Source organism: Bacillus sp. FSL L8-0193 (assembly GCF_037976065.1).
Lineage (GTDB): Bacteria > Bacillota > Bacilli > Bacillales > Bacillaceae > Bacillus > Bacillus paralicheniformis.
On sequence record NZ_CP150261.1, the window covers coordinates 1849561 to 2772306 of the forward strand.

Consider the following 922746-nt stretch of genomic DNA (forward strand, 5'->3'; position numbering starts at 1 on the left):
ACCAGACGGGGCAAGTCACGGAAAAGAAACCCGTCTTAGCGCCGCCTGATGAACAGGCCGTGCAGAGCGTCCTGAGATCTCTTGAAGGAACGATTGAGCAAGTCCCGCCGATGTATTCCGCTGTCAAGGTAGGCGGCAAAAAGCTGTATGAATACGCGCGGGCCGGTATCGAGGTTGAACGGCCGAAGCGAGCCATCACCATCCATCATATCGAACTGACATCCGAGATTCGCCATGAGCAGGATAAAGCCCGCTTTCGGTTTGTTGTGACATGTTCAAAAGGCACATATGTCAGGACCTTGGCGGTAACAATCGGGGAGAAGCTCGGATATCCCGCGCATATGTCCAACCTGGTCAGGACCGCATCAGGCCCTTTTACCCTTGATGAATGCTTGACCTTTGAAGACGTCGAAGGCTTGATTGCTGGTGGAACATTGTCCGAAAAGCTCGTCCCCATCGAACGTGCGCTTGATCATTTGCCGAAATGGATAATTAGTGATACATTAGCTAAGAAAGTGGAAAATGGAGCGGTGCTTGAAACGCCCGGCAGCTTTTCTCATTTGACGAGCGAAGACCGCATTGCGGTCTTTACGGAAGCAGGCCGGTGCACAGCCGTCTATTATCCGCATCCGACCAAAACCGGCCTGTTGAAGCCGGCAAAAGTACTCGTGCAAAAAAGCGAACAATAGAAAAGGTGACCGTTCTTGAAGACGATACATATTTCCCACCCACACGACTTGAAGCGTGAGGATTTTCCGACATCAGTTATGGCATTAGGCTATTTTGACGGTGTTCACCTGGGACATCAGCAAGTGATTCTTACAGCAAAAAACACCGCGGCAAGAGAAGGGGTCAAAACGGCGGTGATGACCTTTCATCCCCACCCTTCTGCCGTGCTCAAAAAAGGCCGGGAGCCAAAAGATTTAATCACGCCATTGCAGGACAAAATCAGCATCATTGAAGATTTAGGGGTCGATTTTTTATACGTTGTCACATTTACCCCTGAATTCGCTTCTCTATCGCCTGAAGAATTTATCGATCAATATATACTCGGCTTTCACGTTACTCATGTTGTAGCCGGATTTGACTTTACCTTCGGGAAATTCGGCAAAGGCACAATGGAAAACTTCCAGGAGTATGCGAAAGGCCGTGTCAAAAGCACGTCTGTCGCAAAATACTCCAATCAGGACCAAAAGGTGAGCTCCACGAGAATCCGCACCGTCCTGGGAGCCGGAGACGTCGAGTACGCCGCTGAACTGCTCGGCAGGCCGTACCATGTGAAAGGCTTTGTGATCCACGGCGATAAAAGGGGCCGAACGATCGGATTTCCGACCGCCAATATCGGCCTTAAAGACACATACATCGTCCCGCCGACAGGTGTGTATGCCGTTAAAGCCGAAATCGGCGGCGCTGTCTACAACGGCGTCTGCAATGTCGGATACAAGCCGACGTTTTACGAAAAACGGCCGGGGCAGCCTTCAATCGAAGTCAACTTATTCGATTTTGATCGTGACATATACGGGTCCGAAATTAAGGTTGAATGGTATAAGCGGCTGAGGAGCGAAAAAAAATTCGGCAGCGTTGACGAGCTTGTCGAACAGATTTCTAGAGACAAAGAAGAAGCGATCCGCTTCTTCAGAGAGCGGAAGCCGGCCGAAATCTAGATGTATGGAAACGGCAATACGCGTCAACAATGGTGATAATAGCTAAACTTCATCATAAATGGTTGCATTAGGCCCGCATTTCTAGTATCATATTGTCTGTAGCTTTAAAACCGTTCACTTGGCAAATCGAATCACCGGCGTTTGCTAGGTAATCGGGGCTAATATTATATGGAGGTGAAACAGGATGGCAATTACTCAAGAGCGTAAAACACAACTCATCAATGAGTTCAAAACCCACGAATCTGACACGGGATCACCGGAAGTTCAGATCGCTATCCTAACAGATCAAATCAACAACTTGAACGAGCATTTACGCACTCACAAGAAAGACCATCACTCACGTCGCGGTCTTCTTAAAATGGTAGGTAAACGTCGTAATCTTCTTACGTATCTTCGTAACAAAGACGTAACTCGTTACCGTGAGTTGATCAACAAACTAGGATTACGTCGATAATCGTAAAAAGCGGGAGGATTCCCGCTTTTTTATCGTATAAGAACGAATATCCGGCAACTCTAAAACGCGTTGTTCATATAAATGATTTTAAATGACACCGATTCATTCTTTACATAGCACTTTGCCATTGATATGTTCAATTCATTTCGTTCATAATAGGAGTAACGTAAAAACTATCCGAAGAGAGGAGTTCATATAAGAATGGGACAAGAGAAACATGTCTTTTCCATAGATTGGGCCGGCCGCAAGCTGACGGTAGAAACCGGCCAGCTTGCAAAACAAGCAAACGGAGCTGTCATGGTGCGTTATGGAGACACCGCTGTGCTCAGCACCGCAACGGCTTCAAAAGAACCTAAAACCGTAGATTTCTTCCCGTTAACCGTGAATTATGAAGAAAGACTTTATGCCGTCGGAAAGATTCCGGGCGGGTTTATTAAAAGAGAGGGCAGACCGAGCGAAAAAGCGATTCTCGCCAGCCGGTTAATCGACCGGCCGATTCGTCCGCTGTTCGCAGACGGCTTCCGGAATGAAGTTCAAGTCGTCAGCATCGTCATGAGTGTTGACCAGGATTGTTCGTCGGAAATGGCGGCAATGTTCGGATCGTCTCTTGCGCTGTCCGTATCGGACATCCCGTTTGAAGGGCCGATTGCCGGAGTGACGGTAGGCCGGGTTGACAACGAATTCATTATTAATCCGACACTTGAACAGCTTGAAAAAAGCGACATTCACCTCGTCGTAGCGGGAACGAAAGATGCGATCAACATGGTTGAAGCAGGAGCAGACGAAGTTCCGGAAGAGATCATGCTTGAAGCGATCATGTTCGGTCACGAGGAGATCAAGCGGCTTATTGCGTTCCAGGAGGAAATCGTCGCCGCTGTCGGGAAAGAAAAATCAGAAATCACCCTGTATGAGATCGATTCCGATCTGAAAGAAAAAGTGCGGGGAATGGCCGAATCGAACCTCTTAAAAGCGATCCAGGTTCATGAAAAGCACGCGCGCGAGGACGCGATCAGCGAAGTGAAAAACGAGGTTTTGGCCAAGTTTGAAGAAGAGGAACACGATGAAGACACGCTGAAACAAGTGAAAGACATTTTGTCGCAGCTTGTTAAAAATGAAGTGCGCCGTCTGATCACGGAGGAAAAAGTTCGTCCTGACGGCCGGGCAGTCGATGAGATCCGCCCGCTTTCTTCAGAAGTCGGACTCCTTCCGAGAACACACGGTTCAGGCCTTTTCACACGGGGGCAGACGCAGGCGCTCAGCATTTGTACGCTCGGTGCGCTTGGCGATGTACAAATTTTGGACGGTCTCGGTGTCGAGGAATCAAAACGCTTTATGCACCATTACAACTTCCCGCAGTTCAGCGTCGGGGAAACAGGGCCGATGCGCGGACCAGGACGCCGCGAAATCGGGCACGGAGCCCTCGGGGAACGTGCGCTTGAGCCGATTGTTCCGTCTGAAAAAGACTTCCCGTACACCATCCGCCTCGTCTCTGAAGTGCTTGAATCAAACGGTTCAACTTCCCAGGCGAGCATTTGTGCAAGCACGCTTGCTATGATGGATGCAGGGGTGCCGATTAAAGCTCCGGTGGCCGGAATCGCAATGGGTCTTGTTAAATCAGGTGACAACTACACGGTCCTAACCGATATTCAAGGTATGGAAGACCATCTCGGAGATATGGACTTTAAAGTAGCGGGAACGTCCAAAGGCGTCACAGCTCTGCAAATGGATATTAAAATTGAAGGCCTATCAAGAGAGATTTTGGAAGAGGCTCTTCAGCAGGCGAAAAAAGGCAGAATGGAAATTCTTGAAAGCATGCTGAGCACATTGGCTGAATCAAGAAAAGAGCTTTCTCCTTATGCGCCGAAAATCTTGACGATGTCGATCAATCCGGATAAAATCCGCGACGTCATCGGACCAAGCGGAAAACAAATCAATAAGATCATTGAAGATACAGGTGTTAAAATCGATATTGAACAAGACGGCACAATCTTCATCTCTTCCACCGATGAAAGCATGAACCAAAAAGCGAAGAAAATCATCGAAGACCTTGTCAGAGAAGTTGAGGTCGGACAGCTTTACTTAGGTAAAGTAAAGCGGATTGAAAAATTCGGAGCTTTCGTTGAACTGTTCAGCGGAAAAGACGGTTTGGTCCATATTTCAGAGCTTGCGCTCGAACGGGTAGGAAAAGTCGAAGATGTCGTCAAAATCGGCGACGAGCTCCTTGTTAAGGTTACCGAAATCGATAAACAAGGACGCGTCAACTTATCAAGAAAAGCTGTACTGCGTGAACAGAAGGAAAAAGAAGAACAAAAATCGTAAAAAACGGTGTTTTATCTTGCTTCTGTCTTCGTCTTCAAAGCAAAAGGAAGCCTGGGTAACCCGGCTTCTTTGTTTTAAGCCGTGAAAACGGTCCGGTTCTATCTTGTCCTTTTCTCACATATTTTGTGGGGAAGGGAGGAATACAATTGAAAAGAACGATTGTTCGTGTTTCCGTTTTTTTCTTTCTTTTGCTGATGTCCTATCAGATGATGAACCGTCCGTATTCACAACATTACATAGATGCGATGAAAAAAGATGCGGTCACGGTTGCCGCTCAGAAGGACGAATTGTACCAGGAGCTTTTGCAAAAAGCGCCTGAATATGAAGTAAAGGCCCAGAATGCGAAAAATGATCAAATATGGAAAGCGATTCCCGGCTACAACGGCTTAAAAGTAAACATCGAAAAATCGTACAAAAAAATGAAACGGATCGGAGCATTTGATGAGAAGCTGCTCGTTTATGATCAAGTGAAACCTGATGTTCATTTAGAATCCTTAAAGCCTGAGCCGATCTACCGCGGACACCCGGATAAACCGATGGTATCGTTTATTATCAATGTCGCTTGGGGTAATGAATATTTGCCGGAGATGCTTCCCGTTTTAGAAAAGCATCGTGTCAAAGCCACCTTTTTTTTGGAGGGCAGATGGGTGAAACATCACCCCGAGCTCGCAAAAGCCATCCAAAACGGCGGACATGAAATCGGAAACCATTCATACAATCATCCGGATATGAGCAAACTGACGAGAGAACGTATTTCAGAACAGCTGCGGATGACAAATGAACAAATAGAGGAAACGCTCGGCGTCAAGCCGAAATGGTTCGCCCCGCCGAGCGGCAGCTTCCGCAAAGAGGTTGTGGATCAGGCTCACAAGATGGGGATGGGAACGATCATGTGGACAGTTGATACGATCGATTGGCAGAAACCGCAGCCGGCCGTCTTACAGCAACGGGTATTAAGCAAAGTACATAACGGCGCCATGATATTAATGCATCCGACAGATCCAACTGCAAAAAGTCTTGCCGTTTTGATACAGAACCTTCATGAAAAAGGCTATCAAATCGGAACTGTTTCACAGCTGATGAATGAAAAAAGGCTTGTTGAAGAATAGGATGTGCGGCCCGTTCTTTGAATAGGAGGAACAAATTTGATTAAACGGTATACTTGTCAAAATGGGGTAAGAATCGTATTCGAAAACAATCCCACTGTCCGGTCTGTGGCCATCGGAGTTTGGATTGGAACCGGATCAAGACATGAAACACCTGAAATTAACGGTATTTCGCACTTTCTTGAGCACATGTTTTTCAAAGGGACTAAAACGCGCACTGCAAGGGACATCGCAGAGTCTTTCGACAGAATCGGCGGACAGGTCAACGCGTTTACCTCAAAGGAATATACGTGCTATTACGCCAAAGTTCTCGATGAGCATGCAAGCTATGCTCTGGAAGTGCTTTCTGACATGTTCTTTCATTCATCATTTGACGAGGAAGAATTGAAAAAAGAAAAAAACGTCGTCTATGAAGAGATTAAAATGTATGAGGACACGCCTGACGACATCGTCCACGATCTCTTGAGCAAAGCGTCATTCGGCAGCCATTCCCTCGGTTATCCGATCCTCGGCACAGAGGAGACGCTTGCTGAATTTGACGGAGATTCGCTCAGAAAATATATGGACGAATATTACACGCCTGACCGCGTCGTCATTTCGATAGCCGGAAATGTGCCGGAAGCTTTTATAAAAGAAGCTGAAAAGCACTTTGGCTCATATGAAGCCAAAGGCAAAAGAACCGGCATGACAAAACCGGATTTTCATCATGAGAAAATGACGCGCAAAAAAGAAACCGAACAGGCTCACCTCTGTCTCGGCTTTAACGGGCTGGAAGCAGGTCACCCGGAAATCTACGATTTGATCGTTCTCAATAATATTTTGGGAGGGAGCATGAGCAGCCGCCTCTTTCAGGATGTCCGGGAAGATAAAGGTCTTGCATATTCCGTGTTCAGCTACCACACTTCCTATGAAGACAGCGGCATGATGACGATCTACGCCGGAACCGGCGCAAATCAGCTTCAGCTTCTGTCAGAAACGATTCATGAAACACTGCGTGTGCTGAAAAGCGACGGAATTACACCGAAAGAGCTTGAAAACAGCAAAGAGCAAATGAAAGGCAGCCTGATGCTCAGTCTCGAAAGCACAAACAGCAAAATGAGCCGCAACGGCAAAAATGAGCTTTTGCTCGGCAAACACCGGACGCTTGATGAAATCATCGAAAAGTTGAATGCCGTCAGCCTTGAGCGTGTGAACAATCTTGCCAACCGGATTTTCACCGATGATTACTCGTCTGCATTGATCAGCCCGTCGGGTGAGCTGCCGAAATAATACCTCGTTAAAACATGCTTGTCTTTTTAGGCAGGCATGTTTTTTGTTATCGGTTCATACATCATAACAAAAGGGGGTTTTTTCATGAGGCTGAGTGAGCTTTCGGGAAAAGAAATCGTCGATGTTAAGCGGGCTGAACGGCTTGGCGTACTGGGGCAGACGGATCTTGAGATCAATGAGCAGGACGGACAGATTACCGCTCTTATTATCCCTTCTGTAAAATGGTTCGGACTTGGCAGAAAACAGGGGAATGACATCAAGGTGCCCTGGTCGCAAATTCAAAAAATCGGATCGGATATGATCATTTTGGATGTGCCGGAAAGCAGCGTGACAAAAGAAGAATAAGCAAGCCTAGAACACCCGCCCGTCCCTTGGGGCGGGCTTTTTGTTTTTCTGGATTTCAATTCACCGCTATTTCCTTTTTGTCATATGATGAAATTAGCTTATGAATTAGATCCTTGTCAAAAAAGAAGGTGAATGTTAGAGCCATGTTAACCGGATTAACGATTGCAATCATCGGCGGCGATGCAAGGCAGCTCGAGATCATCCGCAAGCTGACGGAACAGGATGCAAAGGTCTTTTTAATCGGTTTTGACCAGCTTGATCACGGGTTTACCGGAGCTACAAAACTAAAGCTGAACGAACTCGACTTTGGCACAATAGACAGCATTATTCTGCCTGTATCAGGCACATCGATGGAAGGAACGGTTGCGACTGTTTTTTCCAATGAAAAAGTGGTGTTAAAACAGGAACATTTAGAAAAAACTCCGCCTCACTGTGCGATTTATTCAGGGATTTCAAACCAGTATTTAGACGGCATGGCCAAAGGGGCAAACCGCCGTCTTGTCAAGCTCTTTGAAAGAGACGATATTGCGATTTACAACTCGATACCTACAGTCGAAGGTGCCATTATGATGGCCATACAGCATACAGACTTTACGATTCACGGCTCGAATGTGATGGTTCTCGGGCTCGGGCGGACGGGAATGAGCATCAGCCGGACGTTCTCGGCGCTCGGAGCACGCGTAAAAGTCGGAGCGCGCGACTCCGCCCACCTCGCCAGAATCTTGGAGATGGGCCTCACTCCTTTCCACACTAACGAACTTGCAGAGCATGTTGAAAATATCGACATTTGCATCAATACCATTCCAAGCCTGATTCTCGATAAACACGTCCTCTCACGAATGACACCCAGAACATTAATTCTCGATTTAGCAACCCGTCCCGGAGGCACCGATTTTGATTTTGCTGAAAAGCAAGGCATTAAAGCGCTGCTTGCTCCGGGACTCCCCGGGATCGTCGCGCCTAAAACGGCGGGACAGATTATTGCCAATGTTTTGTGCAACCTTTTGTCTGAATTAACAACCGACCGAAAGGGGCTGTCATAATGTCGATCAAAGGAAAAAGAATCGGATTTGGTCTGACGGGTTCACATTGCACGTATGATGCTGTATTTCCGCAAATCGAAGCGCTGATCAACAATGGAGCTGAAGTGAGACCGGTCGTCACACATACTGTCAAGTCGACGGACACACGCTTTGGAGAAGGAGAAGAATGGGTCAGGAGAATAGAGGAACTGACTGGATTTAAAGTCATTGATTCCATTCCGAAAGCGGAGCCTCTCGGACCGAAAACTCCGCTGGACTGCATGGTTGTTGCGCCACTGACGGGAAATTCGATGAGCAAGCTCGCAAACGCCCAGACGGACAGTCCGGTTCTCATGGCGGCCAAGGCGACGATGAGAAACTCCCGTCCCGTTGTCCTCGGCATTTCAACGAATGATGCGCTCGGCTTGAACGGCGTCAACTTGATGAGGCTGATGGCGGCAAAAAACGTTTACTTCATTCCGTTTGGCCAGGATGATCCTTATAAAAAGCCGAATTCGCTCGTCGCCAAAATGGATCTTTTAGTGCCGGCGGTCGAAGAAGCGCTCTCCCATAAACAAATGCAGCCTATCCTGGTCCACAGTGATCAATAAATCTTTTGAAAATAAAGTTGTAACAAAAAATATCAATCACCACGGCACACATCTATGTTAAAATAAAATGTAAAATGCATAGTCAACCAATCGTTTACGACGATTAAGGTGGAAGGAGTTTTACAATTGGGCAGAGGATTACATGTAGCAGTAGTTGGTGCGACAGGCGCTGTAGGACAGCAAATGTTAAAAACACTAGAAGACAGGAATTTTGAACTGGATAAACTGACTTTATTATCCTCAAAACGTTCAGCAGGTACGAAGCAGACTTTCAAAGGCGAAGAGTACACTGTAGAAGAAGCTCGTCCAGAGAGCTTTGAAGGCGTCAACATCGCGCTTTTCAGCGCTGGGGGAAGCGTTTCGCAGGCGCTTGCTCACGAGGCTGTCAAACGCGGGGCGATCGTTATTGATAATACGAGCGCGTTCCGAATGGACCAAAACACTCCGCTCGTCGTACCTGAGGTCAATGAGGCAGATTTGCACAAGCACAACGGCATTATTGCAAATCCGAACTGTTCAACAATCCAGATGGTTGTTGCGCTCGAACCGATCCGCAAGGCTTTCGGTTTAAACAAAATCATCGTGTCGACTTATCAGGCGGTGTCGGGAGCCGGAAACGAAGCGGTAAAAGAGCTCTACGGGCAAACCGAAGCCATTTTGAACGACAAACCGTTCGAGCCTGAGATCATGCCGGTGAAGAGTGATGAAAAACACTACCAAATCGCATTTAACGCTATTCCTCAAATCGATAAATTTCAGGAAAACGGCTTTACGTTTGAGGAAATGAAAATGATAAATGAAACGAAAAAAATCATGCACATGCCTGAGCTTCAAGTTTCAGCCACATGTGTCAGACTGCCGGTTGCAACAGGGCATTCAGAATCCGTCTACATCGAAACAGACCGTGATGATGTGACAGCAGAAGATATTAAAAATCTGTTAAAAGAAGCTCCAGGCGTCGTTCTGCAGGATGATCCGGCTGAACAGGTCTATCCGATGCCTGCAGATGCAGTAGGTAAAAGAGACGTGTTTGTCGGCCGGGTGAGAAAAGACCTTGACCGCCCGAACGGCTTCCATCTGTGGATCGTTTCCGACAACCTGCTGAAAGGCGCAGCATGGAATTCCGTACAAATCGCAGAAAGCCTAAAAGCTTTAAATTTAGTTTAAGATTTCTAACGGGATGTGAGAAGAGAGTGAGGCAAAAATGAAAGCCTGCTCTCTTCTGTTACGTCCGAAATCAACTTGGAGTGAAATAAAGTGAAAATCATCGTTCAAAAATTCGGCGGAACGTCTGTAAAAGATGACCGCGGCAGAAAGCTTGCCTTAAGCCATATTCAGGAAGCGGTCAATGAAGGATACAAAGCGGTTGTCGTCGTATCGGCCATGGGCCGGAAAGGCGATCCGTATGCGACTGATTCATTGCTTGATCTGCTTTACGGCGGACAGGATACGATTACCGAGCGCGAGCAGGATATGCTTTTATCATGCGGAGAAACGATTTCCTCTGTTGTGTTCGCCAGCATGCTTTTGGAAAACGGGATTAAAGCAGCTGCTTTAACCGGTGCGCAAGCGGGCTTTTTAACGGACAACAACCATACGAATGCAAAGATTCTCGAAATGAAGCCGGAGCGGCTTGTCAGCATGCTGGCCGACCATGATGCGGTTGTCGTCGCAGGCTTCCAAGGCGCGACTGCAAAAGGGGACATTACAACGATCGGCCGCGGCGGAAGCGATACATCGGCCGCTGCGCTCGGCGCGGCGCTGGACGCGGAATTTATCGATATTTATACAGATGTCGAAGGCGTCATGACCGCTGATCCGCGCATCGTTGAAAAAGCGAAGCCGCTGCCTGTGATTACCTATACGGAAATCTGTAATTTAGCCTATCAGGGGGCCAAGGTGATCCACCCGAGAGCCGTTGAAATCGCAATGCAGGCGAAAGTGCCGATCCGCGTGCGTTCAACCTATTCAAACGAGACGGGCACGCTCGTCACAAGCCATCACAACTCAAAAGCCGGAAGCGACGTTTTTGAGCGGCTTATCACTGGCATCGCCCATGTGAAAGACGTGACACAGTTTAAAGTCCCGGCAAAAGAAGGACAATATAACGTACAGACTGAAGTGTTTAAAGCGATGGCGAATGCCGGCATCAGCGTCGATTTCTTCAATATTACACCAAGTGAAATTGTCTACACGGTGGCTGGAAACATGACCGACCGCGCCTCTGGCATCCTGAAAGAATTGGGCTATGAACCGGCCGTGACAAGAAATTGCGCGAAAGTGTCAGCAGTTGGCGCGGGAATTATGGGCGTTCCGGGCGTTACCTCAAAAATCGTTACCGCTTTATCAGAAAAAGGCATTCCGATCTTGCAGTCTGCTGACAGCCATACGACGATATGGGTGCTCGTGCACGAGAAAAATATGGCGACGGCCGTGAATGCGTTGCATGAAGTGTTTGAACTGTCAAAATAAATATGATTGAATCATGATGAGGTGAAAAAAATGAATTTCGGAAATATCGCAACCGCAATGGTTACGCCCTTTGACAAAAATGAAAATATCGATTTTCAAAAACTGTCAAAGCTGATCGATTATTTAATAAACAATGGGACGGATTCCCTGGTGGTTGCCGGAACAACCGGAGAATCGCCGACGCTTTCCGAAGAAGAAAAGGTAGCGCTCATTCAATATTCCGTCAAGGAAGCGGCAGGCCGCGTCCCGATCATCGCCGGCACGGGAAGCAACAACACGAAAGCGTCGATCAAGCTGACGAAAAAAGCTGAAGAAGCCGGCGCTGACGCCGTCATGCTCGTCACTCCGTACTACAACAAGCCTTCTCAGGAAGGCATGTACCGCCATTTCAGAGCGATTGCGGAGGAAACGTCACTGCCTGTCATGCTTTATAATGTACCGGGAAGAACGGCTGCTTCGCTCGCACCGGAAACGACGATCCGCCTTGCGGAGATCCCGAATATCATTGCGATTAAAGAAGCGAGCGGCGACTTAGATGCGATTACAAAAATCGTAGCTGAAACCCCTGAGGACTTTGCCGTTTATTCAGGAGATGACAGCCTGACACTGCCGGCCTTGTCCGTAGGAGCGAGAGGAATCGTTTCCGTTGCATCACATATCATCGGACCGGAAATGCAGGAAATGATCAAACATTATACAGAGGGGAACACGGCTCAGGCTGCTTTGATCCACCAAAAGCTGCTTCCGCTGATGAAAGGGCTTTTTGCCGCACCGAATCCGTCTCCATTAAAGACGGCTCTTCAGCTGAAGGGTCTTGATGTCGGGTCCGTCCGGCTCCCTTTGATTCCGCTAAATGAAGATGAACGACTCCGTTTAAGCAGCCTGATGAACGGCCTGTAAAAAACAATACGGACGAAAACGGTCATTCTCTTTTGGAGGGGATGACCGTTTGTCATATACATAATGGTTCTTGTTTTCTAAATTTAGATTCAGGTATAATAGGGACAAGTGATGATGGACGGGTACTTAGATTAGGAGGATTACAATTTGAAAAAAAATACAGAAAATATTAGAATCATCGCCTTAGGAGGCGTCGGAGAGATCGGAAAAAACCTTTATGTCATTGAAATCGATTCTGACATATTCGTGGTTGACGCCGGTCTCATGCATCCAGAAAATGAAATGCTGGGTATCGATGTGGTCATTCCTGACATTTCATATTTAATTGAACGATCTGACCGCGTAAAGGCGATTTTTCTCACACACGGGCATGAGGAAAACATCGGCGGCGTATTTTACTGCCTGAACAAACTTTCTGTGCCTGTTTACGGAACGAAGCTGACGCTCGCCCTTTTAAAGGAAACGCTGAAGCAGTACGGTGTAAACAAAAAGCCCGATTTAAGAGAAATTCATTCAAAATCTGTTATTACATTTGAATCGACAAAGGTGTCATTCTTTAAAACAAATCACAGCATTCCGGATTCCGTCGGTGTCAGCTTTAAAACATCCCTCGGGTCCATCGTGTGCACTGGCGATTTTAAATTTGACCAGACACCTGTTTTAAACCAGACAAGCGACATCGGCGAAATTGCCAAAATCGGCAACAGCGGTGTGCTGTGCCTGCTTTCCGACAGTGCCAATGCTGAGAAACCGGGCTATACGCCTTCAGAAGCAGTCGTCGGCGGAGAGATATCCGATGTAATGTACAATGCCGAAAACCGCGTCATTATTGCCGTGTTCGCGTCTAACTTTAACCGGATTCAGCAGGTCATTGATGCTGCGCTCCAAAACGGCAGGAAGCTTGCGGTTTCAGGAAAAAATATTTCGACGATACTCCAGCTGGCGATGAAGCTCGGGTATGTCACGGCAGATGAAGATCTGTTCATCCCTGTCCAGGAAGTTAAAAAGTATCCGAAAAGAGAAGTCGCGATTTTGACAGGGGACAACCATGGAGAGCCGCTCGCCGCATTGACCAGGATCGCAAAACAAGGGCATAAGCAGCTCGACATTGAGAAAGGGGATACCGTCCTGATCGCATCCTCCCCTATTCCGGGTCAGGAGCTTGTCTACTCCAAAGCGGTCGACCTCTTAACAAGAGCGGGCGCGCAGGTCGTTTTCGCCCAAAAACGCGTCCATGTATCAGGCCATGGCTGTCAGGAAGAACTGAAGCTGATGCTCAACCTGCTGAAGCCGAAGTATTTAATCCCCGTAAACGGTGAATACAGAATGCAAAAAGCGCATTCCAAGCTTGCCGAAGAAATCGGTATGAAACGGAGCGACATTTTCCTGATTGAAAAAGGAGACGTCGTGGAATTCCGCGGACAAAACGTGAAAATCGGCGATAAAGTGCATTCAGGCAATATTTTGATCGATGGACTCGGTGTCGGCGACATCGGCAATATCGTGCTCAGAGACCGCCGTCTTCTGTCCCAGGACGGAATCTTAATCGTTGTGATTACCCTTGATAAAAAGAAAAAACATCTTGTATCAGGACCCGAAATTATCACGAGAGGTTTTGTCTATGTCAGAGAATCTGAACAGCTGATCGTTGAAGCGACGGAACTTGTCAGGGAACTCGTCAACGAAAGCACAGAAAACGCCGTCGTCGAATGGTCCGCCTTAAAACAGGCGATGCGTGACGCATTAAACCAGTTCCTATACGAAAAAACGAAACGAAAACCAATGATCATTCCAATCATCATGGAAGTATAAAACCAAGAGATTTCTCTTGGTTTTTTTTCATGCCTTTTGCGTTGAATGAAAAAAACGCCATTGTCCATAATACAAAAGAAACTCGAGAAAGAGGTGAGCCAGATGGACTCAAACCGGATACAAAACGGGGACAGCCAGGGGGAGCAGCCGGCTAAGCCGGACGCAAAAGACAGTCTCGTCAACAAAATCCAGCAGCTCGGCGAAACGACACTCCCGCAAATGGGTCAGGATACCAACATTCACTGTCTGACCATTATCGGGCAAATTGAAGGTCACGTACAGCTTCCTCCCCAAAATAAAACAACAAAATATGAACACGTGATTCCCCAGATCGTTGCAGTAGAGCAGAATCCTAAAATCGAAGGGCTGCTCATCATCTTAAACACGGTCGGAGGAGACGTTGAAGCAGGTCTTGCGATTGCGGAAATGCTGGCGTCTCTGTCAAAGCCGACGGTCTCTATCGTGCTGGGCGGCGGACATTCAATCGGAGTTCCAATTGCGGTGTCCTGCGACCACAGCTATATCGCTGAAACAGCGACGATGACGATCCATCCGGTCAGACTGACAGGGCTTGTCATCGGTGTGCCGCAGACATTTGAGTATCTCGATAAAATGCAGGAAAGGGTCATCAATTTCGTGACAAGTCATTCGAACATATCGGAAGACAAATTTAAAGAACTGATGTTTTCAAAAGGCAATTTGACCCGCGATATCGGGACGAATGTCGTAGGAAACGATGCCGTGAAATATGGATTAATCGATGAAACCGGCGGAGTCGGACAGGCGATTCAAAAGCTGAATGAATTAATCGAACAAAACAAAGGCGCCCAGGAAGGGATGATCCAATGATTCTGTATACAACAATGCCGCAGGAAATCGTGTTCGCAGGGCAGGCGGAAAACTCGAACTTAAAACAGATCGATGTCAACGGCGTGCCCCTTTTAGTCGAAATGAACGGAGAGGAAGCAAGAGTCGTCCAAGTTCTCAGCACGAACCCGATGGATTTTTTAAAACAAGAAACAGCACCTGGGCAGACGCTTAAACTGACATTTTATAAATAGCTGAAGTGTCTCAAGGATAAATATGCTATAATAGGGGAATCCAGAGGAAAATCGCAGCCGAAAAAAGGCTGCTTTCTCTTTGTTTTTACATTTTTTAACACGCAGTAAGGTGATGGAACATGGCAAAAAGAAAACGAAAATCAACAAAGAAACAAAAACAAGGAAAAAAACGGATTCATCTTAAATTTGAATTGTACGGATTAATCTGTATCGCCATCTCGATTATTGCGGTTTTGCAGCTTGGCGTAGCAGGGCAAACGTTCATTTACATGTTCCGCTTTTTCGCCGGTGAATGGTTCATCCTTTGCTTTCTCGGCCTTTTTTTAACGGGTGTGTCTTTATTTTGGAAGAAGAAAACACCCAGTTTTTTAACAAGGAGAAAAGCGGGCCTATACTGCATCATCGCAAGCATGCTGCTTCTTTCCCATGTCCAGCTGTTTCAGCATTTGACCGAAAGGGGAATCGTTCAGTCTCCGAGCGTAATCCAAAATACGTGGGAGCTGTTTCTGATGGATGTAAAAGGCGAGACAGGATCACCTGATCTTGGAGGCGGAATAATTGGAGCCGTTTTATTTGCGGCGTCATACTTTCTGTTTGCATCTGCAGGGTCTAAAATCATCGCCGTCTTCCTGATCTTGATCGGCCTTCTTTTGATTACGGACCGTTCGTTGCAGGAGACGCTGATCAAATGGATGACCCCGGTCGCGTCCTTCATTAAAAACCAGTGGCAGGCCTTTTTAGCAGACATTAAACAATTGAAAAGCAGTTCGCCCAAAAAGAAATCAGGAAAAAAACAAAAGGCGCAGAGAAAACCGAAAGTGTCTGAAGAGCCTGTACAAGAAGCGGAGCTTGATCCAGATCCGGTGATTCAGTCAGAACCGATTATTTCAAGCTTTTCCGACCGTGATGAAAAACCCGAAGTTCAAGCTTACGAAGCTCAGGCGCCTGCCCCTGCCGAGCATTCTCCTGAGCCTGAAGCCGGTGAGGACATGCAGGCTACAGGCGCGCCCGAGATCACGTTCACAGAGCTTGAAAACAAGGATTATCAGCTTCCGTCGATTCAATTGCTGGATGAGCCGAAGCACACAGGGCAGCAGGCGGATAAAAAGAATATTTACGACAATGCCAGGAAGCTGGAAAAGACGTTTCAAAGCTTTGGAGTTAAGGCGAAAGTCACCCAGGTTCATCTCGGCCCGGCCGTAACGAAATATGAAGTCTATCCTGATGTGGGCGTCAAAGTCAGCAAAATTGTCAATTTAAGTGATGACTTGGCTCTTGCGCTCGCGGCCAAAGATATCCGCATCGAAGCCCCGATTCCCGGAAAATCGGCGATTGGAATCGAAGTCCCGAATGCGGAAGTCGCGATGGTTTCCTTGAAAGAAGTGCTCGAATCGAAACTGAATGACCGGCCGGATGCAAAGCTGATGATCGGACTCGGCCGGAACATTTCCGGAGAAGCTGTATTGGCAGAGCTGAACAAAATGCCCCATCTTCTTGTTGCAGGAGCGACAGGAAGCGGGAAAAGCGTCTGTGTCAACGGGATTATTACAAGCATTTTGATGAGGGCAAAGCCCCACGAAGTGAAGATGATGATGATCGACCCGAAAATGGTCGAGCTCAACGTCTACAACGGGATTCCGCATTTGCTCGCGCCCGTCGTGACAGATCCGAAAAAAGCATCGCAGGCTTTGAAGAAAGTCGTCAACGAAATGGAGCGGCGCTACGAATTGTTTTCTCACACGGGAACGAGAAATATCGAAGGGTATAACGACTATATTAAACGGATGAATGCCGCAGAAGAAGCAAAGCAGCCGGAGCTGCCATACATCATTGTGATCGTGGACGAGCTTGCCGACCTGATGATGGTCGCTTCCTCTGATGTGGAAGACTCGATCACAAGGCTTTCGCAAATGGCAAGGGCGGCGGGAATCCATCTGATCATCGCGACGCAGCGGCCTTCGGTCGATGTCATTACAGGGGTTATTAAAGCCAATATTCCGTCAAGGATCGCTTTCAGCGTATCGTCGCAGACAGACTCCAGAACGATTCTTGATATGGGAGGCGCTGAAAAACTTCTCGGCAGAGGGGACATGCTGTTCCTGCCTGTCGGCGCCAACAAACCGCTCCGCGTCCAAGGGGCCTTCCTGTCAGATGAAGAAGTTGAAAAAGTTGTCGATCACGTCATCACCCAGCAAAAAGCCCAATACCAAGAAGAAATGATTCCAGAAGAGACGCAGGAAACGGTCAGCGAAGTGACAGACGATCTTTACGACGAAGCGGTTGCGCTTGTCGTCAGCATGCAGACGGCGTCCGTGTCCATGCTGCAAAGGAGATTCCGCATCGGCTACACAAGAGCGGCGCGGCTTATCGATGCCATGGAAGAGCGGGGAATCGTCGGCCCTTATGAAGGTTCAAAGCCCCGTGAAGTCCTCTTGTCAAAAGAGCAATATGAAGAACTCTCTTCTTAAGAAGAGAGTTCTTGTTTTACATAATTTCATTATGTAAACTGGAAAACGTCTATTTATTTATTTGACAAAACATGATATAGTTATCCTCAATTAAAGGTAATTTGAATCTGATCTGTCAGACGGAGGGAAAACATGTCGATAAAAGCTGACAATCAACGGTTATGTTTAAAAGTGATTGATCGGATAAAAGATGATATTCAAAATGGGGTCTTTTGCGAGAATGAACGGCTCCCGTCTGAGTTTGAGCTGTCAAAGATGCTTGGTGTGAGCAGAACGGCTTTGCGTGAAGCGCTTAGAATGCTGGAAGAAGAAAACGTCATCATCAGAAGGCACGGAGTCGGATGCTTTGTAAATGCCAGGCCGTTATTTCTATCTGGTATTGAGCAGCTGAACAGCGTCACAAAAATGATCGAGCAGGCAAGCATGACGCCGGGAACCATTTTTATGTCTTCACAGGTTACCGCTCCTACCGAAGAAGATATGCTCCGGTTTCAATATGCGGAAGAAACCGAGATCTTTTTGCTTGAGCGGGTGAGAACGGCAAATGGAATGCCTGTTGTCTACTGTCTTGATAAAATACCTGTGGATATCCTCCCGGAAGGCTTTTCACACGAGCAGGAATCGATGTTTGAATGGCTTGAGGACAAATCCGGCGCCGTGATCAGCTATGCTGTTGCCGATATTGTGCCGATCGGGTATCACGACACCATTTCTCAAATTCTCGAATGCGATCCTGAAACATCTTTGCTGCTGCTCAAACAGACTCATTATGACCAAAACGATAAGCCCGTTTTATATTCTTTAAACTATTTTCGGGCCGATAAATTCAGATTTCACGTCGTCAGAAAACGTTTTTGATATACGGGCGCTCGATTAGGAGCGGCTGTTTTTTTTTGCCCATTAGCGTCCATACATAAATAAGCCCGCATCACGGAACAATAACAGATGGAAATACTGATGAATTGGGTGAAAAAAAGTTGAGCAGAAAAAAAGACATGAAAAGCATTGTTGCGCTGTCTTCGGTCCCGCTTGTGATGACGCTAGGCAATTCGATGCTGATTCCGGTTTTGCCGATGATCGAAAAAAAATTAAACATTTCTTCGTTCCAAGTGTCGCTGATCATCACGGTTTACTCTATCGTGGCGATTTTATGCATCCCGATTACCGGCTATATGTCAGACCGGTTCGGAAGAAAAAAGATCATGCTCCCATGTCTTGTAATCGCGGGAGCTGGAGGAGCTTTGGCAGGTTTGGCTTCAACTTTTTTCAAAGATCCGTTTGCGATGATTTTAGCCGGGCGCGTCCTTCAAGGTATCGGATCAGCCGGCGCAGCGCCGATCGTCATGCCGTTTATCGGCGATCTTTTTCAAAAAGATGAAGAAATCAGCGCAGGACTTGGAGATATAGAGACGGCCAATACTGCCGGTAAAGTATTAAGCCCGATATTAGGGGCTTTTTTAGCATCTTGGGTTTGGTACATGCCATTTTGGTTTATTCCGGTTGTGTCTCTCGCCAGCTTTTTTCTCGTCTTGTTCTTTGTTCCCAAACCGAAGGACAAAGATGATGAAAAGCAAACATTAAAAAATTTCGCAAAAAACGTACAGGAGATATTTAAACGGGAAGGACGATGGCTTGTTTCCATTTTTGTCATTGGCGGGATCATTATGTTTCTTTTATTCGGAGTTCTCTTCTACCTGTCGGATACTTTGGAGAAGCAGCATCAAATTGACGGGATTGCAAAAGGAGCGCTTCTCAGCATTCCGCTGCTTTTCCTTTCCGTCAGCTCCTACCTTGCCGGAAAGCTGATCGGAAACGACAAAATCAGAATGAAGGCCTGCGTACTGACCGGCATGGTCCTGCTGTCTCTGTCGTTTGCCGGTTTGTGGTGGAACCACAGCTTTTACCCGCTGTTTTTATTTATGTCCATCGGCGGCATCGGGATCGGAATTGCACTCCCTTCTTTGGATGCGCTCATTACCGAGGGAATTGAAAAAGAAGAGCGCGGCACGATATCTTCGTTTTACAACAGTATGCGGTTTATCGGGGTTGCGCTCGGACCGCCGGTTTTCGCCTATATGATGACAAATGCGGATTGGCTGATATTCATCGTATCGCTTTTGTGCGGTTTAGCCGCCTTAGCGCTTGTGCTGTTTAATATCGACCCGAAAGAAGACGAAAGTGAAGCGGCAAAGACGGTGTAAATCTGCACCGTCTTTTTCATAAGGTTTTTAGTTTCCTTAAATCTCCTCCAGTTGATATAATTACAACCATACAGTCCAAGCGCATATGCTGAAATGTGGTCATAATACATAATATAAACAAGGACGAAGGAGGTTCTATATGACATACCTTAACGAAATAAAAAGAAAGCACCGCGGATTGACAAGCCACATCGTCAAAACGGAAAAATTCAAAACCGTCTCGATTATTTTTAAAATGCTTGCTCCTTTAACAAAGGAAGATGTGACAGAGAGGGCGCTTTTTCCGCATGTGCTTTTGCGGGGAACGGGCACCCGCCCCAAAACTTCAGAACTCAGAATGTATCTTGATGAACTTTACGGCACTTCCGTATCATGCGATCTCTCCAAAAAAGGGGAAATGCATGTTATTACATTCAGGCTCGATATCGCAAACGAAAAATTTTTAAAGGATCAGACACCGCTTCTGGAAAAAGGGCTCGAGCTTTTGGCAGAGATCATTTTTTCGCCGGCGCTTGAAGACGGAGCTTTTCTGCCGCTGTACGTGTCTCAGGAAAAACGCACACTAAAACAAAGAATACAGGCGGTATATAACGACAAAATGCGCTATTCAAATTTGAGGCTGATTCAGGTGATGTGCAAAGATGAGCCATACGCGCTTCACGTCAACGGAGAGCTTGATGATGTGGACGGCATCACGCCTCAAAGCCTGTATGAAGCTTATCAAAAAGCGGTCACAGAAGACCAGCTCGACATTTACGTCGTTGGGGATGTGGATGAACAGCAGGTGGATTCGTACATTTCCAAATACTTCGAAGTAAACGAGCGGGAGCTGAGACCCGTTCCCAAGCTTGAGCAAATCCGCGCAAAGGAGCCTCAGGAAATCGTCGAGGATGCGGATGTCAAGCAAGGCAAGCTGAACATGGGATTTCGGACGGGAACGCATTTTACGGATGATGATTATCCGGCGCTTCAGCTGTTTAACGGTTTGTTTGGCGGATTTTCACATTCAAAGCTGTTTATTAATGTCAGGGAAAAGGCCAGCCTTGCCTATTATGCGGCTTCCAGAATCGAAAGCTTTAAAGGGCTTATGATGGTGATGTCGGGGATTGAAGTCGGCAATTATCAAAAAGCCGTCGACATCATCAAGGAGCAGTTCCAGGAAATGAAAAAAGGCAGCTTTACAGAAGAAGCGATCGACCAGACGAAAGCGGTTATTAAAAACCAGATTCTTGAAACGCTTGATACACCATACGGCTTAGTCGAATTTATTTATCAGCAGGCTGCCGCCCAAACCGAATTTTCTCTTGAAGACTGGCTTGGACGAATCGACAACGTCAGAAAAGCCGAGATTATCGAAGTCGGGAAGAAAATCGATTTGGATACAACGTACTTTCTCAAAGGGACGGAGGGAGCATCTTGACGAAAACGATCGAATTTAAACAGCTGAAGGAAACATTATATTACGAAAAAATGCCTGGCGGCCTCGATGTCTATGTTCTTCCGAAAGAAGGATTTAACAAGACATATGCGGTCTTTACAACAAAATACGGATCGATTGACAATCAGTTTGTCCCGCTCGGAAAAGAAGAAATGGTCCGTGTGCCTGACGGAATCGCACACTTTTTGGAGCATAAGCTCTTCGAAAAAGAAGACGGCGATGTTTTTCAGCAATTCAGCAGGCAGGGAGCTTCGGCAAATGCGTTTACCTCCTTTACCAGAACGGCCTACCTGTTTTCGAGCACGTCCAACGTGGAAGAAAACTTGGAAACGCTCGTCGATTTTGTGCAGGACCCTTACTTTACGGAAAAAACGGTTGAGAAGGAAAAAGGCATCATCGGACAGGAAATCAACATGTATGACGACAACCCAGACTGGCGTCTGTTTTTCGGCTTGATCGAAAACATGTACCAGGAGCATCCTGTCCGGATTGATATCGCAGGCACGATCGAAAGCATCTCGCATATTACAAAAGACCTTTTGTACGAATGCTATGAGACGTTCTATCACCCGAGCAATATGCTGCTGTTTGTCGTTGGTCCGGTCGATCCCGAAGCGATCATCCGCCAGGTCCGCGAAAACCAGCAGAAAAAGCCGTATACAGACCAGCCTGAAATCGTTCGCAAAGAAGTTAAAGAGCCTGGAGCCGTATTCAAAAAAGAACAGGAAATTAAAATGAATGTTCAAAGCTCAAAATGCCTCGTCGGTTTAAAAAGCGCTCATCCGATGAATACGGGAGAAGCCCTGCTGAAGCATGAGCTGACCATCAACCTCATTCTCGAGTGCCTGTTCGGCAAAAGCTCCAGCGATTATGAAAGAATTTATGAAAAAGGATATATCGATGAGACATTCAGCTATGACTATACTGAAGAACACGGATTTGGTTTCGTCTCTGTCGGCGGCGATACGCCTGAGCCCGACAAGCTTGCCGAGGAGCTGAAACAAGTGCTGTTCAAGGCGAAAGAAACGATCACAGCCGAAAAGCTGGAGCTGGCTAGAAAGAAAAAAATCGGCAATTTCTTAAAATCGATGAATTCGCCTGAGTATATCGCCAACCAGTTTACACGGTACGCTTTTCTGGAGACGAGTCTGTTTGATATCGTCACTGTACTCGAATCGATTACGCTTGAGGACGTTCACCGCGTCATTCAGGAAGAAATCGAAGAAGACAGAATCACCGTCTGCAAAGTCGTTCCAAAATCATAAAGCAAGGTCTGAAAGTTCAGCGTGTCAGGAGATTTTCCGATGCACGCTGAACCTTTCTTCTTTTGAACGGAAAGGTGGAAACATAGTATGACAAAACTCGCTCTTATCACCGGTGCAAGCGGCGGAATCGGGCAAAGCATCAGCGAAAAGCTGGCGCAAAACGGGTATGATCTTCTCCTCCATTACCATACAAATGAGCAGGCAGCCGCAGCACTTGCAGAAAGGCTGTCACATACATACGGCATTCACGCCGAAATCATTCACGGCGACCTATCCGACCCCGGCGGCGCAAAAGCCGTTTCCGCTTCCATCGGCGGGCGGGCGCTTGACGGCATCGTCTTAAACAGCGGTCAAAGCTTTCGCGGGCTTGTGACAGACATGACTGATGAGGCTGTGCAGGACATGGTGCAGCTCCATGTCTCAAGCCCGTTTCTGTTGACGAGGAATCTGCTGCCGGCGATGATCAGGAAAAAATCCGGTGCAATTGTAGCCGTCAGCTCCATTTGGGGTGAAACAGGGGCGTCGTGCGAAGTTTTATACAGCATGACAAAAGGCGCGCAAAATGTGTTTGTCAAAGCCCTCGCAAAAGAGCTTGCGCCAAGCCGCATCAGAGTCAACGCCGTTTCTCCGGGCGCTGTGAAAACAAGGATGATGGGCTCGTTTTCAAAAGAGGAAGAAGAGATGATCGCCGATGAGATTCCGATGGGAAGGCTTGCCGAAGCCGAAGAGGTTGCGGACGCCGTGCTGTTTCTGCTCTCGGCTAAGGCATCTTATATCACGGGTCAAATTTTGTCAGTTAATGGCGGCTGGCATTGTTAAAAACATGTATAGTTTGCGGTCCCCCAGAGAATAATAAGGCTGTAACTTCAAGAGAATGGAGGGGCCTGATATGTCCGTACTGGATAATTGGGATCAGTGGAAAAACTTTTTGGGCGACCGTTTGAACTATGCCCAAGAAAGAGGAATGTCAAACGAAACCATCTCAGATCTCGCATATGAGATCGGCGATTATTTGGCCGGTGAGGTTGATTCAAAAAACCATCAAGAACGAGTGCTCGCGGACCTTTGGAGCGTGGCTTCCGAAGAAGAGCAGCGCGCCATTGCGAATGTGATGGTTAAGCTTGTTGAAAACAACGGCTCGCATTAAGGAGAGAGTGTGTTCACTCTCTCTTTTTTATAGGCGCGGCTTTGTCAGCGGCACCGCTTTTGTGTTTTCTTTCCGCCCCGATAGGGTAAACATCATCCAGACGCCGTTACAGCAGGTTTTTCCCGATTATGGGAAACGGACGTTTTTCTTATTTAATCACAACATTCTGCTTTCTAATTGAGACAAAATGCTTTATGATAAAGGAAGGTAAATTTTTGCCACGATGATGGGTAGGGAGGTTATCATTTGGCAAAGCTCGAATGGTACTTAGAATATGAAATACAAGTCAACCGTCCCGGACTTCTGGGAGATATATCCTCTTTATTGGGGATGCTTTCAATTAATATTGTGACCATTAACGGCGTCGATACTCAAAGAAGAGGCCTCTTGTTAAAATGCCGTCATATAGATCAGATTAAGCGACTGGAATCGATTCTGAACACGATGGATACGATTAAAGTGACGAAGCTCCGCGAGCCGAAGCTTCGCGACCGTCTCGCTGTAAGGCACGGCCGCTATATCCAGCGGGATGCAGACGATAAAAAAACGTTCCGGTTTGAACGCGACGAGCTTGGCTTGCTTGTCGATTTTATGGCTGAGCTGTTTAAAAAAGACGGGCACAAGCTGATCGGGATCAGGGGAATGCCCCGCGTCGGCAAGACGGAATCAATTGTCGCTTCAAGTGTCTGTGCAAGCAAAAGGTGGCTTTTTGTTTCTTCGACACTGCTGAAGCAAACGATCAGAAGCCAGCTGATTGCCGATGAGTACAGTCCGGAGAATGTTTTCATTTTGGACGGCATTGTGTCGACGAGAAGAGGATCTGAACGCCATTTGCAGCTCGTCAGTGAGATCATGCGGCTGCCGGCGACCAAAGTTGTCGAGCATCCGGACATTTTCGTGCAAAATACGGAATATACGATGGACGATTTTGATTACATCATCGAATTGCGTAACAGCCCCGATGAGGTGATTACATATGAACATGCTGAAGAACCGCAGATGTTTGACCATTCAGGTTTTTCCGGCTTTGATTTTTAAAATGGAAGGTGTTTGTTGTGACTGAACTAGGAAATCGGCTGAAAGAAGCCAGAGAGGAAAAAGGGATGTCATTGGACGATCTTCAGGCGGCCACAAAGATCCAAAAAAGGTATTTAACGGCCCTTGAAGAAGGAAACTATGATATCATTCCGGGAAAATTTTATGTGCGGGCTTTTATCAAGCAGTACGCCGAAGCTGTCGGCCTCGACTCGGAGCTCTTGTTTGAAGAGTTTAAAAAAGATATCCCTAATTCTTACAATGATGAGGTTTCTGAGAAGCTTTCTTCAATCAAGCCGCAGAGAGAGCTGCCCAAGTCTGCCTCAAAAGCGCTTGAACTTTTGCCTACCCTGCTTGTGGCAGCCGGCGTTATCGTTGTGATCGCGATCATTTACGTCATCGTTCAGGCTGTAAACGGCGGAGGCAACCAGCAGGCTGAAGAGCCTAAGACAGAGGAATCGCAAAGCAAGTATGACGTCTCAAAAGATTCCCCGCTGACAAAGGGAAATCAACAGAACACGGATGCGCAGAAAGACAGCGCTGAAGGCGACAAAGAAAAAAAGGATCAGCAGTTTGATGAGAACGACAAGCTGACCATGAAAGCGACCGCAAGCGAAGGCTCTTCCACAACTTATGAAGTATCAGGATCCGACAAGCTGGAGCTTGAAGTAAAGGCAAACGCAAACTCATGGGTCAGGGTGCGCGACGAGAAAGGAAGCTCCCTTAAAGAAGGAATGATGAAAAAAGGAGAAACCTTTCAAAAGAATATTACCGATCAATCGCAAATTGATTTGCGGATCGGATATGCGCCGGGCGTTGAAATTAAAATCAACGGAGAAGTTCTTTCTTACAAGCTCGATCCTAAGACTGTGATGACACAAAACATAACGATTCAAAATAAAAAGGAGGAAAAGTCATCTTAATTGCACAGATGACTTTTTCTTGCGTTCATCATCATTAGGAAAACATACATATCTGGAGGAACCTTTATGTTTAATCTACCGAATAAAATCACGCTTTCTAGAATCGCATTAATTCCTGTTTTTATGGTCATCATGCTTGTGCCGTTTCAGTGGGGGGCTGTCTCTTTCGGCAGCGAGTCGATTCCGGTCACCCATTTGATCGGCGCACTGTTGTTTATTTTTGCTTCTGTCACCGATTGGGTTGACGGCTATTACGCGAGAAAGCTGAACCTTGTAACAAACTTTGGAAAATTTCTTGACCCGCTTGCAGACAAGCTGCTCGTGTCTTCCGCTTTAATTATTCTGGTGCATTACCATCTTGCTCCGGCCTGGATGGCCATTGTCATTATCAGCCGGGAATTTGCCGTAACGGGACTGCGGCTCGTCCTTGCGGGAACAGGGGAAGTCGTCGCGGCCAACATGCTTGGAAAAGTGAAAACATGGGCTCAGATCATCGCCATCTCTGCTCTTTTGCTTCACAATCTTCCATTTGAGCTTGTATCCTTCCCGTTCGGATCGCTTGCTTTATGGGTGGCTGTCTTTTTCACAGTCGTATCAGGATGGGATTATTTCGCTAAAAACTGGGATGCTTTAAAAACATCGAACTAAACGTGGGGAAGTGGAAACAATGAAGTTGGAAAGAAAAGCGGAAATTATCGCTGTCGGTTCTGAGCTTCTGCTCGGACAAATCGCTAATACAAATGCTCAGTTTATCAGCAGGCATTTGGCCGAAATCGGCATTAACGTCTTTTATCACACGGCGGTGGGAGATAACCCGGAACGCCTTAAACAAGTCATTCAGACAGCTCAGAAAAGGTCTGACTTCATCATTTTTTCGGGAGGCCTCGGACCGACGAAAGACGATTTGACAAAAGAAACGATCGCTGAAGTTGTCGGGCGCCCTCTTAAGCTCGACGATGAAGCCTTCGAATCGATTCAGGATTACTTCAGAAAAACGAACCGGGAGATGTCGCCGAACAACCGCAAACAGGCGTTGATCCTCGAAGGATCCGATGTTCTGCCGAACCGCTTCGGGATGGCTCCGGGAATGCTGCTTGAGCATGAATCGCGCTTTTATATGCTCTTGCCGGGACCTCCGAAAGAGCTGGAGCCGATGTTTGAAAACGAAGCGAAGCCGCTGATTTTGGAAAAGCTCGGCTCGAAGGAAAAGATCGTGTCAAGGGTGCTGCGGTTCTTCGGCATCGGAGAATCCCAGCTTGAAACCGATTTGGAAGATCTCATCGATGCGCAGACTAATCCGACAATCGCCCCGCTTGCGGCCGACGGGGAAGTCACGCTCAGGCTCACGGCAAAGCATGCGGATCCGAAGGAGACAAACCGCTTGTTAAAAGAAACGGAAGACCTCATCCTGGAGCGGGTCGGAGAGTTCTTTTACGGGTATGATGATACATCTCTTGCAGAAGAGCTTGCGAAAGCATGCAGGAGCAAGGGAATGACCTTGGCCGCTGCGGAAAGCTTTACAGGCGGGCTTTTTTCCACCTGGCTGACGGAAATGAGCGGCGCTTCCGAATATTTCAAAGGCGGCGCCGTCTGCTACACAAACGAATTGAAAGTTTCAGCGGCCGGCGTTGCTGAAGACACGCTGCAGCGCTACGGTGCGGTCAGCGCGCAATGCGCAAAAGAGCTCGCCGCAGGCATCAGAGTCAAAACAGGAAGCGATATTGGCATCAGCTTTACTGGAGTAGCCGGGCCGAATACGCAAGAAGGCCATCCGGCAGGAAAGGTGTTTATCGGCATCTCCGTGAAGGACCAGGCTGAAGAAGCGTTCGAATTTCAGTTCGCCGGATCCAGGTCTGCGGTGCGAAAGCGTTCTGCCAAATACGGCTGCCATCTGTTGCTGAAAATGATGGAAAAATAAGCGGAAAACGGATTTTCGGTATATCTTTCTTATGAAAAAAGTCATTCCATTTTAGGAGATCGATTTTTTCCTCTTAAAAAAATCGAATATGCGTTCGCTTTTTTCTTGGCAAATCCGCGCAAACAAGGTATAGTAGATATAGCGGAAGTGATAAAGGAGGAAAATAGAATGAGTGATCGTCAGGCAGCCTTAGATATGGCGCTTAAACAAATAGAAAAGCAGTTTGGTAAAGGTTCGATTATGAAACTCGGCGAACAAACTGAAACGAGAATTTCAACAGTTCCGAGCGGTTCTTTAGCGCTCGACACGGCTCTTGGAGTGGGCGGATACCCGCGCGGCCGGATTATTGAAGTATACGGGCCTGAAAGCTCCGGTAAAACGACGGTGGCGCTTCATGCGATTGCCGAAGTTCAGCAGCAGGGCGGACAGGCGGCGTTCATCGACGCCGAGCACGCGCTCGACCCCGTCTATGCACAAAAGCTGGGCGTCAACATTGATGAGCTTTTGCTGTCACAGCCTGATACGGGCGAGCAGGCGCTTGAAATCGCCGAAGCTCTTGTCAGAAGCGGAGCGGTGGATATCGTTGTCATCGACTCTGTGGCAGCGCTTGTGCCGAAAGCTGAAATCGAAGGAGATATGGGGGATTCCCACGTCGGTTTGCAGGCCAGACTGATGTCTCAAGCGCTTCGTAAGCTTTCCGGAGCGATCAATAAATCGAAGACCATCGCGATCTTTATTAACCAGATTCGTGAAAAAGTCGGCGTCATGTTTGGAAATCCTGAGACGACGCCAGGCGGAAGAGCGCTGAAATTCTACTCTTCTGTCCGCCTTGAAGTGCGCCGCGCAGAGCAGCTGAAACAAGGCAACGATGTCATGGGGAACAAGACGAAAATCAAAGTCGTGAAAAACAAAGTGGCCCCTCCATTCCGGACTGCCGAAGTGGACATTATGTACGGGGAAGGGATTTCAAAAGAAGGAGAAATCATTGATCTCGGAACAGAGCTTGACATCGTTCAGAAGAGCGGTGCATGGTACTCTTATCAGGAGGAACGTCTTGGACAAGGCCGTGAAAATGCCAAACAGTTCCTGAAAGAAAACAAGGACATCCTTTTGATGATTCAAGAGCAGATCCGGGAGCACTACGGTTTGGACACTGGAGGCGTTGTTCCTGCTCAGGAAGACGAGGCCCAAGCTCAAGAAGAACTCGAATTTTAATCATGAAACATGTGAAAGGCTGCCGGCCCGATCGGCAGCCTTTTCCTTTCATCTGCGCATTCAGACGCAGCTCCTTTGTCCATCACCTTCATCCGCGCCGTTTTGAAAAGGCGCTTAATCCGGAAACGTTAAGACCGTAAGCTTGACAAGTATTTCCCACACAATTACAATGAAATTGTATCACTTGTTTTTCTTAACATGATTGATAAACATTTAAACTTGACAAGGGCTGTGAAGCCGCTTCACTCCCTGTGAAGGTTCTGTATGTTGAGAAGAAGTACAATGTACATGCCGACACTTACTTTTAGCAAGACAAGTTCATAGCAAGAGGAGGTGAAAGTTATGAATCCTTTAGCAATTCTCATCTCCATTTTGCTGAGCCTATTCTGTTTAGTTGTTGGCTACTATGTTCGTAAAATCATTGCCGAAGCAAAAATTTCAGGTGCGCGAAATGCAGCCGAACAAATTCTTGGAGACGCAAAGCGGGATGCTGAAGCGTTGAAAAAAGAAGCCCTTCTTGAAGCAAAGGACGAGATTCATACGCTTCGGATAGAAGCTGAACAAGAAGTTCGTGAAAGACGAAATGAGCTTCAAAAACAAGAAAACCGTTTACTTCAAAAGGAAGAGAACCTTGACCGAAAAGATGAATCATTAGATAAACGGGAAGCGATGTTGGAGAAGAAAGATCATTCTCTGAATGAACGACAACAACATATTGAAGAGATGGAAAGCAAAGTGGATGAAATGATTCGTATGCAGCAGTCAGAGTTGGAGCGTATTTCAAGTCTGACGCGAGATGAAGCGAAGCAAATCATTCTGGAACGGGTTGAAAACGAGCTTTCCCATGACATCGCGATCATGACGAAAGAAAGTGAAAATCGAGCGAAAGAAGAGGCTGATAAAAAAGCGAAAAATATTCTTTCATTGGCTTTACAGCGCTGTGCGGCAGATCATGTGGCCGAGACGACGGTTTCAGTTGTCAACCTTCCAAATGATGAGATGAAAGGCCGCATTATCGGACGTGAAGGACGTAATATCCGTACATTGGAAACATTGACGGGGATCGATCTGATCATCGACGATACGCCGGAAGCCGTTATCCTTTCAGGATTTGATCCGATCAGGCGTGAAACAGCCAGGATCGCTCTTGATAAACTCGTTCAGGATGGCCGCATTCATCCTGCCAGAATCGAAGAAATGGTTGAGAAATCCCGCCGTGAAGTGGATGATTACATCCGCGAAATGGGTGAACAGACGACGTTTGAAGTTGGAGTTCACGGTCTTCATCCCGATTTAATCAAAATCCTCGGCCGCTTGAAGTTCAGAACGAGCTACGGACAGAATGTACTGAAACATTCAATGGAAGTGGCGTTTCTGACAGGCCTGATGGCTTCAGAGCTCGGGGAAGACGTGACGCTCGCAAAAAGGGCAGGACTTCTTCATGATATCGGGAAAGCGATTGACCATGAGGTGGAAGGAAGCCACGTTGAAATCGGTGTGGAACTGGCCACTAAGTATAAAGAGCATCCAGTTGTCATCAACAGTATCGCATCTCACCACGGAGATCAGGAGCCGACTTCCATCATCGCCGTGCTCGTGGCCGCAGCCGATGCGCTGTCCGCCGCAAGACCAGGCGCAAGAAGCGAAACGCTCGAAAACTATATTCGCAGGCTTGAAAAGCTGGAAGAAATCTCTGAATCGTACGAAGGTGTTGAAAAATCATTCGCGATACAAGCGGGACGAGAGGTGCGGATCATGGTCAAACCTGACTCAATCAACGATCTTGAAGCCCATCGTTTGGCGCGTGATATTCGAAAACGAATCGAGGACGAGCTTGACTACCCTGGACACATCAAGGTAACCGTGATCAGGGAAACGAGAGCCGTTGAATACGCAAAATAAAGTGGTGCGAATGCGCCACTTTATTTTTTTGTTTCCTTGTGTAACACTATGATTAAAACCTATTTTAAAAAAGAAAGGGTCAAATTATGAGAATTTTATTTATTGGAGATGTTGTCGGTTCGCCCGGCAGAGACATGATCAAAACCTATTTGCCGAAGCTGAAGCTGAAATATAAACCGAACGCCGTCATCGTCAACGGAGAAAACGCCGCACACGGAAAAGGCATTACCGAAAAAATATACCACCAGCTCATTCAAGCGGGAGCCGACGTTCTCACAATGGGAAACCACACATGGGATAAAAGGGAAATATTTGATTTTATTGATGATGCGCCGCAGATCGTCAGACCCGCCAATTTTCCCGAAGGCACGCCTGGAAAAGGCATCACATACATAAAAACAAACGGTTCGAAGGAACTGGCTGTGATCAATTTGCAAGGCCGCACATTTCTGCCTGCGATCGATTGCCCTTTTCGAAAAGCTGATAAATTAATAGAAGAAGCGTCAAAAAGAACACCGTTCATTTTTATCGATTTTCATGCCGAAGCGACAAGCGAAAAGCAGGCGATCGGCTGGTATACGGACGGCCGCGTTTCAGCAGTTGTCGGAACGCATACGCATGTTCAGACAGCTGACAACCGCATTCTTCCGAAAGGCACGGCATATATAACAGACGTAGGGATGACAGGGCCTTACGACGGAATTCTCGGCGTCGACCGCGAGACGATTATCAAACGATTTAAAACGAGCCTGCCCGTTCGTTTTGAGATTGCCGAAGGCCGCACAACACTGAGCGGAGTTGTCATTGACATTGACGAACAGAGCAAGAAAGCCGTTAAAATTGACCGGATATTAATTAATGATGACCACATGTTTTTTGAATGACTGAACAGAAAATCATTTTAGAAAAATATTAAAAGGAAAGCAGGAATATCCCGGTCCTATAGTGAATATAGTAAAAATGGAAGGTACCCTGCTATTTTTGAAAAGCAATTAAAAGGGGATGGCTTTGAAAATAGCAACATCTAATAATGATTGTTCTAATGAACACTCACTTATCCATTGTAAACTTAAGGGGGAGCAGGAATGGAAATATTAAAGGTTTCAGCAAAATCAAATCCAAACTCGGTCGCAGGTGCGCTCGCAGGAGTCTTGAGGGAACGAGGAGCTGCAGAAATTCAAGCAATCGGAGCCGGAGCATTAAATCAGGCTGTTAAAGCGGTAGCGATTGCACGGGGATTTGTAGCACCGAGCGGTGTGGATCTGATTTGCATTCCGGCGTTTACGGACATTCAAATTGACGGTGAAGAACGAACAGCGATTAAGCTAATCGTAGAGCCTCGCTGATAGAAAAATCACTCTTTTTCAAATGCTTCAACCTGCTTACTTTCACGTAAGCGGGTTGTTTTTGGTTTAGCCGTTTTTGAAAAATGCAGCCGGGAGAGGATGAACGTGAAAATTTTTGATGCCCATTCTGATTTGCTGCTGAAGCTCTGGAAAAATCCGAAGCTTAATGAGTACAGTGACCCGTCGCTTCAAACGCCGGTTCAGGCTCTGTTAAACGGAAAGGCGAAAGTGCAGTGTCTGGCGATTTTTCTGCCCGAAACCGTACCCGACACAATAAGGCTTGAAATGGCGCTCGTGCAGATCCGGCTGTTTCACGAAAAAATTGCAAAGTACAAGCGGATCAAACTGATCAAACATAAAGCCGATATCGACAAGCTCAAAAGCGATGAAACCGGCATCATTCTAACGATGGAAGGCTGTGAGCCGATCTCAAAAAACTTAAGGCTGTTTGACATCTTTTTTCAGCTCGGAGTCAGAAGTTTCGGCCTGACGTGGAACTGGGCCAATACGTTCGCAGACGGCGCTTTAGAAGAAAGAAACGCAGGTTTGACTTCTTACGGGGAAAGGCTGATTCGCAAGGCGAACAAAAACCGGGCATGGACCGATCTCTCCCATTTATCAGAGAAAAGCTTTTGGGGTGCGGTTGAAACGGCAGCGTATCCGATCGCCTCTCATTCGAATGCGCACAGCCTTTGCCCTCATCCGAGAAATTTAAAAGACGATCAAATCAAAGCGCTTATTGAAAAGAACGGCGTCATCGGTTTGACATTTGTCCCTGAATTCGTGAGAAACGGAAAAACGCCTGTGATCAAAGATATCCTCTCACATATTGACCATGTCTGTTCTTTGGGAGGCGAGCGGCATATCGGATTCGGATCTGATTTTGACGGCATCGACCGGGTCATTCCGGGTCTGGAGGCCCACAAAGATTACGGGAATCTGATCGAAGCTTTGCAGCGCTCATATACACCAAGTCAAGTCGACGGATTTCTCTTTCAAAATTTCTTCAGCCGCATCCCATTTTAAAAAAATATCATACATTTTTCAGAGGGTGTTCATCTGTTTTTATCAGGAGGACACAGGTGTTTACCAATATGAATTATCGTGCTACAATCCTTTTGTAAAGCGATTTTGCAAAGGGGGTCTGTTCATCTTGGACGGAAATATGAAGGCGCTTATCAAGAAGCCGGGGGAGCCAGGCGCCAGCTTCGAGCTCGTCCCGATACCGAAGATCGACAAACACGAGGTGCTGATCAAAGTCAAAGCCGCATCGATTTGCGGAACGGATGTCCATATTTATAATTGGGATGAATGGGCGAAAAGCAGGGTGAAACCGCCTTATGTGTTTGGCCACGAATTTTCCGGCGAGGTTGTACTAGTGGGGGAAAATGTGACTGCGGTACAAGAAGGGGAGTATGTTTCGGCAGAAACGCACATCATTTGCGGAAAGTGCCTGCCGTGTTTAACCGGAAAAGAGCATGTCTGCAGAAAAACGCTGATTCTCGGTGTCGATACAGACGGCTGTTTTGCTGAATATGTCAAAGTGCCTGCCGCAAACATTTGGAAAAATCCGGACGGCATGCCTGAGGATCTCGCTTCTATTCAAGAACCGCTCGGAAACGCCGTGCATACGGTTCTGACGGGAATGACGGCCGGAGTGAAAGTCGCTGTCGTCGGCTGCGGACCGATCGGATTGATGGCCGTGGCAGTTGCAAAAGCGTCAGGCGCGTCACAAGTGATCGCCATCGATAAAAACGAATACAGGCTCGACCTTGCATTGCAAATGGGGGCAACCGATATCATCTCCGTTGAAAAAGAAGATCCGCTCAAAAATGTAAGCGCTTTAACAGGCGGTGAAGGGGCGGACTTGGTTTGCGAAATGTCAGGCCATCCGATGGCCATCCGCCAAAGCTTAAAAATGGCTGCGAACGGAGGGCGGGTGCATGTCTTAAGTCTGCCCGAGCATCCCGTATGCATCGATATGACAAATGATATCGTCTTTAAAGGATTAACGGTTCAGGGAATTACCGGCCGCAAAATGTTTGAAACGTGGAGGCAGGTCAGCGGTCTTCTCCAGTCCGGTACGATTCAAATCAAGCCTGTCATCACCCACCGTTTCCCGATGGAAGAGTTTGGAAAAGGCTTTGAACTGATGAGAAAAGGGCAATGCGGAAAAGTCGTATTGATACCGTGAAGGGAGAGATGGATATGAAAGAATTTAATTTTTTAGCTTCCGAGCTTGATACAATGAAAGAAAACGGAACTTTTCAGGAACTGCCGATCATCGAATCGCTGCAAGGATCAACTGTCAAAATGAAGGGAAAAGACATCATTCAGCTTTCATCCAATAACTATCTCGGGTTGACGTCACATCCGCGCCTCCAAAAAGCGGCCGAAGAGGCGGTAAAACGGTACGGAGCTGGAACGGGATCGGTCCGGACAATAGCCGGAACATTCACCATGCATGATGAGCTCGAAAAGAAGCTCGCTTCATTTAAAAATACTGAAGCTGCGCTCGTATTTCAGTCCGGTTTCACCGCAAATCAAGGCATTCTTTCAAGCATTCTCACCAAAGATGATATCGTCATCTCAGACGAATTAAACCATGCTTCCATCATTGACGGCATCAGACTTACCAAAGCGGGCAAAAAAGTATATCAGCATGCGGACATGGAAGATTTAGAAAAGATTTTAAAAAAATCAATGAATTACAGAATGCGGCTTATCGTTACAGACGGCGTGTTTTCTATGGACGGAGACATCGCGCCGCTTCCCGAAATCGTCCGGCTCGCTGAACAGTATGACGCATTTGTCATGGTCGACGACGCGCACGCGTCCGGCGTTCTCGGCGAGAACGGACGCGGAACGGTTCACCATTTCGGGCTGGACGGGAAGGTTCACATTCAAGTCGGCACGCTCAGCAAGGCGATCGGTGTTTTAGGAGGCTATGCGGCCGGTTCCAAGGTGCTGATCGACTATTTAAAGCATAAAGGCAGACCGTTTCTCTTCAGTACTTCCCATCCGCCGGCCGTCACTGCGGCATGCATTGAAGCGGTCAATGTGCTGATGGAGGAACCTTCATTAATTAAAAAGCTTTGGGACAATACTTCGTACTTCAAAAAAGAGCTTGAAAAAATCGGCCTTCCGCTGATTAAGAGCGAAACGCCGATCACGCCGATTTTAATAGGTGATGAAGCCGAGGCATGCCGCTTTTCAAGCACGCTTTTCGAGCTCGGTTTATTTGCCCAGGCCATTGTATTTCCGACCGTCCCGAAAGGCAAAGCGCGGATCAGAACGATCATGACCGCCCAGCATTCGAAAGAAGAACTTGATAAAGCCCTTGAAATCATTGAAACCGGCGCCAAAAAAGCGGGTCTGCTTTAAACTCGTCGATTTCTTTTTAAACAAAGCAAATAACCATTGATAATCATTTTCAGTTAGTGTACAACGATAGGTTCTGGGTTGTGCTGACAACCGAGAACCTTTATACTGAAGAGTGGAGCTTTGTTTGAAAGGAGATCAAAAACATGAATGAGAAACAGCGCATTGAAAGCGGACAGGTCAATCCATCGGACAAAAAATCCGAGAAGGATTACAGCAAGTACTTCGAAGCTGTTTATGTTCCGCCTTCCTTAAAAGATGCGAAAAAACGCGGCAAAGAAGAGGTTAAATACCATAGCGATTTTAAAATTTCCGAGCAGTACAAAGGGATGGGTGAAGGACGGAAGTTCTACATCCGCACATACGGCTGCCAGATGAATGAACACGATACAGAAGTCATGGCCGGTATTTTCATGACCCTCGGCTATGAGCCGACGGATTCGACTGAAGACGCTAATGTGATTCTGTTAAACACATGCGCCATTCGCGAAAATGCGGAAAACAAAGTATTCGGTGAAATCGGCCATTTAAAAGCTTTGAAAAAAGACAATCCGGATTTGATCCTTGGCGTATGCGGATGTATGTCCCAGGAAGAATCAGTCGTCAACCGGATTTTAAAGAAACATCCGTTCGTCGATCTGATTTTCGGTACACACAATATCCACCGCTTGCCGGAACTTTTGTCAGAAGCTTATCTGTCAAAAGAAATGGTCATCGAAGTGTGGTCTAAAGAAGGCGATGTCATTGAAAACCTTCCGAAAGTCCGCACCGGCAAAATTAAAGGCTGGGTCAACATCATGTACGGCTGCGACAAGTTCTGTACGTACTGCATCGTGCCGTACACAAGAGGAAAAGAACGAAGCAGACGTCCTGAAGAAATCATTCAGGAAGTGAGACGACTTGCGGCTGAAGGCTATAAAGAAATCACGCTTCTCGGACAGAACGTCAACGCTTACGGCAAAGATTTCGAGGATATGGAATACGGACTCGGACACTTGATGGATGAGCTCCGCAAAATCAATATTCCGCGAATCCGCTTCACGACAAGCCATCCGCGTGATTTTGACGATCATCTGATCGAGGTGCTCGCAAAAGGCGGGAACCTTCTGGACCACATCCACCTGCCTGTTCAGTCCGGAAGCTCGGATGTCTTGAAACTGATGGCGCGCAAATACGACCGGGAACGCTATCTCGAGCTTGTCGCCAAAATTAAAAAAGCGATGCCGAACGCGTCCTTAACAACAGACATTATCGTCGGCTTCCCGAACGAAACTGATGAGCAATTTGAAGAAACGCTTTCCTTATACAGAGAAGTTGAATTTGACAGCGCCTATACGTTCATTTACTCGCCTCGCGAAGGAACGCCAGCTGCAAAAATGAAAGACAATGTTCCGATGCGCGTGAAAAAAGAACGGCTTCAGCGATTAAATGAAGTGGTCAACGAAATTTCCGCGAAGAAAATGAAGGAATATGAGGGGCAGGTTGTCGAAGTGTTAGTAGAGGGTGAAAGTAAAAACAACCCTGATATCCTTGCCGGCTATACACGGAAAAACAAGCTTGTTAACTTCAAAGGACCAAAAGAAGCGATCGGCCAGCTTGTCAACGTGAAAATCCACCAGGCGAAAACTTGGTCGCTTGACGGAGAAATGGTAGGAGAAGCAATCGAGGTGAAATAAAGTGACGCTTTATACGAAAAAAGAGATTGTTGCAAAAGCGCGGGAGCTCGCAAAAATGATTGCCGAAACGGAAGAAGTCGACTTTTTCAAAAAAGCGGAGGCACAGATTAATGATAATGCCAAAATAACTGGCATTATCAACCAAATCAAAGCCCTGCAAAAGCAAGCCGTCAACTTTAAACATTACGAAAAGCACGAAGCGCTTAAACAAACGGAAGCAAAGATTGACGCGCTTCAGGAAGAGCTTGACGAGATCCCGATCATTCAAGAGTTCAGAGACTCCCAAATGGAAGTCAACGACCTTCTTCAGCTCGTCGCGCATACAATATCAAACCAAGTGACAAACGAGATCATCACATCAACCGGTGGAGACCTGCTGAAAGGCGAGACCGGTTCAAGAGTAAAAAATTCATCACCGAGCTGTTCTCTATAAATTGGCGGCGCCTTTTAAAGGCGTCGTTTTTTTGAATGCAATTTCCCGCCGCGACGGCTAATTGAAAAGAATCGGTTTTCGGTCTGTCTTTTTCTTTTCTGATTTAAGTCAAGTTTATCCTTTTATCTGCATACACTTAAACAGATTCATTATATGGGATGTTATTTTGATTTCTCAAGGAACGCACATTAGACGAATGCCCAGCATAGGATAATACGAGGAAAAACAAGGAGGCATGACCGAATGTCTGAATACAGGGAAATTATTACTAAAGCGGTGGTCGCGAAAGGCCGGAAATTCACCCAGTCCACTCATACAATCTCCCCTTCGCAAAAGCCAACCAGTATTTTAGGCGGTTGGATTATCAATCATAAGTATGACGCCGAAAAAATCGGAAAAACCGTAGAAATTGAAGGGACATATGATATCAACGTCTGGTATTCATATGCGGACAACACCAAAACCGAAGTTGTGACAGAACGCGTTTCCTATGTTGATGTTATTAAGCTCCGGTATCGCGACAAAAATTACTTAGATGATGAACACGAAGTGATTGCGAAGGTGCTTCAGCAGCCGAACTGCCTTGAAGTGACCATTTCTCCGAACGGAAACAAAGTGGTTGTACAGGCGGAAAGGGAATTTTTATCAGAGGTTGTCGGCGAGACGAAGGTCGTCGTTGAGGTCAATTCTGATTGGACGGAAAGCGATGAGGAAGAGGCGTGGGAAGAAGAACTTGATGAAGAACTTGAGGACATCAATCCGGAGTTTTTGGTCGGAGATCCAGAAGAATAAAAGGAAGCTAGGGAAACACCACCCTAGTTTCTTTTTTTTCAGCATGAATCTTTATGGTATAATGAGTGTTGGAATCAATAGAAACGTTTATACATAGTGAGGGATTAAATATGGCAGGCTACACGCCTATGATACAGCAATATTTAAAGATTAAGGCAGAGTATCAGGATGCCTTTTTATTTTTTCGTCTTGGAGACTTTTATGAAATGTTTTTTGAAGATGCCAAAAAGGCGTCTCAGGAACTCGAAATCACGCTGACGAGCAGAGACGGTGGATCGAGCGAAAGAATTCCGATGTGCGGGGTTCCTTATCATTCATGCTCTTCGTATATCGAACAGCTCATTAAAAAAGGCTATAAAGTCGCGATCTGTGAGCAGGTGGAGGACCCTAAATCGGCCAAAGGAGTCGTCAAAAGGGAAGTCGTGCAGCTGATCACACCCGGCACCGTGATGGACGGAAAAGGAATTCATGAAAATGAAAACAACTTTATCGCCTCTGTCAGTGAATTTCAGCATACATACGGGCTCGCTTTTTCTGATTTGACGACGGGCGAGAACTTAGTGACGATTATCGAAAGGCTTGATGATGTCGTTTCCGAGATTTACTCTGTCGGAGCAAGGGAAATCGTCGTCAGCCGCAACTTTGACGAGAAAGATGTCGCGCTGCTGAAAGAGCGCTGCGGCGCCACGATCTCTTTCGAGGATGAACAAGCAGATGAAGTGCCTGACATTGTGAACGGTCTGGCGTCCAAAGAGCTTGTCGATACGTTTATGAGGCTTTACGTCTACTTGAAGCGGACGCAGAAAAGAAGCCTTGACCACCTTCAAAACGTTCAGGCTTACGAGCTCGAAGAAGCGATGAAAATCGATTTGTATTCGAAACGCAATCTTGAACTGACGGAAACGATCCGTTCGAAAAACAAAAAAGGCTCGCTTCTTTGGCTTTTGGATGAAACGAAAACGGCAATGGGAGGGCGGCTGTTAAAGCAATGGATCGACAGGCCGCTGATCAGAAAGGGACAGATTGAAGAGCGCCAGGAAATCGTCGAAACGCTGATCGCCCATTTGTTTGAGCGGGAAGATTTGCGCGAACGGCTGAAGGAAGTATACGATCTCGAGCGGCTCGCCGGAAGGGTCGCTTACGGCAACGTCAATGCCCGAGATTTGATCCAGCTAAAGGAATCGCTGAAACAAGTGCCGGCCATCAAACAGCTTGTCGGCTCCCTCGACCATCCGAAAGCGAAAGCGCGCGCCGAGAAAATCGATCCGTGCGGCGATCTTTTGAATCTTTTGGAAGATGCGCTATACGAGAATCCGCCGCTTTCATTAAAAGAGGGGAACTTGATCAAAGACGGCTATCACGCGAAGCTGGATGAATACAGGGACGCAAGCAAGAACGGAAAGGACTGGATCGCAAGGCTTGAGCAGCAGGAACGCGAGTACACGGGAATCCGTTCTTTAAAAGTCGGCTTTAACAAGGTGTTTGGCTATTATATTGAAGTGACGAAAGCCAACATCCATCTGCTTGAAGAAGGCCGCTATGAACGGAAGCAGACGCTGACCAATGCAGAACGCTACATCACGCCGGAGCTGAAAGAAAAAGAAGCGCTGATTCTCGAAGCGGAAAACAATATTTGCGAGCTGGAGTATGAGCTGTTTTCCGAGCTTCGCAGCAAGGTGAAGGAATATATTCCGCGCCTGCAGCAGCTGGCAAAAATGATGAGCGAGCTTGATGTGCTCCAATGTTTTGCGACGATCAGCGAAAGCCGCCACTATGTTAAACCGGAGTTTTCCGAGGACGTCGTTCAGGTGATCGACGGACGGCATCCGGTCGTAGAAAAGGTGATGGACAGCCAGTCTTACGTTCCGAACAGCTGTGAAATGGGCAAAGGAAGACAGATGCTTTTAATCACTGGGCCGAATATGTCAGGGAAAAGCACGTATATGAGACAGATGGCGCTGATCTCCATTTTGGCGCAGATCGGCTGTTTTGTTCCTGCCAAAAAAGCGGTGCTGCCGATCTTTGATCAGATCTTTACAAGAATCGGTGCTGCGGATGATCTGATATCCGGGCAGAGCACGTTTATGGTGGAAATGCTTGAAGCCAAAAATGCGATCGTTCATGCGACGAAAAACAGCTTGATTCTATTTGACGAAATCGGCCGGGGTACGTCCACTTACGACGGAATGGCGCTTGCGCAGGCAATCATCGAGTACGTTCACGAGCACATCGGCGCGAAGACTTTATTTTCCACTCACTATCACGAGCTGACATCCCTTGAAGAAAAGCTTGCCGACTTGAAGAATGTTCACGTTCGTGCGGAAGAATACGAAGGAAAGGTCGTATTCCTTCACCAGATAAAAGAAGGCGCAGCAGATAAAAGCTACGGTATCCATGTTGCGCAGCTTGCCGAATTGCCCGACGGTTTGATCAGCAGGGCGAAAACGATCCTGAAAGAGCTTGAATCCGGCGCCAAAGAAGCGGTTCCATCAACGGCTCCGAATACGGTAAAAGAGGCGGCGGAAGAAGTCGCGGCAACTGTTGCAGATCAACCGGCCCAGCTGTCATTTTTTGAAACGGACAAGCCGAAAGAAAAAGAGACGAAGCTCTCCAAAAAAGAGCAGGCTGTTTTAGCCGAATTTAAAACGATGGATCTGCTCGATATGACGCCTATACAAGTCATGAATGAACTGTACAGGCTGCAAAAAAAATTAAAGTAACAAAGAGGTGACCCAACTTGGCAAAAATTGTTCAGCTGCCAGACGATTTATCGAATAAAATCGCGGCGGGTGAAGTAGTGGAAAGGCCTGCGTCGGTCGTCAAAGAGCTTGTCGAAAATGCAATCGATGCGAACAGCTCAGTGATTGAAATCGATGTTGAAGAAGCGGGTCTCGCCTCGATTAAAGTGCTTGACGACGGCGAAGGGATGGATGCAGAAGACTGCAGAACGGCTTTTTTGCGTCATGCCACAAGCAAAATCAAAGACGAAAACGATCTGTTTCGCGTCAGAACGCTCGGATTTCGCGGAGAAGCTTTGCCAAGTATCGCGTCTGTCTCACATCTAAGCATTAAAACGAGCACAGGAGAAGGAGCAGGCACCCATTTGACGCTTCAGGGGGGAAGAATCATTTCCGAGCAAAAAGCGTCAAGCCGCAGAGGAACCGAAATTACGGTTACCAATCTGTTTTTCAATACGCCGGCAAGGCTGAAATATATGAAAACGATCCATACGGAGCTTGGCAACATTACAGATGTGGTCAACAGAATTGCCCTTGCCCACCCGGAAGTTTCGATCAGGCTGCGTCATCAAGGGAAAACGCTTCTGCAGACAAACGGAAACGGCGATGTCCGCCACGTGCTTGCGGCGATTTACGGCACGGCGGTTGCCAAAAAAATGCTCCCGCTTGAAGCGAGATCTCTTGATTTTGAAGTGAAAGGCTATATCGCCCTTCCCGAAATTACGCGTGCATCGCGAAATTACATGTCATCTGTCGTCAACGGCAGATACATTAAAAATTTTCCGCTCGTGAAAGCGATCCACGAGGGCTACCATACGCTTCTTCCGATCGGCCGCCATCCGATCACGTTTATTGAAATCAACATGGACCCGCTGCTTGTGGATGTCAACGTGCATCCGTCAAAGCTGGAGGTCAGGCTGAGCAAAGAGACGGAGCTTCACGAACTGATTCGCGACGCCATCAAAGACGTCTTTAAACAGCAGCAGCTCATTCCAAGCGTGCAAGTTCCGAAAAAAACCGCACCTCTGATCAATAAACCGGAACAGCAAAAGCTTGATTTCGACCAGGTACGAGAGCCGGCGCCTCTTTCTGATCCTGATATTGAAAGAGAATATAAGCCGGAGCCATCGTTTTCGGCGATGAAATTAAGCTCGGTAGTCAAAGACCCGCCTCCTCCCGCTCCCGCAGAGCGCGAAGAAAGCATTATGCAAGACACCGAACCTGAATGGCCTGGAGCGGAAGAGTATACGCCGGAAGCCGAACCGGCCGTACAAGCCGAACCGGAACAGGCAGGCGAAAACGCCCATGACGAAGATACGCCAAAAGAAAGGGTGCCGATCATGTATCCGATCGGCCAAATGCACGGCACCTACATTCTCGCCCAAAATGAAAACGGGCTGTACATCATCGATCAGCACGCCGCACAGGAGCGAATTAAATACGAATATTTCCGTGAAAAAGTCGGGGAAGTCGAATCGGAAGTCCAGGACCTGCTTGTGCCGCTGACATTCCATTATTCAAAAAATGAAGCGCTGACGATCGACCAGCACTTGGACGATTTAGCCAAAGTCGGCGTCTTTCTCGAATCGTTCGGCGCCGGCAGCTATATCGTCCGATGCCACCCGACTTGGTTTCCAAAAGGGGAAGAAACGACGATCATTGAAGACATCATTCAACAGGTCCTTGATGACCGCACGATCGACATCAAAAAACTGCGCGAAGAAGCCGCAATCATGATGAGCTGCAAAGGCTCCATCAAAGCCAACCATCATCTGCGGGACGACGAAATCATCGCCCTGCTCGATGAGCTGCGCAGAACATCCGACCCATTCACATGCCCGCACGGCCGGCCGATTATCATTCACTACTCGACATATGAGATGGAGAAGATGTTTAAACGGGTCATGTAAATATCTAATCGCTCACAGCCCTTGCTACATCAACGGCTGAGAGCGATTTTCATTTTATTGGCCGGATTTTGACCACTTTTAGACGGATTGTTTCAACACCCATTAAAAAGTTTAGTGTCCAGAACATCAGGAAGCGGCACGTATATCGTCCGGTTATTCTCAAGATAGGGAAAAATGGCTTCATCTCAAAGAGAAGCCATTTTTTAAGTGGAAACCCATAAGGCAGCCATTAGACAAATTTCGCAGTTGTTTTCATTTTTCGAGAAAATGTTATAATGAAAGGCTATGAAATGATTTGAAGGGGGAATTTGGATGCATTACATAACGGCATGCTTAAAAATTATCAGTGATAAAGACCTCAATGAAATAATGAAGGAATTCAAAATACTTGAGGAAGAAACGAACAAAGAAGAAGGATGCATTAAATTCCATGCGTATCCCCTTGAACCATCAGAACGCAAAATCATGCTCTGGGAGATTTGGGAAAATGAAGAAGCTCTTAAGGTCCATTTCACAAAAAAACACACAAAAGACGTTCAAAAACAAGAATTAACGGAAGTAGAATGGTTAATGAAAAGCAATGTGAAGGATTAAAAGGCTCCTTGAGATTTATATGGAGATGGCCTTAAAAGGATAAATACGATCAAATAAAACGGCGGGTCAATTTACAATCTCACGACAGCTCTCGGATAATCCCGAGGGCTGTTAAGAACAAAAAAGCAGACCCTTTAGGAGTCCGCTTCAGTCATTGAAACACTGATTTAATTTTTTAGCCGGTGATTGCTTTTTCGGCAACATGAAACCCTTGCTCTTCCCCAAAAATTGGAGCGCATTTAGCATTTTGGCTAGCCTCTCGAATTGAAGCAAAATCAGATCAAATGTTTAATAAGCTGTTTGTATCTATTAAGAAAGTAATAAGTTTGGCTGGAGTAACAGAATTAAAAAATCACGAAGAAAAAAGAATGAAACAATTTGAGAATCAAGATTAAGAGGTGATTTTTGTGAACTATTCGGAAGTTGAACAATTCATAAAAGAAAATGCTGAAGATGATGATTTTACAGGTGGCATTAGCATCGAAAAAATTAATGAAATTCAAGAAAACCTAAACGTAAAACTACCCGAAAGTTATAAATGGTTTTTAAAAAACTATGGGTCCGGTGGAATTTACGGTGTAGATATTTTAGGTCATGGAAAAGTTTCACCAAGAGTAGTAACAGTTACTGAAGATTACAGAAATCACTATGGTTTAATTGATGGTATCGTAGTCATTGAATATGTAGATGAATTCTCTTATTGTCTTGATACAAACAGGATGGTAGATGGTGAATGCCCAGTTATACTTTGGGATAATCAAGAGGGTTATGGTCGAACAGTAGCTACTAATTTTCTAGAGTTTTTCATGGAAGACCTTAAGGAGTCTAAAGAAAACTGGGAAGAAGACGAAGAGTGGGACGATGAAGAATAATTGCATATAGCAAGCACTCGATCTCTAATTGAGTACTTTTTAAAAGGGGATAAAATGGTGGGCTTTTGGCTATTCTACTTTGTCATACGTTAAAGACAAGAAAAACGAACGTGAAGAGCGAGTCCATGACGGAGAGCCTGCTGACACTATTTGTGCACGGGTTGTATCCGCTTTTAATGGCCCTTCTCCCCTAATAATGCATGGTTTGAATGTGATTCTGATTCTACTTTAATGAAGCAAATTCTAACAATTAAGGCTCTATAGGTCGAACCATTCCCTGTAGCGCGGCGACAACCTGATCGACATGTCTTTTAGCCTCTTCATCAGTAGTACATTCAGCAAGAACGGTTTCCTCGTAACTTCTGCCCTCAAGGTGTTTATGATAAATCCAGATTTCACATAGCTCTTGGTAGGCTGTACCGGGTCTTTGGCCTGTAACTCCTAGATTATTAAATTGATCCACTCCAATTCTGACTAATACATACCCCATCCTGCCCAATAAACGAACAATATTTCTGCGAAGGTGGTCAAGATCTCTAAATGCTCGCATATTCCGAACATAGGTACTGGATTCAATTCCAAATGGCCGATGAAAAGATGGGAATGAAAACGGGTTTACAGGATATTGATCATAAAACAAGCCCTATCACTCCTTTTTATCTTACGATTTATAATAAAGAATTATATTCGACTATTTTTGGACTGGAAGTTTGTCTATACATAATTGTATATTTGCCTAGAAATCGGTGATGCAATCTTCAACGTTCAAAAAAGGCCATTATATAAAGTTTATGATTAGGTAGAAGTATATGAATTCCCAGCCTGTTGCTCTCAAAAAATAAAGGACATTGAGATTTATATGGAGATGGGGTTGAAAAAGGACAAATACTATCTGGTCAAACGGCGAGCCATTTACAAATTTTCGACAGCTCTTGGGATTATATAGCGCTCCCTTTTAAAAAGCCGCAATAGCATCTAACTTTAATCACCTAAAATCACCCCCATTAAATCAATAGTTCTTAATCCTTTCTCAAATTGCTGTTGCGGGGGGAACCGAAAATTTAATTGCGGTGGCCCGAACGTCTTTTTCGAATGATGAAATATTGTTAAAATTTACATCATTAGTATAGTTAAGGGAAGGGTGAAAAGGTTGGTTAGAATCTCATCTGCAGAAGTGGGGATGAAAATTACTGAGTGGTACCAGCATATTCAAAAATTCAATGTGACAGACGCAGAAATGCTTAAAGCTGAAGTTGAAAGGGATATAGAGCTTATGGAAGAAGATCAGGATTTACTAATCTATTATCAGTTGATGGCTTTCCGCCACAGTATAATGATTGAATATATAGCACCTTCGGGTAAAAAACAGATGGAATTATCAGAATATTTAAAGAGGATTGAAGGGAATAAACGAAAATTAGATCATATGCTTACGTATTATTATCATTTTTTTCGAGGGATGTACGAATTTAGGAATGGAGAATACACGAAGGCAATTACTTATTATAAAAGAGCGGAACGTCAATTTCCTGCTATATCAGATTCGATTGAAAAAGCGGAATTTTACTTTAAAATGGCTGAAGTCTATTACCACATGAAAATGACCCACGTTTCGATGTACTTTGCAGAGCGTGCATATAACATTTACAAAAAATATGAACTCTATTCTGTTCGCCTTATTCAGTGTCATTTTGTCATTGCCGGGAATTATGATGATTTAGAGAATCATGAAAAGGCTCTTCCACACCTAAATCAAGCACTTAGAGGCGCAGAACTATTAAAAAAGAAAAATCCACAGATATACGCTTCTGCTTTTTACAACCTTGGCAACTGCTATCACAAAATGGACAACTTAAACAAGGCTGCAAGATATATTGAACAAGCTCTCATTCAATATAAAAAATTAAAATCAAAAAATTTGCCGCAAGCATATCACGACTTGGCACTAATCAATTTCAAACAAAATAAGCATGATAAAGCCAAGGATTATTACCGAAAAGGGCTTAGAAGTGCTGTGGAGCTTAAAGATCATCTGTTTATAAGCCTTTTTGAAGCTCTCGAGTCACTTTATATAAGACGGGGTGAAACTACATCACTTTTTAAAATTTTCAACCGACTGGAAACAAGCAAAGGATTTCCGTATTTGGAAGAGCTGGCATTGTTAGCCGGCACCTATCTAGATTATAATGGAAAAACAGAGGATAGTCTCATCTGTCTTAAAAAGATGGTCTATGCTCAAAAGCAAATATTGAAGGGGGAATGTTTGTATGAAGTCTAAAATGAAGATCGGTTTAGGGATTATGATAATTGGACTTGGCTTTCTCAGTCATTTTTCGAACAACGATGATATGAACACAGCTTCAAGAAACATCACAAGCGCACCCAATCATTATTTTGTTATTTAATCTAAAAATGAGTTTTTGGAATATCCTTTTAGCCGTTTAATTAGCGGCTTTTTTTATGTATTTCAATCCCTTAACAAATAGGTTCAATGACCTAATCTAAAAGATTCATTTTCATGGATTGACAGGTTTTATTCACCAATTATTTTCTATAAAGTGGTAAAATATCTCGAGATATGTCACTTTAGTATTAGAGGAGAATGCTATGAAGACTCTGGATGTTCAAGCGTTGCACAAAGCCATTGATCAAACGCTGGAACAATTAAAACATCAATCAGACGAAATTGCCAAAGTTAAAAAAAGTGTTGAGGGCATTACATCACTTGATGATGCTTTAAAGGGGAAAGGGGGAGACGCGATACGTAACTTTTATGAAGAATGCCATACTCCATTCCTTCAGTTTTACGAAACTCTTATTGGGGAATATCAGTCTGCATTGAAAAAAATCAAAAATGCGCTGAATTCCTTTGAACCGAATCATAACGGATTTATATCGCAAACCTTTCTCGAACACGAGCTCGAACAAGGGGTGAATTCAGCCGACCGCACAACGAAGCGTTTGGTATCTAAAACAAACGCCACGATCGCAAAAGTCAGCCACATTGTCGATTTGCCTGATTTGAATGACAGCGGCTTTCACGAACAGAATCAGAAAGCCTTAAAGGAAATCAATCAGACAATTGAAAAGCTGCATACGTTCGACAGGGAACAGACAAGCGCTCTTAAAACCACTGAAAACGACCTGGAAACGATGCAGAGATACATAACCAGGCTTGAAAAAATGTACACAGGGCCTAAAATTGAAATTACCGGCTATCAAAAAGGTTCGATTTTAAAGCCAGATGAGATGGATACTTTGCGTGGTGGACAAGACACAGCAATGGGTGTCATGTTGGATAAGCTCGATAAGAGATCAAAGCTTGAAAAAGAGGCCAGCAAAATAGAACCTATGAGTCATACTGATACGTTGAAGAATAAACTTGAAAAGTTGTATGATGATCCGGATGAGTTTCTCAAAGTTGCTAGAGAGATTGGATATGATAATCTTACATCTGAACAGATGAATTATGTTACTGCCATTGAAGAAGCTTATGAGTTCAGAGCAGATCCAATTAAAGGAACTCTGGAAGATGGAAAACATGTCTTAGAAAGTATGAAAGGCTTTGTGGTTGGAGGATATGAATTTGCAAAAGATACGATCCAAGGAACGATTGAAACAGGTAAAGTTCTTATTGGACACGCAGACAACTTTGTTAAAAACCCAAAAGCAACTGTAAATTCAGTACTTGAGTATGATTACAAAGCCACTTTTGAAAGTATGTTGCAATCAATTGCAGATTCTTGGGATGAAAAGATGGTACATGGGGATTCATATTCTCGCGGACACTATATTGCTTATGCGATTGGTACGATATGGGGGTTGGCAGAGGCCGGGCCTACTGTCGTATCAGGCTCAAAAAGTCTCGGCAAAGCTGGCAAGGCTGCAGCCCAAACAGCAAAGAAAAGTGTTAACTCTTTTAAACAACATTTCAGCCCGCCTAAAAATCGCTATACTCCTGCATTAGAAGGGATGCTCCAAAGAGCGGGAGAGGCCCCTAATGTGAAAAATACGCCTTTGCTGAGAGAGCTGCTTGAGGATAAGAAGAAGAGTGTTTTATTTAAATCCTCTAAATCTATTGGGAAACCATCTAAAAGTGGAAAAGAAATAGCCCTTCCAAAGGTAAAAACTTACGAGCAAGCTAGAAATAAAGCCATGGAGATTATTGGAGATCTAGGGCCGGACTCAAAACCACTTGTAGGGAGGTTAGAAGTAAGCGCAGGTTATGGTAAAATTATCGGCAGAAGATCTAGTGACAAAAAAGTAAGGTGGCGTTTGGATTACGATCCCGAAAAGGGACCTCATATAAATATTGAAGATTTCCGAAAGGGAAAAAAAGAAGCAAAAAAATATTATATTCCTTTTGATGGTGACGAGAAGACATTCAAAGCGCTATTGAAGCATCTTAACAGATAGAGGTGGATATTTTGGATTTATTTGATGAGTGTTTAGAAGCTTTAGGAGAGCAAAAAGAAATTTTATCTGAGGAGCTCACTGGGGAATACTTTAATTCTCTAAGTAAGCAGTTTCCTATAACAAGTTGGGCAAGAATTGATTGGGAAAAGGTAAAAAACAAAAAGAGAATTGAATATTCTGATGAATTATTCAAATGGTTAGAAGATAACGGTATAACTGACACTTCTGTCATTATTCTGTGGAATCCTTCTGATGATCCGGCAGTTAAGACTACTTTAGAAAACGCCTTAACTGTTATTGATGACGTGACTGCGGTTGGTTCAGATACGTTTATGTATAGTGAACTTGGCTATGTCATTGAGTTTTACCATGATGGAGAAGTGACAGTAGGAATGGCAAACTGAAGTTAAACCCTAATTATGGGCTTCTAGAGTTAGGTCTATTGACCTTTTTTATATTGGTATTTTCTCTCATGTCTTATTAAGCACTTAATCCTTTGATTGAGTGCTTGTTTTATATCCGCCAAAATGGAGGGCCTTTTCCCAAAAGAGCGGCTGTAAACTACTATGCAGGCCGATAGTCAGGGGACACAGGGAAGTCCTTATAAAAAAAGAAAAGCAGGAGATAACCTGCTTAAAACCTCATTTTGCCCTTGAAAAAGACTCGCAAAATCAAATCTCGGGTCTTTCTATTAAGCAAAGAGAGGGCCAACAAAGCGAGAAATGTTACTTTGCGATGCAATTTTTAAATTGCCGCTCCAGTTCCTCTTTGTCCAAGTCCTTTCCAATGAAAACAAGTTCGCTTTGTTTTGTCTCGTTTTCGTTCCACTTGCGATCCGGACGTCCTGAAAACAGCATATGCAACCCTTGGAATACGATTCGATATTCTTCCTCTTTAATATAAAGGATCCCTTTATAACGTAATAAATCTTCGCCTTTTTCCCGTACGAGATAACTCATCCAATGATCCACTTTTGCCAAATCAAGAGGCTTCTCTTCCCGAAAAGCAATAGAAGACACTTTATCATCATGATGATGGTGATGATGATCCTCTAGAAAATGAGGGTCGATTTCAAGTTTTCGATTGACGTCAAACGTATTGATCCCCAGGATATCTTTTAAATTGATCTTGCAATCTCTGGCATGCAGCCTCTTAGCCGCAGGATTAATGTTGACAAGTCTTTGCTCCAAGGATTCCAAATCGTCATTTGATACTAAATCTGTTTTATTGAGGATGATGACGTCAGCAAAAGCAATTTGTTCTTGAGCTTCATCCTGATCATCCAGATGTCTGGCGATATGCTTGCTGTCTACTACCGTGACGATGCTGTCAACTTCAAATATGTCGGACAGCAGCTCATCCATAAAAAAAGTCTGGGCAACAGGTGCTGGGTCAGCCAGTCCTGTTGTTTCGATTATAACCCGGTCGAATGCAACTTTCCCTTGATCCATTGAGAATACAAGAGTTCTCAGAATGCGAATCAAATCTCCGCGGACCGTGCAACAGATACAGCCGTTGTTCATTTCCAAAATTTCTTCTTCAGAATCAACGACGAGCTGATTGTCTATCCCGACTTCTCCGTACTCATTGACAATAACCGCAATCTTTTGATTGTGTTTTTCTGTAAGTATTCGATTTAAAAGTGTGGTTTTCCCGGCGCCTAAATATCCAGTGAGAATAGTGACAGGAATTTTCTTTTTAGTTAAAGGCATGATCATTCGACCTCATTTACAATTTTTTTGATACTTTGATTACTTTTTCTTTGTCTTTTGGAATCCCGGCGATGACGCCAGATGAACGTTCGAAACGTTGGCCATCATACAAATGACTTGCTTTTTCTTGATAATCTTCATTGGTACAAAGCGAGTCAATCAGGAGGGGGACATCCTCCGGTTTTAAATCTTTATACCATGTTCCTTTCGGATAGTGGATGACCACGCACTTATCTTGGCATCTTCCATTACACCGCGTGCGCGTTGTATGAATGACATCGTCAAGCTCCCGGTCTGAAATTTCTTGCCGAATCACTTGAGTCAGTTCCTCAGCTCCGACCCGATTGCAGCTGCTGCCGTTGCATATAAAGATATGATGTTTCATATTACTTAAATCCCATGTCGCCATATGTATCTTTCCTCCAAGTAAAACAGAATCATTACGATTTGAAAGCGGTAAAATGATAAAGAACTAAGTAAGCCCCGGTCGATAACTGTCCCGAAAGGTGATACCGATAAAGGGGAGAAGGCCCCGGTAACCTCCGCAGTATTTCATCGTCACCTTGAGTTTTTTACTCCTTTCGCAAGCTCTCTATATTTCTGCCTTCTCTTCCCGTTTTCTTTTTTTGCCGCCTTTGGTTGTTTATTTATATGGCCTTTCTATCAATACGGCAATCAAAACGTAATTATTACGATTTAACAATCATTTTATCTCTTTTTCAAGTCAAACGCAAATAGAAGAGGTTAAACGGTGCCAATGAGATCTGAGCAGCTTCTTTTTCAGCCAGAGCCTATCTGGCTCAGGGGAGGGTTTGCATTATATTATTGTACTGAATATAAAAGAACTTTACCCCTTTTCCTAAGCTGGAAAAATTGATAAAATTTTTAGCGGAGAATGAAAAAACACGATTCGGTTGGTAGTCCGGGTGCATGATTGATCATGCCAGTAACCTTCCCCTCCTCGGGATGTCCGTCATTCTCTGAAGTACATGTTGATGGAGGAGGGAATCGTTATGAAATTAACGGTTTACTATGATGGTCAGTTTTGGATAGGAGTCATTGAAGTTGTGATTGAAGGTAAGCTGAGAGCCGTCCGGCATTTGTTTGGCAAAGAGCCGAAGGATTCGGAAGTTTTGCATTTTGTTCATCATCAACTTTTACAGGCACTGTCACAAGCAGATCAGGAAGGAGTTAGGCTGGACGCCCGCCGCCCGCGCAAAATAAATCCGAAAAGGCTGCAGCGGCAAGTGTCTAAAGAATTGAAAAATGCTGGTGTGTCTCATAAGGCGCAAGAAGCGATAAAACAAGAGCTGGAAGCAAGAAAACGAAAGAAAAAGCGGCTGACAAAAGAGCAGCGGGAAAAGGAAAAAGAACAAAAGTATTTACTCAGAAAGCAAAAAGCGAAACAAAAGCATAGTGGAAAATAGAATTTCTTTGGAGCAAAGTGAAGCTCAATAGAGGCGCGTTTTCCTGTATTGTATTAAAAAAAGGCTCTTTTTAAAAAGAGCCTTTCATAATGGAGTCAATAACGATAAGCAAGAGGGGAGAACATGTAAAATAAGGAGAAGGTCATAGGTTATTGCTTTTTAAAACAGAACCATTTTAGAACTTAATAGCCTCCATAACCACCGCCGAACCAGCTGGCACCAATGATGATTAAGAGAATGAACAGGACAACAATTAAAGCAAAACCGCTTCCGTATCCGTAACCTCCGCTCATATGTTTCACCTCCCTAAAGATACATAGTTTATCCTATGTATCTTTATCAATTCGGTATAGGATATTGATTTACATTTTTAAAAATAGTTGACCCATTTGCAACTGCGCCCTCATGCGGAGTCTTCGTGCAGAGAGGATGAAAATGGTGATTGGCGTCCTTTAAACGGAATATAATGCAATAAATCCACCGAAAAGGGCGCTGAGTAAATTGAATTTTCAATTAACTGAGGGAGACATGCTTTATATCATTAGAAACGGCCTTCAAACAACACAGTATCCCAAGCAAGTAATGATCGTTGGTGCCGGGTTGTCCGGGCTTGTCGCAGCGTCTTTATTAAAGAGTGCCGGGCACAGAGTGACGATCGTGGAAGCGAATGACAGAGCGGGAGGACGTGTTTTTACTTCCCGTGCGCCCTTTAGCGAAGGGTTGTATTTCAATGCCGGTCCGATGCGCATCCCCGATATTCATACTTTAACGATAGAATACATTAAGAAATTTAATCTGCCTGTCAATGAGTTTATCAACAGAACCCCCATGGATATTCTTTACGTCAACGGCGTGAAAACTCGTCTTCATGAGTTTGAAAGATATCCGGGTGTTTTAAGATTCCCGGCTGCTCCCCATGAGCAGGGGAAAACGGCTGAACAGCTGATGCTTTCTGCATTGCAGCCTATCCTCAATTTTATCAGCCAAGATCCGGCGAGAAATTGGCGTATTGTTGAAAAACAATACAGAAACGAATCGTTGGGCTCTTTTCTCAACACTCATTTTTCACACGGCTCCATTGATATGATTGGTGTGCTTTTGGACATGGAAGCGTACATGGGATTGTCACTTGTCGAAGTATTAAGGGAATCGATCTTTTTTACATCGCCGTCTCGTTTCTATGAGATTACAGGTGGCATGGACTTGCTGACGCAAGCTTTTCTTCCGCAATTAAAGGGCGATATTTTATTTGGTCATAAATTGATGAAAATATCTCAAACTGAAAACAATGTGACAGCCCATTGTATCCACCAACAGTCGGCAGAACATTCAGCTCTGACAAGTGATTTCACAATCGTAACAATTCCTTTTTCAACTTTGCGATTTGTGACCTTTGAGCCGTTTGATTCGTTTTCCTACCATAAGCGGAGAGCGATTCGGGAGCTTAACTATATTGCCGCGACAAAAATAGGAATCGAATTTAAGAGCAGGTTTTGGGAAAGAGTCGGGCAGCGCGGCGGGAGATCCATTACCGATTTGCCGATTCGCTTTTCATATTACCCAAGCAGCGGCATAGGGACACACGGTCATGCTGTTATTTTAGCGAGCTATACGTGGGCTGATGAAGCGCTGATATGGGACAGTCAGCCGGAAGAAGAGCGGATCCGCTATACGCTGAAAAATTTAGCGAGAATATATGGAGATATCGTGTATTCCGAGTTTGTATCAGGCGCTTCTTTCAGCTGGACGCAAAATCCTTTTTCAGCGGGAGCATTTACAGCTTTCGAACCTGGTCAGGAATTGGAGCTGTATCCTTATATTCCTATGCCTGAGGGAAGGGTGTATTTCGCCGGGGAGCACGCTTCCCTCACTCACGGGTGGATGCAGGGAGCGATTGAATCGGGAATACGGGCGGCATATGAAGTGAATCAGTCCTCCCGCGTGTAACCATGAACTTTGCAAGTATTGAAGGAATGGGAAAGAGTCGCTTTTAAAAGGCGGCTCGTTCGTTTTTATTTAAGGCAAACAGACGGATCATGCAATAAACGCCGATCGGCTGCTTCCTAAACAGTAAGAAATGTGTTCCCGGTTCTTAAAAACAAGTTTTTAAGAACTTCATTTATAAAAAATTTTAATGCTTATGATACAATTGAATTGTAGATGTAACACGATGAGCGATAAGTGTTTTGCTGAGGTGCATGATCGGATCGCCCGCATTTTTTCGTTAAGAACCCCTCTTTTTCTAACAATAAAAAAGCCCCCAAATCGAGTTTTCCCTTAGGAAAGGCTCATGACATACCGGATGGAATGGTTTAACATTCCGCCGGGCAGAATAGCTTCGAAAGGATTGAATCACATTGAATGCTGCTCTTGAACGAAACATCATGCTTTTGCTTCTCTGTTTGACAGCAGGTATTGTAGATGTGATTGGGTACTTAAGTATCGGTCACGTATTTACTGCTAATATGACCGGGAATATCGTACTGTTAGGATTATCAATCGGCAATTCTCTTCATGCGACCGCCGTGTACTCGCTGATCGCATTGTTCGGATTTATCATCGGCGTGATTATTTCAGCAGCCATTGTCGGAAAACAAGAAAAATCGTTCTGGCCGTCAGGCGTCACGATTGCACTTGCTGTTGAAGCAGCCGTATTGCTTCTATTTGCTTGTCTGACTTTCTATGAAAGTTCGCCACACTTTTTGATCTTGCTGTTAAGCATGGCGATGGGGCTTCAGACTACAGCAGCCAGAAAGCTCGGCATTGCAGGGATTTCCACTACTGTCCTAACGGGGACGCTCGCAAACTTTTTCGAAGATGTGACAAAACGGTTCCTCAGCAAAAACGACCAAAAGGTCATCCATAAGGACGCATGGCTTCGCGCTTTGACGATTGTGCTCTATTGCCTGGGGGCCGTCATCGCCGCACTTGCTGAGCCTGCGCATCCGTTTGCCGTGATTTGGATTCCAATCACAATCATTATTGGGATTATTGCGATTGCAGGCACAAAGTTTCACGGACGGAGTGAAGACTGAAGGACGGTCCCATACACGAGCATACGCGAACATCGTTTGTTACATACGTTTTATGAGGGTGCCTGTTCGGGTAAAAGAACGGGGGACAGCACCAGTATCGGTTAAGATTGGGAGGAGGATAAATGGTTGGAACACATTAATATGGAGCAGTTTATTTTATTAGCGGCCTTATTGCTGATTATCGGTGTACTGACAACGAAATTTTCGACTAGGCTCGGAGTGCCCGCTCTCGTCTTGTTCTTGATTGTCGGGATGATCATGGGGAGCGACGGTCTCGGAATTATTTATTTTAATAATCCCGAGTTAGCCCAGCTGATCGGAGTTATCGCACTCGTCGTCATCCTTTTTGAAGGCGGTCTGCAAACAAAATGGTCTTCAATCAAAGCGGTCGCCGTTCCTTCATTGTCGCTCGCAACGATTGGCGTTTTGCTGACCACCTGTGTGGTTGCGGTTGCGGCCAAACTGATTTTTAATGTTTCCTGGATGGAAGGCTTTTTATTCGGAGCGATTGTCGGTTCTACAGATGCGGCCGCGATTTTCGCCGTTTTGAAAGGCCAGAATATTAGAGACAGATTGAGCTCTACACTGGAAGCAGAGTCGGGTACAAATGATCCGATGGCGATGTTTTTGACTTTATCGCTCATCCAGCTGCTGACGGCTGATCATTCATCTTATTTCATGCTTGTGATTTCATTTTTCTGGCAGATGGGAATGGGGCTTTTGCTCGGATATGTACTCGGGCGGTTCGCCAGCTTTGCCATCAATAAAATCAACTTGGATTCAAGCGGACTTTATCCGATCTTTGCTCTTGCTTTTGCGCTTCTTACCTACAGTCTTACAGATGTCATCGGGGCGAGCGGCTTGCTTGCCGTCTACATTGCTGCGCTTGTCATCGGAAATCAAGATTTGACTTACCGACATTCTATTTTCAGGTTTAATGAAGGCTTTGCCTGGATGATGCAGATTTTGATGTTTATTATTCTAGGATTATTGGTTTTTCCTGCCCAATTTTTATCTTTCGATATCATTTTCAAAGGCTTCCTGCTTTCGCTGATTTTAATTTTTATCGCCAGACCGGTTGCCGTTTTTCTGTCGACCATCAAAATGGGCTTTCATTTTAACGAAAAAATCTTCTTGTCGTGGGCCGGATTAAAAGGGGCCGTTCCGATCGTTCTCGCAACATTCCCCATGACGATGGGGCTTGAAAACAGCCAATTGGTCTTCAATGTCGTATTCTTCGTCGTTTTAACATCTGCTTTGATCCAAGGATCAACCATATCGGTCTTCGCAGAAAAATTGAAATTGAACGGACCGCAGAAAGTCGAAGCGCCGCATTCGCTCGAGCTTGTTTCCATCGGCAAGGCGAACGCCGAAATTATCGAATTTGAAGTCGATGACCAAACAGCCATCACCGGGCAGGCACTGAAAGACATCAGCTTTCCGAAAGATGCCCTGATCAATGCGATCATCCGAAACGGGGATTTGGTCACGCCGCACGGAGAAACGAAAATTAAATCAGGCGATATTTTGTATATTCTCGTATCGAAAAAACAAAAAAAGGAACTGAAAAAATTATTAAACAGGGAATTTGATTAAGCTTTCGGAAAAGCACAGGACAAGGCTGGCTTGCTCAGTATGTCACGAATAAAGGTCAATGAAGGGTACTGCACCGGTATTCTTCATTGGCCTTTTTTTGCAATGTGAAAGTTCAGCTTATGTTCCTTACATTGATCCCTTTGTTGATCAATTGTATAATTTAAAAATCAAATATGAGGAGGCGCATGAATGATGAAGTGCAAAAAAATAAATGGGTTAACATTTGAGGGGAAAGCGCATCATTAACCCTATAAACTGCGTGATTCCCCTATAATTTTGGGGGTATCATTCAATTGAAAAACAGTAAAATGCAGTCCTTCAAGCATCAAAAGAAGGCGTTTTGGTGGCTTAGCTTTGTCGCTTTCTTCAGTGTGATGAACGAAACCGTATTTAATGTTGCATTGCCGGACATAAAAAATCAATTTGGCGTGTCGCCTGCCGCGGCAAATTGGGTGAATACGAGTTTTATCATTTCCTTTGCTGCTGGTTCGGTCGTTTACAGCAGGCTTTCTGATATGTATGGTGTCAGAAAGCTGTTTGTGGCCGGACTAATCATCTATGGCGGAGGTTCATTAATAGGTCTTTCGGCTCAGTCTTATTTCACGGCCGTGATCTTTGCGCGCTTTGTTCAAGGAGCCGGGGCTTCCGCTGTACCCGCGCTTATCCTGGTCATCATTACACGCTATGTTCGTCCGGAGGGCCGGGGCAAAGCGTTCGGCCTTGTCGGATCACTAGTGGCAATGGGCGAGGGAATAGGTCCGGCTATCGGCGGAATGATTGTACATCATATTCATTGGTCGTTTCTGTTCCTTCTTCCGATGGCGGCGCTGATGTCGATTCCTTTCTTCCTCAGAAATATGCCTGCTGAAGCCGCTGTAAAAGCAAATCTGGATATCATTGGGATCGTCCTGCTGACAATCAGCATTGTGATGTTCGCTGTATATATATCGCTGTATCATGTCTTTTATTTAGCGGCGGGCATTTTTTGCTTGATTGGAGCTGCGGTTCATACCCGATATGCGGAACATCCTTTTATTGACCGGTCTTTAATCAAGAATCGCAGATATATAGGCGTCGTTTTGGCAGGATGTGTCGTATTGGGAAGCGTTGCGGGAATCGTCTCTGTCGTTCCATATATGATGAGAGTCTTGTTCAGTTTAAATGCCGATATTATCGGAAGCGGCATTATGCTTCCGGGTAGTGTGGGCGTTATCTTTTTCGGCGTCGCGGGGGGAGCCCTTACCGATCGCTTCGGCAGCCGGTTTGTTTTTACTCTTGGATGGTTATTGATCTTGGCAACCATAGCGGCCGCGTCACAGTTCGGTGACCGGACACCATGGTTGATGACGATGCTGCTCGTGTTTATATTTGGCGGTCTTTCATTTGTGAAGACGTCGATTTCCAATAGTGCCGCAGAAAGCTTGGAAGAAGAGGCTGCAGGCGCTGGAATGGGGATGCTGAATTTTGCCTGTTTTTTATCTGAAGGAATAGGCGTGGCATTTGCAGGAGGCTTGATGGCAGTGCGCGGGTTCGGCTATTCTGCGCTTCCGGCAATGGACAATGCCTGGGGCGCTGTATTCAGCCGCTCGTTTGCCATATTCACAGTCTTTGTATTGGCTGGCGGATTGCTATATTTATTGACTTGCAAACGCAAAAAATCTTAACATATTCGAATGGTTGGGCGGGACCGCCCAGCCGTTTTTTATGTTGTATGGATTTTCTGAAACATGATGAAAGTAAAGGATGAAGAAATTATGAAAGAAGCATCGGCACCTTTGAAATTGACGGACTGACAATTGAATATTCGCGAATAGGTGAAGGGAAGCCGATTCTAGTGATGCATGGAGGCATTTGAATTGAATTTGGGTATCAAGAGAGGTTGACGTAGAGTCGACGGCAGGGGAGCCGATTCACATTACCTCATATTGAAGCGGGAACCGTCGAACAAATTAATATACATGCAATGTAAGGGAAGTCTCGCAAACTGCTCTTAAAAGTTCATGATTTGTTTTAAAATAAGGCGGACAATCCGTGTAGTGTACACTATAGTTGATATCAAGGAGGGATTACGGTGTACGAGTCCAAGAAACATTTGAAAGAAGAAATTCATAAGCGTTATTTGTTACTAGATGGGGAGTTTGACGATATCCCCGATCAGTATAGAGATGTTCGGGATCAAGACGTAGATCGAACGCCAGGGGAAATCCTTGCTTATCAGCTCGGATGGTTAAACCTGTTGATGAGCTGGGACAGGGATGAGCGCTTGGGAAAAACCGTTGTCACTCCCTCTCCTCATTATAAATGGAACCAACTGGGTGCTCTTTATCAATCTTTTTACGATATGTATTCTCACTTTTCGTTAACTGAGCTTCGCCAAGAATTCAAGAAAGCAGAGGCACAACTTCAGTCTTGGATTGATACGCTCACGGATGAAGAATTATTCACCCAAGGTACTTTGAATTGGACAGGTGAAAACCCGAAGTGGCCTGCTATAAGGTTCATTCACGTCAACTCTGTGGCTCCATTTAAAAACTTCAGGACTAAAATAAGGAAGTGGAAGAAGAATCAACTGGGATGAAATCGTGTTAACATGAAGAAGTGCATTCAAAAGATACTCAATTTTTCTTATGAAGCTGAAATTAACAATGCTATAAAGTTATCTATATTCACTTCTTTCGAGGCATTTTCCATTTTGTGAAAAGCCCGCGATTGAAACGATGCGGCTATGCAATGTGGTAAAACTTTGCATAAAAAACTTAACATTTTAATAATCCAGCCGATATGATGGATAAATAACTGCACGCTTCCGGCGGATATGGTATGGTAGCTAGTAAGTATAGGAAAAGGGAGGATATGAATGATCATCGTCACAACAGATACAATCGCGAATCAAAATATCGTCGAAGTCAAAGGGCTTGTCACCAGCAGCATCGTTCAGTCGCGGAATATCGGAAAAGATATTCTGTCAGGATTGAAGTCGGTCATTGGCGGAGAATTAAAAAATTACACCCAAATGCTTGAGGATTCGAAAAAAGCTGTGAGAGAACGGCTCGTGAATCAAGCTGAAGAACTCGGAGCAAACGCGATCGTCGGTCTAAGGTTCGAACTATCTGCAGGCCAGGGTACCTCCGAACTAATCGGATATGGTACGGCTGTTGTAATCGGCTGACGTTCAACCGAAAAACGAAGGCGGCGGCTATCATTGCCGCCTCAGCGGGTCAAGAAGGCTTCCCTGTCTGTTTGGTCTCTTTATGTTTTTGAGTCAGATGGGGATACTTTCTGTAGATGACAAGCGCTATGATCGCCATGTATAAGCCGTAGACACCGATAGAGATCAGCTTGTTTTCACTGAAATTGGCACCTGCGATCGAGACGACGAGAACGTTAGGGATTTTTCCAAGTGTCGAAGCCGCGAAAAAGACAGCCCATTTCACCTTGCTTAAACCGCAGACAATATTCATGACAACGGCGGGGATAACGGGGATCAGTCTGCCCAATAGTACGGCTGTAAAAGCATTTTGGTTAAAATAGGCTTCATATTCGCTCATTTTCGGGTATTTCGTTAAGCGTTTGCGAGCCAAATCTCTGAATCCGTAACGTGAGAGGAAGAACAAGAGCATGGTGCCGAGCATCGACCCTGTCAGCGTGATCAGCACGCCGTTTGCGATTCCGAACAAAGCGCCGTTTAATCCGGCAATGAGCGCAAACGGGACGATCGGGAAAAATACACAGGCCGCCACAAGCAGCATGCTGAATAGCACCGAATAAACGCCTCCGTCCCTGATGACGCCGAGCCAGGAATCTTTGCAGACGAATCCGACCGCGATGATACTTGCCATGATGATGATAGTGAATAGTTTTTTGATCATACCGCTCCCGCTGCCTTTCTTTGTTTTTAGCTTCTATATTTGCAATAAAGCTTGTTCCACGTTTGCCAAAATCTCGTCTGTTTTTGACAGGTTGCAATTGCTGAGCATAATCAGCACTTTTTTCTCGTTTATGTATCGGTTAATCGAGCTGATAAAACCGTGGATTTCTCCATCATGCCATATTTTATACTTGTTTTGATGATTAATAAACCATCCGTATCCGATCGAATTGTTTTGAATGAGTGCCGGAGAAGGGCCTTCGGCTGCAAAAGCCGGTTTTTTGACACAGCTGTAAAGCGCTTCTTTCAAAGCGCCTTTTGTGACAAGCTTTTCAGTGTAAAGCGCCCTGTCCCATAAGTACAAGTCTTCAACGGTTGAATACAGCCCGCTTTCCCCGTAGCCGTATACGATAGGCGCTTTGATCATTTCGCGATTCAGGCATAAGTATCCGACTGTGGGCGAAATATCTTCCGGGGAAGCGAAGAAACCGGAGTTTTTCATGCCTAAAGGGTCAAAGATCAATTCTTGAATGACATCTCCATAAGCTTCATTTGTGATTGTTTCAATGATTTTTGTGAGCAGTATGTATCCTGAATTGCTGTAATTAAACATTTGTCCCGGGCGAAATTCGAGCGGTTTGTCAATAAACCGGCCGATAAATTGGTCTAACGGTGCGCGCTCCAGCTCAATATCGAGCAATTCTTCCTCTAGAAAATCAGGAATTCCGGACGTATGGCTTAATAAATGTTTGATGGTAATGCTGTCGCCGTTCGGATAGCCTTCTAAATAGTTTTGTACCGGATCATCAGTACGAAGCAGCCCCTTTTCTTGCAGCTGCATGACCGCTATGGCTGTGAATTGCTTTGTCAGCGAAGCAATTTGGTAGCGTGTAGACGGTTTATTCTTCACTTTGTCCTTGCAATTAGCATAACCGTATCCTTTCGATAGCAGAATACCGTTTGAGTCTGCCAGCAAAATGCTGCCGTGAAAATGATTGTTGGATGCTTGTTCCATTAAATAATCATCAAGATGTTCCGCTGTATATACCAATAACAACAGTCCTTTCATATCTAATTATGAGGAGAAGGAAACGATAAACGATAGTTTTGAAAGGAAATGAAGCAGGAAGCGCGACAAAATAACATTATAAAAATTTTTTTGTATTTACCATCATTTACAGAATAATTTAAACTAAATTTAAAATATGGCAATTTCATGACATCCGTTAAAACGAGTGCTGTTTTGACGGTTGTTTTTTGTTTTAAAACGATTGAAATATAAGTCGGCAGTATCGAAAAGGGGAATAAAGTCGAGTGCGGCCTTAAACTAAGGTCTAAAGTTTGGTGTTTTTTTGTGAGAAAAAGGACTATATTAGTATTTTTTAATTTTAATTTAATTTTGAAGGGTTTTTCCTTTATTATCTATAATATGTTGTTTAACATAGTGAAAGAGATTTAAAATCATCGTTACTGTTATGAAGCGAAAAATAACGGGAGGTTAAAAAATGGGCCAAAAACATATCGCGATTTTTAATATTCCCGCTCACGGGCATATTAATCCGACGCTTGCTTTAACGGCAAGCCTTGTCAAACGCGGTTATCGGGTAACATATCCGGTAACGGATGAGTTTGTGAAAGCTGTTGAGGAAACTGGGGCAGAGCCGCTCAACTACCGCTCAACTTTAAATATCGATCCGCAGCAAATTCGGGAGCTGATGAAAAATAAAAAGGATATGACACAGGCTCCGATGATGTTTATGAAAGAAATGGAGGAGGTTCTTCCTCAGCTTGAAGCGCTTTATGAGAATGACAAGCCTGACCTCATCCTTTTTGACTTTATGGCCATGGCGGGAAAAATGCTGGCTGAGAAGTTTGGAATAGAGGCGGTTCGCCTTTGTTCTACATATGCACAGAACGAACATTTTTCATTCAAATCAATGTCTGAAGAGTTTAAGATCGAGCTCACGCCTGAGCAAGAAGCCGCTTTGAAAAATGCGAATCTTCCGTCATTTAATTTTGAAGAGATGTTCGAACCGGCAAAATTGAACATTGTATTTATGCCTCGTGCTTTTCAGCCTTACGGCGAAACGTTTGATGAACGGTTCTCTTTTGTCGGTCCTTCTCTAGCCAAACGCAAGTTTCAGGAAAAAGACACGCCGGTTATTTCGGACAGCGGCCGTCCTGTCATGCTGATTTCTTTAGGGACGGCGTTCAATGCCTGGCCGGAATTTTATCATATGTGCATCGAAGCATTCAGGGACACGAAGTGGCAGGTGATCATGGCTGTCGGCACGACAATCGATCCTGAAAGCTTTGACGACATACCTGATAACTTTTCGATTCATCAGCGCGTTCCCCAGCTGGAAATCCTGAAGAAAGCAGAGCTTTTCATCACCCATGGGGGTATGAACAGTACGATGGAAGGATTGAATGCCGGTGTACCGCTTGTTGCCGTCCCGCAAATGCCTGAACAGGAAATCACTGCCCGCCGCGTCGAAGAACTCGGGCTTGGCAAGCATTTGCAGCCGGAGGACACAACAGTTGCTTCATTGCGGGAAGCCGTCTCCCAGACGGACGGTAACCTGGATGTCCTGAAACGCGTAAAGGACATGCAAGAGCACATTAAACAAGCAGGAGGAGCCGAGAAAGCCGCAGATGAAATTGAGTCATTTTTAGCACCGGCAGGAGTGAAATAACCATATGAAGGAACCCGGGAAATCCCCGGGTTTTTTGTTGCAGCCGAAAGGAAGCGGGAAAAGTATACAGAGGCGCTTTTTGAACATACTACCTTCTATTAAATGTATTAAAAAGGAGGAAGTGATTTGTCAAATCAGGGCAATTTCAAAAAAACGATCTCTCTGCTTGACCTGATTTTGATCGGCATGGGAGCGATATTCGGCTCGGCTTGGCTGTTTGCCGTCAGCAATGTCGCTTCAAAAGCCGGGCCCGCGGGAAGCTTTTCGTGGATTATCGGCGGTGTCATTATCCTTTTAATCGGCCTCGTTTATGCCGAGCTGGGAGCTGCTTTGCCGCGGACGGGCGGGATTATCCGCTATCCAGTGTATACCCACGGGCACCTTGTCGGATACTTGATTTCATTTATCACGATCGTTGCCTATACAAGCCTGATTTCAATCGAAGTGACCGCTGTCAGGCAATACGTAGCTTATTGGTTTCCCGGTTTGACGATAAAAGGTTCTGAATCGCCGACGATTATCGGCTGGCTTTTGCAGTTTGTGCTGCTTTGTTTGTTCTTTTTACTCAATTATTGGAGTGTCAAAGCGTTTGCGAAATCAAATTTAATCATTTCGGTTTTTAAGTATTTTGTTCCTTTGACGATCATTGTCGTATTGATATTCCATTTTAAGTCGGCCAACTTTGCGGGAGAATTTGCCCCGTTTGGCTTTGACGGGGTGCAGGCGTCCATTTCGACCGGCGGGGTGATGTTTGCATACCTCGGTCTTCATCCGATCGTTTCGGTCGCCGGTGAAGTGAAAAATCCGCAGCGGAACATCCCGGTCGCTCTGCTGATTTGCATCATTGTTTCGGCTTGCATTTATACGATACTGCAAGTGGTGTTTATCGGAGCCATCCCGACTGATATGCTGAATGACGGCTGGAAAGCGATCGGCAAGGAATTTTCTCTTCCATTCAAAGACATCGCGGTGCTTCTCGGGATGGGCTGGCTTGCCACTCTTGTCGTTCTGGATGCGATCTTATCACCCGGCGGAAACGGCAATATTTTTATGAATACGACGTCGCGCTTGGTTTATGCATGGGCGCGGAACGGCACGTTGTTCAAAGTGTTTGCCAAGGTGAATAAATCGACGGGAATTCCGCGTCCGTCGTTGTGGCTGTCGTTCGCGCTCGCCGTTTTTTGGACGCTTCCTTTTCCGTCTTGGGACGCGCTCGTCAATGTTTGCTCTGTAGCCTTGATTCTTTCCTATGCGATTGCTCCGGTTTCAGCGGCAGCGCTGAATGTGAATGCCAAGCAACTCAACAAGCCTCTGCAAATCAAGGGGATGGCTGTCATTGCTCCTGTCTCCTTCGTATTTGCGTCGTATATCGTCTATTGGTCAGGCTGGAACACCGTGTCATGGCTGCTCGGATCGCAGCTCGTGATGTTTGCCGTTTATTGCGCGTGTAAAAAATATGTTCCCCAAGACGATGTTTCGTTTGCACAGCAGCTTAAATCAAGCTGGTGGATTGCCGGTTATTATGTCATGCTCTTGATTTTGTCGTATCTCGGCTCATTCGGTAATGGCGTGGGCCTATTGAGGACGCCGGTCGATTTAATCTTGATCGCAGCAGGATCGATTGCGGTATTTTACTGGGCGAAATATACGGCCCTTCCAAAGGCAGTCATTGATTATGATGAGAAAAAAGAAGAAACCGTTTAAATAAGAATCCCCCGCGTATGGACTGCGGGGGATTCACGCGTTTTCATTACAGTTGCGGAAGATCTTTAGCTGTTTCGGCAGCTTTGGTATCAACTTGAATTTGTTGAGATAAATTGGCAGGATGGTAATAACCTTTTGACATCATATAGTTTGTGATCTGTTCATGAGTATCAATCGCCTCGTTTAAATACTGCTTAAGCGTTTCACGCACTTCTGGAGAAGATGTTTCTGTGATAGCAGTGGCAATGTTTTTGACACCGGTTTTCGCTGAGATTAAAAAGTCGGTCGCTATCACTTGTTCAGTCATCGCGCCCATTCCTGTCATGTTTTGGATGAATTCGTTCATACGGTTTCACCTCTCATTGACAGCAGTCCTTGCAAATGCTCGATCTGATGCTTTGTTTGGGAAGCATCCCGTTCCAAGATGTCGCGAAGCTCTTGATCCTGCACCATTCCCGTCATTGTTGATGACTTAGTCAGGCAAAGGTTTTTAAACATTAACAGCTCATGCAGTTCCAATGTTTCATGAATCCCATTATTCAATTGCAAACATTCCTTTCAGATTTGTTATTGTGTGAAGGACACATCATTAGTATCAAGGTTCGTTAGCGGGATTATTCTGTTTGCTGTTTTACAATAAATTACATGTTGCTGTCAGGCTTTTCTGACGCGAAAGAATTTGGTCAAGAGCCAGGTTCCTTGCGGAAAACTGAGCGTGAGCTGCCAGACACCGCCGCCGCCAAGTCCGTATTCGATGATGAGTTGCAGTTTTTTTCCAATACTGCGTGCGTCTTCAAACCATATGATGTGCCTTCTGCCTTGTTCATCTGTGTATTGGAGAAAAGGGGACTCAGACTTTGTATCATATTGAATCGGTACCTGGTGCTTCATGGCGAGATGAACGGCGCCTTGGTTGGCGATTCCCGGATATACGGTACCAGGCTGATAGGGCAGCGTCCAGTTATAGCCGTAAAGCGGAAAGCCGAGAATGATTTTTTCTTTTGGAATATGGCGAAGGGCAAATTGAATCGTCTGCCGGACTTCATTGATCGGAGCGACGGGGCCGGGTTCGCTTGTTCCGTGGTGCCAGTCGTATGCCATGATAAAGACAAGGTCGCTCACTGCGCCGATTCCGCCATAGTCATACCCTTTCAGCCAGGCGATATTTTCATTTGTTTTCGGCGGAACGGCAACCGTCAACACATAACCGGAAGGCTTCAGCCGCTCTTTCAACAGGCGGAGAAAACCTGAAAATAAATCTCTGTCTTCCTCCACAATCTGTTCGAAATCAATATTGACGCCAGCATATCCTTTTCTGGAAATCGTTTGAACAATATTGTCGATGAGTCGGTTTCTTACGACAGGCTGATTTAATACGCGGTGCGCAAGAGACGGACTAAAGCCTGTTTCTGTCAGATTGGTGACTGTCATGAGGGGAGGAACGCGCCGCCTCCAGGCCGTTTGTACCGCCGGTGAATCATTCAGCTCGCTTAACGATCCGTCGCTTGAAATATGGTATTCAAAAAATGCCAGATATGTGGCGTAGGGGGCAAAATTATGAATCAATTCCTGGTCTAAGCCTGGGTTTCTCAATGTGTAATATCCTAAAGCGGTGATCGGTTTTTTCGGTAATTCCGGAATCGTCACTTTCATCCCCGGCCTCATATTGGCAGGCGTTACAGACGGATTTGCTTTTTGCAATGCTTCGGCGGTTACAAACGTCCGGCGGGCAATCGAATCATAATTGTCTCCCTGCTGAACCGTATATGTATAAAGCGGTATTAAAAGAGCCTGTCCGGGGACAATGTTTGTTTCGACCAACCCGTTTGCCAATCGGATCTGGTCAATCGAAATTCCGAACCTGGCACCGATGACAAATAATGAATCTCCCTGCTGAACCGTATAAATAAACAACGGGCACACTTCCTTTTGTTCCTCTGTATGTGACAGGGGTTTTATGCTATGTCTATGACCGGCGCTGAAGGATCATGCGCCGATTTTCTCAATCGGAATGGTGAATAGATCCGTGAAGCGGATAATTCTTGACTGATCGATCTAAAAAGTGTATTCTTCAAATAAAGGAGGTGATAAAGGCTTGGGAAGAAGCAAAGAATTCGATACCGCCCTCGTCCTTCATAAAGCAATGGAGGTTTTCGGCCAATTCGGCTATGAAGGCGCATCGATGCAAGAGCTGCTCAGCCGCCTGGGAATTGCCAGGCAAAGTCTGTACAATACATTCGGCACGAAACGGGATCTGTTTATTGCCGCTCTTACAAGATATCTTGATGATAAAAATGCTCAAGTAATCGCCAGGCTTGAAAGCCCCGGCTCAGTGAAGCAATCGGTTCGGCAGATCTTTCAGGAAAGCTTAAACGCTCTGAAAGACCCCGAGCGCTCAAAGGCATGCTATATCATCAACAGTGCAATTGAACAAATTCCCCGTGATCAAGAGGTTGCCGAATACTTTGATAAGCAGACAAAGCAACTGGAAACCGCCTTTTACAAAGCGCTTGTCCGGGCCGAGTCACAGGGGGAACTAAAGAAGGGAGGTCAAGATCTTTCAGCAGTTGCCCGTTTTTTAAATCAAACCCGGCTGTCGCTCACGTTTCAGGCGAAGTTAACGGGGGACTTTGACGCCCTTCAGGATTTGATCGATGTCAGCCTGTCTGTTCTTGATTAAAGAATTTTTTCGTCAAGGGAAGATGGGCTGCCGCTCGTTTTTATCACTATTTTAGACCAAGTGGTCAAAAAAGAATGGGGGAAAGAAAATGGCGCATACGATAACCGATGTGATGGAACAATTTTTGCAGTCGATGCTCGAAAAGGATATGGAAAAGTGGATACAGCTTTGGGATCAAGACGCGGTGTTTGAGCATCCATATGCACCGCCAGGTTTTCCTAAAAAACTAGAAGGAAAGTCGGCGATTTACGAATATATAAAGGATTTTCCCGAAAAGATCGATATTGTCCGCTTCACAGCGCCCACTATTCATCAAATGGCAAATACGGGCTATGCAGCTGTCGAATTTGAATGTGAAGGCACGGTGTGCGAGACGGGGCTTCCTTATAACCAACAGTACATCAGCCTTGTAAACATGAAAGAGGGCAAAATTGTCCACTACAAAGATTATTGGAATCCTCTGACTGTCATCGAATCGTTCGGGGGACGGCTGCAGACTTTTTAATGACGTAACAAGGAGTGATAAAAGTGGAGAAAAAAATATTGATTACCGGCGGAACCGGCACGACTGGAAGCCGAATCGCCAAACGGCTTGTACGTTTGGGGGCCGGTGTCCGGATCGCAAGCCGGAGAATGCCTGCAATGGCCGGAACGGAACATGTGTATTTTGACTGGAATGATCAAAAAACTTACAGAGACGCATTAAAAAACACGAACTCATTGTATTTGGTTGCGCCTGTCGGTGTATTCGAACCGTCGCCGCTCGTTGTGCCGTTTTTGGAAATGGCAGCGGCATCCGGCGTCCGCCGCATTGTTCTGCTCAGCGCTGCCATTATTGATGAAGACGGACCCGTATTCGGGAAGCTTCATCACGCGGTCAGGCGATATGTTCCTGAATGGACGGTGCTAAAGCCTTCATATTTCATGCAGAATTTTGACCATCAGCATGGCGCTTCGATTCGGAAGAAAAATGAAATCGTCACGGCGTCAGGCAGCGGCAAAGTCGGGTTTATAGATGCAGACGATATTGCTGAAGTGGCTGTGCGGGCATTGCTTGATCAAAAGCCGCATAATACGAGCCATATCTTGACCGGGCCGGAAGCCTTGAGTTATGCTGAAGCCGCGGCAATCATCGGCAGAGCGGCAGGCCGCGACGTCAGGCATGTCAATGTCGAAGTGTCCGCTTTGAGGGAAAGGTATATAAAAGCAGGATTATCTCCCGATTATGCCGGATTCATGTCGGAACTAGACGAGAAAATCAAGAATGGCAAAGAAAACCGCATCACAGATACAGTAGAACGCATCACGGGAAAAAAACCGCGTTCACTGGCTGATTTCGCCAATGAACACGCCGGACGCTGGCGTCTGCTTTAACTCGTTCCTGAGACTGAACGGTCTTTTCTCTTTATTTTTGACCGTTCAGTCTAATTAGTAGAATGTTTCGTTGATTTCCCATGACTCAACTGTACAGTAGGCCAAGTGAGGGTCCATACCCATGCCCATTAAATAAGCCATTGCCGCTACTTCTTCCATGGCGTGGTGATAGGAAGTGGTTTGCGCTTCATTTAAACCGTAATGAACAAAAGGCGCAACTGTGCACAACGTCTTATGTTTCAAGTGCGGAAACAACGGGCATTTGATGTGGTGCACGGCTGCTTCGGCGTGCTGATACTGGGGGATATGCATATGCTGTTCGGGAGCCGGTGTCTGCTGTAAATGTTCTACATTCTCCATTTCTTTTCGTCCTTTCTTGCGCGGATTTTCGTTGTATTCTATGTTCCGCTCATGCCCCGTGTGTTAGACGGCTGTCACGGTTTACCGGTTTTTTAGGCAAATCAACAGACAGAAAGGTCAAATACCGGTAGACTTTAAGCAGGATAAAAAAAGGAGGTATTTTTTATGGCTAGACATCATTTTTACCTTCAGGCAGACTGGCCTGGAAAACGTAACGACATCGGAAGGATTGAAAGCGGGAATTTAAAAACAGAAATTTCAATTCCAAAGGAAATGGACGGTCCGGGGGCAGGGACAAACCCTGACGAAATGCTGCTCGGCGCCGCTGCGACTTGCTATATCATCACGCTTGCAGCCATGATGGAAAGAAGCGGATTGGAAAAAGAGAGCCTGACGATGGAATCCGAGGCTGTTGTCGATGTGACAGGCGGGGTGTTTACGTACGAAAAAATCATTCACAGACCTCTGATCCGCCTTCCGAAAGAAGCGGCGGAAAAAGAGGTACAACTTGCCGAAAGACTGGCTGAAAAGGCGGAGACATCCTGTATGATATCAAGGGCGGTTCAGGGCAATGTCGCCATTGAATTAGACCCAAAGATTGTCGTCTCCAAAGCGGATTAGATTTCGATCGTGAGCTGAGCCTTTTGGTCTGCGGCGTCAGCATGCTTTGAATTGAGCAAAAAGACGCCGCAGATGATCAATACAAGCCCAATAAGAGTTTTGAGATTGAATGGCTCCTGAAATATAAAATACCCGATCGCAGCTGTCAAAGCCGTCCCGGTGCCGGCCCAAGTCGCATAAGCCGCAGATAAAGGCAGTGTTTTTAATGAAAAGCTCAGAAACGTAAAAGAAGCCGCAAAACCGATCATGACACCGGCCGCGGGCAGGGGGGCGCTAAAGCCTTCTGACAGCTTCAGCATCGTGCTTCCGAATACTTCGGACAAAATGGCAGCCGCCAAAAAGATCATGCCTTTCATGACATTCTCCTCCTTATGACAGATTGATCAGGACAACGCCTGACACGAGACAAATAATGCCGGCGATATTTCGCCGGTTCAGCTTTTCTTGAAACCACAAGACGCCGATGATTGCAGTCAGTACGGTGCCCGCTCCGCTCCAAGTCGCATAGGAGAGGCTTAGCGGGATGACCTGCAATGTGAGCGACATCATGTAAAATGCGAGACCGTAGCCGATCACTACGAGAACCGACGGCCGCCAGCGCGCGAACCCGTCAGATATTTTCAGCATGGCGGCTGCCGCCGCTTCTGACAAGATGGCGATCATTAGAAAAATGTAGCCTGCAATCATATGAAATCCTCCTCTATCAATGTTATTCCATGATTCAAAAGGAGAGCTTTCTCTTCGTCAGCCAGCAGTTCCAATTGAAACAAAAGACTTTGACCATTTGCCAGCGCTCTTTTCACACAACTCACGCTGCGGTTTAAGACATGCTGCCGCAGCAAGGGCGCTTGTACAAAGTTAGTTTTCATTCGAATATCAAAAAACGCAGCCCATAAACGATCTTAAAGTGTTAAAGGTGTATTTCGCAATCGTCATGAGGCCGCTTCAAAGATTTCTTCTTTTTTAGACATAAAAAAAACCCGTATTACTAACCGGTTGGTAAAATCCATCTTAATTGATGCAAAAGTTCTAAGTCAAGAAAAAAGTTATGTAAAAAGGCCCCTGGAAGAGCCTTTATCTGTCAGAAAAAAGGATAGTAAGGATACGGCGGATACGGATATCCCCAAGGGCCGAGAAGCGCTCCGGCAGTAAGTCCGCCCAAAAAACCTCCGAAGAAGGGGCCCGGACCGAAAAACGGACGCGGGCCGAAAAACGGGCGCCCAAAAGGTCCGCCAAAGAAAGGTCTGCCGATGATGCGCTGGTTGTCGTCGCCATATACAGGAGCGTGCTCGAAATGATTCATAAAAAAATCCCTCCAATAATAAAATGAAACCTGACTAACATCACTGTATTCTGCCCAGCCGTTTTTGCTTGGGCGCCCGTCGTATTTTTTAGTGAAGCCGCCCTTAAAAAGGAGTGAATGAAACATGCTGTATCAGTCGGATTGGTCAAAAGCGCCTCCCCATGCCCACGCTTACAGGGCGAGAACATCGACTGCCAATGGCCATTACCACCTAATTGAAGGCTTTTCCCAGCCGGCAAACGGGAGCAATACAGATGGGCACGTTCATTTTTATTCCGGCATCACTTCTTTCGATAAGGGACATTATCACAGGTATTACGCGATTACGGGGCCCGCGATTCCGCGGGCGGACGGCACGCATTATCATGAAATCGGGGGCACGACCTATCTGGCATATTCTGCGGCTCCCCCGATCAGATTTGGCGGAGTCGTGTATGTAAGCGATGGAATAAAGGAGAGGCACCGGCATACTTTTAAGGGTTCCACAAGAGAAATCGTGGGGAATGAGCCGATAGGGTGGTGAGGGAATGTTTGGAAAGCAATGAAAACGGGTAAAATGAAATGGGTGTTTTTGAACGTGAAATGGTATAATGGGAGGAGCTTGTTTAAAGAGAGTGATCAGCAGTGAATAAAACGAAACCGCCGGTCATCGTTTTGATCGGACCGACCGCTGTCGGTAAAACAAAATTAAGCGTGATGCTGGCCGAGCATTTGAATGCGGAAATTATCAGCGGAGATTCGATGCAGATTTACAAAAGAATGGATATCGGCACAGCAAAAATTAAAGAAGAAGAAATGAACGGGGTTCCGCATCACTTGATCGATATTAAAGAACCGACGGAATCTTTCTCGGTTGCTGAATATCAGGAGATCGTCAGACAAAAAATCGCAGAGATTGGCAGGCGAGGGAAGCTTCCGATGATTGTGGGGGGGACAGGGCTCTATATCCAGTCTGTCCTTTACGACTATTCATTCACAGAGGAAGCGGGCGACCCTGAGTTCCGAGGGGAGATGGAGGCGCTCTCTGACAAGAGAGGAGCCGAATATGTTCACTGTCTATTGAAAGAGCGCGATCCCGGAGCGGCAAAAGCCATTCATCCAAACAATAAACGAAGGGTCATCAGGGCGCTTGAAATTTTCCATACGACAGGAAAAACGATGTCTGAACATATTGAAGGACAGCGGAAAGAGCTTTTATACACCACGGCTCTCATCGGTTTGACGATGGAGCGGGAAGTGCTGTATGACAGGATCAACAGCCGCGTAGACCAGATGATGGATGAGGGGCTGCTGAATGAAGTGAAACAGCTTTATGATGAAAACATAAGAAATTGCCAGTCTGTTCAGGCCATCGGGTACAAAGAGCTTTATGCGTACCTTGAAGGCAGAGCGTCCTTGGAAGAGGCGGTTGAGACGTTGAAGCGGAATTCGAGACGCTACGCCAAAAGACAGCTGACATGGTTCAGAAATCAAATGGATGTCGCCTGGTATGACATGACGCCCCCTGTCAATATCAAGCAGAAAAAACAGGAAATTTTCACTTACATAGCAGGAAAGCTCGAACTTTAATCGAAACAGTATGGTATAGAGAAACAAGGAGGACCAGAAACATGAAATCGATAAATATTCAAGATCAGTTTTTGAATCAGATTCGGAAAGAAAGTACATTTGTCACGGTCTTTTTACTGAATGGATTTCAGCTGCGCGGACAAGTAAAAGGATTTGACAACTTTACAGTGTTGATTGAATCGGAAGGAAAGCAGCAGCTTATATACAAACATGCCATTTCCACATTTGCACCGCAAAAAAACGTTCAACTCGAACTCGAATAGCGATTTACGGCTAAAAGACCATGCCTGGCATGGTCTTTTCAGATTGCCTGACAAAATCCTGAAACAGTTTACTGTTTTGGGATTTTGTCGTTTTCGAGGCGACTTTACAATCAACTGCGGCCGTTGCCGGTCCGAGCAGTAGTCTGGGAATAAAAGGAACGGCGGCTAATTGCCGGACATCCTGTCTAAAACGCCGCCGTCATCACGTCCTGTGAAAGACCGAGGCATTCAAATTTACAAAGCGGCATCTAATCGCTAAACTAAGTAGTGTTTACATCAATTCAGTTTGAAAATGAAAAGGAATGAGCGAACAATGAAACCAAAGATCGTCATCAACCATTGGGAAGAGACGTGTGAAGATGATTCCTGCTATGAATACGGCACAAGTATTCTCGTCAACGGAAAAGAACTTGTCAGGGAAGCGTCGATCATGACGGCTGTTCAGTCGGTTCTTAAGGAACTCGGCATCGAAGCCGATATTAAAGAGGTATGCGAGAACAAGTGCTGTGACACTTACAAAAAATAAGCGAAAAAGTCTAGTCTACTAACTCAATTTTTTTCGTGTTATGATAGATTTCGGTTTGTGAGTAGGATGAGCGAACGGCTCTCATTCTACTCATATTTCTTTGGCCTTAGGCCTCCTAAGCTGAAGCAAATTGTGAACTTTCATCAACCTGAGCACAATATATTGTGTTTTCTTGAATGATAGTATACTATATATTGTGTAAGGTTCGAGTTGAAAGACTCGGAAACAATTTTACTAGGTCGTGATAATGATGATTCAGATCGTATTTGATTCAAAAACGGGAAACGTTCAGCGCTTTGTGGATAAGACGCCTTTTCGCAATAAACGGAAAGTCAGCACAGAGGAGTATCTAGACGAACCGTTTGTTTTGATCACGTACACGACAGGGTTTGGGGAAGTTCCGAAAACGACTGAGATGTTTCTTGAGAAAAACGCCCATCTTCTTTTGGGAGTTGCGGCAAGCGGAAACAGAGTGTGGGGAGACAATTTTGCGAAAAGCGCAGAAAAAATCTCGAAGCAGTATCAGGTTCCGATTCTCGGCAAATTTGAGCTCAGCGGGACGGCCAAAGACGTTGAACTGTTTACTCAGGAGGTAGAAAGAATTGTCACAAAATCAAGTGCCAAAATGGATCCAGTTAAACAATGAGATCATGATCCAAAAAGACGGGAAATTCCAGTTTGATAAAGATAAAGAAGCTGTACATAGTTATTTTGTAGACTATATCAACCAAAATACGGTATTTTTCCATGATCTGAAAGAGAAAATCGATTACTTAATCAAGAATGACTACTATGAAGAAGAGTTTTTAAGCCGCTACACGTTCGAAGAAATCAAGGAAGTGTTCAAAGAGGCTTACGCTAAAAAATTCAGATTCCCGTCCTTTATGAGCGCTTTTAAGTTTTACAATGACTATGCGCTGAAGACAAACGACAAGAAAAAAATTCTTGAACGCTATGAAGACAGAATCTCTATCGTAGCTTTATTTTTTGCAAACGGGGATAAGGAGAAGGCGAAGGAATTCGTCAGAATGATGATCAACCAGGAGTATCAGCCAAGCACGCCGACGTTCTTAAATGCCGGCCGCAAACGCCGCGGAGAGCTGGTCAGCTGCTTCCTCTTGGAAGTCAATGATTCCTTGAACGACATCTCGAGAGCGATTGATATTTCAATGCAGCTCTCAAAGCTAGGCGGAGGCGTATCGTTGAACCTTTCAAAACTGCGTGCGAAAGGCGAAGCGATCAAAGACGTCGAAAACGCGACAAAAGGCGTTGTCGGCGTGATGAAGCTTCTTGACAACGCATTCCGTTACGCTGATCAGATGGGACAAAGACAAGGCTCAGGGGCTGCATACTTAAACATTTTCCACCGCGACATCAACGATTTCCTCGATACGAAGAAGATTTCCGCTGATGAGGATGTCCGGGTGAAAACATTGTCCATCGGAGTCGTCATTCCAGATAAATTCATCGAGCTTGCAAGAGAGGATAAAGCGGCATACGTATTCTATCCGCACACCGTTTATAAAGCGTACGGCGAGCACCTCGATGAAATGGACATGAACGAGATGTACGACCGGCTTGTGGAAGATCCGCGCGTCAAAAAAGAAAAAATCCACCCGCGCAAGATGCTCGAAAAGCTTGCGATGTTAAGATCGGAATCAGGATATCCGTACATTATGTTCCAGGACAATGTCAACAACGCGCATGCGAACAATCATATTTCCAAGGTTAAATTTTCCAACCTTTGCTCAGAGGTGCTTCAGGCTTCACAGGTTTCTTCATACACAGACTACGGTCAAGAAGATGAGATCGGCCTTGACATCTCCTGCAACCTTGGTTCATTGAACATATTGAACGTCATGAAAAACAAATCGCTTGAGCAGACGGTTAAGCTTGCAACCGATTCGCTGACGCACGTTTCTGAAACGACGAACATCACGAACGCACCGGCGGTCAAAAAAGCGAACAAAGCGATGAAATCCATCGGCCTTGGAGCGATGAACCTGCACGGATTCCTGGCACAGAACAATATCGCCTACGAAAGTGAGGAAGCGAGGGACTTCGCGAACACTTTCTTTATGATGATGAACTTTTACTCGATTGAACGGTCTGCCGAAATCGCCAAAGAAAAAGGTGAGACGTACCATAACTACGAAGGGTCGGCTTACGCAACGGGTGAATACTTCGAAAAGTATGTTACACAAGATTTCTCGCCTAAATTCGAAAAAGTGGCCAAGCTTTTTGAAGGCATGCACATCCCGACAAAAGAAGACTGGGAACAGCTGAAACAGTTTGTCAAAGAACACGGATTGTACCACAGCTACAGACTGTGCATCGCACCGACCGGGTCCATTTCATATGTACAGTCAAGCACGGCATCAGTCATGCCGATCATGGAGCGGATTGAAGAAAGAACCTACGGCAACTCCAAGACGTACTATCCGATGCCTGGACTTGCGCCGAGCAACTGGTTCTACTATAAAGAAGCTTATGATATGGACATGTTCAGAGTTGTCGACATGATCTCGACGATTCAGCAGCACGTTGACCAAGGCATAAGCTTTACATTGTTCCTGAAAGATACAATGACGACACGCGATCTGAACCGGATCGATCTTTATGCCCACCATAAAGGAATCAAAACACTTTACTATGCAAGAACGAAGGATACAGGGCAAGAAGGCTGCCTTTCTTGTGTCGTTTGATTAAAGGAGAGTATGCGAAAGTGACGAAAATTTATGATGCAGCAAACTGGTCAAAGCATGAAGATGATTTTACCCAAATGTTTTACAACCAAAATGTGAAGCAATTTTGGCTTCCGGAAGAGATTGCGCTTAATGGAGACCTTCTGACATGGAAGTACTTGGGTAAAAATGAACAGGACACATACATGAAGGTGCTCGCGGGGCTGACGCTTCTCGATACAGAGCAGGGGAACACGGGAATGCCCCTTGTCGCTGAGCATGTAGAAGGGCATCAGCGCAAAGCGGTGCTGAACTTCATGGCGATGATGGAAAACGCGGTCCACGCCAAGTCCTATTCAAACATTTTCATGACGCTTGCCCCGACAGAGACGATCAACGAAGTCTTTGAATGGGTTAAACAAAACAAATATTTGCAGAAAAAAGCTCAGGTCATTGTCGGACTCTATGAGAAAATCCGCCAGGGCGATAAAATTTCGCTGTTTAAAGCGATGGTCGCATCTGTTTATTTAGAAAGCTTCCTGTTCTACAGCGGCTTCTACTACCCGCTTTATTTTTACGGACAGGGCAAGCTGATGCAAAGCGGCGAAATCATCAACCTGATCTTGCGGGACGAAGCGATTCACGGCGTCTATGTCGGCCTGCTCGCTCAGGAGATTTACAATCAGCAGACACCTGAGAAAAAAGAAGAGCTGTACGCGTTTGCCATTGATCTATTGAAAGAGCTTTATGAAAATGAGCTTGAATATACAGAAGATCTGTACGACCAGGTCGGCCTTTCACACGACGTGAAGAAGTTCATCCGCTATAATGCCAACAAAGCGCTGATGAACCTTGGCTTTGAAGCTTATTTTGAAGAAGAAGAGATCAATCCGATCGTGTTGAACGGGTTGAATACGAAAACGAAGTCACACGACTTCTTCTCAATGAAAGGAAACGGCTATAAAAAAGCAACAGTTGAACCGATAAGAGACGACGATTTTTACTTTGACGATAAGTAAGCCGGCCGGGCTAAAAGGGCGCATCCGCGCCCAAGCCCCGCCTTTCAGTTATAGATACACGGCAAAATGAGAGCAGAACGAATCTGCTCTTTTCACTTTGAGGAGGAAACGGATACAATGGGAAAAATGGATGAAATCATTCTCGTGGTCCCGCGGGAAAACGTATTTGCAAATGAAACGCTGACCTTCCAAGGCGTCAACAGCGACGGTGAGAAGGTTGGGAAGATCATGGCGCATATTGAACAGCACTTCAGTGAAATGAGAAGGGGAGACGCCGAAGAAGATCCTGCGTTTAAACAGCCGATCCCTTATGTTGTCATCAAAAGAGACGACGAAATATTTGTATACGAGCGGCTCGAAGGGGGAGGGGAAGCGCGGCTTCACAACAAGCTGTCACTCGGCTTCGGCGGCCACATGAACTTTGCCGAAGGGCTTGATTTTTCCGGTATTCTGAAGTTAAACACAGACCGTGAACTTGATGAAGAGCTTCTGATTGAGGAATCAGATAAAGAAAAAATGGTGACGCTCGGACTGATTAATGATGATGAAAACAGCGTCGGAAAAGTACATATCGGAATCCTTTCAGCGCTTGAATTAAAACCGGGCGCACACGTTGAAGTTAAAGAAAAGGAGCAGATTGCCGGCCGATGGATGAAAGCCAGTGATCTGAGAGATAAAAGCGTCTATGACAGACTTGAATCTTGGTCACAGTTTGTCGTTGATATCTTAGTTTAAATTGGAAAACTCGCTGATTCAGCGAGTTTTCTTTTCGTATTGGACCGGTTTCCATTGAAAAAGTGAGCCCTGCTTTTCAATTAACCCGAAACCAGGGTAGGGGAAATGACACCCGTGGAGCAGGACCTGTCCGTTATAAGCCTGCCGGGCCAGCAGTCTTCTTGTCTTTTCTCCCTCTTTAGGGTCATGCTCAAGCGAAACCCGCAGCTTTGGATTGGAAATGCTTTCGGGAATGTGAAATACGTCATTGGTGATCTGACAGACCCCGTCTTTTGTCTGTAATTCAATAGTCAAGTGTCCAGGTGTATGTCTAGGCGTATGGATCAGCTTCAGTCCGGGAAGCAGTTCGGTATCTTCTGTCAGCAGCTTCAGAAGCGGCCGGACAGCGGAGAGAATGCGAAACTGTTCAGAGGCAGGCGTTTGTTTTGCGTACAGCCATTCTGCTTCACTGATCAGATGAACAGCGTTTGGAAAAGCGGGTTTCCCGTTATTCAGAAGACCTCCCGTATGATCTAAATGACTGTGTGACAAAATGACATAGTCTATGGAATCAGGCTTAATTCCCGCCTGTGTCAGGTGATGAATCAAGTGCCCGCTTTCTTGTCCGCCTGTTTCGCCAAATCCCGTATCAATCAGTATCCGTTTTTCGTTCGTTTCCAGGCAGATAAAGTTCAGCGCTACTTCAAATTCTTCAGGATAATGTTCTGCTTCATGGGGGTCTCCTCCCGCCAAAAAGAAATCCCTTGAAACTCGAAATGCTCCATCAGATAAAATTGTCATGTGAAAAGAATCGAGTTGAATGCGGTCTGGCTCCTTCATAATAAACCCTTCCCCCTTTGCGTTTGGATCTGTCTCTTTATTAGAAGAGGCAGTTTCATTGTGTCTTTTCATTTGCGGTGAGCTTCTTGATCGGTTATTATTAAATCGTAATTATTACGATTTAATAACGGAAGTATAACTAAATCCGTTTGTTCTTTCAACCAAAATAAACTGTTTAAAAGGGAAGGAGCATCATTTCATGCCGAAACTGGAAGAGCTGTATCGGTCCGTCATTATGGATCATGCAAGATACAGGCGAAATTTTCGAAAAATCGATAAACACAGCGCGTATTACGTCCATTACAAAAATCCAACATGCGGTGATGTGATGACTTTGTTTATCGACATTAAAAATGAAAAGATCGAAGACGCAGCTTTTATCGGAGATGGGTGCAGCATCAGCATGGCTTCCTCATCAATCATGACTGAACTGATAAAAGGAAAGACGTTAAAAGAAGCCGGGCTAATGCGTGAAGCGATGGAAAATATGATTAGAAAAGGAAAAGAACCGGTAGAGGATCTGCTGGGAGATGCCGTTTCCCTGATTGGCGTCCATCCGTTGCGGGCCCGTCATAACTGTGCCCTGATGCCTTGGCAGGCGCTCGATCGGATCAAGGAGAACGTTTATTAAATGAACATCACATCTAAAGCACTCCGGTTCTAAGGCCGCCGGGCAAAGAATATCGGAAGATTCAAGGGAAAAAAGGGGCAGTGACGAAAGAGGTATGGAAAACGAAACGAATGTAAAGCAGGAAGCAATGGCGCAGCTTAAACGGAAAGGCATTCGAATGACGCCGCAGCGGCTGGCTATCTACCATTATTTTTTAGCCAACAGGAACCACCCCACAATAGCTGAAATTCAACAATCATTGAGGGAGATATATCCTGCCGTCAGTACAGCGACGATATACAACACCATCCGCTATTTTAAACAAGAGGGCCTTATAAAAGAAATGGGGTTTACCGATCCGCTTCGTTTTGATTTGGCTCTAGAGGAACATGATCATGTCATATGCGAAGTATGCGGGAAGATCGTCGATTTTCATTGTCCGCAACTGGAGAAAGTAAAAGACATTGCGGCACGGCTGACCGGATTTAAAGTGACACATCACCGATTGGAACTGTACGGCATCTGCAACGATTGCCAGGCGAAAAGAAAATACGCCGCTAAAGAGAAAGGGATTAGATAAAAAATTTGGTTGTGCATAAAACCAAAATCCGATATATTGGTTTTATGATGAAAAATAACATTAAACGAATCAAACGAATTTCGCTTCGGGAAGAAGTGTATCAAACGCTGAAGCGCACCATCGTATATTTGGAACTAAAGCCGGGGGAGCGCTTGCATGATCAGGAGCTTGCAGAGCAGTTTGGCATTAGCCGCACACCTGTCAGGGAGGCGCTCAAACGCCTGGAAGATGAAGGACTTGTTGAAACCGTTCCGGGTTCAGCAACACGTGTAGCACCGTTAAATCGCGAGGAAGCTGAACACGCTTTTACAGTCACTGCAGCACTGCATGCGCTGGCTGTCAAGCTGTCGTTTCCTTTTTTAACGGATTCAGACCTTGATCAACTGGAGAGGCATAATAAAACGTTGCAGCAAGCGATTCAAAAAGAAGACATTATCGAAGCAATCGAATCGGATGCTGCTTTTCATGAGGTGTTTTTACAAGCATCAAAAAACCCGGAAATTACCCGGGCATTGGAGAGAATTTCTTCAAAAATTTACCGCCTTGAGATGTCGCAGTTTTCCTCGATCGGCAGCTTGAAATCTGTCGAACAGCATCAGAACATCATCGATGCCTGCAGACAGGGGGATCGGAATGCGGCCATCAAGCTTGCCGAGGAAAACTGGCTCAGTCTCGGAGACCGATTGGCCGGACATCAGGAAAAGGAGTGAGGGGATTGTGAGGCCGATTATACTGGGCGTTTTTGCAGCCCTCTTTTTTGCTTTTACATTCGTTTTAAACAGGGCGATGGAGCTTGAAGGGGGAAGCTGGATCTGGAGCGCATCGCTAAGATTTATCTTTATGGCGCCTCTTTTATTTGTCATTGTTTGGCTGAGGGGGAACGTAAAAGAACTTTTTCAGGAAATCAAAAAAGCACCGGGCATTTGGCTGAGATGGAGCATCGTCGGCTTCGGTCTCTTTTATGCGCCGCTCTGTTTTGCGGCGGCTTACGGGCCGGGCTGGCTGATTGCAGGAACATGGCAAATCACGATTATTTCCGGCTCCCTTTTGGCGCCGCTTTTTTACGAAACCATCCAAACAAAAACAGGTCCCGTACAGATGAGGGGCAAAATTCCCTATAAAGGGCTGGCGATGTCGTTGATCATTTTAATCGGGGTGGCGCTGATGCAGGCTGAGCATGCGGCACAGCTTTCTTTGCATGAGATGCTGCTGTGCGTCGTGCCGGTTATGTTGGCTTCATTTGCATATCCGCCTGGGAACAGAAAAATGATGGAAGCATGCGCCGGGCGCCTTGATGCTTATCAGCGGGTATTGGGGATGACGTTGGCAAGCCTTCCGTTTTGGCTGATCCTCTCACTGTACGGGCTGGCATCGGCGGGTGCGCCCAGCCGGGGACAAGTCATTCAGTCAGGTTTGGTGGCTGTCTTTTCCGGAATATGCGCAACTGTGCTGTTCTTTGCCGCAACCGATCTTGTAAAAGGGGATATGCGAAAATTAGGGGCTGTCGAGGCCACACAATCGTTTGAAGTGCTGTTTGCTGCCGCTGGTGAAATTTTGCTTCTTTCAAGTCCGCTTCCTGGTGCCATCTCATGGAGCGGCATGGCACTTGTGATTATCGGAATGGTGTTGAACAGCCATGCATCGAATCAAACGCAAAAGCCGGCGATTCAAAGTAAAGCTGCAAAAGCATAAAAAAAGCCTGCGATCTATACGAGACAGATCGCGGGCTTTTCTTGATGATTGTCCCTATTCCTGGTAAATGAAAGCGTCAAATCCGGCGTTTTTGGCTTGCTGAACGAGCGCTTCGGCATTTTCTTTGGAAGAAAAAGCGCCAATTTGCACTTTGTAAAGGCTGTCCCTGTAAATCACAAGGGCATCAAACCCTTTCGCTTCCGCTTGAGCGGCAAGCGAATCGGCATTGGCTTTGGTCCTGAAAGCGCCGATCTGCACTTTATAGAGAGCTGCTGCGTTTTTGGAAAGGTTAAATGCCCTTGCGAGTCCGTTGGCGTGGCCTCTGGCAATGGATTGAATAAACGCGGAAGACTTCAGTTTCTCGGCGTCGCTTGTATTGTCTACAAAGCCATTTTCCGTAAGGAGTGCGGGCATGGCTGTTTCTCTAAGAACATGAAAATTGGCCGTTTTCTTGCCGCGATCCCTGAAATCGACAACTTTTAAAATCTCTTCATGCATGATATCCCGATAGGTGGTGGTAGGTGCGCCGACGCCGGGATAAATGTAATCCTCGAAACCTGTCCCGCCCCCGGCATTCATGTGAATCGATAGAAAGTAGTCCGCTCCCCAGCTGTTCGCGGCGTTCGTGCGTTGCGTCAGACTGACGGTTTGGTCGCTTGTCCTGCTCAACAGGACTGAAACATTTTGATATTCATTCAGCAGCATGTTTCTTAAAGCCAAGGCGGTTTGCAATGTTAACTGTTTTTCTTGCAAACCATTAGCTGAAGCACCTGTATCAGTCCCGCCATGGCCGGGATCGATAAAAATTTTTACCACAAGACATCACCTCAATAGACAGTCTATGAACAGATGGACATGAAGGGTTGTACGAACGTCATAAGATTGCGGAATTTTGTAAATATTCAACTTATTATAGAGCGTCACATTCTCTTCAGGCAAGAGGTTGCATTTTTAATGTTTTTATCATATAATTCAATTACGCTGCATTGTACGTAATGATAATTAAGTTTTAACCTTTAAGCTGTAATAGGGAGTTTTATATCGGAACCGGAATGTCATGCCTTCCTCGAAAGGACGACAGGAACGTTTCTGCAGACACCCACTTTGAGGAGTGTGGTTTAAAACTTTCTTACTTGCATACGGCAATTGCAGCACTTCACTTAAGTCATTTGAATAAAATGGCTTTTTTTATTTGCTTAAAATTGGTTTACTGTAAATGTTTTATGTAAACTAAATTGCTGTAAATAAAGGGCGGTGTCCGCCCTTTTATTCATTTTAAAGGTAGAAGGTGCAAAAATGACTGGCATCAAAAATGCTGAATGATGATAATTCCCGTGATCATCAGGACAATTCCCAGCATGCGCTGCACATTTAAGCGGTGTTTGGGGGTACCGAACCAGCCAAAATGATCGATGATGAGGGCGATGATCATTTGGCCGCTTAAAGCCAAAACAACAGTAAGTGACGCTCCGACAATCGGCAAAAGCAAAATATTGGATGTGATAAAGATGACGCCAAGTATTCCGCCAGTCCAGAGCCACCAAGGGCTGCCCGTGATAAAGGTTTTTGCTGTATGTAAATTGTTTAAATGAAATAACCGCCGATGTTCAATGATCGACGTAAGAAAGAGAAGAATGACCATTCCAACCAAAAACGAAATAAGTGAAGCGATAAAAGGTGATTGGAGAGCATTTCTCAGCTCTGAATTAATAGATGTTTGAATCGGTGATGCCATTCCGGCAAAAAGCCCGAGCATCATGTAAAGAAAAACGTTCATAGTGTTGTTTTTCATCGGTGATGAACTCCCTTGCTATTAATATTTTTTGATAATGAAAACCCCGGAGATGATGAACAAAATGCCGATGATTCTAGGAAAGTTTAATTCATGAACGGGAATATGAAACCATCCGAAGTGATCGATGGCCAGAGCCATCACCATCTGCCCAAGCAAAGTGACGACAACTGTCAGTGCTGATCCAAGACGCGGAAGCAACAAAATATTTGAAGTTAAATAAAAAACGCCTAAACATCCGCCTCCAATGAGGATCCACAAGGGGATGGAAGGGAGAAGTCCGATGATAGACAAAAAATGGCGCTCTGTCACTAAGGCGACAATGACCAGGATAAGCGTACCGGCAAAAAAAGATATGGCCGCCGCCCCGTAAGGAGACCCGATCTTCATGCCTAGCCGTGAATTAATTGAGGTTTGAACAGGAATGGCCATTCCGGCCAAAATCCCGGCTATAAGTATTAAAATGATCATATTTTTAAAAACTCCTTTTTGCCGTAATTGGAACGATTATTTCAAAGCTGAAAGTCTTGTTGTTTTTGAGGGACACTTTGTATTTTGGCGAAAAGGAGTTCATGATGCAAGTGCTGATTGATGAAAAGAATTCAAAATTTGCAGCTTTGTATCTATATCATGTTTTTCTTTTTTGAAAATCATGTTTCAAGAAGATTTTGAGATTCAATAAGGTGATGTAGCGATAAAAAAACCAAAGAGGACTCCGGCTGAGTTCTCTTTGGTTTTTGTAAGTCCGGTTCCTCGTGTTCAAAGCCGTAAAATCTCTCCATAAAAAGTAAGTTGGAATCCCGGCAAAATTCAGCTCATCCAAATCGTACAAGCAATTTTCATGAAAGAAGAATTGTTAAACTGAAAAAAGTCCTATAAACTACAAGTAATATTTTGTTAGGGGGTGGGAACGTGTTCAACGAAAGAGAGGCGCTCCGATTAAGACTGGAACAACTGAACAATGCCGAGATACAAGCCATACGCGAACTCCAAAATGAGCGGAAAGACATTTATTCCAGGCTGCGGGAATTAGATTGTCAAAAAGTTTCATCATCACATCATAAAAAAACGTTATTAGAATTAGTCGATGAAACTGTAAATCTCTTGAAAAAATAAACCAAAAGCCGTTTGATCCAGTGGCCGTGAGAGGGATGAAAGAATGAAATAGAGGTTTTGCTTTGCTCATATTTTGTAATTGCGCGAAAAATGGAAAGGTTAGCAACTTGACTAGGAAAAGAACATTGTATAAGATTATTCTTACAAATCCAATAGGAATAACGGCCCTAAAACTGACTGACTTGTCAATCGAGATTCAGGGTAAGGAGGAAAACACTTGGGAAATACGGATACAAGAGAGGAATTGCTACATATCGCGCTTGAGATTTTTGCTACGAAAGGATATCATGCGACAAAAATATCAGACATCGTAAAACAGGCTGGCGTTGCACAGGGAACTTTTTACTGGCACTTCAAAAGCAAAGAAGAAATCGCCAAGGAAATCATAGACAAGGGGAAAGAAAACCTTCTTGCAGCCATTCATCAAGGCTACAGGCAGACGTTTGCTCTTACAGATGATATGATCCAATCCACGACAGCCCTTATGAAAAGAATTTTTACGTTTGCACAGGAGAACCGAAACTTAATGACGTTTTTATTAGTCAAGGGACAAGGCGCCGATCCGGAAATCAGGGAGGCAATCGAAGAGGCGCTGATCAGTGTTGAACAAGCATTTAAAAAGAACATCCAAAGGGCTACAGAGCTTGGCATGCTAAATTCCTCCCATAATACTGATCTGCAGGCCACCATGTTAACAAGTCTTGTGTTGGGCACACTATCAAAATGGCTGTTTGGACCAAAGCATGATCTGAATTATGTCCCTAAGTTTTCAGTTGATGAAATGACTGAAGAATTGGTTCATTTTGAATTTTTCGGGCTGATAGGCCAAAGGAGGAATTAAATTTGTCTATTATTCAAAAAACAAATGGAGAGTTTGGGATTTTTCATGAAGCCGGTATGCAGGCCAAGGGGTCTTTCACTCCGAATTCAGACGGCCTTTCGCCGATTGAGCTGTTGGAAGCTTCATTAGGGATGTGTATCACCATTTCTTTGCAAAGGATGTTTGAAAGGGACGGCATAGAAGTGCAGGAGGATGAATTTTCAGTTTCTGTTTCCGCTGCTAAAGCGCCCGATGGCCCGTCCCGTGTTGAAAAATGTACGGTTAGCGTCAAATTGCCCGAGCATCTTCCGACCGACTATAAAAAGAAATTAATCACCTCTGCTGAAAGGGCATGTACAATCGGCAATACGTTAAAACGAGGGGTAACGATTGATACGAATATGGTGTAACAACCTACATGATGAAACGAAGGAGCATGAAAATGGAAAACAACAGTAAAAAACCTTCCTATACAAATGCTGATGATTTTGCTGTTACATCAGTGCCTGAAAATAAGAGAAAATCGATTTTTAACATTACGATTACAAGCTGTGCCTGGATTATCTCATTGTCGACGATTGTGACTGGAGGAGCGCTGATCCAGGGATTGAATTTTGCGCACGCCGTTTTGGCTGCCGTCTTAGGGATGCTGATTCTTGCGGTCTATGGCTTTTTTCAAGGTGTAATGGGTGCAAAATACGGAATATCGACAACCGTTCTTGCCCGTCAGGCTTTTGGACGCTACGGATCGGGCCTTTTTGGAATCGTCTTGGCGCTGACGCTGGGAATCGGCTGGTTTGGCTGGCAGGTTGCTTTTTTCGGCACGACCATTTCTGAAATGTTTCCGGGTGTTTGGCTTGCGAAGCCTGAAGTCGCCATCGTTTGGGGCGGTATTTTAATGATCCTTACCGCTTTTATAGGATATCGCGGACTTGCCGCTTTAAGCTTTATCGCTGTACCTTTAGTCGTCATCTTTTCTATATGGGGCATTGTGAGTGCTGTCAATTATTCTGGAAGCTGGCATAACTTGCTGACGTTTCATCCGACAGGGGACCCTATGACGATATTTGGCGGAATTACAATCGTAGTTGGAAATGCTGCATTGGGTGCGGTTGTTTTTCCTGATGTGACGAGATATGCAAAAGGAGCGGTTTCAGGAGGAATAGGTGCGTCTGTCGGTTATTTCCTTGGAGGTGTTTTCTGTCTTGTTGCAGGAGCGGCAATGGCCATTGCTGCGAATGTTCCGGATATCGGGTCAACACCGAATATTCCTGCCGCGATGAGCAAGCTCGGACTTGGATTTTTGGCATTTTTCATCATCGTTTTTGCACAGTGGACGACGAATGATAACAATTTGTATACCGGATCTCTGGGGCTTCGCAATGTTGTGAATATTCCTAAGAAAGCACTTGTGGCGATCATGGGCGTGATCGGCATCATGATTGCATTATTAGGTGTCCAGAATATGTTTGTGCCATTCTTAACATTTTTAGGTTTGTATGTTCCGCCGATCGCAGGCGTGATGATCGCAGATCATTGGATCACAGCACCTGTCATCAAGAAAAAACAATATCGATTCGGGGCTGGAACAACTTATTCGAAGCTGAATGTTGCGGCGATTCTTTCGGTGATCATCGGGGGTTTTACCGCTTCAAAGGTAACATTCGGCATCGGACCGATTAACTCTACTGTACTTGCATTTTTGATTTATATCGTTTTTACATTTATTTTCACAAAATTAAATCTCCGTTACGAAATCGGAGAAGCGACAGAGGAATCGTCTGGTTTTTAAGCGGATAAGGAGGAAAGGTTTTCAATGATGAATGAAAAAAAACAATGGGTATTTGGAATTGATGTCGGCGGGACGTTTACAGATTTAGTGGCTGTCAACAAGGGAGGGAAAATGGTTTCGACGAAGACGCCTTCAACCCCTGATCAGTCTGATGGTGTCATGAACGGAATTAAAAAAATGGCTGAAATCATCGGAATAGACGTAAAGGACCTGTTAGCCAATAGTCCATTAGTGGTCCATGGAACAACAGTTGCCACTAACGCTTTGCTGGAATATAACGGAGCAAAGGTGGGGCTTCTCACAACGGAAGGCTTTCGGGACGAAATCGAATTCCGCCGCGCGTACAAAGAAAGCGTGTTTTCTCCGCGCTTGGAAGCACCTTATCAAATTGTCCCAAGAAGATATCGTGTGGGGATTCCTGAACGACTGGATCATACAGGAAATGTCGTAACTGAGCTTGATGAAGAAGCCGTCCGCCGGGCAGTCCGAGGGTTTATCCAAGAGGGGATCGAGGCGATTGCTGTATGCTTTCTGTTCAGCTTCATGAATCCATCGCACGAAGTCCGCGTTAAAGAGATTATTCAAGAGGAAGCTCCCGGCATGTTTGTATCGTTATCGTATGAAGTGCTGCCGCAGATTCGGGAATTTGAACGGGTGAGCACGACCATTGTCAACGCGTTTACCGGCCCTTCCATGCAAAGCTACTTGAACCATCTTGACGAACGGCTTCGCGAAGACGGATTTGCCGGAGAACTGTTTGTCATGCAATCTAACGGCGGGGTCCAAAATGTCATTCAAAGCGGAAAATTTGCCGCAGGAGGCCTTCTCTCAGGTCCAGCCGGAGGAGTGACGGCTGCTTCCTTTATCGGAGAAAAATCGGGCTACGAGAACGTCATTACCGTAGACATGGGTGGAACAAGCTACGATGTCTCGGTTATCGAAAAGTTAAATCCGGCGATCACGACTGAGAACTGGATCAGCAGATACCGGGTTGCCTTGCCGATGATGGATATTCACACGATCGGCTCCGGCGGCGGAAGCATCGCCTGGATTGACAGCGGCGGAGCTTTACAAGTCGGCCCGCGAAGCGCAGGCTCCAATCCGGGGCCGGCCTGCTACGGAAGAGGCGGAGAAGAACCGACAGTTACGGACGTGAATGTTTTCTTAGGCTATATTAACCCAGATAACTTTCTAGGCGGAGAAATGAAGCTTGACCGTTCACTGGCTGAAAAGGCGATCCGCACACGAATTGCCGAACCGCTCGGAATATCGACAGTGGAAGCCGCTCTTGCAATCTCACAAATCGTCAATAGCGATATGTCAAATGCAGTCCACTTTGTGACGACACAACGGGGTCATGATCCAAGGAATTTCGCCCTAATGGCTGTCGGCGGCGCCGGAGCCATCCATGCAGGCAAGCAGGCGGAAGACCTCGGCATTAAAACCGTTATTGTTCCGTCCCTTGCCCCGGTCTTCTGTGCGCTCGGCGATGTGGCAGCAAACCTTAAAGTAACGGAGCTCAGGACGCGCTTTGAAAGTCTGAAAAACGTTGACCTGCAAGCGATGAATGCCGATTTTGAAAAGATGGAACAGACGGCCCGCGAAAAACTTGGAGGCCAGTCGGTCACCAATCAATATGAAACCCGCCGCTTTATCGATATGCGCTACGCCGGGGAAGTCCATGAAGTAACCGTACCGGTAAAATCGAGGACGCGGAGGATTACAGAATTGAATCTTGAAGCAACGGCGGCAGATTTCCATGACCTTCATGAAAGAATGTTTGCCCATAAAGATCCCGAGCACGACATTGAAATTTTAAATCTCCGCCTTGACCTGGTTGGCGTCAGAGAGCCGTTAAAGCTTAAAGAGGAGCCGTTTGAGCAGGAGGACCCTTCAAAAGCGAAAACAGGTGAACGCGATATGTATTTTGACATCGAACCGACGAGGACGCCTATTTTCAACGGATCAATGCTTGAGCCGGGCAACTTGATTGTCGGTCCGGCCATCATTGAGCAATGGGGTACGACCATTGTTGTTTATCCGGGACATGAGGCTCTAATCGATTCTTACCGCAACTGTGTCATTGAAGTAAAGCACTCTCAGCAGGCGACTAGAGGTGGAAATGCATGATCCAAGCTCAAATTCTTTATAGCAAGCTGCAATCGATCGGCAGAGAAATCGGGGATAATTTGCAGCGAATCTCCCGTTCCTCTTTGCTTTCGCAAGACCGGGCATTTGCTACAGCGATTTTTACGAATGAGCTGAAAATCGCGGTTCAACATCAATATGAACCTGAACATTTGTTCGCATTAAAAGAAAGCGTGGAAAATCTGTTCGACTATTTTTCATTTGATATCGCAGATGGAGATGTGTTGCTCGTCGCAGATCCATACAGCGGCGGAACGAAAGGACAGTCGCTCACCATGGCGGCGCCGTTATTTCTTGAAGGGGAGCTCGTACTCTTCCCTGCTGTCCGCGCTCAGATGATCGATTTGGCCGGCGAGTATCCGGGCGGATTCCATCCCGATGCATTTGAAGTATGGCAGGAAAATATCAGAATTACACCTGTTAAGCTTTATAAGCAAGGCGTTCTGCAGACCGATATTCTTCGTTTCTTATTATCAAACAGCCGGGTGCCCGCTTCTTTTAAAGCGGATTTGGAAGCCATGTATACATGTTTGCATGGCGCCAAACAGCAATTGAAAACGTTTCTTGGCAGCTACGGCCAGAAAACAGTGACCGAATCGATCGACAGCATGTTTGAATACAGCCGCAAAAGGGTTGAGCACCATGTCTCTTATCTGCCTGAAACAGAAATGAGCGCTGTCCAGGAGTTTGAAGTTTCCGAAGGAAGCAAGAGTACAATTCATGTGCAAATTTCAAAGAAGGACGATGCGGTTGAAATCGATTTGAGCAGATCATCGGCGCAATCCGTAAAGCCGGTTAATTCGCCTGCCGCTTTAACGAAGGCGTTTGCCGTTTGGCCGTTCCTGGCGAGAATTGCCGATGAAATACCGATCAATGAAGGAACGCTTCAACCTTTTCAAACGAAGACGAGGCTGGGTACGATTTTGGATCCGGAATTTCCTGCAGCGACAGCATTAGCTCCAAGCATTACCGGCCATTTCATCGCTGAAGCGGTATATAAAGCCATTCAAAACGGACAAAGCACGAATGAAGAATTTCCGCCGATTTACGGGACAGGTCCGCAGGCCGTTTTTTATCCGGAGCTTGGCGCTGAAGCTGAAACGAAATCAATCGTTTTGGCGCCCGGGTATCCATCAGCTTCAAAAGGCTTCGGGCCGCCTGCTTTATTTGGTCAACGGATGCTTGTCTCTGCAGAGGAATTGGAGCTTTACCACGGTTTTAAAATGGTTTCCCGGGAGTGGACGGACAATGGGGAGGAAATGAAAGTGTCTCTGCTTAACCAGGAGGACGATATTTATTTCAACCTTCTTCTGCCTTTTAGTGAAAGGGGAGAATACGGGTCTCTGTCAAGAACGGGAGATCGTGACGAAATCTTTTATGAAAGCACGGTAAACCAACATGTGAAAAAAGGCGAGCTCCTCGTCTTTACGTACTCTCAAAAGGAGGAGCAGCTATGATTAATCAGGACTTTATTCTATCACAGGTGGTCGGCGGTTCCCTTGATGCGGTTGCCAGGGAAATGAGCGCCACTGTTACGAGAACGGCCCGTTCACCATTGTTTAACGAAGCACACGATTTTACGACGGGCGTCTTTGACCTTTCTGGCAAAAAATCGCGCCTTGTCGCGCAAGCCCCGGGCTGTACGCTGCACCTTTATGCGGTAGTAGGCGCAGTTGACCATTTATTGGACGCTTTTCGGTACGATCTTCATCCCGGAGATATTCTCCTGGTGAATGATCCGTATCATGGAGGCTCGCACAGCCTTGACTGGACAATCGTCATGCCGGTTTTTTATAATCGCAAGCCAATCCTGCTTCCTGCTGTCCGAAGCCATATGGCCGATAATGGAGGACCGGTTGCCGGAGGGTACAATCCGCGCTCAAAAGACATTTGGCATGACGGGCTGCGGATTCCGCCATTAAAAATTTATGAGCGGGGAGAAAAGCGCAGGGATGTATTCGATTTAATTGTTGCAAACAACCGGCTTTCCCATTGGCTTGAAGGCGACTTAAACGCGATGATCGGGGCATGCAAGGTTGCTGCCTCCCGAATCCAAACGATGCTGGATAAGTATGGCGCCGAGAAGGTGATTACGGCCATTGACAACCGGATTCAATATACAGAAAACAGGGTTCGCGATGAAATCACCAGCTGGCCGGACGGCACCTATGTCGGTGAAACATTTGCTGACCACGACTTTCAAGGCAACCGCGATATTAAGGTTCGCGCAACGGTGACCGTCAAAGGCAGCGATCTTCACATTGACTTTACCGGCTCCTCTCCGCAAGTAAAGGGCTTCATCAACAGCCCGCTTTCAAATACGACTTCATTTGCTTTTGTCGGTATTTCGACTTGCTGTGATGAGGATATTCCGATCAATGAAGGATATATGAATCCGGTAACAGTAACTGCGCCTGTAGGAACAGTTGTGAACCCGCAGCTGCCGGCACCGTGCGGACACGCAACTGCGTGCGTAGGAGCAGAAATAGCCGAGGCTGTTCTCCAGGCCATTTCCCAATGTGCGCCAAAACGCGTCGGAGTGAACGCCCATAAGCTTCCTCTCGCTTATTCCCACGGAAAATACGACGACGGGAAGCCGTGGGTGAACCTGAATTTTTACGGCTATACCGGCGGTGCGGGGGCTGCATACGAAACGGACGGATGGGGGCTTTATCCGCCTGTTATGACAGGAGTTATTCTGCCATCTATTGAAATGACTGAAGTTCAATACCCGAGCCGTGTATTAAAGCATGAATATACGAGCGATTTTACGGGAGCAGGCCGATGGAGAGGCACCCCCGGGTTGGATGTTCAGATCCAGCACTTAAAGGAAAGCCGCACAAGCGTCATGATGGCAGGGGTCCGAAATACAACAAAAGGCTTCTGCGGAGCTGGCGATGCACCAAGCAACAAGGTGATCGTCGGGTATGGAACAGACGAAGCCAAAGAGATCGAGGAAACGGCTTTTGAAGTCAAAATGCCTGCGGGCGGCATCATCCAATTTTACCGTGCAGGCGGCGGAGGCTGGGGAAATCCGCTGGAACGTGAACCCGAAAAGGTGCTGGACGACGTCTTCAACGAGTTTGTCAGCATTGAATCAGCATTGCAAGATTACGGTGTCGTGATTGACCCTGAGACACTTACCATTAATGAAATGGAAACAAATCGTGTGCGGGCTTCCCGCCTTTCATAAATAAAAAAGCTGATCTGAAAGGAATGAAGACACCTTTTCGGATCAGCTTTTTAAATACTCATATGGTAAAAAGAGGATAATCGCTTTCGGGAGAGAATGTAAACATAACCGGTTTGATCTTTTAAGCCGGCGGGTACATAACAGATTAGCAAGTAAAGGAGGACAAATCATATGAAAAACAAAAAAGCGTTTTGGGGACCTTTTCTGTTCGGTGTGGGTATCATCGCCATGATCGATGGCATTGTTTTTCACCAATTGCTTCAATGGCACAGCGTGTACATGGACACAGACCGCTCTCACCAAATTATGAGCGACGGACTGTTCCATCTGTTTTCGCTCGTCATTCTTTTTATCGGCGGGATCCTGTTGTGGAACAGAGGTGACTTGAGCAGCAGCCGGCCGCAACACATCTTTTGGGGAGCCTCTTTGTTAGGAGCGGGCTGGTTTAATTTCCTCGAGGGCATCATCAATCATCATCTTCTTCAGATTCACCACGTCAACCCGCTAAGCCCGAACCGCCTCTTATTCGACCTAGCCTATGACGCATCAGGCCTTTTGATCATTCTGGCCGGATGGCTGATCTACAGAAAAGGCAAACAGAAATGAAAAATTGGTTTGACTCGCACAATTATTTCTCGGGAAAGCGCAGGTTTCAACAAGACCTGCCCTGTTTTTGTCAAAATTTGAAGAAATAAAAAACTCCATTTTAAAAATTGATATGATCAGTGACCGCCGCTTGAAGAATTCGTTTTATGTAACAAGTTTTTAAAGCTCGGCAAAGTGCAACTGTTCACTTCAAGCAAAAAGGGGATTCACATATTCAATGGAAAAAGGTGTTTATATCGTTTGACTGCCATCTTTTAATAGGAGGTTTACATATAAAATGTTAAGTGTGCTGCTGCCTAATTTGCTTATCCTTTCTGTATCATTTTATTTTTATGTTACATGATCGTATTGGTAAAGGAAAACAAGATAAATCGCAAACAAAACGAGGAAACTCAACAGTTGCTTAGGGAGATATTAAAGGAAGTGAAAAGCAAAGATTTAGAGCGGAAATAAAAGATATTATATTATTTATGAGCGCAGTCCTTAATTTAAAAGCGATTAATAAACCTAAAAAAGTGTAATGCATTAACATCGGATCGAATAGACCCCTGATTGGCGAACTGCGATTAGGGGCTATTTCGCATGATGAAGCATCAATTCATAATTGGAAATGAAAACACGAAAATTCAAAGATGCTCTCATAAGCAAATAAAAATTTTTAGGTGTTTTGAAGCGGATTTTAAGCTCCCTGCGAAGAGAAAACTGGAAAGATTATAAAACAAGTACCCCTAATCCCTTTAAATAAAAATTACCTTAATTATTCCAAATTGTCATTGACATAATCCGGGAATAGGATATCCTTAAAGACAAACTTGCTGTAAGAATGAGGGATTTATGGTAAGGGGGATCTTTCAAAAATGAATAGTAATACTGTGTGGCAAAAAAACTTCACCTTTCTGTTTTGCTCTAAGATGATAAAGATAACGGCCGATTCTTTGGCATTTAACACAATCCTGTGGTTTCTTATTTTAGATGGAAAAGGGGCTATCGGGACAGCTTTTTTAATAGCTGTAAGTTTTCTTCCTCAAGCTATTTTGGGGCCAATCATTACTCCTTTGATGAAAACGGATAAATTAAAATTTTGGATGTTCTTTTCAGACTTAACTAGGGCATTCATAATGTTGATTATCCCGGTTTTCTATTTTAATGGTTTTTCTCCTTTGACGTTTATCATATTGCTTATGCTTTTGCATTCCGCAACGGGAGCCTCATATGATCCTGCTTCTGTTTCTTTAATTCCGAAAATTGTGAAAGAGGATATTATTCAAAAGGCAAATGCGACAATACAATCCGCAGGTCAAGCAATAAAACTAGGAGCAGTTACACTATGCGGTGTTTTAATTGTATTGATCGGCGCAGCTCCTACAATGCTTCTGATATTACCTCTCTATGTAATGTCAGCTATTTTGGTCTTATTCATTCAATATGGTGGGAGTGAGGCGGAAGAGAATGCGAGAGCAATTCAATCGCGAGAGCCATATTTGAAGAAGTTAAGAAGGGGATTTACGCTTGTAAGACGTCATCATATTTTGTTTCCATTAGCGATTTTCTGTGTGTTTTTGAACTTAGGATCGGCACCATGGGAAGCACTTGCAGCAGTCTATATAGCGGAAGATTTAAACCAGGGGGCAATCATTCATTCTATAGTGAGAGTTCTAACTACCGGCGGAGCATTTTTAATGGGTTTCATACTGACTAGAGTGAGAGTAAATCGTTATGGATTGTTGTTTGTTGCCGCTGGCATTGTAGAAGGAACAGCTTTTTTCATTACAGGTATCAATTCGCTTTTAATATTGGTGTTTGCAGCAGCTTTTATCTTAGGAGCAACAATTAGTGCAATAAATGTTCCGGAACATACGATCATTCAAATTTCGGTAAATGATGAGGATCAGCCGCAGGTATATGCTGTCATCAGTATGATTTCATATGTGATGATTCCTGTCGGTGCTTTAGCGGCGGGGTATGCTGCGACTGTTTTTGGGGCAGGAAAAGTCATTGCTTTTGGAGGGGTAGTCGAAATACTTGCAGGACTTGGTATCCTAGCTTTCACAAAACTAGGAAAATCTCAACGATCCGATTTATCAAAGGCCAAAAAAGATAGCTTTGAGCTATAACAATATTAGTGAGTTCAATTTTCGGCATAACAATTATAGACATTTTTCGTTCTTAACATTCAGATAATTCGATATAATAGAATAAATTCTGTTGTTTATTGGAATATTCAATGAAGGTAATGTCGATCTTACATCAAAAAGGGATTGAATGTTACAGAGATAAAATATTCACATAGAGAGGGGTTTATTAAATGTCTACTGAGAGTGTTATTCCTTATGATCTAGTAGCAACGAAGATGAACTATTGGTATAACTGTATAAAAAATAATAGAAGCGCTGCTGCTGAAAAAGCAAAAACTGAAGTTGAACAAGAAATAACAGTAATGGAAGAAAACCAAGATGCTCTTGTTTACTTTTCACTGTTGGATTTTCGTCATCAGCTTATGCTGGAAGAACTTCATCCAAACGCTGACTTAAAGATAGACAAACATTATCAAGAGTTGAAAGAAACAAGAGGATGTCAAGACCTTAACGGAATGCTTGAATATTATTATCACTTTTTTATGGGGATGTACTATTTCAGACAAAAAGAACTCGTATTCTCATTGAATTGCTATAGAAAGGCTGAATTGGAAATAGAAGCGATTGAAGGAGATAGTACAGAAAAGGCTGAGTTCTATTTTAAAATGGCTGAGGTATATTATCACATGAAGCAAACATATTTCTCTATGAATTATGCTAAGCGTGCTTACGCTATTTATAAACAAGAGCCAGCTTACGGTAACAGACGTGTACATTGTCAGTTTGTTATAGCAGGTAACTGGCTAGACAATATGCATATGGAAGAGGCCATGAAGCATTTCAAACAAGCACTAGAGGATGCAGAGAAATTTGGCGAAAATTATTTGATCAGAAAAGCACTGTTTAACATTGGAGTATGTTATACTAACCTTGAAGAATTTGATAAATCATCCGAATTTTATCTAAAATCCCTAGATATTCTTGAACCGAAAAATGATGAATTTACGGCAAGAGCTTTATACCTTTTGGCTTACACAAAAGCAAGGCAAAATGATCTGAGGTCGTCAAAAAAATTCTATGAGAAATCATTAAAGCTAGCTCAGCAAAACAATATTGCAGAAACCTTGGCGACACTGAAGATCGTTAAAGGAATTTACTTAGATTCCGATTTGGACCTTGTAAGAGAAGCCTTCGAGTTTTTCGAAGAAAAAAAGCTATATCCTGATATGGAATGGTATGGAGTGTGTATAGGTGACACTTTAACTGAACAAGGTGAAATTCGGGGTGCAAATGAGTTTTATCGTAAAGCAATTGAAGCACGAAAACAAATTCGAAGGGGAGATTTTCTAAATGAAATCTAAACTATTGATTTGTGCAGTTTTATTGCTGGGTTTCACAGGAGTTGCTGCTTCTTCGTATATTCATACGGAAAATGACAGTTATGATGTTGCGATTAGAATTGAAACTTGAAGTTAAATCATAAGGTTTTAAGATAACCCTCTCTCTGTTTCTTGCAATATTAACAGAGGGAGGGTTATTAATCTCACTAACATTTCTTCGAATAATTGGCGAATCGCATTTCGACTTCCTGCTCCCACAACATATACGCGCACCAATACTTTGACTTAACATAGGCTAATCTGTAATAAAGTTTATGGTTGTGAAAATAAGGGGTGAGGAACAGCACCTCATATGTTGCTGCTTATCTTCCAAAGAGAGTGCGGTCTTTTTAGTCGCACAGATCTATGGAGCGCTATTAAAAGCAATAAACTCCGTCAATACCTCCTTTAAGTCTCATTGATTAAGGAAATACAGTTCAGAGAAATACCATCTTTTCATGAACCTCCTCAAATATTTTTAATACTTTTCGGTTTTTCCTCTGCAATTTCAAAATTTTCTTTCGCAGGTTCATCTTGAACTTGCTCCATTGAGCTTTTTTAATAATCCAGTCACCGCAATGTTCACTATAAAAATACTTAGATTAAATTGTGATTCACTTTTGTTGCCTGTGCTACCTAACGATAAGCTCCCTGTAAAAGATTCAATATGTCACCATTCATCTAGACGACATTGCCTCACAAATATAGAAAATTTAAAAAGAGGAGATGAAGAAAAGGAAACATCTTCATATTGAAAAATTGTAAAAATGTGTATTATTTTTGAATTATTTTTCAATTCTACACCATTTGACAATTTTTTCATCCTTTTGGTGTTAAGCTCAAGGTGTCTATTAAATGGACAAGCATTTAATAGTTAAACAAAACGAAAAGGGGATGTGTTTATGTTTAAAAACAAACTCAAAAAAGTAGCGGGAGCGGTTGCAGTTGCTGGGGCTCTGTTGGTATCCGGATTACCTGCAAGTGCTGCGCCGGATTTAACTCCGATTCGAGACAAGTATCCAGACGCCTATCAATTCCAATGGAATGGCAACAATACTGTAACTGTTTTCTTTAGAGACAGCCAAGGTAAATCTTATCATGAAACATATACATGTGTTACGGTTATACAAGGAACTTGCTACGTGTATAAGTAAACCGTAAGACAAAATTCTGTCTCAATCGTTTGTATTCTTATTCTTTCTGAGACAGAATTTTTTTCATTAACCAAATCAGTTACTTTCACCTCTCTGTGTCCAAATCCTCTTTATTTATGCCCCTCTCGTTGATCAATGAAAACAAAGCTGGAACAGTTTTCAGCGGCACCATCAGAATATGCTGCTTGCGCCAATATGAGTTTTTCACAGTTTACAGGGGAGAGCTGAACAGCGGCCGCAGCACACCTTCAGACTGACTGGCCTAAGGGTCTTATCTAGCGAATAATGTCGGAGACGCTCTCATAGCATCATTATTGAAAAATAAGTCTGTTTCATGTGGTAATCGATTGATTCCAGATATTTCTGAAGTGAGAGTGTCAATGAAATGGAACATTCCTATCAAAGTCCCGGCATTCCTGTAAGTTTTTAGCTCACCATCGTTTTTCACAAGTTATCATTCATTAATGTCTAAACGCGAGTAGATTCGTATAGTAAGACATCATGGGTTTCTTCCATGACTTTTATTTCTTGCGTAACCACTAAGCGGCTGATTTACATCATCAATAGGCAAAGCTATAAGTTTTGCAGAACCTTTCTTGCACCTAAAAACAGCCATGAACAAAGAACAAACGGCATTGTTAGGGCAGGGAGTCCATATGGCAAAAGATAAGTGCTGAGTCCCGCTGTTATAGGCACTGTCAGACAAGCTGAAATGATCCCTGACAAAAATGAAAACCGGTTATGTTCACTTTTAAAAATGGCAGATACGGCCAGGATTGTTAAAATTGCATTATACCCGTAAAGACCCAATGTGATGAGAGAACGCTCTCCTCCTAAAAGGAATGCAATGATGATGGCAACTGCATTTCCGATAACTGCATAAAGTCCCAGTTTTCTTCCTGCCCAAAATACGGCGAGAAAAATTAAAATCCCGGATACTGTGTTATTCAGAAAAAATACTTGTCCAATTCCATGAAAGACCCCGTCTACTAAATTGACTCCCCCTGCTGTCTTTAGTTCCCAGTGTGTTAAATCCTGAGGTATCAGGGCAGAGCTTAATTTAACCCCATTTAATTTGTATGAAGCCAGCAATATAAACCATGTCAGGATAACAAAGGGGAATGTAAGAATTGGAACTTCGGTTCTTTTCGTAAAATGCATCATGGCGGCTGTAAAAATGGCTGCTAAGGCTGATCCAATTAAAGCGACAAGCCACATGTAAGGGCCAGTTAAGAATGATGCCAATGCCATTCCTGTTAACACAGAATTATATCCTAATAGACCCTCATTTATAATCTTTTCATCTGCCGCTCCCAATTTCCCTGCTAAAGTACCGATAATAGCGGACAACAAAGCGATTATACCTAAATAATAGGAAAAAATAGTAATGGCTATAAGGGTTAGAAAGCCGGTCATAACATTCTCAATCAGGATGACTTGAGAGATGCCTTTGAGAGAAGCTGTTATTAAACGGGAAAACACCGCCTCGCTTAATAAATGATGTTTGTTTTTTCGCATAATGAATATTCTCCTTTCTTTTCAAGGTTATATATCTTCAGTGTATCATATATAAATTTTTGAATATATAAATTGACATATATGTAAAAAATGATATACATTTAAAACAGAAGCAGGGGAATCAAATATATTTTCAGTTTTTTAGTTTTTGCGCTTTCAGCTCAGAATGTTAATGAACTGGCTCCCCCTTATATGAATGCTCACCGTTTGGTCGTAATAAAAATACAGGGAGGTTTTGTGATGCAACTATTACCGCGTGAAGTAGACAAGCTTATGATTGTTGTGGCAGCAGATCTTGCGAAGCGACGTAAAGAACGGGGATTAAAATTGAATCACCCGGAAGCAGTAGCCCTGATAACGTATGAAGTGTTGGAAGGAGCACGGGATGGAAAAACAGTTGCGGAGTTGATGGAATATGGAACAACCATTTTGTCGCGGGAAGATGTAATGGAAGGCATTCCGGAAATGATTGATGATATCCAGGTAGAAGCTACATTTCCAGACGGCACAAAGCTTGTAACTGTACATAGTCCAATTAAATAAAATGGATAGGAGGCTATTGAAATGGAACCGGGGCAACTATTTTTAAAAGAAACGGATATCATTTGTAATGTCGGAAGAGCGGCGTCCAAATTGAATGTAACGAATACAGGTGACCGCCCAGTTCAAGTAGGTTCACATTTTCATTTTTATGAAGCGAATGAAGCGCTTCAATTCAAACGAGAAGAAGCATTTGGAAAGCGACTAAACATTCCGGCAGGAGCAGCTGTGCGTTTTGAGCCCGGGGATGAAAAAGAAGTGGAATTAGTGCCTTACGCCGGCGAACGCCGGGTATACGGATTTAATAATAAAGTGGACGGATCATTGGAAAAAGAGGGGAACCAATCATGAGCTTCAAGATGCCAAGAAAGCAATACGCTGAAATGTACGGCCCGACTACAGGGGACTCTATTCGTCTGGCAGATACAGATTTGCTCATCGAAATTGAGAAAGACTACACGGCATATGGAGATGAAGTGGTATTCGGCGGCGGTAAAGTTATTCGTGATGGAATGGGACAACACCCTTTAGTTACACGTGGAGAGGGAATAGCAGATGTTGTCATTACGAATGCTGTTGTCTTAGATTACACTGGTATTTATAAAGCGGACATTGGAATTCGTGATGGCAAAATCGCTGGAATCGGGAAAGCAGGTAATCCGCTAATCATGGACAATGTGGATATTGTGATTGGCTCTGGTACAGAAGTTATTGCTGCTGAAGGTATGATTGTAACTGCGGGCGGAATTGACACTCACGTCCATTTTATTAATCCGGAGCAAATCAGAACAGCATTAGCTTCAGGTCTTACCACCCTAATTGGAGGAGGAACAGGCCCTGCTGCAGGATCAAAGGCTACCACGGTTACACCGGGCGAGTGGCATATGCACCGAATGCTTGAAGCGGCAGAGGGCATGCCGATTAATGTTGGGTTTACAGGAAAAGGACAAGCCGCTTCAGAAGCTCCGCTGGTAGAGCAAATACGCGCCGGCGCCATTGGACTGAAAGTTCATGAGGACTGGGGCGCTACAGCTTCAGTTATCGATCATGCGCTAAGTGTGGCTGACAAATATGATGTTCAGGTTGCCCTTCACGCGGATACATTAAACGAAGGCGGATTTATGGAAAATACAATGGCAGCTATTAAAAATCGCGTCATTCATATGTACCATACAGAGGGTGCAGGGGGAGGACATGCTCCTGACTTAATTAAATCGGCCAGCTTTAACAATGTTCTGCCGTCATCTACGAACCCGACATTACCTTATACAGTCAATACGGTAGATGAGCACTTAGATATGTTAATGGTCTGTCACCACTTGAATCCATCTATTCCGGAAGATTTGGCGTTTGCTGACTCACGTATCAGACGCGAAACGATTGCAGCTGAGGATATTCTCCAGGATATGGGTGTATTCAGTATGACTAGTTCGGATGCCCAAGCGATGGGACGGATTGGAGAAGTCATTTTACGTACATGGCAAGTAGCCGATAAGATGAAAAAACAAAGAGGAACAATGGCGGGCGACAGCGAGCTTTCGGACAACAACCGCGTAAAACGTTATATTGCCAAATATACAATTAATCCTGCCATTACTCATGGTATTTCCGAATATGTCGGTTCTATCGAGAGAGGGAAGATGGCCGATCTCGTTGTCTGGAATCCAGCATTTTTCGGTGTGAAGCCTGAAATGGTGATGAAAAGCGGCTTTGTTGCAGAGAGCTTAATGGGAGATGCTAACGCCTCTATCCCGACACCGCAGCCTGTTATTTACCGTCCGATGTATGGGCAGTTTGGCAAGGCGTTGTCCAGCACTTCCATTACGTTTATTTCCCAGGCAGCTTTCGATGACAAAGTGCATGAGAAGCTTGGGTTGCAAAAAATCATTCTTCCGGTTCGCGGCATTCGCAAACTAACGAAAAAAGATATGAAGCTGAATTGCGAAACTCCTGAAATAACGGTCGATCCACAAACATATGAAGTAAAAGTAAATGGCCAATTAATTACATGTGACCCTGTTGATAAGGTGCCAATGGGTCAACGATATTTCCTATTCTGAGGTGAGAGTCATGATTATTGAACAAATCGTAACAAATCTTGAAAACATGGAAAAAGAGGAAATTGAAAAACGCCATATTGAAAAAGTTTACCTTGAAAGTGCTTATTTAGTAAAACGAATCCAACGGGTGAAAACAGATCATGGCAACGAAATTGGAATACGCTTAAAAGAAGCGCGTGACCTTGTCGCTGGTGATGTTTTGTATATGAACGATAAAAATATGGTCGTCATCGATGTACTGTCCGATGATTTATTAGTTATCAAACCGCGCACCTTAAATGAAATGGGAACGATCGCTCATCAATTAGGAAATCGCCACCTGCCGGCGCAGTTTGAAGAGGACGAAATGCTTGTTCAATATGATTATCTTGTAGAAGAGTTACTTCAAGACCTGCAAATTCCATATAAACGTGAAGACCGAAAAGTAAAACAGGCTTTCCGCCATATCGGTCATAGCCATGATTAATATTTTATCTTTACTCCAACTATGTGATTCAAATTTCCCTATAGGGGCTTTTAGTCATTCGTATGGTCTTGAGACCTATATTCAAGAAGATAAAGTCCATGATCAAGCAACGTTCGTACAATGGCTTCATACGTATGTAAACGAGCAGTTCATCTATTCAGATGGGTTGGCTTCCCGTCTTGTATATGAAGCTTTAGAGAACGAAGATTTACAAACAGTATGGAAATTAGATCGCATGTTGACTGTTCAAAGTTTGCCGCGTGAAACAAGAGAAGGAACCCAAAGGATGGGCGAGCGGATGTTAAATCTTATTGAATCCCTATATGATATACCCATTCTTTCAACATATCGGGAGCGTATAGATCAAAAGCAATCGTTTGGACATCCCTCCATTGTATTTACGATTGTAGGTCATCATCTTGGTGTCCCTTCCTCAACGACTACACTGTACTATTTGTATTCAGCAGTCTCAAATCTTGTTCAAAATGCGGTACGGGCTGTCCCTCTAGGGCAAGTGGCAGGTCAAAAGACAATTCAAGAATTTCAGACTGTTTTAATCGAAGCAACAGAAAAAATTCAAAGTTTAAATGAAGAAGAATTCGGGATTGTTTCTCCCGGTTTAGAATTATCTCAAATGATGCACGAGCGTGTAAATATTCGTATTTTCATGTCTTAATAAAAAAGGAAGTGTTAGGTATGAAACCAATTAGGATCGGTGTAGGAGGACCTGTAGGAGCAGGGAAAACGATGTTAGTCGAAAAATTAACCCGGCATTTGCAAGATGAAATGAGTATGGCAGTTGTGACAAACGACATTTATACAAAAGAAGATGCCAAGTTTTTAATGAACAACGGGGTGCTTCCCGCAGATCGGATTATAGGTGTGGAAACAGGCGGCTGCCCTCATACGGCAATACGCGAAGACGCATCAATGAACTTTGCAGCCATTGATGAGCTAGTGAAGAAGAATCCAGACGTTGAACTTATTTTCGTTGAAAGCGGCGGAGATAATCTGGCAGCTACATTCAGCCCTGAACTTGTTGACTTTTCAATCTATATTATTGATGTGGCCCAAGGGGAGAAAATACCGCGAAAAGGCGGTCAAGGAATGATTAAATCTGATTTGTTTATCATCAATAAAACAGATTTAGCGCCTTTCGTTGGAGCAAATCTGGACGTTATGGCATCTGATACGAAGGTTTTCCGCGGAGACAAGCCGTTCGCTTTTACAAATTTAAAAACGAATGAAGGTCTTGATCAAGTCATTGATTGGATTAAGGAAAATGCACTATTAAAAGGACTGGAGTAAGATGGGGGACTGGACAGGCGTTTTGCGTTTGAGCGCTGAAGAAAAAAATGGAAAGACCATTGCGAAAAATGTGTATTTTCAGGGGGCGTATAAAGTCATGCGTCCTATTTATCATGATGAATCAGGACAAGCCTGTTATTATATTTTAAACCCCGGCGGCGGTTATTTAGACGGTGATCGCTATCAAATGAAGATTTCACTGGAGAAACAAGCAAGATTAACATTAACAACCCAATCGGCAACTAAAATATATAAGACACCGCATACACATGCATATCAGGAAACGGAATTTAACCTTAAGGAAGGCAGTTATCTTGAGTACATTCCCGATCCGCTTATCGGCTATCAAAATGCACGGTATAAACAAAAAAATATAGTATATATTGAAAAAGGATGTACGTTCCTTTATTCAGATATTGTGACTCCTGGATGGTCTCCTAGTGGAGAAAAATTTACCTATGAGATGCTTCAATTCATTAATGAAATCTATAAGGAAAATGAGCTGGCAGTCTATGACCATATCAAACTATGCCCGGCCAAACAAAATATAGATGGTCTGGGTTTAATGGAAGGCTATTCTCACTTAGGTTCCATGATTGTGATCAATGAACAAGTAGATCATGACCTTCTTGATCGTTTATATCAGGCCGTGGATACTCAGACAAAAGAATATAAAATAGGCATATCTTTATTGCCTGTCCCTGGGTTTTCCGTACGGGTATTAGCAAATCAAACACAGATCATCGAAAGTCTGTTTTCCGAATTTCATCATCTCCTCAACCAAGTATGGTTTAACAAAACCCCGAGTTTTTTAAGAAAATATTAACGGTTAAAAAACCAGCAACTGTTCAATTGTTGGTTTTTTTCAGATTCAAGATAAAAAGGAGCTGTATTTTGGTGGAAGGCACATTATTCTCGGTTTTAATGCTGGCATTAATTTTAGGAATCAAGCATGCGATTGAACCTGACCATGTGATTGCGGTATCGACAATTGCAAGTCAAAGTAAAAAGTTATGGCAAGCTTCTTTAGCGGGCATATTTTGGGGCATTGGCCATACTGTAACATTGTTTATAGTTGGAATCATTGTCATTGTAATGAAGGGGCAAATATCAGAAAAATGGTCGATGTCCTTAGAATTTTTAGTAGGAGTCATGCTTGTTTATTTAGGGGTTAAAACGATTCTTTCTTTCAAGAATAGCCCTGTACATACGCATCAACACAAACATCTCCACACTCATCAAAGCAGCGGCGACCATAAGCGCCGCCATAAAAACGTAACGTACTTAAGATCAACATTCATCGGTTTAGTTCATGGTCTTGCAGGAAGTGGAGCCATGGTCTTATTAACGATAAGTACTGTCAAGAGTGTAGAGGAAGCGGCAATATATATTCTTATATTCGGGGCAGGAACAGTTATTGGTATGCTTTTCTTTACAACAATCATTGGAATTCCCTTTGTGCTGAGTAAGAAGCGAGGGGCAATCAGCGGAACACTAGGGATGACGACGGGTGTAATAAGTGCTGTTTTTGGTGTATACTATATGTATAACTTGGGTATTAATGAGGGTTTATTTAACCTTTGGATTTAAAAATAGTATAAAGTAACCGCCATTTAAAGATTGAGGTGAATGATATAAATACTTTAGGGTATGCCATTCTGAGCGTTCTCGGCAGAAGACCTTGTTCAGGATATGAGTTAGTTCAGTACCTGGAGGTAGTGTGGCCGGCAAAACATAGTCAAATATATCCTTTGCTAAATAAAATGGAACAAGAAGAATTTCTTGAATACGAGCATGTAGAGCAAATAGGGAAACCTGATAAAAAAATATACTCCATTACTGACAAGGGAAAAGAAGCGTTAGAAGATTGGATCGCTGTATCTCCTTCAGATCCAATAAATAGGGACGAATTTCTTATTAAAGTATATTCGATTTGGTTGTTGGAAGAGGAAGATTCTGTAAAACTGATTCAGGATCGAATCAAAAATTTAGAAAAAACAATTGATACCCAATTGAACAAAATGGCGGAGCTAGAAAAAAACAAGGAATCGGATAGCATGTCAAAAAACTTTGGCCGTTATATCTTGATTGATCGCAAATTCAGACTGGCCAAAGAGGAAAAAACATGGTGTCAGAAGGTTTTAAATCTAATAAAAGATAAGAAATTTAATTTTCCCTTTCTGTGTTATGTCAGTGTAGAAGGGATAAATGGAGCGTCACTGCTTATCTAGACAGAAAACGAATATCACGTACATAAAATAAGGCGCCTCAATATAACACAGTGAGAACGCCGCATGTTCACGCCCGCGTTCAAAACTAACGAATGGTGCAGAAAAACGAAACGTGCCATTTTTGTTAAACAAGCGAGGGAACTGCCGGACTGCCCCACAAGATGAGACAAATAAAAAACACCTTCGAGTTTGAAATCGGATCAATCTTATCCGAAATATGACTTGGAGGTGTTTTTAAATGAGAATCGGGTTACATGGTTTGGTGATGGAAACGTGACTGAAGGGGAACTGAAGATGATTTGGGAAAAGACTGACGGAAGCTATATTGAGTACCCTAATAATCACCATGACGCAATAAAGAAAATAAGAAAGAAGAGGGCAGAATGCAATCACGAGTGAAAAACAGACAACACCAATATATAAATAATCCAATAATCAACTTCGTAGATAAATTAATAGAACTCATGAAAAAAGCGCTTTATGGAATTGCTGGCGTTCTTTTGGTTTTTGTAGTAATGGCAGCTCTATACGTGATTGGGAGTGGAGGAGACGATAAAGCAGGGGATGAATTACGGCTCGGACAGTCTATTACAGGTGCTAATTCTATTGAGAATTTAGAGAAAAACTCCGGTAATTTATTCAACGTTGAAGGGGAGACAATTACTATTTCAAAGCATCAAAGAATAAAAATTATAAAAATTTTAGAAGAAGATAACTTGGCATTAATAGAAGTATTAAGCGGGTCTAATAAGGGCACTCAATGGTGGGTAAAAAAATCATCTATTAGAAGAGAGTATAAATCACGATCTTCGAAAAAGTAGGAAAATAAATATGAAGGCTTTTAATGAATATGCAAAAGGATATTTTGATGCTGAATTATATAGCGCTTAACATGAACTTGAAACACTAGTCAGTATCAGAGAGAGACTAACGGAAACTTTGGGGAAGATAGCATTCTAGTGAAGGGAATTATTTTATTTTTTGGAGGTTATAAATGTACTTTATATCAGGATTCATGTCGTGTTTGCTGGGGCTATCAATGTTATTTTCTGTACAGTTGTTATCTGTTGCTTTTCCTAATTATGTGATTGATGGGATTAGTGATGAAGAGACTTCAGCTTATTTTCAATCATCTGTGTTATTTTATCCTGTATTGTTAATGATCTTAGGTGTAATATTAATTATTGTTCATTTTCGAACAAAAAAGTGAGATTTTGAATAAAAATTACGGTTTTATTCTGAGCAAAGAGAGATGTGAAAATGGTAAATGTCTTAACAAATGTCTTAAAAAATGACAGATTGGATGCATATCCATTATTTAAAAAGTTTTGTTTCCTCAAAGAAAAAGGGTTGCGAAAGGAATCCTTTAAAGCATTGTCCGCCTTTATTGATGAAGCAAAGACGTGGGATAATAATGTACAACAGCATTTTGCCAGTTGGCTATTTGCCTTATTTGAAGAATCAGATAATATTCATCATATACTCGTTTATCCTTTGGAGGAGGAACTTTTGAAGCCTTTACTTGAGAGATGGATGAAGAGTAATCCCGAAGATTCAAGACCATATAGATGGTATGGCGTGTTTTTAAATACTGAAAAACGTGTCGATTACTTAAACAACGCACTTAGACGTGGTGGCAGCAATGAACAATTATCCCTATTAACGCTAATCGATATTTATTTGAATGCTCTTTGGTATTCATTTCATCATATATCTGAAGATTTATATCTTGGCGATATTAAAGAAGATACAGTACTTCTTGCTAAGTCCCGGCAGTTAAATAACAAAGTAGAATGTGAACAAACAAGAAAAAACAATAACGAAGCACTTAACTATTATCAAGATCTATTGAATGACTGGGTGATGTTTAAAGAAGGGCAATCAAAAGGATTTGTTGAATGGTGTGAAAATAAGGGTAGAAACTATTATTGGGTCAAAGCTTATTATTATGAAAAATAACTATATTAAAGCGAAAGAGCCTAGTCGGGGTTTATCACTGTTAACGTATTCCTACAGCTGGTTCAGTACATCAACATGTCAACCCGTTAAGCATTTACCAAAAAGGCAAACAGAAATAAAAAATTGGTTTGTCCGCACAGCTTACCTGAATACAATAAGAAATAAAGTATTTCTCGGGAAAGCGCAGGTTTCAACAAGACCTGCCCCGTCCTTCTCAAAAAACATCGGAATGCGCAGTCATGTGGGCGTCTGTCACGGCTTAAGCGCGCCATGAATAGGATATAAAGAGAGAATGGTGAGGTGAGTGTGTTGGAAAGGGCTGTTACTTATAAAAACAACGGACAAATCAATATCATACTGAACGGTCAAAAGCAGGTTTTGGCCAATTCAGAGGCTGAAGCCGAATATCAGGCCGCACTGCAAAAAAATGAAGCCAAACACAGCATTCTGAAGGAAATTGAAAGGGAAATGAACACGCTGGTCGGGATGGAGGAAATGAAGCGCAATATTAAGGAAATCTACGCCTGGATTTTCGTCAATAAAAAGCGCGAAGAACAAGGCCTTAAAGCCGGAAAACAGGCGCTACACATGATGTTCAAAGGAAACCCGGGAACCGGAAAAACGACCGTCGCCAGGCTGATCGGCAGGCTTTTTTACGAAATGAATGTTCTCTCAAAAGGCCATCTGATCGAGGCGGAGCGCGCCGATCTTGTCGGTGAGTACATCGGTCATACGGCGCAAAAAACGAGGGATTTAATCAAAAAAGCGATGGGCGGAATCCTGTTCATTGATGAAGCCTATTCCCTTGCCAGAGGCGGAGAGAAAGACTTCGGCAAGGAGGCAATCGATACATTAGTCAAACATATGGAAGATAAGCGGAACGAATTTATTTTAATCCTCGCCGGATATTCGCGGGAAATGGATCATTTTCTTTCATTAAATCCAGGCCTTCAGTCAAGGTTTCCAATCAGCATCGATTTTCCCGATTACTCAGTCAGCCAGCTGATGGACATTGCGAAACGGATGATGGCGGAAAGGGAATATCAGTTCAGCCCTGAGGCCGAGTGGAAGTTGAAAGATCATCTGATGGCCGTCAAAAGCACGGTCAGCCCCGCGAAGTTCAGCAACGGCCGCTTCGTCCGCAACCTGATCGAAAAATCCATCCGGTCGCAGGCGATGAGACTGCTGATGGGAGACTGCTATTTAAAGAATGACCTGATAACCATTAAAAGCCAGGATCTCGACTTGAAGGAAGACGCGCCGCACGTATAATGGCGCGTTCTTTTTTTATTTTCGAGGATTTCTGGCAACCGTTCCCTTCGTTTGTTATGATAGTACTGCTTAATTGACTAACGTTAAGAAAGGAACATGATCATTTGAACGGACAGGACGTCATGAAAGAGAAAGCCATATTAGTCGGATGCCAGCTTCCGCACGTATCTGATGAGCGTTTTTCATACTCGATGGAAGAGCTCGCCGCGCTGACGAAAACGGCCGATGGAACGGTTGTTTCCACGGTCACGCAGAAGCGGAACCGTGTCGATGCTGCTACATATATCGGAAAAGGAAAAGTAGATGAATTGGCGGTGCTCTGTGAAGAGCTGTCGCCCGATGTTTTAATTTTTAATGATGAATTGTCGCCGAGCCAGCTGAAAGCGCTTGTCACAACGCTTGACGTGAAAATTATCGATAGGACGCAGTTGATCCTCGATATTTTCGCCAAACGCGCGCGGACAAGGGAAGGAAAGCTGCAAATTGAGCTGGCGCAGCTGCAATACGCCCTCCCGCGGTTAAGCGGCCAGGGAATCAACCTGTCAAGGCAAGGCGGCGGAATCGGAACAAGAGGTCCCGGAGAGACAAAGCTGGAAACCGACCGGCGCCATATCAGAAACCGGATTCATGAAATCAATGTTCAGCTGTCTACCGTCATTCGCCACAGAAGCAGATACAGAGAAAGAAGAAAGAAAAACGGCGTACTGCAAATCGCGCTCGTCGGCTACACCAATGCAGGGAAATCGACATGGTTTAACAGGCTTACAGACGCCGACAGCTATGAAGAAAACCTGCTGTTTGCCACACTTGACCCAATGACCCGCAAAATGACGCTTCCGAGCGGATACAGCGTGCTGCTCTCAGATACGGTCGGGTTTATTCAGGATCTGCCGACGACTTTGATCGCGGCTTTCAGATCGACGCTCGAAGAAGTAAAAGAAGCCGATCTGATTCTTCATATGATCGATTCTTCACACGAAGACTACGAAGGCCACGAAGCGACGGTCAAGCGCCTTCTTGAAGAACTTGAAGCCGACGATATTCCCGTTTTAACCGTCTATAACAAAAGAGACCGGAAGCGGCCGGATTTCATCCCTTCTTCAGGGAGAGGGCATATCATGACGAGCGCCAAAATAGACGGGGACCTGCCGCTGTTTAAGCAGGCGGTTGAAGACTATCTGAAAAGGGAGCTGCTCGTTCCGTATGACGTAAGGATTCCTGCTTCAGAAGGAAGGCTCTTGTCGAGAATCAAGTCTGAGACAATGGCGAACAGCACCATTTTTGACGAAGATCGCGAAGCATATGAAGTGAATGGATATATTCTCCCTGACCAAAATATTTTGGGAGAGCTGAAGAAGTATATGTAGGAAAGGACACTGCAGAACATGTTTGAGACATTAAAACACGGAGATCTACTAAAGAAAACGGCGGTAGAGGCTGAAGCCGATATCGCTCAAATCCATAAAACAATTGATGAAATCAGTGAACGAAATGAGTGGAGGGTGCTTGAAAGCTACAGAAAGCACAAAGTATCGGATACGCATTTCACACCATCGACTGGCTACGGCTACGATGACATCGGCCGCGATACGCTGGAAAAAGTCTATGCCGACGTCTTCGGCGGTGAAGCGGCCCTTGTCAGGCCGCAGATCATCTCGGGAACCCATGCGATATCAATTGCTTTATTCGGCGTTCTCCGCCCGGGAGATGAACTTCTTTACATCACAGGCAAACCGTACGATACCCTCGAAGAGATCGTCGGCGTCAGAGGTGAGGAAAACTCGGGGTCTTTGAAAGATTTCCAGATCGGATACAGCCATGTCGAGCTGACTGAAGAAGGAGCCGTTGATTTTGACCGCGTGGCAGCTTCCGTCACACCGCAGACAAAAGTTGTCGGAATCCAGCGCTCAAAAGGATACGCAGACCGTCCGTCTTTTACAATTGATGAGATTGAGAAGATGATTCGCTTTGTTAAAGAAGTAAACGAGAACATCATCGTTTTCGTCGACAACTGCTACGGCGAATTTGTAGAAGAGCGTGAGCCGTGCCATGTTGGAGCGGATCTGATGGCAGGCTCGCTGATTAAAAACCCGGGAGGCGGCCTCGCTAAAACAGGCGGCTATATCACCGGCAAGGAAAAATGGGTGAAAGCCTGCTCCTACAGAATGACGTCACCTGGAATCGGAAGTGAAGCCGGTGCGTCGTTGTACACCCTTCAGGAGATGTACCAGGGCTTTTTCCTTGCGCCGCATGTCGTCTCCCAGGCATTAAAAGGAGCCGTGTTCACAGCCCGTTTTCTTGAAAAGCTCGGCTTTAGGACGAATCCTTCGTGGGACAGCAAGCGGACCGATTTGATCCAGTCTGTCGAATTTTCCAACCCGGAGCAGATGATCGCGTTTTGTCAGGCCATTCAGTACGCTTCTCCTGTCAACGCCCATGTGACACCATATCCGAGCTATATGCCGGGCTATGAAGACGATGTCATTATGGCGGCCGGCACTTTTGTACAGGGAGCAAGCATTGAACTATCAGCGGATGGCCCTATAAGACCGCCTTATGTGGCATATGTCCAAGGCGGATTAACCTATTCCCATGTGAAGAATGCGATATGCAGTGCTGTGGATGCGCTCATGAAGCAGGGGTTAATGTAAAGAAAATAAAGAATATTTTCATGTAAAGAATCCTTACATCGTGTTGACACATTATATAACATCACATATAATAAATTTATATAAGAAAAGGAGGAAATTGAGATGAGTGATAAAATTCGCCGCTCAATGCCCTTATTTCCGATAGGTATCGTCATGCAGCTGACCGAACTGTCCGCAAGACAAATTCGGTATTATGAGGAAAATGGACTGGTATTTCCTGCAAGAAGTGAAGGGAACAGACGTTTATTTTCATTCCATGATGTAGATAAGCTGCTCGAAATTAAAGATTTGATCGAACAAGGTGTAAACATGGCGGGGATCAAACAAATTTTCGCCAAAACAGAAAACGAACAAAAAGAAGACAAACAAGACAAGCCGAAAAAAGCAGAGAAACACAACTTGTCGGATGAAGAACTGAGAAAACTGCTGAAAAACGAGCTTATCCAAGCAGGCCGTTTCCAAAGAGGGACGACATTCCGCCAGGGAGACATGTCCAGGTTTTTTCATTAATTTGTTAGCAACTGCATTGCTATATACATTTACCTTTTAGAGGAGGAGTTTTACGAATGGCAAAGTATACAAGAGACGATATTGTTAAACTAGTAAATGAGGAGAATGTAAAATATATTCGCCTTCAGTTTACAGACATTCTTGGAACGATTAAAAACGTTGAAATTCCTGTGAGCCAGCTGGAAAAAGCACTTGATAATAAGGTTATGTTCGACGGCTCTTCAATCGAAGGATTCGTCCGCATTGAAGAATCCGATATGTACTTGTACCCTGATTTAGATACATTTGTGATTTTCCCGTGGACCGCCGAAAAAGGTAAAGTAGCCCGCTTCATCTGCGATATTTATAATCCGGACGGCACGCCGTTTCAAGGCGATCCGCGCAACAACTTGAAGCGCATTTTGAAAGAAATGGAAGATATGGGCTTCTCAGATTTCAATCTTGGACCAGAGCCGGAATTCTTCCTGTTCAAGCTTGACGAAAAAGGCGAGCCTACCCTTGAACTGAACGACAAAGGCGGATACTTCGACCTTGCGCCGACTGACCTTGGCGAAAACTGCCGCCGCGACATCGTACTTGAGCTCGAAGAAATGGGTTTTGAAATCGAAGCGTCTCACCACGAAGTTGCACCTGGACAGCACGAGATCGACTTTAAATACGCTGGAGCCATCCGCGCTTGCGATGATATCCAAACGTTCAAGCTCGTCGTTAAAACAATCGCGCGCAAACACGGCCTGCACGCAACATTCATGCCAAAACCGTTGTTCGGCGTAAACGGATCAGGCATGCACTGCAATCTATCACTCTTCCGAAACGGCGCCAACGCCTTCTTTGACAAAGACACTGACCTTCAGCTGAGTGAAACGGCAAAGCAATTCATCGCCGGCATCGTCAAGCACGCAACAAGCTTTACAGCTGTGACAAACCCGACTGTCAACTCTTACAAGCGCCTAGTTCCAGGCTATGAAGCACCTTGCTATGTGGCATGGAGCGCGCAAAACAGAAGCCCATTGATCCGTATCCCGGCTTCCCGCGGCATCAGCACGCGCGTAGAAGTCAGAAGCGTAGACCCTTCTGCGAACCCGTACCTTGCTTTGAGCGTACTTCTTGCAGCAGGACTTGACGGCATCAAAAACAAGCTCGAAGCACCGGCTCCGATCGACCGCAACATCTATGTGATGACAAAAGAAGAGCGCCTCGAAAACGGAATCGTCGACCTTCCTGCGACACTCGCAGACGCTCTCGAAGAATTCAAATCAAACGAAGTCATGGTCAAAGCCCTCGGCGACCATCTATTCGAACACTTCGTCGAAGCAAAAGAAATCGAATGGGATATGTTCCGCACACAAGTCCACCCTTGGGAGCGCGAGCAGTATATGTCTCAGTATTAATCTAGGAATCCCTTGGCACCAGTGGTGTCAGGGGGTTTTTTGTTTTTGTGGGTATTTTTAACATTTTAAGAGGGAACATTAATCACCCACAAAAAATCAATTATCGTGGAGATATACTCTTATATCTATTCATTGAATCCATGTCGATCCTGTCCGGCTCCGTCGGTAAGCGATTCAAGCCATCTGGCGGCATTCAGGAAAAAAGTTAATGCTCTGTTTGGGAATAAAACTGTGTCAAAGACAACATCATCTACGAGCCAGTCAAGCAAATCCACAGGGACCATTCTGGAAAAAAGGGTCGTCCGGTTCCAAGGTCAAGGCACTACAGAAACGTTTGATTGCCGCTGGCTTCTCACTGCCGAAATACGGGGCTGATGGGTCTTACGGAAATGAAACGGTGCAGGTCGTCAAAGCTCTGCAAAAGAAAGCGTGTATCGCGGTGGATGAAATTTACGGACCGGCTACAGAAAAGGCGCTTGTAGCTATTAAAGCGAAAAAGAAAAAGCCTTACTCAAACGGCAAAAAATCATCCTACCCGCTGCCGTCTGGCATCTATAAGGTAAAAAGCCCATTGATGAAAGGCACAGCTGTCCGTCAGATTCAGGAGGCTTTAGCTGCCCTCTATTTCTATCCAGACAAAGGAGCAAAGAATAACGGCATAGATGGTTATTACGGGCCGAAAACGGCGAATGCGGTCAAACGGTTCTAGCTGATGCATGGGCTGTCTGTTGACGGTATTTACGGGCCAAAAACGAAGGCAAAACTCGAATCATTATTGAAGTGAAGACAAGGTCTTCTATCTTGAGGGTCTTCTTATACTAACCTTTTATCAGATAGAAAATTAAAAGTTTGTAAAATTCTTAAAAACAGCGGTTCCAAATAGTTGGTTTATATGTTAATATATTACTTGTAAATATAAACTATAGGAGGTTGTTTTTGGTATGAAAAGTATGAAGACTAGGGTGTTAATGGTTCTTTCAGCATTTGCACTTCTAACCACAGTAGTATTGACTACGCCAGCGGCTACGGTACAGGCAAAAAATGCAACAGAAAGTTTGATCAATCATCAAGAAGTTAGCAATGTCGTGCAAAATGTTGATGAAAAAGACATGGAAAAATCGAAAAAGTTTGTAGAAGAAGCATTGAAAACCAATGAGAATTTTACATATTCTGTAGACCGTCAAAAAGCAATCCAAATTGGTTTTGCTGTAGATCAGGTAACAAATATGGCGATGTTTTATGAAAACTTGCCAACAGAACAAGTGAAATTTTTAGAGGAAGGGAAACAGGTTGCGGTAAAAGGCGATAATCAAATCAAGCCTATGTTTGTGCCTGCGTTACCTTGGGTTGTTTACATTTCATTGCAAGAATTAATCGCACTTTTGACAGCACTTGGATTAGCGGGAGTGGCACAACAGTTTTTAAAAGATGTTTATACACATGGGATCAAACAAGCATGCAAAAAGTTTTCAAAGAAACATAAGAAGATTAAAGACTTCTGTAAAAATAATGGATATCCTACGAAGTAAGAAAAGCTCCTGGAAATATTCCAGGAGCCTTTTATAAATAAATCGTACAAAAACCCGCAAAAACACCCATTACGAAGTAATCGTTACTATCTAATTTCTTACCGTTTTTAACAAATACATTTAAAGCCCAATTCAATTTTGTACCATCAGCCGTTTTTGTAATCAATTTTTTGCTGATACTGTAGTACATTACTTTGAAGAGGGCGAATGCAATTGTACCGAACAAATAGAACAAGATAAACTTACCAAAAAACAAAAGCATTGCTGGTCACTCCCACTTTTTGAATTCTTCAACCAACAACTTGATTTTACCAAAAATGTTTATAATAGAAAAGGAGACGTTTGTAGCATCTTCACCTGTCAAAAGAGGAATTTTTTCGTGATAACTATAGACTTGAGTATACAGTTTGCAGCAGGACTTGACGGCATCAAAAACAAGCTCGAAGCACCGGCTCCGATCGACCGCAACATCTATGTGATGACAAAAGAAGAGCGCCTCGAAAACGGAATCGTCGACCTTCCTGCGACGCTCGCAGATGCTCTCGAAGAATTCAAATCAAACGAAGTCATGGTCAAAGCCCTCGGCGACCATCTATTCGAACACTTCGTCGAAGCAAAAGAAATCGAATGGGATATGTTCCGCACACAAGTCCACCCTTGGGAGCGCGAACAGTATATGTCTCAGTATTAATTTAGGAATCCCCTTGGCACCGGTGGTGTCAGGGGGTTTTGAATTTTGGTCAAAAGATTGGGTGACCAAAATATGACCAAAAAAATTTGAAGTTTCAATCTAACTCCATAATCGATGAGACATAACCTTCGTAATCTTCGATTCTATCTTGGTCAAGTTTCTTACTGATATTGGGAGTAAACATCAGCTGCTTTTCTTAATATATTTCATGTCTGTACCTGAATTCCAAGAGTAAAACCACGTGTGTTAGGCGAAAAGTGTGGTCAGCTTGGAATGACGCGGCAAAAGTGACCAAATACTGATTGGAATGAATATGTTATATTTAGGGGAACAATAAGCGAAGGGGAAACTATTAAATGTTTGAGTTGGATAAGATGATAAACAAAGTAAACGGCCTTAAAGAAGAGCACGCAAAGGGAACCCTTAAGGTTATTTGCGGAAAACTGGATAATCTAAAACACGCGGGTGGTCAATATACAGAGAAAGAATTTGTTGAAGATATTCGATCAATGATTGAGGATTTTCCAGAATTGGATAATAAAGAAGAGAATAATGAATAAAAAACCCTTCTTGCAAGAAGGGTTTTTTTTATAACAATACCACACCGACGACATATACGATCGATTTAGTTATAAACAATTTTTTTAAAACGGGAGGTTTTGAAAAAGCGAAATAGTAATAACTAAGGTTGATAAAGAGCCCAAAGATATCAAAGATACAATTTTTCGGTTGTTTTGCTTTTTTGGAGATTTACTTAATTCATAGATTAATGCACTCCATAAAAGTATGGATGCCAAAATAATAATACTCATATACACATAATCCTCCTTTTTATGGTTAACATTGTCATCGATTTTACCACATTTAGGATTGAGATGTCGATGAAATAAGCATCTTTATTTCATTCTTTGACTGAAGAACAAAACCGTTTGTTTTCAACTCGGACATTATAGTTCCTTCGGAGTTCTCACTATGAACACTGGCATTCACTTACTCTCTAGTATGAGTTCCTTATTGAAATGTCTTTATTTCTTTTGTTGTCGAAAATGAAATGAAAACCTATCATATCCAGAACAGAAAGAGGCATTGAAACAAAAAGGTTAACAAAATGAGGTTGCAAGCTGCAGCCTTTTTAGTTTGAAAAAAGTTAGTACAAATGGAAAGAAATCATCCAACACACTGTTGGTCGGCATCTTTAAAGTGACAAACGCATGAAATGAAAGGAGCGGCTGTACGTCAGGTTCAGGAAACGTTGGCTGTTCTTTAGCCCTAAGAGAGCAAGGTATTGACGGCAATACGGTCAGAAAGCGGCGGGACCGTCACTGATGGTATTTACGGGTCTAAGACAAAAAATAGAAAAGTTAAATTACACAACAATTAATAGAATGAAGTATAAGCAGATAAAAATTTTGAACGAAATCTGTTGAGTTGAAGGGAAATTAAATTGGTCTTGAGGAATAAAAAGCTGATTTAAGAGGGAAAGAAACAATGCTGCTGAAAAACAACTATTGACATATGTAAGTAAATAGAATAAATTAATCATTGTTATAAAAAACACCTAATTTTATCATAGCACACAAGATATAAAAAGTCAATGTTTTTTTAAAAAAAGATGCTTTTGAAAGGAAGAGAGGTTATGAACTTATCTCGTTTTTTGAATTCCATTCAATTATCCCCTCAATCAAAACCTATGATGGAACTGCTTGAATTAAATGAAAAAACAAAAGAGCATGGCTTGATCTTAACACCCAGCGATATCAAAACATTAATCGTTTATAGAAATAAAGTGCTTCATGATCATGGACGTATAGAGCTGGGGATTGAAGTACTAAAGGAATTAATTGAGGTGTTTGCTGCTTCGCCCTATATGGATGAGGATCATGATGTCGAAACGTTAATCGAGCTTCAGGAGATTTTTTATTATCTCAGAAATGAAACAGAAGATAAGATAGGTGACATGAAACTGATTCATCAGATGATGGAGTGTTTTAACGGACCTTCTGCGGGGTCTTTAGAGTTATTAAGAAGTAAAATGGAGGAACTCGCGGAGAGTTTCAGAAGAAATACGATGAGAAGTGAGTCTTTATATAAAGGTGATGAATAACATGGGAAAAGAAAATACTTTAAATCGCTATGATTTGGTTTCAAATTTTACGATTGATAAATCAAAGTTAAAGCAAAGCCAATTTATGTTGTCGCTTCTAAAAGAAGGCCAAAGGGTTGGAGTTATTACCAGCGAAAAAGCTTACAAGATACAGGTAGAGATTATGCAAATCCTGCAACGATTGATAGGCCAGTATACCAAAGGGGAAAGTACGTCGGTTACTACAGAAACGGCGGAAGGGATTATGGTTTCCCTCATGTATGCAATAGATGCTTATGCTCTCCATTTTGAGAAACCTGAAGAGGTTATCGTACATTTACGTTCTGATAGTATAAAAAATATATATACCAAAGGTGTCGAATTACTTCACTGTTATTTTGAAGAAGCTAAACAATTGTATCAAGACGTAAAAAAATTAAAGTTAGATGTGCCTGTTGATGCTTATAATTTAACCATTGACGAATCGTTACCTGTATTTATGAATCATTATAATATTATTTTTGAAGCTCAAAATACGATGGCGAGCATTGACTATCCTTTAGCTATTGACAACATGGAACTGCAAGGTGTTTTTTATATTAAACAGTATTTAGAGCGACTGCTGATAGAAACGAGATTCTGTCACTTTTTTAACCATCACGATCTAATGTATATCTTGACAAGCTTCGGGAGAATATGCCGCTTTAATTATCGCATAGAACTTTTTAATATTTTTGAGTTAATGATAAACAATGCTGTTTTTTCACTGCTATCCGGGGGCGAAGCCAATCAAGTCAGAATTTCTGAAGTTCAATATGACAGGTTGAGTCGGTTGTTAAGTGATTGCCATGCTGATAAAAGGGCAAACTTGATTAACGAAGCATTTGATCGGTTACAGCGGGATTTAAAGACAGATCAAACGATTACTGATTATATCAATTTGTATCGCAATGAATGTATTCAAAGGGTAAATAACGCTGCGGAAATTGATGGCTTCAAAATGTTGATCATCAGAGAAATTGAAGAGAGAGAAAAACCAATAGCGTTAATGTTAAATGAAAATGATCGCATGAGTGATATTGAAATGCGGAAATTGGTGGATTGCATCATGGAAAGAAAAAACACAGCAGAAAAAATATCGCTGATCCGCGATCATTTTGTTTCACTGCATGATTATTTGGATTTGCTAAATTCGGGATGTCTGTTTGACGACGAATATAACGCACTTTTTGCTACGCTTGGGAATTTTGAATTGGCCATTTTTGCGAAAATTGTATTTTATGAAGAATTAAGAGGGGGAATCCTCAATTTCATTGACATTGTTGCTGACTGCTCTGAAGCAAAGAGCGAGTGGGAAACATATTATATGAAATTTATTAAACAATTAGAAGATGAGCGCATTGCAACGATTGGACAGCTCATCAATGATATTGACTATGAGGAGATATCGTTTTATTAAGTTAAAGACGTTTTTATAAGTTTTTACAAAGGAGAGTCTAAAGAAAGACGAAGATAAATAACAGCACTCGATAAATGCAATCTTATCCCGCCAAGAAAGTTATTTTTCAACACAACTTAAAAGCTTAAAGTAATTCTACTCCAACTTGCTTAGTGAATTTTACTTTTATTCTCTCTTCTTCTCCAATACTTACAACCATGAAATTTTCAACTTTCTTAATGCTAGTTACGTTTTGAAAAACACCTGTAAATACCGCGAAATCTTTATAGGTTATATCCAGGCTGCAAGTTAGTTGATAAACATCCAGCGTCAAGATTAACTTGAAGTTTTGATTATCTTTATAAGTATAAATAAATTCGCCAGCCTCTGGATCATCAGCTATACTGGCTGGCTCACTCTCAAAAAGTTCTAGTAAATCGTATTCTTATATTTTATAAACATCCAAGTGACTCCTTAAAAATAGTGATATTACTGTAATAGCGTCTCTATTTTCACTTGAAACTACTTTAATCTCTTTTGTTTCATGGAAAAAGCATAATAATGAATAATTTAATACGAAGGATTTAGTAATAAACAAATTAAAACGGAAGTTTTTGAAAAAGCGAAATAGTAATAACTAAAGTTGATAAAGAGCCCAAAGATATCAAAGATACAATTTTTCGGTTGTTTTGCTTTTTTGAAGATTTACTTAGTTCATAAATTAATGCACCCCAAAAAAGCATGGATGCTAAAATAATAATACTCATATACACATAATTCTCCTTTTTATGGTTAACATCGGCATCGATTTTACCACATTTAGGATTGAGATGTCGATGAAATATTCATCTCTATATCATAGCATAATCAATCAAAATTAAAGGTGCTCAAGAGATTTCTTGAGCACTTTCATACATCCTGATCAGGCATTCATATCGCCTAACCCGGGACTATGTTCATTCGGTATTTCCGGAAGCACGGGGACAGGAAATCCTGCGGGAGGCTCTGTTACTTTTAACTCTCCGCCATTACGGCTTGGAGATTTTCCTTGATAGATTTCTCCGATTCTTGTCTCATCCAACCTGAAGTTAAACTGGGCATTGTGGTAGCCTAATTCAACAAACTTTCTGCACTCGGGATATTTATTAATGTCGTAATTCGGCACAGGAAAAAGGTTCGCCCAGTCAACCCCCAATGTCTCAAGGGCTTTGGCAAACGCATTTTGGTGAGCATTGTCGCGTACAATAAGAAAAGCAAGGGTCTCCCGAAATGTCTGATTAGAGCTCATTTCATAGATCCTTGTTTTTTGCAGCACGCCTGTCGACTCAAGAACCAAGTTATCCAGCAGGTCGGCAATTAAGTTTCCGTGGTTATACACCCAAGATCCATTCCACGGATTCCCCCCTGCATCAACGGGAAGAGAGCTTTGCGCCCCGATAATATAATGATGAGGATTAGCATTTTTAATCGCTTCATTGAGGGGAGCCTGATCTGCACCTTGATTGCCGGCTCCTTCGCCGCCTGATTCATCTAATAAAGCATTAATTGTACTTTGTACCAGTTCAACATGAGCAATTTCCTCTAAGAAAATGCCCCGGAGCAGGTCACGGTATTGTTTCTGTTTTCCCCTGAAATTTGAGCTTTGAAAAAAAAACTGCATCATCGTACGCATTTCTCCAAAATGTCCGCCTAAAATTTCCTGCAACACTTTAGCGGCTGCCGGGTCTGGCTTGTCCGGTTTAATGATATTTATAAGTTCCTCTTTGTAGTAATACACAACATACCTCGCTTTTAAATGATTGATTTCTTATATCATTTGTAAGAGAAGATAAAATATACAGATATTTTCTTCTCAGCAAGAAATAAAACCAGAATGAAAAAATCACAAATAAAACACGAAAAAAATATATAAACAAGAGAGCCGCAAAATAATTCCTATTTGAACCCGACTTATTCGAATTTTCGGAAAGAGAAAACGGCGAAATTGATAGACGGAATGGGCGGATTGATGAACTTACAAAAAATCCCCCTGGATTTTCAAGGTTTTTTTGTTAGTTAAACTGGTCCCGAAATGCTCATATCGATCATAAAAGTCTGGATTTTCGTTGGTAGTTCATTAGAAATGGGTTTTTATAGCCAGCGGCTAATTATTTGCGGATTGAAATTTAGTCCAGACCAAAAAGGACTTTCATAACCGAACATTGGAATGCTGGTTCCTTTTAGAAAAAGAATTGGCTATGTTGGTTTTAAAAGGAGAGAAACTTTTTTTGAAATCTTAAGTTCAGTCATGTCTGTCGTAATCGTTTATTAAAAACCTTAAACAAAGGTGTAGACACTGGTCAATGTACAATATCAGGATCGTACTAAAAAACAGCAATTTTCCAACACAAGCTACATATTTTATTCAGCATTCTATGCAAAGTTCCTCTTGAAAAAGAGATGACTACAACTTGTCAATTCTGTTCATTTTCCATAATTTCTGACTATCCACTATGTATACTGCATTTGGGGGATTATCATATACTGAGCTTAAATTATAAAAAGTATTCAACCAGGTTATTTTTGCATGCAGCTTTAGTAAGTTTATCAAGCAACTGTTCCCTGAATCCCTCTTCAATTACCTAAAACTACCTGTTAATTGAAATGGAATCCAGCGATTAAGTGAGCATTTGTGAGATAATCGTATAAAACCGAGGGAGGCGAAGTAACTTTAATCAAGTGTTGGCTTTTTACATAATCTTTGGCGTTTGCATTGTTACACAACAATACTATAATGGTATTGAGTGACATGGATCAAGAAGGTTAATTAAGTAATATGTGTAAATTATATTGAGTGAGTTTGTTTGTAAAATATGTAAAAAAATTGAACATTCTTACCTTCTTTATTGTCTTCACGTATAAATATTAAAATTATTTGAAAAAGAAGGGGCAATAGGGAAGGAGGTTGCTTTCGAAGGCGATTTCACGATTCGCCCTTCTGAGTCGTTCAGATGTCTTTGGATTTAAGGAAAGCAAAATTGAAGTCAATCTTTAGAATAGCCCTAATCCATATCCATTATTGTTTTCAGAGGAGGAATATTAAATGAACATTCGGGAAATCGAGCTTCCGGGAATCGGATATAAGTTTGAAATCTTTACAAAAAATCAGGATAAGTTGGTCATTGTAATCCATGATGACGGCCGCAGAGAAATTTATCATTTTGATGCTGACGATCATGAAGAGGTTTTGGTCAGTGCTACTTTTAATGATTCTGAAGCCAGAAAAATTGCAAGTATATTAGGAGGTATGGCATATAAACCTAAAGCTTTAGAAACTGTAGAATTTGCCTTTGACGATACAATCATTGAATGGTATCAAGTAGAACCCAATGCACCTGCTGTAAATAAAACGATTGGCGAAATTGATATTAGAAATAACTTTGGAGTTACTGTTATTGCTGTTAAGAAAAAGAACAGCAAAAAGTCACACAATCCGGGATCTGATACAGTTATTGAAGCTGGCGACACATTGGTTGTTTCAGGAGAAAGGCAGCAGATTAAAGAATTAATTAAAAAGCTGTTATCAACCTAAGGAGTGGAGATTATAGATGGATCACTTAGTATTTGAAGTTGGTACGGCACTTGTTATAGTTGCGATTGGGGCTGTTGTTGCAAATAGACTAAAGTTTTCAATCATCCCCTTTCTAATTATTCTTGGGATGATTGTAGGCCCGCATGCTCCGACGATTGGGATCATCGATTTAACATTTATCGAAAGTAATGAGATTATTCAATTTCTAGGCCGAATAGGTGTGCTTTTTTTACTTTTCTATTTAGGGCTTGAATTTTCCGTTGGCAAACTGGTCAAATCAGGTCAAAACATCGTAGTAGGCGGCAGTATCTATGTAGCCATTAACTTTATTTTAGGTCTCCTGTATGGATTAATCGCAGGCATGCCTTGGATGGAAACACTCATTATTGCTGGACTGCTTAGTGTATCTTCCAGTGCGATTGTAGCCAAAGTTCTTGTCGATTTAAAAAGAACAGCGAATCCAGAAACAGAGCTCATCCTGGGGATTATTTTATTTGACGATATCTTTCTGGCTTTATTTTTAACAACTGTATCAGGAGTTTTGCTTGCAGGGTCTACATCCTTTCTCGGTATCTTCACCTCTGTACTTATTTCTGTTGCTTATATGTTACTGTTCTTTATTATCGCTCGAAAAGGAGCTTCGTTATTAAATAAATGGTTAAACATAAAATCAGATGAAATTTTTATCATTGTGATATTCTCGATCTTATTTTTTGTTGCGGGATTTTCAGAAACGCTTCACGTGGCAGAAGCGATTGGTGCCTTATTGTTAGGTTTAGTTTTTTCTGAGACCGAGCATCGGGATCGCATTGAACATCTTGTCGTTCCATTCAGAGATTTCTTTGGCGCAATTTTCTTTTTCAGCTTTGGATTAAGTATTGATCCATCAACATTAGCAGATGCCATTTGGCTGGCATTAGGGGCAGCTTTACTTACGATAATAAGCAATTTTGTGGCTGGAATGATTTCTGGACGGAAAGCGGGGCTATCCCATAAGGCCTCTAGTAATATCGGATTAACCATCATGGCTCGGGGAGAGTTTTCTATCATTGTAGCAAATTTAGGGGTCGCTGCAGGATTAAATCCTATTTTAACTCCTTTTACCGCGCTTTATGTTCTCATTCTGGCAATTTCAGGACCATTTATGGCAAAAGAAAGTAAGAATGTTTATAAACATTTAAACAAAATTTTCAAGTGGAGCAAACCTCCGGAAAAGAGCAAAATGAAAACACCCATTTAATCTATATGCCTATCTTCCGTAGCGGCATCAGCTATTTCTCTTAAACTTACACGATCAACATAAAATTTCAATTCGTCGCTTTTCTTCAATAAAAATCAATTTCTTTCTTCTTTAAAAAAGCTACGTTGCTTTGCACTATTGGTGTGAGAGCTGCAGCGGATGACTTCACTGTATACATTTACTTTTTTGTTTTATAGAAGCTTAGGCTGATACATTCGGCAACTGGGGCCTCGAGCGATCCTGCTTCATCCTATTTCAAAGTAGAGCCGCAATTGATTGTGAAATCATTCTCATTAATGTTTTGCGGCATCCTGCTTGCCATAATGGGGGACGTAAAGCAATAAAATGAATGAACTGCAGTCGCCATTGGTTACTAAAAAGGCGGATACAAATAGAAGTGTTAGACATCATCCTTCCGCTATGCAGTAAATTAAGCTATTAGTTTGGCATTTTAGAACGGCGTCTGTCATTAAACTACTGATTGAAATGTAAGGGAGTAAATTATGTTTTTAATAGGTTTTGCTTTGGCGTACTTTATCAAGCAGCCGATATTAAGTTTTGGAACGGTTTTTCTTTTCATCTATGGACTTAGATTTTCTTCCAAAGGTATTAATGCTGAAAAACATGATTACTATATCAACCTATACAGACTTATATTTTGCTTTATAATACCTTTCCTTAACTTTTTTATGTATTGGTCAACAATAGGTGGAAATGCGGGATTCGGGTTTACGTTTAGTCCGCTTACCATACTGCAAAAGCTGTCTTTCTTGTCACAGGTTATCTTGATATTCTTACCCGAGATTTGCAAATTTTTATCTCGTAAAAACTTAATTCAAATTGATGAAAAGAAGCAAAAATTAGCATCAGCTTTTTATCCAATTGCTTTAATCCTAACAATTTGTATGGCGTATAATTAAGGGGCTTAAACAGCGGCGTTGCTCTAACAAAAAATATTGAAGTTGCGAGAGGCAAGCGATAAGAATATAAAAGCAGTTTGTGAAAGTTAAAGGAGCTCCTCTTTTGGCCAAACGTCTCGTCCATAAAAGCGCTATTACTAAAATCTTCAGGAGGGCAAAAAGTGTTTTTTGCAAAGATCATCGATCGTTTAGCTTTATATGATTTGCACAGAAAAAGAAGTAAAGATCAACATTTTTCCGCTTTTTCATTGAATTTGATTGACAGGGGGGAATTCTATCAAGCAAAAGCGGCTGATGTCGCCATTATGCTTCATGAATCAAGAAAAAACTATTTGGCTGGACATTTCAGCTATGAATCTTTAATTCCATCCGGGGACCCTGTCAATGATGCTTTAAAAGGCGAGGTTTTTTTAAATAAAAATGATATAAATCAGCCTAATGTTATTTTTGTGCATGGCTGGCGAATGGATTCATACGACAGAATAAAAAAGATATTTCATGATCGTATCATGAACGATTTAGGCTGGAACATGTACTACTATCCTCTTCCGTATCATTTTGAAAGAGAGCCGGAACATTCACTTTACAGCGGAGAATTGATGATAAGCGCGAATTTGAATCGTACGGTTGATTCGGCGAGACAAGCTATCGTCGATTTACGGGCTCTCATTCACTGGATAAAAGCAAATAAAAACGGCCCTGTTATTATAGTGGGCGTCAGTTTAGGCGGGTGGATGACAAATTTACTGGCTGCCCTTGAGACTGAAATCGACATCGTGGTATCGATATTTTATGCCAATCGTCTTTCTTATGCGATATGGAATACCATCCCGGGTAAATTCATAAGAGAAGAATTGGAACAGCACGGTGTGACATATGAAGATTTACAAACATATTGGGAAATTACAGATCCCAGCCAGGCTGTGCCGAAAGTTAATAAAGATAATATTTTGCTGATTTCCGCGGCACATGATCAATATGTTCATATACAGGATGCTGATGATTTGTGGGAAAGCTGGGGGAAGCCCGAAAGACGTCTCTACAATTGCGGCCATGCCGGAATTGTTCTTTGCCGCAAAAAGCTGGCATTAGATACGATTTCTTTCATCCGAAAAAAATTAAAGCAGATTCATAAGTAATTTCAATATTAATAAGCGGGCAATTTCCAGAATGCTAAATCATTATATAGGAGGCTTTTTATGTACTTTGTTTCCGGATTTGTTTCAGTTTTGTTTGGTCTCGTCATGCTATTTATCTTACGGTTGTTATCTGTTGCTTTTCCTCATGATATAACTGATGCAGCTGGCAATGATGAAGCTTCAGCTTATTTTCAATCATCTGTATTATTTTATCCGGTGCTGCTGCTTATTTTAGGCGTAGTCTTGATTATCGTTCATTTGCGAACAAATGATAAGGAGAAGGATTAGTTCAAAGGGGAGTGAAAAATGGCTAATCCGTAATATTGGGCCAAGGTGAGCGGAGTGGTGAGACAGTTTGTTTCGATCTAAACATACTATCTCAAAAGTTTATAAGTTCACATCTGATGAATCAGATATCCCAATGAAAATGAGAAAAGCCCCTTCCATAGCAATGAGAGTAGAGGGAGAACTTGAAATCAAAATAAATGAATTACATATTTCAAAAAAATATCGCCTTATTGGAATTTTATGTTTCTCTAAATGAGTGGATTAAAAAGATCAAGAAAAAAACAAAGTTATGGAGTATAGATATCACACCACGGAGTATGAAAAGGGCGAACCCATTATTTCATTGATACCATTTGATTATAAGGCTCGACTAACGACCATTTGGGAAACTCAACAATCATATAATGTATTCGACCTTGATTACATCACCGGAAAAATGGAAATTTTACACGAAAAACTTGGACGTGATATTGAACATCATTATAGGATTTCATTGAAAAGCATTGTTGGTAAGATCCCATTAAGAAAATATTGATTTATCCTAAAGGCTAAAAACAGGGGCCGAGTTTAAAAACACCTTATCTGCGATGTGAAAATAAAATGCATATTCTAAAAGAAGCGGGTATATCAATGGCTATGAACGACGAATCACAATACCATTGATATGGAAGCATCCAAAAAAGGAGAACAAAACAATGAACTTTTGGCACGAGCGCTTTCAAGATGAGAACTATGTGTATGGAACGGAACCGAATGCGTTTTTGGCAGATTCGCAGAAAAAACTTCAATTGTCGGGTGATGCTTTAGCCATTGCAGAAGGCGAGGGGCGCAATGCGGTTTTTTTAGCAGAACAAGGGATGAACGTCACGTCATGGGATTATGCCGAGTCAGGGTTGGAGAAAACGAAAAAGCTTGCTGAAACCCGTCATGTATCGGTGAAGACGGAGCTTGTTGACTTAAATGAAGCGTCTTGGAATCAAGGGCATTGGGACGAGATTGTATGTATTTTTGGACATTTTCCAGAAGAGCTGCGCCGAAAAACACTTCTTGGAGTAAAAGAAGCCGTGAAGCCCGGGGGATTTTTCGTGACGGAAGTGTATTCGACGCACCAAATTCCTTACAAAAGCGGCGGGCCGCAGGATCCGGAGCTTTTATATACACCGGAAGAATTTTTACAAACCTTTTCAGATTGGCGTATTGTCCACTTTTTTATGGGGGAAGTCGTTCGTCATGAAGGGGCTTGGCACAACGGCCTGTCTCATGTCATTCAATTTATTGGTCAAAAGCGCTGAATACTCCGGGGAAATATGATTTTAAAAAGGTGCCGTTTATGGCGCCTTTTTTGCGTAACTTTTTTCACCGTCATCACTACTATTGTGATGAAAGCGGGGGAAATGATGAAAAACAAAAATGGACTCAAACGGCTGCTGATGATCAGCAGCGCATTTCTGCTTTTAATTGGCGGGGGATATGTCAGTGCAATGATCTTCGGAAAGAAAGTGGTGTATGAAGGAGAGGGGGAAAGCGGTCTGTGGCATGCTTCGATTGAGAAATCAGATAAAACGTCAATCGGGCCTAATTATTTTTTGAATTTGTATTGGGATGGCGCGAAAGAAGATGCGAAAAGAACGATTGTGAAAACAATCACCTTATACATAGACGGCAAAAAGTATGATGATAGAGGAGAATACGATCTTTCTGAGTATACCGGAGAGGAAATGGATGACGGAGGCCATATGGAAGATCATATCGCGACTTTTGATTTTATGCTTGAAGAGGATGTCATCGGGCATGCGTTATCAGTCAAAGTGGAGTGGAAAACCGGAGATGAAGAGAACGCAGAAATAATGAAATTAACCAAGATTCCGTGGTATAAATGAAACGACAATCACTGAATAAGGAAGTGATTTAAAATGAATGAAATTGAGATCAGAAGGCCGCAAATTGACGACGTTGAAGAGCTGAATCAGTTTTTCAGAATCGTGGTCGAGGATACTTTTGCTAAAGAGGGGATATCCGATCTGCTTGATCATCAAGAAAGTGAAATTGAAAGTAAGAGGCAATACTTGAAAGCAGACTTAGACAGCAAAGGGAAGAGCCGGCATTTTTTTATCGCTTCAGATCAACGTCTGAATAAAATCATCGGTACAATCGAATATGGCCCTGCAAGCGAATTGATCGATATTTGTACGGATGGGGCTTTAAAGGATTTATATGAGGTAGGGACGGTATTTGTCCACCCGGATTATCAAAGACGCGGAATCGGGTCTTTGCTGTTCAACGTTATGTTTTTGACCTTTCTGAATCGGGGAGTGAAGGAATTTTGTTTGGACAGCGGTTATCCCGGTGCACAGAAAATATGGAAGAAGAAATTCGGCGAGCCTGACTATATGCTGAAGGATTATTGGGGGAAAGGATATGATCATATGATTTGGAGGAGACGGACGAAGGATATGCCGATTGATACAAGAACATCAATAACGTAATCATCCTTTATATTCCTTATGCGTTTTAACGATAAAAAGAACTTTTCTTGAATTTATTTTTAAATAAATTGTTAAAGTTAAAAAAGTCCTATAAACTATAATGGAATCTTAATTTTAGGATGTGGGAGATATGTTCGACGAAAGAGAAGCGTTGCGTTTGAGACTTGAACAGCTAGGTGATGCGGAGATTCAGGTGATGCGGGAATTGCGGAAAGAACGACAAGACATTTATTCGAAGCTGCGTGAATTGGATCAGGAGAGTGATCCCGCAATTAACAAAAAATCTTCATTAATCGACTTGGCAAGCGCTGCAGCAGAGGAATTAAAACAATCCCAGATTGCCGTTGACAAACATCCACCCATCAAAACTCCATCTCATACTATTTTCCAATCAAAAACAACCATACAGCGTGAGGCTGCCTTAAACATTTTAAGCCGCTATGAAGAGGGCTTGAAAGGCATTAAGCTCAAAACTGAAATCGAGAAAGAAACCGGCTTTCCGATTAAAAACATGACGACATTTATGAAGAGCTTAATGAAACATCGCCCAGATATTAAAAAACCTGCCCGCGGCCATTATATTTTGCATAAAGAAAAAGACCTTTGAGGTTTTCGTCATTATTCCAGATTCATATTGTCATAAATCAGAGCGGAATCTTTAAAAATTGAAACCAAACAACACCTATATCGTATATTTAGCTAAAACTAATGCAAGGGTGTTCTACATGTTGGATAAAAAGAAATACTTCATGATTATGGTACCGGCTTTAATTTTAGCGTTTTTATTTCAATTTTTTGTTCCCTCAGAACAAAGGTACTTGGGGATTGTGTTTATTTTAGCAGGCGGGGTGATTTATTATCTTTGGGTGCATATAGAAAAGGACAAACAGAAAGATTGAGCGCATCCTTTGATTTGCGAATCCACTAAAAAAACGTCTATATAGACGTTTTTTTGTTATTGATATCCATTGTTAGCCAACCTGCTGGGCGGCAACCGACTGAGCCGGTAAACAAATGCTCAAGCAGCCGTTTCTCCCAGATTTTATCGATCTTTTAACTTTAAGGCGTAAGCTTTGAACTGTTAAGAGCTTTGATACTTAAGCTGTAAACGCTGAACGTTGAGCTTTGAGCTTTTATCTCAATGTTGGCACAGCGTCTCTTTGGCTGTGCAGATGAAATAAAAGGAGGGAGTCACCTTTCCCTCGGAAGGTGTTTAGTTTTATCGGTTTTCGGTTGGCTAACAATCGGCCGTTAATCGATTTTGATTTTGGTGAGTGTATTGCTCTCGGACAATGCAAAGTCAACTTCCATTTCAAAGTCCTCGATCTTTTTTGACAAGGAATCGATCTTCTCTTTTAGGTTCAGCGGATCGATGATTTTTGCTTCATTTTCAGCGAGGAAAGATTTGACGATTTCCTGGTTTTCAGCCGCTTTTACTTTGCCGTCTTTTCCGAAAAGAGTCTCCAGATGTTTGTCTAGTCTTTCTGTTACTTTTTGATTGACGCTCTCGGCCTCGTCGACTAAATCAGCGTACACTTCTTTCAGCTTATCCAAAAGCTGAATGTCGTAGCTGATGGAGGTTTTTCTTTCGATGGCTTCAGCCACAGTCATCTTGACTCCGGCCACTTCGATTTTGGTCGTCGCGTTGGATACAACAATGGCAGACTTAATGGCATTTCGCCTTTTGATTAAGGCTTCAATTGATTGATAATCGGCTTTCGCCCTAGTTTCCAAGTCTTCGGTTGTCCGAAATCCGTTCGGCAGTTTCTTTCCGATCATCAAGCCTCCGAATGTACTCTCATTTACGGCCCGCTTGATTCTTTTATCCAACATTTTGAGTTCGCTTAGTGCTCTGGTGATCGTAAGTTCCATTCTATAGCCCCTTCGCAGTTTATATATTTAAAAAAGCTCTTTATTTACTCATTAGAGTGATGATTATATCATATTGATTTTCCAAGTGTTATATTTTGTGTGGATAATTTCATATAGGATAATAGTCCAAAAAGATTCATAAAAAGCTGTAGGAGGTCTAATCGATTGTTCGATTTCATGATCACTATGCATTGCATTTCTCTTTAAAATGAACAGGGAGATCAACAAAAAAACTTTTAGCAAAAGAAAATTTTTGCTGAGAACTTTTCCTAATTCCTAATGTTTGTCTTTGCTCCGTTTCACTGCAAAACATATTGCGAGGACGGCTGCGATAAGAGAGGCAGCTCCGCATGCCAGCTTGATCAGCGGTTTCAACAATATCAACTCCATCTGTTTTCGGTATATGTGTAAAGTATAAAAGGGATTCATATCCAAAGCCAGCTTATGCTTAGGATTTTAAAGAAAGTTTAAGGAAATAAGTCCTGCGCCGCCCGGTTGACAATGAAAAGCCGCTCCACTAAAATGAATGATAGTCATTCATTTTTAGGGAGGTCTGCAACATGCCAAAGCAAACGTCCGGGAAATATGAAAAGATTTTGCAGGCGGCCATTGAAGTCATTTCTGAAAAGGGGCTGGATAAGGCGTCGATTTCAGATATCGTGAAAAAAGCAGGTACTGCGCAGGGCACTTTTTATCTTTATTTCTCATCCAAAAATGCGCTGATTCCAGCGATCGCGGAAAATCTTCTGACACATTCTTTGGACCATATTAAGAGCAAGGTCGACGGAACCATGTCTTTCTGGACCGCCTTGGACATCATGATCGATGAGACGTTCAACATGACGGAACTTCATCAGGATATTATCGTTCTTTGCTACTCAGGTCTTGCCTTTGACCATTCGATGGAAAAATGGGAGGCGATCTATCAGCCTTATTATTCCTGGCTTGAAGGACTTATTGAAAAAGCAGTTGAGAAAAACGAGGTCATTCCGGACATCAATGTGCGCTGGACGGCCAGAACGATTATCAACTTTGTCGAAAACACAGCGGAACGTTATTACATCGGGGCGGAAAAAGACGAAGAGCTCAGTGTGTTCAAAAAAGAAATATTTACTTTTCTGAAGAGAAGCATAGGAACCAAGTGAAAAATGACCGGCTGCAGCTGTTCATTTTTTATCGGCCTAAAAATGACTGACGTTCATTCACAACAGGAAGGGTGTTATCATTGAGTTGGCTCCTCGTCATTATTGCGGGTTTTTTGGAAGTGGTTTGGGCCTCAGGTCTTAAACATGCGGATTCCTTCGCCGATTGGCTGATGATCTTTGTACTGATCGCGGCAAGTTTTCTCATGCTGATACGATCTTACAGGAACATTCCGATGGCGTCGGCTTATACCGTATTTGTCGGAATCGGAACGGCCGGCACATATGTGACGGGTGTTTTTATGGGCGAACCCTTTTCAGGAGGGCAAATATTTTTTTTGATCGTGCTGTTGGGAGGCATTATTGGCATGAAAATGTTTACAAAAGAGAACAATACCCAGTCAGGGGGTGATTGATCATGCCGTGGTTATTTTTGGTGATTTCTGGAATCGAAGAGGTCATTGCCGCCATCGCTATGAAATATGTAGACGGCACAAGAAAAAAATGGCCGATTATTGTCATGGTATTGGGGTTTGCTTTGTCTTTTTTCTGCCTTTCGAAAGCCATGCAGGCACTTTCAGCCGGTGTTGCCTATGCCGTTTGGACCGGGATCGGCAGCATCGGCATTACGGCAGTCAGCTTATTTTGGTTTAAGGAGCGGATTCGCGCTCCGCAGCTCATCTCACTTGGCTTTATTATAATCGGGGTGATCGGCCTGCGCCTTACATCATCTTAAATTTTAATTTATATTGGAGGTTGCTGATATGTTCAATCAGCTTAAATTGCGTCCGCTCGAAAGAGAAGACCTTCCGTTTGTCCACCGTCTTAACAACGATGCGAAGATTATGTCGTATTGGTTTGAAGAACCGTATGAGACTTTTGTTGAGCTGCAGGATTTGTTTGACAAACACATTCATGACCAAAGCGAACGGCGCTTTATCATAGAGAAAGAGACTGAGATGATCGGATTGGTTGAGCTGGTCGAAATTGATTATATTCACAGAAGGGCGGAGTTTCAAATCATCATTGATCCAGAGCATCAAGGGAACGGGTATTCGTCAAGCGCAACGTATTTGGCGATGAACTACGCGTTTTCCGTTTTGAATTTGCACAAATTGTATTTGATCGTCGACGAAGATAATGCAAAAGCGATTCACTTGTATAAAAAGGCAGGGTTCACAATCGAGAGCGAGCTGCAGGATGAGTTTTTCGTTGACGGCTATTATCGTAACGCTATTAGAATGTGCATTTTTCAGGATGAATTTTTATCACTTAAAAAAAGCAAAAAGGAAGGCATGCAAGGATAAACAAAAGAGATGGCGCCGCCATCTCCCGCATGTTTTTTAATTTTTCACACCTAATCGATCTTTGGCTTTGTCGGGAATATCGTCTTTTTCAACCTCTTCCCACGATTTCACGCCTTTATTTTCAGAATAGAAAAGCCGTAAAAACGCGCCTGTACGAAGGTTTTTATCAGCTGTGAATTCCATTGTTTTTTCTTGACCGTCCTCATCAAAACCGGCCAGTTCATATTTGAAGACGGAGTATTCCTCGCCGTCGTCAAACTTCGACGTGTCTTCCTTCCCGTTTCCGGTAATGTGAACATAATATTCGTCTGTTCCCACACGGTTTAAGTTACATCCGCTTAATAATGCGGTAAATATGATCATCAGGCTGATCCATACGATATGCTTTTTCACAATTTCACCTCATTTATCATTCTAAGATTCATTGTCTGATAAAAAAATCGAATAACGTGACATGAACATTACACTTTTGTAAGGGATCGTTCGGCACACTCATCTTGAAACGGGAGATTAAATTTCGATATCCTTTTTATTCAATAAAGTTCATAATATGGAAAAAGGGAGGGGCGCCAATGAAAAAAAATTTATTTTTGATGTTGTTTTCAATCATGATGGCCTGCAGTTTTCATATTCAGCCTGCTGATGCCGCCGTTACAAAAGATGAGAAAAAGACGACCATGACAATGACTGAAGATCAAGTGGGATTTTTTATGGCGGACAGCACCAATGTAAATTACTACCCGACATGGCTGTATTATAAGTTTACGATTTTTAATGCAGAAGGCTGTACACTCAACATCAAGCTGCAGAGAATCACGTTAACAGGACATGCGATCACTTTAAGCGAGAAAGAATTTACTGGAAATCATCTTCATTTAAGTGCTGCAGATAAAGTGAGCGGGACGCCGCACCGCAATCATTTCCTGGATATCACAAAAGTGTCAGGCTGCGGAGATGTTGGAATTACAGGCTTTTACGGCTTTGAGCATGAAATGCCGGACTACTCATCATAAAGAAAGCCCAGCAGAGGAGAGTCCTTTTTTCATATTAGGGCTAACATATCGGGAGAAAAAAATGAAAAAACAAACGCTGCTTTTATTGAGAGGCGCCATCCTCTTGCTCCTATGTTGTGCGGCTAGTTTTGCTCTTTATCAGCATATTGCCGGAGGCCGGAATGAACAGGCAGGCACTGCCCTTCATCAGCAGGCATTACATTTTAAATTATCGACTTTAGAGGGCGGTGACATCGAACTGAAAAAATTACGGGGAAAGGCGGTACTTGTTAACTTTTGGGGGACTTTTTGTACACCGTGCCAAGAGGAGATGCCGGTCATGCAAAAAGCTTATGACCGTTTTAAAGGAGACGGTTTTGAAATCATCGCTGTCAATGTGCGTGAATCGAAAGGTGCAGTAAAGAGCTTTGTCGACCGCCATGGCTTAACTTTTCCGGTCGCTTTGGATCAATCGGCTGAAGTTTACCGTTCTTGGGAAATTTATTATTTGCCTACAAGTATATTCATTAATCGGGAAGGAAGACCAGAGCGGATGTATGTCGGAGGAATGTCTGAGCGGCAAGTTGATATGTGGATTGAAGACCTTCTTAGCGGTTCATAGAAACTCATTTAAAAGGGATAGACAAACACCTATTGTTCTTATCGTTCATAAGGTAGCTCAGGAGAGGAGCGATCTTATGTTTTTTCATATTAAAGAACTGCAGTATCATGCAAAGCCTGAAAAACCCGATCCATTATTTGCGAAAAAGCTGCAGGAAATACTGGGAGGACAGTTCGGGGAAATATCAGTAGCTCTGCAATATCTTTTTCAAGGCTGGAGTGTCAGAGGAAACGGCAAGTACAAAGATCTGCTGATGGATACAGGAGCTGAAGAGCTCGCCCATATCGAGATGCTGGCGACGATGATTGCAAGGCTTTTGGACGGTGCGCCGGTCGGCGATCTTGAAAAAGCTGCAAAAGATCCGGTGCTCGGTGCCATTCTCGGAGGGATGAATCCGCAGCATGCCATCGTATCAGGATTAGGGGCGATGCCGGCCGACAGTGTGGGAAACCGCTGGACTGCCGATTATATTATTGCAAGCGGAAATTTGCTTGCCGACTTTCGGGCAAATTTAAACGCGGAATCACAGGGACGCCTGCAGGCGGTCCGCCTTTATGAAGAGACGACGGACCGCGGTGTCAAAGATATGCTGTCCTGGCTGATTGCAAGGGATACGATGCATCAAAACCAGTGGCTTGCAGCCATTAAAGAACTGGAAGCGAAAGAAAATGTCGTCGTCCCAAGCACGTTTCCGCGCCATCTGGAAAAAAGGGAAGTCTCTCATGTATTATTTAATTTTTCAAGAGGCAACGAGAGCGCTACAGGCAGATGGGCGAAGGGACCGAGCATGGATGGGGAAGGCGTTTTTCAGTATGTTGAACATCCTCAGCCCCTTGCGAAAAAACCGGTGTTAAAACCTGCGCCTGCATATATTCATGATACGCCGCCATCGGTTATTCAACATCCCCGGGATGATATACTGCCTCCGAATCTTTATTGATCAGCTTCTATTTGCATGATCATATTTCGGGCTTGCAGCGAATAGCCATAGTGAAGAATGGTATTTAAAGGGAGGCGCAAGCTTGAAAACTTATAAGGAGACGGCCGTTTTTGAACATAAATTTTGGCTTCAGGTTTTGGGTGATCATGCGCGTTTTATTTTGGATTCTTTGGCTGAAAGGGAAAAAGAAGATATTCAAAAGGCGAAGCAGTTCAAGCAGACGTTTGATGTTTTGCTGAAAAAAGTGAATGCTTCGCCTGATTTGTATTCATTAACGCTTGAAGCTGAAGAATATGCCCTTCAATTCAGGAAATTTAAACTCTCCATCATTAAAAGGCACCTGACAGGCGATATTAAAATTCACCTTCCTCCGACTTTTATCAACCATATGGTAAATGAACTGGAGGAGTACTTGCTTGTGCTAAAATACTTAAAAAAACGGGAAGTGCCGCCTGTTTTCCACGAGTTGCACCACCATATGCTGTGGTTGATGGATGCCGCCGGACATGCTGGAGCAATTGCCGATGACCTGGATGCGGTGGAAAAACGGTTGAAAGAGAAGAGCAGGGAGTTTGTCAAACACTTTGAACAGTTCTATATTAAATCCGTTGAATTGACGGGGTATCTCAGAGCGAATGTTGAATCTTTTCCCGCTCTCAGAAGGATGAATAAAGACGTGAAGCTTGAGATTGAGCTGTTTCGTACCTTTTTGAAAGAAGTGGAGGAGCTGGAGCTTACAGATCAGATGCTCGGTACGTTCTCCGCGCTGATGGCAGATCACATGATGAGGGAAGAATGCTATTATTTAATGAAAATCGCCGAATCGACAAATACGCAAAAACCTGCGTGCGACCCTGCGAAACCGAGGCTGCTTGAAAAGTAATGCCGACGGTTTTGCTATTTTTTTTGATGAAGCCGCGAATCGATCTTGGCACCTGCGGTTTGCACAGCCTTTTTCATGCGATTATAATTCAGAATATATAGATAATCTAAAAACTGTTTGGAGGGCCTTTCTTGCATATCAGAAAATTAACAGCTTCAGATGCAGAAAACTATCTGAAGCTTTGTGAAACGATCGATGAAGAATCTGAATTCATGCTGTTTGAACCGGGTGAACGAAAGCTTCAGGCACAACGTCAAATCAAACAGATCCAATCCGGCGTGTGTGAAGTTTTTGTTTGTGCGGCTGATGACGGAAGCTTAGTCGGATATGTTGCAGCAGTCAGAGGACAGGTTCAGAGAACACGCCACCGTGCCCATATCATCATCGGCATACGCCAAACATATATTGGACAAGGTATTGGAGTAAAGCTGTTTCAGGCATTGGAAAAATGGGCCTGTGAAGAAAAGCTTCACAGACTTGAGCTGACTGTCATGACCCATCATACAGCCGCCGTGCGTTTATACAAAAAAATGGGTTTTATCATTGAAGGCACTAAAAAGCACGCTTTGAAAGTAAAAGGACAATATGTTGATGAATATGTCATGTCCAAATTAATCAACGAATAGCAAATGGAGGTTTCAAATGAAAGACGGGTGCCATCAGGCCATCGCCGCTGTCAGCTACTACAAAACAGAACGGACGATTGATTTTAACCGGCAAACCTATACAAAAAAGCATAATCAAATGTACCTGTACAACGATAAAATTTTAACGGCAAGCCGCCAGTATCGCCTTGAGCACGTCCACGATGTATCATACAGGCCTTTTTCCGAGGCCGGTTTGCTTTACCTCCATACGAACCAAGGGGTATTTGCTTATGAAGTGGATGTGGACCCCGGGTATTTCATAGAGGCTTTTAAAAAACAGAAAAATCCAATTAAATAAATTACAATATATATGAAGTTTTTAGCAGTAAATGCTAGAATGAATGTTGGGAATTTTGCAAGGAAAGGAACATACGGCTACCGGCCTGTTAGGGCGATTGGCCTTGTTGACTTACCGGGCTAATGTCACTTGGCGGTGTTTATATGTCACTGCTATGCTTGATGAAAGAACGTCCGCTTAGGCTGCAAGTGTATGTTTGAGCAAAAGATTTTAAGCGTCTTTTTCCAATTTTCTTTAACATAACGAGTCCTTGACGTTCCCAGTATATCTCAATACATAGATGGTCAACTTAATTAGAGAAGTAGAGAGGACAGGACAGCTTAATGAAAAAGAAGACACAGAATACGGTTCAAAAGATCGTAGAAGCCGGATATCATCTGTTCGCCCAAAATGGATATTCGGCAACCTCTGTAGATGAAATTATGAAAGAAGCCGGTTTTTCTAAAGCTACGTTTTATTTGTATTTCAAGTCAAAGGAGATGCTGTTTCTCCATATTATGAATGAGCAAATGGAAGATCGCTTTCAAACCAGCATGAATTGTTTTCGAAAAAAGACGCTGAGGGGATTGCTCGCAGGGATTGAACACTTGATTCAAACATCAAATAAAGAGCATTCGACAGCTTTGTTTTTGGAATTTATGGCAAATAGTCATAGATATCCTGAGATTCAAAGAAAAGTAGCCCTTCTGTATGAACAGTGGAGGGAGTTTTTTGTCGAACTGATCGAGCAGCTCCAGGAAGAAGGTATCGTTCAGAAACAGCTCAATCCGAAGGTGATGGCCACCACGCTGATTGCAATCTTTAACGGATACAACCATCAACACCACGCGGATCCCTCGATTAATAAACAGGAACAGCTTCAGTCCATTATTTTCTTGCTGAATCCGAAGCTGCATCTCCAGATAAAAGACAAACTATTTCATGCATGACAAGACTTCTGAAACAGCCGGCGCTGCCGACCTTGAGTCGGCGGTTTTTTGTGTTAGATCCGAATCCTGCTTCGGCAATGGAAATGCATCCGTTTAACAATTCTGTCTCATCTGTTTTAACTCGTAATAACATAAACCGTTTTAAAAAGTTGACAACAGCAAATCGTTATTATACAATTATCTCGAATTCGAGATAATTAAAAAGGATGAATACCGTGGGCAGTCAGGAAATGGAGAGATACGAAGAGGAGTTGTCTTTAAAGGCATTTATTGTGTTGTCTCGTGCACTGCAATCGATTAAAAAGCGCGTGGAAGAGGATATTAAATGTTTAGGACTAAACCCAACTGAGTTTGCTGTTCTAGAATTAGTCTATAGTAAAGGCGATCAGCCGATCCAAAAAATAGGCGAAAAAGTATTAATCGCAAGCAGCAGCATTACCTATGTTGTAGATAAGTTGGAGAAGAAAAAGTTAATAGAGAGAAGGCCTTGTCCTAAAGATCGCCGTATAACATACGCTGCTTTAACGAATGAAGGAACTGCACTGATGAACAATCTTTTTCCAAAACATAAAACAGCTATGAAAGGCATTTTCGGCGGCTTAGACATAAAAGAAAAAGAAGTTCTAATTGAAAAGTTAAAAAAACTTGGCTTCCATGCCCAAAGCATGTAAATTTTTTTATAATAATATCTCGAATTCGAAATATATGAATTCATGATAATGAGAAATAAATATTGAACTGGGTATTCTATTTCTGAACATGAGCTTCATGACATAACAAGATCCTGGGCTCATCTAAAGGTTAAAGAGGTGTTGAATATAAGTGAACAATATGAAGTTGTCATGATGATCACCCTCGGGAAGGAAAAAATAAAAAGCAGAAAAATCACGGGGATTTAGAAAACCTGTAAATGAATTTGTAACGTATATCTCATCATAAAGCTATGTTTCATGAAAGAGGAGTGAAATGGAATGAAAAAGAAAACAAGCGGAATCCATCACATTACAGCGATTGTCGGCCATCCGCAAGAGAACGTGGATTTTTACGCTGGCGTTCTTGGTTTACGTTTAGTGAAAAAAACCGTTAATTTTGATGATCCGGGAACATACCACCTCTATTTTGGCAATGAAGGCGGGAAACCGGGAACGATTATTACATTCTTTCCTTGGGCAGGTGCCCGGCGAGGAGTCATTGGAGATGGTCAAGTGGGAGTGACTTCTTACGTCGTTCCTAAAGGCGCAATGGCTTTTTGGGAAAACAGATTAGCAAAATTCAATGTGCCTTATACAAAAATGAACCGTTTTGGAGAGGAATACTTGGAGTTCGATGATCCTCATGGTCTTCATCTGGAAATTGTCGAAAGAGAACAAGGGGAAAAGAACAGTTGGAAAGTAGGGGAAATAACACCGGACAATGCAATCAAAGGATTTGGTGGAGCAACACTGTTATCCAAACAACCCGAAAAAACGGCTGAATTATTAGAAAAGGTCATGGGACTTGAAAAAGTTGGAGAAGAAGGAGATTTTGTACGTTTTCGTTCTGCTGGTGACATAGGAAATATGATTGATTTGAAATTAACAACTATAGGAAGCGGACAAATGGGGACGGGTACAGTTCACCATATTGCCTGGAGAGCCATTGATGACAATGATCAATTGGAATGGCAAAAATATGTTGCGGAAAACGGATACCGTGTTACACCTGTGCAAGACAGAAATTATTTTAACGCGATTTATTTCAGAGAACACGGGGAAATCTTATTTGAAATTGCAACAGATCCACCAGGATTCGCCCATGATGAATCATATGAAACAATGGGAGAACAGTTAATGCTGCCGGCCCAGTATGAACACTACAGAGAGCAGTTAGAAAGAAGATTAATTCCTGTAACAGTGAAGGCGCTGGATTAATTTTTGTAAGGAAGTGATTCGATGCTGTCCATTGATCCCAATACAAAAACAGAAAGAGAGAACTACAAGTTTTTAATCGGGAGTATTATACCGAGACCGGTTGCATTTGTTACAAGTTTATCAGAGGAGGGCGTCTTAAACGGAGCTCCTTTTAGCTACTTTAATATTGTATCTTCAAATCCTCCGATGATCTCCCTTTCTATTCAACGTTTTGCAGGGAGCCAAAAGGATACAGCGAGAAACATTTTGAACAGCAAAGAATTTGTGGTCCATATCGTTGATGAACAAAACGTTGAAAAAATCAATTTAACGGCCGCCAGCCTACCACCAAGTCAAAGTGAAGTTCAGTTAGCGGAGTTAACCCCCGTCGAAAGTGTGAAAGTCTCGGTGCCGGGCGTGAAAGAAGCAAAAGTGCGTATGGAATGTGTTCTGGAGTACTCATTAGAGTTGGGAGATAAGCACTCTGACGGATGCGATTTCATGATAGGCAGAGTCGTTCAATATCATATCGAAAGCGACATCTATGAAAATGGAAAAATCGATCCAAGAGGCCTCGGCGCCATCAGTCGTTTAGCCGGGCATGATTACGCAAAGATTGGCGAAATCTTCACCAGAAAAAGACCGAAGTAATATAACCATCCATAATATCTCGAAATTGAGATTCATTAAATTGAAATGTTTTAAGTTTATTCTAGCAAGGAATAATAATGGCAGCGAAACACTTCAAGGGGGTGGTTCTTAAAAGGTTTGCCGAAAAGAAAACAAAAAAGCAGGTGTTAAAACATGGGATTTTTAGACAAACTATTTAGAAAATCAAAGGAGCTGGATCATATGTCAAATGTAAAATTAGCTGTAGTTTTTTATAGTATGGGCGGAACAAACTATCAATTAGCCAAATGGGCTGCAGAAGGTGCGGAAGAAGCAGGTGCTGAGGTCAAAGTTTTAAAAGTACAAGAATTGGCTCCGCAATCAGCCATTGAGGGAAATGAAGTGTGGAAATCCACTGTTGATGCAACAAAGGACATTCCAGTCGTATCCTCAGAAGATATAGAGTGGGCAGATGCTATTATATTCAGTACACCAACACGCTTTGGCAATATGGCATCCCAAATGAAACAGTTTCTTGATACACAAGGCGGACTTTGGGCAAACGGAAAGACAGTAAATAAGGTTGTAAGCGCAATGTCCTCCGCTCAAAATCCACATGGTGGTCAAGAAGCAACAATTTTGTCCTTATATACTTCAATGATGCACTGGGGAGCTATTATTGCTTCTCCGGGATACACTGATCCTGTCCTCTTCGGGGCTGGCGGAAATCCATATGGAACGAGTGTTACAGTCGATCAAAACGGGAAGATGATTGAAGACGTGGAAGCTGCAGTGAAACATCAAGCTAAACGCACAGTGACAGTAGCTGAATGGGTTAAAAAGGGCAATCAACAATAATTGAAATTTAATATTTTTAAAAGAGCCAATCATTTGGCTCTTTTTTTAGTATGTGCCCAGCTGATAGTTGGTTCGGCATGCCGCTTCGTCTTCATTTGACTGCGAACACGCCATGATATACGCGGCATAAAGAGTAAGATATCCGACATATCCTTTAACGATGCCATTGATTTCGCAATTGCAATGATAAAATTTTTTCTATTACATTTTAAAAAAATGAAACTTTAAGTTCATATGAACGTAAACATAAGTGAAATGATTTTATTTAGTCATACGATCAATCAACAAATGCAAAAGGGGTGAAACAAAAGTGAAAGTCATGATTGGTTCGATCATATTGCTATCCATTATAGGGTTTGGCGTATGGCTTATGTTAAGCCCGCTTTTTAAAAAAGTCGGAAGCGGGGCGAGCAAAATAAAGAAAACGCTGGAGGATGACAAAGATGAATGAAAAACAACCAAAGAAGAATAAAAACAAAACGCTGCTCGGCGGAATCATTGTCGCTGTTGCTTTAATTATCGGAGGATTCACAGCTTCCTTGTTCATCGAGAAAATTCCGAACGGATATGTCGGCGTCGTTTATTCTCCGAATGGCGGGGTGAAATCGGAAACGCTTGATCAAGGCTGGCATTTAGTCGGACTGTTTGACAAAGTCACAAGATATCCGGTGCGGATGCAGACTGTAAACAATCAGGATATTCAAGTGGCTACTTCTGACGGCAAAAACATCTCAATGGACATCGCCTACAACTATGTCGTTCAGCCTGATAAAGTCGTAGAATTGTTTAATAAATTCGGAGCGGTCGATATTGAATCAATCGAAAACAGCTACTTGAAAACAAGGCTGTGGGACGCTGCAAGAAAGTCGATTTCCAAATACTCCGTCATTGATACATACGGACAAAAATCATCTGATGCCGCCGCAGAAATCCAAAAAACATTTGCAGATGATATGAAGGGGCTCGGCTTTGTCATTGACGATTTAACACTCGGTGTGCCAAAGCCTGATAAAGCGACCCAGGAAGCGATTGACGCGCGCGTGAAGTCTTCGCAGGAACTGGAAAGAACGCAGACAGAGCTGAAGATCGCCGAAGCGGAAGCGAAAAAGAAAAAGATCGAAGCTCAAGGTATTGCCGAGTATAATGAAATTATTAAAAAATCGATGTCAGATGAAATGATCAAGTATCAATGGATCCAAAAATGGGACGGAAAAATGCCTAAAGCGACAGGATCGAATTCCCTGATCCAGATTCCGACTGATGAGAAAGGAAAATAAAACGAAAAAATCCCTTGCTAAGGGATTTTTTTCGTCTCGGTCGCCCGTATATAATAGTGTTAACAATCGCTTCTGGACAGGGGGGAAGATGATGTTTGCTCCGGATGCCATTCTCCGTACGTGGAGAAGATTCGACGCTTTTCCGATGGAAACGCTGACAAAGGCATGGTTTTATCATCAGGGAGGGGATCAGAAACAGCGGAACGTCTCAATGATGAAGGAACACCACCAAGAGTACGGCATTGCCGGCAATTGCTTTGACCTTTCGATTTGGCTGCTGGACGAGTTTACAAAAGACGGAGTGGAAGCTTTTCCGATCGGCCGTTCGTTCAAAACAGAACGCGCGCATGCCGCAGTCATCGCGCTTGATGAAAGAGGACGGCGCTTTTTATGTGATCTGGGAGATCAATGGCTGCAGCCGATTCTGATCGACTGCGAATGTGAAGATTATACCAGTGAAAAGCTGGACGGTTTTTTCCCGGCAGCACAAATTCAAGTCAAGCCGACAACCGGCGGAGTTAAGGTCCTTTACCATCGGCCGAACGGAAAGGTGTCAACTCAAGTCTACTCTACAGAGCCTGTTGACATGTCCGTTTTTTGGGAGGCAGCTGAATGCTCGCAAGCGGCATTGAAGCCTGCGCCATTACTGGAATGCAGAATTCCGTTTCAACATGAAATCGCGCATTGGGAATTCAGCGGCTGGGACATATATCTTAGCACGAGCAAAGGATTATACAGAGAAGCGAAGCCGGACACAATTGAAGGCTGGACTGAGAAAATCCATGATGTCACCGGATACGATAAAAATGTTATCAAGAAAGCGTTGGAGATTTATCAAACCCGCGTATGATCTTAAATCTTGAAAAAAACTCATTTTATACATATCATGTGGAAAGAGGAGAGGATAAGATGAGCCATTATGACCAGCAATACAATGCAATCATTCAAAAAATTATTGAATCAGGGATCTCCGATGAAGAATATCAGGTCCGGACGAAGTGGGATTCAGACGGAACGCCGGCTCATACGCTGAGCATCATGAGCGAAAAAATGCGGTTTGACAATTCGGAAGTGCCGATTTTGACGACGAAGAAGGTGGCGTGGAAAACGGCCATCAAAGAGCTGCTTTGGATCTGGCAGCTGAAATCCAATGATGTTCAAGTTTTGAACGATATGGGGGTTCATATTTGGGATCAATGGCGGCTTGAAGACGGCACAATCGGAGCAGCCTACGGCTATCAATTAGCGAAGAAAAACAGAACGGTTAACGGGCAGAAAGCCGATCAAGTGGATTATTTGCTCCATCAGTTAAAGCATAATCCGTCTTCACGCAGGCATTTGACCATGCTGTGGAATCCCGATGACTTGGACGGCATGGCCTTGACGCCCTGCGTCTATGAGACGCAATGGTATGTGAAAGAAGGAAAGCTCTCTTTGGAAGTAAGAGCGAGAAGCAATGACATGGCGCTTGGCAACCCGTTCAATGTGTTCCAATATAACGTCTTGCAGCGCATGATCGCCCAAGTCCTCGGTTATGAGCTGGGCGAATACATCTTCAATATCGGCGACTGTCACATCTATACCCGTCACATCGATAATTTAAACATTCAGATGAAACGCGAGCAATATGAAGCGCCGAAGCTGTGGATCAACCCGGACATCAAAAACTTTTATGACTTTACAATCGATGATTTTAAATTAATTGACTATAAGCACGGCGACAAGCTGACATTTGAAGTTGCCGTATAAACAGGCGGATTTTCCGCCTGTTTTTTTGTTGTGTGAATGAATCATTTTTAAAAAATACAACGATGAAAAAATTTGCATATCCGGCTGCCGCATGTTTCCTGACGGCAGCCGTGTATACGTTTAGAGCGGACGCAAAAAGCACATGCAGTTTTTCACGGGTATGCCCCGAGCATTTAACTTACGTTTATTTACACATTCTAAACGTCTTTTTCACAAAGAGCCCGAAAAGCAAAAACAATTCTCTCTTAATCTGTTAGTGACACCAGCATATACAAGAGGAGGTTGTTTTTGTCATGATCAAAAAATGGGCGGTTCATCTGCTGTTTTCCGCATTGGTGCTGCTTGGGCTTTCGGGAGGGGCTGCATATTCTCCTCAGCATGCCGAAGGCGCTGCAAGGTATGATGACGTATTGTATTTTCCGGCATCGCGCTATCCTGAAACAGGTGCTCATATAAGCGATGCGATCAAAGCGGGCCATTCAGATGTCTGCACAATTGAAAGATCTGGAGCGGATAAGCGCCGTCAGGAATCATTAAAGGGGATTCCGACTAAGCCGGGCTTTGACCGTGACGAATGGCCGATGGCCATGTGTGAAGAAGGGGGAAAAGGAGCGTCGGTCAGATATGTCAGCTCATCGGATAACCGCGGAGCCGGCTCCTGGGTCGGGAACAGGCTGAGCGATTACGCTGACGGGACGAGAATTTTGTTTATCGTTCGATAAAAGGGAGACAACGATAAATGTTTCCTCAAGGAAACATTTTTGTTGACAGGAAAACTTGTTTGGGGGATAATGGTAATGTAAGCATATGATCAATCCCTCTGTTTCAGGCTCGCATCCTTCATTTCCGTATGGATGTGAGCCTGTTTTTTCGTGCGAAAAAAAACCGCCGACCGGCGGTTTTGCTGATGAGTCCGTTTTTTAATGAACCGTGCGGAATACGCCAATGACTTTTCCGAGAATCGTCACATTCTGGAGGATGATCGGTTCCATCGTCGGGTTTTCCGGCTGAAGGCGGATATGGGTTTCTTCCTTGAAAAACCGCTTAACAGTCGCTTCGTCGTCTTCGGTCATCGCAACGACGATATCTCCGTTGTTTGCGGTATTCTGCTGTTTGACTATCACATAATCCTGATCAAGAATTCCGGCATCGATCATGCTTTCGCCCATGATCTCCAGCATAAAGACATGCTCATCCGGCGGCGCCAGGCGGTCTGGAAGCGGAAAGTATTCCTCAATGTTTTCGACTGCGGTAATCGGCGTACCGGCCGTCACCTTTCCGATGACCGGGACATTGACAACCTGGTTTTTTGGAATGTGAATTTCTTCCTCTGTATCGAGAATTTCGATCGCTCTCGGCTTCGTCGGATCCCTTCTGATCAATCCCTTCGTTTCAAGCCTTGCCAAGTGGCCGTGTACCGTTGAACTTGACGCCAGGCCGACCGCTTCTCCGATCTCCCTGACGGAAGGCGGATAGCCTTTGCGTTTCACTTCTTCTTTAATGAAACGCAAAATATCAAGTTGTCTTTTTGATAGCTTCGTCATTTTTTGCACCTCAAAACGTCGATTTTAGCTAGATTATAGCATGTTTTTCCTTTGAGTACAAACATAGGTTCGAAAAAAACGATTGACAGAAACATTTGTTCGTATGTATACTGAAATCATAAAACCGAACAAACATTCTGGGGTGATGGATATGAAAAGAGAATCATTGATTTTTGTCAGTCTGTTTACTGCTGTGATCAGCTGCTGTATTCTGTTTGTGTCTTTTGCCGGTAAAATCGAAGAAAGAAAGCAATATGTTAAAATAGAAGTGCAGGAAGGCGATACATTGTGGGAGCTGGCCGACCGGATCAAAGGCGGAAAACCCGCTGACAAACAAAAATTCATCGAATGGGTCGCCGATAAAAACAATCTGCCGACCTCCGTTATTAAACCGGGCGATGTTTTGGTCCTGCCGGTAGCCAAACAGCACTCCGATCAATATCAGCTTGCAGTTGTAGAATAAATGATTGAGGGGATTTCCATGAATGCGATTATTTACACCAGGGTAAGCACTGCGAAGGAGCAGCAGGAAACCTCATTAAAACGGCAGGCTGAAGAGCTCCAGTCGCTTGCCGCCGAGCACGGGATGAACGTCGTGAACGTCATTTCCGAACAGGCGAGCGGATATGAGATGGACCGCGACGGCGTCTTCGATCTGCTCGAGGAAATCAAAACATCAGACATTGACGCAGTTTTAATACAGGATGATACGCGACTTGGAAGAGGGAATGCCAAAATTGCCCTTCTTCACTGTTTATATAAAGAAGGCGTTCAAATCTACACGCTGGCTCACCGGGGAAAACTTGAGCTTTCCGAAGCGGATTCGATGGTTTTGGAGATTGTCGGCATTGTCGAAGAATACCAGCGGAAAATACATAACCTGAAAATTAAGCGGGGAATGAAGAAGGCGGTCGAAAACGGCTACCGCCCGGAGAGGAATCTGAAACACCGCAATGAAGGCGGCGGGAGAGAGCGGATCGAAGCGCCTCTTTCAGAAATCGTCAGGCTCAGGGAGAACAAGCTGACGTTTGCGGAGATTGCAGCCGTGTTGAGAGGGTTCGGATACAGCATTTCAAAAGCAACCGTTCACCGCCGCTACCAGGAGTATAAGGACGGCCTTGCAGACTAATCTGTTGTCAAACGAAAGCGGATTTAGTAGTATGATGGATATATACCGAATCAAAGGAGTATCTTATGATTTCTAATGAAAAAATAGCCAGAATTAACGAGCTTGCCAAAAAAGCAAAGAGCGGATCTTTAACAGACGAAGAAAAAGCAGAACAGCAGAAGCTTCGCCAGGAATATCTTCAAGGCGTCCGCGCGTCTATGAAAAACACGTTGAAAACTGTGACGATTGTTGATCCTGAAGGTAATGATGTGACGCCTGAAAAGCTCAAACAGGAAAAAAGAAACCGCCGATTGCATTAATTTGGGGAATACGCCGATATCGTATTCCCTTTTTGTATATACTACAATTTAAAATGAAGGTAAAGATTCGTCATTTTTCACTGCTTTTGAGCTGAAATGGTTGTGAAAACCGATGGGTAGATTTATGATAAGAAAGTAGAGTCCATACAGGAAGGGGATCATAATGAAAACGATTGAATTAAAATCTGTCGCAACAATACGAACACTCTCCATAGACGCGATTGAAAAAGCTAAATCCGGTCACCCCGGCATGCCGATGGGGACTGCTCCGATGGCTTATGCGCTTTGGACAAAAATGATGAATGTCAGCCCTGAAAATCCGAATTGGTTTAACAGGGACCGTTTTGTGCTGTCCGCCGGACACGGATCAATGCTTCTGTACAGCATGCTTCACTTAAGCGGGTATGACGTTTCAATTGAAGACCTCAAGAATTTCCGCCAATGGGGAAGCAAAACGCCTGGACATCCGGAATTCGGACATACTCCGGGTGTAGATGCGACGACAGGCCCGCTTGGCCAAGGAATCGGAATGGCTGTCGGAATGGCGCTTGCTGAACGTCACCTTGCGGAAACTTACAACCGTGACGACTATCGCGTCGTTGATCATTATACATACAGCATTTGCGGTGACGGAGACTTGATGGAGGGAATTTCATCGGAAGCGGCTTCGCTTGCGGGACATTTGAAACTCGGCCGTCTCATCGTGCTTTATGATTCAAATGACATTTCGCTTGACGGTGAATTAAACCGCTCATTCTCTGAAAATGTGAAGCAGCGTTTTGAAGCGATGAATTGGGAAGTGCTTTATGTTGAAGACGGCAATAACATTGCCGAGATTACGGCGGCCGTCGAGAAAGCGAAACAAAATGAAAAGCAGCCGACATTAATTGAAGTGAAAACAACGATCGGTTTCGGCTCTCCAAACCGCGCGGGAACATCCGGCGTTCACGGTGCTCCGCTTGGCTCAGAAGAGGCGAAATTAACGAAGGAAGCGTATGAGTGGACATACGAAGAAGATTTTCATGTCCCTTCTGAAGTGTACGAACACTTTAACGAAACAGTGAAAGAAGCGGGCAAGAAAAAAGAGGCGGAATGGAACGAGCTGTTCTCCGCATACAAGAAAGCCCACCCGGAACTTGCCGAAGAGCTTGAACTTGCGATGAAGGGCGAGCTTCCTGAAGGTTGGGATCAGAAAGTACCTGCGTATGAGAAAGGAAGCAGCCTTGCTTCGCGTGCATCCTCAGGGGAAGTATTAAACGGAATCGCACAACAAGTGCCGTTCTTCTTTGGCGGATCCGCTGACTTGGCCGGCTCCAACAAAACGACAATCAAAAACGGCGGAGATTTTTCAGCGAGAGATTACGCCGGCAGAAATATCTGGTTCGGTGTACGTGAATTTGCGATGGGAGCAGCTTTGAACGGAATGGCTCTCCACGGTGGCCTTCGCGTATTCGGCGGAACGTTCTTCGTTTTCTCCGACTATCTGAGACCTGCGATCCGTCTTGCTGCATTAATGGGGCTTCCTGTCACATATGTGTTTACACATGACAGCATTGCCGTCGGAGAAGACGGACCGACTCATGAGCCGATTGAACAGCTGGCATCACTTCGTGCGCTGCCGAACTTGTCCGTCATCAGACCTGCAGACGGAAATGAAACAGCAGCAGCCTGGAAACTGGCGCTTCAATCAAAAAGTCAGCCGACTGCGCTTGTGTTGACACGTCAAAACTTGCCGACAATCGATCAGTCTCCTGAAGCAGCTTATGAAGGCGTTGAAAAAGGTGGATATGTCGTTTCGAAAAGCCAAAACGAAAAACCGCAAGCGATCTTGCTTGCGAGCGGATCTGAAGTTGGCCTTGCGCTTGACGCACAAAGCGAGCTGAAAAAAGAAGGCATTGACGTATCCGTTGTCAGCGTTCCGTCTTGGGATCGTTTCGACAAGCAGCCGGCCGAATATAAAAACGCTGTTCTTCCAACTGATGTGACAAAGCGTCTCGCAATTGAAATGGGATCACCGCTCGGATGGGAGAGATATACCGGCACTGACGGGGACATTCTCGGAATCGACCATTTCGGTGCTTCAGCTCCCGGCGAAACGATCATGAAAGAATACGGTTTTACGCCTGCGAATGTAGTTGACCGGGTGAAAAAACTGTTAAATCGCTAATCGGGCATATGAAAGAGAATGATCTGCGGATCATTCTCTTTTTTTCATTTCGACAAAATTAGTCGCTTCTTTTATCATCATCAGACAATTATTTCTAACCCCCTTTTGTATAATAGAAAGCATATATTCTTCGATACAGGGGGATGAGACAGTGATGGAACGCCATTATTATACGTATTTGATAGAAGAGGAATTTGCCAGCCATTATTTTGGAAGAGAGTCTGTCATGTTCAAGCTGTTTTACGATTATCATTGGACGAGCCCCGATCAAAAGTCTCAATTAGCCGCCAAGCAGATCGAGTTCATTACAAAACCGATTCCCGCAGCCCATATACACAAAAGAATGAAAATGAACCTCTGCCGGGAAGACTATACACAAGTTGACTATGTATACAGATTGATTGTTCCAAAAGGAAGCGCTTCTTTTATTATCAAAGACCGACATATTGAGATTTTGGCGAAGGGTCCATTCGATGCCGAAACGGTATTCTTTGAGGTTTTGCGGAAAGTAAGTCCGTGTTTCCTTGCGATGGATTTTAATATGAAACGTTACGGCTGGCTGAACCCTGTGAAAGAAAGAAATTTTGTATAAAAAAAAGAATTTGGACTGTAAATGTTGTATAATAGCGTTTGGTTTAGTACACTTTATACGAGACAACATGAAGGAGGAAATTAAATGGATTTATGGGTTGTCATCCTAGTGGGCGTTTTAGCATTGCTCGCAGGTGTTGCACTCGGATTTTTTATTGCTCGTAAATATATGATGAACTATTTGAAAAAAAATCCGCCAATTAATGAACAAATGCTGCGCATGATGATGATGCAGATGGGTATGAAACCATCCCAGAAGAAAATTAATCAAATGATGAAAGCCATGGAAAATCAAACGAAATAATACGAATGCGATTATGACATAGAAGGAACATGGTTATAAAATAAAAAACCCGCTTCCGGGTTTTTTATTTTGATCTATGATTATTGTGTATGTCCGAGAGATAGTTTTTGGTATTCCAAAAGAAGGATATCCAGCTGCTGGCTGTGCTGAATGGTGATATGTGAAGTCATGCCGTTTGTCATGACGATTTTTAGCAGCTCTTTTCTTTTTTCCTCAATTTCATGAAGCAGATTTTCTTTCATCACAGGAATTTATCCTTTCTTCTGTAAAAATCATCTTTTTGTTGCCTACTAAATGTTATTATATCCATATATAGGTTCCTTTTCAATTCTGAAGGTGATAAGGGTAAATTGTCAAAATTGATTATATAAAGAAATTCGTGAAACCAACATCCTTTTTTGTGATATGTTAGGAAATTGAAATGTAATTGTCATATCAAATGATTTTCTTTCATAGTATTCCAAAAAATAGAAGGGAGAAAGAGATGGCTGATATCAACTATATTCTCGCTTTCGGTGCAGGGTTTCTATCGTTTATTTCGCCATGCTGCCTGCCGCTGTATCCCGCTTTTTTATCATATATTACAGGTGTCAGCATGAGTGAAATCCATTCTGACAGACTTATGTTTCAAAAAAGGAGCCTGATACATACGATCTTTTTCCTGATTGGCTTTTCGATGATCTTTGTGGCTCTCGGCTACAGCACATCGCTTGTCGGGTCCTTTTTTAAGGATTATCATCAGCTCATCAGGCAGCTTGGCGCGGTATTCATCATCTTTTTTGGATTTGTCACACTGGGGGTTTTTAAGCCTGAATTTTTAATGAAAGAAAGGCGCCTCCATTTTAAAAACAGGCCCGGCGGCCTGCTCGGTTCTGTCGGAATCGGAATGGCATTTGCCGCCGGCTGGACGCCCTGCACCGGTCCGATTCTTGCAGCGGTCATCACACTCGCCGGAACGAACCCGATGTCGGCCGTACCTTATATGGTGCTTTATGCGCTCGGATTCAGCCTGCCGTTTCTGCTCCTGTCTTTTTTCATGACAAAGATGAAATGGCTTCGGAAGCATCAGCTCATCATCATGAAGATCGGCGGAATTGCAATGATTGCAGTCGGAATCCTGCTGTTCTTTGACTGGATGACGAAAATCATTATCGTACTGTCAGGCCTGTTCGGCGATTTCAGAGGCTTTTAGATACCTGGCTAAGGACCGCCTTGGTTTTTTGTTATAATAGGACTTATTCACAGCAAAATTGAATAATGATGTTGGAGGGGAGTATGACAAGGGTTTTAATTGTTGATGATGCAAAATTTATGAGAGATAAAATCAGAGAAATACTTGAAACAGAAGACTTGCAAGTCGCGGGTGAAGCCGGGAACGGGGAAGAAGCTGTTTTGCTTTATCAAGAGCTGCAGCCGGACTTGGTTATCATGGATATTACAATGCCTGTGAAAAACGGGATTGAAGCTTTAAAGGACATGATCCAGCTGAACCCGAAGGTGAAAGTGATCATGTGTACGGCCATGCGGCAAAAGCGAATCGTTGTTGAAGCGATCGAAGCCGGAGCCAAGGACTTTATCGTCAAGCCTTTCGAGGAGACGAAAGTCGTCGAAGCGATTCGCCACGTGCTGGGAAATCCTTGCAGCTGAAAAACCTGAACATGGTTTTTTTCTTCGTTTTGGAGTATAGTAACAAGTAGAGAAATTAGCTTTAGAAAAAGGGATGATATGTATGATGATCGTCGTTTCATCTATACTTGCCGTCGTGATGGCCGTCATTGTCATGGCTGTCAGAATCAAGTCATCTGAAAAACCGGCTACGGCCAAAAAAATTATACTGCCTCCGATTTTTATGAGCACCGGTGCTCTCATGTTTTTATTTCCGATGTTCCACGTGACCGGTGCCGAATTTTTGGAAGCTCTCACAGTGGGCATGATCTTTTCTATTTTCTTAATTAAAACCTCAAAATTTGAAATCCGCGATGATAAAATCTATATTAAACGCTCCAAATCGTTTGTGTTTATTTTAATTGCGCTGCTCGTCATCCGGATCGCGATGAAGAGCATATTAAGCACAACGATCGATTACGGCGCACTGAGCGGAATGTTTTGGATTCTGGCTTTCGGGATGATCGTTCCTTGGCGGATTGCCATGTTTTTATCGTTCAGAAAGCTTTCAAGCCAGATTGAAGCGTCAAATCACATACAGGTCAATTAAAACAAAACCTTTCCTTCTTTCAGGAAAGGTTTTGTTTATTTAAAAAGCTCTTGATAGGAAGAGTGATCAATGTTCTTTTCTTTTAAACGCTTTACGAGGAACTTATGGTCTTTTTTCGGTGTGGCCATAATATAGCCTCTGACGATTAAATCCCGGTCGATTGCGCCTGCTTTTTCCTTTAATGCGAGTTCTCCGATCTTTCCGGCGATTTTCGCTTTTGCTACATCGCGAAACAGTTCGGGTACGGGAGAAACTAATTCTTCAAGCAGTTCTTTTTCTTCTTCATTCCACAAATGCCTTGTCTGTTCAATATAATAATCCTGCCAGTCCAGCTCAGATTTCCCATCTTCTTTAGGCAGCCTTTTTAAAAATTTGCGAAACATGAAAAAACCGCCGATTGACAAGAGGACGATCATGATGACGATCCAAGCGAGCATCAGCCATAAAAACCATCCTTCCAGCATCTCTCATCACTCCTTTGTCTATAACCTATTTTACATGAAGGCGTTTTAGAAGAACATAGAAAAAATAATATAAAATGGGACACCGGCCTGATCAAAAGAGGTGCTAGAACATAATCTATTGTATAGCAATTCCCTAATCGGCCATAGAGAATTGCTAGCGGATATTTGACGAACGAACGGAAAAAACCCGGATGGCAAAGTGTTTTACGCGCTGTCCGGGTTCTGCTTGTTGTGCATGTATGATATAAAAGGAATATGAAATGAAAGCGAAACTTCATCTTGGCTTGCTTCCTTATTGATTTTAACTGCAAGAATGCTGTTCTCGCATTCCGCTTCGATCTGTTTGTCATTCAAAAAGAAAGGAAGCATCAGCGATTTTTCGTAATGCTGTTCATCGGTTTTAACCGCAAGCTTGAAATCGTAGCCGGAAAACGTCATGTCAAGGTGCCGGGCATTCAAGCGGCTTAAATCTGCTTCGATTATATATTCAGTGCTCGTTTCATAAAGGTCGATCGGAAAAGTCTCATCATAGAGGAGAAAAGGGTCGTCAACAAACTGTTTCATCCATTCTTTATCAAAATCTGCGGAATCGAAACGTTTTGTATTTGTCATTTGATCATTCCTCCATACCTAGCCTTACCGTTAGATTATGCACAGCTGTGAATTCATGTGAAGGAGGCGATTCGAAGGGGGTTGCATCGCCAGAGAGGTAAAGTAAAAAACCGCGCCGTGAAAGACGCGGAAAATATTACATATCGTGACTGGAATTATGTTTTTGTCTCGTATGGTTCCGGTTTTTAACTTTTTTGCTTCCGCTCAAAGGCTCTGGCTGCCCAGGCTGAGCTCCTTTCGGTGCGTTTTTGCGCATATCTTTGCCGTCGTTTTTATTTGTCAATGTCTTAACCTCCTAAGCCATTCATGAAGGATTTTTAGGATTTATTGATTGGTCTTCCGTTTTTTGTTGTTTTGGCGTTCCGCCTCAGTGAGAATATGCTGGTCATCTTCAATATATCCCGCGCCGTTTCCTTGGCGTTTAGCATTGTTCATTCCATTGATGACATGATGTGCTTTTCGTTTGGCCAATTTCGATCACCTCAGACTGTAGTATAGCCTTAGCGGGTGTATTGTATAAAAAAATGTATTTCCAGTAAAATAAACTTTTTTCCTTGTATAAGGCATTCTTATTGAATTTAATAAAAACATTGATATTTACTTATGTTTAAAATTGTTTTAAGATTAAATTGTGAGAAAATTGTGGTGAAATATGCCGATTTTTCTGGCGTATGATCTTGATCTTTAAAGGGGGATTTTGGAGAAATGGCGAATCAGCAACAAGTCGCAAAAAAAGACGCTTTTCAATCAAGAAAAACGTTTACAGTACAAGGCAAAACGTACAGCTATTATTCTTTAAAAGCATTAGAGGATCAAGGAATCGGAAACGTATCAAAACTGCCTTATTCCATTAAAGTTTTGCTCGAATCCGTTCTTCGTCAAGTAGACGGGAGAGTCATTACAAAGGAACACGTTGAAAACTTGGCAAAATGGGGCACTGCCGAATTAAAGGATATTGACGTTCCTTTCAAACCATCCCGCGTTATTTTGCAGGACTTTACCGGCGTTCCAGCCGTTGTAGACCTTGCTTCATTAAGAAAAGCGATGGCTTCAGTCGGCGGAGATCCGGATAAAATCAATCCTGAAATACCGGTAGACCTTGTCATCGACCACTCCGTACAAGTTGACAAAGCGGGTACGGAAGATGCATTGACAATTAATATGGACCTTGAATTCCAACGAAATGCAGAGCGTTACAAATTTTTAAGCTGGGCTAAGAAAGCGTTTAATAACTATCAGGCTGTTCCCCCTGCTACAGGTATTGTTCACCAGGTGAACCTTGAGTATTTGGCAAACGTTGTCCATGCTGTGGAAGAAGACGGCGAGATTGTCGCTTATCCTGACACGCTTGTCGGTACTGACTCCCATACAACGATGATCAACGGAATCGGCGTTCTCGGCTGGGGCGTCGGCGGAATTGAAGCTGAAGCGGGCATGCTCGGCCAGCCTTCATATTTCCCTGTACCTGAAGTAATCGGAGCGAAGCTTGTCGGAAAGCTGCCGAACGGCACGACGGCGACGGACTTGGCGCTTAAAGTAACACAGGTGCTGCGTGAAAAAGGCGTGGTCGGAAAGTTCGTCGAATTCTTCGGACCGGGTGTTGCAGAACTTCCGCTTGCAGACCGTGCGACAATCGCAAATATGGCTCCTGAATACGGCGCGACTTGCGGTTTCTTCCCTGTTGATGAGGAAGCATTGGAATACATGCGTTTAACAGGCCGTGATGAAGAACATATCAATGTGGTGAAAGAATATTGCCGTCAAAACGGATTGTTCTACACGCCTGATCAGGAAGATCCCGTATTTACCGATATCGTTGAAATTGACTTGTCAAAAGTTGAAGCGAATCTTTCAGGTCCGAAGCGTCCTCAGGATCTCATTCCGCTGACTGACATGAAAGAGACATTCCACAAGCATTTGGCAAGCCCTGCAGGGAACCAGGGATTCGGTTTAAACGCGAGTGAGGCTGACAAAGAAATCAAATTTAAGCTTGAAAACGGCGAAGAAGCCGTCATGAAAACGGGTGCGATTGCGATTGCGGCGATCACCAGCTGCACAAATACATCAAACCCTTATGTCTTAATCGGTGCGGGCCTTGTCGCTAAAAAAGCGGTTGAACTGGGATTGAAAGTACCGAACTATGTGAAAACATCCCTGGCTCCGGGTTCAAAAGTCGTAACAGGCTACTTAGTCAATTCAGGCCTGCTTCCATATATGCGCGAGCTTGGATTTAACATCGTCGGATACGGCTGTACGACATGTATCGGGAACTCCGGACCGCTTGCGCCTGAAATCGAAAAAGCGGTTGCCGAAAATGACCTGCTGATTACGTCTGTCCTTTCCGGAAACCGTAACTTTGAAGGCCGGATTCATCCGCTTGTCAAAGGAAACTACCTGGCGTCTCCGCCGCTTGTCGTAGCCTATGCATTGGCGGGCACGGTAGATATTGACCTGAAAAACGAACCGATCGGCGTCGGAAAAGACGGTCAAAACGTATACTTCAACGATATTTGGCCGACGATGGACGAAATCAACTCCGTCGTGAAGCAAACCGTTACTCCTGAGTTGTTCAGAAAAGAATATGAGCGCGTGTTTGATGACAATGAACGCTGGAATGCGATTGAAACAACGGATGAAGCCCTGTATAAATGGGATGAAGAATCCACTTACATTCAAAACCCGCCGTTCTTTGAAAACATGTCAGTTGAGCCTGGTACGGTTGAACCGCTTAAAGGCTTGCGCATTGTCGGCAAATTCGGAGATTCTGTCACGACAGACCATATTTCTCCTGCGGGAGCGATCGGCAAAGACACGCCAGCCGGAAAATATCTGCAGGAAAAAGGCGTTTCTCCTAGAGACTTCAACTCATATGGTTCAAGACGCGGAAACCATGAAGTCATGATGAGGGGAACATTCGCCAACATCAGAATCAAAAACCAGATCGCTCCGGGTACAGAAGGCGGTTATACAACGTATTGGCCGACCGGAGAAGTAATGTCCATCTACGATGCCTGCATGAAGTATAAAGAAGACGGCACAGGTCTGGTCGTCATTGCCGGAAAAGACTACGGAATGGGTTCTTCCCGCGACTGGGCGGCAAAAGGAACAAATCTGCTCGGCATCAAAACCGTCATTGCAGAAAGCTTTGAAAGAATTCACAGAAGCAACCTTGTGCTGATGGGCGTTCTTCCGCTTCAATTTAAAGAGGGAGAAAACGCTGAAACGCTCGGTTTGACCGGGAAAGAAACGATTGAAGTTGACGTGAGTGAGACGGTTCGCCCGCGGGATCTCGTTCAAGTCAAAGCGATTGCCGAAGACGGCACAGTCAAGTCGTTTGAAGCTGTTGTACGCTTTGACAGCGAAGTAGAAATCGATTATTACCGTCACGGCGGAATCCTGCAAATGGTGCTCCGCAATAAAATGAAACAGTAATTGAATGAGGAGAGAAAGCCTTTAGCTTTCTCTTCTTTTTTCAGCGTGATCCTGAATTGGAGGATGCCGATGATGAAAAAATTGCTGGCTGCCGCGTTTCTTTTCGTTTTGGCCGGTCTTGCGGTATGGAACTTCACAGGGCAAAAGGAAGCCGAAATCGGCATTGCGAAAGGAGACAAGGCGCCTGATTTTACGCTTCCGTCTTTAAAGGATGGAAACGATGTATCTTTATCAGACTTTAAAGGGAAAAAAGTGCTGTTAAATTTTTGGGCCACCTGGTGTAAACCGTGTGAAATAGAAATGCCTGCAATGGAAGAACTCCAAAACGAAAATCAGGACATTGCCGTTTTGGCCGTCAACTTTACCTCTTCCGAGAAAAACGAAGAGTCGGTCAAAACGTTTGCCGAAAGGCACGGTTTACATTTCCCTATCGTCTTAGATCGAACGGGCATCAATGCGAAATACGAGATTTTTTCGTATCCGACAACATTTATTATTGATGAAAACGGAATGATTCAAGATATCGTCCTTGGGACGATGTCGAAAAAGAATATGGAAGAAAAGCTGGGATTATAAAAAATCCCGGCTTTTTTGCTTATATCGCCCAAAAAATGGTGAAAATGAAAACAAGCTGGAGGTGATTCAACATGAAAAAAACGAAAAGGCGGACATTTGAAGAACTTGTCTTGGAAAACAAAAAGGAGCTCATGACCAACCAGGAGTTTCTTGATCGGCTGGAAGATAAGCTTGAAGAGAAATTTAAGCTGAAGTGACTTTTTAAAAATCGATTCATGTTTACGCTCCTTTTTGAGAATCCTAATGCTGAAAAGGAGGGATAGACATGCCGAGGGAACATGACAAACAGTCTAAATTTGCCCCGAGCCATCTTGGGACAAAACCGGTAGAATATAAGCGCAACAAAGGAAAAAAGATGCATGATAAATCAGGAGAAACGCCGATCATTATGCAGACAAAAGGCGAGTAAAGAAGAAAAGGAGGCAGAGACCCGCATGACACACCAAAAACATCATCCGGATGACAGATCAGACAACGTGGAGAAGCTTCAAGACATGGTGCAGAACACAATCGAAAATATCGAGGAGTCTGAGGAGCAGCTGTCTTTTGCCAACCAGGCGGAACAGGAGCAGATCCGCGAAAAAAATCAACGCCGAAATGAGAGCATTGAGGCGATGCGCAATGAAATCCATGACGAGGCGGAAGACCGCGAAAACGGATATCATCAATAAACCAGGGCGACCTGGTTTTTTTGCATGAAGCCGTCTGTCGTGTTTTTGCCCATTCTATATGCTAAGATTGGATTATATATATTGTGAAAAGGGAGTAGAGGAATTTGTACGTCTCAAAAAAAGAAATAGAAGTCCGCTATGCCGAAACAGACCAAATGGGCGTCGTCTATCACGCCAATTATTTGATTTGGATGGAGGTTGGACGGACGGCTTTAATTAAAGAACTCGGCTTCTCTTACGCCGAAATGGAGAAAGACGGCATCCTGTCGCCTGTCGTGGATATCAATGTCCGCTACGTCAAACCTCTTCGCTACGGTGAAACCGCGACAGTACATACATGGATTGAAGAATATAACGGCTTTAAGACGGTATATGGGTATGAAATCTTCAATTCCGCTGGCGAAACCGCTGTGAAGGCCACATCGTCCCATATTTGCGTTGACGGGGACAGCTTCAAACCGGTTCAGTTCCGTAAGCTTTATCCAAAGTGGCATGAAGCTTATGAAGAGGCCAAAAAGTAATGGCATTCGGTATTAAAAGAAACGAGCTGAACGAATGGAAGCGCGCCGTTTTAAACGGCGAAGTTGCGTTCCTCACGCATTACTGGCTCGATGACAGGTATCCGGATGTCAATACCGTGACAAAAGCCGGATGCGGCAACATTGATAAGCTTGCAGAGTGGGGCAAACAGTACGGACTGAAAAAAGAGTGGATCCATAAAAGAAGCAAATTTCCTCACTTTGATTTATTGGGAGAGAAGCAGATCGAGATTTTAAAACAAGAAAAGCTCTCAAGCCATATCAAGCGTTTCAGGCTCGAATAATCCGGTGTTTTAGAGATACCCGGACACCCTTGAAACAAGCAAGCATTGTCCTTGCTTGTTTCATCCTGATGAGCAAACATTGAAGGAGAAAAAGTCGGAACGATATCTTTAGTTTCAATGATGTCGTACCTTAGTGTTTTTCATGCCTTGATAAGGCCGCAGTCATTTTATTTTTCGTGAAAAAGTCCCTAAAACAAGAAGTTTTAGGGAGCAGAGTAAGCGTCTCATTGACTTTGATTGTTTAATTTGTGCATGATGTCCTGATCTATTTGCTTCTCGCTTGCTTTTTCTTTGCTGGATATGATTTCTCTTCTGTCTTCCCAATGAATAATATAATACTGACCTTTCTGCATTTTTTCCTGAGAAGAGAGTTTTAGGTTTTTGGGTTTTCCATCTTTATCATAACCCGTAACATCATAGTTATAATTTATATATGTGTATCCATCACTTGTTTTTTCTTTAACGACTTTTGGATCTGTTGTAATTTTGACATAATAAGCTTCCGTTGAATAATATCCGGAATATAAAAAATAGCCCCCGGCCAAAATCATCAGTCCTACCGTTAAAATCCCTAAAAACCATTTCATCTTTTATCACCTCGAACCCATCATATATAAAACCTCCAAACGAAACCATTGATTTATCTTACATATTCCTTTCACTGTTGTAAGCATTTAAAGTCCAAGCGCACCAAAAAAACAGCTACTTGAAGCAGGGAGAAGCATTGAGAAAAAAGAACCTGTTCACCATTAGATCTGATAAGGGTAAATTGAGGCTTTAGCATTTGAAAAAATCACTTTTCAGTTGTGGCTTGTTGCAGATAAAAGAAGGGGAGGTTTTTGCGAAATAGGGGGAAAATCGTTTTCCATTCTATCAATCGCTGTTATGCTGACTATTAAAAAGATATTTGAAGCATCAGTGCAGTGAAATTATATTTTCCAAGCAAAAAGACACCTTTTTGGTGAAGATGTCCTTCGAAAATACCCATCATAATCAATTGAGACTGCCATTTTTTAATCAATGAAAAAATTAAATGCGGTCAAAAGGATAGAAATACCCAATATAGTTCCCACGACAATGCTATGCCGTTTACGATTCATCACAACAACAGCGATATATTCACGGATCATGGCGTTCGGCCAATAATAAAAAGCGGTTTTTGAACCGATGCCATCGCTTTTCAAGCCTGCTCGTTTTGCATATAGGCTGGCACGGAACAGATGGAAATTGTTTGTTGTGAAGATGCTGTTATATTTGCCGGCTGTTAATGAGTCCATCAGTTGTTTGGAGAAAAGCATATTTTGATATGTATTTACAGAACGGTCTTCTTTCAAAGTGTGCTCTCCAGGTATCCCTTTTTTTATAGCATATCTTTGCATGGCTTCGGCTTCAGAAAGATTTTCATCAGGTCCTTGCCCGCCGGAGAAAATGATTTTTGGCGGAGAAGCAACAGCTGTCTGTTTCCAATAAAAATCGACAGCCTTATTGATCCTGCTTGCTAAAAGCGGGGGGACTGTATCGTTAATTAATCCACTCCCGAGAACGATGATGTAATCCTGATTAAGCTTCGGTCTGTTAAATTGATATAGAAAATAAGCTGTTAAGAAATTTGTTAAATGAAAAAAGAAATAGATCGTAATAAGCGATGATCCCGCAAACAATGGCTGAACATTTGGCGATAAAAAACGAGCGGGGTCAATCACGGATAATAGGAAAAATATGATAATGCCTAACCCGGAAATTAAAGTCAAACAATTAGACAATCGCCGTCCTTCTCTTTTGATAAGAATTCTCGCATTCAGAAATAACCCGATCATTAAAGCAAATAGACCAAACGTTAGGATAAAGAAAAAGATCAGCAGCGGTACAATGACGAACAGTCTGAAAAAACCGATTCCGACAACGTATGCCAGATAGTAGGATAGAACAAGAAATGAACAAAAAAATAGATTGAATAAAAAACCGTTGATGATCCTTCTTCGGTCCGTTAAATAAAAGATCAGAAAAACAGCTAGCAAAATAAAGGTTATCACACCGTAAACCATGTCAAACACCTCGATATCAATGACTCTGTATAATAGAAGAGTATGTAAAAATCTTTAAGAATGGGAAAATCCTTGCCGGTTTATTTTAGACGAACTGCATTTTAGATATACAGAATCTATACTCACTCGGTTATTCGGGAGGTGTACGCAGCGTACGGTGTGCAGCTGCCGCACACTCAGGCGAGCCAGTCTATGTGTTGGAAGGCTTTTTTCGGTACTTTAATTAAGATGAAAAATAAAAAAACTTGCAGAAAAACAAGAGTTTCTCTGCAAGTTTTATAAAATGCTCTTTTTTACTGATATTCAAAAACAGGCTCTTCCGAAGATTCGTTATAGGTGACAAGCAGATCATGGCCGTCGAAATACCATACATCGCTTTCTTCAACGAAAAACGTAATGCCGTCTTTTTCCGCGCTCACACCGATTTGCTGCGGCTCATCTTTTGAAACCCCAAGGGAGAAGCCTTTTTGAACATTGCTGCAGCCTCCGTAGCGGACAAAGAAGCGAACCTGATCTCCTTCTTTTAAATCAAGCTCGTCCTTATACCATTTAAGCGCCTCTTCATTAATTTTCAAATTCACGGGCAAGCACTCCTTCATCATTTGTTTCAAAGCATGCTGAATCTATTTATAGTATATAACGATTTTGTCCGATCATGAAAATATAATGTTTTTCGGATAGGCTCATTTTTTGCCGGACATCCACTTGATTTTGGGCTCGGTTTTATCCATAATGCGTTTAATGTTCGTCCTGTGTCTGTATACGACAAACGCCGTTAGAAAGGCGACGACTGCCACCAATAAAAGATCTTTCGTAAACAGGCTGTAAACCGTTGTATACAAGCCGGTTAAAATGGAAGAAAGCGATACATATTTTGTGATATACAAAAACAGAAAGAACACCGCAATCATTGTGAGAAACAGAAAAGGCTGATAGCAAAGCAATACGCCTCCGGAAGTAGCGACAGCTTTTCCGCCTTTAAATTTGGCGAACACAGGGAACATATGCCCGATGACTGCGGCTACACCGGCCAACAAAGGGTGTACGCCGATGTGGAGGATGGTGGGCAGAAAGGCGGCGAGCGTCCCTTTCAAAATATCCGCAGCCACCACGATGGAGCCGGCTTTCACCCCAAGTGTCCGGAATGCATTGGTGGCGCCAAGATTGCCGCTGCCGTGTTCCCTGATGTCGATTCCTTTGGCGGCCTTTCCGACAATTAAGCCGGACGGAATGCTGCCGAGTAGATAGGCTAAAACAAATAATAAAGCAATTAACATTTCATTTCTCCTTTTTAGATGATCCCTTCTCTTTATTTTAACATGAGAGGCGCCTTTCATGACGGCTTTTCTTTAGAAGTACCGTATATATCATACAAGATAATGCGCGCTAATCATATGAAAATTTTGATTATCGCCTTTGATTTCGTGTAAACTGAACGTAAAAGGAGTGATCGCCATGGAAAACCCTTCTAAACAGGAAATCAAAAGCATTCTTGAAAACAGTAAACGAATCGCGGTAGTCGGTCTGTCCGACAATCCTGAAAGAACATCGTACATGGTATCAAAAGCGATGCAGGACGCGGGATATGACATCATCCCTGTCAATCCGTCCATAGATGAGGCGCTGGGCGTCAAGGCTGTGGCATCATTAAAAGACATTGAAGGACATGTCGATATCGTCAATGTGTTCAGAAGATCCGAACATTTGCCCGATGTCGCAAAGGAATTCCTGGAGATAGATGCAGATGTGTTTTGGGCGCAGCAGGGGCTTGTCAACGAAAAAGCTTATCGGCTTCTGAGCGAAAAAGGCTATACGGTGATTATGGATTTGTGTATAAAAGTGGCACACGCGTTAACAAAATCGGCATAAAAAAGACAAAAATCCTTGTTTATTCAAGGGTTTTTGTCTTTTTTATGCGAGAATATGTTTGCGAATTGCTGTGAAAAACGGCTACAATAAGTCTTGGACAGTTTTTTTAAGAATGATTTTCCAATTGCTGGTGGAAAAGCCTTGTCCTCCAGGGGACGAATCGTGTAAAATGACGGCTGTGCAAAAAAACAGCTTACATTTTAACATTTTCCCGACAATGCTTGAAGCGATTGGAAAAGAATCGGATAATACTTTGCTTTACATGACAGAGTGTGTATTATTCTTTATAAGCAATGTTTGATTTTTGAAAGGGGTTTATGCATTTGGTTAAGAAACAGCAATTTGACTATAATGATGATTCCATACAGGTGCTCGAAGGCCTTGAAGCGGTCAGAAAACGCCCCGGTATGTACATCGGTTCGACAGACAGCCGGGGTCTGCACCATCTCGTATATGAAATCGTCGATAATTCCGTCGATGAAGTCCTTGCGGGCCATGGGAATCATATTATAGTAAAGATACATAAAGATAACAGCATATCGGTGCAAGACAGAGGCCGGGGAATGCCAACAGGAATGCATAAGCTCGGCAAACCGACTCCCGAAATTATTTTGACAGTGCTGCATGCCGGAGGAAAGTTCGGCCAAGGCGGCTATAAAACGAGCGGGGGGCTGCACGGCGTCGGTGCATCCGTTGTAAACGCCCTGTCCGAGTGGCTGACAGTCACAATTGAGCGGGACGGAAATGTTTACAGGCAGCGTTTTGAAAACGGCGGCAAACCGGTGACATCCCTTGATAAAATCGGAACGACCAAAAAGACCGGCACCCTGATTCATTTCAAGCCTGATCCTACGATGTTCAGCACAACGACTTTTAACTTTGAAACGCTTTCAGAGCGTCTGAGAGAATCAGCCTTTTTGTTAAAAGGATTAAAAATCGAATTGATCGATGAACGCGATCAAACAAAAGAAACGTTTTTATACGAAAACGGAATCGAAGCTTTTGTCGCTTATTTAAATGAGGAGAAAGACGCGCTTTCTGAAGTGGTCTCATTTGAAGGGGAGCATAACGGCATCGAGGTGGACTTCGCGTTTCAATTTAATGACGGCTATTCCGAAAACATCCTGTCATTCGTCAATAATGTCAGAACAAAGGACGGAGGAACCCATGAGTCCGGTGCGAAAACGGCGATGACAAGAGCATTCAACGAATATGCGAGAAAGGTGGCCCTTTTAAAAGAAAAGGACAAAAACCTTGAAGGAACGGACATCCGGGAAGGCCTGTCAGCCATCGTTTCCGTCCGGATTCCAGAAGAGCTTCTTCAATTTGAAGGACAGACAAAAGGAAAGCTCGGCACGAGTGAAGCAAGATCAGCCGTTGATGCGATCGTCTCCGAGCAGCTCGCATATTTCCTTGAAGAAAACAGGGAAACGGCAACATTGCTCGTCAAAAAAGCGATTAAAGCCTCCCAGGCAAGAGAAGCTGCGAGAAAAGCAAGAGAAGAGGCAAGAAGCGGAAAGAAAAGAAAGAAATCCGAAGCGACGCTCTCCGGCAAGCTGACGCCTGCACAATCAAGGAATCCGTCCAAAAACGAATTGTATCTCGTGGAGGGTGACTCTGCCGGAGGATCAGCAAAGCAGGGAAGAGACCGGAAATTCCAGGCTGTCCTGCCGCTCCGCGGAAAGGTTATCAATACGGAAAAAGCGAAGCTGGCCGATATTTTTAAAAATGAAGAGATCAATACGATTATTCATGCGATCGGCGGAGGGGTCGGCGCTGATTTTGACATTGAGGACATCAATTACGACAAAGTCATCATCATGACAGATGCGGATACAGATGGCGCTCATATCCAAGTGCTGCTCCTGACTTTTTTCTACCGCTATATGAAGCCGCTGATCGAGCACGGAAAAGTGTTTATCGCGCTGCCGCCGCTCTATAAAGTCAGCAAAGGGTCTGGCAAAAAAGAAATCATTGAATATGCTTGGTCTGATGAAGAAATGGACGACGTCCTCAAAAAAGTCGGAAGAGGATATACGATTCAGCGCTATAAAGGTCTCGGCGAAATGAACGCTGACCAGCTTTGGGAAACGACAATGAACCCCGAATCAAGAACGCTTGTCAGGGTTAAAATCGATGACGCAGCCCGTGTGGAAAGGCGCGTGACGACATTGATGGGCGACAAAGTTGAGCCGAGAAGAAAATGGATTGAGAAAAACGTCGCTTTCGGACTTGATGAAGAAAGCAACATTTTAGAAAACGAGAATTTATCGGTCGCTGAGGAGGTTTAAATAAATGGCACAGCCAGAGATTTATCATGATTTACCATTGGAAGACGTGATCGGCGACCGTTTCGGCCGATACAGCAAATACATTATTCAGGATCGGGCGCTCCCTGACGCCAGGGACGGCCTGAAGCCTGTTCAAAGAAGAATCCTATACGCCATGCATGCGGAAGGGAACACGCACGATAAGAATTTCCGCAAGGCCGCAAAAACGGTCGGTAATGTAATCGGGAACTATCATCCTCATGGAGACAGTTCGGTCTACGAAGCGATGGTGCGGATGAGCCAGGACTGGAAGGTTCGCAACGTGCTGGTTGAAATGCACGGTAACAACGGAAGCATCGACGGTGATCCGCCGGCTGCGATGCGTTATACAGAAGCAAGGCTCGCAGCGATCGCTTCAGAGCTTTTGCGAGATATTGACAAAGAAACGGTCGAGTTTGTGCCAAACTTTGATGATACAAGCAAGGAGCCCGTCGTCCTTCCGGCGATGTTCCCGAACCTGCTTGTCAACGGATCGACAGGGATTTCCGCCGGGTATGCGACTGACATTCCGCCGCATCATCTCGGGGAAGTGATCGATGCCGTGATAAGGCGGATTGACTCGCCGAACTGCAGTGTGGATGACCTCATGGAGCTCGTAAAAGGACCGGACTTTCCGACCGGAGGAATCATTCAGGGTAAAGAAGGCATAAAAAAAGCCTATGAAACCGGAAAAGGTAAAATCATTATCAGGGGCAAAGCCGAGATCGAAACCATCAGAGGCGGCCGCCAGCAAATTGTCATTACTGAAATTCCGTTTGAAGTCAACAAAGCGAATTTAGTGAAAAAAATGGACGAATTCAGGATTGAACGGAAGGTCGAAGGGATTTCCGAAGTCCGTGACGAGACCGACCGGACAGGACTCAGAATCGTGATTGAGCTGAAAAAAGAAGCGGATGCACAAGGTATTTTAAATTTCTTGTACAAAAACTCGGATTTGCAGATTCCGTACAACTTTAACATGGTGGCTATTCATAACAGAAGACCGATGTTGATGAATCTCACATCAATTTTGGACGCTTATATCGGCCACCAAAAAGAAGTCATCACCAACCGTTCTCAGTATGAGCTGAAAAAAGCGAAGGAAAGGCATCATATCGTAGAAGGATTGATGAAAGCACTGTCCATTTTGGATGAAGTCATTGCGACGATCCGCTCCTCCAATGACAAACGCGATGCCAAAAACAATCTGATCGAAAAGTTCGCATTTACAGAGCCGCAGGCTGAAGCGATCGTTTCATTGCAGCTGTACAGGCTGACAAACACAGATATTACGGCTCTCCAGGAAGAAGCAAAAGAACTCGACCAGAAGATCAAAGAGCTGGAAGAGATCCTTTCCAATGACAAGAAACTCTTGAAAGTGATCAAAGACAGCTTGAAAAAGGTGAAAAAAACCTATGCCGGTCAAAGGCGCTCTGTCATCGAGGAGAAAATTGAAGAAATCAAAATCAATCTTGAAGTGATGGTGGCGTCTGAAGACGTTTATGTGACCGTGACGAAAGACGGTTATATTAAACGAACGAGCCAGCGGTCTTTTGCTGCATCAAACGGCCAGGACTTCGGCATGAAAGATACCGACCGTCTGCTCTGTCAGCTGGAAATGAATACGACAGACGTACTGCTCTTATTTACAAATAAAGGGAGCTATGTGTATTGTCCGGTTCACCAGCTTCCTGATATCAGATGGAAAGACTTGGGTCAGCACATCACGAATATCATATCGATCGACAGCGATGAATCCATCGTCAAGGCGATCCCTGTCAGAGAGTTTACCGAATCTGAATACCTGCTGTTCTTTACGAAAAACGGAATGGCGAAAAGAACTCAGCTGATGCAGTATAAAGCACAGCGCTATTCAAAAGCATTGGTCGCTCTTAACTTAAAAGGCGACGATGAAGTGGTTGATGTTCATGTAACGGACGGAACGAAAGATTTGTTTATCGCGACACATTCCGGCTACGGTCTGTGGTTCTCAGAAGATGAGGTCAGCGTCGTCGGTGCAAGGGCGGCCGGTGTCAAAGGCGTCAATTTGAAAGACGGCGACTTTGTCGCCAGCGGGCAGGTTTTAGAGGAATCGGATGTGCTTGTGCTCGTGACCCAGCGCGGATCTATTAAGCGAATGAACCGCACTGAATTTGAAAAAACGTCACGGGCGAAACGAGGGGTTCTCATGCTGAGGGAATTGAAGAAAAAACCTCACCGCATCACTGGGCTGCTCGCATGCTCATATCATGCTCAAATCACGCTTCAAACCGAAAAAGGCATCACAGAGGAGATGCTTGTCAAAGATATCAAGCTTCATGACCGGTACAGCAACGGTTCTTTCATCATCGACGAAGATGAGGCAGGGGAAGTAACGGATGTATGGATCAGCAAACATGAACGGGAGTGAAATCGACCTGCGCCCAATTCTAGGGATATCACCACATGCCTATCAAGAATAGAGCCATTCTGCAAGACAACGAAGAATGCTGCAGAAAAAGAGCATGCCAGATAAACTTTACACAGGTTCATTTTTAAATGCTAGGCTACTTTCTTGTGATACAAGCTTTTTCCCGTATCGGTGAGATTTTCGCTTTCTTTTTGGAGTAAGCGTCAAATACATGAAAATTCTCTGCTGCTTAATTAATAACAGAGTAAAACAACCCAGTCCGCGTTCACGCCTTTAGTGCACATGGACTGGGTTTTCCTTGATCACACCAAGATTATTGTACATCTAACTCTTTTACGGTTTCACCTTCAATTAACACAGGCTGATAGTAGGTTTCGTTTGGTAAGTCTTTCTTTCCTTGCAATTTCTTGATGACCCAATCAGCTGCATCGTGTCCCATTTGTTCTTGAGGATGTGTCAATGTTGTTAGTTTGATATTCGCATTTTTGGCAATATACGAATTGTCCTGTCCAATAATTGACAATTTGTCCGGGACAGAAATATTAAGTTGTCTGCATACATTTGCTACTTCCAACCCTACTTCGTCGTTATAGCAAACAATTGCAGTCAACACGTCTCTCTTTTCATTTAGAAACTTCTTCAGGTTTGTGTATAGTTCCAGCTTCGTCTCTGTATTGTACGAAAGCACATGCTCTGGTTGAAATCGTAATTTGGCTTCACCAAGCGCTTTTATATACCCCTTCATTCGATACTTTCCTTGTAAATCATCCATTTTTGAAATGAGACCAATTTGTGTATGTCCTTTTGATATTAATTCTTTTGTTGCGAGATAGCTGGACTGCACATCATCGAGACAAAGAAAAGGAACATCTAATTCTTCATAATAAGCATTGATCATGATGAAAGGAATATCCTGTTCCTTAAACGATAAATAGTAAGCAATATTGGGATTGTATAGATTACTTTTCGTAGGTTCAACAATTAAACCATCGACGCCAAATGACAACATCATTTCCAAAGCTTTTTTTTCTTGTTCGACATCATTATTTGTACTAGCTAATAGTAACGAATAATTAGCCTCATTCAATCTCCCTTCAATTCCGCGAATAATTGACGGGAAAATGTAATCTGAAATGTAGGTCGTAATTACACCGATTATTTTATTATTGGAATTCCCTCCAGGTTTTGATTGATACTGATTACTTACATAAGTGCCAGACCCTTTTTCACTTCTTAAAAACCCCTCGTTCGCCAGCTCTAAAATCGCCTTTCGAACAGTGTGCCGGCTGACTTTGTATTCTTCTTGTATGGCGGATTCAGTAGGAATTTGTTCTCCTACCCTGTAAACTCCTGAAAGGATTTTACTCTTTATATCATTAATGATGACCTTATACTTTGGTTTCATTTCACTCACTTCTTTCATAGTTGTTCGCATTCTAATTTTTTTAATTGAATGATTTGTGTGGACATATTTTATCATGGCTTTCAATGAATGAAAAGATTTCACCTTATTTTCGTGAAAATGAATAAGTAATTCTAATTTTTTTCTTTAAATTTCATGTTATACAAATACTTTTTATTATAAGCATGAAGAGAAAAAGAATATAAATATCGTTGTGATATTTATATGAACATATTATATTATCGATTGACAAATGTACGTACAAAAAATATACTAAGTCTGTAATTAAGTTAAGCGAAAAGGGGAATGCCTTCTTTCGAATAATATTGAAATCGCTATCAGAGGGGGGATAACGTGAAAGCGAATCAAGTAAACATCAAGCAGGCGATAACTGAGGGAGAAACATCGCTTGGAATTGAATTCGGATCCACACGTATTAAAGCAGTGTTGATTGATAGCAGTTTTGAAACAATCGCATCTGGAAGTTATGAGTGGGAAAACCGCTTGGAAGATGGATTTTGGACGTACAACTTAGTAGATATTATCACTGGGTTGCAAACAGCTTATAGTGAAATGAAGAATGATGTTGAACGAAATTATGGCATCACCATTCGCAAAATCGGTTCTATTGGATTTTCTGCAATGATGCATGGATATATGGCTTTTGACAACACAGGGGAGCTGCTTGTTCCGTTTCGAACTTGGCGTAACTCAACAACCGGTGCTGCAGCAAAAGAATTAACTGATCAATTTCAATTCAATATCCCTGAACGGTGGAGTATTGCTCATTTATATCAAGCGATATTAAATGAAGAGAAACATTTGCCTCGCATTGATTATATCACCACTTTAGCTGGGTACATTCACTGGTTGCTGACTGGCAATAAAGCAATTGGCATTGGAGATGCTTCGGGCATGTTCCCAATTGATGAATCAACGCAAAATTACAATGAATCGATGCTCAAGCAGTTTGATGAACTGATTTCGAACAAAGGATATCCTTGGAGTATAAAGGATATTCTTCCTGAAGTTTATATTTCAGGCGAGCAAGCTGGCGAATTAACCGAAATTGGCGCGAAAATTCTGGATCAGTCAAAAAATTTACAACCGGGCATTCCGGTTTGTCCGCCGGAAGGCGATGCTGGAACAGGAATGGTTGCTACGAATAGTGTGAGGAAACGCACTGGAAACATCTCAGTAGGAACTTCAGTTTTTGCCATGATTGTATTAGAGAAAGAACTTTCGAAAGTATATCCAGAAATTGATTTGGTAACAACGCCAAACGGCAGTCCGGTTGGAATGGTTCATGCGAATAACTGCTCAAGCGATTTGAATGCTTGGCTAGGGTTGTTTCGTGAATTTTTTGAGGCAATGGGACAAAAGGTTGAAATGAATAAATTATTCGAAGTGGTGTTGAATAAAGCTTTGGAGGCTGACTCAGACGGCGGTGGCTTACTAAGCTACGGTTATTTCTCTGGTGAAAATATTACAGGACTAGAAAAAGGCCGGCCGTTATTTGTCCGCTCACCAGAGAGTCGTTTCGATTTAGCAAACTTCATGCGGACACACCTTTTTGCAGCTTTTGCAGCTTTGAAAATCGGAATGGATATTTTGACCAAAGAGGAAAATATTGATATTGATAGCATTTTAGCTCACGGCGGTTTATTCAAAACCCCTCTTGTCGGACAAAAAATTGTTGCAGCTGCAATGAATACGCCAGTATCAGTTATGGCAACTGCCGGAGAGGGCGGTGCGTGGGGAATGGCTATTCTTGCTTCTTACATGATGAACAAAGATCAACAAGAAAGCTTAGAAGATTTCCTCGACAAAAAAGTCTTTGAAGAGGATGCCGGGCAAGAAATTTACCCTGATCAATTAGATGTTGAAGGATTTGAAGCATTTATCGAACGGTACAAAAAAGGTTTAATGATTGAGCAGGCCGCTGTGGATCATTTGATTTAATGAGTGGAAAGTGGAGGGGTTGACGTGCTAGAACAATTGAAAGAAGAAGTGTTACAAGCAAATTTGGACTTGCCTAAATACGGACTTGTGAAATACACATGGGGAAATGCAAGTGCCATTGACCGTGAAACTGGTTTATTCGTTATCAAACCTAGTGGTGTTGATTATGAAACAATGAAAGCTAGTGATATGGTGGTTGTTGATTTAGATGGCAATATTGTTGAAGGAGAGCTGAGACCTTCATCAGATACAGCGACTCACGCGGTACTTTATAAGCATTACCCTGAAATTGGAGGAATTGTACACACTCATTCAACTTGGGCGACAATCTGGGCTCAAGCAGGCCTTGATGTTCCGGCGATGGGGACCACTCATGCAGACACATTCTATGGTTCCGTGCCATGTGCCCGATACTTGACACAAGAGGAGGTTGATCGAGGTTACGAAGTAGGAACAGGTAATGTCATTATCGAAACATTTGAAGAGCGCGGGTTAGATATTTTAGCTGTTCCCGGTGTCTTACTTCATGGTCATGGTCCATTTACTTGGGGCAAAGATGTAAAATCAGCAGTATTGAATAGTGTGGTGTTGGATGAAGTCGCGAAAATGAATTTATTTACCCGAGAATTAAATCATTTTGCAAAAGAATTACCACAATGTATTTTAGATAAACATTATTTACGAAAACACGGTAAAAATGCTTATTATGGTCAAAAGTAAAGTCAATTCTATCAAACTATTCATTTAAGAAAAGAGGGTTATGATGTTAACACAAGGAAAAAAAGAATTCTGGTTTGTCGTAGGTTCACAACATCTTTATGGGGAAGAAGCGCTTGAAGAAGTCAGAGCGCACGCGCAAGCCGTGACTGATGCATTAAATGAAAGCGCTGTATTGCCATATCCGCTTGTATTGCAAGATTTAGCTGTTAGTGCAGATAAAATCACAAGCATCATGAAAGAAGTGAACTATCGTGACGAAGTTGCCGGTGTTATCACTTGGATGCATACTTTTTCACCTGCAAAAATGTGGATTCGCGGAACAAAATTATTACAAAAACCGTTACTTCATTTAGCGACACAATTTAATGAAAGTATTCCGTGGACAACGATTGACATGGACTTTATGAACCTAAACCAATCTGCTCATGGGGACCGTGAATACGGTTTTATCAATGCCCGTTTGCAAAAACAAAATAAAGTTGTCGTAGGTTATTGGGAACGCCCTGAAGTGCAACAGCAAATTGCGGAATGGATGGACGTAGCGGTTGCTTATAACGAAAGCTTCAACATCAAGGTCGCCCGATTTGGTGACAACATGCGTAACGTTGCTGTTACTGAAGGGGATAAGGTTGAAGCGCAAATTCAATTTGGCTGGACAGTTGATTACTTTGGCATTGGTGATCTTGTTCAATACGTGAATGCGGTTACAGATGAAGAAATTAATCGCTTGTTTGCTGAATATGCAGACCTTTATGAATTTGATTATGGTACTTACAGTCAGGAAGATTGGGAGAAGAGCGTAAAAGTACAAGCAAGCTATGAAATCGCCATTAAACGTTTCCTGGATGATGGTGGTTATAATGCCTTCACAACTAACTTTGAAGATTTATATGGGATGAAACAACTTCCGGGTCTTGCCGTCCAACGTTTGATGGCCCAAGGATATGGCTTTGCTGGTGAAGGAGATTGGAAAACTGCAGCGCTCGATCGTTTACTCAAAGTGATGAGCCGTAACCAATCAACCGGCTTTATGGAAGATTACACATATGAATTAGCTGCCGGTCAAGAATCAATCCTTCAATCACATATGCTTGAAGTTGACCCATCTTTAGCAAGCAACAAACCGAAAATTATCGTATCTCCATTAGGTATTGGTGATCGTGAAGACCCGGCACGCTTAGTGTTCGACGGAAAAGCAGGAGATGGTGTGGTTGTTTCAATGGCAGACTTTGGTACGCATTACAAACTGTTGATTAACGAAGTTTCTGCATTTGAACCAACTGTTCCGGCACCAAACCTTCCGGTGGCACGGGTGCTTTGGGAAGTGAAGCCTAACTTTCAGGATGGAGTGAAAGCGTGGCTTGAAAACGGCGGCGGTCACCATACAGTTGTTTCATTGAATTTAACAACAGACCAAATGATCACTTATGCAAAGCTGGTTGACCTGGAATATGTAGTAATTAAGTAATGCCTCTAACCTCCGAGGAGGCTCTGCTTCCTTGGAGGTGAAAAATAGGGATATCAGATATCAAAATATTCATGATTTTGTAAGCGTTATCGTTATGTTCCGGAAAAATTGAAAGCGTTTAATAATAGGCGAATAAAACCATGAGGTTTAGTGAGAAATCCCACCAATATCCTAGCATGTATTTGCAGTTTGGAAACACTTTAATGATTTCTGAAAAAGTCATCGATAATTTTGGTGGCTGGATTACACAATATAATTTCAACCTTGAGGAGGGAACTTAAATGGTTAATGAAAAGAAAATCTCAAGTGGCTTCATTTATTTTTTCGGGGCTTTTGCCGGCATTCTTTTCGGTTATGATATCGGCGTTATGACGGGGGCTTTGCCTTTTCTGCAACACGATTGGAACCTTCAAGACAACGCCGGGGTTATTGGCTGGATTACTTCTTCGGTCATGTTAGGCGCTATTTTTGGAGGCGCCCTGGCCGGACAACTTTCTGATCGTTTGGGACGTCGCAAAATGATTTTAATTTCCGCTGTCATTTTTGTTGTTGGATCCATTTTGTCAGGAATAGCACCTCATAATGGGGTACTGTTTTTAATTATTTCTCGGGTTTTATTAGGATTGGCCGTTGGTGCTGCCTCTGCATTGGTCCCGGCCTATATGTCGGAAATGGCGCCTGCACGTTTACGCGGACGGCTGTCAGGAATTAATCAAACCATGATTTGTTCTGGAATGTTGCTTTCTTACATTGTTGATTTTCTATTGAAAGATTTGCCGGAAACAATGGCGTGGCGGTTGATGCTTGGTTTGGCTGCCGTACCTGCTGTGATCTTATATGTTGGAATGTTAAAGTTACCTGAATCACCTCGTTTTTTAATCAAGAACAATAAACTTGATGAAGCACGCAAGGTGTTGAGCTATATTCGCTCTAACAAAGGGGAGATTGATTCTGAAATAGCACAAATTCAAGAAACTGCCAGAGAGGAAACAAAGGCAAATCAAAAAGCATCATGGGCTACACTCTTAAGTAATAAATATCGTTTTTTATTAATTGCTGGTGTGGGTGTTGCCGCTTTTCAACAATTCCAGGGTGCTAACGCAATTTTTTATTACATTCCTTTGATTGTAGAAAAAGCAACAGGGAATGCGGCAAGTTCAGCGTTGATGTGGCCGATTATTCAAGGTGTTATTCTCGTGCTAGGTTCATTGCTATTCATCATGATCGCTGATAAATTTAATCGCCGTACTTTATTAACAGTAGGCGGAACCGTTATGGGGCTGTCCTTTATTTTGCCGGCAATATTGAATATATTAATTCCTAATGCAAATCCAATGATGATGGTTGTCTTTTTAAGTATCTATGTAGCACTTTATTCATTCACGTGGGCTCCTTTAACTTGGGTCATCGTTGGAGAAATTTTCCCTCTGGTCATTCGCGGGCGCGCGTCTGGAATAGCTTCATCATTTAACTGGATCGGCTCTTTCTTGGTTGGATTGCTATTTCCTATTATGACCGCTTCGATGTCTCAAGAAGCTGTGTTTGCAATCTTCGGTGTTATTTGTTTACTTGGAGTTGTATTTATCCGGACACGCGTCCCTGAAACTCGAGGTCGCAGTTTAGAGGAAATCGAAAAAAATGAAGGAAATAAACAAATTGGCGGAAAAAGCGCGCAAATAAACCTATGAGGCTTGGAGTGGAATCGAAAGGAGCTATCTTGGGTGCCGCTTATCGCAGGGGAAATCTTCGCACTAGTTCATTTTGAAACAGGGGGTTTCAAAAGGGAAGACGCTCTTTGGTCCAAATTTTTAAACGGGGCGTGATTGGACGAACCGTGACATATCAGCTCTAGCTTGTTATTTCAATATGGAGGCGGAAAACTCCGCCCTCCATATTGAATATGATTTTAAAATTAATTAAATACCATTCCGCCATCAATGATAAGAGACTGGCCGGTCATATAATCTGAATCCGGCCCTGCAAGATAAGAAACGCATGCTGCTACATCTTCCGGCTCTGATAAGCGTTTTAATGCAATATTTTTAGCGAATTGTTCCATTCCCCATTCAAATGGCTTGCCTGCTTCATCAGCGGTTTGCTGTGCAATCCCCATCATCATAGGCGTTTTTACGATACCCGGACAAAAGGCGTTAACCGTAATGCCTAATTCAGCTAGATCTTTTGCCGCCGTTTGCGTAATCCCGCGAACAGCGAACTTTGTTCCGCCGTAAACTGCCAAGCCCGGGTTACCGACTTGACCGGCTTGAGAAGAAGCATTAATGATTTTCCCGCCGTGTCCAAGTTCTTTAAAGGCTTTTACAGCTGCTTGAATTCCCCAATAAGTACCGCCGACGTTAACATCATAGATTTTCCGATAATCTTCATATGTAATGCTTTCAATAGGTGTGGTTGGTCCAAGACCTGCATTATTGATCACCACATCAAGACCGCCGAGGCGTTTAACCGTTTCATCGACTGCTTTAAAAACATCGTCCCGATCAGCAACATCCACTTTAACTGCAATTGCCTTACCGTTATGCTGGTTAATGTCCTCAGCAACTTGTGTTGCAGTTTCTACATTATAATCGGCAACTGCAACAGCGAACCCATCCTCCGCCAAGCGTTTGCAGATTGCTTCGCCAATTCCTTGGCCTCCGCCAGTAACAAAAGCAATTTTTCCAGATACTTTACTCATATGAACATCTTCTTTCTATAAGTAATTGGTATTTAATTGGTACAGAAACATTATATCTTATATTTGTAGATTTGAAATAAAATCCCGGCAGTTGTTGAAAAAATGTTTAAAATTTTTCGAAAAAATTTAATTGTTTTTGAAGAAGATGGAAAAGCTGTATTTAAGTATAATAGGATTGTTCCGCTTTTACTGCAATCACAAGACGAAGGAAGACCAAATGAAAAGGCATGAATCCGTGCAGTGCCGGACTCATGCCAATCAAACTGTTTCATGAATTTTATTGTCTAGCTTTTTCAAATCGCTTCAAATTCAGCTGTCCTGGCGATTGAAAAGGTCGGTAATCGCGTGCATGAATTCAATTCCTTGAAAAACAAACAAATTGATTGCTGCTAATGAAAATAGTCCAATAATCACCGTTCTTATAATAAATAACATGTTAAAACCTCCCGTTTTTTTCGTATGGTTATGGTTTTAAAACATGCGCTTTATCGAAATAAGAAGAGTGATAGAACACCGCGAGCATAAATGCCTTCAGATGCTCTTTCCGCCTGTTCATCATGAACGCCTGGCCGGAAGCCGCAGCTAAGATGAAGAGAAGAATGGATTCAGCTCCGAAGCCGAGTGAATTCCACAATGATTTCGCCTTTTCTTCACCATATTTGCCGGCTGTCAGTTCATGGAGTTCGTCTCCTGAAACAGCGGCTTTTTGCGTATGGTGATTTGCCGGCATCTGGGGCATTGAGAACGAATGAAGGCTCGCAATGACTAAAAAGAATATGGACAGTTGCAGAAACAATGTCTTTTTCATTGGATCTCATCCCCTTAGTATCTCATCATCTTAGCATATTTTATGTTATAAGAAAAGATGATTATTTTGTGACAGTTGGCAAATATTTATTGACAATATGAGATTTTTCGCAACGCACTTGGAATGAAAGCGCATTTTTATATATGAATAAAGATGATACTCTGCTATAATGAGCATTGGGACTAAAGTAATAATGATGTTAACAGCCTTTATGTTTAAAAGACAGAAAATTCTATCTAGTTTTTCTTGTGTCATTATTATGATATAATCCTATCATGTTAGAAAACTTAACATCAAAACAAAATTCGTTTGTTTCAGGAGGGTGCTATGGAAGAAATTTTAAGCGAAATCATCAATGTCCCAAGCGGTTTTATTTGGACTTATTTAGTCTATATATTAATAGGAATAGGCCTGTTCTTTACTTTTAAATTGAAATTCGTTCAATTCCGCTATTTCTTCGAGATGTTTCGTATCGTCGGACAAAAGGAGGAGAAAGGAAAAGGCGTCTCGTCTTTGCAGGCTTTCTTTATTTCCGCCGCTTCGCGTGTCGGCACGGGTAACCTGACCGGTGTCGCGCTTGCTGTTGCAACAGGAGGACCTGGAGCGGTCTTTTGGATGTGGGTTGTCGCGCTTGTCGGTATGGCTTCCAGCTTTGTGGAGAGTACGCTGGCTCAAGTGTACAAGGTCAAAGACGGCGATCATTTCAGAGGGGGCCCAGCTTATTATATGGAAAAAGCGCTGGGCGCCAGATGGATGGGCATTATCTTTGCCGTTTTGATTACGATTACATTCGGATTGATCTTTAATGCGGTGCAAGCCAATACGATCGTCGGTTCGATGGAAGGGGCTTTCAACCTTGATAAAACAACGGTCGGAATTGTTTTGGCGGTATTGACCGGATTTATCATTTTCGGCGGTTTGAAACGCGTTGTGACAGTTTCGCAGTTGATCGTTCCGGTTATGGCGGTCATTTATCTTGGACTTGCTTTATTTGTCGTGCTGACGAATATTTCTCAAATACCGGCCGTTTTCGCGATGATTGTGAAAGATGCTTTCGGGATCGAGCAGATTGCAGGGGGTACGCTCGGTAGCATCATTATTATCGGTGCGAAGCGCGGCTTGTTTTCAAACGAAGCCGGAATGGGAAGCGCGCCGAACGCAGCGGCGACTGCCAATGTCTCTCACCCGGCGAAGCAAGGTTTTATCCAAACGCTTGGCGTATTCTTTGATACGATGGTTATCTGCAGTGCGACAGCCTTTATGATTCTGCTGTTCAATCTGACGCCGGGCAAAGAGCTTGACGGCATTCAAATTACACAAGCAGCCATGCAGCATCATGTCGGAAGCTGGGCGCCTGCGTTTGTCGCAGTGGCGATTTTCCTGTTCGCTTTCAGCTCAATCGTCGGAAACTACTATTATGGTGAGACGAATATTGAATTTATTAAAAAGAGCAAGACGACGCTTGCCGTTTACCGTACAGCTGTTGTCGCAATGGTCATCTTTGGATCTGTATCCGGTTTTCAACTTGTGTGGGACATGGCGGATTTATTTATGGGATTAATGGCGATCATTAACCTGATTGCGATTCTGCTTCTTTCCGGAATTGCCGCGAAAGTGCTGAAAGACTATACTGATCAGCGTAAAACAGGGAAGAACCCTGTCTTTAAGGCAAGCTCGATTCCAGGTCTGAAAAACACAGAGGCTTGGGAAGACGAGAAGGAAACATTGCAATCGAAATAAACAATATGAAAAAAGGCGTCCTTGGGGCGCCTTTTTCTTGTTTTTTTACTGACAGCTGAATGAGGTAATCTCGTTCAAGTCAATACCGAAGTAAACCCAGCGGAATTGACGCGGTCTCCAGCGGTAGCCCGCAATCGAATAACGTCCGACGAAAACCGGGTAGAACCAAAAGTGGCTGCCGTTTCTTAAGCGGATGAATGTATATTTGAACAGGCATCTTCTGATTCCGCCGGGATCAACGGCAAATACCGAAGGGCCGGTGTCTTGCGGAAATTGGCTCGGCGGCGGGGGGAGAAACTGCTGTTGCTGCTGTCCTCCAACTCCTGGAGGCGGCCCCGGCGGAAATTGCTGGCGATACGGATCATATAGTGAAGGATCGTATGGATACAATAAAAACGCTCCTTTCTGATGGTTTGCTTTATCGTATGATTGATAGGGAATAAGGGTAGCTTGCCTATAGAGAAAAAAATCCCTAAAGCCGTTTTGGCTTTAGGGAAAATGTTTAAATGCTTTTGCGGGGCGCCCGTTTTCGGTAAACAACATAGCTTCTTGTCAAATATTTTAGCGGCATGCTGAATACGTGGACGAGCCGAGTAAACGGCCAGACGATGAAAATGACGTAGCCCATCATAATATGAAGCTTAAACCAGAGGGGCACGCTCGCCATAAGTCCGGCATCAGGCTTGAATAAGAAAATGTTGCGAAACCACGGGCTGATTGTTGTCCGATAGTCGAATCCTTTTGAATCGATGTTCAAGAAGGTTGCCGCAAGCCCAGTCGTCATGACGAATAACAAAGCGACCAGCGTGATGAAATCACCGGCAGAGCTCGTTTTTCGAATTCGTTTGTCCGTGAATCTGCGGTAGGTCAATATGATAAGTCCTGACAGCGCGGCGATGCCCGCGGGCAGTCCGAAACCGATCGCGACTTTATGGTACATATGCTCTGATACGCCGAGCGCCTGATAAAGGCTTTCCGGAATTAAAATTCCCATCACATGCCCGCCGATGACAAAAAAGATTCCCCAGTGAAAAAGGCTGCTGCCAAGCGCTAATTTTTTCTTTTCGAGCATTTCGCTTGATTTGGCCGTCCAGCCAAACTGATCATGTTGATAGCGGTATATATGCCCTCCGATAAAAATGGTGATGACGATATAGGGGAGGATGACCCACAGTATTTGTTCGATCATGGCTGTACATTCCTTTCAACACCAATTTCCTCTAAAATCATCGTTAATCCGTCTAATAACGGCGTATAGATGCTTTCATTCTCTGAAAGCTGCAATCTTAATTCTTCCAGGTTCGCTGCGTATTTTTGGAATACAGCCGCAGCTTTTTCATGATCGGCGACTGCAGCAAATTCAAGCATGAGCGGCAGATAATCCGGCAGCTCTTTGTCTGTCGGCTGAAAACCGGACTGCTGATACAGATCTTTCAGCTGCAGCAATTCAATTCCGCGCTCCCTTTGTTCACCGGAGTTGAAATAGGTGACATAAAGGTTCGTTTTTTTGCCGAAATCAAACGTATATACGTACGTTTCGATCAATTCCTCAGACGAATAGGAAGCCGCGCTTTCCAAAAAGGCAAGCAGATGCCCTTTCAGCGCTTCATGTTCGATTTCGCCGATGATCTGCTGCCATTCGGAACGTTCTTTTCTCCACTCTTCATCAGGGTAGGAGAGGAGGTGAGAAAGAGCGGCAAAAACGGTTTGTTTGTCTGTTCCATTCATGAAGCTTCCCTCCAGTGTTATATGTTTTGGCAAGAGCCGGGTCCTCCGGCAAACGATAATCCGCAGCTTCCTTGTTCCATGTACAGATCCGCGACTTCTTCGCGATGGGTTTGCGGAATGACAAAGCGGTCATCGTATTTGGCGATCGCAAGCAGACGGTACATATCTTCAATCTGCTCTTCAGTCAATCCGGTATCTTGAATCAGGGCTGAATCGATCTGTTTGTTTGTTTGAGTCGCTCGCATGTACATACGCATCACAGACATTTTCTTTAATGTCGTTCTTATATGGTGTGTATCACCGGCAGTCAGCAAATTGGCCAAATATTCGATCGGAATCCGCATTTCATCAATGGCAGGGAAGATATCTTCAGCTGATTGGGCCGTTCCTTTTCCTTCAAACATATTCATAATCGGACTGAGCGGCGGAATATACCATACCATCGGCAATGTCCGGTATTCAGGATGCAGCGGCAGAGCGATTTTCCAATCAATGATCATTTTGTAGATTGAAGATTTTTGCGCTGCTTCGATCCACTCCAGCGGAATGCCTTGAGCTTTTGCTTCTTCTGCGACAGCGGGATCATTCGGATCAAGGAAAATTTCCAGCTGGGAGTGATATAGATCTTTTTCATTTTCGGCTGAAGCCGCTTCTTCGACTTTATCTGCATCATAAAGCATGACTCCGAGATAGCGGATTCTGCCGACGCATGTCTCAGAGCAGATTGTCGGCAGTCCTGCTTCAAGACGAGGGAAGCACAATGTGCATTTTTCCGCCTTGTTCGTCTGCCAGTTGAAATACACTTTTTTATAAGGGCATGATGATACACAGTGTCTCCATGAGCGGCACGCATTTTGATCGACGAGAACGATCCCGTCTTCTTCGCGTTTGTACATCGCTCCCGACGGACAGGAGGAGACGCAGGAAGGATTGATGCAGTGTTCGCATATCCTTGGCAGATACATCATAAAGACGTCTTCAAATTCAGTCTTGATCGATTCTTCCATTTTTTTGACGTTTGGATCTTGAAGGCCTGTAATGTGGCCGCCAGCAAGATCGTCTTCCCAGTTCGGACCCCATTCAAGGTTCATGAAGTCTCCCGTAATGGAAGACTTCGGCCTTGCAACAGGCTGGTGTTTTTTCTCCGGACTGTTTGTCAGCGTTTCATAATCATAGTTCCAAGGTTCATAGTAGTCATCGATCGTCGGCTGGTACGGGTTGTAGAATAAATTCATGAGCCGCGTTGTTTTGGCGCCTGATTTGAGCTGAAGTTTGCCTTTTTTCAGCTCCCAGCCGCCTCTGTATTTATCCTGGTCCTCCCATTGTTTAGGGTAGCCGATGCCCGGTTTTGTTTCGACGTTGTTGAAGTACATATATTCTGCACCGGAACGGTTTGTCCATGTGTTTTTGCATGTGACGCTGCATGTATGGCAGCCGATGCATTTATCAAGGTTCATTACCATTCCGATTTGAGCTTTAATCTTCAAGCCAATCGACCTCCTTCAATTTTCTGATCACGACATTGAGGTCGCGCTGATTTCCTGTCGGCCCGTAGTAGTTGAATCCGTAGCTGAGCTGGCCGTAGCCTCCGATCATCTGCGTCGGCTTGACATGGATGCGTGTCGGACTGTTATGGGTTCCACCGCGGTTATTCGTCAGCTTTGTTCCCGGTACATTGATATGCCGGTCTTGGGCATGGTGCATAAAGGCCATTCCTTTTGGAATCCGGTGTGATGTCACGGCCCGTGCGACGACGACTCCGTTTCGGTTGAAGCATTCGATCCAGTCGTTGTCCTGAATGTCGGTTTCTTCCGCATCGTCTTTATTCATCCAGACTGTCGGCCCGCCTCTGAAAAGGGTAAGCATCGGCAGGGAATCAAAATACATGCTGTGAACCGACCATTTATTATGCGGCGTTAAATAGTTTAAAACGATTTCTTTTCCTTCCTGATCCGGACGCTTGTTCAAGAAAGGGCGGTGGATCAGGATCGGCTTGAATGTCGCCATGTTCTCGCCGAATTCGGTCATCATTTCATGATCAAGGTAAAAAGACTGTCTGCCGGTCAGCGTTCTCCACGGAATCAGTTTTTCAACGTTCGTTGTAAACGGAGAATAGCGCCGTCCGCCTTTTTCAGAACCGCTGAAAGCAGGGGAGGTGATCACCGTTTTCGGCTGAGCCGAAATTTGCTCAAATGTAAAGCATTCCTCTTCCCGTTCTTCAGCTAAGTCTTTCAACTCAAGATTCGTTATTTTTTCAAGCGATTCCCACGCTTTAACGGCTACTTTCCCGTTTGAAGTGGAAGAGAGGGTCAATACCGCTTCCGCAGCCTGTCTTGCATCACTGATGTCAGGACAGCCTTTGGCGATCGTGTCGTCTTTTACGACGCCGAGCGTTTTTTTGAGGGAATCATATTCCGCTTCAACAGACCAGTTCATACCTTTCGTACCAAACGGCTGTTTGACAACATTCGGCCCAAGCGATGTCATCTTATTGAAAATCTGCTTGTAATCCCGTTCCACAACATGAATTTGCGGCATTGTTTTGCCGGGAACGGCAGGGCAGTCGCCTTTGCTCCAATCTTTGATTTTCCCGAGCGGCTGCGCCATTTCCTGTGGAGTGTCATGGAGAAGAGGAGTCGCAACAGCCTCTTTTACAGGTTCCATGTCCATTTCTTCAGCCAGATTGGAAACCGCTTTTGCCAATGCTTTGAAAATATCCCAATCAGACTTTGCTTCCCACGGCGCGCTGATTGCCGGGTTAAACGGGTGGATGAACGGATGCATATCCGTGCTGCTGAGATCGTGTTTTTCGTACCAGGTGGCCGCAGGGAGCACGATGTCTGAATAAAGGGCTGTTCCCGCCATCCGGAAATCGAGATTGACCAGTAAGTCGAGTTTGCCTTCAGGCGCTTTGTCACGCCATGTGATTTCTTCGGGACGGACGCTGTCCTGATCATCGTTCATCAGTCCGTTAGTCGTGCCGAGCAAGTGCTTCAGAAAATATTCATGACCTTTGCCGGAGCTCGAGATTAAGTTGGCTCTCCAGACAAATAGATTTCTCGGGAAGTTCTTTTCATTGTCAGGATCTTCAATTGAAAACTTGAGCTTTTTCTCCTCAAGCTGTCTGGCGATATAGCTTCCGACTTGCTGAGCGTTCTCAGCGCCTGCTTTTTCTGCTTCTTTATACAGATCAATACCGTTTTTCTCAAACGTCGGATACGAAGGAAGCCATCCGAGTCTTGCCGCCAGCACATTGTAATCGGCGTGGTGCTTGTAGCGCGATGTTTTTGCGATAGGGGAAGCAAGCCCGCTGATTTCCTGATCTTCATAGCGCCACTGGTCGGTAGCGAAGTAGAAAAATGATGTTCCGTTTTGCAGTTTGGCAGGGCCTCCCCAGTCTTTGGCCGTCGCGATCGTCTGCCATCCTTCGGCCGGCCGGAGTTTTTCCTGGCCGACATAGTGGGCCCAGCCGCCTCCGTTAACCCCTTGAGCTCCGACGAGAAGCACAAGGTTCAGCACAGCTCTGTAAATGGTGTCTGAATTGAACCAATGGTTAATCCCGGCGCCGACAATGATCATTGAACGGCCCTCTGTGTCAATCGCATTTTGCGCGAATTCCCTTGCGATCTTGATCACCATTTCACTTTTAATGCCAGTAATCGGCTCTTGCCAAGCCGGTGTAAACGGTTCAGGATCATCAAATGATGCCGGCGTCTGCCCGTCAATTCCGCGGTTGACGCCATAGTTGGCGAGCGTCAGGTCGAAAACGGTAGAAACAAAAACTTCCTCTCCGTCCAGAATCATTTTTTTGATCGGAAGCGGTCTTTCAAGCACTTTATTGCCGTCATGTGAGAAGTAAGGAATGTTGACCGTGCCGATCATATCTTCGTGTCCAAGCATGGAAAGCCGAGGTGTGATCGGTTTTTCTGAATCCTCATCAACCATGCGCAGATTCCATTTTCCTTGGCCGTCCCAGCGAGAGCCCATCGTGCCCTGCGGAATCGCAAATCCATCTGTGTCTTCGTCCCAAACGGCAGGCTTCCACTCATCATGCTCTGTCGCACGCCCGATATCTTTAGCATGGAGGAAGCGGCCTGCTGTGAACGTTCCGTTTTCCTCTTTCAAAGTCACCAAAAACGGGAAATCGGTATATTGTTTTGCATAATCAATAAAACGCTCCGTCTTCTGGTTGACATAAAAGTCTTGCAGAATGACGTGGCCCATCGCCATGGCCAGTGCGCCGTCCGTTCCTTGTCTGATGCTCAGCCAATCATCGGAAAACTTTGAGGACTCGGCAAAGTCCGGACTGATCGAAATCACTTTTGCCCCTTTATAGCGGGCTTCGGCTAAAAAGTGAGCGTCAGGCGTTCTGGTAAGCGGCACATTAGAACCCCATGTCATGATGTAGCCCGAATTGTACCAGTCGCTGCTTTCCGGAACGTCGGTTTGATCTCCCCAAATTTGCGGTGAAGCAGGAGGGAGGTCGGCATACCAGTCATAGAAGCTCAGCATCGGCCCGCCGATCAGGGACATAAAGCGTGACCCTGCTGCGTGGCTGAGCATCGACATGGCTGGAATCGGCGAGAAGCCGACATTTCGGTCAGGACCGTATTTGGCAATGGTGTACAGAAGGGAAGCCGAAATCAGCTTCAGGACTTCGCTCCATTCGGCGCGGACAAATCCGCCTTTTCCGCGCGCCTGTTTATAGGCCTTTGCTTTTTCAGGGTTTTCGATAATTGATTTCCATGCTTCCAGCGGATTTTTGCTGCTGTTTAGCGCCTCGCGCCACATCTGGATCAGCACACCGCGTACATACGGATATTTCACGCGGAGCGGGCTGTATATATACCAGGAAAAGCTCGCTCCCCTCGGACAGCCGCGCGGTTCAAAGTCCGGCATATCAGGGCCAGTCGAAGGGTAATCGAGTCGCTGCCCTTCCCATGTGACGATTCCGTTTTTGACGTAGATATTCCAGCTGCAGGAGCCTGTACAGTTCACCCCGTGGGTAGAGCGAACCACTTTATCATGCTGCCATCTATTTCTGTATACATCTTCCCAATTCCGGTCTTCATAAGTGGTTTGGCTGTGTTGATTGGAATGGCGTTCAATAGGAGAGAAATAATTTAATCTCCTGAAAATGGGACTCTGTTTCTTTTTTTTCATTGCTGGTTCACTCCTTCTGAGTCAGTGATGCTACCCTCACTATATATGGAGGAGGCGCTGGACCTTGTTAAATTTGTCACATGGTTTCGGGTTTTCACAAATTTGTCACATTTTCAGGAGGGGGAGAGGGAGGACAAAAAAACAGCCTGCATGGAAGCGGGCTGTCGAATGGGTCAATCGCTCGTGTTCAAAATTCTCTTTTCCCCGGTAATCTCTTGAATCGGGGCGATGTTCTGGGTGAATTCCAAAGTTCCGATATAGCGGCCGTTTTCATCGCGTACGGCAAAATAGCGGATGAACACGTATTTGTCTTTAAATTTGATCCAAAAGTCTTCAACGTCTTTTTTGCCTGATTTAAAGTCGTCAAGAAGTTTGTTGACGATGTGGACGCTTGCCGGCGGATGGCAGTTTTGGACGGTCCGGCCGATTACGGCTTTTGTCCTTGCGAAAATCCGTTCCTTTCCGTGTGAAAAATAGCGGACCACATCGTTTTCATCGATGAAGGTGATATCGACCGGAAGATGGTTCATCATGTGCTCAAGCTGGGCCACGGACAGAATACCCGTAGGGAGCCTGACATATCCGTCAGCCGCTTCTTCTGTTGTTTTGAGCTGATGGCGTTCAGGCTTCCACACCGTTTCCGGAGCAGTCAGGCAATATCCGATCTCGTCGCTTTCAGCCGCGATTTTCAGCCATTCGTCTTCTGTCAGCGTTCTGAGCGCCATCGGCAAGAGGATATTTTCTTCTTTATAAATCATTTCCGTGCCTTCTTGAATGATAAACGTTAGCTCGCGGATGACTTCATCTTTTTTGTCCGGCGTATACTCTTCCAACAAACGCTTCACTTCTTTGATGCTCTTGCGGATAAAATCATCGACAGCCCACATCACTTGGCTGGGCCCAGTAATTCCGTACTTTTCTAAATAGGGGAAGAGAAGATTTTCTTTTCTGCTGTAATGTTTGTCGACATCGGCGAGCAAGTTTAAGTCTGTGAGCAGCTTGAGAATGTTGTCGCGGTGATCTTCTTTTTCAAAACGTTCCAAATGAAGCTGCATTTTAAAGTTCAAAAGGAGGTCGATTTCTTTATTTTCTTTCATAAAAGTATGAACGGGATGGCCTGGCTGCTTATCGGCGTCAGCGCGGTGAATGTCTTCAATCGATCCTTTAAACACAGCGGCGTGAACGGAACAAAGCTCTTGAATTTCTTCGGGGGTAATGCCTTCTTCCTTCATTAACGCCTGTTCCAGCTGAGCGATTTCTTCAGCATTGACTGAACCGAACGCCTTTTCAAACCGTTTTTTGACGTCGGCAAGCGGTTTTCCTTTATGAAGGTCGATGATGATTTCTTTTAAGAGCTGCTTTTTTTCCTCTGGCAGACCTTGCTGCGTTTCCCGGTTGTTAATCATTTCGCTCATTGTTTTTCTCCTTTCCAAACGGGGTCAAATCCGTGCGCTTTCAATATGTCTAAGACATGCGGCCATTCGATTTGCATCATTCGCGCGCCTTTCGGAATCGTCATGATACGCCCGGCTGTTTCCAGCATGCCGGGCTTCGTTATGTTTTTAAACCCGGCTTCCTTCATCACGGCTTTTAGTTCAGGATGCAATGTGCAAAGTTCGTATACGGAATCGTTCAAATCAATTTTTTTATTATGCAGAGGGATCACATCCTTTGATAGTGATGATCATTCTCATCTATACCGTAATACAAGTATGCTGAAAAAAATGTGACGTACATCACATTTTTCAGCGCAAAGCCTTCGGAATATAAATACAGCTCGGGTCGCTTTCCAGATAATCGCCTGTCAGAGCATAGGCACGTGAGCGCGAACCGCCGCACACATGGCGGAATTCACAGACGCCGCATTTTCCTTTAAATCCGTCCGGATTTCGCAAATCCTTAAAGATCGGTGATTCGCGATAAATCTCAGCCAGCGGCTGTTCGCGTATGTTTCCGGCTTTAAACGGCAGGAGTCCGCTTGGATATACATCGCCGATATGGGAGATAAACATAAAGCCGTTGCCATCGTTCACACCTTTCGGAGCCCGGCCCAATCCGCCGATCGCATCCATTTTCCCTTTCTGCAATGCGTGTTCATAGCGGATTTTCATGTTGGGGTCTTTCGCTTCCCGCATTTTTTGTTGAATAACGACCCGTCGGTAGTGCTGGGCTGCTGTCGTTTTGATGTCAAAAGGCGCTTCTTTTGCCAAACGGCTGAGCCAAAGAAAGACTTTTTCATGGTCCACCGGCGAAATCATATCTTCCCGCTTCGCGCGGCCTGTCGGGACGAGAAAAAATACACTCCATAATACACAGTTCAATTCTTCGATCAGCTTTGCCATTTCATCCAGGTAATCGATGTTATAAGCGGATATAACGGTATTAATCTGCAGAGGCAGATGGCATTCATGAATGTAGCGTATGGCCTTCATGGTCAGGTCAAAGGAACCGTCCGTTCCTCGAAAATGATCATGAATTTCTCGGGTTGGGCCGTCCAAGCTGAACGCCCATCGGGATAAGCCGATTTCTTTTGCTGATTGAATCGCTTCTCTTGTAACATTCGGCGTAGCACTCGGGGTCATGGAGACGCGAACCCCTTTTTGGACGGCATACTCAATAATGGCGAATACGTCGTCTCTCATTAAAGGGTCACCCCCTGTCAGCACGAGGAGGGGATTGTCCATCGCATGAATTTGATCAATTAAATCTTTTCCCTCTTTCAGGGTGAGCTCCCGCGGATCGCGTTTATTTTGAGCCGATGCCCGGCAATGAAGGCACTTGAGCTCGCACGCTCTTGTCAGCTCCCAAATGACGATAAACGGAGACTTGTCGAAATCGCAATGTATCATCTTTCATCTGTCCTTTCGTTTGCATTCATGTGTATCGTAGCGGAAATGAAAAAGAAAAAAAGTTAAGTAGATCACATTTAGAAAAGGAAGGGAAAGAAGGGGGAGGCCCTTCTCACGCGTCGTCTTCTACGGAGGAGTTGAGGTAACGCAAAAAAAGCTGGTAGGAAAAATACAAATTCTGCTGAAGCAGCATGAGAAAGTTCGTCTGTAATTGGCGGTTATAAGTCATCATTTTTTTGAAAGTATGAAATGGAATTTCAAGTACGGCGGTTTCTGCGGCAGTGTTGACTGAAATAAACGGAGATACGAAAGGTTCGCCTTTTTGATCAATAGGGAAAACATCGCCTTTTTCCCACTCGGCGATCGTTCGGGATTCTTCTGGAAGTCTTCTGTCAGAAAAATGAACTTCCCCTTTTAAAACAAAATAGACGGATTGCGAATGAAGGAACGATCGCGAATGCTGAGATGGCTGGATATCGATCACCTTCCCGTTTTTCAGCAGCCTTTTGATGATCGGAAGGGGTACCCCGAGAAACATAGGAAGATTTTTCAGAAACAATAAGTAGTCAAACCGGTCCATGGTATATCCTCCTTCTATATATTAGCATTTAGTATAAAGCGCCGGGCTGGAGGGCGCAGTGATTTATTTCACACGCCTGTATGCAAAATGTCACTGTGTAAAAAAGACGAAACTTTTATAATGTAATAGAAAAGAAGGGAGGATGCGTGATGAAAGTGTTCATACCGAAGCAGCACGGCGCCTGGGCGATGCTTGTCATCCCGTTTGTTCTCGGCATGTTCGCCGGGGGCGCGGATGTAAAGCATATTCCGTTGTTCTGCGGATGGCTGTTTCTATATCTAGCGGCATTTCCGGCTACGATGATGGTGAAGAAGAAAAATATCGTTTACTATCAAAAATGGGTTCTCATCTACGGCATTCCGGCCATCGTTTTCCTGCTTATTTCGGTCTGGCTGGAGCCGCGGCTCGTTTTTCTAGGGCTGCCGCTGTTTCCGCTCTTTCTCATCAATCTTTATTATGCGAAAAGAAACAACGACAGGGCGCTTTTAAATGATATTGCTGCAATCCTTGTTTTCAGCGCGGGCGGGCTTGCAAGCTTCTGGATGGGAGCGGGGAAGCTTGATGGTGAAGCATTGTTTGTTTTTATCCAGTCCGCTTTGTTTTTCACAGGGAGCGCCTTTTATGTCAAGTCGATGATCCGCGAAAAGAAAAACAATCGGTTTAAACTTTATTCATGGGGATACCACATATTCCTGCCGTTCATCTCGCTGGCCGCGGGGGCAGGATGGGCCGTGCTTGGTGTAGTGCCGAGCAGTTTCAGAGCGTGGTTTTTACATGGAAGGAAACTGTCGATTAAGACAATCGGAATCTCAGAGCTGGTGAATGCCTGTTTCTTTATGGCCGTGTTGATCGTTTTTCTGCTGCAAACGTAAAAAACAAGGACACTGTGCTTCATGTCCTTGTTTGTTTTCGTTTTTTCAGTCGATATTGCAGATGTCGAGCGGGCAGTTTTCACAGTCGATTTCGCGTTTTAAATAGTTGAGCTGATGAATGACGATTTTTCCCGAGTCCTCAATTGAAATGACACCGTTCTTCCGGAGGTCGCTCAGCATGCGGTTGATGCTCTCCCTTGCGGCGGCACAGAATTTCGCCAGATCCTGGTTCGTCAGCACAATATTGATGAGAATCCCGTCGCTTCTTGTGATGCCGTAGCTGTTTGCGAGACGGATCAAGGTGGAGTAGAGCGCGCCTTTTTTACCATTCAGCAAAAGGTCGCGGATTTTCGATTGAATCTTTCGCAAATGCGTGCTCATCCATTTCATAAACTCAAACGTCAGTGCACCGTTTTGTATGAGTTCTTTTTCAAGCTTATCTTTATTGATGACCAACACTTCGCCATCAGAGAGGATCTTTGCGCTCAGCATATATTTCGCATCTTCTGTAAAAAGCGTAAGCTCCCCGACAATATCATTTTTTTTGCACATTCTGAGTGTCAGTTCTTTGCCATCGGACGTCAATTTGCCGATTTGGACAAGTCCCGACTGAATAAGATACAGTTCCTCCGCATCCATCCCTTCTTGAAAAAGGAATGTGTCCTGCCTGATTTTTCGTCGTGTACTGATTGATTCCAGCAAGTGATGCAGATCGTCTGAGAGCAAATCTGTGTCTGATTTTCTAACAGAAATATTCATTGAGCGTCACCCCTTTAGCAGTTCTTATTTTAACGTTAAATAAGGCTGAGTGACCTTTTAAATATAAACAATATTGTGAACTTATGAATAAAGTCCCAAAAAAGAGCCTGAGCACATCAGCTCAAGGCTCCTTTTGCAGGAAAGGTTTATAAATGGTTCGTCTTCGTTTTGGTCGATGTTTTGCTCACTTCCTGAAAATACATCCAGACCACGATCACAAAGCTGGCAAGGGCTGCTTCTGACAGCGCCATGAATCCGATCGCATAATGGCCGGTTGCCTGAAAAACGCTTGACAGGATGAGTGGCGGGAAGAATCCTCCCAAGCCGCCCATCGCTGATACAATCCCATTGACGATGCCGGCCTGATTTGAAAAATAAAGCGGCACAAGCTTAAAGATGATCCCGTTTCCAAGACCGGCGCACACGGCAACGGTTAATACCCCAAATCCGTAAAGTCCGAGGCTGGGTGAAAAGGCCAATAAAATCCCTGACAAGGTACAGCCGGCAAATACATACATCAACAGCTTCAGCGGGTTGAATTTGTCCGCGAGCCAGCCGCCGACAGGCCTCAGAAAAGTTGCGACAGCGATAAATCCGGCGGTTCTAAGCCCTGAATCAACGGGATCAAGCCCGAAGTGATTAACAAGAAAGTTCGGAAGATAAATCGTAAACGCGACGAAAGATCCGAATGTAATGAAGTAAAACAAGCTTAAAAACCATAATGTCTGATTTCGGTAGACTGCCTTCATTTGCTCTGTTACAGAAACCGTCACTTTTGTTTCTTTTCGATCTCCAAGGATAAAGTTCAATAAAGCGAATACGGCGACTAACACGATGTACATCCGCACCGTATTTTCCCACCCGGCTGTCTTTGCTACGACAGGAGCGGCAAACGTGGTAATCGCTGTACCGACGTTCCCGGCGCCGTAGATCCCATTGACAAACCCGTGTTTTTCTTTAGGGTAGTATTTCGGCAATGATGTGACCCCGATGGAAAAGACCGCTCCGCCGATGCCGAGGAAGAATCCGCCAAGGATCAAGTCGAACAGCGAATCGGCTGTGCTGATCCAAAAAATCGGGAACAGAAGCAGCACAAAGCTGATCATGAACGTGATTCTCGCACCGAATCTGTTTGTGTAGTATCCCAGCGGAATCCTCAGAAGCGAGCCGAGTATGACCGGAATGGCCGTGACAAGGGATATCTCACTGTCTGTCAGGGCGATGTCCTGCTTAATGTGGGGCATTAAAGAGGAAATCAACACCCAAACCATAAATCCTGCGACTAAACTAAATGACTGCAGCGGTAATTGTATTTTTTGACGATTTACCATTGCGTTTTTGCTCCTTTCAAAGGGAAAAATGAATAAATCAATCAGCATGTTTATCTTACAAAAAGTCTTTTAAAAACATTGTGAATTACGTCACACGGTCATTCGTTTGATTCGTGTTTAATATCGGTAAGTGAGGGATAGTAAACGGATGTAAAAAATAAATGGTTCATTTGCGGACTTTTTCGTTTATCATGAAAATAAAAAAAGGAGTGCCGCTTTTATGTTTATAAAGCTTACGCAAGAAGAAAAGCAAGCGATCATCGAGGAAATCAAACGCTTTTATGTTGAAGAAAGGGGAGAAGAGGTTGGAGACATCGCGGCGATTCAAATGTTTGAATTCGTAAAGGAAAAGCTGGGCCCTTACTTTTATAATCAGGCGCTGAAGGACAGCCGCAGAGTCGTGGAAGAGAAGGCAGCGGCGATTGAAGAAGAGCTCTTTGCGCTGGAGCGCCGTCTGTGACAACGCGCTCTCCTTTAGCAAAACCGAAGGGATTGAAAGACCAATGGAGTTTCTGAAGCAATTTATGATTTTCAGCGGGCTGAATGATGAAGAGTTCAAACAAATCGAGCAAATCGCGGTCAAGCGCACCTATCAGCCGAGAATGTTTGTTTTTATGGAAGGGGAAGAGAGGGAAGCGGTATTCTTCATTAAATCCGGTCTTGTTAAAGCCTTTAAAATCGATGAAGACGGCAATGAGCAAGTGATTTCGATTCTGCAAAGCGGGGACATGTTTCCCCATGTCGGCTTTTTTGACCGCTCCCCATACCCGGCAACAGCCGAAGCCGTTCAGGAAACCGAGTTGATCGTAATCCGCATCGCTGATTTTAATGAACTTTTGATGAAATATCCGGAAATGACAATAAAAGTGATGCAAATCATGGGGAAAAAGATTCTCGATTTGCAAGAGCGGATCCAGGGTTTTATTTCAAAAGATGTCCAGCACCGCTTGACGCATGTATTAATGAAGCTCGCTGCAGAACACGGCATTCCTCAAGAAAAAGGGGTCTACATCAGCCTGCCCATTACCAATCAGGATTTTGCGAACATGGTCGGAACGTCAAGGGAAACGATTAACCGCACATTAAATGAAATGAAAAAGAAAAATCTGCTGACAGCTGACAGGAGCGGAATTTTCATACATGATACAGACTGGCTGAACGGCTGCAATTGAAGGATAAGATGAAGGCTTTCCATTGAACAACAGATGGAAAGCCTGTTTTTATTTTGTTCACAAATCCGCCATTATTTAAGTGATCTGGTTCACAACCGGTGTGCTGCATATCCAGTATCTTAGGACATGCAAAATCAAAAAAGGAGTGAACCGCAATGGAAGTTCAAAGAAAGACGGTGCCCGTTAAAAAAGCATCGAAAAACGGTTTTTTGAAATCTGTTCTCGTCTTTACTTTAATCGTTAGTTTTTCGGTGCTGCTTTTGGGAGGCTATTGGATCTTCAAAGGACTTGCACCAAGACCAGTTGAAGTGTCCGGGCCAAACGGAGAGGTGCTCATGACCAAATCGTCCATTTCAGGCGGTCAGGCCGTATTTCAAAAATACGCGCTGATGGATTATGGCACGATTTTGGGGCACGGATCTTACATGGGGCCTGATTACACGGCCGAAGCCCTGAAAATCTATACGGAAGGGATGCAGGATTTTAAGGCGGAGGCACGATACGGCAAGCGCTTTAAACAACTTTCAGATGAAAAGCAGTCCACCATCCGGAATCAAGTCATCCGCGAAATGAGAAAAAACCGTTATAATCGCGCGTCAGATACATTGAAGCTGACAGATGCGCAGGTTTATGGATTGCAGCAAGTGCGTGATCATTACCGCAATGTCTTTACAAAAGGAGACGGCTGGGGGCTTGAGCCCGGTTTAATTAAAGAAAGCCACATGCCTAAACGCGACAGAGCGTGGGTTGACAGCGAAGACCAAATCACGCAGATCTCCGATTTTATCTTCTGGACGGCATGGCTTTCCAGTACATTAAGGCCTGGCGACGACATTACGTACACGAACAACTGGCCGTATGATGAAGATGCCGGAAACACGATGTCATTTGCCGCCGTTTGGTGGAGCGGCGCAAGCGTCACCATCCTTATTTTATTTGTCGGCATTATTTTATTCGTGTTTTACCGTTACAAGCTTGGAATGAAAGAGGCTTATCAGGAAGGGGCGTTTCCGGTATTTGATCTGGATAAACAGCCGCTTACGGCATCACAGGTTAAAACCGGAAAATATTTCGCCGTTGTGTCGCTGCTGTTTTTTGTTCAGGCCATGTTCGGAGCTTTGCTTGCCCACTATTATATTGAGCCGGACAGCTTTTTTGGGATCGATTGGATCAGGGATATGTTGCCATTCAGCATATCTAAGGGATTTCACCTCCAGCTGGCGATCTTCTGGATTGCGACTTCATGGCTCGGTATGGGCATTTATGCAGCGCCGCTTGTCGGAGGCCGCGAGCCGAAAAGGCAGGGGCTGCTTGTCGATATTCTGTTTTGGGCGCTGATCGTCCTTGTCGGCGGAAGCATGGCTGGCGAATGGCTCGGAGCGAAAGGCCTTTTAGGAAACAACTGGTTCTTATTCGGCCACCAAGGAATGGAATATATTGAACTCGGCCGCTTCTGGCAGGTCATTCTCGCACTCGGCATGCTGATATGGCTGTTTATCGTTTTCAGAGGCATTAAGAGCGGCCTCAAGCGGGAATCTGATAAAGGCGGTTTGATTCATCTGCTGTTTTATTCTTCGATCGCCATTCCGCTGTTTTACGGTGCAGCCTTTTTCTTTAATCCCGGCACAAATATTACAATGTCGGATTTTTGGCGGTGGTGGATTATCCATCTTTGGGTGGAAGGGATTTTTGAAGTCTTTGCCGTCGTGGTCATCGGCTTTTTGCTCGTGCAAATGAACCTGGTTACGAAAAAATCGACCGTCAGAACGCTTTATTTTCAACTGACGATCCTGCTGGGGAGCGGTGTCATCGGGATCGGACATCATTACTATTACAACGGTTCTTCCGAAGTTTGGATCGGCCTCGGTTCCGTCTTCTCATGCCTGGAAGTGATTCCTCTTACCCTGCTTGTATTGGAAGCTTATGAACAATACAAGATGATGAAAGACGGAGGCCATCATTTCCCGTATAAAGCAACGTTCTGGTTCTTGATTTCAACGGCGATCTGGAATCTGGTCGGTGCAGGGGTATTGGGCTTTTTGATCAATCTGCCTGCTGTCAGCTATTTTGAGCACGGCCAGTTCCTGACACCTGCCCACGGGCACGGGGCGATGATGGGCGTGTACGGCATGTTTGCCATTGCTGTCTGGCTGTATACGCTACGCAATATCGCCAAAAAAGAAGCGTGGAATGATAAATGGCTGAAAATAGCCTGCTGGTCGCTGAACATCGGCTTGTTCGGAATGGTGTTTATCAATTTGTTGCCGGTCGGTTTTCTTCAATTGAAAAAAGCGTTTGAAGACGGGTACTGGAGCTCAAGGGCGCCTGAGTTTTTACAGCAGGATACGGTGCAAACGCTGCTGACTTGGAGGGCTGTGCCGGATACGATCTTTTTAGCCGGAATCGTGATTTTGGTCATATTCAGCATCAGAGCATTATTCCATCTCCGCAAACCGACGCATCAGGAAGGAGAAGCGCTTCCAGTTAAAGACATTGCTTCAGATGAATAGATAAACAAAAAGACAGAGGAAGTGAAATCCTCTGTCTTTTTATTTTATTGATTGGCTTCCGCTTCAAGCCGCGGGAACAAAATATTGTTTTCCAGGTGAATGTGCTGAAAAAGATCTGTTTCCAATTCATCAAGCTTTAAGTAAGTCAGTGTATATGTTGTGCATGCCCCTTCAGGAAGGGTATAGTCATTGGTCACTTTTCTCAGTTCCTTCAAGATGCTGCCTGCGGCTTCATGCTCTTGTTCAAGGACGTCGATCGCCTGAACCGCTTCTGCCAGGCTGTCCATTGATCGCGTCTCTTCATAGGTCGTCACTTTCGGGAAAATGAGTTCCTCTTCCTGAAAGAGATGGTGTTCCAGTTCAGTTTTCAGCTGATGGAACAATTGATGGACCTGGGCGAGTTCCGGATGATGGATGCCGTGAACCCGGTAGACTTTTGTGACAAAGCCTGATAGTTCAGGAAGCACCTCATACAGGTAAGCATGGTGCGTATGAATCACATGGTCGATCAGCTGTGAATACGGGGCTTCACTCCAGTTCGTCTCTTTTGCGTTCAATGCCTTTGTCTCTTGATATAATGTATTGATTTTTGCTAAGATCTCTTCTTCATTTAAATCCTGTTCTTTTATCGCTTCACCGATCGGGCGGTTGCCCCCGCAGCAAAAGTCGATGCGATATTCTTTCAGCAACCGGCTGGCTCTTGGAAAACGCGTAACAATATCACCTGTTTTTGTGTTTTGATCAAATACTGCTTCCATTTGTAAAACCTCCTGAAGTGTTTTTTATGCTATGGGTTAAATGTAACGGGTTCACCGATGGAAAATCGTGATCTACATCACATTCGGGAAAAATGACAGAAAAAGCAATAAGTCAGAAGAAATCGGGAAATAGCTATAGATAACTTTTCATGTTGGAGGCCTGCAATGGAGCATTTATCCTGGCTTACATTTACGATGCTGATTCTCGCCAGTTACCGGCTAACTCATTTGATTGTTTTTGACAAGATCACGGAGTTTATCCGGAAACCGTTCATGAAGAAAAAGCAGACGGTTGATGAACAAGGGCATGTAGAAACGAAAAAAGTGCCGAAATCAAACTTCGGCTATTTGCTGAATTGCTATTGGTGCGCAGGGATATGGTGCGCTTTGATCATCGCTGTCGGGTATCTGATTGTCCCAAAAACGATATTCCCGTTAATTTTAATTTTATCGGTCGCAGGTGGACAGGCGATTCTTGAAACGTTTGTCGGTGTCGCAACAAAACTTGTCAGCTTTTTCTCTGATTTAAAGAAATAAACCATTCCAAGCGGATGGTTTTATTTTTTTGACAATAAAGTGACACAAACAGCAGAGAGAACATGTCCGCTTTGTGAACTTTTTACAGCGATTTTTTCCCGGTTGCCGCATTTTAGGCAGAGGGAAGACATTATTTTGAAGAAGAATCAGGTTTTAAAATTTTGAATTGAGAGAAAAAGGAAGCACAAAGTCCCCGGTCATACTTTTTTAGCTTTTCATCATTAGCATTCAGACCTCCCATTTCATACGAAAAGAGGAAATAGATAGATTTTCAAAACGAAAAAAACGTGAAATATGGTTGATAGACAATCAATGAATAGTTTTTTTACAATCAGTAACGTGCTACAAGCCAAGAAAGGGGTGAAAATGTCTGCCAGAAAGTGTTTTTGGAAAATAACATCATTGGAGGAAAAAGAATGTCATACATGAAACGTTCCATTTCTGTCTTCATCGCCTGCTTCATGGTAGCAGCACTCGGCATCAGCGGTATCATCGCACCTAAAGCGTCTGCCGCTTCTCAAACACCCGTTGCTGTAAACGGACAGCTCACCTTGAAAGGTACGCAGCTCGTCAATCAAAAAGGAAAAGCGGTTCAGCTGAAAGGAATCAGTTCACACGGGCTGCAGTGGTATGGCGATTATGTCAACAAAGACTCGTTAAAATGGCTGAGAGACGACTGGGGCATCAATGTCTTCCGCGCGGCTATGTATACGGGTGAAGGCGGCTATATTGACAATCCGTCGGTTAAAAACAAAGTGAAGGAAGCCGTCGAAGCGGCAAAAGAACTCGGAATCTATGTGATCATCGACTGGCACATACTGAGCGACGGCAATCCAAACCAAAACAAAGCGAAAGCAAAAGAGTTTTTCAACGAAATGTCAAGGCTTTACGGCAAGACGCCAAACGTCATTTTTGAAATTGCCAACGAGCCGAACGGCGATGTCAACTGGAACCGTGACATTAAACCTTACGCTGAAGACATTTTGTCCGTGATCCGCAAAAATTCTCCGAAAAATATTGTGATCGTTGGGACAGGCACTTGGAGCCAAGATGTCAACGATGCGGCGGACAATCAGCTGAAAGACGGCAATGTTATGTACGCGCTCCATTTTTATGCGGGTACGCACGGTCAGTCTTTGCGGGATAAAGCAGACTATGCACTCAGCAAAGGAGCGCCGATTTTCGTCACAGAATGGGGAACGAGCGATGCTTCCGGAAACGGCGGTGTCTACCTCGACCAATCCAGGGAGTGGCTGAAATATTTAGACAGCAAAAAAATCAGCTGGGTAAACTGGAGCTTGTGCGACAAACAAGAGTCGTCAGCTGCTTTAAACTCCGGCGCCTCTAAAAAGGGAGGATGGTCTCAATCCGACTTATCCTCATCAGGTAAATTCGTCAGGGAAAACATCCGCAGCGGATCAAACGGTTCGTCAGGAGACTCTGGATCGGATTCGAAAGGGTCAGATCAAAAAGACCAGAAAAAGGATCAGGATAAACCAGGTCAAGACAGCGGCGCTGCAGCCAACACGATAGCAGTACAATACAGAGCGGGGGACAACAATGTAAACGGCAACCAAATCCGCCCTCAGCTCAACATTAAAAACAACAGCAAAAAAACCGTGTCTTTAAATCGAATCACTGTCCGCTATTGGTATAAAACGAATCACAAAGGACAAAATTTTGACTGCGACTATGCCCAAATCGGCTGCAGCAAACTCACGCACAAATTCGTCCAATTAAAAAAAGCGGTAAACGGAGCAGACACGTATCTTGAAGTAGGATTTAAAAACGGTACATTAGCGCCGGGTGCAAGTACAGGCGAAATCCAGATCCGTCTTCACAATGACAACTGGAGCAATTATGCCCAAATCGGCGACTATTCATTTTCTTCAGGTTCAAACACATTTAAAAATACGAAAAAAATCACGTTGTATGAGAATGGAAAACTGATTTGGGGCGCTGAACCTAAATAACGGCACTTTAACGGACACCGAATTTGGTGTCCGTTTTCGTATATATTATAATGGAAGGAATGAGGAATATTTTTGTAAACATGAAAGGAGATGGATGTATGAATGAAACATTGCAGCAATACATGATGCTTGTCAAGGAAAACTACGACACGATCAATGGACCTGATTACGCAGGCAAAGAGGAAGACATTGAAAAGCGAAAAAAACAAATCGAGCTTTACGCCAAAACGCTCCAGCAAGGTTTTTCAACAGATGACGACTATGATGAATTCGCAGATGCCGTGATTAAATGCGCATACGGAGATCTGACAATGGAAGAATTAGAAACGGTTTATCGGGAATTAACGTCTTCATAATCAATAAAATAAGGGGGAGAAGAACCATGAAAGATACGATCATGAAGACAGACCGGATGATTTTGCGAAAAATGAGGCGTGATGACGCCGAAAACCTGCTCGAAATCTTTTCTGACCCGACAGCCATGGAATATTATCCATCGACAAAGAATGAAAAACAGACATTGCAATGGATCGACTGGACACTTGAAAACTATGAAAAACATGGAACCGGCCTGTGGGTTGCCGAACATAAACAAACAGGCGAATTTCTAGGTCAATGCGGCATCGTGCCACAGGAAGTCGAAGGATCGGACGAAATGGAAATCGGCTATTTGTTTAAACGGAGCGTCTGGAAAAACGGCTATGCAACCGAAGCAGCATCAGCATGCAAACAGTATGGATTTGAGGCATTTCACCTGAAAAAAATCGTATCTTTACCTGATGCGAAAAATCTGCCGTCCAGAAAAGTTGCCGAACGAATCGGCATGACTTTAGAAAAAACGATACATAAATGGGGAAAAGAAATTGCCGTATATTCAGTTTATCGATAAAATTTTTTATTCTGTCTCACTAACTTGAGTATACTTTGAGATTGAGACAGAATTTCTTTTCAATCCTTAACTTCCGAGAATATATATTATGTAAACTAGAAAGAAATGAAGGTCAGGATTATGCAATGTTCCTCCATCAGCTGTACGACACAAAACCCTTGGTTGCATTAGCCCTTGAACTACTTTCACTAAACAGTTCTTTGACATAAAATGCAGCCATAATTTCCATTCCTATAACCCATTCTTCGCAAACTCCTTTAACTTACATTGTAATTTTGGCTGGTTCTCTCAACTTTACTTTACTGATTTGAAATGTTCACAACATTATATGTAATAGTTCATTGACTTCAACAACAGCATTCACATGTAATGTATTAACTTCATTCCATACATTAAGCATGCAGTTTGCATATTCATTTAGTTTTAATTGGACGCGATTCTCCCAAATCAACACTCATCTCAGTATCTAGACAAAAGCTTGTATCACTTAAAAACAATGCCTGAAATATGAGAGAGCCGATAACCGCGTAATAGGGTTATCGGCTCTGTGTCTGTACGGCTAGCTCTTTGACATGCGTTTATCAGCAACCTCTCGGCTATGTCACTTGTTGCTGGTCTTCTTGATCAAGTCCACGCCATCGTATGCCAGACTTTCCACACTTGCAGCCTTCTGCAGTATGTAATGATCAAAAAAGTTCTTCGTATAGTTTGTAACAAGATTTCGCATCTCCATAGCATCCCGTTCGCCTCTGAGTTCCTCATTAACACTGGTAAACACGATGTCGCAGTAATCTAAATGCGCAACACGATCAACAGAGAAATAATAGGTTTCCATGCTGTTGTTAGCGCCAATGATCGCATTCATATTATAGTTAGGTTCAGAAAACAGTAGCAAAAAGGGTTTCTTCAGGTCGCTGTCGCGAAGGCCGAACGCACCGCTATCCAAGCCAATCCCGCAGGCGAACCGGTCGTCGTCCCGGCAAACAATCGCCGTCGTAGGCCCTCCATAAGAATGTCCGACTATGCCCATGCCGATGTCAAGCAACAATCTGCCCTTAAAGATGGAATTCAGTTCTCCAGAGTCCAGTTTGTAAAGATAATCGGCTACATACCTTACATCTTCTGCCTGTAATTCACTATACTTTGTTAACTTGGCAAGTATCGGCAGTGTAAGCACGTTACGGCACATCTCAATGGCAGTTTCATCGTCAGGCCGCATCTCCATCTTACCAGCCAACGCCAGCATCTCCGGATCTTCAGAAAACGCCATAATGGCATCCGAAAAATCCTTTGATACATTAAACAGGCGCCCATCTTTACGCTTATACATCGTGCTATTCTGATGGCCGATGCTTACCACAACATATCCCATGCTTGCCAAGTCTGTACAGATCACTGTACCCCATTCTGGAGAACCGCCCCCGCCGCATACATAGAATAACACCGGATAGCGCTTTTCCTTCCCGGAGAGAGCAAGGTCGTCGTAACACTGGGTCTTGATATCTATAGAGTAAGCATCCTTCAACGCAGTGAGAAGTGGCTGCTCATCAAGCATTTCGTAGACCTCAGGAAACATGTACGTTGATGCAGTCTTGCCTTCGCTACTGTCGGACGGATAGTACACAAACGCCGTCAGTTCTCTTTTTGAGTGGTCTGATGCCGTGTAATCAAAATCCATCTGGGTTCGACCGACAGTATAGCCGCCAATTGGTTCTGGAAATGCGTCATAAGTTTTCATTTTCTTGTTCCCCCTTAATTAATAAAAGTCAGCAAAGTACTTGCTGAAGATTCAAAGAAAAGCCACAATTTTATATAGACACTTCTTAATGGAGGTAACTTAAAATTAATTTGTTATTATAAAAATGGGGGACGGTAATAGACTAAAGTTAGTGAAATAAGAGCTTCTACAAATGAAATCGAAATGATAATCTTATGATTCACAGGTGATTTTCTAGATATTAACTTTTGACCGATATAGTTTAGGAAATAAAACACAAGAAAGAAGCATACGATTCCAAAAATAACTCCAGACAAGCGGCCTCCCCCCTTCTGCCTTTCAACCATGGATTCCAGCTCTAAATTAAATCAGATGCACCTACAACAGTCCGCGCCAAAAAATATCAAATGATATCTCTAAAGACCGTTCAAATGATTGTTTGTTTTCGTATACCAGTTGAATGTTAAGCCCGTCATAAAGCGTAATAAAGCCTATCGCACATTTCTCCGGCGGACAGTTCACATCCGATTCCTTAAAAACATTCGCTACCTGTTCTTTTAAAGTATGCAGATATAAAAGGTATTGGGCTGAAATAAAATCGCTTACTTCAGCAGGCGCCTTAAAGGACATTGCCTGCAAAAAAGCTACATTTGGCAATGCATGAAAACGGACTTGGGTTTCTTTTAAAAAGTCATATATTTGACTCTTTGCAGGTATATGTTTTCTTGAATCGAAGAATTCGTTGATAAATGAAATTTCCTCTTCCACAATCTCAGGGTATATTTCTATCAGCAGCTCTTTTTTTGACGAAAAATGATAAGCGAGAGATTGTTTTCTGATTCCCAATTCTTTTGCAATATGCGACATTTTGACTCCCTCATATCCCAATTCATTAAATTGGCGAACCGCTGTACGCTTTATATTCTCTCTGGTCAATATACCGTCCTCCCCTATTTTTCAGGCTGTTTTTCTCTTCATGCAGATATATAAAATATATAATAAAAGAAACAGAAGGTACATGAAAATGGCGGTAATATAGATCTCCCGATAGGAATAAACCGTCGCCACCAAACCTAATAATAAGGACCCTCCGCCAATCCCCATATCGAAAAAATTAAAGAACGTTCCCATTGCATCCTCATGTTCATGCTCTTCCACAAGATTGATACACCATGTTTGGACGGCGGGAAATATTGAGCCGAAACCAAACCCATAGCATATAGCCGCTGTAAAAAACATTGTATTTGTTTGTGCGAAATATAATATTGACAGCCCTGCTATGGAAAACAGCGAGGCGGGAATAAGGATGGCGGCAGCTCCGCATCGGTCAAATACCCTGCCGGAAATAAGCCGTATAAAAAAACTGGCTCCTGCAATCAAAAAGAAAAACATCCCGACACTTTGAAACCCCTTTTCAATCGCATAGAGCGAAAAGAAAGACATAATTCCAGATGCAGCAATACCAACGAATAAAATAAGAATTGACGGAAGCAGCACACGTTTTTCTAATACTTTTAACTTTGCAGTGCCCTTTCCGCCAGTATCCTTTGTTTCCGGCTGTCTGCGCACGAAAACAGCCATTAGCGCCGCCAGCAAAAGAACGGACATCCCGCCTAAAAAAAGTCTTTGAAAATTATAAAGCTCCAGAGTCGCGATACCGATCATCGGTCCAACGGAAACAGCAATTGTCTCACCTACTCCAAAATATCCAATGCCTTCACCCCTGCGCTCTTTAGGAATAATTTCAGCTGCGATTGTTGCAAAATAGGTCGTCGCTAATCCAAACCCGGCGCCATGTATTAAGCGAATCAGTAATAAAGCGGTGACATCAGACGCCAGGTAATAGGCGCCTGTTGAGAAAGCGCTGATCACAAGTCCTAAAATGAGCAAATATTTTTTATTGAACCGTAAAGCCAATGCCCCTGCAAAAGGACGAACAGCAATTGCAGAGATCATAAAAATACCCGTGACATAGCCGACTTGTTTTGCCCCTCCTCCAATAGCCGTCACAAACAAAGGCAATGTCGGCAATAACATTTCAAATACCATAAACAAGAAAGCATTTGCAAGCGTCACAAAAACAAATGACAATGACCATATTTTTGCAGTATTTATTTTTTCTACATTCAATTCCATTTGGCTACCTCTCACTCACTGATTTTATTTTTCTTCTTAAGCATTCACTTTAACTGACCACAGTCAGTTTGTAAATATAATTTTATAAAATTTAAGCTATTAATAAGCAGAATTTAAAAAATAAAACTTGATTAAACTGACTGTTGACAGATAGAAGTTGAGTCGCAAAGGGTATCTTCCAATAAATAAAAAAGCTACTCTCAAAGAGTAGCTTTTGTGGTGCGTGCAGGCATTAAACTTCCATACGCTTCATAAATTAAGCCTGTTTTCCTATGAAATTATTTAACGACCGGCCAAGCCGGTGAAGCCGGATCTAATGTAAAGTCATAAGACGTCTCGTCGCGATACATCGGATCGGCATAAATCGAGTCTTGATCTTGATTTGTTGCATTTTGATACGACGAAAACGAGTTGTATTCATTCTGTTTCCAAATCCACAGACCGTCTTTGCCGGCTTCCTTGTGGTACACGTTATGATTCACTTTATTTCCTTCATTTTTCGTAAAGTCGTTTGCGATAAATATTCGCGAATCGCTTGCTGTGATGATGTTCTTTTCAATTTTGTTGCTTTTTGTGTCATACTGGAGCAAAAGTTGTCCGCCGTCCAGCCCCTTTGTATCATTGCGGTAAACAATATTGTGCGCAATAACAGAATGGCTGGTGCCTCCCCGCTTTTGGTCGTATCCGCCGATAGAAATGCCCGTGTACGCATTCTCATACACTTTGTTGTCGGTTATTTGAATATCATCAGCATATTTCCCTTTATGTTCAGACGTTGCTTCTATCCCGATATCGTTGCCGTAGACCGTGTTTTTCTTAATGTCAATGCTTTGTCCTCCGTCAACATAAATTCCGCCCGCAGAGTAATCATCCCCATAGGCGGGATTTCCGTAAGTGGAGTTATTGTAAACCGTGTTGTTTTCTACGATACCGTTGCGCACAAAATCGTTTTGAGCGGCCGTTCCTTCATAACCGATCAGATCAATTCCAATGTTGTTGTTGTCGCGAACCATATTGCCTCTCACCGTGAAACCGTCAATGTTTCCGTTCAGCACAACCGCTTCACTCGCTCCGAGTGTCAGCTTTTCAACCGTATTGTCCTCGATCTTAATGTCTTTCATGCTGCCGGAGCCATAGACGGCAATCCCGTGGGCATTGCCGTCATCCGCTGTTGTTTTTATATCCCGGACGTGATTGTTTTTAATGGTAATATGACTGCTGGAGCCTGAAACATAAATTCCCATGGCGGTTGCTTCTTCCGATGAAACGGAAAGGTCTTGAATCGTAAGGCCGCTGATTGTGATGTACTGTTGATTGTGAATCTGAATGAGCGGTGTTTCATATTCAGCGTCCTGAATAGATTTTCCGCTGATGACGACTTTTTCATTCTCATAGTTTTGAAATGTGATAGGCTTTTCAGCTGACCCGCTCTCCTTCACATCAAGCGTTTCATGATACGTGCCTTCCCGAATCATAACAGTTGTGCCAGGGACAGCTTTTTTTGCTGCATGTCCCAGAGTTCGAAACGGCTTTTCTTTCGTTCCTTCATTTTGATCATTTCCATCGGGGGAAACATACAAGCTGTTAGCCGGTTCTGCTTCTTTTGCTCCGGTCTTATCGTAAGCAAAAGCGATGATAACAGAAACTAAAATACACGCTGATAAAATAAAATACCATTTTCTCATACTCAGCTCTCTTTTCTTTTCAAAATGGATAAACTAACACCATTATAGAATATCCATTTATGGAAAACCATCGCAAACATTTGAAAGAAAAAGGCAACCCTTTGATCACAGGGTTGCCTCCATGTTTATGAGTTTATTCAGCACTTCCGCAGCCTATGAATAATATAGCCGCCTATTCCTCCTAGAATCGCCGGAAGCACCCATCCTAATCCGATGTCATACATCGGGAGAAACTGATTGAAAACTTGATTAATAGCTGCAATTTTGAGTCCGGCAGCATTCAGGCCGTCAAACAGGCTGATGATAAAGGTCATTATCAGACTGCCTTGATACACTTCCCTCTTCCCTTTAAATAAGGGATGTAAAAATGTTAAGAATATTAAAGAAATCGCAATGGGATACAAAGTTGTTAAAACCGGCATTGAAACGTTAATCAGCTGTGTTAATCCTATATTTGCTACAAGGGTGCTGAACATTGATAAGATGACAGCAATTTTTTTGTAGGAGATGTTTGGAAACAAGCCGTGGAAAAACGAAGAGCATGCTGTGATGAGTCCCACACTTGTTGTCAGACATGCCACTGTGATCATTAAGCCCAAAAAAACGGAACCATATGGTCCGAAATAATAGGATGAAACCTTCGCTAAAACCTCGGCTCCATTTTCTAATAGACCCAGTTTTTCAACGCTGGAAGCCCCCATGTATGAAAGCGCTGAATAGATCAGAGCCAGGAGCGCTGCTGCAATCGCCGTCGATTTTGCACAAACGATCATGAGCTGTTTTTTGGAGACCGCTCCCTTCTCTTTCATGGCGTTCACAATGATGATTCCAAATACAAAAGCGACAAGGGCATCAAGTGTAAAGTAACCTTCTTTGAACCCTTTAAAAAACACGTGTGATGCATATCCTGCAGACGGAGCTTGAAAGCTTCCGATTGGATGAATAATTGCCGTAACGACGAGTAATCCGATAAATGTTAATTTAATAGGAGTTAAAAATTTTCCGATAACATCAATAATTTTAGTTGGATTCAGAGACAGCAAGCAGGCCACCGTGAAAAATAATACGGTAAATATGATTAAGGCGACAGGGCTTGCATCATGAGATAAAAAAGGTTTAACCCCTATTTCAAACGATACATTACCGGATCTGGGAATCGCGAAAAAAGGGCCGATTGCTAAATAGAGAACCGTCGTAAATACAATTCCGAACAATGGATGCACACGACTGGCCAGAGACTGCAAATCATTTTTTCCTGAAAAAACGAATGCGGTAATGGCGAGTAATGGCAATCCGACTCCGGTCACTAAGAATCCTGCATTGGCTGTCCATACATTCTCTCCGGCCATCTGACCAAGCATAGGCGGGAAAATGAGATTTCCTGCACCGAAAAATAATGCAAACAACATTAGTCCTATGATTAGGATAAATGAAAAAGGAATTTTTTTTGCCATCATGAGTCCTCCGATTCGGGTTAAGCTATTAGTGTGTTTGTAGTAGTCAGCAGTGTAGCACGATAAAAATTTCATAAATGAATGTCCTGAATTATCAGTAAATATTAAATAAAAGTACTATCCTACTATAGTAGCTGTTGCTTGTATTGTCAAAGGTTTAGTTTGTAATGATAGAACCGGACGCTCTTTCTTGCTGAAATACAAGATCAAGTAACTTGAAATCTTAAACATGTTCATCAAGTTCAATAAAGTAGTGATTTTTACGATAAGATACGGCATCCATTGTAGCTATCAGATTTTCTCCATGCAAGATGTCGATTCGGTAGAAGCCTGTGCGGAAGTTTCGTTTTTCCTCTTTCGCACGGGCAGTTATCTTGTCTCCTGGTTTAGCTGATTCAATAAACTGGATTGTTGTGGTGAGTCCTAAAGATGTTTTTCCGTATGCATTACATGCCGCTGAAAAAGCGTGATCGGCTAAGGCATAAATGACGGCTCCGTGAACTGTCCCGTAAGCATTTACCATATGGCTTTGTACTTCAAGAACGGCCTCTGCAAGACCTGCCCGAAACTTTGTTAACTCAATTCCCAGCGATCGGGCATACGGATCGTTCTTTACTTGCCTATGGATTTGGTCATAGTGTTTTTCGTGAATGTTCACTTCATCGATTTTTCTCTTCATCATCGTCTCCTCCTTTGGTCATGAGGTTGTTCAATTAAAAACCCATTGCACCAGTATCATATAGATAATCGTTCCTCCGGCAATAGAAAGGAGCATATTTTTCTTCCAAAAATGAAGCAGCGCAACTGCCGCTGCCCCGATCAGTTCGGGGATTCCGCGGCTGCCGGAAAGCAGGCTCACATCCTTAAAACAATAAACGATCAAAAGTCCGATTACCGCTGAAGGAAGCACTTTTCCAAGGTATTGAACATATGTCGGCGTAGGTTTGTCCGATGGAAAAATCATAAAAGGAAGAAACCTTGTCAGCATTGTGCCTAACACGATCATGGCAATCGTGATCATTTGCTGTGTAAAACTCATCGTCATACAGTAACCTCAGCTTTCTCTAATGGTTTTCTAAGGACAGTAAGTACCCCGAGAATGGCCAGCATAGCTGGGATAATGAAGTGATTTCCGCCAAAGATGATCAGACTGACTGCAGAAAGTCCGAGTCCTGCAAGCGCGCTGTGGTGCTTTTTCTCTTTCATCCATTGTTCTATGAAAATTACCACAAAAAGAGCAGTCATCACAAAATCGAGCCCTTCTGTGTTGAACCGGACAAAAGATCCGAAAACGCCGCCGATCGCCGCTCCTATCACCCAATAGAAATGATTGAACAGCGTCACGAAGAACATAAACCAGCCCTTGTCTATATCCTTTGGAACATTTACGGTACAATTGATAGAAAAAGATTCGTCGCACAGTCCATAAATCAGATAAAACTTTTTTCTGCCTGTTCCCCTATACTTATCCAACATAGAAATGCCATAAAACAAATGGCGTGCGTTCACCATGAGGGTTAGAAATAGGGCATTCGTCGGGTTAAAGGCGGCAAGAAGTAAATTGGCCGCAACAAACTCCATTGATCCTGCAAAAATAGCGAAGCTCATTATGATAGGGTAAATTGCATTGAACCCTAAGGAATTCATATAAATTCCATAGGCGATCCCCAAAAAAACAAAGCCTGCAAGAATAGGTACGGTATATGGAAAAGCCGCTCGACATGCACTCCATATATGATCTCTTTTTGTCACATGGTTCACATCCTCTGTTACCAGCTTTATTCCATACAAATTTAACATACGAAATCCATACAATAAACAAGATAATTGTATGGATTACAATTATTTAGTTTAAAAAAAGCCCCATTTTCAGGGACTTTTACAGATCGGGCCTCCTTTAATTGTCCCCTCTTTAAAACTTCCCGTTCTGCATTTGAATTCCAAACTATTGATGATATTATTGTATGGAATTTAAATGTAGGAGGAGCAAAATGCCAGTCAATTCGTTTGACAACTATCCAATGTCTTGGAAACCTGATAAGAAAGCATTGAAGCGTCCTTATTATTATTCGATTGCGACATTGCTTGAAGAGGATATCGTAAACGGTTTTTTGGCGCCTGGGACAAAGCTGCCTCCGCAACGGGAACTGGCAGATTTTCTTGATTTAAACTTTACCACGATTACACGCGCCTACAAACTATGTGAGTTCAAGGGGCTGATTTATGCTGTCACCGGAAGCGGCACCTTCGTCGCTCCTAATGCTGCCCGCTCTATCACCATTTCCGCAGATAAGGTGACAAACTGCATTGATCTCGGATTTGTAGCCTCTTTTGAGCAAACCAACGGAATGGTAGCGGAGGTTGTTCAAAAAGCTGCAGATAAAAGCTATTTGGAGAAGCTAATGGACTACAATGACCCGACTGGTATTCCGCATCAAAAAACGGCAGGGCTAAACTGGATGGAATCTTTCGGTATTCACGCAGACCAAGAACATATTGCGATTGTTTCCGGTGCTCAAAATGCGTTGGCCATTGCATTGACCTCGCTGTTTGACCCTGGTGACCGCATTGCAACTGACCTATACACGTATTCGAACTTTATTGAGCTGGCCAAAATGCTCCATATTCAATTGGTACCTGTTTCCGGTGACCAGTATGGAATGCTGCCGGATGAACTTGAAAAGCAGTGCTGCCAGACGAAAATTCACGGCATATTTCTGATGCCCTCATGCTGTAATCCGACAACCGTGATGATATCAGATGTTCGAAAGCATGAATTAGTGGAGGCCATCCGCAAGCATGATTTGCTGTTGATCGAGGATGATATTCATGCGTTTCTGACGGCAGGGATTGTATCAGATTATCAGCAGCCAATGTTTAGTTTGCTTCCAGATCAGAGCATATACATTTGCAGCACCTCAAAGTCGATATGCTCCGGGTTAAGAGTTGCCTATATGGTGTATGGGGATGCTTTACGGGAAAAGATATTGCAGGGCATTTTTAACATCAATGTCAAAACGTCATCTTTAGATGCGGAGGTCATTACTGAGCTGATTTTATCAGGTAAGGCTCATGAAATCGTTGCTCAAAAGAAAAAGCTTGCACAGTCGGCCAATGATCTTTATGCGGCATATTTTCCTGTAACTGAGCCTGGTGAACATCCTCTTAGTTTATACCGATGGCTTCCGATTGAAGAGCATGCTGACTCATCACAATTGGAGACGGATTTGAGGAAGCGTGGGATTCGGGTTTTTCATTCCGACCGTTTTCTCAGCGGGCAGACGACGCGCGAAAAATATTTGCGCATTGCGCTTTCTTCTACAAATTCATTAGATGAGCTGAAATTAGGGTTGGATATATTAAAACAGTATCTCGGATAAGTTGATTAATTACGGCCTTGCCAACATGTATGCATGAAGATAGCTCTTCCCTATGAAGATAATTTACAATTCTGTTACATCATGTAAAATGGTAATTTGAAAAGAAATCTTACATTTGGGAGGTTGTGAAATGCCATATAGAATGAAGCTGTATGTCCATCCGCTCCGCTTAAATTGCCGGATCAGGCGAAAAAAGGCCAGTCAAATAAAATGACTGGCCTCTCTGTATTACATATGATTTACAAAGTGGAGATATCAATCACGAATCGATAACGCACATCGCTGCGAAGTACGCGCTCATACGCTTCATCTTGCGGAGCGATGCCGTGTTCAGCAGCGAAATCAAGCATCTCTTGTGTCTCGCGAATGCCGCCGACTAGCGAACCTGGAATGCTGCGGCGGCCCATAATTAAGGAAAACACACTGTATTGATCCGGTTCTGCCGGCGCGCCGACGTTAACAAGTGTTCCATCTACGCGAAGAAGCGATAAATAGCATCAACGTCCAGATTGGCGGACACCGTGTTTAAAATGAGGTCAAAACGGCCCGGCCAGTTCAATAAATACAGTAGGATCACTAGTTGCAACATAATGGTCTGCGCCAAAACGCAAGGCTTCTTCTTGTTTATTCAAAGAGCGGCTCAGGACCGTTACTTCTGCCCCCATGGCATGCGCGAATTGGATGGCGACATGGCCGAGTCCCCCCATTCCAACAACGGCAATTTTCTTGCCGGGACCTGCGTTCCAATGCTTCAAAGGAGAGTACGTGGTAATGCCCGCGCATAAGAGCGGGCTGGCAGCATCCAAGTTCAGACTGTCCGGAATGCGGACAACGAAATCTTCTTTGACCACGATGTACTGGCTGTAACCGCCGTATGTCGGATGACCATCGTAGTCTAAACAGTTATACGTTTGGATCACGCCTTTCGTACAAAATTGCTCCTCTCCGCTCCGACAGTATTCACATTCGCCACAGGAGTCGACGAAGCAGCCGACCCCGACGCGGTCACCGACAGCAAATTTTTTAACGTCTGGTCCTACTGCTTTGACAATGCCGGCGATTTCATGTCCCGGAACCATTGGAAAGATTCCGCCTCCCCATTCATCATAACTCTCCTTGCTTTTTTCGATTAAGGCTGCGAATAAGCTGCATCTACAGAATAATCGTTAAAGTCCACTTTAACGCAAGGGTTTTTGTGAAATTTCCTGATAAAAGCCGTCTCCAGCCTGCGCTGGAAACGGCTTTTTTTAGAGTTGCAAAGGGTGTGACTTGTATACGGATAAACGGCCTGTTTACATATCCCACCAAAAGGACTCGGGAAGCGAGTATTGGCCGTTTAACAGGATTGTTTCACCAATCGCGGGAGCAACCATGTTGGCGCCTTTTTTCTCAGCTTCTTTCAAAGCACGTTCAATCGGCTCTTTCCAGCCATGATAGGCGAGGGTGAACGCGCCCCAGTGAATCAACATCATGTTCTTTCCTTTTACATCTTTGTGGGCCTGTACAGATTGTTCGGGTGTCATATGAATCCCGGACCAGCGTCTGTCATATTGACCGCCCTCCATTAAGGTGATATCAAAAGGGCCGTATTTTTTGCCGATTTCCTTAAAATGTTCATCATATCCCCCGTCACCGCTCGTATAAAAACGCGTATGCTTTCCGAGGATAACCCAGCCGCCCCACAGGGTCGTGTTTCGATTCAACAATCCTCTACCCGAAAAGTGTTTGGACGGTGTCAAGGATATCGTCAAACCTTGAAACTCCGTTTCATCCCACCAATTGAGCTCTGTGATTTTTTCTTTCTCAACTCCCCACCGTATCAAGTGTGCGCTGACTCCGTGGGGAACGAAGAAATGACCGGCCTTTTCCTTCAGCTTTAAGATGGATGGATAATCTAAGTGATCATAATGATCATGTGTGATCAAGACGGCGTCAATCGGCGGCATATCATCGACCATATGCAGGATGTCTTCGCTGTAGCGTCTGCTTCCGATAAATGATACGGGTGAAGCGATTGAACCCAGCATAGGATCTACGAGTATTTTTTTGCGGTCGATGCTCAGTAAAAAAGCGGAATGTCCAAACCATGTTAAGCTGTCTTCGTTATCTTTAACTGTGCTCCAATCGATCTTAGAAACAGGGATTTGACCGGAAGGGTTGCGTTCCTTGCCGCCGGAAACAGCGTCTCTCATCATCGAGAAAACGCCGGAGATTCCACCCATATCCATCTTTTCCGGAGTCTGATTGACAAATTTGCCATCTGCATAATTGTCAAAGTTTTGATACAGCTTTTTTTGTTCTGTGCTTGGATTTCCCCCAAACACGGGGTGTAAATTGATGAATAACAAAACAGCCGCGCAAAATACGATGATAAAAATGAATAAAAACATCATGATTTTTTTCATTGTTCCTTCCTTTTTAGGATGATATCTTGCTGCTTCCTATTCTACCGATTATACTTGCATCATCGCCAGTGTAACGCTGTACTGTTTGAGATAATACCATCGTAGCTGAATACCGTGCATAACTAAACAGCGAATAAAAATTTAAAGAACCCTTCGAATTTGAAGAGTTCTTTTTTGAGGCACCTTGACATAGACAAGTCATGTGCCACATTTCTTTTTAAATGAAGGTTTCCATTCTGACAAGTCCTGATAAACAAATGTTATATTGTCACATATTTCATAAGCAACTTCATACATATGTTCTATATCCTTAGCTGTAAATAATATACTTCCTTTGCGCCCTGTACTGTCAACAATAGGTGATATGGTGTCACCCTCTTTTACAAATAGATCAATTAATACGACCTCGGAAATGTTAGCTAGCTCATTGTATTTGATTTCTTTTATGCAACCTGGTTTTGGAATCAAGCTTAAAGACATAGCTTGACATTTTGAAGGTGCACATCTAAATTCATCTATAGTCTTGGTAGCTAACGCATCATAATAGTATCCAAATTGAGATATGCCGGTTGTTAGTTCCACCATTTTCCATATGTTTCCGCCACCTATCCTAACTTGAGACTCTATGATTATTGGCTTTTTTTGTTTGTCTAACTTTACCTCTGTATGAGTAATGCCGTCTTCCAGTTGCATGTCCTCCAAAAATAGCATTACTTTCTCCATAATTAATTTTTTTTGGGATTCATCTATAGGTGCCGGCATAATAGTATAGTTTATTATAAACGTATCTTCTTTAAATATTTCAGCTGATATAGCTAGTATAGAGTGTTTTTTGTTATAAGAAACGGTTTCGACCGTATAAACTACGTCACCTTCAACGTACTCTTCCACTAAAACAGGTAGTTGAATACCATTATCTTTAATAAATACCTCTACGTTATCTCCCGTGTCTAGCTTAGACACTCCTATACCACCTGCACCAATCGGAGGCTTTATTATAATGCTGCCTTTTTTGTTCAAAAATTCATCAATGTCTTTTATGTTATTGCAAACTGTCGAATCTATCGAAAAGTCTTTGCCTGCTAGAATTTCACGCATCATGTCCTTATTGCGGGTTATCATATTAGCATTGTAAGAAGGTCCTTTAACATTAAAAATCTTTGCAATTATGCAAGCCGTATCTAAGGCTGCTTCGTTGAAAGATACTACCACCTCAAATGGTTTCTCTTTGTACAATTCTTCAGCATAGTATACAGACAAGGGTATATTTGTTGTGTCTATTTCTTTTTTATAGAAACACTTTTCTAAAATAGTTCCATCAAAGTATATGTGTTTAGTGTAAGACCCTATATACGAAACAGTATACCCCCTATCTAAAGCATCTTGTATAGGTTTTGTCCATCCCCCTATAAATAAAATGTGTGGTGTATTTTCTATGTCGATTCCTTTTGATATCTTATACATCATAATCATCTCCTCTATAATGAACTCGTATATTCAATTTCGGTTCCTTTTGATACGCCTCGCCTTAACAACATCATTAAACACAATGTTGTTCCGAAGCCCCCTATAAATAACGTAGTTTGAAGCCCGAATATAGAAACTAAAAATGCACTAGCAAAACTTCCTAATGCCCAAGCTCCCCAATTAAGCGTACGCTGTACAGCATTTACTCTGCCTAGCATGTGACTTGGTGAAGCAAGTTGTCGTATGGTTGCAGAGTAAGGGCCAAATACACCTTCTCCCATGCCATGTATGATACTTGCAGCTACTATACCGTAAACGGTTCCCAAATATCCCATTATCGGTATAAAGGCCAGACCGATAACTGATACAGTAGCGCTATAAATAAGCATTTTTGTATTATTAATTTGTTGACTTTTTTTCATGAGTAATGTATTGCCTATTAAAAATCCCACCGCTGCTGAACCTACAACAAAGCCTATTTCAAGTTCAGATAGACCCATTACCTTATAAAGGAATATTACTAAAATACTATTTAGTATGTATTTAAAAAAACCGTAAACAGCGCCACAGCTTACAATTGGTTCTAATACAGGGTGTTTTTTAAAATATATCAAACCTTCATATATGTCTTTGTATACGGATTTTATATTTGCGTTTTTTAAAGAGCCCTCTGTATGCGGTTTAAACTTTGAAATAAATAATACAAACACAAAACAAACAAAATACGTTACTGCGTCAACAGTGAAAGAGCCTGTTAATCCAACTAGAGTAATAACGATTCCTGCTAGCATAGGACCAATTACTATAGAGAGAGACTCTGAAAGAGCTAGTAGTGCATTTCCTTTTTTTAAGTTGTCTTTATCTGTTAATATTTCAGGCAAGAAAGAGGGAATTGCAATGTTGTAAAACGTAGTAAATACTCCATTCAAAAACATGAGAAACACCAATAAAGGGAACGTTATTATATTTGTTACAGTCAGTATGAATACTGCTAAAAATAAAACGCCTTGACATATACTACAAATTAGCAAAATATTTTTTCTGTGAAGGATGTCTATCAAAGCACCAGCTACTAATCCGAAAATTAGGTAGGGTATGAATATAATCCCACGAAGCATGGCAGCATTTGCCTCACTTGTTTGTAGCACCTCTAATGCAAAAAGAGGCAAAGCTACTATTGTAAACTGGGTACCTAACAAACTTACAGACTGTCCTAGCCAAAGCTTGTAAAAATTAAAATGTATTTTATTTTTCATAATAACCCCCTATTAATTCATATTATTCGAAACCTTTATACGCCAGTTCCCTTATTCAGCATTGTTTTGGGCGTCTCAATTGTTATTAACCTCCATCCATAGTATATCTCCTATGATGACCCTCGTACGCGTTTGCGAATGTAAAAGCAAGATATCAAAATTGTAGTTTTTGTTTTGATGTTCAACTACAGGTGTAATTATATTGAAACAAATGACCTCAGTTTTTTAAAAAGCTGAGGTACTCTCCAATGATCCTAATGAATGTACAGCATCAATAATCAACGAATTTATAAAACCATATCATTGAACAGGAAACATTTATCGTTGAGATTAGTGTGGATTATGAGAATCACGTGGAGGAATTGAAAAATACAATTCTAATTTTGGATTACATATCAAATGAATCCTTACGTCGTCGTATCAGTGAAAAAAGGTGAGACCATGAATGGCCTTGCGAGCGCCTTATTTTTGGGAAACGAGGGGAATTGGGATGGGAACATGTTAATTTTCTTGGAGTATACACCTTTGATATGAAGAATATAGCAAGCTTAGGTTCACTCAGCCCTCTTAATCAATGAATTAAAGCCGATGGTACCTTAGCATATTGTTGGTGGCCCCCAGATAGAAACCGTGGGAGGTTTACAAAAAAAGAGCTGACGTTAATCGTCAGCTCCCGCTTTTAAAATCGGACAGATTCAGAAGGTTGGAAAAACCGGTCCACTGCTTCATCGGTTACATCTGAAACGTGCCGATACTTGTAGTTCGGCGATTGATCACGGTCGATCAGGACGGACCGGACGCCTTCGAAGAAATCGTCGTGCTTCAAAAAGTTCTTCGCCAGCACCAGATCTGTTGCAAAGCATTCTTCCAATGTTTTTTGACGTCCGTCCGCCAGCTGTTTCAATGTGATTTTCAATGAAAATGGCGCTTTGGAAAGCATCGTTTTTTTCACATTCGAGCTAAAAGTGCTTCCTTCGCTTTCGAGCGATTGAAGGATCTCTTCGAGCTTATCATACTTAAAATGCCGGTCAATCGCTTGCTGATCACGGGCGAGCGTGCTTTCTTGGGAGGGCTTCGTTTTCGATTCGCCGATCAGCTGATTGAGCTTTTCTTCAACGTTTACAAGGCGCCAATCTGTTTGTTCCACTGTTTGGATCAATCGTTCTAAAGCGCCGCTCTCCATGTAGGCGTCTGCCCCATTGATATACAGCACGTCTGCCGCATGGATGACAGATGCCGTTAATCCAAGATATCTTCCTATGTGTCCCGGAGCTCTGTTTAAAAAATAGGCTGCCCCGACATCCGGAAAGAAACCGATATTCATTTCAGGCATCGCCCATTTTGTCCTCTCCGTGACAATCCGGTGGCTGGCCCCGTATGTCAGGCCGACGCCTCCCCCCATGACGATCCCATCCAAGCAGGCGATGATCGGTTTCGGAAATCGATGGACTACCATATCGACTTCGTACTCTGTTTCAAAAAAGCACTCGGCTTCTTGCAGGGCCTGTTTTGACGAACGTGCTTCATAGAGTGCCTTAATATCCCCTCCGGCACACAGTCCTTTTGGTCCTGCACCTTTGATGACCACAACAGAAACGTTTTGATCTGTCTCCCACTCGTTTAACTTTTCACCAATCAGACGGACCATGTCGTATGTGAGGGAGTTGAGCGCTTTCGGACGATTCAAAACAATCGCTGCGGCGCCGTTTTGATTAACGGAAAACAGCACATCATCGGACATCTGGATCCACTCCTTTTATGAATGATGAAAGTTTGGTTTGCGCTTTTCGACAAATGCGTGAATTCCTTCTTTGGCGTCTGAAGTGACAAACAGCTCGGCGAATCTGTTTCGCTCTCTCTCCAGTGCCTGTTCCATGCTTTCAGAGGCGCCCTGTACGACACATTCGACGGCGCGCCTCACGCTGGTCATGCTTTTTCCTTCGATAAAAGACGACGCGACCCCTTCTGCCGTCTTCATCAGTTCCTCCCCCTTTACCGCCATCTGCGCAATTTTCAGCTCTACCGCTTCTTGAGCTGAAAGCGTTCGGCCCGTCAGGATGAGATCGAGTGCTGTCGCTGTATCCGTTATGTTGCGAAGCCGCTGTGTACCTCCAAACGCGGGAATCAAGCCGAGCTTTAATTCGGGAAGGCCGAGTGTTGCATCGTCTGATACGATTCTGAAGTGGCAGCTCATTGCGAGTTCCAGGCCTCCGCCAAGAGCCGGTCCGTTTATCGCCGCAATGACGGGCTTATTGGAAGCTTCGATTTCATCACAGAGCGCCTGGCCCCCTTTTGCGAGTGCCAGCCCTAGTTTTTGGTTCCCGAGTTTTGAAACAAATTCTTTTATATCCGCTCCCGCCACAAAAAATCGTCCTTTTCCTGTGACGATGATCGCTTTTGTCTCCTCGTCGCGGGCCAATTCCCGAAAAAGAGAGCGCAATTCGGCGATACAGGAAGAAGAGAGTGTATTTGCCGGCGGATTGTTCAACGTGACGGTCGTGATGCTATGTTCTGTTTTAAGTGTGGCATATTTCAAGTTCAATATTGATCCCTCCCTGTTGAAATAGAAAAGGCCCCTCTGAAAAAATCTGTTGCGCATGAGAGGGAGCCTTATGTTAAGAATTAGAACCAGCGTTCGGTGACGACCTTTTTGCGCGTGTAAAACTGGACGCCATCTTTTCCGTTTGTCCCAAGGTCTCCATAGAAAGAGGCCTTGTTCCCTGCAAAGGAGAAGAATGCCATCGGAGCTGGTACGTTGACATTGACGCCGATCATTCCGGCATCGATTTTGTCGCGGAACTGCTGGGCGCTTTTCCCGCTCGACGTGTAAATGACAGCGCCGTTGGCAAACTTGGATTGATTGGCGAGCTCGATCCCCTCATTAAGGTCTTGCACGCGGACGACGCTCAAGACCGGCGCAAAGATTTCGTCCTGCCAGATTTTCATCTCCGGTGTTACATGATCGAAAATCGTGGCTCCCACAAAATATCCTTCCTGAACATCCGGATTGCGTCCGTCCACGGCGAGTGCGGCTCCCTCTTTTATACCGCTGTCGATATAGTCAAGAACGCGTTCTTTATGAACTTCGCGGATCAGCGGGCCGACAAAGTGATCCTCTGATCTGCCATCCCCTGTCTTCAGCTTCCGTGTTTCAGACACGAGCATTTCCATGAAGTCATCGGCGATGTCATCAACGACCGCCGCGACGGAGCAGGCCATACAGCGTTCTCCGCTGCTTCCGAATGCCGCCCCGATGATGCCTTGAACCGATTTTTCAAGATGACAATCCGGCATCACAATCGCATGGTTTTTTGCGCCGGCCAGAGCCTGAACGCGCTTCCCGTTGGCTGTGCCCGTTTGATACACATATTTTGCGACCGGTTCTGAACCGACGAAGGAGACGGCTTTAATATCATCGTTCTCCAATATTCCGTTTACAACATCCTTTCCTCCATGAACGAGGTTCAGCACACCTTTCGGAAACCCGGCTTCATAAAACAGCTCGACAAGCTTTCCGGCAAGAATAGGAGTGCGTTCCGAAGGTTTCAGGACGAACGTGTTTCCGCAAGCAATGGCGAGCGGAAACATCCACAGAGGAACCATCATTGGAAAGTTAAACGGCGTAATACCGGCGACGACCCCCAAAGGATAGCGCCAAATCGATCCGTCGATGCCCCCTGCTATCGCGGGCAGGGATTCTCCCATCATTAAAGTAGGTGTGGCTGTTGCAAGCTCAACAACTTCGATTCCGCGCTGCACTTCGCCTCGGGCGTCTTTTAACGTTTTGCCGTTTTCCGTCGTAATGATGTCTGCCAATTGTTCTTTTTGCTCTTGAAGAAGCTGCAAATATTTGTATAAAAGTCTCGCCCGATTGGGGACAGGCACAAGTGACCAGGTCTGATAAGCGTGTTTGGCAGCCTGCACGGCATGATCTACATCCGCTCTCACAGATAGGGGCGCATAAGCGATGACGTTTCCGTTTGCAGGATTGACGACTTCTTCAGCTTTCGTACCTGAGGAATTCACCCACTCCCCGTCGATATGGTTCATAATTTTCTTGGCATTCGTTGTGATCATGTGCGTTCTCACCTCTCCTTACCGATAAGTTGTCTTCTGTTCGCTAATTTTTTTGTATAAAACAGACATATCTTTTTCGCCATATCCGTTCTGATCGGCTTCTTCATAGATGCCGAAGAGAATCTTGCTTACCGGCAGTTCAACCTCGTTCTTCTCAGCCAAATCCAGTGCAAAGCCAAGGTCTTTCAGCAGCAGCTTCAAAGAAAAGCCAGGTTCATAGTTTTCATTCGCTATGAAACTTTTATAGTTGCGCTCATAGATTCGGCTCTGCCCATAGCTGACGTTCAGCATCTCAAACAATTTTTCGAGATCGAGATTGCTGTTTTTGGCAAGATGCAAGGCTTCACTGACGCCGGCTGTATAAAAACCGATTAAGAGGTTGTTGATCAGCTTCGTATTCGTTCCGCTGTCGATGTTTTCGTTCACATGAAAAATATTCTCGCCCAATACGTTGAAAATAGGCAATGCTTTATCAAAAACAGACTTCGGCCCCCCGACCATAAAGGTAAGCGTCCGGTTGACCGCTCCGATTACACCGCCGCTGACCGGCGCCGCAAGAAAATCAATTCCTTTGCTTTTCGCTTCCTCTGCAATCCGGATATTCAGTTCAGGAGCGACCGTGCTTGTATCAATCAGAAGGACGCCTGGTTCAGCCAGGTGGACGAGCCCCTTTTTTCCCAGAAAAACCTCCTCTGCAGCTTTTGATGAAGGAAGGCTTGTGAGGATGGCGTCACACTCTTTTACCATCTTTTCAACTGAAATCCCGATCGTTCCCCCTGCATGATGCAAGGCCAATTCAGCTTCTTTGTTAAGATCCGTTCCATACACCGCAAAGTTCTCCTGAAGCAAATTTTTCGACATGGGCAGACCCATGTTGCCCAAACCGATAAACCCGATTTTTTTCAAACGGTTTCCCTCCGATCACACCGTATATTTTTCATGAGCGGCTATTTTCTCTGCGATTTCGCGTTTTTGAGCAAACAGATTGCTGAAAAGGGGCAAAGTAAGGCTGTGAGCCTCTTCCATTGCGAGCTTTCTTTCGGCTTCATCAGATTCTATGCCTGATAAGGCGGTTACCGCCATCTCTTCAATTTTGCGGAAGCCTTCTTCACAAATAACGTTCGTCATCATTTCTTTCAACCGTGCTTTTTCGCTTCCGTATCTTTTGGTTGCCTTTTCGTTCCGGAGGGCGGCGGATTCCATCACATAGAGTTCTTTTTGCATGTCGGCGAGAATCCGCGCGTATTCCTGCTCCTCTTGAATGTTCACGCGGGAGCGTTTAAGCGCTTTTAATGTTTTGCCGAAAAGCCTGTTGGACAGCTGAATAAACCGCCGGTTTCGGTTTTCCCCGCTGCTTAATTGAGCTTCCGGCTCTGAGATGCCGTTTTGCTTCACTTCTTTCATCATCAGTTTGGCGATCGTCAAACGGTTAATCTCGTTTGTCCCTTCGAAAATCCGGCTGATCCTCGCGTCCCGGTACAAACGTTCGACTTCGTACTCCTGCATGTATCCGTAGCCGCCATGAATCTGTACCGCCTCGTCTGCATTTCGGTCGAGTATTTCGGAGCAGTGAACTTTATTGATCGCGCATTCGGATGCATAGTTTGTGAGTTTTCTCAGTCTGTCGTCTAATGGCTCAGCCGAATTTAAAACATGGTCCAGGCAGTCTGCCGTTCTGTAAGCAGCGCTTTCGGCGCCGAAAATCGAAATTGCCATGTCGGCAATCTTTTCTTGAATCATTGAAAAACCGATGATCGGCTTGTTAAATTGTTTGCGCTGTTTGGCGTAGCTAACGGCAAGGTTCAATGCTTGCTTTGCCATTCCAATGTTCGAAAACGCGAGCTTTAAGCGGGCCATGTTTAAAATGTTCAAAGCGACGTGATGACCTTTCCCGACATGACCCAAAACATTGTCGTTTGGCACCTCGACTTCTTCGAGGATTAAGGTTGCCGTCGAAGACCCTTTGATTCCCATCTTCTTCTCTTCAGGTCCGATGGAAACGCCTTTAAACGAACGTTCGACGATAAATGCTGTCATGCCTTCCGCCGTTTTTGCAAAGACAACATATACATCAGCTACTTGCGCGTTCGTAATCCACTGTTTTTCCCCGTTTAAAACCCAGGCTGTTCCTTCGCCATTCAAGACGGCCGTCGTTTTTGCGTTTAAAGCATCTGAGCCTGCGCCCGGCTCTGTCAGAGCATATGCTCCGATCCATTCGCCCGATGCCAGTTTCGGAAGGTATTTTCGTTTTTGTTCTTCTGTTCCATAATAAATATACGGCAATGTCCCGACGCCCGCATGAATATTAAAGGAGACGCTGAACGATCCGCCGGCTCCCATTTTCTCTGCTACTAACCCGGAAAGCTTCTTGCTGAGTGAAAGGCCGCCGTATTCCTCAGGAACTTCGATACTGAGCAATCCGAGCTCTCCCGCTTTTTGAAACAATTTTTTCACGCTTTCGTGATCCTGCTGATCGATCGATTCAAGAAGGGGCATGACTTCATTTTTGACAAATGATTCTGTCGTTTTTGAAATCAGTTGATCTTCCTCTGTGAAATCTTCCGGCGTAAATCCTTCAGCAGCCGATTCGTGTTGAGAAATCAAGGGTTCATTCCATCGAATTTTTGCTTTCCCCATTGCTTTCCTCCTCGCTTCCGCTAAAAAGAGTGATAAACTGAGATAAAAAGACGATGAATCCGCTTACATTTTACCTGATACGAATCATCGTCTCCTTTTCTCATCCAGATAAGGACCAACCAATTATGAAGGGCACGGTTGTTTCGGTCATTTAGCAGGCTTTTCTTCTGCCTGTCGCCGGAACACAGCCCCGCTTTTTTGTTTCATGAAGCAACTGTTCCGCGAAAAGCTCCGGGCAGTGCAGCTGATGTGTAAGTTATGAAGCTTTTAATATCAGCTTATCAAATAATTGGAAGATTTCCAAATGTTTTTTTGGTTTACTCTATTTTACTTGTGAAAGCTTGGGAATATGCATTGTCCGCCTTGTGGCGAACGCGTTTTGGCAAGCCGGCATGCTTTTTTGAAAAAATAAAACAGACCATCGTTTTGATGGTCTGTTTAGAAAGTGACCGTTGATGGCTTATTCATTTGACAGGCTTGAGACGATACATTCTGCACGGCCGGCGATTGTAAATTCTCCAAAGCCCGCAGGCAGCAGCATGTGATCTCCTTTTTTAAAAGAAAAGTCGTTGCCGCAAGACGCATTGATCTGCCCTTCCCCTTCTATGACGCTGACAAGAAGAAACGGTTTATCCTGTTTGAACCAGGCTGATCCTTTTACATCCCATTTTGCTACTGAGAAATAAGGACACTCAATCAGTGCGGCAGTCTTGACATTACCCGATGTTTCATATTGAACATCTTCGCGGCCAGGCGAAGACGGGACGTCGATCACTTCTATGCTTTTTTGCAAATGGAGCTCGCGCAGGTTTCCTTCAGCATCTTTTCTGTCATAATCATATAGTCTGTAGGTTGTGTCTGAATTCTGCTGCGTCTCCAAAATCAAAATACCTTTTCCGATCGCATGGACGGTTCCGCTCGGCACATAGAAGAAATCTCCCGGCTTCACTTTGACGCGGCGCAAGAGCTCGTTCCATTTCCCGTGTTCGATCATTGAGACCAGTTCTTCCCGCGTTTTGGCATGGTGGCCGTAAATGATCTCCGCATCTTCGTTGCAATCCATGATATACCAGCATTCCGTTTTTCCAAGCTCCCCGTCTTCGTGCAGTTTTGCATATTCATCGTTTGGATGCACTTGTACGGATAGGTCTTGGTCGGCGTCCAAAATTTTTGTCAGAAGAGGAAAGCGGTCTCCCTTTATATGTCCGAATAAATGGCGATGTTCATTCCATAATTCGCTGAGTGTGAGCCCTTTATACATGCCGTTTTTCACGACGCTTTGCCCATTTTGATGGGCGGCGAAAGCCCAGCACTCCCCCGTTTGTTCGGATGGAATCTCGTAGCCGAAAGAGGCTAAAGCTGTGCCGCCCCAAATTCTTTCTTTAAAAACAGGCTCGAAAAATAATGGTTCAGTCATGACGGGCATCCTCCTTTTTTAGATGATTTCATCCAGAAGTTTGTATGCTTCTACTTTTGTTTGAGCAGAGAGAAGCTTGTCCCTGTAGGTGTCATCCATCAGTTTTCGGGAGAGCATTTGCAGAAGCTTCAGATGCTCGTTTCCCCCGCTTTCTTTCGGGACGGCGATCATAAAGATCAGTTTGGCGTCAGTTCCGTCAAGACTCTTCCAGTCGACGCCCGAACGTTTGATGCCGAATGCTACACTCGGCTTCTTGACGGCGTCAGACTTCCCGTGCGGGATCGCGATGTTCATGCCGATTGCCGTTGTCCCCTCTAATTCGCGGTTCATGATCGCTTGTTTAAATTCGCTTTCCGAATGCAGTGCACCTTTACGGGACAATTTTTGAATCATTTCATCGATAATGTCGTCTCTCGTATCCCCTGATAAATGAGGTTCGATCAAATCTGTATCAATGATGTCTGTGAGCTTTTTAATTTCCGGTATTTCGGATTTTTTGCTTTCCGCTTTTATTTCGATGTTCGGCTGCGGAATGTCATGAACTGCAGCAGTCTCACTTGCCCCTGCAGGAGCGGCTGCGACCTCTTTTTTGAGTACATTGACCAAAAGAGCGGTGACCAGGGATCCGGCAATAACGGCGATGAAGAACATCAACACATGATCGACAGCGCCAAGCACTGCTACAATCGGTCCGCCGTGGGCGACTCTGTCCCCTACATTACCGATCATGGCGATCACAGAACCAGTCATTGAACCCGCCATAATACTTGGTATGACGCGAAGCGGATCCTGTGCAGCAAACGGTATGGCACCTTCAGTAATACCGAATAACCCCATTGTAAATGCTGCTTTTCCCATTTCTCTTTCTTGCGCCTGAAATTTTCTTTTTCCTAAAAACGTTGCGATGCCAAGCCCGATCGGAGGAATACAAATGGCGACGGCGATCGGACCCATAATTTCATAGTTTCCTTCACCGATCATGGCTGAACCAAACAGGAATGCCACTTTATTGACGGGGCCGCCCATATCAAACGAAATCATCGCCCCTAAAATTAATGCCAGAAGAATCGAACTTGAGCCCTGCATACCAGCCAGCCAAACCGTCAAAGATTCAAAGATTTGCGCGACAGGCGCGCCGATCAGCAATACGAATGCCAAGCCGACAATAAGCGATGAAACCACCGGTATGATGATGATCGGCATGATCGGCTGAATGGCTTTTGGCACTTTTAATTTTTTGATGGCCAGCGCCGCATATCCGGCTAAAAAGCCCGCGATAATGCCGCCGAGGAACCCCGCACCGCTTCCGCTGCCGTAAAAGCTTCCTGTCGCTGCGATGTATCCGCCGATCATCCCTGGCACAAGCCCCGGTTTATCGGCGATGCTGTAGGCAATATAACCGGCTAAAATCGGGATCATGAATGAGAATGAGGCAGCCCCGATTTGCTCAATCGTTTTCCAAAAAGATTCATCAGGAATCACTAACCCTTTCGGCGTTTTTTCACCTCCAAGCGTCAGTGCGACCGCAATCAATAATCCGCCGACGACGATGAAAGGAACCATAAACGATACACCGTTCATTAAATGCCGGTAAATCGGATTTTGTTTTTTCTCAGTTTGAGCTGAGGCTTCCGTTTTCGCAGCCGGCCGATAGACAGGTATATCGCCGCTGATCGCTTTTTGTATTAATTCTTCCGGTTTTCGGATGCCTTCCTGAACACCGACAGCCAGAAGTTTTTTCCCGATAAAACGGTCTTTGTTGACCGAGCGGTCTGCGGCTATGATAATCGCGTCTGCCTCGCGGATTTCCTGCTCGGTCAGCTCATTTTCCACCCCGATGCCGCCTTGTGTTTCGACTTTCATTTGAACGCCCATTCGATCGGCCGCTTTTTGCAAATTTTCCGCAGCCATATACGTGTGGGCAATTCCGTTTGGACATGATGTAATCGCTAACAGTTTCATGCGAAATCCTCCTTCTGAAACTAAAGTAGTGAGCAGCTCTTGTCATTACTTTATAATAAAAACGTGTGTGTAAAAGCGTTGTTTTTTACCGCAGGTTCCGGAAAAACCGGCTTTTTTTAAAAAAACGGACTGCAATAAGGGGCGACTTGTAACACTTGGGACTGATTGTGAAAATGTGCCGTATTGCAACAATTGGGGACTGAAATTTTTCGAAGAGGTGTAAAGTGAGGACATTCCTTTTTAATGAAGGATATCTCGAAATCAAGAAAATCAAGGTTGAACTTGTCAGCAAATCCATTGCTGAACACGAAGATGTTTCCACTACAATGAAAAACTATGATCTTCGCGATTTTAAAGTAGAAAAGAATCAAATATTTATGTAAAATCACTCTTTTATTCAAAAACCAAGATCTCTTTCTTGAGGGGTTTTGCTTTTGAGTGAAATGTAAAAAAGAAGGTATTTCCTCCTATCATGTCGAGAGGATTAAATTTTGAAACTTATTCTTTAATTTTCCGTATATCAATATAAAAAAGGTATCTAATGCGGGGAGGAATATTCGTTGGCTGAAAAGCAAAAAAGGGTTCCATTTTTTAAAAAATATTGGGTTTCTCAAATTGGTGTATTTTTATTGTCACAGATAATTTTTATTACATTTGAAACAACAGGGTGGATACCTAATTATAGAGAGATTGATGGAACACTATTTGGGAGAATTACGGAATCGTCAATTTTTATAGAATGGTTTACTTTTTATGAAACACCACAATTAAATTTACTTACTGTCTTTTTTGGCGTCTTCTTTCTTGTGCCAGGAATAATAAGTGCATTAAAAAACGTATTTTCGCCTAGACACTATAGTAATAGCTCTAAATAACCGTGATTAAAAATAAATATGGTTGATTAAAATGAATAAATTTGAGAGGGGTTTTGATTTTGAGTGAAATTGAAAATCACTTTGTCTCTAAACAGAGGCAAAGCGATTTCGGCAACATTAGCTATTGGGTAAATCTATACGTGCAGGCGTGCTAGTCCTTGTTCACTAATATCCTCCTCGTGTTACACCTTACGAATTAGAATTACTAAATAATTGCTCAACTTTATAAGCAATTACAGCGAGGTATAAAATTGCAATAAACACTAATACTCCAGTGCCAAAATCAGTTTTTGATACTAAATAAAGACTGATCAGACCGAAAATAATGTACATCACAATATCAAAAACATTTTTCTTGTTGTACATCAAGTTCCCCCCATTAAGCAATTGATTCTAGGTGCATATTTGATGCAACCCTGGAATAATAAATTTTTATATTATTGGAAAATAAATAACTTTATAGTAATTATCGGCTTTAAAATTTCTCATTATGCCTAACTCTAACACGTTGCCTTTTCGTTTTACATAAAAAGTCCAAAATTTGAGTAAATTTTCCCGATGTAATGGTTTGTGTTTTTTATAAAGATCAGAACTATTCATTCATTTTGAAAAACATTCAATTCATATGCTCATTTCTCTTTTAAAATACTTATCTCATAGTTAAAATTCTTAAATTGTGGGAACGTTACTGATACTCTCTTCATAAAGAGGTAACTATACGGATGCGGAAATGAGAGGCAGCCCCATTGTAACTGGAAAAGATGCTGGAAAGTTTCTCAAAAAGTACTACGTAAGAACAGAAAAGTTGAAGCCCGGAGAGTCCAAATAAAACAGTTAAATCAAAAAACATCCGCAGCAATTTAACAAAAAACATAGAATCGCATTGAAGATGTTAAGCGAAAATGAAGTTCTTCCCTCTAACTAAAAACAAAGTTGATACTTTAATAAAGCCTTTCTTCTCCAAAGAATATATTTTAATTACACATTAAAAAATCTAATTTTATGGACAACATAACCCTTTGTTGTTGGGCTTGCAATAAAAAAAGAATAGGATAAAGCAAAACTGCTCACCTATCCCATTCTGTTGTCTGTATATCGATCTTTTCTTGAATGTTGATGAAGGTCAGAACCCCGCTTTTAATAATCCAAATAAGATAAAAATGTCATCACATTTGTTTCTTTCGTCAGCTTTTGGATGAATGCCGGCTGCTCGCTTAAGCTGGACAGCTCTTGAAACAGTTGTTTTGTCATGTTTTGATCCTCGTGTTTGACAGCCAGCATAAAGACGAGCGATACTTTTTCAGAGCCCCAGTCAAGCGGCTCTTTTAATGTGGCGATCGCAATGGCTGATTGTTTAATCAATTTGGCGTTCGCGTGAGGAATGGCGATGCCCGCTCCGATGTTTGTCGCCGACATTTTTTCTCTCATGACGGCGTGTACAGCATATTCTTTTTCCACATAGCCTTTTTCGTATAAAGCCATTGCCAGCTGTTCAATCAGCTTGTAGCGGTGTTCTGATTCCTGCTGCAGGAAGACGAGGAAAGGAGTCGTGTCATTCAGCACTTTAAACGTTTTTTGTGTTTGCCGGGACGATTCACCGAGCTGATCCATAAAAGCGCCGAGCTTTTTCTCATCGGCCGACTCGAGCAGCGGAGATACAACGATATGGGGAATTGATAAATCCTCCAGGCTGACCGTTGATATGACAAGATCGATATCTTCATGTCGTGCAGTATAGTCCGCCAAATCAGCTTTTGCGATGCAGTCCATCACGGCAATTTGGTGGAATTTCCGTTCGATTTTTGTCCGCAGCAGCTGTGACATCCCGATGCCCATATGACAGACAATGATCGCTTTTTTATGCTTGTCTTTTCCATAGCTGGAGCGCTCGATCGCCGCTTGGAAATGCAATGTCAGATAGGCGGCTTCTTCCTCGGGAATCGAAAGTGAAAACGTTTGGTTGATGTCTTCAAGAGCATCAATGACAATATGAAACAGATAAGGGTACATTTTTTTGATATCGTTGAGCATCGGATTTGATACGGAAAGGTCATAGCTCAGCCGATTTAAAACGGTATTAAGGTGAACTTTCAATCCATTGATCAAAACCCGGTCCTCGCGGAAATTCATCATTTTCAACTCTGAGACACGATGGATTAAATATTCGACAACCTTTGGAAGCAAAGGGTTTTCCAGTCCGCTCTCCCCTTCTTTCCCAAATGGGTAACGGACTTTGCCGCCTAATATATGCAATGTTAAATAGACGGCCTCTTCTTCAGGAAAGCGGATCGCAAAAACCGCTTCCAGCCGTTTTAAACAAGCAAACGTCCACTGAAATTCTTTTTTCTTTTTGACTGCATCTATTTCCCCTGGAGAAATAGTAATCGGCTGTTTCATTTTGATGCGGCGAATCATCAGCAGTGTATGCAACAGTAAATTTTCGAACGTTTCATCAGTGAAATATAAAGAATGTCGCTTTTGCAATGATCTGATTTCGCTTTTAACAAATTCCACTTCATGACTTAAAAATTGACTTTTAATAAATCGGCTTGTAAACTCCGGGTTGTCAATCAACTCCGAGATGCGCGCCAGCGCTTTTCTTTTATTTTTTTCACTCCCTTCGATCTTTAAACCGAGGCGCTGCTTGGACACCAGAGTGAGGCCAAACCGCTGGAGCCAAACTTCGATTTGATTCAAATCCCTTTTGATGGAAGACTTATTCAAGAAGTGCTCGGCAGCCATTTCTTTTGCAGAAACCGGCTTTGGATTCATTAATAACTGATAAGCGATTTGCAACATCCTTTCTTCATCGGATTGCTGCTGTGCGGCGTGATGTTCGGTATATAACTGCCGGCTTAAACGGACCCTTTCATGATCTTCAATATTCAAATAAACGCCCAGTCCCGGTTTGCGAATCAATTGAGCATCAGAATGCTGATTGAGATAATCTTCAATCGTTTTCAGATCATTTCTGATCGTTTTTTCAGAACACTTTACCCTGTCTGCGAAATCTTGTACGACTAAATAGTCTTCAGGTTCAGATAACAACAGATTCAGAATGTCTTTTTGCCTTGTATTCATATCTCTCTCACCTGTTTTTCTATCCTTCCCTAAAAAGAAATGATAGTATAAGTATACTACAAACGTAACCGTTTACATTATACAGTGAAATAAAAGGGCCAAAAGTTTCGTTTTTTACCGAAACTTCCGGAAAAAATGCTTTTATCAACACGAGAATTTTTCTTTTATAGGAATTTTTTATAATAGATGATAGTGGGAGGAAAGTAAAACAGCCGTACGGTTCTGAGCAACGAAAAAAGGATCAGCGGAGTTCCTCCCGCTGATCCTTAAACTAAAATTCTCTTTTATTATAAAAGCTGAGCGATATCGCATATGAAACAGAGATCATCACGAGCAGTACGCCAACCAAAAGGATGAATGTGCCCGCATTTGACATTTCGCTCAGAAAAGCCGTTAATTTTTGGCTTAGTGCAAGGTTTTCCCCCGCATTTATAAATTTAAATAAGGCCGTCCCTCCAAATATAATGACGAAAAATATGATAATGTTCGCCATTTTGGACTTCAAATAGCCGTACTTAAAAAGCAGCGGAAATGAGATCGAGCTAAATAAAGTAACAGCCACAACAGCACCCATGACGCCTGAAAGTGTCAATGGGAAATCAAGCGGCAAGTGCAGCATATGTCCGATAGCATTGATCAAAGAATAGAAGAGAATGGCATAAGCCGCATAGACATAAACCGATACATATTTTGATAAGACGATGATGTTTCTTTTAATGGGCAAGCTGATCAGGATTTTATCACTGTTGTTTTTGTCTTCTAAGGAGCTTGCGCCTAATGCCAGCTGATATGTGACAGCCAAAACCGCCACTGTATATCCGACGAGCTCAAGCTGTGACAATGTAAAAGTAAAAAATATCATCAATAACAGCGATAGTTTCATTGCTCTTTTCTGCATTAAAATATCCTTTTTAATAAGATGATACATGTTGATCACTCCTGCCGGTTGAAAATACCAAAATATCCTCCAAAGTCGGTTTTTCGATCATGACCGAATCCCCGAAATGCTGAACGACTCCCCGCTTATCTTTGGAGAGCGCTTCGAAGCCATAGCTGTTTTTCTTAATGCCGATTAAGGCGTCTTCGTTTCCTTTATGCAGCGTATCGAGGTCTCCTTTTACAATGCAGTACTCCTCCAACAGCTCATCCTTTGTTTTGCTCAGCACGAGCCGGCCGTTATGAATGAAAGTGATATAGTCCGCTACTTTTTCTAAATCAGAGGTAATATGCGTCGAAAAGAAAATCGACTTGTTTTCATCCTGCAGCAATGTTTGCAGCACGTCGAGGAGCTCCGATCTGACAAGAGGATCGAGTCCTGATGTCGGTTCATCCATGATCAATAATTCGGCATGATGGGAAAGCGCGACCGCCAATGAGAATTTCATCTTCATTCCTTTTGACAAGTTTTTGATCTGCCTGTTTAAAGGGAGCTGGAAGTCTTTTGCGTACCGCTGAAAAACAGCCTCATCCCACTTTTTGTAAAACGGTCTGATGATCCCTTTCATTTCGTTCGGTGTCAGTTCTTCGTAAAAATGATTTTCATCGTATACAAAGCCGATCCTCTGCTTGATTTCGATATTGTGCTTTTCATTGTCGAGACCGAAAATGGTGATGTCTCCTTCGTCTTTTTTGATCAGGTTCATAATCAGCTTGATGGTCGTGCTTTTTCCGGCTCCGTTCGGGCCGATAAAGCCCATAATATATCCTTTTTCAAGCGAGAAGTTGATGTTTTTTAAAGAGAAATCTTGATAATGTTTTGATACATTTTTTAATTCCAGTATGCTGGTCATTTTTACCACTCCTCATAAACCAGTTTGAGCATCTCTTGAAGTTCCTCGTATGTAAAGCCGATTTGTTTCGCTTCAGTGACGGCTTCTGCTATGTGTTCTTCGATCAATTTGACTTTTGTTTCTCGAAGCACGTCTTTGTTGATCGCTGCGACATACGAGCCCTTTCCCGCGACTGTGACGATAAACCCTTCTCTCTCCAGTTCGTCATAGGCTCTTTTTGTTGTAATTACGCTGATTTTAAGCTCTTTGGCCAGGTTTCTGATCGATGGGAGCGCCTCTGACTCCGAGAGTTCTCCCTTGACGATTTGATCTTTTAATTGGTTGACGATCTGCAAATAAATCGGTTCATCCGATGAATTTGAAATGATGATATTCAATGCATGACATCCCTCTATTCGTTATAACTGTATATATACAATATAAACAGTTATAACACCTTTGTCAAACAATAACAAAACAATACATATTAGCAGCGGAAAACCTCCTGCTTCCTGCACGGCGGTAGTGATTCGGTAATATTGATGAAATAAGGAAGCAGATCATACAATTGTTTATCTTCTTGCCTGTAAAAAGGAAAAATTGAATTAATAAATCCCAATTTCTCAATGTGGCACAGAGAAATTGGGATTTTTTCAGTGTTGAAAATCAGCTTTTTGAAGCAAAACCTCTCTTAGTTATACTCCAGAATAGGCGGAGAACCCTCCATCGACCGGTATGATGGTTCCAGTTACAAATCCCGAGGCTTTATCGCTTACCAACCATAATAACGTTCCGATTAGATCTTCCGGAACCCCAAATCTATCCAACGGCGTCTGGTTGATAATTTTTTGTGCTCGCTCCGTATATGTTCCGTCTTCATTGAGCAATAGGCTCCTATTTTGGGCGGTAAGAAAAAAGCCTGGGGCAATGGCATTGACACGAATTCCGACTTTTGACATATGCACAGCAAGCCATTGGGTAAAGTTACTGACGGCCGCTTTTGCACCGCTGTAGGCGGGAATTTTCGTCAGCGGCGTATTGGCGTTCATGGATGAGATGTTAACGATCACATTTCCGTCGTGATCAGCCATGTCTTTTGCAAATACTTGAGTGGTTAACAGTGTGCCAAGAAAGTTTAAATCAAATACAGACCTTACTCCCTCTATTTCTAAATCAAAAAACGTAGTCAATTCTTTAGTATTCAAGTCTTTTTTATATAAATATTCTTTATCTGTTGTTCCCATTGGATGGTTGCCGCCTGCACCGTTAATTAGGATATTGCATCTGCCGAATGTTCTGTTAATGAGTTGTTTCGCTTGTTCAAGGCTTTGTTTATCAAGGACGTTTGCTGTAACGGCAAGTGCTTCGCCTCCGTTTTCTTGGATATCTTTCGCTACTCTGTCTGCCGATTCAGCTCTTCGGCTGACTACTGCTACTTTTGCACCGCATTGAGCTATTGCTTTAGCGAAACAGCTGCATAAAATGCCGCCTCCACCTGTCACTACAGCCACCTTATCTTTCAAGTTGACATGAAAAGGAATCTGCACATTCATCCCTCGTCTCTGCATTTTAGTTAGTGCTTGTTCATTTATTGCATTCAAAGGCTATCCGCTTCTTTTCTTTCGTCAATGTTTCCCACATTCCATTTAAATACACTGCACCCAGCGCACGGTCATATAAACCATAACCCGGTTTACCGGCCTCTCCCCAAATCATTCTTCCATGATCCGGTCTGGCTGGTCCGGCAAAATCTATATCTCTTAATGCTCTTACGATTTCATACATATCTAAAGAACCGTCTTCTGAACGGTGGGAGGATTCTTGAAATGACTTTTCTCCGATGATCTTAATGTTTCTCAGGTGCACAAAGTTGACTTTTCCTTTTTTTCCGAAATAACGAATCAATTCCGGAATATCATTTGTTGAATTCACACCCAGTGACCCGCTGCATAAACACAAACCGTTAAAGGAGCTGTCATAGAGATTAATCAATCGCTCCAAATTCTCTTTGTTCGTTATGATTCGAGGCAGTCCAAAGATAGGCCATGGCGGATCATCCGGGTGAATCGCCATTTTGACTTGTTCATTTTCTGCCGCCGGTATAACCGCTTTAATAAAATACGAAAGATTTTCCCATAAATCCTCTTCCGTCATGTGCTGATATTGTTGAAAAAGATTCTTTAGCTGTCCATCTTCATAGCTTGTGTCCCAACCGGGAAGTTTTAGTTCACCATGTAATGGATTCATTTGTCTAACTTTTTCTTCTTCATAAATTAATGCTGTAGAACCGTCTTCTAGTGCATAGTCTAAAGAAGAACGAGTCCAGTCAAATACAGGCATGAAATTGTAACAAACGATTTTAACTCCCGCTTTTGCCAAGTTGCGTATCGTCGTTTTATAGTTTTCAATATATTGATCTCTTGTCGGAAGACCTAATTTAATATCTTCATGGACAGGTACACTTTCAATGACACTTAACGATAGACCATGATTTTCAATTTTTTCTTTTAACTCTACAATTTTCTCATAAGGCCATGCTTCCCCTACAGGAATATCATAAATGGCCGAAACAATTCCAGTAACGCCGGGAATTTGGCGAATATACTCTAATGTGACCGGGTCGCTGTCTCCGTACCATCGAAACGTCATTTGCATGGTTCTCCCATCCTCTTCCCTCTTATTATTTAACATTCGATATCATCATTTCGCATGACAATAACAATATATTGGAGCGGTTTTTTTCAAAAGAATTTGCCGATTAGTATCCGCTTACATAAATTTTCATGATCATGATTCATGTGTCGTGCTAGATGACAAAATTCAGCTGGCCGGGATGTAACCGCGGACAAAAATTCTTGCTCGATTAATGGAAACATCATCATCATGTGGCCTTAATCTTTTAATCATACGGCAAACTGTAAGAAAACGCTCCGTTCTTGCTTTCCAGCTCTGTGCCATTTACGATCAGTTTTCTCTTTTCTCCATTTGGTACGTGAAAAGTGAGTTGATCATACGATAACTCGTATGTTCCTTCCTTTTGTATTGAAAGATTGATCCCGTCTTCTGTTGTCTCCATATCGACATGTATAAAGGCAAATGTACGAGTATATTCATTTGTTAACCCATCATCTTCATACAAACGATAAGTCGATTTTCCTTTTCCTTTGAATGGGAATAACAAAAATCCTCTTTCATCTTGGTTCTTTGTTTGGAATGTCACTTTTGCACCATTTACCGGAACGATCGCTCCCGCTTTCGCTAATAGCGGAGTATAATGTAATGGTGCCGGCAGAACGACTGTCTTCCCTCCTTCATACCATGTTCCCGTATGGAAATCATACCAGCCTTTTTCATGGTTCGGTAAATATACCTCCCGCTCCGTCATTCCTTTTTCGACGACAGATGCAACCAGCAAAGATTCACCAAGTATAAATTCATCGTTCTCTTCAAATGTTTTCTCATCATGTTCAAAATCATAAAATGTCGGTCGAATGATCGGCTGATAATGTTCGTGCGCATCATATAGCGCGGTGTAAATGTAAGGGATGATCTTATGTCTAAACTTAATGAGTTCACGGATTTCATCGATTGTTTCAGGAAACATCCATGGTTCATTAACTGTCCCGTCATCGTTCCACGAATGAATGGTAAATCTCGGATGCATGATGCCGTTTTGAATCCATCTTACGAATAGCTCCGGTTCAGGGGCCGGTCCTGAAAATCCGCCGACATCATGGCCGAAATTGTAAATGCCTGATAAACTTAGACCGATGCCTGTTTTAATGTTAAATTTTAATGTTTTCCAGCTTGTTCGGTTGTCACCGGTCCAAGTTTGTGCATAACGGTGCATGCCGGGACATCCGGATCTTGAGATCAGGTACGGGCGTAATTCCGGGTTGTATTCTAGCTGAGCTTCGAAAGACGCTTTCATCATCAAAAGCGGATGAAGCGCGCGGATCAGTTCAAACTCCACTTCTTTGCCGAAGCCGTGACACTTGGCGTTTTGACTCCATATTTCAAATTCGTTATTATCGTTCCAAGTTGAATCAATTCCGTATTCCAACAGCTTTTCTGTTATTTGAGCCTTCCACCAGTCGAACGTTTGGCGCTTCGTGAAGTCTAAATAAGCTCCGATATCATCCCAAAATTGGGCCATTTCCGGTTTTTGTGTTTCTCTGTTTACAATGAACATGTCTTTTTCTTGTAGTTCATCAAAGTACGGATGATCCTTTAGCAAACACGGTTTAATGTTGGCGCATAAACGGACGTCCTTCTCATGGAAGTGTTGCACCATCTCTTTTGGAGCAGGGATTTTGCTCTCATCCCAGTTAAAGACATAACGTTTATCACCGATAGATGTGTATCCTGACGATAATTGAAACGAATCGCATAACATATCATGTTCTTCACAAAGACGAACGAAGTTTTTTAATTGTTCCTGTGCATTTGGCGCATCGGTATAGCTCATCGTAGAGCCTGAATAGCCCAGGCTCCATTTTGGCGGCAAGATCGTTTTGCCTGTCAGCCAAGAGAATGTTTCGACTACATCTTTTATTTTCGGACCGGCTATGAAGTAGTAGTCTAAATCCCCCTTTTCAGCCTGATAATAGCGGTACAGTCCATGATAGTTATCAAGCTCTGAACCCATATCAAAAATGGAAGCTGATAGATTATCATAGAACATTCCATAGGAGATGCCTGTTTTCTTATGACGTGTAATATAGAATGGGATATGTTTGTATAGCGGATCTGACCACTCTGCGTCGTACCCCATCGCATCGATATTTAACATCCGGTAGCGTTTCCCGTGTTTATCGACGTTTCCCGTTTTCTCGCCAAATCCAAAATATTGTTCCTGGACATCGCGTTGTAAATAATGGTATACGTCCTTTCCAAAAGCCCCTTCAAAATTATACCCTTGTGTTTGCCGATCGTTTGCAACATTGATCCATTCAGAACCATTGTGATAAAACCAGCTGATTCTAAAGCCGTTCAATTGAACATGAAGCTTGACCTTACCGGTTTTCACGATAAAAACATCTTTGACTTGCTGGAATTCGTATTGAGGCAATGTAAATCCGCTCATGTCTAAACGATGGCGTCCCTCCCATGGCACATCGATCTGTCCAGGCGCGACACTCCACGTTTTTTCAAGCGTTAACGCTTCTCCCTCCGTCAGTAAAATCCGAATTATATCTTCTTCAAGAATGAATATTTTCGCATGTGCATGACCGTCATTTAAATGAAAATGTAGCACATTTTTCTCTTCTTTCATAAATGTAAACATGTAGGTTTCTTTAATTGACATTAAATAGACGCCTCCTGTCTTAAAGTCCAAATAATTGAGGCAGCATTAAGCTGATTTGTGGAATGTAGGTAACAATTAAAAGGACGATCATGATCGCAGCATAAAATGGCAGAATCGGTTTAACCACTCGTTCAATATCAACTTTACCTATGCTGCAGCCCACAAACAGAGCACTTCCCACAGGAGGAGTGATATTGCCGATACAAAGGTTAAATACAATCATAATTCCAAAATGCACGGGATCCATGCCAAAGCTTTGAACAATTGGCAGAAAGATTGGAGTGAAAATTAATACAGCCGGAGTGATGTCCATAAATGTACCGATTATTAATAAGATGATATTCATCAACAGCAAGATCAAAATTGGGTTATCTGTAATCCCTAGAATTCCATTGCTGATTGCCGTCGGTATGCCTGTAAACGCCATGACCAATGAGAGCATCGTTGATGTCCCAACCAAAAACATAATAACGGCTGTGATTTCTACCGTTTCCAGCAGCATTTGGGGGAGCTGTTTCCATTTCAATGTCCTATAAAAGTGCGATAACAATAAGGAATAAGCCACCGCTATTGCCGCTCCTTCAGTTGCTGTAAAAACACCGGCGATAATACCCCCGATTACGATTACAATGAGCAACAGGCTTGGAATCGCATCGAGCAGCACTTTAAAACCTTGACTAATCGTAATTTTTGGCGCAACAGGGTACTTTTTCTTTTTTGCAATCATACAGGCGACAACCATCGTAGCCAGCCCCCACAAGATTCCGGGCAAATAGCCCGCCATAAATAAAGCGGCTACAGATGTTCCGCCGCTGACTAATGAGAAAATGATCAAAAGACCGCTAGGCGGAATAAGCAAACCAGTTGGTGCAGAAGCAATATTTACTGCGGCAGAGTAAGTCCGGTCATATCCTTCTTTTTCTTGCAGCGGCGACATGACCCCGCCGATTGCCGCCGCCGCAGCTACAGACGAACCGGAAATGGAACCGAATAACATGTTTCCGACAACATTTGTATGGGCCAGAGAACCGGGCAGCCTGCCGCTGATCAATTTTGCGAAGTTAATGAGCCGCATTGCAATACCGCCATTATTCATAATAATGCCTGATAAAATGAAGAACGGTACCGCTAATAAAGCAAAGCTGTCGATTCCAGTGACCATTTTTTGCGCCGAAGTGAAAATGGCAACATCAAAAGGAAAAATGGTAAGCATTGTTACAATGGATGCCGCCGCAATACTTACAGAAATCGGAACGCCGAGAAACAACAATATGAAGAATACTGCCGATAAAATGAGACCTGCTGCTATGGCCATATCATTTCACCTCTTTTTTAGTTTTCAAAAAGCCTCAGTCACATCTTTGCTGCTTTTTTTACATCATCACCTGACTTTTGTTTTGAATTGAATTCATGTAAAGATTCATATAAACCGGCCAAGTTGTATCCAATGATGAGTATGCCTGCAACAGGAAGTGATAGATAAACAAATCCCACCGGTATCCCTAATGCTGCTGAAGATTGCTCCATTGTGATGATCACTGCTTTCGAACCTCCTAAGACCAACACAATCAGAGCAAAAGCAATCAAAAGAATCTGAATGAAAGTATGAACGAAAACAGCTGCTTTTATTGGAAGTTTTCGAACGATAAATTCAATCGCCAAGTGCTTTTTTTTCCAAAATGCATAGGCACCGCCCAACATAGAGATCCATATCAGTGAATAGCGTAAAAATTCTTCTGAAAACGTACTGGGAGAATTTAGTACATATCGCGTAAATACTTGCCATATCGCAACCAAAACCATGATGGCCATTAGTGTGCAAGTCAAACATTCAATCGCTTTATTCACTGCTTTTTTTAAAGCTAGCATATACATCCCCCCTTATCGAAACATATTCGAGTCCCTCATTCATCCAGAGTCATTTTACTTTTTTAGCTTTCGCACAATTTTCCTATAGTATTTTCCGATCAATTCTTTTTTGGCAAACTCATCATGAAGCGGGCTTACCGCTTCCCGGAATGGAGTCTTGTCTGGTTTGTGGAACTTCACTCCCATTTCCTTTGCCTTCTTAACCGCATTTTCAGTTTCTTCAGCCCAAACGATTTTGTGATACTCAGTAGATTCTTTCGCCGCTTCGATCACCGCATGCTGCTGCTCTTCGCTTAATTGATCCTTTTTGTCCAAATTCATGATTAAAATATCCGGAACGATCGCATGTTCTGAGTATGAATATTCTTTTGCCACTTCCCCGTGATTGCTGCTTGTTAAAGCCATTTCGTTGTTTTCGGTGCCATCGATTACACTTGACTGCAATGCTGTATACACTTCTCCATAAGCCATTGGAGTAGGTGCTCCACCCATGAGTTCGACCATTCGAATCGCTGTAGCACTCGGCTGCACCCGAATTTTTAAACCTTTAAGGTCATTTGGGTGCATAATCGGTTTGTTCTTTGTGTAAAAGTTCCGTGAACCGGCATCATAGTAGGTTAATCCAATAAAACCTATGTTTTTCGTTGTATCATACATTTCTTTTGCAATATCACTGTCCATGGCTTCATAGAAATGATGTTTGCTGTCAAATAAATAAGGCAGGCTGAAGATGGAGTAGACCTCTGAAAAACTTTCTAAAGCGCTCGCACTTACTTTAGCCAGATCGACAGCCCCGGTTTGTGTCAATTCAATCACTTCACGCTCTGAACCGAGCTGAGCATTTGGATACAATTGCACTTTAACGGTGCCATTGGTTTTCTTTTCTACGTCTTTTGAAAATTTGAGTAAAGACTTGTGGATGGGGTGCTCCTCATTATGGTTGTGAGCAAGCCGTAACGTTACGGTTTTATCGGCGCCTATTACATCGCTGCTTTTACATCCCGTAAGCATCCCAAAGATTAAAGCGCATACAAAAAACACGGATAGCATTTTTCTCATGAACTACCCTCCTTGAATCTCATGACCGTTGCTTTCTAAGCAATGATTGATTGCGATTCATGATTTCTTTCATCGTCATATTTTTTTGATAGCGTTTACAATTTCGCTCAAATAGTGAACGAATAAGTAAAATTTTTGCATTGTATGTTTCGGTTTATCCCCTGAATCCCGTTTCCGATGATGTTCAGTAACAATTTGTGTAATATTTTAGTGGTGCAAGACATTAGATGATCGTCTTTCTCACCCTTCCCCTCCTTTACGATAAGTTTAACAACGTTGTTAAAAATAAACGTTGCTTCATGATCCGAAAACCCTTTTAACAACGTTGTTATTTTATTCGGAAGATGTATATGATTGTTATTTTATAATGTATCATTTATAATAACAACGTTGTTATTTATTATCATAAAATCATTTTCGAAAATTTGCAATATTATATTTTTAAGGATTTTTTGGAGGTCCAAAATGACTGTAACTATTAAAGACATCGCCCATGCTTCCGGAGTAAGCTATTCAACAGTCTCAAAGGCTTTAAGAAACAGCCCTCTTGTAAAACCGGATACAAAGAAAAAGGTCTTGCAAGTTGCCGAACAATTAGGGTATACTCCGAATTTTGCAGCGAGAAGCTTGGCATCTAAAAAAAGTCAAACGATCGGTCTTGTCTGGCCTACAATTGAAAGAATCGCTTTATCGGCACTTGTTACAAAAATAAATGAAGTGGTCGAAAAGAACAGCTATTCAATGATTTTATCCGTTAACAGAGCTAAAGAGGCAGTGGAATTGTTCAAGAGTTTTCGCGTGGATGGGATCATGATTTTTGAAGAAGGCGGCGAAACTCAGCTCAGTGATGATACTGGATTAACGATTCCTATCTTATCTTACGGAGTGTCAGGTGAACATACACATCCTATTATCGATGTCAATCATAAAAAAGCAATTTACAAAGCCGTTGCGTATCTGTATCAACTTGGCCACAAAAACATTAGCTACGTCGGCGACCTTTCCCCTGCCGATAAGCGTCAGATTGAAAAAAGCAAAGGGTTTGAAGAGGTTATGATGGAAGCCGGTTTAAAGTTAAGTCGAAACAGTATTTTAAATACTAATGGGTTAAGCTGGTATAACGGTTACACCGCTGCGAAAAAACTGTTACAACAAACCTCAAAACCTACAGCTATTATTAGCGGAAGCTACGATATCAGTGTAGGGATTTTACGAGCCGTAAAGGAACAACAGCTCAGCATACCCGAAGACCTATCTTTAATTTCTTATGATAATATTCCTCAAATGGCAAGCCTTGAAACCCCGCTGACGAGCGTAGGGGTTCCAATCGATCAATTGGCTCACAAAATGGTCGATTCTCTGCTGTCTCTTATTCGTGAGCCGGGCTCAATACCATTAACTCAAAAAATGGACCCTGAATTAAACGTCAGAATGTCATGCGCTTCTCCAGCAGTTTTAGGTAAAGAAAACAATTAACATTTAAAACGAGTCTTTCAGGTCATCTTTTCTTATTAAAGTGAAAAATCCCCGGCCTGGGGGTTTTTTAGTGTTTGCCGGGAATCCCTTGGTACTCATTCAGCCTCTGGCAATGGATCTTACAGAATTTCTCGGTAAATTGATTTTTGAATTTTTACATGAACGGCCGCATGCCTTTTGGTACGTTCTTTCTTTATCAAAAATAGATGTTTCTAAAAAATACAAAGCTCAGGTAACAATACCTGAGCTTTGTATTTATTCGCCTGTCTCCGCAAAACGCTTGACCCGCTCTCCAATTTCATCGCGTACACGCTGAAAGAATGCCCATTTTTTTTCTTCTGTCCCTTCTGCTTTGGCGGGATCGTCAAAACCCCAATGCTCGCGCTTGACGTGCGGCGGTGTCATCGGGCATTTATCAGCCGCGTCCCCGCACAGCGTAATGACGAGGTCTGCGTTGTGTAAGATATCGGGATCAATGATATCGGACGTCTGCTCAGAAATATCGATGCCTGCTTCTCGCATGGCTTTGACCGCGTTCGGGTTTAAACCGTGCGCTTCAATCCCTGCACTGTAGACGTTCCACTCGTCTCCGAGGTGTTTCTTCGCCCAGCCTTCAGCCATTTGGCTGCGGCAGGAGTTGCCTGTGCATAAAAAATAGATGGTCTTTTTTGACATTGGTCATTGTCTCCTATCATGTTTAGTGGATAATCAGCAGCCACACATAAAGTCCGGCAAGCGTGATGAACAGGGTTGGAATGGTCAAAATGACACCTGTTTTAAAATAGGTTCCCCAAGAAATCTTTACGCCTTTCAGTGAAAGGACGTGAAGCCACAAAAGCGTCGCCAGGGAGCCGATCGGCGTGATTTTCGGACCGAGATCAGAGCCGATGACATTGGCGTAAATCAGCGCTTCTCTGAGAATCCCGTGTGTGTCGGTATTGTGAATCGCAAGCGCATCAATCATCACCGTCGGCATATTATTCATGAATGAAGACAGGGTGGCTGCAATAAAGCCCATTCCGATTGTTCCGGCAAACAGCCCTTGATCACTGACGGTCTGGATGACCTGTGAGAGAATATCTGTTAAGCCGGCATTTCTTAAACCATATACCACGACATACATCCCGATTGAGAAGAAAACGATCGCCCAAGGCGCTCCCTTCAGCACTTTCTTCGTTTGTACCGCGGGGCTGTTTTTCGCTGTAATTAAGAAAATGACGGCGATCACGCCTGCGATGATCGAGACAGGGATCGAGAACAGCTCGCTGATAAAGTAACCGGCCAACAGAACGGCTAATATGAGCCATGACAAGCGGAATATTTTCCTGTCTCTAATCGCTTCCGCCGGCTGTTTTACATTTGTCATGTCATAATGCCGCGGAATGCTTTTTTTGAAAAACAAAAAAAGCACGATGATGCTTGCAATAAGCGAAAACAGGTTTGGAACAATCATTCTTGTCGCATATTCGATAAATCCGATGTTGAAAAAGTCTGCTGAGACAATATTGACAAGGTTGCTGACAACAAGCGGCAGCGATGTTGTATCCGCGATAAATCCGCTTGCGATAATAAAAGGAAAAACGAGCTTTTCTTGAAAATGTAACGCGCGTACCATGGCAAGCACAATCGGCGTCAAAATTAAAGCAGCTCCGTCATTGGCAAACAGCGCGGCTACTATGGCTCCCAGCAGGGAGACATAGACGAACATCCGAATGCCGTTTCCTTTCGCTGCCTTGGCCATGTGCAGGGCGGCCCACTCGAAAAATCCGATTTCATCAAGAATCAGGGAGATGATGATGATCGCGACAAAAGTTAAAGTCGCATTCCATACGATTCCCGTCACATCTAATACATCCTGAAAATTGACGACCCCGGCAATTAAAGCCAGCGCCGCACCTCCGCAGGCCGACCAGCCGATGGATAGATTTTTCGGCTGCCAAATGACAAGCGTGAGGGTCAGAAGAAAAATCAAAATGGCCAAGACCGTCGTCATCATCTAACCGCCTCCTTCATAGGTTTCCTCTCCGGACACATCTTATAATAAAATCGTTATATAAGTCAATGATTATATAAAAAGTGAAATGAAAAAGAGGGAACCGTCCTCCCTCTGCTTTTTTATTGGCACGAAACGGGTCTTTCTTTTCTTTTAACGGTTTGGAGAACCTCATCATGTTCATCGATCTGATTGAGAATGGCAAGGACCAATTCGCGCTCCGGAAAGTCGTCATGAAGCGAATAAAAGCGCCATTGCTCCCTTCTTTCTTCCTTGATCATATTTGCACTTTTCAGCTTTCGTAAATGCTGGCTTATGGCGGGCTGGCTTGTTTCAAACATATCGACAAGCTGGCAGACGCAATAAGGTTTCTCCTGAAGCAGTTTCAGGATCAAGAGCCGGGTGGAATCGTTCAATATCTTCATGCAGCTCACCGTGCTTTTCGAATCAAGCTTCGTTTGTACGGTCATGACATTCCCTCCAATCTCAGGCGCTTTGCAGCCGGTATATTGCCTCCATTATATAAATGTCTTTTTATATAATCAAGCGGTGATCATCAAGGTATGGATCTCGTGCCATTCGAAAAATTGAGCGGCCCTTCACTAATCAATTCACCGCTTCTTCGGCCATATGGTTATGATTCGCCTCTATCATGAAAACGGTAGTTGCGAAATAGACTAGTCATTCAATCCCTTTCCATCAAGAATTTGCTTTGTATATTTTTCAATCCTCGATTCTCGGGTTTTGGATTGTTTTGGTTTAGAAAAATAAAGAATATATGCTCTTTGCCGTCCCGGCGTCAATTCTTCAAACGCCGTTTTTAAAGCTGGGATTTCAGCGAATTTTTTTTGAAGCTCTTCTGGAATCGTATATTCCGCAGCCTTTTTAAACTCTACTTCAAGACCGGCTTTTTCCACTTCAATCGCTTCATTGATGTAAGCTTTCAAGATGGTTTCCATTTCAGCTATTTCTTGTACATTGGTGAATCGAATCTGCCGCGCGGCTTGTACATTCTCCGTCTGCTGGATAAGAATCCCGTTGGGGTCCTTTAACAAGGCGCCTTTATGAAACAAGAGCGCACAATATTCTTTAAATCCATGGATTAATACGATGTTTTTATTCTCGAACGTATAGCAAGGATGCTTCCACTTGAAATCTTCGTTCAGCTCACAGTCAAGAACGATTTGACGCAGCTTCTCAAACTCTCCCTTCCACTTCTCGGCTTTGCTTAAAAATTCATCAACCTTTGGATTCGTTCTGCTATTTGTCATCAAGGAACACTCCTCTTTATATCATAATGTCATTTTAACCTAATCTCGCTCCGCCGACAGCAGAAATATTTTAATCGTTCCGGAGGTACAATATGCTTAGCTTAAAGAAGAGGCGGGTTGATTATGAAATTTGGCATCATGACATTTAATATCCATCATGGAAAAGGAAGGGACCGTCGCGTTGATTTAGAGAGAACAGCCGGTGTGATCGCCGAGAGCGGCTGCGACATCGTCGGCCTTAATGAAGTAGATCAGCATTTCTCCAATAGAAGCGATTACGAAGACCAAATCGGCTCGTTAGCAGAACAATTGAACATGCACTATGCGTACTGCCCCTCCCTTTCATTGAGTTCCGGTGATTCTTCAGTGAACAGGCAATACGGGAACGCTCTCTTAACGCGTTTTCCGATTGTGAAAGAACGGCATCATTCATTCAACTTTGTCAAAGGGCTGATCGAAGGAAGGTCTCTTCTTGAGGCTGATGTCCGGATCGGTGATCGGCTCCTTCGCGTTTTTGTTACGCATTTGAGCCTGAATCCGTGGCTTCACGGCAAGCAGACGGATTTTTTAATCGAGAGGGTTCAAGAGAGTGATCTGCCTGTGATCGTCATGGGAGACTTTAATATGAAACCTCATTCACGGGGGTGGAAAAAGGTCGCGGAAAAACTGGCCGACCTGTGGGATGAAAGACAATACGGACAGGGGTTCACCCACCCTTCGCACCGCCCGAGACGACGCTTGGACTACATCTTCCTCAGCCGGTCTTTTCATGTGTCAGTGGCTGAAGTTGTCGCCGTTGATCCGAACGCTTCCGACCACCTGCCGCTTAAGGGCATTGTCACATATTAAAGGACGGCTTGAGAAGCCGTCCTTAAGCTTTTGCAATGCCCAGCAAAACGCCGGCTGCGACGATTAATATAATGCCGATGGCGATACCGATCAGCTGCCGCTTCGTTTTCTTTTCGCCGAGCAAAATAATGCCGCCGAGCGTTGAGATGACGATTCCCATCTGCGATAGCGAAAAACTGGTCGCTACGCCGACCCGCGGCTGGGAAATGAATAAAAACATGTTTCCGGCTGCCCAAATTAAACCTGGAATGATATTTTTGAGGACGTAAAAATTAAACGGCTTATGCCTGAATGTCAAGATCAAGCCGCCGGCTACCATGCCGATAGCCTGAGGAAAAAGAGCCGCCCAGCCGCTGACATCGAAAAGCCGTACGACGACGACATACACAAGATAGCCGAATGTGGAAATCAGCAAAATCACGATTCCCTTTTTCATGTCGCCGGTTTTTTCCTCAGATTTTTGGCTGCGGTCTTCCAGTGATGTCAGCACGATTCCCACGATGATGAAAATCAGCGCCAGAATCCCGAGAACAATCGAGATTGTTGTCGCCCACTCGCGAAAAACAAGCACGCCGAACAAAGAAGTGGATACAAGCTGAAGTCCCGTTGAGATCGGCATCGTTTTAGACACGCCGATCAACTTGATGCTTTTCAGCTGGTTGGTCTGGCCGAGCGCCCAAAATAGTCCGGAGACGACGCCGACGGCAAATATACGGGGAGATAATTCAGGCTGGACGACAAAGTAGATTCCGATTGAAAAAATTAAAGCGCCGAATGTCGTACCGAGCACCTGGCTGTACGGTCCGCCCCCAAGCTTTACATTAAAGAGCACAATGCTTCCCCAGAAAATCGCTGGTAAAATCGCTAAGAAAATGTCCATTTGATTTAAACCTTTCTTTCCTTGTTTTTATCTATTAAGGTGCTCTATTCATGCGATTTTTAACACAAAAAATCCATTTTGAACATTGTCAAAATGGATTGGTACTGTTACCGGCGGCCGTATCACTAAAATATCAGTTTTCACTGTTTGCTGTTTACGCTGTCAAGCCAAGGCATACCGGGAATAGCTGCCGGTTTTTTGTACAAGTCCTGGATCAGCCTGTCTTTTATGCCGAGCGGGTTCCGGTTTAAATCTTTCAGGCTGAAATGGATGCTTCCCATCACCATTGAGTCGCGGTTTAAGGCGATCTGTCGCGGATATTCTTCAGGGTCTGACCAGGCGGGATCTGAGTTTTGATTGATTTTATAGGCTGCTTGTCCGATGTATAAATGAACGGGGCGTTGGCTGACTTCATTTTTCCACCAGTCTACTAAAATGTCGTAGGAAGCCGGGGCAAAGCCGATGCTCCAGTAGATTTGCGGGGCGATGTAATCGATGTATCCCTGCCTGATCCATTCCCTCGTGTCAGCATAAAGGTCGTCATAGTTTGTCATTCCGGCGGCTGTATTCGATCCCGTCGGATCATCTGCTATATTGCGCCATACACCAAAGGGGCTGATTCCAAATTTGACCGATGCTTTTTCTTTTTTGACGGCGGCGTTGATCTGTTTGACAAGCTGGTTGACGTTGTCCCTCCGCCAATCTTCAATATTTGAAAAACGGTCCTTTCCATATTGTTCATACGTGCTCAAGTCGGGAAATTCGACGCCCGCAATTTTATACGGATAAAAATAGTCATCCATATGAACGGCGTCGACTTGGTAATTCTTGACGACCTCTGCTATGCCTTGGACAATGAATTCCTGTGCCTCAGGAATGCCGGGATTGTAATACAGCTGTCTGCCGTAGGCAACGACCCAATCGGGGTGCATTCTAGCCGGGTGATCCTGTGAGAGCCTGTTCAAATCCGTATGATTCATCGTGATCCGATAAGGGTTGAACCATGCATGAAATTCAAGCTTTCTCCGGTGGGTTTCTTCGAGCAAAAATGACAGCGGATCGTAGCCGGGGTCTTTTCCTTGAACGCCTGTTAAGTATTCCGACCACGGCCCGTATGCGGAAGGGTAAAACGCATCCGCCGCCGGCTTAATTTGAACGACAACTGCGTTCATCCCCATGGCTGTCACAGCATCCAAAAGCTTCACATATTCTGTTTTTTGCTCTTCGATTGTCAGCCCTTTTTTCGAAGGCCAGTCAATGTTTGTGACGGTGGCGATCCACACGGCCCGAAATTCTTTTGTTTCGCAGCTTGTGTTCTTTTCTTTCATGAACATCTCCCCTTTTGGAAAAATCAGAACTTTCTGTTATTATATGCCGGCTGTTCTTTTTTGTATATAAAAAAACAGGCCAAGACTGTCGAAGTCTTTAGCCTGTCGTTTGGATCGCCTGTTTCACCTGCTGCATCAAATATTGGACAAATGCTTCATCCCTTGCGAGCCATGCAGCATAATTTCTTTTAATAAACCGTTCTGCCTCTTCGAATGAAGTAAATGTCTCATGCTGAGTCACGCCGTTTAATTGAATGTTCCAGCCGTGTTCTCCAGGAAAGAGAAAAAACTGGTCTTCGTTCCTGTTGATATAAAGGCTGCCGTTATCCGACTCTTTTACATTATAGACGTTTTTAAAGGCATCCGCTCTCAAGGGCTCCAGCGGAAACGGTTCAGTCACATACAGCTTGAATGCTTCATCTGTCAGCGGACACCCCGCTGCCTTGGCATGGCCGCCTCCGCCGAACGTGCCGGCGATTTCTGATACATCTGTTTCATCATGGATGGTGCGAAGGCTCACTTTTTTGCCGCCCATATTTAAGATGGCGATATAGTCAAGGTGCGGATACGTTTTTCCGAGTTCGTTCCCTACTTCGGAATGATAGGATTCCGCATGCACGATGCCGACGCAGTGTGCATTGATGAAGGTCTGAACGATTTCCCGCCGTTTCCTGCGGATATACCGTTCAATTTTTTCTTCTTCCATATCCAAGATTTTTACTTCGAATTCATCAAATGAAAACGCGTCGCTTTCTTTAAGGCGCCGGACCATTTTTTCCTCAAATTCGTCAATGGAGACCATAAAAAACAGGTCATTCAGGCGCTTTGCTTCGAGCGCGTCCGTCTGTTCCCATTCCCATGTATCATAGAGGCGTACGAGTTCGACGAACTGATCCATCGCTTTTGTCTCTTGAATATAGCCGTTGTCTATTAAGTATTCATAAAAAAGAGATGTCGCTGAAGCGAGCCTGCCGTCCTCATATTGAACTTTTACCATGCCCCAAGAGCGTTCATTCAAATGAAGCGCAGTTTTGTGGTGGTCGATGAGTTTGACCTTTCCGCCCGCTTCAGCATAATGGTCCAGCCTTTCTTCATTTTCTTGATGAACGGACAAGTCGGTAATAAACAGGCCTTCATGCTGTTTTTCTTTTCCTTTTGTCCGTTCCAAAAAACGTCCGACTTGCATATCAAGTCCGGTGACCGAATTGTAGCGAACCTCGACCCGTTCGCCAAAAGCCACCTTTGCGAGAATTCCGCAGCCGACTCCATCCAAGTCGTTGTGAGAATACAAATGATACATGCTTCCCGCCCACCTTGCTGTTTTATTGTCGGCCTGCCGCAGCAGGCGCATCTTTCTCATCTTACTATTGTAAAAAAAGGGATTTTTTATACGGTTGTGCGGTAAGACAAAAAGGACAGCTTTTTGTTGGAAAAAGTCTGTCCGGTTAAAAGGGTTTATGTTTCTTGCAGCATGGCTCCGCCTTGCAAGTGGGCGGTGAGTAGTCTGTATGCGTTTTCGGCCCTGGCGGCACTTGGCGGTTCAACCCCTTTTAATGGATAATCCAGGCCAAGCGCTTCCCACTTGTAGACGCCGAGTTTGTGATAAGGAAGAACCTCCACCTTCTGAACGTTCCCCAGCGTGCCGATAAACGTGCCGAGGGCTGCTAAATCGTCATCGATATCAGAGATCCCCGGAACCAGTACATGGCGGATCCAGACGGGGACTTGATGATCAGCGAGAAACCGGGCAAAATCCAATATGTGGTCATTCGGCATTCCTGTCAGGTTGATATGTTTTTTCCTGTTGATATGCTTGAGATCAAGCAAAACAAGGTCTGTATACTGGATCAGCTCTTTGATCTGCTCTTGAAATGCCGGCGCCGCCGAATAGCATCCGCCGGACGAATCGAGCGCCGTGTGTATGCCATGGCTTTTACAGGCTTTGAACAGCTCGATTAAAAATGGCAGTTGTAAAAGCGGCTCGCCTCCGCTAACGGTGATGCCTCCGCCTGATGATTGAATAAACGGGAGATATTGCTGGACATCCTGAACGATTTCGGAAACCGTCATTTGTTTTCCGGTTCCGATTTCCCATGTATCAGCATTATGGCAAAATTGACAGCGCATCAGGCAGCCTTGTGTGAAGACGACATATCTGATGCCCGGACCGTCAACGGTGCCGAATGTTTCGATCGAATGAATATTTCCATCCATGATGAAGATCACCTCTTTTTATGGGGCGGAGCGCCTCGGCCGCGCTCCGCTTTATGCTCGTTACATCGATTCATGGAAGGTACGGCTGATAACGTCTAACTGCTGTTCTTTCGTCAGCTTAATAAAGTTGACCGCATAGCCTGAGACGCGAATCGTTAACTGCGGATATTCCTCCGGATGTTCCATGGCGTCGAGCAATGTTTCTCTGTTAAATACGTTTACATTTAAGTGATGCCCTGTTTTTGCGGCGTAACCGTCAAGGATGCTTGATAAATTGACGGCGCGGCTCTCTTCGTCTTTGCCAAGCGCTTTCGGGACGATCGAAAAGGTGTTGGATATGCCGTCGAGCGCATAGCTGTAAGGCAGCTTTGCCACTGAAGACAGCGATGCAAGCGTTCCTTTAGTATCGCGGCCGTGCATCGGATTCGCGCCTGGAGCAAACGGTTCTCCCGCCCGGCGTCCATCCGGCGTATTTCCGGTTTTCTTGCCGTAAACGACGTTTGACGTGATCGTTAAAATTGACATGGTATGAACAGACTGGCGATATGTCTGGTGCTTGCGCAGTTTTTTCATAAAGCGCTTGACAATGTCAACGGCGATCGCGTCGACGCGGTCATCATTATTTCCGTACTTAGGAAAGTCGCCTTCTGTTTCAAAATCGACGGCAATGCCGTTTTCATCGCGGACAACATTGACTTTGGCATATTTGATAGCGCTTAACGAATCGGCCACAACGCTCAAGCCGGCGATCCCGGTGGCCATCGTCCGCAAAATGTCCGTGTCGTGTAGCGCCATTTCAATTCTTTCATAGCAATATTTATCATGCATGTAGTGAATGACATTGAGCGTATTGATGTACAAGCCTGCAAGCCATTCCATCGTCTGATCGAATTTATGCATGACCTCGTCATAGTCCAGCACATCGGAAGCAACCGGAGGCATTTCCGGACCGACTTGCATTTTATGCTTTTCGTCTTTTCCGCCATTAATCGCATATAAAAGCGCTTTCGCCAAGTTGGCGCGTGCTCCGAAGAACTGCATTTGTTTGCCGATTGCCATTGCCGATACACAGCAGGCGATGCCGTAGTCATCCCCGTATTCAGGACGCATGATATCGTCATTTTCGTATTGAATCGAGCTCGTTTTAATCGACATTTTGGCACAGTAGTTTTTAAACTTTTGCGGCAGCCTGACAGACCAAAGGACGGTTAAATTTGGTTCCGGCGCCGGACCTAAATTGTCAAGCGTATGCAGGAAACGGAACGAGTTTTTCGTGACGAGTGCGCGTCCGTCGTGCGCTATTCCGCCGATTGATTCTGTCACCCACGTCGGATCGCCGCTGAACAGCTCATTGTAGTCAGGTGTGCGTGCAAATTTGACCAAGCGCAGCTTCATGACAAAATGGTCGACAAGCTCTTGGGCCTCCTGTTCTGTTAATGCGCCCGTTTTCAAATCTCTTTCGATGTATATATCAAGGAACGTGGACACGCGGCCAAGGCTCATTGCTGCTCCATTTTGCTCTTTAATGGCAGCCAAATAGGCAAAATACAGCCATTGAAATGCTTCTCTTGCATTCGCCGCAGGCTCGGAAATGTCAAAGCCATAACTTGCTGCAAGTGCTTTAAGTTCATTCAATGCCCGGATTTGTTCTGACAATTCTTCACGAAGGCGGATGTTTTCTTCAGACATCACGCGAGAGGTGCCGGCCGCATCTTTTTTCTTTTCATCGATCAGGAAGTCCACGCCGTAAAGCGCCACTCTCCGGTAATCGCCGATGATGCGCCCGCGCCCGTAAGCATCAGGCAGTCCGGTAATGATTCCGACCTTTCGGGCGAGTTTCATTTCGTCCGTATACGCGTCAAACACGCCTTGGTTATGGGTTTTGCGGTAATCGGTAAAGATTCTTTCCACTTCTTCATTCAATTCAAAACCATAGGATTCACATGCTTGTTTCGCCATGCGAATGCCGCCGAAAGGCTGAAGCGACCGTTTAAACGGCTCATCGGTTTGAACGCCGACGACTTTTTCCAAGTCTTTGTCCAAATAGCCGGGACCGTGCGAGGTAATCGTTGAGACGATCTCTGTATCCATATCGAGGACGCCTCCGTTTTCACGCTCTTTTTTTGTCAAGTCCATTACATGATCCCATAATGCCGATGTAGCTTCCGTCGGAGGTTCGAGAAACGATTCGTCACCTTGATATGGCTCAAAGTTCGAGAGAATAAAATCGCGGACATTGACTTCTTTTTGCCAAACGTTTGTGGTGAAACCTTTCCATTGTTCCATTTAAATCCCCCTCTTTTCAAGTTGAAATGATATAACAGTTGTTGCATTTATATCTTATGTTTAATATAACAGTTTTGAATGTGATAAAAATCACATATTTTGTGAAATAGTTAACAAATTTAAGAAAGTTCTTTGAACATCGCGTTTTTCCTAATATAGGATGTTGTTTGAAGCAATTTTCTTATTTGAATCTGTATTATAATAAAGTCAAATAAAATGAAAACTGTTATATAAAAAAACCGGCTAAACAGCCGGCTTGCGCAGAAGTATTTATCATCAGTCGAGGGATATGAACTGATTGCCGAATGCTTCGATAGTGCTTTTCAAGACATAGCTGCCTCGGGGGAGCTGGTGAAATTCATAGCACCCTTTCGAATCGACCGCTTTTGTCTGCAGTAAAACGCCTGACAAATCATAAACATGAATGTAATGGTCCTCTTTTTTAAGTTGGCTTTTGAGATGTTCCGGGATTTCCCCGGCAATCGTGTACTCCGCTTCTGACGTTTTCTTTTCACCGATTTGTTCGAGGATTTCCAGGTCCAGCCCCTGCTCTTTTCGATGATTTTTGCAGGACCGCACTGCTCTTTTTTGTGTCTCGAATGTTTGATACAGGTTTTCGATCGACCTCATGTGAAAGCTGATATCCCAATGTTTCATAGCTTTTTGAAACGCTTGGCGCCCCAATTTTTGCCGGGTTTTGTCATCGTCGAGCAGCAGGCGCAGCTTTTCAGTAAGCGCTTCGCTGTCTGCCGGGGGAACAAGCAATCCGTTCGCACCGTCATCAATGATTTCTTTTACCCCGCCTACGTTTGTCGCCAGCACAGGTTTTGCGGAGAACTGCCCTTCCAGGATGACGAGCGGAAATGTATCGTGAAGTGACGGCAAAACAATGACATCACTAATATTCATTAAGTCAGGTATATCTTTTCGCTTTCCGAGAAAAGAGACCGCCGACGCGATACCGAGCTTTTCGGACAGGCTTTGCAGAGTTTCGAGCTCCGGACCCTCGCCTGCGAGAAGGCAGTGAAAATCATCCCTTTCGCACCGCAGTTTATAAAGCGCTTCGATCAAATAGCGGTGTCCTTTCACCGGAACGAGCCGCGCCGGACAGAGAATGATCTTTTTTCCTTGATGCGGGAGGCTTTTAGGGAGATTATTTTTCTTTTCGATAAAGGGTGTTTTTACAATTCCATACGGGATGACTCGGATGTTCGAAGGCGTCACACCAATTTGAATCAGCTCGTGTTTCAGCCATTCGCACGGAACGGCCACAACGTCTCCAGACATTGCGCCCAAACATTCTTCGATTTTCATGTATTGCTGTTCCTGGCCGCTTTTCTCGTCAAATTCCCCGGTAATCTTTGCTTCATGATATTTAAAGTTATGGAGGGACACGATTAAAGGCGTGTGCTGAGGTTTGGAACGGGCCAGTGCTCTTGCCGTCATAAAATCGTGGCAGTGGATCAAATCATACTTCTTAAGATCAAACTGTTTAACAGCTTGTTCCAAACTGTAGCGCTCCATTTCACGCCAATATATCCACAGGGGATATTTTTCGGTATAAGCTGTTTGAAGACGGTGAATCAGCTCATGTTTTAACCGGTGTTTATCGGCCGGCTGCTGATCGGCGACCTGAATGTTGAGCCATCGGGTATCGTGCGACATTAAATCGACAGAATGCCCTTCTCCTTCCAAGCTTTTTCTAAGGATATCAATATAGGTAGACGGGCCGTTTGTATGTGGAGAGTATCGATAATAAGCCAGCAAAATGTTCATATATTTCCCCCTGCCTGCTGTTAAACTTATAGAAAATGAAATCTCTTAGCATTATATGGCCTCAGCTGAAAAAAGTACGAAGTGAATGGAAAGCCTTTTCAATAAAGAAAACCCATTGCCTTAAGCAATGGGAGCTGTCATGAAGAAGCTAATATTTGAACGATTTTATCTTCAATATCCTTTCCTTTTTCATCATCCACGAGCTGATTGAGAAGAATGGAGAAAATCAATGTCTTGCCGCTTGCAGTATCGATATAGCCCGACAAGGTACTGACGGTTGAAAGAGAGCCTGTTTTCGCTCTGACTTTGCCTTTTAGAGCCGGGTCTTTCAGCCGGTTTCTTAATGTGCCGCCGACCATTCTGTCGCTTTCCCCCGCAACCGGGAGTGAACGGGCAAACGACGGAAACCATTTCTCTTCTTGAACGGAATACAATAGCTTTGTGATCTGGTCGGCAGAAATCAAATTGATATGCGAGATGCCTGAGCCGTCTCTGAGAACGATCTTTTCTGTGTCCATTCCAAATCCCTGCAGTTCTTTATTCAACACTTCAAGACCTTGATCCCAGCTTCCTTCACGGCTCGCGGCTTTTCCCATTTCCTTGATCAGTGTTTCGCCATGGCCGTTGTTGCTGAGCTTCATAAAGGGGATCATCAGCTCTGAAAGCGGCATGGATTGATGTGCGGTGATGCGGCGCGCTTTTTTTGGCGCTTTGCCGGTTTTAGTCTTTCCCAGGATTCGAATGCCTTGTTGCTGTAAAGCCTGTTTAAATAAATCGAGTGCATATTCTGACGACTCCCAAACCGCAACCCATTGTCTGACCCTTGAAGCGCCTTGTGGAATCGTCCCTTTGATTTGGATGGTATTTCCGCCGTGTTCCCTTTTAATCGTGATATCTTTTTTTCCGTCTGCAGCAACGGTCTTGGCACCGTTTTCGATTTTGACATGATTAGTTTGCGGAGTAAGCGATACAACGGGTTTTTTTCCGGTTTTGCCGTCAGGATTCACGTCGATGATGACTGTTCCGGCATCATAGTCTTCGTTTGGCGAAGCTGTTAGAGCTGAGATCTGCGCTCCGTAGTATGCGTCTTCATCGCTCCAGGAAAGGTCTTGAGAGTAGCGGACCTCATCATACCAGGAATCATCGCCGACCAAGTCTCCCCGGATGACAGTGATCCCTTGTTTTCGGATTGCCTTGGCCATTTGCTGAAAATCGGCTTTCAAAAGCGTCGGATCGCCTTTTCCTTTTAGATAAAGGCTGCCTTTGAGTGTGCTCGCAGATCGTGCGCCGTCTGTCATCACCTCTGTGGGAAAGGTATAGTCCTCACCCAGGACGGAAAAGGCAGCTGCTGCCGTTAAAAGCTTCAGATTGGACGCCGGTCTCATCCGTGTATCGCCCATATGGCCGTATATCATTTTCCCGCTTTCTGCGGACCTGACGCTGATGCCTGCGAGCGCTCCTTTTAAATCAGGCTCGGTCTTTAACAGCTGATCGATTTGCTCTTTGAGCCCGGCGCCTTTTTCCCCGGCGGCCAAGCCGTCTATGCTGCCGGCCAACGTCAATACAAAGATCATCATCATACACAGACAAAGCTTCATATTTTTCTTCATAGAATATCCCGCCTCCCGCTGATGGTTCTAATACTTTATTGCAAAACGCGGCGGGATATACTCCTATTGATCGGTTTTCACCAAAAACCTCCGGTATAAAAGCAGCAGTATCATTACATGCAGCACAACTCCGATGAACCCGAAAACGAAAACAAGCCCTTCATGAGAAGTTCCTGCCAAGTACGTTTTCGCTGTCCAGTAGGTCGGCGTGAAAACGCCGAAAAGCTGCCACGGCAAAGGAATAAAATAAACCGCGGCCGGCATGAAAGTGAGCAGGCTGAACCCTTTCATTAAAGCGAGCCCTTCCACTTTGTTCGAAGCGTAAGCGGCTAAAAGCAGCGTGTAAATCGGGGCTTCAAGCGTGACCATGATCAGGATGATCAAAAGGTACACAGAGCCGGGCGCCATTAAACCGCCGGATGCAAACAGCAAAATGCTGTAGCAAAAAGTCAGCGCCATTGGCAGGATGAGGCGTATCAAGACATATCCGCGCTTCGACAAGGGCGTCACGGAAAAATACTGAATCATATTTTCGTCGCGCTCATCAAGCAGGATAAACCCCGACATGATACCGAGAATCAGGGGGATGAAAAGCATGGCAAAGCTCATGATCAAATGACGGTATGGGGTGATATTGAATGCCGCCAGTTCCGCTGACAAAGGAATGCCAGCGGCTGTCACGATGATGAGCAGAAAAGGCGCCAGACCGTAAAAAGCAAGCATTGAATCACGTTTGATCTGTTTCATATCTCCGCGTATCAGCTGAATGATTTTCATCATCGTGTATCACCTCCGCCAAGCTTTAATGTGATGAACGTTTGAAGTGAATGCCTCGCCCAGAAATACGCGGCTCCGTTCCACAACAAGAGAGTGGAAATCGCGTAGACGAGCTCCCACTGCTGAAGGCCGGTAAAGGCGGAACCTAACAGCATTAATGAGGCCTTTGACGGCAGAGCGTAAAACAGCGGGCTGCTCCAAATGCCAGCTGTTTCAAACAAAGGCAGAACGAACACAAAGGTGCTCAAAGAAGACAAAAAGAAAAATCCGTTTAAGGTTTCACACCGCACCGCCAAACCTAAGCCGATCATCGTGAAGAAAAATGAAGTGAACACCACGCCGCAAGCGAACAAACCGGAATTTGTTCCATAGCCAAACACACTGCTGTGGATGAAAATGCTCGATCCGAGAGACAAAACGGATAAAGACGCCGTTTTGGAAAGAATATACTCACTCGCACTTAGCGGCGTTACAAACAGGCTGTCATGGATGTTTTGCCCTTTCTCCAGTAAAACAAGACCCCCGATGAAGAAAAACCCCAGGAAGCTCGGGTCTGAAAACGTCAAGGCAATGTTGGCCGCCTCCCTGTAATCAGCTGGAAGAAACTGCAACACAGCGATATACACCGCGCTGATCAGCAAATAGGCATAATAAAAACCGTGCTTGAACTGAAGTTTGATATCATGGGAAATCGCTGATAAGATCCTCAACTTAAACGCCTCCCCGTCACATCGATAAAGATGTCTTCAAGCGATGCTTCTTGGGAATGAATGGTTTCCACAGGGTGGTCCTTGATCAAGTTCAAAAATTCCGGGCTGCTGCCGATCTGATCAAGGTCGAATTGAGCAGTTTCCAGCTGCCTGCGGCTGCGGTACTCCACTTTTACGTGCCTTTTTCCTTTTTGCACTTTCAAGGCGCTTGGAGAATCAATCAAAGCCACCCTGCCGTCAACGATGAAAGCTACGCGGTCGCAGATTTCTTCAGCTGTTTGCATGTGGTGCGTTGTGATCAGGATCGTCTTCCCTTCCGCCTTTTTGTTCAGGATAAGCTGTTTTAATTTTTTGGCATGCACGGGATCGAGCCCCGAGGTCGGTTCGTCTAGAAATAAAAGATCAGGCTGATTGATCAGGGCTCTCAAAAAATTCAGCCTCATTTTCATGCCTTTTGAGTAAGCGGATACCTTTGTCCGGCCGTACTCTTCAAGACCCGTTAAAGCGAGCAGCGTTTCCGGCTCCTCGGTTTCAGATGCATACAAGGAACGGAACAAATTTAAGTTTTCCAGTGCCGTTAATCGTTGATAGAAATTCGGAAATTCAAAGGCGACGCCGATTTTCTCATAAAAGGAGCTGTCGGCTTGACTCAATTCTTTCCCCATCACAGAAACCCGGCCTTCATATTGCTTTAAAATACCGATTAATATTTTTTGAATCGTGCTTTTTCCAGCACCGGACGGCCCGAGAAATCCAAAAATTTCACCCTTTTGAATCGAAAAGTCGATTCCTTTCAATACGGGCGTTTTTTGTCCGGGGTATGTGAAGCGAAGCCCGCTGACTTCAATCATGGGATGCATCCTCCTTGGCCGAAAGCCCCTGTCCGATCAATTCGATAAGCAAATCCATCGTTTCGTCGTAGCGGTCTTCCCCAATATTTGTTTTTTGAAAGGATAAAAGAACAATGGCGCGAATCACACTGACGATCGTCTCCGGTTTTTTTCTGACAAGCCAGCCTTTTTCCTGGCCCATTTCAATTAAAGGCTTGAAAAAATCTTCGTCGCTGTCGAAATGCGCCTGCAGCTTTTCTTCGGGGAGTTTGCGGAAGAGTGTCTCGAGTAAGTTGTCATCGTAAACTTGGCGAATGTACGGGTTATCTTCCACCACCGCCAATGCTTCACGCAAAAACTGTGCAAATGTTTTCCCGCTTTCAGAAAATGATGCCTCAAGCTGGGCGCGGATCTTACTTTCTTCCTGCTGCAAAATCTCAAAATAAAGCTCCTCTTTCGAGTCGAAAAATGTATAAAATGAGCCTTGGGCAATTCCGGCCGAGGCTGTTAGCTCACCAACGCTCGTTTTTTTCAATCCAAGCTGCGCAAAAAGCTCTCTTCCGCTTTGCACTAAAGCTGAGCGTATCGCTTCCTTTTCTTTTTCGGTAAATTTCGGCATGTCAGTCTCTCCTTGATTTATAAACATATGAATATTTTTATTTTATATTCATATAATGCAATGAGACCGTCTTTTTGTCAATGCATTTGGTTCAAATTTACCACAATATTTTCATTTGCCCGTCAAATTTAAAGCAAAAAAAAGCACCACTTATAGTTTAAACTATAAGTAGCGCTTCATTTCCATTAATAAGCAAGGCTGAACAGACCTTTAATATGAGTCAGATAACGGACGTTGCTCGCTTCTTTCATCAATGAAGCAGGCAGGCCTTTAAGAGATGTACTGTTCGCGCCGATAACGGCAACTGCGTCTTTGCGGCCAAGGCTTGCAAGCGTGCCTGAGTTGACAGGGCTGAATGTTTCCATTGATTTGTTTTCTAAGTATGCATACAGGTTGTAGCCGATCAGCTCGCCCATTTGCCAAGCGATTTGAGCTGTCGGAGGGTACGGACGGCCATCCGGACCGAAGACAACGGCGCTGTCTCCTGCAACAAATACGTCTTCATGTGATGTGGATTGAAGGAAATCGTTTACAGTTGCGCGTCCGCGGTTCACTTCAAGACCTGACTCGCCGATCAGCGGATTGCCTTGAACACCGCCGGTCCAGACAAATGTATTTGTGACGATTTTTTGCCCGTCTTTCAAATCAACAACGTTTCCTTCTACATTTGTGACAGGCAGTCCTGTCAAGAATTCAACGCCGCGTTTTTCAAGGCTCTTTGTCGCACGTTCGATCAGCTCATCCGGAAGAACCGGCAGGATTTTCGGACCGGCTTCAACAAGCTTCAGCTTGATTTCTTTCGGATCGACACCGTAGCTTCTCGCAAGGTTCGGCATGATATCGGCGAGTTCACCGACAAGCTCGACGCCTGTTAGTCCGCCGCCGCCGATTAGGATCGTAGCATCCGCTTCGTTTTTCGTTTTAGCGTATTCGCGCACGCGCTCTTCAACATGCTTGAAGATCTTGTTTGCATCGTTTGCAGATTTGAGCACCATGCTGTTTTCTTGAAGGCCAGGAATGCCGAAGTAAGCAGTGACAGAACCAAGACCGACGACAAGCGCGTCATACGTCAGGGTAGAGCCGTCAGAAAGAGCGACTTCTTTTTTGTCAACTGAGAACGAGTTGACTTTGGCGATTTTAAGATCGATGTCTTTTCCTTTGAAAAGCTTTGCAAGCGGCATCGCAATGGCCTGTTCTGACACGTTGCCCGCAGCAAGGCGATGCAGTTCTGTGATGATTTGATGTGTCGGGTATTGGTTAACCACTGTGATTTTTGCTTCTTCTTTTGTGTAGTGTTTGCGAACTGTTAAAGCAGACAGTAATCCGCCGTAACCAGCGCCTAAAATGACGATATGTTTTGACATCGTGAATCCTCCGTCCTTATTCTGAATGTATAGTGATTATTTTTGTTTTTCGCGTTCTGACATGATTTGCAGGTAGCTTTGAACAAAGCGGAACATCTTTTGGGCCTGCGGATCTTTAAGCATTTTCAGCAAACCGAAAAGTCCGATGACTTCATTGCTTTCGTCAGCGCGGTCTTTTGCTTCAATGGCGGTAGCCGCGATTTCTTTTGCCGTATCTTTGACAGGCTCAAGAATTTCTGTGATGGCACCGACCGTATCATTTTTTAATACTTCATCAGTTGCAACGGATTGTGCGAAATCGTAAGACTTTGTCAAAATGTTGACCAGTTCTGTCAGCTTTGGAAGCTGGTCGACTAAAACAGTCAAAGACTCCTGTACTTCAGGTTTTAGCAGTTGATCGATAAGATCGCGTTGGCTTTGGCTTACAGATTCGTTTGTTTGATCAGCTGTTTGATCGATTGTTTCCGGCATAACCAATTCTCCTTTTCAATAAGCGATGTGCTGTTTTTTGAAGGAACCCCTTTTTCACAGTTTGTGAATTTGTGCACAAACAAGTCCGCAAAAAGGTTCTCCCCTTTTGTGTTTGTTTTGCTGTTTTCAGTCTGGAATTCCCGAAAACCCGCAATCTCAAAACACGCTGTATTTTTTACTACTAAATGATAACACTTTTTGAACAAAAAATGAACGTGATTGTTTCGGAAATGAAATAAAATCATAGAAAACTTTATATATAGGGCTTCTTTCATCCCTTTCATTTCCTATATTGTGTCTTTTTTTACGAAACGTCCCATTCACACGTCATGATAGAGTCGTGCGAACATTTCCTAGAAACGCATCTAGTTTACATAATGGAATTATCGTTATCTTGGTTAATCTTCATCTTTAACATCCGGATCTTCGGGGATGGGTTCGTTCAGAAAGGATTCCGCCCACTCTTTATACTTTTCCATCTGTTCCATATGGGTATTGAATTGATCTTTGTTGATTAAATGCTGCTGTCCGTCGAAGACGGTGCGGATTTTCTTTTCTCTCACAAGCTGTTCAACATATGCTTCTGAAAGCGTTAAATATTCTGCGGTTTCCTTTATCGTCAAGTACATGTTTTAGTTCCTCTCGTTTTGATTTAGGCGAACGTTGCGATTTTAGGATCATACGATAAGATATATCAGTTTAGATGATGGAGGCCTATTTCTATGTATTCAAAATGGAATTCTGAAACGTCTTATCCGCCTTCAGCCCCGCACATGCACACCGGCCAATCTTCTCAGCAGATGAATCAAAGGCTGAAAAATCTCGAAGATCAAATGGAATTGCTGATCAAACTCATGGAATGCAACAATCAGCTGCTGCGTTCAATTGAAGAGCAGCAAAACCGCGTCTGCGCGGCCGGCGGAGGTTCGGTTATCGTCAGAATGTGAGTTTTTGGTCTTAAAATAAAAAGAGGAAGGACGTGTCCTTCTTCTTTGTCTGCAAGCCTTATCCAGTATACTACAGATTTTTTTGCGCTGAAAGGCCGGCAATTTCATCGTATGTTTGACGATTTTCCAATGTTGACAAATCGCCTGCCGGCTCGTTCAAATAGGCAGCTCTGATCAGCCGTCTCATCACTTTTGCATTTCTCGTCTTCGGCAGACCGCTGACAAAGTAAACCGCTTTTGGCTTGATCGCTTTACCGATCGCGTCAGAGGCGAGGTTCAGCAAATCATCTTTTAGTTTTTCCGACGGCTTTTCCGACTGTGTGAGGACGACAAAGCAGACGGCAGCCTGACCTTTGAGCTGATCCGGAACGCCGATAACGCCTGCTTCCGCCACCGCTGGATGGCCGACCAGTACGGACTCTATTTCGGCGGGCCCGATCCTTTTCCCAGCAGTATTGATCACATCATCAGAACGTCCGCTGATCGTCCAGTAGCCGTTTTCATCACGTTTTGCCCAATCGCCGTGCACCCAGACGTCAGTCCAGCGGCTCCAATATGCTTTTTCATATCTGGACGGCTCCTTCCAAAAACCATTCGTCATGCCGACCCACGGCTTTGTCAGGACAAGCTCCCCGACTTCATTGACGACTTCCTCCCCTTTTTCGTTGAAGACATTGGCCGCCATGCCAGGCAGAGGCGAATTAAACGTCATCGGCGTGATCGGCCGCAGGAGCACATTGCCCAAAATGCCGCCTGAAATTTCCGTTCCTCCTGAATAATTAAAAATAGGAATCCGCTCTTTTCCAGCATGGCGGAACAGCCATATCCACGGTTCATAATTCCAAGGTTCTCCCGTTGAGCCGATTGCCTTCAGACTGCTCAGGTCGCATTGAAGAAGAAAATTTTCGCCGTGCTGCATCAGTGAGCGAATGAGCGTCGGAGAGACGCCGAGATGCGACACCTGGTGTCTGCTGACAAGCTCCCACAGCCGACTCGGGGCCGGGAAATCCGGTGCTCCGTCATACAGCAAAACTGCCGCTCCGTTTATGAGCCCCCCGAATATTAAAAACGGTCCCATCATCCAGCCCATGTCTGTAAACCAGAAAAACGTGTCCCCTTGTTTGACATCCATCCCGAAGCCCGCATCAAATGCAGCTTTCAGCGGAAAACCGGCGTGGGTATGAACCGCTCCCTTCGGCTGTCCTGTCGTGCCTGATGTGTAAAGCAGCATGAGCGGATCTGAACTGTCCATTTCTTCTGTCATCTGGAGAGGATCGCTTTTCATCAATTCATTCCAGTCTATATCTCTCTTATGATTCCAATCTTGTTCGCCATCGTGAAGCTGGCAGACGACAACTTTTTGGACAGTGGGGGCGCGGTCTGCTGCTTTGTCAGCTTCTTTCTTCATACAGACCTTCTTTCCCCTTCGCAAAAAGGCATCTGCCGTGACAAGAATTTTTGCTCCGGCAGCGCTGAGTCTCGCGGCTGCCGCATGGGCCCCGTAGCCTGAAAAAACCGGGGAGAATACCGCGCCGATTTTAGCGGCGGCAAGCATGGCGATGACCGTTTGCGGGATCATCGGCATGTAAATCGCAATGACATCCCCTTTTGATATGCCTTGTTTTTTAAAGCCTGCTGCCGCACGGGCGACTTTTTGATGTAAAGAAGAATAGGTGATCCGTTCTGTTTTTCCGTCTTCACTTTCCCAGATGAGGGCTGTCCTCTCGGCCGTATCAGGCTGTCGGGACCATTTTTCCACGGCGCTGCAAACGGCATTTAAGCGTCCGCCGGAAAACCATTTCGGCCATTTTATGCCTTTATCGAGATTCAATGTTTGGCTGTACCGCTTGTACCAGCTGATGCCGAGCGCTTTTTCGGCCTCTTCCCAGAACCAGGCGATATCGTCTGTACTTGCTTTCAAAAAATCATCATAGTCGGAAAAACCGAGAGCTGTCATCCATTGAAACAGCCGGGTCGCTTTTACAAATTCCGGATCAGGCTGCCAAACCGCTTTTTCGGCCATACCGTTTCCCCCTTTTCGTTTCATTGGCCTTTAGACGGGATAAACAGGATGCTTCCGTTCCGTAAATATCATGTATTTGGTCATATATGCATTCAGCCGTTTGATGAGTTCCGTACGAAGCGAATCGGCCGGAATGACCCCGTCGACAATCATTTCTGAAGCAAGCCGGTAAATGTCTATGTCTTTTTGGTACTCTTCCCGTTTTTCGGCAATGAAGGCGGACCGCTCTTCTTCAGGCAATTGTGCGATTTTTTTGGCATAAACGGCATTTACCGCTGCTTCCGGACCCATCACAGCAATCTGAGCCGTAGGCAGCGCCAGACAGCAGTCAGGCTCAAAGGCCGGTCCCGCCATCGCATACAAGCCTGCGCCATAAGCTTTCCTGACGATGACGGATATTTTCGGCACGGTTGCTTCGGCCATCGCTGAGATCATTTTCGCTCCGTGTCTGATAATACCCGCCCTCTCGACTTTTGTTCCGATCATAAAGCCGGGGATATCAGCCAGAAACAGCAGCGGGATATGATAGGCATCGCACAAATTGATAAACTTTGCGGCTTTGTCTGCCGAATCGTGAAACAACACACCGCCTTTGACCCGCGGCTGATTGGCGATGATGCCGACAGGCTGCCCGTGAATCCTCGCCAAACCGGTAATCAGCTCTGGCGCGAACAATTTTTTGATCTCATAAAAAGACGCTTTATCAATGATCCGGTCGATTAAATCCATCATTTGAAACGGTGCGTTTTGGTTTTTCGGAATGATCTCCTCCAACGGCCGGTCAAACGGAAGAGCGGGTTTTGCTTCAATGACAGGCGCTTTTTCGGTGTAGTTCGGCGGAAAGTAGGAAAGATACCGGCGCGCCGACTTGATCGCATCTTCTTCCGTTTCGGCAAGAATGTCTCCGCAGCCTGAAACAGAACAGTGCATTCGCGCTCCGCCCATTTCTTCAAGCGACACTTTTTCGCCGATCACCATTTCCGCCATGCGCGGCGAGCCTAAATACATCGAGGCGTTACCTTCGACCATGATAACGATATCGCAAAAAGCCGGTATGTAGGCGCCGCCTGCCGCTGAAGGACCGAACAAAAGACAGATTTGCGGGATGCGCCCGGATAATTTGACTTGCTGATAAAAAATCCGCCCTGCTCCTCTTCGCCCCGGAAACATGTCAACTTGATCCGTAATCCTTGCGCCTGCTGAATCGACCAAATAAAGAAGCGGACAATTCAGCTTTTCGGCTGTTTCCTGGATGCGGATGATTTTTTCGACGGTTCTTGCTCCCCATGATCCTGCTTTCACCGTTGAATCATTAGCCATGACGCAAACGGTTCGGCCGCCGATTTTTCCGATTCCCGTGACGACTCCGTCTGCCGGAAGCCCGTCTGCCATGCAATTGGCAAAAAAAGCGTCCTCAAGGTCGAGGCCTTCGTCAAGCAGCAGCTTTAATCGGTCTCTGACAAATAATTTTCCTTTTTTCTCATTAGCTTCATGGTATTTTTGCGCTCCGCCTTCCTGAATCCGGCGAATGCGTTCATACAATTCCTTTTCGGCCGGCATCGGCTGTCCCCCCGTTCGTTTTATTCTCCCGTATAATACGGCTTCCGCTTTTCTGTAAAAGCTTTCAGCCCTTCTGTTCTGTCTTTCGTCGGAATCGTCAGCTCGTAGGCTTTTTGTTCTATCGCGAGTCCAGTTTCGATATCTGTCTCAAGCCCTTGATTGATAGCGAACTTCGCCTGTCTGACGGCAACCGGTCCGTTCGCCGCAATGTTCGCTGCGATATTTTCGGTTGTTTCCTTTAACTTTTGAAGCGGAACGACATGTTCAACTAGGCTGATCTTTTGCGCTTCTTCGGCGCTGATGCGGCAGCCGGTATAGATCATTTCTTTTGCCTTTCCCCTGCCGATCAAGCGGGGCAGCCGCTGTGTTCCCCCTGCCCCGGGAATGATCGCGAGCGTTGTTTCGGGGAGGCCGAGTTCAATATGTTCGGCTGCGATCCTGATGTCGCACGCCAATGCAAGCTCCAGCCCCCCTCCCAAAGCGCTTCCGTTTAATGAAGCGATGACGGGCTGCGGCAGTTTTTCCGTCTGGCTGACCACTTGTTGAATCATGGAAACGGCCTGCTTCGCTTCTGTGGGACTCATGCGGGCTCTTTCCTTTAAATCGGCACCTGCACAAAACGTCCTGTTCCCTACTCCCGTTATAATGACACAGCGGACGGTCGGGTTTGAACGGATATCGCGAAGGATATGCTGAAGGTCGTCGAGAAGTCCGAGCGAGAGGGCATTTGCAGCTTGCGGTCTGTTCAACGTCAACACGGCGACCGCCTGCTCGTTTATGGAATAAAGAACATTGGGCTCCATTCGGTCTTCCTCCTCCTCAATCTATGAAAAGCAATTCTTTGATTTCGCCGCCTGCAAATTTCGGCTTGGTAGCTCTCTCCCGGTTTTGTCTTCGATCCATTTGGCAGCTGAAAGCAGCTTGCTGAGATCAACTCCGGTTTCGATGCCCATCTGGGCGCACATGTAAATCAAATCATCAGTTGCCGCATTTCCCGTGGCTCCAGGGGCATAAGGACAGCCGCCCAGCCCGCCGCATGATGCGTCAAATACGGTGATTCCCATATCCATCGCTGTGATCATGTTGGCGAGCGCCATCCCTCTCGTATCATGAAAATGAAGGGCGAAACTCTCTTTCGGAAAGCGTTTTAAAAGTACGTCAAGCACCTTTTGAACTTGCACGGGATTCGCTGCGCCGATTGTATCTCCGAGAGAAAGTTCGTCGATGCCCATGTCGAACAACGCATCACAGAGGCGTATGATTTGTTCTAATGGCACATGATGTTCATAAGGACAGCCAAATACGGTGGACAGGTAGGCTCTAGTGGTGAGGCCTGCTTGTTTTGCTGTCCCGGTGACTTCCTGCAAGACTGGAAGCGTTTCTCCGATCGATTTGTTAATATTTTTCCGGTTGTGTGTCTCGCTTGCCGACATGAAAACAGAAGCTTCATCGATCCCTCCTTCGAGAGCCCGTTCCAGCCCTTTTCGGTTCGGAATAAGGGCTGCGTAGGTGACGCCCGGCTTCCGGTTTATGCCTTTGGCGACGTCAAGGGCATCAGACAGTGCAGGAATCCACTTAGGATGGACGAATGAAGTGATTTCGATATATGAAAGCCCTGTTTGGGAAAGCATGTCGATCCAGGTGATTTTATCGGCAGTCGAGAGTGCGGTTTCTTCATTTTGCAGACCGTCGCGCGGTCCGACTTCTTTAATGAAAATTTTCTTCGGTACGTTCATTTGCCATCCTCCAGACCTTATTGAAGCTCCAATAAGACGTCCCCTTCATCGGCAAAATCACCTTCGTTTTTTCTGACGGTTTTGACGGTGCTGGCCGTTTCGGCGACAATCGGAATCTCCATTTTCATCGATTCTAAAATGGCGACTTCCTGCCCCTTTTCGATTTTGTCTCCTGCCTTCACTAATATTTTCCACACGTTTCCCGCCATATTGGTGACAACAGTATTCATGGCACGCCTCCTTGATTTCATTTTGACTGATAACGACTGATAAAATCGGTTTGGACCCCGCCTTTTCGGAATTCGTCAGAACGTACGATGTCTTCAAGCAGCGGAATATTTGTCTTAATGCCTTTCACTTGATATTGTGAGAGCGCTTCGGCCAATGTCCGGATGGCCTCATCTCTGCTATTTCCTTTGACGATCATCTTGGCGATCATCGGGTCGTAATACGGTGTGATGTTCATACCTGGGGCTGCTGCGCATTCATGACGGACATTCGGGTGCTCAGGCAGCTTAAGGTCAGTGATCCGTCCCGGCGAAGGGAAAAATGTTTTCGGATCTTCGGCACAGATTCTGACTTCGATCGCATGTCCGTCCCGCCGAATGTCTTTTTGCTTATACGGAAGCGCTTTGCCTGCTGCGATATTGAGCTGTTCTTCGACAATGTCGAGCCCTGTAATTTCCTCTGTCACCGGGTGTTCGACCTGCAGGCGGGTATTCATCTCGAGAAAATAAAAATGATTCTTGCTGTCTACTAAAAACTCGATTGTCCCGGCGTTGGCATAGCCGATCGACAGCGCGGCTTTCACGGCCGCTTCACCAAGCTTCGCGCGCATGTTTTCATCGAATAACGGAGCAGGTGCTTCTTCGATGATTTTTTGCTGACGTCTCTGAATCGAACAGTCCCGTTCCCAAAGATAGACGGCATTTCCGTATTCGTCTGTTAAAATCTGAATCTCGATATGTCTTGCATCTTCGATATATTTCTCGATGTACATAGCCCCGTCTCCGAAAAAATCGGCGGCTCGTTTTTGGCTGCCTTCATATGCTTTTGCTAATTCGCCTTCATTGCGGATCAGCTGCATTCCGATGCCTCCGCCTCCAAAAGAAGCCTTGAGCATCACGGGATAGCCGATGGATTCGGCAAGAGCCTTGGCTTCATTCAGACCGGCCAAGCTTTTTGTCACGCCGGGAACGACGGGAATACCGGCTTGTTCCATCGCTTGTCTCGCTTCAATTTTGCTTCCCATTTTGGCGATCACATCAGCCGGCGGACCGATAAACGTGATATTTTCCTGCAGGCATCTTTCGGCAAAACGGCTGTTCTCGGAAAGCAGGCCGTATCCCGGGTGGATGGCACAGACCCCCGCTTTTTTAGCGGTTTCGATGATTTTTTCGATATTTAAATAGCTTTCACTGACCCGCGGTTTGCCGATCAGCCAGGCTTCATCTGCAGCTTTAACATGCAGGGACTCAGCATCCGCTTCAGAGTAGACGGCAGCTGTCTGAATCCCGAGCCGTTTACAAGTTCGAATGATCCGAAGTGCGATTTCGCCGCGATTGGCGATTAGCAATTTTTGAAACAAAAAAATGCCCCCTTTCATATTCAAAAGTGTCTGAAATGAAATTTGAAAGCGTCTTCATTTATTCATTGTGCGAATTCGAAAGTGAAGTAGCTTATCCTGTTTCCTGCCATAGGTTCAGCCAGGTCTTGTCTGTTCTTTACAGCTTATGATGATTTGAAAGAAAAAAGTCCTAAAGCTTAAGAAATCGCTTTAGAACTCTCAATGTTTTGGCTCGGGCCTGTTGGTGTTTGGACGGCTTTTACCGAGAATGCTCTGCATGTTTGCCGCTGTTTGTGAGGATATGTTGAATGATCTCGGCGTTTTTTGACAGAAAGGCAGTTTCGAACATATCCTGATGCGGCCCGGCTCCTTTATACTCTTGATAGTTTCTTGTTGTGGCGTCGGCCCATTTTTGCAATATGAATCTGTCAATTTGATCCGTCTGAATGCCGGCTTCAATAAAGTGGATGTTTGCGTTGATTTGGCCGTCATTGATTAATTGTGCCCAATATTTTTGATAGTTTGCCGTCTTTTTGATGACTGCTTCCCTGAGGTGAGCGGGAACATGTTCTGCCGAGGTGCTGCTTGGCTGTGGCGGCAATGCTTGTTTCTTTTGATATGCATCGACAATAATGAGATCGCTGACCTCCAAACCTCGGTTTTCCATTTCTTTGACAGTCTCAAATGCCGTGTTGCCTCCCGCTGAATATCCCAGCAGGATATAAGGACCCCGAGGTTGTTTTTGGATGATGTTGTTCACGTATTGTTCCATACGGCTGTCTTCTTCAATAAAGTTAAATCCGTACACAGTCGCTTTGCCGTTTAGCTTGGCAGCGAGATCTTTATAAAATATCCCGAAGCCCGAAATGGGAGGAAAGCAGAAAAGGTTCACTCCGGTCGGCGGATTCAGTCTGCTGACATGCTGTACGGCCGAGGCGCGCAGCTCATGTGAAAACAGCTTTTCGGCCAATTGTTCGATTGTTGGATTCTCGAATAATAATTCAATCGGAATATCGATCCCCTGGCTGTTTTTCAGCTGGTGAATGACTTGAAGAGCTTTTAGCGAATGACCGCCAAGTTCGAAAAAGTCATCTTCAATACCGAGCTCCTTCACGCCAAGGATAGGTTTCCAGATGTCAATCAGTTCTTTTTCGACCCAGTTTCTTGGCGGCACAATCTGTTTCAAAGCCGTTTTTTGATCAGGTGCAGGCAGCGCGCGGCGGTCGATTTTGCCGTTTGCCGAAAGAGGCATGCGGTCCAGTTTAACCCAATCATGAGGAATCATATAGTCGGGAAGCTGCCTTGATAGTAATGAACGAATCGTTTTTTCCTCTGTTTGATCATCGCTTACATAATATGCGATAAGGAATGCTTCTTCGTTTTTTTCTTCAATGATGACAGCGGCTTCTTGAACGCCTTCAATCTCGATGAGCCGCGCTTCTATTTCAGCCGGTTCAGTTCGTTTGCCGCGAATTTTGATTTGCCGGTCCATCCGGCTGATATATTCTAAGTTGCCGTCTGGCAGCCAGCGCGCCAGATCGCCGGTTTTGTACATTTTTTCCCCTGGTTGAAACGGATGCTCTACAAATGCTTGACTCGTCAAATCAGGTCTGTGCAAATATCCTTTTGCAACCCCATCGCCGCCGACGCAAAGTTCGCCGGGAACGCCGATCGGCGCGAGCTGACCGCTCTCGTCAACAATAAAGGCATTTGAATTGCTGATCGGTTTTCCGATGGGAATCGCTTGTGAAAAATCTTGCTTGACTTCATAAAATGTAGAGAATGTTGTATTTTCCGTCGGACCATATATGTTATAAAGCTTCAGGTTTGGGCACCGATGTCTGACCGTATTCATCAGTGCAGGCGTCAAAGCTTCCCCGCCGACATATAAAGTGGAGAGCCCTGAAAACATGTCCGGCTGGGCTTGTGCCAGCTGGTTAAAGAGAGCCGTTGTTAAAAACAGCACTGTGATATCATGGTGAAGCAAATAGCTGCCAAAACGGGCAGGAGTCAACATCGTCGAGCGGTCAATAACATGAAGAGATGCTCCTTTCAGGAGCGCTCCGAATATTTCAAATGTGATGGCGTCAAAGCCGAGTGAACCGGTTAAGATCAATCGGTCATTTGTATCGGCTGATGTGTAATTGCTGTTTGAGATCAGTGATACGACATTGCGGTGCGAAATCATAACGCCCTTTGGTTTGCCTGTCGAACCTGATGTATACATGATATAAGCCAGATCATCCGGACGCGTATTTATGTTGATAGCGCTGACAGGTGCCAATTGCGCTTCCTTGGATATCAACACTTTTTTCGGAAAATCAATGTTCGTCTTGAGTCCTTTCTGAACGGCCAATACGTCCGCCCCGCTTTCTTTCAGCATGCAGCTGATCCGTTCAGGCGGCAGTTCGGCATCGAGCGGGAGATAGGCGCCGCCTGCTTTCAAAACGGCAAGAACTCCGATGATGAATTCAGGTGAATGCTCTGCTAAAATGCCGGCAATTCCGTTTTTCTTTAAGCCTTGTTCTTGGAAGATGCGGGTCCATGCAGTGGATGTTTGATCCAGCTCCCGGTATGTCATCGTCAAGCCGCCGGCATGTAGTGCGATATGATCCGGCGTTTTCTCTACTTGATTGGAAAACAAGTCAGTGATTGTTTTGTTCGTATCGTAATCCGTTTTTGTATCGTTGAATGCCCCGATGATCCGGGCTTTTTCGTCAGGCGCGATCATCGGCAGCCTGGAGGCGGGGATATCGGTGTCCTCCGCCACTCTTCGCAAGGCTTCCAGCAGGTGGCCCCTCACACAGTCAATCCATGATTCATCATAAACGTTTGCATTGTAGATGAACTTGATGACAAGTTCATCATCCGGGGCAATCATGAGGTTGAAGTTGTAGCCTGATTGCTCCGACACTTTTACATTTTCGATCTGAAGCGGTGATTCGGCGCGGTTTGCCGAGTCTTGCATTTGCTGCAAAGGGTAGTTTTCAAAAACGAAAATATGGTCAATAGCATGCTGTTTGAAAGCGATATGCGACTGAATGTCAGCCAATGGATAAAAGTTGAACATGTCTTGAGCGAGCCTTTCTTTTTGGGAGCGGCGAAGCAGCTCTGAAAAGGTTTCATTTTCGCTCTCGGTCTTGATTCGCACCGGCACAGTATTGATAAATAAACCGATGATCTTCTCAACGCCCGGAATCACGGAAGGACGGCCGGAAACGACAGAGCCGAACACGACATCATCTGTCCGGTTATAGCGCTGAAGCATTAAGCCCCACACGGTTTGTATGAGAGTGGCGAGTGTGGCTCCATGCTGTTTGGCGATTGTTTTGAGTCTGACTGTCAACTTTCGGTCTAATGAAAACATCAGCTCTTTCTGCCGATATCCCTTTTCAGCAGGTTTTGCAGACACTTTCGGAAGACCTGTTGGCGCATTGAAGTCTGTCAAGTAGTTCTTCCAATATTCCTTGGCTTTGTCTTTGTCCTGATCATACAACCAGGAAATATATGCGCTGTATGGCTGAACAGGATCTAAAGGCACAGATTCACCCGTATAGATGGCTTCGTACAACTGCATAAATTCTTGGAGTACGATCCCGAGACACCAGCCGTCCATTAAAATGTGGTGATGGCTCCATACACATACGTGTTGTTCCGGCGCCGTTTTGAACAGAGAAATACGCATCAGCATATCTTTTTGCAGATTGAAGCCTTTCTGCCGATCCCGCTCTTTAAACTGGCTGATATACGCGGTTTGATCGGTCTCCGGCATTTCGGTCAAGTCTTCAGCATGCAACTGAAAGGATCGATCGCGTAAAACGACCTGGCGCGGTTCTTTCAGCCCGGCAACATGAGGCAAAAAAACCGTTCTGAAAATATCGTGGCGGTCAATGATCGATTGGACACTTTGTTGAAACCAGTCTAAATGGAGCTGACCCCTTATTGTGAAGACGGACTGTTCAATATATGCGGTTCCTTCGTCTTGCAGGAAAGAATGAAAAAGCATTCCTTCCTGCATGTGGCTTAAAGGATAAATGTTTTGGATTTTTTGTGTATGATCCATTGTTTCCCTCCGCTCGTTTAATGAAATCCGAGTAAGTCGGTTATATTTTTAAAAGCTTCCTCGGTCAGCTCGCGATCATCAAAGTCGCTGACGGTCTTTTCTGTTTCAGTTTTGCCGAGGCAATGGTTCATCAGCTTTCTGAGATAGTACTGACAATCTTGGGAAAGCCGCTCAATGGTTTCTTTTTGAAAACGCCCTGTTTCATATGTCATGTTAACGGTCAGTTTGCCTTCGGCTACGAGTGCGCTGATATCCAGCGACTGTTCACGCTTCCAAGTGCCGGTGATATCTTCGCCGCCCCCCAAAGGAGAAAATGTAAATGCATCAAGCTGTTCTGTTTCGGTTTGCGCACGGTTTCCGATTTCAAATTGTCCTAAATAGTTAAAGGTGATATCAGGTGCTTTGCCGAATTTGATCTTTGCTTTTTCAGGCGGTGTCATATATTTGAGAACACCGTATCCAAATCCTTTATCAGGTATCCGCCTTAACGTGTCTTTTGTTATTTTTAATGCGCGGATCATATATTCTTCATGATGGTCATCCCATGTATTGGGTTCAAGTTGAAGCAATACTGGATATATGGAAGTAAACCACCCTACAGTTCGGCTGATATCGTGATGTGCCGCCTCAGATTGACGGCCATGCCCTTCAAGCGCGATTTTTAGCGCCTTTTGCGGCACCCATTGCCATATAGCGAGTACCGCTGACGCCAATAGCAGGTCTTGGGTATCCGTATTGTAAGCATTGTGCACATCTTTTAGAATCGCGTCTGTTTCTTGTTGAGCTAAAGTAAATGATACGGTGTTACGTTTTTTCAAAGCGGTTTTGTCGATATGTGTCTGATCTTTTGGCAGTGCAACTGTTTCATGTTGTTCGATGGCGCGCCAATAGTCTGCTTGCTGTAATAACCGCCGGCTTTCTGCATACTTGGCTAATTGCTCGGTATATGTCTGGAATGATGCGGTTTTTGGCGGGAGTGCTATGTCATCTCCGCGAATCGCCTGCTCATAGACGGATGCCAAGTCTTCCAGGATAATCCGCCATGATATGCCGTCGACGGCCAAGTGATGGATAGCAAGAAACAAGTCATCTCCTTCGCTTGAGCGGAAAAGCCCGACTTGCACCAGCGGCCCGTTTTCCAAGTCCATTGCTTTTTGCAGCTCACGAACTTGGTGTTTGATAATGTGTTCATGATCTTTTGGTTCGCCGGCCAGATTGAAGATTCGCAAGTTGTAAAGCTGGTCCTCTCCGATGTTCGCTGGACGATTGTACAGGCGCAAGTTCCCTTGTTCATCTTTGATGCATATGAGCCTGAGTGCATCGTGATGGACGGTTATCGCTTTTAGCGTTTTCCTCAATGCATCTTCATCTAACGGATTTGACCGATGCAGCATAACCGACTGATTAAAATGGTGGGCTTCTTTTATATCTTGAGACAGGAACCATTTTTGCACCGGTGACCATGTCATCTCGCCTTCTACAGATGCTTGGCTGATCGGTTGTTGTGATAAACGGACATATGGCGCCAATTCTTGGATTGTCGGATGGCTGAAGATATCTTTTACGGCCAATTGCTTTCCTGATTGATGCAATCTCGCGGAGACTTGCAATGCCTTAATGGAATCTCCGCCAAGCTCAAAAAATGATTCATCAATTCCGATCTTGTCCACACCGAGCACCCCGCGCCAGATGGCAGCCAATTCTTTTTCAATATCAGTGGCCGGAGCCGTAAATGTTTGCCTAGTCTCTCCCTTGTGCGGGATCTTTGCCAGTGCGGGCTTATTCAGCTTCCCGTTTGGCATGGTAGGCAATGCATCAAGCGTTTGGAAAAACGCCGGTACCATGTAAGACGGCACTTTTTTGGCCAAAGCTTTGCGCGCCATGCCGCAATCTGCGCCGTCTTCAACAACGATATAAGCGCACAGTTCCTTATGACCTGCTGCGGTAACAGAATCCACCACTGCCGCTTCTTTTACTACGGCAAGGCCGGAGAGTGCCGCTTCCACTTCTTTTATCTCGATTCGGTAGCCTCTGATTTTGACTTGTTCATCCATCCTGCCGACATACTGCAGTGTGCCGTCCGGCAGCCATTTCGCCAAATCCCCCGTCCGATACATGCGCTGATCTGGATGGAACGGATCTTGAACGAAAGCTTTTGCCGTTTGCTCAGGAAGATTGATATATCCTCTTGCAAGCCCCGGTCCTGTAATGCAAAGTTCTCCGGTGACACCGATAGGCTGTAAGTGATCTCCTTTTAAAATATAAACATTTGTATAGCCGATCGGCCGGCCGATCGTGATGTTTTCTTCTCGTTTCAATCTTCTGGCCGCAGTGGCCGTGATGCTGCTCTCTGTCGGCCCGTATTCATTGGAAATCTCTATGTCAGGGCGGAGCGAGAAACTGCGCTCCAGCAAATTCGGTTCAATCGCTTCGCCTCCTAATGTGACAAGTCGCAGTGTTTGTACATCTTCCGGCTGCAATACGTCAAGCAGTGTCCGGTATAGAATCGGAACGAGATTCATATGCGTAATGCCGTAATCGGCTAGATATTGTTTAATAGCGAGAATGTCTTTCGCTTCTTCCTCAGCCGGGATAACGGTCTGCACTCCTGATATAAGCGGCGCAAACATACTTGTGACAAATGCGTCAAAAGAAAATGAGGAAAGCTGAAGCGCGATATCATGATCATGAAATTCATAAAAAGCACTGCGCCACTGAACTGTATAAGCGACTCCTCTGTGTTCCACCATGACGCCTTTTGGATTGCCCGTCGTACCTGATGTATAAATGATATAAGCCAAATGATCAGGCCCGGAAGCAGTTAGAATAGGTGAGGTGTCCTGTTCCTGTACATCTTCAATCAGAAGCACTTCGCCTTTAAAACCATCAGGTACTTGATGAATTGCTTTTTTATCGGTGATCAGCAGTTTAGCTCCGCTGTCGGCTAATACATATTGTTTGCGCTCGTCCGGATATCCAAGATCAATTGGGACATAGGCGCCCCCTGCTTTCCAGGTTCCGAGAACGGCTGCGATCAAGCCTGTTGATTTAGGAATCATAATACCTACAGTGAGATCCGGACCAATCCCTTGATTTTGCAATGTTCTCGCTATTTTGTTGGACCATTCGTCTAATTCTTGATAAGTGAGCACCCCTTCCCGAGTGATGAGTGCAGTTGCACCCGGCGATTTTGCCGCATGACGGGCGAATAATTCGTGAACGGTTATGTTAGGGCCGTGTTGTTCCGGCATCCTGTTAAAGTTTGTCATCAGCAGCTGTTGTTCTTTAGCTGTCAGCATGCTGATGGCAGGCAACGCTGTCTGCGGTGCGTGGACAATGTGCTGAAGCATTGTCGTGAAATGTGATGCCCAGCGTTCGATCGTATCTTGTTTAAATAAAGATGATGCATATTCAAACCGAAAGTGTATGCGTTCATCCCCTTCTGAAACTTGCAGCGTCAGATCAAACTTCGCCCCAATTTGAGGCATATCGGCAGGCTGAATATGCAGTCCATCCAGGAAAAGCTCTTGGCGATCCATATTTTGTACGACAAGCATAGCGTCAAACAACGGATTGCGGCTCATATCACGGACGACATCAAGCCGGTCGACAAGCTCCTCAAACGGATAATCCTGATGTTCGAACGCCTCAAGCGCCGTTTCGCGGACCTCTCTTAAGAAATCGCTGAAACATTTGTTTTCTGCCGGCTGCGTTCTGATCGCCAATGTGTTGACAAACATGCCGATGACAGGTTCTAAGTCTTTGTGCGGCCTTCCGGCGATCGGCGAACCGATGATGATATCCTCCTGTCCGCTGAGCCGGGAAAGAAGCGTGCTGTACGCGGCGAGAAGAACCATATACAGGGTGCATCCGTTGTCGCGGGCGATCTTGTAAAGGCCGGATGAAGTGTCCGCATCAAGTGAAAAGGACACATGATCTCCGGCAAAGCTTCGCACCGCCGGGCGGGCGTTGTCGGCTGGAAGCTCCAGCACCGGCAGCTCTCCGTCGAGCTGCTTCAGCCAATAGGCTTCCTGTCTGTTGTACGCCTCTCCTTGTTTGAATGCCTGTTGCCAGACAGCGTAGTCTTTATATTGAATCCGCAGCGGGGCAAGCATCCGGTTGGCGTACAGCTCGCTGAATTCGCGGATTAAGGTGCCGACAGACACCCCGTCGGAAATGATGTGATGCATGTCCACCAACAACAGGTGGCTCTCCTCCTCCTCCTTCACAAGAGCGGCGCGGAAAAGCGGCGCTTCTTGAAGCCGGAACGGACGGACAAAGTCTTCAGCCGCGGCCAATTCCATCAGCTGAAACGGGACATCATCATGGATGCGCTGGACAGGATCGCCGTCTGCCCCGGTTTCAAACGACGTCCTGAGCGATTCGTGGCGGCGGATCAGCTGCCTGAATACTTCATCAAGCCGGGCGCGGTCGAGCGGTCCTGTCAGGTTAAGCGCCGCCGGCATATTGTAGCCGACACCGCCGTCTTCCAGCTGCTGAAGGACATACATCCGCTTTTGCGCCGAGGACACCGGATAGGTGTCCTGTTTGTCCGCCGGTTCAATCGCCGCATGCGGGCTTTCATCCAATTCCTGAATCACGGCTGCGAGCTCTTCCAGTGTCGGCTTGGCGAAAATCTCCTTCAGCGGCACCTGCACGCCAAACGCTTTGGCGATGCGGGAGACGAGCGCTGTCGCTTTCAGCGAGTGGCCGCCTTGTTCGAAAAAGTGGTCGCGAATGCCGGCAGGGCCGTATTTCAGCACCTCTTCCCAAAGCTTGGCGAGCTTCATTTCCGTGATGGTTTGCGGCGCGGTGTAAGCGCGTCGTTCAGCCGCTCCGTCGGGAGCGGGCAGCGCCTTGCGGTCAAGCTTTCCGCTCGGAGTGACAGGCCACTCACGCATCTCGATGAAGGCTGAAGGCATCATATAGGCCGGCAGGCGTTTGCGCAGCTCTGTCCTTACAGTCTGTTGGTCCTGACCTTCAATATAGGCGCAAAGCTCGGTTTCCTCCCCTTCTGTCCGGGCGATAACCGCCGCTTCCCGCACGCCGTCGATCTGGCGAAGCACCGCTTCGACTTCCCCCGGTTCGATCCGGTAGCCGCGGATTTTCACTTGACCGTCCATGCGGCCCAGCCATTCAACGGTGCCGTCCGGGAGCCATCTCGCCAGATCGCCCGTTTGATACATGCGTTCCCCTGAATAAAAGGGGTCATCGAGAAACCGTTCTTCTGTCAGCTCCGGACGGTTCAAGTAGCCCCTTGCGACGCCCGCGCCTGCGATATACAGTTCCCCTCGACAGCCGAACGGGAGAAGCTGCCGTTTTTTATTTAAAATATAGAGTCTCATATTGTGTCCTGATCGGCCGATCGGGACATGGTCAAGTGTTTTCCTTTTAGGGACATCAAAGTATGCCGCTTCTACCGTCGCTTCCGTCGGTCCGTAGGAATTTGTCAATTCCACCCTCGGCAGAAGCTCATGAAAACGGGAGACGAGGTGCGCCCCCAGCTGCTCGCCGCCTGCAAAGACTCTTTTTAAATGTCTGATGTCGGCCGGTTTTTTTCTATGATTCATATATTCCAAGAATGAGTGAAGCATAGAAGGGACAAAATGGGCGGCTGTAACTTCCTTTTCCTCCAGCGCTTTTAAGATGATTTCAGGATCTTTTTCCCCTCCTTGAGGAAGCAGATAAACAGAAGCCCCGGCGAATGGCCACCAGAACAGCTCCCATATTGAAGCATCAAACGAGTAAGACGTTTTATGCAGAATGATGTCCGAGTCGTTAAGTGAGTAGCGGGTTTGCAGTGAGTATAAAAAATTGACCGCGGACCTGTGTTCCACCATGACGCCTTTTGGGCGTCCCGTTGAGCCAGATGTATAGATGATATAGGCCAAGGCATCGGGCGGTACCGGGAGATTCGGATTGACTGCCGCTTCTCCGTGATTCTCGCGCCCGCCATCTAGCGGCAAAATGGTTCCCTCAAACATCGATGGATTAGATTCTGCAAGCAAGGTCTTTGCGCCGCTGTCCTTCATTAAAAAACGGATTCGTTCTTCAGGATAGTCAGGGTCGATCGGCACGTAAGCAGCTCCCGCTTTTAAAATGCCATAAATTCCAATCAGCATATCTGGTGAACGTCTCCCCATCACGGCAATCACATCTTCCTGTTGAATACCGAGGCCAATTAGCTTCCATGCAATTTGATTGGCCCGTTCATTCAGTTCTCTGTAGGAGATGGAGACGCCATCCGCCAAAACGGCCGGACGATCAGGCGTCTTTTCTGCCTGCTGCTCGAGCTGATGATGAAGCGGCTGATCCAGTGGGAAATCGATTTTTTGCATCGGGCTGAAGTTTTGCAGAAGTACGCTTTCTTCCTTTTTCGAAAGGATTGACAAATGGTCCAGTTCCAGCTCCGGATGCTGTGCAGCGTTTTTAGCCAACGTTTTAAAAAAATCGGCCCATTTTTGAATCGTTTTCCGTTCAAACAAATCTGTACTGTATTCAAACTGACAATATATTTGTCCGCCGCTTTCGGCCATGTACAGTGACAGGTCGAATTTAGAAATCGGGTGGCTGATATCTTTCTGCCGAAGCTCAAGCCCCTCCATCGACAATTGTTGCCGCTCCATATTTTGCAGTGCAAACGTTGTATCAAAGAGCGGATTTCGGCTCATCTCCCGCTGAACGCCGAGGCGGTCAACCAGCTTCTCTAACGGATAGTCCTGGTGTTCATAGGCTTCTAGCGCTGTTTCTCGAATGTCCTGTAAATATTGTTTGAAAGATATTCCGCTCACCGGACGTGTTCGAAAAGCCAATGTGTTCACAAACATTCCGAGCACGGATTCCAGGTCAGCATGCGGTCTGCCCGCGATCGGCGAACCGACAATGATCTCTTCCTGCCCGCTTAGCCGTGATAATAAAACGGTGTATATCCCAAGAAGCGTCATATACAGTGTGCATCTGTTTTCTCCTGCGAGCTGTTGTAAACGTGATGTAAGATCCTGACTGATCTCGAACGTAACCCGGTCACCTGCAAAGCTTTTTGCCGGGGGCCGCGGTTTGTCCGTCGGCAATTCGAGCACTGGCAGCTCACCGGCCAGTTGTTTGAGCCAATACGATTCTTGCCGTTTGTATATGTCGCTTGTTTTGAATGTTTCTTGCCATGCTGCATAGTCTTTGTATTGAATGCGCAACGGAGCCAGTTCAAGTCCTTTATACAGCTCGCTGAATTCCTGCATGAGCAATTGGATGGAGACACCGTCTGAAATAATATGGTGCATGTCCACTAAAAGCAGATATCGTCCTTTTTCAATGGTCGCTAAGCCCGCCCTGAAAAGCGGAGCCTTTCCAAGATCAAACGGCCGGATAAATGATTCAGATGAAGATTCGTTTGAAAAAGCAAACGGCACCTTTTCATGAATCCGCTGCACCGGCTCGCCGTCTTCTCCTGCTTCGAATGATGTCCTAAGGGGTTCATGCCGGCGGATCAGTTCGCGAAATACAGCTTCCACTCTCTGTTGATCGAGCTCGCCTGTCAGCTCCAAAACGGCCGGAATGTTGTAGCTGACTCCTCCGCCATCGAGCTGGTGCAGAACATACATCCGTTTTTGTGCGGAAGAAACCGGATATGTCTCCTTCTTCTCTATTTGCTGAATCGAAGCAAACGGGTTTTCTTCCGCTTCACTGATGACTGCTGCCAACCCTTCTACGGTCGGATGGGCAAAGACATCACTTAACGGAATCTGAACGTTCCATTCTTTGGCGATGCGAGAGATGAGCGATGTTGCTTTTAAAGAATGGCCGCCCAGTTCAAAAAAGTTGTCACGGATGCCGACCGGCCCCCTTTTCAGTAGACCTTCCCAAAGCTGTGAAAGCCTGAGCTCGTTCAAATTGCGAGGTGCGGCGTATGACTGATGCGATGATGTCGGTTCTGGGAGGGCGCTTTTATCGACTTTTCCATTTGCTGTAAGCGGAATCGCTGGCACAGCAGTCCATTTTACTGGCATCATGTAGTCAGGGATGGCGTCGGCCAAATCATGACGCAATGCAGAAGGGTCGATCGGTTTCCGTGTGCTGTAGTATGCGCACAATTCATGTTCCCCTTCACTGTCTTTTTGAACCAGGACAACCGCTTCCTTAACAGCAGGATGATTTGCCAATGTCACCTCTATTTCCTTAGGTTCGACCCGGTAGCCCCTGATTTTCACTTGATCATCCGTCCGGCCGATATAGTCCATTTGTCCGTCTGCACGAAGCCTTGCTATATCTCCTGTTCGATACATGACGGCTCCCGCTCTGAATGGATCGGGCAAAAATTTCTGTTTTGTCAAGATTGGATTGTTGACATATCCTCTCCCGACGCTCGCACCTGATATATAAAGCTCTCCTGCTACACCGCAGGGCTGAAGTCGTTTGTATTTGTCAAGGATATACATGGCGTTATGGCTGATCGGTTTTCCGATCGGCGGAGAATCCGGGATGTCGCCCTCAGGATGAATGGTGCATGTCGAGACGACATGGGTTTCCGCCGGGCCGTAATGATTATGCAAGTGTATGCCGTGCCGCTTGAGCAATGCCTTAAAAATATGCGAGACCGTCAATTGCTCCCCCGCAGTGATGACATGCTTCACACAGTTTGGAAAGTGGTTCGCATAGTGTTCCTCATTAAAAAGCATCTTCACAAAAGCCGTCGGGAAAAAGACGACTTCTGTTCGCTGTGTATTGATCAACAAAAACAACTGAGCTGGGTCGCGCTTGATTGATTCAGGCGCGATGCAAAGCGTGCCGCCGCTAAGCAAAGTTGTAAACAATTCTTGATAGCAGACGTCAAACGCACAAGATGCATACTGGAGCACATTTGTTTTGAAATCAATACGTGAGTTTTCAAATTGGTCATGAAGCAAATTGGCCATATTTCGATGTTCAAATAAAACACCCTTCGGCTTCCCCGTTGTTCCAGATGTATACATGATGTAAAGCAAATCTTCCGCAGTGTTTACCGTCTCGACATTGCTTCCGTCGCTTTCCGCATCTGCTTCTTCTATGAATGTCACAGATCGTTTTGTTGCGGCTGACTTTGCTAAAGCCGCCACAGGATGCTGTGATACTATGTGCTGACAGCCGCTGTTTTCTATGCAATAGCGAATGCGTTCGGCAGGATGGCTCAGGTCAATCGGAACAAATGCCGCGCCCGCTTTTAAAATGCCGAGTACTCCCGCCGCTAATGCGGGAGAACGTTCGACCATGATCGCGACCGGCTCCTGGCGTTTGACACCCCGTTTTCGGAGAAGGCGTGCAAGTTTGTTGGCCATTTCATTCAGCTCTTTATAAGTGATCGACAGCCCTTCATAGTGAATTGCTTTTTCATCAGGAGATTGTGCCGCCTGACGTTCGAACATCGACTGGATCGTTTCATATTCACGCTGTTTAGTCTCTATTTTCAACGTGCTGAGCAGGTCTTTTTGTTCCTGCTGTGTTGTGATCGTCAATTTCTCCGGGGTCAAATTCGGATTTTCCAGCACTTGTGCGATGATATGCTGCAAATGGCCTTTGACGCTTTCGATGAAAGAACGTTCATGAATGCCGGAATCAAATCTCATTTTGAGATGAATGTTTTCACCTGGTGCTACCATGAGATAAAAGCTGTAGTTGGTCTCGTCTTCCATGTTGAAATCATGAATGCGAAACAGATCCTCTGCATCTTGTCCACTGTTCAGCAGTGCGATTTCTTTTTCAACAGGATAATTTTCAAAAACAAGAATATGGTCGATTAAGCCTTGTTTGACGGCGGATTCCGCCTGTATCTCATAGAGCGGGTGGTAGCTGTACGGCTGCCCATTCAGCGCATCTTTTTGCACTTGTTTAATCAGTTTCACAAAAGGCACTTTTGTACCGGTAACACGCACCGGCACCGTGTTAATGAAAAGGCCGATCATCCGCTCTATCCCTGCAATTTCAGACGGCCTGCCGGAAATAACCGAACCGAAAACCGCATCATCCGTCTGGTTATAGGCTTGAAGCAACATTCCCCAAAGCGTGTGAAAAATAGTGCTCAATGTGACTTCTTCCTTTGCGGCCAGCTCTTTCAGCTTATCCGTAACTGTTTTAGAAAGGGAAAAGGTGACTTCTTCTTGTCTGCTTTTGGCGCCCGCTTTTTTTTGCTTCGGCATCCGGCTCTGTTGGTCATATCCTTCAAGATAACCCTCCCAGTACCGGGCGGCGGCTTCTTTGTCCTGCTCCATCAGCCATTGAATATAAGTTCTGTAAGGCACAGCAGGCTCAAGCTTTAATGGTGTTTGGTGCAAATGGGAAGCGTATATATGGAAAAACTCCTTCAGGACAATCCCGAGGCACCAGCCGTCCATAATGATGTGATGGAAGCTCCATATGCATGTAAATTCGCGTTCCCCTGTTTTAAAAAGGATGACGCGCATCAATCCATCTTTTTGCAAATGAAATCCTTTGGCTCTGTCTGTTTTTTTGACGTCATCGATCAATCTGAGCTGGCCGGATCGGTCCAAATGAGTCAGATCTTTTTCTTCAATTGTGATCGTCCGTTCTTTTAAGACGACCTGCTGCGGAACGGATACATTTTGACTGACAAAAATCGTTCTGAAAATATCGTGCCGGGCGCACAGAGCAGTGATGCTTTTCTGAAAAATGTCTGTGTCAACCTTTCCTGTCATTGAAAATGAGGCTTGTTCGACGTATGCCTGTGTGTCCTTGTTAAGAAGGGTGTGAAATAGCATCCCTTCCTGCATATAAGAAAGCGGATAAATATCCTGAATCTCATGTTTTTTTGTCATATTTTTTCCCTGCCTCCTGTTCCTACAGTTCCTCGACAAAGCTCGCAATATCGTCCAAATCTTCCGCTGTTAACGATTGGCTGCTAAAATCGCTGACCGTTTTCTCTGTTTCTTGTTTATGTGCGCAATGTTTGATGATTTGGTGCAAATTATGTTTCACCATGTGCAGCAGCTGTTTCATTGTTGTTGTATGGAACCGGCTTGGCGGATAGCTCAAATTGAAATGCAGCTGATTTTGCCTTACCATGGCGCTCATTTCCAGCGTTTGCTCACGCTGCCATGTAGGTGTAATGTCTTTCCCGCTTGCAAGCCCCGAAAAGCTGAACTTTTGTTGGCGTTCTGTATCATTGAATTGCCCTAAATAGTTAAAACCGATTTCAGGCGCTTTGCCGAACTGGATTGTTTTGTTTTCAGAGGATGTTAAATATTTCAAAATGCCGTATCCCATTCCTTTGTCCGGTATTCTGCCGAGTGTATCTTTGACTGTTTTCACTGCCAGCCCCAACTCGCCTTCGGCTGCATGATGTAAATCAATCAACACAGGATATATTGTGGTAAACCAGCCGACTGTCCGGCTGATATCCAATTCAGGTAGGGTGTGATCTCTCCCGTGTCCTTCCATCGCGATCCGCAGTTTCCTCTCTCCCATCCAATCACACAGGGCTAATGATGCTGCCGTCAGCAGAATATCCTGGGTGTCTGTGTTGTAGGCGTTGTTAACCTTGTGGATTAAAACGTGTGTGTCTTCTTCGGAAAGGGTAAAGCTTTCCGTTTTCCGAATGTTGTCCGCAGCGCTATGCGGTTTTTCACAAGGAAGTAAAGCGGCTTTTTCTTTTTCAACAGTGCGCCAATACGATTGTTCGCGAATGACCTTGCTGCTCTCTGCGTATTCGGCAAGCCGGTTTGCGAAATATTGGTATGAGTCCGTTTTCCGCGGAAGCTGAACCGGTTGTCCTGCGGCCGCCTGACTGTATGCTGCCGATAAATCCTCAAGCAAAATCCGCCATGAGACCCCGTCGACGACCAAATGATGAATGGTGAGAAATAAATAAGTTCCCGACATTGTGTTGAACAAGCCTGCTTTTAGCAGTGGGCCTGTTTGCAAATGGATACTGCGCTGCAAATCAGCGACTTCGTCTTCAATCAGCTTCTCCCATTGTGCCGTTTTAGAAAGGTCTCTTATGTTCAGGCTGTAAAGTTCTCCATGAATTCCCCTGTTAAATTGCTGCAGCTGGCCGCCGTCATCGATGATTGTCATGCGGAGGGCATCATGATGGATGACAAGATGCTGTAAAGCTGTTCGAAGCGGCTGTTCCTGAAATCCTTCTGAGCTATGAAGCATGACAGATTGGTTGAAATGCTGCCTCTCTTCGATATGCTGTGCGAGGAACCAGCGCTGAACGGGCGTCCAAGGTACTTCTCCTTCAATCGGCCGCTGATCTATATTTCTCTCAGTCTTGCGGATGAGAGGCGCGGCTTCTTTAATAGTTGGATGGCGGAATAAGTCGCCTGCCGTGATTTTCAAGTCAAACCGTCCAAGGCGCGCAGATACTTGGAGGGCTTTAATCGAATCGCCTCCCAGTTCGAAAAACGAATCCTCAATCCCGACTTTTTCAACGCCGAGCACCTCTTGCCAGATCACGGCAAGCCGCTCCTCCAGCTGGTTGCGCGGAGGGGCGTATGCTGTGTTGATTGCTGTGGTCTCCGGCTCAGGCAGCGCTCTTCTGTCGAGCTTTCCGTTTTGTGTCAGAGGCAAGGCGGCAAGCTCAACCAAATGCGCCGGGATCATAAACCCGGGCAATTGCTGAGAAAGAAGAGATCTGACTTTCTCGATATTCATTTCCGCTTGCAGACTCATATAGGCAAGGAGTTCTTTATGTCCTGAGGGACCGGTTCGCACGATGACGGCGGCTTCTTTGACACCGTCAATCTGCCGCAATGCTGCTTCAATTTCTCCCAGCTCAATCCTGTAGCCGCGAATTTTAACTTGATCATCCATCCGGCCGATATAATCAATCGTCCCATCCTTCAGCCAGCGGGCCAAATCACCGGTCCGGTACATTCGTTCACCAGGTGTGAAGGGATTTGGCACAAATTTTTCTTTCGTCAGTTCAGGTCTCCCGAAGTAGCCTCTGGCTAGCCCGTCCCCGCCAACGCATAATTCTCCGATGACACCCATAGGCTGCAATCTCCCGCGGCTGTTGACAATATAAGCGGTTGAATTAGCGATTGGGCGGCCGATCGGAATGGAATGCTTATACTCGTGTTCGATCCGGAAGCACGTTGAGAATGTTGTGTTTTCCGTTGGGCCGTAGCCATTCCATAGCGCGAGATCCGGCGCCGTGTTGCGAACGCGATTGACATGGTTTGGCGACAGGGCTTCTCCGCCGAGAATCAATCTGGACAGGTCGGAAAATGTTCGTTCATTTTGTTCTGATAATTGATTAAATAAGGATGATGTCAGCCATAAAGTCGTGATGCCGTTCTGCTGTATGAATGTCTTGAGCCGATCGGAATCTAAATAAGTTTCCTTGTCACTGATGTATAAACAAGCGCCGTTTAATAGCGGTCCGAATACTTCAAATGTCATCGCGTCAAATCCCAATGACGCTGTCAATAAAATCCTGTCTTCAGGTGAAAATGCCATATCGCTGTTTTTTACGAGACGGACGACGCCGCGCTGTTCAACCATTACGCCTTTTGGCGTGCCGGTTGATCCGGATGTATACATGATATAAGCGAGAGAATCAGGACCGCCCTGCTGTTCGGGATTGTTTGCTGAAATGCCGGCCTCAAGCTGGATGTCTTCTATGAATAACCGTTTTCCTGCCATATGAGATTCTAATCGATCTGATTGGAGGAGCATCACAGCATTGCTGTCAGACAACATCCATTCCAGCCGTTCTGTCGGCATGTCTTCAGTGACGGGAAGATAGGCTCCGCCGGCTTTTAAAATACCTAGAATTCCGACCGCAAGTTCAGGGGTGCGACTTGTTAATAGTGCGACAACACTTTCTGAACCGACGCCATTTGCTCGAAGCGCAGCGGCTATTCTGTTGGCGCGTTGGTTTAGTTCACGGTAAGTCAAGGTTTGCCTGTCATATATAACGGCCGGGGCGTGAGGTGTTTTGGCTGCTTGATATTCAAATAAACGGCTGATCGTTTCGTGTTTCGGGTAGTCTTGTTTTGTCTGATTAAATGTGTGAATGAATGAGCTTGTCTCATGTTCATCTAATACATGGATATCTCCGAGATGAATGTTCTGATGTTCGATCACATGATGGAGAATATGAATATAGTAGGAAAGCCATTTCTTTATCGTTTGTTTTTGATAGATGTCTGTATTGAATTCAACATCAAAACGGATTGTCTCTTGATCTTCTTCAGCTGCATAAAGAGTCATATCAAACTTAGAGACTTTATGGGCGTCATGAGCTATAGTCGTCAAATGCAAGTCATGCAGAGTCAGTGATTCCCGCTCCATATTTTGCAGAGCGAACATAACGTCAAACAACGGATTGCGACTCATATCACGGACGACATCAAGCCGGTCGACAAGCTCCTCAAACGGATAATCCTGATGTTCGTACGCTTCAAGCGCCGTTTCGCGGACCTCCCTTAAAAAATCGCTGAAACATTTGTTTTCTACCGGCCGCGTCCTGATCGCCAATGTGTTGACAAACATGCCGATGACAGATTCTAAGTCTTTGTGCGCCCTTCCGGCGATCGGCGAACCGATGATGATGTCCTCCTGTCCGCTGAGCCGGGCAAGAAGCGTGCTATACGCGGCGAGAAGAACCATATACAGGGTGCAGCCGTTGTCGCGGGCGATCTTGTATAGGCCGGATGAAGTGTCCGCATCAAGTGAAAAGGACACATGATCTCCGGCAAAGCTTCGTACCGCCGGGCGGGCGTTGTCGGCCGGAAGCTCAAGCACCGGCAGCTCTCCGTCGAGCTGCTTCAGCCAATAGGCTTCCTGTCTGTTGTACGCCTCCCCTTGTTTGAATGCCTGTTGCCAGACGGCGTAGTCTTTATATTGAATCCGCAGCGGGTGAAGCGTCCGGCTGGCGTACAGCTCGCTGAATTCGCGGATTAAGGTGCCGACAGACACCCCGTCGGAAATGATGTGATGCATGTCCACCAACAACAGATGACTCTCCTCTGCTTCCTTCACAAGAGCGGCGCGGAAAAGCGGAGCTTCTTGAAGCCGGAACGGACGGACAAAGTCTTCAGCCGCCGCCAACTCCATCAGCTGAAACGGGACATCATCATGGATGCGCTGGACAGGCTCGCCGTCTGCCCCGGTTTCAAACGACGTCCTGAGCGATTCGTGGCGGCGGATCAGCTGCCTGAATACTTCATCAAGCCGGGCGCGGTCGAGCGGTCCTGTCAGCTTAAGCGCCGCCGGCATATTGTAGCCGACACCGCCGTCTTCCAGCTGCTGAAGGACATACATCCGCTTTTGCGCCGAGGACACCGGGTAGGTGTCCTGTATTTCCGCCGGTTCAATCGCCGCATGCGGGCTTTCATCCAATTCCTGAATCACGGCGGCGAGCTCTTCCAGTGTCGGCTTGGCAAAGATCTCCTTCAGCGGCACTTGCACGCCAAAGGCTTTGGCAATGCGGGAGACAAGCGCTGTCGCTTTCAGCGAGTGGCCGCCTTGTTCGAAAAAGTGGTCGCGAGTGCCGGCAGGGCCGTATTTCAGCACCTCTTCCCAAAGCTTGGCGAGCTTCATTTCCGTGATGGTTCGCGGCGCGGTGTAAACGCGTCGTTCAGCCGCTCCGTCGGGAGCGGGCAGCGCCTTGCGGTCAAGCTTGCCGCTCGGGGTGACAGGCCACTCACGCATCTCGATGAATGATGAAGGCATCATATAGGCCGGCAGGCGTTTGCCCAGTTCTGTCCTTGCGGTCTTTTGATCCTGACCTTCAATATAGGCGTAAAGCTCGGTTTCCTCCCCTTCTGTCCGGGCGACAACCGCCGCTTCCCGCACGCCGTCGATCTGGCGAAGCGCCGCTTCGACTTCTCCCGGTTCGATTCGGTAGCCGCGGATTTTCACTTGGCCGTCCATGCGGCCCAGCCATTCAACGGTTCCATCCGGGAGCCATCTCGCCAGATCGCCCGTTTGATACATGCGTTCCCCTCGATAAAACGGGTCATCGAGAAACCGTTCTTCTGTCAGCTCCGGACGGTTCAAATAGCCCCTTGCGACACCCGCGCCTGCGATATACAGTTCTCCGGCCACCCCTATGGGCTGGACAGCTTTCTCACTGTCTAAAATATAAAGACGGGCTCCCGGTACAGGTTTTCCGATCGGAAGCCGCATCCGTTCCCTGTCTTTTTCATGGTCGTACCGAAAAAATGCGGCATCCACTGTAGCTTCTGTCGGCCCGTAGCCGTGAATGACCGCAGTCTCCGGCAAAGACCGGGCAAATCGGGCGGCTGTCTGGGGAGCGAGTGCTTCACCTCCGGCGAATACGCGTTTCAAGGTTTTCGCAAGGCTTGTCCTTTTCTCCTCTGTTTCCATCTCGACCTGGTCTAAAAAGCTGTTGGCCATCGCCGGGATAAAATGCGCCGTTGTCACTCCTTCGTTTGTGAAGGCTTCTGTCATTAAAGCGGGATCCTTCTCCCAGCCCTGCGGAAGCAAATACATGGAGGCGCCGGGAATCATCCACCAAAACAACTGCCAGATCGAAGCATCAAATGAAAACGATGACTTGAGCACGATGACATCATCTTCAGTTAATGGGAACTGGCGCTGCATCCCGGACAAAAAGGCGGCAGCCTGTCGGTGCTCAACCGCGACGCCCTTCGGTGTCCCGGTTGAACCGGATGTATAGATGACATAGGCGAGTGAGCCGCCATCCGTATGAGCGCAAACCGGTTCGTTCTCCGCTGGTTCCGTTCGAAGTGATGACAGATTGACTTCAAGCGTTTCCCCGGAAAATCCGGAGACGGACAAACCCGGCCCTGTGACGAGAAGCCGGGCGCCACTGTCGGCGAGCATGTATCTGAGCCGTTCTTCAGGATAGTCTGGATCAAGCGGCACGTAAGCGCCGCCGGCTTTCAAAACAGCCAGCACCGCGATCACCATCTCTGGTGAACGGTCGGCGAGCACGCCGACCACACTTTCTTTGGCGACGCCTTTTTTCTTCAACCGAATAGCGAGTTGATTGGTATACTGATCAAGCTCTCGGTACGTTAAGATACCGCCGGAAAAACGAACCGCCGGCAAGTTCGGCGACAGCGCCGCGCGGCGGGTGAAAAAGCTATGCAGCGTCGGTGCTAAAGGTGCAGCGGGCTCTGTTTGATTGAATTCGTACAGCATCTTTTTGGCAGTTTCTTCGCCAAGCAATGCAATTTGTGCGATTTGTTGATTGGGATCAGCGATGACAGAGCCTATGATATGGCGTAAATACAGTTCGATTTTTTTCATCATGGCTGGATCATACAGTCCGATATCAAAATTTATGCGAATATAAAGCGAGCTTCCCGGAATGATTTTAATGCTGCATCCATAGTTGGTAACTTCATCCATATCGAAATCATCGACTGTGAAATCGAATGCATCAGCCTGATTCAGACTTTCAATTTCGCGCTGGGCCGGTATGTTTTCAAATACGACAATATGGTCAAACAGCTCATGTTTCAGCATGCTTTGCGCCTGAATATCATATAAAGGATAATAACTGTACGCTTCCGCTTTCAGTGACTCCTGCTGCAAGTGGCTGACCAATGTCAAAAAGGACTCCGGCCCGCTTTTGACCCGGACGGGAATGGTGTTAATGAAAAGCCCGACCATTTTTTCTACGTCCTCAAGATCAGACGGCCTCCCGGAAATAACGGAGCCGAAGACTGCGTCATCACAGCGGTTGATCTTTTGCAGAATGATTCCCCATAATGCCTGAAAAACCGTATTCAGCGTCGCGCCTGCTTGCAAGGCCAATTTTCGCAGCCCTTCAGTCTGTTCTTTAGATAGGGTAAATGCCATCTGCTCAAGCTTTCCTTTTGAGGATGATGATGTTTTGGGCAGTGATGCGGTTTGTTTGACATCGATAAGCCTTGTTTTCCAAAAGGCTTCAGCTTCTTTTCGATCCTGTCGCATCAGCCATTTAATATACTTGCTGAACGGATGAACCGGTTCAAAATCAGGAAGCTGCTCTTTTCCTAAAGCCTTGTAAATCGCAAGAAATTCTTTCATCACAATACCAAAGCACCAGCCATCCATTAAAATGTGATGATGGCTCCAAATACAATGATATTGTTCGTGCGCCCTTTTTAAGATAGATACTCTCATAAGAGGGTCTGTTTGCAGATCAAATCCTTTTTTCTTGTCGTCATGTTCGAATTGATCGACAAATGTTTCTTTAGCCGTCTCGTCTAGATGAGAAATATCAACAAATTGAAGGCGGCTTTGCCGCTCTTTTAACACGACTTGGCGCGGCTTTGCCACATTTTTGTGTATAAACGCAGTGCGGAAAATATCATAGCGTTCAATCAGCGCGTCTAAACTTTTTTGAAACCGTTCTGTATCAAGCGAGCCGTTTATCGTAAATGATGCCTGTTCAAAGTAGGCTCTAGATTCCTGATCCAACAGCGAGTGAAACAGCATGCCCTCCTGCATAAAAGATAAAGGATAGATATCTTGTATTTCCGGTTGCTGCACCATCAGCGACTCCCCTTTTCTATAATTTATTGACAGCTCCCATAATGTCGCTTAGTTCCTCCAAAGTTAAATCTTCATCAGTGAAGTCTGTTGCACTTTTTTCATGGTTTTCTTTCTCTGTGCAATGCTTGATGATCGTTTTGAGAAAAAATTGAACATGGTCTGCCAGAGCTTGTACTGTTTCTTTCTCATATTGAAGCCGGTTGTAGACAAAGTGCATGACGAGACATTCTGAAGATACGGCGCCGCTGATATCGAGAAGATGAGGCCGCTCCCAATCCGGACTGATCTCATGCCCCGCTTTGACGGGAGAAACGCGAAATCCGCTCGACTTGATATCTTCGTCAAACTGTCCCAAATAGTTAAAGCTGATGTCGGGACGCTGGAAATCTTCAGGTTCCCACATGCCGCCGATGTATTTCAGCACCCCGTAGCCAACGCCCTTATACGGAATACGGCGCAGCATGTCTTTTGTCCGCTTGATGTGGTAGCCGAAACGCTCATGATCATCTGCGGACTCCGGAAGGCTTGCATCGAGTAAAACAGGATAAATCGAGGTAAACCAGCCGACCGTCCGGCTGATATCGATATCCTCCAAATGCGCTTCTCTTCCATGGCCTTCCAAGCTGATTTTGAATCGATCATTGCCGGTCCATTTGTGAAGCGCAAGACCTAACGCGGCGAGTAATATGTCATTTGTATCTGTCGTATACGGCTTGTTTACAGCCGTTAACAGACGCTCTGTTTCTTGTTTTGTCAGCCGAATGTCTATGGTGTCTGTATCTTGCAGCAGATTCGTAATGGTTTCGGCATCTTTCGGAAGCGGTTCAACTCTTGTTTTTTCCCTTTCAGTCCAGTAATCTATTTCCCGTAATAGCTGTCGGCTTGTTGCGTAATCAGTCAGCCGCTTGGCATAGGTTTGATAGGAATCTGTCTTTTCCGGAAGCACGATTTCTTTTCCCGCCAGGGCCTGTTTGTATCCGGCGGTTAAATCTTCGAAGAGGATGCGCCATGATACTCCGTCGATGACAAGGTGATGAATTACAAGCAGCAAATGATCGCCGTCCGATCCGCGAAAAACGCCGGCTGCAACAAGCGGCCCTGTCTGAAGCTGAATCGATTTCTGAATATGTTCCGCGGCCCTTTCAATCATCACATGCTCTTGAGCTAATGATCCTGCTTCTCTTACATCAAGCAGTTCAAACGAAAACAGCTCCTCTTTGGCAAGCTCTTCGGCTCTGTTGTACTGTGTTAAAACTCCGTCTTGATATCCGCATACCATCCGCAATGCGTCATGATGGACCACGATATGGGCGAGCGTTTTTTGCAGAGCTGTTTCATCAAATCGCGCGGAACTGTGCAGCATGACAGATTGATGAAAGTGATCGTGTGACAAAGATTGTGAGAAAAACCAGTGCTGTACAGGCGTCAGCGGCACTTCGCCGTTGACGGGCGCTTGATCAATCTCGCGCCGGACTTTCGTTACCCGCTTTGACAGCTCGCCAAGCGTCTGATGTTTAAACAGCTCACGAACCGTTGTTTCATAGCCTCGCTGCTTTAGCCTTGCGCATACTTGCAGCGCTTTAATAGAATCTCCGCCAAGGTGAAAGAAATGGGCGTTCACACCGAGCCCCTCCATTCCTAAGAGCTCTTCCCAAATCTCAGCCATCATCTGTTCAATATCGTTTCTTGGGCTTATATCTTCACCTGCGCCCTGATTGGCCGCCGGTTCTGGCAGCGCATTTTCGTCGAGCTTGCCGTTAGCTGTCAGCGGCAGTTCGTCAACCTGTATGATCCGCGCGGGTATCATGTATTCCGGGAGGAGCGTTCTGAGAGATGTACGAATCTCTGCTTCATTTAGGCTCTGCGCCGTTACCGCATATCCATAGATCGATTGCTGTCCGTCTTTGTCATTTCTTGTTATGACTGCTGCTTCCTTGATTGGAGGCAGTTCTTGAAGGGCGCTTCTGATTTCTCCCAACTCAATCCGGTATCCTCTGATCTTCACTTGCGCATCTTTTCTGCCGACATATTCCAGCTCGCCGTTTGGCATCCTTTTGACGATGTCTCCCGTACGATACAGGCGCTGACCTCCGACATATGGATTTGTGATGAATCGGGAAGCGGTCAGCTCTTCTCTGTTGATATAGCCTCTTGCGACTCCGGCGCCTGCGATATACAGTTCTCCCGGCACACCGACAGGCTGCAGGTTCATATAGGCGTCCGCGACATAGGCTTGTAGGGTTGCCAGAGGTTTTCCGATATTGCTTTTATTGTGTTTCATATCGGTTCGAGTCAGCTTTTTATACGTGGCGTGCACCGTTATTTCGGTAATGCCGTACATATTGATGAGATCCGTTTCTGGATACTTCTCAATCCAGTTCATCAGCATCCCGGGCTGCAGGGCTTCTCCGCCGAAGATGACATAGCGGAGCTGTAATCGGTCCGAATGCCTTAATTCTTCATCGATAAGCCCGTGAAAAGCTGTAGGCGTCTGGTTTAGCACAGTCACGCCTTCTTTTTGTAAAAGCCGCCGGTAGACATGGGGATCGCGGGCGGTTTCTTTCGGGACAATGACAATTTTTCCGCCGTGTAAAAGAGCGCCGAATATTTCCCAAACCGAGAAGTCGAAACAATAGGAATGGAACAGCGTCCAGACGTCCCGGGATCCGAATGAAAAAGGCAGCTCGTCATGTTTGATCAGGCTGACCACATTGCGGTGTTCAATCACTACACCTTTTGGCTTTCCTGTTGTTCCTGATGTGTAGATCACATATGCCGGCTGTTCGGCTGATATCGGCTGGCGCCGCCTTTTCGCTGCGGCTTTTTCTGCCTCGTCAATATATAAAACAGGTATGTCTATAGGTTCTTCCCATTGTTGTCCGGATTGAGTAAGCAGCAGTTTGGCCCCGCTGTCATTCAGCATAAAGCGGATCCGTTCAGCTGGATAATCAGGGTCGATCGGCAAATAGGCGCCTCCCGCTTTTAAGATGCCGAGAATCCCAACCAGCATATCGAGTGAACGGTCTGTCATTAAACCGACCACTTGCCCTGAACCGACACCATGTTCATTCAACACAGCAGCTGTCCGTTCAGCCTTTTCATCAAGTTCCCGGTAAGACAGCTGCCGATCATCGATCACGGCGGCTATTTGATCCGGAGCGGCCATTGCCTGTTTTTCAAATAGACTCGCGATGTTCTCTTGTCTCGGGTATTCAGCCGTTTCTCCTGCAGCATTGATCAGCATGTTTTGTTCTTTCGGAGTCAGCATTTGCATGTCGGACAGTTTCATGTCGTGATTGGCCGACATGCTGCCGATTAGCGCTTTAAAATGATCAGACCAGCGCGCGACCGTTGCCTTTTCAAATAAGGCGGTACTGTACTCAAAATGACAGCTGATCGTACCGTCATCTTGTTCTTCGGCATGCAAAGTCAAATCAAACTTTGACGAGTGATGCGGCAGTTTATGTGATAAAAGCGTCAGTTCCGGTAATTCCATCTTGAAATCATCGCTGTTTTCAAGCACCAGCATAGCGTCAAAAAGCGGGTTGCGGTTCACTTCTCGTGGGGCGTCAAGGTGTTGGACGAGCTCCTCAAACGGATAATATTGGTTGTCAACAGCCTCAAGTGTCAGTGTTTTGATCTCTTTCAAATATGTACGGACTGTTTTATTCCCTTCAGGCTTGCTTCGCATCGCCATTGTATTCACGAACATCCCGATCACGCCATCAAGTTCTGCGCGTTCTCGGCCATGTGCAGGCGAACCGATGACAATATCCTCTTGGCCGCTCAGTTTAGAAAGAAAGACTGAGAAGCCAGCCAGCAACACCATATATAACGTTGAACCGGTCTCATCCATTAACTGGCGCAGCTTTTCCCCTGTTTCCCTGTCAATATGCGTGGTCAAAGTGTCTCCGCTAAAATCGGGGAGAAGCGGCCGTTTTTGATCAAGCGGCAAGTCCAGCACCGGCAACGTCCCCTTCAGCACTTCCAGCCAGTACTGTTTTTGGCTGCCGAATGCCCCGACTGAAAACTGTTCATTTTGCCATACAGCGAAATCTTTATATTGCAGTGTCAATGGAGGCAGCTCTTTCCCGCTGTAAATGGCCGTGAATTCACGAATAAACGTGCTCATTGACATTCCGTCAGCAATGAGATGATGCATATCAAGCAGGAAGAAATGCCGGTCTTTGTTCAACGCGGCTAAGCAGACTCTGATCAGCGGAGCTCTTTCAAAATCAAACGGCTGAACGAACGATTCCAACACTTCATTGAGCGATTTCTCGGATTGGATGTGCAACTCTGTCCATTTCACTTCGGCAGATGATGCGACTTTTTGCATCGGCTCCCCGTCCTGTAAAACAAACGAAGTGCGCAGCGCCTCATGTCTGTCGATTAATGTTGCAAAAGTTTCTTTCAATCGCTTTCGGTTCAGTGTTCCGCAGAGTTCCAAGCAAGCGGGCATGTTGTAGCTTGTACTGTCTTTTGCCAGCTGATGCAGGGCATAGAGCCTTTTTTGCGCGAAAGACAAAGGATACAGATTTTTTTCCGGTGCTGGTTTTATCTCCGGACGGGTCTCACTTTTGACCCGTTCTATTGCAGGAGCCATGCTGGCAATCGTCGGATATGAAAAGACTTCGCGAATCGGCAGCTGAACATTAAGCCGCTGATAGATTTTTGAGACAAGCGCCGCCGCTTTAAGAGATTGACCGCCCAATTGAAAGAAATCATCATGTATGCTAATCCGCTCCCGCTTCAACACGTCTTGCCAAATCGACATAAGCTCTGTTTCCAGCAAAGTGCGGGGCGCTTTCGGCATGACGTCTGTCCCGCCTGAATGTGCCGGTTCCGGGAGACCGGAGCGATCCAGCTTTCCGCTCGTTGTAAGCGGCATTTTGGGCAGTATTGTAAAGCTGTCAGGCATCATATAGGCCGGCAATTTCCCGGCAAGGGCTCTATGCAGGTCCAAGCGCTCTGTTTCCTTTTGCAACACAACATAAGCCGCAAGCTCCTGTTCTCCATCTGCTGTGGTGCGTACGAGTGCCGCCGCGTCTTTTACCCCGGAAATACCGCGAAGTGCGGATTCAATTTCTCCTAGTTCTATTCTGAATCCTCTGACTTTTACTTGGTGATCCAGGCGTCCAAGGTATTCGATCGTTCCATCCGGCAAAAAGCGCGCCTTATCCCCTGTCCTGTACAGCCGTTCTCCTTCATGAAAGGGATGGGCGGTAAAGGCTTGATCTGTCAATTCCTTTTGCTGAAAGTACCCTTCAGCAAGGCCTTTTCCTGAAATGCATAATTCACCGACAGCACCGATCGGCTGAAGGAGGTTCCCGTGCATAATATAGACAGATGTATTATCAACCGGCCGTCCGATTGTCAATCGCTCGCTTTTCTGAAGATTCCGCAGCACCGTCGTTGACACGCTGTTTTCTGTCGGTCCGTATTCGTTTATCAGTTCGGCGTTGCTGCAAATCTCGCGGCTTACGGTGATTAAATCAGGTGTCACGGCTTCCCCGGCGAATGTCACAGCCCGAAGTGTTTCCGCGTCTGTTTTTGTCAAGGTCTCCAGCAGTACGCGGTATAAGGAAGGAACGAAGAGCAGATGGCTGACGCCGTGTTGGGCGATAAGCTGTTTCATAGCCACGACATCTTTTGCATCATCTTCATCGGTCAGCAAGACGCAGGAGCCTGACAGAAGCGGTGTGAACAGACCTGTTATTGACCCGTCAAACACATATGAAAAGAGATGGAGCGCGATATCTCGGTCTGTCATCCTGTATTCTTCCCGTCTCCATTGCAATGTATTGGAAATGCTTCTGTGGCTGACAAGCACCCCTTTGGGCTGCCCCGTTGTCCCTGATGTATAAATGATGTAGGCCCAATTTTCGCTGTCTGACTGTGCTGAAAGAGCGGCTTTTGGTTCCGCGTCTGTTTCTTCAATTGTGACAATCTTTCCTTTGTAATCCGCAGGGATAAAAGGGAGCAGTTCTTGTTGCGTAACGAGCCATTTGGCTTGACTGTCGCGTAAGAGAAACGAGAGCCGCTCAGGCGGATGATCCGGATCAAGCGGCATATACGCACTGCCCGATTTCCAGATGCCGAGAAGAGCTGCGACAGTTTCTTTTGAGCGGCGCAGCATAACAGCTGCAACTTGATTTGGACCTGCGCCTTCTTTCCTTAGCGCACGAGCGATTTGATTAGCTCGCTCATCTAATTCACGGTAGCTCCAGCTTGTTTCATTGAATCTGAGCGCCTCTTGTTTCGGTGTTTTGGCGGCCTGCTCTTCAAACAGCTCATAAACTGTTTGATCCGGATAAGTTCGCTGTTTGCCGTGAAAGGAATAAATCAGTTTTTTTTCAGCGAGTGGCACGGGATCAATGCTTGTGATCAATTGATCGGGATCTGATAGTATACAATCGATCACTTCTTTTACATGCCCTTGAAGCCGAAGTATGTCGGTTTGATCATAGACCTCGGCGTTATAGCTGAATTTTATGTAAAAGGTCTCACCGGGAACAATGACAATATTCAAGTCGTAATTGGTTTCCTCTGACGTGGAAAAATGATCAAGATGAAGAGCGTTTTCCTCCGATTCTTCCCAGCCGTTAACCTCTTTCTGCATTTGGACGGGATAATTTTCAAATACAAGGATATGATTGACCAGGTCTTTGTTTAAGCCGCTCTCGTTTTGAATCTCATAGAGAGGATAATAGCCGTGATCTTCACAAGTCAGGATGTCTTTTTGCACCTGTTTGGCGAGTGAAGAAAATGACATACCCGCAGAAGAGCGAATCCGGACAGGCACCGTGTTAATGAACAGTCCGGCCATTGATTCGATCCCGTCAATGGCGGAAGGCCTCCCTGAAACAACTGCGCCGAATACAGCGTCATCAGTCGCGTTGTAGCGGTGCAGAAGCAAGCCCCATATACTTGTAAACAATGTGTTTAACGTCACGCCCAATCGCCTTGCTAAATCGGAAAGTTTTTCAACCGTTTCCGGCTTGAGTGAGAATTGAAGGTGACTCGGTGTATAAACGCCTTCTGTTGTTTTGCTTTTTGAACCGGGGACAGAGACAGGCTCCCCGTACCCTTCCAAATAATCGGACCAGAAGGCAGCTGTTTTTTCTCTACTCTGACCGCGAAGCCAAGTCATGTATGTGCTGTAAGGCGCCGGCTTCCCAAGGTGGAAAGGCCGGCCGTTTCTTAGAGCGTAGTACATATGGAAAAAATCTTGCAGCACAATACCTAAGCTCCATCCATCCATCATGATGTGGTGGTGGGTCCAGACGCATGTATGTCGTTTTTCTCCTGTTTGATACAGGGTCAGCCGCATTAATGGGCCTTTTTGCAGGTCGAACCGTTGATGCCGATCTGCTTGTTTGCAGCTATTTATCAACGTATTCTGTTGTTCAGCCGTCAAGGCAGAAATATCCTCCGTCTGAACAGCTACTTTTCGGTGTGATAGAACGACTTGCTGCGGCCCGTCCAGATCAGGCACCTCTTTTATATAAATCGTTCTGAAAATGTCGTAACGTTCAATCAATAGATCCAGACTCTTCTGAAATGAATCCAGACACAAATCACCGCTGATGGTGAAGGAAATTTGTTCAATATAGGCGTTTGAATCAGGGTGAAGCAGTGAATGAAACAGCATTCCTTCCTGCATATACGACAATGGATAAATATCTTGAATCTCTGTCTCTTGCGCCATGAATGCCACACACCTTTCCGGCGAAATTAAAGTTCTTTTACGAGATTGGCAATACTTTCGAATGAAGCGGAAGTCAATTGTTTATTGCTGAAATCGCTCAATGTTTTTTCTCGTTTTTTCTTGGCGGAACAATGCTCAATGACCTCACAAAGGCGGTCATAGAAGCCATCCATAAATGTTTCAATCGTACGCCTGGAAAAGACGTCGGTATAGACAGTTTGAATATCAAGCCGCTGATTGACGACCATTGCATTAATGTCCAAATCAAATTCTCTCGGCCGCTCTTCTGCAATGTTGTGGCGCGGCTGATAAGGAGACATCCGCATCATTCCTTCGAGACCGTCGAACTGTCCGAGATAGTTAAAGCAGATTTCAGGTTCACGGTGCTGAATACGTTGGGACGATTGCAAAAGCCCGTATCCGGTTCCTTGGTTCGGCACGCGTCTCATCATGTCTTTCACGTTTTTTATACGGCAAGCGGTTTTTTCGCTTGAATTGTCCGGTGCACTCATGTCCAGAAGAACCGGATAAATCGAGGTGAACCATCCTACAGTTCTGGAAATATCAATGTCCGGAACATGTCCTTCCCTGCCATGTCCCTCAACACTGACAAGGAAATGCTCACGTTTCGTCCAATCGGCAAGCGCCATTCCCAAGGCCGCCAGCATCAGTTCATTCACCTCTGTGCCGTATGCCTGTTTTGTCTGAAACAGCAGCTGGTTTGTCAGTTTCACGCTTAACATGCGCGAAGCGATGAGTGCCGTTTTTTGCAGCCTGTCCGCATTCCTGTGACCGTCTTTTGGTAATGCGGTCGTTTCAAAAGATATCGCATGCTCCCAATATGCCGCTTCCTCAAGCAGTTCGTTGCTTGTTGACAATGGATGCAGCCTGTTTGCATATGTTACGTAAGAATCGCTTTTCTGCGGCAATTTAATTTTTCTGTCTGCTAAAGCTTGCTGATAAGCTGTTTGTAAATCTTCAAGCAAAATTCTCCATGACACACCATCCACAATCAGATGATGAATGGCGATCAGCAGATGGTCTGCATCCCGCAATCTGAACAATCCAATGTGACAAAGGAGTCCTTCGTCCAAACGCATTGCCCGCTGTATTCGTTTTTCCTCCGCTTCTATGCGTTCGGCAATCTGCGTCTCATCGGCGAGGTCTATGGTCTTAAAGCTGAATCCATCCTCATCCGTTTGACTGATTCCGCGATTATATTGAAGGATGCGTCCGTTATCGTCTTTTTTAAACATCATCCGCAAGGCGTCATGATGCTTGATTAAAGCGGATACGGCCCGGCGCAGTGCAGCCTCGTCCAATCTTTTTTCACTTGTGAGCATGACTGCTTGATTGTAATGATGTTCAAAGGCGCCAGGATAGGCAAAAAACCTTTGCTGTACAGGTGTTAGACTGGCATTCCCTTCAACAGGTCCCTGATCGGCAATTGATACGGTCGGAGTCAGGTGACTCGCCAGTTCTTCAATGGTCGGAAATTGAAATAAATCCCGAATCGTCATATCCCATCCTTCAGCGGCAAGACGAGCCGACACTTGCAGCGCTTTTATGGAGTCTCCCCCCAGCTGAAAGAAAGAGTCGGTGATGCCTGCTTGCCGTACATGGAGCACATCCTCCCAAATCCGGCATAGCAATGCTTGTTTTTCATTTTGCGGGGCATGGTAAGTTTCCAAGCTCTGAACATGTGCAGCAGGCAAAGCGTCTTTATTCAATTTGCCGTTAAATGTAAGCGGCATTTTCTCTAAACCGACAAAATGAGCTGGAATCATGTAAGCCGGAAGCCTTTTTGCCAAATCTAAACGCAGATCGATGATGTCTGCTTCTTTAGGAACGACGTATGCCGCCAAATAGGTTTTCCCTTCAATATCTTTTTGAATGGCGACTGCCGCTTCTTTGACATGCTCGTTCTTCAAAAGCGCATTTTCTATTTCTTCGAGCTCAATTCTGTAGCCCTTTATTTTGACTTGTTGATCAAGACGCCCATAAAGACGGAGGGTGCCGTCAGGAAGCCAGCAGGCCTGATCTCCGGTTTGATACAGCGGCCGACCTTGCGCTAAAGGATCGCTGAATTTGGCTTTTGTCAATTCAGCTTTTCGCCAATAGCCTTTGGCCACGCCTTCCCCCCCAATAAAAAGTTCTCCCGGGACGCCGATGGGCTGAACTTGTTTGTTCTTGTTGAGAACATACATTTGTACATTTGGGAGCGGAATGCCGATCGGTACAAAATCGTGATAGCGCTCTTTACTCATCGTGATTTCATAATAGCTTGAATCAATGGTCGCCTCTGTTACACCGTAGCTGTTGATGATCCGCATCTCTTTTCCGAATCGTTCATTTAATGTGTAAAAATCCTGTGCACTGACAATATCTGAGCCCAGAATCAGCACCTTTAGGCTCGGTAATCGATATTTCCGCCGGTAAACATATTCCATAAAGGGAACAACCAGGGCTGGTGTCGATTCCATTAATGTAATCTGCTGTTGATTCATCAGCTTACATAACAGTTCGGGCTCAATTCGGACATCATCCGGGCAAATCACAAGCGTTCCCCCGTTTAAGAATGCCCGGGCTATGTCTCCTGAAAAGACATCAAACGAGAAACTGGCCATTTGCAGCACTCTCGCCGGTGTGCGGTCAAGCTCATAGATGCTTCGCCAAGCAAGCGCTGCATGTGTGAAATTGCGATGTCTGACTTCAACTCCTTTTGGCGCTCCTGTTGTTCCCGAAGTATAGATGACATAGGCAGTATCTTTTGGAGTTGCTGTTGAAACTATATTTTCCTCGTGCAGGCCATTATGTTCATGGTCAAGATGGATGCAAGGCATACTGCCATCTGTCAAAAGTGAAGCGATATCTATATATTCAGCCTGGGCCAGCAGCGCAGATGCTTCGCTGTCTTTTAATAAAAACCGAATTCTTTCTTCTGGATAATGGGAATCTATCGGGATATACGCTCCTCCCGCTTTCAGCACGGCCAAAACACCTATGATGGCTTCAATCGAACGATTGGCCAAAATCGCAACTCGTTTTCCAGGACCGATTCCGGCTGTTTGAAGCGTCCGCGCCAGTCGATTGGCGCGACCATTCAATTGGTGATAGCTGATCTGTTTCGAGCCCTCAATGACTGCGATTTTCTGAGGATTATTCGCTGTTGTTTCTTCAAACAGTTCGTGAAACACTGCTGTTCGTTCTGGAAGTTGAAGGTGTTTGTGATTAAATTCAACAAGAATTTGGTATTGATCTTCATCGTTCAGAAGATTGAAGCGTGCAAGATCTGTCTCGGGCTGATGGACGATATGGCGCAAAAGTACAAGCAAATGTTTCATCCAGCGCTCGATGGTTGTTTTTAAGAAAAGATCGGTGCTGAATTCCATGTCGAGACGGATATTCCCGTTAGATTCGCAAGCGGTCAATGTAAGGTCAAAAATAGATACTTGATGGGCAAATGTTTGAACGCGATTGACTTGAAGGCCGGCTAATTGCATATCGTGCTGTTCCATGTTTTGCAAAATAAACATGGCGTCAAACAACGGATTGCGGCTCATATCACGGACGACATCAAGCCTGTCGACAAGCTCCTCAAACGGATAATCCTGATGTTCAAATGCCTCAAGCGCCGTTTCGCGGACCTCTCTTAAGAAATTGCTGAAACATTTGTTTTCTGCCGGATGCGTTCTGATCGCCAATGTGTTGACAAACATGCCGATGACAGGTTCTAAGTCTTTGTGCGGTCTTCCGGCGATCGGCGAACCGATGATGATGTCCTCCTGTCCGCTGAGACGGGCAAGAAGCGTGCTGTACGCGGCGAGAAGAACCATATACAGGGTGCAGCCGTTGTCGCGGGCGATCTTGTAAAGGCCGGCTGTTGTTTTCGCATCAAGCGTGCGGGACACTGTATCACCCGCAAAGCTTCGCACCGCCGGGCGGGCGTTGTCGGCCGGAAGCTCCAGCACCGGCAGCTCTCCGTCGAGCTGCTTCAGCCAATAGGCTTCCTGTCTGTTGTACGCCTCTCCTTGTTTGAATGCCTGTTGCCAGACAGCGTAGTCTTTATATTGAATCCGCAGCGGGTGAAGCGTCCGGCTGGCGTACAGCTCGCTGAATTCGCGGATTAAGGTGCCGACAGACACCCCGTCGGAAATGATGTGATGCATGTCCACCAACAACAGGTGGCTCTCCTCTGCCTCCTTCACAAGAGCGGCGCGGAAAAGCGGCGCTTCTTGAAGCCGGAACGGACGGACAAAGTCTTCAGCCGCGACCAACTCCATCAGCTGAAACGGGACATCATCATGGATGCGCTGGACAGGCTCGCCGTCAGCCCCGGTTTCAAACGACGTCCTGAGCGATTCGTGGCGGCGGATCAGCTGCCTGAATACTTCATCAAGCCGGGCACGGTCGAGCGGTCCTGTCAGCTTAAGCGCCGCCGGCATATTGTAGCCGACACCGCCGTCTTCCAGCTGCTGAAGCACATACATCCGCTTTTGCGCCGAGGACACCGGGTAGGTGTCCTGCTTGTCCGCCGGTTCAATCGCCGCATGCGGACTTTCATCCAATTCCTGAATCACGGCGGCGAGCTCTTCCAGTGTCGGCTTGGCGAAAATCTCTTTCAGCGGCACCTGCACGCCAAACGCTTTGGCGATGCGGGAGACGAGCGCTGTCGCTTTCAGCGAGTGGCCGCCTTGTTCAAAAAAGTGGTCGTGAGTGCCGGCAGGGCCGTATTTCAGCACCTCTTCCCAAAGCTTGGCGAGCTTCATTTCCGTGATGGTTTGCGGCGCGGTATAAGCGCGTCGTTCAGCCGCTCCGTCGGGAGCGGGCAGCGCCTTGCGGTCAAGCTTTCCGCTCGGAGTGACAGGCCACTTTTCCATCTCGATGAAGGCTGAAGGCATCATATAGACCGGCAGGCGTTTGCCTAGTTCTGTCCTTGCGGTCTGTTGGTCCTGACCTTCAATATAGGCGTAAAGCTCGGTTTCCTCCCCTTCTGTCCGTGCGACAACCGCCGCTTCCCGCACGCCGTCGATCTGGCGAAGCGCCGCTTCGACTTCCCCCGGTTCGATCCGGTAGCCGCGGATTTTCACTTGGCCGTCCATGCGGCCCAGCCATTCAACGGTTCCATCCGGGAGCCATCTCGCCAGATCGCCCGTTTGATACATGCGTTCCCCTCGATAAAACGGGTCATCGAGAAACCGTTCTTCTGTCAGCTCCGGACGGTTCAAATAGCCCCTTGCGACACCCGCGCCTGCGATATACAGTTCTCCGGCCACCCCTATGGGCTGGACAGCTTTCTCACTGTCTAAAATATAAAGACGGGCTCCCGGTACAGGTTTTCCGATCGGAAGCCGCATCCGTTCCCTGTCTTTTTCATGGTCGTACCGAAAAAATGCGGCATCCACCGTAGCTTCTGTCGGCCCGTAGCCGTGAATGACCGCAGTCTCCGGCAAAGACCGGGCAAATCGGGCGGCTGTCTGGGGAGCGAGCGCTTCACCTCCGGCGAATACGTGTTTCAAGGTTTTCGCAAGGCTTGTCCTTTTCTCCTCTGTTTCCATCTCGACCTGGTCTAAAAAGCTGTTGGCCATCGCCGGGATAAAATGCGCCGTCGTCACTCCTTCGTTTGTGAAGGCTTCTGTCATTAAAGCGGGATCCTTCTCCCAGCCCTGCGGAAGCAAATACATGGAGGCGCCGGGAATCATCCACCAAAACAACTGCCAGATCGAAGCATCAAATGAAAACGATGACTTGAGCACAATGACATCATCTTCAGTTAATGGGAACTGGCGCTGCATCCCGGACAAAAAGGCGGCAGCCTGTCGGTGCTCAACCGCGACGCCCTTCGGTGTCCCGGTTGAACCGGATGTATAGATGACATAGGCGAGTGAGCCGCCATCCGTATGAGCGCAAACCGGTTCGTTCTCCGCTGGTTCCGTTCGAAGTGATGACAGATTGACTTCAAGCGTTTCCCCGGAAAATCCGGAGACGGACAAACCCGGCCCTGTGACGAGAAGCCGGGCGCCACTGTCAGCGAGCATATATCTGAGCCGTTCTTCAGGATAGTCTGGATCAAGCGGCACGTAAGCGCCGCCGGCTTTCAAAACAGCCAGCACCGCGATCACCATCTCCGGTGAACGGTCGGCGAGCACGCCGACCACACTTTCTTTGGCGACGCCTTTTTTCTTCAACCGGACAGCAAGTTGATTGGTATACTGATCAAGCTCTCGGTACGTTAAGATACCGCCGGAAAAACGAACCGCCGGCAAGTTCGGCGACAGCGCCGCGCGGCGGGTGAAAAAACCATGCAGCGTCGGCGCCAAAGGTTTGACGGAATCTGTTTGGTTAAAAGCAGACAAAATCCGTTCCTTTTCGTTGGACTCTACCATATCGATGTTTTTAATCGGCTGGTTCGGCTTCTCAAGCGCCTTCTCCAAAACGGTTAAAAGATGGGATTGAATCCGTTTGATGTCATGATCAGTAAACATAGCGGTTTGATAATCAAAATTTAACTGTATGATACCGGTATCAAGGCGCTCTTTAATTGAAACAGACAGCTGATTTGCAGTGCGCCCGCTGAAATACATGGCCGTTTCATATTCAAAGCCATCCGCTTGTTGCCATTGAAGCGGCTGATACTGTATGGAAGTGACAATTAAATTTTGCAGATCACCATGCTGATGCCTTAATTCGTTCATCAGCAGATTGTAGGGATATTTTTGATGACGCATGACTGAAAGCTGTTCTTTCCCGATGCTTGTGACAAATGAAAGAACATCACAATCCGGATCAACTTCCATTCTGATTGGCAGTGTGCTCACAAACATACCGAGCATGTCTTTTTCCAGCCTGGAGGCGCGGTTACCGTAATAGGTCCCAATCACAATATCCTTGCTGGAAGTCATTCTGCTGATGCATATGTAAAACGAAGCCATAAACAGAGAAAGAATGCTGATTTGATGCTTTTCGCAAAAGTGTCGGATTGATTCTGCCAAGGGATGTGAAAGAGTCAGGGTTTCTCTTAAAGCGGCGGTGCTTTGTTGTTGAGGCAAGGCTTTTTCTGTTAGTGGGAAATGTTCTGGAATGGTGTGGTAGGTGTTTGTCCAAAATAAGCGGTCTTTTTCAAACCGGGAAGATTGCAAGTATTGCTTCTCTTTTTCGATATAGGTGAGATAGGAAGGTTCATGATGTTGAGGTAAGGGTTCATTCCGAATCATTTTTTGATACATCTCTATCAGTTGATTGCCTAGCAGATTAAGAGAAATACCGTCCATTATGATATGGTGGAATTTTGCATAGAGCCAAACTTCCTTACTCGAAATCGCCAGCAGGGTGAATTGATAAAGCGGTGAATGAAACAGCTTAAACGGAATCGAAGTCTGATCGTCAATCCACTTATTCCGTTCGGACTTGCCGGCCTTTGTCAAATCAATGGTCTCTATGGAAAGCGGGCGATGTGCAGCGAGATAAAGATCAGGCTCTTCCCCTTTCCCTTCTGTCAGCTGAAAATGAAGAGAATCATGCCGGGAAACTGAAAAGTCCAAAGCCCGCCGCAGCACATCAAGGTCAATAGCGCCCCTGAATTTGACACAGGCTGCAAGATTGCAGATACTTGTACCCGGATCGAGCAGCTCGGTAAACCATACTCTTCTTTGAGCATGGGTCAAAGTGTAGGTTGTGTTCAATGGAACCCCTCCATTTCAAATATAAGAGAATAAAAAAGTAAAATAATTACAGGTTATATGACAATATATGGCTAAATCAATACGTATGAGAATCATTGTAATACAAATTCGATAAAATACAACAATGTTTACAATAAATTCAATAATTTTTTAGAAAATGGTTATTTTATCTCATCTGCAAAATTCTTGTCTTTACTGCTCATAACATAAGAAAAGCTCTAAAGCGGAGAAAATATCACGATGTTTATACCATTTTATTCAAAAAACAGAGCTGGAATTCAACGCACTCTGAGCAGAAATGGAAATAAATTGTCATCATTTATTCGTGAAAAATATCATCTCACGTGTTTTTGAAAAACCTCATAAAAAAACTGTACCTTAACCAATTAAGATACAGTTTTGCTTCACTTTCAAAAGCTTTAGGCTACACGGCATCCGTTTACATGTGCGGATGATCCGTTAAACAAAAGAGTCCCTCATTTTAGTTCGTCGCACTTGCAAGGGAAAATTACAATTGAAAATGTTCAAGCGCTTGCTCCCTTAATTTAAATTTCTGCACTTTTCCTGATGCCGTCATCGGGAACTCTTCGACAAATGCGATATAGCGCGGAATCTTATAACGGGCGATTTTACCTTTGCAGTATTCTTTTAATTCGTCAGCTGTCATGGATGCTCCGCTTTTCAGTTTGATCCAGGCCGATATCTCTTCACCGAATGTTTCGTCAGGCACACCGACAATTTGGACGTCGAGAATGTTGGGATGCTTGTATAAAAACTCTTCTATTTCCCGCGGGTATATGTTTTCTCCGCCTCGGATGATCATGTCTTTTAATCTCCCGGTAATCCGGCAGTAGCCTTCTTCATCCATTACGGCTAAATCACCTGTATGCAAAAATCCGTCCTCATCAATCACCGCTGCCGTGTCCTCAGAATTTTTGTAATAGCCTTTCATGACATGGTAGCCGCGTGTGCACAGCTCGCCTTGAACGCCTCTTGCAACCTCCTGATTTGTGCCCGGTTCAGTTATTTTGACTTCAACATTCGGCAAGGCGCGCCCTACGGTTTCGACCCTTCTTTTGAGCGAATCGTTGACCCTCGTCTGGGTAATGACCGGTGATGCTTCTGTCTGTCCGTATGCAATCGTTATTTCAGACATCCCCATGTTATTGATCACTTTTTTCATAACTTCAATCGGACAGTTTGAACCGGCCATGATACCCGTTCTTAAAGAAGACAAGTCATATGATGCAAAATCTTGATCATTCAGTTCGGCAATGAACATGGTCGGTACACCGTGCAGCGCCGTGCATTTTTCCGTTTCGACAGCAGAAAGCACTCCTTTTGGATTGAATTCTTGCACCGGCACCATCGTCGCACCGGCGGTGACGCAAGCGAGAGTTCCCAGCACGCATCCAAAGCAGTGAAAAAAGGGTACGGGGATGCACATTCTGTCTTTTCTCGATAAATTCATGCATTCCGCAATATTTGCCGCGTTGTTTGCCAAATTGGAATGAGTGAGCATCACGCCTTTTGGAAAGCCTGTCGTACCTGATGTATATTGCATATTGATGACATCATGCTCTTTGAGTCGTTCCATCCTGTGATCAAGCGCTTTTTCGCTTACCGAACCGGAGAGCTTTAATATGTCATCCCAAAGGTACATGCCGGGATGCCTTTTATCTCCCATCAAAATAATATTTTTTAAGAAAGGCAGTCTTTCAGATGCGAGCTTACCCGGTTCCGACTCCTTCAATTCAGGAATCAGTTTGTAAAGGATATCAATGTAAGAAGTGCCCCGGTATGATTCCATTAAAATGAGTGTTGTGGCATCTGACTGTTTCAGCACATATTCAAGCTCTGATAATTGATAGTTCGTGTTGACTGTGACAAGCACCGCGCCCGTTTTTGCCGAGGCAAACTGGGCGGTGAGCCATTCCGGAGTATTGGAAGCCCAAATTGCGACATGTTCACCTTTTTCAATACCGAGCGCCATCAGTCCTTTTGCGACTTTTCTGCACAACTGGTCAAATTGCCGGTACGTATAACGGAGGCGGCGATCCGGATAGACGACAGCCTCGTGATCAGGTGCGTTTGCCGCGGTTTTCTCCAACAATTTTCCGATAGTCAAATGGAGCAGCTCTGCCAACGTTGTCCCTCCCTTCTCCCGGAAAGCGTTTTCATTTCGCCGCTTGTTTGCCTATGCCGAGCTGCCTTGCGATGACGAGCCGTTGAATTTCTGAAGTTCCTTCACCAATTTCCATTAATTTGGCATCCCGCAGCATCCGCTCGACTCCGTACTCTTTCATATACCCGTATCCTCCGTGTATTTGAATGGACTGATTACATGCCCTGAACGCCATCTCTGAGGCATAAAGCTTGGCGAAAGCCGCTTCCTTTGTAAACGGCCGGCCTTGATCTTTCAGCCAGGCGGCCTTCAGCACCATATTGCGGGCAAGCTCAATTTCCATGGCCATGTCGGCAAGCTTGAACTGAATCGCCTGGAAATAGGAGATGGGCCGGCCGAATTGTTTTCGTTCGTGTGCGTATGCAAGCGCGGCCTCAAATGCGCCTTGAGCGATACCGACGGCCAGCGCGGCGATCGAAATTCTGCCCCCGTCAAGTGTATTGAGAAACTGTTTAAACCCTTTTTCCGGGCTTCCCAACAGATTTTGTTTTGGAACGCGGACATTGTCCAAGATGAGCTGCGATGTATTGGAGCCGCGGACACCCATTTTGTCATATTCGCTATTAATGGTGAAGCCTTCCGAATCTGTCGGAACGATGATGGCGGAGATGATGTTTTTTCCGTTGTCATCTTTTCCGGTGACGGCGGTGACGATGACGGTCCGGGCATATCCGGCATTGGTGATCCAGCATTTCTCCCCGCTGATCACATAGCTGTCCCCTTCCGAGCGGGCTTTTGTCCGGGTGCCGCCCGCATCTGATCCTGCATTCGGTTCGGTCAGCCCGAACGCTCCGAGCGCCCGGCCCGTCGCAAGTGGCACGAGATATTCTTGTTTTTGTTCTTCGGTGCCGAAATAATAAACCGGTGCAGCCCCGAGCGATACAGCCGCAGCATAGCTTAGACCGGTGCTCCCGCACGCTTTGCCGATTTCTTCGACGCTAAGCGCATAGGAAATCGTATCCCCGCCTGACCCGCCGTAGCATTCCGGAAACGGAATCCCCAAGAGGCCGAGCTCCCCCATTTTTTTAAATGTCTCAACCGGAAATTCTCCCGTCCTGTCAACATGTTCGGCATGCGGTGCAATTTCCTGTTTCGCAAAATCTCTGGCGAGTTCGCGAACCATTTGCTGTTCTCTGGTTAGTTCAAAATTCATAAAGTGACCCCCTTTTTGGATCGTCAAATTCCTTAGGCAGCAGAGCTTTGTAACATTATATTAAAAAAGTGCATTTTTCATGCCAGAGGATTTTGGACAGGCAAAATCGGACCGTTTGATGACAACTGATACTTACCTTTACGTAAGTACCTGAACCAAAAGTGCATACTTACAAATTCGCAGTGTGAACTTTATAATCAAGATGAAAACATGCCGAAGGAGGAAAATTTTTGAAAACACTGATTATCGTTGCACATCCAAGTTTAGAAACATCAGTTATCAATAAGCGCTGGGTAGAGGAGCTCAAAAAATATCCGGAAAAGTATACGGTTCACGAATTGTCCGACGTATATCCGGATGGAAACATTGACGCGGAAAAAGAACAAAAATTGGTGGAAGCGCACGGCAATCTTGTTTTTCAATTCCCTATCTATTGGTTTAACTGTCCGCCTCTTCTTAAAAAATGGCTTGATGATGTATTGGCTTACGGATGGGCTTATGGTTCAAATGGAGGTGATCGATTAAAAAATCGTAAAGTGGCATTAGGTGTATCCGCCGGAATTAAAGAAGAAGATTATGGTGAAAACGGAAGGTACCGCTATACGCTTGAACAAATATTAGTTCCATTTGAAACGACATTCCGATATTGTCATGCAGACTATCGTGCATTTTTTGCGTTTTACGGCAAGGAAAATGAGCCCGGCGGAAATGAGGAAGAAGCGACCGGGCCGGGAGCGGGAGAATTGGAGAAAAGCGCCCGGGATTATTTGCGTTTTATTGACAATCTTTAAGTTTTGCGGAAATCATTCCGGTTGAAACAGGCTGTCAGCCCAGCCTGTTTTTCTCTCCCCACTCACACATCATATTGAACAAAGGTAAGAGAGAACGTCCGCGTTCAGATAATGAATACTCCACCTTTGGGGGAATTTGGGGAAATTCCTTACGTATAATAAGGCCGTCTGCCTCCAGCTCTTTTAACATGATGCTCAGCGTTTTGAAGGAAATGGTGCCGATGCTTCGCTTCAGCTCATTATGCCGCATCACTTCGCGTTCAGACAGCCAATATAGAATGATTATTTTATATTTGCCGCTTATCAATGACAACGTATATCCAAAACCGGTGTTTTTAAGATCCACACCGGTCGGAACGCAGGTTTTTCCGGTTGGGGGTTGCATAACGTACACTCTCCTTTTGAATCCTATATCATAGATCATTATGTAATTTGATTGAAAGGATGTAAAGGAAGGATTTTAAAGGATGCTTAAAGAAAAACCACAGCGCCGTATGTTTTCCGTGATACGGCGGATGCAGCCGTAAGAAAAAACTGCACCTCAAGATTGTCAGGTGACAATTGAGGTGCAGTTTCAATGCAAGCTTTTTTATTTATCTTCTGATATGGCCGTCGCCTCTCATGATATATTTGCATGTGGTCAATTCTTTCAGACCCATAGGTCCGCGGGCGTGAAGCTTCTGTGTAGAAATCCCGATTTCCGCGCCGAAGCCGAGTGCGCCGCCGTCGGTGAACCGGGTTGAGGCATTGTGATACAGTGCTGCCGCATCAACGGTATTCAGAAAAGCCTTGGCTGTTTTCGGATTTTCGGTGATAATCGCTTCTGAATGCTTTGTTCCGTATGTTTCGATATGATCGCAGGCTTCTTCAAGACTTGCTGCGACTTTAACCGCGAGATCAAGGCTTAAATATTCGTTCTGCCAATCGGCTTCCCCCGCTGGTATCGCGCCTGGAATCCATTGAACCGCCTTTTCGTCCCCGTGAACTTGAATACCGTGTTCGTTTAAAGCATTGATAAGCGCTGCACTGTTTTCCTCAAGCCATTTTTCGTGAACGATCAGCGTTTCAAGCGCATTGCAGACGGCGGGGCGGTCTGTTTTCGCATTGATCATGACATTGATTGCTTTTTCAGGGTCTGCTTCCCGGTCGATATAGATGTGACAATTGCCGACTCCCGTCTCAAGAACGGGAACGGTTGCGTTCTCAACGACTTCCTGAATGAGGGCACCGCCTCCCCGGGGGATGAGTACATCGATATGCTCTTTCATCTTGAAGAGCTGCTTCGTGGCGCTTCGGTCCGTGCTTTCGATAAATTGAACAGCATCGCGGGGAATGTCTGTCGTTTCCAGCGCTTGGTGCATGACCGATACGATCGCTGTATTCGAATGAATGGCGGAAGAGCCGCCTTTCAAAACGATCGCATTGCCCGATTTTAGAGCGAGCCCGGTCGCATCGACAGTCACATTCGGACGCGCTTCATAGATCATGCCGATGACGCCGAGAGGAACGCTGACTTTTTCCGCCTTTAGCCCGTTGTCGAGCGTCCAGCTTGATAGCGTTTCTCCGACCGGATCATCCAGTTCCGCGACTTCCAGCAGTCCATTGGCAAAATCCAGTACCCTGTCTTCATTGAGCGACAGGCGGTCGATGTAGGCTGCATCATAGCCTTTTTTTCGTCCCGCTTCAATATCTTTGGCATTTTCAGTGAGAATATAGCTCATGTTTTGTTTCAGGTGTTCGGCCAGTGTAGCAAGCGCCTCGTTCTTGTCTTTTTCAGTTGTCAGCCGCAAAGATTTTGCGGCTGTTTTTGCCTTTATCGCTTTTTCTTCGATTTGTGCCCTGGTGTTCTCGCTTGTCGCCGTCATGTCAATTCCTCCTTTGATTTGTTTTTTAAAGCGGAACGGATAGCTCTAAATGACAGACAAACGCTTCTCTGTCAACGACAGCCTGTGAGGAAGCGGCTGTTTCCTGATTCGTATCCTTCTTCCATTTACGAAGCTGGGATGAGGAAAAGTTGACGACGCCGAGGCCGATTTCCTCTCCTTCCTGATCAAGGATTCGAACGACGGAACCGTTGCTGAAACGGCCGTTAATTTCGTAAATACTAGAAGGATACAGGCTTTTTTTACGGTCGATAATAAACTCTTTGCTTTCGTTGTGGACGATGATGTCTCCTTCAGGTCCAGAGTTAAATGCTATCCATTGCTTTTTATGGTTGAGTGTGTGTGAATCGTCATTCGGAATAAAATACGTTCCCCTCGCAGTCCCGCTGATTGCTTCTTGCAACAGACCGGAGGTGTCTGCACGCCCTAAAAATCCTTTGATGCCTGAAGCCATTGTAATTTTAAAAGCGTCCAGTTTCGACTTCATGCCGCCTGTTCCGACTTCGCTTCCGGCATCCCCTGCTGAAGCTTCTATCTCCGGCGTGATTTCATTTACTTCCCGGACGAGTGCGGCGTCCGGCGTTTTTCGCGGATTCGCGTCATAAAGGCCGTCTATATCAGAGAGGATGGTCAGCAGGTTAGCGTCGATCAGACCCGCCACTTTAGCAGAAAGCGTATCATTGTCTCCGAATTTGAGCCGGTTGACGGTAACTGTGTCATTTTCGTTGATGATCGGAATAATGCCGCGTTTCAACAGAACATTCATCGTATTTCTCACATTGTTGTACCGTTTTTCATCTGAAAAATCGCTTTTTGTGATTAATATTTGTGAAGCGATATAGCCATGGGATAAAAAGAGCTTGGAATACGCTTCGATTAGTAAGCCCTGGCCGACAGATGCGGATGCTTGTTTTTCAGGCAATGTATCCGGCCTGTTAATGAAGCCAAGTTTCCGGTATCCGGCCGCCACAGCGCCAGATGAAACGAGGAGGACTTCGTGCCCTTCATCTTTGAGGCGGACGATCTGCTCAACGAGCTTTTCGAGCTTTTTGCTGCTGATTTCGCCGTGAAGACTTGTTAAAGAACTGCTTCCCACTTTGACAACTACCCTCTGTTGATTAGAGGTCATTTTATCACTCCTGTAGTATTTTTCTTCGTTACGGGTGCTTACTTTGCTGCGACTAATTGTTCAAGTTCGAGACTGATGGTTTTGGATCGTTTTGCGGCTTGTTTGACCGCCTGTTCGATCGCTTCGCCTCCGCCGCTTTCCTCCAAGGCCTTTAAACCGGCGGCAGTCGTACCGTTAGGGGAAGTGATGTTGTCTTTGAGAACAGCTGTATCTTCAGGGCTTTCCAACAGCATTTTGGCGGCGCCTAACAATGTCTGCGCGCCGATTTCCCTCGTTAGTTTTTGGCTTAATCCAGCCTCGGCTCCCGCTTTTTCGATGTGCTCCATTAAATAATAAAAGTAAGCAGGCCCGCTGCCGGCAATGCCGGTGAAAATGTCCATTTTGCTTTCTTCGATGGAATAGACTTCTCCCATGCATTGAAGCAGTTGTTTCGCGGTTTTTGACAGATCGGCTGTTACATGGCTGCCTTCGGCCATGGCGGTTGCAGATGCGCCGATTGCACTTGAGGTGTTAGGCATGATTCGGATGACAGGCTGCATGCCGTGCAGCTCGTTTTCAATAAATGAAATTGATATGCCAGCTAAAACTGACACGATAAGCTGATGGGGTTGAATATGCGGTTTCATGGAAATAAGAGCACTCTCTGCATCTTTCGGCTTCATCGCCAAGATGAAGCAATCGATGTTCTGATAGTCAAGTTCTTCTTTTCTGACGCCTCGTATTCCATATTTCTGCTGGAGTTCTTCTAAACGCCGGTGGTTCGTGTGGTTTGTAACATAGATTTGCGAAGCAGGCAGTTTTTTGGATTGAACGATGCCTGAGATCATTCCCTCTGCCATTGATCCTGCCCCTATAAAAGCTACGTTTTTTTGATTAAAGATCTTTAACATCTCCCTTTGTTCGCATTTCTGTTCGTATTTTTTCGAACACGGTTAGTATATTAACACTTTAGATATTTATGTCAAGTTTGCGTGTTTTGATTGGACGGCGCAGGTCATGTGAAAAATGGAGATTTTTGAAGAAAAAAGGAAAAGAAAAAGAGGCTGAAAGCAGATTTTTCAGCTTCAATTGCACCTTTTGTCGTTTGTCTTTCCTCCATTTGAAGGCCGTTTGAATGATTTAACGGAATTTTTTAGAGATTGACAGCCTTTCGGACCGGTAAAAAAGTACGATCCTTTAGCCGTGTGAGCGCAAATAGAAAAGCGCGGGCTCGAAGCTTGTCGAACCCGCGCTTGCCAATATCAATAGGTTGTAACGTAAAGCTGCCCCTCATCGCCGCGCCATTCCGCATAAAGCACCTCTTGATACTGTGTAATACCTTGACTTGATAATTGATTTTGCAGCCAAAGCTCGTCAAAGCCGGCTTCATGCAGATTGTTCTTTTCGAGCTCGCCGTCGAGGATTAACGGCACCGGGAGCTGAACCGGTTTGTAAGGGATGTTTAAGTCTTCTTTTGTCGGCATCCCGTATTTGTGTTTTGGCAGGACGCTAAGCGAACCGTCTGTTTCAAGGATGGCATATTGAATCTCGTTTAAGGAAAAACAGCCTTTTTCACGTGCCAATGTCTGCAGCTGGTTCAGGTCCAATTTATTTTTTTTGAGGGCATTATAATCGATTTTTCCTTTATTGATCACAATACTTGGCCTGCCCTCGAGAAAACCTCTGATGTTTTGCACTTTTTGTGATAAAACTTCTATTGAATAGATTAGAATGGCCCAAACGAGGATGGCGAAAAGGACTTTCCAGATGGTGACATCCTGATCGAAAATCGCGTTTCCAACCATTTCCCCCAATATTAAAGCGGAAATAAAATCAAACGGCGTAATTTGGGCAAATTGGGTTTTCCCCAGAATTTTCGTCATCAGAAATAAAGCTGCAAACCCTATCGTCAGTTCGACTACCAAGTGTACATATTCCATCAAGGTTCCCTCCCGAATCTCTCTCTTCATTGTTAACAATCGGGATGTAGTTTAAACCAGAGGAATACTTTTCCTGAGAAAAAGGGCCATCTGCTGCGCCGCGCCTTCTGCCAATCCATTGGTATTCTTCAAAAAATAGCGGCGTCGTGCCAACCTCTTCTTCGATCATACGGCTGAGAAGTGCCGTTCCGCTCATGACTTCTCACGATCAGGCAATGAAACAGATAAAGCTGCACGAGCGCCTTTTTTAAATCCGGCTGATTCCGGGCCTTAGTCCCAATCATCCAAAACAGGCGGCCCGGTTAACTAAAGTCCCTCCATGCGGCAGGTTCTCTTTTACGCCCTCTTCCTCCAACGATCGACTTTACATGATCCCTGTTTCTTCGGACATCTGATTGTTTCTGCCTGGCATGTTTCATAAGGCTTACAGATCCAAGAGTGGCAAGAAAAACACATAAAACAACTGCAACTGAATATAAATCAAAATCGAGAAAGATTTTCACGAGACTATACGAAATGACAAGTGAAAAAACCGGTGAAACAACCCATACTTTCATTAACTTCAAAATAACGCTTTTACGAAAAATTGCCCTTCCCTTTTCAGAAAGGCCAATCCCAATGATGCTGCAAGTCGTAATCTGGGTTTGCGGCACGGGAATGCCAAATAGCGAAGCGCCGATGACTAGGGACGCACCGAGTCCGGAAACACATGACCCTTGCAAAAGCGAAAACTCGGTGATTTTTTTCCCATTCGTCTCAATGACTCTGCTTCCAAGGCAAATGGCTCCGATAGCCACGAACAGTCCCCCAAGAAACGTTCCGCTGCTGACTGACAAGAGGCCTGCTCCAACGAGAGGTCCGACGGAATTCGCGACATTGTTCATTCCCGCCGAAAAGGCTTCTAAAAACCCGGTTAAAATCACTAGTGCGGTGAGCAGCCGCGCCCATTTTTGCTGTTTAAGCCACCGCAGCCTCTTCTCGGCTTTTTTCAGCAATTGTCCAATGAAAAAAGCGAGAAAAAAAGCGGCAATCGGAATGATCAGCCAATACATGACGATCACCAACAGCTTATCGGTAAATACCGCTTGAAATGCGACGCCGACCCCGACAATCGAGCCGACCGTCACCTCGCTGGTTGAAAGGGGAATCCCCGCGATGTTTGCAATAAACAGCGAAATCGCAGATGCTCCGAGGATAATCACGACAATATGCACATTGAGAATAGACGTGGGGATAATGCCTGAACCGATTGTTTTCACAACCTCTCCTCCGCCTATCATGGCGCCCAAAAATACACCGATTCCGCTGATCCACAAGGCCGCCTGCCTTTTCCGGACGGCACCTGCGCCATACGCTATTCCCATTGAAGCTGCTGCTCCGCTCGCTCCTATGTTCATGGCAAAAAACAAAGCGATAATGAATGCCAAAATGGTAATCGTCATCTTTTACCCAGCTCCTACCGGAATTGATGCAGCCCGCATTCTGTTTTTTCCTGACGGGCCCACCTTCCCGCTCTTAAATTGCCGCCGTCTGCCACGGGAGACGTACACACCTCACAGCCGATGCTCGGATAATCTTGATCATGAAGCTTGTGATACGTCAGCTGATTCAGCTTAATGTAAGTCCAGACATCTTCCCATGTCCAGTGAATAAGGGGGCAGATTTTAATCAGTTTAAAATTGTCGTCCTTGTTGATATAACGGACATGTTTCCGTGTTTCCGACTGCTCCCGCCTCAGCCCGGTCATCCATGCCTCCATCCCTGACAGATGCTCTCTGAGCGGCTCGATCTTGCGAAGGCGGCAGCAATGGTCCGGATGGCGTTTCCAAAGTTCGCTGCCATAGCGTTTTTCCTGTTCTTCAAGCGAGAGGCCGGGTTTTAAAAAGCGAATCGACAGACCGGGATAGCGATCTTTCACTTCATTGATAAGTTCATATGTTTCCGGAAAATGCAGTCCTGTATCTAAAAACACGATGTCCGCTTCTTTCACAACTTTTGAAATCAAGTCGATCAAAACGATTCCTTCCGCGCCGAAACTGCAGGCATAAACAATTTTTTGATACGTGCTGTACGCCCATTTCAAAACGTCCATCTCGCCGCTGAAGGTATCCATCACCTCTTCAGAAGCTTTTTCATTCCATGTGTGATACGTTAAAACATCGTTCATCGATTTTCCCCCAATATGTCCTAAAGGTTAGTTTTCTTACCCCCTGATACGAAACATGAACTGAAAGAACATATAGGCAGATTATTCACTTTTTAAACTAAATGTGATCTGGAAATTGTTATGATTTCAGCAATTTTGTGAATATCTGAAAGACCCGGCGCGCCAAATTGAAATAAACCGATTCATATCAGTCAATCATTACATCTGTCTTGCGGCATTAAAATAAAAACTGGCGGTGAGAGATCCGGATTTGATATACTGATATATTTTCTAAGATTAAGTAAGGGCTTCGCGTATCTGTCGCGGGCCTTCTTTTTACGTCAGTTTTCATTGTGAAGAACTAGTGAGGAACCATATGAAAGGACGGCGAATATACTTACTTTGACTTCACAAAATGGATAGATACCTAGTTGAGAAGCAAGTCAGGAGATGAGAGGCTAACATGCTGCCTAATGGGAGGTGGACGAAGATCACTCCTTGCCGAACGGCAACACATGAATGGGAGAAACGATAAACGGGAAAAGGTGAATTCTTATTGTGACAGCTGAATAATGGCCGACAGACATTTACCTAAAAGTATGAAAGATACAGCAGATTGTGAGGGGTAATCAATGATTTCATCTGAACTGATACTGCCCGACAGGCAGCTTAAACCAAGATTAAAAGGGATCACCATCCTGATTGATAACGGGGTTCCCTTGAACTTTTTTAAAGATACGATTCACGGAGCGGCAGATTATATAGATTTTGTGAAATTTGGATGGGGAACATCTTTAATTACGAAATATTTGGTTGAGAAAATCGATTGTCTGAAGCAAAATGACGTTCAATTCTTTTTTGGCGGAACGTTGTTTGAGAAGTTTTTAAGCCAGGATAAAATTGAAGATTACTATCGCTACTGCAAATTATATGGATGTCGTTATGTGGAAATATCAAACGGAACGGTCCGTCTCTCTAATAAAGATAAAGCAAGCTTTATTTCCGATTTTTCGAAAGAGTTTCACGTGTTCAGCGAAGTCGGCAGCAAAGACAGCGCCCTCAGCAGTGAGCTCGAGTCAGCCGAATGGATCGATTACATCCTCGAAGATCTTGAAGCCGGGGCCGAGAAAGTGATCACGGAAACGAGGGAAAGCGGCACGAGCGGGCTGTGCAAAAGCGATGGAGAAATGCGGTCCCAGCTTATTGAGGAGATCCTTCATTCCGGCATCGCTTCAAGGGATTTAATTTTTGAAGCGCCGACGAAACAGCTGCAGACGTGTTTCATTGAAAAAATCGGTCCTGACGCCAATTTGGCGAATATACCGTTTCAGGATGCCATTCCGCTTGAAACGCTGAGACTGGGACTTCGATCAGATACATTTTATTTATATGATTAGGGTCGTTTGAAAAGCGGCCTATTTTTTATTGCGGAAACTGGCGATAGGCATCAATAACGGACGGAAGCGAATCTGATAAATCGCATCGATGATCCTCGTAGAAATCCACTGGCAGATTAGAGCTTGGATAACGATTCCCCAGGCGATGACAGACGCCGTCAAAAGGAAGATGAATGCGTTCATCATAAACAGCGCCGTTCCCGGTTTTCCACCGCGGTAAATCGATATCATTAAAGCCAGGGCGCCAAAACCGCCGTTAGAAATATTGTATTTATATAGCAGTCCAACCCCCGTCCCCAAAAGGACGGATCCGTAAAATAAATCCAGCCAGATATTGTTCGTCGTCATGAGGGGCATGCAGGATTCGAAGATCTGCACCGAAACGGACGTCATGGTAATCGCCCCCATCGTCCCGAAGACCGTTACGGGTTCAAGCCATTTAACGGCCGTTAAAAGCAGCGAAAAGTTGACAGCCCAGACGGTTAATCCGTGCGGAACCTGAAACCAAAAATTGAGCAAAACAGCGATGCCGGCTGCGCCCCCTGAAGGAATATGGTTCGGAAACAAAAACAGCGCCATGCCGAGACCCTGTAACACGCTGCCCAGCACGATAGCATGTACGATTTTGAGCTTTCTTCCCATACGGATATAATCCCCTTTAAAGAAACTTGTCCTCTTCCTACTATATGTAAGGGGAAATGAAAAATATCACATTTTTTCGAGTTGGCGCTTTCACATGTAAGACGAGCCGTCCCATCCATACGCTTCTACGAGCTCTGTATCGATTTCGATTTTGTCCGGGACTTGAATGTATCCGTCTTTTATGCTGACGGGCACGAGTTTTGTGAACGGATTCTCCATCGCATCCCATTCGAGCGGTTCGATATCTTCTCCGTCCATTTTGCTCCAAGGCGGCAGACAGGCTTGTCCGAAAACGGCGTACATTCTTGAAAGTCCGCCGTCATAGCTGTGGGGAGAAACCCTTTTTCCGAAATGCCTGGCGAGCTTCAGAACGGTTTGAAAATCGTCTGTGCCGTCACAGTGCATAACATCGGGTTGAGCAATATCGACTGCGTTCTCCAGAAAAATCGGCAAAAACGGTTTTGCGCCTTTTACATTTTCTCCTCCGGCAACCGGAACAGAAAGCGCTGAACGCAGCATCCGGTATTCAGCGGGAACGTCAAACGGCATGGGCTCTTCAAACCAAAGCACGTTGCCCCAGGCGGAAAACCACGTTTCCCACTTCCGTGCGGCGGCCTGGTCATAACTCTGGTTGGCATCGAGTATCAGTCGGGTGTTTTGGCCTGTCATCTCCTGGAACGCCTGAATATGCGCCAAGTCTTCGGAAAACAACTTGCCTCCCGCTTTCAGCTTGACGGTTTTAAATCCGGACCGCACGGCCTTTTCGACGAGCCGGAGGGAATGGCGGCTCCAATCGGGCCTGTCTGAATATGATTGAAATGAGGCATAGACCGGGATCTGCTCCCTCAGTTTTCCTCCCCATAATTCACATACCGAAAGGCCTGCTTTTTTCGCCGTAATGTCCGTTAAAGCCATGCTAACGGCAGCTGCGGCCCGCTGATGCCACTTTTTGATGACGGTGACAAGCTCCGTGCGATTGCCCGCTTCTTTTCCAATTAAGTAAGGAATGATCCGTTTTTTAAAGCCCGCATCCAAAGCAGGCAGCCAATCCGCACATTCTCCCCATCCCGACAGGCCTGAAGCTGTCGTGATCCGAATCAGGTAGCACGTTCTGTAGCTTTTCAATCCGTTCGCATCGCCGTAAGGGGAGGAAAGCCTGTGGAACAGCGGAAATGTGTCAACCTTTTCAATGCGCATATTTTTTCTCTTCCCTCCTATCTTGCGTCAGCAGGCTGCAGCCCCTTCTCCCCTTTTTTGGTGTCTTCCTTTTTGACATGAATCATCGTCAGCACCAACACACCGACGACTAATGTCAGGCCCGCAATCGACATAAACATGCCGAGTTTCGACCATTCCATCAGCCTCCCGAAAATCGGCGGACCGATCGCGACTCCTAAAAATCTGACCGATCCGTACAGCGATGTCACAAAGCCGCGCCTCTCTTTTCCGACAGCCCCGGTTATGAAGCTGTTGACACACGGCAGAACAAAGCCTGTACCGATGCTGCTGATGACAAGGATCGAAATAAAAGGAATGAGCGCGGAGAAAAAAGACAGTGTGCCGTAGGAAACCGTAATCAGAGCGAGCCCGATAACCATCATTTTTTTCATCAGCTGCTGATTTTGTCCGATTTTGCTGCCCGTAATATATGATGTTGTACACATGACAAGCAGAGGGATCGCCAAGATCAGACCTTTCTTTACGCCGTCTGTATGAAATTCTTTTTCCAAAACATCAGATAAGTAAAAGAGGATGCCAAACAAAGTAAACAAACAGACGGCCCCTGCGAGATATGCGGTGAAAAGCCATCTGCCCTCATGTTTAAAAACGCTTGTCAGCCCTTTCACATATTTTCCGAGAGGCGGCGGATCTTTTTTCTTGTCTTTTTCTTTGATAAAAATCCAAGTCAAAATGATCGGTGCAATACAGAAAGCAGGAAATGCAAAAAACACCCAAAACCAAGCGATCAATGCTATCAATGATCCTAAAATCGGAGACAGCACTTTTCCGAAGCCGTTCGAGGCTTCAACGAGACCGAGCACCCGGCTTTCTTCAGATCCTTTAAAAAGGTCTCCTGTCAGCGCCATTGCGATCGGCGCTGTACCGGCTGCTCCAAGCCCCTGCAGTCCTCTCCCGAAAAGCACCCACGGGAAAGCGTTCGCAAAGGTCGTCGATGCAAATCCTGCAAGAATCCCGCCGGCCCCGTAAAGGAACAGGCACGGAATAATCACCACTTTCCTTGAGAAGCGGTCCGCCAAGTAACCCAGCAGCGGAATAAAGAGCGCTGCAGTAATCGAAAACACGGTAATGACAAGGCTGACTTGAAATTGCGATAAATTGAGTTCAGATTTCATCTTCGGCAAAATCGGAATCAGCATCGAATTTCCCAACGTCATAATCAATGGGATCGACCCGATCGCGACAACCGTCATGCCAGAGGTTTGTTTTTCTGTCATAAATTTGTACATCCTTCCTTATTCAAAATGAACTGTAAAAGTTAAGTAATCCGTTTGATCCGTCATCAACTGAACTTCGTTTCCGGCCGTTTTTCAGGTTCGCGCCGGCCGAGCCGTTCCGTATATAAATCGATATCCACCGCATACCTCGGCCTTCTTTTCACTTCGGTGAAAATCGTTCCGATATATTCGCCGATAATGCCGATCCCCATCAATTGCAAACCGCCCAAAAACCATATCGAAATGATCAACGAAGCCCAGCCAGCATTCGTGTAGCCGAGCAGCTTTTGAATCATTGCATATATACCTGCGATACAGCTTAGGAAAAATAAGAAGAAGCCAATCAGGGTAAAAAAACGGATCGGAGCGACACTGAATGACGTAATCCCGTGAAAAGCGAAAGACAGCATTTTTTTCAGCGGATATTTCGTTTCTCCAGCCAGCCGCTCTTTTCGGTCATAGAACACTTTGGCCGACCGGAGGCCGATCAGGGGCACCAGACCGCGCAGAAAAACATTTGCTTCTGCATAGCGGCTGAGCTCTTCAAGCGCCCGTTTATTCAAAAGCCGAAAATCGGCATGGTTATCGACCAGCTGGATGCCGAGCTTATTCATGATCCGGTAGAACCATGCGGCTGTTGTTCGTTTAAACCATGTATCCGTTTTCCGGCTGCGGCGTACGCCGTAGACGATTTCATAGCCTTCATGATATTTTTCGATAAACCGGCGAATTGCCGAAATGTCATCCTGAAGGTCGGCATCGATTGAAATAACGCAATCCGATTTTTGCTTCGCTTTATCTAGTCCGGCTAAGAGAGCTTTTTGATGTCCCGAATTACGGGCCAGCTTCAAGCCTGTCACATAGCGGTTTTTTGTGCTTTCCATAGCAATCAGCGGCCATGTGCGGTCCGTCGATCCGTCATCGACAAATAAAAGCTTGCTCTCTGCAGAGATCAGCTTGTCTGCTGTGAGATCATCCAATACCGCAGTCAGCTGTTTTGCGGTTTCGGCAAACACGTCCTCTTCGTTATAGCAGGGTATGACGATTGTCAGCAAAGGCTGTTGAAGATTCAATTTGCTTCCTCCTTATCGATGCTTATTTCGCTTCATATACATAGATGTTCCAAGCGGACTGCGGGTGGCTGAACCGCTTTAAAAACGCCAGCTTGTTTTGTTCTGCATTCATAATCGGAACCGAAGAAAAAATATATCGCCCCCCCATTTTTTTGAACGCTTCAGTGTTCAATTCGAGGTTCGTGATTTTTTTCTTCGTGCTCTTTTTGAACGCGTAATGTTTTCCGAGCTCGTCAACAAACAAGTAGCAGCGGCTCCCCCACTCATCGAAATAGCGTTTCAAGACCGGATTTTTATCAAGCTCTTTGGCGATGATTTTCCGGAATTGATACTTGTACTTCAGCGGATAAATATTGGCATACGTATCAAGTGTGTAAAAACCGTTATACTGCGCAATCGCGGGATGCAGGCCGATGCTCGCCACCCGGTAGGAATCGGGAGACCGGCCGATGAACCGTTTGATCTGTTTGAACTGATCTGATGCATAAAATTCCCGAAAGGTCGGGGCATGGTGGTATGCGCCGTAAGTCAGCTCTTCATGAAACGGTATAAGCACGAACAGCTGGGCGACCAGCGCGGCATGGACGAAGCGCCGCCATCTCTTCCCCATTTTCCACAATATGTAGCATGCAACTGCAAAGCTTGCGTATATCACAAGAGGGCGCAAAAAGTGAAAACGCGCGAAATTGAATGCCGAAAGCAGACTGATCTTTTCCTTGGGAAGCGCCCACAGCTTGTTGAACCAGAGGGCATACCATAAAGAAAGCGCATAATTTAAAATGAATAAAAAGATGAACAGCTTTTCTTCTCTTGGCCGCTTTTTTCGTTGTCTCGCAACGACGAGCCCAAAAGTGAGCACAATCAAAGGCAGGATCACCGCCGTATGGACGGTCATGACATGATTGTGGCCGAGCACGAAATTTTTAAATGACAGCCGAAACGAATGAAGGATGTCATGCCTGGATGAAATAAATTCAACCCGATGCATCGTTTCGCCTGAAGCGAAAACCGAATAAACAAGCCGGTATTCTATCGCCAGAAAAATGCCCGTCATGAGAGCGATGCTTCCGAGAAAGCGAAGGTTAAAGCTGCGCTTTGAAACCAAATCATAAAGCCAAATCAGTGAAACGGCTGCTAGGAAAAAGAAGAAACCGAGCACAAAGCTTGAGTAAAGCGGCAAAAGCGCAAGGGTCGCCCATTCTTTCCATGAGTCTCTTCCTGCCCTGATGTTTAAAAAAGCCCATAAAGCTAAAGGATGGCCAAGCGTGCTGAGCATTCCCGAAGGCCAAAAGGGTGTCAGGGCAAAAGCAAGTGATACCGCGATTCTGATGAAATACGCTTTTTCATCGCGAATCAAATGGCTTTTCAGCAGCAGGTACATCCCGACAAAGGCAAACACCCTCGTGATCGTTTGGCTTATAGCGTATGCGGTCATCGAGGGAAACAAGGCATGAAGCCAGACAATGCCGCTCCATTCCGTTCCGTAAGCATCCCGCGGCAGTCCGTTGATGATTTGCGGAATAACGGCTTTAACACCGCCGAGCAGTTGACCGCTTTCCGCCAGCACCTTATACCATGCAATGTTGGAATCCAGGTTGTCATGCACGCGGATATGAGCGTCTTCATTTAATATGTAAAGCGGAAGGACATAGAGAAGAATGACACTGAATGCGAAAATTAAATATCGCTTTTCCTTGCTGGTCTTTTTGACGAATAACGACACGAATACCACATCCAATTTTGTTCTCTTTTGGAAATATAGAGCTTTTATCATATCGCTGTTATTATTCGTGGAAGCGTTTTGAAAAATTCATCAAAATGAAAAAAGCTGTCTGTTTCACCAGACAGCTTCGCTTTACCCATTACCAAGGGTACGGGTAGTAAGGGTAGTATGGATAAAAAGGAAAGAACGGATAGAAGAATGGATACGGATAAAACGGCGGTCTCGGTCTAGGGCGCGGTCTTGGCCGCGGATAGGGGTAGCCGCCGTAGCCGCCATAAGTAAAAGGCTGCTGTCTATCCGCATCCGTCCAGTCATCTTGATATTGATAAGTTTCTTCCACTGTTATAGCCTCCTTTATTGCGTTGCATACTTTAGGTTATGTTATATACCATTAAATGGAGTACGTACACAATTTTTTTATCATTGCCTTTGTATAAATTCGAACAAATAACGATATGGCAAGTCGAATCAGCAGGTGAATATTGTGAAGCAAACAAAAAAACAGCCTGCCCTGTCAACCTAAAGAAGGTCGCAGGACAGGCTTTATTTATATGATGTGAAAACCCCTTTGTTTTATGGCAGTACAGAACTTCCCATTAAATATTTGTCAACCTCACGGGCGACTTCGCGTCCCTCGTGAATCGCCCAAACGATCAGGCTCTGTCCTCTTCTCGCATCCCCTGCTGCGAAGACTCCATCGACATTCGTTTTAAATTCCCCGTATGCTGCGTCAACTTTATTTCTCACCGTATTTACCCCGAATTGTTCAAGCAGCGGCTGTTCCGTTCCTTCAAAGCCGATAGCGATAAAGACATATTGAGCAGGCCATACTTTTTCCGTGCCCGGAATTTCGTGAAACTCAAATTTTCCTTGATCATTCTTTACTTTTTTCATTTGAATCGTATGCAGTTCTTTCAAATGGCCGTTTTTGTCTGCGACTAGCTTTTTCGTTTGGATCGAATATTGTCTCGGATCGCTGCCGAATGCTGCTTGCGCCTCTTCATAAGCATAGTCCAGTGAATGGACATGCGGCTGTTCAGGCCACATATTTTCGGCGGTTCTTGTATCGGGCAGCTTCGGATGTTTGCCGAACTGGACGACGCTTCGCGCTTTTTGGCGCAAGGCCGTTGCAACGCAGTCTGCTCCGGTATCTCCCCCGCCGATGACGATGACATCTTTATTTTTCGTATTGATAAACTGTTTATCTTTAAAATTCGAATCGAGCATGCTTTTTATAGTGCCTGTTAAATAGTCCATGGCAAAGTGGACACCTTTTGCTTCCCGGCCTTCAATCAAGAGATCGCGCTGTTTTTGGGCTCCTGTGCAAAGGATAACCGCATCGTACTGTTCTTTTAGCTCGTCGGCTGTAATATCTTTGCCGATTTCCGTATTGGTGACAAAGTCGATGCCTTCCTGCGTCAATAGTTTGATGCGGCGTTCGACAACGCTTTTTTCAAGCTTCATGCTTGGAATGCCGTACATTAACAGGCCGCCCGGGCGGTCGCTGCGCTCGTAAACAGTGACCGAATGCCCCGCTTGATTCAATTGATCGGCGCTTGCCAGACCGGCAGGCCCTGAGCCCACGATCGCGATTTTTTTGCCGCTCCGTTTTTTCGGAATCCGCGGCTGAATCCATCCGTTTTCAAATCCTTTGTCAATAATCGTCCGTTCGATCCCTTTGATGGATACGGCCGGGTCGGAAATCGCCACCGTACAAGAGCCCTCGCAAGGCGCCGGACAGACCCGCCCCGTGAATTCAGGGAAGTTGTTTGTCTTCAGAAGGCGGTCAAGCGCTTCTTTCCACCTTCCCTTGTAAACGAGGTCGTTCCATTCAGGGATTAAATTGTGTATCGGACATCCTGACGTATAACCGCCTATATCCATGCCGATTTGGCAAAAGGGGGTGCCGCAGTCCATGCAGCGCGCTCCCTGTCTTTTTGATGCTTCCTCAGAAAATGGAGACGAATATTCGTTCCAGTCATTTATCCGTGTGAGAGGATCGCGTTCAGCAGGCTTTTCCCGCTTGAATTCCATAAATCCTGTTGCTTTGCCCATTTTCCCCTCCCCTTTCTTACTGTGCCACCGCTTCTTTTGATGAAGCAGCCGCAGACGGTTCAATCTTTTGCTTCGTACCGGCTTCAAACGCGTACATCAGCGCTTCTTCATCAGACAAGCCGGCTTCTTTTTGCTCTTTAATCCGCTCTATCATTTGCTTGAAGTCTTTCGGAATCACTTTCACAAACCGGCCGACGGCCTCTTCCCAATGATCAAGTATCGAAGCTGCTTTTGAGCTTTCAGTATATCTGTAATGGTTTTCGATCATCGTTTTCAGTTCGGCGATTTCCTCAGGTGCTTCAAGTGTTTCAAATTCGATCATTTCAGGATTGCATTTCCGTTTAAAGGCTTTTTTGTCTTCGGTGTACACGTAGGCGATTCCGCCTGACATGCCCGCGGCAAAGTTTTTGCCGACGTCGCCGAGAATAGCGACGCGTCCGCCGGTCATGTATTCGCAGCCATGGTCGCCGATGCCTTCAACGACAACGCTGACTCCGCTGTTTCTGACGGCAAACCGTTCGCCGGCGAGTCCGTTAATATAAGCTTCTCCGCTTGTAGCACCGTAGAACGCAACATTTCCGACAATAACATTTTCACGGAATGCAGGGTTGAATTCGTCAGGCGCTTTGACGGCGATTTTTCCGCCTGAAAGACCTTTGCCGATATAATCATTGGCATCCCCTGTCAAATACATTGTCATTCCTTTTGGTACGAACGCGCCAAAGCTTTGCCCCGCTGAACCTGTGAATCTGAGCGTAATCGTATCTTCAGGGAGGCCTTCTTCGCCGTAGCGCTTAGAAATTTCACTTCCGGTTATGGCTCCTGTTACACGGTTGATGTTGCGGATTTCAAAGGATGCTTCCGCAGACGTGCCGTTTTCAACAGCTGACTGGACGGCGGGTAGAATTTGCGTAATATCAAGTGATTCATCGATTTTGTGGTTTTGCGGCGTACGGAATGTGCGTGCGCCTTCCGGCTGATATAGCAGGTTTGATAAATCGAGCTGACCCGCTTTCCAATGTGCTTTCGCCCGTTCGCTGACACGAAGGACATCCGTGCGGCCCACCATTTCATCAACTGTTCTGAAACCGAGCCGGGCCATCAATTCGCGAACTTCCTCTGCGACAAAGAGCATGTAATTCACGATGTGATCCGGATCGCCCATGAACTTTTTGCGCAGCTCAGGGTTTTGCGTCGCTACCCCGACAGGGCAAGTATCCAAATGACAGGCTCTCATCATAACGCAGCCGAGAACAACGAGCGGCGCTGTGGCAAAACCGAATTCTTCGGCTCCTAAAAGCGCAGCCATGACAACGTCTCTGCCGGTCATTAATTTGCCGTCTGTTTCCAATACGACGCGTTCGCGCAAACCGTTCATCATCAGTGTTTGATGAGCTTCTGCGAGTCCAAGCTCCCACGGAAGGCCGGTATGCTTAATGCTTGTTTTCGGTGAGGCTCCAGTGCCCCCGTCATAGCCGCTGATGACGATGACATCGGCAGTCGCTTTGGCGACTCCGGCTGCAATCGTGCCGACACCGGCTTTAGCGACAAGCTTTACACTGATCCGTGCATCGCGGTTGGCGTTTTTCAAATCGTGGATCAACTGCGCCAAATCTTCAATCGAGTAGATGTCGTGGTGCGGCGGCGGTGAAATCAAGCCGACCCCAGGCGTAGATCCGCGTACATTAGCAACCCATGGATACACTTTGTTGCCAGGAAGCTGTCCGCCTTCTCCAGGTTTTGCACCCTGCGCCATCTTAATTTGCAGCTCATCGGCATTGACGAGATAATGGCTCTTCACACCGAAACGGCCTGAAGCGATTTGCTTGATCGCGCTGCGGCGGTTATCGCCATTTGCGTCTGGGGTAAAGCGCGCCGGATCTTCTCCGCCTTCCCCGCTGTTGCTTTTTCCGCCGAGACGGTTCATTGCAATCGCCAGCGCTTCATGGGCTTCCTTGCTTAAAGAGCCGAATGACATCGCCCCTGTTTTAAAGCGGCGCACAATCGATTCAGCAGATTCGACCTCTTCAAGCGGCAGCGGCTTCCGGTTTTCATCAAATGAGAAGAGATTGCGGAGAAAACCGATTCTTTCTTCATCAGCTGCTTTCGAATATTGTTTAAACAGGCTGTAATCACCTTTGCGGCATGCCCATTGCAGCGTGTGAATCGTTTTCGGGTTAAAAGCGTGGTGCTCCCCGCCTTTTCTCCATTGAAAATCGCTTCCCGAATCAAGCGTTTCGCTGAATGTATCTTCATACGCTTCCCTGTGGCGGCGCTTCGCTTCTTCGGCAATCGTATCCAGACCGATTCCGCCGAGCTGTGATGCCGTTCCTGTGAAATAGCTGTCTATGACGTCTTTGCTGATCCCAACCGCTTCAAAAATCTGTGCGCCCCTGTAGCTTTGAACAGTGGAAATACCCATTTTGGACATCACTTTTACGACGCCCTCTGTCACGCTTTTGCTGTATTTTGTAACGGCCTCTTCATAGCTGATGGAAAGTGCTCCGTCTTCAATCGCCTGCTTGTATGTCGCATACGTGAGGTACGGATGAATGGCATCCGCTCCGTAGCCGATCAAGGCGGCAAAATGGTGAACTTCGCGCGCTTCACCGGATTGGGCGATAATGCTGACTTTCGTACGTTTTCCCGCGCGGACTAAATACTGATGCAAGGCACTGACGGCTAGCAGCGCAGGAATCGGCGCTTTCTGACCGTCCATTTTGCGGTCGGATAAAATAAGGAGAGTCACGCCTTCGGCGATCGCTCTGTCCACTTCTTTAAACATATCTTCGAGGCCGCTCTTCAAGTCGTCTGTAAAGAGCGTATGAATCGTCTTGCTTTTGAAATCCTTATGCACAAGTCCTTTTAAAGAATTGAACTGTGCGTTTGTCAAGACCGGTGTATACAATTTAATCCGGCGGCAGCTGCTTTCATTCGGATGGAGAATATCGCCTTCCGCTCCGAGCCATGTCAATGTCGAAGTGACGATCTGCTCACGGATTGCATCAATCGGCGGATTTGTAACTTGTGCAAACAGCTGTTTAAAATAGTTGAACAGCGATTGCGGACGGTCTGACAACACCGCCAGCGGGACATCGTGGCCCATTGAACCGAGCGGGTCTTTGCCTTCTGTAATGACAGGAATTAAATATTTGTGAATATCTTCGTACGTAAAACCGAATGCTTTTTGGCGGGTCAATAGGTCAGGCACAGATTTTTCTTCGGTTTCCTCAATATCGTTTGAGACATGAACCAGTTCTTTACTGAGCCATTCCTGGTACGGAAACTCCCCGGCGATTTCGGATTTGACTTCTTCATCGGAGATAATCCGCCCTTCTTCAAGATCAACAAGAAGCATTTTCCCGGGATCCAGCCGGTCTTTATATAAGATGTTTTCCTGTTCGACATCAATCACGCCGACTTCGGAGGAAAAAATAAGGTAGTCGTCTTTAGTGACATAATAGCGAGCGGGTCTGAGCCCGTTCCGGTCTAAAATGGCTCCGATCTGTTTTCCGTTTGTAAATGAAATCGCAGTCGGGCCGTCCCATGGCTCCATTAAAGAGCTGTGATATTCGTAAAATGCCTTCTTTTCTTTTGACATGTACGGGTTCTCGTTCCACGGCTCCGGAATCAGCATCATTGCAGCATGGGCCGGATTCCTTCCAGCCAGAACAAAGAATTCAAAAGCGTTATCCAGGATCGAGGAGTCGCTTCCGTTTTCATCGAGGATTGGCAAAACCTTTGGCAAGTCTTCGCCGAACGCTTCGGAAACAAACTGCTGCTCCCTCGCTTTCATCCAGTTCATATTGCCGCGCAGCGTATTGATTTCCCCGTTGTGGATCAGATAGCGGTTCGGATGTGCCCTTTCCCAGCTCGGAAACGTGTTTGTGCTGAAACGGGAGTGAACCAATGCAAAAGCTGAGACGAAGTCCTCGTCCTGTAAATCTTCATAGAAAGCATCAACCTGCTCGGGCGTTAAAAGTCCTTTATATACGATGGTATTGCTAGAGAGGCTGACAAAATAGAACGTTTTGTCGTGTTCTTTCGCCCAATTTTCGGCCTGTTTGCGAATGATGTACAACTTCCGTTCGAATGCCAGATTGTCTTTCAGCGCTTCATTTGCTCCGATGAATACCTGGCGGACGACTGGCGCGCTTTTCTGTGCGACTGTTCCGATTTTTCCGACATTTACAGGTACAGTTCGCCAGCCGAGCACCGTCTGTCCTTCCTGTTCGATCAGCTCGTTAATGCGCGCTTCGGTTTTTTCGCGCCCGCTGTCATCCTTAGAAAAGAAGATCATCCCGACGCCGTAGCGTCCTTTTTCAGGCAAGTTGAAACCGGCGCAGACTTTTTTGAAAAAAGCATCCGGAATCTGCATCATGATGCCTGCTCCGTCTCCGGTATGCGGGTCACTGCCCTGACCGCCCCGGTGGTCTAATTGGCAAAGCATTTGTAATCCTTTTTTGACAATATCATGAGTAGGAAGGCCCTTCAAATGAGCGTAAAGGCCGATTCCGCATGCATCATGTTCAAATTCAGGACGGTAGAGACCTTGTGCCTTTGGTAGTTGATTATAAGTCATTGTTCCTCTCCCCCGTTCATTTTTCCCGTTTGTCCCCGGTCATAAAATCTTACAAACTCTAATCCTATTGTAGGTTTTCAAATCTATACAAACAATATATAATTTAGATTAAAACTATCTCATTTTGAGATGAGCAGGTGAAACAACGATGGAATTACGCCAATTGCATTATTTTATGGAAGTTGCAGAAAGAGAGCACGTATCGGAAGCGGCCATGCACCTTCATGTCGCTCAGTCGGCGATCAGCAGGCAGATCGCCAATCTCGAAGAAGAGCTCGGTGTTGATTTGTTTGAGCGCGAAGGCCGCAATGTGAAGCTGACTCCGATCGGGAGACAGTTTTTAGACCATATTAAAACAGCGATGAAAGCGATCGATTTCGCGAAGGAACAAATCGATGAGTATTTGGACCCGAATCGCGGGACCGTTAAAATCGGTTTCCCGACAAGCCTTGCGGGCCAGTTCCTCCCGACGGTTATTTCCGCTTTTAAAGAGGAGCATCCTCATGTCGCTTTTCTTTTAAGGCAGGGATCTTATAAATTTTTAATCGAAGCGGTGAAAAACAGGGATATCGATTTGGCTTTTCTCGGTCCTGTTCCGTCAAATATCGCTGAGATTAAAGGGGACATTTTGTTTTCGGAAAGCCTTTTGGCACTCGTGCCGATCAATCATCCCCTATCAGGCCAGCAAAGCCTTCATCTCGGCGATCTCAGAAATGATCAGTATGTGCTGTTTCCAGACGGATACATCCTTCGAAAAATGGCTGTTGATGCATGCAAGCAAGTAGGATATACGCCTAAAATTTCCTCAGAGGGCGAAGATTTGGATGCGATCAAAGGGCTGGTTTCTGCTGATATGGGTGTGACGCTTTTGCCGGAAAGCGCCTTTAATGAAACGGCTCCCCGTTTTACAAAGAAGATCCCGATTGATTATCCTCAAGTAAAGCGCACAGTCGGAATCATCACCCCTAAAAACAGGGAGCTTTCCCCTTCTGCAAAAGTCTTTTATCAGTTCGTAAAGAAGTTTTTTTCTCGCCTTCAGCAATACCAATAGCCAGTATGACAACGAATTCAGCCGGGCGCAAAAGCTTGGCTGTTTTCATTTTATCATAAACAATGATTAATGTCTGAATTTTCTGTCCTTTTATTCTCTGCGCATCTCTTCTATTGTAAAAAGCACATCTTATATATGTATGTTTATCCCCTTTTTTTATGCTGATTTTTCATACTGACGCCAGTTTTTTCTGCCTGGAAACGGACTCGCCTGCACTGGCTGCAGCCTGGAACCGGCCTTTGACTCGTCAAAACCGCTGAAGTGAATGACATATTCCGTCAGCCGGATCGCGCCGTCACAAAGGACCGAAAAGGCGATCATATCGCCGCTCCCGTGATGAAGTTTTAAAAAAAGCCGCCATTCAGGCGGCTTATCGTTTCATTTTATTCCTTACTTTTTCGGCATATCGGCATGGATTAAATAATGAATCAACGCCTTTTGCTCTTGTTCGGAAAAGCCGCTTTTGGCGTCGATCCAGAATTCATGCCCTTTGCCGGTTACCCTGACCGCTTTTAAGTCGGGCGATTCCGAATTGCTTTTGACGACCTGCTGTCTTAAATCTCTGTCGATCATCGCCAGCAAACTGTTATAAGGATCCGCCTGCTTACCTTTTATGACCGTCTTTGGTAAGCCTGTCTCTTTTAATGAGCTTCCCACTGCAACCCCTCCGTCGTGCAAATAAGGAGCGCGCCAGTAAACGCCGATCAGACTCGGCACTTTGTACCCGCCTTTGGAATCTCCCTGCGCCCAGGAAAGCTTGATCTGTTCGGGGTCAAACCCGGCTGTCGGGACTTTCAGGATCTTCGGTTTGCGCGGCAGAGGCACCGGTGTGTCAGGCGAATGAATAAGGCTTTTCCCGAATATGTTTTCCGTTTTCTTAAAAGACCGGGCCCTTGTCGGCTCGGTTCCGATTTTTTCAACCGAGATGACCTTGTTGTTCGTCAAATACCGGCCGGCATGACAGGATATGCAGCCCGCTTGTTCAAAAACACGCCTGCCGCGCCTGACGGTTTGGCTGTCGGTTTTTTGCCGCGGATCAGGAGGTCTAAGTGTATTTTGCCAGGCGGATACAGCGTTGTTTTCTTCATTCACTTTTCGTCCGGGTGAGCTCACAAGTACGCCGTCGGGCGCCGCCAATGTGATGTTAGGATAGTTTGGCGGCTTGACCATTTGGTTGACGCCCGGTACTCCGGGAGTGGGATCGGCTTTTTTGAAAAACGCAGTCGGACTTTCCTTTTTTTTCGACTGATACCTGTATGTTGAGACGGGAGCCCTTTGCAGGATCGTCCCATTATAAACATCTTCGCTCATGCCGAAAAGCGCCCGGCTTGCCGGGGCTTGCGAGAGGCTGTCCGAATTTTGCGCATGAACATTATTGCTGAACACAGTCAAGCCTTTAAAAGGACCGGCCATTGCCGAACCGCTCCAGCTGTACGGATGGTCGCCCAATGTATAGGCATCCGGAATCTGCGTGGGATTGCTTTTCATATCGATCGTCGAGTCGAAAAAACCTCTCGGCCACTTCAGGAAAATGCGATCGACCGCATCTTCGAGGCGGTCCGGATCGGGAAGGCGTTCTTTTTTGCCGTTTCTGGCAGTGATCACAGGGCTTTTATCATTCATAAATTGTTGAATATTATCAATTTCGGCATGTGTAAAATAAGCCGCTGAATTTGTCGCCAGCGCCAGCATCAGCCCTGTATTTAAATCAGAGTTTGTCACGCCTTCCATCACCTTCATCGTTTTCGGATCGACTGCGGCGTGGCAGGCCGCACAGCTGATGCCGGCTTTGATTTTTCCGTCAGCGTATTTGAAAGGCATGCCGAGCGGTGCGTATGCCCCTTTTGGAACATCAATGCCGGTGTCGATCTTCTCGCCTTTTTTAAAGATTTTCCCGCCGACCTTAACCGTTTCAGCTAATTCGATGCGCAAGTTCGTCGTCCCTTTCCCTTTCAATCCGGCAATGGCTTTCGTCATGTTGGCTGCTGTAATGGGACCGTCAAGGAGTCCGATGATATCTGTCAAAAACACTTCGTTGCCGAAAGTTTCCTTATAAAATGTCTCCCGTCCCAAGTCGAGAAGGCGGTCATCAACCTTTACAGCTCCCTCCTCTGCGGAGGCGGGCTTGTCCGGTGTAAATGCTCCCCATAGATCGTATCCGTGCACTCGTTTTTCTTTTGAGATGACTTTTTCTTTAGGAGGCATATATACATATTCCGGTTCAAGATGTCTGACCGTGATATAGCCAATTACGGCTAAAATCGCGATGATAGCAAATGCGGCTAACCATTTATGCTTTTTCATCATTGACCCACCTTTCTAATTGAATAGGATTCCCCAGAGCTGCCGTGAATCATTTAGAACGTATTACCAGCTATAACTTCCGGCGTCCCATGCCAGAATATGCATATGATGGGATTAAAGGAATGAGGCCATTTTGAAAAAGCTAAGCATTGTTCTTGCCATTTTTATATGTGCGTTAATTTCATTTATTATATGGCTGAATGCCGGGAATGAAAAATTGGGACTCCCGGATGAAGAAGCAGAGGCCGTCAAATCCTCCAAAAAACCGGTCATTGTCCTTATCATCGACTCTTTGATGGATCAGCCTTTGAAAAAAGCGATTCAAGCAGGCCGCGCCCCGGCATTAAAATTCTTTCTTGAAAACGGTCATTATGAACCTGAAGTGGTAAACGCGTATCCGACCATGTCGGTTTCGATTGACAGCACCCTGCTCACCGGAACTTATCCGAATATCCACCGCGTTCCCGGGCTCGTCTGGTATAATCAGGATGAACAGAGAATTGTGAATTACGGGAGCGATAAAAAAGAAATCGCGACACTCGGCATCAAACAAACGATCGAAGACGGGATATTTTCTCTTAATCACCGCCATTTAAGCCGAAAGGTGACAACGGTCCATGATGATTTGCAAGTGCGAGGAAAACAGTCGGCATCCATCAACGGGCTCATATACAGAGGGCCTGACCGCCACGAATTAAATATCCCGCCCCCGCTCAAAAAGCTTAAATTGATGCCTGAACATATGACGGTAAACGGGCCGGCTCTTTTTTCGTTCGGCCGCTTTGCCCAGCTCGATCCCAATAACTCCTACCATCATATTTGGCAAGGTTATGGCGTTAACGACAAGTTCACAGCACAGGAAGTGGCCTATTTAATTAAAAAGAGGAAGCTTCCTGCGCTGACTGTCGCCTACTTGCCCGATTTTGACCATGATGCACACAAAAAAGGCCCGATGGACATGAAAGGCCTCGAAAAAATGGACCAGCAGCTGCAGTGTATATTGAATGCATATGATTCTTGGCGCGATGCGGCCGAAAAAGCGGTATGGGTCGTCATGGGTGATGGCGGGCAGACAGCGATCGGACGCGATAAAGACAAGGCCGCCATCCGGCTTCATTCGCTTTTTAAAGGATACCGGATCGCTAAAATAAACGAAGCCCACGATCGAAACGCCCAGCTTCTTTTTGCAGTAAACGACAGAATGGCATACATTTATGTCACGGATCGAAACATGCCGCTGCAAGGTGCCGTCAATGAATTGAAAAAAGACGAACGGATCGCTTTCACAGCGTGGAAAAAAAGCGGCTGGATATATGTTGATTCGAAGCGTTCTTTAAAACCGCTTCGGTTTCGTCCAAAAGGCGGCTATCAAGATCCTTACGGGCAGTCATGGACGATCAGCGGAGATTTTTCTTTATTGGACATTAAAGCAGACGGCGTCTCGATCCAATACGGCGATTACCCGGATGCTCTTGCCCGCCTGTACAGCGCCATGCATTCGCATCGCGGACAGTTTGTGATCGCCGACGCGAAACCCGGGTTCCAATTTGCCGGCGAAAAGTCTCCCCTCCATTTTGGCGGAGGCGGCCATGGCTCACTTTATAAAACGGATAGCTTGGCTCCGATGATCATCGTCGGTTCGGAAAAAGTTCCGGAACATCTTCGCCACCTTGAAATGAAAGATTTTTTTATGAAGCTCGTACAATGACCCGGTCATGTCATCAATGATCGGGTTTTTTCTTTTTTATAAGTTTCTTCTTTGACAATCTTTTGTTGTTCTATGTATGATAATACCGTGTTTTAGTTTATTTACTTAATTAATTAAAATGGAGAAGCAGGTGCTTTTTATGAAACAAGATAAAGTCAGCCGCAAGACCGTTGTGCAGTTGATCGAAGCTTTCAACCGGCTGCGGTATGCGGAAATGAAGCAGTCTTTTCCTGCAGTTGAATGGAAAAAGACTGAGGCAAAAGCGCTGATGCTTTTAAATGAAGCAAGCGGTGAAGGCAAAATGGCATCCGAAATCAGCCGCGCTCTGCATGTCACCTCCCCTTTCGTCACGCAGATGTTGAACAGAATGGAAAAAAAAGGGCTCGTTTTTCGGCGCATGGATGAGGATGACAGGAGGATCGTCCGGATTTTTTTAACCGATGAAGGAAAAAAAGCGGCGGACGATGCGCTTAAAGGGCTGAACCGGTGGTTCCTGCAGCTCACTCGGTTTCTGGGCGAGGATGAAAGCAGGCAGTTCGCCGATTTGATTCATAAGTTATCCGAGTTTATCGAACACGGAGAAAAAACAAGTGAAAAGAAGGTTGAAAAATGATCTCACTCTTAAAATATTTAAAGCCTTATAAGCTGCAAGTGATTCTTGTCGCTGTTTTTACTTTGCTGAGCAGTGTGCTTGAGCTTTATTTGCCGACGTTAATGGCAGATGTCGTTGATGTCGGAATCGTGAACGGCGACATGCCATTCATATTGAGAACCGGAGGCTGGATGATCGCCTGCTCCCTTCTGGCCATCATCATGACTGTCGGAAAAGCGTTTTTCGCTTCGAAAACAGCCCTCGGCTTTGGAAGGGATATCAGGCGCAAGCTGTTTGTCAAAGTTGAACACTATTCAATGGATGAATTCGGAAAAATCGGTTCTGCTTCTCTCATTACCCGTACCACAAATGATGTCAAGCAAGTCCAGGATGTACTCAACATGATGCTTTCATTGATGACAAGAGCGCCGTTAATGCTGGTCGGCGGTATTGTGCTTGCCGTGTCCAGAGATGCCAAGCTGTCGATTATATTTCTGGCCGCTCTCCCGATCCTTGCGGGGCTGATTTTTCTCATTACAAGAAAAGCTGTTCCCTTATTCGGCGTTCTTCAAAAAAAGACGGATCGTCTCAACCTTGTTCTCAGGGAAGGTTTGACTGGAGTTCGCGTCGTTCGCGCCTTTAACCGAGTTGATCAAGAAAAAGCCCGTTTTCAAAAGGCAAACGAAGAGTTTCGCGATACAGGCATCGCCGTCAACAGAATCATGGCTTTTCTATTTCCTGTCATGATGATTATGATGAATTTCACGAACATCGCGATTATCTGGTTCGGAGGCATCCGCATCGATCAAGGCAGCATGCAGGTCGGGAACTTAATGGCTTTCCTTCAATATGCATCCATGATTCTAATCGCGCTGATCATGCTTGCGATGACATTCGTGATGATCCCAAGGGCTCAGGCATCTGCCGACCGCATTAACGAAGTGCTGTTAACAGTGCCTTCGATTACCGATCCGAAAGAGCCGCAGAAAGACAGCGGCTTGCGCGGTTATGTGGAATTTCAAGATGTGACTTTTCGTTATGCCGGAGCTGAAAAGCCCGTTCTCGAAAATATTACGTTCAAGGCAAAACCGGGTGAAACGACTGCGATCATCGGCAGCACAGGGGCCGGAAAAACGACGATTCTTCAATTGATCCCGAGATTTTTCGATATTGAAAAAGGGTCTGTGCTTGTCAACGGAACAGATGTCAGAAAGATGGCGCAAAAGGAGCTTCGCGCGAAAATCGGCTATGTCCCGCAAAAAGCTTCAATATTCAGCGGGACGATCAAGGACAATATCCGATTTGGCAAAGAAGATGCAACAGATGAAGAAATTTTGGAAGCACTTGAAACGGCACAGGCTTCCGAGTTTGTGGAAGGCAAGGAAAATGGAATTGAATCTGATATCGAGCAGGCCGGAGCCAACCTTTCAGGCGGCCAGAAACAGCGGCTTTCCATCGCCCGGGCATTGGTCAGAAAACCGGAAATTTATTTATTTGACGACAGCTTTTCGGCGCTTGATTACAAAACGGATCAAAAGCTGAGAAAAGCGCTTCAGAAAACCACCGCTGATGCCGCCGTCATTATTGTTGCCCAAAGGGTAAGCACGATTACAGATGCGGACCAAATCATCGTATTAAATGAAGGAAAAATAGCCGATATCGGCACCCATCAACAATTGCTTGCTGAAAATGGAATTTACCAGGAAATTGTGGCATCACAGCAGGCCGAGGAGGAAAGCGCATGAGCCAACAACAAAAGCATCACGGCTCGATACCAAAAGGAATGCACGAGACAAAACCGAAAGAATTTAAAAAGACCCTCTTGAGATTGGCCCGCTATTTAAAACCGCGGACCTTCCAGCTGGTGCTCGTTGTCTGTGCTGCAATATTGGCGACGTTGTTTAATGTCATCAGTCCAAAACTTCTCGGAGATGCGACCTCTTCCCTTTTCGCAAGCTTTACAGAAGGCACCGGTGTTCAATTCGGCTTTCTCGGCCGGATCACGATGATCCTGGCAGGACTGTATCTGCTTTCTGCTTTCTTTACGTTCTTGCAGCAATACCTGATGGCCGGCGTAGCCCAGAAAACGATATACGAAATGCGCCAGGAAGTGAATGAAAAGCTGACGCGACTCCCTTTAAAGTACTATGACAAGCATTCGCATGGCGATACGCTCAGCCGCGCCGTCAATGATATTGACAATATTAATACGTCACTGCAGCAGGCGCTGACGCAAATGATTACGTCTGTCATTACGATAGTCGGAATCATCGTCATGATGCTCCTGATCAGCCCTGTGCTGACGCTCGTCGTCTTCATCACGGTTCCGCTCAGCATGCTCGCTGTCCGATTTATCGCCTCATTTTCGCAGAAACACTTCGGCACGCAGCAGAAAGAACTCGGCGACATCAACGGACACGTTGAAGAGATGTTTACAGGGCACCAGGAAGTAAAGGCATTCGGTCATGAAGAAAAAGCGATTCAGCAATTCGATGAAGTGAATGAGCGTCTTTACCAGTCAGGCTGGAAAGCGCAGTTTATTTCAGGTCTGATGATGCCGATCATGACATTCATCGGCAACCTCGGCTATGTGTTTGTCAGCATAACCGGCGGTATTTTCGTTCTTAACGGCACCCTCTTAATCGGAGGCGTGCAGGCTTTTATCCAATACACGCAGCAATTTTCCCAGCCGCTCGTTCAAGCTGCCGGAATCGCGAATACAATCCAATCGGCAATCGCATCCGCCGAAAGGGTGTTCAGTCTTTTAGACGAAGACGAGGAAACCGAGGAAACGCCGGCTTCCATCGATACCGGCGCATTAAAAGGCGATGTATCGTTTGAACGTGTCGCCTTCGGCTATGATAAAAACGTTCCGGTCATCCGCGATTTAAGCCTCCATGCCAAAGAAGGCCAGACAATTGCGATCGTCGGACCGACTGGTGCAGGAAAAACGACGATCATCAATTTGCTGATGCGGTTTTATGAATTAAACAAAGGCAGCATCAAGGTCGGCGGCACTGACATCAGCGAACTGTCGCGCGAACAGGCCAGAAGCATGTTTGCGATGGTTTTGCAGGACACATGGCTGTTCAACGGCACCATCCGCGAAAACATCGCCTACGGACGTGATGGCGCAACAGATGAAGACATCATCAGGGCGGCAAAAGCCGCCTATGCCGACGATTTTATCCGTACCTTGCCGGACGGCTATGATACGGTACTGGGCGAAGATGCCCAAAACATCTCGCAAGGGCAGCGGCAGCTCCTCACGATCGCGAGAGCCATTTTAGCCGATCCGAAGATTTTAATATTGGATGAAGCGACTAGCAGTGTCGACACCCGGACGGAAATGAATATTCAAAAAGCGATGAACAAACTGATGGCTAACCGCACGAGTTTTGTCATCGCCCACCGTCTTTCTACCATTAAAGATGCCGACCTGATTCTTGTGATGAAAAACGGAGATATTATTGAAAAAGGCAGCCATGAAGAGCTTCTCCGCGAGAACGGTTTTTACGCCGATTTGTATAACAGCCAGTTCTCCCGGGAAGAAGCCGTAAGCTGAAAGATCGAGGCCGTACCTGATCAGGTGCGGCCTCGTTTTTTTCATCCATCTCTGAGCTGATGTTCCCGGTGTTGTGAGCATACCTCGCCTTTTTTCCTTTTTTAGATCCGATACTTTCGGCCAATTGACAATTTTTTCATGATATGTCCGTTGAAACCGTTGTAAAAATAGTGATAACGTAAAGATTGAACCGGTTCATCATGTATAAACGATTCATGTTAAAGGAGAGAGTTGACGTGGCAAATTCAAATTCACTTCAATCAAGCAAGCACTATGCCAATTGGATTCCGATGAAAGAAATCAGCTCCAGTAATGACCGGCTGTTTCCGTTCCCGATTTATAACCGGATCAGAAAGACGTCTCCTGTGCGTTACGATGATGAGCGAAAATGCTGGGATATCTTTTCGTATGAAGACGTTCAATTCGTGTTAAAAAACCCGAAGCTTTTCTCTTCAAAACGCGGCGGTAATATGGAAGGAAAAAGCATATTAACAATGGACCCGCCGAAACACACAAAAATGAGGGCCATCGTTAATAAAGCTTTTACGCCGAAAGCGGTGAAAGAGCTTGAGCCGCATATCGAAGAAGTGACGGCTTTTTTATTTAACGAAGCGAAACAGAAGGATTTGTTTGATGTGGTGGATGACTTGGCTGCTCCCCTTCCCGTCATTATCATTGCTGAACTTTTGGGCGTTCCGGCTGAAGACCGCCTCATGTTTAAACATTATTCAGACATCCTTGTCGCAGGTGCGGAAGACCGCTCGGCTGAAGCCGCTGAACAGATGTACAAACGCCGTGAAGAAGGCAATCGGTTTTTGGCGGATTATTTTAAAAACATTATCAAGCAGCGCAAAAAAGAGCCAAAAGACGACCTGATTTCGCTTTTGCTACGGGCAGAAGTTGACGGCAAGTCGCTGACAGAAGAAGAACTGCTGAATTTTTGCATCATTCTTTTGGTCGCAGGCAACGAAACGACAACTAACCTGATCGCAAACAGCGTCCGCTATCTCACCGAAGACAAAGCCACACAGGAAGCCGTAAGGCAAGATTTGTCCCTCGTTCCTGTTTTTGTTGAAGAAACACTGCGGTATTATCCGCCCGTGCAAGCAATCGGCCGCACGGCGGCTGAAGACCTTGACATCAAAGGCGTGCGGATTGCAAAAGGTTCCACGGTGATCAACTGGGTCGCTTCAGCGAACCGTGACGAACTGAAATTTGACGACCCTGACAGCTTTAAGCTTGATCGTAAATCAAACCCTCATATGAGCTTAGGCTTCGGCATCCACTTTTGTCTCGGTGCTCCCCTTGCCCGGCTTGAAGCGAAAGTCGCACTCGATTACTTGCTGCGGCATGCATCCGTGGAAAAGGACAGCTCAGAGGAGCTTGAAGCGATTCAAAGTCCGTTTGTCTTCGGCGTCCGTCATCTCCCCGTACGCCTTTCGCAAAAATAGCACGAAAAAAGGACAGGCTGTTTCAAGCCTGTCCTTTCCTGATTGTTTAAGGGTTTGTAGACCACATGCCCGCTGATTTAATAAAAATGCGCGGATGCAGTTTAAGTTGGGCAACCATGTATTCCGCCAGATCTTCAGGCTGCATGACGCGTTCCGGATTGCCGTCTGTTAATTTGGAGTCGATTGCCAAGTCCGTCGCAACCGTGCTCGGTGTAAGAGCACTCACGCGGATATTGTGCTTTCTGACTTCCTGCATCAGCGATTCGGTCAGTCCGAGTACCGCGAACTTAGACGCGCTGTAGGCGCTTGTCCCGGCTGCTCCCCTTTGGCCTGCTGTAGAAGAAATATTAATAATATCGCCGGCTTTTCTTTCGATCATTTCAGGCAGAACGGCGCGTGTTACATTATAAACTCCCATCAGATTCACCTGGACAATATTTTCCCACTCCTCGGGGGATTGCTCAAGAAATCCTGCAAACCCGCCGATCCCGGCATTGTTAATGAGAATGTCGATTTGTCCAAGCTCTCCTTTTACGGATTGGACTGCACGTTCTACAGCTGTTAAATCCTTTACGTCAGCTGCGGCTACAGATACTTTTACGCCGAACGCCTTTAATTCCTCTGCTGCTTTTTCAAGATTCGCAGCTGTACGGCCGATAAGGCCGATATGTACACCTTCTTTTGCAAGGGCAATCGCTGTGGCGCGGCCGATCCCTCTTCCCCCTCCTGTAATCAGAGCGGTTTTGTTTTGTAAAGATTGCATATGAAAAACTTCCTTTCTATATGTATCACACGTTTAAATTATAGGAAAACAAACTACGTTTTTGCAAATATGACGACTTGTGAAGAATAAACCGCCTGCGCAGCTGGCATCTTCCGCGAACCGACCGGATTAAATCGGCCATCGTTATATTCGATTGCATGAAGAAACAAAAAAAGAACCATGGTTTTACCAGGTTCTTTTAATATTGCATAAAAACAGACGCGATGATATAATCAGATCACGCACGTTTAAAATTAAATGTCATAGATATCCCATCTTACATTTTAAGTCTACCATATCGGAAAGCTCTTGTCAAATTTTTTTTCGAAGGAGAGATGCAGAATGAGTCATTTCGTTCTCGGTTTTCATGAAATGGAAAAAACACAGCTTTTGCTTGTCGGGGGAAAAGGGTTAAATTTAGGGGAATTATCAAAAATTCAAGGAATACAAGTACCAGAAGGCTTTTGCGTCACGACAGCAGGATTTCAAAAAGCCGTCAAAGGAAACGAAACGTTCCAAGCGTTGCTGGCTCAACTGGCCATGCTAAAAGTTGAGGATCGGAATCAAATTAGTGACATCAGCAGGAAGATTCGGCAAATCATTATGGAAGCAGAAATTCCTGCTGATGTTGTGAAAGCAGTTGCTCACTATCTCTCTCAATTTGGCGAGAAACATGCTTATGTAGTGCGTTCTAGCGCGACTGCCGAGGATTTGCCGCATGCTTCTTTTGCAGGTCAACAAGATACCTATTTAAATGTTATCGGCAAGGATGCGATCTTGCAGCATATCAGCAAATGCTGGGCTTCCCTGTTCACGGAGCGCGCGGTCATCTACCGTATGCAGAATGGATTCGATCACAGGCAAGTTTATTTATCCGTTATCATTCAAAAGATGGTTTTCCCGCATGCTTCAGGAATTTTATTTACCGCTGATCCGATGACTTCCAACCGGAAACTGCTTTCAATCGATGCCGGTTTTGGACTTGGAGAAGCTCTGGTCTCCGGCTTGGTCTCTGCCGATTGTTATAAAGTGCAAAACGGACAAATCGCCGATAAGAGAATAGCAGCCAAGAAATTGGCGATTTATGGACGAGCACAAGGCGGAACAGAGACAAAGCAGATCGATCCTGATCAGCAGATGTCTCAAGCACTCACTGACGGGCAAATTTTACAGCTGGCACGTATCGGAAGACAGATCGAAGCTCATTTCGGCCAGCCGCAAGATATCGAATGGTGTTTGGCTGATGATACATTTTATATTGTTCAGAGCCGGCCGATCACGACTTTATTCCCGATCCCTGAAGCGAATGATCAAGAAAATCACGTCTATCTATCTGTTGGTCATCAGCAAATGATGACTGATCCCATTAAACCGTTGGGCTTGTCTTTTTATCTGTTAATTACTCCTGCACCTATGCGTAAAGCCGGCGGGAGATTGTTTGTTGATGTTGCGCCTAGGCTGACGACACGTGCCGGCCGGGAAGCTTTATTAAACACCGTGGGAGCAGATCCGCTTACAAAAGACGCACTCATGACCGTAATCGAGCGAGATTTTATAAAATTGATGCCAAATGATCAAACAGCACCGATTCCGGGCAACGGTCAAACAGATATGCCGGTGCAATTCGAGAACGATCCGACAATCGTTTCTGATTTGATGAAGCGCAATCAAACATCGATCGAAGAGTTAAAGCAAAACATCCAAGCGAAATCGGGATCGGATTTGTTTGATTTTATACTGGAAGATATCCAGCAATTAAAGAAGATCGTATTTGACCCGCAAAGTACGGCTGTGTTTATGGCTGCTATAAATGCGACAACATGGATCAATGAAAACATGAACAAGTGGCTAGGCGAAAAAAACGCCGCTGATACCCTTTCTCAATCTGTACCGGGCAATATTACTTCGGAAATGGGTCTGGCGCTGATGGATGTCGCGGATGTGATTCGCCCTTATCCAGAAGTGATTGATTATTTGCAGCATGCAAAAGAAGATCACTTTCTCGATGAACTGGTTAAGTTTAATGGTGGAAAGGAAATCCAAGACGCTATTTATGATTATCTCAGCAAATACGGAATGCGTTGTCCTGGAGAAATTGATATTACAAGACCTCGCTGGAGTGAAAAACCAATTACACTTGTCCCCATGATTCTTAGTCATATCAAAAACTTCGAGCCTAACGCCGGCAATCGAAAGTTTGAGCAAGGGCGGCGGGCTGCTTTGGAAAAAGAACAAGAGTTAATTGATCGATTGAAGCAATTGCCGGATGGTGAACAAAAAGCGAAAGAAACAAAACGAATGATCAACCTCATCCGGAATTTCATCGGCTACCGGGAATATCCAAAATACGGCATAGTCAGTCGCTACTTCGTATATAAGCAGGCATTGCTGAAAAAAGCCGAACAACTCGTACAAGCGGGCGTTATTCATGAAAAAGAAGATATATACTACCTCACTTTTGAAGAGCTTCACGAAGTCGCACGCACAAAAAAAATAGATAACCAGATCATCAGCAAACGGAAAGACGAGTACAAATTATATGAAAAACTAACTCCACCGCGTGTGATCACGTCTGATGGCGAAATCATTACAAGTGCGTACAAACGAGAAAATTTGCCGCCTAATGCGATTGCAGGCCTGCCTGTTTCTTCCGGAGTGATAGAAGGAAGAGCACGTGTCATTTTAAACATGGAAAATGCCGATCTGGAAGATGGAGATATATTAGTCACCTCCTTTACCGACCCAGGCTGGACACCATTATTTGTATCCATAAAAGGCCTGGTCACCGAAGTCGGCGGATTGATGACCCACGGAGCAGTGATCGCACGCGAATATGGCCTGCCGGCAGTCGTCGGAGTGGAGAATGCGACTGGGCTGATAAAAGATGGGCAACAAATTCGCGTGCATGGCACAGAGGGATATATCGAAATATTGTAATGGTGTCTGTTGCCCAAATAAATACGGGAGTCGACAGTGCATTTAAAAGAACTCTTCAGATTTAGTATCTATCAGGGAAAGGATCCGGAGATAATTTTCTTCAGTCAGAACAGCTGCCAGCAATACAGGTAAATTATACCTGTAATAATCGGCTGATTTGACTGAAAAGATGATCTATGTCCTTCCCTCCCTGTCTTTTCATAATCATCCATACGTTAACTTCAAAAGATGAACCTGACAATTTTATTGTAAATATGGGTGAAACCGAGTATACTCATATAGTTGCCAATCATGAAGAAAAACAATGAACGGCGGTGGAGACACGTTATTATATAAGATGAAAAACGAAAGAAACAAATTGGGACTCCGGATATCTGGGAATCCTACATATCATTTGTCGTCATGTTTTTGGGTAAATTGTATTACAGGAGGTTTGATATGGAGAAAAAGTTTAATTCCAAAGCAATATTAGTCACCTTCATGATTGGTGCATTTTTTGCAATATTAAATGAAACGCTGTTGAACATCGCATTAACAGAGCTGATGGAAGTCTTTCACGTTGATGCCCCGACTGTTCAATGGCTGGCAACCGGATTTATGCTTGTCATGGGTGTTTTAATGCCTATTTCCGCTTTACTGATTCAATGGTTCACGACAAGACAGATGTTTATCGGCGTCATGTCGATTTTTTTAGTCGGAACCATCATCGCCGCTTGTGCAGTGAATTTTCCGATGCTCTTGACGGGGCGCATGATTCAGGCGGTCGGTACAGGTCTCTTGATCCCTATTATTATGAACGCGCTCTTGCTCATTTATCGGCCTGAAGTCCGCGGGAAAATCATGGGGACGTTCGGTTTGGTCATCATGTTTGCTCCGGCGATCGGCCCCACTCTTTCGGGCGTCATTGTTGACATCCTCGGCTGGCGCTGGCTGTTTATTATCGTCATCCCTTTTGCAGTATTTTCAATCTTGTTTGCGGTGAAGTATTTGCAAAATGTCGGAGAAGCGACGCGCCCGCGGGCTGATTTTTTATCGATCGTTCTCTCAACCATCGGGATCGGCGGAATCGTATACGGATTCAGCAGTGCCGGAGAGGCTCCGGAAGGGTTTCAGTCCCCTCTGATCATCGGTGTAATCATCGTCAGCCTGATCAGTATCGTGTTGTTCGTGCTTCGTCAGCTGAAGCTTGAACAACCGTTGCTCGATGTGCGTGTGTTCGCCTATAAAAATTACACGCGCGGGGTCTGCCTATTTGTGATTGTCATTATGGCGATGTTCGCTTCCGAAATCGTGATGCCGATGTATTTGCAAGGACCGCTTGGTTTTACAGCCAAAGCAGCAGGGCTTTTACTTTTGCCCGGGGCCTTGCTAAACGGTCTCATGTCACCGGCCATGGGCGCTTTATTCGATAAGTTCGGGCCGAGAAAACTCATCATTCCGGGTACGATCGTTCTCGTCGGCGTGATGTTTTTCTTCAGCAGGATCAATCCTTCTGTGCCGGTCTGGGCGTTTATTATTGTGTACATCATCTTGATGCTGTCGATCTCAGCCATCATGATGCCTGCGCAGACGAATGCATTAAACGAATTGCCGAAACATTTATATCCTCATGGAACGGCAATCGCCAACACGCTTCAGCCTGTTGCAGGCGCACTCGGTGTTTCGGTGTTCGTCAGCATCATGAGCCAAGGCCAGAAAAGCTATCTTGCCGGACAAGAAGCCGCAAGCCCACAAATCGTGCATGAAGCGATGACACACGGTGTTCACCATGCCTACTGGTTTGCGCTTGCTTTATGCTGTATCGCTTTCTTTACCGCTTTATTTATTAAAAAAGCGGTCGCGCCTGATTTTGATAAAGAATAAACAAAAACTTAAAGGATGTCCTTCCAGGGGCATCCTTTTTTATCGTTGTTCTGCCGCGATTCTTTCGGCTCTTATTTTCAGAATTGACGAGATTTTGTGATATAATGCTAGAATCATATTCATTTTATCGGAAAGGAACGGATTCCATGGAGTCATTTGTTGATCAAAAAGACGGGATTTTCAAATCCGTATGTTCGCTCGACTGCCCGGATCAATGCGGGCTGCTCGTTCATAAAAAAGACGGAAAAATCGTTAAAATACAAGGCGACCCGGATCATCCGGTCACACAGGGCAATATTTGCAATAAAGTCCGCAATATGACGGAGCGTATTTATGATCCCAAACGGCTGAAAACTCCGCTGAAACGGACGGGTCCAAAAGGTGACGGGATTTTTGAACCGATCAGCTGGGATGAAGCAATTGAAACGATTCGCTCCCGCTGGCAGTCGCTCATTGAACAGGAAGGCCCCGAAAGCATTCTGCCCTACAGCTTTTACGGCAATATGGGGAATTTGACGGCTGAAGGAATGGACAGGCGCTTTTTTCACCGCCTCGGGTCGAGCCAGCTTGACCGGGCGATTTGCACTCCTGCCGGTTCTGTCGGCTATAAATACACGATGGGCGGAAGCATCGGCACAGACCCTGAAGATACAACGGAAACAAAACTGTTTATCTTTTGGGGAATCAATGCAGTCTCAACCAACATGCATCAAATCACTATTGCTCAAAAAGCCCGGAAAAACGGTGCAAAAATCGTTGTGATCGACGTTCATAAAAATCAGACAGGGCGGATGGCGGATTGGTTTATTCCGATTCGTCCCGGCACGGACAGCGCGCTTGCGCTTGGCATTATGCATGTCTTATTCGAGGAAAATTTGGCTGATGAACCATTTCTGAAAGAATTTACAGTCGGCCATGAAGAGCTCCGTCGCCATGTACTGCAATACGATCCCGCCACTGTAGAGGCAATCACCGGCGTATCCCGGAATGATATTATCGAGCTCGCCCGCTTGTACGGCCGCACCTCCCCTTCCCTGATCCGGATCGGCAACGGTCTTCAGCATCATGACAATGGAGGAATGATCGTTCGCACCATCGCGTGCCTGCCCGCGATCACGGGCCAGTGGACAATAAAAGGAGGCGGGGCGATCAAAGGCAACACGGCATTTTTGGCCTATAATACAAAAGCTTTGCAGCGCCCCGATTTATTAAAAGGCAGAACGCCGAGAGTCATCAACATGAATCAGCTCGGCAAAGCTCTCTTAGAAACCGAACCTCCGATCCGTTCGCTGTTTGTGTACAGCAGCAATCCGGCCGTCGTCGCGCCGGAGGCAAACAAAGTCAGAAAAGGGCTTGAGCGCGAAGATTTATTCACGGTTGTTCACGATTTATTCCTGACGGAAACGGCACGGTATGCCGATATTGTCCTGCCGGCTTCTTCCGCTTTTGAAAACACGGATTTCTATACGTCATATTGGCACCATTATGCGCAAATTCAGCAGCCTGTTATTGAGAAATATGGTGAGAGCAAGTCAAATACAGAAGTATTTAGACTTTTGGCTGAGGCGATGGGCTTTGATGATGAGCCGCTGAAAGATTCCGACGAAGAGATGATCAGACAGGCGCTTGATTACCCTGATAATCCGTGGCTCGATGGCATTGACTACGACAGCCTGACTGAAAAGCATTTTGTCAAAGCAAATCGGAAAACAATTTTTCCTGATCAACTGCCAACGCCGAGCGGAAAAATTGAATTGTATTCAAAAATGATGGAGCAGCACGGCTATCCGGGCCTGCCGACTCATACCCCGCTTGTTGAAACAGACAAGTATCCATTTTTATTTGTGCCCGGACCGAATCACAATTTTTTAAATTCGACCTTTTCAAACAATGAAAAGCATATTAAATTAGAAAAGGAGCCGAAACTTCACTTAAATATAAAGGATGCCGAAGAAAAAGGCATCGAAAATGGAGATTTGGTGAAAGTTTGGAATGACCGCGGATCATGCATCCTGCCCGCTGCCGTCGGAGAAAACGTCCTTCCGGGCGTCGCCGCAAGCCAAGGATTATGGGCGGATGCAGAAGGAAAACATTATCTCGTCAATGCGCTGACGCCCGATCGTTTAGCTGATATGGGCGGTGGTGCAACTTTCTTTTCTGGAAGAGTTCAAATTGAAAAAATATGAACGTGTACAAAAGACCGGTTGTAACAAAACCGGTCTTTTTTCACTTTGCCTTCTTTAAAGTTTTCGCATAATCGGCGGCAAACGCCGTGCTGTTTTTCAAAAACTTGATAATGGTTTGCAGTTCCTCCTCTGAATATCGGCTTAAAAATCCGGCAGATTCTTGCGCCAAGTCTTGAAAGATACGAGAGATCTTCTCCAGGTTTTCCGGGATCAGCTCGACTAAAAGACGCCTTCTGTCGGACGAATCCCTGATGCGTCTGACATAGCCCGTTTTCTCAAGGCGGTCGATCACGCCTGTGATCGCTCCCGTTGTCAGCCCGCTTTTTGCGGCAAGCTCCCCCGCTGTTACTTTACCTTCCCGCGAGATGATCTCAAGGCATTTATGATCTGTTGCGTTCAGTCCGATTTTCTCGCCGATCGCCTCGTGCAGAAAAATGGTTGCGGTGCTGTGAAACCTCAACTGCTGTATCAGCTCGTTGAGCAGCCCTTCTCCTTCAATATGATTTGTTCTTGACATCGGCAACACCCTTCTATAAAATCATTATGTCTTAGCAGCTAAGATATTTATTTCCTGATATAAATGATCATAACAGGATGAAGCGTCCATGCCAAACGCTGCTTTAGAACGAATTTATTTAAAAGGAGAATAGATTGATTTGTCACAAACTCAAAATCAAAAATTAGGATTTGTTGTAGCAGGACTTTTGCTTGCTATTTTGATGGCTTCGATGGACAATACCATCGTCGTCACGGCAATGGGAACAATTGTCGGCGATCTTGGCGGACTCGACAGCTTTGTCTGGGTTGTATCTGCCTTTATGGTCGCCGAAATGGCCGGTATGCCGATATTCGGCAAGCTGTCGGATATGTATGGCAGAAAACGTTTTTTTCTTTTTGGCAGCATCGTGTTCATGGCGGGTTCAGCATTGTGCGGAACGGCTACAACCATTGAGCAGCTCAGCATTTACCGCGCGGTCCAAGGAATTGGCGGAGGCGCTCTCATTCCGATTGCTTTTACCATCATTTTTGACATTTTCCCGCTGGAAAAGCGCGGTAAGATCACTGGACTTTTCGGCGCTGTTTTTGGCCTTTCGAGCATTTTCGGACCGCTCATCGGCGCCTATGTCACTGACTACATCAGCTGGCACTGGATTTTTTATATGAATCTGCCGCTCGGTATGGTTTCTTTTGTTTTTATTCTTCTATTTTACAAAGAGACGAAACAGCATGAAAAGCATCGCATTGATTGGCTAGGGGCGATCACGCTCGTAGGAGCGGTCGTCTGCCTCATGTTTGCGTTGGAGCTCGGCGGCGAGAAATACGCCTGGGATTCGAATGTCATCCTTACTCTTTTCGGAAGTGCAGCCGTCTTATTGGTTTGCTTCCTCATGATCGAACGCAAGGCCAGTGAACCGATCATTTCGTTTCATATGTTTAAAAACCGGCTGTTTGCCGGCAGCACGCTTGTCGCTTTATTTTACGGCGGGACATTTATTTCGGCGACCATCCAGATTCCGATCTTTGTTCAGGGTGTTTACGGAGACTCTGCGACAAACTCCGGGCTTGTTCTTTTGCCGATGATGCTCGGCTCTGTCGTATCAGCCCAGCTTGGCGGATTCTTAACGACAAAAATGAGCTACCGGAACATTATGCTCATCTCCGGACTGGTTCTCGTCAGCGGGTTTTCTTTATTAAGCACGCTTAATATTGACACTCCGCGTTTATTATTAACAATTTATATGATTGTTGTCGGCTTGGGAGTCGGTTTTTCATTCTCTGTATTAAGCATGGCGGCAATCCATCATTTCGGCCCGGAACAGCGCGGTTCAGCGACTTCTACGAGCAACTTTATGCGCTCTCTCGGCATGACGATCGGCGCCAGTATGTTCGGAATGATTCAAAAAAACCAATTTTCAGAACAGATGGAAGATATGTTTAAAAGCACAGGCGCTTCAAATCCCGCCTCACCGAATGACGCCAACCAGATTTTGTCTAGTGCCCGGGCATCATTGCCGCCGGATATTTTAAATCACATCACCGAGGCGCTGTCAAATTCGATTGTTCATACGTTTACTTGGGCAATTTTCCCCGCAGCGGCCGCCTTTTTGCTCGTGTTTTTCATGCCGAATGACAGGGTGAAACCGAGAGCTAAAAAGCGAGTGAACAAAGCGGGCTGAACATCTAGCTTTGCAAAGCTTTCTTTTTTCTCATTTTCGAAATCAATAAAAGCGGAATCGGCACAATGCCGAATAAAACAGCCGCTTGATAGCCGATCATGTCGCCGAGAGAAAATACATCATCGATATTTTTTGGCGTCATTGCGAGCAAATACATCACCGGAAGCAGACCGAACATGATCGGTCTGCTCTTTTTTTTGAAAATTTGCGAGAGCCCCAGGGATGCAGCGTAAAATGAGACAGAAAAAGTCGCAAACAGCTGCATAATCCAGATGACAAGGAGCAGCGATTCAAAACGTTCAAATATTAAGCCGGGCATCTCAAAACTGCGGATCAGGTTAAGCGTCGGCCATGTCATCGCGGTCACCCCGTCAACCGACAGCCCCCCGATCACGAATACGACCGTTGTTAAGTAAAAGAGCATTGCGATGCCGATTCCCATGACAGCGACTTTGACACCATCTTTCGGCTTTTTCATAAACGCCAAAAGGAACACCATCACCTCTGCGCTGATGAACGAAAGCGTTGTCGCTTTTGTCCCCTTTATTGCCGGCATGATGCCTTTCCCAAGGACTGGCCGCAGATTATCCAGTTCAAATATGCCAAAGCTCATAAATACGACGGTTAAAAAGAAAAGGATTGTCACCGGAAAAATGATTTCAAATAAACGGGCAAGCGACCCCATTCCGTCTTTGATCGAATAAAATCCGACCCACATCATCGACATGACGATCGCCCAAATCGGTGTTTGCTGCAGCAAAAAAAAGATAATGACTTCCGCCATAATTCTTGCTTCAAAAGCCGCAATCGCTATAAAATGGTCAATGAAAAACAGGCTGATCACAATACTGAGCCACTTTCCAACAATGTCTTCCCCATATTGAAAAAATGTTTGGCCGGGATAATCCTGGCTTAATTTTGTCATCACCACTCCGGCTGCCGTTGTGACAAGTCCGCCTAATAGGACGGAAATCCATACATCCGGCGTCCCGGCTTCTTCTGCAGCGGTTCTCGGCAAGGAGAGAATCCCAGCCGCCATAATATAACTGACAAATACAACAATTGCCTGAGAAGTCGTAATTTGATCTTCGGAACGGATCATTGCGCGTTTCTCCGCCTTTCGTGATTAGAAGTACTTCTGTTACTGATCCCCAACGGTTCCGTATTCTTTAATCGCGATTTGAACATGAAATGTAATCGGTATATCGGTAAAGGTCTCATCCCAATTTTTCTTTAGTTTTTCCCAAAGCCTCGGATGCTTGATCCTCAGCTCGTTTCCGAATCCGGCAAGATCTGCTTTGTATTCGGTTTTCATTTTTTTTGTAATGTCCTCCATCGATTTTTTCACCGTTTTCGCGGTTGTTTTTTCGATTTTTTCCAAATAATTGTCATCAAAAGCTTTTTCATTCGTGTTCCAGTTTTCCGCAAGATACCCATCTGACTTTACGTTCACTTCAAAAGAAAGACGGTTTCCTTTAACGATGGGCTTGATGTCGCTTTTAATCGATTCGACGCCAAATGCGGTCACCTTCTTTTCTTTCGGATCATAACTTTTAACCATGCCTCCAATTCCCTCACCGGTGATCCACATTACCCCTACTAAGTCATGTTCATCCAAATAACCGATCAGCTTATTGGTTTTTCCGTTGATCGCGGCTGCTCCTGCATATTTGATTTCTCCATCGGTACCGATAACATTTTGAAGAAGATAGCTCGTTCCTGATCTCATTTTGCCTGTTAGTTTGGCAAGCGTCACAGGAGGAAGTATTTTTCTCGCTTTATATTCATTTTCGGCGATTTTGCGCAGACGAAACGCCGGCATTTCGCCGGTTTCCTTCAGCTCAAGCGTGTCTCTCGCCCGCCCTCTTGTGACCAGCACCATACTGCTCGGCCTGATTTCATTATCGCGGAGAGGCTGATCAAGCAGTTCTGCCAGCGAATAGGTGCGGAGAAGCTCAGCGGCGATGACAATCACCTTTAAATGAGGACTGAATACAGGTCTGTCCTGTCTCAATGCTATTTCGGTGTTAATTTGCTGAAGCGAGTCTCCCGTTTCGTAAACGTTAATATACGTTTTTTGATCAGTGCTTCCTCCGGTCGATTTTGAACCGGCTGCTTGTTCGTTCACGTATTGATAGACCATCGTAATCCGGTCTTTTTTCGGGTAATCGCCTCCCATTTCGTCAAATTTTTTTTCGAGTTCGGTTTCTTTGCCTTTGTCAATCCCCATCGCAAATGTGAGACCAAGCTCTTCAATTTCGTGGCTGCTCCAGCATCCGGTTAATAAAAACAAAAGGAAAGCAATCGTTAAGTAGCGAATGGTGTTAATTTTTTTCAAACTTTCTCCTCCTTACTTTCGATATGACCAGAAGCATGAGCGGGATGAGGCCGACTAAATAGATGGCGCTGTTGCCGATTAGATCTCCCAGTTGAAAAAGTTGATTAATATTTTTAGGCATCATCGCAATGAGATAAATGACCGGAAGCAAGCTAAATAATATCGGTTCCTTCCTTTTCTGCAAGAGTTGCGACAGACCTAAAGCAGCAGCAAAATAGCTGATCGTAAAACTGGAGAACATTTGCATGATCCAGATCACTAGCAGCAAGGACTCAAACCGTTCAAAAATCAGACCCGGCATCTCAAAACTACGCATCAAATCAATCGTCGGCCATGTCCGTGACGACACTCCATCGATTGACAGTGCACCGATGACCATAATGACGGTGATCATATAAAAGACAACCGGAAAAGAAATTCCCATCAAAGTTGCTTTTAAAGCTTGCTCGGGCTTTCTCATAAAAGGAACGATGATCAGTATGATTTCTATGCCTGTATAAGCAAAAGACGTTGTCTTGACTCCTTGCAGCACCGGCACGATCCCTTTCCCGAGAACCGGCCGCAAATTGTCGGTATCGAATATGCTGGCGCTCATAAATATGACGATAAGAAAAATGAGAACTGTAATCGGAAAAATGATTTCATAAAGTCGGGCAATCGGATTCATACCGCCGGTTATTAAATAGATTCCGCTCCATAAAAAAACCATCGCCAATGCCCAAAGCGGCGTTTCTTCCAGTAAGTAAAATCCTATAACCTCTGTAACAGAGCGGACTTGGAAACCCGATGTTGCGAGAAAATAACAAATCAAAAGCAGGGTGAAAAGTCTTCCCGGCCACTTGCCAATGAGATCCCGGCTATATTGATATAACGTTTTGTCTGGGGACTCCATGCTCAATTTCACCATGATGAAACCGGCTAATATGGCAACGAGCCCTCCGAATGCAACAGACAACCAGACATCCGGCGCTTTAACCGCTTCCACAGATGTCCGCGGCAGTGTCAAGATGCCTGTTCCCAGCAGAAAATTCGTGATGATGATGACGGTTTGTGAAACGGTAATTTTGTCTTGCTGACTCACCATCATGAAGAAATCCCCCTTTCCTTTTTCAATCATCAGCCTCTGTCAGTTCCCTGTTTCCTCCTTCTTATTTTTGAAATCACCAGCAGAACGAGCGGGGTCAAGCCGCCTAAATAAACGCCGCTGTTTCCAATAAAGTCTCCGAATGCAAACATGTTGTTGATATTTTTCGGGATCATGGCCATGAGATAAATCACCGGAAGCAAGGCAAACAGCATCGGCCGAATATTTGTTTTAAAGAGATGGGCCAGGCCTAATGCCGCACCATAAAAAGAAATGACAAAGGTGGAGAACAGCTGCATGATCCAGATGACCAACAGCAGCGACTCAAACCGTTCAAATATCAGACCGGGGATTTCAAAGCTTCTCATCAAATCAATCGTCGGCCAGGTCCGTGAAACCACCCCGTCTATAGACAGGGCGCCGATTACCATAACGACTGTGACCATATAGAAAAGCAGAGGGATAGCAATCCCGATCGTAACCGTATGAATGGCCTTGCGAGGCTGATTCATGAAGGGCATCAGGACCAAAATGATTTCAATACCTGAAAAAGACAATGCGGTCACCTTTATTCCTTTTAAGACAGGCCCTATTCCCTTGCCAAGTACAGGACGCAAGTTGTCCACATCAAAAATTCCGATACTCATAAACACGACCAGCAGAAAAAGAATGAATGTAATGGGGAGCACGATTTGGAACAACCTGGCGATCGAACTTAAACCGCCAACGATCAAGTATAATCCGACCCATAAAAAAACCATGACAATGGCCCAGCGGGGGGTTCCTTCCAGTAAAAAAAAGCGGATGATTTCAAGCATCGAGCGGACTTGAAAACCGGAATGGGCCAATAGATAAGATGCGAATAACAAGCTGATCAGGCTGCCTATCCATTTGCCGATGATGTCCTGACTGAATTCATAAAAGGTTTTATCAGGATATTGATGGTTGAGCTTTACCATGATGACCGCGGCCAAGAGTGCGACCAAGCCGCCTAATACAAGCGTGATCCAAACATCAGGTGTCCCCACCTCCTCAACAGACGTTCGCGGGAGCGTCAGGATCCCTGTCCCAAGCAGGAAATTGGTGATGATAACAGCTGTTTGCGAAGTGGTAATGCGCTCTTCGTGCCTGACCATCATAAGCGTCTCCCTCCTTTCTCTGCTACTGACGTGTCGAATCGTCTGTTTTTAGCATCTTCGGCCGCTTTTTCATCATCTGTATCGGCATGCGAACGATGAAATCTTTCCAATCGCGCAAACGATAAGGGACAGCCGGGCTTGCGTATGGAACACCAAAGCTTTTCAGCTTCACCGCGTGGCTGGCAAGCATGAGGAAAAACATAATCACCCCGTACAAGCCGAACGTGGCTGCACAAAACATCGCCACAAATCTCAGCATGCGCAGCGAAATACCGGCGCTGTATTGCGGAATGGCGAATGAAGAAATCGCGGTAACGGCAACAACGATGACCATAATCGGGCTGACAATGCCTGCCTGCACGGCAGCCTCCCCGATGATGATACCGCCGACGATTCCCATCGCCGGACCGATTGGTTTTGGCAGCCGAAGGCCGGCTTCGCGCAAAATTTCGATCGCCACTTCCATAATGAGCGCTTCGATCAGCGATGGAAAAGGTACGCCCACCCTCGTTCCGGTAATGGAAATCGCAAGTTCACTCGGAATCAGCCCGGGATGAAACGAAATAAAGGAAATATATAAAGCGGGTCCAAGAAGCGAGATCATGGCTGCGCCGATTCGCATGATGCGGATCAATGAACTCGGGAGCCAGCGTTCATAATAATCCTCGGGCGATTGCAGGAGCATGCTGAATGTAACCGGAACGATTAAAACAAAAGGCGTCCCGTCCAATAAAATGGCCACTCTGCCCTCCATTAACGCACTCATCACCCTGTCAAGACGTTCAGTGCTTTGCACCTGCGGAAATGGACTGAGATAATTGTCTTCGATCAGCTGCTCGACGAAACCTGATTCGAGCGCATCATCGATATCTATCTTTTCGATTCTTTTTTTGACTTCTTCCACCATTCCTGGTTCAGCCACGTCTTTGATATAGGCGACGACAAGATTTTTGACGGCTCGCTTCCCAACTTGAAATTGAACCATAGACAAATTTCGGTTTTTGCCGTGCTGCCTCAAAAGGGCTGTATTTGTGCCAATCGTTTCCGTAAAACCGATGCGCGCCCCTCTGACCAAGGATTCAGATACGGGCTCTTCAATGTTCCTTGTATTTTTTTTAACGGTACCCAGCAATAAAACTTCCGCTGAACCGTCGATCAGCAGTATAGCCGTACCCATCAACACTTCCGGCACCGCTTCGCTGACATGCTTTGCCACTGATACTCCGCTGATTGATAAAATCTGTTTTTTGATTAAGTCCGTTATATTGCTGTTTAATGAAGAAAGCTCAATGTTATATTCTTTAGAAAAATCATCCATAAGGGATTTCATAATATGTTTGTCAATCAGATCTTGATCTGCAAGCATTTCAACAAAAACAATCGCCGCCCGGGTGCCGGTGCGCCCTAAGTCGAATTCTCGGAAATGAACGTCTGAGTTATTCTCCAAGGCTGTTTTGACCGCTTGCAGGTCGTGATCAAAATCGCCGGTCAAATACCCCGTTGATTCCAAAGACGGCACTTCATTTTTAGGTTTTTCCGGCTTGTTGGACGACTGTATCAATCTGCGCGTTTTTGCTTTCCACCATCTCATATCAATCATCCCCTGCCGTGCGAAGCCACAGAAATACTTTTGATATGGCAAACGGGACGAAAAAGACAAAAAAAGCCTGCATCAGGACCATCCAGTCCGGAAAATAGGAAACAATGGTTTTCCACATGTTGATCACCCTTTTTTATTGCTGTAGTAAGTCCATCATTTTTATCCTATTATTACCTTGGGTGCCATCTATAATGGGTGGTAATTTAAACCACGTCAAACAAAAAAGAACCATCTGTGTTAAAAAACACAAATGGTTCTGTCCATTTATTCTTTTTCTAAAAACGACCGTTTGCGTATGGCCAGCTCTGAAAATTCCTGATCCAATTCATGATATCTCGGGTCTTGGGGTGTGAGTCCGGCCAATTCTCCAAGAACGGCGGTCATCCGATTTTCGATGCGAAGCCGCTCCTCTTCATCACGTTTTGCATGTCGCTGTTTCTTTCTGTTCCGATAATCTTTCAATCCGGTTTCGACGCGGATGATGCGCCCATTTTCAAATACGAGAAGTTTGTTACACAATTGATCTGTAAAATACAGGTCATGCGACACAATGATGATCGTGCCTTGAAACTCAAGCAATGTCTGCTCAAGCTGCTCTCTGCTTGGCAAATCAAGGTGGTTGGTCGGTTCATCCAGAATCAGCAGATCATAATCCTTTAAAATCATGCCTGCCAGTTTGATCCGGGTCCGCTCCCCGAGACTGAACGTCCCGATTTCATCATGAAAGCGGTTTTCTTTGATTCCCATATTGGCCAAAATGGTCCGCGCATTTGCGATTTCGGCTCTGTCAGACAAATTCAGTACTTCAGCCACTGTTTGATCAACCCTTAAATCACTGACATCCTGGCTTAAATATGCGGCCTTTACAGATCGGCTCTTCCATAGCGTTCCGGCTGTTGCAGGTTCAGCATCCAACATCATCTTCACAAGGGTCGTTTTGCCGCAGCCATTGTCTCCGATAAGCCCTATTCTCTCGCCATGTTTGACGTAAAAATGGCTGTCTTTGAATAAAGTGCGTCCGTCAAACGCTTTTGTCAGGTCTTTTGCTTCAATAATCCGTTTGCCCCTTTTTTCTCCTGATGAAAATTGAAAATTGACTGACGCAGCTTCCTGTGGCTTTTCCGCTTTGTTTTTTTCCAATTCCTGTTCAAGGCGTTTAAGTTTTGATTTGACTTGATTATCGAGCTTTTTGGCTTTTACCCGGTGGTATTCTTTAAAACCCAGCTGCCTTCGTTCTGACTGTGATCCCTGTTTTGTTGAGTCACGGTGGGCTTTCTGCGACCAATTTTGAAGAGTTGCAATCTGTGACTCGATTCTTTCTTTTTGCTTCTGCTGGACTTCGTATTGGTGCAGACGTTCTTCATATAATCGTTTTTTCTCCTGCCGGTATGCACTATAGTTTCCTTGATAAGTGTGCAACTTCCCATCTTCCAGCTCAAGTATTTTGGAGACGGATTGATCCAAGAAATAACGGTCATGAGAAATAATCAATACAGCCCCTCGATATTGTTGCAGTTCTTCAAGGAGCCAGCTGATTCCTTTTAAATCCAAGTGATTGGTCGGCTCATCTAAGATGAGGAGGTCAGGCATCGTTTTCCAGACGTGCGCCAGTGCAAGCTTTAGTTTTTCTCCCCCGCTCAAATGACTGAGCCGTTCGGAATTCCAGCTTTGGACCTTTGATAAGCCAAGACGGCTGGTCAACTGATATAATTTCCCGCCCTCATCGCCTGTTAATATGCTGTTGAAATCATGAACGGAGTACTCAATCGACTGGAGCAGATAGCCGATTTTAAGCGTCCGGTCTGTTTGAACAGTGCCTTTGTCGGCTTCTATATGACCGCTCAATATATTTGCGAGCGTTGTTTTCCCCGCTCCATTGTATCCGACCAGCCCAATCCGCTCTTGATTGGAAATGTCAAAATCGATGTTTTTTAAAATTGTTTGCTCTCCAAAGCTTTTTTGCAAACCTCTTATTTTCATTAAGATCGTCATACCGTTCACCTCTGTTTTATTTTGGCTGACAACAAAAAACCTCTCGCGGAAACCCGGAGAGGATATCATGCCAAAATATGCATCGTGAAAGCGGTATGAACCGATCCCAATTCTTTGCACGACAAAAAACATGCAAATTTAGAAATTGATGCAAGGTATAAAAGGGCATACTCATCCTATTCTCCAAGTTTCCGTTTTTTCATATTTAAAAAAACGATGGAAAATAAGATTACTGCTTCATGTCCCCTATACCTATTCCTTTCACTGTATTTACCGATTAGTATATAAACGAAGGTAAACTTTGTCAACAGTTATTCAGCCCTTTTTTCAGCCGATCCCGAAAACTGTTGCCTTTCACCTTAGTTGAGAATTTTATTTCGAAGTCTAAAATTTAAAATTTAATGCAAAAGTGTGAAAATTGTCCGATATTAATCTCGTAACCTATAAAAAGGAGTTTTGGCGAATGAAAAAAATAGTAAATTGGATCAAGCATCCATCTCTTTCCAAAAGATTAGCGGTCTCATTTTTATTGATTTTAACACTCCCTGTTTTAATCCTTTCAGGTGTTTCCTATTATACGGCGGGAAGTTCGATTGAAGATGAAATCATGAGAAGCGCAAGAAACAGCGTGGATCAATTAAACGAAACGATCGATCAAAATATCGAAAAAAAAGCGGATGCTATTACATATTTCAGTGAAGTGATCAAAGAAAAAACATACAAGGATAAAGGCCAGACTTCGTTAAGACAACAGTTTGAACAATACGCCAGACAAAATAAAGATGTAGAAGCCGTGTTCACAGGCTCTGCAGACGGTGTCTACGTGCAGCATCCTTATACGAAAATGCCTGACGGCTATAATCCCGCGGAAAGGCCATGGTTCCAAGAAGCGGTTGAGAAAAAAGGCGAAATCATCGTCACTGATCCATACACCTCTGCCGCTACCGGCAACACGGTCATTACCATCGCCAAGCAGAATGAAGACGGGTCAGGCGTCGCGGCGCTCAGCTTGAATATCGATGAGCTGATTAAAGCGACAAATGATGTCAAAGTCGGAAAAGACGGCTTTGCTTTTATCTCAAGTGCATCTAAAAAATATATCGCCCATCCGAAGATTAAAGCCGGAACTGAAGGTGAAGGCAGTTGGGTTGACCAAGTTTACGGCAAAGAAAAAGGTGAATTCAAATATACTTTTGAAGGAAAAGAAAAGCAAATGGCGTTTGCAACAAACAAACTGACAGGCTGGAAAATTGCCGGGACAATGTTTTCCGATGAGATAACAAACGCCACAAAGCCCGTCTTTTATATGGCTCTGATCGTCTTTTCAGGGGCTTTGGTGCTAGGCGGAATTCTCATTTTCTTTATCGTCCGCGCGATCAGCAAACCATTGAATCAGCTCGTTCAATCTGCAAAAAACATCAGCAGCGGCGACTTGACACAGCAAATTAAAGTCCGTTCAAATGACGAATTCGGGCAGCTCGGCACAAGCTTCAATGATATGGCGGAATCGCTCCGCACACTGATCGGCACCATTCAGGAATCGGTTGAGAATGTCGCCTCATCATCAGAGCAGCTGACAGCAAGCGCGGAACAGACGAGCCAAGCGACAGAACATATTACTTCCGCGATCGAACAGTTCTCGAACGGGGCCGAAAGCCAGAATGAAAAAGTCGAAACCAGCTCGCAGCAACTCAGCCAAATGAATGATCATCTGAGCGAAATGACCGAAGTGTCGGAATCGATTACTGAATCATCGATCAAATCGACAGAAATCGCCGAAACCGGCGGAGAACTCGTTCAGAAAACGGTCGGCCAGATGAACTCCATCGATCGATCTGTCAAACAAGCTGAGAGCGCCGTCAAAGGTCTCGAAGGCAAATCGAAAGATATCACATCAATTCTCAGGGTCATTAACGGAATTGCCGATCAAACGAATCTATTGGCATTGAACGCCGCGATTGAAGCGGCCCGCGCCGGCGAGTCAGGCAGAGGCTTTTCCGTCGTCGCCGAAGAAGTTCGAAAGCTTGCTGCCCAATCAGCGGAATCGGCAAAAGAAATCGAAGCGCTGATTCAGGAAATCGTCAAAGAAATCGAACATTCTCTCAAGATGTTTCAATCGGTCAACCATGAAGTCCAATCCGGACTCAAAATTACCGAGAAAACAGAAACGAGCTTTCACGAAATCAGCGGCATGACGAATGAGATCGCCGGCATGCTGCAAACGCTCAATGCAGCGGTCGAACAATTGTCGAAAGGCTCAGAGGAAGTCTCCGGTGCCGTTCAGGAAATCGCCGATGTTTCAAGGGAAAGCACAGCTGGAATACAAGATATTGCAGCATCAGCGGAAGAACAGCTGGCTTCAATGGAAGAAATCAGTACGTCTTCTGCCACACTTGAACAAATGGCGGAAGATCTGCGAGAATTGACGAAAAAATTCAAGGTGAAATAAAAAAAGAGGCTTCCTTCTGGTAGAGGGAGCCTCTCTTTTATGCATCAGCTGATCTTCGTTCCATTGGGCGCTTCTTGATCAGGCGCCAGCAAAATAACGTCGCCTTTTTCCGGCACGCCGCCAAGAACGAGAACTTCCGATTTAAACCCGGCAATCCGCCGCGGCGGAAAATTGACGACTGCCGTCACCTGCCGTCCTATAAGCTTTTCAGGTGTATAACGCTTTGTGATTTGAGCGCTCGAACGTTTGACGCCAATCTCTTCTCCGAAATCGATCTCAAGCTTAATAGCCGGCACTTTCGCTTCAGGAAACTCTTCCGCTTTTAAAATTGTCCCAATCCGAATATCCAGCTTTAAAAAATCTTCGATTGTTGCCATGAATTCAGCTCCTTTGGCCGCTTTCTAGAGGGTGATATTGACATGACTAGAATATCATGTATTTTGGTTCGTTTAAACCCTGGACTTCCGTTGCCACTTTCAGAAGCGAATGGGAAACAGGCCTCTTTTGCCGCCGTTTTAGGACAGCCAACTTTACGGGAACCCCCTTTCATTCATAGATTAAGAGGAAGAATAAACTATAAGAGATGAGGTGGAACTAGGATGTTCGGTTCCTATATGGTTCAAATGGTAAGGTCCAACGCCCATAAACTGGACCGGCCGCTGAGAGAAAGCGTGCTGAAACTCTATAAACCTTTTAAATGGACACCTTGCTTTTTACACGGATTTTTCGAAAAAATATTAATGAAGAACAAAAAAATACCGGTCATTATTGAATTTGAAAAAGACAGCCACCATAAAGGCTATCAATTAGTCAATGAAATGATCGGCAGCAAGAGAAGAAACAAAATCAAGCATCGCTTTTCCAACATTAGCTGCTGCAGCGCGGAAGTCACCCCTTCTTCTTTGCAATCGCTTCTATCTCAATGCGGTGACATTCGCAAAATTTATTTAAATCGCAAAGTGAAAGCGCTCCTCGACGTAGCGGTTGAATCAAGCCGTGCCAAAGAGGTGATCAGAAACAACCAGACGCTGACAGGCAAAGGTGTCACAATCGCTGTCATTGATACGGGCATATACCCTCACAAAGATCTTGAAGGCAGGATCAGGGCTTTTCAAGACTTTGTCAACCAAAGGACAGAACCGTATGATGACAATGGCCATGGCACACACTGCGCCGGCGATGCTTGTGGAAACGGAGCTGCCTCATCGGGTCAGTACCGGGGGCCTGCTCCTGAAGCGGAACTTGTCGGTGTAAAAGTATTGGACAAAATGGGATCCGGCACGCTGGAAACTGTCATTCAAGGGATCGATTGGTGCATTCAATTCAATGAGGAAAACCCTGATGATCCGATCGACATTCTTTCAATGTCATTGGGGGCAGATGCGTTACGCTACGAGAATGAGGAAGAAGATCCGGTCGTTAAAGCTGTTCATGCAGCATGGGACGCAGGCATTGTTGTATGTGCGGCAGCCGGAAATTCCGGTCCTGATGCGCAAACGATTGCCAGCCCGGGCGTCAGCAGCAAGATTATTACAGTCGGAGCTTTGGATGACCGGGATACAGTCAGCCGGGAGGATGATGATGTTGCCTCTTATTCAAGCAGAGGGCCGACGATCTACGGTCAAGTTAAACCGGACTTGCTGGGACCGGGCACAAATATTACATCGCTTCGTTCACCTGGATCTTTCCTCGATAAGATGCAAAAAGCAAACAGAGTCGGCACAGATTATATGATATTATCCGGAACCTCGATGGCCACGCCGATCTGCGCAGGCATTGCAGCCCTTATTCTTCAGCAAGCCCCAGGGACAGGACCTGATGAAATCAAACAATTGTTAATAGACGGAACCGATTTATGGAAAGATCGCGATCCAAATGTTTACGGTGCTGGATACATTAATGCAGAACAATCGGTTCCGCAAGATTAAAGACCGTTCGCCCGTTTTGGCATAAAGCGGGCGAATCTTACATAAAAGATTTAAACCACAGACCTTCTTTTTTCAAGTATGAGCGGTATCGTCAAATACATGGCATACGCGAAGACCATCCAAACCGCAAATCCAATCACCTGGCCCTTTGAAAGCGCCGGGAAGATCAATGAATGATGCCATAAAGAAAATGTGTCGAGAAACAAACCGACTGCCGACCCTACAATGCCAAACTTAACCGCAGCAAACCTCGATTTGTCAACTCGCCGGTAAGCGAGGATCACGGCATATAGTAGGGCAAAAGTTCCGGCTTCAAGAAGCAAAAAGCGGAGCATAAAAGAATCTTGGCCGGGTTCGGCAAGAACCGCACTGCCGAACAGCATAAAAAACACGGTGGCGCCAAGCCAGACAACGAACGAAAAAACAAGAGCCAAACCGAGTTTTTCAGTTAACATCTCCATCTCCCTTTACTCCCCTCCATGCTGTTTTACGGCGGTTTCCGTCAGCATCTGCAGCACCGCCTCTAATTCCCCGTAGACTTTTTCAGAGGAAAATCCCGAAGACATCAGCGACTGAAGAGCAAGACCGTCGATTAGTGCGTTTAAAAGAATGCCCCACGTGCTGAAAGAAACCCCGTCAACAGGAGAACGCTTCCACATCTCGGAAAGCTGTTCTGCCAACACCGTATTTTCCTCTTCGAGAAGTTCTCCAAGCTGCTCGTTTATCTTTTCATTTCGAAAACCTAAAACGGCCAATTCTAAAAAAAGCTGATGGTAATACGCATCTTTTCGTGTTCTTGATTTCGCCGATGACAATCCGTCTTTTATCCTTTCGGCAGCGGGTCTATCATTTGCTTTCAACCGTTCCCACGACGCGCGGCAAAGGTCGCGGACCACTTCAAACACAAGCTGCTCTTTTGTCCGGAAATGATAGTAAACCGTTCCCTGTGTCACCTTTGCTTCTTCAGCAACCGCCTTTAACGTCAGTTTGTCCAGACCCTGTCCGGCAATGCGGCGCTTAGCTGCCTCAATCAACGTTTCTTTTGAAGTCACATTCGGCCTCGCCATTCACTTCACCTCTTAGTTATCTGAATAACTAACTCATTAATTCAACTATAATCTGGAAGGGATTTCTTGTCAATCGCTCATTCAAGTTAACATAATATTGTTATTGTTTCCTATCCGTTTCTGTCATAAGTGTCAGACCTTGAAGAAATTTCAAAATAGCTCCCTGTTCTGCTGTTGAAAACGAATCGAGAAACCTCTGAAACTGTTCCGCTTTTTGCTGATGGAGCTTTTCATGAAGTTCATACACTTGTTTTCCGCTGGGCGTCAGCCTGAAGTATATCTCTTTTTTATTATCCGTCAATTGAAACCGTTTAATGAGGCCTTCTTTCAGCAGCTTTGAACTGATTTTTGTAATATTTGCTTTTGACAAATTCATTTTTTTGGCGATGCCTGTATTATTAATCGGTTCATCATGACCGATACAGCTGATGACATGGATCGTCGTCATATTCCCCGGGAGCCGTTTAACATCAGATTCTGCCGCCTGCTTTAAAAATGCCTTGAGATCAGTATCCGCTTTTTGTTCGTTCAGGTGCAGGAGTTTAACATACATATCATAGATCAGCTGTTTTGTCAGTTCAGACATAGTCAATCGACAGTCCCTTCTTTTTATTTTTCGGTTAACAAAATATTTTAATTGCATGTTCTGGGATTTGTCAATGTTATGATAAGATAAAATCTGATAACGAATGTGTTTTGTTTATCATGAAACAACATCAAAAAGGAGAATCGCTGATGAATATTGAAGGAATAGAGATGGAAGTTCGCTGCACAGGCGATGTATGTTCAGATGCCCTTGAATTTTTGAGACGCCATAACCACGAAAAAACAGCTGAACATTCGATAAGGGTGAAAAAAGCGGCGGAAGATTTGGCAAATTGTTTTCATGTTCCTGCACAAAAAGCGGGAATAGCCGGAATTTTGCATGACATTAGCGGTGTCATCCCTAACGCAAAAAGGATTGCAGCTGCTGAGGCGCTCGGTATTGATATTCTGCCCGAAGAACGGATCTTTCCGATGATTATCCATCAAAAACTGTCGAAAGTGATGGCGCGGGATCTGTTTCAGGTGGCGGATCAAGATATTTTAGATGCAATAGAATGCCACACAACGCTGAAAGAAAATCCCTCGCAGCTCGACCTTGTCCTGTTTTCAGCTGACAAAATCGAATGGGATCAGACGGGGACTCCGCCTTACATCAAGGAGCTTCATGAAGCGCTTGAAATTTCTCTGGAGCACGGGGCGTTTGTTTATATTCAGTATTTGTGGAAACAAAAAGATAAACTGAAAGTTGTCCATCCCTGGCTAAAAGACGCCTATCATCACCTAAAAGCAATAATCGAAGCATGCCCCCAGGCAAAATGAACTGCGGCTTAGGGTGGGTGACCGCCTTAAGCCGCCATCTTGCCTGACAACACCGTTAGTTGACGCCTTTTGAAGGGTCCCACGATTTCTGCTGTTTTCGGATAGTGACGATTTGTCCCAAATGGTAAGCATTATGAAGAATGAGAAGGGACAAAATCTCCGCCCAGGTGGAATGCGGATCATGCTGGGCCGGCTCGTTCAGCATCTCCTCTTCGCATGCTGAAAGCGCATCGATCCATTCGTCATAGATCGTATTCAGTTCCTTCCGGCTTTCTTCCCAGCCCAGTCCGCTTTTGTTTACAAACGTATCATCGATCGTATAATCAAAAGCCGGAACGGGAATTCCTTTAAACCGCTTTAAATAGCGCTCGTTGTAAAAAATCAAATGGTTGGCAATTTCTAAAATCGAATTTTCCGAACCTTCCCCTTTTTGCCTTGCCTGGCTTTCCGTGAGATCAGCGGAAGCCGTTTGAAAACAAACAAACCAAGTCGTTTCGTTAAAGCATGCTTTAAACTGTTCAAGCAAAATGTTTTTTAGCATAAATACCCTCCAGTTCGATTCGATTTTTGCCTAGCTTTCAGTTGCTATTTTCGCCCTATTGATGGCAGAATCCTTTTTTTCAATATGATATTGAATGTCGAGAAACCGTATGCCGAACAGCCACATGCGGTGATGGGCGTAGAGCCTCCTTCGTCCCTGCTCTTTGATGATAAAACGTTCGGCAAGCGGCAGTTTAAACGTACCTGTTCCGGTCGAAAGGAAAATCCCTTCATCCCCCCGGTCAGATCGTTTGTCACTGCTCGTCAAAATCAGGCAACCGTCCTCTGCTTTCGGCTTTAAAATGCCTGTCATATTGGAAAACGGCAATGGCAGCGCAATATTCATATATGTGATGTGATCATGGGTATGAGCAGAATAAAGCGCCACGAACACAGTCTCGCCTTCCTCGTTCGTTCTGACCCAGGCGCGCACATTCTTCCTGCCGTCTTTGGCTGAATCAACACCGATTATCTCGCCCTCCATCGTTTGCCGCCCGGTCTTTGTCCCCAAATGAATTTGCCCTGTCATTTTTGAAATCAGCTGGTACATGAACGCAAGCGGCTTAAACCATGGACGCCAGGCGATCTCTGCTGTTAACGAATAATCGGCAGTATGCTCATAGAAATCGAGAATGAGAGGAGAAACCGTCTCAAGCTGAAATCCGTTTCTCTGAAATACGCTCATATCATCGGCAAGACCTTGGTAAGACGAATCGCTTTGTAATCGGTGCCGGTGTAAAAAATCGGCTCCGATTCTCCATGACCCGTAAATGTTGCTCATCATTTCGCCTTGCCTCCTTTCACAGTCCGGCTCAGGAGATTCAAGACGCCAGCCGGTCAGGGCTGGAATAATGACGCCAAAAGCGTTGACAAGCCCGTGAATCCAAATCATTTCCTGAATTGTAAAAGTTGGCCGGCCGCGATAAACGCCGTAAGAGTAAATAAGTGAAAAGGCAATGGTGATCATCAATGTAAAAGACGAAAAGATAACAAAGCGGCGAGCCGCGCTGTTTTTGAAGGCCGCGATCGAGACGAGAAAGCCGCTGCCGTATAGGGCCGCCAAATACAGCGCAACGGCGAAGACATCAATGGTTTTCGAAAACGATATGCCGACCGCAATGAAAAGCGGAGACAGCATGATGAGCCATGTCACCGCCGCATAGAGAAGGCCTTTCTTTTTCAGCTTCCTTCCGAGCATTCCATTAAAAATCGGAATGAGAAAGGCGGAATAATGAAAATGCACCGCTGTCAGCAGCACGATCAGCGGGCTGAAATCCATGACCTGGAGATTCAGCGTATAAGCAAAAAGCCCCCCCCCTCCGAAAGGAAGGTAAAGCAGGCCGCTGTCAATCGATGCCTCTTCAAGGCCCTTTCCTCCTCTTTCCCAGAGACGAAGAATGCCATATAAGGCGATCATCCCCGTATAGCATAGCCAAACCGCTGAAAAAAGCGGGGAATGGATCAACAGGGATAACGAAGCTGCACAAGCCGCATAAGGAAAGCACGCGCTGATCAGCCGAAACATTCCGTTTTCATGCTGAATGAGATCGAGTGCGGCCGGTACAAAAAACAGCACAGCTAATAAAAGCAGCGCCTCTGCTGGCGGGATGTCCGGCGCTTTGCCGGCGAAAAAAGCCGCGTAGCAAAGAACGCTTACAAAAAAGCGGCGGGCTTTCATGCCGTCTCCTCCTCCCTGTTAAACGTTCCTCTGTAGACAAACAGCGTTCCGAACAGCGGGTTTTTCACATGAACATCAATCGTAAAACAGCCTTTTTCTTCGTCATACGATTCATTCACCCTGGAAATACCGTATAAACTCTTTGGAAGGGGCAGCTTTTTACTGAATAAAGGCAGCCATTGTCTGACAGAAGTAATCGACAATGATCCGTCAGCTTCCGCCTTAAACCGCAGGCTTGAAATTAAGATTGGCGGATGTCCGAAATAGTCGATGATTTCTCCCCGGCTTTCATCATAGATCATGACAGCATCAAAATACCTTTGTTTATCACGAAAAAAGAAAGTCCTGTTCCAAACGGCTGCCGGTGTATCATTTTTCGTCAGCCGAATGTGATTTTCAATCGTGAACGGAATGTTCCTCCCTCTTTCGGGAAAAAAACAGCGGAAGACCGTTCCCGCTCTAAACAACAGCCTGATCCAGTACGTACCGCCGGATATTTCCGTCATCACTCCTTTTCCTCTGAACGCGTTTTCTTGAGTGAGGTGATACCGTTCCTTGAGTTTTGGGTGAAGAAGGTAAAAATCCTCGATCACCCGTTCGTACATCGAAACCAAATCAACGCCTCTTTCTGATCGTATTACCCGCGTTTGGAATGCCGCAAGCGCTCACATAGCCGACAACGGACAAGATGATAAGCGCTGCATTCAGCACGACCGGGTTAAAAGGTTGGACAAAAGATGCGATATCAGCCATTCCCGCCGATGCCGAAAGCAGCACAAGCAGGGCGATATGCAGAAGGAACCACTTCCTTTTCCGGCCTGGATAAAGCCATAACAGACCGACCATCACCTCGGCCAAACCGATAAGCTTCAGGAGCATTTCGGGATGAAAGCGGCCGTCCGTGAAAGCCGAAAGCATGCTGATTTCCTCAGGATGAGCCATGATGAGCTTTGGAACAAGCCCTTGGTAAATCCAGACGAAAGAAAACAGCAGACAAACGAGCCAATAGATCAATGTTTTTTGAAAAAGCAGCCTTGGATGAAGTCCTTTTTCAAGCCAAATCTTCAGTGCAGCAAAGCTCCAGGCCGTCGCCCAGCCGATGAGCGGCCTGAATGCCATATCTGCAAGCCGGCCCAGCCTCCCGTAACGGGTGTCATAATCGTATTGTGTCATAAACGTGATCCCGGTTTCGCTCTCGCTGTATTTCCAGTATCCTCTGCCTTCGCGAATGACAGAAAGCGGGTGGTTTGTAGCGAACTTGAGTGACGAGACTCTGTCTCCCGTGTCTTGATATACGTTTCCGACAGACTCTCCTGTACCGGAAATTTTCAAGCCGAAGCCGATTCTTGTTTCGTATAAAAACCTTTGCGGTTCACCCGGTCTGCGCTTTAAATAGGTAATGTCCGTAAATCGCAAGTCCCATTGCCGATGGAGGGCAGGATCTTGGGTATAGCGCCATAGCCGCTCCATATCTGTCTGGATAGATATTTCTACGTAAATCGGAGTTTTTTTCATTGCGCACGCCCTTTTGTGAATATATTCACAATAACAGCATAACATGGAACACATCATGTGTGAACCAATTTTTGCATATCCAGTCTCTCTTTGCCGACATAAAAAAATCCTCGGCTGTTAGGCCAAGGCAATTAGTGGCTGGTTAAGCCTTCTCATACCTATGACTCAAAAAATGGAAGAGCCATACGACAATCATACTAAATTTTCGAAAAAATGTAAACAATTAAGGGAAAATTTCCTTGTTTATTCGGTCTGATAGACAGCAATGCCTTTTAGGAAGGCACGGATTGTCAGATCAAAACTTTCTTCCACATCATAAGGAAGTCCGAACGCATCGTGTTGCCTGAGTGTTGCAAATCCATGCATGATGCTTCTCAAGCCTCTGACCGCATGGATCGCGAAGTCATCGTCTAAATGATAGTCTTTCAGAACGGAAAGCACCAATTCGATGATTCTGTCTCCTGCTTCGTCGAGCCGTTCATCTTCCTCAGGCATTGCAATAAAAGTGGCTTCATAAAGCCCCGGCCTGTTTTTGGAAAAAGCGACATAGGCGTGAGCCATTCTGCTGACAGCCTGATCCTCTTCGGCTCCCTGGACAGCAGAAGCCATGTTTTCATAAAGTATCGTCAAGCCGTAAAGTGCAAGTTCTTTCCGTAAGTCGTTCAATCCTTTTATATGATTGTACAGAGACGGAGATTTGACATTCAGCCTTTTGGAAAGAGAAGCAAGCGTCACTTCATGAATGCCTTCCTCATCAGCCAGAAATGCGGCAGCTTCCAATACTGCATCTTTATTCAAACCGATTCGCGGAGACACGATTTCTTCATCCTTTCCTGTTCAATTTGATATATGCTTCGTTTACCGCTTTTTTCATCGCTTGAGCCGGATTATGGACAAGATCGCCGTGGCCGGCGGCAAGCGCCTTCGGTTTTAAATCTAACAGCTTTTGCGCGCTTTCTAAAGCAATTTCTTTGTCCCACGTGGCCAAAGCCGGAAAAGGGAATGAGAGTTTTAAATGCCCCGATACCGTCATGCCGCTTCGCGTATGGTACGCGTCACCGGCTATGAGAAGGCCGCTTCTTTCATCAAAAAACGAGATGCTGCCAGGCGTATGCCCGGGTGATGAAACGGTCAGCAATGAACCGATCCTGTCTCCTTCCTTTAAAAGGATATCAGGATTTGTTTTGATGTTTTTCGGAACGCCTCCTTTGATTGTTCCGCGCTCCCCTTCCAACATCTCTGTATCACCTTTTAACAGACGTGCATCCCGTTCAGATATGTACACCTTCACACCGGGAAGGCTGTGGCACAGCTCGTCAAGCGAACCGACATGGTCGCTGTGGGCATGAGTCAGCAAAATCCGTTTAATCGGCTTGCGGAGATGATCCGCAGCCTTTAAAATCCCTGTTTTGCTAATCGGAATCCCTGTATCAATTAATGTGAGGCCGTCTTCTTCATCCGCTAAATAACAGTTGACAGGAAATATGCGCGGAAAAAAAGTCAGCTGGTAGACCGATTCAAATCGGGTAATCTTCATTGCTTTCACCTCTTCGATCAAAATAAAAAACTAATACCGCTAGTTTTCATTTTAAAACTAATGGTATTAGTTTTGCAAGCATTATTTTTTTCGATCGACAGCAACATAGATGGTAACTTGGGCGTTTTCGGGATTCTCTGCTTGTTCATCATAAACTTCAAAATCGCCGGTATAAGTACGGAGATTTTTTTCATCCCATGTCCAAATCTCCTGCCAAGTCTCAAACACTACCTCCGCGATCTTCCCCCGTCTTGAAACAAAAACGGCATATTCGGATGCAGGGAGCGAAATGAGATTGGCCGCTTTTTCTTGCTGATCAACGAACGTTCCGATTGAAAATGTATATGTCCCGTGTTCGTCCGTCTCATAATCTGAATAAAGGGCGATCGTGTCTCTCCTCATGTCCCGGCGTTCAGTATGCAGAAATTTTTCAAGGTATAAACTCCACATGGAAGGAATTTTACCTTTTTCAGATGCTTCATCGCGGTTGCTTGTCACGGTCGATATCCCGCTGAATAACTTTGCCTTCTGTTTTTCGAAATGAGAAAAGCTCATCTTCTCTGCCCGCCTTTTCGATTGCGTATCCGCCGCCCACCGTTTTAAATAAGGGAGCGTCCGCTCCAAGAGCGCTCGCGCTTCGGCCTCGGTTTTTCCCTCTTCTTTGATATAAGGAACACAGATTTCGATCATATCTTTCAATGTCGCATCCGGATGTGTATATGCTCCGTTTTCATAGCAGTACACACAGTAGTCGCGATTCTTCCCCCCGTCTTTTTCTGTGCCGTAAAGTTCGCTTGTCATCGGCATGCCGCAGCTTTGGCAAACATGATGTTCCATGTTTCATTCCTCCTTTTTCTTCATCATACAAAAAGAAACCTGACAGCATCGTGTCAGGTTTCGTATAAATGTACAATTTGATTAGCCAAGTTTTTTATTTTTTGACGGATGCGGGGAGGTGCGAGAACTTCGATATGTGTTCCAAATTGGAGCAGAAATCCGTACAGCCATTGATCTTCCGGATAAGAAACGGTTGCCACGCATTGTCCGTTTTCATAAGTGAGCGCTTCTGAGCCAAACCATTCTCTCGCCAAAGACTCTCCCGACGGCTTAATGAGAAGGGTCAACTCGGTCATATTGTCCGGTTTGTACCATGATGTTTCCCAAGGAAGCGAAGACAGATCAACTTCCTTTCTTTCAAACTTTTCTTCAAGCATCCGCACGTCTTTCATACGCAACAGTTTAAAGAAGCGAAACGCCTGTCTCTTCAGGCAGAACGCATATAAATACCAGTGCCTTCCCTTTAGGACGAGGGTATGCGGCTCCGCTTTCCTTGTTCCGGTTTGCCCCTCTCTGTTCACATATGTAAAAGAAACCACCCGCGTGCTGTCTGCCGCCTCATCTAACAAGCGGATCTTTTCTTTGATGACAGGACTTTCTCCCCAGGAAGAGATGTCAACAAACCATTTTTCCGTTTTCTTGCGGAATTCCGGCATTTCTTCTTCGGAAACGAGAAACCGGATTTTTTCAAGGGCAGAACCGTGATGGAGCACTTCATACGTCGAAGAAACGCTTTCCAAAGCCGTCGTAATGGCAGCCAGTTCGTCTGCAGAAAGCAGTTTATTTTCGAGCCGGAACCGCTCCATGATGCTGATCCCGCCTCCCGCTCCCTGTGAGGTGACAATCGGAATGCCCGCCTGGTTGATCGCCTCGATATCCCGGTAAATCGTTCTGACAGAGACCTCGAACATGCCGGCAAGCTCCTTTGCCTGTACCTGGCGTTTATTAATCAATAAAATCACGATGGCCAATAGCCGGTCAATTTTCACCGCAGATCCCTCACATTCATCTTATGCTGCCTAATTTCATTCTAATGCACACACCATTTTGGAATATCATGACAAAAAAGGGGATCTGATCACCCAATTATTTAGAAAATCACTTTTCCTGTTACGATTTATACAGTTTGGACATATACTCCTTAAAAAAAGGAGGTTTTAAAAACATCATATTTTATTTTTTACAGTTTTTCGCAATTGTGTCCATCGTCTATATCAAGTTCAAACGCTCAGTCGGCTATCAGCCTTTAAAGCCGGCACGCATGCTGTTCCGGATCATCCTCTTTTCGGGAATTTTCGTTTTTCTGCTGACGATGAGCGCACTTCACCCTTTATCATACTTTTATGATCTGATTGGGATCGCGCTCGGGCTCATCTTGACCGCCTATGCGCTGAAGCATGTGTCAATCGAAAATCGGGACGGCATCCTTTATTTCAGAACGCATTTATGGATTGAATTGATCGTACTTTTGTTATTTTTATACCGGTTTCTTTACCGGATCGCCGAGATCGGACAGCTCCAGTCTGCGGTTTCAAACGGGGGTTCAGCAGCGTACGGCGCCCTTTTTGCGCAGGACCCGGCGACGATGATCGGTTTTTTTGTACTGGCCGTTTATTATGTCGGTTTCTCTTTTTTTGTTTTAAAAAAAGGGAGAACTGAAGAAAAACGCTCAGCGTAAAAGGCAAACTCGGGATGTGGAGTTTGCCTTTTCATAAGCTTTAGTCATGCTGTGTATGATCGATCATCTGCTGAAGTACATCGAGGACATGCTGGTCTTCCGGAGAATAAAAAATGGAAGTTCCTGCCCTTCTTGATTTGACGAGACGAAGGTTTTTTAAAAACCTGAGCTGATGAGAAACGGTTGACTGCAGCAAACTCAGCTTCTCCGCTATTTCATTGACCGAATGTTCGCCTTGTGAGAGCAGGTGAAGAATTTTGATTCTCGTAGGGTCTGAGAGCGCTTTAAACGTCTGTGAAACGAGAAATAAAGTTTCTTCATCTAACTCGGCCTGCACCTGTTTTTCTGTTGTTTCCTGATTGTGCTCACTCATGCTTTTCACCTTTTCCGTGCAACTTTTACCTTCATATCATATACCAAAACATACCGGTTGAAAAGTTTTATAGCCAGGGGATAGATCAAGTCGAAAACAGCGTCCCCTGAAGCGCTTCTGCATACCTTGCGGCTGACAGCTGTACACGTTCTCCGGCGTGGTTTTCCACTGAGCGGCGAAAAGCGCCATACAGCCGGTTGAATGGAACATTTTTTATTTGATCAGCCATTTGCTGCACTTTGCCGGCGGGAAGAGGAATCAAATTTGGATAGCTGTACATAAAACTCACCCATCTGCGATCTTGAACGACTTGGATAATGTCTCCTGAAAGGAGGATTCCCTTGCCTCCGTTTCCGTTTGCCCAATGGCAGACCGCTCCCCCTTTAAAATGGCCGCCAAGCCGGTGCAAGGTCAATCCGCTTGACAGCTTGAGGGAATCGCCGGACCAAAACACAATCCGGCTGCTCGGCCGCTGCACCCATTGTTTGTCATCTTCATGAATATAGATCGGAGCATCAAACATTTCAGCCCATTCCGTTTGTGCAGCATAATAATGCGGATGTGATAAAGCGATCGCCTGGACTCCGCCCATCCGCTCGATGTTCTCAAACGTCCGCTGATCCAGGTATGTGATACAATCCCACAGCAAGTTAAAACCGGGCTCCTGAATCAGGTATGCCGACTGACCGATGCCGAATTCGGGCGTTGTCGTTAAACTGTATAGGCGCTCTTCTTCCAATGCGATTTCGTTTTGAAACCTTCCGCTTTGCTTCATTTCTTCCAGCGTTGTCCAAGCTTGCCCTGAATGATTGACATACTGTCTTTCTTCATTGCAAATAATGCATTCCGCCGGCTCTTTCGGAGCAGCGTCATATTGAACACCGCACGTCGTGCAAATATAGTTAGTCAAAATTGCTCCTCTCCTTTCAAACTATATTTTACCATCTCCTTCACATGTACATGATTTTTTCGCTTCTATATATTTCGCTATCCAGGCTGATCTGTCCGCATCATCCTGAAACGCGAAAAAAGCGTCCGCTGATCCGGACGCTAGCTGCCTTCTTGCTGATACATATGTTCAAGCTGTGAAAATGAAATATCGCCGGCCGCACAATCTACAGCGGCATCGACTACCTGATCAAAGCGATCGGCCGAAGCGCTTTTCTCTTTTAACCGTTGTTCATAGCGTTCGAGCTCTTCCTGCTGTCTTCTTAGATCCTCTTCTTTTCCATCATAATCAGATGCATTCATCGTCTCCATATTTCTTTTGACGGCTTCAACATAGCCTCTCAATATATCCATACCTTCATACTCCTTGCCTTTTTTCAAAGGGTTTGCAACTGTTGCTATTTTTATACGAAAAAAAGAGGTTTTATACAGTTGCTCAAGCGCAAAAAAACAGATAAAATATGTCTTAATTTCTGTATTTTTCACATAAGGGGATTTAGAAGTCATTGAAAAACGAAACTGCGCTTAAACGAAGCCTTACACTCGGCCCGCTCGTTGTGATCGGCCTTGCTTATATGGACCCGCTCGTCGTATTTGATTCATACGGAGTGGTCGCACAACTGACAAAGGGGCACGTTCCGGCGGCATACATATTCACTGTTGCCGCACTCCTTTTGACCGCTTTGAGCTACGGCAGCATGGTCAAAGCCTATCCAAAAGCGGGATCGGTTTATACATATGCATATGAAAGCATTCATCCGCACGCAGGATTTTTAGCCGGCTGGACGATCATGCTAGACTATTTATTTTTGCCGATGGTCAATTTTGCGATCGGCAGCGCTTATTTGACGGCGGCTTTTCCTGAAGTGCCGCATGGCTTTTGGGTCGTTCTGCTCGCTTTATCGATTACCGTTGTCAATATTTTAGGCATTAGACTAACCGCAAATATTACAGGGCTGTTCGTCGCTTTTCAAGTGATCGTCGCCCTGACTTTTGCCGGATTTATGATCGCCGGGCTCGCAGACGGCCTCGGGACGGGCGAGCTGGTTTCAGCCGATCCGTTTTTCCGTTCTGATATCGAGCCTTCCCTGATTGTATCAGGAGCGACGATTTTGTGTTTTTCGTTTCTTGGCTTTGATGCGATTTCCACCATGTCTGAAGAAACGGTCAACCCGAAGAAGAACATTCCGTTAGCCATCTTTTTAACAGTAGCGATCGGCGGAACGCTGTTTACGGCGATTTCTTACTTGATGCAGCAAATCTATCCGTCCTATGATAGCTTCCAGCATGCCGATTCGGCATCGCTGGAAATAGCCCTATATACAGGAGGCGCTTTTTTAAAGTCCTTCTTTTTGGCGGGCACGATGGTCGCTGTCGTTTCATCCTCGCTTTCTTCGCATGCGAGCGCTTCGAGGCTTTTGTATGCGATGGGGCGGGACAGCTCTCTTCCGAAACGCTTTTTCGGCTATGTGCATCCGACTTTAAAGACGCCGGTGTTTAACATTATGTTCATCGGGCTGATTTCATTGACGGCCATGATCGGGGAACTCGAGGTCATCTATTCCTTCATCAGTTTCGGCGCGCTGATCGGATTCATTTTTGTCCACCTGTCTGTCATCGGCCATTACTACATTCGAAAACAGGAAAGAGGCTTTTTAAAAACGCTTCGCTATTTGGTTCTGCCCTTTTTGGGAGCCTCTTTCTGCGGCTGGCTGCTGCTTAGCATCAGCAAAAATGCGCTCATGATTGGAGCCGGCTGGCTGATTGCCGGTTTTATATACTTTTTGTTCAGAATCCGTACTCTTCCGAACGTCACATTCGGCTTTGACCGCGATCCAAGATAGAAGGATATCGCTTGGTCTTCTTGAAGATATATGTCATAATAAATGAGGCTGTATACTGTTTTGCATCAGGGCGCTACAGAGGTGAAACCATTGAAGAAAAAGAAATCGGGATGTTTAGCCGGAGCTGGCTGTTTGTCTTTTTTTGTGTTTGTTCCCTTGATCATTTTCTTTGCCATCTCCGGTCTGGAACAATTAAAATGGCTTCCTCTTGACACTGAATCTAACATTCTTGAGAGATTAAAAGATTACAAACCTCTTGTTGAAGAAGAACTCGATGAACAGGATCTTTCACAATACACCGCTCTTTTATTGGGCATGATGTATCAGGAGTCGAAAGGCAGAGGCGGTGATCCGATGCAGTCGTCGGAATCTCTCGGTATGAAGCGAAATGAGATTGACGATCCAAAAGCAAGCATTAAGCAGGGTGTGCGCCACTTTACAGCAATGTATAAAAAGGGACAGAAAAAAGGCGTCGATATTGAAACGATCATCCAAAGCTATAATATGGGATCGGGTTATATCGATTACGTCTCAAAACACGGCGGAAAGCACTCAGAGAAGCTGGCAAAGGCATTTTCCGAGGAACAAGTCAAAAAGAACCCCGATCTGTATAATTGCGGCGGAGATACAAACAATTTCCGCTACCCTTATTGCTACGGGGATTATTCTTACACGGAAAAAGTAATGGAACGCACAAAAAAAGTCGAAGAACATATCGAAGGGTTAACACTTGAACATTGACAAAACGGCAAGCCGGGTGAATTTTCGTCCGGCTTGTCCTGTTTTCGAGGAGCGAACAGAAGCATCGCCTGCAGCCGCATGCCATGCCTGTCATCAGTTCGCGTATTCTCCGTGAACGCATCGGTCCATCCTTCTACTCCAAAAAACCGCCTTCTTTCAGCATTTCTTTTACTTCCTTTTTTGTGATTAAAAAGTCTTTTGAGCTCAAATGATCAGTTTCTAAAGGCTGACAATCTGCATACTTTTTATGAAGTTCAGGCATTTTGATTGCAGGAAGCACCACCGCGAGGTCATTTGTAAATGAAACAGCATGCTGCCGTTCATGAGGTGAAATCAGCAGTTCATGAAGCTTCTCCCCCGGCCTTGCCCCCGTTTCTGCAATGGACGTTTTTTCGTTTCCGTAAGCTTCGATCAGCACTTCAGCCATGTCTAAAATTCTGCAGGCCGGCGAATTCATAATGAAAATTTCCCCGCCTTGGCCGCTTTCAGCCGCTTTTAATAAAAGCCGGATCGTTTTTTCCTTCGTGAGGAAGAAACGGGTCATTCTTTTGTCTGTGATGGAGACCTGGTTCTTTTCCCTGATCTGGTCTTTAAAAAGCTGAAGAACACTTCCGCTGCTTCCGAGCACATTTCCTCCCCTTACACAAATAAAATCCGTGTCTGAATAGAGATGGTTCGCATATACGATCAACTTCTCGCCGATCGCTTTCGTCATTCCGTAAAAGTTGGCAGGGTCAGCCGCTTTGTCAGTCGAGACGTTGATGACTTTTTTAACCCCGTTTTCGATCGCTGCTTCAATAACGTTTTCCGTCCCTGTGACATTCGTTTTTAATGCTTCAAGCGGCTGTTCTTCACAAACCGGCACATGCTTCAGCGCAGCTAAATGAAAGACATAGTCGACACCTTTTAATCCTGTATTCAGCGCTTTCCGATCTCTGATATCCCCGATGAAAAACGTCAGCCTCGGGTCTTCAATCTGCCTTCTCATTTGAACTTGTCTTTCTTCATTTCTGGAAAATACAATGAGCTTTTTAGGATTTAAGGATAGCAGCTGAAGAATGAGTTCCTGGCCCCATGAGCCTGTTCCTCCAGTAATGAATATCGTTTTATTTTCAAACATTTCTTTTCCTCCTCTGGTAAACTCCAAAAAAATCCGGTTTAAACGAGAGTGATTCCTTTAAACAACGATGCCCATAGATCATTGTTTGACTCCCATATCTCTTTGTCCGGCAGTTCAACAGTGCAAGTCTTTTCTAATGGCCAATTTTTCTCTACAATCCCATTCACCTTCGAGTGCTTCACCAGAAGAACGCTAAAGTCGTGCTGAACCAAATCTGATAATACAAGTTCAAGTTCCTGTGCTTCTTTAAAGCTGCCTTCTCCTTCTGTCCTGACAAATAGGATGCGTTTACTAGTTGACATTTTTTCTATAAAGCGATCGATTCTTCTATTGTATTTTTCTATTACCTCAGGATAGGTAGCCAAATGGTCGAGCGTATTTTGATTTACATCAAAATCATGAACAGAGCCAATGTTATAAAAATCATCTGAAACATAGATAGTAGATCCTTCTTCTTTTTTTTTACCGGTATTATATCCGATTACCCTGAGGTTTTTTGGTTCCATAAAGCCAGTAAACCGATTTCGAAGAAGGAGGTTGAGGTCTGTCAAGGAATGAATAGTCACCCAGTCAAGAGGGCCTGAAAACGGTCTTAGGTCATTGTTTTTCAGCTGTATAGCTGTCAAACAAAGATGCCCTAAACTAAACACGGCATTATATTGTCCTTTAATCTCCTTTAAATTCACCTATCTAACACCCCATTGTTCCCGGTTTTGTTCATTAATAGTTATAGTTAAGAATCCGCTGTTTTTTAGTATTGTATGCCGCATTACAAAGAAAGGTAAAAGACAACCACCTACTCCTTTTTAATTTGAATCAGAGAAAAAAGATGGCGGCGCTTTGTTTCCCGTTTTGCTATTAACCTAGCTGTGCGTGAGCCGTCTTGCAAACTCTTTCTGCTTTGTCTTGCTTATATTTTTTCTCCTTTCCCTTGCAGCAGCTGGATCAATGTGTAATAGGGGTCTCCGCGTTCGCCGAAAAGCCAGCAAGAAACAAACGCTTGGCACGGCGCGATTCTTTTCCAAAATAAAAAGCCTTCGAGTTGCGAAGGCTGACAAGATTTCAGTATAAATTGTTTTCGTTTTCCTCATGTTTCTCTTGAACCGCTCTAAGGACCTCTACCGTTTCAGTTCTCGGGATCGTGTGGTCTTCAGGCAGCGATTCTTTTAGCGTTTCTACAACTGACCGCTCGACACTTTTCGTAGAGCCGGCGGCCGTCCCACTATCAGACAGCGATTCTTTTAGCGTTCCCAAAGACTCTGCCGTTTCGGTGTTGGATAATCGAGCTTCTGAACGCACCGACTCGATAATTTCTTCTAAAACTTGGCGATCCATTCCTTGAGCAGCAGCTCCTAAAATATCTTTTAAAACCTTATTATTGTTTTCTAAAATATTATTGTTTATACTCTCAAAAATAGATTTCAGCTCCGATATTAAAGGCTTCAGACTTTCATCGATGGATTCTTCCGCTGAATCTGAAGAGCTATCCTGCTCCTGCAGAGCCCGCTCCTCGGCAAACTCGACGAGCAGATCCAAATATTTTGCCCACCAGTCGGCATCCATTTCTTTATTCAAGCTGTCAAACAAATGATTAACAATTAAAGATTTCATATGATCTCACTCCTCTTTCCCATTCGTATTTTGATAGATATCAAGAATTCTCGTAACCGCTTGATCCATATCCCAATGTTTCTTAGCAAACTCCTTGGCGTTAATTCCTAATTTATTTCTGAAATCATCGTCTTTCAACAATCGTTCCAAACTGCTTGACAGTGCAGCTGCATCCCCTTTTGGAACGATAAGGCCGGTCTCTTCATGCTCCACCATTTCCGGCAATCCCCCGGCATCACTGACAACTGCAGGAACTCCGGCTATTTGGGCTTCAATTAAAGATAACGGCTGATTATCCAAAAGGCTTGGAAGAACGTATATATCAGCAAGCGACAGCAAATAAGGAACATCCTCCCGGTTTTTCAGAAAGACTACGTCATCAACAAGGCCTAGCTGCTCGCTTTGAATTTTGAGTCCAGCCAGCTTCTCCCCTTCTCCTGCCATCCAGCAAACCCAGTCATTGCGGGTGTCCTTTAATTGGGAGAGTGCTTCGATTAGGTAATGGATGCCTTTATTCCCGATCATTCTGCTGGTAAAAAGGATCACTTTCTTGTCTGTCTCAGGCGTATCGGCAGTCTTTGTGTTCATCCGCGCAAGGAATCCGTCAATATCATAGCCGTACTGGGAAACGTGAATCTTTCCGTCTGGTACCGCAAATTCTTCTGTCAAAATGTCTTTCAACCAATTGTTTGCAACAATCACTGTTTCTGCAGACATCGCCCCCGTATGTTCAAGGTGGTCAAAATATTCCTTGGCAATATAGGAGGTCGGTGATCTGTGAATATTGTTGAGCTGATCTCTGATTTCATATGTGACACTGCCGTGAATTGACGTGACAAGCACCTTATCTTTCGGCATAATACGCTTGATGCACGCACTTGATATGACATCCTGCGCGTGAATAATATCATATTTGTCAAGCCCCAAATAGGCAGCGCCCAGCTCATAGGCATTCCGCTGAAGCTCAGTATAGCTGACCAATTGATTTGCGTATATTTCCGGAAAATCCTCTTCGCTCATCATTGCTTTCACTAATGGAAGCAGCTGATCTTTCGCGATACTCCGGTTTTCATTTACAATATGAATGATGCTGTTCTCTTCTCCGTATCCGAGCAAATCTACTTCATGTCCTAATGACTCCAGCTTTTCTTTTAATTGGACCATATATGTCCATACACCACCTACATGGGGTATGCTCCAATAAGTGGCAAGCAAAATTTTCATATCCATCTCCCTTTTTCATTTCTATAAAAAGCTCTAATTATTTATATTCCTATTTCCATATCTTGTGTAGACGATCATCTATTTCAGGATATATTTTTGTACCAGAGGAAAATCGCTTTTAAAAGAGAAGAATGTTGCGAGAACAAAAAAAGCCGGATTCTCCGGCTTTTAATAGTATGGGGAAATCATCATATAGACGAGAACACCTGTCAGGCTGACATACAGCCAAAGCGGCATCGTCCAGCGGGCGATTTTGCGGTGGCGTTCCACCTGCATGCTCAGGCCTCTGAACAACGTAAACAAGGCCAAGGGAACGATTAAAGCGGACAAGACAATGTGTGTGATCAAAATAAAATAGTAGATCGGTCTTATAATCCCTTCCCCGCCAAAATGAGTGTCAGGCATTAATGAATGGTAAGTTAAGTATGAAACAAGAAAGATGAACGTTGTCGTAAAAGCGGCAAAAATAAACCGCTTGTGCGCCTTAATGTTTTTCTGTTTAATCATGATCAGTGCAGCCACTAAGAAAATGAATGTGAAGCTGTTGCAGACTGCGTTCAAAAGCGGCAGAAAAGTCAAATCCAAATGAGCGAATTTGTCGCTTTTCGGCATGAAAAACAAGAGGGCAATGACACCGTTTATGATAATCGTCAGAGCAACAACAATGCCTGTATAGTTTTTATTTTTTTGTGTATGTGTCATATCGGGCAATCTCTCCTATTTGTGCAAGCTATCAAAATCGTATTCAAATTCAGGAGGAATGTCAACGTTTTCGGCTTTTCGTCAGAATTTAGTCACAGAATATACAAAAATTCCCCTCCTCTAGAACGAGGAAGGGAACCAAGGCGGATGCCTTAGAAATTCATAGCATCTTTAGCCATTAATTTTTCGAATTCTTCTTCAGTTACGATATCTTCTTTATTCGGTTTATGCTCAAACTTTACGTCACCATCGATATTTTTGTAAGTTGTAGATGCCGTGATGCCTAAAGATTGAGGTGCTTTTTTGCTGTCAACAGACAAAGAGATATCCGCATTTTCAGTCAGAAGATTTTCTTTGTCATCGATTGTTGATGTCACATCGAACTTTTTGAATGTGACGTCTTTCAGTCCGTCTTTAATCTTGTTCAGCTCGCTCTTCGGAACAGCTTCTCCGCTCGCTTTTCCGGCGATTTCGATGAACTTGACGACCGCAGCTTTAATTTCTTTGTCACTAAAGCTGAAAGCGACTTTTTGAGCAGCACCCTGCTCTTTTTCTTTATCTGTCAGATCCGCTTTTTCAAACTTATCTGCAGGCAGATTGTCTGCAGCTTCTTTGATGGATTCCATCAATTGTTTTTGAAGTTCATCCGTGTCTTGAGATGAAGTTTTGTCATCTTCAAGCGGGAATTCAAGGTACTTGCCTTTGACGCTGTCAAAATTCATGCCGGCTGTTCCAAGGAAGAAGCCGAAGCTGTCAAGAACGCTGTCAATTTTGATGTAGCCGACTTGTTTCTTTTCGTCCATATAAACCGGAATATCGAAATCAAGCGACATGTTTTGGACTTTCAGCTTCGCTTTAATCACAGCCTCAGACTGTTTCGTTTCAGCATTCGTTTTTCCGCTGATCGTTAATGTTGCATCGTTCAGCATATCAGCAACTTGCTTATCTTCCGCTCCAAGGTTGGATGCGTCAACTTTCAAGCCGATATCACTTGAAAATTCGTATGATTTCGCAGAAATCAGCTTTTTATAAGCCGTTGCGTAAGATCCTTTTGGATCAGCCTGCTGACATGCAGCTAATACAAGAACAAAAGCTGACATCAGCATCAATAGAGAAAAAATTCTTTTCTTCAAAATCGTACGCTCCTTTTGTCATGGTTTTTCTGGGATTAGGAGGATCCATTGTCTCGTATCCTAGGTAAATATACCAGAAGTCATATGAATTCTATCACAAAAAAATCGTAGAATGTGAAATTTTTGTTTAAAATTACATTAAAATTTAATTCTAGCAACCCATTTGCAAATTGCCGTTCTTTTTACTATAATCGAAAACTGTATGTTTTAATGGAAAGGAGTAAGTTTTTATGATAACGGATGAAGAAATGGAAAAAGACAGCTCCGGCTTGCAGAAGGAATTGAACGAATTACAATTTCAACTGTTTCGGATGCGTGAAAATATGAAGGATATCTCCAAAGATTCGCGAGTGCTCGGTATTGATCAATCGAAAGACGATGAATGGATGATTGTCCATTCGATTGATGATGGCCGGACATGCAAGATCATGTTAAGCGATTGCCAGTCGCCGTACCGCGGAAGATGTGATTTTTCTCTTGTCGCTTCCTACAAAGAAGAAAAATGCGCGATCCATATCGGGGATATTAAAGGGCCGGCAGGCTACGGTTATGGTTCCATCTGCATGAAGTATTTAAAAGAAAAAGCCCGCGAGCACAACATACCGGTCATCACGGGGGACATTGCTGAAAGGGATTGGGACCATGTGGACCGGCTGATCCATTTTTATGAAAAGCATCATTTTGAAGTAACGATCGACCCCGGTTTAAAATCCGGTGAAATTCAGTGGCAGGATCTTTAAAAGTATGGTGAAATAGATAGAAACAATGAAAGGTGTGCCCGTTCATGTTTCCAGAAAAACTACAGCCCGGTGACGAAATCAGGGTGATTGCCCCATCGAGAAGCCTGTCACTTCTCAACACCGATAAGATCGAAAAAGCGAGAACGGTTTTAAACAACCTCGGATTTCGAATCTCTTTTTCCGCACATGCTAATGAAATTGATGAATGTTCTTCCTCCAGCATTCAATCGAGAGTAAGCGATCTCCATGATGCCTTTTCCGATCAACGCGTCAAAGGAATACTCACTGTGCTCGGCGGGTATAACAGCAATCAGCTGTTATCACATTTGAATTATGAACTCATAAAAGCCAACCCAAAAGTGTTCTGCGGCTTTTCAGATATTACCGCTCTTTCAGCGGCGATCTATGCAAAAACCGGGCTTGTCACCTATTCGGGACCTCATTTTTCAAGCTTTTCAATGGGGTATGGACTAAACTATATGACAGATTACTTTTTGAAGTGCTGTTGCGCAAGCGGTGTCTACGATGTTGAACCATCATCGATGTGGTGTGAAGAAATCGAAACTGAAGAATGTCCCAAACAAAACAGCGGCCCTGTTGTGATCAACGAAGGCTCAGCAGACGGAAAGATCATAGGAGGGAATTTGTGCACATTGAACCTATTGCAAGGTACGGAATATTTCCCTGACATCAAGAACGCCGTATTGTTTCTTGAGGATGATTGGGAATCGCCGGCAGCGTTTTTTGACCGCGATCTGCAGTCCTTGCTTCATCTGCCCGATTTTTCCGGTGTCAAAGCCGTTCTCATTGGCCGTTTTCAGACAGCATCAGCCGTAACGCTTGAGCGCCTTAAACAAATTGTGCAAACAAAAAAAGAGCTTTCTCAAATACCCGTTATCGCAAATATAGATTTCGGCCATACGACCCCTTTCTTTACATTTCCGATTGGCGGACGGTGCCGGATCGACGCACAGAAAGAACATGTATCACTTTGTATCACAAAACATTAAGGCAGAGGATGAACACATCCTCTGCCTTTTTTTATTTGGCAAGACCCCAAGGCGAAAATAACAGATAAATGCAGGCCATCAGACAAATCACAAGAATAGAAGCAAGTTTGGCATGCTTCCATGGCCGCAAGTCAACCTTAGCATTTTTCTCAAGCTTGAATTCTGACGGCCTTGGCTTCAATTTTCCGATGAAAAGCATCAAAAGGACGGAAAACGGAAACAAAACGGCCAATATATAGAGAAAATGAATATGGCCAAAATAGATTTTTGAGATGGTATACAAAACAATGTGTGCGAATATCGCCCATTTCACGGCAAGCGCCGGCACTTTTTTCGTAAAGAATCCAACAACGACGGCAGCCAATACAGGGACATTGAAAAATCCGAACATTTCCTGTAAATAATTGTAAAGTCCGGACGGCGCAAACAGAATAAAAGGCGCGATGATAATCGACACCGCGGCAAGGATCACCACAAAGATCCTTCCCGTTTTCACAAGCTCTTCTTCTTTTGCCTCAGGCTTGAAGATCGGTTTGTACAAATCCAATGTAAACAACGTGATCGTGCTGTTCAGCGAACCGTTAAACGAGCTGAGAATCGCTCCGAATAAAATCGCGGCAAAGACACCGATAAGCGCAGTCGGCAGCAAATCAACGATCAGCTTAGGGTAAACGGTGTCAGCATTTTCAATATGACCTCCGTAAAGATGGTAAGCAATAACCCCGGGAAGAACGAGATAAAACACACCGATCGTCTTAAATACACCGGCCAGCAATGCGCCTTTCTGCCCTTCAGCCAAGTTTTTCGCCCCAAGCGCCCGCTGAACGATCGACTGATTAACAGCCCAATAAAATAAGTTGTTCACAAGCAGTCCCGTAAAAATCGTCGGCCACGGGACTTCTGCAGTGTTGTCAGCTGTAATGGCATTCAGCTTTTCCTTATGTACACTCGTCAGCTCAGTATAGCCGTTTAAGAGACTGCCGTCGCCGATTGCCATGATTCCAAGCACAAAAATAAACAGACCGCCAAGAATTAAACCGGCGCCATAAATGGCATCAGCCGATGCCGCAGCTTTTAGTCCCCCAAAAAATATGTAGCAGCAGCTTGCGGCCCCGATCACAAGCGAGATGAAAAAAACAGTCGCAAACGTACTGATTCCAAGCGCAGAGGAAATATTAAACACTTGATCGAGAACGAGCGCCCCGGAGTACAATACGGTTGGCAGAAACGAGGTCGCATATCCCAGAAGCAGGAGAATCGAGACGATTTGCCGCGTTCTTTGATCATAGCGTTTTTCAAGAAAGTCAGGTATCGTCGTAACCCCAGAACTGAGATACCTCGGTAAAAAAACGAATGCCAGCATAATGAGCGCAAGCGGTGCTGTAACCTCCCAAGCCATCGCACTCATCGTTCCCGAATAGCTTTGACCGTTTAACCCTACCATTTGTTCTGTTGACAAATTGGTTAAAAGCAGCGAACTTCCAATATAGAGAGCAGTGAGACTTCGCCCGCCGAGAAAATAACCGTCTGACGTCTTCAAATTAATATCTTTTGTCCTCAGATAAGAAAAAATAAAAATCCCTGCATTAATCAATAAAAATGTCATGATAATCCACAGCAATACTCCTACATCTCCTTTTCTAAATCAGCTGATATGTACATATCTATTGAACTACCCATTTGCCAATCTAAAAAAACATCTAAATCGAAAAAAAGATGCAGAAAACAGAAAAAAGACACTGATCATCTCCATGGTCAGTGTCCATCAATGGTAAAACTTCTTATTTTAAAACTTTTACTTTAACCGTTTTAACGCCCCAGTTTTTTGCCGCGGATTTGCTTGGAACAAATACGTCGATTTTGTTCCCTTTGATCGCACCGCCGGTGTCGGCAGCAGTCGCTTCTCCGTAGCCTTCAACATACACCTTGGATCCAAGCGGGATCACGTTTGGATCCACCGCAATAATCTTGGCGTTTTTATTGGCATTCAGATCAAAACCCGTAGCTGTCACGCCTGTCATTCCGCCGTCATTGGCAGTGTATGCCGTTGCGGTAACCGTCAGTTCTTTTGCAGCGCTTTGAGAGCTTTGAGATTCGTTTGAACGGGAAGCCGTTTCTTTTTCCTGCTTAGGTGCAGGCGCAGCTTTCTCAACTTTCGCTTCTTTTTGTACGGCAGGCTTTGTTTCCGCAGGCTGCGCCGCAGCAGCTTGAACCGTCGCCTGTCCGTCAACAGTTATGGATGTATTCGGGTAAATGATATCTGATTTTATGTTGTTCCAATTTTTAAGGTCGTTCACGGAAACGCCGAATTGTTGAGCGATTTTCCAGAGAGTGTCTCCCTTTTTAATGGTATATTGTTTCTTTTCTTCTGTCTGTTTTTCAGAAACGTTCAGCTTTTGTCCTGGAATAATCAGGTCTGAGGAAAGCTGATTCCATTCTTTTAAGTCCTGCAGATTTACCCCTTGTTTTTGCGAGATTCCCCAAAGGGTGTCACCTTTTTGGACTGTTACTTCTTTTGCAGAGGCACTCGCTCCGAATGCAGTTGAAGATAGTGCTGCAACTGCAACAAAGGACATAAACGTCTTCTTCATAAGTAAATCCTCCCTTGTTAGCTTTTTATTGTCCGGCTAACAGGAGCAATCGTAACATATGAAAATGTCAAATCAATAACAAAACAATTTGTTTTTGATTACAGTTATTTTACGAGGAGGAGTTTCAGCCGTCCAAAAACCGGCATAAATTCAGGTGTATCAAGGGTTCCAATCTTTTTTTATCTGCAATAGGAGATTTACTAAAAAAACTTTTTACATATGATGTTTTTGGGTTTTTATGCTTCTTTCTCAGTTTTATAGGCTTGAAGCTCCTGTAGAAATACAGCGCCGTATTTTACTCTTTTTTGTTCTCCCACTCCTTTGACTGACAAAAGTTCTTCGTCTGTCAGGGGAACTTTCCCGCTCATTTCCCGCAGCGTTTCGTCAGAGAATATGACAAAAGGAGGCACGCCTTGTTCCTGGGCAAGTTTTCTGCGCAGCGCTCTTAACCGTTCAAACAATTCGTCATCTTTAACAATTTGACTTGTCTGCATTTTTTCTTTGCGCATCACCGCTTCCCGGCCGAGCAAAACGTTTCGCCCCTTGTTGGCGACAAAGAGAACGGGATATGTTCCGTCGGACATCTGGATGTACTCATCTGCGATTAAAAACTCTATAAAATCGCTGATGTCGGCAATAGACCGGTTCTTTAAAATTCCGTAAGTCGATAATTGCTGGAAGCCGTTTTCGGTCACTTTCTTATTTTTCGAACCTGCCAGAACTTGCGCCACCATGGTTTTTCCGAACCTTTCTCCCATGCGGATGATGCAGGACAGTACCATCTGTGCTTCCTTCGTCACATCGGTGATGCTTCGGGTGTCGAGACAGCTGCTGCACCTGCCGCAGTCTTCAGTCGAAACTTCGCCAAAATAAGAAAGAATAAACCGCTCAAGACAGCCTTCAGTATGGCAAAAATCAACCATTTGCCTCAACTTTTTCACGTCTTGCGCCCGAATGTCTTCATCTTCTGTCGACTGTTCGATTAAAAACCGCTGAAGCCGGATGTCCTGAGGAGAAAATAGTAGGACACACTCGCTGTCAAGACCGTCGCGTCCGGCTCGTCCTGCTTCTTGATAATAGCTCTCCATGTTCTTTGGAATTTGAGCATGAATCACATAGCGGATATTGGATTTATCGATGCCCATTCCGAATGCTGAGGTCGCTGTCATCACACTGATCTCGTCATTTAAAAAGAGATCCTGCTGCCGGTCCCTTTCTTCATCATTCATCCCGCCGTGATAGCACCCGGCCGCAATTCCTTTTTGAGACAGGCGGCTTGATATTCTTTCGGCTTCCTTTCTTGTCGCTGTATAAATAATTCCCGCCTCTGAGCGGTTTTTCTCCACATATGATTCGATAAAACGATCCTTGTTTTCGCCTTTTAAAATTTTAAACGTCAAATTATCCCGTGAAAAACCGGTGAAAACCGTGCTCTCTTTTTCGATCCCGAGCTGTGTGCAAATATCCTCATGAACCTCGGGCGTTGCGGTAGCCGTCAATGCCAATACGACCGGACGGGTGCCGAGACTATTTAAAAAGCTTTCAATATGTCTGTAGCTCGGCCTGAAATCGTGGCCCCACTGTGAAATGCAGTGAGCTTCATCAATCGCTGTCAGCGGGATATGAATGCGGGAAAGCACGCGAATAAAATCGGGAGACGTCAGCCGCTCAGGTGTGACATAAAACAGCTTGTAGCCGCCTTCCTTTAAAACGGAAAGCCGCTCAGCGATTTCGCCATGGCCTAAAGAACTGTTCACGTACGCAGCTTGAATTCCAAGCTGATTTAACGCATCCACCTGGTCCTTCATCAAGGAAATTAAAGGAGAGATCACAATGGTTGTCCCCTCCATAAGGAGCGCAGGAATTTGGTAGCAGATTGATTTCCCTCCGCCCGTAGGCATAATGCATGCTGTATCCCGTTTTTCAGAAACAACCGATTGAATGGCTTTCTTCTGACCCGGACGCAGTGAAGGATAGCCATAATAGTGCTGCAATAAAGCTTCAGCTTTCTCTAGCATATAAATGAAACCCTCTCTTATCATAAACTTCTTCCTGTCCACCATGATATCATATTTAAACCGGCAATCAGCCCCTCTCCGTAAAATCGTCAATTCGATAAAGAAAATTCATTTTTAGCTCAAATACAAAAAACCCCGGCGCTGATGTAAAGCGTCAGAGTATCAAATGAATAGTTTCGCCTTTCATTTAATCGCAGCCTGTTGTTCAGCTAATAATTGCAAACGCTTCGCTTCCTCCAAGCAAAGTGTTTTGTATGCCAGGGCTCCGGTAATGCTCGCTCTGTCCGATGCATCCCGGCGCAGAGCGGAAAGCTCTGACAGCACAGATGCCGCGTCGTCTTGTATAATTCCGCGGTCATGCAGCATTTGAATCAATTCATCGCTTTCAAGACGGAGCGCATTTTGATCAAATGTTGAGGCTGTTTCCCGAAGAACGTTGTGAACATCAGACCAAGCGTTTTCGATCATGTTTTCCCCTGCCGGCACCGACCGTACAGAAGTCAGTCCCGATAACCTTTTTTCCCGTACGGAGACGAGCTCCTGAAGCCTTTTGTCAAACTCCAATTCAAAATCCTTGTATTTCAGTTTGATCAATTCCTTCATCCGTTCAGACAAAGGTTCCTTTAACAGCAAAACGCACATCATCAAAGTAGCTGGCCATGCCAATGATTGAACCGTCGCCGAAACAAATTCAAGCCAATCCATAAAATCAGCCTCCGTTTCAAAAGGAAAGTTGTTTTGTGAAAGACCAGGTGGTAATGTTGAATCGAAAGGAAAATTTTGTGCATAAAGGTGTGTGGTTTACCATGTGGATCATCATCATACTGATGATCATATTGATCGGATTTGCAGGAAACATTGTCGCCATGTTGCGAACGATTGTCAAGCAGAATGATAGAATCATCAGCCTCTTTGAGAATGAAATCAACAACAAACATTAGACAAATGCTCAGGAATTGAAGAATCGCGGAAGATACAAAACAGCCCCTCTCCTTATTCATAGACAAACAAGGAACCGATCAGTGGCCGTATTGAGAGACGGCTTCTTTTTTATGCTGTTTAAGATGCCGCAGGATCAGTTTACAACTATATTATATTGAATATTCAGATTAGTAAATATGAGTAAAGTCCTCTCCTCTCTAACCGATACACATGTTAAGGAGGTGGTTATGTTGGATATTGCTGTTTTATCAATGGCCATGAGTCAGGCCGCTCTTCATCAAAACGTGCAAATGTCGCTGACAAAGACGGCTTTGGACACCGCTGAACAAAGCGCACAGCAGCTCGTAGACATGGTGCAGGCCCCACATCCAGTTTCAGGACATCATATTGACCTGAAAGGTTAAGGCCAAAACATACATTCAGCAGGCTGCGAAGTCTGCCGGATGTATGTTTTCCCGAAGAAATTTTAAAAAAAATCGCTGCAACCTCTTTATTTTTTCTGGTTTTTGCACTATAATATTGTTCTGTGTCCCAGTAGCTCAGGTGGATAGAGCAACAGCCTCCTAAGCTGTGTGTCGGGAGTTCGAATCTCTCCTGGGACGTATTGAATGAAAAGAGGCAAACCCTTGGAACGTAAGGGTTTGCCTCTTTTGTTAATGGCCGTGTTGTTGTTGCTTTAAAATAAAGTTGATTAAAATCATCATGAGAACCCACATATTATAGAAAGAACCCGTTTTGAAAAAAAAGATTGATCAAAATGGATTCTTATCCAACGAATTTAAGTTTCGGTTTTATAAAAAAGTTTGAACATTTTCTGGTTCCTTTTGCGAAACGATCATTTCATGATTTACTTGGTTAAATTAAAGCTTTGCTCAATTAAGTTATAAACTTCTTCTTCTGAATCTATACGTTCTAAAACAAGTGATATCCAATTTTCCTTATCCATATGATATCCAGGTAAAATGCTCTTTCCATTTCTTAAACTGCCGCTTATTTCGGGAGGGCATTTTAAATTCAGAATATCTATTTCGTCATTTCCATCTAAGCCTAACTTTTCTGGAAGAACATTCATTACAAGACCATACCATTTTTCGTTAGATTCATGTCTTAAGGCAGCATAGTATGGAAATTTTTGAAATGGGTAATCTGGCAATGTACCGAATTTTTCTTTGACATGCTTAAAGATATCTTCTCTTGTTAACATACTGAATCATTCCTCCAACAACTTAAATAGATTTTCGGCAATTGCCGATCCAGATGGGACAATGGTGAATTTTTTGAAGTCATGATGTGAAGGAGACATGTTTCTCCTGTAACGGGATTAACACCCTCAGTGGCTTTCTTGTAATCATAATATCCGGTGATGTTTCCTGCAAATGTGCTGCCTGCATCCAACACTTTTTCATACCACTCCCGCTCGCAAGATCTTCCTGTTTTTTGAGTGAGCTCTTTTTGCTTCGATTTCATATTGATTAGCCGGCTGCCTGCAAAAAACCCGAGCTGGCAACAGCCGGCTCGGGCGGGGTCAATCCCTCTTATTCATTCCTCTTTTCTCTCGGGGTTCCTGATGATGTTTTTGGTGCTCCGGAGACTGAGTCGTGCGTTCCAGCTCCTTTGTATCTTGTCCCATTCCTTTTAAAAAGGAGAATAGCAGTGTAACTGCTTTGTTGATTTCCGGGTCTTTGAGCGAGCGGATGATATCAAAATAACCTGTTTTCTCTTCGCTGTCCTTCTGTTCCACCGCGTTTGCCACCCCCGCATTCACTTTCAAAATGAGAGGTTCCAGCTGTTTTACATCCAGCATGCCAAGCGTTCCGAACAGAAGAAGCAGATTTTTCAGTGTATTGGCTGTTTCCTCTGTATCTGCCTTTTTCACTAAGATGTCAAGAACTTTATCTCCTTGGCCAAAAAGGCCGCGGAGCAATGGCAAAACACCGCGTTCGTTCATGTGGCCAATCATATGCAACGTTTCAAGAATGGCTTCCTTATTTTCGACTAATGCATCTTCTATTTCTTTCATATCACGCTTTCTCTGTTCCTCTTCGGTTATCTCGATTTTCTGAATTCGTTTAATCGCTTTAGCCATTATGCCCAATCCCCCTTTTCACAGCGTCACCAGGGAAAATATAATCCTTTCGCGCCCATTTCTTTTGTACCTGCACACCGATTTGCGGCTGCGGATTGCCATTGCGGTGATTGATCTTAGGCAGCGGATTGCTTCCGTCGTGCTTTAAAATTTCCATCTTGGCTGAGGTTTCTTTATATGCAGGCGTATCGGTATCCTTATCAGCATGGCTGCCTGTTAACAGGTTGATCGCTGCTTCCCCTGAATCGTTCATTGGCAGATATACTTCCTTCCCTTTGACACGATCAGTGATCAAGCACTTCACTTTGACATTTCCGAAAGGCGATGTGAGTCTGACAAGAGTTCCGTCCTGAATCCCTCGTTCTGCCGCGAGTTCAGGAGAAATTTCTAAGAACACTTCCGGTGTTTTCTCCGAAATGCCTTTTGATTTGTAGGTCAGGTTCCCTTCGTGGAAATGCTCCAAAAGCCGCCCATTGTTGACGTGGATGTCATATTCATCACCGAACTCTTCAGGTTCTGTCCACTGAACAGGGAAGAGTTTGGCTTTGCCGTCCGGGAAAGGGAAGCGCTCAGTAAAAAGTAAAGGCGAATCCTTTCCATCAGCGCTTACAGGCCATTGCAGGGAGTTGTAGCCATCAAGGCGCTCATAGGTGACGCCGGCATAAATCGGCGACAGCATAGCTGCTTCCTTCATAATGTCTCCAGGGTGCTCATAGTGCCAGTCAGCACCGAGTTTATTGGCAACCTCCATAATAATCTGCCAGTCCGGTTTTGATTCGCCAAGCGGTTCTAACACCTGATATAGCCGCTGAACCCGGCGTTCTGTGTTTGTAAAGGTTCCCTCTTTTTCAAGGCTCGGGCTCGCAGGAAGAACAACATCAGCAAACTCGGCTGTACGTGAAAAGAAAATGTCCTGCACCACAAAGAAATCAAGCTTTTCATATGCGGCGTGTACATGATTAATATTGGAATCGACCAGACCCATTTCTTCACCTTTTACATACATCGCTTTCAGCTGGCCGGAATGGATTTTTTCGATCATTTCGTGGTTGGTCATGCCCGGCTCCTTCGGCAGCGGCACACCCAACGCCCGCTCGTATTTTTGGCGGACTTGTTCGTCTGTCACTTTTTCATACCCCGGCATTCTGTCAGGCATGCTTCCGAAGTCACTTGCTCCCTGCACGTTGTTATGGCCGCGCAATGGGTAAGAGCCCGCACCCGATTTTCCGTAGTTTCCTGTCACAAGCAGCAGATTAGAAATTGCTGTGCTCGTATCGCTTCCGCCAATATGCTGTGTTACCCCCATGGCCCACAATGCGCACACACTGTCAGCTTGTCCAATCATCTCGGCCATTTGGATGAGGGTTTCTTGATCAATTCCGGTTTTCTTCTCGGCATATTCAAGTGTGTACGGCGCCAGGCTTTTTACATATTCATCCCGTCCGTTCACTCTTTCCTGCAAAAAGCGTTCATCGGCTTTGCCGTTTTCAATTAAATATTTGGCGATCGCATTCAGCCAGACGATATCCGAGCCGGCACGCGGCTGGACAAATAAATCAGAGCGCTCTGCCATTTCGTGTTTTCTGATATCCGCTACGATCACTTTCTGCCCTCTCAGCTTATGAGCCCGTTTAATGCGAGTGGACAAGACCGGATGCGACTCAGACGTGTTCGAACCGATAATCAACACAAGGTCCGCTTCCGCGATATCTGTAATCGACCCTGAGTCACCGCCATAGCCGACTGTCCGGAACAGGCCGGCAGTCGCAGGAGATTGGCAATAGCGCGAACAGTTGTCGACATTATTTGTGCCGATGATCCCTCTCGCCAGCTTTTGCATGAGGTAGGATTCTTCGTTTGTACATTTAGAAGATGTAATAAAGGCAAGCGAATCCGGGCCAAACTCCTCTTTTAAATCCGTGAACTTACTGGCGATCAGCGATAACGCCTCTTCCCATTCAGCTTCGCGGAAATGGTCGCCTTCTCGGATCAGCGGCTTTGTCAGGCGTTCCTCGCTGTTGACGAAATCCCAGCCGAACTTTCCTTTTACACAAGTAGAAATGCCGTTGGCCGGCGCTTCCTCCTGCGGCTCGACTTTCAGAATGTCTCTGCCCTTTGTCCAGACATCAAAGCTGCAGCCGACGCCGCAGTATGTGCAGACGGTTTTCGTTTTTTTGATTCGTTCATCACGCATGGCAGATTCCATATCGGAAATGGCGAGAATCGAGCCGTACCCTGTTTCTACGCCTTTTGTAATCTCGATCATCGGACGCAGCGTTTCGTCATCGATTCCTGTTAAATATCCGGCTTCCCCCTCCATTCCTTTTTCCATCATCGCATTACATGGACAGACGGTAGAACAGTGTCCGCATGATACACAAGATGACTCATTGATCGGCACATCATTATCCCAAATGACGCGCGGGCGTTTCCGCTCCCAGTCTATGGTCAGTGTTTCAGTTACCTGAACATCCTGACACGCTTCGACACAGCGTCCGCACAAAATACATTGATCCGGATCGTACCGGTAAAACGGATTTGATTCATCCTTATGGTAAGGCTTCTGATCAAACGGGATGCTTTGGTGATTGACTTTCATTTCTTTCACCGTATTATGTATTTCACATCCCCCATTGTTGTAATCGCAAACTGTACAATAAAGCTCATGATTATATAAAATCTTGTCCATCCCGATAACCTGCGCTTTTTTCACATCAGACGAAAGCGTATCAATGACGTCGCCATCCTTTAATTCAGCGGAGCACGACCTCTTCAGCTCGCCATTGATGCTGACGATGCACGTATCGCATGTTTCAATCGGCCCTAAGCTAGGATGATAGCAAACTTGCGGCACTTCAATCGAGCTGTTATTCAAAAGCTGCAGCACCGTCTGTTCCTCGGACGCTTCCATTTCAACGCCGTTTATTGTGATTTTTTTCTTGTCAGCCATCTCCATTCCCCTTTCTTGCTTGTGTATATACCGAATTACCCATTTCTCTTCCCTTGCAAGGGATCAATAAAACATACAAAGCGCACTCACATGTTTTATTGCATCCTCACCGGGAAACGAGAGGGTAGATGAAAAAGAGGGATCAGCATGAAAAAAACAATGTCTGTTCTAACCGTGGCAGCAGCACTGACAGGCTCTCTTTCCGGCTTTGGGGCGCCGTCCTTTTCAACACCGACAAACACCGTAACTGAAGGCGCACAATCCTGCATAGACTCCAGCCGCTTCTCCTGTGAAGCTGACGACATTCATCATCATTCGATACATCCGGGTACACACTTGATAAGGGAAAGGTGCGTCTCCCATTCTGGCCAATAAAAAAGCGGCCACCAATCAGCTGCACAATATCCGTGTGCAAAAGATCAGTGTCCGCAGGCTCTCCTTCTTGGACTCAGGTATACGTTCGTTTTCTTGTCTCTATCGTATGACAAAATGGAATAGAAAAAGACCCCATTTTATCCCCCTTTTTGTCGGATTTTTCTCGGACTGGAACATAAAAAAACCTTGAAAGGCAATAGCCAATCAAGGTTTTGGTGATTTCAGCAGTATTTCTCTTTAATTTTCCAATATTAATTATCTTTGACAATCGGCTCTAAACTCAGCACCGTACCAATGGGTCCTAATTTTTCAATTAGTTTCTTTGCCTTTCCATATGGGAATCTCTCCATTAATAAATAAGGGGGATTTTTTGAACCCTTTAGTAGGTCCGCTGTTGAAATCTCAATACCTAATATATTCTTTATTTTTATTAAATCTTTCAATCCTCCATCAAGAGGCTTTGCTAACACTATATTGCATGTATCAGGTGGCTCACTTATTGTTTTCTGTTCCGATTCCCTTATAATACAACCACTATTCACCCATTCAATAAAATCTGAAGTGATTACAGTAGCATGGCTTGGATCCATGTCTCCAGAGTCAACAATCAATACTTCTGTTTCCTTTTCATTTTGAAGCATTAAGAAAACATTACCTCCGCCATCATCTCCAATAGCAACATATCCTCTTGCATATTCATCTACTTCCCATGTCTCGTTTCTTTCCACAATATCTTCTGTACCATAAATAGCCACCTCACCACCAATTGAAAAACCATTTGTATTTCTTAATAAATCCTTATATACATTTGGTAATTTAGCTTGTAGAATATCTTCTGACTCTTGAATTTCACTTTCACTTGCTGGAGTATTTTTTATCAAATCTGAAACCATTGATAAATCAATCACTTTACAAAACCTCCCAAACCATCGAAATATTTATATGCATCCTTCATTGCTTTTCGGGTAGCTTTTTGATCAACACCTGCTTCAATCATTTCCCTATAACTCACATTAAATTCATAACGTATGTCAGTATTAAATCCCTCGATTTTTCTTCGCTTTCTTTGCATAGAAGAGATTTTTGCGTGTGAATGCCCCGAGCTTGACGGGAGAAGTATTGCGGATGCTTTCTTTTCGTTATAATCAAATCCACCTTCTTTAGCCCATCTTTTCGCCCACTCATTTTGTATTGGGTGGTGAGATTGTACTCGATTATCAGAAGCAATATTTTTGTTCCCTGGTGCACGATTAACCCCTGGGCTTAAATAGCCATGTTCATCAACATCTTCCTTGAGATATCCCCCTGGCCTTTTAGCAGTACTGGTCGAAACCCTTTTCGCCGTCTTCGCACCTTTATTCGCTTTGAAAACATATTTTCCTACCTTGACTACTTTAGTAGCGGGTATGACAGAAACACCGGACAGGATACGGTCAGTGACGGATAGTTTTTCACCAGTCACAGGGTCAACACCTGTTATCGCTCTATAACCATCATAACCACCGGACAATTCTCCAACTGTGTCTTTAGCCCAATCAAGAGCTTTTTCAATGTCGCTTTTCTTCACCCTGCTTTCCGGTATACGACTGACAAGTTCGTATTTCACTTCACCGCCGGATATGTATTTTCGGACAATTTGACCGTTTGAATAAAGCATGTACGAACCGCCGACGAAGTCCTTGCCTGTACCGATTTCATCGGTGACATCGACAGAACCGAGCTTTTTGTATCCCTTCATATTATATACTTTGCCTTTGATGATGCGAATACCTGTATCAATCTTTTTAAAATGATCTGCTTTGGTAAGTGAATCGACTTCAGATTCTTCTTGATCGGACAATTTTTTTAGCATGATTTCCATCGGCGAAGGCTCAGCATTTTCTAACTCTCCCTTTAAACCGCCGACCGGACCGTTAATGTTTGTATTCTCATCCGGTTTTAAAATTGAGCCTTTTTTATAGCTTGTGATCTCGATTTTGGGGCCTGTGTACATTTTCTCAAGCTCTGTGATGTATTTTTGCATCGTTTCAAGGTCTTGTTCAGCAGTTTTAAGAGCGCTTGTCTGTTCGCGGTCAAAAGTGTGCAGCTTTTCAATTGTCTGATTGATTTCCTTTAATGCTTTCCTGTTCTGTTCGTGAAAATCGCTGTCATTCAAATCAGGCAAATCGGCGATGTGGCTGACTTTTGCGATCGAGGCATTTGTTTTAGATACCAAACGCTTCGTTGTGCGGTCGGCCGCATTCACCCCTTGTTCCAGCTCGTGTTCGAGAAAGGACTGTGAAATAAATCCGTTGTGGTTTGGTTCTAGGGAATTCAGCGCGCTTTTCAATTTCTTCAGCGTGGAACGATATTCCACTATGAAAGTATCATAGAACCGCAAAAAAGGAGTGTGGCACTCCTCGTAAAAGGCGCGGATCGCGTCTCCGCCTTTTCCTTTTAAAGCATCATCAAGTGATGTAATACCCTCTACGGCTTTTTTGACTTTGGCGAATTCATCAGATTGATGTTTTAATTGTTCCAGCGTTTGATCAATGGCTTTGTGCAACGCCTGAACGTCAAGAGTTTTCATAGCATTCTCCTCTAATACTAAAGTGACATACCACGAAATATTTTACCACTTTATAGAAAAGAATTGGTGAATAAATCCTGTCAATCCATGAAAATGAATCTTATTGAGTAGGTCTTAGACCCTGACACGTTCAACTTGTTATTTTCAAATGTCAAAAAAGGAAAATCATTGTCAAAAAATGATCCTTTATGTAAAATGAATCATATGCAGAAAAAGACAAGGTTTAATTTTTTGAATATTTAAAATCAACTATATGAAAGGATGCTGGTGGCATTGGAACCTAAAGTTGCGTTTGAGAAAGTCGGTAAAATGCTTAATGATTGGTATTGCTTTATTAGACAAAACAATATTCAAAATGCTACTAAACTGCGGGAAGCACTTCAACATTGATAAACTCTTTACGCTGCGTGTCTCTATTAAGATGAGATTAAACAGCTAAGATTATTGATTTCGAGTAACCAAGAATTGAAATTATATTTTGGCAAAATACGGCAAAGACCGCGAGCGTGGTTTCCGATGGGGGATAGTCATGAAAGTGAACCAGGCAAATCTAAAATAGATAATTCTTTTTTGATATGGGCGCGGAATTTAGAGTCTTTTAAAAATTTCAGCAGGAACCCATTCATATTTCGAGAAAGTTTTGCTTTCTCGACTGGAGTTAAATCATTTGCAAAAAATGCAATATCTGTCTGGTTTCCATCTTTATCTGTCGCATACATTGCAATCGTAAGAATAAACGCGGTAGATCCTCCCTTTTGTCCCGCATGAACAAGCCATTCACAATTGTTTGGATTTCTCATTATTTGTTCCATTACTGGATCAAGATATTGATATACACTTTCACTAAAATATACTTTGCTATTTAGCTTTTTCATAATAGATACATAATCTCTAGTCGTTGATCGGGGCAAACGGTCGGACCAAATTTTTTGAAAATCATTGTCCAAAGTTTTTCTTAATTGTTTTTTTTCTTGATCAGTTAGTGGTTGGCTCAGCCATCTATTATGAATTTCAATCGCTTTATTACGGTATTCATGCATATCCATGTTTTTCATTACTTCTAGGACTTCTTTTTTCGATAAGTTCTTTTCATTCATCAGTTGGGCAGGTATATAAAGTGCACTTACAATGGGATACATAGGCTCATGCTTTAACATATCTAAGCTCTTTGGAACATGATTGATGTTTTGAAGCCCCAGCACCTCAATTAAGTATTCAGTATTTGCATTAGAACTGTAAGCAATCATCCCGTTGACTACCTCACATAATGGAACACGATCTATCTCTTTGTCTTTTTTCAATTGAATAATCCAAGTCTCATGCGCACCGCCGTCTGTTTTTGGGATATAGAAATTCTCTAATTCCTTTAATCTTACTTCTTTTTGCGGATCGATTTTTCCTGCTGCTGCTTGTTGTGCATATTCAATGGCTAAGATTATTTTCACAGTACTTGCCAGAGGGAGTTGCTCGTTTACGTTAACATCAACCCAATTCTCATCGTTGTGCTTTATGGATAATGAGACATTCCCGCTTCCTGATTTTGCTTTAACAAACTGTACAATATACTCTGGATTTAACTTTTTTATTTCCCTCCGAAACATAAGAATACCGATTGCTATTACTAAACCAAGAGAAATTATTATACCTGCAATAATCAATAGTGCAATCTTCAATTTAACACTCCCTATAATGTTCAAATTACTATAGATACGAATTAAATAATGTTAGGTTTCAATTTCCTTCACACCAGCTCTTATGGTACGCAGTCCAGAAACCGTTCTTCTCAGGATTTCTGGGCATCATGGTCCATCCGAATGACACGGCCATCATCACGTTGATACTTAAGCTGGAATCACCAGTCCACCGCTTTTAAGAATAGCAAACGTTATTTCTGCCTTTTTGATAATCTCCTGGTTTCTCATCGTAATCTTCCTTTTAAAATAAGCCATCCCAAACGGCCTTTTTTAACTAAGTCTTGATCGGTTTTAATTTGTCATCAAGCAATTTCTCAACCTTTTTTCAATTCGTATTCGATTCTCCCAGACGAGAGCTCACAGAAATCTTACGACCGCCTTTTTCTACTGGTGTTTGGTGCTTTGCTTCAAAAAAGAAGTTTTTCAGCAAATTAAAAAGCCCTTTTGCTTCATTGGCAGAAGAAAAAAGGCTTCTCTTTTTTTCGTTGGTTCAGCGGTCGCGACCATTAAATCCCGGTTATGTCACCTTTTTTGATAACGCATTTCAAGCTTATGCGACGAGAACTCAAGCTTCTTTTTTGACCTTGAAATCGGCCGGCGCAGCCTAGGATTCCACTGCTTCACCGACGATGTTGCTTGTCGATCTGCCGTTTTCATGCAGAATATCTGTTACATATGAAGGCTCCTACACTTCAGTGCAGTTGATGACTTCTGTTGGCAGAGTTGGACGCCAACTTGCCAACAGGTTTCTATAAATGTATATGGCGGGGACGAAACATCTCTTCTGAATTAATTGAGGGATATCAGGCAGATCACTGTATTCCTAAACTTCCATTCATTCAGTTTTCAATTTCCTTCTTTCTGTCAATTGCAATTTTATGCAATAATGTACAAGGGTTTGCTCATCATGTTCATTCATCTTGATAAATTCAACTGTCATGAGCTGTTTGTTTGTTCTGCGATCAATGTAAGTGCGTTTAACTTGAGCATGGACGTCAATCACATCTTCATCATGTCCCTCATTTGGCAGATGGATACTTATATTCAAATCTTCTTCCGGTTCGTGTTTTTGCGTTTCTTCAATGATTAACGCAGCGCCTCCAGCACTGATATTTGCTGTATATGTTTTAAACATTGAGCCAGATCCATATGAGCGAACAGTGACGGGAAGCGTTGTATTGACTCTAAAAAATTGCCGTCTTTGAACTTTTTTCATTTGAACTTCTTCAGGTAAATACATATTTAGTACAGGTATATCCTGATAAATTTCCCGGCCTTTTATTACACTATTAAATTTATATGGGACTTGTTGCTCATTTATAAAATGAACTGTTGCTGCTGTATTTGTTGGAATAATAACAGTTCTCCCCGTTTCTTCATCAACAGGATAATGCACTCTTAAAACATTGTCTTCAATAGATAATACTTTGCTTTTCGCAAGGACATATTCTTGAATTTCGTTTTCAAATTCTATTGTTATAATATTTCCTAAAGATAACAATGGACATCACTCTTTCAATTCTACTTAATCATTATATCGGTACTATGACACATAATTTAAAAAAAGAAAAGAAGAAGGCATTGAAAGGCTACTAAATCTTACTGCCCTGTGATGGCGACCACGTGCAATACTGCATAGACTCCATCGGCTCCTCCTGTGAAGCTGACGACCTTCATTATCATTCAATACATCATTTGATCAGGAATAGGTGTGTCTCCCATTCTATGCCCCTTTTTTCGATTTTTTTCGGAGTAAATATAAAAAACCTTGACAGGCAATAGCCAATCAAGGTAGTTCTTCAAAGTTAATCAATTCTCAAGTCAATTTAAGCATGAATATAATAGTCTGGTTCTTCATCCATTTTCTTCAAAAACTCTTCGAGTGATGCCGCTATTTTCTTGTCAAAATAATATACTGGACAAATACCGTTCTCTTCTTCCCGTTCTAAATCTAGAGTAAGATATGTCCCCTCACCCTTCAAAAAAGACTAACATGTTCATGGGGATCCATTACTCTATCTCTATGGGTTTTATCAAGATTACAAATAAAACCATACCCTACTCTTAAATAAAACTCTCTTAGTTCATTAGGGAATTTTTTTAGAAAGCTCTTGTTTGACTTCCCCAGTATTTACTTTTATTTCTTGACCCATTTTTCATTTACTCCTTGCTTCGCGCTTCGCGTTCTCAATCTTTTTCTCTAAAGAACGAACTTCCTGGCTGAGCGATTGAATATCCTCTTCTAAAGATTTGATTCGTTCATCGATTTTGCTTAAAACATCAGAAAGCTGTTTTCCGCTGATGTCATTGTAGGCAGTCTTCATCAGGCCTCGAATACGGTTAAAGGAGTCAGCAAGACTGCCTTGCCACGAATGAGACGACAACTGTGGTTCGGTGATCGTCTTTTTAGAATCAGAGAACTCCGTTTTGTCTTTTTCTAGCTCTTTGCGGCAAGCTTTCAGCTCTGTCAAAAATTCTTTCTTCATCGATAAATCAACTTTCATGATATCTAAAGCCAGCGTTTCTCCAAGTATTGAACCGATCATATGCAATACCTCGCTTCCCGAAAAATGTATGACAAAAGTAATGACCAACTAAGAGTTTACCACTATACGGAAAGGAATTGGTGAATAGATCCTTTCAACTATTCTTTAATCAAGAATTTCAAGCGCATAAAAAATGCCGCTAATGAAACGGCTGCAAAAAGATAATTCAAAACTTATTTCTAAGCTAAACAACAACATCATGACTGAGAGCGCTTGTGATGTTTCTTGAAGCTGATATACTGCCTCATTTATGCGATCCGTAAGTTTTTCTGCTGCTCGGGTTAAATACTTTTCAGCAAATCAAGAAATACTGATGAAAAAGGTGGTGTCTTTTTTGGATTTTCCAATCATTCATACAAACTTTTGGGATGCTGTTATAGCAGTGCCAATTATTTTGATCGTCACACAGATAATTAAAATTTTTCTCAAGGTTCCCAAAAAGTATGTCCCATCAATTGCGATCGCACTAGGCTTAATCATATCTGTTTGCATAAGCCATCGACACAGCCTCATAGCTGGAGTATTTATGGGCGGATTCTATGGTTACGCAGCTATTGGTTCATATGCATCATTGAAAACAACCATTTCATCATATAGAAACAAAAAAGCATAAACAGGCAGGAAAAATATATCCAGAGTTGAATTCGCTTTTTTTCCGCTTTTATCCCCCAGAGGAGGCGCCCAACGTAAGTTCACATGTTCTTAAATACATAAGCCTTAATCATCGAATAGGAAGTTATCCTGTTTGATGTCTGCCATTGAAAGGATCGGCGTCGTTCCTGCTGCACGCCCGGTTTTGCTTTATGATTTTTGTGCGCCTGTTCTCTTTCCCTTGATATAGGGCTGAAGATTGATTTCCCGAAAAAGCGAATGAATACCACCTCAACAGACACAATAAAAAGAGTTGATATTTCAGCACAATTCGCAAAGGAGTGAAACCATTGTATTGAATGATCATCAGACTGAAAATGCCCCTTTCTATTTTAAAGGAAACATAAAATTCAATAATATGGAGTGATAAACGTGACGCAAAAACATGGAGCAGACAGACCCGATGACTACAAAAGATTTTCTTCAGCAGACAAGGAATACGATTCTCAGCAATCGTTAGACAGCAATGCTAAGACAGAGAACGTTAATACTGAAACTGATAACAAAGAAAACATGAATGACAGCACGGATGTGGCAGGAAAATATTTTGACCCCTCGGATTATGAAGGAGCCACGCAGTTGGAAAAAGGATTGGCTGAAACTCATGAACAAGTCAGTGATGACTATTTTGAAGGAACGATCGATCAAAATCTGGATTAGTCATTTGAACGGCGGAACTAACTTAAAAAGTAAGTTAGTTCCGCTTAGATTAACAAAGTATCGATGTTCTCAAGTCCCAAATTAATCATTCAGTAAATCAAAAGTGATGGCCGAATGACAAGCTTAGTCTTTTTACTGCCTCATCTCTAGAATTCCCTCAATGATCTTGACAATTATAAAAAGATGATTGATCCCTCCTTAAAATAAAAAAGACACAAAGCAAACTCATGATTGCGCTGGTTTTGTGTCCGAGGACTCTCCATTTAAGACTAATATTTTTGTAAATATCTATTTTTTTATTCCCTGTTTCCCTATTATTATCCGTGCCACTCTTTTCATGAAATTCAAATCCCGTCTCCTTGGTCTTCCGCTCCTTTACTTCAAAATCACTTTCAATCATTGCCAATGTGGCGCAATCGAAAGGAAAGCAGCTACGCCTTCCGCCGATCGAACTTTTATATGAATCTTCTATATATTTGTGCTAAGATAAAGTCATCTTTTGACAGAAAGGCGTGCTACGATGAAAAAATATTTACTCATAACAACCAGAACCGAGAATTTTGAAGATCAATATGTGCCAGCCCATTATCAATTTTTGGACAGGCTTAAAGCCGAGAACCGCTTGGAAATGTTTGGCCCTTTCAGCGATGCTTCCGGGGGCGCTTATCTTATCAGCGCAGAGTCTCTCAAGGAAGCAACAGAGATCGGAAATTCTGATCCGATTGTTGACAGCGGCTCTTCAACACTTGTCATTAAAGAATGGCAGATTAAATAAACTATTTGGACATAGCCAACATAAGCCTCTCCAAACACGGGAAGGCTAATCTTAAACGGAAAATCTAGACCTGCGGGTCATTTTGAAATTACGGTAAAACCGTTTTTTCCCTATTGAAGGAGAATAATATAAACGGCCATCGACATTTTTTAAAATTCTTTGATTTTTCATGTTCCATATTTCTTTTCCTTCGTCGGTAGGACAAGAAGCTATTTCTTGCAATCAACAACCTAGGGGGAGCCAAAGGTGAAATCGGCAGCCCCCTAGTCCCACGATTCAATTTTCTGAATAGTCACTTTGTTTATGATCAACCTTCCACCCATTCCTTCTATCCCTTTCACTGACTGCCATGCCCATCTGTTTTTTGTTTTTCATAGTTTTTGACAGTACCGCCTTTCCCTTTGATCCACATGATCCCGTCTACATCTTTTTCATCTAGTAAACCAAGGAGCCTATTTGTTTTTCCGTTAATGGCTGCAGCTCCTGCATATTTGATTTCCCTATTGACACCGATAACGTTTGAAGCAAATAGTTCGTTCCAGCATTCATCAGCCCGGCAATCTGGGCTCCTGCTGTGTACGGATTAACATATTGGTATGTCAAGGTGATTCGATCTTTCTTTGGATCATTGACGCCCATTTAAATAAATTTTTTCAAGGGCAGTCTCTCGGCCTTCATCAACCCCTACAGCAAAAGTCAAACCAAGATCTTCAATTTCATGGCTGCTCGACCATCCGGTTAAAAAAAGTTGGAGAGGCTTTTACACCCTATCAAAGCCATACGCGATTTTTGGTTTTGTGCTTCTCCTCAAAAAACTTCCATCTTTTTCAACTCATCTATGCTACAATAAAATGGAAAAAGGAGGGGGTTTTGAATGAAACGCTTTTTGCTGGTCATGGTGTTATTTTGTGGATTTTTCAGTTTTGGGAGCAGTGCTGAAGCTTATTCGTTCCCGCACAAGCTGAATCTTACGTTTACGGGAACTCATGTGGAGGACATTCCCTATAGCGACTCTAACGTTTCTCACTGGCATATTGGCTACAAGTTTACGATTTTTAATGCAGAAAACTGCAAAACAACGATTAAAATTCAGATGATGCATCTTTCCGGCAGGTTTATGAGTTTAAGCATTAAAGATTTTGAAGGGAACTGGCCTGATCGAACTGCTCAGGATGTCATCACATTGATGCCTAGGACTTACAGGCTTTATTTTGAGAATACCGAAGGTGAATGTAAAGATATTCGTATTAAAGGAACATACGGAGCTATTCCGCAAACGTATGATAATTTCTCGGTCTTCAACCAAAGATAGCCGTTATAACAGACTGCAGGAAGGCAATACAAGCATAAAGGCCCGAGCAGCATTTTGCATGATAGATACTGATATAAACGAATGTGGGGGAATCATTTGAAAAACTTTTGGATATACGAAGACGAAGATCCGTACACTTTAAAAAGCATATCAGAGAGAGGCATTCTGAAAGCTGAAAAAAAGTTAGGTGTGAGACTTCCGGAGGAATATAAAGCGCTTATTCTTGAACAAAATGGTGGCTATATCAATTTTAACGCCTTCCCTTCTGAACGGCCCACCTCCTGGGCTAAAGATCATGTCCAGTTTGACTACTTATTAGGCATAGGGAAAAAGGATGGAATTCTCGAGAGTAAAGCCTTTATTAAAGAATGGGGACTGCCTGACAACCTGGTCCTTATTCATGGAGACGGCCATACGTGGATAGCGCTTGACTACAGGGAGACGAAAGAAAATCCGCCCGTTCACTATTTTGACTCAGAATTTGAAGAGAATTTTAGATTAGCCGGCTCATTTGGAGAATTTCTCTCTAAACTTTATACAGATGACTCCATTGATGATGACCGCTGCGGACATACGGGAGGCATACATTCTGGGAATGCAGATATTCCCTATGTCTATTCGGAAGATGCCATCACAAAAGAAAAAGCGGAACAGATTCTGACTGAAAATTCGGCAGCCGATCTGTATCAGATTCATTACTACCCTATTGAAGGTTTGGATGATTTAAATTGGCTTCTGACAAAAATAAAAGAAAGCTCATTGATAGCAAATATTGAGAATGGTGTCGAACTTGCCGTTGTTTTGGAATCTATAATTTCACATCATAAAGATTTAATCCTTGATAACGAACAAACAAGAAGGCTGGTTTTAGACATTTCAGCTATTCTAAAGAATTTGAATGACTCTGTTATAGACATCCTTTTATTACAGATAAAAGATTCCCTTTAAAAAACAACTTTTACGTTGTTTTTTATTTATGTTTCCGCCCCATTCTTTAAACTCTCCTGTTCCGAGACCTCAATGTAGGCAACTGTTGTTACTCAACCCTTTTATAAAACATAGAATACTAAATAGATTGTTGGAAATTAATCCACAAAAGGAGTTAAGATTATGAATTTGAATGATATAAAAGGAGACTATAATGCCATTTTCGGATTAGGCCACCTCTGTTTAACTGCTCTTCAGCTTAGGAAAAACAATTTAAGGCCGTATGCAGGTCCTTTAGACTGGGTCGGTACCTCTTCCCTGACCGAACTGAACCGTCTTTTAAAGAATCGCTTTTCAAATTTTATGGCACCCCAAAATCTAAGGGTAACAGGCTACTCAACAGGTGTTTATACTACTGACCGTTATATCTCTTTAACAGATGATTATTATCATGTCGATTCAGCTCATGATTTTAAAGCAGATAAAAATACACTCGAACATCTTGCCACATACAATGTAGTGATGGAAAAATTCAATAGAAGAATCAACAGATTTTATGAAAAGATGTCAACCGCTAATCGGATCCTTTTTGTCAGAACTAACGGAACCTACAAGGAGGCTCAAGAACTGGAGTCCGTATTATCGGATTTAGTACAAAACGACTTCAGGGTACTCCTTATCAATCACTCAAAAGTTAAAGGAATTGTCGAGCAGAATTGGCCATTAAAAAGAATATGCGCGGTTACACTTCCAGATCGTGAAATCTGGCAGTCTAATGATCATCTGTGGAGAGAAATGCTTAATGGCGTGAATTATATCCCCTTTTAATCAAAACTTATAAGCGACAGGAAAAGGTTATAACATCATCTTAACCTTTTCCATACATACTCTTCTCTGAAAACTAAACCAAAAAGCTGGTCTTCAAACAGAAACAATTCCCAAAGAGCGGCCTTCTGAAGTCAAGCAAGGTAAGTTTATCACTGAATTTCAAAGGAAAGATCAATAGGCGCCTTCAGGGGATCGGGATAAGATATGGTCTCTAGCTTCCAGCGCTTTTTGTCTCACCTTTTCAAGATCTGCATCAACCAATCGACCGTTTCGTTTCACTGCTTTTCCTGCGACATATACGGAATCTACATTTCCGGTGTGCGCGCTTTGGACGATGGCCCCCACCGCATCAGTGAAAGGGAGCAAATTGACGCTGTCCGTTTTCACCATGATAAAGTCAGCTTCTTTGCCGGGGGAAAGCGAGCCGATTTTATGATCGAGCCTTAATGCCCTCGCCCCGTCAATGGTCGCTGCTTTCAAGATTTGTTCGGCCGATATGCTCAATTCGGGACCAGGCATGATCCCTTCTTTCAACAGCTCTTCATTGCGCTTTGCACGCTCTGCTTGAAGGGCAAATTTCATCTGTGCGAAAAGGTCACCTCCCGTCGATGTCACAACATCAACCCCAAGTGCAGTAAGAACCCTGTTTTTTAAGGCGAGCCCTGTAACAGGATAGCCGTGCCCCATCATCATCTCAATTTCTGGTGTCACAGAAATCGAGCTTCCGTGAGCCGCAAGCATTTTCATTTCTTCTTCACTCATCGCATTGGCATGCACCATATTTAAATCGGGACCGAGCAGCCCGGCTTGATTTAGCTTCTCAATCGAACGATCTTTCGCTCCCCAGTTGCCAAACGCAATATGCATGCTGCATAAGGCATCAAGTTCCCGGGCCGTTTCGATTTCAAACACAGATGTCTTCCATGAAGAAAACTCCGGACCGCGAATGGCAAGCCCCATCGTCAAAAGCTGATCCTTCGATTGAAAATATGCTTTTTTTACCCGTTTCGCTTCGTCCATATTCGAAAGATCACTGTCTCTGTCCCAATATTCGGCATCACCGGATGTTCCGAAAGCGAATACTGCGCGAATGCCGGCGTCTTTCAGTCCCGCAATCAGCTGGTCCGTATGATCAGGCGATTCAATCATCGTCCAGTCCAGCAAAGTTGTGACCCCTGCCTCAAGCGCCTCAAGCGCTCCTAAATAGTTCGCGACCCAATCATCCTCAGGCCTTCTCATTGATCCATAATTGCCATAATAAATCCGGTTTAAATAGGTTTGCAGGGACCAGTCGGCTCCGATTCCGCGGATCACAGATTCCCATACGTGGCGGTGTGTATCGACAAATCCAGGCATGATCAGCATGTTGGAGGCATCAACAATCTCAGCGTCTCCCGGTGCAATCGACTCGGCAACGTCTAGAATGAAGGAGCCTTCAATCAGCATGTCCCCTTTTTCGATCGTATGAAGCTGCGGATCAAGAGTTACAATCGTTGCATTTTGAAAAAGTGTTTTTTTCATAACGGTTCTCCTTTCTTCCCAGCCAACTAGAAAAAACAGCATCCTATATGTACCATTTTAAAATAAAAAAGGTATAAATGATATTAATATGTATTGTGCGACTTGAAAATCCGCCTTCTGAGCTAGATGGAAGAGATGCAGTACACGATCACGTTAGAAAAAAAAGAAAGGTGAATTGCAGGAAACAGCGGTTGTTTAAATTGCAATGATGCGTTGTGTATTTATCGTAAATTCTGCTTTCATACTGCTCGCAATCACGATATACGGTTACTACCTCCCAAATGGAAACAGACCATAAAAAAGCTATGGTCTGTGAAATGAGTGAACGTATATTTAACTGCGATCAAAATATGGTATAATCAAGCTTTTATTAATAGCAATGGCCATAGTCCGACTTTTTTTCATAGCCTTTGCAAGGTTTTCCGCAATGATAGTGTTCATGCGAAACGTCTTTATGATGTGAATAAGTGTGCGGATAGTAATGAACATGTTCATATTTGTGGTGGTCAATTTTTTTAGTATGCTGCGGATGAATATGAGGAACGACAGACTTTGAATACTTATGATCCTCACAATATTTCGTAGGGTAAACATGCGGCTCATGATGTTTTTTGCAGTACATGTGTACACGCTCCTTTCATTTTATAGATTCACTAGTACATTATGCTGAAAAGCTAAAGCCTGACTGCATAAGTACCTATACTTTGTCCCTTTTTTTGCCCGTTCATTTTCTGAAGATCGTGTTTGGAAAATCTGCTTGATTACCCTGAAGCATCCGCCGGTTGAATACCCCTTGCTTCCGGAGTTAAAAAACACACTAAACGAATACTTTAAATGTTCGCTTAAAGTCCTTCATCTCCAATATACCTTGACGGGCTCTGTATGAATATGCAGCTCTGTTTTTGTATCGAAATGAACAACAAAGCCTCTGATTAATCCATAGAACTTATTTTTTTCTGTAATTTTCATAACGGTCGCTTCGTCTTTAAATCCTGGCGGATGGCATGGCTCACCTACAATATATTGCTTTGAATGAACGGTGATTGCTTGAATTGACTTCATTAAATTCCATTCCCCCTCAAGAAACGTCATGCTTCCTTCTGCTTCTGCGCAAAACGGAGATTCACCCTAGTAAAAATTGCGATTCTTCTCTTCCCTGGAATGCAAAATTATTCGGGTATTTTTACGCTACAAACTGTAGAAGCAGTCTCGGTGATTATCATCATAACACGTTATCCAAAATATTCCTTTCTGCTTTTTGAACATTATGTGGCGGCAGCTCCTCGGTATAGAATCAACCGATAAACTGCGTTAAAATACGGTTGAACATTTCGCGTTCCTCCCAGAACGGACCGTGTCCGCTGTATTGAAACGGAACAAGATATGAATTTCTTATTTTGCGGTTGAGTTCCTTTGCTTGTGCAAACGGAATCACCTTGTCTTGAACACCGTGAATGATCAAGGTCGGAGCAGCGACTTTTCCAAGATCATCAAACAGTTTCTCATCTCTCAGCATGTCGATGACCGCTTTTGTTGACCAGCCTGCCGCCTGCAATCCCAATTGAAAAAACCAGTCCGAGAACGGTTGTGTAATATATTGAAAGAAAAATGTGTCGGTCACTTCACGCATCATCTTAGGACGATCGTGAGACGCTTGCTGAAGCAATTTGGCTGCCGTCTCTTCTGTAAATCCCACAGGTGCCGCTGCATCGATCAAAACCAGCTTTGAGACCCCGGAACCCCTGTATCGCGACATATAGCGAAGTGCTATGGCGCCGCCGGTTGAATGACCGGCAAGCGTGAAGCGGTTTAGTTGAAGCGTCTCAACGACAGCGTGGATATCGTCAGCCAAACGGTTGTAATTGTAGCCCGTCGCCGGCTTATCCGAACGCCCGAATCCCCGCCAGTCAATGCCGATACAGCGGTATCCCTTTTGTGAAAGATCGTCAAATTGATATTCAAACTGCAGATGGCTTAATGGCCAGCCGTGCAAAAATACAATTGTTTTGCGGCTTTGAGGATTGATGTCTTCTACGTACAGGTTAACGCCTGATTCTGCCTGAACAAAGTATCCCATGCCGTCGCCCCCAATCATGGTGTCTTTTACCATAAGGTACTCCCAAAATGTCAATAGGTGAATGTCCTGGCGGCTGAAGGTGAAGAATTTGAAAAGGTGTGACTGGTTAGACTATTTCAAGATACGGAGGTGGTTCAATGATGAAACGCTTGGGAAGTCTTGCTCTGTCGCTTGTCCTCATGCTGCCTGCGGCGGCGATCCAAGCGCAGCCTGCCGCACCAATACCTTATCCATGCAGCGTCGTTCTTCATCCAGCCCAGGATATTCCCAATGCCCGTGGAACGGCTTTAATTGCAAAAGTGAAAAAACCGTATACCGAAGCACCTGACAGTCCAGTCAGGGAACGGCGAAGCGTCGGCATCTACGCCGATTGGCTTCCGGCCCCTGCTTCATTTGGAGATTATGATCAATATGAAGGAATGGCCCGGATACCGGACCAGATCAGCTGGCGCTTCACCATGCATCTCGTACGGGAAGACGCGCCAAGCTGGTTTGGCGGAAGTCTTTGGGCGGGCAAATTTGATGAAATATCATCAGAGCTGACTGTGAATACCCGAGTCGAAGTGCGTCCTTACAATTCGAAGACGAAAAAGGCCGGCCGAGCTGTTTTGCAGGGGACTTTGCAAGGTTGCAGGAACTAAATTAAAAAAAGGCCGCAGAAGCACCATTAGGACGCTTCTTACGGCCTTTTTTTCATGAGAAGAACTTTTTCTTCCGGAAAGGTTAGTATTTTTCGTAGCGATTACAAGGTTTACCGCAGTAAGAGTGATCATGATAAACCGGCTTATAGCTTGAATAAGAATGCGGATAATAGTGAACATGCTCGTATTTCTGATGATCCACTTTTTTAATATGCTGCGGATGGATGTGAGGAACGATCGTTTTAGAGTATCTGTGATCCTCACAGTACCTAGTAGGATGCACAACTGGCGGCAGAACGCGCGGTTTGCAGTAAGACATAAGCACTTCTCCCTTCCTTGAGTTTCATTCTTCATTATCAAAATATGTTGATTAGCACAAACTTGTACTAATACAAGAAACTAAAAAACCGTCCATTTTCCCCGCCTTTTCACTCAAAAAAAAGTTTCTCTGATAGTATAATAAAAAAATACTAATGAAAATGGAGTTGGACAGATGGATGTGATATCGATCGTTTCTTTTTTAGGTGCGGCTGTACTGCTTACACTTATGCCGGGCCCTGACAACTTGTTCGTTTTGGCACAGAGCATCTCAAAGGGAAAATCGGCAGGTACAGCAACCGCATGCGGGCTATGCACAGGGTTAGTCGTCCACATCACAGCTGCTGCAGCAGGTATTTCTGCTGCGATCTATCAATCAGCTGTCGCCTTCTCGATCGTGAAATATGCAGGTGCAGCCTATCTGTTGTTTTTAGCTTACCAGTCTTTCCGGCGAAAAAGTGCTGGTTTCAATCTTGAAGCTAAAGATTCATTGAACCGCAGGGCTTTATACCAAAAAGGCGTTGTGATGAATCTATTAAACCCGAAGGTCTCATTGTTCTTCCTTGCCTTTCTTCCGCAATTTATTCATCCCGGCACCTTCAGCGTGACAACGCAAATGCTCGTTTACGGCATGTTATTTTTAATTCAAGCGTTTGTGATCTTTGTGATGATCAGCCTGTTTGCGGAAAAAGTCGGAGACCGGCTGCGCAGAAGTCCGCAAGCCGCCAAAAAAGTTCATTTGCTGGAAGGGTCTTTATTCGCTTTGATCGGGCTTAAAATAGCGATCAGCCAAAGGTAGCCGCTGAAAAAAAGGTGTACAGCCAGCACACCTTTTCCCCATTTTACCGCTTATAACATTTGACGCGTTTACCATTTCCACCGTCGGCGCCGTTTTCAAGGACACAGCGGCAATGTCATCCCTAGAACATCGAGGTTCATGTGAAAATGAACAGCCCTGCATTCCGTGATTCGTTTTCAAGCTTGATCTAGAGCGGGAGCTGGTGTTGCGGAATCGAAGTGATTTGTTTCTTTGGCTGGAGTCGAATCACAAGACTGTCAAATTCTGCAGCGCTTTCTTGCTGTGTTAGATTCTTCCTTCGTTTCATTGTATAGTGGAGTGTCAGACAATGAGACAAAAATCTAAATACCGTTGTTCTCTATCCTTCCCCCCTTTCTTTGAAGCCAGTATACAAATTTCCCGCTGCTTCGTAATGATGCAAATCGGTTATTTTCCGCTCAATCCAAATCATCAGATCGAGCAAAGCGGACACATCGATCTTAGGGATGGCAGATCAGTCAATCGATGGGCGTGGGTCTTTTTTGATAGAATATGCCGCTTTTTAAGGAGAAACGGGATCGTTTAATTGCTTTAATCAATGAGATTCATTTTCGCTTTTTATCTGCAAAGCGAGTCTTTTGAATTTATTTACAAATGATATTTTAAATGTTATAATAAATTGTTTACAGAAATAAATTCTATTTTTATCTATATAAATCGATGAATTTAAAATGAAGGAGGTAAAAAGATGGCCAAGACTTCAATGATTGTCAAACAAAAACGGGAACAAAAGTTCAAAGTCAGAGAGTACACCCGCTGTGAACGCTGCGGCAGACCGCATTCCGTGATTCGGAAGTTTAAATTGTGCCGCATCTGCTTCCGTGAGCTTGCTTACAAAGGGCATATCCCCGGCGTTAAAAAAGCAAGCTGGTAAGAACGACTTCGTCAGCCTTTTTAAGAGGCTGGCTTTTTTGATTTAGGCTCTGTTGAATTTTAATGTTGATATTGCATGAAAATAGAGGAAATCCTATGATTAGGGTTTCCTCTATACTTGTTCAACTAACGTCTCTGTTAGCTGGATAAGAACTATTGAATCAGTTGCTCATTATACACACTCATTGAGTGTACATTCTCTTTTAATAGGTTATCAATGATTTGCTTTATTACATTTGGTTCTCGTAAGTCTTCGTTCTCAAATGTTACAAGGTCACTTACTTTTATCCACTTGCAGTCTGAAATTTCATCTTCTTCGAGCTTGATAGAACCTCCGGTAACTTCACCAATAAAATGAAATAAAATAACTTGATTCTTCGTCCTGCTGATAAAATTATATACACCAGCAGCCGCAATCAGTTTTATGTCCAATCCAGTTTCCTCTTTAACTTCTCTTCGAGCTGAATGGAGAATGTCCTCTCCATATTCGATACGTCCACCCGGAAAGTTCCACTTATGAACGGCGGTAGGCTTATTCTCTTTTATCATCAAGACTTTATCATCCCGTAAGATTGATACACTGGCTACTAAAACAATTCCATTTTGCGACATCCATTTCTCCTTCATTTTCATTGGTTTGACTGGCTTCTTCTTTCATGAATCTGCTTTGTTCATTGAAAGCTCTCAACGCTTTGCTCACCTTGAGAATCAAACCGAACTCTTGTTCTGTTTTTATTATATCTGGTATAAGCATCAAACATCAATATAAGCGCTCATGAGCCGTCACTGTTCAATATTTGAACAAACCCGTTTGTTCCGTCGATTCGGATGTAGGCGCCGTCTTCTATGATGTCTGTCGCTTTGTCAATTCCGACGACCGCAGGAATGCCGTATTCCCTTGCCACTACTGAACCATGAGTCATCATGCCGCCCACCTCCGTAATCAGTCCAACCGCTGAAGTAAAAAGCGGAGTCCAGCCCGGATCAGTATACGGCGCCACTAAGATGTCCCCTTGATTCAGCTTCGCGTCTTCAGGGCTCTTCACAACTCTGGCGGTCCCTTCAATGATGCCCGCAGAAACCGGTGTCCCTGTGAGAGCTCCTTCGGGACTTTTTGCATTTCGCAGCCTCCCTGTAATGATTTCCCCTTCACTTGTCATCACGCGGGGGGATGTGAGCTTTTGATTGGACATATGCTGCCGTTTTCTGTCTGTTAACCATTCCGGAATATTCCCGATGCTGCGATTCTCCAATAGCGCGATAAGCTCTTCAAGCGTCAAGTAAAAAACATCGTCTTCACAATTGAGGATTCCTTTTTCAACGAGGTGGCGGGCTTCTTTAAGAATGGCTTTTTTGTATAAAAACATCAATTTTACAAGTGTAAATTTATGATGCTCCCGCATTCCCATCAGGCTTCGATACATATGAACGAGCCGGGAGATTCTCTTTTTTTCCGTGAAACGAAATTGAGAGATGATTTCCTTTTTTGCTTCTTCCGCTTCCATTTCGCCTTGTTTAAATTTCCTCCTGTGTTCCCCTTGGGCAGTCGTCCGAATATGGCTGAGTATGGACGGAACGAGCTGAACCGGAGCCTCTGCCCATCTTGGCCTTGTCATATCGATTTCTCCCACGCACCGCATCCCGTACTTTTTGAGATAACCATCTAAACTCGCCTTCAATTCGGCGCCGCCGGGGATTTTGAGCAATTCTTCCATAAAGTTTTCGCTGTCTGCACGCTTGAAATAGTCAATGACTTCAGGATACTTCCTCGCTTGATCGGAAAGATCCCCCAACTCAAGACCCATTTCCGTTGTGACATTATGAGGCAGGGATTTATACAATTTTCCCAGTAAAATAGCGCTTTTTTCGTCCCCCAGCTTTTTTTTCAGCTTTTTTTCGAGCGCTCCGGCTGCAATCATTCCGCTGAAGACATATACAGCGACTTTTGAAAGCACGTCTTGGAACATCCTTTCCATTCCTTTTTGGATGACGCGGATCGTCTCAGCACCGGAAGTCCGGCTAAGCTTCTCCTCGGTGTCCGTCACGATCGCTTCAATGATCAATTCCGCTTTTTTCTCGGCTTTATCGGGGTTTTTCATCAGCAGGATTCCGACAACCTTTAATGCTGCCGGAATCAAAATCGGCATCAATCTCCCGGCAATATGAAACATGCCTTTTATCGAAATGGAATTAAGCTGTTGTTCTTTGCGCTTGACTGCCTCCGATACAGCAGATGCCATCAGCTGATCCATACCATTTAATACTTTAAGCAGCCGGCTTCGGGCGAATCTGAGGGAAAGAACACCCGTAATATCGGCGAACACTCTTCCTCCCGCTTCGCGAAGAATCGGCTGTGCCGAAGGGTCTTTTTTAAAAAATCGGAGAACTTGGCTGATCACCGATACACCCAATGGTTTCATTGGATCGGTCATCATTTGGATATAGCCAAAATTAATCAATACATGCGGCTTATCATCAAAAACGTGTACGGCCGGGTATAGGGATGTGATCGGCCGGCTTTGAAGAATGTAAAAGCTGCCGCCGGCAAAAGCCCATTCTATATCCTGTTCCTTACCGTAGTGAGCCTCGATTCTGCGCCCCAGTTCTGCCAATTCGACGATTTTTTGATCCGGCAAAGCCTGTGTTTGTTGTTCTTCCGGAGAGAGGGTTTTCTGAATGGTTCCTCCTTCTGGAACGGAGTAAATGGCCGATTCCTTCTTCGAAAGTTGTTTTTTGACGATTTCACCTGACTGAACCTGATACAGATCAGCGCTCACAATTCCGGACACCAACGCTTCACCCAAGCCGAAGCTGGCATCGATGGAAACCGTTTTGCGGTGCCCCGTGATCGGGTCCGCAGTGAACATAATACCGGACACCTCGGGAAAAACCATCTCTTGCACGACAACTGCAAGAAAAACAGAGCGGTGATCGAAACCGTTTTTCGCGCGGTAGGAAATCGCCCTGTCCGTAAACAGAGAGGACCAGCATTGTTTTACCGCATCAAGAAGCTGATCTTTTCCGCAGACATTCAAAAAGGTATCCTGCTGCCCCGCAAATGAAGCTGTCGGCAGGTCTTCTGCCGTAGCACTGGAGCGGACAGCATAGGCTTTATCTTTGCCGGTCGTATCAACGCCTTCCAGTATCGCCGATTTGATCTCGTCAGGTATGGGAATCTGGGCAAGATGCTCGCGAATCTGCTTCCCCGCAATCCGAATCTGTTCCAGATCATCATGCTTGAGCTGTCCAAGCTGGTCGATCAGGCTGTCGATGATGCCGCTTGTTTGTATGAACGCGCGATAGGCGGCAGTTGATATGCAAAACCCCTCGGGAACGGGAAAACCCGCTTTTGTCATTTCCCCGAGGTTCGCCCCCTTTCCGCCGACATAGGGCAAAGCAAATTGATCGATTTCATTGAAATACAGCACATATTTCTCCATTCTATCCTCTCCTTAGAGCCGCTTTTTGAAATTCCACGCCTCATTTTGGACGATTGATTTTGCCCTGGCCGGACTTTCAACACACTTTGTCTTATGAGACATGCTTTTTCATACACAAATATTGAACACTGTGTTGATTAATATTCATCATGTTTATTATAATTGCACAAAAGGCGAATGCAATGAACAATCAATCAGCAAATGTTAAGTTCTCAACACAAACATGGACATTGTTGATTTTCATGGACCTCAGGAGGATTTGTATGACTGGACAAAAAAAAGACCGCAGGGTAAAGCGCACGAAAAAAATGATTAGAGACGCACTTTCTGAACTGATGAAAAATAAAACGTTTGAAGAGATAACCGTCACGGACATTACAACGAAAGCCGATATTAACCGCGGCACGTTTTACTTGCATTACGAAGATAAATACGATTTGCTGGAACAAAGCGAGGAGGAAATTATCCAAGAGATCAGTAACATTGCTAAACGCTCGATTCACTCAATGGACATATTAAATCAGGATGTGATTGATCATCCGCTAACGTTTGTCGTCGATATTTTTCAATATATAAGAGAAAACGAGGTTTTTATGAAGGCAATTTTAGGCCTGAAAGGCCCGGGTTCCTTCCGTTTGAAATTCAAATCGGTTTTGAGCATCAATTTAAAACGGCTGAAAAAAGCGATCAAGGCGGATCCGATCGTACCGGAGGACTACTTGATTTCCTATATAACCGGCGCTCATATCAGCGTCATGCAGCAATGGCTGGAAAACGGCATGAAAGAGACGCCGCATGATATGGCGCTCATTTTATCAAAAATAACCGGGATGGGCCCTGCATACGCGGCAGGACTGAGAAAAAAATGACAGGCTTTCAGGAAGAGGGATAACCCTCTTTTTTGCTTTTTTCGTGGTATGTATAAGAAATCAAAAACAATCCAAAATATAGTGAAAAAGGTGGTGAGACCATGCAGAAGAAAGGCATTCAAAACAGCAGCCTCGAGCAGCTGAAAAACGACCACGAAACAGAAAGCGCATTCCAGCAGGATAACAAAAGCAATAAACAGCAACAAAACAGGAATGCTTTAAAATAAGCTGAAAGGTGTGGAAACGAAATGAAGCATGTAAGAGCATTGTGTTTAAAATTTATTGTGAGCCTTGTCCTCTTATATGTGGTGCTAACTCTATTTTTTGGCGTTCCATTTGGCGAAATGTTTGTTTTGACATTGTTTTTAGGTGTGATCTCCTATCTGATCGGAGATCTTCTTCTTCTGCCGAGAACAAACAATACAACTGCAACAATGGGAGACTTTGGCCTTTCCCTCGTATTGATCTGGGCGATTCTCGCCATGCAAAATAATCCGCCGTATGGTTCGCTTGCTGCCGCTTCAATCGTGTCAGCAATCGGCGTCACAGTGTTCGAATATTTCTTCCACCGCTATATGGAAGCCAACGTTTTGGGCGAAACGGAAAACGAAAAACGGGAAAAGCCAGGCTCATTGCAGTATCAAAGTGAAGCATCGGAAGAACTTTACCCGGTTACCCCATCTAAAAAACAGGACGAAGACTAAGCACAAAAACCTGCCGATCGGCAGGTTTTTTACTTTTTATGCCCCGAGGTATTTTTTCCTCATTTAAAGGAATATCGGTCTTTTTCACGAATTGATAATAAAAAAGTGAGGAGGGCTAAAAATATGACACATCGCGCACTAAAGCATTTAGATTATCACAACTGGGCGAATCAAAGGGTGCTCAGCCACCTGAAAAGCCTGCCTGAAGAGCTGTTCACCCGGGAAATCCAAAGCGTTTTTCAATCTGTATCTGAGGTCGTTACCCATATGTGCGTGGCCGACGCCTTGTGGCTGAAAGTAATATCCGGAGCCGCTTACGAGGAAGCAAAGGAAACCGGCATGCGGCTGAAAGAAATGTTAAAGGGAAAAAAGATTGATGACTTCGTCTCCATTTTTCAAGACACGGCGCTTCAATATGAAGCGTTTTTTGAAAATCTTGAAGACCCCGATGGTGAAATCACGATTGCACATCCGGCATTCGGCGAAATCAAAACGCCTGTTAGCGAACTCCTTCATCACGTGGTCAATCACGGCACGTACCACAGAGGCAACATTTCAGCGATGCTGAGGCAAATGGGTGAAGCGGGTGTGCCGACTGACTATGTTTATTATTTATTAAGCATGAAGCAGCCGACATAAATAAAAAACCCTTGTTCCGCTTTTGGAACAAGGGTTTCACAATTAAAATGATGCTGCAAGTTTTTTAGCTTCTGCTAAGCCGTTTTCAATGATTTTTTGAGCGTCGTCAGGAACAGCGTTGTGTCCTTCGATGACAACGGTATGCAGGTCTTTAACACCGAAGAAGCCCATGACGGTTTTCATGTAGTTCAATGACATTTCCATTGCAGCCATCGGTCCTTCAGAATAGAAGCCTCCTCTGGCATTTAACAGAGCAACCTTCTTGTCTCCCATCAGGCCTTTAGGTCCTTCAGGAGTGTATGTAAACGTCACTCCTGCGCGGGACAAGTAGTCCACATAAGTGTGAAGTACAGCTGGAACAGCAAAGTTCCACAATGGGAAAGCAAAAACAACTTTATCGGCTTTGACGAATTCGTCCAAGTAACGGTCCGCTACAGCTGCAGCTGCTTTTTCTTCCTCGTTCAATTCCATGCCTTTTCCTGCTTTAAATGTCCCGTTAATAGCATTTCTGCCCAGGTACGGCGGGTTTTCTTTGTAAAGATCAAGCTCTACAATTTCATCGTTTGGATGATTTTCTTTATAGCTGTTAAGAAACGCATCATAAAGTTTTACAGATACAGCTTCTTCAGCAGTACGGTCATTAGCTTTAACAAACAATACTTTAGACATTCTATTTTCCTCCCGTGCTAACGTTTCAATATTTACTTACAAATAGTATGTTACTTTCTTTTAAATAGAAAGTCAACTCATTTATTTTGATGCCAAAAGATGTTTCTATCAAAAAAGCCCTGTTCATATTTGATAAAAAACAAACGATTGCTCATATCAGCAAGAACTTTCGTTCGGATAATACAACATTATTTAAGTTCAAGCATAAAATATTATATTATGTAGCATATTTATGCGTGGTAGGAATATGCTGCGAAGCAAATAAAAAAGTTTTCGTTTAGGTTACAATGGCACATCTCATTAGGAACATTTATATCGATAACAATATACAAACCAAGTGATACTTGCACTTAGTAAAGACAACGCAATCAGTGCGGTTAGATAACTATACGTTTGCCAAACTAGAAATGACCTCCAACTAGCCCCAAATATTGTGGGGAGGATTAGGCATAGGATACCTATAAAAATTGTAGTCACAAGCCAAAAAGCTATGAGTATCAATCTCTTTTTCGTTAACGGTAATTTCCTATTCTGTTTCTTTCTACGCACCCCTAAAAAGAAAAATAGAATTGCTAGTAATGTTAGAGCAATTGTAGCGGAAGATAGGGCGATATCGGAAATCTGCATCAAACTCATTTGATAGCTTTGGGAGATGTTTCCGTCTAAAATATCCTTAATATTATATAACATATCAATATTTGTACTGGCACTATTGGATAATAGAGAGATACCTAGCTGTTCTTCTGGGAATAAGAATATATTTGTTGCAAACGTTGGATTACCACCTGCGTGTTGGATGAATGTCTGATCTGCATTCACGACCCACCCCGCCCCATAGTACAGTTCATCCACAGCCGCAACAGACCTATTGCCCTCATGTGATTTTGCAATCAGCCCTTGAAAGATTTCCGGAATATCTTCAACAATTCCCAATTGAATTCCCATCCAACGGGCTATGTCTTGAGAGGACGAAAACAGATACCCAGCAGGTGTGTTTCCTCTAAATTCCGGTGCATCATATGGCAGCGTCATGAAAAAAGCGGAACGATAGCCCTGTGCCAACTGACCTGTCGCTTGTACCTTACCTCTATTCGCATAAGTTTCATACAACCCCAGTGGTCGAAATACTTGTTCTTCCATAAAATCCTCAAAGCTTTGCCCCGATACGGTTTCTATCACCAAGCCCAGCACATCATAATTTACCGTCCCATATTCATATCTTTCGCCAGGTGGAAATACCACTTCGGCATCTATTAACATTTCAACGGTCTTTTGCAACATATCTGGTGTATTTCCCTCTGGGATATGCTGAGTATGATACCTATTGATTAACCCTGTAGTATGATGAAGGAAATGATTCAAAGTAACACTCTGCATGTCAACGGGCTGTCCCTGATATCGCAATGAGAACCAAGGTAAATACTCTACAACCGAATCGTCCATAGACAAAAATCCCTGCTCTTCCAAAAGTAAAATTCCTAAAGCAGTAAAAGCTTTGCTGACGGAGGCTAACTCCCATATGGTGTTTTCATTGGTCAAAATCCCTTCCTCAGAGTTTGCATAGCCGGATGAAAAGAAATAGGTATCATCCCTTGATTGTATTGAAACTGACATGCCCGGTGTGCCAGATATACGCCTAGCATCTTCTAATAATGATTGGATTGCAACAGACTCTTCCTCTGTCAATGCATAGGCTGAGGTGTTAAATCCAACAAACAACATAAATACTGTGATTATTGTTATAATTATCATCTTACTTCCCATGAGACACCCCCAGTAATAAAATATTGACTCGCTATCTGTGATCATGATGCCACTATATTTTTTCATTTCAAAGCAGACACATTATACCGATTATACAAGGGAAAAGGTTATTTCTGAATATGTAATGAGATTAATAAAATGGAAAAAGATAGATTAAGTTATGGCGCAGTACGTAAAAACTATTACCTTATCTTTGATAAACATAATAGAGAAATTTACATATTAAACATGATTATATGTAAATCTCCTTATTTTTCTGCTAATGTAAAAGATTTTGATAGGTGTATATTCAATGCTTTCATGTCTACAATCCATCAAGCAATTGTTTCTTCGTTTTATATCCAGATATTATACTTTATCGGCGTTCTGTCTCTCACTCAACATCGATTATGCCCCTATGACAATATGTCCGCAAGAATTTTATTGCAGCAAGAATTTCATTGCAGAATTTGATACTTTTTTCTCCCTCTCTAATAGTTGATATGATAAGGATATTACACAATATCACAACACATCATGCGATAATAACATTGAACAAATAAAGATTTATTTTGCACCCCCCCTACAACTCCAATACAAATCGTAATATGATATTAACCGTAACAAAGATATAGACAGAAACTTAGCAAGCGAGAAAATAAAAATGAGAAAGAGCGATGTATGAAGAGCTATTTTTTTAAAAAACAACATTGCATATCGTGATATTTATTTTGTGAGAATAGCCATACTAAAACCTTTCTACATGCGAAAAATCACTTCATAAGCTGTCTTTGAAAGGAATTATTTAAAAATACTCCCATACAACTAAATACAGAAGTTTGAAACTACTACATTCATGAATGGAAACCTAAGATGACTTGTTTCAAGCGAGACATACAAGCAGTCTCTAAACATTGTAGTTGATAAAACAGCGAGCAGTATTGACCGTAAAAGCTGTTATGTAGACTAATGATTGTAAAAACAATCTACTATATATCGCCATGATGGAAGCCTATTCCAGAGCGATTGATAAGCGCCGAGATACCGAATACGAACGGTTAGCGAGATAAATAGAAATAGTGCTTCATTTTTCACAATGGAAGTGAGTGCATGGAGAAATTATGAAAAACTGCCGAAGTGACACCGCATCCGCAAGCGGCAGCAAAAGCGAGCAAGTGGAAGCGGTGTGCGTGTCGTTGCGTAGCAACGACACCATTCTACCTCTCCATATCTAACAGGGAGGTAGGAAATAGAGAATAATAGTATGGAATCCGTTGATACGGTAAGGGAAATGATGTCCTGTGCTGGAATTTTGTGGCGGACATATCAAGGAATTGGATAAAAAAGGTGATAAAAAAAGACTTTTATATCAGATTGATGGAAGAAACAAAGAGATTTGACTTAGGCATGTAGATTCTTTTAAACAACTAACACTGGATATATCTTGTGAAGAAAAATGATATACAAAAAGCTACGTTTCAAAGATACCTAGAAGCGTCAGGGATTATTAGAAAGTTATTCGGAAATATTCAGTTAAAAGATATGAATGACATTGCTGTGCAAAGAAAAATTGATGAATACGCAAAGAAGCGTTCTCACAGTACCACTCGCAGCTTGTTAATAAAAGTCAAAATGGCACTTCGTGACGCTTACGCTCGTGGTTATCTCACGAATGATTTCGCAGAACTTGTCAAACCTCGTGGGAAAGAGTTATCGAAACGAAACAAAGCGTTATCCATTACGGACTTCCAAAAGCTAAGAACATATCTACTAGCACACACAGAGGAAGAATTTCATGTGCTCGTCTTAGTAGCTTTAGAAACAGGTATGCGAAGAGGAGAATTGGGTTAACGTAGACACCTTCTTGATGAAGTGAGTCTGCAAAACGTAAAGTTGTGTCGCGATCTGGAAGAATAATTGGAATAATAGGTGATTCACTATGTAATACATTAAGACCTATTTGTTGAATGCCGTCTCTTAAGTACTTTTCGTTTTCGTGTAACTTTTCCTGGATGTCCGGATTTTTCTCTAGAATATCAATAGCTGCAATTAAACCTCCGATAACTGATAAATGTTTTATTGTGTCGAGTACTTGACTCCCCGTCGACAGTTGTAGGACATCTCTTTTAACAAACAGAGCCATAGAAAAAAGCACCCTGTTTTTGCGGGTGCTTATTTTGAATCCTGCTCCTCATCAAGACGTTCGTAAGCATATGAACGCTTTTGATCCATCGTTTCTCTGTTTGTCAAATCCTTCATTTGCCGTGTAAATTGCTCGTCATATCCTTCCCCCTCTTGATTTCTTTTTTCTGTTTCAGCTTGAGTCTCCGCGGTTTTTCTTGCATATGGAACGGCTTCGAGGCGCTCATATGGTATTTCTTGACCTGTTGCTTCACATATTCCGTATGTGCCGTCTTCCAATCGCTTGAGGGCGTCTTCCACTTCTTTTAATAAATTTCTGTCCGTCTGCCGGAAGGTCTGCTCTCTCATTCGTTCAAAATAAACGCTGGCATGGTCAGCCTGATGATTATCAACTCCGTTTGAAAGCTCGCCCGTTTCTTCCGCCATCGACTGATCTGTTCCTTCTGCAGGGGAAAGGCTTTGTTTTAAGTCAATTAATTTATGGTAGAGATGGTCTTTTTGTTTTTGTGTTAATGGCATGGCTGATCCTCCTCCTTTCTTCTTCCTTTCCCGATTTCGTGGGAGAAAAACCCGCCTTTCCAAAATAAAAAGGCCGTTCAGACGCGGGCAAGCGGTGAACAGCCTTTACGGTTTATGCACATAAGTATTTTGATAACAGCGCTTGAATTTCAAGCATGTCGGTATCCTTCGTAAATTCCAGGTCAAAGATTTTGCTGCTGGTCATCAGAGAAAGAGAACTGTCTGGATTGAACATGCTGACTTCTCTAATCGCAAAGCCTTCAATCGATCTGTATGGCAGAAAGACGCGGACTTTCTTTTTGGAAAACAGTTTATTATCAAAAAAAATAATCCGCTTGTTCGTAAAACAAATTTGATCTATCCTCAGTCTGCAAACCGATTCAATTTTTTCTCCTTCTATAAGCAGCGGTTCAAATTTTTTGCCGTCTGCTGTCTTGCTTGCTGAAAAAACGCCCAATCAAAACCCCTCTTTCTGTATATCCAATTTATGTTTATGCACAAGGCAAAGTATACTTGTCAGTTACTAATAAGGATACGATAACCCTGATTTATAAACAATTACGAGCAGATTACATTTCTTTAACGCTATATGTTTGTTTTTACTATCAATTAATACGCCCGGCGGACGCGGGAGGTTTCAACTTTTTATCAGTTTTTTCAGCTTATTTTTCGTTTGCTACCAATCAAAAGGTGGATAACGGATAAAACAAAAAACCGCAGCAGGATGTTCTTCCTCTGCGGTTCTCTTCTGACTATTATGCCTGAAATGCACATATCAGGCACTTGCTTCTGCTTCGGTCAAGCAACTGATTCAGTCAGCCGATTTTTTATGAATGCGTGCGGGTGTATGTTCAACTCCCATTCATTGCTGTTGATGACCCGCGCGAATTGATTCAGGCTTTTACTTCTTCAAAGTACTCTTTGTAATAGCCTCCGACTTTGTTTGTATTATCGATGATAAACAGAAACTCTTCCGTTTCGTTTTTGACCTCGTATACGTTACCGACGGTCAGCGCTCTGTTGACGATGTACTTTTTGGCATCGGTATGTATGCACTTTACTTTTTTAATGGTTTTATTGTTCTGCCATTTTTCGTGAATCATGTGGATGTCTCCTTTTTCATACGTGTATAGTTTCCATTGTAGCGTTTTTTCGCCGAAATGCAATGCGATCTGGAGGCGAATGTGATTTTAAAGAGCATGGATATTGATTTGGTTTCATTCCCTGTTATAGAATGGTGGTGTATAGTTCCAAAATCAGAAATATATCCCTCTTCCATCCGCGCAATGACCGAATCAAAAGACAAACCAGCATCAAGACAACTCACCCGAAGACAGACCAAAATTTCAAAGGAGGTTTGTTTGACAAACATGAGTTCATTAACAATGCAGGTCAGTAAAAAGCTGGAGTCATTTTTGCAGGGAACAAAGAAGCTCTATATTAACGGGGAATTTGTAACCAGCGCCTCAAACAAAACGTTTGAGACCCCAAACCCGGCGACTGGTGAAACGCTCGCCACCTTATATGAGGCAGGTCCCGAGGATGTGGACAAAGCGGTGAAAGCCGCGCGGGAAGCCTTTGACCGCGGTGAGTGGCGGACGATGAACCCGGCCGAAAGAAGCCGGCTGATGTACAAACTCGCCGATCTGATGGAGGAACACAAAACGGAACTGGCTCAGCTTGAAACGCTGGATAACGGGAAGCCGATCAGCGAAACGACCGCAGGCGATATTCCGCTGTCAATTGAACATATGCGCTATTATGCCGGCTGGGCGACGAAAATAACCGGACAGACGATTCCTGTTAACGGACCTTATTTCAACTATACACGACATGAGCCTGTCGGAGTTGTCGGGCAAATTATCCCTTGGAACTTCCCGCTTCTGATGGCCATGTGGAAAATGGGAGCCGCCCTTGCAGCGGGATGTACGGTTGTCTTAAAACCGGCGGAACAAACGCCGCTTTCCGCTCTGTATTTGGCAGAACTGATCGATGAAGCAGGCTTCCCGAAAGGCGTCATCAACATCATTCCTGGCTTCGGTGAGACGGCCGGAGAAGCTCTGACCGATCATGCCCTTGTCGACAAACTGGCATTCACAGGGTCAACGGAAATCGGCAAAAAAATTATGGAGAAAGCGGCCAAATCGGTTAAACGGGTTACCCTTGAACTCGGCGGAAAGTCGCCGAATATCATCCTCCCTGACGCCGACCTGAAGAAAGCGATTCCAGGCGCACTGACCGGCGTCATGTTCAATCAAGGCCAAGTGTGCTGTGCGGGATCACGCGTGTTCATCCATAAAGACCAATATGACAAAGTCGTCGATGAAATGGCCGCTTATTCCAAATCGCTCCGCCAGGGTGCGGGCCTTCATGAAGACACGCAAATGGGACCGCTTGTCAGCAAAGAGCAGCACGAACGCGTCCTCTCGTATATTGAAAAAGGACGTCAGGAGGGTGCGAAAATCGCAGCCGGCGGAACATGCCCTTATGAACAGGGATACTTTGTTTCTCCGACTGTATTCACCAATGTCGAAGACGAGATGACAATAGCAAAAGAAGAAATCTTCGGTCCTGTTTTGGCGGCGATCCCTTATGAAACGGTAGATGAAGTGATCGAACGGGCCAATCGCAGCGAATACGGCCTTGCTGCTGGCGTATGGACGGAAAATTTGAAAAACGCCCACTATATCGCCGACCGTCTGCAAGCCGGTACCGTTTGGGTCAACTGCTATAATGCCTTTGACGCTGCATCCCCATTCGGCGGCTACAAACAGTCGGGACTCGGACGTGAAATGGGCTCATACGCTCTGGATAACTATACAGAAGTAAAAAGCGTCTGGATTCATACAGGCGAATAACGCAAGACATGAGTTTCTGCAGCCGCCCTGTCGATCAGGGCGGTTTTCTTTTTGTGGAAATAAACATTTATAGATACATATGGTAAAATGGATGATAGTTTAAATCGACTGGAATGATAGAATCGTGTATTCTTCCTCTCTTAGCAAAACCCTCTGGAATCAAAAAAGCTTTAGATACATATGGGCGTCACAAACAGCACAGGCTGTCGGATCGATTTTGATGACGATCATCGTCATGGTCGATGTGTTTAAGGAAACGAACTCTGTATTCGGATCGGGTCTGGTTTTGGCTTTATCCTCGTTCGGCAGTGTATTAGGCGGTGCGATGGCTGCTTTTGCTATTCAGCGCCTCGACCTGCTTCAAACAGCGGCTTGTTCAACATGGTTCAGAGCGGTCTGCGCATTATGCATCGGCTTATGCCAATCGCTGGGCTTACCCTCTTATATCATTTATATGCTGCTGTTTTTGCAAAGCTTTGTCGGCTCCTGGTATTCTCCCGCACAATTAGGTTTACTGTATCAAGCGATTAAAAAGCGCGATTACGTGGCTGCATCGGGAAGCATCGTAACGGTCAACCAGTTTGTTCAGGCAGCAGGCTGGGGGCTCGGCGGCTATTTAACCGTTTTGACCCAGACTCACACGCTGACAGTGTTTACAGCAGGACTCTTTTTCGTATCAGGGCTTTTAATCAAATTGCCTGATTTGAAAACAGCGGTTATCCCTCGCCAAAAAATCCGCACACAATCAGTCTGGCGCACTGTATACAGGAAGAAAACCGTTTTGCTGCTTACGATGATGGACATGTCAGAAGGTTTAGCAAATGCGGTCTGGACTTCCGCCGTTTTGCTGGCTTTTACGAAAGAGGTGCTGAATAAAGGAGAGGCTTGGTGGGGATTCATCAATGCCGGTTATTTTTTGGGAGCAATTTTGGGCGGCATTCTCGCTGTGCTCTTTTCCAACCAGCTCAAAAAAAGGCTTGGCCTCATGATTGTCTTGGGTTCTGTTTCAATGGGAATCACAACGCTTTTATTCGCCTATTCGTCAAATCCCCTCCTTTCGGTCATCCTCTGTATCATGATGGGTCCGCTTTATCAAGTAAGAGACGTCAGTCAGACGGTTATCCTTCAAGATACGTTGACAGATGAAGAGCGTGCACCGGTTACCGCCGCCAAAAATACCATTTTGACTGCATGGTCTGTTTTAACAATCGCCATTATGGGGGCTTTGGCTGACTTGATCGGGGTGCAAAGCGTATTTATCGCTGCCGCTGTATTATATGCCGGAACAGCCGCTGTCACATTTTTCGTACGGGATGTGAGAACGTACAGCCAGTCTGCAAGGCAAATAGAACGATGAAGCTGCTGTGGATATTCGATGACAATGGCGCTGATTGCCGGCGGCATTTACAGCCGTTCAGCAAAGATTGAAAATAAGAATGAACAAAGCGGCGCTCAGTAGAATAACATGCTGCGCGCCCTCTGATTCAGCGGGATATCAGCTCTTCGTATTCCCGCTTCAATATCCCCATAATGATTTCATCTGAGTACTGTTTATTCATATAAAGAGCCTCCCTGACCGTACCTTCCCTTTTAAACCCGGCTTTTTCATATGCTTTCAGCGCGCGCTTATTGTGTGAAAAGACTTCGAGCTGAAGGCGGTTAAGATCGAGCCTTTCGAATGCAAACTGCATGGCCAGCCGCACCGCTTCAGGACCATAGCCTTTGTTCAAATAAGCGGGGCTGTGCAAAGCGATTCTAAACCCTGCTTTTCGATTCGTCCGGTCGATGTCAATGATGGACAGATCGCCTATCAAACGATCGTCCTCCTTTAAGCAGACGGCAAAATCATAGCGCGTCTCATCGCTTGTGATTCTCTCGTAGTGCTCATAAAGGTCTTCCATCGTAAATTCGCGCGTCGTGCCCGTCATATATCTGATGTCTTCATTTTGAACAGCTTTGTAAAAGCTCTCCATATCCCCTTTTTCAACAGGTCTGAGATAAACCTTGCGGCACTCGAACATCGAACGCCCCTCCCCTGCTACTTTTGATACGCAGCAAACCAATGGTATGGCTGTATTTCCTTTAAAGATTTATAAAGCAGACGCCCATCCGGTACAGTTACAGCTGCTTTAAGATTTGGCCCCCAATAAAAAAGTCTTTCCTGGCATACCCCGCACGGCGTTAATACCTTGCATTCGGAATGTTCATCATCTCTCACAACACAAACAGAGTGCGTAATTTTTGCCTGATATTTATGGGCTTCGAGAATGGCGCCCGTTTCAATGCATAAATCGGTTGAAGCGTTGATTACTTCCGGCGCTACGCTCGTCAAGATTCTCCCGTCTTCGGTATACATGGCAGCTGCCCCGCCCCATCCGGTCGGATACCTCTTTTTGATCAATTCGACTGCGGTGTCATACAGCATCTGTTCAATATTCATTCAGCAACATCCCCCAAACATTGTTTCTAAGGTCTCTCTTTTTACAATACCTGATAATGGAACAGAGGTAAACGAAGATATTCATGATTTCCTGATCATGCTCACGCATGCCCGCGCTGACGAATGCCTCTGTATGCTCATCACATATTCTAAATCGCTGTTCTTCTGTTTTCATCCGGTTGGCATGACACATTTCCGAAATGAATACAGTAAAATGAAGGAGATGAGAAGATTGCGTTCTTTACTAGAAGACGTGAAAGCTTTCAGACAAAAGACGCTCGCAAAGCTTCAAAATAGACAGAGACCTGATGGGTCATGGCGGTTTTGTTTTGAAGGGCCCGTGATGACAGACAGCTTTTTCATTTTAATGCTGACCTCACTTGGCGATCAGGACTCTTCTCTCATCACAAGTCTTGCTGAACGAATCCGTTCGAAGCAGAGCGGAGACGGTGCGTTTCGCAATCATCCGGATGAAACGGCAGGCAATTTGACCGCGACAGTCCAGGGCTATACCGGGATGCTGGCTTCGGGGCTCTATGACCGGAGAGATGCGCATATGCAGAAAGCCGAGGCGTTTATTAAGGCAGCAGGCGGTTTGAAGAATGTGCACTTTATGACGAAGTGGATGCTCGCTGCCAACGGGCTGTATCCATGGCCGAGAGCCTATATTCCGCTTTCGTTTTTACTGATCCCGCCCTATTTCCCGCTGCATTTTTACCATTTCAGCACATACGCAAGAATTCATTTTGTCCCGATGGCCATTACGTTTAATCGACGATTCTCTTTAAAAAACAACCAAATCGGCTCGCTTCGGCATCTGGATGAAACCATGTCAAAAAATCCTCTCGAATGGCTGAACATCCGCTCTTTTGACGAGAGAACCTTCTATTCTTTCAATCTGCAATGGAAGCAGCTCTTTCAATGGCCGGCTTATGTCCATCAGCTCGGATTTGAAGCGGGCAAAAAATATATGCTGGACAGAATCGAAGAAGACGGAACACTATACAGCTATGCGAGCGCGACCATGTTCATGATTTACAGCCTGCTGGCGATGGGAATATCAAAAAACGCCCCCGTTGTTAAAAAAGCAGTCGGCGGAATCAAAAGCCTTATTTCCTCATGCGGAGAGGAAGGCTTCCATTTGGAAAACTCAACTTCCACTGTCTGGGACACCGCGCTCATCAGCTTTGCCATGCACGAATCCGGAATACCTGAACAACATTCTTCCATCTCATCGGCAGCGGACTACCTTCTCAAAAGACAGCATGTGAAAAAAGCGGACTGGGCGGTCTCAAACCCTCAAGCGGCACCGGGAGGATGGGGTTTTTCACACATCAATACAAACAATCCCGATTTGGACGATACCGCTGCGGCATTAAAAGCAATTCCGTTTCAAAGGCGTCCGGCTGCCTGGAACCGGGGGCTCACCTGGCTTTTATCAATGCAAAACAAGGATGGGGGGTTTTCAGCATTTGAAAAAAACGTTGACCATCCGCTCATCCGAAATCTGCCGCTCGAATCTGCCGCTGACGCAGCAGTCGATCCGTCAACGGCAGACTTGACTGGGCGCGTTCTTCATCTGCTCGGACTTAAAGAGCGGTTGACAGATGACCATCCCGCAGTCAGACGCGCTCTAAGGTGGCTTGATCACCATCAGGAAGCTGACGGTTCGTGGTATGGCAGATGGGGCGTCTGCTTTATTTACGGGACATGGGCCGCACTCACCGGAATGAAAGCCGTCGGAATTTCCCGCAATCACGCGTCTGTCAGAAAAGCGGTCTCCTGGCTTAAATCGATCCAGCTCGAAGACGGAAGCTGGGGAGAATCTTGCAAAAGCTGTGAAGCGAAGCGTTTTGTCCCTCTTCACTTTGGAACAGTTGTTCAATCTTCATGGGCGCTGGAGGCGCTTTTGCAATATGAGCGTCCGGATGACCCTAAGATCTTAAAAGGGATTCGTTTTCTCACCGATGATCACGAAAGCTCGCCTGAGCGACTCGAATACCCGACGGGAATCGGGCTGCCGAAACAATTCTACATCCGCTATCACAGTTATCCTTTTGTGTTTTCATTGCTCGCTTCAAGCGCATTTATTAAAAAAGCGGAAATGAGGGAGACATATTGAATGCTTACAAAGAAAAAATAGCGTCATGGGCCAAAGGTCTGAAAGACCAGATGAAAGATGATCCTTCTTTAGAAAGCCAGTTAGAAAAACTTTTTCAATCACTGGATGATCCTCGTGCGACCGAACAGGAATGGTATGAACAGGCAGAAGCCGTGTATCAAGCCATCTCCCGCAGTGATGCGTCTCAAGCAGGTCGGCAGCCATTCAGAACAGTGCCGATCGGAGGCCATCGCCTGCCAAGCCTGCCCTACTCTTATTCAGCCCTTGAGCCTTATATTTCAAGAGAAATTATGTTTCTTCATCATACAAAACATCACCAAAGCTATGTCGACGGCTTGAACAAAGCTGAAAAAGAACTGCAGAAAGCAAGGCAAACCAAACAATTCGACCTTGTAAACCACTGGGAAAGAGAGCTCGCCTTCCACGGAGCCGGGCACTATTTGCACACGATATTTTGGTACGCGATGCATCCAAAAGGAAAAAGGCGGCCGACAGGCGAATTGCTGGAAATGATTAACCGTTCTTTCGGCAGCTATTCGGCCTTTAAAGAACAATTTTCCGAAGCGGCGAAAAAGGTGGAAGGCGTGGGCTGGGCGATCCTTGTCTGGGCGCCTCGCTCGCACCGCTTGGAAATTCTGATCGCAGAAAAACATCAGCTGATGAGCCAATGGGATGTGATCCCCCTTCTCCCGCTCGACGTATGGGAACACGCATACTACCTTCAATATAAAAATGAAAGGGCAAAATACGTCGATAATTGGTGGAATGTCGTTGACTGGAGAGAACCTGAAAGGCGGTTTGCGACAGCAAAGCGCGTTCTATGGGAGCCCTTCTGATTCAAATTCAATGGCGGGACTTCAACTACTGAAGTCCTCTTTTGTTTCGGTAGTTGCGCCCGACATCGGCCTCCCCGTCAAAGCCTTGCCTCAAAAAGCGGACGAGCCTTTCCTCTCGCACCTTTCTCTTCTCTGCGCCAGGCAGCCGTCGACACTGGCCGAATCGAGCGAAAGTGCCGATACCTTATCACTCTCAATACCGTATCTATATCCCTTAAACCCTCTATCGTCTGTAATAAGATAACAAATAAAAGTTTAAATATCCCAGTTTCTCTTGAGGATTGTTAAGGCCGCTACACGGAGATTGGCAAGGAGGGGTCGGAAGAGAACCCCCACAACCATACATCCTTCTGAATCTGCTATTTTGATTATCCCTTTATGAAATACTGAATCTCAACAGTCTATCAATATATCCCAAATTTGTGCCTCAAGTATGGAATGTGAACATTTTTTGATTTATTTGGAAAATAGTCGTTTTTCCTCATTCTTCTAATTCCAAAACTCGTTAAGCTATTCTACAAGAAGGGAGGGAATAAATGAATAAACTGTCGATGTTTGTCTGATTCAGCCGGTCAGTTTTTCGAAAATGGCAAATTTATTTTAGGAGGGTTAATCATGAAAAAAATGTTTGCTTTCTTTACAGCCTTAATGCTCGGTTTGACTTGTTTGCCGTACTTATCAGAAGCGAAAGAATCAAAGCATACGGACAGTTCTGTTACAACCTTGCCTTCTATGTCTATACCCACATCTCTCAATCAGTCATTGGACCAGGAAAAACAACAGTTTAAAACTTCCGCTATTAATCTCAACATCAACCTCGATCTTTTAGGAATCGGAAACTCCATTAGAGATGCTATCGTTCAAAGCTCCAACCGCAGCGGTTTCGTCAAAAACTGCATGGAAACCGCTTTTTATTCTGCTGGGCAAAGATACAATGTCATGGTATTTAACTTAAGTCAAGGCTATCAAAATGGTTTAAGAGGAGTTAAATTTTATGGATCTGCCAACTATCATGGCGTGATTTACGGCATTTGGGTATTTGAAAGCGGACAATTTACAAACCAGGGAGACGGCGGCTGGATTAACTGGGCCTTTAAAGGCTGGTTTGATCGAAACGGCCAAACTGTAACATTCCGCAAGCCTTAATCAAAGTCAAAGTATCCCCCTCTTCTGCCTGCCGGTAAAATCGTCAAGAACGAATTCACGGCAGGCCTTTTTAATATGTCTGCCGCAGAAAAAAGCCGATTAATCAAACACTTCCCTTGCCGGTCATACCGCTGCCATTTCACAGAGAGAAAAGAAAGTACCGCTGACAAACTGTCTGCATGAAAAAAAGGCCGGACAAATCCGGCCTTATAAACAATTCAATCTTAAAATACGCCAATGACGTCCAAAAAGACGACAATAATAACGATCGGAGCGGCGTAGCGGATCAGCAAAAGCCATGCTGCAAACCATTTTCTGCTGATTTTAGAGCCCTCCCTCAATTCGGCAAAAAGCTCTTCTTTCGGGATTTTGAGCGGCACAAAAACGGCGATGAGCAAAGCGCCGAGCGGCATTAAAATATTGCTGACAAGGTAATCCGCCGCATCAAAAATAGATAGATTAAAAATCGATACATCCTGAAGCACGCCGTATGATAATGCTGAAGGAATTCCGAATAGGAAAATCGCAATTCCCCCGCCCCAAGCGAAAGCCTGTCTTTTTTTAGGATCCCCTTTTGATAAGGAAGAAACAAGGATCTCAAGCATTGAAAATGCGGACGTCAGTGTAGCAAATAAAAATAAGAGCAGAAACGCCAATAAAAAGACGATTCCCAAAGGCATCTTGTGAAAGACTGACGGCAGCACATTAAATAACAGCATCGGGCCGGCATCAGGAGATAATCCGAATGAAAAAACGGCCGGAAAAATCGCAAACCCGGCAAGAATCGCTACAGATACATTGAGCAATGTCACTGAAACGGCCGACTGTATAAGGTTTTCTTTTTTCGATAAATAAGAGCTGTACGTTACCATAACGGAAACACCGACACTCAGCGAGAAAAAGGATTGTCCAAGCGCAAACAGCACCGTTTTGGCTGTGATATGGGAAAGATCAGGTTTTAAGAAAAATTCCAATCCTTCCATTGAACCGGGAAGTGTAAGCGAACGAATGATCAAAAGCAGAAAAATAACGAACAGAGCAGGCATCATAAACTTGCTCGCTTTTTCAATTCCGCTTCTGACCCCTTTTGCAACAACAAGAATCGTGATCATGATAAATGCAAACTGGCTCGCAAGAACGAGATACGGATTTGCAATTGTCTCTCCGAAAAGACCTGCATAATCCGTGCTTCTTGACAGTTCGCCGGTCAGTCCTTTGATAATATAAATGATGATCCAGCCGCCGACAACACTATAAAAAGACAGCAGAATAAAACACGTGATAATGCCAAGCCGGCCGATCCAATGCCAAAGCGAGCCGGGCGCCAGCTCCTTATAGGATTCAACGGCATCTTTTTGAGTCTTTCTGCCGATAATGAACTCCGCCATTAATAACGGAAGCCCAATCAATAAAGTAAAAAGAATAAACATAAGTAAAAATGCTCCGCCGCCGCTTGTTCCGGCGACATAAGGAAACTTCCATATCGCGCCGAGCCCGATTGCCGAGCCGGCCGAAGCTAAGATAAATCCAAGCTTTGATGACCATATATTTTGTTGATTTTCCACTTAAGCACCTCTTCTTCTCGGTCTAATTGCATATGGCTACAAACTATCATTTTAAAAAGCATAAACGAATTCGTCAAGGTTTTCAAACATTTCTTTCAGTTTACATAATAATATTATTTAAAACAAATTCGAATTTTACAAGCATTGAATTATTCAGAATATTAATTATAATAAGAGGATGTTATATTTTCTACAGATGTGAGGAGCTGGACTTATGAGTTATTTGATCAAAATCAGTCAATTTGCAGGAAAAACGTTTGCCATTTGGGTGATTCTGTTTGCGGTTCTCGGCTTTGCCTTTCCGACGCAATTCACCTGGATCACCCCTTATATTACCATCCTGCTTGGCGTGATTATGTTTGGCATGGGATTGACATTGTCAGCGGACGATTTTAAAGAGCTGCTGAGACGTCCCCTGCATGTGCTGATCGGTGTGCTGGTTCAATATACGGTCATGCCGCTGCTCGCTTTTGGACTGGCCTATGGACTCGGGCTTCCCTCCGAAATAGCGGTTGGAGTCATTTTAGTGGGATGCTGTCCCGGGGGAACGGCATCAAACGTCATGACATTTTTGGCGAAGGGAAATATCGCCCTGTCAGTGGCGATTACAACGGTTTCCACATTGCTTGCCCCTTTTTTAACGCCGTTTCTCATTTTATTTTTCGCAAAAGAATGGCTTCCGGTATCTCCGGGCTCACTGTTCTTGTCGATTTTACAGGCGGTGCTGCTCCCGATTATCGCCGGGCTGATCGTTCAATTTTTCTTTACAAAACAAGTGAAAAAAGCGGTGCAGGTGCTTCCGCTCGTCTCTGTTCTCGGCATCGTCGCCATCGTCACCGCGGTCGTCGGAGGCAACCGGGAAAACATTATTCAATCAGGGCTGTTGATTTTTGCAGTCGTCGTTCTTCATAATGGCCTCGGCCTTTTCCTTGGCTTTGTTTTGGCAAAGTGCTTTAAAATGGATTATGCATCACAAAAAGCCGTGTCCATTGAGGTCGGCATGCAGAATTCGGGTCTCGGTGCAGCATTGGCAACGGCGCACTTCTCTCCTCTTTCCGCTGTCCCGAGCGCTGTTTTCAGCGTTTGGCATAACCTTTCAGGCTCATGGCTTGCGACATACTGGAGCAAGAAAGCAAATAAGCAGAAGAATAACAATTATTCTCCTGCCCCGCAGATGATAAACAAAAAGCTTTGACCGTACATGCGGCCAAAGCTTTTTTCTTGATTTAACCTTCCAACAGAAGCTGTTCAGGATCTTCAAGCAGATTTTTAATCGTAACCAGGAAGCCGACTGCCTCTTTACCGTCGACGATCCGGTGGTCATACGATAATGCAATGTACATCATCGGGCGGTTTTCGAAACGCTCTTCATCAATTGCCACAGGGCGCAGCTGGATCTTATGCATGCCCAAAATACCAACTTGCGGACTGTTCAAAATCGGAGTCGACAACAGTGATCCGAACGTTCCTCCGTTTGTGATCGTAAAGGAGCCTCCTTGAAGCTCGTTGAGCGACAATTTGTTGTTTCTCGCTTTCTTCGCAAGCTCTCCGATATCCTTTTCAATATCAGCAAAGGTTTTGCGGTCTGCATCCCGAACGACCGGTACGACGAGGCCATCCGGCGCAGCAACAGCGATTCCGATGTCATAGAATTGTTTGATCACAAGCTCGTCGCCTTGAATTTCCGCATTGAGGAGCGGAAATTTTTTCAGCGCGGCGACCACAGCTTTTGTAAAGAATGACATGAATCCGAGCTTCACATCATGCTGCTCAAGGAATTGATCTTTTCGGCGTTTCCTTAGGTTCATGACCGCCGTCATGTCCACTTCGTTGAATGTCGTCAGCATAGCGGCGGTGTGCTGAACTTCAACGAGGCGTTTGGCGATCGTCTGTCTCCGGCGGGACATTCTTTGACGCTCTACCGGTTTACCTGCATTTTCGGTTTGTTTAGCAGCCGGCGCCTGTGTTTCGCGTTTTGGTTCAGGCTGAGCTTTTGGCGGCTGCTCGTTCTTCTGATAAGATTCAACATCTTGCTTTCTGACCCTTCCGAGCGGATCACCGGTAGGAATCTCCGATAAATCGATGCCTTTTTCACGGGCGAGCTTTCGGGCAGCCGGAGAAGCGATTGTCCTTGTTTTGGTTGTATCCGCCTCATCGTTCGCGCTTTCGCGAGGTTCGGCTGTCTTTTCAGACGTGGCTGGCTTCTCTTCCGTAGCGCCGGCGCTTTCTTGAGCGTCAGCTTGAGGAGCCGTTGATTGGCCTCCTTCTCCTTCGCCTTCTGAAATCGTTCCGATTATTTCGCCGACCTGAACCGTGTCACCGGAATCTTTCAGCACTTCCTGAAGAACGCCGGACTGCTCTGCCGTCAATTCAACGTTGACTTTATCAGTCTCCAGCTCAAGCAGGAATTCCCCTTGTTCTACATAATCTCCCGGTTGTTTCAGCCATTGGGCTATCGTTCCTTCTGAAATTGATTCCGCTAATTCAGGTACTTTAATTTCCGCCATTTTTTAGTTCCCCCTTAATTTTTGCGAGTCAAGCTATCAGATACAATGCGTTCCTGTTCCTTTTTATGAACCGTCGGATCCCCTTCTGCCGGACTTGAACGTCTTCTTCTGCCAATATAGCGGACCTTCACGTCCTTTGGAGCAATCTCTCTTAAATAAGGCTCGATATAGTTCCATGCACCCATATTTTGCGGTTCTTCCTGTACCCAGACAATCTCCTCCAAATTCGGGAGTTTGCTGAAGATCGCTTTAATATGCTTTGCAGGGAAAGGATACAGCTCTTCAACCCGTGCAATGTGCAGCCAATCTTTTTCACCTTCCATTTTATTGAAATGACTGCTGATGTCAATCGAAACTTTACCGCTTGAAAGGACGAGGCGCGTCACTTTGTCATACTGATGGGAAAGTCCTGACATTTCATAGACCGGCTTAAAGTTACTGTCGCTGAGCTCCTGCACTTCTGATACGGTATTCGGATTTCTCAGCAGGCTTTTCGGCGTCATGATGATCAGCGGGCGGATCTCCTCGCGAAGGAGCATCTTCGCCTGCCTTCTTAAAATATGGAAGTACTGGGCAGCGCTCGTCAAGTTGGCGACAGTCCAGTTGTTTTCCGCCGCCAGCTGAAGGAAGCGTTCCGTTCTTCCGCTTGAATGCTCAGGTCCCTGCCCTTCATAGCCGTGCGGCAAGAGAACAACGAGCCCTGATTTTTGTCCCCATTTCGCTCTTCCTGCAGAAATGAACTGATCAAAGTACACTTGCGCCGCGTTTGCAAAGTCTCCAAACTGCGCTTCCCAGATCACCATCGTTTCCGGCGAAGACACGTTATATCCATATTCAAAGCCAAGGACGGATCCTTCAGAAAGCGGGCTGTTGTGAACCGCAAATGACGCTTTCGTATCTGCAAGGTGATGCAGTGCGATGAATTCGTCCCCTGTCTTGCTGTCGTGAAGGACAAGGTTGCGGTGTGCGAATGTGCCGCGTTCTGAATCCTGCCCGGTCAGCCTTAGAGGTGTGCCGTCTTTCAAAATGGATGCAAAAGCCATCGCCTCTGCAAGCGACCAGTCGACTTTTCGGTCATCGTCGAACGCTTTGGCGCGCCTTTCGAGGATTCGCTTTAGCTTATCGAAAACGTTGAAGTTTTCAGGCCATGAAACAAGCTCCTGATTAATTTTGCGCAAAGTTTCAACATCAACCGACGTGTCAACATCAGGAAAACCGTTGGAAACAGGTTCCGGAAGAACGATTTCATGCGTCATATCTTCCTTTTTGGCCGGCACTTTGCGATACGCTTCTTCTAAACGCTTCATGACAGCGTCCCCGATTTTGTCGACGGTTTCATTATCGACGATCCCGTTATGAATCAGCTTTTCAGCAAAGATGTTCTTGACGGTCGGGTGCTTTCTGACCGCATCATACAGCATCGGCTGCGTTGCAGACGGCTCATCCATTTCATTGTGGCCGAAACGGCGGTAGCCGATCAGATCGATCAAAAAGTCTTTGTTGAAAGTCATGCGGTATTCAACAGCGAGCTGAACCGCTGAAAGGCATGCTTCAGGATCATCCGCATTGACGTGGACGATCGGAATCTCAAAACCTTTTGCAAGGTCGCTTGCATATTTCGTCGATCTTGACTCATTGCTTTCCGTCGTAAAGCCGATCATGTTATTGGCGATAATGTGAATCGCTCCGCCCACCTGATAGCCTTTAAGCTGGCTTAAATTCAGCGTTTCCGCGACAATGCCTTCCCCTGGGAATGCCGCATCGCCGTGAATCAGAATCGCCAGCGATTTTTTAACGTCTTGAAGCGGATAGCCGCTCTCCGTTCTCGTTTCCTGGGCGGCTCTTGTCGATCCCTCAACGATCGGATCGATGAACTCCAGGTGGCTCGGATTGTTCGCGAGCGCAATGCGCGCCGTTTTCGTATGCTCATCCTGAATCTGACGGTTGGCGCCGAGGTGATATTTTACGTCACCCGTCCAGCCGTAATTGATCCCTGTCGAACCTTCCGACGGAACGAGATCTTTGTTCGGCGCATGCTGGAATTCAGAAAAAATGATTTCATAAGGTTTTCCGAGCACATGCGCAAGAACGTTCAGGCGGCCCCTGTGCGCCATTCCGATATTAACGTTTGTCGTACCTGCCGAAACGGACTTGGCGATAATATCATCCAGCATGGGCACAAGCGCATCAAGTCCTTCTATTGAAAAGCGTTTTTGCCCGACAAAGGTTTTGTGGAGAAACTGTTCAAGGCTTTCAACTTCTGTCAGCCTTCTTAAAACTTCCACCAGCTTTTCTTTCGATTTCGGGGCGAATAATTCCCCGGATTCGATCTTTTTCATCAGCCAGTTGCGCTCTTCAAAAATGTGCACATGGTCAAATTCAAAAGAAATCGATTTTTTGTATGTGTTTTTCAAGTACTGGATGGCTTCTAAACCGTTCGTTACTTCTTGAGGGGCATCTTTGCATATGACAGACGCCGGAATTTTTTTCACATCCTGCTCAGTTAACCCGTACTCAGCAAGAGGAAAAAGCTCCTGTTTCTCTTGTGTTTTTCTCAGTGGATTGACGGAAGCGTTTAAATGGCCATAGGTTCTAATATCTTCTGCGAGTTTTATCACTGATGCGATTTTTTGAATAGATCCAGCCGTGAAATCTGCCTCTTCGTTTTTTAGAGAGGCGGCCCTTATATCGCCCGGGGGAGCTCCAAGTTCGTCAAACATCTCTTTTAAATCAGCATCCAAGCTTTCTGGATCCTTGACGTATTGATCGTAAAGCTCCAGCACATAGCCGAGGTTCGGACCGTGAAATTCTTCCCAAGTCATTCTTTGTTTCATACTATTTTGAAACATTTGAACATTACCCCCAACCTAATAATCAAGTGAATGATTCACTATCTTAATATATCTTCTGAACCTTACGCCCAGAAATATGTAATAAAAACGCTTCCACGTACATTTTACCACTGTTTCTCATTTGTTTCTACACAGATTGTTCAAATAAAATTAAAAAATCATCTTGAAAAATAAAAAATTTTATAATTTTGAACTTTCAGACCGAATTCTTTTAAACCGGCTCATTATTTATTCACATATTTCCCCTAACCGTCTATTTTTTAACATCCCGATGTGCTCCGCAAAAAATTAAGTTGATAAAAATAATAAAAATTTCAATATTTCACTGTGTTTCTACGATAAAAAACAGATGGCCGCGAGTATTGCTGCCATCTGTCCTATCTAGCCTATACTTTTGTTCAACAGCTTTTTTAAAAGCGGGTACAGAACATCGGGAAGCTGATCGACGTCCGGGACGAAAAGGCTGTACTTTCCGTACATGTCCTGTATCGTCTTGATTTGCGATTCTTCGATTTCGCTGTTTGATAAAAATACATTGATGACTTCGATATTTCGTTTCCTCGCTTCCATAACGGCTTCATGTGTATCGACAATCCCGTTTTGTTCATAATCGAATGCGGCCGGCTCCCCATCTGAAAAGACAATCAGGAACTTCTGAGCTTCGCTTCTTTGAACAAGCATCTTCGTCATCTGTCTGATCGCATATCCATCCCGGTTGTCTTCCTCCGGTTCAAGCTGCATGATATGCGGTCCGGCGCCTGCTTTTAAGGAATCCGCAAAAGAGACGACCGTATGAAAGTAATTGGGCTGGCTCGTCTCTGTCGCATCGTTCGTATCTTCCCAAAAACCGACGATTTGGTGAGGGACAGCAACAGATTTAAGCGCTTCGTGAAACAGGACAATGCCCCGTTTCGTCTCGGCCATTTTGTCATGCATGCTTGCTGAACAGTCGACGAGCAATGTAAAAACGGCGTCGATCTCTGTTGACGGTTCTTGCTTTTTATAGAAGAGCCGTGGATTGCGCTCTGTAAAGTAACGGAGCAGTTTATTGTTCAATCTGCCTGCATGCAAATCGGTTCTCGGGAGCGTTTTTTTATGCTCGAGCGTTTTTTGAATCATCTGCTTGAGCCGTTTTTGATACGATTCGATTGTTTTGGCTTGAGCCTGGTAGTCTAATATGTCTTCGTTAGAAGGTTTTTCCGGAGGCTTCATCACCGAAAACGCATAGCGGTTTTCTTTGCCGGCTGGTGCGGCGCCGCTGTTTGGCTCATCTTGAACAGATTCAAGCGATTCAAGTTTTGAATAGTCTTTTCTTCTCGTCTGCTTCGCCGTTCCCTGAACAGACCCGAGCGCTTGGTCGCCGTCTTCGCCTTCTCTTAAAGCGCCGCCGGAAATATCGGTTTTTGCGCCGTGCTCCAAATCAAACTGGAGAAAGCTTTTCGCCGGAGCTTCCGTTTCTCTGTGCCAAGTCGGCATTTCTTCTTCATGAACTTCCTCATCACCCGCACTTTTCTCTTCAAGCGTCAGATCCTCGCTCAGCTTCGGTTTTGCTTTCAAATCTTGAAAAAGCGCTTCTTCGTCAACTTGCTCGTATTCCAATTCCGGAAAAAAGAAGTACGTATTCAGCATATCCTTTTCGAGCACCTCTTCAAAACCTTCCATCAGCCCGCTTACAATCGAGACGATGTCAGCAGTTGAACGCGCTTCGAATACGCGGGCGAGCTCGGCTTCTATAAATCCCTTCATCGGATCGACCGATTCATGTATAGCCGGTATCTCATCAAGCGGCGACTCCGCGGTCAGCTTAAGATATACAGCGCAAAACAAAGCATCTGTAAAAATGCTCCGCTCCAGATTCAGCGTCAACTGGGTCGCAAAATGTTTCCGGTACATTGATTTCCGGCTCGAAAATACCGGTTTTGTACCGGGCCGCTCCCTCTTGATGAACTCTTCGATTCTGATATCTTCAAAAAGCATAAACAACTGTTTTGCCAAACTCTTAAAATGATATTTCCGAGTCGCGTCAAGTATGCGGGAAAAGTCTTTCATCGAGCTGTAACGGGAGCCGATTGACCGCAAGTATACATCGCTTTTCAAACCGTCTACCATATCCCGGTGGTTCCGGTCTTTCCAAAAATGGCTCATGTAGATCTTTTTCTCAAAAGGATTGTAGTAAGACTGAACCCCGTACTCCACTTCAACCTGATCGCTTTTCGCGAGCGTTTTCGCGAGATCTGTCAGCTCCATAAAAAGCAGAGAGTCAATCTTGCTGTCATTGAATTTAATAAACTTCATAAAAAAACCCTCATTCGAACAAAGTCTGGGCAATATTTCGGACCGCCGCTTTTTCGCGTTCATCATCAAGCTTTTCAACGATGCCGCGTTCGATCGCTCGCAGCGGCGGAATATATGTCGACAGGTCGCAAGTATCGAGAAGCGCTCTGATGGAAGCGGCCTCTTCAGAAACCTGTCCATTATGAGCCTGCGTCATTAAGTCCGATGACAGGGTAACAAACCGGTTCAGCAGCTTCTGATTTTTTAGTTCGGATTGTGTTTCAAGCACCCGCTTCAGCAGGTCACCTTTAATGTAGGGCACGTCGATAATGACAAACCGGTTTTTCAGCGCTTCGTTCAACGGGACCGTTCCGACATAGCCTTCGTTTATCGCTGCAATCACGCCGAATCCCTCTTTCGCTTTGATGACGTCCCCCGTAAACGGATTGGTCATCATTTTCCGGTAATCGAGCACCCCGTTTAAGATCGGCAGCGTTTCCGGTTTCGCCATGTTGATTTCGTCAATATATAGGAAATGGCCGTTGTTCATCGCTTTTGTCACAGGACCTTCGATAAATTCAATAGAGGCGTTCCCGTTGGTGTTTTCAATCGTTTTGTAACCGACAAGCGCCTCTGCATCAAGATCCACAGAACAGTTGACACTGTGCATAGGTTTTTGAAAATAAGCGGAGAGCGTTTCGGCAAGTTTTGTTTTTCCGGAGCCTGTCGGGCCTTTTAACAAAACGTTTATTCCGAGTGACAGCGCGATCATCGCGTCATAGAGAATGGCGCTGTCTTCCGCTTCATAACCGGGCGTTCCAATCAATGATTGGTATTCCGCGGCAACAGGTTTAGCGGCAGACTGAATCAGCCGCTCTTTTATTTTTTCAGGCAGCTCTAGTTCATGCAGATCATATTTCATGTGTTGTAAAATTCCTTTCTCAAAGCGTCTTCTGTATGTAAGTATACTAGAAAAGATGCACTGCCCTCAATATAAACGGCTTCCATGCGCCGATTCACTTTTTTCCGGTGTTCGTCAGCGCTCCGCAAACCATCCGGGCTCCGGAGTTTCCGGATGGATTTGTCAGATCATCATCCTGATGCTCATGAATGACGAAAGCACTTCCGTCATGATCAAGCAGACTGAACTTGCTTTTCTGATCGAGGGTGACGTCCGGCGCATTTACGATAACGTCGACTTTGCCGTCGGCTCCGACTTCAATATTCGGCAAATCACCGGCATGCGGTCCTTTCGGATTGTGAAAGCCGTGCTCCTTTTGGTCAGGATTGAAATGAGCACCCGCACTTTCAAAATCAGGCTTTTTACACACGCCCGTTTCATGAATATGAAAAGCAAGCATTCCCGGCGGCAGATTATGGGCGCTGACTCTGATATCAAGGCCTTCTGCAGCAGATTCAGACACTTCTATAAAACCGGTTTCCGTACCGTCGCGTTTGATCAGCGGTACTTTTAACGGCTGTGTCATCGCTTCAAAGGTTACTCTATGTTCCTGTTCGACATTTTTTTGCTGAATTTCTTTCTGCTGTGTACATGCAGCTGCCAAACAAACGGCCATACATGTGAGCAATATGTAATGTAATGTTCTCAAACGGCTCCCCCCTTCGCTTTTCTTTTCAGTTTAGACAACGAAGAGGGGCATTAAACCTGTCCTTCCTATCCTGAAAACACGCAAAAAAAAAGCCATATAAAATGGCTTTTTTAGAATGAATACCGTTTTGCGCCGAGATAGCGCTGTTTCCAGTAGGAATTGTTCATGTCGCTGACAGTGACACCGGAATCGTTGGCATTGATAAACTTGTTGTTTCCTAAATAAATCCCGACGTGTGAAGGGCCCGCTTTATATGTTTGGAAGAAAACGAAGTCTCCTCTTGAAGGTTGGCTGACTGGTGACATGACGCTCCAGTATCCGGCTGCGCTCAGCCTTGAGACAGATGTGACTTTGTTCAACGTGTAATAGATGAATCCGCTGCAGTCAAAGCCTGAAGGGTTGTTGCCTCCCCATCTGTAAGGCACGCCGATATGCTTTTCTGCTTCTGCAATCATCCGTTCGACCTTTGCACTTGTCGAAGTGCCGGTTGAAACTGAAGAGTTCGGCGAGCTGGAAGACGGGCTGCCAGATGATCCGGAAGTCGATGCACCGGAGATTTTAAGCTTCTGGCCGACTTGCAGGACATCTGTTTTTAATCGATTAGCTTCTCTGATGCTTTGTACTGTCACATTCATCGAATTTGCAATTTTCCACAGAGAATCGCCTGGTTTAACCGTGTAAGTGGTCGTTTTTGAACTGCTGCTTGTGTTCGTTTTACTTGATGAAGAATTTGAAGACGAACCAGAAGATGTTTTGCTTCCGCTGGAAACCGTTCCTTTCACTTTAAGAACCTGGTTCGGGTAGATCGTGTCCGACTTCAAGTTGTTCAGCGTTTTAATTTCGGCGATTGTCATATTCAAATTATTGGCAATTTTCCATAAAGAATCGCCCAATTTGACTTTGTATGTGCTGCTTGAACTTTGCGAGCTTGAGGATGAGCTGGATGATTTCGAACTGGAACTCGAACTTGAGCCAGAGCTGGAACCGGTGTTTTTCGCGCTTCCTTTAATAACCAGCTTTTGTCCCGGGTAAATCATATCGCTGCTCAGACCGTTTAAGTTTTTAATCTCTTTTACGGTTGTTTTGTAGTCTTTGGCAATCAGCCACAAGGAATCTCCTAATTTCACTGTGTAAGTTGACTTTGCAGTGCTTGAGCTTGAGCTGGAACTTGCGGATTTTGTCTGTGAGCTGCTTTTTGACTTGCCGTCCGGTACTTTTAAAGTTTGTCCGACATAAATAACTGTAGATGAAAGATTGTTGGCTGATTGAAGTGCCGAAACACTGGTATTGTACTCAGCTGAAAGCTTCCACAGTGAGTCTCCGCTTTTCACCTTGATGGTTTGGGCTTCTACCGGTGACGCCGCCAATGAAGTTCCAACTACCGCAGAGGCCGCCAAACCTACTGCTATCTTCTTCTTCATAACCTCTTAACCTCCCGTTTCATTTTCGTTCTCTCTATGTATGCCATTACATTTGCCATTGCTTAAGACTTTATCCAGCCGGTCAGGCAGGTGATCTGATCACCGTATGGATGGCCTTTGGCTGAAAGCCCCCTTTTATATTCTTAAGCAAAAAATGCAATTCACGATTTGTATCGGTCTAATTTATATTTTTTTAATAGTCTTTTTGCCTTTTTACAAATTTCTTATTAAAAATACAGACTGATAGGCACATTGACAAAAATCAACACTTTTTTCAATGCTCGAGATATCGGGTGCTTTTTTTGCAAAGGTTTGAGTTTTAAGTTTTCGGAAATACGATGATCAGTTGTTTTAAAATCAGAGGTTCATGGTGAAAAACAGCGAGAAGGAGTTAACTGGATATGCTGCATGTGCCGAAACAGCCCGAATAGACGCCGTAACATGCGGATTTCTGTGCCGTTTTACAGCCGATTTTCTTTTTCGGATCAAACGGTCAAGCCCAGCGTTCAAGTTGAGGGTGTAAAAACTGCGTATTCTTATTCATTAGTTTACCCGTAAATCGCCGATCAATCCTCATCTATTGCCTAATCGAAAAGCAAAGATCAGGATCACTTATACATTTCTACATTTCAGCACAAATTCCTCCACGAAACCATAAATTGACTATATCATACATTTTTTTTGCCAACATCCGGAATTGGGAGTATCTTTTTTTTAGATCGAACGGCGTTTTACTATTTCATCTATAGATTCTTATTTCCTATCTTAATATAAAGATAAATGTAAAATTAACACTTAATACCCATTCTTTTTTGTATATCAATAGTCGTTATTTACTATTAGAAAACACATAAAAAAACTTCCGGTTTATTACCGCCGCTTTCATGCATGTTTCCTCCTTTTATGACGCATTTTAAGATATGGAGGTGAATCTTCTTGGCCATTCAAAAAATATGTCAATATTTATGTACGTGTTTAGGAATTCTTTCTCTTTCCTTTATTTATGTGCAAATGTTTAAAAAAGCAAAACAGGCGAAAAAAGATTGAACAGACATTTATTGCATTTTATACATAACGTGTTATAATTTCTCTCGTTATCCAAAAGAAACGGGGAACTGATATGAGGGAAACAAAGGATTTGCGGGAGAAAACAAGGCAGTTTTTAACGATTTTAATTCCGATTTTGATTACGCAAGCGGGACTGTCGCTCATTACGGTTCTCGACACGGTGATGTCAGGCAAAGTCAGTGCCGCCGACCTCGCCGGCGTCGCAATCGGCTCGAGTTTGTGGACCCCGGTTTATACAGGGCTTGCTGGCATTTTGACGGCTGTAACACCGATGGTCGCCCAACTGATGGGGGCCAAGCGGCAAAAGGATGTCCCTTATACTGTTATTCAATCGATTTATGTGGCCGGAATCATCAGCATTGCCGTGATCGTCTCCGGGTACTTACTGATTGATCCGGTGCTTGAGAATCTCGATCTTGAACAGAAGGTAGCGGTCATCGCAAAGCAATATTTAATCTGCATCGGGCTCGGCATATTGCCGTTGTTTGTTTACAATGTGATGCGCTGCTTTATTGATTCACTCGGAAAAACGCGGGTGACGATGCTGGTTACGCTCTGTTCTCTGCCCATTAATTTTGTTTTGAATTATTTGTTCATTTTCGGGAACTTCGGCTTTCCAAAGCTTGGAGGAGCAGGAGCCGGTATGGCTTCCGCCATCACATATTGGTGCATTTGTCTGATCTCTTTATACATCGTCCACAAAAAGACGCCGTTTCACCAGTTTAGGATTTTTGGAACATTCTATTCATTTTCTTTTGCTGAAAGTATGAAACTGCTGAAGATCGGCATTCCGATCGGTTTCGCCATCTTCTTTGAGACGAGTATATTCGCAGCTGTCACTTTGCTGATGAGCCATTTTGACACGGTCACGATCGCTTCCCATCAGGCGGCAATGAATTTCGCTTCGCTTCTTTACATGCTTCCATTGAGCGTATCGATGACGCTGACAATTGTCGTCGGCTTTGAGGCCGGAGCAAAACGGTTTAAAGACTCGAGAACCTACAGCTATCTCGGCATTTCAATAGCGGTCGGTTTTTCATTATTCACCGCACTCATCATTTTACTGTTCAGAGAGCAAATCGCCGGTTTGTATGCGGCTGACCGGGATGTGCTGCTTCTGACAAAGGACTTCTTGCTGTTTGCGTTGTTTTTTCAGCTGTCAGATGCCATCGCGGCTCCGATTCAAGGAGCGCTCAGAGGATATAAAGATGTTAACTACACGCTTGTCACAGCTCTCGTCTCGTATTGGATTATCGGGCTTCCGGTCGGTTTTGTGATTGGAACGTATACTTCATTCGGAGCTTTCGGGTACTGGATCGGACTGATCACGGGGCTCGCAGCCGGTGCAGTCGGGCTGTTTTTCAGGCTCAAACGCATTCAAAACCGCTATATTCACACTCAAAGCGTGTAAAAAGGTGCCGGGCTCATATGCCCGACACCATTTTTGATCATTTTAATCATTCCATTGATAGGTCCAAAATGTTTCTTTTTCAAACCATGTCTCAACAACCGGCTCGCCATTGGCGAGTTTTTTCTCTATTTCTTTCATAAAGCCGCCTGTTTGAGATTTATGCGCTTTGAGCGCGTTCATTTTAATATCTGCGGCTTCTTTGATATCAAGAACGACGTCAGGTTTGCCAAGAACCTCTTCCCTGTGGTGGGTGATGGCCATGCATAAGACGCGCGGCCGGTCTTCTTTCTTTTTCCGCGATAATGCCCTGATGACCGCAGCACCGCACGCATCATGGTCAGGATGAACGCCGTGTCCCGGATAAAACGTCACAACAAGGCTCGGGTTTACATCATCAATGACAGCCTCTATTCGATCGGCCAGTTTTTCTTCATCCTCGAATTCGAGCGTTTTATCGCGGTATCCGAGCATGCGCAAGTCCTGTACATCCATTTCCCTGCAGGCGTCGATCAGCTCTTGCTTTCTGAGCAGCGGAAGGGTTTCCCTGTTGGCAAAAAGCGGGTCTCCCATATTTCTTCCCATCTCGCCCAGCGTCAGGCACGCGTATGTTACAGGTATATCTTCTTTTCGGTTTAAGGCGATCAAGCCGGCGACTCCGAAAGATTCATCGTCAGGATGCGGCAAGATCACGAGTAAATGTTTTTTCATCTATAACACCTTCTTTTTAGACTGCAAATGGCTTTTTGCTGATTTGAAGCGAAATGGCGAGTTTGCCGCCCGGCAAATAGCCGGCGAGAAGCAACCTTCCTTCATCATCAACCGTATAATCCGTCAGGCCTTCGGCGTAGATCCAGCCGTCTTCGATTTTCAAACCGGCGCGAAATGGCCCCTCGCCCGTGATTTTGGCGCGGGAGCATGTCACCTTCGCGTTTCTGATATACGCCACCACGGTCATGTTCTGCTCATCTTTATGCGCGGAATACGATCCGGTTGTCGTCTCCAAATGAATGTAAACAGGCTGGTTTAAAAATGTTTCCAAAGAAGCCTGCACATCTTCTTTTATTATTGCTTTCATGTTACTCCCTGCTTTCTTCGTTTGTTAATAACTCCAATCGTTCCGTATGCCATTCAATCAGCTTGAGCTTCATATCTGGTTCCAATTGTGAATTCACAATGCGCCGGATTGATTGATAGTATTTTTCGTGCTTCGTCTTTCTGAGCCTTGGATGGGTGCGGAGGTCGTTCAACTCATCATCAATCGCCCGATGAAGCGCCTGCCTGCCTTCTCCATCCATCGTCCGGTTTTTCCAAAGGGTTTTATACGCCCGGAAAAGCTCTAGTTCGTCTGCCATGACGGAATAACCTCCGAATTGCTTCAATAATGTTTAATTATACATAATCAGTGCTTATTGAAAAGAAAAAGGGCTTACGGATGAAAGGAATTTTTTCTTTTTAAAAATACCTTCTCCGGTTTCTTCCATTGAAATTGCGAAAGTGTAAACAAAATCAGCGCCGCCCATATGCAGGTAAACGTAAAGACCTTACTGCTGCTGAACGGTTCATGGTAGACGAACACGCCTAAGCATAATGTAATGGTCGGAGCGATATATTGCAAAATGCCGACTTGATAAAGCGGAAGTTTTTTCGCACCTTCCGCAAATAAAAGCAGCGGAATCGCAGTTAACACTCCTGCCAAAAACAGCAGTACCATCATGCCGATGCTCCCTGAAGCGGCTTGAGCCTTTTCCGGATGGCTGAAGAACAACAGATAGATCACTGCAACCGGAGCGATCATCATCGTTTCCAGGGTAAGTCCTATGGCGCTTGAGAGCGATGTCCGCTTTTTCGCCAGTCCGTAGAGCCCGAAACTGAATGCAAGTATCAGGGCGATGTACGGCACGGAACCGTACTGGAAGGCGGAAATAAGCACACCGAAGGCAGCGAGAAGAACTGCCGCTCCCTGCATCCGCGTCAGCTTTTCCTTTAAAAAGACAATTCCGAGCACGATCGATACGAGCGGATTGATGTAATAGCCCAGGCTCGCTTCAAGAATATAGCCGTTGCTGACAGCCCATATGTAGACATACCAATTGATCGAAATCAGAACGGACGACAAAATGAGCGGTACAAATTCCTTTCGGTTTCCCGAAAGCGCGCGAAATGCTATGACTCCGTTTTTCCACTGCCGCAAAACGAGAAGCACGCCGCACATGAAAACAAATGACCAGATAATCCGGTGCGCCAGTATATCGAGCGCAGCCGTCTGATCGAGCACTTTCCAATATAAAGGAAGGAGTCCCCACAGCAGATAAGAAAGCGCTGTGTAAATGATTCCTTTCGTTTGAGATGAATGATTCATGTCTGTTTCTTTCCTTTCTTCTCATCACTTTCCGCAACTTTTTTGCATATACTGTACCGTCTATGTGAAAGGAAGTGTGATCGTGTTTGATTGGCAACGCTTTTTTCCATTTCAGCAGTTTTCCAAGGACGGATTAAAAAACGCTGACCCGAAAGATGTGGAGCAGTATATCCACCACATGATGAAAAGCGTTTTCGGCCCGGGGTATGCAGTTCAATTTCCTTTTCGTGACCCTCTCTCAAAAGAAACACAGGCGGCAGATGAATCTGATCCGATTGATATTTTTGAAACGACAAGCCATGTATTTGTTAAAATACCGCTCACCAAAGAACAGCTTAACCTTCTGAAAATTAAACATACTTCACAAACCCTGATCATAGAAAACTACCCTGAAAAAGGGCGGCAGGAAAAAGTCGTTCTCCCCTCTCTAGTGCGCAGAAAGGGTACGAAAGCAATATTTAAAGACGGCATTTTAGAAGTGATGTTCTTAAAAAATGAGGACTTTAACCTGTCTGAAATCGACATCACGTTTTGAAAACGGCCAGCTTGGCAAAGCAGGCTGTTTTTTTTCTTCCTGTACCATTTTAACACTAGTCCTCAAGGATGATCACCTCATTTGCCTGACATGCGGCTGAACTTTTACATTTCAACGGTGGTAGTCATTATTCCTTAAAAAATCTCTGTAACTATTTGCTCTTTCGGCTGTTGTCAGTTAGTCCTTATAATGATAATGGTTCTCAATTTATAAAACAGGAGGATGGATATGAAAAAGAAAATCAGCTTATTGATCACAGCAATGTTTTTGACGATCCTTTGTTTTTCACCTCAAGCTTCTGCAGCATACAACTCACTGCATAAGGGCTACGCCACTTACACGGGGTCGGGTTACTCCGGCGGTGCATTGCTTTTGGATCCTATTCCGTCCAATATGAAGATCACCGCTTTAAATCCGACAGATATGAATTACCGCGGAGTGAAAGCAGCTCTTGCCGGCGCCTATCTGCGGGTTGAAGGGCCGAAAGGAAAAACGACCGTCTATGTGACCGATCTGTATCCTGAAGGCGCGCCGGGAGCTCTTGACCTTTCACCGAACGCTTTTCGCCAGATCGGCGATATGAAAGACGGCAAAATCAACATTAAATGGCGTGTAGTCAAAGCGCCGATTACCGGCAATTTCACTTACCGGATCAAAGAAGGCAGCAGCCAGTGGTGGGCGGCAATCCAAGTCAGAAATCACAAATATCCCGTCATGAAAATGGAATATTACAAAGGCGGAAAGTGGATCAACATGGAGAAAACGGACTACAACCATTTCGTCAGCACCAATCTTGGGACAAGTCCGCTTAAAGTCAGAATTACAGATATCCGAGGAAAAGTCGTAAAAGACACGATCAAAAAGCTGCCGGAAAACGGGACGTCAAGCGCATATACCGTACCTGGAAAAGTACAGTTCCCTGACTGATCGATCCGGAAAGAATGAGACGGCGGCCAAAGGCGAAAAGATTCGCAAGCTTTGGCCGCCGCTTCATATTGGACATCCGGCATTTTAGATGCCAGCAACAATTGGCTTATTGATCAATAGCCCGGTCCCGCCCCTCTGAATGGAGCTGTGCCCGGAACACCTCCGTACGGAACGGCCCCAGGAGCTGACCCGTAGCCGTAATAAGGCGTGCCGCCGTAAGGTCCCGGGTATGGCGGCGGGTAAGCGTAAGGTCTTGGGTAGTTAAAAATCGCACTTCCGAGAAATCCGCCCAGCAATCCGCCGACAAGCGGCGCTCCAAAACCCCAGAATAACGGGAATCTGGCCGGGTATCCGGCAGGACCTGATCTCGAATAAAGCATATGAGGGTTCATTGGCTTTTATCCTCCTTTATGTCTGCCTATAGTAAAGGTATTCATAAAGTCGGGAAACGTTTGGGCTATTCTTCATAAATCATTTTTTTTGTCATTCCGCCGTCCACCGTCAAGTTTGTACCGGTGACAAAGCGATTGTCCGGATCGGTCAAGTAAAAGCATGCTTTGACGATATCCTGAGGGCGGCCGACCCTGTTTGACAAATGCTGTTCGTGGTCAATAGGCCGCAGGGCAGTATCATCACCGGTTTCGATCCATCCCGGGGAAATGCTGTTGACGACGATTGAATCTTTGCTTAAAGACGCGGCCAATGCGTGAGTCAAAGCGATTAAGCCCCCTTTTGACGCGGCATAGGCTTCCGAGTCAGGCTCGGACATAAACGCCCTTGTCGAAGCGATATTGACGATGGCTCCGCCTGTTTTCGCTTCTTTCATTTTTTTGGCGGCTTCTTTTGCGCAAAGAAACGCGCCTTTCAAATTGGTATTCAGAACATCGTCCCATTCTTCCGCCGTCAAATCATAAGGGGACTTCCAAACTGATCTGCCCGCGTTATTAATGAGCGCAGATATCGAACGGCCGTTTCGGGAAGCTTCCTGCATCAGCTGTTTCACATCTTCTTCAGATCCCACATCACAAGCTGCAAACTGAACCCGCGCTCCGGAAGCGGTCAGCTCTTTTTCAAGCTGTTCACCCTCTTCCTTCAGTACATCGGCGAATACGACGATAAAACCTTTTTGAGCATAGGCGGTCACAAGGTCTCTTCCGATGCCTTTGGCCCCGCCTGTAATGACGACTGTTTCTTTACTAGTCAATCCGGTCAGCTCCCTTCCGGATCGCAATGATGCTCGGCCCAGGTTTGTATCTCTCTGAGGACAGGCTCTAGCGCCGTTCCCTTGTCTGTCAATTGATAGATGACTTTTACCGGCGTTTCCGGCAGCACTTGGCGCTCGATTATTTTGCAGTGTTCGAGCTCTTTTAAACGTTCAGCCAGCATTTTTTGGCTAATCATCGGTATCATTTCGGTCAAGTCTTTAAACCGTTTAGGTCCATCCAACAATACATGGATGATCAATCCATTCCATCGTTTGCCGAGTAAAGAAAAGGCGGCTTCCATTCTAGGACACATTGTAAACCCCAATTCTCTCACCCCTCCATATCCAGTTGACAAATATAATGTGTGCCATTAAAATACTCAATAAAGTTACAAAAAGTAAGTTTCTAACTTTTTGTCTGACTCTATCATAACATGTTTAGCCCAAAGGAGGAAGTCACATGTCTTCACAAGAAAACACTGCTCTCAACATTCTGGAAGAGCGTACTTCGATTAAAGAATATGACACAAGCGTTTCCATTTCCAAAGAGGAGCTGACAAAGCTGCTGAGCGTCACAACAAAGGCTCCGTCAGCCTGGAATCTGCAGCACTGGCATTTTACAGTCTTCCACAGCCAAGAATCAAAAGATAAGCTCCTTCCGATCGCGTTCAACCAAAAACAAGTCAGCCAGGCATCTGCGGTTGTAGCCGTGCTTGGAGACTTACAAGCGAACCTGAACGGTGAAGCCGTATACGGCCCTCTGACAGAAGCAGGTTATATGACTGAAGACATTAAAAACACGCTGCTCGGACAAATCAACGGCGCTTATCAAAACAGCGGATTTGCAAGAGACGCCGCCTTTACTAACGCATCGCTCGCGGCCATGCAGCTGATGATTGCGGCTAAAGCTATGGGCTATGACACATGCGCGATGGGCGGCTTTGACAAGCAAGCGTTCGTTAAAGAATTCAACATCAATGAACGTTATGTACCGGTCATGCTGATTTCGATCGGAAAACCGGTCAAACCTGCGCACAAAAGCAATCGTTTTGATGTGTCTGACGTATCTACATGGCTGTAAACACGCTAAAAACCTTAGTCCCCAAAAAGGACTAAGGTTTATTTTTATGCTTTTATATGCTTTTCATACCAGATTTTCGCCTGGTCGATCTCGCTGTGTGTCAGCTGATGACCGCCGCTTTCCCAGTGAAGGAGCACTTGGGCGCCGGCGTTTGTGAAATAGCCGGCAAGCTCGCTTGATTCCTGCGGTGGGCAGAGGGGGTCTGTTTTGCCGGCTCCAATGAACACGGGCAGGCCTGTCATATCAGGGAGCTTGCGATTTCTAAACGGAACCATCGGATGATGCAAAATCGCCCCTTTCAGTACACGTTCATGACGGAACAGCAGACTTCCCGCGATATTGGCGCCGTTTGAATAACCGATTGCGACCACCCGGCTCCTGTCAAAGTGAAATTCATTTGCGGCTTCATCTAAAAACGCTTTTAATTCATCCGTCCGGTCGATCAAATCTTTCTCGTCAAACACCCCTTCTCTCAAGCGCCTGAAAAAACGGGGCATTCCGTTTTCCAGCACATTTCCCCTGACTCCGAGTAAATTTGCATCGGAATCAATCATCCTGCCGATCGGCAGAAGATCGTGTTCGTTTCCCCCTGTTCCATGCAATAACAACAGGGTGGTATCAGAATTCCCTTTCTCATATATATGATTCATTTCCTTTCACTCCTTTTCCCATTTTGTTTCAGCGATGTCATTGCGCCGGTGCTTTCCAGCGGTTCATCAATCAAAAAGCCCCCGTTCGCCCGTCTCTTTCCCATTCTTTTACTCAGCAGTCTCCTGCATGGTGATCCTCTTCATTCTGTTTTATCTCGAATTCAAGATATTAATTATTGTAAAGTTATACTTTCGAATATGCAAGCCAGAACGCCTGTTTAAATAATTTAAAAAATCACTTTTTTCTAATAATTATCTTGTGATTAAATCTGACAACTGCTATGATTATGAACATTAAAATCGCTAAAGGAGGAAAAAAGGTGAATCAACAGCTTTTTAAATGGGTTTTGTTCATCATCCCTTTTGTCGGGCAGCTTGCTTTGCTACCATTTGTAAACCGGATTGATCCGATCGTTTTCGGACTTCCATTTTTTCATTTTTGGCTGGTGCTGTGGATTGTGCTGACACCGATGATCACATTTGCGATTTACAGATTTGAGAAAAGAAACGGAGGTTATGAGTGATGCAGGGAAATTTAACAGCGCTCCTCATCACCGCCGGCATTATTTTGACCGTGGTCTGTATCGGGTTTATCGCCGGCAGCAATAAGCAGTCGCGGAAATCGGTTGAAGAGTGGTCTGTCGGCGGAAGGCGGTTCGGAGGGCTGCTCGTCTGGTTTCTTGTGGGTGCCGACTTGTATACGGCCTACACGTTTTTAGGATTGACAAGCACCGCTTTTACAAGCGGAAGCGTCGCTTTTTTCGCGATTCCTTATTCGGTTTTGGCCTATTTCATCGCCTATTTTTTTCTGCCGAAGATTTGGAAGGTTGCGAAAGTGCACCAGCTCACAACGCTGGCCGATTATGCAAGGGAGCGCTTCAGCAGCAAGCTCCTGTCTTCGCTTGTTGCGATTGTCGGCGTCTTAATGCTGATCCCGTATATCTGCCTGCAGCTCAGCGGAATTCAGGATACGCTTCAAATCGCGGGTACAGGGTTTATTAACGTCAATGTCGTCGTAATCATTTCGTTCGTCCTTGTCGCGCTTTATACGTTTTTCAGCGGCATCAAAGGTCCTACATACACTGCCATTATTAAAGACATTTTAGTTTGGGTGATGATGCTGTTTATGGTCGTTTCGTTGCCGCTCATCCATTTTAACGGCTGGACGCCGATGATTGACAAGCTGGCAAATGAAGCGCCGCATATGCTGACAATCCCTTCTGACGGACCTCGCGGAATCGCCTGGTTCATCACGGCATCGATCGTTTCCGCGTTTGCTCTGTTCATGTGGGCCCATGCGGCGACAGGCGTTTTCACGGCGAACAGCGCGGATGCACTCAGAAAGAACAGTATGTTTCTGCCGTTGTACAATATTGTATTGATTTTAGTCATTTTCTTAGGCTTTATCGCATTTCTCGTACTTCCTGATGACATTAACCCGAGATTTGCATTGCTGTATTTAATTCAAAGTTCCTACGGCGGCGTCACGCAAGGATTCGCCTATTCAACGATTGCCCTGGCAAGTCTGATCCCGTGTTCGATTATGGCGATAGGGGCATCCAACCTATTCGCTAACAATTTATACCGCGATTTGATCAACCCCCGCGTTTCGGGACAAAAGCTGACGATCATCACCCGCTCGATGGTATTCGTCGTCATCGGTCTGGCCCTTTTATTCGGAATGCTGTTCCCGGCAGCGCTTGTAACGCTTCAGCTGCTCGGTGTATCAGGCATGGTGCAGATATTCCCTGCCATCGTCATCAGCCTGTTCTGGAAAAACCAGACGAAGGAAGCGACGATCATCGGTCTTCTCATCGGCCTGGCCGTTACATTTACCGTTTATTTAACAGGTGCCACTTTCGGCATTTACGAAGGCTTCTGGGGGCTTACCGCCAACCTTTTGACCGTTGTCTTGTTGAATCCGTTTTTTGTGAAAAATGTAAAACACAATTCTGTGATCAGCTTTTTGTTCCATGCTAAGAAGGATGTGCAAAAAAGCGCTTGATCACTAAAAAACCCTTGCGCTTCGTGTGAGCGCAAGGGTTTCTTTTATTTTTCTTTTTTTAAGATCTCTATCGCTTTATCCAGCTGCGTATCATTGTCAGCAAGCTTAGCCTGCAGCTTACTTGTCATGCTGATCGTCGTCTCGCCCGTTAGGATGCCTGTCGTTTTCAGCTTTTGGTCTTTTTGAAAAGCCTTAACGGCAGCCTCCGTCTGTGCGTCGAATGCTCCCGTCGCATTCAGCTTATAGCCGAGCGCTTGGAGCATTTGCTGGGCAGCTTTCACTTCGTCTCCGGTGCTGCCTGCCTTATACTCTTTTTTGGAATCCAGGTACGGCAGTTTAGCATAGCTTGGGAGCTCCGCTTTATATTGAGGTTTGATTCCTTTTTCGTGAATCCAGTCACCATTTGGCGTCAGCCACTTGGCAATCGTCAGCTTGACGGTCGATCCGTCGGAGAAGCTCTCCGCATTTTGAACCGTTCCTTTTCCAAACGTATTTTCACCCACAATCGGGATGCCTGAAGACTGGTGAAGTGCTGCTGCCATGATCTCAGCGGCGCTTGCCGTTCCTCCGTTGACGAGAACGACGGTCGGCTTGTTCACTTTTCGTTCCTTCTCAGCTTTGTACACTTCTTTTTTCCCGTTTTTGGATTCAACCTGCATAATGGTTTTGCCTTTATCGACAAACATGTTGCTCATCATAATCGCTTGGTCCATCAGGCCGCCGGGATTTCCTCTGAGGTCAAGCACAAATCGTTCCGCACCTTTTTCAGACAAGTCATCAATGGCTTTCGTCAGTTCCTTAGCGGTATTTTCAGAGAAAGACGTAATTTGGATTTCACCGATGTTGCCGCCGATCATTTTAGAGTACACCGTTTCGATCGGAATCGTATCGCGCTTAATCGTAACATCGATTTGGCCGACGCCTCCCCTGTTGAGAACAAGCTTGACATTCGTGCCTTTTTTGCCGCGGATCATTGCTGTCGCTTCGTTGACGGTCTTGCCTTTTACGCTTTTGCCGTCCACTTTCTGAATTTCATCATGCGGCTTTAAGCCGGCTTTTTCTGCGGGAGATCCTTTAATAGGCGCGACGATTAGAATTTGTCCATTTTTTTCTTCTACTTGGGCGCCGATTCCTTCAAAAGAAGAGGTAATGCTTTCTTCAAAGCTTTTAGCTTCTTTCTTATCCATGTATGTTGAATATGGATCGTCCAAAGCTCCAAGCATCCCTTTAATTGCCCCGTCAGTCAGCTTTTCATCGTCTGCATTTTGATAATAGTCGCTCTTGATTTTGTCGTACGCCGCCATCAGCTTTTCGAATTTCTCGGAGTCTGAAGCGGAATATACTGAACCGCCGCTGCCTTTGCCCACCAGATAAAGCGTCAGTGCGGAGGCGGCGACAGCCGTAATCAATACAGCCAAAAAGAGTTTTAACTGCTGTTTCAAACGAACACCACCTTTTCTTCTTACCATATTATCATGGACGAATCTTTATTCGTCAACTCGAATTACTCAGGATCCGATTTTCCGGGCTGCTGGCATTCGATCGTTTTTCAACCATTATTCCTTTTTTGCATATGCATACAAAAAAGGAGGGATCTCAATTTGAGCGATTATTTAGACATGCTTGCCAGCTTCGGCGTCTCATCCGCTCATCCTGGCGGTATGTCCCTGTCAAAGGCAGTGCTCGCCAAAGCTGGCATCGACCCTGAGCAGCCGATTCTTGATGCAGGCTGCGGAACCGGCCAGACCGCCGCTTATTTGGGGCAGCTGCTGTTTCCTGTCACTGCCCTTGACGCCGACCCAGTCATGATCGATAAAGCCCGACAGCGTTTTAAAAAAGAACAGCTATCCATTCCGATTGTCCACTCTCCCCTCGAGGAAATGCCGTTTCAGTCTGAAAGCTTTGCCTGTGTATTATCTGAATCTGTACTGAGCTTCACAGATATCCGGTCCGCTTTACAGGAAATCCGGCGGATTTTAAAACCCGGAGGGATGCTGATCGCGATCGAAGTGTGCCTTAAGGAAGGCAACGCTCTGACAGACGAAGCCAAAAAAGAAATCACGGACTTTTACGGATTCACCGCTTTATATGCCGAGAATGAATGGGTCAATGTCCTGCGGGAAGAAGGATTTTCAAAGGTTAGCATCATCCCTGTCCTATTGGAAGACGCAGCAGACCCTGATGACGCCGTCGAAATGGATTTGTCGCCTTCGATTTCCGACAAAAACTATGAAACAATGGAAAAACACCTGCATTACCTGGAAAAATACCGGGATTCTCTTGATCATATTATTTTTATATCACATCTATAAACCATCATTTGTCCTCCTTCTTTCGTCCAACCTTTTCTATTGAAACTGTCATAAGCTGACTAGGAATAGAATAGATTAGATGATGGAAGGAGCATTCAAGTGGACCGATATTATAGGTTTTGCCACCAAAATGTTGGCAGAGTTGCGAGAATCACCGACAAAGGAGGCCGCGTCCATGTCGGAAGAATCGTCCGTGTATCACCAAGCAAAGTGTATATCGCCCCGATGATCAGACGGGGAGGCCGCGGATTCGCCTACGGATATTACGGCGGCGGATGGGGTTGGGGCCCTGTATACGGACTTGGCCTTGGTTTAATTGCCGGTGTGGCCCTTGCAGGTTTGTTTTTTTGGTAACATGAAAAGGCCGATATCTATCGGCCTTTTCCCTTTTATATCTTTTTCACCTGTTTAAAATACTCTTCAAGCGTCAAGCCGTGTTCTTGGATGACTTTAGCCGCTTTTTTGCCTACATAGCGCAGGTGCCATGGTTCATACTTATATTTCGTAATGTCTTCTTTGTTTTTCGGATAACGGATGATATAGCCGTATTTGTAGGCGTTCTTCTCGACCCATTGTCCGTCTTTCGTATTGCCGAAGTCCTCTGATAAGGCGAAGCCGTTGCTTTTGCTGGAAATATCCATCGCAAGTCCTGTCTGATGCTCGCTTTGACCCGGATATGCCACAGCTTCTTTCGCCTTTTCTTCTCCCTTTTGGCTCACTTCGTTGTTATAGATCGCTTTTTGTCTGTCATAGGATCTGTAGCCGGACACCGCAGCCAGTTCATAGCCTTCTTTTTTCGCGGCACTGAACATCTCTTCAAGCGCTTTGGCGGCTTCTTTTCTGATATACCGCTTGTCGATATCCTCGGTAAAAGAAAACGCGACATCAGGCACTGTCAAGTCGCTCGGTGCATAGTTGCCGGGAAGCGCGTACTCTTTATTGACAAGCGCCAGTATGTTTTCCGGATTTTGAATCGTCGGCAGCCCGTCTACATCTTTAATTTGATTAAAATACTTGCTCTCAAGTATGAACTCCTGATCTTCCAGGCTGCTGTCGTCCTTTTGGTCTTTCGCATCTTTGCTTGCATTTGCAGTGTTCTGTGTTTTAGCCGTGTCATTTTGCTTCTGTTCAGTCATGGTACATCCTGTGCCAAGCAGAACCGCTGCACTCAGCAATGAAGCAATCGTCACGTATTTGTACTTTCCGTTCATTCGAATCCATCCTTTTTCAGTGCATGTATCTGGTTACAATGCGGTATCCAGAGCCAGCAGAATCATATCATTAAAGGTCGTCTGCCTCTCTTCTGCCGTTGTTTCCTCGCCGGTAATAACGTGATCGCTGACCGTTAAAATGGAGAGGGCTTTTCGGCCGAATTTCGCAGCTAATGTATAAAGCGCCGTCGTTTCCATCTCGACCGCAAGCACTCCATGTTTGGCAAGCTTCTCAATTTGGCTGTCGTCATTATAGAATTGATCCGCCGTAAACACGTTCCCTGCCGTAACCGGGATGTTCCGCTCACTTGCAGCGTCATAAGCAGCTTTTAACAGGCCGAAGTCTGCGCAGGGCGCAAAGTCGATCGATCCGAATGCCACTCTGTTGATTTGCGAATCGGTTGATGAAGTCATTGCCAGAATGACATCTCTTACATTGACGTCTTTTCTGATCGCACCACACGATCCGACGCGGATCAGGTTTTTCACATCATAGCTTCTGATCAGTTCATTGACATAAATTGAAATAGACGGCACACCCATGCCTGTCCCCTGTACGGAAACGCGCTTTCCTTTATAAGTGCCCGTAAAGCCGTACATTCCCCGTACTTCGTTATAACATTCAACGTTTTCCAAATATGTATCAGCGATATATTTTGCACGCAGCGGGTCTCCCGGCAGCAGCACCGTTTCTGCAATTTGTCCTTTTTCTGCGCCAATATGTACGCTCATGAATATTCCTCCTGCCTTTTTAAAGCTGATTGGTGATGATGATTGCAGCATCCACTCGCATATGTATTATAAACCAACATCGCGGAAAAAGAAAATAAAGCCCTGCAACGCTTCGGCATCATTCTTTTGTTGTCATGTTTAAAAAAGGACAGGCATACCTTTAAAAAAGAATCATTACGATTAGCTATTTCAGGATGGAGGAAAAGTGATGTTTCGTTCACTTAATAGTTATTTAATCGACTTTACCGGGCTTGTTGTCATCGGTGTTTTGCTATGCCTTGTGTCAGCCGGCGGATCGCTCGCCGCAGGCCTCCCCTTCCAGATTCCGGCTTCCGTTCAGCAGCTGAATACGATTTTCATCAGCATTTTAATCGAAGCTCTTCCCTTTGTATTAATCGGGGTATTGATCGCCGGTTTCATCCAGATTTTTGTAACTGAAGAGCACATCCGCTCGCTTTTTCCAAAAAACAGGTTTTCAGGAGTAATTGTCAGCTGTTTGCTCGGCGCTTGTTTTCCGGCTTGCGAATGCGGAATTGTCCCGATCGTGAGAAGGCTCGTCTCAAAAGGCGTTCCCATCTACGCCGGCGTCGGCTTTCTGTTGACAGGTCCGCTGATCAATCCGATTGTCATCTTATCCACTTTTATGGCATTTGGCAATGATTTGCGAATGGCCGTTTTAAGGGTTGCTGTCGGTTTTGCCGCAGCGGTCATCATCGCTTTTGCGATCAGCATGATGTTCCGCTCCAGCCAGCTGAAAACGGAAAGCAGCATAACAGCTGCACACTGCGCCCATTCCGGCAGACAATCCCCTTTTTCGGAAAAGCTATTTGATATGCTGAAACACGCTGTTGACGAATTCTTTGATATGGGAAGGTTTCTGATTATCGGCGCTTTAATTGCCGCACTTGTGCAAACCTACCTCCCGTTAAAATCGCTGTTTTTGTTCGGAGGGGGCATGCTCGACTCGGCATTGGTCATGATGGGACTGGCTTACTTTTTATCACTGTGCTCTGAAGCGGATGCATTTATCGGCGCCTCCTTCTCCAATTTGTTTCCTTCTTCGTCCATCCTTGCTTTTCTCGTATACGGACCAATGCTCGATTTAAAAAATACGGTCATGATGCTGCATGCGTTTAAGCCGAAGTTCGTCATTTGTTTGTCTATTCTGATCACAGTTGTTGTCTATGTTTGTATCAAATTTGTCAGTTTGCTTTAGAAAGGAGGTTTCACCAATGGTTTTTCAGCCTCGGCAATTTTTGCGCGCACTCGTGTTGGCGGCTTTTTCCGTCTTTATTTTCAAGCTCCATTACACAGGGGAAATTGATAAGCTGATCAATCCGAAATACGATTACACAAGCCTCATCGCCGCAGGTGTGTTTGCGTTTCTGTTTATCATTCAGCTGACAAGGGTCTGGACGGTGAAGGATGACCACTCTGGAGATTGCGGCTGCGGACATGATCATGACGAATCAAAGCCTTTTTTCATCAGGCTGATGCATTATGGCGTAATCACGCTTCCCCTTATCACCGGATTCACCCTTTCCCCGGCTGTACTGAATTCGTCTGTCGCCGCCAATAAAGGGACGATGCTCACCAAAACGGAGATCGCCCCTCAAACCGAAGGCGAAAAGGAACATGTCATGACACCGGAGATTCAGCAGGGGCTCGCCGATTCAGCGATGCCGAAGTCGGCGTATGACCGGAAGATGGAGCAATTTAAGCATGAAAAGCGAATTGTCATGAATGACGATATGTTTGCAGACTATTATGATGAAGTGACAAGCCGTCTTGATCATTACATTGGAAAAGAAATCACGGTCAAAGGCTTCGTCCATAAGGAAGCGGGGCTGAGCGCACGCCAGCTCGTGCTGTCCCGATTTATGATCACACACTGCATCGCAGACGCCAGCCTGATCGGGTTTCTCGCCGAATGGAGCGGCGCTGAGCAATTGCAGCCTGATACATGGATTGAATTGGAAGGAACGCTCGGCAAAGCATCTTATAACGGCGCTGTCATCCCGATCATCCGCACGAAGCGATGGAAGGAGATCAGCGAGCCGAAGCAGCCGTATGTCTACCCGGCCGCGATCAATATGACAGAATAAAGACGACTTTCTCTTGGATAAATAGCGGGGCGTTTAGTCATCCTATTTTTTAGGAAGGAGGTCATAAATGATGGGCAAAAAACAGCGAAACAGAGTCACCGGTCAGAAAAAGAACAACCACATCCCGACAAAGGACGTCATCGCGGCAGAGGATGCACACGAAAAGGAATTCAACGCCAGAAAACGAAAGAATACAACATAAAAAAACTGCGGACAGCGCTTCCGCAGTTTTTTCAGCTTTACGATGACTGCAGCAAAATGCGGTTGATTTTGCTCCATCCCGTAGACAGCAGTTTATAATAGGTTTTTCCCTTTCTTCCTTCATCGATTAAAACGATGTCGCCTGTTGCAAGGAATCTCGCCTTATAATCATTCGGCACCGTGTCATAAACATTGAAAGTGGAAAATGTCCGTTCCAGCACATCTTCATGGGTTCTGCCGTTTATTTCCGTTCTGTAAACCATTTCATATCCCTTATCTTCACCAAAGCAAGGCGTTTGAAAAATCGTCACATCATAAGGTGTCAGCTTCTTTTTAAACAGTTGAAACATTAACGGCAATACAGATCCCTCCTTTTTTTATACAATTGGCGCTTCGCGGCTCAATCCCTTTGACTACTTTTGTCGAACAAGCGGGTACTTTTCGTCAATTTTTTTGAAGATGAAAAACAGCGCCAGACCGAGAGAAAATCCTGAGATGACATCTGTCATATAATGAACGCCGAGATACATGCGGCTGATGCCGATAAGTCCGACGATAAGGCCTGTCCACATGTAAAGTGCGCGGCTGCGTTGTTGAAAAAAAGGAATGCAGAGCAAAAAGAGATATGCGATAAACGGATATATGCTCGCCGCATTCATTGAATGGCCGCTCGGAAAGCTGTGTGACGATTCGTGGACGAGCGGGTTTATCGCAGGGCGCTCTCTGGCAATCCAGCCTTTTAAAACTTCATTGGCCGTTCTTTCAACAAAAAACAGCAAATAAAGATACAGTGATGCCGCTGCTTTTTTATAGACGGCAAGTACCAAGGTTAAAGCAAGCATCAGCGGCAGCATGAAGCCGCTTGACCCAAGCTCTGTCACCGCTTTAAAAAACGCTGTGACAACCGGGTGTCTGACAGATTCGAGAGCCTGTATCACGCTCACATCAAACGATTGAACCGCCGGGATGCGGATAAGAATGGCCATCATTGCAAAGACAGCGGCTGAAAATAGTGCTTTATACATTGAAAAAATCAGTGCCTCCTTGTCATTGTTTTTAAACATTTTACACCCGGCTCCCCCGCTGGGCAAATATATAAGAAAAACCGGAGCAGGTGCGCCCCGGTCCCTTTTTTCAATCCTCTATATGCTCATCTATCATACATTTTGCAATCAGATAATCAAAGGTGATATCGGCAATTTCGAACAGTTCGTCCTCGCTCGGTATGTAGCCTCTTCTTGTCAGCTCTAGATAAAAAAAATCAGCGATTTCTTCTGTATCTATCATCAGTTCAATTTCTTTCATTGTGATCGCCTCCTTATTCTGATGTATGAGCTGGCATCCGGTTTTATAACCGGTTTGTCATAATGTTTGTCCTCTGTCATATACATGTCGTAACAAGACAAAAGCCGGAAGGGGAAAAGAAAATGATCCGAAAAACGCTTGAAGCACTTGACGGAGAAGGGTTTGACCTGGTATTAGGGAAGGTCTTAAAAGCCATGTTCGGCCTGATTGTGTTCGGCTGTTTTCCTTACTTTTTATATTTGTTGTTTATCATTTGAAATATTCTTTCAGGCTGCTTAACACAAACTCCATCATTTCTTTATATTCCGCATCCTGAAACATTTCATACAATACTTTATAGTCATTGTAAATATCAAGCAGCTCATCCACGACAGCAACTGCCATGTTGCGTTCATGTTCTTGCTCCTCGGGATCCCCCGCGAATGGCAGAAACACCTTTTCAGATATCGGTTCATCAAGCTCTTGTCCGGCTTCGCCGACATAATGAACAAACAGAAGCTGATGGACGAACTGGTCCATTTCGTAAGTTCTGAGGACGAGCGTTAAATCTTCTTCTTCCGTTTCAAGCCATTCCCCGTCTTTCAAACGGGTCAGCTCGTAAATGATGTCTTCCCAGCCATCCTCCACATATCTCCAAATTTCCGTTCTGTGCCCGGTGATTTTAAACAATTCTTTGCCGTAATCTTTTACATAGACGACATCCCCGATTAAAAATTCATATTCGATATCAAGCTTTTCCGTATCGACAATGACCCCGTCATAATCTTTGTAGAGCTGAAGAGAAGTCTCAAAATAAAGCACTTCATTATGATTGACTTCATACAAAAAATGCTTATCGATTTTATGAACTTTTGTAATCGTTCCGACCGTCCCGTACATCACGACAACGACAACATCCCCGACTTTGAATTTAGGCGCGTTTGACTTCATATTTGGATTCCCCCTTGCCTTGAAGCTTCCGTGTTACGCTTATCGTATGCTGAGTGCTGTTAATTCGCATGGGCTAAGGTTACAAAGCCCGATGAGTTTTCCGAAAAGCCCAGCCGGCTTTAGGCGAACGTAAAAAATCCGCAGTTATTCAGAACTGCGGATTTTTTATCGCTTTGTTTCCGAAATATATTGCTCCCAAGCCTCATCAAATGTCGTCATTGACGATAAATAATCCCCATTAAGCTCAAGGTAAGAGCTGATTTCATCGTAATGAGTTGATGTCTTGGGAAATCCGTGATCAAGATAAGCGTGGTTCGCAAATTCGCTGATCGCGTCCTTCGGTTTCGGATGGCGGTATTTCATTAAATAATGGTAAAAAGACTTCACGGTCTCCCCTCCTGTCCTCTTTTGATGTTCTATTATACAGGGCGTCTGAAAAAATACAAACAAAAAAACCGGCAAAAAGCCGGCTTCATGAAGAAAAATCAAAGTAATTGCGCTTCAATATGCGCTCTGTTTTCATCAGCGCATCATACGAAACGGACGAAGGCAGTTTTTTTGTATCGATCAAGAGCAGCTGATTTTCAATTTCCCAAGTGACATTGTCCTCCTGATAGACCATGCCGCAGCCTTCGCATTCCACCGCAGGTGTATCGGTGATTTCGATCGCTTTTGTCCCGTCAGGAAGCTCCCAATAAACCGCCGTGCGGGCTTCCCCGGCTTTTTCTTCACTGCACCATTCACACCTCTTCATTGCACACGCCCCTCAGCTTCGCCTTCTTTTTTTTGCTGGGCAAGGAATTTCTTTTCTTTCAATTCATCGCGCTTTGCCCGGCGGCTTTTCAATGTTTCATGATCGGGCCTTGTAGAATAGCTCTCCCTTCTTTCAAGCCGTTTTAAACCGTCCGGTGTGTATGAAAGAGCTTGATCCGCATAGATTGCGGATATGCCGATCTCCTCTTTTTCCTTCATTACATCAGGGAAAATTTCGGCAAAATAGTCGTCCGCTCTTCCCGGAATATAGTTCTCAGGCTCAGGATAAGATGTAATGACACCTTCAAAATTGCGGAGCACGACTTTATCGGGGCTTTGCGAAATCAAGTAATTCGGCTGTATGGCGATTTTTCCGCCCCCGCCCGGCGCGTCAACGACAAAGGCAGGGACTGCATAGCCGCTTGTGTGTCCGCGCAAGCCTTCAATGATTTCAAGACCTTTGGAGACAGGCGCTCTGAAATGGCCGATTCCTTCAGACAAATCGCATTGATAGATATAATACGGACGGACTCTGATTTTCACCAAATCATGCATCAGCTTTTTCATAATGGAAACGCTGTCATTTATACCAGCCAAAATCACGGCCTGATTGCCGACCGGAACCCCGGCGTTGACCAGCTTCTCACAGGCTTCCTTCGCTTCCTTCGTGATTTCGATGCTCGTGTTGAAATGCGTATTCAGCCAGACGGGATGATACTTTTTCAAAATGCTGCAAAGTTTGTCGGTAATCCGCTGCGGGAAGACGACCGGGGCTCTCGTGCCGATCCGGATGATTTCCACGTGCGGGATCGCACGGAGGTTTTTCAAAATATATTCAAGAATTTGATCGTTAATGAGAAGACCGTCCCCTCCTGAAATCAGGACATCCCTGACATCGGGCGTATCCCGGATATATGCGATCGCCTGATCGAGCTGCTTTTTCGGCACGCCCATGCCGATTTGTCCGGAAAAACGCCGCCTTGTACAGTACCTGCAGTACATCGAGCATTGATTAGTGACGAGAAACAAAACCCGGTCCGGATAGCGGTGGGTTAAGCCGGGGACAGGCGAATCTTCATCCTCATGAAGGGGATCTTCAAGGTCGTATTTTGTTTTGTGCATTTCTTCTGCCAGGGGCACCGACTGCATTCTGATCGGACAGCGCGGATCATCCGGATCCATCAGTGAAGCGTAATACGGCGTAATATTTAAAGGGATCGTCTTTGTGGAGATTCTCACCCCTTCTTCTTCCTCTTTCGTAAGATTGACGACTTTTTTCAAATCGTCAAGCGTTCTGACGGTGTTGGTCAGCTGCCAGATCCAGTCGTTCCATTTTTCCTCAGGAACATCTTTCCAAAGCTCAATATCCTTCCAGTGCCTTTTCGGCTGAAACAGACCGTTTTCCATCTTTCATCCCCCTATCAGCATTTTCCCTATACTTTTCAGGTTATGTGACCGGTGTGAAAAGTGTCTCTTCAAATATAAAACCCGCGGAAGACCGCTTTTTAAGACCGGCTTAAATTTTTGCACCAGATGTTCATGTTCTCGATGGTTTTATAAATGAGGCAGTTGTTCAAAAGCCGGCCCCTATATGAGTATGATAAATGATAAAGACTGGCGTTCATCCCGAAAGAAGCTGCTCTTGCGATTGAATAAACGTAAAAGATACCCGCTTGTTTCAAATCGGTTTCGAGTGCGGCAATCAGCCGCCTCGTCAATGAAAAGCCCCTGTATTCCGGCAGGACGGCGCAGTCTGTTATTTCCGCATTCCCCAAAACGGGATTCACGTCTGCACCTGCTGATGCAATCACTTTTTCCCCGTCAAAAGCGAGGTAGTAAACGGCCCCTTTCCCCATCGCTTCCTTAAGATATGCCGGATCTGAAACAGGCGCGGGGTATACAGGAAAGACGCAGTTGTAGAGATCGGCGAGACCAGGCGCATCACTGGAGGCGGCCCTCCTGATTTGAAAGGAAGCGTTTTGGGCCTCCGCGATGCGGGGAGTGCTGAACAGCTCTGTCAGCATTTGATCCTGCGCAAACCAGTCAGCGGTTTTTCGCCTGTCTTCTTTCACATATTTTACGAACACGTCAGCATCATGCCCGTTAAAGTATCCGTCAATTTTCCCTTCCTGTTCAAACGTCCGCTCAAGCAAAGCGTTTCTGTCATTCGTTTTGGTGAAAACGATCATTTTCCCTATGCCGTGTTTTTTTGCTTCTTTCAATATGGCGGGGAAAAATGAACACACATCGCCTTCATAATTGATGATTCTGATTCTTTTACTGAACAAGTCGACATCCGCTTCAAGCGTACAGCTGTCATTACTCCATTTTTCCACCATATTTAACCTCCAAAACAGCTGATCTTTTCACCGTTCATAATCACACCAATTCATAATAAACAGGCTGATGATTTTGGCTGACTGAATCAGGGCGTCTTTTTCAATGTATTCATTTGCCTGGTGGGCCATTTTCGTCTCTCCCGGTCCGAAGACGATGACAGGGGTGCCTCCGGCGTGCGACAATATTCCGCCGTCTGTCGCCCACGGGGAAGCTTCGATTAGGGGATCGTTTGCCGTGATGGTTTGATAGGCGGATTTCAGCACTTTCGTCAGTTCATGGTCTTCAGCCAAATCGTTCGGGAGCCACATGGCGCCGAACCATTCTATGTCAACAGGGTAGTGTTTAAACCATTCATCATGGTATTGAAGATCATTGAGCCAGTTTTCAAACTCGGACTGGACGGCTTCAGGAGATTCGTTCGGAGCGATTCCGCACCTTCCTTCCAGTGTCACCGTGTCAGCGACCGATGAAGGCCATGCGCCTCCTTTGATCGTGCCGATGTTAATCGGAACCGGAATCGGGATATTGTCATACAAAGAATCTGTTATTCTCTTATTCCTGACCTGTTCAAGCTGGCGAAGCGACTGGATGACAAGCATGCTTTTTTCAACGGCGCTGACACCTTCATATCTTGTGCCGCCGTGTGCAGAAAGCCCTTTGACCGTGATTCTGAACCACATCGACCCCTGCTGCTTAATAAACATTTTCATATTTGTCGGCTCGGGAATCAAAGCGCCGTCCGCCTTGTAGCCCCTCATGACGGCCGCCAGCGTCCCGGCTCCGCCACACTCCTCGTCTACGACACTTTGAAAAATCAGGTCTCCTTTTAATTGAACCCCGCATTGCTCCAGCGCTTCCATCGCCATTAAAAGAGCCGTATTGCCGCCTTTCATGTCAGTTGTGCCCCGGCCGTATATCCGTCCTTGCTTCATGACCGGCTGAAAAGGCTCCGTCTCCCAGTCTTTTCTGTTTCCTTCAGGCACGACATCGATGTGTCCGTTTAAGATCAGCGATTTCCCGCCGCCCTTTCCTCTTTTGACAGCCGTAATATTCGGGCTTTCTTTAAAGCTTGTTCTGTCTGATTTAAACAGCGGGTGCTGTTCCAATTGCTTCATGCTCGGCTCCCAGACATCGATTTCAGCTTCGAATTGCCTCAGTTTCTCCAGGACGACAGCTTGGGCGGTAAATTCACTGCCCATTGTGCTTTTTTCTCCGACGAGTTTTTTCAAAAGGCGAACCGCTTTTTTCTCGTGCGAATCGATCCAATCGCACACCTTTCTCTCTATGTTCTCCATCCAATTCCTCCTCTTACGAAAGCGGCAGTTCGATCCGGACCTTTCCATCCGTCAGCCGCAGCACATCATCAAGATCCTCTTCATTCATCAGCTCTTTTAATACAAAGCCGCCGCTGTCAATGGTGATCACGGCTTTTTCTGTAATCACCATGTCAACGCAGCCTTTTGCAGTCAGTGGCAGAGTGCAGTCCGCGACAAGTTTGGGTGCGCCGTTTTTATCGGTATGGCTCATCACGACAATGACTTTTTTCGCCTTTTGGGCAAGCTCCATCGCCCCTCCCATTCCAGGAACCTTTTTGCCAGGGACGATCCAGTTGGCCAGATCGCCTGACTGGCTGACCTGCAGAGAACCAAGAATCGTGACATCAATCGCGCCCTTTCTGATCATGCCGAACGACAGAGCCGAATCAAAATAAGAAGCGCCTTTTACTACGGTGACAGGCCAGCCTGCCGCATTGCAAAGATTCTCATCTTCCCTTCCTTTTTCAGGCGACTCGCCGATGCCGAGAAGCCCGTTTTCAGATTGGATCATAACGGAAGTGCCCGGATCTAGAAAATTGGGAACTAAAGACGGAATGCCGATGCCCAGATTGACAATCATTCCGCTTTTGATTTCGCGGGCCGCCCGTTTTGCAATTCTCTCCCGCTCTATGACTCCCAAACCCATTTCCAGTTCACCCCTTCCGTTTCAGCGACACCTTCGACAAAAACACCGGGTGTTACAATTTCTTCTTCATCCAGCTCTCCCAGGGGAACGATCCGCTCCACTTCGGCAAATGTCCGATCAGCAGCCATCGCCATAAGCGGGTTCATGTTACGCGCCGTTTTGTCGTAGATGATATTGCCGAATTCATCGGCGGTTTTCCCATAAATAAAAGCGTATTCCGCACTCAGCGCTTCTTCGGCAAGGTATGCACGACCATTCAAAGAAACGATCTTCTTTCCTTGACGCACCATGTCATTATCGATCCCAATATCGGTCAAAATGCCGCCAAGACCTGTGCCGCCCGCACGGATTCTTTCCGCGAGCGTCCCTTGCGGTGAAAATTCAACGGCGAGAAAACCGTCAGTCATTTGTTTTCCCGCAACGGGATTTGATCCGATATGGGAAGCGATCAGCCGCCTTACGCGGTTATTGACGATTAATGGCCCGATGCCGATGCCGGGAAAGCCTGCGTCATTGCATATGACCGTTAAATTTTTTACGCCTTTTTTCAAAATCGCACTGATGAAAGAAGGCGGTGAACCGACTCCCCCAAATCCGCCAAACATGACGGTCGCTTCGTCTTTCAAATCGGCAATCGCATCTTCAACAGCAATTCGTTTGTTCAGGACCGTCATCTTTCGCGTATCACCTTTTCTGCTTGTTTTTCAATCTCGTGTACGGCATGTTTAAATATATGAATAAGTTCTTCCAGCTCTTGATCCGATATCGTAAGGGGCGGCGCAATGATGACCGCATCTCCCCCGCCGCCGTCAATGCCCGCCTGGGACGGATAAAGAAGCAGGCCTCTTTTTTTCGCTTCGGAAATGACGAGAGCCGACACCGGCATTGATGAAGGAAATGTCTTTTTGCTTTTTCGATCGGCGACAAATTCAATCCCGATAAGAAGCCCCTTGCCCCGAACGTCGCCAATGATGCTCGACTGTTTCATGACTTCTTTCAGCATCTTTTTCAGCTTTTCCCCTTTTACCCTGGCTTGTTTGACAAGATCGTGCTTCAGAATGTAGCGGAGAACAGCGAGCGCCGCACGGGCTGAAAAAGGGTTTGCGCTGTACGTATGTCCGCTCATGATGACTCCTGAGCCGTTTTTGACCGTTTCCATGATGTCATCGGATATGACAGCTGCGGCAATCGGTGAATACCCTGCGCTCATCCCCTTGCCGAGTACGGCAATATCCGGGGTCACACCCCAATGTTCAATCGCCAGCAACCGGCCGGTTCTTCCCATCCCACTCATGACTTCATCCGCAATAAAAAGAATTTCATTTTCTTCGCAAATCTTTTTTACTTTTTTGTAATAACCATCGGGCGCTGTTATGGCTGCTCCAGCAGCCCCGATGACGGGTTCGGCCACGAAGCCCGCGATAAACTGCTTGCCGATCCTTTTAATGGCGAGCTCGATTTCTTTCACGCACGCTTCCTGGCAGTCGGGATGAGAAAGCCGGCATCTGTAGCAGTTTGGCGCAGAAGCGGCGGGATACTTGTGCAGCATGTGCGTAAACCTGTAGCGGCGCTCATAAAATCCCGACAGCGACAGGGCCCCGTTTGTAATTCCATGATAGCTGTTCCATCTTGAAAGGAAAATCGTTTTGTCGTTTTGTCCTTTTTCCTGCCAGTATTGAACGGCGATTTTCATGGCGGTTTCAACAGCTTCCGACCCGCTGTTGACAAAAAAAGACCAATTCAGATCACCCGGCAGCCATTCAGCAAGGAGTTCGGCAAGCTGTTCAGCCGGTTCACTCGTAAACTGTGAACGGTAGACAAATGAAACGGAATCAAGCTGCTCTTTGAGAGAATCAATCACTTCTTGTACACCGTGCCCGAGATTGCAGGTAACAGCCCCCGAACAGCCGTCAAGGTACCGTTTTCCGGAATTGTCGACAATCCAGCTTCCTTTTGCATACTGAACGACCGGATAGCTTGCGTGCAAATCAGGCTTAAGCAAAAATGACATGAAAACATCCCCCCTTCCCCAATGAGAGGTTTTTCTTTACATTATATGAATGGGGAAAAGGCGGCATTCTCTTTTCAAGTGAAATGGTTGATTTCGGAGCGATCGCCGTTAGTGTAAACAAAAAAATAAAAGGACATGTCCTTTTATTTTTCCAAGCGCGCTTATTCACATTGACGTTTTGTCCTGCAAAGCAACGGTTTCCTTCGTCTGTTTTTCCCATAAATAAAATGATCTCATCATCGAAAACGCAGCAAACGGCGCGGGCAGTGCGACGATGAGGAATAAATATTCGGGACTGACAGCATCCGACAACATTCCCGCGGCCGCATAGCCGAGCGGCATAAAAGCGCTGTTGACCGCAAAAAAAGCGCCCAGCGATCTGCCTCTGTTTTCACCTTCCGTTACCCTTTGCAAGTAACCTTCAATATAGATGTTGACTACGCCGCTGATCATTCCGATGACGATCAAAATCGCGGCGCCGAGCACGACATGATTAATCCAGCCTAGAGGCGACAAAAGCAGGCCGAAAATCAGCATTAAAGCGGGCACAGCAGCTTTTGCGTGCTCCGGTTTTGCGATAAAAGACAAGAAAAGCGCCGCAGACAGCGTCCCGCACGCCCAAAATGATTGAAAAGCGCCGCCCAGCCAAGCCTGATCTTTTAATAATAGCGAGGTCCAAATGACGATATATATTGGAAAACCGCTGAATACAAGCTGCTGTATGCTCGTCCCATACAACAAATACTTGAGCGGCTTATTTTGAAGCAAGCTTGTAAAACCGCTGAACAATTGTTTGTTTGTAAAAGGAATACGCTTTTGGCTGCCCCTTTTATCTTTGATTCTCCACTCCAAAAAGATGGATAGGAAGGAGAGGCTTCCGCACAGCACCCATAACCAGCCGAAATGCAGAAAGGAAAACAGAATCCCTGTGACAAGCGGAACGATCACTTGGATAAGCTGTGTGATCACTTCTTGAAATGCGATTCCTTTTTCAATTTGTTCTTTCCTCAGTGTATCCGGCAAGAGCGATCTTGCAGCAGGTTCGATTGCGGTCAAACATGCCGATACAATCACCCTTGCAACCGCCAGTAACATAACTGAACTCATGCCTGACAGCGCCAAAAATCCGATTATTAAAAATACAGTTGAAATGATCATATCTGAAGCCGCAATCAATTTCCCCCTGTGAAACCTGTCGGACAGCCAGCCTGTAAACGGCGATATCAAAATCGAGACAGTCAGCCCGATGCCGATCACGACGCTTCCCGAAAGGGCGCTTCCGGTTTCAGCTAAAGACCACCATACCAATGAATAATAGAAAAGAACCGAACTAAAGAGCGATAAAAACGTTCCAGACCACAGTCTGAAAAAGTCCCCTTTAATGACCCAAGCATATTTCAAAGTTTCTCCCCCGTTTGTCCGATATTTTCACCTCATGATTATATTACATATATATGTAAAATTTTACAACAAAAACAAAAAAACCTTCCGGATGGAAGGCTTTGTGAGCATGTCATGCGACCGGGCGTTGGGCTTTTAGCTAGCAAATGAAAGCCGCACCGACAATGATGAGCAAAATAAAGAGGACAACGATGAGCACAAATGTGTTTCTGCCGTGAAACCCGTAGCCGTATCCTCCAGTAGGACAGCAATAATGGGAGTAATGCACAGGCTTATCATCCTTTCGTATAAAGTCTACACCCCAGCCTATGCAGGCCAAGTCCCAATTGGTATGTGCACCTGCCTACTTTATTCAAACAAATATTTAAATACCGTCGTAAGCTTTCCCTTCTGCTGAAAACCCAGCTTTTCATAAAACGTTTTCACCTGATCGCTTCCCGAAGTCACAAGATAGCACGATTCCATGCTCGATTGTTTGGCAGCGACGAGCATCTGCTTGATAAGGCCCGATCCATAGCCTTTCCGCTGATAAGGCTCCAAAATGGCGACTTCCTCGATTTTAGCAACGTTTTCGTCCTGATCGAGATAAAGCTCGGCACATCCAATCGGTTCTCCTTCTTCCGAGTAGCAGACACACAGCTGAATGATGCCTTCCTCGTAAAAACGATACTTGCGCAGCAGCTTTTCCTTCGCAAACGCTTCATTGATCGACAACGAATCATAAGCCTGCATGATGCGGCAGCCGTCAATGAGAGATTTCTTCGTCCCCCATTCTGCCCGCACAGGGGAAACTCCTTTCCAATCTGCAAGCCGGATCGAATAAAACAATTCTTCATCAAGAATGTATCCAAGATCAAAGAGCGACTTTTTCATTGTGAAAGGGAGATCGCGGTTAAAAGAGCTTTTCACATGAATATAATTTCGGTTTAAAATATCGGGTACCCGAACGAGCAGGGAGTACAGCTCTCTCAGCGGAAATTCGTCCTGCAGCTGCAGAAAATGAGATGAAAACATTTGCGGGATCTGGTCATCTGTGTATATATGATAATGCGACTCAACTTTTTTGCTGCATGTCAGCATTAAATAACGGTCTTCTGTGTTTGAAATGGATGTCACAACGGCTGCCTCTTTTCTAAGATGTTCTATTATATTGTTTTTCGCTTTCAGAGCAGAAAATCCTCTAAAAAAGATGGCCCTTTTGAAAAAAGTCATCTGAACATGCCGTTTTTCTCAGCTTTCTTCGTTTGTATTTCGTGGGATGTTAACAGATTTTTCTATATGCTGGGTATCCTCACGGCAGTCTTATGCCGCTTTACTTTAGCAATAGAAACTACTCGACTTTCTAGCTCGGAGTATTCAATTCCAAATTCGGAGATAAAAAACCCTCTCTGCTTTGTGAGAGCAAAGAGGGCAAACCATTGGTTATTTATCATACTAAGGTACACGACGAGCGCCTTTAAGACCTATTTTTCCCCTTCAAACAGCTTGGCATATTCGCCGTACCCTTCTTTCTCAAGGTCATCCTTCGGCACGAAACGGAGGGCTGCTGAATTGATGCAATAACGCAGGCCGTCCGGTCCGGGGCCGTCCGGGAACACGTGTCCAAGATGGGAATCGGCAGACTTGCTTCTCACCTCAGTCCGAACCATGCCGTGTGAAGTGTCAAGTTTTTCTTCGATCTCCCCGGTATCGACCGGTTTTGTGAAGCTTGGCCAGCCGCAGTGTGCGTCAAATTTGTCAAGCGATGAAAACAGCGGTTTTCCCGACACGATATCGACATAGATTCCGTCTTCGTGCAGATCCCAGTATTCGTTTTGGAATGGAGGCTCCGTCCCGTTTTTCTGCGTCACTTCATACTGCATCCGGGTCAGCTGCTTCAGCCGTTCTTCTTTATTGTTCGCCATGCTTACGCCCCCAATGCTGTTGTATAAATCCTTCTCTTCCGCTTCCGATCCGATACTGTGTGTAGCGTTCAGGATGCTTTTTATGATAATCCTGATGATATTCTTCAGCCGGATAAAATGGCGCGGCTTCCAGAATGTCGGTCGCGATTGGATCTTTAAAGATGCCGCTTTCTTCAAGCTTTTTCTTCGATTCCTCAGCGAGTTTCCGCTGCTTGTTATTATGGAAAAAAATCGCTGTCCGGTAAGACTCGCCGCGGTCTGCGAATTGTCCTCCGCTGTCAGTAGGATCGATTTGCTGCCAGTAGAGTTCCAGCAGTTTTTCGTATGGAAAGACATCGGGATCAAACGTGATTTGCACCGCTTCCCTATGTCCCGTTGTATTGCTGCAAACCTCTTCATAGGTCGGATTTTCCGTATGGCCGCCGGTATAGCCGGATTCGACTTTTATAATGCCCGGCTGTTCGTCAAAAGGCTTGACCATACACCAAAAGCAGCCTCCGGCAAATGTGGCGAGTTCTCGTTTTTCAGCCATCTGTTCTGCCTCCTTCTTTTCAACATTTGTTGGGAACCATTATATCACAGCATGCTCATTTTTAAGCCTGCTCCCGCTCATCGCAAAATCAGCCGCTGCCTAAAAAGAAAAAATGACAATAATATGTCATTGCCATCACCAAATTCTAAGAAACAGCAGTATTCATCTATCATTGTCATGGATCGTTGTTCAATTGATGGTCAAATGAACTAAAAATCTTCTGAAACATACACTTGAAAAACGAAAATTATGGTATCATAGTGATATCATGTTCATGAAAAATAATATTCATGCTGATTCGGTCATTCCTTTTTAAAAAAAGCTGAAATTTGCTACTTATATGGAGGGGCGAAATTTTGAAAGTTAGAGAACAAATGATGTATGATATGGAAGCACTGCTTCGCACAGTATTTAAACAGATACGTGATGAGATAAATGAGCTGCTCGAAAAAGAGATGTCCCGCAATGAATTCATGATTCTCCGCCTGCTGAGCGAGCAAGGTCCGAAGAAAGTCACGGAGTTTGCAACGATTTTAGGCGTTTCTGCGAGCCATATCACAGCTGTAACCGATGCATTGGTTGAAAAAGGATGGATCACGAGAGTCCGGTCAAAAGAAGACAGACGGATCATCAAAATCCATCTGACGGACGCGGGAAAAGAAATTATCAGATATTTTGAAGAAAAGAAAACGGAATATTATTTCAAGCGGTTCAGCAGCTTCAGTGATGAAGAGCTGAAAACGCTGATTGAACTGTTCAGCAAATTGGACAAAAAACGGGAACAGCGCTAATCGGGTTTTACATAAATTGGCCCGAATCTGTGCACCTTAATTAAAAAAAGAGGTGTATTGACATATGACAGCTCCTTATCTTTGTCCAAACTGCAAAACAAACCGAACACGGTTCAACTTAATCGAACAGTCTCCGACATCCGTTAAGATTGATCCGGCAACAGGGGAGATCATGGAAACGTATTCAGATGACGAGCTTTCTCCATTTCACCTGCCCTACAGCGGTCCCGCCATAAAAGTGCAGTGCGGCGCGTGCGGATTAATTGAAGATGAAAAGACTTTTATCAAACTTGCGGAATTCGATAAACGAACATAAAAAAGACAGGATAGATGGACATCGTTCCATCTATCCTTTTTCGTGCAGCTTAACGTAAATTCAAACGGAAGCGCACACCCGGTTTCTCCCAAGGTGTTTAGCCCTGTACAAACATTGGTCGGCTTTTTCAATCAACTCGTCCGTACTGCGAATGACCTCCGGAAATGCCGCAACCCCAATCGAAACGGTAATATGAATCTTTTTAGAATGAGAAATTGAAAAAGTGTGTGTCTCCACTTCCTTGCGTATCCTTTCAGCAATCTCTGCAGCCTGCGAATGAGAACTGTTCGGCAATATGACCGAAAACTCTTCTCCGCCGTTTCTTGATACGATATCTTCCGCACGTGTTGACTTTTTTAAAATCGTTCCCAGTTCTTTTAAAATCACGTCTCCATTTGAATGTCCGTATGTATCATTAATCCTTTTGAAATAATCGATATCGATCATAAGCAAAGACAGTTTCTCGTTCTTCTCCCTTGCGTTTGAAATATGAGCATTCCATATCGCATCAAAATGGCGGACATTATTCAATCCCGTTAAATAATCAAGCGACGACTCCTCTTCATACTTTTTCAACAGAAAATGAGATTTTTTTAAATATGAGACGACATATACTGATGTAAATCCGCCGATAGTAGATAAAATCCAGAACCATATCATTAAAATTTTTACTAAATGGAAATCATGGAGGAGCATCAAGATCACAATTGAAATCGCCACATTGGCAAAAATGACCAAAGTAAATGTCTTTCGATAAGTGTCAGCGTCTTTATCCATGACCCTGAGGATGAGATAATATCCTATGAATATAACGATCATTCCTGTAAGCGCTGCAATCGAAGATATATTCCCCCCGTAAACAAATCTTCCTCCTATAATCAGCAGAGAACAAATAAAGGCCGGAAAGACGCCCGTAAATAGAAACAAAATCATAACGGGCACATAACGCAAATCAACGATCGTTTCATCGGTTGCCTGGATCGAAAAGAACATGAGCACATTCCCGAGCAATCCTCCCATGACGCCGTCAATCCAATTAAGTTGTTTGTTTGTAGCTTTTCGGGAAAAAATATTCCACTTTAGCTGAGTGTAGATAAAGAGTGAAGTAATTAAAATACACAAATTCAAAAATAAATCGATTAAAAACATGACAAGCCCCCAACACCAAACTCATTTTATATTGTATATATCGTCAATTATTAAGACGTTAACAGCATTTTTGTTTCTTTGCTTCAGATGCCCGGCGGGAATCGCTTCCGGGGCTTGCCGCAGGAGCTTGTTCTTTCATTTTTCAAATAAAACGAGGTGCTTCCACTTCCCGTAGCGGTAATATAAAAACGCGGTCAGGCTGCTCAGCATAAAGCTCATTCCAATGCCAAGCGCTATGCCGCTTTCGCCAAGCCACTTTGAAAATAAGTATGTAAACGGATAGCGCAAAACCCAAAAAGAAATCACGTTCAGCACCAAAATTTGAAACATCGCGCCGGCTGCCCTTACAACACCGTTTAACACAAAGTTAATCCCGATAAACGGATAGAAAAAAGCAATCGTTTTTAAATATTCTTCCCCGAATGCAGCTGAATCGGCTTCCGAAATAAACAGCCTGACCGCATGATAGCCTGTCAGAAATATCGCGGTGCTGACGGCAGCCATAAACAGCAGAACATAAATGACGCCGTAGTGAGCGATTTTTTTCGTACGCTCCATATCGCCGCTGCCGACGGTTTGGCCAGCCATACTGTTGACAGCCGTGCCGATGGCCATCGCCGGGAGTATCAGCAGGCTGTCAAGCCTCTGTACCGCGCCAAACCCTGACACGACACGTTCTCCAAATGAATTGACAACGCTCATAATCGCCATCGAGCCGCCTGAAATCACCATCATTTGCAAGCCGGCAGGCACTCCGAGCTTCAAAATGACGGACGTCTCTTCCAGAGACGGAAGCGCGGGCTTTGAAAATGGAACAAGCCGCTTTCTCACCGTATAGACCACACCGTAAATGAAAGCAATCCCTTGGGAAACGACGGTTGCATAGGCCGCTCCGGCAATTCCGAGGTTGAATACCGAGATAAACAGCGGATCCATGAACAGGTTCAGGATGACGGCCAAGAGGACGAAACGCAAAGGTGTTTGACTGTCGCCGACCGCCCTTAACACTGTACTGATGAAATTATAGCCGAATAAAAATATAATCCCGATAAAATGAATGCTTAAATAGCTTGCAGCCAAATCCATCATATTGCCGGGCGTTTGAAGAAGCGAAAGCAGAGGCTCTGTGAAAAAATAGCCGATAACCCCGAGCAATACGCTCATCGCTGTCATCAGAACAACAAACGCGTTGATATATGAAGCAAGTCCCTTCTTATCCCCTTTTCCTTTCTGCTGCGCAAGAATCGTCAGCGCCGCATTGTTGACGCCCAATACGAACGACAGCACCGTAAAGAAAACCGTCCCTGAGACGGCCGCAGCACCGAGTGCTTTTGCTCCGAGCAGATTTCCGACCCACAAGCTATCGACGAATTGAAATGAAATCTGCAAAAGATTGGCTAAAATGATCGGGCCGGAAAAAAAGACCAGCTGTTTAAACACATTTCCGTATGTAAAATCCGTTTTCATTGTTTACTCCTTTTCATCTGTCGTCTTGATCGCGATGTGACCGATGGCTTCTCAGCCTCATATAATGTCAGAAAGCATGCAAAGGGGCGTGACAAAATGTTCTCTACAGATCATGATGCCCGGCAAATGGCGGAGGGTTTTCGGAGGAACTGCTACCATCTTCCGCCTGTAGAGGCGCCCTTTTATTTTCGAAACGGCGGAAAAGCAGCGATGATCAGACTGCTCCACGCGGCTCCTCACACCGACAATCTCGACGTATTCGTAAACGGCATATCCGTTTTTCAAAACATCTCCTATACAGATTTATCTTCTTATGTCCGGTTTCCTGCCGGCCGTATTCAAATCGATGTTTTCCAAAGAGGCAGGGCGCACGGTCCCTTGCTGTCGGTACAGTATCACCTGATCCACGGCGGGTACTGCACGGTTGCCGTTACAGGCACAGCTGCAAAGCTCATTCCCGTCGGAATGTATGACCGGCCTGCGGCTGATCCGGAAAGCCGCAGCATCCGTTTCGTTCATTTATCACCGGACTCTCCGGCTCTTGACTTTGCAGTGCAAAACGGACCTGTCCTGTTTTCAGGTGTCCCCTTTCAAACGGTCACGCGGTACATCCAGGTGCGTTCACAGAAAATCGACATGGAGGTAAAGGCCGCCGGTTCAACAGCGGTCCTGCTGAAGGTTCCGAAAATCACGCTTCACGCCGGGGAATCCACAACTTTGTATGGCCTCGGTTTCGTCAACGGCTCCCCTTCTCTCACAATAAAAGCGGCGCCGTTTCCTGCCAAAGCTCCGCCTTCATAGCGAAAAAAAAGAGACCTGATGTCTCTTTTACAGTCTGCTGAAGCATGGACAACAAAATCCTAAAACGGTCTCATGTTTTAGGATTTTGCCGGCAATTATTGATTGTGATGGTCAGTTTTTTTATGTTTTTTCGCATCTAGGGTAAAGATCATAATGCTTAAAAACAACGCACAATACCCGATGTTCAAATACATCTTGTCCATGTTTTCATCGATGAAACTGAAGGCGGCGAGGCCGCCGAAGTACAGTGAAAACAACATAGACAGCAAGCTGAAATATGTGTAGATACGTTCCATATGTTCACCCCTGTAAATCCCGCCGCACGATCTATGAATCTGTTTGTGCAGGCTGATAATAAACAAATTCGATTTGATCTTTTTCTAAATCAATGTCTTTTGCTTTCACATACATTCCGTTTTTAAGCGGCATCTCTGACAGACGGACTTGAATTTCTTTAGCATCCGAACGAACGTGTACAAAATCAGGAAGATCATAAAATTGATCCATGTAGTTTAGCACCATCGATATCGGAACATTTAACTTGCCGATCGAAAATCTCGTCACGTCAAGAACCACATCTCCGTTTTTTTCCACTGTCGGCCGAAAGGACACCCTCGCATCGACTGTCGAGGAAAAGGCGCGGATCGCACCGACGATGTGGAATTCATCGTCGATTTCGATTTGATAGTCAAGATCCGGCGAAGACTCCTTCTCCAAATATGTGTTGATGAATGCGGCCAATGATTCTTTCGTGCTCGTCACGTTCAATTGGTATTCGCTCGGAGTCGGCCGCGACGGTTCCTTTTGACCGCCGGGCATGAATACGAGAATGAAAATCCCGGCAAGTATGATGACGTTGACTGCTGCTAAAATTAAAAATAAGTTCTTCCATTTCTTCATTTTTTCACCTTATTCTGCTTGGGGGTCTTCGTTTTTAATTTGTTCGTAAACGCGTTTCGCTATTAAAGAATACCCGTATTGATTAGGATGAAACTCATCTTTTGCAATCTTCTTTTCATCGCTGTATTCCTCAAAAATATCAGCGATATTTGCCATTTTCGTATTGGAGACCTTTTTCAGCCTTTTTTCTGCGCCTTCATTCCATTCGTCTACGACTTGGTCAATTTCCCTCAGTTCAGACAGCGTAAACTTAAACGGATTATACATGCTGACATAAATCAATTCAGCGCTGGCGTTTTGCTCTCTAATTTCCGCTAAAATATTCGAAAACCGCTTTTCAAACAGTTTTTGTTCAACGCGGAAAGGTGTGAGCGTTAAGTGCGCGAAGTTTTGGCGGACGACTTTCATCAGGTCGTTGCCCCCGATTGTAAACAAAATGTAGTCTGCCTCTTTCAGGCCCTCTTGTACTTCTTTTTCTTTTAATCTTTCAAGCAGCTGATCAGTCCGGGAGCCTTTAACGGCATAATTTTTGACCGTTACGGACTTCACATCGCTCCGGCTTTCAAGCTCGTCGGCCACCATGCCGACATAGCCTTTCTTCTCTTGATCGCCTACCCCCTCTGTCAGAGAATCGCCCACTGCTGCAATCACGATATCGCGCTTAGGGGAGACCGATGTTTTTTCAACGCCCGCATTCCATTCCGTACAGGCTGAAAGCAGACAGACGAGGGCCATCATGACTGTTATAAACCGTATGTTCAAAAATGATGCCCCTTCCTTCTAGATACCTAAAAAAAAGTGTACCATGTTTTGATTCTTTTGAAAATGATTTGACAGGTGTAAAAAAAAGCCTGTTTCCGGTGGTCAGGAAGCAGGCTTCAGCGGCAGGCGCCCGTTTTTATCAACGGTTTTCCAGCGTCTTAATATCGGCGATGATTTCATCGTACGGCGTATTTTTTGCACCGTCATAATCCTTGACGACTTTGCCGTTTTGATCGACTAGATAAAATGACGATTGGTGAATCACCTGATCCTCATCTTCAGGTTTTTTCACGATTGCTTTAAAGCTTTTCAGCGCAAATTTTTCAATTTCCTCCTGCGAGTATCCAGTTAAAAAATCCCAGTTTTGAAAATTGAGCGGATAGTTGGCCGCAAATTTTTTCAACTTTTCCGGCGTGTCATTTTCGGGGTCAACGCTGAAAGAGACGATGCGGGCCTGCAGGTTTTCCTCTTCCATTTGTTTTTGCAGTTCAGCCATATGTGAAGTCATCGGCGGACAGATCGTTTTACAGTTCGTAAATATAAAGTCGGCCACCCACACCTGGCCTTTTAAACTTTCAAGAGACACGGTTTTCCCGTCTTGATTTTGAAAAGAAAAAGATTGTACGTCATAGTTTAAAGAATTTTCAATCTTGCTAGTTCCGCAGGACGAAAGAAACACTGTGAGAATCCCTGCAAGGAAAATGCCAAAAACGTTTTTCAATCCTTCCATCCCCTTTTTCAATCGGTGTAAAAAGTAAAACCGATCGCTCCTTTTCCGGTATGAACAGAGATAATCGGCGTTGTGTACGCAATATCAATATCGATTCCCGGGATATGTTCAAGCAAAGAGTCTTTCAGCCTATGAGCAAGGTCGAGTGCATCGGCATGGGCGATTCCGATCGCTTGCACCGTCCTTCCCTTCACCGCGGAAAGAAATTGACCCGTTAAATAACGGATAAGCTGACTGGTGCTCCTGACATTTTTTTCAGGCGTATAGATTCCGTCCTCAAGCCTCGCGATCGGCTTAACCTTGAGCAATGAGCCGATCAGCGCTTTTCCTTTCCCGATGCGGCCGCCTTTGATCAAGTTATCAAAATGATCAATTGTCACATAGAGGGATGTCCGGTCGCGCAAGTTCTCCAGGTCTTTTACAATCGCTTCGGCCGTCATTCCCTCTTCGGCCAGCAAGGCGGCTCGTACGACCTGAAAGCCGAGGCCTTTTGAAATATACATGGAATCAATCACCGTAATATTCCCGTCGACCATGTTTGAAGCGCTTACAGCCGTCTGGTATGTCCCGCTCAATTGGCTTGAGAGATGGATGCTGATCACTTCGCTTCCGTCAGCGGTCAGCTCTTCGTACAGTTTGATAAAAGCGCCTAAAGGCGGCTGTGAACTTTTCGGGAGTTCTGCGGCGCTCTCCATTTTCTCAATAAATTCGTCCGGCTGAATATCGAACCTGTCTCTGTAAACAATGCCGTCGATTGATATCGAGAGCGGGAGAACGGAAATATGATATTCTCTGAGCAGTTCTTCGCTCAAGTCAGCTGTTGAGTCCGTTACAATTTTAATGCTTGGCAATTCCCTTCACATCCTGTCGGTTCAAATGGTGAATTTCCTAGTGAGGCCAAATTCGGCATGAAAAATTCTTTGCCGGCCGAATGCCGTCTTCCGCCCTTTTCCAAGCGGATTTGGCTGTCTTCATGGGCCGGCAAAGAATGCTATCAATTCTTATGCATTATGCTTCAATTCTTCCTCTTGATAAATGGCGAGGTAATCCTGCCATTTCAATGCTCTCTTTAAGTAGTCCCTAAAGGAGTAGACGTTTTTTTTCCGCTTTGAGCAATAGAGTGTCTTTAAAAAGATTTCGAGCCTCAGACTGGCCATAAAAAAATGCGGGTCGTCCTCCTTCAGCAGGGGTATTTCCGTCACCTTCACCTTCTGTCCATCCGAACGTTTGAACTCCAGGCTTTTAAGTAACAAGCTATCAATCCTCATTTATGAGATATTTTCTTTATTATACATAATCTCAGGAGCCGTTGTCTTTGATTTATACGTGTTTTCAAAAAAATTTCTTAAATCAGCAAATGAAAGAGCCCTTCATCTTTATTCACTTCGACATAGCGGAAGCCTTTACGGTCCATTCTCGCAATCAGCGGCTCGTAGTCTTCGCGCTGTTTCAATTCGATGCCGACGAGCGCAGGGCCGCTGCTTTTATTATTTTTCTTCGTATATTCAAACCGGGTGATATCATCGGTCGGCCCGAGCACTTCATCTAGAAATTCGCGCAAAGCTCCCGCCCTTTGCGGGAAGTTCACGATGAAATAATGCTGGAGTCCTTCATACATCATCGATCTGTCTTTGATTTCCTGCATTCTGCCGATATCGTTGTTTCCTCCGCTCACAATGCATACGACATTCTTTCCTTTGATTTCATCCCTGTAAAGGTCTAAAGCGGCGATCGGCAGCGCTCCCGCAGGCTCGGCGACAATCGCGCATTGGTTGTACAGCTCAAGAATCGCGGTGCATACCTTTCCTTCGGGAACGAGCAAAATATCATCTACAACGGTTTCAAGCGTTTTAAATGTCTCTTCGCCGATTTTTTGCACGGCGGCTCCGTCTACAAATTTATCGATTTTCTCGAGGGTCACGACTTCGCCTTTTTTGTTTGATTCAAATAGAGCCGGCGCGCCTTTGGGCTCAACCGCGATCAGCTTTGTATCCGGGGACACGTTTTTCATGTAGGTTCCCACTCCTGAAAGCAGGCCGCCGCCGCCTACACTTGCAAATAAATAATGGGGTTCTGTTTCGATATCGTTTAAGATTTCGACCGCAACCGTTCCCTGTCCGGCCATGACGGCAGGATCGTCAAACGGGTGGATAAATGCCCGTTTTTCTTCCTCGCAGCAGGCGACTGCGCTTTGATATGCATCATCGAACGTGTCGCCTGTCAGGATGATCTCGATGTATTCCTTGCCGAACAATTCGACTTGAGAAATTTTTTGCCTCGGAGTCGTCGACGGCATAAAAATCTTTCCGTGAATACCGAGATGTTTACAGGAAAAAGCGACCCCCTGCGCATGGTTTCCTGCACTGGCGCAGACGACCCCGTTTTTCGTCGTTTCTTTTGAAAGCTGCTTCATTTTATAATAGGCGCCTCTCAGTTTAAAAGAGCGGACAACCTGCAGGTCTTCTCTTTTTAAATATACGTTGCAATCGTACCTCTCGGAGAGCCTCTCATTTTTTTGGAGGGGGGTATGAATGACAACATCTTTTACATTTTGATGGGCTTTTAAAATGTCTTTGACTTGGATGAGAGAGTTTTCTTTAAGCAACGGTTTCATGTATAAGATCCTTTCTGTATAAAGCTTTATTTAATACGCCATTATATCATGAATATTCAAAATTTAAAGGGCAATTCTTTGTTATTTACAGAATATTATACACTTTCTCAATATATACGGAGTTCTTTTCGATTCTTAATGTGCAGCCAAATATACTTTTTTTCAAAAAACTCTTTATTTGTTCTAATTGGGTGTTATAATAGAACCAATTAGAACCAAAAGGAGATCCGCCATGATTAAACACACGTACCCATCCATAGGGTTCTCCGAGCTGATCGGGGAATGCGATTCCTTTTTGCAAACGAAAAACAGAGCGATACAATTTGCAGCCTCTTCCCATCCGATTCTGATTCATGGAGAAACAGGCACAGGCAAAGAGCTGTTCGCCAAAGCCATTCATTCCGGATCATCTTTCAACCATGATCCCTTCACACACGTAAGCTGCAGCACGCTGAATGAAGATGAAGCGGCTGAAGACTTTTTTCTTTCAGAGATGAATGAATCCGGAACCTTGTTTCTCGACGAAGTGTGGGGGCTTTCCTTGCCTCTCCAGGGCAAGCTTTTGGCAGCCATTGAAAAAGGGATGCCAAAAAGACTGATTGTCACCTCAAGCGTGCCGCTCGGTGAACGGATTGAAAGCAGCGAATTCCGCAAGGATTTGTACTACAGGCTCAATGTGCTCGACCTTCCGCTTCCCCCCCTTGCTGAACGGCGAAGCGACATCCCCCTTCTCGTGCATCATTTTTTAAAAAGCGGGGATCATGACATATATGTCGAACCGGTCGTTTGGAAGGCTTTAGAGCAGCATGAGTTTGAGGGGAACGTCAGAGAACTCAAAAACATGACGGATTATATGAAAACCGTCTCAGACGGGAAAACGATTCAGCTTTACGACACTCCGCCGGCGTTAAGAGAACAAATCGAAAAGAAGAAGCCAAAAGATAAAAAAACGGCTTCAACATCACTGACTTTAATGGAAAAAGAGGAGTTTGCGTTTTTGCTCGATGCAGTCAAGCAATTAAATGAAAAAGGAGAGCCTGCCAGCCGCAGAGTTCTGTCTGAACTGAGCAAAAACGGCAAGTCGGAGCTTACCCCCCAGCAAGTGCGCAGCAGATTGGATTATTTGGAAAAAAGAGAGTTTATTACAAAGGGCCGCGGAAGAGCCGGGACAAAAATCACGCTTGAAGGCCTCCGCTTTTTAAGCTCTTTAAAGCATCACATTATTCAAGAATAGAAAGGGTGTCTTGGTATGTACACGATTAAAGAAGAAATTGCGAATGCAATTACCCATGGGCTCGGCGTTCTCCTCTCCATACCCGCCATCGTATTTTTGGTGATATTTGCGATTCGCTACGGAAGTCCGGTGGATGTTGTCAGCTTTTCGATTTTCGGCGCTTCCATGCTGTTCCTGTATTTAAGTTCGACCCTTCTGCACAGCATTCAGCACCAAAAAACAAAAGATATTCTTGAGATCATCGATCACTCAGCCATCTACGTACTGATTGCGGGTACATACACACCGCTGCTCCTCGGACCTTTGAAAGGCACGCTCGGCTATACAATGCTTGCGGTCGTCTGGGGACTTGCGATTGGCGGAGTTGTATTTAAAATCTTTTTTGTGAAACGATTTATCGTGGTCAGCACGCTGGTGTATCTTGTGATGGGCTGGATGGCGATTATTGCGATCAAGCCGCTTTATACGGCCTTGACCGGAGAAGGATTCGCCCTGCTGCTCTTAGGGGGAATATTGTATTCTGTCGGAACGATCTTTTATTTATGGAGAAAGATCCCGTATCATCATGCGATTTGGCACACCTTCGTACTCGGCGGCAGCGCCTCCATGTTTTTCTGCGTGCTTTTCTACGTGGCAAAGGTGCCGTTTATATCATAAACGGCGAAAACCAGGCTCCCATAAAGGAAGCCTGGTTTTTTTATGCCCGAAGCTGTTTGTTTTCGGTTAGGACGTATGCCGGGTAGATCGTCAAGTCGATATCAGCAGGTCTCAGCCTCTTGAACAACTTGCCTTTCTTCATGTCTTCCGTACCGGCTGTTTCGACTGCAACGATCGGAATGCCGAGCTTTTTGGATAAAGATTTGTAATCGAGCCCGTCATCTTCAGACAGAATAAAGCTTTGGCCTTTCCTGACGATCTCTTCCACTTTTTCAAGTGATGCTTCCTTGTCGGCGCTTTTTTTGACCGCGGCCATTTTATTGAGCCAGCCGCTGAGCAGCGGATAACGAAAGGCGCGCGGATCAGCAAAAAACGAAGCCGTTTTATCAAGGTGTCCAAGCAGCACGGCGAGCTCTAACAGGCCGAGCTTTGGATGCACGTAAAGGACGGGGCCAGCCGGGGATCTTCCATTCTGATGGATGGAAACGGTCGAACCGGTTAAGCCGATGCACCCCCGTAAAAAAGCTTTCGGCTTATCAAAGACAGCTTCCATCTGATTGGCGTACGAAAGGCGCGGGTCAAGTGTCTGTAGCGCCTGCAGGAGCTTGATATGCTTGATGAACATATAGGCCGAATACATCCATAAAAAACAATAGCGAAACATGAAAATCCTCTCCTCTATCCTTTTCTTTGATAAACGAGGAATTCGTAGTCATATGGATTTTTGTCATCTTTCAGGCCTTTCCGCCTCGAAACGATTTCCCACTCAGCTTCGCTGAATTCAGGAAAATACCGGTCCCCTTCAAAGGTTTCATCGATTTTTGTCACATACAGCTTGTCCGCAAAAGGCAGAATCTCCGCGTACAGTGTTGAACCGCCGATGACAAAACATTCTTCGTTTTTGTTTTTCGCAAACCGCACCGCTTCTTCTGCCGAGTGCATCACCTGACAATTCGGAATATCCAGTTCTTTATTGGATGTAACGATGATGTTCTCCCGGTGAGGCAAAGGTTTGCCGATGGATTCAAACGTCTTTCTCCCCATGATCACGGCGTGTCCTTTCGTCACCTCTTTAAAATACTTCAAATCCTGCGGCAGATGCCATGGCAGATCATTATCTTTGCCGATCAGGCGGTTTCTGTCCATGGCGGTAATCAATGAAATCATTAATTTAAAGCCCCCTTATGATGTTTGTAGCGAAATAATGCCGGATGATGCTCATCTCTTTGTGTGATCATCTGTGAACATGATGCATGAAGATGGAGGTTAAAGCTGTGATGAGAGGAAACCTTTCTTCGAGGTTTTCATTCTGATCAGGCCGCCCGAATGCATTGGTGTCATTCCCCGTTTTGTTCAATTCCGGTTCTCTAACATATGACGGGATATATCCGCATGATGTTTCATTTTTTTCATCCTTTTGTAGTGTATCTTGTTTAACCTTTCGAAAACAAGACATTTTTCGGGAAAAGACATAAAATATCGGCATAAAAAAACCCCGCCTGATGGCGGGGAGGGCGAGGTCTTTCAACGGCTTTTCGCAACGCTCTGTCCGTCTGTTCTCTCTTCATCCTCAAGATCCTGATGCGAATGGGCAATTCGGCTTGCAGCAGCTGCCGCCAAGGCAGCGACGATATCATCAAGGAACGTGTGAACCTCATCGTCCGGACAGTCGTCCAGTTCTTTAATGATGCCGAACTTTTCTTTATCCAGATAGCCGAAGTTCGTCAAGCCGATCGAACCGTAGACGTTTACGATGGAAAGCGGAATAATCTCGTCGATCCCGTAAAGGGGTTCATCCGTTTCGACCAAATATTGAAGCGGTTCAGGCAATAGCTTTTTCTCGGCAAGCTGGTCAAGCGCTATCCCCGTTAACACGGCATGAACGATTTCCCTTTTGTTTAAGACCTTTTCGACATTCTCAACGCATACAGCAAGCGACAGATCAGGATGGTATTTTTCCTGCAGCTTTTGTACGATCAGTGCAATATCCTCAATCGTAACCCCGCGCTCATTCAGCATATTTTTCGTTAAGTGCACCATTTCATTCATCGTATACTTCTTCATCTGCATCAATCTCCTTTAGTGGCTCATCCAGTTAGGCGGTGTATTGCGGTCCCAGTATATGCTTCCGAGATCGTGATGTTTTTGAAAGCCGTCTTCGGCAGTATGATAATGAAAGTTAAACCAGTACCCTTTATGCGGCGGCTTGTCCCTGCGCACATGGAACCTCAGCACATCCTCCCCCGTTTTCCGGTTGTAAACGTGGAAGATTCTCTCCGACTTCCCCGCCGTCGGCGTTTTGGAAATGACAAGATCCTGGTAAGCGTCATTGTCCTGCATTGTCATGAGATGGCTGACGATGATCTCCTCGACCTTTGGAAGCACTTCTTCCCTGTACTCGTCTTCGATGACCGGCGATATCCTGCTGCCGAATTTTACGAATGACAGATCTTCTGCTTCATTGAGCAGTTCATCCTTGTAGCTGTCAAATGAAGATTTGGATTCGCCGTCTTCTTCAAGTTCGGGCTCTTCCTGCTTTTGATAAACAGCTGTATACCCGGATTCTTTCATACTCTGATGCTCCTGCGGCTTGTCCGCCATTAATGCCGCAGGAGGAGATACAAGGCCGAACGTTGCAATTGTAAATAATGTGACAAGCGCTTTTCTCATCCACATCTTCATGACTGGTTAGTCCCCTTTTGGATCGCTTTCTCGTTTTCTCTTATTCTATCATAGGTTGAATTTTCAGTCATTCATAAAGTGACGGTGCAAATAAACAAAACGCCTTTTCTTTTGGCGATAAAACGTTTACAATCAAAGATGAAAATTCCAAAATTGGGAGTGATCGTTCATGATTGAAGGTCTTTTTATAACCGCTTCATTGATTACCCTCGCTTATTTTATCGTCATGGAAATCGCAGATTAAAAAATCCCAAGGTATATGCCTTGGGATTTCATTTTTCGAGAACACCGTAATGAAACAGGGCCGTTTTGCGTTTTTTTACGCGAAATCCGTATTTTTCGAAGCGCGGACTTTTCCAGTGGTCTTTCAGGACCACTCTTTTTCTGGCGACCCGAAGGGCTTCATTTAAAGCACCGTCAAGCGTAAACTCGGAATGCGCCCACTTTCTTAAAGGGGCGATGCCGTTTGATTCTTCGATTCCATCATCAAACATCGGGTCAAAGTAGACGATATCTGCTGAATCATCATCAAGATCCAGCAGATATTCAAAGCTGTCGCCGGAATGAACCCGAATCCTTTTCATCGCCTGATCCAAAGCGTCAAGGCCTGTCTCCCACGATTGAAGCCCCGCCTCGACAAGAAAAGCGAGGAGCGGGCTTTTTTCAATTCCGCACACCTCGCCTTGTTCGCCAGCGGCAAGGCTTGCAATGATGGCGTCTGATCCAAGGCCGAGCGTACAATCGAGCAGCTTGTCTCCCGGTTCAACTTGTGCAGCTTCGACAAAAGGATCCGGTTCGCCTCTTAACATGCGCTTCGCCCGGAACATCGCAGAGTTCGGGTGGAAAAAGAACTTTTCGCCTTCTGAATGATACAGCTCGAAGCGCTCTTTTCCAACCACGAGAACATCTTCCTGCTCTGTCTCCCGGATTTGGCGAATCGCCCGTTTTCTCCGTTCGGAAAAGCGGGCGCCGAGCGTCCGGCTGATTTTTTCCGCCGTTAAAACCGTGTTTTCAGTCGGTCTGTAGCTTGTTGTGACAATCATGTTTTTCTCCGTAAAAAATGCCCTTCAAAGGGCATTTTAGCAATGTTTTTCAAAAGCGTCCGTGATGTTTTTCATAATCTCCGTCATTTCACGGCCTTCAATCTGTTCACGAGGAATGAAATGAACGACTTCTTTGCCTTTCAGCAGTGCCATTGAAGGTGAAGACGGTTCATATCCTTCGAAGTATTCCCTCATTTTCGCCGTTGCTTCGCGGTCCTGTCCGGCAAAGACTGTAACGGTCTCATCAGGCCCGTTTTCGCTTCCGGAGACGGCCTGAACGGCTGCCGGTCTCGCCAGCCCTGCGGCACATCCGCAGACTGAATTGACGACGACGAAAGTCGTGCCTTCTGCACCTTCCATGAATGTCTCAACTTCTTCCGCGGTCGATAACTCTTTAAAGCCGGCCTGCACCAATTCCTGACGCATCGGAAGAACGAGCTGGCGCATGTATTCTTCATAAGCTGTTGACATATTAAAAAGCCCCCTCTATAAACCTTGCTACTGATGTCAAGGATACTACAGCGGGGGCTGAATTTCAAACACCGGGCGAAAAAACCGCTAGATTTTCATAATGCCGCCGGTATTGGCAGATGTCACCAGCTTTGAATACCGGGCGAGATAGCCCGTTTTCACTTTCGGTTCAAATCCGGGCCAGTTTGCTTTTCTTTTTTCCCACTCTTCATCGGAGATTTCGATGTTTAAAATCCGCTTTTCGATATCAACAATGATATGGTCGCCGTTTTCTACGAAAGCAAGCGGGCCGCCTTCGGCTGCTTCTGGCGAAACGTGGCCGATCGAAAGACCGCGGGAGGCTCCGGAAAAGCGGCCGTCGGTAATTAAAGCAACTTTCGGACCGAGGCCCATTCCGACGATCTGCGAAGTCGGTGCAAGCATTTCAGGCATTCCCGGTCCGCCTTTAGGACCTTCATAGCGGATGATGACGACATCTCCCGCTTTTACTTTACGGTTAATGATGCCGTCAAGCGCTTCTTCCTGTGAGTCAAAGACAACCGCAGGTCCTTCATGGCGGGTAATCCCGTCTTGGACGCCGCCGGTTTTAATGATCGCACCGTCAGGCGCCAGGTTGCCGAACAGGACGGCGAGTCCGCCTTGCTCTGAAAACGGCTGATCGATCGGATGAATGACCTCGTAATCTTTCACTTCGCGCCCGGCAATATTTTCGCCAAGCGTTTTTCCCGTTACGGTCAGCGTATCCAAGTGAAGCGCGCCTTCTTTTTTCGACAGCTCGTTTAAGACTGCTGATACGCCTCCAGCTTCATGCAAATCTTCAATAAACACATCGGAAGCCGGCGCAAGCTTTGATAAATGCGGAACCCTTGCCGCTACCTCATTGATCCGTTCAAGCGAGTAGTCGACCCCCGCTTCATTGGCGATCGCAAGCGTATGAAGGATCGTATTCGTTGATCCACCGAGCGCCATGTCTAAAGCGAACGCGTTGTCGATCGCTTTTTCGGTCACGATGTCGCGCGGTTTAATATCCGACTTGATCAACTCCATCAGCTGGCGGGCCGACTGTTTGGCAAATTCCCTGCGGTCGGGCGATGTCGCCAAAATGGTGCCGTTGCCCGGCATGGCGATGCCAAGAGCTTCAGAAAGGCAGTTCATCGAGTTGGCCGTGAACATGCCCGAGCATGATCCGCATGTCGGACAGCCGAACTGTTCAAGCTCCTCAAGCCCTTTCTCATCGATTTTGCCTGATTGATAAGCGCCAACGCCTTCAAATACAGAGGAAAGCGAGATTTTCCGTCCGTCGCTCGTTCTTCCCGCTTCCATCGGCCCCCCGCTGACAAACACGGTCGGAATATTGATCCGCATTGCTGCCATGATCATACCCGGCGTGATTTTATCGCAGTTTGGAATACATACCATTCCGTCAAACCAGTGCGCTGATACAACCGTTTCCACTGAATCGGCGATGATTTCGCGGCTCGGAAGAGAATATCTCATTCCGATGTGCCCCATCGCAATTCCGTCGTCGACCCCGATTGTATTAAATTCAAACGGAACACCGCCGGCCTCTCTGATCGCCTCTTTGACGATTTTTCCAAACTCCTGCAAATGGACATGACCCGGTACGATATCGATATATGAGTTGCAAACGGCAATAAACGGTTTGCCGAAGTCCTCTTCTTTTACCCCAGCCGCGCGCAGCAAACTGCGGTGCGGCGCTCTGTCGATCCCTTTTGTAATCATGTCACTGCGTAAACCTGTCATCGTGATCCTCCTAAACATCTTCGTATTTACATTCTATATTTTCTGAATATTCAGTTTTAAAAAACTGTCTGCTAACCGCTTGCCGGACTGATCCGCAAGATGACGGTTGTTTTGATCTTCATCTGTAAATCATTCCCCATGAATCAGAACCTCCACATTCCATATGATTGCTAACTACTATATATATTTTCAGCGTGTTTTTCAACAATATTCGAAATATTTTTATAGAAAAAGTGATATTTTATAACAAGACGCGTGACTTTTTTCAAAATTCCCGGATGGATCCCCGCTGCAGAGCGAAGAGCTTAAGGCATAAAAAAAGACGCTGTTTCCAGCGTCCTTGTCAGCCGTCTTTTTTGCGGCTTTCCGTCATTTGCTTCCATACGGAGCCTTTCGCTTCTTCACCGTATTCGATCCGTTCGACCGCCATTTTGACTTGAAGGCTGACTTCAAATTCGGGATCGTTTTCAGCTTCTTTTAAAGCGGGAAGCGCGCTCTCATCGCCGACTTCGTACAGAAACATGGCGGCTCTCCAGCGCACAAGCTTGCTCGGGTCCTTGAGCGCTTTGATCATTGCCGGAATCGCTTCCGGGTTTCCGATGTCTGACAGACAATCACCGGCTGTTCTTCTGACCGTGATCGTTTTGTCTTCGAGTGCTTGATATAAAAGAGGAAGCACCGCAGGCGTTTCGATCATGCCCAAATAAACGACAGCAAGTCTTCTGATCGATGTTTTCGGGTCATTGAGCGCTTTTTCGAGTACTGGAATGTCCTTTTCATCCGGATCCATTTGTTCAAGATGGGCATAGCGTTTTTGCCAATCTTCCTCATCCATCATTTCAAGCGTTACCCGGTAAGACTTTCGCTGCACAGCCGCGCGTTTATCCTCAGCATCGCTTGATGCGGCTGATTCCGTCAGCTTCCGCAGGCGCTCCTCATCGTAAGCCGCCTCAAGCTCTTCCGTTACTTCACGGCCGATTTCTGAAAAATCGCCGAATCTGACGCCTTGCTCTTTCCAAGACCGTTCGAGCACGACGTTGGAAGACGCGGTTTTAAGCTTCAAGATCGCTTCTTGGAAACGTTCTGGAAGGCCGAAGCGCTCCTCGCGCTCGCCGTCGGTCAATTTCACCTGCATCGGTATCCCGCTGAACATTTGCACGAAGACTTTAACTTCGCCAAACGATTCTTTTTCTTCGGAACGGCCCCCCGCCTCTTCGGCTTCGTCCATTCCGAAAGCAGCACGCACGGCAGGGAGGATGTCTTTCCAGTCAAATCTCGCATTGCGCTCGACAGCGATAAAATCGGCCACATGGTAGACGCCTTTTACTCCCTCTATGTTTAAAACCTCTTGGATGACGGGAGGCGCGCCTTCCGCATGGTCCTTTTTATAATTATTGCTTTTTCCGCCCGGCAGTTCTTCGGTCAAAATCACCTTCATTGTATTCGGGCTCGGTGTCGGTTCTATCGATTTAATTTTCATCATTGTCCCCCTCTGTTAAAAGATCCGGTCTTATTCTACCATAACCCCCGGCCCTGATCTATCAAGGCGGCTTTCTCTGGAGAAGGCGCATTCATTTTCCAGTTCGCCGAGAAATTCGAGCATCAGCTGATGCCTTTTTTCCGCGAGCATCCGTCCCGTCTTTGTATTCATCAAATCTTTTAAAAGGAGAAGCTTCTCGTAAAAGTGGCCGACAGCAGTAGGCGCATTGGCGCTCCCGTAGAGGAGATGACCCTTTGCCCCTGCATACATCAAAGCCCTGGCGATCCCGACGGCGCCGATCGCATCAAGCCGATCGGCATCCTGAACTGCCATACCTTCTTTTGAAAGGCGTTCGTCTTTATATTTTTCTCTGTCTCTGAATGACATTCTTGTGATGATGGCAAGAATCCCGTCAATCGTTCCAGGATCGACCTTCCAGTCTTCTGACAGGCGCCTTTTCAACTCATCAAGCGGAACCCGGTGTTCATCGTCCAGCTTTACATCAATCATATCGTGGAGAAGGGTGGAAGCTTCGGTCACAAACAGGTCTGCACCCTCTTCTTTTGCAATCTGAAGGCTTATGTTCCGAACCCTTTCGATATGCAGCCAGTCATGTCCTGTCCCTTCGGCTGCGAGCTTTTTTCTTACCCATTCGGACATCAAGCGGATCTGTTCTGTTTGTTCCTGATTCAGCCCAGCCATTTCTGAATGGCCTCCTCCATCTCCTTTGGATTGGTTTGCGGTGAAAAACGCTCAACGTTCTCCCCGGTTTGATCAACGAGAAATTTTGTAAAATTCCATTTGACCGCTTTTGTTCCAAGCATGCCCTTCGCCTTGTTCGTCAAGTGGCGGAACAGCGGGTGGATTTGATCTCCTTTTACATTCACCTTCGAAAACATCGGAAACGTGACCCCGTAGTTTACGCTGCAAAATTCTTCTATGCTTTTTTCATCGCCAGGCTCCTGATTCATGAATTGGTTGCTGGGAAAGCCCAGAATCTCCAGCCCCCGGTCTTTATATGTTTCATACAAGTCTTGAAGCTGTTGATATTGGGGTGTAAATCCGCACTTTGAGGCCGTGTTGACGATGAGAAGCACTTTGCCTTTATACGGCCGCAGTGTCGTGTCCTCGCCTTTAATCGTCTTGACGCTGATATCGTAAATGGACATGACGGTCCCTCCTTTTTAGAATAAACCTTTGGCCCTGCCGTCTTCACCGACATCCATTTTAAGTGCAGCAGGATGTTTCGGCAGCCCGGGCATTGTTAAAATGCTGCCAGTTAAAGCGACGATAAATCCCGCGCCCCTCGATGGTTTTAATTCACGGACGGTGATGCTGAAACCTTTCGGCCTGCCAATTTTCCCCGGATCATCTGATAAAGAATACTGAGTTTTGGCCACGCATACTGGCAGCCCGTCCAATCCGTTCTTTTTCAATTCCAGCAGCTGCTTTTTCGCCTTTTCGGTAAACTCTACCCCCTCGGCTCCATAAACGGTGCGGGAAATTTTGGCTAATTTGTCTTCGATCGAGTCGGTTAATTCGTATAAATAGGAAAAATGATTGTCCTTTTGCTCCATGACATGAATGACTTCCCTTGCCAGGTCAATCCCGCCTTTTCCGCCTTCTTCCCAAACATTGCACAGTGCAGCCGGATGCCCGTTGTCCCTGCACCAGCCAAGAACCGTCTCAAGCTCATCCTCCGCATCGTGTACGAACCTGTTGACGGCCACAACGTACGGAAGACCGAAGGCGTCTATCGTTTCGATATGCTTGGTAAGGTTTGCGATTCCGCTTTTTAATGCGTTTACGTCTTTTTGCTTCAAATCGGCGAGAGGCATTCCGCCGTGCATTTTCAGCGCTCTTACGGTGGCGACGATCACGACCGCTCCTGGGGTGAACTCGCCGGCTCTCGTTTTGATGTGCATGAATTTTTCCGCACCCAAATCCGCGCCAAATCCCGCTTCAGTCACGACATAATCAGCCAGTTTCGCCGCCGTTTTAGTCGCGATCAAACTGTTCGCCCCGTGTGCGATGTTTGCAAACGGGCCTCCGTGGACGAGCGCCGGTGTTCCTTCAACAGTCTGAACAAGGTTTGGTTTGATGGCATCTTTTAACAGGAGAGCGAGCGCTCCTTGAACACCGAGCATGCCGGCCGTCACCGGCTGTCCGTCAACAGTGTAGGCAACGATCATTGCTGCCAGACGTCTTTTTAAATCGGCCAAGTCTCCGGCCAGGCATAAAACGGCCATGATTTCCGATGCGACAGTAATGTCAAAGCCGTCTTCCCGGGGAAATCCGTTCGCTTTTCCGCCTAAGCCGACAACGGTTTCGCGCAGCGCCCTGTCATTGAGGTCAAGCGTCCTTTTCCAGACGATTTTTCTAATATCGATGTTTAATTCGTTTCCCTGATGAATATGATTGTCTATAAAAGCCGCCAAAGCGTTGTTCGCAGCTGTGATCGCATGCATATCTCCTGTAAAGTGAAGATTGATATCCTCCATCGGAAGAACCTGGGAATATCCTCCTCCGGCAGCCCCGCCTTTCAGTCCCATTGTCGGACCGAGTGAAGGTTCCCTCAGTGCAACGATCGATTTTTTGCCAATCTGCCAGAGCGCCTGGCTCAATCCGACGGTGACAGTCGACTTCCCTTCGCCGGCCGGGGTCGGGTTGATGGAGGTTACCAAAATCACCTGTCCATCGTTTTTTTCTTTTAAACGCTCAAAAATTTTTAAAGAAATTTTCGCTTTTGTGCAACCAAAACACTCTATTTCATCGTCATTTATATTGAGCTTCCGTGCAATTTCGGCAATCGGTTTTAATTCCGTACTTTGGGCGATTTCTATGTCTGATAGATGGGATTTCATTTGCAAGAGGATCCTCCTTTTGGTTCATCACACGATGATTTTCCATATTTTTCACACACTTCTTTCATTGTAACACAATTCACACATTGAAATATCGCCAAAAAGTTCCTATAATGAAGAAAAATCAGCGGAGAAAACCGGAGGTGGCGTGTTGCCTATCAACATACCTATCAATTTGCCAGCGAAGCAGATTCTTGAAAGTGAAAATATTTTTGTCATGGATGAAAAACGGGCTTTTCATCAGGACATCAGACCTTTAAATATTGTGATTCTTAATCTGATGCCGCAGAAAATCAGGACCGAGACACAGCTGCTCAGAATGCTCGGGAATTCTCCTTTACAGGTATATTTCACTTTTTTAATACCGTCTACACACACGCCAAAACATACACCAAGGCAGCATTTGGAACAGTTTTATACAACTTTTTCTTCGATCAGGAACAGAAAATTTGACGGCATGATCATTACCGGCGCGCCGATCGAGCACCTGGAGTATGAGGAAGTGTCCTATTGGAAAGAACTTCAGGAGATTTTAGAGTGGAGCAAAACGCATGTCACGTCAACGCTCCACATCTGCTGGGGAGCGCAGGCGGGGCTTTATCATCATTACGGAATTCGCAAAGTCAAACTGCCGAAAAAAACATTTGGCGTTTTCGAACACAGAATAATGGAGAAAAATGAAAGACTGATCAGAGGCTTTGAAGAGTTCTACTATGTCCCGCATTCAAGGCATACAGATATAAATATGGATGACCTAAAAGCCGTTTCTCATTTAAAAGTGCTCAGCGTATCCGATGAAGCGGGCGTCTGTTTAATTGCTTCAAAAGATGAAAAACAAGTTTTTTTAACTGGACATCCTGAGTATGATACAGATACTCTTAAAGAAGAGTATGAAAGGGATTTGGCCAGAAACATGGACATTGATCCGCCGGTGAATTATTTTAAAGACGGGCCGGACGGTGCGGCGCCTGTAAACCGCTGGAAAGCCCACGCGACTCTTTTGTTCATGAACTGGCTGAATTATTACGTTTACCAGGAAACACCGTACGAGTGGAAATGAAATTCTCATGCCCTGGTCTGATGCAAGACATTCAAAATGTGTTAAAATACTGTTGGGTTAGTCTTCCATAAGGGGGTTCGGCTTGGCCGCGAAAGCAGGAATAATAAGGAACCCAGTGCTTTCCTGCCGATCCATACTTTAAAAATACCTTAATTTTTGTTCTTCATTTATAATTAAAATAATATTTATGGTATGGTATGTGTGGACATTGACTCCTGTTTTTTTACCATTTTAGCTCTTGCTGTTTGAATTAATTGAGGTGAATATGCTTGAATACCAATAAAAATATATTAATTTTGACTGCAAATTACGGAAATGGCCATGTTCAAGTAGCCAAAACGCTCTACCAAGAGTGCGAACGGCTCGGTTTTAAGAATGTAACTGTTTCGAATTTGTATCAAGAATCAAACCCGATTGTGTCAGAGATCACACAGTATCTCTACCTGAAAAGCTTTTCAATCGGTAAACAGTTTTATCGCCTTTTCTACTATGGGGTCGATAAAATTTACAATAAAAGAAAGTTTAATATTTATTTCAAAATGGGAAATAAACGGCTGGACCAACTGGTTAAAAAACATCAGCCAGACATCATCATCAATACGTTTCCAATGATTGTCGTACCCGAATACAGACGGAGAATGGGAAAAGTCATTCCGACCTTTAACGTCATGACGGATTTCTGCCTTCACAAAATTTGGGTCCACGAACACATTGACAAATATTACGTAGCCACTGATTATGTGAAGGAAAAACTGCTCGAAATCGGCACTCACCCGAGCAATGTCAAGATCACGGGTATTCCGATCCGCAGGCAGTTTGAAGAAGAAATGGACAAAGATAAAATCTACGAGAAGTATCAGCTGTCTCCCGACAAGAAGATATTGCTGATCATGGCAGGCGCACACGGGGTTCTTAAAAACGTAAAGGAACTGTGTGAATCTCTGGTGACGAAAGAGGATGTTCAAGTCGTCGTCGTGTGCGGAAAAAATACGATGCTGAAATCTTCACTGGAAGACATTGAAGCCCTTTATCCAAACAAGCTGAAATCACTCGGTTATATCGAAAGAATTGACGAGCTGTTCAGGGTGGCTGACTGCATGATCACAAAGCCGGGCGGAATTACCCTGACGGAGGCCACGGCAATCGGCGTTCCCGTCATCCTTTACAAGCCTGTTCCCGGGCAGGAAAAGGAAAATGCCCTGTTCTTCGAAGACAGAGGAGCTGCCATCGTCGTCAACAGGCATGAGGAAATTCTTGAATCAGTCTCCTCCCTTTTGGCTGATGAGAAAAAGTTAAACGAAATGAAGAAAAACATTAAAAACTTGCATTTATCCAATTCATCAGAAGTCATCCTGACGGACATTATCGAGCAGTCTGAAATGATCATGAACAAAAAACAGACTGTCCGGGCGCTGTCCTAAAAAAGCCCGAGTCAAAAAAACACTTGCCCTGCAAGTGTTTTTTTCGTTTAATATTAAGATTCCGAGTAATAAACTTCTTCAAACGGCTGCACAACGACAAACCCGTTCCCTGAAAACTTCATTTGGATCGATTCCCCGCTTCCCCTGCCGATGAACGTCTTAAAAGATACATCTGTCACAAATTCAGGCTGAAGGCTTCCAGACCAGGCAACCGTTGCGTTTGGATCGGTATAGACTGGGCTTTCCGGGGTTACGATCAAAGTGAGCGGTTCGTAATAGCTTGTGATTGCAGCCATTCCAGTTCCCTCAAGCTTAATGTTAAACAATCCGCCGGCCAGCATGCCGGAAATTCTTTTCATCAGTTTGATGTCCCAATGGATCGACGGCTCAAATGCGAGCAGATCGTGCCCGTTCACAAATATGGAGTCCCCCTTCAAGTTTAAGATGGAGATCTTCTTCCCTTGATCAGCAAGGTACACCTTTCCGTTTCCTTCCGCTTTCATCAGTGCAGCCCCTTCTCCGCTGAACACTTTTTTCACCATCCGTCCAATTCCGTGTTCAAATACCCCTTCACGCTTAAATTTGACTCTTCCCCTGTAGGAAACCATCGAACCGGCCTTTGCCCACACTTTTCCATCGAGATTAACTTCCAAGAGACGGGGTGTTTCCATTTCAAACAGCCCCTCCCCTTTGTCTTCCTGCTGGGTTTTGGATACAAACTCATCAACCGAATAACGATTCATCTATAAACACTCCTCTTCGCATTCCTGATATTGGTTTTATTATATACGGGCTGACGCTTAAAATGTTTCGTCCGCTTTGCGAAAAATAATGATCAATAACCAGAAACTGAAAACGATTTCAAAGAAATTCCTTAAAAAAGCATTAAAGTTCATTTTTTTCTCTTGACAGCTTGACGAAGCCTCCATAGATAGTGTATAGTGAAACCATCATTTAGCAGAACACCGTTAGATGATGAAAATTTTTTTTAGCACATTGTGCTACAGTACTAGGAGGATTAAGCAATATGCAAAACGGTAAAGTAAAATGGTTTAACAATGAAAAAGGCTTCGGCTTCATCGAAGTTGAAGGCGGAGACGATGTATTCGTTCATTTCACTGCAATCGAAGGTGACGGATACAAATCTCTAGAAGAAGGACAAGAAGTTTCTTTCGAGATTGTTGAAGGTAATCGTGGACCTCAAGCATCTAACGTTGTAAAGCTTTAACAAAATCAAGACAATTGAGACTTCAAATAAGAGGAGAGGCATTTTTTGCCTCTCCTATTTAATTTTCAGCTGAATTTCGATTGCCAGTATATTCTGCTTCAACCTTTGCTCGATTTCCTCAATGTTCTTCTCGAGAGATGGACGCCCCTTTTTCGCGATATCAACGAGCTGTTCAAGATCTTTATATACCTCCACAAATGTCTTGTGAAGAACGGTTTGCAGTTCATTGCTTTCCACTGTTCCTCAGACTCCTTTTTTTCATGATTACCTAAATTAGTAATAAAGACTTATATTTTTTAGGTTCAATAGTTATATCGGATTAATTTTACTTTATTTTTTCTATTTCACACATAAAAATGCCTTTTTTAGAAAAAATACTTGTCGGAGGTGTATGATCATGAACTCAGAACATCGCGATGATCTTGTAACGGGATTTAATCAGCGCAAGCAGCTTGAAATAGCCGTAGAAACCGCCCAAAAGACGACGGGAATGGCGACGAGGCAAAAGAGCTCCACTTTGCTGAAATCGGCGTATCAATCCATCGAAGACGCCAGACAGCTGTCACAGGCTGAGGAACTATCCGCCCTGGATGAAGACTTCTTAAACGAACAGCTCAACATCTTAAATGATTGCCAGCACCAGCTTGACGAATCACAGCATTAAAAAAACCGCGTTCAGCGGTTTTTTTAGCGCGGCCCAAGGATGATGGTTTATTGGGGGGATCAATTTTTGTTTGTCAACACGTCTCCATAGGTTCGGAGCTTTTCTCCGACCGTGCATTTTGAAATGCAAAATGCGTGGGCATACGTTTTTCCGTATTCTTTTCTGAAGTGTTTTTTAATGAAGCACCCTTCACAGTAGGTGTCCTGCAAATGTGTGAGTTCCTTAAAGATCTCTTTCTTATCCAAAACGTTCATCTCCGTTATTCATCTAGTTTGATTTGGCTTTCCACAATGGTATGCTCAAGCATTTTTTTTGCGAGCTGATCCGCTTCCTTGTTGTCTTTGCGGCTGATTTGAATATAGGTGGGCGTTAGCTTTAATTTTTGAAGCTGGCTCTCGATTCTGTCCAGCCATTTCGAATGAACGGGGTCATAGCATGGCCAGTTACCTTCAAGCTGGTTCAGCACGACGAGCGAATCCCCTTTTATGACGACGGAGTTCCTGCTTGCCCCAAGGTCTCTAAGCTCTTTAACGGCTTCGGAGAGAGCCGCATATTCCGCCTCGTTATTCGTTGTCAGCCGAAAGCTCTTGTTCTTTCTCAATCGGTACCGGTCCCCGCCGAGGGAGTAATATATCACAATGCCTAAACCAGCGAGCTGACTTTCTTTATCATAGCTGCCGTCAAAATAGACGGTGATCTCATCCGGTTCAGCCGCAAGTTCTTCTTTCAGCTTTTCCAGCTCTTTCAGAGTCCAAAAGCTGCCCTTCTCATCTTCAAACTCAAGTTCAGTGACATACGGACTTTGAGAAAGCTGACGCCCGGCCGCCACTGCCTCTTTCATCTCGATCCATTCATCAGCTGTAAAAGGAATGGGTGAAGACCCTTTAATCTTGATTTTCATACCTGCTCTCAGTTTCACAAAATCACCTTTATTCAAATTATGGCTTGTTATGCTATAATCAAAACAGTTTATTCAGAAAGGAAGTACCCGTTCTTGTTTAACGAAATATTATGGATTAGTTTTGCGATCATTAATTTTATCATTGTTCTCTTCTTTTTTAAACGATTTGGCAAAACCGGTTTATTTGTCTGGATCGGTTTTGCGACAGCCGCCGCCAATATCGAGGTGGTCAAAACGGTCGAGCTGTTCGGGTTGACCGCGACACTCGGCAACATCCTGTACGGAAGCGTATTTTTTGCGACCGACGTCATCAATGAAAGATACGGAAAGGAAGAAGCGAAAAAAGCCGTTTCAATCGGTTTTTTCATTCTGATTGCTTTGACGCTCGTCATGCAGGGAGCGCTTCTGTTCAAGCCGCATCCGGAAGACATTGCACAGCCTGCGCTGGAGACGATATTCGGCTTCTTGCCCCGTGTGGCGCTCGGCAGCCTGCTCGCCTATATCATCAGCCAAACGCTTGATGTTTATGTATATTCGGGAATCAGAAGGTTATTTCCTTCCGATCGGGCACTGTGGCTTCGCAACAGCGGCAGCACAGCCCTAAGCCAGCTGCTTGATACATTGATTTTTACAAGCGTCGCATTTATGGGCGCTTATCCGCTGAATGTCTGGATTCAGATTTTCATCACGACATATGTCTTGAAATTCGTTGTCGCCGTTTTCGCAGCGCCGTACGCTTATGCCGCTAAAAGAATCACCCCTTTGGATGAAAGGAGCGGAAACAATGCCGATTGAGGTCTATATCGACGGAGCAAGCGCGGGTGATCCCGGACCGTCCGGACTTGGCATTTTCATCAAAGACGGTCAGAAGACCGAGTCCTTCTCCCTTCCCGCCGGCTTACTGAGCAATCATGAAGCGGAATTCAAGGCGCTGATCGAAGGAATGAAGCTGTGCGCCGAACGAAACTACCGGATCGTTTCGTTTCGGACCGATTCGCAGATCGTCGAGCGCACGGCGGATTTGGAGTTTGTCAAAAATCAGGCATTTAAGCCTTATCTGGATGAAATCATCCGCTTAAAAAACGATTTTGATTTATTTTTTATCAAGTGGATTCCTTCGAAGTCTAACCAGGCGGCTGACAAGCTTGCGAAAAAGGCGATATTGCTGAATCACCCCGAGTAAAATCCATTCCCGCTGCACATCATAACGAGTGAGGTGGTTCATGTGGAAAAACAGCATTCAGCAGGAAGAGGCCGCCTGACAGGCGGTGTCACGCCCCAGGGAGATATTGTATTAAACCGGGATAACCGGCATACAGACCCAAAAACCGAGCTTGAAAACCGGGCGAAAAAAAGCAATACAAAACATTAGAGAGATCGGTTATCCGATCTCTCTTTTTTCGAATTTCACCAGCAGCGGTTCGATTCCCCGTATTTGATGAAGTCTCAGCATCGCTTTCGCCCTGTCATGCATCAAGGTGAAGTCTGCGTCGTCCAATGAGCAGGAAAGCGGTACATCGCATTTGATTTCTGCAAGGATTCTGGACAGCTTCAGGTCTTCAAGACATTCGGTTATTTTCGTCTGCTGACCCTTTGTCAGCTGTCCGATGTTTTCCAGCAGCCGGTCAACAGTCGAATATTCCTTAATCAGTTTGTAGGCCGTCTTTTCGCCGATGCCTTTTACACCCGGGTAGTTATCGCTTGTATCACCCATCAGCGCTTTGATGTCAATCAAAGCCTTCGGCTCGACACCGGTCTCTTCACTGAATGATTCTTCCGTGTATACTTTATAATTGCCGATTCCCTTTTGTAGCAGGGCGACTTTAACATTGACTGTTAAAAGCTGAAGCAAATCTTTATCACCGGTGACGATCGTGATCTCCGCTTCTTCGCTGAACATCGCTGACAGCGTGCCGATGCAGTCATCGGCTTCATAGCCCGCAATGCCGATATTTAAAATCCCGAGCTCTTCCGCCGCTTCCTTTGCCATGTCAAATTGCGGTATCAATTCTAGAGGCGGCTCGCCGCGATTCGCTTTATAGTCCTTAAATAAATCGTTGCGGTACGTTTTGCTTCCCATGTCCCAGCAGCAGACGACATGACTCGGTTCAAACGCAGACACCGCGGTTAACAGATGCTTTAAAAAGCCGTGAACCCCGTTTGTCGGCACCCCTTTGTCATTCAGCATAAAATTGCGGTGCACCGCAGTCGCAAAAAAAGACCGGAATAATAAAGCCATCCCGTCTACAAGCAGCAGCTTCTTGTTCATTATGGAAACTTCCTTTCTTCATACAATGCACTTATTGTACCACAGGAGCAAAAATGATGAAAACAGCGTCAATCAACGCTGTTTCTATTTTTGGTGCTGTTTTTTGCTAGAAATTAATTTGGCGGCTTCCATTTGCGAATAGGATTCAGTCGCAAATTCAGTATTAAAGCCGTTCTTCTTTTTAGCGTTGTTGTTTCGCTGTGCATTCGCGTTGCCAAGCTTTGTTCTTCCCATTACACTTCACCTCCAGCGGGCGTGTCATGGTTTATGTTTTGCAAAAAAACATGACGCCACACGCGGAAGGATTCACCAGCTAGGCCTGCGGATATTTTCGGCTGACGTATTCGGCGACCATTTCTTTCGAGACGAGCCGTCTCGTGGGAACGATGCCTTTTTTGGCCAATTCGTTCATTTGCATGGTAATTTGGTTGATGAGGCCGGTTGAAAATGCTTCATTTCGCCGGCACTTATCAACCGCTTCATCGATCGCTTTTTCCCTCTCCTGTTCGAGACGCACGAACTGCTTGATGTGCTGGTGCTGTTTTTTGGAATGTGCTGTAATGGCTTCATGAACGTTTGTCATCATCTAATTCCCTTCTTTTTTTATTCAGTCTATCATGTCTGCCGGCCAGATATCCATACCAATATCAATCTGATTTAACTTGAGCGGAGCCATTGGCCTGCCAAGTTATGCGCTTTTTCAATGTTTTCACGCTCTGCGCTTTCCAACGGCTCATGAAAGTACGCTTCTTTTTGTTCTTCGAGTTGAGCTTTTGCGGACAGAACAGCCGCTTTCTGTAATTGTCCGGCGCTCGTTTTGCAGCGCTTTAAACATGTCCGCTTTTCACGTTGAATCCATTCGTCCGTGATAGCCGAAAGCTTTGCAGTAAACGCCTCGACAAGCCGGGCTTTGCCATTTTGCTGAAAAAACGCTTTAGGCGTTTTGAACATTTTCAGTTCATCTGCAAATTCCCCTTCATCCGCTGACGCTGCAGCTGTTTCCCAGCTGCCGGTCTCAGGGCGGTCAGCTGTGATATGAACCGCAAAATAAGGATTATCGGCAAGCCGCTCTTTTACGGCATTTGCCCACTGTTCGCCGGCATACTTGAGCATGATGTTTTCCATTCTGATATCAAGCGCTTTTAGTTCCTGCAAAAATTCGAATTCATACTCCTTTAAGCAGCTTTTCAAAGCGGTTTGCAGATTGGCGCGCCAATCTCCGTTCTGAAGCCCTGGATGGATTGCAGCTTTAAATAAATCATGTGCATAAAAGGCCAGGCGCTGCCTCATGTGGTAAAATTGCTCTTCCACATCCTTTTCGGTCATTTGAAGGATTGATGATCCCTTTTCTGCTTCTTCAATGACAGCTAAAGCCGCTTGATAAGCTTTGGCGATCCGCTTTTGCTCCGCTTCCTTTTCTTCAGCGGAACGGTGCAGTGAACGGCGGAGCTGAAAGACGGTTTCACACAGTTTTTTGCCTTCATCAAGCAGCTCTTCGACAGCTGTTCTGGCTAGACCATTTTCGATAAAATCGTCGAGCTCCCGCTTTAATCTGCTGAAATCGTTATTCGGCGAAGCTTTTTTGCTGAGCTCCTGTTTGCTCGATACGTGATACAGATGCGGGTTTTGAATGCCTTCTTTCAAGAGCTCTCCCCTAACATAGTCTTCAACCGTCTGTAATTCGGCCGGGTTTTCCGCGAGGTCTGCCGCATTTAAAATAAAAAACATTTTATCCATGCTGAAAGCGTCTTTAATGAGTCCGAGCTTGCGCAAAAACGACCGGTCCGCTTTGGAAAATGCATGCTGGTAGTATGTTAAGTAAAGCAGAGCATCGGCATCTTTCATGTATTGAAACGCAAGCTCAGTATGCCGCTTATTCATGCTGCTGGCACCCGGTGTATCGACGATCGTAATTCCTTTCTCCGTGACCGGTGTGCTCAAATAAACGGTGACTTCACGGACGGCGCAGGCCGTTTGTTCTTCAGCGACATACGGATGCAGATCTTCAGCGGAAATCGTCAGGATTTCCCGATCGTTGATATATGAACCATAACGCTCATAAGCTTTGAGGAAGTTCTTGATCAGCAGCCGTTCATCATCATCCAGGTCTCCTTTTTTCAAAAGGTTTCCAAGTTTTTCGCCAAAAGCGGAGCCTTTTGCCGCAGCCATTTTCCCCTCCAATAGCTGATCCAGTTCCGCTCTGATTTCCTCTTCCGTTTTAAAAACGACTTCAGCCGTCCCGTTCCTTTTGGTTCCCGACGGTTTTGTTATTTTATTAATCGTTGCCGTTGTCGGCGTCGGAGATGACGGCAGCACTTTCCGCCCGCAGAGCGCATTTGCAAAAGACGATTTGCCGGAACTGAATGCGCCGAAGAGCGCCAGGGTAAACTGCTTTGTATGAAGGCGTTCCGTTTTGTCCAAGAATGCTTTTCGCTGCTTTTCCAAAGCAGGAATATCCGCCAAAAACCGGGCCAAGTCGAAAAAGTGCTCAATGTACTCAGAAACGCCCTTTTTCGGATGGAGCACATCGTCTTTACGGCTGCTGTTTTCCCCTTGCACACGGACCGGTTCCGCTCGTCGGGCATCAAGCGGTTTTTCAAGGGGCTTTTTTTCTTCGGCATACCAATTCGCTGGCAGCTCGCTCTGATCGCCGTGTTCCCATTGATCCCAGAGACGGTTTGCTTTTTCATATGACTTCTGCTGTTCGATCAACCGGCTTTCGAGGTCGGCGAGCTTCGCCTGTTCCGCTTCATATTCGACTTTCATCGCTTCCGCCTGCAGGCCGCTTCTTTCTTTGATGAATGTTTTGAGCTGATCGATAAGCGGCTGCGCTTGTCTTTTTGCCTTTCTTCTGATGTTTTCAGCCAGTTCTTTCGTATAGTTCAGCACGTATTCCGGTGTAAGCTCAGCCCCTTTTTTCTGGGAACGAAGCAGTTCATTTTCATCTACCTCTGTCCGAAATTGAAGAACGTTCCGAAGCAGTTCATCACTCTGGACGTTAAAGCGGTTCATGAAAGCCTTGATTGCTTCAATGACATGCCAGTCGATTTCGGCTTGAACCCTTTTTTGAACGTCGGCAAGAAACACTTCTTTTCGTTTTTGTTTTTCTTCAAGCGTTTTGGCCTTGCTGAAAAGAAATCCTTTTTTAAAGCCTTTTTCGATAGATTCCAAATACGATTTGGCCAGTTCTCTCATCTCAAACGGCGTTAAGTTTGCGTTTTGGGCAATTGTATGAATATCTTTTTTGTTTTGTTCCTCCGCCCGTTTTTCCTGTTCTATCAAATCGGCAAGCCGTGCTTTTACAGACTCGACTTTTTCTCTTAAGGAAGCGGTTTCTTCAGACAGAGCCGTGTCTTCGTCACTGATCAGCATTTTGATATGTTCATGAATCAGGCTGCTGATTTTTTGCTCCGTATATGCCTTTAGCTGCTGTTCGGATTGATGCTGCAACCTTTCCAGCACAGCGCGAAGCCGGGTGAATTCGTTCAGCGGATGACCGGCTTCGGTGACCGATGTAAAAAAGAGATGATCTTCATCGATCCCTTCTTTCTGCAGCATATCAAGCACTTGCTTTTTATAGGCATGGAAGCCTGTTTCTGCTTCGTCATGACGGTCAATCTGGTTCACGATGAAAAAAATATTGGGTATCTGATCTTTTATTGATCGAAGAAATTTCACATTTTCTTCGGAATGGACATGATTGTAATGCACGACATAAAACAAGGCATCCGCCTGGTGAAGTATCGAAGACGCCGATAAAAAATGGGCATCGTCCGTCGAATCAATTCCGGGCGTGTCAATTAAGACGGCCTGAGGCGCGATTCCTGAAAATGGCCCCTCGATTTCCACCATTTCAATCTGGCTGCCGTCCCTGCAGTACGCCTGCACTTTTTCTTTATCATAAGAGCCATCCATCCGGGCGTATCTTCCATCGATCGTATGGAGTGTTGTTTTCATTTCCCCCCGGCGAACCAGCACAAGATTGGCGCTCGTCGGTATCGGACTTGTCGGCAGGACGTCTTCCTGAAGCAGCGCGTTCAATAGCGATGATTTTCCTGCTGAATAATGTCCGGTTAACGCAATGTACACTTCTTTTCTCAGCCATTTTCGGATGATTCCCGCAAGCTGCGCAGACCGCTTGTCATCCCCGTTCTTCCTGAGCTCCCCGAAAACCGCTCCGGCTCTTTTCAACAAGTCGTCTTTCGTGTTTATTTGTGCCATGTTTCCTACCCCTTTTATGCGTTGTTGTTTGCCATCTTAGCCCTTTCTCCCATTTTACACAACCTTGCTGTATTTTTCTTCACAATCTGAAAGAAAAAACGAGAAAAAGCTGCCTGTTTCGGCAGCTTCAGCACGTGTATTTATTTATTTTTGCGGATTCGCTCCTGCGATACCTTTTAAGACATAACCAATCAATAAACTGTATGTACTGACCGCCGCCAGCAAAAAAAACATCGTCATACGCGACTCACCATCCTATAATGAGAATGTTTATCATCATTATAAATGAAATGATAATCATTTTCAATGGTGTAATTTTTCTAATGCCTGTTCTTCCGTGCGGATGCGGATGTACATGACAGCAGCGTTGAGCACCGTAAATAAAAGTGCGGTGGCGTATGCCTGGAAAAGCAGGGGCAAAAGCAGAAATTCAAGAGCCACCGCCACATAGTTCGGGTGTTTGAACCATTGATAAGGCCCCTTTCGGACAAGGTTCGTTCCAGGGATGACAAGGATTTTCGTGTTCCAGCATCTCCCCAGAGAAAAGAGCGCCCAATACCGGAGGGCCTGAGTGAAGATGAGGCCTGTTAATACGACAAGCGCCATCGGAAGAGGTCCGCGTTGAAAAGCGATCGTTTCCCAAATCAAAGATATGAAAAACAAAACATGCATCGCGACGATATAAGGGTAATGACGTCTCCCGTATTCGACCGCTCCCTCTTTCAGAGCGTTTTTTTCATTGAACTTCGCGACTGCCAGCTCAAGCAAGCGCTGGGCGGCAAAAATGCTTAAAATTGTCCAAAACATGTGTCAGTCACTCTCTTTTTGTCCATTTCAAAAGCAGCAGCTCCGATGAAAAGCCCGGGCCGAGCGCCCCTAAGAGACCGTATTTTCCCGGTATGGGACTGCCATGCAGGCAATATTCTTTTAAAACATGCATCACAGTGGCTGATGACATATTGCCGTGCCTGGCCAAAATTTTTCGTGAACAGTCGATGTGCGCTTCGGAAAAGCCGAGGCTTGCCATATAAGCGTCGAGAACTTTTTTTCCGCCAGGATGGGCAAGAAATACTTGAATGTTCTCCAAAGCGAGTTGTTCCCTATTGAGAAATGCTTCGACATCGTTCTTTAAATGTGTTTTGATCAATGTCGGAATGTCCCTGGAAAAAACGACACGGAAACCGTTGTCATTGATTTCCCAGCCCATGACATCTTCCGAATCTTCCAAGGTGGCTGATTGTGAGCTCACTACTTCCGGAAGAACCTCCAATCCGGCTGATGAGATATCCGCTTCCTTGCCGCACATTAAGAGCGCGGCGATTCCATCGCCAAATAAAGATGTGCCGATAAGGTTGCTTTTCGATTGATCATCCTTTTGAAACGTTAAGCTGCACAGCTCCGCCGCAATCACAAGGACATGGGCTTTTGGAAACGCTTTGCAGTATTCGAATGCCCGCGCTATACCTGAAGCTCCTCCTGCACAGCCGAGCCCCCAAATCGGAATCCGCTTCATCTGTTTTGAAAAAGGCAGAATGTTCATGAGCTTCGCTTCAATGCCGGGCGTCGAGATGCCTGTAGAAGATATAAAAAAAATCGCTTCAATTTTTTCGAAAGGGATTTCTTTTTTCAAGTACCGTTCGTCTGACAGGCAATTCGAAACGGCTTCTGCACTGTGTCTGACAGCCATTTCAATGTACGCCTGATTTTTTTCCTTGAAGCTCCTGGATTCTTTATACCAATCCAAAGGCATGACAAATTGTCTTGAAGCGATTTCTCCATTTTGGAAAGCTGACAGCAGCCGGTCAATGTCTTTAAATGAATCTTTGAACATCTCCCTCGCAAAAACGGCCGCTTCCTTCTGGTCGACATGGCAGCGGGGAAGGCTTGTCCCCGCCGAAATGACGTAGGCCATAATACCACCTCTATTTACAGCGTCTCCCGAATCGCCCGGCCTTATGTGGACCTCTCGAAAAAATAGGCCATCAGCACTTCATCTTCGTATTTCCCGTCCGCAAAAACCTGCTCCTTTTGAACCCCTTCAATGATAAAGCCGCTTTTCTCATAGAGCGACAGCGCTGCTTTATTTGCAGAAAATACGGTCAGGCAGAGCTTATGCAGACGATGCAGCCTGCACCAGTTGAGGGTGTAGGACATGATTTCCCTGCCAATCCCAAGCCCTTGCGCTTTGCTGTGAAGCCATGTTCTGAACAGCCCCGTGTGCCGCTTCATTTTGAGGTCGCCGCGAATGACCCGGGCAATTCCGTACACCGCACCATCGATTTCAACCGCCGCATACATGTTATCCTTTTCCATCATATCGCTGATGAATGCCCGCTCTTCCTCAAGTGTGCGCGGCCGTTCTTTTTGGATGTACACACCGGTTTGAATCACATCTTTTACTGCTTCAATGATGTCGGGGGCATCCGCCATTTTGACGGGACGGATGACAGCTTCACCGCCGTCTTTCGTGCTGATTCGTTCGACAAGCTCATTCACAGTTTCCATTCGTTACGCCTCCTCTTCATACCGGTAGTATGGCTTATCCGCAATGCAAAAAAACCTCACAATCTGTGAGGTTTTAAACGGCTGATTTTTCAGTTGGAACTGCTTCAGGCTGTTCAGCATGACGAGAAAACGGATGGATATGAAAGATCGCATTCAAGAGAATGGCTGTAAAGCTTCCCGCGACAATTCCGTTCTCTGTCAAAAGCTTGACGGCATCGGGAAGGTTTTGAAACATTTGCGGTACAACCGTCACGCCTAGGCCGATTCCGATGGAACACGCTACGATCAATAAGTTCTCCTGCTTTCCGAAATCAACCCGGCTCAGCATTTTGATCCCGTAGGCGATTACCATGCCGAACATCGCGACCATAGCGCCGCCGAGCACAGGTTTAGGAATGATCGTCGTTAAAGCAGCGGCTTTCGGAAACAGCCCCAACAGAATAAGAAAAGCTCCAGCGAGCGCAATCACGCTGTTTTTCTTAACTCCTGTCAGCTGGACGAGACCGACGTTTTGCGAATAGGCCGTATAAGGGAAGGCGTTGAAAACCCCGCCCAGCAGCACGGCAATCCCTTCGGCACGGTAGCCTTTTGCTAAATCTTTTTCTGTCAGCCGGCGGTCCGTCAAATCACCCAATGCAAAGTAGACGCCTGTAGACTCGACAAGGCTGACGATCAGCACGAGGGACATCGTCAAGATCGGTGTGATCTCAAAAACGGGAGTGCCGAAGTAAAACGGATGGATCATCTGCACCCAGCCTGCGTTTGCCACTTCTGTAAAATCAACTTTTCCTATCAGAGCGGCGCCGGCTGTTCCTGCAATTAAACCGATTAAAATGGAAATTGATTTGATAAATCCTGTTGTAAAACGATATAAAAGGACGATGACCAGTAAAACGGAAAAAGCTAAAGCAAGATTGGACAGCTCACCGAAATCGCTGCTGCCTTCACCGCCGGCCATGTTGTTCATCGCAACGGGAATCAAGGTGATACCGATCACCGTGACGACCGATCCTGTGACCACGGGAGGGAAAAACTTAACAAGCTTTCCGAAGAAAAAAGAAACGATAACGACAATCACACCGCCTGCTATGATGCTTCCATAGATCGCTGGAATACCGTATTTTGAAGCAATCGCAATCATTGGTGAAACGGCTGTGAACGTACACCCCAATACAACAGGCAAACCGATTCCGAAAAAGCGGTTTTTCCAAACTTGCAGCAGTGTCGCCACACCGCACATCAAAATGTCGGCAGACACAAGGTATGTGAGCTCAGCCGGCGTCAAGCCGAGAGCGCCGCCGACGATCAGCGGCACGACAACGGCTCCTGCATACATGGCCAGGACGTGCTGAATACTTAATGAAACGGTTTTACCGGCCGTAAGTTTCATGACCCAACCTCCTGTAAAAAGGTAACTTTTCCATCGGCAAGGGATGCAATACGCGCAAGGGATTCGACTCTGATTCCAAGATTGTCAAGCTCCTCCCTGCCCGTCTGGAATGATTTTTCGATAACAATCCCGATTCCGCACACCTTTGCGCCGGCCTGTTCAATGATGGAAACGAGCCCTTTCGCCGCTTGTCCGTTTGCCAAAAAATCGTCGATGATCAGAACTTTGTCATCCTTTGAAAGATGGCTGGCTGATACGGCAATCGTACTTTCCGTTTTTTTTGTAAATGAATAGACAGAAGCCGTCAACAGATTTTCCGTTAAGGTAAGCGATTGACGCTTTCTTGCAAATACTACCGGCACGCCCAGCTTCAAGCCTGCCATCACGGCAGGTGCGATGCCTGAGGATTCGATCGTCACAATCTTCGTGACGCCTTCCTCCCGGAAAAGCGAGGCAAACTCTTCGCCCACAGCAAGCATTAATTCCGGATCGATTTGATGATTTAAAAATGAATCAACTTTCAGCACTTCGTCAGACAACACCGTGCCATGCTCTGCAATTTTTCGTTTTAGCTTTTCCATTAAACCCCTCCGTTCATCAATTGCCCTTCATAAAAAAAAGCATTGTCCGCTCGGATTTTGAATGCGAGCGGGCAATGCTTAAAAAGACGAATTCCGTCTGTTTCACTAAATGACGTTCGTTTTCTTAGCGCCCACTCATAGTCGGACATTTACGGTGTCCGGTAGAAACTTGCGTGCCATATCCACGCGATTATATGAGTGATATAATGTATCAAATTATATCAACTTTCGATCCGGTTGAAAAGGGATAAAACAAAAAAAGACGAACCTGCACACATTTTTTTAGTTTAATGTTCGTATTTAACAGAAAATTCTGATCCAAAAATCCCTCCCGGACTCACGGGAGGGATTTCTTTTTTACAAATAGAGTGTTGTATATTTTTCTTTCAGGTAGCGGATTAAATGACGGACGTTTAATTCTTCGCCTGTCGCAGACTTGATGATGTCCAACGGTTTTTTTCTTTTGCCGTGGATGTGAACGTGCTCTGTCAGCCACTTTCTGATCGGTTCAAATTCGCCGTTTTCAATCATGCGGTCAAACTCCGGAAAATCTTTCAGCATGCTTGATTTCAGTTGAGCCGCATACATATATCCGAGCGCATATGAAGGGAAATAACCGAAATCGCCGCCGGACCAATGGACATCCTGGAGAATTCCTTTAGCATCGTCAGGAGGCGTAATGCCCAGATATGCTTCATATTTGTCATTCCATAGTTTCGGAAGGTCTCCGACCGATACTTCGCCGCTGAAAATCGCTTTTTCAATTTCGTAGCGAATCATAATATGCAGCGGATATGTCAGCTCATCAGCCTCAATCCGAATCAGCGACGGCTTTGATTCATTAACGGCCCTGTAGAACCCTTCAGCAGTAACGCCTGCAAACTGGTCAGGACTTGCTTCTTTTATTTTCTCAAAATACCGCTTCCAAAAACCTTGATGTCTGCCGATAAAGTTCTCATAGAAAAGGGATTGGGATTCATGTATCCCCATTGATGCGCCGTCTGCTAAATTGGTTCCGCCCAGCGCTTCATCAATGTTCTGTTCATAAATGGCATGGCCGCATTCATGAATCGTTCCGAAAACGGCCGAGCGAAAATCGTTTTCATTATATGCTGTGGTCACCCGGGCATCCCCTTGACTGATCGTCACCTGGAAAGGATGAACCGTCTCATCCAGGCGCCCCGCCTCAAAATCATAGCCCAGTTCTTTTAAGAAAAAGTGGCATACATCGCGCTGCCGCTCTTTTGGAAAACGTTCGTGCACAAAGCCCGTATCAGGCTTTTGATCACTGGCGGCAATCTTTTGTACAAGCGGAACGATCGCCTCCCGCAATTCAGAAAAAAGGCCGTCGAGCTTTTCGACTGTAACACCTGGTTCGTATTGGTCCAGAAGGGTGTTATAGGGGTGGCCTTCATATCCCCAGTACGAGATAAACCGTTTTTTATAGTCGATGATTTTTTCTAAATACGGAGCAAAGAGAGAAAAATCGGACGCCTTTTTCGCTTTTTCCCAGACGGATTCCGCTTTGGATGTCAGCGTCGTATATTCTTTGAAATCTTCTTCCGGAATCTTGCTGTTTAAATCGTATTCTTTTTTCGCTTCCTCAACCGCTTTCTGTGTATCGGCAGGCAGATCCTGTTTTTGCTCGGCAAGGGCATCCAAAAGCTCCTTCATCCGCGGGGACGTTCTCATTTGAAAGACGTCTGCCGACAATTGTCCGATCGCTTCGGCGCGGCTTTCTTCGCCTTTTCTCGGCGCGCCCGTCCTCATATCCCAATACATCACGTTAATCGCCTGCTCATACCGGCTGATTTTCTTTAATGTTTCTAAAAACTCTTTTTCATATGTATTGATCGACATCATTCATCCTCCTCTTCCCTTATATGATGCGAATTGTAATCAGACTAATGGAAATATTTACGAAAGTCAACTTTTATGCAGCCAAAAAAAAGAAAAGCGGGATGTCCGCTTTTCTTTATACATAAACCGGCTGAACAGGAAGCACAGATTCGACTTCTTTTATCACATTCCATTCTTGTTCATCGCCCGCAAAAATGCTGATCGTGCCGCGGTCGCTGTTTGATCTGATCAGACGGCCGATGCCTTGGCGCAGCCTTAGCAGCATGTAAGGAAGGTCTACTTCGCGAAAGGCGTTTTCCAAACCGCTCCGCTTCGCTTCAAACACAGGATCATGCGGCGGAAAAGGAAGCGACCAGATGATGACATGTTGCAGCGGATCTCCGGGAATATCGAGCCCTTCCCATAGATGCACAGAGCACAAAACGGATTCTTCAACCGTTTGAAACTTTTCAACAATTGTACTGATTTCTTCATCCCCCTCAAAGTAAACAGGAAACGAAAATGATTCCTGTGCAGTCCGGCGCTTGAAGGACAGAAGCTCCTCAAAAGACGGAAACAGGAGCAGCGTTTTCCCGCCCGATTCTTTGATTGCACGGATTGCCGCTTTTTCTTTTGCTTCTTTTTCCTCAATTCGATGGATGTACACTTTCATCTGCTCTTCATAGTCGTACGGCGAATCAACGGTAAATGATAAGTAGTCGCGGATCCCAAGGCTTGTCGCTAAATAATCGAACGATCCGTTTTCCGATAATGTCGCCGATGAGAAAATAAATGGAATCTGCTTGGAGAACACTTTTTCTCCGAGAACTTCGGAGACGGTTCTCGGCATGACGACGAATGTTGACTCAAGCTCTTTTTGCTCAAGCCAGCTGATCGCATTTTTCCTGTAGAGCGAAAGGGAGTAAGCCATCTGTTCGAGATACTCTTCAACAACGGTTAAAGCGTATTGGTCGATCGTGTACAGCTCGCCTTCAAAAACGAGCGCCTCCCCGATCTTTTCAAGCAAATCATACAGCTCGGCGGCCGCTTTTTTCAGATTGGCATGATCTTTGATGCGCATGCGCTCAGAGCCTTCTGCTTTTTCGGCGTTTTCTGAAAGCAAACCGAAAAATTCGTCGTTGGCGCGAAGCGCTTCTTCGACAAGCTCTGCAAATTCTTCTCTGATGTCATTGCCGAGCAGGCGCTCGAGAAACATTTCGAGCGTCGATTGCTTCACCCTGTACGTCAGCGCCTTTTGCGCCGCAAACTCGAGCAGATGCCCTTCATCGAAAACCACAGCGCTGTGTTCCGGCAAAAGCGGAAGCTGGCCTTCCCGTTTTCTCGCCTCTTCTGTCCAAACGTGCTCCATATAGAAATCGTGGGAACAGATGATGAAATCGGTTGATTTTCGATAATGGTCTCTTGACAGTGTAAGTCCGCATCGGTGCCTCATGTCGCACGTGAGACAGTCTTGAAAAGAATCGTAACCGATTTCAGACCATTCATCATTTGATAAAGACGAATACTCTTTGCGGTCTCCGTACGGATAAAAAGACTGCATGCCCTGCGATTCATGAACGAAAGACGGCAGACTTTCGTAGAGGTCAAGCCATTTCTCATCATCAGATCGCTGCATCGTTTTCTCCAGTTTTTTCAAACATAAATATTGATCATGCGATTTGCTGAGCCTTGCGTCAATCGTCAAGCCCAAATGCTCGGAAATTTTGTAAATATCGCCTTCTTTTTTGACGAGCTGTTCGATCAGCGTCTCATCCGCACAAGCGATGACCGCCGGCTTGCCCGTATACCTGGCATAGCTCAAGGCAAACAGAAGATAGACGAGCGTTTTTCCGGTTCCGACTCCGGCTTCTGCAAACATGACCTTCTTTTCCTTAAATGCCCGTTCTAATTGAAAAGCCATGAATATTTGCTCATCGCGCAAATCAAAGCCTTTTTCAGGAAGAATATCGTAAAATACATCACCGATCCAATTGTTCAGTTCTTCATAAAAGTTTTTTGTTTTTGTTAATGAAAAAGGCAGACGAGATGCTGTCACCCTGCTCCAACCCCCAACTATCGAGTTTTCAGAACTTCTATCCTATCACTATGATTCGGGAAATTCAACAAGAAAGATTTGAGAAAAGGAGCAGGAAGCCTCTCTTAACTATTTCCGGTAAATCGAATGCGTCAAAAACGGATGATCCGTCGATTCCATATGGCTGATCGCGTTTTTCAATTCTTCCTTCGCATATGTAAGGCGCTCTTCGCCAATGTCCTCGAGCTGGTTTTCTGACGTCTCCAGCGCTTTTTGAATCATATGAATGTGATCGCTGTTCAACATGAAATCACCCCTTTTCAAAATCAATAATCCCGAGTATATGCAGGATGAATCGTTTTTATACAGGCTGATTTTATGTTTTTTCTTTGCTCTTGATAAATACGCAAAAATAAAGGGAATCCATAGTATATATGGTTTCCTTCAATCTTGTTATGTAACTCACCCGATTCCGGAACAATTAAAAACTTTAAGAACCGTCTTATATAAGACGGTTCTCCAAAGATTCGATTGCCAGTTTTAGTGCAGTCAAGCGACGCTCATTTAATGTTTTTTGAGGACTGCCTTCTTTTGCTTTGGCTATTTGTTTTTCAATAGATGGAATGATACCTTGTAAAACTTCTTTAGAAGTCAATATGATTTCTTCGTTATAGCCAAAATCTTCTCCATTCCAAATACCTTTTAGGCTTTCTAAACCAATTTTTACTGCGTTTAGTCTCTTTTTGACAAGAGTTGTGTTTGAACCTTTTTCTTTCGTGCTTTTATAAGCATTTGTTAGTTTATTAAAAGTTGACTCCAACGATTGAATGGACAAATCTTGGATTTCTTGGCTGACAGAATTCATATACAAACCTCATTTTTCTTTTTTAATGATTCAACATTTTTTAACAATCTGCTTAATGGTTGAATTAGGACTGCACATTCATTTTTGCGAGTCGTAAACTGTCATTTCGACTATCGACAAATAAAAATCAAGATATTTCGCAGCGACACCTTGATTAATCGACCACCCACAGTGGAAGAAGGTTCAACATAGCGTTTAACCCATCTTGTTCTTTTTGGGTATGTGGTAATCTGCCGATATCCTTTAACAAGTTGCTAAACGCTTTGCTCACCTTGATAACTTACCATCGAATATTTGTTCTGGTTTTGATTGTATCAAAATTTCGGAGAAGTTATCAAATATCAACATTTACGTTTAACCGTTTTCACAGCGGTCAAACACCCTTTTTCCAGTCAAACAAAAGCTTAACATCAGATAGTAAGGACTGTGTTAGACAATGTGCGCTTTATCCACAATAAAAACCCAGTCTATTCTGTTTTTCTATCATATCCTGTAGGGACTTAAAAATTTATAGACTAAAGGTGGAGAGTTTATGTACTATTATGAACCGGCAAAGAAAGATTATTGGGATTATGATTATGATCCTTATAAGAAGGATCACGATTATTGCAAAAAGGACTACTACTACCATGAGCCTTGCAAAAAAGACTTCTATTACCATGAACCTTGCAAGAAGGATTACGACTATTGCAAAAAGGATTATTACTACCATGAGGATTACAAAAAAGACTATGATTACCACAAGCCTTGCAAGAAGGACTACGATTATTGCAAAAAGGATTATTACTACCATGAGGATTACAAAAAAGACTATGATTACCACAAGCCTTGCAAGAAGGATTACGATTATTGCAAAAAGGATTATTACTACCATGAGCCTTGTAAAAAAGACTACGATTACCACAAACCTTGCAAGAAAGACTGCTACTATGAGCCGCGCAAAAAATGCTATGATTCGTCTTATAAAAAGAAAAATGATTCATGGATTTACTAGTGAATCGATGTTTTGCCATGCGCTTTTAAGGGGATAATCACGCGGGCGCGCAAATTTAAAAACGCCGTTCGGCGGCTTTCCAGCTATGGAAAGAAAAAAGGCTGCCGTTTCATGGCAGCCTTTTAACTTCACTTCTCTTTATTCGGTTTTGGCGGCCTTTTCCCCCAATACTGGTAATAGTCCGTCTTAATAAAACCGTTAAAGAGTTTCCGTTTTTTTGTCGCTTTTTTCCCGTAGCACTCTTCAAAACGCTCGTTTGATGTCAGCATGTAAACAGACCACGTATCAAGTCCGGCAAATGCTTCGCCCATATCTTTATACATGGCTTCGACTGCTTTCTTTTCACCGAGGCGTTCCCCGTACGGCGGATTTCCGACAATCACGCCGTATTCCTCTTTCGTCCGAAAATCCTTTACCTGCATTTGCTTAAATTCGATGAAATCGGCTAGTCCCGCTTCCTCGGCATTCGCTTTGGCGATCTCGATCATACGATGATCCAGGTCATACCCCGAAATTGACAGCGGCTGATCATAATTCGCTTTGTCTTCGACTTCAAGCCTTGCTTGATCCCACACTTCTTTGCTGATCCATTCCCATCTTTCGGATGCAAAATCCCTGTTGAAACCCGGCGCAATATTTTGGCCGATCAAAGCCGCTTCGATCGGTATCGTGCCCGAACCGCAAAACGGATCGACGAAAGGTCTGTCAGGCGTCCAATTTGTCAATTGAATCAATGCTGCAGCGAGGGTTTCTTTCAGCGGCGCTTCCCCTTGACCGGTTCGGTATCCCCGTTTATGAAGCCCGGCTCCGGATGAATCAAGCGTAATGACCGCTTTGTCTTTTAAAAGGGAGACCTCGATTTTATATTCCGGGCCTGTTTCCTCAAGCCACCCGCCTTGTGTCTGATACGCTGATTTCAGCTTCTCGGCGATCGCCTTTTTGACGATGCGCTGGCAGTCCGGCACGCTTGCAAGCACTGATTTAACAGACTTTCCCGTCACGGGGAATGAGGCGTGTTCAGGAAGATAGGCGCTCCAGTCGACCGCTTTTGTCTTCTCGAATAACTCGTCAAAGGTCTTGGCCGTAAATTCGGCAACCTGCACTTTCACCCTGTCAGCAGTTCTCAGCCACAGATTGGCTCTGCAGATGGCGAGGGCATCACCTTCGAACACGACTTTGCCGTTGTCAACCGTACAATCATATCCTAGATCTCGCACCTCTTTGGCAACGATCGCTTCAATTCCCATCGGCGCTGTTGCAATTAATGTATAGGTTTTCATCATATCACCTGTTTTTATGTATGTTTTTTACATGATAAAAGCTCTCCTACCTGCGGAGAGCTTATACATTGTCATCATCATAATAGTGTGTAACGTTCTGTAAGCCATGTTTTGTTCCGTCGTACTGCTGTCGGCTGCTAAGCCTCGTACTCGGGTGGTAATCATCTATCTACAGAGTCAACTCTGTCCTTCTTTCCGTTCATTTCCGTCCAGAAGGTTCCCCTACCAAAATTTGGGTTTCTCGCTCGAGGGGTTTACCGCGTTCCACTCTCACCATTTCTAGTGAGACTTCGTCACTGTGGCACTTTCAAGGATACTCAGCCATATCCATAAAGGACGTAGGCTTTTTTCCTGCCGTCAGCCTTCTGCAAGGCTGCCCTAGCTTATGACTTCGCTAGGCACGAACACTACGGGCATCTCAGCACCGTGCGAGCATGGACTTTCCTCTACAGATGTAAAATCTGCAGCGATTACCCGAACGTTAAGACATCAACTATTATAGCTTAGTTTGTTCTAAAGGGCAAGCGGTTTTCATCAATCGTATAATTTGCTTCCAAACACATGTTTTTCCAAATTGGAAAGCCGTTTTAGAATATCAAAATTGGTCGTATTTGATTGAGCCGGCTGTCTCTTGTTCGCTTCTTCAAGCTGTTTTTTCAACTGCAGGTTTTCCTGCTGCAATTCTTCGATTTCCTGATGGAAGGCTTCATAGTCTTTAATGACCATGTCCAAGAATTTGTCAACATCTTCCTGCTTGTAGCCTCTGACTCCTGTTTTGAATTCTTTTTCCAAAATTTCTTTAGCAGAAAGCTTCACTTTATCAGCAAGCATCTTTTTCACCTCATATCGTGAATCATCATCTTATATTTTTTCAGAAAACGTGTGCAATGTCAAATTTTCTCTTGCACTTTTTACTCTTCGTAAAAGCTGCTTTCTTCAACGGTGACTCTCAGGTCATCCATCGTAATCGTGTAAATCGGAAAATCGCGTTTTTCTTGAGCTTTTTTTGCTTCATTCAGCATATACACAGGCGAGCCTTCTCTTTCTTCGTCGTACAGAATCAATAAGCCATCCGCCTTTTCGATGAAAAACCGGTTTTTTTGTTTAAATTGGACCGGGCTTTCGTACGGCCTGTGTGTCAAGCTTTCAGTGAAATCGCTGGCTGCGAGCACAGCTTCATACTGCTCTTGATTTTTCTCGTTCCACTTCTTTTCCTGTTCCAAAAACGGAGTGATAACCGCCACTTTCAAGTCGGGATATTCTTCCTGCAGCGAAAACGCAACTTCCGCCGCCCATAGTTCCGTGCCGAGCTGGCCTGAGATAAGGATCCATTCCAGCCCTTCCTCAAGCAGGGCGGTCAATCGGTTTTCAAGCGCTTTTTTTATGTAGAACAGGGCCTTGTCTTCCTGTTTGAAAATCCCCAGTTCAAACGGCTTGTACCCTGTAACGGCCAATACTTTCATTATGATCACCTGCTAAAAAATGGGGCCGTATTCCGCCCCATTTTTTTAAAAGATATTCTGTTGCTCACGTTCAATCCGGCGCTCGTTCATCCTGACAAAACTTCCGAAAATCCTTTTTAGTAAGGACCCATACCCATTCCAGGTCCTGGCATCGCTCCAGGCCCGGGCATCATTCCTGCGCCAGGGCTCACGAAGTGCTGATGTGATGCCTGGTTGACAGCTGATTGAGTTTGCGGGAAGTAATGAACATGCTGAAAATGCTGATGGTTGACATTCGTTGTGTGCTGCGGGTGAATGTGCGGTACGACGGTTTTGCTTTGCGTATGGTTGTAGCAGCATTGAGTAGGATGAACAATCGGCGCCATTACATGCGGTTTACAGTGCATGAAAATTCCCCTTTCTTTAAGCTTCTATATACACTATTAAACTATGAAGCAAGGGGTAAACATGTACTAATATAAAAACCTATTTTAAAAGTAAGCCATAAAGCTTTCCTTGAAATTCGTCATGATTAATACGATAAACAGTACGACGACAAAAAACAGATAAAACAGCCCCTTATACATATCGACGCTCCCTTCAAACCATTCTAACGCTATTTTACAAGAAGCGATCGGTTTCTACAATTCATAACATGCTTGAAATGTTTGGCTTTCGAAGATCGTCGTTTTCTGCGCTTGCCCGGGGAATATTTCGTCCGAATTTCCTTTCCAGCCGCTCGCGCCGTTTCAAAAGACCGGCTACTTCTTTTTCGGTCAGCTCAAACTTTTGTGAACCGTGCTGCAGCATCAGGTTATCCGTTACCTCGAGGGCGGCCCGAATGTCCCGCTTTCGATGTTCAAAGTATTTGGCGAGTTCGATGCCTGCGCGCCAGGCGGTTTTTCCGTCTGTTCCATTTTGGAGCTTCAGCCAAAGGGATGCGGCTTCTTTTAGCATGCCCTGCTTTTTATACTGCATAGATAAATCGAATGATGCGCGTTCAGACTGCTCGAAAGGCTTTTTTTCAAGCTCCTGCAATTGCGCTGTCGCAAGCTCTGTCTCCCGGTTGGCGAGAAGCCATTTGGCCATCGCGTACTTTTCGTTTGCTTCCGCTGTCTGCTCCGGAGTGAGGATTTTCTTCGATAAATGGATGTAAAGAGAAATTAAAGAAAGCACGTCAAGCTCATTGTGGCGCAAAACGCCTTCAATGATTTCCGGACGCTCCTCCTTTAAAAAATGAAAATACATCATCGGCGCCAGGTAGCCCGGCGTATCTTCAGTTCTTCCAACACCCAGCTCTTCCTTTTCCACCGTCCCCAAAGAGACGCGGTCAAACTTATGCTTCCAAAGGCGGCGGGATCCGTGGAGCAGGTCAAAATGGCCGAAATCCGGCAGCTTCGGAACCCTGTCGCGGATCAGCGTGTGCCTCGTTTTCACCTGAGGCCAGTCGAACGCTTTCCCGTTATAGGTGACAAGAGACTGAATATCGACTTCACTCAGGAAGCTGTGATAGAGGGCGGCTTCGTGCCCCGGCTTTGGCAGCAGATGCTGTTTGACGACTACGCGGTCGTCATACACCCGTGCATGGCCGAGCAAAAAGATCGTATTGCCGGCCCCTCCCCCGAGACCGGTCGTTTCCGTATCAAAGAAGAAAAGCTGGCTCGGTGTATACCCTTTGCTTGAAAGCGAATGGGAAACTGCGCTGTTGTTCCAGCGCCTAACCGTCTCATGCAGTTCAGAAAATGCGTAATGGCCATGAACATGTGTCAACGGATAAACGACTTCCCTGATCAGGCAATAGCATTCCTCAAACACATACGGTTTAACACCGAGTTCGGCCCATTCTTTCTCAAAGCCGACGGACGCGGAAGTCCGCTTTTCTGCCGGAGAATCCGTTTTTTCTTCTTTCGCTTGATTTCCCAGGTGATGCTTATAGCGGTTAAGTTTTCGTTTTAAAGACATTCCGCTCAACCTTTCCAGCCTTTTAAAAGGCGCAGCGCATTGTTTTTTGTCTGATCGCCGCTGCCGCCCACTCCTATGCAGGAAGGGCATCCTGACTCACACGGACATCTTGAAATCAGCCGATGCGCTTCACTGATGATCTCAGGCATTTGTTCATACACTTTCTGAGACAGCCCCACTCCGCCGGGATAGCGATCATACAAAAAGATCGTCGGCTTTTCGTTATGAACGGCTTTAATTTGCGGAAAAACGTGCAGATCAGACGGATCGCACATCACTTTTAAGGCGGCGACATGTCCCAGGACGTTTGCAGTCCCAAGCAAAGCTTCTTCCAATTTGATGTCGTTCCAATTTTGCCGCTCCTCATCGTTCACCTGCACCCAAGCCGCATTGGTATGCAGTTCCTCTTCAGGCAGATGAATCGGGCCTGAGCCGATATTTTCATGCGTCTCAAATTTTATTTTCTTAAAAATCGTCGCTTTCGCCTGAACGGTCACATCCCCAAAACCGAACGCTGCGGTTTCTGTCTTTTTCTCCTTGTCAACTTCGAGAACTCTCAATAGGACGGCAAGATTGGCATCCGTATAGTAATCAACTTGAACCTCGCGGACAAACGCCTTTTTCTCCTCCCAGTCAAGCTTTTCCACCTGGTATTGGATGCCTTGATGCAAATAAATGGCTTCATCGTGCAGAAGCGTCATGGCGCTGAACCTGTCCATTTCCCCGATCACTTTCGCCTTCTCGCGCTTTGACTGATCAATAATGACAACATTTTCCTGAGAAGCCGACCTCAAGCTGATGCCGTGCGCCGGAAAAGCGTCATTCATCCAGTGATACGTGTTCCCGGTTAAGTGGAGGACTCTTTCTTCTGCCAAGTAGTCAAGAATATCCTCGATTTCGGCACCGCCGAATGTGTCCGTTCTTTTGAAAGGCAGTTCAAAGGCTGCGCATTTAATATGATCGACAAGAATGACCAGGTTATCCGGATTAATGACGGCAGTCTCGGGATTTTGTTTAAAGAAATAGTCCGGATTCTGTACAATGTACTGATCGAGCGGGGCGGAACTTGCCACCATGACAATCAGCGCTTCGTTGTGCCTTCTTCCAGCACGGCCGGCCTGCTGCCAGGCGCTCGAGATCGTTCCCGGATATCCGGTCATGATGCATGTCTGCAGCTGTCCGATATCAACGCCCAGCTCAAGCGCATTCGTGCTGACAACGCCTTTAATGTCCCCGCTGCGAAGGCCTTTTTCAATGACGCGCCGCTCGTTCGGCAGATAGCCGCCCCTGTACCCCTGAATCGAATGAGGGCCGACAATCGGTTTCATCACTTCCTGCAAGTATGTCAATATAATTTCAACCCGGACTCTGCTTCTTGCAAACACAATCGTCTGAATACCGTTTTTCAGAAATTCGGATGCGAGCTTTCTCACTTCAAGGGTCGCGCTTTTCCTGATGTTAAGCGAACGGTTGACCATCGGCGGGTTGTAAAATAAAAAGTGCTTTCTTCCCGACGGGGCGCCGTTGTTTGAAATCAGATGCATCGGCTGCCCTGTGAGCGTCTCAGCGAGCTCCAATGGATTGGCGATCGTCGCGGATGTACAGATAAACTGCGGCTTGCTTCCGTAAAATTCAGCGATCCGCATCAGCCGTCTGATGACATTGGCTACATGGCTGCCAAAGACTCCCCTGTATACGTGAAGCTCATCGATGACGATATATTTCAGATTTTCAAACAATGACACCCATTTTGTATGGTGGGGCAAGATCGCCGAATGCAGCATATCCGGGTTTGTAATGACGATATGTCCTGCTTTTCTGACTTTCTGCCTGATCGAAGGCGACGTATCTCCGTCATATGTATAACAGTTGATCGACGCACCGATTTCATCGATTAATTCGTTCAGTTCGCTTTTTTGGTCCTGTGACAATGCCTTTGTCGGAAAAAGATATAAGCTGCGCGCATCCTGGTCTTCTGTGATCCGCTGAATGACGGGCAGATTGTAGCAAAGCGTCTTCCCGGATGCCGTCGGCGTCACAAGCGTCACGTTTTTGCCGGCGGCGCTGTGCAGAAACGCGTCAGCCTGATGGGAATACAGCTTTTCTATCCCTCTCTGCTGTAAAGCATGCACGATTCTTTTATCTAAACCTTCAGGAAAATCGCGGTAATCCGCTTCTTTTTCCTCAATTGTATGCCAATGAACAATTTGCTTGCTGAAAGCTTGGTCTTCTTTCAGAAGCTGAATCATATCTGTCAAATTTCGTTTTTGAAACAACGCTGTCACCTCTCCCTTCTATTTTAGCGAATGTCCGTTCGTTCTGAAAGAGGTGATTTCCTGAGAAAATGAAAAAGCAGAGAATCGCTCTCTGCTTTTTTGCTGTTACTTAACTTTAAGCTCCATGAGCTTTGTCTCGCTTTTTTTCGCCTTTGCCTCTTCATGTTTTGTGACGCGCTCCAACACATCGCCGTTCATAATGACGATCGGCGTAATGGTGCTGCTCGCTTTTTCCTTGATCAGTTCCAAATCGCACGTTATCAAAGGATCGCCGACTTTTACTTTGTCTCCTTCTTTGACATGGGCTGTGAAACCTTCGCCTTCCATCGCTACGGTTTCCAGACCGATATGAATCAAGAGTTCCACGCCGGACAGTGAACGGATGCCGATGGCATGTTTTGTGTGGAACAGCTGGATCACTTCCCCGTCGACAGGTGAGACGATCTCGCCTGCGGAAGGCTCGACAGCCATTCCGTCACCCATCATCTTTTGGGAGAAAACGGGATCAGGGACTTTTGAAAGTTCCAAAACTTGTCCGTCAACCGGTGAAAAAACGGTTTCTTCTTTCATTTCATTTTGTTTCTGACCAATACCGAATAATTTTTTCAGCAATACAGTTGGGCTCCTTTCAAAACGCCTCTTTATGATGGCTATTAAAAGAGGAACAGGTTAAATAAATCTTTGGATTCCCCACTATTTAACCACACTTTCAAATTCCCATCAATGAATAACCATACCAAGAGCCCCTGCATAAGCTGAAAATAAAAAACCGGGGTGATGAAGAATGGATTTTAAGGAAAACGACAATCACTCGCTCAGCAAGAAAGACGAAATTCAAGAAGCGGTTGAACAGTTATTTTACAATTCACCTTTCCACGATATTTTAAATTCATTCCAAAAACTGATATCAGACCAGCTTCAGAATTCCACCATTTCCATGAACATCAGAGAGGAGAATGAGGCGCTTCACGTCGACATCGCCGTTCCTGAATCGTTTCAAAACGGAGATATCATGATTGAAGCGAAATCGAGGTATCTTCATGTCGCCTTGAAGGAGAAAAAAGAAAGCGGCGGTTCTTCATCGTTTACAAGCCTGTCCAGAACCGTTCTGCTCCCATATCCCGTCCGCGAAGAAACAATGAAGACGTCGTGGAACCGAAATATCCTCACGGTCTCATTTCCGGAGCAAAAAAAGCATGAATGACCTTCATCCATGCTTTTTTTATTTGAAGAATCCCATAAACCCTTTGGCCAGCGCTCCGACCTGGTTGACCGTGCTCACCATCTGGCCAGCGGTGTCCATCATTTTGCTGAAATCAAACTGCCCGTTCTTTTTTTTGAATTGCGACAGAAAGCTTTGAAACTGTGATGGCTGGTGGAGATTCGGCCGCGGCGAGGGATATGGATGCTGATAAGGAAATGCCTGAAACGGCGGAAGCGGCGGCTGCATTTGCTGCTGAACAGGCTGATGATAGACTGAAAACGGGTCCACATTCTGCTCGATCGGCTGCTGATAGGCCTGCGGCCGCTGAGCTGGATGAGCGTACGGGACGGTTTCCTGGCTGTAGTACGGCTGAACGGGATGATAGGCATGATGGTTTTGCTGATCGGCTTGAACATATGCACCGGGGCCGGAATAAGGATATACGGCGGTTCTCCTCTCTTCCATCTTTCCTCTCCTCCTAAAGCCCTTTTTTATATGTGTATGATATAAAGGCATTTCCTGTTCCAAAGGTTCTGTCACAAGTTTGTCAAAAAGTGTCGAAAATTTTAATATTTGAAAAACAGAAAAAAGTCGAATTGTTATGGTACGATATTATTAATATAAAGGAGAGGGGATGCACCATATGAACGTATCATACTTAAGAAATTGTTTTGCCGAGATGAAACAGTATGAGACAGACTGCATGAACAAACTGATGGATTTCGCCAAGTTTTTGTATATCCAGGGACATCTGACATTAAACGAATTTCGCACAAGTATGAAAGTTCTTGAAGCGAATGGCGCACAGCACCCTGCTTATGATATGAATACGGACGCCAGCTAAACAAACAGCCCTCATAAAAAAGAAGACCGGGTCTAATCCCGGTCTTCTTTTAATATATCGTCTTCTACGTTTTTCAGCGTATAGAGGATGGATTCCGTCAGATCTTTAAAGCGTTTTTTATGGATTTTGCAAAAATAGGACTGCATGAAAATTTCATTTGCATTTTCCTCCACCGAGCTGAGCTGTTCTTCATAAATGTATTTTGGCCGATTGGCATTGATATAAGGCAGGCTTTCCGCCAGCCAGCTTTTCACTGTTTGTTCGAGTCTCTCGACAGAAGGTTTGACAACCTCGAAAAAATCGTATTCCGTCCCTTCCTCTTTTCCCTTACTGTATCGTTCTTCCGCTTCTTTTACAAGGCGGATTAATTCCCGTGTCTGTACAAGAAGAGATTGTGTATCCAATTTTTTCACCTCGGGTTTATCGTACCAAAGGAAGACGACCGTTACAACGAATCCGGCTTATGCCGTCTCTCCTCTTGGCTCCACTCCCATTAACGTGCTGTTTAAACAAGCCAAGAGCTCTGCCAGTTCTTTTTCAATCAGATCGAGCCGTTCGTTCCAGCCAGCCCGCTTTTCATACTCCGCCCGGCGTACTGCTTCTGTCAAAGCCTTCTCAGCAGACGACATGTCTGATTCCGTTTCCAAAAGCATTTGAAGGACCGAGTCTTTGCTTGCAAATCCGTTCATTTGCTTCCCTCCTTTTTGATCGCCTTCTATGCATTCTCCCCTATGCGCCCCCTCTCCTCCGCAGCTGACAAAACTAGAAGCAAACCGCCAAAGAAACTCATTTTCCAGCCAAACGCGCCGCTTTCGACAAGTGATCTTGCGAAAAATGGTATGATCAGCGCTTTTTTGCAAAATCTAAAAAGGTAAGGAGGTGCCCGCTGTGGAAAACAACAAAAAGAAAACACCTGCGAAAACAAAACCTGATGCTAAACAAACAGACACACTGGATAAAAAATTAGGCGGACCTAACCGCCCGTCCACTTAAAAAGCAAGGAGAACCCTTGCTTTTTTGTTTTACCTCTTATTCAGCCAATGCTCCAGCGAAAACAATGCCTGCAGCTGCCTTCTTTTTTGAAAATACCAATCGGTGATTTCGATCGTTTTCGGCAGTTTTTCATCTTTGAACATTGCCTCTCTCTTTCCTCCGCGAAACCAATCGGATTTTAATCCGTCTAATGAATGGGCAACAACGGGATAACACGTTCTCAAAAACGGCGAGGTTCTGATTTTAACCCCTGCCCAGCGTTCCATATCAAAGCGCGACCCGGTATGCGGAACACATGATGTAAAGTGAAAAAAACCGGGGAAAAGCTCAGGCGAAAACAGCAGCTCGCTTAATTGCTTGCCGAGCTTGATCCTTTCCTTTAAACTGGTGAAGCGTTTGACAGACACACCGTAAAAAACGCCTTCAACCGTCGGGAAAATGACCGTGTTGAAGTGAAACCATTCACACAGCTGAAAAGGAATCGTCTGAAAAACATTCTTTTTAAACAAAGGATTTTGTATAATAGGAGTTTGGATAGTGTTTTGTTCATTTATAATGAGAGCGTACATGAGCCGCTTTTGATCGCGCTCATGCCAGAACCGCTCCCACTCCGTTTTCATAAATGAAGACACGCCAAATGAGGAGAGCAAATGAAACAGCGGCTGGCCAAGCTGCTTGGACCAATGGTATAACAGGAGCTGCGGATAGGCGTCTGAAAAGATCAGCCAGTTCGCTCTCTCATACGCTAAAAACAGCCATTTCTGCTGAAAAGCCGTAAGTCCGAGCTCGAATAAGCGCCCTTTTAAATCGGTCATCGACCAGCCGGCATTCCGGGAAACAAATGAAGCCAAAAGCGACCACTTGATTTCAGGATGGCGGTCAAAGTAGCGTTTGTAGGCATTTGTCCGTGAGATATTGTCCTTGTTCAGTTTTGCGGTCAGCTCTTGAATGCGGCTCGTCAGCTCCGCCGCGGAAAAAGTGTTGTGCAAGATCAGCCACTTCCGTTAGTATCCAGATTTTTTGTAAAAGGAGGATGAAGAAAGTGATTCGTTACCCGAACGGCAAATCCTATCAGCCGAAAACAGCTGCCTCATCCTTGCAAAAGAAGCCGTCGTATTCCAATCGCGGCATGACCCTCGAAGATGACCTGAATGAAACGAATATGTATTATCAATCTCATTCGATTGCGGTCATCCATAAAAAACCGACACCTGTACAGATTGTCCAGGTCGATTATCCGAAGCGAAGCGCTGCGGTTATCAAAGAAGCATATTTCAAGCAGTCGTCAACTACTGATTATAATGGGGTTTATAAAGGCCGCTACATCGATTTTGAAGCGAAAGAAACAAAGAGCCGAACCTCGTTCCCGCTTCAGAATTTCCACGATCATCAGATCGAGCATATGAAGCAGGTTGTGGCGCAAGACGGCATTTGTTTTGTTATCATATCCGCTTTTGAAGAAATTTATTTTTTGGAAGCAGAAAAATTATTTTATTTCTGGGAGCGGAAAAAGCAAAACGGCAGAAAATCGATCCGAAAAGACGAGCTTCAGGAAGCCGCTCACCCCATTTCACTTGGATACTCGCCAAGAATTGATTATATTAAGATTATTGATCAGTTGTATTTTTCGCCATCATAAATTATGATTTTAAAGTCATGTGAGCGAAAAGGTTTAACTACGAAAGGTTGAGATGTTATGTCAGATCAATTTAACAGCCGCCAGGAACGGCGAAAAGCCCAGCAGGGCAAAAGCAGGTCTAATACTCATTCTAAACCCAAGAAAAAGAAAAAAGCAGGATTGTTTAAGAAAATTCTTTTATCCATTTTAATCATCGGTGTTATCGGCTTGATTGCCGGGGGCGTCACTTTTGCGGTGATGGTAGCGGACTCGCCGTCCCTTGATGAAGCAAAACTGAAGACACCGTACTCTTCTACCATCTATGACAAAAACGGAAAAGAAATCGCCGAAATCGGTTCGGAAAAACGGACGTACGTGTCGATTAAAGACATCCCGGATTCCGTCAAAAACGCATTTCTTGCAACGGAAGACGCCCGTTTCTATGACCACCACGGCGTCGACCCGATCCGGATCGGAGGAGCGCTTCTGGCAAACTTCGAAGGCGGATTTGGTTCTGAAGGCGGAAGTACGATCACACAGCAGGTCGTCAAAAACTCCCTTCTGTCACATGAAAAAACGCTGAAACGGAAAGTCCAGGAAGTCTGGCTGTCTTTCCAGCTGGAAAGAAAATACTCAAAAGACGAAATTCTTGAAATGTATTTAAATCGGATTTACTTCTCGCCGCAGGCCTACGGTGTCGGAAAAGCGGCTGAGCAGTTCTACGGGGTTACAGATCTAAACGACTTAACGGTCGAGCAGGCCGCAACGCTTGCCGGCATGCCGCAAAGCCCGAATAACTACAACCCGATCAAACATCCGGAAAAAGCCGAGAAACGGCGCAATGTCGTGCTGAGCCTGATGAATAAACACGGCTTTATCTCTGACGCAGAGTACAACAAAGCGAAAAAAGTAGCCGTCACAAAAGGCCTTGTATCTCCGAAAGAGTACGCAAAAACAACGTCCAACAAATACAGCGCGTTTATCGAGCAGGCCGTCGCCGAAGTGAAAGAAAAAGCGAACGTCACTCCGGGAACGGACGGACTGAAGATTTACACGACGATTGATACAGACGCACAGGATTATGTGGATGAGCTGATGGACGGCGATTCTATTCAGTATACCGAAAAAATGCAGGCCGGCCTCACCCTGCTCGATACGAAAACCGGAGAAATCCGCGCGCTCGGCGGCGGACGCGACCGGAAAGCAGGCGACTTTAACTATGCAGTAGATACGAAACGTCAGCCTGGTTCAACGATTAAGCCGATCCTTGACTACGGCCCTGTCATTGAGAACAAGAAATGGTCGACGTATGAACAGATTAAAGATGAAGCATACACATATTCAACCGGAGATCCGATTAACAACTATGACAGAAAACACAGAGGCTGGATATCGATGAGAGAGGCACTTGTCGATTCTCGAAACGTTCCAGCTTTGAAAGCATTCCAGGCAGCCGGAAAAGACAATATTGTAAAATTCGCAGGCAACCTTGGTCTTAACATAAATTCAGATGATTTAGTGGAAGCTTACGCAATCGGCGGCTTCGGAAACGGTGTGTCGCCTCTGCAAATGGCCGGAGCGTACAGCGCCTTCGGGAACAACGGCTACTACAATGAGCCCCATACCGTTACAGCGGTGGAATTCAATGACGGCACAAAGCTTGATTTGACGCCTGAATCAAAGGCAGCCATGAGCGATTATACCGCATTTATGATAACGGATATGCTGAAAAGCGCTGTTCAGCGAGGAACAGGAACAGCCGCACAAGTCAATGGCGTTACTGTAGCAGGTAAAACGGGTACGACGAACTTTACCGAGGACGACATTAGAAAACACGGCATAAGTCGAAACGGAGCAAGGGATTCATGGTTCGTCGGCTATACGCCGCAATATACGGCAGCGGTCTGGACCGGTAAAGAAGGCTTTAATTCGCTGAGCGTAAACGAACAGCAAGTCGCTAAGCTCCTGTTCAAAAAACTGATTGCCAAGGTGGACAACGGCAGCGGCTCATTTGAAAAGCCTGACAGCGTCGTTGAAGCGACCGTTTTAAAAGGCTCGAACCCGCCGGTGCTCGCCAGCAGCAACACGCCTAGCGATAAAAAAGTCACTGAGTACTTTGTAAAAGGCACACAGCCGACGACCGTTTCGAAAAAATATGAGGAAAAAGAAGATGCCGACAAGCCGACAGGTTTGAGCGCAGAATATGATGAAGCATCAAAGAGCATCAAGCTTTCATGGTCATATTCCGGAGACGGTGATGTATCCTTTAAAGTCAAACAATCTGTTGACGGAGGCGGATACAGCGAAATTCAAAGCAGCAGCGCGAAAGAAGCCGTCATACCGAATGCAAAAGAAGGATCCGTCTACAGATTCCAAGTCACGGCCGTTACTGAAGATGGCGAAAGCGACCCTGCTTCTGTGACGCTTAAAGTCAACGCGGCTGAAGATGATGAGTCAAAAGCGGACGATGAAAAGAAAGACGAGGATGACGAGAAGAAGCAGGATGCTGATGCTGATGATGATCAGGACAAAGACAAACAAAATAACGGCAACTCAAATCAGCCGGATGATCAAAATTCAGGCAATACGGATCAAAACAATCAAAATCCGGGAAATACAGACGGCAGAAAAGATGATGACGCCGATGATCAAAACAAAGATCAGAATAAAGACAAAAACAAAAACCCGGATCAAGACAGCAACACAGATGATCAACAAACAAATTCCAATGGTCAATCAACCGGCACCCATTAATCTAAAAAGCCACTCACAGTTTAGTGAGTGGCTTTTTTATGATTGATGGCAATATATTTATAAAATTGCTTTTTCATTTCCGTAAACAATTCGTCAAGCTGAATAAAACAATGATACTGCGTTGGTTTCTGGAGGATAAACTCGAGGCGTTCCGTCCAGTTCATCGGCTTGGCTCCAAAATCCTTACGGGTGATGATCTCCCAGTTGAGACTTTTGACGGGCTCCCTCATCGTCCAGTGGAGGCTTGCGATCAAGCAGCACACCCCGTTCAGCATATCATCCTGGCTGCACCTTGACTTTCTCGTTTTAAAGACGGGCAGAAGCTTTTCTTTTGTACGCTCCCAAACCGCAAACAGAAGCGGGACCCATTCTTCAGCATGCTCCCACGGCTTGTTCTCTTCTATGTCCTGAAAAAAATCATAGCAGAGCGGATTTTCCGAAAGAACGTCAAGCCTTTCGCCGGATTCCAGTCTTCTCTTCCGCAGCGTTTTTTCGTATTCGTCCAACAGTGAAACGCTTGTCACGGCAGCTTCACCAGCCCTTTTTTATATCGTTTTTGCCCTTCCCTGCACAGAGAAAACAACGGGCATTCTTCACATTTCGGCCTTTGCGCCTTGCAGTGATAGCGTCCGAAAAAGATCAGTCGGTGATGAGTAACGGACCACTCTGATTCAGGCACTTTTTTCATCAGCGTCTTTTCGACTTCCGCTACCGAATCCTTCCATCTGCAAATGCCGAGCCTTTTTGAAACCCTTTCCACATGGGTGTCGACGGCAATGGCAGGAACACCGAATGCAACGGAAACGACGACATTGGCGGTTTTTCTCCCGACGCCCGGAAGTTTCACCAGCTCATCCCGGTCTTTCGGCACTTCACCGCCGTATTCTTCCAGCAGCATTTTGCAGAGCTTTTGAATATTTTTGGCTTTGTTCCGGTATAAGCCGATCGATTTGATATCTTGCTGCAGCTCTTCAAGCGGAACGGCAAGATAATCTTCAGGCTTTTTATATTTTTTGAAAAGCGTTTTCGTCACTTTATTGACAAGCGCGTCTGTGCACTGGGCCGATAAAGCGACGGCGATGACAAGTTCAAACGGATTGTCATGGACTAATTCGCATTCAGCATCCGGAAACATTTCACCGATTGTTTCTAAACAAAACTCGATCTGTTTTTTTGTCAGCATGTCTTCACCTTTCACTTTATTGTTCAAGCCAATTGTAAAAAGGAACCTGTCTTGTATACTCCTTTTGCTCACTTTGCCGCGGAGCGGTCTTCCGCCTGAATCTTTGGCTGTAGTTTGCGGCTTGTTCGACTGTTGAAATGCCGTTTTTCTTCCACTCAAACAAAATCCGGTCAATGTAGCGGAAATTTAGTTTTCCTGATATGACGGCTTCTTTGAGAGCTTGTTTGATCAGCTGTGCATCGTGATGATCCTGGTCAAGCCAGATGCTGAGCGTCTCGCATTCCAGCGGAGACAGCGGCCGCGCAAATTCTTCTTCAAAGATCGTATAAAGGCTCTTCTCTTCGCCTTCATTCTGTTCGGCGAGTTGCTTCTGCTCGTCCATTTCAAGATGCTCAAACAGCTTGCCCCAGAGAGGTTCGAGCGAATACTTTTCAAACTTAATGCCGTTCTGGTCTTCGCATTCTTCTATATAGATGAAGCCTTTTTGAATGAACATTCTCAGCATGTTCATACATTGTTCGGTTTCAATCGACATCGTCTTGCTTAATTCCTCCGGGGTCGGAAAAAATGAACCTCTCTCAACATGCATTTTAATGTTTAAGAGCAGCATGAATTCTGTCTCGTTTAAGCCAAGCTCCCGATAGTTTAAAAAAAGCAGATTCGGAATGGTGACAGATCCCATCTCCTGCATCTTAATAAAGTGCTGTTTTTTCATTCGATACACCTCTTACCTTCCAGTATATCATGGATGACTGTGAAAAAGTCTCCTGGAATCAGGAGACTTTTTTCTTAAGGATATAAGCGATTTAATAGTCTTGGGAACGGAATCGTTTCGCGGACGTGCGGAGAGCCGCAGATCCAGGCAACCGTCCGTTCGAGTCCGAGTCCGAATCCTGAATGCGGAACTGATCCGTATTTTCTCAGCTCTGCATACCATTGATAAGCATCCGATTCTAAACCGTGCTCTTTCAGGCGTGCTTCGAGAAGCTCAAGATCATGGATCCGTTCAGATCCGCCGATAATCTCACCGTAGCCTTCAGGCGCAATCAAGTCAGCGCACAATACGACATCTTCCCTGTCAGGGGCAGGCTGCATATAAAACGGCTTTAATGATGTCGGATAGTGTGTAATAAATACCGGCTTGTCATAGCTTTCGGCAATCGCCGTTTCGTGAGGAGCGCCAAAATCATCGCCCCATTCAATATCGTCAAAGCCTTTCTCTTTTAAGAACTGAATCGCTTCATCATACGTGATTCTTGGAAAAGGCGCTTTGATAAGCTCCAGTTTGGAAGTGTCTCTGCCGAGCGTATTCAGTTCAATTTTGCAGTTTTCAAGCACGCTTTGAACGATAAAAGAGACATAGTTCTCTTGAACTTCAAGATTTTCATTGAATTCGACAAACGCCATTTCCGGTTCGATCATCCAGAATTCAATCAGATGGCGCTTTGTTTTTGATTTCTCGGCTCTGAAAGTCGGCCCGAATGAAAAGACTTTTCCTAAAGCCATTGCAGCAGCTTCCATGTAAAGCTGGCCGCTTTGCGAAAGGTAGGCATCTTCGTCAAAATACTTTGTCGCAAAAAGCTCTGTCGTTCCTTCAGGTGCGCTTCCCGTCAAAATCGGAGGATCGACTTTAACAAAGCCTTCCTTATTGAAAAATTCGTATGTAGCGCGAATGATTTCATTGCGGATTTTCATCGTTGCGTGCTGCCGTTTTGAACGGAGCCACAAATGTCTGTGATCCATCAAAAATTCTGTTCCGTGTTCTTTTGGTGTAATCGGATAATCTGTTGCTTCATGGATGACTTCAAGCGATGTGACAGCAAGCTCGTAGCCGAGTGGCGAACGCTCGTCTTCTTTGACGACGCCTTTTACATATAGCGATGTTTCCTGTGTGACAGATTTAGCGGCTTGAAATGTTTCTTCGTCCACTTCCGCTTTGACGACGACTCCTTGGATAAAGCCTGTCCCGTCTCTAAGCTGCAAAAACGCAATTTTGCCGCTTGAGCGTTTGTTGGCGATCCAAGCGCCGATTGTTACTTCTTCACCAACATGCTTGTACACTTGGTTTATTGTTGTTTTCACTATCGTTTCCCTCCAAAACACGAAAGAATTCGGTCAAGCCCTCATTCTTTCTGACGTCCATAACGTATATTATACCTTTTTTGATTCGATCAGGTCAATGCAGCTTGCGTGCATGCAAAAAGCGTCCAGCTGCGGACGCTTTCTGCTTCTAGCGGCTGCGATTCACGACAAAGCGGCGAATCCGTGCGACCGCTTCTTCCAAAAGTGACAAGGATGTCGCATACGACAGACGGATGTTGTCCGGTGCGCCGAACCCTGAACCGGGAACAATCGCAACTTTTTCTTCTTCCAAAAGCGCTTCGGCGAATTCATCAACGCTTGAAAAGCCGCACGATTCTGCCGCTTTTTTTGCATTCGGGAACAAGTAGAAGGCCCCTTCAGGCTTCAGGCATGTCAATCCCGGAATGTCAACAAGCAGTTCATACACCTTGTTCAGCCGGTCTTCAAAAGCTTTTCTCATCTCTTCAACAGGCTCGTTTGGTCCATTGTAAGCGGCAATGGCTCCGTATTGTGCGACAGATGTCGGATTTGACGTGCTGTGGCTGGCAAGGTTCGTCATCGCTTTAATGATCGGTTCGCTGCCTGCCGCATACCCGATTCTCCAGCCGGTCATGCTGTGTGACTTGGAAACCCCGTTGATGATTACGGTTTGATTTTTAAGTTCTGGAGAAAGCTGTGCGATGGATACATGTTTTTTTCCGCCGTAAATCAGCTTTTCATATATTTCATCAGATACGATTAGAATGTTGCGGCGAAGGCATACTTCACCGAGCGCTTTCAGCTCTTCTTCCGTATACATCATGCCTGTCGGATTGCTTGGGGAATTGATGATCACAGCCTTCGTTTTTTCCGTGACGGCTTTTTCAAGCTGCTCCGGAGAAATTTTGAAGCTGTTTTCCTCAAGGCCTTCCACAAATACCGGTTTGCCGCCTGCAAGCTTGACTTGTTCAGGATAGCTGACCCAGTACGGAGTCGGAATAATCACTTCGTCCCCTTCGTCGAGGAGCACTTGAAATAGGGTGTAAAGAGCATGCTTTGCACCTGTGCACACGATAACTTCAGATTGGCGGTACTCGATTCCCTGATCGCGCTTGAATTTTTCGCGGATGCTGTCTTTCAGCGCCGCAAGACCTCCGGAAGGCGTGTATTTGGTATGTCCTTCATTCATCGAACGGACAGCCGCCTCAATGATGTGCTCAGGCGTATTAAAATCCGGTTCACCCGCCCCAAGACCGATGACGTCGTGCCCTGCCGCTTTTAAATCTTTTGCTTTTGCAGTGATTGCCAGTGTTGCAGATGGTGTTAACGCTGATACTCTTTTAGCTAGATTCAACTCGATTTCCCCCTGTTTCGTCTAAGGCGTAATATTTTTGTGAATTTTTCCGTTTATAAAGTCCACATAGCTTAAACTGTACTGCCCATCTTTATTTAAGTATGTAACTTCCCACAATAGAACATTGCCTTCCCTTGCAAGGTGCACCTCTTTAAGCTCAGACACAAGGCCTTCATCCTGAACCGCTTTTGAAGCCTGGCGGCCGGTAATGCCGTCTGCCGCTTTTTTGTAAATCGTTTTCTGCTTTTTGTCAGCAGGCACCCAAACATACATTTTGCCGCCTTTTTTGTCCGTCCCTGTGACAATGTACTGCTTTTCTTTGCCGACAAACGTCTCCACGCTGTCAACTTGTTTTAAGCCTGCTTCCTGCTTGGCAGTTTCGGCAGCCTGCTCGTGGCCGCTTTCTTTCTGATCCATAGCCGTACGGTAGACATTCGCTCCCGCAAGAAGTGCTGTTAAAAAGATAATACCAAATATCAGTATGAAAATTAATGTTTTTTTGCCCATTTTCTGCTCCTAAGTACGATAAATCGTAAAAATGGCCTGTTTTTGATCTTCTTCATCGAGAGCGAGGCCGAACATGAGATCATCGCGTTTGAGCGTGCGGTTCAAAAGGTCGACGATTTTATACAGGTCTTCTGAATGCTCGACGCTTACCGTAGATAAAATTTCGATTTTGTTTTCCATTTTTCAAATACCTCCGAACGAAACAATAATTGTAATTCATACTCTCTGTGCCTAAAGCCATACTAGTTGTTACAACGGGATAACCGTTTAAATAAACAGCCTAAAAAATAAAACCTTAATCCACACCATTTAAGAGCCGCTTTATGCGGCTTTTAGCCGTTTTTCCCGGCTATGTAGGCTTCAAGCTCAAGGAATGTAGGCTCCATGACTTTTGCAGGGGGCAGAGCCTTCATAAACACCGTACCGTAGGAAGAGGTTCGGATGCGGCGGTCGAGAATCACGACCGTTCCGCTGTCTTTCTCCGAGCGAAGCAGCCTGCCGATGCCCTGCCTGAATGCCAGGACAGCTTCCGGCAGAGATACCGCTTGAAACGGGCTTTCTCCCCTTCTCTTTGCCCGGTCACACTTGGCTGATTCAACGGGGTGGTCTGGCGGCCTGAACGGCAGCCTTGCGATGACCAGCGTCGTCAGCTCGTCACCCGGAAAGTCAACGCCCTCCCAAAAATGGTTCGTTCCGAGAAGAACCGCATGGGGATACGATCTAAACAATTTCATAACCTTGACGGGGCTTCCGCCGGAAATCCCCTGCGCAAGGAGCTGACAAGGAAAATCTTCCTCTTGTTTTATTGCATGGTAGACATCTCGCAGCATATCATGAGACGTAAACAGGACGAGCACTTTGGCGTTTTTCTGTTTTGCAAGCGCCTTGACGAAACGCGTGACATCTCGAATATAGTCTTCAGGATCGTTTTGAATCGTGCTGACATCCGTCGGAATCATGATGTTCATATGCTTATCATAAGAAAAAGGCGCCTCGATTTGCAAGGTCCTCGGATAGAAATCGCTTAAACCGAGCTTTTTGATCATATAGTCAAATGAGTTCTCGACGACAAGCGTCCCCGATGTGAGCACAACGCTTTTTTTCTCGGTGAAAAACCGGTCGGCCAGAATTTCGCTTGTATCAAGCGGCTGAGCGTAAATGGCCGCGGCGTTTTTTGCGCCCTTCGCGTCAATTTCAATCCAGACGACCTCATCTTCGACAGGGTCAAACATCAAGCGGGCGAGCGTCTTTCGATATTCTTCAAGGTCGTCCATGCATGAATCGTATTCCTCTAACAAAAACGCCTGGCGGCTGGTGAAGGAAGCCTGTTTTTCAGCGAGGCTTTTCTTTTGATCCGAAAACAGCCGGTGCATGTCATACAGCAAGGAACACAGTCTTCTCGCGCTTTCTTCAAGCCTGTTCCATGCCCTGCTTTCACCGATTTCGCCGATCTTATATAAGAGACGGTTGAGATCGTTTCTTGGTTTCCTCCGCTTGACAAAAGAATGAACAGCCGTAAAGAACAGATCGCTTTCTTCAAGAAGCTGAGCGAGCCATTCGTCCATTTGGAAAAAAGATTCTGGTGAAATGCCTGCTGACCGGTAGAGGCGTTCGGCTTTTTTTAAAATCCCCCTTTGTTTGAGGGTGCCGAGCCGCATCAACCTTTTATGGAGAAAGACATAGTCTGCTCTTGCCCCATACTGCTCGCCCGCTGCGCGTTCAAAGTGATGGGCTTCATCAATAACAAACGTATCGGCATCACCGGTATGAATTCGCTGATTGGCTTCGTCAGTCAACAGAAGCGCATGATTGGTAATGATCATATCAGCCTTCTGCGCCCGCGCTTTGGCTCTCTCATAAAAACACAGTTTCCTTAGGGTGCTGTTTTCTGCATATGAATGCGAATCATATGCCAGTCTGTCCCACAGAAGCTTTCCGCCTGACGGAAGATTAATTTCCGATAAATCGCCCGTTTCTGTATCTGTCAGCCAGACGAGAATTTGCGCTTTTGCAAGGACGCTATCATAATTGTCATCATCTTCCTGTAAAATATGCTTGAACTTGCGAATGGATAAATAATGAGAGCGGCCCTTTAAAACCGCGGCTTTGACCGGGAAAGGAAAAATCTTTTCCAAAAGCGGGATATCACGGTTGATCATCTGTTGCTGAAGCAATGTCGTATATGTGCTGATCACGACCGGCTTGCCTGTTTGCTTGGCGCGGATTGCAGCCGGCACGAGATATCCGAGCGTTTTTCCGATTCCAGTGGCAGCTTCGATCAGAGCATGCTCATGATTTTGAAAAGCGGTCCAGACCTCCCGCATCATTTTCGTCTGTCCTTCTCTCTTGTCAAACCGGTCGTCCAATGAAGAAAGTCCGCCGTCTTTTTCCCAAATAAGCGGCTCTGCCTGCGGGACCCGGCTCTTATGACCGGCCTCTTCATCCTCGTCTTCAGGGGTCCTGATCACAAAGGAACCAACCTTCATAAAGCCGGCATCAAGTTCGGCATCGGCGCCTTTTTCAGCGATCAAGCCGTCAAAAAGCTCCTGCGCGTCACTGATCAAATGCCAGGATAAACGTCTGATTGATTTCAAAACCGAAATCGGCAGCCTTTTCAGTCTGTCCATCATATGTAAAAAGATCAAAGCGGTCACTTCCGCATCGCTGTCAGCCCTGTGCGGGTTTTCATGGCGAATCTGAAGCTCTTCGCTCAGCTCAGTCAATTTATAGCCGTCAAAACCCGGAAAAACGATTCTCGAAAGCTCCACCGTATCGAGAACGCTGCATTCAAGCTCGCCAAAACCGGCCTGCTGCAGCTCATACTTTACAAAAGCAAGATCAAAATGAATGTTATGAGCGATAAAACAGCTGTCTTGAAGCAGCTCAAAAATATCTTCGGCAATCGCCGAAAATGGCTCTTCATTTTCAACCATTTCATTCGAAATTCCCGTCAGCTGCTCGATAAAAGCGGGAATCGGCTGATTGGGATTCACATATTTGGAGAAACGTTCGGTCATTTGTCCATTTTCAATCACAACCGCTGCAATTTGAATGATTCTGTCGCCTTTTTTCGGCGAATTCCCTGTCGTTTCCACATCAATGACCACATATCGTTGATTGTTCATTCAATGGACACCTCAATTTCGATACCTTCGACAAAAGTGTAACACGTTTTAGAAAGATGCGGGGAAAAAGCTTCGCCTTCTACTCTTTCTAAACGATATGAAAGCCCCCTAAAGGCAAGGGGGCTACAGAATGGTACGGGCGGGCTCCTGACCCAGCATTTCCTCGATTTCGTTTCTCTCGTTCAAAACGGCAACCTTCGGCTTATGGGTCTTTGCTTCCTCTTCAGACATCATGGCATAAGAAACGATGATGACGACATCTCCCACTTGAACAAGGCGGGCGGCAGCTCCGTTTAAACAAACGACGCCGCTCCCCCTTTCACCGGGAATGATGTACGTTTCCAGCCGGGCCCCGTTATTATTATTCACAATTTGCACTTTTTCATTTGCCATCATTCCGACGGCATCCAGCAAATCTTCATCAATTGTCACGCTGCCGACGTAGTTCAAATTGGCTTCCGTCACTCTCGCTCTGTGAAGTTTTGCGCTCATTAACGTACGGTACATCATAAATCCTCCTTTTGATCTGCCGGGATATCGACGATGATATTATCAATTAAGCGGGCTTTGGAAAACTGAACGGCAACCGCTATGATGACTTTTCCAGTCAATGGCTCCCTGATCTCCAGATCGGGATATGAATAAATTTCCGCATAATCGATGACACCGCTCGTTTTTTCAAGAATGCTCCGAACCTCTCGCTTAACAGCTTCCGCATCCCTCTCTCCATCACGGATCAGCTCGGCGCCGCGCTGAAGGGCTTGATAGAGAGCGGGTGCTTCCTGCCGTTCTTCTGCTCGCAGGTTGACATTTCTTGAGCTTTTGGCAAGCCCGTCTTCTTCCCGTTTTGTTTCAACCGGGATCAGCTCAATATCCATGAAAAAGTCGTTGATCAGCCCGTCGACAACGGCAACCTGCTGCGCATCTTTCATGCCAAAATAAACCCTTGTCGGAAAGGTGAGATTGAACAGCTTTGTGAGCACTGTTGCGACACCGTCGAAATGACCTTCCCTTGAACGGCCGCAAAGGACGTCCGTCCGCTTTTTCACGCTTGCGGTAACCGTCGACTCCTGACCGTACATTTCTTCAGGCTCAGGAGTGAACAAAATGTCCACTCCTCCGTCAGCCGCAAGCTGCCGGTCCCTTTCGATATCTCTCGGGTACGCTTCATAGTCTTCACCCGGACCGAACTGCATAGGATTGACAAAAATGCTCATCACGACAATATCATTGTCTTTTCGCGCTTTTTCCACAAGCGACATATGGCCTTCATGAAGGAAGCCCATTGTCGGCACAAAACCGATCGTTTTGCCTTCTTTGCGATAATTTTTCGTTGCATTTTGTATATCTTTTGCTGTATGGATCTGAATCATGCTTATTTCCCTCCGTATAATCCTTCAAGAACTTGCTGATCGATACGGAATGAATGAGCATCTTCAGGAAACACGCGGCTTCTGACATCCTCAACATATCCTCGAAGCGCTTGTTCAAGTGGCTGATCGATTTGCACATACTGTTTTACAAATTTAGGCGTCCGGCTCACTCCGTGTCCGACAACATCGTGGTAAACGAGAACTTGTCCGTCTGTACCAGGGCCTGCTCCAATGCCGATGACAGGAATCGTGAGCTCCTTTGAAATCTGTTCAGCGAGCGCTGCCGGGACGCATTCGAGAACGAGCGCAATTGCGCCTGCTTCTTCACAGCGCCTGCTGTCTTCAATCAGCTTGCGGGCGCTTTCTTCATCTTTCCCCTGAACTTTATAGCCTCCCAAGACACCGACGGATTGAGGAGTCAAGCCTAAATGGCTGACAACAGGTATTCCGCCGCGTGTTAAAGCCGTGATCGTCTCAAATACACCGTCGCCGCCTTCAAGCTTCAAAGCATCGGCTCCGCTTTCCTGAACGATCGCCGCGGCATTATTCAGAGCGCTTTCCAAAGAGCAGTGATAAGACATAAACGGCATATCCGTCACCACAAACGTATCTTTTGCCCCGCGTTTTACGGCTTTTGTATGGTGGATCATATCAGCGACCGTCACAGATACGGTCGAATCAAGGCCGAGCACAACCATGCCGAGCGAATCGCCGACAAGAATCATATCGACGCCGGCCTGTTCGGCAAGCTTTGCCGCCGGGTAATCGTAGGCTGTCAGCATGACGATCGGCTCTCCCTCTTGTTTCATTTTTAGAAAATCAATCTTTGTCTTCATGTTTTCTCCTCCTCTTTTTCAGAGGAGATGAGCTGCCGTGCTTGCATGTGCATCTTTTCGGACAGCAAAAAAACCTTCCGGCAAGAAGAAGGATTTCGAATCGTCCGTGTTCGGCAAGAATCATCCCTCTGTCCCAGTCCTTTTTGGATCAAGGCAGACTGTTTTTTATCAGTTGCATGTTTTCCAGGTGCAGTTCCTACAGGATACTGCCCATCCGAAGTATACCAAAAACGCATGGATCCTTCCAACTATGACGGATTTATATCGATATCGGCGGAGTATATTTTTTTGATGCCGTCACTCGTTTCCAGGATCAAGACGCCTTCTTCGTCTATTCCCAGCGCTTTGCCGTGAAACGTTCCGTTCAGCGTCCTGGCCGTCAATTCACGGTTCAGGCTCAAAGCGTAGCTCTCCCATAAAAGCTTGATCGGCTCGAAACCGTAGGCGAGATAGTCTTCATACCTTTTTTCAAATGTCGCCATTATCGTTTGAATCAAAGCGGCTCTGTCGATTTTTTCACCGCTTGCGAGACGAAGGCTTGTCGCTGTTTCTTTTAATTCTTCCGGAAAGTCGCCAGCAAGCTGATTGACGTTGATCCCCATTCCGACGATGACAGAATGGACCTGATCGGCTTCCGCCTGCAGTTCGGTTAAGATCCCGACGACTTTTTTGCGGTTGATCAAAATATCGTTCGGCCATTTGATTTCAGCTGCGATGCCGGTTTGCTCTTCGACTGCCTGAACGATCGCGACTGCGGCTAAAAGCGTCAGCTGCGGCGTTTTTTGTACGGGCATTTCAGGTCTTAAAATGATGCTCATCCAAATGCCGTTTCCTTCTGGGGAATGCCATGCTCTCGCCATTCTTCCCCTTCCTTCAGTCTGCTTGTCGGCAACGATGATCGTTCCTTCCGGCGCACCGTTGTTTGTTAGCTCATGGGCGATTTTTTGAGTTGATGAGACGACATCCTGAAAATGGATGGTCTGTCCCATTTTTTTCGTTTTTAACCCGAGCCTGATTTCATCTTCGGTGATTTTGTCAGGTTTTTTTATCATTTTATAGCCGAGCTTTCGGACCGCTTCAAGTTCATATCCCGATTTTCTCAGATCTTCGATATGCTTCCAAACGGCGGTCCTTGAGCATCCGAGCTCTTCGCTGATTTTCTGGCCTGAAATGAATTCGCCGTCGGCCTCTGTAAACAATTGAATGAGTTTCTTTCTTAAATTTGACTGCATGAATCCAGCCACTCCTCTATGGCTTTTTTTTGATTGGCAAGCTCCCCGCTTAACACGGCCCGCTCAATCCGTTTCAAATCATCGGACACCCATTTCCCGGCCGGCTTCTTTCTGAAATTCAACAAATCGCTTCCAGACACCGCCAGGTCTTTCAGGCTTTTAATCGGAAGCGCGCGGTACGACTGTCTGATTTCAGCCAGCCGCTTTTCATCGATTGCCTGCTTGTCCCTTAAGCTGCGGATGGCGGAAGCGGACAGCAGCGTCTCTTCCCCCGCCTCATACATCGAGACGGCATCCCATTTTTGATCGATTCGTTCAGCCGTCAGGAGCGCCTGTTTTATGACTTTCCCCGGAAGCTTCCACCCTTTTAAAAACCGGTGAGCCTCAGCGGAATCGAGTGATATCATGTGAATGAAAGCCGCCCATATATCCGCTCTTTTTTGAAGTTGGTAAAAAGGAAAAGCACGGGCAGCCAGAACGCGCTCCTTTTTGCCGTCCAGCCCCGGAAGCTCCTTGTAAAGCCCTGTTTCAGCCGCCGCTTCCAAAGCCCTGTCCGCCGCTTTTCCTTTTAAAAGCTTTTCGAATTCAACCGTTTTCCGCTCTGTAGAAATATGAGCCAAGAGCAGACGGTTTTCGCAAATCGCTTTTTTTGTATTTGGAGAAAGCTCAAACTCGAGCTGACTCATAAAACGGAGCGCCCGCAGCATGCGTAGCGCATCTTCGTGAAAACGCTCCGCCGGGTCGCCGACCGTTTGAATCAATTTTTCCCGGATGTCGCGGAGTCCGCCGAAATAGTCGATCAGTCTCCCCTGTTCATCCATCGCCATAGCATTAATCGTCAAGTCCCGCCTCTTCAGGTCTTCTTTCAGCGATTTGATAAACTGAACGCCGCTCGGCCTTCTGTAATCCTCGTACTCAAGCTCTGCACGAAAGGTCGTCACCTCATAGGATTCTCCCTCAAAGAGGACGATGATGGTTCCGTGTTCCTTTCCGACATCAACGGTTTTCGGAAAAATGGCTTCAATTTCTTCCGGGGATGCATCTGTAGCGATGTCAATATCACCGATATCCCGGTTCATTTGGGCATCCCTGACAGATCCGCCTACAAAGTAGGCCTGCCGGCCGTGTTTTTTCAGTTCACGAAGGAGAGGAAGAGCCTTCAAAAAGAGATCCTCCATTGTCACACTCCCCGTCTGTTAATTGTTGATAAATTTCTTCATATTGCGCGATGATTTTACTGGAAGAAAAGCGCTCCTTGATGCTTTCTAGCGCCGCTTCCGCAAACTGGCGCTGCAGGCTTTCATCAGTCAGCAAATGGAGCGCTTTACGAGCTGCGCCTTCAATATCTCCTACATCGACCAAGTAACCGGATTTACCGTTTTTGATCACCTCGGGAATACCTCCGATATTGGTGCCGATGCACGGAACGCCGCAGGCCATCGCCTCCAGCAGCACTAAACCGAAGCTTTCCTTCTCGGACAAAAGCAGCTTTAAATCGCTGATGGCGTAAAGCTCTTCTACGCTGTCCTGTTTGCCCAGGAAAAGAACATCATCTTTTAGTCCGAGCTGTCTGACAAGCTGGCAGATCACGGTCATCTCCGGCCCGTCGCCGACGAGAATCAGCTTCGACTTCATTCGTTTGACAATGCGGCTGAAGACATGGATGACGTCCTGCACGCGCTTCACCTGTCTGAAATTGGATACGTGGATGATCACTTTTTCATCAGGGGCGATGCCGTACTGCTCTTTCAGCGAATGATGCTCCTGCTTTTTTAAATACACGCGCTCATCCACAAAATTATAGATCGTTTCGATTTTTTTGTTCGGTTTGATCAAATCGTACGTTTGCGCGGCAAGAGCTGAAGAAACCGCTGTTACGCGGTCAGACGACTCGATCGCAAATTTGATCAGATCTTTTAAAGACGGATCATAGCCGAGAACGGTTATATCTGTGCCGTGCAGCGTTGTGACCGTTTTAATGTTTCCGTTCAGCATTTGCTTCGCTAAAAAAGCGGAAATCGCGTGAGGCACCGCGTAGTGGGCATGCAGAACATCAAGCTGTTCCCGCTTCGCCACCTCCGCCATTTTGCTGGCCAAAGCCAAATCATACGGCGGGTGCTTAAACACGGCATATTGATTGACTTCGACTTCGTGAAAATAGATGTTGGAATACACTTTATTGAGCCTGTACGGAACACTTGATGTAATAAAATGAATTTCATGTCCTTTTTCCGCAAGGAGCTTGCCGAGCTCGGTAGCGATAATTCCTGATCCTCCGACACTCGGATAACATGTGATTCCGATTTTTAACTGTTTCATCATCCGCCCCCAAATAAATCGTTGTTTAACAGAAGAGTCCGCTTTGAAAAAAACCCTTCCGCGTATGCGACGCCGACCTCTTTTCCCAAAAGCTTTTCCCTTGCTTCGACCGTTTCAATATATCCGTTCGTCAACGGTGTTTCAACCGACTGCCGGGAACGGGTGAACTGGCTCTGATAAGCAGCAAGGCTTTCCTTTTTTTGATTGATCGTTTCGGAAATGTCGATGACAAATTCGGGTTTGTGAAAACCGTTGATCATATAGTAGTACACGTTTTGGACTTTATGGGCCGGCTGTTTTTCTGCATCTTCGTATTTATGTATTCCAGCGGAAAAGACCGCTTCTTCGACGATTTCCGCTGCATGCCCGTGATCGGGATGCCGGTCCTTCGGATAAGGGACAAAGACAAGCTTCGGCTTATGTTTTCGAATGACGGCAACCGCTTCCCTGATCGCCTCCTGGCTGGGAAACAGCCCCCTGTCCGGCAGCGTGAGGGAAATCCGCGCGCTGGCGCCGAGAATGTCGGCCGCCTGCGCCGCTTCGCTTTTTCTCGTTTCGACTGTTCCGTTTGAAGACAGTTCAGCCTGGGTTAAATCGCAGATGCCAATTTGAAAGCCTTTTTTAGTATATTTGGCAATGGTTCCTCCCATGCCGATTTCTACATCATCGCTGTGCGCGCCGAAAGCCAGTATATCAAGCATCTCGATCCCCGCCGTGGACAATGTTTCTGAATTCAAACGCGCCTTCCTCGACAGATCGGATCAAGATTTCCGCCGTTCCCATATTGGTGGCGAGCGGAATGGCATAAACGTCAGACAAGCGGATAAGAGCTGACACATCAGGTTCGTGCGGCTGGGCCGTCAGCGGGTCTCTCAGAAAAATCACAAGGTCGATGTCATTTTTCGCAATTAAAGCACCGATCTGCTGGTCTCCGCCAAGCGGTCCCGATTGAAAACGCACGACGGGCAGCCCTGTCGCTTCGGTGATTTTTAAACCGGTCGTCCCTGTCGCAAACAGCTCGTGCTTTTTTAAAATATCTTTATAAGCGGTCGTCAGCTGAATCATGTCCTGTTTTTTTCGGTCATGGGCAATTAAGGCGATTTTCAAAGCGATTTCCCCCTTCTTGTTACTCTATGATATTTTCAAGGCCGTAGACAAGCTGATCGATTTTCATCACTTGTTCAACAGCCAGTTTCACACCAGACATAAAAGATGCGCGGTTGTATGAATCATGACGGATTTTCAAGGTTTGGCCGTCTCCGCCGAACATCACTTCCTGATGGGCGATCAATCCCGGCAGACGAACGCTGTGGAGACGGATTCCGTTTTGATCGGCTCCTCTTGCTCCCGGCAGAATTTCTTTTTCATCCGGATGCCCCTGCATTTTCGCTTCGCGAACAGCCGAAATCATTTCCGCCGTTTTCAAGGCCGTTCCGCTTGGTGCGTCAAGCTTTTGATCATGGTGCTGTTCAATGATTTCGACATCGGTAAAATAGTTGGCAGCCATTTGCGAAAACTTCATCATCAACACGGCTCCGAGCGCGAAGTTTGGCGCGATGATGGCTCCGATCCCCTTCTCGTCGGTCAGTTCCATAAGCTCGTTCAAGTCGCTCTCAGAAAATCCTGTCGTTCCCACAACAGGACGGACGCCGTGCTCCAGCGCGATTTTTGTATGTAGCTTGCCGATTTCCGGCGTTGTCAAATCAATTAGAACGTCCGGAGCCGTTTCTGAAAAGCATTCGGTAATATCGGTGTAAATGACGGCTTCTGAACTTGATATCATCACGTCTGACAGCTTTTCACGGTTATATGTACGGTCGATTGCACCGACAAGCTCAAAATGTGCGGTATCTTCAACAAGTTTGACCGCTTCGCTTCCCATTCTTCCGCGCGGTCCTGCTATTGCGATTTTAATGGTCTCCTTTTGCATCTTGATTCTCCTCTACTTTCCTTCTTCTTTTCTTGTCCAGCGGTCTTTGTCACGGGTGTTGAACTTCTCCATGACCATATCATGCGCTTCATCCAATGATATATGAAGCGAATTCGCAAGACAAACTAAAACGAACAATACGTCGCCGATTTCTTCATCGATCTTTTTTTCTGATTCGGTTTTTTTCTTCGGTTTTTCACCGTAATGATGGTTGATTTCCCTCGCCAGTTCGCCAAGCTCTTCCGTCAGCCTGGCCATCATGGCAAGCGGACTGAAATAGCCTTCTTTAAACTGGCCGATATATTCGTCAACCTCACGCTGTATATCTTTCATCGTTTTTTCTTTCGTCATGCTGACAAAACCTCCTGTCATCTCTTACATGTTAGCGAATTCAAACAAGTTTGACAAATGTTTAAGACGGGTTTGCTGTTTTAAAACGGATACACTATAATATTAACGCCAGCTTATGGAAGGAAAGGAGTTTTTTTATGTTCGGAGACATCAGAATGAAGAACGTCCTGTTCATTTTAGCAGGCGCCGCTGTTTTTTCCTTTGGACTCGTTCATTTTAATATGCAGAACAACTTGTCGGAAGGCGGTTTTACCGGCATTACCCTGCTGCTTTATTTCCTGTTTAACATCGATCCTTCCATATCCAATCTGGTGCTGAACATCCCGGTCTTCTTCATCGGCTGGAAACTCCTCGGCAGAACGGTCTTCTCATATACCATTCTCGGCACAGTCAGTCTGTCGGTGTTTTTATGGATTTTTCAGCGCTTCCAGATTCATATGCCGCTACAAAACGATCTTGCGCTCGCGGCTCTTTTTGCAGGCGTGTTTATCGGTACCGGATTGGGCATTATTTTCAGATACGGCGGAACGACGGGCGGCGTCGATATTATTGTGCGGCTGATCAACAAATATTTTCAAGTGCCGATGGGCAAAGCCATGTTTGTGTTTGACGCCTGCGTCATTACATTATCCCTTATTTTTTACCTCTCCTATAAGGAAGCGATGTACACGCTTGTTGCCGTATTTGTCGCCTCAAAGGTCATCGATTTTATGCAGGAAGGCGGTTATGCTGCAAAAGGCGCCACCATCATCTCTGAAAAGAACGACCAGATCCAGCGCAAAATCATTGAAGAAATGGAAAGAGGCGTCACGGTTTTAAAAGGTCAGGGGTCATATACAAAAACAGAGCGGGACGTTCTCTACTGCGTCGTTCCGAAAAATGAGGTTTTCCAGCTGAAAAACGTGATTACCTCGGTCGACCCGCACGCTTTTGTAGCCGTAAGCGACGTACACGACGTTCTGGGAGAAGGGTTTACGCTTGATGAGAACAAAAATCCCATCACACGCTGATTGAAGGTCAGCAAAAAAAAGAAGCTCGCGATCAGCGGAGCTTCTTATTTCGGCCAATCTTTTTCTCTTTTTCTGCGCCTGTCCTCTTCAGCTTTATACTTTCTGAAACCGACATATGTCAGCGTCGAGAGGATAATGCTTCCTGTCGTCAGGATGACCCATAACAGTGAAGGGTCTGCATCATCTTCTTCTACTTGATCAAACACATCTTCCAAATCTTTTTCCAAAAGCGTCAGCCTTTCCAGCTTGCTGCTTTCCGTCATTTGCTGAAAGCCCCCGTTTTCCACGACTGCAATATGGTTGGAGACGCTTTTTAACTGCTTTGGCGAAACATCAATCGTTAAGCTTGGATAAATCGTATCATACAAGGATAAAAAATGATTCCACTTTTCCCTGAATGTCAGGTTGTCTTCTTTCTGAATCCCGGCCTTCAAAGCGCTGAAAGAATCCATGATCGGCTTTTTCAAACTGCTCCACAGCGGATCATGGTCAGATTCTATGGCGTCCATCAGCATTCTAAACTGGGCAGCGGCTTTAAATTTCTCCTGCTGTGCGACATCTTCGCTTTCCAGCCTTTTCAGCGTATCATGGTAGGCCAGACTGACCTGGCGGATTTCCGAGCCTGTCATAATACCCTCTGTTTCCCCATTCTCCGCTGCTTTCAGCCGTTTTTCAAAGTATTGAAGAATTTGTACCGCTTCCTCATATTGAGACTGCCTTGTTAGCTGGAATACCGTATCTGACAGTTCCGTCAATTCCTGCAAAGCCGATGATTCTTTCGCTTTTAAACCGGCCGCAGGAAAAACAAGCGCAAGCATCATGCAAAGGATCACCTTTCGTATCATTACGGTCCCTCCCACTCCTTCTATTAAAGCGTATGAAGAGAGGGACAAGGTTAGACCTAGATTGTGAATCCGTGTTAAAGCTTAAAAGCTTTCCGGGACAAAATCAAGTAATAGGCCAAAGCGATCGAAGCGATACTGAGCCAAAATGTAAAATAGCCGATCTGCGGCATATATTGATCGAGCATTGAATAATTCGGCATCATGCCAAACAAGTAATCAATGACATCATTATGCAGCGTCCAAACAGCCGCAAGCGCCAAATGCCACCCTTTAAACCGGTAATGAGGGGCGTACAGCACGCCTTGCACAGCCATTGCGAAATGCGACGCGATCAGCATATAGCCCGTCCAATGGAGGCTTCCGGACACCGCAAGCACAAGAATATTCATCACAACCGCCCACAGCCCGTATTTGACGAGCGTAACAAGCGCAAGCGCCTCAAAGAGAGGAGCATTCCTTCCCAATAAAAGTCCGATGAGAACAAATAAAAAAAACAATGTCGCCGTCGGGCTGTCGGGAACGAAAATCAGAAATTTCGCAGGCGTATTCGTCAGTTGCGGAAGGTACCAGTAATACCCGTAAACCGTACCGAAGAAATTAATGATCAAAAGCAGCAGAAGCAGCGGCTTTTGAGCGAGCATGTAGGAAATCAGTTTCAAAGCAATCAACTCACAGTCTCTTTAAATAAAAAAAGCCGCCGCCGAGTCAGCTTCACAGACTGACCGCAGAAACGTGCGCCAAGAAGCAGCGGCCTTTCCGGCTTCCGTACGGTTCACGATCAGCAGCGGTCAAAATTGAAAAGGCCATCGACATCGTCGACAGCCCGAGAGGCTGACTTGGCGTCAGCTTCAGCTCTATCAAGAGTATAGCCTGCCTTCATCAACTTGACAACCGTTTTATTTCGCCGTTGTTTCGGAGATGAATTTAGACAGTTCTTTAAGCTCTTTATCAGATCCTTTAAAAACGCCAGCAGGCATTTCGCCTTTTCCTTCCTTGGCGATTTTCGCAATCTCTTCCGGAGACAAGCCGTTGTCAACGAGAGACGGGCCTGCCGCTCCTCCCTGCATGTTGTCTCCATGGCACGAAATACAGCCTTGCTCCTGATAAATCTTATACCCTGCTGCACTCGTATCTATATTGGCCTCTTCCTTGATCTTACCCTGCTCTTCAGCAGCGGCCCAGTCGTGGGTGACAACGGACTGCCATGTTAAGAAAATCGTCGCTGAAATTGCCAAAAGCATCAACCCTACGGCAACCGGGCGTTTAAACGGCCTTCTTTCAGGGCCTCTGTCAAGAAACGGTGCCAATAATAGCGCTCCGAATGCAATTGTCGGGATAATAATTGCGCCGACCACCGTATACGGCCCGGCAGCATATTCGTATTTCAGCAATTGGTAAAGAAATAGAAAATACCAGTCTGGCAAAGGTATGTAGCCGGTATCGGTCGGATCTGCCATCCGCTCGAGCGGAGGCTCATGCACGATGGTCAGCACGAGAAAACCGACAAGGAAAACCGCCCCGACCATCCATTCTTTCAACAGGAAATTCGGCCAGAACGCTTCCGTTTTCCCTGGAAATTCGGAATAATCTTTTGGAATATTCGGTTTTCTTTCCGCCGGGATCCGTGAATCACCGACAAACTTCATCCCTTTTCCCCTCTTCATGCCATCCCCTCCTTCTCAATTGAGTCGCTCGCTTACAGCGGCCCAGAAATTCCTTGCTTGCGAATCATGATAAAGTGTGCAGCCATCAGTCCGAACAGAGCGGCTGGCAGGAAAAAGACGTGTATGGCAAAAAAGCGCGTCAACGTCTGAGCGCCGACAATATCCGGATGACCGGCAAGCAGCGTTTTAATTTCCGAGCCGATCAGCGGCGTCGCCTCAGCAATCTGCAAACCTACTTTTGTCGCAAACAGAGCTTTCATATCCCAAGGCAAAAGGTAGCCTGTAAAACCTAAACCGAGCATGACAAAGAAGATCAAAACGCCGACAATCCAGTTCAGCTCTCTCGGCTTCTTATAGGCCCCCTGGAAGAAAACCCTGAGCGTATGAAGAAACATCATCACAATGACCAAGCTTGCACCCCAGTGGTGCATTCCCCTTACAATCTGTCCGAACGCCACTTCATTCTGCAAATAATAAACAGATTCCCAGGCGTTTTTAATATCCGGAACGTAATACATCGTCAAAAACATGCCGGACAGCACCTGAATCACCGTAACGAAAAACGTCAATCCCCCGAAGCAGTACACGAAAGCTGAAAAATGGTGAGCCGGGTTCACGTGTTCAGGAACTTCATGGTCGGCGATGTCCCGCCAGAGCGGCGTAATGTCAAGTCTTTCGTCCACCCAGTCATAAATTTTGTTTAGCATGATCACCCATCCTTCCTCGGCTTGGCTTTCCCTAAGTAAAGGTAGCCGTCTTTAACCTCTTGCTCATAGCGGTCCAAAGGAGCAAGCGGCGGAGTTCCGGGCACGTTGGTACCATCCTTTTCATAAAGTCCGTAATGGCACGGACAAAAGAACTTATTCGGATTTTTAGGATCGCTGTTCCAGTTGACCGTACACCCCAAATGTTTACAAACCGGTGATAAAGCTACAATTTCGTCCCCACTTTTGAAAACCCACGCTGATCTCGATTCTTCCGATTCGTACCAGGCATCCACTTGTTTGATTTTAAAATCGAAGCGCTGCGGTTCATTTGTCAGTTCATCAACGCTGACAACCTGAACCATGTCCTGATCTTCAGTCGGCCTTAAAACCGGATCGAGCGCGAAGCGAACCATAGGCATGAGCATCCCCGCCGCCATAAAGCCGCCGACTCCGGTCAGCGTATAGTTTAAAAACTGACGTCTGGATACCCGATGTCTTTTTTCGCTCATCTTCATATCCCCCCTCAAGTCCCCAGCTACAATATAACTGAAATAGAAAAAAATTCATGAAACTAGGACACCCTCATAATATATCAATATTTTAGGAAGGTCAACATTCCCAAAATCATTATACAAAGGAAATGTAAGTGTTTTTATTAAGAGTTCCAATATTGTAACAAAATGTTCAATATTTGCTCAATTTGGTCTTCCAGCAGCTTCTGCTTTAACGAATCCTTCATATGTTCGAGAGGAATCGCCGGAACCCACAGCAGCTTTTGCTCGCTTTCGAGCACCTGCTTCCAGCGTTCATCCGTCGTTAAAAAAACGATGTGGCGAAAATGTTTTCCGGCCATTTCTTTTAAATCGGCGATATGCTGCGCCGATTTTTCATTCGCATCTAAATATGTACAGGGCGGAAACAAATAGATTCTGCCCTTCAGCTGCCTTTCAAGTTCTTCTGCAAGTATAGACGTAAATTCCCCTTTTGATACGGCCGATTTAAACTGATCTCCCAAATTAACCGATATTAAAGGGATGACAGCTGTATCGATGTATTCTTTCGCGTTCAAGTAAATATCCGCATCGTGCGTATTCCATTTCACGGCTCCCGGCCTCCTCGTTTTGACAGCGCTTTCTCCAGAGCTGAACAAGCCTTGCTCTCGGCAAGGCTTGATTGGCAGCGGATTATCGCAGCTGGCTCAGTTGTTTAGCTAGTTTTTCGAAGCTCTCTTTATCTTGGCGGTCAAGCGCTTCATCGATTTCCCGCAGCAGCTTTTGTCTCTGAAAAGTGGAAATGGAATGCTCCAAAATCTGTTCAGCGACAATTTTATCTTTTTCATTTTCATATAGGTCTTTCGGAATATGGGGGTTGGCTTCGAGTACCGCCGCATATTCCGGAGAATTATAGGCTGAGCGGAAGTTCAGCTGGATAAAGAGATCCTGCTGCTTATTCAGCCTGATATCATGAAATGATTTTTCTGCATCGGTCGTCATGACATTTTCTTTATAAAAACGAAAAGGCACTTCCTCAACGCAGTGGGTAGACATGATAATGCCCCTCGGACAAAATTCGGCCTGCTCGACAAAATGCACTTTTTCCATCAGCGAGTCATGGCTCATTAAATAATTCAGAATCCATACACACTCTCTTCGTTTCAGCTGATAATGGTTGAGAAACCAGCGGATAAAATCTTTTTTTTCATTGACAGAAACAGGGGTCTGCATGTTATTCCCTCCTCTATCGCATCTTGTGTATTACTTTATAAATTCCACACAAACCGATCATATCCTGCTTATTCAAAGGAATTTTCATCTTCGATTCTGAAAATCGTCTCCTGGACTTCCTCGTTTGCCGGGTCGAGCTCTGCCAGTTTTTTCAGCAGAGGCAGCGCTTCTTTTCGCCGTCCTTCTTCTAGCAGAAACATTGAATATTCGTAAAGGAAATCGGCGTCATCCCGATAGTGCAAAAATGCGTTCTCATATTCCTCACGTGCCTTGTCGTACACCTCTGTCCGGGCGAACGCCGATGCCAGATGCCAGCTGAACTTCGGATCATCCTCTCCGTATTTGCGCACTTCCTGTACAAGTTCAATAATGCTCTCATCGTCGTCTTCTTCAAGAAACAGGGCAAGCAGGGTATGGACGGCTTCCAGAAATCCGGGGTCCAGCGCCAGCGCTTCACGAAGCAGCTCTTTCGCTTCCGAATGCCTTTTCGTTTTTAAGGCTGCTTTTGCAGCAGAAAGATAAAGCTCTTTGTTGAATTCATCGAAGCGGATTCCTTCTTTTGCCGTTTCAAATGCTTCTTCATAAAGCCCTTCTGCTTCAAAGCTGTTTGCCAGAGGCTTGTAAAGTGAAGAATAAGCAGGATCCATTTCCTTCAGCTCTGTCAGTTGTTTAATCGCAGTTTTAGGATACCCCGCTTTCAGCGCCGTAAAACCAAACCCGAACAGTGTGTTGGGCTCCGGGTTCTCCTTGACGGCTTTTTCATACCATTCAAGCGCTTCTTCAAACGCGCCGGATGAACTTAATGATTCCGCCAGCCTTTGGTACACATTGACGCCGCCGATGACGGCTTCTTCTTCGGCCGCTTTTTTGAATTGACGGACCGCTTTGCCGTAAGCTCCCTGAGTGAAATACAGCTCTCCCAAAGCAAAATCGATAACCGGCTCATCCGGCAAAATGGCTTGGGCCTTCAACAGCTTTTGCTCGCTGACTTCAAACAGACCCTGCATCTGATAGAGGTCAGCCATTAAAAGCAGGCACTGCGGGTACGCTTCATCTGTTTCCGGAATCGTTTCGAGCACGCTGAGCGCTTTTTCTTCCTGATCGGTTTCGATGAGGAGTTCGGCATAAAAGCATGTCAGTTCCGTTTCATCCGGATACAGTTCATGGAGATCATTCGCGATGGCGATAGCCTTATCGACAATGCCCCATTCGTAATACAGCTGAGCTACTATGGCTTTGTCTTCATCATGAAGGTCAGACTCGATATCAGCAAGCTTTTTCAATCCGCTTTCTGGGTGGCCTGCTTCAACTAATTTTATGGCTTCTTGAATCGAAGTATTCAAATCTAAACGTCCCTTTCTTTCGTCAATTCATCGCCTGCCGTATCAGCCGGCATATCACGGTGAGTTACTTACTATCATAATTCACGCGGCGGCTTCCGGCAAATATGTTGCCCGCACACCTGTATGAAGCAGATTGATTCTGTTAAGACAAGCTATGCGGGAGACATTCGTTTTATGATCAAACGCCCGGCTTTCATGATTTTCCGGGCTGAAAAAGCCTGAGCACAAGGCTTCAGGCTTTTTTTGCAAGCTTTTCAATATGTTCAAAAAACGAAGGATATGAGACGCTCACAGCTTCAGGCTGTAAAATGTCGATCGGCTGCTCGCAGATGCAGGCGGCGATTCCCAGCATCATTCCGATCCGGTGGTCCCCGTGGCTTGAGACTTTCGCGCCGCCTGTAAGAGGCGTCCTGCCGTGAATCTTCATCCCGTCTTCTGTCGGCTCGATGTTCGCACCGATTTTTTTCAGCTCTGAGGCGACGGTATCGATTCGGTTCGTTTCTTTTACTTTGAGCTCAGCCGCGTCTTTGATGACCGTCGTTCCTTGAGCTTGTGTAGCGAGAAGAGCGATGATCGGTATTTCATCGATGAGGCGCGGGATCAAATCGCCCGAAATTTCAGCGGCTTTCAAAGAGGACGTTTTGATTCTGAGATCGCCGTACGGCTCGGCGTTTCCGGCATTTTTTTCTTCGATTTCAAGATCGGCCCCCATTTCTTTCAAGACATCGATGATTCCCGTCCTGGTCGGATTGAGTCCGACATTGCGAAGCACGACTTCACTGTCAGGAACTAGGGAAGCCGCTGCCAGGAAAAACGCAGCTGATGAAATATCACCCGGCACGAAGACTTCGGCCGCTTTCAGCTGCTGCCCGCCCTCAATTGTTACGCTTGTTTCATCTTCCTGAAGGCTGACACCGAACATTGACAGCATCCGTTCCGTATGGTCTCTTGATTTATGAGGCTCCGTCACCGTTGTGGCGCCTTCGGCCTGCAGACCTGCAAGCAAAACGGCAGATTTGATTTGCGCACTTGCAACAGGCGACTGAAAATCGATCGCTGCCAGATGTCCGCCGCGGACAGAGAGCGGTGTATATTCCCCTCCGGCGCGGCCGTCGATTTTCGCTCCCATTTTTCGAAGCGGTTCTGTGACACGCTTCATCGGCCTTTTGGCGATGCTCTCATCGCCGGCGACTGTACTGTGAAACGGGCGTCCCGCCAAAATGCCGAGCATCAGCCTGATCGTCGTTCCGGAATTCCCCACGTCAAGGAGTTCCGCAGGTTCAGCCAGCTGATCGAGCCCTTTGCCGAGGACGGTGACATCACTGCCATTCTGTTCGATTTCCACACCCATTTTCCGAAAGCAGGCGATCGTGCTCAAGCAGTCAGCTCCTGGCAAAAAGTTTTTGATGACCGTTTTCCCTTCTGCTATGGCTCCGAACATAACAGAGCGATGAGAGATGGATTTATCTCCCGGAATATGAAGCTCTCCTTTTAGTGAACTGATTTTTCCTCTTTTCATGTGTTCCACCTCAATCAGCATAAAATGTTTCATATTTTGCACGGGTTTGAATGCATTTTTCGGCGCGTTTTCGATCTTCATCGGATTGAAAGCTGATTCTGAGAACACCGTTTATGTCTTCCCTTGTTTCAATAATCCGGATGTTCGTAATGCTGATTTTCTCGTCAGCGAGAATCGCCGTAATTTCCGAGATGACCCCGGGATGGTCGGGGACATCGACATAAAGATCGTAAAAGGAAGGAATCGCGCCTTTTTGCCGCAAAGGCAGACCGTCGCGGTATTCCTTGGCTTGCCGAAAAAATTCAAACAGCCCGTCTGCATCTTCATTTTCGATAAAAGACTGGATTCTGTCCAGCTCAAATTTCCATTCGTCAAACCGTTCCAATATTTTATCTTTATTGTGCAAAAGAATATCGCGCCACATCGCCGGGCTGCTTGAGGCAATTCTCGTAATATCGCGGAAGCCCCCTGCGGCAAAACGCTTGACGAGCGGATAATGATCTTCGAATTTGACGGTCTGGTGGACGAGACTGGCCGCTACGACGTGCGGAAAGTGGCTGATCACGCTTGTAACGGCGTCGTGTTCAGCCGGAGACATTTCCACAAACTTTGCATTTGTTCCTTTGAGCAGATCTTTTAAGGAAGCAACCGCTTCTTTGCCGGCGGAGCCGGAAGGCGTCAAAATGTAAAACGCGTTCTCGAAAAGGAAGTCTTTGGCGGCTGCGACGCCCGATTTATGCGATCCGGCCATCGGATGGCCCCCGATAAACCTGTATTCATCCGGCAGCACTTTCTCGGCATAGGTGACGACCTTTTGTTTCGTGCTGCCGACATCTGTAATGAGCAGCTTTTTTCTGATGCCTGAAGCGGCAAGTTCATCAAGCATGTGAAGCGTCTGTTCGACCGGCGCCGCTAAAAAAACGGTTGATGCTTCTTTCACCCCTTCTAAAAAAGAAACAGCCGGAGCATCAATAACGCCAAGCTTTTGTGCAGCTCTTGCCTGCTCTTCTGACACGTCAAACCCGATGATCCGTTTGCCGGGGTGTTCCTTTTTGATGGCAAGGGCGATCGAACCGCCGATTAAGCCCAAACCGGCCAATAAAATCGTTTCATTTGGTTGAGTCATTTTTTATCACCTAAGTTCATCAATAGACTAAAGAGGTGACTGAATCATCACCTCTTACAACATGCCGGCTAACGTTTTCAACAAGCCTTCGTTCTGTTCCTTCGTACCGACCGATATTCTAAGGAATGTCGGAAAGCCGAGCGCATTCCCCGATCTGACGATATAGCCTTTTTTCAGCAGCTCCATGAAAAGTTCGTCTGCATTCCGTTTAAAATCGATCAGCACAAAGTTTGTTTGTGAAGGATAGTAATTTAGCCCGTGCTCATCACAGAAATCGTAGTACTGTTTGAGCCCTTCATTGTTTTTTCTCACGCAATCGTCGATAAATGCCTGATCACCCAGGGCGGCAAGCGCGGCAGCCTGGCCGAGCCGGTTTGTATTAAACGGCTGTCTCGCCGGCTCAACCGCCTGAATCAGCTGTTCAGAGGCAATCCCGTAGCCGACCCTCAAAGACGCTAAACCGTAAGCTTTTGAAAACGTCCTGAGAATCATCAAGTTCGAAAAGCGTTCCAAAAGCGGAATGGTCTCAGGGTAGTCTTGAGCCGTTACGTATTCGTAATAAGCTTCATCGACGACAGCAAGGACATGTTCCGGGACTTTTTCAAGAAAACGGATCAGGTTGCGGCTGGATTCATACGTTCCGGTCGGATTGTTCGGGCTGCAAACCCAGACAACCTTCGTCTGTTCATCGATCGCCTCCAGCATTGCATCCAGGTCGTGGCAGCCGTTTTCAAGCAGGCCGATTTCCCTGACTTCCGCTCCTTCGATGACAGCATTGTGCTTGTATTGTGAAAATGTCGGATTCGCCATTACAGTGTTTGATGCAGGATCCAACAAAGAGCGGGAAATAATTTGAATGACTTCGTCCGTTCCGTTTCCAAGGATGATGTTCGTTTCGTTTACGCCGAGATGGGAGGCAAGCTTTGTTCTTAATGCCGCACTATAGCCGTCAGGATAGAGAGCCATTTGCTGCACTTCGGTCTGGAGCGCTGCTTTTGCCGCTTCCGAACAGCCGTAAGGATTTTCATTTGAAGCGAGCTTGACGACCCGGTCGAGGTTGAATTCTTTTTTGACCTCTTCAATCGGTTTGCCCGGCTTGTAAGGCGTTAATTGTTTTAACTGTTCTTTAATTTGCAACATTCTGTCACCTCATTTTACCATGTACGATCCGCTAAATGTCTTAGCGTATGCCTCAAACGCCTTTAAGGCTTGTTCCCTTGTCTCAGGGGCGATGAGTTCGTCTTTCAGCTCTTCGATCTTTCTGACAAGGGCGCTTCCCACGACAACGCCGTCCGCCAGTTCATTCATCATCTCCACTTGTTTGGAGCTGGAAATCCCAAACCCAACGGCAACCGGGACGGAGCTCATTCCTTTAACTGACCTGATAAATGAAGAAACAGAATCTTCGAATTCATTGCGCACACCTGTCACACCGAGCGAAGAAACGCAATACACAAAGCCTTCCGCTTGCTGCGTTATTTTTTGAATGCGCGATTCGCTTGTCGGCGCGACCAGCGAAATATAGGTAATCCCGTGTTTTTTACACTGCTGCTGCAAATATACACTTTCCTCAAAAGGAAGGTCCGGTATAAGGAGTCCGTCTAGCCGATTTTGTCGCAGTAAAGCGAAAAAGTGATCTGTATCTAATTGTAACACAGGATTATAATACGTAAAGAGAATAATCGGAATATGGACGCCGTTTTTTTTCATTTCACCGCCAAGCCTGATCGCTTTTACGATGTTCATGTCGTTGTCAAGCGCCCTTTTGGACGCGCGCTGAATCACCGGGCCGTCAGCGAGCGGATCAGAATACGGAACCCCGAGTTCAAGGGCGGACGCCCCCGCCTCTTGAAGGGATTTCGCCAGCTCGATCGAGATTTCAGGCAGCGGGTCTCCCGCTGTAATAAACGGAACAAATAACTTATCGGACGGCTGTTTTTTCAGATTGAACATCTTGATTCACCTCTTCTTCCAACACCTTCATCAAGGTATGGACGTCTTTGTCTCCCCTGCCTGAAAGGCAGACGAGAACACTTTTCTCTCTCGGCAGTTCTTTAGCGATGTCAAATGCTTTTGCCAATGCATGGGCGGATTCAATAGCCGGCAAAATGCCCTCTGTCTCTGTCAGCAGCCTTAATGCCGAGACCGCTTCATCATCAGTGACAGATTCATATGTGACGCGCCCTGTTTGATGAAGATGAGCGTGCTCGGGGCCGACCCCCGGATAATCAAGTCCTGCTGAGATGGAATAAGGCTCAATGATCTGTCCGTACTCGTCTTGAATCAAGTAGGTCAAAGAACCGTGGATAACGCCTTTTGTACCCTTTGTGATCGTTGCCGCGTGAAGGGGGGTGTCGACACCTTTTCCCGCAGCTTCGACTCCGATCAGTTCAACAGTTTCTTCAATGAATGCGCTGAACATCCCGATCGCATTGCTTCCGCCTCCGACACAGGCGACAACTTTATCGGGGAGGCTTTGCTCCAATTGATAAAACTGCGCTTTCGCCTCTTCGCCGATCATCCGTTGAAATTCACGGACGATATAAGGATACGGGTGCGGCCCGACGACGGAACCAATCATGTAAAAATGATCCTGGCAATGCTGAACCCAGTAACGGATCGCCTCGTTTGTAGCATCTTTTAATGTCCCGTTTCCGCTTGACACCGGAACGACCTCCGCTCCCAAGAGCTTCATCCGGAACACGTTCAGCGATTGTCTGGCAACATCTTCTTCACCCATAAAGACAATGCATGACAAGCCGAACTTTGCAGCGACAGTCGCCGCAGCCACGCCGTGCTGCCCTGCGCCGGTTTCAGCGATGAGCTTTGTTTTCCCCATTTTCTTGGCCAACAGAGCCTGGCCGAGGGCATTGTTGATTTTGTGGGCGCCTGTATGGTTTAAATCTTCTCTTTTTAAATAAATCTTCGCTCCGCCCAGCTGCTTTGTGAGCCGGTCAGCGAGCGTCAAAGCCGTCGGCCTGCCTGAGTAGTCTTTTAAAAGCTTTTGATAATCCTTTTGAAACGAGGGGTCGTCTTTCAGTTCAAGAAACGCTTTTTCGATTTCTTCCAAAGGCTGCATGAGTGTTTCCGGCACGAATTTCCCGCCAAAATCACCAAACCTGCCTTGTTCATTCGGATATGAATACATGTTCGAACATCCTTTCTTCTAAAAGGCCGATCAGCTTTTCGCTTTTCCTGCCTCTTTCTTCAATTCCGCTTGCCAGGTCGATTCCCGGCGGGCGCCGCTTTAAAAGATCCGCGATTGTGTCCGGGTTCACGCCCCCGGCGATAAACAGTCGCTTTCTTTCTCTTTGCGCTGCATCTTTATACATCGGAACGCTGTCCCACGAAAACGAAACGCCCGTTCCTCCTCTGAGCCCTTTAACAGACGAGTCGATGACATACCCGTCGATGTAAGGTGCGAAAGATGCCATGCGCTGAACGGTATCATCCCCATGGTGGAGCGCCTTCCAAATCTCGCAGTCTGTCATGCTTTTCAGCCGCTTGATGTCTGCCTCTGTTTCATCTCCGTGAAGCTGGATCACGTCCAAACCGGCATCTTTTACGATTTCTGCTATTCTGCAAATATTTTCATTAACAAAGACGCCGACAAGCTTTTTACCCGCTGTATCCGTTTTGCCACACCAGCGTTTCACATCCTCCGGGTCTGCCGACCGTCTGCTTTCGGCGAAAATAAATCCGAGGTAATCGGCTTTCGAGCGGGCTGTCACCTTTAAATCTTCCAATGAATGAATCCCGCAATATTTTAAGCCCGGTTTCTCCATCATCCGTTCTCTCCGAATAACGCATGGACAGCCTTCAGCTGTGACGGCTCTCTCATTAACGATTCGCCGACTAGCACAGCCCGGGCTCCGCATGCTTTTACAAAAGCGAGGTCTTCCGATTGTCCGATGCCGCTTTCGCTGATAAGAACGCTCCCTGACGGAACGAGTTTTGCCATACGCTCCGTTTGCCCGACGGATGTTTCAAAGGTTTTTAGATTTCGATTGTTTACGCCGATGATTTCGGGTGTAAAGACATTTAAAATACCTTCAAGCGTCTCTTCGCCATGAACTTCGACAAGCACATCCATACCTTTTTCAGCAGCTTGCTGATAGAGGTCAAACAGCTTTTGCGGTTCAAGCGCTTCTCCGATCAGCAGGATCGCATCCGCTCCGATGCGGTCCGCTTCTTCAACCTGAATGGAATCAATGATAAAATCCTTGCGCAGTACTGGCAGCGAAACCGAGCGTTTCACATCTGACAAATAACTGTTCTTCCCTTGAAAAAAAGGTGTATCTGTCAGAACAGACAAACAGTCGGCTTTAGCCTGTTCGTACTGTTTAGCGATTTGTACGGGCTCAAAGTTTTCCTGAATCACACCTTTTGACGGTGAAGCTTTTTTCACCTCCGCAATTAAAGCGACAAACCGGTTAGGAGAAAGAAGCGCCTTTTTAAATGACCGCTTTGGCAGCTTCAAATCTTCCGGCAGTTCGATTTTCAGAATGTCTTCTCGTTTTCTATCAATAATTTGATTAAGCATACAACTCTTCCTCTTTCTGTTTTAATCGTTCCAGCTGATCAAGCGCCTCACCGCTTGCAACAGCTTCTAAAGCGAGTGCAACGCCTTCTTTTAAACCCGGCGCCTGTTCTGCGACGTATAAAGCGGCTCCGGCATTAAACGCTGCGATATGAACAGCCGAATCCGGAGCGCGGTTTTTCAAAATATCGACGATGAGACGGCCGCTTTCTTCAGGCGTCGCCACCTGAATGTCGCTTATGCTGCCGAACGGCAGACCGACATCGCCAGGCTCAACGGTGTATTCGTATGTTTTGCCGCCTTTCAGTTCAATCACATCTGTCGGCGATGTGATCGACAGTTCATCAAGACCGTCCCGGCTCGATACAAACAATACGTGTTCCGGTTCAAACGCTTCAAGTGCGCGGGCCATGAGCTTTGCTTTTTCAATCGAGTAGACGCCGATCACCTGGCGCTTGGCTTTCATTGGATTGCTGAGCGGGCCGAGCAGATTGAATACGGTTCTAAAAGCCAAATCCTTCCTTGCGCCGGCCACGTGCTTCATGGAAGAGTGATAGCTTGGCGCATAGAGGAATCCCATATTGCGGCGTTCAATGCTCTGAATCGTTTCTTCAGGCGACGTCTGAATTGAAACGCCGAGATATTCGAGAACATCAGCGCTCCCGCTTTTTGAAGAAACGGAACGATTACCGTGTTTGGCGATTTTTGCCCCGGCTGATGAAGCGATGATCGCCGCCGCTGTGGAAATGTTGAAGGTGGAGCTTCCGTCTCCTCCGGTTCCGCACGTATCAACAACATCTTCCGGCCCGTTTATTGTTTGCGCCTGCTCCCGCATGGCTCTGACAAATCCCGCAATCTCTTCAGCCGTTTCTCCCCTGTAGGCGAGAACGGACAGGAGGCCTCCAATTTCCGCGGCGCTCAGCGAGCCGGTCATCATGTCACGCATGATGCTGTGTGCCTCGGTTTCATTCATTGTTCCTCCATTAACGCATGATTTCAGCAGTTCGTTCATTGCCGTCCTCCCCCTTTTCGAGAAACATTTCTTCAGCGATTTGAATCGTTTTTAACAGAGCCCCCGCTTTATTGCAGGTCTCTTCCCACTCTTTTTCAGGCACGGAGTCGGCTACGATGCCTGCTCCGGCCTGGATGGACGCCACTCCGTTTTTCACGCTCATCGTCCGGATCGTGATGCATGAATCGATATTTCCGTCAAATCCGATATAAGCAATGCATCCCCCATATGTTTCCCTCGGTTCGGGCTCAAGTTCATTTAAAAGCTGAATCGCGCGGATTTTCGGAGCGCCGGTCAAAGTTCCGGCCGGAAATGCGCTCATTAAAGCGTCTACCGGATGAACGCCCGCTTTTAACGAGCCGGTTACGATCGAAATGATGTGCATGACGTGTGAAAAGGAAACGATTTTCGTAAACTCGGGCACTTGGACAGATCCGTACTCAGCTACTCTGCCGATATCATTTCTCGCCAAATCGACGAGCATGTAGTGCTCCGCTTTTTCTTTCTCATCAGCTAAAAGATCTTTTTCGAGCCGCTTATCTTCAGCCTGATCACCGCCTCTTTTCCTCGTGCCGGCAATCGGATGAATTTCAAGATGACCGTTTTGAACATGGATCAGGCGTTCAGGCGAGCTTCCGACGAGATCGCGGTCAGGAAGCTTCATGTAGTACATGTACGGGGACGGGTTGACCATTCTCAGCACTCTGTATAACTCAAAAGAACTGACCTTCACCGGAATATCGAACCTTTGCGAAAGGACGCCTTGAAAAATGTCTCCCGCTTTAATGTACTCTTTCAAGCGATTAACATCGGCCAAAAACCGGGATTTCTCATATGTTGATTGAACCCCTTTAAAGCTGGGGGCCGTGTGCCGTCCTTGCGGGAGAAACAGCTCTTTCGTCGTTTTCCGGCCTGACAGCCTTTGTGTAAGCTGTTTGAGCTCTTCTTTCCCCTTTTTAAAAATGCGCTGTTTCTCCTCCCTTGTTTCACTGCCTTCAAGCCTTGCATAGTGGATGAAATGCAGCTTTTTCAGCTCGTGATCATAAGCGATCATCGTCCGGCAGACAAACAGGAGGCATTTTTCCATCTCCGTTTCTTTGCTGTGCCCTTTGACGGACGGTTCAATGAGCGGCATTAAATCATAGCTTAAATAGCCGACCGCTCCCCCTGTAAACGGGATGTCGAGCTCAGGCGCTTTGATCGAATATGTCTCCGACATCCATTCGAGAATTTCTTTTAACTGTGAAGCTGAATATAGCTTTTTCTGCTTTTGATCGCAGGCGTGAAACCGGCCGCATTCTTCTTTGATCGTCAAAAAGGGGTCCAGACCGATGAAAGAATATCTTGACCATGCAGAGGTTTCATCCTGGCTTTCCAGCAAATACACGATGTTTTCCTGCAGCTTCTCGACCAATTGAACGGGCGTCAGCGTATCGACGGAAAAACTCTCAATTATCGGTATTGTTTTAAAGTGTGAAGTATCCTCTGAAAAAGAGGCAAAATCGGTTTGCAGACTCAACAATCTCTCACTCCTTATTCAGGCGGAGAGAATGAGAAGAAGGCCTTTAGAGGACAAATGATTGAATTGAAGAGGGGAAAACGAAACAAACCCAAAAGAACAGCGTCTTTTGGGTAGAATGAATAAACGTTTTGTCTCAACTCAGCTCATCTCAGCTCATTCTCAATCTACCCTAGTCTCATACTCAGCTTTTCTAAACTAAAACCCCATACACACTCCTGTGTATTTCAAGGTTTCTACAATCGTATTACAATTCAGTATTTTTTGTCAATGACAAATCAGGTCTGAGCGTTACGGCATTTTCTAAATAAACGTGGCGGACTTCATCCTGCCGCATATCCGTCTGAACCGTCATCATCACTCTGATGCATTTTTTAAGGGCGTGTTCAACATCCATTTCCTGCATGCACATGACGGGCACATGCTGCCAGCCGTCAAACGTTCTGACGACCTTTGCGGGAAAAGCAGCGTGAATATCGGAAGTGGCAGAAATGAAGATCTGCACGACTTGCTCAGGTTTGAGTTGATTTTCATCGATCATTTTTCCGATCAGCTGCTTCGTCCGCTCCGTAATGTCTTTTTCTGTATCCTGGTCAACTGTCGTCGCTCCCCGAATTCCGCGCATCATCATTTGCCTCCCTCCAATCTCCACATATTCAGCCATCGTTCAATTTCATCGGCTTTAAAGGAGTGCAGCCGCACACTGCCGATCTTATCCAGCAGAACAAACTGAATGATACCTCTGCGTGTTTTTTTATCGTTCATCATTCGATTGATGAGAGCTTCTGTTGAAACTTCGCGTTTTACGCTTTCCGGATAGCCGAGATTTTTCAGCCAGGCGGCGATTTTTGTGCGGTCAACAGGACAATTCAACACCTTCTCGCTGACAAACAAAGCAAATTGCATGCCTAAAGCGACAGCGTCGCCATGGGTCATCTCTCCGTAGCCGTATTCGGCTTCAACGGCGTGGCCAAGCGTGTGCCCAAAATTCAGATAGGCCCTGATTCCCTGTTCGCGCTCGTCTTGTGAGACAACTTCCGCTTTAATCGAAATGCCTTTGTACACCATTTCACTGAGCTGGCCGGTCGTAATCGCTTTAATTGAATCAATTTTAAGCAATTCGTTCAAGAAAGATTCATCACGGATAAATGCGTGCTTAATGACTTCCGCAAGACCTGAACGCATTTCTTTTTCAGAAAGCGTGCTCAAGCATTCGGTATCATAAACCACCGCCTTCGGCTGATGAAAAGCGCCGATTAAGTTTTTTCCGAGCGGATGATTAATGGCAACTTTCCCTCCGACCGCGCTATCATGAGACAGCAGAGTCGTTGGGAATTGCACATAATCGATGCCCCTCATAAAAGTTGAAGCGACGAACCCTGCAAGATCGCCGACAACGCCGCCTCCCAGCGCCACAATGCATGACGAACGGTCAAGGTGAAATTGAATGGCTTCCGTCTGGAGCTTCATAAACAGATCGATTGATTTGGCCTGTTCACCGCTTGGCACCGCAACCTTTTTGACGGGCCATTTGCTGCGGAGAAGGCCGAACAGTTCTTCTCCATAGTGTTTATCAACTTCTTCGTCGGTGATCAATAGCACTTTCGTCATCGGAAGGTTCAAGGATGACAAGAGCTCTGCCGCGTTTTTTCTAATGCCTCCCCCGATGAACACCGGGTAGGACAAAGAAGCGGTTTCGATTTGAAGTGATTTCATTAAAACTCCCTCGCAAGCTTTCTCATTTTCTCAACATTTTCAGCGATCCGGTCCATTTGGTCAACGCCAAACTGCTCGACGATCGCCTTGGCGATTTCCCATGCAACAACCGCTTCAGCCACTACGCTTGCGGCAGGGACAGCGCAGGAATCAGAACGCTCGATGCTTGCTGTAAACGGTTCTTTCGTCTCGATATCAACGCTTTTGAGCGGTTTGTACAACGTTGGAATCGGCTTCATCACGCCTCTGACGACAATCGGCATTCCCGTTGTCATCCCGCCTTCAAGGCCGCCGAGACGGTTTGTAGCGCGCGTATAGCCTTTTTCTTCGTCCCAAATGATTTCGTCATGGACTTCACTGCCGTTTTTGCGTGCAGCTTCAAAGCCGATGCCGAATTCAACACCTTTAAAAGCATTGATGCTCAGCACGGCGGCAGCCAGCTTGCTGTCGAGTTTGCGGTCGTAATGGACATAGCTGCCGACTCCTACCGGCACCCCTTCAACAATCACCTCGACGATTCCGCCGATCGAATCGCCATTTGCTTTTGCTTCATCGATCGCGTCCATCATTTTTCTGCCCGCTTCTTCGTCATAGCATCTGACAGGAGACTCTTCGGTTACTTTTTTCAAGTCTTCGATAGATTCATAATTTGTTTTTTCGGCTTTTACTCCGCCGATCTCCAGCACGTGGCCGGCCACTTGGATGCCGAGCTGGGAAAGGATCTTTTTGGCGACGGCTCCTGCCGCCACACGGACGGTCGTTTCTCTGGCAGATGAACGTTCAAGCACGTTGCGCATATCTCTGTGCCCGTATTTGATCGCGCCGTTCAAATCAGCGTGACCCGGTCTTGGCCTTGAAATCTGTCGTTTCATTTCGCTTTCTTCTTCAGCCGTGATCGGCTCTGATCCCATGATTTTCGTCCAGTGTTTCCAGTCGTTGTTTTCGACGACGAGAGCGATCGGCGATCCAAGAGAACGCCCGTGCCTTACACCGCTTGTGATCCGTGCCTGATCTTTTTCGATTTGCATCCGGCGTCCGCGGCCGTGGCCTTTTTGACGTCTTTGAAGCTCGTAATCAATGTCTTCTTTTGTGATATAAAGCCCTGCTGGGACTCCTTCGATAATTGTCGTAAGCTGCGGACCGTGAGATTCACCGGCTGTTAAATACCTCATGCTTTCGTTCTCCCTTCATCACATTAACGCTTTTAAGTAAAACTATAACATAACCTTTTATAAAAAGTCAGCTAACTTTTTTGATAGAAAAACGTATCTGTCGATTGAAAACCGTATTTTTCCGGATTGAAGATCTGTTCCGTGCTTCCGACAAACAAAACTCCATTATTCTTCAAACTGCCGCTGAACTTATGATAGATCTTCTCTTTTGCTTCCTCTGTAAAATATATGAGAACATTGCGGCATACGATGATATCAAAATCTTTCTCATATGCATCAGCCAGTAAATTGTGTTTTTGAAAGCGAATGTTTTTCTTGATCTCGTCTTTGACGGCAAATCGGTTTCCGTCTTGCGTAAAATAAAGTTCCTTTATCTCTTTCGGCACTTCCTGCAGAGATCTTTCCTGATACACGCCTTCTTTCGCTTTCGCAAGAACTTTGTCATCGATATCTGTTGCGATGATCTGATAGTCTGAGAGGCCTTTCTGTCTGCTTAAAATCATCGATAATGTATACGGCTCTTCACCGGTTGAACATGCCGCACTCCATACTTTCAATGTTTTCGCAGGCTTTAAGAGCGGGAGGATGGTTTTTTCGAGAACCTCCCACCTCTTATAGTTTCTGTAAAATTCTGAAACATTAATCGTCATCCTGTCCAGCGTTTCCTGCAGAAGAGCTTCATTCTTTTCTAAAGCGAGCGCAAATTCGCGGAAATCGCCGTACCCCTTTTTTTCATAAAGAGATGTTAGCCTTCTTTTCATTTGCGCCTCTTTGTACAATGCCAAATCCACACCAGTTATTTTTTTCCATTTATCAACAAAGAAACTGTAATTGTCCATGTTTTCTCTCCTAATCGTCGTGCTGATATGAGTACAATTATAGCTTGTTTTCTTTTAAATTTGTATCTTTAAAAAGAAAAAAGCCTGCCCGGCGGCAGCCATTCTGATCCATATAAAAAAATCAGCTTTTCAGCTGATTTTTAGTAAATCCATTGATTCATTAACTTCTCGTCTTCAACAAGTTCGTCTTCTTTAAAAAACAAGTTGATTTCGCGTGCTGCACTTTCAGGAGAATCTGAACCGTGAATGATATTTTTTCCGACAAACATGCCGAAGTCTCCGCGAATTGTTCCTGGGAGCGCTTCCTTAGGGTTCGTCTTCCCGATCAGCTGTCTGGCGACCGCGATTGCGTCTTCGCCTTCCCACACCATGGCGAATACCGGGCCTGAAGTAATAAAGTCGACAAGCTCGCCGAAAAACGGTTTGCCGTTATGTTCTTTATAATGCTCGCCTGCCGTCTCTTCTGAGACCTTCATCAGCTTGGCTCCGATTAATTGTAAGCCCTTACGTTCGAATCTTAACAAAATTTCGCCGATCAGCTGACGCTGAACGCCGTCAGGTTTTACCATCACAAAGGTTTTTTCCATAGTCGATTCTCCACCCCGCTAATATGTATAGGCTTTCAACACTACAACAGAAATATAGCATTTTTCAAACAATTAATCAATAAAGGGTGGAGAATATTCATACTTTCGACTCATTTGTCTTTTTTTAGAACTTTCGTTTGCCGATGTATTTCGCAATTTGGCCCAATGCCGTCCGCGCCCGGTTTTTCGGGAGCGTTTCAAGCAGTGCGAAAGCCTTATTTAAATACATTTCGCTGACTCTGAACGATTGTTCTATGGCATCGGTTTTCTTCAGTTCCTCGATCACTGGTTTGATCTGTTCCGGAGTCGTTTCACTGTTGACCAGCATCAGCCGCGCTTTTAATTCAGGCGATTTCCGTGCATATAATACGGGAAGCGTGACATTCCCCTGAAGCAGATCACTGCCCACAGGCTTGCCAAGCTCTTTTTCGCTTGAGGTGAAATCGAGGATGTCATCAATAATTTGATAGGACATGCCGACGTAATAGCCGAACCAGTACAACGTTTTATGAATGTTTTCACCCGCGCCGGCAGCAATGGCGCCTAGCTGGCAGCTCGATGCGATCAGAAGGGCTGTCTTGCGCCTGATTCTCCGCAAATAGGTTCTGAGGTTTTGCTCCATATTATATTTATCTTTGATTTGTTCAATTTCTCCAAGACAGACTTCGACAATCGCCTTGGACAAGATTTCATGGGCTTTCGGTTCGTTTATTTTCGTCATCGCTTCAAGTGAGCGAGCGAACAAATAATCACCTGTGTACATTGCAATCCGGTTATCCCACTTCGCTTTGATAGTCGGCTGTCCCCTTCTAAGCTCCGCATCATCGATGACATCGTCGTGTACGAGCGAAGCCATATGTATCAATTCCAATGAAACAGCGACATTTTTAATTTTGTTGATATCGTATTCACCGAACATGCCGGAAAGCAGGACAAACACAGGACGAATCCGCTTGCCTCCGGCCTGCAGCAAATGCAGGCTCGCTTCACTTAGCAATGGATAGTCGGAGTGCACGGTCTTTTCAAGCTCTTTTTCTATTAATTCAATATCGTCATTTAAAAAAGAATAAAACGTTGTCAATTTCATATCGATTCACCCGAGTATTTCAGTAGTCATCATCGCTTCAAGCCGACATGTGTAGCCGCTACGCCGCCTGTGAACGGATGATATTGAACATTTTCTAATCCAGCCTCTTCAAACAATGCAGCAAGCTCTTTCATACCAGGAAATTCCCTGGCCGATTCCTGAAGCCATGAATACTCCTTAAAGCTTTTGGCAAAGAGCTTTCCAAACATGGGCATAATAAAACGGAAGTACAGGAAGTACAGCTGTTTGAACCCGAACATTTCAGGCTGGGACGTCTCAAGGCATACAACCTGGCCGCCGGGTTTTACCACGCGCGCCATCTCTTTTAATACGGTTAAATAGTCGGGAACATTGCGAAGCCCGAAGCCGATGGTGACATAGTCGAACGTATTGTCCGGGAAGGGCAGTTCCATCGCGTTGCCGTGGATCAGTTCGATCTGGCTGTAGCTGTCGGTCTTTTGTTCGGCGATGCTCAGCATGTTTTTGCTGAAATCAAGGCCCTTGATTTCCCCTGTCTCTCCGGCCGCATCAGCAAGCGCGATTGTCCAGTCGCCCGTCCCGCAGCAGACGTCAAGCGCTTTGGCTCCTTTTGGTACGTTCATGAGCTGCATCGTTTTGTCGCGCCATTTTTTATGCTGTTTAAAGCTGATGACGGAGTTCATCTGGTCGTAATTTTTATAAATCTTTTCAAACACGCCGTGTACGCGCTGTTCTTTTGACTGCACCATGATTACCCTTCTTCCACTTTCTGATGATAAGTTCGTTTTTCAGGCCGAATTTCCTGCAGGCGTTTCAGAAGCCATTTTTGGACGGCGGGCTTTGCAGCAAGCGACTGGTTGATCGCAAGCTTGGCTTCTTCATAAGCCGCTGCAGCCAGCTGTCCGCATGAAGCCTGGTCTTCCGGAAACTCTTTCTGTATGATCGCCTCCAGCAGCCGGGAATCTGAAGCTTTTTCTTCGGCCGCAAACCTTTTAAACACAAGAAAGTCATTGGCGGCTGTTTTCCAGTGAGGCAGGTAAAAGTGGTCGGCGAGATGGTGAAAAAGTGCAGCTTCCACTATGCTGACGCTTTTTTTCAGGCTGTCCGCATCTTTTGCGGAATGGTCGTAAATCCTGATTTTATGTTCGTTTATTTCTTTGATGGCCGCAGCGAGCGTCCGAATCATATAAATATCCTTCATACCCGATAACAGCGAGTAGTACATGCCGCTGAAATAATCACCGGCCAATACGGTCAGCTGGCGGTTTTTATAGTCGTCCTGCTTAATTGAAGCTGCGGTCGTGACTTCATCATGGGTATCAAGGGCTGTTTGAACAAGCATCGCCGTTAAGATGTAACTTTCCTTGTCAGCTTCTTTTAAATCCGTTTCCTCAAACAGAGCGTAGAAAAGAAACAGCTTATCCTCATCAACTTTCGGCGCAGTCAAATGCTTCGCCAAATATGGATGTGAAAGCTTTTGATTCAGCTTGATTTTCAAATAAGATAATTGTCCGTAGATGTCTTGCAAAGATATCACCCTTGTCCCAAAATTCGCAGTTTTTCTTTTTGATTGATTATGTATCTTTTTTGAGCGGAGAAAGTTTAATTATACCATAATATGTTGAAAGATATTGTCTTATGCCACGCAAACGGCCATAAAAGGCCGGCTATCTATTTTTTCGACTCGCTTTTCATCTCGCCGTTTGCCGTCTGAATCAGGGCCTCGCCCCGGATCTTGATCGCAGAGGTGTGCTCGGTAAACTGGCAGATCATCACCTCTCCTTTATCAAGCTTTTCTGAATGATGAAATCTTGTGTCCGTGCCCCTCGTCAGGCCGATCACGTTGACGCCGTCTTCGACGGCTTTGATAACGACAAAATCATTCGATTGATTATTGGTCATGTTCATCGCACACCTTCTCATTTTTAATCATGATGTTTTGATAAGCTCCAACACCTCAGAGCGAGCGGCTACATCTTGTCTAAACGTTCCTCTTACGGCTGAAGTGACAGTTTTTGAACCCGGCTTTTTCACGCCGCGCATCGTCATGCACATGTGCTCGGCTTCAACAACAACCATGACACCGTGCGGAGTCAGCGTTTCAACAATGCTGTCGGCGATTGTTGACGTAATCCGCTCCTGCAGCTGCGGGCGCTTTGCCACCGCTTCAACGGCTCTCGCCAATTTGCTGAGCCCTGTCACTTTTCCCCCTTTAGGGATATAAGCTACATGGGCTTTCCCGTAGAAAGGGACTAAATGGTGCTCACACATTGAATAAAAGGGAATATCTTTAACAAGAACAAGCTCTTCGTGATCCTCGCCGAAAATCGTTTTGAAATGCTCTTTCGGATCTTCGTTTAACCCTGCAAATACTTCGGCGTACATTTTCGCGACTCTTTTCGGTGTATCAAGAAGGCCTTCACGGTTCGGATCTTCTCCGATCGCCTCCAATATTTGCCGGACAGCTTGTTCAATTTGTTCTTTGTTGATTTCTCTCATTGTTTTATATCCTCCAGAAACGCATACATTTAATTCAGATTCTAGCACACTTCAGCTTATAAAAGCAAAATGAAAGGTTTTTTGCCGGCAAAATGTTTTCCGTCTGAAAAAAAGCCTTAAAATTATGAAAAGCCCCTTTGAAAAGGGGCTTTCCTGTGAAGAAACAACATGGTATGTATTACGCGCGAAAACGGCATATATACATACAATTATTTTCCTGCTACAGCGTCTTTAAGCGCTTTACCTGGTTTGAAAGCAGGTACTTTGCTTGCAGGGATTTCGATTTCTTCACCTGTTTGAGGATTGCGTCCTTTACGAGCTGAGCGCTCACGAACCTCAAAGTTACCAAAACCGATCAATTGAATTTTTTCACCGTTTTTAAGTGCATCTAAAATTGTATCAAAAACAGAATCAACTGCTTTAGTAGCGTCTTTTTTAGATAGTTCGCTTGCTTCTGCAACCGCATTGATTAGTTCTGTCTTGTTCATGCCTTTCACCTCCTCCCAAAAGGTATCAAACAATAGATTATCATCATTTCTTCACAGTTCAACCTGTTTCTATACCTGTTTGAACAGAAATTTCAAATAAATATAGAAAAGGCATTTCACGGCTTTCAGTGAAAATTTCACTTTGAGAGGAACGTTTGTCCAGTAAAGTGAAGATTTTCTGTATGTAGATTAACACATCTGAATAACCATATCAAGCATTTTAAAGCGATGATCCCTTATTCGTCAAGGTTTAAGCAGAATGAAACGAACAAATATTCCTGTTTTTCCTTTTTTAATCATAATCTTTCCTATATTTCCAGCCGCTTGCCCCTGCCGTCTCAATCCCTTTCACGGCGCCTGTTCATCCTGTTTCAGGCATGAAAAAAAGACCTCCCGTATGATAAGAGGCCTTCCCTTTTATAAGATGATCGCAATCAAGCCGCCTGATCCTTCATTGATGATGCGCTCGAGCGTCTCCTTCAGCTTATATCTTGCATTTTCAGGCATGAGGGACAACTTCGCCTGAATCCCTTCTCTGACGATGGAGCTCAGGCTCCTTCCGAAAATGTCGGAATTCCAGATTGACAGCGGATCATCCTCAAAGTCCTGCATTAAATAGCGGACAAGCTCTTCGCTCTGCTTCTCTGTTCCGATGATTGGCGCAAACTCGCTCTCCACATCGACTTTGATCATATGAATCGACGGCGCCACCGCTTTCAGGCGGACTCCGAATCTTGACCCCTGCCTGATGATTTCCGGTTCATCAAGGCTCATATCGGTTAATGCGGGAGCAGCGATTCCATAACCGGTTTGTTTCACCATTTTCAACGCATCTGATACTTGATCATATTCGGTCTTGGCATGGGCAAAATCCTGCATGAGCTGAAGGAGATGATCCTTTCCTCTGATTTCAACGCCGACGACTTCCCTCAAAATTTCATCGTACAGGTAATCCGGCGCGTACAAATCGATTTCGGCGATCCCCTGGCCCATTTCAATTCCGGCGAGGCTGGCGCGCTCGATAAAATCAAATTCGCTGAAGTGTCCGACGACGCGGTCGACATCTCTCAGTCTTTTAATATCTTTGACGGTTTCTTTAACGGAATCTTGATAGTTTTCCCTGAGCCAATGATTCTCTTTTAATACCATGACCCAGCTCGGAAGATTGACGTTGACTTCGAGTACAGGGAATTCGTAAAGCGCTTCTCTGAGAACGCTCAGAACGTCTGCTTCCCTCATGCTTTCAACGCTCATCGCCAGCACCGGAATGTCGTATTTCTCCATCAGCTCTTGCCTGAGCGCTTCCGTTTCCGGATGGTACGGCCTTACGGAATTGATGACCATGATAAACGGTTTTCCAACCTCTTTTAATTCATCGATCACCCGTTCTTCAGCCTCGATATAATCCTGTCTGGCGATTTCTCCAATCGTGCCGTCAGTCGTAATCACAACACCGATGGTGGAGTGTTCCTGGATGACTTTTCTCGTGCCGATTTCGGCAGCTTCGTGAAACGGAATCGGCTCTTCATACCAAGGAGTGTTGATCATTCTCGGCCCGTTTTCATCCTCGTATCCCTTTGCTCCGGGTACAGTATAGCCGACACAGTCGACAAGCCTTATATTCACATCGAGTCCGTCACTGACATGAACTGACATTGCCTGATTCGGAACAAACTTCGGTTCAGTTGTCATAATGGTTTTGCCAGCGGCACTTTGGGGGAGCTCATCTTGTGCGCGCGCCCGGTCTGCTTCATTGTTGATATTCGGGAGCACCACTAGCTCCATAAATTTTTTAATAAACGTAGATTTTCCTGTACGTACAGCTCCTACGACACCTAAGTATATATCGCCTCCTGTTCGTTCAGCGATATCCTTGAAAATATCGACCTTTTCCAAGTGATCCCCTCCCGGACTTCCAATCCTTTTCAATTTTTTACTTCTTCATCAATCAAAAACAGGACACTATAGTGTATGACGTTGTCCTATTTCAATATGACAGCTTAGGGAAATTTTTTCGGCATGCATGAAAAAACCTTTCTCCTCATTGTATGCTGAGGAGAAAGATTCATGACTGATACTTGCATTTTGACCGATATTCTATTCGAGAAAAACAGGTTCCTGTTTGTCATTCACTGTATACTTTACCGAAAACGCTGGAACAAAAGGCGTCTCTTTCCACATCAAATCCTGAATTTCCTCACCCGGCTTTACCGTTTTTTTCGACCGCTTTATCAGGTTGGCCAAATCCACTCGGTAATCCACTTGAATGTCGCCTTTTTCATCGACGAGAAGCGGCAGAGAGGTGCCGGAAAGCGGACTCGTGACAGAAGGCGCCTCTTTCAGTCCGAGCTTTTCATGGTCAAGCATGAATAAGTGATTGGATACGACTTTTTTATACGGTGGATACTTGTGCTGATCTTTATACATTTCGACCCGAAGCTTTAGCTCTCTGATCATTTCCGACATTTTTATATCAATGAGCTTGACCGTCGGCTTTTTTTCTACATCGACAAGAACGTACAAGTACTCTCCGCCGCTTTCATAGGAAGTACCCGGCGGCTCAGCCATATACCGGGGGGACAGCCTGTTAAAATCGATAGGGTATTTTTGATAGATTGGAACGCTCATATCCCTTGTCTTAATCGGCAGAAGCCCTCCCGTCGCCTCCCTGAATTCATCAACGGCCGCCTGCACTTCTTTGAGCTGGTGCTGATACGGCACGCTGTTTTTCGCCTTTCTTTCTTCAGGGTACAAACAGCCGCTTAGCATGATTGCGGTCAATACAGTAACAAGTAGTGCGTTTACGATTTTCATATGAATCTTCCTTTTTTATGCTTTATTCGTTGACGGGACCGCTGAAGACGACAAAAAAGACGATCACGCCGGAGATGAGCATACATGTATAGGCGACGAACGACGTGAGCACTTTTAAAAAACGGTTTTTAAATTTATATCTGCTTATGTATATGGCAATCACCGCTAAGAACATCAGGCCCATTGATCCCAAGGCAAACCACATTTTTAACAGACCGACATTCACATTGAAGCCCTCCTTCTACCTTTTCTTGTGATGTAAGCGTTATATTTCATTTTATATAAGAAAAACCAGAAGTTCAACAGCTTTTCCAATATTTCGAAACGGAAAAAACCGCAAAAAAAACCTGAAGCAAAGAGGGGGGCTTTGCTTCAGGCATAACGATTGTGACTATATAACCCAATTGGTAAGATACAGCTCTTCCAGACTTCGATTCTATTTTATGCAAGTCTTCGGACAAATGTATCCTCTCTTGCCTAAGTCTCCAAAATGTTTCGGTTTTTTTAAAACGAACTTAGAGGAGAGTATAAAGCAGTTGGTGATGGAGTGGTCATTTCATTTGATTTTCAAATGTGTTCACAAGATCTTCCATCTCGTGTGTTTTGACTCTCGCCATCAATGATTCGACTGCCGTCTCAACTTTTTCGCCGTCAAACAATACTTTGTGCAATGCCTCGGTAATCGGCATTTTCACATCAAATTTCTTTGAAAGCTGATAAGCGGCTTTTGTCGTGCGGACCCCCTCAACGACCATCCCCATTTCTTCCAGAACTTCATCCAGTTTGAAGCCTTTACCCAGCATATTACCGGCTCGCCAATTTCGTGAATGGACGCTCGTGCAGGTGACGATCAAATCTCCGATTCCTGTAAGCCCCGAGAATGTCAGCGGGTTTCCGCCCATTTTCGTGCCGAGTCGGGCGATCTCTGCCAAGCCCCTTGTAATCAGCGCGGCTTTCGCATTATCTCCGTACCCCAAACCGTCTGTAATGCCCGCGGCAAGCGCAATGACGTTTTTCAGCGCGCCGCCGATCTCTACGCCGATCATATCCGGATTGGTATACACGCGAAAATTCTGATTCATAAACATATCCTGGATCGCCTGTGCCGATTCAATGCTGCTGTCGGCAGATACGGTTACCGTCGTCGGGTGTCTTAAACCGACTTCTTCCGCATGGCTCGGCCCGGAGAGAACGACGATGTCCTCCCTTAATTCAGCCGGAATTTCCTCTTTCATCATTTCAGAAATGCGGAGCAGCGTGTCAGGCTCAATTCCTTTTGAAACATGTACAAAAATCGCCTTTTGGTCGATGAAGGAAACAGCCTGTGCGAGAACTTCGCGGATCGCTTTTGTCGGAACGGCGACGATGATCGTCTTGACATCGGCCACTGCAGCTTCAAGATCTGTTGTGGCATGCACGTTTTCAGAAAGTTTGACACCCGGCAGATAATCTTTGTTTTCATGGTGTTCATTGATTTGCTGAATCAGTTCTTCACGATGGCCCCAAATGCACACATCGTACTGGTTGTCCGCCAAAACGAGCGCCAAGGCTGTTCCCCAGCTTCCGGCTCCCAAAATCGATACTTTTGTCATTTTTACTACACCTCTTTATTTTCTTGCTCTTGCGAAAATCTTGATTGGTGTTCCTTCAAATCCGAAGGCGTCGCGTATCCTGTTTTCCAAAAAGCGTTCGTAAGAAAAATGCATCAGCTCAGGATCATTGACAAATACGACAAATGTCGGCGGCTTCACAGCCACTTGTGTCGCATAATAAATTTTTAAGCGGTTGCCATTATGCGTCGGCGTCGGGTTCATAGCCACTGCATCCATAATGATATCATTAAGAATATTGGTCTGCACCCTCATCGAATGGTTTTCGCTTGCCGTCATGACTGCAGGCATCAGCGTATGGATGCGCTTTTTCGTCAAAGCGGACATAAACAAAACAGGCGCGTAGTCCAAAAATTGAAAGTGATCTCTAACCTTTTCTTCGAATTCTTTCATCGTCCGCTCGTCTTTTTCGACTGCATCCCATTTATTCACGACGATGACGACGGCTTTTCCCGCTTCATGCGCATAGCCGGCAATCCGCTTGTCCTGCTCGATGATGCCTTCTTCGCCGTCCAAGACGACGCAGACGACTTCTGAGCGGTCGATCGCCTTTAAAGCCCGGAGGACGCTGTATTTTTCAGTTGCCTCATACACTTTTCCCTTTTTTCTCATCCCGGCTGTATCAACGATGACAAAGTCTCTTTGATTGTATGTAAACCTCGTGTCAATGGCGTCGCGCGTTGTTCCCGCAATATTGCTGACGATCACGCGCTCTTCTCCAAGCATGGCGTTTACAAGAGAGGATTTTCCGACGTTCGGCCGGCCGATGAGGCAAAATTGAACGACCTCATCCTCATACTTCGTTTCGGGTATGTTTTTAAAATGTTCGCTGACCGCGTCAAGCAGATCGCCGAGACCGAGGCCGTGCGTCCCTGAAATCGGGTACGGCTCGCCAAAGCCGAGGGCATAAAAATCGTAAATGTTTGCTCTCATTTCAGGATTATCCACTTTATTAACCGCCAGAACGACAGGTTTTTTTGTACGGTATAAAATTTTTGCCACTTCTTCATCAGCAGCCGTGACGCCTTCGCGGCCGTTCGTCATGAAAATAATCACATCTGCTTCTTCCATGGCGATTTCGGCCTGATGGCGAATCTGCGCCAAAAACGGCTCATCGCCGACTTCGATTCCGCCTGTATCAATCAGGTTGAAGTCGTGATTCAGCCACTCGGCAGAGCTGTATATTCGATCCCGCGTCACGCCAGGTGTATCTTCCACAATCGAAATTCTTTCGCCAGCGATCCTGTTAAAGATCGTGGACTTCCCCACATTGGGCCTTCCAACTATGGCTACGACAGGTTTTCCCATAGTACCCTTCCTTTCAATTCAGTAAAGCTTTTCCATCTTTAAATGAATCATCATTTATTTCTCTTTTCAAAAAATCAGTTTGAAGAAAGAAACCCTTCTTATTCCATGAGAAGGGCTTAACTCATATATTATATCAATTTCTAAAAAGATCACAACTGTAATTAAAAATGTTTCACAATCAAATAAAGGTCATCTCCTATTCCGTGGGCGATTCCGTCGAGAATGGCTTCAAGGTTTTTCGCGTACGTGTTCATTTCCTCGGGGGTGTCGCAGAAAAATGCAGCCGTCCCTCCGATCACTCGCTCTCGCCTTGTTGTGACGACGGCGAGAATGAAATTTTCGATTGATTCGCTCATTTTATCACCTTGCTGTGCTTTTCTTTAATAAATTCCATCGGTACGCGAATGGCGTTTTCCAGCGTCGGAACATCGCCGATGACCCTGATCGCCGTCTCCTTGTCCTTGATGACCGGAAGGACAAAAACCGCGACCCGCCCGTCATTCAAATCCCTTTTCGCCAGCGGCGAAAGAGAGGGTTCTCCGGAGTCTCGATACACGCCGAGCACATTGGAAACGTCGAATAAAATCGCTTGTCTTTGCCCGAGATTGGCAATGGTTACTGCGGAATTAAAATTTTTCGGTTTTAAAATAAAACCCATGCCGTGTTCCAAAATCAGCTTCTGTTTTTCAGGAAGCCCGATATTCATAATGTAAATATTGTCGACATAAAGGCCGGCTCCTTCAAAATGAGGCTTTTTATACTCTATATCGACGATGTCCTTAATAAAGCTTCCGGACATTAAGATCCTGCCCGAGATGAAACAGATGAAAGCTGCAGCAAGGCCTGCCCATACCGATGAAAACAGAATGTATGCGAGGGTCGTCAGGAGCGATGTGAAAATGACAATGTAATTTCTGCTTTCAAAGGCGATCGCAATTCCTTCGATATACGTGCTGCCTCTTGAAACGAGTTCATAGCCGTCAAGCTGCGTCAATGTTTCGCGTTCCATATTCCGGACATCCCTGAATTGGGTTGCAGCCAGCGTTAAGAACGTAATCGCTGTATAATCCGATTTTAAGATCGACGGAATAATGATCGCTCCAATGCTGGCAGCGATCAAAGCCAGCGCAATATGTATCGTTTTCCCATGAAGGTATGTGGGGTACTGGCGGTAGTCGGTTCGGAGCATGTACACTCTGACAACAATACCGGCGATAATTCCCAAGATGATCGGATAAGTATATTGGCTCATGACATTTTTGCTGCTCCTTTATTCAATCGCTTCCATTTATGATAGAACTGATGCATCAGCCGTTCATACTGGGAGATTCCGTAAACGAGAACGATCCCCGCAGCGCACATTGACAGCCATGAATAACCTCCGGCTGCAATGTCTCCATAAAGCTTTCTGATGACGAATGTATACAAGAGCTCCCCCTGGCACGCACCGAGCACAAACAGCCCGAGACGGGCGGCGAAGCTTCTTTCAAAAGCCGCCGTCATGATGACAAACAGAATGATGATCAGCCATTCAGGCTTTAGGATAAACCAAACAGGGTCATATAATGCAAACAGAAACAAAAAACCGTAGGCGGACACCATCGACAAATGAAGCAGCAGCCGCTTGACGCTTTTATGAAGCCTTAAATAACCGCACAGCATGAAAGCTCCCATATAAAACGACAAATAGGCGGCATTAAAATGCAGAAAGAGCTGAACCTGATACATACTTAAAATGATGTTGAGCAGAATAAATGCTGACGCATAAAAGCGAAAGCTGTTTTTCTCAAGGATAAAAGTCGTCAGCACCCATAAAAACCACATTGACCAATAATAATAGAATTCTTCCATATGTTTTCATCCTCCATTTTCAGTATGGAGTGACTTGAGATTTTTTAAACGTGCGATAAGGAGGGAACAGAATTGGGCAAAGACAGGCAGGAAAAGAAGCTGAAACAGCAAAAGCGAACGGAATCCGACCGTGACCAGTCCATCAGCTACAATGGTGCCGCCTCTCTCGAAAGCGCGGAGGACGCGCGGAAGCGAAACCCGTAAAAAAAACCGGCTCATGAGAAGCCGGTTTTTTAGCGCTTGCTGTAAACAAAGGGGTCAACACCCCTCGCTTTCAGCCAATGATATGTATCGCCCTTGATAACGAGCGGTGCTTTTTTCAACTGTTCAATCGTCCGGCATCCCAAGACGGTCATGATCCTTTTGAAATCTTCGATCAGGCTCTCGATTTCGGCGGCTAACGCCTCTTCTCCCGAAGCTGTCAGCACTTGGAGAAAATAGCCCGCCATCCCCGCCGCAGACGCGCCCAGCGCTATTGATTTGGCCAGTTCAAGGGCATCTTGTATGCCTCCGGATGCGATAATCGGCTGATCGCCGAACAGAGAGCTGACTTCAGCCAGGCTGGCTGCTGTCGATATGCCCCATTGATCGAAAAACTGAACCGCTTTATCCCTGCGCAAATTTTCGATTTTCGAAAAATTCGTTCCTCCGAAACCGCCGACATCGACCGCCTGAACCCCGGCGTTAAAAAGCCGGGCCGCGGTGTCCCTGCTCATGCCAAAGCCCACTTCTTTTACGGCGACCGGTACGCTGACATTTCGGCAGATGTCTTCAATCCGGCGCAGGCGACCTGTAAAACTGCGGTCGCCTTCAGGCATGACAATTTCCTGAATCACATTGAGGTGAATTTGAAGCATGTCGGCTTCAATCATGTCGACCGCCCGCTTTGCCTGGTCCACCGTCGCTTCGCTCCCCAAATTGGCGAATACAAGACCCTTCTGATTTTCTTTTCTGACGATCTCGTATGAAGGACGTTCATCAGGGTCTTTCAAAGCGGACATTTGCGAGCCGACAGCAACGGGTATGCCCGTTTGTGCAGCCGCCCTCGCCAAAGCCCTGTTGATCTCAAACGTCGCCTTCCCGCCCCCGCCTGTCATCGCATTGATAAAAATAGGCGAACTTAAAAACAGTTCGCCTATTTTGGTTGAAGTATCAACTTGTGACAATTCCGTTTCCGGAAGGCTGACGTGAACAAACGTAATATCATCAAGCCCGGTCTGACGTTTCTGTCCGGTGGACAGGGCATGATCAATGTGTTCTTTTTTTCTTTTCGCTCGCGTCACCATCATCACCAAATTTTACTTTAATTTATTCAGTTTGTCTCCGATCATTTCACCAAGCTGAAATCCTGAAGACTCTTCCTTAGCCTGGTATTGACGGTAATCTTCCTGCTCTGCTTTATCGGTGTTTTCTTCAAGCTCTTTCATGCTTAAAGAAATACGCTCTTCTTCTTCGTTGACGTCAAGAACTTTCACTTTAACGTCCTGGCCTTCCTCAAGGACTTCATGAGGCGTTCCGATGTGTTTGTTCGAGATTTGCGAAATGTGGACGAGGCCTTCAACTCCAGGCAGCACTTCGACAAATGCACCGAAGCTCACCAAGCGCTGGACTTTTCCGTCCAATACGTCTCCAGGCTTCACTTTTTCGCCGATGTTGGACCAAGGCCCAGGAAGCGTTTCTTTGATTGATAGCGAAATTCGCTCATTGTCGCGGTCAACGGACAGCACTTTGACTTTGACATCCTGGCCTTCTTCGACTACGTCTGACGGTTTTTCAACGTGTGAATGCGACAGCTGGGAGATGTGAACAAGACCGTCAATGCCGCCGATGTCAACGAAAGCACCGAAGTCTGTCAGGCGCTGCACTTTTCCTTCAAGCACCTGTCCGGCTTCCAGCGTTTGAAGAAACTCCTGTTTTCTTTCCGACTGCTCTTTTTCAACAACCGCACGGTGTGATAAAATCACGCGGTTTTTATCTCTGTCAAGCTCAACGACGATTAAAGTAAGCGTCTTTCCTTTATAATCTGTAAAATCTTCAACAAAATGCGCCTCTACAAGCGATGCGGGAATGAATCCGCGCACGCCGATATCGACGACCAGACCGCCTTTGACGACGTCTTTTACTTCGGCTTCAAACACTTCTTTTGACTCAAACTTTTTCTCTAGGTCTTCCCAAGCGCGGTCTGCATCAACAGCACGTTTTGATAAAATCAATGCATCGTCTTCCACTTTTGTCACTTTTAATTCAAGCTCATCGTCTACATTGACGACATCTGATGCTTTTTCAACATGAAGACTTGATAATTCACTGATTGGGATAATTCCGGTTTGCTTGCAGTTGGGGATGTCAACATCGACATGCTTGTCCTCAACTTTCGTTACAATACCTTTCACCACATCTCCAACCTCTGGTACTTGAACATCAATTTGATTCATTTCCTCTGTCATTTCAATAACCTCCTTGGTCCAAACCTACACAGCTTTTGTAAAAACGGTTATTCCGGACGAATTGATATCCGATCCGGACAGCCGATATGTATTAAAGAACCATTCAAAAATGGATATTTGAATGTTCTAAAACATGATTTATTATTACTAACTTCTAATAAAAGCCTGTGTTTGTCAAGTCAAAACATGCAGACAATAAGTAATTTGCCCGGATTTTTTATTTTTGAGCCTTTTTGTCTACAACCTGCAGGATTTTTTCGGCCACCTCATCGATCGTCAGTGAAGTCGTGTCGATTTCAAGCGCGTCGTCCGCTTTTTTCAACGGCGAAATCTCGCGCTCTGAATCGATTTTGTCGCGGCGCCGGATTTCTTCTGCAAGCGTTTCATAGTTTACATTGTACCCTTTTTTGACGTTTTCTTCAAAGCGGCGTTTTGCCCGCTCTTCAACGGACGCCAAAAGAAATATTTTCACTTCCGCATTCGGGAGAACGTGGGTTCCGATGTCGCGGCCGTCCATGACGACGCCGCCTTTTTCAGCCAGCTGCTGCTGCCTTTTCGTCATTTCTTCGCGGATCCCGGCGTGTTTGGCGACGATTGAAACTTGGTTGCTCACGTCATCCGTGCGGATCGACTCTGTTACATCTTCGCCTGCGATATAAACCTTCTGCTCTCCTTCAGGCGAAACCGTGAGATCAATGGCAGATTCTTTTAACAAGGCCGTCAAAGCCGCTTCGTCGTTTAAATCGACGCCCTTTTTCAGCGCTAAATACGTAATCGCCCTGTACATGGCACCCGTATCGATATAAATATACGACTTTTTTCCGGCCACGATTTTCGCCACGGTGCTTTTTCCGGCTGCCGCAGGGCCGTCTATTGCAATGCATAATTTCTTTTCCATAATTCCTCTCCTTGCTATCTGGTACTCCTTATAGGATTGTATCATGTATTAGGCGAAAAAGGGGAGATTTTAGCGTGAATTACGGCTTAAATGTCTCGATCCATTCGCCGATTTTCATGTTGTTCACGCCTTCATACTGCACGACTTTTGACAGATAAGGCTCAGCCTTGGAGAAATGAAAAAGAAGCTGCACGCAGATTAATATGACCGCCTGTACGACAAGAATCTTAAATAATAACCGTTCGATTGTTTTCATATCGTTCCTCCGCTGCCCGGAAAATTTATTGCGCCGGACATGTTCAATTTTCACCGGCGGATGTTCCGCCCATACGTTCAGTATGGAAATGTTTAGAACGAATTATTCCGAATGCTAAAAAGGAAAAGGCGTGTTATCCGCCTTTTCCCTCAGATCTATCGTTTTACAAATCGTTATATATCGGTTCTGCGCTTTTCATTTTTTGGACCTTCTCTTCCGTGCCGTCTTCGGTATTGATAAACATGCGGAATGTATCGTTTTCAATCGTGCCGAGAATTTCATAGCAGAGCACTTCTTGTGAAAGCTCGTTTGTGACTAGAGCAAGGCGCGTCTCCTGAACCTTTACGTTGGGATTCAGGCTTGCTTTCGCTTTTTCAAGCGTTAATTTCGGCTTCGGCAAGTTTCTTTTTTTATGGGAGATTAAGAAATCCTTTGCATTAAACCCGGTAATTTCGCCGTCGTCAAGCGCGACCTTGATGCGGATGCTGTCCGGGTAGAGCCAGACGCCGTCCTGGACCGGAACAAACGAAAATACGCCGACGCCGTCGTATTGCGAGCTTTCATCCATCTTCAGGTCTTCGGTTTTATAGCCGTTTTTTTTCAAAAATTGAAGGGCTTTGTTCGACGCGTCGTTCAGGCTGATTTTTTCATCTTTAATTTTTTTGTTTTGGATCAGATAAACCGGATATCCGCCTTTTTCGGTAATGTCCATATAAATATCCGCTTTTTGATCAGGGTCCTGCATGCTGATGCTGTATACATCCCTGTTCGTTTTCTTGCCGCTTTTCGACACTTTGATATTGTAATTTTTGTCCTGAGCGAATTTTTGGGCAATCTTGCGCGCTTCTTTTTCGGTTATTCTCTTGCCTTTTAAATGGTCGTACCCTTGCTGCTCTTTTTTCGTGTTCGTCATCTCTGTCGGGCTTAAATCCGTATCAGAAAACGCACTTGCGCTTTTTTCAACGGTTTTAAATCCATTAATAATCGTATTGTCGCTTTGTTTTTGGCCGGACGCGAGCGCAAGTTCTACATCCATCCATCTCAGATTTTTGTCAATAATCAAATGCTGGACATTACGCAATTCATTTTGTATATCCTTTGAATTTTCATATAGCTGATTTAAAGAAGCGTACTCTTTTTTATTAAGCGGCTCTTTGTCAAGGTCGCGCACGGCTGCTTTGTAGCTGAAATCTCCGACCTTTGCCAAAAATTCTTCGGTCTTGTTAAACGGCATTAAGGTCAGCGGCAGCTGGCTGACATTGTTATGTGCTTCAGAAGTCGTCTTCCAGACTTCCGCCAAGGCGGGAGACAGCGTTTTTTTGCTGTTCATCGCAAGTGTGCTCCCGATTTTGTCATGCAGCTGATCCACCTGATAAGTTAAATCGTGAAATGCCCTTTGATAGTTGTTTTCGGCATGAAGCAAAACGGCGTCTTTCTCCTGATGTTCCTTATAGCCCCAATAGCTTGTTCCGACGATGGCGACACCTAAAAGGGCGATTAAAATTCCTCTGATCATTTATAGCACCTCGCTTTTATTCACAGAAAATGTGTTTACCGATCCTTTTAATTTGTGGTCTCCCCCAAATCCATGAGCTAGTGGCCGTGGCAGGGTTAAAGTAGTAAGTCGCATTTTCTGACGGATCCCAGCCATTGATGGCGTCAAGAACGGCTTTTTTCGCCGTTTCATCCGGGGTCATGTAAATCTGTCCATCGGCGACAGCTGTAAATGCAAGCGGTTCAAAGATAACACCAGCCACCGTGTTCGGGAAGGTAGGGCTGTCGAGCCTGTTTAAAATAACGGCTGCAACGGCAACCTGGCCGTCATACGGTTCTCCGCGCGCTTCACCGTAAACCGCTTGGGCCAACAGGTTGATGTCGTTGTTCGAGAAACCGCCCGGCATGTTGGCTGCAACGGCATCTTGTTTTTTAGGCGCCTGTTGTTTAGGTGCAGCCTTTGGTTGCGCTTGTTTTTTCGGCTGTGCAGGAGCGGCCTGCTGCTTTTGCTGCGGCTGCTTTTGGGCAGTGCCCTGCTGCTGTCTTGCTTCCGCCTTTTTTCTCGCCTGCTGCTGCACTTCTTTTGAAGGCTTCGTCTGATACTTCAGCGGCATCCCGCCGTAATGTGTAAATTGGTTTCCTTTTCGAAGCTGTCTGTGCACGTAGTCGCTGTAATATTTAGTATGATTGATTAATAATCGTTTTGTTTTCGGCCCGACCAGGCCGTCTGTATCCTTCAAGCCGAACTGATTTTGGAAATTGCGGACGGCCCAGTATGTCGCCCATCCGTATACTCCGTCAATTCTGCCATTGTAATAGCCGTTGTATTGAAGCCTTGCCTGCAGTTCAATCACATCATCCCCTGTCGCCCCCCGCTGTATCACCTGTTCAGAAAAGGCAGCGCTTTTTTGACTGAATGGAAGTGAAAGACTGGTTGCCATAATGGTACATAAAATGACATTCAAACAAAAAGAACCTTTCGACTTCATGTTTTAAGCCTCCTCCAGCATTTTTGTACCCATATCTTTTGTAGCGAGGCAGATTTTATACATGCTTTCCTTTCTGTTTCATCTTTAGGCAAATATGCCTGACAAGAAAATTTAAAAAACCGCCCTTGCTCGGGGCGGCTATTGCTGAAGAGACTGCCCGCCGTCTTTGACGGAACGGGCTTTTTTTGCTTTGCGCAAGCCGAACCACCAAAGAAACGCCATAAAGGGCAGCATAAAATAGATCCAGTTTTTTAAGGCGAGCAGAATATAATCGAAGAGACCGTGAAGCAAGGCCGGAATAAAAAGCGAGCAGAACAGCCATTTCATCTTTGTTTTACTTGCGGAAAAACGGGCTTTGCCGATGTAAAAGCCCATGATCACTCCGAATAAGGCATGGCTGGAAACCGGAAGCAAAGCGCGCATAAAAGCGTACTCCACCCCGTTCCCGATGAGATACAATATATTTTCAAGCGTCGCAAACCCCAATGAAAGGCTTGTCCCGTATACGATTCCGTCATAGTGTTCATCAAAGTCGATATGCTGAAAAGTGCTGACCATCAGCAAAAACCATTTTAAAAATTCTTCCAAAAAGCCGGAAGTTAAAAATGAAACGACAAAACTGCCCTCAGAAATGTGTTCTTTTTCCAATACATACTGGATAAACATCGTCGGAAAAACGAGCAAAACCCCCAGTATAAAAAGGCGGATGACCATATGAATGGGCTCGGATTCATATTTTTCCTTTAAGTAAAAATACATTAACAGTGCGATTCCGGGAGCTAAGCCTGCTGAGATAATTCCGAACATGAGGAAACCTCTTTCCTTTTCATCTCATTCTATCCTACCATGATTCGGATTGTTTTGAAATTGAAAAAGAACGGGCCGCCTAGTAGCAGAATTTGTCTTTTATGCCTTCTTCATAGCTTGCAAGAAGGACGGCCAGTTTCATTCTCGCTTTTTTGCTGTCATAATCCTTGCCTAAGATGACACCTTTTTTTGCGAGGTCATAGCTGCTGCCCGCATAGTCATAGGTCGTATACACTTCGCCTTCCTCTGCGCTCGTCGTGATGACGATATAAACGCCCTGATGTAAAGCTTGCTCAATATCGCCCACCATATTCGGCGGTACCTGTCCCCTTCCGACTCCTTCAAGGACGATCCCTGCTGCACCCTCGCGGACAGCGGCTCTGATAAACTTGCCGTCTCCATCCAGATAGCATTTGACGATATCCACTTCAGGAAGCGGTCTTTGCAGCTGATGAACATCCCGCTTTAAGGGCTTTTGATAAACATATACTTTATCATTGTCAATAATCCCTAAGTAACCGAAGCCGAATACGTCAAAACCCTGCAGATTCGAAGCGTGCACTTTTTTAACGTAGCGCGCGTTAAAGATCCTCTCGTTAAAAACAACGACCGTGCCGGCTCCTTTTATATCTGGGCTGCACGCTGTATAAACGGCGTGTCTGATATTTGTATATGCATCTGTTCCTTGCTGCTCGGGGGCTCGTTGTGAGCCTGTGACAACGACCGGCCTCTCATCCTGCAAGGTTAAATCTAAAAAATAAGCGGTTTCTTCAAGCGTGTCCGTACCATGCGTCACAACCACGCCGTCATAGCTGCCGTCCTGAAAAACGCGTTCGACGGTTTGTTTGAGTTCTAGTAAATGCTGAAATGTAATATGCATACTCGGAAGCTGAAACGCCGGATAGACATCGATCTGGACATCTTCCGGCAGGCTGCACATTTCGGCTAATTCAGGACCGCTGATCGCCCCTGCCGCAAGCCTGCCGCTTTCGGTTTTCCGGCTGGCGATCGTTCCTCCTGTTGTAATAAGAGCTACTTTCTTTTTCATGTCAGGCTGCCCCTTTTCATGTTGATCTGTGTGCCGATAAAAAAAGAGAGCACATCTATATATAGAATATGCTCTCTTTTGCCTGATACAAATCATAAAATATTGGTTTTATATTCGTTTAGCAATTTCAGCTGCAATTAAGCCGCCGTGAAAACGTCCGTTTTCAATGAAGATTTCATTTGCGTTGTTCCCGGCCGCAATAACGCCGGCGATGAAGATGCCTTCTTCGTTCGTCTCCATCGTTTCTTCATTAAAGGAAGGACGGCCCGACTCCGCGTCAATTTCGACTCCCATTTTTTGAAGGAAGCCGTGATCAGGGTGATAGCCTGTCATCGCGAATACAAAATCATTTTTGATCTTGGTCTCTTTTCCGTCGACAGAAAAAATCAGCTCTTCTTCCGTAATTTCTTTGACGACCGCCCGGAATTCCATTCTGATTTTTCCGTGCTTGACAAGCGAAAGGAATTCGGGAAGGATCCATGGTTTGATGCTGGAGGAATATTCGTTCCCTCTGTACAGAACGGTCACTCTTGCGCCCGCTTTAACGAGCTCCATCGCCGCGTCGACGCTTGAGTTTTTCCCGCCGATAACCGCAACATCTTTATCAAAATACGGATGAGCCTCTTTAAAATAATGGAACACTTTCGGAAGGTCTTCTCCCGGGACGTTCATATAGTTCGGGTTGTCATAATATCCCGTTGCGATCACGCAAAATGACGACAAATACGTATCCTTTGATGTTTCCACGACAAATTGGTTATTTTCTGTTTTTGTGACGGATTGAACTTTCTCAAACGCGTTGATCCGCAAATTTTTCCGCTTGGCGACTTCCCTGTAATAAGAAAGCGCCTGATTTCTGACCGGCTTGTGATTTTCAGTAATAAAAGCGACATCGCCAATTTCAAGTTTTTCGCTTGAGCTGAAAAAGGTTTGGTGTGTAGGATATTGATAAATGCTGTTGACGATGTTTCCTTTTTCAATGACGAGTGCATCTATTCCGATCTCTTGCATGTGAATAGCTGCTGAAAGCCCGCAGGGGCCACCGCCGATAATGATCACTTTTTCTTCTTTCATGTTCCGTTCATCTCCTGTCATATCGGGCAAATCAAAAAATCTCCTATTTTATGATAGGAGATTTTTTGGGTTGTTGCAAATGTTTGAACCTATATCCAGCCTCTGAAGCGGGATGCTTCCGCCATCTTGCGGACGCCCACCATATAGGCTGCAAGCCGCATGTCGATTCTGCGGTTGTGCGCCATTTCGTAAATATTGTTGAACGATTTGACCATCATTTTTTCCAAACGTTCTTCAACTTCTTCTTCAGTCCAGTAGAATCCCTGGTTGTTTTGCACCCACTCAAAATACGATACGGTTACACCGCCGGCGCTTGCCAGCACGTCCGGTACAAGAAGAATGCCGCGGTCGGAAAGAATTTTCGTCGCTTCGAGCGTCGTCGGGCCGTTGGCTGCTTCGACAACGATTTTCGCCTTGATGTTATGGGCGTTTTCCGCGGTAATTTGATTTTCTATTGCAGCCGGCACCAGAATGTCGCATTCCAGCTCCAGCAGTTCTTTGTTTGTAATGGTGTCATTAAACAGCTTTGTGACCGTTCCAAAGCTGTCCCGGCGGTCAAGCAGGTAATCGATGTCAAGCCCTTCAGGATCATACAGGCCGCCGTATGCATCAGAAATGCCGACAACTTTTGCACCCGCGTCATACATGAATTTCGCAAGGTAGCTTCCCGCATTTCCGAACCCCTGCACGACGACAGAAGCTCCCTCAATGTCGATGTCTTTCTTTTTCGCCGCCTCTTTAATGCAGATTGTAACCCCTTTTGCTGTCGCAGATTCTCTGCCGTGAGAACCACCTAAAACGAGCGGTTTGCCGGTAATGAAGCCCGGCGAGTTGAATTCGTCGATTCTTGAATATTCGTCCATCATCCATGCCATGATTTGAGAATTGGTAAATACATCGGGAGCCGGCACGTCTTTTGTCGGTCCGACAATTTGGCTGATCGCCCGGACGTACCCTCTGCTTAAACGTTCCAGTTCAGGAAAGGACATATCCCGCGGATCACAGATGATCCCGCCCTTTCCGCCTCCATATGGAAGGTCGATGATGCCACATTTCAGACTCATCCAAATAGAAAGCGCTTTAACTTCTTTTTCTGTAACTCCCGGATGAAAACGGATGCCGCCTTTTGTCGGCCCTACTGCATCATTGTGCTGGGCTCGGTAGCCCGTGAAAATCTTAACAGATCCATCGTCCATGCGAACCGGAATTTTCACCGTTAAAAAACGGATCGGTTCTTTTAGTAATTCATACACCTCTTCAGGATACCCCAATTTTTCAAGCGCCTTATGTATCACCGTTTGCGTTGATTTCAAAACGTCATGTGTGTTTTCTTCAGTATGACCGGTGTTTTGATCGGCTACCATTATAAGTTAACCTCCTAAAGTCTTTCTGGCATGTTGTCCTTTCAGAGAATAGTATACACCCTTGCACTAATCATGCAAAGAACAATCAACCATTTTTCGTGAAAATATTCGAGAAAAATCTTTTTTGTTATATTCTTATTTTCGGCAGAAAAAAACTGCTGTTTAACACAGCAGAATATCTTTTTTGGATGCGGGCTATTTGAAATATGTCTGAATGGTCTGAACGGCATTGTTTTCCATGATTTTCTTTCCGTATTCCTGCAGCCTGTAAATCGTTAAAGTCGTCGGATTCCCATATTCGGCTAAAATCGAAATCACGCCGTCAGCCTCATGGGAGTCAAAATCGTCGAGACTTAAGAAATACCTGTCTTCATAGTGGTAGACTGTCCCGCCTTGAATACCGATGCGGTCCAGGTTTTTGGAAAGTTCAATCAGATGCTCAAACGTTTGAAATTCATATATAATGTCAACACTTTCGCCAAGTTTGACTTGCATTTCAATATAGTCCTCATCATACTCATTATCGTCTTCATCTGTCTCTTGATTTTTTGTGACAATGATGACCATTCCTTGTGCTTGAAGAGAATACACTTCAACAGCGATTGGGCCATTCGCTTCGAACCCGAGCTCTGTATTCGCTTCGTTCATCATGTCTTTAAACAGCTGCTGAACTTTAAATGAGTCTTTCCAAAGGTCTTCTTTCGTCAGCCCCCGGTCTGTCAGATCGTCAAGTGTCAGAAAGATTTTGATCTTATTATAATTTAGACGCTCAAGCCGCATAACGTTCCCTCCTGCCTCTTCTTGCACACATCATATATCTTATTATATGGAGATGATGAGTCATAGGTTCTTAATTTTGATACCAGTTTACACTGTGTTTGGGCGGAAGACAAGCACAATGCCGCCTTTTCGTTCCTTTTCAGTGAAAAAGCATCAGTTTCCTTCCATGCAGGGTCCCGGGACCAGCTTAATCAGATGGGTTTCCGGCCTCGCTCCCAGCCGCAGCGGAAGCTTCGATGTGCCATAGCCGTTGCTGATCAAGTACGGCGCCTGATGAACGGTTCCGGTTCCTCCGATTTCACAGAGCCCGAATCTGCCGAGGCGAATCTGTCCTCCGTGGGTATGACCGCTCAATATGAGATCAATACCGTCCGTCTCCTGTATTTGATGATGAATCTCCGGATTATGTGACACAAGGATGGTCGGAAAATCCTGCTGCACGCCTCTGAGCGCTGCCGGGTAATCATCCAATTCGAGCCTGATGTCATCCACTCCGCAAATATTGACGGCTTGTCCTTGATGGTCATGCAAAACCGAAGCATTGCGCAAAGGCGTTACGCCGTGTGCCCTGAATATTTCCTGCAGCCTTTCCTGATCAACTTCATAATCGTTATTTCCCCATACAAAATACGTTTTTCCCAAACTTGAAAGCCTTTTGATATTTTCTTCAATTCTCGAATAAGGAACGCCGCCCTCCGCTAAGTCGCCGCCGATCAAGACGAGCTGAACCCCGTGTTCTTTCACTTCACGAATAATGTCTTCACTGACTGTCCGCCTATGAATATCCGAAATAAAAAAGACGGTCAATTCGTTATTTAGGCGCCTGAGCGAAAACTCGGCTTTCAATACCCGGTTTTCGCGCGCGATACCTGACATTTTCCACACTAAAGCAGCAAAACCGATGAAAACGGCCGAAGCCAGACTGAGCCAATAGATCATGTGCATTCTCCAATCTGTTTTGTTTATCATAAGACGGCTTTATGCAAAAAGACGTTTCTTTTAATAAGAAAACGTCTTTCAGACCGTTGACAAAATAGGTCGGATTTCTATGATCCGACCTATTTTTGTCCATTTTGTTCTATTTTTTCGACGAAAAAGCTGGCGATGAGGACCTTTCCAGGTCCAATTCGCCAGCTTTTTGAGATTCATGGCAGCGAAAACAAGCATCGCCTGCATGGACAATTTTTTCTTACCCCGTAGGGTTGTCCAGCGCAGGCCATGCTTGTGTTTTAAATCCGCAAAAACCCGTTCGATGGTTTCTTTGCGTTTAGCATAGATTCGCCTATTCTCATCCGTGTGGCGAAGATGATCAGCTTCATCTAAATGATCCTGCCAGAGATGCCGTTGAATCATCTTTCGATGATTTCGGCTTTCCGTACATTGCTTCAGAAAAGGACAGTGTTTACATCGGTTTGGATCTGAGGCATAAATACGATAGCCTTCACGGTTAGTTGTGCGATATGTCAGAACATGATCGTCAGGGCAAATATAAGCATCGTAATATTCATCGTATACATATTCATGTTTTCTCATGAACCCTTTTTTGGTTTGTGGTCGGGTGTAGGGCATGACGGGACGGACATTTTGATCACTTAGAAATTTTGCGATAAACGGCGTTTTATATCCTGCATCAACTGCGACCGTATGAGGCTTGGCGACGCGTTCTTTCACTTGTTGAAACAGGGTTGTGAACACTTGGCTGTCATGAATATTGGCAGGCTCAACAACCGTCCCAAGTACAAATCCGTTCCGGTCACAAGCTGTATGAAAACCATAAGCAAAAAGGCGTTCCCGTTCACCCTTTACAAAATAGCCGCTCTCAGGATCTGTCGTACTTTCCTTTATTTCTCGTTCCTCTGAGCATTGCCTGGGCTTTAAGGGCTTTTTGCCGTTGGCTTCACGATCGGCATTAATTTCTTGATCTAATTGTTCCTGATAAGCTCTTGTTTCTTTTCTCACAATCTTCTTCACAAACTTTTTCTTATTCGCATTGGCTTTGACATGGGTTCCATCGATAAAGGCGACCGACGGGTCGACAAGACCAAGATCTATGGCCTGACGCAAGATTTTATAGAAGATTGTTTCAAATAAATCCGTATCATGAAAACGGCGCTCATAGTTTTTACTGAAGGTTGAAAAATGAGGGATTTTTTCAGAGAAGCCATATCCAATAAACCAGCGATAAGCGACATCGGTTTCGATCCGCTTAATGGTTTCGCGCATCGAGCGATGGCCAAACACGTACTGAATCAGAACCATTTTGATCAATACAACAGGATCAATACTTGGACGTCCTTTGGAAGAATAAAGGGGATCAACTTTTCCATAAATAAATGAAAAATCCATAGCTTCTTCTATTTTCCTGACCAGATGATCTTCCGGAACAAGTTCACTTAAGGCAAAGACTTCAAGCTGTTCGCGCTGATCTTTAGAGTGCTTAGACAACATGGAAAAACCTCCAAAAACTAGATTTCACTCACATTTTAACAAAAAAAGCTTGTCGATCAAGCCACTTTTTATGGCTTTGTCGACAAGCTGAAAGACGTTTCTTTTAATAAGAAAACGTCTTTTTTATTTGCTTTCAAAATAAAGATTAATGTCATACTGCTGTTTCATGATCTTAAAAACCGTTTCCCTTGATTTCCACTCTTCAGGCTGGGGCCATAAATCCGTGCTTTTCTGAATAATCTCGCATCTCAGCTTATGAAATTCCCCTTCTGCTTTTTCTTCCTTCTTTTTAAAATAGTAAGCGGTGCTGTATGCAAAAGCGGCCGACAAAATCCAAAGCAGGTAGACGGAGTCATTCAGCAAGCCGGAAAGGAAGCCGTTTTGCCCGAGCCCTTTTGACGCTGCAAACAAACAAAACGAAACCGCACATATCGCCGCCAGCGCCTGCCACCTGAATGTCTGTCTGGCATAGTTTTCGTACTTTTTCTTCCTTTTAATTAAGGCGCGGAGCATTTGTTTCGTCGGTTCGTCCGTAAAACGGTTCAGCTCTTCAAGCTCGCTTCCCACAGTCCTCACACCTTGTCCTATTTGATAGTACAATGTATATGTATTCGCGGGCAAAATGATGCCATTGTTAATAAATCGGGATATTCAGAATCTGGCCGGTGTAGACATTGTTGCCTGATAATTGATTATAATTGCGGATTTTTTCCTCTCCTGACCGGTTCTTATAATATTTCATCGAAATCCGATAGAGCGTCTCTTTTTCGCCAACCGTGTGCTTCAGCACCTTTTTGGGCTGCGGCGCTTGCTGAACGGGCGGCGTTTGAGCTGCGCTTGCCGTTTTCTTCTCTTGTTTCGCAGGCTGCTTCGGCGCGGTAGGCTTCTTTGCAGCGACAGGCTTCTCCTCAGCTTTTTTTGCCTCTTTAGGCTGCTCTTTTTCCTTTTGCTCGTCTTTTTTTGACGGTTCATTCTCTTTATTTTCCGATTGTTTGCTCTCTTTCAGCTTTTCTTCTTGAAGGGCGGCGGCTGTATGCTGCGAAGCCGCCTTTTGATCCGCTTCTTGTTCACCGTTTTGATTTTCATTCGTCATTCCCGTCTCACCGGATTTGTTTTCATAAAACACATTATCATACTGATCAGAGTTGGAATCGCCGCCTTTGTCTTGGTTCAGCATGTACATAAACACCACGAAGACGATGATCGGAATGAAAACAAACATGACTGCAAGTGACGTGAATAGCGGATTTCTGTCTTTATTCTTTTTTTTGCTGTGCTTCTTTTTTTTGTGATACGTCTGCCTGGAAGGAATGTCATCATCAGGTGTCTTCAGTTCAACAGCCGCGGCCGCCTCCCGGCTCATTTCAGCACGGGTCTTCTCCTGCTCCTTCTTCTTCCTCTCTATCCTTGACATCTCCGTCATGCGAACTCCTCCTTACGTGTTGAAAACGAATCTGGCACGCAAATACAACATCGATCAAAAAGTGTGCCGTCACAGGAACGAATAAATTCCCTGTCCATTCAAAGCTCAATCCGAGCAAAAAGCTGATGGACACAACCATTACAAACAGCAGCCATTTTTTCAAATAACGAAAATGCAAAATCGCGAAAATAATGCTCGCTGCCCAGAGACCGAAATGCGTCTGAATAACGCCTCTGAACAATATTTCCTCTGCAAATGCAATGAAAAGGGTAAGAATCACGATATGCGGGTACGAGCGTTCACGAAAAAGCTTTTCATTTATCCCTTCATCGTCATACATATGCTTCGGAGCCCATTTCATCACCATCAGGTCGGCGATAATCACGAGAGCCGCGAGCGGCGCCCCGTATTTCAAGATGCTCAAGTCCGATGGATTCCAAAGCGACAAAAAATCGTCTGCATCATCAAATAAAAAGATGCCCATCAATAATGCGGTAAAAAGCATCAGCATCTGGGAAAAATAGAGCTGTTTCAGCATTTCCCTGTCTGACAGGCGACGTATGATTTCCGACTGCTTTTTCAGCATACACGATCACAGCTGGCGGCAAATATGGCATCTAATTCTTCTTCCCACGCTGTCAATTTGTTCATAGACGGACGGTCTCCTTTGGCTTCGTATGCTTCAAGACTTAAACCGCAGGATGTACAACACGCTGTGTCATCTGTTTCCAGCAGTTCTTTTTGTTCATTAAAATAAGCGAGCAGGCTTTCCCTGAAACACCCTTCGCTTTCGGTGACGGCGGCGAACCCCGCCGCTTTTTTCAACTTGAGCTCCCTGCGGCTGTCCATCTCCCTCTGAATGACCGCCCGGCCGTCGCCGCCCAGATGATGCACCTTCTGATAAAGATGTAGAAAATGGCGGGCTTGCGTTTCCGATAAACCGGCCTGCTGCAGCACTTCCCGCCGGCTTCGCTCATCTTTCACTCCGGCAAGCTTTTCGTATAAAAAGCCGATATCACTTTGAGAGAGAGCTTCCATTTGAATGAGCTGCTCCTGGATTTCCTCGTCTCCCGGAGCTTTCAGCAAAATGCTGACACTCTGCTTTCCATCCCTGCCCGCACGTCCGATTTCCTGCAGATACGCCTCTGTCGTCTGCGGGAGGCTGAAATGGATCACATATCTGACATCAGGCTTGTCCACTCCCATACCGAAGGCGTTTGTACAGCAGACCACATCAAGCTGGTTGCGGATGAACTGCTGCTGGATCAGCATCCTGTCGCCTGCCTCCATCCCGCCATGATAAAATCCCGTTCTCAATTTAGTCTCATCACGGAGCATGTCAGCCAATTCTTCAGCCCATTTTCTCGTCGGGCAATAAACAAGACCGGGACCTTGCAGCTTTTGAACCAGCTCTGTCAGCCGCTCCGTCTTCTCAGCGGTATCCCGAAGCTTTTCAATATGAAGCGCAATGTTCGGGCGATCAACGGAATGGATCAAATAATTGGCGCCTTTAAGCCCCAGCATATCTGAAATGTCCTTCAATGTCGCTTCCGTTGCCGTCGCTGTAAGTGCCAGAGTGACGGGATGACCGAGGAGCGCCTTGATGTCTCCAAGCTTCGAATAATCTGGCCTGAAATCATGCCCCCATTGTGAAATGCAGTGAGCTTCATCAACGACAAAAAGGCTGACATTGAGCAATTGAAGCTTATTCAGCATTTGGCCGGACTGGAGCGCTTCTGGTGAAATATACAGATATTTGAGACTGTGAAGCCGACTTAATACGTCATTTTTTTCTTGGTGTGTCAAAGCGCTGTTCAAGGCCGCAGCCCGCTTCTCTCCGCGCATCTTTAATTGCTGCACCTGGTCTTCCATTAAAGACAAAAGCGGCGAGACGATCAGGACGGTTCCGTCTTTCAACAGCCCTGGAAGCTGATAGCACAGCGATTTCCCGCCTCCTGTCGGAAGCATCGCCACCGTGTCCCGCCCCTCCAGCACGCTTTTGATGATCGTTTCCTGGCCTTTTTTAAACGTATGATAACCAAAATACCGGCGAAGCGCCTGATGAAGTTTATCCATTCCTGATCACCGTTTTCGACAGAGCGAGGCGGATTTTAAAATAGCTGTAGCGGCCGCCGAGCCCCTCTTTAATTTGTCTGATTTTATTGGTTTGGTTCGCTTTCGCATAATCGGCAATGATTTTCTGCTCCTCTTTCGATACGTACTGATCGATGGAAAAAGACGGATCATGAATGGCAATTTCCACAATGTGATCCTCGATCGTCGCCGCTTTCAGCTTTCGAATGTCTGCGATCCGGTCTATTGTATGCCCTTCTTTTATAAGAAAAAGCGTTTTTCTCGTCGATTGTGTGAGACCATCCTTTAAAGGAATGTCCTGAATGAGCGTTTGAAAAAGCGGACTATCACCATTTTGGGCGGATTGAATAAAATGATGCAGAACATCCCAAAACAGTGCATATATGTACCACTCATCAAGGTCCATTTTTTCGGAAAGCTGTCGAAATGTATAGCCCGCTTTTGCCCCGGAAGTCAGGGAGTGAACAAAAATAGCGGCCTGTTCATCATGATTCAAAACAGACAGCTTCTCTTTCAGCTCATGGTGAAACTGGGCTGCTGTTTCAACGGGATTCCGGTTTCTTAAATATTGTTTAACCCAGTTCTGAACCTGATAATCTTTTACGATCGGCAAATACACGCGTTCGCGGTAAAGCTTGTTGGAGAGCACTTGAATCAAAAGCGACATCCTTGCCCACATGATTTTGGCTGCCGCCTGATAATAGCCGCCGTGAAAATGGCGGGGCCACGGGTAAAGGGCAAAAAAGCCGGCAAGTTCCGCTTCTCCTTTTTCGGTGACGGTGTAAGCGCCGCTTTCCGCTTTTTCTCTGACCAAAGCCTCCTGTTTCAATTGCTGAACGCTGACTGTCACCTGCTCTCTCGACAGAGCCGAACAAAAGCCGAAGTATTTTGAAACGGCAAATAAACCGGCATCCTGTATCGTCTGTGACGACCTTTTTCCTTTTAATAAATGATAGACCGCGCTTGAAGAACGCTCACCCTTCATGGATGACAGAATGTCGAGCACAATGGCGTCAAAAAAATGAACCGGCATATCATCACCTACAATCTTCCGGCAACATTCGATCTTTTCTTCTTTTTATTTTAACAGATTTTGCGGAGAAATCGACGTTTAAACTCATATAAAAGGGGTATGTTAGCAGTAGAACCCTTGTGTGATAAGCATTCTCAATATTTTTGAGTTGAAATGTAAGATTAACACCATTACAATAAGGAATGGGAATAGGTTTCATATCGGATAGATAGAGGGTTAAACCATTTGTTCCAACGAAGAACAATCTGGGAGGTTTTTTATTCATGCCAAAATATACAATTGTAGACAAAGATACGTGCATCGCATGCGGAGCTTGTGGTGCTGCGGCTCCTGATATTTATGATTACGACGATGAGGGAATCGCGTTTGTCACCCTTGACGACAATCAGGGTGTCGTCGAAGTCCCTGACGTCTTGGAAGAAGACATGATGGACGCGTTTGAAGGCTGTCCTACAGATTCGATCAAAGTTGCGGATGAGCCGTTCGAAGGCGACCCGCTTAAACACGAATAAAGCAAAAAAAAATCCGGTACACAAGGTACCGGATTTTTTTTATCAAATAAGCACTGCTTCGCCCACAAGCAAAAAGAAGCCGGCTCCTTCTGCAGCAGAAAATACCCGGCACAGCGCCGGGTATTTTCATGTCTATTTATTTGGCGGCCATGCGGACGTTTTCCTTCAGCCGCGGTTTCAACGAAAGGAAAATCGGCGTGGACACGAGAGCCACAGCGATGCCTTTGATGAAATTAAAAGGCAGAATTCCGGCCAAAACTGTGGTTTTGAGCGCTTCTCCCGATAACGCTGGAGCATTTAAAAACCAAGTGTAGGCAGGCAGAAACAATAGATAATTTAAAATGCTCATCGAAACGGCCATCACAAGCGTCCCGGCGAAAAGAGCTGTGACAAATCCTTTGGCAGAACTTGATTTTTTCAGCAGCACAGCCGCCGGCAGGATAAACAATGTTCCTGCAATGAAGTTAGCCGCCTGATCAATCGGAACGCCTGAGGCGCTTCCGGCAATAAAGTAATTCAGCACATTTTTGATCGCTTCAACGGCAATTCCGGCTCCCGGACCATACAAAATCACAGCGAGCAGTGCCGGGATATCACTGAAATCGATTTTTAAATACGGGAATGCCCCCAAGATCGGAAAGCTCAGCATCATTAAAATAAATGCGATGCTGCTCAGCATGCTGATTGAGACGAGACGTCTCACCTTGTTGTGTTTCATTTTGTCACTCTCTCCTTTTCGATCACATCTCACGAAAAGAGGAATGGTTCTTTCCCCTGCCCTAAACAAAAAACCCGCTTTATTGAAAAAGCGGGGCTGTTTTACAGACAGGTCAAATAAACGTTTGAAAATATCATTTCAAAACGCACGGAACCTCCATCTTCTCCCATCCAGACTATACTGTCGGCTTCGGAATCGCACCGAATCCTGCCCCTAAAGAGGCTCGCGGGCTTAGAGCGCTTGCTCATCACCGCCGGTAGGGAATTTCACCCTGCCCCGAAGATTGATCTTATTTATTTTTGATACTGATATTATTATAAATGAATTGTGAAAAATTGTACAGATTCAAAGCTTATTGCGCTGTTTTGAGACGTCCTTCAGGATATTTCGGCAAACTCACTTTTTCCACACGCTAAAAACCGCACATTCACAGTTATTTCATTTTTAATTTTCGTCTTTCCGCGCGAAACTCATTGACACCCTTTATGGAATATGGTAAATTATCAGATATTTATGACGCTTATTTAGGAGGAAATCTTACATGTTTCGAGTATTGGTCTCAGATAAAATGTCCAGCGACGGCCTCAAACCATTAATGGAAGCAGATTTTGTTGAAATTGTAGAAAAGAATGTTGCGGAAGCGGAAGACGAGCTTCATACGTTTGACGCTCTCTTGGTGCGGAGCGCCACGAAGGTGACCGAAGAATTGTTTAAAAAGATGACTTCGCTAAAAATCGTTGCCAGAGCAGGTGTCGGCGTCGACAATATCGATATTGACGAGGCGACAAAGCACGGTGTCATCGTCGTAAACGCGCCAAACGGAAATACAATTTCAACTGCTGAACATACTTTTGCAATGTTTTCAGCGTTAATGAGACATATTCCGCAGGCAAACATCTCCGTTAAATCAAGGGAGTGGAATCGCTCGGCTTACGTCGGTTCAGAGCTTTACGGAAAAACGCTCGGCATCATCGGAATGGGCCGGATTGGAAGCGAAATCGCGAGCCGCGCAAAAGCGTTCGGCATGACCGTTCATGTATTTGACCCGTTTCTGACTCAAGAAAGGGCAAGCAAGCTCGGCGTTAATGCGAACAGCTTTGAAGAAGTTCTGGCATGCGCCGACATCATTACGGTTCATACCCCGCTCACAAAAGAAACGAAGGGACTTTTGAACAAAGAAACCATCGCAAAGACGAAAAAAGGCGTTCGTCTCGTGAACTGTGCAAGAGGCGGCATCATTGATGAAGCGGCGCTTTTGGAAGCTTTGGAAAGCGGACATGTCGCAGGCGCTGCCCTCGACGTGTTTGAAGTCGAGCCTCCGGTCGATTCAAAACTGATCGATCATCCGCTTGTGGTCGCGACTCCTCACTTGGGCGCTTCAACGAAAGAAGCCCAGCTGAATGTTGCTGCACAAGTTTCCGAAGAAGTCCTTCAGTATGCGCAAGGAAATCCTGTGATGTCTGCGATCAACCTGCCGGCCATGACAAAGGATTCATTCGAAAAAATCCAGCCTTATCATCAGTTTGCCAATACGATCGGAAACCTTGTGTCCCAATGCATGAATGAGCCTGTTCAAGATGTAGCCATCCAATATGAAGGCTCTATCGCCAAGCTTGAAACGTCATTTATTACGAAAAGCCTTTTGGCCGGATTCCTGAAGCCGAGGGTCGCGGCTACCGTCAACGAAGTGAATGCCGGCACTGTCGCGAAAGAGCGCGGCATCAGCTTCAGCGAAAAAATTTCTTCCAATGAGTCAGGCTATGAAAACTGCATTTCTGTAACTGTCACCGGAGATGTGACGACATTCTCTTTAAGAGCGACGTACATTCCGCACTTCGGCGGTCGCATCGTTGCCTTAAATGGCTTTGATATCGATTTTTATCCGGCAGGACACCTTGTGTATATTCACCACCAGGATAAACCGGGGGCTATCGGCCATGTTGGACGAATTTTAGGAGACCATGACATCAACATCGCCACTATGCAGGTGGGCAGAAAAGAAAAAGGCGGAGAAGCGATCATGATGCTTTCATTTGACCGCCACCTTGAGGACAACATTTTAAATGAGTTGAAAAACATCCCGGATATCGTGTCTGTTAAAGTCATCGATCTTCCTTAATAAAAAGCCCCGGAACCTGAAAGAAATTCCTTTCGGGTTCCGTTTTTTTAGGAACTCTCCTTGATCTCAAGCAGCTGGCGGGGATAAATCTGCTCTCCTTTCAAATCGTTCCATTCTTTGAGGTGCCGGACAGTAACGCCCATTTTTTCAGCGATATGATGAAGCGTATCCCCTTTCTGCACCACATATGTGCCGGTCTTCGGTTCATCGTCATGAAGGCGGAGTGTTTGGCCCGTCTTAAGCTTCGAATGTTTCAACCCGTTTATTCTCATGATCTCCTTGATTGCTATACCGCGATCCTTGCTGATTTTCCAGAGCGTGTCCCCTTTTTGAACAATTACCGCACCGCTCATTGTCCCGGTGTTTTGATGAACGTGGACAGCATTTTGCCGGAACGCCTCTTCACGAAGCACTGTCAGCGGATTGATTGCATATCTTTTATCTTCAGTCCATGAACCGTGATGCATTTCAAAATGCAGGTGGGTTCCGGTGGATATTCCCGTATTGCCGATGATTCCGATTTGCTCGCCTTTTTTCACCCGTTCTTTTTCCTTTTTCAGGCGTTTGCTTAAGTGGGCATAAACGGTTTCATACCCGTTGTCATGTTTGATAAATATCACGTGGCCGTAGGATTCGGATTGATACGATTTGCTTACCGTTCCGTCTGCGGCAGCCGCTACAGCCTCCCCTTCGGGAGCGGCGATGTCAAGCCCCTTATGCTTTCCGTCTCTCGTCCCGAATTGATCTGTGATCTCCCCTTTAATCGGTTCAATCCACTCTGAAGCTGCCGCCCCCGGCGCGGTGACGAGAAACGCAAGCCCCGAAAGCCATGCGAACGCGAACAGGAAGTTTTGATGTCTGAGTATCTTCAAGGTTTTCCATATCCTCCTATTACAAGCATCTGCGGTAAAATTCCCCCTATTCGGAGACAGCTTAGTATACTTCCAAATCAATACATTTTATACATCAAAAAAAGACTCCGCGCAGGGAGTCTTTTAGCTTTCTATCGTTATCGGATTCGGTGCGTACGGAACCTGTACAGATTTCGACAAGTCATAAGCGCCGACCTTGGTTGTGGATGCATTTTTAAATTTCACTTTTGTGAACCCGAAATCTTTGGCGGTCAATAGAAGGCCTTCTACCATCAAGACGTCTTCAGGTTTATTTTCAATATTCGCGGAGGAAGAAAATTGAATGATCAGTTCTTTTCCATTCTTTTGAATATCTTCAATCTGCGTATCATCGGATAGAATGGGTTGTAAATGAGTGCCGCTTTCTTTATTTTTCATCATCTTTATCGCTTCCTGCACCGTTTCGTAAGATTCGCTTGAAGGTGCAAGGAACCGGCGTCCGTCAGAGCTTTCATATAAATAGTAGCCTTTTTGCGTCTGATGCATAATCGCCATATCGGCGAGCATTCCGAATGATTCAAATTCAACGCCGGATTTATCATCGGAAATAAACAAAACAGAATCATATGAACCCCATTTAAAGGTTTCATTGATCACATTTTTCAGCCGTTCGAAATCTTCCACTGAAAGCTCCGGTATTTTTTCATTTACTTGAATCGTCAGTTTTTTACCGTTTTTCTGTTCTTTGAACTTCACCTGATCCAGATAAGCTGTATCAAATGATGTAAATTGGTCCACATTAAGCCGGCTGTACGCGTGAAGCGCATCTTCAAGATTCGTCATGCTTATGCTTTTCTCAAGACTTATCGGGACAACGACAGACTTGGACTCATCAAGGAAAGCGAAGGTGATATAGTCGTCTTTTTGATTCTGGGAGACGACAAACGTATTTGCAGGTTCAGACTTGGCAGCATCAGCCTCCGTCTGCACCAATTTTCCGTCAGATGAAATGTTAGCGTCGGCGCTGTTTTGAGATTTGATCTGTTCGATTAATTGAGGAGTGATCAGCATCAAAAGAAAGAGAACCAAAACTGTAGCAGCAAATGCGCCGACCCGTTTTTTCGGTGATTTACGCTTTGGTGCGAGAATCAGCTTTTGATAGATCTGATTTGCCGAACGATTATCCTTAACCGTTGGAAGTTGGCTTAGTAACGCCTTCAGCCGTTCTTCGTTCCATTCTGACTTCTTCATTCTTTGGATCCTCCTTCAAAAGCTCCATCTGTTTACGAAGCACTTTCAGACCGCGATGCTGAGTGGTTTTTACCTTGCTTTCGGAAAAATTTAAGGCTTTTGCCGTTTCACTGATCGAATACCCTTGGATAAACCGCAATACGATAACGGATCTTTGATCAAGCGTACACTTGTCAAGGGCTTCGAAAATTTCCTTCAGGTTTTCATTCTGCATCACGATGTCCTCAGGCAGAGGCTTGCGGTCTTTTACATCTTGTTTCTCCCAGTCAAACGTCCCCAAAATCCGCTGGCGGATCGTCTGCTGCTTTCTGAACCAGTCGATCGCAACGTGCCGCGCAATCGAAAGAAGCCAGGTTTTTTCACTGCTTCTGCCTTCAAATGTTTCATAAGAATGCAGAACGCGGATGTATACTTCCTGAACTAAGTCTTCTGCCTGGTTTTTGTCTTTTACCATATAAAATAAAAACTGAAATAAATCTTGATGATACTGATCATATATTTTCTGAAAGGTTTCTTCCACCTGAAACCCCTCCGTTCAATTTATTGTCGTTTGTCAATCTTAAAAGGTTACATTACAACTATTACAACTATATTACGAACATATGAAAATGGAAAGGGGGTTTAACTAAAGTTAAGCTTAATTTTAACTTCACAAGCATAAAAGCACCTGTTCTAAATGAACAGGTGCCAAGCTTCTCACTGAGCTGTGTCCGAATACTCATAATCGGAACGTTCCTTAAGGCGGTTCCTTTGAAATGGCCTGATTTTCATCCGTTTATGACTTTAAGTCCAATTGTTGGCGAAGCTTTTTGGAAATCGCCTTTCTCTTTTCATCAGTCACGAGGTGATACCATAAGCCGTCAACTTTTTTATCTTCACCCTCAATTTCGATCTGTTTAATATTCTTAGCAGCTTCTTTATAAGAATGTTGAATATCGATCATCTTGTCCAGTGTTAAGTTTGTTTTGATGTTTTTTTCTAATGCTGTCAAAATCTCTTGATAGTTTGTTAATGATTTTAATTGGGCACCTTCATGAATAATTTCATTGATGATCTCACGCTGCCGCTCTTGACGTCCAAAATCACCGCGGGGATCGTCTTTTCTCATCCTAGCATATGTCAAAGCAGTTTTGCCGTCAAGATGCTGCTTCCCTTTTGACAGATGCACGCCTTCAAGGGTGAAATCAATCTGATTATCCACCGTTACGCCGCCAATTGCATCCACAATATCTTTAAACCCATCCATATTGATTTTAATATAATAATTGATTGGAATGTTCAAAAATTGTTCTACAGTTTCAACGGTCCCTTCAATTCCGCCATAGGTGTAGGCCGAATTCATTTTCGAAAATTTATTCTTCGATTTGATAAACACCCTTGTATCACGCGGAATACTTGTCATTGTCGTTTTCTTTGTCTCCGGGTTAATCGTCATCACAATCATAGAATCCGGTCGTCCTTTATCACCAGGGCGCTCATCTATCCCTAATAAGAGAATGGATATAGGATCATGCGCAGCATTATCCTTCTGCTCGGCATCCCGGTGAAGAGGCTCGTACATTCCATTGATTGATTTTGCGACGGTACGGTAAATCCCGTATGACACCACACTGCCAATCGTGATCACTAGCGCGAGGGCAAACAATATCACATTTTTCATCTTTCGTTTTCTTTTTCTCATTTTCACCATAGTATCCCTTCCTTGTTCATGCATCTCATATTTTTTAATTCCATCTGAAATGAACCGGTTTGATCGAATCATGCATTGGTTTCATTTCATATCCGTTTTCTTGGAAGTATTTCAATAGTTTCTCCAAATGGGCCGCGGTCGTCGGTTTTTCATGCATTAATACGACAAGCGGCTCAACACCGGAAAGGTTATTGACTTGCTGAATCACATTATTCACAAATTGACCGTTCGTATTTGCAGATTTCCAGTCCTCTGAATCAACAGTCCAATCCCAAAGGTTAAAATGGTCGCGCTTAATGACTTCTTGAAATGGACCGGTAATATAAGGCTTTGATCCGTAAGGCGATCTGATCAAATGTGTGTCAATGTTGGTCGTTTCTTTTATCGTTTTCAGCGTATCGTTCATTTCTGCTGCAAAGCTTTCAGGAGATTTATAGATTTTCGATACTTGGTGCGTCACTCCGTGAGAGCCGACAGAATGGCCGTTTTCAACCATTTTCTTCACAATATCGGGATTTTGTTCGATATTCGGTTTTAACATGAAAAAAGTAGCTTTTGCATGATACTTATCGAGCAAACTTAAGATTTTATCTGAAGCTGCAGGATTCGGCCCGTCGTCAAATGACAAGTAGACGACCTTTCCGATTTCCGGCGCTGTTTGCTTGTTTTCTTTTTTCTCTGCTTTATGTTTGCCTCCCGTCACCGGTGCTGAAGCGGCGGAATTTTCTTTTAGCGGTTCCTGCTTTGGACCGGCAAGTGCATTCCAAGAAATGCATAACAAAGTGACACCCAGTACAATCAACATACCTAGCACTAATTTTCCTAGTGCGCTCAATTTATGATCTTCTTTTGGTGAATTTGACACTTTTTCCAACTCCTTAAGCTGTAATTATCAATCACTAGGTTTCTTTTAATCTCGTCACATACAAATGACAATTTTCAAGCTGCTATTTTGAAGACAACGTTCTATAAGAAGGATGCTCTTTAAATATAAGGGGAAGATATCGCAGAAGTTCGACCAACTTGTAAACAAAATGTCACAAAAAGAGGAAATACATCATTTTTTGAGGAACAATAATAAGACTTATTACCTTTCAGGAAACAGTAAGAAAGGAATAAACGGGTGAAAAGAAAAACCTTATTTCGGTATTTAACTGAAATAAGGTTTTTTTGCCTGATATTCAAACAGCGGTTATTTAAATGTGATGATATAAGCTTGTTCTTCTAAAAATCGCGCCGATGCACTCTCCATTGAAGGATACTGGTATTGAGCGCTAACGAGCAGGCTGTTGCCGTCCGGACTCCAATATATTTCCGAAGGGATGGTGCCGTGGTATATCGGTTCCTCATAGAGGATATTTTTCCCCTGAAGCTTGCCTGCATAGATATTGTCTTCATCCTTCAAAGAGTAAGCGATTTTCTTTAAGTCGTTTGAGAATTTAAAAACAGTTACTTTTTCGAGCAAAGCAGAAAGCTCGCCGTTTCTGCGATCATATTCGTACAGGGTTTCTCCTGTGTCCAGGAATACAAATTGATCATTGTTTAACCAAACCGGCCCGCCGCGGCTGTCCAGACGCTTGTCCTGGATTTTAATGCGGTTGCCGTCAATCGTTCCCATTCTGATTCCGTACTCGTCGGAACGCTGCAACTCGGTAAGCAGAAAATCTCGTCCATTATCAGAGATGTTAACGCCTGTAAGCGAGTTTTTCTCCGCAAAATCGTTCAATGTATACGTTTTAAGCGTTCCGGAAGCCGTATCATAAACACGAAGGCTTGTCTGATTCCCTTGTCCGGCATCTAAAACGAGGTAACAAACGTATCTGCTATTATTTGACCATGAAACATCTTGGACATAGACCTCATTGCTGGCGGAGATGCTGGCGATTTCCGTTTTTTTACCGTTCGCCGGCGAAATCAGCTGCATGGATGCCTTACTTAATCCCAAATTGACTCCGGCGATACGCTTTCCGTCTGGAGACATTTTTAGGTTGGACATATTGCTTTCAATGCCTTTTACGATTTCGGCTTTTTCATAGGGGGAGGAAAGACGCTGAAGACTGCGCGCCGTACGTTCAGATGTCCCATCTCCCTTGAAAAAACCGACGACGGAATCCGGTGAAGACCAGCCAAGCAGCTGCCCTGCTTTTGGAAGGCGATAGATCGTATTGACTTGAAAAGGGCGGGTCTTCTGGTCACCGACATGATTGTCTTCCCCGCTTGGGATGATAATCGTTTCAGATCTTTTTCCGACATTATAACTGGACACGATAATAGCCAGAAACAACAGCACTCCTGCCCAAATGATAAACGGTTTGTTTTTCATCATTTCTCAACCTTTGCGTAAGCTAATTCAACATGAATCACTGTTTGGTTTTCCTTGTAGTACATCTCGATTGTTCCTCCGTGTTCGTCAACAATTGTTTTCACAATGCTTAATCCCAAGCCTACACTTCCCTCTTCCTTAATCTTCTGATTGACTGAATAAAAAGGCTGGAACATTTTGGAGTGTTGGTCATTTTCCAATGGAGCACTTGGATTCTTGAATGTAAAAAGAATGTTTTCTCCAGTGATTTCGGCCTTAATGATGATTTCCGAATGAGATAAGCTGTATTTGATGGCGTTGTCCAGCAGATTGATGAAAAGCTGGCGCAGCCTGCTCACATGACTGTGAACGTACAGGCCATCTTCAATGTCACAGGTGATCTTTTTCTTATACCGTTCTGCCCGAAACTTCATCGATTCGCAAACATCTTTTAAAATTTCCCCTGCGTCGACCCTGTCAAATTGAGCGCCTTTGGACTGTTCCCGGGATACTTCAAGAAGCTTGATCACCAAATTGTGCAGGCGTCGGCTTTCTTCAACAATATGGTTCATTCCTTTATCAAAAAAAGCCCGATCCGATTCCCCTTTATTTTTTATGATCTCAGCATATCCTTGGATAGAGGTCAGAGGTGTTTTCAGCTCATGCGTCATATTGTCAAAAAATCGTTTTTCTTGTTCGTTCAATTCCTTTAAACGGTCACGATCTCTTTCAATGGTTAAAATTTGTTCTCGAATCCTGCTGATCATATCGTTAAAGTTGACGGCAAGCTGGCCGATTTCATCTTTTCTATTAAAGTGGATATCCATATCCAGCTTGCCCTTCTTGACTTGTGAGGTGGCATCTGTCAGCTTGACGAGCGGAATCGTGATATGTCTGGACAGGATATAGGAGAAAAGGAACGCCGCCACAAATATGGCAAGCGCGATGTAAAAAACAATATCCAGAACCTCTCCGCTTTGCTTATACAGCAGGTCGAAATTTTTCGAAAAACGCAATATGCCTACTTTTGTGCCTTCAACGACAACCGGATATGAAAAAAACACTTCTGCTTTGTTGCGGTTATAAGTGATATGATAGGCAGTCTTTCCTTTGATCGCCTGTTTCAGATCTTCATCACTCCCTCGGGAAAACGCCTTCTGATCAGAAGAAGACAACAATGCGCCCTTCACGGTATAAACACCGACATTGCTTCCTGTGGAGTGATTCAAATTATCTACCATTTCATCGGCCATATCACCGAAATAAAGTTCATTGTTTTTATAATGATTGATTAAAAATGCCTGGTTTACATAGACGATACTGTTTTTTTTCAGTTCGACTAAATCAGATGTTACAATTTTTTCATTACTCGACCAAATCACGTTCTTAACCGTGTGATTGAGCACAAGGAAAGAGAGAGAAAAAATCAGAAAAAAGCCAACAATAAACTTGCCCTTGATGGTCCGTAACACTCTCTACTCCTCCTGCTTCTCGAATTTATATCCGATACCGAACACCGTTTTAATCAAGTCGCTTGCATCAAGCTTTTTGCGGAGCCTTTGAATATGGGTATCAACTGTGCGGGTGTCACCGAAAAAATCGTATCCCCAAACGAATTCCAAAAGCTCTGAACGCGTAAAAACTTTTCCCCGATGGTCAACCAAAGTCATCAGCAGATCATATTCTTTAGGAGTCAATTCGACGGCTGATCCGTCTTTTTTCACCAGTCTTTCACCCGGAACGATCACAATATCTTTAAACCGGATCTCATCCTCTTTTTCCGTTTCCCGTTCGTTCACATGATAGGCTTGTTCCAGACGCCGAAGGATCGTGCGGATTCTCGCGACAACTTCGCGCAGATCAAACGGCTTTGTAATATAGTCGTCGGCCCCGAATTCCAACCCGAGTATTTTATCCGTGATATCTGATTTGGCGGTGATCATCAGGATCGGAATATTATAGCTTTCGGTCACTGTTTTGCAAATATCCAATCCGCTGCAGTCAGGCAGCATCCAATCGAGCAGCAGAAGATCAGGTTTGAACTGATCTAATTCCCGCATGCCTAAGGAGCCGTTATTGACCGTGCACGTTTCAAAACCTTCGGACGTCAGCCCGTATGAAAGCAAATCAGCAATTGCTTCATCATCTTCAATAATCAGTATTTTGGTTTTATCCATAAAGTCATCACTCATTCCCTGTTTCAAGCTTATGTTTCTAAAAATCTCTTTTGTTTCTCGCATCCTTCTATAGAGATGATACATAAATCTAAACCAACATTTGACTTTCCGCAATTGGATCGCTGGCGGGCTTTAAGGCGCAGAAAAAAATGAATGGCCTTTTATAGATGATCAGAACGGGTCCATATCGTTTTTACTATGACAAAGTTTCCGGTTATCCCAAATTCTTCATCGAAGACCATCTGTCTTTTGGAATTCCCACTCTTTTAACGGTAACAAAGGCAAAAACGTTTCAGGATAAGCAGACATTTTACAAATTGGATACATTTTGTTCTCAAATAACGGAGCACCTGTTCTGCATGAACAGGTGCTCTTTGTTTCTTATGGAACAAGATTCTTCGTCAAATTTGGCCATCATCCTGCTTATTTCTTGGAATGTAAAACGTGAAGGAAGTCCCTTCGTTCAGCATGCTGTGGACGGTGATCGAGCCGTTGTGTGCATCGACGATGTTTTTGACGATCGCAAGTCCAAGGCCCGTCCCGCCTTTTCCTCTCGTCCTTGCTTTATCCGCCTTGTAAAAGCGTTCAAAAATAAACGGCAGGTCCTCTTCGGGAATGCCGCTGCCCGAGTCTTTCACGGCGATCTTCAGCCCGCTTTGCGCTGACTGCACATCGACATGTACGGTGCCCCCGGCATTTGTATGGCGGATCGCGTTGTCTATCAAGTTTGTTAAAACCTGCTCCATTTTGTCCGGGTCAAACACAAATTTGGCTTCATGCAGATCAAGATTGTGAGAAAGCGTAATCTCTTTGTCCCCGGCCACTCCGTAAAACTTCCTGAACACCCTCTCGAAAAATTCGCGGAGCTCCACCGGTTCAACGTTTAAGGAAATATGGCCCGCCTCCATTCTGGCAAGGTCCAGCAAATCATTCACAAGCCGTCCCATTCGTAAAGACTCGTCATAGATGACCTGCGCGATTTCCTTTTTTTCTTCCTCAGAGCTTGCAATGTCGTCAACGATCGCTTCACTGTACCCTTGAAGCATCGAAATCGGTGTTCTCAGCTCATGGCTGACATTGGCGATAAAGTCTTTTCTCAGCTTATCAAGCCGTCTTTCCTCCGTCATATCCCTCAACACGGCGACCGCTCCGCGCACATGTGACTGATTGTACAGCGGACTCATGAGCAGCACCCATGTTCTGCCTTGCAGGGTCATTTCAATCATCTGCTCCTTCTCCGTGCTGACGGTGTTTTGAAAAAGCTCGCGCGCTTCAGGAGGCAGTTCATGGCCTTCTTTTACATTCATGTTCTGCTCATAATACCAAGCCTGTAAAAAGCGTTCTGCCGGAGGGTTAGTCACAAGGATCGTCCCGTCGATATTGATGGTGATCACGCCGTCGGCCATACTGCTTAAAATATTCGACAAATGCTCCTTTTCTTGATTGAGCGCCGTAATATGGAACTTCAGCTGGCGCCCCATTTGGTTAAAGGCAATCGCCAGCTCGCCGATTTCATCCTGGGTCAGAATCGGAATCTTCGTATCAAACTTCCCTTTTGCCAGATCCTGTGCGCCCTGCCGCATTTTTCTGAGCGGGTAGGTAATCCGGCTCGACAGGAAGAAAGCGAAAATCGTCGTTAACACAATCGCAATCGCAGCGGCAAAGAGAATATACCTTGTCGTATGCTGTGTCGTATCTTTCACGGCAAGAAGCGACTGAGAAAGAAACACCATGCCTTCATCTTCGCCTTTTCCGTACGGTACACCGACAATCAGCTGATCGTTCTTTTGATTGGAGATGACCGTCCGCTTCTGCACTTTTTGATGCTTCTGAAGCGCTTCGTTCAGATCGGGATCATTTTTAATATCTTTTAATGTAATGGAAGCCACTTTTTGATGTTCCCGCGGTGAATCCCAATATTCATTCTCATTTTTGATAACGGTAATGCTCGTCAGTTCATCGGCAAGCTCCCATGTAATCGATCTGGCTGTCTCCTGGTCTTTATGGTTTTCCATGATGACGGCCACCTTGCTGGCGAGCTTTGTCAAATCAGCTTCCGCCTCATCGACATGGTAGTTTTCAATAAACTCAAGCAGAAAGAACGTAAGGATAAATAAGACAAATGAAACCAAAAGCAGTATGGTAAACCACAGTTTACCGACTACGCTCTTCCAAAACTTCATTCGTTTCCGACCTCAAATTTATACCCGACACCCCATACCGTTACGATTTTTTTCGCAGCTTTCGGCGAGACTTTGTTCAATTTTTCACGTAGACGTTTAACATGGGTGTCGACCGTTCTCAAATCGCCGAAAAACTCGTATTGCCATACTTCCTTCAGCAGCTTTTCACGATCGTATACTTTATCAGGAGTTTTGGCCAGGAAGTAAAGCAGTTCATATTCTTTCGGCGTCAGGCTGACTTCGGTTCCGTCCGCCATAACTCTGTGAGCATCGTGATCAATGGATAAGTGAGAAAAAACAAGAACATTTTTTGCCGTTGTATCTGTATTCAGATAAGAGGTTTGCGATGATCTTCTCAAGAGCGCTTTGACTCTCAGCACCACTTCCCTCGGACTGAAAGGTTTTACAATATAGTCATCGGTTCCGACTTCAAAGCCCTGCACCCGGTTCGCTTCTTCGCCTTTCGCCGTCAGCATGATGATCGGAGTGGCTTTTTTGTCGCGTACTTGGCGGCATACTTCAATGCCGTCGGTTCCTGGCATCATCAAATCGAGCAGGATTAAATCGTATTCGTTGCCCAGGGCTTTATCGATGGCTTCGTCGCCATTCTCGGCTTCCTCGATCTTATAATTTTCCCTTTCCAGGTACATTTTTAAAAGTCGTCTGATTCTTGCCTCATCGTCTACTACTAATATTTTTGTCTCTTTCGTCTGTTCCATCGTAAACCTCCTGATTTGAATCTTCTTACATTCATTTTATTAGAAAAGCGATCGTAAGCCAAGCTAAGAATGGCCTTTCCCAATTTAAAACGATAAGCTGCGGAAGGCCCGGCGAAAAGCCCGGACCTTCCTGCACCGCACGGATCATGCATAAGAGTGAAGTCCAGCGATGACAAGGTTTACAAAAATAAGATTAAACATAATAATGGCAAAACCGATAACGGCAAGCCACGCCGATTTTTCGCCGTGCCAGCCTCTTGAAAGCCTGAGATGCAGATAAGCTGCATAAAACAAAAATGTAATCAGCGCCCAGACTTCTTTCGGATCCCAGCCCCAGAATCTGCTCCATGCCAGCTGTGCCCATATCATCGCGAAAATAAGCGCGCCAAGCGTAAAAACCGGAAAGCCGATCGAAACGGATCGATAGCCGATTTCATCGACAAGGTCAAGGTTCACATTTTTCACGAGCGGCTGAAGAAGCTGACTGATGCGTTTTCTGATGATCAGCCTGATGACACCGTAAAGCAATGCGCCGGTTCCAAACGACCAGAGAACCGTATTCAGCTTCCGTCCTGAAAAAATAGGCGGCACATTGACAAGCGGCTCCATTCTCTCCTCTGTTAAAAGTTCGCCTTTGTTCGGCCCGATCAGAGCGGGAAGCTCGTAAATCATGACGTCTTCCTGGTTGTCTTTATCAATCCACTTGAACTGCGCTTCATAGCCCCCAATGCGGAATGAGGTCGTGACAAGGATAAACGCGAGCGTTGTCACAAGCATAAACATGACAAATTCGAGCCAGAACGTTTTTTTGCCAGGCTGTGACTGATCCACATGCTTGAGTAGAAAGATCACGCCGGCGACAAAGCTGATGGCGAGAATCGCCTGTCCGAGAGCTGCAGTCGTAACATGAATATAAAGCCAGTTGCTTTGAAGCGACGGAATCAGCGGTGTGATATCGGTCGGAAACATGCTGGCATATGCGATTAACAGCAGGACAACGGGCAGTGTAAACAGCCCCAAAGCAGACAGCTTGTAAATAAAGTAGATGATGATGAACGCCAGAACGAGCATCATGCTGAAAGCAGTTGTAAATTCGAAAAGATTGCTGACCGGTGCGTGTCCGGAAACGATCCATCTCGCAATAAAATATCCAAACTGGCATACAAATCCGATGATCGTGATCAACACTGCGATCGACGCCCAGCGGTTCTTCTTCTTCCGGTCTGAAGCCTTGCTCCTGATGGAGCCGCCAAAAAAGAAGACCGCTGAGAGATACAAGAGAAATGCCGCGTACAATAAATTGCCGCTTAACTCTGCCATGAAAACCCCTCCCTATGCTGGCCGTTTATTTTTTTCCTTTGACAGTTCTTTTTGATCGGCCGGTTCGGATATCCCCGTATCCTCAAGTACGGCCTTCAAGTCCTGTTTCAGCCCGTACCAGTTTTTATTCGTATGTCCGGCGACGAGCACATGCCCGTCCAGCGTTCTGAGCCAGATCCTTCTGTGGTGCCAGTACATCCCCTGGATGACGCCGATCATAAAGATGGCGCCGCCGACCATGAGCACCCACAAAGTCAAATCTTTTCTAATGGTGAGGCCTGAGAGATTTTTCGTTTCGACGTGGTCAAACTTCATTTTGTATTTATTGTCGTCAGAACCTTCGATTGTTTCCTGAATCGCAACGAAACTCTTTTCTCCTTTAGGCTTATCCGGGGCGGTGATCTGGAATACAAAAGCCGGATTGTTCGGATTCCTCGTTTTCGTGCTCGGCTCCCCGTCTTTGTTAAAATAAAAGTCCGGCAGGTAGCTTGCAATATGAACTTTGTAACCGTTGCCAAGATCATATTCCGGTTTCGGCTCCAAGAGGTCGATTGCCACTTTGCCGAAAGATTTCCCGCTGTCTTTTTCAATCAGCTGAAAGACCATTTTGTCGAGCTCGCCTTCCTTGTAAGTCAGCTGATAGAGTGCATATGAACCGAATTTCAGCGGGTCATTGACCCTGATCTTGCCGCTTTTCACTTTCTTCAATTCAGGCGCTTCACCCGGGAGGCTGTCATTTTTTCTTTCATATAGTTCAACATCGGTTTGATATGTTTTTGCGACAGTACCGTCACCTGCTTTAGTAATCGCCTCTGAAAATACTTCTTTTTCTTTTTCACTGTCGTACATTTCTTTTGTAAACCGGTTGTTTTTCAAGTAGTAATGGCCGTCAGTTCCCGGGATGGGCACGGTCTCCCCTTCCCTGATCCAAAGGGTTTCGTCGACATACATGCCCGGAACAAATCTGAGCATGACACCGATGAGGAATATGATTAGCCCGATATGGTTCACATATGGGCCCCATCTTGAAAAACGGCCTTTTTCCGCAAACAGGTTTCCGTTTTCTTCTTTGACTCGGTATCGTTTTTTCTTCAGTTTACCGACGATTTGTGATCTGGTGTCTTCAGACATGTCCGCTTCCGTCCGGCTGAAAAGGCGCTGCCTTTCCATAAAGTTCGAATTTCTCGTGACGCCCTGATTTTTCAGCGCCCTGTACAAAGGAACGACCCTGTCAAGGCTGCAGATCACAAGCGATATGCCGATTGAAGCAACCAGAACAATAAACCACCATGAACCGTAAAGATTGTGGAAACCGAGAGTATAATAGATTTGTCCGAGAAGCCCGTATTGTTCGCTGTAGTATGTATCAGCCTGCGCACCCGGCGGCAGGAACATTTCCTGCGGGAAAATCGTTCCAAAAGCAGATGCTGTCAGCGTAATGACGATCAGCCAGACGCCGACCTTTACAGACGAAAAGAAATTCCATATTTTATCTACGATTGTTTTGTTATATGTTTGAGAGCGTCTCGCACTTCCGTCATACCGCATGTCAAGGAGTTTGGCATCCTGTTTGACGAGCGGCTTTCCGCACGATTCACACAAAACGGTGCCCGTCGGATTCACATGGCCGCATTCGCATTTGATTTCTTTCATCATGACGATCCCTCTGGTTTGATCATATTCATATAATCATGGATCATTCGTTCTGTCATCGTGCCAGACACGACTTTGACAATCTCTCCGTCAGGATTGATCAAAAACGTGGTCGGCAGCGGTGTGACATCGTATGCGTTCAGAACCTGCCTGTCTTTATCAAGCACAACCGGAAAATTGACGCCGTAGTCTTTCATAAAGTTTCGGACGGCAAGGTTTGATTCGCCGACATTGACGGCGACGATTTCAACCCCTTGATCCTTAAACACTTTATATTGATTCGCCATGTAAGGAAATTCTCTTTTGCATGGTTCGCACCATGTTCCCCAAAAGTTTAAAAATACCCCTTTGCCTTTTAGATCGTCCAGTTTGAGACGGTTGCCGTCAACATCCTCCAGCGAAAAATTGGGAGCTTTTTCCCCCACCGCCACACTCTCCGTCTTTTGAAACACGGCGCTGTACAGCGTGTAGCCAAGCGCTGCAAGCAGCACAAGGAGGATGCCTGTCCGAATGTAAAAACGCTTTTTTTTCATAATCCGCCCCCTCATTTAGACATTCAGTATCATTATATCATCTCATGACTGCCTGCCATTTGCCTTTTTTGAAGGTTGTGTGAAAATTTAGAAAGCCGCTTTACCGTGTTCAGCCAATGCCCTGAGCCTTTTCACTTCATGAGGCGTGAGCTCTCTTTTTTCCCCGGTTTTCAAGCCCGCCAGGTTCAAAAAAGCGTACTCTTCCCTTTTCAGCTTGAGCACTTCGTGTCCGATGGCTTCAAACATTCTCCTGACCTGGCGGTTTCGCCCTTCATGGATTGTGATTTGGACGATGCTGGTCTGCTTTTTCTTATCGAGTGACAAAAGCTTCACTTTTGCCGGAGCTGTCTTTCCTTCCTCAAGGCGTACGCCCCGCTCAAGTTTTTTTAAATTCTCCTTTAAAGGAATGCCTTTCAGCTTTGCCACATACGTTTTATTAATTTCGTATTTCGGGTGCATCAATTTATTGGCGAAGTCCCCGTCATTCGTTAACAATAAGAGGCCGCTTGTATCATAATCAAGCCTTCCGATCGGATAAATCCGCTCCTCCACCTCTGTGAAAAAGTCGGTCACAACTTTCCGGCCTTTATCGTCTTTAACCGCTGATATAACCCCTCTCGGTTTATACAGGAGAAAATAAACGGGTTCTTCGCTTTCAAGCTGGACGCCGTTTACCTCGATCCGGTCTGAGCTTGATACTTTAACGCCGAGCTCTCTGACGGTTTTGCCGTTGACCGTGACTTTCCCTTCTTTTATAAGTTCCTCCGCCTTTCGCCTTGATGCAATACCGGCGTGGGCGATTACTTTTTGAAGTCGTTCCATATCTTTCACCTCATGTATTATCTTACTTTTTTCCAGACCAACAAACAAGTTTGCGGGCGCCTTCTTCCTTAGGAAAGAAGCACTCCGCCCTTAAATGTATCCTTTCTCACGTCAAAAGTAAAACAGTTTTGGCTAAAAAAGCAAAAAAGCGCCTGTTGATCAGGCGCTTCCAAACAGCAATGTTACAATAATCACAGACGCGATAATCCCCGCTAAATCAGCAAGCAGTCCCACTTTTAAAGCATCCCCCATTTTCTTGATTCCGACCGCGCCGAAATAGACAGTCAAAACATACAGCGTCGTGTCTGTCGATCCCTGCATGACAGAGGCCAGCCGGCCGATGAACGAATCGGGTCCGTAAACTGCGATTAAATCGGTCGTCATGCCGAGCGCCGCCGTTCCCGAAATCGGCCGGATCAGAGCCAGCGGAACCACTTCCGTCGGAATTCCCACGGCGGAAAATACCGGCTTTAAAAGATTCATAAAAAAATCGAGCGCCCCTGAAGCACGGAAAACGGTGATCGCTACAAGCATACCGACCAAATAAGGGATAATGGAAAACGCAATTTGGATTCCTTCCTTCCCTCCCTCAACAAACGCTTCATAAGTCGGGACTTTTTTGAATGTACCATACAGCAGAATCATGGCGATGATAAACGGGATAAGGGCCAGAGAAAGCCAATTGATGAATTCCAAATGCTCACCCCTTCTTTTTTCTTCTATAATAAAAGTATCGGTCGATGAAGATCGCAAAGATTCCCGATATTAAAGTCGCCAAAATGGTCGGCCCGACGATGTCTGTCGGCGCCTTTGCATCATATGTCATCCTGACCGCGATGACGGTCGTCGGAATCAAGGTAATGCTTGACGTATTGACCGCCAGAAAGGTGATCATTGAGCGGCTCGCTTCCCTGCGGTTCCGGTTGAGCGCCTTCATCTGTTCCATTGCTTTAATGCCGAGCGGTGTCGCCGCATTGCCCAATCCGAAAAAGTTGGCCATTAAATTGGATAAAATATACCCCATCGCCGGATGATCCGGAGGGATCTCGGGAAACAGCTTTGAAATGAACGGCCGGCACAACCTGCTGAATTTTTCGAGAAGCCCGGATTGTTCGGCGATTTTCATCAGCCCCAGCCAAAAAACAAGGACGCTCATCAGGCCGATCGAAATCGTGACAGCTTCCTTCGAACCTTTAAATACGGCCTCATTGACTTCCTGAACCGTTCCGTTGAAAAGCGCAAACACCAGACCGATCACCGTTAAGCCGACCCAGATTATATTGACCATGATGAACCGCCTGCCGCTTTTTGGAATACGGATTGAAAGGTCTCGAAAAACGATTTTTTCGGCTTTTTGTTGCGTTCGTTTTCATAATAGATCGGTACACTTGCAATCGTTTTTCCGTTGAACATGACGTTCATTTCCCCGATGATGTCCGGGATTTCTTTTTTGTTTTTACGCCACGATTTTTTCGGTTTAAGAAGCTCGATGTCAACCTTCACGTCTTCTGTTTCATCTTCGTTTAACAGATATGTGACATCCCGTTTAATAAAAGCTTTATTCCCGTAAAAAGAGTCTTTTAATTTCGGAACCTCGCCTTTTTTGGCGATGATATATGTTTTGTAGTGGCCGTATACATAGTTGAACATGTTCATATGATCATTCCAGTCGTCAGGGGCGTTGATGGTGACGGCGATCAAATCGGTTCCGTCTTTCGATGAAGTGGAGACGAGCGTGCGCTTCGCCAGCTTGGTATATCCCGTCTTTCCGCCTGTACTGTATTCGTAAAGCCCTGTTAAAAGCTTGTTTTTGTTTCTCCAGATGCCTTGCATCGTTTCTGCCTTATAGCGCTTCGTTCCGGCGATTTTTCGGTACGTTTCGTTTGTCATCGCATATTTCGTCAAAAGCGCCATATCATAGGCCGAGGAATAGTGGTCAGGGTGGTCATCGAGTCCGTGCGGATTGCGGAACAGGGTGTTTTCCATGCCGAGGTCGGCCGCTTTTTGATTCATCATGTAGACAAAGCCTTCCAGGCTTCCGCCCACATGCTCGGCAATCGCAACGGCTGCGTCATTTCCCGATCTCAGCATCAAACCGTAAACAAGGTCCTTCAGTTTCACCTTTTGCCCGCTTGTCAAATAGATTGATGATCCTTCCGTTCTGACCGCCCTGTCGCTGACCGTGACCGTTTCATCCAATTTGCCCGATTCTACGGCCAAAATGGCTGTCATAATCTTCGTAATGCTTGCTATGCGCCGTTTTTCATGCTCATCCTTCGCAAACAATACCCGTCCGGATTGCCCGTCCATGACAATCGCGCTTTTTGCGCTGACATGAAGGGAAGGCTGTGCTTCAGCGATTTGGTATGAAGAGCATAAAAGAGAGCATATGATGATGGCTGCTGCAGCCTGTTTTAGAAAAAAGCGCATTTTCTCTCACGTCCTTGTGGTTGTTTGTACAAGTTTATGCGCTTGTCTTTCCGTTATGAACACCAATTGGATGATTCCCCGAGAAAAATCTAAAAGCAACATCAAAACTCCCCCTTTCATGAAAGGGGGAGTTCCGGCTCACGGTTCATTTAAGCTATGATCTCGGCTGAACCATCTTCAGCCGATAGTCAGTCGCATAGTATTCCAATTCTTCTCTCATCGATTGATATTCTGTTTCAAGCGAAGCCATCAATTTTTTTAATGAGGCCGGCGCTGGTTCGTGAAAGCAAATGGCGTTTTTTCCCGTGTAGGCCGCTCTGCTGTCTTCGTACCAAGTATCTTTTTTCGGTGTAAAAAATTCTTCTATGCATCGATGATAGATCTGATAGAGCGTCCTTTCGGCGGCAGCGTCCTGAAAAGGATTCTGCTGCAGCCTGATTCGGCAGGCCAGAAGCCCTTCTTCACAGTAAACCGCCAGCTTTCTCAAGTTGCTGAGGACATCGCGATAATAATCTCTGCTCCCGGGCTCTTCGGCTTCAAGGGATGAGAGCGTCGTTTCGTTTAAATAATCGCTCAGCGTCTGAACGGTCTGTGCTAAAAATTCGCCTGCCTGCTCGGTTTGGGCTCTTGCCATAGATTTTCCCATTGGTGTCGGCACCCTCTCCTCATCGCTTTGTTACAATCGTATTCTTTCATGCATGAAATTAAACATAAAAAATACGATAATATATATTATCATACTTCGGTCCTTAAGGTGAGTCTATTTTAAATCTTCGAACGTCTGGTTAAAGTTCTCAAAGAACAGATCGGCTTCTTCCTGAACCCCGTCTTCTTCTACATTTTCGGGCAGCGGCGGAAGCTCTTCAAGCGTTTTTAAGCCGAATTGTTCAAGGAATGTTTCGGTTGTACCGTACAAGATCGCCCGGCCCGGTCCGTCCGCCCGGCCTACTTCGCACAACAGCGCTTTTGCGACAAGGCTCTGGAGAATCCGTTCAGATTTGACCCCTCTGATCTCCTCGACTTCCGCTCTTGTAATCGGCTGTTTATATGAGACGATGGCCAAAACTTCGAGGGCAGCCTGAGAAAGCCCTTTTGAAGGGGCTTCAATCAGCTTTTTCAAATAGACGGCGAATTCTTTTTTGGTCGAAAGCATGTACGTATCTGCGTACTCGACAAGCTCGATGCCCCTGTCTTCGTTTTCATAGGTTTCTTTGACATCAAGCATAATATCCTGAAGCTCGGCTTCATCGATCTCCAAAACGGATAATAGCTGTTTTTTTGTCAGGCCCTCGTCGCCGGCGGCATACAAAAGCGCTTCGACAATGGCTTTCCAATTCACGATATCAAGCGTCATGAATCGTTTCACTCCCTGTTATGTAAATGTCTGAAAAGTTGTGTTCCTGTTCAATGATGATCAGCTGGTTTTTCATCAGCTCCAAAATCGCCAAAAACGTCACAACGAGATGCTCTTTCTGTTCGTACGGGAACAGTTCCATAAAATGCATCCTTTTGCGGGACGATTTCAAACAATCGACGATTTGCATCATTCGTTCTTCTATCGGTATTTCCTGTCTTGAAATTCTAGTTTCAGACGGCCGGCTGATTTTTTTGCGGTTCAGCACCTTTTGAAACGCCCCGAGCATGTCATAAACGGTGACGGACAGCTTTTGCTCGCTGAGTTTAATTTCCTTGGCATAGTCGCTTAAATCGCTCGGCGGCTTCGCGAATGCTTTTTGCCGCTCTTCCTCGCGCTCCTTCAAATTTTGCGCGGCACTTTTGTATTTTCTGTACTCTATTAATTTTTCAATCAATTCTTCTCTCGGGTCCTCTTCCTCCTCGAGAAACTCTTCGTCAAACAACTCCTCTTCCTGCTTTGGAAGGAGCATTCGGCTTTTAATGCTGAGAAGGGTCGCAGCCATCACCAAATATTCACTGGCCACGTCGAGCTCAAGTTCGCGCATCGTATGCACATATAATAAATACTGCTCGGTTATCTTCGCAACAGGTATGTCATAAATGTCTATTTCAAGGCGGTTGATTAAGTGCAGCAGCAGATCCAGCGGCCCTTCAAACGCCTCGATTTTCACCTGATATTCCATGTTCATTTCTCACCATTTTCAAAATCGCTTCTAAGCCGGCTAAAACTGGCTACCCTTTAGTATAAATTACGCGTCTGCATGAAGTCCAATATAATTTAAGAAGCTTTGGCATTCGCCTATACGATTTGAGCGTATGCTGCATAGAATACTGTGTAAAATCTTAAACCTGAGGAGGGAACAACATGGGAGGTAAAGGCTTCGGCTACGGCGGAGGATTTGCTTTGATTGTCGTTCTGTTTATTTTGTTGATTATTGTAGGAGCGGCATGGATCTATTAACATAAAAATGAGAAGCGTCCGTTACCCGGGCGCTTTTTTCATAGCCTGGATATATCTCCATTTTTCCTCCGTTCCGTTCTTATGATACACTTTAACGGAAACTTAAAGGAGGATGTCAGATGTATCCCCAAGCTTATATCGATTACCTGGCCGAATTCCACGGGTCAAGGGATTATTTTGAATGCCACGAAATTTTAGAAGACCATTGGAAAAAGAACAATCCCGGCGAGCGGAAATCATACTGGGTTGGATTGATTCAGCTGGCAGTCGCACTCTATCATCAGCGGAGAAACAATTTTGCCGGTGCAGAGAGATTAATGGCGAACAGCATCCGCACCCTGGTGTCCGAAAAAGACGCAGTCGAATCACTCGGATTGGATTACAGCCGCTTCATCAAGCTGTTAAGGAAGACTTACCAAAAAATCAAAGCCCATTCTCCTTATGAAAGCATCATGCTTCCAATCACAGATGAATCTTTGATCAAAGCATGCCGGAAACAATGTGAAAAAAAGTCGTATGAGTGGGGAGCAAACGATCCACCGGACGCCTTCATCATCGATAAACACCTGCTGAGAGACCGGACTGAAGTGGTTGCCGAGAGGGAAAAACAAATCGAACGGCGAAAAAAGAGCAGAGGCTAGAAGCCTCTGCTCACAGACCGTTGACAAAATAGGTCGGATTTCTATGATCCGACCTATTTTTGTCCATTTTGTTCTATTTTTTCGACGAAAAAGCTGGCGATGAGGACCTTTCCAGGTCCAATTCGCCAGCTTTTTGAGATTCATGGCAGCGAAAACAAGCATCGCCTGCATGGACAATTTTTTCTTACCCCGTAGGGTTGTCCAGCGCAGGCCATGCTTGTGTTTTAAATCCGCAAAAACCCGTTCGATGGTTTCTTTGCGTTTAGCATAGATTCGCCTATTCTCATCCGTGTGGCGAAGATGATCAGCTTCATCTAAATGATCCTGCCAGAGATGCCGTTGAATCATCTTTCGATGATTTCGGCTTTCCGTACATTGCTTCAGAAAAGGACAGTGTTTACATCGGTTTGGATCTGAGGCATAAATACGATAGCCTTCACGGTTAGTTGTGCGATATGTCAGAACATGATCGTCAGGGCAAATATAAGCATCGTAATATTCATCGTATACATATTCATGTTTTCTCATGAACCCTTTTTTGGTTTGTGGTCGGGTGTAGGGCATGACGGGACGGACATTTTGATCACTTAGAAATTTTGCGATAAACGGCGTTTTATATCCTGCATCAACTGCGACCGTATGAGGCTTGGCGACGCGTTCTTTCACTTGTTGAAACAGGGTTGTGAACACTTGGCTGTCATGAATATTGGCAGGCTCAACAACCGTCCCAAGTACAAATCCGTTCCGGTCACAAGCTGTATGAAAACCATAAGCAAAAAGGCGTTCCCGTTCACCCTTTACAAAATAGCCGCTCTCAGGATCTGTCGTACTTTCCTTTATTTCTCGTTCCTCTGAGCATTGCCTGGGCTTTAAGGGCTTTTTGCCGTTGGCTTCACGATCGGCATTAATTTCTTGATCTAATTGTTCCTGATAAGCTCTTGTTTCTTTTCTCACAATCTTCTTCACAAACTTTTTCTTATTCGCATTGGCTTTGACATGGGTTCCATCGATAAAGGCGACCGACGGGTCGACAAGACCAAGATCTATGGCCTGACGCAAGATTTTATAGAAGATTGTTTCAAATAAATCCGTATCATGAAAACGGCGCTCATAGTTTTTACTGAAGGTTGAAAAATGAGGGATTTTTTCAGAGAAGCCATATCCAATAAACCAGCGATAAGCGACATCGGTTTCGATCCGCTTAATGGTTTCGCGCATCGAGCGATGGCCAAACACGTACTGAATCAGAACCATTTTGATCAATACAACAGGATCAATACTTGGACGTCCTTTGGAAGAATAAAGGGGATCAACTTTTTCATAAATAAATGAAAAATCCATAGCTTCTTCTATTTTCCTGACCAGATGATCTTCCGGAACAAGTTCACTTAAGGCAAAGACTTCAAGCTGTTCGCGCTGATCTTTAGAGTGCTTAGACAACATGGAAAAACCTCCAAAAACTAGATTTCACTCACATTTTAACAAAAAAAGCTTGTCGATCAAGCCACTTTTTATGGCTTTGTCGACAAGCTGAGAGCAGAGGCTAGAAGCCTCTGCTCATTGGTTATATGTGATGTCTTCATTTTCGTGATCCTGACAGCGCTCAAAGAATCCTTTAGTTAATTCATTCGGAACCAGCGGTTTAGGTGCAAACATTTGCGAAATGGCCGACACCATTTTTTTGCCGATTCCTTGATGACGGTGAGACGGGTTTACACTGATATGCTTGATCTCGACTTCTTCTTCTCTTTTCTCTACTCCTACACAGCCGACAATATCCTCGCCTTCTTTCCATAGGAACAGCTGCCTTTCAGTGTCCGTTTCATAGTCTTTAATTGTCTGCTGAAGCTGCTTGACGTCCTTCTCATTCGGCATAAACGAAAGGAGCCCCATCGCAATCTTTTCGAATGACTTTTTATAACGAATTAACATAAATACCCCTCAATATATCAAAATGTGGATCTAACGAAGGCTAGTCGCTTCACATCACATTATAAACATTTTTATAACCTTTTTAAACTCTTTTTCGGTAATTATTGAAGCGACCGGGTCAGGTTCGCCATTTCAATCGCTGCCGCGGCAGCTTCTGCACCTTTATTTCCGGCTTTTGTTCCGGCGCGTTCTACCGCCTGCTCGATCGTGTCTGTCGTCAATACGCCGAAGATCACCGGAACGCCTGTTGACATGCTGCTCGCCGCAATCCCCTTTGCCGCTTCATTGCAGACATAGTCATAGTGGCTTGTCGCTCCTCTGATGACCGTGCCCAGTGTAATCACGGCGTCGTATTTTTTCGTTTCAGCCATTTTTTTGGCGATCAGCGGAATCTCGAATGCTCCGGGAACCCAGGCGACATCAATATCATCAGCTTTGACCCCATGTCTCAACAGCGTATCTTCTGCACCGCTTAGAAGTTTGCTTGTAATAAAATCGTTGAACCTTGACACAACGATCCCAATTTTCAAATCTGTTCCAATTACATGACCTTCTATTTTATTCATATGAATCCCGTCCTTTTTTGTGATTGATTTTAGTTTAAAAATGAAGCATATGCCCCAATTTTGATTTTTTCGTTTTTAAGTACTTTTCATTGTCTTTTTTTGTCTCCATCTGCAGCGGCACCCTGTCTGCGATCGTCAGTCCGTAGCCTTCGAGACCGGCAATCTTTCGCGGATTGTTCGTCAGCAGCTTCATTTGTTTCACGCCGAGGTCTCTTAAAATTTGGGCGCCGATCCCGTAGTTGCGAAGATCTGGGAGAAAACCGAGCTTTTCATTAGCCTGCACGGTATCATATCCTTCTTCCTGCAGTTTATAAGCTTTCAGTTTATTGATTAAGCCGATTCCTCTTCCTTCCTGTCTCAAATAAAGGAGCACGCCCCGGCCCGCTTGTTCGATTTGCGCGAGTGCGGCAGCAAGCTGCGGGCCGCAGTCGCAGCGGTAAGAGCCGAAAACATCGCCCGTCAGGCATTCTGAGTGTACGCGGACAAGGACAGGCTCGTCTCCGAAAGGTATATCGCCTTTGACGAGTGCTATATGTTCCTTGTCATCGATTTCGTTTGTATAGCCGTAAACCTTGAATGTGCCGAATTCGGAAGGCAGCGTAATCTTCACTTCTCGGTTGATCAGCGTTCCCTTGCTGTAGCGGTATTCGATCAAATCTTTAATCGTAATCATTTTCAAGTCGTGCTGGTCGGCTATTTTTTTGAGTTCAGGCACCCTTGCCATCGTGCCGTCTTCATTCATGATTTCGCAGATGACGCCGGCCGGCGCGGAACCGCACGCCTCCGCAAGGTCAACGGCCGCCTCCGTATGTCCGGCTCTTTTTAAAACGCCGCCTGTTTTCGCAATCAAGGGGAAAATGTGCCCCGGTCTTTTAAAATCGCCCGGAAGCGCGTGATCATCAATCAGCGACATGACGGTCAACGACCGCTCTTGAGCGCTGATCCCCGTCTTTGTATCGCGGTGATCCACACTGACCGTAAATGCCGTGTGATGAGAATCGGTATTTTCGTCCACCATCGGATGGAGGTCAAGCCGTGAAGCGATCTCTTCATTAAGCGGCGCGCAGATCAAACCCCTTCCGTGCGAAGCCATAAAGTTGATCACCTCAGGTGTTGCGTATTCTGCTAGCGCAACGAAATCGCCTTCGTTTTCCCTGTCCTCGTCATCGACCACGATGATGACTTTTCCTTGCTTCAAATCGCGTATCGCTTCTTCAATTGTGTGAAACATAGGCGCGCGGCCTCCTTTCATTTAAAACCCGTTTTCTTTAAAAAACGATTCAGTCAATGGCTTTACCTGTTTGTCTTGTTTTGCTTGGTGGAGAAACCGGTAAATGTATTTGCCGATCATATCGCACTCGATGTTGACGATGCTTCCGGGCTTTTTTTCCGAAAAAATCGTTTCATCCAATGTGTGCGGGATAAGCGAGACTGTTACTTGATCTTCCGTCAGTCCAAAAATGGTGAGGCTGACGCCGTCTACGGCGATCGAACCTTTTAACACAAGCATTTTGGCCAGTGAAGGGTCAAGTTTTAAATCATAGTATACGGCGTTAGCCGCTTTTTCTATGCGCACGATAGACGCGGTGCCGTCGACATGCCCCGACACCATATGCCCGCCGAAGCGGCCGTTTGCCGCCATCGCCCGTTCAAGATTGACGCGGCTTCCTTTTTTTAATGTGCCGAGTGATGTTGCTTTCAGGGTTTCAAGCATGACATCCGCCGTGAAACTGCCGGAACCGAACTCATTTACGGTCAGGCAGACTCCGTTGACAGCAATGCTGTCGCCAAGCTTCACATCCTCGGTCACTTTGTTGGATTGGATGACTAAAGACATGGCGCTTCCCGCCTTTTTCATGTCCAAAATCATTCCGACTTCTTCAATGATGCCTGTAAACATATGCCACCGCCTTATTCTTTTATCGGTTTTGCCGCCAGCTTTATATCCTGGCCGATTTTGGTAATGGTTGTGAAATGCAGTAAGGGGACATCTTTCATCGATTGAAAGCCTTCACCGGAGAGGATGCTGGGAGATTGCAGCCCTCCGATTAATTTAGGGGCAAGATAGAAGATCATTTGCTGATAGAGTCCTTCTTTGACGAAGCTTGCGTGAACCGTCGCACCACCTTCGACAAAGACTGAAGCGATACCTTGGTCTGCAAGGTGCAGAAGCACGTCGCGCACCGGAAGTTCATCCGCATCCAGCACGGTTACCTGTACACCTTCTTTTTCCAGGTTCCGAACCTTTTCGGGATCTGCCTTGGACGTCGTGTAAATCCAGGTTGCCGCTGCTTTATCCTGAATGACTTTTGACTGAAGCGGGATTGACAGCGTCGTATCGAGAACGACACGCACCGGCTGATTCACTGCACCGGGGAGACGGCATGTCAAACTCGGGTCGTCTGCTTTTATTGTGCCCAATCCCACTAAAATACTCTGGTGGTTTTTTCGGTATTGGTGAGCGTCCATCCGCGCTTCTTCAGAAGTAATCCATTTGCTGTCGCCTGTTGCGGTAGCGGTTTTGCCGTCAAGGCTGGCAGCTGCTTTTAATGTCACATACGGAAGGCCTGTCCGCATAAAATGCATGAACTTTTCGTTCAGCTCTTCCGCCTGTTCTTTGAGAACGCCTGTTTCGACCTCGATCCCGGCACTTCTCAGCATCCCGATTCCTCTTCCGGAAACGAGCGGATTCGGATCTTCGGCCGCCACGACTACCCGCTTCAAACCGGAACGGATAATCAGTTCCGCGCAAGGAGGCGTTTTGCCGTAATGGCTGCACGGTTCAAGCGTCACATAAATGACGGCTCCTTCCGCATGGCGGCCTGCCATTTGAATGGCGTGCACTTCTGCATGCGCTTCGCCGTATTTTAAATGAGCCCCCATTCCGACCACTTCACCGTCTTTGACGACAACGGCTCCGACAAGCGGATTGGCTCCTGTCTGACCTTCACCCTGCTTCGCAAGCTCCAATGCAAGATTCATATAATGCGCATCTGTCATGAATTTCCCTCCCTTCTTCCAAAAAAATAACCCCGGATGTCGATCCGGGGGTTTGTTTTTGTGCATGAGAAATAAAACTATGCATCATCATTTTTTTTCACATAGTCTCTTCATCCTTCTCCCATCCAGACTTTCACTGTCGGCTTCAGCTTCTCACTGAATCCACCGCTTTGCACGAAGCACAGCGGGTCACGGGCTCTAAAGCTGTCTCTCGCTTTATTACCGCCGGTCGGGATTTTCACCCAGCCCCGAAGGATACAATCGATATTTACTTGTCCTTATGCGTAATTATAGCGGCCGCATATTAAAATTGCAATGAAAACTGCTTGCACAAAAAAACCCTCTGAGAAACAGAGGGTTTTTAATCTGCCACCTTGACGACTTTGATTAATCCGTCGATTCTGTTGGCATTAGAGAAGTAGGCCTTTACTTTGTCTCCTTCTTTAATGTCGGACAGATCCTGGTTGAGATTTTTCGCATTGAAAATGATCTTCGTTCCGTTATCTGATACCCCGTGGTATTCAGTGCCGTCAATTTTGGTGATCTTATATTGATAAATGGTATAGTTCTTTTCCTCAGATGAGACGGTTTGGCTGAGCGCCGTTGAGACATCTTGAACGCTTCCGTTTTTTAAATAATAAAAGCCTCCGGCCAGTACGGCAGCCAAAACGAGCAGAACCGTGAGCTTGAATCTTATTTTCCCCATGATCAAAACCTCCAGAACACGTTCTGAACTATCCTATGTTTATTTCCTGTGAATGATGAAATAAAACATGTTCGATTCAGACGGAAAATATGTGGTTTTTAAGTATAACGCAAAATGAAGGGAAATCGTTTCATATTCAGACGAAATACTACTTATAACCTACGAATGTACATTCTGGTTTAGGGGTGTGTGTGTGAAAACAAGCTTGAAAATTGAGTCTAAATAACTATGTTTCAAGAAACCGTTTGTTCTGTTTTCTTCGCTTTAGGTTTCGCTGTAAAAGTCGTTTCGGATGGTGATAACGGACTGATTTTTAAGATACTCGCTGTCTTTCGTTTTGGCCCAGGCGAGAAACTTCACATGCTCGGAATGGAACAGGGCCTCGTGATGGGGCGAGCGACCAGCAGCCGCGCCGAGTCTGTGCTTGATACCGCGCACGAACTTCCAATATTGATAGAAAGGCAGTTTTAATTTTGTCATAAATCCTGCCGAGTCTTCAATCACATATCCTTCTTCTTCAATCGACGGGTCATTTGACACAGACAGGTACCATTTATAAAAATCGGTCCACTGGTCAAAAGAAATGACTTTTTGCTTACATTCTACGCGAAATGTCTCAGAAAAACAGAGGACATCTTCATACGGCAGCTTTTCATATTTCATCTGTCTTTTGACAATGTCGAGAAGGACAAGCTTATCCGATTTGTACTCGATAATGTGCGGATCTTTTTCTGGCAGCACGACTTCAAACACTAACGAAACATTGCGTGTTTTTACATATTCTTTTATATCCTCAATCTGAGATGCGTCAAACGTTTTGTGAAACAGCTCTTCCACCCATTTCGCATGGCCGTCTTTTTGTCCGCTTGCCGATGTATAAGATTTTGAGGTGAAGACGAGCTCATCGGTTTCAGAATTGTAGCCGACCGTTCCCAAAAATCCATTCGCCTTATCATAAACAGTGACCGGAAAGCGCAGCGTGTTAACGAGAACATGCATTTTCGTCGTCAGGCGTTCATCGATGTTGAAAAATTTGTTGTAGCTTCTGCTGACGATTTCCTTGGTGTTTCTGTTGATAAACAGCCCTCTTGCCTTCATGCTGACGCTGTCCCATTTTCTCTCCTGAAAAGCCTTCCTCGTAAAGTTAAAAGAGGAAATGCCTCCGGCTAATTTTTGCTCAGATACATAATCGTGTTCGTCCAAATGCTTTAGAAAATGGTCGACTGTCAGCTCCTCGTGTTCGTGATGAGAATCAAGCGAAGGAGCGGACGTTTTAAACACATCATTTTTTATCTCATGTGTTTGAATGCCAGACCGATCGATGGTGACAACCCTTAAATGCCCGCCGTGCTCCACCTGCCCTTCCAGGTTATATGATTTTGCGGCTGCATGCACTGGAAGCCGGAACATGTTTCTGTGCCCGTGGATTTGAATGATGTTCCGCCCTTCCATATTTTTCGTAAAGACATGGTCGATATCTGTCTCATATCCGCCGACACCGTTGATCAGCTGGCTGGTAGCTGTAAGCAGAAGGTTGTCAGGAAGCGCGGAAATACCTCCGTGCGTGATGATGTAAGTATCTTCTCCATACGTGAAGTAGACAATTTGGTGGAAGCGCCTGGCCAGTTCCCTGATATCTTTTTTGTCAAAGCCTGCTTTGTCTAATTCCGGTTTTGTCTTCTTGTTGAATACACTGCTTCTTGTTTCTTCATCATGCCCGTATTGCTTCAAATATTTATCATGATTTCCTTCGAGCAAAATCACATTTTTACGATCTTTGATACTGAGCAGGAATTGAACGACTTTTGCGTTTTCTATTCCTCTATCAAGCATGTCACCTGTAAAAATATATAACTCGTCATCTTCGAGTCTGCCTTTCAAATAAGAATCCAGCACCGTAAAACAGCCGTGCACATCCCCGATCACATGTATTTTTTCATAACTGTCGAGCCGCCTCGGCTTATACTGTATCACATCGTCAAATTCTTCCGGCTTGATGACCGTTGTCCAGGAAGGCGCCGGTTCGGTTAAAATCCGCTCGTGCATGGCGTGAACCACGCTGTCGGGCACCCGCTTATGCTCAGCCCTCTCCCGGTTTCTCAACAGAGCGGTCTCAAGCGGAATATCGGAAAAATCAACCACATACGCTCTGTAGCGATACTTTAAAACAAGAGCTTTATAGCTTGAAATCATGCTTGGTTTCGCATGTGTGGCATCAACAACGGTGAATTCCCCCCTTTCCATCCTTTCTTCAAGGAGAGTGAACAAAAGCTTCCATACTTTTCCGTCATTTTTTTGAGAAATGTCGTATTTCCCTTCCAAATTTAACACGGGTGACTGATGGATCAGCCTCAGCTGATCAGCAGACAGTGTATATTGATTCAATTGATGATCCCTGATCCAGGTTGATTTTCCGGTGCCAGGGCAGCCTCTAAGCAGTACCAAAGTCCTCATTATTGATCTCCTTATTTAGTTCTGATAAGTTTTATTATAAAAAAATTTAGCATTCCTTCCAAGGATATACGTCCTTATTTGCATTTTGTTTCAAAAAATAAACAAAAAACATCCCCTAAAGGGGACTTTTTACGTGTTATTTCACACCTATCCTCTTTTTATCGGACATAAAAAAGGCAGTGCTCATATAAGCGAGCACTGCCCTTTGACGGAATATTATGTTACATTTCGTTCTCCGATATGAATCGGTGACGTTTTGGCAGATGTTACGTTTCTCTCAGCAACATGTACCGGTGCGGATGTTACATTTCTCTCAGCGATTTGCACCGGTGTGGACGTTACGTTTCTCTCGGCGATTTGCGTCGGTGCGGACGTTACATTTCTCTCGGCGACTTTCATACCATCTGTTTGCGTCATCAGCACAGCACTTGCCAGAGAAAGTCCTGCTACTGAAGCAGCGGCGGTTAACAACAGTTTAGATTTCATACGACCAGTCCCCTTTTTTCATTTGTTTTCGAGCACTGAATACCGTTTGATAGAAATAAACAGAGTCGCTCAAGCGCCCAATTTCATTATAGTATTCAGCAGCTTCCAATGCCAAGTCCTCAATATCGGGATACATCTTTTTTGACCCGAGCAGCTGAAAAGTTTCCAGCATTTGAGCTCTTCCGTCATCATCAAGATACAAGGCTTTCAAAAAATGAAATTTTGATAGATAGATCGAATCGTCTGATCGCCGGGCGATGTCAATCCCTTTGTTTAACGCGTCATCCGCCTGTTCCAGCTGCTTCAGCTTGAAATATGCATGTGCAAGACTAAAAAACGCTTTTGGGAGAATATCTGATGACTCTTCTTGATAAATCGCAGCAGCTCTGTTGAAGTATTCAGCCGCCCGATTAAAATCCCCCATCTTATAATAGCAGTTACCCAAATTGTAATAGGTGTGTCCTTCCAATATGAGCTGGCCTTTCTCCTGTGAAAGCTTCAGCGCCTTTTCAAGATGCGAAAGCGCTTTTTCATTCGAATCCAGATCGTCATAGTTGCCTGCGATGACGAACTCGCATTGGATTCTCCGAACCGTGTAAGTTTCATGCGCCTGGTAGGTTTCAATCGCTTGAAGCGCATAGTTCATCGACACGTGGCTCTGTTTCATATGATAAAACACTTCAGCCATTTTAAAATGAAACTCGGCTCTCTCTATTTCGTCCTCGACATGCAGCAGCTTTTTTTCGGCGCGCCTGTAAAAAGAGATCGCTTTAATATAATCATGGTTTTTATATTCATACATCCCTCTAAAAAAATTGAAATAATATTCAAGCAGGCCTGTCAGCTTTCCTTGTTCATCTTCGATATCTTTTAATATTTCAGAAAAGTCAGGCGGGGTTTCGCCTTCTTCCAATGGTTTTACGTAATCAAGCATGATTCTGTGTCTGAATTCCATTAAGGCGTAATACAATAATAAGTCTTGATCTTCTTCCATTTGAGAAATTTCGCGCTCAATTTCTGCCTTCAGCATTTCGGCGTCCGTAACATTGAATTTGCGTATCGCGTTATACCAGTCATTAATTTTTACGCCGACTGCAGTCGATGGGATTTTTACGCTCACCCCTTACGCCCCTTCCTTTTATACAGATTGCGTTCTCTTTCTAGCTCTTCACTTGAATATATTTTACATAAAGGGTCATTTTTTCACAATTATTTTATTTATTAGGATCATCATTTCCTAGCAAAACGCGGTCGAAGAATCGGTCCCTGGTCCTATTGCATCTGGAAAATGAACACCGTTTCAGACAAAAAAACAGCCCGGCTTAGCGGGCTGTTTCTTCGCTTTCTAATTATGCGTCAAATACTTCGACTTTTTCCATGCCTTGTCCCTGCTCCATTGAAGTGACAGCATCAAGACCTGATGTGACTTTTCCAAAAACAGTGTGTACGCCGTTCAAGTGCGGCTGAGGCTCATGGACGATAAAGAATTGGCTGCCTCCAGTATCTTTTCCTGCGTGAGCCATTGAGAGAGAACCGGCTTCGTGTTTATGCGGATTCCCTTCTGTCTCGCATTTAATCGTATATCCAGGACCGCCTGTTCCGGTGCCGTGCGGGCAGCCTCCCTGGCTGACGAAGCCCGGAATGACGCGGTGGAACTTCAACCCGTCATAGAACCCTTCGTTTGCAAGTTTTTCAAAGTTGGCGACAGTTCCCGGCGCCGCTTCCGGATATAGTTCAAACTCGATTTTTTTGCCGTTTGTCAGTTGTATGTATCCTTTTTTAGCCATCTTGATTCTCTCCTTTCATTTCACAAGGGTCATTATATCATATCAAAGAAGCACAGAGCCAATCTACCTGAAATAAACGGCGCTCTTGCATCACTTTTGTAAAAGATTTTAAAAAAAGGTTGAATCGCCTGTGAAAATCATGAATGATAAAAGAGCGGTGTGATACGATACCCGGAGGGCATTTGACTTGAAGAAAAATGGATCTCTTTTTTTCTTTGAAACCTCTCTCATCTTTCATCCGTCTATATTTCGGAACGCATTATTTCCGTTCCGGCAGGCTTCTTTAAAAGTACAGCAATTCTGCCTGAAGCCTGCATTTTTAAGGAGGGCATTGAGCTTGAAAAAATCGATACTAGGAATCTTTACAGCATTGTGTCTGCTCATTTTCCCGCAGGTCAGCTTTGCTGACGCCGCAGTGGGTGATGTGATCGTCACGCTGGGGAAAGACTTGTCAAGCCAGGACAGACAAAAGGTATTAAAAGAAATGAATGCGCCTGAAAATGCGACCATCATCGAGGTGACAAATGATGAGGAGCATAAATATTTAGGGGATTATATACCGAAAGCACAAATCGGAACAAGAGCGATTTCTTCTTCTTCGATTACCGTAGCGAAAAAAGGCACCGGTTTGGAAGTGCAGACACACAATATCAGCAGAATTACGGATGAAATGTATTTAAACGCGCTGATGACAGCCGGTGTAAAAGACGCTAAAGTCTATATCACTGCACCATTTGAAGTATCAGGCACAGCCGCTTTGACCGGTTTAATGAAAGCCTATGAAACGACTTCGGGCGAAAAGATCTCCGAAGACGTGAAAAAAGTCGCGAATGAAGAGCTAGTCACCACTTCAGAGCTTGGCGAGAAAATCGGCAGTGAGAATGCATCAGCGCTGATGGCCAAAGTCAAGGAAGAAATCTCGAAAAACGGGGTTCCCGAATCAAAAGAGGAATTGGAGAAAACGATTGATTCCGCCGCTTCCGATCTGGGCGTGACGCTTACAGAGGATCAGAAAAAATCTCTCATGTCTTTATTTAATAACATGAAAAATATTAATATCGACTGGAACCAGGTTGGAGACCAGCTTGACAAAGCAAAAGATAAAATCACGAAATTCCTGGATTCTGAAGAAGGACAAAATTTCCTTCAAAAACTGATCGACTTCTTTGTGTCTCTGTGGAATGCCATCGTTTCCGTATTCACCGGCGGCGGCACCTCAGAGTCCAACGGTTAACACAACCGCCAAAACACCTCCTTTTTCAATTGAAGGGGGTGTTTTATTTTTGCAGAGGGGAAGTCCCCTCCGTCTTCTTCATAGTTTTCGTGAATAAAATCGGTCAGCAGTTTTGTAAATCGGTAAAACGTTTCGTTTTGCGTCGCTGCCCTGTCTTTTAGCGTGAACCGATCAAATAAAGATTGGCGGAATCCTGTGCTCATTTCAAGCTGAATGCTCAGCCCGGAAAGCGACTTGTTGGCGATGTTATTCGGATGGGTTCCGGCGTACTTGTCGTCCGTCGCCAGCATTTCAGCGGCAAACCCCGAGCGATTCAGCTCATCAACCAATATTCTGATTTTAACGCGGTCTGTCCCGCCCACTTTAATAGCGCGGTCTTCACTGTAATAGCCGTGAAGCGACATGACATACTGGTGACTCGCAGTGATGGCGAGCGCCGCCGGCTCGTCAAAACGGGTGCTTGTAATGTGAAGATCCCTATTGCCTGATGATTTCAGCCCTTCAAACAAGTACAAGGAATAATTTTTCGCCACTTCATTGGCGATTTCACTTGTTCCGGGTTCGATGCCGCCTCCATGGATCGCCATGATGAGCATCGGCACTTTTGCGTCCTTCTCCGTCATTCGGTAAGACGCCGGATCTTCATTCCGCTTCAATTCTTCAAAGCTTGAATATTTATCAGCGGACTGTGTTGCAGGATGAGCCGCAGCAGAATATGGGAATGAAATCACAGCAGAAATTAATAAAATATTCACAGAACTGTTTATTGCTGTAAAACACTTCGCTATGTTACAATCAACACATTGCTTCAGGCACTGGAGCATGCGGTGGAGTAGGGATACTTTGGCCGGTTTCATCTACTCCGCCTCTAAATCCGCAAAATCAGCAAATCTCATCCTTTTCACCTTGATCATTGCCTTTACCATCTCCTTTGTTAAATTTTTGTTAAATTCCCAATATTATATACAATCAGCCCGGTCGCTGTTCTATGCATGTCATGATCTTTTTTGCAAAAAACACCGCCCGATGGCCGGGAAATATTCTTCATGCGGCAAACGGGAAAAAATTCTTTTTGAATAAAAAAATGGAGACCCCCTTGAGGGAATCTCCATTTTTTTATTGTTTTACTTTCGATTTCAGCGGCAGATCCAGCTTGACGATATCCTCATACGTCTCTCTCTGAATGACGAGCTGCGCTTCTCCATCCTCGACAAAAACGACGGCCGGGCGCGGAATGCGGTTGTAGTTGTTGGCCATGCTGTAGCCGTATGCACCGGTGCAGAAAACGGCGAGCACATCTCCGTCACGAACTTCGGGGATTTCCAAATCCCAAATCAGCATATCTCCGCTTTCACAGCATTTTCCTGCGATTGATACGGTATCATGACAAGCATCGTTCATCCTGTTGGCGACGGCCGCTTCATATTTTGCCTCATAAAGCGCCGGCCTGATATTATCGCTCATGCCGCCGTCAACAGCCACATATTTGCGAATGCCCGGCACCTCTTTTTGCGAACCGGTCGTGTACAGCGTGGTTCCTGCATCTCCGACGAGAGACCTGCCCGGTTCGATCCAAATCTCAGGGATGTCAAAGCCGAAATGCTCGGCATTTGCTTTGACCGCCTCGATGATTTTTTCAACATAGACATCGGCAGCGAGCGGCTCGTCGTCTTTTGTATAGCGGATGCCGAAGCCCCCGCCGAGATTGAGCACTTCCGGAATGAATGAGTAAGTCTCCCTCCATTCAGCGAGCTTTTCAAAGATCTTGTCTGCCGCAAGAACAAATCCCGCCGTATCAAAAATTTGCGAACCGATGTGGCAGTGCACGCCGAGGAGCTTAAACGCAGATGAGCGAAGGACTTGTTCGATGGCTTGTTCGACCTGCCCATTGTGCAGATCAAAACCGAATTTCGAATCTTCCTGTCCCGTCGTAATATAATCATGCGTGTGCGCTTCAACTCCCGGTGTGATTCTGAGCAAAACGTCTACAGTTTGTCCTGATTGCTTGCAAAGCTTTTCTGTAATGGCGATCTCGTGAAAGTTATCGAGCACGATGCAGCCGATTTGATGCTCCAGAGCCATGGCTAGTTCTTCAGGGCTCTTATTGTTTCCGTGAAAATGAATCCGTTCAGCGGGGAACCCTGCTTTGATCGCAGTAAAAAGCTCTCCTCCCGATACCACATCCAGAGACAGCCCCTCTTGTTCGGCAAGCTGAATCATGGCGACCGCTGAAAACGCCTTGCTTGCATACGCTACCTGCGCTTTTAAACCGGCTTCCCTGAATGCCTTCTGGAATTTTCGAGCGCGCTCTCTTATCAGCGCGACATCGTATACATAAAGAGGTGTTCCATATCTTTCTGCCAATGATAGAACATCGACACCGCCGATTTCGAGGTGTCCACTTTCATTTCGTCTGCTAGTACCATGTAAAAACAATTGTCATTCCCTCTTTCTCTATCTACAAAGGTGCAAGGGGCGGTCCGATTGCTGCCCGATGCATCTTCCGGCTTCATGATAGTGCGATTCTTATGTTGTATTATAACATTTCGTTTTAAAAACTAAACCACCATTTGTCCAAATTTTCTTGATTTACAAAGGGAATAATCCCCTAAAAAACCAATCCATTCTATTGATTATAGAATAACAGAAAACAGCACTTGATAGAAATAGGCATACATAACGTCCATTCAGTTAAAAAAAGAGCTGAAAAATCAAGATTATCGCCCATACAAATAGGCATTTACCTGAATATAATCTTAAAGATGAAAACTAAAAAAACGAAGTGGGAAAGAGGTTATCATATGTATCCAAACCGTTACCCCTACACCCCGGCTCCAGGCTATACACCGGAAGATGTATACGGCTCTTATCAGCCGGCTGTACATCATGAACAGCGAATTTACGAGCCTTATGAAGGGCAGATTATTACAGCTCCGGCGAATACGAGATTTTGGCGGAGAGGAACCGAGGTTTTCCTTCATTCGTCAACGTTTGACCCGTCCGGCCGCGAAATGCTGTATGTCGTCTATCCGATCAGAAGACAGAACAACATCTGCAGCCTCCGGGCAGTCGCGATCTCTGCGAACGAATACAGAGGCATCGGGACCCAAAGACCTGAATTCGATTACTGAAAAAGAGGCTTTTCCCCGGGGAAAAGCCTCTTGGAATACCGTCTTCACGGCTGTCTGGAGCGGTTTCGCGGATGAACGATGCTCGGCCTGACTTTTCCCCCGGGAACGGAAGTGCGCACGAGAACATGCCAAAACGCTTTTCCGTTGAACGGGAGGAGAGGCCATAAGTAAGGCGTCCGCAAGGATCTGATCGAAGTCATCACTATAGTTAAGATCGTTAATCCGATGACAAATCCCTCCACTTTAAAAAGCGCCACCAATATCAGCATAAACAGCTTCACCATTTTATTCGCCAGACTCAGCTCGTAGCTTGGTGTCGTGTACGCTCCGATTGCCGAGAGGGAAACGTATAAAATGACTTCGGGAGAAAACAAGCCGACATTGATCGCGATATCGCCGATCAATACGGCAGCGATCAGGCCCATTGCAGTCGAAAGCGCCGTCGGCGTATGAATGGCGGCCATTCTTAAAAATTCGACGCCGAGATCCGCCAGGAAAATCTGCATGATAATCGGGATATGAGTGTCTTTGTTTAAACCGATAAACGATAAATGATCAGGCAAGAGCGACGGCTGAATGACAAACAATAGCCAAAGCGGCAGCAAAAAGGTGGAGGCCAAAATACCGAAAAACCGCACCCACCTTAAAAACGTCCCAACAGCCGGTGTCTGTCTGTATTCCTCAGCATGCTGTACATGGTGAAACAAAGTCGTCGGCGTAATGATGACGCTTGGCGACGTATCGACGATCACGATGACATGCCCCTCTAAAATATGGCTTGCGGCTACGTCTGCCCTTTCCGTAAACCTGACAAGCGGAAACGGATTGAAGCCTTGGCCGACAATGAATTCCTCTACCGATTTATCCGACATCGGCAGTCCGTCGATCTTCACATTTTCAATTTCTTTTTTTAATACTTCAACAAGATCGGGATCTGCAACATCTTCCAAATAGCAAAGGCAGATGTCTGTTTTGGAGCGTTCACCGATATGAAGCATTTTATAGCGCAGGCGTTCATCTCTGATCCGGCGTCTGATCAGGGCTGTGTTGACGATGATGTTCTCGACGAGCCCGTCTCTTGCACCGCGTACGACTTTTTCTGTATCAGGCTCTTCCGGCGTTCTGCCCGGATAGCTTCTGACATCAATAATAAATGCAAATCCCGCATCTTCGACGATGATGGCAACCAGTCCCGACAGCACTTGGTCCACCGCTTCATCAAGCGTTTCTGCTTTTGAAACCTGCTGGTTCAAAAGCCTGTTTTCGACAATGTCTTCGACCTCGCCCGACTCTTTTTCTTTATCATTGAGATGCACCAGTTCCCTTAACAGGTGAATGATGTATTGGGTGTCGCACAACCCGTTGACATAATAAAGCTGAACTTCATGGCCGAGGATAAAGACCTTGCGTACGCCAAGGTCAAAGCTTTCTCCCATGCCGACCCGCTTCTTGAAATACGCTTCATTCTTAGAAGGATCAAGGAATACGTTCGTCTTCTCTTGCTTTTGAGCACTCATGATACCCGCTCCTTTCTAAAATGAGCTCGACCGCTTTCATTGTAATCGGCGACCCTTTTTCCACATCGTCTTTTCTGTTCATTTTACCGATATCACCGATTCCGACAATGATCGGAACATCCAGCTGATCAAGGCAATAGACCGTGTCACCGTTCATTCGTTTGACATCGAGCTCTTTGACCCCGTGTTTATCGACGCCGAATTCCGTCAGTTCACCTTCCGCATCGATTGATACATCGACCCTTGTCCACTCTGCATAATGAGTTTTTGAAGCGACGGCGATGACCCCGAGCACCTCGATATCGGCATGCATCGCTACATATTTCATCGCTGTCTCTCCCGGTCCTTCGCCTTGAAGTCCGGAATCATCAAACATGACGAATACAGGATCATGAGGGGTTTCTAGGATCATGGATACAAGCTCCGGTCCCGTTTTAATGCTTGGATTCCCCGCCGATTGGGAAATACAGCGGCCGCCCGTTTTTCTTGCCGCATATTCGATTGCTTTTGCAGCGTATATATCGCCGTCTGTGACCAAAATGACCTTGCGTTTTGCTGGCATTATCCTTTATCCTTTCGGTTTAAAAATCACGGCAACAAGAAAAGCAAACAAGATAGCGGCAGATACACCGGCAGATGTCAGTTCGAATATCCCCATGCCGATTCCGATAAAGCCATGTTCCTCAGCCTGGTGCATCGCGCCGTGCAAAAGAGAATGGCCGAAGCTGACAATCGGGACTGTAGCCCCGGCACCGGCAAATTCGATAAAACGGTCGTAAAGGCCGAAACCGTCAAGGATCGCTCCTGATACGACAAAAGTTGACATGACATGAGCCGGCGTCATTTTAAAGATATCAAGCAAAAGCTGGCCGATGACGCAAATCAATCCTCCTGCAATAAAAGCAATGACATATTCCATCTTAAGTGTTCCCCCCTTCGGCCCGTTCAAATACGACGCCATGGGCAATGCATGGTATCGATTCTTTTTGCTGGACGATCGTCGGGCTTAAAAGGGCGCCTGTCGCTACAACAAGCACTCTGTTCAGCCTTCCCGCTTCAATTTCTTTAAAAATGTGGCCAAAGGTGACGACAGCGGAACAAGCACATCCGCTTCCGCCTGCAAAAACCTGCTGGTCAGGTGTATAGATCATCAGTCCGCAGTCATTATGTTTTGTCCCGACATTGATTCCTTCCTCTTTTAACAAATCCTTTAAAATCGGGCTGCCGACACCTGAAAGGTCGCCGGTTAAAATTAAATCGTAATCATCAGGGGTGCGTCCCAGATCCTCTAAATGCTGCTTGATCGTATCCGCCGCAGCGGGGGCCATCGCCGACCCCATATCCTGCGAATCGGTAATCCCCAAGTCGATAACTCTTCCGACGGTTGCACTGCTGATTTTGATGCCGCCTGGCTGCTGACTGAGGACGACTGCTCCGCTTCCGGTCACTGTGGATGTAGCGGTTCCCGGCTTTTGGCCGCCGTATTCCGTCGGGTAGCGAAACTGCCTTTCAGCAGTAGCATTATGACTGCTGGTTGCCGCTAGGGCACGCTTTGCGAAACCTCCGTCAATCAATGCCGAACTGATCGCGATCGATTCCATTGATGTCGAGCATGCTCCAAATAAGCAAAGAAAAGGAATTTTCAAATGCCTCGCCACATAGTTGGCTGTCACGTTTTGGTTGAGCAGATCGCCTGCCAAAAAGATATCGATGTCTTCCTTTTTAAGATTTTGTTTTGATAACGCAGTCTGAACCGCATCCTCCATCAGCTTGCGCTCTGCCATCTCCCAGTTTTTCTGGTTGCAGTGCATTTCATCATACGTTTTATCAAATAAGTGTCCTAAAGGCCCTTCTTTTTCTTTAGGTCCAACCGCTGTTCCGCTCGAGTTAACAAACAGCGGGTTCTCGAACTCCCATGTTTGTTTTCCAGTTAATTTCATGATGTTTTCCTCCTAAAACAACTTGTCAAAGGCAAAGCGGATCATTCCCACAATATAAGCGGCCACAACGCCGAACACGATGACGTTTCCGGCAAGCTTGAACATGTTTGTCCCCACGCCGAGAACATAGCCTTCGCTTTTATGCTCAAGGGCTGCACTCGTCATACTGTTGGCGAACCCTGTAACCGGAACGGCGGAACCAGCGCCGGCAAACTGGCCGATTCTGTCGTAGACGCCAAGGCCTGTTAACAGAGCGGAGATTAAGATGAGCGTAGCAACCGTCGGGTTTCCAGCTGTTTTTTCATCAAAGTGGAATACGGCCATATAAAAATTCTGGAGAGCCTGGCCGATCGTACAGATCAGACCGCCGACAAGAAAAGCCTTGATACAGTTCAGGACATAAGGCGGCGTAGGCTGATAAGCTTTGACTTTCGATTGGTAATTATCTTTCAAACTTGACATCATATTCCTCCTTTTATGACAAATGAACAAAAATGAGCCATTGAAACATCGAGCCAAGGATCTTCCCGAACACAATGGCCATTAAAAGAATCAAAATCCTGTCCCCCATACCGATGCGTTTCGCCAGTATCGGAAGCACGTTCAACACTTCTGTCAGCGCCGCTGCAAGCATTCCGATGAAAACGCCCGCAAAAAGGCCGATCGGAACAAGCAGCCATTTGGATAAAAAAAAGCGGGACATGTTCAGCGATTCCCATCCTCCGAACACCGCGCCCAGAATGACAGCCCATTCATACGCCTGGATAAACCCTTGCGTTTTCGTCAGCTGAGTCAGTCTCGGTATAATGCCAAGCACGGTAAGAAAAGCGACAAATCCAGATCCAACCGCAATCCCTCCTGCGAGTCCGAGAAAGATGATAAAGATCACGCTAATGATCATGAATATCCTTTGTCGTTTCTTTGTTTTCGTGCAATGCCACATAATGGTCCAAATCAAGCTGATATTTAAACATCTCGACCTCCAGAGGGCTCGGCTCCTCGTTAAACCGTTTTTTAAATAAATGATTAAAAAACAAAATCATGCCGAGACCGAGACCGATGCTGTACGGAATCTGCAAAAGGTATGGATAGCGGTTCTCCTTGCCCGTCACCATTTCGTAAAGCAAGATGTGTACGTCCCTCATGCTGACATCTTCATGAAAGTTCATGACAGCAAGGCCGGCACCGACGAACAGGAGCAGCCAGACGCCGACGAACAGTACGGGAGACAGCCCCCTTTTCGGATATTGGATCTCCACGATGGTTTCGGAACCGCCGACGGTTTGGACGTCAAGGTCAGGAAACGATTTATGTACAGCTTCGATCACCTTCATCACGTCCAACACCACCATGCTTTGATCCGCTTTGCTGACCTGATAAATAGGCAGCCGTTCAAGCTTTTCTTTGTATCGGCGGTCGCCCGCTACCTGTGCGATATGGCCGAGCAGAATCAATTCATCGGGATCGGCCTCAAGCCGGTGGCGGAGTCTGATAAAAACTTGACGTTCCATCTGGGTCACTTCCTATATGATGGTTATAGTTGTAGTATGAAGTACATCCCATTTATCATTCAGCAAGCGGCAAAAGACCATAAATTACCACAAAAAAACCGGAACACTCTTTTTTGGAGCGTTCCGGTTTTTCATTAGACATCCGAGCAGCCTCAGCTTTCAAATTGATCCATCTGGTTTTTGATTTGCTTTAAAATCTTTTTTTCAAGCCTCGACACTTGCACCTGGGATATGCCGAGGCGGTCGGCAACTTCAGATTGCGTCTTGTCTTTGTAATACCTTAAATAAACAATCAGCTTTTCCCGTTCATCCAAATCCTTGATGGCTTCCTTCAAAGCGATTTTATCGAACCACTTCTCTTCCGACTGATCGGCGATTTGATCCAGAAGTGTAATCGGGTCTCCGTCGTTTTCGTAAACCGTTTCATGAATGGATGAGGGAGAGCGGACCGCTTCCTGAGCCATCACGACTTCTTCCGAACTGATTTCGAGATAATCGGCGATTTCCTGAACGGTCGGAATCCGTCCGTTTGACTTGGAAAGCTCGTCTTTTGCCCGCCGGATTTTGTTGCCGAGTTCTTTCAGCGAGCGGCTCACTTTGACGGTTCCGTCATCTCTGATAAACCGCTGAATCTCGCCAATAATCATCGGGACGGCGTAGGTGGAAAACCGAACGTCATAGGAAAGATCGAATTTGTCCACCGACTTCAAGAGGCCGATGCAGCCGATTTGAAAGAGGTCATCAGGCTCATAGCCTCTGTTCAAAAAACGCTGAACGACAGACCAAACAAGACGCATGTTTTTTTCTATGAGGAGGTCCCTTGCTTTTTGATCGCCGTTCTGGCTGTTTTTAATCAGTTCTTTCACTTCATGGTCTTTAAGCTGAGTGTTCTGGTTTTCTTTTTTAACCTCCACATCCATAACAAATCTCCCTTAATTGCAAAGCGCTTTGCTTTTTGATAAGTGCTTTGTTAAGTGTATTGTGGTTCCCATCTCAGGTGAGGAGTCGATCGAGATATCATCCATGAAATTTTCCATGATCGTAAAGCCCATTCCCGACCGCTCGAGTTCAGGCTTTGTCGTGAACAGGGGCTGGCGCGCTTCCTCAAGATCAGGGATGCCGACTCCTTCGTCACGAATCGTTAAGTAGACGATATGATCATGAAGGGTGACGGAAATGTATACGTCTCCCTGCCCTGAGTTTTCATAACCGTGTATGATCGCGTTTGTGACCGCTTCGGATACGACCGTTTTAATTTCGGTCAGTTCATCCATCGTCGGGTCGAGCTGAGCGATAAAAGCAGCGACTGTCACCCGTGCAAACGATTCGTTTTGGCTGAGTGCCGTGAACTGGATATTCATTTCATTTTTCATGACGCCACCCCCAACGTTTCAAGTGCACGCTGCTCTGATTGCTCAAGGCGAATGATTTTAAACAGCCCGGACATATCAAATAAACGTTTGACAGCAGGAGAAATGGCGCAGACGATCATTTCTCCGCCGAGCTGTTTAATCTCCTTATATCTGCCGAGCACGACGCCAAGTCCTGAACTGTCCATAAACGAAAGGTCTGCAAGATTCATGACAATATGGCGAATGCCGGATTGTTCCAGATGGTCACTGACTTGTTTTCTCAAGGTTTCTGCTGTATGGTGATCGAGTTCACCTGTCAACCGAATGCATAGTACGGATTCTTTGACGTGAATATCGATTCCGAGGCTCATCCTCATTCCTCCTTGGTTTAAATCGGATAATGAGTGTTTCGCTTCAGACTTTATAAATTCCTTCACCGTGACAAAACTAGTGACCGTTCGGCATTATTCACTCCACTTCGTCCAGTGGGTCATCGTCCGCTTGAACATCGTCCACATCCCTGCTTTATCCATGTCTTTTTCCGCGACAAGAGGGCTTTCAGCGAGAACCTTTCCGTCCTTTTTCAATACGAGCGTCCCAAGCTCTGTGCCTTTTTTGACAGGGGCCTGGATATCTTCCTTCTGTTTGATTTCTTTTTTAACAGCTTCGATATTTTCGCCTTTTTTCGTCAAAAGGGAAATCGGTTCCGATGTGACAAGGTTTATTTTTTGCTCATGGCCTTTATTGACCTTCAAATCGGAAATGATTTCATTGCGTTTATACATCGGATGCGTTTCATATTGGCTGAATGCAAAATCAAGCATTTTTGTGATTTGGGCATTTCGTTCTTTTGGCGTACTGGCACCAAAAACGACAGCGATGACGCGCATGTTTCCTTTTTTCGCTGAAGCTGTCAGGCAGTACTTTGCTTCATTTGTAAAGCCGGTCTTGACTCCGTCAACGCCGGGATAAAATTTGATGAGGCGGTTTGTGTTGACGAGCCAGAATTTTTTATCACTGTTTTCTCTCAGATAGTCTTCATATGTTCCCGTAAATTTCGTGATGTTTTCATATTTTAAAAGCTCTTTCGCCATGAGTGCCATGTCATAGGCTGTGCTGTAATGGCCTTCTTCAGGCAGACCTGTCGTATTTTGAAAAGATGTATCCTTAAGGCCGAGCTCAGCGGCTTTTTCATTCATTCTTTTGACAAATTCCTCTTCAGATCCGGCAATATGCTCTGCCATTGCCACAGAGGCATCATTACCCGATCCGATGGCGATCCCTTTCAGCATATCTTCAACCGTCATTTCTTCGCCGGGCTCAAGGAAAATTTGCGATCCCCCCATTGAAGCGGCATACTCGCTTGTTCTGACTTTGTCTTTCATTTTGATCTTGCCTTCATCAAGAGCTTCCATGATCAACAGCATGGTCATCACTTTTGTCATGCTGGCCGGGGGAAGCTTTTCACGGCTGTTCTTGTCATACATCACCTTACCGGTATCCCGCTCGATTAAAACGGCAGATTTTGCGTCATCAGCAAGCTCCGACGGTTTCTTTTCGCTCTCTTTTGCAAACGCCGGCGGCGCAGTCATCAGGATTATCGTAAAAATCAGCAATTTGGATAAATGACGTTTCATCACCCAGACCTCCATTTCGTAATCCTCTCTATTTTTTCCAATCCAGTTGGATTTATACGGATTGATTGGAAAAAATTTCTCATCAGGCAAAAAGAAAGAGCCAATGCAGGTTCTTATTTGAACTTGCATTGGCTCACATTTCAACTTCGCGGCGGTTTTAGCCAATTTTGGCGACGGCCGCTTTAACAAACCGCAAAAAGTCGGCTTTTACTTTTTCGGTGACTTCGATCACTTCGTCATGGGAGAGCGGCTGATCGAGGATTCCGGCTGCCGCGTTTGATATACACGAAATGCCGAGCACGCGAAGGCCCGCATGTTTTGCCACGATGACTTCCGGAACCGTCGACATGCCGACAGCATCCGATCCGATCGTTCTGAGGAAGCGCACTTCGGCAGGCGTTTCGTATGTAGGTCCTGTGACGGCTGTGTAAACCCCTTCTTGTACACTGATGTTCAATTCTTCGGCTGTTTTTTTCGCCAAGAGGCGCAGTTCCTTATCATATGCGGATGACATGTCAGGGAATCTGACACCCAGCGAGGAATCGTTCGGCCCGATCAGCGGATTCGTTCCCATATAATTGATATGATCGGATATGATCATCAAATCGCCGGGACGGAACGATTCATTGACGCCGCCTGCGGCATTGGTCACAATTAAAGTCTCGATCCCGAGTTCTTTCATGACACGTACCGGGAAGGTTACCTTGTCCATTGAATATCCTTCGTAAAAATGAAAACGCCCTTGCATCGCGACGACTTGCACATTTTCAAGTCTGCCGATGACAAGCTGTCCGGCATGCCCTTCAACAGTGGAAACAGGAAAATCCGGGATGTCTTCATATTTAATGCGAACGGCGTCTTTTATCTCATCAGCAAGCACGCCAAGGCCCGATCCCAAAATCAAGCCGACCGCCGGTTTGATTTCTGTTTTGCTTTTAATATAGTCTGCGGCATTTGCAATCATCTGTTTCACGTCGTTTCCTCCTATTTCAGCAGGGATAAAAAGCTTTTTCCGTACTTTGGCATATTCGTTTTAAAGTTGTCGGCAATCGTCGCGCCGATGTCCGCGAATGTATCTGCGAGCGGAAGCGCACCGGGCTTTTCGTGCTTTTTGCTGTATACAAGAAGCGGCACGTACTCCCTTGTATGGTCTGTGCCATGGTGAACCGGATCATTGCCGTGGTCGGCGGTAATGATGAGCAGATCGTCTTCACGCATCTTTTCAAATACTTCAGGAAGGCGCGCGTCGAATTCCTCGAGCGCTTTTCCGTATCCTTCAGGATCGCGGCGGTGCCCGAACAGCGCGTCAAAGTCCACGAGGTTTACAAAGCTGATTCCTGTAAAATCTTTGTCAAGCGTTTGCACCAGCTTGTCCATCCCGTCCATATTCGATTTCGTTCTAAGCGATTCCGTAATGCCCTCGCCGTCGTAGATATCGGAGATTTTGCCGATCGCAATCACATCATAGCTGTCATCTTTCAATTCATTCATTACGGTTCTGTCAAACGGCTTCAGTGCATAATCATGCCGGTTCGGCGTCCGTTTAAATTCGCCCGGCTTGCCGACAAACGGCCTCGCAATGACGCGTCCGACCATATATTTCTCGTCAAGCGTAAGCTCGCGCGCGATCTCGCAGATTTTGTACAATTCCTCGAGAGGTACGACTTCTTCGTGTGCGGCAATCTGCAGAACGGAGTCCGCTGAGGTGTAGACGATCAGCGCGCCGGTTTCCATATGCTCCGCACCGAGCTCATCCAAAATCGCAGTGCCTGATGCAGGTTTGTTTCCAATCACTTTTCTTCCGGACTTCTGTTCAAGTTCATGGATCAATTCGTCCGGAAAACCTTCGGGAAACACCTGGAAAGGTTTGTCTATGTAAAGTCCCATTATCTCCCAATGACCAGTCATCGTATCTTTTCCGTTTGAAGCTTCTTTCATTTTGCCGTAATAGGCAAGCGGCTCTTCTGCCTTTTCGACACCTTTGATTTCTCGGATGTTGCTGAGTCCGAGCTTCGACATGTTCGGCAGGCGGATGCCTCCCATGTGTTCAGCAATATGGCCCAATGTATCTGCGCCTTTGTCATTAAATTGATCGGCATCAGGCGCCTCGCCGATTCCAACGGAATCCATCACAATTAAAAATACGCGGTTGTAATCAAATGCAGGCATTTGTCGGCCTCCTTTTTTTCTTTCTGTCAGCTGTAGGCTGTCACGCTTGGCATAAAAAAACCAAAATACCGCTATTAGCCAAGTATAAACCGTTTACACAACAGTTGACAATACGAACGGGAATAGTGAGAAACTTCCCGCAATTTGCTGCTCACTCAACATGAAAAACCGTGCTTTCGCCTGTTCTTTTAGGCTATGCACGGGGATGGTACTGCTTATATACGTCTTTCAACCTTGTTTTCGTCACGTGCGTATAAATTTGCGTCGTCGAAATGTCGGCGTGTCCGAGCATTTCCTGAACGGCCCTGAGATCGGCTCCGTTTTCGAGCAGGTGTGTGGCGAATGAGTGCCTCAGCGTGTGCGGCGTCAGCTCTTTATTAATTCCCGCTTCCAAGGCGATTTTCTTTAAATTTTTCCAAAATCCCTGGCGGCTCATCTGTCTGCCGTGGTGATTCAGAAACAGGGCGTCTTCGGTATTTTTTTTCAAAAGCTTTCCCCTCGCTTTTGACAGATATTCGCCGACCGCATGTGACGCCGCTTCGCCGAGCGGAACGATCCGCTCCTTTCTTCCTTTCCCGAAGCAGCGGATAAAACCCATCGATAAATGGACATCGGACAGCTTTAATGCGATCATCTCGCTGACGCGGATTCCTGTCGCATACAATAACTCCAGCATCGCTTTATCGCGGTAGCCGAACGGCCCCGTCAGCTTCGGCGTATCCAGAAGCGTTTCGACTTCCTGTAATGACAGCACCTTCGGGAGCGTCCGTTCCGTTTTTTGTGACTCAATATGGACGGACGGGTCCTGGGCCGTTACTTTTTCCCTCAGCAGAAACTGGTGAAAGCTGCGGATGGAAGCGAGATGCCTCGCAATCGTCTTACCGGATTTTCCGGCGTCTTTTAAATGCTTTAAAAACTGGATGATGGTAAGCCTTGTCACCTGGTCAAAAGAGCTCAGCTGCTCCTGTTCCTCTAAATAGGCGGCGTAGCTGTTCAAATCCCGTTCATAGCTCACAACCGTGTTGTGGGAAAGCCCCCGTTCAACAACGGCATAGTGGATAAAGTCTTTAATATGAACTTTCACGCTATCCTACTCCCCGTTTAAATAAAAAAAGATTAACCGGCTAAACCAGCTGCCCTGCTCGTCCCCTTCCATCGAGGCGACCTTGAGGGCTGCTCCTTCAGGTTTATCATACCGATGATAGTTTTCATACTCTGAATTTATCCATATCATAGCATAATAAAACAAGACGGTAAAACCGGTAAACAGCACGAACACCTTGATCATATCGGCAGCCGTTTTCAGCATTTTCATACGGTTTCAGGTCCCTTCTTTTGATTCGATTACTAAAACTTATGCCAAATGAGACAAGTTTTATACGTCTGAATCAAAAAAGAACCCGCTCATGGCTGAAAGGGTTCTCTCCGGTTTAGACTATTCCGATTCCTTTTGCTGACAATCATGACAGATGCCGTGGAACGTCAGCCTGTGGTCTTTTATTTTAAATTTCCAATCCTTTTCAATGATTTCTTCCACATCTTCAAGCAAATCTTCTTCAATCTCAACAACCGAACCGCATTCCATGCAAACGAGATGGTGATGGAAATGGGCGGCACCTTCTTTACGGAGGTCATATCTTGACACACCGTCGCCAAAATTGATTTTATCCACTACTTTTAATTCAGTTAACAGTTCAAGAGTCCGATATACTGTCGCAAGACCAATCTCAGGAGATTTCTCTTTTACGAGGAGGTATACATCTTCTGCGCTTAAATGGTCTTCCTCATTCTCAAGCAGCACCCTTACAGTAGCCTCGCGCTGAGGGGTGAGTTTATAGCTGGAAGAATGCAGTTGCTTTTTAATCCGATCAATACGTGTTTCCATTGACTTTCCCTCCTACGCCGCATTACCTAGCTTATTATAACAAAACAAGCGCAGGGAGCCAACTATAATCATTACAAATTGAGAAACAAAATGAATATTTTTTAATAATTATTATAAATTAATGCTGTTTCGGCAAGACGTACTCTGTCAGCTTTTCCATCAACACCGGCGAAAGATATGCTTCAAAGGAAGAGGATATAAGAGACATCGCGAGAATCAGGACGAGCACGAAAGCGTACCGGCCAAACCAATGGACAGGCGCTTCCGCAAGGCTGCGTTTGACAAAAAGCTGGCGGATGAGCCTCATCGAAAAAGCGATGGCGCAAGTCCCCATGATCAAGTAAGCCGGGATCAGCAGAATATTTTGCGGGAGCACGGAGACAAAAGACAGGAAAAAGCCGTTGATTCCCATTTGATTGACCAGAAAGCCGACTGTAAATCCGACGACGATCCCTTTTAAGAAGACCATGATAAAAATGACGGGCAAGCCGATGATGGAAATCCCGAGAATCCACATTAAGCCTAAATATTTCATATTATGAAGAAAGCTCTGCAAAAACATTTCCTTTGAGCTGGCTGCTTTTCCTTCGGAAAGCTGTCCAAAAAATCGATTCAAATAGTAGAACAAATCTTCTTTTTGACCGATCGTCATGCTGTTGACGATGACCGCGCCGAAAATCACACCCATTAAAAACAGCACTGAAACAAATAAATAGATCGACAGATGATCCTTCATATGTTGAAAGATGAGCTCTTTGATTGTGGGCTTCCGCATGTATCTTCCTCCCAGACGTGCTTTTGATTTTAATAGATTGTATGAGAGAAAAGAGAGCCGCATGACTTTTTTTGAAAAAAGACAGGCGCCCGTAAAAGGCGCCCCAGATTGTTGACAAAATCGCAAAACGACTTTTAGTTTTGGGATTTTGTCATCCTTTCAGCGTGACCCGCAACCCTTGCAGTCTAGGAAGGCCGAGCATCGGAGCGGACTTTCACAGGAAGTGATGACGGCGGCGTTCAGGCAGGACGCCTGGGCGGTTAGCCGCCGATCCTTCCTCTATTCGTGAGCACCGACTTAGCAGGCCTGACAACGAATGCGAGGGTTTGTCGACACGCTGAGGCGCCTGTAAAAGGCGCCCCGATAACGTTATGATTCCTCCCTGTTTTCCGCAGAATGCTCCCTGTCCGTATTCACAGTCTTGTTGGCGGCCATTACAAACGGCAGATAAATCACCGTTGAAATGGCGAGGCAAAGAAAGCCGACCCCGAGCGCAAGCCAGTTCCCTCCTGTCCCGAGAAACGGAATCAACGGCCCGGGCGTTGTCCACGGAACAGCGTATGCAATCGGCGGAATCAGCTGAAACTTGATGAACAAATAGCCGATGACAGTATTGACTGCCGGAACGATGATAAAGGGAATCATGAAGATCGGATTGAGCACGACCGGAAGTCCGAAAATAACAGGTTCATTAATGTTAAATATCCCCGGCCCGATCGAAAGCTTGCCGATGTCTTTATAATCCCGGCGCTTTGAAGCGATGAATATTGCGATCAAAAGCCCCAGCGTCATGCCCGATCCCCCGTAGTTTGCAAAGGCGTCATTCAGCGCCCATGTTTCAGGAAACGGAGCGTTCCAGGCAGAGCCTGTTTTGGCGGCAAAAGCGAGATTTTCAAGGTTTGCTTCGGCAAAGATCGTTTCTCTGATCGCCGCGATTGTATTCGGACCGTGAATGCCGAACAGCCATAAAAAGTTGGCGACGATTCCAAGAAAAACAACGGTGAAAATATTCGTTCCCATCTCTCTCAACGGCGCCTGCAGCACGGTGTACACCAATTCATGCAAACCGTTTTTCGACAGGGACATCAGCGCAAAGCTTAACACCGCAAAACCAATCGTAATGAAGATGATCGGAAACAGCACTTTAAATGTCCGGGCGACCGCAGGCGGCACCTGCGGAGGCATATGAATTTGCAGGCGCTTGGCATTTGAAAGCCTGCTGAACACTTCACCGACGATGATCCCGATGATTAAAGCGACGAACAGTCCTTGCGCGCCGAGCCACTTCGTCGTTAAAAAGCTCTCGTTTTCGATCAGGCGGTACGGTGAATAAATGATAAAATAACAGGATACGGCCGTTAATCCGGCAAGCAGTTCATCCGCTTTCATTGAGATGGCTAAATTGCGTGCGACGAGAAACACGACAAATATCGACATAATATCGAGCGACCCCCGCAGTACGGGGGTAAAGACCGACTGATAATCAGCCAAGTTCGGAAATATCTTTTCAAGGAACAAAATGTTGGCGATAAACCCGTCCGGAGATAAAATAGCGAAATTTAATAAAATGATAATCGATCCTGCCATAATAATCGGAAATGATAGAATAAAAGCATCTCTGATCGCACATATATGGCGCTGTGAGTTCAGTTTAGCAGCAACGGGAACCAAAAACCGTTCCACGTTCCGCTCAAACTTCTCCATAAATCCGCTCATCCCTGTCTCCCCTCCTTTTTATTTCATCAGCTGCAGCGCTTTTTGCAGCACAGCTTCGCCGTTCATGGTGCCGTAGTCGCGCATGTCGATCACCTGAACCGGCGTGTCTCCCGCGCTCGCCTCAACCTGTGACTTTTGGTACCTGACTTGCGGCCCCAGCAATACGACGTCCGCGCTTGACGCGGCAGTCCCGGCTTCGGATACAGGCAGTGCGATGATGTCGACCTCTTCGTTCAGCGTCTCGGCATGCTTTTTCATTCTGCTGACAAGCAGGCTCGTTGACATGCCGGCCGCGCAAACCAATAAAATTTTCTTCATTATTTATTAACCCCCTTCAGTTTCACCTCTCCGCTATTTAGAAAACGCTTTCATTGTGGTGCGGAGTCATATTTCAACCTGGTCTTTTATCCTATGATCGAGATAGACAACTGTTTCATAAAAATCAATATTTTTATAACGGTTTCAAACGGCTCGTTTAGTTAACCTCAACAAACGCCTTGAAACATTTGTTTAGTTTATCTAATGAATTTTTCAGAATAATAAGTTATATTTTCCCTTAAAAATAACCGGAGGGATTACATGAAATCTGTTCATCATGAAAAAGTTCAAACAGACCGCACACTCTCAAACAGCGACCTGCAGCCACTGAAACCTGAGGAACGCACATGGAAAGCGGTCAATTTCGCATCGATCTGGATGGGCTGCATCCATAACATCCCGACTTACGCAACGGTTGGCGGGCTGATTGCGATCGGACTTTCTCCGTGGCAGGTGCTTGGGATTATCGCTGTCGCTTCGATCGTGCTCTATGCAGCCCTCGCTTTAAATGGACATGCCGGCGCAAAATACGGCGTGCCTTTTCCCGTGTTAATCAGATCTTCTTTCGGGATATACGGGGCCAATATTCCGGCGCTCCTCAGAGGTTTTGTAGCGATTATGTGGTTCGGCATTCAAGCGTTTGCGGGAAGCACGGCGATCAACATCCTGATCTTAAATGTGTGGAATGGCTGGAAAGACATCGGCGGCGATTGGAATTTGTTTGGATTGCATTTATCGGGTCTTTTGTCATTTGTTTTCTTTTGGGGAATTCATCTGCTCGTCCTCCACCACGGGATGGAGTCGATTAGAAAGTTTGAAGTCTGGGCCGGCCCGCTCGTTTATCTCGTCTTTGGCGGAATGGTGTGGTGGGCGGTCGATATTGCGGGAGGACTCGGTCCGATTTATTCGCAGCCGGGAAAATTCCAGACATTCGGCGAATTGATTTGGCCGTTTCTGGCCGGTGTGACGGGGATTATCGGCATATGGGCGACACTCATTTTGAACATTCCCGATTTTACGAGGTTTGCAGCCTCTCAAAAAGAACAAATCAGAGGGCAGTTTTACGGTTTGCCGGGCACATTCGTACTGTTTGCATTTGCAAGCATTACCGTCACCTCCGGCTCACAGGCTGCCTACGGGGAGCCGATTTGGGATGTTGTCGATATTCTCGCCCATTTTGACAACCCGTATGTGATCGCGCTTTCGGTCATTACACTTTGCATCGCCGCCATTTCGGTAAACGTTGCGGCAAATATTGTCTCGCCGGCCTATGACTTGGCCAATTTTTTGCCGAAATACATCGATTTTAAGCGAGGCAGCTATTTGACAGCTGTTTTGGCCCTGTTCACTTTCCCATGGAAGCTGATGGAGAATGAAGCGAGCGTGTTTTCCTTTCTCGGCACAATCGGCGGCATATTAGGGCCGGTCGCAGGCGTAATGCTTGCCGATTATTTTATCATCCGGAAGCGCACGCTCTGCCTCGAAGATCTCTATTCTGCAAGCGGGCAGTACATGTATTATAAAGGCTATAATTACAGGGCTTTTGCTGCGGTTGCTCTCGGGGCGCTGATGTCTCTGATCGGCTCTTACATCCCCGCCATGAAGCCGCTTTATGACATCTCCTGGTTTTCGGGCGTGCTGATCGCTTCCTTCGCCTATATCCTTTTGATGCGCATCCATCCGCCGGCCTCCATTTTAAATGAAACGGCTCAATACGAAGACGGAAGACAAATAAGCGGATAATTAATATGGGAAAAAGATTTTTTGCTAGAGAAAAACGCCTTTTCTTCTGTCCGCTTTTTTTCAGAGGCCGCTTATGATAGACTCATATTATCAAATATTTTCCACAATTCTACTGAAAGAGACGATGCAAACGGGAGCCGAGTGCGGCAGTTAGGCCGTTTCGGATCACGTCGTTGCGATGGCAAGATTCCATGAATAACGTCTGCAGGAGGAATACGCTATGAATCCGATACTGCTCGATTTTCCGGACAGCTTTGAAACAGAGCGTCTGCTCATCAGAGCGCCGCGCGCCGGCGACGGCAAGGCTGTATATGACGCTATTACAGCTTCGTTTTCAGAGCTTAAGCCGTGGATGCCGTTTGCAAGGGAGATGCCCGAGGAAGAACATGTAGAAATCAACGTCAGGCAGGCACAGGCCGATTTTATTTTGCGCAACGATTTACGGATGCATATTTTCCATAAAGAAACGGGAAAGTTCGTCGGCAGCACAGGCCTTCACCGCATGAACTGGAAAGCGAAACGGTTTGAAATCGGCTATTGGCGCAGTTCTGAATTTGCCGGACAGGGGTACATGACAGAAGCGCTTAACGGACTGATTGATTTCGCGAGGGGACACATCAAAGCCAAGCGGCTTGAGATATGCTGTGACAGCATGAACACGAAAAGCAGAAAAATGGCGGAGCGCCTCGGTTTTCAGCTGGAGGCCGTTTTACAAAGCGATGACCTTTCGAATGATTTAAGCGAACATCGGGACACATGCATGTATTCGCGCATCTTCTAAAAAAAGAACCCTTATGATCTTCATGAAGCAAATCATAAGGGTTCTTTCGTTTATGTTTCATATGCAGCTTTGCAAGCTCTTCCCGCCTGCTTTTCGTTTTTCTGACGTGCGTGCTGAAGTCAGGCGCCTTGCCTCTTGATGCGGCGGCATCTTTGCCTGTGTTTCTCAACATGTGTTCGCGCTTTTTCCTTGCCTTGCTTTTGGCCATGTTCCCCACTCTCCTGTCAAATTTTTACCTTACTATTATAGAAAGGCGTGGGGCTGAACGCAAGTCATACGGTTTCTGCCGTTCTGATCATATCCACATGCGGAATGCCGTCCTCCATATAGACGTCTGATATTGCTTTAAATCCGAAGGAGCCGTAAAAGGAACGCAAATGATTCTGGGCGCTGATTTTGACCTTTGTCTCTCCCCGCTCGCCTTCCAAAAAGCGGAGCGCTTGATCAAGAAGCGTCTGCGCATATCCCTTTCCCCTGTCTTCTTTGCGGACGATCACCCGGCCGATTGACGCCTCCGGGTAAGCCGTGCCGCTCGGGAACAGCCTGCAATACGCAGCGATCTCTCCTTCTTGGCTCAGAAATAAATGGTGTGCCCGTTCATCTAAGTGATCAAGCTCGTGATACGGACAGTTTTGTTCAACGATAAAGACGTCTATTCTAAGCTTGATGATTCGGTACAGTTCTTCCTTCGACAATTCCTCATACGATTTTAGTTTCCACTCCATCCCTTTTTCTAAAGCCCCCTTTAGCTCTGCACTTTTCCATAGGTTCCGCCGCCTCCGGCTTTCAGCTCTAAACCCCCGTTCCTTGCTTTGATCACGAGCTCAGCCGTCTGCGGACGAATGGTTTCTTTCAGTTCGCCTTCTTTTACCCGGTGAAGGATATTCATCTCAGTGCCGAAAGCATCTTTCAGCTTCTGAATCGTTTTCGGACCGATGCCGGGGATCAGCTGCAGCGGAACCTGGTGAACGTACGGCGGGCGCTTGACCGGGCTTTCATCCTGATCGTAAAGCTCCTTTAGACGTGTGCTGACGCCTTTTGTAAACTTTCGGCTTCCGCACGCTTTACACACCGTTTCACCTGCCTCCTGCAAACGGCCGCATCTTTCACAAGCGGTTTGAAAATATTTGCCCAACTGCGGGTTCATTCCGTAATTGGCGGCAATGCAGCGCCCCTCTTGTCCTTTTAAAGCAAGTGAAAACTCTTGAAAGCTGGCATGTTTAATGTGGAGCTTATTATACTCCCTGCCGATTTTCCCAAGAGAATGGGCGTCCGAATTGGTCAAAAATGCATAAGGATTCAGTTCGGATACGTGTGAAGCCATATCGGTGTCGCTGCTCAGCCCGAGTTCAACCGCATCAATCATCTTCGGATCAAACACTTCTTGCAGCGAAAATTTGACTCCTTTTCCATACAGGCTCTTATGCGGTGTAAAAATGTGCGCGGGAATGAACAAGCCGCCGAGTTCTTTCACTTTCCGCTGCAGGCCGATGCCCGTCTCATAGATGCGCTGGGAGCTCAGGTGGATATTCGTCACCCTTTCTGAGAGCCAGGCGGAAAACTGCTTCATTGCGGAGATCGACGGCATAAATGCCAGCACATGAATCGGGCCGCGGCATCTGTCATCATTGATTTCCAATTCAGACCCGCACAGAAGCACGGTATCTTTATACTTGATTCCGCCGTCTTCAAGCTCTGTATAACGGCCTGAAGACACCCCTTTTTCAATTTCGGCCAGCACTTCGGGTGAATGACAATCTATAATGCCGATCAGTTCCATTCCTTTATGCTCGCTTGCTTCAATCAAAATTTCGTCGAGCGTAAGTGTTCTGGCAGCCGTTATCTTAACGGGCCGGCCTGATTCCGTCCGCCCGATATGGATATGCATGTCTGCGAATATTTCTTTCATTTTTTTGCTTGCAGGGCCTTTCTCAGCTCCAGATACTGCACGGCATAAGCCGTTTTCGCATCATAGATGTCCTGAGTTTCCATCAGTTTCAGCGCGCCTGTAAGCGGCACCTCCATTACTTCTACAAATTCGTCTTCATCAAGTTCGCGCTTTTCTTCAAGCGGTGTCAGCTCTTCGGCAAGGTACAGGTGCACCAATTCGTCCGCAAAGCCCGGCGATGTGTAAAAAGCGGTGATTTTCTCCAGCTTTGCCGCCGTGTATCCCGTCTCTTCCTCAAGCTCCCGCAGCGCGGTATATTCAGGTTTCTCTCCTTTTTCAAGCTTGCCCGCCGGTATTTCAACGATCGTCCGTTCAAGCGCTTTTCTGTACTGCTTCACCAAAATGATGTTTCCTTCATCAGTCAAAGCAAGCACCGCAACAGCGCCCGGATGCTTCACGATTTCGCGCTTTCCCGTTTTACCGTTCGGCAGTTCGACGTCTTCAAGATAAAGATCGATCACCTTGCCTGAAAAAAGTTTTTCTTTACATATGGTTTTCTCCTCTAAATGCTTCAGTTTGATCATCTCCTAAGTTCTGCTCTGGCTTTTGATCCCATACATTTTATCATACACCATGGAAGGGGGACGCGCCATGAAGGTCTACCGGCTGAACAACCGCATCGTCATGTCGGGGAAAGCATGGGAAATCCGCGCCAAGCTGAAGGAATACGGACGAACGTATCACTATGTGAAAGACTGGCTTTCTGAAAAAGAAAATCGCCTGATTTTCATTGACATCAAGAAGGATCGCATGAAATAATACTTTTGAGTAACATTACTCGAAAGTATTATTTTGGAGGCGGATGGATGTGGGAAATGAAAGAGGCCGCAAAGGCAAAGAAAGCCGGAAGCGGCTGCTCGCAGTCGCTGCAAACGAATTTGCAAACCGGGGATTCCATGAGACGAAAGTAAGTACGATTGTCAAAAGAGCGGGGCTGACTCAGCCGTCTTTCTACTTATACTTTCCAAGCAAAGACGCCATCTATAACGAGCTGATCGATGGCTTTCACGCGAACTTGAAAAATCTGATCGAATCGTTTCGTTTAGAAGAAGGAATCGAGAAAAAACACGTCTCAAAACGGGTGACGGCCGCTGTAGAGGCTGTATTTCGGTTTTTGGCAGAGGACCCGGATTTGACACGCATCGGTTTTTTTCTCAGCCCAGAAGCATGTGAAATGAAAAAAGATTTAACACTGGCCTTGAAAGAAAACTTGAAAGCAGAGCAGGAGCTTGGCTACTTCCGGTCCGGCCTGGAAATGGAGACCGTTGCCGAATGCCTGACAGGCATGATTGAGCACCTTGCCGATACCTATTTGCTTGACGGATCAAAAGACCCTTCAAGTCTCGCAAAACAAGTTACGGATCTTTTGATCCACGGGATGCTCGTTCATCCGCAACATCCAGAAACGGAGTGAACATGGTGGCATTTATTTTCGTAAAAGCAGGATTGGCGGCATTTATGCTGACCGGAGGCGTAATCAAGGCGCTGCACGTTCCTTTTCAAGTGGAACATTGGCGCCATTATCAATACCCGCTGTGGTTTCTTTCAGTTACAGGATTTCTCGAAATCGCCGGAGCGCTCGGCATGATCGCCGGGATTTGGAATGTGCATCTGGCTGTCGGCTCGGGGCTGTTGTTCTCCCTGCTTATGACAGGCGCCATTCATGCCCACCTATTCCGGGCGAGGCAGCCTTTTTTCACGGCCATCCCTGCCGCGGTTTGTTTGATTTGCGCCCTAAGCGTTATCATCTTCGAGCTGTACTTCTGATTCCGATGCCGATGGGTTGAAAACTTCGCTCCTTTGTATTACGTTCAAAGTAAGAAAAAAAGGAGTGAAGCTTATGAAAAAAAGGACGCTCGGACATTCCGATTTACAGGTGAGTGAAGTCGGCCTCGGCTGCATGTCTCTCGGAACAGACAAAAAGCACGCACTGTCAATTTTGGATGAAGCTTTGGAGCTTGGCATCAATTATTTGGATACTGCCGACCTGTACGATTTTGGACGCAACGAAGAGATTGTCGGTGAAGCGATCAAATCAAGGCGCCAAGACGTGATCCTTGCGACAAAAGCAGGAAACCGCTGGGAAGAAGGAAAACCGGGCTGGTTCTGGGATCCCCGGAAAGCGTACATAAAAGAAGCCGTCAAGCACAGCTTAAAGCGGCTGCAGACCGACTACATCGATCTTTATCAGCTGCACGGCGGCACAATTGAAGACAATATCGACGAAACGATCGAAGCCTTTGAAGAATTAAAACAGGAAGGCGTCATCCGTCATTACGGCATTTCTTCTATTCGGCCGAACATCATTAAGGAATACGTCAAAAAATCAAACATCGTCACGGTCATGATGCAATACAGCTTGTTGGACAGACGGCCTGAGGAATGGCTTTCTCTCCTTGAAGAACATGGAATCAGCGTGATTGCAAGAGGACCTTTGGCAAAAGGGATCCTGACAGAAAAACCTCTGTCAGACGCAAACGCCGCGATCAAGAAAAACGGCTATTTATCATATTCCTATGATGAACTCGTTAAAACAAAAGCGGATATTGAAAAAACGGCGCCTGATTTATCCGCGACCGAAACCGCGATGAAGTATATTCTCGCCCAGCCGGCTGTCGGCGCGGTCATCCCCGGGGCGAGCAAAATCTCCCAGCTGCGGGAAAACGTTGAATCTGTCGGCGGACGCGCTCTGACAGAACAGGAAATCAAAGCGCTCCGCTTTTATACAAAACGCGGCGTGTACACCGCACATCGCGAATAAAGCAGTAAGAAAGCCCCGTCTCTTGGTCAGACGGGGCTTTCTTACTTATACTTCCTCCAATCGTCAATTCCGCTTTCGTTGAGGAGTTCTTCAAAGCTTTTGTTTTTTTCCCTTTCCTGTCTTTCCTTGATGAGCCGCTCTTTCTCACGCTCTTTTCTTTTTTCATCCTCCTCTTTCAATTCGCTCTTTATTTGCTGAAGTTTATCTTTCAAATCGTCGGCGAGCGCATCTTTCAGCAGCTGCCGGGCATTTGGGTCTTGTTTTTTCTTTCCCATATCCTGTCCTCCGTTCTCCCTGTTTGTGATGATAGTTTATCAGGAATCTAAAAGTTCAGGCAAGCCGTCACTCGTGAGCCGTCTCTCTCGGCAAATGCCAATCGTTGTGTGGTATGATAAAGAAAGAAGCATTTAAGAAAGGAAGAATACATCAGATGTTGATTTGGCTGGCTGCTATCGGGGCGGTTTTGCTGTTTATTGCCGCGCTCGGAATCTATTTTACGAATCAAATCATGTACATTAAAAAACGGACCGACGAATACATTATCGAACGGGAAACGGCCGACGGCCATTATGATGAAAAAGCTTTTGCCGCTCTCCCGAAAGAAGAAATCATCCTCGCTTCTTCTTACGGCTACAATATTAAAGGATACTACGTCCACCCGCACAAAACGAAAAACACCGTGATTATCTGCCACGGGGTGACGATGAATCTGCTGAATTCGATCAAATATATGAATCTGTTTCTTGACCTTGGCTGGAACGCCGTCATATATGACCACCGGAGGCACGGCACAAGCGGCGGGAAAACGACGAGCTACGGATATTATGAAAAAAACGATTTGAAAACGGTGGTCAATTGGCTTCGTGAAAAACACGGCGAACACGCGCTGATCGGGATTCACGGCGAATCGATGGGCGCTGTCACGACGCTTCTTTACGCGGGAATGGACGAAGCCGACGCTGATTTTTATGTGGCCGACTGTCCGTTTGCCACATTTGAGGATCAGCTCGTTTACCGGCTGAAAGAAGATTTTCATCTTCCGGGAGCTTTCATTTTGCCGCTTGCCAGCCTCTTTTTGAGATGGCGGGACGGCTACCGCATCCGTGATGTCTCCCCTTTATCCGTCGTCGGGAAGATCAAAAAACCGGTGCTGTTCATTCACAGCAAACACGACGACTATATCCCGGCTGAATCGAGCGAAATGCTTTACGAGAAAAAGCCGGGGGAGAAAAGGCTTTATATCGCTGAAAAAGGTGCGCACGCGATGAGCTACACCCAAAACAGAAACAGCTACAAAAACACGGTGCGGGACTTTCTTCAAGAGATCACAAACCGGCGCAAAGAAGGCGAACGAGCATAAGTCTCGTCCGCCTTCTTTTTTGTGCTACAAAATATCCGTAATGTCGCTCATATGATCGCCGATCCAGGAGATCGCCGTCTCAATTGTATCGAATTCCTTTGTTTCAAAAGTCATTTCATCTTGAAGAAGCCAGACATCCTTTTTGACGGACTCTGTCCCTCCGATTGACCAATGAAGGAGTGTATACGGATGATTTTGATGTAAAAAGGACGCCCATGTTTTATTTTGAGCGGTTTGCTTTAAAGATTTTACCTTTTGATTCAAATCGAACGCCACCCTATTTCACTAAAATACTCATTCTGGGAGAAAGCACCTGTGCCGGACTTTTCAGCATCAAGGCACCCGCTTTCTCATAATAGTCGATGGTCATCGCTTCATCAAAAAAGACTTTTTGCGATGACTGAATATAAATCGGAAGCCCGTTTGTCTCAAGGGGCTCGCAACTTCCCGATAATTCGTCCGTCAGCCACAGAACCGGTACGCCGCTGACCGCGCATCCGCAGCCCTCGGAATCATAGCGGAGCTGGATCTTTTTATCAGGGTAAGGCTCTGTTGCCCGCTGAATGGCTTGTTTTGCCTGTGCAGTGATTTCAAGCTGCATGATATCATCCTTCTTTGTTTCGTTTACGGACATTGTACCACAGGAGCGGGAAAAAGCGCATTGTTTCCGGCTGTCAGGCATAAATATGAAGAGATTCGGAGGTGGAATGATGCCCAAAAAAGTGCAAATTAAAGTGATGGACAACGGCGGTTTCCGGGTCACGGGAGACGTCGACCTGATCGATATGGATGGAAACCCGTTCCCTGAAAAACCCGCTTTTTCGCTCTGCAGATGCGGAAAAGCGCTGAAAATGCCTTACTGTGACGGAAGCCATAAAGGAACGTTTGACTCTTGTGTCAGAGCCTGAAGCAGGAGGGGGCTTACCTGTCCTCCCCTGCCTTTTTCCATTGTTCAGCCAAGCGCTCAGTCTCTTTTATCCAGCCGTTTTTGCCGTCAATATAGCCTGCCATGTCAAGCGGAAACATCTCCGCCAGCTTCATCTTCAGAGCAGCATATTCTTCGGCCCGCTCCGGATGCGAGATTAAATAATCCCGAAACGCGAGATGCCGCCTAATATCATGATGCCCGCTTTCATACAGATGGACATGATGTGTACGCTTCCGCCCCCCTTTTTGAAAGAACCTTCTCCCCGGAATGCCGTTTTCCCCCTTCGGTTCATAGCCGAGCATTTTCATCCCCTTTTCGAAGCGGGCGGCAGAGCCGAGATCTTTCACTTCAATCAGCATGTCAATGACAGGCTTGGCGCTCATCCCCGGAATTGACGTGCTTCCAATGTGGTGAATATGCAAGACTTCATTCTGGAAAAGCGCTTCAAGCTGCTTTTTTTCTTTGAAAAATTCGCCTTTCCACTCCTCTTGATAGGAGACGACTTTAACCTTTCTCGGCGCATGCAGCGTCAGCTTTGAAAGAACAATTCCTTTTTCAGGTTCATACTGCTCAATCTCGGAAAATCCCAATTTCTGATACAGCGCTTTTGCCGGCTCATTCCCCGCTCCCGTCGTCACTTCAAATGATTCGGCTTCCTTCTCCATCAATAGATAACGAAGCAATGCCATCGCAATTCCTTTTCGAAAATGGACGGGATGAACGGCCAGCCTGCAGATCGTCAGCTTTTCGGCTGTATGTATAAAGGAAGCGATTCCGGCTAATTCTTCTCCCTCAAACCAGCCGATGAAAGTTTCACGGGAATCCATCACATCAAATGCCGTTTCATTCAGCTGCGGAATGCCCTGGAATTGAATAATCTCCGCTTCTCTTTCATAAGCCGGCCTTTGAACATTTACTATGCAGCGGGCCGTGTGCGGGTCTTTATGATTTAACAATTGAATCATTGCATTTCCTCTCCGCCGGTGCCATCTGACGGGGGCCGGCCGTGCCGCTCTGAAATTCTCGCGTCTTCAACTTTTGCAACCCGCACGGCAAAGTCGGAATACCATTCCGTTCGGCCTTTTTCCTTCGCCTGCCGGTGTTCGCTGTGAAACTTCCATTTTTCAATCGCTTCAAGGCTTTCCCAATAGGAAACCGTTATTCCTTTTCCGTTCATGTCCCTTGCGCTTTCTGCTCCTAAAAAGCCCGGCTGTGCTGCGGCAAGCTTTAGCATGTTCGCAGCCGTCTCTTTGTAGCCATGATCCCCGTTTGTTCTGACCGATGTGAAAATCACCGCGTAATACGGCGGCTCCGGCGTTTTTGAAATCATGTTCATCCCCCTTTGATTCACAATTCTTTAATAAACAGAACTTGATCTTGATCCGGTCTGTCATCATTCAAAACGTCTCTTTTTTCAACCGAAAACCCCATTTCCCGCTGATAAGCAATCGATACTTTGTTAACATGCAGCGGACCGCTCTGCATCCTGCACGCTTTCATTAAGATTTAACCCTCTTTTTCAACAGTGCATCTGACCATCGGCCAAAACGTTCAGCAACTCTGCGATGGATATGTTTCCTTATTATACCGTTTTCCGCTCCCAATTTACCATTTTAATCTGTCTGTAGATTAAATAGGAGAATGTGCTTAGTCCTCATTCAAGAGCACAAATCGATTTGCCATCTCTCAGGAAAGCTTCACTCTCCTTACCCTACAGGCAGCCTGCATACGGAGCGGCAAAAAAACGTTTCATATACTGCTCTTTTTTCTGGGGGAAAAATAGATAAAATTACACTTCGTTTTCATATGTTCGTTTTATAGAATTGTCGTTGTTGTGAATTTATTACTTTTTTAGGAGGAGAAACAATGCGTCGTCATTCATTTTTATCTATTCTATTGATTTGCATGCTGTCTGCCGTGTCCGTCTTTTCGTTCCAGCCTGCTACAGCTTCCGCCGCTTCCCGCAATCCGGTCGTCATGGTTCACGGCATCGGCGGAGCTGATTATAACTTTATCGGCATTAAATCGTATTTACAATCTCAAGGCTGGACGAGCAGTGAGCTTTACGCCATCAACTTTATCGATAAAACGGGAAATAATAAAAACAATGCGCCGAGATTATCCGAATACATCAAACATGTGCTGAATCAAACAGGAGCGTCAAAGGTCGATATTGTCGCTCACAGCATGGGCGGGGCCAATACGCTCTATTATATTAAAAATCTGGACGGCGCACATAAAGTCGGACATGTCGTTACCCTTGGCGGCGCTAACCGTCTGGTTACAAACACGGCGCCTCAGGGAAACGAAATCTCATACACTTCGATTTACAGCACAAGCGACTATATCGTCTTAAACAGCCTCTCCAAACTTGATGGTGCAAACAATGTGCAAATCTCAGGCGTAAGCCATGTCGGCCTTTTGTTCAGCAGCAAAGTGAATGCCTTGATTAAAGACGGACTGACCGCCAGCGGGCAGTAAAAGCGAAGGAGCCTTGAAGGACTGAGACCTCTTCAAGGCTCCTCATTTATCAGGACTGTTTTCCCGCCCGGGCAAAAATAAAAAGGACTCTAAATAAACGCCTTTTCGACCGTTCATTCAGTGTCCGTCAACCCCGTCGATATATGATTATTCCACAATGATTTCAAAGACTCTTTGTTCGAGGTTATATTTAGCATCCTGGAATGTAAATTTATAATCATCTGTGTCGGCATCAGGTGAAAGCCAAGCTCCGTATTTTCTGATCGTCTGGACGATGCTTTCGAGTTCAGCAGGAGTGAAGTCACCTATGTCTGTGCCTTCGGTTTCAGCTGTATGGCGTATTTTTACTGTAATCATCATCGCTTTTTGGCTCCTTTCACTTGCTGTTTGAACATCTTATTAACAGCATATTTTTTTCCCCTGTAAATCGTTCCATTAACTCCCTTGTTTCAAATTATTCGGGCTTTCTTTTTTGCAGACCTATTTTATATGGAAAAGCAGGCCGGACTTCAAAAATTTGTCCCCGCACGTTCGTCAAACATGAGCAATCATTCCTGTTTACAACAAAGGGAATATCCCCTATGATAATGAGGGTAAATCGAAACCATTACTTTTTGGAGGTGTAACCGATGGCTTACATAGCAAAACGCATGATCATACCGATTGTTTTTCTCTTCATTCTCGCTTCCTGCTCCTCCGGAGGCGCGGACTCGGCGAAAGGTGATGAGAAGAAACTCACCTTTCTTTTCAATATTCCAAGTCAAACCCTTGACCCGAATCTCGATGTCAATTATACGGCGGTCCGCGCCGGCATCAGCGAAACGCTCGTCAAAATCAGCGCTGACCTTTCCATCGAACCTTGGCTTGCCAAGGATTGGGAAAGTAAAGACGGACAAACATGGGTCTTCACCCTTAAAGACAATCTGACGTTTCAAAATGGCAAAAAAGCGGATGCCAAAGCGGTAAAAGCGTCTTTAGAACGGACGATACGCGAGAGCAAAGCGATGAATAACGCCTTAAAAATTAAAGAAATCAAAGCTGCAGGACAAACATTGACGATTACAACAAAGGAGCCTTTTCCCGAATTCCCTTCAGAGTTGGTTCATCCAAACACATCGATCATTGACGTCAGCGCAGCAAACATTTCTCAACAGCCCGTTGGGACGGGCCCTTTTCAAGTTTCCTCTTTTGAGGCCGGCCATAAAATAGAGTTAGAACGGTATGACGATTATTGGGACGGCAAACCGAAGCTGAAGCACGTCACATTTTCGTTTAATGAAGACGCAAACGCCCGCGTCATGGCTCTCCAATCAAAAGATGCCGACATTATTTACAGACCGAGCGTGGAGGATATTGACCAAATTCAAAAAGATTCATCGATTACCGTTGATTCGGTGCCGAGCTTGCGCGTTCACCAGATTCTCTACAATACAAAGAAGGATCATTTCGCTGACCGTCACCTGCGCCGCGCCTTCGACGCATTACTGGACCGCAAAGAAATCGCTGAAAGCATTTTGAACGGGCATGCTCAGCCGGCAGACGGACCTTTCTTAGCGGATTTCCCGTTTTCCGCCGGTACGGTTCAAAAGCCGAGCGGACTGGAAGCGGCAAAAGCTGAGCTGAAAAAAGCCGGCTACGAGCTTGAAAACGGCAAAGCCGTGAAGGACGGACAAGCCTTATCTTTTACACTGCTAACCTATCAGTCTCGTCCGGAATTGCCTTTAATCGCACAAATTCTTGAATCAAATGCGAAGGAACTGGGCATTTCGATTAAGATTCACCAAGTCGAAAATATCGATGAGTATTTGGCGAAGAACGATGATTGGGATTTGGCGACATACAGCTCGATGACCGCGCCCAGAGGCGATGCCGGCTATTTGCTGAACACCGCCTATATGCCGAATGGCGCTTTAAACTACAGCGGCATCGAAAATCAAACCTTGATCAAATGGATTGAGGAATTCAACCGCACAATCGACAAAGAGAAGCGAGACCGCCTTGCTAAAAAAGCAGCTGAATTGATCGAGAAGGAGACATTGAACTCTTTTATCGTCACTCCCGAAAACATCACGGCATACCGAGACGGTGTATTAAATTGGGAAACGAGCAAAAGTGAGTATTATATGCTGACGAAAGATTTGGATGTGAAAACGAAATGAAGCAGATCGCTAAGCGGCTGTTTGAACTGGTTCTATTCTTATTCCTGCTTTCGTTTATCAGCTTTGTATTTATGAAAGCGGCTCCCGGTGATCCGGTGAAACAGATGCTTCGCGTAGATGATGTAGCGGTAACAGACGAGCAGATCGAGGCATTCAAAGAGGAGCTCGGTTTGGACAAACCGGTTTATATTCAATATTGGAACTGGTTTAAACGCTTTTTCCAATTTGATTTGGGAAAATCCTATACAACACACGAACCCGTCATCGACGAGCTCAGCCGGAAATTCCCGGCGACATTGCTTCTGACCGGCGCATCGCTTCTCGTCATGCTGCTGATCGCCGTGCCGGTCGGAACGCTTTCCGCTTTATACCGGGATCGGTGGATCGATCATCTCGGCCGCTTGCTCGCTTTAGTGGGAGCCGCGCTCCCAAGCTTTTGGCTCGGATTGATACTGATCGATCTCTTCTCCGTCAGGCTGAATTGGCTGCCGTCGATGGGAGCCGGAACGTTTAAACATTTGATTCTCCCCTCTCTCACGCTCGGGATCGCGATGTCGGGCGTTTATGTCCGCCTTGTACGGTCAAGCTTGATCGAAAGCCTTGGTCAGGATTTCATCAGATCAGCCAGGGCGCGCGGTATCAGCGAGGCGAGAATTTTCTTCTTTCACGCGTTTCGCCACTGTCTTGTCCCTGTCATCACGATATTCGGGGTCAGCCTCGGCAGCCTGCTCGGCGGCACGGTGATTATTGAAGTCCTGTTTGCATATCCCGGCGTCGGCAAGCTTGTCGTTGACGCCATCGTTCAGCGTGATTATCCGATCATTCAGGGGTACATTCTTTTCATGGGGATCACGGTTGTCCTGATCAATCTTTTGGTCGACCTCTCCTATCGGTACCTCAATCCGGAAATTCGCTTAAAGGAGGCTGGACGCCGATGAGAAAAAACGTCAAACTTATATTCCGAACCAAAACAGGACTGTGGTTCGTGCTGCTGTTTTCCGCGGCGCTGTTCACCGTCCCCTTCTTTTTGCCGTTCGATCCGCTCCGCACAGATATGGCCAACCGTCTCCAGCCGATCAGCTTGCAGCACTGGCTCGGGACAGACCATTTGGGCAGAGATATATTTTCCCGAATGATCGCCGGTGCGAAAGCGACGGTCGGCACCGCCTTGGCCGCGATTCTGATCTCCGTTTTCATAGGCGTTCCCGTCGGGCTTGTCTCCGGCTTTTTCGGCGGACGGCTGGATCGGATGATCATGAGAATCGTTGACGCGGTCATGGCGTTTCCGGACTATATTGTCGCGATTGTTTTAAGCGGTTTGCTTGGCCCTGGTCTGATGAACTTAATATTAGCCGTTGTCGCTGTCAAATGGGTCGGCTATGCAAGGCTGGTCCGCAGCACGGTGTTTTCGGAAAAACAAAAAGATTACATCGCCTTGGCCGAGCTGACGGGCTTAGGCTCCGGGGCGATTTTAAAAAAGCACTTGCTGCCCCATGTTCTCGGCAACGTTTCCGTACTTGCGACACTTGATATCGGAAAAACGGTGTTAATGATTGCTGCCCTGTCCTATATCGGACTGGGTGCTCAGCCTCCATACCCGGAATGGGGCGCCATGCTGAATGACGGAAAACATTACTTTTTGCATGCGCCTCAGCTTATGGTGATTCCCGGTCTTGCGATCATGTTCATCGTTCTGTTGTCCAACCTGTACGGTGATCGTTTAAGGGACAGGTTTGACGTTAAACACAAGAAAGGAGTTTCTTAGCATGCCGATGTTATCCATTAAGGGCTTATCAATCAGCTCCCGACAGCACACCATTGTCAAAAATGCCTCCTTCTCGATCCATGAAGGGGAATGGTTCGCGCTGCTCGGGGAAAGCGGCAGCGGAAAAAGCCTGACCGCTTCGGCCATAGCCGGGCTGCTTCCGGACGGACTAACGGTGTCCGGCGGAGATGTGATATTTGAGGGCCGCCAGATGCTTCAAGCCGGCCGCAAAGCGCTCCGACGCATGCGCGGAAAGGATATCGCCTGTATTTTTCAGGACTGTCACGGAGCATTCACCCCTTTTATACGGATCGGCAGACAAATTGACGAAATGGTCAAAACGCATACCGATTGGTCTAAAAACAAGCGAAGAGAAGCGATTCTCCGCGCTTTTCGGGAGGTTTCTCTGCCGGAAAACAGAGTATATGAAAGCTACCCGTTTCAATTGAGCGGCGGGCAGCTGCAAAGGGCCGCGATCGCTCAAGCGATGGTGCTCCGCCCGAAGCTTCTCATCGCAGACGAACCGACAACGGCTTTAGACAGCATCACGGCCGCGGACGTCTTGCAACAGCTCACCGTGATGCGCGCCAAAACAAACTGCGCCATCCTTTTTATCACTCATGACCTCCGGCTTGTCAAAAGGTACGCCGATCAAACCGCTGTCATGCAAAACGGAGAAATCGTCGAAAGCGGTTTAACCGCTGATTTAATCAGACAACCGGCACATGAATGTACAAGACGTTTATTCGCAGCCGTCCCGCCGCTGAAAAATCCTCCGCCGAGGCTGACAGCCGCGCCTGAAACAAAGGAAGCGGCGCTGGCGGGAACAGGAGGTGCGTGATGACCCATTCAGCAGAAACCGTTCTTTTTGTCAGCAATCTGACAAAACATTACGCTTGCGGCCACAAAGCGGTTGACAATGTATCGTTCTCCATTCGAAAAGGCGAATGCCTCGGGCTCGCCGGCGAGAGCGGCAGCGGGAAAAGCACCCTCGCGCGCTGCCTTCTCCTGCTCGAAAAAATCGATCACGGAGAGATTCGGCTTCATCAACATCCGCTTCCCGGCATAAACAAAAAAGAGACCCGAAGACTGCGCCGAAAGCTGCAGGCTGTTTTTCAAAATCCGGCCGCATCATTGAATCCAAAGCTCAATATTATCGATTCAGTTATGGAGCCGCTTGATGTTTCCAAACAAGACATACCGCCATTTTTAAAGGACTTCCAAGGCAGCCGCCGTCTGACGGCTGAGCGTCTGTTCTCAATGGTCGGCCTTCCCTCGAGCCTCCTTGACCGCTATCCGCATGAATTAAGCGGCGGGCAGCTCCAAAGGGCCTTAATCGCCAGAGCCATCAGCACTCACCCGTCTTTAATCATCTTTGATGAGCCTACGGCAAGCCTGGATGTCACCAGTCAGGCGAAGATCCTCGACCTCCTCAAAGATTTGCAGGATGATATGGGGCTTTCCTATTTGTTTATTTCCCATGATCTGGCCGCTGTCCACTTTATGAGCCATCGCATCATGGTCATGAAAGACGGGCAGATTGCCGATCAATTTAAAAAAGAAGAGCTTTTTTCTGCCGAAAGGCACCCATATGCCAAAAAGCTGCTTCAGGTGTTTGAATCCTAAGGGGGGTCATAAGAGATGAATCACAGACATTATCTAGCACTCGCCGTTCCGCTGATCATTTCAACGATCACCACTCCTTTGCTGGGGGCGGTCGATACGGCGGTAGCCGGGCAGCTTTCCTCCCCTGCTTACATCGGCGGTGTTGCAGTCGGAACGATGATTTTTAATACGATGTATTGGCTCCTCGGCTTTTTGCGGGTGAGCACATCGGGGTTCGCTGCTCAGTCGCTCGGCTCCCAAAACAGATCAGAGAGCGTTTTGGCTCTTGCCCGGCCTGTTTGCATCGCGGTTTTTGCCGGACTGATGTTCATTCTCTTGCAAAAACCGCTTGAATACGCAGCGCTGACGCTGATACAGCCTGACCGCCATACCGCTGAATTCGCCTCGCAGTATTTTTCGCTGAGGATTTGGGGCGCTCCATTTGCTTTAATCAGCTATTGCATTCTCGGCTGGCTGATGGGAATGTCCCTTATCAAAGTGACATTGCTTTTGCAGATTTCGATGAACGTCTTGAATATCGTGCTTGACATCGTTTTTGTCTACGTCTTTCACATGGAAGTATACGGCATCGCTCTAGCCACTTTGATTGCGGAAGTGACGGGCTGCCTGATCGGCTGCTGGCTTGTGAAAACGAATGCCGCCATGCGGTTTAAGCTGCCGTCCGTCAAGGTTTTGTTCGACCCGAAACCGTTTAAAAAAATGATGGTTGTCAACCGCGATCTATTGATTCGGACATTGTGCCTTTTAACGGTTTTTAATTTGTTTACGGCTAAAGGAGCCGGCTTCGGCGCTGAAGTTTTGGCCGCAAATGCGATCTTAATTCAAATTCATTATATGATGGCTTATGTGTTTGATGGATTTGCCAATGCATCGAGCATTTTTGCCGGGAAAGCCGTTGGAAGAATGGATCGGGAACTTTATTCCCGTACGCTTTCCCTTTCGATCCAGTGGTCGCTGATCTCGGCCGCGCTGCTTTCAGTCGGCTACTTTCTTTTGAAAGGTGTAATCCTTCCCTTGTTTACACCGCTTGAAAGCGTTTTGGAACCAGCGAAAACCTACGATATTTGGATCGCTCTCTTTCCTTTGGCCGCAAGTTTCGGACTCGTTTTTTACGGGATTTTTACAGGAGCGACTGAAATAGGCCCGGTCAGAAATTCAATGTTCTTGGCTGTTCTCGTCTTCCTGGCCGCCTTTTTTACCGCTGTGCCCGCTTTCGGAAACCATGGGCTGTGGCTCGCTTTTCTTTTATTCAGCCTTGGACGTTCCGTATTCTTATGTATGGCTGTTCCCGGGCTGACCACCCGTCTCTTCGGAGAGCGAAGTGCTGCAAAAGAGGCAGGCTAAAAGCCAAATCATAAAACCCCCCGGCTAAAGCTTAGCCGGGGGGTTCTCGTTTATTCTTTCGTTAATTGTGCGACGAAATGGTTCAGATGATCCAGCGTCATCACATTTTGATTGCATGTTTCACTGTCACAGCAAATATAATTGCCTCTGTCTGTATAGGTTTCTTTCCCGCTTTTCACCCGGGCCATGAACAGTCCGATCTCTTCGGTCCTGTTGCATATCGCGCAGATTCCTTTTTTATTGCTGGATTTGATGGTGCCGTGTATTCCGGTCAGCTTTCCGCCGGCATCCACAATCATGTACTTTCTGCCTGATCCTGCATCATTCCATCCCAGGTAGGAATATCCGCTGAAATCCATCTGTTCAAAATCGGGCGTCTTTAACTTCTTCACTTTAGAAAATAGCTTTTTAGCGGTTTTTACTGTTATACGCTGAAATGGAATGACATGAGGCTTTAATTCGGCTAAAAAGCGCATCGCTTCACCGCTGTCTTCCACTTCTGCCATCTTCTGCAGCAAAGACTTTTGATCGCTGCTGAGATCAGGAAACAGGTTGAACACTTGATCGAGCGCATTGCATTTCAAAGCGTCAAGTACGTTTTCGTCATTGATGTTCGCATGTCCCTGAACAAGGCTGTCCGTTTGAAACTTAATAAAATTATATTGGTCATTTCTGATAAAAGGTGTCTTCATTTCTGCCAGCTCCTTATTTATGGATCTATATTTAAAAATAAGGTGCAAAGCCGGATGATCAGAAATGATACCTTGCTTTTTTTAGGCGATTTGTTTATAACCCCGCCTCATGCAAAGTATCGCCTTTCAAGATAACAGGCTTTGCATGAGACGCTGCAGTCGGCAAATGAATGTCATTTACCATTTTATCCACCTCCGAATACTGATTCTATTATAAACGACAATCGTATTCAATCTCAATGATATCCTCCATCTTTAAAATGCATATTTCATCCGCCCGGCTTACGATCCGCAGCTCCCTTTTCAGGGCGTCGGCATAGTGAATCCGGCCGGCCAGCGTTTTCACTTCCCCCTGCCGATAATAGGCAAATTGCAACATTCTGTTTTCTGCCATCGCTTCACAAATGATTTCATTAAATTCTTCATATTTTTGTTCATCCAGGATCGGTTTTTTGAGTTTTTGAAGGCTTTCATGATATTCCCTGAGCAATTCCACGTGCTCAGGCAGCATCATGGAAACCCATTTGATACTGCCTCTGTCGCGAAGCATAAATGATTCTCCTTTCTATGCCTGATGGCCTCCGACCAATTTTGACCGCAGCCGGGCCGTCCCGGCGTTTGTATAGGAAACAGCCCGCAAAAGCGCTGTTGATCCGTGCCGTTCTCTGATGCCGTCCATCACGTACCCGAGCTGCCGCTTCTTTTCCTGATCGGGACGAAAAAGATCAAGCTGCATATTGGTGTCGTCTTGAATATTGGACAAAGAGACGGAAATTTTCCGAACCGTTTTGCCGGCATAAAACCGCTCGAACAATGCCAGACATGTATGGTAGAGATCAAGGGTGACATTTGAAGGGCTTTCCATTGTTTTTGAACGGTAAAACCCGCCGCCAAGCTCATCGCGGCTGTATTCGACGCCAAGACTGACGGTCCGGCCCGCCTGGCGGTGGGCGCGCGCCCTTTTGGCCACTTCTTCACACATTTCAAGAATGACATGCTTGACTTCCTCCGGATTCGGATAATCGCGAAGCAAAATCTGGCTTTTTCCATAGCTGACCTGCCCCTCCAAGAGCGGCGCTCCGATCGCTGAAAGGTCGATGCCCCAAGCGTGATAATAGAGCTGGTTTCCCATCACCCCGAATGTTTTCTCAAGCCGCTTGAGATCATAGTGAGCCAGCTGACCGACTGTAAAAATCCCCATCCGGTTTAACGTCTTTTCCAGCCTGGAGCCGATTCCCCACATGCGGCGCAGCGGAGACAGCGGCCACAGCTTCGTTTTCACGTCTTCGTAGCCCCAGACGGCCACCCCGTCTGCTGATTTTTTCGCTTCAAGATCAAGGCACAGCTTTGCCATCAGCAGATTCGGTCCGATTCCGACAGCACAGGGAAGGCCAAACTCCCTTTCCATATCATCTTGAATTTTCATCGCAATCGTTCGGGCGTCTCCCCACATGCTCTTAACACCGTCCACCTGAATAAAGCTTTCATCCACGCTGTACGTATGAATGGCATCAGGCGGCACATAGCGGCAGAACAGCCGGGTGAGCTCTGTAGAAACACGGACAAACAGCCCCATCTTCGGATTGACCAGCTTGATGCGCGGATCATCCGGCAGCTGATAAAGCCTTGTTCCCGTTTGAACGCCGAACTCTCTTTTCAGAGCCGGAGAAGCAGCGAGAACGATGCTCCCCTGCCGCTCCGTGTTTCCGACAACCGCCAGCAGGCAAGTCATCGGATCAAGTCCGAGCAGGACTGCGGCACAGCTTGCATAAAAGCTCCGCATATCAACGCACAAAACCGAACGCGACGGATATTGACCGTAATCCATCTCTCTCCCTCCAAAAAGAACTGATGTTCGTACAATTAGTGTATGAATACTATACTCCGAATATACGTTCGATTTCCAGGCGTAATTTTATCCAAAGAAAATCCTGGCTGAAAGCAATAAAAAACACCTTCTTTGGAAAGAAGGTGACATGGCGGATCATTCCAGTTCGGAATGCCGCCGCATTCGGTTTAATGGCTCAAATTGAAAGCTCCCTTGAGAACCTCGTTTTTTCCTAGTAAGATAAAAGAAAAAGCGCTCCTAAAGGAGAAGAAAAATGGATGAGAAACTGATTGAAAAAATGCTCGGACAGGCGCTGAAGCAGTACGGACGCAATGTTGCAACCGATCCGCTCAGCCCCGGCGAAAAAGAAATCCTGAAGCTGGCTTTGCAGGAAAGGCGGATCGAGGAACCGAATGAGGGGCTGCATGCCCATATCGAGGATGTCATCTATGATTATGTCACAAATCAAGGCTTGTTCTCATCATAAATCGATTTTTCCTGTCGGCTTCCTTTATGCAGGAAGCCTTTGATCATCCAGCATATAGAAATTCCTCTATTCACCGCCATCTGTTTCATGTATGATAAACAAATCAAAACGTAACGGAGAGTTTATCATGAAACAAAAATGGCAGAACATCCACCCGCTCAGCTGGACCATTATTGTCGGAACCATTTTCGGACGTATGGGCACAGCCATGAGCATCCCTTTTTTAGCAATTTATTTGACACAAGTGAAAGGCGCCTCTTCAGGCTTTGCCGGCGCCGTCATTGCAGCGAGCTCTCTGATCGGAATTGCGGCAAGCTTTTACGGCGGGTACTTATCAGACCGGTTCGGCCGGAAAACCATCATGCTCGTTTCGATTTTCGGCTGGACGTTCGTGTTCGCCGGTTTCGCACTCGCCGATCATGTCTGGACATTCTTTGTCATGAATGCCTTAAACGGATTATGCCGCGCCTTGTTTGAACCGACTTCAAGAGCGCTGCTTTCAGACGTATCAAAACCCGAAACGCGCCTTTTCGTCTTTAATCTCCGCTATACCGCGATCAACCTCGGCGTCGTCTTCGGTCCGCTTTTAGGCCTGTACCTCGGATCTTCAAAAACGACGCTGCCGTTTTTCATTGCGGCTTTCATTTATTTTATTTATACGGCGGTGCTGGTCATTCAATTTAAACACCACACCGTACCGGCAACTGAGCGGAATAAGCGTATAAAAGTGCGGGACGCGCTGGAGGTGACAAAAACAGACCGGGTATTTACGATTACACTAATCGGTTCGATTCTTTGTTTATTCGGGTATTCCCACTTCACATCGACGCTCGCACAATACATGGCGGCCAGCCCGTTTATCGAAGACGGGACGAAAGTGTTCGGCATGATGCTGACGCTGAATGCCTTGGCCGTGCTTGCCGTACAGTACCCGATCGTACATATCGCCAAACGGTTTTCACCGATTTTATCGCTGATTGCCGGAAATGTGCTGATTAGCGGAAGCCTGTTCAGCCTCTCGTTTTTCCACGATCTATGGTCCATCGTCTTGATCATTATCGTGTTTACGATCGGGGAAGTGCTTCTCTTTTCGATGATGGATTTACTGGTCGACCGGATTGCCCGGCCTGAGCTGAAAGGCACTTACTTCGGGGCTATGGGCTTCACCCAGCTGGGAAGCGTGGTCGGCCCTTGGGCGGGGGGAATGCTGCTGGACGCCTTTGGAGCGGAAAAGCCGTTTTTCACTTTTGCAATCCTGGCTGCTGTCACCATTTGCGGCGTTCCTTTCCTGGTGGCAGCCTTCCGGAAGCTCAAAATAGAAGAAGCAAAAGTCAAATTAAGTTCGAAAAAAACGATGGAGCATTAAGTGAAACCAGGCCGGCCCGGTCAAAGGCCGGCCTTCCGGCGGACGCCCGCCTCAAGGCGCCGCAAGTTCGACTTTGATGCGATCGGGATCTTCGGTATACAAGGCATAATGCCCGCTTCCGCCGGCAAACGGATGTCTGTCTTCATATAAAATGCGGCATCCCCGCTCCCTCAGTTTCATTGTCATTTCGTCGACTTGTTCTTTGGATGCCGCGTAAAAAGCAAGATGGTTTAAGCCGACGCGACACCTGTGATAACCCGCTTTGACAAACTCCTCTTTCGCCTGCACAAGCACGAGATAGGCGCCGTTTGCTTTCCAGCTGATCCCGTCTTCCCATTGTTGAAAAACCTCATAGCCGAGCTCGCCGAGAAACCAGCCCCAAAAGCGCTTCGACGCTTCCAAATCTGAAACATACAGTTCAATATGATGGATCATGCAAGCCTCCTCTTCTACACCCGTCTGACGAGAATCTCTTCCACCTTGTGGCCTTCACCTTTTCTCAAGATTAAATCAGACCGGAATTTTGTAGGCAGAATGTTCTCATACAAATTCGGACGGTTGACGGTCTCCCATATTGACTTTGCCATATGGTCCGCTTCTTCGTCCGCAAGGTCTTTGAATTTATGGAAATAAGAACTCGGATCTTGAAATGCCGTCTCTCTGAGCATGCGAAAGCGTTCAAGATACCATTTGATAATGAGGTCTTCTTCGGCATCCACATAAATCGAGAAGTCAAAAAAATCGGAAACGAAAACCCGCGGTTTTGTCCGGTCGTCTTCGATCGTCGGTGTCTGCAGCACATTGACACCTTCGATGATGACGATATCCGCTTGTTCAACCGTTTCGTAAACCCCTTCCAATCTGTCGTACGTTAAATGGGAGTAAACGGGTGCGCGAACGATTTCCTTGCCGGATTTTAAATCGTTTAAAAACTCAAGCAATGCTTTGACATCGTAGCTTTCCGGAAACCCCTTCCGCGACATCATCTGTTTTTCTGTCAGCACCGCATTGGGGTAAAGAAAACCGTCGGTTGTGATCAGACTGACTTTCAGCCGTTCCTGCAAACGGGAGAGCACAGTCTGAATGATGCGGGCCGTCGTGCTTTTTCCAACCGCGACGCTTCCGGCAATCCCGATGATGAACGGAATTTTGGCCGCGTGCGGATGGTTCAAAAAACCGTTCACCCGGGTGTTCCGTTCATATTGAGTTGTCCGGTGTAAATAAAGCAGCCTCGCCAGCGGAACATAAACGGTTTCGACTTCTTCCAAAGACAGATAGTCATTTAAACCTTCAAGCCTTTTTACTTCCTCTTCGGTCATTTCTACCGCCATATGCCCGCCGAGATTTGCCCAGGCATCGCGGGTATGACTCGTATATAACGTGTGCAAATTCAAATCCTGATTCGCCATTGTTCTCACCTGCCCTCTGTTCAAAAGCTGTTTACTAAAAAGTTCATGAATTTCTGAGACCGCTTTATTATTATATAGAATTTTTTGAATATTTACGAGGAACAAGGTTTCAATCAAAAAAACCGCCTCATCCAGAGACGGCAGATTCTGTTGTTCCAACCGTTTGACACTCGACTGCCAAACCTGAGCCAACGGGCATCCGTCGCTTGCAAAAGAACAAAGAGCGCAAGTGCCTGCGCTCTTTGTTCAAACGACATATTTGCTTTGCCTGTGCGCCATATAATAAGTAACCGCAGACAGCAAGCCGACGGATGCGGCTAAAATGATGACGACCGGAATCATGTCCACCTTCACCGGTGTAAACAGTTTAAAGCCGCCGCTGAAACTGAAAACCGCATGCCCGAGATTAGACAGCAGGTTTTTCAAATCGAACCTGCCCAAAGCAGGGATAAGCAGGCTGTAAACGATATAAAGCAAAGCAGGCGTAATAAAGCTTCTGAAGAGGACGCCCAAATAAAATCCGATCGTCGAAAAAATGAAGCTGACCGCCAAAACGACAACGAGCTGAAGCGGGATATTGCTTTTTGAAACAGCGGGTATTGTGAACTCGCCGACCGGTATGGCCCTTGAAGCCAGGGAATAAAAGACGAGGCTTGACACATATGCCGTACATACAACGGCGATCACGGCGGCAGCCATCACCATGTAAACCGAACACTGTTTGGCCAACAGAACGGATTTCCAATCATGACTGACAGCTTTCACTTTCACCGTCTTGAACCTGATGTCGTAAGAGGAGATATAGATGGCATACAGTGTAAAAGCCAAGGGAAAAATGATGAAGCCCATCAGCTCAAGCGTCATGATAACCGACTGCTTGGGCTCCAGATGATGGAGGGACAAGACGAAATTCTCATAGTCAAACCTTAAAATATTTTCGACGATCTCTCCGTCGCCATCCTCGCTTTTCAGCTCCCCTTCCTTCACCTTGACGGGCGACGCCAGCGCCTGCTTAATATCGATGCCGAGTTCTTTATATTCGTCTTCAGTCTTTTTAAACTGCTGATAGCTGTCAATTGTATTTTTATAATGTACATATATGTATCCGGATGAAATGAATAATAGAGGAAGCAATAAAATGACGAGCATTTTAGAATACGATTGAAATGCAAGCTCTTTTTTGAAAATATTATAAATATTCTTTATAGACATCGCCCAATTCTGCTCCATTCGTTTTAAAATTGTCTATGTGGATAGCTGAACCGTCTTTCAACACGTATAATTGATCGACGATTGAGGAATAAAACTCAAACTGATGGCCGGCGGCAACAATCGTCATCGTGCTTGACCAGTCATTGATCAGCTTCTGAAGCTCCATCATGGACCGGTAGTCAAGCCCGTTTGATATCTCATCCAAAAACAAATATGACGGTTTGTTTAATGCAGCGATCATTAAAGCCAGCTTTTTCTTTTGTCCGTATGAATAGGTCTTCACCTTTTTTTTCAGCAGCGCCCGGCCGAGGAACTTTTGCGATAATTGTTCCAGCTCTTCTTTGCCGGCAGGTTGATTGATCAACAGTTTAATATTTTGATAGCCGCTCAGATGATCGTAAAACGGGGAATCGTCATAGATGACGTGCACTTTGCTCCTGACGGCTTCAAGCGGCTCGCCGTCGTACAGAATGCCGCCTTCGAAATGTTCCAGCTTGAGCAGGCATTTCAGGAGCGTCGTTTTCCCGGCGCCGTTTTCCCCCATCAGGAAGGTGACTTTGTTTTTTTCGATATTCATGTTGAGACGGTTGAATACCGTTTTGTTTCCATAAGATTTCGTCAGGTCATCGATTTTGATCAATTTAAAAAACCCTTTCTTGCATCAGGATGGTGTTGCAACATTCTCCATTATACAACGCTGCCATTAATTTCAAAATAGTCTTTTAGCAGCGTTGTATGAAATGGCTTACGGCAAATTAATCATTTCCGTATTTTCCTTTTTTATTGACCCACCTTCTGTCTGTAAAGGTTGAGCTGGCGAATTCAACATCTCCCCACGGTGTAACGGTACCGAAGCTCAGCGTTTTTTTCGCTCTCCATTTGTGAAGCCCTGAAGACTTATAATACCTTTTAATCCCCTTTGCCCTCACGACATTTGGAAAGACGTAGCCGACATCCTGCGATCCGCTGCTTTTCGATATTTTTTTGCCGTTGTAGTACCAGTCGATATAATCTTTCGACCAGGCGAGGAAGCTTCCCCTTTTAATTGTGAGCCTTTTTCCTGCATATGCCGTCACACCGCTTTGGACAGATGCCTGTTCAGGAAGTGATTGCACGTATTCTGTCTTGGCTTCAAGCAGTTCCTTTTGCTCACTTGTCAGCTGCCCGTCCTCAGCAGCCGCAGCGAATGAGGATGGAACCAGGAGCGCCGCAGACAAAGAAAACCCTAAAATCGCTTTTTTCATTTCGTTTCCCTCCGTATTTTTGATCATATTCGTATGTACGTCTTCAGCTGCCATCCATAAGCTACTGCCGCATCCAAAACAATTTGAGGTCCGAGTTCTCTCATTTTAATGGATGAAAAAATAGATTTCTAGCAGAATGGACCATTTTATCATTACCTATTGGAAATTATCACCTCCTATATATATTCGATATTATACCATATTTTTACTTATATTCAATTCCTATTATTTGGAATTTTTGTCATGGGCAGCTCGCACCTTTTATAATGAGAATGAAAAAAGGAGGAAGAAGAGGAACCTATACTACCTGGAATGCGATTCAACAGCTGAAAATTCCTACTCGTAAAAAACAAAGCACTCGACAGACCGTCTTCCTTCATGGAGACGGTCATATACTCTTACTGCCAGGAACCGCCTTAAATTTGGAGGATGAGGAAGCCGAGCGTTTATTTGTGAGTGCACATAGCAAAGGCTGCCTAATCCAAGGCAGCCTCATCCTTTAAAAGTTCTTCGATTTATCGTTCGATTTGTTTTTGGAAGGAACAATCCGCTGTTCCACCTTTTCATAAAGGGACAGCATTTGATGAATAAATGACAGCTTCGGTGCTGTCCAGAATACAAACAGAGCTGACAACACGCCAAGAAGGGCTCCCGCCGCAACGTCGAGCGGATAGTGAACGCCCGACCAAATGCGGGAAATTCCCACGGCAAACGCAAGTACAAGCCACAGCCAGCCCGTCTTTTTGTGAAACAGAAAGATTAAAAAACCAATTGAAAAAAACAAAATCGTATGGTCGCTCGGAAACGAATTGTCAATTTCATGCTCTATCAGCTTGTTGACATTCGGAAGCGTTGCAAACGGTTGATAGTTGGAATGCAGAGAGCCCATGATTTTCCCGAGAATTTCGGCAACCACAAATGCGATGACTGCATAAATGACCATCAATCTGTTTTTTGTCGTCCGGGTCAGCCAATAAACGACAAGACCTAATGCGAGAAAGTACATCATATATTCGGCTAGAAAGTAAACGACCGGATTCAGCATCGAATACTCTTTTCCCAAATCATTAATGAAACGAAAAGCATCAATATTTAATTCTGAAAAAGACATGTTTCAATCTCCTTTTTTGTACTTTTATTCTAAATATATCCATTTAAATTGTGCAAAAAAGCCTTATCGGAATGAGGAATGTGCAAACATGTGTCACACATTCCCTTAGACTCTCCTGCATCAATGAATATCGATTTTTTTAAAGTAAACGATTGTCGCGGCTAATCCAAGAACGGTTGTGGCGGCAACACTGATAAAAGAATATTCGGGCGGATATTCCGGAAAGAACGTACCCGAAGCGATCACCCATACCGCTGACCAAGGGAATAAAGCGCTGTATTCCGTGCCGTATACCATAATGCTGACCATTGATATAATGATCGTAAAGATAATGGTGGGCACGTAGTTTTTAAACAGCAGTGTCACAAATATAATCGGACTGACCAGGAAGAAAAGAAGTGCCCCGCCTATCATAAATTGTTTAAACCCTTCAATTAAAACCGCCGAACTGAGCCCTTCAAACTGACCGATCAGCCCGAACAGCAGCGTCAGCACCCAGGCGATTAACGTCAGCATCATGATCCAAATGAGAAGCAGAACCAATTTGCTGACAATCAGGCTGATTCTTGAAACAGGAATCGTCAATAGATTCTTTAGCGTGCTTTCAGCGTATTCCCGATTGAATAAATATGATGTAATCACACCATACAACGGGACTCCGATCAAAAGCACAATATACAGGTTGGTATCGGAAAAGGTCTCACTGAAGCGAATCGGTACATCAGGGTACTTGGCTTTTTTAGCCAAAGACGATATAAAACAGATGAAAGGGGCTGCCGCCGCTCCCAAGATGCTGACCAGAAACATCTGTGAACGTTTCAGCTTCAGCAATTCGGTATATAGCAAATTAGCCAATCGTCCCGCCCCCTATCAACTTCACGAAGTAGTCTTCAAGACTGTCTTCGCTCATCGTAATCTTCAATACGTCTATTCCGTTTTCGACAAACAATTTATTGAGCTTTCCCTGCTGGCCCAAATGGGAGTATACCCGGATGATCCCGTCCTGGTGAACTTCGTAGTCATGAATATCAAAATGCTGTTCCATCAGAACGACCGCTTTATTTTGATCGGATAATTGAAATTCCAGATATTTGCGGTTTCTTTTTTTAAGATGGTCAAACGGAATTTCTTCAAGCAGTTTTCCTTCATGAATGATCCCGACATGATCGACGAGCTGTTCGATTTCAGACAAAATGTGGCTTGATATAAAGATGGTGATGTTTCTTTCTTTGGCGAGAGAATGAATGAGTCTTCTCATTTCTTTGATCCCGATCGGGTCCAAGCCGTTTGTCGGCTCGTCCAGTATCAACAGCTCCGGATAGTGAAGCAAGGCTCTTGCAATTCCCAGCCTTTGTTTCATGCCCAAGGAAAACTTGCCGACGAGCTTTTTCGTTTCATGCTGCAGGCCCACGATCTCCAATACTTCATCGATCGCATTTTTTTTATGGATACCTATGATTTTCGCATTGATCAGCAGGTTTTCCCTCGCCGTCAAGTTCGCGTAAAAGCCGGGCACTTCCACGATAGATCCGATTCTTCTTAAAATTTCTTTTTTATTCTTGAAAAAATTTTCTCCGAAAATTTCTATCTGCCCACTGGTCGGTTTGATCAGACCCAGCAGCATTCTGATCGTCGTCGTTTTGCCGGCGCCGTTCCGTCCCAAAAAGCCGTATATATCTCCTTGTTTTACATTGATATTGAGATGGTCTACAGACTTTTGCGACCCGTACATTTTCGTGAGATCCGTCGTTTTAATAATTGTGCTCAAAGTTGATCCACTCTCTTTCACTAGCCTTATAACTACATCATAAACAGAAGGATTTAACTTCTTCTTAACCAATTCTTAATTAATTCTTAAATGATTGGAGATGGTTTTGTTTAGGCAGCGAAAAACCAAACGTCGTTTTTTCCCACGGGACGCTCTGTGCCCATATGCGTCCGCGGTTTTTTTCGACGAGCGATTTGGCGATGGCAAGCCCCAGGCCGCTCCCGTCATCAAGGCTTCTCGACCGGTCTCTGCGGTACATTCTATCAAACACGTTTTCAATCTCGCTTTCCGGAATTCCCGGACCTTGATCCCAGATGAGAAGCTGATATTCATGCTCTGATTCCGTCAGTTCGATTCCAAGTACTTTTCCCGCTTTTCCATAGTGAATCCCGTTTCTCACGATGTTTTCGATCACGCGGATCAAGCTGAGACGATCTGCGATAACAAAGCATTTCTTTTCCGGAATCTGCACATTCAAATCAATGTCATGTTTTTTCAGTTCCGGCAAAAAGTCGATCAGCGTTTCCCTAGCGACTTCGGCAAGGTCAAAAAACTCTGTTTTCAACTGGACTTCATTCGCGTCCAATTTCGCCATGTTGAATATTTCATCGATCAATTGCTTGAGGCTGTTGGATTTTTTAGAAAGGATATTGAGATATTCCTGTTTCTCTTCTTCTGAAGAAGCGACCCCGTCTTTTAATGCATCAACATAGCCAATAATTGATGTGAGCGGCGTTCGGATATCATGGGAAATATTAGACAGCAGCCGTTTTCTGGCCGCTTCCGATTTTGCGGCGTTGATTTGAACTTTTTCAAGCTGCTCTATCAATTCGTTAATGGAAAAAATGATTTCATTAAACGGCTGACCGCCTTTCGCCAGCAATCTTCTTCTTAAATTTCCATCCGCCACGCGCTTCAGCTCGGTTTCGATCAGCTTTAAGCGATCGATGAAGCGAAGCCTCATCGTAAACAGCAGCGCGGTAACGGCAAACAGAAAAATAAACAGCATTGTGCTGAAAACCCCAAGGGAAGCCGTTTTCATATAGATGAACAAAAGTGCTGCAATCGCCGCACATTGCAGAATGAGAAGCAGCAGCTTTTTATCGGTCAGCATCTTTCTCACCTACAAACTTATAGCCAATTCCCCAAACGGTTTGAATAAATTGCGGATCGGAAGGGTCCGGCTCTATTTTTTTTCTCAGCCTTCTGATATGCACCATGACCGTATTATCATCTTCTATGTATTGATCGCTCCATGCGTTTCGAAACAGCTGCGTTTTCGTAAATACCTGCCCCGGATTTGAGGCGAAAAATTTCAGCAGTTCAAACTCCTTCGCCGTCAGGGAGATCTCCTGTCCGCCTGCGGTGACCGTATATGTTTTCAAATCGATGGTCAATCCTTTAAATTGAATCAACGATTGTTCATCGGAGCGGCTTTCGCTGCCGAGGACCAAAAAGCGCCTCAGCATGGCTTTGATCCGCGCAAGCACTTCGTTCACGCTGAAGGGCTTTGTTATATAATCGTCAGCACCGATGGACAGTCCTAAAATTTTATCGCCTTCAAGGTCTTTGGCGGTCAGCATCAGGATCGGAACATTCGTATGATTCCTCATCCTTCTGCAAACCTCGATGCCGTCGATTTTCGGCATCATCACATCCAATATCACGAGGTGGTAATGGTTTTGTTCAAACAGCCTTAACGCATCTTCTCCGTCAACTGCCACGTCAACCTCATAACACTCTCTTTTTAAATAGGTTTTCAATAAATCTCTGATTTCTTTTTCATCATCCGCTATGAGCACTCGAATGGCTTCCACTTGGTTCACCCGCTTTTATTTTGTCTTGATAGATATTCACACCGCAGCACCCGCTGCTGCTTGTTTTTTGAAATATTTCCTCTCTTTTCTTTGCCTTTCATTATAACAGAGACTTGATAAGGCAAACAAAAGGCACCCTGAAAAGGATGCCGTTTTGTTCATATTTTGACAGTCTTATTGATGATATCATGGATCAATCTTGCATTTCTTTCAAGAATGTCGGGATGGGACTTGGAGATCATTTGCATATGGGTTCCGGCTCCTTGAACGACTGTAAAGGTTTTGGACGTCGCTTTTTCCCACATCATCATATTTTCACCCCGCTGATTGTCGCTTGACTTGATATAGCTGATATGTCCGTCAATTGCGCCGGTTGTGACCGTGTTTTGTATATAGACATAAGACTTCATCACCAAGTCCACTAAATAGTCGCTCAATAATTTCTCTACGTCGCGGTATTTCTCAAGTTCAAATGTTTTGGATATCTCTTCTCTGTATTCCTCCTCTGTGAACTGATGTTTCTCGGCTTTTGTCCGATATTTTGAATCGATGATGATCAAATCCTCGACTTCATATCCTTGCCGGTTCAATTCTTTCGCCACATCAAATGCCAGGATTCCGCCGGATGAATAGCCGATTAATGTGTATGGCCCTTCACCTTGAATGTTTTTAATGATATCCGCGTATTTTCGAATCCTGTTTGCGGATGGAATGAAGTTGAAGCTGTACACCGAATGCTGCTTTAGATGTTTGGCCAAGCCCATGTAGGCAATGCCCATCGACGCGGCCGGCGGGAAGCAGAACAGGTTTTTGCCGCCTTCTTCCGCCCTGGTCAGCTGCATGCAATCATCTGTGTAGTCTTTCAGCAGGTCTTGTGCATGCTTCAGAAAATCAGACAGCTCTTTAATGGTCGGCTTGGAGAAAATGTCCTTAAACGGAACTCTGAAGCCAAGCTCTGCATATAGCCTAGAGACAAATGACATGACGTTTAAAGAATTCGCCCCGATATCGAATATGTTGGCGTTGATGCCAATCTGTTCGATATTCAGGATGTCTTCCCAAATGGCGGCCATTTTTTCTTCAAGTTCGTGTCTTGGAGGCTCGTATTCCAGTAAAGCGCCCGCGCTTCGATCTGGCTCTGGAAGGGCCTTCAAGTCGACTTTTCCGTTTGGTGTCAGCGGCAGCTCATCAAGCTTCAGCAAATAGGACGGCACCATATATTCCGGAAGCTCCTTCGCCAAAAACGTTTTGATGTCTTTCTGTGTGATGTCTCTTTCGGAAACGACGTATGCGCAAAGAACTTGATCGTTGTTTTGATCTGTTTTGGCGGCAACCGCCGCTTCTTTTATATCGCTGTGCCTTAACAATTGATGCTCGATTTCGCCAAGTTCGATCCGGTAGCCCCGAATCTTGACTTGGTGATCGATCCGGCCCAGATACTCAATATGTCCATCCGGCCTCATCTTCGCAAGATCTCCTGTGCGATACATTCTTTCACCCGGTAAAAACGGATTTGGCAGGAATTTTTCAGACGTCAGCTCCGGTTTGTTCAAATAGCCTTTTGCGACTCCGTCTCCGCTGATATACAGCTCTCCGGCAATTCCGACCGGCTGCACTTCCTGACGCTCATCCAAAATATAGAGCTGGACATTGGAGGCCGGCTTGCCGATCGGGACAGAAACTTGGCGGTCCCATCCGGCATCATATTGATAGATCATACAGCCGACAACCGTTTCGGTCGGACCGTATTCATTGTAGATTTCAATGTTGTGATGAAATCTCTCCGTGATTTCTTTGGCCAGTTCCGTTTTTAAATCTTCCCCGCCGACGATCAGGCGTTTGATGCTTGATCCGCTGGCATCCATGTCTTTGACAAGGCTTAAATGAGACGGGGTTAATTTGACAATCCCGGCTTTTTGGTCTCTGAACACTTTTCGAATCAGCGGTTCTCCGTCCTCGCTATGCCGATACACAATCACCCGATTGCCTGAGATTAACGGCGTAAATATCGATGTCACCGTTAAATCAAAGGCAATGGATGAGTAGAGGGCAAAATCGAGCTGTTCGCCTTGGACATATACACGGTCAGCCCAGGTAATATAGTTGACCAGCCCTCTTTGCCTGATCATCACCCCTTTTGGTTTGCCTGTAGAACCTGACGTGTAGATGATATATGCAAGGCTGTCGGCGTTACCCGCCGGTTCCAGATTGTCAGCCGGATAACTGCTGAAATCTCCGGTTAATTCGACGGCTTCTTGATGAAGTGTGCCCAAGTCCTGCTTGTGATCCGCAAGGATGATGGCCGCGCCGCTGTCTTCAAGCATATACTTGATCCTTTCTTCCGGATAATCGGGATCAATCGGCAAATAGGCTCCTCCGGCTTTCAAAATCCCCATGATTCCGACCACCATTTCCGGTGAGCGTTCTGCCATGATGGCGACAATCGTATCCGCTTTGACCCCTTTGTCCCTGAGGTATCTGGCAAGCTGATTTGATTTTTCATTGAGCTCACGGTATGTCAGTTTGTCATTTCCTGAGACAACCGCAGCAAGCTCAGGGGTTTTTTCGGCTTGTTCCTCAAACAGCCGGTGAATCGTCTGATTCGGATATTCCGCTTTCGTGTCATTCCATTCGTACAACAGCCTGTTTCTTTCAGCTTCGGAAAGGACTGTGATATCGTTTAATGACTGATCTTCATGTTGGACGACCTGTTCCATCACTTGTTGAAGGTGTCCTTTGATACCGGCGATGATGTGGTCATGATAGATATTTCCGTCATAAGTCAATTTGATGACCAAACGTTCGCCCGGGACTGCCACAATATTAAATCCGTAATTTGTTTGTTCTTCGGCGTGAATTTCTTCAAAGACAAAACCGGCACCGCGTTTGCCGCTTGTCTCAAATGCACTCTGATCAACCGCGTAATTTTCGAAAATCAGGATATGATCCAGCAGCTCTCTTTTTAATTCACTGAGCGACTGTACTTCCGACAAATTCATGTCATGATATGTCCTGCCTTCCAAAGCCTGTTCCTGAACGCTTTTGATGAGTTCCTTAAAGCTTTGGCTTTTGTCCAGTCTAATTCTCGTCGGTACAGTGTTGATGAATAATCCGACCATTTTTTCAATTCCGGTTACTTGTGCATCCCTTCCGGAAATGACTGTACCGAATACGACATCATCCGTTTGATTGTATCTTGCCAAAAGCATTCCCCAAATGCATTGTAAAACGGTATGGAAGGTGACATTGTTACGGCTGGCAAGTTCTGTGATCCGGCCGGTCAATTGTTCCGGGAATTCGATGACGGCCTCTTTTCGCTTATATTTCGCATGTCCGGAAGAACCCGCCAAAACCGAAATCGGCGATTTTTCGGTAAAGCCTGATAAATAGTTTCTCCAGTACGCTTTTGCAGCTTCTTTATCCTGTTGCTGTAGCCACCCGATATAATCGCTGTACGGTCTTGCCTCTTCAAGCCGGTGTTTTTGCCTGGCTTCTTTCATATGATACATGTGGAACAGCTCTCCCATAATGATTCCCCGGGACCAGCCGTCAAGCAGAATATGGTGGTTTGTCCATATGAACGTATAACTGTCATCCCCGGTTCTCATCAGCGCGGCTCTGATCAATGGTTCGCTGTTTAAGCGAAAACCTTTCTCCCGATCTGCTTTGCGATACGCTTGAATCACTTGCTCTCGTTCCGCCGGACTCTGCTTTCGCAAGTCATGATAGTCAAGATTGATCTTTCTGTCCTTGATGATCACATTCCTTGGTTCATCCGTTATTTCATACTCAATAGAGGCCCTTAGAATCTCGTGTCTTTCCATGATGTCATTGAAGGTTTCTGCAAATAGACGCTCATCGATCAAACCTTTCATATTGATGGCCATTTGTTCAAAGTACGCCTGTGATTCCTTGTCTTCGAGCGCGTGGAACAGCATGCCCCTTTGCATGTTGGCAAGCGGATAGATTTTTTCGATTTCCATCCCTTTATATTTCAGTTTGATTTCCTCAAGCTGATCTAAGCTGATGCCTTTGTCTCCGTAATCGGACGGCGTTTTTTCCGTCTCTTCTCGTTCCGCGCAGTGGCGAATGACCGCTTTAAGAGCTTCTTTATAGTTTTGAGCAAAAGCTCTGACGACGTCTTCACTGTACGCTCTTGTGTTATAGGTCGTTTGAATGGCCAGTTTTCCCCTGAAGACCACCGCATTGATTTCGAGCGGATGTTCTCTTGTGATGCCCTTTCCGGCTGCTTCTCCCGGCGAGAGATGTGATGAAGAAAATTCTCCGCTGTTGATGTCTTCATCAAGCTGCCCCAAGTAATTGAACAGGATTGGAGATGCTGCGCCTTTAGCGATCTCACTGTCCCGAGTAAGATACTTTAAAATTCCGTAGCCGATGCCTTTGTTCGGCACGTTTCGCAAGTGCTCTTTCACCATTTTAATCGTTCTGGACATGTCTGTTTCTTGTCCCAGATCGATGAATACCGGGTATTTCGAGGTAAACCATCCGACCGTTCTGCTGATGTCGATGCCATCAGCCACCTGTTCTCTTCCATGCCCCTCCAGCGTGATTCTTAATTGATTTTGCCCGTTCATATCCCTTGCCGCCACCAGAAGCGCTGTGATCAGAATATCGTTGATTTCGGTATGATAAGCTCGGTTTGTTTCTCTTAAAAGCCGCTTCGTCTCCTCTTTTTCGAGTTCCGTGCTGAATGTCCGGCTGTCCTCAACTTTGAAGGCTCCGGCATTTTCATTCATATCCAGGAATTCGACGCCCTCAGCTATAGCCTTCAGCCAATACTGTTTTTCACTAAGCAGTTTGACGGATTTTGCATATTCCGCTATGTGCCGCGCATATGCTTGGTAGGAAGCCGTTTTCGGATAAAATTCGACTTTTTCTCCATTCGCTAGCTGGCTGTACCCGATCGCCAAATCTTCAAATAATATTCTCCAGGAGATCCCGTCGACCACAAGGTGATGGATGATGATCAGCAGGTGATCCCCATTATTCGTTTTGAAGAGCGCCAGTTTGACCAAAGGGCCGGTTTCAATATCGATGCTTTGCTGAAGCTCCGTGGCCAATTGGTACACTTTCTGAGGCTGGTCGTTTTCGCTCGAGACATCATAGACAAATAGGTCAAACAGCTGTTTGTCCGGTCCCCGGTTGTACTGAATGATCTTTCCGTCTTCTTCTGTAAACACCGTCCGGAGTGCATCGTGATGTTTGATGATTTCTTTGAACACACGTTTGACGATGCTCTCGTCGAATCCGTTTTTCCGATAAAGCATAACCGCATGGTTGTAATGGTTCCTGTCCGTTTTGTTCAACGAGAAATACTCTTGTTGAATCGGGGTCAAGAGAACCTCGCCCTCTACCGTTTCATATGATGCTGATTTATCAGATTCGGCTTTGACATATCGGCTCAAAGACTTGATTTGCGGATTTGCAAACAGATCTTTCATTTCTAGTGACAGGCCTTCTCTTGATAATCTTGAGATCATTTGCAGCGCTTTGATGGAATCGCCGCCTGCTGCAAAAAAGTGATGAGTGATCCCGATCTTGTCAATGCCAAGTACTTCTTCCCATATTTGAACAAGCTTTTCTTCCGTCTCGTTCCGCGGCGGTTCGTATTCCGTCTCTTTTCCCGGCTGCGGTTCAGGCAATGCGGCCGTATCGATCTTTCCGTTGGCTGAAAGCGGCATCTTCTCAATTTGGACAAATGAAGACGGAATCATATATTCTGGAAGCTCATGCATCAGATACGTCCTGATGTCCTCGAACGGCAATTCGGCGTCTGCTGTGAAATAGGCGCACAGCTGTTTTGCACCTTTATGGTCTTCCCTTGCAGCAATAAAGGCTTCCTTGATATCATCATGAGCCAACAGCCTGTTTTTGATTTCTTCCGGTTCTATTCTGTAGCCCCTTACCTTCACTTGGGTATCTATCCGGCCTGCAAGTTCGATATTTCCATCGCTCAGCCTTCTGGCGAGATCCCCTGTCCTGTACATTTTTGTATGCGGTGCAAACGGGTTTTCGATGAATTTTTCTTTCGTTTCATCCGGTCTGTTGACATAGCCTCCTGTCACTCCGGCTCCTGCGATGCAGAGCTCTCCGTACACACCTTCCGGAAGCAGCTTCATGTTTTCGTCCAGCACATATGCATTCGTATTATGAATCGGGGTGCCGATCACCGGACATTCTTTGAAAGAATCGAGGTGTTCCGGGTCGATCACTTTAAAGACTGAGCCGATTGTCGTTTCCGTCGGGCCATAATGATTCATGACTACATGATCCGGATATTGGTTGTAAAATGTCTCAACATCCCTTGTATTGATCATCTCCCCGCCCAAGACGACCAGCCTGAGAGTGGCGCAAGGTTTTTCGGCGGAAAAGCCCGGATCATTGACAAAAATGTTAAACAGAGACGGCGTCAGTTTGATATAGGTGATGCCGTTTTCTTTGATATACTTTAAAGCCCGGTGCGCATTTGTATAGCATTCTTTTCGTGCGATATGCAGTTCGCTTCCGCTTAACAGTGCCGAAAAGATGCTCGTATAGCCCAAATCGAACGCATATGAGGACACAAGCATGGCTTTGTCGTTTTCTGTAAGACCAGCTTCCTTCATAAACCATGTTGTATAATTCACCACATTCCCGTGTCTGACAAATACGCCTTTCGGCTTTCCGGTGGAGCCTGATGTGTATATAATATATGCATTCTGATCGGCTGAACCCGATGCAGACAGGTTTGACGCGACCTTCGCATCAATCAAACCGTCGGCAACATTGACGATTTCTCCAGCGAACGCGACGTTTTCTTTGACAGAGCCTTTGACAAGCAATATTGCGGCTCTGCTGTCACTTAAAATCTCATTCGTCCGTTTGGCCAATTGCTCCGGCTCGATCGGCACGTAAGCGGCTCCGGCTTTCAGTACCGCCAGCATGGAAATGATCATCTCAAGCGATGGTTCAATCATGATCGCCACAGGCTGATCGGCGTCTGCTCCTTTGTCTCTCAAAAGCCGCGCCAATTGGTTTGCTCTTTCGTTCAGTTCCCTGTACGTCAGCTTTTCATCCGCATAGACCACCGCTGTTTGCTCCGGCGTTTTGTCAGCCTGCTGCTCAAACAGCTGATGAACCGTTTGATCTTGAGGATAATCGGCTTGTTTTCCTTGATTTTGATCCAAGAGCGCGTTCATTTCTTCATCTGACAGCATGTTGACGTCGCTCAACGGCATGTGCGGATCGTTTGCCGCTTCCTTTAAAATATTGATCAAATGGCCCGCCATTCTTTCAATCGTCGATCGCTTAAACAATTTTGTACTGTAGTTGAAAACACATTGAATGCCTTCATTTGTCTCAGCGGCTGTCAGCGTCAAATCAAATTTTGAGATGTTCACCTCGGTTTGGAGCGGCTGGAAGGTCAAGCCGTCGATGTCCGCTTCATCGCCGTCGAAGTTTTGCAGAACAAGCATGGTATCAAACAGCGGGTGTCTGCTCATATCCCGTTTGACATCAAGTTTTTCAACCAGTTCATCAAATGGATAGTCTTGATTTTCATAAGCTTTCAGCGCCGTTTCTTTCACTTCTTTTAAATAGTCGGCAAATGGCATGTCTCCTTTTGGATGGTTCCTCATCGCCAGCGTGTTGATAAACAGTCCGATGACATGTTTCAAATCGCTGTGATGCCTTCCCGCGATCGGTGAGCCGACAACGATATCCTCCTGGCCTGTATACTTCGCCAAGAGCGTTGTATATCCCGCCAAAAGCAACATATACATCGTCGCGCCGTTCTCTTTCGCCAGTTTGTTCAGCATGGCGGACGTTTCGCCGTCTATTTCAAACTGAACGATATCTCCTTCAATCGAACGCTTTTGCGGACGTTTTTCATCCGCCGGCAAATTCAGCACCGGCACTTCACCTTGAAAAACGTTGAGCCAGTAGTCTTCCTGGCGTTTAACCTCATCTTTTTGATAAAAAAGTTTTTGCCATTCTGAAAAGTCTTTGTACTGAATCGTTAACGGCGGCAATGTTTTCCCCTCATACAACTCGGCCAGCTCTCTTGTGAAAATGGCCATGGATACCCCGTCTGAAATAATATGGTGCATGTCGAGCATCAGTACATGTTCATCGCCACTCGCTTTTAATACTTCCGCTCTTAAAAGCGGCGCTTTTTCCAAAGCAAACGGCTTGATGAACGCTTTGATTTTTTCTTCTAACGGGTCCTGCCCGAGTCGCCCGTACTTCACTTTAAAATCAACTTCTTTTTCGATTTTTTGTACAGGTTCGCCGTCAACCATCACAAAGGCCGTCCTCAAGGCTTCATGTCTTTCTATCAATTGCCGAAAAGCATCCTCGAACCGGTCGACATCAAAATCTCCTGCAATTTTCATGGCGAAAGGCATGTTGTAAGAGAGGCCGCCTGGTTCGATTTGATTAAGGATATACAGCCTTCTTTGTGCGGATGACAATGCGTAATACTCTTTCTCTTCCGCCTGTGTGATGGACGCATACGGGCTTTCTTTCATGGATTCGATAAAATCACCGATGTCTTTAATTGTCGGTGTTTCGAATAGTTGTCTTAAAGGGACTTCAATCTTCATTTCTTTATGCAATTTTGCAGTCAATGCCGCAGCTTTTAAGGAATGGCCGCCAAGTTCAAAGAAATTGTGGCTGATTCCGATGTTTTCGATCCCTAAAACGTCCTCCCAGATTGAGACAAGCTTTTCCTCTGTGCGGTTCCTCGGTGCTTCGTACGTCGCTTCACTGATTGTGCTGCTAGGTTCAGGGAGCGCTTTTCTGTCGATTTTGCCGTTTGCCGTAAGCGGCAATTGATCAAGCTTGACAAAGTATGACGGCACCATGTAATCCGGCAGTTCCTTTAACAAGCATTTTCTGACGTCTGCAACGCCTGCCGCTTTGTCCGCGACGATATATGCGCATAGGTATTTGCCGCCGGCTTGATCTTCCCGCGCCATGACTGCTGCCGCGTCAATGCCTTCGATTTTCAGCAATTGGTTTTCGATTTCGCCCAGTTCGATTCTGAATCCGCGGATTTTGACTTGGTGGTCGATTCTTCCTAAATATTCGATTTGACCATCAGGCAAAAATCTTGCGAGATCCCCCGTCCGGTACATGCTTTCCCCTGGAGCAAACGGGTTTGGAACAAATTTTTCAAGCGTGAGGTCTGGTCTGTTTAAGTATCCGCGGGCAAGGCCTTCCCCGCTCAGACAAAGTTCACCGGGCGTGCCCAACGGCAGCAGCTGCTGGTTGTGATTTAAAATATAAACCTTGTGGTTGCTGATCGGCCGGCCGATGACGACTTTTTCGTCATCTTTTCGCAGCTCGCCCCGCGTTGAGCAAACGCTGTTTTCCGTCGGTCCGTATTCATTAAACAATTTGACGTTCGGCAGCTTTTCAAAATGCTGCCGGATCAGACTTTCATTGAAGCCTTCCCCTGCGACCGTGACAAATCTTAAATCGTCTAAAGGCTGCTCAATCGTGTCGAGCAGGTTTAGATAAAAGCTCGGAACGGCCAGCAAGTTTGTCGCTTTATGCGTTCGCAGCACGCCGATGATCTCACGCGGATTCATCCGTAAATCTCTAATTAAAACCAGCTTCGCCCCAGATATAAGCGTCGTGAAAATATCTTCAACAGAACTGTCGAAAGAAAAGGACGGCACTTGAAGCGTGGCATCGGCTGTACTGTAGCCATACGATTGTTTCCTCCAATAAAGCGTATTGACAATTGATTGATGGTTGACCATGACACCCTTCGGCTTTCCGGTCGAACCTGAAGTATAGATGACATAAGCCATGTCGGAAGAGCCGCTCGTGTGCCCTAAGTTCTCTGCGGCCATGTCTTTTGCCAGCCCTTTTTCGTTCATATCGATACAGGTGAAATCAACGTCAATCTGTTTGTCCGCCTTTTTCAGCAGGATGCTGATGCCGCTGTCTTCGATCATGTACCTGATCCGGTCTTCCGGATATTCGGGATCGATCGGCAAGTATGCGCCTCCGGCTTTCAGCACCGCCAGCATTCCGACGATCATCTCCACAGAACGTTCCGCCATAACGCCGACGATCATGTCAGGTTTGACGCCTTTTTCCCTTAACAGTCCCGCCAGCTGATTTGACCTTTCATTCAATGCTTTGTAAGAAAGCTCCTCCTTTTCAAATACAACCGCAGTATGCCCAGGCGTCCGTTCCGCCTGTTCTTCAAATAATTGATGGATCGTTTTATTCCTTGGATAATCTGCGTTTGTCCGGTTGAACTCATATAGGAGCGTCTTTCTTTCTTCCTCCGCCAGCATGTCAATCTCTGCAATTTTCCGGTTCTCATTTGCCGTCACTTGCTCAGCGACCCTTTTGATATGACCTTCGATATTGTTGATGATATCCCTGTCATAGACATTGCCGTCATATGTCAAAACAAGTGTGAGCTCTTCGCCTGGAGTCACCGACATGCTAAAGCTGTAATTGCTTTGTTCGGCAGCGCTGATCTCATTCACCTTAAAGCCTGTCTTCATTTGACTCTCTTCAAAGTCCTGTTCATCAGCTTCATAGTTTTCAAATACGAGAATATGATCGATCAGATCTTTCTTTAAGCTGCTCAAAGCCTGGACTTCAGCGAGATTCATATAGTTGTAGCGGTTGCTTTGAATCGCATCTTCCTGAACCTTTTGCAAACAATCGTTAAAACGCGCCTGCTCATTGAATCTGATTCTTGTCGGGATGGTGTTGATAAACAGACCGATCATGTCTTCGATTCCGTCTACGTTTGCTTCCCTGCCAGATACGACCGTTCCAAACACGACATCATCGATCTTGTTGTATCTCGTTAGCATCAGGCCCCAAATCGTTTGAATTACCGTATGAAGCGTAACGCTGTTTTTGGCAGCGAGCTCCTTCAATTGTTTTGTCAACTGTTTTGACAAATGGATGACCTTCTCCCGGCGGTCATAGCGGCTGCTTTTTTTGCGTTTTGTTAATGTAGGCAGCTGCGCCTGTTCCTCATACCCTTTCAAATATTCGCGCCAATATTGACGGGCCTCTTCCTGATCCTGTCTTTCAAGCCACTTGATATAATCGCTGTACGGCTTCGTCTCCTTTAATGGACTGGCTTTGCCGTTCATCCGGTTTTCATAGATGACAAACAGCTCGCGCATGATGATGCCAAGGCACCAGCCATCGAGTAAAATATGGTGATGGCTCCAGACAAGCCGGTACGAGCGCTCCGCCGTTTTCAGCAAATAAGCCCTCATCAGTACATCTTTGCTTAAATCAAAGCCTTTTTTTCGATCTTCATTGAGCAATCTTTCAATGAACATTTCCTGTTGCTGGGCGGAGCTTTTCGCGATATTGAAATAGGTGAAATCGATGCTGCGGTTTTCGATGATGATCTGCCTCGGTTCTTCAACGATTTCATATTCATAAGAGGCCCTTAAGATTTCATGCCGTTTCATGATGTCATTAAAGCTTGCCTCAAGAATCGCCGGATCGACATATCCTTCAATATCCATGACCGTCTGCTGAAAATATGCATCTGAGGTATGATCCTCGATGGCATGGAACAGCATACCTTTTTGCATGTTGGCGAGCGGATAGATTTTTTCAATGGCGCTTCTGTATTTTCCTTTGATTTCTTCAAGTTCGGCTAAACTGATATTTGTATCTCCATAATCGGACGGCGTTCGTTCGCTTTCCGTCTGTTGCGTGCAGTGCTTAATGATTTGTTCCAGGCGTTCTTTTAATTGATGATTCAGCCGGCTGATCGTATCTTTTTCGTATTCCATTTGATTAAAGGTTGTATGAATCACCAGCTCATGATTCATCACGATGGCGTTGATTTCGATAGAATGACTTCTCGCAATTTTTCCGCCGATGCTTTCCCCTTCGGAAAAGCTGGAGCCGGAAAATTCGCCGCGGTTCATGTCGGCATCGATCTCGCCTAAATAGTTAAATGAAATCCGGGCTTTTTCTTCGTTGGTGAAATCCGGGTCTTCAGCCATATACTTTAATAGCCCGTAGCCGATTCCTTTATTCGGTATTTTTCTCAACGTTTCTTTGACCATTTTGATCTGTTGGGAGAGGGCTTTTTCTTCTCCTGCATCAAGAAGCACCGGATACATCGTCGTAAACCAGCCGATTGTTCTCGTGATGTCAACGCCTTCTAAAATATCTTCCCTGCCGTGGCCTTCCATCATGACCTTCAGTTTGTTTTCACCTGTGATGTCCCTTGCTCCGGTCAGTAATGCCGTTAACAAAATATCGTTGATTTCGGTATTGTAGGCTCTGTTCGTGTTTCGCAAAAGGTCCGCTGTTGCCTCTTTGCCGAGCTTGATGCTCAACGTCGTGCTGTTTTCGTATACATCTTCCTTTAATACGTTCTTTGGCGGAATAAACCGGACACGAGCCTTGGCAATGTTCCGCCAATACTCGGCTTCCTTCGATAATGTTCGGCTGTGGGCGTATGCTTTTAACCTGCGGGCGAATTCTTGATAGGAATCCGTTTTGTAGCCGATCTCGAGCGTTTGCCCCTTTAATGCCTGACTGTACAATGTTTCGAAGTCCTCAAACAGAATTCTCCACGATACACCGTCGACGACAAGGTGATGGATTACAATGAGCAGGTGGTCGCCCTCATCAGCCCGGAAGATGCCGAGATGAACAAGTTTTCCTTTTCTAATCGATGATAGTTTTTGAATGCTCGTCGCCAGCTCATATACCTTTTCCGCTTGACGATCAAGACCTCTTACATCATAAACATCCAGGTCGAACAGATCTTCCCGAAAGCTTCTGTTGTACTGAATGAAGTCCCCGCCTTTTTCTTCATAGATCATCCTTAACGCGTCGTGCTGCTCCATTATTTTATTGAAAGCCTTTTTGACACAGCTTTCGTCAAATCCGCCCTTTCTGAAGAGCACAAATGACTGGTTAAAGTGATCCAGTTCTTCTTTGTTATTAGCAAAATACCATTTTTGGATCGGAGTGAGTTCTGCATGTCCCGTGACGATTGTATTGGCATTTTTCCTCTGTGATTGTTTTTTAACATATTTGGCAAGATCCTTGATTCTCGGATTGGCGAACAAATCCTTCATTTCAAGCTTCAGGCCAAGCCTGGACAGCCTTGAGACGATTTGCAACGCCTTGATCGAATCTCCTCCTGCTGCAAAGAAGTGATGGCTGATACCGATGTCTCCGGCACCGAGAACATCCCTCCAGATGTCAACGAGCTTAGCTTCTGTGTCATTCCGCGGCGCTTCGTATACCGCTCCTGTGGCGACATGTCTGTCAGGTGCAGGAAGGGCTTTTCGATCGACTTTATCGTTTGATGTGAGCGGCAGCTTATCAAGTCTGACAAAATAAGCCGGAATCATATAGTGAGGAAGCTCTTTTTCGAGCCATTCACTGATCTCGGTTGATGTCCAGTCTTCTTTGGAGACGATATAAGCGCACAAATAATCGCTGTGGTCATCGTCCTTCCTGGCTATAACCGCCGCTTCGTCGATTTTGTCAAGCTTGAGCAATTGATTCTCAATTTCCCCCAGTTCAATCCGGTATCCGCGAATTTTCACCTGATGGTCTATTCTTCCTAAAAACTCGAGATGTCCATCAGGCAGCCATCTGGCCAGATCACCCGTCCGGTACAATCTTTCCCCTGATGCAAACGGATGTGAAATAAACTTTTCGGCTGTCAGTTCCGGCCGGTTTAAATACCCGCGCGCAAGGCTCATTCCGCCGACGCACAGCTCTCCAACAACGCCTGTCGGCACAGGCTTCTGGTTTTGATCCAATACATATACGTTTGTATTGGCAATCGGACTGCCGATATGAGGACGACCGGATCCTTCGTAAATCCCCGCCGTTGCACAGACCGTCGTTTCCGTCGGTCCGTAGGCATTGATAAACAGCCGATTTCCGGACCATCTTTTTGCGAGTTCTTCGCTGCAGGCAGAGCCCGCGGAAACGATTACTTTGAGGTTTTCCAATCCGGATTCATCCAACACATTCAGTACGGTCGGCGGCAAGGTCGCATGAGTGATGTTATACTGCCTTAGAAAGCTTGTTAACGGCTGCCCCGGCATCATTTCCTCCTGCCGTCCCAACACTAAAGCCGACCCGGCTGCCAGCGCCGGAAAGATTTCAAATGCTGACGCATCAAATGATAGTGAAGCAAATTGAATCACTCTGCTGCCCGTGTTTAAATGCATCAATTTGACAACCGCTGAAACGAGATTGCTCAGCCCTTTTTGTTCGATTAAGACGCCCTTCGGTTTTCCTGTGGACCCTGAAGTATAGATGATGTAAGCCAAATCCCCGCTGCGGCTGACAGGCTCCAATTGAGCCGCATCCTGTGCGGCAATTTGCTTGTCGTGAATATCAATGTTGATCATGTCGGCCTCTTTGATAAAGGCCCGTTTTTTGATGAGCGCCTCTTCCGACAGAAGAAACTTTGTTTGGCTGTCGCCCAGGATGTATTTGATCCTGTCTTCAGGATATGCCGGATCAAGCGGCAGGTACGCGCCTCCGGCCTTCAAAATTCCCAGAAGGCCGATGATCATCTCGGGAGAGCGGTCCACCATGATGCCGACGGCTGTGTCCGGTTGAACCCCTTTTTCTCTTAAAAACCGGGCCAGCTGATTTGACCTCTCATGCAATTGTCGATATGTCAGCGTTTGATCTTCAAACACGACCGCGGTTTTGTCAGGCGATGTCTCCGCCCGCTCCGCAAACAGCTGGCAAATGGTTTTGTCTGTTGGAGCATCCGTTTTCGTATCATTAAACCGATATAGCAATGTGTTTTTTTCGTCTTCTGACATGGCCTCTATTTGATCAAGCCGCTTGTCCGTCCGTTTGGAAATGTCTTCTAAAACACGGACGAAATGCGCCGCCATCCTTTCGACCGTTTCTCTTTTAAACAGCTTTGTACAGTATTCCAAATCAAATTCTATCTTCGAGTCTTTTTCGATTGCCGATAAAGTAAGGTCAAATTTTGAAATATGGATGTCGCTTTCAAACGGTTCAAATGTGAGCCCTTCTATTTCAGCATCCGCTTTTTCCAGGTTTTGCAGGACAAACATCGTATCAAACAGCGGATTTCTGCTCATGTCGCGTTCAAGGTCAAGCTGTTCGACAAGATCATCAAATTGATAATCTTGGTTTTCATATGCCTTCAGCGCCGTCTCTTTTACATCTTGCAAATATTCAGCGAATGTCTTGTCGCCTTTCGGATGATTTCTCATCGCCAGCGTATTGACAAACATCCCGATCACATGTTTCAGCTCGTGATGTTTTCTTCCTTGAATCGGCGTTCCGATAATCACATCTTCCTGTCCGCTATATGTTCGAAGCAAAACCGTATACGCCGCCAGAAGAAGCATATACATGGTGGCTCCATTGTCTTTGGCGATCCGCTTGAGCTTCTTCGTCAATTCGCCGTCGATTGCAAAACCGATTCTATCGCCTTCAACACTGTGCATTTGCGGCCTCGGGTAATCCGTCGGCATGTTGAGGACTGGAATCTCGCCTTTGAAAATATTGAGCCAGTACTCTTTTTGCCTTTTCATCTCATCTTTTTGATAAAAATCCCTTTGCCATTCTGAATAGTCTTTATATTGGAGGCTGAGCGGCTTCAGTTCTTTTCCGCCGTACAAATCGCAAATTTCTTTTGTCAAAACCCCCATCGATGCACCGTCTGAAATGATATGGTGCATATCAAACAGAATGATATGTTCCTCGTCATCAACCTTGACCACCTCTGTTCTAAAAAGCGGGGCCTTTTTTAAATCAAACGGTCTGACAAATTGTTTGATGATCTCCTGAATCGATAGAGACTCTATTTTGCTGCATTTGATGCTGAAATCTACTTCTTTTTCAATCTTTTGAACAGGCTCTCCATCCGCCATCAAGAAGGACGTTCTAAGCGCTTCATGTCTTTGAATGATGGTTTTCAATGCGTTCTCAAACCTGCGGATATCGAAGCGGCCCTTGACTTTCATAGTAAAGGGGATGTTATAGGACAATCCGCTCCCTTCGATTTGATCTAAAATGTATAGTCTTTTTTGTGCGGATGAAAGACGATAGTATTCTTTTTCTTCCACTTTTTGAATAGATGAATAGACACTATCTTTTGTCGATCTGATATATTCTCCCAATCCTTTGATTGTCGGCGTTTTAAAGATTTGCCCAAGAGGGATTTCCGCTTTCAGCTCCTTGCGGATTCTTGCCGCCATTGCAGCCGCTTTGAGAGAATGTCCCCCCATCTCGAAGAAATGATCGTTGATACCCGATTTTTCCACCTTTAAAATATCCCGCCAAATTGCTGCCAGCTTTTCTTCCGTTTCATTTCGCGGCGCTTCATATTCGTTTTCCGCCCCCGCCGTTCTGTCCGGCTCAGGCAGGGCTTTTCTGTCCACTTTCCCGTTTTTGGTGAGCGGCAGCTTGTCCATTTTCACGAAATAGGCGGGGATCATATATTCCGGAAGCTTTTCACCTAAAAATCCTTTCAGCTCATCAAGAGAAATCTCGCGATTTGCCGTGATATAGGCGCAAATGTACGGGCGGCTCTCTTCGTCTTCCCTGACGGTGACGATTGTCTCATTGATGTCTTCATGCATCTCCAGCCGGCTTTCGATTTCGCCAAGTTCGATCCTGAAGCCGCGGATTTTCACCTGGTGGTCGATTCGGCCGATGAATTCGATGTTGCCGTCAGGCAGCCATTTCGCTAAATCGCCCGTCTTGTACAGCCTTTCTCCCGGAATGAACGGATGCGGGATGAATTTTTCCGCCGTCAGTTCCTCGCGGTTTAAATATCCTTTGCTTAAGCCATCGCCTGCGATGCACAGCTCTCCGGGAACCCCGATCGGCAGGAGCTTGCCGGCTTCATCCATGATCAAGACCGACGTATTCGCCAGCGGGCTGCCGATCGGAATCGTTTCCGCCTCATCGTCTATCTCGTTGATGAAATAATATGTCGCATATACCGTGCTTTCTGTCGGGCCGTAAACATGAATCAATTTATCCCGGCCGACATGATTCAGCACTTTTCTTACATGCGGTATCGACGCTCTTTCCCCGCCGAAGAGGATTTTTCGCAGCTTGGCAAGGCAGCCGATATTGATGTCGGCGAGCGTATTGAACAGCGCCGTGGTAATGAACATCACACTGACTTGTTCTTTTTTTATCACTTCGGCCAGCTCATGTGTATTCAAGACCGTCTCTTTTTCGATCAGGACGAGTGAGGCTCCGTTTAATAAAGCGCCGAAGATGTCGAACACCGATCCGTCAAACGAATAATTGGACAGTTGGAGGATGGCGTCATCTTCTGTGATGTCGATATAATTGGTGTTTTTAACGACTCTTGCCGCACTGTAATGCGGGGTGACAACGCCTTTTGGCATTCCCGTAGATCCTGATGTGTAGATGATATAGGCGGTATCGCCGGAATCATTGACAGAACTGAGCCGTTCTTTACTGAATCCGTCCGCCACTCCTTTATCCAGATGAATGATGTCAGCCTCACAGTCAATTCCATCTGCCGCTTTTCCTTGCGCAAGCAGCACCCCGGCTTTCGTGTCGCTGAGCATGAAGGCTATTCTGTGTTTAGGCGTTTCAGGGTCAATTGGCAGATAAGCGCCGCCCGCTTTTAAAATCCCGATGATGCCGATGATCATCTCGAAGGAGCGGTCCGCGATGATCGCGGCAATCGAGCCTCTGCCGATCCCTTTTTCTCTGAGGAGCCTCGCGGTTTGGTTTGCTTTCTCATTCAGCTCTCTGTAGGTCATGCGCTGAGCACCGAACACAAGAGCCGTATGGTCAGGCGTCTTCATGGCCTGTTCTTCAAAGAGCTCATGAAGCGGCTTGTCTTTCGGGTAACCCGTTTTTGTATCGTTGAATGTGTCTAAAATCCTGTGTTGTTCTTCTTTTGACACAAGGTTGATGTCTCTTAATGTTTGTGTCTCATCTTCCGCCACTTGTTCTGCGACGGTAATGATATGCTTTTCTAATGTTTCGATGATGGTGGTGTCATATACATTTTCATCATAGATGAAGAGCAGTTTTAATTGATCGTCAAGAGCTGCGGAAATGCTGAAATGGTAATTGGTCTGTTCTTCCCCGCTGACATTCACCATTTCAAAACCTACATCATTTTTTTCTTCAAACGCTTTTTGGTCAACGGCATAGTTTTCAAAGACCATGACATGGTCGATCAAATCATTTTTCAACTCGCTTAGCGCTTGAACCTCCGCTAAATTCATATAATTGTAGCGGCTGCTTTCCAAAGCGTCGGCTTGGGTTTGGCGCAGAACATCTTTAAAAAGCTTGTCTTTGTCCAGCCTGATTCTGGTCGGGATGGTGTTGATGAAGACGCCGACCATTGTTTCTATACCTTCCACTTCGGCATCTCTGCCGGAAACAACGGTTCCGAACACCACATCCTCGCTGTTGTTGTATTTCGCCAAAATCACGCCCCAAATGCTTTGCAGCACGGTATTGATCGTTACATGATTCCGGTTGGCCAATTTAATCAGGCGATTTGTCAATTCTTTGGAACATTCAATCGTTTTCTCTCTTCTTTTAAACCCCGTCTCAGAAGGTGTGCGGAGCTTTGGAAGCGAATTTTTTTGATCATAGCCGCTCAAATAGCTCTCCCAATAGCTCTGAGCTTCTTCTTTATCCTGATCCTCCAGCCATTTGATGTAATCGCTGTACGGCCTCGGGTCTTCCAATTGATGATTTTGGCCTTTCCGCTTCATTTCATATATCGTCAACAGCTCATCCAGGATGATGCCAAGGCACCATCCGTCAAGCAATATGTGATGATACGTCCAGACAAATTGATACGAATCGTCAGACATTCTGATGAGACAGGCTCTCATCAACGTATCTTTGGCTAGGTCAAAACCCTTTTGTCTATCTTCTGCCAAATATCTTTCCAAAACGCCGTCTTGATCATGCCGGCCTCGTATATCAAGATAGTCAAACTTCATGTGCCGATCTTTGATAATGACGTGCAGCGGCTCATCCAATCTATGATGAAATGATGCTCTTAGGATCTCATGCCTTTTCATGACTTCATTTAGGCTTTCTTCAAACATCCGCTCATCCACATCACCTTTTAATTCAATGATGAACTGCTCAAAATATGCGTGTGACGCTTCGTCTTTCATGGCATGAAACAGCATTCCTTTTTGCATGTTTGATAACGGATATATTTTCTCAACTTTTGTTTTCATATCGTCATCTCATCTCCTAGAATTCCTTTTGTTTTCAGATCCACATGGGCCGCCCATTTTTTAAGCAGCAGGTTAACCACTTTTCATCTCTTTTGTCAGGATTTCTAGCTGTCGACAGATTCATATTCATTTAATAATTCTTCTAGATCTTCCAATGAGAGTTTGTCATAACCGTAGTCAGAGGACGTTTTTTCGGTTTCATGTTTGCCCGTGCAATGGCTGATGACCATTTGCAAACTTTCTTTGAATGCTTGATTCAATTCGCTGATCGTATCTGGAGAATACTCGTATTCGTTAAATGTCGTACTGATCATCAATTGCCGGCCGGCAACGACTGAATCGATTTCAACAGAAGCATCCCTTGCACTTTTTTCTCCGATGCTTTGACCTGCCGAAAGCTTTGACGATGAAAATTGTTCAGTCGTCAGATCATGATCGAGCTCACCAAGATAATTGAATAAGATCGGAGGCTTTTCATCCTTTAAAAGCCCTTCGTCTTTTCTCAAATACTTAAGGATGCCGTATCCGATTCCGTTATTCGGTATTTTTCGCAAAGTTTCTTTCACGATCTTAATCATCACAGACAAGTCTGCTTCATCTTCTAAGTCGATGAATACCGGATACATTGCGGTAAACCAGCCGACCGTTCTCGTGATATCCACATCTTGCAAAATATCATCTCTTCCATGGCCTTCCATAAGAATTTTCAGCCTGTTTTCCCCCGTCAGCTGCCTTGAGGCGATCAACAAAGCCGTTAACAGGAGATCATTGATCTGCGTATTGTATGCTTTATGCGCCTCTTTCAGGAGCTGTTCCGTCTCCGTTTGGCTGAGGGATATTCTGAGTGTTCTGCTATTTTCATAGTTATCATGTGCCGCTTGGCGATGTTTAGGGAGGAATGCCATCTTTCCTTTGGATATCTCCCGCCAATATTCTTGTTCTTTCAGGAGCTTTTTGCTGTTTGCGTACTCAGCCAGTTTTTCGGAAAACGTCTTGTACGAATCCGTTTTATAACCGAGCTCTATCGGTTTGCCTTGCAGGGCTTGACCGTATGCCGCTTCAAAATCCTCGAACAATATTCTCCAGGACACGCCGTCTACCAAAAGGTGATGGATCGCAATCAGCAGATGGTCTCCCTCCGTTGTTTTGAACACGCAGAGCTTGATCATTTTGCCCTCGCTGATGGATATGTCTTTTTGAATATTCGTCGCTATCTGATAAACGGTTTTCTCGAGATTTTTTTCCGTTTTCAAATCATAGACATACAGATCGAAGACGCTGTCTTCCAAGCCGCGGTTATGCTGAATGATGTCACCGTTCTTCTCCCAATAGACCATCCGTAATGCATCATGGTGTTCTGTGAGTTTACGGAAAACCTTTTCGACGATCCTTTCAGCAAACCCGTTTTCCCTGTAGAGCATAAACGCTTGATTATAATGGTTTTGCTCCCTTTGATTCGCTTCAAAAAACGACCTTTGCACAGGGGTCAGCGGCACTTGCCCTTGCACGATTTCGCTGGTGCGTGCTTTCGTTTCTTTTTTGACATATTTACTGAGGTGTCTGATGAACGGATTGGTAAACAGATCTTTAACCTGAAGCTTGAGATCGGCTCTTGATAATTTTGAAACGATTTGCAGAGCCTTAATTGAATCTCCCCCGATTTCAAAAAAATTATCGTTGATTCCGATTTTGTCCCTGTCCAGCACTTCCTGCCAAACAGCGGCCAGCTTTTCTTCCGTTTCATTACGCGGCGCTTCATATCCGCTTGCCGCTATGACGTCTCCGGCAGGTTCAGGAAGCGCTTTTCGATCGATCTTTCCGTTTGGTGTGAGAGGCATCTTGTTGATTTGAATAAAATAGGAAGGGAGCATATAGTCCGGTAAGTGATCGGACAAATATTCCCTCAGTTCATTTGTGTTTGTTTTCGCTCGAGCGACAATATAGGCGCACAGGTACTTATGTCCTTTCTTATCTTCCCGGTCTATAACGACAGCTTCGCTGATGTTTTGATTTTCCAAAAGCTTCGTTTCAATTTCGCCGGTTTCGATTCTGAAACCGCGAATCTTGACTTGGTGATCGATTCTCCCGAGGAATTCGACATTTCCATCAGGCAGCCACCTTGCCAAGTCTCCCGTTTTATACATCTTCCCCCCGGCGGCAAAACGATTTGGAACAAACCTTTCCTTCGTGAGTTCCGGTTTGTTTAAGTATCCCCTCGCGATCCCTTCACCGCCGATGTACAACTCGCCATAAACGCCGACCGGCTGCGGGTTTAATGAGGGATCCAATATATAAAATGCTGTATTGTCCAGCGGCTTTCCTATCGGCGTATTCGCAATCTCTGGAATCCGATCCAAAGCTTCCTCATAATAGCCGGAATCGACAGAAGCTTCTGTGACGCCATAGCTGTTGATGATTCTCATCCTTTGTCCGAACCGTTCAACGAGCCACTTATAATCTTTGATCGTGCAAGTGTCAGAACCCATGATCAACAGCTTCATGCTTGAAAAGTCAAGCTTGTGATGATCGATATATTTCATCAAAGGAATGATCAGGCTTGGCGTCGATTCCAACATATGAATGCCGTATTTGTTGATCATGTCATACAGAAGATTCATTTCCAGTTTGACATCATCCGGGACTATATACATTGTTCCGCCGTTGAGAAGACTGCGGCATAAATCTCCCGCGAATACATCAAACGACATGCTGGCAAGCTGGAGCAGGTTAACTGAAAATGATGCCAATTCATAGTGCTTTCTCCAAGTATAGTGGGCATGAATGATATTGCGGTGCTCGACCATCACGCCTTTTGGGTTTCCCGTCGTACCCGAGGTATAGATGACGTATGCCAAATCACCGGGGGAATTAAGATGCTCCAGATTGCTTCCATCCGTGTCGTAAGCATCGGCCTGATCGATTTGGATGATTTCTCCGGCAAAGCTGATGCTGCCAATAAGCTGATGCTGGGTCAGCAATAGATCAGCTCCGCTATCCGTGATGAGATATTGGATGCGCTCTTTCGGAAGCCCCGGATCGATCGGCATGTACGCCCCGCCGGCCTTTAGAACCGCCAATATGCCTGTCAACATCTCCAACGAACGCTCCGCCATGATTCCGACTACTGACTCCCGCTGAACCCCTTTTTGCCGCAATGTTCTGGCCAATTGATTCGCTTTTTCATTTAATTCGCGGTATGTCAACATTTGATCTTTGAAGACCGCCGCCGGATGATTCGGTGATTTTTCGGCCTGCTCTTCAAACAGCTCAGAAAAAATCCCTGACGGGTGTTCGGTGTTCGTATCATTAAATTGATACAGCACTGTGTGTCTTTCTTCTTCTGAAAGCATGCTGATGTCGTTTAATGTCTTCTGCGGATGATCGGAAATATCTCTTAGGATATTCACGAAATGCTGCGCCAGCGTTTCGGCGGTTTCTTTTTTATACAGCCTTGTGCAGAATTCCAGGTGAAACGTAATGACGCCTGCGGACTCTGCTGCTGTTAGCGACAAGTCGAATTTTGAAATCTGAAACTCCAAATCGACGGGTTCAACATGCAATCCCTCTATATCAGGCTCTGCATCATCCAGCGCCTGCATATCAAACATTGTGTCAAATAAGGCATTTCTGCTGATGTCCCGTTCCAAATCTAATTTGTCTACGAGTTCATCGAAAGGATAATCTTGATTTTCATAGGCGTTAAACGTATTTTCTTTTACATCTTGCAAATACTCAATGAATGTCCTGCCGCCTTTTGGATGGTTTCTCATCGCAAGGGTGCCTACGAACATCCCGACCGTCTGTTCCAACTCCTCCCGGGTTCGCCCCGCAATCGGCGAACCGACAATGATATCTTCCTGTCCGGTGTATTTCGAAAGGAGTATTGTATACCCGGCCAACAGCAGCATATACATCGTGACTCCGTTTTCTTTCGCTGTTTTTTTCAGCTTATCCGTCAGCTCTCTTTCGATTGCAAATGCGATTCGATCTCCTTCATAACTTTGCATTTGCGGCCTTGGAAAGTCTGTCGGCATGTTCAGAACAGGAATGTCGTTTTGAAAAACGGATAGCCAGTATTCTTCCTGTTTTTTCAACCGGTCTTTTTGCCAGGACTCTCGCTGCCACTCGGAATAATCTTTATACTGGATCTTTAACGGTGCAAGTTCTTTTTCTTCATATAAAGCCGCCCATTCTTTCATCAAGATCCCGATTGACACGCCATCGGAAATGATATGGTGCATATCAAGCAGGAGAATGTGTTCGGCTGCGTTCACCCTCACCAGCTCCGCTCTCAGAAGAGGGGCTTTTTCCAGTTCAAACGGTCTGATAAATTGATTCATCCGTTCCCGAAGGCTGCAATTGTCAAGCTCCCGGTATTTCATTTCAAATGTGACCTCTTCGTTTATGTTCTGAACGGGTTCGCCATTGATGGTCACAAAGGATGTTCTTAAGCTCTCATGTCTTTTGATTAGCGTTCTGAAGGCCTTCTCGGCCTTGTCCGTTTGGAGCTCACCTTTTATTTTCATCGCAAAAGGCATATTGTAGGCGGTTTGGCCTTCTTCGATCTGATTAAGGATATACAGCCTTTTTTGAGCGGAAGAAAGCGGGTAGTATTCTTTCTTTTCCGCTTTTTGAATGTCGGATTGAACTTGTTTTTGTTTTTGTGCGATATAAGCTGCCAAGTCTTGAATCGTCGAATGATTGAAGATTTCCTTTAGTGTCACTTCGACTTTTAATGCCGATTGAATTTTCGCGGCCATTGAAAAAGCTTTCAACGAGTGTCCGCCGATGTCAAAGAAATGGTCGTTAATCCCGATCTGTTCCGCTGGCAAGATGTCCTGCCAGATCGATAAAAGTAAGGCTTCCGTTTGATTGCGCGGGGCTTCATAGCGGGCTTGGGCAAATGCCCTTCGATCCGGCTCCGGCAATGCCTTAAGATCAGCCTTTCCATTGATCGTGCGGGGAATTTGATCAAGCTTGATAAAGCAGGACGGAATCATATACTCCGGAAGGTCCTTCGCCAAACGTTCTTGAACCTGCTCAATATCTGCGTTTTTGTTATTGAATGCGATGTAGGCGCATAGATATTTGCTGTTTTCCTGATCTTCCTTCGCCACCACGATGGCTTCATTGATATTATCGTTCATCAGCAACCGGTGTTCGATTTCTTCCAGTTCGATCCGATAGCCGCGGATTTTGACTTGGCTGTCGATTCTGCCTAAAAACTCGATGTTTCCGTCAGACAGCCATCTTGCTAAATCGCCTGTACGATATACTCTCTCGCCTGATTCGTCCACCACAAAGGCCGCTTTTGTCAATGTTTCATGATTCAAATATCCCCTTGCGACCCCTTCGCCGCCGATCAGCAGTTCGCCCGGTACTCCAACCGGCTGCGGCCGGCCGTATTGATCTGCAATGTATACCTTATAATTGCTTAAAGGCTTGCCGATAGGAATGCTCGTTTTTTTGCGGTCTGCGCTGCTTAGTTGATAATAGGTAGCGCAAACTGTCGCTTCCGTTGGACCGTAGGAATTGTAAACGTCGGCGCCTTTGATGATATTTTCGACGTACTCAAATTTTAATACGTCGCCTCCACTGATAAATTTCATCTGCGGATGAAAGGTTAAGTGCTGATTTTTATCGATTTCATTTAATAGAAGCGGGGAGCAGCTGACAAGTGTGACACGATACTTCCCGATCGTTTTCACCAGTTCATCAATGTTCAGATCGCTTACTTTTCTGCTGATCACCAAGCGCCCTGAGCAAGCTAAAATAGGGTAGACTTCTTCAGAAAATGCATCAAATGAAAAGGATACGACTTGCAAAACTGTATCATGTTCGCTTAAAGGAATCCTTTTCGTAAAAGCATCAACATAATGAACGACATTACGGTGAGTCGTCATGACACCTTTCGGCCTGCCAGAAGAACCCGAAGTATAAATTACATATGCCAAATCAGAAGCCTTGTTGACATTTGGGAGATTTTCTTTGCTGAAAGACCGGGTATCTTCGGCGGTTATCAGTTGACGCCCGTCTATTTTTGATTTAAAGGGCTCCTGGATAACGACCATATCAGCTCCGCTGTCTTCCAGCATATATTTGACTCTGTCCTCGGGATAATCCGGATCAATCGGCAGATAGGCTCCGCCGGCTTTTAATATTCCGATAATCCCGATGATCATCTCGAGTGAACGGTCTGTCATGATCGCAACAATTGTATCCGGCTTTACACCCTTCTCTCTTAAAAGCCAGGCCAATTGGTTGGCCTTTTCGTTCAGCTCTCGATATGTCAATTGCTGATCTTCGAATATAACAGCGGTGTGATCGGGTGTTTTTTCAGCCCGCTCTTCAAACAGCCGGCTGAGTGTCTTGTTTTTCGGACCATCTGTTTTCTCATGATTGAATGTATGTAAGATGATGTCTTTCTCCTCTTCCGACATCATCCTAATCTCGCTTAACGCCAGTTCAGGGTGATGAGCAGCGTCTTTTAAAACATTCAAAAAATGTCCGGCCATTCTTTCAACCGTTTCTTTTTTATACAGATCAGTGCAATATTGGAAATCAAATTTCAGGTTGTCTCCATGCAAAAATGCCGTCAGGCTTACATCGAATTTCGCGACATGAAATGGAATATCATACGTTTCAAAATGCCCCCCGCCGGCTTCAGATGCGAAATCATCCGCATGCTGCAGATCAAACATCGTGTCAAACAGCGGGTTTCTGCTCATGTCATGTGTCAAGCCCAGATGTTCGATCAATGCATCAAATTGATAATCTTGATTTTCATAGGCTTTCAGCGTATTGTTTTTGACCGTTTGGACATATTCGCTAAATGTCATGTTCCCCTTTGGCCGGTTTCTCAGCGCAAGGGTGCCGACAAACATCCCGATTGTCCCGTTTAAATCGGCATGCGGTCTTCCGGCAATCGGCGAGCCGACAATGATATCCTCTTGTCCGGTGTATTTTGACAGCAGAATGGTGTAGCCTGCCAAAAGAAGCATGTACATTGTAACGCCGTTTTTTGCGGCGATCGTCTTCAGTTTTTTTGTGGTGTCCTGATCCAATTCCACAACCGTTCTGTTTCCTTGAAAGCTTCGGATTTTCGGTCTCGGAAAATCGAGCGGCATATTCAATACCGGAATGTCTCCCCGGAAGGTATTGAGCCAATACGCTTCCTGCTTCTTCAACCGGCTCTGCTGCTCGATGTCTCTCTGCCACTCTGAATAATCTTTATACTGAACCGCCAGCGGAGACAATTCTTTGCCTTCACAGCAGTCGGCGAATTCCTTCATTAAAATTCCGATAGAGACGCCGTCTGAAATGATATGATGCATATCAACCATCATCATATGCTCAGCTTCATCCACTTTTACGATTTCCGCTCTTAAAAGCGGGGCTTTTTCTAATTCAAAAGGTTTGATGAAACGGCTGATTTTCTCCTGAATGCTTTGATCCCCCAACTCGCTGTATTCAAGTCGGAACTCGGCTTCCTGTTCGATTTTCTGCACCGGTTCGCCATCGAGCATGACAAAAGAAGTTCTTAACGATTCATGCCGTTTGATGAGTGCTTTCCATGCCTGTTCAAGTCGGCTGATTTGAACTTCACCGTTTATTTTTACCGCCAGCGGCATGTTATAGGCCGTTTTGCTGTCATCAAGCTGATTTAAAATGAACATCCTTTTTTGTTCCCTTGACAAAGGGTAGGTTCCGCTTTTAGACGGCGCCGCTTTCGGAAAGCTTCGCTCAATGTCCGTTTCGCCCGCTTCCAGCGCTGCGATGATGTCTTCTTTATACCGCTTGATTTGCTGTTTTAAGTCAGCCGTCAATAATTCTTGAGGACCGATGATTTTGATTTTTCCCTTGTTATGGTATAAGGTGATATTTTTCTTTTTCAAATCATTTATGAAGTCCATTATGCTCATACTCATCTCACTCCATTCGTCAGACTTGCGGCCAATATCAGAATCGGTTTTTTTAAGGAAAATGGGGCAGCTGTACAATCTATCATTTGAAATGATAGATTGTACAGTGCAATTCCATCACACTTCCTCTTCCGCGTACTCCTCACTAACGGCCGATTCGGCTTCAGCGGTTAATACAAAACGCGCTAATGATTTTGCAGTCGGATGTTTAAAGAACGTGCTGATCCTCATATCAATGCCAAACGTTTTGTTAATGGAATGGACAGCTTGCATCGCTTTCAGCGAATTCCCCCCCTTGTCGAAGAAATGGCAGGAAATACCCATCCGCTCTGTTCCGAGTACGTCCTCCAAGATGGAAATGATGCGCTGTTCGACATAGTTTCTTGGCGCTTCGTACTCTGCTTCAGTTCCTGCGCTTCTGTCCGGCTCAGGCAGGGCTTTTCTGTCCACTTTCCCGTTTTTGGTGAGCGGCAGCTTGTCCATTTTCACGAAATAGGCGGGGATCATGTAATCCGGAAGCTTTTCACCTAAAAATCCTTTCAGCTCATCAAGAGAAATCTCGCGATTTGCCGTGATATAGGCGCAAATGTACGGGCGGCTCTCTTCGTCTTCCCTGACGGTGACGATTGTCTCATTGATGTCTTCATGCATCTCCAGCCGGCTTTCGATTTCGCCGAGTTCGATCCTGAAGCCGCGGATTTTCACCTGGTGGTCGATCCGGCCGATGAATTCGATGTTGCCGTCTGGCAGCCATTTCGCTAAATCGCCCGTCTTGTACAGCCTTTCTCCCGGAATGAACGGATGCGGGATGAATTTTTCCGCCGTCAGTTCCTCGCGGTTTAAATATCCTTTGCTTAAACCGTCGCCCGCGATGCAAAGCTCTCCGGGAACCCCGATCGGCAGGAGCTTGCCGGCTTCATCCATGATCAAGACCGACGTATTCGCCAGCGGGCTGCCGATCGGGATTGTTTCCGCTTCATCGTCTATCTCGTTGATGAAGTAATATGTCGCATACACCGTGCTTTCCGTTGGGCCGTAAACATGAATCAATTTATCCCGGCCGACATGATCCAGCACTTTTCTCACATGCGGTATCGACGCTCTTTCCCCGCCGAAGAGGATTTTCCGCAGCTTGGCGAGGCAGCCGATATTGATGTCGGCGAGCGTATTGAACAGCGCCGTCGTAATGAACATCACGCTGACTTGTTCTTTTTTTATCACTTCGGCCAGCTCATGTGTATTCAAGACCGTCTCTTTTTCGATCAGGACGAGTGAGGCTCCGTTTAAGAGAGCTCCGAAGATGTCGAACACCGATCCGTCAAACGAATAATTGGACAGTTGGAGAATGACATCGTTTCCTGTGATGTCGATATAATTGGTATTTTTAACGACTCTTGCCGCACTGTAATGCGGGATGACCACTCCTTTTGGCGTTCCGGTTGAGCCGGACGTGTAGACGATGTACGCTGTATCGCTTGAGCGATTCACACGCGGAAGATTCTCTTCACTTAGTAAGTGCAACTCGTCCGAACACAAATCAACGGTTTTTATATCAAAAGGTTTAAGAAGCGAATCTGTTGTTACTAACAATGCCGCACCGCTATTTTTCAACATATAATCGATTCTGTCCCTAGGCGTTTCAGGATCGATCGGCAAATACGTGCCGCCCGCTTTTAAAATCCCGATGATGCCGATGATCATTTCAAAGGAGCGGTCCGCGATGATCGCCGCAATCGAGCCTCTGCCGATCCCTTTTTCTCTGAGGAGTCTCGCGGTTTGGTTTGCTTTCTCATTCAGCTCTCTGTAGGTCATGCGCTGAGCACCGAACACAAGAGCCGTATGGTCAGGCGTCTTCATGGCCTGTTCCTCAAAGAGCTCATGAAGCGGCTTGTCTTTCGGGTAACCCGTTTTTGTATCGTTGAATGTGTGTAAAATCCTGTGTTGTTCTTCTTTTGACACAAGGTTGATGTCTCGTAATGTTTGTGTCTCATCTTCCGCCACTTGTTCTGCGACGGTGATGATATGCTTTTCTAATGTTTCGATGATGGTGTTGTCATACACATTTTCGTTAAATGTCAATTTGAGCTTCAGCTGCTCATCTTCTAAAACGCCGGTCAGATTAAAATTATAGTTGGTCCGTTCTTTTCCATGAACACCTTCCAGTTCAAAACCGGTTTCCCCGGATTGGCTTCTGAACAGCTCTTCATCAAACGCATAATTTTGAAAGGCCATGACATGAGTGATCAGCTCTCTTTTCATTTCACTCAGTTCCTGAATTTCCGATAAATTCATATAGCTGTATCGATTGCTTTCGATAGACTCGGCTTGTGTTTTCTTTAACACCTCTTTAAAGCTTCTTGCGCCTTCAAAGCTGATCCGTGTCGGTATTGTATGAATAAACAAGCCGACCATCTCTTCGATGCCGTCAACAGGAGCCTCCCGTCCCGAGACGACGGTTCCGAATACGACTTCATCGGTATTGTTGTATTTTGCCAGAATCATGCCCCAAATTCCTTGAAGAACCGTATTGATGGTGACATGATGCTGCTTGGCGATCCGGGTGATTTTCGTTGTCAGTTCTTTTGAAAACGATATGACTTTTTCTTTGCCGCAATATTCTTCTGACGTTGCGCCGCGATTGAACGCCGGAAGTTCAGACCGCGACTCATACCCTTTTAGATAATCCTTCCAGTATGCCACCGCTTCTTCTTGATCTTGTTTTTCCAGCCATTTGATATAGTCTCCATACGGCTTCGGCTCTTTTAATCGGCGGGATTCGCCCTTCATTATTTTTCCATATAGACTGAACAGCTCGCTCAAAACAATACCCAGACACCAGCCGTCCAGGAGGATGTGGTGATGACTCCAAATGAGCCGATACGATTCATCACTCATTTTGATCAAACAAACCCTCATGAGGGCTTCACTGCTCAGATCAAAGCCTTTTTCTTGATCTTCTTTTAAATATGTTTCTATGAACCTATGCTGCCGCGTTCGATTTTCGCCTGTCAGATCTATTGATGTGAAAGGTGTTTTCCGGTCTCTAGCTATGATTTGTCTCGGTTCGGCTGTGATTTCATATTCAAAAGACGCCCTTAAGATTTCATGCCTCTTCACGATTTCGTGAAAGCTTTCTTCTAAAATGTCCGGATGGACACGTCCTTTTAATTTGATGACAATTTGCTGGAAGTATGCCCCTGATGTCTGATCCATAGCGTTATGAAATAGCATTCCTTTTTGCATATTGGCCAGTGGATAGATCTTTTCGATTTGAAACGCGCTGTACTTATCTTTAATAAGCTCCAGCTCTTCAAGACCAAGCGAGACATCGCCATAATCGGAAGGCGTCATGTCCGATCCTTCTTTATCAACGCAATGATCGACGATCTTTTCCAGGTTTTCTTTGAATGATTGATTGAGTTGTTCGATTGTGCTTGTTTGGTATTGGTCCTGGTTGAACGTCGTATAGATTGTCAATTCGCCGTTTAAAGAGATCGCATTCATTTCGATGGCGCAGTGCCTTACGATTTTTCCGCCGATGCTTTCTCCCGGTGAAAATGGCGACTGGGAAAATACTTTTCTATTCATGTCATTGTTCATTTCTCCAAAATAGTTAAAAGAAAGCGGAGCCTGTGTTTGTATTTTCTGAAGCTCTTCTGTCATGTATTTTAAAACACCGTAGCCGATCCCTTTATTCGGTATTTTTCTCAACGCTTCTTTGACCATTTTGATATTTTGCGATATTTCTTTTTCTTCTCCCAAATCGATAAAGACCGGATAAACCGTCGTAAACCAGCCGATCGTTCTCGTGATGTCAACACCGTCTAAGATGTCCTCCCTGCCGTGCCCTTCCATCATGACCTTCAATTTGTTTTCGCCGGTGATATCCCTGACTGCGGCGATTAATGCCGTCAGCAAAATATCGTTGATTTCCGTGTTGTAGGCTTTGTTTGCGTTTCGCAAAAGTTTCGCTGTCACGTCTGGGCCGATTCTGATGCTCAAAGTCGCGCTGTGTTCAAACGTGTCTCGTTCAAGCTTTTCAGCAGGAATAAATGGAACATCCGCTTCCAGGGCCTTTTGCCAATACTCCCTTTCCTTTAACAGCCTGCGGCTTTGGGCATACTTCTTCAATTGACGGGCGAACTCTTGGTATGAATCCGTTTTATATCCGATGTCGAGAGGTTCACCTTTCAATGCCTGAAGGTACAATGTTTCAAAATCCTCGAACAAAATTCTCCACGATACGCCGTCAACGACAAGATGATGGATCGCAATGAGCAGGTGATCGCCCTCATCAGCCCGGAAGATGCCGAGATGAACGAGTTTTCCTTTTCTAATCGATGATTTTTTTTGAATGCCTGTCGCCAGCTCAAACACCTTTTCCTCTTGACTGTCAAAGCCTCTTACATCATAAACATCCAGGTCGAACAAGTTTTCACGATAGCCTCTGTTGTATTGAATAATGTCTCCGTCTTTTTCTTCATAGATCATCCTTAACGCGTCATGCTGCTCCAGTATTTTATTGAATGCTGTTCTGACGATGTTTTCGTCATAGCCGTCTTTTCTAAAGAGCATAAATGACTGGTTGAAGTGGTCAAGCTCCTCTTTGTTGTTCGCAAAATATCTCTTTTGGATAGGAAGCAGTTCCGTCTCACCTGTAACGGGTTTGTTATGTTTGCGATGTCTCGTTTCTTCTGTAATAAATCGGCTGAGATCTTTTATTTTCGGATTGGCGAACAGCGCCTTCATCTCAAGTTTCAGGTTCATCTTTGCCAGCCTGGATACGATCTGGAGCGCCTTGATCGAGTCTCCCCCTGCCGCAAAGAAATGGTGACTGATCCCGATGTCCTCGGCACCGAGAATCTCTCTCCAGACTTGCACGAGTTTTCGTTCGATTTCATTACGGGGCGGATCGTACCCGGTTCCTTCCATGACATTTACATTGCCGTCCGCCTCAGGCAGTGCGCTTCTGTCCACTTTACCGCTTGGGGTGCGCGGGAGCCTGTCAAGCTTCACAAAATAGGACGGAATCATATAATCAGGCATTTCCCTTTCGAGAAATTGTCGTACATCAGCTGCAGGCAATTCCTTGTCAGAGGCGATATAGGCGCATAAATAGCTGTTGCCGTTTTGATCCTTTCCTGCGATCACTGCCGCTTCTTTGATTTTCTCATGTGTCAAGAGCTGCTGTTCCACTTCGCCGAGCTCTATGCGATAGCCGCGGATTTTCACTTGATGATCGGCCCGTCCTAAAAACTCAATCTGTCCATCCGGAAGCCACATCGCCAAATCTCCGGTTTTGTACATTTTTTTGCCTGGCTCAAATGGATGGTCGACAAACTTTTCCGCCGTAAGCTCAGGTCTGTTTACATACCCCCTGGCAACCCCTTCACCTGCTATACATAGTTCTCCGGCAATGCCAACCGGCAGAGGGCGGAGTTCTTTGTCCACAATATAGATGCTTGTATTGAGAAGCGGTCTGCCGATCGGAATGGACGGTGTTTGCGGCACTTTTCCCGATTCGATTTGATGTGAAGCAGCATCAACACAGCACTCTGTCGGGCCGTATACATTCGTGATATTGCATGACAGATTCGGAAATTTATGAAATAGGCCGCCTATGACATCAGGTGTTAATGCATCTCCTCCGACAATCAATTCCTTCAGATCGAATTCGAGTTCCGTTTTGTCTACATAAGCCAGCATGTTTAAATGAGCAGGCGTCATGTCAGATACATTGATGTTGTTTTTCGAATAATACTCAATTAAACTCATGGCATCCCAGGCTGTCTCGCGTGGGACGATGCAAAGGGTATGCCCGAAGAGAAGCGCTGCGAATATTTGTTTGACAGAGGCATCAAATATATAAGGCGCAACCAGCGCTACATTTAAATGAGCATCGAGATGCTGATAAATTCTTTCATTTAATCCATGAACAAGATTGTTCACACTATGATGCTCGATCATGACGCCTTTCGGTTTTCCAGTGGATCCCGATGTATAGATGACATATGCCAAATGCTGCGGCTTGATGTCATGCTTAAGGTTTTCCACGTGGTCATTTTGTCCGGTTTGATCAATCCGGATGATATCTCCGGTATATGCTTCACCCGGGTCCACATCGCCTGCCGCGCATAATACGCTGACATCGCTGTCTTTTAACATGTAGCTTATTCTTTCCTGCGGATACGCCGGATCGATTGGCAGATAGGCTCCGCCAGCTTTCAAAATACCCATAATACCGACGATCATTTCGATTGACCGTTCTGTGAGAATCCCTGCTATCACATCAGGGCCTACTCCTTTTTGACGCAAGGTGAAAGCCAGGCTGTTCGCCCTTTCATTCAGCTCCCTGTAAGAAATCGTTTCATCCCCGAAGGCAACCGCCGGATGATCAGGCGTTTTTTCCGCCTGCTTTTCAAACAGCTCCGGTATCGTCATCTCTTTGCAGAACACACCGTCTGTTCGGTTAAAATCATACAGAACCCGATGTCTTTCACCCTTTGTCAGGACATCTATCTGATTGATGGCAATGTCCGGATGATCCGCCGCTTGTTCCAACAAGCTGATCAGGTGTTCAGATAGTCTTTCCATTCTTTCCTTGTTGAATAGCGTCGTTGAATACTCAACTTCCAATCTTAATCCGTCTGCCGCTTCACTCGCAGTCACTGTGATGTCAAACTTGGAAATGCCGCGCTTGATCTCCACCAGCCTGCTTCTCAGCCCCTCTGCTTCAAACGGCTTTACGTCTGTGTTATGGTACACGAGCATCGTATCAAAGAGCGGGTTTCGGGCCATGTCCCGTTTGATGTTTACTTTTTCTACAAGCTCTTCAAACGGATAATCCTGGTTTTCATAAGCCTGAAGCGTGTTTTCTTTTACCTCTTGCAAATAATCTCTGAAAGTCTTTTTCCCTTCCGGATGGTTTCTGATCGCCAAGGTATTGACAAACATGCCGATGAGATGTTGAATATCCTCATGATTTCTCCCTGCAGCCGGGGTTCCGACGATGATATCTTCCTGACCTGTATATTTGGAAAGCAGTGCTGTATAACCGGCCAACAGAAGCATGTACATCGTAACGCCGTTTTCTTTCGCCATATGCTGAAGCTTGCGGAATGTTTCACTTTCGATTGCTGCAGTGACGGTGTCACCTTCAGAGCTTTTCGTCAGCGGCCTTTTATGATCTATCGGGAGATCAAGGACCGGGATATCGCCTTTATACGTCTTCAGCCAGTATTCTTCCTGTCTTTTCAGCTCCTCGCTGCGGGCATGGCTATTTTCCCATTCTGCGTAATCTTTATATTGAATATGGAACGGCTTCAGTGATTTCCCTTCATACAGCGCTCCCAGTTCTTGAATGAAGATGTCGGTGGACACGCCATCGGAAATGATATGGTGCATATCGAACATCAGCAAGTGCTCACGTTCATTCAATTTGACGACCTCCGCCCTTAAAAGCGGTGCTTTTTCCAAATGAAACGGCCTGATGAAGCTTTTGATTTTTTCTTCGGCGCTTTCTTTGCCGATGTCACTGTATGCGACTTGAAAATCGATCTCTTTTTCAATCTGCTGCATCACCTCACCGTCGATCATGACAAATGAAGTTCGAAATGATTCATGTCTTTTGACCATGTTTTTTAATGTATTCTCAAATCGGCGGATATCAAAATCGCCTTCGAGCGTCATGGCAAAAGGCATGTTATATGCAACATGACTGCCTGTTTGAGAAAGGATATAGAGCCTTTTTTGCGCTGAAGACAATCGGTAATATGGTTTTTCTTCCGTTTTTCCTATCGATGTAAAAACACTTTCCTTCGCCGCACCGATATATTCCCTCAGCCCTTTAATCGTCGGGGTTTCGAATATTTGTCTTAAAGGCAGCTTGACATTCAGTTCTTTATGAATGGTTGATACCAAAGCGGCGGCTTTAAGCGAATGCCCGCCGGCTTCAAAGAAATGGCTGTTGATCCCGATTTTATTGATTCCTAAAGCCTCTTCCCATATGGAAACAAGTTTTTCTTCCATCTGATCCCGCGGCGCTTCGTAGCGGCGATCCATTGTGACGCTCCGTTCCGGAACCGGAAGGCTTTTCTTATCCACTTTTCCATTCACGGTAAGCGGCAGCCCGTCAAGCTGGACAAAGTACTGAGGAATCATATAATCCGGAAGGCTTTTCTTTAAAAACGCTCTGATCTTCTCCGGTTCGACTTCCTTTTTAACCGTTACATATGCGCAAAGATACGGGTCATGATCTCCGTCTTCTCTTGCGATGACCGCCGCTTCTTCAATCTTTTCATATTTAAGCAGCCGGTTCTCGATCTCGCCGGGTTCGATCCGATAGCCGCGAATCTTAACCTGCTGGTCAACCCGTCCCAAAAACTGAATGTTTCCATCCGGCAGCATTTTGGCAAGATCACCTGTGCGGTACATTCTTTCCCCGGGTACAAACGGATTTTCGATGAATTTTTCCCGAGTCAATTCCGGTCTGTTTACATACCCGCGGGCCAGCCCTTCCCCGGCGATGCAGAGCTCACCGCTGGCTCCGAGCGGACAAAGCTGAAGGTCTTTGTTCAATATATACACTTTGACGTTATCGATCGGTTTTCCGATTGGAATATTTTGATACGATTTGTCTATTGGAAAACTTGTAGCAACAACTGTATTCTCCGTCGGTCCGTAATTGTTTACGATTTGATAGCTTTTTTCTTTAAAGACGTTTAATTTATCTCCACCCGTTAACAGCGTTCTTAACGAATGATTGTCAAGCGCTGTAAATTGTTCGCAGACTGGTGTCGGCAAAAAGCTGATCGTAATATGATGGTCATGAAAATACCGGTTCAGCTTTTCAACATCCAGCCTTGTCTCCTGATTGAGGACATGAACGGTGGCTCCCGCTGTTATATAAGGGAACAGCTCCCAGACAAAAGCGTCGAAGCTGATGCTCGCATAAATCGAGCTGTTGTCGTTTTGTCCGACTTCAAAACAGGATTGATGCCAGCTGCACAAGTTGATCAATGATTGATGTTCGATCATCACGCCTTTTGGCTTTCCCGTTGACCCCGACGTATAGATGACATATGCAAGGTCGCCGCTTTGATTGACATTGTCAATGTCTGACCGATCCTGCCCGGCAATCCTCTCATCATCCATATGAATCAACTCGATCGATTCGGCCGTAAGCTCCTCGGCAAGCGGAACGTCAGAGATGATGACTTTGACTTCACTGTCAAAAGCCATGTATCTCATCCGCTCCAGAGGATACTCAGGATCAATCGGCAAATAGGCGCCGCCTGCTTTCAGCACACCGAGAATCGCTGCGATCATATCTGACGAACGCTCCATCATGATCCCGACGAGCGTATCCGGCTTGACACCTTTTTCTCTCAAAAGCCTTGCCACTTGATTTGCTTTTTCATTCAACTGTCGGTACGTCAGTTTTTGATCTTCAAAAACAACTGCAGTGTGATCTGGTATTCGTTTTGCCTGCTCCTCAAACAGCTGGTGGATTGCTTTTCCTTTTGGATATGCCGTCTTTGTATGGTTAAAGGACTCTAAAAGTGTCCGTTTTTCTTGACGGGATATCATGTCGATTTGATGTAAAGCAACATCAAGGTTTTCTGAAACTTCCTCTAAAATCCTGAAATAATCTTCCGCTATCTTTTGAATCGTCTCTTCCTTGAAAAGACTTGTCGAATATTCAATGTTCAATACGATCTTTTGTTCAAAATCCAACACATTAAAGATCATGTCAAATTTTGCATTGTCCAGTTCAAAGATGATCGGACTCAGCTTGACATCGCCTTTCTGTTTGGTAAACATCCTGGCATCTTCCAGAACAAACATCGTGTCGAACAAAGGATTGCGGTTAGACTCCCGTACACCATTGAGTTTGCGGATCAAATCATCAAACGGATACTCGGAATTGTCAAAGGCCGCAATCGTACGCTCTTTCGTCTGCTGCAAAAATTCTTTAAAACTGTAGGAAGTATCAACCTCGTTCCGCAAAGCAAGTGTATTAACAAAAACGCCGAATACATCTTGCAGATCAGGATGCAGCCTTCCCGCAGCAGCGGTTCCGACAACGATATCTGTTTGATTTGTATATTTATTTAAAAGCACATAATATGCGCTCAGCATCACCGTATAAAGAGTTGTTCCGTTATGTTTCGCCAGCTTCCTTATATGATCTGACAGTTCCCGCTCCATTTCCAAAAACACGCTGCTTCCTTCAAACGTGTCGATATGATGACGTTTATAGTCATAAGGAAAGTCCAGCTTTGACGGTATATCGCGATAAACGTCAAGCCAATAGGCTTCCTGCTTTTTCATCGCGGCTGATTGATTAAATGTATGATTCCATTCCACATAATCTTTATATTGCACATTTACTTCCGGCAATGGCACATTGCTGTAAAGTTCCAATATTTCATTCATCAGGATGCCTTGAGAAACCCCGTCACTGATGATGTGGTGGAAATTTATGACCAGTATATGCCTAATATCTTCGATTTTGATCAGCTTGGCCCTCATAAGAGGCGGCCGGCTTAAATCAAAAGGCTTGATGGATTCTTTACAGTACGTGCTTGTGATCTCCATTAAAGCACGCTGATCTGTAATCGAAGCGTCTAAGCACTCGTATTCCAGGCGGAAGTCGACATTCTCATAAATTTTTTGGATGAGTTCATTGTTTTGGATTTCAAACCCGGTTCGCAATATTTCATGTCTTTGCAAAAATGTCTTCAATGCGTTTTCGAGCTGTATGGCGTTGATCCGGCCTTCGACAAGAAGGGCCATCGGAATATGGTAAGCTCCCCTTTCATTTTCCAGCATCGACAGCATATACATTCTTTGTTGGGCAGGGGATGTCGGATAATACTCTTTTTCGCGAGCCTTTTGAATCGGATGTTCCATATCGCTTTCTTCTCTGTTTTTCAAATAGTGGTCCAAAGCGATGATTGTATCATTTTTAAAGATTTCGCTGATCGGCATCTCAACATTCATTCGTTTGTTGATTTCTGTGATGATGGATATCGCTTTGAGTGAATCTCCGCCAATTTCATAATAGCTGACATCGAGATTGATGCTGTCTAGGCCAAATATATCTTTCCAAATCTCCAGAAGCATGGCTTGTGTTTCATTCTCCGGCAGCATCGATCCGCCTCGTTGACCTTCATCTGCGGTATGCTGTTCAGCCAAGTCATGGAGCGTGCGTTTATCGACTTTTCCGTTTACAGTTAACGGGATTTCCTCAATTTGCACGAATTTCGCAGGAATCATATAGTCAGGCAGCGTTTTTTGCAAAAATTCCTTTACATCTAATTGGCTGATCGCGTTCTCGGCTACAACAAAAGCGTATAAGTTTTTGATTCCGTCCGGACTTGTATAATCAATAACCGATGCCTTCGTAATCTCCTGATGGCTTACGAGAGTATTTTCAATTTCCCCCATTTCCACTCTGTAGCCTCTGATCTTCACCTGGCTGTCTTTTCTTCCGAGAAACTCTACATAACCGTCCTCTTTCAAGACGCCGTAGTCACCCGTTTTATAGATGTAACCTAATTCCTGATGCTGGATAAATGAATGATCCGTTTTTTCTTGATCATGAATATACCCGCTTGCTACCCCCGCTCCGCCTATATACAGCTCTCCTTCGACACCGACGGGACATAATTGTTTATTCTGGTTCAATACGTATATTTTTTGATTGGCCAGCGGTTTTCCATAAGGAATGCTTTTCCAGTCTTCCTCTACTTTTTGAATCGGATAGTAGATCGACCAGATGGATCCTTCTGTTGCGCCTCCCAAACTAATCACTTCTGCGTTTTTAAACGTCTTCTTTATGGTTGCAGGCAACTGAAGCGGTATCCAGTCTCCGCTTAGCAGGATGAGTCTGAGATGATGATTGAGTTCGTTGTCCGGGTATACATCGGCCGTCATTCCCATAATCGCCGGAACAGAATTCCAAATTGTAATCCGTTCTTTTTCGACTGTCTCTTTCAGACTGAATACATCCCTTTGGTCATCAATGATGACAAGTGACGCCCCGCTGCTTAAAGCGCCAAACACGTCATAAACAGATAAATCAAAGCACAATGAGGAAATGCCCATCATGTTATCTTGTTCTGTGACGCTGAATTTTTCATTGATATCTAGAATGGTATTCGCTGCGGCACCATGCGTAATCTGAACGCCTTTTGGCTTGCCTGTGCTTCCTGACGTAAAGATGACATATGCCATGTCATCCAAATCGACTTTTCGGTCAACCGGCGCTTTTGAGAAGCGCTCGATATGTTCTTTGTCATACACGTCATGGCTGATGAAGAATTTGCAATTGCTTTTTGATTGGATATACGCCTTTCTTTCTTCCGGATAATCCGGATCGAGAGGGATATAAGCTGCTCCAGTCTTCAATACAGCCAATAAATTGACAATCGTCCCCAGGCTTCTTTTGCCGATGACACCGATATAGTCGCCCCTTTCAACCCCTTTTCCAATGAGAAATCTTGCGACCTGGTTGGATTTTTCGTCAAGCTCCTGATAGGTCATCACCTCATCATGATGCTTGAGTGCTATTCTGTCAGGTCCATGTTTAACCTGGCCGGTAAACAATTCGTGCAAAGGCTCGGTATCGAAAGATTGATCTGTGTCATTATAGGCGCTGATCATTTGGCGGCTTTTTTCATTCATTTGGATGGTTGAAACGTCCTCGCCGGATACGGCTTTCTGGATGACAGCGATATACTGGTCAAACATCGATTCAATTACTTCATGTTCAAAAATTTGCTCCACATAGTCCCATGTAATATAAAGGCCGCCGTTTATTTCATAAACTTGGTTGTCAATATATACTTGCGACGTTCTCGTGCTAAAGAAATGAATGTTGTCAAAATCGACAAGACTGTCAAATGAGTCGTCGGGATTTTCACTCAGCACGCTTGTGAATACGATCGGCATGACAGCTTTTTTATTCATGCCATTCTTTTTGGCAATGTTTCTGATCACATCAACCCCGTCATAATGTCTGTGTTCCAGTGCTTCCAAAAGCGTGTCCTGAACATTTAAAGCAAATCTCCAGAAAGAGCTCATGTTTTCTTCGGCATGGATATCCAGCAGCATTAAAGAGGTAAAATCTCCGATCATGTTCTTGACATCCGGATGAAACGGGATTCTGTTAAATACGGTTAAATTGATAGCAAAATGATTTTGCCGGCTCCAATAAGCTAATATATAGGCATATGCAGCACAAAGGACGGAAGTCGGCGTGAGATGATGATGCCGGGCTTTCTTTTTTAATTCATTCCATGTATGTCCATCCAAAAACGTTGAAAACTTCTTGAACGAAGGTTTCGCTACATGAGCTGGATCAGATTTAAGAGGCAGCTCAGGCGCACTTGGAAAATGATCCAGTTTATCCAGCCAATATTGTTGATCTTTTTGATATCTGCTTGTTTGCTTAAAATTGATTGAGGCCAAAACATAATCTCTGAAGCTGTATTCTAGTGAAGGCAGTTGGAGGCCGGGGTTTTCATATAGTTGTTTAAACTCTCTGATTAATCGTTTCATACTGCTGTCATCGCAAATGAGCGGGTCCACATTGAGGAAAAAATATTTTTTCTCTCCAGGCAGCATAAACGTTTTGAGTTCAAACAAAGGCCATACACTTGGATCAATGATTTTTGATGTCATCTTCTCCCGCTGTTCTAAAATTCTGGCGTTGATTTCTTCTTCTGTGAAACCTCTTAAATCCTGAGTTTCGATCGTATAACGTTGTGTTACTTCGAGAATTTTTTGCGTTCCGTTTTCAAATACGATCGTGCGGAGAATCGGATGCCTGTCAATCAGTTTTTGCAGTGTCAGCTGAAATCGATTCAAATCGACATCAGCTTCAAATTCGACAGTTAAATTCGTAGCGACTCCGCCGATTTCGAACGTCTCATCCCTGCCAACCAAATAAGCCAGCTGAATGCCTGTGAGCGGGAATATTTCATGGATATTTTCCGGATCGGCAGCCCTTGTCACGAGAGTGTCGCCCTTGTCTTCTTGGTGATTAGCTTCGATAAAAGCGCTCAATTCCTTTATGGTCGCAAGCTTAAATAGCTGATGCAGCGGAATTTCAACATTCATTTTTTCCTTTATTTTGGCGATGAGCTCCATCGCATGCAATGAATGTCCGCCCATTTGTGCAAAATGATCATGAATGCCCGCTTTTTCAACGTGCAAAACATCCTGCCAAACAGCTGCCAGCTTTTCTTCCGTTTCATTTCGCGGCGCTTCATATTCGTTTTCCGCCCCCGCCGTTCTGTCCGGCTCAGGCAGGGCTTTTCTGTCGACTTTCCCGTTTTTGGTGAGCGGCAGCTTGTCCAATTTGACAAAATATGCGGGAATCATGTATTCCGGAAGCTTTTCACCTAAAAATCCTTTCAGCTCATCAAGGGAAATCTCGCGATTCGCCGTGATATAGGCGCAAATGTACGGGCGGCTTTCTTCGTCTTCCCTGACGGTGACGATCGTCTCATTGATGTCTTCATGCATCTCCAGCCGGCTTTCGATTTCGCCAAGTTCGATCCTGAAGCCGCGGATTTTCACCTGGTGGTCGATTCGGCCGATGAATTCGATGTTGCCGTCTGGCAGCCATTTCGCTAAATCGCCCGTCTTGTACAGCCTTTCTCCCGGAATGAACGGATGCGGGATGAATTTTTCCGCCGTCAGTTCCTCGCGGTTTAAATATCCTTTGCTTAAACCGTCGCCCGCGATGCACAGCTCGCCGGGAACCCCGATCGGCAGGAGCTTGCCGGCTTCATCCATGATCAAGACCGACGTATTCGCCAGCGGGCTGCCGATCGGAATCGTTTCCGCCTCATCGTCTATCTCGTTGATGAAATAATATGTCGCATATACCGTGCTTTCTGTCGGGCCGTAAACATGAATCAATTTATCCCGGCCGACATGATTCAGCACTTTTCTTACATGCGGTATCGACGCTCTTTCCCCGCCGAAGAGGATTTTTCGTAAATTCGACAGACAGTCGACATGAATGTCGGCAATCATGTTGAACAGTGCCGTCGTAATGAACATCACGCTGACCTTCTCCTCGTTGATAGCGCTTCCAAGTCTATTGATGTTCAATAGCGCTTCCTTCTCAATCATGACCAGCGACGCTCCGTTTAATAAAGCGCCGAAGATGTCGAACACCGATCCGTCAAACGAATAATTGGACAGTTGGAGAATGACATCGTCTTCTGTGATATCGATATAATTGGTATTTTGAACAACCCTTATGACACTGTAGTGCGGGGTGATGACGCCTTTTGGCGTTCCCGTGGAACCTGATGTGTAGATAATATAGGCGGTATCGCCGGAATCATTGACAGAACTGAGCGGTTCTTTACTGAATCCGTCTGAAGCCTCTCTGTCCAACTGAACGATGTCAGCCTCACAATCGATTCCGTCCGCCGCTTTTCCTTGCGTAAGCAGCACCGCGGCTTTCGTGTCGCTGAGCATGAAGGCAATTCTGTCTTTCGGCGTTTCAGGGTCGATCGGCAGATACGCACCTCCCGCTTTTAAAATACCGATGATGCCGATGATCATTTCAAAGGAGCGGTCCGCGATGATCGCGGCAATCGAGCCTCTGCCGATCCCTTTTTCTCTGAGGAGTCTCGCGGTTTGGTTTGCCTTCTCATTCAGCTCTCTGTAGGTCATGCGCTGAGCACCGAACACAAGAGCCGTATGGTCAGGCGTCTTCATGGCCTGTTCTTCAAAAAGCTCATGAAGCGTCTTGTTTTTTGGATAATCGGTTTTTGTGTTGTTAAAATGTAGGATCAGTTCTTTTTCATTCTCTGTCATTTTGTGAAATACCCCATTTTCTAATGAATGTTTAGCAACCATATAAAAATTCTCCTTTTTGATAAAATATTCACCATAATATTGGTCTGTAGTTGCTCTTTTACCGATTTTTTATTGAACCTCCGTCTTGTGAAAACAGATTATCAAAAATAATCATTATTTTCCATAGGAATATTGTTTAATAATGGTTAATTTTTTATGAATTGGATATTTTATATTTTACATTGTTTAAACATGTATTTATGAGACAAGATAAACACCAAATAGATCAAAAGATCTAAAAAACACTGTTCCGATTATAATAAAAGTAATTTTTGAAGCGTCCGAAGAAGGAAAAATAGATTAGACCCGGGCTTGAATCTCGCCGAAATCGCAGGTTAAAACGTCCGGCTGGCTGTCAGTGAATGATTGATGATTTCGGTGATCTTTTCAACGTGATGGTGCAAAAAGAAATGATTCCCCTCAAAGTAATAGGCTGTAAAGTGTCCTGAAGTATGATGTTTCCAATCGGATACATCTTCCTTGCTCATGGCGTCTTCTTTTCCGTTGAGAACGGTAATGTCGCAATCTATTTTGCTGTTTCTTTCTTGATAGATATAGTTTTCTACCATTTTAAAGTCGCTTTTGAGAATGGGGATAAACAATTCAAATAGCTCTTCATGATTGATGAGCTCCTCAGGCGTTCCCCCGAGCTCGACAATTTTTTTCTTAAAAATAGGATTGGGCAAGGTATGCAGTTTTTCTGTCTTTCTGATCCTGTTTGGCGCTTTATAGCCCGAGAAAAAAATGTGAACCGGTTTTTCAGCTCCCGCCCCGCTCATTTGATAGTAAAGTTCATATGCCAAAAGGCTTCCCATGCTGTGCCCGAAAAGAGCGTAGTCGTCACCTTTTCGTTCAGCTTGAACCTGCTCAAAAATGTCTTGAACTGCTTCTTCAAGGCTTTCGTAACAAGGCTCGTTGAAACGCCGGCCCCTTCCCTTCAGCTGAATCGGACAAATCTCAATGTCGGGCTGCATATGGCCTTTCCAGGAATAAAATGCGGATTCGGATCCGCCGGCGTAAGGCAGGCAAAATAATTTCATTTCTATCATTCCCTTTCGTTGTAGATATTTTTTGGTGAATAAGCCGTTAATCGACGGATACGTCAGCCGTCCGGTTCACCGCTAAAAACTTCGGAAGGATAATCATGTAGAAAACGCCAACAGCAATCAGGCTTCCCCCGACTAGCCAATACAGGCTTTCAAGCGCGATCCATGCCGGGTAAAGCCAAGCAATAAACAGAAGGGTCAGCGACTGTGAGAGCATCATAAGCGGATGAATCCACCCCTGTACCCTTCCCATCATTTTCGGATTGACGATGCTTGGTATCCATCCTCCGATGGCAACGTTGATGCTTGGAAGAGAAACCGCGATAAAGCAGGAGCAGACCATATACAGCCACAAACTTTTAACCAGGGAGCCGGAAATCGTGGCACAACCGCAAACAATCAGCGCCAGGATCAAAAGTTGATAAAGCTTCAATTTTTGAGAAAGCAAGGATGCGGCGATGCTTCCCGCCAAAAACCCCGCACCGAAAACAATGCCGAGTACAATCGACATTTCTTCATAGTTTCCAGGTGCAAGCTTGTATTTTAGTATAAACACCTGCATGACCGAGAGCCCCCCATTGACAACTCCGAAAAGGACGAATCCGGACACGAGGGCAAGCAGCAATTTATGGTTGAGAATATAAGTAAAACCAAGTGTGAAATCTTTCCATATACCAGCGATATTCAGCTGTCTAATGGAATGTTTTCCATTTGGCATGCGGACGGCATCGGAGATCCGGCAGGCTTGAATCAAAAGCCCGCTCAGTGCGAAGCTGGCTGCATCAACCATGACGGCTCCTTCAACTCCAAGCGTCCAATAACAAAATACGCCAAGCCCGTTTCCGAACAGCATAAATAAACTGGCTACCATTTGATTCAATCCGACGGCCAGCGAATATTCGTTTTCAGATAATATTCCTTGAATAAGAGAAGTTTGGGCAGGGGTGAAAAAACTTTTAACGGCGTTTCTTAAAAAAAGAACGGCAAATGTAAACGGCATCCATTCAAGATAGAGCGACAGCAGTAATACAATAGATAGTCCCATACAGATCCAGTCGCAGTTTTTGGCGATTTTCTGCCGGTCAAACTTATCCGCGAAAACACCGACGAGAAAAAATACAGCCAATGTAGGCAATGACAGCATCAGCTCGGTCATTGTGGCATATGCAGGCTGATTGGAAAAACGGTCTAGAAGGTAAAACAAGAGTGCAGTGAGTCCGATGATCCCTCCCATTTGTGAGGTAAAGGATGCGAAGAACAGCAGCGCATAATTTTTATTTTGAAAAATAGAAAACATTTTTTTCATAGGCGCCTCCTAATTTGTATTGAGACAGACGGCTCCATTTGTTATTCTGAAAAAATAACATCATTCTAATTTTCCGTCTCTTATCACATTGATTTTCATTTTTAAAACTACACTTCTATCATTTAAAGTGTCGCAGATTGAATTTCCCAATATAAAATCGCTGCTTCTCATAACGATTGCAGCCGTCTTTTTAACCCCCCGTTTCTTCTTTCAGATAGTATTCTCTAGCAAAGTGGAAGGGAAATCCCCGATCGCTCCCCTTCAAATTTACAAAGAAGTAAATTTATGAAAAGTAATTCTAAGGTTATAGATTCGTCCTATTTCAACAATATCCTCTATCTTATATTCATTTTTTTAGAAAATGTCCTTTTTAAAAAGTAATTACTATATCAAGAAAACAAAAAAACGCTTCCGATATGGAAGCCGAAAGACTCAGCATACCGGAAGCTGTTTAGATGTTCATTTTTTTATGAAATTGTTATCCAGCACTTCGATCACCGAAGAAGTCGTTTTTGAACGGTCTTTTGTTTGCTGTACCAGTTTGATGATGTCTTGGTATGCCTGCTGCGCTCCGAGCACCAGCAAAGGAACCCCGATCGGATCGATTTTCAGCCTCCTTGAAAATAAACCGCCGAATGTCATCGCAATGGGCACAGTCGGAGACGTGTTTGAAAAAATGACTTTTTCCTGCAGTTTTCCGCTTTTTTCAAACAGCTCGAAAACGCCCAGCATGGCTGGAATGACCGCTTTTGATGATCCTCGGCCGATCGTGTACACCTGGTGGCCTTCTTCATCTAGACCGTGAAAAATTAATTTTCCCATTTCCTTCGGACTTAATTGATTAAAACAGTCGGTGCTTAAAATTTCGTTTTTCGTCGGTTTTCTGCTGAATGGGAGCTTTTTCAGATGATAAGCGGCGGCAAGCGCAGATGAATGAGTGCCGCCGTAACAGTTGTATATATAGATCAACATGCTCACCCTCTTAAATGTCTTTAGTTTTAATGTGACCCAAATATACAATCTTATTTATACCGTGTTTCCAAAACTTCTTTAACAGCTGAGACATACGCTTGGAACGTCTCATTTTTAGAACTTGCCCGCGTCCACAGGCCGAACTCCGAAAAAAAAGCCTCTCGTTGAGGCGTGCTGATTTCCAATTGAATGCTTTGACCTGTTTTGCATTGATTATTGATATTTTCGGGATTTCCCCCTGCAAGCCGGTGGCTTGGGCTGACCAGCTCCGCTGAAAAACCTTTGTTCTGCAGCGCTCTGACAATTGCTTTCGCCCCTCCGGTATCCGTTCCCCCCACAAGCGTATGTTCAACGATGTCATGATATCCATGAAAAGCCAGCGTATAGTTGTGCTCTTTGACCGCTTTGACGGCCTGCGGTTCATCAAAATTGTTGCTTGTGATGTGAAGATCCCAGTTTTGCGAGGGTTTGATTCCTTCGAATAAGTAAGTGGAATAATCGGCGCTGAAGGCGCGGACAAGTTCACTGACACCTCCTTCGATTCCTCCGCCGTGCGGCGAAAGAATCAACAGTTCGGTGCCCATGTCTGTATATTCGATTTGATAATCTTCTCCTTCTGTTTCATGTTCGGCAAGCTCGGCAAAATTGGCGTATTTGTCTGCGGATGAAGCGACGCTTTGCAGTGGAAATTGAAAGATGACCGTTAAGCAAATCCCCGTGACTAACCAGATGATGCAACGACTTTTCATCAATGGGTTCCATTCTTCCTGCACCATTAAGAAACTCCTTTTATCGTGTATTTTGTTGCGAGTATCACGTGATATCATGTTTCGGCCGGGATGAGAGAATCTCAATAAATGGTAAAATATTACTTCTTTTCGTCACCCAGTTGCCATTTTATATAAGAAGAACTGCATAACGAAAGCGACCTTTACCTTATTTTTCATCAGCGGCCGGCACGTGTTCCCGGAAGCACGGAATCTTTCGGCATACAGTATTTTTATATCGATTGCCTCAGACGGGACAGGTGCCTTCAGATCAAGCAAAGCCTATAGAAGGAAGCACAGGTTCGGTGCAGCGGTTTGAAGAGGGACAAAGTCTCCCTGTCTTTATATGATATTTTGAGCCTCTCTGACAGGAGATCATCTAAAAAAATGCAAATAAAAAAGAAACGGACATTTCCGTTCCTTTCAGAGACGATCATTTTTTATAGAAAGCGCTCCGGCCTGCTCGTTCAACCAGGGATGGGAAGAGCTGATAGAGTTTGCTGACTCCGTTCATCCAGCCTGGAAGATTAATTTCGCGCTTGTTCGTCATCATTGCCGAGACGACTTTCTTAGCAACCTGATCGGGATCAAGCATCCATCTCTCGACGTTTTTGACATAATCCCCTCTTTTATCGGCCGTCTTGAAAAAATCGGTTTGAATCGGTCCAGGATTGACCGTTGTCACGTTGACCCCTGTCTCGGCAAGCTCCATTCTCAAGCTGTTTGAATATCCGAGCACAGCATGCTTTGTTGCTGCATAAAGGCTTGACTTGGGCGTCGCTAATTTGCCCGCTTGTGAGGCGATGTTGATAATATGGCCTTTGTCTTGCCTGATCATATGCGGAAGTGCCATTTTCGTGCAGGCGATCAGACCGAATACGTTGACCTCAAACATCGCTTTCATATCTTCAAGGGAAGCGTCAAGCGCGCTTTCGAAAATACCGAATCCCGCGTTGTTCACAAGAATATCAACCGGACCGGCCTCTTGGAACGCCGCTTTAATGTCATCCGTCCGGCTGACGTCCAATGCGATGATGCGGCATTTTGCACCGGTTTCATCGGCGATGTTTTGCTTCAAAGCCATGAGGCGGTCTCTTCTGCGCGCAGCCAGAATAATCTCGGCTCCTTCCTTGGCGGCATGGTATGCGATCCGTTCGCCAAGTCCTCCTGAAGCCCCTGTAATCATCACGTTTTGCTCTTTCAACTTTTGCTGCATGTTCGTCACCTACTTTGCGTAATAGTACTCGATTCCATCGGCCGTTTCTGCTCCGATCCTCCCTTGGGATTCCAAATCGTCAAGCTGCCCAATCGTTTCTGACATCGTTAAGAACAGCTCTTTTTCATAGACTGCAGGGAACAGTTTTTGACATATCTGATAAGGTGAATGCGGTTTTTCAGAAAGGATGCGGTACACCTCTTCGGCTCTGTTTCGCTGCTTTTCCAGCCTTTTGGCGACAAGCTCATTCACTTTTGTGATGTCCTCCCCGTGGCCGGGATAAATAATATTGAGCGGAAGCTCCCGCAGCCTGCCGAGCGATTTCAAATAGTCCAGCAGCGGAGTCGGGCGCTTTTCTCCTTTTTGCGGCACTTCCAGAAGCGGATTTGAAGAAGACGGCTTTAACAGCAAGTCTCCTCCGAGCATGCTTCCAAGCTCCTCATGATAAAGGACAATATGTGAAGCGGCGTGTCCGGGCGTCTCAAGAACCCTCCACCCTTCAAGCCCGTCAATTTGCGCGCCTTCTGAAACGGTCTCTGTCAATGTCCGATTACAGGAAAACCGGTACGACGCTTTTACCGTAAGCCCCGGCGGCTTCATATCGCCGGGAACGCCGAATCGCTGAAACAGGTATGTAAAAAAGGCCTTTTGTTTTTCAATAAAATCGGGATTTTGGCTGATATACGGTTCATTGAACGGATGGCCGATGATGTTGACCCCTGCGGGGAATTCGTCCAGCAGTCCGGCGTGATCAGCGTGATGATGGGTCAGAACGACCTGGTCGATATCGTTTAATGACAGTCCCTGGCCGGCCAGCTCTTTCTTCAAAACGGCGGCCGCCTCCTTTGTATTGGGCCCGGCATCGATCAGAGTGAGCGCCTCGCCTCTGACCAAATAAATGTTGACGTCTCCGACTGCAAACGGAGTCGGCAATGAAATAGGAATGATTCTTGCGTCTTTCATCGTTTGATTCTCCTCATCCTGCGAATTGATGTTGATCATATTTTACCTTTTTCTCCCGCGCATGTCATTTTTGCTTCAAATGCCTGTTGACATTTCATCATTCCTCATAGCATAATGAACAACAAATATATGCAGGTAAATGAACGAAGACGCAATGAAGAGGAATAGTAAACAAGCAATGGCGAAAGAGAGTGAAATCCACGGCTGAAAGATTTCACAGCCCGCTTGCCTGTTGAACCTGCCCTCAGAGCGCTTAGGCAAACCTAAACGTATCCCGCGTTACGGGGCAAGAGCTGAGCATGTATATGCTAATGAAGGTGGTACCGCGAAACCTTTTCGTCCTTTGTGAAGACGGAAAGGTTTTTTTGTTTTTTAGAAGGAGGAATTCATAATGAAACGAATGGGATTTATCGGAGCCGGTTCGATGGCTGAAGCGATGATTAAGGGGCTTGTCAAAAGCGGTGCGATGGAGCCGGAAGCGATATTCGTCACGAATCAGTCGAATACGGCCAGGCTTCGTGAATTAAGCGAGACATACGGGGTATGCGGAGAAGCCGATACAGCAAAAGTCGCCGCCCGTTCGGATACACTCGTTTTGGCGATGAAGCCGAAGGACGCGGCGGACGGAATAGCCGCACTCCGCCCCTATTTGCGAAAAGATCAGCTGCTGATTTCCGTCCTTGCAGGCATTCCGATTCACACGATCCAGCACTATGCCGGGCTTGAGCTGCCAGTTGTAAGGGCCATGCCGAATACATCGGCCGCCATTCAAAAATCAGCCACAGCCTTTGCGGCAAGCCCGCTCGTGACGAAAGAGCTGATGCAGGAAGCGGCTGACCTCTTTGCGACAGTCGGAAGCGTTGCAATCGTTGAGGAATCTGCCCTTGATGCGGTGACAGCCGTAGCCGGAAGCGGCCCCGCTTTTGTTTATCGGTTTGTCGAAGCCCTGCAGGCGTCGGCTGCGGAATTGGGGCTTCCTGAAGAAACGGCGAAACAGCTGATTATCGATATGATGTCAGGTGCGGCTCAAATGCTTGAAACCGGCAGGAATCCTTCTGTCATGAGAAAAGAGATCACAAGCGCCGGAGGGACAACGGAAGCAGGCCTTCGGGTGCTTGACGACCATCAGTTTGAACAGATTGTCATATCCTGCGTCAAAGAAGCGGCGAATCGTTCTGCGGAAATCAGGGATATGTTTGCGGCCAAAATTTAAAAAAACCGGGAGACAGCGTGTCGCTTGTTCCCGTTTTTTCCCCAAGCGGTCCCGTCCGTATACTTAGAGAAGCTTGTGTATCGCCAGCCGGAGAATATCGGGCAGCTTTCCGAATGAAAACGGCACATGGAGGCGTTCCGTCCATTTATGAGGGTCTTTGCCGGCCGGCCCGATATTGATGACTGGCATAAACAGTGCGTTTTCTCGTCCTTTAGGCAGTGAATAGCCGTGTTGAAACAGCGGCATATTTGATGTGAACGCATCGACAGACTGCTTTTGCAGCTGAAGGTAGCTTAAATCAGACAAGCCGGGAAAATATTGGACTTCTGTAAATTCAATACCGTACCTGTCGGCCGCATACTGTTTCACATCTTTCATCACATTTCGGATCAAAGGATCGTCCTTTGAAGAAACAGCCGGATAAAACGGCGGACTGTAAAACAGAACGATCATCGGAGCATCTTCTTTGCAGAGTGAAGCCAATTCAGAGACGATTTTCGTTGAAAAATCGCGGTCTCCCAGCTCGCCCCTGTTGGCAAATGCAAAGTTAAGTATGCGTTCCGCCTCGGGCTTCCCGGCCTTTTCCTTTGCTTTGTTCCACAGCTCCTCAAACGTCAGCACGGAAACGGTCGGGTTCATTGGCGTGAATGCTTCAAACCGCTGATATTCGGCCGTTTTATGCTCAATATTTGTTTGAATATTGGCGGCCGCTTCCTTGGCTGTGTCAAGCAGCATGCGATGGAGCTCGGCGGCGGAACGCTGCATCATCAGTAAATTAAAGAGCGACACCGCTGCGTGAGGAGTCTGAACCGAGTACGCCTCCTTCAAATCTTTTTGCATCAGATTGGCCGGAGGAGGCGTCACCTCTCCGTCCGCTTCTTCGCAATAGTCGACGTTTAATTCGAGCAGCCTGTTGATTTCGGACACCATTAAATTCGAATTCACCCCTGCAAACGGCTCGCCGACATGCGTCTCAACCCCTTTGCAGAAAAATCCGGCAAGCGCTTTGCCGATGCTGCCTGAATAGACGTACTGCTTCGGATCTCCCGGATGTGTTTCAAACATCGGCTCACAATTTAAGCACGATGTATAATGAAGGCCAAATTTTTTTTCCAGAGCTTTCAGTGCGGGTACTGCTTCAAGCATCCCCTGTGAATTGACTTCTTCGTCCGGAACCGTAATTAATAGAAGGTTTCCGTCAAATTCTCCGTTCATCGCCCGTTCCAGCATCGAAAATTGAACAGCAAGACCCGCTTTCATGTCCATGCTTCCCCTTCCAAACAGCCATTCGCCGCTTTCCAAGTCTCTTCTGACCCGTTCGGGCAAAAGTTCTTTTTTATCATTTAATACATCCATGAGTTCCGGGACTTTGCATGCCATATGTTTGAATTCTCCGTAGTCTGCCGTATCGACCACGTCAAAATGGCTCAAGAGGAGCACCGTATTTGATTTCTCTTCCTTTTTGACGAGGGCGGTTAGAAAATAACGCCCGTCTTCCATCGGGTGAAGCTTTAAGTATTCAGGATTCTTTTGAAAGTACGAACGCTCCTTTAATATATCATGCATATACTTCGCAAGCGCCACTTCTCCGGCCGTGCCTGAGATGCTTTCGTATTGAACTAGAGAAATGAGCAGCTGTTTCAGTTCTTCCACTGTCTGCCACTTCATAAAGCAAACCCCCTCTTTCGCTGTTTTCCGCCAGATGTATGCAAATATCGTATTTAGTAAAAATTAGAATGTGAACAACTTTATTGTACTGAACATTCTTATATATGGAAATGACTTGAGCAGTTTATATGACGAGAATGGACAGAATTGGTATAATCGAGGCGAAAACTTACGGGAGGCGAAAAAATTTGAGTAATCGAAAACTGTTTACACCATGGAGTTTAAAAGGAGTTACACTAAAAAACCGGATTGTCATGTCGCCGATGTGCATGTATTCCTCCCATGAAAAGGATGGAAAAGTGCAGCCGTTCCACATGACCCACTACATCTCCCGCGCCGTCGGACAAGTCGGACTGATCATGGTAGAAGCTACCGCCGTCACCCCAGAGGGAAGAATTTCCGATCAGGATCTCGGTATATGGGATGACGCGCATATTGACGGACTTGCCGCATTAACGTCACAAATCAAGCCGTACGGCAGCAAAACGGCGATTCAGCTGGCGCACGCCGGAAGAAAAGCCGAGGTCGAAGGTACAATCTACGGGCCTTCAGCTCTTCCTTTCGACGAAAATTCGCGAATACCTGTTGAAATGACAAAAGAAGACATAAAAGAAACCGTTCAGGCTTTCAAAAAAGGAGCTGAACGTGCGAAAGCCGCCGGCTTTGACATCATTGAGATTCATGGAGCCCACGGATATTTGATCAACGAATTTTTATCACCGCTTTCCAACAAACGCGAGGATGAATATGGAGGATCACCGGAAAACCGCTACAGGCTGCTTCGCGAAGTCATCGACGCTGTAAAAGAAGTCTGGGACGGACCATTGTTCGTACGCGTTTCGGCTTCAGACTACAAAACAAAAGGCCTTGATGTCGCCGATTATGTCGGTTTCGCCAAATGGATGAAAGAACAGGGCGTTGATTTGATCGATGTCAGCTCCGGTGCCGTCGTGCCTGCCGACATCAACGTCTTCCCGGGCTACCAAGTCGGCTTCGCCGATACAATTCGCGCCCAAGCCGAAATCCAGACAGGTGCAGTCGGGTTGATCACAAGCGGCCTTCAAGCTGAGGAAATCCTCCAAAATGGACGCGCAGATCTCATTTTCGTTGCGCGAGAGCTGCTGAGAGATCCATACTGGCCGAAAACTGCTGCCAAACAGCTGAACACAAAAATTGAAGGGCCTGTTCAGTACGACAGAGCCTGGTAAGTTGCTGATATCCCGCCTCAAGGCGGGATATTTCTTTTTTTCAAACTCATGAGAAACGAACATCCTTGTTTGTGCGTCTTTCCTAATAGAACACCATATACAGAGAGAGGATGACCTCTATGACCATAACGGAAAGAATATATACAGTTGAAGGATGCATGTTTTACACAAAGCAGAGAAAAGGAAAAAAGAACGCAACCATTATTTTTGAAGCAGGCTACGGTTCTTCTTCAAAAACTTGGCAGCCCATTTTACCGGATATAGACGAAGATCTCGGCTTGTTTGCATACGACCGTGCAGGCCTTGGCAACAGCGGGCCGAGCAGCAGCAAAAGAACAGCGGATCAGATGGTAAAGGAACTGAAAGCGCTGCTTGCAGCAGCAGGCGTCAAACCGCCCTACCTGTTTGTCGCCCATTCGTTCGGCGCCGTCATTGCAAGGTTGTTTGCAAGCCGGTACAGCGATGAAGTCATCGGCATGGTGCTGCTTGATCCCGCTTGTGAAGATCAGGAGGAAACAGTGCTGCCTCTTCTTCCGGAAACATTAAAAGAAGACTACAGCAAACAGTTTTCGATCGAAGGGTCTCATGAGGACTTTCAACAAAGCCTGGACATTCTGAAGCAGGAAAAGAAACACCTCGGTTCGGTTCCTTTGCTCGTCCTCTCGGCGGGAAAAAGGACGGAGACGGCGAAACAGGCTCATCACGAGTGGCTGAAGCTTCACAGCAGACTGCTGTCTCTTTCGCATCAAAGCGGCTGGATTCAAGCGAAAAACAGCTCGCATTTGATCCATCATGATGAACCCCACATCGTCCAGCTTGCGATCTATGATGTGTGGTATGCCGCACAGCAGCAAACATACGCCTATCAAGCCGCCAATTAAACAAAAAAACCAGCAGACATTCTGCTGGTTTTTGGTTATTTTGTTTCACGGTGAATCGTGTGCCTTTTCAGACGCGGAGAATATTTTTTCAATTCCAGGCGATCCGGATTTGTACGTTTGTTTTTTGTCGTAATATAATTGCGGTCCCCTGTTTCAGTACACGCCAATGTAATTTTGACTCTCATGTTGTCCTCCTTATCAAAACGTAATGATTACGCTTTATTATACACCATTTTAAAACCGTGTCAACAAAAAAAGCTTCCCGTCCCGCATTGCCGGAACAAAGAAGCTTCGAATGCCAATTAAGTTCTTTTAATCTCATGCTCATAAAAGTCAAAAGCTGCCACGGTATCAGGAAAGATCGCTTTCGCTTCATTGACCAGTTCAAGCACGTTTTCCCCCTGGTATCTTGCACTGATATGTGTTAAAATCAGTTCTTTTGCGCAGGCCTCCCGCGCTGTTTCCGCCGCTTGTTCTGAAGTGCTGTGATAATAGTCTCCGGCAAGCTCCCTGTCACCTTTCGCAAATGTTGCTTCATGGATGAGGACATCGGCTTTTTCGGCAAGCTTCTTCACATTCTCGCATGGCCTCGTATCTCCGGAAAAAGCGACAATCCGCCCTTTTTTCGGCGGTCCGATAAAGTCTGCACCGCGAATCTTCCGGCCGTCTTCCAATGTGACCGTCTCCCCGTTTTTCAGCTTTTGATAAACAGGGCCAGGCGAGACTCCGGTCTCTTTCAGCGCTTCGGCGTCAAGTGCGCCTGGAACATCTTTTTCCTGCACGCGGTATCCAAAAGCGGGGATGCCGTGAGATACGCTTCTCGCCGTCACGATAAACTGGTCATCTTCAAAGACTGTCCCTTCTTCAATCTCCTTAATCACAAGCGGGTATGTGACATGCGTCCCCGATACGTCAAGCGCCGTTTCAAGAAACGTTTTGATTCCTTGCGGTCCGTATACGGTCAGCGGACCTTCCCCTCCCTGGAAAGAGCGGCTGCTGACAAGACCCGGAAGCCCGTATACATGATCGCCGTGAAGATGGGTAATAAAAATCTTTTCAATTTTTCTGGGCTTGATCGATGTATGTAAAATTTGATGCTGTGTGGCCTCCCCGCAGTCAAACAGCCAAACAGACCGCCTTTCTTCTAAAAGCTTCAATGCGACGGATGTGACATTCCTCGTTTTTGCGGGGATGCCTGCTCCCGTTCCTAAAAATAATAACTCCAATATCCTTTCCTCCTGCTAAAAACTTCATCTATCACAAGCATACAGGAAGTCTGAGAAAAAAGAAACGCCGGCTTCACGCCAGGCTATGCAACTAAATACCCTGCCCGTTTTCAGTAAACTTTTCATACGATTCGATCTCAAATGTTTGCTTTAAGGGATTATTAGCTTTAAAATGAAGAAAATAAACTTAGCTTCGAATAAAGTGAGGTACGTTTAATTGAAAAAAGATCAAATGGAACCAAAAGCAGTTATCGTAATATTTGGCGCAACAGGGGATTTGGCAAAACGAAAACTATATCCTTCTATCCACAGGCTCTACGAAAACGGACAAATCGGGAATGAATTCGCGGTTGTCGGAGTCGGCAGACGCCCTTGGACAAATGAAGACTTTCGCAGTACCGTACAGCAATCGGTTTCGAAGTTTCCGTTAAACGAAAAGGATGTGGACGAGTTTACATCTCACTTCTACTACCATCCTTTTGATGTTACAAATTCCGGCTCATACCGGGAATTGAACGAACTTTTAGAGAAGCTGGAAAGTACATATGATATTCCGAATAACCGGATGTTTTACTTGGCGATGGCTCCTGAATTCTTCGGAACGATTGCAAAGTTCCTAAAATCAGAGGGTGTCACTTCAACAAAAGGCTGGTCAAGGCTTGTTATCGAGAAGCCTTTCGGGCATGATCTGCCGAGCGCAAAAGCCTTGAATCAGGAAATCCGTGAAGCCTTTACAGAAGATCAAATCTATCGGATTGACCATTATCTAGGAAAGCAAATGGTGCAGAACATCGAAGTCATCCGCTTTGCCAACGCGATTTTTGAGCCGCTTTGGACAAACAGATACATCTCGAACATTCAAATCACGTCAAGTGAAGATTTGGGTGTGGAAGACAGAGCGAGATATTATGAAAAATCTGGTGCGCTTCGAGACATGGTTCAAAACCACATTCTTCAAATGGTGGCGCTGCTTGCGATGGAACCGCCGATCAAGCTGAACACGGAAGAGATCCGCAGCGAAAAAGTGAAGGTGCTCAGAGCCCTTCGTCCGATTCGAAAAGACGAAGTCGATCAATTTTTTGTGCGCGGCCAGTATGACGCGGGCGTCGTTGACGAAAAACAGGTTCCGGCTTATCGCGATGAGCAAAATGTAGCAAAAGAGTCGAATACGGAAACGTTCGTTGCCGGCAAACTGCTGATTGACAACTTCAGATGGGCCGGTGTGCCGTTCTACATCCGGACAGGCAAACGGATGCAGAAAAAATCAACGCAGATTGTCGTCCAATTTAAAGACATTCCGATGAACCTTTATTACGGAAACGGCAACACGATGCATCCTAACCTGCTGGTGATCCATATTCAGCCGGATGAAGGCATCACCCTTCATTTAAACGCAAGGAAGCTTGGAGGCGGCACTTTTGCCCAGCCGATCAAGCTCGACTACTGCCATAACTGCGGGGACGGCATCAACACGCCTGAAGCTTATGAAAAGCTGATTTTGGACTGTTTGCACGGAGACGCGACAAACTTTGCTCACTGGGATGAAGTTGCGCTTTCCTGGAGTTTTGTTGATGCGATATCTCAAAACTGGGAGGAAAACAAAACCCTTTCCCCTAACTATGAAGCGGGCTCTATGGGGCCGAAAGCTGCTGATGACCTGCTCGCAAAAGACGGCTTTCATTGGTGGCCGCTTTAATAAAAAACAGCCTTCACATTGAAGGCTGTTTTTTATTTATGCTTTTAAGGCCTGTATTTCTTTCGGATGGCTTTTGTCCCGCTTCCACATCAGCTGAAGGACGAACAACAGAAGGAATATGCCGAGACCGATTATGTCGGAATAGCCCTCCGGATAAATCAGCAGGAGACCGCTCGCAGCCGCCAGTATTCTTTCAAACCAGAACACTTTTCTCATCCAGAATCCGACCATGCCCGCACCGATGGCGATCATTCCGGACAATGCGGTAAAGATCACCCAGAGAATTTCATACCAATGCGCGTCAATCATGAGAAGCTCCGGAGACAGGACGAATACATACGGGATGATAAAAGCGGCAATCGCAAGCTTTGCTGAATTGATCCCCGTTCTGATCGGCTCTCCTCCCGCAACACCAGCGGCGGCAAAGGCTGCCAAAGCAACGGGCGGTGTAATGTCAGCTACGATGCCGAAATAAAACACGAACAAGTGGGCCGACAGATCAGGAACATTCAGCAAAATCAAGGCTGGCGCGGCAATCGTCGACGTAATCACATAGTTTGCCGTCGTCGGCGACCCCATTCCGAGAACAAGAGCGGCGATCATTGTCAAAAAGAGTGAAGGCAGCAATGCGCCTCCTGCCAAATCGAGCAGACCGTTTGCAAGTTTAAGGCCGAGGCCCGTCTTTGTGACGACTCCGACGATGATGCCGGCGGCAGCTGTTGCCGCCGCAACGGAAAGCGCCATTCTCGCTCCTTCCGCGAGAGCCAGCACAATCCCTTTAAGGCCCATTCGCGTTTCCCTGTTGAACAAACCGACCAGGATCGCCAGAACGATCGAATACAATGCGGCATGCATGACCGTAATGCCCGACATTAACAAAAAGACGACCGAAACGATCGGAAGCAGCAAATAAATCTTTTTGAATACTTCCTTGCGGTTCGGCATTTCTTCTTTCGTCAATCCGCGCAGGCCGAGGCGCTTCGCTTCAAAGTGCGTCATAATCCAGATGCCTGTAAAGTACAAAACAGCCGGGATCATCGCGGCTTTCGCGATATCCCAGTACGTAATCCCTCCGCCGATGAACTCAACCATTAAAAAGGCGGCGGCTCCCATAATCGGAGGCATCAGCTGTCCGCCGGTAGATGCGGAAGCTTCGACTGCACCGGCAAATTCTTTTTTATAGCCCAGTTTTTTCATCATCGGAATCGTAAACGATCCGGAAGTGACGACATTGGCGACAGAGCTTCCGCTGATCGTTCCCTGAAGCGCGCTTGAAAAAATCGCGACTTTTGCCGGTCCGCCCGTGCTTCGCCCGGCGATCGCCACAGCAAGGTCATTAAAATACTGCCCCACACCGGTCCTGACAAGAAATGAACCGAACAAGATGAACAGGAAGATGAATGTCGAGGACACAGCGAGCGGCGTGCCCAAAATTCCTTCCGTCGTAAAATACATCGTCTGAACGAGCCTTTCCAGCGTCAGGCCGTTGTGAGACAAAAAGCCCGGCAGATACGAGCCGTAAAGGCCGTACAAAAGAAACAGGGCGGCGATGATCGTAATCGGCAGTCCGACAGCACGTCTCGTCGCTTCCAATACGAGCAGGACGGCCAACAGCCCGACATAAAAGTCAGTTTCCGTGATCAATCCGATCCCGCCTACAATCGTTTCATAATTGGCAACCCAATAAGCGCCGACGCCCGCTCCTAATACGGCTAAGATTGCGTCATACCAGGCGACTTTGAATTTGCCGGTCTTCCGTAAACCTTTTGTCGCCGGAAACAATAAAAAAATCAGACCGAGCGCAAACCCTAAATGAACCGACCTTTGAATTTGAGCCGGAAAAACGCCAAAAATGGCTGTGTATAATTGAAACAAAGAAAAAGCGAGAAGGCCGGCAAATGCAATGACCCCCGTCAACCCTTTGAGCTTTCTCGTTCCCGCTTCAGGATCGTATTTCTCCAGCAGTTCCTGCTGATCTTTTTCCGAAAGCTGCTCAGTCATTGATCTTCACTCCCCTCAGTTGTTGCAAGACATTTAGTTTTCGGACACTCATCCTTGTCCATGTGCCGGGGCGGATGTACCGCTTTAACTCATGTTCAGCGCCTGAATACTTGATCCTGTGATTCGCCCTCACCCTTCCGATCCGCATATCAATGAACGGAAAGGTCCTCTTCATGTCCGAAATGGTGTAGACACCGTTATTGATGACGAGCCTTTCACCTTGCTCCGCGTTTGCGGGCATTCCGACGGCCGGATCATGATAGGTCAGAGCGGTCTGCCGAATCATTCCTTTTTCCCACACATACGATTCGATCACTTCTGTCCGATGGATGGAATGCGTATAGATCACATCAAAGCTTTTCTTCTTTTGGAGGGGAAGAAAAGCGATGATCTCGCCGCTGTCCTCTTTCTCGAACACGACAGCGGTCTGATAAGGAATCAGGCATGCCGCTGCAAAAGCGGCAATGATCAGCGCCGGCACAAGCCGTTTTACAATTTTGAATTTCCTCATTTTCCCAAATCCCCTGCCGAATAGAAAAACGATAGACCGATGTTTCATTGCAACGGTCTATCGATTGTCCGGGCTTGTTCATCGCTTATCTGCCTGCGGCTTTACGATTTTTCTATCCCTTTTTCTTTGAAATATTTAGCCGCTCCAGGATGAATTTCAATATCGCCCAATCCTTCAAGCGCGGTTTCAGGCTTGATAAATTCGCCTTTGGCATGATTGATTTTATCGGCTTCAAACAGCGCTTTCGTCATTTTATAGACGGTGTCCTCATCCATCTTGTCGGATGCGACGAGCATCGCTTTGACAGCGACCGTGTTCACATCGCTCCCGATGCCGTAGGTGCCTTTTTTGATCGTATCCTCAGCATAGAACGGATACTTTTCAATCAGCTTTTCCTGCTTATCTTTTTCAATATTTAAAATTTTTATTTTATTTTGCGCAGAAAGCCCTTCGACAGCCCCGGTAGGCGTTCCAGCCGTGATGAAGGCGGCATCGATCGCGCCTGACTGAATGCCGTCGGTCGACTCTTCAAAAGACAGGTTTTGCGGTTTGATGTCGTCAAAAGACATCCCGTGAACCTCCAAAATCTGCTTGGCATTAATGTTGACCCCTGCACCCGCAGCACCCACGGAAACCGTTTTGCCTTTTAAATCTTCAATCGAATTGATTCCGCTTTTTTCCGTTGTTACAATCTGTACAGTTTCAGGATACAGGGCGGCAATCGCCTTGATTCCTTCAATTTTTTCTTTAAACATTTCTTTGCCTTCTATGGCATAAGTGGCAATGTCCGTCTGAGAAAAAGCGACCTCAGCTTCCCCTTTTTGCAGAGTTGCCATGTTTTCAGCAGAAGCACCTGTAGTCTGCGTCGTAAATTTGTCTCCTGTTGCATCCTCCCAAAGGTTTGCAAATTGACCGCCGAGCGGATAATATGTACCGCCGGTTCCCCCTGTCAGCAGACTGTAGCTTTCTGATCCTTTTGACGCAGATCCGCCGTCCTTATTTCCTGATGCATTGCCGCTTCCGCACGCTGCCAATCCCATGACAAGCGTCAGCAGCAATACAATCCATGATAAGCTTTTCCACTTTTTCATTCATTCTCCCCCTTTGCTTGTTGGACAAATAACAATCCTATCGTACCACGAAAAATGTATTAGTTGTCAATATATTGTTTTATTTCTAATTATTTAGTTAATTTTATGAGCAGCTGGTTCTGAATATGCGCACGGCCTCGGAAATTCCCGTCCGCTAAAGCGATGGTAGCCCACGATCCCCTCGGAGGACAAGCGTGCTGGAAGATTGCATGACAAAACAAAAAACCCGCGGTTATGCAGGTTTTTCATTTCCGAACATGGACGCTGGAAAACACAAACTTGTCGTAGCGATGCCTTGCAAAAGAATATTCAAACGGTTCTCCCGTATTTAAAAAAGCGACCTGTTCAACTTCAAGAACCGGATCGTCAGGGGCGCATTCCAAGTACTCTCGGTCGAGCGCATTCGACTTATCCGCCCTGATCTTCCGGTGCGAGCCGGCGATTGTCAGTTTCAGCGTCTCGGTGATGTGCCGGTAAACGGAGCCGTGAAGAACGTCTTCATTTAATTCAGAGATGACATTCGAAGGCATATACGTTTCTTCAATGACATACGGTTCGCCTTCAACCTTTCTGAGCCTGATGATATGATACACCGGAACGGTCTTTTCGATTGACAATTGCTTAGCCACTTCATCTGAAGGGAATTCGACATCAAATTGAATGATGCGGCTTTCGATTTGTTTATTGGCGAGAAGCTTGGTCAGCCCGAGGTTTTCGCGGTCTGTCACACTGACGGGAAGCTGCTGAATCGATGATTTTACTATGAAGGTGCCGTGTCCGCGCTTGCGGTACAGCATGCCTTCTGACACGAGAATATCGAGGGCTCTTTTCATCGTCATTCTGCTGCAGGAAAATTCTTTGGCGAGAGAAAGCTCATCAGGTATGGGCTGATCAATCGGATAGTATTCTTCCTGAATCCGCCTCCTCATTTCGTTTGAAATATATTCGTATTTTCTCATGTTTTAACCACCATTACTAAGGATTCTGTATGCTTGTAACACCTTCCTTATCATTATATCGGTTTTGAAGCGGAAATAAAAAGATGGCCCAACAGACCATCTTTTAGCCCGAGTCCTTTTTAAAAACCGTTGTTCTCGGCAAGTTTCTTAAACCAGTATCCGCTTTTTTTAATCGTTCGTTCGCCGTTTTTGTCAAGGTTGACAGATACAAATCCGTAGCGGTTTTTATAGGCGTTCGTCCATGACCAGTTGTCCATGAATGTCCAAAGGTGATAACCTTTGACATTCGCTCCTTCCTGAATCGCTCTGTGCACCCATTTTAAGTGTTCTTCGATAAACGCAATTCGGTAGTCATCGCGGATTATGCCGTCTTCGCCACGGAAACGCTCTTCTCCTTCAACACCCATTCCGTTCTCAGAAATAAAACATTCAAAATTTCCATAGTTTTCTTTGACATTCATTAAAATATCATAGATTCCTTTTTCGTATATTTCCCAGCCGCGGTGGCGGTTCATTTTTCGTCCGGGCATTTCATAATGGTCAAAAAAACGCTCCGGCATAAAAGGCGCGTCCGGATGAGGCATGTGCTCCTTCGCTTTCACCCGTCTCGGCTGATAATAATTGATGCCGAGCAGATCGACAGTGTGATTTTTGATCAGCTCCAAGTCTCCTTCTTCCATGACAGGCAAATAGCCTTTTTCTTTTAAAATATCTGTTAAAAGCTGCGGAAACTCACCCTTAACGGCAGGATCAAGAAACGACCGGTTAAAGAAAGCGTCAGCTATTTCAGAAGCTCTCACATCTGCCGGGTGCTGGCTTCGCGGATAGGATGGCGTTAAATTTAAAATGATGCCGATTTTGCCGTCGCCTCCGAGTCTGCGGTAGGCTTCGACCGCTTTGGCGTTTGAAAGAATTTCATGGTATGCGACCTGGACGGCCTTTTGAAAGTCGATGATGTTCGGATAATGAAAATCGTATAAATAGCCGCCTTCAGCAGGAACGATCGGTTCATTGTGGGTAAACCATTTTTTCACACGATCCCCGTACAGCCGGAAGCACGTTTCCGCGTATGAAACAAAGTGATCGACGACTTGCCTGTTTTCCCATCCGCCGATATACTGGAGCGCAAGCGGCATATCAAAATGATAAAGGTTGACAAAAGGCTCGATCCCAGCCGCCAGCAGCTCATCGATGACTTGGTTATAAAAGGCAGCTCCTTCCTCGTTCAACCGCCCTTTTCCTTCAGGAAACAGACGGGCCCACGAAATGGAGAAACGAAAAGAGTTGTGGCCGAGCTCCTTCATCAGCTGAATATCTTCTCTGTAAGTCTCGTAAAAACGCGAAGTCTTCTCAGGGCCTACTCCGTCAAAAAATCGGTTCGGCTCTTTTTCGTACCAGTGATCCCAAATGTTCTTTCCTTTGCCTCCTTCAGCCGCCGCTCCTTCAGTCTGAGTCGCGGATGCCGCAGACCCCCACCAGAAGCCTTTTGGAAAACGGTATTGAATTTGTTCTAGCTGCAGTTCTGTTTTTGACATGTCATCAATCTCCTTTTAAAGTCCTAGCGTTGTCTGATCTTGTTCCGCTGCATTGATTTCCTGCTCTTTTTTCATATTCATCCGGTCGATGAATTTCAAAAACGGGAACCAGATCATAAAGACAACGGCTAAATTCACAATCTGTAGAATGCCGCCGGCAAGCGAATTGGTCGCCATCATTCCGCTGATAAAAATCGGCACAGTCCAAGGAATCGTGACCCCGGTCGGCGGCGGCACAAGCCCGGACGCCATTGCGAAATACGTAATTAAAGTGACGATCATCGGCGAGATCACCCACGGAATAAAAATGAGCGGGTTCATGACGATCGGCAGGCCGAAAATGATCGGTTCATTTACGTTGAAAATCCCCGGCGCTGCTCCGAGTTTTGCGACCTGCTTCATTTGCTTGCTCTTCATAAACAGCAGGATGGCAATAATCACGGCCAGTGTCATCCCGGTTCCGCCCATTCCGACGGTGTACACTTCCATAAACTGCTTATTGATAATATGCGGAACTTCCCCTGTTGCGGTATAGCTATTCAAATTTTCGATCGAAAGCGTATTCCAGATCGGATCCATAACAGAGTTGATAATAATTTGCCCGTGGAGTCCGAAGAACCAGAGAAGCTGAGTAAAAAATATAGCAATCAAGGTCGGAATGATACCGCTTCCAAGGCCGACAAGCGGAGCCTGTACCAGATTGTAAATTAAATCGTGCATATTCGTATTGAACGCTTGGGTCACAAGGATATTGATGACCAAGTAGACGGACAAGGTCATCACCGCCGGAATCAGCGCGGCAAAAGATTTAGCTACAGCAGGTGGAACGCCGGCGGGCATTTTGATCGTATAGTTTTTCTGGACAAAAAATCTGAAAATCTCCGCGGATGTAAAGGCGGTAATCATTCCGAGGAACATCCCTTTCGCACCGAGCCTGTCAATCGGGATGACGTTCGGAATCACTTCCCCTCCTTCGCCGTTTAATACAAACGGAGTCAGCAGAAGGAACGATGCCAAAGCGACGACTCCTCCAAAAACCGCATCGACTTCATAAGTTTTGGATAAATAATACCCGATCCCGAACACGACGAAAACGGACATAATGCTGATCGTTGCGCTCGGCGCTATGCTTAAAGCCGACTGGAACGTTTCAAGCGCCGATTTGCTCATCATTTTATTGAGAAACGGCAAATTGGTTAAAACGACAATGATCGATCCGAAAATGGTGAGCGGAAAAGCCAGCATAAACGCATCCCTCAGCACGCCTAAATACCGGTTGTTATTCAGCTTCCCGGCAATCGGCACCAAGAGGTTGCTCAATTTTTCAAACATGGTCTCTTATCCCCCTTCGATTTTGCCATACAGTGCGAATCATAGATTTTTCTCTTTGAATAATTCCAATAATTCGGACACAAGTTCCTTCATCGTGAGCGTCGACATCAAATGGTCCTCCGCGTGCAAGAGCAGCAAAGAGAACTCACTTTTTTCCCCGCCCGCTTCTTTTTGAATCATTTGAAAGTGAATATCATGGGCCTGCTGCAAATCGGCTTCAGCCTGGTGCAGCAGCTCATCTGCTTTCTGAACGCTGCCGGCGCGGTATGCCCTGATGGACTGAATGACTTTGCTGCGGGCGTTTCCGCTATGAAGAATGAGCTGAAAGCAAATTTGTTCGCCTGTTAATTCATCGAGTTTTAATTTTCCCATCATCATCAATCTCCGATCAAGCTGAGCGCCTGTTCATAAGCTTTCTTTCCGTCTGCCATTCCGTAAGCCATCATATCAATCACATCAACCTTAGTACCGTACTGTTCTGCTTCTTTCTGCAGCTCGCCTTTTAAAAAGCTCATTTGCGGGCCGATGAGAACGACGTTTGCCTCTGCCATCTCTTTTTTTGCCTGGTCCTGTCCGACCGCCCAAATTTTTGCCTCGTCACCGATTGAATGCGCGTATTCCTCCATCTTGGTGACAAGGAGACTTGTCGACATACCCGAACTGTATGCAAGTAAAATCTTTTTCATCGTCATATCCTCCTTTATTAAAAGCGCTTTCACACAACTATTATTATATCTTTTTATTTTTATATGTCTAGACATTTAAAAATAAATGTATGTATTTATTTTGAATAATAAAAACCCCCTCTTCTTTCAAGAGGGGGGCCAAACAAATTATCGGGCGTATTTTTTGAACAGCTGAACTGCTTCCTTCGGCACGTAGAAGGATCCATTGCTTTCAACAATCACGCTGTCTAATTCATATTCCTTTCCGTTGATTCTGATGAGGTTTTTGTTCACCGGCATTTCGGCTTTCCCTTTTTTGCGCGATGCGACAAGAACTGGATTAGCCGGATCTTTCTGATCGATCGTTACGCTGGCTCCGGCTTTTTTAAATGCCTGTTTTGCTTCGATAAATAATTCGTTTGTTAATTTGTCTAAGTTGAAGCCCATTGCTTTTGCCATCGTTTTAGCGATGCCGGTGTTATCGACGAGCCCCTGCGGCTTTTCGGGACCGTACGAATACAGGAAGACATCTTCACCTGTATGACCGCCTGTTGTGAATCCGATGTTGGCTCGGTTGCTGAGCAGCTTGGTGAATAATGAAGCCGCTTCTTTTTTGTTTTTCACGCTTTTCAGCTGTTCCTTCTCTGCCGGCGTTAAATCATCAAGTCCGTAAAGCTTTGCCGCTTCTTCGATATTCGATAAATCGTCTTTTAATTTGCCGGTTGCGCCTTCCACCGTCATTTTAGCCTTTTTCAGCGGATCGATATATGCTGATACCGGCGTTGTGTCATAGCCTTTCGTCGTGTTGCTGTTGCCGATGGAGATGCCGCTGTTGCCGTGGTCTGAGACGGCAATAACCATTGTATGTTTGTCTTTTTTAGCGAATTCAAGCGCTTCTTTCACCGCGTTATCAAATGCCAATACATCGCTGATCATGCCGATCGGATCGTTTTGATGCGCTGCCCAGTCAGGCTTGCTTCCTTCCACGAATAAAAAGAAACCGTCCTTGTCTTTAGAAAGCGTCTGAATCGATTTTTTCGTCATCTCCGCAATCGTCGGCTGCTCTGGATGCGTTGCACGGCGGTCCATGTCATACGCGAGATCGCGCTGTGAGAATGCGCCCCAAATTTTTTTCGATTTTGACTTGAGGAGCTGATCTTTCGTTTCAACAAAATCGTACTTTTTATCTTTGAGCACTTTGACAAGGTCTTCACCGTCTTTGCGGCTTTTATCCTTTGTCCCCGGCTGAAGCGATTCTTTTCCTCCGCCAAGGACAACGTCCATGTTTTGATAAACCTGCTGTTCACCGAGTACTTCAAAGTTATTGCGGTCCTTATGATGGCCGGAATAGCCGGCAGGCGTCGCATGCTGAATTTCAGAGGTTGCAATAATGCCAGTTGCTTTTCCCTTCTGTTTGGCGCCTTCCAGCACGTTTGCCACAGGCCGGTATTGATCTTTTTTACCGACCTTCTCGACACCTGGTGTATTCACCTTTGAAGGCAGCACTCCAATATAGGAAGAATTTGATTTTCGTCCCGTTGCCATCGCAGTTGCTGCAGGTGCAGAATCAGTGATCGCCGATTCTGCCGAATGCGTCCGGACACCACCGCTGACAATCTGGTCCATCGCGAGCGGTTCGCCTTTATACCAGCGTGCCAATGTTGTTGCAGAAGAGCTTGTTCCATCCATGACCATCATGATCACGTTTTTGACCTTTGGTTGTTCCTTCTTTTTCGCTGTTTCCATTGCTGCACTGCCTGTTCCCGCTGATCCTAAAGCGACTGCGCCTGCCAATGTAATGCCGACGATTCTGTTGCGTAAGAAACCCATTCTTATGTACTCCCTCCATAACCGCTTTTTGTTGACAAACCTACACTATCATTGCTATGTAAACAGCACTTTTGCTTTCTATTAATCTTATGTAAATTTTTTTGGGCTTATGATGAAAAGAAGGCACCCCGCCTTCTTTTCATCCTTTTCCAGCTTGGAATCCCGGGTATTTCGTCATTCCGCCGTCCACATACAGCGTCAGGCCCGTCACATAGCTCGCTTCTTCGGATGCAAGCCAGGCCGCGCAAGCCGCGACTTCCTCCGGCTTTCCGATATACCCGATCGGAATCAATTCAACAACGCCTTTTTTCAATTCGGGATCAGCGAATTTTTCGGCGTTAATCGGCGTATCGATCGCACCGGGTCCGATCGCATTTACCCGAATTCCTTTCGGGGCATATTCAAGGGCAAGGGTTTCCGTCAGCAGTTTTGCCCCGCCCTTGCTTGCCGCATAATGGACAAAATGCGGCCACGGGATTTGCTGATGGACGCTCGACATATTAATGACCGAGCCTTTAATATTATGATCGAGCATATAGGCGATCGCTTCCCGGCATCCTAAGAACATCCCTGTCAAATTAGTTGATATGACGCGGTTCCAGTCTTCCAGAGACAAATCCTCAGAAGGTACTTCATTTTCCACCCCAGCGTTGTTCACCATCACATCAACGGAACCGAATGAATCAACGGCCTGTCTGATCAGCGCTTTTACATCGTCTTCTTTTGAGACATCTCCTTGAACGGCAATCGCGCGCGCTCCACTGTTTTCTATTTTCTTCACCGTCTCTTCAGGATTTTCTTCTTCCTTGAAGTAATTGATCACTACATTGGCTTTTTCAGAACCGAAGCGAAGTGCCATCGCTTTTCCAAGACCTGTACCCGCCCCTGTAATAACCACCGTTTTTCCCTCTAAACTAGGATACATGGGTTGATTCCTCCTTATTGAAACTCTCTTTTGAGTAGGTTTCCACAGAAGCGCTTAAACATGCATCCTTCCGAAATCAAAAAACCGCAAGCTTTTCAGCTTGCGGTTTTACATCTTATTTCATCCACTCAGTGTGGAAAATGCCTTCTTTATCTGTACGCTCATACGTATGTGCGCCAAAGTAGTCGCGCTGCGCCTGAATCAGGTTGGCCGGCAATGTCGCAGTGCGATAGCTGTCAAAATAAGCGAGAGCGCTTGAGAAGCAAGGTACAGGAATTCCTTGTTCAACCGCAAGAGAAATCGTTTTGCGGAGAGCGCCCTGATAGCCTTCAACGATATTTTTGAAGTAAGGATCAAGAAGCAGGTTGTCAAGCCCCGGATCGCGGTCATACGCTTCTTTGATTTTTTGCAGGAACACCGCGCGGATGATGCATCCTCCGCGGAAGATCATCGCGATATCGCCGTATTTCAAATCCCAGCCGTATTCTTCTGATGCGGCTTTCATTTGAGCGAAGCCCTGTGCGTAAGAACAGATTTTGCTCATGAAGAGTGCTTTTCTGACCGCTTCGATCAGCTCTTCTTTGTTCTCGGCGGCTGGTTTCGCTTCAGGACCTGTCAGAAGCTTGCTTGCTTTGACGCGCTCTTCTTTCATGGAAGAAATGAAGCGAGCGAAAACGGATTCCGTAATGATCGGAAGCGGCACGCCCAGGTCAAGAGCGCTTTGGCTCGTCCATTTTCCTGTGCCTTTTTGACCTGCTTTATCGAGGATGACATCAACGAGCGGCTTGCCAGTTTCCTCGTCTTTTTTCGTGAAAATATCAGCCGTGATTTCGATCAGATAGCTGTCAAGCTCTCCTTTATTCCACTCGGAGAAGACTTCGTGAAGCTCATCTGAAGACAGACCGACAATGTGTTTCAAAATAAAGTATGATTCTGAGATCAGCTGCATGTCTCCGTATTCGATGCCGTTATGAACCATTTTTACATAATGGCCGGCGCCGTCTGGACCGATGTATGTCGTACACGGTTCGCCGTCTACTTTTGCAGAAATCGCTTCAAGAATCGGCTTGACAAGCTCATGGGCTTCTTTTTGTCCGCCTGGCATGATAGAAGGACCTTTCAGAGCGCCTTCCTCACCGCCGGAAACACCGGTGCCGATGAAGTGAATGCCGCTTTCGGCCAGCTCTCTGTTTCTTCTCTGCGTATCTTTATAATATGTATTTCCGCCGTCAATCAAAATGTCGCCTTTTTCAAGATGAGGCAGGAGCGATTGAATCGTTGCGTCTGTCGGTGTTCCAGCTTTGACCATCAACAGAATTTTGCGCGGTTTTTCAAGAGATTGAACGAACTCTTCAATGCTGTATGTACCGACAACGTTTTTGCCTTCGGCTTCTTTCAGAAACTCTTCCGTTTTCTCGCTTGATCTGTTGTAAACAGAAACCGTAAACCCGCGGCTTTCAATGTTTAGAGCCAAGTTTTTTCCCATTACTGCTAAACCAACTACACCTATTTGTTGTTTTGCCATGTCTAACGTCCCTTCTAAAGCGTTTAGCATTTTAGTTTAATTTTTATTTAAATTGAAATTACCACACTTTGACCTACATTTTCAAGCTATTGATCTTGTCTCTCGTCCTGGAAAAAATCTTTGTTAAAGCTTGTTCCGCTCGTCTTGCTTTCTTTTTTCACGATCCTGATCCCTTTTTTGATGAGGTCTGTTCCATATTTTTCATTCAATTCGGCCATCACTTTTTGGATCGGCTCATCTTTGGCATCCTCATGAAACGAAAATAAATCAAGCTGTTTGACGGCTTCCTTCCGATTGACGAGGTCTGTTCCCGTCACGCCTAAAAGTCTGACAGGGCTTCCGTGCCAATGCTGCCTGAAAAGGGCTTTCGCTTCCTTCGCAATATCTTCTCTTGAATCGGTCGGATTCAGAAGGGTCTTGCTTCTGGTTATGTTTGTCCAATCCGCAAAGCGGATCATGATGAAAACTTTTGCTGCCATGACCTCTTTTCGCTTCAGCCTGTCGCTTACTGAGACGGAAAGCTTGTCAATCAGGCCGCACAATTCCTTCTCATCTGTGCTGTCATACGGGAGAGTCGAGGAATTGCCGACGCTTTTGAATTCGTATATCCTGTCGGGATTCACCTCTCCGGTGTCGATGCCGTTTGCCCTCCTTTTTAAACGGGGGCCGTTGATACCTAGGAGGCGCTTTAAAGCATACTCATCTGCGGCAGCCAAATCGCCGATCTTGCCGATATCAAGCGTCTTGAGCTTTTCAGCGGTTTTCCGGCCGACTCCGTACATCTCGCTGATGTCCATGGGCCAAAGAATCCGGGGCACTTCGCGCTTTCTCAATATCGTAATGCCGAGCGGTTTTTTCATATCCGAAGCCATTTTGGCCAGGAATTTATTCGGAGCGATCCCGATGCTTGACGGAAGAAGCAGTTCTTCTTGAAGGCGCTCTTGAATTTCCTTCGCCGTTTCATATGCCCGATTTCTGTATGGCGTGTCCGTTAAATCCATGTACCCTTCATCAATAGAAACAGGCTCGACAAGGTCCGTATACTCCCTGAGCACTTGAAACATTTCTCTTGAAGAGCTTCTGTAGCGGTCGAAATTCGGCGGCTTGACGATCAGCTCGGGGCAGAGCCGCTTCGCTTCCCAAAGCGGCATAGGCGGTTTTACGCCGCGTGCTCTCGCCTCGTAGCTGCACGTGACGACGATGCCTTTCCGCTCCTTTGCATTTCCCGCGATGGCGAGCGGCCTGCCTTTCAGCGAAGGGTCATACGCCATTTCAACAGACGCGTAAAAGCTGTTCATATCGATATGAAAGATGACTCTTCCCTTTTGTTTATCAGCAGACAAAACGGCTCCCTCCTGGTACTCAAATTAGACATCCCGGCATTCATATAGTAAGATGTTAAATGAAACGGAAGTGATAATAGATGATTCTTGAATCTTTCAACGATGCTTTTTTACTGTTTGAGTTTTTCACAATCGTCCTTCCCGCACTGACGGCGATCGGTATCGCCCTCATCCTAAAGGACTGCAGTACGGGCGACAGCTGGAAAACGAAACGGTTTGAAGAATATCATGCAATACAGTTTGTTTCTGCAATCGATTTTCTTATCATCCTATATCATCGCATTACGGTATGGATAAGTAAAGTCATTCGCATGAAAGCTTCATCGAACGACGATGAAGACCACCGTTCCCTTCTTCTTTCAATTTAAACGGGAAAAGGTGTCCGGCAGACGGGCCCTTTTATTCAGAAGGAGGAGAACGTGTTGAACACGAAATTAAAACAATTGTTTGCGACTGCAATGTTTTTGATCATGACCATGTTTATAGGTGAACAAGCTTCGGCAGCCACCGGCAGTACCGGAGGAAGCGACAACTTCTTCCAACACTATGTCGTGGGGCCTTTTTCAGAGCTGATTAAAGGAATCGCCGGATTTTTCCACGGAAACTACGGACTGTCGATTATTTTTGTGACCATCATCGTCCGGGTTCTCGTCTTTCCGCTGTTTGCCAACCAGTATAAAAAACAGCGGGCCATGCAGGAAAAAATGGCGCTTGTCAAACCTGAGCTGGATGCGATTCAAAGCAAGCTAAAAAAGACGAAAGATCCTGTGAAGCAGAGGGAAATTCAGCAGGAGATGATGCAGCTTTACCAAAAGCATAACATCAATCCGCTGGCGATGGGCTGCCTGCCGATGCTGATTCAGTTTCCGATCCTGATCGGTTTTTATTATGCGATCCGCTCGACGCCCGAAATTGCTTCACACTCTTTTCTCTGGTTTAACCTCGGGCATTCGGATATTATCGTATCTTTATGCGCCGGGTTCATGTATTTTATCCAGTTCTATGTGTCTCAAAAGCTGAACGCACAGAACGCCCAAACAAATCCGGCGGCTCAGCAGTCCGCCAAAATCATGGGCTTCTTTTTCCCTGTGATGATGACGATCTTTTCGATCAACGTCCCTGCAGCCCTGCCGCTGTACTGGCTGACAAGCGGACTGCTTCTGACGATTCAATCCGTCGTTCTTCATCAAGTTTACCAAAAAAACAAAAAAGCCATTCAGCCTGCTGAATCGGCTACAAAATAAAAAAGCTTGCGCCTTTAAAGGCGCAAGCTTTTTTGCGTTTCCCTTCCATCTTCTCGATCGCGACTTCAGGTAGTGTGACCGTTTCCGCTGAAACCATCGGCTCGAGCTGAAACGGTCCCTGTAAAAACCCGCCTTTATGACGGGTTTGCTACTTCCTCAATAATGGAAACAACCATTTCTGCAGTTTTGACAAGTTCCTCAATCGGCATTTTTTCGTTTTTCGTATGGATTTGTTCATATCCGACTGCAAGGTTGACAGTCGGAATGCCGTGTCCTGCGATGACGTTCGCATCGCTTCCTCCGCCGCTCGTCAATAGCTCGTACGGACGGCCGATTTTCCCGGCGGCTTTTTTGGCGATTTCAACGACGAGATCCCCGTCTTTGTATTTAAAGCCCGGGTACATGACTTCGATTTCCACCTCGGCTCTGCCACCCATTTCAGCGGCGGCTGCTTCAAACGCCTGCTTCATTTTTTCGGTCTGCTTTTCCATTTTTTCCGGAACAAGCGAACGGGCTTCAGCGAGAATGTCGACCTGATCGCAGACGATATTGGTTTGCGTTCCGCCCTCAAAGCGGCCGATATTAGCCGTCGTCTCCTCGTCGATGCGGCCAAGCGGCATTTTGGCAATCGCTTTTGAAGCGATCGTGATGGCGGAGACTCCTTTTTCCGGCTCTACTCCGGCATGAGCCGTTTTTCCGTAGACAGTTGCTCTAATTTTCGCCTGTGTCGGCGCTGCTACGATAATATTGCCGACCTTCCCGTCGGAATCAAGCGCATATCCGTAATCGGCTTTGATCAGCGATCGGTCTAAAGCTTTCGCTCCGACAAGCCCCGATTCTTCGCCGACCGTAATGATAAACTGGATCGTTCCGTGCGGAATGTTTTTTTCTTTCAGCACTTTTACGGCTTCGAGCATCGCTGCAAGGCCTGTTTTGTCGTCAGCTCCCAAAATCGTTGTGCCGTCTGTTTTGACATATCCGTCTTCAATGACCGGCTTCACGCCTTTTCCGGGCACGACGGTATCCATGTGGGATGTAAAGTAAATCGTGTCCGCCTCTTTCGTTCCAGGAAGCGTGCACACGAGGTTTCCCGCTCCGTGCCCCGTTTTTGGCGCGGTGTCATCCTCCACGACATCCATTCCAAGAGCAGCAAATTTTTCTTTCAGCACCTTGCAAATATCAGCTTCGTGTTTTGTCTCGGAATCAATTTGCACAAGTTCTAAAAACTCTTCTAACAGGCGTTTTTCATTCATGCTAGTTTCCCCTCCATTTTTAAAGCGGTATATTTCCATGCTTTTTGTCCGGCCGGATTTCTCTTTTGCTCTTCAGCATGTCAAACGTTTGGATCAGCTTCTTCCGCGTCTCTTTCGGATCGATGATATCGTCTACCATGCCGTATCTTGCAGCGGCAAAAGGGCTTGAAGCGTGCATGCATTTCCGGATTTTTTCCTCGCGGGCGGCCCGCGGGTCTTCCGACCGTTCGATTTCCTTCGCGAACAGCACATCCGCAGCTTCCGAGGCGCCCATCACTGCAATTTCTGCATTCGGCCAAGCAAACACGGCATCCGCTCCAAGCGCCTTGCTGTTTAAAGCGACATATGCTCCGCCGTATGCTTTTCTTAAAATGACCGTCACCTTGCAGACGGCGGCTTCCGCATACGCGTAAAGGATTTTAGCGCCGTGTCTGATCACCCCGCCGTGCTCTTCGCGTATTCCCGGAAGAAAGCCGGGGCAATCCACCAAAGTCAAAATCGGGATCTGAAAGGAATCGCAAAAACGGATAAACCGGGCGATTTTGTCAGCCGCATCCATGCTGAGGCTTCCGGCTAAATACTTCGGCTGGTTGGCCACGATCGCCGCCGTTTCCCCCGCTATCCTTGCAAAACCGATCACCGCGTTTTTGGCAAAGTGGCGCTGCACTTCAAAAAATGTTCCGCTGTCTGCGATTTCCGCGATGATCTGTTTGATGTCATACGGCCGCTGACCGTCTTCAGGCAGAATCGTCATTAAATCAGGCCTTATCTCATCGTCTTTCGCCTTTCTCGCCTTAGCCGGGGGCTTTTCTTCGTGATTCTGGGGGATGTAGGACAAGAGCTTGCGCACCTCACTGAGGACGGCCTCATCGGAATCCCCGGAAAAATGGGCATTCCCGCTGATTGAATTATGTATATAGGCGCCCCCCAATTCTCCGGAGCTGACAGCTTCGCCTGTCGCCGTTTTGATGACTTTCGGACCGGTAATGAACATCTGTCCGGTTTTTTCGTTCATGAAAACGAAGTCGGTCAAAGCTGGAGAATAAACCGCGCCGCCCGCACAAGGGCCGAGAATGACAGAGATTTGCGGAATGATGCCTGAGCAAAGGACATTTCGGTAAAAAATATGACCGTATCCATCTAATGATAGCACACCCTCTTGAATTCTCGCACCACCTGAGTCGTTCAGACCGATGAAAGGGGCCTTATTTTTGAGGGCAAGATCCATGACGGCCGCTATTTTTTTGGCGTGCATTTCTCCGAGCGCTCCGCCGGTGACGGTAAAATCCTGGGAAAACAGATAAACGGGCCGCCCGTCGATTTTTCCGAATCCCGTGACAACCCCGTCGCCTAACGGGCCGCCGGACTGCCGGCTTCTGGCAAAAGCATTCAGCTCAGTGAACGTTCCCTCATCAAGCAGAAGATCGATTCTCTCTCTGGCGGTGAGCTTGCCTTTTTGCTTCTGCCTGTCGATCCGTTCCTGCCCGCCCCCAAGCAAAGCTTGTTGACGGCTGTTGTTTAAATCGTCGACTCTTTCAAACATATTCATCGTGTTCTGCCCCTTCTCTATTTGATTCTTACACGAAACTTGTCCGATGAAAAAAAGCAGTATAAAATAATGGGAGATTAAAAAACAGAGGTGAAAAGCTTGTCTCGAAAATTCATCAAGTTCATGGTTATTTTAATGATTGGCGTCATGGTGCTGACGACTCTGCTTACCGGACTCAGCATGATTTTTTAATACAAATCATGAAAGCAGGCGGCTCTTTTTGCGGAGAAACGCCTGCTTTTTTTCAAGCCCGGACTTCCGCAGGAATAGAAAAAACCGCACGGGTTTCCCCCTGTTTCATTAGATTGACCAATGAAGGAGAAACTCATGCGGTTATGCAGGAGATTTAATTCCTTTAAAGTAGCTCTTAATCACAAGATACTGTTCCATTTCGCCGAGAAAATTGAAAAGAGCAGCGCGCGCTTCAAATTCTTCGCGTGTCGTCGGCAGCTCCATCTCATCAATTTCCTCTCTCATTTTCACGAGCCGCTTCAAAAACTTATGAGCCGTATTGCCGGGATGGATGGCTCCTCTTAAATCATGAAGAAACGCTGCGATCATATGCCCCTGTTCAACCGTCATCGAAATCGACGTGATTTTCGGCAGGACCCTTTCGATAATTTCAAACTGCTTTTCTCTCATTTTAAAGTAGTGATAATAGAGATTTTCGTGCCTGAGAAAGTGATTTTCCACATCACGGTATGCCAGGGTCTTCGCTTCATTGATCAAACGGTGCGTCTCAGGAATCTCTTTTCCCGTCCAGTCCTGTTCCCCGGTCAGCAAATAGCGTTCGATTTCTTCAAAAATCTTGGCAAAGTTATCTTCGATTTTCTGCTGATACTGTTTGAGCTCTTTATCGAGGCTCGGCATGTACAAATTCATCAGCAGGGCAACGCCGATTCCCGTAATGATGATGAGGCATTCATTCCAAATGAGAGAAAGGGTGATCCCTTCTGACATATAAAGATGAAGAATGATGACCGAACTTGTGACGATTCCTTCTTTTATTTTCAGAAGAACGGTTGTCGGAATAAAGAACAGCAGCATCAGACCGATGACAGCCGGATGATAGCCGATCAGCTCAAAAAACGCGTATGAAAAAACGATCGCAAGAATGCATGCCGCAAACCGGGCCCATGATGCCTGAAGGGACCGCTTTTTCGTCACTTGAATACAGAGGATCGTGATGATCCCTGTCGACACAAAATTATGAAGGCCGAGCAGCTGTGCGATATAGATGGCCAATGCTGTGCCAAGCGCTGTTTTTAATGTGCGATAACCTATTTTAAACATCGTTAACCCCAATCTTTTCTGCTAGTCTTAGTGAATAAAAAAGAAGAAGATCAGCATCTTCTTCAGCTTATTTTATAGTATTTTCTCTAAAAAGTCTTGAGCTCTTTTCGATTTTGGAGAAGAAAAAAACGCTTTAGGATCATCGTCTTCGACAATGGTTCCTTCATCCATGAAAAGCACCCTGTCGGCGACTTCTTTGGCAAAGCCCATTTCGTGCGTCACGATCACCATCGTCATCCCGGTTTTCGCCAAATCCTGCATCACCTGAAGCACTTCTTTGACCATCTCAGGATCAAGGGCCGATGTCGGCTCGTCAAACAGCATGATGTCCGGATTCATCGCCAGCGCCCTCGCAATCGCAACGCGCTGCTTTTGCCCCCCTGATAAACGGTTCGGATAATCATCTTTTTTATCGATAAGCCCCACTTTCTCAAGCAGTTCTTCCGCTTTTTTCGCTGCCGCCTGTTTGCTTTCTTTTTTGACATGGACAGGTGCATACGTAATATTTTCAAGAACCGTTTTATGCGGAAACAAATGAAAATGCTGAAAGACCATGCCGATGTTCTCTCTGATTTTCAGCACATTTGTTTTCGGTCTTGTAATCTCTTGATCCTGAATGAAAATGCTGCCCTCCGTCGGCTTTTCGAGCATGTTTAAGCAACGCAGAAACGTGGACTTGCCTGAGCCTGACGGACCGATGACAGCGGCTACTTCGCCTTTTTCAAAGGAAACGGAAATATGTTTAAGCACCTCGTGCTTTCCGAAAGATTTTGAGAGATTGCGAACATTAATCATTGACATTCAGCTTCCTTTCAATCGCTTTGCCGACAAACGTCAGGATCAAAACGAGCACATAGTAGATGAGACCCGCAAACAGCATCGGCTCAAGCGGGCTGTAGATCGCCGCTCCCGCCTGATAGCTTCGTCTCATAATATCGCCGAGTCCGATGACGGTGACAACAGCCGATTCCTTTGTCAGTGTAATCGATTCGTTGATCAGCGCTGGCATGATATTTTTAAAGGCCTGCGGCAGCAAGAGATCCTTCATCATCTTTGCATACGGGACGCCCAGCGCCATCGCCGCTTCTTTTTGCCCTTTGTCGATCGCATTGATTCCGGCTCTGATGATTTCTGACACATAAGCGGCGGAATTTAAGCCGAATGCGATGACGGCCGCCCAGTAAGCATCAATATCGAAGCCCAGCACCTGAGGCAGCCCGTAATAGACGATCATCAGCTGCAGAACAAGCGGTGTCCCCCGGAATATGGAAGTGTAAAAATCGGCAATCCATGCGAGGGGCTTGATCGAACTGATTTTTAAAAGCGTAATCAAAACCCCCAGCAAAAATCCAAGCACGGCCGCAGCCGCGACCACTTTTAAGGTGACGCCCAAGCCTTCCAAAATGAAAGGCATCTCGGGTATTGTACTAGAAAAATCAAGAAAATTCATGTGACTCTCCCTCTCCCGCCTCATCATCAAAGAGGCGCACATCGCTTTAGAAAAAAAAGTTCAACAAAAAGTTGAACTTTTCACGCTTACTTTTTCGTTTCTCCGCCGAACCATTTTTCTTTCAGCTTTTCAAGTTCTCCGCTTTTCTCCATTTCTTCAAGCGCTTTGTTGAACTTCTCGGTCAAATCGCTTCCCTTTTTGAAGGCGATCGCGGAGCCGGCTTTTTCATCCGGTTCTTTCGGCAGATTGTAGCCAACCAGTTCTTCATTTTTATTAATATATTTTTCGGCAACGATATCCTCTATGATTGCTGCGTCAAAGCGGCCCGCTTTGATTTCTTCGGTTAAATCCGAAATGCGGTTGCGGTTTTCAACTTTTAAATTATAATCCGGCGTAAGCTCCTTCGCTTTTTCTTCCTGAATGGAGCCAAGCTGCACGCCGACCGTTTTTCCTTTCAAATCGTCAAGCGATTTGATGCCGCTTGATTTTTTTGTAACGATCATGTTGTGAGCCGTATAATAGACGTTTGAAAAATCGACCTGCTTTTTGCGTTTAGGCGTCGGCGTCATTCCTGAAAGCACGATGTCGACTTTGTTTGTTTTAAGAGCGGTCACCAGTCCGTTGAAGTCCATGTCTTTCACTTCGATTTCATGGCCCGTTTTTTTAGCCAGTGCATTGGCCAGATCAACATCAAAACCGACAATTTTATCTCCGTCTTTCGATTCAAAAGGCGGGTAATCGGCTGAAGTTCCCATCACCAATGTTTTTTTATCAGCAGAACCGCTGCTCGTCCCGCAAGCAGTCAATGCAAATGTGAGACATGCTGTCACTACCAGTAACATCCATTTTTTCATGTTGTGTATCCCCCTGAACCTTTTTTGAATATTTATTCGTTGATATGTATTTTAAACATTTTCTAGGCCAGATGCAATACCATTTTGAAAAATAACTGAAAAACCTTCAAACAAGCATTTAAATACCAATTGAAAGCCTGTGTTTTTATCTTTCTGATTGCATATAAAAAGAATTTTTATACACAAAAAAAGCCTGCCACTGTTTTGGCAGGCGGTATTTCCTTTACCTTATACTTCTTCACAGTATTCTTCAAACAATCCTTGTAGCTTAGTGATGACAGCCATCGGCTCATAGCCTTCAATTTCATGGCGTTCGACCATTTTTAAAATCTTGCCGTCTTTTAAAAGAGCGAATGACGGAGAAGAGGGCGGATATCCTTCAAAATATTCCCTTGCTCGAGCCGTCGCTTCTTTGTCTTGTCCGGCAAAAACGGTGACGAGATGATCCGGGCGCTTATCGTAATGAACCGCATGATGTGCGGCTGGCCTTGCAATTCCCCCTGCACAGCCGCAGACGGAGTTGACCATCACAAGCGTAGTCCCTTTTTTCGTGAGCGCTTCATCGACCTCTTCAGGCGTTTTCAATTCGGTGTAGCCGGCAGCCGTTATTTCCTGTCTGGCTTGGCGCACGACATCATTCATAAACAGATTAAAATCCATGTTCACTTTAAGATCTCTCCTTTTTAGCCGCCTTTAGCATGATGCTAAAGGCGCTGTTTGCTCATCTGTTCTAATGATACTTTGAAACCGTCCGAACCGCAAATCAGGCGATTCGTGTTCCTTCAGGTTTATGGCACGGGCAGCCCGGGGAAAAATAAGTAAAGACTCTATCAAATAAAGGAGCACCTTTATGAACCGAAAGAAAGCAATGCTGATTTACAACGGAAATGCAGGACAAAAAAATGTTGAAAAAACACTGGGTGCTGCCGTACCTGTTCTTTCACAGGCTATAGACGAACTCATCGTAAAACCGACGAGAAAGAAACGTGATGCATTCGAATTTTGCCGAAAGATCGGGGAGGATATCGGGCAATTGTTTATATTAGGCGGTGACGGAACGGTGCACGAATGCATTAACGGCATCAGCCAGCTTCAAACGAAGCCAGATATCGGCATTCTCCCGGGCGGCACATGTAACGACTTTTCGAGGGCGCTCCGCATTCCCCAGAACATTGAAAAAGCGGCGGAAGCGCTCGTCAATGGAAAACCTGTCCCGGTCGATGTGTTAAAAGCAAATGATCATTATTGTCTCAACTTCTGGGGCATCGGATTGATTACGGAAGCTTCCACCCATATCAATCAAACGGAAAAAGCGCTGCTCGGGAGAATCAGTTATTTTACAAGCGCACTGCGGACCATCTCCAATCTTGAGCCTTTCTCTTTCCGCCTGTCGATCGACGGAGAAGAGTTTACTGACGAAGCGGTCATGGTGGTCGTGCTGAACGGACCATTTATCGGAACAAACAAGATCCCCCTTCCGCAGCTGAGCATTAACGACGGAAAAGCGGACATCCTCGTCTGCCGGAATACGAATCTGGCTGCATTGAAAGAACTTTTTGCAATGGATGATCCCGAATGGGATTCCTTTGCAGGCGAGCTCTCCTATTATCAGGGGCAAACCGTTGAAGTTGAAACCGCCCTCCCAATGGAAGCCGATACAGACGGCGAAATCTGCACAAAAACGCCGGCTTCAATCGAGGTGCTAAACGGACATCTCCGCATGCTCGCCCCCTTAGAAAAAGAAAAGAGCTGACCCTTAACGGGCCAGCTCTTCTTTTTTAATAAATGGAAGTATGATCATCGATTTGTTCCAAAATCTCTTTCACACGGGCAAGGAATCTGCCGCAAACGAGGCCGTCAAGCACTCTGTGGTCGAGGGATAAGCACAGGTTCACCATATCTCTGACCGCGATCATGCCATGCTCCATGACGACGGGACGCTTGACGATCGATTCAACCTGCAGGATGGCCGCCTGTGGATGGTTGATGATCCCCATTGACTGAACCGACCCGAACGAACCGGTATTGTTGACCGTGAACGTACCTCCGCTCATATCCCCGCTCGTCAGCTTGCCGCTTCTGACCTTATGAGCCAGTTCGGAGATTTCTCTCGCGATGCCTTTAATTGTTTTTTCATCGGCATGCTTGATGACAGGAACGTACAGCGCATCGTCAGTCGCTACTGCAATTGAGATGTTGATGTCTTTTTTCTGAATGATTTTATCTCCGGCCCACATGCTGTTCATTTGCGGGAATTCCTTCAGCGCCTGTGCGACCGCTTTGACAAAGAACGCGAAAAAGGTCAGGCTGAAGCCCTCTTTCTTCTTAAATTCGTCCTTTATTTTGTTGCGGTAGCTCACAAGACTTGTGACATCCACTTCCATCATCGTCCAGGCATGAGGGATTTCATGCTTGCTTCTGACCATATTGGTCGCAATCGCATGACGGATTCCGGTCACAGGAATCTCGACGTCTCCAGCCGCACTCTGAGGCGGTGCAGCTTGAGGGGCGGCTTGCGCCGGCTTTTGGACGGGCTCACTCGCTCCCGCGGCATTTGTATCCGGCTGTTTTTCCGGCGCCGCATCAGCTTGAGGAGCAGCTCCGGAAGCAATGATGCGCTGGATGTCTTTTCTGGTGATCCGTCCGCCGGCACCGGTACCTTCCACCTGCTCCAAATCAATGTTGTGCTCACCGGCAAGTCTCAGCACCGCCGGGGAATAACGTTTTTTCTGAGATGTATCTTTTTCCTCCGGTTTGGCCGGCTCCGCTTCCGCTTGATCCAGATTGGAAGCAGCCTCAGCCTCCGGTTTCGCTTCTTCGTTTGTTTCGACTTTGCAGATGACGTCTCCGACTTGCAGAGTTTCGCCTTCTTTCCCGACAAGCTCGGTAATCGTTCCCGTGAACGATGAAGGGACTTCAGCATTGACCTTATCCGTCATCACTTCAGCAATCGGATCGTATTTGTTGACGTGATCTCCGACGCTGACAAGCCATTTGCTGATGGTTCCCTCCGTCACGCTCTCCCCGAGCTGCGGCATTGTCATTTGTTCCACTGCCATACGATATGTCCTCCTTCGCTATATTAAAACTCGGCCAATTCTCTCATTGCTGCTTCTGCTTTATCCGGATTGACCATAAAGAATTTTTCCATTGTAGGAGCATACGGCATTGCCGGGACGTCAGGGCCCGCCAACCGCTTAATCGGCGCATCCAAATCGAACAGGCAATGCTCTGAAATGATCGCGGCTACTTCACTCATAATGCTGCCTTCCTTCGTATCCTCGGTCATCAGAAGCACTTTGCCCGTTTTGGAAGCCGCTTCAATAATCGCTTCCTGATCGAGCGGATATACTGTTCTTAAATCAAGGATATGTGCGGAAATCCCGTCTTTGGCAAGCCGCTCGGCAGCCTGAAGGGCGAAATGGACGCACAATCCGTATGTGATGACGGTAATGTCTTCGCCTTCCCGCTTCACATCCGCCTTTCCGATCGGCAGCACATAGTCGTCACTCGGCACTTCGCCCTTGATCAGCCGGTACGCACGTTTATGCTCGAAGAACAGGACAGGGTCGTCATCGCGGATGGCCGCTTTCAAAAGCCCTTTGACATCATAAGGTGTCGAAGGCATGACGATTTTCAACCCGGGCTGGTTGGCAAATACGGATTCAACTGACTGAGAATGGTACAGCGCGCCGTGCACGCCTCCGCCGTAAGGTGCGCGGATGACGATCGGACAATTCCAGTCATTGTTGGAGCGGTAGCGGATTTTTGCCGCTTCTGAAATAATCTGGTTGACAGCCGGCATGATAAAATCTGCAAACTGCATTTCGGCGACCGGTCTCATCCCGTACATGGCAGCCCCGATTCCGACGCCGGCAATTGCGGATTCCGCCAAAGGCGTGTCCATCACCCGCTCTTCGCCGAACTGGTCGTAAAGACCGGCTGTTGCCTTGAACACACCGCCTTTTTTGCCGACATCCTCCCCTAAAACAAAGACGCGGGAATCCTTTTCCATTTCTTCTTTCAAAGCCAAAGTGACAGCATCTATATATGACATAACTGGCATTGTTCTTCCCCCTTACTCCGCATAAACATGCCGCAGCGCATCTTCCGGATCTGCATAAGGTGCATGTTCAGCATAATCTGTTGCTTCATTGACGATGGTTGTGATCTCATCCGACATTTGCTTCTCAGACTGGTCGTCCAGAAGGCCTGTTTCTTTTAAGTAATGCGCGAATTTGTTAAGCGGATCATTTTTCTTCGCCTCCGCCACCTCTTCGCGCTCTCTGTAGCTTCGATCATCATCATCGCTGGAGTGCGGGGTCAGCCGGTATGATATCGTTTCGATTAATGTCGGACCTTCGCCTCTTCCGGCACGTTCCCTTGCTTCTTTAACCGCTTTGTAGACTTCAAGCGGATCATTTCCGTCAACAGTCACGCCGGGCATGCCGTAACCGACGGCGCGGTCGGAAATGTTTTCACAAGCCACCTGCTTTTCGTAAGGAACCGAAATGGCGTATTTATTGTTTTCACACATGAAAATGACGGGAAGCTTATGAACGGCGGCAAAGTTCGCCCCTTCATGGAAGTCCCCCTGGTTTGAAGAGCCTTCACCGAACGTCACAAAAGTCGCGATGTCTTTCTTTTCAAGTCTTCCGGCAAGCGCTACACCCACCGCGTGCGGAACTTGCGTTGTCACTGGCGAAGAGCCCGTGACGATCCGGTTTTTCTTTTGACCGAAGTGGCTCGGCATCTGCTTTCCTCCCGAATTCGGATCCTCGGCTTTTGCAAACGCCGACAGCATTAAATCTTTTGCCGTCATGCCAAAAGCAAGGACAACGCCCATATCTCTGTAATATGGAAGCACATAATCGTTCTCACGGTCTAATGCAAATGCCGCTCCGACCTGGGCGGCTTCCTGTCCTTGACAAGAGATGACAAAAGGAATTTTGCCTGAACGGTTTAAGAGCCACATCCGCTCATCAAGTTTTCTGGCTAAAAGCATGGTTTTGTACATGTCGATTGCTTGTTCATCTGTTAATCCAACTGCTTCATGACGGTTATTGCCCATTTTTTTCACTCCTTCATGCTTTCTAAAAATGAATCGCCTTTCCATCTACGGCAAGGGCGGCTTCTCCGATCGCCTCCGACAGCGTCGGATGCGGATGGATCGTTTGTCCGACTTCCCACGGGGTGGCGTCAAGCACCTTTGCCAGACCGGCTTCAGATATCATGTCTGTCACATGCGGGCCGATCATGTGAACGCCCAAAATATCATCTGATTCGCGATCGGCGACGATTTTGACAAAGCCGTCCGTCTCACCGTACACGAGCGCTTTGCCAATCGCCTGAAACGGAAATTTGCCTACTTTGACGCTTTTGCCCTGTGCCTTCGCCTCATCCTCTGTCAAGCCGACCGATGCGGCTTCAGGACTTGAATAGATGCATTTTGAGACAAGCGAATAGTCGATGTCGTGCGGATTCTCGCCAGCAATGTGCTCAACAGCCGTAATCCCTTCATGGGAAGCAGCATGTGCAAGCTGAAGGCCGCCGATCACATCTCCGATCGCATAGATGTGGGATTCTTTTGTCTGGTACATGCTGTTTGTCGCGATAAAGCCGTTTTCCACTTGGATATCTGTGTTTTCCAGACCGATCCCTTCAACATTTGCCTGCCTTCCGACAGATACGAGCATTTTCTCAGCGGAATAGGTCTGTTTTTCTCCGTCTTTTTCCGCTTGAATGCTGACCGTATCGCCTTTCGCCAATGTGTCGGGCAGCACTTTCGCTCCCGTGATGATGGTGATGCCTTTTTTCGCCAGCTGCGTCTGCATTTCTTTAGAAATATCGGCATCTTCAGTCGGCAAAATCCGGTCTGCATACTCAATGACGGTCACGTCAACACCGAAATCGCACAGCATGGAAGCCCACTCGATTCCGATGACACCTCCTCCGACAATCAGCATGGAAGCCGGAAGCTGCTCAAGTTCAAGCGCTTCGTCGGATGACAGCACGTTTTCCCCGTCAAGCTCAAGCCCCGGCAGCGACCTGGGCCTTGAGCCTGTGGCGATGATGACGTTTTTCGGTATGAGCATCTCATTCTCATCTCCGTTTGCCATCTCAACGGAAACCGTCCCCGGCATCGGGGAAAAAATCGACGGCCCGAGAATCCGTCCGATTCCTTCGTAAACATCAATCTTTCCTTTTTTCATCAAGTGTTTGACACCGTTGTGCAGCTGGTCAATTATTTTTTGTTTTCTGCTTTGAACTTGAGAAAACCGCAGGCCGACTTCAGAAATGACCACTCCGAATTCGTCCGCCTTTTTTGCTGTCCTGTAAACTTCCGCGCTTCTTAGGAGCGCTTTCGACGGGATGCAGCCTTTATGAAGGCACGTGCCGCCGAGTTTCCGCTTTTCAACGACGGCTGTTTTCAGCCCCAGCTGCGAAGCTCTGATGGCAGCCACATAGCCGCCTGTGCCCCCTCCAAGAATCACGAGATCGTATTCAGTTGCCATGACTTTCCCTCCTCTGGTTCGGATACTGTTTCGCCTCTTCTTCGCCGTTCAATACGCGAAATGCACCTTCAGCCAATGCTTGAAGCTCATTTTCTCCCGGAAAGACGACGACATCCGAAATCCAGTCTATGTATTGTCTGATCGAGGTAACAAACGATTTTCCGTACGCCAGTCCGCCTGTCAAAATAATGACATCGACTTCGCCTTTTAAGACGGCGCTGGCCGCCCCGATTTCTTTGGCGATTTGATAAGCCATCGCTTCATAGATGAGCGCAGCCTTTTGATCGCCTTCCTTGATCATTTTCTCAACTTTAACCGCATCCGTCGTGCCGAGATAGCCGGCGAGGCCTCCGCCGCCGACTAGCATTTTCATCAGCTCGCCTTTCGTATACTTGCCGGAGAAGGCCATTTCGATCAGATCACCCGCAGGAATGGTTCCGGCCCGCTCCGGACTGAGCGGACCTTCTCCGTGGAGGCCGTTGTTGACATCGATCACCCGACCGTGGCAATGAACGCCGGTCGTAATGCCGCCTCCCATGTGGGTGATGATCATTTTCATATCTTCATACCGCTTTCCAAACTGCCAGGCCGCTTTCCTCGCGACAGCTTTTTGGTTGAGCGCGTGAAAAATACTGCGCCTTTCAATGGCCGGCGTGCCGGAAATTTTTGCGATAGGGGCCATTTCATCCACAACAACGGGGTCGACGATAAAAGCGGGAATATTTAATCCGTCGGCAATCTCCCTGGCGATGATACCCCCGAGATTTGATGCATGCTGCCCCGCATATCCGTTCTTCAAATCGGTGATCATCGCATCGTTGACTTCGTAAGTGCCGCCTTCAATCGGTCTGAGTAGCCCTCCCCGGGCGCAAACGGCAGCCAATTTAGAAATATTGATTCCCTGTTCATGCAGGGTTTCGAGTATCGCCTGTTTTCTGAACGAATATTGATCAATAATGGTTTGGTATTGCTGTAACTCAGCCTCGTCATGACGGATTGATTTTTCGAAAATCGAACGGTCATCATGAAAAACGCCGATCTTTGTAGATGTTGATCCCGGATTGATGACGAGAATACGTTTTTCCTGTACCTGCATTGATATAAAACCTCCAGTAGCGAATAGGGGTTATGATCTTAACGCCTGCTTAAAATGTGATGGCCGTTTTGCAAAAATTGACTTCTCGATTGGCGCATGCGCTCAATACGCTCTTCCGCCAGGCGGTCTGCGGCCAAGTATGTCGGAATGCGGTCGCGTTTTGAAATTTCAAGGACGCGTTCAATATTTCCGTAGATGCCTTCGACTTTTTTCAGCGCGCGCTCTGAATTATAGCCGTAAAGCTCGTCAGCGACATTGATGACGCCGCCGGCATTGATGACATAGTCAGGGGCATAAACGATACCCATGTCGTGGATTTGATCCCCGTGGCGCGTTTCTTTCAGCTGATTGTTGGCTGCCCCGGCAATCACTTTGGCTTTCAGCTGCGGAATCGTATCATCGTTGATTGTCGCTCCCAGAGCACACGGTGCATATATATCGCACTCCTGTGAATAAATATCATCCGGATCGACGGCACGGGCGCCGAATTCGGCGACTGCGCGTTCGACCGCTTCTTTATTGATGTCGGTCACGATCAGTTTCGCGCCTTCTTCGTGGAGATGACGGCACAGATTGTATGCCACGTTTCCGACCCCTTGGACAGCAACGGTTTTTCCTTCAAGCGAATCTGTCCCGAAGGCCTCTTTTGCCGCAGCCTTCATCCCTTTATATACCCCGTAAGCCGTTACCGGGGAAGGATTGCCAGATGAACCGAAAGCAGGCGAAATGCCTGTAACAAAATCAGTTTCGTCATGAATGATGTCCATATCTTCAACGGTTGTACCGACGTCTTCCGCGGTGATGTATCTGCCGTTCAGCCCTTGAATGTAACGGCCGAAAGCGCGGAACATTTCTTCGTTTTTATCTTTGCGCGGATCGCCGATAATAACGGTTTTGCCTCCTCCGAGGTTCAGTCCGGCCGCCGCGTTTTTATAGGTCATTCCCCGCGCAAGGCGCAGCGCATCTTCAATTGCGGCTTCTTCACTTTCATATGTCCACATTCTCGTGCCGCCGAGAGCCGGCCCGAGCGTCGTATCATGAATCGCGATGATCGCTTTTAATCCGGACTGTTTATCTTGGCAAAATACCAATTGCTCATAGTCATACTGTTCCATATATCGAAATAGTTCCATTTTTTATTCCTCCTCTTGTCGTGCTTCAGACGTACACAGCGCCAAAGCAATCGAATACAGCTTGTTTTCTGCGGAATCGGCCCTGCTTGTCAAGGCGATGGGCGCTTTTGCCCCTGCCAAAATGGCTCCCACTTTCGCACCCGCAAAATGAATCAATGATTTGTAAAGGACATTGCCTGTTTCAATTGAAGGAACAAGCAGGATGTCAGCCTCGCCCGCAACGATTCCAGAAATGTTTTTATGCCGGGCGGCAAGCGGTGAGATCGCGTTATCCAAAGCAAGAGGCCCGTCAACGATGCAATTTTTGATTTGGCCCCGATGATTCATCTGCGTCAAGGCAGCTGCATTTAATGTCGCTTCCATTGCGGGATTCACCGTTTCCACCGCGGCGAGGCAAGCGGCTTTCGGCATTTGCACGCCGACCGCTCTCGCCACGCCGACTGCGTTTTCTAAAATTTGTTTCAGCTCATCAAGCTTGGGGCTGATATTCATTGCCGCATCTGTTACATAAATCAGCCTCTCAAACCCGCTGACTTCAAAAGCTGCTACATGTGACAGTACATGCGAGGAACGGAGCCCGTACTCTTTATTCAAAACGGCTTTTAATAGCACGGCTGTCGGGACATTCCCCTTCATGAGAACATCAGCATTGCCGCTTTTGACAGCTTGAACGGCAATTCTCGCCGAATCCGCCGGCGATTCCGAATGAATGATATCCACGTGCCGTTTTGAAATGTTCTGTTCTGTCATCATATGCCTGATCTTTTCTCTGTGCCCAATCAGCAAGAACCGGGCAAATTGTTTGTCGACCGCAAGTTTGACTGCTTGCAGCACTTCGTCATCTTCTGCATGTGCGACGGCGACCGTTTTATTGTCAAGCTCCGCCGCTTTTTGCAATAATTGTTTCAGCTTCATAGTACCCACCTTTCTTAGCAAACATCCGCCCACTATATCATGCAAGTTTCGTGCCAGTATAAAAAAGCGGTTCGGTACTGTGATCCTGTTTTACAGTTTGCATGATTTTGCACTCGTTTTGCAATTTATTGCATGCTATCTTTTGCAAGATTGTATTTATCCATTTTGTAATAGAGATTGCGGATACTGATTCCAAGCGCTTTCGCCGTTTTCGTTCTGTTGTATTGATGCTTTTCAAGCGTTTCTTTTATGACATGAGCTTCAAACCGTTCAACCGCATCAGACAGCTTTTCCTCTTCAATCTCAGGGAAAGCTGCTCCGGCTTCCACCTTTTTTTTCGGACGGTCTGCTTCAGGCAGGTGTTCGAGATCAATCCATTCCATTTGCGGTTTTAAAAAGATCATCGCCCGCTCAAGGACATTTTCAAGCTCTCTGACATTCCCCGGCCACTTCCGTGCTTTTAACGATTTGAGTGCGTTTTTCGTGAGCCCCTTTACATTGCGTCCGTATTCTTGATTGATCTTCCCAATCAAATGCCTGCTCAAGGCTTCGATATCCTCTTTCCGCTGCCTGAGCGGCGGAATTGATATCGGATAGCGATTGATCCGGTAGTACAAGTCTTCGCGAAACCTGCCCTCAGCGAGCGCTTTTTCAATATTGACGTTTGTCGCTGCGATGACCCGGACGTTCACAGAAATCGGTTTGGTCCCGCCGACTCTGACAATTTCTTTTTCCTGAAGAACGCGGAGGAGCTTCGCTTGTGTGTTTTGCGTGAGCTCTCCGATTTCATCCAAGAAAATGCTGCCGTTGTTCGCCTCTTCAAAAAATCCTTTTTTGCCGCCGCGGCGCGCGCCTGAAAAAGCGCCTTCTTCATAGCCGAACAGCTCTGATTCAAGCAGTGATTCCGAAATGGCCGCACAATTGACGCGAACAAACTTATTATACTTTCGGTCACTTTCGTTATGTATGGCATGGGCAAAAAGCTCTTTCCCCGTTCCCGATTCGCCTCTCAGCAAAATCGTCGCAGGGGTCTTCGCCCCCAATTTCGCCTGCTCCAGCGCGACGAGCATCTGCTCGCTTGAACCGATGATGTCGGCAAATGTATATTTCGCCTCGAGTGTACGGATAATCTGGCGCGCTCTGTTCAGCTCGTTTGTGAGCGATTGAATTTCAGATACATCGTGAATAACACCGACGCTCCCTTTTAAAATACCGTCAACGATAATCGGCGCGACATTGACGATCACTTCTTTTTTATTGGGGCCGACTTTCATTCTGACCCCTCTGACAGGGCGCCTCGTTTCAAGCACTTTCAAATGCATGCTTTCACCTTCGGATATGTCGGTATTGGCCGGCTTCCCGATCACCTGGTCTTTTGTCAGGCCCGTCATCTTTGTATACGCCCTGTTGATCATCATCCCGTTTCCGTTTTCATCAACGACCGATATCGCTTCATCCGAAGATTGAATGATCGCTTCAAGCATCGTTCTGACTTCCTTCAGGTTGGTCACCTCTTCAGCCAGCTCGACCGCATCGGTAATGTCCTTAAATATGCTAAGCGCCCCGAGCAGCGTCCCTCCGTCATCGATAATCGGAATTCTGGTCGTGACGATCTGCCTGTTCGGATGGAGAAATTGTTTTTGATGATACTCAGGCTCTCTCGTATTGAGAATGCGCGGCAGCTTCGTCGTCGGGATCACGCTTTGAATATGCTGGCCGATCGCTTCAGTGCGCTTTGTCCCGGTCATCACTTCCGCCATTTTGTTAAACAAAATGATCTCTTCGTTAATGTCGATAAAAATCATGCCGTCATTCATAGAGTTGAAAATACGGTCGTGTTTATACGTCTGCTCTTTTAACATTTGGATGAGCTGCTGCTTTTCGTTCATCAGCTGAGAGATGATATAAGCGAGCGATCCCGGCACCACGATCGTACTGTCGTGCTTTTTTCGCATCAGTTGCTTTAATACGCCGGCGTCTCCGGTCGTTTCAATGATGATATCGATCTGTTCTGTGATGTACGGTGCCCAATCGAGCGCCGTTTCGATATCGTTTTTTTGCGCGATGAAAAGCCCGGGAGCTTCCGGATTTTTATCGATGACCGCCTCGATATGCATCGTCTTTGTTTTCAGCAGCACATCCAAGAGAGCGGTCCCCCCTTTTCCAGCACCAACGATCAGTACTTTTTGCATCATCCCTTTACCCCTTTGTATGAAAAATTTTGCACACTATCACGTTCACTTGCAACAATTTGCACAACATCTATGTTATCATGTTTTCCTTTCTTGACAAACTTTTTTTTCAAATAGACAATAAAGGTAAATCTTTGGTAAGGGGATTCGTGTATGGGGAGAATGATCGCACTGCTCGTTTTGCTGATACCGGGAGGCCTGGCTGCTCTCGGAATTAAATTGATGCGCGACACTGTTTTCGGCGTTTTGATCAGCCCGTTTCAGATCCTTTGGCTTCAGGGGCTGGCGGGGTTCATATGCTTCGCAGGCGGCCTTTATTTATTAGGCGGATTTATTCTATACAGAGACAGAAAACGCAACCAAGTAAGCCCCCGCTTCAGAAAAAAGCAGAGCGGCCGCGAGGTGTGATCTCTGCGAACGGAAAGCAAAAAGCCGCAGATATTGTCTGCGGCTTTCAGATTGTTGACAAAATCCCAAAACGACTTTTAGTTTTGGGATTTTGTCATTCTTTCAGCGTGTCACATCTCGGCTTTTATTTTTAACGCTTTTTCGGGAAAATCGGTGAAGAAACCGTCAATTCCTTCAGCAATCAACTTTTTCATCTCCTCTTCACGGTTGATGGTGAACGGCCTGACCGCTTTTTGTTTCAAATGGGCGTTTTTGATCATATCAGCCGACATTGAACGGCGATACGGATGAAATCCTGTAGCCGGAATCATTTCAATGTACTCCTCCGGCTTGTAGATGACATCCATGTAAAGCGCGGCCAACTCGATACTTGGATTCAATCTGCTGCATAACGCAAGGCTTTCATGATTAAATGATGAAAGAATGATCCGGTCTTGAAGGCCGTACGCTTCAATCATCGACATCACCTTTTCTTCCATCCCTTCATAACGGATAATGCTGTTTTTCAATTCCACATTGAGAAGAAATTCAGCATCTGCCGCCCACTCAAACACTTCTTCAAGGGTCGGTACCGGGACAGAGCCGATTTTTTCTGAAAAACGGTGGCTTGCGTCTCCGCGCTTTATCTCCTTATATGTAAGATCCTTCACATATCCTTTCAGCGAAGTCGTCCTGTCAAGCTTTTCATCATGTATTACAACAAGACGTCCGTCTTTTGCCATTTGTACATCCAATTCGATGCCGTCTGCACCGATGGCCGCCGCCTGCTTAAACGCCGCCATTGTATTTTCGGGGAAAGTGCCTGAAGCTCCTCGGTGTGCAAATATTTTCGTCATTTCTGGTTCACCTCTACAAGAATTGCAAGTTTATATCCCATTATGAAGGTCTTACTGTTTTCTTTCCACACATAAGGCCTTTTTTAACATAAACATAACACAAGACCCCGGTCTTATACCGGGGCCCCTATTGTTATTCGTAATAAGCTGTGACAGCGTCAGCAATCGCGTCTGCCGCTTTTTCCTGATATTCCGGACTTTCGAGTTTAGCTGCATCAGTTTTGTTCGTGATAAAGCCGAGTTCGACTAAAACACTCGGCATTTGAGAATTTTTGATGACATAAAACCCTGATTCTTTTACACCTCTGTCCCGAGTGCCAAGCGCATCCGGAAGGCGTTCTTGAATGTTAGACGCCAGGCGTTCGCTGTCAGCGGCTTGATAGGCAGAATCGAAGTATGTTTCTGTACCTGACGCTTCAGGGACGGCCGAGTTTGCATGAATGCTGATCAGCAAGTCCGAAGCGTGCTTGCTCGCTTTGGCCACCCGGTCTTCCAGCGTCAAAAACGTATCATCCGTTCTTGAGGCGACTGTGGCAGCTCCCTCTTCTTTCAGTTTTTCATCAACCAGCTTTGCCACTTCAAGATTGACATCTTTCTCAAGCAGCCCGTTTCCGACCGCGCCGCTGTCTTCGCCCCCGTGACCTGCGTCAACATATACCGTCTTACCGGAAAGCGGCTCAGCTGCAAAAGCAGCTGGAAAAACCGCAATAAACGAAAACAGCAGCAAAACTAAACTCCTCATTAACAGTTTCACGATTAGTTCCTCCTACAATCCCTTTTTGCAAACGATCATTCTTTCTCTTTCATATCTTCAAGCTGTAATGTTCCGTCCTCTGTTTTCGTGTACTTCACTTCCACCTTTGTATCATCCTTGATCCCCTTATATTTGTCCCGTTTTTCGGGAGGGACCTGAAACGTCGTTTCTTTACCGTCAATATTGACGGCGACGGTATGCTGATCCGCCAAACCGACAAAGGTGCCTTCTTTCACAAACGTTTCCCCGCCTGTTCCTTTTCGGCTCTCATTATGTTGCGTTGTCCCGCAGCCTGCCAATAGCAGCATAGCGAACAAAACAAGGATGACTCCTTTTTTCATGTCGACCACCTCGCCTGCTGAATTTTTTACACCCCGTACCTTATCTTTAATACCCGGCGGCTGTAAAGCAGGCCACTCCAGCAGATATTCGCCCGATTTACCCGTCCAACGCCCCAGGGATTTCCGAATTGTTAGAAGCCATCCGCTCAAAAACGTCTGTGAAAAACGGTCTACCCAAGGCGAAAAATGGTTGTCATCTGGAAGAAATCAGATCTATTTCATCATTTTTATTTTTTTGTATAAAAAAACGTCTTTTTTCATAAGAAAAAAGACGTTTCATGCGGCTTTCGCTTTATATGATTCAGTCTATGACGCCAATGCACCGGGCGTGAGACAAACTTTGAAAAATAGACGGATACACCGAAAGCTGGCTGTGTGCTATGTGGCTTTTATCAGAACTTGCAGGAATGCATTTTTTAAAGCCCGGCTGCTTCATGACAACATTTAGTCCTTCATAGCGGATGATTTAGCAGCGCTGCTCCTTCCGCAGTTCTCATGCTTATATTTGCTGCTGCAGAGCCTGCTTCCGGTCCATTGTTGACGGCGCCTCTTTAATCTTTTTGGCAGGCACACCGGCTATTGTAATGTTTTCCTCAGTGAAAGATTTGTTGACTACGGCGTTTGCGCCAATCGAAATGCCGTCGGCAATGTGAATGCTGCCAAAGAGCTTTGCTCCAGGCCCGATCCAGACATTGTCTCCGATTGTTGGAACATCGTGGTGAGCGTGATTTTGCCCGATGTTAACTCCTTGATGAATGTCACAGTTTGCACCTATTTTTGCATTGCTGTTTACGATGAGCAATCCGTAATGGTTGATCCTCAACCCCGGACCGAAAACATTCACCGGGATGTCAAATCCGAGCTTCAATCCTCTCTTTTTATGCAGATACCGGTAAACATGCTTGAACACCTTGGAGTTGGCATTTGAGTAATATTCATGTTTGCGCAAGGCTATCTGATACTTCCAAATATCATCGCCAAACCATTTAGGCCTTTTTCGACTTGAGATTCCTAACGCTTTCTTGTCTTGTTCGAGATAATAGCGAAGATCTGTTTTCGTAAAGATCATCATACCACCTGCTTATTTCATACTTTTAACTCGAGATTGGCTTTTTCGAAAGGTTTTACATTCTCCGCCATCTATTTCCGTGAAATTACTAAAAGGAAAACAAAAAAAGGGGGAGCCCCCCTTTTTTGTTCATCCTTCGTAAAAACCAACCCAAGTGTTAAAAACATTACTGTAAAATTTCCCTTTGAAATACCATGTTCCATCGCTATCAGAAAATTTGTTACTGAAAACTCCTGAAGAAGATTTTACACATTTTGATGATTTGCTGCTTTTGAATGAGCTTGGCAAGTCACTTGGACAATTGATGTATTGAGCAGTCGGATGTGCAATCACCTCAGATGAATGCGGTGCAGCAAATACCGGCGCTGTAGAAATAAGTAAACCAACAGCCAGAGTCGTACCAGTTAATAATTTATTGACTTTCATTTTAAAACAACTCCTTTTCCATTTATTTCATTTCGATTTCATCATATAACAAACAGGCATGTCTAAAAAGTGCACAAATTACAATATTTTGGTATTTTTTGATAAGCTGTTAGGCTGACTTTACACCATACACACCGTGCTGAAACACAAACAGTACATTTAAGAGCAAAAAAACAGCCTCGTTTATAAAAACGAGACCTTCAAATACTGTATGAAACCCTTCGGATCGCAATTCATCGCAATAAGGACGAAAAATTCATCGGAATTACGATAAACTATTCGTTAGAAACAGGTCGGCAATTCAACGGTAAATCTTCGTCAAAACCGCACCATGTCAACGTTTAAGAAGCCTTATGCTCCAATCTCAGCTTGTCTGCGACCATCGCGATGAATTCTGAATTCGTCGGCTTGGCTTTTGACATGCTGACTGTGTAGCCGAAAAGTGACGAAATCGAGTCGATGTTGCCTCTGCTCCATGCGACTTCGATGGCGTGGCGAATCGCCCGTTCGACTCGGCTTGCAGTCGTGTTGAATTTTTTGGCGATATCCGGATAAAGCACTTTTGTAATGCTTCCGAGCAGTTCGATGTCGTTATACACCATGGAGATGGCTTCCCTTAAGTATAAATAGCCTTTTATATGAGCGGGCACGCCGATTTCGTGGATGATGGTCGTGATGCTGGCGTCCAGGTTTTTCTTCGGCGATTCCGGCTGCGGCCGAAGCACACTGCTTTGAGAAGACGGGGCACGGTGTGTCAATTGAGATCCGTTTCCGCTGACCTGGCGGATATGGCCGACTAAGTTCTCCATGTCAAAAGGCTTCAAAATAAAATACGACGCGCCCAAATCTACAGCTTTTTTCGTCACGTCTTCCTGACCGAACGCCGTCAGCATGATGACATTCGGCTGCTTTTTAAGCTGCGATTCCCTCAGCCTTTCAAGAACGGCCAATCCATCGAGGTGAGGCATGATAATATCCAGCACAAGCACATCGGGCTCCTTGTCTTTAAACAACGAAAGGCATTCCTGTCCGTTGTACGCGACACCAAGTACTTCCATGTCGCTTTGTCCCTCGATATATTCGCTTAATAGGCCGACAAGCTCCCTGTTATCATCAGCAACACATACTTTAATTTTCTCCACGTTTCTTCCTCCCCAATGTGTATGTTGATAAATTTCATCATTCTTTTTCTAATATGTTTAATTCGACAGCACCACTTTATTCCCTTTTTTTAAAAAGGATTTTTCCAATAATAGTGGTATCTCTCGCTTTTTCTCTGTTTTTTTCTGATTTTCTCGATTTTTCGACTCGAAATGCGACTTGACAAACCGGGGAACGTGAATTTGTCGAAAAATCTTTTCTTCTTTCATTTTAACGCACAACGCGCAAGAAAAAAAGACGAAATCAAAAACTGCCGGAGGAATCCGGCAGTCAGCTTGCTTTTTCTTTTTTATAAATATCGATTCCCGCTTCAGACAGCATCCATTCAATATGCACGCCGTATCCGCTCGTCGGATCATTGACGAAAACGTGAGTTACGGCGCCAATGATCTTTCCGTTTTGGATGATCGGGCTTCCGCTCATCCCTTGAACGATGCCTCCTGTTTTGCTCAACAGCCTCGGGTCGGTAATTTTCAGCACCATCCCTTTTGTAGCCGGAAACTTCTGAGGTGTCGTACTGACGACCTGAATATCGAATTTCTCGACTTTGTCGTTTTCGATAACCGTTAAAATTTGGGCCGGGCCTTCTTTTACTTCATCTGAAAATGCAATCGGAATGGCTTTGTCAGCGATGCGGTTTTTGATTGACTCGTGAAGCGTCCCGAAGATCCCGAATGGACTGTTTCTGTTGATATCACCAATCACTTTTCGTTCTGATGCGAAACGGGCCAGTTTCTCTCCGGGATTTCCGCCTGTTCCTTTTTCAATCGAAGTGACGGTCGATTTCACGATTTGCCCTTTTTCAACAACGATCGGTTTTTTCGTATCCATGTCTGAAATGACGTGACCAAGCGCTCCGTATTTTTTCGATTTCGGCTCGAAAAAAGTCATTGTGCCGATTCCTGCGGCAGAGTCCCTGATATATAAGCCGATTCTGTATTTATCTTCAGCCTGGTCTTTTTTCGGAATGAGCTTCGTTTTGATTTCTTGTTTATCTCTTTTAATCGACAGATGTAAGGTTTCTCCTGTTTTCCCGGCCTTTTGAATAAAAGGGGTAATGTCATTCATTTTTTCGATTTTCGTGCCGTTGATTTCGGTGATAATGTCGCCTACCGCGATTCCGGCTGCTTCACCGGGCGATTTTTTGCCTTCAGAGGTATTGATTTGATGAAAACCTACGACCAATACGCCAACGGAGTGAAGCTTTACACCAATAGACTGCCCGCCGGGGACCACTTTCAAATCAGGCAGGACATTTACTTTCGTTTTTTTAACTGGGAATCCGGCAAAATCATAGACGAGTTCTGCCTTTCCATTCTTTTCACCTTTTATTTCTACTTCACTTTGATTTTCTTTCAGTGTGAATGCTTCCGATGATCCATCTTTCGAAGCACTGACGGATAAGCTCGTTTCAACCGCACGGGTACCCGTCTCAAAAATGTTCAAGTTTTTTGGGATTACAATGTATTCTTTCACCGGTTTGTAAAACCCTACACTTATTAAAGAAACAAGGAGAATCATACCCACAACTTTTCTGATTTTTTCAACATCCACCTTTTCACTCTCCTCGCACCTAACCCACACCATATAAAATTTCTTTCGCTACATTCATTACTTTTGCCTTTCGGACAGCGATTTATAACTGCGGACGGAAGAAAATCATTGGATAAAATGATAAGAATGAGTTTGTATAAGAAAATGCCGACAAAAAAATAAGCTGTTCAGGATGAACAGCTTATCCGGTAGTTTTAACAAGCTTAGCTTGGTTCAAAAGTTCTTTCGCATGGCGCTTCGTCAGATCCGTTACTTCGACTCCGGCGATCATCCGGCCGATTTCCGCTATTTTTTCCTGTTTTGTCAACGGCGTGACGCTTGTCGTCGTTCTCCCGTCTTTCGACTGTTTCGTAATCAAAAGATGGGTGTCAGCCATCGCGGCCACCTGCGGCAAGTGGGTAATGCATAAAACTTGAGAGCCGATCGAGACGCGGTGTATTTTTTCGGCGATCGCCTGCGCGACTCTGCCGCTTACACCCGTATCCACTTCATCGAAAATGATCGATGTAACATCCTGCTGAGCAGAGAAAATGCTTTTCATGGCCAGCATGATTCTTGACAGCTCTCCTCCAGATGCAACCTTTGACAAAGATTTGAGCGGTTCTCCCGTGTTTGTTGAGATTAGGAAATGGACGGTATCAATGCCGTGCTTTGTGAGCTGAACCGGCATACCGTTGACGACGGGTGCATCATCATCCCGTTCCGCTTTTTTCACCTGGAATTCCGTATCGAATGTCGATTTTTCCATATACAGATCTTTCAGTTCCTGCTGAATCTGTTTGGCCAGTTTTTTCGCCCATTTTTTTCTGATTTCGGACACATTGGCGGCTTCAATCGCCACATCCTTGCCGATTGATTCGAGGCGGGATTTTAATGCCTGCAAGTGGCTGTCCCGGTTTTCGATCCGGTCGATCTCTTCCTCTATCTTAGCCGAATAAGCTTGGATATCTTCGACAGTAGCGCCGTATTTGCGTTTCAGCTGTTTGATTTCGTTTAATCGCGATTCGATATAATCGAGGCGCTCGGGGTCGTATTCGAGTTCATCCAGCATATTTCTGATCTGAAAAGTTGAATCTTCGAGAATGTAGTATGCGTTGGCTACGGATTCAGATACTTTATTGAGCCCTTCATTGATGCCTGAGACGTTTTCAAGCTCGCTTGAAGCCATGCCGACCCAGTCAAGCCCAGCCTGCTCGTTGCGTAGCGCATTATAGGCATTTTGCAGAGCTTCGTATATTTTTTCGAAATTAGCGATTTGACGGCGCTCTTCCTGAAGAAGTTCGTCCTCTTTCGGCTCAAGGTTTGCAGATTCGATTTCATCAAGCTGAAACTGTATTAAATCGAGTCTGTGAGCCATTTCCTGTTCGCTTTCAGAAAGCTCTTTCACCTTTCTCATGACGTCCATGTAGCGGCTGTAAACTTCCTGATACGCTTTTAGAGCATGCTCGATTTCTTCTCCTGCAAACCTGTCCAGAAGCTGAAGATGGTGCTCATCCTCCATCAGCAGCTGATTGTCGTGCTGCCCGTGTATGTCAAGCAGCAGTCTGCCGACTTCCCGCAAAGCGGCAATGGTGACAAGTTTTCCATTGACGCGGCAGATGCTCTTGCCGTTTGCGTTAATATCTCTCCTCATGACGATCATGTCATCCGAGGCTTCAATCCCGAGTTCTGTGCACAAATCAAAAACCGGATGGCCGCTGTCAAGGAGGAAAAGCCCTTCCAATTCGGCTCTTTTTTCGCCATACCTGACATATTCGGACGAGCCGCGGCCTCCGACAAGCAAAGAGACGGCGTCGATGATGATCGATTTTCCGGCCCCGGTTTCACCGGTCAGAACCGTCAGCCCTTTTTCAAAAGAAACGGTTAATTCTTCGATAATGGCAAAGTTTTTGATCGATAATTCAGCTAACAAGCTTTCATGACACCTCTTTTCAGGCCTTCGTTTATAAAAGCTCCAATATTTTCTTCTGTACGATTTTGGTATCATCATGCGTCCGGCAGATGATCAAAATGGTATCATCTCCGCAGATCGTTCCCATGATTTCTTCCCAATCCAAATTGTCCATCAGCGCCCCGATCGCCTGCGCGTTGCCCGGCATTGTTTTTAAAACGATCAGATGGCTGGCTGAGTCGATTTTGACAAATGCGTCCATCAATGATCTTTTTAATTTGGAAAGGGGATTAAAGCGCTGATCAGCAGGCAGGCTGTATTTGTAGGAACCGTTGTTTGTCGGCACCTTGACCAAATGAAGCTCTTTAATGTCCCGCGAGACGGTGGCCTGCGTCACATTATAGCCGTCTTTCTTTAAAATATCGACAAGCTCATCCTGCGTTTCAATTTCATTAGCGGTGATAATCTCCCTGATTTTAATATGCCTTTGACCTTTGTTCATTTCACACCTCGTTTTATACACAAATTGTGTATGTTTATACATTTATGTTAAATGATTTTGTCGGAAAAGTACATGTTTGCAGTAAAAAAGGAATAATAGCCCACTATTATTCCTTTTTGCGTGCCGGCCACCCTCGCATTCGCCGTACGACTCTCAAGGGTTTTTAATCACGCGGATCCGTTTTTTTCGCTTTTAATGTCTTGTGAGCTTCTTCGACAATTTGATTGATCGTTTCTTCTGCTATCGGCGTGCCAGGTTGCTCTTCTCCGTCCCAATGCAAATGGAGAAGGAATTCGATGTTGCCGTCGCCGCCGGTAATCGGCGAAAACGAGACGTTTCTGCAGTCATATCCTTCCCGAGCCGCAAACCGGCTGATGTCATCAAGCACAGCTTGATGGACGAGGGGATCGCGGACGATCCCTTTTTTCCCAACGGATTCCCGCCCTGCTTCAAACTGCGGTTTTACGAGAGCGATGCAGTCGCTTCCCGGAACTAAAATGCTCTTAAGCACAGGCAGGATGATTTTCAGTGAGATAAAAGAGACATCGATCGTCGCGAACTCCGGCAGTCCTTCCGTAAAATCGGCAGGTGTGCAATACCGGAAATTCGTGCGTTCCATCACTACAACCCGCTCATCCTGTCTCAGCTTCCAGGCGAGCTGATTATACCCGACATCAACGGCATATGAGCGGAGAGCGCCGTTTTGCAGCGCGCAGTCTGTGAAGCCGCCGGTGGAAGAGCCGATGTCAATCATCAGCTTGCCTTGAACGGAAAGCTGAAACTCTTTTAATGCTTTTTCAAGTTTTAATCCGCCTCTTGAGACGTATTTTAACGGGTTTCCTTTAACGGTCAGCGGAATCGTGCGGTCGACCTTTTCGCCCGGCTTGTCCAGTCTGTTTTCATTCGTATAGACGATGCCGGCCATGATGGCTCTTTTCGCTTTTTCCCGCGTTTCCATTAACCCTCTTTCTACTAATAAAACGTCGAGCCGTTCTTTTTTTCCTGTCATGATCCAATTCCTTTATGAGTCTTTACGGGCGTCAATAGTCTTATTCGTCTGATGACGTCTTCTTTTGTCATTCCGATCTCTTCCAGAAGCTTGGCGACGCTGCCGTGTTCAATAAATTGATCAGGTATCCCCATTCTATCAATGATCGGGCTGTATGACTGATGTTCATGGGCATACTCAAGGATCGAGCTGCCGAATCCGCCTTGGAGCACAGCCTCTTCGATCGTTAAAATCGGAAGCCCTTCGTTCAGGATTTCCATCAGCATGTTTTCGTCAAGCGGCTTGATAAAACGGGCGTTAACCACTCTGACCGAACGTCCTTCTTTCTGCAGCTCCTCCGCGGCAGCAAGCGCCATCGGAATGGTGGTGCCGAATGTTAAAATGACCGCGTCTGTCCCGGGTCTCAGCACTTCCCACGTTCCGATCGGGATCGTTTTCAATTCTTTATCCATTTTGACGCCGAGTCCGTTTCCGCGCGGAAAGCGCATGGCAATCGGGCCGTCATCGTATTTGACAGCCGTGTTGACCATGTGCTGGCCTTCGTTTTCGTCTTTCGGCATCATGAGAACCAAATTCGGAATATGCCGTAAAAAAGCAATGTCAAACACGCCCTGGTGTGTTTCCCCATCAGCGCCGACTAGGCCCGCTCTGTCAATGCCGATAAATACATTTAGGTTTTGCCGGCAAATATCATGGACAACCTGGTCATAAGCGCGCTGAAGAAATGTCGAATAGATCGCCAGAAACGGCTTCATATTCTGAGTCGCGAGACCAGCCGCCATCGTTGCCGCATGCTGTTCCGCAATGCCGACATCAAACATGCGCTCCGGAAACTCGCTCGCAAACCCTTCAAGTTTTGAACCGACAGGCATGGCCGGAGTAATGGCTACAATCCTTTCATCCTCGCGGGCAAGCTTCCTGACCGTTTCGCTTACGAGCGCGCTCCATGACGGCGCAGCGGCTTTCGGCTTAACAAAATCACCGGTATCGATTTTATATGGGCCGGTTCCGTGCCATGTGCCGGTTTTATCGGTTTCCGCAGGCTTATAGCCTTTTCCTTTTTTCGTAATAACGTGGAGGAGTACCGGGCCTTTCGTCTTTTTCGCATACTGCATGTTTTCAAACAGTTCATCATAGGAATGACCGTCTACAGGCCCTAAATACGTAAATCCGAGCTCTTCAAAGAACATCCCGGATACCAGCAGGTATTTCAGGCTGTCTTTGATCCGCTCGGCTGTAGCGGCAAGCTTCCCGCCAACAGCAGGAATCCGCTTGAACAAATACTCAAGCTCATCTTTGACCCATTGATATTTTCCGGCTGTGCGCAGCCTTCCGAGCATGGAATGAATCGCTCCGACGTTTGGAGCGATGCTCATTTCGTTGTCATTCAAAATGACAATCATGTCTTTTTGCTCATGGCCGATATGGTTAAGCGCTTCAAGAGCCATGCCGCCGGTCAGTGCACCGTCTCCGATGATCGGGATGATATATTCGTTTGTCCCTTTCAAGTCTCTCGCAGCTGCCATCCCCATCGCACCGGAGAGAGAAGTCGAACTGTGGCCCGTTTCCCAGACATCATGTTCGCTTTCATTCCGCTTTGGAAAACCGCACAGTCCTTTATGCTGACGCAAGGTGGCGAAGTCCTTTCCGCGGCCGGTCAGCAGTTTATGGACATACGATTGATGCCCCACATCCCACAAAAACTTATCTTTCGGGCTGTTAAATTCTTTATGCAATGCAATGGTAAGCTCGACAACGCCGAGATTCGGACCAATGTGCCCTCCGGATTCAGAAAGCGTTTCAATTAAAAAACGGCGAATTTCAGCGCTCAAGCTTTCCAGTTCTTGATTTGAAAGGTTCTTCAAAAATGCAGGGTCCTTTATCGATAACAGATCCAATCGGATCAACTCACTTTCAGCATGATTTCTGCAAGTATGCGCCTTGCTTCATTTTAAGTTTCAGCTTGAATTATTATATGACGAATTCATCCCCATGCGCAAACTTGCATATGCGGACGCTTCGTTTGAAAAAACAGCCGCTAACACAACGTGATAACGGCGCGGCGTTTTAGAGTTCAACTCTTTATATTTTAGCATAATAAGCCTTTGATGCTCAAATGGAAGCCCTGTATCAATGATCCCTTGCGGCAATCATATCGCAAAACTCGTACATAAGCTCTTTTTCAAGCGGAAGCTCTGAAATCAGCCGTTTTGCTTTTTCAATATGTTCATCAAGCTTTTTGTTGGCGCCCTCAAGCGAAAGGAGCGACGGATAGGTCGATTTTCCGTTTGTCTCGTCAGAACCGATCCGTTTGCCGATTTTATCCTCTGATCCTTCAAGGTCGAGAATGTCATCTCTGATTTGGAAGCCGATGCCGATATGATGGCTGAATTCGCGGAGCTTTTCGATCTCTTTTTCAGATGCATCTGCTAGAATCGCCCCCGCGATGACGCTGAAGCTGAGGAGTTTAGCCGTTTTTCCTTCGTGAATCCGCTGCAGTTCATCAAGAGAGACAGACTTTGATTCCGCTTCCATATCTAAAATCTGACCGCCGACCATGCCTTCAGCCCCCGCTGCCGATATCAGCTCATTCACCAGTCTGATGCGTTTTTCAGCAGATACATCAGAAGGCATATTGGAAGTGATCATTTTGAAGCTTTCGGTTAATAAGGCGTCTCCGGCGAGAATGGCCGTCGCTTCCCCGTATATTTTATGGTTTGTCGGCTTTCCCCTTCTGAGGTCATCGTCATCCATACAAGGGAGATCGTCATGGATTAATGAATACGTATGGATCATTTCAACCGCGCACCCTACCGGAATTCCGGCTTCTTCGTCTTTTCCGTACGCATGAAGAAGCGCAAGTACCAAAATCGGTCTCAGCCGTTTCCCTCCGGCTTCCAATGAGTACAGCATGGATTCCTTAAGGATGGACGGCGCTCGCAGGTCTTTAATATACATCGGAAGGCGTTCTTCAATTACTGTTTTTCTCGATTTTAAAAATCCGTCAAGTTTACCGGTCACCTTTTTCCTCCTCCCGAACACTGAAAGGAGCTAATTCCCCATTTTCCCGCAAAATGTAGTCCATCTGCTTTTCGACATTTTGCAGTTTTTCGTGGCACATTTTCGAAAGAGCCATCCCTTCCTGGAAGTAGTCGATCGCCTTTTCCAAAGGCACATCCCCTTCTTCAAGCTTTGATACGATCTGTTCCAGACCTTTCATCGCCTCTTCAAATGTCAGGTCTTCCCGTTTTGTTTTGTTTTCTTCAGCCATTTGTTTCGCCTCTCTTTTGCAGTACCTCACAGGTCAGCGTCCCATCGTTTAATGTGACGCGGATCTCGTCTTTTTCATGAACCTGTTCAATACTTTTAATCAATTCGTTTTCTTTATATGTCAAACTGTACCCTCTTTCCATCACTTGGAGAGGGCTTAATGCATTCAGTTTACCAAGAACCGTTTGAAACTGCGAGTGAATCTGCTTAAGCTGCACATCCATATTCCGCTTCAGCCGGACTGTCTGCTCTTCATGCCTCTTTCTCGCTTGTTTAAGCTGCTCCTCGGGATGAAGCATCTCCAGCTTGTATGTCTGTTCGTTCAGTTTTTGTTTTTTGCGTTCAACGGTCATCGCCAGCTGTTTTTGGAAACGGTCGAATATCAGGTCGAATTCCTGTTCCTTTTGGGCATACAGCCGTTTCGGGTAGCGGAAGGCATAAGAGGACTGGAGGGTTTTCACGCGCTCCTGCCGCTTTCTTAAATCCTGCTTCATCGATTTTGCAATTCTCGCTTCGAGCGTTTTCAGACGCTCCAGCAAATCAAGCATATTAGGTACGGCCTGTTCGGCCGCTCCCGTCGGGGTCGCCGCGCGCAAATCCGCAACAAAATCGCTGATTGTAAAATCCGTTTCATGCCCGACGGCGGAAATGATCGGAATGTCGGAAGAAAAAATGGCCCTGGCGACAGCCTCTTCATTAAATGCCCACAGCTCTTCGATCGATCCCCCTCCGCGTCCGACGATTAATACATCGCATAACTCTCTGCGGTTAGCCTCTTTGATGCTGCTGACGATGGACTCGCCCGCGTTTACTCCTTGAACGAGCGTTGGAAAGACGATCACTTTTACAAGGGGGTATCTTCTTTTAATGGTGGTGATCACATCGCGTACAGCCGCTCCGGTTGGAGATGTGACAACACCGACGACGGATGGGAACGCGGGGATGGGTTTCTTATGTTTTTCATCAAACAAACCTTCTTGCGACAGCTTTTTCTTAAGTTCTTCATACGCGAGATGAAGCGCACCTATGCCGTCAGGCTGTATTTCTTTCGCATAGAGCTGATAATTGCCGCTCGGTTCATATACCGAAATGCCGCCTCTCACCAATACCTTCATCCCGTTTTCAGGGGTAAAGGCGAGATTTCTGTTTTGTCTGGCGAACATGACGGATTGAATGCGGGCGTTATCATCTTTCAGTGTAAAATAAATATGGCCTCTGCTATGTATTTTAACATTTGACAGCTCGCCCTTGATCCAAATATCTTCAAGATGGGGGTCCACGTCAAATTTGCGCTTAATATATTTTGTCAAAGCCGTGACCGTGACAAATGAAATTTCACTCATGGCACAGTCTCCTTTCTAAGAAGGCACAAGCACGTTCATCCGCCGGCGCGAGACCAGGCGGATGAACGGCTGTACATTAAAGTTAAATTGTACGCTTCGCTGATTTAACCGTGTTATGGGCCAGCATTGTAATCGTCATCGGACCGACACCGCCCGGTACGGGTGTAATATAGGAAGCTTTTTCCTTCGCTTCTTCAAAATCGACATCACCGACGAGCTTTCCGTTGTCAAGGCGGTTAACGCCGACATCAATGACAACGGCTCCCTCTTTCATTTGATCCGCTTTGATGAAATTCGCCTTTCCGACAGCGACAATCAGAATGTCGGCTTTTTTTGTGTGAGCCGTAATGTCGGCCGTTCTTGAATGGCAGTACGTAACGGTTGCGTTTTCGTTCAAGAGCAGCTGCCCTACCGGCTTTCCGACGATATTGCTTCGCCCGACGACAACAACCTCTTTTCCCGACAGATCAATCTCGGTTTTCTTTAAAAGCTCCACGATGCCCGCAGGCGTGCAAGGTAGAAATGTATCTTCGCCAAGCAGCATCTTTCCTACGTTTAATGGATGAAAACCGTCAACATCTTTGTCAGGGGATATTCTTTCAATCACCGCTTGTTCGGAAATATGATCCGGAAGAGGCAGCTGGACAAGAATTCCGTGAAAGTCGTTATTTTGGTTGTACTGGTCAATTACTTCAAGAAGTTCCTGTTCAGAGAAACTTGCATCGAAATGATCCAGCTGAAAACGAATCCCCATGGCTTCAGCTGCTTTTTTCTTTCCCCGTACATATGAAAGAGACGCCGGATCATCACCAATTAAAATAACGGCCAGTCCCGGGGTCACTCCTTGTTTTTTCAGCTCTTCAACTTCCTTGGCCAGCTGCCCGCGCTTTTCCTTTGCTGTTTCTTTCCCGTCGATGATGGTTGCTGTCATTTGCTCTCCTCCTAGATTATTCAAGATCGGATTTAATGTTAGAAAGAACACCGTTTACAAACTTCGCCGACTTGTCATCTCCAAATTGCTTGGCCAGTTCAATCGCTTCATTCATAGAGACGTTGACAGGTATGTCTTCTAAAAAAATCATTTCGTAGGCGGACAAACGCAAAATCGCGCGGTCGACATTCGCCAGCCTGTCAAGCTTCCAATTGACGAGATGCCGTTTGATCATCTCATCGATTTTCTCTTTGTTCTCTAAGACCCCGTAAACAAGCTGCTCGAAAAAAGCGTCGCTTTCCTGCCCGTCCAAGGCGTGCTGCATCGCTTCATTCGGTTCTGTATCACTGACATCAATCTGGAATAGTGACTGCAAAGCCTTTTCTCTTGCTGTTCTTCTTTTCATTCTTTCTTTTTCTCCTTTAACCCTCTTTGCTGCTTGCCGTTTAAGCCACAAAGAGATCATATCATATTTTTAGTCTTTCCGCATGCAAAAATCGCGGTTTTATCGTCAATAACCGAATAATAAGAAACAAACATTTGTTATCATTCGTTTTTCGAACTTCTTTGCAAACTTTCCGGTTCCTCTTATTTTTGGTCGATAACAGCGGAAAGATGCTTTTAAACGTCATTTTTAAAACGGAACATGAAAAAACCAAAGGGCCGTCATTCCCCTTGGTTCTTCCACTTCACCGCACTACATCTCTTGATCGACTTCCACCTCGTGCGTTTTTGAATCGAATTGAATGCCAACGATGTGAATATTGATTTCATTAATCGAAAGAGCTGTCATATTGAGAAGCGTCTGGCGGATATTATCCTGAACGGCATTTGCAACTTTAGGAATCGAAACGCCAAACATCATCACGCAATAAACATCAATGATAATTCCGTCATCTGACAAATCAACTTTGACGCCTTTGCCGTGATTCTTTTTTCCAAACCGTTCCACGACACCTGTCGCAAAATTGCCGCGCATTTCAGCTACGCCTTCAACTTCGGAAGCTGCGATTCCGGCAATGACTTCGATGACCTCCGGAGCGATTTCCACTTTTCCTAAATGATTGTCTTCATGGCTCATTTCCAATAAGCTGTTGTCGTCTTTCAATATGTTCACCTCCGTTAAAATTACGACCCCATTACATCATATATTTCTAAAAACTTCGTATTGAATTCTCCGCTTACGAATGTTTCGTGCTCGAGCAGTTTCAGATGGAACGGTATCGTCGTATGAACGCCTTCGATGACGAATTCGCTCAACGCTCTTTTCATTCTTGATACAGCTTCTTCCCTCGTCTTCCCGTATGTGATGACTTTTGCAATCATGCTGTCGTAATAAGGAGGAATCGAGTATCCCGGATAAGCCGCAGAATCCACTCTGACGCCGAGCCCGCCCGGAGGCAGATACATCTCGATTTTTCCCGGAGAAGGCATGAAGTTTTTCTCAGGGTTTTCCGCATTAATCCGGCATTCGATGGCCCAGCCGTTAAAAGTGACTTCATCTTGGGTGAGGGCTAATTTTTCACCTGACGCCACTCTGATCTGCTCTTTAATCAAATCAACGCCCGTCACCATCTCTGTTACCGGATGCTCAACCTGAATGCGCGTGTTCATTTCCATAAAGTAGAACTTCTGCTCGCGGTAATCGTAGATAAATTCAACTGTTCCCGCGCCCGTGTACTTAACGGCTTCAGCCGCTTTGACAGCCGCCTGCCCCATTTGCTCCCTGATTCCTTCATCAAGCGCAGGTGAAGGAGTTTCTTCAAGCAGCTTTTGGAGCCTTCTTTGGATTGAACAGTCGCGTTCACCCAAGTGAATCGTATTTCCGTGTGTGTCCGCAAGCACTTGGATCTCGACGTGTCTGAAGTCTTCAATGTACTTTTCAATGTACACACCCGGGTTGCCGAAAGCGGTGGCCGCTTCCTGCTGAGTGATTTTAATGCCGTTGATCAGTTCTTCTTCCGTACGGGCGACCCTGATTCCTTTTCCGCCGCCCCCGGCAGTTGCCTTTATAATGACAGGATACCCTATATCGCGCGCTAATGAAACCGCATCTTCAATATCTTCAATAATTCCTTTGGAACCCGGTACGATCGGAACGCCAGCCTGCTGCATCGTTTCCCTGGCAACATCCTTTGTCCCCATCTTAGAGATCGCGTCTGCTGTCGGACCGACGAAGGTTACGTTTACCTCTTCGCAAAGCTCGGCAAAATCGGCGTTTTCCGCCAGGAAACCGTAGCCCGGGTGAATCGCATCAGCGCCGGTCATTTTGGCGACGCTGACGATGTTCGTTATATTCAAGTAGCTGTCTTTTGATAGCTTAGGTCCGATGCAAAATGCTTCATCAGCCATCTGAACATGGAGCGCCTCTCTGTCGGCCTCGGAAAAGACGGCTACTGTATCGATCCCCAGTTCTTTACAAGCTCTGATAATTCTGACAGCAATTTCTCCCCTGTTCGCAATTAATAGCTTTTTGATCATCTTATTGCTCCTTACTCTGCTTTTACTAAAAATAAAGGTTGTCCGTATTCAACCAGCTGGCCGTTTTCAACCAATACTTCAACGATCTCGCCTTTCACTTCGGCTTCGATCTCATTAAAGAGCTTCATTGCTTCCACAATGCAGACGACAGAGGATTCTGTTACCTTCGAACCGACTGTTACGTAAGGGTCGGCTTCAGGCGAAGAAGACGCATAAAACGTTCCGACCATCGGAGAGGTGATTTTGTGGAGGTTTCCGCCGTCTTTTGCGGCTTCTTCTGCTGCAGGCGCATCCTGAACTTGCGCTTGCATCGCGGGAGCTTCCGGAGCCGGTGTTTGAACAGGCGCCGCAGCCACTTGCTGGATGGTTTGCACGGTTCCGCTTTGTTTTTTCAGTTCAACCTTCGATCCTTCGTTTTCGTATGTAAATTCATTTATCGAAGATTCATCAATTAATTTTATCAACTGTCTGATTTCATCAATGTTTAACATGCTATCGCACTCCTAATGAAAAAGATTTTACGCATTTATCAGTTAGTACTAAAAGTACATACTATATTCATCTTACAGGAGAGGAATGCCGAATTCAACTACAATCATGAGCGCCCTGCATCAACAGGGGCCTCAAGCATAAAAAAATCCCGCTTTTTGCAAGCGGGACATGTTTACTCTGCTGGCTCGAACGTCACAGCCACATCGTTTAAGTTTTTCACTTCTTTTGCGACGATGTCGATGATATCGGTGGCAGCGGCCTTCGAGTGCTCCTTCGCCTTCACCGTAATATTGACTTTATCGCCGTCGGCATTGACCAAGGCGTCTTTATAGCCTTTTGTTTTGATCAGCGTTTCAAGCGTCTTTTCCGTTCCTTCAGCTTCACTGAGCTCTGTCATCTTGTCGTAAGCTTCGCTTTTTTCTTTTGCCGTCGCTTTATCGCTTCTGACGATTTCGGTTAATTCCTCCCTCTCCCTGCTGCGCTGATCGTCCATTTCCATGCGGTATGTTGTGAATAAATCTTCATCACCGGATGATTCTTTTGTTACAACTTCTCCGTTCTGCTCACTCGCAGACGTTTCTTTATCTTTTGTGTCTTTCCCTTCAGTTTTGTCTTTAGCAGGCGCGGTGTCTTCTTTGCCATCTTTGGCAGGCTCTTCTTTCATCGGTTTTTCTTTTTCAGCAGCGACTTGTTCTTTGTCATCCACCGTGACGACATTTTCTCCTTCAGGCGACATAATGTAGTAGACACTCAGCACAACGACGAGACTTAACATGGTTAAAAGCCAAACCGTTTGTTTTTTCAGCATCATTTATGAATCCTCCTTCATTTTTTTAGGGGCAACAGCGACGCGGTGGCTCGGAACATCAAGAACCCTTGTCACTGCTTCAATGATGGTCTTTTTTATTTGAACGTTGTCGACTCCTTGAGCGACAACGAGAACACCCCTGATATCGGGCTTTTTCGTCTGAACGACGACAGGCGTCTCTTTATCTCCGTTTTTGATGATGACAATTTCTTCGTCAGAAGACATTTCAGACACCGTTCGCTTGCCTCCCTGTTTATCTGTCTCATTCGTTGAAGTCTCCTGGGTTTTTCTATTTTTCTCGAATATTTTCAATGAGGTTGCATCAACATTGACGACGATTGATACGTCTTCCACGCCGATAATCGTTTCCAATATGTCTTTGAGCTGATTCTCATATTCCTGTTCGTAATCTTGGATCGAGTCCTTCGGTTTGTCATCTGAGGCGGGTTTGAACACTTCTTTTTCACCTTCACCGCTCTGTCCGGCGCTTTCAGACGAAGCTTTTTGTGAAGCCGACGGCTGATCTGCCGCTCGATCTTGAGAAGGTTCGGAAGAGAAGATTTGACTGACGAGCATGAAGGAAACGCCGAGAACAAAAAGCAGCAGAAAATAGTGATATTTCGTCAGCTTTTTTCCGTTTTTCTCGTCTTTGGGTAGCAGGTGGCCGATCAGCTTTTCGATCCAGGTTCTTTTATTCATTGCCGCTTCGTTCTCCCCCTTCAATATGAACTGTAATCTTGTCGGGGCTTATTTCCCATATGCCTGCAAGCTGTTCTCTGACTTCCCCCGTCTCTTTCTTTTCTCTTTCTCGCATTGGCTGGTAGCCTCGATCCGTATTGATTTCGACAGGAGCGACGGCTTGGACCGTTTTTTCGGATGCCGGTTCTATGAATACCGAGACTTCCGCATGCTTACTGAGATCTTTCTCTGTTTTCAGCTGGCCGTCAGAAGAGACCGCGACTCGGTCAATCTTGTATTTGTCGCTGGTAAACCTTCCCTCTGCGCTCTTTTTCAATTGAACAGCCATCTGTTCTAAGATATATGCTTGTTGTGAGGCTTGTATTTCTTTTTTTTCTGAATTCAACTGATTTTTTATTTCGTTTGACTGAACTTGTCCGTTTTTTGTAAGCCTCTCAAAGATTACATCCGGATCGGTCCTGAATAAAGAGAAGATCGGATTCAGTATCACAACGATCAAGAGCAGGCTGATCACCATTTTCGCGTATTTTTGCATGCTCGAATTCGGCAGAAGCATATCGATGACGATCGCCATCAGAATAAATAGAATAATGTTCGTGAGCCACTCTGTCAGAAATTCCATCTCATCCCTCCCTACTTCATCATCATCGTCAAATTCCCCGCTGTAATGATCACGGTTAAGCTTAAAAAAAACATCAGCGAAACGATGGCCATGGCCGCGAAAATGTAGATGACGCTTTTGCTGATGACATCCAGGCAGCTGATCACCGGACCGCCTCCGAGAGGCTGGAGAACGGCTGCGGCAATTTTGTATATGAGCGCGAGGGAGAGGATTTTGATTGCGGGAAAGGCTGCGATGCAAATCAAGATCGCCACCCCGAGTATCCCGACGGTGTTTTTCAACAGGAGAGACGCGCTGATCACCGTGTCCGTCGCTTCGGTAAACATGCGGCCCAATACGGGGATGAAGTTTCCGGTGATGAATTTGGCCGTCCGCAAAGTAATGCCGTCCGTCACTGCGGCTGAGGCGCCCTGAACCGAGATGACACCGAGGAACACGGTTAAAAATGCAGCCAGCGTGCCGATCGCCGCGTTTCTGAGGAGCTGAGCCAGCTGTGTGACTTTATACTGGTCCGTCATCGTGCTGACAATGCTTAAAATCGCTGATAAAAACAAAAGCGGCAGCACGATATATTGGATAAACAAGCCGCTCGTGTTCATGAGAAAGAGAATGACCGGATGAAAAAATGCGGCTGAGGCGGCTCCTCCCGAAGTCGCCATCAGCGCTAGAAGCAAAGGTACGAGCGACAGAATAAAGCTTGTCATCGTCTGGATCGCTTCATTCGCATATGTGACGGCAACCCGAAAGCTGTTGAGCGCAAGAATGATCAGCACCATGTAGACAATTGCATACGCCACTTTGCTGACGGTGCTTTGCTGAAACGCGTTTTGCAAAAGCTGAAGCAGCACGCAGAAGATGGTCAACAGGATCAGCGTCCCGAGCAGTTTCCCGTTAGCCAGCACTTCATGAAACAAGTAAGAAAACAGCGCTTTGCTCCATTCCTCAGGCGAAAAGTGCTTTTCACCTTTGACAAATTCAAGCAGGCTTCCTTTTTGACTTTCGGGAAGGTGTCCTCCATACTCAGTCAAAATGTTGTTCCAGAACTCCCCGACCCGGTCAAGCTCCAAACCTTCAGCCTGCTCTCTGGCCATCGCTTCAGCCGATTCTTCCGCGGCGGGTTCCCCAACCGGCTCCGCTTCTTTTGGCGAAGCTTGTACATCATGCGCTCCAAAGCATACGATTCCTATGACCAAGAGCCAGAACAGAAAACGCTTCACTCAGGAAATCCTCCTTTCTGACTAAGACATGGAAGGGATGAGTCCGATGATCGTTTCGATAATGACGGTTAAAATAGGCACGGCCATGACTAAGATGAGGATTTTGCCTGCCAATTCGATTTTTGAAGCAATCGCACCCTGTCCGGCATCTTTCGTCAGCTGGGCGCCAAACTCCGCTATATAAGCAATCCCGATAATTTTCAAAATCGTTTCGACATACATCATGTTGATGTTGGCATTGGCAGCTATTTTTTCAATCATCCGAATGATTTCGTAGACTTGATCGACTAAGAATAAAAAAATCGTGCATCCGGCAAAAACGACAATCATAAAAGCAAACGTCGGTTTTTGCTCTTTCACAATCAAGCTGAGGAAGGTGGCGATCATTCCCAATCCTACGATTTGTACGATTTCAATGAGTGAGCCCCCCTATCCTTGAAATAGAAAGACAGCTTTTATCTTTTGGAATAGATCATCGACAACAGTAGCCACCATGAACAATATATAAATGAATCCTAAAAGCGTGACCCATTGGGCATATTCCTTCTTCCCCATTTGATCCAGTATGGTGTGAAGAAAAGCGACGACGATCCCGACGCCGGCAATTTGAAAAATAATATTTACGTCTACTCCCATTTCGTGTATGCTCCCCTCTTCATTACATCAATAGAAGAATCAGCAGCAGTCCCGACAAGAACCCAAGGCTCTTCACCATTTTTTCATTTTTCGCCTGGGCGAGATTTGCTTCAGCTTCCTCTGTCTCTAAATGGGTTAACGCCAGTTTGATATGTTTTTGCTGAGAAATCAGATCATGACGGCCAAGCGTTTCGCCGAATTGCCGTAAAATCTCGTATTCTTTCTTTTTGAGAGCCGTTTCGGGCCATACTTTCTCCAAGCTGTCTTCCCATGCCGTCCCCGCTGAAGCGCTGCCTTTTTCCAGCTGTTCTGCAAATGTCTGAAACAAAGAAGCTATCGGCCCGGAAAGCTGGTGTGCGATCTGCTTTGACGCCTGAAGGAGCGGTGTGTGCCCGTACATGATTTCAGCCTCTAAAGACTGCAAAGCGGCCAACAGCTGGCGGATTTGCTTCGGTCTATCCCTGAAAGGCTTCGCCATTTCAAATCCTGTCCATGTGGCTGCTGCCAAAATAAGCACGGCACCTAAAAGCTTCAGCATGATAACATCCTCTTCGCCGCACCGAGCGGCTCTCCATTCCCGTTCAAGATGCGGCTCAGGCTGCCGGGACCGTTCTTTCTGGATAGTTCCACGATTCTCTCAAAAACCCGGTGCTCCTGAAGCATTTTCAATGATGGACGCCTGGCGATATCGGCATATGAGGAGCCGTGAGCCGAAACGATGACAGACACCCCCGCATGGACCGCTTCCAAGAGCGCTTCTGCGTCTTCCATTCTTCCGATCTCATCGGCGATCATAACCTCCGGACTCATCGATCTGATCATCATCATCAGGCCTTCCGCTTTTGGACAGGCGTCAAGGATGTCTGCCCGGTCGCCGAGCCGATATTGCGGGATGCCGTTTACACAACCTGCGATTTCAGACCTTTCGTCGACGATTCCCACCTTTTTGGCAGACACGTTGCCGCTCCCTGAGCTGATCAGCCTGGCGAGATCTCTGAGCAGTGTTGTTTTTCCGGTTTGCGGCGGACCGATGATCAGCGTGTTCAGCCACGAGTTTTGAAATAAATGAGGGACATACGGTTCGGAAATGCCGATTTTTTCTTTGGCAATGCGGATATTAAATGATGATATTTCTCTGATTCCTTTGACTGCTCCGTTTTCGACGACAACCCGGCCGGCAAGCCCCACGCGGTGTCCGCCTCTGATCGTGACATATCCTTTTTTCAATTCCTCTTCCAGTGTATACATGCTGTAATTTCCCAGCCTGTTTAAAAGAAGCGCCGAGTCTTCAGGCGTCGCCGCATAAGGGAGAAAGCGTGGCTTTCCTTTGTTCACCAGTTCGAGCGGACGACTTGTCCGAATCCGAATTTCTTCTATCTGATTGATTTCATGGTCGCCAAGACCGTTGAGCGCGCGTTTGATCGTATCGGGGAGAATCTCTGTGATGTGATGCAAAAACACTCCCTCCTCTTTTTGCTTGTCTTCTATAAAAATGTATGATCAACGGAAGACATTATGACAAGTCGGTCTCTCTTATCATGTGTCACTATTTATAGATCCCCGCGATGATCAACACCACTCCCATAAAGATCAAAATCAGCTTTGCGTAAGAAAGCTGCCCTGCAATCTGATAGATGCCGATTGTCATTGTAATAATAAAGATGAGCGGTCCGACCATCGCAAGCACACTGTTGACCGCCACGGCTTTTCTGACGTCGTTTGTCAAAAGCATTACGACAGCCGCCGTCAGTTCGATCAAAGATGATACCACTCTTAACGCAGCCATTGTCAAAACCGTCGGATTGACTTGTCCAAAGAAAAGCTTCATGATCTTAAACCTCCAGTAACACATCCTCTTTTTTTACAATCTATGCTCCTCATTGAAAAAGTAGTCTTCCGATTTTTCTATTTGGCCTGTGAGAGGTAAAAGATTTCAGACAGCAAAAAAAGAGCCGGCTTCAATGAAGCCGGCTCTTTCCCGCTGTTACTCTTATGCTCTTGATACGTAAGATCCGTCAGAAGTATTGACAACAAGCGTATCTCCTTCGTTTACGAAGAACGGTACGTTGACAACAAGGCCTGTTTCTGTTTTTGCCGGTTTTGTTCCGCCTGAGGCTGTGTCGCCTTTAATGCCCGGTTCTGTTTCCACAACTTTCAGTTCAACTGTATTCGGAAGTTCGATTCCGATCGTCTCTGTCTGATACATCATGATGTGGACAGACATATTTTCAAGCAGGAATTTGAGCTCGTGTTCGATTTGCTTCTCGTTCAGCTCAAGCTGCTCGTAAGATGTCGTATCCATAAAAACGTGCTGGTCGCCGTTGGCATACAAGTACTGCATCGTTTTTGTTTCAATTTGGGCGCGTGCCACTTTTTCACCTGCGCGGAATGTTTTTTCCTGAATCGCGCCTGTGCGAAGATTTCTCAGTTTGGAGCGGACAAATGCCGCACCTTTTCCCGGCTTAACGTGCTGGAAGTCAACAACGCGCCAGATGCCTCCATCTACTTCAATCGTTAATCCTGTACGAAAATCGTTTACTGAAATCATGATTATCCTCCTATTGCTCCAATCAAACGGATTATAAAATAATTAATTCTTTCGCGGAATGGGTAAGGGATTCGTTTCCTTCCTCTGTCAGGACAATATCATCTTCTATCCTGACCCCGCCTTTTCCCGGTATGTAAATTCCCGGTTCAACCGTTACAACCATGCCTTTTTCAAGCATCTGGTCCGAACGTGCTGAAAGCGCCGGACTTTCATGAACTTCCATGCCGAGGCCGTGGCCTGTTGAATGACCGAAATACTCGCCGTAGCCTTGTGAAGATATGTAGTCCCTTGTATAAGCGTCAGCCTGTTTCCCGGTGATTCCTGGCTTGATGCTCCGCATGCCGATAGCCTGCGCCTCAAACACGGTTTGATAAATGCGTTTCAGCTCATCATCCGGCTCTCCTACCGCGACCGTACGCGTTATGTCCGAGCAGTAACCTTTATAGTAAGCCCCGAAGTCCAATGTCACAAGGTCGCCTTTCTCAATCGCTTTGCCGCTTGCCACTCCGTGCGGCAGACTTGAGCGTACGCCTGATGCCACGATCATATCGAAGGACGAATGATCCGCTCCCTGGCTCCGCATGTAAAACTCGAGCTCATTGGCGACTTCAATTTCGGTGATGCCGGGCTTTATGACCGTCAGAATATGGCTGAATGCATCATCTGCAATCTTTGCAGCTTCCTTTAATATCTTAATCTCTTCACTAGACTTAATCAAGCGCAACTTTTCCACAGATTGAGAAACAGGAACGAGTTCAGCTGCGCCAAGCTGCTCTTTGTAGGCGGCATACGTTCCGTATGTCATTTTATCCTGTTCAAAACCGATTTTGTTTATCCCCATCTCTTTGATCACTTCGGCGGCCTTTTGAACGATTCCGCCGGCATGCTGAACAATGTCAAAGCCTTTGACTTGATCTTTCGCCTGTTCTGTATAGCGGAAATCTGTAATAAAGACCGCTTGGTCGCCGGAGATGACCGCCAGTCCTGAAGATCCGGTAAATCCGGTGATGTACCGCAGATTAACGCTGCTCGTCACCAAAATCCCGTCAATACCCAAACCGCCGAAAAGCTCTCTCAATTTGTTTAGTTTCATTGTCCACTAGTCCCCCTATTTGTTATTTGCGTTCATAAAATAACAGATGGCCAGCTTATAACCTTCAAAGCCGAGTCCCGTGATCTGGCCTCTTGCAACCGGAGCGATGACCGAGCGGTGCCGGAACTCTTCCCTCGCATGAGGGTTTGAAAGATGGACCTCAATCACCGGTATGCTGATTGCTGCCACCGCATCGCGGATGGCATAGCTGTAATGGGAGAAAGCCCCCGGGTTCAGGACAATTCCATCGTATTGTTCCTCTGCCTCATGAAGAGCATCAATCAGGTCCCCTTCGTGGTTTGATTGAAAAAAAGTCAATTCAATCTGAATGCCTTCGGCAAATTGAAAAAGTTTTTGTTCCAAATCAGTTAATGTGTCTGTACCGTATACATCGGGTTCGCGTTTTCCAAGCCGGTTTAAATTCGGTCCGTTCAATATTAAAATATGCGGCAACTCTGCCTCCCCCTTCTCATCACGCAAAAAAATGTCCACTTACAGTGAACATTTTATCATATTGCTTCCTGATCAGGCACTATTCTCTTGTTTCTCCAAGGGCCCGCGTCAACTTTTCAGAATTGAGCTCATTGTATTCAAACGAAATGGAATAGCCGACGAATAAACCGTAAAGTAGGTAAATGCAAAGCGTCGTCACAACCGTTTCCCTCTTTAATTCAGCCACAGTCTGAACATCTGGGAACATCGGATTGAACAGGTAAAACACGACAGCCCACAAAACGGCTCCATATACAATGCCTGCCCACATGCCTTTGACCTGCTTCAAAGTGCCGTAGTAAAGCAGGGCAGCTCCGATGGAAATAACACCGATCAGCAGGATGCTGATAAACGTCCCGAGAAATCCGTTTTTCCAATCGCCGATGACAAAAGGCTGGAGAATCATGTTTGCATTGACTTCGGAGAACTTAAAAAGGTACGCAAGCTCACCGAGTGCACTCCAAAGCACTCCGCCGACAAAGCCAGTCGTGATCACCCTTCCGATGAAAGTCATCGGAGTTTCACGCTTATTTTGCTCAAGCTCTTCCGGCTGTTTTTGATTGTCTTCATTACCCATACAGTCCAGATCACCTCCATTTCCAGTATGTCCAAAAACAGCCTCGCCAACATCAGCTTTCCCGGATTTTTAAGATCCGAGTGTAAAAAGCATGAAAAAGGGTATACTTTAATTAGATTTGGCTTTGTAATAGGTTCGAATTTCTTAAATTTTTGAGCCCGTCAATCTAGAGGTTTCAGCGTTTTTCCTGTACAATAGGTGTAAGGAAATGGTTAATGTACTCATAGATTGATACAGATAGGTTGATGCAAATGTCAAATCAAACAAAACAGCCCGCATACGGAGGGCAGGCTGTCGTCGAAGGCGTTATGTTCGGCGGCAGGCGCCATTATGTAACCGCGATCCGCAGAAAAGACGGAAGCCTTGAATTTTTTAAGCTGCCTCGGAAAACCAATCCGGCGCTTGAAAAATTTAAAAAAATTCCTTTTCTCAGAGGGATTATCGCGATTATTGAAGCAAGCGCGAACGGCACCAAGCACTTGAATTTTTCGAGCGAACGCTATGACCTCGATCCTTCTTTAGACGATCAATTGAAAGAAGAGAAGCCGTCCAAGCTGACGATGATTTTTGGCCTCGCCGCAGTCGGCGTCCTGTCTTTTTTGTTCAGCAAGTTTATTTTTACGCTCGTGCCCGTTTTTTTAGCGGAGCTCACCCGTCCGGTCTTTCAGTCGGACGTCGCGCAGATTATGATCGAAAGCTTTTTTAAGCTGCTCCTTCTCTTAAGCTATATTTACGCCATATCATGCACTCCTTTTATTAAAAGAGTTTTTCAATATCACGGAGCAGAACACAAGGTCATAAACTGTTACGAGCAAAATCTGCCGGTCACGGTTGAAAACGTTCAGCGGCAGTCAAGACTGCACTACCGATGCGGAAGCAGCTTTATTTTATTCACCGTCATCGTGGGCATGTTTGTTTACTTGCTCGTTCCTACTGACCCTCTCTGGGTCCGTATTTTGAATAGACTCGCACTGATACCCGTCGTTCTCGGCATTTCATTTGAAGTTCTGCAGCTGACAAACAAACTGAGAGACATCCCCGTATTGAAGGTGCTCGGCTATCCGGGTTTGTGGCTGCAGCTTTTAACAACGAAAGAGCCGTCTGACGATCAGGTGGAAGTCGCCATCGCAAGCTTCAATGAGCTTCTTCATATGGAGACCAAAGCAGAGGACGAACAGAAGGAACCTTCTAATATCGTAATGTAATGCAACGAATTGGTTAATTTTTTGGGAGGTGGACAGTTATGAAGCAACGCGTACATCCTGTCTCAGCTTTAATTATTGCGTTTGGAATTTTTGGGTTTGTCTATTTCGCCGTCACAAGTCCGGGCCGCCTGCTCCAATACTTGGTTGTTTTTGCAGCGGTCGGCGCCATCATTTATTTCGTGATCAGGCGCATTTCCAATCGCGATATGGGCAGTGAAGGAGCCGCTTTTAAGAAAGCAGCCAAGCAATCCAACAAGCGTTTTCAAGATCACAAAAAACGCTCTATAAAAGGCAAGGTTAATCATCTGAGAAGCGTACCGTCTATTAATAAATCGAAGCCGGTATTGGTGAAGAAAAAAAGCCAGACTCAGCTGACAGTGATTGAAGGCAAAAAAAGCAAAAAGAAAAACAGGGCTTTCTTTTAAAACGTCCACTGTTTCAAAAATAATTCTGTTCGTTTTTTTCCTAGCTCGATTAGAGCTAGTTTTTTTTCTGCCGACATCGCGAATTCAGTCGACAGGACTTCCTCAACAGGTAAAAAAATGATGTTGCGCTCATGTTTTGTGGCAATGTGCCTGGCGTCATGCGCCTCTTTCATCGTCTCAAACAGCGCCCCGAACAGTTCGAACGCATTTTTAATCGTTTTCTTCGGCCTCTCTTTTTCATTGGGCATCAGCGTGATCCCCAATACCGGCCGTTTTTTTTCTGTTGTAAACAGCCACATCGGAAAATTGCTCAGAACTCCGCCGTCTACGACAACGCTGATGCCGCTGGAGGACTTGAGCTTCACCGGCTCAAAAAAATAAGGAATGCTGCAGCTCATCCGGACCGCCCTGGCGACGGAAAAACGCCTTGGGTTTAAGCCGTATCTGTTTAAATCGTCAGGCAGCACAAGCATCTTGCCATTCGATAAGTCGGAGGCGATCAACTTCAGTTTTCCCTGTTCAAGATCCCCGAAAACTGAAATGCCTTTCGCTTTCAGCTTTTCGGAAATCCAGTTTTCCAGTTTATCTCCTTTATATAAACCGAGCCGCCAATAAATCGATGCCCATTGCAGCATTTTCAAAGGCAAGAGTGAAAATCTCGGGTCAAGGAGCTCGCTTTCATTTAATTCTTCCATCATTTGACGGATCTCCGCGCTTGTATAACCTGCCGCGATAAACGAGGCAATAATCGAACCGGCGCTCGTTCCGGCCAGCCTTTTAAATCGGAAGCCCCGTTTCTCAAGCGCCTCGTATGCCCCCACAAGTGCAATCCCTTTCATACCGCCGCCTGAAAAAACCCCGTCGATGTACATCGCGATCTCCCTCCCTTAAAAGATGGCTTTACACCATTTTAAGAAACGGACAGAAAAAAAAGACCATGAGACAAAGCGGCAAACGGAAAAACTGATACGGAAAGAGAAAAGCCGCCGGTACCCGGCGGCTTCAGCGTGTCGACAAACCCTCGCATTCGTTGTCAGGCCTGCGCGTCGGTGCTCACGAATTCCAACATTCGCTCCGCTCCGATGCTCGGCCTTCCTAGACTGCAAGGGTTTTCAATCACGCTGAAGGGATGACAAAATCCCAAAACTAAAAGTCGTTTTGGGATTTTGTCAACAATCTGAAGCCGCCGTTACCCGGCGGCTTTTATTGATTTTCCTGTTCGTTTCTTTTTTGGACGCTTCTCAAATCGTCGATTCTTTTGCTGTCGTCTTCAAAATACTGCACAAGATCTCCGACACGGTCAATGCTGTTCCAGCTTAAATGATGCTCGATTCCTTCGACATCATCATAAATTTTCTCTTCGTCAACACCAATGATTCGTAAAAACTGCTCCAATAATTCATGTCTGTATACTAAACGTTTGCCTATTTTCTTCCCTTTAGGCGTCAGCACGAGGCCGCGATACTTTTCATAAATCAAATATTCGTCTTTATCGAGTTTTTGAACCATTTTTGTAACCGAGGAGGGATGGACGGCCAGAGCTTCGGCTATATCTGAGACCCTTGCATATCCTTTTTCTTCAATCAGCATATAAATTTGTTCTATGTAATCTTCCATACTCGGTGTTGTCATCAAATCCCTCCAAATCACACCTATTCAAATCATAACAAGTTTACACTATGTGCATGTAAAAAACAAGCAACGGGATAACGTTTTCACCCGATTACCTTCTATAATTCCATTCATCTGCCGCATACTTCGTTCTGGCGAGATCGGCGACAAATTCCGTTTCCTCTTCTGTCAGTTCATAAGGCTCCAAATGAATGTTAAGCCCCTTTTCGAACCCTTTTTTAAAAGCATTGCTCGCTTCTTCAATCGTGATTTTTTCTTTTGCGAGCTCATTGATGGCGACCGCTTTTTGTTTGAAGTTTCTCTGCATGCGCTCTCTGAGACGATCATTTTTGTAAATAAACAAATCAAAGAGCTTGTCCTCATCCAGATCAAGAAGGATCGAACCGTGCTGGAGAATGACTCCTTTCTGCCTCGTCTGGGCGCTTCCTGCGACCTTTCTGCCTTCGACAACGAGCTCATACCACGACGGCGCGTCAAAACAGACGGAAGATCTCGGGTTTTTCAGGCTCTGTTTCTCTTTTTCCGTTCTTGGTATGGCGAAATACGCATCAAGTCCAAGCTCTCTGAAGCCTTCAAGAATACCTTCTGAGATGACGCGGTACGCTTCCGTCACCGTCTTGGGCATTTCCGGGTGTTCTTCAGACACAATAACACTGTAGGTCAGCTCTTGATCATGGAGCACGCCTCTTCCGCCGGTCGGCCTTCTCACAAAGCCTAAACCGTGTTTTTTGACGGCATCCAGATTGATTTCCTTTTCGATATTTTGGAAATAGCCGACTGAAAGCGTTGGCGGATTCCAGCCGTAAAAGCGGATGGTCGGCGGAATCTTATTTTCGCTGTGCCAATAAAGGAGCGCCTCGTCGAGCGCCATATTAAAAGCGGGATCCTGTCGTCCCGAATCGATAAAACGCCATATTTCTTTTTCCATAACCTACCCTCTTTTTCTTTGGTATAAAATAAGTCTACCATTCCCTCTTAAAATTGAAAATAAATTCGGCGAATCAGATGACAGATTTCTGAGGCTTTACTATAATAGTATTTGTCTTAACATATCGTTAAAAATCTCCCGATTATCAGACGGGATGAATTCAAAAAGGAGTCGGATCAGATTGTCTACCAGCAGCATTATCATTCTCTTGATTTGCGCCGCGCTCATCATCTACGCGGTCGTTTCATACATCTATCAGCAGCGCATTATGAAAACCTTGACAGAAGAAGAATTCCGGGCCGGCTATCGCAAAGCGCAACTCATCGATGTGCGCGAGCCGAACGAGTATGAAGGCGGCCACATTTTGGGTGCGAGAAACATTCCGCTTTCACAGCTTAAGCAAAGAAAAAGCGAAATCCGTCCTGACAAACCGGTTTACCTGTACTGCCAAAACAACGTCAGAAGCGGAAGAGCCGCCCAAACGCTCCGCAAACACGGCTGTAAGGAGATTTACAACCTGAAAGGCGGGTTCAAAAAATGGGGCGGAAAAATTAAAACGAAAAATTAATAACCGCAGCTGTCTCCAGTTGCGGCCAACATCCTAAAGCGTCTTTGCGTTTTAGGATTTTTTTTAGCATATCCTGCAGACAATCAAAACAGGCGGAGCAGATGATCCTTCAAATAAAAATAAGCCGACGAAATGGGTTCGCCGGCTTTGTTCGTTATTTTTTCAAGTCTTCGATTGAATTGACATCTTTCATGTATGTCGGAACGACAAGGCCAATTTTTACGCCTGTCATGCTTGTACCGATATCTTCGTATTTGCCTTTGTATTTTTCAGCATATGTTTTATGCGTTTGCGGCAGCCATGCAGCAAGTGAAGCATCGACGCTTCCATTTGCAATTCCAGTCCACATCGGGCCTGCTTCTACTTGGCTGAGCGTCACGTTGTAGCCTAAGTCTTCAAGAACTTTTGCGATGACATTTGTGCTCGCAATTTCACTGTCCCATGCCACATAGCCGAGCTTAATTTTTTCGCCGTCCGCTTTATCGACGCCTTTTGTCCATTTCTTAACAAGGTCTTGATGTTTTTTTACGAAATCTGCTGCAGCTTCTTCCGCTTTTTTGCCTTCCTGAACGGCAAGCATGACTTCTCCCATATCATCCTCTGTCCAGCTGAATTGGCTGAGCAGCTTGTGTGCGCCCGGATGATCGTCCTTGAATCCTTTGCGCGTAACAGTATGGATTTCTTCGGCATCGCCGTAAGAACCTTTTGGATCTTTCAAATATTTGAGATCGTATTTTGCAAACATCCAATGCGGTGTCCAACCCGTAATGATGATCGGATCTTTTTTATCGTAAGCTTTTTTCAATGCGGCTGTCATCGCTGAGCTTGAGCCTGATGTTACAGCCCACTTGCTGAGATTGTAATCCTTGAGCGCCTTGTCCGTTGCATTCATAATGCCCGCTCCAGGATCAATGCCGGTAATTTTATAACTGACTTGATCGCCTACAGACGCGTTTTCATTATTATTGCTGCTTCCGCAGGCAGCCAGACCCAATGTCAGTACTGCTGCAGTGCCGATTCCCGCTATCTTTTTCCACATTATGCATTCCCCCTGCTTTTTTTCAATTTTATATTTTGTGTAACCCGGTCAAGTACGATCGCAATAATAACAATCGCAAGCCCGGTTTCTACACCGGTACCCGTTTGCAGCTGGGTAACAGCCCGGTAAACTTCTTCTCCAAGTCCAGGCGCACCTACCATGGATGCAATAACGACCATTGACAACGCAAGCATGATGCTTTGATTGATACCGGCCAGAATGGTTCTCGTCGCAAGCGGCAGCTGCACTTTAAAGAGCCGCTGGCTTGTCGTTGAACCAAATGCTTCTGTAGCTTCAATCAGATCTTCCGGCACCTGCTGAATTCCTAAGATTGTCATCCGGATTGTCGGAGGCATCGCAAAGATAACGGAAGCGACAACACCCGGCACAACCCCGATATTGAAAAAGAAGATGGCCGGAAGCAAATAAACGAATGCCGGCATCGTCTGCATTAAGTCAAGAATGGGCGTAACGATTCTCCGAACCGTTTTCTTTTGGGAGCCCCAGATTCCGACCGGAATGCCGATAATGACAGAAATCAGAACGGATGTGACGACAAGCGCCAATGTCTGGAGCATGGCGTCCCAATATCCTAAATAATCAATGATAAAAAATCCGATTAAAGTAAACAGCGCAATGCCTCTTTTGCTGATCAGCCAGACGAGCGCGGCAAAGATAACGGTCAAAATAACCGGCGGAACAAAACCCAGGCCTTGGACAATCGCATCAACAAACGATTCCACTCCGCTGGCAATTCCGTTAAATACCCCGCCGAACGACACCGTCAGCCAGTCAACAAACTGATCGATCCAATCGGCTAAAGGAATGCGGGGAAGCGATGATAAAGTAAACATTATCTCACCTCCTGAACAACAGTTTCATGAGCTGGTTCATGATCTGAATGTGCATTAATATACCGGTCATTTCCGGCAAGCGCTCCGATTAACGCGCCTTTGACGATGATCCCTTTCATCCGCTGTTTTTCATCGACGACAGCAATCGGGATGCTGGCATCAGAGACCAATTCAAAAATATCCGTCAGGATCGCATTCTCTTCCACGGTTGTAATGTCTCTCGAGATGACGCTCTCCAGCGTCTGGCTTTTTTCGGCTGCTTTTTTAGCTGTTTCAGCATCAACAGAACCAAGAAGCCTATTGTGTTTGTCAACGGCATAAATTGAGGAAATCCCGAGGTTTTTCATCAGCGTCAGAGCGACGCGCGGCCCTTTGTCTGCGCGTACGGTTTCAGCGCGTTTCATAATATGACCGGCTGTCAGCACTTTAGACAAGTCGACATCTTCAACGAATTTTTCAACATATTCATTTGACGGGTTCATTAAGATCTCTTCCGGCGTACCGATTTGAACGATGTTTCCGTCTTTCATCAATGCGATTCGATCGCCGATTCTCAGCGCTTCATCAAGATCATGGGTAATGAAAATAATCGTTTTGCCTACTGATTCATGCAAATCGAGGAGTTCATCCTGCATATCTTTGCGAATCAGCGGGTCAAGCGCGCTGAACGCTTCGTCCATCAGCAGAATGTCCGGATCATTCGTCAATGCGCGGGCAAGCCCGACGCGCTGCTGCATCCCGCCGCTCAGCTGATCCGGATATTGCTGTTCATATCCTTCAAGACCGACAAGCTTTAATGATTCCATAGCTCTTATCCGGCGTTTACTTTTATCGACTTTTTGCAGTTCCAATCCGTACTCTGTGTTTTCAAGAATCGTTTTGTGCGGAAACAGAGCGAACTTTTGAAAGACCATGCTGATTTTTTTCCGGCGGATTTCCCGAAGCTGGTCTTTGGACATATTTGTTATCATGTCACCATCTATGTACACATGTCCTGCAGTCGGTTCAATCAGCCGGTTTAAAAGCCGCACCAAGGTTGATTTACCGCTCCCTGATAGACCCATGATGACAAATATCTCACCTTCATACACGCTAAAATCCGCTTGGTTCACCCCGACGGTCGCCCCGGTTTCTTTCAGAATTTCTTTTTTGGTTTTGCCATCGGCAAGCAGCTGCGTTGCTTTCTTTGTATTTTTCCCAAAAACTTTAGACACTTTTTCTACTTTTATCTTGATTGGCTTTTCGTCTGAATTCATATTTCTCCTCCCGTATGAAGCAATCTAATATACCGTAACATTTATGTAACATATGAGACAAACGGCATATTCACTGTCATTTTGTATCAAACCTTCATATTCATCGTTGTCACTCTCTACCCTTGTGAATCCTTTTAAATACTCCATAATCCTCTTCTTTTAAGGCAAATTAAACCATTATATTTGATAAAAACATTGAAACTATCACGTTTTACAATGTAATTTTTATTTTTAATTTTAAATTTGATGAATTTACTATTTAATACGAGAGAAATCCTTATCATTCAGTACATAAACCGTTTACATAAAGATGTTTTTTTTACAAAAAAACCGGCGAAATCGATCCGCCGGCTTCTTATCATTTTTCATAACGCAGCACGGGCTTCCGCGCAGCTTTTGTTTCATCCATGCGTTTCACAACGGTTGAATGCGGTGCTTCCTGAACGACTTCAGGCGTTTCCTCCGCTTCTTTTGCAATCTGGATCATCGTATCGATAAACGCATCGAGCGTTTCTTTAGACTCTGTTTCTGTCGGTTCAATCATGATGCATTCCTCGACATTGAGCGGGAAATAGATAGTCGGCGGATGGAAGCCGAAGTCCAAAAGCCGCTTTGCGATGTCAAGCGTCCTGACTCCCAGCTTTTTCTGGCGCCTTCCCGACAGCACAAATTCGTGCTTACAGTGCCGGTCAAACGGCAGATCGTAGTATGGAGCAAGCTTTCTCATCATATAATTCGCATTTAAAACGGCGTTTTCCGTTACTTCTTTGAGCCCGTCCGGCCCCATTGAACGAATGTACGTATAAGCTCTCACATTGATGCCGAAGTTTCCGTAGTAAGGTTTCACCCTGCCGATCGAATGCGGACGGTCATGGTCAAAGGTATAACGGCCGTCTTTTTTCACCAGCACCGGCTTCGGCAAATACGGAATCAATTCCTTCTTGACGCCGACAGGGCCTGATCCAGGTCCTCCGCCTCCATGCGGTCCTGTAAAGGTTTTGTGAAGGTTCAAATGGACGACGTCAAATCCCATGTCACCCGGCCTTGCTTTGCTGAGAACGGCGTTCAGGTTCGCTCCGTCATAGTACAGCTTTCCTCCGGCTTTATGGACGATTTCAGCCATTTCTAAAATATTTTCTTCAAAAAGGCCGAGCGTATTTGGATTAGTCAGCATTAACGCGGCTGTTTCTTCATCTACGACACGCTTTAAATCTTCGAGATCAACAAGACCGTCGTCATTCGATTTGACGGTGACCGTTTCAAATCCGGCAACAGTCGCAGACGCCGGGTTTGTACCGTGGGCCGAATCAGGTACAATGACCTTCGTCCTTTTATGATCGCCGTTTGCCTCATGGAACGCGCGGATCATCATCAGCCCGGTCCACTCGCCGTGCGCACCCGCAGCCGGCTGAAGGGTGACCTCATCCATCCCCGTGATCTCTTCCAAATGCTCGCTCAAGTCGTACAAGAGCTCCAGCGCACCCTGCACGGTCCGTTCATCCTGGAGCGGATGGATCGCAGAAAGTCCTGGGATTCTCGCGATTTTTTCGTTAATCTTCGGGTTGTACTTCATCGTGCATGAACCGAGCGGATAAAAGCCCGAATCCACTCCGTGGTTGCGCCTCGATAAAGCCGTATAATGGCGCATAATATCAAGCTCAGACACTTCGGGGAGATCTGCCGGTTCATCTCTGAGATACGCTTCGTCAAGGACGTCTGTCACATCTGTTTCAGGGACGTCAAGCTCAGGAAGGCTGTAGCCGACCCGCCCTTCTTTTGATACTTCAAAAATAAGCGATTGATCCTGATTATTCATGGCGATCCCCCAATTCATTCATGAGTGTATCGATTTCCTCTCTTGTTCTGAGCTCTGTCACGGCGATCAGCATGTGCTGTTTTAAATCCCGATATGAAGCGCCGAGATCGTAGCCTCCGATAATATTTTTCTCAAGCAGGCGTTCATTCGCTTTTTCGACAGGTTCATTGAGCCTGACGACAAACTCATTGAACATCGGCCCGTCAAACACGACTTCAAGACCGGCCCGTTTAGCTGCTTCTTTTGCGTAAGCCGCTTTTTGCAGGTTCTGCCATGCGATTTCCTTGACGCCTTTTTTGCCGAGCGCCGTCATGGCGACTGATGCGGCAAGCGCATTGAGCGCCTGGTTGGAGCATATATTTGATGTTGCTTTATCCCGTCTGATATGCTGCTCGCGCGCCTGCAAGGTGAGAACGAATCCCCTTTTCCCGTTTTCATCTTCCGTCTGACCGACGAGACGGCCAGGCACTTTTCTCATCAATTTTTTCGTGACTGCAAAGAATCCACAGTGCGGCCCGCCGAAAGCGGCCGGTATTCCGAACGGCTGGGCATCCCCGACAACGATGTCAGCTCCCAGTGCCCCGGGCGGTGTTAAAAGCCCGAGAGCCAGCGGATTGGCGGACACGATGAACATGCTTTTCCCTTTATGGGCGATCGGTTCAATGTCTTTCAGCGGCTCAATTCGCCCGAAAAAGTTAGGGTATTGGACGATCACTGCTGCTGTATCTTCGCAGACGGCTTCATCAAGAGCCGCAAGATCTGTTGTTCCGTTTTTGGCAGGGACTTCTACCACGTCGATGTACTGTCCTTTCGCATACGTTACTAAAACCTCGCGCGATTCGGGATGGACGGTTTCCGAAACGACGATTTTTTTCTTTTTTGTATGTCCTGAAGCAAGCATTGCCGCTTCGGCTAATGCCGTTCCCCCGTCATACATCGACGAGTTGCTGATATCCATGCCCGTCAGCTCGCAAATCATCGTTTGAAATTCAAAGATCGCCTGGAGCTCCCCTTGAGAAATTTCAGGCTGATACGGTGTATAAGCCGTGTAAAATTCCGACCGCGAAATCACGTGGTCCACGATGACGGGCTGGTAATGATCGTATACGCCCGCTCCCAAAAAAGAGGCGTGCATCACTGTATCTTTATTTTTAGCCGCGAGTTTCGTCAGCTCTTTTGTGAGCTCAGTCTCGGACTTTGCCTTTTTAATTTGGTATTCCCCTTTAAATTTAACGCTTTCGGGTATATCGGAGAATAGCTCTTCGATCTTCTCGACTCCAATTGCCTCAAGCATTTCTTTTTTATCCTGATCTGTAGCTGGCAGGTAACGGTGCTTCATCTTCAGTCTCCTTTCACGGCCTTGGCAAACTTACGGCTGCCGTTTGTAAAATGGGGTTTTCACGATTTTGGCTTTCAAGCGCTTATTTCTGATTTCCACTTCAACGACGGTGTCGAGGGCACAGGCTTCTTTTTTCAGCAATGCGAGGCCGACGTTTTTCTTTAAGGTCGGCGACTGTGTGCCGGTTGTCACCTCGCCTGCTTGTTCGCCTTGATAATAGACGGCGTAGCCGTGCCTTGGAATGCCTTTATCGATCATTTCAAGGCCGACGAGCTTTCTGTCCGCTCCATGTTCCTTTTGGCTTGCCAGGACGGCTTTTCCGAAGAAGTCCGAGGCTTTGTTTGTTTTGACGGCGAATCCGATGCCGGCTTCGATCGGTGTAATATCTTTTGAGAGCTCTTGTCCGTACAGCGGCAGCTTCGCTTCAAACCTCAGCGTATCTCTGGCCCCGAGGCCGCACGGCACTAATCCCGAATCCTTGCCCGTTTCAAGAAGCAGCTTCCAAATGTAGGCTGCATCTTCACTCCGGCAGTAAATCTCAAAGCCGTCCTCTCCCGTGTATCCCGTTCTGGACACAAGCGCCTGCACGCTGCCAATCGCCGCATCATCCCTGAACGTAAATGGCTTTAACCCGGCAAGATCGCTATCTGCGACCTGTTTTAAAATCGATTCGGCCTTCGGTCCTTGAAGGGCAAGCAGCGCAACCTCGCCAGACACGTTTCGAACCGAAACGTCTCCTTCTTGGTGCTTGTTCATCCAATCGACGTCTTTGTCGATATTGGCTGCGTTAATGACGAGCATGTAGACATTGGCCGCTTTTTTATAGACGAGGAGATCGTCGATCGTTCCGCCGTCTTCATAGCACATGGCCGTATACTGGGCACCGCCTTCTTTCAGTGTCGAAACATCGTTTGTCAACAGTTTTTGCAAAAACGGAAGGCTGTCTGTTCCTGTGATTTCGACCTCCCCCATGTGTGAGACGTCAAAAAGCCCCGCTTTCGTCCTGACGGCTTCATGCTCCTCTTTAATTGAAGAAAATTGAACAGGCAGTTCCCAGCCGCCAAAATCAATCGTTTTTCCGCCATATTCCTTATAAAGGTCAAATAAAGGCGTTCGTTTAAGCATTCTGCTTCCCCCTTCGCTTTTCAAACTAAAAACAAGTTTGCCAATCATCAGAAAACAAGAAAGATTCCAACATCACCTGGATGGTTCCGCCGCTTTGGACGGCACAAAAAAGGACAGAGAAGCCCCTTTGTCAGTTCTGAGGCTCTCTGTCCTGGCACCTGAAAGTTTACTTTGCATCAAAAGCAAAGATGTCCCCTTTGGTGGTTTGTTAAAACATCATATGATACAAACTCTCTCCAGAGTTGCGTCAAGCAAGAGTTCTTTTGCCTGAGAGATTCACTGTTTCCCCAGCTTGCTCCTTCGGCGCCGCTTTAAGGTTTCCCGCTATCGGTCTCTCCCCTTGCTGTCATTCGCTCATATTCATTTCTTTTCATGGACATACTATATAAAGCTTATGATTTTTTTACTGATGATCTACAAATATCCTACCATCATCACAACAATTGGGCAACAGGAAAAATCATTAACAATTTATTATTTTAAAATAAGAATGTTCGTGTTTTGTTTATTTGTTAGTAAAATCCGTTTTTTTCACGCAATATTTTCTTTTAAAAAAGAACATTTGAATCTCAGAAGAGAAAGGCGGCATTAGTGATGAGACCAGACATTCATTTCGACAACGAGTGGCCGGAACAGTTCAAAAAGCACCTTGATGAAGACGGACCATGGGCGAATTGGGAGCTTTACAAGCTTTCCTGTGAAGTGCAGAAAAGGCTTGCGATTCCGACGTTTGAAGGCTTGCAGGCCCCTTATCACCTCCCAGGCTTCACCCCGCTTCCCCATCAGCTCGAAGTCGCCCGGAAGGTAGTCGAGCAGATGAACGGAAAAGCCATCTTGGCGGATGAAGTGGGCCTCGGCAAAACGGTCGAGGCTGGGCTGATATTAAAAGAATACATGATTCGCGGGCTGGCCAAGAAAATCTTAATCCTCGTCCCCGCCTCGCTCGTCTCGCAATGGGTGAAGGAACTGCGGGAAAAGTTTTTAATTCCGGCCGTGGAACAGAAAAAAAGCTATGTCTGGGAGCAGTGCGATGTTGTCGTCTCCTCCCTTGACACGGCAAAGCGGTCGCCGCACAGGGAGACGGTTTTGTCGATCCAGTATGATGTGGTGATTATTGATGAAGCTCACAAACTGAAAAACAATAAAACAAAAAATTACGAGTTTGTCCGCAGCTTAAAGAAAAAATATTGCCTGATGCTGACGGCGACGCCCATCCAAAACAAGATCGACGAAATATTTAATCTCGTTTCCCTGCTAAAACCCGGACACTTGGGAAATGAAAGCAACTTCAACAAAGATTATACAAAACAGATCAATTCAGCTGAAGCGCATGAACGCTTAAAGTCCCTTATCAATAAAGTCATGATCAGAAACAGACGGCATGATACCGGCATCACCTGGACGAAGCGCCATGTCGAAACCGTGCCCATTTCCTTTTCTCCTACAGAACAGGCTTTGTATGACGAGATTAAAAAGCTGAAGACAAGTCATCAGCATTCATCAAGCATGTTCTCAATCATGACATTGGAGCGCGAATGCTGTTCAAGCAGAGAAGCTGTCTATATGACGCTGAAAAACATGCTTGACCGAAAGGATCGCGAAGCGCCGGTGATCTCCGAACCTGTCATCCACCATTTGATCGAAAAGGTCAACGAGGTCGCGCAAAATTCAAAAGCGCTGAAAGTTGTTGAGCTCATTCAAGAACTCGATGACAAAGTCATCATCTTTACTGAATACAGGGCGACGCAGATTTATCTGCAATGGTTCCTCCAGCAGAACGGCATCAGTTCTGTACCGTTCAGAGGCGGATTTAAAAGAGGAAAGAAAGACTGGATGAAAGATTTGTTCAGGGGCAAAGTTCAAGTTCTGATCGCGACTGAAGCAGGCGGTGAAGGGATCAACCTTCAATTTTGCAATAAAATCATCAACTATGACCTTCCGTGGAACCCGATGCGTCTCGAACAAAGGATCGGCCGGATTCACCGGCTCGGCCAGGAACGCGATGTTTACATTTACAACATGGCAACAAAGCATACCGTAGAAGAGCATATTTTAAAACTTCTCTATGAAAAGATCCATTTGTTCGAAAAAGTCGTCGGAGACTTGGATGATATTTTAACAAAAATCGAGGTCGGCAATTTTGAAGACCACCTTCATGACATTCTCTTTTACTCCGCGACAGACGAGGAAATGAAGATTAAAATGGAAAACTTAACCTCTTTCATTTCATACGGAAATGAAGCCGTTTCAAACCAAGAACAGATCGGAGGCTAAAATCAAATGCGTCAGGAAGAAATATATCTGTTTTTAGAACGCTTTTTCATCGCAAACGGCTGCACGATCACCGACAAAAGTTCAGGCCATATGACTGTGCAGCTGACGGTTGAAGTCGATAAACAGATTATGAACAGGCCGTTTTACTGGCACTGGCTCGAAAAGACGGGCGGAGAACCTAATCCGATGAAAATCACGCTGATCACGAATGAAGACGAGGCCCCTTCCGATATCGAAGGTGAGTTTATTCATTTTGGATCACCAAGACTTTTTCAAATTTTCCAGGCCGTGCAAAAAAACGGCAAATTTATTCGCCTTTATGAGAAAATCCGTTCCGATGGAGCCCATATTTCCCTGGAACCGTGGCTCGGCATGAATGTGACGATCTCGTACCAATCCGACATGAAAAAAGATAAGCTTCTGTCTCTCGGCCTTCATTTAATCAGCGGTCAGCTGGTCGAATCGTTTCAAGAACAAATGGAGGCCCGAGATCTCTCTTCACAGATCTCTGACTACTGCTACACGATGTCGCCGTTGATTAAGCCGGAAAGCGGCATTAAACGGCTTGAGCGCTATATCGAACAGGCGGCCAGAAGCGAGCCGCTTGATTGGGCTGAAGCTTCCCTGAAACGCTGGAATAACGACCTGTCACTTTTAAACCAATTTTACGAGGATACTGAAGAAAAACCGGAGGAATACGAAATTGAGAAAAAGGCTCTCCAAACGCTTTACGAGCCTAAAATCGATATTAAAGTTCAAAACGGGGGATTATTTTATTTGCACAAAAAAAATTCAGGATAATTTTTCCGATTCGACAACATTCTTGTTTTTATTCAGTGAGCTGGACTTATAATAGAACTAAAGAGATAGGAGGAACTTTCGTAACACCATTTGGACAAGCTTGGTAAAGTGTTGAGTCTCGGGGTTTATCTTTGTTTATCACAACACGGTTGTCTGAAATACATAATGAAGTATTTTGGGGGGGAAATGTATGAATAAAGATAAAAATGAGAAAGAAGAATTGGATGAGGAGTGGACAGAACTGATTAAACACGCTCTTGAACAAGGCATTAGTCCAGACGATATACGTATTTTTCTCAATTTGGGTAAGAAGTCTTCAAAACCTTCCGCATCAATTGAAAGAAGTCATTCAATAAATCCTTTCTGAATGTGCTATAATATCGAAAGGAAGGTGATGACATTGATTGGCCAGCGTATTAAACAATATCGAAAAGAAAAAGGCTACTCACTATCTGAACTAGCTGAAAAGGCTGGGGTAGCGAAGTCTTATTTAAGTTCAATAGAAAGAAACTTGCAAACAAACCCCTCCATTCAATTTCTAGAAAAAGTCTCCGCTGTTCTGGACGTCTCGGTTCATACCCTGCTCAATGAGAAAGATGAAACCGAATACGATGGTCAATTAGATAGTGAATGGGAAAATCTAGTTCGTGACGCTATGGCATCAGGGGTTTCTAAAAAACAATTTCGAGAATTTTTAGATTATCAAAAGTGGAAGAAAAGACAGGAAAAGGAGTAAGGGAAACATATCTTACTCCCTTTGGCATTTTTTACGCTGAATAAGCCGATTCCTCATGAACATAAAAAAACGGATCATACAGATCCGTTTTTTAAATTGCACCATTATTTATCTTCACTGTGCGCTCTTTCGTTCTCTTTTACATAACCTTTTTCATCGGCATGTTTTTTGCCGTCGATTGTCAAGCCGTTCCATTGAGTACCTTCGAATGAGAAGTCAAGCTGCACAGAATCTCCTTGATATTTGTTCTGTACCATTCTGCCGCTGGCGTCTGTTGTTTTGTCATTGACGAACTCAATCACCAATTGAACTTTGTCAAAGTCATATGGATCTTTCGGAATGCCGTCGTATTCAGGCGCCGTTTTTCCGTTGATTGTCGCTACATTGATTTTGCCATTGTCATGCAGGAACTCTGGCTCGATTGCTTTCTTCACTTTTTCGTACGCGGCCTTATCTTTTTTCGCGGACATATTGTACAGATCATAAAGGTTGGCTTCATCTAAAATGATGTTTTTAGGATAGCCGTTTCCGCCTTCAACTCCGACAGTCAGAACGCTGACTTTAAATTGTTTCAGGAAGTCTTCCGCTGTGCTTTTTCCGCCGTTTTTCGCGTTTCCGTCAACGAAATTGCTGTAGCCAACCTGCATCAGCACTTCTTTAATCGCAAGTGATCCGTCATTTTTGAATTCGAAATCTTTAGTGAATTTGTCGCCAGGTTTTAAGTTGGACAAGTTCACTCTTGCAGATGTATCTTTCGCATTCAGGTCAAGTGTACCTGCTGCATAAGTTGCTTGAGTTGTTTCGATGTCGTTAAACGCAGCCCAAGTTCCTCCTCCTACTAATGCCAGTCCAAGCGCAGCAGACGCAACGCCTAATCCGAGTTTTTTCTTTGTACCCATTGATAACTCCTCCTTTTATAATAAGAAAATCTGTATATATGGAGACCTGAATGTTCAGGTGACCAACGAAGATTACATGGAAACTGATTGATCTTTCCCGGCGGCTTCAATTGCCTTAGTTTTTTGGTCAATCTCTCTTAAAGCCGCGGATACAGTAATCACTGCATAAAGAATCAACAAGAGTCCCGGCACGATCAGCAATATGGCTGTGCCGATCGGTTTACTTGCAAAATCCAGCAAATACCCGGCATACGGAACCGTAATGCCCGAATACTTAGCGACAACATTTTCCGCCAGCACCGGATCGGAATCAGGGTTTTGGTTATTGTCACCCTTTGTTTTAAACATGAGGTTTGATTTATTTTTTGTTATACCGATAATTCGGTGGGTAACCATGGTGTTTTCGTCTTGCATGAATGTAATGACATCTCCCTTTTTCAAAGACCCGGGATTTTCAATCTTTTGAACGGCTATCACAGAACCTGTTTTAAACTCCGGCTCCATCGAACCGGATAAAACCGTTTTCAATTGATAGCCGAAGAGCTGCGGCTCTCCGCCGGACGACTTTGTCGAAATTACGACGATGACCGCGGCGATGATGAGTGTGAAAATAATCACATATAAGATATTGCTGACCCATTTGATCACATGTTTCATGACGCTTCCCCGCTTTCTAATGAATTTTCTTCTTTTCTATTTTCTTTATCTACGGATTCACTGCTCTTTGGTGTTTTCTCTATGTCCTGTTCAGACTTTTCCCGTGTTTCTGTCTGTTCTGTTTGCTTCGGCTTTTCTGATGCTTTTTTAGGCGGCTTCGGTGTTTCTTCTTTACAGTCTTGAAGCTTCATCACATTTGACCAAATAAAAGGTTTGCCCTTTTTCACATCGGGATGGCCTTCAGGCTTAATCAATTTAAATGCGTAGAGCCCTCCTTTTGCCGCCCGCTTTGACTCTATCCGGTAGATGTTCTTTTCGGCTTCTTTTTTGAACGCGCCTTTATCGATCACAGTCCCGTCCTCTAACGGTTTTTTGGCATTACCGAGTTTATGCAGCTCCCACTTCCATTCAGAGTCGGCGATTTGGCTGCCGCGGTTTTTATATTCTGCAAACAATGTCAGCGGTGCACAGACCGTTCCTTTCGTCTTTGTCTGTTTTTGAAGCTTCAAATTGCTCCCGTCCCACTGTTTCCCATCTTGAGGAAATGAAGAGGCCGCTTTCATTGTCATGCTGTATGTTTCCACATCGTGAAATGATGCGTTTGTATGCTGTGACAGCTGACTCCCCAATCCAATTAAAAGATAAATGATCAGCAGCGTTTGAAAAACGATGATGTTTTTTCCGGCTCTTTTTCGGGATCTCCTAGTTCGAGATAATCGGATCATGACTACCCTCCTAGCGAGTATGTAATGGCTTTTTCCGCTCGTTCGTTTTAAAGAACTTGATAGTTAGAGTATAAAGAACAAATGTGCCATTTGAAAACTATCAAAATAGTCGATTAAGTTCGTTTTACAGAACGTTTTCGTTTAATTCCTCAAAAAATCTCTCAAATTCTCATCTTTTTGAAAAGTTTGAAGTTCTTTATAAAGTACATAATTTCTTCTTCATTTTTGTATAAACACTGTTGACAAGGAAAAAATAGGATAGAAAGGATGATGCCCCGTGCTGAAAAATGCTATGTTATGCTCTTTTTTACTGCTTGCAAGCATTGGGCCGCTCAATGCCCATGCGGCAGCTTACGAAACAGCCCGCATGTCTAAGTGGGAAGAAAAAGCGGTTGAGGAAGCAAAAAAGAGGTATCCGGAAGCAGAAGTGCGTCTCACGAAAAAAGTATGGGATCGAAAGCGGGCGGATGAAGCGGTCAAACAATACCATGTCACATTGAGTGAAGGAAATAAAAATTTCGGAGTATTTGTTACAATTTCATTTGAACCTGTGACACACAAAATCAACAAAGTCGTCGTTGTGGAAGAATATAAATAAGCCGCTTTGCAGTAGAAAGCGGCTTGTCTTTATTTATGCCTTTTAAAAAACATGATACACCCAAGAGGAAGAATGCCGAACCATTGATATATCCTGGACGGCGGCTTTGATTCTTTACGTTTTTCTTTCATTTCTTTTCTTTCCTGCTTAGGCGTGTCCATATATTTTACGAGCTGTTCCGTCATATATTTAACATAATCGTTCGTTTTCATCACATCACCTCTTGGGGAGTTCTGTCAGTTGAAGTGTTGTCATACGAATCTTTTTTTATACATTCTTCATGATTCCGACACACAATTTTTAATATTCTTTCCACTGTGTGATTTTCTTAGTGCTCAAATCATATTGAAATTCAGCGCTCGTTTCTGTGCCGGAAGCTGTCGTTACCTCTATCTTCACTCGCTTGAGCCGCTGATGAGCCGGATTGACAGTATACGATATCAAGCCATGCTGTTTTTGAATTTTCTCTTTTGTCTCTTCGTGAATATGAGACAAGGCATGGAGCATTCCATTTTGGAGTAGGTTTTGCTGAATATGAAATTCTTTTGTTTGCTGTGCAAACATTCGTTGATTCGATAATAAAACAGCTGAGTGACCCGCGCAGAGCATGCAAATCACAGCTGTGAAAACAGCAGCCGGATAAATGAATCCTTTTGAATTTTTCACGTGATCACCTTTTACATATGATAGAGCGGAATGGACTTACGGTATGACTTGCCGCTTAAACTTGTCGCTTCAAGGATCAGCAGATGATCTTCAATCACAAACCTCATGTGTTTGACATGTTGCAAAAGCGGCACATGACCTTTTCCATTGACTCTTTTTCGAATAACTGTCTGATATTTCTCATAGCGAACGGCGGCACCTTGGCGATTTGTCATTTCCAATGACTGATGATCGTCGCCCACTCTTAGATCAACCGAGTTCCTGCATTCCTTCAATATTTGCTCGGCAGTAATCGTCCATTCGCGCGGGTGAATATCCGCACCGTTTCTTTCCGGGGATAAAAACAGATGAAATATCGAGGCCATCGTTCCTGCAATGAACATATACACCATTAAGGAAACCAGTACATTAAGAAGGGTAAATCCCTTTTGACCGCAAAATGGTGAAGCAACGCCTTTGACTGTCTCTTTTTTTAATGGAGATGCATACTTCATAATCATCTCCCTGCTCCTTCCATTCAATAAAGTAAGATGTGTTTCGGTAAAGCACAGTTTCTTTAGGCTGAAACCGTCCGGTCAGTGTGTAGCGGCTGATCTTTTCATCCAATATGCGATATGCCTCTTCTTCTTTTTCAGATGCCCCGCGCTGCAAAGACAACTGATGAACCATAGGAATCAATAACATGGTGATCATGACCCAAATGCCCAATGCGGAAACAGCTTCAACTGTTGTAAAGCCTCTATTTTTTTTGCACATTAATCTTTCCGCTTCCTAAATAGATCGTCAGTGCAAAAGAGGCGTGCTGTGTATCGATCACGATTTTCCCCCCTTGATTCGGAACTCCGCTTGGGTTAAAAGTAAGAGTTCGCTTGAGCGTCGCTTTTTTGAACGCAATATGGCAACTGTATGTCCTGACCAGCTTAGGCGATGAGCCTTCGTCCGCGTGCTTAATAATATAGCGGCAGCCGGCAAAGTCAAACTGCACCTTAACCGTCGCATGGCGGACGAGAGCTGTCTGCTGTGCGTAAAGCAGATCCTCTTCAAGCTGTGAGACAAAGTGCTGAACAACTCTTTTTTCATAAACGGGAGGCAGTGCGGCAAAGAGAAGAGAGAGCATAATGGAACCGATCATCAATACAGTTAGGCTTTCCAAAAGCGTAAATCCTTTTTGATTCATAACCGTCAATCAGCCTGTGCTTTGCCGTTTGAAATTTTAATTGCTTTCCCATTCGGGCACTTTAAGTTCTTCTTCACGTAACCTTCAGATTCAAGGTCCGCCCTACTCGGCGTTTTCCCGTCATGATCCATTTGATAAGCCGTGATTTGCGCTTGAACCATATTAATTAACCCTTCGCATCCTTTCTTTTGAATACTTTGATTATGCTTGGTCACATTCGGTATGGTGATCAACAGCAGGATGGAGATGACGAGCATGACGACTAACATTTCTATCAGTGTAAATCCCTTTTCATTCACAGTTCCGTCCTCCTTATAACTGGTTCATCATTTGATACATTGGCAAAAGCATAGACAAATAAAGAATTAATATCATCGCCGCTGTTAGCCCGTAAATCAATGGCTGGATCAAACCTGTCCATTTTTCTGCTTTCCGTTCAAGCCGTTCAATCAAAAATTGACTGTATGAATACAGCTCTCTGTATAAGTGTCCGTTTAATTGGCCGTGAGCAACAGCCTTCGCCAGATCATTTTCATAAAACGGATGCCCGGCCAGCATCTGCTCCAGACTCTCCCCTTGTTTCAGCCGCTCGATCAGGCGCTTCGCTTCATTTTTATGAAATGATAAAAACGGCTGGCTTTCAAATGCTTTTAAACTGTCATATACAGACAGACCAGCTTGCAAAAGATTGCTCAATTGGAGCGATAAAAAATAACTGTTGAATAGTTTGAAGGTTTGGCCCAGCAAGGGGATTCTAATGAGAAAGGTCATTTTGTCTTCTGGAGGTTTATGGCGAAATGAACACAGATAATAGAGGGATAAAGCGGCGGCAATCAACATCATTCCTGCGATAAAAAGATAAAAATGATCAAAAACCGAAAAGATGAGGGTCGTTGCAAAAGACGTTTCAACGTTCATTGATTCATAGATCGCGGAAAATTGCGGGATGATTGCCGATTTCATAATAGAGATAATGACGCAGACCGTTAAAACTAAAAACAAGGGATATCTGGCGGCTTTCTTTAGTTTTTCGGTTTGAGCGATCTTGCGGTGAAGCAGCTCTCCGCTCTGCCGAAAGGCATACGGCAAATTCCCGTGCTGTTCGGCAAAGTAAACAATGGTAACAGCATCCTTATGAAATGAAATCATTTCAAGCACTTGAAACACAGGTCGCCCTTCTGTCAGCTTCTCCATCGCAAATGTCAGATCTGCTCTTCGCCTTTCATTCAATTGCAGTTTCAGCATACTTAAAGCATCCAAAATCGTATATCCGCTCTTCATCATGTCTCCGAGTTTTTTCAGAATGTCCGCCTGTTCCCGGACGGGCCACTTCATTTTAATCTTCATGGCCTATCCAGCGTTCATAAGTATTCGACGGCAGATATCCGAGTGCTATTCCCTTCTGGATCAGCGTTTTCAAAGTTTCTGTTTTTATGTCACCGCACCTGCCTTTTGCTTCTTCGATGCAGAGATTGAGGCTTTTTCCGTACAAAAGCTCGAAGACGCTTGCTCTTCTCACAGGCCTCGACAATCTGCAATATAAAGAGCAGCTGTCGCCGCAAAACGGGCAGACGAGACCGACGAGGCGCTGGGCGCTGATTGCGACCAGTGTTTGTTCAATTTCTGTCATATCAACGCCGAACTCGAGCAGCCTGTATATTGCGCCTTTGGCATTTTTCGCATGCATGCTCGATAAAACAAGGTGTCCTGTCAAAGCTGCCCTGACTGCGATTTGGGCTGTTTCGGCATCGCGAATTTCCCCGAGGATGATCATGTCCGGATCGTGGCGAAGCACCGCCTTCAACCCCGCAGAATAAGTCATGCCAGCTTTTTCGTTTACTTGCACTTGCAAAATGTTTTCGCTTCTTGATTCAACAGGGTCTTCCAAGGTAATGATGTTTCGCTTAAAATGCCGCTTAGCGTATTCGATTAAAGAATAGAGTGTTGTCGTTTTCCCCGAGCCTGTCGGACCGGTGAACAGAATTAATCCGTGGGAATGCTTCAGAAAAGACAGCAGCTTGAATGTTGCACTCGGAAACAATGAGAGCTTTGTGAGCGGCTTGCTGCTCATCTTGGGAAGAAGCCTGATGACCAAGCTTTCATCATGGATGGTGGGCAGAGTGGACATTCTTAAATGAACGGGCTGACGGTTGATATAAAGAGTCAAAGCTCCGCTTTGCGGCAGCCGTCTTTCCCCAATATCCATCGAAGAAAGGAATTTAAAGTGAGAAATGAGCCTTGAGCACTCATTTCTCGTTAATCTGTCTTTTTGAAAAAGTTCATCATCAATCCTGAAGCGAACCACCGCCTCTTTTTCACCGGGAACAATATGAATGTCTGACGCCTTCATTCTATATGCCTCGTCAATTAATCTTCCGCTTAATGATTCAATCGTGTACAAACCATTGCGCCTCCTTTCTAAGCGCAGTTTATACGAAAAACATCGGAAGCATCAAATCCTTAAAAATCGCAAATCAAGCTGAATACGAAGCAAAAACGGAATTTCCGAATACCGATTTGACTATTTTATTCAGCTTCCAACTGCTGAAATGAGAAATTTAAACCTTCTCTTCAGCCTTGCCGTTTTCACGGATGCAAAAGCCTTTATTGCAAAGCGCCTTAGCAAGGCTCTGTTCTGTGTTAATATGCGAAAAATCCATCCCAAGCTTCACAACTGTTTGGGCAATCTCCGGTCTCAAGCCCGAAAGAACCGTCTCAACGCCAAGTAGTTTTGTGCTGTCTACGACTTTGAACAACTGGTAGGCAACCATCGTATCGACGACAGGAACACCGGAAATATCAATAAACAGATGCGAGAGATGAAGCTCAGCACACTGCTTAAGCGCAGATTCAATGATCACCGTTGCCCTGTGAGTATCAATTTCGCCAATGAGCGGCAGCACACCGATGTGTTCTGATACCGGTATAACAGGTGCGCTCAGTTCGCGTATCATCTCGGTCTGCGCCTTCAATTGCCTCTTTGTCGTATGCTCATATTCAAGAATAAACTGTTCAATAACCTCATCCATCATTGAGTGAAGCTGTTTATTCCAGATAAAAAAGTCTTTTTTCGAACAGTCCGGTGCATGTTTATCCGAAAAATGCTCGATTTCATCTATTAAAAGTTCACGGCACACTTTAAACCCCTTTATGCTTTCAGTCACCGGAATTTGGCTAACAGCCCTGTCGTAGGCAATTTCCTTGGCGCATCCGGAAGCTTTATCCCAGCATAGCGCCTGTTCATCCTTGGCAAATACCCTTGAAACAGCCAGTATAAAGTCCTTATATTGCTGTGCCGTTTTTTCTTTTTCAGACGCTGTTCGGGACAGCCATTCATCGGTGATTCTGTCCGCCTGTTTGACCAAATACTCATAAAGGGCTGCATGCTTGTTTTCCATGTCAATCCTCCTCATTGTTTTCCTTTAAAATCAATCGGCTATATGACCAACATTTTGATCACTATGTATAAAACGAAATCGATTGTCTACACTATACGTAAGCGCATTGGGCTATAGCCAAGCGGTAAGGCAACGGACTTTGACTCCGTGACGCGCTGGTTCGAATCCAGCTAGCCCAGTTACACAGGCGAAAAAACGAAGATATGCTGAACATGCAATGTGTCAGCAATCTTCGTTTTTTTCAGGAAACAGAACGGTGTAAGGTGTGTTTTTTTAATTTTAAGAGTTCGCCGGGATTATATCCGACAACCAGCTTATCGCCGTTTACGATAATCGGGCGTCTCAGCAGCTTTGGTTTTTGAATTAACAATTCCAGCACTTCGCTGACCGTTAATTCTTCGATATCAAGATTTAACTCTTTAAATGCCTGGCTTCTTGTCGCCAATATCTCATCAATTCCTTCGGTCGTGAGAGACAAAATATGTTTCAGCTCGTCCTGATTCGGCGTTTCCCTGAAAAGATGCCGCTCTGTAAAATCAACCTGGTTCGCTTTCAGCCAATGTTTCGTTTTCCGGCATGATGTGCAGCTCGGGTATGAATAAAAGGTCAGCTCTTCCATGAATGATTCCTCCTTAAAATGTACTGACTTTGTCTTTGTATGTTTTAGTACCCGTGATATTTTCCGTTTAAACACGTGACAGGTGATTTTTTAAAAATGCTTATCACAAAATTGTAAAAAATGAATTGATTTTCCCAAAATGAAAATGTTTACATTTCAAGATAAATTGGCTTATAATAAAATCAAAGGGGCTTTTTGGGAGGGATATAAATGAATCGCATGTTCCGTGTGTTAGGATTCTGGACAGGTATCTTTGCGGTCATGTTTTATTTAGGAAATATGAAAGATGCATCACTGCTGTTCTTCGGTCAAACTGTATTCTTTGTGTTCTTATCGTATCTCAACTTGACCGAGCGGATGTACATTTATATTTTCGGTGCTTACTTGACAGTCTTTTTTGCCGCATTTACATATTATTCTGTGTTTATTATGGTTCCCGGGCAGGGAGGCCATTAAAAAAGACGATCCATCAGGATCGTCTTTTTTATGTTTTACAAAGTAAATCCGTTGATGAACGGGTTTTGTTCCTGTTCTGTTGCAATGTCCGTCTCGGGGCCGTGACCGCTTAACACAAGCGTCTCTTCCGGAAGTGTCAGCAGTTTTTGATGAATACTGTCCATCAGCACCTTTTGATTTCCTCCCGGCAGGTCTGTACGCCCGACTCCCCCTTTAAATAAAACATCCCCGGAAACGATCAGGTTTTCTTCTTCCGCATAATACGAGACGCTGCCCGGAGAATGTCCAGGCGTAAAGAGCATGCGGAGCGTAAAAGAGCCGATTTTAAGATCCCCCTCTTCTTCGATCAGATGATCTGCTTTTTCTGCTGTGATCGTCTGTCCCGTAAGCAGCGCTGAACCATTTAATGAAGGATCAGTCAGCCATTCAGCTTCATTTTTATGTACGTATACAGGAATGTTCCATTCTTTTCTGACATTGTCCACGGCTCCGATATGATCAAAATGAGCGTGAGTGAGCAATACTGCAAGAGGCTTCAAACCGTTTTCTTTTATGTATGCATTCAGTTTCCCTGATTCGCTGCCGGGATCAATTATTAAACAGGTACCGTCATCATGGGATAAAATATAAGCGTTCGTCTGGATTGGCCCTAAAGGCATTCTTCTCCATTTCATTTTCTTCACCTCAGATTCATCTTTCTTTGTTCCATTATGAAGGTTTTGCGGGAAACTTTCAATGAATCATGTTGTCCTCGACAAATTTGATGAAAACGGTTAAAATAAAATTGGAAATATACTGCAGGGGATCCAAACGAAGGGGGTTTATATTGATGTTGCTCGTGATCATTTTCGGTCTAGTCACGATATTATCTGCTCTTGGAGTTCTTCGTTCTCTTAAACAAATCAACGTTCTTGGCATCTTATTTGGCGGGGCGGCTTTTTTAGTGTTTGGATGGTTTACCGTCATGACAATCATTAACAGCGGGTATCCGACAGTCCACTAAACCCGGTGCCTTTAGACAAAAACAGCCTTATTCCGTTATTCCGGAATAAGGCTGTTTTTCTTATTGGCTGAAATGACGCTGGACGCTTGCAAGCTTGCCTTCCATCGTCGTTTTCTTGTCGCGGCGGTCGTCAATCCTGATATTCGTCGCCACTCTGTGGATGCCTTTTTGGAAAGGCGCTTCGTGAATCGTCTGAATCACCTCAAATAAATCGCTTAATTCCCCTTCAATCAAAGTATTCATCGGTGTCAGCTGATATTGGATTTTGCCTTCTTTTTTAAATCCTTCTAAAATGGTTTGAATCTCCGCTACATACGCGCTTACGCTTGGAGTTTCGGTACCGATCGGTATGATGGTAACGTCTGCTATGGCCACTGTCCATTCTCCTTTCTATTCTTTTGTCACAAGGGGTGCTGCAGTTTTTGAGTTGAATGAAATGATTTGATCCTGGGTATAACCGTACAATGCATAATCCCCGTCAGGAGATACGGTAATCGGAAGCATTTCCACTTTTTCACGAATGACTTCCCGTTTGCCGGTTTTGAGACTGACGGAAATCAGATCATACAAGGAGCCCGACTCATTCGGCTGATACGTATAAAACAGCTCATGCCGAGGGTCGTAGCTGTATTCCATCGGTGACAGGCTGCCATATTCCGAGAACAGCGGCAATTTGAAAGAAATTTTCTTTTCCGAAGAAGAAACGTCTGAAAATATGTAGGTGCCCTGGCGATGACTGGATGAAGGCGCTACAATCAGCCGCATATCCCCCAGAACATCGAGCAGTACGGCATCACCGGCGAGCTTCTTTTCCCGTCCGTCCGCTGTGTTGAAGGAATAAACAGGAGCCGGTTTTTCCCGGTTCCGTTCATTCCATTTGATATATTCAAAAGTGTCGGCGGAAGTCCAATGAACAAAGGCGGCCTGTGCGATGTCTTTTTCGGTTTGCTGTTCTTTCGCATCAATCAGGCGCGATTCATAATTCCAATCTTTCGTAAAAGTTGTGACGTATAAAAGATAAGGGTCAAACCGATTCCAGTCCACTTGCAGTTCATGCGTGCGAAATTTTTTTGTGTACAGCTGTTTTCCCTGTAAATTAAGCAAAGTTAACTTCATTTCAGAGCCGTTTCCGGCGGTTTGGATGAGAATCATGCCTTTTTCCCTGTTTACTTCCGCCGCTATCAGCCTGTCATCCGTCTTGTAGATCGTTTCGCCCGTCCCTTTAAATATATCATATGATTTGACTTCACTTCCTGCGACCGGATCGGTTGCGGTGTATATAACGGTTTCATTATCAAGCCATCCTGCCGCCTCATCAAAGTGCCGGTCCTTCAGCGCTATCACTTTTTTATCTTTTACTGCTGCACTGCTTTTCTTTTTCCCTTCCGGCTCCTCATGATGAACGCTTTTCGTTCCTTCCTGATGCTGCGGTGTGCAACCAGCCGCAGCCACGGTCATCACAGCGGCAATAAGCCATAACGAAACTCTCAAACCGGCCATTCTCCCTCCATAAATGATTGGCTGTCTAATTTACGATTTTCACCGTGAAAAGTTTCAGCTTTCAAAAAAGCAGGATGCCCAAAGTATGCCTCTGCTTTTACAATATATATCGTCAAATTGTTTCAGTGGTAAAGGATTTTTTCCTTTGCCGAGTTCAACAGTATATCCTTCTCTTCCGAAAAAATGAATAAACCAATCTCTAAATCCTGCATAGCTGTCTATATATCTGACGCCCTTATAACCGCTCAGGCGCTCAAATGTTTGGATCACATCGGCTGATTCAGGAGGCTCCAGCCCCTTGTACCCCCAATAAATTTCCTCTCCCTGTGTGTGAAGCGCCACAAGCCGATCAGGCGGCTCGTTTGCGATTAAATCCCTCATCGCTGCCGCTTCCGGTTCTGTCAGCGGTTCATCTCCGGGGTAGTCCCTGTAGGAAGGGGATTTGGGCGGTTTTCTCTGTTTTTCGATCTCCCAAAAAGACGGAAACTGATTATTTAAATCCACTCCGTTTATATTGGCTTTCCATTCCCGGAAATCCGGTTGATGCTCATTCATCTCATCCAGTGCTTCCCGCGCTATCCCAAGATGACCGGGACCGTTAAGCACAAGATCAACCCCGTCGGGATTAACGATCGGCACGACGGAAAGCTTTGTTGATGAAAAAATGTCAAGCGGTGAAAAACCTAAAGCGGACCGGCCTGTACATAAATGATAACAATATTCTTTGAGCCATTTCATCAAAACAGAAGTGGTGATCCATTCATTGGCATGAAAAGAAGCATTCATATGCGTTTTTTTTTCGGCATTTTCAGCTCCGAGGAGCAGTTCGTATATAGGCTGGCCCATGCTTGAGCGACCGATGATGCGGGAAGTAACAAACGGAAAGCACTCCGTCAATCTGTCAATTTCCTTTTTCAGTACTGCTGAATCGTAAACGACTGTTTTTGTCAGCCACTGTTCATCTTCAAGTGTGTATTGATTCACCAATAATTGCAGCTGTTCATATGTTTCGGCTGCTGGAACGTTTTTTCCTGCTTGAAAAGACGCTCCCGGAAAATAAAATTCGTCCGCGGCTGCATTCGCGTTTGCGCTGATTAAAAGCGGTTCGGGTATGTTCAGGATATTAGACAATCTATCCATATTCTGCTTTAACTCCGGTTTGATGTTGATGAATGCCATCAATGATCCCTCCCACAATAGCATATGATGAAGGCTCGTTTAAAAACTCTCCCGGTTCGCTTAAAAAACGCTTTTTCAATAAGGTTTCAGCCCGCAAAAAAACTTCCGCCCAAATAGGCGGAAGTTCATCTATTATTTCGCTAAGCTTTCTGTAATAAAGTCAAGCTGGCCCTCTAATGAAATCGGATCGGAAAAGTAGAAGCCGACAGGGTCGATTTTATAGACATGTTGATTTTTGACCGCGCCAAGGTTCTTCCAAATGGAGGTATTAAGCACGGCGCTGTCGTCTCCGCTTGATTCCCAGGGCCCTATAAATATATAATCTCCGGCGAATTCAGGCAGCTTTTCTAATGAAATGCTCGTGTAGCCCGGCCCTTCGTCGATTGCTTTTTCCTTCGTCAGCTTTGTCGCCTTTAAGCCGAGATCTTGATAAACAATGCTTCCTCCCCTTCCGAATTGATCGCCGAATACAAAGATTTCTTTGCCATTCGTTTGCATAATGGAAACCGTTTTGTCCCCGACCGCTTTTTGAATTTTTGATTTTGCCGCGGCAACTTTTTTGTCCCATTCAGCCAGCCATTTCTCCGCTCGATCTTCAGTACCTGTCATTTTTGCGAAATCCTTCAGCCGTTCAGTGTTATTCAAGCTGTCATATTTCAAAGCGACCGTCGGAGCGATTTTTTCCAGCTTTTCGATATCAGCGCCTTGGGTCGTCCATACGACAATCAGGTCCGGTTTTAATTGAATAACCTTTTCAGCGGAATTTCCTTCACCAATGTTTGTCACACCCTCGGTTTTCCCCTTGAAATAAGGATTTTTGAATACCCTGTCAGGGGCACCCACTACATTGAGACCGAGTGTCTTGAAATAGCCGAAATAATCGTCAGCCATGACAACCACCCGTTTCGGATGCTTCGGAACTTTAACCGTTCCGTTTTCAGCCTTGTATGTAATCGTTTCTTCGCTTTTTGATTGAGAAGACGAATCTTTGCTCTCCGTTTGATTGCCGCATGCTGTCAATGCTGCGATCAATAATAGTACAAAGCATGCTCCAGCGAGCGTCTTTCCTTTCATATTCACCTTTCATACCTTCTTTCTGGTTTGAATATCGATAAAGAGAATCATTATCAATTATATCATAACCGGCATCGGCTTGGATCATGATTTTGATGACGGACTCTTGTCATTAAAAACAGGCCGGAACGATATCCGGCCTGCTGCATCAGCTTTCTCCGCCAAAAGAAAAGCTTACTCGTCTTTCGGCTTGGCGTCAGATTGCTTTTTTAAGCGCTCGCTGTCATAAAACCTCAGCAAGTCGCCATAAATGATTTGATCTGAATATGAAAGCTCCTGTTTCGCTTTTTCAATGTACGGCTCACAGCCTTTTTTATCTTTAGACGGCTCTCCTGTTGATTTATCATAGCATATGCCGTCTGTGTATACTTTGTCTTTCGTAATAAAGCTGCCGTCGCGAAGCACTGTAAACTCCGTTTTGTCTTTGGCAAACAGGTCGTTTCCAAACTGGATCTGATCGCTCGAATCGATTCCGAGAAGGTTCAGTACAGTCGGCCGAATATCGATTTGGCCGCCGACGGTGTCAATGGCTTTCGGCTCTTTATCCGTCACTCCCGGAATGTGGATCACAAGCGGGACTCTTTGAAGCTGCACTTCCTCAAACGGGGTTACTTCTCTGCCGAGGAATTGGCTCATCGCTTCGTTATGGTTTTCGGAAATCCCGTAATGGTCACCGTATAACACGATAACAGAATTATCGTAGAGGCCGTCTTCTTTCAGCTTTTCAATAAAACGTTTAAGCGCTTCATCCTGATAGCGGACGGTCGGGAAATATCTGTTTAACGTACGGCTTTTTGAATCAAATTCATCGATCAGTTTATCTTCCTCATCCAGCTCAAACGGAAAATGGTTTGTCAGCGTGATCAGGCGGGTATAAAACGGCTGAGGCATTTCTTTCATCAGCTCTGATGTTTGTTCGAAGAATTCCTTATCTTTCAGTCCCCAGCCCACTGAGTTTTCTTCGTTTACATCATAGGAATTGATATCGTAAAACTTATCGTATTTAAACGTATCGTACATAATATCCCGATTCCAGAAGCTTTTGTTGTTCGCATGGAAAATCGAGGAATAATAGCCGTGGTTTTTCAATATTTCAGGCATTGCCGTATATTCGTTTCCTGCATTCGTAAAGAAGACCGCTCCTCTTCCAAGAGGATAGAGAGAGTTGTCGACGATGAATTCGGAATCTGCCGTTTTGCCTTGGCCTGTCTGATGATAGAAATTCTCGAAGCTGTAGCTTTTCTTTATCAGGTCGTTTAAATAAGGCGTAATCTCTTTGCCGTTTAACTTTTGGTTCACGACAAAGCTTTGGGTGGATTCCAGGGAAACGAGGATCACATTCCGACCCTTGGCGATCCCGGCCAGGTTCTGATTGGTGTCCGTGCGGTTTGCGTTGACATAGTTTTCAATCTCCGTGAGGCTGTTGCTGTCGGCCAGCGCACGCTGTGCAGATTGCTTTGACTGGATCAGCCCGTCATAGATATGGAAGTTGTAAAGACTGATATTCTTCACAAGAACTTCCCTGTCAAACGATCTTGTCAAAAGCTGCGGTCTTTCTGTTTCAGAAATCCCTAAATTGAAAAAGAAAACGGCAGCGACAAATAGATAGTAAGCCGCGCGTTCCTTTCTTGTCGCCTTTCCGCCTGTTTTGGCAGGCTGGCGCTTGTACAGCCAAATTAAAATGGCAATGTCGACGACGAGGAGCAAATCGGTCGGCATAAACAAAGAGTTGATACTGCTTCCCAAATCACCCATATTATTCGTCTGGAACAATACAGGAATCGTTAAAAAGTCGTTGTAAAAACGGTAGAAGATCATGTTCGCAAGCAAGACAAACGTCAGGACGATGCTTGCCCCGATAATAAACCGGTTCCTGTTTTTTTCTTTGAAAAACAGGCCGATTCCGAATATAAACAGCAAAAAGCTTAAAGGATTGATGAACAATATAAACTCTTGCATGAAGTTTTCAATTTTAATGTTGAAGCTTGTTTTGTAGACGACATACGTTTTCAGCCACATCAGCAATGTCGCAATTAACAAAAACGAAATTTTTGAAAAAAATGACTTTCGCATTCGAAACCTCCCTATGCAGCAAGACGCATGTTTCCGCAAATTGAATTTCCACATATTGTTTTATTTTAGAAAAATCGCTAAAATTACTAAATCATATCTTAACCTGTCTGTACAAAAAAATCAATCATTTTTCACATTGGCTTAAAAGTGTTAACAATGCTGCAAAGCGTTCCGAAAATGCTTATAAAACAGGCTCCGCCTGGCTTTTCAGCCATTGGTTTTTGGCGATCCATGCGCCGCCGATCACGCCTGCGTCGTTTCCAAGTGAAGCGATTACGATCTCAGCCGCCTCGCCGGCCCGCGGGAATACGAAGCGGTTGAAAGATTGTTCAACTTTGGAGCGCAGGATTTCTCCTGCTTTTGAGACGCCTCCGCCAATTACGATTTTCGAAGGATTGAGTGAGCTCGCCAAGTTGCCGAGGACCATTCCTAAATGACCCGCCACATAATCGACGACTTCGCAAGCAACCGGATCATTTTCCCTGGCCGCTTCAAAAATATCGCGCGCCGTGATATCCGGACATGCACGCAAGTCTGTATCTCGATGACCGGATTCTATTTTTTCTTTGGCAATCCTGACGATGCCCGTAGCCGAAGCAATCGTTTCGATACAGCCGCTTTTCCCGCAGTTGCACGGCGCTCCTCCTTCAGGAACTGAACAGATGTGGCCGATTTCTCCGCCTGCACCGTTTTGCCCGCGAACGATTTCTCCGTTTACAATAATGCCGCCTCCGACACCCGTTCCCAATGTGACAAGAATCAAATCCTTTGCGCCGTCTCCCGCTCCTTTCCACATTTCGCCGAGAGCCGCGATGTTCGCGTCATTTTCAATGACCGCCGCTAATCCTGTCTCTGCTTCAAGGTGGTCTTTTAACGGATAGTTCTCCCAGCCCATGTTCGTCGTTTTATAAACGATGCCGGTCTCCGTATTGACGGGGCCCGGAGCGCCCATGCCGATCCATTTTAAGATGTGCTTCGGTTTGCCGAGCTCTTTCAATTTTCCGTCGATGGCTTTTGCGATGCTTACCGTAACCGTTTCCCCCGATTTATCGGTCGGAATTTCCCACTTGTGCAGGATTTCACCATAAGCGCTTACAAAAGCGAGCTTTACCGTTGTTCCTCCAAGGTCGACTCCGACCAGCCAGCTGTCATTCATTTTGCTCCCCCTCTAATCCCTGTTTTATTTTCTCTTTACTTTTGTGAGTTCATTCTGCAAAATTGAAACGCCTTTAAGCCACTGTTCTTTTTCTATCAGATTCGAAAGAAACATTTCTTTCAGTTCGTCCATCATATATTCAAGTTCAAGTTCGCGATCTCCAAAATAAACATAACATCCAAACTGTTTCAGCAACAGCTGTACATCATAGGCTGTTTTCATTTTATTTCACCATTCTTTAAAGGTCTAACATTAGAGTATTCATAAAGCTGTCCGGCGTCAAGCAAAAAAAAAGCCTGTTTTCCTGAAGGAAAACAGACATTCAGCGGTCTGGATCCTGGGGATCCAAAAATACGGGCCTTCTATTTTTCAGCGGCATTGGCGTTCGAATCGCGATATCTCGAAAGGCTCTGTAGTCAAAGGGGATAAACGGCCATAAATACGGCACATGAAACGACTTCATTCTGACCAGATAAATCACCCAGCAGAAGATCGCGATGACAAAGCCGATCGGTCCGAATGCGCCGGCCGCGATCAGGAGAACGATTCTTGCCAGCCTGTTCGCTATGCTCAGCTCATAGCTCGGCGTAGCAAACGTGCCGATAGCCGCAACAGCGAGATACAAGACGACTTCATGCGAGAAAAGTCCGACCTGCACCGCCACTTCTCCGATCATTAAAGCAGCTACAAGTCCGAGAGCCGTAGCCAGAGACGACGGGGTGTGGATTGCAGCCATCCGCATCATGTCGACGCCTATTTCAATTATGATGAATTGCGCAAGCAGCGGAAGGGCCCCTTTTTTTTCAGGCCCTATATATTGAAGGGCGTCCGGCAAAAGATCGGGATGAACGGAGAGCAAAAACCACAGCGGCAGCAAAAAGATCGATGCCAACACAGATATAAAACGGACCACTCGCAAATAGGCGCCTGCAAGCGGTTTGTTTCTGTACTCTTCGGCATGCTGCAGATGGTGCCAAAAAGTAACAGGGGTAATCAGCGCGCTTGGCGAACCGTCCACAAAGACGAGAATGTGGCCTTCGTACAAATGAACGGCCGCAGTATCAGGCCTTTCTGTATAGCGGACCGTCGGATAAGGATTCCAATGACGGCCGCCGATATATTCTTCCAGTGTCTTTTCCGCCATTGTCAAAGCGTCCGTATCGATCGCTTCAAGCGATTGCTTCAGCTTTTTTACACTTTCCAAATCAGCGATATCTTCCAAATAGCAGATGACAACATCTGTTTTGCTTCTTCTGCCGACCTGAAGGAACTCCATTCTGAGGGACCGGTCGCGGATTCTCCTTCTCGTCAGTGCGGTGTTGAACACGATCGTTTCGACGAAGCCGTCTCTTGAACCTCTGACGACACGTTCATTGTCGGGTTCCTCCGGGTTTCTTGCCGGGTATGTCCGCGCATCGATAATAATGGCATGGTCCACCCCGTCGACAAGGAGAACGGCCGGCCCGGACAACACCTGGGCTGCTGCTTTGTCGAGGTCGTCTTCCGTATCAATTTCGATGTATGGGATGTACGTTTTGATCAGCTTCTCAAGCGGATCGTCTTCCAGACTTTCAGGGGTGAGCCTTGAGAGATTCTTAAGCAAGTGGTGCATAATATCATCTTTTACAAAGCCGTCGACAAGATAAAGCGACATGTCTCTATCAGCATAAACAACATCAAGCCGGATCATATCGAAGCTTTTGTCGACCCCCAGCTTTTCATTTAAATATTCAACATTTTTCGCTAAATTTTTTTGGACCGCATGCTTTTTTTCCATTGTATATTAAAAGCTCCCGTCAAATGAGTCTATACTAAAGACCATTTTTAACATAACGGAAGCTTTTCATACTTGGTTACCGGGCGGTTTCTTTCTTAAGTTCGTCCCGAAACGCTTTATACATCTCTTCATCAGGCTTTTCTGCCAACGCTCTTTCAACAGACTGTTCGGCTTTGGCGAACTCGCCTTTTTGAGCATAGAGCCTGGCAAGATTATAGAGTGAGGCGTGATCTGATGGATCTTTTTCAACGACGGCCTCGAACCTTTTCTCAGCGTTTTCAAACTCGCCGAGCTGAAATTCGGAATAAGCGAGCAGCTTTAAAGTGTCGCTGGAAGCGTCCTGCTTTGAGCCCGCTTCCTGCAAGGCATCTTTTACCTTTTCATAGTCTCCCTCTTCATACCATTTCGCCGCCTGATGCAGCATGGCATTTTCCTGCATCGAAGCTGAATGTGTCCCAATGTACAGAGCGCCTCCTCCGATGACAAAGATGAGAACCCAGCCTGTCAGCCGCTGGAGTGGTCTTTTTTTCCCGGGGATTCCGACTGCCAAGGCCGTCAGGAGTCCGCCGATCAATCCGCCGATATGGCCGGCATTGTCAACATTTGAAATCGTGAAACCGAGGCCGAGGTTCAGAATGATAATCACAATGATATTTGTTCCAATCGTTTTTAAGAAAGCTTTCCGATTTGAAAAAGCCAGATACAAAAGTGCTCCCAAACAACCGAAGATGGCTCCCGAAGCCCCTGCGGACGGATACGGGCTGAACAGAAAGCTGCCGATCGATCCAAAAATTCCTGCTGATATGTATATGACAAGAAAGCGGAATGATCCAAACACCCTTTCTGCCGCGGCTCCGACAGACAGCAATGCAAATGTATTGAACATGAGGTGGACCAATCCGATATGAAGAACGATCGGCGTGACAAGCCGCCACCATTCCCCTGCTAACAGGAGGCTGTTTTCCTTCGCACCGAACCGGATGAGCGTGTCGGTATTCTGACTGCCGCCCGACATTTCCAGAAGCAGAAACATGAAGACTTGAAGCACTGCAAAAATCCAGGTAAACATCGGTTTGCCTTTCTCAAATACAGCCGCTTCCCGCCGCCTTTCTTCTTCTCTTGCTTTAGCCGCTGCTAATACTTCGGCTCTCTTCTCTTCCACATTCTCGTATCCGGCATCGTGCATGTGGCCTGTCAGCTCATCCGGCCCCATGTTTAAAGCAACGGCGAGTTTGCGGAAGCCTTCTTCAGCCGAAGCGTGCTCAATAAAAACCGGCACGATGCTGATCCGTTTATCTGCGACCGGATGACTGACAACATCTTCCCACTCATCTACAGGTGCTTCCTGTGACAAATAGACGTTTAATATCGAGAGCTTTCGCTGCCTTGATGCTGCTCTCAGGCGCTCCGCTCTTTCATAAAGAGATTCCAAGTCACCGACGAGATCCTGTCTGAAATCGATATCCTTCCGAAAAACGCGAACCAAATCATACGGCGCGCTCCCCCTTGCTTCAAGCCAGGCTTCTCCGAATGAAGCTGGTGCCTGCACAAGCTCAAAATCCCTGTCTAAGAGGTTCCCGATGAAATTCCAATACAAATAATCGATTGAATACATACCGACGCTCCACAATTGTTTTTGTCCATTATAACAGGAAACGCGTCATTCTGCGCCTTTTAAGCGCTTTAAAAAAATCCCGTTTTTAAACGGGATTCAGAAAGCCTGCTGTATAAACTTATTGCGAAAAAACGGAATTCTCATCATCAAATGGATAAAATAGTGGCGGATCTGGTTTTGACCAAGAATGAAATTGATGACACGATAACGGTTTTGAAAAAACACAAGGGCGGCAATGACGCCTACTGCAATGAATGTAACTTTTCTCATATGATCCCTCCTATAACCGTATCGTGTCTCATTTTTTAATAATTATTCAGCAGACCCGCTGCAGGTGTAAACGGCGTCTTCGGTAAAAATTTGCTCAACCGGAATGTCGTGCGGCTCCTTTGGGACATGATCGATCACTTGGCACTCGAAAGCCAGCGATGCGGTATCTTTTGTGAAACCGGCCAGGTATCTGTCATAATAGCCGCCTCCATAGCCGATTCTGTATCCTGTCCGGTCATAGCAAATTCCCGGCACAAGGATGAAATCGATGTCTTCAGGCTCCATCCGCCCGGTTTTGTGCACGATCGGTTCCTGCAGGCCAAAATACACAACTTCAAGATCGCTTTCATCCTGAAAGCTGCGAAAGTGCATCTCTTTTGTATCAGGCATACATTTCGGAATGCACACCGTTTTTCCTTCAAGCCGTGCCTGTTCGATAATCGGTTCTGTCGGAACTTCGCGATTTCTGGAAATCGTAAGGGCAATGCCAGACGCTTTTTTCCACTGTTTGGATTGAAAAAGCTTCCGGTGAATCGCTTCCGCCTTTAGAAGAAACTCCTGTTCCGGCATGTTTGCAAGCCTCTTTCTGACCTCATTTCGTAAAGAACGCTTCACATCTCTTTCCCCCTTAAAAACAGAAAAACAGCAGGAAAATCCCTGCTGCTTACTTTGTTTCGCGGTGTAATGTTGATTTTTTGTCACGTGGGCAATACTTTTTGAATTCAACGCGATCTGGATTGTTACGCTTGTTCTTTGTAGAAATATAGTTACGCTCGCCGCATTCAGTGCAAGCTAAAGTAATATTAACGCGCATTTATTTTTCCCTCCAAACTATATATCATTTCTGTTCAGACTTATCTATAATACCACTTATGATGCCGGAATGCCAGGCGTTTTTTTTAGTTTGTCACGGTTTGTTAAAAAGACGTGTGATACACATGTTGCAAAAACACATTTTTGATATATCCAGGATCATGCAAATCTAATATATAAGCCTCTGCCGTTTGTCCGACCTTGTGCAGCTGCTCCTTATCGCGGACAATTTCTGCAAGCGCATATGCAGCTTTATCAGGATGATTAAAATCAACCTGAAAACCGGTCACCCGATCGATGACGAAATCGTTCCATCCCCCGTTGTTTCCGACGGCGACGGCAGCGCCGGCTGCCATGCTTTCTTGAGCAGCAATGCCGAACGGCTCATAACAACTTGGAAAAACAGCCATTTCACAAAATGCCAGCCAGCTCTCTCTTTCTTCTTCACAAAGGAAAGGAAGAATTGTCACACTTTCCTTAATGCCCAATTCTCTTGCCTTGGTCTCGATCCCGCTTTGAAGCGGTCCTTCCCCGGCAATGACAAGTTCAAGATCAGGCTGCCGTTTGCGAAGCTGCTGAAAGGCGTGCAGCCATTCGATAAACCCTTTTTCCGGAACAAACCTTCCGCAGGAAAAAAAGTACGGTACGCTTTTCATTCGTTTTTTCACCGTGCGGCTTTTTATGCACGGATGGGGAATGACGCGGACTTGCTCGAAAGGAAGCGAAAACGCCTTTTGCATGTCTGTCTTCATCATGCTGCTCAGCACGAGAATTTGATCGGCTTTTTTCAGCCAGAAGCCGTTCGAGGCTTGCTCTGTATGGGTGGACATTCTCGCCTGCTGCCGTTTTCCGGCCGCTTTCAAGGCCGTGTACCGTGGAAATCAGCGGAAGAGCCAGCACCTCGCTGAGATAAACGGCGGCAGGCGCGGTGATATCATCATTTGCATGGATAAAATTAAATTGTCCTTTATACGCCAGCACGGTTTTGATCATCTGAAAATTCATGGCGGCCACCGCCTCTTCAAAAGAAGCGAACGCTTTTAAATCAAGCGGAATCTTAAGCGTTTTCCATCCATGGCTGTTTTGCCCGGCAGCCGTCGTGCAGACGGTAAAGCTGACTTCGTTCCGCAATAGTTCAAGGTGACTTTTCACATAGCGCCCCGCTCCGCTTTTCAATAAAAGAGGATTTTCCAACGACAGCAGCAATACATTGATCAACGGAAACGCTCCTTTCCTTCTATTAAAGAATAACTCGTGTACGCGGAAAATTGAGTCGTCCAATCCTGCTGATTGTCGTGATACAGAAAACAGCTGCTGTTTGAATGGATTCCGTTTTCCCCAAGGTAGAAGCAGCCGGAGGTGAGAACGGCCAGCGACATGTTGAGCGAATTGTATATCCGGTATTCCGCTTTGTAGAACGCATTGCCTGCAGCGGGAAAAACCGAGGCTTCTCCTTTAAATGCATCGGTATGGATCGTCCGTACGCTGCGCTCTCCGTTTTTTACGCAAAAGAGAAGAATTTGCTTTTCGACGTCTTTTATACTTTCAAACAGAACCGCTTCAGCCGCTGAAAGCACAGCATCTGAGATTTCCCAGCTCAGCCGAACGGTTTCATGATCCGGCGAAGATATTTTTAAAATATCGTTACAAAACAAAGATTCGCTTCGAATACTATGTTGAAAAGGTTTTTTCGAGATGATCATCCTTTTCACCGTGCGCCCTCCCGTTAAGCCCTGTTATGTATTTATCCTATTGGAAATGGCCCCGCAGGCGCAACGAAAATAAAATTCTTCGACAAAATTTTTATTTTTTGCATTAACTCCTTTTGAAGCAAGCGTTTTTATGGTATAAAAAAGAAGGAGAAAATTAGAATTGAAGGTGATGAACGTGGAAATTGCTATCATTGCGCTGCTCGTTGTCAGCATTGCGCTGATTGCATTCTCATATTTTCAAAGAGAACCGATCAAGGAAGTTGAACAGGAGTTGGAAACCCTTCAGCTGTCCGCCATGCAGGAAATCTATAAATTGAAAAAGAAGATGACCGTGCTTGAGGAAGAGCTCCTCGATTCAAATGTGGTCGTCCGCAGACCAAATGCCGGCATCAGCCAGCATATTGCGAAGCAGATTCTTTCAAAATACCAAAACGGCATGTCTGTAGACGCCATCGCTAAAGCTGAGCACGTATCTGTCGAAGATGTGAAAGCGATCATTAAAGACAATGAGAGGGTGCTTGTATGACCAGACAAAGTGTACAAGCATTTGCCGGAGGAATGATTTTGGCTACCGCTGTTCTTGCAGGCGCATTTTATTTGACGGGTAACGGAAAAGCTGAAGCTTCTAAAGACGCTCAAAACATCAGCGAAACCGATGTCAAAACCTATTTAAAGGACAACCAGCAGGTTTCGCTGAAACGCGAAGAATACCAGCAGCTGCTCCATTATAAAGAGACCGCTCTGAAGCAGGATGCTTCGTCTCAAAACAAAAAAGAGAAAGAAGCAGAAAAAAAAGATTCCAAGTATAAGCTTGAAATCAAAAGCGGCATGAGCACGGCTGAGATAGCAGACCTCCTTGCAAAAGGAAAAGTCATTTCATCTGCCGATGACTTCAAAGATTATGTGAAAAAGACCGGAAACGAATCTAAAATCCGCGCAGGTAAGTACGAACTGAAGCGCGGTGACAGCTTGAAAAACATCGTCAAAACACTGTCCAAATAAAAAAGCAGGCTGGAACGGGACTGACCCCCGTTTTGAGACAGGATTTAAAAACACCTTTAAACAACCAATTCCCGATAGTTTACCGGTGATTGGTTGTTTAGTTTTGTTTTAATACGAATATTGTTAAAATAATGAATGTATTTCTTTAACAGTGTGTTCTACGATGGCAGTCGTAGTTCGATCAATGCTGTTAAGATCAAACGTTTCAGACTTTAGTGAGGAATGAAACGATCCGATGGAGGCATTATATTAATAGCTTTCTGATACTCATAAGATGTATACACTTAACCTTGATCGCACAGTAAGCAAGGACCCATATGTAATTTTTACAAGCTGAAGCAGTGCGGGTACAGTTCATAAAAAGGTTGTGGCTCCTGCACCATCTAAGTGTGAGATCATCCCACTTGCAGCTGTACCCATGGAAACAGTGACAACATTCCCCTTTGTCAGCTGTTTAATGCTTTGATTAGAGGTTCAAAGAATACTGTGTCTTGTAGAATGCAAAAATTAAAGTGACGAAGATAAACATGGTCGCCACTGGCAGTACTTTGATAATCCCTTCTTTAAATATCATTGATGCCAAATCCAGAAATAAGCACCCCTACCAAAGGCACCATGGTCGGACTTGCTTTCCCCAAACCAGTAAACGTTAACATAAGCCCTCCCCCTACAGAAACCGTTTACATACCTATACAATAAAAAAAGATGGAGAACCCATTCGTAGTACGAAGTTGAACTTGTCAAAAAGCAATTCAAATTATTAATTTAAACGATATAAAAAAACATCCATTAAGGACGTTTTTTGATTGAGAATTAAGCAATCAATTTAACCAAAAGAAAGTAACTGTAATTAAAAGTATTAAATATATGGCCGAAAAAATTCTATAAATACCTTTTTTGGTTTGGAAAGGTGGGGATATAAAAGTTACTAAAATGGTCGGGCCAAACAAAGCAATCAAAAAGTACCTATAATCAAAAAAGACAGTACAGATTGATAGTAGTATTGAAAAATAAAATACTATTATAAATGAAGTATTAACTTTACTTTTCGTTTCTTTTTGTTCTTCTTCTGTATGATCATCCAGTAATTTATCTATCTGCTTTTTATTAAAAAACATAAGAGCCTCCTAATGTTAATTTGTTAAGTAAATAAGGCGTTATTAATGCTTCTGTAACAGCAGCAAGTAATGTCAATAAAAAAAGTATAATAACAAAGTACAAAAAATCTTGTAAAAACTGTTTTTTTGAAAAATAAATACCCCTTATCTTCATATACACGTAATCTAACAATTTGAAACCAAGTGCTCCCGACAAAATCATTGCCGGAATCTCAAAAATACCGTGAGGAACCAAAGCAGTTAATATAAATAAGACATCGTTTCCATGGTCAGTGATACTATGTAAAGAAGATAGACCGACTAAGAAGCCATTCAATAGTAATAAGATAGATGTCAAAATTCCAAATGTAAACATTGAAAAAATGAGAAATAAATTTGCTGCAAAATTATGTGTAAAGTAACCTGATACTGTGATATTTTGAACATTATCTTGACTAAGGCTAGGTAGAATATTGTTAAAAATCACACCAAGAACTAAACCCACTATGTAAAAGGAGCTTGCTATATAGAGTATACGCTTATTTCTTTTTATTAATTCCTTCATTTTAGTATCGTATCCATATCCCTTATAATCAAATCTTCAAAATCCTTTATGTCTGTCAGGTGATTATATTCTTTAACTAAAGTACCATTAATCAGTATACCAACCTTATCGCATAGTTGTTGCGCTATGTTTACAAGGTGTGTAGACATGATGACAGTATTTCCCTGTTCAGCATAACGTTTGAGAAAACTTTTCATCATCTTTGTAGTGGGGGGATCAAATGCCCCTAATGGTTCATCTAATATTAATATTTCTGGTTCATGAACTATGGCTCCTGCAACAGATAACTTATGTTTCATACCAAAAGAAAATGTAGATATCATGTCGTTTTCATTATCTTTCAATTTAAATTGACTTAACAAAAGATCTATTCTATCATTTTTAATCTCATAAGGGACTTCTTGTAAATCAGCAACAAACTCAAGGTACTCTCTAGGTGTTAAATAATGATAGATAAAAGGTGCGTCTGGAACGTATCCTATATATTTAAGGTAAGAGGATCTTTCAGATTCCAAGGTTTCTCCTTTGACAGTGATTTTACCTTCGTAAGGTTTCACTATACCAAGGATACATTTTAAAAGAGTTGATTTACCAGCTCCATTTGGTCCAAGTAAGCCGTAAACTTTGCCTTTCTCTATCTTTAAATTAATAGATTCAAGGATCAGTTTATCTTTATATTTGAAAGACACATTTTCAATGTTCATGTTTTCATCTCCCAATTTTTCGTTCCTATTCTTTTAATCCAAAAATAATAAAAGACTCCAATACCTATAACAAATAAAATGGTACCTGTCACAATGATTAAAAAGAATACTCCCCTATTAATAATATTAAAAGTAACGAGAACGCCTGTGATACCATACAACTGAAGGTAAAATGCCAGTAACACTCCGAGAATAGTATGTTCAAAAAATGATGCTTTAACAGATGAACCAATGTCTTCAAAGTTCTCCCAATCTAAACGAGGATAGAGAAATGTTCCAATAATTTGTCCAGCCCCTATGATAAGACTGATGGAGTTAATCATGATGAACAATATAAGCTGCGTCATAATATCTAAGTTGAATAACAATAAGATGAATAAAAATAACGTATTCATTAAAATAAGAATCACAGATAAGTGCAATAAAGATTTTCCTGCGATCAATTTAAAAATAGAAGCACCCGAGCTCTTATAAACGTAAAGGTTCTCACGCTCTGCATCTGCTGAAGTTACGCCAAGTAATCCCTCTCCTAATAAAGATGTATTATAAGTCACAGCAAATAAAATTGGGTAGATAACAAAAATGTCTGAGAAATCAAACCACTTTTGATTTAAACTAAGACCTATCAATACACCTAGTTCTACTGCAATCATATTAATGGAAAGTACCAGTCGTTTTTTTATTGTAAAATTAGCTCTTAATAATGCAGTAAGGTCTTTCTTTAGAATAGCAATATTTTGCCGTGGTAAGGTCTTTTGTAAGAAACTTAAAAAAGGCAACTTGATTGGTTTTAATTTTGGCAAAAGATTATTAGGTACTGCTTCTTTTATAATCAATACTTTCAAAATTAAATGAAAGGTAATAAAGGCGAAAAGGCAACCTAAAGCAATATAACCTATAGAACATAAAAAAAATAAATGTATATCGCTTGTTGAAAGTAAAAACCAATTTGTAGGCAGCCAATTGGTGGTTAATATCGTATCTAATTTGAATAGATATATGAAATTGCCAATAGCTTCGAGGAGATCATTTTGATAAAAATAATTAAGTCCGATCCAACCAAGAAAAGTAGTTGAAATGGCAGATATACAGGCAATTCCTATAAGGGATAACAAGCTTTTTAATCGTGAATTTAAAATGTTATGTAGAAATTTAGAATAAACGATGTATGTAAGCGATGAATAAAGACTTGTCAGTCCAACAATAAATATTAGCAGTGATGGAAATGATAACAAAAGATATATACGGTCATGTGTAGAAAAATTTATAAAAAAGAGTATAGGGAATAACACTACTGTTAATTTAAACAGGATGTTTAGAAAAATTGTTGTAAAGAACCTTGATAATAAAATTTTTTTGGGATCCGTTTTTAAAGTATGAAGAAGAAGAAAATCTTCAGGATATACATATCGATGTATGATATCAGTCGATGATTTTAATATATTCAAAACAAAAAAGAGAATGATAAAGTTAGTACCTAGAGTTAGAATATGCTCTGGAACTCCAGTTAAAAGAGTCTGTGAGGCTTTATATAGAATAAATATATACACCAAGAAAAAGGGCGCAAAGACAAATAGAATTTTATTTGATTTAAGTAAATTTTCGCTTGATGGGAAAAAATAAATCAAGCGATTTAAAGTTCGTCTATAGGTTAGTTTAAAGTTTGCAATGAGAACCCTTTTGTTGAGCATGTGTATATTCCTCCTAGAACGAAAATAAGGAGGAGTATAATTATACTCCTCAATCTCTTCCTTTTGAGCATTTTACCATTCAGCAGCATATTTCTTGCCGTATTTTTTAGCTAGCTTTTTCGCTGTAGCTACCATTGCAGCTGTAATTAGACCAGTTCCGCCCAAAACAACAGCCAATAGGCTGAGAATTGTTAATACATCGCCTGTTGTCATAATAACACCGATTGCTACATAGGCTGTTTTTTTACTAATTCCTAGGTTTGTTGCAAGGTCTAAAGCGAACTGATGACCTGAACTAAAGTCAATAGAAGCTAAACCTGCAATACCTTCTGACGAGCCCATAAGGAAAGTAGCAATGGCAAAGAGAGAAACTACACCTGTAATACTTGCAATTTTAAAAAGATTGCTATTTTTCATCTTGAAATCTCACCTCCTTTCAGTTTATAAAAATAAACTTGTTGAAAAAAGAGAAATAATACCTAAAGACATTGTAATGCTAATGATTATGATGGTTTTTTTATAAGAAATTTGATGTATTACTTTTAAGGCAATACACCCTAGAATAGTAGACCACCAAAAGAAAGGGTCGATAATAATATTCAAGATAATATCTAGCGGCTGTTGAGAATTTGGGTAAATAACTGAAAAGGCGAAATCACTACCTAAAAAGAAAGAAAAAATAATGAGTATTGTAAATTTGATGCCTATAGGTATGATTGAATAAATAAAACTAGGGAAAAATTCTTTGGCTGTAGCGGTCCCGCCAATTAATATCCCAATAATATGTATAATAAAAAAGCTTACAAGAACCATCGAGGTAAATTGAATAATACCTAATACTAATGTAATGATCATAATGAGTGTATTCATATCAGTTGTATAATCAATTCCATTGTCTTGAAATGAATTATTAATCAAGGTAGAGAGTGTTGGGAAGATAGCTAAATAAAAGCCTAAGAACAGAAACAATACAGCTAGGAAGACAAACCAAGAATGACGATAATTCTTATCGCTAGAATACTTGATAGAAAGAAAGTCCTTTGGAGAAAATATGAAATGATGTACGAGAGTAATAAAGTTTTGTTTATTATCCATAAATGCTCCTTATATAAACAAAAGTATTTTTTGTTAATTCTATTAAAAACATATCACCTTTTACAATGTTTGGTCAATATGGGATTTTATTTATTAAGGTAAATTTAAGGTTGAATTGTTTCATAAAAATCGAAAAGAATGCCTCTGGGACTACCCCCTTTTTTTAAAACTTCATTTTGTTGTTTCAGCTAACGACTTTCTGCCTGCAGTCTCTCTAATTCAGAAGAATACTCGGGATCCTTTCCATAAGTATATTGTTTTCCAACAGGCTGTTCGAATTGGTGTTTATCCGCAGCCTTATACCACCTGACCCATGTCTGAACCCGTGCCTTATTCTTGATATTCGATTTCTGCATGATCTCTTTCATGGGTGCGCCTACCAATCTCATTTCTCCAGCCTTCCGTTTGACTTCAACCGGAACTCACTCTTGTCTCCATAGAAAAAACACCTCCATGTCTTATTTCGGATAACAACTATCCGTGCAAACTTGAAGGTGTTTTTTATTTGTCTCATCTATGGGGTCAGACCCCTTCGTACCAGCCTGCTTTTTTATTGCCTCCGCCGCCGATGCAAAAAAGACTGCCGCTTTAAAACGGCAGCCTCTTTCTCATCCGAACCGGCCTGTAATATAATCTTTTGTCCGATAATCGTCAGGACTTGAAAACATTTTGACCGTATCGTTGCACTCAATCAGCTCGCCCATGAGGAAAAACGCCGTTTGATCGGAAATTCTCGATGCCTGCTGCATATTGTGCGTGACGATTGCAATCGTGTATTTCTCTTTCAGCTTAAGCATCAGCTCTTCAATTTTCAAAGTCGAAACTGGATCAAGAGCGGATGTCGGTTCATCCATCAAGAGAACGTCCGGATTGGTGGCCAGCGCCCTTGCGATGCAGAGGCGCTGCTGCTGCCCTCCGGAAAGTCCGAGCGCCTGGGAATGAAGCCGGTCTTTCACTTCATCCCACAGCGCCACATCCATAAGCGCTTTTTCCACTCTCTCATTCAATTCTTTTTTGTTTTTCAGTCCATGGATCCTCGGTCCGTATGCGACATTATCAAAAATCGACTGGGGAAACGGATTTCCTTTTTGAAACACCATGCCGACTTTCTTCCGCAGCTCAACAAGGTCGACTTTGCTGTTCAGTACGTTCGTTCCGTTGTAGCTGATCTCTCCGGTCATTTTGACATTCGGAACCATATTGATCATGAGATTCAGCGTTTTAATGAAGGTCGACTTTCCGCAGCCTGACGGACCGATGATGGCGGTAATTTCGTACTCGGGTATTGTCAAGTTAATGTTCTTTAATGCGTGATGTTCGCCGTACCATAAATTCAAATCGTTGATCTGGTACACATCTTTTGGCTTTACAGCTGTTACAGCGCTCATACCGGCCCCTCCTTATCCAAACCTGCCGTTGATGTAATCCTCTGTCTTTTTTTCTGAAGGATTCATAAAAATCTTTTCCGTACGATCGTATTCGATCAAATCTCCGTTAAGGAAAAACGCCGTTTGATCGGAAATTCTTGAAGCTTGCTGCATGTTATGCGTGACAATGATGATCGAGTATTCCTCTTTTAAACCGACGATTAATTCCTCTATTTTCGCATTTGAAATCGGATCGAGCGCTGAAGCAGGCTCATCCAGAAGCAGGACTTCAGGCTTCATCGCGAGCGTCCGGGCGATGCAGAGGCGCTGCTGCTGCCCGCCTGACAGCGAAAAAGCCGACTCATGCAGCCTGTCTTTCACTTCATCCCACAGCGCGGCTTTCCTCAAGCTTTCTTCCACGATCTCATCAAGCACAGATTTACGCCGTTCACCCGCATACTTTAAAGCGTGGGTAATGTTGCTGTAAATCGATTTTGGAAAGGGATTCGGCTTCTGAAATACCATTCCGATTTCCCTTCTCAGATTGACGACATTGATATTGGAATCAAGGATGTTAAGTCCTTCATATCGTATTTCTCCGGATGTTCTGGCTGATGGAATCAGATCGTTCATCCGGTTGATGCTTCTTAAAAAAGTCGATTTTCCGCAGCCTGACGGACCGATCAAAGCCGTAACGGCATGTTTGTCAACATGCATGGAAATGTCGTTGACGGCCCGCTTTTCTCCATAGTAAATATTTAAATTTTTCACTTCTAAAATATGTTCTTTCGCTTCAGGAAACGGAGCGATTCCGATATTGTCGCGCACGGTTTCCAAAACCGGCATCTGGACCTGAGCCATATGATTTCATCCTTCCTTCTTATTTGTTTGCCGTTAATTTTTTATGAATAAAAGAGCCGAGCCATCGGGCTGCCAAATTAAAGATCAAGACGGACAGTACGAGAACAGCGGATGCGCCGTTTGCGATCGCTTCAGCATCAGGGATGATCCCCTGCGTGTTTACATTCCAAATATGAACGGCCAGCGTTTCAGCCGGTCTGAAAATATTGAGCGGCGATGTCTCAGAAAACGGATTCCAATCGGCGAAATTCAGTCTCGGCGTGGTTAGTCCGGCTGTAAACAGCAAAGCGGCAGCTTCGCCAAATACGCGGCCCGACGCAAGAATCGCGCCTGTGATGATGGACGGCACCGCACCAGGGATCAATACCGTTTTAATCGTATGCCACTTGGATACACCTAAAGCAAGGGAAGCTTCTTTTTGTTCCTTAGGTACAGAGCGGATCGCATCCTCTGTCACCCTGACCATGACGGGAAGGTTGAAAATCGTCAAAGCAAGCGCTCCTCCGATAATGCTGTACCCCCATCCGGTCAGATTTACAAACAGCAGCATGCCGAACATCCCCATGACGATCGAAGGGAGGGATGACAAAACTTCAATACAGACACGGATAAAATCAGTCAATTTGTTGGCGGGCGCATATTCAGCCATATAAATTCCCCCGCCGACTCCAAGGGGAACCGTGATCAGCATCGTCAGTGCGAGAATATAAAACGAGTTGAACAGCTGATCGCGGATTCCGCCGCCGCTTGAAAGCGCACTGGAACGCGAAGTTAAAAAGCTGAGGCTGATATGTGAAACACCATTGATGATGATATAAGCGAACAAACCGACAAGAATGGCGGCGATTACCGCAGCGATCAATCCAAAAACACCGGTTGCTAAACGATCTGTTACTTTGCTGTTCATTACAGTTTCCTCCTGGATGACAGATAGCGGATGAGCAGGATGAACAAGAACGACATGATCAGAAGGACAAGCCCCATTGACCAGAGCGTATTGTTTTCCACGCTCCCGTATGTTGTATGGCCCATATTCAACGTTATGATCGTTGTTAATGTCCCCGCAGGGTCTAAAAGGCTCTCAAACAAGTTTCGGGAATTTCCGATGACCATCTGCACGGCCAGCGCTTCGCCGAACGCCCTCGCCATTCCTAAGACGACGGCTGTCAGAAGCGAAGGCAGCGCTGCCGGTATCAGCACTTTGCGGATCGTCTGCCAGCGGGTTGCGCCCAATGCGTATGATCCTTCGCGCAGATTTTTCGGCAGCGACATGAGCGCATCCGTTGAAATAGAAGTGACCGTCGGCAAAATCATGACAGCCAGGACGATCGTTCCCGCCAGAAGGCTGTGGCCCGATCCGCTTGACTTAAACTGTGAGATGAACGGCACTAACACTGTAAGGCCTATGAATCCATAAACGACGGAAGGAATACCAACAAGCAATTCGACAACCGGCTGCAGTACTTTTCTGCCCCATGATGGCGCGATTTCCGTCATGAAAATCGCACCTCCTATTCCAAGCGGTGCAGCAATCAAAGATGCAAGAAGGGTCACTGCAAAAGATCCGAGTATAAACGGAAGGGCTCCGTATTCAGGGTTTTCGTTCGTTGGATTCCAATCTAGACTGGTTAAGAACTCAATTGGACTTACACCATTGGCCAGAAAAGATTGCAACCCCTTATTTCCGAGAAAAATTGTGATCGAAATTGCCGCCGCCATCATGATAAACGCGCACGACGCAACCAAAATCCTCCCGCGGATTTCATCCATTTTGCGATTATGCTTGGAGCTGATCAGCCGCTCTTTCGCGGACAGTTTCTCTATTTTTTGAACCATTTTTTACACTCCTATAAGAACAAGTCATAAGAGGGAAAGTGTCAGGAGCACACTTTCCCGCCTTCTATTGTCAATTATTTATCAGTTTGCTTTCCATCAGCATCGCGCTTTACTTCCATGTCTGTTACTGGAATGTAGCCCTGCTCCGTCACGATGGATTTTTGAATGTCATCGTTCATCAAATAGTCGAGGAATTCTTTCGCCAAGCCTTCAGGCTCGCCTTTCGTATAAGAATGCTGGTATGCCCAGATCGGGAATTTGCCTTTTTGTACATTTTCGGCTGTCGGCTTAACGCCGTCGATTGAAAGCGGAGTGACAGTGTCATCCTTGATATAAGAAAACGCAAGATATCCGATTGCCCCAGGCGTTTCAGCGATTAACTTTTTCACTGTGTTTGAAGAATCTTCCGTGATTCCTTCAGCCGGAGTTTCTCCGTCAAGTGCATATTTGACAAAAGTCGCGCGGGTTCCTGAAGAATCAGGACGGTTGACAAGCGTAATCTTTTGATCTTTCCCGCCTAGTTCCTTCCAGTTTTTGATTTTACCTGTGAATACCTTTTTGAGATCTTCTAACGAAATGTCATCGATGCCTACTTCAGGGTTAACGGCAGCTGCCATTCCGACAACCGCAACTTGATGATCGGTAAGTTCTTTGGCAGGAATGCCTTCTTTTTCTTCGGCAAAGACATCGGAGTTTCCGATTTGGACTGTGCCTTCAGCCACTTGGGAAAGGCCTGTACCAGAACCTCCAGCCTGAACTTGAATATCGGCATCAGGATTTTCATCCATGAATTTTTCAGCCGCTGCTAAGACAAGAGGCTGCATCGCCGAAGAACCCGAAATCGTCAAAGAACCTGAAGCCTTATTCTCTGTTTTATCGCTTTGTTTGCCTTCGTCTGCATTGTTGTTTGTACTGCTGCTTCCACAAGCTGCTGCGAAGACAACTAAAACGGACATGATGAACATCAGTGTGATTTTTTTAAATGGTTTCACTTCTTAATCCTCCCGCGTAAATGTGTAATTTGTCCTACGGGTATAGCGTAACTTTTCAGTATTAATCTTGTTTAAATGAATTATTAAGGTTTTGTAAATTAAGCTTGAACTTTGTATAGAATGCGCACGAAAAGAACGGGCGCACAAAAAAACACCTGCATGGTTCAATGCAGGTGTTTTAATGAAAAAGTCCTATTCTGTAGCTTCTTTTTCGATTTTGTCTTTATTTTTTTCGACAGTATTTTCTTTTGATTGTTTTGATTTCAGTTCAAAATACTTATCAAGCACTTTTCGGCCGATTTCGTTTGTGATCGAATATCTCTGGCCATAGTCATTATAAACCCAAGGAACGACGACGGAAATAGCGACTTCCGGATTATCGTAAGGTGCGTAGGCAACAAGCGTTGTATTGTATGTCGATGTTCCCGTTTTCGATTTGTCCGGTCCGTCATAGAAAGACTGGGCCGTTCCTGTTTTTCCTGCTGGTTTATATGAAGCAGAAGCAAACTGACCCGCTGCCGTACCTTTTGTCATTACGCGCCTGAATCCGTTTTGGACTTCTTTAATATATTGATCGCTCATGTCTAATTTGTTCAATACTTCAGGCTGCACGGACTGTGTAACGGCCCCGATTCCTTTTTTCGAATCAGGCTCCCTGATCTCTTTCACGAGCTGCGGCTTCATGCGGTACCCGCCATTGGCGATCGTTGATACATACTGAGCCAGCTGCAGCGGTGTGTATGTGTCATACTGTCCGATGGAATAGTCAAGCAAGAAACCAGGCAGTCTTTGAGATCCTTTGTAGCCTGTTGCTTCATTTGGCAGATCGATTCCGGTTTTGACGCCGAGGCCGAACTGGCTGAAATAATACCTGAATGTATCAAATGCTTTTGTTTGAAGATTGAGAGGCTGGTGCGCCTTATATTGACCTTTACCAAGGGCGATCGCTGTTTTAAACATGAACACGTTTGAAGATTGTTCAAGCGCTCCCTGGATACCCAGTGTTCCCAAGCCCACTCTCCATGACTTTTTCGGATTCGGCGAGTCACCGATCCAAAGCGGTTCATCAAGAAAAGTCGTATTTAAATTAATGGCTCCAGTCTGCAAACCTGTTAAAACAGTGGCCCCTTTGACAGCCGAGCCCATCGCGTAAGAAGACGTCATCGCGCCGAGGGCATAGTCGTCAACCTTTAATTTGCCGCTTTCGTTTTTAAGCTGCTTGCCGGCAATCGATAACACTTCCCCGTTTCGCGGGTCCATCATGACGACGAATGCGCGGTCGAGAAGCGGAGCGCTATGCTGGGCTTTGGCGGACTTCAGTTCATCCTCGATAATTTTTTCAATCTCTTTTTGCATATCAACATCGATCGTCAAGACTAAATCTTTTCCGCTTTTCCCCTCTGAAATGACTTCCGTATCGACGATGTCCCCTGATTTGTCGGTAATATTTTTCACTTTCTCTTTCTGTCCCTGAAGCACATTTTCATATTCGGCTTCAAGGTAGCTTTTTCCAACCCGGTCATTCCGGTTGTAGCCGAGCGACAAATAATGATCAAGCAGACTTTTCGGAAGCCCTTCATTTGAATCAGATATGCTGCCGATCATCGTTCTGAGCAGACCGTTATAAGGATAATCCCGCTTCCAATCTGACGTCACATCGACTCCAGGGAGCTCGTCCAGGTGTTCGCTGACAACCGCCATTTCTTTTGCGGTTACGTCCTTGTTTTTAATATACTGCGGAGTCAACGCGTATCCAGAATCCATCTGACGCTTGATTGCCAAGACTTTCAAATCTTGATCTGTCAGTTCTTTCAGTTTATCTTCCGTGATCCTGTCAAGCTGCAGCTGGTATAAATCGTCTTCTTTCAGCTTGCCGTCCTTAACTTTTTTCCGATCCTGATCGGTGATGAGCTTCTCGGCTTTTTTCGGCCTCGTTAAAATCCAGTAGTCCTTTTTATCGCGCTCCGTTATTTTATCTGTATCGATTTTGATCATTTCTGCAAGTTTTTTTGCTATTTTAAGCCTGTCCTTTTGAGAGGTCGATGATGTCCTTGTGTATGTAATGGCATTCATCGGTTTATTTTTCACGATCGTGTTTAAGTTCCGATCATATATTTTCCCCCGCGGAACGCTTGTCGAGACATCGACTTCTTCCTGCTTCTGCACTTCGTTCGTATAGTCTTCGCCAAAGACGATCTGCACCATGCCGAGGCGCACGACGACGATGGTGAAAATAATAAAAGCGAGCAGGAACAATATGTTCAATCTAATGGGGAGCGATTTGCGTTTTTCAGTTTTCATTTTTTTGTTCATCATTAGCATCACCTTTTTGAAATAAAGAAAAGACACCTTATGAAAAGGTGCCAAATCTATTGTAAAGTTTTTTTCGGCATTTTTCTACTATTTTCCCTTGCGGCTTACCTTTTTCCTTCTAAATAATTGGGTTCAGCTGTTTGTTTATGCGCATCTTTTCCGACCGTTTCGCGGGCGGGCTCTGTCAGACGGATATCTTTGACGAAATAGTAGATCAGCGTGTGGCCTGCCCCCAGCAAAACGAGGGAAACCGGAATGCCCAGGTCTTCTTTCAGCAGCGACACGAGCAGCAAAAAGACCAAGATCGAGACAATCCGTCCGATGTTTAAAAAAACCTCTCTGACGACAATATATTCGATCCGCGCTTTCCGGGCATACCTTGCTTTACCGATCACATCATATGTGAGCGATGAATACGGTACGAGCAAAATCGGATAGCCGATCGCAATCGCTACAGCATACAGCAGCAGCGTCACATACGTCATATGAAACAAAATCAGAAATAGAGCGCCGAACAGGATGAGACCGCCCATTAAAATCGCCTTTTTGCGCGCTCCTTTTTTAATAAGCCGCGTTGCGAAATAGTATGCAAAAAAAGAAACAGCTGAATTAATCAAGCCGAACTTCCCCAATGCCAACTCGCTCTTTGTCGTAATAAAGACAAAGACATTGATTAAAAAAACGAAAATCCCTTCTCTCAGCCCCTGAAAAAAATGAGCATTTGTAATGCTGCGCCAATTCGGGTCTGAATTTCGTTCCGCCCAGATTTTCTTCAAAATGTAGCGGCCGCGCGATTCACGCCTCTTTAAAAAAAAGCTCGTGATGACAGCCACTGAAAATAAAGCCAAAGACAGGCTGAAAATCACCGTGTACCCCGTGTTGTCAGCAAGCCGTGAAATAACATAGCCGGCGACAATCGGACCGATCATTCCCGCGCCGGAATTTAAAATGCCGAGAAACCCGTTAAAAAAATCTCTCGTGTCCGGCTCAGTGATTTCAAATGTCAGGACATTAAACGCAAGCCAATAAAATCCGTAGCCAATTCCGAGCACACTGCCGAGCAGCACAAGCCGTGATCCCGCATTCTCCCCCGCCAACAGCACGGTTAAATAAAATACAGCCAAAAACGAAACGCCAAACCTGAGTATAAACACCCTGTCGATTTTTTTAGCAAGGCGGCCTGCAAACATAAAGATGATAGGCTGCATCACGACGATCGACAAATTGTAAATGGCCAAATCGACAAACTGTCCGGACTGCTTCCACAGATATACATTCACAAACGTATTGGAAAGGGCAATGCTAAGAGAATAAAGGCCGCCGACTGCAAGCAGCAGCAGGAGGTCCCTGTTTACTTCAACATCGCCTATTATGTTTTTGATTCTGCTCATAACTGACTCCCCTTTACTGATCATCATTAGTCTGTCTCATCAAAAGTCAGTTATGTACTTCTGAGCAAAAGAAACGAAAAACAAACAGACCGGCTTTTTGCCGGTCCTTCAACAGCCGCTCCGCTTCGCGAACAACATAAAAAGGCCCGCTTTTCGCGGGCCTCTCAGCGTGTCGACAAACCCTCGCATTCGTTGTCAGGCCTGCGCGTCGGTACTCACGAATCCAACATTCGCTCCGCTCCGATGCTCGGCCTTCCTAGACTGCAAGGGTTTTCAATCACGCTGAAAAGGGATGATAAAATCCCAAAACAAAAAGTCGTTTTGGAATTTTATCAACAATCTGAAAGGCCCGCTTTTCGCGGGCCTCTTTTCTCAAACTGGATTATTTTGCTTCGCTGTAAAGGCGGGCAACTTCATCCCAGTTCACGACGTTCCAGAATGCTTTAATGTAATCTGGACGGCGGTTTTGGTAATTCAGGTAGTATGCGTGCTCCCATACGTCAAGACCTAAGACAGGGGTCTTGCCTTCTGAAAGAGGAGAATCTTGGTTTGGCGTGCTTGTGATTTCAAGCTCTCCGTTATTGACAACAAGCCATGCCCAGCCGGAGCCGAAACGGCCAGCTGCTGCAGCGGCAAAGTCTTCTTTGAATTGATCGAAGCTGCCGAATTTGCTGTTGATCGCTTCTGCCAATTCACCAGTCGGAGCGCCTCCTCCGTTTGGAGAAAGAAGTTTCCAGAACAATGAGTGGTTGGCATGTCCACCGCCATTGTTGCGGACAGCTGTGCGGATGTTTTCCGGTACAGCATCAAGGTTTGCAACAAGCTCTTCAACAGATTTGCTTTCAAGATCCTGTTTGCCTGCCACCGCTTCGTTCAATTTTGTAACATATGTGTTATGGTGCTTCGTATGGTGAATATTCATCGTCTCTTTGTCGATGTGAGGTTCTAACGCATCGTAAGCATAAGGTAATTCTGGAAGTTTGTAAGCCATATCAATTCCTCCTTAATTTGTATGTATTGAAATGCCGCCTTTAGCAAGCCTTTCCTCTTTCAATGTATCAAAAGAAAAGGCTTGTTTCAATGGAAATGCTCACAAAATGATCACAGTTGCATTTCAAGCGCTCACTAAACTTTATCCTTTTCCCCTTCTTTTTAAACATGGACGGGAAAATTTTAGAGCACGGTATATAAAAAGTAGCCGATCATTATCAGCTGAATCACACTTTTCGCAAAAACGCCTGAAATAAATCCGATCAATGAACCGATCCCGATTCTGGCCGCTGTTTTCATATCCTTCTGATGGACAATCATCTCACCCGCCAAGGCCCCGACAAACGGCCCCAAAATAATGCCCGCCACAGGTATCACAAAAGGTCCGATCAAAAGGCCGATTGTGCTGCCCCATATCGCCGCCCTGCTGCCGCCGAAGCGCTTAATACCGAGGAGATTTGCAATATAGTCAGCAGCAAACAATACGGCTGTAAAAATGCCTTCAATGATCCAAAACAGGTAGGAGTAATGCCCGAATGTAAATAAAAAACCGTATAGTACAAAGCCGGCTACGATGAAAACGACGCTCGGAATGATGGGATAAACAAGGCCGATGAACGCAATGACGAACATCGCCGCAATGATGATCCAATATAAAACATCCATCCGAATCTCCTCCAATCGATTGTGATGCTTCATATTATACCCATTTTTCCAAAAGGAAACTTCCAGAACCCCTGTTGATCGATAAGTTTTCTTGTATTCGTCCTTTTGTGACGATACAATAATGCAGATACATTATAGAAATAGGAAGTGAAAAACGAATGAATTTATTTCAGCGATTTTTTAAAAGTACATATTCCCCTCACGCGATTGGCAAAATGCGTTTCCAAGGCATAGGGAAAACGATTTTATACGTATTTTTGCTCAGCATCATCGCCGCTCTCCCGAACCTTTACCATATCAGCAGCGGAGTGGTGAATACAATGAACAGCTTTCAGTCAGCTGTAAAAGAATTCCCCGCTTTCTCCATAAAAGACGGCTCACTGCAAACAGATGCAAAGAAAGCGATTGAATCACAGTCATTCGGATTTGTCATCGTTTTTGATCCGAGCGGCTCTTATAAAACAAAACAGATCGAAGACAAACGGAATTCCGTCGGCATTCTGAAAGATAAGTTCGTCATCGCCATTGACGGCCAAGTTCAGGAAATGCCGTACACCATGCTTCCCGAAGACATGTCCAAGGACGATATCCTTTCTTTAGTTGATCAAAATAAATCGGTGATTGTTCCCGTCTTATGCGTTCTGCTGTTTTTGGCGACGGCAGCCGGAAAATTCATTGATGTCTCGGTTCTTGCCGTCATCGGGCTGATTATACGCAATGGACAGAAGAAAATGCTCTCCTATAAGCACCTTTGGGTGATGTCTGCTTATTCGATCACGCTCGCGACCGTGTTTTTTGCAATTATGGACGCGCTGGAGGCGGTGGTTCCAAGTCAGTTCCTCCTGAACTGGTTTGTGAACTTTATCATCCTGTTTCTCGCCATTAAAGAGACGCCGTCTTCTAAAGCAGCAAAGTAAAACGGGCAGGAGCAAATTTATTGTCATGTTGAAAGAGGGACAAGCGTAACATAATAAAAAATGCATGAAATGGGGACAAATCAGATGAAACGTGTGATTGTGCTGTTTTCGATTTTGCTCGCCCTGTTCATTGTTTATTATGACTTGAAATCAGGCACCATCCCTCAAAACGCCTTGCCGGCTTCAACCATCGCAGCAGAAGCTCCGGCTGCAAGCCTGCAATATAAGACCGTTACCGTCAAACCCGGACAGACCGTATTTTCAATCATCGGGAACAGCGCCGTTCCGGCCGACAAAATAGCCGAAGATTTTGAAGCGCTGAATCCGAATGTGAAGGCGAGCCGCATTCAAGCAGGCATCACCTACAAGTTTCCCGTTTATCCTGAATAAGCGTTAATTTCTTGTCAGTTTCATGAACGGGCTGTTACAATAAGACTTGTAAACGATTTGGTATAAGAAAAGGAGCAACCGCCTCCGAATTATACTTAAGGAGCGAATTCAAGTGAGTGAAATCACACATCGTACAAAAACGCGTCCCGTTAAAGTGGGACCTTTAACAATAGGCGGCAATAACGAAGTCGTCATTCAAAGCATGACAACAACAAAAACACATGACGTTGAAGCAACCGTCGCCGAAATCAACAGACTCGCGGAAGCGGGATGTCAAATCGTCCGTGTCGCCTGTCCTGATGAACGGGCTGCAGACGCGATTCCTGAGATCAAAAAGCGGATATCCATCCCTCTTGTCGTGGATATTCATTTCAACTATAAATTGGCTTTAAAAGCGATCGAAGGCGGAGCCGATAAAATCCGCATCAATCCGGGAAACATCGGCCGCCGCGAAAAGGTTGAAGCGGTGGTCAATGCAGCGAAGGAAAAGGGCATTCCAATCCGGATCGGTGTCAATGCAGGCTCTCTGGAAAAACGAATCCTTGAGAAATACGGCTATCCGACAGCAGACGGCATGGTCGAAAGTGCACTGCACCACATTAAAATTCTTGAAGATCTCGATTTCCACGATATCATCGTCAGCATGAAGGCGTCTGATGTCAATCTGGCGATTGAAGCGTACGAAAAAGCGGCAAAAGCATTCGATTATCCGCTTCATTTAGGCATCACCGAATCGGGTACGCTGTTTGCCGGTACGGTGAAAAGCGCCGCCGGTCTCGGCGCGATCCTTTCAAAAGGAATCGGCAATACATTGCGGATTTCTTTAAGCGCGGACCCGGTCGAAGAAGTAAAAGTCGCCAGGGAGCTCCTGAAATCTTTCGGGCTCGCTTCCAATGCAGCGACATTGATTTCCTGCCCGACTTGCGGCCGGATCGAAATCGATTTGATCAGCATCGCCAATGAAGTCGAAGATTATATCGCTAAAATCAAGGCGCCGATCAAAGTTGCCGTTCTCGGCTGTGCCGTCAACGGTCCCGGAGAAGCGCGCGAAGCCGATATCGGGATTGCCGGCGCACGCGGCGAAGGCCTCCTGTTCCGCAAAGGCGAAATCGTCCGGAAAGTGCCTGAGGAAACGATGGTCGAGGAATTGAAAAAAGAAATCGACAAGCTCGCCGAAGAGCATTATGCCAAACAAGCGGCCGAAAAAGAAAAATTAAACACATAATCAAAAAGCTTGACGGATATCCGTCAAGCTTTTTCCGTTAGAAAAACGGGGTGATGAATATGCCAAGCACCAAGGAAACTGCACCGATACCCATTGCCCATGCTCCTAAGCCAGCTGCTCCTTGTCTTCTGGCTATATAACCGACAATGATCCCTGCAATTCCTAACAGCACTGGAAGCATAAACAAGGAAATAATCGAAAGCGCAAGCGCGATATACCCGGTTACGCGTCCGCCGGCAGCATCGGCATCGTTACGCGCGTCACCGTTGTCCCTGTTATCCGTACGATAAGTCGGGGCAACTTCTGCTGCTGTTTCTTCTAAAAAGTCATCATTATCTAAAGTCGCATCGACTAGGTCAGTATCATAACCGGCCCGGTTACGACCGCGAACATTTTGATCTCTTTCCATTCGATATCCCCCCTCTTTAATCCATAAAGGAGCATTTATAGTTTAAGCATTTTAGCTCGATTCATGTTTGCTAAACTTTACTGTAAATGTTAAAAGATTATGATACACTGGAGGAATGGATGATAAGGAGTGTGGACATGTTACATTTAGGAATCGATATTGATGGAACGATCACTGCCCAGGATACTTTTGTTCCCTATTTGAACGAGTCGTTCAGCCTCTCCATTACATTGGAAGATATTAAGGAATATGACTTAACAAAGCTGCTGAATATATCCCAGGAAGATTTTTGGAAATGGATGAACGAAAACGAGCCCCGCATCTATCAGGAAGCATTGCTGGCTCAATATGCCAAACAGACGCTGGATGAGCTGAAAAAGCAGCATAAGCTGATATACATTACGGCAAGAAGACACCATCTGGAGGATATCACCTTTGATTGGTTCGAGAAACGCGACATTCATTATGACCATATAGAACTTGTCGGCGGTCACGATAAACTGGAAGCCGTCTTCAGGCATAAGATCGATGTTTTCTTTGAGGACCACCACGGGAATGCAACCATGATTGCAAAAGAAGCAGGCATTCCGGTTCTGTTGTTTAATACGCCGTATAATCAGCTTCCGATCGATTCAAACATCGTCAGAGTCGACAGCTGGCTTGAAGCCGCCCAATGGCTGAAAAAGAACGAGAAAATGATTAAAGGCGCAAAAAGCATGTAAGATAAAGTCTCTTACATGCTTTTTGCGTTAAAAAGGCATATGGCTTTTTAACGCCATATGCCGCTTTTCTTTACTGCGCTTCTGCGCTTTTTTCTTCGCATCGCGGGCACGTTCCGTAAATTTCAAACTTGTGGCCGCTGATCTGGTAGCCGTCAAGATCGTCTGTCAGCTTTTCCATCGGGCATAGCTCGATTTCCTTCGTTTTGCCGCACATCATGCAAATAAAATGATGGTGGTGATGAGCAGAAGAACATTTAAAGCGAAACAGCTTTTCACCGGAAAGCTCAGTCGTTTCCAAAATGCCGAGTTCTTCAAACAGCGACAAATTCCTGTAGATCGTATCAAAGCTTAACCCCGGATAATCATCGTTTAAAGCGGAAAGGACGTTTTTCGCCGTTAAATATTTATCAGAATCACTAAACAGCTGAAGCATATCCTCCCGTTTGCTTGTATATTTATATCCTTTTTCCTTCAGTAAATCAAGCGCTTCCTGTACGTTCACGGCGAATCCTCCTTTTGATTTTATTATAACTGATGCACAGTATCAGGATAAAGATCGACAGCATCACGATCGTTCCCCCCGGCGCAAGATCGAGATGATAAGCAAGCACCAGGCCGACGATGACGGAAAGTTCACCGAATAGAATCGATAAGAAGATCGCCTGCTTAAACCCCTTGGCAATGCGCATGCTCGCAGCGACAGGGAGCGTCATCAGCGCTGAAACGAGAAGCGTACCGACGATTCTCATTGAGGCGGCAATAACAAGCGCAACGATCAAAATAAATATAAAATGAATCCACTTTGCGGAAATCCCCGAAGCTTTAGCATGCTCTTCATCAAACGACAGAAGAAACAGCTCTTTAAAAAGGGAAAACACCACAATCAAAACGGCCGCGGAAATTCCGACGATCACCAGCATGTCTTCCCGCGAAACAGCGCTGACGCTGCCGAATAGATAGCTGAACAGATCCGTATTAAATCCGTCCGCAAGCGAAATAAAAATAACGGAAATCCCGATTCCCCCCGACATGATAATCGGGATCGCCAGCTCCTGATAATGTTTATAAACCGTTCTCAGCCTCTCGATAATCAAAGATCCGGCAACGGAAAACGCCATTCCGAAATAGATCGGGCTGACGCCGGCGAGCACTGCAAACTGTTTGCCTGCATACAGGCTCGCTGCTATGCCGGCTAAAGAGACGTGGCTGAGCGCATCTGCGATCAGCGACAGGCGCCTGACAACGATGAATACACCGAGCAAGGGCGCGATGAGGCCGATTAATATTCCTGAAATAAAAGCGTTTTGCAAAAACTCATAATGAAAAAAAGGTGTCAGCATTATTCGTGTCCTCCATGATGATGGTGATTGTGGCTGATGGCTTGAACATCATGCCCGTAAAATTGAGACAAGTCTTGATCTGTCATGGACTCAAACTCTTCTGTATTGCCGTGAAAATGAAGATGTTTATTCATGCAGGCAACGTGTGTGACTTTATCGGAAACCGTGCCGACATCATGGGTGACAAGAATGAGTGTAATGCCTTTTTCACGATTCAACTTCTCCAGCAGCTTGTAAAACCCTTCAACTGTTTTTTGATCGACTCCAACCGTCGGCTCGTCAAGAATGAGCAGCTTCGGTTCGCTCACAAGCGCTCTCGCGATGAAAGTTCTTTGCTGCTGTCCCCCCGAAAGCTCGCCGATGTTCCTGTCTTTCAGGGACGTGATGCCGACGGCTTCGATCGCTTCATCCACCTTTTGCTTATCGGCTTTGGACATGCGTCTGAATAAGCCGAGCTTCGCTGTTAAACCGCTTGCCACCACTTCATATACGGAAGCGGGAAAACCGGTGTTAAAGCTGTTTGCTTTTTGGGATACAAAGCCGATTTTGCTCCAGTCCTTAAATTTTCTGAGAGGGACGCCGAACAAATTAAGTTCGCCTGTCTGCGGCTTAATCAGCCCCAGAATGCATTTCAGCAATGTCGTCTTTCCCGATCCGTTTGGACCGACCAAGCCGAGAAAAGTCCCTTCTTCAATGTTTAAATTGATATCTTCTATCACATTTCGATGATCATAGGAATATGATACATGCTTCATTTCAATAATAGGTTGTTTCAATACGTTCACCTTCAACTTCTCCAGAATCATTACGATTTATCGCACAAAAAGAAAATGGCAGCCGAAAAGCAGCAAGCCATTTTCACGATTGACCAGTTCATCTTTAAATTATACATATAAACTAAAAAAAAGTAAATGAAAGCCTAATGGATGGCATTTTTGAACTTTCCTCCACGCGTTTCGTGCGTGTCCATAATCGTTATAAAAGCATTGTGATCAATATTGAAAACAATCGATTTCAGCTTTGTCACTTCAAGCCTGGTCACAACGGCATAAATCACCTCTGTATCCTCATCGGAATAGCCGCCTTTCCCTTTGAGCTTTGTCGTTCCCCTGCCGAGGCGATGCAGCAGCGCATCGGAAATCTCCTCGTATTGATCTGAAACGATGATGACCGCTTTCGTCTCATCAAGCCCTTGAATAACGGCGTCGATCGTCTTCATCGCAATATAGTACGTCATAACCGAAAACATAGCCTGCTCAAGGCCGAATACAAAGCTTGCCCACGTAAAAATAAAGACATTGACGAACATGACAAATTCGCCGACTGAAAATGGCAGCTTTTTCGTAAGCAAAATGCCGAGTATCTCAGTTCCATCCATAGAACCGCCGTTACGAATAACAAGCCCTACGCCGAATCCGAGCAGAAGACCGCCGAATACGGCTGCCAGAACGGGCTGAGTCGTAACCCCTTCTACATGATGCAACAAGGTTTCAATAATTGATAAGCTGATGATTCCGATCAGGGTTGAAATTAAGAACGTTTTTCCGATGTGCTTGTAGCCTGAAAACATAAACGGAATGTTAAGAACGACAACGAGCAGTGCGAAGTTGATATACGGAGTATCTATAAAAATGTAGTCCAATATTAGTGAAATGCCGATAATGCCCCCGTCAATGATGTTGTTCGGCACTAAAAATAATTCGATGCTGGCGGCTGCACAGGCAGCCCCGACGAGAATCATGACGATCCGAAACGCCACTTTGACCGCTGATTCTTTTTTATGCTGTTTTATGGTATTTGCCATTCTGTCTCTCCTTTTTCCAAACTGGCCAAACTGTCCCTTATCATCATATCATTTAACAGACTGAAATAAAAAAATGACACATTTTTAATTTTACGCCATACATTAGTTCAGAGGGGAGGAATGGACGTGATTTTATTTCAAAAAATCGTGCTGCAGCGTTTAAATCAGGTCACGGCTGACGAGGTGCTGAAGTACGCTAAACAATACGGAATTCATGTAACAAGAAAACAGGCGCTTGAAGTGGAAAAGCTTGTGAAAGGAAAAAACATCAATATTTTTAATGAGGAAGAACGCAATAAACTGCTCAAGCAGGTGGAAGCGGTCACTTCAAAAGAAGCGGTGCAGCTCTTGAACCAGCTATTTTCTCAATACGTATCATAAAAAAAGGGGAGCTGATACGCCCCCCTTTTTTATTGCTGCTTGATTTTTTCCAGCAGCCCTTCGTCAAACTGTTTATTTTTAAGCATTTCAATTTCAAACCGGTATGGCGGCTTTTTGTTCTTTTTATCTTCTCCTACATAAGGCGTTTCAAGGATTTTCGGAATATCTTTCAGCTGATCGTGGTGGACGATGTATTGAAGCGCATCAAAACCGATTTCTCCGAATCCGATGTTTTCGTGCCGGTCCTTTCTCGCGCCTCTGACATTCTTGCTGTCATTAATATGAAGCACTTTTAAACGGTCGATTCCGACGATCTTATCGAATTCGTTTAAGACACCGTCAAAGTCGGATACGACATCGTAACCCGCGTCATGGGTATGGCATGTATCGAAGCAGACGGATAAATGTTCATTGTGTGTAACGCCGTCGATGATCTGTGCCAACTCCTCAAACGTCCGTCCGCATTCTGAACCTTTGCCGGCCATCGTTTCCAAAGCGATCTGCACATTCTGATTCGGGTCGATGACCTCGTTCAATCCTTCGATGATTTTTTGAATGCCCGCTTCTGCGCCTGCACCTACATGAGCTCCCGGGTGAAGAACGATTTGTCTGGCGCCGATCGCCGACGTCCTTTCAATTTCAGAACGCAGGAACTCGACACCGAGCTCAAATGTGGCCGGATTTGTTGTATTGCCGATATTGATAATATACGGGGCATGAACGACGATATCAGAGATGCCGTTCTCCTCCATATGGGCTCTTCCTGCTTCAATATTTAAATCCTCGATTTTTTTCCTGCGCGTGTTTTGCGGCGCTCCCGTATAGATCATAAATGTATTGGCGCCGTAGGAGCTTGCCTCCTGACTGGCCGCAAGCAGCATATGTTTTCCGCTCATTGAGACGTGTGAACCGATTTTCAACAAAACTGTTTCCCCTACTTTCCTTTTCTAAATTGCTTTCTTTTTTGCTGTCTTTTTATTTTATTGATTTCCGTCTGCATTTTCTTCTTATATCCTGGCTTGACTTTTCTCGGTTTTTTCACAAGCCGCTTGGCGGCCTCATCCGTTTCATCAGGCGTTCTTTTTCGGTTCTGCCGGCGCTTGCGGTCATCGATCTTTTTCCACTCGCCTTTTTCAATCCTCATGTTTTCAAACACGATTCCCATCTGTTCAAGCTTCACAAGTGCATCTTCGTCAGATGTATCATAAAACGTCATCGCTGTTCCGGATGTTCCGGCGCGCGCTGTACGGCCGACGCGGTGAACGTAAAAATCAAGATCGTCTGGCAGTTCATAGTTAATGACATGGCTGATGCCTTTAATATCGATTCCCCTTGCAGCCAAATCAGTGGCTATGATATAGGTGAATTCCAGATCGCCGATTTGCTTCATCACTTTTTTTCGTTCCCGCGGCGTAAGCCCTCCGTGAAGAAGTCCGACTTTCATCCCTTTGTCCAACAGGTATGCGGCGATTTCGTCAGCCGTTGTTTTTGTATTGGCAAAAACAATCGCCAAATACGGATTTAAATGGGTCATAACCTCGAGCAGCAGCTCATTTTTATCCCTGTGTCTGGAAGGTATCAGCACGTGTTCGATTTTTTCGGCCGTGATGTGCTTCGGCTCAACATGCGCATACCTCGGATTGGCCATATACTTTTTCAGGAAAGGCTTTAATTTTTCTGGAATCGTTGCGGAAAATACGAGCATCTGCAAGCCTTCAGGCATATGCGACCCGATAAAATCGACATCTTCCAAAAATCCCATATCAAGCATTAAGTCCGCCTCGTCGATAACGAGCGAACCGGCTTTATGAACATCGAGCGCCTGCTCCCTGATCAGATCTGCAATCCGCCCCGGCGTACCAACCACCAGATGGGGCTGTGTTCTTAATTTGTCAATCGATTTTTGTTTATCGGTACCGCCGATGAAACATTTCGAACGAACCGCTTCATCAGGCCCTAAAAACTTGGTGATTTTCAGGACTTCCTGATGAATCTGGTTGGCGAGCTCCCTTGTCGGAGCCGTAATCACGACTTGAACGAACTCTTTTTCAAAATCGATCCTGCTTAAGAGCGGGAGCAGATAGGCATGCGTTTTTCCCGTACCTGTCTGCGACTGTCCGATCGCGCTCTCCCCTTTCAGCGCCGCAGGAATTAACCGCTTCTGAATATCAGTCGGCTCATAAAATCCCAAGTCGTGAACAGCCTCTATAATAAACGGCTTTAAATCGTACATTTCAAATTTCGTTTGTTTCATTTTCCCAACTCCTTCTTGGAAAGCCTTTATTCCGGCGCTCCAAGCTTTATCCTATATGGCTGAATTGTGCGCTTATGTATCCTTTTTTATGCCGCACTGCTTAAAAAAAGGCTGATATCATGTCCATCATTAAATTATAACTGATCCTGCGGAAAAAAACCATCACCCCCGCCCTATTCGGGCCGGCGGCAAAGGCACTTTGCCACCGTTGGTGCATACCCTATCAAGAGAAGGATTTTGAAAGGAGGTACAAGTATGTTTCAGCAACAGCCGATGAGAAATCAGCCAGGACCGCAGATGCCGCAAAGGCCCGGCAGAGCCTTGATGCCGAGACATCCGGGGATGAGAATGCAGCCCCCTCAAGCGCAGCAGCGCGGCCTGCAGCAAATGTTTCAGCCGATGGGCGCCGCCCAGGAGCAAGCAGGGGCGCGAGGAGCCGGCGGGATTCAGGGTTTGCTCTCGAAAATCCTTCCTGGATCTGCCGCGTCCGGGGGAACAGGAGCAGGCCTCGGCGGAACCGGAAGCGGCCTTGGAGGCATTCAGGGTCTTGCCAATCCGGCTACCATTTCAAACATGCTCGGCAATGTTCAAAAAGCGCTCGGTGTAGCCCAGCAAGTAACGCCGATGATTCAGCAATACGGACCTCTCGTCCGCAATCTCCCCGGCATGGTGAAAATGTTCAGACAGCTGAATTCCGATGATACTGAAGTGGAGGACAGCGAACAACAAAAAGGCGAACCGGACAACAAGACCGAAACGAGCGGCGAAAAGAAAGAAGAAATAAAAGTGTCTTCCAAAACACCCGAAAAATCCAAAGCCGAAGAAATCAGAAAAAAACGGAGCCGTTCAGCCCCTCCGTCTGCAAAAAGAAAAACCGGAGGATCAAAACCTAAACTGTATGTATAACATTCTTTGATATCTCCTGCGGGATCAGATATAATGAGGTCTATAGAGACTGCAAAAATAAGCCGTTTTTTACGGCTTTTTATCATGCCCGGCTCTTACTTCTTTATAGGAGGACTAAGAATGAACGTAATTAAAATATCGCCGCGCGGCTATTGCTACGGTGTCGTCGACGCCATGGTCATCGCAAAAAACGCGGCTCTCGATAAAAGTCTGCCGAGACCTATATATATTTTAGGAATGATCGTTCACAATAAACATGTCACCGACGCATTTGAAAAAGAGGGCATTTATACGCTTGACGGTCCGAACCGGCTTGAGATTTTGAATCAGGTCGACAAAGGAACGGTGATCTTCACCGCTCACGGCGTTTCGCCCGAAGTCCGTAAAATAGCTGAGGATAAAGGTCTTGTCGCGATTGACGCCACCTGCCCTGATGTGACAAAAACACACGATTTAATCCGAAAAATGAAAGCGGAAGGCTATCACGTCATCTACATTGGAAAAAAAGGACACCCGGAGCCTGAAGGAGCGGTCGGTGTCGCCCCGGATATCGTTCATCTTGTCGAAACCGAAGAAGACGTGGAAAGGCTGGACATTGAAGCGGAGAAACTGATTGTCACGAACCAAACGACGATGTCCCAATGGGATGTCCATGATATTATGGAAAAAGTAAAAGAAAAATATCCGGATGTTGAATTCCACCAGGAGATTTGTCTGGCCACCCAGGTGCGTCAGGAAGCGGTGTCCGAACAGGCGAAAAAAGCCGACTTGACAATCGTTGTCGGCGATCCGAAAAGCAATAACTCGAATCGCCTCGCCCAGGTCTCCGAGGAAATCGCAGGCACGAAAGCATACCGGATCGGCGATTTAAGCGAATTAAAGCTGGAATGGCTCGACGGCGTGGAAACCGTCGCTGTAACGGCCGGCGCATCGACCCCGACTCCGATTACAAAAGAAGTCATCCGCTTTTTAGAACAATTCGATCGTGAAGATCCTTCCACATGGAAGATCAGTCACGAAGTACCTCTTCAAAAAATCTTGCCTAAAGTAAAAGCAAAAACCTGAAGCATCCATCGCTTCAGGTTTTGTTTTTATAAAAATGTAAACGGGTTCGTATTTGTATCTGATGGAAAGACGGCGACATTGTATTTTTTCTTTCGGCACATCGCCGTCAGCTTTTTCGCAACCCCGTTTTTCATGATTTGTTCAGCATAATGGCCGGGGTCAACTACATTCAGCCCGATCATCATGGCGTCGTGCGCCGTATGGAAATACAGGTCTCCCGTGACATATACATCAGCGCCCATACGTTTTGCATGATGGATGTATTTGTTGCCGTCACCGCCTAATACGGCGACCTTCTTCACTTTCGCATCAGACTTGCCCACCATCCGCGCTCCGTTCGCCTCCAACTTTTCCTTCACATATCGGGCAAACGCTTCGAGTGTCATCTCTTCATTCAATTCACCGATGCGGCCCAGCCCTTTTTGAAGCGGATTCTGCTCGACCGGATAAATATCAAAGGCCACTTCTTCATACGGATGGGCCTCACTCATCGCTTTGATCACGGATTTTTCAATACCCGCCGGATAAACGGTCTCGATTCTTACCTCTTCGACCCGTTCAAGCTCGCCCCGCTTGCCGATAAACGGATCAGCTTCAGATAGCGGCTTGAAGCTGCCGACTCCTTCTGCAGAAAACGCACAGTGGCTGTAGGCGCCGATATGGCCGGCTCCAGCGTCTCCAAGAGCTGTGCGTACCTGTTCTTCATAATCTTTCGGGACATAGACGGCAAGTTTTTTCAGCGGCTCTTCATAGGTTGGAACCAGAACTTTTGTGTTCTTTAATTCCAGCGCTTCCGCTAGCATGTCGTTGACACCGCCGTCAGCGACATCGAGATTCGTATGAGCCGCATAAACCGCGATATCATGCTTGATGCACTTTTCGATCAGCCTTCCGCCGGGCTGATCTGTGATGACATGTTTCAGCGGCCTGAAAACAGGCGGATGGTGCGCAATAATTAAATCAACGTTCTTTGCGATCGCTTCATCAACCGTTTCTTCGAGAACATCAAGCGTGACCATGACATTGGCCACCGTTTTGTTCAGCGTGCCGATTTGCAGGCCGATTTTATCTCCTTCAACGGCTAAAGACTTAGGCGAGAACTGTTCAAACAATTGAATGATTTCATGCCCGTTTATCGTTTTTGTCATCTTCTAAGTACCTCCTTTAAGATCTCTATCCGTTCTGACAGCTCAAGCAATTTTTGTCGATTTTCTTCACTCGGAGGAGCCGCTTCAATTTGTCGATAGATGTTTTCCGTATGTTTCAGCTCCTGCGACCATTTTTTGATAAAAACATCATTTTGTTCTTTGACCAAAAATGGGCCGACAAGCATGCCTGCCGCAAAGGAAACCCCATCGTAAGCCGCATCCCGATCGCCCGCTTCAGCCACGAGAACCTCATAGTACTTGCCGTCTTCTTCAAGGATCTCTTCATTGATCAGTGCATAGCCTTCCTGGTAGAGCCACTCTCTAATATGGTGAGCGTGGATATTCGGCTGTAAAACCAAACGCTCCTTACCTGAGAGCTTATCCTTGCCCGTTTTTAGAATGTGAGCAATGAGCGAGCCACCCATTCCGGCAATCGTGATCACATCGGCTTCGCCCTTTTCAATCACTTCAAGCCCGTCTCCTTTCCTGACGGATATGAGCGAACTTAACTGCAGTTTCTCAACCTGCTGTTTCGCAGAAAGAAACGGACCATCTGTGATTTCTCCGGCGATCGCGGCGCTTGCCAGGCGATTCAGCACACAATAGCAAGGCAAATACGCATGATCAGACCCGATATCAGCCACAACAGCCCCTTTTGTTATGTATTCCGCCACAGTCTGCAGCCTTTTCGATAACTTCAATTCATTCACAATCATCACTACTTTTCTAGATTCATTTTACTTTTACTATCATATAAAAAATCGCTTTACTTTCCAAGCTGGAACAGCAAATCAACATTCTACTCGGTCAATTTTGGATTCTCTCTGTAATATCCACGTAAAGTATGGGTCTCAAGATCCGCGAGCCGAACCGGAATCGGCAGCCTGCTTTCTCGATTGATTAAGCTCATCGCGATGTCATAACTGCTGTCTAAATCAATCAAATGTCCGCATGATAGAAATATCGGTTTGACATCTTGCCTTGTCCGCACCGCACGTCCGTAGACTTCGCCATCAATCACAATATCTGTATAAGCGCCGAATTTATTATCAGGCATCACAAAATCAGTTTGTTTTATTTTCAAGTAAGTTTTCGCAATGCCGATCGTTGGCTTTTCGAGAAAAAACGCAGCATGTGTCGCAATCCAATATGGTTAATATGGAGATAGCCATTCCCGTCAAATAAAAAAACATCCGGTTCAATCGTCAGCTTTTTAGCTGCCTTAATAATAAGCGGCAGCTCCCTAAAAGCAAGAAACCCTGCGATATAAGGCACGGCGATTTTCCCTGCACAATGTACTTTTTCAATGACACGCTTCGTATGAAAATCCAGCACGATGATGCTGCAGACACCAAATGCTTCACCATCTTTCTCCCAATAAGCTAAATCAACCCCCGCACAGGTTTGCAGAGCGTCTTTACTGATGGGGTTTTCTAGATTGATATGTTTTTTTAGTTTTGTTTGTATCGTTAAGAAGTCATTTTCTTGGTTTAAATTAAAATCGTGTATATTGTTGATGTTCATCTTTAAAAACCAACTTTCTACATACCTTTTTTTGAACGCCTTTATCTAGATCATATCTAAATTGTTCAGTTCATTACCGGGACATCACTCCGATGCCGGACAGCAAGATGTCTTATAGAATGATCATTGTAAAAAAAGAGCCCCTTAACAAGCAAAAATTCGGGAGCTCTGTTTGTCTTTTTGTAAATCGGGTGATGTTTTAATCATTCATTATTATTCTTTATTTCTCAGCTTCATCGTCATGCTGTTTACACCTTCAAAAAGGGCGTCCCGTATGATTTCAGTGTAATTCTGGTAACTGTCGCTTTTGGCTTTAATGATATCTAAAACTTGTTTAAATTGTCCATCTACGATAATCGTAATGCCTTCGACCTTTTCACCTGTCTGATCATTCTCAAATTCCTCATTCAACATGGTTACCGTATCATTACTATTCATTAGAAACTCTCCTATCTTTTTTAAAATAAACTTTTCCCTTTATGATTTATCCAATACTTTTAATTTGTAGGAACTAGACTTGTAAAGTCCTCATAAACTCCAATCCAATGATTTTGGTATATATTCTTCATAACATGCTGGTTCTAGGTACATGGAATACAACTTTTTCTGACTAAAATCGATTAATAATGAGGGGCTGAAGTCAAACAAAGCATCGGCTGGCTATTTATATTGATGTTCGGCTGCTTTTTGAAGGGCGGCTTCTATGTGGTCCACTAATTTTTCCGGTCTTCTCGTTTCCATGTCTTCTAACGGGTTTTCCCAGTCCAAATTCTTAATTAATAGCATATAAAAAGTGCCTGAAGGCTCAATATCCACGTACCAGCCGACATCTAAAATCAAGCGGCTTTCTTTATGCTCCAACTGTAGTAATGATGACGTAAAGTTAAACCAGTCATCACTGTCCTCCTCTAACTGATCTGGATCGATATCAATTAGTTTATTATAAGAGACAGTCCATCCTTGAGGAACTCTCAGACGTAAATAATCAGGAGGGCCTTCAAAAATAAAAATGTTCCCTCCAAATGCCGCCGCTTCTATTTTCCAAATGATCCGTTCCAATTCGTCCACTAACTGCCGGCGATCTTCAACATTGATTGTGTCAATCGTTTCTCCATGATTGTCACAAATATGTATAAGATAATCATCATGGCCTTTAATGATTTTGACCGCAGCATGATATCTTTGTTTTTCTAATTCTATTAATTTGGTATTTGGTTCAACTGTTTCTTGTGTGACGGTTAAATCATGATATTTAACGAACCAGCCGCACGGTATATTTATAGGTTCTAATGATTTTATGGAATTAGACAAATCGTTCACTCTCATTTTCTATCCTAAAACTAGAAAAAGCACTTGTTTCCTTTTATTTGCAACCAAGTGCTTTATTCTTAACTTTAGGAGCAGTTAATAAACATATATTAAACTTACGATTGTTATATAAGTTTTTTCCTAATTAAAATAACTTTATAAACTCTTCTCTTTTTGTTGGGATCTCAGTGTTTGTGCTCTGATAATTTTCAATGCCTTTTCCTATTTTTTCAATCTCCTTCAATGTGATAAAACCAGTTTCCACTGCACTGTTTAAAAAGATGGTAATACTATCGTTATTAATACTCTCTAACGCTTGTGGTAAATATTTCACTTTTTCCTTTTTATAAGCTTCCCAAGAAGTATAAGCGACAGCATCAACTAATAGTGACCATAGCCTAGCAATATTTAAGTCTTCTTCTTCCTCAGCAAATTCTGAAATTCCTGTAAAGTCTGCGTTATCAATTAGCTCGTATAAGTCATCACCAGTAACAGCATGAGATTCAACCCATAACCAGCATTTGTCCAATGCTTCTCTCCCTTCAGGATACCTTTCATCGTCTTTGCTGATTACAGAAAATACTCTTTCGGCAACTGTTAAAACAAAGCCTACTTTAACTTCATTTTGTAAATTATCGATTGAAATATTATCCATGATTTCCTCCTTAAAATTATCCGATAATCTTTCCATCTTTTAAAACGAAAGATAACAGTCCATTAGTTTTAACACTGTCATCAATCTCTGATGTTACTTCTATTGTTAGATTGGGATATTTCTTGCTTGCTTGATAAAATATACCACTCTTTTCAATAGGATAAGGTTTAAGTAATCCTTTACTACACTTATTACATACGCCTCTTGGATTAGACTGGTGAACTCTTAATGTACCTGTTACTTCCGTCGGTTTGATGCCTGCCTTCTTTACAGCAGAATCAAACTCGTTTAAAACTCCTTCTTCAGCATGTCTTGTAAACTGTGCTAATTTAGGATTTTTCATATGATCGTATGGGGCCCTGATCTCTCTATTTGGTAAGATTGTATCCAATGAAGGCAGTCCAGCTTCTTTTCTTACTTCTGGAGATCCACCTTCAAAAGTCCTTTTTTCAAGTCCTTTTACATCGGTTTTACCAACTGCAATTGTATTAGTCTCTGGAACATTCCACTTTTTCCGTAAAACATCCAGATCTTCTTTACCCAGTTGGATCTTACCATTACCCATCCCCTTACCACTCACCATCTTCACAATTCCAAGCTCTTTCACCGGCGTTTTCTCAACATTCACGCGGACAATTGGGGTGCCGATGCGGTGGCCTGTTGTGGAGGCCGGCTGTTCGACGTAGACGCGGACGTTTGTCGGAACTTGGAAGGATTTCACCTTTTCAAGGATGTTGTTTCCTTTTTGTACCAGCGCCGCTTTTGGCGATTTTGCGAGCGGAATATTTTTGCCAGGTATTTTGGCCAATGTTTGAGCGCCGTGGTTTGCCGTTTTTGCGACAGCACCTGCGCCGACGAGACTCGAGGCTGCTTCGATCAGGCCTTGTTTCCGCCTCTCTTCAGAAACTTTGTTTCCAAACATGTCCTTGCCCGTGACGGCTTCTGAGAACCCATTTGAAGCGACAAGGCCGTAGGCGCCCATTTCCGTCATTTTCAAGACGTTCAACGTTTTTGAGGCTTTGTAAGCGTCAAGCGCGTGTTCAGCGGCGATGAGTCCTTTTCCTGTTTTATAAATGGCTTTGCCGCCTTTGAAGGCTCGGCCTGCCCACCCTACGATCGGAATAAATCCTGCTGCCGCCATTGCTCCGGCGGCGACACGCTGGCCGTCTGTCAGCTTTTCTCCTGTGACCGGGTCGACGCCGTCAGCGGCTCTCTTATAATCATAATACCCGCTGACTTCTCCGACAAATGTTCCGGCTGCGTCGAGCGCTTTTAAATACCAAGGCTTGTTCGCTTCTTCTTCTTGTTTTTCCTGAAGCCTGCGCGCTTCTGCCTGTTCATTTTTGAATTCAATATAATTGGCGGCTTGATTTTCGACGTCTATCGTATTTTTATAGATCTCGCTTGAGTGGAACGATTTCAAGCTAAAATACATCGGCGAGGCGGTTTTTCCGTGGCTTGTAGCTTCCATTAGCCCGGAATATTTGCCGAGCACGGCGCTGTCGAGTGCTTGTAAGTTTGTGTATTCGGTCTTGAGCGATTCATCCAGCTGATTAACGGCGTCGATGGTGTTTTGCCGAGTTGTTTGCGCTTTAGACATTTTATCAATATAGTCGTCGAGCGTCCAATTGTCCAAGTCAACGATATCGCTGATACTCGCGATGATTTTATCCATTTCCAACTTGAGCCCCGAGACGATTTCCGTCGCTTTCAAATCAGCGTTTTTCAGTTCATGATCCAAAAAAGAGATTTCCACATAAGAATCGGACAGCTTTTTGTCCTTTATATCACCCGATATACCTTTAAAAAAAGCAATCTGCGCTTCAACAAGCTTTAACCAGCTGTCTACGATCTCTGCCTGTCCTTTGTAGAAGTCTTTAATGTTGTCGGCACCTTTCCCCTGAAAATCTTCACCTAAATCAGCGACCCCAAGAAACGCTTTTTTGAGCGTCTGCAGTTGATCCTCAAAGGTTTCGTATTGTTTCTTGCGGTTATTCGCTGCTTCAATTAAAGAATGCGCTTCAAATACTTTCATTGAATTGTCCTCTCTAACCTAAGGGCTATTTTCTGGCGATTGCTTTGTCCTGCTCTTTCAGCAAATCGACATTTTCCTTCGTATCCTTTATGTTTTTGTGTACGGCTTTTTTGTAATCGGCCACCATCTGATGTATGTTCTGCTCGCGTTCGTGGCACTTTGTCACATATGTCAATTTATTTTTCCCCGCAGCTTTCGGAGGATTTGGCAGGTCTAGGGCATCGAGCGCCTCTCTTACGGCCTCCAGCTTTTTGATGACCGCTTCATGTTTCAGCTTGATTGTCGTCATTAAAACCAGCTCCAACTGTTTTTGATTGAGCGGAGTTTATCGCTCAACTGATCAACCGCTTTTTCTCCGAGAGAAAGCAAATGATCCGCCTCTTTAGCTGCCGCTCCCGCCAATTCAAGGCTGTGTTTTTCAATTTCCAGCGCGAAAATTTTTCTCTCCAGCTGTGAAATATAGCCTTCGTACTTTCCGTTCACGATGTTGTACATTGATGTATGAGCTTCATCCCGTTCGTCATCAAAATCATTGGCGAAGTCCCCCGTCCAGTGGCTGTTCAGGTGAGGGTGCAAGATTTGTCTGATCTCGACAATCCCGGTTTCGTGTTCTTTCTCAATTTCCTTTTTTGCTGTTTTGACACGTTCAATCCGGCTTTCTACATCAGCCAGCTTTTGGTTAATCGTGCTGTGGATATGATTCAATGTGCTCTCATGACTCATATGATTCACCTCAAGAAATACTCAAATAGACGGATGGCACCAGTGCATCTGCTGCATTCTTTCCATTTATATAATAGTAAAATAGATGTAATCTTACTTAAATAGGGTGGATTGCTTATTTTTTCCCTTGCAAAGATGAGTGCAGTCTTCAGAAAAAGTAATAAAGACCTATTCCCGATAGACGCCGCACCGTCATAAAGGACGGAATCATGGATGCTGAAACAGTTCAAATCACCCTTTCGAGGTGACTCCTCGTCAAGCAAGATCACCCATTTACCGAAAACAGAAAAAGGATTCGCACAAAAGCTCTTATCAAAGCTTTCATTGCGAATCCTTTTGGTGATGAAACGGTTTTAACCTATTTAATCTCTGACACCCATTTTGCCATATCATCAAGCTTTTCCGCCGGAACCAGTCCTCCCGGCATTCCGTTACCGCCTTTTTCAATCTTTTCTTTAATCGCACCTGTATCCATCCGGTCTCCGACGCCCTTCAGTTTAGGTCCTGATACACCTTCATAATTCTCGCCGTGGCAGGTTACACAGTTCGCTTTGTAAATTTCTTCAGGCGAGGCATCCGCTTTGTCTTCTTGAGCTGTTTTATTCCCTTCGCCTGCAATTTCTTTTTCGTCATAAAGGCCTTTTATGGATAAGATAAAAACCAGTCCTATGCCCATAATGGCGATTAATAAAAATGGTATCAATGGATTGCGGTTCATTTTACATCCCCCTTTTTAATTTACCCCTGCCCCTTATGTAAACAATTCTAATTCTACTTTAATTTTACAAAAAGTAAACCAATTATGAAACAAAAGCTGATGAAGTTCACATTTTAGACAAAATAACGGATGATGAAGCAATTGTTCATTTTCCAATTAAAGACCAGTTTTTGAATACGGTTACAACAATAATTATAAAGGGCTTTTCCTTCGATCTCAAGGTTATAATGACTCAAAATGCACTTTTGGATATTTGCAAATTCGAAAGAAATTAAGTAAAATATAATCGGGTTACCAATAATAGCGCTTTCATTCTGTCGTGAAAAAAAGAACGGATCTCCTGACCCGTTCAAGTTTATTCGAGAAAATCTTTCAAGCGTTTGCTTCTGCTTGGATGTCTTAATTTACGAAGTGCTTTAGCTTCTATTTGACGAATTCGTTCTCTTGTTACCCCAAATACCTTACCAACTTCTTCTAATGTTCTTGTACGACCATCATCAAGGCCGAAGCGAAGGCGGAGCACATTTTCTTCACGGTCTGTCAATGTATCCAGTACATCTTCAAGCTGTTCTTTCAGCAATTCATATGCTGCATGATCTGACGGAGAAGTCGCTTCCTGATCCTCAATGAAGTCTCCCAGATGTGAATCGTCCTCTTCACCGATCGGAGTCTCGAGTGAAACCGGTTCCTGGGCGATCTTTAGAATTTCACGGACTTTTTCAGGCGTCAGATCCATATCTTCCGCAATCTCTTCAGGCGTTGGCTCGCGGCCGAGATCCTGAAGGAGCTGCCTTTGAACACGAATCAGTTTGTTGATGGTTTCAACCATATGAACAGGAATCCTGATCGTTCTCGCCTGGTCGGCAATCGCTCTTGTAATCGCCTGTCTGATCCACCATGTCGCGTATGTGCTGAATTTGTATCCTTTGCGGTAGTCAAACTTTTCTACCGCCTTCATCAGGCCCATGTTTCCTTCCTGAATAAGGTCAAGGAAAAGCATTCCGCGGCCGACATACCGTTTTGCGATGCTGACGACAAGTCTCAAGTTGGCTTCAGCCAGACGGCGCTTCGACTCTTCGTCGCCTTCTTCGATTTTTTTCGCGTATTCGATTTCTTCTTTTGCAGACAAAAGGTTTACCCGTCCGATTTCTTTCAGATACATGCGGACAGGGTCGTTTATCTTAACGCCCGGAGGCACGCTTAAATCGTTAAGGTCAAATTCTTCTTCGGCCTTGGCCAGCTGTTGAATATTAGGATCCTCATTTTCTTCGTTCTCGCTAATTAATTCAACGCCTTGTTCTCCTAAAAATTCATAATACTCATCCATTTGGTCTGATTCGATCTCGAAGCTGGACATGCGCTCTGCAATTTCTTCATATGTGAGCACTCCGCGCTTTTTTCCGGCTTCTGTTAATTGATCCCTCACCTGTTCAAATGTGAATTCAGTTTCGGTCTCGTGTGCTTGTTTATCAGCCATTCATGGATCCCTCCTTCCAAAACTTACAGACGAATTCTAAAAGCATCCCGCTTTTTTTGTTCCTATTTCACGAATAAAGCCTTCTCTCTCATCTAGGGCTTCACGGGAAAGCAAATCATAAATTGACAATATATGATTAGGACAAGCAGCTTTTGCTCCTCCGTTAGGATTCATTGCCAAAAGCTTTTCCTATTATATATAACGGTTTATTTCAGCGAACGGTTCAGCTTAACAATTTCCTGTGCCAAAGTTGCCGCTTTGATGAAGTCTTTTTGCCTCTCGGCTTCCGCCCTTGCAGCTTCTTTTTCTTTTATCATTGACCAATTTCGATAATTCAACACTTTTTTTACATAATCAGATAATTCCGCTTCACTTAATTCTTCGTTCACCTGAAGCATTAAGATATCTGTCAGAAGCTGACCGAGTTCCTGATCCTCAACTCTCTTAAAGAGCTCCTGGATGGAAATGTCCGCTCCTTCTTCATACATGGCGTACAAATAAGCGGCAATCGCGCGGTGCTGATCAAGGTTGAATTCAAAGCCCACCCGGTCTAAAACCTTTCGAATGACGTCCCGGTCATGAATCATGTGAGCCAGGAGCATCCGCTCCGCGTTCTCATGAGCCGGCCGAAGACCTGTCTTTCTCCGCGGGGCGCGCGAAACGGCCGCCTGCCGCTCTTTTGAGTCCTGACGGCTGCTTTCCCTGCTGCGGCTTACAGCCTGCTTTTCAAATACGGAAAGCTGATCCTTCAAGGATTCAAATGAGATTGAAAATTCATTTGCCAGCTGTTTGACGTATATTTCCTGTTCCAAAGGTCCGCTGAGAAGGCTGACTTCCTTCAGTACATCGTTGATATAGGCTAAACGGTCTCCTTCATCAGACAGGTTTCTGCCCTTGCGGAAATAGTTCATTTTAAACGTCATCATCGTAACGCTGGCCCCTATTACATCATTCTTAAATTTCTCGCTTCCGAATTTTTTGATGTAGTCATCGGGATCCAGCCCGTCAGGTATCATGGCCACCTTGACGTCGCAGCCTTTTTTCTGAAGAATCTCCGCCGCTTTCAGCGTGGCTTCATAACCGGCATGATCCGAGTCATAGCACAGTATGACCTCTCCGACATTTCGCCTGATGATTTTCGCATGCTCTTCTGTCAGCGATGTGCCCATCGTGGCGATCGATTCTTTCACACCGGAACTGACGGCTGAGATGACGTCGGCAAATCCTTCAAAAAGGACGGCCCTCTCTTCTTTTCGAATGTGAAGGCGGGCCTGATGGAAATGATAGAGAAGCTTGCTTTTTCGAAAAAGCGGCGTTTCCGGGCTGTTCATATATTTTGGCTGCTCCCCGGTGAACGTCCTTCCGGAAAAAGCGACCGTTGCGCCGTGATGATCATGAATCGGAAACATAATCCTGTTTCTGAAACGGTCAAAATAGCCGTCACCGTTCTCGCGTCTGATGATGAGTCCAGCTCTTTCCATCAGCGCAAGATCAAAACCTCTCCGTTCCAAAAACTTTGTGATGAAATCCCATGAATCAAGGGCGCATCCGATTTCAAACTGCTCGATCTGCTCCATCTCAAAGCCTCTTTCGAGCAAATAATCGAGCGCTTCCTGGCCTTCCTTTGTATTGACCAGCAAATGATGATAAAATTTCTTTAACAGATCATGAGCTTCCGCCATTTTCTGTTCATCCGAACTGCCTGTGCTGTATGCTGATACAGCCGCTACCTGCTCCGGCAGATCTATTTGATATTTGTCCGCCAGGTGAGAGACGGCCTCCGTAAATGAATAACCTTCCATTTGTCTTAAAAATGAAAAAACATTCCCTCCCGCTCCGCAGCCAAAACAATGAAAAATCTGTTTTTCTCCGGAAACGGAAAAAGATGGCGTATTCTCACCATGAAAAGGACAAAGCCCAAAATAATTACGCCCCTGTTTTCTCAACTGGACGTACTCTCCGATAACTTCTACGATATCAGCTGATTTTTGCACCTGTTCTACAATTTCGTCTGGTATACGATTGCCCATGTTCCAACACTCCGTCGTACATAATTCGCTGCTTAGTACGTAAATCCTTCAATTTTCGACAAGATTTTTTGCAGCTCTTTGACAAATCGCTCTCGGTCTTCCTTGACCAGTTTTTTCGGGCCTTTCGTGTAACGTCCGCTTCTTCTCAATTTTTGTGCGACGTGACGGCGGAAAAGAGCATGATCGATGGAGTCCTCTTCGAAAAGATAGCCTCTCTCCGACATCACATAGACCTTTTTGCCAAGCAAAAGTGATGCCAGCCCGATATCTTGTGTGACGACGACATCACCTGGTCGAACATGGTTGGCAATGTACAGATCGGCTGCTTCTTTATGCGGATCGACATATGTCCAATTCTCTTCTTCTTTCCTTGTGACTTGAAAATGCTCGAATGAAGCCACGAATATGACCTTTACGTCGAAATCCGCCGCTGTTTTGAGCACTTCATCTTTCACCGGGCATGCGTCTGCATCGACAAAAATCGTCCTTTCTTTTTCAAGAAGACTAATTCTCCATCCCTCCATCAATCTCCTGCTATAAATACAGGCAAAATCACACAGGTTTCAAAAATAATCGATCTATAAGAATTTGTCGAAAGTTTTTTTCGGGAAATTCTTGACACGATACCCATAATAGTTTATTCGTTCTGTACTAAGCTTAAACCTAAAAGTTAATTATTTTATCACAATTTTTTATTATAATACAAATGGGTTAAAGATGCTAACATTTTCACTTTTCCCAAAACCATCAAAGCAAAAACCCAGGATGGGGTGTCCTGAGTTTTATTCTTAGACCCTTTTTGTCATCATGTTGTGAATAATGTTGGCCGTTTCCTCTACCGCTTTATTTGATACGTCTACGACATTGCAGCCGATGCGGCCGACGATCTTTTCAAAGAACTCCAGCTCTTCTTTGATGCGGTTGATATTAGCGTAAATCGCTTTGTCGTTGAGGCCGAGCGATTTCAGGCGCTCCTTGCGAATATGGTTCAGCTTATCCGGGCTGATTTTTAACCCGATGCATTTAGCCGGATCAACGGTAAAGAGTTCTTCGGGAGGATCCACCTCAGGAACGATCGGAACGTTTGCCACTTTTAACCGTTTGTGCGCCAAGTATTGGGATAACGGAGTTTTGGACGTTCTCGACACGCCGATCAGCACGATATCCGCTTTTAAGATGCCCCTTGGGTCTCTGCCGTCGTCATATTTTACGGCAAATTCGATGGCCTCTACCTTCTTAAAATAATCTTCGTCCAGCTGCCGGACTCTGCCCGGCTCGTATTTCGCGCTGAAGCCGTAGACCGTCTCCATTTTCTCAATCAGCGGGCCGATGATATCGTAATACACGACATTCGCCTTTTCCGCTTCGGCGATTAAAAAATCACGAATCTCCGGGACAACAAGCGTAAAACAGATGATGCCTCCGTCCGCTTCTGCCAGCGAGATCACTTCTTTTATTGTTCCGCGGTCTTCGACATAAGGAATCCGCCTGATGTTTGTCTGCTCGGATGAACCGTTAAACTGGCTGATAGCCGCCTTGACTACGAGCTCAGCGGTCTCGCCGACAGAGTCTGATACAACATAAATCGTCCGATTACTCATGATATCCCTCCATTTGAAGTTCACTCTACATGATTTCATTTTCAGATAAGCCGACTAAAATTTTTGTCATGTTCGTTTTCGTAATTCTTCCCACAACTTCATAGCCTTTTTCTGTATCTTTTACAACAGGCAGTGCGTCAATTTGTTTTTCGATAAGCATCTTGGCAATGTCCAAAATGAAATCGTCGCGCCTGCAAAGCGTAATGTTCGGCATTCTCGTCATAATGATATGGACGGGTATTGAAGGGAGCTCCTGTTTGCCGATGCTGGCTCTGAGCAAGTCTTTTCGTGAAAGTACACCGACTAAGATGGCATTATCATCAACGACAAAAAGCGTTCCTACGTCCTCTAAAAACATCGTGCAAATCGCATCATAAACGGAGACATTTTCATGAATGACCACCGGAATGGACTGGAAGTCTTTCACCTGCAGCTTTTTCAGCTTATCAGCCAAGAGCTGCGTGCCCGTCTTTCCCGTGTAGAAATAACCGACCCGCGGCCTTGCTTCCAAAAATCCTGACATCGTCAATATCGCCAAGTCCGGACGAAGCGTAGCCCTTGTCAGATTCAGCTTTTCCGCGATATGTTCTCCGGTAATCGGTCCGTTCTCTTTGACAATCTGCAAAATATGCTCCTGACGTTTATTTAGTTCGATCGTACTCACCACCTTTAAGCCGAAGCTCACAATTCGTTCGTTATGTATAAAAGTCGATAACATATTATAACGCATATGAAGACTAAAATAACAGCAATTACAATTGAATTCTATGAAAAAGACAGGCACAATTTGACAAGGATGTGAAAAATCAATTTGAGCAAAAAGACGATTGCCAGCTTGTCAGCAACCGTCTTCTGCGGTGTTTATTTTACAATGATGGCATTGATGTTTGCAAAAGATCGGATCAGCTCCGCCAGGCTTGCCATTTGCGCCAGGCGGTTCGCTTTTAATCTTTCATCTTCGGCATGGACCATCGTGTGATCAAAATAAGCTTCGATCGGCTCTTTTAGCTTGGACAGCTCACTGAAGGCTCCCTCATAATCTTTTGCTTGGTAAAGGGTCTCTAATTGCTGTCTGCACGCCTCATAAGCTTTGAAAAGCTCCTCTTCTTGAGGGTTTTCAAACAGTGACGCATCAATGGCGTTCGTTTCGCTCTTTTTGCTGATCGAAATAACCCTTGCCAGCGCTTCAGCCGTTTCTTTAAATTCCGGTTTTGCTGCAGCCGATTCAAGAACAGCGGCTTTTTTGACAGCCGAATACGGCTCAAGGTTCGAGCTTTCGAGCACGGCATCCACCACATCGTAGCGGATGTTTTCCGCTGTTAATACGTATTTGAGGCGCTGTTTAAAGAATTCGAGCAGTTCGCTGTTTGCTTCCTGTCCGGCAAACGCAGCCAGTTCTTTGAATGAAATGCCCCAGTTCCGGTCAAGCAGGATTTGGACGATGCCGCTCGCCTGTCTTCTTAGTCCATACGGATCCTGAGATCCTGTCGGAATAACGCCGATTTTAAAGAATGAAGCGACCGTATCAAGTTTATCCGCTAATGCGACGACGGCGCCGACGATTGATGAAGGTGCTTCCCCTCCGGCTTGTCTCGGCATATAATGCTCATTGACAGCGAGCGCCACTTCTTCTTTCTCCCCGAGCATCCGCGCATATTTTTCACCCATGATGCCCTGCAGCTCAGGAAATTCGTAAACCATGTGTGTCACAAGGTCGAATTTTGAAATGTGCGAAGCGCGCTTGATCAGCTGCACCGTCTCTTGATCCGCACCGATGATTTCAGCGATCCGTTCAGCAACCGCCTCAGTGCGTCTTACTTTGTCTCCAAGCGATCCCAGTTCTTCGTGGAAAACGATCTTTTCGAGTTTTTTCACATTCTCGTCAATGTTTAATTTTTGATCTTCTTTATAGAAGAAGGCGGCGTCTGAAAGCCTCGCTCTCAGTACTTTTTCGTTCCCTCTCGCCACGTTTTCAAGGGCGCGGCTGTCTCCGTTGCGGACGGTCACAAAGTAAGGAAGCAAATCGCCGTTTTTATCTTTGACAGGGAAATAGCGCTGATGCTCTTTCATCGTTGTCACGAGCACCTCTTCAGGAATTGCGAGAAATTCCTCTTCGTAAGAACCGGACAGAACCGTTGGATATTCAACCAGATGGGTAACCTCATCCAGCAGATCCTCGTCTCTCGGAATGTCCCAGGACTTTTCAGCCGCCAGTTCGTCAAGCTGCTTAACGATCAGCTGCTTCCGTTTGTCCGGATCGGCAATCACAAACTGGCTTTCCAGTGCCGCTTCGTATTCAGAAGGTGCGCTCAAGCTGGCTGCTTTTCCGAGGAAGCGGTGTCCCTGTGTTGTGCGGCCGGTTTCGACATGAGCGACTGAAAACGGAACGACTTCACTGCCGAACAGCGCGACGATCCATTTAATCGGCCTGATGTATTTCAAATCTTCGCTGCCCCAGCGCATGTTTTTTGGAAAGTGGAGGCTTGTCACCAAGTCGCCGAGCTCAGGAAGTAATGAAAACGTATCCTGACCTTTTTGGAATTTTTGCACAAAAACATATTCCGTTCCTTTGATGTCTTTAAAATACAAATCTTCCGGACTTGCTCCTTGCCCCCGTGAAAAGCCGATGGCCGCCTTTGTCCATTCGCCGTTTTCGTCAAGGGCGATTTTCTTTGCCGGTCCTTTCGCTTCTTCTGTCACATCGTCCTGCTTCTCCGCCACGTTCTCGACAAGAACGGCCAGTCTTCTAGGGGAGTTATAGAGCTTGACGGAACCGAAGGCAATATTTTTTTCCTTGAGCCAGCTTTCCAGTTTTTCACCAAGCTGAGTCATGCTGTCATGCATGAAGCGCGCCGGCATTTCTTCTAATCCGATTTCTAAAAGCAAATCTTGATTACTCATGTGAAGCCTCTTCCTCCTTCAGCATTGGGAAACCCAACTTTTCGCGTTCATCATAATACGTTTTCGCCACTTTTCTGGCCAGATTTCTCACCCTTGCAATATATCCTGTGCGCTCCGTGACGGAAATCGCTCCTTTTGCGTCAAGCAAGTTGAACGTATGCGAGCATTTCAGTACATAATCATAAGCAGGATGGACAAGTCCCTGATCCATCTGACGGTTCGCTTCTTTTTCGTACGTGGCAAACAATTCGAACAGCATGTCGACGTCAGATGTCTCGAACGTATAGACGGAATGCTCGTATTCAGCCATCTTGAACAGGTCTTTTATCGTATAGCCTTTCGTCCATTCGAGGTCAAAGACGTTTTCTTTGTCTTGAATATAAGAAGCAAGGCGTTCAATACCGTATGTGATTTCCACAGAAACCGGTTTGCACTCAAGCCCGCCGACCTGCTGAAAATAGGTAAACTGGGTGATTTCCATGCCGTCAAGCCACACTTCCCAGCCAAGCCCGGCGCAGCCGAGCGACGGATTTTCCCAGTTATCCTCGACAAAACGGATATCATGCTCCAGAGGGTCGATTCCAAGAGCTTTTAATGAATCTAAATAAAGCTCTTGAATATTGTCGGGAGACGGCTTAATGATCACCTGGAATTGATGGTGCTGATAAAGCCTGTTCGGGTTGTCCCCGTATCTTCCGTCCGCAGGGCGTCTTGACGGCTCCACATAAGCGACTTTCCAAGGTTCAGGTCCAAGGCTCCGCAAAAATGTATATGGACTCATCGTTCCTGCACCCTTCTCTACATCATACGACTGCAAAAGTACGCATCCTTCATTGGACCAGTGCTTTTGCAGTGTCAGAATCATTTCTTGAATATTCAAATGAAGCACCTCCATAAAACGTGTTTTCAAGTTTAATTTTTGGCATAGGGCTGGTTTGGGCAGAAAAAAACTCCCGTCCCTATGCTTGTTTGCCCACAAACATAGGGACGAGAGTTCTCCCGCGGTTCCACCCTAATTGCTGAGAGGAAATGTCTCAGCCTCTTTTTTAAAAGTTGCTCAGGGAATGCCTTTCATTACGCTCTCATCCCCGGCTTTCACCGCCCCGGAGTCGCTTCAATGAGGCCGTGCGCAATTACTTCTTTCCGTCAACGCAACGTCATTATTGAATCCAATCTTCATGACATGATCTTATAAAAAGATGAAGAGGTTGTCAACTTTTGTTTTCATCGCCCAGCATCTTTTTCATATTGTCCATTTGTTCCATGAAGCGCCGCGATTTCAGGTAGATCCCTGAGTACTCGTCATAGTACGTCTGTATGACCCTTTTCAGCTCATCCTTCGTCTCCTGTTTAACCGAGACATTTCCGAGCCTTGACAGGTCAAAATAAAAAAACAGCCTCAACAGCCTGGCGGATGCGGGAGACAGCGGTATCCTGTATGGATCTTTCGCAAAACAGCGGTGGCAGATAAAGCCGTTGTCGCGGATCGAAAAATGAAATGTGCCGTCTTTGCTTTTGCAATGTACACATTCATCCAGCTCCGGATACAGTCCCATCACGCTGAGCATTTTAACTTCGATAAGGTTGGCGATAATGTCGGGATCTGTACCGTCATCGAGCCTCCTCATCGACTGAAGAAGCAGCTCAAATAAAAACGGATTCGGTTTCTTTTCCTCCGTTCCCTTGTCGATTAATTCAGTGATGTAGGCCGCGTATGCTGTTAAAAACAGATCCTCGCGTATATGCCTCATGCTTTCGATCATCTCGCCCTGCTCCAATGTGCCGAGACCGGATGATTTGCGGAATAAAAAAGAAGCATAAAGGAACGGCTGGGAAATCGCTGACAAGCGGCTGTTCGGCTTTTTGGCGCCCCTTGCCAGCACACCGATTTTCCCGTGTTCTCTCGTCAACAGCGTAATGATTTTATTTGTTTCACCATAGTCGTTTGTACGAAGGACGATACCTTCACATTTCGTCAGCATATGTGCACCATCCAAAAATTGGAGGGGTCAAGCATGATCACAAAATTGGAAAGTCAATTTGCGCTAGCTCTTCTTCAAGTACTTCGGGTCTTTCCAGGTTCTCCTTTTCCAATTCTTTAAAAAGGAGGTACGTGTCTACGCTTCCTGTTTGTGAAAATACATTCCAAGTAAAATTCAACATAAAAAGCCCCACCTTTCTGTTTATAACTAGCTTTTTAAACATCCAAATTCTTAAGATTATCTTGACCTTGTATCCTCCATTTCATGTTAAACAATTTTTTCTAATATATCTTTGATTTCGAGAGATTTTGTCACGACTAAACCGCGGTCAAGCTCTGTTCGTTAATACTCGTCTTCTCTAAATCCAAAATCACGAAGCTGAGACATCTTGTTGCGCCAGTCTTTCTGCACTTTAACCCACAGCTCTAAAAACACCGATGATCCGAGCAGCGCCTCGATATCGGTTCTTGCCCGCTTGCCGATTTCTTTAAGCAGGCTGCCTCTTTTTCCGATGACGATCCCTTTTTGTGAATCGCGTTCGACGACGATGGTCGCGCTCACATACACAGAACCGTTTTCCCGTTCTTGAATGGACTCGATCGAGACCGCAATGCTGTGAGGGATCTCTTCCCTTGTCAGATGCAGCACTTTTTCCCGAATCAGCTCAGAAATGATAAATCGCTCCGGATGATCGGTCACCTGGTCACTCGGGTAAAACTGCGGACCTTCCGGCAAATAATCTTCAATTTGCTTTAAAAGCGTATCGATATTATTTCCCTCAAGGGCGGAGATCGGAACGACTTCCTGAAACGGATACCTGGTTCTGTACTCATCGATCAGCACAAGAAGCTCATCCGGATGAATCCGGTCGATTTTGTTGACGATCAAAAATACCGGCGTCTTGACTCCTTTTAAGCGCTCGATGATAAATTCGTCGCCTTTTCCGTAGCCTTCCTCCGCATTGATCATAAACAAGATCAAGTCGACTTCCTTTAAAGTGTTCTGCGCCACCTTCATCATAAAATCGCCCAATTTATGCTTCGGTTTATGAATGCCCGGCGTATCGATAAAAATCGTCTGGGATGTATCGGTTGTCAGCACACCTTGCACTTTGTTTCTTGTTGTTTGCGGTTTGTCGCTCATGATGGCGATTTTTTGGCCGATCACGCGATTCAAAAATGTAGATTTTCCTACGTTTGGTCGTCCGATAATGGAGACAAATCCTGATTTAAAGCTTTCCTGTGTCATGTAAGTCCTCCGATGAAAATGCTCCTGGCAGTAATTCTTGAACCGTCATTTCTTTGATTTGGCCATTCAGATTGGTTAAGATGACAGGCATGTTTGGTGAACAAAGTTCAGAAATCACCTGTCTGCACGCTCCGCACGGCGACACCGGACCCGGCGTATCCGCAGCGACGGCAAGCATCTTAAACGATTTTTCCCCTTCCGAGTAAGCCTTGAACAACGCTGTCCGCTCGGCGCAGTTGCACAGGCTGTATGCAGCATTTTCAATGTTGCAGCCTTTGTACACCTTGCCGTCCTCAGTCAAAAGGGCAGCGCCGACTTTGAATTTCGAATACGGAACATATGCAAATTCCCTTGCTTTTAAAGCTTCTGCAATCAATTCTTGTTTAGTCAATGTGTGTATTCCTTCCTATAGCGGTTATGGTACCGCTAACACTTTTATTTTACATAAAAATGGCTTCTTTTTCACGCCCAAATCACAAATGTAAAATTTTTGTAAGAATTGCGCACAATGAAAGGCACGGCATCAAAACAATTTTGACAAAAAGATGAGTAACCCAATCATACACGAAACGGCCGCAAACACGCAAACCGCCCCGGCCGCCGCGTCCTTTGCCGCCTTTGCAAGCGGGTGGTTCTCTTTTGTGAAAAGATCGATCGTATGCTCCACAGCCGTATTCATCAGCTCCAAGGCAAGCATTCCGCCGATCAGGATCAAGATGATGGACCATTCGATCAGAGTCAGCCTGAAGAAAAAGCCGCAGACGATCACAAGGATGGCGGCCCCGGAATGAATTCTAAAATTGCGCTCCGACATGAACGTCTTGACTATTCCTGTTAAGGCGTTTGAAAAACTCCATTTCAGACGGCGCCATTCATTTTGTTTATGAGGATCTTGAGAGCCCATATCGATTCAAAATGTCCTTTTGCTTAGTGAACATCTCTTTTTCCTCTTCTTCTGTCATATGGTCATAGCCGAGGAGGTGCAAGAAGCCGTGAACCGTCAGAAAACCCAGCTCCCTCATCAGTGAATGCCCGTATTCTTCGGCCTGTTCCCGTGCTTTATCAGCGCTGATGATGATATCTCCGAGAACGGGCGGCATGTCAGCGCCGATAATTTCAATCTCTCCTTCGCCGTCTTCTTCAAGGGCAAATGAAATGACATCAGTCGGATAATCTTTGCCTCTGTACTCTTTGTTGATTTTTTGGATCTCTTCATTGTTGACGATCGTAACCGAAACTTCGGCGCCGTCTGCGACGCCTTCCTCTGCCGCTGCGAATTGAAGAATTTTCTCAATTTCAGCAAGCTGGTCTTCAGGGACCCGTCCGATCTCGTCTGTGATATCTAGAATTAAACTCATGTGTGTTTCACCTTCTGTTTAGGATTAGCTTCCGGATATTCGATCCGGGAATGAAAAATGCCTTTCAGCGTTTCACAGAGCGTCTTCGCGATAATATTGAGCTCTTTTAAAGTTAAATCGCATTCGTCAAACTGCCCGTCCTGCAGCTTATCTGATATGATCCCGCGCACCAGCTTTTCAATCCTTTCGGGATTCGGGTTATGCATTGAGCGGACGGCTGCTTCGACACTGTCGGCCACCGAGATGATCGCCGCCTCTTTTGTCTGGGGCTTAGGGCCAGGATAGCGGAACTCTTCTTCAGTCGTCTGATCGCCTTTTTCTTTCGCCTTATAGTAAAAAAACTTGAGCAGCGATGTGCCGTGATGCTGTTCGGCGATGTCGACAAGCTCCTTCGGCATTTTATGATCCCTCAGCATATCGGCGCCGTCTGTTGCATGGGCAATGATGATGTTTTTGCTCAGCTGCGGAGAAAGCTTGTCATGCGGATTATCAATATTCATTTGGTTTTCTATAAAGTATTGGGGCCGCTTTGTCTTGCCGATATCATGGTAATAGGCTCCGACTCTTGCCAAAAGCCCGTTTGCTCCGACAGCTTCACATGCCGCCTCCGATAAGTTCGCGACCATAACGCTGTGATGGTATGTGCCGGGTGTTTCCGTCAGAATTTTGCGGAGCAGCGGATGATTCGGGTTTGAAAGCTCGAGAAGCTTCATCGTGGACAGAATCCCAAAGCCGCTTTCAAAAAACGGCATGAGCCCGAGAACAAGAACTGACGATCCGATGCCGGACACCGCTCCCATAACAAGGTATGTACCCATCTCAAGTCCGGTTTGCGCCGTGTTTTGAATCAGCTGCAGGGTAAACAGGACGACGATGTTGATCAGGGAGACAAACAAGCCGGCCTGGAGGATTTTCGCCCTCGCATTATGCTTCCCTAAAAATAGTATACCCGCCATCGAGCTGATCAAGAAATACGTTCCGATTCCATAGTTAAACGTGCCTGTCACACCCTGGTTAAACATCATGCTTCCGCAAATGGAAAGGATCATGCTCGACAGGATCGCCAGCCTTTCATTGATCAGCAGTTTAATGAGCATCACGCCCATCGCAATCGGCACGAGATAGCCGATATGGCCGATTTCAAGCTGCTGAAACAGGCTGATCACTTCCATGACGATTAAAACGATCGCTGTAATCAATGAAAACAGCATGAGCGACTTATTTTTCGGAATCCGGCTGCTGTACTGCCTTTCGAAATAGTAAACCAAAGCTGAGATGAAAAGCGCGATTAAAAGCAGCAGTCCGCCGACAGGCTTGAAAATGTTGGCTCCGCTTAAAAGTCCTGTCAGTTCAAGCTTTCGATAGACTTCCCTGTCGATCAGCTGATTTTCCTCAACAAGTATCTGCCCCTGCTTGATCTGCACCTGCTGCACGCTGTCAGCCGCTTCCTGACGCTTCTGCTCCGTCTTGTCAGGATCGTATACATAGTTGGGAATGATTGCAAAGCGTCCGATTTCATCGGCGGCGTTTTTTAATTTTGAAGGTATCGAATTACCCTTCAGCTCTTTCGTTACATGCTCTTTCGCTTCATCAAGCTTTCCGGCGCGGATTTCTTTGCTCATCACGTCATTGACGGCGGTGATGACCGAATCCTGTGTCATGGAAAGCTCTCCGTCGCTGGCCTTCAGCAGGTGTTTGATTGAATCCTGCGACAGCGAGTCCGTCACATCTGAAGTCAGCTTTTCTTCGACAGATTTGATCTGGTCTTTTTCAGATGGGGCCTGCTTGTCTTTTTTCTCTTGTTCTGCGCTTTCTTTTTTCACTTCTTTAATGATGTCGAAAATTGATGAGACAAGGTCAACCCTGTTGTCAGAGTACTCTTTTTTCAAGGTGTACTGGTCGGGAACTTCCTCTCTCGCTTCCTGCTTTTTATTAGCCGTTGCCTTTTGATCTTCGACTGTTGCCGGCGCATAGATCGTATTCTCGCTGATCGAAAATAAATCGAGGTCGAGGGACTCGGGCCTCACATGGAAAAACAGCAGGATGAACATTAGCGCGGATAAAGCCGCATAAAGAATGACGGGGAGGAAGCGGCCGTTTTCCAAGCGGATGGGCCGAAACTTTCCGTCTCTTTTTTTCTTTTTCAACAAAAGCACCTCTTTTCCCGCGGGAAACTAAAAAATGACCCGATAACGGGCGATCGGGCCATTCGGAATTATTTTGACTTTTCGTATGCTTCAATAATACGGGCGACAAGCGGATGTCTGACCACGTCCGTCTGATCCAGTTCAACAATTGAAATGCCTTCGATATCAAGGAGCATCTTTTTTGCAACGGCAAGCCCCGATGTGACGCCCTTCGGCAAATCGATTTGCGTAATGTCGCCTGTAATGACCATTTTAGAACCAAAACCCAATCTCGTCAAAAACATTTTCATTTGTGCCGGTGTCGTATTCTGCGCTTCATCCAAAATCACAAATGCGTCGTCGAGCGTCCGCCCCCTCATGTAAGCAAGCGGCGCGATTTCGATCGTTCCTCTTTCAAGCAGCCGTGCCGTATGGTCCGTTCCGAGCACGTCATGGAGCGCGTCATATAGCGGTCTTAAATAAGGGTCGACTTTCTCCTTTAAATCCCCCGGCAAAAACCCGAGGCTTTCCCCTGCTTCAACAGCTGGTCTTGTCAAAATGATTTTTTTGATGCGTCCGTTTTTCAGTTCATGAACGGCCTTTACGACAGCCAAATAGGTTTTCCCTGTTCCTGCAGGGCCGATGCCGAAGATTAAGTCGTGCCTTTTCATGGCGGCGATATATTCTCTTTGACCGATGGTTTTGACTCTGATCGGTTTTCCTTTGGCGTTTTTCGTAATTTCCTCTTCATACATGCTTTCAAAAAACTCAAGCTTCTGCTTTTTCGCCATCTTGATCGCATACAAGACATCGCGTTCTGATATCTCGATTCCTTTGCGGATGAGATTCAAGAGGGATGCAAGCAGGCTGTCCACGATTTCAAACGTTTCTTCGTCTCCGGTCACATAGACGGTTTCACCGCGCGTGACAATCGAAATGTTCAGCTCTTCCTCCATTAACTTCAAATGGGAATCCTGGTTCCCAAACAGCGCTTGAGCCTCGTTCGGACTTTCCAGTTGCTGATGAATCGCAAGTAAGTGTTCTGTCATTCTTTAGTCTCCTGAACAATTGGTGTTGTTTGAACAATGTCTTCAATAACCTGGTAAAGGATGATCAATTTAACTTTACCATTCTCACTCGTTTCGTGCAAAACTTTTTCACTAATAATGTTCCCGTCGCTCCCGATTTTTTTCCTGATGTCTCTTTTTCCCATTTCGACCCCTTCAAGGACCGCTTCTTTTTTCGAGTACACCCTTTTGATTTGTTCGCTCTCTCTCGTATGTTCCTTTTCATACGCGACAGGAAGCGTAAAATTCATAAAATGCAGCGAGTGTTTTTCGGTTTCTGTCTTCGGACGCGAGAACTCTTCTTTTTTAAAAGAAAAGCCCCAGACAGGCACAGAAAAAGAACCGAAGGATAGCTTGTGACTTGTCCTTACTTTACCCGTAAAAACGTCAAATGATGTCTCAAGAGGAACCGTTACCTTTGACTTGTACCAGGTTTCACCGTAGATTTTCCCTTTGGCTCCGACTTTTTGCTTTTCCTCTTCGCTCCCGATCAGTCCGGAAACAAGCATTTGCCCTTTTTCAACGTGCTGATTCACGGTGACGAGCGGCTCGCCTTTTTCCACGAACATTTTCGAGATGGTCGCCCCTTTTTTGGCGACGATGTGCCTCGGACCAATATATTTTTCTTTGTCAGGTTCATTTTTTTCAACCACTTTCATGTGAAGGGCCGTGCCGTTTAATTCAATGCCCACCCAGGTGATGTTTTCGACGCGCTTTGTAAGCGCCTGCTGAATTTTTTCCGGGGTCAGCATCGTAAACTGAAGGCGCCCTTTTTTGACGCCGATTTGATTCAAGTGCTGTCTGATTTGATGTTCTGTCTCCGGATTGGCTCCTGTTATGTCAATTTTCCAGAGCATGTTGGACAATAAAAACATGATGATAAAAAAAGCAGCAATTCCAATAGTGAAGCCGCTATTCCGTTTAGACTTCTGCACAAGGAAAGGGAAACCTTTTCGTCTGACGAAGCGGCACTTGCAGTCAAAATCCCTTATGACCCTCCGGAAGGCATGTACATCAGAAAGCGGAATATAAAGAAAGACAGCGTCTTTCTTTTTCTTAACATTAAACATCGGGATGCTGCGCCTGGTGCATTCATTTAATAATCGCTCGATCCCCTTTCCCGTTATCTCAAGCTGGATCTTTCCTGAAAAAAAAGAAAGCCATTTATTCTTCACGATTCTTTCCCCCCGACTTATGAATCGATATAGCGTACGAGCTCAATCGTGCCTTCAAGCAGAATTTCCTCAGGCAAAATCGTTTTGATGACAAAGTTTTTGCCTTGAATGATGCACTGCCCCTGTTTGAGCATCAGCCTTACTTCCGTATCGCTGAAAAGCAAAAGCCCTCTGTGGTTTTCAATATATATGTGAAGTCTTCCTATCATCGTGATCCTCGGAAGATCCATCATGACATCAGGGGGAATTTCCAATGTTCTTGTCAGCCACGCTTTGATGCGGTTTTTTCTTTGCGCCATAAAAAAAGAACCCCCTTTCATCTCATATGTATGAGTGATATGGGGGTTCTAATACTTAAATTTTAGGCCGGCGCCTCATTGTGTAATGCGGCTTTCTCGACCGCGGAGGGCCGAATACTTCGCTGAGTACAACGCCTTGGACAATCGTGTTTTTATTCATATCGAGCAGCTCTTGTTTCCGGTTGACCACCCGGCTGCTCTGCTTTTTAATGGCCCGTTCAACGGCCGGCATGGACCGCTCGGCATCCGCTTGTATTCTGCGGAGTTCTGCGGCCATATCTTCGCTTTTTGCAGCAGCCGCTGCTGCAGGCCGTTGTTGTTTGTTTTCTGCCGGCTGGCGCTGTGCCGTCTGCTTCGGCATCGTCTGCGTTTTCGGCCGTTCAGGCGCCGGTTTTCGCTTGGTTTCTTCATTTTCATCATTTTTTCCGAGCTTGTTGAATATGAAGGAGATGGCTGCGATGATGGCCGCCATGATAATCGGATTGTCGAACAGGATATCAAGCAATGAGCTCCCTCCTTTTTACAGGGGCTTGTTTATTTATGATCCTCTTCATTTTGGTCTTTCGTCATCTTTCCGAAAGAATCGCGCATGTCTGTGTCGGCGTCGATGTTTTTCATATTGAGGTAGTCCATGACTCCGATCTTTCCGCTGCGGAGAGCTTCAGACATCGCAAGCGGCACTTCGGCTTCTGCCTCGACGACTTTAGCACGCATTTCTTCGACGCGGGCGCGCATTTCCTGTTCTTGCGCAACCGCCATGGCTCGGCGTTCTTCCGCTTTCGCCTGGGCGATGTTTTTATCGGCTTCAGCCTGGTCGGTCTGCAGAATCGCTCCGATGTTTTTGCCGATGTCAACGTCAGCAATATCGATCGATAGAATTTCAAACGCTGTGCCTGAATCCAATCCTTTGCTCAAGACGGTTTGTGAAATCATATCCGGGTTCTCAAGCACTTTTTTATGATTATCGGAGGAACCGATTGTCGAAACGATCCCTTCGCCGACACGGGCAATGATTGTTTCTTCTCCCGCTCCCCCGACAAGGCGGTCGATGTTTGCGCGAACCGTGATTCTCGCTTTTGCTTTCACTTCGATACCATCCATTGCTACACCGGCAATAAACGGCGTTTCGATGACTTTCGGATTAACGCTCATTTGAACGGCTTCAAGCACGTCACGGCCTGCTAAATCGATGGCCGCACATCTGGCGAATGTGAGTTCAATGTTTGCACGCTGGGCAGCGATAAGCGCGTTGACAACCCGGTCAACATTCCCCCCTGCAAGATAGTGGCTTTCAAGCTGATTGATTGTAACATCAAGTCCCGCTTTATGCGCTTTGATCAGCGGGTTCACCACGCGGTTTGGAATGACGCGGCGGAGCCTCATTCCGATCAGTGTGAAAATGCTGATTTTAACACCAGCGGCCAAAGCCGAGATCCACAGCATGACCGGGACGAATGTAAAGAAGACAGCTAGTAAGATGATTCCGGCTGCTATAATTAGCAAAAGAAACAGTGTTGACGGATCCATAATATTCCTCCTAATAATATAATTTATAATTCTCTCACAACAATGCGTGAGCCTTCCACTTTAACTACTTTCACTTTCTTGTCCTTCGCGGTGAACGAGCCTTCAGATACGACATCAAGCCGTTCATCGCCGATGATGACCGTTCCGGACGGTCTGAGCGGTGTAAACGTGACGCCGGTTTTACCAATTAAATCGCGCCGGCTTTCATTTGACACATATCCGCTTTCCGTGCTTGTCGAGTCGGTTAAGATCAATTTTTTAAAAAATTTCATACGCTTCCCCAACACCCTTGTTAATAGAATGGATGCCGCTATAGAAACAGCAGTTGCAATCAAAATGGATACGGCCATGACCTTAAAGCTTCCCGATGCTAAAAAGAGGCTCGCAACAATCGCGATCAGACCGGCAATCCCTGCTATTCCGCCCGGCAAAAAAATCTCTAAAATGATTAAAATAATGCCTGCTGCAAACAGAAGGATCGTTTCCATTCCGGCAAGCCCGGCGACGAGATGACCGTAGAAAAAGAGCAGCAGCGCGGAGAGTCCCATAAAGCCGGGGATCCCAAAACCAGGCGAATAAAGCTCGACAATCAGCCCGAGACTTCCGATTGAAAGGAGAATCGGAATCACGACCGGATGCGTGATGAACCGGGCCACCTTTTCGGCGAAGCTCACCTCGGAACGCTCGATTTTGGCATCCTTCAAGTTCAGCTTTTTCAAAAGATCATCAAGGCTCGAAACTGTGCCTTCGGAATAGCCGACTTCCAGCGCTTTGTCAGGGCTTAATGTGAGCAGCTCGCCCTTCGGCGCCCCAACTTCTTTAGCATCGACATCCGCATCGGCCATCGCGAGAGCGTATTTCGGATCACGTCCGTTTTTTTTGGCTGCGTCTTCCATTTCAGCGAGCCACAGAGATTCCGACTTTTTATCAGCGGCATTTCCCTGCGTGTCAATGATCGCGGCAGCTCCCATTTTCCCGCCGGGCGCCATATAAATATCGTCTGCATTCAAGGCGAGGTAAGCGCCTGCGGACAGAGCCCTTCTATTCACATAAGCGGTCACCGGAATGTCGGAGTTATGTATCGTATCAGCCATGTCAAGGACTGCATCGACCGCTCCGCCGGGGGTATTGATATCGAGTATGATATGTTTGGCATTCATATCTTCCGCTTCTTGAAAAGAACGCTCAAGAAATTTTGAAAGCCCTTTTTCAACCGTTTCTTCGATCGGAATGACATACACTGTATCTCCATCCGCTTTCACGGTCAAATGAACGCCTAGTAATAAGAATAAAACAAAACCGCTGGCCAGAGCAACAAAAATTCTGAATTTTTTCAGCAGCAACGATGTCTGAGACCTCCTTCCCCTATTATCATTAACATTACATACGTTATAAATGTAGCAAAGGTTTCATCTTTCTACTACTTTTCTATTGTATGAACACGCACAAAAAAAGACGCCTTTAATTGCTTAAAGGCGTCTTTTTCTTAAGACAGTTGTTTGCTGACAAGCTTATTGACGAGACCGCCGTCCGCCTTGCCTTTGACTTTCGGCATGATAGCGCTCATCACTTTGCCCATATCCGCTTTTGAAGAGGCGCCGACTTCGGCGATCGTCTCATTGACGATGCCGAGCAGCTCTTCTTCCGTCAGCTGTTCAGGCATATAAGCTTCCAGAATGTCTAACTCTTTTTGAACTTTATCTACTAAATCTGAACGATTAGCGTTTGAAAATTCATGGAGGGAGTCTTTACGCTGTTTTAATTCACGAGAAAGAACAGTCAGTTCTTCATCATCGGTCAGCCTGTCTTTCTTAAGCTTGATTGCTTCGTTTTGAAGCGAAGCTTTGACCATGCGAATGACAGTCAGTTTGTCTTTCTCACGGTTTTTCATATAGAGCTTCATATCTTGATTCAGCCGCTCAAGAAGACTCATAAATCCACCCTCTTTTAGTATTTGCGCTTTCTTGCAGCTTCAGACTTTTTCTTGCGTCTTACGCTAGGTTTTTCATAAAATTCACGCTTTCTTGCTTCCTGCAAAGTACCTGTCTTTGATACACTGCGTTTGAAGCGACGAAGAGCATCTTCAAGCGATTCGTTTTTTCTAACGACCGTTTTTGACATTCTCTTTCCCTCCCTCCGAATACACCAATCGACTGCTTTAAAAAAAGACATACATATAAACATGTACTTTGACATTATAATATAAGCCTCCGGTAAGGTCAACCAAGGAGAATCGTTTTATTGTTCAGTCATGATTTCGGCAGCTTGTCTGTATATATTTATAAAGGAGGCTGTTCGAAAAACTGATGATAATCTTGATCTTATTCATATTATTGATCGTTCTTTTTCTCAAAGGCATGAGCATGCTGAGAAAAGGCTTGATTTCACTGACATTTGAAAAAATCGAAAAGCGGCTGCTGTTTTTCACGGATCATCCGGTGAAAGCCTTTTTGGTCAGCATTGTATTTACGGGGGTTTTGCAAAGCAGCTCGGCATTTATGGTGATCGTCATTGGCTTTGTCTCGGTAGGCGCCCTTTCATTTAAACGTTCGATTCCGCTCATTTTGGGAACAAACATCGGGTCCACCTTCACAACGGAATTTTTGGCGGTGAAGCTGGAATTTTTGATTTTTGCCCTCTTTGCCGCAGGTGCGGTTCTTTTCATGGCCGGAAAATCCCCTTTTCGGCAAGTGGGCGTAAGCATGATCGGCTTGGGTGTTATTTTTTTCTGTATCAGCGGCTTTAACCGGCTTGCCGTGCCGTTGTCACAGCTAGACTCGGGCGCTTATATTGTGCAGCTTGCTGAAAATTCACCGCTTTACGCCTTAATCATCGGCACGGTGTTGACCGCGATGATTCATTCCAGTTCGGCGTGTGTCGGCATCCTGATGAGCTTTATGGATCAAGGTGTCGTCGGTTTGACCGAAGCGATGAGCGTTGTTCTCGGCTCCAATATCGGGACATGCATCACAGCCGTGATGGCGTCCTTCAAAGGCGGAGCTGCGGCCAGGCAAACGGCTTATGCCCATGTGCTGTTTAATGTCATCGGTGTAGCAGCTGTATACCCCCTGCTCTCATCAATAACAGGCTTTATCTCCGGACTGTCTGAAAGCCCCGCTCAGCAGATTGCCCATTTCAGCCTGCTCTTCAACGTCGTCACATCCCTATTGTTTCTGCCGCTCTCAAATCTGTTTCATTCGCTGATCATGTTTCTCATTCCAAACAAAAACCAGGCCCGGTAAACGCCTGGTTTTTGTTGATTAGTAGTCTTCATCCGCTGTTAAGCCTTTGACAATCGACACGCCTGCGCTTGCTCCGATTCTCGTCGCTCCGGCTTCAACCATGGCAAGGGCGCTTTCCTTATCGCGGACGCCCCCTGATGCTTTAACGCCGATAACAGGTCCGACAGCTTCCCGCATCAGTTTTATATCCTGAACTGTCGCACCGCCGCCGGAAAAACCGGTCGATGTTTTGACAAAGTCGGCGCCGGCTTTTACGGCCAGTTCACAAGCGTGCCTTTTTTCTTCATCCGTCAACAGTGAGGTCTCTATGATGACTTTTACGAGAGCTTTGCCGTCTGCCGCGTCTGTCACCGCTCTGATGTCATGCTCCACGGTTCGGGTATCGCGGTCTTTTAATGCACCGATGTTGATCACCATATCAACTTCACCGGCCCCGTCTGCAATCGCCTGCCTGGTTTCAAAGGCTTTTGTTTCCGGAGACGCCGCACCTAAAGGAAAGCCGATAACCGTGCACACTTTCACTTCTGAATCTTTAAGAAGCTCGGCGCACAGCTTTACCCAGCAAGGGTTGACGCAAACGGAAGCAAAATCGTATACACGTGCTTCTTTGCAAAGCGCTTCGATTTCGGATGTGACAGCATCAGGCTTCAATAGCGTGTGATCGATCATTCGCGCAATTTGTTTTGTCATCGTCACGACTCCTTTTCAAGTGGTTGTCTTTTATGATATTCGCAAAAAAAGCCGGAACACCTTTTTCGTGAACCGGCTAAATTGATCATTTATGACGATAAGCGGATGTTTTCATGGACGTCGTCTTCGGCGACGCGGACGAACTGGCCTTTATTGTACGGATAGCCGGCTTTTAAGATCTTCACTTTAACAAGCTGGCCGATCAGGTCTTCGGAACCTTCGAAAACGACCTTCATATAGTTGTCCGTGTAGCCGACAAGCAGATTGTCTTCGCCCGTTTCCGTGAACGGCTCTTCCGGAATGATTTCCAGAACATCGCCTTCATAATCTGATGCGTATTCTTTCGCAAGCTGATCTGAAAGAGCGATCAGTTTGTGAACTCTTTCGTTTTTCACGTTCTCGTCAACCTGGCCATCCATGCGTGCTGCTGGAGTTCCGGTCCGTTTGCTGTACGGGAAGACGTGGAGCTCGGAAAACTTGTGTTCTTTAATAAAGTTGTACGTCTCCATGAATTCTTCTTCCGTTTCCCCCGGGAAGCCGACGATCACATCAGAAGTGACTGCGAGCCCCGGAAGAGCTTTTTTGAGTTTCGTCAGCCTGTCAGCGAAAAACTCCATCGTATACTTTCTTCTCATCCGTTTTAAAACGCTGTTTGAGCCGGATTGAAGCGGAATGTGAAGGTGTCTGACGATCTTGTCTGAGCGGTCAAGCACTTCAATCACTTCGTCTGTAATTTGGCTCGCTTCGATTGAAGAGATACGGATTCGTTTCAGACCTTTCACACGGCTGTCCAGTTCTTTCAACAGCTGTGCAAAGTTGTAGTCTTTCATATCTTCTCCATAACCGCCGGTGTGAATACCGGTTAAAACGATTTCTTTATAGCCGGCATCAACGAGCTGCTGCGCCTGGCGGATGACTTCCTCAGGGTCGCGGGAACGAAGCAGGCCGCGCGCCCACGGAATGATGCAGAATGTGCAGAAATTGTTGCAGCCTTCTTGAATTTTCAATGAAGCACGTGTTCTGTCGGTAAATGCAGGAACATCAAGCTCCTCAAACACTCTTGCTTTCATAATATTGCTGACGCCGTTAATCGGCTGTCTTTCTTCCTGGTACTGCTTAATATAGCCGAGCATTTTTTCACGGTCCTGCGTACCGACGACGATATCAACGCCCGGGATCGCCATGATTTCCGCCGGGGAAGTCTGGGCGTAGCACCCTGTCACACAAATGACGGCGTCAGGATTTTGGCGGATCGCCCGTCTGATCACCTGGCGGCTTTTTTTATCACCTGTATTTGTGACGGTGCATGTATTAATGACGTATACGTCCGCCGAACTTTCGAATTCTTTTCTTTCGTAGCCGGCTTCTTTGAAAAGCTGCCAAATTGCTTCTGTTTCATAATGGTTGACCTTGCAGCCAAGTGTATGAAATGCAACGGTTGCCATTGTTATTCACCTCTTAGTAACTCTGTATGATAAGAAACTGCCGCCAACGCGTACAGCGGAGCTGTTTCCGCCCTTAAGATCCGCGGACCGAGCCCGCAGGCGAGGGCTCCTTTTTCTTTAAGCGCCTCAATTTCATCTTCTGAAAATCCGCCTTCAGGACCAAACACCATGAGCACGGATGATCCTTCCGGCAGGCTTTTGAGCACGGATTGAAACCGGCTCGTCTCGCCTTGCTTTGATGACTCTTCGTATGCAACGACACATTTATCGAAGTCCTCAAGGCTCTCAAGCAAACGTTGAAACGTGTGAACCGGCGCCACATCGGGAATCGTGTTTCTGTGGGACTGTTCTGCGGCTTCCTTGGCGATTTTCGCCCACCTTTCCCGCTTTTTCTTTGCCTTTTTTTCATCAAGTTTAACAACGGAGCGTGATGCCTGAAAAGGAATAAACGAGCTTGCACCGAGCTCTGTCCCTTTTTGAATGATCCATTCCAGCTTATCTCCTTTTGGAAGGCCGTTTGCAATATGGATCTGGACGGGCAGTTCGCGTGTTTTCCCCGTCCATTCGATTACGCTCAATAAAACCTCTTCTTTTGTGACGGACTCGATCCGGCAGTTCGCTTCATGGCCGTCTTTTGCACAGCAAATGACCTCGTCTCCGGGAGACATCCTCATCACGGTCGCAATGTGATGAACGTCTTCGCCTTTGATCGAGAACACAGGTGCGGCCGTGACCTCTTGTTTTGATTGTTCGATAAAATATCGTTGCATACGCTTGTCACACCTACTAACGATTATTTTTCAGCGATGATGCTGACCCAGTCCTCCATTGAAAGAACCTCGACGATCGTAAAGCCTTCTTTCACCAGTGCATCTTTGACTTCCTGTTTTTTCTGCTGAATGATTCCCGAAGTAATGAAATAACCGCCGTCTTTCAACAGGCTGTATGCCTGATCCGTAAAGCGCAAGATGACCTCGGCCAGGATGTTGGCGACGATGACGTCTTTTTCCCCTTCGACGCCGTCAAGCAGATTATTTTGCTTGATCTCGATATGATCGCTGACTTTATTGAGCTTGGAGTTCAAGCGGGCGCTTTCCACGGCTACAGGATCGAGATCATATCCTTCAACCTGTTTGGCGCGAAGCATGGCTGATGCAATGCTCAAAATGCCTGTTCCCGTTCCGACATCCACGACCGAATCCCCTTCTTTCACATACCTTTCGAGCGCCTGTATGCAAAGTACGGTTGTCGGGTGTGTGCCTGTTCCGAACGCCATTCCCGGGTCCATCTCGATGATGAGCTCATCCGTATGAACCGGTGTGTACTCTTCCCATGTCGGAACAATCGTAAACTTCTCGGAAATTTTTACGGGATGATAATATTTTTTCCATGCTGTCGCCCATTCTTCTTCGTTAACCTCGCTGATGGTGATTTTGTTCCGTCCGAGGTCAATATCATACAGCAGCAGATTATTGATGGTTTCCTTGATTCCTTCTACGGTCTCTCCCAAAAAGCTGTTGATCGGGAGATACGCTTTAATGATGACTCCTTCATCAGGGTAATCATTGGGGTCGAGCTGGTAGATTTCTCCGTATACATTCTCACGCTCTTTAATTAAATCAAGCGGATCTTCAATTACGACTCCACTCGCACCAGCTTCATGCAAAATATTCGAGATGGGCTCAACCGCTTCATGTGTCGTGTGAATGCAGATTTCGGACCATTTCATACTACCAACTCCTCATCCAATCATTAATCGCCTTTAAAGGCGCGCTTTACTTTATCGAAAAAACTCATTTCCTGTTCATCCGGCATATTTCCGCTCACTTCTGCAAATTCGCGGAGAATATTTTTCTGGTTTTCTGTTAAATTCGTCGGTGTCACGACGCGGACGACGATGTGCTGATCGCCTTGACCGTACCCGCGTACGTTGGCAACGCCTTTTCCTTTTAAACGGAACTTGGTGCCTGTCTGCGTGCCCGCCGGCACTTTTAATTTTACTTTACCGTGAAGAGTAGGCACTTCGATTTCGTCCCCGAGCGCAGCCTGTGCAAATGTCAGCGGCATTTCGCAGTAAATATCGTCGCCATCGCGCTCGAAAAATTCGTGTTCTTGGACGCGGAAAACGACGAATAAGTCACCTGACGGACCGCCGTTGATCCCCGGTTCACCCTGTCCGGATACTCGAAGCTGCTGGCCGTCATCCACACCCGCCGGGATGGTGACATTGATTTTCTTGCGTTTTTTCACTTTTCCTGTACCGCCGCAAGTTGAACATTTGTGTTTAATTTGCTTACCCGTTCCATTACAGTAATGACATACTCTTCTGTTGACAACTTTTCCGAACGGAGTCGACTGCTCCATGTTCAGCTGGCCAGAGCCGCCGCAGTGTGAACATGTTTCCGGCTTTGTTCCCGGTTTCGCGCCTGAGCCGCTGCATGTTTCACATGTTTCTTCACGCGGAATTTCGATCGTCGTCTCTTTTCCGAAGGCCGCTTCTTCAAATGACAGTGTCATCGTATACTGCAGATCGGCGCCCTGCCTCGGGGCATTCGGGTCTCTCCGCCTTGCGCCGCCTCCGAAAATGCTTGAGAAAATATCGTCAAACCCAAAGCCGCCGAAGTCGCCGCCGCCGAAACCTCCGCCGCCAAATCCCTGATTTGGATCGGTGTGGCCAAACTGGTCGTAATGGGCCCGTTTTTGGTCATCAGAAAGTGTTTCATAGGCTTCTTTGACTTCTTTGAATTTTTCATCCGCTCCGGCTTCTTTGTTGATGTCCGGGTGATATTTTTTAGAAAGCTTGCGGTAAGCTTTTTTAATCTCATCTTTAGAAGCGCTCTTACCTACCCCAAGCACCTCATAGTAATCACGCTTACTCATCTCTTCACACTCCCGATTTTCTCACATAAATTAGATTGTATCATTTCAAATTATGTTTTTTCAATTCCTTTTGTCCTTTAGGAAGAAAAAAGTCAAAGTCAAGAGATCCTGACTTTGACTTTCATCGCCTGTAAGGTCATGTGCTGTGCAAACCGGGGTAAGCACAGCACATTTTATTTCAATTATTTTTGATCTTTGTCGTCGTTTACTTCTTCATATTCAGCGTCAACGACATTGTCGTCGGCTTTTTTAGCGCCGGCGCCGCCGTCTTGCTGAGCCTGAGCCTGTTTTGCAGCTTCTTCGTAAAGCTTCATTGAAAGCTCTTGGACGATCGCTTGCAGCTCATCTTTTTTCGCCTTGATTTCATCAAGGTCATTTTTCTCGATCGCAGCTTTTAACGCGTCTTTTGCATCATTCGCTTTTTTCACTTGCGCTTCATCGGCTTTGCCTTCAAGATCTTTCAGCGTTTTTTCAGTTGTGAAGACAAGCTGATCCGCTTCGTTGCGAAGCTCGATTTCTTCTTTTTTCTTCTCATCCGCTTCGGCGTTTTCTTCAGCTTCTTTCACCATGCGTTCGATTTCCTCGTCAGAAAGACCTGAAGAAGATTTGATCGTGATGTTTTGCTCTTTGCCGGTACCCAGATCTTTCGCGCTGACGTTGACGATACCATTCTTATCGATGTCAAATGACACTTCGATTTGCGGTACGCCGCGAGGAGCCGGCGGAATATCTGTAAGCTGGAAGCGTCCGAGCGTTTTGTTGTCGGCAGCCATCGGGCGCTCACCTTGGAGCACGTGGATGTCAACCGCTGTTTGGTTGTCAGCCGCTGTTGAGAACACTTGGGACTTGCTTGTCGGGATTGTCGTGTTGCGGTCAATCAGCTTCGTGAACACGCCGCCCATTGTTTCGATACCAAGTGACAGCGGAGTTACGTCCAGAAGGACAACATCTTTGACATCGCCTGTGATGACGCCGCCTTGAATGGCTGCACCAAGGGCTACGACTTCGTCAGGGTTGACGCCTTTATGCGCTTCTTTTCCAGTTTCTTTTTTGATCGCTTCCTGAACGGCAGGAATACGTGTTGATCCGCCGACAAGAATTACTTTGTCGATTTCGCTTGCAGAAAGCCCCGCATCTTGAAGAGCCTGGCGGACTGGACCCATTGTGCGCTCTACCAAGTGTGAAGACAGCTCTTCAAACTTCGCGCGGGTCAGTGTCAATTCAAGGTGCAGCGGACCTGCGTCACCGGCTGTGATAAACGGCAGCGAAATTTGCGTAGAAGATACGCCGGAAAGGTCTTTTTTCGCTTTCTCAGCCGCATCTTTTAAGCGCTGAAGCGCCATTTTATCTTTAGAAAGATCAATGCCGTTTTCTTTCTTGAATTCTGAGACGAGATGATCGATGATCACTTGGTCAAAGTCGTCTCCTCCAAGGCGGTTGTCACCCGCTGTAGAACGAACTTCGAATACGCCGTCTCCCAATTCAAGGATGGAAACGTCGAATGTACCGCCGCCAAGGTCGTAGACGAGGATCGTCTGATCTTCTTCCGTCTTATCCAGACCGTATGCAAGCGCAGCTGCAGTCGGCTCGTTGATGATCCGCTCAACTTCAAGTCCGGCGATTTTACCGGCATCCTTTGTCGCTTGACGTTCTGCATCATTGAAGTATGCAGGAACTGTGATTACGGCTTTAGATACAGTTTCGCCTAAATAGCTTTCAGCATATGATTTCAAATGCTGAAGGATGATGGCAGACACTTCTTGCGGCGTGTACTTTTTGCCTTCGATTTCAACTGTATAGTCCGTGCCCATGTGGCGCTTGACCGACATGATCGTGTTCGGATTCGTGATGGACTGGCGTTTCGCCACTTCACCCACCTGGCGCTCTCCGTTTTTAAATGCAACAACCGAAGGAGTCGTGCGGGCCCCTTCTGGATTTGGGATGACTTTCGGCTCTCCGCCTTCAAGCACTGCAACGCATGAGTTCGTTGTTCCCAAGTCGATTCCGATTACTTTGCTCATGATTTTTACCTCCTGCTATGTAGTTATTGGTTGACTTTTACCATAGAAGGACGGATCACCCGGTCCTTAAGTTTATAGCCTTTTTGCAGTTCCTCAACGACTGCGTTTGATTCGTACGCTTCATCCTCGACCTGCATAACAGCCTGGTGCATGTTCGGGTCAAATTGCTCTCCGACTGAAGGAATCTGTTCAACTCCTTCATTTTTAAGAGCCTCCAAAATTTGACGGTGCACCATTTCCATCCCTTGAAGCAGGCTTTTCGTCTGCTCGTTGTCAGGATCGATCTGTAGCGCGCGTTCAAAGTTGTCAAGCGCCGGCAGCAAATCGCTGATGATGCGCTGGGAACGGTACTTTTCAGCAGCCTCAAGGTCAAGGCGTGCGCGTCGTTTGTAGTTTTCAAAGTCCGCCTGAACACGTAAAAGTTTATTTTCTTTTTCTTCAAGACGTTCTTGAAGTTCTTTGAGTTGTTTTTCAAGCATTTCTGTTTGCGTGTCTTCTGCCGGGGCATCAGCTTCAGCAGCCGTTTGTTCGGCTTCGGCTGTCTCCGCTTCTGTCTCGTTCAGTTCCTCTTGTTCGTTTAGCTCTTCAGTTTGTTTTTCTTCTGCCATCTGTGTTCACCTCCCTTAAAGGATGAGTTTCATGATAAAGAAGGGATTTCTCCCTTCTGTTTTGTTTTCAGGTACTGCCTTACCCATCATACAAACTTGTCAACGCTTTTGACAAGTCAGATGATACGTGCTGAAGCAAACCGACGACGCGGGAGTAGTCCATGCGCGTCGGCCCGATGACCGCGATGGAGCCGATCTGTTTTGAACCGACCGTGTATGTCGCGGTAATCAGGCTGCAGTTTTCCATTTCTTCATAGTCGTTTTCCTTGCCGATTTTAATGGTAATTCCGGACTCAGTCGACTGAAAGAGCCGGAGAAGCTCCTGTTCTTTCTCAATGAGCGACAATAGCGATTTCACTCTGTCAATATCGTGAAATTCGGGCTGATTCAGCATATTAATCTTGCCGCCGAAAAACAGCCGGTCGGTTTGAACAGATGAATCCAGCGTTGCGCCGAGCCCGTGTAAAATCGTATCGTAATTTTGGATATGCGACTTTAAGAAGATGACGACCTCTTTGAAAATCCTGTCTTTCAGCTCTGAGATCGGCACGCCTCTAAGGCGTTCATTTAATATATTCACCAGCTTTTCGAGATCGGAAAGATTGACCTCCGCCGGAAAGTTGATCGTTTTATTCTCGACATGGCCGGTATTCGTTACTAGAATGGCAACGGCCTTCTTAGGCTGAATCGGCACAATCTGGATCTGTTTGAGATGATTTTCGCTCAGTCTCGGACCGAGGACAATCGATGTATAATTTGTCAGATCAGACAGCACTTGAGCCGACTTCTGCACCGCTTTTTCGAGTTCAAAGATTTTTTCTTTGAAAACCGAATGAATAATGTTCAAGTCCGTTTTTGACAGCTTTCCGGGTGAAAGCAGATGATCGACATAATAGCGATAGCCTTTTTCAGAAGGAATCCGGCCTGAAGATGAGTGGGTTTTTTCAATAAAACCGAGCTCTTCCAAGTCAGCCATTTCGTTTCTGATCGTTGCTGAGCTGAATGTGATATCTTCCTTTTTGGAAAGCGTTCTTGATCCTACCGGCTGAGCTGAACGAATGAAATCGTTGACGATAACCTGCAAGATTAACAGCTGACGATTTGTTAACATCCATATCACCCCTGTTAGCACTCGACACAACTGAGTGCTAATTGTATATCAAAATTACCAAACCAAAATCAAAATGTCAATTATAACTCACCCAGGAATGCTTGAAACACTTCATTCCCTAACAGTTTTCCATTATGTGTTAAAAATACGTTGTTGCTCGTGTTCACAATCAGCCCTGTTTCTTCCAGCGAACGGAGCACTTTCGGGAAGAGATCGTCAACAGTTCTTCCGTATTTTTGGAAAAAGTGTTCTTTGTCTACTCCCGCGGTTTTTCGAAGACCGAGAAACATTTCTTCTTCAATCTGTTCATTTTTTGTAACCCTGTGTTTTTCTTTATAAGGAAAACCTGACTGCTCAATCAGGTCGATATAATGTTTAACAGGGCCGGCATTTACCGTTCTTTCACCATTGATATAGCCGTGCGCGCCCGCGCCCAAACCGAAATACTCCTCATTGTTCCAATATGTGAGGTTATGTTTGCTCTCATATCCTTTTTTGGCGTAGTTGCTGATTTCGTATTGGCCGATGCCCGCTTCTTCCATTTTCCGCATCACAAGTTCGTACATTTCTGCTTCCTGATCCTGCGGAGGCAGGTGAAGCCGGCCCTTTTTCATCAAGTTATAAAAAACGGTTTTCGGCTCGACGATCAGCGAGTAGACCGAATAATGTTCAGCCCCGAGGGCAAGCGCCGTATCGAGCGATGAAGCGAAGTGGCCGATGGTTTGTCCTGGCAGACCGAACATCAGGTCAAGGCTGATATTATCGAACCCCGCGTTTCGCGCTCTTTCAAAGGAAACGAGTACGTCTTTTTGCTCGTGGACTCTGCCGATTTTTTTTAGCAGCTCGTCTTCAAACGTCTGTACGCCAAAGCTCAGCCTGTCTACACCGGCGGCTTTTAAAACCTCCAGCTTTTCAGCCGATAAATCGTCGGGATTGGCTTCCACTGCAAATTCGGCAAGGCTTTCGGACGGTTTCAAAACGCGATGAATGGAATCAAGAAGCCGCTCAAGCTGCGCTTCCGACAGCGATGTCGGCGTTCCTCCCCCGATAAAGATCGTTTTCAGCTCCGGATGTCCGGCCGCTTCCATTGAATTGGCCATTTCCTTCTCTAAAGAACGCAAATATTCATCAACAGGCTGAGATTGAATAAAAAACTTGTTGAAGTCGCAATAATGGCAAATGTGCTCGCAAAACGGAATATGGATATATGCTGCTTTCATTGTTTTCACCTTCTTTTACAGGAAGAAGCCGCAGTGTGTTACGCTGCGGCAGCTCATGATTATGATTTCGGGCTGCTGTCGTCCATTTTCAGGACTGCCATAAAGGCTTCCTGCGGAACTTCGACAGAGCCGACCTGTTTCATTCTTCGCTTTCCTTCCTTTTGCTTTTCGAGCAGTTTGCGTTTTCTGGAAATATCCCCGCCGTAGCACTTCGCCAAAACGTTTTTGCGCATGGCTTTGATGGTTGAACGGGCGACAATTTTTGTGCCGATGGCTGCCTGGACAGGCACTTCAAACTGCTGGCGCGGAATGAGTTCCTTCAGCTTTTCGACAATAACTTTTCCCCGTTCATACGCATAATCGCGGTGAACGATAAAGGAAAGGGCATCGATTTTTTCGCCGTTCAGCATAATATCCATTTTCACGAGCTTGGACGGTTTATATCCGATGAGTTCGTAATCAAATGACGCATAGCCTTTCGTATTTGATTTAAGCTGATCGAAAAACTCGTAGACGATTTCCGCAAGCGGAATTTCGTAGACAATGCTGACGCGGTTCGCATCAAGGTACTGCATATCGATAAACTGGCCGCGCTTGCCCTGGCACAGTTCCATGACCGCTCCGACAAAGTCGTTCGGCACCATCATCGTCGCTTTGACGAACGGTTCTTCCACCCGGTCGATCTTCTGCGGATCAGGCATATTTGACGGGTTATCGACAACGATTTTTTCTCCGTCTGTCATGTACACGTCATAGATAACGCTCGGAGCCGTCGTAATCAAATCGATGTTGAATTCGCGTTCAATCCGCTCCTGAATAATTTCCATGTGGAGCATCCCCAGGAAACCACAGCGGAAGCCGAATCCGAGAGCCTGGGACGTTTCCGCCTCATACTGAAGGGCTGAATCGTTCAGCTCAAGTTTTTCAAGCGCTTCCCGCAAGTCGTTGTATTTCGCTGTATCAATCGGATACAGACCGCAATAGACCATCGGATTCAGTTTTCTGTAGCCTGGCAGGGCTTCGGGCGCTGGGTTTTCCGCACTTGTAATCGTATCCCCTACACGAGTGTCTCCGACGTTTTTGATTGCGGCCGTCAGGAATCCGACGTCACCGACAGTCAGTTCGTCAACCGGAACGGCCTTCGGTGTGAAAACGCCGACTTCAGTGACTTCAAATTCTTTTCCGGTCGCCATCATCTTGATTTTTTGACCGGCTTTTACGGTACCTTGGACGACTCTGATATAGGCGACGACCCCGCGGTATGCATCATACAGAGAGTCAAAGATCAACGCTTGAAGCGGCGCTTCCGGATCTCCGCTTGGTGCGGGAACCTTTTCAACGATCTGCTCCAATATTTCTTCAATTCCGATGCCTGCTTTTGCTGAAGCAAGGACGGCTTCTGAAGCGTCAAGACCGATGACATCCTCGACTTCCTGGCGGACGCGTTCGGGTTCTGCGCTCGGAAGGTCGATTTTATTAATGACCGGCAGGATTTCAAGGTCGTTGTCAAGCGCAAGGTAAACGTTTGCCAGCGTTTGCGCCTCGATTCCCTGTGCGGCGTCGACGACGAGAATCGCGCCTTCGCATGCGGCAAGGCTTCTCGAAACCTCATACGTAAAATCGACGTGTCCCGGGGTATCGATCAGATGAAAAATATATTCCTCTCCGTCCTTTGCCTGATATTTCAGCTGTACGGAGTTCAGTTTAATGGTGATTCCTCTTTCACGTTCTAAATCCATCGAGTCGAGGAGCTGTTCTTTCATTTCCCTTTGAGTGATTGCCGCCGTCTTTTCAAGGATTCGATCCGCAAGCGTTGACTTGCCGTGATCGATATGGGCGATAATAGAGAAATTTCGGATTCTCGACTGCCTTTGTAATCGTTTTTCTTTATCTGTCACACTAATCACTCCTACTATGAAACGCAATATGCGCTAGCTTAGATTATATCAATAGGGTTGTGAAGATTCAATGCTAAGTCACATATGCTTTCTAAACCCGAAAAAGAAAAAACAAGTCCTGCATCCGACTCGTTTTTTCTTTTACTTATTCCGTTTTTTCCTTTATCCAGTCATACAATGAACGGGCTGTGTTTGTGACCGAATCGGCCAGGGCGCGGCCGGCCGAGGAAAAGAGGTTGAAAGCTTCCAGCTGTTCCAGCTCTTTTTGTTTTTCCTCCAAATCGATTTGATGGCCGAGGACTGACGCCTCTTTCGCATCCCCTTCAGATATGCTGAGCGCCGCTTTTAAATCAGGGTCCTGATACCCTTTCATTTCAATCATTCCGTTGTTCGCCTGCTGCATGCCGAGAAGGACGCCGAAAAACATGACACAGCAAGCCAATATGCATTTTCCCATAAAAGAAGCCACTTCCATCACCTGTCCTATTGTTTTTTCTTATCGTCTTCACCGGTGTCTGCATCAACTTTTTCAGCATTCCAGTACATCTCGCTGAATACATCCGCCATCGCTTCTGCAGCCCGCTCCAGCTCTTCACGGTTATTATCTACGCCGCCAAATTCGATTAAGACGGATCTTTCGTTTAAATCTTGATTATATATGCCATTATCCCCGGCAGCTCCCTTAGATATAACACCGCGGCTCAAACCGGGATATTTTTTTTCCAGCCGCTCATGCAGTTCTTTTGCCAGTTTAAAATTAGCTTCAAAATTAGAGCTCTTTTTCCCAATCACAAACGCGAGCCTCGCATAGCTTTTTCCGTTTATCGTTGTTGTAGTTGCTTTTTTACGTGTTGCATCCCTGTGAATGTCTATAAAATATTGCAAGTCTTTATTTGTGGCTATCGCGTCTTTGACGACTGGTCTCGATTCGTCATATGATCGCGCATAATCCCAGCCTTTTTTCTTCAGGTTCCCCTGGACATCCGTCTTATCCACCTTCGCGCCTACGCCTTGAGAATCCAGAGCTTTACCGAGCATATCGCTGACAAGCGTAACATTTGCTTTCGAATGAAGCGCCCGATTAGGTTCCGTCTCACCTTTTAAAAAGGGGAGATACGATTCCGTATTGTGCGTATTGTAGATAAATACGACTTTTCGGTCACCCGTCGATTGCTCAGGAGGTTTTTCCTCCCCTGTTTGCTTTTTCTGTTTCCCTTCAAGCTCTGCAAGATTCGCTTCTCTCTCCTCTTTTAAAACCTCAGTCGGCGGCGGAGATTCTGACGGCATATTCGTGTAATCCGTCCCTTGCCCTGCAATAAGGATTTCCGAGTCAAAATGAGAGAAGCCCGGAAGCTCCCGACCGAGAAAACTTCGCGGATCTTTTAAATTAATGCTGGTCGCCAGTTTCAAGACGATCGGAGAAAGTTCAAAGCGTTTATTCGGTTCCGGCAATTCTGATGCGAAGTAGTGGTTTTCCATTCCCAAAATGAGCCCAAAGGTCTCGCCCGCCAATTCATCGGTCACCCGGTACAACGATGAAGACGGCCTTAACTCAGGACGCAGCGATGTCAGCACGCCTGATAAAATAAAAACGAGCAGCAGGCTGACGATAAATAAGAATACTGTCTTAATCGCACTTCTTCCATTTACAGCCAGCACAAACTGACGATTCCTGCCTCTTTTTCTCATCGCAAATCCCTCCAGAGCTTGTCTAGTAAATAGACTATGTACAAGATAGAGGAAGTAGAACAAGTTCCGGTAATGCTATAAGCACGAAAAAAAGCGGCCTGGTCAGCCGCCTTAATCTTAGTGGTTATACATTCCTTTATTGTCTTGCGAGACATTTTCATGAAGCGCTGTGTTCAGACCGTTCGCAATCACATTTGCCATATCATCGATAAAGGTATCGACCTCTTTTGGGGTTACCATTAAGTTATGGCCGAGCGGAGCGAGGACTTCATGGATCAGCTGCCTTTTTTCATCCTCTGCGAGGCCTCCGACTATACCGAGAAACGATTTGCGGTGCTCCTCATCGGGAAGGTCTTCTTCGGTGAGGACCTTTCTTTTCCCAAAGCTCATCCCCGCGGGAACGAGCGACCTGGACGGACTGTCATCTCTCATCTCTCTTCCAAAATGCTTCAGCATATAATCAATCGTATCACTCGTGATCGTGACGGCATCGACCACCGTCGGAACACCGATGGCGATGACCGGAATGCCAAGCGTTTCCTCGCTTAATTCTTTTCTTTTATTCCCTACCCCAGATCCGGGGTGTATCCCGCTGTCTGAAATTTGAATGGTAGAATTCACACGCTCGATCCCTCTTGAGGCCAGCGCATCGATGGCAATGACAAAGTCGGGCTTTGAGCGATCGATTACCCCTTGGATAATATCGCTCGTTTCAATGCCGGTCAAGCCCATGACTCCAGGGGAAAGCGCGCTCACTGGACGGTAGCCATCCTCTACATTTTCGGGCTGCAGCTGAAAAAGGTGCCTCGTCACGAGAAGGTTTTCTGTCACTAGGGGGCCGAGTGAGTCGGGCGTGACATTCCAGTTGCCAAGCCCTACAATTAAGCAGCTGGCATCCCGCGGAATGTTCAAATAATCGAGAAATGCGGAAAACTCCTTCGCAAACACATTGACGACTTTTTCCTGCAAGACGGAATCCTGCTGTCTGATCCCTTGTGTTTCAAAGGTTAAATAGCGGCCGGCTTTTTTCCCCGACAGCTTCGCTCCTTCTTCATCAATGTCCATCGTCTGAATTTTGATCCCGTCTTTTTCGTATTCTTTGACTGTAAACCCTTTCAGCTCTTTCTTTGGAGAAGCTTCCTTTTCCTCTGCCAGATCCCTCGCTTCCACGGCTAAGTCTGTCCGGACTGCATATTGACTTAAATCAAGCTTCTTTTTCTCCATATTTGCATTCCCTCCAAAAACATAACTGGTGTTAGTGTGCCCACAAGGTCTGCGAACATTCCCCCGAAGCGGAGCTTTCAAACAAAAATACTTTACATTTATATTGCAATCTAAGGGTGTGTTTGATAGAATACAATTTGTTCTATTGTTGAGATCTAACCTATAGAAAAGGAACAGAGGTTATGTCTTAGGAGGTGAAACACATTGCCAAACATTAAATCAGCGATCAAACGCACAAAAACAAACAACGAGCGCCGCGCGCACAACGCAACAATCAAATCTTCAATGCGCACTGCTATGAAACAAGTTGAAACTTTCGTAAGCAACAACGAAGCAGACAAAGCGAAAGCAGCTCTTTCTGCAGCAGCAAAGAAAATCGATAAAGCAGCTAAAAAAGGTCTTGTCCACAAAAACACCGCAGCTCGTTACAAATCAAACCTAGCGAAAAAAGTGAACGGACTTTCTGCATAATAGAAAGCTTGGCCATGCCAAGCTTTTTTGCTTGCCTTCATAAAAAACGGCTCTCTTAAATGAGAAGCCGTCAGACCGCCGATAAATCGTAAAAACCGCGCGGTCAGCTGGCGGAAGAAAATCAACATGACAATGTACGCGATGCGCTGCATTGCAAGTCAATCCAGCCATAGGGTAGGCTCTGCAGAAAAGGGAATGCTCGCTGATCTCATCCTCTGGGGTCCGGCCTTTTTTTGGCGTCAAGCCTGAACCCGTGCCGAAGCGAAATATTCGCGGATTGAGTAAACTGGACATGAAATGAAATAGCGTATAAGACTTATCAGGGGGGAGAGCTTCCCTTCCACCTGTCAGCTATGTTCAGTCGCACGACGCTATTTTTTGTGCTAAATATTGTTGATTTTTATACAAAATGAGGAAACTTCCAAAAAGGAAATTCCCTTGCTATGTACAAGTTTAATTATTCCGGTGTTTAACTTTTAAATGATAATCCATTTTCCTTCAAAGCAACCCGCAATTTAGGTAAAGACGCTGGTCCCATACCGTGAAATTTCAAAATCTCTTTTTCGCTGTATTTTGACAGATCCTGCAAAGAAGTTATTCCATTGTGTTCCAAAGCTCGTCTGGCTGGCGCAGAGAGCAATGAAAGAAATCCGTTGTCAGGTTTGCGCTGTTGCTCACAAATCGGGCAAACAGGACAATCACTGCTTTTATCATACTGGTGTCCTTTGCTGCAAGTCCTTAAATTCTTTGTCATTTCATTTCTCCTTTTCCGCACATTTTCAATGTTACCGATTTTATCTTTTCTTTTTTGCAATCGTGCCCCTTTGCTATGTTTGGCATCTGATGTTCATATTCAGGATACACCGAAACTCGTTAAACTATCTTCTGGAAAAAGAAAGGCTGCGAAATCGTCGGTTTCAGAAATCGAAGCTCCAACTGGTTCCTGGATCGTCATAGCGTTTTAGTAAGGATGATTTTACTTATAACCTGTGAGTAACTGGAGCAGGCCAAAGCGAAAAACGAAAGAAAGGGAAGCGTCCCAAAAACAATGATCCGGGCTGAAGCGAAAAATAGACACAAATCATGAAAGTCCCCATTGATGCAAAGACTTTTAGGTCAAACTCATTTCTCTTCTTCACTCAATTGCTTCACAAAGTCGAGATGTTTATATCCCCAGCTGCACATATCGGTCAACACCGGCGCCAACGTTTTTCCGTGCCCAGTTAAGCTATATTCGACCTTCGGAGGGATTTCCTGATAAACTTGCCGTTTGACGAGACCATCATGTTCGAGCTCCCGAAGCTGGTTGGTCAGCATCCCCTGTGTAACTCCAGGGAGCATCCGTCTTAGTTCTCCGAAGCGTTTGGTGCCTTCATGAAGTAATACGAACAGGATCAGCGGCTTCCATTTTCCTCCTATGGCCGCCAAAGTTATGATGATACCTTCCGTCGTCTTCATTTCCCGTACTTTTGACTTCATTTTTGTCAACTCCCGATTCGGTATTCGTGTTATCAGTTACGTTACCATATCATTCTGATTCGCGGTAGTACGCTTATTTTACATACATAGTACGGTTTACCGGACTACCATAAACAAGTTCTTTCACCGCAATAGTACGGTTTAAAGGTCTATGTACGAAATAAAAGCGTACTTTGCAATGCCAAAAATATTCGTAATAATTGGGACGAAGAAAGGTTCAAGAAAAACAACAAACGGTAGAGGAAGATGTTTATGAAAATAATGGTAATTGCAGCGCATCCAAATTTGAGGGAGTCCAAATGGAACAAGGCACTAATGAACGAATTGAAAAATCATCCTGATATCTTTATTCGTGATCTGTATCAGGAGTATCAAAATTGGAGTATCGATGTTGAAAAAGAACAGCAATTATTACTTGAATATGACCGGATCGTTCTTCAGTTCCCATTTTATTGGTTCAGCTGTCCGCCTCTTTTGAAAAAATGGTTTGATGATGTGCTGACATACGGCTGGGCGCACGGCCCCGGAGGCGAAAACTTGAAAGGCAAAGAATTCATGATTGCTACGACAACAGGCGGAGCGGAAGAAGAATATCGCGTTGGGGGCCGCAATATGTTCACTGTAGAAGAGTATTTACGGCCGATTGAGGGTACTATTATCCGATGTCATGGCACGTTTCTTCCGGCTTTTACATCCCACAATCCTCATGACAATATCCTCAAAAACG

883 protein-coding genes, 2 tRNA genes, 2 other RNA genes, 17 pseudogenes, 4 riboswitches and 1 other annotated feature (2 of these 909 cut by a window edge) are annotated in these 922746 nt (G+C 45.4%); of the genes and pseudogenes, 305 read left to right on the forward strand and 599 right to left on the reverse strand.

Features of this window, described 5'->3' with window-relative positions; all coding sequences use genetic code 11:
* From truB to MHH76_RS09525, 40 genes are all read left to right on the forward strand, one after another.
* Positions 1-689 carry the 3' portion of a tRNA pseudouridine(55) synthase TruB gene (gene truB, locus MHH76_RS09330; protein WP_025811410.1) on the forward strand. 241 nt of this gene lie to the left of the window's left edge, so 689 of the gene's 930 nt are visible here — the last part of the coding sequence; the start codon falls outside the window, past its left edge; the stop codon is at positions 687-689.
* A gap of 15 nt (positions 690-704) precedes the next feature.
* Entirely contained in the window at positions 705-1664 is a 960-nt protein-coding gene (gene ribF / locus MHH76_RS09335; RefSeq protein ID WP_020451435.1) for a bifunctional riboflavin kinase/FAD synthetase, read from the forward strand.
* Between the two features lie 184 nt (positions 1665-1848).
* On the forward strand, positions 1849-2118 hold the full coding sequence (gene rpsO, locus MHH76_RS09340) for a 30S ribosomal protein S15 (RefSeq protein ID WP_003181879.1): 270 nt from the start codon (positions 1849-1851) through the stop codon (positions 2116-2118).
* Positions 2119-2319: 201 nt separating this feature from the next.
* On the forward strand, positions 2320-4437 hold the full coding sequence (gene pnp, locus MHH76_RS09345; protein WP_020451436.1) for a polyribonucleotide nucleotidyltransferase: 2118 nt from the start codon (positions 2320-2322) through the stop codon (positions 4435-4437).
* A gap of 194 nt (positions 4438-4631) precedes the next feature.
* Positions 4632-5546 (forward strand): polysaccharide deacetylase family protein, encoded by a 915-nt coding sequence (locus MHH76_RS09350; protein ID WP_230631864.1) that lies wholly within the window; start codon positions 4632-4634, stop codon positions 5544-5546.
* Between the two features lie 36 nt (positions 5547-5582).
* Entirely contained in the window at positions 5583-6812 is a 1230-nt protein-coding gene (locus MHH76_RS09355; RefSeq protein ID WP_025811414.1) for a pitrilysin family protein, read from the forward strand.
* Positions 6813-6896: 84 nt separating this feature from the next.
* On the forward strand, positions 6897-7157 hold the full coding sequence (locus MHH76_RS09360) for a YlmC/YmxH family sporulation protein (protein ID WP_003181887.1): 261 nt from the start codon (positions 6897-6899) through the stop codon (positions 7155-7157).
* 143 nt (positions 7158-7300) lie between these two features.
* Positions 7301-8200 (forward strand): dipicolinic acid synthetase subunit A, encoded by a 900-nt coding sequence (dpaA, locus tag MHH76_RS09365; RefSeq protein ID WP_025811416.1) that lies wholly within the window; start codon positions 7301-7303, stop codon positions 8198-8200.
* The gene (gene dpaB, locus MHH76_RS09370) at positions 8197-8790 is read left to right on the forward strand and encodes a dipicolinate synthase subunit B (RefSeq protein ID WP_025811418.1); all 594 of its coding nucleotides are present in this window, start codon (positions 8197-8199) and stop codon (positions 8788-8790) included. The genes dpaA and dpaB overlap by 4 nt, the downstream gene beginning before the upstream one ends.
* Before the next feature lie 126 nt (positions 8791-8916).
* On the forward strand, positions 8917-9957 hold the full coding sequence (asd, locus tag MHH76_RS09375; RefSeq protein WP_025811420.1) for an aspartate-semialdehyde dehydrogenase: 1041 nt from the start codon (positions 8917-8919) through the stop codon (positions 9955-9957).
* 90 nt (positions 9958-10047) lie between these two features.
* Positions 10048-11262: an aspartate kinase gene (dapG, locus tag MHH76_RS09380; protein WP_020451442.1), complete on the forward strand. Its 1215-nt coding sequence runs from the start codon at positions 10048-10050 to the stop codon at positions 11260-11262.
* A 30-nt stretch (positions 11263-11292) separates the two neighbouring features.
* The gene (gene dapA, locus MHH76_RS09385; protein ID WP_020451443.1) at positions 11293-12162 is read left to right on the forward strand and encodes a 4-hydroxy-tetrahydrodipicolinate synthase; all 870 of its coding nucleotides are present in this window, start codon (positions 11293-11295) and stop codon (positions 12160-12162) included.
* 147 nt (positions 12163-12309) lie between these two features.
* The gene (gene rnjB, locus MHH76_RS09390; RefSeq protein ID WP_020451444.1) at positions 12310-13974 is read left to right on the forward strand and encodes a ribonuclease J2; all 1665 of its coding nucleotides are present in this window, start codon (positions 12310-12312) and stop codon (positions 13972-13974) included.
* 102 nt (positions 13975-14076) lie between these two features.
* A complete protein-coding gene (locus tag MHH76_RS09395) occupies positions 14077-14823 on the forward strand; it encodes a ClpP family protease (protein WP_020451445.1) in 747 nt (248 codons plus the stop codon).
* Positions 14820-15035 carry a YlzJ-like family protein gene (locus MHH76_RS09400; RefSeq protein WP_003181904.1) on the forward strand — a complete coding sequence of 72 codons (216 nt, stop codon included), beginning with the start codon at positions 14820-14822 and terminating at the stop codon, positions 15033-15035. Before MHH76_RS09395 ends, MHH76_RS09400 begins: the two co-directional genes overlap by 4 nt.
* Positions 15036-15154: 119 nt before the next feature.
* Entirely contained in the window at positions 15155-17503 is a 2349-nt protein-coding gene (locus tag MHH76_RS09405) for a DNA translocase FtsK (RefSeq protein WP_339224444.1), read from the forward strand.
* A gap of 132 nt (positions 17504-17635) precedes the next feature.
* Complete coding sequence (locus MHH76_RS09410; RefSeq protein ID WP_020451447.1) at positions 17636-18361, forward strand: GntR family transcriptional regulator; 726 nt, start codon at positions 17636-17638, stop codon at positions 18359-18361.
* Between the two features lie 137 nt (positions 18362-18498).
* Entirely contained in the window at positions 18499-19704 is a 1206-nt protein-coding gene (locus tag MHH76_RS09415; protein ID WP_146910670.1) for an MFS transporter, read from the forward strand.
* A 139-nt stretch (positions 19705-19843) separates the two neighbouring features.
* Positions 19844-21124, forward strand: a complete 1281-nt coding sequence (locus MHH76_RS09420; protein WP_025811425.1) for a pitrilysin family protein — start codon at positions 19844-19846, stop codon at positions 21122-21124.
* Positions 21121-22407, forward strand: coding sequence for a pitrilysin family protein (locus MHH76_RS09425; RefSeq protein WP_025811427.1), 1287 nt, complete (start codon positions 21121-21123; stop codon positions 22405-22407). Before MHH76_RS09420 ends, MHH76_RS09425 begins: the two co-directional genes overlap by 4 nt.
* Positions 22408-22494: 87 nt before the next feature.
* Entirely contained in the window at positions 22495-23226 is a 732-nt protein-coding gene (locus tag MHH76_RS09430; RefSeq protein ID WP_025811429.1) for an SDR family oxidoreductase, read from the forward strand.
* Between the two features lie 70 nt (positions 23227-23296).
* Positions 23297-23554: a DUF3243 domain-containing protein gene (locus MHH76_RS09435; protein ID WP_020451452.1), complete on the forward strand. Its 258-nt coding sequence runs from the start codon at positions 23297-23299 to the stop codon at positions 23552-23554.
* A 246-nt stretch (positions 23555-23800) separates the two neighbouring features.
* Positions 23801-24592, forward strand: a complete 792-nt coding sequence (locus tag MHH76_RS09440) for a YmfK family protein (RefSeq protein WP_003181917.1) — start codon at positions 23801-23803, stop codon at positions 24590-24592.
* 17 nt (positions 24593-24609) lie between these two features.
* The gene (locus MHH76_RS09445) at positions 24610-25512 is read left to right on the forward strand and encodes a RodZ domain-containing protein (protein ID WP_025811432.1); all 903 of its coding nucleotides are present in this window, start codon (positions 24610-24612) and stop codon (positions 25510-25512) included.
* 66 nt (positions 25513-25578) lie between these two features.
* Positions 25579-26160, forward strand: coding sequence for a CDP-diacylglycerol--glycerol-3-phosphate 3-phosphatidyltransferase (gene pgsA, locus MHH76_RS09450; RefSeq protein ID WP_003181921.1), 582 nt, complete (start codon positions 25579-25581; stop codon positions 26158-26160).
* A gap of 19 nt (positions 26161-26179) precedes the next feature.
* Complete coding sequence (locus MHH76_RS09455; protein ID WP_020451455.1) at positions 26180-27430, forward strand: competence/damage-inducible protein A; 1251 nt, start codon at positions 26180-26182, stop codon at positions 27428-27430.
* Positions 27431-27598: 168 nt separating this feature from the next.
* Positions 27599-28645 (forward strand): recombinase RecA, encoded by a 1047-nt coding sequence (recA, locus tag MHH76_RS09460; protein WP_035338734.1) that lies wholly within the window; start codon positions 27599-27601, stop codon positions 28643-28645.
* Between the two features lie 342 nt (positions 28646-28987).
* Positions 28988-30547, forward strand: coding sequence for a ribonuclease Y (gene rny, locus MHH76_RS09465; protein WP_020451457.1), 1560 nt, complete (start codon positions 28988-28990; stop codon positions 30545-30547).
* An 86-nt stretch (positions 30548-30633) separates the two neighbouring features.
* Positions 30634-31431 (forward strand): TIGR00282 family metallophosphoesterase, encoded by a 798-nt coding sequence (locus MHH76_RS09470; protein ID WP_043054308.1) that lies wholly within the window; start codon positions 30634-30636, stop codon positions 31429-31431.
* Positions 31432-31632: 201 nt separating this feature from the next.
* Positions 31633-31893: a stage V sporulation protein SpoVS gene (gene spoVS, locus MHH76_RS09475; protein ID WP_003181955.1), complete on the forward strand. Its 261-nt coding sequence runs from the start codon at positions 31633-31635 to the stop codon at positions 31891-31893.
* Between the two features lie 105 nt (positions 31894-31998).
* Entirely contained in the window at positions 31999-32919 is a 921-nt protein-coding gene (locus MHH76_RS09480; RefSeq protein WP_020451459.1) for a dipeptidase, read from the forward strand.
* Positions 32920-33043: 124 nt separating this feature from the next.
* Positions 33044-34087 (forward strand): L-threonine 3-dehydrogenase, encoded by a 1044-nt coding sequence (tdh, locus tag MHH76_RS09485; RefSeq protein WP_096748459.1) that lies wholly within the window; start codon positions 33044-33046, stop codon positions 34085-34087.
* 14 nt (positions 34088-34101) lie between these two features.
* The gene (locus MHH76_RS09490; RefSeq protein ID WP_020451461.1) at positions 34102-35277 is read left to right on the forward strand and encodes a glycine C-acetyltransferase; all 1176 of its coding nucleotides are present in this window, start codon (positions 34102-34104) and stop codon (positions 35275-35277) included.
* Between the two features lie 143 nt (positions 35278-35420).
* Positions 35421-36950 (forward strand): tRNA (N6-isopentenyl adenosine(37)-C2)-methylthiotransferase MiaB, encoded by a 1530-nt coding sequence (miaB, locus tag MHH76_RS09495; RefSeq protein ID WP_020451462.1) that lies wholly within the window; start codon positions 35421-35423, stop codon positions 36948-36950.
* A gap of 1 nt (position 36951) precedes the next feature.
* Positions 36952-37383 (forward strand): RicAFT regulatory complex protein RicA family protein, encoded by a 432-nt coding sequence (locus MHH76_RS09500; protein ID WP_043054310.1) that lies wholly within the window; start codon positions 36952-36954, stop codon positions 37381-37383.
* A gap of 243 nt (positions 37384-37626) precedes the next feature.
* Positions 37627-38175, forward strand: a complete 549-nt coding sequence (gene cotE / locus MHH76_RS09505; RefSeq protein ID WP_020451464.1) for an outer spore coat protein CotE — start codon at positions 37627-37629, stop codon at positions 38173-38175.
* A 110-nt stretch (positions 38176-38285) separates the two neighbouring features.
* On the forward strand, positions 38286-40895 hold the full coding sequence (mutS, locus tag MHH76_RS09510) for a DNA mismatch repair protein MutS (RefSeq protein ID WP_043054311.1): 2610 nt from the start codon (positions 38286-38288) through the stop codon (positions 40893-40895).
* 17 nt (positions 40896-40912) lie between these two features.
* Positions 40913-42823, forward strand: coding sequence for a DNA mismatch repair endonuclease MutL (mutL, locus tag MHH76_RS09515; RefSeq protein WP_043054312.1), 1911 nt, complete (start codon positions 40913-40915; stop codon positions 42821-42823).
* 312 nt (positions 42824-43135) lie between these two features.
* Entirely contained in the window at positions 43136-43417 is a 282-nt protein-coding gene (locus MHH76_RS09520) for a putative quinol monooxygenase (RefSeq protein ID WP_020451467.1), read from the forward strand.
* Between the two features lie 407 nt (positions 43418-43824).
* Positions 43825-44289 carry an SMI1/KNR4 family protein gene (locus tag MHH76_RS09525; RefSeq protein WP_035338726.1) on the forward strand — a complete coding sequence of 155 codons (465 nt, stop codon included), beginning with the start codon at positions 43825-43827 and terminating at the stop codon, positions 44287-44289.
* A gap of 250 nt (positions 44290-44539) precedes the next feature.
* On the opposite strand, the gene MHH76_RS09530 is transcribed toward MHH76_RS09525, so the two are convergent.
* Positions 44540-44929, reverse strand: coding sequence for a hypothetical protein (locus MHH76_RS09530; RefSeq protein WP_020451469.1), 390 nt, complete (start codon positions 44927-44929; stop codon positions 44540-44542).
* Positions 44930-45121: 192 nt separating this feature from the next.
* Here MHH76_RS09530 and MHH76_RS09535 point away from each other — a divergent pair.
* The 5 genes and pseudogenes from MHH76_RS09535 to MHH76_RS09555 all read left to right on the forward strand — a co-directional run.
* Positions 45122-45235, forward strand: a pseudogene (locus MHH76_RS09535) (ArpU family transcriptional regulator); the annotation flags it as partial.
* 204 nt (positions 45236-45439) lie between these two features.
* A complete protein-coding gene (locus MHH76_RS09540; RefSeq protein WP_026579712.1) occupies positions 45440-46567 on the forward strand; it encodes a tetratricopeptide repeat protein in 1128 nt (375 codons plus the stop codon).
* Entirely contained in the window at positions 46557-46694 is a 138-nt protein-coding gene (locus tag MHH76_RS09545) for a hypothetical protein (RefSeq protein ID WP_165973175.1), read from the forward strand. Before MHH76_RS09540 ends, MHH76_RS09545 begins: the two co-directional genes overlap by 11 nt.
* Positions 46695-46896: 202 nt before the next feature.
* Complete coding sequence (locus MHH76_RS09550) at positions 46897-48705, forward strand: T7SS effector LXG polymorphic toxin (protein ID WP_165688283.1); 1809 nt, start codon at positions 46897-46899, stop codon at positions 48703-48705.
* An 11-nt stretch (positions 48706-48716) separates the two neighbouring features.
* Positions 48717-49109 carry a hypothetical protein gene (locus MHH76_RS09555; RefSeq protein ID WP_020451473.1) on the forward strand — a complete coding sequence of 131 codons (393 nt, stop codon included), beginning with the start codon at positions 48717-48719 and terminating at the stop codon, positions 49107-49109.
* 321 nt (positions 49110-49430) lie between these two features.
* On the opposite strand, the gene MHH76_RS09560 is transcribed toward MHH76_RS09555, so the two are convergent.
* Together MHH76_RS09560 and MHH76_RS09565 are read right to left on the reverse strand one after the other, a co-directional pair.
* Complete coding sequence (locus tag MHH76_RS09560; protein WP_023857669.1) at positions 49431-50423, reverse strand: GTP-binding protein; 993 nt, start codon at positions 50421-50423, stop codon at positions 49431-49433.
* Positions 50424-50433: 10 nt separating this feature from the next.
* Positions 50434-50826 (reverse strand): (2Fe-2S) ferredoxin domain-containing protein, encoded by a 393-nt coding sequence (locus MHH76_RS09565; RefSeq protein WP_020451475.1) that lies wholly within the window; start codon positions 50824-50826, stop codon positions 50434-50436.
* Between the two features lie 531 nt (positions 50827-51357).
* Here MHH76_RS09565 and MHH76_RS09570 point away from each other — a divergent pair.
* Positions 51358-51844 (forward strand): annotated as a pseudogene (locus MHH76_RS09570) (YjdF family protein).
* A 182-nt stretch (positions 51845-52026) separates the two neighbouring features.
* Here the strand turns inward: MHH76_RS09570 and MHH76_RS09575 are convergent.
* A complete protein-coding gene (locus MHH76_RS09575) occupies positions 52027-52137 on the reverse strand; it encodes a YjcZ family sporulation protein (RefSeq protein ID WP_020451477.1) in 111 nt (36 codons plus the stop codon).
* A gap of 235 nt (positions 52138-52372) precedes the next feature.
* Between MHH76_RS09575 and MHH76_RS09580 the strand changes: the two genes are divergently transcribed.
* The 6 genes from MHH76_RS09580 to MHH76_RS09605 all read left to right on the forward strand — a co-directional run bounded on the left by MHH76_RS09580 (position 52373) and on the right by MHH76_RS09605 (position 59644).
* Positions 52373-53791, forward strand: a complete 1419-nt coding sequence (locus tag MHH76_RS09580; protein ID WP_023857667.1) for a flavin monoamine oxidase family protein — start codon at positions 52373-52375, stop codon at positions 53789-53791.
* 410 nt (positions 53792-54201) lie between these two features.
* On the forward strand, positions 54202-54879 hold the full coding sequence (locus MHH76_RS09585) for a YoaK family protein (RefSeq protein WP_020451479.1): 678 nt from the start codon (positions 54202-54204) through the stop codon (positions 54877-54879).
* 126 nt (positions 54880-55005) lie between these two features.
* On the forward strand, positions 55006-56475 hold the full coding sequence (locus tag MHH76_RS09590) for a potassium/proton antiporter (protein ID WP_020451480.1): 1470 nt from the start codon (positions 55006-55008) through the stop codon (positions 56473-56475).
* Positions 56476-56768: 293 nt separating this feature from the next.
* On the forward strand, positions 56769-58139 hold the full coding sequence (locus MHH76_RS09595) for an MFS transporter (protein ID WP_020451481.1): 1371 nt from the start codon (positions 56769-56771) through the stop codon (positions 58137-58139).
* A gap of 401 nt (positions 58140-58540) precedes the next feature.
* Positions 58541-59053 carry a ClbS/DfsB family four-helix bundle protein gene (locus MHH76_RS09600; RefSeq protein ID WP_026579708.1) on the forward strand — a complete coding sequence of 171 codons (513 nt, stop codon included), beginning with the start codon at positions 58541-58543 and terminating at the stop codon, positions 59051-59053.
* A gap of 279 nt (positions 59054-59332) precedes the next feature.
* The gene (locus MHH76_RS09605) at positions 59333-59644 is read left to right on the forward strand and encodes a YbjQ family protein (RefSeq protein ID WP_003182008.1); all 312 of its coding nucleotides are present in this window, start codon (positions 59333-59335) and stop codon (positions 59642-59644) included.
* A gap of 49 nt (positions 59645-59693) precedes the next feature.
* On the opposite strand, the gene MHH76_RS09610 is transcribed toward MHH76_RS09605, so the two are convergent.
* Positions 59694-60344 (reverse strand): TVP38/TMEM64 family protein, encoded by a 651-nt coding sequence (locus MHH76_RS09610; RefSeq protein ID WP_023857664.1) that lies wholly within the window; start codon positions 60342-60344, stop codon positions 59694-59696.
* Between the two features lie 33 nt (positions 60345-60377).
* Complete coding sequence (locus tag MHH76_RS09615; RefSeq protein WP_023857663.1) at positions 60378-61394, reverse strand: serine hydrolase domain-containing protein; 1017 nt, start codon at positions 61392-61394, stop codon at positions 60378-60380.
* A 454-nt stretch (positions 61395-61848) separates the two neighbouring features.
* Between MHH76_RS09615 and yjiC the strand changes: the two genes are divergently transcribed.
* On the forward strand, positions 61849-63039 hold the full coding sequence (yjiC, locus tag MHH76_RS09620; protein WP_020451485.1) for a UDP-glycosyltransferase YjiC: 1191 nt from the start codon (positions 61849-61851) through the stop codon (positions 63037-63039).
* A 126-nt stretch (positions 63040-63165) separates the two neighbouring features.
* The gene (locus MHH76_RS09625) at positions 63166-64743 is read left to right on the forward strand and encodes an APC family permease (protein ID WP_023857662.1); all 1578 of its coding nucleotides are present in this window, start codon (positions 63166-63168) and stop codon (positions 64741-64743) included.
* A gap of 46 nt (positions 64744-64789) precedes the next feature.
* Here the strand turns inward: MHH76_RS09625 and MHH76_RS09630 are convergent, their stop codons facing one another.
* The 3 genes from MHH76_RS09630 to MHH76_RS09640 form a co-directional block, all read right to left on the reverse strand.
* Positions 64790-65089: a spore coat protein gene (locus MHH76_RS09630; protein WP_023857661.1), complete on the reverse strand. Its 300-nt coding sequence runs from the start codon at positions 65087-65089 to the stop codon at positions 64790-64792.
* Positions 65086-65286, reverse strand: a complete 201-nt coding sequence (locus MHH76_RS09635) for a spore coat protein (protein ID WP_023857660.1) — start codon at positions 65284-65286, stop codon at positions 65086-65088. Before MHH76_RS09635 ends, MHH76_RS09630 begins: the two co-directional genes overlap by 4 nt.
* A gap of 111 nt (positions 65287-65397) precedes the next feature.
* Positions 65398-66657, reverse strand: coding sequence for a glycosyl hydrolase family 18 protein (locus tag MHH76_RS09640; protein ID WP_023857659.1), 1260 nt, complete (start codon positions 66655-66657; stop codon positions 65398-65400).
* A 181-nt stretch (positions 66658-66838) separates the two neighbouring features.
* Between MHH76_RS09640 and MHH76_RS09645 the strand changes: the two genes are divergently transcribed.
* From MHH76_RS09645 to MHH76_RS09655, 3 genes are all read left to right on the forward strand, one after another.
* Entirely contained in the window at positions 66839-67423 is a 585-nt protein-coding gene (locus MHH76_RS09645; RefSeq protein WP_020451490.1) for a TetR/AcrR family transcriptional regulator, read from the forward strand.
* A gap of 88 nt (positions 67424-67511) precedes the next feature.
* Positions 67512-67928, forward strand: a complete 417-nt coding sequence (locus MHH76_RS09650; RefSeq protein WP_020451491.1) for a nuclear transport factor 2 family protein — start codon at positions 67512-67514, stop codon at positions 67926-67928.
* 17 nt (positions 67929-67945) lie between these two features.
* Positions 67946-68797, forward strand: a complete 852-nt coding sequence (locus tag MHH76_RS09655) for an NAD(P)H-binding protein (protein ID WP_186440199.1) — start codon at positions 67946-67948, stop codon at positions 68795-68797.
* A gap of 54 nt (positions 68798-68851) precedes the next feature.
* On the opposite strand, the gene MHH76_RS09660 is transcribed toward MHH76_RS09655, so the two are convergent.
* Positions 68852-69157 (reverse strand): hypothetical protein, encoded by a 306-nt coding sequence (locus tag MHH76_RS09660; RefSeq protein ID WP_020451493.1) that lies wholly within the window; start codon positions 69155-69157, stop codon positions 68852-68854.
* 165 nt (positions 69158-69322) lie between these two features.
* Between MHH76_RS09660 and MHH76_RS09665 the strand changes: the two genes are divergently transcribed.
* Positions 69323-69778, forward strand: coding sequence for an OsmC family protein (locus tag MHH76_RS09665; RefSeq protein ID WP_023857657.1), 456 nt, complete (start codon positions 69323-69325; stop codon positions 69776-69778).
* On the opposite strand, the gene MHH76_RS09670 is transcribed toward MHH76_RS09665, so the two are convergent.
* The 3 genes from MHH76_RS09670 to MHH76_RS09680 all read right to left on the reverse strand — a co-directional run bounded on the left by MHH76_RS09670 (position 69775) and on the right by MHH76_RS09680 (position 71081).
* Positions 69775-70134, reverse strand: coding sequence for a multidrug efflux SMR transporter (locus tag MHH76_RS09670; protein ID WP_023857656.1), 360 nt, complete (start codon positions 70132-70134; stop codon positions 69775-69777). The two genes, MHH76_RS09665 and MHH76_RS09670, sit on opposite strands and share 4 nt — an antisense overlap.
* Before the next feature lie 13 nt (positions 70135-70147).
* A complete protein-coding gene (locus tag MHH76_RS09675) occupies positions 70148-70486 on the reverse strand; it encodes a multidrug efflux SMR transporter (RefSeq protein ID WP_075213257.1) in 339 nt (112 codons plus the stop codon).
* Positions 70487-70859: 373 nt separating this feature from the next.
* A complete protein-coding gene (locus MHH76_RS09680) occupies positions 70860-71081 on the reverse strand; it encodes a hypothetical protein (RefSeq protein ID WP_020451497.1) in 222 nt (73 codons plus the stop codon).
* A gap of 124 nt (positions 71082-71205) precedes the next feature.
* On the opposite strand from MHH76_RS09680, the gene MHH76_RS09685 reads away from it, so the two are divergent.
* From MHH76_RS09685 to MHH76_RS09720, 8 genes are all read left to right on the forward strand, one after another.
* Positions 71206-71604 carry a YmaF family protein gene (locus MHH76_RS09685; protein ID WP_023857653.1) on the forward strand — a complete coding sequence of 133 codons (399 nt, stop codon included), beginning with the start codon at positions 71206-71208 and terminating at the stop codon, positions 71602-71604.
* Positions 71605-71705: 101 nt separating this feature from the next.
* Positions 71706-72650 (forward strand): tRNA (adenosine(37)-N6)-dimethylallyltransferase MiaA, encoded by a 945-nt coding sequence (gene miaA, locus MHH76_RS09690; protein ID WP_023857652.1) that lies wholly within the window; start codon positions 71706-71708, stop codon positions 72648-72650.
* Between the two features lie 41 nt (positions 72651-72691).
* A complete protein-coding gene (gene hfq, locus MHH76_RS09695; protein WP_020451500.1) occupies positions 72692-72913 on the forward strand; it encodes an RNA chaperone Hfq in 222 nt (73 codons plus the stop codon).
* Between the two features lie 313 nt (positions 72914-73226).
* Positions 73227-73439, forward strand: coding sequence for a hypothetical protein (locus MHH76_RS09700; RefSeq protein ID WP_020451502.1), 213 nt, complete (start codon positions 73227-73229; stop codon positions 73437-73439).
* A gap of 250 nt (positions 73440-73689) precedes the next feature.
* Positions 73690-74085: a class Ib ribonucleoside-diphosphate reductase assembly flavoprotein NrdI gene (gene nrdI, locus MHH76_RS09705; protein ID WP_020451503.1), complete on the forward strand. Its 396-nt coding sequence runs from the start codon at positions 73690-73692 to the stop codon at positions 74083-74085.
* A complete protein-coding gene (gene nrdE, locus MHH76_RS09710; RefSeq protein ID WP_020451504.1) occupies positions 74042-76144 on the forward strand; it encodes a class 1b ribonucleoside-diphosphate reductase subunit alpha in 2103 nt (700 codons plus the stop codon). Before nrdI ends, nrdE begins: the two co-directional genes overlap by 44 nt.
* Positions 76145-76164: 20 nt before the next feature.
* Entirely contained in the window at positions 76165-77142 is a 978-nt protein-coding gene (gene nrdF / locus MHH76_RS09715; RefSeq protein ID WP_020451505.1) for a class 1b ribonucleoside-diphosphate reductase subunit beta, read from the forward strand.
* 117 nt (positions 77143-77259) lie between these two features.
* On the forward strand, positions 77260-77877 hold the full coding sequence (locus tag MHH76_RS09720; protein WP_023857651.1) for a hypothetical protein: 618 nt from the start codon (positions 77260-77262) through the stop codon (positions 77875-77877).
* An 18-nt stretch (positions 77878-77895) separates the two neighbouring features.
* Here MHH76_RS09720 and MHH76_RS09725 read toward each other — a convergent pair whose 3' ends face one another.
* Positions 77896-78768, reverse strand: a complete 873-nt coding sequence (locus tag MHH76_RS09725) for an MBL fold metallo-hydrolase (protein WP_230588672.1) — start codon at positions 78766-78768, stop codon at positions 77896-77898.
* Positions 78769-78895: 127 nt separating this feature from the next.
* On the opposite strand from MHH76_RS09725, the gene sufU reads away from it, so the two are divergent.
* From sufU to MHH76_RS09745, 4 genes are all read left to right on the forward strand, one after another.
* Positions 78896-79327: a Fe-S cluster assembly sulfur transfer protein SufU gene (gene sufU, locus MHH76_RS09730; protein ID WP_023857649.1), complete on the forward strand. Its 432-nt coding sequence runs from the start codon at positions 78896-78898 to the stop codon at positions 79325-79327.
* 94 nt (positions 79328-79421) lie between these two features.
* Positions 79422-79886, forward strand: coding sequence for a Fur family transcriptional regulator (locus MHH76_RS09735; RefSeq protein ID WP_043054314.1), 465 nt, complete (start codon positions 79422-79424; stop codon positions 79884-79886).
* 44 nt (positions 79887-79930) lie between these two features.
* A complete protein-coding gene (locus MHH76_RS09740; RefSeq protein WP_043054583.1) occupies positions 79931-80596 on the forward strand; it encodes a GntR family transcriptional regulator in 666 nt (221 codons plus the stop codon).
* A 7-nt stretch (positions 80597-80603) separates the two neighbouring features.
* Positions 80604-81578, forward strand: a complete 975-nt coding sequence (locus tag MHH76_RS09745; protein ID WP_043054315.1) for a multidrug resistance efflux transporter family protein — start codon at positions 80604-80606, stop codon at positions 81576-81578.
* A 54-nt stretch (positions 81579-81632) separates the two neighbouring features.
* Here MHH76_RS09745 and MHH76_RS09750 read toward each other — a convergent pair whose 3' ends face one another.
* Entirely contained in the window at positions 81633-82394 is a 762-nt protein-coding gene (locus MHH76_RS09750; protein WP_043054316.1) for an N-acetylmuramoyl-L-alanine amidase, read from the reverse strand.
* 159 nt (positions 82395-82553) lie between these two features.
* On the opposite strand from MHH76_RS09750, the gene ssrS reads away from it, so the two are divergent.
* Positions 82554-82737, forward strand: a non-coding RNA gene (gene ssrS / locus MHH76_RS09755) — 6S RNA.
* A 147-nt stretch (positions 82738-82884) separates the two neighbouring features.
* On the opposite strand, the gene MHH76_RS09760 is transcribed toward ssrS, so the two are convergent.
* Entirely contained in the window at positions 82885-83370 is a 486-nt protein-coding gene (locus tag MHH76_RS09760) for a DMT family transporter (protein WP_020451514.1), read from the reverse strand.
* Between the two features lie 21 nt (positions 83371-83391).
* Positions 83392-83841, reverse strand: a complete 450-nt coding sequence (locus MHH76_RS09765) for a DMT family transporter (protein ID WP_023857645.1) — start codon at positions 83839-83841, stop codon at positions 83392-83394.
* A 441-nt stretch (positions 83842-84282) separates the two neighbouring features.
* Between MHH76_RS09765 and MHH76_RS09770 the strand changes: the two genes are divergently transcribed.
* The 11 genes from MHH76_RS09770 to MHH76_RS09820 all read left to right on the forward strand — a co-directional run bounded on the left by MHH76_RS09770 (position 84283) and on the right by MHH76_RS09820 (position 97653).
* Complete coding sequence (locus tag MHH76_RS09770) at positions 84283-84486, forward strand: hypothetical protein (protein ID WP_043054317.1); 204 nt, start codon at positions 84283-84285, stop codon at positions 84484-84486.
* Between the two features lie 217 nt (positions 84487-84703).
* On the forward strand, positions 84704-85327 hold the full coding sequence (locus MHH76_RS09775) for a TetR/AcrR family transcriptional regulator (RefSeq protein WP_025811499.1): 624 nt from the start codon (positions 84704-84706) through the stop codon (positions 85325-85327).
* Positions 85328-85329: 2 nt separating this feature from the next.
* Positions 85330-85716, forward strand: coding sequence for an OsmC family protein (locus MHH76_RS09780; protein WP_020451518.1), 387 nt, complete (start codon positions 85330-85332; stop codon positions 85714-85716).
* Positions 85717-85748: 32 nt separating this feature from the next.
* Positions 85749-87098 (forward strand): cytosine permease, encoded by a 1350-nt coding sequence (locus MHH76_RS09785; RefSeq protein WP_023857642.1) that lies wholly within the window; start codon positions 85749-85751, stop codon positions 87096-87098.
* Positions 87099-87125: 27 nt separating this feature from the next.
* Positions 87126-89228 (forward strand): hydantoinase/oxoprolinase family protein, encoded by a 2103-nt coding sequence (locus MHH76_RS09790; RefSeq protein WP_241838247.1) that lies wholly within the window; start codon positions 87126-87128, stop codon positions 89226-89228.
* Positions 89225-90703, forward strand: a complete 1479-nt coding sequence (locus MHH76_RS09795; RefSeq protein WP_023857640.1) for a hydantoinase B/oxoprolinase family protein — start codon at positions 89225-89227, stop codon at positions 90701-90703. The genes MHH76_RS09790 and MHH76_RS09795 overlap by 4 nt, the downstream gene beginning before the upstream one ends.
* Entirely contained in the window at positions 90700-92439 is a 1740-nt protein-coding gene (locus MHH76_RS09800; protein ID WP_023857639.1) for a hydantoinase B/oxoprolinase family protein, read from the forward strand. The genes MHH76_RS09795 and MHH76_RS09800 overlap by 4 nt, the downstream gene beginning before the upstream one ends.
* A 171-nt stretch (positions 92440-92610) precedes the next feature.
* Entirely contained in the window at positions 92611-93045 is a 435-nt protein-coding gene (locus MHH76_RS09805) for a DUF2243 domain-containing protein (protein WP_020451523.1), read from the forward strand.
* An 857-nt stretch (positions 93046-93902) separates the two neighbouring features.
* Complete coding sequence (locus tag MHH76_RS09810; protein WP_023857637.1) at positions 93903-95159, forward strand: MFS transporter; 1257 nt, start codon at positions 93903-93905, stop codon at positions 95157-95159.
* Between the two features lie 191 nt (positions 95160-95350).
* Positions 95351-96481 carry a Rap family tetratricopeptide repeat protein gene (locus tag MHH76_RS09815; protein ID WP_023857636.1) on the forward strand — a complete coding sequence of 377 codons (1131 nt, stop codon included), beginning with the start codon at positions 95351-95353 and terminating at the stop codon, positions 96479-96481.
* Between the two features lie 920 nt (positions 96482-97401).
* A complete protein-coding gene (locus MHH76_RS09820; RefSeq protein ID WP_020451531.1) occupies positions 97402-97653 on the forward strand; it encodes a hypothetical protein in 252 nt (83 codons plus the stop codon).
* Positions 97654-98226: 573 nt separating this feature from the next.
* On the opposite strand, the gene MHH76_RS09825 is transcribed toward MHH76_RS09820, so the two are convergent.
* Positions 98227-99171, reverse strand: coding sequence for an urea transporter (locus MHH76_RS09825; protein ID WP_043054318.1), 945 nt, complete (start codon positions 99169-99171; stop codon positions 98227-98229).
* A 240-nt stretch (positions 99172-99411) separates the two neighbouring features.
* Between MHH76_RS09825 and MHH76_RS09830 the strand changes: the two genes are divergently transcribed.
* The 18 genes and pseudogenes from MHH76_RS09830 to MHH76_RS09915 all read left to right on the forward strand — a co-directional run bounded on the left by MHH76_RS09830 (position 99412) and on the right by MHH76_RS09915 (position 115088).
* Positions 99412-99714, forward strand: a complete 303-nt coding sequence (locus MHH76_RS09830; protein ID WP_020451534.1) for an urease subunit gamma — start codon at positions 99412-99414, stop codon at positions 99712-99714.
* 21 nt (positions 99715-99735) lie between these two features.
* Positions 99736-100062, forward strand: coding sequence for an urease subunit beta (ureB, locus tag MHH76_RS09835; protein ID WP_020451535.1), 327 nt, complete (start codon positions 99736-99738; stop codon positions 100060-100062).
* Complete coding sequence (ureC, locus tag MHH76_RS09840; protein ID WP_039072723.1) at positions 100059-101771, forward strand: urease subunit alpha; 1713 nt, start codon at positions 100059-100061, stop codon at positions 101769-101771. Before ureB ends, ureC (MHH76_RS09840) begins: the two co-directional genes overlap by 4 nt.
* A 10-nt stretch (positions 101772-101781) precedes the next feature.
* Positions 101782-102237 carry an urease accessory protein UreE gene (gene ureE / locus MHH76_RS09845; RefSeq protein ID WP_025811524.1) on the forward strand — a complete coding sequence of 152 codons (456 nt, stop codon included), beginning with the start codon at positions 101782-101784 and terminating at the stop codon, positions 102235-102237.
* Positions 102230-102913: an urease accessory protein UreF gene (locus MHH76_RS09850; protein WP_025811526.1), complete on the forward strand. Its 684-nt coding sequence runs from the start codon at positions 102230-102232 to the stop codon at positions 102911-102913. The genes ureE and MHH76_RS09850 overlap by 8 nt, the downstream gene beginning before the upstream one ends.
* Before the next feature lie 20 nt (positions 102914-102933).
* Positions 102934-103545 carry an urease accessory protein UreG gene (gene ureG, locus MHH76_RS09855; protein ID WP_020451539.1) on the forward strand — a complete coding sequence of 204 codons (612 nt, stop codon included), beginning with the start codon at positions 102934-102936 and terminating at the stop codon, positions 103543-103545.
* Position 103546: 1 nt separating this feature from the next.
* The gene (locus tag MHH76_RS09860; RefSeq protein ID WP_039072724.1) at positions 103547-104371 is read left to right on the forward strand and encodes an urease accessory protein UreD; all 825 of its coding nucleotides are present in this window, start codon (positions 103547-103549) and stop codon (positions 104369-104371) included.
* Between the two features lie 71 nt (positions 104372-104442).
* Entirely contained in the window at positions 104443-105135 is a 693-nt protein-coding gene (locus MHH76_RS09865) for a sulfite exporter TauE/SafE family protein (protein ID WP_020451541.1), read from the forward strand.
* A 35-nt stretch (positions 105136-105170) separates the two neighbouring features.
* Entirely contained in the window at positions 105171-105776 is a 606-nt protein-coding gene (locus tag MHH76_RS09870; RefSeq protein ID WP_075213449.1) for a PadR family transcriptional regulator, read from the forward strand.
* Positions 105777-106159: 383 nt separating this feature from the next.
* Positions 106160-106597 (forward strand): hypothetical protein, encoded by a 438-nt coding sequence (locus tag MHH76_RS09875; protein ID WP_026579677.1) that lies wholly within the window; start codon positions 106160-106162, stop codon positions 106595-106597.
* 439 nt (positions 106598-107036) lie between these two features.
* Entirely contained in the window at positions 107037-107735 is a 699-nt protein-coding gene (locus tag MHH76_RS09880) for a hypothetical protein (RefSeq protein WP_039072725.1), read from the forward strand.
* Positions 107736-108041: 306 nt separating this feature from the next.
* Positions 108042-109007 (forward strand): stage V sporulation protein K, encoded by a 966-nt coding sequence (gene spoVK, locus MHH76_RS09885; RefSeq protein ID WP_003182136.1) that lies wholly within the window; start codon positions 108042-108044, stop codon positions 109005-109007.
* Between the two features lie 104 nt (positions 109008-109111).
* Entirely contained in the window at positions 109112-110374 is a 1263-nt protein-coding gene (gene hflX / locus MHH76_RS09890) for a GTPase HflX (RefSeq protein ID WP_043054319.1), read from the forward strand.
* Between the two features lie 18 nt (positions 110375-110392).
* Positions 110393-111658 carry an aminotransferase class I/II-fold pyridoxal phosphate-dependent enzyme gene (locus MHH76_RS09895; RefSeq protein WP_043054320.1) on the forward strand — a complete coding sequence of 422 codons (1266 nt, stop codon included), beginning with the start codon at positions 110393-110395 and terminating at the stop codon, positions 111656-111658.
* Positions 111659-111760: 102 nt separating this feature from the next.
* Complete coding sequence (locus MHH76_RS09900) at positions 111761-112168, forward strand: MerR family transcriptional regulator (RefSeq protein ID WP_003182143.1); 408 nt, start codon at positions 111761-111763, stop codon at positions 112166-112168.
* Positions 112169-112224: 56 nt separating this feature from the next.
* Positions 112225-113559: a type I glutamate--ammonia ligase gene (glnA, locus tag MHH76_RS09905; RefSeq protein WP_020451550.1), complete on the forward strand. Its 1335-nt coding sequence runs from the start codon at positions 112225-112227 to the stop codon at positions 113557-113559.
* 208 nt (positions 113560-113767) lie between these two features.
* Positions 113768-114343 (forward strand): annotated as a pseudogene (locus MHH76_RS09910) (peptidoglycan-binding protein).
* 157 nt (positions 114344-114500) lie between these two features.
* Positions 114501-115088: a hypothetical protein gene (locus tag MHH76_RS09915; protein ID WP_023857619.1), complete on the forward strand. Its 588-nt coding sequence runs from the start codon at positions 114501-114503 to the stop codon at positions 115086-115088.
* 31 nt (positions 115089-115119) lie between these two features.
* Here MHH76_RS09915 and MHH76_RS09920 read toward each other — a convergent pair whose 3' ends face one another.
* Entirely contained in the window at positions 115120-115350 is a 231-nt protein-coding gene (locus MHH76_RS09920) for a hypothetical protein (RefSeq protein WP_023857618.1), read from the reverse strand.
* A gap of 147 nt (positions 115351-115497) precedes the next feature.
* On the opposite strand from MHH76_RS09920, the pseudogene MHH76_RS09925 reads away from it, so the two are divergent.
* The 4 genes and pseudogenes from MHH76_RS09925 to MHH76_RS09940 all read left to right on the forward strand — a co-directional run.
* A pseudogene (locus MHH76_RS09925) lies at positions 115498-115779 on the forward strand (type I glutamate--ammonia ligase); the annotation flags it as partial.
* 356 nt (positions 115780-116135) lie between these two features.
* Entirely contained in the window at positions 116136-116339 is a 204-nt protein-coding gene (locus MHH76_RS09930) for a hypothetical protein (protein ID WP_023857616.1), read from the forward strand.
* A 1076-nt stretch (positions 116340-117415) separates the two neighbouring features.
* Positions 117416-117883: a DUF6323 family protein gene (locus MHH76_RS09935; RefSeq protein ID WP_020451555.1), complete on the forward strand. Its 468-nt coding sequence runs from the start codon at positions 117416-117418 to the stop codon at positions 117881-117883.
* 1 nt (position 117884) lies between these two features.
* Complete coding sequence (locus MHH76_RS09940) at positions 117885-119321, forward strand: DUF6179 domain-containing protein (protein WP_043054322.1); 1437 nt, start codon at positions 117885-117887, stop codon at positions 119319-119321.
* A gap of 124 nt (positions 119322-119445) precedes the next feature.
* On the opposite strand, the pseudogene MHH76_RS09945 reads toward MHH76_RS09940, so the two are convergent.
* Positions 119446-119762: pseudogene (locus tag MHH76_RS09945) on the reverse strand (hypothetical protein).
* Positions 119763-120222: 460 nt separating this feature from the next.
* Positions 120223-121077, reverse strand: coding sequence for a manganese catalase family protein (locus MHH76_RS09950; protein WP_020451558.1), 855 nt, complete (start codon positions 121075-121077; stop codon positions 120223-120225).
* Positions 121078-122382: 1305 nt separating this feature from the next.
* Between MHH76_RS09950 and MHH76_RS09955 the strand changes: the two genes are divergently transcribed.
* The 9 genes from MHH76_RS09955 to MHH76_RS09995 all read left to right on the forward strand — a co-directional run bounded on the left by MHH76_RS09955 (position 122383) and on the right by MHH76_RS09995 (position 129843).
* The gene (locus tag MHH76_RS09955; RefSeq protein WP_020451560.1) at positions 122383-122871 is read left to right on the forward strand and encodes a cation:proton antiporter regulatory subunit; all 489 of its coding nucleotides are present in this window, start codon (positions 122383-122385) and stop codon (positions 122869-122871) included.
* Positions 122872-122887: 16 nt separating this feature from the next.
* Positions 122888-124111, forward strand: a complete 1224-nt coding sequence (locus MHH76_RS09960; protein WP_020451561.1) for a cation:proton antiporter — start codon at positions 122888-122890, stop codon at positions 124109-124111.
* A 1081-nt stretch (positions 124112-125192) separates the two neighbouring features.
* Positions 125193-126170: an alpha/beta hydrolase family protein gene (locus MHH76_RS09965; protein ID WP_020451563.1), complete on the forward strand. Its 978-nt coding sequence runs from the start codon at positions 125193-125195 to the stop codon at positions 126168-126170.
* A gap of 60 nt (positions 126171-126230) precedes the next feature.
* Positions 126231-126458 carry a hypothetical protein gene (locus MHH76_RS09970; protein WP_023857612.1) on the forward strand — a complete coding sequence of 76 codons (228 nt, stop codon included), beginning with the start codon at positions 126231-126233 and terminating at the stop codon, positions 126456-126458.
* A 695-nt stretch (positions 126459-127153) separates the two neighbouring features.
* Positions 127154-127750 (forward strand): class I SAM-dependent methyltransferase, encoded by a 597-nt coding sequence (locus tag MHH76_RS09975; protein WP_020451565.1) that lies wholly within the window; start codon positions 127154-127156, stop codon positions 127748-127750.
* Between the two features lie 105 nt (positions 127751-127855).
* On the forward strand, positions 127856-128338 hold the full coding sequence (locus MHH76_RS09980) for a DUF4944 domain-containing protein (RefSeq protein WP_043054323.1): 483 nt from the start codon (positions 127856-127858) through the stop codon (positions 128336-128338).
* Between the two features lie 33 nt (positions 128339-128371).
* Positions 128372-128944 (forward strand): GNAT family N-acetyltransferase, encoded by a 573-nt coding sequence (locus tag MHH76_RS09985; RefSeq protein ID WP_023857608.1) that lies wholly within the window; start codon positions 128372-128374, stop codon positions 128942-128944.
* A gap of 130 nt (positions 128945-129074) precedes the next feature.
* Positions 129075-129551 carry a hypothetical protein gene (locus tag MHH76_RS09990; RefSeq protein WP_023857607.1) on the forward strand — a complete coding sequence of 159 codons (477 nt, stop codon included), beginning with the start codon at positions 129075-129077 and terminating at the stop codon, positions 129549-129551.
* A 121-nt stretch (positions 129552-129672) separates the two neighbouring features.
* Positions 129673-129843, forward strand: a complete 171-nt coding sequence (locus tag MHH76_RS09995) for a hypothetical protein (protein WP_162157328.1) — start codon at positions 129673-129675, stop codon at positions 129841-129843.
* A 352-nt stretch (positions 129844-130195) separates the two neighbouring features.
* Here MHH76_RS09995 and MHH76_RS10000 read toward each other — a convergent pair whose 3' ends face one another.
* A complete protein-coding gene (locus MHH76_RS10000; protein WP_026579659.1) occupies positions 130196-130816 on the reverse strand; it encodes a hypothetical protein in 621 nt (206 codons plus the stop codon).
* Positions 130817-131376: 560 nt separating this feature from the next.
* Between MHH76_RS10000 and MHH76_RS10005 the strand changes: the two genes are divergently transcribed.
* The 4 genes from MHH76_RS10005 (at position 131377) to speG (ending at position 133265) form a co-directional block, all read left to right on the forward strand.
* Positions 131377-131961 (forward strand): TetR family transcriptional regulator, encoded by a 585-nt coding sequence (locus MHH76_RS10005; protein WP_020451571.1) that lies wholly within the window; start codon positions 131377-131379, stop codon positions 131959-131961.
* Between the two features lie 80 nt (positions 131962-132041).
* Complete coding sequence (locus tag MHH76_RS10010) at positions 132042-132374, forward strand: multidrug efflux SMR transporter (protein ID WP_020451572.1); 333 nt, start codon at positions 132042-132044, stop codon at positions 132372-132374.
* A gap of 2 nt (positions 132375-132376) precedes the next feature.
* Entirely contained in the window at positions 132377-132694 is a 318-nt protein-coding gene (locus MHH76_RS10015; RefSeq protein WP_020451573.1) for a multidrug efflux SMR transporter, read from the forward strand.
* A 28-nt stretch (positions 132695-132722) separates the two neighbouring features.
* On the forward strand, positions 132723-133265 hold the full coding sequence (gene speG, locus MHH76_RS10020; protein ID WP_020451574.1) for a spermidine N1-acetyltransferase: 543 nt from the start codon (positions 132723-132725) through the stop codon (positions 133263-133265).
* Positions 133266-133301: 36 nt separating this feature from the next.
* Here speG and MHH76_RS10025 read toward each other — a convergent pair whose 3' ends face one another.
* The gene (locus tag MHH76_RS10025) at positions 133302-133658 is read right to left on the reverse strand and encodes a YxeA family protein (protein WP_020451575.1); all 357 of its coding nucleotides are present in this window, start codon (positions 133656-133658) and stop codon (positions 133302-133304) included.
* A gap of 179 nt (positions 133659-133837) precedes the next feature.
* Between MHH76_RS10025 and MHH76_RS10030 the strand changes: the two genes are divergently transcribed.
* The 17 genes and pseudogenes from MHH76_RS10030 (at position 133838) to MHH76_RS10110 (ending at position 145680) form a co-directional block, all read left to right on the forward strand.
* A complete protein-coding gene (locus tag MHH76_RS10030) occupies positions 133838-134278 on the forward strand; it encodes a hypothetical protein (protein WP_039072735.1) in 441 nt (146 codons plus the stop codon).
* 61 nt (positions 134279-134339) lie between these two features.
* The gene (gene resA / locus MHH76_RS10035; protein ID WP_039072736.1) at positions 134340-134879 is read left to right on the forward strand and encodes a thiol-disulfide oxidoreductase ResA; all 540 of its coding nucleotides are present in this window, start codon (positions 134340-134342) and stop codon (positions 134877-134879) included.
* 76 nt (positions 134880-134955) lie between these two features.
* Complete coding sequence (locus MHH76_RS10040) at positions 134956-135819, forward strand: manganese catalase family protein (RefSeq protein WP_023857602.1); 864 nt, start codon at positions 134956-134958, stop codon at positions 135817-135819.
* 82 nt (positions 135820-135901) lie between these two features.
* Positions 135902-136702: a DUF2935 domain-containing protein gene (locus MHH76_RS10045; protein ID WP_020451579.1), complete on the forward strand. Its 801-nt coding sequence runs from the start codon at positions 135902-135904 to the stop codon at positions 136700-136702.
* Between the two features lie 131 nt (positions 136703-136833).
* On the forward strand, positions 136834-137328 hold the full coding sequence (locus MHH76_RS10050) for a GNAT family protein (protein WP_020451580.1): 495 nt from the start codon (positions 136834-136836) through the stop codon (positions 137326-137328).
* Between the two features lie 16 nt (positions 137329-137344).
* Positions 137345-137647 (forward strand): hypothetical protein, encoded by a 303-nt coding sequence (locus MHH76_RS10055; RefSeq protein ID WP_023857601.1) that lies wholly within the window; start codon positions 137345-137347, stop codon positions 137645-137647.
* Positions 137648-137970: 323 nt separating this feature from the next.
* Positions 137971-138576: a TetR/AcrR family transcriptional regulator gene (locus tag MHH76_RS10060; RefSeq protein WP_023857600.1), complete on the forward strand. Its 606-nt coding sequence runs from the start codon at positions 137971-137973 to the stop codon at positions 138574-138576.
* Positions 138577-138791: 215 nt separating this feature from the next.
* A complete protein-coding gene (locus tag MHH76_RS10065; RefSeq protein WP_020451583.1) occupies positions 138792-139247 on the forward strand; it encodes a MarR family transcriptional regulator in 456 nt (151 codons plus the stop codon).
* A gap of 129 nt (positions 139248-139376) precedes the next feature.
* Positions 139377-139515 (forward strand): annotated as a pseudogene (locus tag MHH76_RS10070) (nitroreductase family protein); the annotation flags it as partial.
* Between the two features lie 32 nt (positions 139516-139547).
* Positions 139548-140486, forward strand: coding sequence for a ring-cleaving dioxygenase (locus tag MHH76_RS10075; protein ID WP_020451584.1), 939 nt, complete (start codon positions 139548-139550; stop codon positions 140484-140486).
* A 21-nt stretch (positions 140487-140507) separates the two neighbouring features.
* The gene (locus MHH76_RS10080) at positions 140508-141116 is read left to right on the forward strand and encodes a flavin reductase family protein (RefSeq protein WP_023857599.1); all 609 of its coding nucleotides are present in this window, start codon (positions 140508-140510) and stop codon (positions 141114-141116) included.
* Positions 141117-141317: 201 nt separating this feature from the next.
* A complete protein-coding gene (wrbA, locus tag MHH76_RS10085; RefSeq protein WP_026579653.1) occupies positions 141318-141932 on the forward strand; it encodes an NAD(P)H:quinone oxidoreductase in 615 nt (204 codons plus the stop codon).
* A 310-nt stretch (positions 141933-142242) separates the two neighbouring features.
* Entirely contained in the window at positions 142243-142383 is a 141-nt protein-coding gene (locus MHH76_RS10090; RefSeq protein WP_023857597.1) for a hypothetical protein, read from the forward strand.
* On the forward strand, positions 142376-143209 hold the full coding sequence (locus MHH76_RS10095; RefSeq protein WP_020451587.1) for a prohibitin family protein: 834 nt from the start codon (positions 142376-142378) through the stop codon (positions 143207-143209). The genes MHH76_RS10090 and MHH76_RS10095 overlap by 8 nt, the downstream gene beginning before the upstream one ends.
* An 88-nt stretch (positions 143210-143297) precedes the next feature.
* Positions 143298-144059, forward strand: a complete 762-nt coding sequence (locus MHH76_RS10100; protein WP_026579652.1) for a hypothetical protein — start codon at positions 143298-143300, stop codon at positions 144057-144059.
* A 59-nt stretch (positions 144060-144118) separates the two neighbouring features.
* On the forward strand, positions 144119-144958 hold the full coding sequence (locus MHH76_RS10105) for a thymidylate synthase (RefSeq protein ID WP_026579651.1): 840 nt from the start codon (positions 144119-144121) through the stop codon (positions 144956-144958).
* A gap of 293 nt (positions 144959-145251) precedes the next feature.
* On the forward strand, positions 145252-145680 hold the full coding sequence (locus MHH76_RS10110) for a NucA/NucB deoxyribonuclease domain-containing protein (protein WP_020451590.1): 429 nt from the start codon (positions 145252-145254) through the stop codon (positions 145678-145680).
* Positions 145681-145878: 198 nt separating this feature from the next.
* On the opposite strand, the gene lexA is transcribed toward MHH76_RS10110, so the two are convergent.
* Positions 145879-146502: a transcriptional repressor LexA gene (lexA, locus tag MHH76_RS10115; protein WP_020451591.1), complete on the reverse strand. Its 624-nt coding sequence runs from the start codon at positions 146500-146502 to the stop codon at positions 145879-145881.
* A gap of 151 nt (positions 146503-146653) precedes the next feature.
* Here lexA and yneA point away from each other — a divergent pair, with 151 nt between their 5' ends.
* The 6 genes from yneA (at position 146654) to MHH76_RS10145 (ending at position 150992) form a co-directional block, all read left to right on the forward strand.
* On the forward strand, positions 146654-146965 hold the full coding sequence (gene yneA, locus MHH76_RS10120; protein WP_020451592.1) for a cell division suppressor protein YneA: 312 nt from the start codon (positions 146654-146656) through the stop codon (positions 146963-146965).
* 18 nt (positions 146966-146983) lie between these two features.
* A complete protein-coding gene (locus tag MHH76_RS10125) occupies positions 146984-147631 on the forward strand; it encodes a recombinase family protein (protein ID WP_020451593.1) in 648 nt (215 codons plus the stop codon).
* A gap of 65 nt (positions 147632-147696) precedes the next feature.
* A complete protein-coding gene (locus tag MHH76_RS10130; protein WP_020451594.1) occupies positions 147697-147930 on the forward strand; it encodes a DUF896 domain-containing protein in 234 nt (77 codons plus the stop codon).
* 163 nt (positions 147931-148093) lie between these two features.
* Complete coding sequence (gene tkt, locus MHH76_RS10135; RefSeq protein ID WP_023857593.1) at positions 148094-150097, forward strand: transketolase; 2004 nt, start codon at positions 148094-148096, stop codon at positions 150095-150097.
* A 154-nt stretch (positions 150098-150251) separates the two neighbouring features.
* Entirely contained in the window at positions 150252-150689 is a 438-nt protein-coding gene (gene sirA / locus MHH76_RS10140) for a sporulation inhibitor of replication protein SirA (protein WP_003182234.1), read from the forward strand.
* 84 nt (positions 150690-150773) lie between these two features.
* A complete protein-coding gene (locus tag MHH76_RS10145; RefSeq protein ID WP_003182236.1) occupies positions 150774-150992 on the forward strand; it encodes a YneF family protein in 219 nt (72 codons plus the stop codon).
* An 80-nt stretch (positions 150993-151072) separates the two neighbouring features.
* Here the strand turns inward: MHH76_RS10145 and MHH76_RS10150 are convergent, their stop codons facing one another.
* On the reverse strand, positions 151073-151234 hold the full coding sequence (locus MHH76_RS10150) for an aspartyl-phosphate phosphatase Spo0E family protein (RefSeq protein WP_020451597.1): 162 nt from the start codon (positions 151232-151234) through the stop codon (positions 151073-151075).
* Between the two features lie 242 nt (positions 151235-151476).
* On the opposite strand from MHH76_RS10150, the gene MHH76_RS10155 reads away from it, so the two are divergent.
* From MHH76_RS10155 to MHH76_RS10165, 3 genes are all read left to right on the forward strand, one after another.
* Positions 151477-152184, forward strand: coding sequence for a cytochrome c biogenesis protein CcdA (locus MHH76_RS10155; RefSeq protein WP_020451598.1), 708 nt, complete (start codon positions 151477-151479; stop codon positions 152182-152184).
* A gap of 83 nt (positions 152185-152267) precedes the next feature.
* Positions 152268-152639: a response regulator gene (locus tag MHH76_RS10160; RefSeq protein WP_020451599.1), complete on the forward strand. Its 372-nt coding sequence runs from the start codon at positions 152268-152270 to the stop codon at positions 152637-152639.
* Between the two features lie 73 nt (positions 152640-152712).
* Entirely contained in the window at positions 152713-153207 is a 495-nt protein-coding gene (locus MHH76_RS10165; protein WP_020451600.1) for a cytochrome c biogenesis protein CcdC, read from the forward strand.
* Between the two features lie 35 nt (positions 153208-153242).
* Here MHH76_RS10165 and MHH76_RS10170 read toward each other — a convergent pair whose 3' ends face one another.
* The 4 genes from MHH76_RS10170 to sspO all read right to left on the reverse strand — a co-directional run bounded on the left by MHH76_RS10170 (position 153243) and on the right by sspO (position 154754).
* Positions 153243-153671 carry a DUF2621 family protein gene (locus MHH76_RS10170; protein ID WP_020451601.1) on the reverse strand — a complete coding sequence of 143 codons (429 nt, stop codon included), beginning with the start codon at positions 153669-153671 and terminating at the stop codon, positions 153243-153245.
* A gap of 204 nt (positions 153672-153875) precedes the next feature.
* Positions 153876-154283: an Hsp20/alpha crystallin family protein gene (locus tag MHH76_RS10175; protein ID WP_020451602.1), complete on the reverse strand. Its 408-nt coding sequence runs from the start codon at positions 154281-154283 to the stop codon at positions 153876-153878.
* Between the two features lie 136 nt (positions 154284-154419).
* Positions 154420-154566 (reverse strand): small acid-soluble spore protein P, encoded by a 147-nt coding sequence (locus tag MHH76_RS10180; RefSeq protein ID WP_003182250.1) that lies wholly within the window; start codon positions 154564-154566, stop codon positions 154420-154422.
* 41 nt (positions 154567-154607) lie between these two features.
* Positions 154608-154754, reverse strand: a complete 147-nt coding sequence (gene sspO / locus MHH76_RS10185) for a small acid-soluble spore protein O (protein ID WP_035338655.1) — start codon at positions 154752-154754, stop codon at positions 154608-154610.
* A 234-nt stretch (positions 154755-154988) separates the two neighbouring features.
* Between sspO and acnA the strand changes: the two genes are divergently transcribed.
* From acnA to MHH76_RS10220, 7 genes are all read left to right on the forward strand, one after another.
* Positions 154989-157715, forward strand: coding sequence for an aconitate hydratase AcnA (acnA, locus tag MHH76_RS10190; protein WP_023857591.1), 2727 nt, complete (start codon positions 154989-154991; stop codon positions 157713-157715).
* A gap of 69 nt (positions 157716-157784) precedes the next feature.
* Positions 157785-158291, forward strand: a complete 507-nt coding sequence (locus MHH76_RS10195; RefSeq protein WP_020451605.1) for a redoxin domain-containing protein — start codon at positions 157785-157787, stop codon at positions 158289-158291.
* Between the two features lie 71 nt (positions 158292-158362).
* Positions 158363-158488, forward strand: a complete 126-nt coding sequence (locus MHH76_RS10200; protein WP_023857590.1) for an FbpB family small basic protein — start codon at positions 158363-158365, stop codon at positions 158486-158488.
* Between the two features lie 68 nt (positions 158489-158556).
* Complete coding sequence (locus MHH76_RS10205) at positions 158557-158700, forward strand: acid-soluble spore protein N (protein WP_003182261.1); 144 nt, start codon at positions 158557-158559, stop codon at positions 158698-158700.
* Between the two features lie 25 nt (positions 158701-158725).
* A complete protein-coding gene (tlp, locus tag MHH76_RS10210) occupies positions 158726-158962 on the forward strand; it encodes a small acid-soluble spore protein Tlp (protein WP_023857589.1) in 237 nt (78 codons plus the stop codon).
* Positions 158963-159066: 104 nt separating this feature from the next.
* A complete protein-coding gene (locus MHH76_RS10215; RefSeq protein ID WP_020451607.1) occupies positions 159067-159483 on the forward strand; it encodes a YbgC/FadM family acyl-CoA thioesterase in 417 nt (138 codons plus the stop codon).
* Complete coding sequence (locus MHH76_RS10220) at positions 159483-159785, forward strand: hypothetical protein (protein WP_020451608.1); 303 nt, start codon at positions 159483-159485, stop codon at positions 159783-159785. The genes MHH76_RS10215 and MHH76_RS10220 overlap by 1 nt, the downstream gene beginning before the upstream one ends.
* 224 nt (positions 159786-160009) lie before the next feature.
* Here the strand turns inward: MHH76_RS10220 and MHH76_RS10225 are convergent, their stop codons facing one another.
* The 4 genes from MHH76_RS10225 to plsY all read right to left on the reverse strand — a co-directional run bounded on the left by MHH76_RS10225 (position 160010) and on the right by plsY (position 163107).
* Positions 160010-160372 (reverse strand): YxeA family protein, encoded by a 363-nt coding sequence (locus tag MHH76_RS10225; RefSeq protein WP_023857588.1) that lies wholly within the window; start codon positions 160370-160372, stop codon positions 160010-160012.
* Between the two features lie 426 nt (positions 160373-160798).
* Positions 160799-161830 carry a YdcF family protein gene (locus MHH76_RS10230; protein WP_023857587.1) on the reverse strand — a complete coding sequence of 344 codons (1032 nt, stop codon included), beginning with the start codon at positions 161828-161830 and terminating at the stop codon, positions 160799-160801.
* A 293-nt stretch (positions 161831-162123) separates the two neighbouring features.
* Positions 162124-162411, reverse strand: a complete 288-nt coding sequence (locus tag MHH76_RS10235; protein ID WP_020451611.1) for a HesB/YadR/YfhF family protein — start codon at positions 162409-162411, stop codon at positions 162124-162126.
* A 102-nt stretch (positions 162412-162513) separates the two neighbouring features.
* Complete coding sequence (gene plsY, locus MHH76_RS10240) at positions 162514-163107, reverse strand: glycerol-3-phosphate 1-O-acyltransferase PlsY (RefSeq protein ID WP_023857586.1); 594 nt, start codon at positions 163105-163107, stop codon at positions 162514-162516.
* Between the two features lie 178 nt (positions 163108-163285).
* On the opposite strand from plsY, the gene MHH76_RS10245 reads away from it, so the two are divergent.
* The 3 genes from MHH76_RS10245 (at position 163286) to parC (ending at position 168418) form a co-directional block, all read left to right on the forward strand.
* Positions 163286-163699 carry a CoA-binding protein gene (locus MHH76_RS10245; protein ID WP_023857584.1) on the forward strand — a complete coding sequence of 138 codons (414 nt, stop codon included), beginning with the start codon at positions 163286-163288 and terminating at the stop codon, positions 163697-163699.
* A 323-nt stretch (positions 163700-164022) separates the two neighbouring features.
* A complete protein-coding gene (gene parE, locus MHH76_RS10250; protein ID WP_020451614.1) occupies positions 164023-165990 on the forward strand; it encodes a DNA topoisomerase IV subunit B in 1968 nt (655 codons plus the stop codon).
* A gap of 4 nt (positions 165991-165994) precedes the next feature.
* Entirely contained in the window at positions 165995-168418 is a 2424-nt protein-coding gene (gene parC / locus MHH76_RS10255) for a DNA topoisomerase IV subunit A (RefSeq protein WP_020451615.1), read from the forward strand.
* A 313-nt stretch (positions 168419-168731) separates the two neighbouring features.
* Here parC and MHH76_RS10260 read toward each other — a convergent pair whose 3' ends face one another.
* Entirely contained in the window at positions 168732-169823 is a 1092-nt protein-coding gene (locus MHH76_RS10260; RefSeq protein WP_020451616.1) for a GntR family transcriptional regulator, read from the reverse strand.
* 351 nt (positions 169824-170174) lie between these two features.
* On the opposite strand from MHH76_RS10260, the gene MHH76_RS10265 reads away from it, so the two are divergent.
* The 4 genes from MHH76_RS10265 to MHH76_RS10280 all read left to right on the forward strand — a co-directional run bounded on the left by MHH76_RS10265 (position 170175) and on the right by MHH76_RS10280 (position 175658).
* Positions 170175-171782: an FGGY-family carbohydrate kinase gene (locus MHH76_RS10265; protein ID WP_023857581.1), complete on the forward strand. Its 1608-nt coding sequence runs from the start codon at positions 170175-170177 to the stop codon at positions 171780-171782.
* A 24-nt stretch (positions 171783-171806) separates the two neighbouring features.
* Entirely contained in the window at positions 171807-172502 is a 696-nt protein-coding gene (locus MHH76_RS10270) for an L-ribulose-5-phosphate 4-epimerase (protein WP_023857580.1), read from the forward strand.
* A gap of 43 nt (positions 172503-172545) precedes the next feature.
* Positions 172546-173970, forward strand: a complete 1425-nt coding sequence (araA, locus tag MHH76_RS10275; protein WP_020451619.1) for an L-arabinose isomerase — start codon at positions 172546-172548, stop codon at positions 173968-173970.
* A gap of 281 nt (positions 173971-174251) precedes the next feature.
* Positions 174252-175658 carry a sugar porter family MFS transporter gene (locus MHH76_RS10280; RefSeq protein WP_023857578.1) on the forward strand — a complete coding sequence of 469 codons (1407 nt, stop codon included), beginning with the start codon at positions 174252-174254 and terminating at the stop codon, positions 175656-175658.
* A gap of 224 nt (positions 175659-175882) precedes the next feature.
* On the opposite strand, the gene MHH76_RS10285 is transcribed toward MHH76_RS10280, so the two are convergent.
* The 3 genes from MHH76_RS10285 to MHH76_RS10295 form a co-directional block, all read right to left on the reverse strand.
* Positions 175883-176665 (reverse strand): (S)-acetoin forming diacetyl reductase, encoded by a 783-nt coding sequence (locus tag MHH76_RS10285; RefSeq protein ID WP_020451621.1) that lies wholly within the window; start codon positions 176663-176665, stop codon positions 175883-175885.
* Positions 176666-176974: 309 nt separating this feature from the next.
* On the reverse strand, positions 176975-177100 hold the full coding sequence (locus tag MHH76_RS10290; RefSeq protein ID WP_020451622.1) for a hypothetical protein: 126 nt from the start codon (positions 177098-177100) through the stop codon (positions 176975-176977).
* A gap of 28 nt (positions 177101-177128) precedes the next feature.
* A complete protein-coding gene (locus tag MHH76_RS10295; RefSeq protein ID WP_020451623.1) occupies positions 177129-177473 on the reverse strand; it encodes a hypothetical protein in 345 nt (114 codons plus the stop codon).
* A 327-nt stretch (positions 177474-177800) separates the two neighbouring features.
* Here MHH76_RS10295 and MHH76_RS10300 point away from each other — a divergent pair, with 327 nt between their 5' ends.
* The gene (locus tag MHH76_RS10300; protein ID WP_023857575.1) at positions 177801-179213 is read left to right on the forward strand and encodes an alanine/glycine:cation symporter family protein; all 1413 of its coding nucleotides are present in this window, start codon (positions 177801-177803) and stop codon (positions 179211-179213) included.
* 45 nt (positions 179214-179258) lie between these two features.
* Here the strand turns inward: MHH76_RS10300 and MHH76_RS10305 are convergent, their stop codons facing one another.
* From MHH76_RS10305 to MHH76_RS10345, 9 genes are all read right to left on the reverse strand, one after another.
* The gene (locus tag MHH76_RS10305; protein ID WP_023857574.1) at positions 179259-179603 is read right to left on the reverse strand and encodes a hypothetical protein; all 345 of its coding nucleotides are present in this window, start codon (positions 179601-179603) and stop codon (positions 179259-179261) included.
* A gap of 112 nt (positions 179604-179715) precedes the next feature.
* The gene (gene narI / locus MHH76_RS10310; RefSeq protein ID WP_023857573.1) at positions 179716-180402 is read right to left on the reverse strand and encodes a respiratory nitrate reductase subunit gamma; all 687 of its coding nucleotides are present in this window, start codon (positions 180400-180402) and stop codon (positions 179716-179718) included.
* Entirely contained in the window at positions 180399-180941 is a 543-nt protein-coding gene (gene narJ, locus MHH76_RS10315) for a nitrate reductase molybdenum cofactor assembly chaperone (RefSeq protein WP_023857572.1), read from the reverse strand. The genes narI and narJ overlap by 4 nt, the downstream gene beginning before the upstream one ends.
* Positions 180942-180958: 17 nt before the next feature.
* Positions 180959-182428: a nitrate reductase subunit beta gene (narH, locus tag MHH76_RS10320; RefSeq protein WP_339224512.1), complete on the reverse strand. Its 1470-nt coding sequence runs from the start codon at positions 182426-182428 to the stop codon at positions 180959-180961.
* On the reverse strand, positions 182418-186104 hold the full coding sequence (locus tag MHH76_RS10325; protein ID WP_023857571.1) for a nitrate reductase subunit alpha: 3687 nt from the start codon (positions 186102-186104) through the stop codon (positions 182418-182420). Before MHH76_RS10325 ends, narH begins: the two co-directional genes overlap by 11 nt.
* A 173-nt stretch (positions 186105-186277) precedes the next feature.
* A complete protein-coding gene (locus MHH76_RS10330) occupies positions 186278-187519 on the reverse strand; it encodes a DUF438 domain-containing protein (RefSeq protein ID WP_023857570.1) in 1242 nt (413 codons plus the stop codon).
* Positions 187516-187746 (reverse strand): DUF1858 domain-containing protein, encoded by a 231-nt coding sequence (locus tag MHH76_RS10335; protein ID WP_306419668.1) that lies wholly within the window; start codon positions 187744-187746, stop codon positions 187516-187518. The genes MHH76_RS10330 and MHH76_RS10335 overlap by 4 nt, the downstream gene beginning before the upstream one ends.
* 103 nt (positions 187747-187849) lie before the next feature.
* Positions 187850-188953: a TIGR04053 family radical SAM/SPASM domain-containing protein gene (locus MHH76_RS10340; protein ID WP_023857568.1), complete on the reverse strand. Its 1104-nt coding sequence runs from the start codon at positions 188951-188953 to the stop codon at positions 187850-187852.
* A gap of 112 nt (positions 188954-189065) precedes the next feature.
* Positions 189066-189533 carry a Crp/Fnr family transcriptional regulator gene (locus MHH76_RS10345; RefSeq protein WP_023857567.1) on the reverse strand — a complete coding sequence of 156 codons (468 nt, stop codon included), beginning with the start codon at positions 189531-189533 and terminating at the stop codon, positions 189066-189068.
* Positions 189534-189682: 149 nt separating this feature from the next.
* Here MHH76_RS10345 and MHH76_RS10350 point away from each other — a divergent pair, with 149 nt between their 5' ends.
* Positions 189683-190405 (forward strand): YwiC-like family protein, encoded by a 723-nt coding sequence (locus tag MHH76_RS10350; RefSeq protein ID WP_023857566.1) that lies wholly within the window; start codon positions 189683-189685, stop codon positions 190403-190405.
* A 45-nt stretch (positions 190406-190450) separates the two neighbouring features.
* On the opposite strand, the gene MHH76_RS10355 is transcribed toward MHH76_RS10350, so the two are convergent.
* Complete coding sequence (locus tag MHH76_RS10355; protein WP_020451636.1) at positions 190451-191164, reverse strand: Crp/Fnr family transcriptional regulator; 714 nt, start codon at positions 191162-191164, stop codon at positions 190451-190453.
* A 146-nt stretch (positions 191165-191310) separates the two neighbouring features.
* Positions 191311-192495, reverse strand: coding sequence for a nitrate/nitrite transporter (locus tag MHH76_RS10360; RefSeq protein ID WP_020451637.1), 1185 nt, complete (start codon positions 192493-192495; stop codon positions 191311-191313).
* 220 nt (positions 192496-192715) lie between these two features.
* Between MHH76_RS10360 and MHH76_RS10365 the strand changes: the two genes are divergently transcribed.
* The 3 genes from MHH76_RS10365 to MHH76_RS10375 all read left to right on the forward strand — a co-directional run bounded on the left by MHH76_RS10365 (position 192716) and on the right by MHH76_RS10375 (position 196177).
* Entirely contained in the window at positions 192716-192955 is a 240-nt protein-coding gene (locus tag MHH76_RS10365; RefSeq protein ID WP_020451638.1) for a DUF2164 domain-containing protein, read from the forward strand.
* Positions 192956-192998: 43 nt separating this feature from the next.
* Complete coding sequence (locus MHH76_RS10370) at positions 192999-193667, forward strand: Crp/Fnr family transcriptional regulator (RefSeq protein ID WP_023857565.1); 669 nt, start codon at positions 192999-193001, stop codon at positions 193665-193667.
* 155 nt (positions 193668-193822) lie between these two features.
* Positions 193823-196177, forward strand: a complete 2355-nt coding sequence (locus MHH76_RS10375) for a nitric-oxide reductase large subunit (protein WP_020451640.1) — start codon at positions 193823-193825, stop codon at positions 196175-196177.
* A gap of 44 nt (positions 196178-196221) precedes the next feature.
* Here MHH76_RS10375 and ric read toward each other — a convergent pair whose 3' ends face one another.
* A complete protein-coding gene (gene ric, locus MHH76_RS10380; protein WP_023857564.1) occupies positions 196222-196935 on the reverse strand; it encodes an iron-sulfur cluster repair di-iron protein in 714 nt (237 codons plus the stop codon).
* A gap of 165 nt (positions 196936-197100) precedes the next feature.
* Here ric and MHH76_RS10385 point away from each other — a divergent pair, with 165 nt between their 5' ends.
* The 4 genes from MHH76_RS10385 to MHH76_RS10400 all read left to right on the forward strand — a co-directional run bounded on the left by MHH76_RS10385 (position 197101) and on the right by MHH76_RS10400 (position 200334).
* Complete coding sequence (locus tag MHH76_RS10385; protein WP_020451642.1) at positions 197101-197472, forward strand: DUF1360 domain-containing protein; 372 nt, start codon at positions 197101-197103, stop codon at positions 197470-197472.
* Between the two features lie 425 nt (positions 197473-197897).
* Positions 197898-199445, forward strand: coding sequence for a cellulase family glycosylhydrolase (locus MHH76_RS10390; RefSeq protein WP_026579643.1), 1548 nt, complete (start codon positions 197898-197900; stop codon positions 199443-199445).
* Positions 199446-199543: 98 nt separating this feature from the next.
* Positions 199544-199801: a YnfE family protein gene (locus MHH76_RS10395; protein WP_023857562.1), complete on the forward strand. Its 258-nt coding sequence runs from the start codon at positions 199544-199546 to the stop codon at positions 199799-199801.
* 26 nt (positions 199802-199827) lie between these two features.
* On the forward strand, positions 199828-200334 hold the full coding sequence (locus tag MHH76_RS10400) for a GNAT family N-acetyltransferase (RefSeq protein ID WP_026579642.1): 507 nt from the start codon (positions 199828-199830) through the stop codon (positions 200332-200334).
* Between the two features lie 601 nt (positions 200335-200935).
* Here MHH76_RS10400 and MHH76_RS10405 read toward each other — a convergent pair.
* The 8 genes from MHH76_RS10405 to azlC all read right to left on the reverse strand — a co-directional run bounded on the left by MHH76_RS10405 (position 200936) and on the right by azlC (position 209126).
* Entirely contained in the window at positions 200936-202072 is a 1137-nt protein-coding gene (locus MHH76_RS10405; protein WP_023857560.1) for a choline esterase, read from the reverse strand.
* Positions 202073-202429: 357 nt separating this feature from the next.
* The gene (locus MHH76_RS10410) at positions 202430-202987 is read right to left on the reverse strand and encodes a TetR/AcrR family transcriptional regulator (RefSeq protein ID WP_023857559.1); all 558 of its coding nucleotides are present in this window, start codon (positions 202985-202987) and stop codon (positions 202430-202432) included.
* A gap of 21 nt (positions 202988-203008) precedes the next feature.
* On the reverse strand, positions 203009-204187 hold the full coding sequence (locus MHH76_RS10415; RefSeq protein WP_023857558.1) for an MFS transporter: 1179 nt from the start codon (positions 204185-204187) through the stop codon (positions 203009-203011).
* 278 nt (positions 204188-204465) lie between these two features.
* Positions 204466-205872 (reverse strand): right-handed parallel beta-helix repeat-containing protein, encoded by a 1407-nt coding sequence (locus MHH76_RS10420; protein WP_023857557.1) that lies wholly within the window; start codon positions 205870-205872, stop codon positions 204466-204468.
* A 137-nt stretch (positions 205873-206009) separates the two neighbouring features.
* Entirely contained in the window at positions 206010-207326 is a 1317-nt protein-coding gene (gene brnQ, locus MHH76_RS10425) for a branched-chain amino acid transport system II carrier protein (RefSeq protein ID WP_023857556.1), read from the reverse strand.
* Between the two features lie 223 nt (positions 207327-207549).
* Positions 207550-208005: a hotdog fold thioesterase gene (locus tag MHH76_RS10430; protein WP_023857555.1), complete on the reverse strand. Its 456-nt coding sequence runs from the start codon at positions 208003-208005 to the stop codon at positions 207550-207552.
* Between the two features lie 30 nt (positions 208006-208035).
* A complete protein-coding gene (locus MHH76_RS10435; RefSeq protein ID WP_023857554.1) occupies positions 208036-208371 on the reverse strand; it encodes a branched-chain amino acid transporter permease in 336 nt (111 codons plus the stop codon).
* Positions 208368-209126, reverse strand: a complete 759-nt coding sequence (gene azlC, locus MHH76_RS10440) for an azaleucine resistance protein AzlC (RefSeq protein ID WP_043054325.1) — start codon at positions 209124-209126, stop codon at positions 208368-208370. Before azlC ends, MHH76_RS10435 begins: the two co-directional genes overlap by 4 nt.
* Positions 209127-209317: 191 nt before the next feature.
* Between azlC and MHH76_RS10445 the strand changes: the two genes are divergently transcribed.
* Entirely contained in the window at positions 209318-210706 is a 1389-nt protein-coding gene (locus tag MHH76_RS10445; protein ID WP_023857552.1) for a PLP-dependent aminotransferase family protein, read from the forward strand.
* Positions 210707-210945: 239 nt separating this feature from the next.
* Here the strand turns inward: MHH76_RS10445 and MHH76_RS10450 are convergent.
* The 11 genes and pseudogenes from MHH76_RS10450 to MHH76_RS10500 form a co-directional block, all read right to left on the reverse strand.
* Positions 210946-211815: pseudogene (locus MHH76_RS10450) on the reverse strand (NAD(P)-dependent alcohol dehydrogenase); the annotation flags it as partial.
* 183 nt (positions 211816-211998) lie between these two features.
* Positions 211999-213099: an MBL fold metallo-hydrolase gene (locus MHH76_RS10455; protein WP_031305195.1), complete on the reverse strand. Its 1101-nt coding sequence runs from the start codon at positions 213097-213099 to the stop codon at positions 211999-212001.
* Between the two features lie 210 nt (positions 213100-213309).
* Positions 213310-214575 (reverse strand): ATP-grasp domain-containing protein, encoded by a 1266-nt coding sequence (locus MHH76_RS10460; RefSeq protein ID WP_023857548.1) that lies wholly within the window; start codon positions 214573-214575, stop codon positions 213310-213312.
* 14 nt (positions 214576-214589) lie between these two features.
* Entirely contained in the window at positions 214590-215834 is a 1245-nt protein-coding gene (locus MHH76_RS10465; protein WP_023857547.1) for an MFS transporter, read from the reverse strand.
* 679 nt (positions 215835-216513) lie between these two features.
* The gene (locus tag MHH76_RS10470) at positions 216514-217575 is read right to left on the reverse strand and encodes an enoyl-CoA hydratase/isomerase family protein (RefSeq protein ID WP_023857546.1); all 1062 of its coding nucleotides are present in this window, start codon (positions 217573-217575) and stop codon (positions 216514-216516) included.
* 15 nt (positions 217576-217590) lie between these two features.
* A complete protein-coding gene (locus MHH76_RS10475; RefSeq protein ID WP_023857545.1) occupies positions 217591-218376 on the reverse strand; it encodes an enoyl-CoA hydratase-related protein in 786 nt (261 codons plus the stop codon).
* 80 nt (positions 218377-218456) lie between these two features.
* Positions 218457-219911, reverse strand: a complete 1455-nt coding sequence (locus MHH76_RS10480; RefSeq protein WP_023857544.1) for a CoA-acylating methylmalonate-semialdehyde dehydrogenase — start codon at positions 219909-219911, stop codon at positions 218457-218459.
* A gap of 18 nt (positions 219912-219929) precedes the next feature.
* Positions 219930-220817 carry an NAD(P)-dependent oxidoreductase gene (locus tag MHH76_RS10485; RefSeq protein ID WP_023857543.1) on the reverse strand — a complete coding sequence of 296 codons (888 nt, stop codon included), beginning with the start codon at positions 220815-220817 and terminating at the stop codon, positions 219930-219932.
* Positions 220818-220832: 15 nt separating this feature from the next.
* A complete protein-coding gene (locus tag MHH76_RS10490) occupies positions 220833-222548 on the reverse strand; it encodes an acyl-CoA dehydrogenase family protein (protein ID WP_023857542.1) in 1716 nt (571 codons plus the stop codon).
* 460 nt (positions 222549-223008) lie between these two features.
* Positions 223009-223974, reverse strand: coding sequence for a mannose-6-phosphate isomerase, class I (manA, locus tag MHH76_RS10495; RefSeq protein ID WP_173636685.1), 966 nt, complete (start codon positions 223972-223974; stop codon positions 223009-223011).
* A gap of 9 nt (positions 223975-223983) precedes the next feature.
* The gene (locus MHH76_RS10500) at positions 223984-225927 is read right to left on the reverse strand and encodes a PTS fructose transporter subunit IIABC (protein WP_023857540.1); all 1944 of its coding nucleotides are present in this window, start codon (positions 225925-225927) and stop codon (positions 223984-223986) included.
* 254 nt (positions 225928-226181) lie between these two features.
* Here MHH76_RS10500 and MHH76_RS10505 point away from each other — a divergent pair.
* Together MHH76_RS10505 and MHH76_RS10510 are read left to right on the forward strand one after the other, a co-directional pair.
* Positions 226182-226310 (forward strand): annotated as a pseudogene (locus MHH76_RS10505) (site-specific integrase); the annotation flags it as partial.
* A 177-nt stretch (positions 226311-226487) separates the two neighbouring features.
* Positions 226488-226802, forward strand: a complete 315-nt coding sequence (locus MHH76_RS10510; RefSeq protein WP_023857538.1) for a YfzA family protein — start codon at positions 226488-226490, stop codon at positions 226800-226802.
* 189 nt (positions 226803-226991) lie between these two features.
* On the opposite strand, the gene MHH76_RS10515 is transcribed toward MHH76_RS10510, so the two are convergent.
* The 11 genes from MHH76_RS10515 to MHH76_RS10565 all read right to left on the reverse strand — a co-directional run bounded on the left by MHH76_RS10515 (position 226992) and on the right by MHH76_RS10565 (position 239888).
* The gene (locus tag MHH76_RS10515; RefSeq protein WP_023857537.1) at positions 226992-227168 is read right to left on the reverse strand and encodes a hypothetical protein; all 177 of its coding nucleotides are present in this window, start codon (positions 227166-227168) and stop codon (positions 226992-226994) included.
* A 771-nt stretch (positions 227169-227939) separates the two neighbouring features.
* The gene (locus tag MHH76_RS10520; protein ID WP_020451663.1) at positions 227940-229883 is read right to left on the reverse strand and encodes a BglG family transcription antiterminator; all 1944 of its coding nucleotides are present in this window, start codon (positions 229881-229883) and stop codon (positions 227940-227942) included.
* 271 nt (positions 229884-230154) lie between these two features.
* On the reverse strand, positions 230155-230811 hold the full coding sequence (locus tag MHH76_RS10525) for an ABC-2 transporter permease (protein ID WP_020451664.1): 657 nt from the start codon (positions 230809-230811) through the stop codon (positions 230155-230157).
* On the reverse strand, positions 230795-231673 hold the full coding sequence (locus MHH76_RS10530; RefSeq protein ID WP_023857534.1) for an ABC transporter ATP-binding protein: 879 nt from the start codon (positions 231671-231673) through the stop codon (positions 230795-230797). Before MHH76_RS10530 ends, MHH76_RS10525 begins: the two co-directional genes overlap by 17 nt.
* Positions 231674-231675: 2 nt before the next feature.
* Positions 231676-232050, reverse strand: coding sequence for a GntR family transcriptional regulator (locus MHH76_RS10535; protein WP_020451666.1), 375 nt, complete (start codon positions 232048-232050; stop codon positions 231676-231678).
* A 297-nt stretch (positions 232051-232347) separates the two neighbouring features.
* Positions 232348-233199 carry an SDR family oxidoreductase gene (locus MHH76_RS10540; protein ID WP_026579629.1) on the reverse strand — a complete coding sequence of 284 codons (852 nt, stop codon included), beginning with the start codon at positions 233197-233199 and terminating at the stop codon, positions 232348-232350.
* A 37-nt stretch (positions 233200-233236) separates the two neighbouring features.
* Positions 233237-234307, reverse strand: a complete 1071-nt coding sequence (gene uxuA, locus MHH76_RS10545; protein ID WP_020451668.1) for a mannonate dehydratase — start codon at positions 234305-234307, stop codon at positions 233237-233239.
* A 244-nt stretch (positions 234308-234551) separates the two neighbouring features.
* On the reverse strand, positions 234552-236960 hold the full coding sequence (locus tag MHH76_RS10550; RefSeq protein WP_020451669.1) for a glycoside hydrolase family 31 protein: 2409 nt from the start codon (positions 236958-236960) through the stop codon (positions 234552-234554).
* A gap of 19 nt (positions 236961-236979) precedes the next feature.
* Positions 236980-238275 (reverse strand): TRAP transporter large permease, encoded by a 1296-nt coding sequence (locus MHH76_RS10555; RefSeq protein WP_023857530.1) that lies wholly within the window; start codon positions 238273-238275, stop codon positions 236980-236982.
* A 38-nt stretch (positions 238276-238313) separates the two neighbouring features.
* Positions 238314-238829 (reverse strand): TRAP transporter small permease, encoded by a 516-nt coding sequence (locus tag MHH76_RS10560; protein WP_025810018.1) that lies wholly within the window; start codon positions 238827-238829, stop codon positions 238314-238316.
* A 54-nt stretch (positions 238830-238883) separates the two neighbouring features.
* Positions 238884-239888: a TRAP transporter substrate-binding protein gene (locus tag MHH76_RS10565; RefSeq protein ID WP_025810020.1), complete on the reverse strand. Its 1005-nt coding sequence runs from the start codon at positions 239886-239888 to the stop codon at positions 238884-238886.
* A 465-nt stretch (positions 239889-240353) separates the two neighbouring features.
* On the opposite strand from MHH76_RS10565, the gene MHH76_RS10570 reads away from it, so the two are divergent.
* Positions 240354-241364, forward strand: a complete 1011-nt coding sequence (locus MHH76_RS10570) for a LacI family DNA-binding transcriptional regulator (protein WP_023857527.1) — start codon at positions 240354-240356, stop codon at positions 241362-241364.
* A gap of 255 nt (positions 241365-241619) precedes the next feature.
* Here the strand turns inward: MHH76_RS10570 and arsC are convergent, their stop codons facing one another.
* The 4 genes from arsC to MHH76_RS10590 form a co-directional block, all read right to left on the reverse strand.
* Positions 241620-242039 carry an arsenate reductase (thioredoxin) gene (gene arsC / locus MHH76_RS10575; protein WP_025810781.1) on the reverse strand — a complete coding sequence of 140 codons (420 nt, stop codon included), beginning with the start codon at positions 242037-242039 and terminating at the stop codon, positions 241620-241622.
* A gap of 22 nt (positions 242040-242061) precedes the next feature.
* Complete coding sequence (locus tag MHH76_RS10580) at positions 242062-243360, reverse strand: arsenical efflux pump membrane protein ArsB (RefSeq protein WP_025810780.1); 1299 nt, start codon at positions 243358-243360, stop codon at positions 242062-242064.
* A gap of 119 nt (positions 243361-243479) precedes the next feature.
* Entirely contained in the window at positions 243480-243827 is a 348-nt protein-coding gene (locus MHH76_RS10585) for a metalloregulator ArsR/SmtB family transcription factor (RefSeq protein ID WP_043054328.1), read from the reverse strand.
* A 207-nt stretch (positions 243828-244034) separates the two neighbouring features.
* Complete coding sequence (locus tag MHH76_RS10590; protein WP_020451677.1) at positions 244035-244628, reverse strand: YdeI family protein; 594 nt, start codon at positions 244626-244628, stop codon at positions 244035-244037.
* A 123-nt stretch (positions 244629-244751) separates the two neighbouring features.
* On the opposite strand from MHH76_RS10590, the gene MHH76_RS10595 reads away from it, so the two are divergent.
* Positions 244752-245477, forward strand: coding sequence for an endonuclease/exonuclease/phosphatase family protein (locus MHH76_RS10595; protein WP_023857522.1), 726 nt, complete (start codon positions 244752-244754; stop codon positions 245475-245477).
* 22 nt (positions 245478-245499) lie between these two features.
* Here the strand turns inward: MHH76_RS10595 and MHH76_RS10600 are convergent, their stop codons facing one another.
* From MHH76_RS10600 to MHH76_RS10665, 14 genes and pseudogenes are all read right to left on the reverse strand, one after another.
* Positions 245500-246357, reverse strand: a complete 858-nt coding sequence (locus MHH76_RS10600; RefSeq protein ID WP_035338691.1) for a RhaT/GlcU family sugar-proton symporter — start codon at positions 246355-246357, stop codon at positions 245500-245502.
* A gap of 143 nt (positions 246358-246500) precedes the next feature.
* Positions 246501-247655 (reverse strand): annotated as a pseudogene (locus tag MHH76_RS10605) (family 10 glycosylhydrolase); the annotation flags it as partial.
* Positions 247656-247782: 127 nt separating this feature from the next.
* The gene (locus MHH76_RS10610) at positions 247783-248985 is read right to left on the reverse strand and encodes an oligoribonuclease (RefSeq protein WP_043054584.1); all 1203 of its coding nucleotides are present in this window, start codon (positions 248983-248985) and stop codon (positions 247783-247785) included.
* Positions 248986-249140: 155 nt separating this feature from the next.
* Positions 249141-249899, reverse strand: a complete 759-nt coding sequence (gene pflA / locus MHH76_RS10615) for a pyruvate formate-lyase-activating protein (protein ID WP_023857519.1) — start codon at positions 249897-249899, stop codon at positions 249141-249143.
* Positions 249900-249959: 60 nt separating this feature from the next.
* Entirely contained in the window at positions 249960-252185 is a 2226-nt protein-coding gene (gene pflB / locus MHH76_RS10620; protein ID WP_020451683.1) for a formate C-acetyltransferase, read from the reverse strand.
* 276 nt (positions 252186-252461) lie between these two features.
* The gene (locus MHH76_RS10625) at positions 252462-253961 is read right to left on the reverse strand and encodes a glycosyltransferase family 4 protein (protein WP_023857518.1); all 1500 of its coding nucleotides are present in this window, start codon (positions 253959-253961) and stop codon (positions 252462-252464) included.
* 137 nt (positions 253962-254098) lie between these two features.
* Entirely contained in the window at positions 254099-255571 is a 1473-nt protein-coding gene (dacB, locus tag MHH76_RS10630; protein ID WP_023857517.1) for a D-alanyl-D-alanine carboxypeptidase/D-alanyl-D-alanine-endopeptidase, read from the reverse strand.
* Positions 255572-255634: 63 nt separating this feature from the next.
* Entirely contained in the window at positions 255635-256351 is a 717-nt protein-coding gene (locus MHH76_RS10635) for a hypothetical protein (protein ID WP_023857516.1), read from the reverse strand.
* Positions 256348-257058 (reverse strand): ABC transporter permease, encoded by a 711-nt coding sequence (locus tag MHH76_RS10640; RefSeq protein ID WP_023857515.1) that lies wholly within the window; start codon positions 257056-257058, stop codon positions 256348-256350. Before MHH76_RS10640 ends, MHH76_RS10635 begins: the two co-directional genes overlap by 4 nt.
* On the reverse strand, positions 257055-257909 hold the full coding sequence (locus MHH76_RS10645) for an ABC transporter ATP-binding protein (protein ID WP_020451686.1): 855 nt from the start codon (positions 257907-257909) through the stop codon (positions 257055-257057). Before MHH76_RS10645 ends, MHH76_RS10640 begins: the two co-directional genes overlap by 4 nt.
* Positions 257902-258507, reverse strand: coding sequence for a TetR/AcrR family transcriptional regulator (locus tag MHH76_RS10650; RefSeq protein WP_023857514.1), 606 nt, complete (start codon positions 258505-258507; stop codon positions 257902-257904). Before MHH76_RS10650 ends, MHH76_RS10645 begins: the two co-directional genes overlap by 8 nt.
* A gap of 185 nt (positions 258508-258692) precedes the next feature.
* Complete coding sequence (locus MHH76_RS10655) at positions 258693-259871, reverse strand: NAD(P)/FAD-dependent oxidoreductase (protein WP_020451688.1); 1179 nt, start codon at positions 259869-259871, stop codon at positions 258693-258695.
* Positions 259872-259907: 36 nt separating this feature from the next.
* Positions 259908-260342 carry a DUF1641 domain-containing protein gene (locus tag MHH76_RS10660; RefSeq protein WP_020451689.1) on the reverse strand — a complete coding sequence of 145 codons (435 nt, stop codon included), beginning with the start codon at positions 260340-260342 and terminating at the stop codon, positions 259908-259910.
* A gap of 398 nt (positions 260343-260740) precedes the next feature.
* Positions 260741-260971 carry an excisionase family DNA-binding protein gene (locus MHH76_RS10665; protein ID WP_023857512.1) on the reverse strand — a complete coding sequence of 77 codons (231 nt, stop codon included), beginning with the start codon at positions 260969-260971 and terminating at the stop codon, positions 260741-260743.
* A gap of 93 nt (positions 260972-261064) precedes the next feature.
* Between MHH76_RS10665 and MHH76_RS10670 the strand changes: the two genes are divergently transcribed.
* Positions 261065-261289 (forward strand): hypothetical protein, encoded by a 225-nt coding sequence (locus MHH76_RS10670; protein ID WP_020451692.1) that lies wholly within the window; start codon positions 261065-261067, stop codon positions 261287-261289.
* Positions 261290-261359: 70 nt separating this feature from the next.
* Here MHH76_RS10670 and MHH76_RS10675 read toward each other — a convergent pair whose 3' ends face one another.
* From MHH76_RS10675 to MHH76_RS10735, 13 genes are all read right to left on the reverse strand, one after another.
* Positions 261360-263312: an AMP-binding protein gene (locus tag MHH76_RS10675; RefSeq protein WP_023857511.1), complete on the reverse strand. Its 1953-nt coding sequence runs from the start codon at positions 263310-263312 to the stop codon at positions 261360-261362.
* A gap of 30 nt (positions 263313-263342) precedes the next feature.
* Positions 263343-264872 carry an acyl-CoA carboxylase subunit beta gene (locus tag MHH76_RS10680; protein ID WP_023857510.1) on the reverse strand — a complete coding sequence of 510 codons (1530 nt, stop codon included), beginning with the start codon at positions 264870-264872 and terminating at the stop codon, positions 263343-263345.
* A gap of 20 nt (positions 264873-264892) precedes the next feature.
* Positions 264893-265675, reverse strand: a complete 783-nt coding sequence (locus MHH76_RS10685) for an enoyl-CoA hydratase (protein WP_023857509.1) — start codon at positions 265673-265675, stop codon at positions 264893-264895.
* A gap of 21 nt (positions 265676-265696) precedes the next feature.
* Complete coding sequence (locus tag MHH76_RS10690) at positions 265697-266608, reverse strand: hydroxymethylglutaryl-CoA lyase (RefSeq protein WP_020451696.1); 912 nt, start codon at positions 266606-266608, stop codon at positions 265697-265699.
* Positions 266609-266625: 17 nt separating this feature from the next.
* Positions 266626-266838, reverse strand: coding sequence for an acetyl-CoA carboxylase biotin carboxyl carrier protein subunit (locus tag MHH76_RS10695; protein ID WP_023857508.1), 213 nt, complete (start codon positions 266836-266838; stop codon positions 266626-266628).
* 17 nt (positions 266839-266855) lie between these two features.
* Entirely contained in the window at positions 266856-268196 is a 1341-nt protein-coding gene (locus MHH76_RS10700) for an acetyl-CoA carboxylase biotin carboxylase subunit (protein ID WP_023857507.1), read from the reverse strand.
* 238 nt (positions 268197-268434) lie between these two features.
* A complete protein-coding gene (locus tag MHH76_RS10705; protein ID WP_023857506.1) occupies positions 268435-272238 on the reverse strand; it encodes a non-ribosomal peptide synthetase in 3804 nt (1267 codons plus the stop codon).
* A gap of 17 nt (positions 272239-272255) precedes the next feature.
* Positions 272256-283040 carry a non-ribosomal peptide synthetase gene (locus MHH76_RS10710; RefSeq protein ID WP_043054329.1) on the reverse strand — a complete coding sequence of 3595 codons (10785 nt, stop codon included), beginning with the start codon at positions 283038-283040 and terminating at the stop codon, positions 272256-272258.
* 22 nt (positions 283041-283062) lie between these two features.
* Positions 283063-290706 (reverse strand): non-ribosomal peptide synthetase, encoded by a 7644-nt coding sequence (locus tag MHH76_RS10715; RefSeq protein WP_212922316.1) that lies wholly within the window; start codon positions 290704-290706, stop codon positions 283063-283065.
* A 16-nt stretch (positions 290707-290722) separates the two neighbouring features.
* The gene (locus MHH76_RS10720) at positions 290723-298417 is read right to left on the reverse strand and encodes a non-ribosomal peptide synthetase (RefSeq protein ID WP_023856442.1); all 7695 of its coding nucleotides are present in this window, start codon (positions 298415-298417) and stop codon (positions 290723-290725) included.
* Between the two features lie 26 nt (positions 298418-298443).
* Positions 298444-306099, reverse strand: coding sequence for a non-ribosomal peptide synthetase (locus tag MHH76_RS10725; RefSeq protein ID WP_212922317.1), 7656 nt, complete (start codon positions 306097-306099; stop codon positions 298444-298446).
* 508 nt (positions 306100-306607) lie between these two features.
* Complete coding sequence (locus MHH76_RS10730; protein WP_023855750.1) at positions 306608-308245, reverse strand: AMP-binding protein; 1638 nt, start codon at positions 308243-308245, stop codon at positions 306608-306610.
* Between the two features lie 31 nt (positions 308246-308276).
* Positions 308277-309437 carry an acyl-CoA dehydrogenase family protein gene (locus tag MHH76_RS10735; protein ID WP_023855749.1) on the reverse strand — a complete coding sequence of 387 codons (1161 nt, stop codon included), beginning with the start codon at positions 309435-309437 and terminating at the stop codon, positions 308277-308279.
* A 230-nt stretch (positions 309438-309667) separates the two neighbouring features.
* On the opposite strand from MHH76_RS10735, the gene MHH76_RS10740 reads away from it, so the two are divergent.
* Positions 309668-310228: an NAD(P)H-dependent oxidoreductase gene (locus MHH76_RS10740; protein WP_043054331.1), complete on the forward strand. Its 561-nt coding sequence runs from the start codon at positions 309668-309670 to the stop codon at positions 310226-310228.
* A gap of 34 nt (positions 310229-310262) precedes the next feature.
* Here MHH76_RS10740 and MHH76_RS10745 read toward each other — a convergent pair whose 3' ends face one another.
* The 7 genes from MHH76_RS10745 to MHH76_RS10775 all read right to left on the reverse strand — a co-directional run bounded on the left by MHH76_RS10745 (position 310263) and on the right by MHH76_RS10775 (position 317326).
* Entirely contained in the window at positions 310263-310613 is a 351-nt protein-coding gene (locus MHH76_RS10745) for a helix-turn-helix domain-containing protein (protein WP_020451706.1), read from the reverse strand.
* Between the two features lie 208 nt (positions 310614-310821).
* A complete protein-coding gene (locus MHH76_RS10750; protein WP_023855748.1) occupies positions 310822-312093 on the reverse strand; it encodes a glutamate-5-semialdehyde dehydrogenase in 1272 nt (423 codons plus the stop codon).
* A gap of 25 nt (positions 312094-312118) precedes the next feature.
* Positions 312119-313240: a glutamate 5-kinase gene (gene proB / locus MHH76_RS10755; protein ID WP_020451708.1), complete on the reverse strand. Its 1122-nt coding sequence runs from the start codon at positions 313238-313240 to the stop codon at positions 312119-312121.
* Between the two features lie 38 nt (positions 313241-313278).
* Positions 313279-314130, reverse strand: coding sequence for a pyrroline-5-carboxylate reductase (gene proC, locus MHH76_RS10760; protein WP_075213104.1), 852 nt, complete (start codon positions 314128-314130; stop codon positions 313279-313281).
* 351 nt (positions 314131-314481) lie between these two features.
* On the reverse strand, positions 314482-315159 hold the full coding sequence (locus tag MHH76_RS10765) for a DUF421 domain-containing protein (RefSeq protein WP_020451710.1): 678 nt from the start codon (positions 315157-315159) through the stop codon (positions 314482-314484).
* Between the two features lie 302 nt (positions 315160-315461).
* Positions 315462-316601: an inorganic phosphate transporter gene (locus tag MHH76_RS10770; protein WP_023855744.1), complete on the reverse strand. Its 1140-nt coding sequence runs from the start codon at positions 316599-316601 to the stop codon at positions 315462-315464.
* A gap of 14 nt (positions 316602-316615) precedes the next feature.
* On the reverse strand, positions 316616-317326 hold the full coding sequence (locus MHH76_RS10775) for a phosphoadenylyl-sulfate reductase (RefSeq protein WP_020451712.1): 711 nt from the start codon (positions 317324-317326) through the stop codon (positions 316616-316618).
* A gap of 611 nt (positions 317327-317937) precedes the next feature.
* Here MHH76_RS10775 and MHH76_RS10780 point away from each other — a divergent pair.
* On the forward strand, positions 317938-318702 hold the full coding sequence (locus tag MHH76_RS10780) for a phosphosulfolactate synthase (protein ID WP_020451713.1): 765 nt from the start codon (positions 317938-317940) through the stop codon (positions 318700-318702).
* Positions 318703-318720: 18 nt separating this feature from the next.
* Here MHH76_RS10780 and MHH76_RS10785 read toward each other — a convergent pair whose 3' ends face one another.
* The 8 genes from MHH76_RS10785 to gltB all read right to left on the reverse strand — a co-directional run bounded on the left by MHH76_RS10785 (position 318721) and on the right by gltB (position 331233).
* The gene (locus MHH76_RS10785) at positions 318721-319344 is read right to left on the reverse strand and encodes a YitT family protein (RefSeq protein ID WP_020451714.1); all 624 of its coding nucleotides are present in this window, start codon (positions 319342-319344) and stop codon (positions 318721-318723) included.
* A 90-nt stretch (positions 319345-319434) separates the two neighbouring features.
* A complete protein-coding gene (locus MHH76_RS10790) occupies positions 319435-320541 on the reverse strand; it encodes a mandelate racemase/muconate lactonizing enzyme family protein (protein ID WP_043054332.1) in 1107 nt (368 codons plus the stop codon).
* 17 nt (positions 320542-320558) lie between these two features.
* Positions 320559-321800 (reverse strand): MFS transporter, encoded by a 1242-nt coding sequence (locus tag MHH76_RS10795; RefSeq protein ID WP_020451716.1) that lies wholly within the window; start codon positions 321798-321800, stop codon positions 320559-320561.
* Between the two features lie 65 nt (positions 321801-321865).
* Positions 321866-322873: a glycosyltransferase family 2 protein gene (locus tag MHH76_RS10800; RefSeq protein WP_026579598.1), complete on the reverse strand. Its 1008-nt coding sequence runs from the start codon at positions 322871-322873 to the stop codon at positions 321866-321868.
* Between the two features lie 22 nt (positions 322874-322895).
* Positions 322896-324596: a DUF6044 family protein gene (locus tag MHH76_RS10805; RefSeq protein WP_230631866.1), complete on the reverse strand. Its 1701-nt coding sequence runs from the start codon at positions 324594-324596 to the stop codon at positions 322896-322898.
* Between the two features lie 139 nt (positions 324597-324735).
* Positions 324736-324936: a hypothetical protein gene (locus MHH76_RS10810; RefSeq protein ID WP_020451719.1), complete on the reverse strand. Its 201-nt coding sequence runs from the start codon at positions 324934-324936 to the stop codon at positions 324736-324738.
* A 233-nt stretch (positions 324937-325169) separates the two neighbouring features.
* Positions 325170-326651 (reverse strand): glutamate synthase small subunit, encoded by a 1482-nt coding sequence (gltD, locus tag MHH76_RS10815; RefSeq protein ID WP_020451720.1) that lies wholly within the window; start codon positions 326649-326651, stop codon positions 325170-325172.
* Between the two features lie 16 nt (positions 326652-326667).
* Entirely contained in the window at positions 326668-331233 is a 4566-nt protein-coding gene (gene gltB / locus MHH76_RS10820) for a glutamate synthase large subunit (protein WP_043054334.1), read from the reverse strand.
* 148 nt (positions 331234-331381) lie between these two features.
* On the opposite strand from gltB, the gene MHH76_RS10825 reads away from it, so the two are divergent.
* Positions 331382-332284: a LysR family transcriptional regulator gene (locus tag MHH76_RS10825; RefSeq protein ID WP_020451722.1), complete on the forward strand. Its 903-nt coding sequence runs from the start codon at positions 331382-331384 to the stop codon at positions 332282-332284.
* 156 nt (positions 332285-332440) lie between these two features.
* Here MHH76_RS10825 and MHH76_RS10830 read toward each other — a convergent pair whose 3' ends face one another.
* Complete coding sequence (locus tag MHH76_RS10830; RefSeq protein WP_020451723.1) at positions 332441-332605, reverse strand: hypothetical protein; 165 nt, start codon at positions 332603-332605, stop codon at positions 332441-332443.
* Between the two features lie 69 nt (positions 332606-332674).
* On the reverse strand, positions 332675-334591 hold the full coding sequence (locus MHH76_RS10835) for a di-heme oxidoredictase family protein (protein WP_043054335.1): 1917 nt from the start codon (positions 334589-334591) through the stop codon (positions 332675-332677).
* A 130-nt stretch (positions 334592-334721) separates the two neighbouring features.
* Here MHH76_RS10835 and MHH76_RS10840 point away from each other — a divergent pair, with 130 nt between their 5' ends.
* From MHH76_RS10840 to MHH76_RS10860, 5 genes are all read left to right on the forward strand, one after another.
* Positions 334722-336296 carry an alkaline phosphatase family protein gene (locus MHH76_RS10840; protein WP_043054336.1) on the forward strand — a complete coding sequence of 525 codons (1575 nt, stop codon included), beginning with the start codon at positions 334722-334724 and terminating at the stop codon, positions 336294-336296.
* A 139-nt stretch (positions 336297-336435) separates the two neighbouring features.
* Positions 336436-336909, forward strand: a complete 474-nt coding sequence (locus tag MHH76_RS10845; protein WP_025811346.1) for a MarR family transcriptional regulator — start codon at positions 336436-336438, stop codon at positions 336907-336909.
* On the forward strand, positions 336906-338633 hold the full coding sequence (locus MHH76_RS10850; RefSeq protein ID WP_043054337.1) for an ABC transporter ATP-binding protein: 1728 nt from the start codon (positions 336906-336908) through the stop codon (positions 338631-338633). The genes MHH76_RS10845 and MHH76_RS10850 overlap by 4 nt, the downstream gene beginning before the upstream one ends.
* Complete coding sequence (locus MHH76_RS10855) at positions 338630-340453, forward strand: ABC transporter ATP-binding protein (protein ID WP_020451727.1); 1824 nt, start codon at positions 338630-338632, stop codon at positions 340451-340453. Before MHH76_RS10850 ends, MHH76_RS10855 begins: the two co-directional genes overlap by 4 nt.
* A gap of 236 nt (positions 340454-340689) precedes the next feature.
* Entirely contained in the window at positions 340690-341904 is a 1215-nt protein-coding gene (locus tag MHH76_RS10860; RefSeq protein WP_080781403.1) for a cytochrome P450, read from the forward strand.
* A gap of 46 nt (positions 341905-341950) precedes the next feature.
* On the opposite strand, the gene MHH76_RS10865 is transcribed toward MHH76_RS10860, so the two are convergent.
* Positions 341951-342667, reverse strand: coding sequence for a 3-ketoacyl-ACP reductase (locus MHH76_RS10865; RefSeq protein ID WP_020451729.1), 717 nt, complete (start codon positions 342665-342667; stop codon positions 341951-341953).
* 342 nt (positions 342668-343009) lie between these two features.
* On the opposite strand from MHH76_RS10865, the gene ppsA reads away from it, so the two are divergent.
* The 3 genes from ppsA (at position 343010) to MHH76_RS10880 (ending at position 349653) form a co-directional block, all read left to right on the forward strand.
* Positions 343010-345604: a phosphoenolpyruvate synthase gene (gene ppsA / locus MHH76_RS10870; protein WP_043054338.1), complete on the forward strand. Its 2595-nt coding sequence runs from the start codon at positions 343010-343012 to the stop codon at positions 345602-345604.
* 438 nt (positions 345605-346042) lie between these two features.
* Positions 346043-347467 carry an MDR family MFS transporter gene (locus tag MHH76_RS10875; protein WP_026579590.1) on the forward strand — a complete coding sequence of 475 codons (1425 nt, stop codon included), beginning with the start codon at positions 346043-346045 and terminating at the stop codon, positions 347465-347467.
* 146 nt (positions 347468-347613) lie between these two features.
* Positions 347614-349653, forward strand: coding sequence for a molybdopterin oxidoreductase family protein (locus MHH76_RS10880; protein ID WP_268441376.1), 2040 nt, complete (start codon positions 347614-347616; stop codon positions 349651-349653).
* A gap of 40 nt (positions 349654-349693) precedes the next feature.
* Here MHH76_RS10880 and MHH76_RS10885 read toward each other — a convergent pair whose 3' ends face one another.
* Positions 349694-350170, reverse strand: a complete 477-nt coding sequence (locus tag MHH76_RS10885; RefSeq protein ID WP_020451733.1) for a MarR family transcriptional regulator — start codon at positions 350168-350170, stop codon at positions 349694-349696.
* Positions 350171-350372: 202 nt separating this feature from the next.
* Here MHH76_RS10885 and MHH76_RS10890 point away from each other — a divergent pair, with 202 nt between their 5' ends.
* Entirely contained in the window at positions 350373-351830 is a 1458-nt protein-coding gene (locus MHH76_RS10890; protein WP_044803362.1) for an MDR family MFS transporter, read from the forward strand.
* A gap of 4 nt (positions 351831-351834) precedes the next feature.
* On the opposite strand, the gene MHH76_RS10895 is transcribed toward MHH76_RS10890, so the two are convergent.
* From MHH76_RS10895 to abc-f, 7 genes are all read right to left on the reverse strand, one after another.
* Positions 351835-352932, reverse strand: a complete 1098-nt coding sequence (locus tag MHH76_RS10895) for a spore germination protein (RefSeq protein ID WP_020451735.1) — start codon at positions 352930-352932, stop codon at positions 351835-351837.
* 39 nt (positions 352933-352971) lie between these two features.
* Positions 352972-354168, reverse strand: coding sequence for a Ger(x)C family spore germination protein (locus tag MHH76_RS10900; RefSeq protein WP_020451736.1), 1197 nt, complete (start codon positions 354166-354168; stop codon positions 352972-352974).
* Positions 354155-355255 carry a spore germination protein gene (locus MHH76_RS10905; RefSeq protein ID WP_020451737.1) on the reverse strand — a complete coding sequence of 367 codons (1101 nt, stop codon included), beginning with the start codon at positions 355253-355255 and terminating at the stop codon, positions 354155-354157. Before MHH76_RS10905 ends, MHH76_RS10900 begins: the two co-directional genes overlap by 14 nt.
* 29 nt (positions 355256-355284) lie before the next feature.
* Positions 355285-356391, reverse strand: coding sequence for a spore germination protein (locus tag MHH76_RS10910; RefSeq protein ID WP_020451738.1), 1107 nt, complete (start codon positions 356389-356391; stop codon positions 355285-355287).
* Between the two features lie 22 nt (positions 356392-356413).
* Positions 356414-357982 carry a spore germination protein gene (locus MHH76_RS10915; RefSeq protein WP_020451739.1) on the reverse strand — a complete coding sequence of 523 codons (1569 nt, stop codon included), beginning with the start codon at positions 357980-357982 and terminating at the stop codon, positions 356414-356416.
* 1 nt (position 357983) lies between these two features.
* Positions 357984-358109 carry a hypothetical protein gene (locus MHH76_RS10920; RefSeq protein WP_023855724.1) on the reverse strand — a complete coding sequence of 42 codons (126 nt, stop codon included), beginning with the start codon at positions 358107-358109 and terminating at the stop codon, positions 357984-357986.
* A 146-nt stretch (positions 358110-358255) separates the two neighbouring features.
* Complete coding sequence (gene abc-f, locus MHH76_RS10925) at positions 358256-359983, reverse strand: ABC-F type ribosomal protection protein (RefSeq protein WP_268441379.1); 1728 nt, start codon at positions 359981-359983, stop codon at positions 358256-358258.
* 463 nt (positions 359984-360446) lie between these two features.
* Here abc-f and MHH76_RS10930 point away from each other — a divergent pair, with 463 nt between their 5' ends.
* On the forward strand, positions 360447-362432 hold the full coding sequence (locus MHH76_RS10930; protein ID WP_023855722.1) for a methyl-accepting chemotaxis protein: 1986 nt from the start codon (positions 360447-360449) through the stop codon (positions 362430-362432).
* 44 nt (positions 362433-362476) lie between these two features.
* Here MHH76_RS10930 and csaA read toward each other — a convergent pair whose 3' ends face one another.
* A complete protein-coding gene (csaA, locus tag MHH76_RS10935) occupies positions 362477-362809 on the reverse strand; it encodes a chaperone CsaA (RefSeq protein WP_023855721.1) in 333 nt (110 codons plus the stop codon).
* Positions 362810-363031: 222 nt separating this feature from the next.
* On the opposite strand from csaA, the gene MHH76_RS10940 reads away from it, so the two are divergent.
* The gene (locus MHH76_RS10940) at positions 363032-364360 is read left to right on the forward strand and encodes a S8 family peptidase (RefSeq protein ID WP_023855720.1); all 1329 of its coding nucleotides are present in this window, start codon (positions 363032-363034) and stop codon (positions 364358-364360) included.
* A gap of 50 nt (positions 364361-364410) precedes the next feature.
* Here MHH76_RS10940 and MHH76_RS10945 read toward each other — a convergent pair whose 3' ends face one another.
* The 3 genes from MHH76_RS10945 to MHH76_RS10955 all read right to left on the reverse strand — a co-directional run bounded on the left by MHH76_RS10945 (position 364411) and on the right by MHH76_RS10955 (position 366013).
* The gene (locus tag MHH76_RS10945; protein WP_031304920.1) at positions 364411-364821 is read right to left on the reverse strand and encodes a DUF5367 family protein; all 411 of its coding nucleotides are present in this window, start codon (positions 364819-364821) and stop codon (positions 364411-364413) included.
* 6 nt (positions 364822-364827) lie between these two features.
* The gene (locus MHH76_RS10950; RefSeq protein WP_023855718.1) at positions 364828-365427 is read right to left on the reverse strand and encodes a TetR/AcrR family transcriptional regulator; all 600 of its coding nucleotides are present in this window, start codon (positions 365425-365427) and stop codon (positions 364828-364830) included.
* Positions 365428-365527: 100 nt separating this feature from the next.
* The gene (locus MHH76_RS10955) at positions 365528-366013 is read right to left on the reverse strand and encodes a MarR family transcriptional regulator (protein WP_023855717.1); all 486 of its coding nucleotides are present in this window, start codon (positions 366011-366013) and stop codon (positions 365528-365530) included.
* A 170-nt stretch (positions 366014-366183) separates the two neighbouring features.
* Between MHH76_RS10955 and yqeK the strand changes: the two genes are divergently transcribed.
* On the forward strand, positions 366184-366792 hold the full coding sequence (yqeK, locus tag MHH76_RS10960) for a bis(5'-nucleosyl)-tetraphosphatase (symmetrical) YqeK (protein ID WP_033155125.1): 609 nt from the start codon (positions 366184-366186) through the stop codon (positions 366790-366792).
* 55 nt (positions 366793-366847) lie between these two features.
* Here the strand turns inward: yqeK and MHH76_RS10965 are convergent, their stop codons facing one another.
* The 8 genes from MHH76_RS10965 to MHH76_RS11000 all read right to left on the reverse strand — a co-directional run bounded on the left by MHH76_RS10965 (position 366848) and on the right by MHH76_RS11000 (position 373888).
* Complete coding sequence (locus tag MHH76_RS10965; RefSeq protein ID WP_025811326.1) at positions 366848-367333, reverse strand: DinB family protein; 486 nt, start codon at positions 367331-367333, stop codon at positions 366848-366850.
* Between the two features lie 30 nt (positions 367334-367363).
* On the reverse strand, positions 367364-369010 hold the full coding sequence (locus MHH76_RS10970; RefSeq protein WP_268441382.1) for a YndJ family protein: 1647 nt from the start codon (positions 369008-369010) through the stop codon (positions 367364-367366).
* Positions 369007-369624 (reverse strand): DUF4166 domain-containing protein, encoded by a 618-nt coding sequence (locus MHH76_RS10975; protein WP_059230564.1) that lies wholly within the window; start codon positions 369622-369624, stop codon positions 369007-369009. Before MHH76_RS10975 ends, MHH76_RS10970 begins: the two co-directional genes overlap by 4 nt.
* A 1-nt stretch (position 369625) precedes the next feature.
* Positions 369626-370525: a DoxX-like family protein gene (locus MHH76_RS10980; RefSeq protein ID WP_059230565.1), complete on the reverse strand. Its 900-nt coding sequence runs from the start codon at positions 370523-370525 to the stop codon at positions 369626-369628.
* A gap of 243 nt (positions 370526-370768) precedes the next feature.
* Positions 370769-371341 (reverse strand): TetR/AcrR family transcriptional regulator, encoded by a 573-nt coding sequence (locus tag MHH76_RS10985; protein WP_059230567.1) that lies wholly within the window; start codon positions 371339-371341, stop codon positions 370769-370771.
* A gap of 7 nt (positions 371342-371348) precedes the next feature.
* Positions 371349-372062, reverse strand: coding sequence for an MBL fold metallo-hydrolase (locus MHH76_RS10990; protein ID WP_059230569.1), 714 nt, complete (start codon positions 372060-372062; stop codon positions 371349-371351).
* An 81-nt stretch (positions 372063-372143) separates the two neighbouring features.
* Complete coding sequence (locus MHH76_RS10995) at positions 372144-372899, reverse strand: zinc ribbon domain-containing protein (protein ID WP_081303529.1); 756 nt, start codon at positions 372897-372899, stop codon at positions 372144-372146.
* Positions 372900-372952: 53 nt separating this feature from the next.
* Entirely contained in the window at positions 372953-373888 is a 936-nt protein-coding gene (locus MHH76_RS11000) for a YafY family protein (RefSeq protein WP_059230571.1), read from the reverse strand.
* A gap of 209 nt (positions 373889-374097) precedes the next feature.
* Between MHH76_RS11000 and MHH76_RS11005 the strand changes: the two genes are divergently transcribed.
* Complete coding sequence (locus MHH76_RS11005) at positions 374098-374577, forward strand: sporulation protein (protein WP_171866302.1); 480 nt, start codon at positions 374098-374100, stop codon at positions 374575-374577.
* A gap of 40 nt (positions 374578-374617) precedes the next feature.
* Here MHH76_RS11005 and czrA read toward each other — a convergent pair whose 3' ends face one another.
* The 3 genes from czrA to MHH76_RS11020 all read right to left on the reverse strand — a co-directional run bounded on the left by czrA (position 374618) and on the right by MHH76_RS11020 (position 376252).
* Positions 374618-374950, reverse strand: a complete 333-nt coding sequence (gene czrA, locus MHH76_RS11010) for a Zn(II)-responsive metalloregulatory transcriptional repressor CzrA (RefSeq protein WP_059230573.1) — start codon at positions 374948-374950, stop codon at positions 374618-374620.
* A gap of 85 nt (positions 374951-375035) precedes the next feature.
* Positions 375036-375860 (reverse strand): hypothetical protein, encoded by an 825-nt coding sequence (locus tag MHH76_RS11015; protein WP_268441385.1) that lies wholly within the window; start codon positions 375858-375860, stop codon positions 375036-375038.
* A gap of 140 nt (positions 375861-376000) precedes the next feature.
* Positions 376001-376252 carry a YnfE family protein gene (locus tag MHH76_RS11020; RefSeq protein WP_023855704.1) on the reverse strand — a complete coding sequence of 84 codons (252 nt, stop codon included), beginning with the start codon at positions 376250-376252 and terminating at the stop codon, positions 376001-376003.
* 152 nt (positions 376253-376404) lie between these two features.
* Between MHH76_RS11020 and MHH76_RS11025 the strand changes: the two genes are divergently transcribed.
* Positions 376405-377742 (forward strand): APC family permease, encoded by a 1338-nt coding sequence (locus MHH76_RS11025; protein WP_023855703.1) that lies wholly within the window; start codon positions 376405-376407, stop codon positions 377740-377742.
* A 90-nt stretch (positions 377743-377832) separates the two neighbouring features.
* Complete coding sequence (locus MHH76_RS11030) at positions 377833-378483, forward strand: lysozyme family protein (RefSeq protein ID WP_023855702.1); 651 nt, start codon at positions 377833-377835, stop codon at positions 378481-378483.
* Positions 378484-378616: 133 nt separating this feature from the next.
* On the opposite strand, the gene MHH76_RS11035 is transcribed toward MHH76_RS11030, so the two are convergent.
* From MHH76_RS11035 to MHH76_RS11060, 6 genes are all read right to left on the reverse strand, one after another.
* Positions 378617-379603 (reverse strand): polysaccharide biosynthesis protein, encoded by a 987-nt coding sequence (locus tag MHH76_RS11035; protein ID WP_023855701.1) that lies wholly within the window; start codon positions 379601-379603, stop codon positions 378617-378619.
* Positions 379604-379641: 38 nt separating this feature from the next.
* A complete protein-coding gene (locus tag MHH76_RS11040; RefSeq protein ID WP_043054339.1) occupies positions 379642-380289 on the reverse strand; it encodes a DUF1796 family putative cysteine peptidase in 648 nt (215 codons plus the stop codon).
* 376 nt (positions 380290-380665) lie between these two features.
* A complete protein-coding gene (locus MHH76_RS11045) occupies positions 380666-381214 on the reverse strand; it encodes a hypothetical protein (RefSeq protein WP_023855699.1) in 549 nt (182 codons plus the stop codon).
* A 6-nt stretch (positions 381215-381220) separates the two neighbouring features.
* Complete coding sequence (locus tag MHH76_RS11050; protein ID WP_020451764.1) at positions 381221-382438, reverse strand: glycosyltransferase family 4 protein; 1218 nt, start codon at positions 382436-382438, stop codon at positions 381221-381223.
* Between the two features lie 168 nt (positions 382439-382606).
* Positions 382607-383140 carry a DUF420 domain-containing protein gene (locus MHH76_RS11055; protein WP_020451765.1) on the reverse strand — a complete coding sequence of 178 codons (534 nt, stop codon included), beginning with the start codon at positions 383138-383140 and terminating at the stop codon, positions 382607-382609.
* Positions 383141-383292: 152 nt separating this feature from the next.
* The gene (locus MHH76_RS11060) at positions 383293-384273 is read right to left on the reverse strand and encodes a hypothetical protein (protein WP_020451766.1); all 981 of its coding nucleotides are present in this window, start codon (positions 384271-384273) and stop codon (positions 383293-383295) included.
* 230 nt (positions 384274-384503) lie between these two features.
* On the opposite strand from MHH76_RS11060, the gene MHH76_RS11065 reads away from it, so the two are divergent.
* The gene (locus MHH76_RS11065; protein ID WP_059230589.1) at positions 384504-385013 is read left to right on the forward strand and encodes a GNAT family N-acetyltransferase; all 510 of its coding nucleotides are present in this window, start codon (positions 384504-384506) and stop codon (positions 385011-385013) included.
* A 44-nt stretch (positions 385014-385057) separates the two neighbouring features.
* Entirely contained in the window at positions 385058-386023 is a 966-nt protein-coding gene (locus MHH76_RS11070) for an LD-carboxypeptidase (RefSeq protein ID WP_020451768.1), read from the forward strand.
* A gap of 31 nt (positions 386024-386054) precedes the next feature.
* On the opposite strand, the gene MHH76_RS11075 is transcribed toward MHH76_RS11070, so the two are convergent.
* The 4 genes from MHH76_RS11075 to MHH76_RS11090 form a co-directional block, all read right to left on the reverse strand.
* Positions 386055-387644 carry a solute:sodium symporter family transporter gene (locus MHH76_RS11075; protein WP_059230590.1) on the reverse strand — a complete coding sequence of 530 codons (1590 nt, stop codon included), beginning with the start codon at positions 387642-387644 and terminating at the stop codon, positions 386055-386057.
* A gap of 160 nt (positions 387645-387804) precedes the next feature.
* On the reverse strand, positions 387805-388614 hold the full coding sequence (locus MHH76_RS11080) for a 3D domain-containing protein (RefSeq protein ID WP_023855696.1): 810 nt from the start codon (positions 388612-388614) through the stop codon (positions 387805-387807).
* A gap of 236 nt (positions 388615-388850) precedes the next feature.
* On the reverse strand, positions 388851-390632 hold the full coding sequence (gene recQ / locus MHH76_RS11085; RefSeq protein WP_059230636.1) for a DNA helicase RecQ: 1782 nt from the start codon (positions 390630-390632) through the stop codon (positions 388851-388853).
* A 183-nt stretch (positions 390633-390815) separates the two neighbouring features.
* A complete protein-coding gene (locus MHH76_RS11090) occupies positions 390816-391337 on the reverse strand; it encodes a hypothetical protein (RefSeq protein WP_059230593.1) in 522 nt (173 codons plus the stop codon).
* Between the two features lie 56 nt (positions 391338-391393).
* Between MHH76_RS11090 and MHH76_RS11095 the strand changes: the two genes are divergently transcribed.
* From MHH76_RS11095 to MHH76_RS11105, 3 genes are all read left to right on the forward strand, one after another.
* Positions 391394-391573 (forward strand): hypothetical protein, encoded by a 180-nt coding sequence (locus tag MHH76_RS11095; protein ID WP_130627118.1) that lies wholly within the window; start codon positions 391394-391396, stop codon positions 391571-391573.
* Positions 391574-391804: 231 nt separating this feature from the next.
* Positions 391805-391978: a YjfB family protein gene (locus tag MHH76_RS11100; RefSeq protein WP_076792816.1), complete on the forward strand. Its 174-nt coding sequence runs from the start codon at positions 391805-391807 to the stop codon at positions 391976-391978.
* A gap of 124 nt (positions 391979-392102) precedes the next feature.
* Positions 392103-392176, forward strand: a tRNA-Arg gene (locus MHH76_RS11105).
* A 245-nt stretch (positions 392177-392421) separates the two neighbouring features.
* Here MHH76_RS11105 and MHH76_RS11110 read toward each other — a convergent pair.
* Genes MHH76_RS11110 through fdhF form a run of 4 tightly spaced genes read right to left on the reverse strand, consistent with a single transcriptional unit; the run spans position 392422 to position 396610 of the window.
* Entirely contained in the window at positions 392422-392778 is a 357-nt protein-coding gene (locus tag MHH76_RS11110) for an MmcQ/YjbR family DNA-binding protein (RefSeq protein WP_059230596.1), read from the reverse strand.
* The gene (locus MHH76_RS11115; protein WP_023855692.1) at positions 392772-393041 is read right to left on the reverse strand and encodes a pre-toxin TG domain-containing protein; all 270 of its coding nucleotides are present in this window, start codon (positions 393039-393041) and stop codon (positions 392772-392774) included. Before MHH76_RS11115 ends, MHH76_RS11110 begins: the two co-directional genes overlap by 7 nt.
* A gap of 58 nt (positions 393042-393099) precedes the next feature.
* Complete coding sequence (locus MHH76_RS11120; RefSeq protein ID WP_059230598.1) at positions 393100-393660, reverse strand: DUF1641 domain-containing protein; 561 nt, start codon at positions 393658-393660, stop codon at positions 393100-393102.
* Positions 393653-396610 (reverse strand): formate dehydrogenase subunit alpha, encoded by a 2958-nt coding sequence (gene fdhF / locus MHH76_RS11125; protein ID WP_059230600.1) that lies wholly within the window; start codon positions 396608-396610, stop codon positions 393653-393655. Before fdhF ends, MHH76_RS11120 begins: the two co-directional genes overlap by 8 nt.
* A gap of 147 nt (positions 396611-396757) precedes the next feature.
* On the opposite strand from fdhF, the gene MHH76_RS11130 reads away from it, so the two are divergent.
* Positions 396758-396985: a hypothetical protein gene (locus tag MHH76_RS11130; RefSeq protein ID WP_155266824.1), complete on the forward strand. Its 228-nt coding sequence runs from the start codon at positions 396758-396760 to the stop codon at positions 396983-396985.
* 251 nt (positions 396986-397236) lie between these two features.
* On the opposite strand, the gene MHH76_RS11135 is transcribed toward MHH76_RS11130, so the two are convergent.
* Together MHH76_RS11135 and MHH76_RS11140 are read right to left on the reverse strand one after the other, a co-directional pair.
* On the reverse strand, positions 397237-397893 hold the full coding sequence (locus MHH76_RS11135) for an SMI1/KNR4 family protein (RefSeq protein WP_025811315.1): 657 nt from the start codon (positions 397891-397893) through the stop codon (positions 397237-397239).
* On the reverse strand, positions 397890-399554 hold the full coding sequence (locus tag MHH76_RS11140) for a T7SS effector LXG polymorphic toxin (protein WP_025811314.1): 1665 nt from the start codon (positions 399552-399554) through the stop codon (positions 397890-397892). Before MHH76_RS11140 ends, MHH76_RS11135 begins: the two co-directional genes overlap by 4 nt.
* 261 nt (positions 399555-399815) lie before the next feature.
* On the opposite strand from MHH76_RS11140, the gene MHH76_RS11145 reads away from it, so the two are divergent.
* Positions 399816-399944, forward strand: a complete 129-nt coding sequence (locus MHH76_RS11145) for a hypothetical protein (RefSeq protein ID WP_261378959.1) — start codon at positions 399816-399818, stop codon at positions 399942-399944.
* 137 nt (positions 399945-400081) lie between these two features.
* On the opposite strand, the gene MHH76_RS11150 is transcribed toward MHH76_RS11145, so the two are convergent.
* The 3 genes from MHH76_RS11150 to MHH76_RS11160 all read right to left on the reverse strand — a co-directional run bounded on the left by MHH76_RS11150 (position 400082) and on the right by MHH76_RS11160 (position 403794).
* Positions 400082-401227, reverse strand: a complete 1146-nt coding sequence (locus tag MHH76_RS11150) for a serine hydrolase (protein WP_023857324.1) — start codon at positions 401225-401227, stop codon at positions 400082-400084.
* Positions 401228-402083: 856 nt separating this feature from the next.
* Positions 402084-402749 carry a PilZ domain-containing protein gene (locus tag MHH76_RS11155; protein WP_039072785.1) on the reverse strand — a complete coding sequence of 222 codons (666 nt, stop codon included), beginning with the start codon at positions 402747-402749 and terminating at the stop codon, positions 402084-402086.
* A gap of 655 nt (positions 402750-403404) precedes the next feature.
* A complete protein-coding gene (locus MHH76_RS11160; RefSeq protein WP_020451783.1) occupies positions 403405-403794 on the reverse strand; it encodes a DUF5082 family protein in 390 nt (129 codons plus the stop codon).
* 334 nt (positions 403795-404128) lie between these two features.
* Between MHH76_RS11160 and MHH76_RS11165 the strand changes: the two genes are divergently transcribed.
* The 6 genes from MHH76_RS11165 (at position 404129) to MHH76_RS11190 (ending at position 408947) form a co-directional block, all read left to right on the forward strand.
* Entirely contained in the window at positions 404129-404407 is a 279-nt protein-coding gene (locus MHH76_RS11165) for a hypothetical protein (RefSeq protein ID WP_039072786.1), read from the forward strand.
* 410 nt (positions 404408-404817) lie between these two features.
* Positions 404818-405105 carry a YozQ family protein gene (locus MHH76_RS11170; protein ID WP_020451786.1) on the forward strand — a complete coding sequence of 96 codons (288 nt, stop codon included), beginning with the start codon at positions 404818-404820 and terminating at the stop codon, positions 405103-405105.
* Positions 405106-405625: 520 nt separating this feature from the next.
* Complete coding sequence (locus tag MHH76_RS11175) at positions 405626-405880, forward strand: YciI family protein (RefSeq protein ID WP_020451787.1); 255 nt, start codon at positions 405626-405628, stop codon at positions 405878-405880.
* Positions 405881-406754: 874 nt separating this feature from the next.
* Positions 406755-407192: a hypothetical protein gene (locus tag MHH76_RS11180; RefSeq protein ID WP_023857331.1), complete on the forward strand. Its 438-nt coding sequence runs from the start codon at positions 406755-406757 to the stop codon at positions 407190-407192.
* Between the two features lie 96 nt (positions 407193-407288).
* Positions 407289-408140, forward strand: a complete 852-nt coding sequence (locus MHH76_RS11185) for an SMI1/KNR4 family protein (protein WP_025811307.1) — start codon at positions 407289-407291, stop codon at positions 408138-408140.
* A gap of 162 nt (positions 408141-408302) precedes the next feature.
* Positions 408303-408947, forward strand: a complete 645-nt coding sequence (locus MHH76_RS11190; RefSeq protein ID WP_025811306.1) for a DUF1796 family putative cysteine peptidase — start codon at positions 408303-408305, stop codon at positions 408945-408947.
* A gap of 171 nt (positions 408948-409118) precedes the next feature.
* Here the strand turns inward: MHH76_RS11190 and MHH76_RS11195 are convergent, their stop codons facing one another.
* The 4 genes from MHH76_RS11195 to MHH76_RS11210 form a co-directional block, all read right to left on the reverse strand.
* On the reverse strand, positions 409119-410468 hold the full coding sequence (locus MHH76_RS11195; protein ID WP_023857333.1) for an amidohydrolase family protein: 1350 nt from the start codon (positions 410466-410468) through the stop codon (positions 409119-409121).
* Between the two features lie 370 nt (positions 410469-410838).
* The gene (locus MHH76_RS11200; RefSeq protein ID WP_020451792.1) at positions 410839-411090 is read right to left on the reverse strand and encodes a CotD family spore coat protein; all 252 of its coding nucleotides are present in this window, start codon (positions 411088-411090) and stop codon (positions 410839-410841) included.
* Positions 411091-411320: 230 nt separating this feature from the next.
* Positions 411321-411530 carry a hypothetical protein gene (locus MHH76_RS11205; protein ID WP_020451793.1) on the reverse strand — a complete coding sequence of 70 codons (210 nt, stop codon included), beginning with the start codon at positions 411528-411530 and terminating at the stop codon, positions 411321-411323.
* A gap of 232 nt (positions 411531-411762) precedes the next feature.
* The gene (locus MHH76_RS11210; protein WP_025811305.1) at positions 411763-412545 is read right to left on the reverse strand and encodes an alpha/beta hydrolase; all 783 of its coding nucleotides are present in this window, start codon (positions 412543-412545) and stop codon (positions 411763-411765) included.
* Between the two features lie 137 nt (positions 412546-412682).
* Here MHH76_RS11210 and MHH76_RS11215 point away from each other — a divergent pair, with 137 nt between their 5' ends.
* A complete protein-coding gene (locus tag MHH76_RS11215; RefSeq protein ID WP_025811304.1) occupies positions 412683-413186 on the forward strand; it encodes a hypothetical protein in 504 nt (167 codons plus the stop codon).
* An 82-nt stretch (positions 413187-413268) separates the two neighbouring features.
* Here MHH76_RS11215 and MHH76_RS11220 read toward each other — a convergent pair whose 3' ends face one another.
* Entirely contained in the window at positions 413269-413505 is a 237-nt protein-coding gene (locus MHH76_RS11220) for a CotD family spore coat protein (RefSeq protein ID WP_065643871.1), read from the reverse strand.
* Between the two features lie 174 nt (positions 413506-413679).
* Here MHH76_RS11220 and MHH76_RS11225 point away from each other — a divergent pair, with 174 nt between their 5' ends.
* Both MHH76_RS11225 and MHH76_RS11230 read left to right on the forward strand, forming a co-directional pair.
* Positions 413680-414303: a LysE family translocator gene (locus tag MHH76_RS11225; protein WP_023857338.1), complete on the forward strand. Its 624-nt coding sequence runs from the start codon at positions 413680-413682 to the stop codon at positions 414301-414303.
* 727 nt (positions 414304-415030) lie between these two features.
* Positions 415031-415216 carry a type Z 30S ribosomal protein S14 gene (locus MHH76_RS11230; protein WP_003182651.1) on the forward strand — a complete coding sequence of 62 codons (186 nt, stop codon included), beginning with the start codon at positions 415031-415033 and terminating at the stop codon, positions 415214-415216.
* Between the two features lie 152 nt (positions 415217-415368).
* Here the strand turns inward: MHH76_RS11230 and MHH76_RS11235 are convergent, their stop codons facing one another.
* Both MHH76_RS11235 and MHH76_RS11240 read right to left on the reverse strand, forming a co-directional pair.
* A complete protein-coding gene (locus MHH76_RS11235; protein WP_020451797.1) occupies positions 415369-415827 on the reverse strand; it encodes an NUDIX domain-containing protein in 459 nt (152 codons plus the stop codon).
* Between the two features lie 161 nt (positions 415828-415988).
* On the reverse strand, positions 415989-418655 hold the full coding sequence (locus MHH76_RS11240; RefSeq protein WP_025811302.1) for a phosphoenolpyruvate synthase: 2667 nt from the start codon (positions 418653-418655) through the stop codon (positions 415989-415991).
* Positions 418656-418918: 263 nt separating this feature from the next.
* Here MHH76_RS11240 and MHH76_RS11245 point away from each other — a divergent pair, with 263 nt between their 5' ends.
* From MHH76_RS11245 to MHH76_RS11260, 4 genes are all read left to right on the forward strand, one after another.
* Positions 418919-419524, forward strand: coding sequence for a TetR/AcrR family transcriptional regulator (locus MHH76_RS11245; protein ID WP_025811301.1), 606 nt, complete (start codon positions 418919-418921; stop codon positions 419522-419524).
* Between the two features lie 101 nt (positions 419525-419625).
* Positions 419626-419751: a hypothetical protein gene (locus MHH76_RS11250; protein ID WP_020451800.1), complete on the forward strand. Its 126-nt coding sequence runs from the start codon at positions 419626-419628 to the stop codon at positions 419749-419751.
* Positions 419752-419772: 21 nt separating this feature from the next.
* On the forward strand, positions 419773-420228 hold the full coding sequence (locus MHH76_RS11255; RefSeq protein WP_020451801.1) for a YndM family protein: 456 nt from the start codon (positions 419773-419775) through the stop codon (positions 420226-420228).
* A 123-nt stretch (positions 420229-420351) separates the two neighbouring features.
* Positions 420352-420867, forward strand: coding sequence for a DinB family protein (locus tag MHH76_RS11260; protein WP_025811300.1), 516 nt, complete (start codon positions 420352-420354; stop codon positions 420865-420867).
* Positions 420868-420909: 42 nt separating this feature from the next.
* On the opposite strand, the gene MHH76_RS11265 is transcribed toward MHH76_RS11260, so the two are convergent.
* Both MHH76_RS11265 and MHH76_RS11270 read right to left on the reverse strand, forming a co-directional pair.
* Positions 420910-421536: an FMN-dependent NADH-azoreductase gene (locus tag MHH76_RS11265; protein WP_025811299.1), complete on the reverse strand. Its 627-nt coding sequence runs from the start codon at positions 421534-421536 to the stop codon at positions 420910-420912.
* A 300-nt stretch (positions 421537-421836) separates the two neighbouring features.
* A complete protein-coding gene (locus MHH76_RS11270; protein WP_025811298.1) occupies positions 421837-423300 on the reverse strand; it encodes a serine hydrolase in 1464 nt (487 codons plus the stop codon).
* 1425 nt (positions 423301-424725) lie between these two features.
* Here MHH76_RS11270 and MHH76_RS11275 point away from each other — a divergent pair.
* Complete coding sequence (locus MHH76_RS11275) at positions 424726-425130, forward strand: integrase (RefSeq protein ID WP_020451805.1); 405 nt, start codon at positions 424726-424728, stop codon at positions 425128-425130.
* Here the strand turns inward: MHH76_RS11275 and MHH76_RS11280 are convergent.
* The 4 genes from MHH76_RS11280 to MHH76_RS11295 form a co-directional block, all read right to left on the reverse strand.
* On the reverse strand, positions 425018-425422 hold the full coding sequence (locus MHH76_RS11280) for an aminotransferase class I/II-fold pyridoxal phosphate-dependent enzyme (RefSeq protein WP_043054340.1): 405 nt from the start codon (positions 425420-425422) through the stop codon (positions 425018-425020). The two genes, MHH76_RS11275 and MHH76_RS11280, sit on opposite strands and share 113 nt — an antisense overlap.
* A 29-nt stretch (positions 425423-425451) precedes the next feature.
* Positions 425452-425940 (reverse strand): TraR/DksA C4-type zinc finger protein, encoded by a 489-nt coding sequence (locus MHH76_RS11285; RefSeq protein WP_020451807.1) that lies wholly within the window; start codon positions 425938-425940, stop codon positions 425452-425454.
* 112 nt (positions 425941-426052) lie between these two features.
* Positions 426053-426397 (reverse strand): PH domain-containing protein, encoded by a 345-nt coding sequence (locus MHH76_RS11290; RefSeq protein WP_020451808.1) that lies wholly within the window; start codon positions 426395-426397, stop codon positions 426053-426055.
* Positions 426398-426833: 436 nt separating this feature from the next.
* On the reverse strand, positions 426834-427043 hold the full coding sequence (locus MHH76_RS11295; RefSeq protein WP_043928038.1) for a DUF6501 family protein: 210 nt from the start codon (positions 427041-427043) through the stop codon (positions 426834-426836).
* A gap of 267 nt (positions 427044-427310) precedes the next feature.
* Between MHH76_RS11295 and MHH76_RS11300 the strand changes: the two genes are divergently transcribed.
* Entirely contained in the window at positions 427311-428798 is a 1488-nt protein-coding gene (locus tag MHH76_RS11300) for an aldehyde dehydrogenase family protein (RefSeq protein WP_059230638.1), read from the forward strand.
* Positions 428799-428922: 124 nt separating this feature from the next.
* Positions 428923-430155 (forward strand): MFS transporter, encoded by a 1233-nt coding sequence (locus MHH76_RS11305; protein ID WP_239692927.1) that lies wholly within the window; start codon positions 428923-428925, stop codon positions 430153-430155.
* A gap of 127 nt (positions 430156-430282) precedes the next feature.
* Here MHH76_RS11305 and MHH76_RS11310 read toward each other — a convergent pair whose 3' ends face one another.
* Both MHH76_RS11310 and MHH76_RS11315 read right to left on the reverse strand, forming a co-directional pair.
* A complete protein-coding gene (locus MHH76_RS11310; RefSeq protein ID WP_023857348.1) occupies positions 430283-430819 on the reverse strand; it encodes a GNAT family protein in 537 nt (178 codons plus the stop codon).
* A gap of 17 nt (positions 430820-430836) precedes the next feature.
* Complete coding sequence (locus MHH76_RS11315; RefSeq protein WP_020451813.1) at positions 430837-431238, reverse strand: cytidine deaminase; 402 nt, start codon at positions 431236-431238, stop codon at positions 430837-430839.
* Between the two features lie 232 nt (positions 431239-431470).
* Between MHH76_RS11315 and MHH76_RS11320 the strand changes: the two genes are divergently transcribed.
* The 3 genes from MHH76_RS11320 (at position 431471) to MHH76_RS11330 (ending at position 435342) form a co-directional block, all read left to right on the forward strand.
* A complete protein-coding gene (locus MHH76_RS11320; protein ID WP_023857349.1) occupies positions 431471-433360 on the forward strand; it encodes a prenyltransferase/squalene oxidase repeat-containing protein in 1890 nt (629 codons plus the stop codon).
* A gap of 50 nt (positions 433361-433410) precedes the next feature.
* Positions 433411-434196, forward strand: a complete 786-nt coding sequence (locus MHH76_RS11325) for a superoxide dismutase (RefSeq protein WP_229078804.1) — start codon at positions 433411-433413, stop codon at positions 434194-434196.
* Positions 434197-434928: 732 nt separating this feature from the next.
* Positions 434929-435342, forward strand: coding sequence for a stress response protein YvgO (locus MHH76_RS11330; protein ID WP_230631870.1), 414 nt, complete (start codon positions 434929-434931; stop codon positions 435340-435342).
* 224 nt (positions 435343-435566) lie between these two features.
* Here MHH76_RS11330 and MHH76_RS11335 read toward each other — a convergent pair whose 3' ends face one another.
* Positions 435567-436907: a sodium-dependent transporter gene (locus MHH76_RS11335; RefSeq protein WP_025811297.1), complete on the reverse strand. Its 1341-nt coding sequence runs from the start codon at positions 436905-436907 to the stop codon at positions 435567-435569.
* A 214-nt stretch (positions 436908-437121) separates the two neighbouring features.
* Here MHH76_RS11335 and MHH76_RS11340 point away from each other — a divergent pair, with 214 nt between their 5' ends.
* Positions 437122-438102: a bile acid:sodium symporter family protein gene (locus MHH76_RS11340; RefSeq protein ID WP_023857353.1), complete on the forward strand. Its 981-nt coding sequence runs from the start codon at positions 437122-437124 to the stop codon at positions 438100-438102.
* A 31-nt stretch (positions 438103-438133) separates the two neighbouring features.
* On the opposite strand, the gene odhB is transcribed toward MHH76_RS11340, so the two are convergent.
* The 6 genes from odhB to MHH76_RS11370 form a co-directional block, all read right to left on the reverse strand.
* Positions 438134-439414, reverse strand: coding sequence for a 2-oxoglutarate dehydrogenase complex dihydrolipoyllysine-residue succinyltransferase (gene odhB / locus MHH76_RS11345; RefSeq protein WP_023857354.1), 1281 nt, complete (start codon positions 439412-439414; stop codon positions 438134-438136).
* Between the two features lie 14 nt (positions 439415-439428).
* Entirely contained in the window at positions 439429-442263 is a 2835-nt protein-coding gene (sucA, locus tag MHH76_RS11350; RefSeq protein WP_023857355.1) for a 2-oxoglutarate dehydrogenase E1 component, read from the reverse strand.
* A 384-nt stretch (positions 442264-442647) separates the two neighbouring features.
* Positions 442648-444561 (reverse strand): VWA domain-containing protein, encoded by a 1914-nt coding sequence (locus tag MHH76_RS11355; RefSeq protein WP_023857356.1) that lies wholly within the window; start codon positions 444559-444561, stop codon positions 442648-442650.
* Between the two features lie 10 nt (positions 444562-444571).
* Positions 444572-445462 (reverse strand): MoxR family ATPase, encoded by an 891-nt coding sequence (locus MHH76_RS11360; RefSeq protein ID WP_339223191.1) that lies wholly within the window; start codon positions 445460-445462, stop codon positions 444572-444574.
* A 94-nt stretch (positions 445463-445556) separates the two neighbouring features.
* A complete protein-coding gene (locus MHH76_RS11365) occupies positions 445557-446150 on the reverse strand; it encodes a superoxide dismutase family protein (protein ID WP_023857358.1) in 594 nt (197 codons plus the stop codon).
* A 110-nt stretch (positions 446151-446260) separates the two neighbouring features.
* A complete protein-coding gene (locus tag MHH76_RS11370) occupies positions 446261-447571 on the reverse strand; it encodes a peptidoglycan endopeptidase (protein ID WP_023857359.1) in 1311 nt (436 codons plus the stop codon).
* 1120 nt (positions 447572-448691) lie between these two features.
* Between MHH76_RS11370 and MHH76_RS11375 the strand changes: the two genes are divergently transcribed.
* Positions 448692-450050, forward strand: a complete 1359-nt coding sequence (locus MHH76_RS11375) for an MATE family efflux transporter (protein ID WP_023857362.1) — start codon at positions 448692-448694, stop codon at positions 450048-450050.
* A gap of 42 nt (positions 450051-450092) precedes the next feature.
* Here the strand turns inward: MHH76_RS11375 and bshB2 are convergent, their stop codons facing one another.
* The 4 genes from bshB2 to rarD form a co-directional block, all read right to left on the reverse strand.
* Entirely contained in the window at positions 450093-450758 is a 666-nt protein-coding gene (bshB2, locus tag MHH76_RS11380; protein ID WP_025811289.1) for a bacillithiol biosynthesis deacetylase BshB2, read from the reverse strand.
* 16 nt (positions 450759-450774) lie between these two features.
* Positions 450775-451125: a YojF family protein gene (locus tag MHH76_RS11385; protein WP_020451827.1), complete on the reverse strand. Its 351-nt coding sequence runs from the start codon at positions 451123-451125 to the stop codon at positions 450775-450777.
* A 1-nt stretch (position 451126) separates the two neighbouring features.
* Positions 451127-451402, reverse strand: a complete 276-nt coding sequence (locus tag MHH76_RS11390) for a hypothetical protein (RefSeq protein WP_023857365.1) — start codon at positions 451400-451402, stop codon at positions 451127-451129.
* A gap of 74 nt (positions 451403-451476) precedes the next feature.
* Positions 451477-452409, reverse strand: coding sequence for an EamA family transporter RarD (rarD, locus tag MHH76_RS11395; protein ID WP_059230616.1), 933 nt, complete (start codon positions 452407-452409; stop codon positions 451477-451479).
* Positions 452410-452491: 82 nt separating this feature from the next.
* On the opposite strand from rarD, the gene MHH76_RS11400 reads away from it, so the two are divergent.
* Entirely contained in the window at positions 452492-452944 is a 453-nt protein-coding gene (locus tag MHH76_RS11400) for a germination protein GerT (RefSeq protein WP_020451829.1), read from the forward strand.
* Positions 452945-453172: 228 nt separating this feature from the next.
* Positions 453173-453871 (forward strand): expansin EXLX1 family cellulose-binding protein, encoded by a 699-nt coding sequence (locus MHH76_RS11405; RefSeq protein WP_020451830.1) that lies wholly within the window; start codon positions 453173-453175, stop codon positions 453869-453871.
* 113 nt (positions 453872-453984) lie between these two features.
* Here the strand turns inward: MHH76_RS11405 and MHH76_RS11410 are convergent, their stop codons facing one another.
* The 3 genes from MHH76_RS11410 to MHH76_RS11420 form a co-directional block, all read right to left on the reverse strand.
* Entirely contained in the window at positions 453985-454263 is a 279-nt protein-coding gene (locus MHH76_RS11410) for a hypothetical protein (RefSeq protein WP_043054342.1), read from the reverse strand.
* Between the two features lie 65 nt (positions 454264-454328).
* Positions 454329-455075, reverse strand: coding sequence for an SDR family oxidoreductase (locus MHH76_RS11415; protein WP_025811284.1), 747 nt, complete (start codon positions 455073-455075; stop codon positions 454329-454331).
* Between the two features lie 5 nt (positions 455076-455080).
* Positions 455081-455401, reverse strand: a complete 321-nt coding sequence (locus tag MHH76_RS11420; protein WP_023857369.1) for a winged helix-turn-helix transcriptional regulator — start codon at positions 455399-455401, stop codon at positions 455081-455083.
* A gap of 134 nt (positions 455402-455535) precedes the next feature.
* On the opposite strand from MHH76_RS11420, the gene MHH76_RS11425 reads away from it, so the two are divergent.
* Positions 455536-456156, forward strand: coding sequence for a nitroreductase family protein (locus MHH76_RS11425; RefSeq protein WP_020451833.1), 621 nt, complete (start codon positions 455536-455538; stop codon positions 456154-456156).
* Positions 456157-456200: 44 nt separating this feature from the next.
* On the opposite strand, the gene MHH76_RS11430 is transcribed toward MHH76_RS11425, so the two are convergent.
* A complete protein-coding gene (locus MHH76_RS11430) occupies positions 456201-456806 on the reverse strand; it encodes an alpha/beta hydrolase (protein WP_020451834.1) in 606 nt (201 codons plus the stop codon).
* A 320-nt stretch (positions 456807-457126) separates the two neighbouring features.
* Here MHH76_RS11430 and MHH76_RS11435 point away from each other — a divergent pair, with 320 nt between their 5' ends.
* Positions 457127-457330, forward strand: coding sequence for a DUF3311 domain-containing protein (locus MHH76_RS11435; RefSeq protein WP_059230618.1), 204 nt, complete (start codon positions 457127-457129; stop codon positions 457328-457330).
* On the forward strand, positions 457330-458811 hold the full coding sequence (locus MHH76_RS11440) for a sodium:solute symporter (RefSeq protein ID WP_020451836.1): 1482 nt from the start codon (positions 457330-457332) through the stop codon (positions 458809-458811). Before MHH76_RS11435 ends, MHH76_RS11440 begins: the two co-directional genes overlap by 1 nt.
* Positions 458812-458855: 44 nt before the next feature.
* Here the strand turns inward: MHH76_RS11440 and MHH76_RS11445 are convergent, their stop codons facing one another.
* Positions 458856-460253 carry a S41 family peptidase gene (locus MHH76_RS11445; RefSeq protein WP_020451837.1) on the reverse strand — a complete coding sequence of 466 codons (1398 nt, stop codon included), beginning with the start codon at positions 460251-460253 and terminating at the stop codon, positions 458856-458858.
* A gap of 159 nt (positions 460254-460412) precedes the next feature.
* Here MHH76_RS11445 and MHH76_RS11450 point away from each other — a divergent pair, with 159 nt between their 5' ends.
* Positions 460413-461123 (forward strand): class I SAM-dependent methyltransferase, encoded by a 711-nt coding sequence (locus tag MHH76_RS11450; protein ID WP_020451838.1) that lies wholly within the window; start codon positions 460413-460415, stop codon positions 461121-461123.
* A 99-nt stretch (positions 461124-461222) separates the two neighbouring features.
* Entirely contained in the window at positions 461223-461477 is a 255-nt protein-coding gene (locus MHH76_RS11455) for a hypothetical protein (protein ID WP_020451839.1), read from the forward strand.
* Between the two features lie 35 nt (positions 461478-461512).
* Here MHH76_RS11455 and MHH76_RS11460 read toward each other — a convergent pair whose 3' ends face one another.
* Both MHH76_RS11460 and deoD read right to left on the reverse strand, forming a co-directional pair.
* A complete protein-coding gene (locus MHH76_RS11460; protein WP_020451840.1) occupies positions 461513-462334 on the reverse strand; it encodes a M15 family metallopeptidase in 822 nt (273 codons plus the stop codon).
* Positions 462335-462367: 33 nt separating this feature from the next.
* A complete protein-coding gene (deoD, locus tag MHH76_RS11465) occupies positions 462368-463066 on the reverse strand; it encodes a purine-nucleoside phosphorylase (RefSeq protein ID WP_003182742.1) in 699 nt (232 codons plus the stop codon).
* A gap of 208 nt (positions 463067-463274) precedes the next feature.
* Between deoD and MHH76_RS11470 the strand changes: the two genes are divergently transcribed.
* From MHH76_RS11470 to MHH76_RS11480, 3 genes are all read left to right on the forward strand, one after another.
* Positions 463275-464282: a permease gene (locus MHH76_RS11470; RefSeq protein ID WP_043054345.1), complete on the forward strand. Its 1008-nt coding sequence runs from the start codon at positions 463275-463277 to the stop codon at positions 464280-464282.
* A 16-nt stretch (positions 464283-464298) separates the two neighbouring features.
* Positions 464299-465171 (forward strand): TIGR03943 family protein, encoded by an 873-nt coding sequence (locus MHH76_RS11475; protein ID WP_043054346.1) that lies wholly within the window; start codon positions 464299-464301, stop codon positions 465169-465171.
* Positions 465172-465241: 70 nt separating this feature from the next.
* Complete coding sequence (locus MHH76_RS11480) at positions 465242-465373, forward strand: hypothetical protein (RefSeq protein ID WP_116523393.1); 132 nt, start codon at positions 465242-465244, stop codon at positions 465371-465373.
* Positions 465374-465410: 37 nt separating this feature from the next.
* Here MHH76_RS11480 and MHH76_RS11485 read toward each other — a convergent pair whose 3' ends face one another.
* From MHH76_RS11485 to MHH76_RS11495, 3 genes are all read right to left on the reverse strand, one after another.
* Positions 465411-465722 carry a YodL domain-containing protein gene (locus MHH76_RS11485; protein ID WP_173636688.1) on the reverse strand — a complete coding sequence of 104 codons (312 nt, stop codon included), beginning with the start codon at positions 465720-465722 and terminating at the stop codon, positions 465411-465413.
* A gap of 63 nt (positions 465723-465785) precedes the next feature.
* On the reverse strand, positions 465786-466397 hold the full coding sequence (locus MHH76_RS11490) for a phosphatase PAP2 family protein (RefSeq protein WP_230631849.1): 612 nt from the start codon (positions 466395-466397) through the stop codon (positions 465786-465788).
* A 109-nt stretch (positions 466398-466506) separates the two neighbouring features.
* Positions 466507-466677, reverse strand: a complete 171-nt coding sequence (locus MHH76_RS11495; RefSeq protein ID WP_020451846.1) for a YozD family protein — start codon at positions 466675-466677, stop codon at positions 466507-466509.
* Between the two features lie 122 nt (positions 466678-466799).
* On the opposite strand from MHH76_RS11495, the gene MHH76_RS11500 reads away from it, so the two are divergent.
* Positions 466800-466934: a hypothetical protein gene (locus MHH76_RS11500; protein ID WP_043054348.1), complete on the forward strand. Its 135-nt coding sequence runs from the start codon at positions 466800-466802 to the stop codon at positions 466932-466934.
* Here the strand turns inward: MHH76_RS11500 and MHH76_RS11505 are convergent.
* The 14 genes from MHH76_RS11505 to msrA all read right to left on the reverse strand — a co-directional run bounded on the left by MHH76_RS11505 (position 466927) and on the right by msrA (position 478510).
* Positions 466927-467607 carry a hypothetical protein gene (locus tag MHH76_RS11505; protein WP_043054349.1) on the reverse strand — a complete coding sequence of 227 codons (681 nt, stop codon included), beginning with the start codon at positions 467605-467607 and terminating at the stop codon, positions 466927-466929. The genes MHH76_RS11500 and MHH76_RS11505 overlap by 8 nt on opposite strands.
* A 165-nt stretch (positions 467608-467772) precedes the next feature.
* The gene (locus MHH76_RS11510; protein ID WP_020451849.1) at positions 467773-467994 is read right to left on the reverse strand and encodes a YozE family protein; all 222 of its coding nucleotides are present in this window, start codon (positions 467992-467994) and stop codon (positions 467773-467775) included.
* An 85-nt stretch (positions 467995-468079) separates the two neighbouring features.
* Complete coding sequence (locus MHH76_RS11515; RefSeq protein WP_020451850.1) at positions 468080-468361, reverse strand: YokU family protein; 282 nt, start codon at positions 468359-468361, stop codon at positions 468080-468082.
* A complete protein-coding gene (ablA, locus tag MHH76_RS11520) occupies positions 468358-469767 on the reverse strand; it encodes a lysine 2,3-aminomutase (RefSeq protein ID WP_043054350.1) in 1410 nt (469 codons plus the stop codon). Before ablA ends, MHH76_RS11515 begins: the two co-directional genes overlap by 4 nt.
* Before the next feature lie 98 nt (positions 469768-469865).
* The gene (ablB, locus tag MHH76_RS11525; protein WP_043054351.1) at positions 469866-470699 is read right to left on the reverse strand and encodes a putative beta-lysine N-acetyltransferase; all 834 of its coding nucleotides are present in this window, start codon (positions 470697-470699) and stop codon (positions 469866-469868) included.
* Between the two features lie 27 nt (positions 470700-470726).
* Complete coding sequence (locus tag MHH76_RS11530; RefSeq protein WP_043054352.1) at positions 470727-471995, reverse strand: peptidase; 1269 nt, start codon at positions 471993-471995, stop codon at positions 470727-470729.
* Between the two features lie 13 nt (positions 471996-472008).
* Positions 472009-472662: a 3-oxoacid CoA-transferase subunit B gene (locus tag MHH76_RS11535; RefSeq protein WP_020451854.1), complete on the reverse strand. Its 654-nt coding sequence runs from the start codon at positions 472660-472662 to the stop codon at positions 472009-472011.
* Positions 472644-473336 carry a CoA transferase subunit A gene (locus tag MHH76_RS11540; RefSeq protein ID WP_020451855.1) on the reverse strand — a complete coding sequence of 231 codons (693 nt, stop codon included), beginning with the start codon at positions 473334-473336 and terminating at the stop codon, positions 472644-472646. Before MHH76_RS11540 ends, MHH76_RS11535 begins: the two co-directional genes overlap by 19 nt.
* Positions 473333-474673: an aspartate aminotransferase family protein gene (locus MHH76_RS11545; RefSeq protein WP_043054353.1), complete on the reverse strand. Its 1341-nt coding sequence runs from the start codon at positions 474671-474673 to the stop codon at positions 473333-473335. The genes MHH76_RS11540 and MHH76_RS11545 overlap by 4 nt, the downstream gene beginning before the upstream one ends.
* 165 nt (positions 474674-474838) lie before the next feature.
* Positions 474839-476074, reverse strand: a complete 1236-nt coding sequence (locus MHH76_RS11550) for an MFS transporter (protein WP_043054354.1) — start codon at positions 476072-476074, stop codon at positions 474839-474841.
* 139 nt (positions 476075-476213) lie between these two features.
* On the reverse strand, positions 476214-476342 hold the full coding sequence (locus tag MHH76_RS11555; RefSeq protein ID WP_003182774.1) for a YjcZ family sporulation protein: 129 nt from the start codon (positions 476340-476342) through the stop codon (positions 476214-476216).
* An 80-nt stretch (positions 476343-476422) separates the two neighbouring features.
* Positions 476423-477190: a GNAT family N-acetyltransferase gene (locus MHH76_RS11560; RefSeq protein ID WP_052500264.1), complete on the reverse strand. Its 768-nt coding sequence runs from the start codon at positions 477188-477190 to the stop codon at positions 476423-476425.
* Between the two features lie 347 nt (positions 477191-477537).
* Entirely contained in the window at positions 477538-477978 is a 441-nt protein-coding gene (msrB, locus tag MHH76_RS11565) for a peptide-methionine (R)-S-oxide reductase MsrB (RefSeq protein WP_020451861.1), read from the reverse strand.
* Positions 477965-478510: a peptide-methionine (S)-S-oxide reductase MsrA gene (gene msrA / locus MHH76_RS11570; RefSeq protein WP_043054355.1), complete on the reverse strand. Its 546-nt coding sequence runs from the start codon at positions 478508-478510 to the stop codon at positions 477965-477967. The genes msrB and msrA overlap by 14 nt, the downstream gene beginning before the upstream one ends.
* 356 nt (positions 478511-478866) lie before the next feature.
* Between msrA and MHH76_RS11575 the strand changes: the two genes are divergently transcribed.
* Together MHH76_RS11575 and MHH76_RS11580 are read left to right on the forward strand one after the other, a co-directional pair.
* Positions 478867-479301 carry a MarR family transcriptional regulator gene (locus MHH76_RS11575; RefSeq protein ID WP_020451863.1) on the forward strand — a complete coding sequence of 145 codons (435 nt, stop codon included), beginning with the start codon at positions 478867-478869 and terminating at the stop codon, positions 479299-479301.
* A gap of 64 nt (positions 479302-479365) precedes the next feature.
* Positions 479366-479617 (forward strand): hypothetical protein, encoded by a 252-nt coding sequence (locus tag MHH76_RS11580; protein WP_020451864.1) that lies wholly within the window; start codon positions 479366-479368, stop codon positions 479615-479617.
* A 60-nt stretch (positions 479618-479677) separates the two neighbouring features.
* On the opposite strand, the gene MHH76_RS11585 is transcribed toward MHH76_RS11580, so the two are convergent.
* Both MHH76_RS11585 and MHH76_RS11590 read right to left on the reverse strand, forming a co-directional pair.
* A complete protein-coding gene (locus tag MHH76_RS11585) occupies positions 479678-480766 on the reverse strand; it encodes a diguanylate cyclase (protein ID WP_043054356.1) in 1089 nt (362 codons plus the stop codon).
* A gap of 135 nt (positions 480767-480901) precedes the next feature.
* Positions 480902-482233 carry an MATE family efflux transporter gene (locus tag MHH76_RS11590; protein ID WP_023857387.1) on the reverse strand — a complete coding sequence of 444 codons (1332 nt, stop codon included), beginning with the start codon at positions 482231-482233 and terminating at the stop codon, positions 480902-480904.
* Positions 482234-482329: 96 nt separating this feature from the next.
* On the opposite strand from MHH76_RS11590, the gene MHH76_RS11595 reads away from it, so the two are divergent.
* On the forward strand, positions 482330-483034 hold the full coding sequence (locus MHH76_RS11595) for a DUF4397 domain-containing protein (protein ID WP_020451867.1): 705 nt from the start codon (positions 482330-482332) through the stop codon (positions 483032-483034).
* Between the two features lie 95 nt (positions 483035-483129).
* Here MHH76_RS11595 and ypmT read toward each other — a convergent pair whose 3' ends face one another.
* The 7 genes from ypmT to ilvA all read right to left on the reverse strand — a co-directional run bounded on the left by ypmT (position 483130) and on the right by ilvA (position 488040).
* Complete coding sequence (gene ypmT / locus MHH76_RS11600; protein ID WP_020451868.1) at positions 483130-483330, reverse strand: protein YpmT; 201 nt, start codon at positions 483328-483330, stop codon at positions 483130-483132.
* Positions 483331-483361: 31 nt separating this feature from the next.
* Positions 483362-483934: a YpmS family protein gene (locus MHH76_RS11605; protein ID WP_020451869.1), complete on the reverse strand. Its 573-nt coding sequence runs from the start codon at positions 483932-483934 to the stop codon at positions 483362-483364.
* A gap of 9 nt (positions 483935-483943) precedes the next feature.
* The gene (locus MHH76_RS11610) at positions 483944-484696 is read right to left on the reverse strand and encodes an SGNH/GDSL hydrolase family protein (protein ID WP_023857388.1); all 753 of its coding nucleotides are present in this window, start codon (positions 484694-484696) and stop codon (positions 483944-483946) included.
* Between the two features lie 139 nt (positions 484697-484835).
* Entirely contained in the window at positions 484836-485426 is a 591-nt protein-coding gene (locus MHH76_RS11615; protein ID WP_031305174.1) for an SCO family protein, read from the reverse strand.
* A gap of 8 nt (positions 485427-485434) precedes the next feature.
* On the reverse strand, positions 485435-486277 hold the full coding sequence (locus tag MHH76_RS11620) for a DegV family protein (protein ID WP_020451872.1): 843 nt from the start codon (positions 486275-486277) through the stop codon (positions 485435-485437).
* Between the two features lie 150 nt (positions 486278-486427).
* Positions 486428-486679, reverse strand: coding sequence for a YpmP family protein (locus MHH76_RS11625; protein ID WP_020451873.1), 252 nt, complete (start codon positions 486677-486679; stop codon positions 486428-486430).
* 92 nt (positions 486680-486771) lie between these two features.
* Complete coding sequence (gene ilvA / locus MHH76_RS11630; RefSeq protein WP_020451874.1) at positions 486772-488040, reverse strand: threonine ammonia-lyase IlvA; 1269 nt, start codon at positions 488038-488040, stop codon at positions 486772-486774.
* A gap of 232 nt (positions 488041-488272) precedes the next feature.
* Here ilvA and MHH76_RS11635 point away from each other — a divergent pair, with 232 nt between their 5' ends.
* Together MHH76_RS11635 and MHH76_RS11640 are read left to right on the forward strand one after the other, a co-directional pair.
* Positions 488273-489274 (forward strand): sigma 54-interacting transcriptional regulator, encoded by a 1002-nt coding sequence (locus tag MHH76_RS11635; RefSeq protein WP_023857390.1) that lies wholly within the window; start codon positions 488273-488275, stop codon positions 489272-489274.
* Positions 489275-489289: 15 nt separating this feature from the next.
* Positions 489290-489931, forward strand: coding sequence for a hemolysin III family protein (locus MHH76_RS11640; protein ID WP_020451876.1), 642 nt, complete (start codon positions 489290-489292; stop codon positions 489929-489931).
* 40 nt (positions 489932-489971) lie between these two features.
* On the opposite strand, the gene MHH76_RS11645 is transcribed toward MHH76_RS11640, so the two are convergent.
* The 11 genes from MHH76_RS11645 to MHH76_RS11695 all read right to left on the reverse strand — a co-directional run bounded on the left by MHH76_RS11645 (position 489972) and on the right by MHH76_RS11695 (position 500235).
* Positions 489972-490595, reverse strand: a complete 624-nt coding sequence (locus MHH76_RS11645; protein WP_039072795.1) for a hypothetical protein — start codon at positions 490593-490595, stop codon at positions 489972-489974.
* 14 nt (positions 490596-490609) lie between these two features.
* Positions 490610-491098, reverse strand: a complete 489-nt coding sequence (locus tag MHH76_RS11650; protein WP_020451878.1) for a dihydrofolate reductase — start codon at positions 491096-491098, stop codon at positions 490610-490612.
* Positions 491099-491455: 357 nt separating this feature from the next.
* Positions 491456-491995: a phosphatidylglycerophosphatase A gene (locus tag MHH76_RS11655; RefSeq protein WP_025811261.1), complete on the reverse strand. Its 540-nt coding sequence runs from the start codon at positions 491993-491995 to the stop codon at positions 491456-491458.
* 15 nt (positions 491996-492010) lie between these two features.
* Positions 492011-492613, reverse strand: a complete 603-nt coding sequence (locus MHH76_RS11660) for a YpjP family protein (protein WP_023857393.1) — start codon at positions 492611-492613, stop codon at positions 492011-492013.
* A gap of 272 nt (positions 492614-492885) precedes the next feature.
* Positions 492886-493656, reverse strand: coding sequence for a class I SAM-dependent methyltransferase (locus MHH76_RS11665; protein ID WP_033155097.1), 771 nt, complete (start codon positions 493654-493656; stop codon positions 492886-492888).
* 36 nt (positions 493657-493692) lie between these two features.
* Positions 493693-494127, reverse strand: a complete 435-nt coding sequence (locus MHH76_RS11670) for a BrxA/BrxB family bacilliredoxin (RefSeq protein ID WP_025811259.1) — start codon at positions 494125-494127, stop codon at positions 493693-493695.
* Between the two features lie 87 nt (positions 494128-494214).
* On the reverse strand, positions 494215-495891 hold the full coding sequence (gene ilvD / locus MHH76_RS11675) for a dihydroxy-acid dehydratase (protein ID WP_020451884.1): 1677 nt from the start codon (positions 495889-495891) through the stop codon (positions 494215-494217).
* A gap of 343 nt (positions 495892-496234) precedes the next feature.
* Positions 496235-497371, reverse strand: coding sequence for a conserved virulence factor C family protein (locus MHH76_RS11680; protein WP_026579412.1), 1137 nt, complete (start codon positions 497369-497371; stop codon positions 496235-496237).
* 30 nt (positions 497372-497401) lie between these two features.
* Entirely contained in the window at positions 497402-498073 is a 672-nt protein-coding gene (locus MHH76_RS11685) for an HD domain-containing protein (RefSeq protein ID WP_025811258.1), read from the reverse strand.
* Positions 498061-498540, reverse strand: coding sequence for a glutathione peroxidase (locus MHH76_RS11690; RefSeq protein ID WP_020451887.1), 480 nt, complete (start codon positions 498538-498540; stop codon positions 498061-498063). Before MHH76_RS11690 ends, MHH76_RS11685 begins: the two co-directional genes overlap by 13 nt.
* 15 nt (positions 498541-498555) lie before the next feature.
* Entirely contained in the window at positions 498556-500235 is a 1680-nt protein-coding gene (locus MHH76_RS11695; RefSeq protein ID WP_033155118.1) for a formate--tetrahydrofolate ligase, read from the reverse strand.
* A 151-nt stretch (positions 500236-500386) separates the two neighbouring features.
* On the opposite strand from MHH76_RS11695, the gene metA reads away from it, so the two are divergent.
* Positions 500387-501295, forward strand: coding sequence for a homoserine O-succinyltransferase (metA, locus tag MHH76_RS11700; RefSeq protein ID WP_025811256.1), 909 nt, complete (start codon positions 500387-500389; stop codon positions 501293-501295).
* 269 nt (positions 501296-501564) lie between these two features.
* Entirely contained in the window at positions 501565-502716 is a 1152-nt protein-coding gene (locus MHH76_RS11705; RefSeq protein WP_023857399.1) for a diglucosyl diacylglycerol synthase, read from the forward strand.
* A 53-nt stretch (positions 502717-502769) separates the two neighbouring features.
* Here MHH76_RS11705 and MHH76_RS11710 read toward each other — a convergent pair whose 3' ends face one another.
* On the reverse strand, positions 502770-503459 hold the full coding sequence (locus tag MHH76_RS11710; RefSeq protein ID WP_025811255.1) for an AIM24 family protein: 690 nt from the start codon (positions 503457-503459) through the stop codon (positions 502770-502772).
* Between the two features lie 284 nt (positions 503460-503743).
* Between MHH76_RS11710 and cspD the strand changes: the two genes are divergently transcribed.
* Positions 503744-503944: a cold-shock protein CspD gene (gene cspD, locus MHH76_RS11715; RefSeq protein WP_003230776.1), complete on the forward strand. Its 201-nt coding sequence runs from the start codon at positions 503744-503746 to the stop codon at positions 503942-503944.
* A gap of 54 nt (positions 503945-503998) precedes the next feature.
* Here the strand turns inward: cspD and MHH76_RS11720 are convergent, their stop codons facing one another.
* Positions 503999-504181 carry a hypothetical protein gene (locus MHH76_RS11720; RefSeq protein WP_003182837.1) on the reverse strand — a complete coding sequence of 61 codons (183 nt, stop codon included), beginning with the start codon at positions 504179-504181 and terminating at the stop codon, positions 503999-504001.
* Positions 504182-504341: 160 nt separating this feature from the next.
* On the opposite strand from MHH76_RS11720, the gene MHH76_RS11725 reads away from it, so the two are divergent.
* On the forward strand, positions 504342-504608 hold the full coding sequence (locus MHH76_RS11725) for a DUF2564 family protein (RefSeq protein ID WP_020451892.1): 267 nt from the start codon (positions 504342-504344) through the stop codon (positions 504606-504608).
* Positions 504609-504667: 59 nt separating this feature from the next.
* Here MHH76_RS11725 and MHH76_RS11730 read toward each other — a convergent pair whose 3' ends face one another.
* Complete coding sequence (locus MHH76_RS11730; protein WP_003182841.1) at positions 504668-504853, reverse strand: zinc-finger domain-containing protein; 186 nt, start codon at positions 504851-504853, stop codon at positions 504668-504670.
* Positions 504846-505527, reverse strand: a pseudogene (locus tag MHH76_RS11735) (reverse transcriptase-like protein). Before MHH76_RS11735 ends, MHH76_RS11730 begins: the two are co-directional and overlap by 8 nt.
* A gap of 75 nt (positions 505528-505602) precedes the next feature.
* On the opposite strand from MHH76_RS11735, the gene MHH76_RS11740 reads away from it, so the two are divergent.
* From MHH76_RS11740 to sspL, 3 genes are read left to right on the forward strand one after another with little or no spacing between them, the layout of a single operon-like run.
* Entirely contained in the window at positions 505603-506304 is a 702-nt protein-coding gene (locus MHH76_RS11740) for a queuosine precursor transporter (RefSeq protein WP_023857402.1), read from the forward strand.
* Positions 506294-506692 (forward strand): reverse transcriptase-like protein, encoded by a 399-nt coding sequence (locus MHH76_RS11745; protein ID WP_020451895.1) that lies wholly within the window; start codon positions 506294-506296, stop codon positions 506690-506692. Before MHH76_RS11740 ends, MHH76_RS11745 begins: the two co-directional genes overlap by 11 nt.
* A gap of 42 nt (positions 506693-506734) precedes the next feature.
* Complete coding sequence (gene sspL / locus MHH76_RS11750) at positions 506735-506881, forward strand: small, acid-soluble spore protein L (protein ID WP_003182847.1); 147 nt, start codon at positions 506735-506737, stop codon at positions 506879-506881.
* Between the two features lie 9 nt (positions 506882-506890).
* Here the strand turns inward: sspL and MHH76_RS11755 are convergent, their stop codons facing one another.
* The 15 genes and pseudogenes from MHH76_RS11755 to MHH76_RS11825 form a co-directional block, all read right to left on the reverse strand.
* Complete coding sequence (locus MHH76_RS11755; RefSeq protein WP_095323697.1) at positions 506891-507781, reverse strand: 5'-3' exonuclease; 891 nt, start codon at positions 507779-507781, stop codon at positions 506891-506893.
* Positions 507782-507862: 81 nt separating this feature from the next.
* Positions 507863-508012 carry a hypothetical protein gene (locus tag MHH76_RS11760; protein ID WP_003182852.1) on the reverse strand — a complete coding sequence of 50 codons (150 nt, stop codon included), beginning with the start codon at positions 508010-508012 and terminating at the stop codon, positions 507863-507865.
* A 79-nt stretch (positions 508013-508091) separates the two neighbouring features.
* Positions 508092-508361: a YpbS family protein gene (locus MHH76_RS11765; RefSeq protein WP_023857403.1), complete on the reverse strand. Its 270-nt coding sequence runs from the start codon at positions 508359-508361 to the stop codon at positions 508092-508094.
* 74 nt (positions 508362-508435) lie between these two features.
* Positions 508436-511999, reverse strand: coding sequence for a dynamin family protein (locus MHH76_RS11770; RefSeq protein ID WP_043054357.1), 3564 nt, complete (start codon positions 511997-511999; stop codon positions 508436-508438).
* 144 nt (positions 512000-512143) lie between these two features.
* Complete coding sequence (gene fbpC / locus MHH76_RS11775) at positions 512144-512239, reverse strand: Fur-regulated basic protein FbpC (protein ID WP_003182857.1); 96 nt, start codon at positions 512237-512239, stop codon at positions 512144-512146.
* 63 nt (positions 512240-512302) lie between these two features.
* Positions 512303-512806, reverse strand: a complete 504-nt coding sequence (locus MHH76_RS11780; RefSeq protein WP_039072797.1) for an isoprenylcysteine carboxylmethyltransferase family protein — start codon at positions 512804-512806, stop codon at positions 512303-512305.
* 7 nt (positions 512807-512813) lie between these two features.
* A complete protein-coding gene (locus MHH76_RS11785; protein WP_043054358.1) occupies positions 512814-513911 on the reverse strand; it encodes a 3-oxoacyl-[acyl-carrier-protein] synthase III C-terminal domain-containing protein in 1098 nt (365 codons plus the stop codon).
* Between the two features lie 41 nt (positions 513912-513952).
* Complete coding sequence (locus tag MHH76_RS11790; RefSeq protein ID WP_020451901.1) at positions 513953-514504, reverse strand: GNAT family protein; 552 nt, start codon at positions 514502-514504, stop codon at positions 513953-513955.
* A 73-nt stretch (positions 514505-514577) separates the two neighbouring features.
* On the reverse strand, positions 514578-515894 hold the full coding sequence (locus tag MHH76_RS11795) for a nucleobase:cation symporter-2 family protein (protein ID WP_020451902.1): 1317 nt from the start codon (positions 515892-515894) through the stop codon (positions 514578-514580).
* Positions 515891-516475, reverse strand: a complete 585-nt coding sequence (gene xpt, locus MHH76_RS11800; RefSeq protein ID WP_020451903.1) for a xanthine phosphoribosyltransferase — start codon at positions 516473-516475, stop codon at positions 515891-515893. Before xpt ends, MHH76_RS11795 begins: the two co-directional genes overlap by 4 nt.
* A 118-nt stretch (positions 516476-516593) precedes the next feature.
* Positions 516594-516693, reverse strand: a riboswitch (purine riboswitch).
* 139 nt (positions 516694-516832) lie between these two features.
* Positions 516833-518335 carry a carboxypeptidase M32 gene (locus MHH76_RS11805; protein WP_023857407.1) on the reverse strand — a complete coding sequence of 501 codons (1503 nt, stop codon included), beginning with the start codon at positions 518333-518335 and terminating at the stop codon, positions 516833-516835.
* A 115-nt stretch (positions 518336-518450) separates the two neighbouring features.
* Entirely contained in the window at positions 518451-520370 is a 1920-nt protein-coding gene (locus MHH76_RS11810) for an ATP-dependent DNA helicase (protein WP_020451905.1), read from the reverse strand.
* 108 nt (positions 520371-520478) lie between these two features.
* Positions 520479-520655, reverse strand: coding sequence for a hypothetical protein (locus MHH76_RS11815; RefSeq protein WP_020451906.1), 177 nt, complete (start codon positions 520653-520655; stop codon positions 520479-520481).
* Positions 520656-520851: 196 nt separating this feature from the next.
* A complete protein-coding gene (locus tag MHH76_RS11820) occupies positions 520852-521214 on the reverse strand; it encodes a hypothetical protein (RefSeq protein ID WP_020451907.1) in 363 nt (120 codons plus the stop codon).
* Positions 521215-521366: 152 nt separating this feature from the next.
* Positions 521367-521485 (reverse strand): annotated as a pseudogene (locus tag MHH76_RS11825) (IS1595 family transposase); the annotation flags it as partial.
* A 261-nt stretch (positions 521486-521746) separates the two neighbouring features.
* Between MHH76_RS11825 and MHH76_RS11830 the strand changes: the two are divergent.
* Complete coding sequence (locus MHH76_RS11830; RefSeq protein WP_020451908.1) at positions 521747-522208, forward strand: hypothetical protein; 462 nt, start codon at positions 521747-521749, stop codon at positions 522206-522208.
* Between the two features lie 128 nt (positions 522209-522336).
* Here MHH76_RS11830 and MHH76_RS11835 read toward each other — a convergent pair whose 3' ends face one another.
* The 8 genes from MHH76_RS11835 to MHH76_RS11870 form a co-directional block, all read right to left on the reverse strand.
* Complete coding sequence (locus MHH76_RS11835; RefSeq protein WP_020451909.1) at positions 522337-523488, reverse strand: class I SAM-dependent RNA methyltransferase; 1152 nt, start codon at positions 523486-523488, stop codon at positions 522337-522339.
* Between the two features lie 95 nt (positions 523489-523583).
* Positions 523584-523970, reverse strand: an RNA gene (rnpB, locus tag MHH76_RS11840) — RNase P RNA component class B.
* Positions 523971-524022: 52 nt separating this feature from the next.
* On the reverse strand, positions 524023-524319 hold the full coding sequence (gpsB, locus tag MHH76_RS11845) for a cell division regulator GpsB (RefSeq protein WP_003182873.1): 297 nt from the start codon (positions 524317-524319) through the stop codon (positions 524023-524025).
* Between the two features lie 80 nt (positions 524320-524399).
* Positions 524400-524951, reverse strand: coding sequence for a DUF1273 domain-containing protein (locus tag MHH76_RS11850; protein ID WP_020451910.1), 552 nt, complete (start codon positions 524949-524951; stop codon positions 524400-524402).
* A gap of 116 nt (positions 524952-525067) precedes the next feature.
* Positions 525068-525337 carry a CotD family spore coat protein gene (locus MHH76_RS11855; protein ID WP_020451911.1) on the reverse strand — a complete coding sequence of 90 codons (270 nt, stop codon included), beginning with the start codon at positions 525335-525337 and terminating at the stop codon, positions 525068-525070.
* Positions 525338-525578: 241 nt separating this feature from the next.
* Positions 525579-526892, reverse strand: a complete 1314-nt coding sequence (locus tag MHH76_RS11860) for a ribonuclease H-like domain-containing protein (RefSeq protein ID WP_026579402.1) — start codon at positions 526890-526892, stop codon at positions 525579-525581.
* A 5-nt stretch (positions 526893-526897) separates the two neighbouring features.
* Entirely contained in the window at positions 526898-529168 is a 2271-nt protein-coding gene (locus MHH76_RS11865; RefSeq protein ID WP_023857412.1) for a DEAD/DEAH box helicase, read from the reverse strand.
* A 105-nt stretch (positions 529169-529273) separates the two neighbouring features.
* On the reverse strand, positions 529274-529780 hold the full coding sequence (locus MHH76_RS11870) for a PTS glucose transporter subunit IIA (protein ID WP_020451914.1): 507 nt from the start codon (positions 529778-529780) through the stop codon (positions 529274-529276).
* Positions 529781-529952: 172 nt separating this feature from the next.
* On the opposite strand from MHH76_RS11870, the gene MHH76_RS11875 reads away from it, so the two are divergent.
* On the forward strand, positions 529953-530372 hold the full coding sequence (locus MHH76_RS11875) for a hypothetical protein (protein ID WP_020451915.1): 420 nt from the start codon (positions 529953-529955) through the stop codon (positions 530370-530372).
* 18 nt (positions 530373-530390) lie between these two features.
* Here the strand turns inward: MHH76_RS11875 and MHH76_RS11880 are convergent, their stop codons facing one another.
* The gene (locus MHH76_RS11880; protein WP_020451916.1) at positions 530391-530837 is read right to left on the reverse strand and encodes a YppG family protein; all 447 of its coding nucleotides are present in this window, start codon (positions 530835-530837) and stop codon (positions 530391-530393) included.
* 178 nt (positions 530838-531015) lie between these two features.
* On the opposite strand from MHH76_RS11880, the gene MHH76_RS11885 reads away from it, so the two are divergent.
* On the forward strand, positions 531016-531216 hold the full coding sequence (locus MHH76_RS11885; protein WP_011198064.1) for a YppF family protein: 201 nt from the start codon (positions 531016-531018) through the stop codon (positions 531214-531216).
* Positions 531217-531248: 32 nt separating this feature from the next.
* Here the strand turns inward: MHH76_RS11885 and MHH76_RS11890 are convergent, their stop codons facing one another.
* Complete coding sequence (locus MHH76_RS11890; RefSeq protein WP_020451917.1) at positions 531249-531620, reverse strand: YppE family protein; 372 nt, start codon at positions 531618-531620, stop codon at positions 531249-531251.
* A gap of 57 nt (positions 531621-531677) precedes the next feature.
* Positions 531678-531905, reverse strand: a complete 228-nt coding sequence (locus MHH76_RS11895) for a YppD family protein (RefSeq protein WP_020451918.1) — start codon at positions 531903-531905, stop codon at positions 531678-531680.
* Between the two features lie 199 nt (positions 531906-532104).
* Here MHH76_RS11895 and sspM point away from each other — a divergent pair, with 199 nt between their 5' ends.
* A complete protein-coding gene (gene sspM / locus MHH76_RS11900) occupies positions 532105-532209 on the forward strand; it encodes an acid-soluble spore protein SspM (RefSeq protein WP_025811234.1) in 105 nt (34 codons plus the stop codon).
* 29 nt (positions 532210-532238) lie between these two features.
* Here the strand turns inward: sspM and MHH76_RS11905 are convergent, their stop codons facing one another.
* Complete coding sequence (locus tag MHH76_RS11905; protein WP_239692930.1) at positions 532239-533171, reverse strand: DUF2515 domain-containing protein; 933 nt, start codon at positions 533169-533171, stop codon at positions 532239-532241.
* An 80-nt stretch (positions 533172-533251) separates the two neighbouring features.
* On the opposite strand from MHH76_RS11905, the gene recU reads away from it, so the two are divergent.
* Together recU and MHH76_RS11915 are read left to right on the forward strand one after the other, a co-directional pair.
* A complete protein-coding gene (recU, locus tag MHH76_RS11910; RefSeq protein WP_003182896.1) occupies positions 533252-533848 on the forward strand; it encodes a Holliday junction resolvase RecU in 597 nt (198 codons plus the stop codon).
* 57 nt (positions 533849-533905) lie between these two features.
* Positions 533906-536581, forward strand: a complete 2676-nt coding sequence (locus MHH76_RS11915; RefSeq protein WP_059230688.1) for a PBP1A family penicillin-binding protein — start codon at positions 533906-533908, stop codon at positions 536579-536581.
* A 20-nt stretch (positions 536582-536601) separates the two neighbouring features.
* Here the strand turns inward: MHH76_RS11915 and MHH76_RS11920 are convergent, their stop codons facing one another.
* The 18 genes from MHH76_RS11920 to MHH76_RS12005 form a co-directional block, all read right to left on the reverse strand.
* Entirely contained in the window at positions 536602-537066 is a 465-nt protein-coding gene (locus MHH76_RS11920; protein WP_044805006.1) for a YpoC family protein, read from the reverse strand.
* A 35-nt stretch (positions 537067-537101) separates the two neighbouring features.
* The gene (nth, locus tag MHH76_RS11925; RefSeq protein WP_020451922.1) at positions 537102-537764 is read right to left on the reverse strand and encodes an endonuclease III; all 663 of its coding nucleotides are present in this window, start codon (positions 537762-537764) and stop codon (positions 537102-537104) included.
* 16 nt (positions 537765-537780) lie between these two features.
* On the reverse strand, positions 537781-538479 hold the full coding sequence (locus tag MHH76_RS11930; RefSeq protein ID WP_020451923.1) for a DnaD domain protein: 699 nt from the start codon (positions 538477-538479) through the stop codon (positions 537781-537783).
* Between the two features lie 74 nt (positions 538480-538553).
* Entirely contained in the window at positions 538554-539846 is a 1293-nt protein-coding gene (gene asnS / locus MHH76_RS11935) for an asparagine--tRNA ligase (protein ID WP_020451924.1), read from the reverse strand.
* Positions 539847-539994: 148 nt separating this feature from the next.
* Positions 539995-541179, reverse strand: a complete 1185-nt coding sequence (locus tag MHH76_RS11940) for a pyridoxal phosphate-dependent aminotransferase (protein WP_023857423.1) — start codon at positions 541177-541179, stop codon at positions 539995-539997.
* A 21-nt stretch (positions 541180-541200) separates the two neighbouring features.
* A complete protein-coding gene (gene tseB, locus MHH76_RS11945) occupies positions 541201-541686 on the reverse strand; it encodes a cell wall elongation/penicillin-binding protein regulator TseB (protein ID WP_020451926.1) in 486 nt (161 codons plus the stop codon).
* A gap of 9 nt (positions 541687-541695) precedes the next feature.
* A complete protein-coding gene (locus MHH76_RS11950; RefSeq protein ID WP_003182913.1) occupies positions 541696-541866 on the reverse strand; it encodes a YpmA family protein in 171 nt (56 codons plus the stop codon).
* 152 nt (positions 541867-542018) lie between these two features.
* The gene (dinG, locus tag MHH76_RS11955) at positions 542019-544811 is read right to left on the reverse strand and encodes an ATP-dependent DNA helicase DinG (protein WP_023857424.1); all 2793 of its coding nucleotides are present in this window, start codon (positions 544809-544811) and stop codon (positions 542019-542021) included.
* A gap of 123 nt (positions 544812-544934) precedes the next feature.
* A complete protein-coding gene (gene panD / locus MHH76_RS11960; RefSeq protein WP_003182918.1) occupies positions 544935-545318 on the reverse strand; it encodes an aspartate 1-decarboxylase in 384 nt (127 codons plus the stop codon).
* Positions 545318-546184: a pantoate--beta-alanine ligase gene (panC, locus tag MHH76_RS11965; RefSeq protein ID WP_020451929.1), complete on the reverse strand. Its 867-nt coding sequence runs from the start codon at positions 546182-546184 to the stop codon at positions 545318-545320. The genes panD and panC overlap by 1 nt, the downstream gene beginning before the upstream one ends.
* Before the next feature lie 2 nt (positions 546185-546186).
* Complete coding sequence (panB, locus tag MHH76_RS11970) at positions 546187-547020, reverse strand: 3-methyl-2-oxobutanoate hydroxymethyltransferase (protein WP_020451930.1); 834 nt, start codon at positions 547018-547020, stop codon at positions 546187-546189.
* Between the two features lie 248 nt (positions 547021-547268).
* Entirely contained in the window at positions 547269-548252 is a 984-nt protein-coding gene (locus MHH76_RS11975) for a bifunctional biotin--[acetyl-CoA-carboxylase] synthetase/biotin operon repressor (protein WP_020451932.1), read from the reverse strand.
* Positions 548237-549430: a CCA tRNA nucleotidyltransferase gene (locus tag MHH76_RS11980; protein ID WP_020451933.1), complete on the reverse strand. Its 1194-nt coding sequence runs from the start codon at positions 549428-549430 to the stop codon at positions 548237-548239. Before MHH76_RS11980 ends, MHH76_RS11975 begins: the two co-directional genes overlap by 16 nt.
* Positions 549390-550571, reverse strand: a complete 1182-nt coding sequence (gene bshA / locus MHH76_RS11985) for an N-acetyl-alpha-D-glucosaminyl L-malate synthase BshA (RefSeq protein WP_025811230.1) — start codon at positions 550569-550571, stop codon at positions 549390-549392. The genes MHH76_RS11980 and bshA overlap by 41 nt, the downstream gene beginning before the upstream one ends.
* Positions 550571-551278 carry a bacillithiol biosynthesis deacetylase BshB1 gene (gene bshB1, locus MHH76_RS11990; protein ID WP_023857431.1) on the reverse strand — a complete coding sequence of 236 codons (708 nt, stop codon included), beginning with the start codon at positions 551276-551278 and terminating at the stop codon, positions 550571-550573. The genes bshA and bshB1 overlap by 1 nt, the downstream gene beginning before the upstream one ends.
* Positions 551265-551678: a methylglyoxal synthase gene (mgsA, locus tag MHH76_RS11995; protein ID WP_020451936.1), complete on the reverse strand. Its 414-nt coding sequence runs from the start codon at positions 551676-551678 to the stop codon at positions 551265-551267. Before mgsA ends, bshB1 begins: the two co-directional genes overlap by 14 nt.
* Before the next feature lie 19 nt (positions 551679-551697).
* Positions 551698-552501, reverse strand: a complete 804-nt coding sequence (gene dapB / locus MHH76_RS12000) for a 4-hydroxy-tetrahydrodipicolinate reductase (protein ID WP_020451937.1) — start codon at positions 552499-552501, stop codon at positions 551698-551700.
* Between the two features lie 12 nt (positions 552502-552513).
* Positions 552514-552852 (reverse strand): nucleotide pyrophosphohydrolase, encoded by a 339-nt coding sequence (locus MHH76_RS12005; protein ID WP_023857432.1) that lies wholly within the window; start codon positions 552850-552852, stop codon positions 552514-552516.
* Between the two features lie 137 nt (positions 552853-552989).
* Here MHH76_RS12005 and MHH76_RS12010 point away from each other — a divergent pair, with 137 nt between their 5' ends.
* The gene (locus tag MHH76_RS12010) at positions 552990-553862 is read left to right on the forward strand and encodes a YitT family protein (RefSeq protein WP_023857433.1); all 873 of its coding nucleotides are present in this window, start codon (positions 552990-552992) and stop codon (positions 553860-553862) included.
* A 44-nt stretch (positions 553863-553906) separates the two neighbouring features.
* Here the strand turns inward: MHH76_RS12010 and ypjB are convergent, their stop codons facing one another.
* From ypjB to MHH76_RS12195, 37 genes are all read right to left on the reverse strand, one after another.
* A complete protein-coding gene (gene ypjB / locus MHH76_RS12015) occupies positions 553907-554707 on the reverse strand; it encodes a sporulation protein YpjB (protein WP_023857434.1) in 801 nt (266 codons plus the stop codon).
* A 74-nt stretch (positions 554708-554781) separates the two neighbouring features.
* The gene (locus tag MHH76_RS12020; RefSeq protein WP_025811229.1) at positions 554782-555366 is read right to left on the reverse strand and encodes a DUF1405 domain-containing protein; all 585 of its coding nucleotides are present in this window, start codon (positions 555364-555366) and stop codon (positions 554782-554784) included.
* A gap of 52 nt (positions 555367-555418) precedes the next feature.
* Entirely contained in the window at positions 555419-555568 is a 150-nt protein-coding gene (locus tag MHH76_RS12025; RefSeq protein WP_164468298.1) for a hypothetical protein, read from the reverse strand.
* A 35-nt stretch (positions 555569-555603) separates the two neighbouring features.
* Positions 555604-556371, reverse strand: coding sequence for a menaquinol-cytochrome c reductase cytochrome b/c subunit (locus MHH76_RS12030; protein ID WP_020451942.1), 768 nt, complete (start codon positions 556369-556371; stop codon positions 555604-555606).
* A gap of 32 nt (positions 556372-556403) precedes the next feature.
* Entirely contained in the window at positions 556404-557078 is a 675-nt protein-coding gene (gene qcrB, locus MHH76_RS12035) for a menaquinol-cytochrome c reductase cytochrome b subunit (RefSeq protein WP_003182952.1), read from the reverse strand.
* Between the two features lie 2 nt (positions 557079-557080).
* The gene (locus tag MHH76_RS12040; RefSeq protein ID WP_003182954.1) at positions 557081-557587 is read right to left on the reverse strand and encodes a ubiquinol-cytochrome c reductase iron-sulfur subunit; all 507 of its coding nucleotides are present in this window, start codon (positions 557585-557587) and stop codon (positions 557081-557083) included.
* A 146-nt stretch (positions 557588-557733) separates the two neighbouring features.
* Complete coding sequence (locus tag MHH76_RS12045) at positions 557734-558180, reverse strand: YpiF family protein (RefSeq protein ID WP_025811228.1); 447 nt, start codon at positions 558178-558180, stop codon at positions 557734-557736.
* 82 nt (positions 558181-558262) lie between these two features.
* Positions 558263-558802 (reverse strand): ReoY family proteolytic degradation factor, encoded by a 540-nt coding sequence (locus MHH76_RS12050; protein ID WP_020451944.1) that lies wholly within the window; start codon positions 558800-558802, stop codon positions 558263-558265.
* 68 nt (positions 558803-558870) lie between these two features.
* Positions 558871-560145: a tetratricopeptide repeat protein gene (locus MHH76_RS12055; protein ID WP_020451945.1), complete on the reverse strand. Its 1275-nt coding sequence runs from the start codon at positions 560143-560145 to the stop codon at positions 558871-558873.
* A gap of 232 nt (positions 560146-560377) precedes the next feature.
* The gene (gene aroA / locus MHH76_RS12060) at positions 560378-561664 is read right to left on the reverse strand and encodes a 3-phosphoshikimate 1-carboxyvinyltransferase (protein ID WP_020451946.1); all 1287 of its coding nucleotides are present in this window, start codon (positions 561662-561664) and stop codon (positions 560378-560380) included.
* Positions 561665-561674: 10 nt separating this feature from the next.
* Positions 561675-562790, reverse strand: a complete 1116-nt coding sequence (locus MHH76_RS12065) for a prephenate dehydrogenase (RefSeq protein ID WP_020451947.1) — start codon at positions 562788-562790, stop codon at positions 561675-561677.
* A gap of 54 nt (positions 562791-562844) precedes the next feature.
* Positions 562845-563930 carry a histidinol-phosphate transaminase gene (gene hisC / locus MHH76_RS12070; RefSeq protein WP_020451948.1) on the reverse strand — a complete coding sequence of 362 codons (1086 nt, stop codon included), beginning with the start codon at positions 563928-563930 and terminating at the stop codon, positions 562845-562847.
* 9 nt (positions 563931-563939) lie between these two features.
* The gene (gene trpA, locus MHH76_RS12075) at positions 563940-564743 is read right to left on the reverse strand and encodes a tryptophan synthase subunit alpha (RefSeq protein ID WP_020451949.1); all 804 of its coding nucleotides are present in this window, start codon (positions 564741-564743) and stop codon (positions 563940-563942) included.
* On the reverse strand, positions 564712-565938 hold the full coding sequence (gene trpB / locus MHH76_RS12080) for a tryptophan synthase subunit beta (RefSeq protein ID WP_020451950.1): 1227 nt from the start codon (positions 565936-565938) through the stop codon (positions 564712-564714). The genes trpA and trpB overlap by 32 nt, the downstream gene beginning before the upstream one ends.
* Positions 565919-566575, reverse strand: coding sequence for a phosphoribosylanthranilate isomerase (locus MHH76_RS12085; protein ID WP_025811224.1), 657 nt, complete (start codon positions 566573-566575; stop codon positions 565919-565921). Before MHH76_RS12085 ends, trpB begins: the two co-directional genes overlap by 20 nt.
* Positions 566575-567333 carry an indole-3-glycerol phosphate synthase TrpC gene (gene trpC, locus MHH76_RS12090; RefSeq protein ID WP_020451952.1) on the reverse strand — a complete coding sequence of 253 codons (759 nt, stop codon included), beginning with the start codon at positions 567331-567333 and terminating at the stop codon, positions 566575-566577. Before trpC ends, MHH76_RS12085 begins: the two co-directional genes overlap by 1 nt.
* Positions 567326-568342 carry an anthranilate phosphoribosyltransferase gene (trpD, locus tag MHH76_RS12095; protein ID WP_020451953.1) on the reverse strand — a complete coding sequence of 339 codons (1017 nt, stop codon included), beginning with the start codon at positions 568340-568342 and terminating at the stop codon, positions 567326-567328. Before trpD ends, trpC begins: the two co-directional genes overlap by 8 nt.
* Positions 568314-569861 (reverse strand): anthranilate synthase component I, encoded by a 1548-nt coding sequence (gene trpE, locus MHH76_RS12100; RefSeq protein WP_025811223.1) that lies wholly within the window; start codon positions 569859-569861, stop codon positions 568314-568316. The genes trpD and trpE overlap by 29 nt, the downstream gene beginning before the upstream one ends.
* A gap of 247 nt (positions 569862-570108) precedes the next feature.
* A complete protein-coding gene (gene aroH / locus MHH76_RS12105; protein ID WP_023857449.1) occupies positions 570109-570492 on the reverse strand; it encodes a chorismate mutase in 384 nt (127 codons plus the stop codon).
* The gene (aroB, locus tag MHH76_RS12110) at positions 570489-571577 is read right to left on the reverse strand and encodes a 3-dehydroquinate synthase (RefSeq protein ID WP_035338513.1); all 1089 of its coding nucleotides are present in this window, start codon (positions 571575-571577) and stop codon (positions 570489-570491) included. Before aroB ends, aroH begins: the two co-directional genes overlap by 4 nt.
* Complete coding sequence (gene aroC / locus MHH76_RS12115) at positions 571577-572749, reverse strand: chorismate synthase (protein ID WP_025811222.1); 1173 nt, start codon at positions 572747-572749, stop codon at positions 571577-571579. Before aroC ends, aroB begins: the two co-directional genes overlap by 1 nt.
* A 71-nt stretch (positions 572750-572820) precedes the next feature.
* The gene (locus tag MHH76_RS12120; RefSeq protein ID WP_020451958.1) at positions 572821-573588 is read right to left on the reverse strand and encodes a protein-glutamate O-methyltransferase CheR; all 768 of its coding nucleotides are present in this window, start codon (positions 573586-573588) and stop codon (positions 572821-572823) included.
* Between the two features lie 140 nt (positions 573589-573728).
* Positions 573729-574175, reverse strand: a complete 447-nt coding sequence (gene ndk / locus MHH76_RS12125) for a nucleoside-diphosphate kinase (protein ID WP_003182994.1) — start codon at positions 574173-574175, stop codon at positions 573729-573731.
* A 124-nt stretch (positions 574176-574299) separates the two neighbouring features.
* On the reverse strand, positions 574300-575262 hold the full coding sequence (hepT, locus tag MHH76_RS12130) for a heptaprenyl diphosphate synthase component II (protein WP_020451959.1): 963 nt from the start codon (positions 575260-575262) through the stop codon (positions 574300-574302).
* A gap of 29 nt (positions 575263-575291) precedes the next feature.
* Complete coding sequence (locus MHH76_RS12135; RefSeq protein ID WP_020451960.1) at positions 575292-575990, reverse strand: demethylmenaquinone methyltransferase; 699 nt, start codon at positions 575988-575990, stop codon at positions 575292-575294.
* A 2-nt stretch (positions 575991-575992) separates the two neighbouring features.
* Complete coding sequence (locus tag MHH76_RS12140; RefSeq protein ID WP_041817232.1) at positions 575993-576769, reverse strand: heptaprenyl diphosphate synthase component 1; 777 nt, start codon at positions 576767-576769, stop codon at positions 575993-575995.
* A gap of 143 nt (positions 576770-576912) precedes the next feature.
* Positions 576913-577143: a trp RNA-binding attenuation protein MtrB gene (gene mtrB, locus MHH76_RS12145; protein ID WP_023857455.1), complete on the reverse strand. Its 231-nt coding sequence runs from the start codon at positions 577141-577143 to the stop codon at positions 576913-576915.
* Between the two features lie 27 nt (positions 577144-577170).
* Positions 577171-577740 (reverse strand): GTP cyclohydrolase I FolE, encoded by a 570-nt coding sequence (gene folE / locus MHH76_RS12150; RefSeq protein WP_020451963.1) that lies wholly within the window; start codon positions 577738-577740, stop codon positions 577171-577173.
* 209 nt (positions 577741-577949) lie between these two features.
* Positions 577950-578228: a non-specific DNA-binding protein Hbs gene (gene hbs / locus MHH76_RS12155; RefSeq protein WP_003183006.1), complete on the reverse strand. Its 279-nt coding sequence runs from the start codon at positions 578226-578228 to the stop codon at positions 577950-577952.
* 417 nt (positions 578229-578645) lie between these two features.
* A complete protein-coding gene (gene spoIVA, locus MHH76_RS12160) occupies positions 578646-580124 on the reverse strand; it encodes a stage IV sporulation protein A (RefSeq protein WP_020451964.1) in 1479 nt (492 codons plus the stop codon).
* A 201-nt stretch (positions 580125-580325) separates the two neighbouring features.
* A complete protein-coding gene (locus MHH76_RS12165; RefSeq protein ID WP_020451965.1) occupies positions 580326-581042 on the reverse strand; it encodes a hypothetical protein in 717 nt (238 codons plus the stop codon).
* A 22-nt stretch (positions 581043-581064) separates the two neighbouring features.
* Positions 581065-581268, reverse strand: coding sequence for a DUF2768 domain-containing protein (locus tag MHH76_RS12170; protein ID WP_020451966.1), 204 nt, complete (start codon positions 581266-581268; stop codon positions 581065-581067).
* A gap of 325 nt (positions 581269-581593) precedes the next feature.
* Positions 581594-582634: an NAD(P)H-dependent glycerol-3-phosphate dehydrogenase gene (locus tag MHH76_RS12175; protein WP_020451967.1), complete on the reverse strand. Its 1041-nt coding sequence runs from the start codon at positions 582632-582634 to the stop codon at positions 581594-581596.
* Between the two features lie 15 nt (positions 582635-582649).
* Complete coding sequence (der, locus tag MHH76_RS12180; protein ID WP_020451968.1) at positions 582650-583960, reverse strand: ribosome biogenesis GTPase Der; 1311 nt, start codon at positions 583958-583960, stop codon at positions 582650-582652.
* A gap of 161 nt (positions 583961-584121) precedes the next feature.
* The gene (locus MHH76_RS12185; RefSeq protein WP_020451969.1) at positions 584122-584316 is read right to left on the reverse strand and encodes a hypothetical protein; all 195 of its coding nucleotides are present in this window, start codon (positions 584314-584316) and stop codon (positions 584122-584124) included.
* Positions 584313-585212: a YIEGIA family protein gene (locus MHH76_RS12190; protein WP_020451970.1), complete on the reverse strand. Its 900-nt coding sequence runs from the start codon at positions 585210-585212 to the stop codon at positions 584313-584315. The genes MHH76_RS12185 and MHH76_RS12190 overlap by 4 nt, the downstream gene beginning before the upstream one ends.
* A complete protein-coding gene (locus tag MHH76_RS12195) occupies positions 585209-585811 on the reverse strand; it encodes a hypothetical protein (protein WP_020451971.1) in 603 nt (200 codons plus the stop codon). Before MHH76_RS12195 ends, MHH76_RS12190 begins: the two co-directional genes overlap by 4 nt.
* A 72-nt stretch (positions 585812-585883) precedes the next feature.
* Here MHH76_RS12195 and MHH76_RS12200 point away from each other — a divergent pair, with 72 nt between their 5' ends.
* Positions 585884-586015, forward strand: a complete 132-nt coding sequence (locus MHH76_RS12200) for a YpzI family protein (RefSeq protein WP_003183025.1) — start codon at positions 585884-585886, stop codon at positions 586013-586015.
* A 29-nt stretch (positions 586016-586044) separates the two neighbouring features.
* Here MHH76_RS12200 and fni read toward each other — a convergent pair whose 3' ends face one another.
* The 18 genes from fni to MHH76_RS12290 form a co-directional block, all read right to left on the reverse strand.
* Positions 586045-587094, reverse strand: a complete 1050-nt coding sequence (gene fni, locus MHH76_RS12205; RefSeq protein WP_020451972.1) for a type 2 isopentenyl-diphosphate Delta-isomerase — start codon at positions 587092-587094, stop codon at positions 586045-586047.
* A gap of 15 nt (positions 587095-587109) precedes the next feature.
* Entirely contained in the window at positions 587110-588258 is a 1149-nt protein-coding gene (rpsA, locus tag MHH76_RS12210; RefSeq protein ID WP_003183030.1) for a 30S ribosomal protein S1, read from the reverse strand.
* A gap of 217 nt (positions 588259-588475) precedes the next feature.
* On the reverse strand, positions 588476-589156 hold the full coding sequence (gene cmk / locus MHH76_RS12215; RefSeq protein ID WP_020451973.1) for a (d)CMP kinase: 681 nt from the start codon (positions 589154-589156) through the stop codon (positions 588476-588478).
* Between the two features lie 79 nt (positions 589157-589235).
* A complete protein-coding gene (locus MHH76_RS12220; protein WP_020451974.1) occupies positions 589236-589412 on the reverse strand; it encodes a YpfB family protein in 177 nt (58 codons plus the stop codon).
* Between the two features lie 163 nt (positions 589413-589575).
* Positions 589576-590928, reverse strand: coding sequence for a germination protein YpeB (gene ypeB, locus MHH76_RS12225; protein ID WP_020451975.1), 1353 nt, complete (start codon positions 590926-590928; stop codon positions 589576-589578).
* A gap of 16 nt (positions 590929-590944) precedes the next feature.
* Entirely contained in the window at positions 590945-591895 is a 951-nt protein-coding gene (gene sleB / locus MHH76_RS12230; RefSeq protein ID WP_020451976.1) for a spore cortex-lytic enzyme, read from the reverse strand.
* 138 nt (positions 591896-592033) lie between these two features.
* The gene (gene prsW, locus MHH76_RS12235; protein ID WP_268441404.1) at positions 592034-592702 is read right to left on the reverse strand and encodes a glutamic-type intramembrane protease PrsW; all 669 of its coding nucleotides are present in this window, start codon (positions 592700-592702) and stop codon (positions 592034-592036) included.
* A gap of 79 nt (positions 592703-592781) precedes the next feature.
* Entirely contained in the window at positions 592782-593750 is a 969-nt protein-coding gene (locus MHH76_RS12240; protein WP_020451978.1) for an asparaginase, read from the reverse strand.
* A 108-nt stretch (positions 593751-593858) separates the two neighbouring features.
* On the reverse strand, positions 593859-594824 hold the full coding sequence (locus tag MHH76_RS12245; RefSeq protein ID WP_023857466.1) for a YpdA family putative bacillithiol disulfide reductase: 966 nt from the start codon (positions 594822-594824) through the stop codon (positions 593859-593861).
* A gap of 89 nt (positions 594825-594913) precedes the next feature.
* Entirely contained in the window at positions 594914-596188 is a 1275-nt protein-coding gene (locus MHH76_RS12250; RefSeq protein WP_020451980.1) for a Glu/Leu/Phe/Val dehydrogenase, read from the reverse strand.
* Between the two features lie 195 nt (positions 596189-596383).
* The gene (locus MHH76_RS12255; RefSeq protein WP_020451981.1) at positions 596384-596968 is read right to left on the reverse strand and encodes a genetic competence negative regulator; all 585 of its coding nucleotides are present in this window, start codon (positions 596966-596968) and stop codon (positions 596384-596386) included.
* Positions 596969-597121: 153 nt separating this feature from the next.
* Positions 597122-597907 (reverse strand): metallophosphoesterase, encoded by a 786-nt coding sequence (locus MHH76_RS12260; RefSeq protein WP_020451982.1) that lies wholly within the window; start codon positions 597905-597907, stop codon positions 597122-597124.
* Between the two features lie 78 nt (positions 597908-597985).
* Entirely contained in the window at positions 597986-599416 is a 1431-nt protein-coding gene (locus MHH76_RS12265; RefSeq protein WP_020451983.1) for an IS1182 family transposase, read from the reverse strand.
* Positions 599417-599539: 123 nt separating this feature from the next.
* Positions 599540-599983 carry a YpbF family protein gene (locus tag MHH76_RS12270; RefSeq protein WP_020451984.1) on the reverse strand — a complete coding sequence of 148 codons (444 nt, stop codon included), beginning with the start codon at positions 599981-599983 and terminating at the stop codon, positions 599540-599542.
* A gap of 67 nt (positions 599984-600050) precedes the next feature.
* Entirely contained in the window at positions 600051-600839 is a 789-nt protein-coding gene (locus tag MHH76_RS12275) for a LysM peptidoglycan-binding domain-containing protein (protein ID WP_020451985.1), read from the reverse strand.
* Positions 600781-601425 (reverse strand): type II CAAX endopeptidase family protein, encoded by a 645-nt coding sequence (locus tag MHH76_RS12280; protein ID WP_020451986.1) that lies wholly within the window; start codon positions 601423-601425, stop codon positions 600781-600783. The genes MHH76_RS12275 and MHH76_RS12280 overlap by 59 nt, the downstream gene beginning before the upstream one ends.
* Positions 601419-602915 (reverse strand): ATP-dependent DNA helicase RecQ, encoded by a 1497-nt coding sequence (locus tag MHH76_RS12285; protein ID WP_020451987.1) that lies wholly within the window; start codon positions 602913-602915, stop codon positions 601419-601421. The genes MHH76_RS12280 and MHH76_RS12285 overlap by 7 nt, the downstream gene beginning before the upstream one ends.
* Positions 602908-603966: a helix-turn-helix domain-containing protein gene (locus MHH76_RS12290; protein ID WP_268441551.1), complete on the reverse strand. Its 1059-nt coding sequence runs from the start codon at positions 603964-603966 to the stop codon at positions 602908-602910. Before MHH76_RS12290 ends, MHH76_RS12285 begins: the two co-directional genes overlap by 8 nt.
* A 263-nt stretch (positions 603967-604229) precedes the next feature.
* Here MHH76_RS12290 and MHH76_RS12295 point away from each other — a divergent pair, with 263 nt between their 5' ends.
* Positions 604230-604478 carry a ferredoxin gene (locus MHH76_RS12295; protein WP_003183064.1) on the forward strand — a complete coding sequence of 83 codons (249 nt, stop codon included), beginning with the start codon at positions 604230-604232 and terminating at the stop codon, positions 604476-604478.
* A 136-nt stretch (positions 604479-604614) separates the two neighbouring features.
* Here MHH76_RS12295 and MHH76_RS12300 read toward each other — a convergent pair whose 3' ends face one another.
* Positions 604615-605196: an ECF transporter S component gene (locus MHH76_RS12300; RefSeq protein ID WP_020451989.1), complete on the reverse strand. Its 582-nt coding sequence runs from the start codon at positions 605194-605196 to the stop codon at positions 604615-604617.
* Between the two features lie 154 nt (positions 605197-605350).
* Positions 605351-605484, reverse strand: a riboswitch (FMN riboswitch).
* Between the two features lie 253 nt (positions 605485-605737).
* On the opposite strand from MHH76_RS12300, the gene serA reads away from it, so the two are divergent.
* Positions 605738-607315, forward strand: a complete 1578-nt coding sequence (gene serA / locus MHH76_RS12305) for a phosphoglycerate dehydrogenase (RefSeq protein WP_020451990.1) — start codon at positions 605738-605740, stop codon at positions 607313-607315.
* Between the two features lie 47 nt (positions 607316-607362).
* Here the strand turns inward: serA and MHH76_RS12310 are convergent, their stop codons facing one another.
* The 20 genes from MHH76_RS12310 to MHH76_RS12405 form a co-directional block, all read right to left on the reverse strand.
* Complete coding sequence (locus tag MHH76_RS12310; protein WP_020451991.1) at positions 607363-608187, reverse strand: M23 family metallopeptidase; 825 nt, start codon at positions 608185-608187, stop codon at positions 607363-607365.
* A 123-nt stretch (positions 608188-608310) separates the two neighbouring features.
* Positions 608311-609417: a GerMN domain-containing protein gene (locus MHH76_RS12315; RefSeq protein ID WP_020451992.1), complete on the reverse strand. Its 1107-nt coding sequence runs from the start codon at positions 609415-609417 to the stop codon at positions 608311-608313.
* On the reverse strand, positions 609353-609937 hold the full coding sequence (sigX, locus tag MHH76_RS12320; RefSeq protein ID WP_003183073.1) for an RNA polymerase sigma factor SigX: 585 nt from the start codon (positions 609935-609937) through the stop codon (positions 609353-609355). The genes MHH76_RS12315 and sigX overlap by 65 nt, the downstream gene beginning before the upstream one ends.
* Positions 609938-610192: 255 nt before the next feature.
* On the reverse strand, positions 610193-611107 hold the full coding sequence (locus tag MHH76_RS12325) for an LCP family protein (RefSeq protein WP_025811215.1): 915 nt from the start codon (positions 611105-611107) through the stop codon (positions 610193-610195).
* A 34-nt stretch (positions 611108-611141) separates the two neighbouring features.
* Positions 611142-611972, reverse strand: coding sequence for a polysaccharide deacetylase family protein (locus tag MHH76_RS12330; RefSeq protein ID WP_020451994.1), 831 nt, complete (start codon positions 611970-611972; stop codon positions 611142-611144).
* Between the two features lie 327 nt (positions 611973-612299).
* Complete coding sequence (locus MHH76_RS12335; RefSeq protein WP_020451995.1) at positions 612300-613433, reverse strand: WD40 repeat domain-containing protein; 1134 nt, start codon at positions 613431-613433, stop codon at positions 612300-612302.
* Positions 613430-614881 carry a HAMP domain-containing sensor histidine kinase gene (locus MHH76_RS12340; RefSeq protein WP_020451996.1) on the reverse strand — a complete coding sequence of 484 codons (1452 nt, stop codon included), beginning with the start codon at positions 614879-614881 and terminating at the stop codon, positions 613430-613432. Before MHH76_RS12340 ends, MHH76_RS12335 begins: the two co-directional genes overlap by 4 nt.
* A gap of 3 nt (positions 614882-614884) precedes the next feature.
* Positions 614885-615586: a response regulator transcription factor gene (locus tag MHH76_RS12345; RefSeq protein ID WP_020451997.1), complete on the reverse strand. Its 702-nt coding sequence runs from the start codon at positions 615584-615586 to the stop codon at positions 614885-614887.
* 401 nt (positions 615587-615987) lie between these two features.
* Entirely contained in the window at positions 615988-617769 is a 1782-nt protein-coding gene (locus MHH76_RS12350) for an ATP-binding protein (RefSeq protein ID WP_020451998.1), read from the reverse strand.
* Positions 617766-618488: a response regulator transcription factor gene (locus MHH76_RS12355; protein ID WP_020451999.1), complete on the reverse strand. Its 723-nt coding sequence runs from the start codon at positions 618486-618488 to the stop codon at positions 617766-617768. Before MHH76_RS12355 ends, MHH76_RS12350 begins: the two co-directional genes overlap by 4 nt.
* Positions 618489-618632: 144 nt before the next feature.
* A complete protein-coding gene (gene ccsB, locus MHH76_RS12360) occupies positions 618633-619808 on the reverse strand; it encodes a c-type cytochrome biogenesis protein CcsB (RefSeq protein ID WP_020452000.1) in 1176 nt (391 codons plus the stop codon).
* A gap of 12 nt (positions 619809-619820) precedes the next feature.
* Positions 619821-621461: a cytochrome c biogenesis protein ResB gene (locus MHH76_RS12365; RefSeq protein ID WP_268441548.1), complete on the reverse strand. Its 1641-nt coding sequence runs from the start codon at positions 621459-621461 to the stop codon at positions 619821-619823.
* Positions 621461-621997 carry a thiol-disulfide oxidoreductase ResA gene (locus MHH76_RS12370; RefSeq protein ID WP_023857484.1) on the reverse strand — a complete coding sequence of 179 codons (537 nt, stop codon included), beginning with the start codon at positions 621995-621997 and terminating at the stop codon, positions 621461-621463. Before MHH76_RS12370 ends, MHH76_RS12365 begins: the two co-directional genes overlap by 1 nt.
* Before the next feature lie 84 nt (positions 621998-622081).
* Positions 622082-622816, reverse strand: a complete 735-nt coding sequence (gene rluB / locus MHH76_RS12375) for a 23S rRNA pseudouridine(2605) synthase RluB (RefSeq protein ID WP_020452003.1) — start codon at positions 622814-622816, stop codon at positions 622082-622084.
* 159 nt (positions 622817-622975) lie between these two features.
* Positions 622976-623512, reverse strand: a complete 537-nt coding sequence (locus MHH76_RS12380) for a spore maturation protein (protein WP_020452004.1) — start codon at positions 623510-623512, stop codon at positions 622976-622978.
* A 4-nt stretch (positions 623513-623516) separates the two neighbouring features.
* On the reverse strand, positions 623517-624104 hold the full coding sequence (locus tag MHH76_RS12385) for a nucleoside recognition domain-containing protein (RefSeq protein WP_020452005.1): 588 nt from the start codon (positions 624102-624104) through the stop codon (positions 623517-623519).
* The gene (locus tag MHH76_RS12390) at positions 624092-625246 is read right to left on the reverse strand and encodes a D-alanyl-D-alanine carboxypeptidase family protein (RefSeq protein ID WP_020452006.1); all 1155 of its coding nucleotides are present in this window, start codon (positions 625244-625246) and stop codon (positions 624092-624094) included. Before MHH76_RS12390 ends, MHH76_RS12385 begins: the two co-directional genes overlap by 13 nt.
* Positions 625247-625400: 154 nt before the next feature.
* On the reverse strand, positions 625401-625892 hold the full coding sequence (locus MHH76_RS12395) for a YpuI family protein (protein ID WP_020452007.1): 492 nt from the start codon (positions 625890-625892) through the stop codon (positions 625401-625403).
* A 114-nt stretch (positions 625893-626006) separates the two neighbouring features.
* A complete protein-coding gene (scpB, locus tag MHH76_RS12400) occupies positions 626007-626600 on the reverse strand; it encodes an SMC-Scp complex subunit ScpB (protein WP_020452008.1) in 594 nt (197 codons plus the stop codon).
* Positions 626590-627345, reverse strand: a complete 756-nt coding sequence (locus MHH76_RS12405) for a segregation/condensation protein A (protein WP_020452009.1) — start codon at positions 627343-627345, stop codon at positions 626590-626592. The genes scpB and MHH76_RS12405 overlap by 11 nt, the downstream gene beginning before the upstream one ends.
* Positions 627346-627527: 182 nt before the next feature.
* On the opposite strand from MHH76_RS12405, the gene MHH76_RS12410 reads away from it, so the two are divergent.
* Complete coding sequence (locus tag MHH76_RS12410) at positions 627528-627623, forward strand: YjcZ family sporulation protein (protein WP_003183108.1); 96 nt, start codon at positions 627528-627530, stop codon at positions 627621-627623.
* Between the two features lie 119 nt (positions 627624-627742).
* Positions 627743-628264, forward strand: a complete 522-nt coding sequence (locus MHH76_RS12415; protein ID WP_025811213.1) for a DUF309 domain-containing protein — start codon at positions 627743-627745, stop codon at positions 628262-628264.
* 108 nt (positions 628265-628372) lie between these two features.
* Here the strand turns inward: MHH76_RS12415 and MHH76_RS12420 are convergent.
* From MHH76_RS12420 to MHH76_RS12470, 11 genes and pseudogenes are all read right to left on the reverse strand, one after another.
* Positions 628373-629707: pseudogene (locus tag MHH76_RS12420) on the reverse strand (IS1182 family transposase); the annotation flags it as partial.
* Between the two features lie 114 nt (positions 629708-629821).
* On the reverse strand, positions 629822-630196 hold the full coding sequence (locus MHH76_RS12425; protein ID WP_020452011.1) for a GNAT family N-acetyltransferase: 375 nt from the start codon (positions 630194-630196) through the stop codon (positions 629822-629824).
* 101 nt (positions 630197-630297) lie between these two features.
* Complete coding sequence (ribE, locus tag MHH76_RS12430; RefSeq protein ID WP_003183115.1) at positions 630298-630762, reverse strand: 6,7-dimethyl-8-ribityllumazine synthase; 465 nt, start codon at positions 630760-630762, stop codon at positions 630298-630300.
* 34 nt (positions 630763-630796) lie between these two features.
* On the reverse strand, positions 630797-631993 hold the full coding sequence (locus MHH76_RS12435; RefSeq protein ID WP_020452012.1) for a bifunctional 3,4-dihydroxy-2-butanone-4-phosphate synthase/GTP cyclohydrolase II: 1197 nt from the start codon (positions 631991-631993) through the stop codon (positions 630797-630799).
* 21 nt (positions 631994-632014) lie between these two features.
* Entirely contained in the window at positions 632015-632662 is a 648-nt protein-coding gene (gene ribE / locus MHH76_RS12440) for a riboflavin synthase (RefSeq protein WP_020452013.1), read from the reverse strand.
* A gap of 11 nt (positions 632663-632673) precedes the next feature.
* Positions 632674-633762: a bifunctional diaminohydroxyphosphoribosylaminopyrimidine deaminase/5-amino-6-(5-phosphoribosylamino)uracil reductase RibD gene (ribD, locus tag MHH76_RS12445; RefSeq protein ID WP_268441578.1), complete on the reverse strand. Its 1089-nt coding sequence runs from the start codon at positions 633760-633762 to the stop codon at positions 632674-632676.
* Positions 633763-633871: 109 nt separating this feature from the next.
* Positions 633872-634022, reverse strand: a riboswitch (FMN riboswitch).
* A gap of 101 nt (positions 634023-634123) precedes the next feature.
* Positions 634124-634468: a hypothetical protein gene (locus tag MHH76_RS12450; protein WP_020452015.1), complete on the reverse strand. Its 345-nt coding sequence runs from the start codon at positions 634466-634468 to the stop codon at positions 634124-634126.
* A 264-nt stretch (positions 634469-634732) separates the two neighbouring features.
* The gene (locus MHH76_RS12455) at positions 634733-636922 is read right to left on the reverse strand and encodes an RNA ligase (protein WP_023857493.1); all 2190 of its coding nucleotides are present in this window, start codon (positions 636920-636922) and stop codon (positions 634733-634735) included.
* Between the two features lie 216 nt (positions 636923-637138).
* Positions 637139-637408, reverse strand: a complete 270-nt coding sequence (locus MHH76_RS12460; RefSeq protein WP_023857494.1) for a hypothetical protein — start codon at positions 637406-637408, stop codon at positions 637139-637141.
* A complete protein-coding gene (locus MHH76_RS12465; RefSeq protein WP_043054368.1) occupies positions 637398-638528 on the reverse strand; it encodes a Rap family tetratricopeptide repeat protein in 1131 nt (376 codons plus the stop codon). Before MHH76_RS12465 ends, MHH76_RS12460 begins: the two co-directional genes overlap by 11 nt.
* Positions 638529-638757: 229 nt before the next feature.
* Entirely contained in the window at positions 638758-639195 is a 438-nt protein-coding gene (locus tag MHH76_RS12470; protein WP_020452019.1) for a peptidylprolyl isomerase, read from the reverse strand.
* Between the two features lie 337 nt (positions 639196-639532).
* On the opposite strand from MHH76_RS12470, the gene MHH76_RS12475 reads away from it, so the two are divergent.
* Positions 639533-640429 carry a DUF1002 domain-containing protein gene (locus tag MHH76_RS12475; RefSeq protein WP_020452020.1) on the forward strand — a complete coding sequence of 299 codons (897 nt, stop codon included), beginning with the start codon at positions 639533-639535 and terminating at the stop codon, positions 640427-640429.
* Here MHH76_RS12475 and MHH76_RS12480 read toward each other — a convergent pair.
* The gene (locus MHH76_RS12480; RefSeq protein WP_023857497.1) at positions 640426-641286 is read right to left on the reverse strand and encodes a poly-gamma-glutamate hydrolase family protein; all 861 of its coding nucleotides are present in this window, start codon (positions 641284-641286) and stop codon (positions 640426-640428) included. The two genes, MHH76_RS12475 and MHH76_RS12480, sit on opposite strands and share 4 nt — an antisense overlap.
* A 259-nt stretch (positions 641287-641545) precedes the next feature.
* Entirely contained in the window at positions 641546-642865 is a 1320-nt protein-coding gene (lysA, locus tag MHH76_RS12485; protein ID WP_020452022.1) for a diaminopimelate decarboxylase, read from the reverse strand.
* Between the two features lie 365 nt (positions 642866-643230).
* On the opposite strand from lysA, the gene MHH76_RS12490 reads away from it, so the two are divergent.
* Positions 643231-643560 carry a hypothetical protein gene (locus tag MHH76_RS12490; protein WP_023857499.1) on the forward strand — a complete coding sequence of 110 codons (330 nt, stop codon included), beginning with the start codon at positions 643231-643233 and terminating at the stop codon, positions 643558-643560.
* Positions 643561-643604: 44 nt separating this feature from the next.
* Here MHH76_RS12490 and MHH76_RS12495 read toward each other — a convergent pair whose 3' ends face one another.
* The 19 genes from MHH76_RS12495 to MHH76_RS12585 all read right to left on the reverse strand — a co-directional run bounded on the left by MHH76_RS12495 (position 643605) and on the right by MHH76_RS12585 (position 658380).
* Complete coding sequence (locus tag MHH76_RS12495) at positions 643605-645077, reverse strand: spore germination protein (protein WP_020452024.1); 1473 nt, start codon at positions 645075-645077, stop codon at positions 643605-643607.
* Positions 645037-645639, reverse strand: a complete 603-nt coding sequence (locus MHH76_RS12500; RefSeq protein ID WP_043054370.1) for a stage V sporulation protein AE — start codon at positions 645637-645639, stop codon at positions 645037-645039. The genes MHH76_RS12495 and MHH76_RS12500 overlap by 41 nt, the downstream gene beginning before the upstream one ends.
* Positions 645640-645645: 6 nt before the next feature.
* Positions 645646-645996 (reverse strand): stage V sporulation protein AE, encoded by a 351-nt coding sequence (gene spoVAE / locus MHH76_RS12505; RefSeq protein WP_020452026.1) that lies wholly within the window; start codon positions 645994-645996, stop codon positions 645646-645648.
* Position 645997: 1 nt separating this feature from the next.
* Positions 645998-647017 (reverse strand): stage V sporulation protein AD, encoded by a 1020-nt coding sequence (gene spoVAD / locus MHH76_RS12510; protein ID WP_043054371.1) that lies wholly within the window; start codon positions 647015-647017, stop codon positions 645998-646000.
* Between the two features lie 12 nt (positions 647018-647029).
* The gene (spoVAC, locus tag MHH76_RS12515) at positions 647030-647479 is read right to left on the reverse strand and encodes a stage V sporulation protein AC (protein ID WP_020452028.1); all 450 of its coding nucleotides are present in this window, start codon (positions 647477-647479) and stop codon (positions 647030-647032) included.
* A 13-nt stretch (positions 647480-647492) separates the two neighbouring features.
* On the reverse strand, positions 647493-647918 hold the full coding sequence (locus tag MHH76_RS12520; protein ID WP_025811211.1) for a stage V sporulation protein AB: 426 nt from the start codon (positions 647916-647918) through the stop codon (positions 647493-647495).
* Entirely contained in the window at positions 647908-648528 is a 621-nt protein-coding gene (locus MHH76_RS12525) for a stage V sporulation protein AA (protein ID WP_020452030.1), read from the reverse strand. The genes MHH76_RS12520 and MHH76_RS12525 overlap by 11 nt, the downstream gene beginning before the upstream one ends.
* Positions 648529-648680: 152 nt before the next feature.
* On the reverse strand, positions 648681-649448 hold the full coding sequence (gene sigF, locus MHH76_RS12530) for an RNA polymerase sporulation sigma factor SigF (RefSeq protein ID WP_020452031.1): 768 nt from the start codon (positions 649446-649448) through the stop codon (positions 648681-648683).
* A 12-nt stretch (positions 649449-649460) separates the two neighbouring features.
* Positions 649461-649901, reverse strand: a complete 441-nt coding sequence (spoIIAB, locus tag MHH76_RS12535) for an anti-sigma F factor (protein ID WP_020452032.1) — start codon at positions 649899-649901, stop codon at positions 649461-649463.
* Complete coding sequence (gene spoIIAA, locus MHH76_RS12540; protein WP_020452033.1) at positions 649898-650251, reverse strand: anti-sigma F factor antagonist; 354 nt, start codon at positions 650249-650251, stop codon at positions 649898-649900. The genes spoIIAB and spoIIAA overlap by 4 nt, the downstream gene beginning before the upstream one ends.
* Before the next feature lie 93 nt (positions 650252-650344).
* Positions 650345-651517: a D-alanyl-D-alanine carboxypeptidase family protein gene (locus MHH76_RS12545; protein WP_020452034.1), complete on the reverse strand. Its 1173-nt coding sequence runs from the start codon at positions 651515-651517 to the stop codon at positions 650345-650347.
* 157 nt (positions 651518-651674) lie between these two features.
* Positions 651675-652481: a purine-nucleoside phosphorylase gene (locus MHH76_RS12550; protein ID WP_031304985.1), complete on the reverse strand. Its 807-nt coding sequence runs from the start codon at positions 652479-652481 to the stop codon at positions 651675-651677.
* A 20-nt stretch (positions 652482-652501) separates the two neighbouring features.
* Positions 652502-653686 (reverse strand): phosphopentomutase, encoded by a 1185-nt coding sequence (deoB, locus tag MHH76_RS12555; protein WP_020452036.1) that lies wholly within the window; start codon positions 653684-653686, stop codon positions 652502-652504.
* Positions 653687-653879: 193 nt separating this feature from the next.
* On the reverse strand, positions 653880-654770 hold the full coding sequence (gene xerD, locus MHH76_RS12560) for a site-specific tyrosine recombinase XerD (protein ID WP_020452037.1): 891 nt from the start codon (positions 654768-654770) through the stop codon (positions 653880-653882).
* Between the two features lie 6 nt (positions 654771-654776).
* Entirely contained in the window at positions 654777-655001 is a 225-nt protein-coding gene (locus tag MHH76_RS12565; RefSeq protein WP_041817238.1) for a YqzK family protein, read from the reverse strand.
* Between the two features lie 120 nt (positions 655002-655121).
* On the reverse strand, positions 655122-655571 hold the full coding sequence (fur, locus tag MHH76_RS12570) for a ferric iron uptake transcriptional regulator (RefSeq protein ID WP_003183178.1): 450 nt from the start codon (positions 655569-655571) through the stop codon (positions 655122-655124).
* A gap of 118 nt (positions 655572-655689) precedes the next feature.
* Entirely contained in the window at positions 655690-656346 is a 657-nt protein-coding gene (spoIIM, locus tag MHH76_RS12575; RefSeq protein WP_020452038.1) for a stage II sporulation protein M, read from the reverse strand.
* Between the two features lie 369 nt (positions 656347-656715).
* A complete protein-coding gene (locus MHH76_RS12580) occupies positions 656716-658062 on the reverse strand; it encodes a PTS sugar transporter subunit IIC (RefSeq protein WP_020452039.1) in 1347 nt (448 codons plus the stop codon).
* Between the two features lie 18 nt (positions 658063-658080).
* Positions 658081-658380 (reverse strand): PTS sugar transporter subunit IIB, encoded by a 300-nt coding sequence (locus MHH76_RS12585; RefSeq protein ID WP_020452040.1) that lies wholly within the window; start codon positions 658378-658380, stop codon positions 658081-658083.
* A gap of 261 nt (positions 658381-658641) precedes the next feature.
* On the opposite strand from MHH76_RS12585, the gene MHH76_RS12590 reads away from it, so the two are divergent.
* Together MHH76_RS12590 and MHH76_RS12595 are read left to right on the forward strand one after the other, a co-directional pair.
* On the forward strand, positions 658642-660123 hold the full coding sequence (locus tag MHH76_RS12590; protein ID WP_020452041.1) for an NCS1 family nucleobase:cation symporter-1: 1482 nt from the start codon (positions 658642-658644) through the stop codon (positions 660121-660123).
* A gap of 220 nt (positions 660124-660343) precedes the next feature.
* Complete coding sequence (locus tag MHH76_RS12595) at positions 660344-660904, forward strand: GNAT family protein (RefSeq protein ID WP_020452042.1); 561 nt, start codon at positions 660344-660346, stop codon at positions 660902-660904.
* A gap of 272 nt (positions 660905-661176) precedes the next feature.
* Here the strand turns inward: MHH76_RS12595 and MHH76_RS12600 are convergent, their stop codons facing one another.
* The 3 genes from MHH76_RS12600 to MHH76_RS12610 are packed head-to-tail and all read right to left on the reverse strand — an operon-like array spanning position 661177 to position 663367.
* The gene (locus MHH76_RS12600) at positions 661177-661629 is read right to left on the reverse strand and encodes a GNAT family N-acetyltransferase (protein ID WP_020452043.1); all 453 of its coding nucleotides are present in this window, start codon (positions 661627-661629) and stop codon (positions 661177-661179) included.
* Between the two features lie 20 nt (positions 661630-661649).
* Positions 661650-662813, reverse strand: coding sequence for a TIGR00375 family protein (locus tag MHH76_RS12605; protein WP_020452044.1), 1164 nt, complete (start codon positions 662811-662813; stop codon positions 661650-661652).
* Entirely contained in the window at positions 662810-663367 is a 558-nt protein-coding gene (locus MHH76_RS12610; protein WP_025811205.1) for an NUDIX hydrolase, read from the reverse strand. The genes MHH76_RS12605 and MHH76_RS12610 overlap by 4 nt, the downstream gene beginning before the upstream one ends.
* Before the next feature lie 76 nt (positions 663368-663443).
* Here MHH76_RS12610 and mciZ point away from each other — a divergent pair.
* The 4 genes and pseudogenes from mciZ to MHH76_RS12630 all read left to right on the forward strand — a co-directional run.
* A pseudogene (gene mciZ / locus MHH76_RS12615) lies at positions 663444-663560 on the forward strand (Z-ring formation inhibitor MciZ); the annotation flags it as partial.
* Positions 663561-663660: 100 nt separating this feature from the next.
* A complete protein-coding gene (locus MHH76_RS12620; protein WP_020452047.1) occupies positions 663661-664266 on the forward strand; it encodes a TetR/AcrR family transcriptional regulator in 606 nt (201 codons plus the stop codon).
* A gap of 2 nt (positions 664267-664268) precedes the next feature.
* Positions 664269-664619: a DoxX family protein gene (locus MHH76_RS12625; protein WP_020452048.1), complete on the forward strand. Its 351-nt coding sequence runs from the start codon at positions 664269-664271 to the stop codon at positions 664617-664619.
* A gap of 73 nt (positions 664620-664692) precedes the next feature.
* Entirely contained in the window at positions 664693-665613 is a 921-nt protein-coding gene (locus tag MHH76_RS12630; protein ID WP_020452049.1) for an aldo/keto reductase, read from the forward strand.
* A 41-nt stretch (positions 665614-665654) separates the two neighbouring features.
* Here the strand turns inward: MHH76_RS12630 and MHH76_RS12635 are convergent, their stop codons facing one another.
* The gene (locus MHH76_RS12635) at positions 665655-665888 is read right to left on the reverse strand and encodes a YqkE family protein (protein ID WP_020452050.1); all 234 of its coding nucleotides are present in this window, start codon (positions 665886-665888) and stop codon (positions 665655-665657) included.
* A gap of 155 nt (positions 665889-666043) precedes the next feature.
* Between MHH76_RS12635 and MHH76_RS12640 the strand changes: the two genes are divergently transcribed.
* Positions 666044-666973: an alpha/beta hydrolase gene (locus MHH76_RS12640; RefSeq protein WP_020452051.1), complete on the forward strand. Its 930-nt coding sequence runs from the start codon at positions 666044-666046 to the stop codon at positions 666971-666973.
* A 24-nt stretch (positions 666974-666997) separates the two neighbouring features.
* Here the strand turns inward: MHH76_RS12640 and MHH76_RS12645 are convergent, their stop codons facing one another.
* Together MHH76_RS12645 and MHH76_RS12650 are read right to left on the reverse strand one after the other, a co-directional pair.
* Positions 666998-667237, reverse strand: coding sequence for a YqkC family protein (locus MHH76_RS12645; RefSeq protein WP_003183211.1), 240 nt, complete (start codon positions 667235-667237; stop codon positions 666998-667000).
* Between the two features lie 13 nt (positions 667238-667250).
* Positions 667251-667574 (reverse strand): iron-sulfur cluster biosynthesis family protein, encoded by a 324-nt coding sequence (locus MHH76_RS12650; RefSeq protein WP_020452052.1) that lies wholly within the window; start codon positions 667572-667574, stop codon positions 667251-667253.
* Between the two features lie 109 nt (positions 667575-667683).
* Here MHH76_RS12650 and MHH76_RS12655 point away from each other — a divergent pair, with 109 nt between their 5' ends.
* Positions 667684-667881: a CDGSH iron-sulfur domain-containing protein gene (locus MHH76_RS12655; RefSeq protein WP_020452053.1), complete on the forward strand. Its 198-nt coding sequence runs from the start codon at positions 667684-667686 to the stop codon at positions 667879-667881.
* Positions 667882-667894: 13 nt separating this feature from the next.
* On the opposite strand, the gene MHH76_RS12660 is transcribed toward MHH76_RS12655, so the two are convergent.
* The 3 genes from MHH76_RS12660 to MHH76_RS12670 are packed head-to-tail and all read right to left on the reverse strand — an operon-like array spanning position 667895 to position 669401.
* The gene (locus MHH76_RS12660; protein WP_020452054.1) at positions 667895-668866 is read right to left on the reverse strand and encodes a bifunctional GNAT family N-acetyltransferase/GrpB family protein; all 972 of its coding nucleotides are present in this window, start codon (positions 668864-668866) and stop codon (positions 667895-667897) included.
* Positions 668863-669231, reverse strand: coding sequence for an antibiotic biosynthesis monooxygenase (locus tag MHH76_RS12665; RefSeq protein ID WP_033155094.1), 369 nt, complete (start codon positions 669229-669231; stop codon positions 668863-668865). The genes MHH76_RS12660 and MHH76_RS12665 overlap by 4 nt, the downstream gene beginning before the upstream one ends.
* Before the next feature lie 17 nt (positions 669232-669248).
* The gene (locus MHH76_RS12670) at positions 669249-669401 is read right to left on the reverse strand and encodes a hypothetical protein (RefSeq protein ID WP_153247058.1); all 153 of its coding nucleotides are present in this window, start codon (positions 669399-669401) and stop codon (positions 669249-669251) included.
* A gap of 366 nt (positions 669402-669767) precedes the next feature.
* Here MHH76_RS12670 and MHH76_RS12675 point away from each other — a divergent pair, with 366 nt between their 5' ends.
* Positions 669768-670382 (forward strand): alpha/beta fold hydrolase, encoded by a 615-nt coding sequence (locus tag MHH76_RS12675; RefSeq protein WP_020452056.1) that lies wholly within the window; start codon positions 669768-669770, stop codon positions 670380-670382.
* 147 nt (positions 670383-670529) lie between these two features.
* On the opposite strand, the gene MHH76_RS12680 is transcribed toward MHH76_RS12675, so the two are convergent.
* Positions 670530-670742 carry a hypothetical protein gene (locus MHH76_RS12680; RefSeq protein ID WP_003183222.1) on the reverse strand — a complete coding sequence of 71 codons (213 nt, stop codon included), beginning with the start codon at positions 670740-670742 and terminating at the stop codon, positions 670530-670532.
* A gap of 269 nt (positions 670743-671011) precedes the next feature.
* Between MHH76_RS12680 and nikA the strand changes: the two genes are divergently transcribed.
* The 6 genes from nikA to MHH76_RS12710 are packed head-to-tail and all read left to right on the forward strand — an operon-like array spanning position 671012 to position 677276.
* Positions 671012-672541: a nickel ABC transporter substrate-binding protein gene (gene nikA / locus MHH76_RS12685; protein WP_020452057.1), complete on the forward strand. Its 1530-nt coding sequence runs from the start codon at positions 671012-671014 to the stop codon at positions 672539-672541.
* Positions 672538-673479 (forward strand): nickel ABC transporter permease, encoded by a 942-nt coding sequence (gene nikB / locus MHH76_RS12690; protein ID WP_020452058.1) that lies wholly within the window; start codon positions 672538-672540, stop codon positions 673477-673479. Before nikA ends, nikB begins: the two co-directional genes overlap by 4 nt.
* Positions 673476-674306: a nickel transporter permease gene (gene nikC / locus MHH76_RS12695; RefSeq protein WP_020452059.1), complete on the forward strand. Its 831-nt coding sequence runs from the start codon at positions 673476-673478 to the stop codon at positions 674304-674306. The genes nikB and nikC overlap by 4 nt, the downstream gene beginning before the upstream one ends.
* A gap of 1 nt (position 674307) precedes the next feature.
* A complete protein-coding gene (locus MHH76_RS12700; protein ID WP_020452060.1) occupies positions 674308-675147 on the forward strand; it encodes an ABC transporter ATP-binding protein in 840 nt (279 codons plus the stop codon).
* A complete protein-coding gene (locus MHH76_RS12705; RefSeq protein WP_020452061.1) occupies positions 675147-675932 on the forward strand; it encodes a dipeptide/oligopeptide/nickel ABC transporter ATP-binding protein in 786 nt (261 codons plus the stop codon). Before MHH76_RS12700 ends, MHH76_RS12705 begins: the two co-directional genes overlap by 1 nt.
* A 15-nt stretch (positions 675933-675947) precedes the next feature.
* Positions 675948-677276: an MATE family efflux transporter gene (locus tag MHH76_RS12710; RefSeq protein ID WP_020452062.1), complete on the forward strand. Its 1329-nt coding sequence runs from the start codon at positions 675948-675950 to the stop codon at positions 677274-677276.
* A gap of 50 nt (positions 677277-677326) precedes the next feature.
* Here the strand turns inward: MHH76_RS12710 and MHH76_RS12715 are convergent, their stop codons facing one another.
* From MHH76_RS12715 to MHH76_RS12725, 3 genes are all read right to left on the reverse strand, one after another.
* Positions 677327-677968 carry an elongation factor G-binding protein gene (locus tag MHH76_RS12715; protein ID WP_020452063.1) on the reverse strand — a complete coding sequence of 214 codons (642 nt, stop codon included), beginning with the start codon at positions 677966-677968 and terminating at the stop codon, positions 677327-677329.
* Between the two features lie 211 nt (positions 677969-678179).
* Positions 678180-678518: a YolD-like family protein gene (locus MHH76_RS12720; protein WP_020452064.1), complete on the reverse strand. Its 339-nt coding sequence runs from the start codon at positions 678516-678518 to the stop codon at positions 678180-678182.
* 15 nt (positions 678519-678533) lie between these two features.
* A complete protein-coding gene (locus MHH76_RS12725; protein ID WP_020452065.1) occupies positions 678534-679796 on the reverse strand; it encodes a UV-damage repair protein UvrX in 1263 nt (420 codons plus the stop codon).
* Between the two features lie 274 nt (positions 679797-680070).
* Between MHH76_RS12725 and MHH76_RS12730 the strand changes: the two genes are divergently transcribed.
* Both MHH76_RS12730 and MHH76_RS12735 read left to right on the forward strand, forming a co-directional pair.
* The gene (locus MHH76_RS12730) at positions 680071-680283 is read left to right on the forward strand and encodes a YqzH family protein (protein WP_003183240.1); all 213 of its coding nucleotides are present in this window, start codon (positions 680071-680073) and stop codon (positions 680281-680283) included.
* Between the two features lie 127 nt (positions 680284-680410).
* Positions 680411-681649, forward strand: a complete 1239-nt coding sequence (locus tag MHH76_RS12735; RefSeq protein WP_020452066.1) for an MFS transporter — start codon at positions 680411-680413, stop codon at positions 681647-681649.
* Positions 681650-681700: 51 nt separating this feature from the next.
* Here MHH76_RS12735 and MHH76_RS12740 read toward each other — a convergent pair whose 3' ends face one another.
* The 19 genes from MHH76_RS12740 to MHH76_RS12830 all read right to left on the reverse strand — a co-directional run bounded on the left by MHH76_RS12740 (position 681701) and on the right by MHH76_RS12830 (position 739528).
* Positions 681701-682084, reverse strand: coding sequence for a VOC family protein (locus MHH76_RS12740; protein WP_020452067.1), 384 nt, complete (start codon positions 682082-682084; stop codon positions 681701-681703).
* 14 nt (positions 682085-682098) lie between these two features.
* Positions 682099-683058 carry a type I pantothenate kinase gene (gene coaA / locus MHH76_RS12745; protein WP_020452068.1) on the reverse strand — a complete coding sequence of 320 codons (960 nt, stop codon included), beginning with the start codon at positions 683056-683058 and terminating at the stop codon, positions 682099-682101.
* 246 nt (positions 683059-683304) lie between these two features.
* Positions 683305-684270, reverse strand: coding sequence for an ABC transporter permease (locus MHH76_RS12750; protein ID WP_020452069.1), 966 nt, complete (start codon positions 684268-684270; stop codon positions 683305-683307).
* A complete protein-coding gene (locus MHH76_RS12755; protein ID WP_020452070.1) occupies positions 684248-684910 on the reverse strand; it encodes an ATP-binding cassette domain-containing protein in 663 nt (220 codons plus the stop codon). The genes MHH76_RS12750 and MHH76_RS12755 overlap by 23 nt, the downstream gene beginning before the upstream one ends.
* Before the next feature lie 115 nt (positions 684911-685025).
* Positions 685026-685568, reverse strand: a complete 543-nt coding sequence (locus MHH76_RS12760; protein ID WP_020452071.1) for a hypothetical protein — start codon at positions 685566-685568, stop codon at positions 685026-685028.
* A gap of 445 nt (positions 685569-686013) precedes the next feature.
* The gene (bcrC, locus tag MHH76_RS12765; protein WP_020452072.1) at positions 686014-686625 is read right to left on the reverse strand and encodes a bacitracin resistance undecaprenyl-diphosphatase BcrC; all 612 of its coding nucleotides are present in this window, start codon (positions 686623-686625) and stop codon (positions 686014-686016) included.
* Positions 686626-686745: 120 nt separating this feature from the next.
* Positions 686746-687480, reverse strand: coding sequence for an ABC transporter permease (locus MHH76_RS12770; RefSeq protein WP_020452073.1), 735 nt, complete (start codon positions 687478-687480; stop codon positions 686746-686748).
* The gene (bcrA, locus tag MHH76_RS12775; RefSeq protein WP_041817242.1) at positions 687473-688393 is read right to left on the reverse strand and encodes a bacitracin resistance ABC transporter ATP-binding subunit BcrA; all 921 of its coding nucleotides are present in this window, start codon (positions 688391-688393) and stop codon (positions 687473-687475) included. Before bcrA ends, MHH76_RS12770 begins: the two co-directional genes overlap by 8 nt.
* Before the next feature lie 79 nt (positions 688394-688472).
* Positions 688473-689507, reverse strand: a complete 1035-nt coding sequence (locus tag MHH76_RS12780; protein WP_020452075.1) for a HAMP domain-containing sensor histidine kinase — start codon at positions 689505-689507, stop codon at positions 688473-688475.
* Complete coding sequence (locus tag MHH76_RS12785) at positions 689494-690210, reverse strand: response regulator transcription factor (protein ID WP_020452076.1); 717 nt, start codon at positions 690208-690210, stop codon at positions 689494-689496. The genes MHH76_RS12780 and MHH76_RS12785 overlap by 14 nt, the downstream gene beginning before the upstream one ends.
* 158 nt (positions 690211-690368) lie before the next feature.
* Positions 690369-709448 carry a bacitracin non-ribosomal peptide synthetase BacC gene (gene bacC / locus MHH76_RS12790; protein WP_154059223.1) on the reverse strand — a complete coding sequence of 6360 codons (19080 nt, stop codon included), beginning with the start codon at positions 709446-709448 and terminating at the stop codon, positions 690369-690371.
* Between the two features lie 104 nt (positions 709449-709552).
* Positions 709553-717370 carry a bacitracin non-ribosomal peptide synthetase BacB gene (gene bacB, locus MHH76_RS12795; protein WP_268441557.1) on the reverse strand — a complete coding sequence of 2606 codons (7818 nt, stop codon included), beginning with the start codon at positions 717368-717370 and terminating at the stop codon, positions 709553-709555.
* Between the two features lie 117 nt (positions 717371-717487).
* On the reverse strand, positions 717488-733258 hold the full coding sequence (bacA, locus tag MHH76_RS12800; RefSeq protein ID WP_339223294.1) for a bacitracin non-ribosomal peptide synthetase BacA: 15771 nt from the start codon (positions 733256-733258) through the stop codon (positions 717488-717490).
* A gap of 335 nt (positions 733259-733593) precedes the next feature.
* Positions 733594-734298 (reverse strand): thioesterase domain-containing protein, encoded by a 705-nt coding sequence (locus MHH76_RS12805; protein ID WP_020452080.1) that lies wholly within the window; start codon positions 734296-734298, stop codon positions 733594-733596.
* Between the two features lie 46 nt (positions 734299-734344).
* A complete protein-coding gene (locus tag MHH76_RS12810; RefSeq protein ID WP_020452081.1) occupies positions 734345-735610 on the reverse strand; it encodes an MFS transporter in 1266 nt (421 codons plus the stop codon).
* Positions 735611-736069: 459 nt separating this feature from the next.
* A complete protein-coding gene (locus tag MHH76_RS12815) occupies positions 736070-736579 on the reverse strand; it encodes a DUF3189 family protein (protein ID WP_041817455.1) in 510 nt (169 codons plus the stop codon).
* 53 nt (positions 736580-736632) lie between these two features.
* Positions 736633-737355 carry a poly-gamma-glutamate hydrolase family protein gene (locus MHH76_RS12820; protein WP_080646604.1) on the reverse strand — a complete coding sequence of 241 codons (723 nt, stop codon included), beginning with the start codon at positions 737353-737355 and terminating at the stop codon, positions 736633-736635.
* A gap of 427 nt (positions 737356-737782) precedes the next feature.
* Positions 737783-738565, reverse strand: a complete 783-nt coding sequence (locus tag MHH76_RS12825) for an SDR family oxidoreductase (RefSeq protein ID WP_020452084.1) — start codon at positions 738563-738565, stop codon at positions 737783-737785.
* 9 nt (positions 738566-738574) lie between these two features.
* Positions 738575-739528 (reverse strand): MBL fold metallo-hydrolase, encoded by a 954-nt coding sequence (locus MHH76_RS12830; protein WP_268441497.1) that lies wholly within the window; start codon positions 739526-739528, stop codon positions 738575-738577.
* 145 nt (positions 739529-739673) lie between these two features.
* Positions 739674-739875 (forward strand) — a binding site (T-box leader).
* A 44-nt stretch (positions 739876-739919) separates the two neighbouring features.
* Here MHH76_RS12830 and proC (MHH76_RS12835) point away from each other — a divergent pair.
* On the forward strand, positions 739920-740741 hold the full coding sequence (proC, locus tag MHH76_RS12835; RefSeq protein WP_020452086.1) for a pyrroline-5-carboxylate reductase: 822 nt from the start codon (positions 739920-739922) through the stop codon (positions 740739-740741).
* Between the two features lie 63 nt (positions 740742-740804).
* Here proC (MHH76_RS12835) and MHH76_RS12840 read toward each other — a convergent pair whose 3' ends face one another.
* Positions 740805-742409 (reverse strand): M20/M25/M40 family metallo-hydrolase, encoded by a 1605-nt coding sequence (locus MHH76_RS12840; RefSeq protein ID WP_268441493.1) that lies wholly within the window; start codon positions 742407-742409, stop codon positions 740805-740807.
* 137 nt (positions 742410-742546) lie between these two features.
* On the opposite strand from MHH76_RS12840, the gene namA reads away from it, so the two are divergent.
* Positions 742547-743617, forward strand: coding sequence for an NADPH dehydrogenase NamA (gene namA, locus MHH76_RS12845; RefSeq protein WP_116758571.1), 1071 nt, complete (start codon positions 742547-742549; stop codon positions 743615-743617).
* Positions 743618-743736: 119 nt separating this feature from the next.
* Complete coding sequence (locus MHH76_RS12850) at positions 743737-744498, forward strand: alpha/beta hydrolase (protein WP_020452089.1); 762 nt, start codon at positions 743737-743739, stop codon at positions 744496-744498.
* A gap of 35 nt (positions 744499-744533) precedes the next feature.
* Here the strand turns inward: MHH76_RS12850 and rpmG (MHH76_RS12855) are convergent, their stop codons facing one another.
* Together rpmG (MHH76_RS12855) and rnz are read right to left on the reverse strand one after the other, a co-directional pair.
* Positions 744534-744683, reverse strand: coding sequence for a 50S ribosomal protein L33 (gene rpmG / locus MHH76_RS12855; RefSeq protein ID WP_003183271.1), 150 nt, complete (start codon positions 744681-744683; stop codon positions 744534-744536).
* A gap of 117 nt (positions 744684-744800) precedes the next feature.
* Positions 744801-745724 carry a ribonuclease Z gene (rnz, locus tag MHH76_RS12860; RefSeq protein ID WP_020452090.1) on the reverse strand — a complete coding sequence of 308 codons (924 nt, stop codon included), beginning with the start codon at positions 745722-745724 and terminating at the stop codon, positions 744801-744803.
* Between the two features lie 232 nt (positions 745725-745956).
* Between rnz and zwf the strand changes: the two genes are divergently transcribed.
* Positions 745957-747420, forward strand: coding sequence for a glucose-6-phosphate dehydrogenase (gene zwf / locus MHH76_RS12865; protein ID WP_041817458.1), 1464 nt, complete (start codon positions 745957-745959; stop codon positions 747418-747420).
* 36 nt (positions 747421-747456) lie between these two features.
* Here zwf and MHH76_RS12870 read toward each other — a convergent pair whose 3' ends face one another.
* From MHH76_RS12870 to MHH76_RS12925, 12 genes are all read right to left on the reverse strand, one after another.
* On the reverse strand, positions 747457-749421 hold the full coding sequence (locus MHH76_RS12870; protein WP_059231908.1) for a TRAP transporter permease: 1965 nt from the start codon (positions 749419-749421) through the stop codon (positions 747457-747459).
* On the reverse strand, positions 749414-749932 hold the full coding sequence (locus MHH76_RS12875) for a DUF1850 domain-containing protein (protein WP_059231906.1): 519 nt from the start codon (positions 749930-749932) through the stop codon (positions 749414-749416). The genes MHH76_RS12870 and MHH76_RS12875 overlap by 8 nt, the downstream gene beginning before the upstream one ends.
* A 101-nt stretch (positions 749933-750033) precedes the next feature.
* Complete coding sequence (locus MHH76_RS12880; protein WP_043054388.1) at positions 750034-751023, reverse strand: TAXI family TRAP transporter solute-binding subunit; 990 nt, start codon at positions 751021-751023, stop codon at positions 750034-750036.
* A 245-nt stretch (positions 751024-751268) separates the two neighbouring features.
* A complete protein-coding gene (locus MHH76_RS12885; protein WP_020452095.1) occupies positions 751269-751982 on the reverse strand; it encodes a GntR family transcriptional regulator in 714 nt (237 codons plus the stop codon).
* A 119-nt stretch (positions 751983-752101) separates the two neighbouring features.
* On the reverse strand, positions 752102-753517 hold the full coding sequence (locus MHH76_RS12890; protein WP_043054389.1) for a glycoside hydrolase family 1 protein: 1416 nt from the start codon (positions 753515-753517) through the stop codon (positions 752102-752104).
* 15 nt (positions 753518-753532) lie between these two features.
* A complete protein-coding gene (gene celB, locus MHH76_RS12895; protein ID WP_025811184.1) occupies positions 753533-754849 on the reverse strand; it encodes a PTS cellobiose transporter subunit IIC in 1317 nt (438 codons plus the stop codon).
* Between the two features lie 39 nt (positions 754850-754888).
* The gene (locus tag MHH76_RS12900) at positions 754889-755221 is read right to left on the reverse strand and encodes a PTS lactose/cellobiose transporter subunit IIA (protein ID WP_023855146.1); all 333 of its coding nucleotides are present in this window, start codon (positions 755219-755221) and stop codon (positions 754889-754891) included.
* A gap of 5 nt (positions 755222-755226) precedes the next feature.
* Complete coding sequence (locus MHH76_RS12905; protein WP_059231904.1) at positions 755227-755535, reverse strand: PTS sugar transporter subunit IIB; 309 nt, start codon at positions 755533-755535, stop codon at positions 755227-755229.
* A 147-nt stretch (positions 755536-755682) separates the two neighbouring features.
* The gene (locus MHH76_RS12910) at positions 755683-757344 is read right to left on the reverse strand and encodes an alkaline phosphatase (RefSeq protein ID WP_020452100.1); all 1662 of its coding nucleotides are present in this window, start codon (positions 757342-757344) and stop codon (positions 755683-755685) included.
* A gap of 139 nt (positions 757345-757483) precedes the next feature.
* Positions 757484-758269, reverse strand: coding sequence for an SDR family oxidoreductase (locus tag MHH76_RS12915; RefSeq protein WP_059231902.1), 786 nt, complete (start codon positions 758267-758269; stop codon positions 757484-757486).
* 115 nt (positions 758270-758384) lie between these two features.
* Positions 758385-759794 (reverse strand): NADP-dependent phosphogluconate dehydrogenase, encoded by a 1410-nt coding sequence (gndA, locus tag MHH76_RS12920; RefSeq protein WP_059231900.1) that lies wholly within the window; start codon positions 759792-759794, stop codon positions 758385-758387.
* An 86-nt stretch (positions 759795-759880) separates the two neighbouring features.
* Positions 759881-761137 (reverse strand): DNA polymerase IV, encoded by a 1257-nt coding sequence (locus MHH76_RS12925; RefSeq protein ID WP_020452103.1) that lies wholly within the window; start codon positions 761135-761137, stop codon positions 759881-759883.
* Between the two features lie 80 nt (positions 761138-761217).
* Between MHH76_RS12925 and MHH76_RS12930 the strand changes: the two genes are divergently transcribed.
* On the forward strand, positions 761218-761505 hold the full coding sequence (locus tag MHH76_RS12930; RefSeq protein WP_020452104.1) for a hypothetical protein: 288 nt from the start codon (positions 761218-761220) through the stop codon (positions 761503-761505).
* 51 nt (positions 761506-761556) lie between these two features.
* Entirely contained in the window at positions 761557-762381 is an 825-nt protein-coding gene (locus MHH76_RS12935) for a membrane protein insertase YidC (protein WP_020452105.1), read from the forward strand.
* Between the two features lie 134 nt (positions 762382-762515).
* On the opposite strand, the gene MHH76_RS12940 is transcribed toward MHH76_RS12935, so the two are convergent.
* Together MHH76_RS12940 and MHH76_RS12945 are read right to left on the reverse strand one after the other, a co-directional pair.
* Positions 762516-763634, reverse strand: coding sequence for a tripeptidase T (locus tag MHH76_RS12940; RefSeq protein ID WP_020452106.1), 1119 nt, complete (start codon positions 763632-763634; stop codon positions 762516-762518).
* A gap of 19 nt (positions 763635-763653) precedes the next feature.
* Positions 763654-765183, reverse strand: a complete 1530-nt coding sequence (locus MHH76_RS12945) for an acyl-CoA carboxylase subunit beta (RefSeq protein WP_020452107.1) — start codon at positions 765181-765183, stop codon at positions 763654-763656.
* Positions 765184-765273: 90 nt separating this feature from the next.
* Here MHH76_RS12945 and prli42 point away from each other — a divergent pair, with 90 nt between their 5' ends.
* Positions 765274-765375 carry a stressosome-associated protein Prli42 gene (gene prli42, locus MHH76_RS12950; RefSeq protein ID WP_230368212.1) on the forward strand — a complete coding sequence of 34 codons (102 nt, stop codon included), beginning with the start codon at positions 765274-765276 and terminating at the stop codon, positions 765373-765375.
* A gap of 141 nt (positions 765376-765516) precedes the next feature.
* Here the strand turns inward: prli42 and MHH76_RS12955 are convergent, their stop codons facing one another.
* The 5 genes from MHH76_RS12955 to MHH76_RS12975 form a co-directional block, all read right to left on the reverse strand.
* Positions 765517-766476, reverse strand: coding sequence for an aromatic acid exporter family protein (locus MHH76_RS12955; protein ID WP_020452108.1), 960 nt, complete (start codon positions 766474-766476; stop codon positions 765517-765519).
* Between the two features lie 72 nt (positions 766477-766548).
* Entirely contained in the window at positions 766549-767271 is a 723-nt protein-coding gene (locus MHH76_RS12960; RefSeq protein ID WP_041817247.1) for an amino acid ABC transporter ATP-binding protein, read from the reverse strand.
* Entirely contained in the window at positions 767264-767926 is a 663-nt protein-coding gene (locus MHH76_RS12965) for an amino acid ABC transporter permease (protein WP_020452110.1), read from the reverse strand. Before MHH76_RS12965 ends, MHH76_RS12960 begins: the two co-directional genes overlap by 8 nt.
* 86 nt (positions 767927-768012) lie before the next feature.
* Entirely contained in the window at positions 768013-768780 is a 768-nt protein-coding gene (locus MHH76_RS12970; protein ID WP_020452111.1) for a transporter substrate-binding domain-containing protein, read from the reverse strand.
* A gap of 228 nt (positions 768781-769008) precedes the next feature.
* Positions 769009-769446: a BrxA/BrxB family bacilliredoxin gene (locus MHH76_RS12975; RefSeq protein ID WP_003183325.1), complete on the reverse strand. Its 438-nt coding sequence runs from the start codon at positions 769444-769446 to the stop codon at positions 769009-769011.
* A 184-nt stretch (positions 769447-769630) separates the two neighbouring features.
* Here MHH76_RS12975 and MHH76_RS12980 point away from each other — a divergent pair, with 184 nt between their 5' ends.
* Positions 769631-770533 carry a YegS/Rv2252/BmrU family lipid kinase gene (locus tag MHH76_RS12980; protein ID WP_020452112.1) on the forward strand — a complete coding sequence of 301 codons (903 nt, stop codon included), beginning with the start codon at positions 769631-769633 and terminating at the stop codon, positions 770531-770533.
* Positions 770534-770558: 25 nt separating this feature from the next.
* Here MHH76_RS12980 and MHH76_RS12985 read toward each other — a convergent pair whose 3' ends face one another.
* The 8 genes from MHH76_RS12985 to MHH76_RS13020 form a co-directional block, all read right to left on the reverse strand.
* Positions 770559-771839: a dihydrolipoamide acetyltransferase family protein gene (locus MHH76_RS12985; RefSeq protein WP_020452113.1), complete on the reverse strand. Its 1281-nt coding sequence runs from the start codon at positions 771837-771839 to the stop codon at positions 770559-770561.
* Between the two features lie 23 nt (positions 771840-771862).
* Positions 771863-772846 carry an alpha-ketoacid dehydrogenase subunit beta gene (locus MHH76_RS12990; RefSeq protein ID WP_020452114.1) on the reverse strand — a complete coding sequence of 328 codons (984 nt, stop codon included), beginning with the start codon at positions 772844-772846 and terminating at the stop codon, positions 771863-771865.
* Between the two features lie 12 nt (positions 772847-772858).
* Entirely contained in the window at positions 772859-773851 is a 993-nt protein-coding gene (locus MHH76_RS12995) for a thiamine pyrophosphate-dependent dehydrogenase E1 component subunit alpha (protein WP_020452115.1), read from the reverse strand.
* 22 nt (positions 773852-773873) lie between these two features.
* Positions 773874-775295 (reverse strand): dihydrolipoyl dehydrogenase, encoded by a 1422-nt coding sequence (lpdA, locus tag MHH76_RS13000; RefSeq protein WP_020452116.1) that lies wholly within the window; start codon positions 775293-775295, stop codon positions 773874-773876.
* Positions 775285-776391, reverse strand: coding sequence for a butyrate kinase (buk, locus tag MHH76_RS13005; protein WP_020452117.1), 1107 nt, complete (start codon positions 776389-776391; stop codon positions 775285-775287). The genes lpdA and buk overlap by 11 nt, the downstream gene beginning before the upstream one ends.
* Before the next feature lie 38 nt (positions 776392-776429).
* The gene (bcd, locus tag MHH76_RS13010) at positions 776430-777524 is read right to left on the reverse strand and encodes a branched-chain amino acid dehydrogenase (RefSeq protein ID WP_020452118.1); all 1095 of its coding nucleotides are present in this window, start codon (positions 777522-777524) and stop codon (positions 776430-776432) included.
* 3 nt (positions 777525-777527) lie between these two features.
* Entirely contained in the window at positions 777528-778439 is a 912-nt protein-coding gene (yqiS, locus tag MHH76_RS13015) for a phosphate butyryltransferase (RefSeq protein ID WP_023855157.1), read from the reverse strand.
* A gap of 125 nt (positions 778440-778564) precedes the next feature.
* The gene (locus MHH76_RS13020; RefSeq protein ID WP_023855158.1) at positions 778565-780631 is read right to left on the reverse strand and encodes a sigma-54-dependent Fis family transcriptional regulator; all 2067 of its coding nucleotides are present in this window, start codon (positions 780629-780631) and stop codon (positions 778565-778567) included.
* A 153-nt stretch (positions 780632-780784) separates the two neighbouring features.
* Between MHH76_RS13020 and MHH76_RS13025 the strand changes: the two genes are divergently transcribed.
* Positions 780785-781039, forward strand: coding sequence for a DUF2627 domain-containing protein (locus tag MHH76_RS13025; RefSeq protein WP_020452121.1), 255 nt, complete (start codon positions 780785-780787; stop codon positions 781037-781039).
* Positions 781040-781149: 110 nt separating this feature from the next.
* On the opposite strand, the gene MHH76_RS13030 is transcribed toward MHH76_RS13025, so the two are convergent.
* The 32 genes from MHH76_RS13030 to MHH76_RS13185 all read right to left on the reverse strand — a co-directional run bounded on the left by MHH76_RS13030 (position 781150) and on the right by MHH76_RS13185 (position 807791).
* Positions 781150-781875, reverse strand: a complete 726-nt coding sequence (locus MHH76_RS13030; RefSeq protein ID WP_020452122.1) for a glycerophosphodiester phosphodiesterase — start codon at positions 781873-781875, stop codon at positions 781150-781152.
* A 133-nt stretch (positions 781876-782008) separates the two neighbouring features.
* Positions 782009-782629, reverse strand: a complete 621-nt coding sequence (locus MHH76_RS13035; protein WP_020452123.1) for an N-acetylmuramoyl-L-alanine amidase — start codon at positions 782627-782629, stop codon at positions 782009-782011.
* Between the two features lie 35 nt (positions 782630-782664).
* A complete protein-coding gene (locus MHH76_RS13040; RefSeq protein WP_020452124.1) occupies positions 782665-782970 on the reverse strand; it encodes a membrane lipoprotein lipid attachment site-containing protein in 306 nt (101 codons plus the stop codon).
* 499 nt (positions 782971-783469) lie between these two features.
* On the reverse strand, positions 783470-784039 hold the full coding sequence (locus tag MHH76_RS13045) for a serine acetyltransferase (protein ID WP_020452125.1): 570 nt from the start codon (positions 784037-784039) through the stop codon (positions 783470-783472).
* Between the two features lie 129 nt (positions 784040-784168).
* The gene (locus MHH76_RS13050) at positions 784169-784465 is read right to left on the reverse strand and encodes an antimicrobial peptide LCI (RefSeq protein ID WP_020452126.1); all 297 of its coding nucleotides are present in this window, start codon (positions 784463-784465) and stop codon (positions 784169-784171) included.
* Between the two features lie 341 nt (positions 784466-784806).
* Complete coding sequence (spo0A, locus tag MHH76_RS13055) at positions 784807-785607, reverse strand: sporulation transcription factor Spo0A (RefSeq protein ID WP_003183361.1); 801 nt, start codon at positions 785605-785607, stop codon at positions 784807-784809.
* Positions 785608-785896: 289 nt separating this feature from the next.
* Positions 785897-787147, reverse strand: a complete 1251-nt coding sequence (gene spoIVB / locus MHH76_RS13060; protein ID WP_031304732.1) for a SpoIVB peptidase — start codon at positions 787145-787147, stop codon at positions 785897-785899.
* Between the two features lie 214 nt (positions 787148-787361).
* Positions 787362-789092 carry a DNA repair protein RecN gene (gene recN, locus MHH76_RS13065; protein ID WP_020452128.1) on the reverse strand — a complete coding sequence of 577 codons (1731 nt, stop codon included), beginning with the start codon at positions 789090-789092 and terminating at the stop codon, positions 787362-787364.
* 31 nt (positions 789093-789123) lie between these two features.
* Positions 789124-789573: a transcriptional regulator ArgR gene (gene argR, locus MHH76_RS13070; RefSeq protein WP_020452129.1), complete on the reverse strand. Its 450-nt coding sequence runs from the start codon at positions 789571-789573 to the stop codon at positions 789124-789126.
* Positions 789574-789736: 163 nt separating this feature from the next.
* Positions 789737-790582, reverse strand: a complete 846-nt coding sequence (locus MHH76_RS13075) for a TlyA family RNA methyltransferase (RefSeq protein WP_020452130.1) — start codon at positions 790580-790582, stop codon at positions 789737-789739.
* Positions 790579-792480, reverse strand: coding sequence for a 1-deoxy-D-xylulose-5-phosphate synthase (gene dxs / locus MHH76_RS13080; RefSeq protein WP_023855166.1), 1902 nt, complete (start codon positions 792478-792480; stop codon positions 790579-790581). Before dxs ends, MHH76_RS13075 begins: the two co-directional genes overlap by 4 nt.
* A 232-nt stretch (positions 792481-792712) precedes the next feature.
* Complete coding sequence (locus tag MHH76_RS13085; RefSeq protein WP_023855167.1) at positions 792713-793603, reverse strand: polyprenyl synthetase family protein; 891 nt, start codon at positions 793601-793603, stop codon at positions 792713-792715.
* Positions 793593-793853, reverse strand: a complete 261-nt coding sequence (locus MHH76_RS13090) for an exodeoxyribonuclease VII small subunit (protein WP_023855168.1) — start codon at positions 793851-793853, stop codon at positions 793593-793595. Before MHH76_RS13090 ends, MHH76_RS13085 begins: the two co-directional genes overlap by 11 nt.
* The gene (gene xseA, locus MHH76_RS13095; protein WP_020452134.1) at positions 793846-795195 is read right to left on the reverse strand and encodes an exodeoxyribonuclease VII large subunit; all 1350 of its coding nucleotides are present in this window, start codon (positions 795193-795195) and stop codon (positions 793846-793848) included. The genes MHH76_RS13090 and xseA overlap by 8 nt, the downstream gene beginning before the upstream one ends.
* 82 nt (positions 795196-795277) lie before the next feature.
* On the reverse strand, positions 795278-796126 hold the full coding sequence (gene folD, locus MHH76_RS13100; protein ID WP_020452135.1) for a bifunctional methylenetetrahydrofolate dehydrogenase/methenyltetrahydrofolate cyclohydrolase FolD: 849 nt from the start codon (positions 796124-796126) through the stop codon (positions 795278-795280).
* Between the two features lie 16 nt (positions 796127-796142).
* Complete coding sequence (gene nusB, locus MHH76_RS13105) at positions 796143-796532, reverse strand: transcription antitermination factor NusB (protein WP_020452136.1); 390 nt, start codon at positions 796530-796532, stop codon at positions 796143-796145.
* 291 nt (positions 796533-796823) lie between these two features.
* Positions 796824-797207, reverse strand: coding sequence for an Asp23/Gls24 family envelope stress response protein (locus MHH76_RS13110; protein WP_031304734.1), 384 nt, complete (start codon positions 797205-797207; stop codon positions 796824-796826).
* Between the two features lie 47 nt (positions 797208-797254).
* Positions 797255-798607: an acetyl-CoA carboxylase biotin carboxylase subunit gene (gene accC / locus MHH76_RS13115; protein ID WP_020452138.1), complete on the reverse strand. Its 1353-nt coding sequence runs from the start codon at positions 798605-798607 to the stop codon at positions 797255-797257.
* 11 nt (positions 798608-798618) lie between these two features.
* Positions 798619-799098, reverse strand: coding sequence for an acetyl-CoA carboxylase biotin carboxyl carrier protein (gene accB / locus MHH76_RS13120; protein ID WP_035338362.1), 480 nt, complete (start codon positions 799096-799098; stop codon positions 798619-798621).
* A gap of 173 nt (positions 799099-799271) precedes the next feature.
* Positions 799272-799907 (reverse strand): SpoIIIAH-like family protein, encoded by a 636-nt coding sequence (locus MHH76_RS13125; RefSeq protein WP_023855171.1) that lies wholly within the window; start codon positions 799905-799907, stop codon positions 799272-799274.
* A 3-nt stretch (positions 799908-799910) separates the two neighbouring features.
* Complete coding sequence (gene spoIIIAG, locus MHH76_RS13130; RefSeq protein WP_020452141.1) at positions 799911-800606, reverse strand: stage III sporulation protein AG; 696 nt, start codon at positions 800604-800606, stop codon at positions 799911-799913.
* Positions 800599-801228, reverse strand: coding sequence for a stage III sporulation protein AF (gene spoIIIAF / locus MHH76_RS13135; protein ID WP_020452142.1), 630 nt, complete (start codon positions 801226-801228; stop codon positions 800599-800601). The genes spoIIIAG and spoIIIAF overlap by 8 nt, the downstream gene beginning before the upstream one ends.
* 11 nt (positions 801229-801239) lie before the next feature.
* Positions 801240-802445 (reverse strand): stage III sporulation protein AE, encoded by a 1206-nt coding sequence (spoIIIAE, locus tag MHH76_RS13140; protein WP_020452143.1) that lies wholly within the window; start codon positions 802443-802445, stop codon positions 801240-801242.
* A gap of 21 nt (positions 802446-802466) precedes the next feature.
* On the reverse strand, positions 802467-802862 hold the full coding sequence (spoIIIAD, locus tag MHH76_RS13145; RefSeq protein ID WP_256164082.1) for a stage III sporulation protein AD: 396 nt from the start codon (positions 802860-802862) through the stop codon (positions 802467-802469).
* 12 nt (positions 802863-802874) lie between these two features.
* A complete protein-coding gene (gene spoIIIAC, locus MHH76_RS13150) occupies positions 802875-803081 on the reverse strand; it encodes a stage III sporulation protein AC (protein WP_003183409.1) in 207 nt (68 codons plus the stop codon).
* A gap of 22 nt (positions 803082-803103) precedes the next feature.
* Positions 803104-803619 carry a stage III sporulation protein SpoIIIAB gene (gene spoIIIAB / locus MHH76_RS13155; protein ID WP_020452145.1) on the reverse strand — a complete coding sequence of 172 codons (516 nt, stop codon included), beginning with the start codon at positions 803617-803619 and terminating at the stop codon, positions 803104-803106.
* A complete protein-coding gene (spoIIIAA, locus tag MHH76_RS13160) occupies positions 803613-804536 on the reverse strand; it encodes a stage III sporulation protein AA (RefSeq protein WP_020452146.1) in 924 nt (307 codons plus the stop codon). Before spoIIIAA ends, spoIIIAB begins: the two co-directional genes overlap by 7 nt.
* Before the next feature lie 91 nt (positions 804537-804627).
* Positions 804628-804909: a YqhV family protein gene (locus tag MHH76_RS13165; protein WP_003183412.1), complete on the reverse strand. Its 282-nt coding sequence runs from the start codon at positions 804907-804909 to the stop codon at positions 804628-804630.
* A 162-nt stretch (positions 804910-805071) separates the two neighbouring features.
* Positions 805072-805629: an elongation factor P gene (gene efp, locus MHH76_RS13170; RefSeq protein WP_020452147.1), complete on the reverse strand. Its 558-nt coding sequence runs from the start codon at positions 805627-805629 to the stop codon at positions 805072-805074.
* A 31-nt stretch (positions 805630-805660) separates the two neighbouring features.
* Positions 805661-806722 (reverse strand): Xaa-Pro peptidase family protein, encoded by a 1062-nt coding sequence (locus MHH76_RS13175; protein WP_020452148.1) that lies wholly within the window; start codon positions 806720-806722, stop codon positions 805661-805663.
* Between the two features lie 15 nt (positions 806723-806737).
* Positions 806738-807175, reverse strand: a complete 438-nt coding sequence (gene aroQ / locus MHH76_RS13180; RefSeq protein WP_020452149.1) for a type II 3-dehydroquinate dehydratase — start codon at positions 807173-807175, stop codon at positions 806738-806740.
* A 79-nt stretch (positions 807176-807254) separates the two neighbouring features.
* Positions 807255-807791, reverse strand: a complete 537-nt coding sequence (locus tag MHH76_RS13185; RefSeq protein ID WP_020452150.1) for a YqhR family membrane protein — start codon at positions 807789-807791, stop codon at positions 807255-807257.
* 251 nt (positions 807792-808042) lie between these two features.
* On the opposite strand from MHH76_RS13185, the gene MHH76_RS13190 reads away from it, so the two are divergent.
* Positions 808043-808996: a DUF1385 domain-containing protein gene (locus MHH76_RS13190; RefSeq protein ID WP_020452151.1), complete on the forward strand. Its 954-nt coding sequence runs from the start codon at positions 808043-808045 to the stop codon at positions 808994-808996.
* 38 nt (positions 808997-809034) lie between these two features.
* Entirely contained in the window at positions 809035-809421 is a 387-nt protein-coding gene (locus MHH76_RS13195; protein ID WP_020452152.1) for an SA1362 family protein, read from the forward strand.
* Here the strand turns inward: MHH76_RS13195 and MHH76_RS13200 are convergent.
* The 3 genes from MHH76_RS13200 to MHH76_RS13210 all read right to left on the reverse strand — a co-directional run bounded on the left by MHH76_RS13200 (position 809418) and on the right by MHH76_RS13210 (position 811981).
* Positions 809418-810293 (reverse strand): patatin-like phospholipase family protein, encoded by an 876-nt coding sequence (locus MHH76_RS13200; RefSeq protein WP_020452153.1) that lies wholly within the window; start codon positions 810291-810293, stop codon positions 809418-809420. The two genes, MHH76_RS13195 and MHH76_RS13200, sit on opposite strands and share 4 nt — an antisense overlap.
* Before the next feature lie 331 nt (positions 810294-810624).
* On the reverse strand, positions 810625-811053 hold the full coding sequence (gene mntR / locus MHH76_RS13205; protein WP_020452154.1) for a transcriptional regulator MntR: 429 nt from the start codon (positions 811051-811053) through the stop codon (positions 810625-810627).
* Positions 811054-811144: 91 nt separating this feature from the next.
* Entirely contained in the window at positions 811145-811981 is an 837-nt protein-coding gene (locus MHH76_RS13210; RefSeq protein ID WP_020452155.1) for a biotin/lipoate A/B protein ligase family protein, read from the reverse strand.
* Between the two features lie 154 nt (positions 811982-812135).
* Here MHH76_RS13210 and MHH76_RS13215 point away from each other — a divergent pair, with 154 nt between their 5' ends.
* The gene (locus MHH76_RS13215) at positions 812136-812549 is read left to right on the forward strand and encodes a rhodanese-like domain-containing protein (RefSeq protein ID WP_043054396.1); all 414 of its coding nucleotides are present in this window, start codon (positions 812136-812138) and stop codon (positions 812547-812549) included.
* A gap of 154 nt (positions 812550-812703) precedes the next feature.
* Here MHH76_RS13215 and MHH76_RS13220 read toward each other — a convergent pair whose 3' ends face one another.
* From MHH76_RS13220 to gcvT, 6 genes are all read right to left on the reverse strand, one after another.
* On the reverse strand, positions 812704-813588 hold the full coding sequence (locus MHH76_RS13220; RefSeq protein WP_020452157.1) for a glycine betaine ABC transporter substrate-binding protein: 885 nt from the start codon (positions 813586-813588) through the stop codon (positions 812704-812706).
* A complete protein-coding gene (locus MHH76_RS13225; RefSeq protein ID WP_020452158.1) occupies positions 813588-814442 on the reverse strand; it encodes a proline/glycine betaine ABC transporter permease in 855 nt (284 codons plus the stop codon). Before MHH76_RS13225 ends, MHH76_RS13220 begins: the two co-directional genes overlap by 1 nt.
* Positions 814442-815698: a glycine/proline betaine ABC transporter ATP-binding protein OpuAA gene (gene opuAA, locus MHH76_RS13230; RefSeq protein WP_020452159.1), complete on the reverse strand. Its 1257-nt coding sequence runs from the start codon at positions 815696-815698 to the stop codon at positions 814442-814444. The genes MHH76_RS13225 and opuAA overlap by 1 nt, the downstream gene beginning before the upstream one ends.
* Before the next feature lie 358 nt (positions 815699-816056).
* Complete coding sequence (gcvPB, locus tag MHH76_RS13235) at positions 816057-817514, reverse strand: aminomethyl-transferring glycine dehydrogenase subunit GcvPB (protein WP_020452160.1); 1458 nt, start codon at positions 817512-817514, stop codon at positions 816057-816059.
* Positions 817507-818853 (reverse strand): aminomethyl-transferring glycine dehydrogenase subunit GcvPA, encoded by a 1347-nt coding sequence (gene gcvPA, locus MHH76_RS13240; RefSeq protein WP_020452161.1) that lies wholly within the window; start codon positions 818851-818853, stop codon positions 817507-817509. The genes gcvPB and gcvPA overlap by 8 nt, the downstream gene beginning before the upstream one ends.
* A 30-nt stretch (positions 818854-818883) precedes the next feature.
* On the reverse strand, positions 818884-819978 hold the full coding sequence (gcvT, locus tag MHH76_RS13245; protein ID WP_020452162.1) for a glycine cleavage system aminomethyltransferase GcvT: 1095 nt from the start codon (positions 819976-819978) through the stop codon (positions 818884-818886).
* Positions 819979-820223: 245 nt separating this feature from the next.
* A riboswitch (glycine riboswitch) is annotated at positions 820224-820328 on the reverse strand.
* Between the two features lie 244 nt (positions 820329-820572).
* Here gcvT and MHH76_RS13250 point away from each other — a divergent pair.
* The 4 genes from MHH76_RS13250 (at position 820573) to MHH76_RS13265 (ending at position 823789) form a co-directional block, all read left to right on the forward strand.
* Positions 820573-822252, forward strand: a complete 1680-nt coding sequence (locus MHH76_RS13250; protein ID WP_020452163.1) for an SNF2-related protein — start codon at positions 820573-820575, stop codon at positions 822250-822252.
* Positions 822253-822258: 6 nt separating this feature from the next.
* Positions 822259-823053 (forward strand): YqhG family protein, encoded by a 795-nt coding sequence (locus tag MHH76_RS13255; protein ID WP_020452164.1) that lies wholly within the window; start codon positions 822259-822261, stop codon positions 823051-823053.
* 190 nt (positions 823054-823243) lie between these two features.
* Positions 823244-823420, forward strand: coding sequence for an anti-repressor SinI family protein (locus MHH76_RS13260; RefSeq protein WP_020452165.1), 177 nt, complete (start codon positions 823244-823246; stop codon positions 823418-823420).
* A gap of 33 nt (positions 823421-823453) precedes the next feature.
* The gene (locus tag MHH76_RS13265) at positions 823454-823789 is read left to right on the forward strand and encodes a helix-turn-helix domain-containing protein (protein WP_023855185.1); all 336 of its coding nucleotides are present in this window, start codon (positions 823454-823456) and stop codon (positions 823787-823789) included.
* 104 nt (positions 823790-823893) lie between these two features.
* Here MHH76_RS13265 and MHH76_RS13270 read toward each other — a convergent pair whose 3' ends face one another.
* The 3 genes from MHH76_RS13270 to tapA all read right to left on the reverse strand — a co-directional run bounded on the left by MHH76_RS13270 (position 823894) and on the right by tapA (position 826070).
* On the reverse strand, positions 823894-824688 hold the full coding sequence (locus MHH76_RS13270; protein ID WP_020452167.1) for a TasA family protein: 795 nt from the start codon (positions 824686-824688) through the stop codon (positions 823894-823896).
* A gap of 72 nt (positions 824689-824760) precedes the next feature.
* Positions 824761-825345 (reverse strand): signal peptidase I, encoded by a 585-nt coding sequence (locus MHH76_RS13275; protein WP_020452168.1) that lies wholly within the window; start codon positions 825343-825345, stop codon positions 824761-824763.
* Positions 825342-826070 (reverse strand): amyloid fiber anchoring/assembly protein TapA, encoded by a 729-nt coding sequence (tapA, locus tag MHH76_RS13280; RefSeq protein WP_020452169.1) that lies wholly within the window; start codon positions 826068-826070, stop codon positions 825342-825344. Before tapA ends, MHH76_RS13275 begins: the two co-directional genes overlap by 4 nt.
* 277 nt (positions 826071-826347) lie before the next feature.
* Here tapA and MHH76_RS13285 point away from each other — a divergent pair, with 277 nt between their 5' ends.
* Positions 826348-826668 (forward strand): YqzG/YhdC family protein, encoded by a 321-nt coding sequence (locus MHH76_RS13285; RefSeq protein WP_020452170.1) that lies wholly within the window; start codon positions 826348-826350, stop codon positions 826666-826668.
* A gap of 29 nt (positions 826669-826697) precedes the next feature.
* On the opposite strand, the gene MHH76_RS13290 is transcribed toward MHH76_RS13285, so the two are convergent.
* The 9 genes from MHH76_RS13290 to MHH76_RS13330 form a co-directional block, all read right to left on the reverse strand.
* The gene (locus MHH76_RS13290; RefSeq protein WP_020452171.1) at positions 826698-826880 is read right to left on the reverse strand and encodes a YqzE family protein; all 183 of its coding nucleotides are present in this window, start codon (positions 826878-826880) and stop codon (positions 826698-826700) included.
* A gap of 88 nt (positions 826881-826968) precedes the next feature.
* Positions 826969-827334: a competence type IV pilus minor pilin ComGG gene (gene comGG / locus MHH76_RS13295; RefSeq protein WP_020452172.1), complete on the reverse strand. Its 366-nt coding sequence runs from the start codon at positions 827332-827334 to the stop codon at positions 826969-826971.
* A gap of 11 nt (positions 827335-827345) precedes the next feature.
* Positions 827346-827834, reverse strand: coding sequence for a competence type IV pilus minor pilin ComGF (gene comGF / locus MHH76_RS13300; protein ID WP_236613657.1), 489 nt, complete (start codon positions 827832-827834; stop codon positions 827346-827348).
* The gene (gene comGE / locus MHH76_RS13305) at positions 827743-828090 is read right to left on the reverse strand and encodes a competence type IV pilus minor pilin ComGE (RefSeq protein ID WP_020452174.1); all 348 of its coding nucleotides are present in this window, start codon (positions 828088-828090) and stop codon (positions 827743-827745) included. Before comGE ends, comGF begins: the two co-directional genes overlap by 92 nt.
* Positions 828074-828511 (reverse strand): competence type IV pilus minor pilin ComGD, encoded by a 438-nt coding sequence (comGD, locus tag MHH76_RS13310; protein ID WP_020452175.1) that lies wholly within the window; start codon positions 828509-828511, stop codon positions 828074-828076. The genes comGE and comGD overlap by 17 nt, the downstream gene beginning before the upstream one ends.
* Positions 828512-828516: 5 nt before the next feature.
* The gene (comGC, locus tag MHH76_RS13315) at positions 828517-828810 is read right to left on the reverse strand and encodes a competence type IV pilus major pilin ComGC (protein ID WP_020452176.1); all 294 of its coding nucleotides are present in this window, start codon (positions 828808-828810) and stop codon (positions 828517-828519) included.
* Positions 828811-828823: 13 nt separating this feature from the next.
* Positions 828824-829858, reverse strand: coding sequence for a competence type IV pilus assembly protein ComGB (gene comGB, locus MHH76_RS13320; protein WP_035338372.1), 1035 nt, complete (start codon positions 829856-829858; stop codon positions 828824-828826).
* Positions 829848-830912, reverse strand: a complete 1065-nt coding sequence (comGA, locus tag MHH76_RS13325) for a competence type IV pilus ATPase ComGA (RefSeq protein WP_025811157.1) — start codon at positions 830910-830912, stop codon at positions 829848-829850. The genes comGB and comGA overlap by 11 nt, the downstream gene beginning before the upstream one ends.
* A gap of 157 nt (positions 830913-831069) precedes the next feature.
* On the reverse strand, positions 831070-831909 hold the full coding sequence (locus MHH76_RS13330) for an STAS domain-containing protein (RefSeq protein ID WP_035338373.1): 840 nt from the start codon (positions 831907-831909) through the stop codon (positions 831070-831072).
* Between the two features lie 107 nt (positions 831910-832016).
* On the opposite strand from MHH76_RS13330, the gene MHH76_RS13335 reads away from it, so the two are divergent.
* Positions 832017-832088, forward strand: a tRNA-Gln gene (locus tag MHH76_RS13335).
* 62 nt (positions 832089-832150) lie between these two features.
* On the opposite strand, the gene MHH76_RS13340 is transcribed toward MHH76_RS13335, so the two are convergent.
* Positions 832151-832528 (reverse strand): Spx/MgsR family RNA polymerase-binding regulatory protein, encoded by a 378-nt coding sequence (locus tag MHH76_RS13340; RefSeq protein ID WP_003183482.1) that lies wholly within the window; start codon positions 832526-832528, stop codon positions 832151-832153.
* A 210-nt stretch (positions 832529-832738) separates the two neighbouring features.
* Between MHH76_RS13340 and MHH76_RS13345 the strand changes: the two genes are divergently transcribed.
* Complete coding sequence (locus MHH76_RS13345) at positions 832739-832984, forward strand: DUF2626 domain-containing protein (protein ID WP_020452180.1); 246 nt, start codon at positions 832739-832741, stop codon at positions 832982-832984.
* A gap of 35 nt (positions 832985-833019) precedes the next feature.
* Here MHH76_RS13345 and MHH76_RS13350 read toward each other — a convergent pair whose 3' ends face one another.
* Positions 833020-833658, reverse strand: a complete 639-nt coding sequence (locus tag MHH76_RS13350; RefSeq protein ID WP_020452181.1) for an MBL fold metallo-hydrolase — start codon at positions 833656-833658, stop codon at positions 833020-833022.
* Between the two features lie 155 nt (positions 833659-833813).
* Here MHH76_RS13350 and MHH76_RS13355 point away from each other — a divergent pair, with 155 nt between their 5' ends.
* Complete coding sequence (locus MHH76_RS13355) at positions 833814-833987, forward strand: DUF2759 domain-containing protein (RefSeq protein WP_003183486.1); 174 nt, start codon at positions 833814-833816, stop codon at positions 833985-833987.
* A gap of 60 nt (positions 833988-834047) precedes the next feature.
* On the opposite strand, the gene MHH76_RS13360 is transcribed toward MHH76_RS13355, so the two are convergent.
* The 14 genes from MHH76_RS13360 to MHH76_RS13425 form a co-directional block, all read right to left on the reverse strand.
* Entirely contained in the window at positions 834048-834362 is a 315-nt protein-coding gene (locus tag MHH76_RS13360; RefSeq protein WP_020452182.1) for an MTH1187 family thiamine-binding protein, read from the reverse strand.
* 15 nt (positions 834363-834377) lie between these two features.
* On the reverse strand, positions 834378-835487 hold the full coding sequence (locus MHH76_RS13365) for a hypothetical protein (protein ID WP_035338374.1): 1110 nt from the start codon (positions 835485-835487) through the stop codon (positions 834378-834380).
* Between the two features lie 54 nt (positions 835488-835541).
* The gene (locus tag MHH76_RS13370) at positions 835542-836666 is read right to left on the reverse strand and encodes a M14 family metallocarboxypeptidase (protein WP_035338375.1); all 1125 of its coding nucleotides are present in this window, start codon (positions 836664-836666) and stop codon (positions 835542-835544) included.
* 132 nt (positions 836667-836798) lie between these two features.
* Positions 836799-837740, reverse strand: coding sequence for an iron-hydroxamate ABC transporter substrate-binding protein (locus MHH76_RS13375; RefSeq protein WP_033155114.1), 942 nt, complete (start codon positions 837738-837740; stop codon positions 836799-836801).
* Between the two features lie 174 nt (positions 837741-837914).
* On the reverse strand, positions 837915-839813 hold the full coding sequence (locus tag MHH76_RS13380; RefSeq protein WP_035338376.1) for an LTA synthase family protein: 1899 nt from the start codon (positions 839811-839813) through the stop codon (positions 837915-837917).
* Between the two features lie 181 nt (positions 839814-839994).
* Entirely contained in the window at positions 839995-840969 is a 975-nt protein-coding gene (locus tag MHH76_RS13385; RefSeq protein ID WP_035338377.1) for an ROK family glucokinase, read from the reverse strand.
* 24 nt (positions 840970-840993) lie between these two features.
* A complete protein-coding gene (locus MHH76_RS13390) occupies positions 840994-841191 on the reverse strand; it encodes a YqgQ family protein (protein ID WP_020452188.1) in 198 nt (65 codons plus the stop codon).
* A gap of 100 nt (positions 841192-841291) precedes the next feature.
* Entirely contained in the window at positions 841292-842746 is a 1455-nt protein-coding gene (locus MHH76_RS13395) for a spore germination protein (protein WP_020452189.1), read from the reverse strand.
* A gap of 76 nt (positions 842747-842822) precedes the next feature.
* Positions 842823-844361 carry a rhomboid family intramembrane serine protease gene (locus tag MHH76_RS13400; protein WP_025811154.1) on the reverse strand — a complete coding sequence of 513 codons (1539 nt, stop codon included), beginning with the start codon at positions 844359-844361 and terminating at the stop codon, positions 842823-842825.
* A gap of 96 nt (positions 844362-844457) precedes the next feature.
* Positions 844458-844631: a hypothetical protein gene (locus tag MHH76_RS13405; protein WP_020452191.1), complete on the reverse strand. Its 174-nt coding sequence runs from the start codon at positions 844629-844631 to the stop codon at positions 844458-844460.
* Between the two features lie 42 nt (positions 844632-844673).
* The gene (locus tag MHH76_RS13410) at positions 844674-845246 is read right to left on the reverse strand and encodes a 5-formyltetrahydrofolate cyclo-ligase (RefSeq protein WP_020452192.1); all 573 of its coding nucleotides are present in this window, start codon (positions 845244-845246) and stop codon (positions 844674-844676) included.
* A gap of 49 nt (positions 845247-845295) precedes the next feature.
* Positions 845296-845445: a 50S ribosomal protein L33 gene (rpmG, locus tag MHH76_RS13415; RefSeq protein ID WP_003183500.1), complete on the reverse strand. Its 150-nt coding sequence runs from the start codon at positions 845443-845445 to the stop codon at positions 845296-845298.
* A 103-nt stretch (positions 845446-845548) separates the two neighbouring features.
* Positions 845549-846274 carry a glycosyltransferase family 4 protein gene (locus MHH76_RS13420; RefSeq protein WP_020452193.1) on the reverse strand — a complete coding sequence of 242 codons (726 nt, stop codon included), beginning with the start codon at positions 846272-846274 and terminating at the stop codon, positions 845549-845551.
* 384 nt (positions 846275-846658) lie between these two features.
* Positions 846659-847147, reverse strand: coding sequence for a hypothetical protein (locus MHH76_RS13425; RefSeq protein ID WP_020452194.1), 489 nt, complete (start codon positions 847145-847147; stop codon positions 846659-846661).
* Between the two features lie 184 nt (positions 847148-847331).
* On the opposite strand from MHH76_RS13425, the gene MHH76_RS13430 reads away from it, so the two are divergent.
* Positions 847332-847682, forward strand: a complete 351-nt coding sequence (locus MHH76_RS13430; protein WP_011198121.1) for a hypothetical protein — start codon at positions 847332-847334, stop codon at positions 847680-847682.
* On the forward strand, positions 847679-848158 hold the full coding sequence (locus tag MHH76_RS13435) for an endolytic transglycosylase MltG (RefSeq protein ID WP_020452195.1): 480 nt from the start codon (positions 847679-847681) through the stop codon (positions 848156-848158). Before MHH76_RS13430 ends, MHH76_RS13435 begins: the two co-directional genes overlap by 4 nt.
* A 56-nt stretch (positions 848159-848214) precedes the next feature.
* Here the strand turns inward: MHH76_RS13435 and MHH76_RS13440 are convergent.
* The 17 genes and pseudogenes from MHH76_RS13440 to MHH76_RS13520 form a co-directional block, all read right to left on the reverse strand.
* Positions 848215-848466: pseudogene (locus MHH76_RS13440) on the reverse strand (IS3 family transposase); the annotation flags it as partial.
* Positions 848467-848979: 513 nt separating this feature from the next.
* On the reverse strand, positions 848980-849276 hold the full coding sequence (locus MHH76_RS13445) for a hypothetical protein (RefSeq protein ID WP_020452196.1): 297 nt from the start codon (positions 849274-849276) through the stop codon (positions 848980-848982).
* Positions 849266-849820, reverse strand: a complete 555-nt coding sequence (locus MHH76_RS13450; protein WP_020452197.1) for a stage II sporulation protein M — start codon at positions 849818-849820, stop codon at positions 849266-849268. The genes MHH76_RS13445 and MHH76_RS13450 overlap by 11 nt, the downstream gene beginning before the upstream one ends.
* On the reverse strand, positions 849817-850524 hold the full coding sequence (locus MHH76_RS13455) for an ABC transporter ATP-binding protein (RefSeq protein WP_020452198.1): 708 nt from the start codon (positions 850522-850524) through the stop codon (positions 849817-849819). The genes MHH76_RS13450 and MHH76_RS13455 overlap by 4 nt, the downstream gene beginning before the upstream one ends.
* Complete coding sequence (locus MHH76_RS13460; RefSeq protein WP_020452199.1) at positions 850521-852215, reverse strand: hypothetical protein; 1695 nt, start codon at positions 852213-852215, stop codon at positions 850521-850523. Before MHH76_RS13460 ends, MHH76_RS13455 begins: the two co-directional genes overlap by 4 nt.
* 72 nt (positions 852216-852287) lie before the next feature.
* Positions 852288-852632: an uberolysin/carnocyclin family circular bacteriocin gene (locus tag MHH76_RS13465; RefSeq protein WP_020452200.1), complete on the reverse strand. Its 345-nt coding sequence runs from the start codon at positions 852630-852632 to the stop codon at positions 852288-852290.
* 24 nt (positions 852633-852656) lie between these two features.
* Positions 852657-853310, reverse strand: coding sequence for a YIP1 family protein (locus MHH76_RS13470; protein WP_020452201.1), 654 nt, complete (start codon positions 853308-853310; stop codon positions 852657-852659).
* Between the two features lie 191 nt (positions 853311-853501).
* Positions 853502-853699: pseudogene (locus MHH76_RS13475) on the reverse strand (IS3 family transposase); the annotation flags it as partial.
* Positions 853700-853918: 219 nt separating this feature from the next.
* The gene (gene pstB / locus MHH76_RS13480) at positions 853919-854698 is read right to left on the reverse strand and encodes a phosphate ABC transporter ATP-binding protein PstB (RefSeq protein ID WP_020452203.1); all 780 of its coding nucleotides are present in this window, start codon (positions 854696-854698) and stop codon (positions 853919-853921) included.
* Positions 854699-854710: 12 nt separating this feature from the next.
* Positions 854711-855538: a phosphate ABC transporter ATP-binding protein PstB gene (gene pstB / locus MHH76_RS13485; protein WP_020452204.1), complete on the reverse strand. Its 828-nt coding sequence runs from the start codon at positions 855536-855538 to the stop codon at positions 854711-854713.
* Positions 855539-855557: 19 nt separating this feature from the next.
* Positions 855558-856445: a phosphate ABC transporter permease PstA gene (gene pstA / locus MHH76_RS13490; RefSeq protein WP_020452205.1), complete on the reverse strand. Its 888-nt coding sequence runs from the start codon at positions 856443-856445 to the stop codon at positions 855558-855560.
* The gene (pstC, locus tag MHH76_RS13495) at positions 856445-857374 is read right to left on the reverse strand and encodes a phosphate ABC transporter permease subunit PstC (RefSeq protein WP_003183532.1); all 930 of its coding nucleotides are present in this window, start codon (positions 857372-857374) and stop codon (positions 856445-856447) included. Before pstC ends, pstA begins: the two co-directional genes overlap by 1 nt.
* Before the next feature lie 74 nt (positions 857375-857448).
* A complete protein-coding gene (locus MHH76_RS13500; RefSeq protein ID WP_081320861.1) occupies positions 857449-858366 on the reverse strand; it encodes a phosphate ABC transporter substrate-binding protein in 918 nt (305 codons plus the stop codon).
* A 192-nt stretch (positions 858367-858558) separates the two neighbouring features.
* Positions 858559-860682, reverse strand: coding sequence for a penicillin-binding protein 2 (locus tag MHH76_RS13505; protein WP_268441592.1), 2124 nt, complete (start codon positions 860680-860682; stop codon positions 858559-858561).
* Between the two features lie 101 nt (positions 860683-860783).
* Positions 860784-862070, reverse strand: a complete 1287-nt coding sequence (locus MHH76_RS13510; protein WP_023855214.1) for an MFS transporter — start codon at positions 862068-862070, stop codon at positions 860784-860786.
* Positions 862071-862452: 382 nt separating this feature from the next.
* Complete coding sequence (sodA, locus tag MHH76_RS13515; protein WP_023855215.1) at positions 862453-863061, reverse strand: superoxide dismutase SodA; 609 nt, start codon at positions 863059-863061, stop codon at positions 862453-862455.
* Between the two features lie 182 nt (positions 863062-863243).
* Positions 863244-863726, reverse strand: coding sequence for a DUF456 domain-containing protein (locus MHH76_RS13520; protein WP_023855216.1), 483 nt, complete (start codon positions 863724-863726; stop codon positions 863244-863246).
* A 158-nt stretch (positions 863727-863884) separates the two neighbouring features.
* On the opposite strand from MHH76_RS13520, the gene MHH76_RS13525 reads away from it, so the two are divergent.
* From MHH76_RS13525 to ispG, 3 genes are all read left to right on the forward strand, one after another.
* Complete coding sequence (locus MHH76_RS13525) at positions 863885-864643, forward strand: DUF1189 domain-containing protein (RefSeq protein WP_023855217.1); 759 nt, start codon at positions 863885-863887, stop codon at positions 864641-864643.
* Positions 864644-864727: 84 nt separating this feature from the next.
* The gene (locus tag MHH76_RS13530) at positions 864728-865033 is read left to right on the forward strand and encodes a LysM domain-containing protein (protein WP_023855218.1); all 306 of its coding nucleotides are present in this window, start codon (positions 864728-864730) and stop codon (positions 865031-865033) included.
* 106 nt (positions 865034-865139) lie between these two features.
* On the forward strand, positions 865140-866258 hold the full coding sequence (gene ispG, locus MHH76_RS13535; RefSeq protein ID WP_085959519.1) for a flavodoxin-dependent (E)-4-hydroxy-3-methylbut-2-enyl-diphosphate synthase: 1119 nt from the start codon (positions 865140-865142) through the stop codon (positions 866256-866258).
* Between the two features lie 37 nt (positions 866259-866295).
* Here ispG and MHH76_RS13540 read toward each other — a convergent pair whose 3' ends face one another.
* On the reverse strand, positions 866296-866667 hold the full coding sequence (locus MHH76_RS13540) for a DUF4190 domain-containing protein (RefSeq protein WP_339223342.1): 372 nt from the start codon (positions 866665-866667) through the stop codon (positions 866296-866298).
* Positions 866668-866804: 137 nt separating this feature from the next.
* Between MHH76_RS13540 and MHH76_RS13545 the strand changes: the two genes are divergently transcribed.
* Positions 866805-867389, forward strand: a complete 585-nt coding sequence (locus tag MHH76_RS13545; protein ID WP_023855220.1) for a nucleotidase — start codon at positions 866805-866807, stop codon at positions 867387-867389.
* A 70-nt stretch (positions 867390-867459) separates the two neighbouring features.
* Here MHH76_RS13545 and MHH76_RS13550 read toward each other — a convergent pair whose 3' ends face one another.
* From MHH76_RS13550 to MHH76_RS13565, 4 genes are all read right to left on the reverse strand, one after another.
* On the reverse strand, positions 867460-867891 hold the full coding sequence (locus MHH76_RS13550; RefSeq protein ID WP_023855221.1) for a Fur family transcriptional regulator: 432 nt from the start codon (positions 867889-867891) through the stop codon (positions 867460-867462).
* Positions 867869-868729, reverse strand: coding sequence for a metal ABC transporter permease (locus tag MHH76_RS13555; RefSeq protein WP_023855222.1), 861 nt, complete (start codon positions 868727-868729; stop codon positions 867869-867871). Before MHH76_RS13555 ends, MHH76_RS13550 begins: the two co-directional genes overlap by 23 nt.
* Positions 868729-869505, reverse strand: a complete 777-nt coding sequence (locus tag MHH76_RS13560) for an ABC transporter ATP-binding protein (RefSeq protein WP_023855223.1) — start codon at positions 869503-869505, stop codon at positions 868729-868731. The genes MHH76_RS13555 and MHH76_RS13560 overlap by 1 nt, the downstream gene beginning before the upstream one ends.
* A 143-nt stretch (positions 869506-869648) precedes the next feature.
* Complete coding sequence (locus MHH76_RS13565) at positions 869649-870533, reverse strand: YitT family protein (RefSeq protein ID WP_023855225.1); 885 nt, start codon at positions 870531-870533, stop codon at positions 869649-869651.
* A gap of 126 nt (positions 870534-870659) precedes the next feature.
* Between MHH76_RS13565 and MHH76_RS13570 the strand changes: the two genes are divergently transcribed.
* Positions 870660-870914, forward strand: coding sequence for a DUF2624 domain-containing protein (locus tag MHH76_RS13570; RefSeq protein ID WP_023855226.1), 255 nt, complete (start codon positions 870660-870662; stop codon positions 870912-870914).
* Between the two features lie 29 nt (positions 870915-870943).
* Here the strand turns inward: MHH76_RS13570 and MHH76_RS13575 are convergent, their stop codons facing one another.
* Positions 870944-871837 (reverse strand): deoxyribonuclease IV, encoded by an 894-nt coding sequence (locus tag MHH76_RS13575; protein ID WP_020452220.1) that lies wholly within the window; start codon positions 871835-871837, stop codon positions 870944-870946.
* Between the two features lie 11 nt (positions 871838-871848).
* Entirely contained in the window at positions 871849-873168 is a 1320-nt protein-coding gene (locus tag MHH76_RS13580) for a DEAD/DEAH box helicase (RefSeq protein WP_020452221.1), read from the reverse strand.
* A gap of 255 nt (positions 873169-873423) precedes the next feature.
* On the opposite strand from MHH76_RS13580, the gene vrrA reads away from it, so the two are divergent.
* Together vrrA and MHH76_RS13590 are read left to right on the forward strand one after the other, a co-directional pair.
* Complete coding sequence (gene vrrA / locus MHH76_RS13585; protein ID WP_023855227.1) at positions 873424-874074, forward strand: VrrA/YqfQ family protein; 651 nt, start codon at positions 873424-873426, stop codon at positions 874072-874074.
* Between the two features lie 120 nt (positions 874075-874194).
* Positions 874195-875139 (forward strand): 4-hydroxy-3-methylbut-2-enyl diphosphate reductase, encoded by a 945-nt coding sequence (locus MHH76_RS13590; protein ID WP_023855228.1) that lies wholly within the window; start codon positions 874195-874197, stop codon positions 875137-875139.
* A 26-nt stretch (positions 875140-875165) separates the two neighbouring features.
* Here MHH76_RS13590 and MHH76_RS13595 read toward each other — a convergent pair whose 3' ends face one another.
* The 32 genes and pseudogenes from MHH76_RS13595 to rpsU all read right to left on the reverse strand — a co-directional run bounded on the left by MHH76_RS13595 (position 875166) and on the right by rpsU (position 904162).
* Positions 875166-876287, reverse strand: coding sequence for a Nif3-like dinuclear metal center hexameric protein (locus tag MHH76_RS13595; RefSeq protein WP_059231291.1), 1122 nt, complete (start codon positions 876285-876287; stop codon positions 875166-875168).
* The gene (locus MHH76_RS13600) at positions 876284-876931 is read right to left on the reverse strand and encodes a tRNA (adenine(22)-N(1))-methyltransferase TrmK (RefSeq protein WP_025804967.1); all 648 of its coding nucleotides are present in this window, start codon (positions 876929-876931) and stop codon (positions 876284-876286) included. The genes MHH76_RS13595 and MHH76_RS13600 overlap by 4 nt, the downstream gene beginning before the upstream one ends.
* Positions 876932-877086: 155 nt before the next feature.
* A pseudogene (locus MHH76_RS13605) lies at positions 877087-877811 on the reverse strand (endonuclease V).
* Positions 877812-878024: 213 nt separating this feature from the next.
* Positions 878025-878249, reverse strand: a complete 225-nt coding sequence (locus MHH76_RS13610; RefSeq protein ID WP_003183583.1) for a hypothetical protein — start codon at positions 878247-878249, stop codon at positions 878025-878027.
* A 222-nt stretch (positions 878250-878471) separates the two neighbouring features.
* The gene (locus tag MHH76_RS13615; protein WP_339223348.1) at positions 878472-879131 is read right to left on the reverse strand and encodes a hypothetical protein; all 660 of its coding nucleotides are present in this window, start codon (positions 879129-879131) and stop codon (positions 878472-878474) included.
* 133 nt (positions 879132-879264) lie between these two features.
* Positions 879265-879774 (reverse strand): Imm6 family immunity protein, encoded by a 510-nt coding sequence (locus MHH76_RS13620; RefSeq protein WP_020452229.1) that lies wholly within the window; start codon positions 879772-879774, stop codon positions 879265-879267.
* Positions 879775-879790: 16 nt separating this feature from the next.
* Positions 879791-881809, reverse strand: a complete 2019-nt coding sequence (locus MHH76_RS13625) for a T7SS effector LXG polymorphic toxin (protein WP_025811145.1) — start codon at positions 881807-881809, stop codon at positions 879791-879793.
* A gap of 25 nt (positions 881810-881834) precedes the next feature.
* Positions 881835-882098, reverse strand: coding sequence for a YwqI/YxiC family protein (locus tag MHH76_RS13630; RefSeq protein ID WP_025811144.1), 264 nt, complete (start codon positions 882096-882098; stop codon positions 881835-881837).
* Entirely contained in the window at positions 882098-882532 is a 435-nt protein-coding gene (locus MHH76_RS13635) for a DUF5082 family protein (protein WP_020452232.1), read from the reverse strand. The genes MHH76_RS13630 and MHH76_RS13635 overlap by 1 nt, the downstream gene beginning before the upstream one ends.
* Before the next feature lie 358 nt (positions 882533-882890).
* The gene (gene cccA, locus MHH76_RS13640) at positions 882891-883250 is read right to left on the reverse strand and encodes a cytochrome c550 (protein ID WP_020452233.1); all 360 of its coding nucleotides are present in this window, start codon (positions 883248-883250) and stop codon (positions 882891-882893) included.
* Between the two features lie 355 nt (positions 883251-883605).
* Positions 883606-884727 carry an RNA polymerase sigma factor RpoD gene (gene rpoD, locus MHH76_RS13645; protein WP_020452234.1) on the reverse strand — a complete coding sequence of 374 codons (1122 nt, stop codon included), beginning with the start codon at positions 884725-884727 and terminating at the stop codon, positions 883606-883608.
* Positions 884728-884933: 206 nt separating this feature from the next.
* Complete coding sequence (gene dnaG / locus MHH76_RS13650) at positions 884934-886757, reverse strand: DNA primase (protein WP_023855237.1); 1824 nt, start codon at positions 886755-886757, stop codon at positions 884934-884936.
* Positions 886758-886789: 32 nt separating this feature from the next.
* Positions 886790-887281 carry a YaiI/YqxD family protein gene (locus tag MHH76_RS13655; RefSeq protein ID WP_023855238.1) on the reverse strand — a complete coding sequence of 164 codons (492 nt, stop codon included), beginning with the start codon at positions 887279-887281 and terminating at the stop codon, positions 886790-886792.
* Between the two features lie 264 nt (positions 887282-887545).
* Positions 887546-888358, reverse strand: a complete 813-nt coding sequence (locus MHH76_RS13660) for a pyruvate, water dikinase regulatory protein (RefSeq protein ID WP_023855239.1) — start codon at positions 888356-888358, stop codon at positions 887546-887548.
* A 25-nt stretch (positions 888359-888383) separates the two neighbouring features.
* Positions 888384-889022, reverse strand: coding sequence for a helix-turn-helix transcriptional regulator (locus tag MHH76_RS13665; RefSeq protein ID WP_025804968.1), 639 nt, complete (start codon positions 889020-889022; stop codon positions 888384-888386).
* Between the two features lie 197 nt (positions 889023-889219).
* Complete coding sequence (gene glyS / locus MHH76_RS13670) at positions 889220-891259, reverse strand: glycine--tRNA ligase subunit beta (RefSeq protein ID WP_025811143.1); 2040 nt, start codon at positions 891257-891259, stop codon at positions 889220-889222.
* Positions 891252-892139: a glycine--tRNA ligase subunit alpha gene (glyQ, locus tag MHH76_RS13675; RefSeq protein WP_020452239.1), complete on the reverse strand. Its 888-nt coding sequence runs from the start codon at positions 892137-892139 to the stop codon at positions 891252-891254. Before glyQ ends, glyS begins: the two co-directional genes overlap by 8 nt.
* 331 nt (positions 892140-892470) lie before the next feature.
* Entirely contained in the window at positions 892471-893241 is a 771-nt protein-coding gene (recO, locus tag MHH76_RS13680) for a DNA repair protein RecO (RefSeq protein WP_020452240.1), read from the reverse strand.
* 37 nt (positions 893242-893278) lie between these two features.
* Entirely contained in the window at positions 893279-893422 is a 144-nt protein-coding gene (locus MHH76_RS13685) for a YqzL family protein (RefSeq protein WP_003183626.1), read from the reverse strand.
* A 161-nt stretch (positions 893423-893583) separates the two neighbouring features.
* Positions 893584-894489 (reverse strand): GTPase Era, encoded by a 906-nt coding sequence (gene era, locus MHH76_RS13690; RefSeq protein WP_020452241.1) that lies wholly within the window; start codon positions 894487-894489, stop codon positions 893584-893586.
* The gene (locus MHH76_RS13695) at positions 894470-894880 is read right to left on the reverse strand and encodes a cytidine deaminase (RefSeq protein ID WP_020452242.1); all 411 of its coding nucleotides are present in this window, start codon (positions 894878-894880) and stop codon (positions 894470-894472) included. The genes era and MHH76_RS13695 overlap by 20 nt, the downstream gene beginning before the upstream one ends.
* A gap of 132 nt (positions 894881-895012) precedes the next feature.
* Positions 895013-895393, reverse strand: a complete 381-nt coding sequence (locus tag MHH76_RS13700) for a diacylglycerol kinase family protein (protein ID WP_020452243.1) — start codon at positions 895391-895393, stop codon at positions 895013-895015.
* A complete protein-coding gene (ybeY, locus tag MHH76_RS13705; RefSeq protein WP_025811142.1) occupies positions 895371-895847 on the reverse strand; it encodes an rRNA maturation RNase YbeY in 477 nt (158 codons plus the stop codon). Before ybeY ends, MHH76_RS13700 begins: the two co-directional genes overlap by 23 nt.
* Positions 895844-897898, reverse strand: coding sequence for an HD family phosphohydrolase (locus MHH76_RS13710; protein WP_228119640.1), 2055 nt, complete (start codon positions 897896-897898; stop codon positions 895844-895846). The genes ybeY and MHH76_RS13710 overlap by 4 nt, the downstream gene beginning before the upstream one ends.
* A gap of 164 nt (positions 897899-898062) precedes the next feature.
* Positions 898063-899022, reverse strand: a complete 960-nt coding sequence (locus MHH76_RS13715; protein WP_017474322.1) for a PhoH family protein — start codon at positions 899020-899022, stop codon at positions 898063-898065.
* Entirely contained in the window at positions 899019-900215 is a 1197-nt protein-coding gene (gene yqfD, locus MHH76_RS13720) for a sporulation protein YqfD (protein WP_025811140.1), read from the reverse strand. The genes MHH76_RS13715 and yqfD overlap by 4 nt, the downstream gene beginning before the upstream one ends.
* Before the next feature lie 17 nt (positions 900216-900232).
* Entirely contained in the window at positions 900233-900514 is a 282-nt protein-coding gene (gene yqfC / locus MHH76_RS13725) for a sporulation protein YqfC (RefSeq protein WP_020452247.1), read from the reverse strand.
* A gap of 55 nt (positions 900515-900569) precedes the next feature.
* On the reverse strand, positions 900570-901019 hold the full coding sequence (locus tag MHH76_RS13730; RefSeq protein ID WP_025811139.1) for a hypothetical protein: 450 nt from the start codon (positions 901017-901019) through the stop codon (positions 900570-900572).
* 29 nt (positions 901020-901048) lie between these two features.
* Positions 901049-902041 carry a flotillin-like protein FloA gene (floA, locus tag MHH76_RS13735; protein WP_020452249.1) on the reverse strand — a complete coding sequence of 331 codons (993 nt, stop codon included), beginning with the start codon at positions 902039-902041 and terminating at the stop codon, positions 901049-901051.
* Positions 902042-902064: 23 nt separating this feature from the next.
* A complete protein-coding gene (locus tag MHH76_RS13740; protein WP_020452250.1) occupies positions 902065-903384 on the reverse strand; it encodes a nodulation protein NfeD in 1320 nt (439 codons plus the stop codon).
* A 143-nt stretch (positions 903385-903527) separates the two neighbouring features.
* On the reverse strand, positions 903528-903974 hold the full coding sequence (locus MHH76_RS13745; RefSeq protein ID WP_023855244.1) for a GatB/YqeY domain-containing protein: 447 nt from the start codon (positions 903972-903974) through the stop codon (positions 903528-903530).
* A gap of 14 nt (positions 903975-903988) precedes the next feature.
* Complete coding sequence (gene rpsU / locus MHH76_RS13750; RefSeq protein WP_003183654.1) at positions 903989-904162, reverse strand: 30S ribosomal protein S21; 174 nt, start codon at positions 904160-904162, stop codon at positions 903989-903991.
* Positions 904163-904347: 185 nt separating this feature from the next.
* Here rpsU and MHH76_RS13755 point away from each other — a divergent pair, with 185 nt between their 5' ends.
* Entirely contained in the window at positions 904348-905283 is a 936-nt protein-coding gene (locus MHH76_RS13755; RefSeq protein WP_025811138.1) for a Na/Pi symporter, read from the forward strand.
* Positions 905284-905301: 18 nt separating this feature from the next.
* Here the strand turns inward: MHH76_RS13755 and deoC are convergent, their stop codons facing one another.
* The 13 genes from deoC to gpr form a co-directional block, all read right to left on the reverse strand.
* Positions 905302-905973 carry a deoxyribose-phosphate aldolase gene (gene deoC / locus MHH76_RS13760; RefSeq protein ID WP_043054398.1) on the reverse strand — a complete coding sequence of 224 codons (672 nt, stop codon included), beginning with the start codon at positions 905971-905973 and terminating at the stop codon, positions 905302-905304.
* Positions 905974-906062: 89 nt separating this feature from the next.
* Complete coding sequence (gene mtaB / locus MHH76_RS13765) at positions 906063-907418, reverse strand: tRNA (N(6)-L-threonylcarbamoyladenosine(37)-C(2))-methylthiotransferase MtaB (protein WP_020452255.1); 1356 nt, start codon at positions 907416-907418, stop codon at positions 906063-906065.
* Between the two features lie 2 nt (positions 907419-907420).
* Positions 907421-908188 (reverse strand): 16S rRNA (uracil(1498)-N(3))-methyltransferase, encoded by a 768-nt coding sequence (locus MHH76_RS13770; protein WP_025811136.1) that lies wholly within the window; start codon positions 908186-908188, stop codon positions 907421-907423.
* 23 nt (positions 908189-908211) lie between these two features.
* Positions 908212-909147, reverse strand: coding sequence for a 50S ribosomal protein L11 methyltransferase (gene prmA, locus MHH76_RS13775; RefSeq protein ID WP_020452257.1), 936 nt, complete (start codon positions 909145-909147; stop codon positions 908212-908214).
* Positions 909148-909170: 23 nt separating this feature from the next.
* Positions 909171-910298: a molecular chaperone DnaJ gene (dnaJ, locus tag MHH76_RS13780; RefSeq protein ID WP_020452258.1), complete on the reverse strand. Its 1128-nt coding sequence runs from the start codon at positions 910296-910298 to the stop codon at positions 909171-909173.
* A gap of 182 nt (positions 910299-910480) precedes the next feature.
* Entirely contained in the window at positions 910481-912319 is a 1839-nt protein-coding gene (gene dnaK, locus MHH76_RS13785) for a molecular chaperone DnaK (RefSeq protein ID WP_025811135.1), read from the reverse strand.
* A gap of 23 nt (positions 912320-912342) precedes the next feature.
* Positions 912343-912927: a nucleotide exchange factor GrpE gene (gene grpE / locus MHH76_RS13790; RefSeq protein ID WP_020452260.1), complete on the reverse strand. Its 585-nt coding sequence runs from the start codon at positions 912925-912927 to the stop codon at positions 912343-912345.
* Between the two features lie 79 nt (positions 912928-913006).
* Positions 913007-914038, reverse strand: coding sequence for a heat-inducible transcriptional repressor HrcA (gene hrcA, locus MHH76_RS13795; RefSeq protein WP_020452261.1), 1032 nt, complete (start codon positions 914036-914038; stop codon positions 913007-913009).
* 80 nt (positions 914039-914118) lie between these two features.
* Positions 914119-915258 carry a radical SAM family heme chaperone HemW gene (hemW, locus tag MHH76_RS13800; protein ID WP_025811134.1) on the reverse strand — a complete coding sequence of 380 codons (1140 nt, stop codon included), beginning with the start codon at positions 915256-915258 and terminating at the stop codon, positions 914119-914121.
* Between the two features lie 59 nt (positions 915259-915317).
* Positions 915318-917156 carry a translation elongation factor 4 gene (gene lepA, locus MHH76_RS13805; RefSeq protein WP_020452263.1) on the reverse strand — a complete coding sequence of 613 codons (1839 nt, stop codon included), beginning with the start codon at positions 917154-917156 and terminating at the stop codon, positions 915318-915320.
* Positions 917157-917301: 145 nt separating this feature from the next.
* The gene (locus MHH76_RS13810) at positions 917302-917625 is read right to left on the reverse strand and encodes a YqxA family protein (RefSeq protein WP_023855247.1); all 324 of its coding nucleotides are present in this window, start codon (positions 917623-917625) and stop codon (positions 917302-917304) included.
* Between the two features lie 14 nt (positions 917626-917639).
* The gene (locus MHH76_RS13815; protein WP_025811133.1) at positions 917640-918845 is read right to left on the reverse strand and encodes a stage II sporulation protein P; all 1206 of its coding nucleotides are present in this window, start codon (positions 918843-918845) and stop codon (positions 917640-917642) included.
* A 117-nt stretch (positions 918846-918962) separates the two neighbouring features.
* Positions 918963-920069 carry a GPR endopeptidase gene (gene gpr / locus MHH76_RS13820; RefSeq protein ID WP_025811132.1) on the reverse strand — a complete coding sequence of 369 codons (1107 nt, stop codon included), beginning with the start codon at positions 920067-920069 and terminating at the stop codon, positions 918963-918965.
* Positions 920070-920273: 204 nt separating this feature from the next.
* On the opposite strand from gpr, the gene rpsT reads away from it, so the two are divergent.
* Positions 920274-920540, forward strand: coding sequence for a 30S ribosomal protein S20 (gene rpsT, locus MHH76_RS13825; RefSeq protein ID WP_020452267.1), 267 nt, complete (start codon positions 920274-920276; stop codon positions 920538-920540).
* A 59-nt stretch (positions 920541-920599) separates the two neighbouring features.
* Positions 920600-920802 (forward strand): annotated as a pseudogene (ureC, locus tag MHH76_RS13830) (urease subunit alpha); the annotation flags it as partial.
* A gap of 207 nt (positions 920803-921009) precedes the next feature.
* Here the strand turns inward: ureC (MHH76_RS13830) and MHH76_RS13835 are convergent.
* Together MHH76_RS13835 and MHH76_RS13840 are read right to left on the reverse strand one after the other, a co-directional pair.
* Positions 921010-921294 carry an RNA polymerase alpha subunit C-terminal domain-containing protein gene (locus MHH76_RS13835; protein WP_025811131.1) on the reverse strand — a complete coding sequence of 95 codons (285 nt, stop codon included), beginning with the start codon at positions 921292-921294 and terminating at the stop codon, positions 921010-921012.
* Positions 921295-921662: 368 nt separating this feature from the next.
* Positions 921663-922019, reverse strand: coding sequence for a winged helix-turn-helix transcriptional regulator (locus MHH76_RS13840; RefSeq protein ID WP_023855250.1), 357 nt, complete (start codon positions 922017-922019; stop codon positions 921663-921665).
* Between the two features lie 252 nt (positions 922020-922271).
* Here MHH76_RS13840 and MHH76_RS13845 point away from each other — a divergent pair, with 252 nt between their 5' ends.
* On the forward strand, positions 922272-922746 hold the 5' portion of the coding sequence (locus tag MHH76_RS13845) for an NAD(P)H-dependent oxidoreductase (RefSeq protein ID WP_025811130.1). Its footprint extends 47 nt past the window's final position; 475 of the gene's 522 nt are visible here — the first part of the coding sequence; it begins with the start codon at positions 922272-922274; the stop codon falls past the right edge of the window.

Bases quoted from the DNA above. Each gene is read 5' to 3' on its own strand.
- rpsO (WP_003181879.1), top strand. From the start codon at position 1,849: ATGGCAATTACTCAAGAGCGTAAAACACAACTCATCAATGAGTTCAAA.
- pnp (WP_020451436.1), top strand. From the start codon at position 2,320: ATGGGACAAGAGAAACATGTCTTTTCCATAGATTGGGCCGGCCGCAAG.
- MHH76_RS09350 (WP_230631864.1), top strand. From the start codon at position 4,632: ATGTCCTATCAGATGATGAACCGTCCGTATTCACAACATTACATAGAT.
- MHH76_RS09360 (WP_003181887.1), top strand. From the start codon at position 6,897: ATGAGGCTGAGTGAGCTTTCGGGAAAAGAAATCGTCGATGTTAAGCGG.
- dpaA (WP_025811416.1), top strand. From the start codon at position 7,301: ATGTTAACCGGATTAACGATTGCAATCATCGGCGGCGATGCAAGGCAG.
- dapA (WP_020451443.1), top strand. From the start codon at position 11,293: ATGAATTTCGGAAATATCGCAACCGCAATGGTTACGCCCTTTGACAAA.
- MHH76_RS09395 (WP_020451445.1), top strand. From the start codon at position 14,077: ATGGACTCAAACCGGATACAAAACGGGGACAGCCAGGGGGAGCAGCCG.
- MHH76_RS09400 (WP_003181904.1), top strand. From the start codon at position 14,820: ATGATTCTGTATACAACAATGCCGCAGGAAATCGTGTTCGCAGGGCAG.
- MHH76_RS09405 (WP_339224444.1), top strand. From the start codon at position 15,155: ATGGCAAAAAGAAAACGAAAATCAACAAAGAAACAAAAACAAGGAAAA.
- MHH76_RS09410 (WP_020451447.1), top strand. From the start codon at position 17,636: ATGTCGATAAAAGCTGACAATCAACGGTTATGTTTAAAAGTGATTGAT.
- MHH76_RS09415 (WP_146910670.1), top strand. From the start codon at position 18,499: ATGAAAAGCATTGTTGCGCTGTCTTCGGTCCCGCTTGTGATGACGCTA.
- MHH76_RS09420 (WP_025811425.1), top strand. From the start codon at position 19,844: ATGACATACCTTAACGAAATAAAAAGAAAGCACCGCGGATTGACAAGC.
- MHH76_RS09430 (WP_025811429.1), top strand. From the start codon at position 22,495: ATGACAAAACTCGCTCTTATCACCGGTGCAAGCGGCGGAATCGGGCAA.
- MHH76_RS09435 (WP_020451452.1), top strand. From the start codon at position 23,297: ATGTCCGTACTGGATAATTGGGATCAGTGGAAAAACTTTTTGGGCGAC.
- pgsA (WP_003181921.1), top strand. From the start codon at position 25,579: ATGTTTAATCTACCGAATAAAATCACGCTTTCTAGAATCGCATTAATT.
- MHH76_RS09455 (WP_020451455.1), top strand. From the start codon at position 26,180: ATGAAGTTGGAAAGAAAAGCGGAAATTATCGCTGTCGGTTCTGAGCTT.
- recA (WP_035338734.1), top strand. From the start codon at position 27,599: ATGAGTGATCGTCAGGCAGCCTTAGATATGGCGCTTAAACAAATAGAA.
- rny (WP_020451457.1), top strand. From the start codon at position 28,988: ATGAATCCTTTAGCAATTCTCATCTCCATTTTGCTGAGCCTATTCTGT.
- MHH76_RS09470 (WP_043054308.1), top strand. From the start codon at position 30,634: ATGAGAATTTTATTTATTGGAGATGTTGTCGGTTCGCCCGGCAGAGAC.
- spoVS (WP_003181955.1), top strand. From the start codon at position 31,633: ATGGAAATATTAAAGGTTTCAGCAAAATCAAATCCAAACTCGGTCGCA.
- MHH76_RS09490 (WP_020451461.1), top strand. From the start codon at position 34,102: ATGAAAGAATTTAATTTTTTAGCTTCCGAGCTTGATACAATGAAAGAA.
- miaB (WP_020451462.1), top strand. From the start codon at position 35,421: ATGAATGAGAAACAGCGCATTGAAAGCGGACAGGTCAATCCATCGGAC.
- cotE (WP_020451464.1), top strand. From the start codon at position 37,627: ATGTCTGAATACAGGGAAATTATTACTAAAGCGGTGGTCGCGAAAGGC.
- mutS (WP_043054311.1), top strand. From the start codon at position 38,286: ATGGCAGGCTACACGCCTATGATACAGCAATATTTAAAGATTAAGGCA.
- MHH76_RS09520 (WP_020451467.1), top strand. From the start codon at position 43,136: ATGCATTACATAACGGCATGCTTAAAAATTATCAGTGATAAAGACCTC.
- MHH76_RS09545 (WP_165973175.1), top strand. From the start codon at position 46,557: ATGAAGTCTAAAATGAAGATCGGTTTAGGGATTATGATAATTGGACTT.
- MHH76_RS09550 (WP_165688283.1), top strand. From the start codon at position 46,897: ATGAAGACTCTGGATGTTCAAGCGTTGCACAAAGCCATTGATCAAACG.
- MHH76_RS09560 (WP_023857669.1), bottom strand. From the start codon at position 50,423: ATGATCATGCCTTTAACTAAAAAGAAAATTCCTGTCACTATTCTCACT.
- MHH76_RS09565 (WP_020451475.1), bottom strand. From the start codon at position 50,826: ATGGCGACATGGGATTTAAGTAATATGAAACATCATATCTTTATATGC.
- MHH76_RS09575 (WP_020451477.1), bottom strand. From the start codon at position 52,137: ATGAGCGGAGGTTACGGATACGGAAGCGGTTTTGCTTTAATTGTTGTC.
- MHH76_RS09580 (WP_023857667.1), top strand. From the start codon at position 52,373: ATGCTTTATATCATTAGAAACGGCCTTCAAACAACACAGTATCCCAAG.
- MHH76_RS09605 (WP_003182008.1), top strand. From the start codon at position 59,333: ATGATCATCGTCACAACAGATACAATCGCGAATCAAAATATCGTCGAA.
- MHH76_RS09610 (WP_023857664.1), bottom strand. From the start codon at position 60,344: ATGATCAAAAAACTATTCACTATCATCATCATGGCAAGTATCATCGCG.
- yjiC (WP_020451485.1), top strand. From the start codon at position 61,849: ATGGGCCAAAAACATATCGCGATTTTTAATATTCCCGCTCACGGGCAT.
- MHH76_RS09630 (WP_023857661.1), bottom strand. From the start codon at position 65,089: ATGAACGAATTCATCCAAAACATGACAGGAATGGGCGCGATGACTGAA.
- MHH76_RS09650 (WP_020451491.1), top strand. From the start codon at position 67,512: ATGGCGCATACGATAACCGATGTGATGGAACAATTTTTGCAGTCGATG.
- MHH76_RS09660 (WP_020451493.1), bottom strand. From the start codon at position 69,157: ATGGAGAATGTAGAACATTTACAGCAGACACCGGCTCCCGAACAGCAT.
- MHH76_RS09665 (WP_023857657.1), top strand. From the start codon at position 69,323: ATGGCTAGACATCATTTTTACCTTCAGGCAGACTGGCCTGGAAAACGT.
- MHH76_RS09670 (WP_023857656.1), bottom strand. From the start codon at position 70,134: ATGAAAGGCATGATCTTTTTGGCGGCTGCCATTTTGTCCGAAGTATTC.
- MHH76_RS09680 (WP_020451497.1), bottom strand. From the start codon at position 71,081: ATGAATCATTTCGAGCACGCTCCTGTATATGGCGACGACAACCAGCGC.
- MHH76_RS09685 (WP_023857653.1), top strand. From the start codon at position 71,206: ATGCTGTATCAGTCGGATTGGTCAAAAGCGCCTCCCCATGCCCACGCT.
- hfq (WP_020451500.1), top strand. From the start codon at position 72,692: ATGAAATCGATAAATATTCAAGATCAGTTTTTGAATCAGATTCGGAAA.
- MHH76_RS09700 (WP_020451502.1), top strand. From the start codon at position 73,227: ATGAAACCAAAGATCGTCATCAACCATTGGGAAGAGACGTGTGAAGAT.
- nrdI (WP_020451503.1), top strand. From the start codon at position 73,690: ATGATTCAGATCGTATTTGATTCAAAAACGGGAAACGTTCAGCGCTTT.
- MHH76_RS09720 (WP_023857651.1), top strand. From the start codon at position 77,260: ATGGGAAAAATGGATGAAATCATTCTCGTGGTCCCGCGGGAAAACGTA.
- MHH76_RS09725 (WP_230588672.1), bottom strand. From the start codon at position 78,768: ATGAAAAGACACAATGAAACTGCCTCTTCTAATAAAGAGACAGATCCA.
- sufU (WP_023857649.1), top strand. From the start codon at position 78,896: ATGCCGAAACTGGAAGAGCTGTATCGGTCCGTCATTATGGATCATGCA.
- MHH76_RS09735 (WP_043054314.1), top strand. From the start codon at position 79,422: ATGGAAAACGAAACGAATGTAAAGCAGGAAGCAATGGCGCAGCTTAAA.
- MHH76_RS09740 (WP_043054583.1), top strand. From the start codon at position 79,931: ATGATGAAAAATAACATTAAACGAATCAAACGAATTTCGCTTCGGGAA.
- MHH76_RS09760 (WP_020451514.1), bottom strand. From the start codon at position 83,370: ATGAAAAACAACACTATGAACGTTTTTCTTTACATGATGCTCGGGCTT.
- MHH76_RS09765 (WP_023857645.1), bottom strand. From the start codon at position 83,841: ATGATCATTTTAATACTTATAGCCGGGATTTTGGCCGGAATGGCCATT.
- MHH76_RS09785 (WP_023857642.1), top strand. From the start codon at position 85,749: ATGGAAAACAACAGTAAAAAACCTTCCTATACAAATGCTGATGATTTT.
- MHH76_RS09790 (WP_241838247.1), top strand. From the start codon at position 87,126: ATGAATGAAAAAAAACAATGGGTATTTGGAATTGATGTCGGCGGGACG.
- MHH76_RS09795 (WP_023857640.1), top strand. From the start codon at position 89,225: ATGATCCAAGCTCAAATTCTTTATAGCAAGCTGCAATCGATCGGCAGA.
- MHH76_RS09800 (WP_023857639.1), top strand. From the start codon at position 90,700: ATGATTAATCAGGACTTTATTCTATCACAGGTGGTCGGCGGTTCCCTT.
- MHH76_RS09805 (WP_020451523.1), top strand. From the start codon at position 92,611: ATGAAAAACAAAAAAGCGTTTTGGGGACCTTTTCTGTTCGGTGTGGGT.
- MHH76_RS09810 (WP_023857637.1), top strand. From the start codon at position 93,903: ATGAATAGTAATACTGTGTGGCAAAAAAACTTCACCTTTCTGTTTTGC.
- MHH76_RS09815 (WP_023857636.1), top strand. From the start codon at position 95,351: ATGTCTACTGAGAGTGTTATTCCTTATGATCTAGTAGCAACGAAGATG.
- MHH76_RS09820 (WP_020451531.1), top strand. From the start codon at position 97,402: ATGTTTAAAAACAAACTCAAAAAAGTAGCGGGAGCGGTTGCAGTTGCT.
- MHH76_RS09825 (WP_043054318.1), bottom strand. From the start codon at position 99,171: ATGCGAAAAAACAAACATCATTTATTAAGCGAGGCGGTGTTTTCCCGT.
- MHH76_RS09830 (WP_020451534.1), top strand. From the start codon at position 99,412: ATGCAACTATTACCGCGTGAAGTAGACAAGCTTATGATTGTTGTGGCA.
- ureB (WP_020451535.1), top strand. From the start codon at position 99,736: ATGGAACCGGGGCAACTATTTTTAAAAGAAACGGATATCATTTGTAAT.
- ureC (WP_039072723.1), top strand. From the start codon at position 100,059: ATGAGCTTCAAGATGCCAAGAAAGCAATACGCTGAAATGTACGGCCCG.
- ureE (WP_025811524.1), top strand. From the start codon at position 101,782: ATGATTATTGAACAAATCGTAACAAATCTTGAAAACATGGAAAAAGAG.
- MHH76_RS09850 (WP_025811526.1), top strand. From the start codon at position 102,230: ATGATTAATATTTTATCTTTACTCCAACTATGTGATTCAAATTTCCCT.
- ureG (WP_020451539.1), top strand. From the start codon at position 102,934: ATGAAACCAATTAGGATCGGTGTAGGAGGACCTGTAGGAGCAGGGAAA.
- MHH76_RS09860 (WP_039072724.1), top strand. From the start codon at position 103,547: ATGGGGGACTGGACAGGCGTTTTGCGTTTGAGCGCTGAAGAAAAAAAT.
- MHH76_RS09875 (WP_026579677.1), top strand. From the start codon at position 106,160: ATGCAATCACGAGTGAAAAACAGACAACACCAATATATAAATAATCCA.
- MHH76_RS09880 (WP_039072725.1), top strand. From the start codon at position 107,037: ATGGTAAATGTCTTAACAAATGTCTTAAAAAATGACAGATTGGATGCA.
- MHH76_RS09895 (WP_043054320.1), top strand. From the start codon at position 110,393: ATGTTTGAGACATTAAAACACGGAGATCTACTAAAGAAAACGGCGGTA.
- MHH76_RS09900 (WP_003182143.1), top strand. From the start codon at position 111,761: ATGAGTGATAAAATTCGCCGCTCAATGCCCTTATTTCCGATAGGTATC.
- glnA (WP_020451550.1), top strand. From the start codon at position 112,225: ATGGCAAAGTATACAAGAGACGATATTGTTAAACTAGTAAATGAGGAG.
- MHH76_RS09915 (WP_023857619.1), top strand. From the start codon at position 114,501: ATGAAAAGTATGAAGACTAGGGTGTTAATGGTTCTTTCAGCATTTGCA.
- MHH76_RS09920 (WP_023857618.1), bottom strand. From the start codon at position 115,350: ATGCTTTTGTTTTTTGGTAAGTTTATCTTGTTCTATTTGTTCGGTACA.
- MHH76_RS09930 (WP_023857616.1), top strand. From the start codon at position 116,136: ATGTTTGAGTTGGATAAGATGATAAACAAAGTAAACGGCCTTAAAGAA.
- MHH76_RS09935 (WP_020451555.1), top strand. From the start codon at position 117,416: ATGAACTTATCTCGTTTTTTGAATTCCATTCAATTATCCCCTCAATCA.
- MHH76_RS09940 (WP_043054322.1), top strand. From the start codon at position 117,885: ATGGGAAAAGAAAATACTTTAAATCGCTATGATTTGGTTTCAAATTTT.
- MHH76_RS09955 (WP_020451560.1), top strand. From the start codon at position 122,383: ATGAACATTCGGGAAATCGAGCTTCCGGGAATCGGATATAAGTTTGAA.
- MHH76_RS09960 (WP_020451561.1), top strand. From the start codon at position 122,888: ATGGATCACTTAGTATTTGAAGTTGGTACGGCACTTGTTATAGTTGCG.
- MHH76_RS09970 (WP_023857612.1), top strand. From the start codon at position 126,231: ATGTACTTTGTTTCCGGATTTGTTTCAGTTTTGTTTGGTCTCGTCATG.
- MHH76_RS09975 (WP_020451565.1), top strand. From the start codon at position 127,154: ATGAACTTTTGGCACGAGCGCTTTCAAGATGAGAACTATGTGTATGGA.
- MHH76_RS09980 (WP_043054323.1), top strand. From the start codon at position 127,856: ATGAAAAACAAAAATGGACTCAAACGGCTGCTGATGATCAGCAGCGCA.
- MHH76_RS09985 (WP_023857608.1), top strand. From the start codon at position 128,372: ATGAATGAAATTGAGATCAGAAGGCCGCAAATTGACGACGTTGAAGAG.
- MHH76_RS09990 (WP_023857607.1), top strand. From the start codon at position 129,075: ATGTTCGACGAAAGAGAAGCGTTGCGTTTGAGACTTGAACAGCTAGGT.
- MHH76_RS10000 (WP_026579659.1), bottom strand. From the start codon at position 130,816: ATGGAACTTACGATCACCAGAGCACTAAGCGAACTCAAAATGTTGGAT.
- MHH76_RS10005 (WP_020451571.1), top strand. From the start codon at position 131,377: ATGCCAAAGCAAACGTCCGGGAAATATGAAAAGATTTTGCAGGCGGCC.
- MHH76_RS10015 (WP_020451573.1), top strand. From the start codon at position 132,377: ATGCCGTGGTTATTTTTGGTGATTTCTGGAATCGAAGAGGTCATTGCC.
- speG (WP_020451574.1), top strand. From the start codon at position 132,723: ATGTTCAATCAGCTTAAATTGCGTCCGCTCGAAAGAGAAGACCTTCCG.
- MHH76_RS10030 (WP_039072735.1), top strand. From the start codon at position 133,838: ATGAAAAAAAATTTATTTTTGATGTTGTTTTCAATCATGATGGCCTGC.
- resA (WP_039072736.1), top strand. From the start codon at position 134,340: ATGAAAAAACAAACGCTGCTTTTATTGAGAGGCGCCATCCTCTTGCTC.
- MHH76_RS10040 (WP_023857602.1), top strand. From the start codon at position 134,956: ATGTTTTTTCATATTAAAGAACTGCAGTATCATGCAAAGCCTGAAAAA.
- MHH76_RS10055 (WP_023857601.1), top strand. From the start codon at position 137,345: ATGAAAGACGGGTGCCATCAGGCCATCGCCGCTGTCAGCTACTACAAA.
- MHH76_RS10060 (WP_023857600.1), top strand. From the start codon at position 137,971: ATGAAAAAGAAGACACAGAATACGGTTCAAAAGATCGTAGAAGCCGGA.
- MHH76_RS10075 (WP_020451584.1), top strand. From the start codon at position 139,548: ATGAAAAAGAAAACAAGCGGAATCCATCACATTACAGCGATTGTCGGC.
- MHH76_RS10080 (WP_023857599.1), top strand. From the start codon at position 140,508: ATGCTGTCCATTGATCCCAATACAAAAACAGAAAGAGAGAACTACAAG.
- wrbA (WP_026579653.1), top strand. From the start codon at position 141,318: ATGTCAAATGTAAAATTAGCTGTAGTTTTTTATAGTATGGGCGGAACA.
- MHH76_RS10095 (WP_020451587.1), top strand. From the start codon at position 142,376: ATGAATGAAAAACAACCAAAGAAGAATAAAAACAAAACGCTGCTCGGC.
- MHH76_RS10100 (WP_026579652.1), top strand. From the start codon at position 143,298: ATGATGTTTGCTCCGGATGCCATTCTCCGTACGTGGAGAAGATTCGAC.
- MHH76_RS10105 (WP_026579651.1), top strand. From the start codon at position 144,119: ATGAGCCATTATGACCAGCAATACAATGCAATCATTCAAAAAATTATT.
- MHH76_RS10110 (WP_020451590.1), top strand. From the start codon at position 145,252: ATGATCAAAAAATGGGCGGTTCATCTGCTGTTTTCCGCATTGGTGCTG.
- lexA (WP_020451591.1), bottom strand. From the start codon at position 146,502: ATGACGAAGCTATCAAAAAGACAACTTGATATTTTGCGTTTCATTAAA.
- yneA (WP_020451592.1), top strand. From the start codon at position 146,654: ATGAAAAGAGAATCATTGATTTTTGTCAGTCTGTTTACTGCTGTGATC.
- MHH76_RS10125 (WP_020451593.1), top strand. From the start codon at position 146,984: ATGAATGCGATTATTTACACCAGGGTAAGCACTGCGAAGGAGCAGCAG.
- MHH76_RS10130 (WP_020451594.1), top strand. From the start codon at position 147,697: ATGATTTCTAATGAAAAAATAGCCAGAATTAACGAGCTTGCCAAAAAA.
- tkt (WP_023857593.1), top strand. From the start codon at position 148,094: ATGAAAACGATTGAATTAAAATCTGTCGCAACAATACGAACACTCTCC.
- sirA (WP_003182234.1), top strand. From the start codon at position 150,252: ATGGAACGCCATTATTATACGTATTTGATAGAAGAGGAATTTGCCAGC.
- MHH76_RS10145 (WP_003182236.1), top strand. From the start codon at position 150,774: ATGGATTTATGGGTTGTCATCCTAGTGGGCGTTTTAGCATTGCTCGCA.
- MHH76_RS10150 (WP_020451597.1), bottom strand. From the start codon at position 151,234: ATGAAAGAAAATCTGCTTCATGAAATTGAGGAAAAAAGAAAAGAGCTG.
- MHH76_RS10155 (WP_020451598.1), top strand. From the start codon at position 151,477: ATGGCTGATATCAACTATATTCTCGCTTTCGGTGCAGGGTTTCTATCG.
- MHH76_RS10160 (WP_020451599.1), top strand. From the start codon at position 152,268: ATGACAAGGGTTTTAATTGTTGATGATGCAAAATTTATGAGAGATAAA.
- MHH76_RS10165 (WP_020451600.1), top strand. From the start codon at position 152,713: ATGATATGTATGATGATCGTCGTTTCATCTATACTTGCCGTCGTGATG.
- MHH76_RS10170 (WP_020451601.1), bottom strand. From the start codon at position 153,671: ATGCTGGAAGGATGGTTTTTATGGCTGATGCTCGCTTGGATCGTCATC.
- MHH76_RS10175 (WP_020451602.1), bottom strand. From the start codon at position 154,283: ATGACAAATACAAAACGTTTCGATTCCGCAGATTTTGATAAAGAATGG.
- acnA (WP_023857591.1), top strand. From the start codon at position 154,989: ATGGCGAATCAGCAACAAGTCGCAAAAAAAGACGCTTTTCAATCAAGA.
- MHH76_RS10195 (WP_020451605.1), top strand. From the start codon at position 157,785: ATGATGAAAAAATTGCTGGCTGCCGCGTTTCTTTTCGTTTTGGCCGGT.
- MHH76_RS10200 (WP_023857590.1), top strand. From the start codon at position 158,363: ATGAAAAAAACGAAAAGGCGGACATTTGAAGAACTTGTCTTGGAAAAC.
- MHH76_RS10205 (WP_003182261.1), top strand. From the start codon at position 158,557: ATGCCGAGGGAACATGACAAACAGTCTAAATTTGCCCCGAGCCATCTT.
- tlp (WP_023857589.1), top strand. From the start codon at position 158,726: ATGACACACCAAAAACATCATCCGGATGACAGATCAGACAACGTGGAG.
- MHH76_RS10220 (WP_020451608.1), top strand. From the start codon at position 159,483: ATGGCATTCGGTATTAAAAGAAACGAGCTGAACGAATGGAAGCGCGCC.
- MHH76_RS10225 (WP_023857588.1), bottom strand. From the start codon at position 160,372: ATGAAATGGTTTTTAGGGATTTTAACGGTAGGACTGATGATTTTGGCC.
- MHH76_RS10230 (WP_023857587.1), bottom strand. From the start codon at position 161,830: ATGGTTTACGGTGTGATAACCTTTATTTTGCTAGCTGTTTTTCTGATC.
- plsY (WP_023857586.1), bottom strand. From the start codon at position 163,107: ATGTTAATTGCTTTATTATTTGTTTTAGCCTATCTACTCGGCAGCATT.
- MHH76_RS10245 (WP_023857584.1), top strand. From the start codon at position 163,286: ATGGAAAACCCTTCTAAACAGGAAATCAAAAGCATTCTTGAAAACAGT.
- parC (WP_020451615.1), top strand. From the start codon at position 165,995: ATGGCACAGCCAGAGATTTATCATGATTTACCATTGGAAGACGTGATC.
- MHH76_RS10260 (WP_020451616.1), bottom strand. From the start codon at position 169,823: ATGAAACCAAAGTATAAGGTCATCATTAATGATATAAAGAGTAAAATC.
- araA (WP_020451619.1), top strand. From the start codon at position 172,546: ATGTTAACACAAGGAAAAAAAGAATTCTGGTTTGTCGTAGGTTCACAA.
- MHH76_RS10280 (WP_023857578.1), top strand. From the start codon at position 174,252: ATGGTTAATGAAAAGAAAATCTCAAGTGGCTTCATTTATTTTTTCGGG.
- MHH76_RS10285 (WP_020451621.1), bottom strand. From the start codon at position 176,665: ATGAGTAAAGTATCTGGAAAAATTGCTTTTGTTACTGGCGGAGGCCAA.
- MHH76_RS10290 (WP_020451622.1), bottom strand. From the start codon at position 177,100: ATGTTATTTATTATAAGAACGGTGATTATTGGACTATTTTCATTAGCA.
- MHH76_RS10295 (WP_020451623.1), bottom strand. From the start codon at position 177,473: ATGAAAAAGACATTGTTTCTGCAACTGTCCATATTCTTTTTAGTCATT.
- MHH76_RS10300 (WP_023857575.1), top strand. From the start codon at position 177,801: ATGGAAGAAATTTTAAGCGAAATCATCAATGTCCCAAGCGGTTTTATT.
- narI (WP_023857573.1), bottom strand. From the start codon at position 180,402: ATGATCGAACAAATACTGTGGGTCATCCTCCCCTATATCGTCATCACC.
- narJ (WP_023857572.1), bottom strand. From the start codon at position 180,941: ATGAATGGAACAGACAAACAAACCGTTTTTGCCGCTCTTTCTCACCTC.
- MHH76_RS10325 (WP_023857571.1), bottom strand. From the start codon at position 186,104: ATGAAAAAAAAGAAACAGAGTCCCATTTTCAGGAGATTAAATTATTTC.
- MHH76_RS10330 (WP_023857570.1), bottom strand. From the start codon at position 187,519: ATGAGCGAAATGATTAACAACCGGGAAACGCAGCAAGGTCTGCCAGAG.
- MHH76_RS10340 (WP_023857568.1), bottom strand. From the start codon at position 188,953: ATGATACATTGCGATTTCGACAAGTCTCCGTTTATCGTCATTTGGGAG.
- MHH76_RS10345 (WP_023857567.1), bottom strand. From the start codon at position 189,533: ATGGACCGGTTTGACTACTTATTGTTTCTGAAAAATCTTCCTATGTTT.
- MHH76_RS10350 (WP_023857566.1), top strand. From the start codon at position 189,683: ATGAAAGTGTTCATACCGAAGCAGCACGGCGCCTGGGCGATGCTTGTC.
- MHH76_RS10355 (WP_020451636.1), bottom strand. From the start codon at position 191,164: ATGAATATTTCTGTTAGAAAATCAGACACAGATTTGCTCTCAGACGAT.
- MHH76_RS10360 (WP_020451637.1), bottom strand. From the start codon at position 192,495: ATGGTAAATCGTCAAAAAATACAATTACCGCTGCAGTCATTTAGTTTA.
- MHH76_RS10365 (WP_020451638.1), top strand. From the start codon at position 192,716: ATGTTTATAAAGCTTACGCAAGAAGAAAAGCAAGCGATCATCGAGGAA.
- MHH76_RS10370 (WP_023857565.1), top strand. From the start codon at position 192,999: ATGGAGTTTCTGAAGCAATTTATGATTTTCAGCGGGCTGAATGATGAA.
- MHH76_RS10375 (WP_020451640.1), top strand. From the start codon at position 193,823: ATGGAAGTTCAAAGAAAGACGGTGCCCGTTAAAAAAGCATCGAAAAAC.
- ric (WP_023857564.1), bottom strand. From the start codon at position 196,935: ATGGAAGCAGTATTTGATCAAAACACAAAAACAGGTGATATTGTTACG.
- MHH76_RS10385 (WP_020451642.1), top strand. From the start codon at position 197,101: ATGGAGCATTTATCCTGGCTTACATTTACGATGCTGATTCTCGCCAGT.
- MHH76_RS10390 (WP_026579643.1), top strand. From the start codon at position 197,898: ATGAAACGTTCCATTTCTGTCTTCATCGCCTGCTTCATGGTAGCAGCA.
- MHH76_RS10395 (WP_023857562.1), top strand. From the start codon at position 199,544: ATGAATGAAACATTGCAGCAATACATGATGCTTGTCAAGGAAAACTAC.
- MHH76_RS10400 (WP_026579642.1), top strand. From the start codon at position 199,828: ATGAAAGATACGATCATGAAGACAGACCGGATGATTTTGCGAAAAATG.
- MHH76_RS10405 (WP_023857560.1), bottom strand. From the start codon at position 202,072: ATGAAAACTTATGACGCATTTCCAGAACCAATTGGCGGCTATACTGTC.
- MHH76_RS10415 (WP_023857558.1), bottom strand. From the start codon at position 204,187: ATGGAATTGAATGTAGAAAAAATAAATACTGCAAAAATATGGTCATTG.
- MHH76_RS10420 (WP_023857557.1), bottom strand. From the start codon at position 205,872: ATGAGAAAATGGTATTTTATTTTATCAGCGTGTATTTTAGTTTCTGTT.
- brnQ (WP_023857556.1), bottom strand. From the start codon at position 207,326: ATGGCAAAAAAAATTCCTTTTTCATTTATCCTAATCATAGGACTAATG.
- MHH76_RS10430 (WP_023857555.1), bottom strand. From the start codon at position 208,005: ATGAAGAGAAAAATCGATGAAGTGAACATTCACGAAAAACACTATGAC.
- MHH76_RS10435 (WP_023857554.1), bottom strand. From the start codon at position 208,371: ATGACGATGAGTTTTACACAGCAAATGATCACGATTGCCATGATCGTG.
- azlC (WP_043054325.1), bottom strand. From the start codon at position 209,126: ATGTTAAATTTGTATGGAATAAAGCTGGTAACAGAGGATGTGAACCAT.
- MHH76_RS10445 (WP_023857552.1), top strand. From the start codon at position 209,318: ATGCCAGTCAATTCGTTTGACAACTATCCAATGTCTTGGAAACCTGAT.
- MHH76_RS10455 (WP_031305195.1), bottom strand. From the start codon at position 213,099: ATGATGTTTTTATTCATTTTTATCATCGTATTTTGCGCGGCTGTTTTG.
- MHH76_RS10460 (WP_023857548.1), bottom strand. From the start codon at position 214,575: ATGTATAAGATATCAAAAGGAATCGACATAGAAAATACACCACACATT.
- MHH76_RS10465 (WP_023857547.1), bottom strand. From the start codon at position 215,834: ATGAAAAATAAAATACATTTTAATTTTTACAAGCTTTGGCTAGGACAG.
- MHH76_RS10470 (WP_023857546.1), bottom strand. From the start codon at position 217,575: ATGTCCGATGATGTGCTGTTTTCCGTTAATCAAAACGGCGCCGCAGCG.
- MHH76_RS10480 (WP_023857544.1), bottom strand. From the start codon at position 219,911: ATGATCACAACGAATGCCAAGAAAATTATGAACCATATCGACGGGGAG.
- MHH76_RS10490 (WP_023857542.1), bottom strand. From the start codon at position 222,548: ATGGGGAAAGCAAAAATTCGATGGAATGAACCCTTGATTTCTCAACAC.
- manA (WP_173636685.1), bottom strand. From the start codon at position 223,974: ATGCCCGTCATGACTGAACCATTATTTTTCGAGCCTGTTTTTAAAGAA.
- MHH76_RS10500 (WP_023857540.1), bottom strand. From the start codon at position 225,927: ATGAAACTGTTAGCGATTACATCATGTCCAAACGGAATTGCCCACACG.
- MHH76_RS10515 (WP_023857537.1), bottom strand. From the start codon at position 227,168: ATGTACAACAAGAAAAATGTTTTTGATATTGTGATGTACATTATTTTC.
- MHH76_RS10520 (WP_020451663.1), bottom strand. From the start codon at position 229,883: ATGAATACAAGGCAAAAAGACATTCTGAATCTGTTGTTATCTGAACCT.
- MHH76_RS10525 (WP_020451664.1), bottom strand. From the start codon at position 230,811: ATGTATCATCTTATTAAAAAGGATATTTTAATGCAGAAAAGAGCAATG.
- MHH76_RS10530 (WP_023857534.1), bottom strand. From the start codon at position 231,673: ATGACCAGCATACTGGAATTAAAAAATGTATCAAAACATTATCAAGAT.
- uxuA (WP_020451668.1), bottom strand. From the start codon at position 234,307: ATGCAAATGACGTTTCGATGGTACGGAGACAGCGACCCGGTCACATTA.
- MHH76_RS10550 (WP_020451669.1), bottom strand. From the start codon at position 236,960: ATGTCAATTAAAGAAACCTACATGTTTACATTTATGAAAGAAGAGAAA.
- MHH76_RS10555 (WP_023857530.1), bottom strand. From the start codon at position 238,275: ATGGCCATAGCAGCAGGTCTCATTTTATCGGCAGTATTCTTCATATTG.
- MHH76_RS10560 (WP_025810018.1), bottom strand. From the start codon at position 238,829: ATGCTAGCTTTAAAAAAAGCAGTGAATAAAGCGATTGAATGTTTGACT.
- MHH76_RS10565 (WP_025810020.1), bottom strand. From the start codon at position 239,888: ATGAGAAAAATGCTATCCGTGTTTTTTGTATGCGCTTTAATCTTTGGG.
- MHH76_RS10570 (WP_023857527.1), top strand. From the start codon at position 240,354: ATGACTGTAACTATTAAAGACATCGCCCATGCTTCCGGAGTAAGCTAT.
- arsC (WP_025810781.1), bottom strand. From the start codon at position 242,039: ATGTCAAAAAAGACCATCTATTTTTTATGCACAGGCAACTCCTGCCGC.
- MHH76_RS10580 (WP_025810780.1), bottom strand. From the start codon at position 243,360: ATGATGACGACGGTCTTGGCCATTTTGATTTTTCTTCTGACCCTCACG.
- MHH76_RS10585 (WP_043054328.1), bottom strand. From the start codon at position 243,827: ATGACCGTACAAACGAAGCTTGATTCGAAAAGCACGGTGAGCTGCATG.
- MHH76_RS10590 (WP_020451677.1), bottom strand. From the start codon at position 244,628: ATGACAAATAGCAGAACGAATCCAAAGGTTGATGAATTTTTAAGCAAA.
- MHH76_RS10595 (WP_023857522.1), top strand. From the start codon at position 244,752: ATGAAATTTGGCATCATGACATTTAATATCCATCATGGAAAAGGAAGG.
- MHH76_RS10600 (WP_035338691.1), bottom strand. From the start codon at position 246,357: ATGGACATTTTCTTAGCGATTTTACCAGCGATTTTCTGGGGAAGCATT.
- MHH76_RS10610 (WP_043054584.1), bottom strand. From the start codon at position 248,985: ATGTATCATTTGTATTCTCACAACGACTTGGATGGAGTCGGCTGCGGA.
- pflA (WP_023857519.1), bottom strand. From the start codon at position 249,899: ATGGATGGAAATATTCATTCGATCGAAACATTCGGCACCGTTGACGGT.
- pflB (WP_020451683.1), bottom strand. From the start codon at position 252,185: ATGGAACAATGGAAAGGTTTCACCACAAACGTTTGGCAAAAAGAAGTC.
- MHH76_RS10625 (WP_023857518.1), bottom strand. From the start codon at position 253,961: ATGAACATTTTGCTGGCTTATTATCGATACTCTCCACATACAAACGGC.
- dacB (WP_023857517.1), bottom strand. From the start codon at position 255,571: ATGAAGAAAAATATGAAGCTTTGTCTGTGTATGATGATGATCTTTGTA.
- MHH76_RS10635 (WP_023857516.1), bottom strand. From the start codon at position 256,351: ATGATGAAAATCATTCAGCTGATACGCGGAGATATGAAACAGATCAAA.
- MHH76_RS10645 (WP_020451686.1), bottom strand. From the start codon at position 257,909: ATGATTGAAGTCAGCGGGCTTCGCTTCACATACCCCGGACAAAAAACG.
- MHH76_RS10650 (WP_023857514.1), bottom strand. From the start codon at position 258,507: ATGCCGAAATTTACCGAAAAAGAAAAGGAAGCGATACGCTCAGCTTTA.
- MHH76_RS10655 (WP_020451688.1), bottom strand. From the start codon at position 259,871: ATGTCAAAACATATCGTCATTTTAGGCGCTGGTTACGGCGGATTACTG.
- MHH76_RS10660 (WP_020451689.1), bottom strand. From the start codon at position 260,342: ATGCCGGAAACAATCGATCAAACAGCTGATCAAACAAACGAATCTGTA.
- MHH76_RS10665 (WP_023857512.1), bottom strand. From the start codon at position 260,971: ATGTACTTGACGATAAAGGAAACCGCAGAATATTTAACGCTTTCAGAA.
- MHH76_RS10670 (WP_020451692.1), top strand. From the start codon at position 261,065: ATGTATTCAAAATGGAATTCTGAAACGTCTTATCCGCCTTCAGCCCCG.
- MHH76_RS10675 (WP_023857511.1), bottom strand. From the start codon at position 263,312: ATGGCCGAAAAAGCGGTTTGGCAGCCTGATCCGGAATTTGTAAAAGCG.
- MHH76_RS10680 (WP_023857510.1), bottom strand. From the start codon at position 264,872: ATGCCGGCCGAAAAGGAATTGTATGAACGCATTCGCCGGATTCAGGAA.
- MHH76_RS10685 (WP_023857509.1), bottom strand. From the start codon at position 265,675: ATGGAGCCCAATGTTCTTTATTCCATAAACGAGCAGGCGGTCGCCGTG.
- MHH76_RS10690 (WP_020451696.1), bottom strand. From the start codon at position 266,608: ATGAACGTACCGAAGAAAATTTTCATTAAAGAAGTCGGACCGCGCGAC.
- MHH76_RS10695 (WP_023857508.1), bottom strand. From the start codon at position 266,838: ATGAATACTGTTGTCACCAATATGGCGGGAAACGTGTGGAAAATATTA.
- MHH76_RS10705 (WP_023857506.1), bottom strand. From the start codon at position 272,238: ATGGATCATACACAAAAAATCCAAAACATTTATCCTTTAAGCCACATG.
- MHH76_RS10710 (WP_043054329.1), bottom strand. From the start codon at position 283,040: ATGACAAAAAAACATGAGATTCAGGATATTTATCCGCTTTCTTATATG.
- MHH76_RS10715 (WP_212922316.1), bottom strand. From the start codon at position 290,706: ATGGTGCAGCAACCGGAAATACAAGATATCTATCCTTTATCTTTTATG.
- MHH76_RS10720 (WP_023856442.1), bottom strand. From the start codon at position 298,417: ATGGCGCAAGAGACAGAGATTCAAGATATTTATCCATTGTCGTATATG.
- MHH76_RS10735 (WP_023855749.1), bottom strand. From the start codon at position 309,437: ATGAATTTTGAACTAACCAGAGAACAGCAAATGGTTCGCGAACTCGCC.
- MHH76_RS10745 (WP_020451706.1), bottom strand. From the start codon at position 310,613: ATGCAACCCCCAACCGGAAAAACCTGCGTTCCGACCGGTGTGGATCTT.
- MHH76_RS10750 (WP_023855748.1), bottom strand. From the start codon at position 312,093: ATGACGGCGACAAGCGAGAACACCAGGGCACAAATCGAAGAAAAAGCG.
- proB (WP_020451708.1), bottom strand. From the start codon at position 313,240: ATGACCTCTAATCAACAGAGGGTAGTTGTCAAAGTGGGAAGCAGTTCT.
- proC (WP_075213104.1), bottom strand. From the start codon at position 314,130: ATGTTAAAGATCTTTAATCAAAAAAACGTAGCTTTTATAGGGGCAGGA.
- MHH76_RS10765 (WP_020451710.1), bottom strand. From the start codon at position 315,159: ATGGAATATGTACACTTGGTAGTCGAACTGACGATAGGGTTTGCAGCT.
- MHH76_RS10770 (WP_023855744.1), bottom strand. From the start codon at position 316,601: ATGACGATTACCATTTTGGCATTCATTATCGCTTTGTTTTTTGCCATG.
- MHH76_RS10775 (WP_020451712.1), bottom strand. From the start codon at position 317,326: ATGAACGATGTTTTAACGTATCACACATGGAATGAAAAAGCTTCTGAA.
- MHH76_RS10780 (WP_020451713.1), top strand. From the start codon at position 317,938: ATGATTTCATCTGAACTGATACTGCCCGACAGGCAGCTTAAACCAAGA.
- MHH76_RS10785 (WP_020451714.1), bottom strand. From the start codon at position 319,344: ATGGGAAGAAAGCTCAAAATCGTACATGCTATCGTGCTGGGCAGCGTG.
- MHH76_RS10790 (WP_043054332.1), bottom strand. From the start codon at position 320,541: ATGCGCATTGAAAAGGTTGACACATTTCCGCTGTTCCACAGGCTTTCC.
- MHH76_RS10795 (WP_020451716.1), bottom strand. From the start codon at position 321,800: ATGACAGAAAAACAAACCTCTGGCATGACGGTTGTCGCGATCGGGTCG.
- gltD (WP_020451720.1), bottom strand. From the start codon at position 326,651: ATGGGCAAAGCAACAGGATTTATGGAATTCAAGCGGGAAAAGCCTGCT.
- gltB (WP_043054334.1), bottom strand. From the start codon at position 331,233: ATGACTTATAATCAACTACCAAAGGCACAAGGTCTCTACCGTCCTGAA.
- MHH76_RS10825 (WP_020451722.1), top strand. From the start codon at position 331,382: ATGGAATTACGCCAATTGCATTATTTTATGGAAGTTGCAGAAAGAGAG.
- MHH76_RS10830 (WP_020451723.1), bottom strand. From the start codon at position 332,605: ATGATCGCCTTTTCGGTCCTTTGTGACGGCGCGATCCGGCTGACGGAA.
- MHH76_RS10835 (WP_043054335.1), bottom strand. From the start codon at position 334,591: ATGATGAAAAAGCATAAATGGTTAGCCGCATTTGCTATCATCGCGATT.
- MHH76_RS10845 (WP_025811346.1), top strand. From the start codon at position 336,436: ATGAAACAAGATAAAGTCAGCCGCAAGACCGTTGTGCAGTTGATCGAA.
- MHH76_RS10850 (WP_043054337.1), top strand. From the start codon at position 336,906: ATGATCTCACTCTTAAAATATTTAAAGCCTTATAAGCTGCAAGTGATT.
- MHH76_RS10855 (WP_020451727.1), top strand. From the start codon at position 338,630: ATGAGCCAACAACAAAAGCATCACGGCTCGATACCAAAAGGAATGCAC.
- MHH76_RS10865 (WP_020451729.1), bottom strand. From the start codon at position 342,667: ATGCAATCTTTACAAAACAAAACCGCTCTGATTACAGGAGGGGGAAGA.
- ppsA (WP_043054338.1), top strand. From the start codon at position 343,010: ATGAGTCATTTCGTTCTCGGTTTTCATGAAATGGAAAAAACACAGCTT.
- MHH76_RS10875 (WP_026579590.1), top strand. From the start codon at position 346,043: ATGGAGAAAAAGTTTAATTCCAAAGCAATATTAGTCACCTTCATGATT.
- MHH76_RS10880 (WP_268441376.1), top strand. From the start codon at position 347,614: ATGGAGTCATTTGTTGATCAAAAAGACGGGATTTTCAAATCCGTATGT.
- MHH76_RS10885 (WP_020451733.1), bottom strand. From the start codon at position 350,170: ATGTCAAGAACAAATCATATTGAAGGAGAAGGGCTGCTCAACGAGCTG.
- MHH76_RS10890 (WP_044803362.1), top strand. From the start codon at position 350,373: ATGGCTTCGATGGACAATACCATCGTCGTCACGGCAATGGGAACAATT.
- MHH76_RS10895 (WP_020451735.1), bottom strand. From the start codon at position 352,932: ATGATCCGTTCCGAAGATCAAATTACGACTTCTCAGGCAATTGTTGTA.
- MHH76_RS10905 (WP_020451737.1), bottom strand. From the start codon at position 355,255: ATGATGGTGAGTCAGCAAGACAAAATTACCGTTTCACAAACCGTCATC.
- MHH76_RS10910 (WP_020451738.1), bottom strand. From the start codon at position 356,391: ATGATGGTCAGGCACGAAGAGCGCATTACCACTTCGCAAACAGCTGTT.
- MHH76_RS10915 (WP_020451739.1), bottom strand. From the start codon at position 357,982: ATGAGATGGTGGAAAGCAAAAACGCGCAGATTGATACAGTCGTCCAAC.
- MHH76_RS10920 (WP_023855724.1), bottom strand. From the start codon at position 358,109: ATGTGGAAAACCATTGTTTCCTATTTTCCGGACTGGATGGTCCTGATG.
- abc-f (WP_268441379.1), bottom strand. From the start codon at position 359,983: ATGACGATCTTAATGAAAATAAGAGGTTTGCAAAAAAGCTTTGGAGAG.
- MHH76_RS10930 (WP_023855722.1), top strand. From the start codon at position 360,447: ATGAAAAAAATAGTAAATTGGATCAAGCATCCATCTCTTTCCAAAAGA.
- csaA (WP_023855721.1), bottom strand. From the start codon at position 362,809: ATGGCAACAATCGAAGATTTTTTAAAGCTGGATATTCGGATTGGGACA.
- MHH76_RS10940 (WP_023855720.1), top strand. From the start codon at position 363,032: ATGTTCGGTTCCTATATGGTTCAAATGGTAAGGTCCAACGCCCATAAA.
- MHH76_RS10945 (WP_031304920.1), bottom strand. From the start codon at position 364,821: ATGGAGATGTTAACTGAAAAACTCGGTTTGGCTCTTGTTTTTTCGTTC.
- MHH76_RS10950 (WP_023855718.1), bottom strand. From the start codon at position 365,427: ATGGCGAGGCCGAATGTGACTTCAAAAGAAACGTTGATTGAGGCAGCT.
- MHH76_RS10955 (WP_023855717.1), bottom strand. From the start codon at position 366,013: ATGTCTGAACTGACAAAACAGCTGATCTATGATATGTATGTTAAACTC.
- yqeK (WP_033155125.1), top strand. From the start codon at position 366,184: ATGGAAGTTCGCTGCACAGGCGATGTATGTTCAGATGCCCTTGAATTT.
- MHH76_RS10965 (WP_025811326.1), bottom strand. From the start codon at position 367,333: ATGCTAAAAAACATTTTGCTTGAACAGTTTAAAGCATGCTTTAACGAA.
- MHH76_RS10970 (WP_268441382.1), bottom strand. From the start codon at position 369,010: ATGAAAGCCCGCCGCTTTTTTGTAAGCGTTCTTTGCTACGCGGCTTTT.
- MHH76_RS10980 (WP_059230565.1), bottom strand. From the start codon at position 370,525: ATGAAAAAAACTCCGATTTACGTAGAAATATCTATCCAGACAGATATG.
- MHH76_RS10990 (WP_059230569.1), bottom strand. From the start codon at position 372,062: ATGAAGATTACCCGATTTGAATCGGTCTACCAGCTGACTTTTTTTCCG.
- MHH76_RS10995 (WP_081303529.1), bottom strand. From the start codon at position 372,899: ATGGAACATCATGTTTGCCAAAGCTGCGGCATGCCGATGACAAGCGAA.
- czrA (WP_059230573.1), bottom strand. From the start codon at position 374,950: ATGAGTGAGCACAATCAGGAAACAACAGAAAAACAGGTGCAGGCCGAG.
- MHH76_RS11020 (WP_023855704.1), bottom strand. From the start codon at position 376,252: ATGGATATATTGAGAGGCTATGTTGAAGCCGTCAAAAGAAATATGGAG.
- MHH76_RS11035 (WP_023855701.1), bottom strand. From the start codon at position 379,603: ATGTTTGAAAATAAAACGATATTCATTACTGGAGGAACAGGCTCATGG.
- MHH76_RS11045 (WP_023855699.1), bottom strand. From the start codon at position 381,214: ATGAAATCTTTAATTGTTAATCATTTGTTTGACAGCTTGAATAAAGAA.
- MHH76_RS11050 (WP_020451764.1), bottom strand. From the start codon at position 382,438: ATGAAAATTTTGCTTGCCACTTATTGGAGCATACCCCATGTAGGTGGT.
- MHH76_RS11055 (WP_020451765.1), bottom strand. From the start codon at position 383,140: ATGACACATACACAAAAAAATAAAAACTATACAGGCATTGTTGTTGCT.
- MHH76_RS11065 (WP_059230589.1), top strand. From the start codon at position 384,504: ATGATAACGGATGAAGAAATGGAAAAAGACAGCTCCGGCTTGCAGAAG.
- MHH76_RS11070 (WP_020451768.1), top strand. From the start codon at position 385,058: ATGTTTCCAGAAAAACTACAGCCCGGTGACGAAATCAGGGTGATTGCC.
- MHH76_RS11080 (WP_023855696.1), bottom strand. From the start codon at position 388,614: ATGAAGAAGACGTTTATGTCCTTTGTTGCAGTTGCAGCACTATCTTCA.
- recQ (WP_059230636.1), bottom strand. From the start codon at position 390,632: ATGCTAGAGAAAGCTGAAGCTTTATTGCAGCACTATTATGGCTATCCT.
- MHH76_RS11090 (WP_059230593.1), bottom strand. From the start codon at position 391,337: ATGGATTGGCTTGAATTTGTTTCGGCGACGGTTCAATCATTGGCATGG.
- MHH76_RS11110 (WP_059230596.1), bottom strand. From the start codon at position 392,778: ATGTTAACAAGAGAAGATATCTTTAAGCATGTCAAAGAAAAATTCGGT.
- MHH76_RS11115 (WP_023855692.1), bottom strand. From the start codon at position 393,041: ATGAAATCGAAGCAAAAAGAGCTCACTCAAAAAACAGGAAGATCTTGC.
- MHH76_RS11120 (WP_059230598.1), bottom strand. From the start codon at position 393,660: ATGGCTAAAGCGATTAAACGAATTCAGAAAATCGAGATAACCGAAGAG.
- fdhF (WP_059230600.1), bottom strand. From the start codon at position 396,610: ATGGCTGACAAGAAAAAAATCACAATAAACGGCGTTGAAATGGAAGCG.
- MHH76_RS11130 (WP_155266824.1), top strand. From the start codon at position 396,758: ATGAAAAAAACAATGTCTGTTCTAACCGTGGCAGCAGCACTGACAGGC.
- MHH76_RS11140 (WP_025811314.1), bottom strand. From the start codon at position 399,554: ATGAAAACTCTTGACGTTCAGGCGTTGCACAAAGCCATTGATCAAACG.
- MHH76_RS11145 (WP_261378959.1), top strand. From the start codon at position 399,816: ATGCTGGTGGCATTGGAACCTAAAGTTGCGTTTGAGAAAGTCGGTAAA.
- MHH76_RS11160 (WP_020451783.1), bottom strand. From the start codon at position 403,794: ATGATCGGTTCAATACTTGGAGAAACGCTGGCTTTAGATATCATGAAA.
- MHH76_RS11175 (WP_020451787.1), top strand. From the start codon at position 405,626: ATGAAAAAATATTTACTCATAACAACCAGAACCGAGAATTTTGAAGAT.
- MHH76_RS11180 (WP_023857331.1), top strand. From the start codon at position 406,755: ATGAAACGCTTTTTGCTGGTCATGGTGTTATTTTGTGGATTTTTCAGT.
- MHH76_RS11190 (WP_025811306.1), top strand. From the start codon at position 408,303: ATGAATTTGAATGATATAAAAGGAGACTATAATGCCATTTTCGGATTA.
- MHH76_RS11195 (WP_023857333.1), bottom strand. From the start codon at position 410,468: ATGAAAAAAACACTTTTTCAAAATGCAACGATTGTAACTCTTGATCCG.
- MHH76_RS11200 (WP_020451792.1), bottom strand. From the start codon at position 411,090: ATGTACTGCAAAAAACATCATGAGCCGCATGTTTACCCTACGAAATAT.
- MHH76_RS11205 (WP_020451793.1), bottom strand. From the start codon at position 411,530: ATGAAGTCAATTCAAGCAATCACCGTTCATTCAAAGCAATATATTGTA.
- MHH76_RS11210 (WP_025811305.1), bottom strand. From the start codon at position 412,545: ATGGGATACTTTGTTCAGGCAGAATCAGGCGTTAACCTGTACGTAGAA.
- MHH76_RS11215 (WP_025811304.1), top strand. From the start codon at position 412,683: ATGATGAAACGCTTGGGAAGTCTTGCTCTGTCGCTTGTCCTCATGCTG.
- MHH76_RS11220 (WP_065643871.1), bottom strand. From the start codon at position 413,505: ATGTCTTACTGCAAACCGCGCGTTCTGCCGCCAGTTGTGCATCCTACT.
- MHH76_RS11225 (WP_023857338.1), top strand. From the start codon at position 413,680: ATGGATGTGATATCGATCGTTTCTTTTTTAGGTGCGGCTGTACTGCTT.
- MHH76_RS11230 (WP_003182651.1), top strand. From the start codon at position 415,031: ATGGCCAAGACTTCAATGATTGTCAAACAAAAACGGGAACAAAAGTTC.
- MHH76_RS11235 (WP_020451797.1), bottom strand. From the start codon at position 415,827: ATGTCGCAAAATGGAATTGTTTTAGTAGCCAGTGTATCAATCTTACGG.
- MHH76_RS11240 (WP_025811302.1), bottom strand. From the start codon at position 418,655: ATGGAGAAATATGTGCTGTATTTCAATGAAATCGATCAATTTGCTTTG.
- MHH76_RS11245 (WP_025811301.1), top strand. From the start codon at position 418,919: ATGACTGGACAAAAAAAAGACCGCAGGGTAAAGCGCACGAAAAAAATG.
- MHH76_RS11250 (WP_020451800.1), top strand. From the start codon at position 419,626: ATGCAGAAGAAAGGCATTCAAAACAGCAGCCTCGAGCAGCTGAAAAAC.
- MHH76_RS11255 (WP_020451801.1), top strand. From the start codon at position 419,773: ATGAAGCATGTAAGAGCATTGTGTTTAAAATTTATTGTGAGCCTTGTC.
- MHH76_RS11260 (WP_025811300.1), top strand. From the start codon at position 420,352: ATGACACATCGCGCACTAAAGCATTTAGATTATCACAACTGGGCGAAT.
- MHH76_RS11265 (WP_025811299.1), bottom strand. From the start codon at position 421,536: ATGTCTAAAGTATTGTTTGTTAAAGCTAATGACCGTACTGCTGAAGAA.
- MHH76_RS11270 (WP_025811298.1), bottom strand. From the start codon at position 423,300: ATGGGAAGTAAGATGATAATTATAACAATAATCACAGTATTTATGTTG.
- MHH76_RS11280 (WP_043054340.1), bottom strand. From the start codon at position 425,422: ATGGCTCTGTTTGTTAAAAGAGATGTCCTACAACTGTCGACGGGGAGT.
- MHH76_RS11285 (WP_020451807.1), bottom strand. From the start codon at position 425,940: ATGCCATTAACACAAAAACAAAAAGACCATCTCTACCATAAATTAATT.
- MHH76_RS11295 (WP_043928038.1), bottom strand. From the start codon at position 427,043: ATGATTCACGAAAAATGGCAGAACAATAAAACCATTAAAAAAGTAAAG.
- MHH76_RS11300 (WP_059230638.1), top strand. From the start codon at position 427,311: ATGAGTTCATTAACAATGCAGGTCAGTAAAAAGCTGGAGTCATTTTTG.
- MHH76_RS11310 (WP_023857348.1), bottom strand. From the start codon at position 430,819: ATGTTCGAGTGCCGCAAGGTTTATCTCAGACCTGTTGAAAAAGGGGAT.
- MHH76_RS11315 (WP_020451813.1), bottom strand. From the start codon at position 431,238: ATGAATATTGAACAGATGCTGTATGACACCGCAGTCGAATTGATCAAA.
- MHH76_RS11325 (WP_229078804.1), top strand. From the start codon at position 433,411: ATGAAAGATGATCCTTCTTTAGAAAGCCAGTTAGAAAAACTTTTTCAA.
- MHH76_RS11330 (WP_230631870.1), top strand. From the start codon at position 434,929: ATGTCTATACCCACATCTCTCAATCAGTCATTGGACCAGGAAAAACAA.
- MHH76_RS11340 (WP_023857353.1), top strand. From the start codon at position 437,122: ATGAGTTATTTGATCAAAATCAGTCAATTTGCAGGAAAAACGTTTGCC.
- odhB (WP_023857354.1), bottom strand. From the start codon at position 439,414: ATGGCGGAAATTAAAGTACCTGAATTAGCGGAATCAATTTCAGAAGGA.
- sucA (WP_023857355.1), bottom strand. From the start codon at position 442,263: ATGTTTCAAAATAGTATGAAACAAAGAATGACTTGGGAAGAATTTCAC.
- MHH76_RS11355 (WP_023857356.1), bottom strand. From the start codon at position 444,561: ATGAAGTTTATTAAATTCAATGACAGCAAGATTGACTCTCTGCTTTTT.
- MHH76_RS11360 (WP_339223191.1), bottom strand. From the start codon at position 445,462: ATGAAATATGATCTGCATGAACTAGAGCTGCCTGAAAAAATAAAAGAG.
- MHH76_RS11370 (WP_023857359.1), bottom strand. From the start codon at position 447,571: ATGAAGAAGAAGATAGCAGTAGGTTTGGCGGCCTCTGCGGTAGTTGGA.
- MHH76_RS11375 (WP_023857362.1), top strand. From the start codon at position 448,692: ATGAGGGAAACAAAGGATTTGCGGGAGAAAACAAGGCAGTTTTTAACG.
- bshB2 (WP_025811289.1), bottom strand. From the start codon at position 450,758: ATGAAAAAACATTTACTCGTGATCTTGCCGCATCCTGACGATGAATCT.
- MHH76_RS11385 (WP_020451827.1), bottom strand. From the start codon at position 451,125: ATGAAAGCAATAATAAAAGAAGATGTGCAGGCTTCTTTGGAAACATTT.
- MHH76_RS11390 (WP_023857365.1), bottom strand. From the start codon at position 451,402: ATGGCAGACGAACTAGAGCTTTTCCGGGCGTATAAAACCCTTTGGAAA.
- rarD (WP_059230616.1), bottom strand. From the start codon at position 452,409: ATGAATCATTCATCTCAAACGAAAGGAATCATTTACACAGCGCTTTCT.
- MHH76_RS11405 (WP_020451830.1), top strand. From the start codon at position 453,173: ATGAAAAAGAAAATCAGCTTATTGATCACAGCAATGTTTTTGACGATC.
- MHH76_RS11410 (WP_043054342.1), bottom strand. From the start codon at position 454,263: ATGAACCCTCATATGCTTTATTCGAGATCAGGTCCTGCCGGATACCCG.
- MHH76_RS11425 (WP_020451833.1), top strand. From the start codon at position 455,536: ATGTCTTCACAAGAAAACACTGCTCTCAACATTCTGGAAGAGCGTACT.
- MHH76_RS11430 (WP_020451834.1), bottom strand. From the start codon at position 456,806: ATGAATCATATATATGAGAAAGGGAATTCTGATACCACCCTGTTGTTA.
- MHH76_RS11440 (WP_020451836.1), top strand. From the start codon at position 457,330: ATGCAGGGAAATTTAACAGCGCTCCTCATCACCGCCGGCATTATTTTG.
- MHH76_RS11460 (WP_020451840.1), bottom strand. From the start codon at position 462,334: ATGAACGGAAAGTACAAATACGTGACGATTGCTTCATTGCTGAGTGCA.
- deoD (WP_003182742.1), bottom strand. From the start codon at position 463,066: ATGAGCGTACATATTGGCGCAGAAAAAGGACAAATTGCAGAAACGGTG.
- MHH76_RS11470 (WP_043054345.1), top strand. From the start codon at position 463,275: ATGTTTCGTTCACTTAATAGTTATTTAATCGACTTTACCGGGCTTGTT.
- MHH76_RS11475 (WP_043054346.1), top strand. From the start codon at position 464,299: ATGGTTTTTCAGCCTCGGCAATTTTTGCGCGCACTCGTGTTGGCGGCT.
- MHH76_RS11480 (WP_116523393.1), top strand. From the start codon at position 465,242: ATGGGCAAAAAACAGCGAAACAGAGTCACCGGTCAGAAAAAGAACAAC.
- MHH76_RS11485 (WP_173636688.1), bottom strand. From the start codon at position 465,722: ATGTTTCAACTGTTTAAAAAGAAGCTGACACCTTATGATGTGACGATT.
- MHH76_RS11490 (WP_230631849.1), bottom strand. From the start codon at position 466,397: ATGTATAAAGCACTATTTTCAGCCGCTGTCTTTGCAATGATGGCCATT.
- MHH76_RS11495 (WP_020451846.1), bottom strand. From the start codon at position 466,677: ATGAAAGAAATTGAACTGATGATAGATACAGAAGAAATCGCTGATTTT.
- MHH76_RS11500 (WP_043054348.1), top strand. From the start codon at position 466,800: ATGATCCGAAAAACGCTTGAAGCACTTGACGGAGAAGGGTTTGACCTG.
- MHH76_RS11505 (WP_043054349.1), bottom strand. From the start codon at position 467,607: ATGAAGTCAAACGCGCCTAAATTCAAAGTCGGGGATGTTGTCGTTGTC.
- MHH76_RS11515 (WP_020451850.1), bottom strand. From the start codon at position 468,361: ATGAAGAGGTGTGAATGGTGCAGTGAAGAAAAAGCCGGGGAAGCCCGC.
- ablA (WP_043054350.1), bottom strand. From the start codon at position 469,767: ATGGAAAACGGTCTGTTTCAGCCGAAAAGGCACTGGAAGGATATTGAG.
- ablB (WP_043054351.1), bottom strand. From the start codon at position 470,699: ATGGTGGAAAAATGGAGTAATGACAGCTGTACGCTTGAAGCGGATGTC.
- MHH76_RS11530 (WP_043054352.1), bottom strand. From the start codon at position 471,995: ATGGAGAACATAGAGAGAAAGGTGTGCGATTGGATCGATTCGCACGAG.
- MHH76_RS11535 (WP_020451854.1), bottom strand. From the start codon at position 472,662: ATGGGTTTGGGAGTCATAGAGCGGGAGAGAATTGCAAAACGGGCGGCC.
- MHH76_RS11540 (WP_020451855.1), bottom strand. From the start codon at position 473,336: ATGACGGTCCTGAACAAACGAATTGCTGTTGAAGATGCGATTGCCGAT.
- MHH76_RS11545 (WP_043054353.1), bottom strand. From the start codon at position 474,673: ATGTCATTTTTGCTTAAGCCTGATTTGCACGCAAGCTATCCGGTCGTT.
- msrB (WP_020451861.1), bottom strand. From the start codon at position 477,978: ATGGCGAACAATAAAGAAGAACGGCTGAAGCAGCTGACCCGGATGCAG.
- msrA (WP_043054355.1), bottom strand. From the start codon at position 478,510: ATGGCTGAAAAACGAGAACTCGCCACATTTGCCGGAGGCTGCTTTTGG.
- MHH76_RS11580 (WP_020451864.1), top strand. From the start codon at position 479,366: ATGACAGCTCCTTATCTTTGTCCAAACTGCAAAACAAACCGAACACGG.
- MHH76_RS11585 (WP_043054356.1), bottom strand. From the start codon at position 480,766: ATGTTTTTAATCGATTTATTTTTGAATTTGTGTATTTTAATTACTTCA.
- MHH76_RS11590 (WP_023857387.1), bottom strand. From the start codon at position 482,233: ATGAAAACGGATTTTACATACGGAAATGTGTTTAAACAGCTGGTCTTT.
- MHH76_RS11595 (WP_020451867.1), top strand. From the start codon at position 482,330: ATGTTCTCTACAGATCATGATGCCCGGCAAATGGCGGAGGGTTTTCGG.
- ypmT (WP_020451868.1), bottom strand. From the start codon at position 483,330: ATGGAACGTATCTACACATATTTCAGCTTGCTGTCTATGTTGTTTTCA.
- MHH76_RS11605 (WP_020451869.1), bottom strand. From the start codon at position 483,934: ATGAAGAAATGGAAGAACTTATTTTTAATTTTAGCAGCAGTCAACGTC.
- MHH76_RS11615 (WP_031305174.1), bottom strand. From the start codon at position 485,426: ATGGAAGGATTGAAAAACGTTTTTGGCATTTTCCTTGCAGGGATTCTC.
- ilvA (WP_020451874.1), bottom strand. From the start codon at position 488,040: ATGAAACCGTTGCTTAAAGAAAACTCTCTCATCCAAGTCAAAGACATT.
- MHH76_RS11635 (WP_023857390.1), top strand. From the start codon at position 488,273: ATGATTAAACACACGTACCCATCCATAGGGTTCTCCGAGCTGATCGGG.
- MHH76_RS11640 (WP_020451876.1), top strand. From the start codon at position 489,290: ATGTACACGATTAAAGAAGAAATTGCGAATGCAATTACCCATGGGCTC.
- MHH76_RS11645 (WP_039072795.1), bottom strand. From the start codon at position 490,595: ATGTTTCGCTATTGTTTTTTATGGATGTATTCGGCCTATATGTTCATC.
- MHH76_RS11650 (WP_020451878.1), bottom strand. From the start codon at position 491,098: ATGATTTCATTGATTACCGCCATGGACAGAAACCGCCTGATCGGCAAA.
- MHH76_RS11655 (WP_025811261.1), bottom strand. From the start codon at position 491,995: ATGAAGAAGTATACGATGAATGAAATGGTGCACTTAACGAAAAATATG.
- MHH76_RS11660 (WP_023857393.1), bottom strand. From the start codon at position 492,613: ATGAAGATGTGGATGAGAAAAGCGCTTGTCACATTATTTACAATTGCA.
- MHH76_RS11665 (WP_033155097.1), bottom strand. From the start codon at position 493,656: ATGATTGTCACAACAAGCTACAGACCGACTGAAAACACGGTTTTAACG.
- MHH76_RS11670 (WP_025811259.1), bottom strand. From the start codon at position 494,127: ATGTCAACAGCTTATGAAGAATACATGCGCCAGCTCGTTCTTCCGATG.
- ilvD (WP_020451884.1), bottom strand. From the start codon at position 495,891: ATGACAGGTTTACGCAGTGACATGATTACAAAAGGGATCGACAGAGCG.
- MHH76_RS11680 (WP_026579412.1), bottom strand. From the start codon at position 497,371: ATGAAAATTAAATCGATAGAACCGACACCGAGCCCGAATACAATGAAG.
- MHH76_RS11685 (WP_025811258.1), bottom strand. From the start codon at position 498,073: ATGGCTGGGCTGAATCAGGAACAAACAGAACAGATCCGCTTGATGTCC.
- MHH76_RS11690 (WP_020451887.1), bottom strand. From the start codon at position 498,540: ATGTCCATTTACGATATCAGCGTCAAGACGATTAAAGGCGAGGACACG.
- MHH76_RS11695 (WP_033155118.1), bottom strand. From the start codon at position 500,235: ATGAAATCCCATCTATCAGACATAGAAATCGCCCAAAGTACGGAATTA.
- MHH76_RS11710 (WP_025811255.1), bottom strand. From the start codon at position 503,459: ATGAATCGTTATTCGGTTGATGAGTTTGTATCCAAAACCCAGCAGGAA.
- cspD (WP_003230776.1), top strand. From the start codon at position 503,744: ATGCAAAACGGTAAAGTAAAATGGTTTAACAATGAAAAAGGCTTCGGC.
- MHH76_RS11725 (WP_020451892.1), top strand. From the start codon at position 504,342: ATGAACTCAGAACATCGCGATGATCTTGTAACGGGATTTAATCAGCGC.
- MHH76_RS11745 (WP_020451895.1), top strand. From the start codon at position 506,294: ATGCCGATTGAGGTCTATATCGACGGAGCAAGCGCGGGTGATCCCGGA.
- MHH76_RS11760 (WP_003182852.1), bottom strand. From the start codon at position 508,012: ATGGGAAGAACAAAGCTTGGCAACGCGAATGCACAGCGAAACAACAAC.
- MHH76_RS11765 (WP_023857403.1), bottom strand. From the start codon at position 508,361: ATGACAAACGTTCATGAAGCCATTACAGCACATTCCAAAAAACAGCAC.
- MHH76_RS11770 (WP_043054357.1), bottom strand. From the start codon at position 511,999: ATGGCACAAATAAACACGAAAGACGACTTGTTGAAAAGAGCCGGAGCG.
- fbpC (WP_003182857.1), bottom strand. From the start codon at position 512,239: ATGACGATGTTTTTTTTGCTGGCGGCGGTCAGTACATACAGTTTATTG.
- MHH76_RS11780 (WP_039072797.1), bottom strand. From the start codon at position 512,806: ATGTTTTGGACAATTTTAAGCATTTTTGCCGCCCAGCGCTTGCTTGAG.
- MHH76_RS11785 (WP_043054358.1), bottom strand. From the start codon at position 513,911: ATGGCCTACGTCATTTCGGCGGGGACAAGCCTTCCCCGCTGCCATGTC.
- MHH76_RS11790 (WP_020451901.1), bottom strand. From the start codon at position 514,504: ATGGAAACTGTGAATGAGCTTGTCGAACGAATCAGCACGAAAGACGGC.
- MHH76_RS11795 (WP_020451902.1), bottom strand. From the start codon at position 515,894: ATGAAACTTACGGCCGGTAAAACCGTTTCATTAAGTATTCAGCACGTC.
- xpt (WP_020451903.1), bottom strand. From the start codon at position 516,475: ATGGAAAAGCTAAAACGAAAAATTGCAGAGCATGGCACGGTGTTGTCT.
- MHH76_RS11805 (WP_023857407.1), bottom strand. From the start codon at position 518,335: ATGTCGATCAATACATATGAAAAAGAGTTTTTAGAAACATTAAAGAAA.
- MHH76_RS11815 (WP_020451906.1), bottom strand. From the start codon at position 520,655: ATGTTGAACAGCGATCACATTCATATGATTCAAAAAGCGCTGGAGACG.
- MHH76_RS11820 (WP_020451907.1), bottom strand. From the start codon at position 521,214: ATGAATTCTGTCAGCCAAGAAATCCAAGATTTGTCCATTCAATCGTTG.
- MHH76_RS11830 (WP_020451908.1), top strand. From the start codon at position 521,747: ATGTACTATTATGAACCGGCAAAGAAAGATTATTGGGATTATGATTAT.
- MHH76_RS11835 (WP_020451909.1), bottom strand. From the start codon at position 523,488: ATGAAAACCTATACATTAATTGCAACAGCGCCGATGGGAATTGAAGCG.
- gpsB (WP_003182873.1), bottom strand. From the start codon at position 524,319: ATGCTTGCTGATAAAGTGAAGCTTTCTGCTAAAGAAATTTTGGAAAAA.
- MHH76_RS11850 (WP_020451910.1), bottom strand. From the start codon at position 524,951: ATGAAAGTATTGGCCGTTACAGGGTACAAGCCGTTTGAACTGGGGATT.
- MHH76_RS11855 (WP_020451911.1), bottom strand. From the start codon at position 525,337: ATGCACTGTAAACCGCATGTAATGGCGCCGATTGTTCATCCTACTCAA.
- MHH76_RS11860 (WP_026579402.1), bottom strand. From the start codon at position 526,892: ATGTCTTTAAAACGAAAACTTAACCGCTATAAGCATCACCTGGGAAAT.
- MHH76_RS11875 (WP_020451915.1), top strand. From the start codon at position 529,953: ATGGATTTTAAGGAAAACGACAATCACTCGCTCAGCAAGAAAGACGAA.
- MHH76_RS11880 (WP_020451916.1), bottom strand. From the start codon at position 530,837: ATGGAAGAGAGGAGAACCGCCGTATATCCTTATTCCGGCCCCGGTGCA.
- MHH76_RS11885 (WP_011198064.1), top strand. From the start codon at position 531,016: ATGAACGTATCATACTTAAGAAATTGTTTTGCCGAGATGAAACAGTAT.
- MHH76_RS11895 (WP_020451918.1), bottom strand. From the start codon at position 531,905: ATGAACGGATTTGCAAGCAAAGACTCGGTCCTTCAAATGCTTTTGGAA.
- MHH76_RS11915 (WP_059230688.1), top strand. From the start codon at position 533,906: ATGTCAGATCAATTTAACAGCCGCCAGGAACGGCGAAAAGCCCAGCAG.
- nth (WP_020451922.1), bottom strand. From the start codon at position 537,764: ATGCTGACAAAAAAACAGATCGAGTTTTGTTTAGAAACAATCGGTGAA.
- MHH76_RS11930 (WP_020451923.1), bottom strand. From the start codon at position 538,479: ATGAAAAAACAGCACTTTATTAAGATGCAGGAGATGGGATCTGTCACC.
- tseB (WP_020451926.1), bottom strand. From the start codon at position 541,686: ATGGGCAAAAAAACATTAATTTTCATACTGATATTTGGTATTATCTTT.
- MHH76_RS11950 (WP_003182913.1), bottom strand. From the start codon at position 541,866: ATGGAAAACAAAATCGAAATTTTATCTACGGTAAGCGTCGAGCATTCA.
- dinG (WP_023857424.1), bottom strand. From the start codon at position 544,811: ATGAACAATCAACGATATGTGGTCATTGATGTGGAAACGACAGGGAAT.
- panD (WP_003182918.1), bottom strand. From the start codon at position 545,318: ATGTACCGTACGTTAATGAGCGCAAAACTTCACAGAGCGAGAGTGACG.
- panC (WP_020451929.1), bottom strand. From the start codon at position 546,184: ATGATTCAGATCCATACAGCAAAAGATATACAAAATGCAACGAAAAAT.
- panB (WP_020451930.1), bottom strand. From the start codon at position 547,020: ATGAAGACAAAGATTGATTTTCTAAAAATGAAACAAGAGGGAGAGCCG.
- MHH76_RS11975 (WP_020451932.1), bottom strand. From the start codon at position 548,252: ATGCAGTCAAATTTAAGAAAGAAACTCATTCAATTGTTTACAGAGGCC.
- MHH76_RS11980 (WP_020451933.1), bottom strand. From the start codon at position 549,430: ATGGAGGATCTCTTTTTGAAGGCTCTTCCTCTCCTTCGTGAACTGAAA.
- bshA (WP_025811230.1), bottom strand. From the start codon at position 550,571: ATGAAACAGTTAAAAATCGGAATCACATGTTATCCGAGTGTCGGAGGA.
- dapB (WP_020451937.1), bottom strand. From the start codon at position 552,501: ATGCAAAAGGAGACCATTAAAATCGCAATAGCAGGACCGCGCGGAAGA.
- MHH76_RS12005 (WP_023857432.1), bottom strand. From the start codon at position 552,852: ATGACGAAAGAAAAAACGATGAAAGATATACAGCGTGAGGTTGACGAA.
- MHH76_RS12010 (WP_023857433.1), top strand. From the start codon at position 552,990: ATGTTCGGAGACATCAGAATGAAGAACGTCCTGTTCATTTTAGCAGGC.
- ypjB (WP_023857434.1), bottom strand. From the start codon at position 554,707: ATGATACGAAAGGTGATCCTTTGCATGATGCTTGCGCTTGTTTTTCCT.
- MHH76_RS12030 (WP_020451942.1), bottom strand. From the start codon at position 556,371: ATGAAGAGGGGAAAAGGGATGAAGTTTGTCGGTGATTCACGGATCCCG.
- qcrB (WP_003182952.1), bottom strand. From the start codon at position 557,078: ATGCTAAACAAAATTTATGACTGGGTGGACGAAAGACTTGACATTACG.
- MHH76_RS12040 (WP_003182954.1), bottom strand. From the start codon at position 557,587: ATGAGCGAAAAAAGACATCGGGTATCCAGACGTCAGTTTTTAAACTAT.
- MHH76_RS12050 (WP_020451944.1), bottom strand. From the start codon at position 558,802: ATGCAGACCCCTGTTTCTGTCAATGAAAAAAAAGATTTTATCCGCTGG.
- aroA (WP_020451946.1), bottom strand. From the start codon at position 561,664: ATGAAAAGAGGAAAAATCAGTTCACTAAAAGGAGAGCTTCATATTCCG.
- MHH76_RS12065 (WP_020451947.1), bottom strand. From the start codon at position 562,790: ATGACTCAACCAAATGAAACGATTTTATTGGCCGGTTTGGGCTTAATC.
- hisC (WP_020451948.1), bottom strand. From the start codon at position 563,930: ATGTTGCAAATTAAAGAACAGTTAAAACAATTAACGCCTTACAAGCCG.
- trpA (WP_020451949.1), bottom strand. From the start codon at position 564,743: ATGTTCAATCTGAAAAAACAGCCGTCCGATAAGTTATTTGTTCCGTTT.
- trpB (WP_020451950.1), bottom strand. From the start codon at position 565,938: ATGTATTCATATCCGAATGAACAAGGCAGGTTTGGTGATTTTGGCGGG.
- MHH76_RS12085 (WP_025811224.1), bottom strand. From the start codon at position 566,575: ATGGAGAAACCGGGCTTAAAATATTGCGGGATTCATTCATTGGAAGAT.
- trpC (WP_020451952.1), bottom strand. From the start codon at position 567,333: ATGCTTAATCAAATTATTGATAGAAAACGAGAAGACATTCTGAAAATC.
- trpD (WP_020451953.1), bottom strand. From the start codon at position 568,342: ATGAACGAACTGCTGAAATCATGCGTTAATGGAGGAACAATGAATGAA.
- aroH (WP_023857449.1), bottom strand. From the start codon at position 570,492: ATGATGATGCGCGGAATTCGGGGAGCGACGACAGTTGACCAGGATACA.
- aroB (WP_035338513.1), bottom strand. From the start codon at position 571,577: ATGAAATCACTTCAAATCGAAACCGCTTCTTTGTCCTACCCGGTGTTC.
- aroC (WP_025811222.1), bottom strand. From the start codon at position 572,749: ATGAGGTATTTAACAGCCGGTGAATCTCACGGTCCGCAGCTTACGACA.
- MHH76_RS12120 (WP_020451958.1), bottom strand. From the start codon at position 573,588: ATGGACAATTACAGTTTCTTTGTTGATAAATGGAAAAAAATAACTGGT.
- ndk (WP_003182994.1), bottom strand. From the start codon at position 574,175: ATGGAAAAAACCTTTGTGATGGTAAAACCTGACGGCGTTCAGCGTCAG.
- hepT (WP_020451959.1), bottom strand. From the start codon at position 575,262: ATGAAATTGACAACGTTTTATTCTTTTTTAAATGACGATATTGAATTA.
- MHH76_RS12135 (WP_020451960.1), bottom strand. From the start codon at position 575,990: ATGGTGCAGTCAAAAGAACAGCGCGTACACGGCGTGTTTGAAAAGATT.
- mtrB (WP_023857455.1), bottom strand. From the start codon at position 577,143: ATGACCAATAATCAATCGAATGATTTTGTCGTTATCAAAGCCGTCGAA.
- folE (WP_020451963.1), bottom strand. From the start codon at position 577,740: ATGAGAGAAATCAACAAAGAACAAATTGAACAAGCTGTCCGGCAAATA.
- hbs (WP_003183006.1), bottom strand. From the start codon at position 578,228: ATGAACAAGACAGAACTAATCAATGCGGTTGCAGAAGCAAGCGAACTA.
- MHH76_RS12165 (WP_020451965.1), bottom strand. From the start codon at position 581,042: ATGAAAATCGTAAACGCACTACTTGTTACTGTATTGACCGCAATCATG.
- MHH76_RS12175 (WP_020451967.1), bottom strand. From the start codon at position 582,634: ATGACAAAAGTATCGATTTTGGGAGCCGGAAGCTGGGGAACAGCCTTG.
- der (WP_020451968.1), bottom strand. From the start codon at position 583,960: ATGGGAAAACCTGTCGTAGCCATAGTTGGAAGGCCCAATGTGGGGAAG.
- MHH76_RS12185 (WP_020451969.1), bottom strand. From the start codon at position 584,316: ATGAGCGAATCAATCGAAAATTTCATTCTCGCCGTCGTCACAACAAGG.
- MHH76_RS12190 (WP_020451970.1), bottom strand. From the start codon at position 585,212: ATGAGCCAATATACTTATCCGATCATCTTGGGAATTATCGCCGGTATT.
- MHH76_RS12195 (WP_020451971.1), bottom strand. From the start codon at position 585,811: ATGGAAGAATTCTATTATTATTGGTCAATGTGGTTTTTATGGGTGCTG.
- rpsA (WP_003183030.1), bottom strand. From the start codon at position 588,258: ATGACAGAGGAAATGAATCAAATTGATGTTCAAGTACCAGAGGTTGGA.
- cmk (WP_020451973.1), bottom strand. From the start codon at position 589,156: ATGGAAAAGAAATTATGCATTGCAATAGACGGCCCTGCGGCAGCCGGA.
- MHH76_RS12220 (WP_020451974.1), bottom strand. From the start codon at position 589,412: ATGAAAACAATCGAACGGTTATTATTTAAGATTCTTGTCGTACAGGCG.
- ypeB (WP_020451975.1), bottom strand. From the start codon at position 590,928: ATGATCAGAGGAATTTTAATCGCCCTTTTAGGTGTCGCCATCGTCGGA.
- sleB (WP_020451976.1), bottom strand. From the start codon at position 591,895: ATGAAGTCGAAAGGTTCTTTTTGTTTGAATGTCATTTTATGTACCATT.
- prsW (WP_268441404.1), bottom strand. From the start codon at position 592,702: ATGTTCGGAATTATCTCAGCAGGCTTAGCTCCCGGAATCGCACTGTTA.
- MHH76_RS12240 (WP_020451978.1), bottom strand. From the start codon at position 593,750: ATGAAAAAGAAAGTAGCTCTTATTACAACAGGAGGAACGATCGCCAGC.
- MHH76_RS12245 (WP_023857466.1), bottom strand. From the start codon at position 594,824: ATGAAAGAAGAAAAAGTGATCATTATCGGCGGTGGCCCCTGCGGGCTT.
- MHH76_RS12250 (WP_020451980.1), bottom strand. From the start codon at position 596,188: ATGGTAGCCGATCAAAACACCGGTCATACTGAAGAAAACACACATGAC.
- MHH76_RS12255 (WP_020451981.1), bottom strand. From the start codon at position 596,968: ATGCGGCTTGAGCGTCTAAATTATAATAAGATCAAAATCTTTCTGACA.
- MHH76_RS12260 (WP_020451982.1), bottom strand. From the start codon at position 597,907: ATGATCTATTGGCTCAGTCTGGCTTCGGCCGTTTTCATCGGTTTTGCT.
- MHH76_RS12265 (WP_020451983.1), bottom strand. From the start codon at position 599,416: ATGTTGTCTAAGCACTCTAAAGATCAGCGCGAACAGCTTGAAGTCTTT.
- MHH76_RS12275 (WP_020451985.1), bottom strand. From the start codon at position 600,839: ATGACGGAGATGTCAAGGATAGAGAGGAAGAAGAAGGAGCAGGAGAAG.
- MHH76_RS12280 (WP_020451986.1), bottom strand. From the start codon at position 601,425: ATGCTGAAAAAGCAGTCGGAAATCATACGTCGCCTGTCAGACAGGGAA.
- MHH76_RS12285 (WP_020451987.1), bottom strand. From the start codon at position 602,915: ATGGATAAACTTCATCAGGCGCTTCGCCGGTATTTTGGTTATCATACG.
- MHH76_RS12290 (WP_268441551.1), bottom strand. From the start codon at position 603,966: ATGCCGGTTCATTTTTTTGACGCCATTGTGCTCGACATTCTGTCATCC.
- MHH76_RS12295 (WP_003183064.1), top strand. From the start codon at position 604,230: ATGCCAAAATATACAATTGTAGACAAAGATACGTGCATCGCATGCGGA.
- MHH76_RS12300 (WP_020451989.1), bottom strand. From the start codon at position 605,196: ATGAAACACAACAAGGTGAGACGTCTCGTCTCAATCAGCATGCTGAGC.
- serA (WP_020451990.1), top strand. From the start codon at position 605,738: ATGTTTCGAGTATTGGTCTCAGATAAAATGTCCAGCGACGGCCTCAAA.
- MHH76_RS12315 (WP_020451992.1), bottom strand. From the start codon at position 609,417: ATGAAGAAGTCAGAATGGAACGAAGAACGGCTGAAGGCGTTACTAAGC.
- MHH76_RS12325 (WP_025811215.1), bottom strand. From the start codon at position 611,107: ATGGTGAAAATGAGAAAAAGAAAACGAAAGATGAAAAATGTGATATTG.
- MHH76_RS12335 (WP_020451995.1), bottom strand. From the start codon at position 613,433: ATGATGAAAAACAAACCGTTTATCATTTGGGCAGGAGTGCTGTTGTTT.
- MHH76_RS12345 (WP_020451997.1), bottom strand. From the start codon at position 615,586: ATGGATAAAACCAAAATACTGATTATTGAAGATGATGAAGCAATTGCT.
- MHH76_RS12350 (WP_020451998.1), bottom strand. From the start codon at position 617,769: ATGAAGTTTTGGAAGAGCGTAGTCGGTAAACTGTGGTTTACCATACTG.
- MHH76_RS12355 (WP_020451999.1), bottom strand. From the start codon at position 618,488: ATGGAACAGACGAAAGAGACAAAAATATTAGTAGTAGACGATGAGGCA.
- ccsB (WP_020452000.1), bottom strand. From the start codon at position 619,808: ATGGCAGAGTTAAGCGGCAATTTATTGTACGCGGCATTTCTCTTGTAT.
- MHH76_RS12365 (WP_268441548.1), bottom strand. From the start codon at position 621,461: ATGAAAGAAATCAAATGCGAATGCGGCCATGTGAATCCGACGGGCACC.
- rluB (WP_020452003.1), bottom strand. From the start codon at position 622,816: ATGGAACGACTTCAAAAAGTAATCGCCCACGCCGGTATTGCATCAAGG.
- MHH76_RS12385 (WP_020452005.1), bottom strand. From the start codon at position 624,104: ATGGTCAATATAATCTGGGTCGGCTTAACGGTGATCGGTCTGGTGTTT.
- MHH76_RS12390 (WP_020452006.1), bottom strand. From the start codon at position 625,246: ATGCGCTTTTTTCTAAAACAGGCTGCAGCAGCCATCATCATATGCTCT.
- MHH76_RS12395 (WP_020452007.1), bottom strand. From the start codon at position 625,892: ATGGGAAAATCTATGGCAAGAGCCCAAACCGAGCAGGCAGGCGAATTT.
- scpB (WP_020452008.1), bottom strand. From the start codon at position 626,600: ATGACGCTTGATATCGTGAATTGGAAAGCCATTGTCGAAGCGCTTTTG.
- MHH76_RS12405 (WP_020452009.1), bottom strand. From the start codon at position 627,345: ATGGAATATCAGGTGAAAATCGAGGCGTTTGAAGGGCCGCTGGATCTG.
- MHH76_RS12410 (WP_003183108.1), top strand. From the start codon at position 627,528: ATGGGAGGTAAAGGCTTCGGCTACGGCGGAGGATTTGCTTTGATTGTC.
- MHH76_RS12415 (WP_025811213.1), top strand. From the start codon at position 627,743: ATGTATCCCCAAGCTTATATCGATTACCTGGCCGAATTCCACGGGTCA.
- MHH76_RS12425 (WP_020452011.1), bottom strand. From the start codon at position 630,196: ATGTTAATTCGTTATAAAAAGTCATTCGAAAAGATTGCGATGGGGCTC.
- ribE (WP_003183115.1), bottom strand. From the start codon at position 630,762: ATGAATAAAATAGAAGGTCATGTAATTGGAACAGATTTGAAAATTGGG.
- MHH76_RS12435 (WP_020452012.1), bottom strand. From the start codon at position 631,993: ATGTTTCACACAATTGAAGAAGCGATACGCGATTTGAAGCAAGGAAAA.
- ribE (WP_020452013.1), bottom strand. From the start codon at position 632,662: ATGTTTACAGGCATCATTGAAGAAGTCGGAATGATTTTGGACATGAAA.
- ribD (WP_268441578.1), bottom strand. From the start codon at position 633,762: ATGACAGATGCGCATTATATGAATCTTGCATTGGAGCTTGCGAAGCAG.
- MHH76_RS12450 (WP_020452015.1), bottom strand. From the start codon at position 634,468: ATGGGGAAAATAAGATTCAAGCTCACGGTTCTGCTCGTTTTGGCTGCC.
- MHH76_RS12455 (WP_023857493.1), bottom strand. From the start codon at position 636,922: ATGAGGACTTTGGTACTGCTTAGAGGCTGCCCTGGCACCGGAAAATCA.
- MHH76_RS12460 (WP_023857494.1), bottom strand. From the start codon at position 637,408: ATGAAATCTAAACTGTTGTTAACCGCCGCTGCTTCAGTAGCAGGACTT.
- MHH76_RS12470 (WP_020452019.1), bottom strand. From the start codon at position 639,195: ATGGCTAAAAAAGGATACATACAACTGACAAACGGCAAAAAAATCGAG.
- MHH76_RS12480 (WP_023857497.1), bottom strand. From the start codon at position 641,286: ATGAAACCGGCCAAAGTATCCCTACTCCACCGCATGCTCCAGTGCCTG.
- MHH76_RS12490 (WP_023857499.1), top strand. From the start codon at position 643,231: ATGTATCCAAACCGTTACCCCTACACCCCGGCTCCAGGCTATACACCG.
- MHH76_RS12495 (WP_020452024.1), bottom strand. From the start codon at position 645,077: ATGAGTGCTCAAAAGCAAGAGAAGACGAACGTATTCCTTGATCCTTCT.
- MHH76_RS12500 (WP_043054370.1), bottom strand. From the start codon at position 645,639: ATGCCAGCAAAACGCAAGGTCATTTTGGTCACAGACGGCGATATATAC.
- spoVAE (WP_020452026.1), bottom strand. From the start codon at position 645,996: ATGGAATATGTCATTGCTTTTATTGCAGGAGGATTGATTTGCGTCATC.
- spoVAD (WP_043054371.1), bottom strand. From the start codon at position 647,017: ATGAAATTAACTGGAAAACAAACATGGGAGTTCGAGAACCCGCTGTTT.
- spoVAC (WP_020452028.1), bottom strand. From the start codon at position 647,479: ATGTCAAGTTTGAAAGATAATTACCAATCGAAAGTCAAAGCTTATCAG.
- MHH76_RS12520 (WP_025811211.1), bottom strand. From the start codon at position 647,918: ATGATCATTAGCGTGATCTTTATCATCTTTCTCGGACTCGCAGGAGGG.
- MHH76_RS12525 (WP_020452030.1), bottom strand. From the start codon at position 648,528: ATGGAACGTCAAGTTTTTATCAGACTCCGCCACCGGCTTGAGGCCGAT.
- sigF (WP_020452031.1), bottom strand. From the start codon at position 649,448: ATGGATGTGGAGGTTAAAAAAGAAAACCAGAACACTCAGCTTAAAGAC.
- spoIIAB (WP_020452032.1), bottom strand. From the start codon at position 649,901: ATGAAAAATGAAATGAATATCCAGTTCACGGCACTCAGCCAAAACGAA.
- spoIIAA (WP_020452033.1), bottom strand. From the start codon at position 650,251: ATGAGCCTCGGAATCGATATTCACGTCAAAGAATCCGTACTATGCATT.
- MHH76_RS12545 (WP_020452034.1), bottom strand. From the start codon at position 651,517: ATGAAACGTCATTTATCCAAATTGCTGATTTTTACGATAATCCTGATG.
- MHH76_RS12550 (WP_031304985.1), bottom strand. From the start codon at position 652,481: ATGATTGCAAATGCCGCAGACTATATTAAAAGCAAAACAGAAATCAAA.
- deoB (WP_020452036.1), bottom strand. From the start codon at position 653,686: ATGCCTGCATTTGATTACAACCGCGTATTTTTAATTGTGATGGATTCC.
- MHH76_RS12565 (WP_041817238.1), bottom strand. From the start codon at position 655,001: ATGAAAATGCTGAAAACGGCTGCCGATATGATCAAGGTGTTCGTGCTG.
- fur (WP_003183178.1), bottom strand. From the start codon at position 655,571: ATGGAAACACGTATTGATCGGATTAAAAAGCAACTGCATTCTTCCAGC.
- spoIIM (WP_020452038.1), bottom strand. From the start codon at position 656,346: ATGCGGAAGCCCACAATCAAAGAGCTCATCTTTCAACATATGAAGGAT.
- MHH76_RS12580 (WP_020452039.1), bottom strand. From the start codon at position 658,062: ATGAGCGGATTTATGGAGAAGTTTGAGCGGAACGTGGAACGGTTTTTG.
- MHH76_RS12585 (WP_020452040.1), bottom strand. From the start codon at position 658,380: ATGAAGAAAATTTTATTGGTTTGCGCGGCCGGCATGTCAACGAGCCTG.
- MHH76_RS12590 (WP_020452041.1), top strand. From the start codon at position 658,642: ATGAAATCTGTTCATCATGAAAAAGTTCAAACAGACCGCACACTCTCA.
- MHH76_RS12595 (WP_020452042.1), top strand. From the start codon at position 660,344: ATGAATCCGATACTGCTCGATTTTCCGGACAGCTTTGAAACAGAGCGT.
- MHH76_RS12600 (WP_020452043.1), bottom strand. From the start codon at position 661,629: ATGGAGTGGAAACTAAAATCGTATGAGGAATTGTCGAAGGAAGAACTG.
- MHH76_RS12605 (WP_020452044.1), bottom strand. From the start codon at position 662,813: ATGAAAGAAATATTCGCAGACATGCATATCCATATCGGGCGGACGGAA.
- MHH76_RS12625 (WP_020452048.1), top strand. From the start codon at position 664,269: ATGGTGGCATTTATTTTCGTAAAAGCAGGATTGGCGGCATTTATGCTG.
- MHH76_RS12630 (WP_020452049.1), top strand. From the start codon at position 664,693: ATGAAAAAAAGGACGCTCGGACATTCCGATTTACAGGTGAGTGAAGTC.
- MHH76_RS12635 (WP_020452050.1), bottom strand. From the start codon at position 665,888: ATGGGAAAGAAAAAACAAGACCCAAATGCCCGGCAGCTGCTGAAAGAT.
- MHH76_RS12640 (WP_020452051.1), top strand. From the start codon at position 666,044: ATGTTGATTTGGCTGGCTGCTATCGGGGCGGTTTTGCTGTTTATTGCC.
- MHH76_RS12650 (WP_020452052.1), bottom strand. From the start codon at position 667,574: ATGCAGCTTGAAATCACTGCACAGGCAAAACAAGCCATTCAGCGGGCA.
- MHH76_RS12655 (WP_020452053.1), top strand. From the start codon at position 667,684: ATGCCCAAAAAAGTGCAAATTAAAGTGATGGACAACGGCGGTTTCCGG.
- MHH76_RS12660 (WP_020452054.1), bottom strand. From the start codon at position 668,866: ATGATTCAATTGTTAAATCATAAAGACCCGCACACGGCCCGCTGCATA.
- MHH76_RS12665 (WP_033155094.1), bottom strand. From the start codon at position 669,231: ATGATTTCAAAAACGCCGGAGCCGCCGTATTACGCGGTGATTTTCACA.
- MHH76_RS12670 (WP_153247058.1), bottom strand. From the start codon at position 669,401: ATGAAAGCGTGCAGGATGCAGAGCGGTCCGCTGCATGTTAACAAAGTA.
- MHH76_RS12675 (WP_020452056.1), top strand. From the start codon at position 669,768: ATGCGTCGTCATTCATTTTTATCTATTCTATTGATTTGCATGCTGTCT.
- MHH76_RS12680 (WP_003183222.1), bottom strand. From the start codon at position 670,742: ATGATGATTACAGTAAAAATACGCCATACAGCTGAAACCGAAGGCACA.
- nikA (WP_020452057.1), top strand. From the start codon at position 671,012: ATGGCTTACATAGCAAAACGCATGATCATACCGATTGTTTTTCTCTTC.
- nikB (WP_020452058.1), top strand. From the start codon at position 672,538: ATGAAGCAGATCGCTAAGCGGCTGTTTGAACTGGTTCTATTCTTATTC.
- nikC (WP_020452059.1), top strand. From the start codon at position 673,476: ATGAGAAAAAACGTCAAACTTATATTCCGAACCAAAACAGGACTGTGG.
- MHH76_RS12700 (WP_020452060.1), top strand. From the start codon at position 674,308: ATGCCGATGTTATCCATTAAGGGCTTATCAATCAGCTCCCGACAGCAC.
- MHH76_RS12705 (WP_020452061.1), top strand. From the start codon at position 675,147: ATGACCCATTCAGCAGAAACCGTTCTTTTTGTCAGCAATCTGACAAAA.
- MHH76_RS12710 (WP_020452062.1), top strand. From the start codon at position 675,948: ATGAATCACAGACATTATCTAGCACTCGCCGTTCCGCTGATCATTTCA.
- MHH76_RS12715 (WP_020452063.1), bottom strand. From the start codon at position 677,968: ATGAAGACACCTTTTATCAGAAATGACCAATATAATTTTATTAAGTTT.
- MHH76_RS12720 (WP_020452064.1), bottom strand. From the start codon at position 678,518: ATGCTTCGCGACAGAGGCAGTATCAAATGGGTTTCCATGATGCTGCCT.
- MHH76_RS12725 (WP_020452065.1), bottom strand. From the start codon at position 679,796: ATGGATTACGGTCAATATCCGTCGCGTTCGGTTTTGTGCGTTGATATG.
- MHH76_RS12730 (WP_003183240.1), top strand. From the start codon at position 680,071: ATGGATGAGAAACTGATTGAAAAAATGCTCGGACAGGCGCTGAAGCAG.
- MHH76_RS12735 (WP_020452066.1), top strand. From the start codon at position 680,411: ATGAAACAAAAATGGCAGAACATCCACCCGCTCAGCTGGACCATTATT.
- MHH76_RS12740 (WP_020452067.1), bottom strand. From the start codon at position 682,084: ATGATCCATCATATTGAACTGTATGTTTCAGATTTGGAAGCGTCGAAG.
- coaA (WP_020452068.1), bottom strand. From the start codon at position 683,058: ATGGCGAATCAGGATTTGAATTTGCACACGTTATATACGAGTCATACC.
- MHH76_RS12750 (WP_020452069.1), bottom strand. From the start codon at position 684,270: ATGTCTATAAAGAATATTTATAATATTTTCAAAAAAGAGCTTGCATTT.
- MHH76_RS12760 (WP_020452071.1), bottom strand. From the start codon at position 685,568: ATGGCAGCTGAAGACGTACATACGAATATGATCAAAAATACGGAGGGA.
- bcrC (WP_020452072.1), bottom strand. From the start codon at position 686,625: ATGTCTTTTTCAGAATTAAATATTGATGCTTTTCGTTTCATTAATGAT.
- MHH76_RS12780 (WP_020452075.1), bottom strand. From the start codon at position 689,507: ATGCTGACCGATAAAAAGCTGCTGCTTCTCATTCTGCAATGTGCGGCG.
- bacC (WP_154059223.1), bottom strand. From the start codon at position 709,448: ATGAAAACAAAAGTTGAGAAAATATATCCGTTATCAAACATGCAAAAA.
- bacB (WP_268441557.1), bottom strand. From the start codon at position 717,370: ATGAGCATAATGGACTTCATAAATGATTTGAAAAAGAAAAATATCACC.
- bacA (WP_339223294.1), bottom strand. From the start codon at position 733,258: ATGGTTGCTAAACATTCATTAGAAAATGGGGTATTTCACAAAATGACA.
- MHH76_RS12805 (WP_020452080.1), bottom strand. From the start codon at position 734,298: ATGAAATTATTTTGCCTGCCTTACGCCGGCGGATCCGAATCCGCATTT.
- MHH76_RS12810 (WP_020452081.1), bottom strand. From the start codon at position 735,610: ATGAAAAAAATGTTTTCTATTTTTCAAAATAAAAATTATGCGCTGCTG.
- MHH76_RS12825 (WP_020452084.1), bottom strand. From the start codon at position 738,565: ATGCAGCAAAAGTTGAAAGAGCAAAACGTGATGATTACAGGGGCTTCA.
- MHH76_RS12830 (WP_268441497.1), bottom strand. From the start codon at position 739,528: ATGAAAGACGCAAGAATCATTCCTATTTCATTGCCGACTCCGTTTGCA.
- proC (WP_020452086.1), top strand. From the start codon at position 739,920: ATGAAACGAATGGGATTTATCGGAGCCGGTTCGATGGCTGAAGCGATG.
- MHH76_RS12840 (WP_268441493.1), bottom strand. From the start codon at position 742,409: ATGAAGTGGCAGACAGTGGAAGAACTGAAACAGCTGCTCATTTCTCTA.
- namA (WP_116758571.1), top strand. From the start codon at position 742,547: ATGGACAGAATTGGTATAATCGAGGCGAAAACTTACGGGAGGCGAAAA.
- MHH76_RS12850 (WP_020452089.1), top strand. From the start codon at position 743,737: ATGACCATAACGGAAAGAATATATACAGTTGAAGGATGCATGTTTTAC.
- rpmG (WP_003183271.1), bottom strand. From the start codon at position 744,683: ATGAGAGTCAAAATTACATTGGCGTGTACTGAAACAGGGGACCGCAAT.
- zwf (WP_041817458.1), top strand. From the start codon at position 745,957: ATGGAACCAAAAGCAGTTATCGTAATATTTGGCGCAACAGGGGATTTG.
- MHH76_RS12870 (WP_059231908.1), bottom strand. From the start codon at position 749,421: ATGACTGAGCAGCTTTCGGAAAAAGATCAGCAGGAACTGCTGGAGAAA.
- MHH76_RS12875 (WP_059231906.1), bottom strand. From the start codon at position 749,932: ATGAGGAAATTCAAAATTGTAAAACGGCTTGTGCCGGCGCTGATCATT.
- MHH76_RS12880 (WP_043054388.1), bottom strand. From the start codon at position 751,023: ATGAAAAAGTGGAAAAGCTTATCATGGATTGTATTGCTGCTGACGCTT.
- MHH76_RS12885 (WP_020452095.1), bottom strand. From the start codon at position 751,982: ATGAGAAAATACGAATATATTTCAAACGAAATGAGGAGGCGGATTCAG.
- MHH76_RS12890 (WP_043054389.1), bottom strand. From the start codon at position 753,517: ATGTCAAAAACAGAACTGCAGCTAGAACAAATTCAATACCGTTTTCCA.
- celB (WP_025811184.1), bottom strand. From the start codon at position 754,849: ATGTTTGAAAAATTGAGCAACCTCTTGGTGCCGATTGCCGGGAAGCTG.
- MHH76_RS12900 (WP_023855146.1), bottom strand. From the start codon at position 755,221: ATGGGAAAATTAAAACTCGATGAATTAACAGGCGAACAAATTTGCTTT.
- MHH76_RS12905 (WP_059231904.1), bottom strand. From the start codon at position 755,535: ATGAAAAAGATTTTACTTGCATACAGTTCGGGTATGTCGACAAGTCTC.
- MHH76_RS12910 (WP_020452100.1), bottom strand. From the start codon at position 757,344: ATGGGTTTCTTACGCAACAGAATCGTCGGCATTACATTGGCAGGCGCA.
- MHH76_RS12915 (WP_059231902.1), bottom strand. From the start codon at position 758,269: ATGTATCCTAGTTTAGAGGGAAAAACGGTGGTTATTACAGGGGCGGGT.
- gndA (WP_059231900.1), bottom strand. From the start codon at position 759,794: ATGGCAAAACAACAAATAGGTGTAGTTGGTTTAGCAGTAATGGGAAAA.
- MHH76_RS12930 (WP_020452104.1), top strand. From the start codon at position 761,218: ATGATTCTTGAATCTTTCAACGATGCTTTTTTACTGTTTGAGTTTTTC.
- MHH76_RS12940 (WP_020452106.1), bottom strand. From the start codon at position 763,634: ATGAATGAAAAACGCCTGTTAGAAGAGTTTTTAGAACTTGTGCAAATT.
- MHH76_RS12945 (WP_020452107.1), bottom strand. From the start codon at position 765,183: ATGAATATGTTTGAAAGAGTCGACGATTTAAACAACAGCCGTCAACAA.
- MHH76_RS12955 (WP_020452108.1), bottom strand. From the start codon at position 766,476: ATGTTTAAAATAGGTTATCGCACATTAAAAACAGCGCTTGGCACAGCA.
- MHH76_RS12960 (WP_041817247.1), bottom strand. From the start codon at position 767,271: ATGATTAATGTTCGCAATCTCTCAAAATCTTTCGGAAAGCACGAGGTG.
- MHH76_RS12965 (WP_020452110.1), bottom strand. From the start codon at position 767,926: ATGAATTTTCTTGATTTTTCTAGTACAATACCCGAGATGCCTTTCATT.
- MHH76_RS12970 (WP_020452111.1), bottom strand. From the start codon at position 768,780: ATGAAAAAATGGATGTTACTGGTAGTGACAGCATGTCTCACATTTGCA.
- MHH76_RS12980 (WP_020452112.1), top strand. From the start codon at position 769,631: ATGAACCGAAAGAAAGCAATGCTGATTTACAACGGAAATGCAGGACAA.
- MHH76_RS12985 (WP_020452113.1), bottom strand. From the start codon at position 771,839: ATGGCAGTGGAACAAATGACAATGCCGCAGCTCGGGGAGAGCGTGACG.
- MHH76_RS12990 (WP_020452114.1), bottom strand. From the start codon at position 772,846: ATGCCAGTTATGTCATATATAGATGCTGTCACTTTGGCTTTGAAAGAA.
- MHH76_RS12995 (WP_020452115.1), bottom strand. From the start codon at position 773,851: ATGGGCAATAACCGTCATGAAGCAGTTGGATTAACAGATGAACAAGCA.
- lpdA (WP_020452116.1), bottom strand. From the start codon at position 775,295: ATGGCAACTGAATACGATCTCGTGATTCTTGGAGGGGGCACAGGCGGC.
- buk (WP_020452117.1), bottom strand. From the start codon at position 776,391: ATGCAGGTACAGGAAAAACGTATTCTCGTCATCAATCCGGGATCAACA.
- bcd (WP_020452118.1), bottom strand. From the start codon at position 777,524: ATGGAACTATTTCGATATATGGAACAGTATGACTATGAGCAATTGGTA.
- yqiS (WP_023855157.1), bottom strand. From the start codon at position 778,439: ATGAAGCTGAAACAATTATTGCAAAAAGCGGCGGAGCTTGACAATAAA.
- MHH76_RS13020 (WP_023855158.1), bottom strand. From the start codon at position 780,631: ATGCAAAAAGTACTGATCGTTGGTGCTGGAAAAGGGGGGACCGCTCTC.
- MHH76_RS13025 (WP_020452121.1), top strand. From the start codon at position 780,785: ATGGGGAGAATGATCGCACTGCTCGTTTTGCTGATACCGGGAGGCCTG.
- MHH76_RS13030 (WP_020452122.1), bottom strand. From the start codon at position 781,875: ATGACGAAAATATTTGCACACCGAGGAGCTTCAGGCACTTTCCCCGAA.
- MHH76_RS13040 (WP_020452124.1), bottom strand. From the start codon at position 782,970: ATGAAAAAAGGAGTCATCCTTGTTTTGTTCGCTATGCTGCTATTGGCA.
- MHH76_RS13045 (WP_020452125.1), bottom strand. From the start codon at position 784,039: ATGATCTTTACGAAAACAGATCTTCGCTATTATCTCGAACAAGACAAG.
- MHH76_RS13050 (WP_020452126.1), bottom strand. From the start codon at position 784,465: ATGAAAGTCAATAAATTATTAACTGGTACGACTCTGGCTGTTGGTTTA.
- spoIVB (WP_031304732.1), bottom strand. From the start codon at position 787,147: ATGATTCTCCTTGTTTCTTTAATAAGTGTAGGGTTTTACAAACCGGTG.
- argR (WP_020452129.1), bottom strand. From the start codon at position 789,573: ATGAACAAAGGTCAAAGGCATATTAAAATCAGGGAGATTATCACCGCT.
- MHH76_RS13075 (WP_020452130.1), bottom strand. From the start codon at position 790,582: ATGACAGGAAAAAAAGAACGGCTCGACGTTTTATTAGTAGAAAGAGGG.
- MHH76_RS13090 (WP_023855168.1), bottom strand. From the start codon at position 793,853: ATGGCTGAAGAAAACAAAACAAAACGGGAAGACCTGACATTTGAAGAG.
- xseA (WP_020452134.1), bottom strand. From the start codon at position 795,195: ATGAGTGAAATTTCATTTGTCACGGTCACGGCTTTGACAAAATATATT.
- folD (WP_020452135.1), bottom strand. From the start codon at position 796,126: ATGACAGCAACCATCATCGACGGGAAAGAAACAGCAAAGGAAAAGCGC.
- nusB (WP_020452136.1), bottom strand. From the start codon at position 796,532: ATGAAAAGAAGAACAGCAAGAGAAAAGGCTTTGCAGTCACTATTCCAG.
- MHH76_RS13110 (WP_031304734.1), bottom strand. From the start codon at position 797,207: ATGAGCCATGAAGACAATCATTTAGGAAAAGTGGAAATCGCTCCGGAG.
- accC (WP_020452138.1), bottom strand. From the start codon at position 798,607: ATGATCAAAAAGCTATTAATTGCGAACAGGGGAGAAATTGCTGTCAGA.
- accB (WP_035338362.1), bottom strand. From the start codon at position 799,098: ATGTTAAACATTGATGAAATCAGACAGTTGATAAAATTAATTGATGAA.
- MHH76_RS13125 (WP_023855171.1), bottom strand. From the start codon at position 799,907: ATGCTGAAAAAACAAACGGTTTGGCTTTTAACCATGTTAAGTCTCGTC.
- spoIIIAG (WP_020452141.1), bottom strand. From the start codon at position 800,606: ATGAATAAAAGAACCTGGATCGAAAAGCTGATCGGCCACCTGCTACCC.
- spoIIIAF (WP_020452142.1), bottom strand. From the start codon at position 801,228: ATGGAATTTCTGACAGAGTGGCTCACGAACATTATTCTATTTATTCTG.
- spoIIIAC (WP_003183409.1), bottom strand. From the start codon at position 803,081: ATGGGAGTAGACGTAAATATTATTTTTCAAATTGCCGGCGTCGGGATC.
- spoIIIAB (WP_020452145.1), bottom strand. From the start codon at position 803,619: ATGCTGAAGCTTTTAGGTGCCGTGCTTATTTTGGCAGCAGCCACATGG.
- MHH76_RS13165 (WP_003183412.1), bottom strand. From the start codon at position 804,909: ATGAAGCTTTTCTTTGGACAAGTCAATCCGACGGTTTTGACAATGGCT.
- efp (WP_020452147.1), bottom strand. From the start codon at position 805,629: ATGATTTCAGTAAACGATTTTCGTACAGGATTAACGATTGAAGTAGAT.
- MHH76_RS13175 (WP_020452148.1), bottom strand. From the start codon at position 806,722: ATGAAACTAAACAAATTGAGAGAGCTTTTCGGCGGTTTGGGTATTGAC.
- MHH76_RS13185 (WP_020452150.1), bottom strand. From the start codon at position 807,791: ATGGGTAATGAAGACAATCAAAAACAGCCGGAAGAGCTTGAGCAAAAT.
- MHH76_RS13190 (WP_020452151.1), top strand. From the start codon at position 808,043: ATGTCAAATCAAACAAAACAGCCCGCATACGGAGGGCAGGCTGTCGTC.
- MHH76_RS13195 (WP_020452152.1), top strand. From the start codon at position 809,035: ATGAAGCAACGCGTACATCCTGTCTCAGCTTTAATTATTGCGTTTGGA.
- MHH76_RS13200 (WP_020452153.1), bottom strand. From the start codon at position 810,293: ATGTACATCGACGGGGTTTTTTCAGGCGGCGGTATGAAAGGGATTGCA.
- mntR (WP_020452154.1), bottom strand. From the start codon at position 811,053: ATGACAACACCGAGTATGGAAGATTACATAGAACAAATTTATATGCTG.
- MHH76_RS13210 (WP_020452155.1), bottom strand. From the start codon at position 811,981: ATGGAAAAAGAAATATGGCGTTTTATCGATTCGGGACGACAGGATCCC.
- MHH76_RS13215 (WP_043054396.1), top strand. From the start codon at position 812,136: ATGAATTCAAAAAGGAGTCGGATCAGATTGTCTACCAGCAGCATTATC.
- MHH76_RS13220 (WP_020452157.1), bottom strand. From the start codon at position 813,588: ATGTGGAAAAAGATAGCGGGAATCGGCACTGCAGCAGTACTGACATTG.
- MHH76_RS13225 (WP_020452158.1), bottom strand. From the start codon at position 814,442: ATGTTTACTTTATCATCGCTTCCCCGCATTCCTTTAGCCGATTGGATC.
- opuAA (WP_020452159.1), bottom strand. From the start codon at position 815,698: ATGAATTCAGACGAAAAGCCAATCAAGATAAAAGTAGAAAAAGTGTCT.
- gcvPB (WP_020452160.1), bottom strand. From the start codon at position 817,514: ATGAATAATCAGGATCAATCGCTTATTTTTGAAGTATCAAAAGAAGGG.
- gcvPA (WP_020452161.1), bottom strand. From the start codon at position 818,853: ATGAAGCACCGTTACCTGCCAGCTACAGATCAGGATAAAAAAGAAATG.
- gcvT (WP_020452162.1), bottom strand. From the start codon at position 819,978: ATGCTTAAACGAACGCCTTTATTTGACCTTTATAAGGAATATGGCGGA.
- MHH76_RS13250 (WP_020452163.1), top strand. From the start codon at position 820,573: ATGAGACCAGACATTCATTTCGACAACGAGTGGCCGGAACAGTTCAAA.
- MHH76_RS13255 (WP_020452164.1), top strand. From the start codon at position 822,259: ATGCGTCAGGAAGAAATATATCTGTTTTTAGAACGCTTTTTCATCGCA.
- MHH76_RS13260 (WP_020452165.1), top strand. From the start codon at position 823,244: ATGAATAAAGATAAAAATGAGAAAGAAGAATTGGATGAGGAGTGGACA.
- MHH76_RS13270 (WP_020452167.1), bottom strand. From the start codon at position 824,688: ATGGGTACAAAGAAAAAACTCGGATTAGGCGTTGCGTCTGCTGCGCTT.
- MHH76_RS13275 (WP_020452168.1), bottom strand. From the start codon at position 825,345: ATGAAACATGTGATCAAATGGGTCAGCAATATCTTATATGTGATTATT.
- tapA (WP_020452169.1), bottom strand. From the start codon at position 826,070: ATGATCCGATTATCTCGAACTAGGAGATCCCGAAAAAGAGCCGGAAAA.
- MHH76_RS13290 (WP_020452171.1), bottom strand. From the start codon at position 826,880: ATGAAAACGAACGATTATGTTAAATATATGACGGAACAGCTCGTAAAA.
- comGF (WP_236613657.1), bottom strand. From the start codon at position 827,834: ATGATTATGAAGTATGCATCTCCATTAAAAAAAGAGACAGTCAAAGGC.
- comGE (WP_020452174.1), bottom strand. From the start codon at position 828,090: ATGTGCAAAAAAAATAGAGGCTTTACAACAGTTGAAGCTGTTTCCGCA.
- comGD (WP_020452175.1), bottom strand. From the start codon at position 828,511: ATGAATCAAAAAGGATTTACGCTTTTGGAAAGCCTAACTGTATTGATG.
- comGB (WP_035338372.1), bottom strand. From the start codon at position 829,858: ATGAAGATTAAAATGAAGTGGCCCGTCCGGGAACAGGCGGACATTCTG.
- MHH76_RS13330 (WP_035338373.1), bottom strand. From the start codon at position 831,909: ATGGAAAACAAGCATGCAGCCCTTTATGAGTATTTGGTCAAACAGGCG.
- MHH76_RS13340 (WP_003183482.1), bottom strand. From the start codon at position 832,528: ATGGAAGAGCTGACCTTTTATTCATACCCGAGCTGCACATCATGCCGG.
- MHH76_RS13345 (WP_020452180.1), top strand. From the start codon at position 832,739: ATGAATCGCATGTTCCGTGTGTTAGGATTCTGGACAGGTATCTTTGCG.
- MHH76_RS13350 (WP_020452181.1), bottom strand. From the start codon at position 833,658: ATGAAATGGAGAAGAATGCCTTTAGGGCCAATCCAGACGAACGCTTAT.
- MHH76_RS13355 (WP_003183486.1), top strand. From the start codon at position 833,814: ATGTTGCTCGTGATCATTTTCGGTCTAGTCACGATATTATCTGCTCTT.
- MHH76_RS13365 (WP_035338374.1), bottom strand. From the start codon at position 835,487: ATGGCCGGTTTGAGAGTTTCGTTATGGCTTATTGCCGCTGTGATGACC.
- MHH76_RS13370 (WP_035338375.1), bottom strand. From the start codon at position 836,666: ATGGCATTCATCAACATCAAACCGGAGTTAAAGCAGAATATGGATAGA.
- MHH76_RS13375 (WP_033155114.1), bottom strand. From the start codon at position 837,740: ATGAAAGGAAAGACGCTCGCTGGAGCATGCTTTGTACTATTATTGATC.
- MHH76_RS13380 (WP_035338376.1), bottom strand. From the start codon at position 839,813: ATGCGAAAGTCATTTTTTTCAAAAATTTCGTTTTTGTTAATTGCGACA.
- MHH76_RS13385 (WP_035338377.1), bottom strand. From the start codon at position 840,969: ATGAATGACAGCTGGCTGGTCGGAGTCGACCTTGGAGGAACAACGGTA.
- MHH76_RS13390 (WP_020452188.1), bottom strand. From the start codon at position 841,191: ATGAAAACAGCCTATGATGTACAGCTGTTGCTGAAACAGTTTGGATGT.
- MHH76_RS13395 (WP_020452189.1), bottom strand. From the start codon at position 842,746: ATGGAAAAAAAGCATGCGGTCCAAAAAAATTTAGCGAAAAATGTTGAA.
- MHH76_RS13400 (WP_025811154.1), bottom strand. From the start codon at position 844,361: ATGTATTCAATCGATTATTTGTATTGGAATTTCATCGGGAACCTCTTA.
- MHH76_RS13405 (WP_020452191.1), bottom strand. From the start codon at position 844,631: ATGAGAAAAGTTACATTCATTGCAGTAGGCGTCATTGCCGCCCTTGTG.
- rpmG (WP_003183500.1), bottom strand. From the start codon at position 845,445: ATGCGCGTTAATATTACTTTAGCTTGCACTGAATGCGGCGAGCGTAAC.
- MHH76_RS13420 (WP_020452193.1), bottom strand. From the start codon at position 846,274: ATGTCCACCCATACAGAGCAAGCCTCGAACGGCTTCTGGCTGAAAAAA.
- MHH76_RS13425 (WP_020452194.1), bottom strand. From the start codon at position 847,147: ATGATCATCTCGAAAAAACCTTTTCAACATAGTATTCGAAGCGAATCT.
- MHH76_RS13435 (WP_020452195.1), top strand. From the start codon at position 847,679: ATGACCAGACAAAGTGTACAAGCATTTGCCGGAGGAATGATTTTGGCT.
- MHH76_RS13445 (WP_020452196.1), bottom strand. From the start codon at position 849,276: ATGTTTTTTAATAAAAAGCAGATAGATAAATTACTGGATGATCATACA.
- MHH76_RS13450 (WP_020452197.1), bottom strand. From the start codon at position 849,820: ATGAAGGAATTAATAAAAAGAAATAAGCGTATACTCTATATAGCAAGC.
- MHH76_RS13455 (WP_020452198.1), bottom strand. From the start codon at position 850,524: ATGAACATTGAAAATGTGTCTTTCAAATATAAAGATAAACTGATCCTT.
- MHH76_RS13460 (WP_020452199.1), bottom strand. From the start codon at position 852,215: ATGCTCAACAAAAGGGTTCTCATTGCAAACTTTAAACTAACCTATAGA.
- MHH76_RS13465 (WP_020452200.1), bottom strand. From the start codon at position 852,632: ATGAAAAATAGCAATCTTTTTAAAATTGCAAGTATTACAGGTGTAGTT.
- MHH76_RS13470 (WP_020452201.1), bottom strand. From the start codon at position 853,310: ATGGATAATAAACAAAACTTTATTACTCTCGTACATCATTTCATATTT.
- pstB (WP_020452203.1), bottom strand. From the start codon at position 854,698: ATGAGCGCTGTAACAGCTGTAAAGCCAAAAGATGTGTACCAGATCAAC.
- pstB (WP_020452204.1), bottom strand. From the start codon at position 855,538: ATGGCTCAGGTCCAGATGCCGGTTTTGGAAACCGTGCGCGACAATATC.
- pstA (WP_020452205.1), bottom strand. From the start codon at position 856,445: ATGAACAGCAAAGTAACAGATCGTTTAGCAACCGGTGTTTTTGGATTG.
- pstC (WP_003183532.1), bottom strand. From the start codon at position 857,374: ATGGTTCAAAAAATAGAGAAACTGTCCGCGAAAGAGCGGCTGATCAGC.
- MHH76_RS13505 (WP_268441592.1), bottom strand. From the start codon at position 860,682: ATGATGAACAAAAAAATGAAAACTGAAAAACGCAAATCGCTCCCCATT.
- MHH76_RS13510 (WP_023855214.1), bottom strand. From the start codon at position 862,070: ATGAGCAGAATCAAAAACATAATAGGCGATGTTGAAGTAAACAGGGAC.
- sodA (WP_023855215.1), bottom strand. From the start codon at position 863,061: ATGGCTTACAAACTTCCAGAATTACCTTATGCTTACGATGCGTTAGAA.
- MHH76_RS13520 (WP_023855216.1), bottom strand. From the start codon at position 863,726: ATGGATGTTTTATATTGGATCATCATTGCGGCGATGTTCGTCATTGCG.
- MHH76_RS13525 (WP_023855217.1), top strand. From the start codon at position 863,885: ATGAATTTATTTCAGCGATTTTTTAAAAGTACATATTCCCCTCACGCG.
- MHH76_RS13530 (WP_023855218.1), top strand. From the start codon at position 864,728: ATGAAACGTGTGATTGTGCTGTTTTCGATTTTGCTCGCCCTGTTCATT.
- MHH76_RS13540 (WP_339223342.1), bottom strand. From the start codon at position 866,667: ATGGAAAGAGATCAAAATGTTCGCGGTCGTAACCGGGCCGGTTATGAT.
- MHH76_RS13545 (WP_023855220.1), top strand. From the start codon at position 866,805: ATGTTACATTTAGGAATCGATATTGATGGAACGATCACTGCCCAGGAT.
- MHH76_RS13555 (WP_023855222.1), bottom strand. From the start codon at position 868,729: ATGCTGACACCTTTTTTTCATTATGAGTTTTTGCAAAACGCTTTTATT.
- MHH76_RS13565 (WP_023855225.1), bottom strand. From the start codon at position 870,533: ATGGCAAATACCATAAAACAGCATAAAAAAGAATCAGCGGTCAAAGTG.
- MHH76_RS13580 (WP_020452221.1), bottom strand. From the start codon at position 873,168: ATGAAACAAACGAAATTTGAAATGTACGATTTAAAGCCGTTTATTATA.
- vrrA (WP_023855227.1), top strand. From the start codon at position 873,424: ATGTTTCAGCAACAGCCGATGAGAAATCAGCCAGGACCGCAGATGCCG.
- MHH76_RS13590 (WP_023855228.1), top strand. From the start codon at position 874,195: ATGAACGTAATTAAAATATCGCCGCGCGGCTATTGCTACGGTGTCGTC.
- MHH76_RS13595 (WP_059231291.1), bottom strand. From the start codon at position 876,287: ATGACAAAAACGATAAACGGGCATGAAATCATTCAATTGTTTGAACAG.
- MHH76_RS13610 (WP_003183583.1), bottom strand. From the start codon at position 878,249: ATGAATAGTAATGATACGGTAACCATGTTGAATGAGGAATTTGAGAAT.
- MHH76_RS13620 (WP_020452229.1), bottom strand. From the start codon at position 879,774: ATGGATAATATTTCAATCGATAATTTACAAAATGAAGTTAAAGTAGGC.
- MHH76_RS13625 (WP_025811145.1), bottom strand. From the start codon at position 881,809: ATGAAAGTATTTGAAGCGCATTCTTTAATTGAAGCAGCGAATAACCGC.
- MHH76_RS13630 (WP_025811144.1), bottom strand. From the start codon at position 882,098: ATGACGACAATCAAGCTGAAACATGAAGCGGTCATCAAAAAGCTGGAG.
- MHH76_RS13635 (WP_020452232.1), bottom strand. From the start codon at position 882,532: ATGAGTCATGAGAGCACATTGAATCATATCCACAGCACGATTAACCAA.
- cccA (WP_020452233.1), bottom strand. From the start codon at position 883,250: ATGAACCGCAATCCATTGATACCATTTTTATTAATCGCCATTATGGGC.
- rpoD (WP_020452234.1), bottom strand. From the start codon at position 884,727: ATGGCTGATAAACAAGCACACGAGACCGAAACTGAATTCACATTTGAA.
- dnaG (WP_023855237.1), bottom strand. From the start codon at position 886,757: ATGGGCAATCGTATACCAGACGAAATTGTAGAACAGGTGCAAAAATCA.
- MHH76_RS13655 (WP_023855238.1), bottom strand. From the start codon at position 887,281: ATGGAGGGATGGAGAATTAGTCTTCTTGAAAAAGAAAGGACGATTTTT.
- MHH76_RS13660 (WP_023855239.1), bottom strand. From the start codon at position 888,358: ATGAGTAATCGGACGATTTATGTTGTATCAGACTCTGTCGGCGAGACC.
- glyS (WP_025811143.1), bottom strand. From the start codon at position 891,259: ATGAGTAATCAAGATTTGCTTTTAGAAATCGGATTAGAAGAAATGCCG.
- recO (WP_020452240.1), bottom strand. From the start codon at position 893,241: ATGCTGACGAAATGTGAAGGTATCGTCCTTCGTACAAACGACTATGGT.
- MHH76_RS13685 (WP_003183626.1), bottom strand. From the start codon at position 893,422: ATGTTGAATTTTACTTGGAATGTATTTTCACAAACAGGAAGCGTAGAC.
- era (WP_020452241.1), bottom strand. From the start codon at position 894,489: ATGACACAGGAAAGCTTTAAATCAGGATTTGTCTCCATTATCGGACGA.
- MHH76_RS13700 (WP_020452243.1), bottom strand. From the start codon at position 895,393: ATGGGCTCTCAAGATCCTCATAAACAAAATGAATGGCGCCGTCTGAAA.
- ybeY (WP_025811142.1), bottom strand. From the start codon at position 895,847: ATGAGTTTAATTCTAGATATCACAGACGAGATCGGACGGGTCCCTGAA.
- MHH76_RS13710 (WP_228119640.1), bottom strand. From the start codon at position 897,898: ATGTTCATCCTGCTGTTTTTCCATGTGAGGCCCGAGTCCCTCGACCTC.
- MHH76_RS13715 (WP_017474322.1), bottom strand. From the start codon at position 899,022: ATGACAGAACACTTACTTGCGATTCATCAGCAACTGGAAAGTCCGAAC.
- yqfC (WP_020452247.1), bottom strand. From the start codon at position 900,514: ATGGCGCAAAGAAAAAACCGCATCAAAGCGTGGCTGACAAGAACATTG.
- floA (WP_020452249.1), bottom strand. From the start codon at position 902,041: ATGGATCCGTCAACACTGTTTCTTTTGCTAATTATAGCAGCCGGAATC.
- MHH76_RS13745 (WP_023855244.1), bottom strand. From the start codon at position 903,974: ATGAGTCTTCTTGAGCGGCTGAATCAAGATATGAAGCTCTATATGAAA.
- rpsU (WP_003183654.1), bottom strand. From the start codon at position 904,162: ATGTCAAAAACGGTCGTTAGAAAAAACGAATCGCTTGAAGATGCTCTT.
- MHH76_RS13755 (WP_025811138.1), top strand. From the start codon at position 904,348: ATGATAATCTTGATCTTATTCATATTATTGATCGTTCTTTTTCTCAAA.
- deoC (WP_043054398.1), bottom strand. From the start codon at position 905,973: ATGACAAAACAAATTGCGCGAATGATCGATCACACGCTATTGAAGCCT.
- mtaB (WP_020452255.1), bottom strand. From the start codon at position 907,418: ATGGCAACCGTTGCATTTCATACACTTGGCTGCAAGGTCAACCATTAT.
- MHH76_RS13770 (WP_025811136.1), bottom strand. From the start codon at position 908,188: ATGCAACGATATTTTATCGAACAATCAAAACAAGAGGTCACGGCCGCA.
- prmA (WP_020452257.1), bottom strand. From the start codon at position 909,147: ATGAAATGGTCCGAAATCTGCATTCACACGACACATGAAGCGGTTGAG.
- dnaJ (WP_020452258.1), bottom strand. From the start codon at position 910,298: ATGAGTAAGCGTGATTACTATGAGGTGCTTGGGGTAGGTAAGAGCGCT.
- dnaK (WP_025811135.1), bottom strand. From the start codon at position 912,319: ATGAGCAAAGTAATCGGAATCGACTTGGGAACAACGAACTCATGCGTT.
- grpE (WP_020452260.1), bottom strand. From the start codon at position 912,927: ATGGCAGAAGAAAAACAAACTGAAGAGCTAAACGAACAAGAGGAACTG.
- hrcA (WP_020452261.1), bottom strand. From the start codon at position 914,038: ATGTTAACAAATCGTCAGCTGTTAATCTTGCAGGTTATCGTCAACGAT.
- hemW (WP_025811134.1), bottom strand. From the start codon at position 915,258: ATGAAAGCAGCATATATCCATATTCCGTTTTGCGAGCACATTTGCCAT.
- MHH76_RS13815 (WP_025811133.1), bottom strand. From the start codon at position 918,845: ATGAGAAAAAGAGGCAGGAATCGTCAGTTTGTGCTGGCTGTAAATGGA.
- gpr (WP_025811132.1), bottom strand. From the start codon at position 920,069: ATGGAGAAAAAGAAGCTTGATTTAAGTCAATATGCAGTCCGGACAGAC.
- MHH76_RS13835 (WP_025811131.1), bottom strand. From the start codon at position 921,294: ATGACAAAGAATTTAAGGACTTGCAGCAAAGGACACCAGTATGATAAA.
- MHH76_RS13840 (WP_023855250.1), bottom strand. From the start codon at position 922,019: ATGAAGTCAAAAGTACGGGAAATGAAGACGACGGAAGGTATCATCATA.